Origin of the sequence: Promicromonospora sukumoe 327MFSha3.1, from assembly GCF_000385135.1 — a bacterium.
GTDB lineage: Bacteria > Actinomycetota > Actinomycetes > Actinomycetales > Cellulomonadaceae > Promicromonospora > Promicromonospora sukumoe_B.
The window spans coordinates 1,144,718-2,054,567 of the sequence record NZ_ARQM01000010.1 but is presented as its reverse complement, the minus strand read 5'-3'; the positions used below and the strand labels follow the sequence as shown (position 1 = coordinate 2,054,567).

Annotated in this window: 811 protein-coding genes, 8 tRNA genes, 4 pseudogenes and 2 riboswitches (1 of these 825 only partly in view); of the genes and pseudogenes, 353 read left to right on the top strand and 470 right to left on the bottom strand. The window is 73.3% G+C overall.

Annotation, left to right across the window (positions count from 1 at the left end):
* The 3 genes from H291_RS0112960 to H291_RS0112950 all read left to right on the top strand — a co-directional run.
* A protein-coding gene (locus H291_RS0112960) for an SDR family NAD(P)-dependent oxidoreductase (RefSeq protein ID WP_157236843.1) crosses the window boundary here: on the top strand, window positions 1–880 show its 3' portion. 146 nt of this gene lie to the left of the window's left edge; only the last 880 of its 1,026 coding nucleotides appear in the window; the start codon falls outside the window, past its left edge; the stop codon is at window positions 878–880.
* A 249-nt stretch (window positions 881–1,129) separates the two neighbouring features.
* Window positions 1,130–2,422 carry an alpha-hydroxy-acid oxidizing protein gene (locus tag H291_RS0112955; RefSeq protein WP_020015427.1) on the top strand — a complete coding sequence of 431 codons (1,293 nt, stop codon included), beginning with the start codon at window positions 1,130–1,132 and terminating at the stop codon, window positions 2,420–2,422.
* 157 nt (window positions 2,423–2,579) lie between these two features.
* Complete coding sequence (locus H291_RS0112950) at window positions 2,580–4,040, top strand: MFS transporter (protein WP_020015426.1); 1,461 nt, start codon at window positions 2,580–2,582, stop codon at window positions 4,038–4,040.
* A gap of 8 nt (window positions 4,041–4,048) precedes the next feature.
* Here the strand turns inward: H291_RS0112950 and H291_RS32565 are convergent, their stop codons facing one another.
* Complete coding sequence (locus H291_RS32565; protein ID WP_020015425.1) at window positions 4,049–5,293, bottom strand: sigma-70 family RNA polymerase sigma factor; 1,245 nt, start codon at window positions 5,291–5,293, stop codon at window positions 4,049–4,051.
* A gap of 150 nt (window positions 5,294–5,443) precedes the next feature.
* Between H291_RS32565 and H291_RS32560 the strand changes: the two genes are divergently transcribed.
* Complete coding sequence (locus H291_RS32560) at window positions 5,444–5,812, top strand: YrdB family protein (protein ID WP_198012462.1); 369 nt, start codon at window positions 5,444–5,446, stop codon at window positions 5,810–5,812.
* Between the two features lie 14 nt (window positions 5,813–5,826).
* Here H291_RS32560 and H291_RS0112935 read toward each other — a convergent pair whose 3' ends face one another.
* Entirely contained in the window at window positions 5,827–6,183 is a 357-nt protein-coding gene (locus H291_RS0112935; RefSeq protein ID WP_020015423.1) for an iron chaperone, read from the bottom strand.
* A 136-nt stretch (window positions 6,184–6,319) separates the two neighbouring features.
* On the opposite strand from H291_RS0112935, the gene H291_RS0112930 reads away from it, so the two are divergent.
* Complete coding sequence (locus H291_RS0112930; protein ID WP_084468005.1) at window positions 6,320–8,233, top strand: HNH endonuclease signature motif containing protein; 1,914 nt, start codon at window positions 6,320–6,322, stop codon at window positions 8,231–8,233.
* Window positions 8,234–8,512: 279 nt separating this feature from the next.
* On the opposite strand, the gene H291_RS32555 is transcribed toward H291_RS0112930, so the two are convergent.
* Window positions 8,513–10,207, bottom strand: coding sequence for an MFS transporter (locus tag H291_RS32555; protein ID WP_020015422.1), 1,695 nt, complete (start codon window positions 10,205–10,207; stop codon window positions 8,513–8,515).
* Window positions 10,204–11,307, bottom strand: a complete 1,104-nt coding sequence (locus tag H291_RS0112920) for an alcohol dehydrogenase catalytic domain-containing protein (protein WP_020015421.1) — start codon at window positions 11,305–11,307, stop codon at window positions 10,204–10,206. Before H291_RS0112920 ends, H291_RS32555 begins: the two co-directional genes overlap by 4 nt.
* 175 nt (window positions 11,308–11,482) lie before the next feature.
* On the opposite strand from H291_RS0112920, the gene soxR reads away from it, so the two are divergent.
* The 27 genes from soxR (at window position 11,483) to H291_RS0112785 (ending at window position 39,553) form a co-directional block, all read left to right on the top strand.
* Window positions 11,483–11,971 carry a redox-sensitive transcriptional activator SoxR gene (soxR, locus tag H291_RS0112915; protein WP_020015420.1) on the top strand — a complete coding sequence of 163 codons (489 nt, stop codon included), beginning with the start codon at window positions 11,483–11,485 and terminating at the stop codon, window positions 11,969–11,971.
* A 178-nt stretch (window positions 11,972–12,149) separates the two neighbouring features.
* Window positions 12,150–12,737: a hypothetical protein gene (locus H291_RS0112910; protein WP_020015419.1), complete on the top strand. Its 588-nt coding sequence runs from the start codon at window positions 12,150–12,152 to the stop codon at window positions 12,735–12,737.
* 108 nt (window positions 12,738–12,845) lie between these two features.
* The gene (locus H291_RS0112905; RefSeq protein WP_033325945.1) at window positions 12,846–13,304 is read left to right on the top strand and encodes a type II 3-dehydroquinate dehydratase; all 459 of its coding nucleotides are present in this window, start codon (window positions 12,846–12,848) and stop codon (window positions 13,302–13,304) included.
* Between the two features lie 120 nt (window positions 13,305–13,424).
* Complete coding sequence (locus tag H291_RS0112900) at window positions 13,425–14,234, top strand: hypothetical protein (RefSeq protein WP_020015417.1); 810 nt, start codon at window positions 13,425–13,427, stop codon at window positions 14,232–14,234.
* Window positions 14,235–14,262: 28 nt separating this feature from the next.
* On the top strand, window positions 14,263–14,967 hold the full coding sequence (locus tag H291_RS34860) for a hypothetical protein (RefSeq protein WP_020015416.1): 705 nt from the start codon (window positions 14,263–14,265) through the stop codon (window positions 14,965–14,967).
* 170 nt (window positions 14,968–15,137) lie between these two features.
* A complete protein-coding gene (efp, locus tag H291_RS0112890; protein WP_020015415.1) occupies window positions 15,138–15,701 on the top strand; it encodes an elongation factor P in 564 nt (187 codons plus the stop codon).
* Between the two features lie 162 nt (window positions 15,702–15,863).
* Window positions 15,864–16,280, top strand: a complete 417-nt coding sequence (gene nusB, locus H291_RS0112885; RefSeq protein ID WP_020015414.1) for a transcription antitermination factor NusB — start codon at window positions 15,864–15,866, stop codon at window positions 16,278–16,280.
* Between the two features lie 91 nt (window positions 16,281–16,371).
* Window positions 16,372–17,601 carry an MFS transporter gene (locus H291_RS0112880; RefSeq protein WP_020015413.1) on the top strand — a complete coding sequence of 410 codons (1,230 nt, stop codon included), beginning with the start codon at window positions 16,372–16,374 and terminating at the stop codon, window positions 17,599–17,601.
* Window positions 17,602–17,752: 151 nt separating this feature from the next.
* Window positions 17,753–18,226 (top strand): SRPBCC domain-containing protein, encoded by a 474-nt coding sequence (locus tag H291_RS0112875; RefSeq protein WP_020015412.1) that lies wholly within the window; start codon window positions 17,753–17,755, stop codon window positions 18,224–18,226.
* Between the two features lie 5 nt (window positions 18,227–18,231).
* The gene (locus H291_RS32545; protein ID WP_051109489.1) at window positions 18,232–18,669 is read left to right on the top strand and encodes an ArsR/SmtB family transcription factor; all 438 of its coding nucleotides are present in this window, start codon (window positions 18,232–18,234) and stop codon (window positions 18,667–18,669) included.
* A 252-nt stretch (window positions 18,670–18,921) separates the two neighbouring features.
* Complete coding sequence (gene pyrR, locus H291_RS0112865) at window positions 18,922–19,638, top strand: bifunctional pyr operon transcriptional regulator/uracil phosphoribosyltransferase PyrR (RefSeq protein WP_020015410.1); 717 nt, start codon at window positions 18,922–18,924, stop codon at window positions 19,636–19,638.
* Window positions 19,635–20,687, top strand: coding sequence for an aspartate carbamoyltransferase catalytic subunit (locus H291_RS0112860; RefSeq protein WP_020015409.1), 1,053 nt, complete (start codon window positions 19,635–19,637; stop codon window positions 20,685–20,687). Before pyrR ends, H291_RS0112860 begins: the two co-directional genes overlap by 4 nt.
* A complete protein-coding gene (locus H291_RS0112855; RefSeq protein ID WP_051109419.1) occupies window positions 20,684–22,084 on the top strand; it encodes a dihydroorotase in 1,401 nt (466 codons plus the stop codon). Before H291_RS0112860 ends, H291_RS0112855 begins: the two co-directional genes overlap by 4 nt.
* Window positions 22,081–22,707, top strand: a complete 627-nt coding sequence (locus H291_RS0112850) for a PH-like domain-containing protein (RefSeq protein WP_020015407.1) — start codon at window positions 22,081–22,083, stop codon at window positions 22,705–22,707. Before H291_RS0112855 ends, H291_RS0112850 begins: the two co-directional genes overlap by 4 nt.
* Before the next feature lie 8 nt (window positions 22,708–22,715).
* Window positions 22,716–24,050, top strand: a complete 1,335-nt coding sequence (carA, locus tag H291_RS0112845) for a glutamine-hydrolyzing carbamoyl-phosphate synthase small subunit (protein ID WP_033326761.1) — start codon at window positions 22,716–22,718, stop codon at window positions 24,048–24,050.
* The gene (gene carB, locus H291_RS0112840; RefSeq protein WP_020015405.1) at window positions 24,050–27,439 is read left to right on the top strand and encodes a carbamoyl-phosphate synthase large subunit; all 3,390 of its coding nucleotides are present in this window, start codon (window positions 24,050–24,052) and stop codon (window positions 27,437–27,439) included. The genes carA and carB overlap by 1 nt, the downstream gene beginning before the upstream one ends.
* Window positions 27,436–28,350 carry an orotidine-5'-phosphate decarboxylase gene (gene pyrF, locus H291_RS0112835; protein ID WP_026365702.1) on the top strand — a complete coding sequence of 305 codons (915 nt, stop codon included), beginning with the start codon at window positions 27,436–27,438 and terminating at the stop codon, window positions 28,348–28,350. The genes carB and pyrF overlap by 4 nt, the downstream gene beginning before the upstream one ends.
* A 288-nt stretch (window positions 28,351–28,638) precedes the next feature.
* The gene (mihF, locus tag H291_RS0112830) at window positions 28,639–28,950 is read left to right on the top strand and encodes an integration host factor, actinobacterial type (RefSeq protein WP_020015403.1); all 312 of its coding nucleotides are present in this window, start codon (window positions 28,639–28,641) and stop codon (window positions 28,948–28,950) included.
* A gap of 31 nt (window positions 28,951–28,981) precedes the next feature.
* Complete coding sequence (gene gmk / locus H291_RS0112825) at window positions 28,982–29,548, top strand: guanylate kinase (RefSeq protein ID WP_033325942.1); 567 nt, start codon at window positions 28,982–28,984, stop codon at window positions 29,546–29,548.
* A 92-nt stretch (window positions 29,549–29,640) separates the two neighbouring features.
* On the top strand, window positions 29,641–29,976 hold the full coding sequence (gene rpoZ, locus H291_RS0112820; protein ID WP_020015401.1) for a DNA-directed RNA polymerase subunit omega: 336 nt from the start codon (window positions 29,641–29,643) through the stop codon (window positions 29,974–29,976).
* Between the two features lie 60 nt (window positions 29,977–30,036).
* Window positions 30,037–31,314 (top strand): bifunctional phosphopantothenoylcysteine decarboxylase/phosphopantothenate--cysteine ligase CoaBC, encoded by a 1,278-nt coding sequence (coaBC, locus tag H291_RS0112815; protein ID WP_020015400.1) that lies wholly within the window; start codon window positions 30,037–30,039, stop codon window positions 31,312–31,314.
* 58 nt (window positions 31,315–31,372) lie between these two features.
* A complete protein-coding gene (metK, locus tag H291_RS0112810) occupies window positions 31,373–32,563 on the top strand; it encodes a methionine adenosyltransferase (protein WP_020015399.1) in 1,191 nt (396 codons plus the stop codon).
* A 175-nt stretch (window positions 32,564–32,738) separates the two neighbouring features.
* Window positions 32,739–35,279, top strand: coding sequence for a primosomal protein N' (locus H291_RS0112805; RefSeq protein WP_020015398.1), 2,541 nt, complete (start codon window positions 32,739–32,741; stop codon window positions 35,277–35,279).
* Window positions 35,276–35,932 (top strand): HAD family hydrolase, encoded by a 657-nt coding sequence (locus H291_RS0112800; RefSeq protein WP_020015397.1) that lies wholly within the window; start codon window positions 35,276–35,278, stop codon window positions 35,930–35,932. The genes H291_RS0112805 and H291_RS0112800 overlap by 4 nt, the downstream gene beginning before the upstream one ends.
* Before the next feature lie 69 nt (window positions 35,933–36,001).
* Window positions 36,002–36,964, top strand: coding sequence for a hypothetical protein (locus H291_RS0112795; RefSeq protein ID WP_020015396.1), 963 nt, complete (start codon window positions 36,002–36,004; stop codon window positions 36,962–36,964).
* A gap of 4 nt (window positions 36,965–36,968) precedes the next feature.
* Entirely contained in the window at window positions 36,969–37,970 is a 1,002-nt protein-coding gene (gene fmt, locus H291_RS0112790) for a methionyl-tRNA formyltransferase (RefSeq protein ID WP_020015395.1), read from the top strand.
* On the top strand, window positions 37,967–39,553 hold the full coding sequence (locus tag H291_RS0112785) for an RsmB/NOP family class I SAM-dependent RNA methyltransferase (protein ID WP_020015394.1): 1,587 nt from the start codon (window positions 37,967–37,969) through the stop codon (window positions 39,551–39,553). Before fmt ends, H291_RS0112785 begins: the two co-directional genes overlap by 4 nt.
* Before the next feature lie 63 nt (window positions 39,554–39,616).
* On the opposite strand, the gene H291_RS0112780 is transcribed toward H291_RS0112785, so the two are convergent.
* On the bottom strand, window positions 39,617–40,564 hold the full coding sequence (locus H291_RS0112780) for a DUF3592 domain-containing protein (RefSeq protein ID WP_157236842.1): 948 nt from the start codon (window positions 40,562–40,564) through the stop codon (window positions 39,617–39,619).
* Window positions 40,565–40,777: 213 nt separating this feature from the next.
* Window positions 40,778–41,206, bottom strand: coding sequence for a DUF1761 domain-containing protein (locus H291_RS0112775; RefSeq protein ID WP_026365698.1), 429 nt, complete (start codon window positions 41,204–41,206; stop codon window positions 40,778–40,780).
* Window positions 41,207–41,242: 36 nt separating this feature from the next.
* On the opposite strand from H291_RS0112775, the gene rpe reads away from it, so the two are divergent.
* The 12 genes from rpe (at window position 41,243) to H291_RS29900 (ending at window position 51,759) form a co-directional block, all read left to right on the top strand.
* The gene (gene rpe, locus H291_RS0112770) at window positions 41,243–41,905 is read left to right on the top strand and encodes a ribulose-phosphate 3-epimerase (RefSeq protein ID WP_020015391.1); all 663 of its coding nucleotides are present in this window, start codon (window positions 41,243–41,245) and stop codon (window positions 41,903–41,905) included.
* 216 nt (window positions 41,906–42,121) lie between these two features.
* Window positions 42,122–43,390: a sensor histidine kinase gene (locus H291_RS29905; RefSeq protein WP_020015390.1), complete on the top strand. Its 1,269-nt coding sequence runs from the start codon at window positions 42,122–42,124 to the stop codon at window positions 43,388–43,390.
* A complete protein-coding gene (locus H291_RS0112760; RefSeq protein ID WP_020015389.1) occupies window positions 43,387–44,136 on the top strand; it encodes a response regulator transcription factor in 750 nt (249 codons plus the stop codon). The genes H291_RS29905 and H291_RS0112760 overlap by 4 nt, the downstream gene beginning before the upstream one ends.
* 76 nt (window positions 44,137–44,212) lie before the next feature.
* Window positions 44,213–44,935 (top strand): DUF2306 domain-containing protein, encoded by a 723-nt coding sequence (locus tag H291_RS0112755; RefSeq protein ID WP_020015388.1) that lies wholly within the window; start codon window positions 44,213–44,215, stop codon window positions 44,933–44,935.
* Between the two features lie 85 nt (window positions 44,936–45,020).
* Window positions 45,021–45,157, top strand: a riboswitch (FMN riboswitch).
* A gap of 202 nt (window positions 45,158–45,359) precedes the next feature.
* Window positions 45,360–46,448: a bifunctional diaminohydroxyphosphoribosylaminopyrimidine deaminase/5-amino-6-(5-phosphoribosylamino)uracil reductase RibD gene (gene ribD / locus H291_RS0112750; RefSeq protein WP_020015387.1), complete on the top strand. Its 1,089-nt coding sequence runs from the start codon at window positions 45,360–45,362 to the stop codon at window positions 46,446–46,448.
* Window positions 46,448–47,083 carry a riboflavin synthase gene (locus H291_RS0112745; protein ID WP_020015386.1) on the top strand — a complete coding sequence of 212 codons (636 nt, stop codon included), beginning with the start codon at window positions 46,448–46,450 and terminating at the stop codon, window positions 47,081–47,083. Before ribD ends, H291_RS0112745 begins: the two co-directional genes overlap by 1 nt.
* Window positions 47,080–48,480 carry a GTP cyclohydrolase II gene (ribA, locus tag H291_RS0112740; RefSeq protein ID WP_020015385.1) on the top strand — a complete coding sequence of 467 codons (1,401 nt, stop codon included), beginning with the start codon at window positions 47,080–47,082 and terminating at the stop codon, window positions 48,478–48,480. The genes H291_RS0112745 and ribA overlap by 4 nt, the downstream gene beginning before the upstream one ends.
* Entirely contained in the window at window positions 48,477–48,968 is a 492-nt protein-coding gene (ribH, locus tag H291_RS0112735; protein ID WP_026365696.1) for a 6,7-dimethyl-8-ribityllumazine synthase, read from the top strand. Before ribA ends, ribH begins: the two co-directional genes overlap by 4 nt.
* Window positions 48,969–49,206: 238 nt before the next feature.
* Complete coding sequence (locus H291_RS0112730; protein WP_157236840.1) at window positions 49,207–49,890, top strand: hypothetical protein; 684 nt, start codon at window positions 49,207–49,209, stop codon at window positions 49,888–49,890.
* A 105-nt stretch (window positions 49,891–49,995) separates the two neighbouring features.
* Window positions 49,996–50,259, top strand: a complete 264-nt coding sequence (locus H291_RS0112725; protein WP_020015382.1) for a phosphoribosyl-ATP diphosphatase — start codon at window positions 49,996–49,998, stop codon at window positions 50,257–50,259.
* 133 nt (window positions 50,260–50,392) lie between these two features.
* Window positions 50,393–51,256 (top strand): ATP phosphoribosyltransferase, encoded by an 864-nt coding sequence (gene hisG / locus H291_RS0112720; protein ID WP_020015381.1) that lies wholly within the window; start codon window positions 50,393–50,395, stop codon window positions 51,254–51,256.
* Window positions 51,257–51,261: 5 nt separating this feature from the next.
* A complete protein-coding gene (locus H291_RS29900) occupies window positions 51,262–51,759 on the top strand; it encodes a PH domain-containing protein (RefSeq protein WP_020015380.1) in 498 nt (165 codons plus the stop codon).
* 98 nt (window positions 51,760–51,857) lie between these two features.
* Here the strand turns inward: H291_RS29900 and H291_RS0112710 are convergent, their stop codons facing one another.
* The gene (locus tag H291_RS0112710) at window positions 51,858–53,849 is read right to left on the bottom strand and encodes a DEAD/DEAH box helicase (protein ID WP_020015379.1); all 1,992 of its coding nucleotides are present in this window, start codon (window positions 53,847–53,849) and stop codon (window positions 51,858–51,860) included.
* 457 nt (window positions 53,850–54,306) lie between these two features.
* On the opposite strand from H291_RS0112710, the gene H291_RS0112705 reads away from it, so the two are divergent.
* From H291_RS0112705 to H291_RS0112660, 10 genes are all read left to right on the top strand, one after another.
* The gene (locus H291_RS0112705; RefSeq protein WP_033325938.1) at window positions 54,307–54,861 is read left to right on the top strand and encodes a CDP-alcohol phosphatidyltransferase family protein; all 555 of its coding nucleotides are present in this window, start codon (window positions 54,307–54,309) and stop codon (window positions 54,859–54,861) included.
* On the top strand, window positions 54,858–55,841 hold the full coding sequence (locus H291_RS0112700) for a DUF881 domain-containing protein (RefSeq protein ID WP_084468001.1): 984 nt from the start codon (window positions 54,858–54,860) through the stop codon (window positions 55,839–55,841). The genes H291_RS0112705 and H291_RS0112700 overlap by 4 nt, the downstream gene beginning before the upstream one ends.
* Window positions 55,838–56,170 (top strand): small basic family protein, encoded by a 333-nt coding sequence (locus H291_RS0112695; RefSeq protein ID WP_020015376.1) that lies wholly within the window; start codon window positions 55,838–55,840, stop codon window positions 56,168–56,170. Before H291_RS0112700 ends, H291_RS0112695 begins: the two co-directional genes overlap by 4 nt.
* 2 nt (window positions 56,171–56,172) lie before the next feature.
* Window positions 56,173–57,111, top strand: a complete 939-nt coding sequence (locus H291_RS0112690; protein WP_157236839.1) for a DUF881 domain-containing protein — start codon at window positions 56,173–56,175, stop codon at window positions 57,109–57,111.
* 224 nt (window positions 57,112–57,335) lie between these two features.
* Entirely contained in the window at window positions 57,336–57,809 is a 474-nt protein-coding gene (locus H291_RS0112685) for an FHA domain-containing protein (protein ID WP_020015374.1), read from the top strand.
* Window positions 57,806–58,552 carry a transcriptional regulator FtsR gene (gene ftsR, locus H291_RS0112680; RefSeq protein ID WP_051109486.1) on the top strand — a complete coding sequence of 249 codons (747 nt, stop codon included), beginning with the start codon at window positions 57,806–57,808 and terminating at the stop codon, window positions 58,550–58,552. Before H291_RS0112685 ends, ftsR begins: the two co-directional genes overlap by 4 nt.
* A 170-nt stretch (window positions 58,553–58,722) precedes the next feature.
* Window positions 58,723–59,238, top strand: coding sequence for a bifunctional nuclease family protein (locus H291_RS0112675; protein ID WP_020015372.1), 516 nt, complete (start codon window positions 58,723–58,725; stop codon window positions 59,236–59,238).
* Between the two features lie 100 nt (window positions 59,239–59,338).
* Window positions 59,339–59,929: a MerR family transcriptional regulator gene (locus tag H291_RS0112670; RefSeq protein WP_020015371.1), complete on the top strand. Its 591-nt coding sequence runs from the start codon at window positions 59,339–59,341 to the stop codon at window positions 59,927–59,929.
* A gap of 99 nt (window positions 59,930–60,028) precedes the next feature.
* Window positions 60,029–60,718, top strand: coding sequence for an MBL fold metallo-hydrolase (locus H291_RS0112665; RefSeq protein WP_020015370.1), 690 nt, complete (start codon window positions 60,029–60,031; stop codon window positions 60,716–60,718).
* Window positions 60,719–60,803: 85 nt separating this feature from the next.
* Window positions 60,804–61,889, top strand: coding sequence for a mechanosensitive ion channel family protein (locus H291_RS0112660; RefSeq protein WP_020015369.1), 1,086 nt, complete (start codon window positions 60,804–60,806; stop codon window positions 61,887–61,889).
* Here H291_RS0112660 and H291_RS0112655 read toward each other — a convergent pair.
* The 5 genes from H291_RS0112655 to H291_RS0112635 form a co-directional block, all read right to left on the bottom strand.
* Window positions 61,864–63,093 carry a phospholipase D-like domain-containing protein gene (locus H291_RS0112655; RefSeq protein ID WP_026365694.1) on the bottom strand — a complete coding sequence of 410 codons (1,230 nt, stop codon included), beginning with the start codon at window positions 63,091–63,093 and terminating at the stop codon, window positions 61,864–61,866. The two genes, H291_RS0112660 and H291_RS0112655, sit on opposite strands and share 26 nt — an antisense overlap.
* 171 nt (window positions 63,094–63,264) lie before the next feature.
* Window positions 63,265–63,804, bottom strand: coding sequence for a hypothetical protein (locus tag H291_RS0112650; RefSeq protein WP_020015367.1), 540 nt, complete (start codon window positions 63,802–63,804; stop codon window positions 63,265–63,267).
* Window positions 63,797–64,300, bottom strand: coding sequence for a pyruvoyl-dependent arginine decarboxylase (locus tag H291_RS29895; RefSeq protein WP_020015366.1), 504 nt, complete (start codon window positions 64,298–64,300; stop codon window positions 63,797–63,799). Before H291_RS29895 ends, H291_RS0112650 begins: the two co-directional genes overlap by 8 nt.
* Window positions 64,297–67,284 (bottom strand): response regulator, encoded by a 2,988-nt coding sequence (locus tag H291_RS32540; protein ID WP_157236838.1) that lies wholly within the window; start codon window positions 67,282–67,284, stop codon window positions 64,297–64,299. The genes H291_RS29895 and H291_RS32540 overlap by 4 nt, the downstream gene beginning before the upstream one ends.
* A gap of 87 nt (window positions 67,285–67,371) precedes the next feature.
* Window positions 67,372–67,749: a response regulator gene (locus H291_RS0112635; protein ID WP_020015364.1), complete on the bottom strand. Its 378-nt coding sequence runs from the start codon at window positions 67,747–67,749 to the stop codon at window positions 67,372–67,374.
* 241 nt (window positions 67,750–67,990) lie between these two features.
* Here H291_RS0112635 and H291_RS0112630 point away from each other — a divergent pair, with 241 nt between their 5' ends.
* Window positions 67,991–69,070, top strand: coding sequence for a PIG-L family deacetylase (locus H291_RS0112630; protein ID WP_020015363.1), 1,080 nt, complete (start codon window positions 67,991–67,993; stop codon window positions 69,068–69,070).
* Complete coding sequence (locus H291_RS29885; RefSeq protein ID WP_020015362.1) at window positions 69,067–69,858, top strand: sensor histidine kinase; 792 nt, start codon at window positions 69,067–69,069, stop codon at window positions 69,856–69,858. The genes H291_RS0112630 and H291_RS29885 overlap by 4 nt, the downstream gene beginning before the upstream one ends.
* Here the strand turns inward: H291_RS29885 and H291_RS29880 are convergent.
* The 7 genes from H291_RS29880 to H291_RS0112590 all read right to left on the bottom strand — a co-directional run bounded on the left by H291_RS29880 (window position 69,752) and on the right by H291_RS0112590 (window position 75,880).
* The gene (locus tag H291_RS29880; protein WP_020015361.1) at window positions 69,752–70,957 is read right to left on the bottom strand and encodes a hypothetical protein; all 1,206 of its coding nucleotides are present in this window, start codon (window positions 70,955–70,957) and stop codon (window positions 69,752–69,754) included. The two genes, H291_RS29885 and H291_RS29880, sit on opposite strands and share 107 nt — an antisense overlap.
* Window positions 70,954–72,276 carry a glycosyltransferase gene (locus tag H291_RS0112615; protein WP_020015360.1) on the bottom strand — a complete coding sequence of 441 codons (1,323 nt, stop codon included), beginning with the start codon at window positions 72,274–72,276 and terminating at the stop codon, window positions 70,954–70,956. Before H291_RS0112615 ends, H291_RS29880 begins: the two co-directional genes overlap by 4 nt.
* Window positions 72,273–73,358, bottom strand: a complete 1,086-nt coding sequence (locus tag H291_RS29875) for an ATP-grasp domain-containing protein (protein WP_020015359.1) — start codon at window positions 73,356–73,358, stop codon at window positions 72,273–72,275. The genes H291_RS0112615 and H291_RS29875 overlap by 4 nt, the downstream gene beginning before the upstream one ends.
* Before the next feature lie 107 nt (window positions 73,359–73,465).
* The gene (locus H291_RS0112605; RefSeq protein WP_020015358.1) at window positions 73,466–74,497 is read right to left on the bottom strand and encodes a tyrosine-type recombinase/integrase; all 1,032 of its coding nucleotides are present in this window, start codon (window positions 74,495–74,497) and stop codon (window positions 73,466–73,468) included.
* Window positions 74,498–74,574: 77 nt separating this feature from the next.
* Window positions 74,575–74,721: a hypothetical protein gene (locus tag H291_RS34175; protein ID WP_020015357.1), complete on the bottom strand. Its 147-nt coding sequence runs from the start codon at window positions 74,719–74,721 to the stop codon at window positions 74,575–74,577.
* A complete protein-coding gene (locus tag H291_RS34170) occupies window positions 74,709–74,942 on the bottom strand; it encodes a hypothetical protein (RefSeq protein ID WP_026365692.1) in 234 nt (77 codons plus the stop codon). Before H291_RS34170 ends, H291_RS34175 begins: the two co-directional genes overlap by 13 nt.
* A complete protein-coding gene (locus H291_RS0112590) occupies window positions 74,939–75,880 on the bottom strand; it encodes an ABC transporter ATP-binding protein (RefSeq protein ID WP_020015356.1) in 942 nt (313 codons plus the stop codon). Before H291_RS0112590 ends, H291_RS34170 begins: the two co-directional genes overlap by 4 nt.
* A gap of 165 nt (window positions 75,881–76,045) precedes the next feature.
* On the opposite strand from H291_RS0112590, the gene H291_RS0112585 reads away from it, so the two are divergent.
* Window positions 76,046–76,948 (top strand): TIGR03621 family F420-dependent LLM class oxidoreductase, encoded by a 903-nt coding sequence (locus H291_RS0112585; RefSeq protein ID WP_020015355.1) that lies wholly within the window; start codon window positions 76,046–76,048, stop codon window positions 76,946–76,948.
* Window positions 76,949–76,960: 12 nt separating this feature from the next.
* On the opposite strand, the gene H291_RS0112580 is transcribed toward H291_RS0112585, so the two are convergent.
* Window positions 76,961–77,545, bottom strand: coding sequence for a TetR/AcrR family transcriptional regulator (locus tag H291_RS0112580; protein ID WP_020015354.1), 585 nt, complete (start codon window positions 77,543–77,545; stop codon window positions 76,961–76,963).
* A gap of 55 nt (window positions 77,546–77,600) precedes the next feature.
* Between H291_RS0112580 and H291_RS0112575 the strand changes: the two genes are divergently transcribed.
* Together H291_RS0112575 and H291_RS0112570 are read left to right on the top strand one after the other, a co-directional pair.
* The gene (locus H291_RS0112575) at window positions 77,601–78,710 is read left to right on the top strand and encodes an FAD-dependent monooxygenase (RefSeq protein WP_020015353.1); all 1,110 of its coding nucleotides are present in this window, start codon (window positions 77,601–77,603) and stop codon (window positions 78,708–78,710) included.
* Window positions 78,711–78,753: 43 nt separating this feature from the next.
* Window positions 78,754–79,800 (top strand): alcohol dehydrogenase catalytic domain-containing protein, encoded by a 1,047-nt coding sequence (locus H291_RS0112570; RefSeq protein WP_020015352.1) that lies wholly within the window; start codon window positions 78,754–78,756, stop codon window positions 79,798–79,800.
* Between the two features lie 3 nt (window positions 79,801–79,803).
* Here H291_RS0112570 and H291_RS0112565 read toward each other — a convergent pair whose 3' ends face one another.
* A complete protein-coding gene (locus tag H291_RS0112565) occupies window positions 79,804–80,400 on the bottom strand; it encodes a TOPRIM nucleotidyl transferase/hydrolase domain-containing protein (RefSeq protein ID WP_051109417.1) in 597 nt (198 codons plus the stop codon).
* 969 nt (window positions 80,401–81,369) lie between these two features.
* Here H291_RS0112565 and H291_RS29870 point away from each other — a divergent pair.
* Window positions 81,370–82,395: an NAD(P)-dependent oxidoreductase gene (locus H291_RS29870; RefSeq protein WP_020015350.1), complete on the top strand. Its 1,026-nt coding sequence runs from the start codon at window positions 81,370–81,372 to the stop codon at window positions 82,393–82,395.
* Here the strand turns inward: H291_RS29870 and H291_RS0112555 are convergent.
* Genes H291_RS0112555 through H291_RS0112545 form a run of 3 tightly spaced genes read right to left on the bottom strand, consistent with a single transcriptional unit; the run spans window position 82,389 to window position 83,880 of the window.
* Window positions 82,389–82,763 carry a nuclear transport factor 2 family protein gene (locus H291_RS0112555; RefSeq protein WP_020015349.1) on the bottom strand — a complete coding sequence of 125 codons (375 nt, stop codon included), beginning with the start codon at window positions 82,761–82,763 and terminating at the stop codon, window positions 82,389–82,391. The two genes, H291_RS29870 and H291_RS0112555, sit on opposite strands and share 7 nt — an antisense overlap.
* 13 nt (window positions 82,764–82,776) lie before the next feature.
* Complete coding sequence (locus tag H291_RS0112550; RefSeq protein WP_020015348.1) at window positions 82,777–83,160, bottom strand: MmcQ/YjbR family DNA-binding protein; 384 nt, start codon at window positions 83,158–83,160, stop codon at window positions 82,777–82,779.
* 60 nt (window positions 83,161–83,220) lie between these two features.
* The gene (locus tag H291_RS0112545) at window positions 83,221–83,880 is read right to left on the bottom strand and encodes a response regulator transcription factor (protein ID WP_020015347.1); all 660 of its coding nucleotides are present in this window, start codon (window positions 83,878–83,880) and stop codon (window positions 83,221–83,223) included.
* A 109-nt stretch (window positions 83,881–83,989) separates the two neighbouring features.
* Here H291_RS0112545 and H291_RS0112540 point away from each other — a divergent pair, with 109 nt between their 5' ends.
* The 3 genes from H291_RS0112540 to H291_RS0112530 all read left to right on the top strand — a co-directional run bounded on the left by H291_RS0112540 (window position 83,990) and on the right by H291_RS0112530 (window position 86,619).
* Window positions 83,990–84,907, top strand: coding sequence for an oxidoreductase (locus tag H291_RS0112540; protein WP_020015346.1), 918 nt, complete (start codon window positions 83,990–83,992; stop codon window positions 84,905–84,907).
* 104 nt (window positions 84,908–85,011) lie between these two features.
* Window positions 85,012–85,698, top strand: a complete 687-nt coding sequence (locus H291_RS0112535; protein ID WP_020015345.1) for a DUF3558 family protein — start codon at window positions 85,012–85,014, stop codon at window positions 85,696–85,698.
* 66 nt (window positions 85,699–85,764) lie between these two features.
* Window positions 85,765–86,619: an NmrA family NAD(P)-binding protein gene (locus H291_RS0112530; protein ID WP_020015344.1), complete on the top strand. Its 855-nt coding sequence runs from the start codon at window positions 85,765–85,767 to the stop codon at window positions 86,617–86,619.
* Window positions 86,620–86,643: 24 nt separating this feature from the next.
* On the opposite strand, the gene H291_RS0112525 is transcribed toward H291_RS0112530, so the two are convergent.
* Together H291_RS0112525 and H291_RS29865 are read right to left on the bottom strand one after the other, a co-directional pair.
* Window positions 86,644–87,726, bottom strand: coding sequence for a fatty acid desaturase family protein (locus tag H291_RS0112525; RefSeq protein ID WP_020015343.1), 1,083 nt, complete (start codon window positions 87,724–87,726; stop codon window positions 86,644–86,646).
* Window positions 87,727–87,788: 62 nt separating this feature from the next.
* Window positions 87,789–89,093, bottom strand: a complete 1,305-nt coding sequence (locus tag H291_RS29865) for a sensor histidine kinase (RefSeq protein WP_020015342.1) — start codon at window positions 89,091–89,093, stop codon at window positions 87,789–87,791.
* 91 nt (window positions 89,094–89,184) lie between these two features.
* Here H291_RS29865 and H291_RS0112515 point away from each other — a divergent pair, with 91 nt between their 5' ends.
* Entirely contained in the window at window positions 89,185–89,871 is a 687-nt protein-coding gene (locus H291_RS0112515) for a response regulator (protein WP_033325933.1), read from the top strand.
* Between the two features lie 47 nt (window positions 89,872–89,918).
* Here H291_RS0112515 and H291_RS0112510 read toward each other — a convergent pair whose 3' ends face one another.
* From H291_RS0112510 to H291_RS0112500, 3 genes are all read right to left on the bottom strand, one after another.
* Entirely contained in the window at window positions 89,919–92,345 is a 2,427-nt protein-coding gene (locus H291_RS0112510) for an ATP-binding cassette domain-containing protein (RefSeq protein WP_020015340.1), read from the bottom strand.
* Window positions 92,346–92,552: 207 nt separating this feature from the next.
* On the bottom strand, window positions 92,553–92,984 hold the full coding sequence (locus tag H291_RS0112505; protein ID WP_026365688.1) for a VOC family protein: 432 nt from the start codon (window positions 92,982–92,984) through the stop codon (window positions 92,553–92,555).
* 5 nt (window positions 92,985–92,989) lie between these two features.
* Entirely contained in the window at window positions 92,990–93,454 is a 465-nt protein-coding gene (locus tag H291_RS0112500) for a helix-turn-helix transcriptional regulator (protein WP_020015338.1), read from the bottom strand.
* 339 nt (window positions 93,455–93,793) lie between these two features.
* Here H291_RS0112500 and H291_RS29860 point away from each other — a divergent pair, with 339 nt between their 5' ends.
* Window positions 93,794–94,516, top strand: coding sequence for an AAA family ATPase (locus H291_RS29860; RefSeq protein WP_198012459.1), 723 nt, complete (start codon window positions 93,794–93,796; stop codon window positions 94,514–94,516).
* Here H291_RS29860 and H291_RS0112490 read toward each other — a convergent pair.
* Together H291_RS0112490 and H291_RS0112485 are read right to left on the bottom strand one after the other, a co-directional pair.
* Complete coding sequence (locus H291_RS0112490) at window positions 94,513–95,100, bottom strand: carboxymuconolactone decarboxylase family protein (RefSeq protein ID WP_020015336.1); 588 nt, start codon at window positions 95,098–95,100, stop codon at window positions 94,513–94,515. The two genes, H291_RS29860 and H291_RS0112490, sit on opposite strands and share 4 nt — an antisense overlap.
* 27 nt (window positions 95,101–95,127) lie before the next feature.
* Window positions 95,128–96,150, bottom strand: coding sequence for an LLM class flavin-dependent oxidoreductase (locus tag H291_RS0112485; RefSeq protein WP_020015335.1), 1,023 nt, complete (start codon window positions 96,148–96,150; stop codon window positions 95,128–95,130).
* A 112-nt stretch (window positions 96,151–96,262) separates the two neighbouring features.
* Here H291_RS0112485 and H291_RS0112480 point away from each other — a divergent pair, with 112 nt between their 5' ends.
* Window positions 96,263–96,460 (top strand): hypothetical protein, encoded by a 198-nt coding sequence (locus H291_RS0112480; protein WP_020015334.1) that lies wholly within the window; start codon window positions 96,263–96,265, stop codon window positions 96,458–96,460.
* 140 nt (window positions 96,461–96,600) lie between these two features.
* Here H291_RS0112480 and H291_RS0112475 read toward each other — a convergent pair whose 3' ends face one another.
* A complete protein-coding gene (locus H291_RS0112475; RefSeq protein WP_020015333.1) occupies window positions 96,601–97,977 on the bottom strand; it encodes an NAD-dependent malic enzyme in 1,377 nt (458 codons plus the stop codon).
* A 154-nt stretch (window positions 97,978–98,131) separates the two neighbouring features.
* Here H291_RS0112475 and H291_RS0112470 point away from each other — a divergent pair, with 154 nt between their 5' ends.
* Window positions 98,132–98,653 carry a GNAT family N-acetyltransferase gene (locus H291_RS0112470; protein ID WP_020015332.1) on the top strand — a complete coding sequence of 174 codons (522 nt, stop codon included), beginning with the start codon at window positions 98,132–98,134 and terminating at the stop codon, window positions 98,651–98,653.
* On the opposite strand, the gene H291_RS29855 is transcribed toward H291_RS0112470, so the two are convergent.
* The 3 genes from H291_RS29855 to H291_RS0112450 form a co-directional block, all read right to left on the bottom strand.
* Window positions 98,625–99,377 (bottom strand): tyrosine-protein phosphatase, encoded by a 753-nt coding sequence (locus tag H291_RS29855; RefSeq protein ID WP_020015331.1) that lies wholly within the window; start codon window positions 99,375–99,377, stop codon window positions 98,625–98,627. The genes H291_RS0112470 and H291_RS29855 overlap by 29 nt on opposite strands.
* 322 nt (window positions 99,378–99,699) lie before the next feature.
* Window positions 99,700–100,656 (bottom strand): ribonuclease Z, encoded by a 957-nt coding sequence (locus tag H291_RS0112455; RefSeq protein ID WP_020015329.1) that lies wholly within the window; start codon window positions 100,654–100,656, stop codon window positions 99,700–99,702.
* A 79-nt stretch (window positions 100,657–100,735) separates the two neighbouring features.
* Window positions 100,736–101,071 carry a hypothetical protein gene (locus tag H291_RS0112450; RefSeq protein ID WP_157236836.1) on the bottom strand — a complete coding sequence of 112 codons (336 nt, stop codon included), beginning with the start codon at window positions 101,069–101,071 and terminating at the stop codon, window positions 100,736–100,738.
* 208 nt (window positions 101,072–101,279) lie between these two features.
* On the opposite strand from H291_RS0112450, the gene H291_RS0112445 reads away from it, so the two are divergent.
* Window positions 101,280–102,626: a 3'-5' exonuclease gene (locus H291_RS0112445; protein WP_020015327.1), complete on the top strand. Its 1,347-nt coding sequence runs from the start codon at window positions 101,280–101,282 to the stop codon at window positions 102,624–102,626.
* A 75-nt stretch (window positions 102,627–102,701) separates the two neighbouring features.
* Here the strand turns inward: H291_RS0112445 and galE are convergent, their stop codons facing one another.
* Window positions 102,702–103,724, bottom strand: a complete 1,023-nt coding sequence (gene galE / locus H291_RS0112440; RefSeq protein WP_020015326.1) for a UDP-glucose 4-epimerase GalE — start codon at window positions 103,722–103,724, stop codon at window positions 102,702–102,704.
* A gap of 55 nt (window positions 103,725–103,779) precedes the next feature.
* Here galE and H291_RS0112435 point away from each other — a divergent pair, with 55 nt between their 5' ends.
* The gene (locus H291_RS0112435; protein WP_020015325.1) at window positions 103,780–104,475 is read left to right on the top strand and encodes a LysE family translocator; all 696 of its coding nucleotides are present in this window, start codon (window positions 103,780–103,782) and stop codon (window positions 104,473–104,475) included.
* A 37-nt stretch (window positions 104,476–104,512) separates the two neighbouring features.
* Here H291_RS0112435 and H291_RS0112430 read toward each other — a convergent pair whose 3' ends face one another.
* Complete coding sequence (locus tag H291_RS0112430) at window positions 104,513–105,400, bottom strand: winged helix-turn-helix transcriptional regulator (RefSeq protein ID WP_020015324.1); 888 nt, start codon at window positions 105,398–105,400, stop codon at window positions 104,513–104,515.
* A gap of 143 nt (window positions 105,401–105,543) precedes the next feature.
* On the opposite strand from H291_RS0112430, the gene H291_RS0112425 reads away from it, so the two are divergent.
* The 4 genes from H291_RS0112425 (at window position 105,544) to H291_RS0112410 (ending at window position 110,076) form a co-directional block, all read left to right on the top strand.
* The gene (locus H291_RS0112425; protein ID WP_020015323.1) at window positions 105,544–106,797 is read left to right on the top strand and encodes an MFS transporter; all 1,254 of its coding nucleotides are present in this window, start codon (window positions 105,544–105,546) and stop codon (window positions 106,795–106,797) included.
* A gap of 60 nt (window positions 106,798–106,857) precedes the next feature.
* Window positions 106,858–108,321 carry a tyrosine-type recombinase/integrase gene (locus tag H291_RS32535; protein ID WP_020015322.1) on the top strand — a complete coding sequence of 488 codons (1,464 nt, stop codon included), beginning with the start codon at window positions 106,858–106,860 and terminating at the stop codon, window positions 108,319–108,321.
* A 143-nt stretch (window positions 108,322–108,464) separates the two neighbouring features.
* Complete coding sequence (locus tag H291_RS0112415) at window positions 108,465–108,881, top strand: YciI family protein (RefSeq protein ID WP_020015321.1); 417 nt, start codon at window positions 108,465–108,467, stop codon at window positions 108,879–108,881.
* Window positions 108,882–108,906: 25 nt separating this feature from the next.
* On the top strand, window positions 108,907–110,076 hold the full coding sequence (locus H291_RS0112410; RefSeq protein ID WP_020015320.1) for an RNA polymerase sigma factor: 1,170 nt from the start codon (window positions 108,907–108,909) through the stop codon (window positions 110,074–110,076).
* Here the strand turns inward: H291_RS0112410 and H291_RS29845 are convergent.
* Window positions 110,042–110,821 carry a MerR family transcriptional regulator gene (locus H291_RS29845; RefSeq protein WP_020015319.1) on the bottom strand — a complete coding sequence of 260 codons (780 nt, stop codon included), beginning with the start codon at window positions 110,819–110,821 and terminating at the stop codon, window positions 110,042–110,044. The genes H291_RS0112410 and H291_RS29845 overlap by 35 nt on opposite strands.
* Before the next feature lie 58 nt (window positions 110,822–110,879).
* On the opposite strand from H291_RS29845, the gene H291_RS0112400 reads away from it, so the two are divergent.
* Window positions 110,880–112,100: an erythromycin esterase family protein gene (locus tag H291_RS0112400; RefSeq protein WP_020015318.1), complete on the top strand. Its 1,221-nt coding sequence runs from the start codon at window positions 110,880–110,882 to the stop codon at window positions 112,098–112,100.
* Here the strand turns inward: H291_RS0112400 and H291_RS34565 are convergent.
* The gene (locus tag H291_RS34565) at window positions 112,078–112,503 is read right to left on the bottom strand and encodes a helix-turn-helix transcriptional regulator (RefSeq protein WP_232216065.1); all 426 of its coding nucleotides are present in this window, start codon (window positions 112,501–112,503) and stop codon (window positions 112,078–112,080) included. The two genes, H291_RS0112400 and H291_RS34565, sit on opposite strands and share 23 nt — an antisense overlap.
* Before the next feature lie 27 nt (window positions 112,504–112,530).
* Window positions 112,531–113,042 (bottom strand): annotated as a pseudogene (locus H291_RS34560) (cupin domain-containing protein); the annotation flags it as partial.
* Window positions 113,043–113,124: 82 nt separating this feature from the next.
* Between H291_RS34560 and H291_RS0112390 the strand changes: the two are divergent.
* The 4 genes from H291_RS0112390 (at window position 113,125) to H291_RS0112375 (ending at window position 116,201) form a co-directional block, all read left to right on the top strand.
* Window positions 113,125–113,961, top strand: coding sequence for an NAD(P)H-binding protein (locus H291_RS0112390; protein WP_020015316.1), 837 nt, complete (start codon window positions 113,125–113,127; stop codon window positions 113,959–113,961).
* 41 nt (window positions 113,962–114,002) lie between these two features.
* Entirely contained in the window at window positions 114,003–114,428 is a 426-nt protein-coding gene (locus H291_RS0112385) for a pyridoxamine 5'-phosphate oxidase family protein (RefSeq protein WP_020015315.1), read from the top strand.
* A gap of 321 nt (window positions 114,429–114,749) precedes the next feature.
* Entirely contained in the window at window positions 114,750–115,730 is a 981-nt protein-coding gene (locus H291_RS0112380) for a DNA-binding protein (protein ID WP_020015314.1), read from the top strand.
* A 51-nt stretch (window positions 115,731–115,781) separates the two neighbouring features.
* Window positions 115,782–116,201: a VOC family protein gene (locus tag H291_RS0112375; protein ID WP_020015313.1), complete on the top strand. Its 420-nt coding sequence runs from the start codon at window positions 115,782–115,784 to the stop codon at window positions 116,199–116,201.
* Here the strand turns inward: H291_RS0112375 and H291_RS0112370 are convergent.
* On the bottom strand, window positions 116,191–117,084 hold the full coding sequence (locus H291_RS0112370) for a Vgb family protein (protein ID WP_020015312.1): 894 nt from the start codon (window positions 117,082–117,084) through the stop codon (window positions 116,191–116,193). The two genes, H291_RS0112375 and H291_RS0112370, sit on opposite strands and share 11 nt — an antisense overlap.
* Before the next feature lie 187 nt (window positions 117,085–117,271).
* Between H291_RS0112370 and H291_RS0112365 the strand changes: the two genes are divergently transcribed.
* On the top strand, window positions 117,272–119,131 hold the full coding sequence (locus H291_RS0112365) for a S9 family peptidase (RefSeq protein ID WP_020015311.1): 1,860 nt from the start codon (window positions 117,272–117,274) through the stop codon (window positions 119,129–119,131).
* 7 nt (window positions 119,132–119,138) lie between these two features.
* Entirely contained in the window at window positions 119,139–120,482 is a 1,344-nt protein-coding gene (locus H291_RS0112360; protein WP_020015310.1) for a CehA/McbA family metallohydrolase, read from the top strand.
* On the opposite strand, the gene H291_RS0112355 is transcribed toward H291_RS0112360, so the two are convergent.
* The 6 genes from H291_RS0112355 to H291_RS0112330 all read right to left on the bottom strand — a co-directional run bounded on the left by H291_RS0112355 (window position 120,472) and on the right by H291_RS0112330 (window position 126,656).
* Window positions 120,472–121,929 carry an MFS transporter gene (locus H291_RS0112355; protein ID WP_020015309.1) on the bottom strand — a complete coding sequence of 486 codons (1,458 nt, stop codon included), beginning with the start codon at window positions 121,927–121,929 and terminating at the stop codon, window positions 120,472–120,474. The two genes, H291_RS0112360 and H291_RS0112355, sit on opposite strands and share 11 nt — an antisense overlap.
* A gap of 14 nt (window positions 121,930–121,943) precedes the next feature.
* Window positions 121,944–122,756, bottom strand: coding sequence for a ChbG/HpnK family deacetylase (locus H291_RS0112350; RefSeq protein WP_020015308.1), 813 nt, complete (start codon window positions 122,754–122,756; stop codon window positions 121,944–121,946).
* Window positions 122,757–122,810: 54 nt separating this feature from the next.
* A complete protein-coding gene (locus H291_RS0112345) occupies window positions 122,811–123,371 on the bottom strand; it encodes a hypothetical protein (RefSeq protein WP_020015307.1) in 561 nt (186 codons plus the stop codon).
* 408 nt (window positions 123,372–123,779) lie between these two features.
* Window positions 123,780–124,712 (bottom strand): hypothetical protein, encoded by a 933-nt coding sequence (locus H291_RS33770; RefSeq protein ID WP_026365685.1) that lies wholly within the window; start codon window positions 124,710–124,712, stop codon window positions 123,780–123,782.
* Window positions 124,713–124,836: 124 nt separating this feature from the next.
* A complete protein-coding gene (locus tag H291_RS0112335) occupies window positions 124,837–125,502 on the bottom strand; it encodes an FMN reductase (RefSeq protein WP_020015306.1) in 666 nt (221 codons plus the stop codon).
* Window positions 125,502–126,656: an LLM class flavin-dependent oxidoreductase gene (locus tag H291_RS0112330; protein ID WP_026365683.1), complete on the bottom strand. Its 1,155-nt coding sequence runs from the start codon at window positions 126,654–126,656 to the stop codon at window positions 125,502–125,504. Before H291_RS0112330 ends, H291_RS0112335 begins: the two co-directional genes overlap by 1 nt.
* 328 nt (window positions 126,657–126,984) lie before the next feature.
* Between H291_RS0112330 and H291_RS0112325 the strand changes: the two genes are divergently transcribed.
* The gene (locus tag H291_RS0112325; protein ID WP_026365682.1) at window positions 126,985–127,329 is read left to right on the top strand and encodes an RNA polymerase-binding protein RbpA; all 345 of its coding nucleotides are present in this window, start codon (window positions 126,985–126,987) and stop codon (window positions 127,327–127,329) included.
* A gap of 102 nt (window positions 127,330–127,431) precedes the next feature.
* Here the strand turns inward: H291_RS0112325 and lnt are convergent, their stop codons facing one another.
* The 8 genes from lnt to H291_RS29830 all read right to left on the bottom strand — a co-directional run bounded on the left by lnt (window position 127,432) and on the right by H291_RS29830 (window position 137,866).
* A complete protein-coding gene (lnt, locus tag H291_RS0112320; RefSeq protein WP_020015303.1) occupies window positions 127,432–129,144 on the bottom strand; it encodes an apolipoprotein N-acyltransferase in 1,713 nt (570 codons plus the stop codon).
* Between the two features lie 110 nt (window positions 129,145–129,254).
* Window positions 129,255–131,048, bottom strand: a complete 1,794-nt coding sequence (locus tag H291_RS0112315) for an amidohydrolase (RefSeq protein ID WP_157236835.1) — start codon at window positions 131,046–131,048, stop codon at window positions 129,255–129,257.
* 116 nt (window positions 131,049–131,164) lie between these two features.
* A complete protein-coding gene (locus H291_RS0112310) occupies window positions 131,165–134,107 on the bottom strand; it encodes a DEAD/DEAH box helicase (RefSeq protein WP_020015301.1) in 2,943 nt (980 codons plus the stop codon).
* Between the two features lie 71 nt (window positions 134,108–134,178).
* The gene (tatC, locus tag H291_RS0112305; protein ID WP_020015300.1) at window positions 134,179–134,925 is read right to left on the bottom strand and encodes a twin-arginine translocase subunit TatC; all 747 of its coding nucleotides are present in this window, start codon (window positions 134,923–134,925) and stop codon (window positions 134,179–134,181) included.
* Window positions 134,926–134,961: 36 nt separating this feature from the next.
* Window positions 134,962–135,249, bottom strand: a complete 288-nt coding sequence (gene tatA / locus H291_RS33325; protein ID WP_020015299.1) for a Sec-independent protein translocase subunit TatA — start codon at window positions 135,247–135,249, stop codon at window positions 134,962–134,964.
* 124 nt (window positions 135,250–135,373) lie between these two features.
* Window positions 135,374–135,706, bottom strand: a complete 333-nt coding sequence (locus tag H291_RS0112295) for a hypothetical protein (protein ID WP_020015298.1) — start codon at window positions 135,704–135,706, stop codon at window positions 135,374–135,376.
* An 11-nt stretch (window positions 135,707–135,717) separates the two neighbouring features.
* Window positions 135,718–136,737, bottom strand: coding sequence for a helix-turn-helix transcriptional regulator (locus tag H291_RS0112290; RefSeq protein ID WP_020015297.1), 1,020 nt, complete (start codon window positions 136,735–136,737; stop codon window positions 135,718–135,720).
* Window positions 136,730–137,866 (bottom strand): helix-turn-helix transcriptional regulator, encoded by a 1,137-nt coding sequence (locus H291_RS29830; protein ID WP_020015296.1) that lies wholly within the window; start codon window positions 137,864–137,866, stop codon window positions 136,730–136,732. Before H291_RS29830 ends, H291_RS0112290 begins: the two co-directional genes overlap by 8 nt.
* Window positions 137,867–137,900: 34 nt before the next feature.
* On the opposite strand from H291_RS29830, the gene H291_RS0112280 reads away from it, so the two are divergent.
* The 7 genes from H291_RS0112280 to H291_RS29820 are packed head-to-tail and all read left to right on the top strand — an operon-like array spanning window position 137,901 to window position 144,022.
* On the top strand, window positions 137,901–139,097 hold the full coding sequence (locus H291_RS0112280; protein ID WP_026365679.1) for a DUF3866 family protein: 1,197 nt from the start codon (window positions 137,901–137,903) through the stop codon (window positions 139,095–139,097).
* Window positions 139,098–139,117: 20 nt separating this feature from the next.
* Window positions 139,118–139,894 (top strand): DUF4129 domain-containing protein, encoded by a 777-nt coding sequence (locus H291_RS32530; RefSeq protein ID WP_020015294.1) that lies wholly within the window; start codon window positions 139,118–139,120, stop codon window positions 139,892–139,894.
* Window positions 139,891–140,490, top strand: coding sequence for a hypothetical protein (locus H291_RS0112270; protein WP_020015293.1), 600 nt, complete (start codon window positions 139,891–139,893; stop codon window positions 140,488–140,490). Before H291_RS32530 ends, H291_RS0112270 begins: the two co-directional genes overlap by 4 nt.
* A gap of 1 nt (window position 140,491) precedes the next feature.
* Window positions 140,492–141,508, top strand: coding sequence for an AAA family ATPase (locus H291_RS0112265; protein WP_232216064.1), 1,017 nt, complete (start codon window positions 140,492–140,494; stop codon window positions 141,506–141,508).
* Complete coding sequence (locus tag H291_RS0112260) at window positions 141,505–142,896, top strand: DUF58 domain-containing protein (RefSeq protein WP_020015291.1); 1,392 nt, start codon at window positions 141,505–141,507, stop codon at window positions 142,894–142,896. The genes H291_RS0112265 and H291_RS0112260 overlap by 4 nt, the downstream gene beginning before the upstream one ends.
* Entirely contained in the window at window positions 142,893–143,486 is a 594-nt protein-coding gene (locus tag H291_RS0112255; RefSeq protein WP_020015290.1) for a hypothetical protein, read from the top strand. Before H291_RS0112260 ends, H291_RS0112255 begins: the two co-directional genes overlap by 4 nt.
* Window positions 143,487–143,512: 26 nt before the next feature.
* A complete protein-coding gene (locus tag H291_RS29820) occupies window positions 143,513–144,022 on the top strand; it encodes a Dps family protein (protein ID WP_020015289.1) in 510 nt (169 codons plus the stop codon).
* A 108-nt stretch (window positions 144,023–144,130) separates the two neighbouring features.
* Here H291_RS29820 and thpD read toward each other — a convergent pair whose 3' ends face one another.
* From thpD to ectA, 4 genes are all read right to left on the bottom strand, one after another.
* A complete protein-coding gene (gene thpD / locus H291_RS0112245) occupies window positions 144,131–145,027 on the bottom strand; it encodes an ectoine hydroxylase (RefSeq protein ID WP_026365677.1) in 897 nt (298 codons plus the stop codon).
* Window positions 145,024–145,425 carry an ectoine synthase gene (locus tag H291_RS0112240; protein ID WP_020015287.1) on the bottom strand — a complete coding sequence of 134 codons (402 nt, stop codon included), beginning with the start codon at window positions 145,423–145,425 and terminating at the stop codon, window positions 145,024–145,026. Before H291_RS0112240 ends, thpD begins: the two co-directional genes overlap by 4 nt.
* Window positions 145,422–146,795, bottom strand: coding sequence for a diaminobutyrate--2-oxoglutarate transaminase (gene ectB, locus H291_RS0112235; protein WP_020015286.1), 1,374 nt, complete (start codon window positions 146,793–146,795; stop codon window positions 145,422–145,424). The genes H291_RS0112240 and ectB overlap by 4 nt, the downstream gene beginning before the upstream one ends.
* A gap of 109 nt (window positions 146,796–146,904) precedes the next feature.
* Window positions 146,905–147,423 (bottom strand): diaminobutyrate acetyltransferase, encoded by a 519-nt coding sequence (ectA, locus tag H291_RS0112230; RefSeq protein ID WP_020015285.1) that lies wholly within the window; start codon window positions 147,421–147,423, stop codon window positions 146,905–146,907.
* Window positions 147,424–147,579: 156 nt separating this feature from the next.
* Here ectA and H291_RS0112225 point away from each other — a divergent pair, with 156 nt between their 5' ends.
* Window positions 147,580–148,212 carry a GNAT family N-acetyltransferase gene (locus H291_RS0112225; RefSeq protein ID WP_232216036.1) on the top strand — a complete coding sequence of 211 codons (633 nt, stop codon included), beginning with the start codon at window positions 147,580–147,582 and terminating at the stop codon, window positions 148,210–148,212.
* Window positions 148,213–148,261: 49 nt separating this feature from the next.
* Here H291_RS0112225 and H291_RS0112220 read toward each other — a convergent pair whose 3' ends face one another.
* The gene (locus H291_RS0112220) at window positions 148,262–148,870 is read right to left on the bottom strand and encodes a tyrosine-type recombinase/integrase (protein ID WP_026365676.1); all 609 of its coding nucleotides are present in this window, start codon (window positions 148,868–148,870) and stop codon (window positions 148,262–148,264) included.
* 79 nt (window positions 148,871–148,949) lie between these two features.
* Between H291_RS0112220 and H291_RS0112215 the strand changes: the two genes are divergently transcribed.
* The 6 genes from H291_RS0112215 (at window position 148,950) to H291_RS0112190 (ending at window position 157,026) form a co-directional block, all read left to right on the top strand.
* Window positions 148,950–149,627 (top strand): IMPACT family protein, encoded by a 678-nt coding sequence (locus H291_RS0112215; protein ID WP_020015282.1) that lies wholly within the window; start codon window positions 148,950–148,952, stop codon window positions 149,625–149,627.
* A gap of 86 nt (window positions 149,628–149,713) precedes the next feature.
* On the top strand, window positions 149,714–151,126 hold the full coding sequence (locus tag H291_RS29815) for an ABC transporter substrate-binding protein (RefSeq protein WP_020015281.1): 1,413 nt from the start codon (window positions 149,714–149,716) through the stop codon (window positions 151,124–151,126).
* Entirely contained in the window at window positions 151,123–152,127 is a 1,005-nt protein-coding gene (locus H291_RS0112205; protein WP_020015280.1) for a carbohydrate ABC transporter permease, read from the top strand. Before H291_RS29815 ends, H291_RS0112205 begins: the two co-directional genes overlap by 4 nt.
* Complete coding sequence (locus tag H291_RS0112200; protein ID WP_020015279.1) at window positions 152,124–152,972, top strand: carbohydrate ABC transporter permease; 849 nt, start codon at window positions 152,124–152,126, stop codon at window positions 152,970–152,972. The genes H291_RS0112205 and H291_RS0112200 overlap by 4 nt, the downstream gene beginning before the upstream one ends.
* Window positions 152,973–153,028: 56 nt before the next feature.
* Window positions 153,029–154,387: a Gfo/Idh/MocA family protein gene (locus H291_RS0112195; protein ID WP_020015278.1), complete on the top strand. Its 1,359-nt coding sequence runs from the start codon at window positions 153,029–153,031 to the stop codon at window positions 154,385–154,387.
* The gene (locus H291_RS0112190) at window positions 154,357–157,026 is read left to right on the top strand and encodes an alpha-N-acetylglucosaminidase (protein WP_020015277.1); all 2,670 of its coding nucleotides are present in this window, start codon (window positions 154,357–154,359) and stop codon (window positions 157,024–157,026) included. The genes H291_RS0112195 and H291_RS0112190 overlap by 31 nt, the downstream gene beginning before the upstream one ends.
* A gap of 212 nt (window positions 157,027–157,238) precedes the next feature.
* On the opposite strand, the gene H291_RS0112185 is transcribed toward H291_RS0112190, so the two are convergent.
* From H291_RS0112185 to H291_RS0112175, 3 genes are read right to left on the bottom strand one after another with little or no spacing between them, the layout of a single operon-like run.
* The gene (locus tag H291_RS0112185; protein ID WP_020015276.1) at window positions 157,239–158,642 is read right to left on the bottom strand and encodes a UTP--glucose-1-phosphate uridylyltransferase; all 1,404 of its coding nucleotides are present in this window, start codon (window positions 158,640–158,642) and stop codon (window positions 157,239–157,241) included.
* Window positions 158,643–158,652: 10 nt separating this feature from the next.
* Window positions 158,653–159,273, bottom strand: a complete 621-nt coding sequence (locus H291_RS0112180; RefSeq protein ID WP_020015275.1) for an L-threonylcarbamoyladenylate synthase — start codon at window positions 159,271–159,273, stop codon at window positions 158,653–158,655.
* A 10-nt stretch (window positions 159,274–159,283) separates the two neighbouring features.
* Window positions 159,284–160,279: a threonine ammonia-lyase gene (locus tag H291_RS0112175; RefSeq protein WP_020015274.1), complete on the bottom strand. Its 996-nt coding sequence runs from the start codon at window positions 160,277–160,279 to the stop codon at window positions 159,284–159,286.
* A gap of 95 nt (window positions 160,280–160,374) precedes the next feature.
* Between H291_RS0112175 and H291_RS0112170 the strand changes: the two genes are divergently transcribed.
* Both H291_RS0112170 and H291_RS0112165 read left to right on the top strand, forming a co-directional pair.
* Entirely contained in the window at window positions 160,375–161,295 is a 921-nt protein-coding gene (locus tag H291_RS0112170) for a LysR family transcriptional regulator (protein ID WP_020015273.1), read from the top strand.
* Between the two features lie 48 nt (window positions 161,296–161,343).
* Window positions 161,344–161,802: a hypothetical protein gene (locus H291_RS0112165; RefSeq protein WP_020015272.1), complete on the top strand. Its 459-nt coding sequence runs from the start codon at window positions 161,344–161,346 to the stop codon at window positions 161,800–161,802.
* 31 nt (window positions 161,803–161,833) lie between these two features.
* Here the strand turns inward: H291_RS0112165 and H291_RS0112160 are convergent, their stop codons facing one another.
* Together H291_RS0112160 and H291_RS32525 are read right to left on the bottom strand one after the other, a co-directional pair.
* Window positions 161,834–162,406, bottom strand: a complete 573-nt coding sequence (locus tag H291_RS0112160; RefSeq protein WP_020015271.1) for a DinB family protein — start codon at window positions 162,404–162,406, stop codon at window positions 161,834–161,836.
* The gene (locus H291_RS32525; protein WP_020015270.1) at window positions 162,403–163,293 is read right to left on the bottom strand and encodes a class I SAM-dependent methyltransferase; all 891 of its coding nucleotides are present in this window, start codon (window positions 163,291–163,293) and stop codon (window positions 162,403–162,405) included. The genes H291_RS0112160 and H291_RS32525 overlap by 4 nt, the downstream gene beginning before the upstream one ends.
* 140 nt (window positions 163,294–163,433) lie before the next feature.
* Here H291_RS32525 and H291_RS32520 point away from each other — a divergent pair, with 140 nt between their 5' ends.
* Window positions 163,434–164,471: a T6SS immunity protein Tdi1 domain-containing protein gene (locus tag H291_RS32520; protein ID WP_051109415.1), complete on the top strand. Its 1,038-nt coding sequence runs from the start codon at window positions 163,434–163,436 to the stop codon at window positions 164,469–164,471.
* Here H291_RS32520 and H291_RS0112145 read toward each other — a convergent pair.
* Window positions 164,462–165,376 carry a DMT family transporter gene (locus H291_RS0112145; RefSeq protein WP_020015269.1) on the bottom strand — a complete coding sequence of 305 codons (915 nt, stop codon included), beginning with the start codon at window positions 165,374–165,376 and terminating at the stop codon, window positions 164,462–164,464. The two genes, H291_RS32520 and H291_RS0112145, sit on opposite strands and share 10 nt — an antisense overlap.
* A gap of 317 nt (window positions 165,377–165,693) precedes the next feature.
* Between H291_RS0112145 and H291_RS32515 the strand changes: the two genes are divergently transcribed.
* Window positions 165,694–167,565, top strand: a complete 1,872-nt coding sequence (locus H291_RS32515) for an HNH endonuclease (RefSeq protein WP_157236832.1) — start codon at window positions 165,694–165,696, stop codon at window positions 167,563–167,565.
* An 80-nt stretch (window positions 167,566–167,645) separates the two neighbouring features.
* On the opposite strand, the gene H291_RS0112135 is transcribed toward H291_RS32515, so the two are convergent.
* On the bottom strand, window positions 167,646–168,314 hold the full coding sequence (locus tag H291_RS0112135) for a pyridoxamine 5'-phosphate oxidase family protein (RefSeq protein ID WP_020015267.1): 669 nt from the start codon (window positions 168,312–168,314) through the stop codon (window positions 167,646–167,648).
* A 234-nt stretch (window positions 168,315–168,548) separates the two neighbouring features.
* Here H291_RS0112135 and pdxR point away from each other — a divergent pair, with 234 nt between their 5' ends.
* Window positions 168,549–169,877 carry a MocR-like pyridoxine biosynthesis transcription factor PdxR gene (pdxR, locus tag H291_RS0112130; RefSeq protein ID WP_020015266.1) on the top strand — a complete coding sequence of 443 codons (1,329 nt, stop codon included), beginning with the start codon at window positions 168,549–168,551 and terminating at the stop codon, window positions 169,875–169,877.
* Between the two features lie 28 nt (window positions 169,878–169,905).
* Here the strand turns inward: pdxR and H291_RS0112125 are convergent, their stop codons facing one another.
* The 7 genes from H291_RS0112125 to H291_RS0112095 all read right to left on the bottom strand — a co-directional run bounded on the left by H291_RS0112125 (window position 169,906) and on the right by H291_RS0112095 (window position 183,043).
* On the bottom strand, window positions 169,906–171,765 hold the full coding sequence (locus H291_RS0112125) for an ABC transporter ATP-binding protein (RefSeq protein ID WP_020015265.1): 1,860 nt from the start codon (window positions 171,763–171,765) through the stop codon (window positions 169,906–169,908).
* Entirely contained in the window at window positions 171,762–173,714 is a 1,953-nt protein-coding gene (locus tag H291_RS29800) for an ABC transporter ATP-binding protein (RefSeq protein WP_084467977.1), read from the bottom strand. Before H291_RS29800 ends, H291_RS0112125 begins: the two co-directional genes overlap by 4 nt.
* A 111-nt stretch (window positions 173,715–173,825) precedes the next feature.
* Complete coding sequence (gene ddaH / locus H291_RS0112115) at window positions 173,826–174,605, bottom strand: dimethylargininase (RefSeq protein ID WP_020015263.1); 780 nt, start codon at window positions 174,603–174,605, stop codon at window positions 173,826–173,828.
* Window positions 174,606–174,614: 9 nt separating this feature from the next.
* Window positions 174,615–177,299 carry a GNAT family N-acetyltransferase gene (locus H291_RS0112110; RefSeq protein ID WP_020015262.1) on the bottom strand — a complete coding sequence of 895 codons (2,685 nt, stop codon included), beginning with the start codon at window positions 177,297–177,299 and terminating at the stop codon, window positions 174,615–174,617.
* 37 nt (window positions 177,300–177,336) lie between these two features.
* Entirely contained in the window at window positions 177,337–179,916 is a 2,580-nt protein-coding gene (locus H291_RS0112105) for a GNAT family N-acetyltransferase (RefSeq protein ID WP_020015261.1), read from the bottom strand.
* The gene (locus H291_RS29795) at window positions 179,913–181,364 is read right to left on the bottom strand and encodes a lysine N(6)-hydroxylase/L-ornithine N(5)-oxygenase family protein (RefSeq protein ID WP_020015260.1); all 1,452 of its coding nucleotides are present in this window, start codon (window positions 181,362–181,364) and stop codon (window positions 179,913–179,915) included. The genes H291_RS0112105 and H291_RS29795 overlap by 4 nt, the downstream gene beginning before the upstream one ends.
* Entirely contained in the window at window positions 181,361–183,043 is a 1,683-nt protein-coding gene (locus H291_RS0112095; protein ID WP_157236831.1) for a pyridoxal phosphate-dependent decarboxylase family protein, read from the bottom strand. The genes H291_RS29795 and H291_RS0112095 overlap by 4 nt, the downstream gene beginning before the upstream one ends.
* A gap of 210 nt (window positions 183,044–183,253) precedes the next feature.
* On the opposite strand from H291_RS0112095, the gene H291_RS0112090 reads away from it, so the two are divergent.
* A complete protein-coding gene (locus H291_RS0112090) occupies window positions 183,254–184,168 on the top strand; it encodes an SDR family oxidoreductase (RefSeq protein ID WP_020015258.1) in 915 nt (304 codons plus the stop codon).
* The gene (locus H291_RS0112085) at window positions 184,168–184,776 is read left to right on the top strand and encodes a TetR/AcrR family transcriptional regulator (RefSeq protein WP_020015257.1); all 609 of its coding nucleotides are present in this window, start codon (window positions 184,168–184,170) and stop codon (window positions 184,774–184,776) included. Before H291_RS0112090 ends, H291_RS0112085 begins: the two co-directional genes overlap by 1 nt.
* 41 nt (window positions 184,777–184,817) lie before the next feature.
* On the opposite strand, the gene H291_RS0112080 is transcribed toward H291_RS0112085, so the two are convergent.
* A complete protein-coding gene (locus H291_RS0112080) occupies window positions 184,818–185,564 on the bottom strand; it encodes an SDR family NAD(P)-dependent oxidoreductase (RefSeq protein ID WP_020015256.1) in 747 nt (248 codons plus the stop codon).
* 89 nt (window positions 185,565–185,653) lie between these two features.
* Between H291_RS0112080 and H291_RS29790 the strand changes: the two genes are divergently transcribed.
* Window positions 185,654–186,175 carry a GNAT family N-acetyltransferase gene (locus H291_RS29790; RefSeq protein ID WP_020015255.1) on the top strand — a complete coding sequence of 174 codons (522 nt, stop codon included), beginning with the start codon at window positions 185,654–185,656 and terminating at the stop codon, window positions 186,173–186,175.
* On the opposite strand, the gene H291_RS0112070 is transcribed toward H291_RS29790, so the two are convergent.
* Both H291_RS0112070 and H291_RS0112065 read right to left on the bottom strand, forming a co-directional pair.
* Window positions 186,142–187,092, bottom strand: coding sequence for an aminoglycoside phosphotransferase family protein (locus tag H291_RS0112070; RefSeq protein ID WP_020015254.1), 951 nt, complete (start codon window positions 187,090–187,092; stop codon window positions 186,142–186,144). The two genes, H291_RS29790 and H291_RS0112070, sit on opposite strands and share 34 nt — an antisense overlap.
* Window positions 187,093–187,095: 3 nt before the next feature.
* Window positions 187,096–187,677 carry a hypothetical protein gene (locus tag H291_RS0112065; protein WP_020015253.1) on the bottom strand — a complete coding sequence of 194 codons (582 nt, stop codon included), beginning with the start codon at window positions 187,675–187,677 and terminating at the stop codon, window positions 187,096–187,098.
* 218 nt (window positions 187,678–187,895) lie between these two features.
* On the opposite strand from H291_RS0112065, the gene H291_RS32510 reads away from it, so the two are divergent.
* A complete protein-coding gene (locus H291_RS32510) occupies window positions 187,896–188,570 on the top strand; it encodes a phosphatase PAP2 family protein (RefSeq protein ID WP_232216035.1) in 675 nt (224 codons plus the stop codon).
* Window positions 188,571–188,572: 2 nt separating this feature from the next.
* Here H291_RS32510 and H291_RS34165 read toward each other — a convergent pair whose 3' ends face one another.
* Window positions 188,573–190,618 carry a SigE family RNA polymerase sigma factor gene (locus tag H291_RS34165; RefSeq protein WP_232216034.1) on the bottom strand — a complete coding sequence of 682 codons (2,046 nt, stop codon included), beginning with the start codon at window positions 190,616–190,618 and terminating at the stop codon, window positions 188,573–188,575.
* Between the two features lie 80 nt (window positions 190,619–190,698).
* Here H291_RS34165 and H291_RS0112050 point away from each other — a divergent pair, with 80 nt between their 5' ends.
* From H291_RS0112050 to H291_RS29770, 3 genes are all read left to right on the top strand, one after another.
* Window positions 190,699–191,448 (top strand): YqjF family protein, encoded by a 750-nt coding sequence (locus H291_RS0112050; protein ID WP_020015250.1) that lies wholly within the window; start codon window positions 190,699–190,701, stop codon window positions 191,446–191,448.
* 92 nt (window positions 191,449–191,540) lie between these two features.
* Window positions 191,541–192,803 carry an ATP-grasp domain-containing protein gene (locus H291_RS29775; protein ID WP_020015249.1) on the top strand — a complete coding sequence of 421 codons (1,263 nt, stop codon included), beginning with the start codon at window positions 191,541–191,543 and terminating at the stop codon, window positions 192,801–192,803.
* On the top strand, window positions 192,796–193,665 hold the full coding sequence (locus tag H291_RS29770; protein ID WP_020015248.1) for an aspartate/glutamate racemase family protein: 870 nt from the start codon (window positions 192,796–192,798) through the stop codon (window positions 193,663–193,665). The genes H291_RS29775 and H291_RS29770 overlap by 8 nt, the downstream gene beginning before the upstream one ends.
* On the opposite strand, the gene H291_RS0112035 is transcribed toward H291_RS29770, so the two are convergent.
* A complete protein-coding gene (locus H291_RS0112035; protein WP_020015247.1) occupies window positions 193,628–194,233 on the bottom strand; it encodes a TetR/AcrR family transcriptional regulator in 606 nt (201 codons plus the stop codon). The genes H291_RS29770 and H291_RS0112035 overlap by 38 nt on opposite strands.
* A gap of 147 nt (window positions 194,234–194,380) precedes the next feature.
* Here H291_RS0112035 and H291_RS0112030 point away from each other — a divergent pair, with 147 nt between their 5' ends.
* On the top strand, window positions 194,381–195,274 hold the full coding sequence (locus H291_RS0112030; protein WP_033325922.1) for a TIGR03620 family F420-dependent LLM class oxidoreductase: 894 nt from the start codon (window positions 194,381–194,383) through the stop codon (window positions 195,272–195,274).
* 70 nt (window positions 195,275–195,344) lie between these two features.
* Window positions 195,345–196,094, top strand: coding sequence for a glucose 1-dehydrogenase (locus H291_RS0112025; RefSeq protein ID WP_020015245.1), 750 nt, complete (start codon window positions 195,345–195,347; stop codon window positions 196,092–196,094).
* A gap of 81 nt (window positions 196,095–196,175) precedes the next feature.
* On the opposite strand, the gene H291_RS0112020 is transcribed toward H291_RS0112025, so the two are convergent.
* The gene (locus tag H291_RS0112020; protein WP_020015244.1) at window positions 196,176–197,441 is read right to left on the bottom strand and encodes an amidohydrolase family protein; all 1,266 of its coding nucleotides are present in this window, start codon (window positions 197,439–197,441) and stop codon (window positions 196,176–196,178) included.
* Between the two features lie 117 nt (window positions 197,442–197,558).
* Here H291_RS0112020 and H291_RS0112015 point away from each other — a divergent pair, with 117 nt between their 5' ends.
* Both H291_RS0112015 and H291_RS32505 read left to right on the top strand, forming a co-directional pair.
* Window positions 197,559–198,131, top strand: a complete 573-nt coding sequence (locus H291_RS0112015; protein WP_020015243.1) for a TetR/AcrR family transcriptional regulator — start codon at window positions 197,559–197,561, stop codon at window positions 198,129–198,131.
* Between the two features lie 71 nt (window positions 198,132–198,202).
* Entirely contained in the window at window positions 198,203–199,042 is an 840-nt protein-coding gene (locus H291_RS32505; protein ID WP_020015242.1) for a hypothetical protein, read from the top strand.
* Window positions 199,043–199,049: 7 nt separating this feature from the next.
* Here the strand turns inward: H291_RS32505 and H291_RS0112005 are convergent, their stop codons facing one another.
* Window positions 199,050–199,277, bottom strand: a complete 228-nt coding sequence (locus H291_RS0112005; RefSeq protein WP_020015241.1) for a hypothetical protein — start codon at window positions 199,275–199,277, stop codon at window positions 199,050–199,052.
* Between the two features lie 82 nt (window positions 199,278–199,359).
* Between H291_RS0112005 and H291_RS0112000 the strand changes: the two genes are divergently transcribed.
* Complete coding sequence (locus H291_RS0112000) at window positions 199,360–200,115, top strand: alpha/beta fold hydrolase (protein WP_020015240.1); 756 nt, start codon at window positions 199,360–199,362, stop codon at window positions 200,113–200,115.
* On the opposite strand, the gene H291_RS34160 is transcribed toward H291_RS0112000, so the two are convergent.
* Complete coding sequence (locus H291_RS34160) at window positions 200,084–200,638, bottom strand: DUF1990 family protein (RefSeq protein ID WP_020015239.1); 555 nt, start codon at window positions 200,636–200,638, stop codon at window positions 200,084–200,086. The two genes, H291_RS0112000 and H291_RS34160, sit on opposite strands and share 32 nt — an antisense overlap.
* A 51-nt stretch (window positions 200,639–200,689) precedes the next feature.
* Here H291_RS34160 and H291_RS33765 point away from each other — a divergent pair, with 51 nt between their 5' ends.
* Both H291_RS33765 and H291_RS29750 read left to right on the top strand, forming a co-directional pair.
* Window positions 200,690–201,325, top strand: coding sequence for a hypothetical protein (locus tag H291_RS33765; protein ID WP_020015238.1), 636 nt, complete (start codon window positions 200,690–200,692; stop codon window positions 201,323–201,325).
* Window positions 201,326–201,553: 228 nt separating this feature from the next.
* Window positions 201,554–202,534, top strand: a complete 981-nt coding sequence (locus tag H291_RS29750; protein WP_020015237.1) for an alpha/beta fold hydrolase — start codon at window positions 201,554–201,556, stop codon at window positions 202,532–202,534.
* On the opposite strand, the gene H291_RS0111980 is transcribed toward H291_RS29750, so the two are convergent.
* The gene (locus H291_RS0111980) at window positions 202,518–203,783 is read right to left on the bottom strand and encodes a cytochrome P450 (RefSeq protein ID WP_020015236.1); all 1,266 of its coding nucleotides are present in this window, start codon (window positions 203,781–203,783) and stop codon (window positions 202,518–202,520) included. The genes H291_RS29750 and H291_RS0111980 overlap by 17 nt on opposite strands.
* A gap of 117 nt (window positions 203,784–203,900) precedes the next feature.
* On the opposite strand from H291_RS0111980, the gene H291_RS0111975 reads away from it, so the two are divergent.
* Together H291_RS0111975 and H291_RS0111970 are read left to right on the top strand one after the other, a co-directional pair.
* The gene (locus tag H291_RS0111975) at window positions 203,901–205,346 is read left to right on the top strand and encodes an FAD/NAD(P)-binding protein (protein WP_020015235.1); all 1,446 of its coding nucleotides are present in this window, start codon (window positions 203,901–203,903) and stop codon (window positions 205,344–205,346) included.
* Between the two features lie 116 nt (window positions 205,347–205,462).
* Window positions 205,463–206,539, top strand: a complete 1,077-nt coding sequence (locus H291_RS0111970; RefSeq protein WP_157236828.1) for a hypothetical protein — start codon at window positions 205,463–205,465, stop codon at window positions 206,537–206,539.
* Window positions 206,540–206,709: 170 nt separating this feature from the next.
* On the opposite strand, the gene H291_RS0111965 is transcribed toward H291_RS0111970, so the two are convergent.
* Window positions 206,710–208,614, bottom strand: coding sequence for a glycoside hydrolase family 3 protein (locus tag H291_RS0111965; RefSeq protein WP_020015233.1), 1,905 nt, complete (start codon window positions 208,612–208,614; stop codon window positions 206,710–206,712).
* Entirely contained in the window at window positions 208,611–209,912 is a 1,302-nt protein-coding gene (locus H291_RS0111960) for an MFS transporter (RefSeq protein WP_020015232.1), read from the bottom strand. The genes H291_RS0111965 and H291_RS0111960 overlap by 4 nt, the downstream gene beginning before the upstream one ends.
* A 145-nt stretch (window positions 209,913–210,057) precedes the next feature.
* On the opposite strand from H291_RS0111960, the gene H291_RS0111955 reads away from it, so the two are divergent.
* Complete coding sequence (locus tag H291_RS0111955; RefSeq protein WP_020015231.1) at window positions 210,058–212,415, top strand: glycoside hydrolase family 3 C-terminal domain-containing protein; 2,358 nt, start codon at window positions 210,058–210,060, stop codon at window positions 212,413–212,415.
* Between the two features lie 64 nt (window positions 212,416–212,479).
* Here H291_RS0111955 and H291_RS0111950 read toward each other — a convergent pair whose 3' ends face one another.
* From H291_RS0111950 to H291_RS32495, 3 genes are all read right to left on the bottom strand, one after another.
* A complete protein-coding gene (locus tag H291_RS0111950; RefSeq protein WP_020015230.1) occupies window positions 212,480–213,130 on the bottom strand; it encodes a TetR/AcrR family transcriptional regulator in 651 nt (216 codons plus the stop codon).
* A gap of 51 nt (window positions 213,131–213,181) precedes the next feature.
* Window positions 213,182–214,135 carry a hypothetical protein gene (locus tag H291_RS0111945; protein WP_020015229.1) on the bottom strand — a complete coding sequence of 318 codons (954 nt, stop codon included), beginning with the start codon at window positions 214,133–214,135 and terminating at the stop codon, window positions 213,182–213,184.
* 81 nt (window positions 214,136–214,216) lie between these two features.
* Entirely contained in the window at window positions 214,217–215,242 is a 1,026-nt protein-coding gene (locus tag H291_RS32495) for a peptidoglycan recognition protein family protein (RefSeq protein ID WP_157236827.1), read from the bottom strand.
* 96 nt (window positions 215,243–215,338) lie between these two features.
* Between H291_RS32495 and H291_RS0111930 the strand changes: the two genes are divergently transcribed.
* Both H291_RS0111930 and H291_RS0111925 read left to right on the top strand, forming a co-directional pair.
* Window positions 215,339–215,776, top strand: a complete 438-nt coding sequence (locus H291_RS0111930; protein ID WP_020015227.1) for a VOC family protein — start codon at window positions 215,339–215,341, stop codon at window positions 215,774–215,776.
* A 137-nt stretch (window positions 215,777–215,913) separates the two neighbouring features.
* Window positions 215,914–216,273: a GntR family transcriptional regulator gene (locus H291_RS0111925; RefSeq protein ID WP_020015226.1), complete on the top strand. Its 360-nt coding sequence runs from the start codon at window positions 215,914–215,916 to the stop codon at window positions 216,271–216,273.
* 42 nt (window positions 216,274–216,315) lie between these two features.
* Here the strand turns inward: H291_RS0111925 and H291_RS0111920 are convergent, their stop codons facing one another.
* Window positions 216,316–217,257: a D-2-hydroxyacid dehydrogenase family protein gene (locus tag H291_RS0111920; protein ID WP_020015225.1), complete on the bottom strand. Its 942-nt coding sequence runs from the start codon at window positions 217,255–217,257 to the stop codon at window positions 216,316–216,318.
* A gap of 276 nt (window positions 217,258–217,533) precedes the next feature.
* Between H291_RS0111920 and H291_RS0111915 the strand changes: the two genes are divergently transcribed.
* Entirely contained in the window at window positions 217,534–218,331 is a 798-nt protein-coding gene (locus H291_RS0111915) for a DUF899 family protein (RefSeq protein WP_020015224.1), read from the top strand.
* A gap of 187 nt (window positions 218,332–218,518) precedes the next feature.
* On the opposite strand, the gene H291_RS0111910 is transcribed toward H291_RS0111915, so the two are convergent.
* Window positions 218,519–218,722 carry a hypothetical protein gene (locus H291_RS0111910; RefSeq protein ID WP_020015223.1) on the bottom strand — a complete coding sequence of 68 codons (204 nt, stop codon included), beginning with the start codon at window positions 218,720–218,722 and terminating at the stop codon, window positions 218,519–218,521.
* A gap of 132 nt (window positions 218,723–218,854) precedes the next feature.
* Here H291_RS0111910 and H291_RS0111905 point away from each other — a divergent pair, with 132 nt between their 5' ends.
* The 6 genes from H291_RS0111905 (at window position 218,855) to chrA (ending at window position 227,240) form a co-directional block, all read left to right on the top strand.
* A complete protein-coding gene (locus H291_RS0111905; RefSeq protein ID WP_020015222.1) occupies window positions 218,855–219,658 on the top strand; it encodes an alpha/beta fold hydrolase in 804 nt (267 codons plus the stop codon).
* 129 nt (window positions 219,659–219,787) lie between these two features.
* Window positions 219,788–222,808 carry a GH92 family glycosyl hydrolase gene (locus H291_RS0111900; protein WP_084467967.1) on the top strand — a complete coding sequence of 1,007 codons (3,021 nt, stop codon included), beginning with the start codon at window positions 219,788–219,790 and terminating at the stop codon, window positions 222,806–222,808.
* A gap of 237 nt (window positions 222,809–223,045) precedes the next feature.
* On the top strand, window positions 223,046–224,122 hold the full coding sequence (locus H291_RS0111895; RefSeq protein ID WP_232216032.1) for an FUSC family protein: 1,077 nt from the start codon (window positions 223,046–223,048) through the stop codon (window positions 224,120–224,122).
* 295 nt (window positions 224,123–224,417) lie between these two features.
* Complete coding sequence (locus H291_RS0111885; protein ID WP_026365668.1) at window positions 224,418–225,530, top strand: LacI family DNA-binding transcriptional regulator; 1,113 nt, start codon at window positions 224,418–224,420, stop codon at window positions 225,528–225,530.
* 49 nt (window positions 225,531–225,579) lie between these two features.
* A complete protein-coding gene (locus H291_RS0111880) occupies window positions 225,580–226,002 on the top strand; it encodes a hypothetical protein (RefSeq protein ID WP_020015218.1) in 423 nt (140 codons plus the stop codon).
* A gap of 11 nt (window positions 226,003–226,013) precedes the next feature.
* Window positions 226,014–227,240 carry a chromate efflux transporter gene (gene chrA, locus H291_RS0111875; RefSeq protein WP_020015217.1) on the top strand — a complete coding sequence of 409 codons (1,227 nt, stop codon included), beginning with the start codon at window positions 226,014–226,016 and terminating at the stop codon, window positions 227,238–227,240.
* 23 nt (window positions 227,241–227,263) lie between these two features.
* Here chrA and H291_RS0111870 read toward each other — a convergent pair whose 3' ends face one another.
* Window positions 227,264–228,115: an SDR family NAD(P)-dependent oxidoreductase gene (locus tag H291_RS0111870; protein ID WP_020015216.1), complete on the bottom strand. Its 852-nt coding sequence runs from the start codon at window positions 228,113–228,115 to the stop codon at window positions 227,264–227,266.
* A gap of 249 nt (window positions 228,116–228,364) precedes the next feature.
* Here H291_RS0111870 and H291_RS32490 point away from each other — a divergent pair, with 249 nt between their 5' ends.
* The gene (locus H291_RS32490; RefSeq protein WP_084467965.1) at window positions 228,365–229,264 is read left to right on the top strand and encodes a TetR/AcrR family transcriptional regulator; all 900 of its coding nucleotides are present in this window, start codon (window positions 228,365–228,367) and stop codon (window positions 229,262–229,264) included.
* A gap of 132 nt (window positions 229,265–229,396) precedes the next feature.
* On the opposite strand, the gene H291_RS0111860 is transcribed toward H291_RS32490, so the two are convergent.
* From H291_RS0111860 to H291_RS29725, 4 genes are all read right to left on the bottom strand, one after another.
* Window positions 229,397–230,293, bottom strand: a complete 897-nt coding sequence (locus tag H291_RS0111860) for an alpha/beta fold hydrolase (protein WP_020015214.1) — start codon at window positions 230,291–230,293, stop codon at window positions 229,397–229,399.
* Complete coding sequence (locus H291_RS29730; protein WP_020015213.1) at window positions 230,290–231,000, bottom strand: TetR/AcrR family transcriptional regulator; 711 nt, start codon at window positions 230,998–231,000, stop codon at window positions 230,290–230,292. Before H291_RS29730 ends, H291_RS0111860 begins: the two co-directional genes overlap by 4 nt.
* A gap of 71 nt (window positions 231,001–231,071) precedes the next feature.
* Window positions 231,072–231,968, bottom strand: coding sequence for an NADP-dependent oxidoreductase (locus tag H291_RS0111850; RefSeq protein WP_026365666.1), 897 nt, complete (start codon window positions 231,966–231,968; stop codon window positions 231,072–231,074).
* 88 nt (window positions 231,969–232,056) lie between these two features.
* Complete coding sequence (locus tag H291_RS29725) at window positions 232,057–233,283, bottom strand: YibE/F family protein (RefSeq protein ID WP_232216031.1); 1,227 nt, start codon at window positions 233,281–233,283, stop codon at window positions 232,057–232,059.
* A 228-nt stretch (window positions 233,284–233,511) separates the two neighbouring features.
* Here H291_RS29725 and H291_RS0111840 point away from each other — a divergent pair, with 228 nt between their 5' ends.
* Window positions 233,512–234,093 (top strand): hypothetical protein, encoded by a 582-nt coding sequence (locus tag H291_RS0111840; protein ID WP_020015210.1) that lies wholly within the window; start codon window positions 233,512–233,514, stop codon window positions 234,091–234,093.
* 869 nt (window positions 234,094–234,962) lie between these two features.
* Here H291_RS0111840 and H291_RS34555 read toward each other — a convergent pair.
* Window positions 234,963–235,427 carry a hypothetical protein gene (locus H291_RS34555; RefSeq protein WP_232216030.1) on the bottom strand — a complete coding sequence of 155 codons (465 nt, stop codon included), beginning with the start codon at window positions 235,425–235,427 and terminating at the stop codon, window positions 234,963–234,965.
* A 1,236-nt stretch (window positions 235,428–236,663) separates the two neighbouring features.
* Here H291_RS34555 and H291_RS34550 point away from each other — a divergent pair.
* Window positions 236,664–237,293, top strand: coding sequence for a hypothetical protein (locus H291_RS34550; protein ID WP_051109413.1), 630 nt, complete (start codon window positions 236,664–236,666; stop codon window positions 237,291–237,293).
* 60 nt (window positions 237,294–237,353) lie between these two features.
* Here the strand turns inward: H291_RS34550 and H291_RS0111825 are convergent, their stop codons facing one another.
* The 3 genes from H291_RS0111825 to H291_RS0111815 form a co-directional block, all read right to left on the bottom strand.
* Window positions 237,354–238,586: a glycosyltransferase gene (locus tag H291_RS0111825; protein ID WP_020015209.1), complete on the bottom strand. Its 1,233-nt coding sequence runs from the start codon at window positions 238,584–238,586 to the stop codon at window positions 237,354–237,356.
* 153 nt (window positions 238,587–238,739) lie between these two features.
* Entirely contained in the window at window positions 238,740–239,153 is a 414-nt protein-coding gene (locus H291_RS0111820) for a nitroreductase/quinone reductase family protein (RefSeq protein WP_020015208.1), read from the bottom strand.
* Window positions 239,153–239,932 carry a glucose 1-dehydrogenase gene (locus tag H291_RS0111815; RefSeq protein WP_020015207.1) on the bottom strand — a complete coding sequence of 260 codons (780 nt, stop codon included), beginning with the start codon at window positions 239,930–239,932 and terminating at the stop codon, window positions 239,153–239,155. Before H291_RS0111815 ends, H291_RS0111820 begins: the two co-directional genes overlap by 1 nt.
* 123 nt (window positions 239,933–240,055) lie before the next feature.
* Between H291_RS0111815 and H291_RS0111810 the strand changes: the two genes are divergently transcribed.
* A complete protein-coding gene (locus tag H291_RS0111810; RefSeq protein WP_020015206.1) occupies window positions 240,056–240,679 on the top strand; it encodes a TetR/AcrR family transcriptional regulator in 624 nt (207 codons plus the stop codon).
* A gap of 6 nt (window positions 240,680–240,685) precedes the next feature.
* Window positions 240,686–241,777, top strand: a complete 1,092-nt coding sequence (locus H291_RS0111805; RefSeq protein ID WP_020015205.1) for a hypothetical protein — start codon at window positions 240,686–240,688, stop codon at window positions 241,775–241,777.
* On the opposite strand, the gene H291_RS32475 is transcribed toward H291_RS0111805, so the two are convergent.
* The 6 genes from H291_RS32475 to H291_RS0111775 form a co-directional block, all read right to left on the bottom strand.
* Entirely contained in the window at window positions 241,774–243,132 is a 1,359-nt protein-coding gene (locus tag H291_RS32475; RefSeq protein ID WP_020015204.1) for a serine/threonine protein kinase, read from the bottom strand. The genes H291_RS0111805 and H291_RS32475 overlap by 4 nt on opposite strands.
* Window positions 243,133–243,175: 43 nt before the next feature.
* Window positions 243,176–244,699: a serine/threonine-protein kinase gene (locus tag H291_RS29710; protein WP_020015203.1), complete on the bottom strand. Its 1,524-nt coding sequence runs from the start codon at window positions 244,697–244,699 to the stop codon at window positions 243,176–243,178.
* Between the two features lie 34 nt (window positions 244,700–244,733).
* Entirely contained in the window at window positions 244,734–246,512 is a 1,779-nt protein-coding gene (locus tag H291_RS29705; protein WP_020015202.1) for a serine/threonine-protein kinase, read from the bottom strand.
* A 141-nt stretch (window positions 246,513–246,653) separates the two neighbouring features.
* Window positions 246,654–247,490: an HAD family hydrolase gene (locus H291_RS29700; RefSeq protein ID WP_020015201.1), complete on the bottom strand. Its 837-nt coding sequence runs from the start codon at window positions 247,488–247,490 to the stop codon at window positions 246,654–246,656.
* Between the two features lie 159 nt (window positions 247,491–247,649).
* Window positions 247,650–248,345 (bottom strand): putative glycolipid-binding domain-containing protein, encoded by a 696-nt coding sequence (locus H291_RS0111780; RefSeq protein WP_026365664.1) that lies wholly within the window; start codon window positions 248,343–248,345, stop codon window positions 247,650–247,652.
* A gap of 151 nt (window positions 248,346–248,496) precedes the next feature.
* Window positions 248,497–249,255 (bottom strand): SDR family NAD(P)-dependent oxidoreductase, encoded by a 759-nt coding sequence (locus H291_RS0111775; RefSeq protein WP_020015199.1) that lies wholly within the window; start codon window positions 249,253–249,255, stop codon window positions 248,497–248,499.
* Window positions 249,256–249,456: 201 nt separating this feature from the next.
* Here H291_RS0111775 and H291_RS32470 point away from each other — a divergent pair, with 201 nt between their 5' ends.
* Window positions 249,457–250,635 (top strand): AraC family transcriptional regulator, encoded by a 1,179-nt coding sequence (locus H291_RS32470; protein ID WP_084468111.1) that lies wholly within the window; start codon window positions 249,457–249,459, stop codon window positions 250,633–250,635.
* A 112-nt stretch (window positions 250,636–250,747) separates the two neighbouring features.
* Here H291_RS32470 and H291_RS0111765 read toward each other — a convergent pair whose 3' ends face one another.
* The gene (locus H291_RS0111765; protein ID WP_020015197.1) at window positions 250,748–251,263 is read right to left on the bottom strand and encodes a TetR/AcrR family transcriptional regulator; all 516 of its coding nucleotides are present in this window, start codon (window positions 251,261–251,263) and stop codon (window positions 250,748–250,750) included.
* A 122-nt stretch (window positions 251,264–251,385) separates the two neighbouring features.
* Between H291_RS0111765 and H291_RS0111760 the strand changes: the two genes are divergently transcribed.
* Window positions 251,386–251,838 carry a DoxX family protein gene (locus tag H291_RS0111760; RefSeq protein ID WP_033326646.1) on the top strand — a complete coding sequence of 151 codons (453 nt, stop codon included), beginning with the start codon at window positions 251,386–251,388 and terminating at the stop codon, window positions 251,836–251,838.
* A 95-nt stretch (window positions 251,839–251,933) separates the two neighbouring features.
* Here the strand turns inward: H291_RS0111760 and H291_RS0111755 are convergent, their stop codons facing one another.
* From H291_RS0111755 to H291_RS0111740, 4 genes are all read right to left on the bottom strand, one after another.
* A complete protein-coding gene (locus H291_RS0111755; protein WP_020015195.1) occupies window positions 251,934–252,716 on the bottom strand; it encodes a MerR family transcriptional regulator in 783 nt (260 codons plus the stop codon).
* Between the two features lie 37 nt (window positions 252,717–252,753).
* Window positions 252,754–253,545, bottom strand: coding sequence for an ABC transporter permease (locus H291_RS0111750; protein ID WP_020015194.1), 792 nt, complete (start codon window positions 253,543–253,545; stop codon window positions 252,754–252,756).
* Window positions 253,542–254,363 (bottom strand): ABC transporter ATP-binding protein, encoded by an 822-nt coding sequence (locus H291_RS29685; RefSeq protein ID WP_020015193.1) that lies wholly within the window; start codon window positions 254,361–254,363, stop codon window positions 253,542–253,544. Before H291_RS29685 ends, H291_RS0111750 begins: the two co-directional genes overlap by 4 nt.
* A 319-nt stretch (window positions 254,364–254,682) precedes the next feature.
* Window positions 254,683–255,546 (bottom strand): M15 family metallopeptidase, encoded by an 864-nt coding sequence (locus H291_RS0111740; protein WP_157236826.1) that lies wholly within the window; start codon window positions 255,544–255,546, stop codon window positions 254,683–254,685.
* A 70-nt stretch (window positions 255,547–255,616) separates the two neighbouring features.
* Here H291_RS0111740 and H291_RS33305 point away from each other — a divergent pair, with 70 nt between their 5' ends.
* The 5 genes from H291_RS33305 to metE all read left to right on the top strand — a co-directional run bounded on the left by H291_RS33305 (window position 255,617) and on the right by metE (window position 262,199).
* The gene (locus H291_RS33305; protein ID WP_232216029.1) at window positions 255,617–256,291 is read left to right on the top strand and encodes an RNA polymerase sigma factor; all 675 of its coding nucleotides are present in this window, start codon (window positions 255,617–255,619) and stop codon (window positions 256,289–256,291) included.
* Entirely contained in the window at window positions 256,273–257,490 is a 1,218-nt protein-coding gene (locus H291_RS33760) for a hypothetical protein (protein ID WP_157236825.1), read from the top strand. Before H291_RS33305 ends, H291_RS33760 begins: the two co-directional genes overlap by 19 nt.
* An 88-nt stretch (window positions 257,491–257,578) precedes the next feature.
* Entirely contained in the window at window positions 257,579–258,049 is a 471-nt protein-coding gene (locus tag H291_RS0111725; protein ID WP_020015189.1) for a GNAT family N-acetyltransferase, read from the top strand.
* 183 nt (window positions 258,050–258,232) lie between these two features.
* Window positions 258,233–259,402 (top strand): Cmx/CmrA family chloramphenicol efflux MFS transporter, encoded by a 1,170-nt coding sequence (locus tag H291_RS0111720; protein WP_020015188.1) that lies wholly within the window; start codon window positions 258,233–258,235, stop codon window positions 259,400–259,402.
* A gap of 264 nt (window positions 259,403–259,666) precedes the next feature.
* Window positions 259,667–259,770: riboswitch (SAM riboswitch) on the top strand.
* Window positions 259,771–259,778: 8 nt separating this feature from the next.
* Window positions 259,779–262,199 carry a 5-methyltetrahydropteroyltriglutamate--homocysteine S-methyltransferase gene (gene metE / locus H291_RS0111715; protein ID WP_026365660.1) on the top strand — a complete coding sequence of 807 codons (2,421 nt, stop codon included), beginning with the start codon at window positions 259,779–259,781 and terminating at the stop codon, window positions 262,197–262,199.
* A gap of 82 nt (window positions 262,200–262,281) precedes the next feature.
* Here metE and H291_RS0111710 read toward each other — a convergent pair whose 3' ends face one another.
* From H291_RS0111710 to H291_RS0111680, 7 genes are all read right to left on the bottom strand, one after another.
* Window positions 262,282–263,841, bottom strand: a complete 1,560-nt coding sequence (locus H291_RS0111710) for a ricin-type beta-trefoil lectin domain protein (protein ID WP_232216028.1) — start codon at window positions 263,839–263,841, stop codon at window positions 262,282–262,284.
* A 379-nt stretch (window positions 263,842–264,220) separates the two neighbouring features.
* Window positions 264,221–268,534: a GH92 family glycosyl hydrolase gene (locus H291_RS29680; protein WP_157236824.1), complete on the bottom strand. Its 4,314-nt coding sequence runs from the start codon at window positions 268,532–268,534 to the stop codon at window positions 264,221–264,223.
* A 135-nt stretch (window positions 268,535–268,669) separates the two neighbouring features.
* Complete coding sequence (locus tag H291_RS0111700) at window positions 268,670–269,671, bottom strand: LacI family DNA-binding transcriptional regulator (protein WP_051109480.1); 1,002 nt, start codon at window positions 269,669–269,671, stop codon at window positions 268,670–268,672.
* Complete coding sequence (locus tag H291_RS0111695) at window positions 269,671–270,849, bottom strand: sugar ABC transporter permease (RefSeq protein ID WP_020015183.1); 1,179 nt, start codon at window positions 270,847–270,849, stop codon at window positions 269,671–269,673. Before H291_RS0111695 ends, H291_RS0111700 begins: the two co-directional genes overlap by 1 nt.
* A complete protein-coding gene (locus H291_RS0111690; RefSeq protein ID WP_084467959.1) occupies window positions 270,846–271,622 on the bottom strand; it encodes an ATP-binding cassette domain-containing protein in 777 nt (258 codons plus the stop codon). The genes H291_RS0111695 and H291_RS0111690 overlap by 4 nt, the downstream gene beginning before the upstream one ends.
* Window positions 271,619–272,872, bottom strand: a complete 1,254-nt coding sequence (locus H291_RS29675) for a substrate-binding domain-containing protein (RefSeq protein WP_084467957.1) — start codon at window positions 272,870–272,872, stop codon at window positions 271,619–271,621. Before H291_RS29675 ends, H291_RS0111690 begins: the two co-directional genes overlap by 4 nt.
* Window positions 272,869–273,987, bottom strand: coding sequence for an ROK family transcriptional regulator (locus H291_RS0111680; protein WP_020015180.1), 1,119 nt, complete (start codon window positions 273,985–273,987; stop codon window positions 272,869–272,871). The genes H291_RS29675 and H291_RS0111680 overlap by 4 nt, the downstream gene beginning before the upstream one ends.
* Window positions 273,988–274,346: 359 nt before the next feature.
* Here H291_RS0111680 and H291_RS0111675 point away from each other — a divergent pair, with 359 nt between their 5' ends.
* The 3 genes from H291_RS0111675 (at window position 274,347) to H291_RS0111665 (ending at window position 277,530) form a co-directional block, all read left to right on the top strand.
* A complete protein-coding gene (locus tag H291_RS0111675) occupies window positions 274,347–275,636 on the top strand; it encodes an ABC transporter substrate-binding protein (RefSeq protein WP_026365658.1) in 1,290 nt (429 codons plus the stop codon).
* A 107-nt stretch (window positions 275,637–275,743) separates the two neighbouring features.
* Window positions 275,744–276,646, top strand: a complete 903-nt coding sequence (locus tag H291_RS0111670) for a carbohydrate ABC transporter permease (protein ID WP_020015178.1) — start codon at window positions 275,744–275,746, stop codon at window positions 276,644–276,646.
* On the top strand, window positions 276,643–277,530 hold the full coding sequence (locus H291_RS0111665) for a carbohydrate ABC transporter permease (protein ID WP_020015177.1): 888 nt from the start codon (window positions 276,643–276,645) through the stop codon (window positions 277,528–277,530). The genes H291_RS0111670 and H291_RS0111665 overlap by 4 nt, the downstream gene beginning before the upstream one ends.
* A 202-nt stretch (window positions 277,531–277,732) precedes the next feature.
* On the opposite strand, the gene nhaA is transcribed toward H291_RS0111665, so the two are convergent.
* Entirely contained in the window at window positions 277,733–279,652 is a 1,920-nt protein-coding gene (gene nhaA, locus H291_RS0111660) for a Na+/H+ antiporter NhaA (RefSeq protein ID WP_020015176.1), read from the bottom strand.
* Window positions 279,653–279,816: 164 nt separating this feature from the next.
* Complete coding sequence (locus H291_RS0111655; protein ID WP_020015175.1) at window positions 279,817–280,287, bottom strand: MarR family winged helix-turn-helix transcriptional regulator; 471 nt, start codon at window positions 280,285–280,287, stop codon at window positions 279,817–279,819.
* A gap of 100 nt (window positions 280,288–280,387) precedes the next feature.
* Here H291_RS0111655 and H291_RS0111650 point away from each other — a divergent pair, with 100 nt between their 5' ends.
* The 5 genes from H291_RS0111650 to H291_RS0111630 all read left to right on the top strand — a co-directional run bounded on the left by H291_RS0111650 (window position 280,388) and on the right by H291_RS0111630 (window position 289,287).
* On the top strand, window positions 280,388–281,317 hold the full coding sequence (locus tag H291_RS0111650; RefSeq protein WP_020015174.1) for an alpha/beta fold hydrolase: 930 nt from the start codon (window positions 280,388–280,390) through the stop codon (window positions 281,315–281,317).
* Between the two features lie 35 nt (window positions 281,318–281,352).
* The gene (locus tag H291_RS0111645) at window positions 281,353–282,360 is read left to right on the top strand and encodes a helix-turn-helix domain-containing protein (RefSeq protein WP_020015173.1); all 1,008 of its coding nucleotides are present in this window, start codon (window positions 281,353–281,355) and stop codon (window positions 282,358–282,360) included.
* 127 nt (window positions 282,361–282,487) lie between these two features.
* Complete coding sequence (locus H291_RS29670) at window positions 282,488–287,182, top strand: S8 family serine peptidase (RefSeq protein ID WP_020015172.1); 4,695 nt, start codon at window positions 282,488–282,490, stop codon at window positions 287,180–287,182.
* A 214-nt stretch (window positions 287,183–287,396) separates the two neighbouring features.
* Complete coding sequence (locus tag H291_RS0111635; RefSeq protein ID WP_020015171.1) at window positions 287,397–288,626, top strand: amidohydrolase; 1,230 nt, start codon at window positions 287,397–287,399, stop codon at window positions 288,624–288,626.
* 190 nt (window positions 288,627–288,816) lie between these two features.
* Entirely contained in the window at window positions 288,817–289,287 is a 471-nt protein-coding gene (locus tag H291_RS0111630; RefSeq protein ID WP_026365656.1) for a hypothetical protein, read from the top strand.
* A 12-nt stretch (window positions 289,288–289,299) separates the two neighbouring features.
* Here H291_RS0111630 and H291_RS0111625 read toward each other — a convergent pair whose 3' ends face one another.
* Both H291_RS0111625 and H291_RS0111620 read right to left on the bottom strand, forming a co-directional pair.
* Window positions 289,300–289,803, bottom strand: coding sequence for an SUKH-4 family immunity protein (locus tag H291_RS0111625; protein ID WP_157236823.1), 504 nt, complete (start codon window positions 289,801–289,803; stop codon window positions 289,300–289,302).
* A gap of 130 nt (window positions 289,804–289,933) precedes the next feature.
* Window positions 289,934–296,281 carry a polymorphic toxin-type HINT domain-containing protein gene (locus tag H291_RS0111620; protein WP_020015168.1) on the bottom strand — a complete coding sequence of 2,116 codons (6,348 nt, stop codon included), beginning with the start codon at window positions 296,279–296,281 and terminating at the stop codon, window positions 289,934–289,936.
* Window positions 296,282–296,554: 273 nt separating this feature from the next.
* Between H291_RS0111620 and H291_RS0111615 the strand changes: the two genes are divergently transcribed.
* A complete protein-coding gene (locus H291_RS0111615; RefSeq protein ID WP_020015167.1) occupies window positions 296,555–297,412 on the top strand; it encodes an SDR family NAD(P)-dependent oxidoreductase in 858 nt (285 codons plus the stop codon).
* Between the two features lie 48 nt (window positions 297,413–297,460).
* On the opposite strand, the gene H291_RS32465 is transcribed toward H291_RS0111615, so the two are convergent.
* Window positions 297,461–298,093, bottom strand: a complete 633-nt coding sequence (locus H291_RS32465) for a TetR/AcrR family transcriptional regulator (protein ID WP_020015166.1) — start codon at window positions 298,091–298,093, stop codon at window positions 297,461–297,463.
* 205 nt (window positions 298,094–298,298) lie between these two features.
* On the opposite strand from H291_RS32465, the gene H291_RS29660 reads away from it, so the two are divergent.
* Window positions 298,299–299,237 carry an SDR family oxidoreductase gene (locus H291_RS29660; protein ID WP_020015165.1) on the top strand — a complete coding sequence of 313 codons (939 nt, stop codon included), beginning with the start codon at window positions 298,299–298,301 and terminating at the stop codon, window positions 299,235–299,237.
* Here the strand turns inward: H291_RS29660 and H291_RS29655 are convergent.
* Together H291_RS29655 and H291_RS0111595 are read right to left on the bottom strand one after the other, a co-directional pair.
* Entirely contained in the window at window positions 299,191–299,640 is a 450-nt protein-coding gene (locus H291_RS29655; RefSeq protein ID WP_232216027.1) for an ACT domain-containing protein, read from the bottom strand. The genes H291_RS29660 and H291_RS29655 overlap by 47 nt on opposite strands.
* A 5-nt stretch (window positions 299,641–299,645) precedes the next feature.
* Entirely contained in the window at window positions 299,646–300,197 is a 552-nt protein-coding gene (locus H291_RS0111595; RefSeq protein ID WP_157236822.1) for an OsmC family protein, read from the bottom strand.
* Window positions 300,198–300,279: 82 nt separating this feature from the next.
* Between H291_RS0111595 and H291_RS0111590 the strand changes: the two genes are divergently transcribed.
* Window positions 300,280–300,978: an ArsR/SmtB family transcription factor gene (locus H291_RS0111590; protein ID WP_033326632.1), complete on the top strand. Its 699-nt coding sequence runs from the start codon at window positions 300,280–300,282 to the stop codon at window positions 300,976–300,978.
* A gap of 135 nt (window positions 300,979–301,113) precedes the next feature.
* Here H291_RS0111590 and H291_RS0111585 read toward each other — a convergent pair whose 3' ends face one another.
* Window positions 301,114–301,914: a hypothetical protein gene (locus H291_RS0111585; protein WP_020015161.1), complete on the bottom strand. Its 801-nt coding sequence runs from the start codon at window positions 301,912–301,914 to the stop codon at window positions 301,114–301,116.
* Between the two features lie 112 nt (window positions 301,915–302,026).
* Window positions 302,027–302,635, bottom strand: a complete 609-nt coding sequence (locus tag H291_RS0111580; RefSeq protein WP_026365654.1) for a TetR/AcrR family transcriptional regulator — start codon at window positions 302,633–302,635, stop codon at window positions 302,027–302,029.
* Between the two features lie 73 nt (window positions 302,636–302,708).
* Here H291_RS0111580 and H291_RS0111575 point away from each other — a divergent pair, with 73 nt between their 5' ends.
* Together H291_RS0111575 and H291_RS0111570 are read left to right on the top strand one after the other, a co-directional pair.
* Window positions 302,709–303,416, top strand: a complete 708-nt coding sequence (locus H291_RS0111575; protein WP_020015159.1) for an SDR family NAD(P)-dependent oxidoreductase — start codon at window positions 302,709–302,711, stop codon at window positions 303,414–303,416.
* Window positions 303,417–303,534: 118 nt separating this feature from the next.
* Window positions 303,535–303,948 (top strand): SgcJ/EcaC family oxidoreductase, encoded by a 414-nt coding sequence (locus tag H291_RS0111570; RefSeq protein ID WP_020015158.1) that lies wholly within the window; start codon window positions 303,535–303,537, stop codon window positions 303,946–303,948.
* 6 nt (window positions 303,949–303,954) lie between these two features.
* Here H291_RS0111570 and H291_RS29650 read toward each other — a convergent pair whose 3' ends face one another.
* Window positions 303,955–304,482 carry a winged helix-turn-helix transcriptional regulator gene (locus tag H291_RS29650; protein WP_020015157.1) on the bottom strand — a complete coding sequence of 176 codons (528 nt, stop codon included), beginning with the start codon at window positions 304,480–304,482 and terminating at the stop codon, window positions 303,955–303,957.
* A gap of 119 nt (window positions 304,483–304,601) precedes the next feature.
* Between H291_RS29650 and H291_RS0111560 the strand changes: the two genes are divergently transcribed.
* From H291_RS0111560 to H291_RS0111550, 3 genes are all read left to right on the top strand, one after another.
* A complete protein-coding gene (locus H291_RS0111560; protein ID WP_020015156.1) occupies window positions 304,602–305,483 on the top strand; it encodes an NAD(P)H-binding protein in 882 nt (293 codons plus the stop codon).
* A 180-nt stretch (window positions 305,484–305,663) separates the two neighbouring features.
* A complete protein-coding gene (locus H291_RS0111555; protein ID WP_020015155.1) occupies window positions 305,664–306,677 on the top strand; it encodes a zinc-dependent alcohol dehydrogenase family protein in 1,014 nt (337 codons plus the stop codon).
* Window positions 306,678–306,864: 187 nt separating this feature from the next.
* Window positions 306,865–307,542: a TetR/AcrR family transcriptional regulator gene (locus H291_RS0111550; protein WP_020015154.1), complete on the top strand. Its 678-nt coding sequence runs from the start codon at window positions 306,865–306,867 to the stop codon at window positions 307,540–307,542.
* Window positions 307,543–307,589: 47 nt separating this feature from the next.
* Here H291_RS0111550 and H291_RS29645 read toward each other — a convergent pair whose 3' ends face one another.
* Window positions 307,590–308,315 (bottom strand): FadR/GntR family transcriptional regulator, encoded by a 726-nt coding sequence (locus H291_RS29645; RefSeq protein WP_157236821.1) that lies wholly within the window; start codon window positions 308,313–308,315, stop codon window positions 307,590–307,592.
* Between the two features lie 173 nt (window positions 308,316–308,488).
* Here H291_RS29645 and H291_RS0111540 point away from each other — a divergent pair, with 173 nt between their 5' ends.
* Window positions 308,489–309,061, top strand: a complete 573-nt coding sequence (locus H291_RS0111540; RefSeq protein WP_020015152.1) for a gluconokinase — start codon at window positions 308,489–308,491, stop codon at window positions 309,059–309,061.
* Window positions 309,061–310,587, top strand: a complete 1,527-nt coding sequence (locus H291_RS0111535; protein WP_020015151.1) for a GntT/GntP/DsdX family permease — start codon at window positions 309,061–309,063, stop codon at window positions 310,585–310,587. Before H291_RS0111540 ends, H291_RS0111535 begins: the two co-directional genes overlap by 1 nt.
* Window positions 310,588–310,687: 100 nt before the next feature.
* On the opposite strand, the gene H291_RS0111530 is transcribed toward H291_RS0111535, so the two are convergent.
* The 3 genes from H291_RS0111530 to H291_RS0111520 form a co-directional block, all read right to left on the bottom strand.
* Window positions 310,688–313,285 (bottom strand): amylo-alpha-1,6-glucosidase, encoded by a 2,598-nt coding sequence (locus tag H291_RS0111530; RefSeq protein WP_157236820.1) that lies wholly within the window; start codon window positions 313,283–313,285, stop codon window positions 310,688–310,690.
* A gap of 122 nt (window positions 313,286–313,407) precedes the next feature.
* Entirely contained in the window at window positions 313,408–314,475 is a 1,068-nt protein-coding gene (locus H291_RS0111525) for a hypothetical protein (protein ID WP_020015149.1), read from the bottom strand.
* A gap of 96 nt (window positions 314,476–314,571) precedes the next feature.
* Entirely contained in the window at window positions 314,572–315,543 is a 972-nt protein-coding gene (locus H291_RS0111520; RefSeq protein WP_020015148.1) for an alpha/beta hydrolase, read from the bottom strand.
* Window positions 315,544–315,865: 322 nt separating this feature from the next.
* On the opposite strand from H291_RS0111520, the gene H291_RS29640 reads away from it, so the two are divergent.
* Entirely contained in the window at window positions 315,866–317,131 is a 1,266-nt protein-coding gene (locus tag H291_RS29640; protein WP_020015147.1) for a LacI family DNA-binding transcriptional regulator, read from the top strand.
* Window positions 317,128–319,371, top strand: a complete 2,244-nt coding sequence (locus H291_RS0111510) for a beta-galactosidase (RefSeq protein ID WP_020015146.1) — start codon at window positions 317,128–317,130, stop codon at window positions 319,369–319,371. Before H291_RS29640 ends, H291_RS0111510 begins: the two co-directional genes overlap by 4 nt.
* Window positions 319,372–319,513: 142 nt before the next feature.
* On the opposite strand, the gene H291_RS0111505 is transcribed toward H291_RS0111510, so the two are convergent.
* Window positions 319,514–320,212 carry a MarR family winged helix-turn-helix transcriptional regulator gene (locus H291_RS0111505; RefSeq protein WP_020015145.1) on the bottom strand — a complete coding sequence of 233 codons (699 nt, stop codon included), beginning with the start codon at window positions 320,210–320,212 and terminating at the stop codon, window positions 319,514–319,516.
* Window positions 320,213–320,396: 184 nt separating this feature from the next.
* On the opposite strand from H291_RS0111505, the gene H291_RS0111500 reads away from it, so the two are divergent.
* Both H291_RS0111500 and H291_RS0111495 read left to right on the top strand, forming a co-directional pair.
* Window positions 320,397–320,855 (top strand): pyrimidine dimer DNA glycosylase/endonuclease V, encoded by a 459-nt coding sequence (locus H291_RS0111500; RefSeq protein WP_026365648.1) that lies wholly within the window; start codon window positions 320,397–320,399, stop codon window positions 320,853–320,855.
* An 80-nt stretch (window positions 320,856–320,935) separates the two neighbouring features.
* Complete coding sequence (locus H291_RS0111495; protein WP_051109410.1) at window positions 320,936–323,077, top strand: MMPL family transporter; 2,142 nt, start codon at window positions 320,936–320,938, stop codon at window positions 323,075–323,077.
* A 165-nt stretch (window positions 323,078–323,242) separates the two neighbouring features.
* Here H291_RS0111495 and H291_RS0111490 read toward each other — a convergent pair whose 3' ends face one another.
* Window positions 323,243–324,217: a hypothetical protein gene (locus H291_RS0111490; protein ID WP_020015142.1), complete on the bottom strand. Its 975-nt coding sequence runs from the start codon at window positions 324,215–324,217 to the stop codon at window positions 323,243–323,245.
* A 146-nt stretch (window positions 324,218–324,363) separates the two neighbouring features.
* On the opposite strand from H291_RS0111490, the gene H291_RS32460 reads away from it, so the two are divergent.
* Both H291_RS32460 and H291_RS32455 read left to right on the top strand, forming a co-directional pair.
* Complete coding sequence (locus H291_RS32460; RefSeq protein ID WP_020015141.1) at window positions 324,364–325,128, top strand: GNAT family N-acetyltransferase; 765 nt, start codon at window positions 324,364–324,366, stop codon at window positions 325,126–325,128.
* A gap of 89 nt (window positions 325,129–325,217) precedes the next feature.
* Window positions 325,218–327,113 (top strand): HNH endonuclease signature motif containing protein, encoded by a 1,896-nt coding sequence (locus tag H291_RS32455; RefSeq protein ID WP_157236819.1) that lies wholly within the window; start codon window positions 325,218–325,220, stop codon window positions 327,111–327,113.
* 55 nt (window positions 327,114–327,168) lie between these two features.
* On the opposite strand, the gene H291_RS29630 is transcribed toward H291_RS32455, so the two are convergent.
* The 13 genes from H291_RS29630 to H291_RS0111405 all read right to left on the bottom strand — a co-directional run bounded on the left by H291_RS29630 (window position 327,169) and on the right by H291_RS0111405 (window position 340,579).
* A complete protein-coding gene (locus H291_RS29630; protein WP_198012453.1) occupies window positions 327,169–328,005 on the bottom strand; it encodes a ferredoxin reductase in 837 nt (278 codons plus the stop codon).
* Window positions 327,998–328,660: a sulfite oxidase-like oxidoreductase gene (locus tag H291_RS0111460; protein WP_020015138.1), complete on the bottom strand. Its 663-nt coding sequence runs from the start codon at window positions 328,658–328,660 to the stop codon at window positions 327,998–328,000. The genes H291_RS29630 and H291_RS0111460 overlap by 8 nt, the downstream gene beginning before the upstream one ends.
* 91 nt (window positions 328,661–328,751) lie before the next feature.
* Window positions 328,752–329,222, bottom strand: coding sequence for a 4-carboxymuconolactone decarboxylase (pcaC, locus tag H291_RS0111455; protein WP_020015137.1), 471 nt, complete (start codon window positions 329,220–329,222; stop codon window positions 328,752–328,754).
* A gap of 431 nt (window positions 329,223–329,653) precedes the next feature.
* Complete coding sequence (locus H291_RS29625; RefSeq protein ID WP_020015136.1) at window positions 329,654–330,361, bottom strand: alpha/beta fold hydrolase; 708 nt, start codon at window positions 330,359–330,361, stop codon at window positions 329,654–329,656.
* Between the two features lie 541 nt (window positions 330,362–330,902).
* Window positions 330,903–332,654: a lyase family protein gene (locus tag H291_RS29620; RefSeq protein WP_084467945.1), complete on the bottom strand. Its 1,752-nt coding sequence runs from the start codon at window positions 332,652–332,654 to the stop codon at window positions 330,903–330,905.
* Window positions 332,647–333,561 (bottom strand): dioxygenase family protein, encoded by a 915-nt coding sequence (locus H291_RS34855; protein ID WP_020015134.1) that lies wholly within the window; start codon window positions 333,559–333,561, stop codon window positions 332,647–332,649. Before H291_RS34855 ends, H291_RS29620 begins: the two co-directional genes overlap by 8 nt.
* Before the next feature lie 16 nt (window positions 333,562–333,577).
* Window positions 333,578–334,396 carry a protocatechuate 3,4-dioxygenase subunit beta gene (gene pcaH, locus H291_RS0111435; protein ID WP_020015133.1) on the bottom strand — a complete coding sequence of 273 codons (819 nt, stop codon included), beginning with the start codon at window positions 334,394–334,396 and terminating at the stop codon, window positions 333,578–333,580.
* 151 nt (window positions 334,397–334,547) lie between these two features.
* Complete coding sequence (locus H291_RS0111430; protein ID WP_020015132.1) at window positions 334,548–335,951, bottom strand: FAD-dependent monooxygenase; 1,404 nt, start codon at window positions 335,949–335,951, stop codon at window positions 334,548–334,550.
* Window positions 335,952–336,010: 59 nt separating this feature from the next.
* Window positions 336,011–336,769, bottom strand: coding sequence for an IclR family transcriptional regulator domain-containing protein (locus tag H291_RS0111425; RefSeq protein ID WP_020015131.1), 759 nt, complete (start codon window positions 336,767–336,769; stop codon window positions 336,011–336,013).
* A gap of 139 nt (window positions 336,770–336,908) precedes the next feature.
* Window positions 336,909–337,853, bottom strand: coding sequence for an ABC transporter ATP-binding protein (locus H291_RS0111420; protein WP_020015130.1), 945 nt, complete (start codon window positions 337,851–337,853; stop codon window positions 336,909–336,911).
* Window position 337,854: 1 nt separating this feature from the next.
* On the bottom strand, window positions 337,855–338,688 hold the full coding sequence (locus tag H291_RS0111415) for an ABC transporter permease (RefSeq protein ID WP_020015129.1): 834 nt from the start codon (window positions 338,686–338,688) through the stop codon (window positions 337,855–337,857).
* On the bottom strand, window positions 338,685–339,509 hold the full coding sequence (locus H291_RS0111410) for an ABC transporter permease (protein ID WP_232216026.1): 825 nt from the start codon (window positions 339,507–339,509) through the stop codon (window positions 338,685–338,687). The genes H291_RS0111415 and H291_RS0111410 overlap by 4 nt, the downstream gene beginning before the upstream one ends.
* A 56-nt stretch (window positions 339,510–339,565) precedes the next feature.
* On the bottom strand, window positions 339,566–340,579 hold the full coding sequence (locus H291_RS0111405) for an ABC transporter substrate-binding protein (protein WP_198012452.1): 1,014 nt from the start codon (window positions 340,577–340,579) through the stop codon (window positions 339,566–339,568).
* A gap of 330 nt (window positions 340,580–340,909) precedes the next feature.
* Here H291_RS0111405 and H291_RS0111400 point away from each other — a divergent pair, with 330 nt between their 5' ends.
* Window positions 340,910–341,797: an NPP1 family protein gene (locus tag H291_RS0111400; protein ID WP_084467940.1), complete on the top strand. Its 888-nt coding sequence runs from the start codon at window positions 340,910–340,912 to the stop codon at window positions 341,795–341,797.
* Between the two features lie 204 nt (window positions 341,798–342,001).
* Here H291_RS0111400 and H291_RS34540 read toward each other — a convergent pair whose 3' ends face one another.
* A complete protein-coding gene (locus H291_RS34540) occupies window positions 342,002–343,114 on the bottom strand; it encodes a sigma-70 family RNA polymerase sigma factor (protein ID WP_232216025.1) in 1,113 nt (370 codons plus the stop codon).
* Between the two features lie 430 nt (window positions 343,115–343,544).
* Between H291_RS34540 and H291_RS29605 the strand changes: the two genes are divergently transcribed.
* Both H291_RS29605 and H291_RS0111385 read left to right on the top strand, forming a co-directional pair.
* A complete protein-coding gene (locus tag H291_RS29605; RefSeq protein ID WP_020015124.1) occupies window positions 343,545–344,696 on the top strand; it encodes an alpha/beta hydrolase in 1,152 nt (383 codons plus the stop codon).
* Complete coding sequence (locus H291_RS0111385; RefSeq protein ID WP_020015123.1) at window positions 344,693–345,409, top strand: alpha/beta fold hydrolase; 717 nt, start codon at window positions 344,693–344,695, stop codon at window positions 345,407–345,409. Before H291_RS29605 ends, H291_RS0111385 begins: the two co-directional genes overlap by 4 nt.
* A gap of 168 nt (window positions 345,410–345,577) precedes the next feature.
* On the opposite strand, the gene H291_RS0111380 is transcribed toward H291_RS0111385, so the two are convergent.
* Together H291_RS0111380 and H291_RS0111375 are read right to left on the bottom strand one after the other, a co-directional pair.
* Window positions 345,578–346,411: a helix-turn-helix transcriptional regulator gene (locus H291_RS0111380; protein WP_332256634.1), complete on the bottom strand. Its 834-nt coding sequence runs from the start codon at window positions 346,409–346,411 to the stop codon at window positions 345,578–345,580.
* A gap of 35 nt (window positions 346,412–346,446) precedes the next feature.
* Window positions 346,447–347,559: an SDR family oxidoreductase gene (locus H291_RS0111375; RefSeq protein ID WP_269637087.1), complete on the bottom strand. Its 1,113-nt coding sequence runs from the start codon at window positions 347,557–347,559 to the stop codon at window positions 346,447–346,449.
* 237 nt (window positions 347,560–347,796) lie between these two features.
* Between H291_RS0111375 and H291_RS0111365 the strand changes: the two genes are divergently transcribed.
* Window positions 347,797–349,281 carry an NAD(P)/FAD-dependent oxidoreductase gene (locus H291_RS0111365; protein WP_020015119.1) on the top strand — a complete coding sequence of 495 codons (1,485 nt, stop codon included), beginning with the start codon at window positions 347,797–347,799 and terminating at the stop codon, window positions 349,279–349,281.
* Window positions 349,271–350,971 (top strand): cytochrome b, encoded by a 1,701-nt coding sequence (locus tag H291_RS29600; RefSeq protein ID WP_157236818.1) that lies wholly within the window; start codon window positions 349,271–349,273, stop codon window positions 350,969–350,971. Before H291_RS0111365 ends, H291_RS29600 begins: the two co-directional genes overlap by 11 nt.
* Here the strand turns inward: H291_RS29600 and H291_RS0111355 are convergent.
* On the bottom strand, window positions 350,934–351,113 hold the full coding sequence (locus H291_RS0111355) for a hypothetical protein (protein ID WP_020015117.1): 180 nt from the start codon (window positions 351,111–351,113) through the stop codon (window positions 350,934–350,936). The two genes, H291_RS29600 and H291_RS0111355, sit on opposite strands and share 38 nt — an antisense overlap.
* 132 nt (window positions 351,114–351,245) lie before the next feature.
* A complete protein-coding gene (locus H291_RS0111350; RefSeq protein ID WP_020015116.1) occupies window positions 351,246–352,088 on the bottom strand; it encodes a phosphotransferase in 843 nt (280 codons plus the stop codon).
* A gap of 396 nt (window positions 352,089–352,484) precedes the next feature.
* Between H291_RS0111350 and H291_RS0111345 the strand changes: the two genes are divergently transcribed.
* Genes H291_RS0111345 through H291_RS0111305 form a run of 9 tightly spaced genes read left to right on the top strand, consistent with a single transcriptional unit; the run spans window position 352,485 to window position 362,388 of the window.
* On the top strand, window positions 352,485–353,714 hold the full coding sequence (locus H291_RS0111345; protein WP_020015115.1) for a heme/hemin ABC transporter substrate-binding protein: 1,230 nt from the start codon (window positions 352,485–352,487) through the stop codon (window positions 353,712–353,714).
* Complete coding sequence (locus tag H291_RS0111340; RefSeq protein WP_020015114.1) at window positions 353,711–354,943, top strand: FecCD family ABC transporter permease; 1,233 nt, start codon at window positions 353,711–353,713, stop codon at window positions 354,941–354,943. The genes H291_RS0111345 and H291_RS0111340 overlap by 4 nt, the downstream gene beginning before the upstream one ends.
* Window positions 354,940–355,896 (top strand): heme ABC transporter ATP-binding protein, encoded by a 957-nt coding sequence (locus H291_RS0111335; RefSeq protein ID WP_020015113.1) that lies wholly within the window; start codon window positions 354,940–354,942, stop codon window positions 355,894–355,896. The genes H291_RS0111340 and H291_RS0111335 overlap by 4 nt, the downstream gene beginning before the upstream one ends.
* Entirely contained in the window at window positions 355,893–357,284 is a 1,392-nt protein-coding gene (locus H291_RS32440) for a hypothetical protein (protein ID WP_051109409.1), read from the top strand. The genes H291_RS0111335 and H291_RS32440 overlap by 4 nt, the downstream gene beginning before the upstream one ends.
* On the top strand, window positions 357,281–358,699 hold the full coding sequence (locus H291_RS32435; RefSeq protein ID WP_026365639.1) for a hypothetical protein: 1,419 nt from the start codon (window positions 357,281–357,283) through the stop codon (window positions 358,697–358,699). Before H291_RS32440 ends, H291_RS32435 begins: the two co-directional genes overlap by 4 nt.
* Before the next feature lie 40 nt (window positions 358,700–358,739).
* Window positions 358,740–360,458 carry an HtaA domain-containing protein gene (locus tag H291_RS0111320; protein WP_084467935.1) on the top strand — a complete coding sequence of 573 codons (1,719 nt, stop codon included), beginning with the start codon at window positions 358,740–358,742 and terminating at the stop codon, window positions 360,456–360,458.
* 6 nt (window positions 360,459–360,464) lie between these two features.
* Window positions 360,465–361,535 (top strand): WxL protein peptidoglycan domain-containing protein, encoded by a 1,071-nt coding sequence (locus tag H291_RS0111315; RefSeq protein ID WP_232216024.1) that lies wholly within the window; start codon window positions 360,465–360,467, stop codon window positions 361,533–361,535.
* A 47-nt stretch (window positions 361,536–361,582) separates the two neighbouring features.
* Complete coding sequence (locus tag H291_RS0111310; RefSeq protein WP_020015110.1) at window positions 361,583–361,960, top strand: YidH family protein; 378 nt, start codon at window positions 361,583–361,585, stop codon at window positions 361,958–361,960.
* Window positions 361,957–362,388 carry a DUF202 domain-containing protein gene (locus H291_RS0111305; protein ID WP_020015109.1) on the top strand — a complete coding sequence of 144 codons (432 nt, stop codon included), beginning with the start codon at window positions 361,957–361,959 and terminating at the stop codon, window positions 362,386–362,388. Before H291_RS0111310 ends, H291_RS0111305 begins: the two co-directional genes overlap by 4 nt.
* Window positions 362,389–362,487: 99 nt before the next feature.
* On the opposite strand, the gene H291_RS0111300 is transcribed toward H291_RS0111305, so the two are convergent.
* Window positions 362,488–363,735, bottom strand: coding sequence for a glycoside hydrolase family 16 protein (locus H291_RS0111300; RefSeq protein WP_020015108.1), 1,248 nt, complete (start codon window positions 363,733–363,735; stop codon window positions 362,488–362,490).
* Between the two features lie 316 nt (window positions 363,736–364,051).
* On the opposite strand from H291_RS0111300, the gene H291_RS0111295 reads away from it, so the two are divergent.
* Complete coding sequence (locus tag H291_RS0111295; RefSeq protein WP_020015107.1) at window positions 364,052–365,224, top strand: MarP family serine protease; 1,173 nt, start codon at window positions 364,052–364,054, stop codon at window positions 365,222–365,224.
* On the opposite strand, the gene H291_RS0111290 is transcribed toward H291_RS0111295, so the two are convergent.
* Window positions 365,221–366,153 (bottom strand): DNA-3-methyladenine glycosylase family protein, encoded by a 933-nt coding sequence (locus H291_RS0111290; RefSeq protein WP_198012451.1) that lies wholly within the window; start codon window positions 366,151–366,153, stop codon window positions 365,221–365,223. The genes H291_RS0111295 and H291_RS0111290 overlap by 4 nt on opposite strands.
* An 11-nt stretch (window positions 366,154–366,164) precedes the next feature.
* Window positions 366,165–366,896: an esterase/lipase family protein gene (locus H291_RS0111285; protein WP_020015105.1), complete on the bottom strand. Its 732-nt coding sequence runs from the start codon at window positions 366,894–366,896 to the stop codon at window positions 366,165–366,167.
* A gap of 89 nt (window positions 366,897–366,985) precedes the next feature.
* On the opposite strand from H291_RS0111285, the gene H291_RS0111280 reads away from it, so the two are divergent.
* Window positions 366,986–368,590, top strand: coding sequence for an NAD-dependent epimerase/dehydratase family protein (locus H291_RS0111280; protein ID WP_020015104.1), 1,605 nt, complete (start codon window positions 366,986–366,988; stop codon window positions 368,588–368,590).
* On the opposite strand, the gene H291_RS0111275 is transcribed toward H291_RS0111280, so the two are convergent.
* Genes H291_RS0111275 through H291_RS29580 form a run of 3 tightly spaced genes read right to left on the bottom strand, consistent with a single transcriptional unit; the run spans window position 368,587 to window position 370,603 of the window.
* On the bottom strand, window positions 368,587–369,684 hold the full coding sequence (locus tag H291_RS0111275; RefSeq protein ID WP_020015103.1) for a YihY/virulence factor BrkB family protein: 1,098 nt from the start codon (window positions 369,682–369,684) through the stop codon (window positions 368,587–368,589). The two genes, H291_RS0111280 and H291_RS0111275, sit on opposite strands and share 4 nt — an antisense overlap.
* 32 nt (window positions 369,685–369,716) lie before the next feature.
* On the bottom strand, window positions 369,717–370,091 hold the full coding sequence (locus H291_RS32430; protein WP_020015102.1) for a DUF3618 domain-containing protein: 375 nt from the start codon (window positions 370,089–370,091) through the stop codon (window positions 369,717–369,719).
* The gene (locus H291_RS29580) at window positions 370,088–370,603 is read right to left on the bottom strand and encodes a phage holin family protein (protein WP_020015101.1); all 516 of its coding nucleotides are present in this window, start codon (window positions 370,601–370,603) and stop codon (window positions 370,088–370,090) included. The genes H291_RS32430 and H291_RS29580 overlap by 4 nt, the downstream gene beginning before the upstream one ends.
* A 326-nt stretch (window positions 370,604–370,929) precedes the next feature.
* On the opposite strand from H291_RS29580, the gene H291_RS0111260 reads away from it, so the two are divergent.
* Entirely contained in the window at window positions 370,930–371,637 is a 708-nt protein-coding gene (locus H291_RS0111260; protein ID WP_157236817.1) for a PAS and ANTAR domain-containing protein, read from the top strand.
* Between the two features lie 3 nt (window positions 371,638–371,640).
* Here the strand turns inward: H291_RS0111260 and H291_RS0111255 are convergent, their stop codons facing one another.
* Window positions 371,641–373,374: a CocE/NonD family hydrolase gene (locus tag H291_RS0111255; protein ID WP_020015099.1), complete on the bottom strand. Its 1,734-nt coding sequence runs from the start codon at window positions 373,372–373,374 to the stop codon at window positions 371,641–371,643.
* 215 nt (window positions 373,375–373,589) lie between these two features.
* On the opposite strand from H291_RS0111255, the gene H291_RS0111250 reads away from it, so the two are divergent.
* The 5 genes and pseudogenes from H291_RS0111250 to H291_RS34535 all read left to right on the top strand — a co-directional run.
* Window positions 373,590–374,807: a sensor histidine kinase gene (locus H291_RS0111250; RefSeq protein ID WP_232216023.1), complete on the top strand. Its 1,218-nt coding sequence runs from the start codon at window positions 373,590–373,592 to the stop codon at window positions 374,805–374,807.
* The gene (locus H291_RS0111245; RefSeq protein WP_020015097.1) at window positions 374,804–375,406 is read left to right on the top strand and encodes a response regulator transcription factor; all 603 of its coding nucleotides are present in this window, start codon (window positions 374,804–374,806) and stop codon (window positions 375,404–375,406) included. The genes H291_RS0111250 and H291_RS0111245 overlap by 4 nt, the downstream gene beginning before the upstream one ends.
* 336 nt (window positions 375,407–375,742) lie before the next feature.
* Window positions 375,743–376,114 carry a hypothetical protein gene (locus H291_RS0111240; protein WP_020015096.1) on the top strand — a complete coding sequence of 124 codons (372 nt, stop codon included), beginning with the start codon at window positions 375,743–375,745 and terminating at the stop codon, window positions 376,112–376,114.
* A 601-nt stretch (window positions 376,115–376,715) separates the two neighbouring features.
* Complete coding sequence (locus tag H291_RS29575) at window positions 376,716–378,452, top strand: HNH endonuclease (protein WP_084468104.1); 1,737 nt, start codon at window positions 376,716–376,718, stop codon at window positions 378,450–378,452.
* Between the two features lie 377 nt (window positions 378,453–378,829).
* Window positions 378,830–380,230, top strand: a pseudogene (locus tag H291_RS34535) (BTAD domain-containing putative transcriptional regulator); the annotation flags it as partial.
* An 845-nt stretch (window positions 380,231–381,075) separates the two neighbouring features.
* Here the strand turns inward: H291_RS34535 and H291_RS34530 are convergent.
* A complete protein-coding gene (locus H291_RS34530; protein ID WP_020015093.1) occupies window positions 381,076–382,158 on the bottom strand; it encodes an ArsR/SmtB family transcription factor in 1,083 nt (360 codons plus the stop codon).
* A 97-nt stretch (window positions 382,159–382,255) separates the two neighbouring features.
* Here H291_RS34530 and H291_RS33750 point away from each other — a divergent pair, with 97 nt between their 5' ends.
* Entirely contained in the window at window positions 382,256–385,147 is a 2,892-nt protein-coding gene (locus H291_RS33750; protein ID WP_020015092.1) for an AfsR/SARP family transcriptional regulator, read from the top strand.
* Here the strand turns inward: H291_RS33750 and H291_RS0111205 are convergent.
* Genes H291_RS0111205 through H291_RS0111190 form a run of 4 tightly spaced genes read right to left on the bottom strand, consistent with a single transcriptional unit; the run spans window position 385,144 to window position 389,013 of the window.
* A complete protein-coding gene (locus H291_RS0111205) occupies window positions 385,144–385,896 on the bottom strand; it encodes a succinate dehydrogenase/fumarate reductase iron-sulfur subunit (protein ID WP_020015091.1) in 753 nt (250 codons plus the stop codon). The two genes, H291_RS33750 and H291_RS0111205, sit on opposite strands and share 4 nt — an antisense overlap.
* Entirely contained in the window at window positions 385,893–387,857 is a 1,965-nt protein-coding gene (locus H291_RS0111200; protein ID WP_020015090.1) for a fumarate reductase/succinate dehydrogenase flavoprotein subunit, read from the bottom strand. Before H291_RS0111200 ends, H291_RS0111205 begins: the two co-directional genes overlap by 4 nt.
* A 41-nt stretch (window positions 387,858–387,898) precedes the next feature.
* Window positions 387,899–388,723, bottom strand: a complete 825-nt coding sequence (locus H291_RS0111195) for a hypothetical protein (RefSeq protein WP_020015089.1) — start codon at window positions 388,721–388,723, stop codon at window positions 387,899–387,901.
* Window positions 388,720–389,013, bottom strand: coding sequence for a hypothetical protein (locus H291_RS0111190; protein WP_020015088.1), 294 nt, complete (start codon window positions 389,011–389,013; stop codon window positions 388,720–388,722). The genes H291_RS0111195 and H291_RS0111190 overlap by 4 nt, the downstream gene beginning before the upstream one ends.
* A gap of 155 nt (window positions 389,014–389,168) precedes the next feature.
* Here H291_RS0111190 and H291_RS0111185 point away from each other — a divergent pair, with 155 nt between their 5' ends.
* From H291_RS0111185 to H291_RS0111170, 4 genes are all read left to right on the top strand, one after another.
* Entirely contained in the window at window positions 389,169–389,630 is a 462-nt protein-coding gene (locus tag H291_RS0111185) for a MerR family transcriptional regulator (protein WP_020015087.1), read from the top strand.
* 68 nt (window positions 389,631–389,698) lie between these two features.
* Window positions 389,699–390,697 (top strand): NAD-dependent epimerase/dehydratase family protein, encoded by a 999-nt coding sequence (locus H291_RS0111180; RefSeq protein WP_020015086.1) that lies wholly within the window; start codon window positions 389,699–389,701, stop codon window positions 390,695–390,697.
* A 49-nt stretch (window positions 390,698–390,746) separates the two neighbouring features.
* The gene (locus tag H291_RS0111175; RefSeq protein ID WP_020015085.1) at window positions 390,747–391,178 is read left to right on the top strand and encodes an SIP domain-containing protein; all 432 of its coding nucleotides are present in this window, start codon (window positions 390,747–390,749) and stop codon (window positions 391,176–391,178) included.
* Between the two features lie 30 nt (window positions 391,179–391,208).
* Window positions 391,209–391,754 carry a ferritin gene (locus H291_RS0111170; RefSeq protein WP_020015084.1) on the top strand — a complete coding sequence of 182 codons (546 nt, stop codon included), beginning with the start codon at window positions 391,209–391,211 and terminating at the stop codon, window positions 391,752–391,754.
* A 129-nt stretch (window positions 391,755–391,883) separates the two neighbouring features.
* Here H291_RS0111170 and H291_RS0111165 read toward each other — a convergent pair whose 3' ends face one another.
* Entirely contained in the window at window positions 391,884–393,200 is a 1,317-nt protein-coding gene (locus H291_RS0111165; protein WP_020015083.1) for an FAD-binding oxidoreductase, read from the bottom strand.
* Window positions 393,201–393,324: 124 nt separating this feature from the next.
* On the opposite strand from H291_RS0111165, the gene H291_RS0111160 reads away from it, so the two are divergent.
* Both H291_RS0111160 and H291_RS0111155 read left to right on the top strand, forming a co-directional pair.
* Entirely contained in the window at window positions 393,325–393,846 is a 522-nt protein-coding gene (locus tag H291_RS0111160) for a PH domain-containing protein (RefSeq protein ID WP_232216022.1), read from the top strand.
* Between the two features lie 158 nt (window positions 393,847–394,004).
* Window positions 394,005–395,441 (top strand): PH domain-containing protein, encoded by a 1,437-nt coding sequence (locus H291_RS0111155; protein WP_020015081.1) that lies wholly within the window; start codon window positions 394,005–394,007, stop codon window positions 395,439–395,441.
* On the opposite strand, the gene H291_RS0111150 is transcribed toward H291_RS0111155, so the two are convergent.
* The 3 genes from H291_RS0111150 to H291_RS0111140 are packed head-to-tail and all read right to left on the bottom strand — an operon-like array spanning window position 395,407 to window position 398,701.
* The gene (locus H291_RS0111150; RefSeq protein ID WP_020015080.1) at window positions 395,407–396,351 is read right to left on the bottom strand and encodes a diacylglycerol/lipid kinase family protein; all 945 of its coding nucleotides are present in this window, start codon (window positions 396,349–396,351) and stop codon (window positions 395,407–395,409) included. The two genes, H291_RS0111155 and H291_RS0111150, sit on opposite strands and share 35 nt — an antisense overlap.
* A gap of 4 nt (window positions 396,352–396,355) precedes the next feature.
* Window positions 396,356–397,711: an MATE family efflux transporter gene (locus H291_RS0111145; protein WP_020015079.1), complete on the bottom strand. Its 1,356-nt coding sequence runs from the start codon at window positions 397,709–397,711 to the stop codon at window positions 396,356–396,358.
* A 3-nt stretch (window positions 397,712–397,714) separates the two neighbouring features.
* The gene (locus H291_RS0111140) at window positions 397,715–398,701 is read right to left on the bottom strand and encodes a phosphotransferase family protein (RefSeq protein WP_020015078.1); all 987 of its coding nucleotides are present in this window, start codon (window positions 398,699–398,701) and stop codon (window positions 397,715–397,717) included.
* A gap of 218 nt (window positions 398,702–398,919) precedes the next feature.
* Between H291_RS0111140 and H291_RS34145 the strand changes: the two genes are divergently transcribed.
* Window positions 398,920–399,324: a zf-HC2 domain-containing protein gene (locus H291_RS34145; RefSeq protein WP_020015077.1), complete on the top strand. Its 405-nt coding sequence runs from the start codon at window positions 398,920–398,922 to the stop codon at window positions 399,322–399,324.
* Between the two features lie 9 nt (window positions 399,325–399,333).
* Here H291_RS34145 and H291_RS0111130 read toward each other — a convergent pair whose 3' ends face one another.
* The 9 genes from H291_RS0111130 to H291_RS32425 form a co-directional block, all read right to left on the bottom strand.
* Window positions 399,334–400,905, bottom strand: a complete 1,572-nt coding sequence (locus H291_RS0111130) for a cellulase family glycosylhydrolase (protein ID WP_157236814.1) — start codon at window positions 400,903–400,905, stop codon at window positions 399,334–399,336.
* A gap of 194 nt (window positions 400,906–401,099) precedes the next feature.
* Window positions 401,100–402,698, bottom strand: a complete 1,599-nt coding sequence (locus H291_RS0111125) for an FAD-dependent oxidoreductase (protein WP_020015075.1) — start codon at window positions 402,696–402,698, stop codon at window positions 401,100–401,102.
* A gap of 8 nt (window positions 402,699–402,706) precedes the next feature.
* Window positions 402,707–403,816, bottom strand: a complete 1,110-nt coding sequence (locus H291_RS0111120) for a LacI family DNA-binding transcriptional regulator (RefSeq protein WP_020015074.1) — start codon at window positions 403,814–403,816, stop codon at window positions 402,707–402,709.
* Entirely contained in the window at window positions 403,813–404,874 is a 1,062-nt protein-coding gene (locus H291_RS0111115) for an ABC transporter ATP-binding protein (protein ID WP_020015073.1), read from the bottom strand. Before H291_RS0111115 ends, H291_RS0111120 begins: the two co-directional genes overlap by 4 nt.
* Window positions 404,871–405,998: an ABC transporter ATP-binding protein gene (locus H291_RS0111110; RefSeq protein ID WP_020015072.1), complete on the bottom strand. Its 1,128-nt coding sequence runs from the start codon at window positions 405,996–405,998 to the stop codon at window positions 404,871–404,873. Before H291_RS0111110 ends, H291_RS0111115 begins: the two co-directional genes overlap by 4 nt.
* Window positions 405,998–406,915 carry an ABC transporter permease gene (locus H291_RS0111105; RefSeq protein ID WP_020015071.1) on the bottom strand — a complete coding sequence of 306 codons (918 nt, stop codon included), beginning with the start codon at window positions 406,913–406,915 and terminating at the stop codon, window positions 405,998–406,000. Before H291_RS0111105 ends, H291_RS0111110 begins: the two co-directional genes overlap by 1 nt.
* 5 nt (window positions 406,916–406,920) lie before the next feature.
* Window positions 406,921–407,961 carry an ABC transporter permease gene (locus H291_RS0111100; protein WP_420038573.1) on the bottom strand — a complete coding sequence of 347 codons (1,041 nt, stop codon included), beginning with the start codon at window positions 407,959–407,961 and terminating at the stop codon, window positions 406,921–406,923.
* A 32-nt stretch (window positions 407,962–407,993) separates the two neighbouring features.
* Window positions 407,994–409,655, bottom strand: a complete 1,662-nt coding sequence (locus tag H291_RS0111095) for an ABC transporter substrate-binding protein (RefSeq protein WP_198012449.1) — start codon at window positions 409,653–409,655, stop codon at window positions 407,994–407,996.
* Window positions 409,656–409,816: 161 nt separating this feature from the next.
* Window positions 409,817–410,269 carry a hypothetical protein gene (locus H291_RS32425; RefSeq protein ID WP_020015068.1) on the bottom strand — a complete coding sequence of 151 codons (453 nt, stop codon included), beginning with the start codon at window positions 410,267–410,269 and terminating at the stop codon, window positions 409,817–409,819.
* Window positions 410,270–410,515: 246 nt separating this feature from the next.
* On the opposite strand from H291_RS32425, the gene H291_RS0111085 reads away from it, so the two are divergent.
* On the top strand, window positions 410,516–411,346 hold the full coding sequence (locus tag H291_RS0111085; protein WP_020015067.1) for a TIGR02452 family protein: 831 nt from the start codon (window positions 410,516–410,518) through the stop codon (window positions 411,344–411,346).
* Between the two features lie 38 nt (window positions 411,347–411,384).
* Here H291_RS0111085 and H291_RS29550 read toward each other — a convergent pair whose 3' ends face one another.
* Window positions 411,385–411,915 (bottom strand): histidine phosphatase family protein, encoded by a 531-nt coding sequence (locus tag H291_RS29550; protein ID WP_020015066.1) that lies wholly within the window; start codon window positions 411,913–411,915, stop codon window positions 411,385–411,387.
* A gap of 214 nt (window positions 411,916–412,129) precedes the next feature.
* Between H291_RS29550 and H291_RS0111075 the strand changes: the two genes are divergently transcribed.
* Together H291_RS0111075 and H291_RS0111070 are read left to right on the top strand one after the other, a co-directional pair.
* A complete protein-coding gene (locus tag H291_RS0111075) occupies window positions 412,130–413,227 on the top strand; it encodes a hypothetical protein (RefSeq protein WP_020015065.1) in 1,098 nt (365 codons plus the stop codon).
* Between the two features lie 108 nt (window positions 413,228–413,335).
* Complete coding sequence (locus tag H291_RS0111070) at window positions 413,336–413,785, top strand: SRPBCC family protein (protein WP_020015064.1); 450 nt, start codon at window positions 413,336–413,338, stop codon at window positions 413,783–413,785.
* Window positions 413,786–413,809: 24 nt separating this feature from the next.
* Here H291_RS0111070 and H291_RS0111065 read toward each other — a convergent pair whose 3' ends face one another.
* The 4 genes from H291_RS0111065 to H291_RS0111050 all read right to left on the bottom strand — a co-directional run bounded on the left by H291_RS0111065 (window position 413,810) and on the right by H291_RS0111050 (window position 417,430).
* Window positions 413,810–414,301, bottom strand: coding sequence for an SRPBCC family protein (locus H291_RS0111065; protein WP_020015063.1), 492 nt, complete (start codon window positions 414,299–414,301; stop codon window positions 413,810–413,812).
* A complete protein-coding gene (locus tag H291_RS0111060; protein WP_020015062.1) occupies window positions 414,298–414,672 on the bottom strand; it encodes an ArsR/SmtB family transcription factor in 375 nt (124 codons plus the stop codon). Before H291_RS0111060 ends, H291_RS0111065 begins: the two co-directional genes overlap by 4 nt.
* A gap of 169 nt (window positions 414,673–414,841) precedes the next feature.
* Window positions 414,842–416,314, bottom strand: coding sequence for a glycoside hydrolase family 32 protein (locus H291_RS0111055; RefSeq protein WP_020015061.1), 1,473 nt, complete (start codon window positions 416,312–416,314; stop codon window positions 414,842–414,844).
* Window positions 416,315–416,359: 45 nt separating this feature from the next.
* Complete coding sequence (locus tag H291_RS0111050) at window positions 416,360–417,430, bottom strand: LacI family DNA-binding transcriptional regulator (protein ID WP_033325896.1); 1,071 nt, start codon at window positions 417,428–417,430, stop codon at window positions 416,360–416,362.
* 122 nt (window positions 417,431–417,552) lie between these two features.
* Here H291_RS0111050 and H291_RS0111045 point away from each other — a divergent pair, with 122 nt between their 5' ends.
* The 3 genes from H291_RS0111045 to H291_RS0111035 are packed head-to-tail and all read left to right on the top strand — an operon-like array spanning window position 417,553 to window position 420,772.
* Window positions 417,553–418,938 carry an ABC transporter substrate-binding protein gene (locus tag H291_RS0111045; RefSeq protein ID WP_026365629.1) on the top strand — a complete coding sequence of 462 codons (1,386 nt, stop codon included), beginning with the start codon at window positions 417,553–417,555 and terminating at the stop codon, window positions 418,936–418,938.
* Window positions 418,935–419,906 (top strand): carbohydrate ABC transporter permease, encoded by a 972-nt coding sequence (locus H291_RS0111040; RefSeq protein WP_020015058.1) that lies wholly within the window; start codon window positions 418,935–418,937, stop codon window positions 419,904–419,906. Before H291_RS0111045 ends, H291_RS0111040 begins: the two co-directional genes overlap by 4 nt.
* Window positions 419,903–420,772, top strand: a complete 870-nt coding sequence (locus H291_RS0111035) for a carbohydrate ABC transporter permease (RefSeq protein ID WP_020015057.1) — start codon at window positions 419,903–419,905, stop codon at window positions 420,770–420,772. The genes H291_RS0111040 and H291_RS0111035 overlap by 4 nt, the downstream gene beginning before the upstream one ends.
* 28 nt (window positions 420,773–420,800) lie before the next feature.
* Here H291_RS0111035 and H291_RS0111030 read toward each other — a convergent pair whose 3' ends face one another.
* Complete coding sequence (locus tag H291_RS0111030) at window positions 420,801–421,826, bottom strand: LacI family DNA-binding transcriptional regulator (RefSeq protein WP_198012448.1); 1,026 nt, start codon at window positions 421,824–421,826, stop codon at window positions 420,801–420,803.
* A gap of 154 nt (window positions 421,827–421,980) precedes the next feature.
* Between H291_RS0111030 and H291_RS0111025 the strand changes: the two genes are divergently transcribed.
* Entirely contained in the window at window positions 421,981–424,905 is a 2,925-nt protein-coding gene (locus H291_RS0111025) for a CBM35 domain-containing protein (RefSeq protein ID WP_020015055.1), read from the top strand.
* Window positions 424,906–424,964: 59 nt separating this feature from the next.
* Here the strand turns inward: H291_RS0111025 and H291_RS0111020 are convergent, their stop codons facing one another.
* The 4 genes from H291_RS0111020 to H291_RS0111005 are packed head-to-tail and all read right to left on the bottom strand — an operon-like array spanning window position 424,965 to window position 429,550.
* Window positions 424,965–425,798: a carbohydrate ABC transporter permease gene (locus H291_RS0111020; RefSeq protein WP_020015054.1), complete on the bottom strand. Its 834-nt coding sequence runs from the start codon at window positions 425,796–425,798 to the stop codon at window positions 424,965–424,967.
* A complete protein-coding gene (locus H291_RS0111015; RefSeq protein ID WP_020015053.1) occupies window positions 425,788–426,738 on the bottom strand; it encodes a carbohydrate ABC transporter permease in 951 nt (316 codons plus the stop codon). Before H291_RS0111015 ends, H291_RS0111020 begins: the two co-directional genes overlap by 11 nt.
* Window positions 426,735–428,030 carry an ABC transporter substrate-binding protein gene (locus H291_RS0111010; RefSeq protein ID WP_020015052.1) on the bottom strand — a complete coding sequence of 432 codons (1,296 nt, stop codon included), beginning with the start codon at window positions 428,028–428,030 and terminating at the stop codon, window positions 426,735–426,737. Before H291_RS0111010 ends, H291_RS0111015 begins: the two co-directional genes overlap by 4 nt.
* On the bottom strand, window positions 428,027–429,550 hold the full coding sequence (locus H291_RS0111005) for a sulfatase-like hydrolase/transferase (protein ID WP_020015051.1): 1,524 nt from the start codon (window positions 429,548–429,550) through the stop codon (window positions 428,027–428,029). Before H291_RS0111005 ends, H291_RS0111010 begins: the two co-directional genes overlap by 4 nt.
* Before the next feature lie 233 nt (window positions 429,551–429,783).
* Between H291_RS0111005 and H291_RS0111000 the strand changes: the two genes are divergently transcribed.
* Window positions 429,784–430,776, top strand: a complete 993-nt coding sequence (locus tag H291_RS0111000; RefSeq protein WP_020015050.1) for a LacI family DNA-binding transcriptional regulator — start codon at window positions 429,784–429,786, stop codon at window positions 430,774–430,776.
* A gap of 15 nt (window positions 430,777–430,791) precedes the next feature.
* On the opposite strand, the gene H291_RS0110995 is transcribed toward H291_RS0111000, so the two are convergent.
* Complete coding sequence (locus tag H291_RS0110995; RefSeq protein ID WP_198012447.1) at window positions 430,792–431,781, bottom strand: phosphotransferase; 990 nt, start codon at window positions 431,779–431,781, stop codon at window positions 430,792–430,794.
* A 111-nt stretch (window positions 431,782–431,892) separates the two neighbouring features.
* Window positions 431,893–433,752 carry an ABC transporter ATP-binding protein gene (locus H291_RS0110990; RefSeq protein ID WP_232216021.1) on the bottom strand — a complete coding sequence of 620 codons (1,860 nt, stop codon included), beginning with the start codon at window positions 433,750–433,752 and terminating at the stop codon, window positions 431,893–431,895.
* A 119-nt stretch (window positions 433,753–433,871) separates the two neighbouring features.
* On the opposite strand from H291_RS0110990, the gene H291_RS0110985 reads away from it, so the two are divergent.
* The gene (locus H291_RS0110985) at window positions 433,872–434,435 is read left to right on the top strand and encodes a TetR/AcrR family transcriptional regulator (RefSeq protein ID WP_232216020.1); all 564 of its coding nucleotides are present in this window, start codon (window positions 433,872–433,874) and stop codon (window positions 434,433–434,435) included.
* Between the two features lie 33 nt (window positions 434,436–434,468).
* Here H291_RS0110985 and H291_RS0110980 read toward each other — a convergent pair whose 3' ends face one another.
* Both H291_RS0110980 and H291_RS34525 read right to left on the bottom strand, forming a co-directional pair.
* Window positions 434,469–435,560 (bottom strand): Gfo/Idh/MocA family protein, encoded by a 1,092-nt coding sequence (locus tag H291_RS0110980; RefSeq protein ID WP_020015046.1) that lies wholly within the window; start codon window positions 435,558–435,560, stop codon window positions 434,469–434,471.
* Complete coding sequence (locus H291_RS34525) at window positions 435,545–436,255, bottom strand: ThuA domain-containing protein (protein WP_020015045.1); 711 nt, start codon at window positions 436,253–436,255, stop codon at window positions 435,545–435,547. Before H291_RS34525 ends, H291_RS0110980 begins: the two co-directional genes overlap by 16 nt.
* Before the next feature lie 131 nt (window positions 436,256–436,386).
* On the opposite strand from H291_RS34525, the gene H291_RS0110970 reads away from it, so the two are divergent.
* Both H291_RS0110970 and H291_RS0110965 read left to right on the top strand, forming a co-directional pair.
* Complete coding sequence (locus tag H291_RS0110970) at window positions 436,387–437,412, top strand: LacI family DNA-binding transcriptional regulator (RefSeq protein WP_020015044.1); 1,026 nt, start codon at window positions 436,387–436,389, stop codon at window positions 437,410–437,412.
* A 21-nt stretch (window positions 437,413–437,433) separates the two neighbouring features.
* A complete protein-coding gene (locus H291_RS0110965) occupies window positions 437,434–438,336 on the top strand; it encodes an alpha/beta fold hydrolase (protein ID WP_020015043.1) in 903 nt (300 codons plus the stop codon).
* 34 nt (window positions 438,337–438,370) lie between these two features.
* Here H291_RS0110965 and H291_RS0110960 read toward each other — a convergent pair whose 3' ends face one another.
* The 3 genes from H291_RS0110960 to H291_RS0110950 are packed head-to-tail and all read right to left on the bottom strand — an operon-like array spanning window position 438,371 to window position 440,263.
* A complete protein-coding gene (locus H291_RS0110960) occupies window positions 438,371–438,787 on the bottom strand; it encodes a hypothetical protein (RefSeq protein ID WP_157236811.1) in 417 nt (138 codons plus the stop codon).
* Window positions 438,788–438,812: 25 nt separating this feature from the next.
* Window positions 438,813–439,526, bottom strand: coding sequence for a hypothetical protein (locus tag H291_RS0110955; protein ID WP_020015041.1), 714 nt, complete (start codon window positions 439,524–439,526; stop codon window positions 438,813–438,815).
* A complete protein-coding gene (locus H291_RS0110950) occupies window positions 439,523–440,263 on the bottom strand; it encodes an ABC transporter ATP-binding protein (protein ID WP_020015040.1) in 741 nt (246 codons plus the stop codon). Before H291_RS0110950 ends, H291_RS0110955 begins: the two co-directional genes overlap by 4 nt.
* Before the next feature lie 130 nt (window positions 440,264–440,393).
* Between H291_RS0110950 and H291_RS29545 the strand changes: the two genes are divergently transcribed.
* Window positions 440,394–441,572, top strand: a complete 1,179-nt coding sequence (locus H291_RS29545) for a sensor histidine kinase (RefSeq protein ID WP_020015039.1) — start codon at window positions 440,394–440,396, stop codon at window positions 441,570–441,572.
* Window positions 441,569–442,264, top strand: coding sequence for a response regulator (locus tag H291_RS0110940; RefSeq protein WP_020015038.1), 696 nt, complete (start codon window positions 441,569–441,571; stop codon window positions 442,262–442,264). The genes H291_RS29545 and H291_RS0110940 overlap by 4 nt, the downstream gene beginning before the upstream one ends.
* Before the next feature lie 150 nt (window positions 442,265–442,414).
* Here H291_RS0110940 and H291_RS0110935 read toward each other — a convergent pair whose 3' ends face one another.
* Both H291_RS0110935 and H291_RS0110930 read right to left on the bottom strand, forming a co-directional pair.
* Window positions 442,415–443,290, bottom strand: a complete 876-nt coding sequence (locus H291_RS0110935; RefSeq protein ID WP_020015037.1) for a cyclase family protein — start codon at window positions 443,288–443,290, stop codon at window positions 442,415–442,417.
* Window positions 443,287–444,909: an FAD-dependent oxidoreductase gene (locus tag H291_RS0110930; RefSeq protein ID WP_020015036.1), complete on the bottom strand. Its 1,623-nt coding sequence runs from the start codon at window positions 444,907–444,909 to the stop codon at window positions 443,287–443,289. The genes H291_RS0110935 and H291_RS0110930 overlap by 4 nt, the downstream gene beginning before the upstream one ends.
* Window positions 444,910–444,979: 70 nt before the next feature.
* Between H291_RS0110930 and H291_RS0110925 the strand changes: the two genes are divergently transcribed.
* Window positions 444,980–445,420 carry a MarR family winged helix-turn-helix transcriptional regulator gene (locus H291_RS0110925; protein ID WP_020015035.1) on the top strand — a complete coding sequence of 147 codons (441 nt, stop codon included), beginning with the start codon at window positions 444,980–444,982 and terminating at the stop codon, window positions 445,418–445,420.
* Window positions 445,421–447,100: 1,680 nt separating this feature from the next.
* Here H291_RS0110925 and H291_RS34895 read toward each other — a convergent pair.
* The 3 genes and pseudogenes from H291_RS34895 to H291_RS0110915 form a co-directional block, all read right to left on the bottom strand.
* A pseudogene (locus tag H291_RS34895) lies at window positions 447,101–447,409 on the bottom strand (hypothetical protein); the annotation flags it as partial.
* Window positions 447,410–447,705: 296 nt separating this feature from the next.
* Window positions 447,706–448,062 (bottom strand): acyl-CoA thioesterase, encoded by a 357-nt coding sequence (locus tag H291_RS29540; RefSeq protein WP_020015034.1) that lies wholly within the window; start codon window positions 448,060–448,062, stop codon window positions 447,706–447,708.
* A 170-nt stretch (window positions 448,063–448,232) separates the two neighbouring features.
* The gene (locus tag H291_RS0110915; protein ID WP_020015033.1) at window positions 448,233–449,210 is read right to left on the bottom strand and encodes an SDR family NAD(P)-dependent oxidoreductase; all 978 of its coding nucleotides are present in this window, start codon (window positions 449,208–449,210) and stop codon (window positions 448,233–448,235) included.
* A 123-nt stretch (window positions 449,211–449,333) separates the two neighbouring features.
* Between H291_RS0110915 and H291_RS0110910 the strand changes: the two genes are divergently transcribed.
* Complete coding sequence (locus H291_RS0110910; protein WP_026365627.1) at window positions 449,334–449,879, top strand: TetR/AcrR family transcriptional regulator; 546 nt, start codon at window positions 449,334–449,336, stop codon at window positions 449,877–449,879.
* 26 nt (window positions 449,880–449,905) lie between these two features.
* Here the strand turns inward: H291_RS0110910 and H291_RS29535 are convergent, their stop codons facing one another.
* Entirely contained in the window at window positions 449,906–450,775 is an 870-nt protein-coding gene (locus H291_RS29535) for an SDR family NAD(P)-dependent oxidoreductase (protein ID WP_020015031.1), read from the bottom strand.
* A 156-nt stretch (window positions 450,776–450,931) separates the two neighbouring features.
* Here H291_RS29535 and H291_RS0110900 point away from each other — a divergent pair, with 156 nt between their 5' ends.
* Complete coding sequence (locus tag H291_RS0110900) at window positions 450,932–451,288, top strand: VOC family protein (protein ID WP_020015030.1); 357 nt, start codon at window positions 450,932–450,934, stop codon at window positions 451,286–451,288.
* Window positions 451,289–451,360: 72 nt separating this feature from the next.
* Here H291_RS0110900 and H291_RS0110895 read toward each other — a convergent pair whose 3' ends face one another.
* Complete coding sequence (locus tag H291_RS0110895; protein ID WP_232216063.1) at window positions 451,361–452,206, bottom strand: helix-turn-helix transcriptional regulator; 846 nt, start codon at window positions 452,204–452,206, stop codon at window positions 451,361–451,363.
* Between the two features lie 103 nt (window positions 452,207–452,309).
* Here H291_RS0110895 and H291_RS0110890 point away from each other — a divergent pair, with 103 nt between their 5' ends.
* Window positions 452,310–453,518, top strand: a complete 1,209-nt coding sequence (locus tag H291_RS0110890; RefSeq protein WP_020015028.1) for an MFS transporter — start codon at window positions 452,310–452,312, stop codon at window positions 453,516–453,518.
* A gap of 72 nt (window positions 453,519–453,590) precedes the next feature.
* On the opposite strand, the gene H291_RS0110885 is transcribed toward H291_RS0110890, so the two are convergent.
* Window positions 453,591–453,953, bottom strand: coding sequence for a winged helix-turn-helix transcriptional regulator (locus H291_RS0110885; protein ID WP_020015027.1), 363 nt, complete (start codon window positions 453,951–453,953; stop codon window positions 453,591–453,593).
* A gap of 29 nt (window positions 453,954–453,982) precedes the next feature.
* On the opposite strand from H291_RS0110885, the gene H291_RS0110880 reads away from it, so the two are divergent.
* On the top strand, window positions 453,983–454,471 hold the full coding sequence (locus H291_RS0110880) for a nuclear transport factor 2 family protein (protein WP_020015026.1): 489 nt from the start codon (window positions 453,983–453,985) through the stop codon (window positions 454,469–454,471).
* Between the two features lie 27 nt (window positions 454,472–454,498).
* Here the strand turns inward: H291_RS0110880 and H291_RS0110875 are convergent, their stop codons facing one another.
* Window positions 454,499–455,086: a TetR/AcrR family transcriptional regulator gene (locus H291_RS0110875; protein ID WP_020015025.1), complete on the bottom strand. Its 588-nt coding sequence runs from the start codon at window positions 455,084–455,086 to the stop codon at window positions 454,499–454,501.
* Window positions 455,087–455,166: 80 nt separating this feature from the next.
* Here H291_RS0110875 and H291_RS0110870 point away from each other — a divergent pair, with 80 nt between their 5' ends.
* Window positions 455,167–455,943: an SDR family NAD(P)-dependent oxidoreductase gene (locus tag H291_RS0110870; RefSeq protein ID WP_020015024.1), complete on the top strand. Its 777-nt coding sequence runs from the start codon at window positions 455,167–455,169 to the stop codon at window positions 455,941–455,943.
* Window positions 455,944–456,035: 92 nt separating this feature from the next.
* Here the strand turns inward: H291_RS0110870 and H291_RS0110865 are convergent, their stop codons facing one another.
* The gene (locus H291_RS0110865) at window positions 456,036–456,416 is read right to left on the bottom strand and encodes an EthD domain-containing protein (RefSeq protein WP_020015023.1); all 381 of its coding nucleotides are present in this window, start codon (window positions 456,414–456,416) and stop codon (window positions 456,036–456,038) included.
* A complete protein-coding gene (locus tag H291_RS0110860; protein ID WP_020015022.1) occupies window positions 456,409–457,068 on the bottom strand; it encodes a cysteine hydrolase family protein in 660 nt (219 codons plus the stop codon). The genes H291_RS0110865 and H291_RS0110860 overlap by 8 nt, the downstream gene beginning before the upstream one ends.
* Window positions 457,069–457,212: 144 nt before the next feature.
* Here H291_RS0110860 and H291_RS0110855 point away from each other — a divergent pair, with 144 nt between their 5' ends.
* From H291_RS0110855 to H291_RS34520, 4 genes and pseudogenes are all read left to right on the top strand, one after another.
* On the top strand, window positions 457,213–457,812 hold the full coding sequence (locus H291_RS0110855) for a TetR/AcrR family transcriptional regulator (RefSeq protein WP_026365625.1): 600 nt from the start codon (window positions 457,213–457,215) through the stop codon (window positions 457,810–457,812).
* Window positions 457,809–458,750 (top strand): threonine ammonia-lyase, encoded by a 942-nt coding sequence (locus tag H291_RS0110850; protein WP_020015020.1) that lies wholly within the window; start codon window positions 457,809–457,811, stop codon window positions 458,748–458,750. Before H291_RS0110855 ends, H291_RS0110850 begins: the two co-directional genes overlap by 4 nt.
* Window positions 458,747–459,754, top strand: coding sequence for an ornithine cyclodeaminase family protein (locus H291_RS0110845; protein ID WP_020015019.1), 1,008 nt, complete (start codon window positions 458,747–458,749; stop codon window positions 459,752–459,754). Before H291_RS0110850 ends, H291_RS0110845 begins: the two co-directional genes overlap by 4 nt.
* Window positions 459,751–460,205: pseudogene (locus H291_RS34520) on the top strand (VOC family protein). The gene H291_RS0110845 and the pseudogene H291_RS34520 overlap by 4 nt, the downstream one beginning before the upstream one ends.
* Window positions 460,206–460,226: 21 nt before the next feature.
* Here the strand turns inward: H291_RS34520 and H291_RS0110835 are convergent.
* Window positions 460,227–461,144 (bottom strand): LysR family transcriptional regulator, encoded by a 918-nt coding sequence (locus H291_RS0110835; RefSeq protein WP_020015016.1) that lies wholly within the window; start codon window positions 461,142–461,144, stop codon window positions 460,227–460,229.
* An 84-nt stretch (window positions 461,145–461,228) separates the two neighbouring features.
* On the opposite strand from H291_RS0110835, the gene H291_RS0110830 reads away from it, so the two are divergent.
* A complete protein-coding gene (locus tag H291_RS0110830) occupies window positions 461,229–462,437 on the top strand; it encodes an MFS transporter (RefSeq protein WP_020015015.1) in 1,209 nt (402 codons plus the stop codon).
* A gap of 343 nt (window positions 462,438–462,780) precedes the next feature.
* Here the strand turns inward: H291_RS0110830 and H291_RS0110825 are convergent, their stop codons facing one another.
* The 4 genes from H291_RS0110825 to H291_RS0110810 all read right to left on the bottom strand — a co-directional run bounded on the left by H291_RS0110825 (window position 462,781) and on the right by H291_RS0110810 (window position 465,447).
* Window positions 462,781–463,767: a hypothetical protein gene (locus H291_RS0110825; RefSeq protein ID WP_020015014.1), complete on the bottom strand. Its 987-nt coding sequence runs from the start codon at window positions 463,765–463,767 to the stop codon at window positions 462,781–462,783.
* A 268-nt stretch (window positions 463,768–464,035) separates the two neighbouring features.
* Window positions 464,036–464,109 (bottom strand) — tRNA-Pro (locus H291_RS0110820).
* Between the two features lie 184 nt (window positions 464,110–464,293).
* Window positions 464,294–465,010, bottom strand: coding sequence for a helix-turn-helix transcriptional regulator (locus H291_RS0110815; RefSeq protein WP_020015013.1), 717 nt, complete (start codon window positions 465,008–465,010; stop codon window positions 464,294–464,296).
* Window positions 465,011–465,048: 38 nt separating this feature from the next.
* Entirely contained in the window at window positions 465,049–465,447 is a 399-nt protein-coding gene (locus tag H291_RS0110810; protein ID WP_020015012.1) for a nuclear transport factor 2 family protein, read from the bottom strand.
* 163 nt (window positions 465,448–465,610) lie between these two features.
* Here H291_RS0110810 and H291_RS29525 point away from each other — a divergent pair, with 163 nt between their 5' ends.
* Window positions 465,611–465,919 carry a hypothetical protein gene (locus tag H291_RS29525; protein WP_020015011.1) on the top strand — a complete coding sequence of 103 codons (309 nt, stop codon included), beginning with the start codon at window positions 465,611–465,613 and terminating at the stop codon, window positions 465,917–465,919.
* 56 nt (window positions 465,920–465,975) lie between these two features.
* Here the strand turns inward: H291_RS29525 and H291_RS29520 are convergent, their stop codons facing one another.
* Window positions 465,976–467,193 carry a sulfotransferase family protein gene (locus tag H291_RS29520; protein WP_020015010.1) on the bottom strand — a complete coding sequence of 406 codons (1,218 nt, stop codon included), beginning with the start codon at window positions 467,191–467,193 and terminating at the stop codon, window positions 465,976–465,978.
* Between the two features lie 217 nt (window positions 467,194–467,410).
* Here H291_RS29520 and H291_RS34790 point away from each other — a divergent pair, with 217 nt between their 5' ends.
* Together H291_RS34790 and H291_RS0110790 are read left to right on the top strand one after the other, a co-directional pair.
* Window positions 467,411–468,346: a cold-shock protein gene (locus tag H291_RS34790; protein ID WP_026365623.1), complete on the top strand. Its 936-nt coding sequence runs from the start codon at window positions 467,411–467,413 to the stop codon at window positions 468,344–468,346.
* A 62-nt stretch (window positions 468,347–468,408) separates the two neighbouring features.
* Entirely contained in the window at window positions 468,409–468,603 is a 195-nt protein-coding gene (locus H291_RS0110790; RefSeq protein ID WP_026365622.1) for a hypothetical protein, read from the top strand.
* A 27-nt stretch (window positions 468,604–468,630) separates the two neighbouring features.
* On the opposite strand, the gene H291_RS29515 is transcribed toward H291_RS0110790, so the two are convergent.
* The 3 genes from H291_RS29515 to H291_RS0110775 all read right to left on the bottom strand — a co-directional run bounded on the left by H291_RS29515 (window position 468,631) and on the right by H291_RS0110775 (window position 471,373).
* Window positions 468,631–469,755, bottom strand: coding sequence for a hypothetical protein (locus H291_RS29515; RefSeq protein ID WP_020015008.1), 1,125 nt, complete (start codon window positions 469,753–469,755; stop codon window positions 468,631–468,633).
* A 98-nt stretch (window positions 469,756–469,853) separates the two neighbouring features.
* Window positions 469,854–470,285, bottom strand: a complete 432-nt coding sequence (locus H291_RS0110780; protein WP_020015007.1) for a cupin domain-containing protein — start codon at window positions 470,283–470,285, stop codon at window positions 469,854–469,856.
* Window positions 470,286–470,440: 155 nt separating this feature from the next.
* The gene (locus H291_RS0110775) at window positions 470,441–471,373 is read right to left on the bottom strand and encodes an aldo/keto reductase (RefSeq protein ID WP_020015006.1); all 933 of its coding nucleotides are present in this window, start codon (window positions 471,371–471,373) and stop codon (window positions 470,441–470,443) included.
* Between the two features lie 154 nt (window positions 471,374–471,527).
* Between H291_RS0110775 and H291_RS0110770 the strand changes: the two genes are divergently transcribed.
* Window positions 471,528–472,535, top strand: coding sequence for a LacI family DNA-binding transcriptional regulator (locus H291_RS0110770; protein ID WP_020015005.1), 1,008 nt, complete (start codon window positions 471,528–471,530; stop codon window positions 472,533–472,535).
* Here the strand turns inward: H291_RS0110770 and H291_RS0110765 are convergent.
* Window positions 472,532–473,344, bottom strand: coding sequence for a formate/nitrite transporter family protein (locus H291_RS0110765; protein WP_026365621.1), 813 nt, complete (start codon window positions 473,342–473,344; stop codon window positions 472,532–472,534). The genes H291_RS0110770 and H291_RS0110765 overlap by 4 nt on opposite strands.
* 23 nt (window positions 473,345–473,367) lie before the next feature.
* The gene (gene cynS / locus H291_RS0110760; RefSeq protein WP_020015003.1) at window positions 473,368–473,820 is read right to left on the bottom strand and encodes a cyanase; all 453 of its coding nucleotides are present in this window, start codon (window positions 473,818–473,820) and stop codon (window positions 473,368–473,370) included.
* 199 nt (window positions 473,821–474,019) lie between these two features.
* Between cynS and H291_RS29510 the strand changes: the two genes are divergently transcribed.
* Window positions 474,020–474,811 (top strand): helix-turn-helix transcriptional regulator, encoded by a 792-nt coding sequence (locus H291_RS29510; protein WP_051109408.1) that lies wholly within the window; start codon window positions 474,020–474,022, stop codon window positions 474,809–474,811.
* On the opposite strand, the gene H291_RS0110750 is transcribed toward H291_RS29510, so the two are convergent.
* Window positions 474,808–478,125, bottom strand: coding sequence for a glycosyl hydrolase family 95 catalytic domain-containing protein (locus tag H291_RS0110750; protein WP_020015002.1), 3,318 nt, complete (start codon window positions 478,123–478,125; stop codon window positions 474,808–474,810). The two genes, H291_RS29510 and H291_RS0110750, sit on opposite strands and share 4 nt — an antisense overlap.
* A gap of 95 nt (window positions 478,126–478,220) precedes the next feature.
* Complete coding sequence (locus tag H291_RS0110745; protein WP_020015001.1) at window positions 478,221–478,958, bottom strand: FadR/GntR family transcriptional regulator; 738 nt, start codon at window positions 478,956–478,958, stop codon at window positions 478,221–478,223.
* 112 nt (window positions 478,959–479,070) lie between these two features.
* On the opposite strand from H291_RS0110745, the gene H291_RS0110740 reads away from it, so the two are divergent.
* The 6 genes from H291_RS0110740 to H291_RS29505 are packed head-to-tail and all read left to right on the top strand — an operon-like array spanning window position 479,071 to window position 485,497.
* Window positions 479,071–480,804 (top strand): dihydroxyacetone kinase family protein, encoded by a 1,734-nt coding sequence (locus tag H291_RS0110740; protein ID WP_020015000.1) that lies wholly within the window; start codon window positions 479,071–479,073, stop codon window positions 480,802–480,804.
* A 1-nt stretch (window position 480,805) separates the two neighbouring features.
* Window positions 480,806–481,273, top strand: a complete 468-nt coding sequence (locus tag H291_RS0110735) for a ribose-5-phosphate isomerase (protein ID WP_020014999.1) — start codon at window positions 480,806–480,808, stop codon at window positions 481,271–481,273.
* Window positions 481,273–482,034, top strand: a complete 762-nt coding sequence (locus tag H291_RS0110730; protein ID WP_020014998.1) for a triose-phosphate isomerase family protein — start codon at window positions 481,273–481,275, stop codon at window positions 482,032–482,034. The genes H291_RS0110735 and H291_RS0110730 overlap by 1 nt, the downstream gene beginning before the upstream one ends.
* Entirely contained in the window at window positions 482,031–482,828 is a 798-nt protein-coding gene (locus tag H291_RS0110725; RefSeq protein ID WP_020014997.1) for a sugar phosphate isomerase/epimerase family protein, read from the top strand. The genes H291_RS0110730 and H291_RS0110725 overlap by 4 nt, the downstream gene beginning before the upstream one ends.
* Window positions 482,825–483,679, top strand: coding sequence for a phosphogluconate dehydrogenase C-terminal domain-containing protein (locus H291_RS0110720; protein ID WP_020014996.1), 855 nt, complete (start codon window positions 482,825–482,827; stop codon window positions 483,677–483,679). Before H291_RS0110725 ends, H291_RS0110720 begins: the two co-directional genes overlap by 4 nt.
* Before the next feature lie 30 nt (window positions 483,680–483,709).
* On the top strand, window positions 483,710–485,497 hold the full coding sequence (locus H291_RS29505; protein ID WP_051109473.1) for a hypothetical protein: 1,788 nt from the start codon (window positions 483,710–483,712) through the stop codon (window positions 485,495–485,497).
* A 30-nt stretch (window positions 485,498–485,527) separates the two neighbouring features.
* Here the strand turns inward: H291_RS29505 and H291_RS0110710 are convergent, their stop codons facing one another.
* Both H291_RS0110710 and H291_RS0110705 read right to left on the bottom strand, forming a co-directional pair.
* On the bottom strand, window positions 485,528–487,594 hold the full coding sequence (locus tag H291_RS0110710; protein ID WP_020014994.1) for a beta-galactosidase: 2,067 nt from the start codon (window positions 487,592–487,594) through the stop codon (window positions 485,528–485,530).
* Window positions 487,591–489,135: an apiosidase-like domain-containing protein gene (locus H291_RS0110705; RefSeq protein ID WP_020014993.1), complete on the bottom strand. Its 1,545-nt coding sequence runs from the start codon at window positions 489,133–489,135 to the stop codon at window positions 487,591–487,593. The genes H291_RS0110710 and H291_RS0110705 overlap by 4 nt, the downstream gene beginning before the upstream one ends.
* A 133-nt stretch (window positions 489,136–489,268) precedes the next feature.
* On the opposite strand from H291_RS0110705, the gene H291_RS0110700 reads away from it, so the two are divergent.
* From H291_RS0110700 to H291_RS29500, 4 genes are read left to right on the top strand one after another with little or no spacing between them, the layout of a single operon-like run.
* Window positions 489,269–490,507 (top strand): ABC transporter substrate-binding protein, encoded by a 1,239-nt coding sequence (locus H291_RS0110700; RefSeq protein ID WP_020014992.1) that lies wholly within the window; start codon window positions 489,269–489,271, stop codon window positions 490,505–490,507.
* Window positions 490,508–490,529: 22 nt separating this feature from the next.
* Window positions 490,530–491,483, top strand: a complete 954-nt coding sequence (locus H291_RS0110695) for a carbohydrate ABC transporter permease (RefSeq protein WP_157236807.1) — start codon at window positions 490,530–490,532, stop codon at window positions 491,481–491,483.
* On the top strand, window positions 491,480–492,307 hold the full coding sequence (locus tag H291_RS0110690; RefSeq protein WP_020014990.1) for a carbohydrate ABC transporter permease: 828 nt from the start codon (window positions 491,480–491,482) through the stop codon (window positions 492,305–492,307). Before H291_RS0110695 ends, H291_RS0110690 begins: the two co-directional genes overlap by 4 nt.
* A gap of 1 nt (window position 492,308) precedes the next feature.
* On the top strand, window positions 492,309–495,617 hold the full coding sequence (locus H291_RS29500) for a glycosyl hydrolase (protein WP_051109407.1): 3,309 nt from the start codon (window positions 492,309–492,311) through the stop codon (window positions 495,615–495,617).
* Window positions 495,618–495,621: 4 nt separating this feature from the next.
* Here the strand turns inward: H291_RS29500 and H291_RS0110680 are convergent, their stop codons facing one another.
* Window positions 495,622–496,449, bottom strand: a complete 828-nt coding sequence (locus tag H291_RS0110680; RefSeq protein ID WP_020014988.1) for an NAD-dependent epimerase/dehydratase family protein — start codon at window positions 496,447–496,449, stop codon at window positions 495,622–495,624.
* Between the two features lie 89 nt (window positions 496,450–496,538).
* Between H291_RS0110680 and H291_RS0110675 the strand changes: the two genes are divergently transcribed.
* The gene (locus tag H291_RS0110675; protein WP_020014987.1) at window positions 496,539–497,498 is read left to right on the top strand and encodes a sugar-binding transcriptional regulator; all 960 of its coding nucleotides are present in this window, start codon (window positions 496,539–496,541) and stop codon (window positions 497,496–497,498) included.
* Here H291_RS0110675 and H291_RS0110670 read toward each other — a convergent pair.
* The 4 genes from H291_RS0110670 to H291_RS0110655 are packed head-to-tail and all read right to left on the bottom strand — an operon-like array spanning window position 497,488 to window position 501,326.
* Window positions 497,488–498,150: an aspartate/glutamate racemase family protein gene (locus tag H291_RS0110670; protein WP_020014986.1), complete on the bottom strand. Its 663-nt coding sequence runs from the start codon at window positions 498,148–498,150 to the stop codon at window positions 497,488–497,490. The genes H291_RS0110675 and H291_RS0110670 overlap by 11 nt on opposite strands.
* A 33-nt stretch (window positions 498,151–498,183) precedes the next feature.
* Complete coding sequence (locus H291_RS0110665; protein WP_020014985.1) at window positions 498,184–499,101, bottom strand: carbohydrate ABC transporter permease; 918 nt, start codon at window positions 499,099–499,101, stop codon at window positions 498,184–498,186.
* Window position 499,102: 1 nt separating this feature from the next.
* Window positions 499,103–500,020: a carbohydrate ABC transporter permease gene (locus H291_RS0110660; protein WP_020014984.1), complete on the bottom strand. Its 918-nt coding sequence runs from the start codon at window positions 500,018–500,020 to the stop codon at window positions 499,103–499,105.
* Complete coding sequence (locus tag H291_RS0110655; RefSeq protein WP_020014983.1) at window positions 500,007–501,326, bottom strand: ABC transporter substrate-binding protein; 1,320 nt, start codon at window positions 501,324–501,326, stop codon at window positions 500,007–500,009. The genes H291_RS0110660 and H291_RS0110655 overlap by 14 nt, the downstream gene beginning before the upstream one ends.
* A 181-nt stretch (window positions 501,327–501,507) precedes the next feature.
* Between H291_RS0110655 and H291_RS0110650 the strand changes: the two genes are divergently transcribed.
* Genes H291_RS0110650 through H291_RS0110640 form a run of 3 tightly spaced genes read left to right on the top strand, consistent with a single transcriptional unit; the run spans window position 501,508 to window position 506,067 of the window.
* On the top strand, window positions 501,508–503,496 hold the full coding sequence (locus H291_RS0110650) for a glycoside hydrolase family 127 protein (protein ID WP_020014982.1): 1,989 nt from the start codon (window positions 501,508–501,510) through the stop codon (window positions 503,494–503,496).
* Window positions 503,497–503,504: 8 nt separating this feature from the next.
* Window positions 503,505–504,809, top strand: coding sequence for a RuBisCO large subunit C-terminal-like domain-containing protein (locus H291_RS0110645; protein WP_020014981.1), 1,305 nt, complete (start codon window positions 503,505–503,507; stop codon window positions 504,807–504,809).
* Complete coding sequence (locus H291_RS0110640) at window positions 504,802–506,067, top strand: four-carbon acid sugar kinase family protein (RefSeq protein WP_020014980.1); 1,266 nt, start codon at window positions 504,802–504,804, stop codon at window positions 506,065–506,067. Before H291_RS0110645 ends, H291_RS0110640 begins: the two co-directional genes overlap by 8 nt.
* A 16-nt stretch (window positions 506,068–506,083) precedes the next feature.
* Here H291_RS0110640 and H291_RS0110635 read toward each other — a convergent pair whose 3' ends face one another.
* Entirely contained in the window at window positions 506,084–509,032 is a 2,949-nt protein-coding gene (locus tag H291_RS0110635) for a glycoside hydrolase family 2 TIM barrel-domain containing protein (RefSeq protein WP_020014979.1), read from the bottom strand.
* A 72-nt stretch (window positions 509,033–509,104) separates the two neighbouring features.
* Here H291_RS0110635 and H291_RS0110630 point away from each other — a divergent pair, with 72 nt between their 5' ends.
* Window positions 509,105–511,942, top strand: a complete 2,838-nt coding sequence (locus H291_RS0110630; protein WP_020014978.1) for an FAD-binding and (Fe-S)-binding domain-containing protein — start codon at window positions 509,105–509,107, stop codon at window positions 511,940–511,942.
* A gap of 28 nt (window positions 511,943–511,970) precedes the next feature.
* Here the strand turns inward: H291_RS0110630 and H291_RS0110625 are convergent, their stop codons facing one another.
* The 3 genes from H291_RS0110625 to H291_RS0110615 all read right to left on the bottom strand — a co-directional run bounded on the left by H291_RS0110625 (window position 511,971) and on the right by H291_RS0110615 (window position 516,770).
* Window positions 511,971–514,589, bottom strand: coding sequence for a family 78 glycoside hydrolase catalytic domain (locus H291_RS0110625; RefSeq protein ID WP_020014977.1), 2,619 nt, complete (start codon window positions 514,587–514,589; stop codon window positions 511,971–511,973).
* A complete protein-coding gene (locus tag H291_RS0110620) occupies window positions 514,586–516,178 on the bottom strand; it encodes a DUF5060 domain-containing protein (RefSeq protein ID WP_020014976.1) in 1,593 nt (530 codons plus the stop codon). Before H291_RS0110620 ends, H291_RS0110625 begins: the two co-directional genes overlap by 4 nt.
* Before the next feature lie 178 nt (window positions 516,179–516,356).
* Window positions 516,357–516,770, bottom strand: coding sequence for a hypothetical protein (locus H291_RS0110615; protein ID WP_020014975.1), 414 nt, complete (start codon window positions 516,768–516,770; stop codon window positions 516,357–516,359).
* Window positions 516,771–516,845: 75 nt separating this feature from the next.
* On the opposite strand from H291_RS0110615, the gene H291_RS29495 reads away from it, so the two are divergent.
* Entirely contained in the window at window positions 516,846–517,457 is a 612-nt protein-coding gene (locus H291_RS29495) for an RNA polymerase sigma factor (protein ID WP_020014974.1), read from the top strand.
* A gap of 1 nt (window position 517,458) precedes the next feature.
* On the top strand, window positions 517,459–518,004 hold the full coding sequence (locus H291_RS0110605; RefSeq protein WP_026365618.1) for a hypothetical protein: 546 nt from the start codon (window positions 517,459–517,461) through the stop codon (window positions 518,002–518,004).
* A 45-nt stretch (window positions 518,005–518,049) separates the two neighbouring features.
* Here H291_RS0110605 and H291_RS0110600 read toward each other — a convergent pair whose 3' ends face one another.
* The 3 genes from H291_RS0110600 to H291_RS0110590 are packed head-to-tail and all read right to left on the bottom strand — an operon-like array spanning window position 518,050 to window position 520,861.
* Window positions 518,050–519,051: an MsnO8 family LLM class oxidoreductase gene (locus H291_RS0110600; RefSeq protein ID WP_051109406.1), complete on the bottom strand. Its 1,002-nt coding sequence runs from the start codon at window positions 519,049–519,051 to the stop codon at window positions 518,050–518,052.
* Window positions 519,048–519,677 (bottom strand): response regulator transcription factor, encoded by a 630-nt coding sequence (locus tag H291_RS0110595; protein ID WP_020014972.1) that lies wholly within the window; start codon window positions 519,675–519,677, stop codon window positions 519,048–519,050. Before H291_RS0110595 ends, H291_RS0110600 begins: the two co-directional genes overlap by 4 nt.
* Complete coding sequence (locus H291_RS0110590) at window positions 519,674–520,861, bottom strand: sensor histidine kinase (RefSeq protein ID WP_020014971.1); 1,188 nt, start codon at window positions 520,859–520,861, stop codon at window positions 519,674–519,676. The genes H291_RS0110595 and H291_RS0110590 overlap by 4 nt, the downstream gene beginning before the upstream one ends.
* Before the next feature lie 162 nt (window positions 520,862–521,023).
* On the opposite strand from H291_RS0110590, the gene H291_RS0110585 reads away from it, so the two are divergent.
* Both H291_RS0110585 and H291_RS0110580 read left to right on the top strand, forming a co-directional pair.
* Window positions 521,024–522,094 carry an ABC transporter permease gene (locus H291_RS0110585; protein ID WP_020014970.1) on the top strand — a complete coding sequence of 357 codons (1,071 nt, stop codon included), beginning with the start codon at window positions 521,024–521,026 and terminating at the stop codon, window positions 522,092–522,094.
* Complete coding sequence (locus tag H291_RS0110580) at window positions 522,091–522,780, top strand: ABC transporter ATP-binding protein (RefSeq protein WP_020014969.1); 690 nt, start codon at window positions 522,091–522,093, stop codon at window positions 522,778–522,780. The genes H291_RS0110585 and H291_RS0110580 overlap by 4 nt, the downstream gene beginning before the upstream one ends.
* On the opposite strand, the gene H291_RS0110575 is transcribed toward H291_RS0110580, so the two are convergent.
* Both H291_RS0110575 and H291_RS0110570 read right to left on the bottom strand, forming a co-directional pair.
* A complete protein-coding gene (locus H291_RS0110575; protein WP_020014968.1) occupies window positions 522,777–523,769 on the bottom strand; it encodes a zinc-binding alcohol dehydrogenase family protein in 993 nt (330 codons plus the stop codon). The genes H291_RS0110580 and H291_RS0110575 overlap by 4 nt on opposite strands.
* Window positions 523,766–524,305: a PadR family transcriptional regulator gene (locus H291_RS0110570; protein ID WP_020014967.1), complete on the bottom strand. Its 540-nt coding sequence runs from the start codon at window positions 524,303–524,305 to the stop codon at window positions 523,766–523,768. Before H291_RS0110570 ends, H291_RS0110575 begins: the two co-directional genes overlap by 4 nt.
* A 76-nt stretch (window positions 524,306–524,381) precedes the next feature.
* Here H291_RS0110570 and H291_RS0110565 point away from each other — a divergent pair, with 76 nt between their 5' ends.
* The 3 genes from H291_RS0110565 (at window position 524,382) to H291_RS0110555 (ending at window position 526,923) form a co-directional block, all read left to right on the top strand.
* Window positions 524,382–525,209, top strand: a complete 828-nt coding sequence (locus H291_RS0110565; protein ID WP_020014966.1) for a nuclear transport factor 2 family protein — start codon at window positions 524,382–524,384, stop codon at window positions 525,207–525,209.
* An 89-nt stretch (window positions 525,210–525,298) separates the two neighbouring features.
* Window positions 525,299–526,183, top strand: coding sequence for a CPBP family intramembrane glutamic endopeptidase (locus H291_RS0110560; protein WP_020014965.1), 885 nt, complete (start codon window positions 525,299–525,301; stop codon window positions 526,181–526,183).
* Window positions 526,180–526,923, top strand: a complete 744-nt coding sequence (locus H291_RS0110555; protein ID WP_020014964.1) for a helix-turn-helix domain-containing protein — start codon at window positions 526,180–526,182, stop codon at window positions 526,921–526,923. The genes H291_RS0110560 and H291_RS0110555 overlap by 4 nt, the downstream gene beginning before the upstream one ends.
* 641 nt (window positions 526,924–527,564) lie before the next feature.
* On the opposite strand, the gene H291_RS32420 is transcribed toward H291_RS0110555, so the two are convergent.
* The 8 genes from H291_RS32420 to H291_RS0110515 all read right to left on the bottom strand — a co-directional run bounded on the left by H291_RS32420 (window position 527,565) and on the right by H291_RS0110515 (window position 536,664).
* Complete coding sequence (locus H291_RS32420; RefSeq protein ID WP_020014963.1) at window positions 527,565–529,592, bottom strand: HNH endonuclease signature motif containing protein; 2,028 nt, start codon at window positions 529,590–529,592, stop codon at window positions 527,565–527,567.
* Window positions 529,593–529,766: 174 nt separating this feature from the next.
* On the bottom strand, window positions 529,767–530,672 hold the full coding sequence (locus H291_RS0110545) for a CPBP family intramembrane glutamic endopeptidase (RefSeq protein WP_157236805.1): 906 nt from the start codon (window positions 530,670–530,672) through the stop codon (window positions 529,767–529,769).
* An 11-nt stretch (window positions 530,673–530,683) separates the two neighbouring features.
* Window positions 530,684–531,823, bottom strand: a complete 1,140-nt coding sequence (locus H291_RS29485) for a LacI family DNA-binding transcriptional regulator (protein ID WP_084467915.1) — start codon at window positions 531,821–531,823, stop codon at window positions 530,684–530,686.
* Window positions 531,824–531,915: 92 nt separating this feature from the next.
* Window positions 531,916–533,199, bottom strand: a complete 1,284-nt coding sequence (locus tag H291_RS0110535) for an MFS transporter (protein ID WP_020014960.1) — start codon at window positions 533,197–533,199, stop codon at window positions 531,916–531,918.
* 10 nt (window positions 533,200–533,209) lie between these two features.
* Window positions 533,210–533,542, bottom strand: coding sequence for a hypothetical protein (locus tag H291_RS29480; protein WP_020014959.1), 333 nt, complete (start codon window positions 533,540–533,542; stop codon window positions 533,210–533,212).
* Window positions 533,539–534,465, bottom strand: a complete 927-nt coding sequence (locus tag H291_RS0110525) for a DUF6772 family protein (RefSeq protein WP_026365616.1) — start codon at window positions 534,463–534,465, stop codon at window positions 533,539–533,541. The genes H291_RS29480 and H291_RS0110525 overlap by 4 nt, the downstream gene beginning before the upstream one ends.
* 108 nt (window positions 534,466–534,573) lie before the next feature.
* On the bottom strand, window positions 534,574–535,860 hold the full coding sequence (locus H291_RS0110520; protein ID WP_020014957.1) for a wax ester/triacylglycerol synthase domain-containing protein: 1,287 nt from the start codon (window positions 535,858–535,860) through the stop codon (window positions 534,574–534,576).
* A 15-nt stretch (window positions 535,861–535,875) separates the two neighbouring features.
* Complete coding sequence (locus tag H291_RS0110515) at window positions 535,876–536,664, bottom strand: MBL fold metallo-hydrolase (protein WP_020014956.1); 789 nt, start codon at window positions 536,662–536,664, stop codon at window positions 535,876–535,878.
* 190 nt (window positions 536,665–536,854) lie between these two features.
* On the opposite strand from H291_RS0110515, the gene H291_RS0110510 reads away from it, so the two are divergent.
* Both H291_RS0110510 and H291_RS0110505 read left to right on the top strand, forming a co-directional pair.
* The gene (locus H291_RS0110510) at window positions 536,855–537,274 is read left to right on the top strand and encodes a ribonuclease domain-containing protein (protein WP_020014955.1); all 420 of its coding nucleotides are present in this window, start codon (window positions 536,855–536,857) and stop codon (window positions 537,272–537,274) included.
* Window positions 537,275–537,362: 88 nt separating this feature from the next.
* Entirely contained in the window at window positions 537,363–537,773 is a 411-nt protein-coding gene (locus tag H291_RS0110505) for a barstar family protein (RefSeq protein WP_020014954.1), read from the top strand.
* Between the two features lie 10 nt (window positions 537,774–537,783).
* Here the strand turns inward: H291_RS0110505 and H291_RS0110500 are convergent, their stop codons facing one another.
* Complete coding sequence (locus tag H291_RS0110500; RefSeq protein WP_020014953.1) at window positions 537,784–538,353, bottom strand: TetR/AcrR family transcriptional regulator; 570 nt, start codon at window positions 538,351–538,353, stop codon at window positions 537,784–537,786.
* A 65-nt stretch (window positions 538,354–538,418) separates the two neighbouring features.
* On the opposite strand from H291_RS0110500, the gene H291_RS0110495 reads away from it, so the two are divergent.
* Window positions 538,419–539,222, top strand: coding sequence for an MBL fold metallo-hydrolase (locus H291_RS0110495; protein ID WP_020014952.1), 804 nt, complete (start codon window positions 538,419–538,421; stop codon window positions 539,220–539,222).
* A 7-nt stretch (window positions 539,223–539,229) separates the two neighbouring features.
* Here the strand turns inward: H291_RS0110495 and H291_RS0110490 are convergent, their stop codons facing one another.
* Complete coding sequence (locus H291_RS0110490) at window positions 539,230–540,267, bottom strand: LLM class flavin-dependent oxidoreductase (RefSeq protein WP_020014951.1); 1,038 nt, start codon at window positions 540,265–540,267, stop codon at window positions 539,230–539,232.
* A complete protein-coding gene (locus H291_RS0110485; protein ID WP_020014950.1) occupies window positions 540,264–540,914 on the bottom strand; it encodes a hypothetical protein in 651 nt (216 codons plus the stop codon). Before H291_RS0110485 ends, H291_RS0110490 begins: the two co-directional genes overlap by 4 nt.
* 81 nt (window positions 540,915–540,995) lie before the next feature.
* On the opposite strand from H291_RS0110485, the gene H291_RS0110480 reads away from it, so the two are divergent.
* Both H291_RS0110480 and H291_RS0110475 read left to right on the top strand, forming a co-directional pair.
* Window positions 540,996–542,021, top strand: a complete 1,026-nt coding sequence (locus H291_RS0110480) for a proline racemase family protein (protein ID WP_020014949.1) — start codon at window positions 540,996–540,998, stop codon at window positions 542,019–542,021.
* On the top strand, window positions 542,018–542,962 hold the full coding sequence (locus H291_RS0110475) for an ornithine cyclodeaminase family protein (protein ID WP_020014948.1): 945 nt from the start codon (window positions 542,018–542,020) through the stop codon (window positions 542,960–542,962). The genes H291_RS0110480 and H291_RS0110475 overlap by 4 nt, the downstream gene beginning before the upstream one ends.
* On the opposite strand, the gene H291_RS0110470 is transcribed toward H291_RS0110475, so the two are convergent.
* The 5 genes from H291_RS0110470 to H291_RS0110450 all read right to left on the bottom strand — a co-directional run bounded on the left by H291_RS0110470 (window position 542,959) and on the right by H291_RS0110450 (window position 548,854).
* Window positions 542,959–544,395, bottom strand: a complete 1,437-nt coding sequence (locus H291_RS0110470) for a sulfatase-like hydrolase/transferase (RefSeq protein WP_020014947.1) — start codon at window positions 544,393–544,395, stop codon at window positions 542,959–542,961. The two genes, H291_RS0110475 and H291_RS0110470, sit on opposite strands and share 4 nt — an antisense overlap.
* Before the next feature lie 56 nt (window positions 544,396–544,451).
* On the bottom strand, window positions 544,452–545,282 hold the full coding sequence (locus H291_RS0110465) for a carbohydrate ABC transporter permease (RefSeq protein WP_020014946.1): 831 nt from the start codon (window positions 545,280–545,282) through the stop codon (window positions 544,452–544,454).
* A gap of 62 nt (window positions 545,283–545,344) precedes the next feature.
* Window positions 545,345–546,265, bottom strand: coding sequence for a carbohydrate ABC transporter permease (locus tag H291_RS0110460; protein WP_020014945.1), 921 nt, complete (start codon window positions 546,263–546,265; stop codon window positions 545,345–545,347).
* A complete protein-coding gene (locus H291_RS0110455) occupies window positions 546,262–547,716 on the bottom strand; it encodes an ABC transporter substrate-binding protein (RefSeq protein ID WP_020014944.1) in 1,455 nt (484 codons plus the stop codon). Before H291_RS0110455 ends, H291_RS0110460 begins: the two co-directional genes overlap by 4 nt.
* Before the next feature lie 109 nt (window positions 547,717–547,825).
* On the bottom strand, window positions 547,826–548,854 hold the full coding sequence (locus tag H291_RS0110450; RefSeq protein ID WP_020014943.1) for a LacI family DNA-binding transcriptional regulator: 1,029 nt from the start codon (window positions 548,852–548,854) through the stop codon (window positions 547,826–547,828).
* Window positions 548,855–548,931: 77 nt separating this feature from the next.
* Between H291_RS0110450 and H291_RS0110445 the strand changes: the two genes are divergently transcribed.
* From H291_RS0110445 to H291_RS29475, 6 genes are all read left to right on the top strand, one after another.
* Entirely contained in the window at window positions 548,932–549,615 is a 684-nt protein-coding gene (locus tag H291_RS0110445; protein ID WP_020014942.1) for a GntR family transcriptional regulator, read from the top strand.
* Window positions 549,612–550,820 carry an MFS transporter gene (locus H291_RS0110440; protein WP_020014941.1) on the top strand — a complete coding sequence of 403 codons (1,209 nt, stop codon included), beginning with the start codon at window positions 549,612–549,614 and terminating at the stop codon, window positions 550,818–550,820. Before H291_RS0110445 ends, H291_RS0110440 begins: the two co-directional genes overlap by 4 nt.
* Before the next feature lie 117 nt (window positions 550,821–550,937).
* Window positions 550,938–552,221, top strand: coding sequence for a prolyl oligopeptidase family serine peptidase (locus H291_RS0110435; protein WP_020014940.1), 1,284 nt, complete (start codon window positions 550,938–550,940; stop codon window positions 552,219–552,221).
* A gap of 128 nt (window positions 552,222–552,349) precedes the next feature.
* Window positions 552,350–552,634 (top strand): hypothetical protein, encoded by a 285-nt coding sequence (locus H291_RS0110430; protein WP_020014939.1) that lies wholly within the window; start codon window positions 552,350–552,352, stop codon window positions 552,632–552,634.
* Between the two features lie 3 nt (window positions 552,635–552,637).
* Window positions 552,638–553,417, top strand: coding sequence for a GNAT family N-acetyltransferase (locus H291_RS0110425; RefSeq protein ID WP_020014938.1), 780 nt, complete (start codon window positions 552,638–552,640; stop codon window positions 553,415–553,417).
* 61 nt (window positions 553,418–553,478) lie between these two features.
* The gene (locus H291_RS29475; RefSeq protein WP_198012445.1) at window positions 553,479–554,201 is read left to right on the top strand and encodes a PAS and ANTAR domain-containing protein; all 723 of its coding nucleotides are present in this window, start codon (window positions 553,479–553,481) and stop codon (window positions 554,199–554,201) included.
* Between the two features lie 18 nt (window positions 554,202–554,219).
* Here H291_RS29475 and H291_RS0110415 read toward each other — a convergent pair whose 3' ends face one another.
* The 4 genes from H291_RS0110415 to sigJ form a co-directional block, all read right to left on the bottom strand.
* Window positions 554,220–555,242 carry a DNA topoisomerase IB gene (locus H291_RS0110415; RefSeq protein ID WP_198012444.1) on the bottom strand — a complete coding sequence of 341 codons (1,023 nt, stop codon included), beginning with the start codon at window positions 555,240–555,242 and terminating at the stop codon, window positions 554,220–554,222.
* Between the two features lie 88 nt (window positions 555,243–555,330).
* A complete protein-coding gene (locus H291_RS0110410) occupies window positions 555,331–556,002 on the bottom strand; it encodes a rhamnogalacturonan acetylesterase (protein WP_033325876.1) in 672 nt (223 codons plus the stop codon).
* A 95-nt stretch (window positions 556,003–556,097) separates the two neighbouring features.
* Window positions 556,098–556,553, bottom strand: a complete 456-nt coding sequence (locus H291_RS0110405) for a carboxymuconolactone decarboxylase family protein (RefSeq protein WP_020014934.1) — start codon at window positions 556,551–556,553, stop codon at window positions 556,098–556,100.
* 71 nt (window positions 556,554–556,624) lie between these two features.
* Window positions 556,625–557,497, bottom strand: a complete 873-nt coding sequence (gene sigJ / locus H291_RS0110400) for an RNA polymerase sigma factor SigJ (RefSeq protein WP_026365613.1) — start codon at window positions 557,495–557,497, stop codon at window positions 556,625–556,627.
* Between the two features lie 79 nt (window positions 557,498–557,576).
* On the opposite strand from sigJ, the gene H291_RS0110395 reads away from it, so the two are divergent.
* Complete coding sequence (locus tag H291_RS0110395; protein WP_020014932.1) at window positions 557,577–558,878, top strand: NAD(P)/FAD-dependent oxidoreductase; 1,302 nt, start codon at window positions 557,577–557,579, stop codon at window positions 558,876–558,878.
* A gap of 20 nt (window positions 558,879–558,898) precedes the next feature.
* Here H291_RS0110395 and H291_RS0110390 read toward each other — a convergent pair whose 3' ends face one another.
* The 5 genes from H291_RS0110390 to H291_RS0110370 all read right to left on the bottom strand — a co-directional run bounded on the left by H291_RS0110390 (window position 558,899) and on the right by H291_RS0110370 (window position 563,269).
* Complete coding sequence (locus H291_RS0110390) at window positions 558,899–560,548, bottom strand: FAD-dependent oxidoreductase (protein ID WP_020014931.1); 1,650 nt, start codon at window positions 560,546–560,548, stop codon at window positions 558,899–558,901.
* Between the two features lie 48 nt (window positions 560,549–560,596).
* Window positions 560,597–561,190 carry a TetR/AcrR family transcriptional regulator gene (locus H291_RS34135; RefSeq protein WP_020014930.1) on the bottom strand — a complete coding sequence of 198 codons (594 nt, stop codon included), beginning with the start codon at window positions 561,188–561,190 and terminating at the stop codon, window positions 560,597–560,599.
* 78 nt (window positions 561,191–561,268) lie between these two features.
* Window positions 561,269–561,643 carry a YciI family protein gene (locus tag H291_RS0110380; protein WP_020014929.1) on the bottom strand — a complete coding sequence of 125 codons (375 nt, stop codon included), beginning with the start codon at window positions 561,641–561,643 and terminating at the stop codon, window positions 561,269–561,271.
* A 71-nt stretch (window positions 561,644–561,714) separates the two neighbouring features.
* Window positions 561,715–562,668, bottom strand: a complete 954-nt coding sequence (locus H291_RS0110375; RefSeq protein ID WP_020014928.1) for a proline dehydrogenase family protein — start codon at window positions 562,666–562,668, stop codon at window positions 561,715–561,717.
* A gap of 52 nt (window positions 562,669–562,720) precedes the next feature.
* Window positions 562,721–563,269: a hypothetical protein gene (locus tag H291_RS0110370; protein ID WP_020014927.1), complete on the bottom strand. Its 549-nt coding sequence runs from the start codon at window positions 563,267–563,269 to the stop codon at window positions 562,721–562,723.
* Window positions 563,270–563,412: 143 nt separating this feature from the next.
* Between H291_RS0110370 and H291_RS0110365 the strand changes: the two genes are divergently transcribed.
* The 4 genes from H291_RS0110365 (at window position 563,413) to H291_RS0110350 (ending at window position 566,675) form a co-directional block, all read left to right on the top strand.
* Complete coding sequence (locus H291_RS0110365) at window positions 563,413–564,648, top strand: sensor histidine kinase (protein WP_020014926.1); 1,236 nt, start codon at window positions 563,413–563,415, stop codon at window positions 564,646–564,648.
* Window positions 564,645–565,247: a response regulator transcription factor gene (locus tag H291_RS0110360; protein ID WP_026365612.1), complete on the top strand. Its 603-nt coding sequence runs from the start codon at window positions 564,645–564,647 to the stop codon at window positions 565,245–565,247. The genes H291_RS0110365 and H291_RS0110360 overlap by 4 nt, the downstream gene beginning before the upstream one ends.
* A gap of 59 nt (window positions 565,248–565,306) precedes the next feature.
* The gene (locus H291_RS0110355) at window positions 565,307–565,735 is read left to right on the top strand and encodes a hypothetical protein (protein ID WP_026365611.1); all 429 of its coding nucleotides are present in this window, start codon (window positions 565,307–565,309) and stop codon (window positions 565,733–565,735) included.
* Window positions 565,736–565,838: 103 nt separating this feature from the next.
* Complete coding sequence (locus tag H291_RS0110350) at window positions 565,839–566,675, top strand: C40 family peptidase (protein WP_020014923.1); 837 nt, start codon at window positions 565,839–565,841, stop codon at window positions 566,673–566,675.
* A gap of 58 nt (window positions 566,676–566,733) precedes the next feature.
* Here the strand turns inward: H291_RS0110350 and H291_RS0110345 are convergent, their stop codons facing one another.
* The 4 genes from H291_RS0110345 to H291_RS0110330 all read right to left on the bottom strand — a co-directional run bounded on the left by H291_RS0110345 (window position 566,734) and on the right by H291_RS0110330 (window position 570,699).
* Window positions 566,734–567,333 carry an NADPH-dependent FMN reductase gene (locus H291_RS0110345; RefSeq protein ID WP_020014922.1) on the bottom strand — a complete coding sequence of 200 codons (600 nt, stop codon included), beginning with the start codon at window positions 567,331–567,333 and terminating at the stop codon, window positions 566,734–566,736.
* A gap of 83 nt (window positions 567,334–567,416) precedes the next feature.
* Window positions 567,417–568,082 (bottom strand): hypothetical protein, encoded by a 666-nt coding sequence (locus H291_RS0110340; RefSeq protein ID WP_020014921.1) that lies wholly within the window; start codon window positions 568,080–568,082, stop codon window positions 567,417–567,419.
* 74 nt (window positions 568,083–568,156) lie between these two features.
* Window positions 568,157–569,485 (bottom strand): ABC transporter substrate-binding protein, encoded by a 1,329-nt coding sequence (locus H291_RS0110335; RefSeq protein WP_020014920.1) that lies wholly within the window; start codon window positions 569,483–569,485, stop codon window positions 568,157–568,159.
* A 101-nt stretch (window positions 569,486–569,586) separates the two neighbouring features.
* Complete coding sequence (locus H291_RS0110330; RefSeq protein ID WP_020014919.1) at window positions 569,587–570,699, bottom strand: LacI family DNA-binding transcriptional regulator; 1,113 nt, start codon at window positions 570,697–570,699, stop codon at window positions 569,587–569,589.
* A 118-nt stretch (window positions 570,700–570,817) separates the two neighbouring features.
* Here H291_RS0110330 and H291_RS0110325 point away from each other — a divergent pair, with 118 nt between their 5' ends.
* The 4 genes from H291_RS0110325 to H291_RS0110310 all read left to right on the top strand — a co-directional run bounded on the left by H291_RS0110325 (window position 570,818) and on the right by H291_RS0110310 (window position 577,868).
* Window positions 570,818–572,902, top strand: a complete 2,085-nt coding sequence (locus tag H291_RS0110325) for a DUF2264 domain-containing protein (RefSeq protein WP_020014918.1) — start codon at window positions 570,818–570,820, stop codon at window positions 572,900–572,902.
* Window positions 572,899–573,909 (top strand): hydroxyacid dehydrogenase, encoded by a 1,011-nt coding sequence (locus H291_RS0110320; protein WP_020014917.1) that lies wholly within the window; start codon window positions 572,899–572,901, stop codon window positions 573,907–573,909. The genes H291_RS0110325 and H291_RS0110320 overlap by 4 nt, the downstream gene beginning before the upstream one ends.
* 126 nt (window positions 573,910–574,035) lie before the next feature.
* Window positions 574,036–576,762, top strand: coding sequence for an exo-rhamnogalacturonan lyase family protein (locus tag H291_RS0110315; protein ID WP_020014916.1), 2,727 nt, complete (start codon window positions 574,036–574,038; stop codon window positions 576,760–576,762).
* A complete protein-coding gene (locus tag H291_RS0110310; RefSeq protein ID WP_084467911.1) occupies window positions 576,759–577,868 on the top strand; it encodes a rhamnogalacturonan acetylesterase in 1,110 nt (369 codons plus the stop codon). Before H291_RS0110315 ends, H291_RS0110310 begins: the two co-directional genes overlap by 4 nt.
* A gap of 91 nt (window positions 577,869–577,959) precedes the next feature.
* Here H291_RS0110310 and H291_RS0110305 read toward each other — a convergent pair whose 3' ends face one another.
* From H291_RS0110305 to H291_RS0110295, 3 genes are all read right to left on the bottom strand, one after another.
* Window positions 577,960–578,457 carry a hypothetical protein gene (locus tag H291_RS0110305; protein ID WP_020014914.1) on the bottom strand — a complete coding sequence of 166 codons (498 nt, stop codon included), beginning with the start codon at window positions 578,455–578,457 and terminating at the stop codon, window positions 577,960–577,962.
* A gap of 75 nt (window positions 578,458–578,532) precedes the next feature.
* Window positions 578,533–579,510: a universal stress protein gene (locus H291_RS0110300; protein WP_020014913.1), complete on the bottom strand. Its 978-nt coding sequence runs from the start codon at window positions 579,508–579,510 to the stop codon at window positions 578,533–578,535.
* A complete protein-coding gene (locus H291_RS0110295; protein WP_020014912.1) occupies window positions 579,507–580,040 on the bottom strand; it encodes a flavodoxin family protein in 534 nt (177 codons plus the stop codon). The genes H291_RS0110300 and H291_RS0110295 overlap by 4 nt, the downstream gene beginning before the upstream one ends.
* A 193-nt stretch (window positions 580,041–580,233) precedes the next feature.
* Between H291_RS0110295 and H291_RS0110290 the strand changes: the two genes are divergently transcribed.
* Together H291_RS0110290 and H291_RS0110285 are read left to right on the top strand one after the other, a co-directional pair.
* Window positions 580,234–581,193 carry an Acg family FMN-binding oxidoreductase gene (locus H291_RS0110290; protein WP_020014911.1) on the top strand — a complete coding sequence of 320 codons (960 nt, stop codon included), beginning with the start codon at window positions 580,234–580,236 and terminating at the stop codon, window positions 581,191–581,193.
* A 53-nt stretch (window positions 581,194–581,246) separates the two neighbouring features.
* Complete coding sequence (locus H291_RS0110285) at window positions 581,247–582,140, top strand: universal stress protein (RefSeq protein WP_020014910.1); 894 nt, start codon at window positions 581,247–581,249, stop codon at window positions 582,138–582,140.
* Here H291_RS0110285 and H291_RS0110280 read toward each other — a convergent pair.
* Complete coding sequence (locus tag H291_RS0110280; RefSeq protein WP_026365608.1) at window positions 582,127–582,951, bottom strand: alpha/beta fold hydrolase; 825 nt, start codon at window positions 582,949–582,951, stop codon at window positions 582,127–582,129. The genes H291_RS0110285 and H291_RS0110280 overlap by 14 nt on opposite strands.
* A gap of 141 nt (window positions 582,952–583,092) precedes the next feature.
* Window positions 583,093–583,479: a VOC family protein gene (locus H291_RS0110275; RefSeq protein WP_020014908.1), complete on the bottom strand. Its 387-nt coding sequence runs from the start codon at window positions 583,477–583,479 to the stop codon at window positions 583,093–583,095.
* 188 nt (window positions 583,480–583,667) lie between these two features.
* On the opposite strand from H291_RS0110275, the gene H291_RS33735 reads away from it, so the two are divergent.
* From H291_RS33735 to H291_RS0110250, 5 genes are all read left to right on the top strand, one after another.
* Window positions 583,668–584,195: a hypothetical protein gene (locus H291_RS33735; protein ID WP_033325872.1), complete on the top strand. Its 528-nt coding sequence runs from the start codon at window positions 583,668–583,670 to the stop codon at window positions 584,193–584,195.
* A 5-nt stretch (window positions 584,196–584,200) separates the two neighbouring features.
* Window positions 584,201–585,166 (top strand): hypothetical protein, encoded by a 966-nt coding sequence (locus tag H291_RS0110265; protein WP_157236802.1) that lies wholly within the window; start codon window positions 584,201–584,203, stop codon window positions 585,164–585,166.
* Window positions 585,163–585,651 (top strand): DUF6153 family protein, encoded by a 489-nt coding sequence (locus H291_RS0110260; protein ID WP_157236801.1) that lies wholly within the window; start codon window positions 585,163–585,165, stop codon window positions 585,649–585,651. The genes H291_RS0110265 and H291_RS0110260 overlap by 4 nt, the downstream gene beginning before the upstream one ends.
* A gap of 109 nt (window positions 585,652–585,760) precedes the next feature.
* On the top strand, window positions 585,761–586,297 hold the full coding sequence (locus tag H291_RS0110255) for a DUF305 domain-containing protein (protein WP_020014905.1): 537 nt from the start codon (window positions 585,761–585,763) through the stop codon (window positions 586,295–586,297).
* A 59-nt stretch (window positions 586,298–586,356) separates the two neighbouring features.
* On the top strand, window positions 586,357–587,811 hold the full coding sequence (locus H291_RS0110250) for a copper resistance CopC family protein (protein ID WP_020014904.1): 1,455 nt from the start codon (window positions 586,357–586,359) through the stop codon (window positions 587,809–587,811).
* On the opposite strand, the gene H291_RS0110245 is transcribed toward H291_RS0110250, so the two are convergent.
* Entirely contained in the window at window positions 587,789–588,766 is a 978-nt protein-coding gene (locus tag H291_RS0110245; RefSeq protein WP_020014903.1) for an endonuclease/exonuclease/phosphatase family protein, read from the bottom strand. The genes H291_RS0110250 and H291_RS0110245 overlap by 23 nt on opposite strands.
* Window positions 588,767–588,955: 189 nt before the next feature.
* Between H291_RS0110245 and H291_RS0110240 the strand changes: the two genes are divergently transcribed.
* Complete coding sequence (locus H291_RS0110240; RefSeq protein ID WP_198012443.1) at window positions 588,956–589,216, top strand: zf-HC2 domain-containing protein; 261 nt, start codon at window positions 588,956–588,958, stop codon at window positions 589,214–589,216.
* On the opposite strand, the gene H291_RS0110235 is transcribed toward H291_RS0110240, so the two are convergent.
* Window positions 589,213–590,223 (bottom strand): helix-turn-helix transcriptional regulator, encoded by a 1,011-nt coding sequence (locus H291_RS0110235; protein WP_020014901.1) that lies wholly within the window; start codon window positions 590,221–590,223, stop codon window positions 589,213–589,215. The two genes, H291_RS0110240 and H291_RS0110235, sit on opposite strands and share 4 nt — an antisense overlap.
* 110 nt (window positions 590,224–590,333) lie before the next feature.
* On the opposite strand from H291_RS0110235, the gene H291_RS0110230 reads away from it, so the two are divergent.
* The 3 genes from H291_RS0110230 (at window position 590,334) to H291_RS0110220 (ending at window position 592,516) form a co-directional block, all read left to right on the top strand.
* Entirely contained in the window at window positions 590,334–590,801 is a 468-nt protein-coding gene (locus H291_RS0110230; RefSeq protein WP_020014900.1) for a VOC family protein, read from the top strand.
* Between the two features lie 159 nt (window positions 590,802–590,960).
* A complete protein-coding gene (locus tag H291_RS0110225; protein ID WP_020014899.1) occupies window positions 590,961–592,235 on the top strand; it encodes an inorganic phosphate transporter in 1,275 nt (424 codons plus the stop codon).
* Window positions 592,232–592,516 (top strand): hypothetical protein, encoded by a 285-nt coding sequence (locus tag H291_RS0110220; RefSeq protein ID WP_020014898.1) that lies wholly within the window; start codon window positions 592,232–592,234, stop codon window positions 592,514–592,516. Before H291_RS0110225 ends, H291_RS0110220 begins: the two co-directional genes overlap by 4 nt.
* Before the next feature lie 112 nt (window positions 592,517–592,628).
* Here the strand turns inward: H291_RS0110220 and H291_RS0110215 are convergent, their stop codons facing one another.
* Both H291_RS0110215 and H291_RS29465 read right to left on the bottom strand, forming a co-directional pair.
* Window positions 592,629–594,800, bottom strand: a complete 2,172-nt coding sequence (locus H291_RS0110215; protein ID WP_020014897.1) for an ArnT family glycosyltransferase — start codon at window positions 594,798–594,800, stop codon at window positions 592,629–592,631.
* Window positions 594,797–596,092 (bottom strand): bifunctional glycosyltransferase family 2/GtrA family protein, encoded by a 1,296-nt coding sequence (locus tag H291_RS29465; protein ID WP_020014896.1) that lies wholly within the window; start codon window positions 596,090–596,092, stop codon window positions 594,797–594,799. Before H291_RS29465 ends, H291_RS0110215 begins: the two co-directional genes overlap by 4 nt.
* Window positions 596,093–596,247: 155 nt before the next feature.
* Between H291_RS29465 and H291_RS0110205 the strand changes: the two genes are divergently transcribed.
* From H291_RS0110205 to H291_RS0110195, 3 genes are all read left to right on the top strand, one after another.
* Entirely contained in the window at window positions 596,248–597,018 is a 771-nt protein-coding gene (locus H291_RS0110205; RefSeq protein WP_020014895.1) for a response regulator transcription factor, read from the top strand.
* Window positions 597,011–598,519 (top strand): sensor histidine kinase, encoded by a 1,509-nt coding sequence (locus tag H291_RS0110200; RefSeq protein WP_232216018.1) that lies wholly within the window; start codon window positions 597,011–597,013, stop codon window positions 598,517–598,519. The genes H291_RS0110205 and H291_RS0110200 overlap by 8 nt, the downstream gene beginning before the upstream one ends.
* A gap of 62 nt (window positions 598,520–598,581) precedes the next feature.
* Complete coding sequence (locus tag H291_RS0110195; RefSeq protein ID WP_020014893.1) at window positions 598,582–599,469, top strand: universal stress protein; 888 nt, start codon at window positions 598,582–598,584, stop codon at window positions 599,467–599,469.
* Between the two features lie 22 nt (window positions 599,470–599,491).
* On the opposite strand, the gene H291_RS29460 is transcribed toward H291_RS0110195, so the two are convergent.
* The 3 genes from H291_RS29460 to H291_RS0110180 all read right to left on the bottom strand — a co-directional run bounded on the left by H291_RS29460 (window position 599,492) and on the right by H291_RS0110180 (window position 603,308).
* Entirely contained in the window at window positions 599,492–601,513 is a 2,022-nt protein-coding gene (locus H291_RS29460) for an MDR family MFS transporter (RefSeq protein WP_020014892.1), read from the bottom strand.
* Window positions 601,514–601,578: 65 nt separating this feature from the next.
* A complete protein-coding gene (locus H291_RS0110185; protein ID WP_020014891.1) occupies window positions 601,579–602,541 on the bottom strand; it encodes an alpha/beta hydrolase in 963 nt (320 codons plus the stop codon).
* Window positions 602,542–602,591: 50 nt separating this feature from the next.
* Entirely contained in the window at window positions 602,592–603,308 is a 717-nt protein-coding gene (locus H291_RS0110180) for an alpha/beta fold hydrolase (protein ID WP_020014890.1), read from the bottom strand.
* 115 nt (window positions 603,309–603,423) lie between these two features.
* Between H291_RS0110180 and H291_RS29455 the strand changes: the two genes are divergently transcribed.
* Window positions 603,424–605,676: a helix-turn-helix domain-containing protein gene (locus tag H291_RS29455; RefSeq protein WP_020014889.1), complete on the top strand. Its 2,253-nt coding sequence runs from the start codon at window positions 603,424–603,426 to the stop codon at window positions 605,674–605,676.
* 69 nt (window positions 605,677–605,745) lie between these two features.
* Here the strand turns inward: H291_RS29455 and H291_RS0110170 are convergent, their stop codons facing one another.
* From H291_RS0110170 to phnE, 6 genes are all read right to left on the bottom strand, one after another.
* Window positions 605,746–606,804: a peptidase C39 family protein gene (locus H291_RS0110170; RefSeq protein WP_020014888.1), complete on the bottom strand. Its 1,059-nt coding sequence runs from the start codon at window positions 606,802–606,804 to the stop codon at window positions 605,746–605,748.
* On the bottom strand, window positions 606,797–607,849 hold the full coding sequence (locus H291_RS0110165; protein WP_020014887.1) for an ABC transporter substrate-binding protein: 1,053 nt from the start codon (window positions 607,847–607,849) through the stop codon (window positions 606,797–606,799). Before H291_RS0110165 ends, H291_RS0110170 begins: the two co-directional genes overlap by 8 nt.
* A 191-nt stretch (window positions 607,850–608,040) precedes the next feature.
* Window positions 608,041–608,895 carry a helix-turn-helix domain-containing protein gene (locus H291_RS0110160; RefSeq protein WP_020014886.1) on the bottom strand — a complete coding sequence of 285 codons (855 nt, stop codon included), beginning with the start codon at window positions 608,893–608,895 and terminating at the stop codon, window positions 608,041–608,043.
* A gap of 10 nt (window positions 608,896–608,905) precedes the next feature.
* On the bottom strand, window positions 608,906–609,502 hold the full coding sequence (locus H291_RS0110155; RefSeq protein WP_020014885.1) for a TetR/AcrR family transcriptional regulator: 597 nt from the start codon (window positions 609,500–609,502) through the stop codon (window positions 608,906–608,908).
* Window positions 609,499–610,302, bottom strand: a complete 804-nt coding sequence (locus tag H291_RS0110150; protein ID WP_020014884.1) for a tyrosine-protein phosphatase — start codon at window positions 610,300–610,302, stop codon at window positions 609,499–609,501. Before H291_RS0110150 ends, H291_RS0110155 begins: the two co-directional genes overlap by 4 nt.
* A complete protein-coding gene (phnE, locus tag H291_RS0110145; protein WP_020014883.1) occupies window positions 610,299–611,108 on the bottom strand; it encodes a phosphonate ABC transporter, permease protein PhnE in 810 nt (269 codons plus the stop codon). Before phnE ends, H291_RS0110150 begins: the two co-directional genes overlap by 4 nt.
* A 173-nt stretch (window positions 611,109–611,281) precedes the next feature.
* On the opposite strand from phnE, the gene H291_RS0110135 reads away from it, so the two are divergent.
* The gene (locus tag H291_RS0110135) at window positions 611,282–612,022 is read left to right on the top strand and encodes a MerR family transcriptional regulator (protein WP_020014881.1); all 741 of its coding nucleotides are present in this window, start codon (window positions 611,282–611,284) and stop codon (window positions 612,020–612,022) included.
* Between the two features lie 189 nt (window positions 612,023–612,211).
* Here H291_RS0110135 and H291_RS32410 read toward each other — a convergent pair whose 3' ends face one another.
* The 4 genes from H291_RS32410 to H291_RS0110115 all read right to left on the bottom strand — a co-directional run bounded on the left by H291_RS32410 (window position 612,212) and on the right by H291_RS0110115 (window position 621,786).
* Window positions 612,212–614,005: an HNH endonuclease signature motif containing protein gene (locus tag H291_RS32410; RefSeq protein WP_232216017.1), complete on the bottom strand. Its 1,794-nt coding sequence runs from the start codon at window positions 614,003–614,005 to the stop codon at window positions 612,212–612,214.
* Window positions 614,006–614,234: 229 nt separating this feature from the next.
* Window positions 614,235–617,057 carry a cation-translocating P-type ATPase gene (locus H291_RS0110125; protein WP_020014879.1) on the bottom strand — a complete coding sequence of 941 codons (2,823 nt, stop codon included), beginning with the start codon at window positions 617,055–617,057 and terminating at the stop codon, window positions 614,235–614,237.
* Window positions 617,058–617,070: 13 nt separating this feature from the next.
* Entirely contained in the window at window positions 617,071–619,923 is a 2,853-nt protein-coding gene (locus H291_RS0110120; protein WP_026365604.1) for a TIR domain-containing protein, read from the bottom strand.
* Between the two features lie 42 nt (window positions 619,924–619,965).
* Window positions 619,966–621,786, bottom strand: coding sequence for a flavin-containing monooxygenase (locus H291_RS0110115; protein ID WP_020014878.1), 1,821 nt, complete (start codon window positions 621,784–621,786; stop codon window positions 619,966–619,968).
* 126 nt (window positions 621,787–621,912) lie between these two features.
* On the opposite strand from H291_RS0110115, the gene H291_RS29440 reads away from it, so the two are divergent.
* Window positions 621,913–622,503 carry a TetR/AcrR family transcriptional regulator gene (locus H291_RS29440; protein ID WP_020014877.1) on the top strand — a complete coding sequence of 197 codons (591 nt, stop codon included), beginning with the start codon at window positions 621,913–621,915 and terminating at the stop codon, window positions 622,501–622,503.
* On the opposite strand, the gene H291_RS0110105 is transcribed toward H291_RS29440, so the two are convergent.
* On the bottom strand, window positions 622,500–623,045 hold the full coding sequence (locus tag H291_RS0110105; RefSeq protein WP_020014876.1) for a DUF2127 domain-containing protein: 546 nt from the start codon (window positions 623,043–623,045) through the stop codon (window positions 622,500–622,502). The two genes, H291_RS29440 and H291_RS0110105, sit on opposite strands and share 4 nt — an antisense overlap.
* Window positions 623,046–623,124: 79 nt before the next feature.
* Window positions 623,125–623,556: a DUF4383 domain-containing protein gene (locus H291_RS0110100; protein ID WP_020014875.1), complete on the bottom strand. Its 432-nt coding sequence runs from the start codon at window positions 623,554–623,556 to the stop codon at window positions 623,125–623,127.
* A 162-nt stretch (window positions 623,557–623,718) separates the two neighbouring features.
* Here H291_RS0110100 and H291_RS0110095 point away from each other — a divergent pair, with 162 nt between their 5' ends.
* Window positions 623,719–623,898, top strand: a complete 180-nt coding sequence (locus H291_RS0110095; protein ID WP_020014874.1) for a CsbD family protein — start codon at window positions 623,719–623,721, stop codon at window positions 623,896–623,898.
* Between the two features lie 25 nt (window positions 623,899–623,923).
* Here the strand turns inward: H291_RS0110095 and H291_RS0110090 are convergent, their stop codons facing one another.
* The 9 genes from H291_RS0110090 to H291_RS29430 form a co-directional block, all read right to left on the bottom strand.
* Window positions 623,924–624,580 (bottom strand): response regulator, encoded by a 657-nt coding sequence (locus tag H291_RS0110090; protein WP_020014873.1) that lies wholly within the window; start codon window positions 624,578–624,580, stop codon window positions 623,924–623,926.
* Window positions 624,577–625,554: a sensor histidine kinase gene (locus H291_RS0110085; protein WP_020014872.1), complete on the bottom strand. Its 978-nt coding sequence runs from the start codon at window positions 625,552–625,554 to the stop codon at window positions 624,577–624,579. The genes H291_RS0110090 and H291_RS0110085 overlap by 4 nt, the downstream gene beginning before the upstream one ends.
* On the bottom strand, window positions 625,551–627,002 hold the full coding sequence (locus tag H291_RS29435; RefSeq protein WP_020014871.1) for a serine hydrolase domain-containing protein: 1,452 nt from the start codon (window positions 627,000–627,002) through the stop codon (window positions 625,551–625,553). Before H291_RS29435 ends, H291_RS0110085 begins: the two co-directional genes overlap by 4 nt.
* 69 nt (window positions 627,003–627,071) lie before the next feature.
* Window positions 627,072–628,502 carry a mannitol dehydrogenase family protein gene (locus H291_RS0110075; RefSeq protein ID WP_033325867.1) on the bottom strand — a complete coding sequence of 477 codons (1,431 nt, stop codon included), beginning with the start codon at window positions 628,500–628,502 and terminating at the stop codon, window positions 627,072–627,074.
* A gap of 2 nt (window positions 628,503–628,504) precedes the next feature.
* Window positions 628,505–629,323 carry a carbohydrate ABC transporter permease gene (locus tag H291_RS0110070; protein WP_020014869.1) on the bottom strand — a complete coding sequence of 273 codons (819 nt, stop codon included), beginning with the start codon at window positions 629,321–629,323 and terminating at the stop codon, window positions 628,505–628,507.
* Complete coding sequence (locus H291_RS0110065) at window positions 629,320–630,264, bottom strand: carbohydrate ABC transporter permease (protein ID WP_020014868.1); 945 nt, start codon at window positions 630,262–630,264, stop codon at window positions 629,320–629,322. Before H291_RS0110065 ends, H291_RS0110070 begins: the two co-directional genes overlap by 4 nt.
* Before the next feature lie 81 nt (window positions 630,265–630,345).
* A complete protein-coding gene (locus tag H291_RS0110060) occupies window positions 630,346–631,722 on the bottom strand; it encodes an ABC transporter substrate-binding protein (protein WP_020014867.1) in 1,377 nt (458 codons plus the stop codon).
* Window positions 631,723–632,045: 323 nt separating this feature from the next.
* On the bottom strand, window positions 632,046–632,894 hold the full coding sequence (locus H291_RS0110055) for a DeoR/GlpR family DNA-binding transcription regulator (RefSeq protein WP_084467894.1): 849 nt from the start codon (window positions 632,892–632,894) through the stop codon (window positions 632,046–632,048).
* A 42-nt stretch (window positions 632,895–632,936) separates the two neighbouring features.
* Window positions 632,937–634,331, bottom strand: coding sequence for an aminotransferase class I/II-fold pyridoxal phosphate-dependent enzyme (locus H291_RS29430; RefSeq protein ID WP_020014865.1), 1,395 nt, complete (start codon window positions 634,329–634,331; stop codon window positions 632,937–632,939).
* 167 nt (window positions 634,332–634,498) lie between these two features.
* Between H291_RS29430 and H291_RS0110045 the strand changes: the two genes are divergently transcribed.
* From H291_RS0110045 to H291_RS0110010, 8 genes are read left to right on the top strand one after another with little or no spacing between them, the layout of a single operon-like run.
* Window positions 634,499–635,935: an amidase gene (locus tag H291_RS0110045; RefSeq protein ID WP_232216061.1), complete on the top strand. Its 1,437-nt coding sequence runs from the start codon at window positions 634,499–634,501 to the stop codon at window positions 635,933–635,935.
* Entirely contained in the window at window positions 635,932–637,047 is a 1,116-nt protein-coding gene (locus tag H291_RS0110040) for an ABC transporter substrate-binding protein (RefSeq protein WP_020014863.1), read from the top strand. Before H291_RS0110045 ends, H291_RS0110040 begins: the two co-directional genes overlap by 4 nt.
* The gene (locus H291_RS0110035; RefSeq protein WP_020014862.1) at window positions 637,047–638,090 is read left to right on the top strand and encodes an ABC transporter ATP-binding protein; all 1,044 of its coding nucleotides are present in this window, start codon (window positions 637,047–637,049) and stop codon (window positions 638,088–638,090) included. The genes H291_RS0110040 and H291_RS0110035 overlap by 1 nt, the downstream gene beginning before the upstream one ends.
* Before the next feature lies 1 nt (window position 638,091).
* Window positions 638,092–638,979: an ABC transporter permease gene (locus tag H291_RS29425; RefSeq protein WP_020014861.1), complete on the top strand. Its 888-nt coding sequence runs from the start codon at window positions 638,092–638,094 to the stop codon at window positions 638,977–638,979.
* The gene (locus tag H291_RS0110025) at window positions 638,972–639,805 is read left to right on the top strand and encodes an ABC transporter permease (RefSeq protein ID WP_198012442.1); all 834 of its coding nucleotides are present in this window, start codon (window positions 638,972–638,974) and stop codon (window positions 639,803–639,805) included. The genes H291_RS29425 and H291_RS0110025 overlap by 8 nt, the downstream gene beginning before the upstream one ends.
* Complete coding sequence (locus tag H291_RS0110020; protein ID WP_020014859.1) at window positions 639,802–641,940, top strand: hydantoinase/oxoprolinase family protein; 2,139 nt, start codon at window positions 639,802–639,804, stop codon at window positions 641,938–641,940. The genes H291_RS0110025 and H291_RS0110020 overlap by 4 nt, the downstream gene beginning before the upstream one ends.
* Window positions 641,941–641,943: 3 nt before the next feature.
* Entirely contained in the window at window positions 641,944–644,040 is a 2,097-nt protein-coding gene (locus tag H291_RS0110015) for a hydantoinase B/oxoprolinase family protein (RefSeq protein WP_020014858.1), read from the top strand.
* Window positions 644,037–646,094, top strand: coding sequence for an FAD/NAD(P)-binding protein (locus H291_RS0110010; RefSeq protein ID WP_020014857.1), 2,058 nt, complete (start codon window positions 644,037–644,039; stop codon window positions 646,092–646,094). Before H291_RS0110015 ends, H291_RS0110010 begins: the two co-directional genes overlap by 4 nt.
* Here the strand turns inward: H291_RS0110010 and H291_RS0110005 are convergent.
* On the bottom strand, window positions 646,091–647,299 hold the full coding sequence (locus H291_RS0110005; protein WP_020014856.1) for a TerC family protein: 1,209 nt from the start codon (window positions 647,297–647,299) through the stop codon (window positions 646,091–646,093). The two genes, H291_RS0110010 and H291_RS0110005, sit on opposite strands and share 4 nt — an antisense overlap.
* A 216-nt stretch (window positions 647,300–647,515) precedes the next feature.
* On the opposite strand from H291_RS0110005, the gene H291_RS0110000 reads away from it, so the two are divergent.
* On the top strand, window positions 647,516–647,902 hold the full coding sequence (locus H291_RS0110000) for a hypothetical protein (protein ID WP_026365598.1): 387 nt from the start codon (window positions 647,516–647,518) through the stop codon (window positions 647,900–647,902).
* Window positions 647,902–648,228, top strand: coding sequence for a hypothetical protein (locus tag H291_RS0109995; RefSeq protein ID WP_020014854.1), 327 nt, complete (start codon window positions 647,902–647,904; stop codon window positions 648,226–648,228). The genes H291_RS0110000 and H291_RS0109995 overlap by 1 nt, the downstream gene beginning before the upstream one ends.
* A gap of 37 nt (window positions 648,229–648,265) precedes the next feature.
* Here the strand turns inward: H291_RS0109995 and H291_RS0109990 are convergent, their stop codons facing one another.
* A complete protein-coding gene (locus H291_RS0109990) occupies window positions 648,266–648,760 on the bottom strand; it encodes an HIT family protein (RefSeq protein WP_020014853.1) in 495 nt (164 codons plus the stop codon).
* A 90-nt stretch (window positions 648,761–648,850) separates the two neighbouring features.
* Window positions 648,851–649,717 (bottom strand): CYTH domain-containing protein, encoded by an 867-nt coding sequence (locus H291_RS0109985; protein ID WP_157236800.1) that lies wholly within the window; start codon window positions 649,715–649,717, stop codon window positions 648,851–648,853.
* 334 nt (window positions 649,718–650,051) lie between these two features.
* Here H291_RS0109985 and H291_RS33260 point away from each other — a divergent pair, with 334 nt between their 5' ends.
* The 4 genes from H291_RS33260 to H291_RS0109970 all read left to right on the top strand — a co-directional run bounded on the left by H291_RS33260 (window position 650,052) and on the right by H291_RS0109970 (window position 653,731).
* Entirely contained in the window at window positions 650,052–650,552 is a 501-nt protein-coding gene (locus tag H291_RS33260) for a peptidase inhibitor family I36 protein (protein WP_084467890.1), read from the top strand.
* 330 nt (window positions 650,553–650,882) lie between these two features.
* Window positions 650,883–651,926, top strand: a complete 1,044-nt coding sequence (locus H291_RS29420; RefSeq protein WP_084468091.1) for a DUF418 domain-containing protein — start codon at window positions 650,883–650,885, stop codon at window positions 651,924–651,926.
* A 30-nt stretch (window positions 651,927–651,956) separates the two neighbouring features.
* On the top strand, window positions 651,957–652,571 hold the full coding sequence (locus H291_RS29415; protein ID WP_020014850.1) for a TetR/AcrR family transcriptional regulator: 615 nt from the start codon (window positions 651,957–651,959) through the stop codon (window positions 652,569–652,571).
* A gap of 14 nt (window positions 652,572–652,585) precedes the next feature.
* Complete coding sequence (locus H291_RS0109970; protein WP_020014849.1) at window positions 652,586–653,731, top strand: GDSL-type esterase/lipase family protein; 1,146 nt, start codon at window positions 652,586–652,588, stop codon at window positions 653,729–653,731.
* Here the strand turns inward: H291_RS0109970 and H291_RS0109965 are convergent.
* Window positions 653,706–654,893 carry a sensor histidine kinase gene (locus tag H291_RS0109965; protein ID WP_198012441.1) on the bottom strand — a complete coding sequence of 396 codons (1,188 nt, stop codon included), beginning with the start codon at window positions 654,891–654,893 and terminating at the stop codon, window positions 653,706–653,708. The genes H291_RS0109970 and H291_RS0109965 overlap by 26 nt on opposite strands.
* Before the next feature lie 162 nt (window positions 654,894–655,055).
* On the opposite strand from H291_RS0109965, the gene H291_RS0109960 reads away from it, so the two are divergent.
* A complete protein-coding gene (locus H291_RS0109960; RefSeq protein WP_020014847.1) occupies window positions 655,056–655,952 on the top strand; it encodes an ABC transporter ATP-binding protein in 897 nt (298 codons plus the stop codon).
* A 34-nt stretch (window positions 655,953–655,986) separates the two neighbouring features.
* On the top strand, window positions 655,987–656,706 hold the full coding sequence (locus H291_RS0109955; protein WP_020014846.1) for an ABC transporter permease: 720 nt from the start codon (window positions 655,987–655,989) through the stop codon (window positions 656,704–656,706).
* A 68-nt stretch (window positions 656,707–656,774) separates the two neighbouring features.
* Here H291_RS0109955 and H291_RS0109950 read toward each other — a convergent pair whose 3' ends face one another.
* The 7 genes from H291_RS0109950 to H291_RS0109920 form a co-directional block, all read right to left on the bottom strand.
* Window positions 656,775–657,539 carry an ABC transporter permease gene (locus H291_RS0109950; RefSeq protein ID WP_020014845.1) on the bottom strand — a complete coding sequence of 255 codons (765 nt, stop codon included), beginning with the start codon at window positions 657,537–657,539 and terminating at the stop codon, window positions 656,775–656,777.
* A complete protein-coding gene (locus H291_RS0109945; protein WP_020014844.1) occupies window positions 657,536–658,360 on the bottom strand; it encodes an ABC transporter ATP-binding protein in 825 nt (274 codons plus the stop codon). Before H291_RS0109945 ends, H291_RS0109950 begins: the two co-directional genes overlap by 4 nt.
* A gap of 55 nt (window positions 658,361–658,415) precedes the next feature.
* Complete coding sequence (locus tag H291_RS0109940) at window positions 658,416–659,255, bottom strand: DUF4097 family beta strand repeat-containing protein (protein ID WP_020014843.1); 840 nt, start codon at window positions 659,253–659,255, stop codon at window positions 658,416–658,418.
* Between the two features lie 96 nt (window positions 659,256–659,351).
* The gene (locus H291_RS0109935) at window positions 659,352–659,882 is read right to left on the bottom strand and encodes a hypothetical protein (protein ID WP_020014842.1); all 531 of its coding nucleotides are present in this window, start codon (window positions 659,880–659,882) and stop codon (window positions 659,352–659,354) included.
* Between the two features lie 97 nt (window positions 659,883–659,979).
* Window positions 659,980–661,074, bottom strand: coding sequence for an NAD(P)/FAD-dependent oxidoreductase (locus tag H291_RS0109930; RefSeq protein WP_020014841.1), 1,095 nt, complete (start codon window positions 661,072–661,074; stop codon window positions 659,980–659,982).
* The gene (locus H291_RS0109925) at window positions 661,071–661,598 is read right to left on the bottom strand and encodes an isoprenylcysteine carboxyl methyltransferase family protein (protein WP_020014840.1); all 528 of its coding nucleotides are present in this window, start codon (window positions 661,596–661,598) and stop codon (window positions 661,071–661,073) included. The genes H291_RS0109930 and H291_RS0109925 overlap by 4 nt, the downstream gene beginning before the upstream one ends.
* A gap of 1 nt (window position 661,599) precedes the next feature.
* Window positions 661,600–662,688 (bottom strand): type III polyketide synthase, encoded by a 1,089-nt coding sequence (locus H291_RS0109920; RefSeq protein WP_020014839.1) that lies wholly within the window; start codon window positions 662,686–662,688, stop codon window positions 661,600–661,602.
* A gap of 67 nt (window positions 662,689–662,755) precedes the next feature.
* Between H291_RS0109920 and H291_RS0109915 the strand changes: the two genes are divergently transcribed.
* Both H291_RS0109915 and H291_RS0109910 read left to right on the top strand, forming a co-directional pair.
* Entirely contained in the window at window positions 662,756–663,613 is an 858-nt protein-coding gene (locus H291_RS0109915) for a UbiA family prenyltransferase (RefSeq protein ID WP_020014838.1), read from the top strand.
* 147 nt (window positions 663,614–663,760) lie between these two features.
* Window positions 663,761–664,432: a GAF and ANTAR domain-containing protein gene (locus tag H291_RS0109910; RefSeq protein WP_157236799.1), complete on the top strand. Its 672-nt coding sequence runs from the start codon at window positions 663,761–663,763 to the stop codon at window positions 664,430–664,432.
* Between the two features lie 34 nt (window positions 664,433–664,466).
* On the opposite strand, the gene H291_RS0109905 is transcribed toward H291_RS0109910, so the two are convergent.
* Window positions 664,467–665,348: an LLM class F420-dependent oxidoreductase gene (locus H291_RS0109905; protein WP_020014836.1), complete on the bottom strand. Its 882-nt coding sequence runs from the start codon at window positions 665,346–665,348 to the stop codon at window positions 664,467–664,469.
* A 147-nt stretch (window positions 665,349–665,495) separates the two neighbouring features.
* On the opposite strand from H291_RS0109905, the gene H291_RS0109900 reads away from it, so the two are divergent.
* Entirely contained in the window at window positions 665,496–666,353 is an 858-nt protein-coding gene (locus H291_RS0109900) for a class I SAM-dependent methyltransferase (RefSeq protein WP_020014835.1), read from the top strand.
* 12 nt (window positions 666,354–666,365) lie between these two features.
* Here H291_RS0109900 and H291_RS0109895 read toward each other — a convergent pair whose 3' ends face one another.
* From H291_RS0109895 to H291_RS0109885, 3 genes are all read right to left on the bottom strand, one after another.
* The gene (locus H291_RS0109895) at window positions 666,366–668,492 is read right to left on the bottom strand and encodes an iron ABC transporter permease (RefSeq protein WP_020014834.1); all 2,127 of its coding nucleotides are present in this window, start codon (window positions 668,490–668,492) and stop codon (window positions 666,366–666,368) included.
* 4 nt (window positions 668,493–668,496) lie between these two features.
* A complete protein-coding gene (locus H291_RS0109890; protein ID WP_020014833.1) occupies window positions 668,497–669,537 on the bottom strand; it encodes an iron-siderophore ABC transporter substrate-binding protein in 1,041 nt (346 codons plus the stop codon).
* 121 nt (window positions 669,538–669,658) lie between these two features.
* Window positions 669,659–670,480, bottom strand: a complete 822-nt coding sequence (locus H291_RS0109885) for an ABC transporter ATP-binding protein (protein WP_020014832.1) — start codon at window positions 670,478–670,480, stop codon at window positions 669,659–669,661.
* A gap of 121 nt (window positions 670,481–670,601) precedes the next feature.
* Between H291_RS0109885 and H291_RS0109880 the strand changes: the two genes are divergently transcribed.
* The 3 genes from H291_RS0109880 to H291_RS0109870 are packed head-to-tail and all read left to right on the top strand — an operon-like array spanning window position 670,602 to window position 676,157.
* Entirely contained in the window at window positions 670,602–672,101 is a 1,500-nt protein-coding gene (locus H291_RS0109880) for a DUF3375 domain-containing protein (RefSeq protein ID WP_020014831.1), read from the top strand.
* Complete coding sequence (locus H291_RS0109875) at window positions 672,094–672,786, top strand: DUF4194 domain-containing protein (protein WP_084467888.1); 693 nt, start codon at window positions 672,094–672,096, stop codon at window positions 672,784–672,786. Before H291_RS0109880 ends, H291_RS0109875 begins: the two co-directional genes overlap by 8 nt.
* On the top strand, window positions 672,783–676,157 hold the full coding sequence (locus tag H291_RS0109870; RefSeq protein WP_020014829.1) for an ATP-binding protein: 3,375 nt from the start codon (window positions 672,783–672,785) through the stop codon (window positions 676,155–676,157). Before H291_RS0109875 ends, H291_RS0109870 begins: the two co-directional genes overlap by 4 nt.
* Before the next feature lie 45 nt (window positions 676,158–676,202).
* Here H291_RS0109870 and H291_RS29410 read toward each other — a convergent pair whose 3' ends face one another.
* Entirely contained in the window at window positions 676,203–677,117 is a 915-nt protein-coding gene (locus tag H291_RS29410) for a glycoside hydrolase family 43 protein (protein WP_020014828.1), read from the bottom strand.
* Between the two features lie 202 nt (window positions 677,118–677,319).
* Between H291_RS29410 and H291_RS29405 the strand changes: the two genes are divergently transcribed.
* Together H291_RS29405 and H291_RS0109855 are read left to right on the top strand one after the other, a co-directional pair.
* Complete coding sequence (locus tag H291_RS29405; RefSeq protein WP_157236798.1) at window positions 677,320–678,000, top strand: DUF4232 domain-containing protein; 681 nt, start codon at window positions 677,320–677,322, stop codon at window positions 677,998–678,000.
* 154 nt (window positions 678,001–678,154) lie between these two features.
* On the top strand, window positions 678,155–678,856 hold the full coding sequence (locus H291_RS0109855) for a hypothetical protein (RefSeq protein WP_020014826.1): 702 nt from the start codon (window positions 678,155–678,157) through the stop codon (window positions 678,854–678,856).
* A 181-nt stretch (window positions 678,857–679,037) separates the two neighbouring features.
* Here the strand turns inward: H291_RS0109855 and H291_RS0109850 are convergent, their stop codons facing one another.
* From H291_RS0109850 to H291_RS0109805, 10 genes are all read right to left on the bottom strand, one after another.
* The gene (locus H291_RS0109850; protein WP_051109405.1) at window positions 679,038–680,294 is read right to left on the bottom strand and encodes an MFS transporter; all 1,257 of its coding nucleotides are present in this window, start codon (window positions 680,292–680,294) and stop codon (window positions 679,038–679,040) included.
* A 294-nt stretch (window positions 680,295–680,588) separates the two neighbouring features.
* Entirely contained in the window at window positions 680,589–681,623 is a 1,035-nt protein-coding gene (gene lgt, locus H291_RS29400; RefSeq protein ID WP_084467886.1) for a prolipoprotein diacylglyceryl transferase, read from the bottom strand.
* A 69-nt stretch (window positions 681,624–681,692) separates the two neighbouring features.
* Entirely contained in the window at window positions 681,693–683,237 is a 1,545-nt protein-coding gene (gene der / locus H291_RS0109840) for a ribosome biogenesis GTPase Der (RefSeq protein ID WP_033325861.1), read from the bottom strand.
* Between the two features lie 92 nt (window positions 683,238–683,329).
* Entirely contained in the window at window positions 683,330–684,046 is a 717-nt protein-coding gene (gene cmk, locus H291_RS0109835) for a (d)CMP kinase (protein WP_026365593.1), read from the bottom strand.
* Window positions 684,047–684,092: 46 nt separating this feature from the next.
* On the bottom strand, window positions 684,093–685,022 hold the full coding sequence (locus tag H291_RS0109830) for a pseudouridine synthase (protein ID WP_020014821.1): 930 nt from the start codon (window positions 685,020–685,022) through the stop codon (window positions 684,093–684,095).
* 76 nt (window positions 685,023–685,098) lie between these two features.
* Window positions 685,099–685,764, bottom strand: coding sequence for an SMC-Scp complex subunit ScpB (scpB, locus tag H291_RS0109825; RefSeq protein WP_020014820.1), 666 nt, complete (start codon window positions 685,762–685,764; stop codon window positions 685,099–685,101).
* On the bottom strand, window positions 685,761–686,873 hold the full coding sequence (locus tag H291_RS0109820; protein WP_020014819.1) for a segregation and condensation protein A: 1,113 nt from the start codon (window positions 686,871–686,873) through the stop codon (window positions 685,761–685,763). The genes scpB and H291_RS0109820 overlap by 4 nt, the downstream gene beginning before the upstream one ends.
* Window positions 686,857–687,753 (bottom strand): ParA family protein, encoded by an 897-nt coding sequence (locus H291_RS0109815; protein ID WP_020014818.1) that lies wholly within the window; start codon window positions 687,751–687,753, stop codon window positions 686,857–686,859. Before H291_RS0109815 ends, H291_RS0109820 begins: the two co-directional genes overlap by 17 nt.
* A gap of 101 nt (window positions 687,754–687,854) precedes the next feature.
* Complete coding sequence (gene xerD, locus H291_RS0109810) at window positions 687,855–688,778, bottom strand: site-specific tyrosine recombinase XerD (RefSeq protein ID WP_020014817.1); 924 nt, start codon at window positions 688,776–688,778, stop codon at window positions 687,855–687,857.
* Between the two features lie 206 nt (window positions 688,779–688,984).
* Complete coding sequence (locus H291_RS0109805) at window positions 688,985–689,836, bottom strand: HpcH/HpaI aldolase/citrate lyase family protein (protein WP_026365591.1); 852 nt, start codon at window positions 689,834–689,836, stop codon at window positions 688,985–688,987.
* Window positions 689,837–690,849: 1,013 nt separating this feature from the next.
* Here H291_RS0109805 and H291_RS0109795 point away from each other — a divergent pair.
* A complete protein-coding gene (locus H291_RS0109795) occupies window positions 690,850–691,353 on the top strand; it encodes a hypothetical protein (protein ID WP_157236796.1) in 504 nt (167 codons plus the stop codon).
* A 25-nt stretch (window positions 691,354–691,378) separates the two neighbouring features.
* Here H291_RS0109795 and H291_RS33730 read toward each other — a convergent pair whose 3' ends face one another.
* Window positions 691,379–692,359, bottom strand: a complete 981-nt coding sequence (locus H291_RS33730) for a heme o synthase (RefSeq protein WP_020014813.1) — start codon at window positions 692,357–692,359, stop codon at window positions 691,379–691,381.
* Window positions 692,360–692,690: 331 nt separating this feature from the next.
* Between H291_RS33730 and tkt the strand changes: the two genes are divergently transcribed.
* The 5 genes from tkt to pgl are packed head-to-tail and all read left to right on the top strand — an operon-like array spanning window position 692,691 to window position 699,240.
* On the top strand, window positions 692,691–694,796 hold the full coding sequence (tkt, locus tag H291_RS0109785; protein ID WP_020014812.1) for a transketolase: 2,106 nt from the start codon (window positions 692,691–692,693) through the stop codon (window positions 694,794–694,796).
* Between the two features lie 40 nt (window positions 694,797–694,836).
* Complete coding sequence (gene tal / locus H291_RS0109780; RefSeq protein ID WP_020014811.1) at window positions 694,837–695,982, top strand: transaldolase; 1,146 nt, start codon at window positions 694,837–694,839, stop codon at window positions 695,980–695,982.
* Window positions 695,979–697,541 (top strand): glucose-6-phosphate dehydrogenase, encoded by a 1,563-nt coding sequence (gene zwf / locus H291_RS0109775; protein WP_020014810.1) that lies wholly within the window; start codon window positions 695,979–695,981, stop codon window positions 697,539–697,541. The genes tal and zwf overlap by 4 nt, the downstream gene beginning before the upstream one ends.
* The gene (gene opcA, locus H291_RS0109770) at window positions 697,538–698,467 is read left to right on the top strand and encodes a glucose-6-phosphate dehydrogenase assembly protein OpcA (RefSeq protein WP_020014809.1); all 930 of its coding nucleotides are present in this window, start codon (window positions 697,538–697,540) and stop codon (window positions 698,465–698,467) included. Before zwf ends, opcA begins: the two co-directional genes overlap by 4 nt.
* On the top strand, window positions 698,467–699,240 hold the full coding sequence (pgl, locus tag H291_RS0109765) for a 6-phosphogluconolactonase (protein ID WP_020014808.1): 774 nt from the start codon (window positions 698,467–698,469) through the stop codon (window positions 699,238–699,240). Before opcA ends, pgl begins: the two co-directional genes overlap by 1 nt.
* A gap of 121 nt (window positions 699,241–699,361) precedes the next feature.
* On the opposite strand, the gene H291_RS0109760 is transcribed toward pgl, so the two are convergent.
* The 27 genes from H291_RS0109760 to H291_RS0109630 all read right to left on the bottom strand — a co-directional run bounded on the left by H291_RS0109760 (window position 699,362) and on the right by H291_RS0109630 (window position 731,197).
* On the bottom strand, window positions 699,362–699,724 hold the full coding sequence (locus H291_RS0109760) for an RNA polymerase-binding protein RbpA (RefSeq protein WP_051109404.1): 363 nt from the start codon (window positions 699,722–699,724) through the stop codon (window positions 699,362–699,364).
* A gap of 54 nt (window positions 699,725–699,778) precedes the next feature.
* On the bottom strand, window positions 699,779–700,021 hold the full coding sequence (gene secG / locus H291_RS0109755) for a preprotein translocase subunit SecG (RefSeq protein WP_020014806.1): 243 nt from the start codon (window positions 700,019–700,021) through the stop codon (window positions 699,779–699,781).
* A gap of 301 nt (window positions 700,022–700,322) precedes the next feature.
* Entirely contained in the window at window positions 700,323–701,093 is a 771-nt protein-coding gene (tpiA, locus tag H291_RS0109750) for a triose-phosphate isomerase (protein ID WP_020014805.1), read from the bottom strand.
* A gap of 57 nt (window positions 701,094–701,150) precedes the next feature.
* Window positions 701,151–702,350: a phosphoglycerate kinase gene (locus tag H291_RS0109745; protein WP_020014804.1), complete on the bottom strand. Its 1,200-nt coding sequence runs from the start codon at window positions 702,348–702,350 to the stop codon at window positions 701,151–701,153.
* Between the two features lie 126 nt (window positions 702,351–702,476).
* Window positions 702,477–703,481 carry a type I glyceraldehyde-3-phosphate dehydrogenase gene (gene gap / locus H291_RS0109735; RefSeq protein ID WP_020014802.1) on the bottom strand — a complete coding sequence of 335 codons (1,005 nt, stop codon included), beginning with the start codon at window positions 703,479–703,481 and terminating at the stop codon, window positions 702,477–702,479.
* A 273-nt stretch (window positions 703,482–703,754) separates the two neighbouring features.
* Window positions 703,755–704,735 carry a DNA-binding protein WhiA gene (gene whiA, locus H291_RS0109730; protein WP_020014801.1) on the bottom strand — a complete coding sequence of 327 codons (981 nt, stop codon included), beginning with the start codon at window positions 704,733–704,735 and terminating at the stop codon, window positions 703,755–703,757.
* An 80-nt stretch (window positions 704,736–704,815) separates the two neighbouring features.
* Complete coding sequence (locus tag H291_RS32010; protein WP_232216016.1) at window positions 704,816–705,727, bottom strand: LLM class flavin-dependent oxidoreductase; 912 nt, start codon at window positions 705,725–705,727, stop codon at window positions 704,816–704,818.
* Window positions 705,658–706,026 (bottom strand): LLM class flavin-dependent oxidoreductase, encoded by a 369-nt coding sequence (locus H291_RS34500; RefSeq protein WP_232216015.1) that lies wholly within the window; start codon window positions 706,024–706,026, stop codon window positions 705,658–705,660. The genes H291_RS32010 and H291_RS34500 overlap by 70 nt, the downstream gene beginning before the upstream one ends.
* The gene (locus H291_RS0109720) at window positions 706,023–707,153 is read right to left on the bottom strand and encodes an LLM class flavin-dependent oxidoreductase (RefSeq protein WP_020014799.1); all 1,131 of its coding nucleotides are present in this window, start codon (window positions 707,151–707,153) and stop codon (window positions 706,023–706,025) included. The genes H291_RS34500 and H291_RS0109720 overlap by 4 nt, the downstream gene beginning before the upstream one ends.
* Window positions 707,153–708,283: an LLM class flavin-dependent oxidoreductase gene (locus H291_RS0109715; protein ID WP_020014798.1), complete on the bottom strand. Its 1,131-nt coding sequence runs from the start codon at window positions 708,281–708,283 to the stop codon at window positions 707,153–707,155. The genes H291_RS0109720 and H291_RS0109715 overlap by 1 nt, the downstream gene beginning before the upstream one ends.
* 74 nt (window positions 708,284–708,357) lie before the next feature.
* Window positions 708,358–709,647, bottom strand: a complete 1,290-nt coding sequence (locus tag H291_RS0109710) for an LLM class flavin-dependent oxidoreductase (protein ID WP_020014797.1) — start codon at window positions 709,645–709,647, stop codon at window positions 708,358–708,360.
* Window positions 709,648–709,652: 5 nt separating this feature from the next.
* Complete coding sequence (locus H291_RS0109705; RefSeq protein ID WP_020014796.1) at window positions 709,653–710,756, bottom strand: ABC transporter substrate-binding protein; 1,104 nt, start codon at window positions 710,754–710,756, stop codon at window positions 709,653–709,655.
* Window positions 710,753–711,517, bottom strand: coding sequence for an amino acid ABC transporter ATP-binding protein (locus H291_RS0109700; protein ID WP_020014795.1), 765 nt, complete (start codon window positions 711,515–711,517; stop codon window positions 710,753–710,755). The genes H291_RS0109705 and H291_RS0109700 overlap by 4 nt, the downstream gene beginning before the upstream one ends.
* Complete coding sequence (locus H291_RS29390) at window positions 711,514–712,620, bottom strand: amino acid ABC transporter permease (RefSeq protein ID WP_020014794.1); 1,107 nt, start codon at window positions 712,618–712,620, stop codon at window positions 711,514–711,516. Before H291_RS29390 ends, H291_RS0109700 begins: the two co-directional genes overlap by 4 nt.
* Window positions 712,617–713,228: a GNAT family N-acetyltransferase gene (locus H291_RS0109690; RefSeq protein ID WP_020014793.1), complete on the bottom strand. Its 612-nt coding sequence runs from the start codon at window positions 713,226–713,228 to the stop codon at window positions 712,617–712,619. The genes H291_RS29390 and H291_RS0109690 overlap by 4 nt, the downstream gene beginning before the upstream one ends.
* Window positions 713,225–714,175 (bottom strand): DUF1684 domain-containing protein, encoded by a 951-nt coding sequence (locus tag H291_RS29385; RefSeq protein ID WP_020014792.1) that lies wholly within the window; start codon window positions 714,173–714,175, stop codon window positions 713,225–713,227. The genes H291_RS0109690 and H291_RS29385 overlap by 4 nt, the downstream gene beginning before the upstream one ends.
* Window positions 714,172–716,010, bottom strand: a complete 1,839-nt coding sequence (locus H291_RS0109680) for a dipeptide ABC transporter ATP-binding protein (protein ID WP_020014791.1) — start codon at window positions 716,008–716,010, stop codon at window positions 714,172–714,174. Before H291_RS0109680 ends, H291_RS29385 begins: the two co-directional genes overlap by 4 nt.
* Window positions 716,007–716,822, bottom strand: a complete 816-nt coding sequence (locus H291_RS0109675; protein ID WP_020014790.1) for an ABC transporter permease — start codon at window positions 716,820–716,822, stop codon at window positions 716,007–716,009. The genes H291_RS0109680 and H291_RS0109675 overlap by 4 nt, the downstream gene beginning before the upstream one ends.
* Complete coding sequence (locus H291_RS0109670; RefSeq protein WP_020014789.1) at window positions 716,819–717,784, bottom strand: ABC transporter permease; 966 nt, start codon at window positions 717,782–717,784, stop codon at window positions 716,819–716,821. Before H291_RS0109670 ends, H291_RS0109675 begins: the two co-directional genes overlap by 4 nt.
* Window positions 717,784–719,472, bottom strand: a complete 1,689-nt coding sequence (locus H291_RS0109665; protein WP_020014788.1) for an ABC transporter substrate-binding protein — start codon at window positions 719,470–719,472, stop codon at window positions 717,784–717,786. Before H291_RS0109665 ends, H291_RS0109670 begins: the two co-directional genes overlap by 1 nt.
* A 496-nt stretch (window positions 719,473–719,968) precedes the next feature.
* Window positions 719,969–720,979, bottom strand: coding sequence for a gluconeogenesis factor YvcK family protein (locus H291_RS0109660; RefSeq protein ID WP_051109403.1), 1,011 nt, complete (start codon window positions 720,977–720,979; stop codon window positions 719,969–719,971).
* Window positions 720,976–721,914 carry an RNase adapter RapZ gene (gene rapZ, locus H291_RS0109655; protein WP_020014786.1) on the bottom strand — a complete coding sequence of 313 codons (939 nt, stop codon included), beginning with the start codon at window positions 721,912–721,914 and terminating at the stop codon, window positions 720,976–720,978. The genes H291_RS0109660 and rapZ overlap by 4 nt, the downstream gene beginning before the upstream one ends.
* A 19-nt stretch (window positions 721,915–721,933) precedes the next feature.
* Window positions 721,934–723,913 carry an excinuclease ABC subunit UvrC gene (gene uvrC, locus H291_RS0109650; RefSeq protein WP_020014785.1) on the bottom strand — a complete coding sequence of 660 codons (1,980 nt, stop codon included), beginning with the start codon at window positions 723,911–723,913 and terminating at the stop codon, window positions 721,934–721,936.
* Window positions 723,914–723,956: 43 nt separating this feature from the next.
* Window positions 723,957–724,694 carry a hypothetical protein gene (locus tag H291_RS0109645; protein ID WP_157236795.1) on the bottom strand — a complete coding sequence of 246 codons (738 nt, stop codon included), beginning with the start codon at window positions 724,692–724,694 and terminating at the stop codon, window positions 723,957–723,959.
* A 125-nt stretch (window positions 724,695–724,819) separates the two neighbouring features.
* A complete protein-coding gene (locus tag H291_RS0109640) occupies window positions 724,820–725,308 on the bottom strand; it encodes an OsmC family protein (RefSeq protein WP_026365586.1) in 489 nt (162 codons plus the stop codon).
* 66 nt (window positions 725,309–725,374) lie between these two features.
* A complete protein-coding gene (gene uvrA / locus H291_RS0109635) occupies window positions 725,375–728,320 on the bottom strand; it encodes an excinuclease ABC subunit UvrA (protein ID WP_020014782.1) in 2,946 nt (981 codons plus the stop codon).
* An 81-nt stretch (window positions 728,321–728,401) separates the two neighbouring features.
* Complete coding sequence (locus H291_RS0109630) at window positions 728,402–731,197, bottom strand: tetratricopeptide repeat protein (RefSeq protein WP_157236794.1); 2,796 nt, start codon at window positions 731,195–731,197, stop codon at window positions 728,402–728,404.
* Window positions 731,198–731,402: 205 nt separating this feature from the next.
* Here H291_RS0109630 and H291_RS0109625 point away from each other — a divergent pair, with 205 nt between their 5' ends.
* Window positions 731,403–731,639, top strand: a complete 237-nt coding sequence (locus tag H291_RS0109625; protein WP_020014780.1) for a hypothetical protein — start codon at window positions 731,403–731,405, stop codon at window positions 731,637–731,639.
* A gap of 98 nt (window positions 731,640–731,737) precedes the next feature.
* On the opposite strand, the gene sthA is transcribed toward H291_RS0109625, so the two are convergent.
* A complete protein-coding gene (gene sthA / locus H291_RS0109620) occupies window positions 731,738–733,156 on the bottom strand; it encodes a Si-specific NAD(P)(+) transhydrogenase (RefSeq protein WP_033326498.1) in 1,419 nt (472 codons plus the stop codon).
* 88 nt (window positions 733,157–733,244) lie between these two features.
* On the opposite strand from sthA, the gene H291_RS0109615 reads away from it, so the two are divergent.
* Both H291_RS0109615 and H291_RS0109610 read left to right on the top strand, forming a co-directional pair.
* Complete coding sequence (locus H291_RS0109615; RefSeq protein WP_020014778.1) at window positions 733,245–733,526, top strand: YciI family protein; 282 nt, start codon at window positions 733,245–733,247, stop codon at window positions 733,524–733,526.
* A 140-nt stretch (window positions 733,527–733,666) separates the two neighbouring features.
* Complete coding sequence (locus tag H291_RS0109610; RefSeq protein WP_020014777.1) at window positions 733,667–734,530, top strand: hypothetical protein; 864 nt, start codon at window positions 733,667–733,669, stop codon at window positions 734,528–734,530.
* Between the two features lie 82 nt (window positions 734,531–734,612).
* Here the strand turns inward: H291_RS0109610 and H291_RS29380 are convergent, their stop codons facing one another.
* The 6 genes from H291_RS29380 to coaE form a co-directional block, all read right to left on the bottom strand.
* Window positions 734,613–735,653, bottom strand: a complete 1,041-nt coding sequence (locus H291_RS29380; RefSeq protein WP_020014776.1) for a TerC family protein — start codon at window positions 735,651–735,653, stop codon at window positions 734,613–734,615.
* Window positions 735,654–735,967: 314 nt separating this feature from the next.
* Window positions 735,968–736,939, bottom strand: coding sequence for an NAD(P)-dependent alcohol dehydrogenase (locus H291_RS0109600; RefSeq protein WP_020014775.1), 972 nt, complete (start codon window positions 736,937–736,939; stop codon window positions 735,968–735,970).
* Between the two features lie 97 nt (window positions 736,940–737,036).
* The gene (locus H291_RS0109595; RefSeq protein WP_020014774.1) at window positions 737,037–737,465 is read right to left on the bottom strand and encodes a VOC family protein; all 429 of its coding nucleotides are present in this window, start codon (window positions 737,463–737,465) and stop codon (window positions 737,037–737,039) included.
* Window positions 737,466–737,519: 54 nt separating this feature from the next.
* Window positions 737,520–739,631 carry an excinuclease ABC subunit UvrB gene (gene uvrB, locus H291_RS0109590; RefSeq protein ID WP_020014773.1) on the bottom strand — a complete coding sequence of 704 codons (2,112 nt, stop codon included), beginning with the start codon at window positions 739,629–739,631 and terminating at the stop codon, window positions 737,520–737,522.
* Between the two features lie 48 nt (window positions 739,632–739,679).
* Window positions 739,680–740,366: a pyroglutamyl-peptidase I gene (gene pcp / locus H291_RS0109585; protein WP_020014772.1), complete on the bottom strand. Its 687-nt coding sequence runs from the start codon at window positions 740,364–740,366 to the stop codon at window positions 739,680–739,682.
* A 27-nt stretch (window positions 740,367–740,393) separates the two neighbouring features.
* A complete protein-coding gene (gene coaE, locus H291_RS0109580; protein ID WP_020014771.1) occupies window positions 740,394–741,023 on the bottom strand; it encodes a dephospho-CoA kinase in 630 nt (209 codons plus the stop codon).
* Window positions 741,024–741,250: 227 nt separating this feature from the next.
* On the opposite strand from coaE, the gene H291_RS29375 reads away from it, so the two are divergent.
* Window positions 741,251–742,234 (top strand): alpha/beta hydrolase, encoded by a 984-nt coding sequence (locus H291_RS29375; protein ID WP_020014770.1) that lies wholly within the window; start codon window positions 741,251–741,253, stop codon window positions 742,232–742,234.
* Between the two features lie 133 nt (window positions 742,235–742,367).
* Window positions 742,368–743,294 carry an alpha/beta fold hydrolase gene (locus H291_RS0109570; protein ID WP_020014769.1) on the top strand — a complete coding sequence of 309 codons (927 nt, stop codon included), beginning with the start codon at window positions 742,368–742,370 and terminating at the stop codon, window positions 743,292–743,294.
* A gap of 4 nt (window positions 743,295–743,298) precedes the next feature.
* On the opposite strand, the gene H291_RS0109565 is transcribed toward H291_RS0109570, so the two are convergent.
* From H291_RS0109565 to H291_RS29365, 3 genes are all read right to left on the bottom strand, one after another.
* Window positions 743,299–746,076, bottom strand: a complete 2,778-nt coding sequence (locus tag H291_RS0109565; RefSeq protein WP_026365584.1) for an ATP-binding protein — start codon at window positions 746,074–746,076, stop codon at window positions 743,299–743,301.
* A 65-nt stretch (window positions 746,077–746,141) separates the two neighbouring features.
* Window positions 746,142–746,915, bottom strand: a complete 774-nt coding sequence (locus tag H291_RS29370; protein WP_020014767.1) for a sigma-70 family RNA polymerase sigma factor — start codon at window positions 746,913–746,915, stop codon at window positions 746,142–746,144.
* Window positions 746,916–747,139: 224 nt separating this feature from the next.
* Window positions 747,140–749,941: an ATP-binding protein gene (locus H291_RS29365; protein WP_033325852.1), complete on the bottom strand. Its 2,802-nt coding sequence runs from the start codon at window positions 749,939–749,941 to the stop codon at window positions 747,140–747,142.
* Between the two features lie 129 nt (window positions 749,942–750,070).
* Between H291_RS29365 and H291_RS0109550 the strand changes: the two genes are divergently transcribed.
* On the top strand, window positions 750,071–751,801 hold the full coding sequence (locus tag H291_RS0109550; RefSeq protein ID WP_020014765.1) for an L-aspartate oxidase: 1,731 nt from the start codon (window positions 750,071–750,073) through the stop codon (window positions 751,799–751,801).
* 31 nt (window positions 751,802–751,832) lie between these two features.
* On the opposite strand, the gene H291_RS0109545 is transcribed toward H291_RS0109550, so the two are convergent.
* Window positions 751,833–753,065: a cytochrome P450 gene (locus H291_RS0109545; protein WP_084467884.1), complete on the bottom strand. Its 1,233-nt coding sequence runs from the start codon at window positions 753,063–753,065 to the stop codon at window positions 751,833–751,835.
* Window positions 753,066–753,281: 216 nt separating this feature from the next.
* Here H291_RS0109545 and H291_RS0109540 point away from each other — a divergent pair, with 216 nt between their 5' ends.
* Window positions 753,282–755,171: an ABC transporter ATP-binding protein gene (locus tag H291_RS0109540; RefSeq protein ID WP_033326486.1), complete on the top strand. Its 1,890-nt coding sequence runs from the start codon at window positions 753,282–753,284 to the stop codon at window positions 755,169–755,171.
* Between the two features lie 40 nt (window positions 755,172–755,211).
* A complete protein-coding gene (locus H291_RS0109535) occupies window positions 755,212–756,135 on the top strand; it encodes a cation diffusion facilitator family transporter (protein ID WP_020014762.1) in 924 nt (307 codons plus the stop codon).
* Window positions 756,136–756,167: 32 nt separating this feature from the next.
* On the opposite strand, the gene H291_RS0109530 is transcribed toward H291_RS0109535, so the two are convergent.
* From H291_RS0109530 to H291_RS0109505, 6 genes are all read right to left on the bottom strand, one after another.
* Complete coding sequence (locus tag H291_RS0109530; RefSeq protein ID WP_020014761.1) at window positions 756,168–759,005, bottom strand: tetratricopeptide repeat protein; 2,838 nt, start codon at window positions 759,003–759,005, stop codon at window positions 756,168–756,170.
* A gap of 210 nt (window positions 759,006–759,215) precedes the next feature.
* Window positions 759,216–760,691, bottom strand: coding sequence for a 30S ribosomal protein S1 (rpsA, locus tag H291_RS0109525; protein ID WP_020014760.1), 1,476 nt, complete (start codon window positions 760,689–760,691; stop codon window positions 759,216–759,218).
* Window positions 760,692–760,908: 217 nt separating this feature from the next.
* Window positions 760,909–762,714 (bottom strand): dipeptide ABC transporter ATP-binding protein, encoded by a 1,806-nt coding sequence (locus tag H291_RS0109520; RefSeq protein WP_020014759.1) that lies wholly within the window; start codon window positions 762,712–762,714, stop codon window positions 760,909–760,911.
* Window positions 762,711–763,613 carry an ABC transporter permease gene (locus H291_RS0109515; protein ID WP_051109464.1) on the bottom strand — a complete coding sequence of 301 codons (903 nt, stop codon included), beginning with the start codon at window positions 763,611–763,613 and terminating at the stop codon, window positions 762,711–762,713. Before H291_RS0109515 ends, H291_RS0109520 begins: the two co-directional genes overlap by 4 nt.
* 56 nt (window positions 763,614–763,669) lie before the next feature.
* Window positions 763,670–764,677, bottom strand: a complete 1,008-nt coding sequence (locus H291_RS34495; RefSeq protein WP_020014757.1) for an ABC transporter permease — start codon at window positions 764,675–764,677, stop codon at window positions 763,670–763,672.
* Window positions 764,678–764,800: 123 nt separating this feature from the next.
* Entirely contained in the window at window positions 764,801–766,447 is a 1,647-nt protein-coding gene (locus tag H291_RS0109505) for an ABC transporter substrate-binding protein (RefSeq protein WP_026365580.1), read from the bottom strand.
* A gap of 204 nt (window positions 766,448–766,651) precedes the next feature.
* Between H291_RS0109505 and H291_RS0109500 the strand changes: the two genes are divergently transcribed.
* Window positions 766,652–767,455 carry a class I SAM-dependent methyltransferase gene (locus H291_RS0109500; protein ID WP_020014755.1) on the top strand — a complete coding sequence of 268 codons (804 nt, stop codon included), beginning with the start codon at window positions 766,652–766,654 and terminating at the stop codon, window positions 767,453–767,455.
* A gap of 105 nt (window positions 767,456–767,560) precedes the next feature.
* Here the strand turns inward: H291_RS0109500 and polA are convergent, their stop codons facing one another.
* Window positions 767,561–770,293, bottom strand: a complete 2,733-nt coding sequence (polA, locus tag H291_RS0109495; RefSeq protein WP_420038572.1) for a DNA polymerase I — start codon at window positions 770,291–770,293, stop codon at window positions 767,561–767,563.
* A gap of 76 nt (window positions 770,294–770,369) precedes the next feature.
* On the opposite strand from polA, the gene H291_RS0109490 reads away from it, so the two are divergent.
* Entirely contained in the window at window positions 770,370–770,753 is a 384-nt protein-coding gene (locus H291_RS0109490; RefSeq protein WP_020014753.1) for a PaaI family thioesterase, read from the top strand.
* Between the two features lie 19 nt (window positions 770,754–770,772).
* On the opposite strand, the gene H291_RS29360 is transcribed toward H291_RS0109490, so the two are convergent.
* Window positions 770,773–771,432: a GNAT family N-acetyltransferase gene (locus H291_RS29360; protein WP_198012438.1), complete on the bottom strand. Its 660-nt coding sequence runs from the start codon at window positions 771,430–771,432 to the stop codon at window positions 770,773–770,775.
* Window positions 771,433–771,579: 147 nt separating this feature from the next.
* On the bottom strand, window positions 771,580–772,242 hold the full coding sequence (locus H291_RS0109480; protein WP_020014751.1) for an ANTAR domain-containing response regulator: 663 nt from the start codon (window positions 772,240–772,242) through the stop codon (window positions 771,580–771,582).
* Between the two features lie 81 nt (window positions 772,243–772,323).
* Here H291_RS0109480 and H291_RS0109475 point away from each other — a divergent pair.
* Window positions 772,324–772,407: transfer RNA gene (locus H291_RS0109475), tRNA-Leu, on the top strand.
* Window positions 772,408–772,431: 24 nt separating this feature from the next.
* Here H291_RS0109475 and H291_RS33725 read toward each other — a convergent pair.
* The 27 genes from H291_RS33725 to H291_RS0109340 form a co-directional block, all read right to left on the bottom strand.
* Window positions 772,432–772,974: a hypothetical protein gene (locus H291_RS33725; RefSeq protein WP_157236792.1), complete on the bottom strand. Its 543-nt coding sequence runs from the start codon at window positions 772,972–772,974 to the stop codon at window positions 772,432–772,434.
* Between the two features lie 270 nt (window positions 772,975–773,244).
* Window positions 773,245–774,939, bottom strand: coding sequence for a RyR domain-containing protein (locus H291_RS0109465; RefSeq protein ID WP_020014749.1), 1,695 nt, complete (start codon window positions 774,937–774,939; stop codon window positions 773,245–773,247).
* Window positions 774,940–775,075: 136 nt separating this feature from the next.
* Entirely contained in the window at window positions 775,076–776,512 is a 1,437-nt protein-coding gene (gene pyk / locus H291_RS0109460; RefSeq protein WP_020014748.1) for a pyruvate kinase, read from the bottom strand.
* 71 nt (window positions 776,513–776,583) lie between these two features.
* The gene (locus tag H291_RS0109455; protein ID WP_026365578.1) at window positions 776,584–778,062 is read right to left on the bottom strand and encodes a glutamate synthase subunit beta; all 1,479 of its coding nucleotides are present in this window, start codon (window positions 778,060–778,062) and stop codon (window positions 776,584–776,586) included.
* Entirely contained in the window at window positions 778,055–782,638 is a 4,584-nt protein-coding gene (gene gltB / locus H291_RS0109450; protein ID WP_020014746.1) for a glutamate synthase large subunit, read from the bottom strand. The genes H291_RS0109455 and gltB overlap by 8 nt, the downstream gene beginning before the upstream one ends.
* A gap of 115 nt (window positions 782,639–782,753) precedes the next feature.
* Window positions 782,754–783,827 carry a prolipoprotein diacylglyceryl transferase gene (gene lgt / locus H291_RS0109445; RefSeq protein ID WP_020014745.1) on the bottom strand — a complete coding sequence of 358 codons (1,074 nt, stop codon included), beginning with the start codon at window positions 783,825–783,827 and terminating at the stop codon, window positions 782,754–782,756.
* On the bottom strand, window positions 783,824–784,744 hold the full coding sequence (gene trpA, locus H291_RS0109440) for a tryptophan synthase subunit alpha (RefSeq protein ID WP_020014744.1): 921 nt from the start codon (window positions 784,742–784,744) through the stop codon (window positions 783,824–783,826). The genes lgt (H291_RS0109445) and trpA overlap by 4 nt, the downstream gene beginning before the upstream one ends.
* Entirely contained in the window at window positions 784,741–786,033 is a 1,293-nt protein-coding gene (gene trpB / locus H291_RS0109435; protein ID WP_020014743.1) for a tryptophan synthase subunit beta, read from the bottom strand. The genes trpA and trpB overlap by 4 nt, the downstream gene beginning before the upstream one ends.
* Before the next feature lie 11 nt (window positions 786,034–786,044).
* On the bottom strand, window positions 786,045–786,860 hold the full coding sequence (gene trpC / locus H291_RS0109430; protein WP_020014742.1) for an indole-3-glycerol phosphate synthase TrpC: 816 nt from the start codon (window positions 786,858–786,860) through the stop codon (window positions 786,045–786,047).
* A gap of 220 nt (window positions 786,861–787,080) precedes the next feature.
* On the bottom strand, window positions 787,081–787,515 hold the full coding sequence (locus H291_RS0109425) for a DUF2752 domain-containing protein (protein ID WP_020014741.1): 435 nt from the start codon (window positions 787,513–787,515) through the stop codon (window positions 787,081–787,083).
* Entirely contained in the window at window positions 787,499–787,789 is a 291-nt protein-coding gene (locus H291_RS0109420; protein WP_020014740.1) for a DUF4190 domain-containing protein, read from the bottom strand. The genes H291_RS0109425 and H291_RS0109420 overlap by 17 nt, the downstream gene beginning before the upstream one ends.
* Before the next feature lie 8 nt (window positions 787,790–787,797).
* Window positions 787,798–788,058 (bottom strand): HGxxPAAW family protein, encoded by a 261-nt coding sequence (locus tag H291_RS0109415; RefSeq protein ID WP_020014739.1) that lies wholly within the window; start codon window positions 788,056–788,058, stop codon window positions 787,798–787,800.
* A 61-nt stretch (window positions 788,059–788,119) separates the two neighbouring features.
* Window positions 788,120–788,803, bottom strand: a complete 684-nt coding sequence (locus tag H291_RS29355) for a Trp biosynthesis-associated membrane protein (protein ID WP_020014738.1) — start codon at window positions 788,801–788,803, stop codon at window positions 788,120–788,122.
* On the bottom strand, window positions 788,800–790,404 hold the full coding sequence (locus tag H291_RS29350; protein ID WP_020014737.1) for an anthranilate synthase component I: 1,605 nt from the start codon (window positions 790,402–790,404) through the stop codon (window positions 788,800–788,802). The genes H291_RS29355 and H291_RS29350 overlap by 4 nt, the downstream gene beginning before the upstream one ends.
* Window positions 790,401–790,787, bottom strand: coding sequence for a phosphoribosyl-AMP cyclohydrolase (gene hisI / locus H291_RS0109400; protein WP_020014736.1), 387 nt, complete (start codon window positions 790,785–790,787; stop codon window positions 790,401–790,403). Before hisI ends, H291_RS29350 begins: the two co-directional genes overlap by 4 nt.
* Before the next feature lie 82 nt (window positions 790,788–790,869).
* A complete protein-coding gene (locus H291_RS0109395) occupies window positions 790,870–792,738 on the bottom strand; it encodes an ABC transporter ATP-binding protein (protein WP_020014735.1) in 1,869 nt (622 codons plus the stop codon).
* A complete protein-coding gene (locus H291_RS29345; RefSeq protein ID WP_020014734.1) occupies window positions 792,735–794,636 on the bottom strand; it encodes an ABC transporter ATP-binding protein in 1,902 nt (633 codons plus the stop codon). The genes H291_RS0109395 and H291_RS29345 overlap by 4 nt, the downstream gene beginning before the upstream one ends.
* Window positions 794,637–794,863: 227 nt before the next feature.
* A complete protein-coding gene (hisF, locus tag H291_RS0109385; RefSeq protein WP_020014733.1) occupies window positions 794,864–795,634 on the bottom strand; it encodes an imidazole glycerol phosphate synthase subunit HisF in 771 nt (256 codons plus the stop codon).
* Window positions 795,634–796,578 carry an FKBP-type peptidyl-prolyl cis-trans isomerase gene (locus H291_RS0109380; RefSeq protein ID WP_232216013.1) on the bottom strand — a complete coding sequence of 315 codons (945 nt, stop codon included), beginning with the start codon at window positions 796,576–796,578 and terminating at the stop codon, window positions 795,634–795,636. Before H291_RS0109380 ends, hisF begins: the two co-directional genes overlap by 1 nt.
* A gap of 152 nt (window positions 796,579–796,730) precedes the next feature.
* The gene (gene pafA / locus H291_RS0109375) at window positions 796,731–798,092 is read right to left on the bottom strand and encodes a Pup--protein ligase (protein ID WP_020014731.1); all 1,362 of its coding nucleotides are present in this window, start codon (window positions 798,090–798,092) and stop codon (window positions 796,731–796,733) included.
* A 30-nt stretch (window positions 798,093–798,122) separates the two neighbouring features.
* Window positions 798,123–799,022, bottom strand: a complete 900-nt coding sequence (prcA, locus tag H291_RS29340) for a proteasome subunit alpha (RefSeq protein WP_020014730.1) — start codon at window positions 799,020–799,022, stop codon at window positions 798,123–798,125.
* Window positions 799,019–799,858, bottom strand: a complete 840-nt coding sequence (prcB, locus tag H291_RS0109365; RefSeq protein WP_020014729.1) for a proteasome subunit beta — start codon at window positions 799,856–799,858, stop codon at window positions 799,019–799,021. Before prcB ends, prcA begins: the two co-directional genes overlap by 4 nt.
* A complete protein-coding gene (locus tag H291_RS0109360) occupies window positions 799,855–800,052 on the bottom strand; it encodes a ubiquitin-like protein Pup (RefSeq protein ID WP_020014728.1) in 198 nt (65 codons plus the stop codon). Before H291_RS0109360 ends, prcB begins: the two co-directional genes overlap by 4 nt.
* A gap of 108 nt (window positions 800,053–800,160) precedes the next feature.
* On the bottom strand, window positions 800,161–801,822 hold the full coding sequence (dop, locus tag H291_RS0109355) for a depupylase/deamidase Dop (protein ID WP_020014727.1): 1,662 nt from the start codon (window positions 801,820–801,822) through the stop codon (window positions 800,161–800,163).
* A 103-nt stretch (window positions 801,823–801,925) separates the two neighbouring features.
* Window positions 801,926–803,587, bottom strand: a complete 1,662-nt coding sequence (gene arc, locus H291_RS0109350) for a proteasome ATPase (RefSeq protein WP_051109401.1) — start codon at window positions 803,585–803,587, stop codon at window positions 801,926–801,928.
* A 141-nt stretch (window positions 803,588–803,728) separates the two neighbouring features.
* Window positions 803,729–804,742, bottom strand: a complete 1,014-nt coding sequence (locus H291_RS0109345) for a tRNA (adenine-N1)-methyltransferase (RefSeq protein ID WP_026365570.1) — start codon at window positions 804,740–804,742, stop codon at window positions 803,729–803,731.
* 11 nt (window positions 804,743–804,753) lie between these two features.
* Complete coding sequence (locus tag H291_RS0109340) at window positions 804,754–805,932, bottom strand: site-2 protease family protein (RefSeq protein ID WP_020014723.1); 1,179 nt, start codon at window positions 805,930–805,932, stop codon at window positions 804,754–804,756.
* Window positions 805,933–806,025: 93 nt separating this feature from the next.
* On the opposite strand from H291_RS0109340, the gene H291_RS0109335 reads away from it, so the two are divergent.
* Window positions 806,026–806,943 (top strand): RecB family exonuclease, encoded by a 918-nt coding sequence (locus H291_RS0109335; RefSeq protein ID WP_020014722.1) that lies wholly within the window; start codon window positions 806,026–806,028, stop codon window positions 806,941–806,943.
* Window positions 806,944–807,024: 81 nt separating this feature from the next.
* Here the strand turns inward: H291_RS0109335 and H291_RS0109330 are convergent, their stop codons facing one another.
* Window positions 807,025–807,729, bottom strand: coding sequence for an HAD family hydrolase (locus H291_RS0109330; protein ID WP_232216012.1), 705 nt, complete (start codon window positions 807,727–807,729; stop codon window positions 807,025–807,027).
* 74 nt (window positions 807,730–807,803) lie between these two features.
* Between H291_RS0109330 and H291_RS0109325 the strand changes: the two genes are divergently transcribed.
* Complete coding sequence (locus H291_RS0109325; protein WP_020014720.1) at window positions 807,804–808,364, top strand: HD domain-containing protein; 561 nt, start codon at window positions 807,804–807,806, stop codon at window positions 808,362–808,364.
* 58 nt (window positions 808,365–808,422) lie between these two features.
* Here H291_RS0109325 and H291_RS0109320 read toward each other — a convergent pair whose 3' ends face one another.
* Both H291_RS0109320 and H291_RS0109315 read right to left on the bottom strand, forming a co-directional pair.
* Entirely contained in the window at window positions 808,423–808,965 is a 543-nt protein-coding gene (locus tag H291_RS0109320) for a hypothetical protein (RefSeq protein ID WP_020014719.1), read from the bottom strand.
* A 108-nt stretch (window positions 808,966–809,073) separates the two neighbouring features.
* Window positions 809,074–811,353 carry a hypothetical protein gene (locus H291_RS0109315; RefSeq protein WP_026365568.1) on the bottom strand — a complete coding sequence of 760 codons (2,280 nt, stop codon included), beginning with the start codon at window positions 811,351–811,353 and terminating at the stop codon, window positions 809,074–809,076.
* Between the two features lie 196 nt (window positions 811,354–811,549).
* Between H291_RS0109315 and H291_RS0109310 the strand changes: the two genes are divergently transcribed.
* Together H291_RS0109310 and H291_RS0109305 are read left to right on the top strand one after the other, a co-directional pair.
* Window positions 811,550–811,951 (top strand): hypothetical protein, encoded by a 402-nt coding sequence (locus H291_RS0109310; protein WP_157236791.1) that lies wholly within the window; start codon window positions 811,550–811,552, stop codon window positions 811,949–811,951.
* A gap of 22 nt (window positions 811,952–811,973) precedes the next feature.
* Window positions 811,974–812,645, top strand: a complete 672-nt coding sequence (locus tag H291_RS0109305; protein ID WP_020014717.1) for an HD domain-containing protein — start codon at window positions 811,974–811,976, stop codon at window positions 812,643–812,645.
* Between the two features lie 9 nt (window positions 812,646–812,654).
* On the opposite strand, the gene H291_RS0109300 is transcribed toward H291_RS0109305, so the two are convergent.
* Both H291_RS0109300 and H291_RS29335 read right to left on the bottom strand, forming a co-directional pair.
* A complete protein-coding gene (locus H291_RS0109300; protein WP_020014716.1) occupies window positions 812,655–813,128 on the bottom strand; it encodes an NUDIX hydrolase in 474 nt (157 codons plus the stop codon).
* A complete protein-coding gene (locus H291_RS29335) occupies window positions 813,128–813,889 on the bottom strand; it encodes a helix-turn-helix domain-containing protein (RefSeq protein WP_157236790.1) in 762 nt (253 codons plus the stop codon). The genes H291_RS0109300 and H291_RS29335 overlap by 1 nt, the downstream gene beginning before the upstream one ends.
* Window positions 813,890–814,016: 127 nt before the next feature.
* Here H291_RS29335 and H291_RS0109290 point away from each other — a divergent pair, with 127 nt between their 5' ends.
* Together H291_RS0109290 and H291_RS0109285 are read left to right on the top strand one after the other, a co-directional pair.
* Window positions 814,017–814,304 carry a hypothetical protein gene (locus H291_RS0109290; RefSeq protein ID WP_020014714.1) on the top strand — a complete coding sequence of 96 codons (288 nt, stop codon included), beginning with the start codon at window positions 814,017–814,019 and terminating at the stop codon, window positions 814,302–814,304.
* 67 nt (window positions 814,305–814,371) lie between these two features.
* Window positions 814,372–815,250, top strand: a complete 879-nt coding sequence (locus H291_RS0109285; RefSeq protein ID WP_020014713.1) for a PAC2 family protein — start codon at window positions 814,372–814,374, stop codon at window positions 815,248–815,250.
* 87 nt (window positions 815,251–815,337) lie between these two features.
* On the opposite strand, the gene H291_RS0109280 is transcribed toward H291_RS0109285, so the two are convergent.
* From H291_RS0109280 to H291_RS0109270, 3 genes are all read right to left on the bottom strand, one after another.
* Window positions 815,338–815,553 (bottom strand): hypothetical protein, encoded by a 216-nt coding sequence (locus H291_RS0109280; RefSeq protein ID WP_020014712.1) that lies wholly within the window; start codon window positions 815,551–815,553, stop codon window positions 815,338–815,340.
* A 122-nt stretch (window positions 815,554–815,675) separates the two neighbouring features.
* Entirely contained in the window at window positions 815,676–816,986 is a 1,311-nt protein-coding gene (gene mshC / locus H291_RS0109275) for a cysteine--1-D-myo-inosityl 2-amino-2-deoxy-alpha-D-glucopyranoside ligase (protein WP_026365566.1), read from the bottom strand.
* Between the two features lie 64 nt (window positions 816,987–817,050).
* Window positions 817,051–817,971, bottom strand: a complete 921-nt coding sequence (locus H291_RS0109270) for an undecaprenyl-diphosphate phosphatase (protein WP_020014710.1) — start codon at window positions 817,969–817,971, stop codon at window positions 817,051–817,053.
* Between the two features lie 69 nt (window positions 817,972–818,040).
* On the opposite strand from H291_RS0109270, the gene H291_RS0109265 reads away from it, so the two are divergent.
* Complete coding sequence (locus H291_RS0109265; RefSeq protein ID WP_026365565.1) at window positions 818,041–819,015, top strand: aldo/keto reductase; 975 nt, start codon at window positions 818,041–818,043, stop codon at window positions 819,013–819,015.
* A 37-nt stretch (window positions 819,016–819,052) separates the two neighbouring features.
* On the opposite strand, the gene H291_RS0109260 is transcribed toward H291_RS0109265, so the two are convergent.
* Window positions 819,053–819,361 carry a hypothetical protein gene (locus H291_RS0109260; protein ID WP_020014708.1) on the bottom strand — a complete coding sequence of 103 codons (309 nt, stop codon included), beginning with the start codon at window positions 819,359–819,361 and terminating at the stop codon, window positions 819,053–819,055.
* A gap of 117 nt (window positions 819,362–819,478) precedes the next feature.
* Here H291_RS0109260 and H291_RS0109255 point away from each other — a divergent pair, with 117 nt between their 5' ends.
* A complete protein-coding gene (locus H291_RS0109255) occupies window positions 819,479–819,694 on the top strand; it encodes a DUF5703 family protein (protein WP_020014707.1) in 216 nt (71 codons plus the stop codon).
* A gap of 66 nt (window positions 819,695–819,760) precedes the next feature.
* On the opposite strand, the gene H291_RS0109250 is transcribed toward H291_RS0109255, so the two are convergent.
* Window positions 819,761–821,098 carry a M20/M25/M40 family metallo-hydrolase gene (locus H291_RS0109250; protein ID WP_051109400.1) on the bottom strand — a complete coding sequence of 446 codons (1,338 nt, stop codon included), beginning with the start codon at window positions 821,096–821,098 and terminating at the stop codon, window positions 819,761–819,763.
* Between the two features lie 61 nt (window positions 821,099–821,159).
* Complete coding sequence (locus H291_RS0109245) at window positions 821,160–823,262, bottom strand: M3 family metallopeptidase (protein WP_020014705.1); 2,103 nt, start codon at window positions 823,260–823,262, stop codon at window positions 821,160–821,162.
* Between the two features lie 79 nt (window positions 823,263–823,341).
* Between H291_RS0109245 and H291_RS0109240 the strand changes: the two genes are divergently transcribed.
* Window positions 823,342–823,764: a DUF6314 family protein gene (locus H291_RS0109240; protein WP_157236789.1), complete on the top strand. Its 423-nt coding sequence runs from the start codon at window positions 823,342–823,344 to the stop codon at window positions 823,762–823,764.
* 123 nt (window positions 823,765–823,887) lie between these two features.
* Here the strand turns inward: H291_RS0109240 and H291_RS0109235 are convergent, their stop codons facing one another.
* From H291_RS0109235 to H291_RS0109215, 5 genes are all read right to left on the bottom strand, one after another.
* A complete protein-coding gene (locus H291_RS0109235; protein WP_020014703.1) occupies window positions 823,888–825,174 on the bottom strand; it encodes an alginate lyase family protein in 1,287 nt (428 codons plus the stop codon).
* Window positions 825,174–826,505 carry a ricin-type beta-trefoil lectin domain protein gene (locus tag H291_RS34490; protein WP_084467869.1) on the bottom strand — a complete coding sequence of 444 codons (1,332 nt, stop codon included), beginning with the start codon at window positions 826,503–826,505 and terminating at the stop codon, window positions 825,174–825,176. Before H291_RS34490 ends, H291_RS0109235 begins: the two co-directional genes overlap by 1 nt.
* A 172-nt stretch (window positions 826,506–826,677) precedes the next feature.
* Complete coding sequence (locus H291_RS0109225; protein WP_020014701.1) at window positions 826,678–827,691, bottom strand: hypothetical protein; 1,014 nt, start codon at window positions 827,689–827,691, stop codon at window positions 826,678–826,680.
* Between the two features lie 87 nt (window positions 827,692–827,778).
* Window positions 827,779–829,431, bottom strand: a complete 1,653-nt coding sequence (locus H291_RS0109220) for an ABC-F family ATP-binding cassette domain-containing protein (protein ID WP_020014700.1) — start codon at window positions 829,429–829,431, stop codon at window positions 827,779–827,781.
* A gap of 233 nt (window positions 829,432–829,664) precedes the next feature.
* Complete coding sequence (locus H291_RS0109215; protein ID WP_020014699.1) at window positions 829,665–830,237, bottom strand: TetR/AcrR family transcriptional regulator; 573 nt, start codon at window positions 830,235–830,237, stop codon at window positions 829,665–829,667.
* A 107-nt stretch (window positions 830,238–830,344) separates the two neighbouring features.
* On the opposite strand from H291_RS0109215, the gene H291_RS0109210 reads away from it, so the two are divergent.
* Window positions 830,345–831,751, top strand: coding sequence for an FAD-dependent monooxygenase (locus tag H291_RS0109210; protein ID WP_020014698.1), 1,407 nt, complete (start codon window positions 830,345–830,347; stop codon window positions 831,749–831,751).
* A 23-nt stretch (window positions 831,752–831,774) separates the two neighbouring features.
* Here the strand turns inward: H291_RS0109210 and H291_RS29325 are convergent, their stop codons facing one another.
* From H291_RS29325 to aspS, 6 genes are all read right to left on the bottom strand, one after another.
* A complete protein-coding gene (locus H291_RS29325) occupies window positions 831,775–832,296 on the bottom strand; it encodes a DUF4190 domain-containing protein (RefSeq protein WP_020014697.1) in 522 nt (173 codons plus the stop codon).
* A 79-nt stretch (window positions 832,297–832,375) separates the two neighbouring features.
* Window positions 832,376–833,164 carry a DUF4190 domain-containing protein gene (locus H291_RS32405; RefSeq protein WP_020014696.1) on the bottom strand — a complete coding sequence of 263 codons (789 nt, stop codon included), beginning with the start codon at window positions 833,162–833,164 and terminating at the stop codon, window positions 832,376–832,378.
* 126 nt (window positions 833,165–833,290) lie between these two features.
* Window positions 833,291–833,875 carry a DUF4190 domain-containing protein gene (locus H291_RS33720; protein WP_020014695.1) on the bottom strand — a complete coding sequence of 195 codons (585 nt, stop codon included), beginning with the start codon at window positions 833,873–833,875 and terminating at the stop codon, window positions 833,291–833,293.
* A gap of 129 nt (window positions 833,876–834,004) precedes the next feature.
* Window positions 834,005–834,625 (bottom strand): DUF4190 domain-containing protein, encoded by a 621-nt coding sequence (locus H291_RS32400; protein WP_020014694.1) that lies wholly within the window; start codon window positions 834,623–834,625, stop codon window positions 834,005–834,007.
* Window positions 834,626–834,730: 105 nt separating this feature from the next.
* On the bottom strand, window positions 834,731–835,510 hold the full coding sequence (locus H291_RS34125; protein ID WP_020014693.1) for a GNAT family N-acetyltransferase: 780 nt from the start codon (window positions 835,508–835,510) through the stop codon (window positions 834,731–834,733).
* The gene (aspS, locus tag H291_RS0109180; RefSeq protein ID WP_020014692.1) at window positions 835,507–837,294 is read right to left on the bottom strand and encodes an aspartate--tRNA ligase; all 1,788 of its coding nucleotides are present in this window, start codon (window positions 837,292–837,294) and stop codon (window positions 835,507–835,509) included. Before aspS ends, H291_RS34125 begins: the two co-directional genes overlap by 4 nt.
* Window positions 837,295–837,403: 109 nt before the next feature.
* Here aspS and H291_RS0109175 point away from each other — a divergent pair, with 109 nt between their 5' ends.
* Window positions 837,404–837,874: a PPOX class F420-dependent oxidoreductase gene (locus tag H291_RS0109175; protein WP_026365561.1), complete on the top strand. Its 471-nt coding sequence runs from the start codon at window positions 837,404–837,406 to the stop codon at window positions 837,872–837,874.
* A gap of 21 nt (window positions 837,875–837,895) precedes the next feature.
* On the opposite strand, the gene H291_RS0109170 is transcribed toward H291_RS0109175, so the two are convergent.
* The 3 genes from H291_RS0109170 to H291_RS29295 are packed head-to-tail and all read right to left on the bottom strand — an operon-like array spanning window position 837,896 to window position 842,372.
* Entirely contained in the window at window positions 837,896–839,683 is a 1,788-nt protein-coding gene (locus H291_RS0109170; RefSeq protein ID WP_020014689.1) for an insulinase family protein, read from the bottom strand.
* A complete protein-coding gene (locus H291_RS29300; RefSeq protein WP_020014688.1) occupies window positions 839,680–841,389 on the bottom strand; it encodes an insulinase family protein in 1,710 nt (569 codons plus the stop codon). Before H291_RS29300 ends, H291_RS0109170 begins: the two co-directional genes overlap by 4 nt.
* The gene (locus H291_RS29295) at window positions 841,386–842,372 is read right to left on the bottom strand and encodes a hypothetical protein (RefSeq protein ID WP_020014687.1); all 987 of its coding nucleotides are present in this window, start codon (window positions 842,370–842,372) and stop codon (window positions 841,386–841,388) included. The genes H291_RS29300 and H291_RS29295 overlap by 4 nt, the downstream gene beginning before the upstream one ends.
* Before the next feature lie 189 nt (window positions 842,373–842,561).
* On the opposite strand from H291_RS29295, the gene H291_RS0109155 reads away from it, so the two are divergent.
* Complete coding sequence (locus tag H291_RS0109155; RefSeq protein ID WP_020014686.1) at window positions 842,562–843,776, top strand: pyridoxal phosphate-dependent aminotransferase; 1,215 nt, start codon at window positions 842,562–842,564, stop codon at window positions 843,774–843,776.
* Window positions 843,777–843,844: 68 nt separating this feature from the next.
* Here the strand turns inward: H291_RS0109155 and H291_RS0109150 are convergent, their stop codons facing one another.
* The 3 genes from H291_RS0109150 to H291_RS0109140 form a co-directional block, all read right to left on the bottom strand.
* The gene (locus tag H291_RS0109150) at window positions 843,845–844,444 is read right to left on the bottom strand and encodes a GNAT family N-acetyltransferase (RefSeq protein ID WP_020014685.1); all 600 of its coding nucleotides are present in this window, start codon (window positions 844,442–844,444) and stop codon (window positions 843,845–843,847) included.
* A 119-nt stretch (window positions 844,445–844,563) separates the two neighbouring features.
* Window positions 844,564–845,547 carry a phosphotransferase family protein gene (locus H291_RS0109145; protein WP_020014684.1) on the bottom strand — a complete coding sequence of 328 codons (984 nt, stop codon included), beginning with the start codon at window positions 845,545–845,547 and terminating at the stop codon, window positions 844,564–844,566.
* A 71-nt stretch (window positions 845,548–845,618) separates the two neighbouring features.
* Complete coding sequence (locus H291_RS0109140) at window positions 845,619–846,086, bottom strand: MarR family winged helix-turn-helix transcriptional regulator (RefSeq protein ID WP_026365560.1); 468 nt, start codon at window positions 846,084–846,086, stop codon at window positions 845,619–845,621.
* Window positions 846,087–846,117: 31 nt separating this feature from the next.
* On the opposite strand from H291_RS0109140, the gene H291_RS0109135 reads away from it, so the two are divergent.
* Entirely contained in the window at window positions 846,118–847,209 is a 1,092-nt protein-coding gene (locus H291_RS0109135; protein ID WP_084467867.1) for a bifunctional NAD(P)H-dependent oxidoreductase/GNAT family N-acetyltransferase, read from the top strand.
* Between the two features lie 27 nt (window positions 847,210–847,236).
* Here the strand turns inward: H291_RS0109135 and H291_RS29290 are convergent, their stop codons facing one another.
* The 5 genes from H291_RS29290 to H291_RS0109110 form a co-directional block, all read right to left on the bottom strand.
* Window positions 847,237–849,375: an intein-containing Rv2578c family radical SAM protein gene (locus tag H291_RS29290; protein WP_020014681.1), complete on the bottom strand. Its 2,139-nt coding sequence runs from the start codon at window positions 849,373–849,375 to the stop codon at window positions 847,237–847,239.
* A gap of 67 nt (window positions 849,376–849,442) precedes the next feature.
* Window positions 849,443–850,252, bottom strand: a complete 810-nt coding sequence (locus H291_RS0109125) for a hypothetical protein (protein WP_020014680.1) — start codon at window positions 850,250–850,252, stop codon at window positions 849,443–849,445.
* A gap of 149 nt (window positions 850,253–850,401) precedes the next feature.
* On the bottom strand, window positions 850,402–851,772 hold the full coding sequence (gene hisS / locus H291_RS0109120; protein WP_020014679.1) for a histidine--tRNA ligase: 1,371 nt from the start codon (window positions 851,770–851,772) through the stop codon (window positions 850,402–850,404).
* 30 nt (window positions 851,773–851,802) lie between these two features.
* On the bottom strand, window positions 851,803–852,468 hold the full coding sequence (locus H291_RS0109115) for a DinB family protein (RefSeq protein ID WP_020014678.1): 666 nt from the start codon (window positions 852,466–852,468) through the stop codon (window positions 851,803–851,805).
* Window positions 852,465–853,127, bottom strand: coding sequence for an MBL fold metallo-hydrolase (locus H291_RS0109110; protein ID WP_026365558.1), 663 nt, complete (start codon window positions 853,125–853,127; stop codon window positions 852,465–852,467). Before H291_RS0109110 ends, H291_RS0109115 begins: the two co-directional genes overlap by 4 nt.
* Before the next feature lie 204 nt (window positions 853,128–853,331).
* Here H291_RS0109110 and H291_RS0109105 point away from each other — a divergent pair, with 204 nt between their 5' ends.
* From H291_RS0109105 to H291_RS0109090, 4 genes are all read left to right on the top strand, one after another.
* Window positions 853,332–854,114 carry a peptidylprolyl isomerase gene (locus H291_RS0109105; RefSeq protein ID WP_020014676.1) on the top strand — a complete coding sequence of 261 codons (783 nt, stop codon included), beginning with the start codon at window positions 853,332–853,334 and terminating at the stop codon, window positions 854,112–854,114.
* The gene (locus H291_RS0109100) at window positions 854,111–856,012 is read left to right on the top strand and encodes a DUF349 domain-containing protein (RefSeq protein WP_020014675.1); all 1,902 of its coding nucleotides are present in this window, start codon (window positions 854,111–854,113) and stop codon (window positions 856,010–856,012) included. The genes H291_RS0109105 and H291_RS0109100 overlap by 4 nt, the downstream gene beginning before the upstream one ends.
* A gap of 74 nt (window positions 856,013–856,086) precedes the next feature.
* The gene (locus H291_RS0109095) at window positions 856,087–856,701 is read left to right on the top strand and encodes a hypothetical protein (protein WP_020014674.1); all 615 of its coding nucleotides are present in this window, start codon (window positions 856,087–856,089) and stop codon (window positions 856,699–856,701) included.
* 9 nt (window positions 856,702–856,710) lie between these two features.
* Window positions 856,711–857,814: a DNA polymerase domain-containing protein gene (locus H291_RS0109090; RefSeq protein ID WP_033325838.1), complete on the top strand. Its 1,104-nt coding sequence runs from the start codon at window positions 856,711–856,713 to the stop codon at window positions 857,812–857,814.
* Between the two features lie 28 nt (window positions 857,815–857,842).
* Here H291_RS0109090 and H291_RS0109085 read toward each other — a convergent pair whose 3' ends face one another.
* On the bottom strand, window positions 857,843–858,112 hold the full coding sequence (locus H291_RS0109085) for a DUF7218 family protein (protein WP_020014672.1): 270 nt from the start codon (window positions 858,110–858,112) through the stop codon (window positions 857,843–857,845).
* A gap of 108 nt (window positions 858,113–858,220) precedes the next feature.
* On the opposite strand from H291_RS0109085, the gene H291_RS0109080 reads away from it, so the two are divergent.
* Window positions 858,221–858,784, top strand: a complete 564-nt coding sequence (locus H291_RS0109080; RefSeq protein ID WP_020014671.1) for a dihydrofolate reductase family protein — start codon at window positions 858,221–858,223, stop codon at window positions 858,782–858,784.
* Window positions 858,785–858,841: 57 nt separating this feature from the next.
* Complete coding sequence (locus H291_RS0109075; protein WP_033326440.1) at window positions 858,842–859,960, top strand: ATP-dependent DNA ligase; 1,119 nt, start codon at window positions 858,842–858,844, stop codon at window positions 859,958–859,960.
* Here H291_RS0109075 and H291_RS29285 read toward each other — a convergent pair.
* Entirely contained in the window at window positions 859,911–860,822 is a 912-nt protein-coding gene (locus H291_RS29285) for a TetR/AcrR family transcriptional regulator (protein WP_084468084.1), read from the bottom strand. The genes H291_RS0109075 and H291_RS29285 overlap by 50 nt on opposite strands.
* Before the next feature lie 130 nt (window positions 860,823–860,952).
* Between H291_RS29285 and H291_RS0109065 the strand changes: the two genes are divergently transcribed.
* Complete coding sequence (locus H291_RS0109065) at window positions 860,953–862,245, top strand: DUF418 domain-containing protein (protein ID WP_157236786.1); 1,293 nt, start codon at window positions 860,953–860,955, stop codon at window positions 862,243–862,245.
* A gap of 103 nt (window positions 862,246–862,348) precedes the next feature.
* Here the strand turns inward: H291_RS0109065 and H291_RS0109060 are convergent, their stop codons facing one another.
* The 17 genes from H291_RS0109060 to H291_RS0108980 form a co-directional block, all read right to left on the bottom strand.
* A complete protein-coding gene (locus H291_RS0109060) occupies window positions 862,349–864,685 on the bottom strand; it encodes a RelA/SpoT family protein (protein ID WP_020014667.1) in 2,337 nt (778 codons plus the stop codon).
* Window positions 864,686–864,761: 76 nt separating this feature from the next.
* Window positions 864,762–865,334: an adenine phosphoribosyltransferase gene (locus H291_RS0109055; protein ID WP_020014666.1), complete on the bottom strand. Its 573-nt coding sequence runs from the start codon at window positions 865,332–865,334 to the stop codon at window positions 864,762–864,764.
* 23 nt (window positions 865,335–865,357) lie between these two features.
* Window positions 865,358–866,449 (bottom strand): protein translocase subunit SecF, encoded by a 1,092-nt coding sequence (gene secF, locus H291_RS0109050; RefSeq protein WP_020014665.1) that lies wholly within the window; start codon window positions 866,447–866,449, stop codon window positions 865,358–865,360.
* Window positions 866,449–868,368: a protein translocase subunit SecD gene (gene secD, locus H291_RS29280; protein WP_232216011.1), complete on the bottom strand. Its 1,920-nt coding sequence runs from the start codon at window positions 868,366–868,368 to the stop codon at window positions 866,449–866,451. The genes secF and secD overlap by 1 nt, the downstream gene beginning before the upstream one ends.
* Window positions 868,369–868,449: 81 nt before the next feature.
* Window positions 868,450–868,881, bottom strand: coding sequence for a preprotein translocase subunit YajC (gene yajC / locus H291_RS0109040; RefSeq protein ID WP_020014663.1), 432 nt, complete (start codon window positions 868,879–868,881; stop codon window positions 868,450–868,452).
* A gap of 148 nt (window positions 868,882–869,029) precedes the next feature.
* Window positions 869,030–870,085 carry a Holliday junction branch migration DNA helicase RuvB gene (ruvB, locus tag H291_RS0109035; RefSeq protein ID WP_020014662.1) on the bottom strand — a complete coding sequence of 352 codons (1,056 nt, stop codon included), beginning with the start codon at window positions 870,083–870,085 and terminating at the stop codon, window positions 869,030–869,032.
* Window positions 870,078–870,704: a Holliday junction branch migration protein RuvA gene (ruvA, locus tag H291_RS0109030; protein WP_020014661.1), complete on the bottom strand. Its 627-nt coding sequence runs from the start codon at window positions 870,702–870,704 to the stop codon at window positions 870,078–870,080. The genes ruvB and ruvA overlap by 8 nt, the downstream gene beginning before the upstream one ends.
* A 73-nt stretch (window positions 870,705–870,777) precedes the next feature.
* Window positions 870,778–871,344, bottom strand: coding sequence for a crossover junction endodeoxyribonuclease RuvC (gene ruvC, locus H291_RS0109025; RefSeq protein WP_026365555.1), 567 nt, complete (start codon window positions 871,342–871,344; stop codon window positions 870,778–870,780).
* A 92-nt stretch (window positions 871,345–871,436) separates the two neighbouring features.
* Window positions 871,437–872,198, bottom strand: a complete 762-nt coding sequence (locus H291_RS0109020; RefSeq protein WP_020014659.1) for a YebC/PmpR family DNA-binding transcriptional regulator — start codon at window positions 872,196–872,198, stop codon at window positions 871,437–871,439.
* A gap of 84 nt (window positions 872,199–872,282) precedes the next feature.
* Window positions 872,283–872,918, bottom strand: a complete 636-nt coding sequence (gene pdxT, locus H291_RS0109015; protein ID WP_020014658.1) for a pyridoxal 5'-phosphate synthase glutaminase subunit PdxT — start codon at window positions 872,916–872,918, stop codon at window positions 872,283–872,285.
* Between the two features lie 179 nt (window positions 872,919–873,097).
* Entirely contained in the window at window positions 873,098–873,700 is a 603-nt protein-coding gene (locus tag H291_RS0109010; protein WP_020014657.1) for an NUDIX hydrolase, read from the bottom strand.
* A gap of 178 nt (window positions 873,701–873,878) precedes the next feature.
* Complete coding sequence (locus H291_RS0109005) at window positions 873,879–874,142, bottom strand: hypothetical protein (protein WP_157236785.1); 264 nt, start codon at window positions 874,140–874,142, stop codon at window positions 873,879–873,881.
* A 68-nt stretch (window positions 874,143–874,210) separates the two neighbouring features.
* Window positions 874,211–875,113 (bottom strand): S41 family peptidase, encoded by a 903-nt coding sequence (locus tag H291_RS0109000; RefSeq protein WP_269637074.1) that lies wholly within the window; start codon window positions 875,111–875,113, stop codon window positions 874,211–874,213.
* A 16-nt stretch (window positions 875,114–875,129) separates the two neighbouring features.
* Window positions 875,130–877,646, bottom strand: a complete 2,517-nt coding sequence (gene hrpB / locus H291_RS0108995) for an ATP-dependent helicase HrpB (RefSeq protein WP_020014654.1) — start codon at window positions 877,644–877,646, stop codon at window positions 875,130–875,132.
* 68 nt (window positions 877,647–877,714) lie between these two features.
* Window positions 877,715–878,098: a TIGR03618 family F420-dependent PPOX class oxidoreductase gene (locus tag H291_RS0108990; RefSeq protein WP_020014653.1), complete on the bottom strand. Its 384-nt coding sequence runs from the start codon at window positions 878,096–878,098 to the stop codon at window positions 877,715–877,717.
* Between the two features lie 12 nt (window positions 878,099–878,110).
* Entirely contained in the window at window positions 878,111–878,275 is a 165-nt protein-coding gene (locus tag H291_RS33710; protein ID WP_020014652.1) for a hypothetical protein, read from the bottom strand.
* A gap of 64 nt (window positions 878,276–878,339) precedes the next feature.
* Entirely contained in the window at window positions 878,340–879,176 is an 837-nt protein-coding gene (locus H291_RS0108980) for a DUF6597 domain-containing transcriptional factor (RefSeq protein WP_020014651.1), read from the bottom strand.
* A gap of 122 nt (window positions 879,177–879,298) precedes the next feature.
* Here H291_RS0108980 and H291_RS0108975 point away from each other — a divergent pair, with 122 nt between their 5' ends.
* The gene (locus H291_RS0108975) at window positions 879,299–880,165 is read left to right on the top strand and encodes a hypothetical protein (protein WP_026365552.1); all 867 of its coding nucleotides are present in this window, start codon (window positions 879,299–879,301) and stop codon (window positions 880,163–880,165) included.
* A complete protein-coding gene (locus H291_RS0108970) occupies window positions 880,162–880,857 on the top strand; it encodes a hypothetical protein (protein ID WP_020014649.1) in 696 nt (231 codons plus the stop codon). Before H291_RS0108975 ends, H291_RS0108970 begins: the two co-directional genes overlap by 4 nt.
* Before the next feature lie 28 nt (window positions 880,858–880,885).
* Here H291_RS0108970 and H291_RS0108965 read toward each other — a convergent pair whose 3' ends face one another.
* Window positions 880,886–882,292 (bottom strand): FAD-dependent oxidoreductase, encoded by a 1,407-nt coding sequence (locus H291_RS0108965; protein WP_020014648.1) that lies wholly within the window; start codon window positions 882,290–882,292, stop codon window positions 880,886–880,888.
* A gap of 145 nt (window positions 882,293–882,437) precedes the next feature.
* Here H291_RS0108965 and H291_RS0108960 point away from each other — a divergent pair, with 145 nt between their 5' ends.
* Window positions 882,438–883,937, top strand: coding sequence for an SDR family NAD(P)-dependent oxidoreductase (locus H291_RS0108960; RefSeq protein ID WP_026365551.1), 1,500 nt, complete (start codon window positions 882,438–882,440; stop codon window positions 883,935–883,937).
* Between the two features lie 292 nt (window positions 883,938–884,229).
* Complete coding sequence (locus H291_RS32005; protein WP_026365550.1) at window positions 884,230–885,192, top strand: Abi family protein; 963 nt, start codon at window positions 884,230–884,232, stop codon at window positions 885,190–885,192.
* Between the two features lie 110 nt (window positions 885,193–885,302).
* On the opposite strand, the gene H291_RS0108950 is transcribed toward H291_RS32005, so the two are convergent.
* The 11 genes from H291_RS0108950 to H291_RS0108895 form a co-directional block, all read right to left on the bottom strand.
* Window positions 885,303–886,238 carry a hypothetical protein gene (locus tag H291_RS0108950; protein ID WP_020014645.1) on the bottom strand — a complete coding sequence of 312 codons (936 nt, stop codon included), beginning with the start codon at window positions 886,236–886,238 and terminating at the stop codon, window positions 885,303–885,305.
* Between the two features lie 201 nt (window positions 886,239–886,439).
* The gene (locus tag H291_RS0108940) at window positions 886,440–886,979 is read right to left on the bottom strand and encodes a hypothetical protein (protein WP_020014644.1); all 540 of its coding nucleotides are present in this window, start codon (window positions 886,977–886,979) and stop codon (window positions 886,440–886,442) included.
* Window positions 886,976–888,898 (bottom strand): polymorphic toxin-type HINT domain-containing protein, encoded by a 1,923-nt coding sequence (locus tag H291_RS0108935; protein WP_232216010.1) that lies wholly within the window; start codon window positions 888,896–888,898, stop codon window positions 886,976–886,978. Before H291_RS0108935 ends, H291_RS0108940 begins: the two co-directional genes overlap by 4 nt.
* 404 nt (window positions 888,899–889,302) lie before the next feature.
* Window positions 889,303–890,205, bottom strand: coding sequence for a pyridoxal 5'-phosphate synthase lyase subunit PdxS (gene pdxS, locus H291_RS0108930; RefSeq protein WP_020014642.1), 903 nt, complete (start codon window positions 890,203–890,205; stop codon window positions 889,303–889,305).
* 150 nt (window positions 890,206–890,355) lie between these two features.
* Window positions 890,356–890,943 carry a hypothetical protein gene (locus H291_RS0108925; protein ID WP_020014641.1) on the bottom strand — a complete coding sequence of 196 codons (588 nt, stop codon included), beginning with the start codon at window positions 890,941–890,943 and terminating at the stop codon, window positions 890,356–890,358.
* Entirely contained in the window at window positions 890,940–892,136 is a 1,197-nt protein-coding gene (locus H291_RS29275; protein ID WP_198012489.1) for a glycosyltransferase family 4 protein, read from the bottom strand. Before H291_RS29275 ends, H291_RS0108925 begins: the two co-directional genes overlap by 4 nt.
* 29 nt (window positions 892,137–892,165) lie before the next feature.
* Window positions 892,166–893,158 carry a phosphatidylinositol mannoside acyltransferase gene (locus H291_RS29270; protein WP_020014639.1) on the bottom strand — a complete coding sequence of 331 codons (993 nt, stop codon included), beginning with the start codon at window positions 893,156–893,158 and terminating at the stop codon, window positions 892,166–892,168.
* A complete protein-coding gene (pgsA, locus tag H291_RS29265) occupies window positions 893,158–893,826 on the bottom strand; it encodes a phosphatidylinositol phosphate synthase (RefSeq protein ID WP_051109399.1) in 669 nt (222 codons plus the stop codon). Before pgsA ends, H291_RS29270 begins: the two co-directional genes overlap by 1 nt.
* A gap of 11 nt (window positions 893,827–893,837) precedes the next feature.
* Entirely contained in the window at window positions 893,838–894,398 is a 561-nt protein-coding gene (locus tag H291_RS0108905) for an HIT family protein (protein ID WP_020014637.1), read from the bottom strand.
* 20 nt (window positions 894,399–894,418) lie between these two features.
* Window positions 894,419–896,431, bottom strand: a complete 2,013-nt coding sequence (gene thrS / locus H291_RS0108900; RefSeq protein WP_020014636.1) for a threonine--tRNA ligase — start codon at window positions 896,429–896,431, stop codon at window positions 894,419–894,421.
* A gap of 120 nt (window positions 896,432–896,551) precedes the next feature.
* Window positions 896,552–896,761, bottom strand: a complete 210-nt coding sequence (locus H291_RS0108895; protein ID WP_020014635.1) for a hypothetical protein — start codon at window positions 896,759–896,761, stop codon at window positions 896,552–896,554.
* Between the two features lie 178 nt (window positions 896,762–896,939).
* Between H291_RS0108895 and H291_RS0108890 the strand changes: the two genes are divergently transcribed.
* Together H291_RS0108890 and H291_RS0108885 are read left to right on the top strand one after the other, a co-directional pair.
* Entirely contained in the window at window positions 896,940–898,709 is a 1,770-nt protein-coding gene (locus H291_RS0108890) for a cation:proton antiporter (RefSeq protein ID WP_020014634.1), read from the top strand.
* A gap of 10 nt (window positions 898,710–898,719) precedes the next feature.
* Window positions 898,720–899,424, top strand: coding sequence for a tyrosine-protein phosphatase (locus H291_RS0108885; protein WP_020014633.1), 705 nt, complete (start codon window positions 898,720–898,722; stop codon window positions 899,422–899,424).
* A 92-nt stretch (window positions 899,425–899,516) separates the two neighbouring features.
* Here the strand turns inward: H291_RS0108885 and H291_RS0108880 are convergent.
* From H291_RS0108880 to H291_RS0108865, 4 genes are all read right to left on the bottom strand, one after another.
* A tRNA-Val gene (locus H291_RS0108880) sits at window positions 899,517–899,591 on the bottom strand.
* A 1-nt stretch (window position 899,592) separates the two neighbouring features.
* Window positions 899,593–899,663 (bottom strand) — tRNA-Cys (locus H291_RS0108875).
* A 25-nt stretch (window positions 899,664–899,688) separates the two neighbouring features.
* Window positions 899,689–899,760 (bottom strand) — tRNA-Gly (locus H291_RS0108870).
* A gap of 190 nt (window positions 899,761–899,950) precedes the next feature.
* Window positions 899,951–900,829, bottom strand: a complete 879-nt coding sequence (locus tag H291_RS0108865) for a S1 family peptidase (protein ID WP_020014632.1) — start codon at window positions 900,827–900,829, stop codon at window positions 899,951–899,953.
* A 275-nt stretch (window positions 900,830–901,104) separates the two neighbouring features.
* Between H291_RS0108865 and H291_RS0108860 the strand changes: the two genes are divergently transcribed.
* The 3 genes from H291_RS0108860 to H291_RS0108850 all read left to right on the top strand — a co-directional run bounded on the left by H291_RS0108860 (window position 901,105) and on the right by H291_RS0108850 (window position 903,031).
* Window positions 901,105–901,503, top strand: a complete 399-nt coding sequence (locus H291_RS0108860; protein ID WP_051109458.1) for a PPOX class F420-dependent oxidoreductase — start codon at window positions 901,105–901,107, stop codon at window positions 901,501–901,503.
* A gap of 102 nt (window positions 901,504–901,605) precedes the next feature.
* Complete coding sequence (locus H291_RS0108855; RefSeq protein WP_020014630.1) at window positions 901,606–902,172, top strand: dihydrofolate reductase family protein; 567 nt, start codon at window positions 901,606–901,608, stop codon at window positions 902,170–902,172.
* Window positions 902,173–902,203: 31 nt separating this feature from the next.
* Window positions 902,204–903,031, top strand: a complete 828-nt coding sequence (locus H291_RS0108850) for an MBL fold metallo-hydrolase (RefSeq protein ID WP_020014629.1) — start codon at window positions 902,204–902,206, stop codon at window positions 903,029–903,031.
* Here the strand turns inward: H291_RS0108850 and H291_RS0108845 are convergent.
* A complete protein-coding gene (locus H291_RS0108845; RefSeq protein ID WP_020014628.1) occupies window positions 903,022–903,852 on the bottom strand; it encodes a S1 family peptidase in 831 nt (276 codons plus the stop codon). The genes H291_RS0108850 and H291_RS0108845 overlap by 10 nt on opposite strands.
* 568 nt (window positions 903,853–904,420) lie before the next feature.
* Window positions 904,421–905,446 carry a hypothetical protein gene (locus H291_RS33705; protein ID WP_157236784.1) on the bottom strand — a complete coding sequence of 342 codons (1,026 nt, stop codon included), beginning with the start codon at window positions 905,444–905,446 and terminating at the stop codon, window positions 904,421–904,423.
* Between the two features lie 1,430 nt (window positions 905,447–906,876).
* On the opposite strand from H291_RS33705, the gene H291_RS0108835 reads away from it, so the two are divergent.
* Window positions 906,877–907,806 (top strand): inositol monophosphatase family protein, encoded by a 930-nt coding sequence (locus H291_RS0108835; RefSeq protein ID WP_020014626.1) that lies wholly within the window; start codon window positions 906,877–906,879, stop codon window positions 907,804–907,806.
* Here H291_RS0108835 and H291_RS29260 read toward each other — a convergent pair.
* The 4 genes from H291_RS29260 to H291_RS0108815 all read right to left on the bottom strand — a co-directional run bounded on the left by H291_RS29260 (window position 907,803) and on the right by H291_RS0108815 (window position 908,583).
* Window positions 907,803–908,144, bottom strand: coding sequence for a hypothetical protein (locus tag H291_RS29260; protein ID WP_157236783.1), 342 nt, complete (start codon window positions 908,142–908,144; stop codon window positions 907,803–907,805). The genes H291_RS0108835 and H291_RS29260 overlap by 4 nt on opposite strands.
* Before the next feature lie 149 nt (window positions 908,145–908,293).
* A tRNA-Val gene (locus H291_RS0108825) sits at window positions 908,294–908,365 on the bottom strand.
* An 11-nt stretch (window positions 908,366–908,376) separates the two neighbouring features.
* Window positions 908,377–908,447: transfer RNA gene (locus H291_RS0108820), tRNA-Cys, on the bottom strand.
* A gap of 64 nt (window positions 908,448–908,511) precedes the next feature.
* A tRNA-Gly gene (locus H291_RS0108815) sits at window positions 908,512–908,583 on the bottom strand.
* A 191-nt stretch (window positions 908,584–908,774) separates the two neighbouring features.
* Here H291_RS0108815 and H291_RS0108810 point away from each other — a divergent pair.
* The gene (locus H291_RS0108810; RefSeq protein ID WP_020014624.1) at window positions 908,775–909,824 is read left to right on the top strand and encodes a chorismate-binding protein; all 1,050 of its coding nucleotides are present in this window, start codon (window positions 908,775–908,777) and stop codon (window positions 909,822–909,824) included.
* The last annotated feature ends 26 nt before the right edge of the window (window positions 909,825–909,850 follow it).

Sequence of the window (909,850 nt, the reverse complement as noted above, 5' to 3'; positions counted from 1 at the left end):
CGCCGCCGAGCAGCTCGCCGCCGCCGGCGCGCACGTCGTGCTCGCGTCCCGGTCGGCGACCAAGCTCGCGACCGCCGTCGCCGCCATCGAGCGGGAGGTGCCGGGCGCGCGGCTCGACACCGTCGTGATCGACCTTGCCTCCCTCGCCTCCGTGGCGGACGCCGCCGAGCGGATCTCCGCGCTGCCCCGCATCGACGGCCTGCTGCTGAACGGCGGAACCATGGACATGAAGCGCCGCGCGCGCACCGCCGACGGCCTCCCGATGCTGCTCGGCACCCACACCGTCGCGAGCGCGGCGCTCCTGGCCGGCGTCCTCCCGGCCCTCGCGGCCACCGGCGAACGGCTCGGCGTGCCGTCCCGGGTGGTGCACACCTCCACGGGCTTCGTCGCCCAGTTCCCGATGGCCGTCGACGACGTCGCCCGGGTCCCGTTCACAGGCGTGGCCGCCTACACCAAGGCGAAGACGGTGACCGAGGTGCTCGCGTTCGAGCTCGCCCGCCGCCTGGAGGCAGCGGGGACACCGGTCGCCTCGCTCGTCACCCGGCCGGGGGTCGGCGTCGACGCCCGCACGCCGCACCGCGCCGGTATCCGGGACGCGACCACGACCTACCGTCCCAACCCGTACACGCCGTGGGCCCAGGGCAAGGACGGCGCCGCGTGGTCGGCGGTGCGCGCCCTGACCGACCCGGACGCGCGCAACGGCCAGTACTACGCACCTTCCGGATCGCTGCGGGGAGCGCCGGTGCTCGTGGAGCCGACCGCCCGCACCGCGACGCCCGAGGGCGACCTCGCCGCGCGCGTGTGGGCCCAGGTCGAGGACCTCGCGGGCCTGCCCCTGACGGTCCCGGCCCCGGCGGGGGAAGAGGCCGCCCGACGGTAGGCGCTCGGCGGCGGCTGCCGCCAACTGCCGTGCTGTCCACCACATGGCAGGATGTCCGACATGCCTACTAACGGTGGGATCAGTACAGGTCAGAGCGGTACAGGTCAGAGCGGTACAGGTCAGAGCGGTGCGGGACAGGGCGGTGCCGGTCAGGGCGGTGCCGGTGAGAGCGGTGCGGGCCGGATCAATCTCGGCCGGACCGTCCAGTCCGCGATCTACCGCGCCGGCGTCTACGGCCGCCGCCCGGTCGTGCCGACCAGCCCCGACGCGCTCGCCAACACCGCCCGCCGCCGCATGACCCGCACCGGCTGGTCGTACGTGGCCGGCGGCGCCGGCGCGCAGCGCACCGTGGTGGCCAACCGGGAGGCGTTCGGCCGGTACCGCATCGTGCCGCGCCAGCTGGTCGACGTCGGCGAACGGTCGCTGCGCACCACCCTGCTCGGCCGCGAACTGCCCGCCCCCGTGCTGTTCGCCCCGGTCGGCGCGCTGGAGCTCGCCGTGCAGCACCAGCGCGGCGGCCGGGCCGCGGCGCCGGGCAACGCGGAGCCCGCCCTGTCCCGCGCCGCCCGCGACCTCGGCCTGCCCGTCGTCGTCTCGTCCCAGGCCTCCACGCCCATGGAGCAGACCGCCGCCGACCTCGGCGACAGCCCGCGCTGGTTCCAGCTCTACTGGTCGTCCGACGACGCGCTGGTCGAGTCCTTCGTGTCCCGCGCCGAGGCCAGCGGCTGCGAGGCGATCGTCGTCACCGTCGACACCCACGTGCTCGGCTGGCGCACCGCCGACCTCGACCTGGGCTACCTGCCGTTCGCCCGCGCCGAGGGCATCGCCCAGTACCTCAGCGACCCGGTCTTCCGCGGGCTCGTCGAGGCCCGGGTGCAGGCGGGGGCCGCGGCGTCGGCGGAGGAATCCACGGGGGAGCAGGCGACCTCGGAGCGGCCCACGCCCGCCGCCGTCCGCTCCCTGCTGTCCATGGCGCGCCACCACCCCGGCCCCACCCTGCGGAACCTGGCCCAGCCACACGCCCGCGCCGCCGTCGAGACCTTCCTCGACGTCTTCTCCCGCTCCACCCTCACGTGGGCCGACCTCGCCTGGCTGCGCGCACGCACCACCCTGCCCATCCTGGTCAAGGGCATCCAGCACCCCGACGACGCCCGCGCCGCCCTCGACCACGGCGCCGCCGGCATCATCGTGTCCAACCACGGCGGCCGCCAGGTCGACAACGCGATCGCCTCGATCGACGCCCTCGGCCCCGTGGTCGACGCCGTGCGGGAGTGGACGGGGGCGTCCGGTTCGGGGGCGGACGCCGAGGTTCCCGTCCTCTTCGACTCCGGCATCCGCACCGGCGCCGACGTCTTCACCGCCCTCGCCCTCGGCGCCGACGCCGTCCTCCTGGGCCGCCCCTGGGTCTACGGCCTCGCCCTGGCCGGGGCCGACGGCGTCCGCGCCGTCGCCGAGCACGTGCTCGCCGAGCTCGACCTGACCATGGCGCTCGCGGGCGTGTCCGGGGTCGAGCAGATCGGGCGGCACAACCTCGCGCTGTGAGAGCCCGCGCGACCCCCCACCCGCCCGGTGTCAGACGTACAGGTCACCCGGGGGATCTGTACGTCTGACAGGTGGACTCGTGTCTGACCTGCGGGTCGGTATGAGATCGTGACCGCTCCAGCACCCACGGTTCACGCTGCCCGGGCAGACTGCGGCCATGACCGACGCCTTTCCCGGACCCGACTCGCAGGCGCACTCTGCCGGCGAGACCCCGAAGCCCCCGAAGATGGGCCTCGAGCTGCAGGAGGGGGCGCGGATCCCGCGCCGCCAGGTGATCTCCTGGGCGCTGTGGGACTGGGGTACCCAGCCGTTCAACACGGTGATCCTCACGTTCGTCTTCACCGCGCTGTACCTGACCACGGAGTCGTTCCTCGACCCGGCCGTCGTGGCGCTGGGCGAGGACGACCCCGCCTACCAGCACGGCCTCGCCGAGCTGAGCAGCGGGGTGGGCCTGTGGAACACCCTCGCGGGTCTGCTCATCCTCTTCCTTGCGCCCGTGCTCGGGCAGCGCGCCGACGCCACCGGACGGCGCAAGGCGTGGCTCGCCGGCGGGACGGCGGGCATGGTCCTGTGCATGCTCGCGCTGTGGTTCGTCGAGGCCGACCCGGCCTACTTCGTGCTCGGCGCCGCGCTGATCGGCCTGGGCAGCGTGCTCAACGAGATCGCCGGCGTGAACTACAACGCCATGATGGTCTCCGTCGCCACGCCGAAGACCGTCGGCAAGGTGTCCGGGCTCGGCTGGGGGCTCGGCTACGTCGGCGGCATCCTGGCGCTCCTGTTCGTGGTGATCGCCAACGGCGCCGAGTGGTGGGGCATGCCCACCGACAACGGCCTCGCCTTCCGCGTGATCGCCGTGGGCTGCGCGCTCTGGGCGCTGGCGTTCGCCTGGCCGATCCTGGCCTTCGTACCGGAGCTCCCGCCCACCAAGGGCCGCGCCACCGTCGGGTTCTTCGCCAGCTACGGCGTGCTGTACCGCGACATCAAGGCCCTGTGGCACACCTCGCGCCGCACCTTCTGGTTCCTGCTGGCCAGCGCCGTGTACCGCGACGGCCTGAGCGGCGTCTTCGCGTTCGGCGCGATCATCGGCGGCGTCAGCTTCGGGTTCTCCGCCGACCAGGTCATCGTCTTCGGCATCGCCGCCAACCTCGTGGCCGGGGCGAGCACGGTCCTCGTGGGGTTCGCCGACGACCGCTTCGGCCCGCGCTCCGTCATCCTGGGCACGCTCGGCGTCATCGTCGTGGCCGGGCTCGGCGTCGTGTTCCTGCGCGACCTCGGACCCGTCGTCTACTGGGTGGGCGGCCTGATCCTCTCCGCGTGCGTCGGCCCTGCGCAGGCGGCGTCCCGGTCCTACCTCGCCCGCGTGACGCCCGCAGGCAAGGAGTCCGAGATCTTCGGCCTCTACGCCACGACCGGCCGCGCCACGTCCTGGATGTCGAGCGCCCTGTGGACGATCACCATCGCCGTGACGGGCGCGACCATCTGGGGCACCCTCGGCATCGTCGCGGTGGTGCTCATCGGCCTGGTGATGATGTGGTTCGTCCGGGAGGCGCCCCTGGCCGACGCCGGCCGCCCGGCCGGTCCGACGGCGGAACCGACGGGCGACCGGTCCGCGGTCTGACGGTTGGCCTAGACCTCGGGGGTCTTGTTCTCGGGCGCTGTCTTCTCGGGCGCCTCGTTCTCGTGCGCCTCGTTCTCGGCGGTCCGGTGCGCTGCGGCGCGCCGGACCGCCGTCCGCTCCTCCAGCGCGTGCCGGAGCGCGGCCTGGAGCCGGTCGAGGTCCGCGAGCGGCCCCAGGTGCCCGAGCTTGTTCGGGTTGATCACCCCGCGGATCCCCGAGAGCAGCCCGTCCGAGACCTCGAACGACCAGGTGCCGATCAGGCCACCGCCGACGGCGTCGTCGGCCACGATGAGGAGCCCTGGCTCGCCGCCCACGAGCGCCCGCTCGAAGTGGAGCGGCGCGCCCCGGCTGATGAAGGACGCCAGCATGCGGGCGACCGTCGCCCGCCCGGCGACCGGCCGGACGATCGACATGCCCTGCGGCACGTTCCCGCCGCCGTCGCCCGTGAGCACGACGTCCTCGGTCAGGAGCTCGAGGAACGAGTCCACCGCACCCTCCTCGCACGCGGCCAGGAACCGGGACACGAGCTGCTCGGCGCGAGCCCGGTCGGTGGCGGTGCGCGGTGAGGCGGTGGGGGTGTGGGCCTGCGTCTCTGTGCGGGCCTGGGTACGTGTCTGTGTCTCTGTCTGCGCCTGCGCCTGGGGGTGGGGCTCGGTCGGGGCCGTGACCCTGGCCGGGGCGCTCGCCGCGATGCGACGTCGGGCACGTGATGCCAGCTGCCGCGCCGCGACCTCGCTGGTGCCGATCACCCCGGCGGCCTCGCTGTGCGGAAAGCCGAGCACGTCGTGCAGCAGGAACGCCGCCCGCTCGGTGGGGGTGAGGGTCTCGAGCAGCACCAGGAACGCGGTCGAGAGATCGTCGGCGAGCTCGGCATGACGGGCGACGTCGGGCGCGGGCGTGCCCATCGCCACCGGGAGGTACGGCACCGCGCCGACCAACGGCTCGGGCAGCCACTCACCCACGTACGACTCCCGCCGGACCCGCGCCGAGCGCAGCACGTCGATCGCGATCCGCGTGGTGACCGTGGTGACGAACGCGTCCGGGTTACGGACGTCAGGCGCCTGCGCGACGCGCGTCAGCGCCTCCTGCACCACGTCCTCCGCCTCGGCGACACTGCCGAGCATCCGGTACGCCACCGTGAACGACAGCGGACGGAGGCGCTCCAGCGCGGCGTCGTCCAGGAACGACGTACCGGGCCGGTCCGTACCCGTCGAGGGCGTCGAGGGGCCCGCCGGGGCCTCATGATCCGTCATGCGCACATGCTCTCGCGTCATGCCCCCTTGACGGGACAGCGGCGCGAAACGTGACAGCGGGACCGGGACCGGCGTCGTCCGCGGATCCCTTTCGCGCCCGGCGAGCGTACTCGTGTTGCCCGCCCCGCCGCGGTCCGTACTCTTGCGCGCGTGAGAACAACCGCCCTCGTCGTGCGCTTTCTCCTCGAGCTCGCCCTCGCCGCCGCAGCCGGCTACGCCGCCTGGAACCTGGCCGACGGCGGATGGCGCGCCGTCGTCGTCCTGCTCGCCCCGATCAGCGTCATCGCACTCTGGGCGACGTTCCTCTCGCCGAAGGCGCTCGTGGCGATCCCGCCGTGGTCGCAGATCCTCCTGGAAGCGCTCCTCTTCGGCGGCGTCGGATACCTGTGCTGGCTCGCCGGAGCCCAGGTCGCCGGACCGGCGCTCGCGGTGCTGTGGATCGTCGACCGCGTGGCGCTGTGGCTGACGCGCGGCACGCCCAGCGTCCTGGAGCCCGAGGGCGCGGCCCGGGAGCGCTGAGGCCGTGGACGCCGTCAGCGCGACCGCATGGCGTCGAACTCGTCGCGACGGAACAGGACGAGGCGGTCCAGGACGTCGTCGGGCAGCGGGTTGTCCGGTGTGAACCGGACGGTGCCCTTCGACGTCGAGAAGCCCTCCAGGTCGGGTGCGAGCGCGTCGATCGCGGGCGGGCTGAACGGGTAGAGCCCGATGTGCTTCGCGGTGGCGCGCGCCGAGATCAGCGGGCTGCCGCGGTAGCGCAGGGCGGCCATGCCGTAGCTCATGCCCTCGTCGGCGTCGGGCACGAGCTCGAGCGCGCGGGACCGCACGTGCTCGACCGCGTCCTTGGCCGGACCGTCCAGGCCGGCGATGTACTCGGTGAACTCGTCCATGAGCACAGCCTCGCCAGGTCGGACGGGTTCCGCGAGGGCTGACGGCGACCGGGTGTGACGCCGGGTCGGTGGTTCCCGCGGCAGGCAGGTGGAAGGGTTATCCACAGATTTCAAATGTCCCTCGCGGTGCGTATGAATGTTCGAGACAATGGTGTCAGGCGAACGACGAAGGCAGGGGGTGGCATCAGTGGAGTCCACGAACGAGACGGGCTCGGAAGGCATGCCCCCGACTGGTGGAGGGCTGTCGTTAGAGGGTGTGTTGGACCGGATCGAGGCCGCGGTAGGGGAGCTGGCTGATCTGGTCGCCCCGGAGGTCCTGGATGGTTGGGGTGCCCCGTCCATCACCCGGTTGATGCAGGCCCACTCCCGGGTTCGTAAGGTGACCGGTCGGTTGGAGGGTGTGCGTTTCACGGTGCTGCCGCGGATCGAGGACGACGGTTCCTGGCGCACTGGTGGCATGTCCCGCACGTTCACGTCCTGGCTGCGCCTGCGCGAGGGTATCGCCGCGTCCACGGCTCGCAGGGACGTGACCACGGCCCGCCGCCTGGCCCAGGCCCTCCCGGTCACGCGGACCCGTCTTGTCGCGGGCACCCTGGGTGTGGACCACGCCCGCGTGATGAGCGAGGTCGCGCCCACCAGCCCCACCCGTGAGGATGCCCTGGCGTGGTTGGTCGATACCCGCACGGGGGAGACCACCACCCCGGAGGCGTTCGTGCAGACCGTTGCGGTGGATCTGCCCGATCCGTCCGAGGACCCGGACTGCACCCGCACCCGCGACCAGATCACGAAGGTCCTCGAGTCCGCGATCACGGACGGGACCCTGGTCACGGGTGAGGGCCTGGTCCTGCGTGAAGCACCGGTGTTGAACGCGGACCAGTTCCGGGTCGTGGCGCGCCGGTTCGCGACGGTGACCGACCCGGACACGGACGACGTGCAGGACGACAAGGCCGCCCGGGGTGAGTTCCTGGACGTGTCCAAGACGCTGGGTGGTTACCACGTCGCGGGCTTCCTGACGGACGAGCACGGCCTGCTGCTCTCCACCGCGATCACCGCACTGATCGGTGCCCCGGCCGCGGGGGAGGACCGGAGCCCTGGGCAGCGTCGGGCGCAGGGTCTGGCGGACCTGGCGCGTCTGACCCTGGACGCGAACCTGGTCTCCCCGGGTGCGGCGATCCCACCGCATCTGAACGTGACGGTGTCCTGGTCGGAGCTGGTCGCTCAGGTCACGCGGACCCGGGACGGGTCGTGCCTGACCTGCGGGCAGGCGGTCCCGGAGAGGAGAACGCGGTCGGGCCGCCCCGGGAAGGGTGCCCGGGTGGGTGGGCCTGGTGCGTCGGGCGCCGGCAGCTCCAAGCCGGGTTCGGTGACGCCTGCTGGCGCGACAGGGACGGCGCCTTCCACCGGGACCGCGGGTTGGCCGGGTCTGCCCGGTGGGTCGAGCATGCCTGGTGCTGGTGCTGGTGCTGGTGCTGGTGCTGGTGCTGGTGCTGGTGCTGGTGCTGGTTCGGTTTCGGTTGTCGGGTCGGGCTTGCTGGGTTCGGGTGGTGCGGTGTTCACCGAGTCCGGTGGCCGGGTCCCGCGCGGGTTGTTGCGGAGGTTGGCGTGTGACAGTGCGGTGACGCGGGTCGTGTTCGGTCCCGATGGTGCGGTGCTGGATGTGGGGCGGGCGCAGCGGACGGTGTCAGGGCAGATGCGTCAGGCGGTCATCGCCCGTGACGGGCATTGCGTGTTCCCGGGGTGTGATCAGCCGCCGTCGCGGTGCGAGGTGCATCACGCGGTCACGCACTGGGCCGACGGTGGCGACACCTCGGTCTCCAACAGTGCGTTGTTGTGCTGGTTCCATCATCAACTGGTCGATACCCGAGGCATCACGATGCACTGGGCCGGCAAACCCACCACCACCACGACGGTGGGGGTGCTGCTGGAGACGGGATGGGTGTTCACCGACGCCCGCGGCCGCCGGATCGGCCTGCCCGAACCCCTGGAGCCGGCCCCGGGCTACGGCCTGCCCGACGACCCGACCGGCACACCACCGGCCGCAGCCGCATGACCACCACGACCCGACCGCACCACGATCCGACCGACCGGGCCCGACCGGGCCACGACCCGACTGGGGTCGCGGCCCGGTCGACCGGACCGAGGTCCGGTTCTTCCCGGCCTCGGCGCCCGATTCCGACGCGCCGCCGTCGCTGCTGTCACAACGACGGCCGGCGCCGGCCGGATCACAGCCCGACCTACCCAAGTTGGTCTGTCATGACCCGTCCGGTGCCAGCCACGGCCCACACGGTGGCCGTCACCTCGCACGCTCGGGCGCTTCCGGAGACCTTGGTCAGGACGCCACGGGCGCCACCCGGACCTGGGTCCGCCCCGCCAGGGCCAAGGCTGCAGCAGCCAGCAGCCCCGTGAGCCCCAGGACGACCGCGTACGCGGGCAGGCCCGCGACGTCGTACAGGGCCCAGAGCAGCGCGCCCGTCGCGGAGGACGCGATGGCGGCTGCGACGGCGTCGGCCACCTGGAGGGCCGACGAGGCCGACCCGTGCTCGTGCGGTGGTGCCAGCTCGAGCGTGAGGACCGACAGCGTCGGATACACCAGGCCCATACCGCTGCCCGAGAGCACCCAGAACGCCATGCCGACGCCCGCCGGGACGTCCGGCAGCACGAGGAGGGCCGCGCCGACCATGCCGAGGGCGAGCAGTCCGCCGCCCAACCGCACATATCCGGTGTGGCTCAGGTGCAGCAGGTTGCGTCCGCGCACCCATGACGCGCCCGACCAGCCGAGCGCCCCCACGGTGAGGATCAGCCCGGCGCCGCCCGGGCTCAGCTGCCGCTCGTGGACGAGCAGCAGCGGGAGCAGCACCTCGGCGCCCGTGAATGCCGCCGACACCAGCGCTCGCACCGACACGACGGCGGGCAGACCGCGTCCCGCGCGCAGGACGGCCAGGGCCAGGTGCAGCGCGTGCGCCACGGGGCGCTCGGTCTGGTCGATCCCGGGTCCCCGCGTCTCCGCACCAGGAGCAGCACCGCCGGGCTCGCTGGCGACAGCCGCGCCGAGGCCGGGCGTCCCGGGGCTCTCCCCGCCGAGCCCGGAATCGCTGGGGTCGGAAGCGCCGTGCCAGGATGTGCCGCGCCCGGATATGCCACGCCCGGATGCGCCGTCGGTGATCTGTTCCTCGCCGATCGTGGCCCCACCGCGCAAGGCGCCACCGTCGGCCGCGACCGCTTCGCCAGCCGCGACCGCACCGCCAGCCGCAACCGCGCTGCCGGCCGCGACCACCCCCTCTCGAGCGTCCCCGTCACCCATGTCCCTGTCGCCAGCGTCTCCGCCCACACCGTTCCCAGGTGCGCCCTCGGCTGCCGCGCGTCCCTCGCCGTGCGCGGCCGTCAGGCCCGGGCGCATCAGGATCGCCGCCGGGATCGTGAGCGCCGCGGCGCCGAGGAAGACCCAGCGCCAGCCCAGGTGGTCGACGACGAGCCCGGCCAGCCCCGGTCCCACGATCGCGGGGACCACCCACGCGGCGGCGAACGCCGAGAACACCGCGGGGCGGCGTTCGGGGGCGAACACTCGCGCCACCAGCACGTACAGCGCGACGCCGAACAGCCCGCTGCCGACACCCTGCACCGCGCGCCCCGCGATCAGGGCGCCCATCCCGGTCGCGGTCCCGGCCACGACGAGCCCGACGACGAACAGTGCCACGCCGGTCCACATCGCCGGCGTCGGCCCGGTGCGGTCGCACCAGCGTCCCGCGGTGAGCATGCCGACCACGCTGGTGGCGAAGACCACCGCGAAGGCGAACGTGTAGTGCCGCAGCCCGTCCAGGTCGACGGCGATGGTGGGCATCGCCGTCGCCACGGCCAGGGCCTCGAACGCGCCGAGGGAGCAGAGCGCGACCATCCCGATCAGCACGAGGCGCTGTCCGCCGGGACTGAGGGCGCCGGGCTGCGCGTCCGGCTGGGCGCCGGACGGCGTGCCCGCCTCTGCGCCCGGCCGCGGGGCCGACTGTTCTGCTGACACCTCCGCGGTCACACCAGCACCACCTTGCCGGTCGTGCGGCGCTCCTCGAGCTCGCGATGAGCGCGTGCGGCCTCCGCGAACGGCACGCGGTGCGTCGCCACCCGCCAGCGGTCCGACGCCGCCAGCGCCAGTGCGCGTTCCTGGTACGGCCGCTGGTCGCCCATCGGCGGCGCATCCGGCCCGACGGCGTAGCGCACCTCAAGCGGCGACTCGATCCGGTCGTCCTCAGCCCAGGACGTGTACCGGTTGGCCGTGCCGGAGGCCCAGCCGTACGCGACGAGCCGGACCGGGGCCGCGCCCGGCTCCGTGACCGGCTCCGCGCCCGAGCCCGAGCCCGCGCCGTCCACCCCGCGCAGCAGGCTCGTCGCCGCCGTCCCGAGGTCTCCGCCCACGCCGTCGAACACGAGGGTCGCCCCGGCGGCGCCGACCGCCGACCGGGCCTCGTCCAGCCAGCCGGGAGTGGAGTAGTCGACCAGGGCGAGCCCGTCCGTTCCCGGCATCGCCTCATCCTGCAACGCCGCGCCTCGCAGCAGCTCGCCCAGCACCTTCAGCTTCGCGGCCCCGCCGGCGAGCGCGACGACGCGCGCACCCTGGCGCAGTGCCTCCTGCACGAACAGCGTGCCGAGCCCGCCCGCGGCGCCCGTCACGACGACGACGTCGTCCGCCGTCACCGCCGCGATGTCGAGCGTGTAGACGGCCATCCGGCCGGTGCCGATCATCGTGATCGCGTCGGCCGGGTCGAGGGGAGCGCCGTCGGCGCCGTCGGGCAGGGCGTGCAGCTTGCCCGCGCCGACGACGACGCGCCTGGCGTACGCGCCGCCGTCGGGCACCGGGCCGAGGTGCGCCGCCACGGGCCGGCCGACCCACGCGTCGTCGACCCCGGGGCCGACGGCGGAGATGGTGCCCGCGAGCTCGCGGCCGGGGACCGTCGGGAGGCTGGGCAGGGGGAGCGGCGGGCCCGACTCGCCGCGCCGGAGGCTGGTGTCCAGGAGGTGCACCCCGTGCGCGACCGCGTCGACGAGCACCTCGCCGGGGCCGGGGGTGGGGTCCGGGATCTGCTCGAGCTGAAGGACCTCCGGCGGCCCGAAGGTGTGGTGTCTGATCGCGTCCATGCGCTCATCCTTTAACCTGAACCAAAGTTGAGGTCAACACGCCGACGCCGCGTCGGTCGGCGGACCCCAGTACCAAGCCCCTGAGCACCAAGCCCTGAATACCAAGCCCCTGGGCACCAAGCCCTGAGCACCAAGCCCTGAGCACCAAGCTAATCGTGAGCCGTGGAGGCCAGACATGGAAGCGCCCAACCCTGCCATCCCGTGGGACCGAGACGAGCTGACTGTCGGTGACCTCGCCGCCCGGAGCGGCGTGGCGGTGTCCGCGCTGCACTTCTATGAGCGCAAGGGGCTGATCACGAGCCGGCGCACCTCCGGGAACCAGCGGCGCTACCGGCGCGAGACGCTGCGGCGGGTCGCGTTCATCCGGGTGTCCCAGCGGGTCGGGATCCCGCTCGCCGACATCGGCGCCGCGCTGGCCACCCTGCCCGGCGACCGGACGCCCACCGCCAAGGACTGGCGCCGCATCTCGCAGGCCTGGCACGACGACCTCGACGCTCGCATCGAGCAGCTGTCCCGGCTGCGCGACCACCTCACCGACTGCATCGGCTGCGGCTGCCTCTCGCTGCGCCGGTGCACGCTCACCAACCCGCACGACGAGCTCGCCGAGGCCGGGCCCGGCCCGCGCACGCTGCTGGTCGAGGGACTGGAGTCGGACGGCGCCTGAGGCGCAGTGCGGTCTTTCGAAGCCCGTCTTTCGAAGCCCCGTCTTTCGAAGCCCTGTGTCAGTGGTCCCGGGTAGCGTGCGGCTCGCCGGACGACGACCTGTCCGGCCCCGTGCGCACGAGCTGGTGCGCACGAAACTGGCGCTCAGGAAACTGGCGCTCAGCAGCCGAGGGGGAGACGTGGGTACGTACTTCGAGTGGGTCGCCGACCTGGACGCGACCGAGGCCGAGGCCCCGGAGCTGGGGCGGCGGGTGGTGGACGCGCTCGTCGCGCGCGGGGTGCTGCTGCGGGAGGTCTCCGGGGCGGCTGCGCTCGGCGGCGTCGGCCACCTGCCGGGCGCCGCCTGGGCGGACACCGTGGCCACGTCCGTCTCGGGGGAGCCGCCGTGGGGCATGGAGGTGGGCACGGGCCGCGAGGTGTACGACGGCGGGCGGGGCGGCGTCGACGCCGTCACCTGTCCCAGGTGCGCGGTGCGCCGGTCGTTCTTCGGGCCGCCCGAGGAGTTCGGTCCCACCTGCTCCGACGAGGACGGGCTGAGCTGGTACTTCGACGCGGCGGCCACCTGGCGGGACGGCGGCGCGGCCGACCTGGAGTGCCGCACGTGCGGGGCGGCCTCTCCGGTCACGGAGTGGTCGGCCGACGACGCGGCCCTGGCCTGCCTCGGGTTCACGTTCTGGAGCTGGGACGAGCTGCGGCCCGAGGTCTGCGACTGGATCGCCGAGGCGACGGGCGGGCACCGGATCGTGCACGGCAGCGGCAAGGTGTGAGAGCAAGGTGTGAGCGCAGGGCGTGAGAGCAAGGCGCGAGAGCAGGGCGTGAGGGCAAGCTCTGAGATACGCCCGCACCCCGACCCGCTGACCACTAGGCTCGCGGCCATGGCTTCTGCACTGCCCAGCGTCCTGGTGCTCAACGGTCCCAATCTCGGTCGGCTCGGAGTCCGTGAGCCGGAGATCTACGGGCACGCCTCGATGGCGGACCTGAAGGTCGCGGCCGGGGAGTGGGGCGCGGACCTGGGTCTGGCGGTCGAGGTGCGGCAGACCGACGACGAGTCCGAGATCGTCGGCTGGCTGCACGAGGCGGTCGACGCCGAGGCGCACGTCGTCCTGAACCCCGCCGCGTTCACCCACTACTCGTACGCGCTGCGCGACGCCGCCGCGCAGGTCACCACCGCGGGGCTGCTGCTGGTCGAGGTTCACCTGTCGAACCCGGCGACGCGCGAGTCGTTCCGGCACTACTCGGTGGTGGCCGGGATCGCGACGGGCACGATCGCGGGCTTCGGGTTCGACTCGTACCGGCTGGCGCTGTCGGCGATCGCGGGGAAGCTGGGGAAGTAGGGCTCTGCGTTGATTCGTCGCAGTCAGGGTTGATTCGTCGTAATCAAGCACTCAGGCTTGAGAGGTGTTGATCAAGGCAATAGCCTTGAATCGTTGACCTCAAGTCCTTACGCTTAAGCCATGATCGTGCTGACCATCGACCAGCGGGGCTCGACCTACGCGGACGACCGGGTCCCCGAGGTCCTCGCGGAGCTCGCGGACCTGACGCGCGGCCGCGACGGTGTCGTCGTGCGGTTCGAACGCACGGTCGGCGACGAGGTGCAGGGCATCCTGGCGGCCGGTCGCGCGGGCGCGCAGCTCGCCGTCGACCTCACCCTGCACCTGCTGCGGGACCAGGGCTGGAGCGTCGGCATCGGTGTCGGCCAGGTCGAGGGTCCGCTGCCCGCGGTGTCGCGCGAGGCGCGGGGCTTCGCCTTCTACCGTGCCCGCGACGCCGTCGAACGCGCCAAGACCCGCGGCCGGGGCACCTCGGTCGCGGTGGAGGGTCCGCCGCCCGGGGCGGCGGACCTCGTGACCGCGGACGCCCAGGCGCCGAGATCCGGGACCGCGGAGCCCGGCGCGTCCGCGGAGCCGTCCCGGCCCGACCTGGCCGCCGAGGTCGAGGCCCTGCTCCGCCTTCTCGCGGCGATTCGCGCGCGCCGTACTCCCCAAGGGTGGGAGGTCGCCGATACGCTCGCCTCGCTGGCGGACAAACCGGGACGACAAAGGATCGTCGCCCAGTCCTTGCACGTCAGCGAGCAGGCGGTGAGCCAGCGGGTCCGCGCGGCCCTCTGGCAGGAGGAGGAAGCGGTGCGACCGGTGGTCGTGCGGCTCCTCGCCGAGCTGAGCGGCTCGGTGGGCCCGGAGCCCGCTGGGGTTGCTGAGCCTGCCGAAGCGGCCAAGGCTGCCGGGCCTGCTGTCCGGAGCACCAAGAAGCGCGCCAAGAGTTGACGCGCAGAGCTGAGGGGAACGTCACGCCGTGACCTGGGAGACGCTGGACCACATCGACGGCTGGCAGTGGGTCGCCGCCGTCGCGACCTGGTTGATCACGCTGGCGCTCAGCGTGATCGTGGGCTCCTGGGTGGTGCCCTGGGTGCTGCGCCGCGCCGGCCGGGGCGACCTCCCGTGGGCCCGCTACAAGCCGCCGGTGTACCCGCAGGCCCTGGAGGCCGGGGAGGGCGAGGGCGCCGAGGGCTCTGGTGGCGAAGGTGCTGGGGGAGGAGGCGCCGCGGGCACCGAGGGCGCTGCAGGCCCTGAAGGCGCCGAGGGTGCAGCCGAGAAGAGCTCCGGCTCCGACAGCGGCGCCGCCACGGGCACGTCGGGCGCGATGCTCCCCGGTGCCGGCAAGTCCAGCGCCGGCAAGTCCGGCACGAGCAACCCCGGTCAGGTGCCCGACGGCGAGGAGTCGCCCACCGGCACGATGCACCCGGACGCCGTCGCGATCCTGCGCGGCGGGGCGTGGCTGGGCGTCCTGGAACGCCTCGCGATCACAGGTTCGCTGCTGGCCGGCTACCCGTACGGCATCGCGATCGTCGTCGCGATCAAGGGCCTGGGGCGGTACGCGGAGCTGCGCGACCAGCCCGTCGCGTCGGAGCGGTTCGTGGTGGGTACGCTCGCCTCGCTGATCTGGTCGGTCGCGACCGGGCTGCTCGGGCTCGTCGTCCTCAATGCGCTCGTCCTCTGACCGGTCCGTTAGACTTGACCGCTGCTGCTTGACCCCTTGCACGACCTCTTGCACGACCTCCTGCGCGACCTCTTGCAGGAACAGTGCATGAACACTGCACGATCACCCCAGCCGCCGGCCTAGCGTCGGCGTGCCCGGGGCACACCCTCACCCAACACAGGAAGACGAACGTGGCTACCTCCAACGACATCAAGAACGGCACTGTGCTCCGCATCGACGGCAACCTCTGGTCGGTCATCGAGTTCCAGCATGTCAAGCCGGGCAAGGGTGGAGCGTTCGTCCGCACCAAGATGAAGAACGTGCTGTCCGGCAAGGTCGTCGACAAGACGTTCAACGCGGGCATCAAGGTCGAGACGGCCAACGTGGACCGCCGCGACTTCCAGTACCTGTACATGGACGGCGAGGACTTCGTCTTCATGGACAACGACACGTACGACCAGATCAACGTGTCGGCGGCGACCGTGGGCGACGCCAAGGACTACATGCTCGAGGGCATGAGCGTCATGCTCGCCTCGAACGACGGCACCCCGCTCTACATCGAGCTGCCGGCCTCCGTGGTCCTCGAGATCACCTACACCGAGCCGGGTCTGCAGGGCGACCGCTCCACGGGTGGCACCAAGCCGGCGACCCTCGAGACGGGCGCGGAGATCCAGGTCCCGCTGTTCCTCGAGCAGGGCGTCAAGGTCAAGGTCGACACCCGCACGGGCGACTACCTCGGCCGCGTCTCCGAGTGACCCACCCGCGGCGGGCCCGGAAGGGTCCGCCGCGCCGCAGTTCAGTCGCTGGCAGCTCAGTCGCTGATAGCTCAGTTGCTGGGAGTGGAGCCGCTGAAAGCTGAGCAGCTGACAGATCAGCAGTCGCGTTTCGTAGCAGAGATTTCGTAGCAGAGAGAGACCATGGGCGCACGCACCAAGGCGCGCAAGCGCGCCGCCGACATCCTCTTCGAGGCGGAGCAGCGGGGCATCGACCCGCTGACGCTCCTCGCCGACCGTGTGGCCAAGCCGCACACCGAGGCTGCCGTGCCGCAGTACGCGGTCGACATCGTGGAGGGCGTGGTCGCCCACCGCGACCGCATCGACGAGGTGCTCGAGACGTACTCGCAGGGTTGGACGCTGGACCGCATGCCCGCCGTCGACCGCGCCCTGCTGCGGATCGGCTCCTGGGAGGTCCTCTTCAACGACGACGTGCCCGACGCCGTCGCGCTCGACGAGGCGGTCGACCTCGCGGGCGACCTGTCCACGGACGACTCCCCGGCCTTCGTGAACGGCCTCCTCGGCCGGGTCAAGGACCTGAAGCCGACCCTGCTGGCATGAGCTCTGCTGGCGTGAGCCGGCGAGCAAGCGGGGTTGGCGTGAGCCGGTGAGCACGCCGGCCCGTGAGCCTCCCCGCGAGCCCGCACGCACTGTGAGCACCGGTCCCGGCGCAGCACGGTTCGACGAGCGACGTCTGCTCGTCGCGCTGTTCGGCGCCGGGACCGCTGCGTTCGCGCAGCTCTACGCGCCGCAGTCCGTCCTGCCCGACGCCGCCCGCGAGCTCGCGACGTCGGCCTCCGCGACGGCGCTGCTCGTCTCCGCCGCGACCCTGGGCCTGGCCGTGGGCGTGCTGCCCTGGGCGTGGGTCGCCGACCGGATCGGCCGCGTCCGGGCGATGACCGTCGCGATGCTCGGCGCCACCGCGCTCGGTCTCGCGGTGCCGTTCGCGCCGTCGTTCGAGCTGCTCGTGGCCGGGCGGGCCGTCGAGGGGCTCTTCGTCGCGGGCGTGCCCGCCGTCGCGATGGCCTACCTGACCGAGATGCTGATCGCCTCGGGCGCGGCGTCAGCGGTACCGCGCGCGGCCGGGACGTACGTCGCGGGCACCTCGATGGGCGGGCTGCTCGGGCGCATCGTCTCGGGCGGCGTCGCGGAGATGTTCGGCTGGCGGGCCGGGGTGGGCGCCGTCGCGGTGGCCTGCCTGGTCGCTATGGGCGCCTTCGTCTGGCTCGCACCCCGGGACCGCGGGTCGCGGGCGGTGACGTTCGGGGGCACAGCCGCCACGGATCGTGCCGACACAGCCGGGGCCGGTCGCGTCCGTCGCCCCGGACGGCTTCGGGCGCTCCTCAGCCCGCGCCTGCTCGTGCTGGACGCCCAGGGACTGCTGCTCATGGGCGGGTTCGTCGCGGTCTACAACTACCTGGGCTTCCGGCTGGCCGCCGCCCCGTTCGGCCTGTCGCCGGGCGTGGTCAGCCTCGTGTTCCTCGCCTACCTGGCCGGCACCTGGTCGTCGGCCCGTACGGGGCTGCTCGTCCTGCGGCACGGGCGGCGCCGCGTGCTCATCGTCTCGACGGCGGTGATGGCGCTCGGCGTGGTGGCCACGCTGTCGGCCTGGCTGCCGCTCGTGCTGGCGGGGCTCGTCGTGCTGACCGCCGGGTTCTTCGGCGCGCACGCCGTGGCCAGCGGGTGGACACCGGTCGCGGCCCCTGAGGCGCGCACGCAGGCGGCGGCCGTCTACAACCTCGCCTACTACGCGGGCTCCAGCCTGTTCGGCTGGCTCGGCGGGATCGGGTTCGCACTGGCGGGCTGGCCGGGCACGGTCGGGATGGTGCTCGCCCTGGTCGCGATCGCGGCGGGCCTGGCGACGGCGGTGCTGCGGGACTAGCTGTGCTGGGGACTGGGCGTGCTGAGGCAACAGCGGGAGTCCCCGGGCACGGGCTGATGCAACCAAAAGGTTGCGTATCTTCGATCGAAGGCGCATCGTAGAAGCGCAACCAAATGGTTGCGTCAAGGCTCTCGTCGCTTCGGAGGACATCATGACCACCACTCAGCCCCGTGCCAGCGTCGACGTCGCCGAGCGTTCGGTCACCCGTACCGTCCGTGTCGCGGCCGGCCCCGACGCCGTCTGGCGCGCCATCTCCGAGCCCGAGCACGTCGCCGGCTGGTTCGGCGACGGCTGCGAGACCGAGGACGGCGGCCCGTTCGCGCCCGGCACCACGGGTCGGCTGCACTTCGAGGGCTACGGCTGGTTCGCCTTCGAGGTCACCCGGGTGGAGCCGGGCCGCCTGCTCGCCTATCGCTGGGGCCAGTCCGCGGAGGACCCTGACATCATGACCGAGGCCACGTTCACCCTGGAGCCCGACGGCGCCGGCACCTACCTCACGGTGCACGAGACCGGCTTCACGGGTGACACCGACGACGCCGTCCGCGCCGCGCTGGACGGCAACCGCGAGGGCTGGGACGTCGAGCTGGACGAGCTCGTCGAGTACGTCGAGTCGCGGTCGTGGTGACCGGCGTGACGAACTCTGCGGTCGGAGCGCCGGCGCCGGTTCCGGCGTCGCCCGTCGCCGCGTTCGCGGCGCTCGGGGACGAGACCCGCTGGGCCGTGCTCGAGGCGCTGTCGGGCGGGGAGGCCACGGGGGACGTCACAGCTTCTGCCGCCGGCCCCGCCTCCGGTCTGACCGCCGCCGACCCCGCCGCCGGCCTGACCGCGTCCGCCCTCGCCGCGCGGCTGCCGGTGACGCGGCAGGCGATCGCCAAGCATCTCGTCGTGCTCGAGGCGGCCGGGCTGGTCGAGTCGTGGTCGGTGGGGCGCGAGCGGCGCTACCGCGCTCTCGGCGCCGAGCTGACCGCCCTGGGCCGCCGGCTCGAGCGCATCGGGGACGCGTGGGAGGCCCGCCTGGGTCGGATCGCCGGCATCGCGGAAGAGCTGGAGAAGCGCGAGCGCGGCTGAGGCGCCGCATCGAAGCTGCGTACGCCCGAGCCGGGCCGGCACCCGTGCCGGCCCGGCTCACCGCCGCCCAGCCCACCGCCGCCCAGCCCGCCGCCGCCCAGCCCGCGCCGGTGTGAGCAACGCCCCTTCCGGCGGGTCGTGACCTCGGCATCTCGCCCCGGCGGAGCGGGTTAAGGTGGTGGCTGTCAGACTCCCTTTAATCCCGTCCCGTGAGGCGGAGAAGGAGGTCGCCAGATGCATCCTGGCAGCCGCATGCCCGAATCCAGCACCACCCCCGGCAGCACCAGCGAGACCCCCAGCGACACCCCGAGCACCGCTCCCGGCACCGCCGCCGCGCGGACCGTGCTCGGCGAGGCCGACATCGCCCGGGCGCTGACCCGCATCGCCCACGAGATCGTGGAGCGCAACAAGGGCGCCGCCGACCTGGTCCTCCTCGGCATCCCGACGCGCGGCGTCCAGCTCGCCGAGCGGCTGGCCGAGCGCCTCGCGCAGATCGAGCCCGCCTTCAGCGGTGAGTTCGGCACGCTCGACGTGACCATGTACCGCGACGACCTGCGCCGTCAGCCCACGCGCGCCGTCGGGCAGACGGTCCTGCCCGGCAGCCTGGACGGCACGATCGACGACAAGGTGGTCGTCCTCGTGGACGACGTCCTCTTCTCCGGCCGCACCATCCGCGCCGCGCTCGACGCCCTGAACGACCTCGGCCGCCCCCGCGTGGTCCAGCTCGCCGCGCTCGTCGACCGCGGCCACCGCGAACTGCCGATCCGCGCCGACTACGTCGGCAAGAACCTGCCCACCTCGCGCAGCGAGCGCGTGCGGGTCCGGCTGGCCGACGTCGACGGGGGAGCCGACGCCGTCGTCATCAGCGGGGCACCCACGGACAGCGCGGCCACCGACTTCGCCGGCGAGAACGCCGCTCCTGAGAACGCCGCTCCTGAGAACGACGCCGACGAGAGGAGCGCCCGGTGAAGCACCTCCTGACCACCCAGGGCCTGTCCAAGGACGACGCGATCCTGCTCCTGGACACCTCCGCACAGATGGCGGCCACGCAGTCGCGCGAGAACAAGAAGCTGCCGACGCTGCGCGGCCGCACCGTGGTGAACCTGTTCTACGAGGACTCCACGCGTACCCGGATCTCGTTCGAGACGGCGGCCAAGCGTCTGTCGGCCGACGTGATCAACTTCTCGGCCAAGGGGTCGAGCGTGTCGAAGGGCGAGTCGCTCAAGGACACGGCCCTCACGCTGCACGCCATGGGCGCCGACGCCGTGGTGGTGCGCCACTGGGCCTCGGGCGCGGCGCACCAGCTCGCGCACGCCGGCTGGCTCGACGCGGCCGTCCTCAACGCGGGCGACGGCATGCACCAGCACCCCACGCAGGCGCTGCTGGACGCGTTCACGATCCGCCGGCACCTGGTGGGCCGTGTGGGTGACGACGGACGAGGCGCCGACGCCTCGGTCGGCGCCGACCTGGCCGGGCTGCGCATCGCGATCGTCGGCGACGTGCTGCACTCCCGCGTCGCGCGCTCGAACGTGTACCTGCTGCACACCCTCGGCGCCGAGGTCACCCTGGTCGCGCCCCCGACGCTCGTGCCGGTGGGCGTGGAGACCTGGCCGTGCCGCGTCTCGTACCACCTGGACGAGACGCTCGAGCAGTGGCAGCCGGATGCGGTCATGATGCTGCGGGTGCAGCGTGAGCGGATGTCGGGCGGTTCGGGGGCGTTCTTCCCGAGCCCCATGGAGTACAGCCGCAAGTTCGGGTTCGACGCCCGGCGGCTCGCGGTCCTGCCGGACCACGCGATCGTGATGCACCCCGGGCCGATGAACCGCGGCCTGGAGATCTCGGCGGCCGCCGCCGACCACCCGCGCTCCGTGATCGTGGAGCAGGTGGCCAACGGCGTCGCCGTCCGGATGGCCGCCCTGTACCTGCTGCTGTCCGGCGACATCGCGAGCACGAACAGCAGCACGAGCAGCACGAGCACCAGCACGAGTTCCAGCACCGACGAGAGGACCGCCCTGTGAGCACCCCTTCAACCACGACCTACGTCCTGCGTGGGGTGCGTCCCTACGGCACGGACCCGGTCGACGTCGTGCTCGCGGACGGCGTGGTCGCCGCGATCGGCGCGCCGGGGACGGTCGAGGTGCCCGAGGGCGCGCACGAGGTCGCGGCCCAGGCGGCTGCCCAGGACGGCGACAGCAGCGGGCTGGTGCTCCTGCCCGGCCTCGTCGACCTGCACACCCACCTGCGCGAGCCGGGCCGGGAGGACGCCGAGACGGTGTTCTCGGGCACCCGCGCCGCCGCGGCGGGCGGGTTCACCGCGGTGCACGCCATGGCCAACACGACGCCGACGCAGGACACCGCCGGCGTCGTCGAGCAGGTCTACCGGCTCGGCCAGGAGGCCGGCTGGGTGGACGTGCACCCCGTCGGCGCGGTCACGGTGGGCCTGGACGGGGAGAAGCTCGCCGAGCTCGGCGCCATGGCCGACTCCGCCGCCCGCGTCCGCGTCTTCTCGGACGACGGCAAGTGCGTGCACGACCCGGTCCTGATGCGTCGTGCGCTGGAGTACGTCAAGGCGTTCGACGGCGTCGTGGCCCAGCACGCGCAGGAGCCGCGCCTGACCGAGGGCGCCCAGATGAACGAGGGCGTCGTCTCCGCGCAGATCGGCCTGACGGGCTGGCCCGCGGTGGCCGAGGAGTCGATCATCGCCCGCGACGTGCTGCTGGCCGAGCACGTGGGCTCGCGCCTGCACGTCTGCCACCTCTCGACGGCGGGCTCGGTGGAGATCATCCGCTGGGCCAAGGGCCGCGGCATCGACGTCACCGCCGAGGTGACGCCGCACCACCTGGTGCTCACCGACGAGCTCGCCCGCGACTACGACCCGGTGTTCAAGGTGAACCCGCCGCTGCGCACCGCCGCCGACGTCGAGGCGGTCCGCGCCGGCCTGGCCGACGGCACCATCGACATCGTCGCCACCGACCACGCCCCGCACCCGGTCGAGGACAAGGGCTGCGAGTGGTCCTCGGCGGCGTTCGGCATGACCGGCCTGGAGACCGCGCTGTCCGTGGTCCAGCAGACCATGGTCGACACAGGCCGCATGACCTGGGCCGACGTCGCCCGCGTGCTCTCGCAGAACCCGGCCCGCATCGGCCGGATCGACGCGACGCAGGGCCGCCCGATCGCCGTCGGCGAGCCCGCCAACCTGACCCTCGTGGACGCGGGTGCCACCCGCGCGATCGACGGCCGCACCCAGGTCACGGCCAGCGACAACACCCCGTTCGGCGGGATGGAGCTGCCGGGCCGCGTCGTCGCGACGTTCCTGCGGGGACGTGCCACGGTCCTGGACGGCGCGGTCGTGGACACCACCAGCTCGCAGAGCAACAGCTGGAACAACGCAGCTCTGGAAGGAGCCGGCCGATGAAGATCCTCGCCGTAGCCCTGATGATCGCCCTGGCGATCTTCCTCGTGCTGTACGTGACCCTCATCGGCCGACGTCGGCTCGCGCAGCGCACCACGACAGTCGTCCCGGTCCCGCCGGTCGCGCCCACGGCTGACAGCGTCGGCGCCGTCCGCTTCGGCCCCGTGGAGGCCGTCTACGTCTCGACCACGCTGCACGGCGACTGGCTCGCCCGCGTGGGCGCGCACGGCCTCGGCGACCGCGCGCACGCGGTCGTCTCCGTGCACGGCGGCGAGGCCGGGCAGGGCGGCGTGCTCATCGAGCGCGACGGCACCGCCGACCTCTGGCTTCCGGTGACCGAGATCCGCAGCACGGGCCTCGCCCCGGGCATGGCCGGCAAGTACGTCGGCACGGACGGGCTCGTCGTCCTCACCTGGGCCGTCCCGGAGGCCGACGGCGTGCCCGCCGCCCTGGTCGACACCGGCCTGCGCACGCGCAGGGCCGAGGACCGCGGCGGCCTGGTGGACGCCGTCCGCCACCTGCTCGCCGCCCAGCAGCAGCACGCCCAGCAGCACAGCCAGCAGGCCCAGCATCTTGAACAGCAGTACCCGCACCAGCAGTACCCGCACCAGCAGGAGGCCCGGTGACCATCCCGATGACGCCCGCAGACACGCCGGCAAGCACGCCGGCGCAGACGCCGGCACACACGACTACCGCAGCGCTGGTCCTCGAGGACGGCACCACCTACCGCGGCCGCGCCTACGGCGCCACCGGCACGTCGTTCGGCGAGATCGTCTTCTCCACCGGCATGACCGGCTACCAGGAGACGCTGACCGACCCTTCGTACCACCGGCAGATCGTCGTCATGACGGCGCCGCACGTGGGCAACACGGGCGTCAACGACGAGGACCCCGAGTCGGGCCGCATCTGGGTCTCGGGCTACGTGGTCCGCGACCCCGCGCGCCGCGTCTCGAACTGGCGCGCGCAGCGCTCCCTCGGTGAGGAGCTGGCCGCGCAGGGCGTCGTCGGCATCTCCGACGTCGACACCCGCGCGCTGACCCGTCGCCTGCGCGAGGAGGGCGTGATGCGCGCCGGGATCTTCTCCGGCGACGACCTGGTGCGCGGCGGCTACCCGCGCCCCGTCGAGGAGCTCGTGGCCGAGGTGCAGGCGTCCCCGCAGATGGCGGGCGCCAACCTGGCCCCCGAGGTCTCCACCCAGGAGGCCTACACGGTCGAGCCGTCCGGCGAGCACGCCGGCCAGCCGCCGGTCGCGACCGTGGTCGCGGTCGACCTGGGCATCAAGGCCATGACGCCGGCACGGCTGGCGGAGCGCGGCGTGCGCGTCGTCGTCGTGCCCCAGTCCTCGACGGCCGACGACGTCCTGGGCGTCTTCGCGGACCTGCCCGACGACGCCCCCCGCGGCGTCTTCTTCTCCAACGGCCCCGGCGACCCCGGCGCCGCCGGCCACGAGGTGGAGCTGCTGCGCGCCGTCCTGGACCAGGGCATCCCGTTCTTCGGCATCTGCTTCGGCAACCAGCTCCTGGGCCGCGCGCTCGGCTACGGCACCTACAAGCTGGGCTACGGCCACCGCGGCATCAACCAGCCGGTGCTGGACCGCACGACCGCCAAGGTCGAGGTCACGGCGCACAACCACGGCTTCGCCGTCGACGCGCCGGTGTTCGCCGAGGACGGCTCGCCCGCGATCTCCGACGCCCCGCACGACGGCGGACGCTACGGCCGCGTCGTCGTCTCGCACGTGGGCCTGAACGACCAGGTCGTGGAGGGGCTGACCTGCCTCGACCGGCCCGCGTTCTCGGTGCAGTACCACCCGGAGGCCGCCGCCGGCCCGCACGACGCCGCGTACCTGTTCGACCGCTTCGTCGGCCTGATGACGAACCCGACGGCCTGGCCGCCGGCCCTCACCACCCAGCCCGCCCCCGCAGCAGCACAGCCCGCAGCAGCACAGCTCAACTCCGAGGAGAACCACTGATGCCTCGTCGTACCGACATCTCCTCGGTCCTGGTGATCGGGTCCGGCCCGATCGTCATCGGCCAGGCCTGCGAGTTCGACTACTCCGGGACCCAGGCCTGCCGCGTCCTGAAGGAGGAGGGCCTGCGGGTCATCCTGGTCAACTCCAACCCGGCCACGATCATGACCGACCCGGAGTTCGCGGACGCCACGTACGTGGAGCCCATCACCACCGAGGTCCTGACCACGATCATCGCCAAGGAGCGCCCCGACGCGCTGCTGCCCACCCTGGGTGGTCAGACGGCGCTCAACGCCGCCATCGCGCTGGACGAGGCGGGCGTGCTGGAGAAGTACGGCGTCGAGCTGATCGGCGCCAACATCCCCGCCATCCAGAAGGGCGAGGACCGCCAGCAGTTCAAGGACGTCGTCACCAAGTGCGGCGGCGAGTCGGCGCGCTCGGAGATCGTGCACACGATCGACGAGGCCCTCAAGGCCGCCGAGGTGCTCGGCTACCCGATGGTCGTGCGCCCGTCGTTCACCATGGGCGGCCTGGGCTCCGGCCTGGCCTACGACGAGGCGGACCTGCACCGCATCGTCGGGCAGGGCCTGCACTACTCGCCCACCACGGAGGTGCTCCTTGAGGAGTCCATCCTGGGGTGGAAGGAGTACGAGCTCGAGCTCATGCGCGACCGGAACGACAACGTCGTGGTCGTCTGCTCCATCGAGAACGTCGACCCCGTGGGCGTGCACACCGGCGACTCCGTGACCGTCGCGCCCGCGCTGACGCTCACCGACCGCGAGTACCAGAAGCTGCGCGACATCGGCATCGCCGTGATCCGCGAGGTCGGCGTCGACACGGGTGGCTGCAACATCCAGTTCGCGATCGACCCGGCCGACGGCCGCATCATCGTCATCGAGATGAACCCCCGCGTGTCGCGCTCCTCGGCGCTGGCCTCGAAGGCGACCGGCTTCCCGATCGCCAAGATCGCCGCCAAGCTCGCCGTCGGCTACACGCTGGACGAGATCCCGAACGACATCACCAAGGTGACGCCCGCGAGCTTCGAGCCCACGCTCGACTACGTCGTGGTCAAGGTGCCGCGGTTCGCGTTCGAGAAGTTCCCCGCCGCCGACGACACGCTGACCACCACCATGAAGTCGGTGGGCGAGGCCATGGCGCTGGGCCGCAACTTCACCGAGGCGCTCGGCAAGGCCCTGCGCTCCATCGACAAGGGCGGCGTGACGTTCCACTGGGACGGCGACGCCCCGGTCGGCGACGAGCTCGCCACGCTGCTCAAGGAGATCGAGCGGCCCACCGAGCAGCGCCTGGTGCAGGTCCAGCAGGCCCTGCGCTCGGTCGGCGTGCCGGGCGGCACCACGCTCGAGGAGGTCTTCGAGCACACCAAGATCGACCCCTGGTTCCTCGACCAGATCCAGCTCGTCAACGAGGTCGCCGAGCAGGTCGCGACGTCGCCCACGCTGACCGAGGACGTGCTGCGGCACGCCAAGCGGCACGGCCTCTCCGACGCCCAGGTGGCGGCGCTGCGCGGCATGAGCGGCTCCGGCGAGGCCACGGTGCGCGAGATCCGGCACGCCCTCGGCGTCCGCCCGGTCTACAAGACCGTGGACACCTGTGCGGCCGAGTTCGCGGCCAAGACCCCGTACCACTACTCGAGCTACGACTCCGAGTCCGAGGTCGCGCCCCGCGAGCGGGAGGCCGTGATCATCCTCGGCTCGGGCCCCAACCGCATCGGCCAGGGCATCGAGTTCGACTACTCCTGCGTGCACGCCACCCTGGCGCTGGCGGAGAAGTACGAGACCGTCATGGTCAACTGCAACCCCGAGACGGTCTCGACGGACTACGACACGTCCGACCGCCTGTACTTCGAGCCGCTGACCTTCGAGGACGTCCTGGAGGTCTACCAGGCCGAGCTCGCCGCCGGCCCGGTCAAGGGCATCATCGTCCAGCTCGGCGGGCAGACGCCGCTGAGCCTCGCCCGGCGCCTGGCCGAGGCCGGCCTGCCGATCCTCGGCACCAGCCCCGAGGCCATCGACGCCGCCGAGGACCGCGGCATCTTCGGCCAGGTCCTGCTCGACGCCGGCCTGCCGGCCCCCGCGTTCGGCACGGCCCGGTCGCTGGCCCAGGCCCGCGACGTCGCCGAGGGCATCGGCTACCCGGTGCTCGTGCGCCCCTCCTACGTGCTCGGCGGCCGCGGCATGGAGATCGTCTACAGCGAGGACCAGCTCACCGGCTACGTCGAGCGGGCCCTGGCCGAGAGCGCGGCGGCCGCCGCGCGCGACGGCGCCCCGGGCACGCTGGCCGCCCCGCTGCTCATCGACCGGTTCCTCGACGACGCGATGGAGATCGACGTCGACGCGCTGTACGACGGCGAGGAGCTGTTCCTGGGCGGCGTCATGGAGCACATCGAGGAAGCCGGCATCCACTCCGGCGACTCGGCGTGCGTGCTGCCCCCGGTGTCGCTGAGCGAGACCGAGATCGCGCGCATCCGCCGCTCCACCGAGGCCATCGCCAAGGGCGTCGGCGTGCGCGGCCTGCTCAACGTCCAGTACGCGCTCGTGAGCGACGTCCTGTACGTGCTGGAGGCCAACCCCCGCGCGTCGCGCACCGTGCCGTTCGTCTCCAAGGCGACGGGCACGCCGCTGGCCAAGGCCGCGGCCCGCGTGATGGTCGGCGAGTCCATCGCCGACCTGCGGGCGGCCGGGGTGCTCCCGGAGCACGACGGCGCCACGCTCGACCTGGGCGCGCCGCTGGCCGTCAAGGAGGCCGTGCTGCCGTTCAAGCGGTTCCGGACCCGCGAGGGCCTGGTCGTCGACTCGGTGCTCGGCCCGGAGATGCGCTCCACGGGCGAGGTCATGGGCTTCGACAAGGACTTCCCGCACGCGTTCGCCAAGTCGCAGGCGGCGGCGTTCGGCGGGCTGCCGACGTCGGGCACGGTGTTCGTGTCGGTGGCCGACAGCGACAAGCGGCACGTGGTCTTCCCCGTCAAGCGTCTGGTCGAGCTCGGCTTCAAGGTGCTGGCCACGGCCGGTACCGCGAACGTGCTGCGCCGCAACGGCATCGAGGCCACCGAGGTGCGCAAGCACACCGAGGGCCGCGGGCCGGACGGCGAGCTCACCGTCGTGGGGCTCATCACCGAGGGGCAGATCGACCTCGTGGTGAACTCGCCGTCGGGCCAGGGCGCCCGCGCGGACGGCTACGAGATCCGCGCGGCGACGACGGCGGCCGACAAGCCGATCGCGACCACGGTCGACCAGCTCGCCGCCGCGGTGCAGGGCATCGAGGCGGTGCTCGCCGGCCCGTTCGAGGTGGCGAGCCTGCAGGAGCACACGGCCGCCACGACGGCGCGGCGCGCGGCGGCGCACGCGGGTGCCGTGGCCGGGGTGCACGCGTGAGCGGGGGCTCTCCCGACCGCGCGGTGCCGTTCGGCGCACGCCTGGCCGCGGCCATGGACGAGCACGGGCCCCTGTGCGTGGGCATCGACCCGCACGCGTCGCTCCTGCACGCCTGGGGCCTGCCCGACGACGTCTCGGGCCTACGGGAGTTCTCCCTGCGGGTCGTGGACGCGCTCGGGGGCCGGGTCGCGGCCTTCAAGCCGCAGGCCGCGTTCTTCGAGCGGCACGGCTCGCGCGGCCTGGCGGTGCTGGAGGAGGTGATCGCGGCGGCCCGCGCGACGGGTTCTGGCAGCACGGGCTCCCTCACGATCATCGACGCCAAGCGCGGCGACATCGGGTCGACCATGGGGGCCTACGCCGAGGCGTTCCTGGCGGACGGCTCGCCCCTGGCCGGCGACGCGCTGACGGTCTCGCCCTACCTGGGGTTCGGCTCGCTGACGCCCGCCGTCGAGCTGGCCACGGCCACGGGGCGCGGGCTGTTCGTGCTGTGCCTCACCTCCAACAAGGAGGGCTTCGAGGTGCAGCATGCGGTGCGCCGTGCCGAGGGTGCGGCCGAGGGTGAGGAGGGGAACGGCGTCTCTGTCGCCGCGCTCATGGCGGCCCACGCGGCCGTGCTCAACGCGGGGGCGGAGCCCATGGGCTCGGTCGGCCTCGTGGTGGGCGCGACGATCGGCGACGCGGTGGCCGCCACGGGGACCGACCTGGTCGCCGTCAACGGCCCGCTGCTGGCCCCCGGCGTCGGCGCGCAGGGGGCGGGGGAGCGGGAGCTCGCCACGACCTTCGGCGAGGCCCGGCGGAACGTCCTGGCGTCGTCGTCCCGGGCGGTGCTTGGGGCCGGACCGACCCCGGAGGCGCTGGTGAGCGCGGCGCGCGACGCCGCGCGGGAGGCGACCGACGCCCTGCGTGGCTGATTTTTTCGGTTGACCGACACGTTGGACACGGGTTGGACAAAGCGCCCACGATCCCTACGGATCGTGGGCGCTTTGTTGTGGAATGTACTAAATGCCTATTTGCTCGGGTGCATGAGTTTTCACGAAGTGGCGTTCTGCGATTGCCGACCACTGAGGCGATGGCTACTTTCGATGCAGCAGTTCACACCAGACCGGTTGCGGGCCAGGTCACGGACTTGGGCATCGGGCCCGAGCGAGGACCGACGTCCCGAGTCAGAAGACCGGTCGAGAGACGAGTAGGTGACTTGCGTGGCACTACCACCCCTCACACCCGAGCAGCGTGCGGCAGCACTCGAGAAGGCAGCCGAGGCGCGACGCGCGCGGGCAGAGATCAAGAACAAGCTCAAGTACTCGCAAGGTTCCCTGAGGGAGGTCATCGAGCAGGGCCAGAAGGACGACGTCGTCGGCAAGCTCAAGGTCGTCTCGTTGCTCGAGTCGCTGCCAGGTGTCGGTAAGGTTAAGGCCAGGGCGATCATGGAAGAGATCGGGATCGCCGAGACCCGCCGCGTCCGAGGCCTCGGACCGCACCAGTCGGCGGCGCTCATCGAGAGGTTTGGCTGAGATCAGTACGACACAACCCGCACGGCTGACCGTGCTCGCAGGTCCCACCGCGGTGGGCAAGGGCACGGTCTCCGCCGACGTGCGGGACCGCTATCCGCAGGTCTGGCTCTCCGTGTCGGCGACCACCAGGTCGCCGCGCCCGGGCGAGGTGGACGGAGTGCACTACCTGTTCGTGTCGTCGGAGGAGTTCGACCGTATGGTCGCCGCCGGCGAGATGCTCGAGTGGGCCGTGGTGCACGGTCGTAACCGGTACGGGACGCCACGGCGACCGGTGGAGCAGAAGCTCGCCGCCGGGGTCCCCGTGCTCCTGGAGATCGACCTCCAGGGTGCGCGCCAGGTGCGCGACGCGGTGACGGCCTCGGGCCTGGAGGCCCGGTTCGTCTTCCTCGCCCCGCCGAGCTTCGACGAGCTCGTCCGCCGGCTCGTCGGGCGTGGCACCGAGGACTCCGAGGAGCGCGAGCGACGCCTCGCGACGGCGCGCGTCGAGCTCGCCGCCGAGGAGGAGTTCGACGTCTCCATCGTGAACGACGACGTGCACCGCGCCACGGACGCGCTCGTCGCCTTCATGGGTGTGGGTTCCACCACACCCGTCGGCTGAAGGGGCGTGCCGCCTGCCACCTCCGGGTGACAGAGCAGGTAGACTCTTTCTTCGGACTTTCCCCCTTCACCCAAGACTTCTGGAGCTTCATCATGGCCGGAACCGTCGCCGCCCCCGAGGGCATCACCGACCCGCCGATCGACGAGCTGCTCGAGCGCATCGACTCGAAGTACGGCCTCGTGCTGTACGCGTCCATGCGTGCCCGTCAGATCAACGCGTACTACTCGCAGCTCAACGAGGGCCTGCTGGAGAACGTGGGCCCGCTCGTCGAGACCCGCAACCAGGAGAAGCCCCTCTCCATCGCGATGCGCGAGATCACCCAGGGCCTCCTCACCATCGAGGAGGTCGACCCCGCCGAGGTGCAGGCGCAGGCCGACGCCGCTGCCGCCGCCAAGGCCGAGCAGTCGCTGCCCGAGTTCCCGGCCTGATCCGGACGTGACGCGGGCCGGCTGTCTGCGGGGCGGCGCCCCGTCGAAGGGTGACCACCGATGAGGATCCTCCTGGGCGTCTCCGGTGGCATCGCCGCGTACAAGGCGGTGCTCCTGCTGCGGCTGTTGCGCGAGCAGGGGCACGCCGTGCGCGTGATCCCCACCCGCGCGGCGCTGGAGTTCGTGGGCGCGCCGACCTTCGAGGCGCTCTCGGGCGAGCCCGTCAGCACCGAGGTGTTCGACGACGTGCCCGGCGTGCAGCACGTCGCGCTGGGCCAGCACGCGGACCTCGTGATCGTGGCCCCGGCCACGGCCGACCTGATGGCGCGGGCCGCCGCCGGCCTGGCGGACGACCTGCTGACCACCACGCTGCTGGCCGCGCGCTGCCCGGTGGTGCTCGCCCCGGCGATGCACACCGAGATGTGGGACCACCCCGCGACCCGGGCCAACGTCGCCACCCTGCGCGAGCGGGGCGTGCACGTGATCGAGCCCGCCTCGGGGCGGCTCACGGGCAAGGACACCGGCCCCGGCCGCCTGCCCGACCCGGAGGAGATCGCCCGCGAGGCGCTCTCGCTGGTCGACCCGGCGCTGGTCGAGCAGTCGCTGGTCGAGCCTGTCGAGACCCCCGCGGCCGCCGCCACGGAGAACCTCGACCTCGCCGGCCGCCGCGTCGTCGTCTCCGCCGGGGGTACCCGCGAGGCGATCGATCCCGTGCGGTTCATCGGCAACCGGTCCAGCGGACGCCAGGGCGTGGCCCTGGCGCAGGCCGCCGCCGCGCGCGGCGCCGTCGTGACCCTGGTCGCGGCCAACCTCGCGGCGGACGTGACCGACCAGGTGCTCACCGGCCCGCGCCCGTGCTCCGTGGTGCAGGTCGAGTCCACGGCCGAGCTGCGCGAGGCCGTCCGGGCCGCGGGCGCCGAGGCGGACGTCGTCGTGATGGCCGCCGCCGTGGCGGACTTCCGGCCCGCCGCCACGCCCGACGCCAAGATCAAGAAGGTGCCGGGGCAGGGTCCCGCGCCGATCCAGCTCGTCGAGAACCCCGACATCCTGGCGGAGCTGGCGCACGAGCGCCTGCGTGCCGACCAGGTCGTGGTGGGGTTCGCCGCCGAGACCGGCGACGCCACCGGCAGCGTGCTCGACCACGGCCGGGCCAAGGCGCGGCGCAAGGGCGCGGACCTGATCGCGGTGAACGCCGTCGGGTCCGGGCGCGGTTTCGGCACCGAGAGCAACGAGGTCACCATCCTGGACGGGGCCGGCGACGTCGTCGGACTGGCCTCCGGGACCAAGCGCGAGGTGGCGGACGCCCTGTGGGACGCCGTCGCCAAGCTGCTGCCGTGACCCCCGTCTCACCTGCCAGGATCGACTTCTCGCTGTGCGAGACATTAGGCTGGGCCCCATGAGCGAGCTGCGCCTTTTCACGTCCGAGTCCGTGACCGAGGGTCATCCGGACAAGGTCTGTGATCAGATCAGCGACGCCATCCTCGACGCCCTGCTGGAGCAGGACCCGACGTCGCGCGTCGCCGTGGAGACCATGGTCACGACCGGGCTCGTGCACGTCGCGGGCGAGGTCACCACCGAGGCGTACGTCGAGATCCCGCAGATCGTGCGCGACGTCGTGCGTGGCATCGGCTACACGTCGTCCGCCATCGGGTTCGACGGCGACTCGTGCGGCGTGTCCGTCTCGATCGGCCAGCAGTCGCCCGACATCGCGCAGGGCGTCGACAAGGCGCTCGAGATGCGCGACGACACGAGCGACCTCGACCCGCTGGACGCCCAGGGTGCCGGTGACCAGGGCCTCATGTTCGGCTACGCGTCCGACGAGACGCCCGCCTTCATGCCCGTGGCGGGCTGGCTCGCGCACCGCCTGTCGGAGCGCCTGGCCGCCGTGCGCAAGTCCGGCGAGCTGCTGGGCCTGCGCCCCGACGGCAAGACCCAGGTGACCATCGGGTACGACGGCGACCGGCCCGTCGCCGTCGACACCGTGGTGCTCTCCACCCAGCACGACGCCGACGTCCTGCAGGAGAAGCTGCACGCCGAGGTGGCCGAGACCGTGATCGCCCCCGTGCTGGAGGCCGCCGGCCTCGACTGGAGCGGCGCGCGGCAGTTCGTGAACCCGACCGGTAAGTTCGTCATCGGCGGGCCGCAGGGTGACGCCGGCCTGACCGGGCGCAAGATCATCGTCGACACCTACGGCGGCATGGCGCGCCACGGCGGCGGGGCGTTCTCCGGCAAGGACCCGTCGAAGGTGGACCGCTCGGGCGCGTACGCGATGCGCTGGGTGGCCAAGAACGTCGTGGCCGCCGGGCTCGCGCGGCGCTGCGAGGTCCAGGTCGCCTACGCCATCGGCAAGGCGCACCCCGTGGGCCTCTACGTCGAGACGTTCGGCACCGAGACCGTGCCCGTCTCGAAGATCACGGCGGCCATCCACGAGGTGTTCGACCTGCGTCCGGCCGCGATCGTGCGCGACCTGGACCTGCTGCGCCCGATCTACCGGGCGACGTCCACGTACGGGCACTTCGGGCGCGGCCTGCCCGACTTCACGTGGGAGCGCACCGACCGCGTCGAGGACCTGCGCAGCCTGTTCTGAGGGCTGGCCCTGGCTGGCTGTTTTCTCTGAGGTCGGCACTCTGCATTGAGACCGGTCCACCGCTGGACCGATCTCAATGCGAAGTGCCGACCTCTGTGCGTGGTGCCCACGGCGAGGGCAGCCGGACGGCGGCGGCGTCGCCCGGGATGTGGGTGGCGCGTGGTGGGATAGGGGCGTGAACGGGGACGTGGACCAGGCCGTGCAGGACGGCGTCGCGGAGGGCGGTGTCACGGAGGACGGGGCGCTGCTCGGGCTGGACGAGGTGGGCGGTGCTCCCGCTGCCGGCAAGGGAGACAGCCGGGGCAGGAAGAGCTCGCGGGGACCGCTCGACAACGCCGAGACCAACGGCATCCCCATCGCCGAGCACCTGCCCGTCGCCCGCGTCGTGCTGGACCTGCAGCCCGGGCACCTGGACCACCCGTACGACTACCTGGTCCCGGTCTCCATGGACGCCGACGCACAGCCAGGCGTCCGGATCAAGGCGCGGTTCGGGCGGCAGGACGTAGCGGGCTACGTCGTCGCGCGCCAGGAGACCTCGGACCACGACGGCCGGCTCGTGCCGCTGCGGAAGGTGGTGTCCGGCGAGCAGGTGCTGACGCCGCAGGTGCTCGCGCTGTGCCGCGCCGTGGCGGACCGGTACGCGGGGACACTGGCCGACGTGCTGCGGCTGGCGCTGCCGCCGCGGCACGCGCGCGTGGAAAAAGAGACTGAGAAGGAGCCCGAGAAGGAGCCCGAGAAGGAGCCTGAAAAGGAAGCAGCCAAGGAGGGCGGGGCGGGCGCGGAGGCGGCGGAGGCGGCGGAGGCCGGGTCTGCGGGGGCCGGGTCTGCTGAGACCGAGTCCGCTGAGGCCGAGCCGGCTGCGGCCGGGGACAGCCCCGTGCCCGTGCCGGACGCCTCCGCCTGGGCCCCGTATCGCGGGGGAGAGGCGTACCTGCGGCGGATCGCGGCCGGTGAGGCTCCGCGAGCCGTGTGGTCGGCGCTGCCGGGTGTGGGGGTCGACCGGGCGGGCGGGTCCGCGGGCGGGGCTACGGAAGCATCCGCGATCACCCCGCACTGGGCGGCCGCCGTCGCGCAGGCCGTGCGGGCGTGCACGGCGGGCGGGCGCGGGGCGCTCGTCGTCGTGCCGGACGCCCGGGACGCGGAGCGGGTCGTCGCTGCCCTGGAGAACGCCGCTCCGGGGAACAGAGCCCGAGGGAACACGGCCCCGGAAGGCGCAGGGGGCGCCGAGAGCGGGTCCGACGACGTCGTGCGGCTGCTCGCGGACGACGGGCCCGCGCCGCGGTACCGGGCGTTCCTGCGGGCGCTGCGTGGTGGGGCCCGGGTGGTGGTCGGGACGCGGGCGGCGATGTTCGCGCCCGTGGCCGACCTCGGGCTGGTGGTGCTGTGGGGCGACGGCGAGGAGACGCTGGCCGAACCGCACGCGCCGTACCCGCATGCGCGCGACGTCCTGGCGCTCCGTGCCGAGCGGGAGGACGCGGCGTTCCTGCTGGGCTCGCCGGGGCGCACCGTGCAGGCGCAGGCGTTGCTCGCGTCCGGCTGGGCGCGCGAGCTGGCCGCGCCCCGCGACGTGGTGCGGGCCCGCGCGCCCCGGGTGCGGGCGCTGACGTCCGTGGAGCTGGCACGCGACGGCGCCGCCGCCGCGGCCCGGCTCCCGTCCGTGGCGTGGCGGGCGGCCCGCGAGGCCCTGGAGCGCGGCCCCGTGCTGGTGCAGGTGCCCCGCTCGGGCTACCTGCCCGTGGTCGCGTGCTCCCGCTGCCGCGTCGCGGCCCGCTGCGCGCACTGCCACGGCCCCCTGGGGCTCCCGCACGCCGACGGCGCCCCGCAGTGCACCTGGTGCGGCCGTCTGGCCGGCGGCTGGCGCTGCGACGAGTGCGGGTGGACGGGCTTGCGCTCGGTGCGGGTCGGCTCGGCGCGTACCGCGGAGGAGCTCGGCCGGGCGTTCACCGGGGTGCCGGTGCGGCTGTCGGCGGCGTCCGCCCCGGGCGGGGTGATCGACGCCGTCCCGGACACGCCCGCCCTGATCGTCGCGACCCCCGGGGCGGAGCCGGTCGCCGCGCACGGCTACGCCATCGCCCTGCTGCTCGACGCCGCCGTGATGACCGGCGGCACCGGGCTCGCGGCCGGCACGGAGGCGCTGCACCGCTGGCTCGCCGCGGCGTCGCTGGTCCGGCCCGGGCCCCAGGGGCAGGTGCTGCTCGTGGGCGACGGCGCCCCCGGGCCCACCCAGGCGCTGGTGCGCTTCGACCCGGCGGGCTTCGCGGAACGGGAGCTCGACGAGCGCGCCGAGCTGCACCTGCCGCCCGCGGTCCGGGTCGCCGCCGTGACCGGCGACCGGCTCGCGGTGGACGCCGTCGTCGGGCGCGTGGGCCTGCGGGAGGACCTGGGCGCGGGGTCGGGCGTGCTGGGGCCGGTCGAGCTCGATCCGGACGCCCCCGGGCGGGGTGCCGGGGGACGGGGTCCGGGCGGCCGGGGTGGCGCGGCGCCGTCGGGCCGCCGGGAGCAGGGCAGGGGCGCGGGTGGGGGCGGGGGCGGGAGCGCGGGTGGGAGTGCGGCCGGGTTCCAGGCCCTCGACCTGCCCGTGCGCACCGTGCTGCGGGTACCGCTTGCCCAGGGCGACGAGCTCGCCCGTAGGCTCAAGGCCAGCCTCGCTGTCCGCTCCGCGCGCCGCGAGGGCGGGACAGTCCGTGTTCAGCTCGACCCGAAGGAGATGCTGTGACCGCAGCCGACCCCACGAGTACTGCCAACGCCGTGACCGACGCCCCCGTGATCGACACCGTCGTGTACGACTTCGGCAACGTCCTGATCGGCTGGGACCCCTTCGGGCCCTACGCGGGTCGGCCCCGGGCCGAGGTGGAGGCGTTCTTCGAGGCGGTGGACTTCGGCTCCATCAACCACGCCGCCGACGCCGGCACGCCGTACTCGGTGCTGCTGGAGCGCGTGGGGCGCACCCACCCCGACCACGTCGAGGACCTGCGCCGGTACGTGGACCACTACGAGCTGTCGCTGACCGGGCCCATCGAGGGCTCGGCCGAGCTCGTGGCCGAGCTCAAGGGCCTCGGCCTGCGTCTGTACGGGCTGACGAACTGGCAGGCCGAGACCTTCCACAGCGCCGAGCCCGCCGCGCCGGCGATCGGCCTCATGGAGGACGTCATCGTCTCCGGGCGCGAGGGCATGGCCAAGCCCGACCGGCGCATCTTCGAGCTCGTGGTCGAGCGGTTCGGCGTCGACCCGTCCCGCGCCGTCTTCGTGGACGACAAGACGGTGAACGTCGACGCCGCCCGCGGCGTCGGGTTCCACGGTGTCGTGTTCACGGACACCGGGTCCCTGCGCCGGGACCTGCGCGCCCTGGGGCTCCCGGTCGCGGGGTAGCACCAGCAGAGCTTCGGCGACCGGCGAATCACCTCCCGGCACCGTCCCACGCGGTGTCACGCTCCGGGGATGACCTCGCTGCTCGTGCGGACCGTCCGCACCAACCCGCCGCTCGCCGTGACCGGGCTGGTGACCGTCGTGGTGCTCCTGGCGTGCCTGGCCGGCCTCGTGGCCGACCCGCGCCAGGTGCTCGGCGAGCCCACCTGGCTCAAGCCCGCGAAGTTCGCCGTCTCGATCTCGCTCTACAGCCTCACGCTGGTCTGGTTCCTCACCTACGTCCGCGGCCGACGACGCCTCGTCGCCGCCGTCTCCTGGATCGTCGCCGCCGCGCTGCTGGTCGAACAGGCGCTCATCATGGTCCAGGCGGCGCGCGGCCTGCGCAGCCACTTCAACGTGAGCACCGCGCTGGACCAGACGATCTACTTCGCCATGGCGGGCGCCGTCGCCACGCTCTGGGCCACCAACGTCGTGCTCGCCGTCGTGCTGCTCGCCCAGCGGCTGGACGACCCCGTCCTCGCCTGGGGCCTGCGCGCCGGCCTGGTGGTCGCCGTCACCGGGATGGCCGTCGCCTTCCTCATGACCGACCCCACCCCCGCCCAGCTCGACGCCGTCCGCGCCGGCGGGGACCGCGTGCTGGTCGGCGCGCACTCCGTGAGCCGGGCCGACGGCGGGCCCGGCCTGCCCGTGCTCGGCTGGTCCACCGTGGGCGGCGACCTGCGCGTCGCCCACTTCGTCGGCATCCACGCCATGCAGGCCCTGCCCCTGGTCGCCTGGCTGCTCGCCGCCCTGCCCGCCGCCTGGCTCACCGTCCGCGACCGCACCCGCCTCGTCCAGGTCGCCGGCGCCACCGGCCTCGCCGTCGTCCTGCTGCTGACCTGGCAGGCACTGCGCGGGCAGCCCCTGACGGGACCCGACGCCCTGACGGCCGGGACCGCCGCCGTCGTGGCGCTCGCGGCCCTCGCCGCGGCCGCGGGTGTGGTGCTCGTCGCCCGGCGCCGGGCCGCGGTGAGCGAGGCTGCACACCTAGACTGACCTGGTGCGTCTTCTCTTCGCCGGAACCCCTGAACCCGCCGTCGCCTCCCTGGAGGCCCTGCTCGGCTCGCGCCACGAGGTGGTCGCCGTCCTGACCCGCGCCGACGCGCCGTCGGGCCGCGGCCGCAAGCTCACGCCCAGCCCCGTGCGGGCACGGGCCGAGGAGGCCGGGCTGCGCGTCATCACCGACGTCCCCCGCGGCGACGAGTTCGTGGCCATGCTCCAGGAGCTGGAGATCGACGCCGCCCCCGTGGTCGCCTACGGCCACATCCTGCGCCCCGCCGTCCTGGCCGTGCCCCGCCTCGGCTGGGTCAACCTCCACTTCTCCGTGCTGCCCGCCTGGCGCGGCGCCGCCCCCGTGCAGCGCGCCGTCATCGCCGGCGACGAGGTCACCGGCGCCACCACGTTCCTGCTCGACGAGGGCATGGACACCGGCCCCGTGCTCGGCACCACCACCGAGACCATCCGGCCCACCGACACCTCCGGCGACCTGCTCGGCCGCCTCGCCGTCTCCGGCGCCCAGCTTCTCGTGTCCACCCTCGACGCCCTCGAGGACGGCACCCTCCAGCCGCAGCCCCAGCCCGCCGACGGCGTCTCCGTGGCCCCGAAGCTCACCACCGACGACGCCCGCGTGCTCTGGACCGACCCGGCGCTCGCGGTCGACCGTCTGGTGCGCGGCTGCACGCCCGCGCCGGGCGCGTGGACGCTGCTGCCGGACGGCTCCCGCCTGGGCCTCGGGCCCGTCTCGCCGCGCCCCGAGGTGACCGACCTGACCGCCGGTGAGGTGCGCGCCCTCAAGCACGAGGTGCTGGTCGGCACGGCCACGCACGCCGTCGCGCTCGGGGAGGTGCGGCCCGTCGGCAAGAAGGCGATGCCCGCGCCCGACTGGGCCCGCGGCGGAGGCCGCGCGCTCGTCGAGGCGGGGCTCGTGCTGGGCGGGGCAGCGGCTCCCGCGACGACGGCGGGCTCGACGTCCGCCACGACCACGACGGGGGCCTCCGCATGAGCGGCTACGACGGCGACCGGGGTGGTCGTGGGGGTCAGGAAGGCCGCGGGGGACAGGGCGGCCGCGGGGGACAGGGCGGCCGCGGCTACGGCGACGAACGGCGTAGCGCCGCGGGGCGCCAGCGTTCGGCGGCCCGCTCCCGCGGCGACCGGTCCACGACGTCGCAGGCGCCGTCCGAGCGCCGCAAGCGGACGGACCAGGCCCGGATTGCCGCGTTCGACGTGCTCCGCGAGGTCGACGAGTCCGACGCGTACGCCAACCTCGTGCTGCCCCCGCTGCTGCGTGAGCGGCGCATCCGCGGCCGCGACGCCGGTTTCGCGACCGAGCTGACGTACGGCACGCTGCGGCTGCGCGGCCGGTACGACGCGGTCCTGGCCACGTGCGTGGACCGGCCGCTGTCGGGCCTGGACGGGGCGCTGCTCGACGTCCTGCGCCTGGGCGCGCACCAGCTCCTCGGCATGCGCGTGCCCGTGCACGCCGCGGTCTCGGAGACGGTCGGCCTCGCGCGCAACCGGGTCGGCGCCGGGCCCGCGCAGATGGTGAACGCGGTGCTGCGCCGGGTCTCCGAGCGGCCCCTGGACGAGTGGCTGTCCGTGCTCGAGAAGGAGGCGCCCGACGCCCTGACCGGCCTCGCGACCACGCAGTCGCACCCGGTGTGGATCGCCCGCGCCCTGCGCGAGGCGCTGGCGGGCAACGGGCGACCGACCGACGAGATCGGCGACCTGCTCGCCGCCGACAACGCCGCGCCGCGGGTCACGCTGGTGGCGCGGCCCGGCCTGACCGACGTCTCCGACGAGGACGCCTGGGGCGACGCCGACCTGGTGGCGGGCCGCTGGGCGCCCACCGCGCTCCGGCTGGAGGGTTCGGACCCGTCCGGCATCCCCGCGATCCGGGACGGTCTCGCGGGCGTCCAGGACGAGGGGTCGCAGCTGGTCACCCTCGCGCTGGCCGGCGTGCCCGTGGACGGCGCCGACAGCCGGTGGCTGGACCTGTGCGCCGGCCCGGGCGGCAAGGCCGCCCTGCTCGCCGCGCTGGCCGCGCAGCGGGGCGCGACGCTGGTCGCCAACGAGGTGGCCCCCCATCGCGCCCGGCTGGTCGCCAAGGCGCTGGCCGCGCTGCCCGACGGCGTCGTCGAGGAGGTGCGGATCGGCGACGGCCGCGAGGTCGGCACCGAGGAGCCCGGGGCGTACGACCGCGTGCTGGTCGACGCGCCGTGCACGGGCCTGGGTGCGCTCCGCCGTCGGCCCGAGAGCCGGTGGCGCCGGACGCCGTCCGACCTGGCGGCCCTGACCGGCCTGCAGCGCGAGCTGCTGGCCTCCGCGCTGGACGCCGTCCGGCCCGGGGGCGTGGTGGCCTACGTGACGTGCTCGCCGCACCTGGCCGAGACGCAGCTCGTGGTCGCCGACGTGCTGAAGAAGCGCGACGACGTCGAGCGGCTCGACGCGCCGGCCGCGGTGCGCGCGGTGGTGCGTCCTGCGGCGCGCGAGGAGATCCCGCTGGGGGAGCGTGACGACGTGCAGCTCTGGCCGCACGTGCACGGGACGGACGCGATGCACCTGACGCTGCTGCGCAAGGTCGTCTGAGCCGGTCGTCCAACCGTCGTCGGTCCGCCGGCCGCGTCCTCAGCCGGCCGGTGGACCGGCGTCCTAGTCCGTCGGCGTTGGTCTCCGGGCCCGTTGTGCGAGGGCGACGACCCCGGTGAGGACGGATACCGCCGCTGCCACGGCGAGCGCGATGGACAGGCCGACGAAGGCCTGCGTATCCGCCTGCCAGCTGCTGTCGCCCACGGCCTCGGCGTTGCCCGGCCTGCCTGGCTCGTAGACCAGCTCGACCACGTTGCCCTCGAAGTACACGTGGTCCCGGGGGCTGATGTAGGACGTCGCCTCGGTCCCGTCCGGCAGCGAGAAGCGCACGTCGAGCCAGCCGTCGCTTCCCCAGTCGCTCCGCACGACGGTGGCCCGCGCGCGAGCCCCGGTGTCCTGGAGAGCCCGCGCGTCGTCGACGGCCCCTGCGGCGAACATGCCCACCGCGACCGCCGTCGCCACCGGCGCGACGATGACGAAGAGCACGATCTGCGCCGTCTCGAGACTCGCCAGAAGGTGCGGTTGGCGGCGAGGCGGGCGGCGGCGAGACACGTGAACGGCGAGCGGGGGCCGCTGCCGGAGAAGATGCTCGTTGTCGGGACGCCCGTCGCGCAGCCGGGTCCAGGCACGTCGAAGAAGTTCGCCGAGGGGGAGGAGTGCGAGCAGCAGCAGCGCGAGCGCGAACAGATCGAGGAGCACGCCGATGACGATGCCGAGGTCGACCGGCGGCGCGTCGACGGCCGCGGCAACTCCCGGGTCACGAGGGTCGTAGACCACCTCGATGGTGTCGCCCACACCGGTGCCGGCCGGCCACCGGTCCAGGGTCGTCTCGAACTGCGGCGGCTCGATGGGCCGGACCGTGATCGTGCCCGAACCCCTGGGACTGGTTTGGTGGTGGAGCACCGAGGCCTCGGCGTGCACCCCACGACTGTCCAGGACGACCCGCTCCTGGAGGTAGCCGTAGGTCAGATAGGCGGGAAACGTCGCGAAGGCGAAAAGGCCGAGGACCATTGCCAGGAGCCCACGGCTGGACCTCGCCCGGAGCGCGGCCCTAGTCCTTGCGGACTGCGCGGCCCAGGGCGAAGCCGACGGTTGATCACGGTCGACGCCGTTCCGGGTCGCGACCGCGTCGTCGGCCTGGTCCGCTTGCTCGGTCACGCCCGGAGACTAGCGGCGGGACCCCGCGTCCGGGCCGCGATCCGGCGTCCCGCAGCGGGTGAACTCCTACACGCCCGCCGGCGGCCACACCCCGATGATCACGGACATGACCAGGATCGTCACCAGCTCGTGGGCCAGGTTCAGCGTGGTCAGCGACGGCGGGCGGCCCTCGAAGGCGTCGTGCGTGATCATCCGGGCGGCCGTGAAGCCGATCCAGAGCAGCACGCCGGTCACGACCGCCGCGCTGAGGAAGCTGCCCTCGTAGAAGCGCCACGCGATGAAGACGGCGCCGGCCAGCACCCACGCGGTCAGGAAGCTGACGATCACCGTGACGACGATGGGCCACACGCCCCTGGCCTCGGCGGCCTCCCGGTCCACGTTCGCCAGGCGCATCCAGCGGGTGCCGAACACGCGCGGCGTGTACCAGACCGAACCCACGACGAGCGTGGAGAGCGTGGCCACGATCACGGCCCAGTAGTTCACATCGGGGATCATCGTCGCTCCCTGTCCGTCGGCCTCTAGGCTGGCATCATGGCAGCACTCATCGCCCCCAGCATCCTGTCCGCCGACTTCGCGAACCTCGAGCGGGACCTCGGCAGGATCGCCTCCGCCGACTACGCGCACGTCGACGTCATGGACAACCACTTCGTGCCGAACCTGACGCTGGGGCTGCCGATCTTCGAGCGGCTCGCGAAGGTGTCGCCGATCCCGCTCGACGCCCACCTCATGATCGAGAACCCGGACCGCTGGGCGCCGGCGTTCGCGGAGGCCGGGGCGGCGTCGGTCACCTTCCACGCGGAGGCCGCGCAGGCGCCTGTCCGGTTGGCCAGGGAGCTGCACCGGCTCGGCGCGCGGGCGGGTGTGGCGCTGCGTCCGGCGACCCCCGTGGAGCCGTTCCTCGACCTGCTGGCCGAGATCGACATGATCCTCGTGATGACGGTCGAGCCCGGGTTCGGCGGGCAGTCGTTCATCGAGGGCACGCTGCCCAAGATCCGCCGCGCGCGGCAGGCCGTGAGCGAGTCCGGGCTCGACGTCTGGATCCAGGTCGACGGGGGAGTGTCCCGCGACACGATCGAGCGGGCGGCCGACGCCGGCGCGAACGTCTTCGTGGCGGGTTCCGCCGTGTACGGGGCCGAGGACATCCCGGCGGAGATCGCGACGCTGCGCGAGCTGGCGGACAAGCACACGCACTGACCGGCGTCCCGACCGGCGTCCGACCGGCGTTCTGACCAGGGTTCCGAACGCCGTCGGGCCGCACTCGCCGAGTGTCGGGCTGGAAAAATAGTGTGCCAAGCGCGTCGAGCACCCCAGACCGGTCGGCGGACAGCTCACCGACCGGCCCCGGCGGGGGAGGGCAGCTCGTACTTCTGGCCGATCCCGTGGGGGCGGCCGCACTCGTAGCATGGGGCCGTGTCCGCCATCCGTTCGGTCTGGGACGAGCCGCGGCCCGCCGGCCCGCCCGCACGGGCGTGGTGGGACTGGGCGCTGGTCGGCGTGTTCGTCGGCGCCGCGGTGATCGAGGGGATCGCGCGTCCCGACGTCCCCGGGCGCTGGCTGCAGGTCGCCACGGTCGTGGTGCTCGCGCCGACCCTGCTCTGGCGTCGCGCCTACCCGCTGCTGATGGTCGCGATCGCGTTCGTCGCGTCCGGGGTTCCCGCTGTGGTCCTGGGCCGGGAGCTCGACCTCGCGGCGGCCGTGTTCCAGCTCGTGCTGGCGTACGCGCTGTTCCGGTGGGGGAGCGGGCGCGCCATGGTGCTCGGCGGCGTGCTGATCCTGGCCAAGCTCGGCATCAACACCGCCCTCGGCTTCCTGGGCTGGTCCGACGTCGCCGCCGGCCTCCTCATCCTCTCCGCCGCCTTCGCGCTCGGGCTGGCGTTCCGCTACCGCGCCGGTGCCCGACGCCGCGAGCGCGAGCAGGTCGTCCTGCTGGAGCGCGAGCGGTTGGCGCGCGACCTGCACGACGTCGTCGGGCACCACGTCTCGGCGGTGGCCGTCCGGGCGCAGGCCGGGCTCGCGGTGTCTCGCACGGACCCCGCCGCCGCGGCGGAGGCCCTGCGGGTCATCGAGGGCGAGGCCACCCGCGCGCTGGCCGAGATGCGCACCCTGGTCCGGGCGCTGCGCTCGGACGAGGCCCCGGCGGCCGGCGCCGCAGGCGACGCCACGACCGGAGCGCCCGCCGACCGTGCTTCCTTCGGTCGTGCTTCCGCCGAACGCACTCCCGGCCCCACGCTCGCCGACGTCGAGCACCTCGCCGACGCCGGGCCGCCGCCCGTCCGCGTGGTCGTCGAGGGTGACCCCGACCGGGTTTCGGCGGCGGTCGGGTCCGCGGTGCACCGCATCGCCCAGGAGTCGGTCACCAACGCGCGCCGGCACGCCCGCGGGGCCACGGGGATCACCGTCCTGGTCACCGTCCGGGACCAGGACGTGCGGCTCCACGTGTCCGACGACGGCGCCACCCCGGCGCGGCCGCCGCGCGAGGGGTACGAGCCGGCCGGGTATGGACTGGCCGGGTATGGACTGGCCGGGATGCGCGAGCGCGCCGCGCTGCTCGGCGGCACGCTGGCCGCCGGGCCGGACGACGCGGGCGGGTGGGCCGTCGAGGCGGTGCTGCCGCTGTCGGGTGCGGCGCGGGCCGCTGCGCCGAGAGCCAAGCAGCACCGGCCCGGCAGGCCCGCGTGAGCGCGGACGGGGCCTTCGTCGCGCCCATCACCGTGCTCGTCGCGGACGACCAGGAGATCGTGCGCACCGGCCTGGCGATGATCCTGGACGCGCAGCCCGGCATCGAGGTGGTCGCCCAGGCGGCGGACGGGCGGACGGCGGTCGAGCTCGCGCGCCGGCTGCGGCCCGACGTCAGCCTGCTCGACATCCGGATGCCCGGCCTGGACGGGATCGAGGCCACGGCGCTGCTGGCCGGGCGCGAGGTGGCCGACCCGCTCGCCGTCGTCGTCATCACGACCTTCGACCTGGACGAGTACGTCTATGCCGCCCTGCGCGCCGGGGCGCGCGGGTTCCTGCTCAAGGACGCCGGCGCGGCGCTCCTGTCCCAGGCGGTGCGGGCCGCGGCGGCCGGGGACGCGCTCATCGCGCCGAGCGTCACGACGCGGCTGCTGCGGGCCTTCGCGGACTCGGCCCCTACGAGCGGGGCGGGTGGGGCCGGCGGGTCCGGCGGGTCCGGTGTGGGCAAGGCTGGTTCCGACGGCGGCGTCCCGCAGCCGCTCGATCCGCTGACGGCGCGCGAGGAGGAGGTGCTCCTGGCGGTGGCCCGCGGCCGGACCAACAACGAGATCGCGCGCGAGCTGTTCGTCACGCTCAGCACGGTGAAGTCGCACGTCGCCAACCTGATGACCAAGGTCGGGGCGCGCAACCGGGTCGAGGTGGCGCTGTGGGCCTACGACACGGGACGGGTGCGGCCGGGGCAGCCCTGACTCGTACTTTCGGCTGGTCGGAAGACCGGTCCGTGGGCCGATGACCCGGCCCCCGCCGGGCCGGGACCCTCGGTACATGACCACACCCGACGCAGCACCCGAGGCGGCACCCGGATCCACGGCGGCAGCGCTACCCGAGAGCGGGCCCGTCCAGACCCGTCGGCAGACAGGTCGGCGCGCTCGCCACGTCTGGCTCGTCCCGACCGGCCTGCTGCTCCTGGCGGTGATCCCCGCCCTGGGCGGCTCCGCGCGGCTCGCCGAGCTGGCCTCCGACCCCGTCCTCACCGAGGAGAACGCGCGGTTCGTCAGCCAGCCGCTGCCCGTCGTGCTGCACATCGTGTGCGTGACGGTGTACAGCATGCTGGGCGCCTTCCAGTTCGTGCCGAGCCTGCGCCGCCGCCGCTGGCACCGGTGGGCCGGCCGGGTGCTCGCGCCGGCGGGGGTCGGCGTCGCGCTGACGGGGCTCTGGATGACGGCGTTCTACGACCTGCCGGTCAAGGACACCGCCGTGGTGAACGGCATGCGCTACCTGGTGGGCACCACGATGCTGCTCGCGATCGTGCTGGGGGTGCGGGCCGCGCTGCGCCGGGACTTCGCGACCCACTCCGCCTGGATGACGCGTGCGTACGCGCTGGCGATGGGCGCCGGGACGCAGGGGCTGCTGCTCGGGCCGCTCGTGCTGGTCACCGGGAGCCTCGACCCGGTGACCAACTCGATCGGGCTGACCGCGGGCTGGCTGATCAACATCGCGGTGGCCGAGTGGGTGATCCACCGCCGTCGGCTGCGGGAGCGCGGGTAGTCCGACCGGACCCGCCCCGCATGTGACGCAAGCCATGGCTCCGCCGTCGGCGACCTGTGGCATGCTGACGAGCAGCAGTACGCACACACGTGCTCCGGGGTCGGTGTAATTCCGAGCCGGCGGTTATAGTCCGCGACCCGCGTCCGTCCGCAATGACGGGCCGGTTGACCTGGTGGAACTCCAGGACCGACGGTGAAAGTCCGGATGGGAGGAAGCACGTGCGGCGCCGCCGTCCCCTGGGGCGTGCGACGCCGTGACGTCGTGCGCGCGGTCCGGGCCCTCGTGGCCCCCGGTCCGCGTACCCGTCGTCCACCCCGGAGCACCGACGCTCGGGGAGGACGGCATGAACCAGGCAGCCACGGATCGCAGAACCGCTGATCGGACAGCACCGTACGGTCTCGAGCCCGCTGGTCTCGACGCCGCGATGCGCCGCGCCCTCGCGCTCGCCGCGCTGGGCCCGGCCCACGGGCCCAACCCGCGCGTCGGCTGCGTGCTCCTGGACCCGGGCGGCCGCACGGTCGCCGAGGGGTACCACCGCGGCGCCGGCACCCCGCACGCCGAGGCGGCGGCCCTGGCGGACGCACGGTCCCGCGGCGTCGACCCCCGTGGCACGACGGCGGTGGTGACCCTGGAGCCCTGCGCGCACCACGGCCGCACCGGACCCTGCGCGGACGCCCTGATCGACGCCGGGGTGGCTGCCGTGCACGTCGCGGTCGCCGACCCGAACCCCGTCGCGACGGGCGGCGCGGACCGGCTGCGGACGGCCGGGATCCCGGTTACCGTCGGCCTGCTCGCCGACGAGGGCGAGGAGCTGCTGCGCACCTGGCTGCACGCCGTGCGCACCGGCCGTCCCTACGTGACCCTGAAGCTCGCCACCAGCCTCGACGGCCGGGTCGCGGCTGCGGACGGCACGAGCCGCTGGATCACCGGCGCCCAGGCCCGCGCGCACGCCCACACGGTCCGCGCGCAGGTCGACGCGATCGCCGTCGGCTCCGGGACCGCGCTCACCGACGACCCGTCCCTGACCGCCCGCCGCGCCGACGGCGGCCTCTTCGAGCACCAGCCCCTGCGGGTGGTGCTCGGCCGCCGCCCGGTGCCCGACGGCGCCCGCCTGCGCGGGCCCGGGGGCGAGCTGCTCCAGCTGCCCGGGGACGACCTCGACGCCGCCCTGCGCGCGCTCGGCGACCGCGAGGTGCGGCACCTGCTCGTGGAGGGCGGCCCCACGCTGGCGACCGCACTGCTGGCCGCGGACGCCGTCGACGAGCTGCACGCGTACGTGGCGCCGGTGCTGCTCGGCGCGGGCGCCACCGCCGTCGGCGATCTCGGCGTGACCACCATCGGCGAGGCCGCGCGGTTCGCCACGGACGACGTGACCCGGCTCGGCGACGACATGCTGCTCGCCGCGCGGCGGATCGAGCCCGTATCCGCCGCCGCCGAGAACGAGATCGAGAACGCCCCTGCCCCCACCGCCCAGCACGGCCGGCCCGGCCGGCACACCGAGGAGGAGATCTGATGTTCACGGGAATCGTCGAGGAGCTCGGCTCAGTGGTCGCGCTCGTCCGCCCCGACGGCGACGGCGCGGCGTCCGGCACGGACTCCGTCGCGCCCGACGCCGTCCTGACCGTCGCGGGCCCGCTCGCCACGTCGGACGCCCGCCCGGGCGACTCGATCGCCGTCGACGGCGTCTGCCTGACCGTCACCTCGGTGGCGGACGGCGCGTTCGTGGCCGAGGTGATGCCGGAGACGCTGCGCCGCACCTCGCTCGGCGGGCTGGTCCCGGGTGCGCGCGTCAACCTGGAGCGGGCGCTGCCGGCGAACGGCCGGCTGGGCGGGCACGTGGTGCAGGGGCACGTCGACGGCGTGGCCACGCTCGTGGGCCGCACGCCCGGCCCGCGCTGGGACGACCTCGAGTTCGCCGCGCCTGCCGCCCTGACCCGGTACGTCGCGGAGAAGGGCTCCGTGGCGCTGTCCGGGGTCTCGCTCACCGTCACCTGGGTCTCGGACGACGGCTTCGGCGTCTCGCTGATCCCGACGACACTGGCCGCGACGACGCTGGGCGGCCTGGTCCCGGGCGACGCGGTGAACGTCGAGGTCGACGTGCTCGCCAAGTACGTCGAACGGCTCATGGCGGCGGGGGTCGCACGATGACCGGCGTGGGGGTGGTCGCGCCTGTCACGGCGGCGGCCGAGCTCCCGGGAACGGAACAGCTCATGGAGCGCGCCCTCGCCGAGCTCGCCGCGGGCCGTCCCGTGCTCGTGGCGGACGACGCCGGCCGGGAGAACGAGGTGGACGTCGTGCTGGCCGCGGGTGTCGCGACGCAGCAGTGGGTCGCGTGGACGGTGCGGCACTCGTCCGGGTACCTGTGCGCGCCGATGCCGGCGCACCGGGCGGACGCCCTGGAGCTGCCGCTCATGGTGGAGCGCACCGAGGACCCGCTGCGGACGGCCTACACGGTCTCGGTGGACGCCGTGGGCGTGTCGACCGGCATCTCCGCGGCCGACCGGGCGCTGACCCTGCGGGTGCTCGGTGACCCGGCGTCGGTCGCGGGCGACCTGATCCGGCCCGGGCACGTGCTGCCGCTGCGGGCGCGCCCGGGCGGGGTGCTGGAACGCCCCGGGCACACCGAGGCCGCGGTCGACCTGGTGCGGCTGGCGGGGGAGCGAGCTGCCACCACGGGCCCGGCGGTGCTGGGCGAGGTCGGCGCGATCGCCGAGCTCGTGCGCGACGACGGCGCCGTGATGCGCCTGGCCGAGGCGCACGACCTGGCGGCCGAGCACGGGCTGGTGGTGCTGACCGTCGCGGAGCTGGTCGCGTGGCGGCGGGCGCACGACCCGGTCCCGGCCGCCACCGCGGCTGACAGCACGCACTCCGCCCTCCCCGCGCCCCGCGTCGAGCGGGTCGCGGAGGCCGCGCTGCCCACGCGCCACGGCGACTTCCGGGTGGTCGCGTACCGGGACCTCGTCTCGGGCGCGGAGCACCTGGCCCTGACGCCCGTGGGGCACGAGGGTGGCTCCCTGGTGCGGGTGCACTCGGAGTGCCTCACGGGCGACGGCCTGGGCTCCCTGCGCTGCGACTGCGGCCCGCAGCTCGAGGCGTCGCTGCGCGCCGTGGCCGCCGAGGGCGGCGCCGTCGTGTACCTGCGGGGGCACGAGGGCCGGGGAATCGGCCTGGCGGCCAAGATCCAGGCGTACACGCTGCAGGACGCCGGGCGGGACACCGTCGAGGCCAACGTCGAGCTCGGGCTGCCGGTGGACGCGCGGGAGTACGGCGCGGCGTCGGCGATCCTGGCCGACCTCGGCGTGGCCGTCGTCACCCTGCTGACCAACAACCCGGGCAAGGTGACGGGCCTGCGCGCGGCGGGCACGGACGTCGTCGGGCGGCGGGGGCTGGTGGTGGGGCACGGCGTGCACAACCACCGGTACCTGGAGACCAAGCGGCTCGTGATGGGGCACCGCCTCGGTGCCGTCGCCGTCACGGACCTGAACCAGAACCAGAACCACAACAACCACGACGAGCTGGACCAGAACGAAGGAGCATGCGCATGAGCGGGGCTGGAGCACCCAACGTGATCGTCGACGGCACGGGCCTACGGGTGGTGCTGATCGCGGCGAGCTGGCACGAGCAGGTGATGGACGGCCTGCTGGCCGGCGCCCGCCGGGCGCTAGTGGCGTCCGGCGCGACGTGGACGGAGGTGCGGGTGCCGGGTTCGTTCGAGCTGCCCGTGGCCGCTGCGCGTGCCGCCGGGATCGGGGGAGGGGCTGCTGCCGACGCCGTCGTCGCGCTCGGCGTGGTGATCCGCGGGGGCACGCCGCACTTCGACTACGTGTGCTCGGCGGCGACGTCGGGCCTGACGGACGTGAGCGTGCGCACCGGCGTGCCGGTCGGGTTCGGGGTGCTGACGTGCGACGACGAGCAGCAGGCGCTGGACCGGGCGGGCCTGGAGGGGTCCAAGGAGGACAAGGGCGCGGAGGCCGTCGAGGCGGCGATCGCGACCGCGGCGACGCTGCGGGCGTTCGCGTCGAGCGGGGTCTGAGCAGCGTCGCCTGGTGTTCGGGCGGCGCTGAGACGGCGCTGAGACGGCGCTGCGACCTGAGGGAGCCGGTCTGGGCCTGCGGGCCCGGGCCGGCTCTGCTGTTCGCCCACCCCTGCTGTTGCCCTGTTCCTCTTCCTGTCGAATAAATAGTGTGCCAAGCGGCTCCTGCCTCACCCCAGCTCCATGAAGAACGCACCACCAGCCGAAAGAAAGAGCAACCTCGGCACACTGGTCGGGTATGAGAACCTCACGCGCCCGGTGGGCGGCAACGGTAGTGATGACGACGGCGCTGGCCGGGGTGCTGTCCGGCGGGCTGACGGGCTGCGCGGCCGCGGGCCTGCCCGGCGGGGCGTCCGGCGCGACCGGGGGAGCGCACGGGGAGACGACCGGGGCCTCCGACGAGACGACGAGCGATCCCACCGAGGAGGAGCTGCTCGAGGAGTCGCTCGACCAGATGGCCGGAGCCGCGTGCGTCGACTGGATGCGGTTCGCCGACCCGGCCGAGGCGGCGTCGGCTGCCGGTGCCGTGCTGCTGGGGACCGTGGTGGAGCGGGACGGGACGGCTGAGCTGTACGGCGTCGAGGCACACCGCTGGCTGTTCGACGTCGAGCAGGTGCTGGAGCGGCCCGACTCCGAGGTCCCGGGCTGGGAGCCGCCGGAGGAGCTCGCGATCTCGGCGGGGGAGCGCATCTCGGTGGTCTCGACGCCGGAGACCTGCGGCGGCCGGGACAGCGCGTACCCCGCCGGCGACCCGCTCGAACCGGACACCAACGCCGGACCCCTGATCGTGCTGCTGTCGGGCTCGACCGAGGACGGGTCGACCGAAAGCGAGGTGGGCTTCCAGCTGATCACGCCGTTCCAGGGCGTCGTGCCGCCCGAGGACGACGGCGCACTGCCGGCGGAGTGGCCCGACAACCCCTGAGCACGGCGCGCGGAAGAAGGCGGCGACCCGGAGCCGGAAGGAGAGTCTGGCCACAACGTGGGACGGCGGGGGGTGGTGACCCCCTCGCCCGATTACTCTGAGCACGTGAAGACCTTCGAGACCCTGTTCGCCGAGCTGACCGAGAAGGCCGAGACCCGTCCCGCGGGTTCGGGCACCGTGGCCCAGCTGGACGCGGGCGTCCATGCGATCGGCAAGAAGGTCGTGGAGGAGGCCGCCGAGGTGTGGATGGCGGCGGAGTACCAGTCGGACAAGGAGACGGCGGAGGAGATCTCCCAGCTCCTGTACCACCTGCAGGTCCTGATGGTCGCCAAGGGACTGACCCTCGAGGACGTGTACACGCATCTGTAGCGAGGCTTCCGGTCTCGACAGGCTCGACCAGCGGTGGTGACCACCCCTGGTCGACACCACCGCTGGTCGAGCCTGTCGAGACCCCGGACCTCGCACCCAGACCCGTCGTACACCCCGGAGAGGAACCAACCACATGCTGCGCATCGCCGTCCCCAACAAGGGTGCCCTGTCGGGCCCCGCTTCCGAGATGCTGCGCGAGGCGGGCTACCGCCAGCGCCGCGACACCCGCGAGCTCGTGCTCGCCGACCCCGAGAACGACGTCGAGTTCTTCTTCCTGCGCCCGCGCGACGTCGCGGTCTACGTGGGTACCGGCACGGTCGACGTCGGCATCACCGGCCGTGACCTGATGCTCGACTCGGGGGCCGACGCCGTCGAGCACCTCGGCCTCGGGTTCGCCCGCTCCACCTTCCGGTACGCGGCGCCCGCCGGGCCCGGCGAGACCGACGCCGTGACCCGGGTCGAGGACATCGCGGGACGTCGCGTGGCGTCGTCGTACACCACGCTCGTGGCCCAGCACCTGGCGAAGCAGGGCGTCGAGCCCGCCGCCATCGTGCACCTGGACGGCGCCGTGGAGTCGAGTGTCCGGCTCGGCGTCGCGGACGTGATCGCGGACGTCGTCGAGACCGGCACCACGCTGCGGGCCGCGGGCCTGGAGGTCTTCGGCGACCCGATCCTGCGCTCGGAGGCCGTGCTGATCCGGCGGTCCGACACCGAGGCGCCCGCCGGCCTGGAGGTGCTGACCCGCCGCCTGGAGGGCGTGATCACCGCCCGCGAGTACGTGCTGATGGACTACGTGGTCCCCGAGTCCCGGCTGGAGCAGGCCGTGGCGATCACGCCCGGCAAGGAGTCTCCGACGGTCTCGGCGCAGCACCACAGCGACGCCCGCGCGGTGCGCGTCATGGTGCCCCGCAGCGAGACCAACCGGATCATGGACGCGCTGTACGAGGTTGGGGCGCGCGCCATCATCGTGACGTCGATCCACGCCTCGCGGCTGTAGGGCCCATGGGCGCGGCGACGGGAAGCAGCGCGTCCGGCCGGGGCCGGGGCGACGACCGGTTCCGCACCTTCCGCGGCCGGTTCGGCACGCCCACCGCCTACGGCATCGCGCTGCTGTTCGCCGGCGGGTGCACGTTCGTCGCGCTGGCGGCGAGCGGCCCCGGGGCGGACGCCGCCAACCGGATCTCGATCATCGTGTTCGGGTTCCTGGGCGCGCTGGTCGCGTGGCGGTTCGGCGCGGTGCGCGCGGTCCCGGACCGGACCGGGCTCACCGTCGTCAACTACGCCAAGCGGCGCCGGCTCGACTGGGCCGAGATCGTGACGGTCCGGTTCGGGCCGAACGACCCGTGGGTGCACCTCGACCTGGCCGACGGCGACGTGCTCGCCGTCATGGGCATCCAGCGGGCCGACGGCGAGCACGGCATGGCCGAGGCGCGGCGTCTGGTGGCGCTGATCGCGGAGCTGGGCGAGGCCGCGGAGCCGGACCAGGGGTCTCCGCGTTAGGACCTCGTAGGAGCGAGACTCGTGAGAGAAAGAAGCAGGGCGCCTGTCCTTCCGGACAGGCGCCCTGCTTCTTGGTCATGCTCTTCGATCAGCCGGCGTCAGCGGCTGCTGCGGGCCTCGTAGTGGGCCGGGCCACGACCGCGGGGGCCGCGGTCGCCGTCCGGACGGCGGTGGTCGCCACCGGTGCGCGGGCCACGCTCGCCGCCGCGCGGTGCGCCACGGTCCAGCGTGATGCGCAGCGGCTTGCCGGCCACGCGGGCGCGGGCCAGGCGGTCCAGCGCCTCGTTGTCCAGCGGCGCGATGATGTCCACCAGCGAGAAGTTGCCGAAGATGTCGATCTTGCCGACGTCGGCGCCGGTGATGCCGCCCTCGCCGGTCAGCGCGCCGACGATCCCGCCCGGCTGCACGCCGTGCGTGTGGCCGACGGCGATGCGGTACCGGGTGCCGCGGGCCGGACGGCGGATGCCGCGGTCGCCCTCGGACCGCCCGCGCGACGGGCGGTCGCCGGACCGGTCGTGCCGGTCGCCCTCACGGGCGTTGCGGCGGGCGGCGGCCGACTTGGCCTCGGCACGCTCGCGCTCGTACTCCTCCTGCTCCGCGCGGGCCCGGGGGCCGTCGTCGCCGACAGCGAGCGCCGCCATGGCGGCGGCGACGTCGATGGGGTCGACGTCGTTCTCCTGGGCGTAGGTGCGGATCATCTCGGTGTACATGTCGAGGCGGCCGGCCTCGCGGCGGGCCTCGACCTTGCCGAGGGCGCGCTTGACCTGGTGGGCGGAGACGTCCCGGGGGGAGGGGATGTCGACCTCTTCGAGCTGGGCGCGGATGGTGCGCTCGATGGAGCGGAGCTTGCCGCGCTCGTGGGGGGTGACGAAGGTGAGGGCCTCGCCGGTGCGTCCGGCGCGGCCGGTGCGGCCGATGCGGTGGACGTAGGCCTCGGGCTCGCCGGGGACGTCGAAGTTGACGACGAGGCCGATGCGGTCGACGTCGAGGCCGCGGGCGGCGACGTCGGTGGCGACGAGCACGTCGAGGGCGCCGGAGCGGAGGCGCTCGACGATCTTCTCGCGCTCCTTCTGGGCGACGTCGCCGGAGATGGTGGCGGCGGAGATGCCCTTCTCGATGAGGGCGGAGCCGACGTCCTCGGCCGCGCCGCGGGTGCGGGTGAAGACGATGGCGGCGTCGGCGTCGGAGGTGGCCAGGACGCGGGCGAGGGAGCCGACCTTGTGGCGGAAGGGCACGACGGCGTAGGTCTGGCGCACCGCGGTGACGGTGGACGACTGGCGGGCGACGGCGATCTGGACCGGGTCGGTGAGGTGCTGGTCGGCGACCTTGCGGATGGCGGGGGGCATGGTCGCGGAGAAGAGGGCGACCTGGCGCTCGGCGGGTGCCTGGCCGAAGATCTCCTCGACGTCCTCGGCGAAGCCCATGCGGAGCATCTCGTCGGCCTCGTCGAGGACGAGGAAGCGGATGTCCTCCAGGCGGAGGGCGCCGCGCTCGAGGTGGTCCTTGATGCGGCCGGGGGTGCCGACGACGACGTGGACGCCGTCGCGCAGGGCGCGCTGCTGGGGTACGTAGGGGGCGCCGCCGTAGACGGGCAGGACGCGGACGTCGTTCATCTTGCTGGCGAACGACTCGATGGCGTCGGCGACCTGCATGGCGAGCTCGCGCGTCGGCGTCAGGACGAGGGCCTGGACCTTGCGCAGGGCGGGGTCGACGGCGGCGAGCAGGGGGAGGCCGAAGGCGGCGGTCTTGCCGGTTCCGGTCTGGGCGACGCCGGTGATGTCGCGGCCGGCGAGGAGCTCGGGGATGGCGCGGGCCTGGATGGCCGAGGGGGTGACGAAGCCGAGCTCGTCGATGGCGGCCATGAGGGGCGCGGGCAGGTCGAGGCTCGCGAAGGTCGGGCCGGTGGGCTCGGCCGGGGCCTCGGGGGCCGGCGCGGGCTGAGCCTCGGCGGCCGGCTGGGCCGGGGCCTGGGTGGCCTCGGTCTCGGGGGTGGCGGCCGCGGGGGCTGCCTGGTCGCCGGAGTCGGCGGTGACCTGAGCGGTCTCCTGCTGGTCGGCAGGCGCGATCAGGTCATGGGTGTCGATAGACATGCAGTGCTGCACCGTTCGTCGTGGGGTGGGGGAGTCAGGGCCGAGGTGAGGGCCCTCGCGTCGCGCGCTCCCGACACACCTTCCCCGCAACCGAGGCTGCGGGCCTGTCTCGCACTTTGCGTGCACACACGGGAAGACGACGAACTCCAAGGGGATGTTGCACCACTGTATCGGCTGCGAGCGCCTTGAGCACAGAGGTATGGAGCGTGACGTGCAGCACGCGGGTGATGTCGTGCGTGGTGAGGGCGTTGCGGGGCGGGTGTTGCCGGGCGTGTCGGGGTGGGTGGATGGTGGGTGGTCAGGGGGTGTCGCGGGTGTGGCGCGAGGGGTGATGCTGGGGGTGGTGCTGGTCGCGCCGACCGGCGTGCCGTGCGTATACGCAACGGTCGCCCCGTAGTATGGCGGCCGAGACGAACCGGCGTGAGCAAGGGCGGTGAGCGTGTCCACTGGGGCGGAGATGAGCTCCCGGGTGCTGACCGTGCCCAACGTGATCAGCATGGTGCGGCTGGCGTTCGTGCCGGTCTTCGCGGTGCTGATCGTGGTCGGCGAGGACGGGTGGGCGCTGCTGGTCCTCGCGGTCTCGGGCGTGTCGGACTGGCTGGACGGTGTGCTCGCCCGTCGCCTGAACCAGGTGACGCGGCTGGGGCAGATGCTGGACCCGCTGGCGGACCGGCTGTTCATCTTCGTGACCCTGATCGGCCTGGCGTGGCGTGAGGTGGTGCCGCTGTGGCTGGTGCTGGTGATCGTGGCGCGTGACGTGCTGCTGGCGGCGACGGTGCCGGTGCTGGCGCGGCTGGGGTACGGGACGTTGAACGTGACGATGGTGGGCAAGGTCGCCACCTTCGCCCTCTTGTACGCGTTCCCCCTGTTGCTGCTGGCGGAGATGCCCGGCTGGGTGGGTGCGGCCGCGCACGTGGTGGGCTGGGCGTTCACGTGGTGGGGTGTGGGCCTGTATTGGCTCGCGGGCCTGCAGTACGTGGCGCAGGTGCGCCGGCTGGTGGCTGCGGGATGACGCCGCCCGGTCCGGTGGCCGGTCCGTCGTCGGCCCCGGCGTCGGGCGGTACGCGTACGGGCGTAACAGGTACGGGCGGCACGGGTACGGTGCCGCGGCGTCCGGACGAGTCGATGACGCTCCTGCGGGAGGTGACCGAGCGCCCGCTGGACCCGGGGTACGCGCTGATGGCGCAGCGCCGTGCGGAGGCGGGCGGGGCCTTGGGGCGCAGCAGGCGCAGCGTGGTGCTGATGCTGCTGGTGGCGATCCTGCTCGGGGCGGCGACGGCGGTGGCGGTGCGGGACCTGCGGGCGCCGCAGCCGACGATCGCCAAGGGGCGGACGGTGCTGATGGAGCAGATCCAGGACCGCAGTGCGCAGGTGGAGGCGTTGTCGCGGCAGACGGCGTCGCTGAGCGCGGAGGTGGAGGGGTTGCAGACCGGTGGGCTGCTGCCGTCCGCGCTGCAGGAGGTCAACCAGCTGGACCGGCTGGTCAGCGGTGCGGTGCCCGTGGAGGGTCCGGGCATGGTGGTGTCGCTGACCGACGGTTCGGGTGGCGGGCTGGTGGAGCCGGGTGACGCGCCGGCGGAGTCGCGGGTGCGGGACGCGGACGTGCAGTTCGTGGTCAACGAGCTGTGGGCGGCGGGCGCGGAGGCCATCGCGATCAACGACGAGCGGCTGACGTCCCTCTCGGCGATCCGGAACGCCGGTGACGCGATCCTGGTGGACCTGCAGCCGCTGAACGGGCCGACGTACCGCATCGAGGCGGTCGGTGACGCCGAGGACATGCAGGTGGAGTTCGCGCGGTCGGCGGGGCTGGGCTTCCTGCAGCTGCTGAGCGCGGAGTACGACATCAAGAACGAGGTGACCACGAGCGACGGGATGTACCTGCCCGGTGCGGGCTCCCCGACGCTGCGGTGGGCGAAGGTGCCCACGTCGGAGACGACGACGGGGAATACAGCGGGGACTACACAGGACCGATCCGAGGAGGACAACGGATGATCGCGATCGTCGGGCTGGTGATCGGCGTGGTGGCCGGGCTGGTGCTGCAGCCGACCGTGCCGCTGATCTTGCAGCCCTACCTGCCGATCGCGGTGGTGGCCGCGCTGGACGCCCTGTTCGGCGGCCTGCGGGCGATGCTCGACGGGCTGTTCGACGACAAGGTGTTCCTCGTGTCGTTCCTGTCGAACGTGGTGGTCGCCGCGTTCATCGTGTTCCTCGGTGACCAGCTCGGGGTGGGCAGCCAGCTGTCCACGGCGGTGGTGGTGGTGCTCGGGATCCGGATCTTCTCGAACGCAGCCTCGATCCGCCGGCACATCTTCAAGGCGTGAGCATGAGCAAGGAGAAGAACGGCGCGGGCGCGAAGCCCGACAAGAGCGGGACGAACAAGCCCGCGCGGGTCGAGCCCGTCGAGACCCCGGAGACCGAACAGGCCAAAACCGAACAGGCGGAGCCGGATCGCGTCGAGCCGGACCAGCCGGCCGACGACGCGCCCGTCACCGACGCTGATACCGAGCCAGCCGAAGCGTCCGCGCCCGCCGAACCCCCGTCCGGCTGGCGCCGGGTGGTGCAGCTGCTGCGACCGCACGGCACACGCTCGGAGCTGCTGACGGGTCTGCTGTGCCTGGCCCTCGGGTTCGCCCTGGCGGTGCAGGTGGGGCAGTCGACCGGCGACCAGCTCAGCAGCCTGCGGCAGGACGAGCTGGTGCGGCTCCTGGACGAGGTGACCCAGCGCGCCGACCAGCTCGACGCCGAGGTCGGCGACCTGGAGGCGATCCGGGACGACCTGCAGTCGGAGGACGGGCGCGACCAGGCCGCCCGCGACCTGGCGGAGCAGCGCGCCGAGCAGGAGGGCATCCTGTCCGGCCGGCTCCCGGCCCAGGGCCCGGGCGTGGAGATCCGCGTGACCGACGGCGCCAAGCCGCTGGAGGCGCAGGCCCTGTTCAACCTGCTCGAGGAGCTGCGCAACGCCGGCGCGGAGGCCATCCAGGTCAACGGCAAGCGCCTGGTCACCACGAGCTACTTCGTCGACTCCGGCGGCGGCGTCGTGCTCGACGGCGCGGCGATCGCCTCGCCCTACGAGTGGACGGCGATCGGCGACCCCGACACGATCGACCGCGCCCTGGAGATCCCCGGCGGGGCGCTGCCCCGCATCCGCGAGGAGGGTGGGGAGGCCACCACCACCCGGTCCGAGCAGGTCGACGTCGACGCCGTGCGCATCCCGGGCCAGCCGGAGCACGCCGAGCCCGTGGACCCGGACGCCGGGAAGTGACCCCAACCACCTTCCTGACCTGCCCGGACACCCATTCGGACCCAACCTGGCGAACCAGCATGCGGAACTCCCGGGACGTGGGTAGTTTTATCCGGGTTGGTTCCTGACATTGGTTTTCGCCACCACCCCGATCGGGGTAGGTTGAGTGGAACCCGGACGCTGCCCCGGCCGTTGTACCGACGTAGTCACCCCAGTTTCATCAACATCGCACCCGAGGAGACCTGATGACGGACCCCAGCGCCCATCCGGTCGGGCCCGATACCACGGCCAACCTGGGTCGCATCGCGTTCCCGACCTCCGACGAGCAGGCGCCCCGCACCGCCCTCAGCCCGGAGGAGGCGGCCGCAGTCGCCGCCCTCCCGCGGCACTCGGCCCTGCTCATCGTGCAGCGCGGCCCCGGCTTCGGTGCCCGGTTCCTGCTCGACACCGGCCGCTCCGTCGCGGGCCGCAGCGAGCAGGCGGACATCTTCCTGGACGACGTCACCGTCTCGCGCAAGCACGCCGAGTTCGTCCGCGAGGGCGACTCGTTCGTCGTGCGCGACATCGGCTCCCTGAACGGGACCTACGTCAACCGGGGCCGGATCGACGCCGCGACGCTCGTGACCGGCGACGAGGTCCAGATCGGCAAGTTCCGCCTGACCTTCCACGCCAGCCCGCAGTCGCCGGCCCAGTGGGGCCCGGGAACGCCCGCCCCGTGACAACCGGCGCCGCACGCGACCGTGACCGTGAGCACGGCCATGACGCGGACCTCGACGCGCCCTGGCCCCGGGGCATCTCCCGGCAGGCCACGATGCGCATCAGCGACGTCCTGCGCGCGCTCGGCCAGGAGTTCCCCTCCGTCTCGCACTCCAAGCTGCGCTTCCTGGAGGAGCAGGGCCTGATCGACCCCGTGCGGACGCCGTCGGGCTACCGCCAGTACAGCCAGGCCGACGTCGAGCGCCTGCGGTTCGTCCTCACCGAGCAGCGCGACAGCTACATGCCGCTGAAGGTGATCAAGGAACGCCTCGCGGCGATGGACGCCGACCCCGACTCGGCCGAGCACCCCGCACCACGCCTCGCCGCCGCCGGGTCACCGGCGCGCCGCCGCTGGACCGCGCCCGCCGTGGCCCAGGCCGCCGGCGTCACCGAGGAGTTCGTGCTCAGCCTCGCCCAGGCCGGCCTCCTGCCGTCCACGGGCAGCACGTTCGGCCCCAGCGCCGTCGAGGTCGCCCGCATCGCCGGCGCCCTGGCCGAGTTCGGCGTCGAGCCCCGCCACCTGCGCACCTTCCGCACCGGCGCCGACCGGCAGGTCACGCTCGTGGACCAGGTCGTCGCACCCCTGCGCAGCCAGCAGGCCGGCGCCGGCCGCGGCCGCGCCGCGAGCATGGCCGCCGAGATGGGCGAGCTGTTCACCCGCCTGCACTCCGCCTGGGTCCGCCAGGGCATCGACGACCTCGGCTGAGGGCTCGGCCGACACAGGCAGAGACCGAGCACACCCGGCCCGGCACGCCCGCGCCGCGGGCCCCGTTTTGCCGTCGACGGACTGGCCCGTGACGAGGAATTTGACCCGAGCGCGCGACGAGTGGCACCAGGACGCCTTACGGTAAAAGCGTGAGGCCGGACGACGTGCCGATGGTCCCGGTGGAGATCCTCGGCGTTCGACAGCAGCAACGCGATCAGGAGATCGTCGTGCTGCTGCTCGACACTGCCGCCGACCTGGCCATCCCCATCGTCATCGGCGCACGTGAGGCCAGCGCCATCGCCATGGCCCAGGCCGGCCTCGCCACACCGCGGCCCATGACCCACGACCTGCTGCGCGACGTCCTGGGCGCCGTCGGCGTCGCGCTCGAACGCGTCGAGATCGTCGCCCTGGAGGGCGGCATCTACTTCGCCGAGCTCGTCCTGAGCAACGGCGTGCACCTCGACTCCCGCGCCTCCGACGCGATCGCACTCGCCGTGCGCACCGGCAGCCCCGTCCTGTGCTCCGCCGAGATCGTCGCCCTGGCCGGCGTCGAGATCGTCGACGTCGACCAGCAGGCGGAGGTCGAACGCTTCCGTGACTTCCTCGACCACGTCACGCCGGAGGACTTCTCCGGCCCGCCCGGCGGGGGCGGTCAAGGCGGCCAGGGTGGTGGCCGGACCGGGTGAAAAGCGGGCCAACCGCGACACGCCGAGACGTTTCACGGCGCGCATCTTTGAAATCACCTTCGACGCGCCATAGCGTGGCCACGACACCCCAGGAGGCACAGTGAACACCAGCGGTGAGAGAGCCACACGCGCTACGGTCCCGCACGGCGCGCAGGGCCTCCTCTTCGGTGAGGACCTGACGGAACAGGACGCCACGACCGGCTACCGGGGCACGACCGCGTGCCACATCGCCGGCATCACCTACCGGCAGCTCGACTACTGGGCCCGCACCGGGCTCGTGGAGCCGAGCATCAAGCCCGCCACGGGATCCGGCACCCACCGGTTGTACAGCTTCCGCGACATCCTCGTGCTCAAGGTCGTCAAGCGACTCCTCGACACCGGCGTCTCCCTCCAGCAGATCCGCACCGCCGTCACGGCCCTGCGGGAACGGGGCGTGGAGGACCTGGCCCAGATCACCCTCATGTCCGACGGCGCGAGCGTGTACGAGTGCACCTCCCCGGACGAGGTCGTCGACCTGGTCGCCGGCGGACAGGGCGTCTTCGGCATCGCCGTCGGACGCGTCTGGCGCGAGATCGAGGGCACCCTGGCCCAGATGCCGACCGAGACGCTCGAACCCGGCGAGGCTGACGAGGTCCCCGAGGTCGAGGGCGACGAGCTCGCCCAGCGCAGGGCCGCCCGCTCCGCCGTCTGACCCGCCCGCCCCACCACCTCCTGAGCCGTCTGGCGCGGGGTGCCACGCACCCCGACCAGACGGCCTGCTGTTGCCAGGACGCAGGCGTAGCCTGCGAACATGCACCTCACCTTCCACGGACACGCCTGCGTCTCCCTCCGCCTGCCCGGCACCCTGCCCGACGGCGGCGGCACGCTCGTCATCGACCCCGGCACGTTCAGCGACACCGACGCCGCCCTCACCGGCGCCCGCGCCATCCTGATCACCCACGACCACTTCGACCACGTCGACGCGCCCGCCGTCGTCGAGCACCTCACCGCGCACCCGGACACCCAGGTCTGGGCCACCGGACCGGCAGCGAGCGCCCTGCGCGAGGCCGGTGCCCCGGCGGACCGGGTGCACGAGGCGACGCCCGGTCAGGTGCTGGACGCCGGTGGTGCGCGCGTCACGGTGGGCGGCGGGGAGCACGCGCTGATCCACCCGGAGATCCCGCGGGCGGTGAACGTGACGTACCTGGTCGAGGTCGACGGGTCGAGCGTGTTCCACCCGGGTGACTCGTTCGACGTGCCGGCGGCGCTGCCGGAGGGTGGTCTGGACGTGCTGCTGGTGCCAGTGGCGGCGCCGTGGTTGCGGACGGCGGAGTTCATCGACTTCGCGCGTGCGGTCCCGGCGGCGACGGTGGTGCCGATCCACGACGTGTTCCTGTCGGAGATCGGGCACGGCAACGTGGGGCGTTGGCTGGACACGGCGCGCCTCGGTGGTGAGTACACGTACACGCGGCTGGCGCCGGGGGAGTCGCTGGAGGTGTGACCTGGGGCTCCGGTGTCGGCTCCTCGATCGTGCGCCCGGTTTGCGGGGTTTGCGAGAGGGGGCGGCGCTGGGTGAGGCTGGGTGGGTGGCTGACGAAGACATCGAGCAGGCGACCAACCTGGCCGTGACCCTGGGATGGGCGGCGCTGGGTGTGGCCGTCGCGTACGTGGCGGTGGCGCTGGTCTCCCAGCTGGTGCGGTCCGCGGCCCGGGGCAACGCGACCGTGCGGGAGGCCGCTCTGCGGCTGCGGAAGCCCGCGCACGCGACGTTCATGGTGGTGGCGATGTGGATCGCCGTCTGGTCCACCGCCAACCGCCGCGACCCGTGGTTCCCCGTGCTGGAGCACGTCGTGGTCGTGTCGGTGATCGTGAGCTCGGCGTGGATGATCGGCACGGTGGCCGTGGTGGTCGAGGACCGCGTCCTGCGGCGGGTCGGCGATCGTCTGGCCGGACGGTACGCGCGCCGCATGCGTACCCAGGTCATGGTGGTGCGCCGTCTGACGATCGGGCTTGTGTCGGTGGTGGCCTGCGCCGCGGTGCTGTTCACCTTCCCGGAGGCGCGGGCCGCGAGCGCCAGCCTGCTGGCGTCGGCGGGGGTGCTGTCGGTCGTCGCGGCTCTCGCGGCCCAGTCGTCGTTGGGCAACGTGTTCGCGGGGCTGCAGATCGCCTTCAGTGATGCGGTGCGGGTGGGTGACGTGGTGGTCGTGGAGGGCGAGTGGGGCACGATCGAGGACATCACGCTGGCGTACGTGGTGGTGGGTATCTGGGACGAGCGCAAGCTGATCCTGCCGTGCACGTACTTCACGACGACCCCGTACGAGAACTGGACGCGGCGTTCCTCGGAGGTGCTGGGCACCGTGGAGATCGACGTGGACTTCAGGGTGCCGCTGGAGGCCATGCGTGCGGAGCTGGAGCGTCTGGTCAAGGGGTCGCAGCTCTGGGACGGGAGGGTGGTGCGCCTGCAGGTGACGGCGGCGGTGTCGGGCACGGTTCGGACGCGGGCGCTGGTCAGTGCCGCGGACAGCTCGGCGTTGTGGGACCTGCGGTGCCTGGTCCGCGAGGGTCTGGTGACGTGGTTGCAGCGGGAGGCGCCGGACGCGTTGCCCCGTACCCGGTGGGAGGGCAACGGTCCGGACCCGGACCTCGTTACAGCAGGGGCCGCAGGGGGATGAGCAGGTACTCGCCGATCTTGGCGACGGCGCCGCGTTCCTCCCACTGGGCGAGGGTGAGCTCGCTGGCGTTGGACAGGTCCATGGCGAAGACGTCCTCCATGCGGGCGGCCAGGCCGGGGTCGACGATCTCGAGGTTGACCTCGTAGTTGCCGGTGAGGCTGAGGCGGTCGATGTTGGCGGTGCCGATGGTGGTCCAGCTGCCGTCGATGGTGGCGGTCTTGGCGTGCACCATCGCGCCCTCGTACAGGAAGATCCGTACGCCGCCGCGCAGCAGGGACGCGTACTGGCCGCGGGCGAGCCAGTCGGCGACGACGTGGTTGGAGCGGTGCGGTACCAGGACCCGGACGTCGACGCCGCGGGCGGCGGCCGCGAGGAGGGCGGCGTGGATGTCGTGGTCCGGGATGAAGTAGGCCTGCGTGATGTACACGTGGTGCGTGGCGCGGTCGATCGCGTCGAGGTACAGGCCGCGGATCGGGAACACCAGCTCGGACGGCGCGTTGCGGGCGGCCTTGAGGTGCGGCAGCCAGGTACCGGAGCCGACGTCGGACAGGATGGGGTGGCGCGGCCTGCGGTGGCGGTTCCAGAAGTCGACGAACGCGTTGCGCAGCTCCCACACCGACGGGCCCTCTAGCCGGACGTGGGTGTCGCGCCACTGCGTGGCGTACAGGGAGCCGATGTTGTACCCGCCGACGAAGCCGATCTCGTTGTCGACCACGAGGATCTTGCGGTGGTCGCGCCCGGACTTGCGGACGTTGAGGAACGCCATGCCGGGGCGCAGCACGGGGAAGCGCAGGACGTGCACGCTGGGCGGGAAGTCGTAGAACGAGTAGGGCACCACGAGGTTGGCGAAGCCGTCGACGATGACGTAGACGTCGACGCCGCGGGCGGCGGCGTCGATCAGCTCCTGCTTGAACTGCTGGCCGACCTCGTCGTTCTTCCAGATGTACGACTCCAGCATCACGCTGGTGCGGGCCCCGCGGATCGCCTCGAGCATCGCGTCGTACAGGTCGGCCCCGTACGTGTAGACCGTGGTGGCGGTCTCGTCGATGTGCTCGGTGAGCGGCTTCTCGGTGGGGAACTTCGCCGTGAGCGGGTGGATGCGCCGTCGGACCATGTCGGTCGCGGTCAGGGCGACGGCCACGGCCGCGGGCACGGCGGCGGCGACGATCGCGGCGCGGGTCGCGACCGTGCGGGCACGCTGCATGAAGTCGGACGGGACGTCCACGGTGAGCTTCGGAAAATTGCCGGGGATCTTTCGTGCGGCCACGACCTCACGGTACCCGGTCTCACGGCGTCGGACCCGGTAAGACGACACGCCACCGGTCAACGGCACCGGTCAACGGCACCGGTCGAGCGCGCGGATCAGTGGCACTGGTCAGTGGAACGTCGTGGCGTAGTACGCCTGGCGGTCCACGGTCTCCACCGTGACGTCCTGGGTGCGTTCGAGGTGGCGGCGCAGGTTGTCCGCGAACCGCAGGGAGTCGTCGTTGAACCGGGAGACGTCGTAGGCGCACACGACCTGGTTGGCGGCGAGGTGCGCCACGAGCGCGTCGATCATGTCCATGAAGGTGCGGGTGGCGCGCCGCCCGGGGTGCGCCAGGGTGAACCCGATGTACCACAGGGCCCCGCGCGCGGCGTGCTCGGGGTAGCGGGCGGCGAAGAACTCTGGGCTGACCCACGGCACCGCGGCCAGGTCCGTCGCGAGGGTGGTCAGCCCTACGGGCTCGCCCTGCTCGTCGCGGGCCAGCAGCTTGGTCACGCGCGGGTCGGCCATCTCGGCGTCGAACTCCTCGCGGTACAGGACGTGCCGGGCGGCGGCGCGGGTGCGCAGCGGCTCGAAGGCCTGGACGTACAGCTCCCAGAAGCTGTCGGCCTCGGCGCCGCCGACGACCTCCTCGAAGGCGACGTCAGCCATGGTGGAGGTCCTGCCAGCCGACGTGCCGGTAGGTCGCCACGACCACGGCGCACACCGGCATCGTGACGCACGTGATGCCCGTGACCTGGCGGCCCTCCGGGTGGTACCGGTTCCCGCGGGTGGCGGACAGGTCCTGCAGGCTGTGCGTGAGGTCCGCCGAGACCTGCTCGTGCGAGGGCCCCTCGTGCTCGACGAACAGGCCCGCCCCGCTGCCGTCCTCGTGCCGCGACCACGCGATGCCTGCCCACGCCTCGTGCCCCGGCAATGAGGTGTGGGCCTGGGCGTACACGCAGAACAGCAGGTCCCCGTGCTGCCCGCGCGGCTGGTCGCGTCCCTCGACCTCCCGCACGGCGGCCCCCGGCGGGACGATCGAGCTGAGCCGCACCAGGTTGAAGTCGCTCACGCCGGCGGCGGCGAGGGCGGAGTCGAACGCCGCCAGGGGCGTGCGTCCCGTGCCGCTGCCCGAGCTCACACGGATGGTCAGGGTGTTGGTCATCGAGGCCTCGTGGTCGGGTGCTGGTCGGGCTGGTCAGGTCGCTCGGGCGGATCAGGAGGATCAAGCGGGTCGGGTGGGTCGGGTGGGTCAGGCAGTCCGGTGTCGCCGGAGGCGCCGGCCCGGCCGGCCGCTGCGTCCAGCAGGTCGAGCACGGAGTGCAGCACCGCGTCGGGGGCCGCCCGTCCCTTGGTCAGGAAGACGGTGCTGCCCAGGCGCAGGTCGGCACGGTCCGCCGGGTCGACCTCGGCTCCCGAGTAGACCACGAGCGGCACCCGGCGCAGGCGGCCGTCGCGCCGCAGGTCGGTCACGAGCTCCCGGCCGTCGCCGTCGGGCAGGGTCAGGTCGAGCACCACGAGGTCCGGGTCCGCGCCGTGGGCCAGGGCGCTGCGCGCGTCGTCCACGGAGCTGACGGTGGTCACCACCAGCCCCGCGTTGCGCAGCACCGTGGCCACGACCGTGCGCAGGTCCTCGTGGTCCTCGACGAGAAGCACCCGGCCGTGGTGCGGCTGGCGGCGGATCACGTCCCGCACGGTCTCCACGATGCGCTCGGGGTCCACCGGCTTGACCAGCCAGTCGTCCGCGAGCGCCGCGGTCTCCAGGGCGTCGTGGGGGCGGGTGGCGGACAGGACGACGACGGGGACGTCGGCGGTCGCGGCGGACTGGCGCAGGCGGCTGAGGACCTCGGCGCCGCTGGTGCCGGGCATGGCGAGGTCGAGGACGACGGCGGCGGGGTGCTCGTCCTCGACGACGGCGAGCGCGGCCTGTCCGTCGGTGAGGCCGACGACCTCGTAGCCGCGTTCCTCCAGGACGGTGCGCAGGACGTCGACGACGTACTGGTCGTCGTCGACGACGACGACCTGGGTGGCCTGGGTGGGCAGGCCGGTGGTCTCGGGGGCGCGGACGGGGCCGAGCGGGTGGACGGCGCGGCGCAGGGTGAAGCGGAAGCTGGAGCCGGTGTCCTCGCCCTGGCTGACGGCCCAGAGGCGGCCGCCGTGGCGTTCGACGATGCTGCGGGCGATGGTCAGGCCGAGGCCGGAGCCGCCGCGTTCGCGGGTGTCGGAGGCGTCGACCTGTTCGAAGCGGCCGAAGATGGCCTCGAGCTTGTCGGGTGGGATGCCGCGGCCCTCGTCGTCGACGCGCAGCTCGACGAGGTCGCCGACGGGTCGGGCGCTGACGCGGACGGTGGAGTCGGCGGGGGAGAAGCGGACGGCGTTGCCCAGGAGGTTGGTGAGGGTCTGGACGATGCGTTCGGGGTCGGCGCGGACGATCTCGGGGGAGGTCTCGGCCTCGAGGGTGATGCCAGCGTCGTCGGCGAGGACGGAGACTTGGTCGATCGCGGCGGCGACGAGGGTGTCGACGTGGTGGTCGGCGAGGTCGAGCTGGGTGGTTCCGGCCTCCAGCCGTTCGGTGTCGAGGATGTCGTCGACGAGGCGGCTGAGGCGTTCGCTGCTGGTCAGCGCGATGCGGACCATGCGGTCGGCCTGCTGGGGCGAGTCGGCGAGGGCGTTGCTGTCCAGGAGGGTCAGGGCGCCGCGGATGGCCGTGAGCGGGGTGCGTAGCTCGTGGCTGACGACGGACACGAACTCGTCCTTGATGCGTTCGACCTCGCGGCGTTCGGTGACGTCGCGGAAGACGACGACGGCGCCGCGGATGACGCCGTCGTCGCGCAGGGGGCTGGCGGTGACCTCGACGGGCACCTCCTTGCCGTCCAGGCGCAGGTAGAGGTCCTGTTCGGCGGTGACGGTGACGCCGTCGCGCAGGGCCTCGGCGATGTAGCAGCCCTCGGCGGGCAGCGGGGTGCCGTCGTGGGCGGGGGCGTGGAAGGTGGCGTGCGCGTCGTGGCCGACGAGGTCGGCCACGGTGGCCCCGAGGGTGTAGGCGGCGGCCGCGTTGACGAAGGTGACGCGGCCGGTGGTGTCGACGCCGTAGATGCCGTCGGCCACGGACTCCAGGGTGCGTTCGCGTTCGCTGGCCAGGGAGCGGAGCTGGGTGGTGCGTTCCTGGACGCGGCGTTCGAGGCCGTGACGCAGGGACTCGTTGTCGATGACGACGAGGATCTGGCGGGTGACGACAGCGACGAGCACGGCGACCCACAGGCTGTTGGCCACCCACGGCAGGGCCGCGTGGTCGTCGCCGGACTGGGCGACGCGGACCAGGGCCGCGGCGAGGAACAGGCTGAACGTGACGACGGTGCCGAGCACGGGTGTGCCGGCCTCGCGGCGGCCGACGACGGGGGCACCCGAGGCCGCGGGGTGGCGTGCGGCGAGCGCGATCGCGACGTAGCCGCCGACCCAGCCGGCGTCGACGGGGCTGCCGAACGTGAAGCCGCCCTGGGCCTGCAGGAGCGCGAACGCGACGTCGGACACGGCGTACAGCACGAACCCGCCGCCGACGAGGACGAGCGGTACGCGTTCGGCGGTGTTGGAGCGGGTCATGACCTGGACGGCGAAGGTGGCCAGGAGGGCGTCGACGACGGGCAGGGCGTACGCGGTCAGTGCGGGGTCGGCCTGGGGTGTCTCGGCTTGCAGGGCGACGGCGAACAGCGCGATGTACAGCACCGAGCCGCCGACGACGGCGCTGTCGAGCAGCATCCGCACCAGCTGCGGGCCGCGGGGGCGCACGGCGGGGAACAGCGACAGGCCGACGACGCCGAGCAGGAGGGCCGCGATGTAGGCGACGTCGCCGGTGGCGGGGTCGCCGACCAGGCCCGAGTAGACGTTGCCGGTCAGGCCCACGATCGCGCCGAGGGAGAGCAGGCCCCAGGCGCGGCGGCGGCGGCCCGCGGACAGGACCGCGCGGTGCCCGCAGCTGATGGCGGCGACGATGCCCGCGGTGGCGATGGCCGCCATGGAGATCTCTTCGCGGGTGTCCTGCGACAGGGGGCTGGACAGGGCGAGGGCGAGCAGCACGACCAGCACGCCGGCGATCCAGCACCAGCGCAGAAACCTGTCCCGTGACTGCGCAGCGTCGCGCCGCGGCCCCATGTGCCCGAGCGTAGGTCACCAGCGCCGAATGCGCAGATTAACCCGCGGTTTCGCCCGCCGGGTCACCTTTCCGTCACGTGCTCCTCCTCAGTCGCGCCACCCCAGCAGGCCGGAGATCTCGCCGGGCAGGGTCAGCGGGTCGAACGGCTTGGCGAGCACGCCGGCCACCCCCAGGTCCTCGTACTGGCGCCGTTCTGAGGGCTGGACCTTCGCGGTCAGGAAGATGACGGGCACGCTGCGGGTGCGTGGCTCGTCCTGGAGCCGGCCGAACGTGGTCGGGCCGTCCATCGTGGGCATCATGACGTCCAGCAGCATGGCGTCGGGTGGGTCGGCGGCGCACATGGCCAGTGCGTCGGCCCCGTTGGTGGCGAGCCGGACGGTCCACCCGGCGAGGACCTCCAGGCCGGTGCGCACCACGTCACGGATCGCCTCGTCGTCGTCGACCACCAGGATCCGCCGGTTCATCGGGCCGCTGCCCGCACCGCCGTGCCGATCTTCTTCAGCATCTGCCCGTCCCTTCCGGCGGTTCTCATCGTGCCACGGAGGGTCGCGTTCGCGCCCGGGCGCGGCCCCCGTCAGGCGGGTGACCCGGGGGTGACGAGCGGGTGATGCCCGGGTGACGACAGGCGCACCAGCGGTTTCGTGCATACCGTCGTACAGGTAGGGCAACCAAGGGGCGGGCTGGTTCCTGCGTGGAGGAGGGCGTATGACCGACGGTGTGGCCGGCACTTCGTCCCCCGCGTGGTCCGCTCTGGTCGTCGAGGACGACCCCGACGCGGGAGAGTTCACACGTACCGTCCTGGCCCAGCACGCCGGGGTGGACGTCGTCCTGGCCGGGGACGCGGAGAGCGCCCTGGCGGCGCTGCAGGGCGCGAAGTTCGACCTCGTGGTGATCGACGTCGAGCTCCCCGGGCGCTCGGGCCTGCAGATCCTGCCCGAGGTGCACCGGCTCGCCGTCGGGGTGCCGATCATCGTCCTGACGGCGCACAACCGCGTCGACTACGCGGTCGGCGCCCTGCGCGGCGACGTGGACGACTTCCTGGTCAAGCCCGTCGACGTGGCCACGCTGGTCGAGCGCGCCACCACCCTGGTGCGGCGCGGCCGCGACCGGCGGGCCGCGACCCGCAGCCGCACGGTCCTCGCGGTCGGCGCGCACCCGGATGACGTCGAGATCGGGGTGGGTGGCGCCCTGGCCGCGCACGCCGGCACCGGGGACCGGCTCGTGATCCTCACGATGTCGGGCGGCTCCGTGGGCGGCGACACGCAGGCCCGCCGCCGCGAGTCCCTGGAGGCCGCGGAGATCGTCGGCGCCCAGCTGATCCACCTCGGGTTCGAGGACACGCACCTGGACCCGGCCTCGGGACCGATCACCGCCGTCGAGGAGGTGATCCGCGAGTTCCGCCCGGACCAGGTCTACACCCACAGCAACCACGACCGGCACCAGGACCACCGCGCCGTGCACCAGGCCGTGCAGGTCGCCTCCCGCGCCGTGGCCGACCTCGCGTGCTTCCAGAGCCCGTCGTGCACCATCGCGTACCAGCCCAACCGGTTCATCGACATCGACGAGCACCTGGAGACCAAGCTGCTCATGCTGCGCGCCTTCGCGTCGCAGGCGCACCGCGACTACATGGACGAGGACGTCGTACGGGCCACCGCCCGCTACTGGTCGCGGTTCACGAGCGGCCGGTACGCCGAACCCCTGGAGACCATTCGGTCCACGATGCGCCTGACCCCGGCGCACGCCGTGACGGCGGACGACGTCGCCGGCGGGCTGGGGCACGCGTGAGCGTCCCCGGCGACACCCCCGGTGCGAGCACGGGCGACAACCCGGCGGACGCCGACCTCGGCGTCGTCGGTCACGAGCTGCGCTCGCCCCTGACCGCCGTCATCGGGTACGCCCAGCTGCTCGGGATCAGCTCCCTGGACGACGAGCAGCGCCGCCACGTGGAGGTCATCGAGCGCAACGGGCGGCGCATGCTGCGCCTGGTCGACGAGCTGCTGGTCAGCGCACGGCTCGCGGCCGGCACGTTCGGCCTCGACCGCGCCGACACGGACCTCGCGGCCCTGGCGGGTACCTGCGTCACGGACCTGGCGCCGACGGCGCGGGCCGCCGGGGTGACGCTGACCGTCCATGCGCCCGGGCCGGTGCAGGTACCGGGTGACCCGGACGTCCTGGCGCTCGCGATCGACAGCCTCCTGGGCGCCGCGATCAAGCGCACGCCCCGCGGCGGTGCCGTCACGGTGGGCGTGCACGCCGCGGGCCCGGACGCCGTCGTCGAGGTGAGCGACACCGGGGTGACCCTGCCGCCCGAGGCGCTCGGCCGCCGCACGCCACGCGCCGTCCCCGGGATCACGCTCGGCCTGCCCGTCGTCACCGCGGTCGTGACCGCGCACGGCGGCACGGTGACCGTGGACGGCGCTCCCGACCACGCTCCCGACGGTGGAGCCCCCGGGGCAGGGACTCGCGTCAGCCTGACCCTGCCGACCCGCTGGTCTCCACCGACGGCGTCGTCGGGGGAAGCGTCGTCCACACCTCGTTCAGGGCGGTCCAGTGCTCCGGGGTCATCAGGGTGAACGGCGTGACGTTGACCGCCGTGACGCCGTTCGTGCTCGCCGCGCGCACGCCGCGGGCCATCAGCCCCGCCGAGATCGAGTCGTCGGGCTGGCTGAGGTCCCACAGGCCCACCGAGACGATGAGCTGCTCCATCGGGATGTCGGAGCCCGCCAGCTCCGCGAGGACCTGCTCCAGCTCCTGCGGGCTGTGGTCCCCGATACCGAGGTAGCCCCACAGCACCAGCCGGTCGGCGGACCCGGCCAGCACCGGGTAGCTCAGGCCCGCGTCCGGCACGCCCGTGACCGGGTCCTCCCAGTTGATCAGCACGTCCATGCCCAGGTTGGTCCGCTTGCCGGTGTCGGCCGCGACCTCGTCCAGCACCGCCGAGGCCTGGTCCAGGAAGTCCGCCAGGACCTGCGAGCGCCACTCTCCGATCTCCGGGGCGTCCTGGTGGATGCTGCCGTCGGCCTCCCGGGGCCAGTCGTCCTCGCCGGTCATCTCCCGGTACAGGGCGGCGTCGTCCTCGCCGAACGTCTCGTCGTCGAACTTGAGCTCGCTGAACGTGATCTGGTCGGGCTGGTAGCGGCGGGCGAGCTCCTCGACGAGCTCCAGGAACCGGGCGCCGACGGGCCCGTCGTGGATCGCGGACGCGGACGGCGTGTACTCGGAGCGGGAGCCGTCCTCGCCGACGCCGCCCACCGACGGGTCCTCCTTGATCCAGGCCGGGATCAGGGCGTCGATCAGGAGGTCGACGCGGCGCAGCTCGCCGTCGGGGCCCTCGGCGACCTCGTCGATCGCCCGGGCGAGGTGGTCGGTGCCCTCCTCGGCGACGGCGTCGGGGTGCGCCTCCCAGTCGAACGCGACGAACTCCACGCGGCCCGCGGCGAGGGTCACCATGTTCACGTGGGCGGCGTCGAGGCGCTCGCGGACGGCGTCCCAGTCCTGCTCGGGGTCGGTGATGTCCTCGATGCCGAGGCTGATGGAGTGCACCTCGTCCGCCTGGACCAGGGGGCGGTCCACGGTGGGCGGGATCGGGTCGGCGGTGCAGGCGGCGAGGACGGCGGCCGTGGCAAGCCCGGCGAGCGCGGCCGGGACGGTACGTGCGGGGCGCTGGTTCATCGGTCCTGCCTCGTGTCCGCGGAGGTGTCCGCGGCGGGGTCGAGGGGCGTGCCCGCGGAGGTGTCGATCGAGATGGTGCCGGTCCGGTCGAGCTTGTTCCACCGGTTGTCGGCGCCGCGCAGCTCCAGCCACAGCGCGCTGAGCATGACCAGGCTCATCATGGCCGAGTAGAAGGGCCACAGGGGCAGGGTCCAGGCGTGGCGCAGGTCGCCGGGTGAGCGGTCGAGCAGGACGGCGACCAGGAGCAGCACGACGGACAGGGCGAGCCCGGTGAACAGGACGACGCCCCAGACCGTGCCGGGCAGGGCGCTGGTGTCGCCCAGGGACGCGAGGACCACGAGGACGACGAACGCGGCGACCTGGACCACGGGCAGCAGCACCTGGGTGGCGACGGTCAGGGCGAGGTAGGGGCCGAAGACGCCGTAGCGGGGGTTGCCGACCATGTCGCGGTGCTGCCGCACGGACTGGAGCAGGCCGCGGGCCCAGCGCACGCGCTGCTTCCACAGGCCGCGCAGGGTCGACGGCGACTCGGCGTGCACCAGGGCACGGGGCGCGAACGCGACGCGGTACCCGGCGCGGTAGACGCGCCAGGTCAGCTCCAGGTCCTCGCCGACGGTGTCCTCGCGCAGGGGTCCGGTGCGTTCCAGGACGTCGCGCCGGAACGCGCCGGTGTTGCCGGAGACGATGGGCAGGCAGCGCAGCACGTCCAGGGCGCGGCGCACGAGCCCGGTGCCGACGTGGCTGACCAGGGCGAGGTAGCGGGTCTGGACGCGGTCGAGGTTGACCGTGCGGTCGTCGCCGCACACGGCGCCGATGCGGGGGTCGGCGAAGGCGCGGACCATCTCGCTCAGGGTGTCGGGCCGGAACACGCCGTCGGCGTCGACGAGCACGAGCACCTCACCGCGGGCGTGCTGCAGGCCCCGGTTGAGTGCGGCGCCCTTGCCGGCGTTGGGCTGCGTCAGGGCGCGTACCCGGGGCAGCTCGGCCGCGAGCGCCTGGAGCTGGGCGAAGGTGTCGTCGGTGGAGCCGTCGTCGACGCAGACGATCTCGAAGTCGGGGTAGTCGCTGCGGGCGATGGACCGGATGCAGGCGTCCAGGACGACACCCTCGTTGTAGGCGGGGACGATGACGGACACCGCCGGCGGGGCGGCCGGTGGCGGCGCGAAGATCGTCGCGGCGTGGGGCGGGGTGCCGGCGGGCGGGCGGCGGTGGCGCGCCTCGAACCACAGGGCGCAGGGCACGATGAGCAGCCGCGCGAGGCCGACGACGAGGATGGTCACGCCGAACACGAGGACGGCGGCGGCCAGGGCCTCGTTCATCGGGTGGCCTGCCGGGTGTGCGGGTGCTGCCCGTGTGCGTGCGCGTGTGCCTGCCCGTGGGTCAGTGCCGCGTCGAGCAGCTCCGGGGCGTGGTCGCTGTTGGCGCCGAACCGCCCGTTGACCTCCAGGACGAGGGGTGCGCCGGTGGGGTCGCGGCGGATGTCGAGGTCGGCCGGTCCCGTCAGGCCCAGGGCCTCGACGGCGCGACGGGCGACGTGCTCGACGTCGAGCAGGGTGCCCGCCCGGGGGCGGACGACGGCGGCGGCGTTGCCCACGCGGCCCTGCTTGAGCTCGGTCTTCTCCAGGACGACGGCGGTGATCGTGCCGGTGCCGGTACGGGGGCGGTAGAGCTGCGGGCAGTACTCGGTGCCGGGGGCGAAGGACTGGACGATCCAGGAGGCGTCCAGGGCGCCCCAGCCGCCCTCCGCGGAGCTGTCCGTGCCGGCCGTGCCGGGCAGGTCTGTGCCGCCCAGGTCCGCGGGGGACTCGACGAGCCGCACCCCGCGCCCGCCGCGCGAGACGCGGGGCTTGAGCACGATCGGTCCGCGCGCCCAGGCCAGGGCCTCGGCGACGCCGCCGAAGTCGGTGGGCAGGGCGAAGCGCGGTACGGGCACGCCGGCGAGGTCGAGCGCGAGCATGGTGAGCAGCTTGTCCGCGGCGATGGCGGCCGGTCCCGGGTCGGGGGTCAGCACGGGGCCGACGGCGTCGGGGAACGGCGCTGTGGAGGGTCCCGGCACGGCGCTCGCGGTGCCGGTGGTGCCGATGATCCCGGTGGCGCCGTCGGCGTCGAAGGACCGGTCGAGCGCCTTGGCCAGGACGGCGACCTGCGGCAGCTCGTCCTGGACGGTGGGGAGCACGAGGTCGGGGGCGTGCTTGAGGATCAGGTCCCGCATGCCGGTGGCGTAGTCCCAGGCGTCGGCGCGGGGTGCCCGGTCGGTGGCGGGGTAGTTCGGGTCGGTCACGGGCGTGATGTCGACCCCGACCCAGGTGAGGTCGGCGCCCGCGGCGGCCCGGGCGGCGAGCTGGCTGCCGAGCGCACGGCCCGCGGGGCCGCCCGCGCCCGTCACCAGCACGGTGGTCATAGATCTGTCCGCATCGGCAGGCTCCTCGTCCGGGTAGTCCGAGTCTCGCCCGCCGCTGGTGGGGGCGCACTCGGAACCCGTGGTCACAGGAGGGCGTCAGGGGTGCGTCACTCGATGGCGGCCCCCAGGGGGTGGGAGCGGATGGCGGCGGCCAGCTCGCCCTCGATGCGGTCGAGGTAGACGCCGGTGGTGGCGATCGAGGCGTGGCCGAGGAGCTCGGCGACGACCTTGACGTCCCACCCGTCGGCCACCAGCAGGGTCGCCGTGGTGTGCCGCAGGGCGTGCGGCGTGGCCTCTCGCTGGTAGGGCGCGGGCATGCGGCGCACGGCACGGGCCAGCAGGGCGCGGATGGCCTGGGTGTCGATGCGGCGGCCGCGCCAGGACAGCAGCAGGGCGCGCTGGGCGTCGTCGTCCTGGGGGCGCTTGGCGGCCAGGGTGGGGCGCAGGCGGGTCAGGTAGTCGTCCAGGGCACGGGCCAGGGGAGCCGAGAGGGTCACGGTGCGGGTGTTGCCGCCCTTGCCGCGGATGCGCCACGTGGTGCGCTCGGGCTCCCGGGCGACGTCGTCCACGTCGGTGCGGGCCAGCTCCGAGACGCGCGGGCCCAGGACCAGCAGGAGCGCGACGACGAGCCGGTCGCGCAGCGCGAGGTCCTGGTCGGTGCGCGCCGGGGTGTCCGACGGCGGCGTCGTCAGCAGGCTGCGCGCCGCGCCCGCCGACAGGGCGGTCCGGGCGGTGCGCAGGGTGCCGCGCACCTTGGCGGGCGGCGCGGCCCACTGCATGGGGTCGGCCTGCACCCAGCACTCCCGGGCCGCGTAGGCGAAGAACCGGGTCACCGACTGCCGGAACCGGTTGACGGTCGCCGTGCTGCGCCCGGGACCGGCCTTGCGGTCGGGGTCGGTGTACCGGGCGTCCGGCGCGGACTGGTACCGCACCAGCACGGTGTCGACGTCGGAGCCCGTCACGTCGTCCAGGATGCGCTCGCGGCCCGTCAGGCGCCCGAACTCCGTCACGTCACGCGTGTAGCTGCGCGCCGTGGCGGGGGACAGGACACCGCGGATCGTCTCGACCTCGACCGCTGCCAGGTAGCGGCGTGCGGCTTCGTCGACGGTGATGCGCTCGAGGCGCGGAGGAGCGACCATGTCCGCCACCCTAAGCGCGACCACTGACACTCCCGATTTGCCGGAATGTGCCGCTGACCTGCGACGGGGCGCGGCGCTCAGGCCAGGTCGCGACGCCGCATCACGACCACCACCACGGCGCACAGCCCCACCACGTAGGCCGCCACGGTCAGCACCGCCCGGTCGCCCGGCAGGACGTCCAGCACGCCGGGGGTGCCCGTCCCGGTACCCGTCAGCGCACCCACCAGGGACCCGGCCGCCGTCCCCGCCAGGAGGCGTCGCGGGCGGCCTGGCCGGTGCCGGGGTCGCTCGCGAAGCTCTCGGTGCCGGTGGCCCAGGACACGTAGTCGAAGACGTACCCGAAGGTCAGGGCCAGGGCGGCCCAGGCGCCCACGGTGATCCACACCGCGGGCCACCTGCGCAGCCGCAGCAGCTCGGCACGGGTGGCGTGCAGGACGGCGCTCATGAGACGTGCTCCTTCGTCGTAGGACTTTCTGTGGTCATCTCGAAGAAGACCTCCTCGAGGCTGCGTTCGCTGGGGGCGACCTCGTGCACGTCGGCCCCAGCGGCGACCAGCGCCCGCGTCAGGTCGGGGGCGGCGCTCGCGGGCAGGTCGACGCCGAGCGCGCCGTCGGGCAGGGGGCGGACGGCGTCCGGGCCGGCCATGCGGGAGGCGACCGCGAGGGCGGCGTCGGGCGGGGTGGCGCGCACGCGCACGGTGACGCCGCCGCGCAGGTCGGCGACGCGGGCCTCGCGCAGCAGGCGGCCGTGGTCGATGATGCCGACGCGGTCGCAGATCTGCTGCACCTCGGCCAGCAGGTGGCTGGACAGCACCACGGTGCGGCCGTCGCGGGCCAGGGAGACGACGAGGTCGCGCATGTCGGCCATGCCCGCGGGGTCCAGGCCGTTGGTGGGTTCGTCGAGGATGACCAGCTCGGGGTCGCCGAGCAGGGCCGCGGCCACGCCCAGGCGCTGCTTCATGCCCAGGGAGTAGCCCCGGTAGGCGTCGCCGCCGCGCCCGGTCAGGTCCACGAGGTCCAGGACCCGCTCCACCTCGCGGCGTGGGAGATGCCGGTAGCGGGCCAGGGTGCGCAGGTTGTCCCGGCCCGACAGGTACGGGTAGAAGCCGGGGCCCTCCACGAGGGCGCCGACCCGTGCCGTCACCTCGGGGCGGCCCGCCGGCCGGCCGAGCACCGTGGCCCGACCGGCGGTGGGGCGCACCAGGCCCAGCACCATCCGTAGCGTGGTGGTCTTGCCCGCGCCGTTGTGGCCCAGGAACCCGTACACCTCGCCGCGCCGCACGCCCATGCTCACCCGGTCCACGGCGGTGCGGTCGCCGTAGCGCTTGGTCAGGCCGTCGGTGCGCAGCACGAGGTCTCTGTCGGTCTCGCTCGTCGTGTCCATGACCTCACCGTCGCCCCGCGCCCCGGTGCCCGGCGTCCGCCCGGGAGCGACACCGCACTACGCAGGTTTGCGTACACGCGGCTTCGTCCACGGGCGAATGTGCTTGTGCCCTCCGGGTACCCACAGTTGCCTGGACCGAGAGCCACGCCCAGGACGGAGAGACCCATGACCACCAGCACGTCGTTCCGCTTCGGCGTCGTCGCCACGCCCGCCCGCACCGGCACCGCCTGGCTCGACCACGCCCGGCACGTGGAGCGCCTCGGCTTCGATTCCCTCGTCGCGCCCGACAGCATCGCCCACGGCCTGTCCGTGCTGCCCATGCTCGCCGCGGCCGCCACCGTCACCACCCGCCTGCACCTGGGCACCTACGTGCTGGCCAACGACTTCCGCCACCCCGTGCTGGTCGCCAAGGACGCCGTGGCCCTCGCCGTGCTGTCCGACGGGCGCTTCGAGCTCGGCATCGGCGCCGGGCACCCCGGCACCGGCCCCGACAACGCCATGCTCGGACGTACGTTCGACCGGCCCCGGGTGCGCGTGTCCCGCCTGGCCAAGTCCGTCCGCATCATCCGCCGCCTGCTCGACGGCGAGACCGTCACCACCACGGGGGAGCACTACGCCACCACCGACGCCTGCGTGGTCCCACGCGGCACCGGCCTGCCCCACGTCCCGCTCCTGATCGGCGCCGGAGGACCACGCATGATCACCCTCGCCGGGCAGAACGCCGACACCGTCGCCCTCGGCATCCCGCTCGACGCCGACGACGCCGCGGCCGGCGCCCTCGTCAAGGTGCTGCGCGACGCCGCCACCGCGGCGGGCCGCGACAAACCCCTCGAGCTCAACGTCAACCTCATGGCCGTCGGCGACGCCGTACCCCGCTACCTCGCCGACCGCATCGACCCGGCGGCGCTCGCGGCCTCGGGGGCGGTGTCCGTGGTCACCGGGTCGCCGCAGCAGATGGCCGACCAGCTCCGGGACCGCCGCGAGCGCCTGGGCATCTCCTACTTCGTGGTCTCCGAGGAGCTGATGGACGCGTTCACCCCGGTGCTGCGGATCCTGTCGGGGGAGTGAGGGGCCCGGGTGTCAGGAGTGCGGGTGGGGCGCGGGGACGAGGGCGCCCAGGAGGGTGCGCAGCCCGGCCGCGGCGTCGTCGGAGGCGGGCGGGGCGTCGGGGAAGGCGAGCCGGTGCACGACGGCGCCGTCCAGGTGGGCCATCAGCAGGGCCGTGTGCGCGGCCGGGTCGGGTGAGCCCGCCGCCGTCAGCCACTGCCGGCCGATCGCGGCGACGCGGGCCGCGCCCCGGCCCATCTCCGCCTGGAGGTCCCGGTCCCGGGCGGCCTCCATGAACAGGCTGTAGCGCGCGACGGTCAGGGTGCGCAGCTCTCCGGTGAGGGTGGCGACCATGCTCGCGAGGGTGTCGGCGAGCGCGTCGGGGGTGGTGGGCGCGGGGGTGGTGCCGGCCAGGCGGGTCCAGCCGTCGACCTCGGTGTCGATCATCCGCACGACCATCGCCCGCAGCAGCGCCTCACGGGTGCGGAACAGGTTGGACGCGGAGCCGGTGGGCAGCCCGGCGGCGGCGTCCACGGCGCGGTGGGTGAGCGCGCGCATGCCGTCGGTGCCGACGACGTGGATCGCTGCGTCGAGCAGGGTGTCCGAACGGGAGGGCATGACCTCACACTACGGCTGTAGTCAACCGCACTACATCTGTAGTAGCGTCGAGAGCATGCCACGAGCCCACATCATCGGCGCCGGGATCGCCGGCACCGCCACCGCCATCGGCCTCACCCGCGCCGGCTGGGACGTCACCCTCCACGAACGCGCCACCCACCCCGAGATCAGCGGCGCAGCCCTCGGCATGTGGCCCACCGCGATCACCGCCCTCGACCAGCTCGGCGTAGGGGAGGCCGCACGCGCCGCCGCCACCCCACAACGAGCAGGCACCGTCCGCCGCCACGACGGCACCCCCCTGGCCACGCTCGACGCCGAACACATCACCCGCCACCCCGGCGACCACGTACGGCTCATCGCCCGCCGCGACCTCGCCCACATCCTCGGCACCGCACTACCCGCAGGGACCATCCGCTACGACCGCGCCGTCCAGGGATCCGCCGACGACGTCGCACGCGGCCGGGTGGGCGCGGAGACCGGAGGCACGGCGGGTGGCTCGGCGCTCGCGGACGTCGTCGTCGTGGCCGACGGCGTGTTCAGCGCGCACCGCACCGCCCTGCTGGGGGAGCGCTACCGCGCCCGGTACACGGGCCAGAGCGCGCTGCGCGGGCGCGTCGCCGTCGTCACCCACGAGGTGAGCGAGACCTGGGGTCCGGGACGGCGGTTCGGCGTCACGCCCTACCGGGACGGCACCACCAACTGGTACGCGTCCCTCGACGCCCCGCGCGGCCAGCGCGCCGCCGGGGGAGAGGTGGCGCTGCTGCGCGAGCTGTTCGCCGGGTGGCACGACCCGATCGGGCAGGTCCTCGACGCGATCACCGAGGACGACGTCATGCGGCACGACCTGTACGACGTCCACCCGCACCTGCCCACCTACGTGGCCGGACGTGCGGTCCTGGTGGGCGACGCCGCGCACGGCATGACCCCCGACCTCGGCCGGGGCGCGTGCGAGGCGCTGGTGGACGCCGTCACGCTGACCCGGTGCCTGACGGGCGCCGAGGGGCGCCCGCGGGCGGGCGACGTCGACGGTGCGCTCGCGCGGTACGACCGCCTGCGCCGTCGTCCGACGCAGCGCCTGCAGAGCCTGGCCCGTGGCATGGGCCGCGTGGCGCACGCACGGCGCCTGGTCGGGGTTCGCGACCTGCTGCTGCGGGTGGCGCGCTGAGCGGGGCGGGTCCGGTGTCGGCGGCGCGTGGTTGAATCCGCTGGTGCGAGCGATCCTCTTCGACGAGTTCCAGGGCCCCGTCTCCGTGCGCGAGGTGCCCGACGTGACGGCCCCCGACGGCGGCGTCCTGGTGCGCGTGCACGCCACCGGGCTGTGCCTGAGCGACTGGCACGCGTGGGCCGGGCACGACACCGACATCCCCGCCCTGCCGCACGTGCCGGGCCACGAGCTCGCGGGCACCGTCGCCCAGGTCGGCGCGGGCGTCACGAGGTGGCGCGAGGGCGACCGGGTCACCGTGCCGTTCGTGAGCGGCTGCGGCACCTGCGAGTGGTGCCGCACCGGGCAGGCGCAGGTCTGCCCCGACCAGACCCAGCCGGGCTTCACGCACTGGGGCTCCTACGCCGAGCTGGTGGTCCTGAACGCGGCCGACGCCAACCTCGTGGCCATCCCCGAGGACGTGTCGTACGAGGCGGCGGCGAGCCTGGGCTGCCGCTTCGCCACCGCGTACCGGGCCGTGGCCGGCCGGGCGCAGGTCCGGGCCGGGGAGTGGGTGGTGGTCGTCGGCGCCGGCGGCGTGGGGCTCAGCGCCGTCATGATCGCCGTGGCACGCGGGGCGCGCGTCGTCGCCGTCGACCGGTCCGAGGGCGCCCTGGAGGCCGCCCGCCGCGCCGGCGCCGAGCGCACCGTGCTGGCCGACGGCCTGGACGTGCCCGCCGTGGTGCACCAGCTGACCGACGGCGGCGCGCACGTCGCGGTGGACGCCGTCGGCAGCGAGCAGACGTGCGCCGACGCCGTGCTGAGCCTGCGCCGCCGAGGACGGCACGTCCAGGTGGGCCTGTTCGCGCCCGTCGACGGCGGACCGCGCGTGCCGATGGGCCGCGTCATCGCCTGGGAGCTCGACCTGCTCGGCAGCCACGGCATGGCCGCCGCCGACTACCCGGAGATGCTCGACCTCGTGGCCTCCGTGGCCCTGCGCCCGCAGGACCTGCTCGACCGCGTCGTCGGCATGGCGGAGGCCGCCCGGCTCGTGCCGACGATGGACACCGCGCCCCGCGCGGGGATGGTGGTGCTGGACCCGGCGCGGGAGTGAGCGTCAGGTGGCCCAGCGGAGCAGCTCGGACAGGGGCTGCGGCACGTGGCCCAGGGGGACGGCCTCGGCGAGGCGGCGCCCGTAGTACTCCTTGCGGCCGCCCCTGCTGCCGAAGAACCGGTGCAGCTGCTGGGCGGTGGTGCGGTCGCGCTGCGCCGGCTGGCCCTGCAGTCGTTCGAGGCTGCGCAGCTCGCCCTCGGCCGTGATCAGTGCGGTCACCGCGTCGACGCCGAGGGCGCGGATGAGCTCGTCCTCGAGGTCCCGGTCGCAGCGGAAGAACCCGTGCGCCGACAGGGGAGTGGTCGCATCCTCAGGACGCAGCCCGACGCGGTCCAGGCCCTTGATCACGAAGCGTTCCTCGGCGGCGTCGTACAGGCCGCCGATCCGCAGGGGCGGTGCCGTGCGGGCGGGGGAGTCCAGGAGGGCGACCAGGTGGTGACCGATGTTGGTGATGCCGCCCATCGCGACGACCTGCACGCCGAGGGCGGCGAGGGGGAGGCCTTGTCGAGCGGCGAGGGCTTCGACGGCCGCGCGGTCGCTCTCGCCCTCGACGAGCACGGCGGTGCTGGTCGAGGCGGCGAGTATCCCGGCAAGGTTCATCGTCTCGGAGCGTATGCCCGGGGCGCGGGGCGGCGCCGCAGAAAATCCTGGCTGCTACCGTGATGATCTTGTTTGGTGTCGAAAGACAGTTGTGTTGCGCTATACACACTGCTTTAGGTTTCTGGGTGCCGAGGGCCGGTAGGGGTGGGGTGCCTCGGAGGGACCAGGAGCCCAGGGCGGGGCCGGCTGACACAACCACCGACTCGTACCCGAGGCTGCACGCTTTGGAGACTGCGTCGGCATCCGGACGATCGGCAAGCTGGCACGCCCTGGAGGCTGCCGTTTGGGGACATTGCATGCCCCGGAGGCCGGACACGGACCTGCGGCACGAGGGCCCGACGATCCAGGGCTGGCTGTGGCCTCGGTCGCCTGATCGTCGTCGTCCGATTCTCCTTTGAGGCCTAAGTTTCTTCGCTTTGGGTCGCGTCAAAGCGAAGAAACCTAGACCTCGAAGGAGATGGGTCAGCCGCGGACTCCGCTGGGCGAGGCTCAGGGACGGTTTTGCCGTGTTTCGGGTCGCCCGTTTGGCGCACGGAGGCACTCATCGGCTCCCTGGGGGCGTGGTTTCTGGGCGTTCTCCGCGCCGTAGTGACATAATGTGCATTATCGGATCTACACCAGAAGCGCGGTATCTCAGCACTCGCGCCGGTCCGTAGACCGAATCGGCGCCGTGTCGGGTTGACATCGTGCTGGGTCGGCTTGGCGCGTCGGGATCTGATCGCCATCCAGCCGACGACGCCCGCCGGCCCTCGGGCTTCGACCTAGCGCTCCGCCATCGAGCCCGTGCTGGCCGACTGGCTGGTCGCGCCCGTCGAGCACGTCGGCTCCACGTCAGTCCAGGATCGCCGGCGCAACCCACGCTCGCTGACATAACGAAGCCGTGACCGGTCCTCCGCGCCCAGTTCCCGGCGCCGTCCCCGACACAGACGCAGGCCCGGGCCGATGCCGCCCGCAGGGCACAATCGCCGCATGACACCTGAACTCGACGCCAGGGAACGCGACGCCCGAGCCGCCGACGCGCTGTCCGTGGCCGACGCGCTACGCCGTTGGCCCATCGTCCGCATCGGCGACGACGTCGACCCCGGCTGGTGCGAGGCGCTCGGCGCCTGGGCGAGTTCCTGCGGACTGGAGGAGGTCACCACGCAGGACGCGACCCTCGTGATCACGGGTGACCCCGCGCAGGCCGGGAGCGCCACCTGGGTCCACTCCCCCAACGCCGGCGTCGAACGGCTGGCGTCCGCACTTTCGGAAAGCGCTCTCCTGACGCGCACGACGGGCACGATGCCGCCGCGCATCGCCGAGTACGTGCTGACCTGGGTGCTCGCGGAGCGCTGGCACGTCGCGCGGTACCTCACGCACTCGGCGACGGCGACGTGGGATCGCACGGAACCGCCGCTGCCGCCCCGTCGTCAGGACGCGGTCGTGATCGGCACCGGGGCGATGGGGTCGGCGATCGCTCGAACGCTGGGACAGCTCGAGTACCGCACCGTGGGCCTGAGCCGGACCGGTCGGCCCGACGATGCCTTCGACGTCGTGCTGCCGCTCGACGAGGCGTTCGGCAGCACGGCCGGCGCGCCGTCTGCCTCACAGCCCGGCACCCAGCCCACTACGACGTTCGACGCGGCCCAGGCCGACGTCCTGGTGCTCGCGCTCCCCCACACCCCGCAGACGGACGGCCTGGTCACGCCCGCGCTGCTGCAGGCCTTCGACGGGGTGCACCTGGTGAACATCGGCCGCGGCTCGGCCCTGCGCACCGCCACGCTGGTAGACGCGCTCGACGCCGGGAACGTGCGGCACGCGACCCTGGACGTCACCGAGCAGGAGCCGCTCCCGGCGTCGTCGCCCCTGTGGCGCCGGCCGGACGTCACGGTCACGCCGCACATCTCGGGGCTCACCCTGGCATCCGACGTCGTGGGCGCGCTCGACGCGGCGCTGACCGAGATCCGCGCCGGGGTCCGGCCGTCGTCGGCCGTGGTGCGGGACCGCGGCTACTGAGCGTGCCTGCCCGGCGCGAACGGCCACTCCTCGAAGGCGCTGCACAGCCCGTCGTCGTCGAGCTCCAGGACCCACAGGTCCCGCCAGCGGTCGCCCGGCTCGAGGTACTCGACGTCCACCCGGACCACCGCCGTCGGCCCGTCCACGGCGATCACCTGGGCGGTGAGCGTGAACTCCTCGTCCGGGCCGTCGCGCTCGGCGTCCCAGAGCTCCGCGAGCGCCGGGAGCCCGACGACGGGTGGTGCCCAGGGTGAGGTCTTGTAGGTGGCGTCGGTGGTGAAGAGCTGGGCGAGGCCGTCGGTGCCTGCGGTGCGCCAGAGTCGTTCGTAGTCGCGGACCCAGGTCTCGACCTGTGTGCGGTGCGTCATTCCTCGAGGCTAGTCACGGGGCGTCGGGCACGCCTGGGCGGTCGATCTGGTCGGCGAGGTGCTGGGGTGCCTGGATGCAGTAGGAGTCGGTGAGGAGCTCGGTGAGCTCGCTCCAGTCGGTGTGCTGGTCCAGGACGAGGCCGACGACGTTGCTCCCCCAGTCGGCCTTGAAGTACTGGGGGCCGAGGTGCTGGAAGGCGTGGACCTCGTCGGGGTCGGCGCGGAAGGTGACGCGGACGAGGCCGTCCTCGCCGCCGAAGACGTGGGCGACGGTGGAGTCGCGGGTCTTCCAGGCGACGCCGGTCCAGGCGTCGCGCTCGGTGCACTCGGGCAGGCGTTCGAGGATCGCGGCGATCCGCTGGACGACGTCGACGGGTACGGGGGCGCGTTCGGTCACGTGGGGAGTCTTGCACCAGCCACTGACACTCCCCTGATCAGTGGCCGGTCGGTCGCACGGTCAGACCAGCCCGAGCTCCCGGGCCCGTACCCCGGCCTGGAACCGGGACTCCGCCCCGAGGGCGGCCATGAGCTCGGCCACCCGCCGCCGGTAGGTGCGGACGCCGAGCCCGAGGGTGCGGGCGGCGGTCTCGTCCTTGACGCCCTGGCCGAGCAGGTCCAGGACCTGGGGTGCGAGCTGGCGGATCTCGGCGATCTGCGTGTCGTAGACGGCGAGGTCGGTGGCGGACCGGAAGGCGGCCTCGAACAGGGAGGTGACGCCCTGCACGGTCTCGGGCTGGGTGATCACGCTGTAGCTGCGCTGCCCGGCTCGGACGTCGCCGGCGAGGATCACGAGGCGGCGGTCGAGGATGATCGTCTCGTTGATCTCGTCGGCGGTGATGCGGATCTGGGCGCCGTGCCGGTCACGGTCGCGGGCCAGGCCCTGGGCGGCCACGGGGTCCAGCAGGAGTGCGGACCGGTAGACCTTGCGGATGCGGGCGTCTCCCGGCCGCCGGCTCCCGAGCGCGTCGGCGAGCTCCCCCGACGCCTGCGCGCGGGCCCAGGTGGCCAGGTCGTTGGCGGCGCAGGCGACGTCGGTGGCCGAGGCCAGCAGGTGCGCCGTGCGCTCCATGAGCTCGCGCTCGCCGTGCACGATGGTGACCATCTCGCCCGTCCGCATGGCATCGATCATGCCCCGTGCGCCGGGCCGGGCACCAGGCGGGACGGCGTCCGCGGCAACAACCTGCCAACGGGCCGGGAATCCGCGGCTGCGGGGACAGGCTGGCGGCATGACGACAGACACGACCACCCCCACCACCTGGCAGCTCGGCGACCGCACCGTCAACCGGGTCGGCCTCGGCGCCATGCGGCTGATGGGCATGCCCTGGGACCCGGCTCCCCGCAGCCGTGACTCGGCGCTCGCGGTGCTGCGCCGCGCCGTCGAGCTCGGGGTGAACCACATCGATACCGCCGCGTTCTACTTCACGCCCACCCGGTCGGCCAACGAGCTGATCGGCACCGCCCTGCAGCCCTACGGGGACGACCTGGTGATCACCACGAAGGTGGGACCCGCGCGGTCGCGGGACGGGCAGATGGAGCCGATGGCGCGCCCCGACCAGCTTCGCGCGCAGGTCGAGGAGAACCTGCGCCAGCTCGGCCGGGACCACCTCGACGTCGTCAACCTGCGCTGGGGCACCCGCATGGCGGGCGAGGGACGGGCGGCCGACTCGGTCGCCGAGCACTTCGGCGCCCTGGCCGAGCTGCGCGACGCCGGGCTGGTCCGGCACCTCGGCGTCTCCAACGTGCTGGCCGAGCAGCTCGCCGAGGCGCTGACCATCGCGCCCGTGGTGTGCGTGCAGAACCAGTACGGCCTGACCAGCCGGGAGGACGACGCCCTGGTCACCCTCTGCGGCGAGCGCGGCATCGCGTTCGTGCCGTTCTTCGCCGTCGGTGCGGCCGTGCCCGGCGCGTCTCCCGCCGGAGGTGCCGACGAGACCGGGCAGGCAGAGGTCGCCGCGGTCGCGGCCGCGCACGACGCCACCCCGGCACAGGTGCGCCTGGCCTGGACCCTGCACCGGGGCCCGCACGTCCTGGCGATCCCCGGCACCGGCAGCGTGGCGCACCTGGAGGAGAACGTCGCCGCGAGCGCCCTCCGGCTGAGCGGCGAGGAGCTCGCGGTGCTGGACGGGATCACTCCCGTGGCCTGACCGGGCGCCCCGTGCGAGGGCGTGCCCGGGAGTCCCGGACGGGGCCTTCGGGGAGCGCCGAAGTACCGCGCCGGGTCGGGGGTGGGCGACGTACCGTGCGCCCTGTGATCCAGTGCACCGGTTCTCGTCGCCCGGCGACCGTCGTCGTCGCCGTCCTGCTCGTGGCGGCGCTCGCGGGCTGCTCCCCCGCGCCGACCGGGCGGGGCGAGCCGGCGGGGCAGGGCACACCGACCGGGCAGGACTCGCCCGGCGCGGGGGCTGCGCCGTCGTCGGCGGTGCCCCGGCCGGCCGACCTGGATCTGAGCGGGGTGCGGGAGCCGTGCGCGACCTGGGGTGCGCTGGACGGGACGACGATCGGCATGGTGCACCCGGAGGCGGCGGACGACTGGACGGACGGGTACTGGGAGCTGCTGTTCCCGGGGGCGCGGGTGGCGGCGTGCGGGTGGATCGACGGGTACCCGGACGACCCGGCGGCGGGCGCGGACCCGACGGACATCGGGTTCACGGTGGGTGCGGTGGTCGGCACGGGGCTGGACGCGTACCTGGAGGCCGGCGAGGACCCGACATGGACGGCCGAGGACCTCACGGTGGAGGGCTACCGCGCTCGCGGGGCGCTGCGCACGGAGACGGCGCGGGCGTGCAGCGTGCTGGTGGACGTGCACGACGGTCAGCTGCTGTATGTGTCGTGGAGCCGGGGCGGGCAGTTCCCGGCCGGGACGACGTTCGAGCAGGGCTGTTCCGACGCGGCGGACCTGGCCCGGCAGGCCCTGCGCGTCGTGGCACGGGGCTGACGGACACAGGGCTGACGGACACTCCGGACGAGGAGCACGACCGTCCAGGGCGCTAGCCTGACCGGCGTGAAGATCGCGGTCACCGGTTCGACCGGCACGGTGGGCAGTCAGGTCGTGCGGCTCCTGGCCGCGAGCGCCGGGCACGAGGTCGTGGCGCTGGCCCGGCGTCCGGAGGCGGTCGCCGGGTCACGTACGCACGGCCCGGTCTCCGCGGTGTACGCGGACTACGACGATCCGGCCTCGTTGCGGGCGGCGCTGGTGGGGGTGGACACCCTGGTGTTCGTCTCGGGTGACGGTGAGGCGGCGCGGATGCTGGTGCAGCACGGGAACGTGGTGCGTGCCGCGGCGGACGCCGGCGTGGGGCACGTGGTGTACCTGAGCGGGGTGGACGCGGACCTGGCGTCGCCGTTCTGCTACGCGTTCACCAACGGGTACACGGAGGGTCTGCTGGCGGCGAGCGGGTGTGGGTTCTCGTTCGCGCGGGCGTCGCTGTTCACGGAGTTCTTCGCGGCGTTCCTGCGGCCGGCGCTGGTCTCGGGCGAGCTGCGGGTGCCGGCCGGGGACGGCCGGGTGTCGCTGGTCTCGCGGGCCGACGTGGGCCGGTGCCTGGCCGCGCTGGCGCTGTTGCCGCCGAGTGGGCGGCACCACGACCTCACCGGCCCGGAGTCGCTGACGCCGGACGGTATCGCTCAGGTCCTCACCGGTGTCGCGGGGCGGCCGGTGCGGTACACCGACGTCGAGCCGGGGGTACTGGCCGAGGACCTGGCGCGGGCGGGCGAGGACCCCTGGTGGACGTACGCGTACGGCAGCATGTTCGCGTCCGTGCGCCAGGACCGGTGGAGCGCCGTCTCGACCGAGGTGCGGCGCCTGACGGGACGGGTCCCGCTGGGAGTGGCGGACGTCGTCGGCCCCGTTGCCTGACGACGTCCGCCCCCGCTGCCGGGGTCAGCGGTACTGCGCGACGATCGGGCAGTCCATGGGGTCGGCGTAGCCGAGGCCGACGCGGTTGAGGTAGCGCACGATGATGCCGTAGGACTCGACCAGGCCGGTCTCGGTGTACGGGATGTCGCGCTCGGCGCAGAACTGCACCAGGATCGGGCGCACGTGGCGCAGGTTGACGCTCGCCATCCGCGGGAAGACGTGGTGCTCGATCTGGTAGTTCAGGCCGCCCATGGCCCAGGCGACGAAGCGGCCGCCGCGGATGTTGCGCGAGGTGAGCACCTGGCGGCGCAGGAAGTCGATGCTGTTGTCCTTGGGCAGCAGCGGCATGCCCTTGTGGTTCGGGGCGAAGGTGGCGCCCATGTAGACGCCGAAGACGGCGAGCTGCACGGCCAGGAACGAGACGCCGAGGACCGGGCCGAGGGTGAGGACCACCACGACCGGGAAGCCGATCAGGCGGACCGCCAGGAGCACGCTCTCGACCAGGCGGTGCTTGATGGCCGGGGTGGTGGCCAGGGTCTGCACGGACTTGGCGTGCAGCACGGGACCGAACAGGGCCAGCATCGGGAAGAACAGCCAGCCCTGGCGGCGGGTGACCCAGCCCAGGAACCCGGTGCGTCCCACCTCCTCCCCCGGGACGAACACGAGCGCCCCCGTGTCGATGTCGCCGTCCTTGCCGATGACGTTGGGGTTGCCGTGGTGCTTGTTGTGCTTGCGGCTCCACCAGCCGATGCTCAGGCCCACGAAGAGGTTGCCCACGATGCGGGAGAACCACTCGTTGTTCCGGCCGTGGGCGAAGATCTGCTGGTGCCCGCCGTCATGGGCGAGGAACGCACCCTGGGTGAACACGACACCGAACAGCACGGCCACGGCGAGCTGCCACCAGGTCTGCCCCAGGGTCAGCAGCAGCACGAACGCGAGCGCCAGGGCGGCGGTCAGGGCGATTGTCCGCCCGATGTACCAGCCGACGCGGCGCTCCATGAGGCCGGCGGCGTTGGCGCGTTCGACGAGATCGAAGTAGTCGTTGGTCTGCGCGTTGCGGGCCGTGCGTCGTTGGCGGGCCGGGCGGGGCGGGGCTTCGGTCGTCATGGGCGTCAACCTAGGAACCCGGCTTGTGGTGGCGCGTCCCCCGCAGGAGCCAATCTCACCCCCTACGCAGGTATCGGGTCCGGGTCCTCGACGGGCAGGATCGCGGTGAGCTGGAAGCCGCCGTCGAGCGTGGGGCCGGCGCTGACGGTGCCGCCGAGCGCGGTGACGCGCTCGCGGATGCCGGCCAGGCCCAGGCGGGCGCCGGGGGTGGGCTCGTCGTCGCGGTCGGGCGGGGTGTTGCTGACGGCGACGCGCAGCACGTGCCCGTCGTCGGTGACGGTCACGGTGATCGCGGACCCGGGGGCGTGCCGTAAGGCGTTGCTCAGGGCCTCCTGGACCACGCGGAACGCCGTCAGGCCTACGACCTCGGGCACGGCGTCGCCCTCGTCGGCGCTCTCGGTGCCTGCGCCGTCACCGACGTCCCCGGCGGCGTCTCCGGGGTGCGCCTCCCGGTAGGTGATCGCGACGCCGGACGCGCGCGTCGACTCGATCAGCCCCGTGACGTCGGACAGGGTGGGCAGCGGCGCGGTGGGCGCGGTGTCGTGGCCGCGCAGGATGCCCAGCAGGCCGCGCATCTCCCCCAGGGCGCGCCGCGAGGAGGCGGCGATCTCCTCGAACTCGCGCTGCACCGCCTCGTCCAGGCCGGGCTGGCGGTAGCGCGCCGTGGACGCCTGGACCGTGATGACGGACATGCTGTGCGCGACGACGTCGTGCAGCTCGCGGGCGATCCGGTTGCGCTCCTCGAGCTCCCGGCGGCGCCCCGTCTCGGTGGCGCTGAGCCGCTCGGCCTGCTCCATGCGCAGCACGCTCAGGCTCCACAGCCGCACCAGCACCCCGAACAGGGCGAAACCGCCGGACAGGGAGACCAGCACGACGCCGTTGGCGAACGCCGCAGGGTGTCCTCCGTCACTCAGCGCCGCGGGCGCCAGCACCGTCAGCATCGCGCCGGCCAGCCAGAGGGACGACGCCCAGTACCAGGAGTGGCGCAGCGCCAGCACGAACACCGTCAGGCAGTGCGCCAGCAGCACCGTGACCGGCCACGGCCACGGCCACTCCGGGGCGGCCCCCGCGGTGACGACCGTCAGGGCGGCGGACCCCGCGATCGAGGCGCTCAGCCCGGCCCACGGCCAGCGCATCGCCAGGATCGCGGCGGCGCAGTTGACCAGCGTGAACGCCATCGCCGCGGCGGGGTGGGTGCCGTAGCCGGAGGCGGTGACCGGCCAGCCGACGGCGACCAGCGTGACCGCCGCGATCGAGACCAGCGACCACAGCCACACGACCTCACGGCGCGCGATCGAGACCGCGCTGACGTCCAGGCGGGTCAGGGAGCGCAGCCGTCGGCGCCGCGTCGGGAGTGGGTGATCCATCACGCGCAGGCTATGCCGTCCCCGCCGCCGTGCGCGTCCCTCCCACGAGCGACCCGCCGTCATACTTTCGTCTCTCCGTTAGGTTGTCCCCATGCCAGCACCAGCCGACGTCGCCCACGACATCCGTGTGCTGATCGTCGACGACCAGTCGATGATCCGCGCCGGGTTCGAGGCCCTCCTGAACGCGCACGAGGGCATCACCGTGGTCGGCACGAGCGACGACGGCGCCGGCATCGCCGACGTCGTACGCCGCGTGCAGCCCGACGTCGTGCTGATGGACATCCGCATGCCCAAGGTCAACGGGCTGGACGCCGCCCGCACCGTCATGGGCCTGCCCGGCACCCCGCCCAAGGTCATCATGCTGACCACCTTCGACGCCGACGAGTACGTCTTCTCCGCCCTGCGCGCCGGCGCCAGCGGGTTCCTGCTCAAGGACTCCCCGCCCGAAGAGCTGACCCACGCCGTCCGGATCGTCGCCGCGGGCGACGCGCTCCTGTCGCCGCGCGTCACCCGCGCCCTCATCGCCGACTACGCCGCCCGCCCCGCCGTGCCCGCCTCGGCCGAGGTCACCCTCGCCGGGCTGACCGACCGCGAGATCGACGTCATGAAGGCCGTCGCGGCCGGACGGTCCAACGCCGAGATCGCCACCGACCTGCACCTGGCCGAGCAGACCGTCAAGACGCACGTCTCCCGCATCCTGAACAAGCTCGCCCTGCGCGACCGCACCCAGATGGTCGTCAGCGCCTACGAGTCCGGCCTGGTCCGCCCCGGCCGCTGAGATGTCAGACGTACAGATCCCCTCCAGGGACCTGTACGTCTGACACGTCAGGGGTTGCCGACGTAGCGGGCCAGGTGCTCCCCGGTCAGGGTCGTCTCCCCCGCGACCGCCCCGGCCACCAGGTCGGCCGGCGTGCCCTCGAAGACGACGCGGCCGCCGTCGTGCCCGGCGCCCGGGCCCAGGTCGATGATCCAGTCGGCGTGCGCCATGACCGCCTGGTGGTGCTCGATGACCACCACGGACTTGCCGGACTCCACGAGACGGTCCAGCAGCGCCAGGAGGTTGGCGACGTCAGCCAGGTGCAGGCCCGCCGTCGGCTCGTCCAGGACGAACACGCCGCCGTCCTCGGCCAGGTAGGTGGCGAGCTTGAGGCGCTGGCGCTCGCCGCCGGACAGCGTCGTCAGGGGCTGGCCGATCTTGAGGTACCCGAGGCCGACGTCGGCCAGGCGCGCCAGGATCTTGTGCGCGGCGGGGGTGCGGGCCTCGCCGGCGGAGAAGAACTCCTCGGCCTCGGCCACCGACATCGCCAGCACCTCGGCGATGTCCTTGCCGCCCAGGTGGTACTCCAGGACGGCGGCCTGGAACCGCTTGCCCTCGCACTCCTCGCAGGTGGTGGCCACGGTGTCCATGAACCCGAGCTGGGTGTAGACGACGCCGGCGCCGTTGCAGGTGGGGCAGGCACCCTCGGAGTTCGCGCTGAACAGGGCGGGCTTGACGCCGTTGGCCTTCGCGAACGCCTTGCGCACCGGCTCGAGCAGCCCGGTGTAGGTGGCGGGGTTGGAGCGGCGCGAGCCCTTGATCGCGGACTGGTCCACGACGACGACGCCGTCGCGCCCCGCGAGGCTGCCGTGGATCAGGGAGCTCTTGCCGGAGCCCGCCACGCCCGTCACCACGCACAGCACGCCGAGCGGTACGTCGACGTCGACGCCCTGCAGGTTGTGGGTGCTCGCGCCGCGGATCTCCAGGGCGCCCGTGGCGGTGCGCGCGGACTCCTTGAGGGTCGCGCGGTCCTCCAGGTGGCGGCCGGTGAGGGTGTCGCCGGCGCGCAGCTCGTCGACCGTGCCCTCGAAGCAGATGGTGCCGCCCGCGCTGCCGGCGCCCGGGCCCAGGTCGACGACGTGGTCGGCGATCGCGATGGTCTCGGGCTTGTGCTCGACGACGAGCACGGTGTTGCCCTTGTCGCGCAGCTGGAGCAGCAGGTCGTTCATGCGCTGGATGTCGTGCGGGTGCAGGCCGATGGTCGGCTCGTCGAACACGTACGTGATGTCCGTGAGCGCCGAGCCGAGGTGGCTGATCAGCTTGGTGCGCTGCGCCTCACCGCCGGACAGCGTGCCCGAGGGCCGGTCCAGGGACAGGTAGCCCAGGCCGATCTCGGTGAACTTGTCCAGCAGGTTCTGCAGGTTGCCCAGCAGCGGGGCCACGGACGGCTCGTCCAGCTCGCGCACCCACTGCGCGAGGTCGCCGATCTGCATGGCGCACGCGTCGGCGATGTTGATGCCCCGGATCTTCGACGCCAGGGCAGCCTGGGCCAGGCGGGTGCCGCCGCAGTCCGGGCAGGTGATGAACGTGACGGCGCGGTCCACGAAGGCCCGCAGGTGCGGCTGCAGGGCGTCGCGGTCCTTGGCCAGCATGGAGCGCCGCACCTGGGGCACCAGGCCCTCGTACGTCAGGTTCGCGCCGCCGATCTTGCGCTTGGTCGCGTCCCGGTACAGGAAGTCGTGCCGCTCGGTCTCGGTGTAGTCGCGCACCTTCTTGTCGCCGTCCAGGTACCCGGACTCGGTGAAGAACCGCACCGACCAGCCGCCCGCCTTGTACCCGGGCACGGTGATGGCGCCCTCGTTGAGCGACTTGTCCTCGTCGACCAGCTCGCCCAGGTCGATGTCCGAGACCGTGCCCCGGCCCTCGCACCGCGGGCACATGCCGCCGTGGTAGACGGCCTCGCGCACGATCTGCTTCTCGCCCGTGGCCGACGTCATCACGCCGCTGGCCTTGCGGGCCGGGATGTTGAACGAGTACGCCACCGCCGGTCCGGCCGACGGCGTGCCCAGCCGGCTGAACAGCAGCCGCAGCAGCGCGTTGGTGTCGGTCACCGTGCCGAGCGTGGAGCGCGGGTTGGCCCCGAGCCGCTCCTGGTCCACCACGATCGCCGTGGTCAGCCCCTCCAGCAGGTCGACGTCGGGCCGCGACAGCGACGGCATCATGCCCTGCACGAACGCGCTGTAGGTCTCGTTGATCATGCGCTGCGACTCCGCGGCGATGGTCGCGAACACCAGCGAGCTCTTGCCCGAGCCCGAGACCCCGGTGAACACCGTCAGGCGGCGCTTCGGGATCTGCAGGTCCACGTCCTGGAGGTTGTTCTCCCGGGCGCCGTGCACCCGGATCAGGTCGTGGCTGTCGGCCGGGTGGGTGCTGGGCTGGGCGCCGGGCTCAGTGCTGTTCTCGGTACTGGTGATGGTGGTGCTCGCCGCGTTCATGCTCGGCCTTCCGTGACAGTGGTACTTGTTGCAGTGGTACTTGTTGCGGACACGAGGGGGCGGTCGTCGTCGACCGGCCTGGTGCCGTCGGTCAGCTCGGTGTCCGGTCCGGTGTTGTCCGGTCCGGTGTCGTGGGGCCCGGCGCCGGACGTGCCGGCCGCGGCCGCCCGGAGGTACGCCGCCAGCCCTGGGACGCACATGCGGTGCTCAGAGCTGCTTGATGCGGACGGTGTTGCCGGCCGGGTCGCGGAACGCGCAGTCGCGGAAGCCGTAGGGCTGGTCCACGGGCTCCTGCATGACCTCCGCGCCGGTGGCCTGCACCCGCTCGAACGTCGCCTCCAGGTCGGTGGCGCCCAGGATCACGGCCGCGTACGTGCCCTTGGCCATCATCTCCGCGACCGTGCGGCGCTCGGCGTCGGTGACCCCCGGGTCGGCCCCCGGCGGGGTCAGCACGATCGAGGTGTCCGGCTGGTCGGCGGGGCCCACCGTGATCCAGCGCATGTCGCCCTGCCCGACGTCGAGGAAGACCTCGAAGCCCAGCGCGTCCCGGTAGAACGCCAGCGACGCCTCCGGGTCGGTGTGCGGCAGGAACGTCTGGTGGATCGTCAGGCCCGTGCTCTTGCTCGTCTGTGTGCTCATGAGCGTCACGTTAGGTCCGGGCGCGGGGGTTGCGCTTCTCGATTCCTGACCGGCCTGGTCACCTGCTTGGCGATGCACGCCGGCAGGCCCGCCGGGTCCACCTCCGTGGACGCGAGCTGCGGGTCGTTGCGGTACACGCTCGGCGGCACGCCGACCAGCTCGGTGAACCGCGTGCTGAACGTGCCCAGCGACGAGCAGCCCACCGCGAAGCAGACCTCGGTCACGCTCAGGTCGCCCCGGCGCAGCAGCATCATGGCGCGCTCGATCCGCCGGGTCATCAGGTAGCTGTACGGCGACTCGCCGTAGGCCGCCTTGAACTGGCGCGACAGGTGCCCCGCCGACATGTGCACCCCCGCCGCGAGCGCCGCGACGTCCAGGGGCTGGGTGTACTCGCGGTCCATGCGGTCGCGTACCCGGCGCAGGAGCGCGAGGTCGCGGAGGTGGTCGGCGTCGACGGCGGTGTTCGTCACGGGGGCGATGCTGTCACGTCGTGGCGTCCGGCTCAGGGGGCAGGCCGGACGCGAGCGCAGGAACATCACAACTCGTCCGTGGTAACACCGCAGGTAAGAGCGTCCGATCGGGAACAAATCGGGCCGTGTCGCACGTTATGAGAGCAGCAATGAGCAACTGTCCGATGGCTGTGGCCCAGGGCTCTCCCCAACCTTTGGCGTGCGTCGGCGCACCCGTTTCTCCCTGGCTCGGCAACTCGGTCCGTGGATCCCGTCCAGCACCCTCTCAGGGCGCTCCCGGTGGTTCCGGATCGGCTCGCGCGATGCTGCTCACCCGGCCCCCTACGTATGGAGGACCACGTGACAACACCCGCCCCACTCCTGCGTCCTGTCCCCGACTCCCCCGACGACGCTCGCGGCCTCGTGCCGGGGCCGGTTCCTGACCGCCCCGGGGGCCGCACCTCCGGCCCCCTGATGATCGTCGTGGGCGGTGTCCCGGGGGCCGGCAAGAGCACCCTGCTGGCCAACGTCGCCGCCGACGTGCCCCGCGCGCTGGTGCTCGACCCCGACCGTTACCGGCGGCGGATCGCCGCCCGGCTGCCGTCCTGGGTGCCGTACGGCACCTACCGCTGGCTGACGCACACCCTGCACGCCGTCGCGACGGTCCTGTACCTCGTGGCCGGTGCGCGCTCGGGCCGGCCGCTGCTGGTGCACGACACCGCCACCCGCGAGCGCCGTCGGGAGCTGCTGGGGCTGGTGGCGCGGCTGGGCGGGTGGGACCCGGTGCTGGTGGCGGTGGACGTGTCGTTGGCGGAGGCGCTGGACGGGCAGCTGGACCGGGGCCGCGTGGTGCAGCCGGACGAGTTCGTGCGGCACTGGGAGCGGTGGACGGCGCAGCGGTCGCTGCTGGCGGGGGCGCGCGGAGGTGCGCGAGGTCCGTGGTCGGCGGTGCACCTGATGGCGCGGTGCGACGCGTTCGGGCAGGTGCGTGAGCTGGTGCGGCGGCGTTCGGTCGTGGTGGCGGCGAGCCGGCCGGAGCTGGGTCCGTCCGGTGGCCGGGCCGCCAACCCCTGCGCGGCCTAGCGGCCGCCCGCCGTCGGCAGCCCGTCGAGCAGTGCCTCGCGGAGGCTGTCGGGCAGGTCCGGCGGCACGTCGGGCACCACGGCCAGGGCGTGCAGCGCGCGGCTGAAGTAGTTGCGCGCCGCCGCGGCCAGGACGACGTCGACGATCTGCCGGTCGTCCAGGCCCAGCTCGCGCAGCCGCAGGGTGTCCTGCTCGGTGATCGCGGCCGAGTCGCCGCTGATCTTCTCGGCGAGCTCCATGGCCGCGACCTCCAGCTCGGTGAGGCCCGCGGCGTGGTAGTCGAGCGCGATGCGTTCGAGCTGGGCGTCGTCGAACACGCCGCGGGACCTGCGGCCGTGGGCCAGGCGGCAGGCCTGCGAGCCGATGGCGCCCGCGGCGGCGAGGGTGACCAGCTCGTACAGGCGCAGGCCGATGCTCTGCGCGATGGCACCGGTGAGGTCCTCGAACGCCTGGTGCGCCTGGGGGCTGGTGGCCATGACCCGGGTGTGGCTGGGCACGTAGCCGAGTGCCCTGAGGTCCCCGGCGTACTGCTCCGCCCAGGCGCCGGTCGCCTGGGCGGGCTCGGGTGTGCGGATGATGCTCATGTCCGCCACGGTCCTCGCGAACGCGGGTCAGCGCCAGCCGAGCGCCGGCGCCACGTGCTTGACGATGTTCTCGATCACGTGGGCGTTGTAGTCCACGCCGAGCTGGTTGGGCACCGTCAGGAGCAGCGTGTCGGCGGCGTCGATCGCCTCGTCGGCACGCAGGTCCTCGATCAGGGCGTCCGGCTCGCCCGCGTAGGTCTTGCCGAACCGCGCCGGGCCCGTGTCGAGGTGGCCCACCTGGTCCTCGCTGTAGACCTCCATGCCGAAGTACTGCCGGTCGCGCTGGTCGGTGATCGGGAAGATGCTGCGGCTGACCGACACCCGCGGGGTGTGCTCGTGCCCGGCCTCGGCCCAGGCGTCGCGGAAGCGCTGGATCTGCTCGGCCTGCAGGCGGTGGAAGGGGATGCCGGTGTCCTCCGTCAGCAGCGTGGAGGACATGAGGTTCATGCCCTGGGCCGCCGTCCACTCGGCCGTGGCGCGGGAGCCCGCACCCCACCAGATGCGCCGGCGCAGCCCCTCGGAGTGCGGCTCGATGCGCAGCAGGCCCGGCGGGTTGGGGAACATGGGCCGCGGGTTGGGCTCGGCGAAGCCCTCGCCGTCGAGCGCCTGGAGGAACCGGGCGGTGTGCTCGCGCGCCATGTCGGCGCCGCCGGCGTCCTTCGGGGCGGGCTCGTGGCCGAAGTACCGGTAGCCCTCGATGACCTGCTCGGGTGACCCACGGCTGATGCCGAGCTGGAGCCGCCCGCCGGAGATCAGGTCCGCCGCACCGGCGTCCTCGGCCATGTACAGGGGATTCTCGTAGCGCATGTCGATGACGCCGGTGCCGATCTCGATGCGGCTGGTGCGCGCGCCGACCGCCGCCAGCAGCGGGAACGGCGAGGCGAGCTGCCGCGCGAAGTGGTGCACGCGGAAGTAGGCGCCGTCGGCGCCCAGCTCCTCGGCGGCCACGGCCAGATCGATCGACTGCAGCAGCGCGTCCGACGCCGAGCGGGTGCTCGACGTCGGGTGCGGTGTCCAGTGACCGAAGGACAGGAACCCGATGTTCTTCACGCTGACCTCAACTCCCCCGGGATGTCCGTCCCGTCCCGCGACGAGAGGAACGTTCCCGAACCGTTATCGGTACCGGGGCATCGTTTCGGTGTCCCCGGGCGTCTGTATCAGTGTGAGCAACAACGACGCCTTCCTCGACCGCACCACCTCCGCGCAGCCCGGCCACTTCTACGGCCGCACCCAGCCGGAGACCGTGCGCTGGTGGATCCCCCTGGTGGCCGCCACCGGCGCTCTGCTCGTCCTCGTCATGGGTACCGCCGCCGTCGTCAGCGGCATCGTGAACCAGACGATCGGCAGCATCGGCGGCTGACCGTCCCCCAGGGGCGCCCAGCGCACAAGGCCCGGCCCGACGGCGACCGCCGTCCGACCGGGCCTTCGTCGTGCCGGGACGGTCGCCCGGCCCTGGGCTCAGACCTGCTTGCTCAGACCTGCTTGCTCAGACCTGCTTGCTCAGACCTGCTTGCGCACCGCGTCGGCCACGGCGTCCGCGACCCGGTGGTCGAACACGCCCGGGATGATGTAGGCGCTGTTCAGCTCCTCGGGCGCGACGACGTCGGCGATCGCCACCGCGGCCACCCGCAGCAGCTCCGTGGTGATGTCCGTGGCCCCCGTGTCCAGCAGCCCGCGGAACAGGCCCGGGAAGGCGAGCACGTTGTTGATCTGGTTGGGGTAGTCGCTGCGCCCCGTGGCCACCACCGCGGCGGTCTCGGCCGCCTCCAGCGGGTCCACCTCCGGCGTCGGGTTGGCCAGCGCGAACACGATCGCGTCCTGCGCCATCTGCGCCACGTCCGCGCCCGACAGGATGCCGCCCGCCGAGACACCGACGAACACGTCGGCCCCCTTGAGCCCCTCCTGCAGCGTGCCGGAGAACCCGTCCACGTTGGTGTTGTCAACCAGCCAGCGCCGGTGCGGGTCGTCGGTGACCACACCCGGGTGCAGTGCGCCGTCCCGGCCGAACGCCACGATGTGCCGCGCGCCCTGCGCCTTGAGCAGCCGGATGATCGCGTTGCCCGCCGCGCCCACACCGGACACCACGATCCGCACGTCCGCGAGGTCCTTGCCGACCACCTTCAGGGCGTTGACGAGCGCCGCCAGCACCACGATCGCGGTGCCGTGCTGGTCGTCGTGGAAGACGGGGATGTCCAGCTCGGCCCGCAGCCGCGCCTCGATCTCGAAGCAGCGCGGCGCCGCGATGTCCTCCAGGTTCACGCCCCCGTACACGGGCGCGATCGCCTTGACGATCCGCACGATCTCGTCCGTGTCCGTGGTGTCCAGGCACACCGGCCAGGCGTCCACGCCGCCGAACTCCTTGAACAGCGCCGCCTTGCCCTCCATCACGGGCAGCGCCGCGGCCGGGCCGATGTCGCCCAGGCCCAGCACCGCCGTGCCGTCCGTGACCACGGCCACCGTGTTGCGCTTGATCGTCAGGCGGCGCGCGTCCTCGGGCTTGTCCGCGATGGCCAGGCACACCCGCGCCACCCCCGGGGTGTACGCGCGCGACAGGTCCCGGCGCGTCTTGAGCGGCACCTTGTTCGTGACCTCGATCTTGCCGCCCAGGTGCATCAGGAACGTCGAGTCGCTCGACTTGAGCACCTCCGCGCCCTCGACGGCGTTCACGGCCGCCACGACCCGCTCGCCGTGCTCCGCGTCGATCGTGTCGCACGTGACGTCCACGACCAGGCCGTGCGACGTCGAGTGCGCGATGTCCACGCCCATCACCGCGGCCCCGGCGTCGGCTACCGCCGCTACCACCGTGCTCGTGGCGCGCTGCGAGGCGGCCACCTCCACGCGCAGGGTGATCGTGTAGCTCGGGCTGGGCAGCGACATCGTCGTTTCTCCTCGGTCCTCCGGCCGCCATCGGCCGGGAAAGCGGCGCGCGGGCGTGCGCGCACCTGGAGATTCCTACCCGCAGAACGTGACGTGCGCCACACGAGCCCGCCATCCGGACGGCGCACCCGCGAGCGCCCCGCAGGATGGGCACGTGAACGTCTCCCCCGACTCCCCCGCCCGTGACGACGTGCTGCGCCTGCTGGACGAGCACCTGGCCGACATGTTCGCCACCTCGCCCGCCGAGAGCGTGCACGCACTGGACCACACGGCGCTGCTCGCGCCGACCATCACGTTCTGGACCGCGCGGGACGACGACGGCACGCTCCTGGGGTGCGGTGCGCTGAGCCGGCTGGACGGCCCCGACGGCGCGTACGGCGAGGTCAAGTCCATGCGCACCGCGGGCCCCGCGCGTGGCCGCGGCGTCGCCTCGTCGCTGCTGGACGCCGTGCTGGCCGAGGCCGGACGGCGGGGGTACCCGCGCGTGAGCCTGGAGACCGGGACCGAGGACTACTTCGCACCGGCCCGCCGCCTGTACGCGCGCCACGGGTTCGTCGAGTGCGACCCGTTCGGCAGCTACGTCCCGGACCCGAACAGCGTGTTCATGACCCTGGGGCTGCCCGCCGGGTCTGCGGGCGGGAGCCCGGCTACCGCAGGAGCGTCCGCAGGCTCGTGATCCGCGCCTGGTCCAGCCCCGCGTACCGCAGGTAGGCCACCGGGTCCAGGTCGGCCAGCCACTCCAGCAGGGCCGCGCGGCGCTCGCCGACGCGCTCGTCGAGCTGGCGGGCGGTCCAGGTCTCGCCCCGGTGCTGCACCCAGGCGCCCCGCTCGACGTCGTAGGCGACGCCGCCGCCGCGGTGCGTGGTGCCGCGGAAGGCGCGCTCGTAGTCCTGCGCGATCGCCTGGTGCTCCACGCCCGTCAGGGACAGGAGCAGGGCGGTGATCATGCCGGTGCGGTCGCGGCCGGCGGCGCAGTGCACCAGCACGGGCCCGGGGGCGTCGGCGACCGCGCGGAAGACGCCGGCGAACAGGTGCGGGTACATCGCGATGTTCGGCGCGTAGGAGCGCGGGTGGTCCAGCCAGGGACCGCAGGTCTCCAGGAAGTGCGGGTCGCCGGGGTCCTCGGTCGGGGTGTGGTGCGTGACGACCTCGCGGGGCCGCTCGGCGTCGGGCATGAGGTCGCGCGCCTGCTTGACCTCGGCGGGGTTGCGCAGGTCGACGACGGTCGTGAGCCCGTCGTCGACCGCCTCGGCCCAGCCGGTGGCCGTCATCGGCTCCGGTGCGCCGGACCGCCAGACGCGGCCGTGCACGGTGACCGCGCCGTCCTCCAGCGGGAGGCCGCCGAGGTCCCGGAGGTTGACGGCGCCGTCCCAGACCTGGAGGTTCACCGGGTTGCTCATGCCCGGCATCGTGGGTTGGTGTCCACGGGCAGGTCAACGGGTAGAACTGCCCGTGGACACCGGCTCCTGGTCAGGCGTCCAGGTCGACGACGACGAGCGCGTGGTTGTCCGGGGCGCCCGCGGCCTCGACGGCGTCGGCGATCCGCTGCGCGACGTCGTCCGGGTCGCCGGGGCTCGTCAGCACGATCCGGTCCCCGTTGGCTGGTCGGTAGTTCGGGGTGGTCGGTAGAACGTCAGGTAGTCGGTAACCCGGGTTGCCGACTACCTGACGTTCTACCGACCACCCCGAACTACCGACCGCGACCCGTGCCGCGGCAGCGCCTCACCGCCTCCGTGGCACCGCCACCCGGTCCAGGTCCGCCGCCACCGTGAGCTCGCCGTCGAACACCGTGCGGGCCTCGCGCTCGAACTCGGCCGGGTCGGTGTACCGCTGCGAGAAGTGGGTCAGCACGAGGCTGCGGACGCCGGCCCGGGCCGCCACGGTCGCGGCCTCCAGGGCGGTCAGGTGCCCGTGGTCGTGCGCCAGGCCGCGGTCGCGGTCCAGGTAGGTCGACTCGATGACGAGCAGGTCCACGCCGTCGGCCAACCGGCCCACGGCGTCGCACATGCGGGTGTCCATGACGAACGCGAACGACTGCCCGGGCCGCGGTTCGCTGACGTCCTCCAGCCGGACCGTGCCGCGCGCGGTCTCCAGCGTGCCCTCCCGGGTGAGCCGGCCGACGTCGGGCCCCGCGATGCCGGCGGCGGCCAGCCGCTCCGGGACCATACGGCGGCCGTCGGGCTCGTCGAGGCGGTACCCGTACGCCTCCAGCGAGTGGTCCAGCCGGGCCGCGCTGAGCACCGCCGGGCCGTGCATCTCCCCCGGCACGCGGCGCACCTCGCCGTCGCGCCTGATGCCCTGCAACGCGAGGCGTTCCTGGTGGTAGAACGCGGTGGCGTCGCACAGGTTCTCGACCCAGCGGCGGCCCGACTCCGGGAACATGATCGGGATGGTCTGCGGCACGGCGTCGAGGCTGATGCGCTGCACCACGCCGGCCAGGCCCAGGCTGTGGTCGCCGTGCAGGTGCGTGAGCGCGATCCGGGTCAGCGCCGTCGCGGAGATCCCGGCGTGCAGCATCTGGCGCTGCGAGCCCTCGCCCGGGTCGAACAGGATGACCTCGTCGTCCCAGAACAGCACGTAGCCGTTGTGGTTGCGGGTACGGGTCGGCACCTGGCTGGCGGTGCCGAGGGCCACGAGCTCACGGCTCGAGACGCGGTGGTTGGCCGGACGCTGGAACACGGTCGCATTGTGTCCCGGAGCGCGGCCCGCGGCACGGGAAAAACTCCCGATAACGACAAGGTCCTTAACTTTCCAAAGATCACCCGCAGCCGGGCAAGACGTTCAGCGGGTCGCAGCCGTACCGGGCCTGGGCGAGCAGCAGCACGGCGTACCCGAACCCGGCGAGCATGGCCCCGCCGACCAGGACGTTGAGGATCGGGTAGGTCGCACCCTGGATCACCGGGGTCAGCGCGAGGCCCGCACCGGCGAGCAGGCAACCGAGTGCCACAATGGTGATTGGGCTGGTCAGAGCGTCGGAGGTGGACAGCTGGAGCCAGCCGAACCGTTCCCCGAACAGGACCAGCGCGACGTACGGAAGAGCGAACCCGAGCGCCGCGACGGCGCGCCAGTCCATGATCGAAAGCTTCGCCAGCATCATGACCTCCCCATGTGCACCGCCCCAGGCGGTGGCCAAACACCCACCGTAAGTGTTAATAATCGGGGGGCGGTCCGCTATCTTTGGTAGTGATTTTCACAGAATCCGACATATTCGTACGATCTCCACTTTCAGGACTCTCGCTCAGATGGCACCCTGTGGCGCGTCGTCGCGCCAAAGGCGGCACGGCGGTCGAGAAAGGACGCGCATGGCGAGGGACGAACGCGTGGGCAAGCCCGCGTACGCAGCGGTGTCGACCCGGATCACCGGAATCCAGCTTGCCGGGGCACGACTGCGAGAGATCGCCGTCGTGCGGATCGACGAGCGGGGCGCGGTGGTCGACGAGTGGTCGGCGGTGCTGCACCCCGACGGCGCGTGGATCGCGCTGGCCGACGTCGCCGCCACCCTCCGCGAGCGCCTGTCGCAGATGGCGATCGTGACGCACAACGGCCGGCTCGGCATCGAGGTGCTGCGCGCGGAGCTGTCGCACCTGGGCTGGGAGCTGCCCACGCTCGCGCAGCTGACGATCATCGACGCGAGCTACCACTACCTGCCCGGCCTGGTGCACCGCCGCCTGTCGGACTGCTGCACCGCGGCGGGCGTGCCGTTCGAGGGCGGTCAGCCGAACTCCGGCCCGCTCAACGAGGCGCGGGCGGTGGCCGGGCTGCTGGCCCGGTTCGTGCAGAGCGCGAGCGGCCTGCCGGACCTGCCCGAGCTGTTGCAGGTCACGCTGCGCGCCTGGGTCTACCCGTGGCCCGAGGGCCCCACCCGCACGCCCGAGCCCCCGCGCCCGTGGCCCGGCCGCCGCGGCCCGAGCGTGCTGACGACGCTCGCCGGCCAGCCGCTGGCCGATGCGGTCGCGGCCGTCGCCGACGTGCGTACCAACGGCTACCTGTCGCTCATCGCCGAGACGCTCCAGGACGGCCGCCTGACGCCGCAGACGTCGTCGGGCCTGGCCGAGGCCGAGCCGCTGTACCGGCTGACGCCGGACGGGGCCGCCGACATCCGCAAAAAGTTCTTCGACGCGCTGGTGCACCAGGCGATCGAGGCCGACCGGTACCACCTGGAGGCCCGCCAGGAGCTGTGGCGCGTCGCGGACACGCTCGGCTGCTCCCGGGAGTCGGTCATCGAGCCGATCGTCGAGGCGACGCCGGTCGAGTTCCCGAAGCTGGTCGACGAGTCGGGGACGAAGAAGCCGACCGACGGGCGTCGCTCGTCGTCCCCGGCGCAGATGCGCGCCTGGGCCATCGCCAACGGGTTCGACGTCGAGGGCTACATCCGGCTGCCGTGGTCGATCGTGCGGGCCTTCGAGGAGGCGCACGCCGAGCCCGTGGACCGCACGGTGCGCCAGACCGTGCGGGAGGAGCCGTCGGCCAGCGAGCGCGCGACACGCAACGACTCCCGGTCCGCACTGGGACCCGACCAGCGGCCCATCCCGATGCCGGCGCCCCGGGCCAACCCGCGGCCGTCGCGCACCCCGGACCCCGACGAGGGCGTGCCGCAGCTCGAGTTCGACCGCCTGGAGACACCGCCGATCGGCAACCCGCTGGTCTGAGCCGGGAGGACGTAGGGCCCGCAGCCGGTGGCTGCGGGCCCTACGTCGTGTTCGGTCGTGTTCAGGCGGGCACGCTCAGCTGCCCGGGAACCCCTCGGGGTTCTGCGACTGCCAGCGCCAGGTGTCGGCGCACATGTCGTCGATCGTCTTGGTGGCGTGCCAGCCCAGCTCGGTGTTGGCGCGCGTCGGGTCGGCCCAGAACGCGGGCAGGTCCCCGGCGCGGCGCGGCCCGATCTCGTAGGGCAGCTCGCGCCCCACGGCTCGCTCGAACGCCTTGAGCAGCTCCAGCACCGACGTGCCGGTACCGGTGCCCAGGTTGAACGCCCGCGCCGGCTCGGCCATGTCGTCCAGGTGCTCCAGGGCCGCCACGTGCCCGGCGGCGAGGTCGGTCACGTGCAGGTAGTCCCGCTCTGCCGTGCCGTCCGCGGTCGGGTAGTCGCCCCCGAACACCGTGAGCTTGTCCCGGCGCCCCACCGCGACCTGCGCGATGAACGGCATCAGGTTGTTCGGGATGCCCTGCGGGTCCTCGCCGATGTCGCCGCTCGCGTGCGCCCCGACCGGGTTGAAGTAGCGCAGCAGCGCCACCTTCCAGCCCTCGGAGATCTGCGCGATGTCCGACAGGACGCGCTCGATCATCACCTTGGTCTGCCCGTACGGCGAGGACGAGGACAGGTACTCGTAGTCCTCCGTGTACGGCACCGGGGCCTTCTCGCCGTAGACCGTCGCCGAGGAGGAGAACACCAGCCTGGTGACCCCGTACTTGGCCATCGACGCCGCCAGGGCGAACGTCGACTCGAGGTTGTTGCGGTAGTAGTCCAGCGGCCGGGCCACCGACTCCCCCACCGCCTTGAACCCCGCGAAGTGGATCACGGCGTCGATGTGCTCGTGCGCGAACAGCCGCTCGGTCTTGTCGGCGTCGGTCAGGTCGAAGGCGTGGAACGGGATCGCCCGGCCCGCGAGCGCCTCCAGGCGACCCTGGACGGAGGGCTTCGAGTTGGAGAAGTCGTCGACCACGATGACGTCGTGACCGGCGGCGACCAGGGCAAGGACGGTGTGCGAGCCGATGTAGCCGGCCCCACCTGAGACGAGAACGCGCATGGCTTCCAAAATACCGGCTCGGCCGCACGGTCCGGGCACTGGTACGTTCGCGCGCGTGACGGTGCCCGAGGCGATGCTCCTGTTCGCGCTGGTCGCGATCCCCCTGACGATCATGCCGGGCCTGGACAGCGCGCTCGTGCTGCGCACCGCCGTCGTCAGCGGCCGCGCGCACGCCTACGCGACGGCCCTCGGCATCAACGTGGGCACCCTGGCGTGGGGCGTGGCCGCCGCCGTGGGCGCGACGGCGGTGCTCGCCGCCTCCGAGACCGCCTACCGGACGCTGACCCTGGCCGGCGCGGCCTACCTCGCCTGGCTCGGCGGCCGGCTGCTGTGGACCAGCTTCCGCCCGGGACGCTACGACGCGCTGCCCGACGGCGCCGTCCCGTCCGGCACAGTCGTGTCCGATGCCGCCCTGCCGGTCGTGACCCGGTCCCGGTGGCGCTCCTTCGCGGTCGGCGCCACGACCAACCTGGTCAACCCCAAGGTCGGGGTGTTCTACCTGGCCACGATCCCCCAGTTCCTGCCCGACGGCGTGCCGCACCTGCTCATGGGCGTCCTCCTGGCGACCGAGCACAACGTCCTCGGGCTGGCCTGGCTCGGCCTGCTGATCCACGCCGCGGGCCTGGCCAAGCGCTGGCTGTCCGGGCGCGCGATCGCCCGCGTCACCGACCGCGTGACCGGCGTCGTGCTCCTCGGCTTCGGCGGCCGCATCGGGTGGAACGCCCTGACCGGGCAGGCCCGCCCGCTCTGACGGCCGCCTCACCGGGCACGACTCAACCGGGCACGACTCAACCGGGCACGGTCTGCCCGATCTCGGCGCGGAGCGCGTCGAGCATGTCGTCCACGGAGCCGGCCGGGTCGGTCACCGGCGCCTGGACCCGGCGCACGGTGCCGTCGGGCGCGACCAGGAGCGTGGTCCGCTTGAGCCGGTCCGTCCCGGCGGCCCGGAACACGGGCAGGCGCAGGGCGGACGCCGCCAGTCCGTCCTGGTCCGACGCCAGCGCGTAGGGCAGCCCCGCGTGCGCGGCGAAGGCGGCGAGCTGGTCGGGGCGTTGCGTGGATACGCCGAGCACCCGCGCGCCGGCGTCGGCGAGCGCCGCGGTGCGCCCGGCGTACGTGACGCACTCCAGCGTGCAGCCGCGGGTGCCGGGAATGTCGCTCCAGCCGGCGGGGTACCCGTCCGTGTCGGGAGCGTAGGCACCCGGGAAGAAGAACAGCACGGTCCAGCGGTCGGGGTTCGCGAGGCTGACGGCGGCGCCGTCGTGGGCCGTGAGCGTCACGTCCGGCACCCGCGTGCCGACCAGTGCGTGCACCCGTCGCGCCTCGGCGTCCCCGACGGCGCCCGAGACGGTGCCGTCGCCCATCACGTGGCGCGTCCCCCACTCCTGCAGCGCGACGAGCACCGGTACGAGCCCCTCGCCGCGGCGGGTGAGCCGGTAGTCGAACCGGGGCGGGTGCGCCGAGTACGGGACCCGCTCCAGGACGCCGTCGTCCACGAGCCGGCCGAGGCGCTCGGTCAGGGCGCGCCTGCTGAACCCGAGCTCGTGGGCGAGCGCGTCGAAGCGTGAGACGCCGGCCGCGGCCTCGCGCACGATCAGCAGGCTCTGCCAGTCGCCGATGACGCCGAGCGACTGCGCGATCCCGCAGTCGGCGTCGGCCAGATCCTCCTTGCGCATGCGCGCCATCCTCTCGCAGGTCTCCGTCCGGGCGCCCTCACGCGGCGCCGGTGCCAGGACGTTGCGCCCGCAGCCGTCCTTCTGCCACTGTACGGCCAGTCAGTTCCAAAATGGAACCCACTCGCCCACCACGGAGACACACCATGACGACGACCGCACCGACCGCGGCACGTTCCTTCTGGACCTTCTGGGCGGCCACGACCACCAGCAACATGGGCTCCGCGGTCACGAAGATCGCCCTGCCCCTGACCGCCGTGCTCGTGCTCGACGCCGGACCGTTCGAGACCGGACTGCTCGCGGCGGCGTCCTACCTGGCCTGGATCGTGATCGGGCTGCCCGCCGGCGCGATCGTGCAGCGCTGGCCGCTGCGCGCCACCCAGATCGGCACCGACCTCGTCCGGGCGCTCGCCATCGTGTCGGTGCCCCTGGCCTGGTGGACCGGACACCTGACGCTCGCCCAGCTGTTCGCCGTGGCGCTCACGCTCAACCTCGCTGAGGTGCTGTTCTTCAGCGCCAGCACCACGTTCATCACCTCCGTGGTGCCGCGCGACCAGCTCACGAGCCGCAACTCGCTCATGTCCGGCACGCACGCGGTGACCGAGCTCGGCGGACCCTCGCTGGGCGGGCTGGTCGTCCAGCTCGTCGGCGCCGCGCCCGCACTGCTCCTCGACGCGGTGTCCTACGTCGCCTCCGCCGTGCTGCTGCGCACCCTGCCCGAACGCCGCCAGCCCGGCGACGACGACCCGACCCCGCTGCGCCGCCGGATCGCCCAGGGCTGGCGGTTCGTCACCACCCACCCCGTCCTGGCGCCGTGCACCTGGTGGGCGTGCGTGGTCAACACGGTCTGCGGCGCCCAGCTCGCCCTGTTCGCGATCTACCTGGTGCGCGAGCTGCACGCACCCGCCGCCGTGGTCGGGCTGCTGCTGGCGACCGAAGGTGTCGGGGCGCTCCTCGCGGCCTGGGCGACGCCCTGGCTCGTGCGGCGGTTCGGCTCGGCGCGCGTCGTGCTGTTCGACGGGCTCGTCGGGTTCGCGGGTGCCCTGCTGATCCCCGCCGGCGCCGGCCACTGGGGCTGGCTCTGCTTCGCTGTCGGCAACCTCGTCTTCGCGGCCAGCGTCGTCCCCGGCAGCGTCGTCACGCGCACCTACCGGCAGGTCGCCAGCCCGCCCGAGCTCCTGTCCCGCGTCATGGGCACTGTCCGCTTCGTGTCCTGGGGCTGCATCCCCCTCGGCGGGCTGATCGCCGGCGCGGTCGCCGAGACGGCCGGGACCCGTGCCGTGCTGCTCGGGTCGGCCTTCGTGCTGCTCCTCGGGCCCGCGCTCCTCGCGGCGAGCCCCGTACGGCGCCTGCGGAACCTGGAGGACCACAAGAGCGCGCTGCAGCCCGTCGCGCCGTGACGTCGTCGACACGCCCCGCGCGACCACGACCAGGCCGAACGCCCCGACTACGCTGCCACCGTGGCGTACACCGAGCAGCGCACCGACTCCGAGGGCCGCACCGGCTACGTCGGCCGATACCGCGTCGACGGGCGCCTGCGCAGCACGCGTCGCTTCACGGTCCGGCGCGAGGCGCTCGCGGAGGCGCGGCGGCAGGAGGAGGCGGGCAAGCACGCCGAGTGGGTCGACCCGGCCGCGGGCCGCGTCACCGTGTCCGAGTGGTTCGCCACCTGGCAGGAGGCCCGCGTGGACCGCGCGCCCCGCACGGTCGAGGCCGAGCACGAACGCTTCCGGTCGCTGGTCGCGCCCACGTTCGGGGACCGCCCGCTGCGCCAGGTCACCCACGAGGACGTCGCCCGCTGGGCCGCCACCATGACCTCCCCCACCACCGGCGAGACCGCCTCGCCCGCCCGACGCCGGGACGCGGCCCGGCTCCTGGTGGCCCTCCTGGATGCCGCGGTGGACGCGCGCCGGCTGCGCACCAATCCCGCGCGGACGCCGTCGGGCAAAGTGCCGGCCCTGCCCCGCGCACCGAAGACCAAGCCGCACCGGTACCTGTCCCACGAGCAGCTGCGCCGCGTCGCGGACGCCACGACGTCGGCACAGACGCGCACGCTCGTGCTGCTCACGGCCCTGACGGGCCTGCGCTGGGGCGAGGTCAGCGCGCTGACGGTGGCCGACGTCGACCCGCTGCGCCGCCGCGTGCACGTGACCAAGGCCTACACCCGGCTGGACGACGGCACGCTGCTGCTCGGCGACACCAAGACCCACGCGCGACGCGAGGTGCCGCTGCCGTCCTCCCTGGTGGACGCCGTGGCGGACCAGGCGGCGGGGCGCGCGCCCGGCGACCTGCTGTTCACCGGGACCCGCGGCGGACCGCTGCGCCGGGAGAGCTTCGACCGCTCCGCGTTCCGGCCCGCGGTCGACGCGGCCGGCGGCGCCGTCCGCACGCTGCGCCAGGCCCTCGGTCTGCCCGCCCCGGGCCTGTACGACGACGGCGTGGTCGCCGCGGTCCGCCGCCTCCAGTCCGAGGGCGGCGTGGAGGCGACGGGCGTGACCGACCCCGAGACGTGGGCGCTGGTGGCCGCCGGCGACCGGGCGCGGGCGGGGATGACGCGCGGCGAGAAGGTCAGCCGCACCCGGCTGCTGGCGGCGCTGTCGCGGACCACGCTCGCGCCGGGCGCCGAGGACTTCGACACGCTCACGCTGCACGACCTGCGGCACACCGCGGCGTCGCTGGCGATCTCCGGCGGGGCCACGGTCAAGGCGGTGCAGCGCATGCTCGGGCACGAGTCGCCGGTGCTGACGCTGTCCACGTACGCGGGCCTGTTCGAGGACGACCTCGACGCCCTGGGCGAGACGATGAGCGCGGCGTTCCAGGCGTCCGCCGTCGTGCCCGGGTCCGGGCCTGGTGTCACGGGCGACGCGGCCCAGGGGCCTGCGGCCGTCACGCCGATCCGGGCCGCGCGCACCCGCGCGGGCTGACCCGAACTTTTTTCTCGGGAATCGGTGATCCTGATGTCGAGAACCCGACGAGGGCTCCGTCCTAGGGTCGAGGGCGCGGAACCGCGTCCGTACCGCGTCCACGACGCAGGGCCCCGCGGGGCCCGTGACCCAGGGAGACAACCATGGCGAAGTACCTGCTGCTGAAGCACTACCGGCGCGGCGGCCCCGAGTGGGTGCCCGGCACGGACGTGCCGATGGACCAGTGGAGCCCGCAGGAGATCACCGAGCACATCGACTACATGCGCCGGTTCGCCGAGAAGCTGACCGAGAGCGGTGAGTTCGTGGGCGAGGGCGCGCTCTCGCCGGAGGGCACGTTCGTGCGGTACGGCGGCGAGGGCCGCCCGCCGGTGACGGACGGGCCGTTCGCGGAGACCAAGGACCTCATCGCCGGCTGGATGATCATCGACGTCGAGTCCCAGGAGCGCGCCTACGAGGCGGCGGCCGAGCTGTCCGCAGCGCCCGGCGTCGGCGGCAAGCCGATCTACGAGTGGCTCGAGGTGCGGCCGTTCCTCGGCGAGGACCTGACGATCTCCGAGTGAGCCGGCGGGCCGAGGAAGGCTGGACGTGGACCACGACGCGGTGAACGACCGGGTGCGGACGCTCGCACCGCAGGTCCTCGGCGTCCTCGTCCGTCGCGGAGCAGACTTCGCGACGGCCGAGGACGCCGTCCAGGAGGCCCTGATCGAGGCCGTGCGGCACTGGCCCGACGAGGCGCCGGACGACCCCAAGGCGTGGCTGCTGCGGGTGGCCGGCCGCAAGCTGATCGACCTCCAGCGGTCCGAGGCCGCCCGGCGGCGCCGCGAGGAACGGTTGGGTGACGAGCCGCCGCAGGGCCCCACCGAGCAGTCGGACGACACGCTGCTGCTCCTGAGCCGCTGCTGCCACCCGGCGCTCAGCCCGGCGTCGGCCATCGCGCTGACGCTCCGGGCCGTGGGCGGGCTGACGACGGCGCAGATCGCGCGGGCGTTCCTGGTCCCCGAGGCCACGATGGCGCAGCGGATCTCGCGCGCCAAGCGCACCATCACCGGCGAGCGGTTCGACACGCCCGGCGACGTCCGCGCGGTGCTGCACGTGCTGTACCTGATCTTCAACGAGGGCTTCACGGGCGAGATCTCGCTGGCCGACGAGGCGATCCGGCTCACCCGCCAGCTCACCGTGTCCTCGGCGGCCCGGCCCGAGGGGGCCGACCCCGAGATCGCCGGGCTGCTGGCCCTGATGCTGCTGCACCACGCGCGACGCGGCGCCCGGTACACCGCGTCCGGCGAGCTGGTGCCGCTCGACGAGCAGGACCGGACGCTGTGGGACACGGCGATGATCACCGAGGGCGTCGACGTGCTCCAGACCGCCCTGTCCCGCGACCACCTCGGCCAGTACCAGGCCCAGGCGGCCATCGCCGCCCTGCACGACGACGCCCCCGTCGCCGCCGAGACGGACTGGCCGCAGATCCTGCAGTGGTACGACGAGCTCGCCGGGCTCACGGACAGCCCCGTCGTCGCGCTCAACCGCGCCGTCGCCGTGGGGCAGGTGGACGGCCCGCGCGCCGGCCTGGCCGCGCTGGCCGACGTCGACCCGGGCCTGTCCCGGTGGGACGCCGTCGCGGCCCACCTGTACGAGCGCGCCGACGACACCGAGCTTGCGGTGCGCCACTACACGTCCGCCGCGGACCGGGCGACCAGCGCCGCCGAGCGCACGCACCTGATCAAGCAGGCGGCGCGGCTGCGGGCCGGCCGGTGAGGCCGGTTCCTGCGGCGAGGTAGGCCTCCAGGGCGGCGGCCCCGGCGAGCATGGCCCGGCCGCGGTCGGTGAGGCGGCTTTGCCACTCCGCCAGGGTCGCCTCCAGGGGCGCGAGGCCGCCGGCCGTCCGCACCCGCTCGATCAGCGGCACGATCTGCTCCAGCAGGTAGCCGCCGCGGCGGAGCTGGTGCGTCAGGCGGGCGTCGCGCACCGCGGCGGCGTCGTAGACCCGGTAGCCGGTCTGCGGGTCGCGGCGCGGGCGCACCAGGCCCGCGCGCTCCCAGGTGCGCAGGGTGGCGGGCCGGATGCGCAACTGCGCCGCGAGGGGGCCGATGAACGTGTCCTGCGGCTCGGTCCGCGGGGCCGGCCGGGCGGACGGCGGTCCGGCAGTCGTGGCGTCCAGGTCGCGCAGGGCGTCCTCGACGGCGCGGAGCGTCCGGCGGTCCTCCAGGAGCAGCGCGTGGCTCTCGTCGATCAGCCGGAAGGCCTCGCCGACGGCGCCGTCGTGCACCGCACGCATGATCGCGGCCGCGACCGGGTGGCCGTGCCCGGGGACCAGGGCCAGGAAGGCGCGCAGCGCCCGGGCGTGCCGGGGCGTGTAGGCGCGGTAGCCGGCGGGCGTGCGGTCGGTGGCGGGGAGGATGCCGGCGTCCTCGTAGTTGCGGACCGCCTGCGTGGACAGACCGTGCCCACGGGCCAGGTCGACCGGCCGCAGCCGGACACCCGTTTGAAAGTTCTGCGCCACCCAACGCTCCGTTCCAGGGCCAGGTCTCAACTGAGCCTTCAACGATACCGTTGAGGGAATGGTGAGAGACATCGAGGACACCGTTCATCCCGTCGACGCCGCCTCCGTGCTGGCCCTGCTGAGGGACCGGCCCCGGATCCTGGCCCTCGGCGAGCCCACCCACGGCGCGCCGGACCTGCTTCGGACGCGCAACGCCCTGTTCCGCGAGCTCGTGGAACAGCACGGCTACCGCACGATCGCCCTGGAGACCGACTGCCTCGCCGGCCTGCTCGTCGACGACTACGTGACGACCGGCCGGGGCGACCTCGACGACGTGCTGGCGCGCGGCCTGAGCCACGAGTGGGGCGCGTACCCCGGCAACCGCGAGCTCGTGGCCTGGATGCGCGCCCACAACGAGGGCCGGCCGGCCGCGGAGCACGTCCGCTTCGCCGGCGCCGACGGGCCGCTGGAGATCTCGGCGGCCGCCAGCCCCCGCGCGGCCCTCGTCGCGCTGCACGACTACCTGTCCGCCCGCGTGGACGCCGACCTGCTGCCCTGCACAGCCGACGTCCTGGACCGCATGATCGGCCCGGACGACCGCTGGACCGAGCCCGCCGCGATGATGGACCCCGCGCGGTCGGTGGGACAGTCCGCCGAGGCGAGGGAGCTGCGCCTGCTCGCCGACGACCTGGCGACCCTCCTGGAGACGCACGCCCCGCAGCTCCTGGCCGGCTCCACGCCCCAGGAGCGGGACCGGGCCCACCTGTACGCACGCACCGCCACCGGCCTGCTGCGCTACCACTTCTGGATGGCAGACCCGTCGCCCGCCCGCATGACCCGCCTGCTCGGGATCCGCGACGCGATGATCGCCGACAACCTGCTCGCCCTGGCCGAACGCGGACCCGCGCTGGTGAGCGCCCACAACAGCCACCTGCAGCGGGGACGCAGCACCATGGCCATGTGGGACCACCCACGCCTGGAGTGGTGGGGCGCCGGCGCACTCGTCAGCACCCGGCTCGGCGACCGGTACGCGTTCGTGGCCACGGCGCTCGGGACGCTGCGGGACCAGGGCGTGGAGGCGCCGGAGCCGGACACGGTCGAGGGGCTGCTGTACGGGCTCGGCCGGGACGAGGTCCTCGTGGATCCGCGTGGGCCGGCAGCGCTGCACCGCGCGGGAGCCGACGGCGGGGCGGCGCTCGCGGCCCGCGTCTCCCCTTGGTTCGGGTACGCGCCCCTGGACCCGGCCGACCTCGCAGAGACCGACGCGATCGTGTTCGTCAGGGACGTCCCGCACCGGTAGGCGCCGGGTCTAACCCGCGGGCGGCCCAGACGCTCGGGCTCATGCCCCGCGTCCGCTTGAACGCGGCGCTGAACGCGAACGCGTCGGTGTAGCCGACGGCGCGCGCGACCTGGGCCACGGTCGCCGCCTCGCGGTCGGTCAGGAGGTCCGCCGCGAGCGTCATGCGCCAGCGGGTCAGGTAGGTCAGCGGCGGTTCGCCGACCTGGTCGGCGAACCGCTTGGCCAGGGTGGAGCGCGAGACGCCGGTCCGGTCGGCCAGCGAGCCGACCGTCCAGGGCGCCGCGGGCTCGGCGTGCAGCAGGCGCAGCGCGTCGCCGACCACCGGGTCCCGCTGCGCGGCCCACCAGCGCGGGGGCTCGCCGCCGGGCCGGTCGAACCAGTCGCGCAGCGTGCAGACCAGCATCCAGTCCAGGAGCCGGTCGAGCACCACCTGCTGGCCCGGGGTGTCGACGGCGAGCTCGGCAGCGAGGTGCTCCAGGACGGCGTCGGAGGTGCCCCCGGCGCCCACGCGCAGCACCGGGGCAGCGCGTCCAGCAGGCGTCGGCTGATCTCGCCGCGGACCGGGTAGGCGCCGACGATCAGGGTGGTCGCGCCGGGCCTGCCCGGGGTGTCGACGTCGTCGTGCCAGCCGAGCCGGTGCCGGGTCCCGCCCAGCTCGGGCGTCGCGCAGAACTCGCCGCACGCGACCGGCTCGGCCGACGTCCCGACCTCGTCGACGAAGGTGAACGTCTCGGGGCCGCGCACGACGACCGTCTGCCCGGCGCGCAGCAGCACGGCCGGACCCTGCTCGGGGACGACCCACCCGTCGCCGCCCAGGACCGTGCACAGGGTCAGCGGCGCGCCGTCCACGAAGTGCAGGGACCAGGGAGGGGTCAGGGTCGAGCTGCCGAACAGGGAGCCGTGGGCGCGCACCCCGCGGATCAGGTCACTGAAGGCGTCCATCCCACCGAGGCTAGACGATCACCCATGGGATCTGGCGCTTTACCCATGGATTCGTCCGAACGGGTGCCGTTGGATCGGTGGCATGAGCAACGACACCACCCTCGTCCTCGGCGCCACCGGCAAGACCGGCCGACGGGTCGCGGCCCGGCTGCGGCTGGCCGGCACGCAGGTACGTGCCGCCTCACGGTCCAGCCGGGCGCGCTTCGACTGGTCCGACCCGAACGGCTGGGAGCAGGTGCTGCACGACATCGGCACCGTCTACGTGGTGCCGCCGTCCGTGCCCGGACCGGTCCACGAGTTCGTGGCCCGCGCCGAGGACGCCGGCGTGCGGCGCCTGGTCCTGCTCTCGGGCCGCGGCGCCGACACGTGGGGCGACTCCCCGTTCGGGCTGGACATGCGCTCGGCCGAGGACGCCGTACGGGGCTCGGCCCTGGAATGGACGGTGCTGCGCGCGTCGAACTTCGACCAGAACTTCGACGAGGACCTCTTCCACGCCCCGCTGGTCGCCGGCGAGCTGGCGCTCCCGGCAGGGAGCGTCCCGGAGCCCTTCGTCGACCTCGAGGACGTCGCCGACGTCGCGGCGGCGGTGCTGACCGAGCCCGGACGGCACGCCGGGCGCACCTACGAGCTGACCGGGCCGCGCGGGGTGACCTTCGCCGAGGCCGTCGACCTGATCGCCCGGGCGGCCGACCTGCCCGTCACCTACCGGCAGGTCTCCCCCGCCGCGTACCGTGCGGCGCTCGTCGAGGCGGGCCTGGGCGAGGACGACGCCCACCACGTCGCCGAGATGTTCGTGCTGATGGAACGCGGGCTGCTGGCCGGGCCGACCGGCGACGTCGAGACGGTGCTGGGGCGGCCGCCCCGTGCCTTCGAGGAGTACGTCGTGCGGGCCGCGGCGGCGGGTGCGTGGCGTTCCTGACCTCCCGAACGACCATCCGAAGATCTCCTGAGAGGACTGCCATGAGCGACACCAGCCTGCTGACCACCGAGGACCTCGAGCTCCTCGCCCGTCCCCTGCACGGGTTCCTCTCCGTGGCCGGACCGGCTCAGCCACCCCAGCCGCGGCCCGTCTGGTTCGAGGCCGCCGCGGACGGGACCGTCCAGCTCTTCACGGAGCGGGACTCGCTCAAGGTGCGGCGCCTGGAGCGCGACCCGCGTGCGTCGCTCGTGGTCGCGGCCCCCGTGGGCGAGGGCGAGCACTGGGTCTCCGTCGCCGGCCGCGCCACGGTGGAGGCCGACGGCGCCCGGGACCTGGCGTCCCGCCTCGCGGCCCGCTACTGGGACCTCGGGGACCCCGCCCGGGCCGAGGCTCTCGCGGGGATGCTGCGGGTCGACCTGCTGCGCGTCGTCATCCACCCGGAGAGCGTGCGCCGGTACGCGTCCTGATGTGACGCACGGGGAGTCACGACCGACCCGGCCGGGGATCCGAGCAGGATTCGTCGTGGATTCTGTGCTCACTATCTGCTCTCTGAGCGCGGAGTAGTGCCTCTCCGAGCGGCTCAGATCGTTGCTACTCAGCCATTTTCGAACTCTCTGCGCACCCGCTTCAGGAAAGCGGGTGCGTAGTTTGCGGAGCGAAAGTAGGAGTAGTATTACGCTACTACTCGTACTACTACGAGGAGCGCTACGGCGGCGAAAAACATGGGGCTGGAGATCGGCTGCCGTCCGATCGCGGACATCGACACGACGACTTGAGCGGGGAACAACGTGCGGGACAAGGAACGGGTCTTCCAGGCGGCGGACGCCCTGGCGGCCGACGGGGTGGCGGTCACGGTGACCAACGTGCGCGAGCGCGCCGGGTGCTCGAACGCGACAGCCACGAAGTACCTGCGGGAGTGGCGCGAGACGAGGGCCGCCGAGAGCGACGCACGCTCGGCGCTCCCTGAGCTGCCCGCCGCGGTGAGCTCTCTGGCGGACCGGGGCCTGGAGGCCCTGTGGGGTGCGGCGATCGAGGCGGCGCGCACGGAGCACGAGGCGGCCACCGCGGCGTCGGAGGAGGCGCTGAGTGCCGTCGTGGGCGAGGCGGACGCCCTGGCGGCGCGCGTGGACGAGGCCGACGCCGAGCTCGCGCAGTTCCGTGCGCTCCTGGAGACCGCGCGGGAGCACGTACGCACGGCCCAGGACGAGCGGGCCGCGGCCGAGGAGGCCCGCACCGAGGCGGCGACGTCGGCCGCCCGGCTGGAGGGTGAGCTCGCCGCCGCCCAGCAGGCGCTGGAGGCGGTGCGCGAGGAGCTCGCGCGGGACCGGGCCGCGGCCACGGCCGCCGAGCGTGCCCGGTCCGAGGCCGAGTCAGCCCGCGCTCAGGCCGAGGGCGCCGCCGTCGGGCTGCGGGAGTCGCTGACGGACGTGCGCGCCGCGCTGGAGGCCGCCCGGGGCGACGTCGCGCAGGCGAACCGGGACCGCGCGGCAGCGGAGACCGGCCGGTCCGCCGCGGAGGCGGCCGTCGCCCGGCTGGAGGGTGAGCTCACCGCCTCGCGGGACACGCTGGAGGCCGCACGCGGGCAGGCCGCGGAGGCCGAGCAGGCCCGCGTCGCCGCCATCGCGGCCCAGGCGCAGGCCGAGGGTGCGGCCGCGGGGCTGCGGGAGGCGCTGGACGCTGTCACGGAGTCGGTCGCCGCCGGCGCGAAGACCGAGGTAGGAACGAAGGCCGGGGCGAAAGACCAGGTGAAAGCCGCGCCCGGCGCCTGACTCCACCCGCGAGCCCCGGCGAGTGTCAGTGGCGGGTGCTGTGATGGCGGCATGAGCCTTCGAGGATTCGCCACCATCAACTACTGGGCCGACGACGTCGGCGCGGCCGCCGACTGGTACTCCGAGGTGCTCGGCGTCGAGCCGTACTTCCAGCGCCCCGGACCGGACGGGAAGCCGGCCTACGCCGAGTTCCGGATCGGGGACAACGAGGCGGAGCTCGGCCTCGTCAGCCGTGCGTTCGCGCCCCCGGGCCTGCCCGACCAGCCCGGGGGCGCGCTCATGTACTGGCACGTCGACGACCTGGACGGCTTCGTGGCCCGCCTGCTGGAGCTGGGCGCCACCGAGTACCAGCCCGTCACGCCGCGCGGTGACCTGGGCTTCGTCACCGCCTCCGTCGTGGACCCGTTCGGGAACGTGCTCGGCGTCATGTACAACCCGCACTACCTGGAGCAGGTCGGGCCTACGGAGTGATCCGTACGGCGGCGCCGATCTCCAGGGCGGCCCAGACGGCGCCGTCCGGCCCCACCGTGATGCCGTGGGGTTCGGACGACGCCGTGGGCAGGTCGTGCTCGGTGACCTTGCCGTCCCCCGTCACGTGGCCGATGCGGTTGGCACCCCACTCCGTGAACCAGCACTCGCCGACGGCGGTCGCGACGACGGCGTGCGGTCTGGCGTCCCGGTCCGGGAGCGGGAACTCCTGGATCTCACCACCGGTCGAGATCCGGCCGACCTGGCCCGCGGCGATCTCGGCGAACCACAGGTCCTTCCCGTCGCTGGTGATGCCGACGGGTGCCGCGCCGGGTGTGGGCAGCGCGTGGACGGTCACCTCGCCACCGACGGTCATCCGGCCGATGGCGTTCGCCTGGTTGAGGGTGAACCAGAGGGCGCCGTCCGGTCCTGCCGTGATGGCCGACGGCATGGCACCGGGGACGGGCACCTCGAACTCCGTGACCTGGCCGTCGACGGTGATGCGGCCGATCTGGTCCGCCGCCATCTGCGTGAACCACAGCGCGTCGTCAGGGCCCGCGGTGATGCCGTACGGTGCGCTGTCCGGGGTGGGCACGGGAAAGCTCCGTGCGGTCCCGTCCGGACCGATGCGGCCGACCCGGTGGTCCTGGGTCCGCGTGAACCAGAGGGCACCGTCGGGTCCCGGGGTGATGACCGTGGGCTGGCACCCAGACGCGTCGAGCGGGTACTGGGTGACCTCACCGTCCAGGGTCAGGCGCGCGATCCGCCCGCCCTGCGCCAGCGTGAACCACAGCGCCCCGTCCGGGCCCGCGGTGACGCCATAGGGCGCTGCCGCGGCGTCCGCCACCGGCACCTCGGTGATGGTCGTGACTGGGGGACGGTGCACGGCGGCTCCTCGCGGGACGAGATCGGCAGGACGGGCAGACCGGGGAGGATCGGCTCGCGGAAACCGGATCCGACGGTGACCGCACCCTGTCCCGGGTACGGTCACGCGCGCAACCACATTTCGCCCGACGCCACCGCCGGGGCTCGTGTCCGGGACACCGAGGCAGGAGTCCCGTTAGGTTGCCTGAGTGACTTCCGCACCCCTGACCTCCGCGCCCGAGATCATCAGCTCGCTCCTTGACCTGACCGCATGGACCGTCTTCGACGTCGACCCCGAGGGCCGCATCCTGGCCGGGAACGACGAGTCCGGCAGCATGCAGCTCGTCGAGATCACGCCGGACGGCAGCCGCACCCAGCTCACGGCGCTGCCGTCCCGCTGCTCCGGCCGCTACGTGCCCGGCACCCGCGGCGTGGTAGTGCAGCACGACAACGGCGGCGACGAGCAGATGCAGCTCAGCCTCCTGGAGATCACGCCGGGCGCGGCGCCCGCCGGCGCGGGGGACCTCACGCCCCTGGTCCACGACCCCGCGTACAAGCACGACCTGGCCGACGTCTCCGCCGGGTCCGTGGTGTTCCTGACCAACCGGCGCGACGGTGTCGACTTCGACGTCGTGGTGCACGACCTCGCGACCGGCACCCAGACCACGCTGTACGACGGCGGCGGGTACCTCGTCGACGCGGTCGCCTCCCACGACCGGCGCTCCGTGGCGATCACCGTGCTCAGCAGCCGGCCACGCTCCACGCAGATCCTCGTCGCGGGCACCGGCACCGCCGCCGGCCCAGCCGCCGTCACCGGCACGGTCACCGCGGCCGACGAGCACGCCCACCACACGCACGTCTCCTGGACGGCCGGCGACGACGCCCTGGTCATGGCCTCCGACCACGAGCGCGAGCACGCCGCCGTCGTCCGGGTCCGCTCCGGAGCCGACACAGCCGGCGGGGCCGGGGGGACGACCTGGGAGACCCTCGTCGAGGCCGCCGACCACGACCTCGAGGTGGTCCTCTCCCCCGACGGCTCCGCCATGGTCGTCGGCCACCACCAGGACGGCGTCACCACCCTCGCCGTCCACGAGCCCGACGGCACCCACCGCAGCGACGTCACCCTGCCCGACACCGGGGTGCCCACCGTCGTCTGGGCCCCCGACTCCTCACGCTTCGCGGTGCACCTCACCACCTCCGGCGACCCCGGCTCCATCCACCTCGTCGACGCCACCACCGGGACCGCCACCACCCTGGTCGACGGCCGCGCCCAGATCCCCGACGGCCTGCCCGTCGCCCTGCCCACCGTGCACCGCGTCCCCACGCCCGACGGCGAGCAGATCCCCTGCTTCGTCTACCGGCCCGCCACCACCGACACCCCCGTCGCCGGCGCGTCCGTCGTCCTCGTGCACGGCGGCCCCGAAGGCGAGGCCACCCGCCTGTTCTCCCCCGTCATCCAGGCCCTCGCCGGTGCCGGGTTCACCGTGCTGGTGCCCAACGTGCGCGGCTCCGCCGGCTACGGCAAGCGCTGGGTCAGCCTCGACGACGTCGACAAGCGGCTCGACTCCGTCGCCGACCTCGCCGCCCTGCGCGCCTGGCTGCCCGACCTCGGCCTCGACCCCGAGCGCAGCGCCCTGTGGGGCGGGTCCTACGGCGGCTACATGGTGCTCGCCGGCACCACCATGCAGCCCGACCTCTGGGCCGCCGGCGTCGACATCGTCGGCATGTCCTCCCTGGTCACCTTCCTGGAGAACACCTCCGAGTACCGCCGCGCCGCCCGTGAGCGCGAGTACGGCAGCCTCGAGCACCACCGCGACCTCCTCGTCGCCGCCTCACCCATCACCTACCTCGACCAGCTCCGCGCGCCCCTGTTCGTCATCCACGGCGCCAACGACCCCCGCGTCCCCCTCTCCGAGGCCGAGCAGATCGCCGCGGCGCTCGCGGACCGCGGCATCCGGCACGAGCTGCGGGTCTACCACGACGAGGGGCACGGCCTGGCCAAGCGGGCCAACCGCAAGGATGCCTACCCCGCCGCGATCGCGTTCCTGACCGAGATCCTGGGGCGGTGAGCGCACCGTGACCTTCGAGGAGCGCCGCCTGCGCCTGTCCGTCGACGACCAGATCGAGGGCCGGTACCTCGAGGTGCCGTTCGAGATCCCGGGGCGCGGCGCGGACGCCCTCGAGGTCACGCTCGCGTACGACCGGGACGCCGCCGTGATCGACCTGGGCTGCAGGGACCCGGAGCGCTGGCGCGGCTGGTCGGGCGGGGCGCGGTCCCAGTTCGCGATCGACCCGGGAGGTGCCGGCGTCTCCGGCTCCGGCGCGGCCACGCCCGGGTACGAGCCGGGTGAGCTCGTCCCGGGCGCCTGGGCCGTGGTGCTCGGCCTGCACAAGCTGCCCGCCGAGCCGATCGACGTCACGGTCACCATCGCCACCGGGTCCGACGCCGGGCCGGTCGAGGACGAGCCGCCGGCGCCGCCCCCGCAGTCGGGCAGCGGGACCGGCTCGGGCTCGGCCGGCGCGAGCCGTACCCGGCTGGGGCGGGACCTGCCCGCGCCCGACGGCCTGACCTGGTACGCGGGTGACCTGCACGCGCACACCACGCACTCGGACGGGACGCTGAGCATCGCCCAGCTCGCGTCCGCCGCCGTCGGGCGCGGCCTGGACTTCCTCGCCGTGACCGACCACAACACCGTCTCGCACCACGCGCACCTGCCCGGCGTCGGCGCGGCGTACGACCTGGCCCTGCTCCCCGGGCAGGAGGTCACCACGCACGCGGGGCACGCGAACGCGTTCGGGGACATCGGCTGGGTGGACTTCCGGCGTCCGGCGCGGCAGTGGTTGTCCGACGTCGAGGCGCGCGGCGGCCTGCTGTCCGTGAACCACCCGCTGCAGGACGACTGCGGCTGGCAGTTCCCCGTGCGGACCGGGTTCCTGGAGCTGTGGCACATCTCGTGGTTCCTCGACCTGACGGCGACCGGGCCGTGGGCGTACCTGCGGGGCCTCGAGGGCTCGCCGGAGGGCGGACCGGGCCTGCCGGGCGGCGCCGCAGGCGGGCATCCCGTGTTCCTGGGCGGCAGCGACTTCCACACGCCCGACCAGGGCTACCCGCCCGGCACGCCCACGACCTGGGTCGCGGCGACCGACCGCACGCCGGAGGCGATCCTGGACGCGATCCGCCACGGCCGCACCGCCATCAGCCGCTTCCCGGGGCTGGGCGAGCCGGTCCTGGTGCGCGTGGGCGAGGACCTGGTCGCGGTCGACGCGAACGGCACCGTCCTGGTCGAGGGCCTGCCCGACGGCGGCACCGACCGCAGGCGGCGGGTCCGTGGGGACCGCGTGACGTTCGCCGCGCCGCCCGGGCAGGGCCCCTACCGGCTGGAGGCCGCCGACCGGACCCTGCTCGCGATCAGCGCGTGACCGGCCTGCTGCCGGCGCCGTCGTCGGCAGCAGGGTCGTCCGCGGGGTCGTCAGCAGGATCGACCCCGGCCGACGCGCCTCCCCCGGCGCCCGTGTCCTGCGGCGCCGCCGGCAGCCGGATGAACCGCGACACGACCGTGCCGATCGTCAGCAGCACCAGCGGGTACACCGACAGGTACACGCGGAACGCCTGCCCGGGGTCCGGTCCGGGGTCGGCGCCCGAGCGGTAGCCGAACCACAGCGCGAGCGAGGCCAGCGCCGCCGCCGTCAGCAGGCCGTTGAGCCGGCCCAGCACCCCGAACGCGGCCAGGAACAGGCCGCTGCGGTGCGTGCCGTGCTGTGCGGCGTCGGCGTCGAGCACGCGGGCGATCACCAGGTCGTTGGTCGCGAGCACGCCGGAGTAGCCCACGGCCACGGCGAGCCCGGCGAGGATGCCCGTGATCAGGTCGGTCGCGAAGTACAGCGGCACGAACCCGACGGCGGCGACCGGCAGCGCGAGCCGCCACGTCCAGGCCGCGCCCTTGCGCCGCACCACGGCCGCCCACACACTCAACATGCCGATCGACACGGCGATCACCACGAGCTGCAGGATGCTCGCGTCCAGCGCCGAGCCGCCCAGCGTGTGCGCCACGTAGAGCTGCAGCCCGCCCAGCACCAGGGCCATCGCCGCGCCGTAGCAGGCGTTGACCAGCCCCACGGTCCAGAAGTGCGCCGTCGACAGGATCTGCCCGACGGACCGGAAGAACTGCGGCTTGGGCTCCGCGTCCAGGGCCGGGTCCTCCCGCACGCCGAGCGCGGTCCACAGGATGACCGCCGCCGAGACCACGCCGAAGATGATCGCCAGCCGCCCGTAGCCGACGGCGGAGCCCTCGGCGCCCAGCACGTTCCGCGCCAGGACCGGCGTCAGCGCCAGCGCGACCACCAGAGCGACGAGCTGCGCGCCCTGCCGCACCGCGTTCGCCGTCGCCCGGCGCCGCTCGTGGGTGAACAGCTCCGGCAGCAGGGCGCCGTAGCTGGCGTTGATCAGGGAGTCGGCCATCTCCGTGGTGATCGCGAAGACCGCGAACCACACCGCGAGCCCGACCGCCGAGTCCGCCACCGCGCCCGGCACCGTGAACAGCGCGATCGTCGTGAGCGTGAGCACCAGCGCGCCGACCACGAGATACGGCCGACGCCGCCCCCAGCGCGAGCGCGTCCGGTCCGACAGGTACCCGAACACGGGGTTGTCCAGGGCGTCCAGCACCCCGTACACCGCGTACACGGTCGCGTAGACGACGGCGTCCAGGCCGAGCAGCTCCACGTACACGTAGAGCATCGAGCCCTTGACCAGGTTGATCGGCAGCGACGTGCCGAACATCCCCACGCCGTAGCGCAGCGGCGACGTCCCGCGGGCACCCCGCGGCGGGGATCCTGCCTGCGGCGCGTCCACGGCGTCCTCGGCCTCCACGCCGGTGAGCCTACTCACCACCCGCTGACGAGGTCGATGCCCTCCCGCTCGATCTCCCGGATGAAGACCGGGTCGCCCAGCAGCCGCAGCTCCCACACCCGCTTGCGCCACCACGTCGCCGAGACCTCCCGCTGCCGCGGGGTGTCCGGCGCCGGGTGCAGGAAGATCTCGCTCGCCCCCTCGGGCAGGCGGCGCAGCAGACCCAGGTAGTGCTCCCGCAGCGTCGGGTAGTCCTTGGCCTCCGCGTCGCCGCCGCGCAGGGTCGCGATCACCCGCGGGAGGCGCACCCCGGCGGCGTCCGCGGCCGCGACGGCGCTCGCGTGCCGGGTGCGGACGTCGGCGCTCGCCAGCAGGGGGTCGCCGTCGCCGTAGAGCTCCAGGCCGCGGGGCATGCGGAACGCCAGCCCGTGCGCGGCGCAGAACGCGATCGACTCGGCGAGGTAGGAGCGGCCCAGGAGCCCGTACAGGCTGCCCTGGTGCGAGTCGAGCCGGCCGGGCGACGGCGCGCCCGCGGCCGTGGCGGCACGCGTCAGCGCGTCGACCTGGGCGCCGATCCGGTCGGTGACGTCGTCGAACCCGCCCTCCGGCGCGGGCGTGGGGAGCACGACGTGCACTCCGGGCGCGACGTCGGGCGCCGCCTCGGCCACCTTCCGGACGGCGCGCGCCGCACCCGGGTTCTCCGGCGGGCCGCCCGGCCCCGCGCCCGGGTCGGCGGTGATCACGGAGACCGCGGTGAGCGGCGATCCGGCCAGGAGGGCGGCGATCTCGCGGTCCGCGTCGGGATCGGTCCCGGCGTCGTCGGCGGTGAGGACGAGGCTGCGCGTCATGCGGTCCAGTCTGGCGCAGCGATGGCCCGCGTGGGACCAAACAAGCCTCTGACCTCAGTCTTTACCGATGACGCCGGTGCCGAGCACCGTCTTGACCTTGCCGAGCTCCATCTCGAGCTCCCAGGGCGTGGTCACGTGCGGGATGGCGGACGGGACGCAGGACGGCTTGGCCGTGTGCAGGGTGAGGCTGGCGCCCAGGGTGTCGGCCCGCCAGACGCCGGTGCCCACCACCTCGTACTCGCCCACGTCGGTGCGGTGCAGCATCACGACGTACTCGTGGTCGCTGCGCAGGATCGAGGCCAGGTTCGCCCCCGGCGGCGACGACGCCGAGCCGACCTGGGTGACGACCAGGCTCGCGTCCTTCTCGACCTCGCCGAGCATCACCTTGCGCAGCTCCAGCTCGGTGCGCGTCCAGGGCACCCGGTCCACGACGTCGACCCCGGAGCGGCCGGCCTGCACCAGCGCGACGACGTCGGCGTCGGCGACCAGCTGCTCGACGGTCGTGTACTTCTCGGGGACGGTGAAGTTCGCGACGCTCGCCTCGCGCGCGCAGCCGCCCAGCAGTCCGCCCACCAGCAGGACGCCGAACAGCGACGCCCCGACCCGTGCACGCATCAGCCGTTCACCCCCTGTCGTCCTGGTCATCAGGTGCCGGTGGGCACCCACTGAGAGAGAGCGACAGGTCGCGGCGCGCGGGGCGTCTGCTTCGTGTACTCGCTTGCAGTGCAACGAATGGTCCCCCGCTGCGAGAAGCGGGTACAAGGGTTCACCCGGGCGAACCCGCGCGGATCAGGTTTGTGATTTCCCACTATCTGAAAACACGGCGCAGAACCGGCGAAAAACGGTCAGCGGACGGGGCTGGCGGGGTTGTGACGGGCGGGGTCGTGACCGGCGAGGCCGTGACCGACGGCGCCGTGCAGCACGACGTCCGCCGTCCGACCTCGGGGAGGCGGACGGCGGACGTCGAACGACTTGTCCCGGTGGGCGGGCGCTGGTCGGCGGGCGCGGGTGGCCGGGCCGCCGTCAGGCGGCGTGGGTGCTGGCGATCGCGCGCACGAGGCCCGACGTCGAGATCGAGCCCTTGCGGTAGCGCTCGACCGCGGCGACCAGCGCCTCGCCGACGTCGCTCGGGATGCGCGAGGACGGCGCCGTCGGATGCCAGATCTCGCGCTCGAAGACGGCGGTCCGGCGGGCCGGGCCGCGGAACAGGCGCCCGGCCAGTGCGGGAGGGGCGCCGGCCGGGGGTGCGGGAACGGGCGGCAGCGGGGCCGGCGGCGGAGGCACCGGAGGCAGTGGCACGGGAGGCACCGCTGCGTTCGGCTCGGGCGGTGCGACCTGGCTCGCGAGCTGCGAGGCACGGTAGCGGGCACCAGGGTTCCAGCGCAGCGTGGGCATGGCCGGCGGGGTGTGCCGCACCCCGCTGCTCTCCCGGCGGGGAGCCGGCGGGTCCGCGGGCTCGGCGGTCTCGGAGAGGGCAGCGGTCTCAGAAAGGGCAGCGGTCTCAGGAAGCGCCGGGGGCTCGGGGAGCGCGGAGGTCTCCGACGACTCGGCAGCAGTGGCGGTCCGTGCGGCCTGCTCGGCGTGCGCCTGCCGCAGTGCGGCGACGATCCGGGCGACGCGTCCGGTGTCGGCCCGCAGGCCGGTCTCGGCGTGCGCGGTCTCGGCTGGCGCCGTTTCGGCGGGCGCCGTCTTGGTAGGGGCTGTCTCGGCGGCCGGGTCGCCTTCAACGGCGACGACAGCGGGTGCATCGGGAGCCTGGGCGACGGCAGTCTCGACGGCGGTCTCGATACCAGCGTTCTCAGCGCTGGCAGCCTCCGCGCCGGCAGCCTCCGCGCCAGGAGCCCCGACCGGCGAGGTCTCGCTCTCCCCCGCGTCCGGCCCGGCAGCCCGGGGCGTCTCCACCTGGGTCTCGTCCGGGACCTGGTCCTGCGTACCGTCCGTCGTGCCGTCCGCCATGACCGCGCTCCCTCACCATCGACTGCCCGCGACCCGCTGCGGTGCTGTCCCATATGTTCCCTGTCCTGCCCGGGACGTGCAAGCCCCGGGCAGGACAGGGTCATGGTGCGGTCATGACGGCTGGTCAGTCGCCGCCGAGCAGGTCCAGGAAGCTGGGGGTGCTGGCGAACGGGTCGTCCCGCTTGGTGTGCTCCCCGCGCGCCGCCATGGTCGCCGCGAGGGACCGGCCGGCCCGCTCGATGCGCTCCGGCAGCGAGCTCGCGCCGTCGTCGCGCCGGGTGCGGTCCCCGGCCTGCGCCCAGTCGTCCGTGGCCGCGAAGACCGACGTCGTGACGACGTCGGCCCGCAGGTACGTGAACAGCGGGCGCATCGAGTACTCGAGCGCGAGCGTGTGCCGCGGCGTGCCGCCGGTCGCGCCGAGCAGCACGGGCATGCCCGTCAGGGCGTCCTTGTCGAGGATGTCGACGAACGACTTGAACAGCCCCGAGTAGGTGGTGGTGAACAGCGGCGAGACGGCGATGATGCCGTCGGCCTGCGTGATCGTCTCGATGTCAGCGGCGAGGTCACCCGTGGGGAACCCGGTGAGCATCGCGTCGATGATCGCGTGGCCGTGGTCGCGCAGCTCGACGACCTCGACGGTCACGTCGTGGCCGAGCGCCTTCAGCTCGCGCGCGGTGGCGTCCGCCAGGCGGTCCGCCAGCAGGCGCGTGGAGGAGGGCTGGCCCAGCCCCGCGTGCACGACGGCGATGGTGCGCCGGGGCCGGTCCTCGGTGGGGACGATCCCCGTCATCAGAGCGCCTCCTCTGCCCGCTTGCCGGTGAACTCGTCGCCGCCGTCACCCACGTGGGTGGCGCCGGCCTCGCCCTTGGCCTGGGCCGCGGCGACCCGCTCGGCGTGCGTCGGCGGGTTGGCCGGCACGTCCTCGGGACGCTTGGCGTCGGCGATCTTGCGCAGCTCGGGCACGACCTCGGTGGCGAGGATGTCGATCTGCTCCAGGACCGTCTTGAGCGGCAGGCCGGCGTGGTCCATCAGGAACATCTGGCGCTGGTAGTAGCCGACGTCGTCGATGAACGAGCCGTAGCGGTCGATGACCTCCTGCGGGGAGCCGACCGTGAGCGGCGTGTCGCGCGTGAAGTCCTCCATGGTGGGGCCGTGGCCGTAGACGGGCGCGTTGTCGAAGTACGGCCGGAACTCGGTGATCGCGTCCTGGCTGTTCTTGCGCATGAACACCTGGCCGCCGAGGCCCACGATCGCCTGGTCGGCGCGGCCGTGGCCGTAGTGCTCGAACCGCTGGCGGTAGAACGCCACCATCTGCTTGGTGTGGCTCATGGGCCAGAAGATGTTGTTGTGCAGGAACCCGTCACCGTAGTAGGCGGCCTGCTCGGCGATCTCGGGGCTGCGGATCGAGCCGTGCCACACGAACGGCGGCACGCCGTCCAGCGGGCGCGGGGTGGCGGTGAAGCCCTGCAGCGGGGTGCGGAACTTGCCCTCCCAGTCCACGACGTCCTCGGTCCACAGGCGGCGCACCAGCGCGTAGTTCTCGATCGCGAGCGGGATGCCCTGGCGGATGTCCTGGCCGAACCACGGGTACACGGGGCCGGTGTTGCCGCGGCCCATCATGAGGTCCATGCGGCCGTTGCTGATGACCTGGAGCATCGCGTACTCCTCGGCGATGCGGACCGGGTCGTTCGTGGTGATCAGCGTGGTCGCCGTGGACAGGGTGATGTCCTTGGTGACACCCGCGAGGTAGCCGAGCATCGTCGTCGGGCTCGAGGCCACGAACGGCGGGTTGTGGTGCTCGCCGGTCGCGAAGACGTCGAGGCCTGCCTCGTCCGCGTGCTTGGCGATGGTGAGCATGGCGCGGACGCGCTCGGTGTCGTCCGGGGTGTGCCCCGTCGTCGGGTCCGTCGTCACGTCGCTGACACTGAAGATCCCGAACTGCATGATGCTGTGCTCCTCGATCGTGGTGCTCCTGAGCGGGTCGCCGCTCGCGCCGTTCATGCATCTGCATGAACATGGGTCTCAACCGGCGACCCGTGCTGATTGTTCCCGCCGCGAACACGGTCACCTGCCTCGACGTGCGTGAGATCGCGCACATACACACCCAGTTTGCCCGGAGTGCGCTTGCGGCCGCACGTCCGATCGGTAGCCTGGTTTGGCACGGCTGGTCGTCAGACCGCTGAAACATGGGCTGGAACATCACAGAGGGTCCCTGCGTTGGCTATACGGACCTTTTTCCGCCACCTATCCCGACAACCCTCTGGAGGACATCGTGCCTGACCGGTCCCTGCGCGGTATGAGCATCGGTAGTAAGAGCATGGAGTCTGACGAGGGCGTGGACTTCGCCCCTCGGTTCCAGGCCTACTACGACTGCCCCAACGGCCACACCATCATCCTGCCCTTCGCCACCGATGCGGACGTACCCCCGATCTGGGAGTGCCGCTGTGGCGAGGAGGCGCTGCTCCGCGACGCCGAGAAGCCCGAGCCGAAGGCGACCAAGCCGCAGCGCACCCACTGGGACATGCTGCTCGAGCGCCGCACGGTGAAGGAGCTCGAGGACCTGCTCGACGAGCGCCTCGAGCTGCTGCGCGCCGGCAAGCTGCGCCGCTCGGCCTGACCCCTCCCCGGGGGGCACGCCGCCCAGCAGCAGGAATAGCACAACGACCGCCGGTCCGGACCTCAGGGTCCGGGCCGGCGGTCGTTGTCGCACGCCCACGCCCTACCGGCCCGACGCCGCCGCCTCGCTCTCGTCCCGGCCGCGCGCCCGGCGCCGCGCCCCGACCTGGCCGACGACGCCGGCCGCCACCAGCAGGACGGCGAGACCACCGACCACCCAGCCCGGCCAGTACCCCGCCGCCACCGCGGGCGTGACCGAGGACCGCAGCGGCAGGTTCGCCACGAACTCGTCGGCCGTGAACAGGTCGGTCGAGCGCACCACACTCCCGTCCGGCGTGATCACGGCCGAGACCCCCACGGTCGAGATCTGCACCGCCGCCCGCCCGGTCGTGACCGCCTGCAGACGTGACATCGCCAGCTGCTGCGTCGACTCCGCCGTCCACCCGAACGACGCGTTGTTCGTCGGGATCACCAGCACCTGCGCGCCCTGCTCGACGGCGTCGCGCACGATCTCGTCGTACGCCACCTCGAAGCAGATGACGGTCCCCAGCCGGTACGCGCCCTGCCCCAGCCGGCTCGGCACGTCGATCACCGGCGGGTTCACCCCCGCGATCATGTCCGTGGTCACCCGGTCCACCTGGTCCGAGAACACCCGCAGCACCGACCGCAGCGGGATGTACTCACCGAACGGCGCCGGGTGCTGCTTCGCGTACCGGCCGATCACACCCTGCCCCGCCTGCCACAGCAGCGACACGTTGTACCGGCCGCCCGTCTCCGGGAACTCCTGCGCGCCCACCAGGATCGGCGCACCCACCGCCGCGGACGCCGCGTCCAGCCCGTCCGCGACGTCCGGCGCCGTCAGCGGGTCCAGGTCGCTGCCGTTCTCCGGCCACAGCACCACGTCCAGCTCGCCGGCGTAGTCCTCCGCCAGCACGTACGTGCCCTCCAGGTGGTTGTTCAGCACCTCCGCCCGGTTCGCGAACGCCCCCAGCCCCGGCTCCCCCACGTTGCCCTGCACGGCGCCCGCCCACAGCTGCCCGTCCTCCGCCAGGTCGCTCCCCGCGTCGTACACCTCGTCCCCCTCCGGCGTCTCGACGGGTCCGGCGCTCGCGGACGTGGGTACCGGCAGCACGAGCGGCACCAGGACGACGACGGCGCCCAGCGCGAGGGCCCCGACGGCGCGGCCGGCCGAGGAACGGACGGTCGCGGAGCCGGCTGTGACAGCCCCGGCTGCGCGCGCCGCCCGGGCGATGCGGACGGCCCGGACCAGGCCTGCCACGGCCAGGGCGAGCAGCGCGCCCGCGAAGGCGACCAGGAGGCTGACGGCGACGGTGCCGCCGAGCCAGGCCGCGCGTCCGGTCGGGGTGCCGGCCATGGCCCAGGCGAGGCGGCCCCAGGGGAACCCGCCGAACGGGACCTCGGCGCGCCACTGCTCGACGGCGACGAACAGCACGGCGAACACGGCGGCCAGCCGCCAGCCGCGGCGGCGGACGAACGGCGCGCGGCGGGCCCAGGTCCACAGGGCGCCGAACGCGCCGAGGAACAGGGCCTCCAGCGCGGACAGCGCGACCCACGGCGCGGTCTCGGTGGACTCGTGCGCCCACCACAGGTGCGGCAGGAAGAACGCGAGGCCGAACAGGAAGCCCATCAGCAGGTTCCACCAGGCGTCGTCGCGGGCCAGCGCCCAGTACAGGACGGCGACCGCGACGAAGGCGGCGGGCCAGAAACCCGCGTCCGGGAACGCGGACCACAGGAGGAGGCCGCCGGGCACCGCGAGGAACAGGGTCAGCAGCCGGGACGGCTCACGCAGGCGCACGCTCGCAGCCTACCGGCGGGTTCACCCGCCCGGCCGGGCGCCGGACCGCCGGCGGGCAGACGACCGCGGGGCGAGCAGAGCGCCGAGGGAGCCGGCCCGGGCGCCCAGCCTCAGAACGTGTCGTGGAGCACCGCGCCGTCGCGCAGCGTGTGCAGGCACTCGGGCTGGACGGCGTCGGGCGAGAGGTCGGGCAGCAGCGGGGTGCCGGCGCGCGCCTCCTCGCTCCAGGAGCTGAGCCGCCCGGGGGCGGCCTGCACGCCGAGGTGCTCGGCCCGCCAGACGGCGAGGTGGGCGGGTGCGCCGACGCGCAGCTGCCCGGCGCCGGTGTGGTCGAGGCCTGCCAGGCGCCAGCCGCCGCGGGTGTGGGCGCGGAACGCGGCACCGGCGGAGATGCGCTGGTCGGGGTCCTCGTGGGTGGTCGCGGCCCGCACGCCCTGCCAGGGGTCGGCCGGCGTGACGGGCGTGTCGGAGCCGAACGCGAGGGGCACGCCCGCCTGGGCGAGGTCGGCGAACGGCATGATCGAGCCGGCCCGCATGGCGCCGAGCCGGGAGGCGTAGACGCCCTTGCTGCCGCCGAACGACGACTCGAACGCGGGCTGCACCGACAGGCCGATGCCGTGCACCAGCAGGGCAGCTAGGGTCACGGCGTCGACGAACAGGGCGTGCTCGATGCGGTGGTGCCCGGCGCGCAGCGTGGACTCGCCGCTCAGCTGCGCGGCGATCTGCAGGCCGAGCACGGTCTCGTCCATGGCGCGGTCGCCGATGACGTGGAACGCGGCCTGCACCCCGGTGGTGCCGCGGGCGGTCTGCACGGCGACCAGGTGGTTCGCGATCTGGTCGGCGGTCAGGTACAGGTTCCCGGTCCAGGGCGAGCCGTCGGGGTTGGTCAGGGCGCCGGCGAACGAGCCCGACGACGGGTCGCTGGGCAGGTCCGAGTACGGGCTGCGCATCGCGGCGGTGCGCGAGCCGATCGACCCGTCGACGTTGAGGTCGCCGCCGATCCCGGTCAGGAACGGCAGCTCCTCCAGGAGGGCGCGGGCGTCGTCGGCGCCTGTGCACAGCTCGCCGCGGTAAGCGGCCAGGTGCGGCAGGCCCAGCGCGCCCGGCTCGGCCAGGGCGTCGGCCGTGACCGAGGCGGTGCTCAGGGCGTGCAGCTCGGCCAGGCCGGCGCGGGTGTCGAGGTGCTCGCCGCTCATCTCGTGCACGGACACGATGCCGCGGGCGGCCCACGCGGCCAGCGTCTCGCGGTACAGGCGGGTGCGGCGCTCGGGCGAGAGGGCGTGCGCGACGTCACGCACGGTGTGGTGCAGGTCGGCGGTGACCAGGCCGGTGTCGGCGGGTGCGTCGGACCAGCCGGAGCCGGACAGGCCGGTGCCGGTCCAGGCGGGGTCGCGCTCGATGCCGGCGCGGCTCGCCAGGGCGCTGGAGATGACGGCGGAGTGCACGTCGACGCGTGCGGCGTACACGGGGCGGCCGTCGCAGGCGGCGTCCAGCTCGGCGCGCGTGAACGCGCGCCGCTCGGGCCAGGCCTGCTCGTCCCAGCCGAACGCGAGCAGCACCTGTTCGCCGGACGGGTCGGCCGCCGCGAGCTTGCGGGCGCCGGAGTGCAGGGCGGCCAGCGCGTCGGCCAAGGAGTGCACGCCGCCGGCGGGCGTGAGGTCCACGGAGTCGGTGGCAAGGCCGGTCTCCAGGACATGGGCGTGCGCGTCGACGAACCCGGGGGTGACCAGCGCTCCGTCCAGGTCGATGACGCGGTCGGCGCGGGCGGCGAGCCCGGCCGCGGTGTCGTCGGCCCCGATCCAGGCCACGACGCCGTCGTCGACGAGGATCGCCTCGGCGAACGGGTCGGCAGCGGAGTGCACGACTCCGTTGCGATAAAGGATGGATCGGGCGGGGTGGCTCACGGTGGGAACTGTAAACGATGCGGCCGGTCGGTGCCCTGGTCAGGGAGGCGACCAAGAGCACAGTCACCCGCTGCTCACCCGGGTCCGGCACCGCGCAGGTGCCGGACCCGGTGGCCTCAGAGGCTGGAGTAGGCCACGACCCCGCGCAGGACGGCGTCCTGGGCCTTGCGGGCCGTGGAGCGCAGCTTCTCCGACGGTGCGGCGCCGCCGAGCTGGTCCAGCACGTCGACGACCTGCTTGCACCACCGCACGAAGTCGCCCGCGGCCAGGTCGGAGCCGCGCAGCACGGAGTCCAGGCCCTTGCCCGACGCCCACCGGTACATCGCGCCGACCAGGCCCAGGTCGAGGGCCCCGGTCGCGTCGATGCCGTGCGCCTCCTCCAGGTCGTCGACCTCGGACCAGACGCGCTGCGTGTCGTCCAGCACACCCGCGAGGCGCCCGGTGGGCCCGCCGGGGATGTACGGGTCGGGGGCGTCGTCGCGCCGCCCCTGGTAGACGACCGTCGACACGACAGCGGCGAGCCCGGCCGGGTCGAGGCCGTCCCACACGCCGCGGCGCAGGCACTCGGCCAGCAGCAGGTCGTTCTCCGCGTACAGGCGGCGCAGCCACCGGCCGTCGTCGGTCACCCGGATCCGGCCGGTGCCGCTCCCGGTGCCGCCGGACTCGGTCCCGCCGCCGGTGCGCTGCAGGTACCCGAGGGTGAGCAGCACGTCCAGGGTGCGGTCGAAGGTGCGGGCGATGGACCCGGTGCGGCCCTCGACGCGGCGCACGAGCTGGTCGTGCTCCCGCTTGAGCTTGTTCCACCGCTCGGCCCACCGGGCGTGGTCGTCCCGCTCAGGGCAGGCGTGGCACGGGTGGGCCTTGAGCGCCTTGCGCAGGCGGGCGAGCTCGGCGTCAGTCGACGCGTCCGAGCGGCGTCCGACGGGGGACCTGCCGCCGCGGTTGGCCGCACCGCGCGACGGGGACGTCGTGGAGTGCGCCGAGGGCACGTCGTCAGCCAGGACGCCCAGGGCGTTGCGCATGGACGAGACCAGGTCGCGGCGCGCGTCGGGCTTGCGCGGGTTGAACGCCTTGGGGATCTTGACCGTGGTCACGGTCTCCAGGCCGTCGGGCGCGTCGGCCAGGGTCAGCTTCTTGACCTGCCGCTCCTGGGTCAGCACCGTGGGGCGCGGCCCGTCGAACCCGCCGGGCTCCCCCGGGTCGAGCACGAGCACGTACCCGCGCCGCCGCCCGGAGGGGACCTCGACGACGTCGCCGCGCCGCAGCTTCTCCAGGGACGCGACGACCTCGGCGCGGCGCGCCCCGGTCGCGGCGCGGGACAGCTCGCGCTCGCGGTCCTTGATGGCGCGCCGCAGGTCCATGTACTCGCCGAAGTCCCCGACGTCGCAGGACATGGCCTTGGCGTACCCGTCGAGGGCCTCGGCGTGGGCCTGGGCCTGCTTGGCCAGGCCGACGACGCCCCGGTCGGCCTGGAACTGCGCGAACGACGTCTCCAGGACCTCGCGGGCGCGGTCGCGACCGACCTGGGCGACGAGGTTGACGGCCATGTTGTACGTGGGCCGGAAGCTGGACTTGAGCGGGTACAGGCGCTTGGACGCGAGGCCGGCCAGGGCCACGGGGTCCAGGGCCGGGTGGTCGACGACGACGGCGTGGCCCTCGACGTCGATGCCGCGGCGCCCGGCACGGCCGGTGAGCTGCGTGAACTCGCCGGGGGTGACGGGGACGTGGCTGGAGCCGTCCCACTTGACGAGCTTGTCCAGGACCACGGACCGGGCGGGCATGTTGATGCCGAGGGCGAGGGTCTCGGTCGCGAAGACGACCTTGACCAGGCCGCGGGAGAACAGGTCCTCCACGGTCTCCTTGAACACGGGCAGCATGCCGGCGTGGTGGGCGGCGACGCCGCGGGCCAGGGCCTGCGACCAGGACCAGTAGCCGAGCACGTCGAGGTCCTCGGGCGGGATCGCGGCGGTCCGCTCCTCGACGACGGAGCGGATCGTGGCCTCCTCCTGCGGGGAGGTCAGCCGCAGCCCGGCCTTGAGGCACTGGTCGACGGCGGCCTCGCAGCCCGCGCGGGAGAACACGAAGTAGATGGCGGGCAGCAGCGCGTCGGCGTTGAGGGCGTCGATCACGATGAACCGGGGCGGGGTGCGCCGACCGGTGCCGATCGCGCCCGACGGGCCGTCGGCGCGCCGGCCGTTGCCGCCGCGGTACCCGCGGTCGCCCCGGCCGCGCCCGCGGCCTCGTCCGCCGTGGTCGCCGGGGCGGCTGCCGCCGCGCCCGGACCGGAACGCCGCGGACAGGTCGGGGTTGATGGGCGGGCTGGTGCCGGGGTCGGTCGGGTCGACGTGCCCGGCGTACAGGTCCAGAAGGCGCGGCTTGCCGCGCGGCTCGGGCGACGACATGAGCACGTGCTGCCACAGGGGCACGGGCCGCCGCTCGGAGACGACCACGGCGGTGTCGCCGCGGACCATCTCCAGCCAGTCGCCGAACTCCTCGGCGTTGGACACCGTCGCGCTCAGGGAGACGAGCTGCACGTCGTCGGAGAGGTGGATGATGACCTCTTCCCAGACGGGGCCGCGGAAGCGGTCGGCCAGGTAGTGCACCTCGTCCATGACGACGTACGCGAGCCCGTCCAGGGTCGGGGACCCGGCGTAGAGCATGTTGCGCAGCACCTCGGTGGTCATGACGACCACGGGTGCCTCGCCGTTGATGGTGGAGTCACCGGTGAGCAGGCCGACGTTCTCGGGGCCGTGCCGGCGCACCAGGTCGGCGTACTTCTGGTTGGACAGGGCCTTGATCGGCGTCGTGTAGAACGCCTTGCGTCCGGAGGCCAGCGCGAGGTGGACCGCGAACTCGCCCACGACGGTCTTCCCGGCCCCCGTGGGGGCCGCGACCAGCACGCCGCGACCCTGCTCCAGGGCCTCGCAGGCGGCGACCTGGAAGTCGTCGAGCTCGAACCCGATGACCTCCCGGAACTTCGTCAGCTCAGGGTGATCGGCCGCCGAACGGCTCTGGGACCGGAAGGCCGAGTACCGCTCGGCGGGGCTCAGGTCGTTCATGGTGCACAGCCTACGGTCCCTGTGTGACACGGCGGTATGACACCGCCGTGCGACACGGGGACCGCAGGCCGTCAGACCTCGACGTCGACCTCGGCCAGCCGCTTCTCCACGCGCCTGTCGTGCAGCAGCGCCACCCCGACGGCGGCGAAGTACAGCACGCAGATCGGCAGCGCCACCAGGACCATGGTGAGCGCGTCCGGCGTGGGGGTGATGATCGCGGCGAACGTGAAGGCGACCAGGATCGCCCACCGCCAGCCGCCCAGCAGCCCCTTGCCCGACATCAGGCCCGCGAAGTTCAGGCCCACCAGCAACACCGGGGACAGGAACGCGAGCCCGAACGCGATCAGGAGCCGCATCACCAGCGACAGGTACTCCTGCGCGTTGGTGAACGCGGTCGCGTCGTCCGGCAGGAAGCCCGACAGGATCTGGATCGCGTGCGGGAACACGAGCCAGGCCATGTACGCGCCGCCCAGGAACAGCGGGAACGCCGCACCGACGAACCCGTACGCGTACTTCTTCTCGTTCTTGTTCAGGCCGGGCGTGATGAACGCCCACACCTGGTACAGCCACCACGGGCAGGTGAGGAACACGGCAAGGAACAGCGACGACTTGATCTTCAGGTCCAGTGCCGCCATCGGCCCGGCGAAGTTCAGGGTCATCTCGTTGCCGCGCATCTCCTCTGCCACGACCAGCGGTCGCTGCAGCAGGACGAGCAACGGGTCGTACAGCAACCACCCCAGGATCGCGCCCACCACCAGGCCGAGCGCGATCAGGACGAACCTCTTGCGCAGCTCGAGCAGGTGCTCGAGCAGTGGCATCCGACCGTCGGACGCCCGTCTCGTTCGTGCCACCGATCAGGCCTTGGGGATGTCGCGGTCCTTGTGGTCGATCAGGCCGGGGGTCGACCCCGTTCCTGAACCGGTACCCGTCCCGGTGGTGCTCGAGTTGGTCGCGGCGCCCGGCGCGTTGTCGGCAGCGTTGCCGTCCTCGTTCCGGTCGTCGCGCAGGTCCTTGACCTCCTTCTTGAAGATCTTCATCGACTGTCCGACACTCTTGGCCAGGCCCGGCAGGCGGCTGGACCCGAAGAGCAGCAGGACGACGACGAGCAGGACGATCCAGTGCCACGGCTGCATGGCGCCCATGGTGACTCCTTACGGTGCGGTGCTGATTGTGGTGCGGATATGCCCGATCCTACGCGGACCCGGGGGGCGAATTGGTAGCCCCCCGGTAGACGGCAGGTGGCGACGCCCGCCACGACGGGCCGAACTACTCGTTGAACTGCTTCCACTTCTGCCACGTCGCCACGTTGCGTGCCCGCCGTGCGTCCCGCCGGCCCGCGCGCGCCACCCGCTGCGCGTGGACGCGCTGGTAGTGGATGGTGACGTCGTCGAACAGGCTCGGCCCGGCGTGCTGTGTGCTCGCCGCCTCCCGCGCCTGGTCGGACAGCTCCTGCAACCGGTCGGCCGACTCCCCGAACCGTTGCGAGGCCCGGCCGAGCTCCTCCAGGAGCCCCTTGGCGGACCGCCACAGAGAACGGGCCAGAAAGAACGCTCCGACGAGGGACCCCACGATCAAGAGGGTCCATACCCAGAACCACATGGTCGCCCAGCCTAGTGGTGATCGGGCGATGTGGCTGCGTCGCGCCCACCTTCGCCCACCTCGCCCGCCCCGTACAGCGCCAGCGCCTCGCTCGCGCTGCCCGCGACGTCGTCCGCGAGGGCACCCGGTGAGACCGAGCGCACCAGCGGCGCCAGCCGCACCAGGGAGCTGCGCAACCACCCCGGGTTCGTCACGCGCAGCGTCACCTCGAAGTCCCCGTCGGGCAGGTTGCGCACGGACTCGACCGGCACCTCCTCCGCGAACCACCGCGCCCGCGGGGCGAACCGGATCGTCGCCAGCGGCGAGGAACCACCCGCGAACAGCGCCGCGAAGTCGATCTCCGCGCCGGCCTCCCCAGGGTGCGCCTGCACCGGCACGTCCGTCTCGACCGCCTCCAGGATGCGGTCCACCCGGAACGTGCGCGGCGCCTCCGCGCGGTAGCACCACGCCGCGAGGTAGGCGAACTCGTCCTGCGTGTGCAGCCGCACCGGGTCCACCTCCCGCTCGCTGACCACGTCCGACGACGTCACGTACCGGATCCGCAGCCGGTGCCGGTTCGTCAGCGCCGACGAGATCGCCGCCACCACCTGCCGGTCCCCGCCCGGCGCGAGCCGCACGTCCACGGCGCTCGCGGCCTCCCCCGTGGCGTCGGTGAGCTTGCCCAGGGCCGACTCGACGACGGCGGACCGGGCCGGGTCGGCCTGGACGGCGTCGGTGGCCTTCATGGCCCGCAGCGCCGCGACCAGCGCGACCGCCTCCCGGGTGCCGAGCCGCAGGGGCCGGGTCATGCCGCGCGCCTCGGTCAGGTGCACCACGCCACGGTCGATCGACGCGGCGTCGAAGTCGATCAGGTCGTCCGGCCAGTACCCCGGGGTGCCCGACACCCACAGGGCGTCGACGTCCTTCTGGATCTGCGCGGGCGTGGTGCCGAACCGGCCCGCGAGGTCGGCCACGGACACCGGCCCGGCGCCGTCGAGGTAGGCCACGATGCCGAGCAGGCGCAGCAGGCGGTCGTCGGCGCGCTCAGCCATGGGAGGCCTCCGTGGGTGCGGTGCGGGTGGTGGAGCCGGCGCTCGCGGGCCCGGCGGGGCCGGGGGTGCCGGGTGGGTCGCCGAGCGCGGCGGCGGCTCGCAGCCGGCGGATGGTCTCCTCGCGGACGGCCTCGGGTTCCAGGACGACGAGCGCGGCGCCGTACCCGGCGGCCTCGGACGCCATGCCGGTCAGGGACCGGTAGGGCACCTGGAGGATGTCCCACCCGGCGGGGTCCCCGGCGAGGGCGCCGGCGGTCGCGGTGAGCTGGGCGTCGTAGCTGGTGCGTTCGCCGTCGGGCACGGCCTTCGCGCGGGCACGCAGCGCGCTGGCGCGTTCGGGGCGGACGGCGACGACGGCATGCCGCATCTCGCCGTGGGTCTTGCCGAGCATGGCGTCGGTCTCGAAGTCGGGAACCTCGAACGCGCCGGCGGGTCCGGTGACGCGGACGCGGGACTCGATGCGGGTCATGCGGAACACGCGGGGTGCCTGCCGGTCGCGGTCGAAGCACATGAGGTACCAGCCGCCGTCGCGGGCGGCGATGCGCCACGGTTCGACGTGCCGCACGGTCACGGCCCCGTTGTACGCGGCGCGGTAGCTGAACGTGACGACGCGGCGGGCCTCGATGGCCTCCATGAGGGGCCCGTAGGCGTCGCCGACGGCGCGCACGGACGGCGCGAGCCCGGCCAGGGCGTCGGCCGACGGGTCGCCCGCGCCGGCGGCCCGGAGCTTGACCATGGCGCGCGTGATGTCGGTCTGCAGCGTCTTGTCCTGCCAGAACTGGGCGGCCAGGGAAAGCACGCCGAGCTCGGCGGGCGTGAGGTCGATCGGCGGCAGCGCGTACGCGTCCTGGTCGATGCGGTACCCGAGCTCGTCGGTGTGCCCGCCGGTGCCGACGGTCACCACGGGGATGCCCAGGGCGCGCAGCATGTCCTTGTCCCGCTCGAACATCCGCTCGAACGCCTCGTCGCTGGGCGCGTCGGAGTAGCCGGCCACGGCGGTGCGCACCTGTTGCTTGGTCATGGCGGCGTTCGTGTTCACGAGCGCGATGACGAGGTTCAGGAGGCGCTCGGCCGGGTTGAGACCCGTGGCCGGGGCGGATGACGAGGTGGGGGGCAGGTCGCTGGACATCAGGACAACGGTATCGGGCGGTAACCTCCACGGTGTGATGACGTGGCGGATCGGGACCGTGATTTCCACAGGCAGGTCGTGGGCAGGAGCCCTCGAGCTCGAGGTGACCCTCGACCGGCCCCTGCCGGGCCGGGCGGCCGAGGGGACGGCGGACGGCGCCGCGGGGCCGCTGACGGTCCGGGCCCTGGCCTACACCGACCTCGTGGGGCAGCCCGCGACTGGTGACGCGCTGCTGCTGAACGTGTCCGCGCTGGCGCGCGGCCTCGGCACCGGCGGGTACGCCCTCGTCGTGGGCCCCGCAGCCGCGGGCACCGACCTGCCGGCCGACCCGCCCGTCGGGCCGGGACACCTGGTCAAGGCCCGGTACACGCCCCTGCAGTCCATGGTCCTGGGCGTCGACGAGCAGGAGTCGCCCCACCACGCCGTCCTGGCGGACGCCGACAGCCTGGACGGCATGCCGGTCGTGGTGGCCGACCTGCACTCCGCGCTGCCCGCCGTCGTCGCCGGGCTGCGCCACGCGGCCGCGGCGGCCGGGCGCGACCCCGGCGACCTGAAGATCGCGTACGTCATGACCGACGGCGGCGCGCTGCCCGCCGCGTTCTCCCGCACGATCGCCGCGCTGCGGGACGCGGAGTGGCTCACCACCTGCGTCACCGTCGGCCAGGCCTACGGCGGCGACCTGGAGGCCGTCACCGTGCACACCGGCCTGCTCGCCGCCCGGCACGTCGCCGGGTGCGACGTCGCCGTCGTCGCCCAGGGGCCCGGCAACCTCGGCACCGGCACCCGCTGGGGCTACTCCGGCGTCGCCGCCGGCGAGGCCGTCAACGCCGCCGCGACCCTGACCGGCCGCCCCGTCGCGTCCCTGCGCGTCTCCGGCGCCGACCCGCGCGACCGGCACCTCGGCATCTCCCACCACTCCCTGACCGCCTACGGCCGCGTCGCCCTGACCCCCGCCGACGTCCCCGTCCCGGTACCCGCCACCGACGTGGAGAACCTGCCCGCCTGGGGCCCGGACCTGACCCGCCGCATCCACGAGCAGGCCACCACCCTGGCCGCCCCCGCCGCCCGGCACACCCTCGTGGACGTCCCCGCCGACACCACCCTGCTGGAGACCCTGCGCACCTCCCCCGCCGGGCTGCGCACCATGGGCCGCGGCCTGGACGCCGACCCCGCCTCCTTCGTCGCGGCCGCCGTCGCCGGGATCCACGCCCACCAGCTCGCCACCGGATGACCCACGGGAAGCAGCACCGGATGCCACGGCCGACACCACGCACCGCACCCCCCGCACGCCTCGCCCTGATCTGCCTGCTCGTCGCCGTCGCCGTGCTCGGCGCGGCCACCGCAACCCCCTGGACCCTCGACGCACCGCGACTGCCCACCGCAGAGATCTCCCAGGCCCCGGTGTCCCAGCCCGCCACCACCGGCGTCCCCGAAGCACCCCCCGGCGAACAGCCCGAACCCACCGACAACCGCTGGATCGTCCTGGTCCTCGTCACCCTCCTGGCCCTGCTGGTCGCCGCCCTCATCACCCTCGCCGCCCGCAAGCTCCTCGCCATCCACCGCGAACCCGTCGACACCGACCCCGACCACCTCGCCGCCGGCACCACCACCGACACCCTCGGCGACGACATCGACCTCCCCGAGCTGCAGGACGCCGTCACCCGCGCCCTCGCCCACCTCGACGGACACCCCCGCCCCCGCGACGCCGTCGTCGCCGCCTGGGTCGCCCTCGAAGAAGCCGCCGCCCGCGCCGGCACCCGCCGCGACCCCGCCCAGACCCCCACCGAGTTCACCGGCACCGTCCTGGCCGCCACCCCCGCCCCCGCGGGCGCCGTCACCCGGCTGCGCACCCTCTACCAGCGCGCCCGCTTCACCGACCGGCCCGTGGACACCACCGCCGTCGACCAGGCCCGCACGGCGCTCGCGGAGATCGCCCGCAGCCTGGACGTCGACCAGCCCTCCCCCGGCGGCCCGGCGGGCACCGGTCCCGCCGGTCCCGCCGGTCCCGCCGGGCAGGGTGCGCGATGAGCCAGGACCCGGCGCGCTGGAACTGGACGCGGCTGGTCGCGGTGACGGTCGCCGCGGGCCTGGTCGCGGCCGGGCTGGCGTTCTGGCAGATCGTCGACCTCTGGCACGCCGCCGCCCTGGCCGCGGTCGTCGTCGCGGCGACCGCCCTGTGGTCCCGGACCGGGCCGGTCGTCGAGGACCCGGGGTGGCCGCGCGTGCCCACCACGGCCCGAGCCGGCGGGCGGCACGACGTGTCCGACCTGAGCTGGTCCACGTTCGGCCGCGACGGGCGCGTCACCGACCGCGTCGTGCGCCGCGTGCGGGCCCTGGCCGCCGACCGGCTGCGCGCCCACGGCGTCGACCCCTCCGACCCGGCCGCCAAGGCCGAGGTCGAACGCCTGCTCGGCGCCCGCGTCGTGGCGCAGCTCGCGTCCCGCGAGTCGCCCACGGCCCGCACCCTGCAGACCTGGCTCGACGCCGTCGAACGCCTCGGGCCCGCCCCCGCCACCCGCGCGGCCCGCCCGGCGGCCCACCCGGACCGAAAACCGGGCCTCGCCCTGACCGAAGGCCCAGACACCGACCCGGCCACGACCACCCCCGAGGAGAACCGTGCCTGACCTGAACGACGCCGGCCTGAACGACGCAGCCCCCGCCGGCCCGCACGCCGCAGGACCCCTGCCCGTCGCCGACGTCGCCGCGCTCGGCGAACGGGTCCTGGCCGAGGTCGGCACCGCCGTCGTCGGGATGCGCGACGCGCTCCAGGTGGCGCTCGCGACCATCCTGGCGGGCGGGCACGTCCTGTTCGAGGACGTCCCGGGGCTCGGCAAGACCCTGGCGGCCCGGTCCCTGGCCGCGGCGCTCGGCCTCGACTTCGCACGCCTGCAGTGCACGCCCGACCTGCTGCCGGCCGACATCACGGGCTCGTCCGTGTTCGACCCCGCCACGCGCACGTTCGAGTTCCGGCCCGGTCCGGTGTTCACGGGACTGTTCCTCGCCGACGAGATCAACCGCACCGCGCCCAAGACGCAGTCCGCGCTCCTGGAGGCGATGGCCGAGCGGCAGGTCTCCATCGAGGGCACCAGCCGCCCCCTGCCCAGGCCCTTCCACGTGCTGGCCACGTCCAACCCCGTCGAGTACGAGGGCACCTACCCGCTGCCCGAGGCGCAGCTGGACCGGTTCATGGTCCGCCTCGCCGTCGGCTACCCCGACGCCGCCCAGGAGGCAGAGGTCCTGAACCGCCGCCTGGCCCGCCGGCAGGAGGCCGCCCCCGTGGGCCAGGTCGTCGACCCCGCCACCGTGCTCGCCATGCAGGCCGGCACCGAGGCCGTGCCCGTCGACCCCGACGTCGTGCGCTACTGCGTCGACCTGGCCGCCGCCACCCGCGGCCACACCGCCCTGGAGGTCGGCGCCTCACCCCGCGGCTCGCAGAACCTCGTGCTCCTGGCCCGCGCCGTCGCCGTCCTGGACGGCCGCGACTACGTGCTGCCCGAGGACGTCAAGCGTGTCGCCGTCCCCGTCCTCGCCCACCGCATCACCCTGACCCCGACCGCGTGGGCGTCGGCCACCCGGCCCCAGGACGTCGTCACCGACCTGCTGCACAGCGTGCCCACCCCCAGCACGGTCCGGAACGCATGACCGTCGGCGGCGTCATCGTCTCGGACGGCCGCACCTCCCGCGGCGAGCGCGCCGACGGCCGCCGCGGCTGGCAGCTCACCTCCGCGTACACCGCGGCCGTGGCCGCCGGCGTCGTCCTCCTCGCCCTCGGTGTGCTGACCGGCCGGGCCGACGTCGCCCTCGTCGGCGTGCCCGGCCTCCTGGCCGCCGTCTGGGGCCGCAGCAGCCAGCCCACGGCCGGTCAGGACGCCGAGAGCGCACACCCCGAACCCCGCGGCACCCTGCACGAACCCGAGGGCACCGCCGCCCCCGGCCAGCTCACCGCCACCCTGGCCCTGACCACCCGCCCCACCACCGCCGACATAGTCCACCTCCGCATCGCCGCCGCCGGGCACCGCACCACCGAGCTGGCGCTCGCGGCGCGGCCGCGCGAGGTGCCGCTGCGGCTGTCCTCGGTGCGCACGGGGCCGCAGGAGACGTTCGCGATCGACCTGCGCGGTTCGCTGCACCACGTGTGGGAGCAGGAGGCCACGCAGGTGGGCGGTACGCGGCGCCTGGTGCTGCCCGCGGCCGCGCCCCTGGGCCGGCTGCCCCTGCCGCAGAAGCTCCGGGGCCTGACCGGCCCGCACTCCTCGCGCCGCCTGGGTGACGGCGCGGAGCTGCGCGACATCCACCCGTTCTCGCCCGGCGACCGGCTGCGCCGCATCGACTGGCGCACCACCGCGCGCCGCTCGCCCGACCTGGACACCCTGTACGTGCGCCGCACCTACGCCACCGCGGAGGCCACGGCCGTGCTCGTCGTCGACTCGCGCGACGACGTGGGCCCCGACCTGCGCACCTGGCGCGGCTACGGCACGCTCCGCGTGGACGAGCCGACGTCGCTCGACCTGGCCCGGCACGCCGCGGCGTCGGTGGCGCGGGCCCTGGTCGAGGCCGGCGACCGGGTGGGCCTGGAGGACCTGGCCCGACGGCGACGCCCCCTGCCGCCCGCGTCCGGGCGGCGGCACCTGCGGCGCGTGATCCACGGCCTGGCCCTGGCGCACCCGAAGGACCGCGCCGCCGTGCACCGCGTGCGCCCGCCGCAGGTCCCGGCCGACGCGATCGTCTACCTGTTCTCCACCGTGCTCGACGACGAGCCGCTGCACCTGGTACGCACCTGGCGGGCCAAGGGCCACCCCGTCGTCGTGGTCGATACCCTGCCCGACGTGCAGCCCGTGCCCGAGCACCACCTGCGGATCGCGTGGCGCATCGCCCGCCTGGAGCGCGAGGACCGGCTCGCCGCGCTCGCCGGGGAGGGCGTGCCGGTCGTCGGGTGGGCCGGTTCCCGGCGCGACCAGGCCGCCGTCCGGTTCGAGGCCCTCGCCCGCGCCGCGCAGCGGCACGTCCCCGGCCGGACGGTCCTGCCATGAGGTTCCCCCGGCTCCCCGCCCGCCTGTCCGACGCCGCCGCCCGGCCCCTGCCGCAGATCACCGTCGAGACCGGCCCGACCGTGCCCGGCTGGGTGCTGCGCCTCGCCCTGCTCGCGCTCACCCCGGCCCTGCTCCTGGTCGCCGCGTCCCGCAGCGATCTCGCGCCCACCCTGGTCACCACCGTGGTCGTCGCCTGCACCGCCCTGCTCGTGCTGCGCCCCACCCCGGCCACCGCCGGGGTCACCGTCGTGCTCGCCGGCGTGTTCCTGTGGGGCTTCGGCAACCGGCCCGACGACGGCTTCGACCCCGCCGGGCTCGCGGTCGCCCTGCTGGCCTACGTCGTCGTCCGGTGTACGTGGTGGGCGGCGCACCTGCCCGCCCGCGGCCACGCCGAGGCCGCGGCCCTGCTCGCCGGGTGGCGGCGCGACGTCGTCGTCCTGGCCGCCACCGGGCTCCTCGGCGCCCTCGCCCTCCTCGCCTCCGGGACCACCCTGCCCGGCGCCGTCCTGCTCGCGGCGCTCGCCGTGCTCGGCCTCGCGTTCGCCGCGCTGGCGACCGGCCGCGACCCGCGTGACGATGGAGAGCACTGACCGCCGGCCGAACAGGAGGACCCCACATGTCCCCGAAGCTGCCCCGCTACACCGTCCCGTCCCTCACCCCCGAGCAAGGGGCCGAGGTCGCCGAGATCCTGCAGCAGCGGCTGCACGCGCTGAACGACCTGCACCTGACCCTCAAGCACGTGCACTGGAACGTGGTGGGCCCCCACTTCATCGGCGTCCACGAGATGCTCGACCCACAGGTCGACGCCGTACGCGCCATGGTCGACGAGATCGCCGAACGCATCGCCACCCTCGGCGTCGTCCCCATCGGCACCCCCGGCGCCCTGGTCGCCGCCCGCACCTGGGACGACTACGCCCTCGGCCGCGCCCCCGCCATCCAGCACCTCGCCGCCCTCGACGACGTCTACGCCGGAGTCATCACCTCCCACCGCAACGCCGCCGACGCCACCGCCAAGCTCGACGACGTCACCAACGACCTGCTCATCGGACACCTGCACGACCTCGAGCAGTTCCACTGGTTCGTGCGCGCCCACCTCGAGTCGGCCTCCGGATCCATCACCGAGTGACCCGGCGGGAAACACACGGAAGCGCAGGCCACCGAAAGGTGACCTGCGCTTCCGTGCGCGAGCACCGGCAACCGGGGTACCGCCCGGGGCCTGTCGGCCCGCCCCCGCTCAGCCCACCGGAGTGAAGTCCCGGCTCCCCAGGAAGTCCGGCCGCGCACGCTCCGCCGCGAACGGCTCCACCGCCGTGTTCTCCACGCTGTTGTAGACCAGGAAGATGTTCGACCGGGCATACGGCGAGATGTTGCCGTTCGACCCGTGCATGCAGTTGCAGTCGAACATGATCGCGCTCCCCGCACCACCGGCCAGCACGTCGATCCCGTGCTCGTCCGCCATCCGCGTCAGGATGTCCTCGTCCGGCGTCCCCGCGTTCTGCATCACCAGCGACGACTTGTAGTTGTCGTTCGGCGTCCGCCCCGTACAGGACACGTACGTCTTGTGCGTCCCCGGCATGATCATCAACGGACCGTTGAACGAGAAGTTGTCCGTCAACGAGATCGAGATGCTCACCGTCCGCATCCGCGGCAGCCCGTCCTCCGCGTGCCACGTCTCGAAGTCCGAGTGCCACGCGAAGTCACCACCACCGAAACCCGGCTTCAGGTTCACCCGGCTCTGATGGATGTACACGTCAGACCCCAGGATCTGCCGCGCCCGACCCACCACCCGAGGATCCCGCGCGATCCGCCCGAACACCTCGCTGCTGTTGTGCACGTCGAAGATCGTCCGCACCTGCTGCGAGCTGCCCTCCACGATCGTGCGCTCGTCCGCCCGCACCACCGGATCCGCCGACAACCGCTCCAGCTCCGCCCGGAACCCGGCAACCTCCTCCGCCGTGATCAGGTCCTCCAGCACCAGGTACCCGTCCCGGTCGAAACCGTCCAGCGTCCCCTGGTCCAGCGGGCCGTCAGCCGCACCGCCCCAGACCACACGGTCCTGCCGCGGCAGGACGGCGGCATCACCCTCCACCCGCGTCGGATAAAGGTCCTCGCCCCTGGTCCCGGCCGTCATACGGCAGCCTCCTCCTCGACGACCAACGGGTACACCCCGTCGGCGTCATGCACCTCCCGCCCCGTCACCGGAGGATTGAACGTACAGATCAACCGCAGATCCGTCGTCGGACGCATCGTGTGCTTCTCGTTCCCGTCCAGCAGATACATCGTCCCGTCCGAGATCTCGTGCACCTCCCCCGTCTCCCGGTTCTCCAGCTCACCCGTACCACCCACGCAGTACACCGCCTCGATGTGGTTCGCGTACCACATCTCCGTCTCCGTACCCGCGTACATCACCGTCTCGTGGAACGAGAAACCCACACCCTCCGACGCCAGCACGAAGCGCCGGCTCCGCCACGTCTCCGACCGCACATCCCGGTCGGTACCCTCCAGATCAGCCAGTCGAGTGACAATCACTTGCTCTCCTCTCCTCGGGGGTCATTCCCTACGACGCCGCTGCCCTCACCCCGGTACACCGGCGCACCCAGCACCTCGGCGCTCGCTGCCGCGATGATGTCGATGCCGGATATCAGCTCGTCGGAGCTGATGGTCAGGGCCGGCATGGTCTTGAGCACCTCGTCCTCCGGCCCGGACGTCTCGACCAGCAGGCCGCGCTCGTACGCCGCGGCCGCGATCTTCGACGCCGCGGACGGGTCGGCGAACTTGATGCCGGTCAGGAACCCGCGGCCCTTGACGACGGCGCCGTCGTAACCGCTCGCGATCTGCGCCAGCCCGGTGTGCAGCTCGGCGGCGCGGCTGCGGACACCCGCGGCGAACTCGTCGTCGGCCCAGAACTGGTTCAGTGCCGCGGTGGCCGTGACGAACGAGGTGTTCTGGCCGCGGAACGTGCCGTTGTGCTCGCCGGGCTCCCACTGGTCCAGCTCGGGGCGGATCAGCGTGAGCGCCATCGACAGCCCGAAACCGGAGATCGACTTGGACAGGCACACGATGTCGGGCACGATGCCCGACTCCTCGAAGCTGAAGAACTCGCCCGTGCGGCCGCAGCCGGCCTGCACGTCGTCCAGGATCAGCAGGATCCCGTGCGCACGGCACAGCTCGGACAGGGCGCGCAGCCACTCCGGGCGCGCGGCGCTGAGACCGCCCTCGCCCTGCACCGACTCCACGATGATCGCGGCCGGCTTGTCGACGCCGGAGCCGCTGTCGCCCAGCACCCGCTCGAGCCACAGGAAGTCCTCCGTGGCGCCCGAGAAGTAGTCGTCGTACGGGATCTTCGAGCTGTTGGTCAGCGGCAGGCCCGCGCCGTTGCGCTTCATCGAGTTGCCGGTCACCGACAGCGCGCCCAGCGTCATGCCGTGGAACGCGTTGGTGAACGACAGGATGTGCTGGCGGCCGGTCACCTTGCGGGCGAGCTTGAGCGCGCTCTCCACCGAGTTGGTGCCCGTGGGCCCGGGGAACATCACCTTGTAGTCCAGGTCGCGCGGACGCAGGATCCGGTCCCGGAACGTCGTCAGGAACTCGCGTTTGGGCGCCGTGTGCATGTCGAGCGCGTGGACTATGCCGCCGCTGCGCAGGTAGTCGACCAGCGCGTCCAGCAGGACGGGGTGGTTGTGCCCGTAGTTCAGGGCACCGGCCCCGGCGAAGAAGTCGAGATAGCTGCGGCCGTCCTCGGCCTGGATCGTGCTGCCGGACGCCGTCGTGAACGTCGCGGGCCAGTTGCGGCAGTAGCTGCGGACCTCGGACTCGATCTCGTCGAAGACGGTCGTCGAGGAGGCCTCCGGGGAGCTGCTCGTGGGGTGGTCGGTGGGCATGGCGGTGTTCGGGCGCATGGCTCCTTTCCACGGTCCGGCCCTGGTGGCCGGACTCGGCTGGGGTAGTGCGGGACGTGCGGATGCGTGCTGATACGTACTGGGTGTGGGGATGGTGACCGGGACGAGGTCAGGAAAGTGGCCCGATGCGGAACACGAGCTCCGCGTCGTGGCCGTCCGGGAACGCCTCCGTGGGGAAGACGGTCCGCACGTCGACGGGCGCACCCTGGGCCGACGCGAAGGACATGAACAGGGCGATCGACGCCGTGTTGTCCGAGGTGATGGTGGTCTCGACGTGGGTGCACTCCGGATGCTGCGCCGCGAGGTGGGCGAGCATCCGGGACGCCAGCCGCTGGCCGCGGTAGGCGTGGTCGACGGCCACCTGCCAGACCATCAGCGTGGTCGGCTCGTCGGGCCGGACGTACCCCGTGACGAACCCGGCGGGCTCGTCGTCGACGGTGACGATCACCGAGGTCCGGGCGAAGTCTCGAGCCCAGAGGAGATACGCGTAGGACGAGTTGAGGTCCAGCGTCTTGCTGTCGCGCGCCAGGCGCCACATCGCTGCTCCGTCATCGACGGTGGGCTCCCTCAGCGCCACCGTGGTCTCGGTCGGATGGATGTGCTTGAGTTCCTCTTCGAGGTTCTGCATGACAATTCGACCGTAACGAACTTGGTCGACAATTGCACATTGCGATCACGTGACGAACGCATGACCGGCGTGTTCCTGCGGCAAACTCGGGGTAACGCCGCCCGGGTCCCGCCGGCGCTGCCGGAGGGCCGTGGGGGCACGGGTACTGTGTCGCGGGTGACCGAGCCATTCATCCGTCAGTACCGCGTCGCCGACCGGGCCGACGTCGCCGACATCTGCGTCCGCACCGCCGCGGCCGGTGGCGACGCACGCGGGATCTACTCGACCGACGACCTCATGCCCGAGGTCTACGCCCTGCCCTACGTGGACCACTCCCCCGACCTCGCCTGGGTGGTCGAGCACGAGGGCCGCGCCGCCGGGTACATCGTGGCCGCCGCCGACACCGCGGCCTTCGCCGAGTGGTGGGCGCGCGAGTGGACGCCCGGCTTCGTCGCCCGCCACCCCGAGCCCGGGCCGCCCACGGGCGCCGACCCCGGCTACACCGAGGCCCAGCTCCTGCGCGACGGCGCCGACCCGGAGCGCATGGTCCGCGGCCTGCGCCACGGCGAGCTCACGACGCACCCCGCACACCTGCACATCGACCTGCTGCCCGTGCTGCAGCGTCGCGGCCTGGGCTCGCGCCTCATCGACACGCTGCGCGCCGCGCTGGCCGAGCGGGACGTGCCGGGCGTGCACCTGGGCTACGCCGCCGAGAACATCGCCGCCCGTAAGTTCTACGACCGCTACGGCTTCACCGAGCTGCCGTCGTCGACGCCGACGTCGCCGCTCCTGGGCATCGCCAGCTCCTGAGCCTTTCCTGACGCCTCCGCCGACCCGCTTCCTGCTCTCTTCGGGAAGGTCAGCGGTCTTCCCGTGCCGCGTCGACCCAGGCGCGGCGGACCTGCTCGAAGCGGGTCGGCAGGGGCGGGCGCAGCGCGCCGTAGCGCGCGTTGGTGCGGTGCACGAACCGGCGCCACGACAGCACCAGCCCCTGCCGCGTGATCGGCAGGCCCGACGAGACCGTGGTCCCGTTGTCGTGCGTGTGGTGCACCGTCAGCAGCAGCGCCCGCGGGACCGAGCCCTCCAGCTCGGACGCCAGCTCCTCGCGCACCACCATCCAGTGCCTGAGCAGCACCACCAGGTCCGCCGGCAGCAGGTGCCGGTGCGGCGTGCGGTGCTTGCCGTGCCGCACCAGCACGCTGCCCTCGGACGCCTTGGCCCGCGCCGGCCCGAGGTCGATGTCCTCGACCCGCACGCGCAGCAGGTCCCCGTACCGGGAGCCGGTCGCGCGCACGAGTCCCGTGATCACCGCCAGGCGCGCCGCCTCCGGCTTGGCACCAGGACGCATCGCCTCCGTGGACAGCTCGCGCCACACCCACTCGGCCTCCTCGAGGCTCACCGGGGGCCGCGGGTACCGGCCGGGCTCCCCGGCCCTGGCTGTTGGTGACGTTGCGTCGGTACTGGTCATGGGACTGAATATACGCTTGGCACACTATTAATCAAGAGGAGACGCCGGTTCGCGACGACGTGGTGCGTACCCTCTGACGGTGGACCTCCCCAGCACCATCGCACGCCCCGTCGACCACGAGCTCCTCATCAAGAAGTCGCGGTTCCTGGCCCACCTCGCCCCGGCCGGCAGCGTCGCGGAGGCCGACGCCGTCATCGCGCGCCTGCGCAAGGAGCTCTGGGACGCGCGGCACCACTGCGTCGCCATGGTGCTGGGCACCCGCGCCGACCAGGCCCGCTCCTCCGACGACGGCGAGCCGAGCGGCACCGCCGGTGTGCCCATGCTGGAGGTGCTGCGCCACCGCGGCGTCACCGACCTGGTCGCCGTCGTCACCCGGTACTTCGGGGGCGTGAAGCTCGGGGCCGGCGGCCTGGTGCGCGCCTACTCCGGCGCGGTCGCGGCAGCCCTGGACGACGCCGCCTCCTCCGGCGTCCTGCTGCGCCGCGAGCTGCTGCGCGAGGTCGAGGTGCCGGTCCCCCACGCCGACGCCGGCCGCATCGACAACATGCTGCGCGACTGGGCCTCCGGCCACGGGTCGGTGATGGAGCCGCCCAGCTACGGCGCCGTCGCGCACCTGCGGCTGCTGGTGCCGCCGGACGAGCTGGAGGCCCTGGCCGCGGACGTCGCGGCCGCCTCGGCGGGCGCGCTGACCCCCGAGGTCGGTGACGCCCGTGTCGTCGACGTGCCCGTACCGGCGTCCCCGGCGCGTCGTCCTTGACTGGCCCCGGACCTGGGTGAATTGTCTGGGGCACCCAGTACGTGCCCGCAGCACACAGCCAGGCCCGCACCGTGGAGGGACCGATCATGCACCGTCGCATCCGCCCGTCCGTCGCCGTCGTCGCACTGACCGCCACCACCGCGCTCCTCGCCGCGTGCGGGGCACCCGCGGAGGAGCCCACCGACTCGATCACCTTCTGGACGCCGCAGTCCACGCCCGAGCGGGTCGCCGCCCAGGAGGCCGTCGCGGAGGGGTTCACGGAGGAGACCGGCATCGAGGTCGACGTCGTCCCGCTCGCCGCCGCCGACCAGGACCAGGCCCTGGTGACCGGCGCCGCCTCGGGCGAGGTGCCCGACCTGATCCTCGCCGGTGCCTCGCAGGTCACCTCCTGGCAGTCCCAGGGGCTGCTCGACACCGACGCCGTCCAGGCCGCCCTGGACACGCTGGACCCCGCGACGTTCAACCAGAACGCGCTCGGCGCGGTCACGGTGCAGGACACGGACTCGGGCGAGAGCACCGTGGCCGCCGTGCCGAGCGACGGCTGGGTGCACCTGATCGCCTACCGCACCGACCTCCTGGAGGAGGCGGGCGTCGAGGTGCCCACGACGGTCGAGGAGCTCGCGCAGGCGGCCACGGCCGTCAAGGAGGAGCTGGGCCTCACCGGCATCGCCCTGGGCACCCAGTCCGGAACGGCGTCGGGCACCGAGGGGATCGAGTCGATCTTCCAGTCCGCGGGCTGCAGCCTCGTGACCGACGGCGAGGTCGCCATCGACTCGCCAGTGTGCGCCGAGGCCGCCGGGTACTTCAAGGAGCTGCGCGACTCGTCCGTCGCGGGCGACTACGACGTCGAGTCGGCGCGGGCCGCCTACCTGGCGGGCGACGCCGCGATGCTGCTGTTCTCGACGCACATCCTGGACGAGCTGGCGGACCTCGACGAGGCGGTGCCGCCGTCGTGCGAGGAGTGCGGCGACGACCCGGAGTTCCTGGCGAAGAGCTCGGGGTTCATCACGGTGCTGGAGCCGCCGGGCGGCTCGGCCGACGAGACTGACGCCGCCCCGGCCCAGTTCGGCGCCACGCTCGCCTACGCGGTGCCGGCCCACGCGCACGCCGACGAGGCGCGCCAGTACATCGAGTACATGCTGAGCACGGGCTACGCCGACACGCTGGCCGTGGCCACCGAGGGCCGCCTGCCGCTGCGCACCGGCACCCCGGAGAACCCCACCGAGTACCTGGACGCGTGGGGCGGCCTGGGCTTCGGGCCCAAGGTCGAGTCGTCGGTGGCCGAGGTGTACGGCGACGACCTGGTGACGGCCATGGGCGAGGGCATGGACGCCGTCGACCGCTGGGGCCAGGGCACGCCCGACGCGACGCTCGCGGGCCTGGTCGCCACGCAGGGCACGCTGGCGCAGCAGCTCGACCCGCTGTACCGCGGCACCGACCCCGCGGAGGTGACGCGGCAGATGGCCGCGGAGGTGACGGCGCTGCAGCAGGACCAGTGAGGACCGCGCGCGTGCCGGCCGCCCGCGGGCCGGCGTCCGGCAGACCGGCGTCCCGCAGGCCGGCTACCCAGATTGGGGCGCAGGCGGGGCGGGCCCGGCGGGAGAACCGCTCCGGCTGGCTGCTCGTCTCGCCGTCCCTGGCGGTCGTGGCCCTCGTGGTGCTGCTGCCGTTCGCGCTGGTGGTCGTGTTCGGCTTCTCGGAGATCCGGCTGGTCGACATCCCGTTCCTGGGCACCGAGCCGATCGAGTGGTCGCTGGACAACTTCGAGCGCGCCATGGCGTCGCAGGCGTTCTGGGGCGCCCTGTGGACCACGGTCCTGTACGCGGGCCTGACGGCGGCCGGCTCACTCGCCGTCGGGCTGGTGCTCGCGCTCGCGCTGCGCCGCCCGTTCCGCGGGCGCGGTCTGGTGCGGGCGCTGCTCCTGGTGCCGTACGTGCTGCCGGTGGTGGCCGCGGCGACCCTCTGGAAGACGATGCTCAACCCGCAGTACGGCGTCGTGAACGCGTTCGGCCGCGCCTACCTCGGGTGGGACACGCCCGTCGGGTTCCTCAGCACCACCTCCGCCGAGGTCTGGGGCATCCCCGTGCCGGTCGCGCTGCTGGTGGTGGTGCTGTTCGACATCTGGAAGTCGGCGCCGCTGGCGTTCCTGTTCCTGACCGCGCGGCTGCAGGCGGTGCCGGGCGAGATCGAGGAGGCCGCCGCGCTCGACGGCGCGGGCCGCCGGCAGACGCTGCGGTACATCCTGCTGCCGCAGCTGCGGGCCGTGGCGTTGCTGCTCCTGCTGCTGCGGTTCATCTGGTCGTTCCAGAGCTTCGACGACGTCTACCTGCTGACCGAGGGCGCCGGGAGCACCCAGGTCATGGCGATCAAGGTCTACACCGAGCTCGTGACCAAGGCCGACATCGGCAGCGCGGCGGCGTTCGGGCTGCTGATGAGCCTCATCCTGGGGGTGCTCCTGGTGGGGTACGTGCTGCTGTCCCGGCGGACGGAGGACTCATGACGGGCGTCCGACCCACCCGCGCGGCCCGCGCCGGCCGCGCCGTCGTCGTCGCGCTCGCGCTGCTGTGGTCGCTGGGGCCGGTCGCGTACGGCGTCGTCCTGTCGATGCGCCCCTACACGGAGGTGACGCGCGACCCGCTGGGGCTGCCGACGAGCCTGGACCTGTCCGCGTTCGCCACGGCCATGCGGGACGAGGCCGACGGCGGGTTCGGGCTCGCGCGGTTCGTGCTCAACTCGCTCGGCGTCGCCGTCGGGACGGTGGTGGTGAGCATCGTGGTCTGCGTGCTGGGCGCCTACGCGGCCGCCCGGCTGCGGTACCGGGGGCGGGCCGTCACGAACGGCATCATCCTGGCGGTCTACCTGTTCCCGGGGATCGTGCTGGCGGTGCCCAAGTTCGTGATCCTGTCCAGGCTGGGCCTGACCAGCTCGCTGGTGGGGCTGCTGATCGTCTACGTGGCGGCCACCGTGCCGGTGGCGCTGTACATGATGCGGAACTTCTTCCTGGCACTGCCGGCCAGCGTCGAGGAGGCCGCGATCATGGACGGCTGCACGCTGGGCCAGCTCCTGACCCGCGTGGTGCTGCCGATCGCGGTGCCGGGCGTCGTGGCCACCGCGATCTACGTGTTCATGATCGCCTGGAACGAGTACTTCTACGCCCTGCTGTTCCTGGTGCAGCACCGCGACCTCTGGACGGCGCCGCTGGGCATCGCGCAGCTCGGCGACTTCCAGGTGCCGGTCACGGTGCTGCTGGCCGGGTCCATCGCGGTGACCGTGCCGGTGGTGATCATCTTCTTCCTGGCCCAGCGGTACATCGTCTCCGGGCTGGTCCAGGGTGCCGAACGATGAGGTGTGCCTGATGCGCTCGATGCGCTCGGGGGGACCGTCCTGAGGAGGACCGTGCGATGAACCGTTCCCTGCGTCTCGCCGTGCTCGGCGCGGGCGGGCGAGGCGCCGACGCCTACGGACGCTGGGTGCGGGCGCACCCGGACCGTGCCCGCGTCGTCGGCGTGGCCGACCCGGTGCCGGCGCGGCTGGACGCCCTCGCCGGGACGACGGCGGCCCGGTACCCGGACTGGCGCGACCTGGTGGCCGACCTCGCCCACCTGCGGCCGGACGCCGTGCTGATCGCCCTGCCGGACGCGCTCCACGTCCCGGCCGCCGCCGCGGTGGCCGACGCCGGGCTGCCGATGCTGCTGGAGAAGCCCGCCGCGCCGACGCTCACGGGGCTGACCGACCTGGCCGGCGTGGTGCGCCGGACGGGCGCCCGGGTCGCCGTCGGGCACGTGCTGCGGTTCGCGCCGTTCTGGCGGGCCGTGCGGGCCGTCGTCGCGGCGGGCTCGCTGGGCGACCTCGCGACGATCGAGGTGCGGGAGAACATCGGGTTCTGGCACTTCGCGCACTCGTTCGTGCGGGGCAACTGGCGCAACGCCGCCGAGTCCAGCCCCATGGTGCTCGCCAAGACGTGCCACGACCTGGACCTGATCCGCTGGCTCGCCGGGGCGGCGCCCCGGACGGTGTCCAGCACGGGGTCGCTGCTGCACTTCCGCGCCGAGAACGCGCCGGCCGGCGCCCCGGGACGCTGCACCGACGGCTGCCCCGCGGCGACGTCCTGCCCGTTCTACGCGCCGCGGTACTACGTGGACGCCCTGCGCGACGTCACGGGCCACCCCGTGACGATGCTCGGCTCCGACCTCTCCCCCGCCGGACGGCTCGCGGCGCTGCGGCGCGGGCCGTACGGGCGGTGCGTGTACCGGTGCGACAACGACGTGGCGGACCACCAGCAGACGCTTCTGGAGTTCGGCACGGGGCTGACCGCGACGCTCACGGCGAGCGCGTTCACCGCGGAGAACACCAGGCATCTGACGATCACGGGGACGCGGGGGCAGCTGCACGGGCACATGGACTCGGGCGAGATCCGGGTGGACCTGTTCTCGCCGGCGGGGCGGTTGCCGGAGTCGCTGCCGGCTGGTGTCGAGGTGGTGGCCTCCGGCGTCGCCGGCCCCCTGGGGCACGCGACCTGCATGCTCGTCGCCCGCGCCGACTCGGTCGCGGCCGACCACCGGGGGCACGCGGGTGGGGACGACGCCCTGATGGACGCGTTCTGCCGCGCCGTGGTGGACGGCACGGTGGGGACGGGCGAGCTGTCGTTCGCGACGGCGCTGGACAGCCACCTCATGGCGTTCGCCGCCGAGGAGTCGCGCACCGGGGCGGGCGTGGTGGACTTTTCGGCATGGACGGAGACGACGGTGGGGTCGGCGTGACGGGCGTGTCGTGGGCGGACGCCGTCCGCGGCGTCGCCGAACGTGCCGGGGTCGATCCCGGGCTGGTCTCGCTGGAGCCGTTGCCGGCCGGGTGGACGAACGAATCACTTGAGACGGCCGGGGGGCATGCCGCCGGCCCCGCCGCCGCAGCCGACTACGTCGCGACCGGCGGCCGGTTGACGATCCGCGCGTCGGACCCCGTCGCGGCCTCGGTCGCCCTCGCCCGCTACGTGCGCGCCCACCTGGGCACGCGCCTCACCTGGCAGCGACCGTGCGTTGGCACAGGACCGGAGGCGGGCGCAGGGCCGGAGGCGGGCGCAGGGCCGGAGGCCGACGTCGGACCGAATGGGCACCCGGGACCGCAGGTGGGCGCGGGACCCCTGCCAGACGCGCCCCGGACCGCCGTCTCGACGCCGCACGCCGTGCGGTACTACCTGAACGTGGTGACGTTCGGGTACTCGACGCCGTTCTGGGGCTGGGACCGCTGGGAGCGCGAGATCGACTGGATGGCGCTGCACGGCGTCACGCACCCGCTGATGCTCGTGGCGCACGAGGCCGTGCTGGCCGAGACCTTCCGCCGGTCCGGGCTGCCCGACACCGAGGTGGCCGAGTGGATCGGCGGCGCCGCGCACTTCCCGTGGACGTTCATGGGCGGCATGCACTCATTCGGCGGTCCGCTCCCCGCCCGCTGGGCCGAGCGCCGCGTCGACCTGGCCCGGCGGATCCTCGCGCGGATGCGCGAGCTCGGCATGACGCCGGTGCTGCCCGGGTTCGGCGGGCACGTGCCACCGTCGCTCGCGGGCGCGGGCCCCGCTTCCGACGGGTGCCGCGCGGGTGGAACGGGTGGCGACGACGCGGGCAGCCACGACACGGGCGGCGACGACACAGCCGGCTACGACGAGATCGAGTGGCAGGGCTGGCACATCCCGCTGCTGCACCCCGAGTCGGCACGCTTCCGGGGCCTGCACGCGACGTTCGGCCGGGTGCAGCGCGAGCTCCTCGGCCCCGGCACGGGCTTCTACGCGGTGGACCCGTACATCGAGTCCGTGCCGCCGTCGGACGACGCCGACCACCTGCGCTCCGCCGGACGCGGGATGTACCGCGCGCTGGCCGCGGCGGCTCGAGACGGCGGGGAACCCGAGCCGGTCTGGGTGCTGCAGGGCTGGCCCTTCCACTACAAGGGCGCGTTCTGGACGCCGGACCGGGTGGGCGCGTACCTGTGCGACGTGCCCGTCGACCGGACGCTGGTGCTGGACCTCTGGGGCGAGCACGTGCCCCTGCACACCGCGCTGCTCGCCGACGGCGCCCCGCTCGCCGGGCGCCCCTGGGTCTGGTGCGCGCTGCACAACTTCGGCGGGCGGCCCGCGCTGTTCGGCGACCTGGCGGGACTCGTCCGGGACGTGGCCGCGCTGCCCGACGGCGTGCCGCACCTGCGCGGCGTCGGCCTGGCCCCCGAGGCGATCGAGAACAACGAGGTCTTCTACGAGCTCGGCACCGACCTCGCCTGGGACGACGGCCCGCACTCCCCCGCCGACCTCGACGCCTGGCTGGAGAGCTTCGTGCTCACCCGGTACGGGCTCATCGGCTCTGGAGCTGGCGGTGACCCGGTGCAGGAAGCCGCTCGGGTGGCGCTACGCGCTTGGCACACTATTTTATCCACGCTCTACGGATCGGGTCGCACCCGCTCGATCCCGACGCCGGTCATCGCCCGGCCCTGGAGCGCAGGCCTGCCGTTCCCGGCTCAGCGCAGCGCCGGCGAGGCGATCTCAGGTCCGCAGCCGCCCACGCCGTCGTCCAACGTGGACGCCGAGAACGACCCCGCGATCGAGGCCGCCCTCCCCCGCCTCGCCGACGCGGTGCGGGACCTGACGGCGGTTAGGGAGCTGCTAACTGCCGCGGAGTCCCGGCAGAACCGGTCGGCTGGCGGCGGGGAGCACAAGGCAGTGGTCGGCACCGCAGCGCGCGGGACAGACGCCGAGGGCACCGCGAGCGGGGCGGACAGCGAGGCCGCCACGGGCGGGCCGGACAGCGAGGCCGCCACGGGCGGGGCAGACACCGAGGACGCCGAAGGCGAAAACAGCAAGAACACCACAGGCGGGCCAGACGCCGTAGACACCGCCGGGCCCAGCGGCACCAGCGCCCTCGATGTCCTCGACGCCGACATCGCCGACCTGGCCGGGCACGTCCTCGCCCAGGGCACCCGCGCGCACGTGCGCGGGATCCTCGCGGCGGCGCGGAACGGCGACCCCGACGGCGTCCGCGAGCACATGAACCGCCTGCGGGCCGACCTGCTGGAGCTCGACGAGCTGGCCACCGTCCGCCCGGAGAGCCGGGTGCGCACCTGGATCGACGCCGCCCGGGCCTGGGGCGACACCCCCGCCGAGCGGGACGCGATGGAGCGCGAGGCGCGCAGCCTGGTCAGCGTCTGGGGCGGACAGCACAACGGCCTGCACGACTACTCCGGCCGGCACTGGCACCCCCTGGTGCGCGACCTCTACCTGCCGCGGTGGCAGGCCTGGGCCGACTGGCTGGCCGACGCCGCCGCGGCGGGGCCGGTGCCCCCGGACGCCGACCCGACCCCGCTGCGCGCACGCATCGTCGCGATCGAGGAGACCTGGCGCTCCACCACGTCGGGCTGACGCCCGCCGCGCGGTGCGGGAGCCCGGTCGAGCAGCGTGGGACGACCGAACGGTGCGGGAGCCCGGTCGAACAGCGTGGGACACCGCCGAACAGCGTGGTCGGCAGAAGGTCAGGTGGTCGGCAGCTCGAGGTACCGACCACCTGACCTTCTACCGACCGCCCGACGATCTACCGATCACCTGACGAACTGCCGACCACGCACCGGTGCGGGTCAGAACCCGTCCGCGCCGACCGTCGCGCCGTCCGGCACCGTGCCGCCGTCGCCCGCGAGCGCCGCCTTGCCCTCGGCCCGCACGCCTGACCCGAAGGTCCAGTCGCCGCGCACGGTGAGCGAGTCGGCGTCGCGCAGGGACGGCGCGCCCGCGGCGAAGCGCTGCGTGAAGCCGTCGATGAGCTTGTAGTGCGCCTTGTCGAGGTCGACCAGCGGCGCGGGCGCCTGGGCCTCGAGCAGGTAGTCCGGCGTGAGGGTGTACACGTCGGAGCGCAGCACCAGCAGGTCGTTCGTGGTCTTGACCGGCAGGAACCGGGACCGCTCGACCTCGATGGCGGTGGCGCCCTCGAAGACGGCCACGGCCGCGCCCATGGCGGACTCGATCTGCACCACGGCGGGCGACGACGAGTCGGACGGGTCGACCGTCTTGTCGTTGCGGATCAGGGGCAGCTCCAGCACTCCGCCGGTCCGCTCCAGCTCGTCGGCGAGCGCCTGGAGGTCGAACCAGAGGTTGTTGGTGTGGAAGAAGGGGTGCCGGGTGGCGTCGAGCGACGCGGCGACGTCGTCGGGGTGGGTCTGGGCGGTCTCGCGCTGCACGTAGCGGCCGTCGGACTTGCGGACGACGATCTGGCCGCCCTTGACGTCGGCCGCGGTCTTGCGGCAGAGCTCGGCGGCGTAGGGAGCGCCGGAGGCGGCGAACCAGCCGGCGATGGTCGCGTCGGGCGTGGCGCCGAGGTTGTCGGAGTTGGAGACGCACATGTAGCGGAAGCCGGCCTCGAGGAGGGCGACGACGACGCCGGAGGCGTGCAGCGCCGGGTAGAGGTCGCCGTGCCCGGGCGGGCACCACTCGAGGTCGGGGTCCTTCTCCCAGGTGACGGGGGTGAGGTCCGAGGCGAGGAGCTTGGGCTCGCGGTTCTGCAGGAAGTCGACGGGCAGGCCGTCGACGGCGATGTCGGTGTAGCGCTCCAGGGCGGCCAGCGAGTCCTCGCGGGTGCGGAAGGAGTTCATGAACAGCAGCGGGAGGCGGGCGCCGGTGGCCTGCCGGGCGGCGCGGACCTGGCCGACGATGATGTCGAGGAAGGTGAGGATCTCGCCGCCGTCAGGCGCCTCGCGGACGGGCAGGAGCGACTTGGCCTTGTCCATGCCCATGGACGTGCCGAGCCCGCCGTTGAGCTTGAGCATCGCGGTCTTGGCCAGCGCCGCGGCCGCGTCGTCGTCGCTGATGGTCAGCTCGGCGCGGTTGGGGATGTCGACGAGGGGGTCGATGTCGGTCTCGCGGATCAGGCCGGTCTCGCCGGACTCCAGGAGGTGGTAGAACCGCGTGAACGTGTCGATCGCGGCGGGTGCGACGCCTGCCTGGGTCATCTTGGTGCGGGCCTGCTCGAGCCCGGTGGGGTCGGTCATGACCCCCAGGCTATTCGAAACGGGCGGGGTCGCCGGCCCCTTCTCGGACGACCTGTGGATAACCGTCGGACCAGTCGACGACCGTCGTCGGCTCGGTGCCGGCGTCGCCGCCGTCCACCACGGCGTCGAGCACGTGGTCGAGCTCCTCCTTGATGGTCCAGCCGTCGGTCAGGGGCTCGGCGTGGTCGGGCAGGATCAGGGTGGAGGACAGCAGGGGCTCGCCGAGCTCGCGCAGCAGCGCCTGGGTGACGGCGGAGTCGGGGATGCGCACGCCCACGGTCTTCTTCTTGGGGTGCGCGAGCCGGCGCGGCACCTCGGCGGTGGCGGGCAGGATGAACGTGTAGGGCCCGGGCGTGGCGGCCTTGATGGCGCGGAACGCGGAGTTGTCGAGCTTGACGAGCTGGCCGAGCTGGGCGAAGTCGGCGCACACCAGGGTGAAGTGGTGCTTGTCGTCGAGCCGACGGATGCCGCGGATGCGGTCCGCGCCGTCGTGGTAGTCCATGCGACAGCCGAGCGCGTAGGAGGAGTCGGTGGGGTACGCGATGAGCGCGTCGTCGCGCAGCATCGCGACCACCTGCCCGACCGCGCGCGGCTGAGGGTCGACGGGGTGGACGTCGAAGTAGCGGGCCATGCGGGCGAGCCTAGTCGGGCACGGGTCCCGTGGCGCGCGCCAGGGCGCGGCGCAGCTCGTCGGCGCTGGCGTTCCCACCGGTGCAGACGACGCCGACGCGGCGTCCGGCGAAGCGCTCGGGGTCGGCCAGGACGGCGGCGAGCGCGGCGGCCCCGGCGCCCTCGGCGACCGTGTGCGCGCCGGTGAGGTACAGCTCCTGGGCGAGCGTGATCTGCTCGTCGGTGACGAGCACGAAGTCGGTCAGGTGCCGGCGCATGAGGGCCTGCGTGACCTCGAACCCGCAGCCGACGGCGAGCCCTTCCGCGCGGGTGGCGTTCGCCCGCTCGACGAGCGCGCCCGAGTGCCAGGAGTCGTGGGCGGCCGGCGAGGCGGCGGACTGGACGGCGATCACCTCGGTGCCGGGCGCGACGGCGGCCGCGACGAGGCCGGCGGCGGAGGCTCCGGAGCCGCCGCCGACGGGGACGACGAGCACGTCGAGGCCCGGGGCCTGCTGGAACATCTCGAGGTACAGCGTGCCGACGCCGGCGATGATGGCGGGCTCGTTCGCGGCACCGACGAGCCGCGCCCCGGAGGCCTCGGCGAGCGCGGTGGCCCGCTCGCGGGCGTCGTCGAACGTGGCACCCTGGAGCAGCACGTCGGCGCCCTGGTCGAGGACGGCGCGCAGCTTGACGGGGTTGGGGTCGTCGGGCATGACGATGGTGCACGCGGTGCCGGTCAGCCGGGCGGCGTAGGCGACGCCCTGCGCGTGGTTGCCCGTGGAGTAGGCGACGACGCCGCGGGCGCGCTCGGCCTCCGTCATCCCGAGCAGGAGGTTGCTGGCGCCGCGGGCCTTGAAGGCGCCGGTGCGCTGCTGGTTCTCGTGCTTGACGACGACGTCGGCGCCCGCGGCCCGGGTCAGGTCCGGGTACTCCCCCACGGGGGTGCGCACCACCATGCCGTCCAGGCGCGACTGCGCGGCGAGCACGTCGGCGATCGTGACGTCGGGACGGGTCTCGACGAGGTTCATGAACCCAGCGTGACCCGCCCATGACCCATAGGTCCAATACGTGTTACTTCGACTTTCGATCGATGCAGCCTATCTTTCTGCGCTAACCTGGAGGCATGACCGCAGAGCTCGACCTCACCCGGCTGCGCGTCCTCGCGGCGGTCGCCCGTACGGGCTCCGTCACGGCCGCGGCCAAGGAGCTGCACTACGCGCAGCCCTCGGTGAGCCACCACCTGTCCCGTCTGGAGGCCGACGCCGGCATCCCGCTGCTGCAGCGGCACGGCCGCGGCGTCCGCCTCACCGAGGCCGGTCGCCTGCTCGCGAACCGCGCCGAGGAGATCCTCGGCCGCGTCGAGGGCGCGCGCCGCGAGCTCGACGCCCTGGCCGGCCTGCGCGCCGGACGCGCCCGCCTGGCCGCCTTCCCCTCCGCGCTCGCCACCCTCGTGCCCGACGCCGTCGCCCGCCTCGTGCAGGAGCACCCCGGCCTGTCCGTGGGGCTCGTCGAGCACGAGCCGCCGGACGCCGTCGCCGCCCTGCAGTCCGGCGCGGTCGACGTCGCGCTGGTGTTCGAGCACATGGACGTGCGCCACGCCCGCTCCATGGACGACCTGTCGCGGTTCGAGTCGACGACGATCCTCGACGAGCAGGTCAACCTCGTCACGGCCGCGGACCTCGACGCCGCGCCCGGCCCCGGCGTCGTCCCCGACCTGAAGGCCCTGGACGACGCCGACTGGATCGCGGGGTGCGAGCGCTGCCGCGCCGACATGGTGGCGCGCTGCGCCGCCGTCGGCTTCGCGCCGCGGATCGCGTTCGAGACCGACGACTACGTGGCCGTGCAGGCGCTGGTCGCCGCGGGCGCGGGCGTGAGCCTGCTGCCCGGGCTCACGCTGCTCGCGCACCGGCACCCGGGCATCGCCACCGCTCCCCTGCCGGGTGCGAAGCGGCGGGTCATGGCCCTTACCGTCGGCCCGCCCGCGCCGCCCGCCGAGGCCCTGATTCGGCAGCTCGTCGCAGCAGGCGCTAACGTCCCGGTGTGACCCCGGCCACCTCCCCGCACCCCGAGACCTGAGGGCGGACCCGGTCCGATGCTGCTCGTCTCCACCTTCCTCTACTCGGCCGGCGCCGCCGTCGCGGCGTTCATGGCCCTGGAGGCCTACCTCGCGGTGGCCGCCGCCGACCAGACCTACCCGAGCGTCGTGCTGGCCGCGGTCGCCGCCGTCGGGCAGGTCACCGGCAAGCTCCTCTGGTACTGGGCCGGCGCCGGGACCACCCGGCTGCCCTGGCTGCGCAGCAAGCTGGAGTCGCCCAGGATCGAGGCCGCGATGACCCGCTGGCGCGGCCGCACCGAGGGCCGCCCCGTCTACACCGGGCTGGTGCTGCTGGCCTCGGCGTTCGCGGGGCTGCCGCCGTTCATGGTGATGTCCGTGGTCGCGGGCGTGCTGCGGGTGCGGATGTGGCTGTTCGTCGGCACCGGCCTGGTCGGCCGGTTCCTGCGGTTCTGGATCGTGCTGGAGGCCGCGGACCTCGCGTGGCTGCTGTTCTGAGCCGCTTGCGCGTTCCGGGGCCCGCCCGGCGCTACAGGTCGGTCGCGCCGTCCAGGGCCTCGCGCAGCAGGTCGGCGTGGCCCGCGTGCCGGCTGTACTCCTCGACCATGTGCACCAGGATCCAGCGCAGCGTGATGCGCCCGGCGTGGCCCGCGTGCCCCGACGGCCGCGCGACCTCCTGGTCCAGGCCCGCGCCGACGACCTCGTCGAGGATCCGCTCGGAGGCGGCCACGGCGTCGTCGAACAGGGCGACCAGCTGCTCCGGGGTGTCCGTCAGGGCGCTGTTCCAGTCCCAGTCGCGGTCCGCGGACCAGTCGACCGTGTCCCAGGGCGGCGCGGGCCTGCTGCCCCGCAGGCGCACGGAGAACCACTCGTCCTCGACGTAGGCGAGGTGCTTGAGCATCCCGGCCAGCGTCATGGTCGACGGCGGGTGCGGCGTGCGCAGCTGCTCCGCCGTCAGGCCCGCGCACTGGCGCCGGATCGTGGCCCGGTAGAAGTCGACGAAGGACCGCAGCATCGTCACCTCGTCGGCGGCGGCCGGCGGGTCGGTGCGCGCGATCCGGTCGATCTCGGCGCGGGACTCGGGGCTGATCTCGGTGCTCATGGGGCGACCGTACCGATCGCCAGGACGTGCTGGCTCATGTCCGTGACGCCGGGCGTCGTCGACAGCGCGCGGGCGAGGGTGAGCGCGGCGTCGATCAGCGCCGGGGCCTCCGGGGCGTCGAGCGGGACCCGCTCCAGCGCCCCGCCGGCGGGCCCCTCCACCCCGTGCACGACGACGTCGGACAGCCCGGCCTCGGCCACCTCCTGGGCGAGCTCGGCGGCGTCGTGGAAGTGGGCGGCCGGGAACTGCATGTCCGGGGGCGTGCCCTCCTGGAGCATCGGCTGCCAGGCCGACGGCGCGAACAGCTCGTACCCGCCGCCGACCAGGCCCGCGAGGCGCGTGATGCCCGCGGCGACGACGGTGCCGCCCGACCGGGTCACACGCGCGGCCTCGCGCAGCGCCCGCAGCCGGTCGGCACGCGTCGCGAGGTGGTAGAGCGGGCCGAGGAGCAGCACGGCGTCGAAGGTGTCGTCGGCCAGGTCCAGGCCTGGCGCGGCGAGGTCCCGCGCGTCCCCGACCCGCGCCGCGAAGGTGCCGTGCTCGGCCGCGCGCGCGACCTGCTCGGCGACGGGGTCGACCAGGAGCACGTCGAAGCCGTCCGCGGCCAGCGGGGCGGCGTGCACGCCGGTGGCGCCGCCGACGTCGAGCACCCGCGCGCCGGGCGCGAGACGCCGTCGGACCAGCTCCTGGGTGCGGGCGTGCTCCAGCGGGCCCTGCGCCGAGCGGGACGTGAGCCGCGCGTGCTCGTCCCAGCCGGTCAGGCCCGCGTAGTACTCCTGGACCCGCGCGTCGAGCGCGAGCTGGCCGCTCGTGTGCCGGCCGCCGTGCCGTGGGTCGTGCCGTGCGTCGTGCTGTGCGTGATGCTGCCCGTCGTCGTCGCTCGCCATGTCGCGACGGTAGCGACCGGCCTCGCGGGGGTGCCAGGTGTTTCCGGGAGGAAAACATTCGGGTGAAACGGACGAGCCGAATCGTTACATATCCAGTACGCCCCTTTTGCTCGGAGTGTGAGCATGGCAACATTCGCCAGGTGCACCTGATCCGAGAATTCGCACCTGACGCCTACGAGTTCGCGCTGTCGTCCTGGTCGTGGATAGGGACGGGTGACAAGACCCCGCGCTTCGCCTCCTGTTTCGGCGACCTCTTCCTGGAGTCGCGCGACGGCTGGTGGTTCCTCGACACCGTCGAGGGCACGCTGGAGCGCCGGTGGGGCACGATGGACGAGATGTTCGCCGACCTCGAGACCGAGGACGGCCGCGCCGAGTACCTCCTGGAGGAGACGCTCAACGCCGCCCTCGGCCAGGGCATGCAGCTCGGCGACGACGAGGTCTTCGCGTTCCTCCCCCCGCCCGCGGTGACGGGCACCATGTCGGTGGACTCCCTGGCGCCGCTGCGGTTCGCGATCGCGGCCAACCTCGCCGGGCGGATCCACGGGGAGCTCAACGGCGTGCAGCCCGACGCCGGGGCGTCGGCGCTGTTCGCGGCGCAGAACCAGGCGGCGCAGGGGCTGACCGGGGCGACGCCGTCGTTCGACTCGCCGAACCCGCCGGCCGACCTGTGGCAGCCGGCCGCGCAGCAGGTGAACACGGGCGCCTATCCCGCCTACCAGCCGGGCCACGACTCGCGGCAGGCGGCGGCGTACCCGGCCGGATACGAGGCCCAGTACGCAGCGGGCGCCGAGCTGGACTACCGGGGCGGGCAGCAGGGGTACGCACCGGGCGCTCACGGCGCCGGGGCGGGTCAGGGGACGTACGGGGCCGCGGCCGGTTCGCAGGCGGCCGGTTCGCACGCGGCCGGTTCGCACGCGGCCGGCGCCGCGGGGACGCACGCGGCCGGCGCGCCGGACTCGTCAGGCACTGCCGCGGCGCCCCGTGGGTACGTGCCGGCGGGTCCCGACGGGTATCGCTCGTACGACTACGAGGACAACGCCCACACGCTCGACTCGGGCCAGTTCAGCCAGTACATCGCGGACCAGTACAACACCGGCCAGATGAGCGCCGTCGACCACGAGACGCCCGTCCCGCCCCAGCCCAGGCTGCGGCAGGACGGGCGTTGGTCCTACGCCTGAGGTTCTAGGTCCAGGCCGGCCACCGCGGCCAAGATCAGGACCGACCCGGCGATTCCTGCCGGTCCGAGCCGCTCCCCCAGCACGACCGCCGCGGCGACAGCCGCCGTCACTGGCTCCACCAGGGTCGCGACCACGGCCGCACCGCTCCTGGTGCTGCGCAGCCCCGCGTAGAAGAGCCCGTACGCGAGGGCCATCGTGAACACGCCGAGGTAGGCGAGGGTGCCGAGCGCGGCCGGATCGCTCGTGACGAACGGTCCGCCGCCGGCCAGCGCCACCGGGACCAGTCCGACGGCGCCCGCCGTCGTCGCCACGGTGGTCAGGGCGAGCGGGTCGACGACGGGCGACGCCAGCAGCGTGCCGCCCAGCGCCGTCGTACCGGCATAGACCGAGCCGGAGGCGACGGCCAGCAGCAGGCCGAGCACCGGCTGGCTCCCGACGGCGCCGGTCCCCGAGGCGGTGCTGACCAGGACCAGCCCGGACAGCGCCGCGGAGACGACCAGCCCGAGGCGCAGGGTGCCGCGCGGCGGGGCGGTCCGGCGTCGGGCCCGGACGAGGTCCACCCCGGCGAGGATCACCGGGGCGAGGCCCAGGCTGACGACCGTCGCGACGGTGACACCCGCCGTCGCCACGGAGCCGAAGTAGAGCGCCTGGTAGGCGCCTGTCCCCAGCCCCACGGCGGCAGCGCGCACCGGGTGGGCCCGCACCAGGGCGACGAGCCGCGGTCCCCGGCGCAGGACGAACGAGGCGGCGATCAGCGCGAGGGCCGCGATCAACATGCGGTAGGCGCTGACCGTCAGGACGGACATCGACGAGTGGTCGCGGAGGATTTCGAGGGCGAGGCCGCCGGTGCCCCACAGGACTCCGGCGAGGCAGACGAGCAGCAGCCCGGTTCGAGTTGACGACATGTGTACTCCTGGCCGGTCGCGCCTGGCGCCGGCCCGTTCCGAGGGACTTCCGAGGACGGGGATCGTCACGGAGCACGCCTCGGCGCCGGCCCGTGGAGGCCGGTCGCGGTGCCGCTCCGGTCAGGCGACCGGGGGCGGGAGGACGGAGAAGTTCGGAGTCACGGACGGGATGCTAGCAGCGGTGTTGCCGGGTGGGGGCGGGTGTCTCGGGTGGTTGTCCACAGCTTTGGAACTGGAGATGCGGACCAGGGTGGATCGAACATAGATTCGATGCCTGGAATGGTGATTGATAGCTTTGCCGGACGAAGGGGGTGCACATGGAACAGGACATGACGGAACACGGCAGCGCGAGCGACCACGGCGGGGTCGGCGTCGTGGAGCGCTCCTTGCGACAAGCCCTTGTCGGGGATGTCGCGCTGCTCACCGCGACGGACGCCTTTGCGGGTGGCGGCGAATCGACGATCTCGTTGACCCGCGGATTGCACTGGGGTGTGCTACCGGCGGACGGCGAGGGCGTGTTGCCCGCGGCGAGCGTGACCTGGGTCGGTCACTGTGTGGTCGCCTCCGCTTCTGTTGGTTCAAGCAGCACCGTCTCGGGCGCTGCGGCGCCGGCCGTTCTCTCGACCGAGTTAGACATCTCCGCATTGCCGATCGGTGCCGCACTGGTCGCCGCACTGACCGATGTCGAGATGGCGGACACCGACGACGCCGAGCTGGTCGACGTCGCGGCCCGCTGGCAGGACGTCATCTCCTGGGCCACCGCGATGCAGTCACGCGCCACCGGTGAGATCGCGCGACGCCGGGGCTGGTCAGAGGAACACACCGCGGCGGCCGCGGAAGTCAGCGCGCGGCTACGTGTGCCACAGGGCGACGCGAACAAGCTCATGGCCCGCGGCACCGGGCTGGCCGAGCACCCCCAGGTCATGGACGCCCTGCACCAGGCCCAGATCGACGTCGCCAAGGCCGACATCCTGCTGCGCTCCGGCAACCCCCTGACAGTCGAGGAACGCGACCAGGCGATCACCCTCTACCTACCCCACGCACCCGACCGCACCCGCCGCTGGCTGCGCGACAAGATGAACCAGTACGCCACCCGCCTGCACGGCTCCACGGAAGTGGCCAAGCAGGCGATGACCCGCCGCGCGGTCTACCTCGACCCCGCGGACAACGCCATGGCCTGGATCAGCGCCAACCTGCCCGCCACCGACGCGGCCGCCGTCTGGGACGCGATCGACACCGCCGCGCACGTCATCCGCCGGACGCCCGGAACCACCCGCACCCTGGCCCAGGCCCGCGCCGACGCATTCGTGGCGATCGCGACCGGGCGGGTCATCGTGCCGCCACGGGCCGAGTGCGCGCCCGAAGCCGCAGCGCCGGACCCGGGCGCAGGTCCGGCCGAGCCGGTCCTGCCGCGTACCACGATGCCTGCCACCGGCTGCACCTGCGGGGGCTGCACCTGCGACGGCATCTCGATCCGGGTCGTCGCGGTCAAACCTCAGGTCCGGGTCACCGTGCCGGCCACCATGCTGCTCGGCCTGGACGACTCTCCCGGTCACCTCGACGGGTACGGCCCGATACCGGCCGACCAGGCCGCACGGATCGCCACCGACGCTACCTGGCAGCGGCTGCTGACCGACCCCATCACCGGGATCCTGACCGACTACTCCACCACGAGCTACCAGCCCGGCAAGGTCCTGCGCCAGGCAGTCACCGCGCGGGATCAGACCTGCTGCTTCCCGCAGTGCGACCGACCCGCACACCGCGCCGATCTCGACCACATCCAGCCCTACGACCACACACCGGACCGCGCCTCACAACAGTCCGGCGCGCCAGGACAGACGCGCGCCGGGAACCTGCAGCCGCTGTGCCGCGCACACCACCTGGCGAAGACGCACGACGGCTGGGACGTCACCCGCGATCCCAAGACCGGCACCACGACCTGGACTGCCCCGACCGGTCACATCTACAACAGACCACCCGCCCAGGCCGGGCGCGCCATGGCTGACGCGGAAGCTGCCGCTCCGGACGCACCGGGTCCGACCGAGGCCGACGTCACCAGCCTCACCGACGACGTCCGACACTTGCTCGGGACCCGGGAGCAGCCCGCCCAAGGCCACTCAGCTCACTCCCCAGCCGATCGAGCTGCCGGCCCCAACCCGCCCAACGTGTCGGACGAGCCGCCGTTCTGAACAGGCCACCCACATGAGGCCTTGGCCCACGCTCCAGATGGACACGGGCACGCAGCCGGTACAAGTTCTTCCTCGCACGGCTAGACCCGCCCGAGCTCCGCGGCGCGGCGCAGCACGAGCTCGGGCACCTCGTCGGAGACGTAGTCCTCGGTGACCGGCGCCGAGGCGACCCGGCGCACCGGCACCAGCCCGGCCCACCCGTCGAGCTCCAGGTCGCCCGGCTCGAGGGTGGCCCCGCCCTCGCGCTGCTTCATGGAGGCCTCGGCCAGCGGCAGCGCGATCACGACGGTTGCCGCGAGCTCCTTGCGGGTCGGCGGCCGCAGGGTCGCGGACCGGCCGGGGACCATGTGGTCCACGATCAGGTCGAGCGCCTGACGCCGCTCCCCCTGGTCCGTCACCCGGCGCGGCCGGCCGATGACGACTGCCGACCGGTAGTTCATCGAGTGGTGGAAGCCGGTCCGCGCCAGGACCAGACCGTCCAGCTCGGTGATCGTGACACACACGTCGTGCTCGAGCGCAGGCGCCAGCCAGCCCGCCGCGACCGATCCGTGCAGGTACAGGGTGCCGCCGTCGTCAGGCCCGGCGGGGTCGACACCGAAGGCCGTGGGCAGGACCACCGGGTGCGCGCCAGCCGTGACGCCCAGGTGTGCGATGAGCGCGTCGTCGAGCAACGCCATGAGCCGGCGTCGGTCGTCGACCTGCCGGTTCCGGCCGCGGGTCGGCGTCGTCCGGGCCGTCGGCGAGAGCATGTCGGAAGCTGCTGCGGCAGGGGCGACCGCGGCAGAAGCGACAGCCGCGGGAGCGGGCGGTGCGGAGACGGAGGAAGTCTGGGGCGTCGTCATACCGCTAGCCTGGCCCCGAAGTGGCTCATGCACACGGGCCAGTTCGCCACGACTTGAACAGGCCACTGCGCCAGCAGACCACTGCCCCAGGGGCTTCTGACGCGCCACCACCAACGAACCGCCCACGACGAAGGCCACCCCATGCTCCCCGTCCGGCTCGACCGCGCCCGCGCCGAACCCCTCCCCGCCCAGCTCGCGGCCGCCGTCCGCACGCTGGTCACCGACGGGACCCTCAGCACCGGCGACCGTCTGCCCTCCAGCCGCGCCCTGGCGACAGACCTCGGGGTCGCCCGCGCCGTCGTCGAGCAGGCGTACGACCAGCTCCTGGCCGAAGCCTGGGTCTCGACCCGGCGCGGGGCCGGCACCTTCGTGGCCTCCGGGGAGACCCTTCCGACGCAGCGCAGCGCTCACCGGACCGCCTCCCGGGAGCCGCAGTACACCCACCTGGATGCGGGCACGCCCTGGATCGACCCGCGGCACCTCGCGGGCTGGCGCCGCGCGTGGCGGGAGGTCTCCACGGCCAGGCCGCCCCGCGGCTACCCCGACCCGAGCGGCCTGCCCGAGCTGCGCGAGGCCCTGGCGGAACGGCTGGCCCGCACCCGCGGCCTGACCGTCGCCCCGGACGAGATCCTCCTGACCGCCGGGTCCACCGATGCCCTGCGCCAGCTGCTGGGCGCGCTCGGTCCCGGGAACGTCCTGGTCGAGGACCCCGGCTACCGGGCCGCCGTCGAGACGATCCGCATGTCGGGCCGCACCGTCGTCGACCACCCGGCCCTGGCCCCCGTCACGGACCTGACCGGGTGCGCGGCCGCATACGTGACGCCGGCGCACCAGCATCCGCTCGGCCGGGTCATGCCCGCCGCGGACCGGCTCGCGCTCCTGGCGGCCGCCCGGGCTGCGGGCGCCGTGGTGGTCGAGGACGACTACGACTCCGAGTTCCGGTACGACGTCGCCCCCGTGCCCGCCCTCGCGGCCCTCGACCGGTCACAGGTCGCCTACGTCGGTACCGCGTCGAAGTCGGTCAGTCCGAGCCTGCGGCTCGGCTGGCTCGTCGCCCCGCCAGAGGTCCACGAGCGCCTGGTGCGGCGCCGGACGATCACCCACGACACCCCGCCCTGGACCAGCCAGCGCGCCCTGCTGACCCTGCTCCGCGACGGCTGGGTCGACAAGGTGGTGCGCACCGCCCGCCGCGTCTACGCCGACCGCGCGCCCCGGGTCGCGGCGGCGCTGGAGCCGCACGCCGAGCTCGCCGGGCCGCTGGCCGGCATGTACTCGACGTGGCACACGAGCGCCGCGGCGGCCCAGGCGGCGCGGACCTCCGCCCGCGCCGCCGGGTTCGACGTCCGGCTCCTGGCGGACTACTGCCGCAGCGCGAGCCTGACGGGCCTCGTGCTCGGCTTCGGCGGCGTGACCGACGCCGAGCTCGACCGGGCGCTGGAGGCGATCGTCAGCGGCCTGCGCGGCAGCTGACGATCACCCCCGGCGCCCGAGGAGCACCTCAGACCAGCGAGTCCTGCCACGCCTCGTGCAGCCGGGCGTACCGCCCGTCCCCCGCGATCAGCTCGGCGGGCGTGCCGTCCTCGACCACCGCGCCGTGCTCCATCACGAGCACCCGGTCGGCGATAGCGACCGTGGAGAGCCGGTGGGCGATGATGATCGCTGTCCGGTCGGCCAGCAGGGTCTGCAGGCCCCGCTGGACCAGCCGCTCGCCGGGCATGTCGAGGGACGACGTCGCCTCGTCCAGCACCAGCACCGCCGGGTCGGCGAGGAACGCCCGCGCGAACGACAGCAGCTGCCGCTGCCCGGCCGACACCCGCCCGCCGCGCTTGTTCACGTCGGTGTCGTAGCCGTCGGGCATCTCCATGACGAACTCGTGCGCGCCCACGGCGCGGGCCGCCGCCTCGATCTCCTCCTGGGACGCGCCCGGCCGGCCGAGCGCGATGTTCTCGCGCACGGACCCGCTGAACAGGTACGCCTCCTGCGTGACCATGACGACGGCACGCCGCAGGTCGGTCGAGGACAGGTCGCGCACGTCGATCCCGTCCAGCCGCACGGCGCCCGCCGACGCGTCGTAGAAGCGCGTGACGAGCTTCGCCACCGTGGACTTGCCGGCACCCGTGGTGCCCACCACGGCGACGGTCTGCCCGGCCGGGATCGTGAGGTCCAGGTCCGGCAGCACCACGGGGCCCTCGCCGTACTGGAACCGCACGTGGTCCAGCCGCAGCTCACCGCGGGCCCGGTGGCCCGCCGCGGCCAGCGGCGTCGGGTTGGTGGGCTCGACGACGGTGGGCTCCTCGGCGAGCAGGCCGGAGACCTTCTCCAGCGCCGCCGTCGCGGACTGGAACGCGTTGTAGAACATGCCGAGCTGCTGCACCGGCTGGAAGAACCGCTTGCAGTACAGCAGCACGGCCGCGAGCACGCCCACCTCGAGCGCCCCGTCCAGCACCCGCCAGCCGCCGACGGCGAGCGCCGCGACGACCGTCAGGTTGCCGATGAGGATCAGGCCGGGCTGGAACCGCCCGTTGACGCCGAAGATCTGCAGGTTGGCGTCGCGGTAGTCCTCGCCGAGCTTGCCGTAGTCCGCCTCGGTGGTGGGCTCGCGGCGGAACGCCTGGACGGCGCGCATCCCGGTCATGGTCTCGACGAACTTGACGATGAGCCGGGCCGACGCCGTCCGCTGCTCCCGGTAGTACCGCTGGGACATGCGCTGGAACCAGCGGGTGAGCAGCCAGGCCGGGATGAACGCCACGGCGAGCACGAGGCCGGAGCGCCAGTCGATGAGCAGCAGGCTCACGAAGGTGAACACCATGAGCAGCAGCGAGGAGACGACGCCGGTCAGGCCGCCGTCGAGCAGCTCCCGCAGGGCCTCCAGGTCGGAGGTCTGCCGGGAGATGATGCGGCCCGAGGTGTATGACTCGTGGAACTCGAGCGAGAGCCGCTGCGTCTGGCGGAAGACGCGGCGGCGCAGGTCGAGCAGCACCGCCTGGGCGATGCGTGCCGCGGCCCGCACGTAGGCGCCGGCGGCGACGCCGCCGAGCACGGCCGCGACGAGGTACCCGGCGCCGGTGAGGACCAGCGGCGTGACGGAGCCGTCCTGCAGGGCCGGTACCGCCTTGTCGATCGCGACGGCGACGAGCCACGGCCCGGCCACCTGCCCGAGCGTGGACGCGACCACGAGCACGGCGGCCCAGGCCAGGGCCCGCTTGTGCGAGCGCAGCAGGTCGCCGAGCAGGCGCATGGACCGGGAGCGGACGGCGCGCGATGCCTCCTTGCCGAGGCGCGTCTCGTCGTCCGCGGCGGCGTCGGTGGGTCGGCGACGGCCGGGCGCCGCAGTGGTGGGATCCGTGGTCGCGGTCATGACAGCGCCTCCTGGCTCTCGGGCTCGGCGTTCCGGGGACCGTCACTCCTGGGATCGCCGGGGTCCGGCGGCGGGTTCTCCCCGTCGTGCGCCTCGTAGTCCTGCTCGAGGCTGGAGATGATGTACCGGTAGTGCGGGTCCGTGGCGAGCAGGTCGTGGTGCGTGCCGACGGCGGTGATGCGCCCGCCCTGCAGCACGGCCACCCGGTCGGCCAGGGCCACGGTGGAGGGCCGGTGCGCGATGATCAGGCTGGTCGTGGCCTGCAGCACGTCGCGCAGCCGGGCGGTGACGGCCTCCTCGGTGGTGACGTCGAGGGCGGACAACGGGTCGTCGAGCACGAGCACCCGCGGCCGGGCGGCGATGGCCCGGGCCAGCGCGAGCCGCTGCCGCTGACCGCCGGAGAGCGACATGCCCTCCTCGCCGATCCGCGTGCCGACGCCGTCCGGCAGGTCGAGCACGAACTGGGCCTGGGCGACCTCCAGCGCCTGCGTCATGAGCGCCTCGCGCTCGGCCTCCGGCAGGTCGTCGCGCACGCCGAGCAGCACGTTGTCCCGCACGGACGCGGAGAACAGCGTGGGGTCCTCGAACGCGACGGCGACGCGCTCGCGCACCTGGGCGCGGGTCATGTCGCGTACGTCGACGCCGTCGACCTCGACCACGCCCGCCGTGACGTCGAAGAGCCGGGGCGCGAGCATCGCGAGGGTCGACTTGCCGGAGCCGGTCAGGCCGACCAGGGCGGTGGTGGTGCCGGGCGGCAGCTCCAGGTCGACCTGGTCGAGCACGGGGCGGGCGGCGTCGTCGTACCGGAAGGTGACGTTGCGGAAGGCGACGTGCCCGCCCGTCTCGGCCCCATCGTTCGAGCCCGCGGGCGGCAGGTCCGCGGGCCGGGCCGGGTCGGTCAGCGGGTTGACCGTCTCGATGACCTCGAAGAAGCGGTCGACGGCGGTGCGCGCGTTGAGCGTCATCGACAGGGTCATGCCGAGGTCGACGACGGGCCCGTTGATCACCGCGGTGGTGGTGAAGAACGCGACCAGCGCACCGAGCGTCATGTCGCCCTGCGCCACCAGGTAGACGCCGACGACGAGGGCGACGGCCTGCGTGGCCTCGGGGATCACGCGCAGCGCGGTGGTCAGGCCGGCGTCGGTGGTGGCCTTGCGGATCTCGGTCTCGCGCAGCTCGGACGCCTGGTCGGTGAACGAGTCCAGGGCGTCCGTGCCGCGGCCGAAGGCCTTGAGCACGCGGATGCCGTGCACCGACTCCTCGACGGTGGTGGCCAGGTCGCCCGACTGGTCCTGCGAGAGCCGCGAGATCTTGCGGTACTTGCGGGAGAACCGGAACGCCAGGATCGTCACCGGGATCGCGCCGCACAGGAAGATGACGCCGAGCCAGCCGCCGGTGACCACGAGGAGCGCGACACCCACGACGATGGTCACGAAGCTGACCACGAGCTGCAGGATGCCGAACACGAGCCAGCGGCGCAGCAGGCCGAGGTCGCCCATGATGCGGCTGAGCAGCTGCCCGCCGGGCCAGCGGTCGTGGAACGCGACCGGGAGGTCCTGCAGGTGCTTGAACAGCGCCATGCGCATCACGGCCTCGACCCGGGTGCCGGGGAACATGACGAGCGTGCGGCGCAGCAGGATCAGGCCGGCCTCGCCCACGCCGAGCGCGGCGACGAGGACGACGGACCAGATCAGGCCCGACCAGTCGTGCTCGCGGGCACCGGCGGTCAACGGACCGTCGGTGACCCACTGCAGCACGCGCGGGATGGCGAGCGCCATGAGGCTGGCGCCGAGGGAGGCCACCAGTCCCCCGACCAGGCGCGGCAGTGCGGGCCGCACGTAGGGGTAGAGGCGACGGATCGACGCGAAGGTGCTGCGCTCCGCGCCGGGGGGACTACTGGGGTCAGAAGAAGGATCGGATCGATTCGAGCGTTCGTCTGTGGGAGGCATCACAACCATTATCCCGCCGGGCGCAAGTTGTTAGTTTCGGTAAGCACCTTTCCTCTTGTGACCTGCACCACAGCTTTCCGGGCCGACGACGGGGCGCCACCCGGCCCCGGTTCAGCGCACGCGCACCGACAGGCAGGTCACGCAGCCCTCGAGCTTCTCGAACTCGCTCACGGGCGTGGTGCGCACCGTGAGCCCCCGTCCGCGCAGCAGCTCTGCGGTCCCCGGCGCCCCCTCGGACAGCAGGACGGTGTCCTGGTCCAGCACGACGACGGCGGTGCCCTCGGCCTCGGGCACCGGCAGGAACGACTCGAACACGGCCGGGTCGTCGACCAGCGGCGGGTACCCGATCACGGTGCCGTCCGGCAGCGCGGTGACGGCCGACTTCAGGTGCAGCGCCTTGGTGACCGGCACCTCGACGACGGTCCAGGCGCGCGGTTCGAGCAGCGCCCGCAGCTGGGCCGCGCCGTCTTCGTTGGTGCGCAGCGTCCGGCCCACGTAGACGGTGCGGCCGACCTTGAGGATGTCGCCGCCCTCCAAGGTGCCCGGCTCGGTGATCTCGGCGACCTCCCGCCCGGTCGCCCCGGCCATGGGACGCATGGACTCGACCTCGCCGCGCCGGGACAGGGCCCCGGGCCGGGTCAGGACCATGAGGTCGTCGAAGACCACCACGGTGTCCTCGACGAACACCCCGTCGGGGTGCTGGTCGGCGGCGGGCAGCTCGCGCACCGCCCAGCCCTGGTCGCGGAACACGTCCACGTACCGCGCCCACTGCGCCGCGGCCAGGGCCGCGTCGACGGGGACGCGCTCGAGGTGCGTCAGCTCGCCGCCGGCCAGGGCGGGCGACGGCGGGCGGACGAGCAGGGTGCGGTGCGCGGGCTCTGTGGTGACCATCCCGCGACGTTATCGCTCCAGGTACGCCATCCGCGCGACCTTGGGCCCCTGCGGCGACTCGAACGAGACCACCTCACCCGCGGTGAACCCCATGACCTGCATGCGGCGCAGCGCCTTCTCGTTGTGCGCGTCGGGCTCCCCCACCAGGCGGCGGGTGCCCGGCCCCGCGAAGAGGAACTCGCGCATGGCCGGCCCGAGCACGGTCCACGGGTCCGCGGGCGCGCCGTGCCGCGCGACCGGGCCACGGCTGCCGAGGAAGAAGTGCAGCCCGAGGTCGCCGGGCAGCACCTCGTAGGCGGTGCCGATCGGGTCGTGCTCCGGGTGGTAGGCCTGCACGAGCACCACGGGCTCGTCGTCCCACCGCACGAGGTAGGCGTGGTGGGTCTCCAGGGAGTCCACGAAGGCGTAGGTGTCGCGCACCTCGTCGCGGGTGTGCTCCCCCATCCCCCAGAACGCGGCGCGCGGCTGCGTGAACCACCCGTGCAGCAGGTCGGCGTCGGCGTCCGGGTCCAGCACGTGCGCCGTGACGACGCCGTGGGGCCCGAAGTCGCGGCGCCACACCTCGGCGCCGCGGGCGCCGTTCAGCAGGCGCAGGCTGGTGTCGGCCGGGCGCAGGCGGTCCCAGTCGGTGACGACGGCGGTGGTGCGGGCGTCGGCCCACGTGGCGTGCTGGTCGTCGAAGTGCGCGCCGCCCGGCCGGCCGCCAGCGCCGAACGGCACGCCCCACCGGCTCTGCGTGCGGTCCGACAGGTCCCAGACGTACCGCGCCACCGAGGCGCGGTAGGCCGTGAGCGCCACGCCTGGCGAGCCGCCCGTGCAGCGCACCGACTCGTTGTTCCCCGAGACCGCGGCGGGCCGCACACCGACCGGGCGGCCCGGCACGTCGGGCGCCACCAGGTCGGGCACCGGCAGGAGCGGGGCCGGGACGTGCAGGTCGCCCCAGGTGGGTTCGGACGGCGCGGGTTCCGACGGCGCGGCTTCCGACGGCGCGGTGGCCACCTCCGCCAGCGCCGCGCTGACCTCCTCCGCCACGTCGATCCGCAGCCGCCCGCCCGGCCCGTCGACGACGAGCCAGTCGGCGGCCAGGACGCGGGCGAGCCCCGCCCCGACGGCGGCGGCGACGTCGAACACCCCGCCGAGCACCGGCCCCAGCTCCGGGTCCTGCCCGTGCGGCTCGTGCAGCGCGGCGAACACGGGGTGCCCGGCCAGGCGACGGGCCAGCGCGTCGCGCCAGCGCATGTAGAGGGCGGCGTCGGCCGAGCCGGCGTCCAGGTGGGCGCCGTCGTCGACCCAGGACCGCAGCCGGACGGCGGCCGCGGACGCGTCGTGGGCCAGGTGCTCCACCAGACCGGGCGCGCCGAGGTCGCGGGTGTCGCCGTGGATCCGGGCCTGCGTGGCGGGCGACTCGGGGGCGGTGGCCGCGGCGAGGAGCTGCCGGATCCGCTCGGCGCGGTGCGGGGCGTAGGACCAGCCCAGGGCGTGCGCCTCCCGGCCCGGCCGCAGGTCCCGCGGGCCGGCGCCCGGCCGGCCGTCGGCCCCGGCGGGCCGCTGGGTCATCGGCCGCTCGTTGGCGTCGACGGCGACCTCGGTCACCGCGGCGGGCGCCGGGAGGTCGACGTAGCCGTCCGCCGGCTTCGCGGTGGGCAGCGCCAGCTCGGGCGCGCCGGCCGGGACGGCGGGGACCTTGCCCGCGGTCAGGCTCAGCACGTCGCCCGTGCTGTCGGCGGTGAGCACCCGGTTGACCGGGTCCACCCACCCGGCGAACGCGTCGGCGACGTCGCGCGCCGTGCGGGCGTGCAGCAGCGCGCGCCAGGCCGTGACGCCGACGTCGGACAGCTCGCGGGCCGGCCAGTGCAGGCGCCAGCCGTCGGGTCCGGCGCTGTCCGCGCCGTCGGCCACGACCTCCACGTGGTGCGCCGCGGCGTTGGTGATGCCCCAGGCGACGGAGGACCCCCCACCCGCCGGGTGCGCGACCGACGGCTGCACCGCGTGCCCGAAGTGCGGCACGCCCGGCACCCCCGGGAAGGCGAACCCGAGCACGTCGTACGGCGCCGCCGGGTCGGTGCACGCGAGCCGGACCTGCTGGTAGGGACCGGGCAGCTCCAGGGTCCGGTGGGGGTCGCCCGCCACGAGCGGGCTGCCCGACTCGGTGAACCGCCCGTTGACGGCCCACGCGTTCGACCCGGAGCCGCCGTCGGCCGCGAACAGGCCCAGCACCCGGTCCAGCGGCACGCCCGGGACGTGCAGGTGCCGGGCCACGTGGGCGCGCCACAGGATGCTCGGGAACCCGTTGAACAGCACGTGGCTCGCGAGGAACACCCCGATCGGCGTCCACGGCCGCCACGGCCGGAACGGCACCCCGGACAGCTCCGGCACGTCGCGGCCGCCGGCCAGCAGCCCGGCGCTGACGCCGTCGGCGTAGGCCGCCAGCCACGCGCGCTCGGGCTGCCCCAGGGCGTCGTGGATCTCGCGGGCCGTGGCGGCCAGCCGCTCCCGGGCGGCGAACCGGTCCCAGGCCGCGCCCGCCGCGCCGGCGATCTCGCCGTACCGCTCCTCGGCCCGCATCCGGTCCGCCTCGACCTGCAGCCCGCGGTCCTGGGCCGTCACCCAGCCCTGGCCGTAGGCCAGCGCCGTCTCCGTGGCGGCCCGCACGTGCGGGATGCCGAGGTCGTCACGAAACAGGTCGAAGTCCACGTTCCCTATCATCTCTCCGCGTTCATTCTTCTGGGGTTCATCTCTCTGGGGTCCGCCGCACCGGGTTCGCGAGCGTACCCGCGTAGATCAGCGACTCGGACTGGTTGGTCAGGTCCACCATCTGGAGCGTGTTCCGCAGCTGCAGGCGGTTCAGGCAGGAGTGCGCGAACCGCGCGGCCCGCAGGTCGACGCCGAGCCCGGGCCGGGAGCCGGCCAGGTCCGGGTGCTCGGCCGCGTGCCGGTCGATCGTCTCGGCCACCAGCGCCCAGAACCGCTCCTCGCCCAGCACGCCGTCCTCGGCGAGGATCCCGGACAGGTGCCGCAGCACGCCGTCGAACACGTCGGTGAAGATCGCGAGCGCCTTCTCGTCGTCGTCCACGACGGCGCGGATGCGCTCGACGCCGGGCGGCAGGGCGCCGTGCCCGAGCATGGCGACCTCCTCGCCGATGTCCTTCATGATCGCCCTCCGCACGACGCCGTCGCGCAGCACCAGGATGAGGTTCTCGCCGTGCGGCATGAACGCGAGCTCGTAGGTGAGCAGGCAGTGCACCAGCGGGTACAGGTAGGCGTCGAGGTAGGCGCGCAGCCACTGCTCGGGCGGCACGCCGGACTCGCGGACCAGGGCGGACGCGAACGAGGCGCCGCTCGCGTCGCGGTGCAGGAGGCTCGCCATGGTCACCAGCCGCTCGCCGGACTCGAGCCTGGGCACGGGCGACTCGCGCCACAGGGCGGCGAGCATCTTGCGGTGCGGGTTGGGCTGGGGCGTGCGGTGGTAGACGTCGCCGGTGTACCCGACCGAGGCCAGCTCGCGCAGCACGCCGAACCCGGCACGGCGCAGGGTCTCGTCGCCGGTCACCAGGTTCGCGACCCAGTCGTTGATCTCCGGGGTGGCGCGCATGTACGCCGGGGACAGCCCGCGCAGGAACCCCATGTTCTGGATCGCGAGCGCCACCTTGACGTAGTGCCGCTCGGGGCGCGTGCGGTTGAACATGGTGCGGATCGACTGCTGGGGCTGGTACTCGTCCGACCCGGGGCCGAGCGGCACGAGGTCGCCGCGCGCGACGTCGGCCGCGAACGTCACCGCGACGCGGTGCTCCCACTGCCAGGGGTGGACGGGCAGGTAGAGGTAGTCGGCCGGGTCGTGGCCGCGCGCGTCCAGGCGGTCGGCGAACGCGGCGCGCTCAGCGTCGGACAGCTCGCCCGGGGTGCCGGGGACGCCGTAGTGGCCCGCCTCGGTCTGGTCGGCCGCGAGCGCCAGGTGGGTGTGCTCCCGGCGGGCCGCGAGCCACAGCATGCGCAGGCGCTCGCCGCGCTCGGGTGCGTACGCGCGGTAGTCGCGCAGGGAGAAGCCGATGCGGCCGTTGTTCGCGACGAAGCTCGGGTGCCCCTCGGACATGGCGGCCTCGACCTGCTGGAACGCCTCGGCGGTCGCGTGCGTGCCGGACGCCGTCCGTGCCGCCTCCAGCAGGTCCGGTACCGAGGCGGTGGTGCCGTCGAGCTCGCGCTCGCGCTTCGCGGCGGCGCCGGCCAGGGTGGCCGACAGCTCCTCGAGGTACGTCGCCAGCAGGGCGTCGGGCACCTGGAGCAGGGGCTGCAGCTCGGCGATCAGCTCGAGCGCGTCCACGGGCAGGTCGACGACGCCGCGGACGCCGGCGTCGGCCGTGCGGCGGATGGACGCCGCGTCGATCACCCAGTGCTCCAGGGCGTAGCGGCGGGCGGTGAACCGGTAGGTGACGCCGTCCAGGTCGAGGCGGTAGGCGTCGGCGGCTCCGTTCCCGGCGGTCCCGGCAGTCCCGTCGGGCTCCGGCTGGAAGAGGCGCTCGTGCGCGAGCTCCGCCAGGGCCTTGGCGGCCAGGTGCCGGTGGGCGTGCTCCATGTGCCCGGCCGTCAGGTGCGTGGCGACCATGGGGTCGGGCCGGTGGGTCGCGGGCTCGGGCCGGGCCGCGAAGCCGTCACCCAGGGCGGACGCCGCGAAGTCGGCGCGGGTCGCGATGCTCAGCGCCGCACGCTTGGCGTGCGCGCCCCGGCCGAGGTCCACCTCGCGCAGCACGCGGAAGCCCGCGGCGGCGTTCTTGGCGGCGATCTTCCGGTTGCCGACGTCGGGCTCGACGACGACGCGGAGGGCGCCCCGGCCGGAGCCGGCGGGCGCGCCGCCGCCCGACGGGAGGCCGCCCGGTCCGGGGCCGTCGGATGCGCCACCGTCGGATGCGCCGCCGTCCGACAGGCAGAACCGCATGACGGCGGTCATCACGGCGTCGGTCAGGCCGTGCCGGGGCGTCGCGGGCGGGGCGACGAGCAGGTGCATGCCGAGGTCCCCGGGCAGCGTGTCGTGCACGCCGTCGAGCAGCACCCGGGGGTCGTAGGTCTCGGTGAGGAACACGGCCTCGCCGTCCAGCCGCCCGAGCCAGGCGTCCTCGGCCGGGCGGGCGGCGATGCCCGCGAGGTACTCGCGCACGTCGTCGACGTGCAGGTCACCCATCTGCCAGTAGGACGACGCCGGGTGCGCCAGCCAGCCCTGCACCAGCTCGGCGTCCCGGTCCGGGTCGACGGGTTCGATCGTGACCTCTCCGAGGCGGGTCGAGGTCGAGTAGACGTGCGTGGTCGTCGGGGCGCTCACCGGGCGGCCTCCATCTCGTCGTGGGTCTGGCGGTCGGGCTGGTGCTCGGGCACCCCGCCGGGCAGGCCGAACTGCTGGAAGGCGATCCGGCGCTCGACCGGGTACGGCTCGCGGCCCGTGACGTTCGCGAGGATCACCGAGTTGCGCCAGGGGCCGAACCCGAGGTCGGGCGCCGTGACGCCGTGGGTGTGCTCCTCGCCGCCCACGACGTGGATCCGCCGGTCGTCGTCGACGGTGTAGTCGCGGGCCACGGCGTAGCGGCCGCGCGCGTCGAGGTTGACCAGGCCCGGGGCCAGGAACGCGGGCACCGTGGCGGCGTAGCCCGTGGCGGCGACGATCGCGCCGGTGCGGTGCTCCACCGTCGTGCCGAGCTGGGCGTGGCGCAGGGTCAGCACGTACTCGCCCGCGCCGCCCGCACCCCCGGCGTCGAACCGGGCGGCGACCACCTCCGTGTCCGACAGCAGCGTGGTCGGCACCTCGGCCCCCAGCGCCGACCTGCGGTACAGGGTGTCGTAGATGTCGTCGATCAGGTCGCCGCTGATCCCCTTGTACAGGTTGCGCTGCTCGCGCCCCAGCACGTCGCGCTGCTCGATCGGGAGCGACACGTAGTGGTCGGTGTACTCGGGCGACGTCATCTCCAGCGTCAGCTTCGTGTACTCCATGGGGAAGAACCGCGGCGAGCGGGTCACCCAGTCCACGCGGTGCTCCCCCGGCCCGGTGCCGCAGTCCTCCAGCAGGTCGCGGTAGACCTCCGCCGCGGACTGCCCGCTGCCCACCACGGTGACCGAGCCCGCCGCCCGCAGCGCGTCGCGGTTCGGCAGGTAGTCGCTGGTGTGCACCACGGGGCCGGCGGCGCCGCCGGCCGCCTGTTCACCCAGACCGTCCCGGCCGTCCAGGCCGGCCAGGAAGGCGGGCAGCCGCGGCTGGGTGCCGGTGCCGAGCACGAGGTGCTTGGCACAGTATTTCTCGACGCCGTCGGCCGTCCGTGCCGTCACCTCGAACAGGTAGCCGCCGCCCTCGCCGGACGACGAGCCCGACGCACCGGACGAGCCCGAAGCCGCCGCCGGGTCCGGAACCCGGACCACGCTCGTCACCTGCCGCCCCCAGCGCAGCGTCGGGAGCTGCTCCGCGACCCAGCGGCAGTACTGGTCGTACTCGGCGCGCAGCGGGTAGAACGACTCGCGGATGTAGAACTGGTACAGCCGCCCCGTCTCCTTGAGCCAGGCCAGGAACGAGTACGGCGACGTCGGGTCGGCCATGGTCACCAGGTCGGCCAGGAACGGCACCTGCAGCGTGGTGCCCTCGATGAGCATCCCCGCGTGCCAGGAGAAGCCGTCGCGCTGGTCCAGGAACACGGCGTCGACGTCGTCCAGGGGCTGGGCGAGGGCCGCGAGGCCCAGGTCGAACGGGCCGATGCCGATACCGAGCAGGTCGTAGGTGCGGGTCATCGGCTCTCCTCCGCGGTCGGGGCGCCCTCTTCGGCGTCGGCGACCGCACGACCGCCCTCCGCGTCGGCCAGACCGGCGCCGGCCTCCCCCGCGCCGGCCTCCTCCGACCGCGCGAGCCGCGGGTGCACGTCCCGGCACGGCGGCTCGTCGGTGTCCGCCAGCGCCTCCCCCGCGAGCAGCCCGTGGGCGGCGGAGCGGACGAGCTCGAGCACGCCGCGGATGTCGCCGAGCGTGGCGTCGGGGTTGAGCAGGGTGAGCTTGAGGCAGGGGCGGCCGTCGATGACGGTCTTGGCCACCAGGGCGCGGCCCGAGTCGAACAGCACGCGCCGCACCTGGGGCACCAGCGCGTCGGCGTGCGCCGGGTCCAGGCCCTCGGGCTCGTAGCGGAACAGGACGGTGGACAGGTCGGTGGTGCCCACCAGCTTGAAGTCGCGGTCTCCGGCGAGGTCCTGGCGCACGGCGACGGTGAGGTCGCAGACGGCGTCCACCAGGGCGCCGATGCCGTCCGCGCCGAGCGCGCGGAGGGTGACCCAGAGCTTGAGGGCGTCGAAGCGGCGCGTGGTCTGCAGCGACTTGTCGACCTGGTTGGGTTCGGCGTTCTCCTCGGGGTTGAGGTAGTCGGCGTGCCAGGCGACGGGCGCCAGGTCGGCCCGCTCGCGCACGATCAGCGCGCTGGACGAGACGGGCTGGAAGAACGACTTGTGGAAGTCGACGGTGACGCTGCGGGCCCGCTCGATGCCGTCCAGCAGGTTCCGGCGCGTGGGGCTGACCAGCAGGCCGCAGCCGTAGGCGGCGTCGACGTGCAGCCAGGTGCCGACGGCGTCGCACAGGTCGGCGATCGGGCCGAGCGGGTCGATGCGGCCGCGGTCGGTGGTGCCGGCGGTGGCGACGACGGCGATCACGGTGTCGCCGGTGCGCTCGATGTCGACGAGGGTCTCGCCGAGGGCGTCGGCGCTCATCCGCCCCTCGGTGTCGGTGCCGACGGCGACCACGGCGTCGTCGGGCAGGCCGAGCAGCAGGGCCGACTTGGCGACGCTGAAGTGGCTGGCCGTGGTGGCGAGGATGCGCATCGACTCCAGGCGCGTGCCGGCGCGGCGCGCCCGCTCGCGCGCCAGGAACAGGGCCTGGAAGTTGGACTGGGTGCCGCCCGAGGTGAAGATGCCGTCGGCCCCGCCGTCCGCGGCGCCACCGGGTTCGCCGTCCACCGGGAATCCGATGCGGCCCGCCGTCCACTCGACCAGGCGCCGCTCCATGAGGGTGGCCACGGTGGACTGGTCGTAGGTGTCGACCGAGGTGTTGATCGCGGCGAGCATCGTCTCGGCTCCCACGGCCGGCAGCGCGACCGGGCAGTTCAGGTGCGCGGCGTAGGTGGGCTCGTGGAACCAGATCGCGTGCCTCGCGTACAGCTCGGCGGCCTCGCGCAGCGCCCCGGCCGTGCCCGACGGCGGGCCGTCCAGGTCGACGGCGTCCACCAGGCCCTGCAGCTCAGGGCGGCTGGCGCCCGAGAACGGCTGCGTGACCGAGGTCAGGCGGGCGGCGATGTCGTCGGCGACCGCGTGGACCGTGTCCGCATAGGTGCTCGCGGTGGCCCCGCGCAGCAGCGCGGTCGTGTCGTGTCTCGTACCCGGCGAGGGTGCGGTGGGCACTGGCTGCGTCACTGCGGGCAGGCGTGAGGGCATGCGGAAGGCTCCTCGTGAAGGCGAAAGGAACGCCGCCCGGACCGGACGGCGTAGAGCAACTTAGGTTTGCCTGACCTAACTTAATCCTTGGGCGAACCGCGTCAAGCCATGCGGCATACCGGATACGTGGCGCGGGTCACTCTCCCGCCGCCTCCACCGGCGGAGCGGGCCGCTCTTGTTTATAAACGACCGTTCACTTATGGTCGACGCATGACTACCAAACCCCTCCCCCTGGCCGGCAAGGTCGCCCTCGTCGCCGGCGCCACCCGCGGCGCCGGTCGCGCCACCGCGATCGAGCTGGGCGCGCTCGGCGCCACCGTCTACGGGACGGGCCGGTCCACCCGGTCCGGGCGGTCGCCCATGGACCGGCCCGAGACCATCGAGGACACCGCCGAGCTCGTGACCGCCGCCGGTGGCCGGGGCGTGGCCGTCCGCTGCGACCACACCGACGCCGACGACGTCGCCCGGCTCGTGGGGCGCATCCGGGCGGACCACGGCCGGCTCGACGTCCTGGTCAACGACGTCTGGGGTGGCGACCCGTTCCTGAGCTGGGACCAGCCCGTCTGGGAGCACCCGCTGGACGCGACGCTCGGCGTGCTGCGCAACGGCATCGAGACGCACCTGATCACCAGCCACCACGCGCTCCCGCTCCTGCTGGAGGGCACGGACGGCCTGGTCGTCGAGGTGGGGGATGGCAAGGAGGCGGTCCCCTACCGCGGGAACATGGCCTACGACCTGGTCAAGACCGCGGTCGTCCGGATGGGGGCCGGCCTGGCCCACGAGCTCACGCCCCGCGGGGTGACGGCGCTGACGGTCACGCCCGGGTACCTGCGCTCCGAGTCGATGCTCGACCACTTCGGCGTCACCGAGGAGAACTGGCGCGAGAACACCAGGAACGTGCCCTACTTCGAGCACTCCGAGACGCCCCACCTGCTCGCCCGCGGGATCGCCGCGCTGGCCGCCGACCCCGACCGTGGCCGGTTCGCGGGCCAGTGCCTGGGTTCCTGGGACCTGATGCGCGAGTACGACCTGCAGGACCTCGACGGGAGCCGGCCCGACTGGGGCGCGGTCGACCGCGCGGCGCGCGACCTGACCCTCGTCGACGGCATGCCCGGGCCGACCTGATGCCCCGCCCGCGCACCGTCAGCGACGAGGCGATCCTCGACGCGACGCACGACCTCGCGCTGCGGATCGGCCCGGCGCGCCTGACCTTCGCCGCGGTCGCCGCCGAGGTGGGGCTCTCGGCCGCGACCCTGGTCCAGCGGTTCGGCACCAAGCGCGACCTGCTCCTCGCGGTCGCCACGCGCGGCGTCGACCTCTGGGTCGGCGCCGCGGACCGAGCCGGTTCGGGCACGCCCCTGGACCGGCTCGTGGCGGGCCTCGTGCTCGCAGTCGAGACCATCCGGACGCCGGAGCAGATGGCCAACTCGGTCACGATGCTGCAGCTCGACCTCAGCGACCCCGACTTCCACGCCCAGACCCTCCGCGGCGCCCAGGGCGTGCGCGCGGGCATCGAACGGGACCTGCGCGCCGCCGTCGTCGCCGGTGAGCTGCGGTCCGACGTCGACGCGGCGACCCTGGCGGTCACCGTCGAGACCGCCTATCACGGGGCGATGATCAGCTGGGCGATCCACCGCGAGGGGTCGCTCGCGGACTGGATGCGCCGGCAGATCGAGGACGTGCTGCGGCCGTACCGGACGGCGGACCGGACGGCGGACCCGACGGCCGGATAGACCGACTGCCCGGCGCAGGACGGCGGACCCCGACGGCCGGGTCAGCGCCCGCCCGCCACGCGCAGGGTCTCGCCGGTGACGTACGAGGCGTCGTCGGACAGCAGGAACGCGACCGCGGCCGCGACGTCGCCCGGGGTGCCCACGCGGCCGGTCGGGTTGGTGGCGCCCACCCGGTCGGCGCGCCCGGGGTCGCCGGCGTCGGCGTGGATCCGCGTGGCGACGGTCCCGGGCGCGACGCCGACCACGCGGATGCCGTCCGGGGCGGCCTCGAGGGCGAGCCCCTTGGTCAGGGCGTCGACGCCCGCCTTGGCGGCCGCGTAGTGCACGTACTCCCCCGGCGAGCCGAGGGTGGCGGCGGCCGAGGACACGTTGACCAGCACGCCACCCCTACCGCCCCGGGCGGGGCTCATCGCGCGGACCGCCGCGCGGGCCACCAGGACGGCGGACGTGAGGTTGAGGTCGATCACCCGGCGCACCACGTCCGGCGGCGTGTCCGCGAGCGCCCCGATGTGCAGGGTCGCGCCGGCGTTGTTCACCACGGCCGTGAGCGTGCCGAGCTCGGCGGCGGCGGCGAAGGTCTTGTCGATCCCCTCGTCGGTCGTGAGGTCCGCGGGCACGACGACGCACCGCGCGCCGCGTTCCCGCACGGCCGCCCGGGTCGCGGCGGCGGCCTCGTCGTCCCGGGCGTAGCCGAGCACGAGGTCGTGCCCGGCGTCGGCGAGCCGTAGCGCGACGGCGGCCCCGATCCCGCGCGTGCCACCCGTGACGAGGGTCAGTTCCTGGCTCATGCCGCCATGCTAGGTTCACCGGCGCTCCCGATCGACGACGAGCTCGACCGAGGACCGGCCAGACCGAAGACCAGAGAGGGACCCGGTAGGTGGACCAGCTTCAGCTCCGCGAGGCGGACGCCGCGGACGACGCCGCGGTGCTCGACCTCATGACGCAGTACATGACCTGGGCCCTGGCCACGTTCGAGCGCACCTACGGGTTCGCCATGACGTCCACGGAGGCCCGGCACACCGGCGCGGCGCTGGCAGCGTTCCGCAGGCCGTCCGGCCTGCTGGTCCTGGCCGAGGCCGACGGAGCGCCCGCCGGTGTCGCCGCGCTGCGCGCGCAGGACGACGGCGTCGTCGAGATCAAGCGGATGTTCGTGCGCCCGGAGCTGCAGGGCCGGCACGTCGGCTCGGCGATGCTGGACCTCCTCCTGGAGCAGGCCCGCGAGGACCTCGGGGCACGTGTGGTGCGGCTGGACAGCAACAGGTTCATGACGGCCGCCCACCGCCTGTACGAGTCCAGGGGCTTCGTGGAGCGCGACCCCTATCCCGGGTCCGAGATCCCCGCCGAGCTGCAGCACCTGTGGCGGTTCTACGAGCGCAAGCTCGGCCGAGAGCCCCGCTGACCGCCCCGTAGCGCCTCGGCCGTGACGAGCGCGGCGGGGGCGAGCGCGGGCTCGCCGTCCTCGATGTCCCACAGGGCGTTCTGCAGCAGGCGCCCCAGCGTCCAGCCGGCCGCGCGCTCCCGGTCGAGGTCGAGCACGTCGGTGAGCACGTCGAACCTCCGGCGCACCACGCGCCGGGCGTCGCCGCCCGCCACGACGTCGTCCCACCGGCTGTCCAGGGCCGGCCACAGGTCGAAGCCCGGGTCGCCCACCAGGGGCTCGGGGTCGATCGCGAGCCACGGCTCGCGCTCCGCCGCCAGCACGTTGTCGTGGTGCAGGTCCCAGTGCAGCATCCGGTCGCCGGGGTCGGCGGCCAGCTCCGCCACGACGGCAGCCCAGTCCCGCAGGACGCGCCGCTCGGCCGGGTCGGCCAGGGCCGTGACGGCGCGCGGGACCTGGTCGAGCATCGCGGCGGCGACGTCGCGCAGGTGCGGCAGCCCCGGCGGCGGCGGGACGGCGAGCAGCCGGGCGTGCAGCTCGGCGAGGACCCGCGTCGCCGCGCCGTCGTCCGGGACCGAGGCGAGGGTGCGGGCGCCGTCCAGCCGCTCCAGGAGCATCGTGCCGCTGCCGGGGTCGTGGTCGAGCAGCCGCACCGTCCCGTGCCCGTCCCACGCGCGCAGACCGGTCAGGGCAGCGGCGGTCTCGGGGCGGGGCGGCTGCAGCCTGAGCACCGCGCGGACGCCGTCCCGGCCCGCCACGGGCACGACGAGCGACGCCGCCCCCGCCGACGTCGCGCCGTCGGGCCGCAGGTCCCAGCGGTCCAGCAGGTCGGCGACCAGGCCGGGCAGCGCGGCGGTCCATGACCGCCCCTCGTCGCCGAGGCTCCGGGCGTACGACGCCGCGAGCGCCGGCGGGACCTCGATCCCGGGTGGGCTCATTTCTCAGCCCTGCGGGTGCACCGGGTCAGACCCGACGGCGGCCGCGAGCCGGTCGAGGAAGGCCTGCTCGGGCGCGGAGACCTTGACCCGCCGGCTGAAGAAGCCGCCCTCCCTGGTCCGGACGGCCCCGGCGACGCGAGCGGCGATCCGCAGGAGCCACTCACGGTAGGCGGCGACGTCCTCCTCGTCCGCCCGCGCCCGCAGCAGCGTGAGCACGGCCCCGCTCAGCTCGACGGCGTGCGCCGCCTCGGCCTCCGGGTCGCGCGGCCTGCCCAGCTCGGCCGCCTCCTGCGTCGCGGCGGCGGCCGCGGCGACACCGACGCGTGCGGCGGGGTTCGCCGCCGCCTCGGCCTCGGCCGCGGCGTCCGCCTCGCCCTTGTCGCGCAGCGCGAGCGCCACGGAGCGGACGAAGTCGTTCTCGTGCTCCCGGGCCTTGCGGATCGCCAGGCCGCCGGCCGTGGCCTCCCGCAGGAACCTGATCCCGCCGTGCTCGCCGTCGACCACCGCCGCACCCCTGAGGACCGCGCCCGGGGCCTGCAGGATCTGGTCGAGCTCGTCGGCACTGAAGTCGGACAGGTTCGTCATGCGCACACTCTCTGTCGGGGTCGTGTGCTGACCGAACGCCCCGGCCGGCCGGGTGGTTCCCGTGTCTCGTGCGCCTTCTCGCAGGTCAGGACCAGTCCCTGGCCGGCGAGGGGCGGTGGCCCCTCGCGGGCCCGCCGCCCCCGGGTCGCCCGCTCGCCCGACGCGCGCGGCGCGGGAGATGTGCGGGTTTTTTCGGGTCCGGTTGTGAGACTCAGCAGATGGCCGTCCGTCCGAGCACGTCCGAGCGCGCCGCTCGCCCAGGGGTGCGGCGCGCCGCCGTCCTGGCCGCGGCCGCATTGTTCCTCGTCGCCGCCCTGGCGGTCGTCGTCGTGGACCGGGCGCGTGGCGGGCCCCTCGGGTTCGAGGGCGCCTGGACGAGCTGGCTGGTGGAACACCGCTCGTCGTCCTGGACGCTCGTCATGCTCGTCCTGGACCGCGTCGGGGGCGGGTGGGCCGCACTCGTCCTCACTGCCGGAGCCGTCGGAGCGCTGGTCGTGGGGCGGCGGCCCTGGTCGGCACTCTACCTCGCGTCGTCGGTGGCGTTCTGCGCGGGACTCGTCCAGGTGATCAAGCATGTCGTCGCCCGGGCGCGGCCGGAGGACATCCTCGTGGCGGCCGACTTCGGCTCGTTCCCCTCGGGACACAGCGCGAACGCAGCGGTCGCCGTCGTGGCGCTGGGGATCGTGCTCGGACGCGGCTGGGTGTGGACCGCCGGCGGTGTCTACGTCGCGGTGATGATGTTCAGCCGCATCTTCCTGGGGGCGCACTGGGTCTCGGACACGGTGGCCGGCGCCCTGCTCGGCGCCGGCGTCGCGCTCCTGTTGTTCACGGCTCTCGCCGCGCGGCTCCGCCTCGAGCGCCCCTCCGGCTCGGGCAGCTCGGCGGCGCCCTGAGCTCAGCCGCGCTCCAGGGTGGGGGCCAGCGCCGCCTTGACGAGCCAGACCCGCGAGCCCGTTTCCTCGAGCCAGGCGGTGCGGGCACCGGCCACGCTCGCGGTCACCGACCCGCCCGGGAAGCGGGCCAGGTCCGGGCCGTCGTAACCCGAGGCCGACGCCGTCGCACGGTACAGGTAGGACGCCGCCGCCGAGTCCTGCGCCCCGGGGTCGGTGCTGCTCCACGAGAGCAGGCCACCGGCCGCGCGGAGGTCCGCGACGACGGCGTCGGGCAGCCGCACGATGCTGTCGCCGTCACCGGCGCGGTCGACGACGTACAGGGCACCGGGCCCGTCGGCGCCGAGGCTGACCGTCCACGCGATGACGTCGTCCGAGATCGCGACCTGGGTGACCTCGGACGAGGAGTCGTGCTCGAACTCCATGAGCTCGACACCAGTCGTGTCTCCGCCGGCCAGGTCGTCGAACAGCTGGATCGACGTCGTGCTGGTCTCCCCGGAACCGGGGGCCAGTACGGCGGCGACCGCCTCGTCCTCGTCCGCCGCGAGCGCCGTGACGCCGGACGCGAGCTCCATCGGCGTGCCCTCGTGGTCGAGCGTCTCGGCGAACAGGCGGGTGTCGTCCGCCGTGTCCCCGGCCGTCCACAAGGCATGATCCTGGGTGGTCGCGATGAGCCACACGTTCTCCTGGCTGGTGACCAGGGGTTCCGTCCAACTGTTGAGGGTTCCGTCGGACAGGCTGAGCGTACTGACGAAGCTCGCACGGGGTGACGTGCCCGCCGCCGCGTAGTCGCTCCAGACCGCACGCTCTCCGGTGACCGCGAGGCCGGTCGGAAACGCCCTGCTGTCCTGGTACCACGTCAGGGTGGTCGCGGCGCCCCCTGACCCGTCGCCCGTCCAGCCGTCGGTCAGGATGGTTGCCTCGTCGGTCGCATCGTCGTCGTCGAGGAGCTCCGCAGTGTCGAAGGTCCAGACCTGGCCAAAGGCGGAGAGCCCGCGAGGCTCAGGAAGCGGCTGCCCGTAGGGGGCGACCAGAAGTCCCGAGCCGTCGCGATAGCCGGGATTGACGACCTCGATGTCGACGTCGTAGCAGTTCAGGGGGCGGGCGTCCGAGGCATCGACCACGACGGGGTCGGTGAGCGGACCGGTGTCCTCGCCAGGTCCCGGAGCGCTGGTCGGTGCCGGTCCCGGGAGTGCCTCGGGGCACTGGACCGGCGTGTAGCCCGCGGGATCCAGGTCCGGTCCGAACCCGTCGATCGGGCCGCCGTCGAACAGCCGCGCGATCAGCTCCCCGCCCGGCAGCACCACCGGCCCGATCCCGGGCAACAACACCGGCCCTCGCGTCAGCACTCCGAGCACCACCAGCAGCGCCACGCACGCCGCCCCGACCGCCTGACCCGTCCGACGTCGGCGCAGCGCGGCCCGGCTCCGGTCCAGCACGGCCCGCTCGTCGACCTCCACCGGCTCGATCACCTCGGCCTGCGCCACCAGCAGGTCCCGCAGCCGCGCCAGCCCGCGCGAGTTCGCCGCCTTCACCGTGCCGACCGCGATCCCGAGCTCGCGGGCGACCTCCGACTCCGGCAGGTCCAGCAGGTGCCGCAGCACCACCACCCGCCTCTGGTTGACGGGCAGCCGCGCCAGTCCCCGCACCAGCTCGTCGCGCAGCGCCACGTGCCCGGCATGGTCCGACGACGGGGCGACCGGGATCTTGTCGTCGCCGGGGAACGACTCCCGGCGCGCGTGCCGCCAGCCGTCAATCCGCAGGTTCACCAAGATCCGGCGGGCATAGGCGGTCTCCGTGCCCGGCCGGACCTTCGCCCACGTGCGGTAGACCCGCTCGAACGTCGACTGGACCAGCTCCTCCGCGCGGTGCCGGTCCCCGCACAGCAGGAACGCGGTGCGGTGCAGGTACGCACTGGACTCCCGGACGAACGCGGTGAACTCCGCGTCCCGGGGCCGCGACACCTCGACCCGCACGTCGAGCGGCGCGCCGCCGTCCGACGGCCCGCCCGCCTCGAAGTCGTCCATGACCGCCCCGCTCTCCTGCCTCATGCCCTCCACTACGGAGAGTGTCCGCCAAAGGTTGCCCCGGCCACCGGAAGAGGCGGCCCGGCGCTTGCTACGTTCCTCGCATGACCGCCGAGAACGCACGCCCGGGGACCGGCCTGTTCCTCGCCGCCGAGTGGCGCCACCTGGTGATGCTCAGCTACGAGATCGACCCCGACGTGCTGCGCCCGCTCGTCCCGAGCGGCGTCGAGCTGGACACCTGGGACGGCCGGCACCTCGTCAGCGTGATCGGCTTCCGGTTCCTCGACACCCGACTGCTGGGCGTCCCCGTGCCCTTCCATCGCGACTTCGACGAGATCAACCTGCGGTTCTACGTCCGCCGCCGTGCCGACGACGGCTGGCGGCGCGGCGTGGTGTTCGTCAAGGAGATCGTGCCCCGGTGGGCCCTGGCCACCGTGGCCCGGGTCGCCTACGGCGAGAACTACGTCGCGCGGCCCATGCGGCACCGGATCGACCTGCACGACGGCGAGGTCACGCCGGGCGGGCTGGTCGAGTACGCGTGGCGCGACGCCGGCGCCTGGCACCGTGTCGGCGCCACCGTCCGCGGCGGCGCGGAGCCGCTCGTGGCGGGTTCCCAGGAGGAGTTCGTCACCGAGCACTACTGGGGCTACGCCGCACAGCGCGGCGGCGGCACCGTCGAGTACCAGGTCGAGCACCCGAGCTGGCAGGTGCGCCAGGCGGGCGACCCCGTCCTGGAGTGCGACGTCGCGGCGGTCTACGGGCGGCAGTTCGCCGAGGCCCTGGGCGCCGAGCCGTTCTCGGTCTTCGTCGCCGACGGCTCGCCCGTCGTCGTCCGGCGCGGCGCACGCCTCTGAGGCACGCTCCGCGCGCACCCTCCGAACGGACAAAACGTACTTCACCCCTGGCACCGCACAACCTTTCCGGCCCGCCGGACGTGTCAAGTGTCATGGGTCATCACGCAGCCTTCCATCCGGTCATCCTCGGCGGCGACGCCGGCGCGTACAGCCTCGCGCGCGCGTTCCACGAGGGTTACGGCGTCACGTCGACCGTCGTGTCCATCCGGCCGACGCCCAACGTCGCGCGTTCCACCATCATCCGGAACGTCGTCGAGCCGCGGCTGGACGACCCGGACGTCATGGTCGAGCTGATCCGGCGGGTCGCCGCGGCCGCGCCGGGCCCGGTCATCGCCGTCACCTGCGTGGACTGGTACGTGCGGGCGCTCGCCGAGCACCGCGAGCGCCTCGAGGACGCGGCGGTCGTCCCCTACCCGTCGGCCGCGCTGCTCGACCAGGTGATGGACAAGCAGCGGTTCTCGGAGCTCTGCCTGCGGCTCGGGGTGCCGCACCCGCGCACGGAGGTGCGCGACGGCGGCGCGGCGGTGGGCGAGCTGGACCTGCGGTTCCCGGTGATCGCCAAGCCGGGCGACAACTCGGCGTGGCACAAGGTGTCGTTCGCGGGCAAGGCGAAGGTGCACCTGGTGCGGGACCGCGAGGAGCTGGCCGCACTGCTGGCGGCGGCCGGGGAGGCGGGTTACCGGCGGCCGATGATCCTGCAGGAGTACGTGCCCGGCGACGACGCGCAGATGCGGATCATGACCACCTACTCCGACCGCGCGGGTGCTGTGCGCATGGCGTGGGGCGGCCGGGTGCTGCTCGAGGAGCACACGCCCGGGACGCTGGGGAACCCGGCGGCGATCCTCACCGGCCCGCTCCCGCAGGTGGAGGCGGACGCCCGCCGGCTCGTGGAGCACCTGGGCTGGACGGGCTTCGCGAACTTCGACGTGAAGATCGACCCGCGTACCGGGCTGGGCCACTTCTTCGAACTGAACCCGCGCACCGGTCGGTCCAACTACTACCTGACGGCGAGCGGGCTCAACCCGGCCGAGCTCTGGACGGCCGACCATCTCACGGGGAGCTGGCCGGAGGCCGCGGAGCCGCTGGAGGTGCTGTACCGCATCGTCCCCGGCTTCCTCCTGGACCGGTACGTGCACGACGCGTCGGTGCGCGCCGCAGCGCGCCGAGTCCGGGCCGTGCACCCGCTGAAGTACGGCGGGGACCGGTCGCCGCGGCGCGACGCCTGGGTGCGCCTCGCCGAGCTGAACCAGGTGCGCAAGTTCGCGCAGCACCACCCGGCGCAGGAGGTGGGCGGGCAGCCGGGGCTGCCCGAGCCGCGCCCGGATCTCCCGTCGGCGGGACACAAGCTTGTCTGACGGCGGGGGCCGGTCCGACGGCGCACCGGCCGACGGGACCCGGGCCGGCCGGACGCTGGTCGGCGTGCTGGGCGGCGTCGGGCCGCTGGCGACGGTCCTGTTCATGGACCGGGTCGTGCGGCTGACGGAGGCGGCACGGGACCAGGACCACGTCGACATGGTGGTTCTCCAGCACGCGAGCGTCCCGGACCGGACGGCGTTCGTGCTGGGCCGCTCCGCGGACGATCCCGGGCCGGTGCTCGCCGACGACGCGCGGCGCCTGGCCCGGGCGGGCGCCGGCCTGCTGGTGCTGCCGTGCAACACGGCGCAGGCGTTCGCCGGCCCGGTCGCCGCGGCGACCCCGGTCCCCCTCCTGACCGCGGTGGACGCGACGGTGTCCGCGGTGTGCGACACGTTCTCCGGCCGCCCCCTCGGTCCCGGCGGGCCGCTGCGGGCGGTGGGCCTCCTCGCGACGGAGGGGACGATCGCGTCGGGCGTCTACGCGAAGGCGTTCGGCGCGCGAGGCATCAAGACCCTGGTGCCCGACGCCGCCGGCCAGGCCGCGGTGACCGCCCTGATCTACGACGGCGTGAAGGCGGGCCGTGGCGGCGACCTGACCGCCCTGGCAGGTGTGATCGAGGACCTGCGGTCGCGGGGCGCCGGCGCGGTCGTCCTGGGCTGCACCGAGCTGTCCGTGGCGGCTCGGGCGACGCCCGTGGGCCGCCTGCCCGGGGTCCCGCTGGTGGACAGCCTCGACGCGCTGGCCCGGGCGACCGTGCTGCGCGCGGGCGCGCGGCTGCGGACGCCGGAGCGGCCCGAGCTTCCCCGACCGCGCCCGGGCCTGCTCAGGTCGCGGGCGAGAGTGCCCGCTCGAACGCGCTGACGGCGATCGCGGCCGACTGCACGAGCTCCTCGCGCGTGGCGCCCGCGGACGCGTGGACCGCCTGCCCCTCGGACACGACCATCACGTAGCGCGCGAGCGCCACCGGGTCGGCGTCGGCGGGCAGATCACCCTCGTCCCGGGCGCGCGTGAGCCGTTCGGCCAGCGCGTCCTCGCCCGCCCGGCGGCTGCTCGCCAGGAACTGGGTCACGGTGCTGTGCGCCGGGTTGGCCGACAGGCCACCCTGGATCGACAGGCATCCGCGCGGCCGGTCGGGCTGTGTGAGCGCGGCGGCGTTGCGGTCCAGGTAGTCGCGCACCACCTCGAGCGCCGTCGGGCGGGTGAGGGCGTCGCGGAAGTAGGCGAGCTCCACCTCGGCGTAGCGCCGCACGACCTGCTGGAACAGCTCCTCCTTGGTGCCGAACACCGCGTACAGGCTCGGCTTGTTCACGCCCATCCGCTCGGTCAGCTCCGCGACGGCCGTGCCCTCGTAGCCCTGTCGCCAGAACACCTCGACCGCCCGGTCCAGCGCCGCCTCGGCGTCGAACGTCCGTGGTCTCCCGCCTGCCATGACCGCTCCTTCCCCTGCGCCTGAGGGCTCTGTCCCCGCGCGTAGCCTACCAGTTTGAAACCGATCGTTCAGAAATTGCTTCCCGGGAATGCCTGGTGCTACGTTCCAGTTCTTAACCGCACGGTTAGAAACTAGGAGACGATCGACATGGCAGGACGTGAGCTGGCAGGACGGCTGGGCCCGCTCGGGGTGTGGAGCATGAGGCTGCGGTCCGCGGACCGGCCCGAGGCGCAGGAGGCCGCAGCCGAGCTGGACGAGCTCGGGCTGCGCACGCTGTGGATCCCGGGGCTCGACGGCAAGGGGGCGCTCGACGACGCCGGGCACCTCCTGCGGGCGCCGCCGCGCAGCACGGTGACGCTCGGCGTGCTGGGCATCTGGGGCACCCCGGCCGGGGAGGTCGCCAACGAGATGGCCCGGCTCGACCGGCTGCACGGGCCTCGGACGGTCCTGGGGCTCGGCATCAGCGACCCCCGGTCGGCACGCAGCCACGGGCAGCCGTTCGGCCGGCCCGTCGACTCCATGACCCGGTACCTCGACGACCTGGACGCCGCACCGGTCCCGGTGCCCGCCGAGCGGCGCCTGCTCGGGGCCCTGGGGCCCCGCATGGCGGCGCTCGGGGCGGCGCGCACCGGGGGAACCCACCCGTTCCTGGTACCGCCGCGCTACACGGCGGACCTCCGGGCGACGCTCGGGCCGGACCCGCTCGTCGCCCCGCACCAGGCGGTCGTGCTCGACACCGAGCCGGATCGCGCGCGGGCCACCGCCCGGGCCGGCGTGGGCATGTTCGTCGGCCTGCCGGCCTACCGCAACAACCTGCGCCGGCTCGGCTTCGGCGACGACGACCTCGTGCCCGGCGGCAGCGACCGGCTCGTCGACTCGCTCGTCGCGCGGGGCGACCTCGACGCGATCCGGGAGCGGCTGCGCGAGCACCTCGACGCCGGGGCCGACCACGTCGCCGTCCACGTCCTGGGCTCCGCGGACCTGCCGATGCCCGCCTGGCGCGAGCTGGCGGCGCTCGCACCGTCGCTCGCCGACGCCTGACCCACCGACCAGCAGCACCCCACCAAGCAGCACCCCACCAACAGCACGACTACCGAAAGAAGAAGGCACCATGGGACAGCTCCAGAACAAGACCGCCCTGGTCACCGGCGGGACGACCGGCATCGGCCTGGCCACCGCCCGCAGGTTCGCGGCGGAGGGAGCGCACGTGTTCGTCACCGGCCGCCGGCAGGCCGAGCTCGACGCGGCGGTGACCGAGCTCGGCGAGAACGCCACCGGCATCCGCGGCGACGTGGCCGACCTCGACGACCTCGACCGGGTCTTCGCGGCGGTCGCGGCCCGCGGCCGGGGGCTCGACGTCCTGTTCGTCAACGCCGGCGGCGGCCGGTTCGCCACGCTGGAGGAGCTGACGCCGGCGGGCTTCGACGAGACGTTCGGGGTCAACGTCCGTGGCACGGTGTTCACCGTGCAGAAGGCCCTGCCCGTGCTGAACGACGGCGCCTCCGTCGTGATCACCGGCTCGACCGCCGCCAGCAAGGGGGCGCCGTCGTTCGGCGTCTACTCGGCGACCAAGGCCGCCCTGCGCTCCTTCACCCGAACCTGGGCCGGGGAGCTCGCGGGCCGCAACATCCGGGTGAACGCGATCGCCCCCGGACCCACCGAGACGCCGGGCCTTGCCGGTCTCGCGCCCGAGCCCTCCCAGGCCCCCGGCCTCCTGACCGCTCTGGCGGGCAACGTCCCGCTGGGCCGGCTCGGCAGGCCCGAGGAGATCGCGAGCGCGGTGCTGTTCCTGGCGAGCGACCAGAGCACCTTCGTCACCGGCACCGAGCTCTTCGTCGACGGCGGAGAGGTCCAGCTCTGAGGCAGTGAACCGGCGACCCCGGCCCTCCCGCGCGGAGGGCCGGGGTCGCGGTGCGCGCCGCGGGCGAGCCGTGACCGGGGGCTAGCGGAACAGCGGGGCGCCGCGCCGCCAGACCTGGCGGATGTTGAGCGTGTCGGAGATGCGCGTGGTGGGGTCACCGTCGACGAGCAGGAGGTCGGCACGCAGTGCCGGGCGGATCCGCCCACGGTCGGTGAGGCCGAAACGTCGCGCGGGCACCGAGGTCGCGGCACGGAGCGCCTCGATCGGGGTGAGCCCGGCACGGACGAGGAGCTGAAGCTCGTGGTGGACGCTCGCGCCGTGCGCCATGCCGCCGAACGCCGGCAGGGGGAACGACACGTCGGTGCCGACGAGGATGTCGACGCCCGCGTCGTGGAGAGCCTTGACCGAGGCGAGGACGTCCCGCAGGTCCCCCTGCGGATACCGGTCGTAGCTGCTGCGCAGGGTCGCGGTCCAGGCGTCGTCGAGCCGGGAGTTCACGCGCGGGTCCGCCGCGAGCTCCGTCGCCGGGATGCCCATCATCGACGCGTTCAGGACCACGCAGGGAACGACGAAGGCCCCCGAGGCGACGACGGACCGGACGATCTCCGGCGTGTGCGGGCCGTCCATGAAGAGGTGGACCAGGCCGTCGATGCCACCGGCGACCGCCGACGCGGTCGCATCGACCGTGAGGGTGTGGGCGACGGTCAGCAGGCCGCGCCGGTGCGCCTCCTCGACGCCGGCCGCGATCGTCGCGTCGCTCAGCAGCGGGAGCCCCGGCGCCCCCTCGACCGTGCCGTCGTCGATCATGAACTTGATGTAGTCGGAGCCTGCCGCCTCCAGCCGCGGGACGAAGGCGACGGCCTCCTCCGGCGTGGTCGAGAACGGCATGACGACGTCGGCCCAGGGCGACGTGCCGTCCTCGTCCTCCACACCCTCCCACGGAGTCTCCTCGCCACCGTCGCCATCGCCGTCGTGCCCGTCGTCGCCCATCAGCTCGCTCGGATGGCCGCCAGGGGGTGTGATGCCGAATCCCGCGGACCGTACGTCAGCGACCCGGTCGTTCTCGGTCACGTGCGCCCGGTTGTGCCGCGTGAACATGCCCTGCATCTCCAGCTCGGTCGTGACGCCGAACGTGAGGGCGAGCTCGAGAGCCTCGACCGACGTGTGCACGTGGGCGTCGACGAGCCCGGGAAGCAGGGTCGAACCGGCGGCATCCACCACGTCGGCCCCGTCCGGGACCGCGCCCCCGACCTGAAGGATCCGGGGCCCGTCCAGCACCACCACGCCGGCGTCCGTCACCTCCTCGCCGTCGAACACGCGCGCTCCGACGATCGCAGTCCTGCCCATCTCGTCCTCCTCGTTCGTTGTGACAGCAGGACGCTAGCACGTTTTTCCGTAGTCACTACAGAATTGGGGTCACACCAGAATTGGTGCCGGTACACACATCGGTCTACGATCGACGGCATGGCAGCCGGAACCGGACTTCGCGCACGCAAGCGAGCACAGACCCGCCACGCCCTGCACGAGTCAGCCGTCGAGCTGTTCCTGGCGCGGGGGTTCGACGACGTCACGGTCGCCGAGATCGCCGAGGACGCCAATGTCGCCCTGACGACGCTGTTCACCTACTACCCGGACGGAAAGGTCGCCCTGGTCTTCGAGCAGGACGAGGACCGCGCCGCCGCTCTCGTCGATGCCGTGCGGGAACGCCCCGCGGGCACCGATCCCCTGCGCGCCGTCGAGACGTTCATGGCGAGCAGACTGCCCTTCGAGCCCCAGGACCCCCGGCGTGAGCGGCTCCTCGGGCTGATCTTCTCGACCCCGCAGCTCCGCGCGCACGTCCGCAAGAAGTGGACCGACTGCGAGGACGCACTCGTCAAGGTGCTCGCCGAGGAGGGACACGAGCCCGAGGACGCCGCCGTGCGCGCCCTGGCCCGCCTCGTCCTCGAGAGCCCTGACATCGCGGCGCGCGAGAGCGCGCCGGGCGAGGCGCTGGCGATGATCTTCGCGAACCTTCGACGCGGCTGGCGATACGACTAGCACGTGCGGCAGGCGCGCCACTCCCGACGTGGTAGTCGACCAACAACGGGCAGAGCAGTACGTTTTGCCCCATGAGCAGTGACAGCGACGCGCCTCGGAGCGAGGGCGGCGAGAAGACCGAGCGCATGGATCGTCTCCGGGCTCTGCTGAACAAGCCCATCAAGATCCCGGAGTCGGCCTCGACCGGCACCGAGGACGCCGACTACGCCGCAGCCGTGGCAGCCGCAGCGACACCACAGGGGGCCAGCACAACGATGACACCCGAGGCAAAGACGCCCAAGGGCGCCAAGGCACCGGTCGAGACGCCGCCCGCCGTCAAGGCGGCGGCCGAGGCGCTCGACCGCCTGACCGAGCAGGAGAAGGACGCTGTCGTGGAGGGCGCCGGCGCCGGGCGGAGCAAGTCGCGCCGCACCTGGGCCGACGCCTATCTCGCCAAGCCCGACAAGCCACTGACCCCCGAGGAGGTCCGCGCCGACCTCATGGTCTCCCTCAAGGAGCAGGGCGCCGAGCTCCGCGAGCTCGTCGCCAAGCGGGGCGTCGCACAGGAGAAGGCTCAGGCGACGGCGCTGGACGAGGTCCGCGCGGAGGTGCGCGAGCGGGCCGACGAGCAGGCGGCCGCGCAGACCGCCGCCACCGCACAGGCCGTGACCTCCGCGCAGGAGGAGGCGGGCCGGCTCCAGGGCCACGTCGACGAGCTCACCGCGACCACCGGCACGCTGCGCACCGACCTGGACGCGGCCCGTGCCGCGGCGGACTCGGCGACGTCGGCCGCCAAGGAGGCCGCGGCCGCGGCGTCGGCGGCCCAGCAGGTCGCGGACGCCGCGACGAAGAAGGCGGCCACGGCCACCACGTTCGCCTTCGTCGGCATCGCGCTGGCCGTGGTCGCCGCGGTGCTCGGGTTCGTGGTCTGATCAGGGACTAGCGGGGATCGTCGAGGTCGGTGCCGGCGCGCAGCACGAAGCGCCGGCGCCGGGGCTCGCGGCGGTGCCCGCCGTAGTACGTCGGCTCCTCCAGGACCGGCGCGTAGGTGACCCGGGGGCCGGTGAACAGCTCGTCCAGCAGCGCGGCGAACGCCGCGTCGACCGGCGAGGACACCGGCTGCGCGACGGGCCGGCCGAGCGCCTGACCTTCCGTGGATTCGTACATGTGTTCGAGTATATCCGCCGCCCGGACTGGAGTCCATCGAATGCGTTGGCCATGGCCGAAGAGCCGCCGTTACGGTCGGCGGATGATCCTCAGCCACGACTCCACGGGTTCCGGCCCGGCCGTCCTGCTCCTGCACGCCGGGGTCGCCGACTCCCGCATGTGGGACCCGCAGCGGGTTCCCCTGGCCCAGCACCACCGCGTCATCCGGTGCGACCTGCGCGGCTACGGCGACACCCCGCTGACCAGCGCACGGTTCGACAACGCGGGCGACGTCAAGGCGCTGCTCGACTCGCTCGGCGAGCGCCCCGTCGCGATCGTGGCGGCGTCGGCGGGCGGCAAGGTCGCCCTCCAGGTGGCCACGCACTGGCCGGACCTCGTCTCGCACCTCGTGCTGATCAACTCGGCCTTCTCCCTGCCGCCCACGCGGTCGCTCCAGCGGTTCGCGCGGCGCGAGGACGCGCTCCTGGAGGCCGGCGACGTCGCGGGTGCCACCGAGCTGAACGTGGCGACCTGGCTGGGACCCGACGCGGACGACGACGCCCGCGAGCTGGTGCGCACCATGCAGCGCCGCGCGTTCGACGTCCAGCTCGCGGCGGGCGACGACATCAACCAGGAGCCCGGCCCCCAGATCGACCTGGCGGCGATCACGGCGCGCACGCTGGTCGTCTCGGGCGGCCAGGACCTCGACCACTTCCGCGCCATCGCGAACCACCTGGCCGGGCAGATCCCCGGGGCCCGGCACACGCAGCTCGGCTGGGCAGGGCACCTGCCGAACCTGGAGCGGCCCGACGAGGTGACGAAGCTGATCAGCGAGTTCCTGGACGAGCCGCGCGGCTGAGGTCGCGGGCCGCGGTCAGGTAACCGCGCGTCACGCGGTCCTGGACGTGGTGGGCGGCCGCCGGGACGATCCGGGAGCCCCAGAAGTCGTGCCGCGCGACGGCGTGGATCTCGAAGACGAGACCTTCCTCCGTGCGCCGCACGCGGAAGGACTCGACGCCCGTCTCCGGGTGGTGCGGCAGCGTCGCGTAGGTGAACCCGGCCTCGTCGGGCTCGCGGACGACGTCGACCACCCGGCACGGGGCGGTGAACCACAGCGGCCCCACGTGCACGGCCTGCACCACGGTCACGCCGACGTCGACCGGTCCGGTCGGGGCGATCGTCAGCCCGGCCCCGCGGTGCACGGCCCAGCCGAAGAGGGCGTCGGCGGTCGCCGTCAGCGACGCGCCCGCCCCCAGGTCCACCCGTTCCCGCAGCACGCGGGCGCGCGGCGGCGGTGCGGCCAGCCAGCCGACGTCGGCGACTGGCCGGGCGGCCAGGGAACTCTCCAGGACACGGGCGAGGTCGGGGCGGTTCAGCTGCACACCAGCACCGTACCCGCAGGTCGTGGTACGCCCCGTGTACCTTTCACACCCATGGCGACCGACCACGACCCCAGCGCCCTCGACGTCTCCGCGGGCGGTGTCCCCCGGCACGCCTCCGCCAAGGAGCGCAAGACCCGCGGCCTGGGGCCCTTCCTGTCCGACCTCAAGGCCGAGGTCCGCAGCCAGCTCTCCCGGGCCGAGGTCCCGGGGCGCGTACCACAGGTCGCGGCCGGGCCCGGCGCGCCCGGCGCGCCGATCGGTACGGTGCCGGACACCGCCTACGCGGAGCCCGCCGAGCACTACCCCACCCAGCCGTTCGCGCAGCCGTCCGACGACGCCGCCGCACTGGTCGCGGCCGCGCTGGCCACGGCCGACCACGCGGGAGCCGAGGCGGCGGCCGCCCGGGACGAGGCCGCCGCCGCCCGGGACGACGCCGGTGCCGCCCGCGCCGACGCGGCCGCGGCGCGAGCCGAGGCGGCGAGCGCTCTGGCCACCGTGGCGCGGTCGGACGCCCAGCTCGCGGCCGCCCGGGCCGAGATCGAGGCGGCGCACCGGGAGTTCGAGACGCTGCGGGCCGAGTTCGACGCCGCTCAGGAGAGGGGCCGGCGGAACGTCCTGATCGCGTGGGTCGGCGCGGGCGCGGCGGCGGTGCTCGCCGCAGTCGCGCTGGTGCTCGGGTTCGTCTGAGTGCTCAGGTTCGTCTGAGCGCTCGGGTTGGTCCGAGGGCGCCGGTTCGGCCGAGCGTTCTGGTTCGGCCGAGCGTTCTGGTTCACCCTGGCGCTCGGGCTCGCCCGAGCCTGCCGATCGGCGCGCGCGTTCTGGTTCGTACCGGTCACCGTTCTGGTTCGTACCGGTCGGTCGGAACCCGTCCGAAGCGGACCGATTAGTTTTCAACCGTCCCGTCGTCCACCCTTCATGACAGAGACCCTCGTCGACGTACCGGGTGCGCTGCTCTGCGCCGAGACCTTCGGCAACCCGGCCGACCCGGCCATCCTCCTGATCGGCGGCATCGCGGGCGCCATGGACTGGTGGCACGCGGACTTCTGCCAGGCCCTGGCCGACGGCGGCCCGCCCGGCAGCACCTCCGACAGCATCTCCGACGGCCCGGCCGGCAGCGCCGCCGACAGCGGTGCCGACGACGCCGCCGACAGCGCCGCCAGCGCGGCCGCCGCCCGCGCCCGGCGCGGCGCGAACGGCGGCCGGTTCGTCGTCCGCTACGACCACCGCGACACGGGACGCTCCCGGACCGACCCGCCCGGGGCGCCGTCGTACACCGGAGACGACCTGGCCCTGGACCCGGTGCGGCTGCTGGACGCGCTGGGGATCGGGCAGGCGCACCTGGCCGGGGTGTCGATGGGCGGCGGCATCGCGCAGCAGACGGCGATCGAGCACCGGCGCCGGGTCGCGTCGCTCACGCTGATCTCCACGAGCCCGGTCACGAAGGTCCCGGGCACGCAGCTGCCCGGTCCGACGGCGCGGGCACGGGCGCAGTTCGACGACCCGCCGCCGGACCCCGACTGGGGCGACCCGGAGGCCGTCGTCCGCTACCTGGTGGCGGGCGAGCGGGCCTTCGCCGGGCCGGGGTACGACGAGCTGGCGGCGCTGGCCACGGCCCGGCGGGTGGTGCGGCGGTCGATCGACCCGGCCGCCGCGGCCAACCATTACCTGGTCGAGAGCCGTCCGGTGCGGGGCTCGCTCGCCGACATCGCGGTGCCGACGCTGGTGCTGCACGGCGACGCGGACCCGCTGTTCCCGCCGGAGCACGGCGAGGCGCTGGCCGCGGCGATCGAGGGCGCGCGGTTCGTGCTGCTGCCCGGGGTGGGGCACCAGTACCCGCCGCGCGCCGCGTGGGACGTGGTGGTCCCGGAGATCCGCGCGATCAGCGCGCCGGCCTGACGGGCCGGGGCACCTCGAACCGCACCGGCAGCTCCCGCGCCACCGACGACCAGAGCGTGCTAGCCGAGCGCAGCGACTCGGGCGGCACGGTGAGCGACACCCCGCCGAGGCGGCGCAGCGCGGCGTCCACGGCGATCTGCGCGATCACCGTGGCCGGGCGGCGCGCCGGGCAGGCGTGCGGGCCGGCGCCCCACGTGAGGTAGGAGAGGTTTCCCGACTCCAGCCAGATGTCGTCCTCGCCGCCGCGGGACTCGGCGCTCGCGCCGAGGATGCCGGGCACCACGGCGTCGCCCGCGGCGATCGCCCGGTCGCCGAGCGTCGTGTCGGCCAGGGCGAAGCGGGGCGCGGCGTTCGGCGCGGGCGGCGTCGAGCCGAGCACGGCCTCGAGCGTGTCGGACGCCGTGAGCCGGCCGCCCGAGCGGCCGTCGAACCGCGGGTCGGTGAGCCGCAGGCGGAGCGCCTGCGTGATCCAGCCGACCTCGAACTCGCTGCCCAGGATGAGGGTCGCCGACACGGCGCTCTGCGCGTCCAGGTCGGTGGGCGCGCTGGGGTGGCGCAGGATCGCGGAGGTCAGGTCGTCGGACGGCGCCTTGCGGCGCTCGGCGATCAGGTCCGAGATGAGGGCGCGCTGCGCGTTGAGCGACTCGAGGCCGGCCGCGCCCTTGGCCTGGAAGACACGGCGCGAGTGGCCGAGCATGGCGCGGGCCTGCTCGGGGTCGAGGCCGAACATCGTGGACATGACCAGCAGCGGGACGGCCCGCGCGTAGTCGCTGACGAGGTCGGCCTTGCCCTGGGCCAGCACGCGGTCCAGCGCCAGGCCGCACCAGTACTCGACCGTGGACTTCAGGCGGTGCTCGTCGACGCTCTCGAACGCGTCGTCGACCAGCCGGCGCAGGTGGCGGTGGCGGGCGCCGTCGACGTAGTAGATGCCGTCGCGCGGCGCGAGCACGCCGCCGATGCCGCTGTCGGCGCGGACGGTGCCGTCGGTGAACAGGCCCCAGTTGCGCGCGTCGCGCGAGAACAGGCCCTCGTTGCGCAGCACCGTGACCAGCTCCCGGTGCCCCAGCACGAGCCAGGCGGGCACGCCCGGCTCCAGGAGCACGGGCGCGACGTTGCCCCAGCGGGCGCGCAGCCGTTCGTACGCCGTGGCGGGGTCTGGGCCGCTCGTGGTCTCGCTCAGCGGCGTGAGGTCGGTCAGGCCCGCCAGGTCGGTCAGGCGCTCCGACTGGGTGGTCGTCGTGACTGTCATGGCTCCCCGGTTCTGGGCGCGACAAGGGGCGCGCCCCCACGTCTTTTAGCCGGAATGTATCTCATGTCCGATGCGCGGTAATACATCGGCCCTGGTCCGAGCCGTTATCCTCGGGCCATGCAGCGGACCATCGCCGTGATCGGCGGCGGCGCCGCCGGCGTCATCCTCTCGGCCCACCTCCTGCGTGCGGCCGCGCCCTTCGGGCCCGAGCGGTCCGTGCGGGTCGTGCTGGTCGATCCCGCGGAGACACCCGGCCGCGGCCTCCCCTACCGGACCACCGACCCCCGGCACACCCTCAACGCCGTGGTCGCGCGCCTCAGCGCGTTCGACGACGACCCCGAGCACCTGCTGCGCTGGTGCGCGAGCGCCGGGGTGCCCGCGGAGCCGGGCACCTTCCTCCAGCGCGCCGACTTCGGGCGGTACCTCACCGAGCTGCTGGACGGCGTGCCGGTGCCCGCGGGGTCCGAGGTGCGGCACGTGCGGGGCACCGTGGTGGACGTCACCGAGATCGGGGACGGCGCGGGTGTCGCGGACGGCGCGCGGGCCACGGACGGCGGGGTCGGGGGCGGCGCCCTCGAGGGCCCTGACCCGGCGGACGCCCCCGGCGTCCTGCTTACCCTGGCCGACGGCGGCACCCTGCGCGCCGACGCCGCCGTCCTCGCGCTCGGCACCCCGCCGCCGGTGCGGCTGCCGGAGTACGAGCCGTGGGGCGACCGGTACGTCGCCGACCCGTGGTCGCCGGACCTGGACGACCGGGCCGCCGGAGCCCGCCGGGTCCTGGTCGTGGGCACGGGCCTGACGACGCTCGACGTCGTCGCACACCTGCACGCCCTGCTGCCGCAGGCGACGTTCACCGCCGTCTCCCGGGGCGGCGCCCTGCCCGCGGCGCACGCGAAGGACCCGCTGCCGCCTGCCGTCGAGGTCGACCTCGACGTCCGTCCCACCGGTAGCCCAACAGGCACGCCCGTCGGCACCCTCGCTGGCGCCGTCGACCAGGTACGGCAGCGCGTCGCGGACGAGCGGGCGGCGGGGCGCGACTGGCGCGCGGTGATCGACGCCGTCCGCCCCCAGGTCAACCTGGCCTGGGCCGGGCTCACGCCGGAGGAGCAGGCGACGTTCCAGCGCGAGCACGCGCGCTCGTGGGAGAACGTGCGGCACCGGATGTCGCACGCGATGCGCAGCCACGTCGACCAGCTCCGCGCCGACGGCGTGCTCACCCTGGGCACCGTGGCCGAGGTCCGGGGCGCCCACCCCGGAGCCGGAGACGGCTGGGACACCTCCGCGTTCGACCTGGTCGTGGGCGCCACGGGGCTGCCAGCGCTGACCTCCCCGGGCTGGAACCCGCTGGTGGACGCCCTGCTGGCGCGCGGCCTGGTGCGACCCCACCGGCTCGGCACCGGCCTCGACCTGACGGCGGACGCCGCCCTGGTCGACACCGCCGGCGTCGGGCACCCGCGGCTGCGCGCGATGGGGCTGGCGCGGCGCGGCCTGGAGTGGGAGTGCACGTCGGTGCCGGACCTGCGGCGGCAGGCCGCGCAGCTCGCGGACGACCTCCTGGGCTAGGCGTCGCCGGCGCCGGATCGTCATCCGGCTGCCATGCGGCGGTTGCCCTGCGGCAACGCGGGGGGTGGAGTCTTCCCTCGAACACCCACCTGTCGGATCGACCGGGACGAGGGAACATGCCTGGACCTGCACTGACGCACCGTTCTTCCCGCACGCTGACCCCCGCACGCACCCGCACGCTCGCGGGCACGACGGCGGCCGTGGTCTCCCTGGGCATCGCGACGGCAGGCGCCGCCGCGGCCGTGCCCGCCGCACCTGTGCCCGCCACTGCCGCGCCTGCCATCGCGCCCGCCGTCGTGGCGGCCGTGAGCGATGCCGACCTGGCGCAGCGCTGGGCGCCCATCCACTACCAGGACGTCGACCAGACCGGCACCAACGCCCTGGGTGGCCGCTCGGACTACCTCGCCGCCTACGACTTCGACGGCGACCTCGACGCCCGCAACAACTGGGAGAACACCGGCAGCCACCCGCTGGCGGCCACGGCCTACTACTCGGTCATGGAGACGTCGAGCCACTGGTTCGTGACGTACATGTTCTTCCACCCGCGCGACTGGTCGGACTCGATCTTCGACACCGAGCACGAGAACGACGCCGAGGGTGTCATGGTGGCCGTCCAGAAGGACGGCTCGGCCTACGGGGTGCTCCGCGGCGCCGTCACCGTGGCACACAGCGACTTCTACTCGTACACGCCGCAGGGCAGCACCTGGGGCGCGGGCGCCGAGACCGTCGACGGCACCCTGCAGATGGCCACCAGCCCGCACGACGGCCTGAGCCACCCGGTCACCGCCCAGGAGGCCAAGGGCCACGGGCTCAAGGCGCGCCCCGGCTACGACATCAAGGGCGACGGCGTCATCTACTACCCGGCGGGCCGCGCCGAGGTGCCCGAGCACCCGGACGACCGGGACGTGTCCTACCGCCTCGTGGACGTCCACGCGCCCGGCGGCTTGTGGGCGCAGCGCGACAACTCCCAGCTCTTCGCGAGCGCGGGCACGTTCGCGGGCGACACCTCCGGCTCGTGCGGCGACGGCGGCATCTCGTGCACGCAGAACTCCGCGAACGCCCCGTGGGGCTGGGACGACGGCGACGACACCCCTGGCCGAGGCGCCCTGGCGACGGACCCGGCGGGCTTGTCGGCGAGCTACTTCACCATCCCGGAGCCGCTGAACCGCACGTACGTCACCAACCCGTTCTGACGACGACTCCCGGGTGTTGAGCACAGCGGTTCCTGCCGGCAGAGGGGCTCTCGTGGCAGGAACTGCTGTGGTCAACACCGGGAGCCGGACACCGCGGGCCTCAGGTTCAACCTGATGTTGAGGGTTGCCCGTGGCTCAGCCTCAGGCCGAGGTTGAGGGTCTCCGGCCCGTCACGCCGCAGTGTCGCCCTCCGTGTCGCCCTCCGTGTCCAGCCCCTCGCCGGCGCCGAAGCGGAACAGCGGGTCGGCCGTGTCGAACGGGACGTCGCTGCGGGACGCCTCGACCGCGGCGGCGGACCGCGGCAGGTCGAACGGCAGCCGGCCCTCGGGCGGCACCGTCCCGGTCAGCGCGTCGAGCAGCGCGGGCGTGCCCACGCCGAACGTGACGACCAGGGTGTCCGCGTGCGGCAGCAGCGGCGTCAGGACCGCAGGCCGGTCCAGGTGCACGTCCACCACGGTGGGCACCGCGGCGGCCACCTCGGCGACGTGGGCCACGACGTCGTCGGCGAACTCGAGCGACCCCGCGTGGAAGAAGCTCTCGAAGCCCGGGCCGCGCTCCTCGTACGGCGCCTCGAGGCGCAGCAGCGCGACGTCGGCCTCCGCCGGGGTGGCGACGCGCCGGAACCCGGCCACCTCGCCGTCGGGCACACCCTCCGCGTACAGGCGCAGGCCCGGCGCGAGCGGCAGACCCGCCGCTCCCCTGCCTGCGTTGCGCAGCACCGTCACCGACCGGGACTGCGCCCGCCGCCCGGCGGCGACCAGGTCGGCCCGCCCGACGACGACGGCGGCGGCGTCCTCGTCCACGTACCGGTGCTCGTCGAACAGCCCGAGCTCGAACTTCTCGGTCAGCAGGCGCCGCACGGAGGCGTCGATCCGCTCCTCGGGCACCCGGCCGGACGCGACGAGCTCGACGACGTGCTCGGGGCAGGCTTCCCCGCCGAGCTGGTCGGCGCCGGCGTCCAGGATCTTCGCGACCCGCTCCAGGGGGCTGAGGTGCTCCACGCCCCAGGCGCGGGCCGGGAACGGGAGGCCGAACATCTCGACGTCGGTCACCAGGCCCCAGTCGGTGCAGATGATGCCGTCGAAGCCGAGGTGCTCGCGCAGCAGCCGGGTCAGCACGCCGCGGTTGAAGCCGAAGCCGACCTGCTCGACGTCCTCGGGCCCGGAGCCGAGGTCCGCGCGGAGCCCCACCGGCATGCCGTAGTACGGCATCATTTGCCGCGTCCCGGCGGCGAGCAGCGCCTTGAACGGCTCCAGGTGCAGGTCGAACCGGTCGCCCGGGTAGACCTGCTCGCGACCGTAGGCGAAGTGCGGGTCCTCGCCGTCGAGCTGCGGGCCGCCGCCCGGGAAGTGCTTCGTCATCGTGGAGACGCTCGCCGGCCCGAACGCGCCGTCCAGCCCGGCCGCACGCGCGACGTCGCCGCCCGCCTGCAGGCCGCGCACGTAGGCGGCGCCGAGGCGCCCGGTGAGGTCGGCGTCCTCACCGAAGGTGCCCCCGCCGCGGGCCCAGCGGGGCTCGGTGACGAGGTCGACCTGCGGGTGCAGCGCCGTCCGTATGCCGACGGCGAGGTACTCCTGGCGGGCGGCGTCGCCGTGCTCCTCGACCAGCAGCTCGTCGCGGGTCGCGGCCAGGCCCAGGGTCTCGGGCCACTGCGAGAACGGCCCCGACAGCAGGGCGGCGCCCGGGTTGTCGGTGAACGAGTGCCTCGGGTCGGAGGCCACGGTCACGGGGATGCCCAGCCGGGTGTCCGCGGCGAGCCGCTGCAGGCGGTTGTGCCAGACGGCGAACTCGCGGGCGGTCGGCGGCGCGGCGAGCACGTTGAGGTGCGTCATGTGCCGCTCCACGACCAGGTCGGACGTGCCCGGCATGCCGTGGTCGGACGGCGCGTCGGCGAGGCTGCCGCCCGGGCCGACCTCGACCATGGTCTGGAACATCTGCCCGGCCTTCTCGGCCAGGGTCATGCGCCCCAGCAGGTCGGCGACCCGCTCGGCGACGGGCAGCGCGGGGTCGCGGTACGGCTCCGCCTCGGGCACCGGCTCCGGCCCTACCTCGCGGCCCGCCTCGGTCGCCGTCACCGCGCACCCCGGATGAACATGGTGCTCACGGCGCCGACGACGGCCACCAGCGCACCCACCAGGAACAGCGCGGTGTAGTTGCCGCCCGCCCCGGAGGCCGGGCCGATCGCGAGCAGCGCCGGGGCCATGGCCGGGGCGAGCGACTGCGGCAGTGCGTTGGCGATGTTGAAGACGCCCATGTTCTTGGCGGCCTCGGTGTCCTTGTTGGGCAGCACGTCGGTCACGAGCGCCAGGTCGACGGCGAAGTACGCCCCCAGGCCCGCGCCGAACAGGCCGGCACCCAGGTACAGGTGCTCCGGCGCGCCCGCGAAGGCGAAGACGAGCAGGCCGGCGCCCGCCAGCACGGTGGAGATGATCACGAACACCTTGCGGCGGCCGGTGCGGTCCGACAGCGAGCCGCCGACCGAGCCCGCCAGGAGCAGCACGGCGGCCTGGAGCACCATCAGGCGCAGCTGCCAGCCGAGCGCCGTCGGCTCGTCCATGCCGAAGCGGTCCTGCAGGAAGTAGACCTGGTAGCTGTTGTAGAGCGCGAAGCCGAACAGCAGCAGGAAGCGGCCGGCGAAGGCCCAGCCGAAGTCGGGGTGCTTGCGCGGCGAGACCCAGAACCCGCCGAGGAAGCGGCCCAGGTGGAACGGCTCGACGTCGGCGGGGTCCAGGCGGCGGTCCTTGAGGACGGCGACCAGGGCCAGCACGCCCGCGATGGCCAGCGCGGTGGGCAGCAGGAACAGCCAGGCCGAGCCGGCACCGGACGCCGTCAGCCAGGCCGCGATGCCGATGCCGGCCAGGGGCGCGAGGTTCTGCGCGATGCCGAGCCAGCCGGAGACGCGGGCCCGCAGGCGCTCCTCGACCTGGTCGGGCAGCAGAGCCTGCAGCGCCGCCTGGGTGCCGTTGAACGCCGTCTGCGCGACGGCCCAGCCGATCGCGACGACGGCGATGTTGGGCGCGAGCGCGATGATCGCGATGCCGGCCGAGCCGAGCAGCACGCCCCACAGCAGCCAGGGGCGGCGCATGCCGAGGCGGGACGTGGTGCGGTCGGACAGGGCGCCCGCGAGCGGGTTGGCCACGAACGCGAAGAACGCGCCGACGCCGGTCACCAGCGCCAGGTCGGCCGCGCGGGACTCCGGCGTGGACAGGGCGCTGACGCGCAGCGCCAGCGTGCTGATCACCGGCGTCAGGAGCGCCACGTAGAGCGCGAAGAACGCGGCCACGTAGGCGATGACGAGGCCGGTGCCGCCCGCGCGGCGAGGCGCGGCGACGGCGGGGTCGTGCTGCGCGGGACGCGCATCGAGGGTTGCCATGGAGGACTCCTGGGTGGGGCAGCTCTGCCCCGGCTGGTCGGGCTCCCGGCGGGCCGCTGTCGCCAACGGCTACCGGGTGGTAGTTTTTGAATTTCTACCACTCGGTAGGTTTGCAGCGCAACAGTCCAGCCCAAGGAGTGCACCCATGACCATCGAGGAGACCACCGAGACGCCGGCAGCCGCAGGATCGCGCCAGATCTCGCCCGCGACGCCGGGTCGCGCGTTCGACGTCGAGCACGCGCTGGCCGCCCTCACGCTCGAGGAGAAGGCCGCCCTGCTGTCGGGCCTGGACTTCTGGACCACCCAGCCCGTCGACCGGCCCGAGGTCACCGTCCCCGGCGTCATGGTCACCGACGGCCCCCACGGCCTGCGCAAGCAGGCCGAGTCCCCCGACCACCTCGGGCTCGGCACCTCGGTGCCCGCCACGTGCTTCCCGCCCGCGGCCACGCTCGGCTCCACGTGGGACCCCGCCCTGCTGCGCCGCGTGGGCGAGGCCCTGGGCCGCGAGACGCGCGTCAACGACGTCGCCGTGCTGCTCGGCCCCGGCATCAACATCAAGCGCTCGCCCCTGAACGGGCGCAACTTCGAGTACCTCTCCGAGGACCCGGTGATCTCGGGCGAGCTCGGCGCGGCCCTCGTGGCCGGCATCCAGTCCCAGGGCGTCGGCACGTCGCTCAAGCACTTCGCGGCCAACAACCAGGAGGCCGACCGCATGCGCGTCTCGGCCGACGTCGACGAGCGCACCCTGCGCGAGATCTACCTGCCCGGGTTCGAGCGGGTCGTCAAGCGGGCGCAGCCGTGGACCGTCATGTGCTCGTACAACAAGATCAACGACGTCTACGCGTCGCAGAACCACTGGCTGCTGACCGAGGTGCTGCGCGACGAGTGGGGCTTCGCGGGCCTCGTGGTCTCCGACTGGGGCGCCGTGCGCGACCGCGTCGCCGCCGTCGCCGCCGGGCTCGACCTGGAGATGCCCGCCTCGGGCGGCCGGACCGACGCCGAGGTGGTCGCCGCCGTCCGCGCCGGTGAGCTCGACGAGGCCGTGGTCGACGTCGCGGCCCGCCGCGTGCTCCACCTGGTGGCGCGCTCGCTGCCCGCGCTGGACGCCGCGAGGGCCTCCGGCGAGGGCTTCGACGCCGACGCCCACCACACCCTGGCCCGCGAGGCCGCGGCCGCGGGCACGGTGCTCCTGAAGAACGAGCCGGCGGACGGCGCCCCGCTGCTGCCGCTGGCGTCGGGCGAGGGGGTCGCCGTGATCGGCGAGCTGGCCCGGACGCCGCGCTACCAGGGCGCGGGATCCTCCCAGGTCAACCCCACGCGGCTCGACGACGCGCTGTCCGCGCTGCGCACCGCGACGGGCGCCGAGGTGCCGTTCGCGGCGGGCTACACGGTCGACGGCGCCGACGCGGGCTCCGGCACGGACCAGGCCGCCCTGCGCGACGAGGCGGTCGCGGTGGCCGGCGCCGCCGGGACCGTGCTGGTCTTCCTCGGACTGCCCGCCTCGTACGAGTCCGAGGGCTTCGACCGCGCGCACATGGACCTCCCTGCCGAGCAGCTCGCGCTGCTGGAGGCGGTCGCGGCGGTCAGCTCCCGCGTCGTCGTCGTGCTGGCGAACGGCTCGGCCGTCTCGGTGGCCGGCTGGCAGCACCTCGCCCCGGCCGTGGTCGAGGGCTGGCTCGGCGGCCAGGCCGGCGGCTCCGGCGTCGTCGACGTGCTGCTCGGCGCGGTCAACCCGGCCGGGCGCCTGGCCGAGACGATCCCGCTGCGACTGGAGGACAACCCGTCCTACGGCAACTTCCCGGGCGAGCTGGGCCACGTGCGGTACGGCGAGGGCCTGCTGGTGGGCTACCGCTGGTACGACGCGCGGCGGGCGGACGTCGCCTACCCGTTCGGGCACGGCCTGTCGTACACGACGTTCGCCTACTCCGGCGTCGCCGCCGAGGTGCTGCGCACGGACGCCGTGGCGGACGACGAGGCCGCGGTGCGCGTGCGCGTGACCGTGACCAACACCGGTGACCGGCAGGGCGCCGAGGTGGTGCAGGCGTACGTGGCCGACCCGGCCGCGCAGGTGCAGCGCCCCGAGCGCGAGCTCAAGGCGTTCGCCAAGGTCGACCTCGCGCCGGGCGAGTCCCGCGAGGTCACGTTCGACCTCACCGGCCGCGACCTGGCCTACTGGCACCCCGTGCTGCGCCGCTGGGTGGTCGAGGGCGGCGAGTTCGAGGTCGCCGTGGGCGCGTCGTCGCGCGACCTGCGGGGCTCGGCCACCGTCGTGGTCGACGGCGAGGACGTGCGCCTGCCGCTGGAGCCGCTGTCCACCGTGGCCGAGGCGATGGGCCACCCCGTCGTCGGGCCGCGGATCGAGGCCCTGGTGCACGGCGGCGGCGTGGCCGACGACATGCTCGGGATGATCGGCGACATGCCGCTCACCGTCATCGCCGACTTCGGCATGGGCGGGTTCGACCGCGCCGGCCTGGCGGCGCTGCTGGCCGAGGCGAACGGCTGACGGTTCCGGCGCCGGGCTCGGGGAAGAGCCCGGCGCCGGTCCGGCGCTCTCAGCGCAGGATCAGTCAGCGCAGGATGAGGTCCAGGTAACCGCGCAGGTCGGCGGCCATGTCCACGCGCTCGGCGGCGGGCCGGTCCAGGGACAGCAGCCACTGCACCTGCAACCCGTCCATGAGCGCCACCACGGTGCGCGCCGCCTGGTCCGGATCCACCCCGGGGGCGAGGCCGCCGCGCGCGGCCCGCTCCCGCAGGAGCTGCGACTGCTCGTCCAGCACCCTCTTGTAGCGGCGGCGGAAGTACTCGTGCGCGGGGTGGTCCGGGGAGGTCGCCTCGGTGGACAGGCCCGCGAACAGCTCGACCAGCGGCCGGCGCACCCGGTTGCGCTCCACGAGGTGCAGCAGCGCCTCGAAGTAGTCCGAGCCGCGCTCCATGTCCTCTTGGAAGGACTGCTCGTCGACCGCGTCGCGGTACTCCAGCACGGCCTCCAGCAGGGCGGCCTTGTTCGGGAAGTGGTGCAGCAGGCCCGGGTGCGAGATGCCGACCCGGGCCGCGATGTCCCGCAGGGAGGCGCCGTGGAAGCCGACGTCGGCGAACACGAGGATCGCCGTGCGGATGATCTCCTGCTGCGTCGCGCGGCCCTTGGCGTACCCACCACGCTGGCCGGTGGTGGAGGCGCCGGTCCTGGTGGACGGGCCGGTCTGAGCGCTCACGGACATGCGCCCAAACTACCCCGGCCTGGGCCGCGCGACGGACTCAGAGGGTTCGGGTCAGGCGAGGCGCGCGCTGGCCACGAGCTGTGCGCCGACGTCGAGGCGCACGTCGGCGATGCGGACGCCGTCCGGCAGCTTCTCGGCGAGGTCGATGTCGCGGCTCGTGGCGGCCTCGACCTTGCCGCGCACGGTGCCGAGCAGCGCGGCGACGATCGGGTTGCCGCTGTTGAGCTGCACGTCACGCACCGCCAGCACCAGGTTCTCGTCGATGCTGACCGACGCCGTGGCCTGCACCCGGGCCGACAGGAAGATGCCCTTCTTGATCGCGGCGTCGATCCGGAGCGTGGCCGCGCGCGGCCCCTGGGAGACGACGTCGAGGTCCAGCGCCGTCAGCGTGATCCCCTGCTGCAGCAGCACGACGGCGGCCACGCCGCGCACGGTCGCGACCAGGCCCGCCTTGTCGACCGCGACGCGGGCGTGGCCGGAGACCGGGTGGTCCGCGTCGGGCTCGACGGGCTGGATGCCGACGCGGCCGTCGGCGCCCTCGACCCAGTCGAACCGCAGGTCGGTGAGCTCCGCGGTGATGTCCACGGGCAGGTCCACCGCGACGAGCTGGTGCGCGTCGAGGCGCAGGTGGTGCAGGTTCCCGGGCTCGCGCCGGACCACCTCGGGGCGCCAGCGCTTGTCGTCGGACGCGGGCTGGGCGGGGTGGCCGGCCTGGGCCGGGTAGGTGGGCTGGGCGGGCTGGGTGGCGGCCTCGGGCAGGCGCACGACGACGCCCGACAGGTCGATGACCGCGGAGGTGATGTCGGCGCCGTCGAGCTCCGCCGTGATCGGCGCGCGGTCCAGCCCCAGGGCCTGGCCACCGACCTCGTCCGCGAGCGTCGCGCGGATCCGGGCCTCGAGGTCGGCGCCGAGGGCGGGCCGCGGCGCGGAGCCGAGCGGGATCGGGTCGGGCGCGGGGCGGCCGGTGGGCTGGTCGGGTGCGGGGCGCTGGGCGGCGTCGGTCATGGACGCGAGACTAGCCGTGATCAGGCGAGCGGCGCCCGTGACCGGCCCGGGCGCGACGCTCCGCCCGGGCCGGGTCAGGTGCTAGACGCGGCCGTCGTTGAGCCGGCGCTGCAGGGCCATGACGGCGCTGGAGTCGCGCGAGATGACGCCGTCGACCCGCGTGCCCAGGTAGCGCTGGAGGGCGCGGATGGTCTCCGGGCCGATCTTCCCGTCGCGGTCGCCGGACGCCATGCCGATCTTGCGCTGCAGGGCGGCGATCACCCGGGAGCCCTGGGCGTCGGAGACCCAGCGCCAGCCCGTGGTCAGGCCGGGGTTCACGTCGCGCCAGACCACGCTCTGCGAGGAGACGACGCCGTCGACCGGGGTGCCGAGCTCCTGCTGGAGGCGGCGCGTGGTGGACGAGCCCCAGAAGCCGTCGACGATCAGGCCGCCGGGCTCCCCCGGGCTGGGCGGCGTCGAGCCCTCGCCGGCGCGGATGTCGTCGAGCCGCGCGTAGAGGTTGCGGCCGGGGCACGCGGTCTGGGAGACGTCGCGGTGGCCGCCGAGCGGCGCGCCCCGGGTCCACCAGCGGTCCTTGCCGTAGCCGTAGATGGCGGCCGCGGTGGAGATCTGGGCGGCGGTGGGGTTGTTGGCCTCGTAGTTGCCGGCGAAGCAGATGGACCGCGAGGTGCTGTTGCGGCCGCCGGTGTGGGTGCCGCGGCGGTTCCAGCTCACGCCCTGGTAGGCCCGGCCGGAGGGGAAGATCACGACGTTGTACGAGATGCCGGTGCCGAAGCGGGTCTGGCCCACGCTCTCCAGCGCCCGCATCTGCTCCGCCTCGGCGGCGACGGTGGCGTCGGACGAGAGCTGCGCGGTGACCGAGTGGTGCACCCAGACCTCGACGGCGGGGCCGGTCAGCGTCAGGTCGCCGTCGGGGTACCGCGCGCCCCAGGACGCGCGCGACGCGATGCTCACCGTGGCGGTGGGCTCGACGGGCTCGGGTTCGGGTGTCTCGGCGGGCTCGGGGGTGGTGTAGGGCTCGGCCGCCTCGCCCTGCGGCTCGTCGTCGGCGGCTAGCACCTCGAGCACCGTCCCGTCCTCACCCTTGATCTCGTACACCTCAGTCACGGTTCCCCCTCGAGCCAGGTCACGAAGTCACGTTCCGCCTATGTCGTACATGTCTACCACCGCGCGGTGGGTGAGGCGACCCCCTAACCTGCACGTATGGCCACCGACTGGACCCTCACGATGGACTGCGCCGACGCCCCCTCGGTGGCGGCGTTCTGGATGCTCGCCCTCGGCTACGTCGAGCGGCCCCCGCCGTCGGGCTGGGACTCGTGGGACGCCTGGATGGCCGCGCAGGGCGTGCCTGAGGAGGAGTGGCACGACGGCGCCTACCTCTACGACCCCGAGGACAGGCTGCCGAACCTGTCGCTCCTGCGCGTGCCGGAACCCAAGACCGTCAAGAACCGGGTGCACCTCGACCTGCAGGTCTCCGGCGGGCGGGACGTGGCGCCCGCGCTGCGTGAGGAGCGCATCCGCGCCAAGGTCGCCGAGCTGGTCGCGGCGGGCGGCACCGTCGCCTGGGAGTCTCCCGGACCGGCCGGGCTGGACCACGTCACGATGCGCGACCCGGAGGGCAACGAGCTCTGCGTCGTGTGAGGGGTTCGAGTGAGGGGTTCGTGCGAGCAGTTCGTCCGAGCGGGTCGGCTGAGCGGGCCGTCTGAGCAGGTCGTGCGAGCGGGAGGCACGGCGGCCGCCTCCCGTTCGTCCGGTCGATGCGGGGCCGCGCTTGTACTGTGGCGGGCGTGATCAGCATCGACGCCGAGTCCTCCGTCCCGCCGTTCGAGCAGGTGCGCACTGGGCTCGCGCAGCAGATGGCGGACCGGACGCTGCCCGTCGGCACCCGCCTGCCGACCGTGCGGGCGCTCGCCGCCGACCTCGGGATCGCCGTCAACACCGTGGCCCGCGCCTACCGCGAGCTGGAGGCCGCCGGGCTGGTCGAGACCCGTGGCCGTGCCGGGACCTTCGTCAGCGCGGCGGGGAACCAGCGCCTCGCCCTGGCCCAGGACGCCGCGGCGCAGTACGCCGAGACGGCCCGCGCGCTCGGGATCAGCCGGGCCGAGGCCCTGGAGATCGTCTCGGCGGCGCTGCGCTAGCCGTACCGACCCGGTTGGCGGGCCGGCCTGTCCGCCGTCCGTTCAGCCGAGCAGCCGTACCGGGCTCCCCGCCGCCCAGGCCGCGACGTCCTCGACGACCTGCGGGAAGAACGTGGCGTACGTGTCCTCCGTGACGTAGCCGAGGTGCGGCGTCAGCACGGTTCGCGGGGCAGAGCGCAGCGGGTCGTCCGCGGGCAGGGGCTCGACGTCGTACACGTCCAGGCCGGCGCCGCCGATCCGGCCGGCGTGCAGGGCCTCCAGCAGCGCGGCGGTGTCCACCAGGGGCCCGCGCGAGGTGTTGACCAGGATCGCGGTCGGCTTCATCCGGTCCAGGTCCGCGCGCCCGACGATGCCGACGCTGCGCGGGCTCAGCTTGTAGTGCACGGTGACGACGTCCGACGTCGCGAACAGCTCGTCCTTGGGAACGGCCCGTGCGCCGCGCTCGGCCGCGACGTCCGGGTCCAGGTTGCTGCTCCAGGCCACGACGTCCATGCCGAACGCCGCGCCGACGCGCGCGACCTGCGTGCCCAGCCGGCCGAGCCCCACCACACCGAGCGTGCGCCCGGCCAGGTCGGTGCCGATCGTGTGCTGCCAGCCGCCCGCGCGCAGGCGAGCGTCCTCCTGCGGCAGGTGCCGCGCCACGGCCAGGATCAGCGCCCAGGTCAGCTCCGGCGTGGCCGACGACGGCGAGTCCGTGCCGCACACCACCACGCCCCGCGCGGCGGCCGCGGTCAGGTCGATCGACGCGTTGGCGCGGCCGGTCGTCACCAGGAGCCGCAGGTCGGGCAGCAGGTCGAGCGTGGCGGCGTCGAAGGGTGTCCGCTCCCGCATGGCGACGACGACGTCGCACCCGGCCAGCGCGTCCGCGAGCGCCGCGGGGTCGGCGAGGTGCTCGGCGTGGAAGGTGACGTCGGCGCCGAGGCTGTCCCAGTCGGCGAGGCGGTGGGCGGCCTGCTGGTAGTCGTCGAGGACGGCGATGCGCATGCGGGCCACCCTAGGCGCACGGTGCGGGGGGCGGGGCGGGGGGTGTCGTTCCGGCGTGGGTGTCGTTCCGACGTCGGTGTCGTTCCGGCGTGGGTGTCGTTCCGGAGCCGGCCCGTTCGTCGTCCGGGTAGGGCCGACCGATGACCTTCGGCGCGCCCCGTCGTCTACCCAGGGAAACGTTCCGCCTCCGTGTCAGACGTACGGATCACCAGAGGGATCTGTACGTCTGACACGGAGACGGGGCGTCGACCGTCCCCCTCGGACAAGGAGCGCACCATGACCGCGACACCCCAGCACCACGCCGACCCGGACGGCGTCGCCGGCGAGCCCGCCGTGCCGCCCGTCGTCGACCGGGCCGCCTGGCAGGCTGCCCGCGACGAGCTGCTCGTGCGGGAGAAGGCGCACACGCACGAGGGCGACGCGATCGCGGCGGCGCGGCGCCGGCTGCCGATGACGGAGGTCGACGCGGGCGCCGTCGTCGTCGGACCGGACGGCCCGGTCACGCTGCTGGACCTGTTCGCGGGCCGCGAGGAGCTGGTCGTCTACAAGCACATGTGGCACCCGGGCGAGCCGTTCGAGAATCAGTGCGAGGGCTGCACGCTGACCTATTTCGCGGTGCAGGACCCCGCGTACCTGAACGCGCGCGGCGTCTCGTTCGCGGTCGTGGCGAAGGCGCCGTACGCGGAGCTCGCGCCGTTCGTGGAGTTCATGGGGTACCCGCGGCACTGGTACTCGGTGCTGAAGACGACGGAGGACGTGCTGGGCGGCGGCGAGTTCGGCACCTGGCTGTGCTTCCTACGTGCACGCGACCGGGTGTTCCTGACCAACTCCGTGACGGGCCGCGGGGCCGAGGCGACGATGCCCGCGCTGGCGCTGCTCGACATGACGGCGCGCGGCCGCCTGGAGGCCTGGCAGGACTCGCCCGAGGGCTGGCCGGAGGGCAAGGTCCCGGGCTGGTTCTGGCGCACGGACGAGGACGGCGCCGGCAACAGCTGGTCGGGCGGCCGCCCGGCGGCGCAGTGGAACCGCCCGGGCGCGACGCCCGTGGTGGCCGGCGCGCCCCACGACCACTGACGGCCGCCGCCCCGCCGCCCCGCCGCCCCGCCGGGGCGGGTCGCCGATGTGCGCTTCTACCCAGTCATTAGGCCCGGAATCAGCCGTGTTTCGGGCCAAATGACTGGGTAGAAGCGCACCTCCGCTCGGCGGGGCCCCGCGGGAGGCTCGGCGCCGGTCAGCGCCGGTCAGCGCCGGTCAGCGCCGGTCAGCGCTCGTCAGCGCGGATCGCGGCGCGGACCCGGGCCGAGCGCGAGCCCACGCGGTTGGTGGCGCCGGTGCGGTAGGCCCGGGCCTGCTGGTCGGTGTGCACCCCGGCCGCGCCCGACCGGGCGTGCTCCGCGCGCTCCCGCACGGCCTCGGCCGGGAGCGCGTGCTTGTGCCGGGCGCGGTCCTTCTTGTTGCTTCTCACGCGTCTCACCTCCGTCCGGTGCGTCAGCGACGCCCGACCGTAGCGGCCGGAGCGCTACGCGGTCAGCGGATTTTCGGGCCGGGTTGTTCCCGCTGGTCAGCGGCCGGTCGCGGGCTCGGCATACTTGCGCGGATGACCACCGCAGCCCAGCACCCGGTCCGCCACGTCGACATCCACCACGCAGCCCTCCGGCACGACGACGTCGTCGCGCCCGCCGAGACCACCCGCCTGCGCCTCGCCTACCGCGAGGCCGGGGACCCCGCCGCCCCGGTCCTGCTCCTGCTGCACGCCCTCGGGGAGAGCTCGCTGTCGTGGGATCCCCTGCTCGACGACCTGGCGGCGCTCGGCTACCGGGTCCTGGCCCCCGACGCGCGAGGCCACGGCGAGAGCGACCGGCCCGGGCAGTACTCGTACGAGCTGATGACGGCGGACACCCTCGCGTTCTGCGCCGCGCTCGACGTCACCGCCCCGGGCGGACTCGCGATCGTCGGGCACTCGATGGGCGCCGTCACCGCCGCACTGGTCACCGCCACCCTGAACGCCACCACACCCGCGACCAAGCCGGCCACCCCCACCCCGCCCCCCGTCACCCGGCTCGTCCTCGAGGACGCCACCCCGCCCCGCGCCGGCGGGCCGCGGTTCGAGCCGTTCGACGAGCCGGACCACCCCGTCCCGTTCGACTGGCCGCTCGTCAACGCGCTGCGCGCCCAGCGCGGCGACCCCGACCCGGCCTGGTGGGACGACGCGCTGGGGATCGAGGCGCCCGTGCTCGTCGTCGCGGGCGGCCCGACGAGCAACGTGGACCAGGCCGACCTCGCGGAGTTCGCCGCCGGTGTGGCCCGCGGCCGGCTCGTCGAGATCCGGGTCGGCCACATGGTGCACGACGAGGCCCCGGACGAGTTCCTCGCCGTGGTGACCGACTTCCTGCGGCGGTAGCCCCGCCACCGCACGCGGCAGCCTGGCCGCCACCGCCCGTTCACCCCGCGGCCGTGCGGCGCTCACCTGGGCGAAGACCTCGGCCAACACACTGAGCCGACCCTTCCCCGGACACGTCAGGAACCAGTCATGTCCTCATCCAGGTGGCGCCCAGCGCCACACCGGGCGGCGCTCGCGGCGGGGGTGGTGACGCTCCTCGCGCTCACCCCCGCCGTCACGCTGTCCGCGGCGGCCCAGCCCGCCCCGGCAGAGCCGGCACCGGCCCAGCGGCCGACCGCACACTCCCGCGAGCTGACGCCGTTCGACGCCGTCGACCAGTTCATCGGCACCGAGCTCGACACCACGGAGAACAAGAGCAACGACGCCTACGGGAACACGTTCCCGGGGGCGACGGCGCCGTTCGGCCTGGTGCAGTCCAGCCCCACGACGTACCGCGAGGGCAGCAACGGCGAGAAGGGCGGGTACGAGTACACCGCCGACCGCATCCGCGGCTTCGGCATGACCCGCCTGTCGGGCACGGGCTGCACGGGCAACTACGGCGGGTTCGACTTCCCGGTCCTGCCGTTCACCGGCGCCCTGCCCGACGGCGAGCTGCCGACGGACCCGGCGGCGAACATCCGGGACTACTACCTCCCGTTCAGCCACGACGACGAGCGTGCCGAGCCCGGCTTCTACGAGGTCACCACCGGCAACGACGTGACCACGCAGCTCACCGCCACCCAGCGCACCGCCGTCAGCCGGTTCGAGTTCCCCGAGGACGCCGACGGCGCCACCCTGCTGCTCGACGTCGCCGGCTCGAACAACTCGATCCGCGCCAGCGAGGTCACCGTCGACGCGCAGCGCCGCACCGTGACCGGCACGGTCACCGCGGGCGCCGTCTGCAACCAGGGCACGTACTACACGGTGCACTTCTCCGCGACGTTCGACCGGCCGATCAAGACCCACGGCGTGTGGGGCGACGGCGCGGTCACGCCCGGCGAGGACCACGCGGCCGGCACCACGGCCAAGCACGGCACGGGCGCCTGGCTCGGCTTCGATCCGGGCAGCACCGTGACGGCCCGCATCGGCCTGAGCTACACGAGCGTCGAGAACGCGGCGCTCAACCGCGTCACGGAGGTGCGGAACAAGAGCTTCGACGCCGTCCGCGCCGCCGCCCGGAACGACTGGCGCGAGGCGCTCGGCACCATCGAGGTGGACGGCGGCGACGGCCCCGACGCGGGCACCGACACCGACGCCGAGCGCACCAAGCTCTACACGGCGCTGTACCACGTGCTGCAGCAGCCGAACGTCTTCGAGGACGTCAACGGGCAGTACGTCGGCTACGACGGCACGGTGCGCCGCGTCGAGAAGGGCCGGCACCTCTACGTGAACTTCGCCGGCTGGGACTTCTACCGCGGCCACGCCCAGCTCCTGGCGATGACCTTCCCGAGGGTCGCGGAGGACATCGCGCAGTCGATCGTGCTGATGGCCCAGCAGACGGGCACCTGGTACGACGGCCCGACCTACAACCTGGTGCAGGCCCGCATGGCGGCCGACTCGCTCCCGATCGCGCTGGCCGCGATGGACGACTTCGGCGCCACGGACTACGACCGTCAGGCCGCGCTCGACTCCCTGCTGGCAACCCAGTCGCTGCCGGGCGAGGCCAGCACCCGCCCGGACGCGTACCAGTACCTCGCCACGGGCATGATCGAGAACCGCAAGGGCAACTTCGCCACGGCCCGCGTGCTGGAGTACTCGGTCGAGGACTTCGCCATCGCGCAGTTCGCGCAGCGCCTCGGCGACGACGCGGCCCACGACGCGCTCATGGTCCGCGCCCAGTCCTGGCAGAACGTGTTCGACCCCGTGACCAGGCACATCCGGCCCCGCGAGCGCACCGGCTTCGACCGGTCGTTCGACCTGCGCGTGCGCGACGACGGGGCGGGCCGCGGCCAGTTCAACCAGTCCACCGGGTACCAGTACGGCTGGATGGTGCCGCACAACGTCGGCGCGCTCGTCACCGCGCGGGGCGGTGCCCAGGCCGCCGAGCAGGCGCTCGACGTGCTCATGGCCGACCTCGACGCCGGCGCGTACACCCAGACCGGCAACTACCTCAGCAACGAGCCGGCCTTCAGCTCCCCGTGGGTCTACAACTGGCTCGGCAAGCCGCACAAGACCACGGACGTCCTGCACCGCGCGGTCGACGAGCTGTACGACACGACGCCGACGGGCCTGCCCGGCAACGACGACCAGGGCGGCCTGAGCGCCTGGTACGTCTGGGCCAACCTGGGCGTCTACCCCGTGGTCTACGGCACCGCGGACCTGGTGGTCAGCGCCCCGCTGTGGGAGCGCATCACGATCGACGCCGCCGACAGCCGCCGCGACTACGAGATCGTGGCGCCGGGAGCGAGCAGCGAGCGCCGGTACACCACGGGCCTGCGGGTCGACGGCCGCGCGCAGACCTCGTCCGTCGTCGACGCGTCGTTCGCCCGCAAGGGCGGCACGCTGCGCTTCACGATGTCCGACGAGCCGGGTACGTGGGGCACCGGGGCGGACGACGTCCCGCCGTCGTACACCGAGGAGATGGACGGCCGAAACAACGTGGGCACCACGCCCGACGGCCGCGGGAACCTCGGGTCGATGGACCTGAGCGACTGGTCGCTGTCGCGCGAGGGGCTGACGGCGGCGGGCGCCGCGCCGGGGGCGCGCCTGCCCCTGCGCGTGGACGGCGCGGACACGGGCGTCGCCTTCACGTGGCCCGACGCCGGAGCGGGCGAGCCGGACAACTGGATCGTCGCAGGTCAGCGGGTCGAGCTGGACGACGCTCCGGCGTCGGCGGTCTCGTTCCTCGGGCTGGCCACGAACGGCCCCGCGCGCGGGACGGCGTACGTCGAGTACACGGACGGAACGCGCCAGCCGGTCGAGGTCGAGCTGACGGACTGGGCGGCGGGCCCCGGCGCGGGCAACACCACGCTGGTCGAGGTGCAGGGCCGCAACAACCGCAACGGCACGGCCGGGACGGGCACGTTCCGCGTGTTCGCGACGGCTCCCGTGGCGCTGGACCCGGGCAGGACGGTCGACGCCGTGGTGCTGCCCGCCTCGACGGACCGCGGCATCATGCACGTCTTCGACGTGGCGACCGCACCGGTGCCGGCCGGGACGCCGGCCGGCTGACCCTGCCGCGCCGACCATGCACCTGCTGCCAGGACCCACCCGGTTCTGGCAGCAGGTGCATGGTCATCCCGCTCGGCGGGTGGCGCCGGTGCGCAGCGACGGGGCTGTGAGCAAGGTGGGTGACGCGGGTTCGGCCATGCGTCCATCCTGGTCAGAGCGACACGGGTGGACCATGCGGTTGTCCTCCCGATGCACGTGGGGTTTTCCCACCCCGTCGCGTGGGAAGATGCAAAGGTCATGAGTTCGCGCCCCCTGCTCTCCCACCTGCGCCGGATGGTGCACGTGGGGCCGTACGGCGGGGAGCTCCCGGTGGCGCTGCGAGCGGCGGCCTCGGTGGCCGTGCCGATGCTGGTCCTGTGGGCCACGGGGCACCTGGAGTGGTCGCTCTACGCGACGTTCGGCGCGTTCACCAGCCTGTTCGGCCGCACCGTGCCGATCCGGCCGCGCCTGGTGTCGCAGGTCCAGGCGGGCGGCGTGCTGGTGGCGTCCGTGCTGGTCGGCACGCTGCTCGCCGTCCTGGGCTCGGCCGTCCCCGGCACCGGCTGGCTGGTCGTGCCGGTCGCCGCGCTCTGGGCCACCGGCGTCGCGATCCTGTCCCACCGGCTGCGCTGGCACCCGCCCGGGCCGCTGTTCCCCGTGTTCGCGCTGGGCGCCTGCTCGTCGGTGCCCGCGAGGCCCGAGCAGCTCGCGGTCGCGCTGGCCGTGGCGGTCGCCGCGGCCCTGTTCGCGCTGGTGCTGACGGCGTGCTTCGCGCGGTTCGAACCGGGCGGCCCGGGTACGACGGCGCCCGCCACCGTGCCGAAGGCCACGCCCCTGCCCGCGACAACCCCGGCGCCCGCGCCCGGCCCCGAGTGGACCCTGTCGCACTACCTGGTGCGCTACGCCGCCGGTGTCGCCGTCGCGGGCGCGATCGCCACGGCGATCGGGCACCCCTACTGGGCGATGGTGGCCGCGGTCGTGCCGATGTCGGCGCCGGACGCCTCCGGGCGGCTCCTGCGCGCGGCCCAGCGCCTGGCGGGCACGCTGGTCGGCGTGCTCCTCGCGTGGGCCCTGCTGGCCGCCGCGCCGCCGCCGCTGGTGGTGATCGCGGTCGCCGCGCTGCTGCAGGCCGGCGCCGAGCTCTACGTGGGCCGCAACTACGCGCTCGCCATGCTGTTCATCACGCCGCTCGCCCTGTCGATGACGCACCTCGCGCATCCCGTACCGGTGTCCGGCCTGGTCAGCGACCGTGCCCTGGACACCGTCGTGGGGGTTGCCGTGGCCGTGGTGATCACCCTGCTCACGCACGAGCGCCGCCAGGACGCCGAGGGCTGACACCGGCCCCGCACGACCCCCGCCGTCGGACCCGTCGCCCGGTCGCCGCACGAACGCCGTCAGACCGCCGTCCCACCACGCAGAAAAGCCGACAGAACCGGTCGGATGGACGTAAGATCACGCGATCGATTCCTCGTCCAGGATGATTCTCGCCTGGCAAGGGGTGAACTTCACCCCGGCGCGCCCCAGCCGCTTGACGTCCATGTAGATCGGTCAATAACGTGGTATTTGCCGGTAGTTAATGTGAATTAGGGCCCGGTGTTCGGCCCTTTGCAGAGCACCAGAGGAGCTACCGATGAGTCCACGACGACGTGCCACACAGGTAGACATCGCCCGCGCAGCGGGGGTCTCGCAAGCGACCGTATCCCTGGTGATCAGCGGCGGCCACGGGAGCGAGCAGGTGGCCGAGCACACCCGCACCGCCGTGCTCGACGCCGCCACACGGCTGGGCTACTCGGTCAACACCGCGGCGCGCAGCCTCAAGGGCGGGCGCAACCACATCCTGGGCCTCTACACGTTCGAGTCGGTCTTTCCCACGGACCAGCGCGACTTCTACTACCCGTTCCTGCTCGGCGTCGAGCGGGCCACCGCCGAGGTCGGCTACGACCTGCTGCTGTTCAGCTCCGTCACCCCCGGCCCGCGCCGTATCTACTCCGACGGCATCAACCGGCTCAAGGTCGCCGACGGCTGCGTGCTGCTCGGCCGGCAGGTCGACCACGCGGACATCGCCGAGCTGGTCCGCGACGACTTCCCCTTCGTGTTCGTCGGACGCCGGGAGCTGCCCGGCACCGAGCTGTCCTACGTGGCCCCGGACTACGGGACGGCGACCAGGGACCTCGTGCTCCGCCTGACCGGCCTGGGCCACCGCCGCCTGGCCTACCTGCGGCCCGACGACGACCAGGAGCCCACCCGGGACCGCGAGGCCGGCTTCCGGGCGGGCGTGGCCGACGCGGGACTGCCGGACCAGCCGGTCCACGCGCTGCCCGTCGGCTCGTCGCCGCCCGTGGAACAGGTCTTCGACCTGCTGAGCGAGCCGCTGACGACGCTGCTGGCCACCTGGCGCGCCGACGGCGTGACCGCCCTGCTGGTGGACCCCGGCGAGAACGACCGGACGATCGCCGTGCTCGAACAGGTCGCCACCCGCGCCGGGGTGCGCATCCCCGGGGACCTCTCCGTCGTCGTGCTCGGCGAGCCGTCCCCGCCGCTGTCCGCCCGCGGCGCCGACGCCGCGCTCGTCAGCACCCGCGACTGGAGCCGCTTCACGCTCCCGCGCGAGGGCCTGGGCCGCGCCGCCGTCCACCTCCTGCTCGACCTGCTGGACGACGGCGGCCCCGCGCGGCAGCTCACGGTCCCGTGCGTGCCCGTCGAGGGCGACACGGTGGGTCCGCCGGCGAGTGTCGCGGGCTGAGCCCCGGACGCCGCACCCCGACGTCACCCAGGAGTGCGAGACTGCGCGCATGCGTGACGACGAGTGGGCGCGGCAGCGCGCCGAGGCGGTCCGCGTGCAGGCCGACCGGCTCGCGGCGCGGCAGGACGCCGAGCACGCCCGCGCCGAGGCGATGCTGCACGAGTTCGCCGCCGCCGCGGACGCCGCCGGCCTCGAGCCCGAGGACCTCGTGGTCCAGGGCTACGGCGGCCGCGGCACGGCCCGCACCGGGCTGCGCGGCTGGTACCTGCGCGTCGACCGGAGCGCCGGTGTCAGCACGACCGGCGACTTCTACGTGCTCACCGCGCCCCTGGGCCTGCTCGACCGCGTGCGCGGCGTCCGGCCCGAGGCACGCCGCCCGCCCCTGACGCTCGGCGCGGGCGGCAAGGACGGCGAGTCCATGCCCCTGGCCGACGTCCTGGACCGGCTGCTGCCGGGCTGGCGCGCTCGCTGACGGGCGCGCGAGTGCCCGCCCCGTCCAGCCCCGGAACCGTCGGCGAGGTGTTCGTCGCGTTCCTGCGCCTCGGCCTGACGTCGTTCGGCGGGCCCGTGGCCCACCTCGGGTACTTCCGCGACGCGTTCGTGGTGCGCCGCAGGTGGCTCGGCGACCAGGCCTACGCCGACGTCGTGGCGCTGTGCCAGTTCCTGCCCGGGCCGGCGTCCAGCCAGGTGGGCATGGCGATCGGCCTGCAGCGCGCGGGCGTGCGCGGGCTGCTCGCGGCCTGGGCCGGGTTCACGCTGCCGTCCGCGGTGCTCATGGTCGCCTTCGCCTACGGCGTCACCGCGTTCGGGGACGACGCCGGGGCCGGGTGGATCGGCGGCCTCAAGGCGGCGGCCGTCGCCGTCGTCGCGCAGGCCGTGCTCGGCATGACCCGCACCCTGACGCCCGACGCGCGTCGCGCGACCATCGCCGCGGGTGCCGCGATCGTCACGCTCCTGCTTCCCACTGTCGCCGGGTTCCCCGTGGCGCTCGGCCAGGTCGGGGTGATCGCCCTGGCCGGCGTGGCCGGCCTCGCCTGGCTCGGCAACCTGTCCGACGACGGCGCCGCCGAACCGTTCCCCGTCCGCGTCGGCCGGGGCGCGGCGGTGACCTGCCTGGTCGTCTTCGGCGCGCTGCTCGTTGCGCTGCCCCTGCTGGCCGCCGCGACCGACGGCGGCGTGGCCCGGCTCGTCGACATCTTCTACCGCGCCGGGTCGCTCGTGTTCGGCGGCGGGCACGTGGTGCTGCCGCTGCTCCAGGCCGAGCTGGTGCCGTCCGGGCTGGTCGGGCACGACGAGTTCCTCGCGGGGTACGGGGCGGCGCAGGCCGTGCCGGGCCCGCTGTTCACGTTCGCCGCCTACCTCGGCGCGGTCACGACGTCCGGCCCGTCCGGCCTGGCGGGCGCCGCGATCGCGCTCGTCGCGATCTTCCTGCCGTCGGCCCTGCTCGTGGTGGGCGGGCTGCCGTTCTGGGAACGGCTGCGCGGCGCGCCCCGCGCCCGGCGGGCCCTGGCCGGCGTGAACGCCGGCGTCGTCGGGCTGCTGGCGGCCGCGCTCTACGACCCGGTGTTCACGCAGGGCGTGCTGGGCGCGTCGAGCCCGGTCGTCGCGCTGGCGCTGGCGATCGCGGCGTTCGTCGCGCTGACCCGGTGGTCGGCGCCGCCGTGGGCGGTCGTGCTCGTCGCCGGGGTGCTGGGGTGGGCGTTCCTGTGAGCCGGGTGCCGCGCGGGGCGGCGTCAGCCCGCTGACCGGCCCAGATCCGCCCAGCGGCGCCAGGCCGCGATGCGTTCCTGGGTGATCGGCAGCACGGCGTCGACGGCGAGGTCGCCGACCAGGATCCGCAGCGGCGGCTCGTCGGCGTCGACCACGGCGAGGACCACGCGGGCGACGTCCGCCGGGGAGGACGAGCCCGGCGGGTGCCAGGCGGCCGCACGCAGCGCGTCGTACGCCGGAAGCTCCGCCGCGCGCACCGCGGAACCACCGCGCCACTCGGTGTCCACGGGTCCCGGCTCGACGAGCGTCACGTGGATGCCGAACCCCGCCACCTCCTGGGCCAGCGACTCCGACAGCCCCTCGAGCGCCCACTTCGAGGCGCTGTACCCGCCGAGCCCCGGCCAGGCCGCGACCCCGCTGGAGCTGGACACCTGGACGATGTGCCCCGCGCCCTGGGCACGCAGCACCGGGAGCGCCGCCTGGGTCACGTGCAGCACGCCGAAGAGGTTGACGTCGAGCTGCGCGCGCAGCTGCTCGGGCGTGATCTCCTCGACCGTGCCGAACAGCCCGTAGCCCGCGTTGTTCACCACGACGTCGATGCGGCCCAGCTCCCGGGCCGCGGCCTGCACCGCCGCCTGGGCCTGGTCCGGGTCGGTCACGTCGAGCCGCAGCGGCACGACGGCGTCGCCGTGCTCGGCCACGAGGTCGTCGAGGGCGGCCAGGTCGCGTGCGGTGGCCGCCACGCGGTCGCCGCGGTCCAGGGCGGCCGTGGTCACGGCCCGCCCGAGCCCGCGGCTCGCGCCGGTCACGAACCAGGTGCGGGTGCCTCCCACGACGGCGGGCGGCGCCGCGTGTGGCCCAGGGTCAGCCTTCATGGGTGCCATCGTGCCAGGCCGGCGGGTGACCTGTTGCCGAGGTCGCGAGCGCCGGCCGGCGGGACCTGGCCGGCGCGCCCCGAGGTTCTGTTCGAGCCACGAGGTTGCAACGTTTCAAGCTCGGTCCTGCGGGCAGGAGCTCGTGGTCCGAACAGAACCTCGGGAAGCACCCTGCGACACGCGCGTCACGAACCGGGTGGTGCTGCCCACGGAAGACCTTCGGCCGCGACGGAGCACTAGGCTCACGGCATGCCAGTGGACGACGTCGACACCCGGCCCGCGACGACGCGGCCCCTGACGCGCCGCGAGCGCCTCCGCCGGCAGACCGTCGACGAGATCGTGGAGCGGGCGCTGGAGCTCGTCGACACGGGCGGCGCGCACGGCCTGTCGATCGCCTCGGTCAGCAAGGCGATGGGGATGACGCCGCCCGCGCTCTACCACTACTTCGCCTCGCGGGAGGCGCTGCTCGACGCCCTGGTCCTGGCCGGGTACACCGATCTCGGCATCGCGGTGGAGGCCGCGGCGCACGCGGCGGCGGACCGCCCCGCCGCCAACCGGGTGTCCGCGATCGCGCACGCGTGGCGCCGCTGGGCGCTGGAGCACCCGCGCCGGTACGCGATGCTCTTCACCGGCGTCCGGCGCGAGGCGGTGGATCCCCTGGAGCACGTGGGCCCGATCACCCAGAGCATGCTCGCGCTGGTCACGGCGCTCGAGGAGCTGGAGCGGGACGCCGGGGGCGTCGCGGACGGCGAGGGTCCCGCCGGCGGGTCCGGCACGGACAACGTTGGCGGCGGGTCCGGCACGGAGCAAGCCGTCAGGTCCGGCAGGGTCAATGCCGCCGCCGGCGGGTCCGGCACGGACAACGGCGGCCGATCCGGCACGGACAACGCCGTCGGCGGCAGATCCGGCACGGCGCCGGAACCCGGCACGAGGCAAGGCCTCGACGCGGAGCTGTCCCGGTGGGGCCGCGCACTTGGGGCCCCACCGGAGACCCCGCCCGGCGCACTGCGGCTGGCGTTGTCCACCTGGTACCGCGTGCACGGGCTGGTGTCGCTGGAGCTGGTCGGCGGCTTCGACACCATGGGCCTCGACGGCGGCACCCTGCTGACGGCCGAGATCGAGAGCCTGGTCCGCGAAGCCACCCGCTGACCCGACCCGCCGCGAAAGTGCGCTTCTACCCAGCGATTACGCCCGAAACAGCCCTCGTTTCGGGCCTAATCGCTGGGTAGAAGCGCACCTTCTGTGGCCGCGCGGGGAACGCCCGGCTCAGCGCAGCCCGACTCAGCGCCCCGCCCCCGGCGCCTCCGCGTGCTCGGTCAGGAACTCCCGGACCAGCGCCGCGACCCGGTCCGGCTGGTCCAGCGTGGACACGTGGCCGGCGTCGGGCAGCACCTCCATCCGTGCACCCGGCGCCGCGGCGACGGCGGCGTCGAGCTCCGGCTGGAGCACCAGCGGGTCCGCGGTGCCCCGCACCCAGAGCGTCGGCACCGCCATCCGGTGCAGCTCCGTCAGGAAGTTCGTGCGCATCGCCCAGGGGCCGTACGCGAGCGCCTGCCAGTCGTCGAGCGCGGGCTCGCGGTGCCGGTGCTTCTGCTCCGCCTCGCGCTCCGCGAGCTCGACGGCGCGCTCGATGCCCGGCGTCCCGGCGCCGTGCTGGAGGTTGTCCACGAACGACCGGCGCACCGCGCGGGGTGACCGGGCCAGCCACGCGGTCGTCGCGCGGAGCAGGCCGGGTGTGCGCGTGGACAGCCAGGTGAGGAACTGAGCCGGACGCCGCGCGCCCAGCCCGCCCGGCGCCAGCAGCACGGCGGCGCTGACCCGCTCCGGGTGGTCGAGCGCGGTGCCGATCGAGACGCCGCCGCCCATGGACAGGCCCACGAGCGCCGTCTGCTCGACGCCGAGCTGGTCGAGCAGGCCGATCACGATCCGCTGCAACAGCGCCTGGTCCACCCGGCCCGGCCAGGGTCGGCTGCCGCCGTGCCGCGGCAGGTCGATCGCCAGCACCCGGAAGTGCTCGGCGAGCGCGGGCGCCACGTGCATCCAGTCGAGCTCGGCGGTGTCGAGCATCGCACCGTGCAGCAGCAGGACGGGCGGCGCGTCGGCCCGGCCGCCGCTGTAGAGGCGGATCGGCCCGCCCGCCACCGTCAGGTCGCGCACCTCGTCGAACGTCGCGGTCATCGCTCCTCCTCGTCATGCATCGTCCCGGCCGTGTCCCGGCCACCTGCGGCGTCGCCGCCGGCACCGCCGCCACCCACACCGCCGTCGCCAGCTCCGCCGTCGCCAGCACCGCCTCCCTCGCCGTCGATCCCCACGCGCACCAGCTCCGCCACCACCCCGAGGGCGGCCCGGAGCTGCTCGGAGGTCAGCGGCCCGATCAGCGCCGACGCCGACAGCAGCCCGATCGTCACGCTCGACAGGGCGAGCGAGACGGCCTCCGGGTCGACGTCGGCGCGTACCTGCCCGGCGGCCCGCAGCTCCTCGATGTGCCCCGTGATCCAGCGGAACCGGGCGCGGTACCGGTCGGGGCCGACGGCGCGCACGTGGTCGCCGAGCACGGCGCGGTCGTCGAGCATCGCGGCGGACATCAGCGGGTCGTCCAGAAGCGCCTCGACCCCGGCGCGGTACAGCGCGCTGAGCGGCACCGGGCGGGGCAGGTGCGCCGTGAGCGCGTCCACGCGGTCGCCGAGCCGGACGGTCGAGCGCTGCAGGACGGCGTCGAGCAGCTCGTGCTTGGACGCGAACTCGCGGTAGATGCCGCCCTTGCTCACGCCCGCGGCGTCGGCCACGGACTGGACGGACATGGCGTCGAAGCCGCGGTCGAGCACAAGGCGCTCGGCGACGTCGAGCAGGGTCTCCCGGCGGTCCGGGATGGTCGGTCTGGGCATACGCACCTCCGTAGTGACCCAAAATACCCTATGGGTCACTACGAGTGGGTCGCTACGGAGGTGCGGTGAAGTCAGGGCACGAGCACGACCTTGCCGCCGGCGCGTCCGCCGTCGACCAGTGCCTGGGCCCGAGCCGCTTCCTCCAGCGGCAGCACGTGCGCGACCGGCACCGACACCTCACCGCGGACGACGGCGCCGATCAGGTCCGCGAGGTCCTCGGCCGACGGCTCGGACCGCTCGGTGAACTCGACGCCCAGCCCGCGGGCCGCGTCGTCCGCGAGGGTGAGCACGCGGTCGGTCCCGCCCCGCAGCTCGATGCTGTCCGGGAGCACGCCGCGGCCGGTGGTGTCGAGCACGGCGTCGACGGCGGGGGCGAGCGCGCGGACGCGGTCCACCAGCCCCGGCCCGTAGGTGGTGGGCGTCGCGCCCAGGGCCGCGACCCGGTCCTGGTTGTCCGGCGACGCCGTGCCGATGACCCGCACGCCCGCGGCCACCGCGAGCTGGGTCACGAGCGAGCCGATGACGCCGCTGGCCCCGTGCACCAGCAGCATCTCCCCCGCCGCCGGGCGCAGGATGCGCAGCGAGCGCCGCGCGGCCTCCCCGGCGACGGGCAGCGCGGCCGCCTGGGTGGCGGCGAGCCCGTCGGGCACGGGCGCCCACAGCTTGAGCAGGGCGAGCTCCGCCGCGCCCCGGCTGGTCCATCCGGTGACGCGGTCGCCCGGGGCGACCCCGGCGACGTCGGGCCCCACCTGGTCGACGACGCCGGCGGCCTCCAGCCCGGGCGACCCCGGCAGCCGCGTGCGGAACGCGGACTCCATGGCCCCCGAGCGGACCTTGCCGTCGAAGGGGTTGAGGGCCACCGCCTCAACCCGCACCCGGACCTGCCCGGGTCCGGCCTGGGGCTCCGGGGCTTGGCCGAGGTGCAGCACCTCGGGCCCGCCGAACTCGTCGAAAACTACTGCGCGCATGGTGCGTCCTCTCTGTCCAGGACAGTCTCCGGCACGACGCGGCGGCCCGACGTCGGGCCAGCGCCGGGCCGGGCCGGAGCCCGCCCGGTCAGGAACCCGGGGTCCGCGCCTCGGCGGCCCAGGCCTCCGAGACCGGCGCCATCAGCTCGGGGTCCGACGACGGCTCGAGGCCCGGGCCGCCCGCCTGTTCCGTCGTCGGCCCCGGGACGGTGAGCGTCGCGATGGCGGTGGTGACCGGGATGGCGAGCACGAGGCCGATGGAGCCGACGAGGGTGCGGACCACCTCCTCGGCGATCTCGCCCGAGGTGAGGGCCGTGGCCGGCGACTGGTCGACGAGCCAGACCATCATCAGCAGCGGCAGGGCGGCACCCACGTACGCGAAGGCGATCGTGTAGACGGTCGAGGCGATGTGGTCGCGCCCGATCCGCATGGCGCTCGTGAACAGCTCGGCCCGGGTCGCTGTCGGCGCGACAGCGCGCAGCTCCCACACGGCCGAGGCCTGCGTGATGGTGACGTCGTTGAGCACACCCATGCCGGCGAGCACGATGCCGCACAGCGCGATCCCCCGCAGGTCCGCGCCGGGCGCGCTGGACGGCAGGAACGCGGAGGCCTCGTCGGTGGTGCCGGTGATCTGCGCGGCGCGCGAGGCCCAGGCCGCGATGCCCGCGGTCAGCGCCAGGCCGACCAGCGTGCCGAGCAGGGCGGTCGAGGTGCGTGCCGACAACCCGTGCGCCAGGTACAGGGTGACGAACATGATCAGGGAGGACGTCACCAGCGCCACGCCGAACGCGTTCTGCCCCGCCAGCAGGGCCGGCATCGTGAACCCCAGGAGCACCACGAACGCGAGCCCCAGTCCCGCCATGGCCGCCAGCCCGCGCCAGCGCGCGACGAGCAGCACCACCAGCGCGTAGGCGACCGCCAACAGGGCGATGGGCAGCTCGCGCTGGAAGTCCAGGAACACGAGCGGGTCGATGCCGGGCTGGGAGACCTGCGAGATGTCGACGGCGGTGATGCGGTCACCGGGCTCGAGCGGGACCGAGGGCCCCGGGGACTGCATCCGGGAGGCGGTGCCGTCCGCGAGCTCGACCGGGACGGCGCCCGTGGCCGGGTCCGCGGGACCGGCCACCGTGACGTCCACGAACGACGTCCCCTCCGCGCGGGCCGGAACCCGGTCGGGCACGTCACCGCCGGCGGGCCACAGCAGCCAGAGCCCGGCCAGCGTCGCGAGGAGCGCCGATACCAGGATCATGACCAGGAAGAACGTGGTCTTCGGCGCGGCAGGACCCGCCGAACCGTGCGAGGAAGCGTGCGCCATGCGGACATACTGGCCCACCATTGCGCCGCGGGCACGGTGAGCGGAACGTTCGTCCGACAGCGGCTTCGGCCCGGCACCGGCGTGACCAATATCCGCCCATTTCCCTATTGGGCGTCAACTCAAGACAGAACCCATGAATACGCCACTGTGGGCCGTATTGCGACAACACTATTTCTGGTGTGACATGGACAGCATTCCCTGTCGAGAACTCACACCCGGGCGGTTTTCTTGCGGACATCAGCGAAGGTCACTCTCGGGGCGCTGGCCGCCCTCGTCCTGCTCGTCGCCGTCGCCGTCGGGAGCTGGTCGATCCGGGGCGCCCAGGCGAACAGCGCCGACCAGGCCGCCGCCGCTGCCATCGCCGCCGCCGACGACGTCCGGGTCGGAGTGCCCACCGTCGTGTCCGCCGAGGCGCTCGAAGAGTTCTCCGCCGACCACTACCCCCTCTACTGGGCCGGGGAGATCCCCGACACCCAGATCGAGCTGACGCACACCGCCAGCAGCGGGACTTTCGTCCGCTATATCCCAGAGGGTAAGAAGGCGGGCGACTCCGACAAGTACCTCACCGTCGCCACCTATGACGCCATCACCGGATACGAGGGGCTGAAGTCCGCGGACAAGGATCTCGCGACCGTCGAGAAGAGCAAGAGCGGCGCGGTGATCGCCGTGTTCGACGACCGCCCGCTCTCGACATACTTCTCATTCCAGAATGCCGCTTTCCAGGTTGAGGTCTTCTCGCCCGAGAAGAACGAGTCGAAGAAGCTGACCGACGACGGCTCGATCAGTCTCGTCGGCGGAGAGACGCGTTGACCTGGTACAGACGCGCCGGGCGAACCACCCTGACCGTGGGTGCGACGGCGGTCCTGTTCCTGGCCGGCGACCGTGTCGCCGCCGATGCGGCGACGGGGCCGGACCACCCGTGGGAGGGGCAGCAACCGCCCGGCCTGCGGGGCCCGGTCTTCGGCGAGGCCGACGCCGGTACGGGCGAGCCGGGTGAGACGGGCGCCACCGGACCGGTCGGGCCGCAGGGCGCCACGGGTGCGCAGGGGGCCATGGGGCCGAGCGGGTCGGCCGGGCCTCCTGGCGAGCAGGGTGAGGCCGGGGCGGATGGGTCGGTGGGGCCCCAGGGGGCTGACGGCGGCGTCGGGCCCCAGGGTGAGGCTGGGGCGCAGGGCGAACGGGGTGCCGACGGGATCGATGGCGCGGACGGGGCAGACGGCGAGGACGGGGCCGACGGGGCGCAAGGTCCTGCGGGACCGCAGGGTGTGATCGGACCGCAAGGCGCGCAGGGAGCCGACGGCGCGACCGGCGCTCAGGGCGCCGACGGACCCCAGGGCGCCGAGGGAGCACCGGGGGCGACGGGGCCGCAAGGTGCCGACGGGGCGCAGGGCGCTGACGGCGAGGACGGGGCCGACGGCGCCGCCGGCCCGCAGGGTGCAACCGGCCCGCAAGGAGCCGACGGTGCTGAAGGAGCGCAGGGCGCGACAGGTGCGCAGGGCGCAGATGGTGCCGACGGATCCGACGGTGCCGATGGACCGCAGGGCGCCGCGGGAACGGACGGCGCCGACGGAGCCGACGGCGCGCAGGGCGCGGACGGATCGGACGGCGCCCAGGGCGCGCAAGGAGCCGAGGGCCCGCAGGGCCCCACCGGACCGCAGGGCGCCGCGGGCACGGACGGATCAGACGGCGCGCAGGGCGCCCAAGGAGCCGACGGAGCGGATGGCGCTCAGGGTGCCGACGGAGCGCAGGGCGCGACAGGTGCCGACGGTGCTCAGGGGGCGACCGGTGCCAACGGACCGCAGGGACCTGCTGGACCTCAGGGCGCTGACGGTGCACGAGGCGCCGATGGCGCGCAAGGAGCCCAGGGCGCTGTCGGCGCTCAAGGTGCTGACGGACCCCAAGGCCCCACCGGACCCCAGGGCGCTGACGGCGCGGCCGGACCCGGAGGCGTCCAGGGCCCGGCTGGACCGCAAGGCCCGCAGGGCGACACCGGCCCGGAGGGTCAGGCCGGCGCGCAGGGTGCTCAGGGCGCGGACGGCGCGGCGGGAGCCGAAGGCCCGCAGGGTGCGACCGGCGCCCAGGGCGCTGACGGAGCCGACGGGGCGAATGGGGCCGACGGCCCACAGGGGCCTACTGGCCCCCAAGGTGCACAAGGCGACACAGGTGCGCAGGGCGCAACTGGTGCTCAGGGTGCCGACGGCGCGACAGGCCCGCAGGGCGCGAACGGAGCCGACGGCTCCCAGGGCGCTCAGGGTGCAACCGGTGCCCAAGGAGCAACCGGCGCTCAGGGATCTGACGGGCCTCAGGGACCCGCCGGACCGCAGGGTTCCGATGGAGCTGACGGGACGGATGGGGCCGACGGCCCACAGGGACCGGACGGCCCCCAAGGTGCCCAGGGCGACATGGGCGCACAAGGCGCAACTGGCGCCCAGGGATCCGACGGAGCAGACGGCGCCACCGGACCGCAGGGTGCCGACGGAGCCCAAGGATCCACCGGTGCCCAGGGTGCCGACGGCCCCCAAGGACCAGGCGGACCGCAGGGCGCGGACGGTGCCCAGGGCGCAGACGGCACCGACGGGACCGACGGCGCCGACGGCCCCCAGGGACCTGCCGGACCTCAGGGCGCGCAGGGCGCACAGGGAGCAGCCGGTGCCCAAGGAGCAACCGGCGCGCAGGGGTCTGACGGACCGCAGGGGCCCGCCGGACCTCAGGGCGCGGATGGCACCGACGGAGCGCAGGGCGCAGCGGGCGCACAAGGCCCCGCCGGACCCCAGGGCGCTGCCGGTACCGACGGCACCGACGGAGCGCAGGGTCCTCAAGGAGCCGACGGCGCGCAGGGTTCGGACGGCGCGACTGGCCCACAGGGAGCGACCGGCTCTCAGGGCGCCGACGGCGCGACAGGACCGCAGGGTGCCGACGGCGCCGACGGAACAGACGGAGCCGACGGCCCCCAGGGGCCCACGGGCCCCCAGGGCGCACAAGGCGGCACGGGTGCACAGGGCGCTACCGGCAGCCAAGGGCCTGCCGGCCCTCAGGGGCTCGCAGGACCGCAGGGCGCAGCCGGTGCACAGGGCGCGACCGGCGCCCAAGGAACCCCCGGCACAACCGGACCCCAAGGAACCCCCGGCGCAACAGGACCCCAGGGCGCCACCGGAGCGCAGGGAAACCAGGGAGCAGCCGGCCCGCAGGGCGCGACGGGTTCACAGGGCACCACCGGAGCCCAAGGCGCCACCGGTGCACAGGGCCCCACCGGTGCACAGGGCCCCACCGGCCCCCAGGGCGCCAACGGCACCGCCGGCGCCCAAGGCCCCACTGGCCCACAGGGCCTCACCGGCCCCCAGGGCCCGCAGGGTCCCGCCGGGCCGCAAGGGCCCCAGGGCGTGCAGGGCGCGACGGGTTCCCAGGGTGCGACCGGCGCACAGGGCACGACCGGAGCGCAGGGCACCGCGGGCGCCCAGGGCGCAGCCGGTACCGCCGGCGCGCAGGGGCCGGCCGGCCCGCAGGGCGCCGTCGGACCGCAAGGGGCGGCGGGCCCGCAGGGCGCGGCCGGACCCCAGGGCGCGCAGGGCGCCGCGGCTCCCGCGAACGGCGGATACTTCTACACGACCTCGACGGCAGCACAGAACGCGAACACCCTGATCCCCCTGACCACGGCGGGCACCACCTACGGCACCGGGGTGGCGCTCAACAACGGCGGGATCACCCTGCCGGCGGGGACGTACGTCGTCACCTACTCCTGGTCGGCCGACGCCGTCGGCGACCTCCTGAACGCCTACACCGAGATCGTCTCGGCCTACCTGGTGCTCGGCGGCAACGAGGTCGCGGGCTCGCGGATCAGGTCGACGACGTCGACCCTGTCGAACCAGGACGGCTACGTCTCCAACACGATCACGATCTCGACCACGGGCGGCACGCTGCAGCTCTTCAACGGCAACCGGAACGTCACCCACGGCACGACGAACCTCGCCGGGTTCGTCGGCGCCGTCAACGTCCAGCAGGTCTCGCGCTGAGCAAGCCCGCACCTGTCAGACGTACAGGTCACCAGAGTGACCTGTACGTCTGACACGGGCTCAGCAGAGCAGCGGGCCGCCCTGTCGCGGGCCGTCCTTGATCGCGAGCAGGTTGGCGCCCACGTAGGAGATGTCGTGCGTCCGGTCGAACTCGGTCGGGAAGTACGTGCGCAGCCCGCTGACCTGGAACCGCAGGTGCGAGCTGCCCGGGAACGCCCGCTCGCGCAGCGGCGCCTGGGTGAGGTACCAGAAGCTGTTCTGGTTCCAGAACGCCACGTGGGTCGGGTCCTGGAAGGCGCCGCGCCCGTCGGTGCTCGGCGTCGTCGTCAGGACCAGGCCGCCGTGCGCGAGGACGCGGTGGCACTCCGTGAAGAACGCGAGCCGGTCCGGCACCCGCTGCAACAGCTCGGTCGCGACGATCACGCCCACCTCGCCGTCCCCGTAGGGCAGCACCGGGTCGCGCGCGTCGATCCCGAGGTCGTCCGCGCCGGGCACGAGCGTCCGGTCGGGCCACTGCGCGGTGTGCAGGTCGAGCGACGCCAGGCCGTTCCGCTTGGCCCAGGCCACGGCGAGCCCCCCGACGCCCCGGTGGTAGAGCCGCACCGTCTCCTGCTGGATCAGCTTGTTGATGCGCCCCTCGCGCTGCGTGTTGCGGTCGTGGATCCGCTGCAGGTAGAGGCAGGCGTCGACGTGGTGGAAGTCCCCGACCTCGAACAGGCGCATCATCAGGTCCTGGTCGTCGAGCACCTCGAGCGTGGCGTCGTACCCGCCCACCCGCTCGTACGCCGTGCGCCGGAACGCACGCACATGGTTGGGCGCGTACCAGATGTACCCGACGTTGTGCGGGCTCGGGGCGAGCGCGCGGCACCGGTTGACCAGCATCTGGTTCACGTTCGCGGGCGCGTACTCCCAGCCCATCGCCGGGTTGAAGGTGTCGAAGTTGGGCGAGCCATCCGCGTTGACCTGCGCGAAGTCCGAGTACACCAGCACCGCCTCGCGATGCCGGTCGAACGCGGCCACCACCTCGGCCAGGCAGCGCGGCGCGAGGACGTCGTCGTGATCCAGCTCGAGCAGCACCTCACCGGTCGCGAGCGCGCACGCCTCGCGCTTGAGCGCACCCACCAGACCAGTCGCCGCCCCGCGCAGGACCCGGATGCGCGGGTCCGGCGACGGCGGCTCCCACTCGGCGTCACCGTTGAGGAGGATGACCCACTCCCAGTCCTGGTGGGTCTGCGCGACGACGCTGCGGTAGCAGTCGTCGAGGTACGCCGGCGCGTGACTCGGTGTGAACACGGATACCTTCACGCGCTCGCGGCCCCCTGCCTGTCGAATGAGCTCGCGCGGTGTGGCCGGGCCACACGATCCGCGCGAAGTACATTCATAGGGGACAACCGGTCGTGTCGCATCCGCAGCCCCCGGGCCAGGCACGACTCGCCCGGGAACGGCTCAGTCCAGGAACGTCACCTCGACCAGCCGGCTGTCGCGCACCCAGCCCTCCAGGTCGACCGGCTGGGCCAGATGTCCTGGGTTGGCGGGCTGGTTCAGGTCGGCCACGATCTCGGTGAGCACCGCGCGCCGCTCCAGCTCGTCCGTGACCGGGCGCGCCGTGGCCCGCAGGTCCGCCCGTACGCCGTGCTTGAGGTGGAAGGTCAGCGCCGGCTCGGCCACCAGGTTGACGTACCAGCTCGGCCGGTCGACCGTGCCGCTGCACAGGTAGGTGCGGCCGGCCACGTGGTAGAAGAAGATCTCGATCCGCCGGGGCAGGCCGCTCCGCCGCCCCGTGGTGGTGATGTCGACGATCCGCTGCCGCGTCGAGGCGGCCGGGGTGATCTCGACGGCCCGGCGCACGGCGTTGTCCATCACGCCGCCTCGTAGCGCAGCGCCGGCCCGAGCAGCAGGCCGCCGTCGAGCACGTACTCCGAGCCGGTGGCGAACGCGGCGTCCGCGGAGGTCAGGAAGAGCACGAGCCGCGAGAGCTCGGCCGGCTCCCCCAGCCGCGGCACGGCGAACGGCTCGGGCGAGTAGAGGTCCGCGATGGGCCGCTCGCCCTCGGCGACCGGCGAGTTGATCAGCGGCGTGGAGACGACGCCGGGGTGCACCGAGTTGACGCGGATCCCGTCGCGGCCCAGCTCCAGCGCGGCGGACCGCGTCAGGCCACGCACCGCCCACTTGCTGGCCGTGTAGGCCGCGTAGTACGCCGTGCCGACGTTGCCCATGGTCGAGGAGATGTTGACGACGGCGCCCCCGCCGCCGCGCCGCATGGACGGCGTCACCGCGCGGATGCCGAGGAACTGGCCGGTCACGTTGACCTCCAGCGTGCGACGGAAGGCCTCGGCGTCCATGTGCTCGATCGGCGCCGCCGACTGCTGCATCCCCGCGTTGTTCACCAGCACGGAGACGGGGCCGAACCGCTCCTCGGCCGTCGCGACCGCCGCGGCCCACTGCGTCTCGCTGGTGATGTCGAGCGCCACGTGCACGGCCCGCTCCCCCAGCTCGGCGGCGAGCGCCGCGCCCCGCTCGGCGTCGCGGTCGGCGATCACCACGTTGGCGCCCTCGGCGTGGAAGGCGCGCACGTGGCTGACGCCCATGCCGCCCCCGGCGCCGGTGACGACGACTGTCTTGTTCTGGAATCGCTGCACGGGTGGTGCCCTTCGCGTCGTGGGTCTAGTTGTGAGTCGCCCGACTCACCTCTCGATCAGGGTAGGCACGGCCGGAGAGGTGAGTCAAGCGACTCACCTCACAGCCTGGGGCATGATGGGCCCATGGCGACCGGCACCGGGACGTACCACCAGCAGCTCGCGGAGCAGAAGCGCGCGGCGATCATCGCCGCCGCGACCAGCCTGTTCCTGGAGGGCGGCTACGCCGGCACGTCGCTGGCCCGCGTCGCCGAGGCCGCGGAGGTCTCCAAGGCCACGCTGTTCAAGCAGTTCCCCACCAAGGCCAGCCTGTTCGAGGCGATGGTCAGGGAGCACTGGAACGCGGACGACGACGAGCGCCCCGAGCCCGCGTCCGGCGACCTCGCCCGCGGGCTGGCCGAGTACGGCCGCCGGTACGCAGCACTGATGTCCCGGCCCGAGATGGTGGGCCTGTACCGCATCGTCATCGCCGAGATGCCGCGGTTCCCGGGGCTCGCCGAGACCCACTTCGACGTCGGCAAGATGCCGTTCTTCGACGCGGTGAAGCACTACCTCGCCGCCGAGCACGACGCCGGGGCCGCACGCATCGCGGACCCGGTGGCCGCCACCACCCAGTTCATGGGCATGATCTCGAACTTCACGTTCTGGCCGCGCCTGACCGTCGTCGGCTGGGACCCGACCGACGCCGAGACGGCCCACGCCGTCGACGACGCCGTGACCACGATGGTCGCCCGCTACGGCGCCCGCTGAGCGCCCGTGGCCTCCGACCCGTCCGCCGCCAAGTCCCGCGCCCCACGCCTCGCCGCCCACGACACCGTCTCGGCGACCCTCTCGCGGACCGGCGACGACGCGCTGCGCGAGCTCCTGGACGCCGCCGCCCCGATCGGTTCCGGCATCGGCGGGGCGACCCGGCGGCTGGACGTCGAGGGCACCCCGGTCTTCGTCAAGCAGGTGCGCCTGACCGACCTCGAGCGGCGGCCGGAGCACGTCGGCTCCACGGCCAACCTGTTCGACCTGCCGGCCTTCTGTCACTTCGGCGTCGGCACCATCGGCGGCCCGGGGTTCGGGGCCTGGCGGGAGCTGGCCGCGCACACCCTGACGACGGGCTGGGTGCTCGCGGGCGAGCACGAGGGCTTCCCCCTGATGTACCACTGGCGGGTGCTGCCCGACGCCGGCCACCCGCTCCCCGAGGAGCTGGCCGACGTCGAGCGGGCCGTCGCGTACTGGGGCGGCGGGCCGCAGATCCGGGCCCGGATCGAGGCCCTGGAACAGTCCTCGGCGAGCATCGTGCTGTTCCTTGAGTACGTGCCGCAGACCCTGCACGCCTGGCTGGACGAGCAGCTCCGGGCCGGTGACGAAGCCGCCGAGCGGGCCTGCGCGATGGTGGACGCCGAGCTCGCGGCCGGCGTCGCGTTCATGAACGCGCGCGGGCTGCTGCACCTCGACGTCCACTTCCAGAACATCCTGACGGACGGCGAGCGGCTGTACTTCGCCGACTACGGCCTCGCGGTCTCCTCCGGCTTCGACCTCACGCCGGAGGAGGCCGTCTTCCTCGCCGAGCACGAGGGCTACGACCGGGACTACGTCGCGGCGTACCTGGTGAACTGGCTGGCCGTCGCGGTGCACGGGTTCGGGCCCGACGAACGCCGGGCGTTCGTGCGGGCCTGCGCCGAGGGGGTGGCCCCGGCGGGCGTCCCGGCGGCCGTCGCGGAGCTGCTGCTCCGGGACGCGCCGGTCGCCGCGGTGGTCGGCGACTTCCACCGCCGCTTCCAGCGGGAGAGCCGGACGACGCCGTACCCGCTCGCGGCGCTCGCCCGCCTCGGCCGGGCCGGCGACGGACGGCCCTAGAGCCAGAGGGTGACCGCCGCGAACACGAGCGCGGCCACCGCGACGCCGACGGCGACCAGGAGCAGCGGCGACACGCGCGACTCACCCTCGCCGGCGCCCCGGCCCGAGCCGGTGCCGCGGTTGTCGCCGGCCGTGCGGGGCAGGATCGAGACCGGCTGCGGCGGGACGGCGGGGGCATCGGGGCCGGAGCCGGTGGGTGTGCCGGACGGCACGGTGCCGGCCGTCGCGCTGCCGGCCGTCGGGGCACCGACCGGTGCCGTGGGCGCCACGCCCACGTTCTCGGTGTCGCCGACACCGCCAGCACCGGGCTCGTCGAACGCGACGTCCAGCTTCCGGGTCGCCCCCGCCCTGGCACCGGAACCCGTTCCGGCAGCGACCGCCGGCCCGCCCCGGGGAGCCAGCGGCGCCGTCGGCTCCGCGGGGATCGCGGGCGCCAGCGGCGCCGACCGGCCCCTGCCCAGCACCGCCCACTGGGCGAACGCGCCCGTCAGACCGTCCGGGAGCACCCACGAGCCGACCGGCCCGGCCGCCAGCCGACGGCGCACCGCCGCCAGCGTGGGCCGTCGGCCCGGGTCGGCCCGGACGCAGGCCGTGACGACCTCGACCAGGTCGTCGGGCAGGCCGGCGAGGTCGGGCTCGTCGTCCCGCATCCGGCGCGCCAGCTCGGCCGAGGCCCCGGACCCGAACGGCCCGTGCCCCGTCGCGGCGTAGGTCAGCACGGCGCCCAGGCCGAAGACGTCGGCGGGCGACCCGGCCTCCAGGCCGCGCGCCACCTCGGGCGGCAGATACGCCACGGCGTCCGGCACCAGGCGCGGGAGCGTCACCGTGGCCGCCTCCAGTGCGCGGGCCACGCCCAGCCCGGTCACGACGGCGCCGTCGGCGGTGAGGACCACGGTGGACGGGTCGAGCCCGCGGTGCACGTGCCCGGCACCGTGGACGGCGTCGAGGGCGTCCGCGAGCGCCGTGGCCAGGCTCCGGACGGCGGCGGGCGGCAGCGGCCCGTAGGCCTCGACGGCGTCGCGCAGCGACGGTCCGGGCAGGAAGTCGGCGGCGGTCCAGGGCGTGCGCTCGCCCAGGTCGGCGGCGCGGACCCGCTGCAGGTGCGGGGCGCGGAGCCGGCGGGCGGCGTCGGTGCCGTCGGACAGGAGGGCGAGCACCTCGGGGTCCCAGGCGATCTGCTCGCTGACCACGGTCACCTCGGCGAACAGCCCGTCAGGCGAACGGCCGAGGTAGGTGATGCCCGCGCGGCCGACCCGGAGGCGGCCGCGCAGGTGGTAGGGACCCAGCTCCCGGGGGTCACGTTCCCCCAGGGGTTCCAGCTCGATGCCCGGTGTCTCCGTGCCCGGTGTGTCCATGCTCGGTGTCCTCTCGGTGGTGCGCCGTTCGTGACGGCCGCGGTCAGAACAGCCCGTCCAGGACGGTCGACATGTCGACGGGCACCCCGCAGGTCGAGGTGTACGACTCGGTGCCCTCGGCGGCGGGCTCGCCGTCGAGCGCGATGCGGCAGGTGATGTCCTCGGCGTCGCCCTGCGCGGTCAAGGCCAGGGTCTGCAGCTGCGACTCGACGGGGAGGGTCCCCGTCCAGGGCGTCACGACCTTGAACCCCTTGCCGTTGCCCTGCTGCCCCTGCTGGGTGCCGCCGCCGTCGGAGTCGATCACCACGGCGTTGTAGGTGACGGTCACGACCTCGCCGGGGCGCGGGGTCGTGATCTGCAGCTCCACGCTGTGCGGCGCGTCCACGGGGTCGGATCCGAGCCGCTCGCCGGTCAGGCTGTACGCCCCGCTCTCCATGGCGTCGGCGGGGACGCCGTCCTGCGCGACGGTCCACCAGACACCGGCGGTCACCACGGCCGTCCCGGCGGCGGCGACCGCGATCCACCGGCGACGCGGTCGGCGTCGGGCTCCCCCTCGCTGATCGCCTGCCCCGGCCGGTGCGGCTTCCCCGGTCTGCTCGTCCGGCCCGTGGCCGACGCCGTCCCGGGGGCCGTCCGGGACCGGGGCCCGGACCACCTCGGTGTCCGCGGGCACCTCGCGCGCCTGCAGCTCCCTGAGTTCCTGCGCGCGTTCCGCGACCATCGGCCCGACGCCGGACGGCAGCCGCCACGGCGCCACGGCCCCGGACGCCGGACGCAGCCCGTCGAGCACCTGCGCCGTCGTCGGCCGGTCGGCGGCGTCCTTGGCCAGGCAGTCCCCGACCAGGTCGCGCAGCTCCGGCGGCACGTCGCCCAGGTCGGCGTCCTCGTGCACCACCCGGTAGACGATCGCCTCGGTGGGTCCGCCGCCGAACGGCGAGCGCCCCGTGGCCGCGAAGAACAGCACGCAGCCCAGCGCGAACACGTCCGAGGGCGGCTCGGCCTCCCGTCCGCGCACCTGCTCGGGCGACATGTAGGCGGCGGTGCCGAGCACGTCGCCCGACGTCGTCACGGACGTCGCGTCGACGGCGCGCGCGATGCCGAAGTCGATGACGCGCGGGCCGTCGGCCGTCAGCAGCACGTTGGCGGGCTTGAGGTCGCGGTGCACCAGGCCCGCTGAGTGGATGGCCTCAAGGCCGCCCACGAGGCCCGCGCCGAGCGCCCGGACCGCCTCGACGCCGAGCACGCCGTTGCGCGCGACGGCGTCGTGCAGCGATGGGCCGGGCACGTACGCGGTGGCCATCCAGGGCCGGTCGGCGTAGGCGTCGGCGTCGACCACCTCGGCGGTGTGATAGCCGCCGACCAGCCGGGCGGCCTCCACCTCGCGGGCGAACCGGACGCGGAACTCGTCGCCCCCAGCCAGACCCGGGTGGATCACCTTGACCGCGACCACGCGACCGCCGCGGGAGCGGCCCACGTACACCTGGCCCATACCGCCGGCGGCAAGCCGGCCCAGCAGACGGTACGGGCCGGCCTGCGCGGGGTCGCCCGCGCGCAGCGCCTCGATCACGGGCGGGCCCCGGGTCGTCGAGCGGGCCGGGGCATCAGCCGTTGCCTTCCGTGGCCTGGCCGAGCAGCTTCTCCAGCCATTCGTCGTACTCGGGCGTACCGGGCTCGGGGAGCTCGTCCAGCTGCTCCTGGTACTGCTCCTCGAACTTCTTCTGCTGCTCCGCGCTCTGGTCGGCAGCGTCCTTCTTCGCCTCGTCCATCATCGCCTGCAGCTCGTCGGGCAGCAGCATGCAGCCCACGTTGACCTTGCCCGCCTCCTCGACGACCGGCTTGCCATCGATCAGGATCCGACAGGAGACGGCGATGTCGTTGTCACCGAGCGTCATCTCCGCCCGGTTCTGCCAGCCCGCCTCGGCGGACAGGGTGATGTTGGCACCGTCGACGGTCCCCTGAGCCGTGATCGTCTTGCTCCACGGGACCTCGATCTCGGTGTACATCTTGTCCAGGTCCATCTCCATGACGTCCTCGGCACTGCGGAACGAGTCCGCCAGGCCGGCCGGGCCGAGCCGCCCGTCGTACCGCATCCCGACCGGGATCCGCCCGGCGTCCTTGCCGGTGGCCGTCACCTCGAGCGTGATCTCGTGGGTCTCGTCCGGCACGGTGAGCTGCATGTTGCCCACCGAAGACGGCGGCGGGACCAGGTCGGCGCCTCCCCCGGCCCCGCCGCCGAACCCTCGGGTGACCGACAGGGCGCCCGCGACACCGACCACGACCGCCGCCACGCCCACCCCGGTCCACAGTGCCGCCGGGGTGCGCCACCAGGGGCGGTCCTCGGAGCCGGGCGCGCCGGCGCTCACCCCGACCGTGCCCACCCGTACCGCGTCGGCCGCAGTCGTGCCCGCCGGTGTCGTGCCCACCGGGACCCGGTTCGTGCCCGGCGTCTCGATCCGCTCCGTCGCCGCGGGGTCGTGCGACGACACCGACACCACGCCCGCCTCGGCCCCGCCCACCTCGGCTGCGCGCTCGGCGATCATCGCGACGACGCCGGCCGGCAGCTCCCAGCCGCCGCCCGTGGCGCTCGCGAGCCGGTCCACGACGTCGGACGGCGCGGGCCGGTCGGCCGGCTCCTTCGCGAGGCAGGCCTCGACCAGCCCGCGCAGGCCCGACGGCACACCGGCCAGGTCGGGCTCGTCCCGCACGACGCGCCGCGCGACGTCCTCGGCGGCGCCGCCCCCGAACGGGCTGCGGCCCGTGCAGGCGAACACGAGCACGGAGCCCAGCGAGAAGACGTCGGACGCCGCCGTGACGTCCAGCCCCCGCACCTGCTCCGGCGACATGTAGGGCGCCGTGCCGATCGAGCCCTGGTGCGTCAGCGACGTCGCGTCGCGCTCCTGGGCGATGCCGAAGTCGACGACCCGGGGGCCGTCGTCGGCCAGCAGGATGTTGGACGGCTTGAGGTCGCGGTGCACCAGGCCCTGGTCGTGGATCGCGCCCAGCCCCTCGGCGAGGGTGGCGCCCAAGGTGCGGACCACGGACAGGGGCAGCGCGCCCTCCTGCCCCACGGCGTCCTCGAGCGAGGGCCCCGCCACGTAGGCGGTGGCCATCCAGGGCCGCTCGGCGTCGGGGTCGGCGTCGACCACCTGCGCCGCCCAGAAACCGCCCACCCGGCGGGCCGCGGCGACCTCGCGCCGGAACCTGGTGCGGAACTCGGCGTCGCCCGCCAGCGCCGGGTGGATCAGCTTGACCGCGACGGGCCGCCCGGTCCGCGGGCGGCCCAGGTAGACGCTGCCCATCCCGCCGGACCCGAGCCGGCCCTCGATCACGTACGGCCCGACCTCGCGCGGGTCCTCCCCGCTGAGCGCTGCGATTGGCACTGTGCCCCCGACTCCTCGTCCGACCACCCCGAACCGGCTTCCGCGCCGGACCGCTGGCCTGATGGTAGAGGGCCTAACGTTTTGGTTCAATCAATGGGCGGATGCGTCGCCCAGAGCACCGAGCGGGGCCGTCCGGGCAGGTCAGGCCGCCGGCAGCAGCAGCGCGTCGTGCAGGGCCGACGCCGCGCCGTCCCGCTCGACGCTGCTCGTGACCTGGTGCGCGACGGCGCGGACGGCGTCCGGCGCGTGGCCCATGGCGATCGACACGCCCGCCCAGGAGAGCAGCTCGAGGTCGTTCTCGCCGTCCCCGATCGCCACGGTGCGCGACGGCGCGACCCCCAGCTCGGCGCGGATGCTCTCCAGCGCGGTCGCCTTGCTGACGCCGGGCGCGGTGACGTCCACCCAGTCGACCCGGGTGGGGAACGCGGTGACGCCCGACTCGCGCAGCGCCGGGGTCAGGCGCTGGGCCCACTGCCCGTGCACGACGAGGCGCGGCGTCGGGCGCGCCCAGATGTCCGCGACCCGCTGCAGCACCTCCTGGTGCCCGCCAAGCTGTCCGTCGGGGAACCGCTTGGTGACGCGGTAGCCCGTGCCGACCACCTCGGCCGCGAGCCGCAGGTCCGGGCGGATCCTCGACACCAGCCGGACCACGGGCTCGGCCTCGACGGGCGTCACCTGCACCACGGAGTAGCCGTTGCCGTCCAGGCGCGCGGTCACGGCGCCGTTGGCCGCGACCACCCAGCCGTCGCGGATACCGAGCAGGCGCACCATCTGCACCGCGACCGACAGCGACCGGCCCGTCGCGATCGCCAGGTGGTGACCGGCGGCGCGGACGGCCGCGAGCGCGTCGACGACGGCGGGGGTGGCCCGGCGTCCGGAACGCACGAGGGTCCCACCCAGGTCGCAGGCGACGAGGGCGGGTGTCGACGTCGGCACGTCGGGCAGTGCTGCGGTGGCCCCGGAGGCGGTCGCGGTCACGGTATTCCCCTGGTGATAGGTGGCGCGGCCATCATCCCCCATACTAGGACATTTTGGAACTCGCATCTCGGGGCCGAGAAGAGGTCTTGTCCCAGGTCAGAGGCCTGCGGCGGCCGAAACGATACACGTCGCGGCGGGTGAATGACGCACCCGTCCGGATCAGCGCTCGCGGACGGCGATCCCGGGGTAGTCCAGCACCAGGCCGGCGGCGTCGAGGGTGAGCACGCACGCGAAGTCGAACGTCGCGGACGCGTAGTCCAGGAGCAGGGAGCCCGGCGTCCGCTCGCGAAACCGGTACTCCTGCTCGATCCGCTGGACGCCGAGGTCCTGGGCGCGGACGAACGCCGCGGGGGCCTGGTGCGTCCGGCCCGGCGGGAGGCCGAGCCGGTGGACCGGCAGCGTGTTGGTCACCGCGGAGGACTCCAGGTCGACGTCGAGGCAGCCGTCCAGCCGGGGGTCGGGCACGCCGTCGACCAGCCAGCGGGGCGGGGCGGGGTCGGGATTCGTGTCGAGGCTCGGGGCCGGGTCAGGGAACGGAGCGGTGTCGGCTCGGACGTGAGCTGGAGCGTCCGTGCCGGCCGAGGCGTTGGTGTCAGGGGCGAGGTCGGCCCGTTCGAGGACGGTGCGGAGGGCGCCCGCCGCCGTCACCGCCTCGATCTCGGCGCGACGTGTGCGCCAGTGGCTGTCGACCTCGATCCGGTACCCGACCGACCAGGCCTCCTCGCCCTCGACCGCGGTGGTGTGGCCGCGCAAGACGTGGCCCCGGAAAGTCTGCTCCGCGAACACGACCTCGAAGCCGGCCCGGACCCCGGTATGGGTCCAGGCCGACACCGGAGGCATCGGGTCCAGCCGCACGGTCCGACCCTAGCCAGTGCCCGGCCGCCGGGCCTGGCTTTCAGCTTGGCTGGCTGTCGGTCCGGCCGACCGCCGGTCCCGCCCGGTCGCCGGAACGGTGTGGTCGGTGAGGGTGCGGTCGGCGAAACGGCGGGGTCGCCGGCCGCCGTCGTCAGAGGTTGAAGCCGCCCGTGACCTCGATGTCCTGCGCGGTGACCCAGCGGCCGCCGTCGGACAGGAGGAAGGCGATGGCGGATCCGGCGTCGTCCGGGCGGCCGAGCCGGCCCAGGGTGGTGCGCTCGACGAGCTGCGCCGTCATCTCGGGGTAGGCCTCGAAGGCGCCGCCGGCGAACGGGGTGTTCGTGGGGCCCGGGGAGACCGAGTTGACGCGGATGCCGCGCGCGCCGAGCTCCTTGGCGAGGTAGCGGGTCAGCACGATGACGGCGCCCTTCATCGAGCCGTAGGCGGAGTAGCCCTCCGACAGCCCCGCCGTGCCGGCCGAGCTGCTCGCGGTGTTGACGATCGAGCCGCCGTCCTCGATGAGCGGGAGCAGGGTCTGGGTCACCAGGTAGGGGCCCTTGAAGATGACGCGGTAGAAGTCGTCGAGCTGCTGCTCGGTGGTGTCGGCGAAGAGGGTGCCGCCGCCGTACCCGGCGTTGTTGACCAGACCGGTGACGGTGCGCGCGCCCCAGGTCTCGGCCAGCGCCCGCTCGACGGCGGCGCGGAACGCGGGGAACGTGGCGCTGTCCCCGACGTCGAGCGGCAGGGCGACGGCGGTACCGCCGGCGTCCTGGATGCGCGCGACGGTCTCGAGGGCGCCGTCCCGGTTGGCGTTGTAGGTGACGATGACGCCGGACCCGCCCTCCGCAGCGCGGATCGCGGCGGCCTGGCCGATGCCGGAGCTGGCCCCGACGACGATGGTGATCGACATGTCTGCCTCGTGTTCTGGTTGGTGTGCATTGGTTGCCGGATACTGCTTCTGACCGAAGCCGGGAGGCAGGACCGTGGCGCCCTGGCTCCTCGACCAGTCAAGGCGATTCGGGGGCGTGACAGGGAGGGTGTTCCTGCCAGGTTCTTGCCTGATCCTGCTCAGGCGGGCATCGGGCGGCGTCCTAGGAGGAGGGTGGTCGGCATGGATCTCGACGAGCTGCGCGAGCTGCTGGACCAGCGCGCGCCCGCCGGGACGAGCGAGCCCCTGCCCGGGGTGTTCCTCTCGCGCGAGACCCGGCCGGGCAGCCCGGAGGCGTCGACGACGGGCACCACGTTCGCGCTGATCGCCCAGGGCACCAAGGAGCTCCGGCTGGGCGCCGAGACGGTCGGGTACGGGCCGGGCGAGTACCTGGTCACGTCGATCGACCTGCCGGTGATCGGCCGGTTCACGGAGGCGAGCGAGGAGGCGCCGGCGTTGGGCTTCGGCATGACGCTTGCCGCACCGGCGATCGCGGAGCTGCTCCTGTCGGCGGCGGCTGGTGCAGGGGCGGGCGCCTCCGCACCGACGGGACGGTCGGTGCGGGCGGGTGCGGCCTCGGGGCGCGGCGCCAGGGCGCGCACGCAGCCGGCAACGCGAACCTCGGCCCAGTCGGACTCCCCCGCGTCGGGGGGAACCGGCCCGTCGGGCCGCGGCGCTGTCGTCCCGGCGCTGGTCACCAGCCGCGCGCCCGCGGAGCTGGTGGACGCCGTCGGCCGGCTGGTCCGCCTGCTGGACCGGCCGCGCGACCTGCCGGTCCTCGGGCCGATGGTGCAGCGGGAGATCCTGTGGCTGCTGGTCACGGGCCCGCAGGGCGACACCGTGCGACAGCTCGGGCTGGCGGACAGCAAGCTCACGCGCGTGAGCGGCGTCGTGCAGTGGATCCGGGACAACGCGGTCGAGCCGGTCCGCGTCGAGGACCTCGCCCGGCGCGCGGGCCTGAGCGCATCCGCGTTCCACCGCACGTTCCGCGCGGTGACCGGGTCGAGCCCGCTCCAGTTCCAGAAGCAGCTCCGGCTCGCGACAGCGCGCCAGATCCTCGCCTCGCGGGACACGAGCGTCACGCAGGTCGCGTTCGACGTCGGCTACGAGAGCGCGGCCCAGTTCAACCGCGAGTACCGCCGCCTGTTCGGCTCACCGCCGGGCCGTGACCGTGCACGGCCGATCGAGCAGGCGCCGTGGCCGCCGGGGGAACCGGGTGCCGAGGAGGTCGGGCTGGGGCGATCAGGCCGGGCGGGCGTGGCCCGGCCGGACGCCGAGGCGGTCGGGCTGGGCGTGGCCCGGCCGGACGCCGAGGCGGTCGCGGACGCTGACCCGCGCCCCGCGACACCCGCCGTCGGCTGACCATGCACTTGCTGCCAGACGGGCTTCTGCACCGGCAGCAGGTGCATGGTCGCTTGCGGCGGCCGCGCACCCGGCCCCTGGACGCGTCTTGCGCCGCCCGGCCCGGCGCGACTCAGGCGTCCGGGACCAGCCGGCGGAGTACGGGTTCCGCCGCCGCGACGACGTCGGGCCCCTCGATGGCACCCGAGAGCCACAGGCTCGCGAAGCCGTGCGCCACGGACCACGCGGCGCGGGCGCCGTCGGCGTCGGGCGCGAGGTCCGCGAGCGCCGCGGAGGCCGCCTGCTCGGCGGCACGCAGGTCGGCGTCGTCGGCGTGCAGCAGGCTGCGGTCGAACATGACGGCGAAGTGCCCGGGGTGCCCGACGGCGAACCGCACGTAGGCGACGCCAGCGGCCAGCAGGTCGTCGCCGGCCTGGCCCAGGGCCTCGGCGAGCAGCGTGAAGCCCTCGGTGGCGACGGCGGTGAGCACGCCCGCCTTGTCGCCGAAGTGGTGGGCGGGCGCCGCGTGGGAGACGCCCGCGAGCCGCGCCAGCTCGCGCAGGCTGAGGCCGGCGGGTCCGCGCTCGGCGACGGCGGTCGCGGCGGCCGCGGTCATGGCGCGGCGCAGGTCTCCGTGGTGGTAGCTCATGGGGCTCCGTCTCGCTCGCGTCCGTGTCTGGCGGCCAACTCGACCGATCTTGCCATTGACAAGATAGCAGTGCGAGTGGTGAGGTGTCGCACGAACTTGTCACCGTCAAGATCGGAGCGGTCATGCCCGTCCCCCTTCCCGTCCTCCTGGTCGGGGTCACCGCGCTCGCGCGCCTGGTCGGCCTCGCGGTACCGGCCCTCGACACCTGGCACGACGCCACCCGCATCGGCATCGCGGCCGTCTACCTGATCGCGGCGTCCGGACGGCTCATCCCCCACGTGCGCAGAGACCTGGTCCGCATGGTGCCGCCGGGCCTGCCGCGCCCGGACCTGCTCGTGGCGGGCACGGGCGTACTGGAGCTCGCGGGCGCGATCGGCCTGCTGGTGCCCGCGACGGCGCCCGCCGCCGCGATCTGCCTCGGGCTCTTGACCCTGGCCATGACACCCGCCAACATCTCCGCGGCTCGCCGCGGTGTGCTGTTCGGCGGCAAGCCCGCCACGCCGGTCGGACGGCGCCTCGCGGAGCAGGCGCTCTATCTGGCCGCGCTGGCCGCCGTCGTCTGGCTGCCGTTCTGAGGTCTGGTGTTCCGCCCGCTGCGGCCGACCACGACGTCGAGCACAGCAGTTGCTGCTGCAGCACGGCTGTCCTGGCAGCAACTGCTGTGCTCAACTCATTCGGCGGCGACGTCCCGCGGCCGGACGCGCTTCTGGCGCGTCCAGCCCGACCAGCCGCGCTCCTCCAGAAGCGCCTCCAGGCGGCGGCCCGCGGGGATGGAGTCCAGGGCGATGGAGTCGAACTGCTCGACGAGCGCGCGCTCCATCTCGCCCGACCCGTTGCCGGACCACTCGACATGGCGGTCCAGCACGGCCGCCACCTTGTCGGCCAGCCCCGGCAGCCGCGGGTCGTCGGGCTCCCAGTCGATCCCCTCGCCGATCGCGCGCAGGACGTCGACGAACTCGGCGTCCTCCAGCAGCCGCCCCTTGTTCACGATCGCGGCGGCGATCTCCTCCCGCGAGTACACGGCCAGCGACAGGATCCAGCTGTCGCGTTCGATCTGGACGACCCGCTCGGGAATGCCGAGCGCACGCCACCGGTCGAGGTAGGCCGCGCCCTCCGCCGGCAGGGCCAGGCTGTCCCCCGCGGCGAGCCGCGCGATGCGCTCCCGGTGCCGCTCCCGCTCCTCGATCTCAGACCGGAGGCGGGTGTCGATCTCGGCGACGGCGGCCGCGAACTCCGCGTCGTCGGCCCGCAGGAGGTCGTGGACCCGGGCCAGCGGGACGCCGGCGTCGGCCAGCACTCTGACCCGGATCAGGTCCACGACCGCCTGCGCGCCGTACCGGCGGTACCCGGAATGGTCGCGCTCGGGCTCCGGAAGCAGCCCGACGGCGTGGTAGTGCCGGACGGTGCGCGCCGTCACGCCGGCGTACGCCGCGACCTGGCCGATGGTCAGCATCGCCCTAGTGTCTCCTCCCATGTTCGTTCGTCGGCGCCTATCTCGTCGGGACCCTGCCGAACTGGCGCCGGGACCACAGGTATCCGACCACACCGATCACCACGCACCACCCGAGCGCGAACCAGCCCTCGGACCCGACCGGCGCCCCCGAGGTCAGGGCGCGCAGGGTCTCGATGATCGGCGTGAACGGCTGGTGCTCGGCGAACTGCCGCAATCCGACGGGCATCTGCTCGGTCGGCACGAACCCGCTGCTGACGACCGGCAGCACCATCAGCACCAGCGGGGTGTTGCTCGCCGTCTCGATGCTGCCCGCGGCCAGCCCCATCGCGACGGTCAGCCAGGTGAACGAGAACGCCAGGAGGAGCACCAGCCCGGCGGCGCCCAGCCAGCCGACGACACCGGCGTCGGACCGGAACCCGAGCAGCAACGCGACCACGATCATCACCGCCAGGGCCAGCACGGTGCGGATCACCGCACCGAGCACGTGCCCCGCCAGGACCGAGACGCGGGCGATGTCCATGGTCCGGAACCGCGCGAACATCCCGCCCGTCTGGTCGATGGCCACCGCGACGGCCGTCCCGTTCGCGACGCTGGACACGGTCATGATCCAGATCCCCGGGACCAGGTAGGTGAGGTAGTCGGCGCGCGTGCCCCCGCCGTCGACCGGGAGCCCCGCGCCGAGCGTGCCGCCGAAGACGTAGACGAACAGCAGCAGGAACACGACCGGGATCGCGATCAGCATGACGGCCAGCGACGGGTAGCGGCTCAGGTGCCGCAGGTTGCGGCGCAGCATGGTCGTCGAGTCGCGGACGACGTAGGTGAGGTTCATCGGGCGGTCGTCTCCTGGTCGGTCGGGCCGGTCTGGGCGGTGGAGGCGTTCGGGGCGGTGGGGGCGATCGCGTCTGCGGTGTGCGTGGCGCCGACGGCGCTCGCGGCGTGGCCCGTGAGCGCCAGGAAGACGTCGTCGAGGTTGGTGCTGTCGCCAGGAACGAGCGCCTTGAGCTCTGCGGGCGCCCCCTCCGCGACGAGGGTGCCGGCGTCGAGGACGCCGACGCGGTCGGCCAGGGCGTCCGCCTCCTCCAGGTACTGGGTGGTCAGGAGCACGGTGACGCCGTCAGCGACCTGTTCCCGCACCACGTCCCAGACCTCGCGTCGGCTGCGGGGGTCGAGGCCTGTGGTCGGCTCGTCGAGGAAGATGAGGCGCGGCCGGGTGATGAGCGTCATCGCCAGGTCCAGACGGCGCTGCATGCCGCCGGACCAGGTCAGGGCCCGGCGGTCGGCGGCCTCGACCAGGTCGAACCGGTCGAGCAGGGCAGCGACGTCGCGGGCGGCGCTGCGCCGGTCGAGGTGCGACAGGTCGGCCATGAGGCGGAGGTTCTCGCGGCCCGTGAGGAACATGTCGATCGCCGAGAACTGCCCGGTGACGCCGATCGCCGACCGCACCCGCGCAGGCTCCCGGCGCACGTCGTGGCCCGCCACACGGACCTCGCCGGCGTCGGCCGTGAGCAGCGTGGACAGGATGTTGACCATCGTGGTCTTGCCCGCGCCGTTCGGCCCCAGGAGGGCGTAGACGGTGCCGCCGGGGACGGTGAGGTCCACGCCGTCGAGCACGTGGTGGTCCCCGAAGGACTTGTGCAGCCCGACCACCGCGATCGCGGTGCCGGGAGAAGAGGTGCCGGAAACCGACCCGCTCGACGCCCGGGCATCCGAGACCAGTGCGTTCGAGACCGGTGCATCCGAGACCGGTGCATCCGAGACCGGTGCATCCGAGACCGGTGCATCCGAGACCGGTGCATTCGAGACCGGTGCGTTCGAGACCGGTGCGTTGGACGCCGGTGCTGCGAGCACCGGTTCAGCTGGCGCCGCTGCTGCTGGCGCCGATGTGGTCGGTGGGTTCGGTGTCGCTCTGTCTGAAGTGGTCATGACCGCAGCGTGCAAGGTTGCCGCTACGGCAAGGTCAAGTACGTCAGCGGCGATAGTCCCCGCCCGGCACGTCGAACACCTCCTCCAGGGTGCTGAGACCGGTCTCGCTCAGGTATCCAGCCAGGTCACGACCCACCCAGCGCAGGTGCCACGCCTCCGGGGCGTACCCGGTCACGGCCTTGTTCTCCGGCGTGTACCGGACCAGGAAACCGAAGCTCCTGGCGTGCTCGGCGACCCACCGCCCCTCGGGAGTGTCACCGAAGCACGGTTCGAAGTCGCACTGCGGCCGGCTGCTACCGCCCACGTCCACTGCCAGGCCCGTCTGGTGCTCGCTGTGCCCCGGCCGAGCCGATACCGCGTCGGCCTGCGCACTACCGAGCTGCGCCACCCAGCCCTCGTAGACAGCGGCCTGCTTCGAGTAGCCGCGGTAGGCGCTGCGCAGCGTCAGGTGCACACCGTCAGCCTCGGCGGCGGCGAGGAGCGCGGTGAGGTCAGGGGCCACGTCCGGACGCACGAGATAGCCGCGGACCGTCGTCAGGTCCGGCTCGTAGTCGACCGGGTCGACGGCCACCCTTTTGTTCACGACCACCCACGGGCTCGCCGGGTCCGTGGGCGAGTGGGCCGCCAGGTCGATGCCGGGCGTGGCCTCGGCGGGGACGCCCACCGGCTCGTCGGCACTCGCACCTGCTACGGCCTCACCATCGGCAGCCGCACCATCGGCAGCCGCGCCATCGGCAGCCGCGCCGTCCGCTGCCGAACCTCCGAATCCCGTCTCCAGCCCTGACGAGGCCGACGTCTCGTACGTCGCGGGGGCCGCGCCCGACGCGCACCCCGTAAGGAGGAACGCGACGGCGAGCATGACGACGGCGATACGTGGCAGGGGCTGGCGGTCCAGGAAGATGGTCACAACCCCGTCGGTGTACGGCGGCAGGCACGGCATCTCAGCCGCACACTGTGACGTGGGTCACACCCGCTGCGTGACATGGCCCCGGCGACGCCGGACACCCACCGTTTGTAAGCACCGATCGAGGGCCCGGTCGTTCCCGATCGCCAACCGCCGTTCGCCCCTGACCACCATCGGCACACCGGAGTTCGCCCTGGCCACCAACACAGAGCCGCACCGCATCGTCCCGGGCACGCTCACGCCCGAACGCACGGAGGAGCTCTTCGCGACACACGCGCACGGCGTGTATCGGTACGCCCGTGCACGCCTCCCCGCCGCGGAGGCGGAGGACGTCGTGGCCGAGGTCTTCGCGATCGCGTGGCGCAAGGGCGAGCTGCCGGACCACCCGCGTGCCTGGCTCCTGGCCGTCGCCCGCCGTGTGCTGGCCAACCAGGTACGCGCCCAGCACCGGCGCACGGCGCTGGCGGACCGGGTCGGGACCCATCCCGCCCCGGCCGGCGCGGACGACGTCCGCCTGGTCGGCGAGCTCGACGAGCTCCGGCGCGCCATGGACCTGCTGCGTCCGGCCGACCGCGAGGTCATCGCACTGCTGGCGGCCGCGGAGCTGTCGACGGCGGAGGTGGCCCAGGTGCTCGGCTGCACCACCGCGGTCGCCGCCAACCGGGTGCACCGCGCCCGAGGGCGCCTGCGCGCCGCGTACGCCCGTCTGACCCGAGGAAGGAGCCTGACGTGGACGACGACGAGCTGACCCGCGCCCGCCGCGCACTGCGCGGGGCCGATCCTGAGCTGGACCTGCGGCGGGTGTACGCCGAGTCCCGCGCGCGAGCGAACGGCGCCGCAAGCGGCCACAGCGCGACGGCCGAAGGCCCGCGCGAGTTCGGCCCGGGAGATTCCGCCCGCACCACCTGGTCCGATGCCGAGCCGGATGGCCGGCTCGAAACCAGGCCCGAGGCCGGCGCCTGGACCGATGCCGGGCCTGGTGCGCGCGCCGGCTCCTGGTCCCACACCGATTCCGCTGCGGGCCTGGACACGGAGCCCGACGGCGGGACCAACGCTTGGTCCGATGCTTGGCCCGACACTTGGTCCGGCACCGGGAAGGTCGAGGTTCTGCTTCGCGACGCCGGTACGCCGACCGGGCAGGTCCCGACGGCGCTGCGCCGCGGGACGACTCGCCGCCAATCAACCCGCCGCGGGCGGGTGCTCGCATGGAGCGCCGCTGCGGCGACCGCCGCAGTCCTCACCGTGAGCCTGACCAGCGCGCTCGCACCGGGCGCCCTGCCCGGCTCGGCCCCGGGCACGCCCGGCGTCGTCGCCCCGCAGGACGGCTCGTCGCCGTCGCCCACCGTCTGGATGACACCGGGCGACGTCGTCGTCCGCGCGGGCAAGGCGATGTCGGGTGCGAGCTGCGGCGTCAAGACCCGGTCGACCCTCGGGGACGACTCGGAACTGCGTTTCGATCCCGTCGACGGGACGGGCATCGCCACACCCAAGACCACGCTGGACCAGCAGCCCCTGAAGGTGCTGCAGGCAGCATCGGCCGCGGTAGTGCTCGGGCTGCCCGGTTACGACGGCACGAACGACCGGACGGGCACTGGCGGCCGGACAGACCAGGACCTAGCCCTGTCCGGGGGCGACGCCCAGGACGCCCAGGGTTCCGACGACCAAGGCCTGGGCACGCAGGGTCTCGGCACGGACGACGTCCAGGTGGAGCGGGCCGGCGGGCAGACCGTCGCCCGGATCCAGATCGTCCCCTCGGACACGGCGGTACGCGGCGGCGTCATGACCCGGGTCGAGCTGCTCGTCGACACCACCACCTGGCTGCCGAGCGACGTCGAGATCTGGGCCGAGGACGACGGGGGCAAGCAGTTCCGTGTGCACAGCGACCTCAGCTGGGCGGGGTGCAACGAGCCCAGCATGTCGCCCACGAACGACACCGGCCGCCCGTGACCCCGCCCCGCTCAGCCCCATCACCCGAACCCCGTCACCCGGACCCCACCCCACGACGCGCCGCAGCACCCCGCGATAGGCTCCCGCCGTGCTCCACCGCGCCACCTCGGCCGACCTCGACGACCTGGCCGCGTTCCTGCGCACCGCCGACCTGACCGTCGCCGCGCTCGCGGAGCCCGCCGTCCGCCTCTGGCTGGAGCGGGACCAGGACGGCGCCATCAGCGCCACGACCGGGTTCGAGCTCGGCGACGACGGCGAGCACGCGCTGGTCCGCAGCGTCGCCGTCCGGCCCGACCTGCGGGGCACCGGGGCCGGCCTGCGCCTGGCCGGTTTCGCGCTGGACCAGGCCGCCGACGCCGGGGCGCACGAGGCCTGGCTGTTCTCCCGGCGCTCGGGCGGCTTCTGGCAGAAGCTCGGCTTCGGCCCCACGACCACGCAGGCGCTCGCCGCCGCGCTGCCCGACGCGCACCAGGTCGCGCTGTTCCGCGCGACGGGCCAGCTCGACCGCGAGGTCGCGTGGCACCGTCCGCTGCCCGTGCGTGCTAGCTTCACCGCATGAGGTCTCCAGAAGCATCCAGGTTCGGGCTGCCGGTACTCCGGTAGCCCGAGATGCCCCTGTAGAGACCACCGAGGCCACGCCTCGCAGCCTGCTCCCCTGACGGAGCGGGCACCTCCGCGCATCCGAAGGGCCCCGTAGTGCCGACCAGGCCTACCCGTTCCCTCTCCCCCTTCGGAGTCGTTCATGCCTGTCCTGCTCTACGTGCTCGCGGTCGCGGTCTTCGCGCAAGGCACATCGGAATTCGTCCTCGCCGGGCTCGTGCCCGGCATCTCCGCCGACCTCGGCATCCCGGTCGCCCAGGCCGGCTACTTGACCTCGGGATTCGCGGTCGGGATGGTGGTTGGCGCGCCGCTCACGGCCGCCGTCGGACGCCGCCTGCCCCCACGCTGGACCCTGTCCGCGTGCCTGGCCGTGTTCGTCCTGGCCCATGTCACGGGCGCGCTGACCGACAGCTTCGGCGTGCTGCTCGGCACCCGGTTCGTCGCCGCCCTGGCCAACGCCGGCTTCCTCGCGGTCGCGCTGTCGACCGCCGCCCGCGTGGTCCCGGCCGGACGGCGCGCCCGCGCCCTGTCCGTGCTCCTCGGCGGCACGACGCTCGCCCTGATCGCCGGCGTCCCCGCGGGCGCGCTGCTGGGCGAGCTCTGGGGCTGGCGCTCCGCGCTCTGGGCCATCGCGGGGCTCTCGGCCGCGGCCCTGGTCGCCGTCGTCCGGCTGACGCCGCCGCAGACCGGCACCGACCAGCCCAGCACCGACCACCTCGAACCCGCCCGTCCGCGCCTCGACCTGAGGACCGAGCTCCGCACCCTCCGGTCCCCGGACCTGCTGCGACACCTCACACTCGGGGTGCTGGTCAACGGCGCGACGTTCTGCGCCTTCACCTATCTGGCGGTGATCGTCACCGACGGACCGGGCCTCGACCCGTCGCTCGTACCGGTGGTGCTGGCACTCTTCGGGCTCGGTGCGTTCGCGGGAGTCTCGGCGGCGGGGCGCCTCGCCGACACCCGCGGCCGGCTCGTGCTCGACGTCGCCGGGCCTGCCCTGCTCGCGGGTTGGATCGCCTGGGCGGTTCTGGCCGACAGCCCGACCGCCGTGTGGGTGCTGGCCCCGGTGCAGGGTGCACTGTCCTTCGCGGTGGGCGGCACGCTGATCGCGCGCAGCATGGCGGCAGCGCAGGGTGCCCCCACGATGGGCGGCGCGTTCTCGACGGTCGCGCTCAACCTCGGCGCCCTGCTCGGCCCGGTGCTCGGCGGTGCCTTGCTCGGCGCGTTCGGGACCGCCGGCCCGCTGTTCGTCAGCGCGGCGCTGGTCGCGGCCGCCGTCACGCTCTGGTCCGCCACAGAACGACGAGCATGACCGGCTGTCGCTGAACAACTTTCCGACCGACCGACCACGCGCCTGCTGCCACACCGCGCCCGAACCTGGCAGCAGGTGCATGGTCGCCTCCCCTGCTCGACGGGGGTCGGCCGTTCAGGGCCGACCTTCCGCGACACGCGCGATCCGACCTGCGCACACATCCCGCTTGGCACACTTTTTGTCGCGCGTCCGTCCAGCCGCCGAGACCGTCCCGAGGCGTGGACGGTTTGCCGACCACATCCCGGGCATGCCTACGATCAGATCTCATCATCCAGAGCGGTCGAGAGTCCTGGCTCCACGACACCGCAGCAACCTACCTCCGAGGCGCCAATCTCGGGGCAAGGTGCTAACGCCAGGTCCGATGGAGCTGATACGCATGGCAGTCACGAACCCGCACCTTCCCACCGCCACGATCCTGGGCTACCCGCGCATCGGCCGGAGGCGCGAGCTCAAGCGCGCGGTCGAGGCCTTCTGGGCCGGGCGCACCACCGCCGACGAGCTGGAGGCGACCGCCCGCGACCTGCGGCTCGCCACCGCGCGCCGGCTCGTCGACCTGGGCCTGGAGGCCGGGACCGCAGCCGTCCCCGGCTCGTTCTCCTACTACGACCAGGTGCTCGACGCCGTCGCGCTGCTGGGCGCGGTGCCCGAGCGGTTCGCCGGGCTCACCACGGACGAGGGCAACCTGCCGCTCGCGGCCTACTTCACGGTGGCCCGCGGCGAGGGCGACCGGGCGCCGCTCGAGATGACCAAGTGGTTCGACACGAACTACCACTACCTGGTGCCGGAGATCGGCCCGGACACCCCGATCGGCTTCGTCGACGACCGCGCCGTGCGCGAGTTCACCGAGCTGGCGCACCCGGCCGACGGCGGCCAGGCCGTGATCACGCGCCCCGTGCTGGTCGGCCCGGTGACGTTCCTGCTGCTCAGCAAGGCGGCCGGCGACGCCCCCGAGGGCTTCCGCCCGCTGGACCGGCTCGACGACGTCGTCACCGCGTACGCGGAGCTGCTCCGCACGCTCGCCGCCGCGGGCGCGCCCTGGGTGCAGCTCGACGAGCCCGCCCTGGTCACCGACCTGCTGGATGTCCCCTTCGACGAGGTGGCCGACGCCGTCCGCCGGGCCTACGCCCGCCTCGCGAGCGACCTCTCCCCCGCCGGCAACTCCGCCGCCGACCCCGCCGGCTCCGGGTCGGACGCCGCCGCCGAGCGCCCCGCGATCCTGGTCACCGCGCCCTACGGCGACCTGCGCTCCGACGCCGGCGACGGCCTCGCCCTGCTGGCCGGCACCGACGTCGAGGCCATCGCGATCGACGTGGTCCGCGGCGCCGTGCCCACCGGTCCCGTGCCCGGCCTGGAGAACAAGACCGTGGTCGCGGGCGTCATCGACGGCCACAACATCTGGCGTGCCGACCTCGACGCCCGCCTCACCACGCTGGAGGGCCTGGCAGCCGCCGGGACCGGCCTCGGCGCCGGCGCGCTGGCCGTCGGCACCTCGACCTCGCTGCTGCACGTGCCGCACGACGTCGCCGACGAGCCCCGCCTGGAGGAGGGCCTGAAGTCGTGGCTCGCGTTCGCCGACCAGAAGGTCGCCGAGGTCGCGACGCTGGCCACGGGCCTGGCCGAGGGTCGCGCGGCCGTCGCCGACCGGCTCGCCGAGTCGACGGCTGCAGTGCGCTCCCGCGCCGAGGCACCCGGCGTCGTCGTCCCGCAGGTGCGGGAGCGGACCGCCGCCCTGACCGCGGCCGACGCGCAGCGCGCCCCGTACGCGGAGCGCGCCGCCGCGCAGCAGGCGCGGCTGAACCTGCCGGCCCTGCCGACCACGACCATCGGTTCGTTCCCGCAGACGTCCGAGATCCGCAGCACGCGCGCCGCGTGGGTGCGGGGCGAGCTCTCCGACGCCGACTACACCGCCGCCATGCGCGCGGAGATCGCCTCGACGGTCGCGCTGCAGGAGGAGCTGGGCCTGGACGTGCTGGTGCACGGCGAGCCCGAGCGCAACGACATGGTGCAGTACTTCGCGGAGCAGCTCGACGGCTTCGCGACGACCGTCAACGGCTGGGTGCAGTCCTACGGCTCGCGCTGCGTGCGGCCGCCGATCCTGTGGGGCGACGTCTCCCGGCCGGCGCCCCTGACGGTCGAGTGGACGGCGTACGCGGCGTCGCTGACCGACAAGCCGGTCAAGGGCATGCTGACGGGCCCGGTCACGATCCTGGCCTGGTCGTTCGTCCGCGACGACCTGCCCCTGGGCGACACCGCCGACCAGGTCGCCCTGGCGCTGCGCGACGAGGTGACCGACCTGGAGGCGGCGGGCATCGGCGTCGTGCAGGTGGACGAGCCCGCGCTGCGCGAGCTGCTGCCGCTGCGCACGGCCGCGCACCCCGGCTACCTGGAGTGGTCGGTGCGCTCGTTCCGGCTCTCGACCGCCGGCGCCGACACCGCTACGCAGGTGCACACGCACCTGTGCTACTCGGAGTTCGGCCAGGTCATCGGCGCGATCGACGGCCTCGACGCGGACGTCACGTCCGTGGAGGCGGCGCGGTCCCGCATGGAGATCGTCCCGGAGCTGGCCGACGCCGGGTACGGCCGCGGCATCGGGCCGGGCGTCTACGACATCCACAGCCCGCGCGTGCCGTCCGTCGAGGAGGTCACCGACCTGGTCGAGCTCGCCGCCAAGTCGATCGACCCGCGGCTCGTCTGGGTCAACCCGGACTGCGGTCTGAAGACCCGCGCGTACGCGGAGACGAAGGAGTCGCTGGCCAACCTGGTGACGGCGGCGAAGGCGGTCCGCGCCACCCTCTGACGCCGGCGTCCCCGTTGGTCGAGCTTGTCGAAAACAGGTCTCGACAAGCTCGACCAACGAGGTCCGATCCGACCAGGAACCGTCAGCCCACGCGCCACTTCTGGGCCGCCGTGCCGTTGCAGGTCCAGATCTGCAGCTGCGTGCCGTTCGCGCTGTTGCTGTTCGGCACGTCCACGCACTTGTTCGCGAGGATCGAGACCAGGTCGCCCGCGCCGCTCAGCGTGAACTGCTGCGCCGGGTTGCCGCTGCAGTTGGCGAGCTGCACGGCCGTGCCGTCACCCGTGTTGGCCCCGGCGACGTCCATGCACTTGCCGCCGGCCCGCAGGGTGCCGTCGGCCTGGAACGCGAAGTTCTGCGCGCCGGTGCCGTTGCAGGTCCACAGCTGGAGCCGCTTGCCGTCGGAGAAGTCCGAGTTCGGCACGTCGATGCACTTGCCCGCCAGCCCGATCAGCGGCCGGCCCCCGCCTCCCCCGCCGGTGGTGGTCAGCTGCAGGCCGTACGCGCTCAGGATCGGGTTGACCGGCTGGTAGATGAACCGGCCGTTCGACGAGCAGTCGCCGATGCGGCCCGAGGTGACGCCCTGCGCCTGGTTGCCCGAGAGCACGGAGCCGCCGGAGTCGCCGCCCTCGGCGCACGCCGAGCCGGTCGCCATGCCGGGGATGTCGCCGTCGCCGTAGTTGATGGTCACGTTCTTCTCCTGGATGACGCCGCAGCGCCAGCCGGTCGTGCGCCCCGACCGGCACACCGCGGCACCGATGCCCTGCTCGTTGGAGCCTGCGACTGCCGTCGTGCCGCCCGCGTAGTTGTTCACCGCCGGGGTGGGCGTCCAGTTGCTGTTGGTGCCGACCCAGGCCCAGTCGCGGCCCGGGAACGTGGAGCCGCGGTAGGTGCCGAGCGCGGCGCCGTCGGGCGCGTTGACCGGGTCGCCGGTCGAGCCGCAGTGCCCGGCCGTGACGAACCCGCCGGAGACGGCGAAGCCGATCGAGCACAGGGTCACGTACCCGTTGCCGAGCGGCTTGTGGAACTCGTCGCCGCCGCGGATGTCGCGCGCGGTCTGCGGCGCCTCCGCCGACTTCTCCACCCGGACGACGTCGGCCGGCACGCCCGACTCGGCGATCATCGCCTTCGCGGCCGCGGCGTCGGCCGCCTCGACGACGACCTCGTTGGTCACCGGGTCCGCGTACCAGGCGTGCACCGACTCGGGCGCGCCCACCTCGTCGAGCGACTCCTTCCATACGGTCAGGGCGTCCAGGCTGTGCTCGACGACGACGGCGTCGGCACCGGCGCGCTCGGCCACCTTGGCGGCGGCCGCGCTGGTGACGGCGACGCGCGGGGCGTCGGCGCCGTCGGGCAGCCAGGTGCCCGCATACCGGTCACCGAGCGCGGCGGTCAGGTGCTGCTCGACGATCGCGGCGTCGGCGTCGCGGGCGAGACGGGCGGGGATCTCGGCCTTGGTGAGGCCAAGGTCGCGCTCCATCGCGCGGACCTGGCCGTCGGGCAGGGCGCCGGGACGGTCGGCGTCCTGGGCGCTCAGGACACTCTGGGTGCTCTGGGCGTCCTGCGTCGCCGGGGCGGCGCCCGCCGTGCTCGCGCCGGTGAGCGCCGTGCCGACCATCAGCACGGCGGCTGACAGCGCTATCACGGAACGTGACGTTCTCAGGGATCGGGACATTGGTGTGCTCCTCGTCAGGCCTGGGGAACCTCGTGTGCCTCGGAGCGTATTGACGGCGCAGCACCACCAGAACGGGTGGGACGACCCTGTGTGGAAAGTACCTATCCATCCCTTATGCCCAACCCCCAGCGCACATTGAGCTGGGGTCGCTCACCCAGTCCTGATCTGAGATCGGTCCGACGTCATGAGTCCGGTCGGTTGACCGACCGCTCTGATCACATCCGACCGATCTCAGAGAGTCCCCGGAAAGCCCGACGGGCGGCCGGCCCCAGCCCTCAGGCAGGGGCGGACCGCCCGTCCAGGGCCACGGGACCTGGGCCCCCGGGGCCCAGGTCCCGCAGCACCCAGCTCAGCCGCAGGCGGCCGCCTGGTACGGCACGGTCACCGTCTCGGTCGCCCGCTGGCCGTCCACGGTCGCCGTCACGACGGCGGTCACCGCGCCCGTCCCGACCTGCGCCGAACCGGCCTCGAACGTCAGCTCGCCGTCGCCCTTGACCGTCTCCGTCCCGAAGTCGGACGTGACCCGGACGGATGCACCGTCGGCACCGTCGACCACGACCCGCAGGGTCGAGTCGCCGTCGGCGCAGGCCGGGGCGGCCCACACGGTGACGCCGTTCGCCGCGTCCTCGGCCTCGCCCGCGGCGCGGGTCTCGGCCCGCTCCTCGGCGCTCGGTGTCGTGGTCGTGGTGACCGGCAGCTCCTCGGCGTCGCCGCCCTGCTCGGCGAGCATCTGGACCTCGGCGAGCGACAGCTCACCGTCACCCGCGGACTCCTCCACAACGATCCGCAGCCGCCCGTACTCCGCAGGGTCCTCCACCGAGAAGGAACGGGTCTGCAGCGCCCAGCGGAACTCCTGGCCCGACCGCTCGTCGAGCACCGTCCAGGACTCGCCGTCGTCCGATCCCTCCAGGCGCCAGGCCGACGGCGCCGCCGTGCCCGCGACACCCGAGGTGAGCGTGTACGTGCCCACCGTCGCCGTCGTGCCGGACCCGTCCCACGTGATCGTCGGGGTGCGGGTCACGAACGTGGTGCGCGACGACGACGTGTCGTCCACGAGCGCGTCCGCGTCAGCGGCAGCACCGCCAGCGCCGTCAGCACCGTCGGACACGGTCACGCTCCCCGCCGCCGTGGCGTCCCGGTCCGGCGTCGGCGGCTCGTCGCCCTCGGTGAGCGACGGCGGCGCGTCGTCGGCCCCGGTCCCCCAGGCCGAGGGCTCCGGACCCATCACGAAGTCCAGCCGGGCGCCGCCCGACAGGTCCTCCTGCGACAGCGAGGTCGAGGTCCGCGAGCGCCCGTCCACGCGCAGCGACTGCACGTAGACGTTCTCGACGGAGTTGCCCCGCGCGTTGATCACCAGGTCGCCGTCGGGCAGGTGCACGGTCGCCCTGTCGAACAGCGGCGAGCCGATGGCGTACTGGTCGGAGCCGACCTGGAGCGGGTAGAAGCCGAGCGCGGCGAAGATCCACCACGACGACATCTCGCCGTTGTCCTCGTCGCCCGGGTAGCCCTGGCCGATCTCGCTGCCCACGAACAGGCGGCGCGTGACCTCGCGGACGATCTCCTGGGTCTTGTGCGGCGCGCCCGCGGCGTCGTACAGCCACGGGATGTGGTGGGAGACCTGGTTGCTCATGCCCCACTGGCCCAGCCGGATGTCCCGCGCCTCCCGCATCTCGTGGATGACGCCGCCGTAGCCGCCGGTGTGCGTGGCGTCCTCGGGCGTGGCGAAGAACTCGTCGAGCTTGGCCTCCAGGCCGTCCTGCCCGCCGTAGAGGTTGCCGAGGCCGCGCGGGTCCTGCGGCGCGTGGAACGAGAAGTTCCAGCCGCTGGTCTCGGTGTAGCCGCCGCCCCACGTGCGCGGGTCGTACTCGTCCGGAGCGTTCAGGAACGAGCCGTCGGCGTGCCGGGGCTGGAAGAAGTCGACCTCCGGGTCGAAGAGCTCGCCGTAGTGCGTGGCGCGCTCCAGGAAGTAGGCCGACTCCTCGCGCAGGGTCGCGCGCCGCTCCCGCGGCACCCGACGGTCCTCGGCGAGCGCCGCGGCCATGTTGCCGATGCCGAAGTCGTTGATCAGCCCCTCCAGGCCCCAGGAGACGGACTCGTGGGTGCTCTCGGGCGTGAAGCCGAGGAACGGCGAGGTCTCCAGGCCCTTGCGGCCCACCGCGTTGTTCGGCGGGGCCACGGTGCCGTTCTTCAGGGCCGCGTCGTAGGCGTCGAGCGCCTTGTCGGTGGGCAGGGAGCCCTTGAGGTAGGCGTCGGCGAACGCGACGTCGGACGAGGTGCCCGTCATCAGGTCGGCATAACCCGGCGAGGACCAGCGGGCGATCCAGCCGCCGTCGCGGTACTGCTGCACGAACCCGTCCACCAGCTCCTTCGCGACGTCCGGGTACAGGAACGAGTACGCGGGCCAGGCCGTGCGGTAGGTGTCCCAGAACCCGTTGTTGACGTAGATCTTGCCGTCCGTGATCTTCGCGTTCGTCGCGGTGTCGGTCGCCTCGCCGGACGGCGCGGTCACGGGGCTCGCGTACTCGTACACGGGCCGCTTGGCCGTGCCGGTGTTCTCGAACTGCGAGTTCGGGTAGAGGTTGAGCCGGTAGAGGTTCGAGTAGAGCGTGACCAGCTCGTCCTCGCTGCCGCCCTGCGTCTCGATGACGCCGAGCCGGTCGTTCCACTGCCGCTCGGCGGCGCGCTGGACCTTGTCGAAGGACCGGCCCGTGACCTCCAGGCCGAGGTTGGCGCGCGCCTGGTCCAGCCCGATGAACGAGGTGGCCACGCGCAGCTCGACGGTGCGGTCCTTGCCGGTGTCGAAGGTCGCGTACCGGGCGCCGGCCCGGTCGCCGGCCGCCTCGCCCACGGCCGACGGCGCGCGGTCGAACGTGCCCGACACATACATGCGGGTGCGGCCCACGGACAGGCCGCTGCCGTTCTCGACCCAGCCGCTCAGCTCGCCCGTCGTGGCGTCGAACGACAGCTTCGAGGATCCGGCGACGCGGTCGACGAGCACGTGGCCGGGGCCGGAGGCATCCGCAGGGAACGTGTACCGCAGGACCGCCGCGTGGTCCGTCGGCGTCACCTCAGCCTTGGTCCCGTCCGCGAACGTCACGGCGTAGTAGTCGGGCCGCGCGGTCTCGTCGGCGTGGTCGAACGCCAGCCCGCGCGCCTCCAGGCCGCCGTCGGGCACCCCCGCTCCCGTGGCCGGCTGGAAGGCGAGCTGGTTGCGGTCGCCCATCCAGGGGCTGGGCTCGTGCGAGATACCGATGCCCTGGAGCACCGGGCGGTTCTGCTCGTCGTTCGCGGCCTGGTACTCGTACAGCCAGCTCTGCGAGGACGCGTTGGTCATCGGCGTCCAGAAGTTGAAGCCGTTCGGCACGGCCGTGGCCGGCACGTTGTTGCCGCGCGAGAACGACCCGCTCGACAGCGTGCCGCGGCGCGTGTCCACGTAGTTGGTCAGGCTGCGCCCGTCGACGCGCTCCGGCTTCGCCTCGATGGCGACGTCGTCCAGCCAGCCCGCGAACTTCGTGGCGGCCGAGCCGCCGTCGTTGTCGTAGCCGAGCAGCACCTGGTCGACGGTCTTGCCGCGCGCCACGGACCCGAGGTCGACGCGCACGGAGTTCCACTGGTCGGCGTACAGGATCTTGCCCGCGCCCTGCCCGGCGGCCGTCGCGGCCGTGCCGTGCGCGTCGCGCGCGTCGAGGTCGGACAGGTACGTGCCGTCGGTGAAGCGCAGGTCCACGCTCGCGTAGGTGGACGGGTACTCCAGGTCGCCGAGCAGCTCGGGGAAGATCTTCCAGCTCAGGCGGGTGTCGCGCCCCACGCGGACGTCGACGTCGTCGTACAGCACGTTGGTCGCGTGCGCCGCGCCGTCGGCCTGGTGGCCGCCGTCGTACCGCAGGGAGGCGGTGCCGGTGAAGCCGACGTCCTTCTTGTTCGTGAAGTCCACGGTGGTGGGCCCGGAGCCGACGGCGGTGGTCATCGGCTGGTCCGCGGGCTGCTCGGAGAGGTCTGCCGAGAGGTCCCAGTCGGCGAGCTGCACGATGCCCGCGCCGCGGTTCTGCGTCACGTCCAGCCGGAACCACGTGTAGGCCGCCGACGGCGCGTCGAGCTCGAACGTCTGCTGCTCGAACCGGTCGGCGAACTGGGCGTCGGCGCGCTCGTCGATCGTCTCCCAGGTCTCGCCGTCCGTGGAGCCCTGCAGCGTCCAGGCGCGCGGGTCGCGGTCGGCGAAGTCGTTCGCGGAGGTCAGCGCGTACGCCGTGACCGTGGTGGGCTCGGTCATCTCGTAGGTGACCCAGCCCGTGCTCGCGAACGTGAGCCACTTGGTGGCAGACGACGCGTCCGCGAGGTTGGCCGCGCCCTCGTTCGGCAGGTTCTCCGCGCTGGCCGCGACGGCGGACACCCGGTCCAGCACGCTGCCCGGCAGGCCGACGACGAACTCGCCGACGTTCTCCTGCCACGGGGCGCCGCCGCGCTCGGCCGGCGTGCTCTCCAGCGGCGCGGCGTCGTCGGCCTCGAAGGAGGTGGCGAAGTCGCCGCCGGCGCTCCCGCCCGGCGCGGTCGCTACGGGTGCGGCCAGCGCGGCGCCCGAGGGCACCGCGAGCAGCAGGGCGAGCGCTCCTGAGAGAGCGGCGGCCGCCTGCCGGGATCTGGCTCGGCCGGTGACTATGGACATGGGTGGTCTCCCTCGTCGGCTGACAGCGCTGTCGCGTGCCGAACGTAGGTGCAGGCCAGGCCCGGTGTCAACGGGTGGGCCGGCCCTGCCCGGTCAGCCCTGCCCGGTCAGCCCGGCCGGCGCCGCCCGGTCAGGTCAGCGCGGCGGCCGCTCGCCGCTGCCCCGGGTGACGACCCGGGTGGGCAGCACGACCTGCTCGACCGTGCGGTCCGGGTCGGCGGACCGCGCGACGGCGAGCTCGGCGGCGCGGCGGCCCATCTCGACGGCGTCGTAGGCCACGACGGTGATACCGAGCAGGTCGGCGAGTTCGAAGTCGTCGAACCCGACCACGGCGACGTCCGCCCCGCCCGGGATGTCGCGCAGCGCCTGGAGGGTGCCGACGGTGGCCCGGTTGTTCGCGGCGAGGATCGCGGTGGGCGGCTCGGGCGCGCCGAGCAGCTCCAGCGCCAGGCCGCGGGCGGCCGCGGCGTCGTGCGCGCCGGAGCGGACCAGCCGCTGCGCGTCGGGCACGCCGGCCTCCGCCATCGCAGCGAGGAACTCGGCGCTGCGCTCCTGGTAGGTCCACAGGTGCGGCTCGTCGCCGACGAACCCGATGCGGCGGTGCCCGTGGGCCAGCAGGTGCGCGACGGCGGCCCGCGTGCCGCCGCGGTTGTCGATGACCACGGTGTCGACGTCCATCCCGGCAGCGGGCCGGTCCACGACCACCACGGGCAGACCCGCGGCGATCTCGGAGCGCAGCGCCGACTGGTCGGCCCCGGCGGGCGTGACGATCAGCGCGCCGACGCGGCGTTCGATGAGCTCGCCGGTCAGCGACGCCTCGCGGTCAGGGTCCTCGTCGGACGACGCCGTCAGGAGCTGCAGCCCGTGCTCCCGCAGCTCGCGCTCGATGCCGCTGGCCAGCGCGGAGTAGAACTCGTTGGCCAGGTCGCCGGTGATGAACCCGACCAGGCGGGACAGGCCGCCCCGGGCCAGGTCGGCGGCCACGGCGTTGCGCCTGAAACCCAGCGACGCCGCGGCGTCCTGCACGCGCTCCCGGGTGGCCGAGGCCACGTTGGGCTCGCCGTTGAGCACCCGGGAGGCGGTCTTCAGGCTCACCCCGGCGGCCTGCGCCACCACCGCCAGCGTCGGACGACGCATCACGTCAGGCCCTCCCGTCGCTTGCGCATCAGCATGTCGATGATGATCGCCAGCAGCAGGACCGCGCCGGTGACCATGTACCGCGCGGCCTGGTCCACGTTCATCAGCGTGAGCCCGTTGGCGATGGACTGGATGACCAGCACGCCGAGCACCGCCGACCATGCGCTGCCGCGCCCGCCGAACAGGCTCGTGCCGCCGATCACCGCGGCGGCGATGGCCACGAGGTAGGTGTCCGCTCCCCCGGTGCCCTGGTTCGCGGCGCCCAGCCGGCCCGCCGCGAGCACCCCGCCGAGCGCGGCCAGGGTGGAGCACGCGACGAAGCACAGCACGACCGTGCGCTGCACGGGCACGCCAGCGAGCATCGCCGCCCGCCGGTCGCCGCCCACGGCGCGCACCGACCGGCCCCACCGCGTGCGGCGCAGCAGCACGTCGGTGACCACGACCAGCGCGGCGAACAGCACCACGGAGTACCCGATGCCGCGCGCGGTGCCGAGGTAGGCCGCGATCGCGGAGAGCACCGCGGCCAGCACGAGGGTGCGCACCAGGATCTGGGGCACGCTCGCGCAGGGCAGGTCCGCGCGCCGCCGTCGGGCCCGGGCCACGACCTGGACCACCGCCACGGTGACGACCACGAGCGCGACCAGCGTCCAGGCGGCTACCGGCGAGAGGAAGCCCTGCTGCACCGAGCGCACGAACCACGACTCGAACGGCAGGTTGATCGAGCCCATCGGCCCGAGCACGCGCAGCTGCACGCCGGCCAGGAACAGCAGCCCGGCCAGCGTGAACACGAAGCTCGGCAGCCCCAGCCGCGTCGAGAGCGCGCCGTACCCGAGACCGACGACGACGCCGCAGGCCAGCGCCGCGAGGATCGCGAGCGCGACGGGCCAGCCGAGGTTCACGGAGCCGACGGCGACCACGGCCGCGGCGAGCCCGCTGACCGACCCGACGGACAGGTCGATCTGGCCGACCAGCAGCACCAGCACGACGCCGAGGGCGATCACGCCCACGGGGGCGCTCTGCAGCGTGAGGTTGACCAGGTTCTCGGGCGCGAGGAACGCGGGGTTGACGGCGCCCATCACGAGCCAGATGACCACGAGCGCCGCGAGGATCGGGAGCAGGCTGTTGCCGCCGCGCACCCGCTGCCAGACAGCGCCGGTCAGGCCGGACTGCGCGGTCATCGGCGCACCGCCCGGCCCGAGTCGGCGCGCTGGTTGCGGGCCCCGGGGCGCACCGCGCCGGTCATCGCGGCAAGCAGGTCCTCGTAGGAGGCGTCGCCGTCGAAGACGTCGTGCACGCGGCCGAGCCGCAGCACGAGGATGCGGTCGGCGACGGCCTGCAGGTCGCCGGCCTGGTGGCTGACCAGGACGACGGCGTGCCCGCGCTCGCGCAGCCGCACGATCAGGTTGAGCACCTCGGCGGTCTGGCGCATGCCGAGCGAGGCGGTCGGCTCGTCCAGCACGACGACGCGCGGCGACCCGAGCAGCGCGCGGGCGACGGCGACGGTCTGGCGCTGCCCGCCGGACAGGCTGCGGACCGGGTCGCGCACGCTGGGCACGCTGGCAGCGAGCTGGTCGAGCAGGCGCCACGCCTCGCGCTCCATGGCTACCTCGTCCAGGAGCGGGCCGCGCCGCGTCTCGTGCCCGAGGAACAGGTTCTCCACGACGTCGAGGTCGTCCACGAGCGCGAGCTCCTGGAACACCGCGGCGATGCCGAGCGCCCGGGCGGCGGCCGGGGAGTCGAGCACCACGGGCCGGCCCTCGAGCAGCACCTGCCCGGCGTCAGGCCGGTACGCGCCCGCGAGGACGCCCGCGAGCGTGGACTTGCCGGCCCCGTTGTCGCCGACGACGGCGAGCACCTCGTGCTCGTGCACGTCGGCGTCGACGTCGACCAGGGCCCGGACGCCGCCGAACCGCTTGGAGACGCCGCGCAGGGACAGCACGGGGGCGCTCATCGGGCGCCCTCCCCGATCAGGCCCGCGCGCTCGCACGCGTCCCGGTAGGCGGGCACGCAGATCTCGTCCGTGGTGTAGACGTGCCCGTCGACGATCACGTGCTGCACGTCGGCGGCGCCCACGGCGCGGGGCGCCAGGAGCACGGTGGGCACGCCCTGGATGACGGCGGTGGTGCGCGGCTCCTCGCCGCGCAGCACGCGCACCGCGAGCTCCGCGGCGGTCTGGGCCTGCTGGTCGGTCGCCTTGTAGACCGTCATGAACTGGTCGCCCGAGATGATGCGCTGCACCGCGGCCAGCTCGCCGTCCTGCCCCGTCGTGACCGGCACGGGGTCGAGGCCCGCGGCCTTGGCCGCGGCGATCGCGCCGCCCGCGATGCCGTCGTTGGCGGCGAGCACGCCGTCGACCTGACCGGGGAACCGGGTGAGCATGGCCTCGGTCCACTCGGTGGCCTTGTCCGGGCTCCAGTCGGGCGTGTAGTACTCGGCGAGCACGTCGATGTCCTCTCCTTCGAGGGCGCGGCGGGTGCCGGCGGCGATGGCCAGCGCGTTGGGTTCGGTGGCCGAGCCGTGCACCAGCAGCACTCCCGGCCGGTCGTCGTCCGCGGTCCCGTCGGCTCCTCCCGTGCCCGGGTCGGCGTCGGTCTCGGTGGTGGCGCCGGTCTCGGTGCCGGTCCCCCCGCCGGCGTCCTTCTCAGCGTCTCGTTCCGTGACCGCACCGGCAAGTGCCGAGCCCAGCAGGAAGCCGATGAACTCGTAGTCGTACGACACGTAGTAGTCCGCGCCGTCCACGAACCGATCGTAGGCGATCACCTCGGCTCCCAGCCGCTTGGCCTGCGCGATGATCCCCGCGGCGGCCACGGTGTCGACGGCGTCGAGCACCAGCACCCGGGCGCCCTGGGCGAGCATCGACTCGGCCTGCTGGAGCTGCGCGGCGGCGTCCTGGCCGGCGTTGGCGTACAGCACGGTGCAGCCGGGGCAGCGGCGGCCGGCCACGGCCACGAACGTGGGGTGGTCGGACGCCTCGTACCGGGCGGTCTGCGCCTCCGGCAGCAGCAGCCCGATCGTGCCCTCGTAGGGCGCGGAGCCGGCGCCGCCGGCCGTGCCACCCGCCGGTCCGGTACCGCCGGCCGAGCACCCGCCCAGCCCGACGGCGAGCGCGACGCCCGCCGCGAGCAGGGCCCCGGCGCGGCGGCGCGACCGGGGCAGGTTCCCGGCCGCGGAGCGGGGCACGGCGCGAGACACAAGACTCATGAGACCACCCCGAGGGAGCCGAACATCCGGGCCTGGTCCAGGGCGGCGGCCAGCGCGCCGCGCACCCCGGCGTCGGCCCCGAGGGTGGACGGGACCACCTCGACGGGGCCGCGCGACGTCGCCACGACCCGCTGGCCGAGGGAGGTGCGCAGCGGCTCGAGGAGCAGGTCGCCGGCCTCGGCGAGCTTGCCGCCGATCACGACGACGTCGGGGTCCACCAGGTTGCACAGGTTGGCCAGCGCCACGCCGAGGTGGCGGCCGGCGTCGAACACGACGCGGCGGGACCCGGCGTCGCCGTCCTGCGCCCGGGTGACCAGGTCGGCGAGGGTGAGGTGCCCGGCCTCGGGCGGGAGCATGGCGAGCAGGCTGGTGGCGCCCACGAGCATCTCGAGGCAGCCGCGGTTGCCGCAGCGGCACACGGGCCCGTTCTCGTCCACGGACACGTGGCCGATCTCGCCGGCGACGCCGGACCGGCCGTGCACCGCGCGGCCGCCCAGCACGAGGCCGCCGCCCACGCCGTGGGACACGCGGATGTACGCGACGGAGTCGTACCCGGCTCCCGCGCCGAACCGGGCCTCGGCGATCGCGGCGAGCGTGGAGTCGTTGTCGGCCGTGACGGGGACGCCGAGCTCCGCGCCGAGGATCTCGTCGACGTGCACGCCGTCCCAGCCGCGCATCATGCCGACGGTGACGACCTGGCCGGTGCGGATGTCGACGGGCGCGGGCACGCCGACGCCCACGGCGAGCAGCTCGGACGGGTCGGCCTCCACGGACTCCAGCATCTCGCGGATCAGCATCGCGGTGCGCTGCAGCCCGGCGTCGGCCCGGTGGTCGGGGGCGAGCGGCATGCGCTGCTCGGCCAGGACGCGCATGGAGGCGTCGGCGAGCGCCACGTTGAGCGACCGCATGCCGAACCGGATGCCGGCCACGACGCCGAGGTTGCGCGCGAGGGTGACCTGGAGGGCGCGGCGGCCGTTGCGCACCGACTGCGACGTGTGCAGCACGCCCGCGACCGTGAGCTCCTTGACGATGTTGGAGATCGTGGCCGGGGACAGCCCTGTGACGCCGGCCAGCTCGATCTGCGTGAGGGAGCCACGCTGCTGGACGGCGCTCACGATCCTCGCTCGGTTGGCCTCACGCAGTGAGGTCTGCGAGCCGGGGGTTACCCGATCCGCGCGCACAGCGCCCAGGGTAACCGCCTTCCGGCATGCTCCGGCCCGGAATCGGCCTGGTATGACGGTTTTGGATACACGAACTGAACGTTCAGGTCACGATCGAGCGACGCTTGCGTTCACTTCTTGACACCAAGGTTCGATGGACGTTCGATAGGACCCGGGTTCACGGGCGTACAGGCGCGCCCGGCCGGTCCCTAGGAACGACGCCGTCCTGAGCGCGAGGAGACACTCCTTCGCCGCGTAGACGACGACGCAGAGGGCCGGTGCTCCAGCGACCGAGGAAGGTTGAGGGACCCCAGATGCGAGTGAACCAGAGGATGACCGCGACGGTGGCGACAGCCGCCGTGCTCGGTCTCACGCTGGCCGCGTGCGGCGGCAGCGGTGACGGCGGCGATGGCGGCAGCGCGAGCGGCAGCGCCGACCAGGTCGAGGTGTTCACCTGGTGGGCGGCCGGATCCGAGAAGGCCGGCCTCGACGCCCTCGTGGGCGTGTTCAACGAGCAGCACCCCGACATCGAGTTCGTCAACGGCGCGGTCGCCGGCGGCGCCGGCTCCGCGGCGAAGGACCTGCTGCAGACCCGTCTGCAGGCGCAGGACCCGCCGGACACGTTCCAGGCCCACGCCGGCGCCGAGCTGCAGGACTACATCGACGCGGCGCAGATCGAGGACGTCTCGGACCTGTACGACGAGTTCGGCCTGACCGACGTCTTCCCGGCCGACCTGGTCGACCGGCTCTCCACCGAGGACGGCGCGATCTACTCGATCCCGTCGAACATCCACCGCGCGAACGTCGTCTGGGCCAACCCGACGGTGCTCGAGGACAACGGCGTCGACCCCGAGGCGACGTACGACGACCTCGACGCGTGGATGGCGGACCTCGACAAGCTCGACAAGGCAGGCGTCACGGCGCTGTCGGTCGGCACGACGTGGACGCAGGTCAACCTGCTCGAGACGGTGCTGCTCGCCGACCTGGGCCCCGAGGCCTACAGCGGCCTGTGGGACGGCTCGACCGACTGGGAGGGCCCGGAGGTCAAGGCGGCGCTCGAGGACTTCGAGACGCTGATGAGCTACACCAACGACGACCGTGACGGTCTCGACTGGCCCGAGGCGACCCAGATGGTCATCGACGGCAGCGCGGCGTTCAACGTCATGGGCGACTGGGCCGTCGCGGCGTTCGAGGAGCAGGACAAGGTCCTCGGCACCGACTTCACCGCGGCCCCGGTCCCGGGCACCGACGGCGTGTTCGACTTCCTGGCCGACTCCTTCACCCTGCCGGTGGGCGCCCCGCACCCGGACGGCGCGAAGGCGTGGCTGGAGACCGTCGGCTCGCTCGACGGGCAGGTCGCGTTCAACAAGGCCAAGGGCTCCATCCCGGCCCGGACCGACGCGGACCCCGCCGACTTCTCGGAGTACCAGCAGACGGCCATCGACTCGTTCGCGAACGACACGATCGTCTCCTCGCTGGCACATGGTGCGGCCGCCCCGGTCGCGACGCTCAACGCGATCTCTGACGCCACCAGCAAGTTCACCACCGGTGCGTCCGACCTCGCCGGGTACCAGTCCGAGCTGGCCGCGGCCACGCAGAGCTGACCCACGGGTGCTTGAAGCTCCCGCGTAACGCACACCGCCGTACGTCGCGCGCCGTCGGGACCGATCCCGACGGCGCGCGGCTGCGCCCACCCTCCCGAGGTACCTACATGCTGAACAAACTGCGGCGAGTCGGGCCACCGCTGCTCATGCTCGCCCCGTCCCTGATCCTCCTCGGCGTCTTCGTCTACGGGCTGATCGCCGCCAACTTCACCACGTCCCTGACGGACAACCACACGGCGGCCCAGGCCACCGGGCAGAAGCCGGCCGTGCTCGTGTGGTTCACCAACTACATCGACCTGCTGGCCAGCGAGGACTTCCAGCACTCGCTGATGAACCTCGTCCTGTACACGGTCGTGTTCCTCGTCGGGACCATGATCATGGGCTTCCTGTGGGCGTGGATGCTCGAGAAGCCCGTCAAGGGCGAGGGACTGTTCCGCTCGGTCTACCTCTTCCCGATGGCCGTCTCGTTCGTCGCCTCGGGTGTGGTGTGGCGCTGGCTGCTCAACTCCAACCAGGACGAGCAGGCCTCGGGCCTGAACCGCCTGTTCCAGATCGTCGGGCTCGACGCGCTGCAGAACAACTGGTGGAACAACGTCACGTTCGGCATCATCGCGATCGCCATCCCCGCGATCTGGCAGCTCTCCGGCTACGTCATGGCGCTGTTCCTCGCCGGGTTCCGCGGCATCCCCGAGGAGCTGCGCGAGGCCGCCCGGATGGACGGCGCCTCCGAGTGGAAGCTCTACCGGCACGTCCTGTTCCCGCAGCTCTCGCCGGTCGCGCTGTCCGCGCTGATCATCATCGGCCACATGTCGCTCAAGGCGTTCGACCTCATCATGTCGATCTCCAAGCCCGCGAACTACCAGACCAAGGTTCCCGCCGTCGACATGTTCGTGTTCAAGTCGAGCTTCGACTACGCGAACGCCGCCGCCGTCGGCTCGATCCTGCTGATCATCGTCGCGATCGTCATCGTGCCCTACCTGATCCGCACGAACCGCGAGGAGAAGCGATGACCGCCGAGGCCGAACAGCTCACCGCGCACCGCCCGGCGCCCGTCGCGCCGCGCGTCCACAAGGGCCGGTACTCGCTGGCGCGCACCCTGAAGTACGTGGGCCTGATCTTCTTCCTGATCGTCGTCCTGATCCCGGTGTACGTGCTGCTGGTGACCAGCTTCAAGGGCACCGGCGACGCCGACCCGAGCCGCGCCTGGGCCCTGCCCCAGATCTGGACCATGGAGAACTGGGCCACGGCCTGGACCACGCTGGCGCCCGCGATCGGGCGCACGCTCGCGATCGTCGTGCCGAGCTCGATCATCTCGGCGTTCCTCGGCTCGCTGAACGGGTTCGTGCTCTCGCGCTGGAGCTTCAAGGGCGCGGACATCGTCTTCACGCTCATCCTGTTCGGGATGTTCATCCCGTACCAGGCCGTGATGATCCCCCTGACCCAGCTCGTGCTGAACCTCGGCATCCCCACGGGTGTGCCCACGCTGATCATGCTGCACGTGGTCTACGGCATCCCGATCACGACGCTGATCTTCCGCAACTACTACTCGACGGTGCCGCACGAGCTCATCGAGGCCGGGCGCGTCGACGGCGCGGGCATGCTGCGCACCTACTGGTCGATCGTGCTGCCGATCTCGATCCCGAGCTTCGTGGTGGTGCTCATCTGGCAGTTCACCTCGGCGTGGAACGACTTCCTGTTCGCGGTGTTCTTCTCGTCGTCGCAGAACGGCCCCGTGACCGTGGCGCTGAACAACCTCGCCAACGGCGCGCTGCTGCAGAACTACGGCGTCTCCATGGCGGGCGCGCTGTTCGCGTCGCTGCCGACGCTGATCGTGTACATCATCCTCGGCAAGTACTTCGTGGGCGGCCTGATGTCGGGCTCGGTCAAGGGCTGAGCCCCGGCTGCCCGGGCGCGCTCCGGCCCGGGGTGGGTGGTCGGCAGTTCCGGGTGGTCGGTAGAAGGTCAGGTGGTCGGCAGCTCAAGTTGCCGACCACCTGACCTTTTACCGACCACCCGAAACTGCCGATCGCCTGAAGCCGCCAGCCGCCCCGATACTGCCGACCAGCCCGAAACTGCCGATCATGCCCGACCGGCAGTCACGCCTCCTCCGGGGCCCGCTCCCCCGCCGCGCGCTCCTCGGCCGGCACCGCCTGCGCGACCGGCGCCGTCGTCTCCAGGGCGTGGATCAGCGACTGCGCGTCGTACGGCCCGGTGTGCCGCCGGCCGTTGACGAAGAACGTCGGCACCGCCGTGACCTCCATGGCCTCGGCGTCGAGCACGTCGTCGCGCACGCGCCCGGCCACCTCCGGGGAGGTGAGGTCCCGCTCGAACCGGTCGACGTCGAGCCCGAGCTCCACCGCCCGCCGGACGATGTCGGAGGGCAGCTGGTTCTCCTGGTCGAGCAGCAGGCTGCGCTCCATGTCGAAGAACTTGCCCTGCAGCGCGGCGGCCTCCGACGCCTCCGCCGCGGCGACGGCGTTCGGGTGGTACCGGTCCAGCGGGGCGTGCCGCCAGACGTACCGCAGCCGGTCGCCGAGCTCGCGGTGCACCTCCTGGATGGCGCCCGACGCCTTGGAGCAGAACCCGCACTGGAAGTCGCCGTACTCCACCAGCGTGTAGGGCGCGTCCGCCGGGCCGTACACGTGGTCCCGGGCCGGGTCGACGGGGCGCAGCAGCGTGGCGCCCGCCTCCTTGGCCGGGTGCACGCGGTCCGAGATCTTGAAGATGACGGCGGCCAGCGCGAACGCGACCACCGACGCCGTGAGCACGCCCACCCGGGCCTCGTTCTGCACGCCGGGGTCCTCGATCGCGAGGTCGACGATGAACAGCGAGATCGTGAAGCCGATGCCGCACAGCGCGCCGCCCCCGGCGAGCCGGTCGAGCGTCAGGCCCGGCCCGAGGTCGCCGATGCGCAGCACGCGCATGACCGTCCCGGAGCCCAGCACGCCGATGAACTTGCCCACCACGAGACCCACGATGATGCCCCACGTGATCGCCGACGACGCCGCCGCGGCCAGGATCTCCGCGTTGATCTGCACGCCCGCGTTCGCCAGCGCAAACAGCGGCAGGATCACGTACGCGACGTACGGGGCGTAGGCCGACTGGAGCCGCTCGTTGATCGAGATCGACTCGCGCAGGCTGTTCGCCGCGGCCCGCGCGTAGTCGCTGTTCGGCGACTGCCGGAACGTGCGCGCCAGCGTCAGCGCGTGCTCGACGTCGCGCCGGCTGGGCCGGTAGACCGGCACGAGCAGCGCGATGGCGACGCCGGCCAGGGTCGGGTGCACGCCCGAGGCGAGGAACGCGAGCCACACGACGATCGACAGCGTGGCGTAGATGGGCCCGCGGCCGCTCGGCACGTACCGCGTGAGGTAGACGCCGGCCAGACCGACGGCCGCGACGACCAGCGGCAGCGGGTCGAAGTTCTCGGTGTAGACCAGCGCGATGATGCTCAGGGCGCCGATGTCGTCGACCACTGCGAGCGCCAGCAGGAACACTCTCAGGCGGCCGGGCGCGCGTGGCCCGATCAGCGCCAGCGCGCCGACGACGAACGCGGTGTCGGTGGAGATGACGATCCCCCAGGCGTGCTCCCAGCCGGAGCCCTGCGCGATGAGCACGTAGAGCACGGCGGGGACCACGAGCCCGGCGACGGCGGCGGCCACCGGCACCATGGCGCGGGACCAGCTCGTGAGCTCGCCGATCGCGAACTCACGCCGCACCTCCAGGCCGACGGTGAAGAAGAAGATGGCCATGAGCGCGTCGTTGACCAGGGCGTGCAGCGTGAACTCGACCTGGAAGTCGCCCACCCCGAGGTTGAGGTGGGTCTCCCAGAACTCGGCGTACGACTCGTAGGAGACGTTGGCCCAGACGATCGCGGCGACGGTGCCGAGCAGGAGGAGGAGCGCGCCGAGGCGGCTCTCACCGAGCGAGCGGATCCAGACGGCGATGGAGGGCCAGCGTGGCCCGGGCTGATGCGTCTCGGGGTCGGGCGACCGCTCGATAATGGTCAGGTTCGCCATCTTTTCTCCTGTTTCGCGCGTCGCCACGGCCGGCCAGCATGAAAAGTAGTGATTCTTGCCGCTCAGATTAGTGCGCGATCCCCACGGTTCCCCGGGTTTTCACCCGCCCGAGGACGCGCACCGGCGATCGCCGCCGCGACCGCCCCCGCGCGCGTCCTGGGGACTCAGCCGGCGTCCCGCGCGACCCACCCGGGGGCGTCGGGGCGCACCACGTCGTCGCCGACCAGGGTGGTGAGGCGCTCCTCGAGGAGAGCGAGCTCCGCGGCGCCGATCCGCCGCCCCCACGCCTCGCGCAGCTCGTCGAAGATCGCCTCCCCCTGACGCAGCACGTCGAAGCCGCGCTCGGTCACCCGCAGCCGCTTGCGCCGGGCGTCGGCGGGGTCGGCCTCGCTGGAGACGTAGCCGCGGTCCACGAGGACCGCGATGGTCTTCGCCGCCGCCTGCTTCGAGACGGACGTGCGCCGGCCCACCTCGGACGCGGTGTCCGCACCCGCGGCGACGGCCCGCATCACGAAGTCGTGCACCGGGCGGAAGTCGTCGTAGCCGCGCGCGGCCAGCTCGACCACCGCCGCGTCGACGAGCGTGCGGTAGCCGCCCAGGAGCAGGAGGGCGAGATCGGCGCCGGATCGAGACATGGCGCCAGCCTATGCGCCCCCTGGACAACGACAACTTGGTTGACTAGTTTTAGACAACCAAGTTGTCGAACCGACGTCGACCCCGCAGGAGCTGACCCCGATGAACACCGCACCCGCCCCCGCCGTGACGCACCACGCCGTTCGCCTGAACGGCACCGAGCTGCACTACGTGTCGGCGGGCACCGGGGGTTCCCCGGTCCTGCTCGTGCACGGGTTCCCCGAGACCTGGTGGGCGTTCCACCGGGTGATCCCCCTGCTGGCTGAACGGCACCGGGTGTTCGCCGTCGACCTGCGCGGCTTCGGTGACTCCGAGACCATCCCCGCGGCCAGTTCCGGGACCACTCCGGAGACTGGATCGGTGACCACGGACGGCGCCAGCGCGACCGCGGCCGAGGACCTGCACCGGCTGGTCGAGCATCTCGACCTCGGCCCGGTGCACCTGCTGGGCCAGGACATCGCCGGGGCCACGGTGTTCCGGCTCGCGGCGACGCACCCCGAGGACGTCGCCAGCCTCACCGCCGTCGAGATGGGCCTGGCCGGCTTCGGGCTCGAGGGCCTCGCCGACGTCACGCACGGCGGATCCTGGCACGTCGGCGCCCTGGCGGCTCCCGGCGTCCCCGAGCTGCTGCTCGCCGGGCGCGAGCGGGAGTTCCTCGGCGACTGGGTGTTCCCCACCATGACGGCGGTGCCCGGCGCGGTCACCGACGCGGACGTCACCGAGCTGGCGCGCACCTACTCCCGCCCCGGCGGCTGGCGCGGCGCGGCCGGGCTGTACCGGTCGATGCTCACCGAGGGCGACGAGCTCAGGACCCTCGCCCAGGCGAGCCCGCTGACCGTCCCGGTGCTGGCGGTCGGCTCGAGCGGCGGGCCGTTCACCGCGGCGACGATGAGGCAGGTCACCGACCGCGAGGTCCGCTCCGTGCTGCTGGACGGCGTCGGGCACCACGTCGCCCTCGAGGCGCCCGGCGCACTGTCCGAGGCGGTCCTCGCCTTCCTGGCCGACGTCGACGGCGAGGCGCGGCCCCGCTGACCTTCGCCGACCAGCGCTGACCTACGCTGACCCCCATGGCCCCGGACTCCCCACCCGACCGCGATCCCGACAGCGACTTCCAGGCGGTCGGGATCGACGACGACACCCGGCTGGTCTACCGGTACGTGCTGGCCCAGGGCACGGTCCGGGTGGAGGACGTGGCGCAGGGCGTGCCGTTGGAGGGCACCGACTTCGCCGGGATGCTGGCGCGGCTGCGCGCGGCCGGGCTGATCAACCGCACCAGCGGGAGCGACGGCGAGTACACGGCCGTGGACCCGCGCGTGGCGCTGCGGGCGCTGACCGACCGGACGGCGGCGCAGCTCGACCGGGTCCGCTCCACCATCCCGGATCTGGCCGGCCTGTTCGAGCAGACCGCCGACGTCGCCGGCTCGGGCGCGGGCGTGCACGTCATCGACGACCCGGCGCTGATCGGCGCCTGGTACACGCGCATGCAGCACGAGGTGACTGCCGAGTTCCTGGCGTTCGACCGGCCGCCGTACGTGCTGGCGGACGAGAACCCCGTCGAGCCGCTCGCACTGGCGCGCGGGGTCCAGTGGCGGGCCGTGTACGCGGCGGAGGTGCTGGACCTGCCGGGTGCCTGGGCGGAGCTGCGGCACGCGGCGTCGGCGGGCGAGCAGGCGCGGATCGCGCGGACGCTGCCCACCAAGCTGGCGATCGCCGACCGGCGCACCGCGCTGGTCAGCACGGACCTCGACCCGCAGCACCCCGCCGCCGTCGTGGTCGAGGGCGGCCCGCTGGTGGACCTGCTCGTCGCCGCGTTCGAGGCGGCGTGGGCCGACGCCGTGGAGATCCCCGCCGGCGACACCCTGGAGGGCGCCGCTCCCCCGGACCGCGGGCCGAACAAGGACGACCGGGCGCTGCTCGCGCTGCTCGGCTCCGGGGCCAAGGACGAGGCGATCGCGCGGGAGCTCGGCCTGTCGGAGCGGACCCTGCGCCGCCGCAGCGCCGACCTGATGCGCCGCCTCGGCGCGGCCAACCGGTTCCAGGCGGGGGTGCAGGCGGTCCGCAAGGGGTGGCTCTAGAGGCCGGGGTGAAAAATGCCCTGGCGCGTGACGTCCGTGTAAACACTTGCGGCCGGTACCGGCCAGTGGCCGCATCCGGCCATCTCACCCATTGCTCACGTAGGGTAGCGCGGGCTAGACAGCCCTCATGCAACCTCTGCCCTCCGGCCGTCGCCGGGGTCTCCTCCTCGGGAGCACCCTCGTCTCGGCCTCACTGGTCCTGTCACCGGGTACCGCCGTCGCGGCCCCGGACGTCGCACGCGACGCCGACCCGGTGCGCGTCATCATCGAGCTCGACTCCCCCACGGCCGCCGACGTCGTCGGCCAGGAGGCAGTCGCCACCGCGCGGAGCGGTTCCGGCTCCGCGCGCGCCCGCAGCGCCTTCGCCGCCGACTACCGGGCCGCCGTCGAGACCGTCGAGGACGCGCAGGAGGGCGTCACCTCCTGGGCCGTGCGCCAGGACATCCACCTGGACGACACCGAGTCGGTCACCGGCCTGCTGTCCGCCGTCGTCGCCACCGTCGACCCCGCGGACCTCGCCGAGCTGCGCGACGCCCCCGGCGTCGCGCGCGTCACCGAGGACGCCCCCGTGCGGATCCTGGGCGACGAGGCGAACATCCCCGCCACCGGCGCACCCGAGGTCTGGGAGCGCGAGGACGCCGGCGGCGCGCCGGTCACCGGTGACGGCCGCACCGTCGCGATCATCGACACGGGCATCGACTACACGCTGGCCGACCTGGGCGGCGGGTTCGGCCCGGGCCACCGCGTGGCCGACGGGTACGACTTCGTCAACGACGACGCCGACCCCATGGACGACCACATGCACGGCACGCACGTGGCCGGCATCGTCGGCGCCGGCGGGGCCAACCTGACCGGCATGGCGCCCGACGTGACGCTCACGGCCTGGAAGGCCATGGACGCCAACGGCGGCGGCACCACCGAGGACCTGCTCCTCGCGCTCGAGGCCGCGACGAACCCGCTGGGCGACTACCCGGCCGACGTCGTGAACATGAGCCTCGGCACGCCGGGCGACGGCACCGACCCGCTGGGCCGCGCCTCCACCGCCGCGGTGCGGCAGGGCGTCGTGGTCGTGGCCGCGGCCGGCAATGCCGGACCGTACGACCAGACCGTGAGCTCACCGGCGGCCGCCGAGGGCGTCATCGCGGTGGGCGCGCAGGTCACCGGCGTGTCCGACCCGACGCTGACGCTGGCCGGCGCCCGCCGGGGCGACGCGCCCCGTCCGCTGGACGTCACGCGCTTCCCGATGTCGGCCAACCCGCCGGCCAAGGGCCTCACGGCCCGCCTGGTCGACGTCGGCGACGGCTTCGACGAGGAGGACTACGAGCAGGCGGGCGACGTGCGCGGCGCGATCGTCGTCATGCAGAGCATGACCGCGACCTCCCTGGGCCAGGTCCAGGGCCCGCACCTGCTGCAGGCGCAGCTCGCCGAGGAGCACGGCGCCGTCGGCGCCCTGCTCTACACGCCGAGCCCGACCGACCCGGCCGGGGACGACGGCGGCGCCGGCCCGCAGGGGTCCGCGAACATCCTGGCGGGCGGCGGGTTCGACCTGCGCCGCGAGTCGCTGGTGATGATGAACATCTCCTCGGCGCAGTACCAGACCTTCAAGGCCGAGGTCGCGGCCGGCACCGCGCGCGGCACCATCGGCTCGGTCGACCGGACCGACACGATCACGGACTTCAGCTCCCGTGGCCCGAGCGACGCCATGACGCTCAAGCCCGAGATCGTGGCCCCCGGCTTCGAGATCATGTCCGACATCCCCGCCATGTTCGGCGTGGACGGCGACCGGTACCGCATGTCCGGCACGTCGATGGCCGCCCCGCACGTCGCGGGCGCCGCCGCCCTGCTCGCGCAGGCCCGCCCCGAGCAGACCGCGGAGCAGCTCCGCGCGACCCTCATCGGCAGCGCGCAGGAGCTGGGGTCCGACGACGCCGAGGTGTCGCCGTCCGCCCAGGGTGCCGGCAAGCTCGACGTCGCCGCCGCCGTGGACCAGCAGGTCACCGCCTCGCCCGACGCCGTCTCGCTCGGCCTCGCCGACATGGGCACCAAGCCGGCCCACACCAGCACGGTCGTGCTGCGCAACTCCGGCACCAAGGCCGTGACCGTGAAGCTGGCGGCCGAGCCCGCCGCGACGAGCACCGGCAAGGCCGAGCTCTCGGCGCGCCAGGTCAAGATCCCGGCCGGCCGCAGCGCGTCGGTCGACCTCACCGTCACGCCCGACACCAGCGGCCCCGCCGCCGGCTCGGTCGACGGCGAGACCTCCGGCGTCGTCGTGGGCACCGTCTCGGACGGCAGCACCGTGCGCGTCCCGTACGCCACGTACGTGCGGCCGCTCCAGGTGCAGTCCTCGCCGTCGCTGGCGACCAAGGCCACCGACGTCTTCGTCTACACGCCGATGGCGCCCGAGGCGGCGCCGACGGTCCGGGCCACGGCCCCGTCGGGCGAGCAGTACACCGCGGCGCTCTCCGCCGTCGGCAGCAGCCCCGGCTGGTACCGCGGCACGGTGCCGCTGGACGAGCCCGGCACCTACGCGCTCGACGCCCGGGCGACCGTCACCGGGCGCACCCTGACCGGCAGCGGCGGCGTGCAGTCCGAGGGCGCCGACCAGCCCGGCGCGTGGGAGCAGGTCGGCCTGTCGGGCGCGGCCCGCGAGCTGGCCACGTCGCCGACCTCCCCCGGCACCGGCCTCGCCATGGCCGGCACGGGCGTGCACCCCTTCGTCACCACCGACCACGGCGCCACCTGGGAGCGGGTGCGCAGCATGCCCGTGGCCGACGGCTGGGGCATCCCCGTGGCCGACACGACCACGCCCGGCGGGTTCTACGTCGGCCTGAACGGCGCGGCCGGCCGGGTCACCCTCGACCCGAGCTACAACGGCCGCATCGTGCACACGGCCGACGCCGGCCAGACCTGGACGGTGCTGCCGTTCCCGGACGTCGCCATCCGCGAGCTCGTCGCCCACGGCGACGCACTGGCCGCGGTCACCGACGACGGCCTCTATCTCAGCAGGGACGGCGGCCAGCGCTGGCGCCGCGTGGCCCCGCAGTGGGACGGCCTCGTCGCCGGCGCCGCGTTCGCGGGCGACGACCTGCTGATCGCCACCTACGACGGCGTCTACCGCGTCGCGGGCGTCCTCGACGGCGGCAGCGAGGTCACCCAGCCCTACGTGACCACCGACTACCGTGACCGCCCGCAGGGCGTCGTGGCCGAGGGGTCCAGCGCGGTGCTGGTCCGCGGCGACGGCGTTGCGCTCACCTCGACGGACTCCGGGGCGACCTGGACGGAGGGCGCCGACACCGAGCAGTCCTACGTCACCGTCACCACGCTGACCGACGGCACCGTGTACGCCTCGGGCCTGTCGTCCTACAGCACGAGCACCGACCTCGGGCAGACGTGGCAGACCCACCCGCTGCCCGTGCGCGGCCCGCTCGCCACCGACGTCGACCACTGGCCGGGCACCCCCGCCGGTCAGATCGTCATGTCGATGGAGAACGCCGGCATCTTCACCACCGACGACGGCCGCGAGTGGACCAAGGCCGGGGTCTCCGGCTCCGACGTGTCCGGCGTGCACGCCGGTGTCGACGCCGACGGCGAGCCCGTGCTGCGGGCCGTCGACTTCGAGGGCCTGCACCAGCGCTCCGTGGCCGACCTGACCCCGGACGAGCAGAACTGGGGCTCGATCGGCGCCGAGGGCGTCATCGGCCGGCAGGTCTCCGAGGTCGCGCAGTCGCCGCTCGGCGACCGCACCGTCTGGGCGATCGGCACCAACGCGTTCGGCGGCGGCCGCATCCTGACGGCGGGCGCCGGCCAGACCGACGCGGACCTCACGCAGGTGGGCCCGACGGGCGGCTTCAGCCCGACGGCGCTGGCCGTGTCCCCGCACGACGAGGGCACCGTGGCCGTGGGCTACACGTCCCTCGTGGACACCGGCCTCATGGTCTCGACCGACGGGTTCGAGACGTGGACCAGCTACGCGCACGAGGTGCTGGTGCAGCAGGTCGTCATGGACCCGGTGGACGAGGACCGGCTGTGGCTGGCGACGTCGTCCGGCCTGTACCGGTCCGACGACCTGGGCCGGACGATCACGCGGCTCACCAAGGACGAGGCGCGGTCGGTCTGGGTCGACCCCGCCGACACGGACCACGTGGTGATCGGTGAGACGCCGGGCATCCGGGTCAGCACGGACGGCGGCGCGACCTTCGCGGACGCCGAGGTGCCGAACACGTCCGCCGCGGTGGGCACGTTCGTGGCCGTCGAGGTGCCGGACGGCCCGGCCGCGGGCACCGAGCTCCTGGTCGCGGGCGCGGCGCGCTGGCGCCCGTACGGCCTGGCGGCCAACGGCGCGGGCGTCCTCGTCTCGGCCGACGGCGGCGCCACGTGGGCGTCGGCGTCGGGCGGCCTGACGGCGATGTCGGTGCGGTCCCTGGCCGTGAGCGCCGACGGCGCCTGGGTCTACGCCGGGGCCGACGAGGGCGGTGTGCACCGCACCGCGGTCAGCGCCCTGGTGCCGGCCGACGCGCTGCCCGCGGCGACCAGCACGCAGATCAAGGCGCCGTCCTCGGTCCGCCCGCTGGAGCCGTTCCTGGTCAAGGTCACCGTGTCAGCCGACGACGCCACGCCGTCGGGCCGGGTGACCGTGACGGTGGGCCAGGACGGCGACCGCCACCCGTACGAGCGCACCGTGAAGCTGCGCGGTGGCCGGGCCGACGTCCTGGTCCCGCCGCTGCTGCGGTCCGGCGAGTACACGATCACGGCCGAGTACGGCGGCGCCGAGGACCTGGGAGCCTCGGAGGCGACGGCAGATCTGGAGGTCAAGCGGCGCTGATGCGCTGGGCCAGGGCCTGGCCGGGTGGTCGGTAGAAGGTCAGGTGGTCGGCAGCTCGAGCTGCCGACCACCTGACCTTCTGCCGACCAACCGCATCAGGGCTGCTCGCCGCGCTCCGCGCCGGACGCGGTGGCAGGGTGAGCGCATGACGACTCCTCCCGCGGTACGTGGCACGGTCCCTGACGTCGACGCCGTCCTCGCGCCCCTGACCGGGATGCTGACCGGCCTGCGCGACACGTACGTGGACCTGCACGAGCACCCGGAGCTCTCGTACCAGGAGACCCGGACGGCGTCGGTGGTCGCCGAGCGCCTCGCGTCCGCCGGCTACGTGGTGCACACGGGCATCGGCGGGACGGGCGTCGCGGGCGTGCTGGCCAACGGCGACGGCCCCTGCGTGCTGCTGCGCGCCGACATAGACGCGCTGCCCGTCACCGAGGACACCGGGCTCCCCTACGCCAGCACTGTCCGCACCACCACGGCCGACGGCGTCGAGTCGGGCGTGATGCACGCCTGCGGGCACGACGTGCACGTCACCGCCCTGCTCGGCGCGGCCGACGTGCTGGCCCAGGGGCGGTCGCAGTGGTCGGGCACGCTGGTGGTCGTGTTCCAGCCCGCCGAAGAGCTCGGCACGGGCGCCCGCGCCATGGTCGACGACGGCCTGTACGACCTCGTGCCCCGGCCCGACATCGTGCTGGGACAGCACGTCGCGCCCGTCGCGGCGGGGCTGCTGGGAGTACACGGCGGCCCGGCGTTCGCGGGCACGGACCTCCTGGGCATCCGGCTGATCGGGCGCGGCGGCCACGGCTCGCGGCCGGAGGCCACGGTGGACCCGGTCGTGATGGCGGCATCGACGGTGATGCGCCTGCAGACCATCGTGTCCCGCGAGGTCGCGGCCGGGGAGTCCGCCGTCGTCACGGTGGGCACCCTCCAGGCCGGCACCAAGGAGAACATCATCGCGGACGACGCCCGCCTCGGCGTGAACATCCGCTCCTTCGACGAGGCGGTGCGGGGCCGGGTCCTGGCCGCCGTCGAGCGGATCGTGCACGCCGAGGCCGACGCCGCGGGAGCCCCGCAGCCCCCGGAGATCGTCCCCGGCGAGTCGTTCCCGCCGCTGGTCAACGACCCGGCGGAGACCGAACGCACGCGCGGCGCCCTGGCAGCGCACTTCGGTGCAGAGCGCGTCATCGACCCGGGCCCCGTCTCGGGCAGCGAGGACGTCGGCGTGCTGGCCACCGCCGTCGGTGTGCCGATCGTCTACTGGCTGCTCGGCGGCTGGGACCCGGCCGCGTTCTTCGCCGCGCAGCAGGCGGGCACGACGGACCGCGACATCCCGTCCAACCACTCGCCGAGGTTCGCCCCCGTGCCGCACCCGACCCTGGAGACGGGCGTGACGGCGCTGGTCGTGGCGGCCCTGGACCGCCTGGAGTCACCGAGCGGGGCCTGAGGCGCTGTCTTGGCCGCGCGGGGCGAGGCCTACTCCCCCAGGTAGGTAACGGAGAGTGCACAATGTTCACTCTCCGTTACCTACCCCGCGGCGTACCCCTTTGCCCCGCACCTCGCTCGTCATCCCGCCGCTGCGGCACTGCTCGCTCCCGCGCTTCTCAACCACGCCCGGCCATGGTTGGCTTCGGCCCGTGGAAATCATCGTGACCAGCGTCGTCGCCGTCGTCGGAACCCTGCTCGGCTCGCTCGCGACCCACTACTTCCAGCGCCGCAACCGCGCCGACGCGGAACGTTTCGAACGCGGCGAGCGCCTGCGCCAGGAGCGGGTCAGCGCGTACACGACGTTCGGCGGCGCGCTGGTCAACCTGCGCCGGGTACAGATCGACCGCTGGTTCGCCGAGCACCACGAACGCGGCGGCGACCCGGAGGTCCTCAGGTACGAGGCCTACCGGATGCGGACGAGCGCACTAGAGGCGCTCTTCCGAGTCCAGCTCGTGACGGAGTCCAAGGATCTGATCGCACTGGGCCAGCAGGCGATGGACGACATCGACCTCCTCACTTCCGACCTCCCGGCCGAGGATCTCCCGAGTGCTCGCGACGTGGCCAAGTCGAGCATCTTTCGTTTCGTCGAGGCGGCCCGCAAGCACGTCGAGGTGGCGTAGCGCGCAAGCCGGCTACCAGACATCGACAATCACGTCGACCCAGAAGTTCGAATCATCCGAGAGGGTTGGATCAATCTCTCGGAACCGCCCGAGGACACCCGCGCACAGGTCCTGGTACACGCCATACGGTTCGGGGAACCCTTCACGCAGCCGCCCGTCTTTCCACGCGGCAATCTCGGCCACCCCTGCTCGCTCCTGCTCGTCCGCAAGAAGCGGCAGCAGCCAGTGCCAGCGCCAGGCGCACTCGACCAGTGCCGCGAGCGTCGAGTTCACCGCCGTGGCCTGTTCCGTAGCGAACACAGGGAATGCCACGACTTCGCCGCTCTCCTCCACCGCGGCCAGTTGCGTGTCCCCGCACGACCCGAGCAGATAGACTCCCCGACCGCCGGGCCCCGGTACAGCGTCGGCGGACTCCTGCGGCTCGCCCACCACACCCGAGAGTTCATCGGTTCTCCCGGGCGGAAGACCGTGTTCCCTCAGCGCTGTCTTTCCCTCAACGGGGAGGCGCCAGGACATCAGCTGCGTATATCGGTCATCAGACGCATCGCTTCCACGCGTCAGCTCCCCGAGGGGCGCATCAAGGATCCGATCCACCCTCCGCCGTGTCTCGGACGAATCCAAGGTTTCCTCCCGACAGTTGCCCCATCTATCCGCCGAAGGCTATCCGCCGGATGCTCGAGAGCGCATTGTCTCCGCGCTCGAAGCTCCATGAGAGGGAGGCATTGGTGAACCTCGACATCCGACCGGCACATTCGTGCCCAGCCGTCGTGCAGAAGTTGCGCTCCGAATAGATTGCCGTCACATTTTTCGGGTCGATTCCGATGCTGTCCAGGAAATCATCCGCGTGCGCTTCGGAGTGCGCGCCCTTGACCGAGTTCGTGAAGGCCAGGTTGGCTGACTTCCCGTTCGGCAGGGAGACACTGTAGATCGCGACGTTCTGACCGGACGGGATACCCGCCTGCTGGCGGTGCTTGATCGCGATCCCGCTCAGCTCGGTCGATCCGTACCCGACCGGGCCGCACTCGGCGTTGTGGACGACTACCGGCGTGTTGCCCGCATACGCGAAATAGGTGTGGTCGCGGTCGACCGTGAGGTTGTGGACCGTCGCCCGCTCACGCCTGACCTCGACATCGGCGACCTGGACCCAGGTGCCCGCGCTCGTCCTGAGCCAGTCACCGGACCGGAGGTCGATCGCGTCGACCCAGCCCCGCTCGGACGGTTCCCAGAACGGATGACCGTCGGTCGCGACGATCTTCTGCTTGTCGCCGTCGTGACCCTTGACGGTCACCGTGACCAGCGTCTTCTCGCCGCTGCCGGTGATGTGCGCAGTGACCAGGCGTGCACCGACCGACATGCCGGTCTCCTGGTTGGCGGCGCGCACCTCGTCGCCCGGCATGACGTCCTCGATCGGCTTCCGTGTGCCGTCCGCGAGGAGCACCAGAGTGCCAGGCACGAAGCTGTTGACGGGACAACTCGGCGCCGGTTCATCGACCTTTCCTGAGTCGCCCTTGCCTGTCGTATCAGCCTTCTTCTTCGCCGCCTGCGCCCGCGCCTTCGCCTTGGCCTCCGCCGCGAGCTGCTTGACCTTCGCATCAGCCGCAGCCTTGGCCTTGGCCGCCTTCGCCGCGGCCTCACGCGCGGCCTTCGCCGCCGCGGCCTTGGCCGCCTCCGCCGCCTGTTTCGCCTTCTTGGCGCCCGACAGGACCTTCTGCGCCCACCTCAGCTCGCTGGAGAAGGTCATCACGGCCTTGCCGGCCTTGTAGATGGCCTCGCCGATCTTGGCCGCCTTGAAGATCTTGCCCCAGGGCAGCGCGCCGACCACGAGCATCACGCACGCGCCGAGGTCGCCGTTCAGGCAGTTCATCAGATCGTTGATCCCCAGGAACTCCATGAGGATCTGCCCGCCGGCCTCCAGGATGACGTCGAGCATCGACTTGCCCTGGAGCTGCTGTGCCTTGGCGATGTCCTCGGCGCTCGGACCCTCGACCTCGGCGCCCGGGTCGTTCGGGTTGGACGTGGTGCCCGCACCAGTCGGGCTCTCGACCGTGCCGCCACCCGTGGGCCCCTCGATCTCCCGCTCACCCGTCGGGTCCGTGAACACCATCGGGTTGTTGCCCGCGTACGCGTACGGCGACGAGCCGATCGGCTGCGCCCCCGCCGGGTCCATGGTCGAGAACCGCCCCGTGCCCGGGTCGTAGTTACGCGCCCGCATCGCGTAGTTGCCCTCGCCCGTGGTCGGGTCGAGGTACGCACCGGCGAACCGCATCGGGTTCTTGATCTCGTCCAGCGGCTTGGCGTCCGCGAGCGGTCCGACGGCGGCCAACGGCTTGGCGTCACCCGACTTCGCATCGCCCGAGGGCTCCGCCGAACCGGCCGAGCCCTTACCCGCAGCCCCAGCCATCGTCCCCGCCAGCGTCTCCCCCTGCCGCGGGTTGCCGAACGGGTCGTAGTCGTAGCCCTCCTCGACCTGACCGTCGGCCGACAGCATGTTCGCCACGCCGCCCAGCCAGTCGTGCGTGTACGAGTGCGCCCCGCCCTGCGCCTCCAGCAGCGCCAGCGGTTCGTCCGTCGGACCGTAGGCGAAGGCCTGCCGTCCCTGCACCACGCCGTTCACGTCGGTCAGCGTGTCGACGGCGATGTTCTCCAGCGACCCGTTGACGTCCCACGACCAGTGCCGCGTGGAGGCGCCGGCCCCGACGCCCGTGATCGCGTCGAGCCGCATGCGCGTCGCGTCGTAGGTGTAGGTGGTCTGGACCCCGCCGACGGTCGCCTTGGCCAGCGTGCTGTCGAGGTTGTACTCGAGGCGGTCGTCGCCCGCACGTGTCTGGTTGCCCAGCACGTCGTACTCGTACTCCTTGCGCTCCACCGTGGGCCGGCCGTCCTCCTTGCCGACCGTCACCTCGCGCTGCAGCTGGCTCGCGTGGTCGTAGGTGTACCGGGTCAGGTCGGAGCCCGCCGAGCCAGTGCGTTTCTGCTCGGTCCGGTTGCCCAGCAGGTCGTACTCGTAGGAGATCCGGCCCGCGTCCTTGCTCTTCTTTCCGCACTCCTTGGCCGCGTAGCAGGCCGTCGTCACGCGGTTCGCGTCGTCGTACGCGTAGGAGACCGCCTCGGTGACGCCGCCGCGCGTCGTCTTCACGTGGGTCGGGTTGCCCACCGCGTCGAGCGTGAGGTCGAACGCCGAGACCGGGTCCTGCACCCCGTCGACGGGGTCCCCGGTGCGCTCGGTGCCGATCGAGGTCAGGCGGCCGGCGTCGTCGTACGCGCGTTCCTCGGTCAGGCCGGTGGCGGCCGGGAGGGTGGTCGCCGTCCGCCGTCCGGCGATGTCGTAGGCGTACTCCCAGCGGGCGCTGCTGCCGCCCATGGAACCGCCGGCCGCCGTCGTGGAGGCGAGGCGCGAGTCGTCGTCGTACGTCGAGGTGATCTTCGTGCCGTCGGGGTAGGCGCGCTCGGTGATGTTGCCGCGCTGGTCGTACCCGTAGGTGAAGGTCTCGTCGGCCTGGTTGGCCTCCTCGCGGAGCACCTTGGTGATCTGGTCCTCGTCGTCGTACGTCACCGTGCGCACACCCAGCGGGTCGCCGTACGACGTCGTCCGGTCCTTCGCGTCGTAGCCGTACGTGTACTCGGGCCCGCCCGAGCCGACCTGCTGGCTGGTCAGGCGGCTGCGCAGGTCGTACACCGAGGTGATCGTGCGCTCGGCCCGCTCGGCGTCGCTCAGGTCCTCCAGGTCCTCGCGCCGGTCGGTCGTGATCGCCGTGAGCGCGTTCGACTCGGCGTCGTACGTCGTGTGCGTGGTGCGGCCGAGCGGGTCGGTCGAGGCGACGGGGCGGCCCGCCTCGTCGTACCGCACGCCGCTGCGCCCGCCCTGCGGGTCGCGGACGCCGACCACGCGGCCGTCGTCGTCGTAGGCGAGCACCGTCGCGAAGGCCTGCGAGAACAGCGGCAGCTTGGGCGCGTCCGGCTGGCGCACGTGGCTGATCTGGTCGTCGTCGCGGTAGGCGACGTAGGTGGTGCCGCCGCGCGCGTCGGTCACCTCGGTCGGGCGGCTGTTCTGGTCGTAGGTCGTGGACGTCGTGTTGCCGAGCGGGTCGATCTCCCGCACGCGGTTGCCGGCCAGGTCGTACTCGTAGCGCGTGGTGAACCGGGCCTTGTCGGCGCCGTCGACGTTCCCGCGCGGCTCGGTCACCGACGCGAGCAGCCCGTCGTCCGTGTAGGTGTACGTCGTGATGCCGCCTACCGGCGAAGTCTCCTTGATCTTGTTGCCGGCCGCGTCGTACTCGGTGCGGGTGGTCTTGTTCCCCGCGTCGGTGCGCTCGGTCTGCCGCCCGTTCTTGTCGTACCCCATCGTGGTGGTGCGGCCCTTGGTGTCCGTGACCGAGTCCACCTGGCCGGTGTTGCCGCGCTCGAAGCTGGACGTCTTGTTCAGCTCGTTGATCGACGCCGTCGTGCGGTCCAGCGCGTCGACCTTGATGTCCCGGTCCACGTGCTCGCCGCCCGGGTACGGCATGCGCATCCGGATCGGGTTGTCGTTGGCGTCGTAGAAGTACTCGGTGGTGAAGTCCGCCCTCTCCGCACCCGGCACGTTGCCGCGCGGCGACGTCACCGTCTTGACCAGGCCCTTCGCGTCATACGTGTACGACGTCGTCAGGTCGTCGCCCTTCATCACGACGCTCTCGGTCTGGCGCCGTCCGGCGTCGGTGTAGCCGAACGTCATCACCCGGCCGCCGGCCTCCACCTTCGACTGCAGGCCGTTGTCCAGGTAGGAGAAGGTGCTGACGACGCCCTCGGGCGAGATCTCCTTCGCGAGCCGGCCGACGTCGTCGTACAGCGAGCGCCAGCCGTGGGTCTTGCCCGGCTCGTCGACGCGCACCACGCGGTCCTGCTCGTCGTAGGTCGTCTCGATCGTGTAGTGCCGCCGGTCGCGCGGGTTGCCGGTGCCGCGCGGGTCCGTCGCGGCGACCTGCCGGCCCGTCCGGTCGTACCGGTACTCGCTGCGCCGCCCCTCCGGCGAGACGACGGCGGTCAGCAGCCCGGCGTTCTCCGCGCCGTCCGGCAGGTACTCGTAGCGCGTGACCTTGTCGCGCTGGTCGGTCGTGGAGGTGCGCAGGCCCCGGTCGTCGTAGGCGTGCTCGACGTCGTTGCCCTCGGCGTCGACGCTGCGGACCAGCTCGTCGAACTCGTTGTACGTGTTCTTCCAGACGTTGCCCTTGGCGTCGGTGAACTCGATCGGGTTGTTCCGGTCGTCGTACTTGGTCTTCTCGTCGAAGCCCTGCGGCGCCACGGCCTGCGTCGGGTTGCCCCGCCCGTCGAACTCGACCACGTGCTGGTACTGGTTGCCGTTGACCACGAGGTTGCGGTCCAGGCGCTTGTTGTACCGGTGGTTGTCGGCGTCGCCGGTGCTGCGCTGGCTGTAGAGCAGCACGTTGTCGTGGTAGCCGTCGTAGATCGAGACGTCGTCGGCGTCGGTGCTGCGCGCCTCCTGCTTGTCGGCGTCCCAGGCGAACGACATCTGGGCCCCGACGCCGTCCCGCTGCGCCACGACGCGCCCGTCGTCGCCGTACTCGTTGTGCACGGCCACGACCTCGTGCGGGTCCACGATCTCGGTGAGCAGGCCCTCGGCGTCGTACCGGTACTCCCAGCCGTTCCCGCGGGCGTCCTTGACCTTCGCCAGGAGGCCGCCGGCGTACTCGAACCGCACCTGACGGCGGTCCGGGAGCGCGATCCTCCGGATCAGCCCGTCGGTGAGCTCCGCGACGGCGGTGCGCCCCGAGGCGTCCGTGATCCGGACGTCGTCGCGGTCCTCGTCCCTGCCCTTGTCATCGACCTCGACGTACTCCAGGCGGACGCCGTCGTCGCGCGGGCTGAGCACCGCCGTGAGCCGGCCGTCCGCGCCGAACCGGTACGTGACCTGCCGCGGCGTGACCAGCTCCCAGCCCTCACCGGCGCGCTTGAGATCCGAGCGCACGCCCGGCGGGCGGGTGTACCCGTCGCCGTCCGGCTCGTAGAGCGCCTCGGCGCCGTCCTCGGCGCGCACGATGACGCCGTCGTCCGTCTCCGTGACGCGCATGTCGTACGACCACGCCCAGCCGACGCCGAACGGCCCCTGGCGGTTGTTCGCCGAGGAGTACGTGCGCGCGCTGCCGAACGAGATGCCGTACGACGCCATCTGCAGGTCCCGCTCGACGCGTACGAACGCGCCGGTCCCGCTGTTGACCCCCACGCCGCGCTGCGCCTGCCCGACGGCGGTCGGCGCCAGCGCGTTCTCGCACCCGCAGCCGGCCGCCTGGTCGTCCGGGATGCCGGGCGGCAGAATCGTCGCCCGCGCCTTCGAGGTGCCCGACGGCTCGGAGACCACCTCGTCGCCGCCCGGCAGCACCGCCGCGACGGTGACGAAGTAGTCCTTGCCCTCCTCCAGCTCCCAGCCGTCCTCGGCGCCGAACGAACGGCAGAAGTCGGCGGCGCCGCAGAACCGCGGTCCCTCCAGCTCCGCGCGGGTCAGCCGCACCGACTCCTGCTCGGTCTGGTCGTCGCCCTCGTACAGCCGCACGACGGCGGCGGTCCAGTCCGGGTCGACGTCACCGGTGGAGAAGTACAGGACCAGGGACGTGTCGCCGAGCACGAAGCCCGGGCGCAGGTCGATCTCGGCGAAGCCGGCCGCGGCGGCGCTCGCCCGCGTGGCGGTCGGCGCCGTGAGCGCGCGCCACCTCGTCGGCGTGACCTCGGCCGGCCCGCCCTCGGCGGACACGGACTCCGGCACCACCGGCGGGCGCTCGTCCTCGGCATAGGCGGTGGAGCGCCGCACGCCGTCCGGCATCGCGCGGTCGGCCGGGCCCTCGCCCGCCGTGGCCTGTGGCACCGCGGCCGACGCGCTCTCCGCCCGCACTTCCGGTGCGACGGCGATCAGCAGGGTCGCCGAGAAACCGACGGCCACCCCCATCGCCAGCCAGCGTCGCATCAGCCAGGTGCTGGCCAGGTGGTGTGCACGTGCCTCGGACATCGCCAACCCCCGTGTTGGTGTTTCCTGAGCAGTTCCGGAACGTTCGTTTCCGAGCAGTTTCCTGGGTGCTTACCCGACACCGAGTGTGATCATGCTGAACGCGTCCTACAACTGGTTTATCCGGCTTTTCCTGTTCATATGCATTTAGTAGCCATGAAAAGCGCAGGTCAGAGGGGTTTTCACCCTCGGAAAACTTGCTACAGATGCGGCCTGGCGACGGGTCCTGGCGTGCCGGTTTCGGCTCGGGTGCGTGCGGGAGCATGCTTGTGTGCCATGGAGAACGCCGAGCCCGAGGCCGACCGCAGGACCATCGTGATCACCGGCGCCAGCGACGGGATCGGGGCGGCGGCCGCACGACTGCTCGCCGACGCCGGGCACCGGGTGGTCGTCGTCGGACGCTCGCCGGAGAAGACCGCGGCGGTCGCGCGCGAGCTGGGCGCCGAGCACCTCGTGGCGGACTACGCGCGACTGAGCGAGGTCCGCGACCTGGCCGCCCGGCTCGACGAGACGTGCGCGCGGATCGACGTCCTGGCCAACAACGCGGGCGGCATCCTGGGCGACCGCTCCAAGACCGAGGACGGCTTCGAGCGGACCTTCCAGGTCAACCACCTGGCACAGTTCCTGCTCACCGACCTGCTGCTGGACAAGCTGCTGGCGAGCCGGGCCACCGTGATCCAGACGTCGAGCGTGGGGGCACGCCTGTTCGGCCACCTCGACCTGGACGACCTGGACCACGACCGGGACTTCACGCCCCACCTCGCCTACGGCACCGCCAAGCTCGAGAACATCCTGTTCACCGCCGAGCTGCACCGCCGGTACCACGACCAGGGACTCGCGTCCGTGGCGTTCCACCCGGGCGGCGTCGCGACGAACTTCGCGGCCGAGAGCACCAGCTTCATGCGGCCGCTCTACCAGAGCCGGATCGGCAAGCTGTTCATGGCCACGCCCGAGCAGGGCGCCGCGCAGCTCGTCCGCTTCGCGCAGACCGAGCCGGGCACCGACTGGCAGTCCGGCGCGTACTACGAGCGGGGACGCGTCGCCCGCCGCCTGCATCCGCAGGCCCGCGACGCCGACCTCGCGCGGCGGCTCTGGGAGCGCTCGGCGGAGCTGGTGGGGGCGACAGAGAGCTGAGCGACGGCGGGTCGTGTCTCGTCGGATCGGGCCGGTTCGCCCCGGCCCTCAGGCGGCCGGGTCCCGGTCGAACCCTGCGCTCGCCCGGTCGACGGCGTCGCGGATCGCCGCGGCGCGCCGCTCGGGCCGCTCGGCGGCGACAGCGGCGGCTGCGGCGGCGCCCATGCAGGCGCCGAGGTGCGCGGACATGACCGGCCACCCGGTGGGATCGGGGAACTTCCCGCGCAGCGCGTCGACGAGCTCGGACTGCGCCCGCTGCAGCCGCACCACGAGGGACGGCGGCAGCCCGCGCGCCGCGGTGACGAGCTCGGTGCGCAGGCCGGCCAGCTCGTCCGTGCGGGCCCGAGGGTCGTCGAACAGGTCGACGAGCACCCCCATCACGGCGCGGACGCCGGCGGCACCGTCCGGACGTCCGCCCTCGGGCCCACCCTCCGGCAGGTCGTCGAGCGCCGCGACCGCGCGGCGGACGTGCCCCTCCAGGTAGTGGAAGAGCACGTCCTCCTTGGCCGGGAAGTGCAGGAAGAACGTGCGCCGCGCGATGCCGGCCTCGGCCGCGATGTCGTCGATCGACGTCCCGCTCACGCCCCGCTCGAGGAACAGCCGCGTCGCCGCGATCACGACGGCGTTCCGGGTCGCCGCCCGTTTGCGCTCCCGGATCCCGCCGTGCTCGTCCGCCGTCATGCCTCTCCCCTTCCGGCTGCCGTGTGGCCTTCCGCGCCTGTCCCTCGCCTGCCCGGCGGCCAGGGCGCCTCTGTGGTGCGACCGTGCTGCGTCGATGGTGCGGACGCCGCGGGGGCTCGCCCTGCGGTTCGCCCTGCCGCACAGCATAGCGCGCTCGATGCACTAGTGTAATGATGCACTAGTGCACTCCGATCGGGAGGAGACCATGACCGAGCACACCGGCCGCACCTACGTCGTCACCGGCACCGACTCCGGGATCGGCGCCGCCGTCGCCGACCGGCTGGAGCGGGACGGCGCACGCGTGATCCGCTGCGGCGTCACCGAGGCGGCCGACGTCCGCGCCGATCTCACCGACCCGGGGGCTCGCGCCGCCGCCGTCGACCACATCCGGGCCCTCGCAGCCGCACCCGCGCCCGCACACCCACGCGCCCGCCCATCCGCACCCGCACCTGCACCCGAACCCGCCGCGATCGACGGCGTGGCGCTCGTCGCGGGGAGCGCGGACCCGGCGGTCGCCGTCGGCCTCAACTTCTTCAGCACCGTCGCGCTGCTCCGGGCGCTGCGCGACGACCTGGCGCACGCCGCGGAGCCGCGGGCCGTCGTCGTGTCCTCGGCCTCGGCGCTCTCGGCGGGCGACCAGGACCTGGTCGAGGCCTGCCTCGCCGACGACGAGCCCCGCGCCCTGGCGACCGCGGCCGGCCTGGTGGCCCGCGGCCGGGGCTCGGTCGTGTACCGGTCGACCAAGATCGCGCTGAACCGCTGGCTCCGCCGCGCGGCGGTGGGCCCGGAGTGGGCCGGTGCGGGCATCCCGCTCAACGCGGTGGCGCCCGGCGTCGTCGCCACCGGGACGGCTCGCGCCACCCTGCTCGCCGACGCCGCCAGCGTGCGCGTGCTGCAGGACGCCCTGCCCCAGCCCCTCGGGCTGCCCGGACCGGTCGAGCCAGTCGCGGCAAGCATCGCCTGGCTGCTCTCGCCGGACGCCGGTTTCACCACGGGACAGGTCCTGTTCGTCGACGGCGGTGCCGAGGCTACGCTGCGCGGCGAGGCGCCGTTCGCCAGCGGCGTCCGCTACGGGCCCGTGCGGCTGGCCCGCATGATCACGTGGACGCTGGTCGGGCGGTGGCGGTCCCGTCGCGCGGCGTGAGCCGGCGCCCCCAGGCGGCGACGACCTCGCGTGCGGCCGCCGCGTCGTCGTCCGCGACCAGCAGCACCAGGTTGCCGACGTGGTCGCTGTACTGGACCAGCACGTTCACGCCCGCGTCGCCGAGGCGGCGGGCGAGCGTGCCGAGCTGGCCGGGCACCTCCTGGTCCAGGCGCGCGAGGACGACGTCGCGCACCACCGCAGGGCCGAGCCCCGCCGTGCTGACCGACCGGAGCGCGCGGGCGCCGTCGTGCACCAGGTAGTGCGCCACGGCCCGGCCGTCGACGGTGAAGACGCTGCCGCCCTCCAGGCTGACGCCGGCCGCGCCGAGCGCCTGGCCCAGGTCCGCGAGGGCGCCGGGCCGGTCGGGCAGGTGGACCTCCAGGTCCCGCAGGTGGGTGCTCATCGCCGTCATCGCCCCACCCGCACCGTGGTGGCGACCTCGACGGGAACCGCAAGCGAGTTCGCGACGTAGCAGGCCTGGTGCGCCTGCTCGGCGAGCCGGTGGACCAGCGCCTCGTCGGTCCCGGCGGCCACGTTGACCGTCACGGCCAGACGGATGGTGCCGAGGCACTGGGGCACCGCGGTCAGGTCCAGGTGGCTGGTGGCCTCGTCGTCGTAGGCGAGCACGTCCACCCCGGCACGCGCGGCGGCCCCGAGGAAGGACAGCAGCTGGCAGGACGACGCGGCCATCACGACGAGCTGCTCCGGGTTGAGCCGGTCGGGGTCGCCGCGGAAGGCGGCGTCGGCGCTGAGCTCGACGACGGGCGTGGCGGGGGCCGCGACCGCGACATGGTCCCGGGAGTAGCCACGCAGGCCGGCGGCGGTGGAGCCGGCCCAGTGCAGGCGGGCGACGTACGGGTGGGACGGGGCGGGGCGCACGGCGGCACGAACTGCGGCGGGCGCCGTGTCGGTGTCGGGGGCCGTGTCGGCGACGGGCGGGGTGACGGATGGCTGGCTCATGCCGTGACGCTGGCTCATGCCGTGAAAGTAGGCGCGAAATCCTTCGGTGGACGCCGAAATGTCCGCGCCGTACGGTCGGGCGATGAGCCGGGACCGAGACTTCACCGCCGTGGGCCGGGCGCTGTCCACGCCCGCGCGCTCGGTGTTCCTGAACCTGCTCCTGGACGGAACGAGCCGTCCGGCCGGCGAGCTTGCGACGGCGGCCGGGGTCAGCGCCTCGACCGCCTCGGAGCACCTGGCCGTCCTGGCGGACGCCGGGCTCGTGAGCTCCACCAGCCGCGGCCGGCACCGGTACTACGTCCTGGCGGGCCCGGACGTCGCGGCCGCGCTGGAGTCCCTCGGCGTGCTGGCCGACGCCGCCCCCGTCTCCGGGTACCGCCGCAGCCGCCGGGCCGAGTACCTGGCCGCCGCACGGTTCTGCTACGACCACCTCGCGGGGCGGCTGGGCACCGGCCTGACGGACGCGTGGGTGCGGTCCGGCTGGCTCGCCGGCCGCGACGAGCTCACCCTGACCGACGCGGGCGCCGTCGGACTGCGCGAGATCGGCGTGGACGTCGACGGCGCCGTCGCCGCCCGTCGTGCGACGACCCGGGCCTGCCTGGACTGGACCGAACGCCGTCCGCACCTGGCGGGGGCGCTCGGCTCCGCGGTCGGCGCGCGGTTCCTCGACGCCGGCTGGGTGACGCGACACCGGTCCGGCCGCGGCCTGGACGTCACCGACGTAGGGCGCACGCTGGTCCGCGAGTCATGGGGCATCGACCTGGCCGACGCGAGGCGCTGAGCAGGCGGTTCAGCCGGGCGGAACAGTTGGGCGCTTCACCCCGGCGGCTCGGCCCGGCAGTTCAGCCGGGCGGCTCAACCCGCCGGGTTCAGCCGGGCGGTTCAACCCGGCAGCTGGGCCCGTCCTACCTCCCGGTCAGTCCTGCTGTCGCGGGCCGCGGCCGGCGCCGCCGGTCCGCTGCCTGCGGAACCAGCCCTCCCAGGTGTGCCCGCCGAACCGCTCGCCCGCGGCAACCAGCTTCTCGAACGAGTGGTACCCGCCGGGCAGCCGGACGCGCCAGAGCACCGGCACCAGACCCGAAGGCAGGTCCGACGCGGCGCCCGACACAGCACCCGACGTCGCGCGCCGTGCAGCCCCGGGCTCCTTGGTGCGGTACCGCAGCAGGCGGGACAGCCCGCGCACCTCCTCCTCGCGCAGCGGCACGACCTCCAGGGCGATGCCCCGCTTGTCGGTCACGCGCAGGGCGCCGAACACCTTGCCCTTGACCCAGTCGCTCACCTTCGCCTTGAGGTGGTCGAGCGGCCCGCCGACGGTCGGCAGGTCGGGCGGCAGCTCGTAGGACAGCCCGATCCGCGCCGCCTGGGTCCAGCGGACCAGGTCCCAGGACGTGCCGTGCCAGAACCAGATGCCGGCGACGTCGATCACGATGCCGCGCGGCCGGGTGACCCGCCAGAAGTTCGCGACGAACAGCACGCACAGACCGCCGAACAGCAGCCCGAAGAAGCCCGCGATCGCCTTGGCGACGGGGTCCGGGTCGGTCACGACGGCGTAGCCGCAGGCCCAGGCCAGCGGCCCGGTCAGCACGATGCCCACCACGAGCGTGATCGCGCCGAGCCGCCCGAGGTCCAGGCGGCGCGCGTCGGGCGAGAAGACGGGCCCGGCGCCGTCCGCCGGCGTCCCGCCAGCCGCTCCGCCCGCAATGTCCTGTTCTGTCACGGGCGCAGCGTACCGAACCCGCTCCTCCGCCCCACCTGCCCCGGCCGGGCGACGCAGCCGGTCTCGGATCACGCCCGCACGGCGTCGGCCCAGCGGCGTCAGCCCAGCGGCGTCAGGCCCGCGCGGGAGCAAGGCCGAGCAGCGCGAGGCTGTTCTGCCACAGCGCGTCGAGCTGCGACGGGTCGTTGAACACCTTCGCGAAGAGCACGAGCCCCTCGAGCTGGGCGACGATCGCCTTCGCCGCGGCGTCGACGTCGGTCACGGACTGCAGCTCGCCGGACTCGACGGCCGAGGCCAGCCGGGACGAGATCATCCCGATCTGCTCGTCGAAGATCTCCTGCAGGCGCAGCCGCACCGGCTCGTTCTGGGAGCTCACCTCCAGGGCGAGGTTGCCGAAGAGGCAGCCGGCCACCCACCCGGTGCCGGTCACGGCGTCGACCTGCATCTGCGCGGTGGCGTCGAACAGGCCGCGCAGCCGGTCGAGCAGGCTGCCGGTGCCGTCGAGGATGCCGGCCCAGACGCCCTTCTGCCACGTCCAGTGCCGGTCGATGACGGCGAGCGCCAGGGCCTCCTTGGACGCGAAGAAGTAGTAGAACGACCCCTTGTTGACGCCGGCGCGCGAGCACAGCTCGGCCACGCCGATCGACCCGTAGGGGCGCTGGGAGAAGAGTTCCACGCCCGCTTCGATCAGGCGCTCACGACCATCCGAGGTTCTAGGCATGTTGACAGCATACGACCGGTCAACTATAACTGGGAACCCAGTAGTTGACCGACCGTCTACTAAGGAAAGAAACATGAGCACCCAGAAGGTAGCTGTCATCACCGGAGCCTCCCAGGGCATCGGCGCCGGGCTGGTCGACGCGTACCGCCGGATCGGGTACGCCGTCGTCGCGAACTCCCGCACCATCGACCTCGCCGAGGCCGACGACCTCGCCGTCGTCAGCGGTGACATCTCCGACCCGGCGACCGCGGACCGGATCATCAAGACCGCGGTCGAGCGCTTCGGCCGCGTCGACACGGTCGTGAACAACGCGGGCGTCTTCATCGCCAAGCGGTTCACCGAGTACACCGCGCAGGACTTCGAGACCATGGTCGGCATCAACGTCGCCGGCTTCTTCCACCTGACCCAGCGGGCGATCCCCCTGATGCAGGCGGCCGGCGGCGGCCACGTCGTGAACATCACCACGACCCTCGTCGAGAGCGCGCTCTCGGTGTTCCCCTCCGCCCTCGCGTCCGTGACCAAGGGCGGCATCGCCTCGGCCACCCGCGCCCTGGCCATCGAGTACGCGGCCGACAACATCCGCTTCAACGCAGTCTCCCCCGGCGTCATCAAGACCCCGCTGCACCCGGAGGAGACCCACGAGACCCTCGCCGGCCTGCACCCGCTGGGCCGCATCGGCGAGGTCGACGACGTCGCCCGCGGCGTCCTCTACCTGGAGCAGTCACCCTTCGTCACGGGCGAGTTCCTGCACGTCGACGGCGGGCAGATCGCGGGCCACTGACCCGCGGACACCACCGCATCGACACCACCGCGGGGCGGCCACCGCGCCGCCCCGCGCTCGGCCGGAGCTCCGGCCGGGCGCCGGAACCGGTCCGCGGACCGGGAAGAGGAGACAGATCATGACCGAGCAGGACCAGACCCAGCAGCACCAGGAACCGCAGGACCAGGACCGGTCCGACGCCGCCGGCATCGTCACGGCGCTGCTCGACCGGTGGTCCGACGGGATCCGCCGGCGCGACCTCGCGCACATCGCCGCGCAGTTCACCACGGACGCCCTGTTCCAGGGCTTCGACCCCGAGCCGGCGTTCGGCCGCGACGTCGTCTCGGCCTACTACGGCAAGCAGCCGGCCGGGCTCACCGCCGACCACACGCTCGTCCGCGCCACCAGGCTGGCCGACGACGCAGTGCTCGGCTACGCGGCGGTCGTGTTCCACCGCCCCGACCGGGACGTGCCGGTCTACCTCACCGTCGTCGCCGTCCGCGAGGAGGGCCGCTGGCTGATCAGCCACTACCACGTGTCGCGCGTGGGCTGACGGGACCTACCTCGCCGGCAGGTCCCCCGCCGACGTCTCGCCCGCTGCCCCGGCTGCCGGCCCGGCGGGCGCCCCGTCCGTCGACCCCGCGGGCGCGTCCGCGGCGGTGGCCGCCGTCTCCTCCAGGAGGTCGGCCAGCCCGCGCAGGTGCCGCGCGACCTGCTCCCCCAGCGACGTCAGGCCGTACTCGACGCGCGGCGGGATGGTGGTGACGACGTCGCGCGTGACCATGCCGTCGCGCTCCAGGGACTGCAGCGTCTGGGACAGCATCTTCTCGCTGACCCCCTCGACCCGGCGGCGCAGCGCGTTGAACCGGTAGCTGCCCTCGCCGAGCGCGAGCAGCGCGAGCGAGGCCCACTTGGACGTGACGACCTCGAAGGCGGCCCGCGACGTGCAGCCGCGGGCGAAGACGTCGGTCACCAGCTCCTGCGGCGGCCCGCTCGGGCCGTCGCCCGGCGTGCCGTCGCCCGGCAGGTCGGCAGACTCCGGGCTGTCGGGCGCCGGGCCGTCGGGTTGGAGGTCCGTGATGCTCACGACACGAGGATACCGCGCACCCTCGGAATGTGGTGTACTTTCGATTCGTTAGTGCTATCCGTTGGCAACTGGCCAGCGCCTCGCTCGACACACACCGCACCGCGAACTGGGAGAGAACCATGACCACCTACGCCGTCACCGGAGCGACCGGGCACCTGGGCCGACTCGTCGTCGAGGAGCTGCTGTCCCGCGGCGTGCCCGCCGCCGACGTCGTCGCCATCGCGCGCACACCCGAGAAGGCCGCCGACCTCGCCGAGCTCGGCGTCCAGGTCCGCGAGGGCGACTACGACCGCCCGGAGACGCTGCCCGCGGCGCTCGACGGCGTGCAGCGGCTGCTGCTGGTCTCGGGCAGCGAGCCCGGCGTGCGCGTCCCGCAGCACACCGCGGTGATCGACGCCGCGAGGGCCGCCGGCGTCGAGCGGATCGCCTACACCAGCATCCTCAACGCCGACGACACCACCAACCCGCTCGCCGGGGAGCACCAGGCCACCGAGCAGGTGCTGCGCGCGTCGGGCCTGGCGGTCACCCTGCTGCGCAACGGCTGGTACACCGAGAACTACACCGACCGGATCGCCGAGTACGTCGAGCGCGGCGAGATCGTGGGCGCCGCGGCGGACGGCAAGGTCTCGGCCGCCCCGCGCGCCGACTTCGCCGGCGCGGCCGCGGGCGCCCTGCTCGCCGACGACGCGGCACCGGGTGCCGACGGCGCCGCGCCCGTCGTCGTGCACGAGCTCGGCGGGCCCGTGTTCACGTTCACCGAGCTCGCGTCCACGATCAGCGACGTCACCGGCGCCCCGGTCGCCTACCGCGACCTGTCGGTCGAGGCCTTCGCGGCCGAGCTGCAGCAGGCCGGCCTGGACGCCGGCACCGCCGGGTTCGTGGCCGGGATCGACGCCGCGATCGCGGCCGGCGACCTGGAGACCGACAGCGACGCCCTGGTCCGCCTCTCGGGCCGCCCCGCCACCCCGCTGGCCGACGCCGTCCGGGCCGCGCGCGGCTGACCGCCGGCCGGTTCGCGGCAGCAGCAGCGCCAGCAGCACCGACACCGGCGCCGCGTCGTCGTCCCCCCGACGGTGACGCGGCGCCGTCGTCGTGCCAGGACCCGGAGGACAAGCCGAGGGGTAAGGACAGGCCCTCCCTCATGGCCGCCCACATCCGCGGGACGCGTGTTGAATGGGAGCATGCGAGGAGCAATCATTCACGGGGCCGGGGACGTCCGCTTCGAGGAGCGGGCGGACCCCGTCGTCATCGAGCCCACCGACGCCGTCATCCGGACCGTCGCAGCGTGCGTCTGCGGCTCGGACCTCTGGCGCTACCGCGGGGTCTCCCAGGTCAAGCGGCCGACGCCGATCGGCCACGAGTACGTCGGCGTCGTCGAGCAGGTCGGCGCTGCCGTGACCACGGTCAAGCCGGGCGACTTCGTGGTCGGCGGGTTCCTGCACAGCGACAACACCTGCGCGGTGTGCCGCAAGGGCATGCAGGCCAACTGCCTGCACGGCGGCGGCTACGACGGCTGCCAGGCCGAGAAGATCCGGATCCCGAACGCCGACGGCACCCTGCTCGCCACCCCCGGCGAGCCGGACGCCGACCTGATCCCCAGCCTCCTGAGCCTGTCCGACGTGATGTGCACCGGCTGGCACGCGGCGGTCTCCGCCGGCGTCGGGCCCGGGTCGAGCGTCGTGGTGGTGGGCGACGGCGCCGTCGGGCTGAGCGGTGTGCTGGCCGCGGCCCAGCTCGGTGCGACCACGATCATCGCGATGAGCCGGCACGAGTCCCGCCAGAAGGTGGCGCGGGAGTTCGGCGCCACCCACATCATCGCCGAGCGCGGCGAGGAGGGCCTGGCCCAGGTCCTGGAGCTGACCGAGGGCATCGGTGCCGACGCGGTCCTGGAGTGCGTCGGCACCGCCGAGGCCCGAGCGCAGTCCGTCGAGCTCGTGCGGCCGGGCGGCATGATCGGCATCGTGGGCGTGCCGCACGGCGACCTCCCCGTCGACTCCCTGTTCTGGGGCAACAAGGGTCTGCGCGGCGGCGTCGCGCCGGTGCGGGCCTACCTGCCGCACCTGCTGGACCTGGTGTGGAAGCGCGAGATCGACCCGGGCAAGGTCTTCGACCTGACGCTGCCGCTGTCGGAGGTCGCCGAGGCCTACCGCGCCATGGACGAGCGGCGCGCGATCAAGGTGCTGCTGCAGAACTGACGGTTCGCGCTGGGGTCTGCCGCTGACCGCCGCGCGGCGGCGGAAACGACCATGCACCTGCTGCCAGCCGGAGGCTCCGCCTGGCAGCAGGTGCATGGTCGTTTTCTGCGACCCGGGCGGCGTGGGTCCGGGTGCGATGATGATCGCGCGAGTGGAACACCCCGTCCGTTTCGGCGAAGCGAGAGTCATGGCCCAGCACCCGAAGACAGCGCACCAGGAGACCGCCCCGCCCGAGTCCCTGGAGTCGCACCCGGCGCGGGAGCTGCGGTCGGACGCGCGGGACAACCGCGAGCGGATCCTCCAGGTGGCCCGGAAGACGTTCGCGGAGCAGGGCATCGACGTCCCGATGCGGGAGCTGGCCCGGCGTGCCGGCGTCGGCCCGGCGACGCTCTACCGGCGCTTCCCGACCAAGGAGGCGCTGGTCACCGAGGCGTTCGGTGAGCAGATGGCGACGTGCACCTCGATCGTCGAGCAGGGCCTGGCCGATCCCGACCCCTGGCACGGGCTGGCGACCGTGATCGAGGAGGTGTGCGTCATGCACGCCGTGGACCGCGGGTTCACCGCCGCGTTCGTCACCGCTTTCCCCCAGGCCGTCGACTTCGCCCAGGAGCGCACGCGCACCCTGCGCGCGCTCGGCGAACTCATCCGGCGCGCGAAGGAGAGCGGCGGCCTACGCCGCGACTTCGTGCTCGACGACCTGATCATGCTGATCATGGCGAACTCCGGCATCCGCGCCACGTCCCGCAAGGCCGCCGTCGCTGCCTCGCGCCGGTTCGCGGCCCTGCAGATCCAGTCGATCAGCGCCCGGCCCGACGTCGCGCCCCTGCCGCCCGCCGTGCGGCTGCCGCTCCTGGCCGCAATCTAGGGCCGCACCGGTTCGGCGCTCTGAGCGGGCAGCGCAGGCAGACCCGGCTAAGCCGACCGAGCAGCAGTCCGGGCCGGCGCCGGGTCGTCGTCGAGCGCGCCGCGCACCTCGCGCACGATGCGCGCCATCGCCTCCTCGGCGGCCTCGGCGTCGCCCGCGGCGACCGCGCGCGCCACTGCCTCGTGCGCCTCGAGCGCCTCCGGCACGGGGTAGGCGGGCATGAGGCCCAGGTGGATCCGCCCGGAGATGACGACGGCGACGACGTCGGCGAGCGCGCTGAACAGCTCGTTGCCGCTGGAGCGCATGAGCAGCTCGTGCATGCGGATGTCGAGCGCCAGGAACTCCGCGCCGTCGCCCTCGCCCGCCTCGCCGAGCTTGCGCATCTGGCTCGCGGTGGCGACGAGCTCGTCGCGCACGGCCGCCGTCGCGCCGCGGGCCGCACCCGCCGCGGCGCGCGGCTCGACCGCCTGCCGCAGCTCGGTCAGCGAGCGGAGCTGCGAGGTGCGCCCCGGGCCGTCGAGGCGCCAGGCGATGACCCGGGGGTCGAGCACGTTCCAGGAGGGGTGCGGCAGCACGACGATCCCCACCCGAGGGCCGGACCGGACCAGCCCGAGGCCCTCGAGCAGGCGCATCGCCTCGCGCGCGACGGTCCGGGACACCCCGAACTCGGCGCCGATGCCGTCGAGCGTCAGCGCCGTACCCGCCGGCAGCTCACCACCGGTGATGCGCCGGCCCAGAGCGTCGAGGACGGGGCTGTGCAGCACTGGGGGCATGCTCACAGGATAGTTGGCGGCCCACCGAGCGGCTGGCCGGCTCCACCCCCTGACGCACCTCGGCACGGCCCCGCAGCCGATTGGTCACACCATTGGTGACATGAATCACGCGCGAATGGTGTCATCAATGGGTGAAGATAGGTGCCATGGACACAGACGTCACCGGGACAGAGATGTTCTCGACCCAGACAACCACCGGCGGGGCCGACCCCGCCGCGACCGACCACCCGCCCCAGGCCATCGTGGTGATGGGCGTGGCCGGATCAGGCAAGACCACGGTCGCCGCGCTCCTGGCCGGACGCCTGGGGGCGTCGTTCGCGGAGGGCGACGACTTCCACTCCCCCGCGAACGTCGCCAAGATGGCGGCGGGCCACCCCCTGGACGACGACGACCGCTGGCCCTGGCTGCGCGGGATCCGTGACTGGTTCGCCAAGGAGCTGAACGAGGGCCGCAGCGCCGTCGTGCCGTGCAGCGCCCTGCGCCGCAGCTACCGCGACCTGCTGGAGACGGCCGGCAGCGAGAGCACGGGCCCGGTGCGGTTCGTCCACCTCACCGGCTCGTACGACCTGCTGCGCACCCGTATCCAGGGCCGCGCCGGGCACTTCATGAAGCCCGAGATGCTCGACAGCCAGCTCGCCGCCCTGGAGCCGCTGGAGGACGACGAGCCCGGGTTCGGCGTGGACATCACTCCCCGGCCCGACCAGATCGTCGACGAGATCCTGCGCCGGCTGGGAGAGGACTCCTGATGCTCGACACCACTCTTCACACCGCGCTTTCGACCACTCTCCCCGTCGCAGCCGCCGCGGACGCCGAGCCGACCGCCTCGACGTCGCAGCTCGTGCTCGCCGCCGTGATCGGCATCGCCGTCATCGTCGGGCTCATCGTGTGGCTGAAGATGCACCCGTTCCTGGCCCTCGTGCTCGGCTCGGGCGCGCTCGCGCTCGTCGCCGGGACGGGCCTGACCGACACGTTCACCAGCTTCACCGCGGGCCTCGGCACCACCGTGGCCGGCGTCGGCGTGCTCATCGCGCTCGGCGCGATCATCGGCAAGCTGCTCATCGACTCGGGCGGCGCCGACCAGATCGTCGACACGATCCTCGACCGGACGCCCGCGAAGCGCCTGCCGTGGGCCATGGCGCTCATCGCGTTCGTGGTCGGCATCCCGCTGTTCTTCGAGGTCGGCGTCGTGCTGCTGATCCCGGTCGTGATGATCGTGGCGCGCCGCATGCGCGCCAACCCGATCCTGGTCGGCATCCCGGCCCTCGCCGGCCTCTCGGCGCTGCACGGCCTGGTGCCGCCGCACCCCGGGCCGCTGCTCGCCATCGACGCGCTCGGCGCCAACCTGGGCCTCACGCTGGGGCTCGGCCTGCTCGTCGCCGTCCCGACGGTGATCATCTCCGGGCCGCTGCTCGCCATCCCGCTCACCCGCTGGGTCCGGCTCGACCCGCCGACCACCGTCCTGGGCGTGCCCGACGATGCCGCGGGTGGCCCGGGCTCGAACGGCACGGGCGGCTCGGGCTCCGGCTCGGGCTCCGGTTCCGGCAAGGGCGACGCCACCGGGACCGCCACGGCCACCGCGACCGGCACCGGCGCGAAGACCCTGCGCAAGCCGTCGTTCGGCATCTCGGTCCTGGTCGTGCTGCTGCCCGTGATCCTGATGCTCGCGCGGTCCGTCGTCGAGGTCGCGGGTGCCACCGAGACCGGCTACGGCACCATCCTGGAGTTCCTGGGCGAGCCCCTGGTCGCCCTGCTCATCACGTCGCTGTTCGCGCTGGTGGCCTTCGGCACCGGCGTCGGCCGCACGCTGCAGCAGGTCGGCGACCTGGTCGGCTCCTCGTTCGCGCCGATCGCCGGGATCCTGCTCATCGTGGGCGCCGGCGGCGGGTTCAAGCAGACGCTCGTGGACTCGGGCGTCGGCGACGTCATCGCGTCCGGCATCGCCGAGGCCGGGATCACCCCGCTGCTGGCCGGCTGGCTCGTGGCGGCGCTCATCCGCATCGCCACCGGCTCGGCGACCGTCGCGACGATCACCGCCGCGGGCATCATGGCGCCCCTGGCCGCGGGCCTGGAGCCCACGCAGGCGGCGCTGCTCGTGCTCGCGATCGGCGCGGGCTCGGTGTTCCTCTCCCACGTGAACGACGCCGGGTTCTGGCTCGTCAAGGAGTACTTCGGCATGACGGTCGGCCAGACCTTCAAGACCTGGTCGCTCATGGAGTCCGTGCTCTCCGTGGTCGCCCTGGCGGTGGTCCTGCTCCTGGGCGTGTTCGTCTAGCCGCGGCACCCCGGGCGGTCCCAGACCCGCACCGACGTGTCAGACGTACAGGTCACTCTGGTGACCTGTACGTCTGACACGTCCGGGGTGTTCTGGCACGTCACCAGGTCAGGTGGGTGTCACCCTTCTTGACCTGGAAGACGCGCGGCGCCTTGCCCGGGACGGTCACCGTGATGATCGTGCGCGACGTCGCCGTGACGTCCATGCCGTTCCTGTCACCCGAGCCGCGGGCGGCGTCGAGCACCACGTTCCGGGCGACGACCCGGCCGCCGACGGCGCGCACCACGGTGCGGCCGTCCCGCTCCAGCGTCGTGATGCGCGGCCCCGCCGTCACGGACCACGCGTGCCCCTTCAGGGGCACCTCGGAGACCGTGTTGGTGCCGGGCAGGCCGAGCGTGCCGAAGCGGAAGCCGGCGGCGTCGCCCCACGGCTCGTCCGCGATGAGCTCCTGCGTGCTCATCAGCGGCATCAGGTTGGACCACGAGTACGTGCGCCAGGCCGTGTCGGTCGCGACGTTGTTGATGAGCTGGCCGGGCTCGGCGTCGAAGTACTCCGGGAACCAACCGATCTCCTTGTAGGACGTCAGCCACATCTTGGTCGACCTGGTCGCCAGCTCGGCCGCCGCCTCGTCCAGGCCGTACCGCTTGAGGCCGTCGTAGACGGTCGCGTTCATCGGCGGCCAGGCCGCGCCCTGCCACTCCTCGCAGGAGTCCTCCTCGCCCGGCGACTGGAAGTACCGGTACGCCTCCGTGGACGGGTTGGCCCGCCCGGCGCAGAACGCCGGGTCGTTGCGGGCGACGCTCGGGATGACGAACTCGCCGCCGTACTCCTCCGGGTTCTGCAGGTGGTCGCGCACCAGGATCTCCGCGCGCTCCGGCGTCGCCAGCCCGCCGAACAGCGGGTAGAAGACCGTGGGCGTGTTGGTGGGCTCCCACGTGCCGTCGAGGTACCGGTTGAGGTAGAGGCCGCGCTCCTCGTTCCAGAGGTGCTCGTTCATGCGCACCTCGAGCCGCTCGTGCAGCGCCGCGTACCGCTCGGCCCCGGCGGTGTCGCCGAGCTCCGTGGCCATCTGTGCCAGGTTCTCGGCCATGAGCCCGTAGTAGGAGTTGAGCGCGACGTCGGTCAGGTTCGTGTTCTCACGCGTGTCCGTGCCGCCGTCGCGCGGGATCTCGACGTAGTTCCAGTACTGCGGGCTGTCGTCGAGGCCCAGGTGGTTGCCGCGGCCGCCGCGACGCTCCTCGACCCACGGGCTCTCCAGGAGGCCGTCCTGGTCGGTGTCGAACTCCGGCATCCGCTCGATGTACCGGGTCATGATCGGGTAGACCAGCTCCAGGATGCTGCGGTCCCCCGTGCGCGTGTACGCGCGCCAGGCGGCGTAGGTGTGCATCGGACCGGCGTGGAGCTGGTCGTAGCGCGGGCCCTTCTGGTCGTAGAAGTCGCGGATGTGGTCGAGCGCCGTGGCCGGGTCGACGCTCAGCTCGGTGATCGCGTCCCACGCCGAGTCCCAGCCGAGGAAGATGTCGTCACCGCCGCCGCCGAGGCCCCACATCACGAACGACCGGTCGTACTTCTCGTCCCAGTTGTCGTTGAGCGACATGGCGTCGCGCATGTAGGTGGCCGCCTGACCCGTCGGGCCGCGACCGTTCAGGTTGCCGTCGTCGGCCCGCGCCTCGGCGCGGTCCAGGATCCGCGTCACGTCCCGGGTGCTCAGGCGCGACCGCTCCGGAGCCTCGGTGGAGACGGCCGCGTGGAACGCGACCGTCTCGCCCTTGTCCAGCCCGTACCGCTGCGCGACGGCGCCCTCGCCCGCCGCGTACTCCTTGCCCACCAGGCCCTTGAGCAGCTCCGCGACGCTCGCATAGCCGGTGGTCTCCTCGGGCGTCACGGTGGAGTCGAGGCGGAAGCTGCCCACCCGGGACGCGTCGCGCACGCCCGCCGACGTCGCGACGATCGAGCGCTCCCCGTCGGGCCGGTAGGTGCTCGGCTCGGCCCAGGGCGGGCTGGCCTGCAGGAACACCTCGGTGTCGTCGGTCAGCGCGGTGGCCGACCCCACGATCTCGCCGTCGTCCGTGGTGGAGAACCGCAGCCGGACGGTGCGGGTGTCGCGCAGGGCCGCCGCGTACGCGGCCTCCTGGACCGGCAGCTGCTCGCGGGCCTTGGCGACCTCGGCCTCGGACCAGTCCTCGGGGTGGGCCAGGACGGCGCGCAGGGCGCCGATCGTCTCCGGCGTGATGTTGCGGTTGTCGGTGGTCATGTCGATCTCGTAGTACGAGCCGTCGGGCGTGACCGTCCCGATGCGCTTGATCCACGGGACCATGTTGTCGTCGAGCACCCGGCCCTGCGGCGTCACCATGTTGAACGCCAGCGAGAACCGGGCGTGGCCCTCGCCGACCAGGAGTGCGCCGTCGAACTCCTGCTCCTTGAAGCCCGGCAGGGCGAACGGGAGGGAGCGCGGGGCGTACTCGTCGTCCGACGAGCCGGCTCCGGTTCCGGCGGTGGTGGCGGTCGTGCTGGTTGCTGCTGTGCTGGTTGCTGCCGTGCTGGTTGCTGCCGTGCTGGTTGCTGTGGTGACGGCGCCGTTGCCGCCTCCCTGGACGCTGGTGCCGTCGGCGGCCAGCGCGCCCGCTGCCAGCGGGACGGTGACCAGGGCGCTCGCCACGAGGGCAGCGCCGAACCGGGCGGTCGTTCGTCGGCTCATCTATGAACCCTTCACGTCGATGTGAGCGCTAACAACCAGAACAGTAGATGCTGGTCATATGTAATACAAGTGCACAGTTGGGTCGAACTCGAGCGCGCTGTCGCGCAGCCGGTGCGACCTGGTCAGCCCGCGGGCCGGCTCTCGGTGAGACGCAGGAGGAGTCGGGCGAGCTGATACCGCGCGCGCCCCTGGAGCGACCGCGGGTCGTAGCCGAGCTCGGACGTCAGGGCGTCGTGGCGCACCTGGAGCGTCGAGTGGTGCATGCCGAGCGCCGCCGCGGCAGCGCGCACGCTGTCGGCGGCGGCCAGTTCGTCGAGCACCGCACGGGTCCGCGCGTCGAGCCGCGCGAGGACGACGACGTCGGGCTGCTGCGCGGCGACCGGTTCCAGCGCGCTGACGGCGGCAAGGACGACGCCGAGGTCGGCGGCATCGACGACTTCGGCGGCGCCGCGCGCCGGAAGGAGCCGGAGGGCGAGGAGCGCCGTGCGGAAGGACTCCGCGAGCTGGTCGGCGGGCTGTGTGGTCCCCAGCCCGGCTGGTCCGGCGATCCCCGCGTCCCGGCCGAGCACGACTGCCCGCACCAGACCGTAGGGGGTCGCCACGACGGTCGACGGCGGACGCGGCGCCCCCGACCCGCCCGACAGCGCCGCCGCGACGTCGCGCGACGCCGGGAGCGCCGCGACCCGGTACTCGCGGGACGGGTCGAGCCGCAGCCGGGCCAGCGCGATCCGGCGATCGGCGAGATCCCGGCTCGCGTCGATCAGCGTCCCGAGGGAGCTGCCCGTTCCGCCGTCGTGCCGCGCCCGGACCAGGTCGATCGCGAGCGCCAGCCGCTCGATGATCATGTCGTCGTTGGCGTGCGGGGAACCCTCGCGTTCGAGCCAGACGTACCCGTCGGCGACGGACCGGGAGGGCCAGCGCCCCGGGTCGGTCGCGGCCGGACCGGCGATCGCAACGTCGGCACCACTTCCGGCAACCGCGTCGGGCAGCCGGTCGCCGTCGGGACCGACGCGCTGCGTCCTCCGCCCGACGACGGCGCCCGCCGCCGTCCCGCTGAGCACCGCGGCCCCGCGCAGCAGCGCCTGGAGCCCGACGCCGCCCGCGACCAGCACGTCGAAGTACGCCACGACCTTGAGGCTCTCGCTGGCCGCGGGGTCCAGTGCCGTCAGCCGGCCGACGAGTTCTTGCATCTTCGCTCCATCGCGCGTGTGGACCAACACACTAGCGGGGCGCCGCCGCCGGGCACCGGGCCGACGTCGCTCCGGCGCCCGAGGCGTGAACCGCGGTCAGACGCCGAGCGTGCGCGCGATCCAGGAGTCGCGGGCCGCCCGCATCGCCTTGGCCAGGACGGTGTGCGGCGCCATGATGTCGAAGCCGTGGAACCCGCCCGGCCACACGTGCAGCTCGGCCTGCACGCCCGCCGCCCACAGCGCGGAGGCGTAGGCGACGTCCTCGTCCCGGAAGACCTCGGCGCTCCCGCAGTCGATGAACGCCGGCGGCAGGCCGGACAGGTCGGTCGCCCGCGCGGGGGCGGCGTAGACGGAGACGTCGTCGGTGCCGCGCCGGTCGCCCAGGAGCGCCGACCAGCCCGTGCGGTTCGAGCCGCGGTCCCAGACGCCGATCCCGTCGATCTGGGCGGTCGAGACGGTCTGGTCGCGGTCGTCGAGCATGGGGTAGATCAGCACCTGGCCCGCGAGCGCCGGGCCGCCCTCGTCCCGCGCGATCAACGCGGTGCCCGCCGCGAGGCCGCCGCCCGCGCTGCCGCCGGCGATGATCAGCCGCTCGGGATCGATTCCCAGCTCCGCGGCGTGCTCGGCGGTCCACACGAGGCCCGCGTAGCAGTCCCGCACGGGGTACGGGTCGGGGAACTCGGGCGCGAGGCGGTACTCCACCGTGACCACGACGGCGTCGAAGTCGTTGATCCAGCCAAGCAGGATGTCGAGTCCGACGAACCGGTCGCCCATGATCATGCCGCCGCCGTGCGTGTAGTAGATGCCAGGGCCGACGCCGGTCCGGTCCTGCCGGCTCAGCACGCTGACCTCGATCTCGTCGCCGTCGTGCCCGGGGATCGTGACGTCGCGGCGCACGACCCCGGCCGCGGTGAGCGCGTCGTCCGCGCCGACGCCGGGCGCGGGAGCGGCCTGGCGCATGAGCGGGATCATCTCGGGCGTGATGCTCATCGGCATCTGGTCGGACAGCAGCGTGAGCACCGCCTCGAGCTCGGGGTCGAAGGGCGGCCTCGGGACGGTCTCGGTCATGCGAACTCCCTCGTTCAGCGGTGTTGTGGCGTGGGCGAGCGCCGCGCCCGGGACCAGTCTCCACGGCATGTCCGACAGGGACATCCGCCGAACGGTGCAGGGTTCCAGGGGTTTGCCCGCCATCCGGCGGGATGCGGGCGACGCCGACCGGTACCGGCCAGGTGCGGCGGCGTCCACGGTTGCCACCTCGTCCGGGGAATCTCTGCGCGGACCTTGACTACGTAGTCAGCCCGTGGTTCGCTCCCTCCCGTTGACTACGTAGTCAGGGCACGGTCGAAGCGCCTTAGCGACCCGGCCCGAGACCGGCAAGGGAGCTGCTCGGATGGGTGCCACACCGCGCGTGTCGATGACCGACGTCGCCCGCCGCGCCGGCGTCTCGCAGAAGACCGTCTCGCGCGTCGTCAACGGCGAGCCGCACGTGGCCGAGGCCATCCGCGCCCGGGTGCAGGCCGTCATCGAGGAGCTGGGCTTCCGCCCGAACGCCGCGGCCCGGGCCCTGGTCACGCGACGGAACCAGCGCATCGGCATGGTCACGATGGGCACCGCGCTCTACGGTCCGACGTCGATCCTGGAGGGGGTCGACGCCGCTCTGCGCGGCACGGGCTACCACCTGAGCGTCGCGCGCACGCAGGGCGGCGGGGTCGCCGACCTCCAGGCCGCGATCGACGAGCTCGTCGCCCAGGACGTCGCGGGCCTCGTGCTCTCCGAGCCGATCGACCTGGGCCACCCCGAGCTGCGGCTGCCTGGCGGGCTGCCGGTGCTCACGTTCGACTCGCCGACGACGGCGGACGCTCCGGCTGGTGCCACCGGTTTCGGCAGCGCGGACTCCGGCTCCGAGGTCGAGGCCAAGTCCGGGACCGAGCCCGAGTCCGAGCCCGAGTCCGAGTTCGGGGCCAGGACCAGGGCCGACACCGTTCGCCCCGGTGAGCTCGTGCTCGGCGCCGACGAGCTCGCCGGCGCACGCGCCGCCACCGCGCACCTGCTGTCGCTCGGGCACCGCAACGTGCACCACGTCGCGGGCACCGCGGGCTGGTCGGCCACCGCCCGCCGGATCGCCGGCTGGCGCAGCGCCCTGAACGACGCCGGCGTCGAGGCACCCGAGGTAGTGCATGGCGACTGGAGCCCCCGGTCCGGGTACGAGGCGACGACGGAGCTGCTGCGCCGCGCCGCCAAGAACCGCGGTGCCAAGAACCGCGCCACCAAGAACCGTGCCACCGACGGCCCGGTCACCGCGATCTTCGCCGCCAACGACCACATGGCGATCGGCGCGATCCGCGCCGTCGAGCAGGCGGGCCTGCGGGTGCCCGAAGACGTCAGCGTCGTCGGCTTCGACGACGCGCCCGAGGCCGAGTTCCTGTCCACTCCCCTGACGACGGTACGCCAGGACTTCACCGAGGTGACCCGGCTGGCCGTGCACCGCCTGGTGCGCGCCATCGAGGGCCGCCCGCCCGCCGAGCGGCACCGGCTGGTCCCGACCCAGCTCGTCGTCCGGGAGAGCACGGCGCCGCCGTCCGGCAAGGCCCCGCCCGACGCCACCGAACCCGACGCCACCGAACCCGCCGTCACCCCACCTGAGAGGTCAGCATGAACCCCCTGCACCACCTGAGCGACGGCGTGCTGTTCGGCGCCGCCTACTACTACGAGTACCACCGCGCCGAGGACCGCCTCGGACGCCGTCTGGAGAAGGACCTGGACCTGATGGTCGAGGCGGGCTTCTCGGTGATCCGCGTCGGCGAGTCGGTCTGGTCCACCTGGGAGCCCGAGAACGGGCGCTTCGACCTGGACTGGCTCCAGCCGGTACTGGACGGCGCGCACGAGCGCGGCATCAAGGTGGTGCTCGGCACGCCGACCTACGCGGTGCCGATGTGGCTCGCGCGCCTGTACCCGGAGATCAACGTGGTGCGCAAGGACGGCCGTGAGATGGGCTGGGGCGCGCGCCAGGAGATCGACTACACCCACCCGGCGTTCCTGTTCCACGCCGAGCGGGTCGTCCGCGCCGTCACCGCGCGGTACGCCGGTCACCCCGCCGTCGTCGGCTTCCAGGTGGACAACGAGCCCGGGAACGAGATCTTCTACAACCGGCAGGTCTTCGAGCGGTTCGTCGACCACCTGTGCGCCACCTACGGCACGGTGGAGCGGATCAACGAGGAGTGGGGCCTGACGTACTGGTCGCACCGGCTGTCCTCCTGGGCGGACCTGTGGACGCCGTCCGGCAACGCGCAGCCGCAGTACGCCCTGGCCTGGCGCCGGTTCCAGGCGCAGCTCACCACGGACTTCATCGGCTGGCAGGCGGACGTCGTGCGCGAGTACGCACGCGAGGACCAGTTCGTCACCACCTGCATCTCCTACGAGCGACCGACCGTGCAGGACGACGCGCTCACGCGCGAGCTCGACGTGACCGCCGGCAACCCGTACTACCGCATGCGGGACCACCTGACGCTGCCCCCGAGCGTGGAGACCGACCAGGCCTGGATGACGACGGGCACGTGGTCGCTGTACGCGACGGCGGACCGCATGTACTCCTCGAAGCAGGCGCCGTTCCTGGTGACGGAGACCAACGCGCAGGCGATCGGCGGCCCCTGGCTGAACGAGCCCGCCTACGACGGCCAGTGGCGGCAGGCCGCCTGGGCGCTGGTGTCCCGCGGCGCCACGATGATCGAGTACTGGCACTGGCACACGCTGCCGTACGGCACCGAGACCTACTGGGGCGGCATCCTGCCGCACTCGCTGGAGCCGGGCCGGACCTACCGGCAGATCGCGCAGCTCGGCGCCGAGCTGCGCGCGGCCGGTCCGGCGGTGGCCAACCTGACCCCGGACGCCGACGTCACCCTGGTCTGGTCCAACCCGAGCAAGTGGTCCCTGGCGGAGTTCCCGCAGCTCGGCGGTGGCGCGGGACCGGACCCGCGCGGCTGGCACCGGGTCTTCGACTCCTTCTACCGCGGGGCGTTCGACGCCGGCCTGCAGGCACGGCTCGTGCACGACGCCCAGCTCACCGAGGGCGGCCCGGAGGACGCCGCGCGCGAGCAGCCGGTGCTGGTCGCGGCGGGCGTCACCATCGCCGACGACGCCTGGCTGCAGTGGCTGGAGCGGTACGCGGCGGCCGGCGGGCACCTCGTGCTCGGCATCCGCACCGGCTACGAGGACGAGGAGGCGCGGGCCCGGGCGGAGCGCAAGCCCGCCCACCTGAGCGCAGCGGCCGGCGTGTTCTACGACGAGTTCGCCAGCATCGACGCGCCGCTGCCCGTGCACGGGACGGACGGGTTCGACGTCCCCGCCGAGGCGCTGGCCGACGCCCATGCCACGAGCTGGGTGGACGGCCTGCAGGTGCTCGACGCCGACCCGCTGGTCGAGTACGAGCACCCGCACTTCGGCCGCTGGCCCGCCGTGACCACGCGCGCGCACGGCGCCGGACGGGTCACCACGGTCGGGACCGTCCCCGACCCGGCGCTGGCCCGGGCGGTGCTGGACTGGGCGGCGCGGCACAGCGGGGCGGCGGTCGGGGCACCTGTCTCGTCGGCGGTCGGGGCGGCGACGGTTGCGACAGAGGGCGCGAGCCAGGCGGGCCCGACGACGGCGGGCCCGACGACGGCGGGCGCCGCGACGTCGGGTGCCGGACCGCTGTGGCGGCCGCAGGCGCCGTCGCAGACCGTGACCGGGGCGCGGAACCCGGCCGGCGGGCGGGTGCGGTTCGTGCACTCGTGGTCCTGGGAGCCGAGCACGTTCGTGCTGCCGGGGGCGGTCCGCGACCTGATCAGCGGTGAGGAGCTGGCCGCGGGCGCCGAGCTGGGCCTCGGCGCGTGGGACGTGCGGGTGCTGCTGGAGGTCTGACTCCGGCGTCCGGCCTGCCGAGGGACTGCGCCCGGCGGGCCGGACGGGCCTGTTCTCGGTCTGGTCGCGACTTCGTGGTCCGGGCGCGGCCGGACAGGCCTGAGCCAGGACGGGCCCGCTCCTTCACGAGCCGCCCGGCAGGTCAGTCCTGGTCCAGGAGCTCCTCCGGGCCGACCTCGATGACCCGGCGCCAGCTCCCGCCCGGTCCACCGTCCGTCCCGCGCCCACCGCCCGTGCCGTGCCCGGCGACCTGGTGCGTACCAGGGTGACCCACGCCGTCGCCGTCCCTGCTGCCCGGCTCGCGGTCGGTGTTCGCCAGGTCGTCGAGGAATCGCGCCACGATCTCCCGCTCCTTCGGCGTCAGGCGCGCGGCGGCGTCGAACCGGCGGGCGTGGCTGCGCCCCACGGACTCGCGGGCCGCCCGCCGGGTCTCGTCCGTCACCTCGATCGCGAGGCTGCGCCGGTCCGACGGGTGCGGGAACCGGAGCACGTGCCCGCCCGCGGTGAGCCGGTCGATGAGCTTGGTGGTCGACGCCGTCGTGATGCGGAGGTGCTCCGCGATGGCGCCCGGGGTCACGATGCGACCGTGGTTCTGCATGGCGATGATGTAGCGCAGGGCCCGCATGTCGGTGTCGCCGAGCTTCATGTACCGACGCGACGCCTCGCTCATGCGGCGCTCGGTCTCGCGCCATCCGCGCAGGGCCTCGAGGACGCGGACGACCTGGTCCACGTCCTGCTCGTCCATGCCGGCTCTGCGCACGATCTCCTCGTCGGGGTCCATGACGCGCGGGTCCAGCATCGACGGCTCGGGCTCGATGTCCGGCTCGGTTTCAGGCTCCACGCTCGGATTTTACCCCCGCACATAATGCGTCATACACTTGAATATAGCCTGGCTAGCTAAATTCTCGCTAGCTCCGGCACCCATTGCTCGACCCCTGATGCATCCAGCCGCCGGCAGCAGTGCCGGTGACCGTGCCGGTGACCGTGCTGGCAACCGTATCGATATGAAGGAGCCGACGACGCCCATGAGGCTCTGGTCGCTCGATCCCGCGCTGCTCGACCGTCAGGGGCTCGCCGCCTGCTGGCGCGAGGCGCTCCTGGCGCAGGCCGTACTGCTCGGCCGCACCGCGGGATACACCGCACACCCCCAGCTCGAGCGTTTCCGGGCGCACCCCGACCCGACCGCCGCCATCTCCGCCTACCTCCACGGCGTGCGGGACGAGGCGACGCGCCGCGGGTACCGGTTCGACGCCGAGCGCATCTCGCGACCGCTCGACCCGAGCACCCGTGACGCCCGGATCGTGGTGACCTCCGGGCAGCTCGACCTCGAGTGGCAGCACCTGCTGCGCAAGCTCGCCGTCCGCTCCCCCGCGCACCGGGCCAAGATCACCTCCGTGGACATCTCGGCCGGCTCGCCCGCCGCCCACCCGCTGTTCGCCGTCGTACCCGGCGGCGTCGCGAGCTGGGAGCGGGTCCGCTCGTGAGCGGCACCCGTCCCACCGCGCCGACTACTGACTCCTCCCCATCCCCATCTCCATCCCCCTCTCAGACAGGCTCCTCGAAGATGACCTCCCGCGTTCCACGCTGGCTACGGGTGATGCTGCCCGCCGTGCTGATCCTCGTCTGGCTGGTGGGTGCCTCGGTCGGCGGCCCGTTCTTCGGCCGCATCGACGAGGTCTCCTCCAACGACCGCACCGCCTACCTCCCCGAGACCGCCGAGGCCACGGAGGTACAGGAGCGCCTGTCCGGCTTCACGGAGGGCGACGCGATCCCGGCCCTGGTCATTTTCGTCTCGCCGGACGAGCTGTCCGACGACGACCTCACCGCCATCGGCGACTCGCTGACCGCCGTCGCCGACCTGGACGTGGTCGACGGCGACGTCTCGCCCGCCATCCCGTCCGACGACGGCGTGGCCGCGCAGGCGTTCGTGCCCTTGTCCGGTGACGCCGACGTCGGCGAGGCGACCGCCGAGCTGCGCGAGGTCCTCGCCGAGGACCTGCCCGACGGCGTCGACCTGTACGTCACGGGCCCCGCGGGCTTCTCCAGCGACCTGGTCGCGGCGTTCGCCGGGATCGACGGCCTGCTGCTCGGCGTGGCCCTGGCCGCGGTGCTGGTGATCCTGATCATCGTCTACCGGTCGCTGCTGCTGCCGCTCGCCGTGCTCGCCACCAGCATGTTCGCGCTGTGCGTCGCGCTGCTGACGGTCTGGCACCTGGCGAACTCGGGGGTCCTGCTGCTCAGCGGGCAGACCCAGGGCATCCTGTTCATCCTCGTGATCGGCGCGGCGACCGACTACGCGCTGCTGTACGTGGCGCGGTTCCGCGAGGAGCTGCTGCACACCCCCGACAAGTGGACGGCGACCCTGCGCGCGCTGCGCGGCTCGGTCGAGCCGATCCTGGCGTCGGGCGGCACCGTCATCGCCGGCCTGCTCTGCCTGCTGTTCAGCGAGCTGCGGTCCAACAGCACGCTCGGCCCGGTCGCCGCCGTCGGCATCGCCTTCTCGATGCTCGCCGCGCTCACCCTGCTCCCGGCCCTGCTGCTGGCGTTTGGCCGGGCGGCGTTCTGGCCGCGGCGTCCCGTCTACGACCCCGCCGCGGCGGAGTCCGGCGCGCTGGAGACCGGCCTGTGGGGGCGCGTCTCGCGCGCCATCCGTGCCAGGCCGCGCACCATCTGGATCACCACGGCGGCGGTGCTCGCGCTCGGCTGCGTGGGCATCACGCAGCTCCAGGCGTCCGGCGTGCCGCAGTCGGAGCTCGTCCTCGGTTCCTCCGAGGCGCGCGACGGGCAGGAGCGGCTCGCCGAGCACTTCCCGGCCGGTTCGGGCAGCCCCGTCTACGTGATCGCACCGCAGGACGACCTGCAGCGCGCCGCCGACGTCCTGCTGGCGGACGACGGGATCGAGGGCGTGGCGGTCACCGCCGACACCCCGAGCAACACCGCCACCGTGACCGAGGACGGCGTCCAGCCGTTCGGCCCGCCCGGGTCCCCGGCCCCCGAACCCGTGGTGTCCGACGGCGCCGTCCTGCTCCAGGGCACGCTCGGCGACGCCGCGGACTCGCTGGCCGCCGAGGAGACCGTGCGCGACCTGCGCGCGGCCTACGCCGACGAGCTGCCCGCCGCCCTGGTCGGCGGTGAGTCCGCCACCGACCTGGACACGAACGACGCCTCGATCCGCGACCGCACGGTCATCGTGCCGATCGTGCTGCTGGTGATCCTCGTGATCCTGATGCTGCTGCTGCGGGCCGTGCTCGCGCCGGTGCTGCTCATCCTGACCACGGTGCTGTCGTTCGGCACCGCGATGGGCGTCTCGGCGCTGGTGTTCAACGACGTGCTCGGGTTCCCGGGGGCCGACCCGGCAGTGCCGCTGTTCGGCTTCGTCTTCCTGGTCGCGCTCGGGATCGACTACAACATCTTCCTGATGACGCGGGTCCGCGAGGAGTCGCTGGTGCACGGCACCCGGGAGGGCGTGCTGCGTGGGCTGCGGCTGACGGGCGGCATCATCACGTCGGCCGGCCTGGTGCTCGCCGCGACGTTCACGGCGCTGGCCGTGATCCCGGTGCTGTTCCTGGTCCAGCTCGCCTTCATCGTGGCGTTCGGCGTGCTGCTCGACACGTTCCTCGTGCGGTCCCTGCTGGTGCCGGCGCTGACGTACGACATCGGCCGGGCGGTCTGGTGGCCGTCCAAGCTGGGGCGCGGGCGGCAGTAGGTGGTGGGTCTTGGGTAGTAGGTAGTAGGTAGCGCTGGGGCAGCTTGCTCTGGTGCAAGGGTCTCGGGCCCGTCGGTGGGTGTTCCGCCGGCGGGCCCGAGTCTTTGGTGTGGGGTGGCTGGCTTCGAGTCGGCTGGTTCTGGCCGGCCGGTTCTGGCCGGCGGGTCAGTCGGTCGTGAGGCCGGTGATCACGCGCGCCAGGCCGTCGCGGAACCAGGTGTCGGCGTCGGCGTCGAATGTCTGCGGGAAGCCCTTGCCGACTGGGCCGGGATCCGGGCCGCGATCCGGGCTGGGGTCTGAGCCAGGGAGCCACGGGTGCCGCCGTCGCAGGCCGGCGCGGTCGAGGCGCCGGGCCTCCGCCGTCCACCAGGTCCGGTAGTCCGTCCCGGACCGTGTCGACTCGTCGTGCTCGGCCAGCAGCAGGAGGGCCATGCCCTGGACGTAGCCGCTGAGCGCGAGGTATCTCCCGAGGGCGGACGGCGGGTCGGCACCCAGCGCCATGAATGCCTCCGTGCACGCGCGGGCGGCGTCGAGCACGGCGGGGACCAGGGGCGGTCGGCTGCTCGCCAGGACGACGACCAGCCAGGGATGCGCCTGGTAGGCGGCCCACTCGGCCTCGGCGAGCCGGGTGAGCCTCCGGGCGGGTGTGTCGGGCTGCGGCGGGGTCGGCACCTGCGGCTGCGGCTGAGTCGGCGGTCGCGGCTGCGGCTGCGGCTGAGTCGGCGGTCGCGACTGCGGCTGCGACTGCGGCTGCGCACGAACTCGTGCCGCCGCAGGGCGTCCGGACGTGAGAATCCGCTGGACCATCGCCGCCACGAGGCGGTCCCGGCTGCCGAACCTCCTGCGCGTCTCCGCCAGCGGGATCCCCACACGGTGCGCGACGGAGCGGAGCGTCACGGCGCCGACGCCGCCGACGTCGGCCAGGGCGATGGCGGCCTGGACCAGGTCGTGATCGTCCGCCTGTCCGGGTGCCGCGGCCGCATCGGGAATGGCGTCGTCCCGTCGGGCAAGGTCCGTGAGGCGGCCGCCGTCGCGACGGCGTCGGTAGGCCCGCGACTGGCAGGACCGCGAGCAGTATCGGCGCGGCCGCCCCGTGCCCGCTCCGGAGCCGAGGTCCCGCCCGCACTCGGCGCAGGCCATGTCGGGCCCCTTTCGTCGCACGAGATCGTGAGACGAAACTACTGGGCCCGCCGGCTGCCGCGCACGAGCCTGGGGGCATGCCCCGAGACCGACGAACCGAACCGCGAGCGCAAGGCGCCCCGGCCTCCGGTGTTCGAACGCCCGGTATGACAGTGCGCCCGGCCGCGCCGACGGAGTTCGACGTCGTACTGCCCGTGTGCGTCGAGGCGTTCGCCGACGAGGCGATGTCCGCCTGGGTCGAACCTGCGCCCGAACGGCGGCTGGAACGCACCCGGGAGCTCTTCGCGACGTCGCTCCGGTCCGCCGTCGACTCAGGTCACCTGCTCGTGGCATGGACCGACGCCGGAGAACCCGTCGCGGCGTCGATCTGGATGGTGCTCGACGGGGCGCCGACGGCTGAGGAACTCGACGCGACCGAGGGTTTCGGGGCTGCAGAGGGTTCCCGGCCGGTGGAGGGCCTGGGGGCAGCCGTGGGTTCTGGAGCAGCCAACGGCGCCGGGGCAGCCGATGTGCATGACGCGCCCGAGGCCGACGCGGGCCGCACGCCTGCGGTCGACGGCGCGTCGACGTCGGGCACGGACTCCGTCTTGGCGGCGCCGGCCACGCGCCGGCTCGCGGCGGTGCTGACAGCGACGTCCGCCCGGCACCCGGACGTCCCGCACGTCTACCTGTCGGCGATGGCCACGCTCCCCCGCAGGCGTGGGCTGGGCGCGGGCTCGGCGATGCTCCGCCAGGGAATCGCCATGGCCCGCGGCCGCGGGCTTCCGGTCTATCTGGAGGCATCCACGCGCCGGAACCAGAGGCTCTACGCGCGCCATGGTTTCCGGGCGCACGGCGCGCCGCTCCCCCTGCCCGACGACGGCCCCACCCTCCAGCCGATGTGGCTCGAAAGAGTTATCCACAGATCTTGAACTGCCCCAAACGCGCGGACGGTTGTTCTATACGATGAAGGCAACGTCGGAGCGAGGCGACCAGCAGCGCAAGAGAGGTGGTGGAGAGCATGGTCGGAGAGCAGGGCAGTGGCACCGCACGCCCCGTGGAGAACGTCCTGGCCGACCTCGACAAGCTGCTGGACGAGCTCACCCGCTCCCTTGCTCAGGACACCGGCGCGTTGGCGGCGGGGATCCTGCCGACGAGCCCCACGACGACGGAGCCCGTGACGACGAGGTCCACGACGACGGAACCCGTTTCGACGGCACGCCTCGTGGCTGCCTCCGCCCGCCTCCGGGTGGCCGGCACCCGGCTCGACGCCGTGCGCTGGTCGATCCTGCCGCGCATCGAGAACGCCGGGCTCTGGGCCCAGACCGGAGCCCGGTCGTTCGCCGTATGGCTGGCCCGCACAGAGGACACCCGGACCCAGACCGCCCGCCGCGACGTCCGCACCGCGAAGGCACTGCGCGACCACCTGCCCGCCACCCTGCTCGCCGCGCTGTCCGGCCGGGTGGGCGCCGACAAGGTCCGCGCCCTGGTCGACCTCGCGACCACCAGCGCGACGCGCACCGAAGCTCTGGCCGCACCGGCGATCGACCTTGCCACCATAGAGCCGGTCACTGACGGCCCGACCAGCGACCCGACCAACGCGCCGACGGCGGGCGATACGTCCGAGGAGGACACGACCAGCGACGACGGGGGCAGCGACGACGGGGACTCGGGACCGGCGCCCACGAACCCTGCGCATACGAACTCTGCACATACGAACCCTGCACCCACCGACCCGGCTTCCACGAACCTGGCGCCCGGCAGTCCTGTCGTCGATGACCCGCCGAGGGCCGCACTCGCGCCAGCCGTTCCGACCTGGGAGGAGCAGCTGCTCGTCTGGTCGAACGAGAACGGGCCGGACCGGTTCCGCGGCCTGGTGCGCTACTTCGCCCGGCACGCCGACCCCGATGCCGACGAGCGCGGCTTCACCAAGGCTGGTCAGCGCGAGTACCTCGACGTGGCACCAACGCTGGGCGGCTACCACCTGAGCGGGTTCCTCACCGAGGAGCACGGCCAGACGCTGACCACCGCGATCGGCTCGGTCATGGGCGCACCCGCGGCCGACGACGACCGCACACCGGGCCAGCGCCGCGCCCAGGCCCTCGCAGACCTGAGCCGCGTCGTGCTCGACAACGGCCACACCGGTACGGGAGCCGCCGTCCGGCCCCATCTCAGCGTGACGGTCTCCTGGACCGAGCTGCAGACTCTCGCCGCCAAGAACGCCGTCCGGTTCGCGCCCCGGCAAACCACCGATGACCACCCCGCCGAAACAAGTACTGCCACGCCGAATGGCATCCGGTCGAACGGACCGGGGCCGAACAACGGCGGGCCGAACGGTTCGAACGATCGCGGCCCGAACGACCCCGGTTCAAACGACCCCGGTTCGAACGGTCCCGGTTCAAACGGTCCCGGTTCGAACGGCACCAGGGCCAAGTCCCTCGCGCCGAGCCGAATCAGGACGGGCAATGTCGGTTCGAGCACGCCGGCGGGCGTCTCCGACATCAAGCGGCCGGCGGTCTTCACCGAGACCAGCAGCCCGGTACCGGCATCGCTCCTCCGGCGCCTCGCCTGCGACAGCGAGGTGACCCGCATCGTGTTCGGACCGGACTCGCAGATCTTGGACGTGGGCCGGGCCAAGCGCACGGTCACGGGCCAGCTTCGCCGAGCCGTCATCGCGCGGGACAAGCACTGCGTCTACGACCAGTGCGACCAGCCGCCGACACGGTGCGAGGTCCACCACGCGTTACGGCACTGGGCGCACGGCGGCGAGACCTCCACGACCAATGCCGCCCTGCTCTGCTATCACCACCACGACCTGGTCGACAAGCAGAACATCGCCATGCACTACGACAACGGCTGGCACTTCACTCACCCCAACGGGCACGTCACGCGCCCGACCCGGTCGGCCGGCACATGACCGACCGCACCGGGCTGGGCAGCACAGGGCCAGACCAGGGCCAGACCAGGGCCGATCAGTCTCCCGACGGCCCGAAGCGTTCCGTCCGGACCCTCGCCGGGTCGTGTCCCTGGGCCACGAGCATGCGCGCGATCGCTTCGACGAAGCCCGTCGGGCCGCAGATGTACACCCGCGGTTCGAGCTCGGGCGGCCAGCCCCAGGTCGCCAGCTCGGAGGAGGTGAGCCGACGCGGACCGCGCAGCGCCGTCAGCGAGACCGCGCGCGTGTAGACCGTGCTGACCTCGAAACCGTCCCCGCGGGCGGCGAGCGCGTCCAGCTCGTCGGTGTAGAGGCGGTCCTCCGGGGTGCGGACCGAGTAGATCAGCCGGAACGGGGTGCGGTCGCCCGCCGCTCGACGGGCGCGGACCATCGACATCACCGGGACCAGTCCCGAGCCGCCCGCCAGAAGCAGGACGGGCATGCCGGCGTCCCGCACCGGATCCCAGACGAACCATCCGCCGATGGGACCGCGCACCTCGATCGCGGCCCCGGGCGGGAAATCGTCGACGAGGTAGGGCGAGACCTCGCCGTCGTGCACGCGCTGGACGGTGACCTCCACGCCGCCCCCGCTGCCCGACGGCGTCGGTGCGCTCGCCAGCGAGTAGGACCGTTCGGCGGTGTAGCCGTCCGGCGCGGTGAGCCGCAGGTCGAGGTGCTGTCCGGCCTGGTGGCCGGGCCAGTCGGGGATGTCGAGCACAAGCGTCTCGGCGGATGCGCTCTCGGTGCGCCGCTCCAGGAGCGTCGCGACCTGCCAGCCGGAGGGGACGGCGTAGCGCGCGCCGAGCCGTGCGCTTCCGGCCGTGGTCTCCGCTGGCTCTGTTCTCGCAGCCTCTGTTCTCGCAGCCTCAGTCACCCTGGTACCTCTGCTCACGCCACGGGTCGCCGAGGTCGTGGTAGCCGAGCTTCTCCCAGAAGCCGGGCCGGTCGGTCGGCATGAGCGTGAGCGAACGCACCCACTTGGCCGACTTCCAGAAGTACAGGTGCGGCACGAGCAGCCGCGCCGGGCCGCCGTGCTCAGGGTGCAGCGGCTTTCCGTCGAAGGTGTGCGCGATCCAGGCCTTACCGCCCAGCAGCTCGGCGACGGGGAGGTTGGTCGTGTAGCCGCCGTAGGAGCCCACCATCGCGAAGTCCGCCGTGGACTCGACGTCCGCGAGGAGCACGTCGAGGGAGACACCGCGCCACTGCGTGCCGAACTTGGACCAGCGCGTGACGCAGTGGATGTCGACCGTCGGCCGGTCCTGGGGCAGCGCCATCAGGTCCGACCACGTCCAGGTCTTCGTGGCGCCGGACTCGGCGGTGACGGTGAAGCTCCAGGTCGAGGCGTCGACGTTGGGCGTGGGGCCGGCCGAGAGGACCGGGAATCCCGTCTCCGCGTATTGCCCGGGAGGAAGTGTGACGCCCTCGGGACGGGCCCTGCCGCGGAAGCCTGGGGTGAATGTTGCGCCGAGGCCGTGGTCGAGTCCGACGGGGTCGGGGCCGCCCGCTGCGGGCGGGGTCGTGCTGGTCATGCCTCAAGGTAGTGCGACGACGGCGCCGCCGTCATCCGCCGGGAGCATCCGCCGCGAGCACGACCGGGGTGAGAAAGGACGGAGCGCCCCGTCAGGTCGGGTCTTCCTCGTTCAGCGCCTCCTGCGCGATCTTGAACGCGCGGTTCGCGCTGGGCACCGAGCAGTAGATCGCGGTCTGGAGCAGCACCTCCTTGATCTCGTCGGCGGTCAGCCCGTTACGGACGGCGGCACGGACGTGCATCGCGAGCTCGTCCCAGTGGCCACCGGCCACGAGTGCGGTGAGCGTGATCATGGAGCGACTGCGCCGGTCCAGGCCCGGACGGGTCCAGATCTCGCCCCAGGCGTATCGCGTGATGAGATCCTGGAAGTCGGCGGTGAACGCCGTCGTGCTGGCCATCGCGCGGTCCACGTGCGCGTCCCCGAGCACCTGGCGTCGGACGGCGAAACCGTCGTGGCGCCGGTCGTCCTCGGCTCGTTCGGGTCGCAGGTTGAAGCCGGCGAGCGGGTCGGCTTCCGCACGACGGCGGGGCGGGGTCCCCGAGGCTGATGCCGCGCCGGGCATCCCGCCAGCTCCACTCGAACCTCGACCCGAACCCGCGCCGGACCCGCGGCCAGAGGCCGAGGCACCGGAGCCCGAGCTGGAGCCGGAGCCGGAGGCCGAGGCACCGGAGCCCGAGCTGGAGCCGGAGCCGGAGCCGGAGCCGGAGCCGGAGCCAGGATTCGAGTCTGGCCCGGCGCTGGGACCGGTCCCGCTCGAGGGCGAGCCTGACCGCGCCCTTGAGCCTGACGCCGTCCTTGAACCTGACCCCGCTCTTGAACCTGAACCTGTCCCCGAGCCCGAACCCGTGGCTGAGCCCGAACTCGCGCCTGAACCTGAACCTGAACCTGTGCCTGTGCCTGTGCCCATACCGGCGCCTGGGCTCGGGCTCGGGACCCGCCCCGGAGCCGCGTCCTTCCCCGCGCCCGTCTCGTCAGGTGTCCCGCTGCTCCTGGTCACGCCGTCACCCTTCCCGCGACGAGGTCGCGAACCAGTTGGGCCACCACCTGCGGCCGCTCTGCCGGCGCGAGGTGCGCCGCGCCGTCCAGCACCACGAGCCGGGCGCCGGGGACGGCGTCGGCGATCTCCTCGAGCTTGTCGGGCGGTGTCGCCGGGTCGTCGCTGCCCGCGATCGCCACGACCGGGGCGGCGACCGCGCCGAGCCGGCCACGCAGGTCGTGGTCCGACACCGCGCGGCAGACCGCCGCGTAGCCGAACCGGTCGGCGGTCTGGAGGCTGGCGAGCAGGCGGAGGCCCACCTGCGGCTCACGGTCGAGAAAGCCCGGCCCGAACCAGCGGCGCGCCGCCGCCTCGACCTGGGTCGGGGTGCCCGCGCGCCGCACCAGGTCGGCGCGCTCGTGCCAGCCCGCAGCCTCGCCGAACCAGGTCGCGGTGCAGATCAGTGCGGCGCCCGACACTCGGTCGGGGGCGTCGAGCAGCAGTCGCTGCCCCACCGCCCCGCCCACCGAGACGCCCGCGTACCAGAACGGCGCCCCGACGTCGCCGCGCCGTTCCTGCACGCGCTCCACGACGCCGAGGACGGCGTCGGCGAGGTCACCGACGGTCAGCCCCTCCAGCTCGTCCGCAGTGGGCGACGGCGAGGTCCCGTGCCCGGGCAGGTCCCAGCCGACCACGTCGACGTCGGCGGCGAAGCCTTCAGCCATGCCGCCTGCCCTGTCGACTGCCCGGCCGCCAGCCCTGTCGACTGCCCTGTCACCTGCCCTGTCACCTGCCCCGCCGCCGGCGATCAGCGGGACTGCGTCCTCCCACAGCGCGGACACCGAGGTGCCCAGCGACGGCCCCAGCACCAGCAACGGGCGCGAGGCATCGCGCAGTACGAACTCGACGGCACCCAGCCTGGGTCGTGCGGTCATCTGCCCTCCGAAGTCGTCCGGCTGATTCATCACGCTCTGTTCCACCCCGGCATGTGCCGGCCCAGTCTGTTCTGCCCGGTCCAGTTCTGCCCGGTCCCGTCCTGCCCGGTCCCGTTCTGCCCGGCCCACTCTGTTCTGCCCGGTCCAGTTCTGCCTGGTCCCGTTCTATCCGATCCTGTTTTGCTCGGCCCTGTTTCCGGACCGCCCTGTTCCACCCCGCCCTGTTCCGCAATCACACGCGACCGGCTGCGCAGCCGCCAGGGTTGTTCTCGTCCCGCGATCTTCCTCGTCCCGCGATCGTTTCCGTTCCGGAGTCGTCCTCGTCCCGCGGTCATTCGCGTCCCGCGGCAGGTCCGGTCTGGTCAGGTCCGGTCTGGACAGGTCCGGTCTGGACAGGTCCGGTCTGGGCAGCGAACTGGTCCAGCACCCGGTCGACGACGGCGGCGGCCGGCGCGACGTCGGGCGCCGGACCGACGTCCGGCAACCCGTCGCGGAGGTTGCGGGCGACGGCGTCGGCATCGACCTCGAGGCCGTCCAGCAGTTCGGTCGCCACGTGGGCCGACGCGACCGCGTGCCGCGCCAGCTGCTGCAGCGCGGGCCACTCGGCGTGCCAGGCGCCGTCGGACCGCTCGTCCACGGCAAGGCCCGCCGCTGCGAGCACCTGCGCCGCCAGGTGGGGCGCCGCGATCGCGGAGCACCGCACCAGCACGGACAGCACGGGGTTGCGCTTGTGCGCCATCGCCGACGACGTCCCGCGGCCCGGTCCGCTCGGCTCACGCAGCTCGCCCACACCGGGCCGAACCGCCTGCAGCACGTCGTTCGCGACCTTGCCCAGCGCGGCGCACGTCTCCGCCAGCGCCGACCCGAGGCGGACGACTGGGGTCCGCGTGGCATGCCACGGTCCGGGGCCGACCGGCAGACCGAGCTCCGCGCCCCACGCCTCGATCAGCGCGAGCTCCGGGCGCGAGGCCCCGGCACTGCCGACCACACGCTCGGTGCTGCCGACAACGACTGAGCCAGCCGCAGCGCCTCCGCTCGCCGAGCCCGAAGCGTCGCCTCCGACGGCCGGTCCCGCCGCACCCCCGACCGTCGGGCGCGCGGTCCCGCCGGCGGTCAACGGCACCGTCGAGGTCGAGCCGGCTCCACCCGCGAGCGCCGCCACGCCCGAGAGCTCGCCCGCCGCGCCGCCGTAGGCCAGGGGCAGCGCGTCGGCTGCGGAGGACAGGAAGCCCCGAGCGGCCAGGATGCCCTGGAGCCAGCCGGCGAAGCGTGCACCCAGGGTGGTCGGCACGGCGGCCTGCGCGAGGGTTCGGGCGAGCGCGGGCCGGTCGCGGTGCTCGGCGGCGAGGCGGGCCGCCGCGACGGCGGCCTGGTCGAGGTCCTCCACGACGGCGTGGGCGGCGTCGCGCAGCATGAGGACGAGGGCCGTGTCGAGCACGTCCTGCGACGTGAGCCCAGCGTGCACGACGGGTGCGATGCGCGGGCCCACCGCCGCGCGCAGCGCGCCGACCAGCGGGATCACGGGATTCCCGCCGGCTCCGCTCTCGCGGGCGAGTCGCGTCGCGAGGGCGAGCGCGTCGTCGTCGGCCCCGGCCAGGCGTTCGACGGCGGCGTCGACCACGGCGGCGATGTCGGCGGTGTCGTGGGCGTGCGGGTCGGGGATCTCGACGATGTCCTCTGGATAGGCCTCCGTGGGGTCGACGACGCCGGAGCCGTCGATCGCGTGACCCTCAGCCGTGGGGTGCGGTCTTGCGGGGCCAGAAACGGTAGGGCTAGAAGCACCAGGGCCAGAAACAGTCGGGCCCGCGGCCGCGGTGCCCCTGGCCGCGGAGTCCTCAGGCGCGGAGTCCTCAGCCGCGGAGTCCTCAGCCGCTGGGCCAGGTGGCGCTTGTCCGACGCGGGCTACGCCGATGCCCGACGCCGACCGTTGGATGCGCCCCGCCGCCCCGTGCCGGACGAGGACGTGCACCCACGCCGCCTCGACCCGGAGCATCGTGCGCAGCAGGGCGACGTCGTCGGTCACGGCGGCCGGGGACCCCGGCGCGAGGTCGGCGCCAGGCGTCAGGAGGCCGACGTCAGGCATCGATGCCGCCCTGAGACGGGACGAGCCCGATCGGGTACGACCCGCGCTCGTTCACCGTGGGCTGGTTCGAGGTCCCCCTGGTCCCGGCCACGCCGGACGTCATCGCACCGGACGCGTTCGCAGCTGTCGCACCGGCACCGGCGCCCGCACCAGCAGGGACAGCGCGGGGCGGGTCGTACGTGAGGAACACGGTCTCCTCCTCCCCCTGGGGTCCGCCTTGGAGGCGGATGTCGAACCGCAGCGAGCCGTCAGTTTCGCGCGATGTGACCAGAGTGGCGCGCCGTTCGGGTTCGAGCGAGGCGAGAAGCGGCTCGGTCTCCAGCAGTCCGGCGCGGGCGCTGTCACGGGCAGCAGCACCGGCACCGACACCGGCACCGGCACCGGCACCGGCACCGGCAGCTTCAGCACCAGCACCAGCACCAGCACCAGGCGCAGCAGCACCAGGCCCGCCGACACCAGGTGCGGCGTCGACACCGTGCCCGGCGCCGTCCGCCGCCGGGAGATAGGCGCGGGTGAACAGCCTGTCCTGGAGACCCCGGGCGAAGACCGTCACCGCAAAGAACGGCGGGCGGCCCGGCTCGGTCGCGCCCGGCTCCAGGGTGCGGAACCAGTAGCCGCCCTCACGGTCGGTCTCGGCCCGGCCCCAGCCGGTGAAGGTCCCGTCGCGCAGGAGGGAGCCGCTCCGGGCGACGACGGCGCCCGCCGGGTCCGCCTGCCAGATCTCGACGAGCGCGTCGGGGACGGGTACGCCCGCGCCGTCGTACACGGTGCCGTGCAGGCGGACGGCGCCCGGCGTGCCCGGTTCGACCAGCTCGTTGCCGCGCGTGTAGGGCAGCGCGTAGCCGAAGAACGGGCCGACGGTCTGGGCGGGGGTCGGCGGGATCGGCTCGCGGGTCGGGTCACTCATCGATTCCTCCGGGTCATCATTCGGCTGGGTCGTCATTCGGCTCGGTCCAGGTGCGGTGCGACCCCGACAGGACGATGTCCCACCGGTACCCCGTCGCCCACTCGTGCTGCGACACGTCGTGGTCGTAGGTCGCGACCAGCAGCTCGCGCGCCCGGGGGTCCTGGATGGACTGGTAGATCGGGTCGAGGGCGAACAGCGGGTCGCCCGGGAAGTACATCTGGGTGACGACGCGCTGGGTGAGCTCGGTCCCGAACAGCGAGAAGTGGATGTGCGCGGGGCGCCAGGCGTTGAAGTGGTTCTTCCACGGGTAGGGGCCGGGCTTGATGGTCTGGAACTGGTACCAGCCGTCGTCGTCGGTCAGCATGCGGCCGACGCCGGTGAAGTTCGGGTCGACCGGCGCCGGGTGCTGGTCGCGCTTGTGGACGTACCGGCCGGCGGCGTTGGCCTGCCAGACCTCGACGAGCTGACGGCGCACCGGCCGCCCCTCGCCGTCGACCACGCGGCCGCGGACGACGATGCGTTCGCCGATCGGCTCGCCGCCGTGCTGCACCGTGAGGTCGGACTCCAGGGCGCCGATGTCACGCTCGCCGAAGACCGGCGCGAACAGCTCGATCGTCTCGGGGTCGGCGTGGTGCAGGTCCTTGGTGGGGTGCCGCAGGATCGAGCTGCGGTACGGCGGCCAGTCGCGTCGCGGACCGTGCTCGCGGGGCGCACCCTGTGCGAGGCCCTCCGCGTAGGCGCGGTGCGCGGCCTCGATCTCGGCGCTGAGCTGCGCCTGGGTGTCGGCGGCCACGTCCGGCGCCGTGGTCCGAAGGACGGCAGCGCCCGCGGGCACGGCAGGTTCCGGCGGTCCGGCAGCGCTCGGCGGTTCGGCAGCGTGGGTCAATGTCGTCTCCCTGTCGAGGTCGTCGGGTACGTCGGCGTGCGGTGCACCATGTGCGGTGCGCCGTGTGCGGTGCCAGGGGGTTCGGCGCGCGGAGTCCCGGTCATGACGCCCCCTCCCCCAGAACCGGGCCCCAGCCGGTGTAGCCCTCCGCGAGGAATCTCCGTCCCGACTCCGAGGCGACGAGCATGCGGAGCTCGGCCAGGCGCCGTCGGGCCGCGAAGTCGGTCTCGCCGGGGTGGGAGTGCAGCATGCCGCTCATCCACGCGGAGAAGTGCTGGGCCCGCCAGACGCGCTCGGCGACGCGGCGGCCGTACTCGTCGAGCACGGTGTCGTCGCGGCGTCCCGTCCGGCGTCCGCTGGCGAGCCAGGTCTGCAGCACGTCGTGCAGCACGACGACGTCCGCGAGCGCCAGGTTGAGCCCCTTGGCCCCCGTGGGCGGGACGGTGTGGGCGGCGTCGCCGGCGAGCAGCATGCGGCCGTGCCGCACAGGCTCGACGACGGACGAGCGGAAGCGCAGCACGGACCGTTCCTCGACGGCGCCCTCGACGAGCCGGAAGCCGTCGGGCCCGGCGACGCGGCGTTGCAGCTCGGCCCAGATCTGGTCGTCGGTCCAGCGGGCCGGGTCCTCGTCGGGGTCGCACTGGAAGTAGAGGCGCTGGTGGGTCTCGGTGCGCTGGCTGATCAGCGCGAACCCGTGCTCGGACGCCGTGTACACGAGCTCCGGGGCGCTGCGCGGCGTCTCGACGATCACGCCGAACCACGCGTACGGGTACTCGTGGACGAACGTGCGCCGCTGGGACTCGGGCAGAGTGTGCCGCAGGGTCGAGTGAGAGCCGTCCGCCCCGACCAGGACGTCGCAGCGCAGCTCGTGGGTGTCGCCCTGCCGGTCGGTCCAGAGCACGCCGGGGCGGTCGCCGCCACTGTCACTGCCGACGGCGCCGCCGCTGCCGCCGTCGACGTTGCCGCCGTCGAGCACGTGGGTGACCGTGGCGCCCCAGCGGACCTGGTCGCCGACGTCACCGACGCCGCCCACGCCGCCCGACCCGTCGGCCCCGTCAGCACCCCCGCTGCTGTAGGCGCCGTCGGCCGCGCGCTGGTTGGCGAGGTCGATGAAGACGTCGGTCTGCGGGTAGAGCCACACGCTGCGGCCGGTGAGGCCGGTCAGGTCGATGCGGTGGTCGGCGCCGTCGAAGCGCAGCACGATGCCGTCGTGCCGGGAGCCGTCGCGCAGCACGCGGTCCAGGCCGGCGTCGACCAGGACCTGCACGGCGCCGGCCTCGAGGATTCCGGCGCGGTGCGTGTGCTCGATCTCCTCGCGTGAGCGTGCCTCCAGCACCACGTGGTCGACGCCGGACCGGTGCAGCAGGTGCGAGAGCAGCAGTCCGGCCGGGCCGCCGCCGACGATCCCGACCAGGGTCCGCTCGGGCGCGTGCCGACGGCGCGAGGCCGGGGAGCCCGACGTCGACAGGTCCGGCGTCGGATCAGCCGCTGGTGCTACCGGCAACAGTTCCTCCCTGAGTGCAGTCGGTCAGCTCGTTCGGTCAGCTCGTTCGGTCGCCCGCCTCAGCGCATCCGCGCCAGGTCCGCCTCGATCGCCGCCGCCGCCTTGAGCAGCGGGGGCAGCAGGTGCCGCAGGATCTCCGGGATCTCGCCACGCCGCACGGGCGCCGAGACGTTGACCGCCGCGACGACTCGGCCGGTCCCGTCGCGCAGCGGCGCCGCGACGGAGCGCAGGCCGTCCTCCAGCTCCTGGTCGACCAGCGCCCAGCCCTGCTCGCGCACCCGGCCGAGGGCGTCCCGCAGCTCCCGGGGGTCGGTCACCGTGCGTGCGGTCAGCGGCGTCAGCCGGTCCGACGGCGCGGTCCGCGCCAGGTAGGCCTCCAGGTCGGCGGGCTCGGCGTAGGCGAGGATCGCCCGGCCCATCGACGTCGCGTACGCCGGGAACCGGGTGCCGACCCGGATCGTCGCGCTCATGATGCGGCGAGTCGCGACACGGGCGACGTAGACGATGTCCGCGCCGTCGAGCACCGCGACGGACGACGACTCGCTCACCTGTTCCGACAGCTTCTCGAGGTGCGGCGTCGCGAGGTCCGGCAGCGTCAGGCTCGACAGGTACGCGTACCCGAGCTCGAGCAGCGCCGGCCGCAGCGTGAACTCGCGGCCGTCGGTCGCGACGTACCCGAGCTCGACCAGGGTGTGCAGGAACCGCCGCGCCGACGCCCGGCTCAGCCCGGCCGCGCGGGCGACGTCGCTGAGCGTGAGGGACCGCCGGTCGCCGTCGAACGCCCGGATCACCGCGAGGCCCCGTTCGAGCGACTGCACGAACTCGGACGAGCGGGCCGGGCCGACGTCGGCCGAACCGCTCCCGCCGTCAGGCTCCCGCCCGTCAGACGCAGCCCCGCCAGACGCCGCCCCGCCCGACGCCGCGCTACCGGACGCCGCTCGGTCAGACGCCCTTCCGTCAGGCATCGGACCCACCCACCGCATGCGTGAGCCGCGCCTCCGCGAGGCTGCGGACCCCCTGCTTCGCCTGCTGCACCAGCTCGTACACGTGCGTGCGCAGGCGGGCGAACTCGGCGGTGCCGCGCGTCCCGAGCTGGTCGCGGTCCGGGCCGAGGCCGACCTCGACGTCCTCCAGCACGACCGTCGGCCGCGCCGACAGGACGAGGACGCGTTCGCCCAGGTAGATCGCCTCGTCGATGTCGTGGGTCACGAAGACGACGGTGATGCCGAGCCGCTTCCACAGCGCGCGGACCAGGTCCTCCAGGTCGAACCGGGTCTGCGCGTCGACGGCGGCGAACGGCTCGTCCATGAGCAGCACCCGCGGCTCGTAGGCGGCGGCCCGCGCGATCGCGACGCGCTGCTGCATCCCGCCGGACAGCTGCCACGGGTACGCGCCCGCGACGTCGCCCAGGCCGACCGCCGCCAGGGTGTCCCGCACCAGCTCGGCCCGACGCCGCTTCGGGACGCCCTTCTCCTTCAGCGGCAGCTCGACGTTCTGGGCGACCGTCATCCAGGGGAAGAGCGACCGTCCGTACTCCTGCAGCACGACCGCCATCCCCTCGGGCGGCCCGGTGATCGCGGACTCCCCCAGCACCACCTCGCCCGACGTCGCGGGCAGGAGGCCCGCCATGCAGCGCAGCAGCGTGGTCTTGCCGGCACCCGAGGGTCCGACGACGCAGACCAGCTCGCCCGGGCGCACCTCGAAGGTGAGGTCGGCGATCGCCTCGACGGGGGCGCCGGACCCGCCGCCCGACTTGCCGCTGCCCGGATAGACCTTGCGCAGGCCGCGGACGTCGAGGCGCGCCCCACCCGGGCGGTCCGCCGCGGGGGCTGGAGCAGAACCCTCCGAGGCAGCACTGTCCGGGGCAGAACCCCACGGCGCCGAACTGGCTGGACTGGTCATCTCAGGCACCTCCGTGCTGGGACTGCCGGTACCCGAGGTACCAGCTCAGGACCGCGTTCGTCACGGCCCGGAAGACGAGGGACAGCAGCACGCCGACGACGCCGAGCAGGATGACCCCGCTCCACATCTCCGGGATGGCGAAGCTGCGCTGGAACTGCACGATCGAGAAGCCCAGGCCGTCCTTGGCCGCGAACATCTCGCTGATCACCATCAGGATGATCCCGATCGACAGCGCCTGCCGGGCGCCGGTCACGATCTGCGGGCTCGCGCCGCGCAGCACGAGGTGCCGCACCGTCGCGACGCGGCCCAGCCGGTAGGCCCGCGCGGTGTCGCGCAGCACGGGGTCTAGGCCCCGCACTCCCTCGACGGTGTTCAGCAGGATCGGCCAGAGGCAACCGGTCGCGATCACCACGATCTTCATCGACGTACCGATTCCGAGGAACAGCATCAGGATCGGCACCATGACGGGCGGCGGGATGGCCCGGAAGAACTCCAGCACTGGTTCGGCGTACGCGCGCAGGGCGCGCGAGGACCCGATCGCCACACCGAGGACGATGCCGGCCACCAGCGCGATGCCGTACCCCGCGAGCAGCCGCAGGACGGAGGGGATCACGTCCTGCACGAACCGGCTCTCCGCGAACGGCGACCCGAACCAGGTCTCGCCGAACGTGCCGACGATCGTGCGCAGGGGCGGGTTGAAGTACGACGTGCTGCCGTCGGTCAGCACCCACCAGGCCGTGAGCAGGACGGCGGGCAGGCCGAGGACGAGCAGGCCGGACCGCAGCACCCGGCCGACGCCGGCCCCGGCCCGAACCGCGGGCGCCGGGCCGCTCATGCCGCCGCCTCCCCGCGGACCGACGGGTGCCAGAACAGCGTCCGGCGCTCCAGCGCGCGGGCCACGAGGTTGACCGCCACGCCCAGCAGGCCCGCGACGACCACGTACGCGTACATCGACGCGACCGCACCGGAGGACTGCGCCACCCCGAGCAGCCGCCCGATCCCGGGGGTGCCGATCAGCAGCTCGCCGGTCACGGTCAGGATCAGCGCGACGCTCGCGGCGAGCCGCAGGCCCGTCATCGCGTACGGGAGCGTCGTCGGCCACACGAGCGTGCGGATGCGGGTCAGCGGAGAGAACCGGTAGGAGCGCGCCGTGTCGGAGGCGACCGGGTCGACGTCCTGCACGCCGGACAGCACCTGCACCAGCACCTGCCAGAAGCTCGCGTAGACCACCAGCAGCAGCGTCGAGGCCATGCCGGTCCCGTACAGCAGGATCGCGACGGGGATGAGCGCGACCGACGGCACCGGCCGCAGGAACTCGATGGTCGACGCCGTCACGGCACGGAGCCACGGCACCGACCCGATGACGACGCCGAGCACCACCCCGGCCACGAGCGCGATCGCCAGCCCCGTGAACCACGTGGTCAGCGTCTGGCCCAGCGCGGTCCAGAGCTCGGCCCGGCCGAGGCGTTCGGCGAGGGCGCCCAGGATCTGCGACGTCGGCGGCAGGTACCGCGCGTCGACGATCCCGAGCCGGGGCACCAGTTCGACGACGACCAGCAGCGTCGCGACCCCCGCGCCGCCGAGCGCCCAGGCAGGCACGACGCCGGAACCGCGCGCGCCGGCGCCACCACGAGCACCCCCGACGGCGCGGCTCACGCCAGCACGGCCCACAGCGGCACGGCTCACAGCAGCACGGCTCACGCCAGCACGGCTCACGGCAGGAGCGCGCTCGTGTCGACGGCCTCGTCGAACATGCCCTGTTCCAGGCCGAGGTCGGCGAGCACCTGGAACGACGCCGCGTCCAGTCCGGGCGCGAACCGGGGCATCACCATGGCCTCCTTCACCGCGGGGTCGATCTCGGTGTAGGTGTCCAGGACGGCGCGGGTCTCGTCGGGGTGCTCCTCGGCGTAGGTCAGCGACTTCTCCATCGCGGCGGTGAACCCCTCGACCGCGTCCGGGTCGGCGGCGATCTGCTGTTCCGAGGTGAAGTAGGCGGCGATCAGCAGGTCGGGGTCGGTCTCGGCGAAGTTGGAGGCGACCACGCGGGCGCCGTCCTGCAGGGCCCTGGTCAGGTGCGGCTCGACGATCCAGGCGGCGTCGACCTGGCCCCCGGCGACGGCGGCGGGCATGTCGGGGAAGCCCATCTCTACGAACTCGACGGCGTCCGCGTCGCCGCCGGCGTCGGCCACGACCTTGCGGATCGTGGTGTCGCCGATGTTGTTCAGGGTGTTGACGGCGACGGTCCGGCCGGCCAGGTCGGCGGCGTCCTCGACGTCGGAGTCCTCCGGGACGACGACGGCGCTGAAGTCCTCGCCGGCCACGCCCGTCGTGGAGTTGCCGGGCGCGACCGCCTTGAGCGGCAGCCCCTGCGACGACGCGACCAGCAGCGACGTGACGTTGCTGAACCCGAACTGGTACTCGCCGGCCACCACGGCGGGCACGACGGCGGCCCCGCCCTGGGCGAGCTCCAGCGTGACGTCGAGGCCCTCCTCCTCGAAGAAGCCCTCCTGGACGCCGAGGTAGATCGGTGCGACGTCAACGATCGGGATGACGCCGACCTTCACGGGCGTCAGCCCGCCGTCGGCCCCGCCGTCCGCTGATCCGGTGCCTGCCTCGGACGGGCCGCCGCACGCGGCCAGGAGCAGGGCCGCGGCCGCCGCCACGGCGGCTGCGGGTACGGCGCGAGCGGCACGTGCGGCCGGAGAGGCAGGAAAGGTACGTCGCACTGGAGTTCTCCTTTGAACAGGGTGCTCGTCTGAACGTTGCGCTCGGTGGAACAGGGTGCTCGGTGCAACAGGGTGCTCGGTGGAACAGGGTCCTCAGGTGTGGTGCTCGCTTGCGGTGCCTGCGTGACGTGCTCGGTCTCGCTGGTCTCAGTTCTCGTCGTCGAGAGTGTTCGCGATACGAACGATTGTGCCCACAAAGAACATAGCGACCCCGGCGGTGCGCGGTCAACGGGGTAAGCAATCACCCTCATTGCCCGGCCCACCCTGCGGCAATACCATCCGTCTGCCCGGCTTTTCACCCGCTCCGCACGGACTCACGAGAGGCCCGCCATGGAACGCACGGACCGCCCGAACTTCCCTTCCCCTGGCCTGGAAGCGGCCCCGAGAACTACCCCGGCCGCCCCAAGAACATCCTCAAGAACAGCCCCAAGAGTCGCCCCGAGAGCCCTCCCGCGTGTCGCGGCCGCCGTCGTCGGCGTCCTCGCCACGCTGTTCGCGTTCGCCGCCCCGGCGGTGGTCGCGCAGGCCGACCCGCCGCCCAACCTCCCGCAGAACGCCAGCGGGACCGAGCAGTCCTTCTCCCCTGCCTACGACTACGACGGCGACGGCTGCTACGCGACGTCGGCGATCGGGCCCGACGGGACGCTGGCGACGGGGCTCGCCATCGGCGGCGCAGTCAACGGGAACTGCCGCGACCAGTGGGACCTGGACGCCTCGCAGACCTACTCCCGCGAGAAGTGCAACAACGGCTGGTGCGCCGTGATGTACGCGAGCTACTTCGAGAAGGACCAGACCATGGACGGCCCGGTCGCGGTGGGCAGCCACCGGCACGACTGGGAGCACGTCGTGGTGTGGGTCGACCAGTCGGCCAACCAGGTGGAGCACGTGTCGATCACCGAGCACAGCGGCTCGGCGACCTACCCCCGCTCACAGGTGCGGTTCGAGGGCTCGCACCCGAAGATCGTCTACCACAAGGACGGGCCGAGCACGCACCTGTTCCGGCTCGCCAACGGCAACGACGACCCGCCGGAGAACCACTACGGCACCTGGCGCTACCCGCCGGTCGTCGGCTGGGACGGCTGGCCCAGCACGTCGCTGCGCGACCGCCTGATGACCGCCGACTTCGGCGGGGCCAGCATCAAGATCGACGACGGCGACTTCACCTACTGGCTGGACCGGATGAAGCCGGCCGGCATCCCGTTCGACCCGGCGGCCTAGTGTTCTGTCGCAGCTAGATCTCCGGTACCTGGCGCATCGTCGGTGACATTGCCGTTACGCCGACCGACGCCCGAGGCTCTGTTCAGGCCACGATGATGCAACGTTTCAAGCTCGCTCCTGCGGGCAGAAGTTCGTGCTCTGAACAGAACCTCAGGAGCGAACGATCGCGTGTGCCGGCGGGACCAAGGGCCGCCGGCACACGCGTCACCCCAGCGCCCCCACGGCGACGTCGGCCCAGAACGGCAGGGCGAAGACCTGCGCGAGCCGCGCGACCCTCCACCGCCCGACGACGGGGGCCGGCTCAGCCGGGGCACGCGGCACTGGCGGAGGCACCGCTGGAGGGCGCACGTCCGGAGTGCGCACGGTCGGCGAGCTCACGGCCGGGGTACGCACGGTCACCGTGCCCACGTCCGGCGCACTCACGGTTGCCCCACTCGCGGCTGGTGTACTCGCAGCCGGTGCACTCGCAGCGGGGATACGCACAGCGGGAGTTTGCGCAGCGGGAGTTTGCACAGCGGGAGTTTGCACGGCAGGAGTTCGCGCAGCAGGAGTTCGCACCGCCGGGGTCCGCTCGGCCGCGATACGTACAGCAGGGGTCCGTACAGCAGGGGTCCGTACAGCAGGGGTCCGTACAGCAGGGATACGCACAGCCGGGATACGCACAGCCGGGACGCGGACAGCCGGAACACGCACAGCCGGCCGTTCGACGTCGGCGTCGGCCCGTCCGGCGCCGTCTGCCCGCTCGACGACGTCCTGGGCGAACAGCCGCTCCAGGCGCGCGAGCTCGCCGGACCGGGCCGCCGCGACGAACGCCTCGTGGAGCGCCCGCCGCTTGCTGGCGAGCACCGCGCTGCGCCGCCCGGACGCGAGGTGCTTGCGCGCGCGGCTGACGAGCTGCCGCGCGGCGGCCTGCGAGAGCTGGACGATCTCCGCGATGTCGGCGTACGCGTACTCGAACGCCTCGCGCAGCACGTAGGCGGCGCGCTCGGTCGGCGTGAGCCGTTCGAGCAGCACCAGCACCGCGACGTCGAGGGCCTCGGAGTGCTCCGCGCCGAGCGCCGGGTCGTGGCCCGTGTCCACCGGCTCGGGGAGCGCGGGGCCCGCGCAGGTCTCGCGCCGGGTGTGGGCGCTGCGCAGGACGTTGATGGCCAGGCGGGTCGTCGTCGTGGTCAGGAACGCGTGCGGGTTGCGGACGACGGACCGGTCCGTGGTGTGCCAGCGGATCCAGGCGTCCTGCAGCACGTCCTCGGCCTCGGCCGTCGAGCCGAGCATGCGGTACACGATCCCGAACAGCTGCGGTCGGACCTCCGTGAACACGGCCACCGCCGCGTCGAGCCCCGGACCGCCTGGGTCTGACCGGTCTGGGCCTGCCTCTCCCGGCTCAGAACGACTCTGCTCAGAACGACTCTGCTCGGAACTACCCGGATCTGGGGCACCTGAAGCGGTCATGCCATCACCTCGGGGACGAACGGCTGTCACAGCCGGCGCCCCCGACCGGTCGTACGTGTGAGGCCGATAAAAACACGGCCCGGTCCCCCTGTCCTGCGATGGCCGAGCCGCGATCCGGCATGCGACACCCATCGAGATGCATCGACACCATCGAGCAGCGGGCGCGGGTAAATCCACGCGCGGGCCAACACATGCGCAGTCGACCTCACGAACGACCGAACCCACGAACGACCGAACCCACGAACCACCGATCTCACGAACGACAGAACTCACGCGCAACCAACGCAAGGAGACACACATGAGCGAGCACGTGCTCGAGCCGGCGGCCCAGGCGTTCGCCGACGCGACCGCCAAGCCCCCGCTGCTCTACGAGCTGGGTGTCGACGGAGCCCGCAAGCTCCTCGACGACGTCCAGGCGGCACCGGTCGACAAGCCCGACGTCGACGAGAAGTGGATCACCGTCCCGGCCGACGTCGGCGACGTGCGGGTGCGCATCGTCAAGCCCCTCGGCGCGAACGGCCAGAACAGCGGGAGCAACCGGCGCAGCCAGCCCGGCAGGCACAGCGCGACCGGCCGGCCCGACCTCCTGCCGGACCTGCTACCGACCGGATCCACGTCCGGGTCGCCGGACGGTTCGCAGCCCCTGCTGCCGACCATCCTCTACGTGCACGGCGGCGGCTGGATCCTCGGCAACGCGGGCACGCACGACCGCCTCGTGCGGGAGCTGGCCGTGGGCGTCGGCGCGGCCGTGGTGTTCGTGGAGTACACCCGGTCGCCGGAGGCGCAGTACCCCGTGGCGATCGAGCAGGCGTACGCGGCCGCGCGGTGGATCACCCGGGAGGGCGCGGCGGAGGGCCTCGACGCCGCGCGGCTCGCCGTCGTCGGCGACTCGGTGGGCGGGAACATGACCGCCGCCCTGGCGATCCTGGCCAAGCAGCGCGGGGACGTGCGGTTCGTGCACCAGTCGCTGTACTACCCGGTGACGGACGCCGGGCAGGACACGGGGAGCTACCGCGAGTTCGCCGACGGCCCGCACCTGACGGCCAAGGCCATGGCGTGGTTCTGGGACGCCTACCTGCCGGACCTGGAGCGCCGCGGCGAGATCACCGCGTCCCCGCTGCGGGCCACCGCCGAGGACCTCGCGGGCCTGCCCGAGGCGTTCCTGGTGGTCGACGAGAACGACGTGCTGCGGGACGAGGGCGAGGCGTACGCCCGGCACCTGATCGCCGCCGGCGTCCCGACCACGACGGTCCGCTACAACGGCACGATCCACGACTTCCTGATGCTGAACCCCCTGCGCGGCACCGCGGCCACCACCGCGGCGCTGGAGCAGGCCGTCCACGTGCTGCGCAAGGCCCTGAGCAGCGGCACCAGCAAGACCAGCAACACCGCAGTACCGAACAAGGCAGTACCGAACTCAGCAGTACCGAACAAGGGAGAGCAGTCATGACCACACCCACCGTCGTCCTGGTCCACGGGGCGTTCGCCGAGTCCTCGAGCTGGAACGCCGTCGTCGGGCACCTGCAGCAGCAGATGATCCCGGTGGTCGCCGCCGGCAACCCGCTGCGTTCCGTCGCGGGCGACGCCCAGTACGTGCGCGACGTCGTCGCGTCCATCGACGGACCGGTCGTCCTGGCCGGCCACTCCTACGGCGGCATGGTCATCACCGAGGCCGCCGCCGCGAACCCGAAGGTCGTGGGCCTCGTCTACGTCGCGGCATTCACGCCCGACACCGGCGAGAACGCGTTCGACCTGTCCGGCAAGTTCCCGGGCAGCACCCTGGGCGGCGCGCTCAAGGCCTACCCGGTCTCCACCGGCGGCAACGAGCTCGCGATCCGCCCGGAGGTGTTCGCCGAGCAGTTCTGCGCCGACGTCGACGCCGACCTCGCCGACCTGATGGCCGTGACCCAGCGGCCGGTGACCGAGGCGGCCCTGACCGACGGTCTGCCGGCGGCCGTGCCGGCGTGGCGCACGCTGCCGTCGTGGGTCGTGTACGGCGAGGCCGACCGCAACATCCCGGCGGAGCTGATCCGGTTCATGGCCGAGCGGGCCGGCGCCCGCACGGTGACCGAGGTGCCGGGGGCGTCGCACGCGCTCGCCGTCTCGCACCCGGTCACGGTGGCCGAGACCATCATCGCGGCGGTGCGGGCGACCTCGGACTGACCTCCGCGACAACACACCCGCAGGACTACGCAGGACGATGCCGGACGACGCCGGCCGGGAGCCCTCCAGCATCCCGGCCGGCGTCGGCCGTGTTGTCTCCGACGCCGCGTTGCTTCCGACGCCGCGTTGCTTCCGACGCCGCGTCGTCCCCTGCGCTGCCCGCCCGGCTCAGGGCGCGCCCACCACCGACAGGAGCTGGAGCCGCTCGTAGCTCTCCGTCCCCGGGACCGCGGTGAAGACCGTCAGGGCCTGGTTCTGGTCGGGGTCCAGCAGGGTCTGCCCGTGCAGCTCCACGAGCCCCACCTCGGGGTGGTTCAGCCGCTTCGGCTCACAGTAGGGGCCGACGACGGGGTGCTCGTCCCACAGCGCCGCGAACTCCGGGCTGCGGCCGCGGAGGTTCGCCGCGATCTCGCCCGCCGGGGACCTGGGCCCGGTCTGCGCGTGCAGCGCCGCCAACCGGGCCGTGAGGGTACGGCTGTGGTGCTCGTGGTCCTCCTCGGGGACGCGGTCCCGGGCCCGGGGGTCGGTGAACCACCGGTGGGCGCGCACGCGGTCGGGCCCGGTGTACGACGTCTCGTCGCCGAGCAGCGCCGCCGCCAGGCGGGTCTGCCGCAGGGTCTCGCCCAGCACGTTCTCGACCTGGGCGGGCGCGTCCGCGAGCCCGTCGAGGATGCGCATCATCCCGGCGTTGATGTGGTCCCCGCGGTGGACCCGGCGGGGCAGCGCGTGCCCCGCCAGCTCCACGAGGCGGTCCCGCTCCTGGAGGGTCAGGTGCAGGCCGTGCGCGATGGCGCCGAGCACCTGCTCCGAGGGCACCGGCCCGCGCTGCTGCTCGATGCGGCTGTAGTAGTCGGCCGAGACGCCGCTCAGCGCCGCCACCTCCTCGCGCCGCAGCCCGCTGGTGCGCCGGCGCGACCCGCGCGGCAGCCCGACGTCCTCGGGCTGGAGCGCCTCGCGCCGGTTCCGGAGGAAGTCGGCCAGCTGCTGGCGGTCCATCGTCATCTCGCTCTCGTGCTCGTGCTGCTCTGGTCCTGCGATCACCCCACCGGGCCGTCCGGGAACCGGACGCCGGTCAGGTTCTCCGAGACGTCCCACAGCCGGCTCGCGGCGGCCTCGTCGGTCGCCGCGCGGTAGACGCGCTGCGGTGCGGAGCTGCCCGTGAAGTGGCCAACGCCGTCGGGCCCGTAGAACGTCCCGCCCTGCGCCGTGACGTCCGTGACCGCCTGCAGGGCGGGCAGGATCCCCATCTCGACCGGCTGCACCATGACGCCCAGGCCGAGCAGCCGGCGCATGACGGCGTCCATCCGCGGGGGCTCGCCAGCACTTGTTCCCGTCCCGGTGCCCAGAGCCGGGCCCGCCGCGTACAGGCCCGTATAGGTGGTGCCGGGATGCGCCGCGTTGCTCACGATGCCCCAGCCGTGCGCCCGGCTGCGCCGGTCCAGCTCGAGCGCGAACATGAGCTGGGCGAGCTTGGAGAAGTTGTAGGCCCGCACCGGCGAGTAAGCGCGCTCGCTGTTCAGGTCGGCCCAGTCGATCACGCCGAACCGGGCCGCGGCGCTCGACATCGTGGTCACGCGGGCTCCCGGCCGGCCGTCGGATGTGCTGAAACCGGACGTACTTGGGCCTGACGTGCCGGGGCCGGACGACCGCAGCAGCGGCAGCAGCAGCCCCACGAGCGCCATGTGCCCCAGGTGGTTGGTGCCTAGCTGCAGCTCGAAGCCGTCGGCGGTCGTGTGCCGGGTCGGCGGCGTCATCACGCCGGCGTTGGCGACCAGCAGGTCGATCGGCCGGCCGTCGGCGAGCAGGTCGTCCGCGAGCGCCGCGACCGAGTCCAGGGAAGCGAGGTCGAGCGGCCGGGTACCGACGACGGCGTCCGGCACCGCGGCGCGCAGGCGCGCGACGGCCGCCTCGCCCTTGGCGGGGTTGCGGACGGGCAGGACGAGCTCGGCGCCGGCCCGCGCGAGCCGCTCGGCCAGCCCGAGGCCGATGCCGTCGCTGGCGCCGGTCACCAGGGCGCGGCGTCCGCTCAGGTCGGGCACGACGACGTCGGTGTACCGGCGGGCGCGGTGCCTGACGGGGCTGCTGGTCCTGGTCGTCTTCTTCGGTGCTGTCCTGCCCGGCGTTGCCTTCTTCACTGCTGCCTTGCTCACGGCTGTCTTCCTCACGGCTGTTCTCTCGCCGGCCGGGCGGCCGGTCCAGATCAGCGTGAGCGGGCCGCGGGACCTGATCCAGGTTCGGGTTGTCCGTGCCTACGACCCCCTGCCTGACCAGCCCCCTGACCAACCTCCTGACCAGCAAGCACGGCACCTGACCTGCACTGTGACCACCACCACGTCACATCCGGCCGCGCTGATTTGTCGAACTGGTAAGACCACCAGGAGGGTGTCATGGAGAAGATTCTGATCGTCGGCGGCGGCTACGCGGGCTTCTACACCGCGTGGGGCCTGGAGAAGAAGCTCCGCAGGGGCGAGGCCGAGGTGACGCTCGTCGACCCGCACGGCTACATGACGTACCAGCCGTTCCTGCCCGAGGTCACCGCCGGCTCGATCGAGGCGCGCCACGTCATGGTGTCGCTGCGCCGCCACCTGCACCGCACCACGATCATCGCGGGCCACACCACCAAGATCGACCACGCGAACCGCACCGCGACCGTCCGCACCAACGACGGCGCCCTGCGGGAGGTCGGCTACGACACGATCGTCGTCACGGCGGGCGCCGTGACCCGCACGTTCCCGGTCCCGGGCATCGAGCAGGAGGCGATCGGCCTGAAGCACGTGGAGGAGGCGGTCGCGATCCGCGACGCCCTGCTGACCGCGTTCGACCGGGCCGCGCTGCTCCCGCCCGGGATCGAGCGCCGCCGGCTGCTGACGGTCACCGTCGTGGGCGGCGGGTTCACCGGCGTCGAGGTGTTCGGCGAGCTGCTGTCGCTGGCCACGGCGCTGCTGAAGTCCTACCCGGAGCTCGGCCGCGACGACCTGTCCTTCCACCTCGTCGACTCGAACAAGCGCATCCTGCCGGAGGTCACCGACGAGCCGGGCCGCTGGGTGGTGCGCCACCTGCAGGAGCGGGGCGGGCGCATCCACCTCGGCACCCAGGTCGTCTCGGCGGCCGAGGGCCGGATCATGCTCTCCACCGGGGAGTCGTACGGCAACGGCCTGCTGATCTGGGCGGCCGGGAACGGGAGCAACCCCGTCGTCGCACGGAACACCGACCTGCCGGTCGACGAGCGCGGCCTGGTCCGCGTGCGCGCCGACCTGCGGGTCGGCACCGACGAGGCGCCCGTGCCGGACGCCTGGGCCGCCGGCGACAACGCCGCCGTCCCCGACCTCGCCTCCTCCGTGCCGGGCGCGCGGACCGTGCCGAACGCACAGCACGCCGTCCGGCAGGGCAAGCTGCTGGCGGCCAACCTGGTCGCGGACCTGCGGGGCAAGAAGGTCAAGCCGTACCTGCACCACAGCCTCGGCACGGTCGCCACCCTCGGCATCGGGCGCGGCATCTTCCAGTACAAGAAGCTGGTCATCAAGGGCTTCCCGGCCTGGATCATGCACCGCGGCTACCACGTGCTGGCCGTGCCGACCTGGGAGCGCAAGGTGCGCGTCCTGCTGGTCTGGGCGTCGGCGGTGTTCTTCGGCCGCGACATCATCCCGCTGTCCACGGTGCAGAAGCCGCGCGCCGCGTTCCTCGCGGGCGGCGACCCGTTCGCGGGAGCCGAGCGGACGGCGCCGGTGCCCGGGACGGCAGTTCCGGACGACGCCGAGGCTCTGGCCGACGGCGCAGCCGACGTCGCAGCCAACAACGCAGCCAACAACGCAGCCGGCCGCGCAGCCGACGCCGCCCGCCCCGAGCTGAGCGTGGTGCGCGATGCGGGCTGACCTCGCCCGCAAGGGCACACAGAGTCGCCGAGGCAAGCAGAGCCGCCGGGAGAACCGACAGCGCCGAACCCAGGCCATCCGCGCCAGGATCGACGAGCTGGGCCGGCGGCGGGTGCAGCTGCACTGGTCGAACCTGTTCGGCGTCGTGACGTTCACGTGCCTGGTCGTGCTGACCGTGACCGGCATCCTGCTGGCGTTCACCTACACGCCGTCGAACGAGCTGGTCACCTACACCGGCCCCTACGGGCCGCTGCAGGGCGCGACGGTGACCGAGGCGTTCGCCTCGACCATGCGCATCTCGTTCGAGCAGACCGGCGGCCTGCTGCTGCGCCAGACGCACCACTGGGCGGCGCTGGTCATGCCGGCGTCGATCATCATGCAGCTGCTGATCACGTTCTTCAACGGCGGGTTCCGCCGGCCGCGGCAGCTGAGCTGGGTGCTGCTGGTGGCGGCGTTCGTGCTGGTGCTCGCCGCCGGCTGGAGCGGGTACGCCCTGCCGGACGACATGCTGTCGGGCACGGGCCTGCGCATCGTCGAGGGCGTGGTGCTGAGCATCCCGTTCATCGGCACCTGGATCGCCGGCGTGATGTTCGGCGGGCCTTTCCCCGGGCAGATCATCGAGAACCTCTACCCGCTGCACGTGGCGATCGCGCCGGGGCTGCTCGTCGTCGTCCTCGTCGCCCGTGCCGCCCTTGCCCTGCGGGACGGTCAGGCCAAGCAGTTCCGGCCCGAGCCCGTCCCGACGCTCGGCCTGTGCCTCTGGCCCGACGCCGCCTTCCGCGCCTTCGGCATGATGGGCATCACCGGCTCCGTGCTGGTGCTGCTGGGCGCGACGTCCACGATCAGCCCCGTCTGGTCCTACGGGCCGGCGTCGGTCGGCGAGGTGGGCGCGGGGAGCCAGCCCGACTGGTACATGGGGTTCCTCGACGGCGCACTGCGCCTGGTGCCGGCGGGCTGGGAGACCGTGTGGGGCGGCTGGACGGTGACCTTCGCGACGCTGGTGCCGCTCGCCGTGGTGGCCGTGTGGTTCGGGCTGCTCGTGGTTTACCCGTACGTCGAGGCGTGGGTCACGCAGGACCGTGGCCGGCACGACGTGCTGGACCGGCCGCGCCACTTCCCGGTCCGCACCGGCATCGGCGTCGCGGGTGCGCTCTTCTACGGCATCCTGTGGGGCGCCGCGAGCGCCGACATCGTCTCGACGGAGTTCAACGTGACCTTCGAGTCGGTGATCACGTTCCTGCAGGTGCTGCTGCTGGTCGGCCCCGCGCTGGCGTTCGAGGTCACCCGGCGGGTGTGCATCGGGCTGCAGCGCAAGGACCGCGAGATCGCGCTGCACGGGCACGAGACGGGCCGGATCGTGCGGATGAGCAACGGCGGGTACGCCGAGGTCCACCAGCAGGCCGACCCGGCCGAGCGGGCGCGGCTGACCGTCGTCCCCGTCGCGGCCGCACCGGGCCGCACGGACGGGTCGGGCCGCCTGCACGGCGCCGAGCGGCTGCGCGGGGCGCTGTCCCGGGCGTTCGGCACGGGGCACGTGGTCCCGGCGGCGACGGCGCGCGACGAGGCCCGGGCGCTGGTGGGGCCGGGCGGGGCTGTCGAACGGCGGGTTGTCGAACAAGGGGCTGTCGAACGGCAGGCGGTCGGAGGAAGAGCTAGCCGCCCAGCGCCGAGAACGCCTCGTAGACCATGAAGGCCGGCCAGAAGAGGCCCTGGACGATGGCCCAGATGAACTCCCAGAAGCCGTCGGCCTGCTGCCAGAAGTAGACCCAGGCCCCGATGACGCCGAGCCCGTAGATCGCGCCGCCGCCGGCCGCCGCACGTGAGTCGCTCATGACGCACCTCCTGCGCCAACGCTACGCGGGCGACGGTCCGGCGTCCCGCTGAACAGGGCAGGGGCGCCGGGGCCGCCCCTCACCTTTGAGGCCCAAGTTTCTCCTCTTTGAGCCAACTCAAAGAGGAGAAACTTAGGCCTCGAAAGCGTGCAGCGCGCGCACGAGCCAGTCGAGGAGCCGGGCCCGCTCTTCGGGCACGCCCTCGGACAGCCGGGCCGCGGCGTGCACCACCAGCCACGGCTCGAGGTCCCGCAGCGGCCGGTCGGCGCCGTCGGCGTAGGCGAGCGCGTAGCCGCGGGTGAGCATCGACCGCCCGGCCGCGATCAGCCCGCGCGAGACGAACCCGTTGGCCGGCAGCGGGTCGGCCCACTGCAGCAGCAGGATCGCTCGCGCGTGGTCGGACTCGGGCACGCCGCGGGCCGCGTTCGGCCAGTCGATGACGCTGACCCGCTCCCCGGACACCATCACGTTGCCGGGGTGGTAGTCGCCGTGGCACAGGCGGTCCCCCGACGGCAGCCCGTCGAGCAGGCGCAGCGCGAACCCCCGCAGCTCCCGCGACAGGGACGCGTCTCCGATCCGGGCGGCGAGCACCTGGCGGACGTCGGGCAGGTCCCCGGGCGCGGCGACCTCGTGAACGGCGAGGTGCGTCTCGGCCAGAACACGGGCGAGCGAACGCACCTGCCACGGCCGACGCCGCAGCACGTCGAGCATGTCGGAACCCGCGACGCGCTCCAGCACCAGGCCCGGCCGGCCGTCGCGCTTCACGACCTCGACCAGGTCGGGCGCCACACGGTGCCCGGCAAGCGCGGCCAGGGCCGCGGCCTCGGCCAGGTGCCCGTCGAACCCGTCGCGGTAGAGCTTCACGACGGCGTCGGCGCCCCAGGCGTACACCTCCGCCTCCCGGCCGACGCCGATGCGGGGCCCGAAGGCGGGACCCTCGGCGGCGCGGCCTCCGCCGGCGGTCGAATCGATCATCGGGCCAGTGTGCCGGGCGGACGACGGCGCTCACCACCTCCGTTTCGGGTGGTGTCCGGGCGCACCACACCCCCGCCTGTCGCCGAGGCGTCGAGGCATCGAGGCATCGAGGCATCGAGGCATCGAGGCATCGAGGCATCGAGCACAGCAGTTTCTGCCAAGCCGGGCCTGTTCTTGGCAGCAACTGCTGTGGTCAACGCCGTCACCGGTCGACGGCGTCACGGGTCGACGACGTCGCGGTCGGCCGCGTGGGCCGCGTGGGCCCGGCTGGGCCGCGCTCGGGTGATTTCTCCCGGGAAGTGCCGACCTGGCTTGACTTTATCAGGCTCGCCTCGCCTAAGTTAGGCACGCCTAATTCCATACCGGGCTGTGCCCCGGCGTACGAGGGAGTGTTCGATGCCGCGCCAGTCCGGAGCCGATGATCGCGCCGCGACACCGACGGCCGTCATACCGACGTCGGACCTGGTCAGGTACACCGGACGGCTCAGCCGCACCGCACCGCGCCGCCGCTCCCCCCGCGCGCTCGCCAGCGCCGCGGCCGCCGGCGTCGCCGCGCTCGGCGTCGCCGCGCTCCTCGCCGGGTGCGGCCTGCAGCTCCCGCTGGCCGGCCACGCGGACGACGACGGCGCCGTCGTCGGCACCGAGCCGCTGAGCGAGCTCGAGCCGATCGCCGACCCGCGGGACTGGACCGGCGAGCTCACGGTGGGGACGCCCGAGCGCGCCGTCGACCCCGTCGCCACCGACCCGAGCCCGGCCCTGCCCGCGACCGTCACGGACGCGCAGGGCACCGAGGTCACCGTGACCGACACCAGCCGGATCCTGGCCCTGGACCTGTACGGGTCGCTCTCGCGGATCGTGTTCGAGCTCGGCCTGGGCGACAGCGTCGTGGGGCGCGACGTGTCCTCGGGCTTCCCGGAGATCGCCGACCGGCCGCTCGTCACGTCCAACGGGCACGAGCTGACGGGCGAGGCGATCCTCGACCTGGCGCCGACCGTGATCCTCACCGACACCACGCTCGGGCCCTGGGACGTGGTGCTGCAGATGCGCGACGCCGGCATCCCCGTCGTCGTCCTGGACGCGCACCGCAGCCTGGAGACCTCCGCCGACCTGGCCCGCGCCACCGGCGAGGCCCTGGGGCTGCCGGACGAGGGCGCGGCCCTGGCTGAGCGCACGGAGGCCGCCGTCGACGCCACGCTGGAGCAGGTCGCGGCCCTCGCCCCGGACGACGCCGCCGTGCGGCCCCGCGTGATCTTCCTCTACGTGCGCGGGCAGTCCGGTGTCTACTACCTGTTCGGTGACGAGTCGGGGGCCGACTCCCTCATCGAGGGCCTGGGCGCGGTCGACGCCGCCGCCGAGGTGGGCTGGAAGGGCATGCGGCCGCTGAACGACGAAGGCCTGGTGTCGATGCAGCCCGACCTGGTGCTGCTCATGACCGGCGGACTGGAGTCCGTGGGCGGCGCCGACGGGCTGCTGGAGCAGGTTCCGGCCCTCGCGCAGACGCCGGCCGGCGAGAACCGGCGGTTCGTCGCCATGGACGACACGGAGATCCTGTCGTTCGGGCCGAAGTCGGCGGACGTGCTCGACGCGCTCGCCCGGGCGTTCTACGCGCCGGAGAGCCTCTCGTGACCCCCGCGGAGCGCACGGCGCAGAGCCGGGCCGTCAGCCCGACGGCGCGGCCGCCGGTCCGGCCCTCGGGCGACACCGACGCCGCCAGCACGAGCACCGGCACCAGCACCAGCACCAGCACCAGCACCAGCACCAGCACAACGAGCAAGAACGCCGCGCGCACAACCACCGCCCGCGCAACGCTCCCCCCGGCCCGCCCCGCCCGCACCGTGGCCGTCGCCGTCACGCTGACCGTCGCGCTCGGCGTGCTCGCGATCGTGGCCGCCGGCTCGGGGCAGCTCAGCGTTCCGCCCGCCGAGGTGGTGGGCTCGCTGCTGCACCACGCGGGCCTCGACGTCGGCCGCATGCCGAGCCACCCCAACGGCGACGCCGCGCTGTGGACCATCCGGTTCCCGCGCGTGGTCATGGCCGCGCTGGTGGGGGCGGCGCTGGCGACCGCGGGCGCCGTCATGCAGGGCGTGTTCGGCAACCCGCTCGCCGAGCCCGGCGTCGTCGGCGTCTCGTCGGGTGCCGCCGTGGCGGCGTCGGTGACGATCGTCCTCGGGCTGACGGCACTGGGCCCGTGGACCACCGCCGTCGCCGCCTTCGCCGGCGGACTGGCGGCGACGTTCCTGGTCTACGGCCTGGCGCGGTCCGCGGGCCGCACCGAGATCGTGACCCTGGTGCTCACCGGCGTGGCCGTGAACGCCGTGTGCGGCGCGGGGCTGGCCCTGACGACGTTCCTGGGCGACACCCAGGCCCGGGAGCAGATCGTGTTCTGGCAGCTCGGCTCGTTCAACGGCACGCGATGGGCCTACGTCGGCGTGGTGGCGCCGCTCGTGCTGCTCGGCCTGGTGGGCGCGCTGCTGCTGGCGCGGCGCCTGGACCTGCTGTCCCTGGGCGAGCGGTCGGCGCGGCACCTCGGCGTGGACGTCGAGCGGCTGCGCGTGCTCAGCATCGTGGTGGTCGCCGTGCTCACGGCCGCGGGCGTGGCGTTCTGCGGCATCATCGCGTTCGTCGGGCTCGTGGTGCCGCACCTGATCCGCATGGCCGTAGGCCCCGCGCACCGCGTGCTGGTGCCGCTCAGTGCCCTGGGCGGCGCCGTGCTGCTGCTCGGCGCCGACCTCGTGGCGCGCACCGCCGTCGGCTACGCCGACCTGCCGATCGGCATGCTCACCGCGCTGGTCGGGGGCCCGTTCTTCTTCTGGCTCATCCGCCGCACGCGCCGCACTGCGGGAGGCTGGGCATGAGCGGGCGGACAGACCTCGCAGAACAGCCGGGACAACCCGCCCTGCTCACGCTGACCGGCGTCCGGGTCCGCGCCGGGGACGCCGTCCTCCTGGACGACGTCGACCTCGACGTGCGGCCGGGCGAGGTGCTCGTCGTCGTCGGACCGAACGGCGCCGGCAAGTCCACGCTGGTCTCCGTCCTGGCCGGCGACCGCGCCCCCGACGCCGGCCAGGCGGCCTGGACCGGCACCCCGCTGGGCGCCGTCCGGCCCGCCGAGCTGGCCCGGCTGCGGGCCGTGCTGCTCCAGGAGAACCAGGTCAGCTTCCCGTTCCGCGTGATCGACGTGGTCCGCATGGGCCGGGCACCCTGGCAGGGCTCCGGGTCGAACACCAGTCTCCCGGACGACGACGCCGTGGTCGCCCGCGCCCTGGACGCCGCCGACGTCGCCGGGCTGGCCGAGCGGCGCTTCCCGACCCTGTCGGGCGGCGAGAAGGCGCGCACCTCGTTCGCGCGGCTGCTCGCGCAGGACACCACGCTGCTCCTGCTCGACGAGCCGACCGCCGCCCTGGACGTGCGGCACACCGAGCACGTGCTGCGCCAGGCACGGCGGCACGCGACGGGCGGCGGCACCGTCGTCGTGGTGCTGCACGACCTGGCGCTCGCCGCCGCCTGGGCCGACCGCGTGCTGGTGCTCGACGGCGGGCGGGTCGCCGGGCTCGGCGCCCCCGCCGAGGTGCTCACCGCCGACCTGCTGTCCCGCGTCTACGAGCACCCGGTCGACGTGGTGCGGCACCCGGTCACGGGCGGGCTGCTGGTGCTGCCGCGGTACGGCCACACCGGGGACCACAGCCACACCGGGGACCCGGCCGGCCCGGACAGCGCAGCCGACGCACCCGACTCGGCCGACTCAACCGACAGCACCCCGCCCCACCCCGACGAGCAGCCGCAGCCCACCGTCAAGGAAGCCGTATGACCTCCCGCCACCTGCCCCGCCCCGCGATCTCCCTGGTCGCCCTCGTCGTCGTGGTCGCGCTCGCGCTGCTCGGCCCGGTGCTGACGGCGCACGCCGCCGCCCGCGTCGCCGTGTCCGGCTCGCTCGACCCGGACCGGGCCTCGACGGTGCGCGTCTCGGGCAGCGGGTTCCAGTCGGTGCCCAAGGCGTTCGGCGGCGTCTACGTGTTCTTCGGCTGGGTCTCGGACCCGTCCGGCGGGTCGTGGGCGCCGAGCCGCGGGGGCGTGTCCGGCGACACGTACCGCTACGTCCCCGACGCGGAGACCGCGCAGAACGCCGGCTACCAGCGCTTCGTCGCGTTCCCCGGCTCGAGCACGGAGGCGGAGGCGAACGGCGGGACCCTGGCCGCGAACGGCACCTGGTCCACGAACCTCGTGATCCCCGGCGCGCGCTTCAAGGCCGCCGACGGCGGCACCGTGGACTGCACGGCCGTGCAGTGCGGCATCATCACGATCGGCGCGCACGGGGTGCGCAACGCGAACAACGAGACGTTCACGCCGGTGCGGTTCGCCGGCAGCGGTTCGGGCTCCGGCGGTTCGTCGGACGGCGGCGGGAACGACAGCGGCGAGGCGGGCGGCGCCTCGGGCGCCGGCACGGCGGACGACGCGGGTGCCGGCGGGTCCGGCGGGACCGGTTCTGCCAACGGCAGGGACACCACCGGCGACGGCACCCGTGACGCCGACGACGGCGACAAGCGCCCCACCAAGGCCAGCCTCGGCGTCGACCAGGCCACGGCCGTCGTCGGGCGGGTGCTGAGCTTCGGCGCGCAGGGCCTGGAGCCGGGCGAGCAGGTGAGCGTCACGCTCGACGACGGCCTGGTCGCCGTCGGGCCGCTGGTCGCGGGCAACCACGGCGAGGTCGCGGGGCTGCTGGAGCTGCCCTCCGACCTGCGGACCGGCACGCACGTGCTGCGGCTGACCGCGGCGTCGTCCGGCACCACGATCGAGACGGAGCTGACGGTCACGCGCGACCCGGCCGAGGTCTCCGCCGCGGAGGCCGCCGCCGAAGCGGCCGGAACCGCGGGCGGTGTGGCGGGAGCAGCCGGTGCCGACGGCGGCGCGGGCACCGACGCGAGCACCTGGCGGCCCGAGGAGATCGCCGTGGGCGTCGCGGCCCTGCTGCTGCTCGTCGTGATCCTGTCGTCGCTGGTCACGTCGCTCAAGCGGCGCGCGGACAAGCGTCGGGCAGAGCGCGAGGCGGCTGAGAACGAGGCGGCCGAGAACGAGGCGGCCGAGCACGAGGCGTCCGGCGAGAGCGAAGCAAACGGCGAGCCAAGCGACGGCCAGCCAGGCGCACCCCACGCCGAGGCCCAGGCGCCCACCCCGGCCGACCGGGAGGTGCGCGCATGACCCGCCCCACGCCCCGCCGTCGTGCGGCGGCAGCGGTCGCGGCCCTGGCCGCCCTGACCCTGCTCCTCCCGACGGCAGCGACATCCACGGCCGCCGCGACGTCAGTGCCGGCAACAGCCGCCGACGACCAGGGCCCCCTCCTCCTCACGGTCACGGTCCCCGAGGACGAGTCCACCCCGCCGGGCGAGTCCGAGGACGGCAGGCTCACGAACGCCGAGCTGCGCTGGGCCGTCAGCGTGCAGGCGGGCTCGGAGAGCCACCTCGCGGGGCAGTGCAACTTCCTCGTCGCGGGCCGGCCGGGTACGGACGGGAACACGGGCGGCGGCCGCATCTGGACCGACGCCGACCGGGACCTCTACCACGGCACCTCTGGCGACGTCCGCGTGGTGCGCACCGTCGGCCGGGGCGCGGACGCCGTCCAGCGCACCGCCTCGTTCGGCACGCGCTGCACCTCCCCGGACGGTCGTCCCGTGTCGTACAGCGGCGGGCGCACGACAGGCGCCGAGGTCGTCCTCGCGGGCGGCACCGGCACGCGCGAGGCCGACGGCTCGGTGCGCATCCGGTGGAAGGGCAGCTTCACCGTCGTCTTCTACGGCGGCCTCGTCTACTGGTGGGTCACCGACCCGGAGCTGCGCCTGGACGCCGCCGGGAACGGCGCGCTGAGCGGCACGCTCGGCGGCTACGGCACCGACCAGCAGGACATGACCCGCTGGGAGCCGCTGCCCTCGACCCGGGCGAACCTGGTCACCTTCACCGGACGCCGCCTCGACCCGGACTCGCGCGGCGGGCACCTGGTACCCGACTACTGCGGCGTGCGCGTGAACTCGGGCAGCCGCGTGCCGCAGCTCCGCGAGGACCCGGCGGGGAGCTGCTGGGGCTCGTTCCCGCAGGCGTTCGTGACCTTCCACCAGCTCGTGGGCGAGCCGGAGTTCTGGTACTCCACCGGCACCCGGGACGAGATCAAGACCCCCGCGAACGTCAGCGTCAGCTTCGACGCCGCGGAGTCGGTCGGCAGCGCGGACCCCGGCGGCAGCGGGAACGGCGGCGGAGGGGGCAACGGGAACGGCGGGGACGAGGGCGCAGGCGACGGCGCGGCAGCGCCACCGGCCGCGACCCCGCCGGCCAGCACCGCTCCCCCGGGCTCGGGCGGCACCGGCGGCGGCACCGGCGCGGGCAACGGCGCCGGCGGCGGCGCCGACTCGCCGGCCACGGCCGCCAGCTCGTTCCTCCCCGTCGCCGCCGCGACCCTTGACGCGGCCGGCGCCGACCTGATCCCCGACGGCCTGCTCCCGGGCGGCGCGACCGGCCGCCGGCTCGCCGTCCTGACCGCCGTCCTGCTGGTCGCCGCCTCCGTGGCGATCCTCGGCTTCCGGCAGGGCTGGCTCGTGCTGCCCTTCCGGCGGCGCGACACCTGACCCCCAGTCCGCAGTCCATCCCCAGAGAAAGGCCTATTTGATGACAAGCAGCAGACCGGCGGGCCGCACGCGGCACCGCGCCGGGCACGCCCTGATCGCCGGCGGACTGGCCGCGGTGCTCGGTACGACGCTCGCCGTCGCGCCGGTCGTGGCCGCGAGCGCCACGGCGGCCGAACCGGGCGAGGTGACCGCCGACAGCGGCGACCTGGCCTGGGGCTTCCGCCAGAGCTTCCGCAACTACGTGGGCCGGCAGACGGCGGCGCTGCCGCCGATCGGGGCCGTCCCGGTGGGCGAGCGCATCACGCTCGTGGCGCCCGGTCAGTTCGACCTGGACGGCACGCCCGCCGCCGACCTCGACACCACCCCGCCGAACGAGACGCTCCCGTACCTGCTCCCGGTCACGGGCGGCTCGGTCACGGACGCGGACAACCTGACGGTCTCGTCCGCGGGCGGCGCGGTCTTCCACTTCCCGTCGCACGCGTTCACGGTGACGGTCAAGGACGTGGCCGTGGTGGTCGACGGCGGTGCGGGCACCCTGGTGGGTGACCTCGCCGTGGAGATCCCGGAGAACAACCTGGGCTACGAGCCCGGCACGTACGGCGGCGACGACGTGGTGCTGGGCGAGGTCGCGACGACGACGGTGGCCGTCTCGGGCGACACCGTGACCGTCTCCGGCACGGGCGTGACCCTGACGGCGGAGGGTGCCTCGGCGCTCCAGGACTTCCTGGCCGAGGGCGCCGCCCTCGACAACTTCACCGTGAGCGCGCAGGTCGGCGCCCCGGCGGAGGAGCCAGAGGAGTGGAACCCGACCGTGACGCTGTCGAAGGCGTCGGGCGTGGACCCCGAGGGCGAGACCGTCACGGCCACCGGTTCGGGCTTCGACCCGACGGCCAACATCAACACCTCGGGCCGCCCGCCGGTCGCCGCGGGCGCGCCCACGGGCGTGTACGTGGTGTTCGGTTCCTTCGGCAACCCGTGGCGGCCGTCGGAGGGCGCCGGTTCGGGCGCCCGGACGGTGCTCGACCAGAAGTGGGCCCTGCCGGAGCCGTCGTACTCGCAGGTCAAGGCGGACTTCCCGAACGTGGCCGCGCAGCTCGTGCTGCTCAACCCGGACGGGACGTTCACGGCGGAGCTGGCCGCGGCGCCGTCGGACACCGCGACCGGTACGTACGGCGTCTACACGTACGCGGCGGGCGGGGCGGCGGCCAACGCCGCCCAGGAGCTGGCCGTCCCGGTGTCGTTCGCGACGCCGGGCGGCGAGGGCGACATCGACCTGGAGGTCACCGTCCCCGAGGGCGAGGACCCGGGCGAGCCGGGTGAGCCGGGCGCGTTCACGTGGACCGTCGTGGGCGGCGCGGGGGCCGTGAGCCTCGGCACCGCGCAGGCAGGGGCGGGCGCCCTGACCGCCACGGGCGACCTCAAGCGGGTCACCGTCAGCGACACCCGGGCGGGCGGGCCGGCGTGGAGCATCACCGGCACGGCCACCGACTTCCTCGCGACGGGCGGGTCGGCGTCGTTCCCGGGCAGCAGCCTGGGCTGGGCGCCGTCGGTCGCCGACAACACCGGCGGTGCCGTGGCCGGGCCGCTGGTGCGGCCGAGCACGGGTTCGGGTCTGACGGCGGGCGCCACCCTGGTGTCCGCCCCGGCGGGCCACGCGCCCGGTTCGGTGACGGCGGACGCCGCACTGGACCTGCGCATCCCGCTGGAGACCCCGGCCGGCGACTACGCGAGCGTGCTCACGCTCACCGCGGTGGGCTGACGTCCCGTGTCCCCGCTGCTCCATCGCGCGGGTCCGCTGCCGCGACGTGCCTCCGGGCGCGCCGCGGCAGCGGTCGCGCTGCTCACCGCACTATTGCTGGCGGCGCCGGCCGCCGTCGCCAGCCCCGTCGTCCGGGCCGGCACGCTCCAGACCGGCACGGTCCCGGCCGGCACAGCCGCCGACGACGGCATCTCGTGGTCCGTCACGCCCGCCGACAACCGGCAGGGCGACGGCCGCGCCAACTACGCCTACGCCGTCGACCCGGGCGAGCGGGTCGAGGACGCCCTGGTGGTGACCAACCGGTCGGCGGCCCCGCTGGCGCTGACCGTCTACGGCACCGACGCCTTCACCACGCCGAGCGGGCACCTCGACCTGCTCACGGCCGACGAGCCCGCGACCGGCCTCGGCACCTGGCTCACCTTCGAGCGCGGCACGCTCGACCTCGAACCCGGCGAGTCGGCCGAGGTCCCGTTCACCCTGCGCGTGCCCGACGACGCAGCCCCCGGCGACCACTCGGGCGGCGTCGTCACGGCCCTGACCCAGACCGTGGGCGACACGGCCCTGACCGTGGACCGCCGCCTCGCGCTGCGCGTGCACGCGCGCGTGGCGGGGGCGCTCGCGCCCGGGCTCGACATCAGCGACCTGAGCGTCAGCACCGACGGCACGGCCAACCCGTTCGGGACGGTCACCTCCACGGTCCGCTACCGCCTGACCAACACCGGCACCGCGCGGCTCGTGCCCACGGAGACCGTCTCGGTCGCGGGCCCCGGCGGCAGCACCTGGCCGGGCGGGACGGCGACGGCGTCGGGCGAGCTGATGGAGATCCTCCCGGGGTCGACCGTCCAGCGCGTGGTCCAGGTCTCCGGCGTCCGCCCCCTGGTGCGGGCCGAGGCGAGCGTCCGGGTGGACGGCCTCGTCATCGGCATCGGCGGGGGCGGCGTCACCTCGGTGCACGACGCCGCGAGCGGGTGGGCCGTGCCCTGGACCCTGCTCGCCCTCGTGCTGCTGGCCGTCGCGGCCGCGGTGGTGGTCCCGCTGGTGCGGGCGCGCCGGTCCAGGGGGACCATCAGGGAATGACCGAGGGTGGGGAATGAACGAGGGCCGGGCATGAGCGAGGGCGAGGAATGAGCGAGGTCGCGGGCGCGGGGCGCCGGTTCCCCGGGTCGGTGTTCCGGGTCGGCTCGGAGCCCGACGCGCGGTTCTCCCTCGCGAACGAGCGCACCTTCCTCGCCTGGATCCGCACGTCGCTCGCGCTCGTCGCGGGCGGCGTCGCCCTGGAGACCCTGGGGCTGGACATGCAGCCCGGCCTGCGGCTCGCGGCGTCGATCGTGCTGATCGTGTCCGGCACGCTGCTGCCCCTGATCGCGTGGGCCTGGTGGATGCGCATCGAGCGGGCGCTGCGCAGCGGTTCGCCGCTCCCGGCGACGATCGTCGGGGTGGTCCTCGCGGGCGTCGTAGCGGTGGTGGGCGTGCTCGTGCTGCTCGGCGTGCTGCTGCGATGACGGCTCCGGGAGCTGGGCCGGGAGCCGGAGCGGGCGCCGGGCCGGGCGCCGGAGCGAGGCCGGGCATCCCGCCTGGCGCGGGCACGGGCCCAGCAGGCCCGGCGCCCGCCCCCGGCCTGCAGCCCGAGCGCACCGAGCTGGCCTGGCGCCGCACGGCTCTGGCGGTCGCTGCGGTCTCGCTGCTGGGCGCCCGGCTGCTGCCCGCGCTCTTCGGGCACGCGGTCTGGCTGCTGCCCGGCCTCGTCGGGACGGGGCTGGCGGGGTACCTCTGGATCGCCGCCCGACGCCGGCACGCGCGGCGGACACCGGTCCCGGCGCGCGGGCCGGGACCGGACACCCCGGGTGCGGGGCTGCTCGCGCTGACAGGCGCCGTCGGGGTGGCGATCGGCCTGGGCGCCCTCGCCGTCGTGATCTCCCTGCACGTGTGACCCGCGCGATGCAGAGGTGCGCTTCTACCCCGTCATTGGGCCCGAAACCCGCATGATTCCGGGCCTGATGACTGGGTAGAAGCGCACCTCAGACCCGGGTCAGGGCAGGGTCCAGCGTTGGACCGTGCTTCCGTCGCAGTCCGCGATCTGGGTGCGGGTGCCGTCGTTCTGCACCCGGCCCACCGGTTGCAGGCACCGCCCGGACTGCGGGTTGCGGAGCGCGAGCGTGCCGCCGGTCGAGGCCCACTGCTGGGCGCCGGTGCCGTTGCAGTCCCAGAGCTGGACGGCGGTGCCCGCCGCCGTGCCGCCGTTCGCGACGTCGAGGCACTTCCCGAGCGCGCGGACCGTGCCGTCCGTGCCGACGGTCCACTGCTGGGCGGCGTTGCCGTTGCAGTTCGCGAGCTGGATGGGCGTGCCGTTGGCCGAGCTGGCCCCGGCGACGTCGAGGCAGATGCCGTTGCTCGCCCGGACCGTGCCGGTGCGCCCGCCCCCGCCGCCCTGGGAGTCGTAGACGCGCACGTAGTCGACGACCATCTGCTGCGGGAACTGCGTGCTCCCGTCGGGGTAGCCGGGCCAGTTGCCGCCGACGGCGACGTTCAGGATGAAGAAGAACGGCTGGTTGAACACCCACGGGTTGCCGCCGGTGTTGGCGGGCGTGAAGGTCTGGTACGCGTTGCCGTCCACCAGCCAGGTGATCGAGTTGGGGCTCCAGTCGATCGCGAAGGTGTGGAAGTCGTCGGCGAACGACCAGCCCTGCGGGTGCTGGTACTGCCCCGTGATGGGGTTGCCGCCCGAGTAGCCCGGACCGTGCAGCGTGCCGTGCACCAGGTGGGGCTCGCGGCCGATGTTCTCCATGATGTCGATCTCGCCGGACTGGGGCCACGGCGTGCCCGGGAACTGGCCGCCGAGCATCCAGAACGCGGGCCAGATGCCCTGGCCGCGCGGGATCTTGATGCGCGCCTCCAGGCGGCCGTACTGCGGCTGCACCTTGCCCTTGGTCGTCAGGCGGGCCGACGTGTAGCCGCTGCCGTTCTGCCGGGCCGTGATGACGAGGTTGCCGTTGCCGTCCAGGGCGGAGTTCTGCCGGGAGTTGACGTAGTTCTGCAGCTCGTTGTTGCCCCAGCCACCGGCGCCGGTCTCGTGGTTCCAGTTCGCGGCGTTCGGGGCGCTGCCCGCGGCGCCGTTGAACTCGTCGGACCAGGTCAGGGCGGCGGCGGCAGCCTGCGTGGTCTGGTCCTGCGTGGTCAGGTCCTGCGTGGTCTGGGCTTCATCCGGCGCCGCCCCGGCGTCCGACACCTTCGGCGGCGCTGCCGAGGCGACGAGCGAGGCGGACAGGACGAGCGTCACGGCGGCGACGGCCGTGACCAGTGTCCTGGAGGCTCTGGGGGTACTGCTGGGGGTGCTGGATCTGAGTGCACGACGCATCGGGGTGCTCCCTCGACGTGATCATCCCTCCGGGCGGGACTGCCCGGGCGGTCATCGCTGTGTCTTACGCGCGCGTGGCCCGAACCGTATATTCGGCCGCCGAGACCGCACAACGGATGGTCGCGCAGTTACGGGTTTTCCCTACCGGCTGTGAACGTTCCGGGCACGGATTCGCGGATCGGGTGACGGGAACGCGTGGCGGCACCCCTGCCCCGGCTTCACCCCTTACCGTCTATCCGTGACCCTTGTCGACCTCGTGCTGATCGTCGCCCTGCTCATCGCGCTGGGCGCCGGGCTGAGCCGGGGCCTGCTGGCCACGCTCGGCGGCCTCATCGGCCTGATCCTCGGCGGGCTCGCGGCCTTCTGGGCAGTGCCGGCCGTCAACGACGTGCTGCCGTCCTCGGAGTGGCGGGGGCCCGTGTCCATCGCGCTGGCCGTGCTGCTGCCGCTGTTCGGCGCCTCGGTGGGGGCCGGGTTCGGCCGCGACCTGCGCCGGGGCGTGGACCGCACCGCGCTGCGCCCGCTCGAGCGGCTGCTCGGCGGCGCCGCGAACGTGATCGTCGTGGCCCTGGCGCTGTCGTTCGTCGGCAACGCGGTCTCCGCCACGGGCACGCCCGGCGTCTCCTCCGCGGTGTCGTCGTCCACGGTGCTGCGCACGATCGACCACCTGACGCCCCCGGCCGTGGGCCGGCCGCTGGCCCAGATGCGCGCCATGGTGCTCGACGACGGGCTGCCGCGCCTGAACATCCTGATGGTCCCGCGGCAGGAGCCGGTCGTGCCCGCCGTCGACCTCGGCAACGCCCAGCTGGAGGCCGCGTCCCAGTCGGTGGCCCGGATCTCGGGCATCGCGTACGCGTGCGGCAAGAGCTCGACCGGCTCCGGGTTCGTGGTGGCCACCGACCGGCTGGTCACCAACGCCCACGTCGTGGCCGGCGTGGACCGGCCCGTGGTCGAGCTGCCCGACCAGCCCGCCCGCGAGGGCCGCGTCGTCTACTACGACCCCGTGGACGACCTCGCCGTCATCGCGGTGCCGGACCTGTCCGCCGACCCGCTGCCCATCGCGCGGACCCTCTCGGTGGGCGACCGCGCCGCCGTCCAGGGCTACCCGTACGGCGGCCCGTTCACCTCCCGCAGCGCGGGCGTGCTCAGCGTCAGCACCACCCCCGTACCGGACGTGTACGACGAGGGCGCCAGCCCCCGCGAGGTCTACTCGCTCGCCGCGCAGGTGCGCCCGGGCAACTCGGGCGGGCCGCTGCTGACGACGGACGGCCGGGTCGCGGGCGTCATCTTCGCCCGCGCCGAGTCGGACGTCGAGGTCGGGTTCGCCATGACCGACACCGAGCTGCGCCCCGTCGCCGAGCAGGCCACCGCCCTGGACACCCCGGTGTCGTCGGGCCGGTGCGCCGGCTAGAACCCCCGGTAGTCCGCGATCGGCAGCTTGGGCCCGCGACGCGGCGCCCGGGCACGCCCCGACAGCGACAGCAGCCGCACCACCCGGTGCCGGTGCGGCGCGTAGGGCGCGAGCAGGCGCAGCATGCCGGCGTCGTCCGTGCGCTCCCCCGTCAGCGCCCAGCCGACGGCGGCCGGCAGGTGGAAGTCGCCGACGGAGACGGCGTCGGCGTCGCCGAACGCCCGCTGCGCCACCTCGGCCGACGTCCACACGCCGATACCCTGCACCTTCTCCAGCCGGGCCCGGGCCTCGGCGGGCACCATGGCGGCCGCCTCCTCCAGCCGCGGGGCCACCACCGCGCACCGCGCGACGGTCCGCGCCCGGCCGGGGTCGACGCCGGCGCGGTGCCAGTCCCACACGGGCACGCGGGTCCAGGTGCCGGCGTCGGGCACCACGCGCAGGCCGCCGCGCAGCCCCTCCGGGGCCGGCCCCGGCGCCGGGGCGCCGTACCGCGCGACGAGCCAGCGCCAGGCCCGGTGCGCGGTGACGGTCTGCACGCGCTGCTCCAGCACGGCGGGCACCAGCGCCTCCAGCACCCGGTCGCTGCGCACCATGCGCAGGCCGGCCGCGCGGCGGTGGGCGACGGCGGCCTGCGGCGGCGGCTCGAAACCGGCCGCGTCGTCGTCCTCGCCGAGCAGCACCGGGAGCGCCTCGGCCGCCTCGCGAGCGCCGTCGCCCCAGTGGTGCACGACGACGTCGTGCGGGCCGGCCGGGACGAACCGCTGCGTCACCGGCCCGCTGCGCAGCAGGGACGTGCGCCACACGGACCCGTCGGCGGCCCGGTGGAACGTGGGGTCGCCCGGGCCGTGGCCGAGGGGCCCGAGCGTCAGGCCGACGTCGAGCCGCCGCGGCGAGGTGTGGCGGACGGTGAGCACATCCCAGTGGACCACGGAGGGGTGGGTCAGCAGGAAATCCGGGCCACCTCGCGCGCCACGGTCTGCACCAGCAGGCGCTGCCCGAGCGGCCGGAAGTGCCCCGCCAGCGGCAGCTCGACGTTGCGCGCTCCGGTCAGCCGGCCGGTCTCGGGGATGTGCGGGTCGAACCGCGGGTAGACGGCGGTGATGCGCTCGTTGACCAGCAGCTCGCCCGCGAGCGCCAGCAGCACCGGGTCACGCGGGTCGAACGAGCGCAGCGCGCGGGAGACCATGTACCGCGCCCAGCGCGAGCCGGCGAAGGGCGTGGCGATCGCGACCATCCCGAGCACCCGCTCGCCCGCGGTCGAGAGGAGCACGCGCTTGCCGATCAGCCCGCCCTTGCTGTGCGCCACGAGCACGACGCCGGACAGGTCGGCGCGCTCCAGGTGCTCGGCGACGACGTCGGCGGACTCGGGCACGGGGCGGGCGTTGTGCCCGAGCGCGGGGACGGCGTGCACGGGGTGGCCGGCCCGGGCCAGCGCGGTCGCGACGGGGCCGAGGAACTCCCAGGTCTCGTAGATGCCGGGGAGCAGCACCACGGGCGCGGCGCCACCGGGTCCGGTGGGCAGGGCGGCGCGGCCCACCAGGTGCCGCAGCTGGCGGTCGGCGGCCCAGGCGTAGTCGACGGCCCGCTGCCCGAGCCGGGCCAGGCCCCGCGCGGCCGGGGCGAGGCCGTGTGCCGTCGGGCGCGTCACGTGCCCCGCGCGGAACAGGTTCATCCGGTGCACCGTACCGCCGCCGCCCGACGGGTGCGGGATCGGGTGCGGGACCGGATGCGAGTACGCCTGCCGGGTGCCACGGTGGCTCCATGCGGGTCGTCGTCGTGGGAGCCACCGGGAACGTCGGGACCGCGCTGCTGCGCGCCCTGCACGCGGAGCCGCAGGTCACGTCCCTGCTGGGGATGGCCAGGCGGCTGCCGGACCGCAGTGCCGAGCCGTACGCGCACGCGGGATGGGCGGCCGTCGACGTCGGGTCGGAGGAGATGGACGAGACCGTGGTCGAACGGCTCGCCGAGCAGTTCCGCGGCGCGGACGCCGTGGTCCACCTGGCGTGGCTGATCCAGCCCAACCGGGAGCGCGAGCTGCTGCGCCGCACCAACGTGGAGGGCACCCGGCGCGTGGCCGAGGCGGTGGCGCGGGCCGGGGTGCCGCACCTCGTGGTCGCGTCCTCGGTGGGCGCGTACTCCCCCGTGACCGACGACGAGCCGCGGCGGGAGGACTGGACGACGTCGGGTGTGCGGACGTCGCACTACAGCGTGGACAAGGCCGCGCAGGAGAGGGTGCTGGACGAGTTCGAGCGCGCGCACCCCGACGTCGCGGTGGCCCGGCTGCGCCCCGCGCTGATCTTCCAGGCGGACGCCGCCCAGGAGATCGTGCGGTACTTCCTGGGCCCGCTCGTGCCGGTGGGCCTGCTGCGGCACGGCCGCCCGCCCGCACTGCCGCTGCCCGCGGGGCTGCGCCTGCAGGCGGTCCACGCCGACGACGTGGCCGACGCCTACGCGCGCGTGGTCCTGGAGCGTGCCCGCGGAGCGTTCAACGTGGCGTCCCGGGACGTGCTGAGCGGCCGGGACCTGGCCCGGATCGCGGGGCACGGCCGCCTGGTCGAGGTGCCGCCGTCCGCCGTCCGGGGCGCGCTGGTGGCCGCCTACGCGGGGCGCGTGGTGCGCTCCGACCCCGGCTGGCTCGACATGGCGCTGGCGGTGCCGGTCCTGGACACGACCCGGATCCGGTCGGAGCTCGGGTGGACGCCGCGCAGGACCGCGGCGGAGGCGCTGGAGGACCTGCTGGCGGGGATGGCCGTGGGCCAGGGCACGGGGTCGGCCCCGCTGCGCCCGGCGAGCCCCCGGCCCCCGGGCGAGGCCGTGGTCCCCGTGCCGCGGAGGCTGGGCGAGGAGCCGCGCATCCCGGACTCCATGGACCACTACCTGTTCGGCCTCTACCTCTCCGACCACTACACGGGCGCGACGGCGGGCCTGGAGCGGCTGGAGCTGATGACCCGCAACTACGCGGACACGCCGTTCTACGCGGAGCTGGCGGAGGCCACCGAACAGCTGCGCGGCGAGCGGGAGCTCTACCGCGACCTGCTGGCCACGCTCGGCGTGCCGCGGCGCCGGCACCGCCAGGCTGCGGCGTGGGCCGGCGAGAAGGCGGGACGGCTCAAGCTCAACGGCCGCCTGACGGACCGGTCGCCGATGACGGCGGTGCTGGAGGCCGAGCTCATGCGGTCCGCGGTGCTCGGGAAGATCGGCGGCTGGCAGACACTGCGGGAGCACGCCGACGACGTCGGCCTGGACGCCGCGCGGCTCGACGAGCTCCTGGACCAGGCCCGCGCCCAGGTCGAGCTGTTCGACCGGTTGCACGCGTGGGCGCGGGAGCGGGCGTTCCGGACCGGCGCGGAGGCGTGGAAGCGCTAGCTCTCGCCGTCTCTTGCGTCCGCCCCGTCGTCGGCCGGCCCGCTCCGCGCCGCCGCGACCCGGATCTCGCGGCCCCGCTCGACCTCGCGGAGGTGCTTGGCCTGGCGCTTCTCGCTCGCCCGGGCATCCTTGGGCGGGAGCTGCACGGTCTCCTCGGCGGCGATGCCGCCCTCCAGCTCGCGCCCGCGCTCGAGCTCGGCGTCCAGCTCGGCGCCGAACAGCAGCGCGAGGTTGGTGATCCAGAGCCAGAGCAGGAACACGATGATCCCGGCCAGCGACCCGTAGGTGGCGTCGTAGCTGGAGAAGGTCGCGACGTAGAAGCCGAACGCGGCGGACGCGAGCACCCACGAGAAGATCGCGACGAACGCGCCGACGCTGATCCAGCGCATCCGGGGCTGCCGCACGTTGGGCGTGACCCGGTACAGGATCGCGACCAGCACGATGACCAGCGCCAGCACGACCGGCCACTTGGCGATGTTCCACACCGTGACGGCTGTGTCGCCCAGGCCGACGGCGTCGCCGACGGCGCGGGCCAGCGAGCCGCTCAGCACGAGCGCGGCGACGATCAGCGCCGCGATCACCACCGCGACGAGCGTGACCAGCAGCATCACCGGGCGGAGCTTCCACACGGGCCGGCCCTCGTCGATCCCGTAGACCCGGTTCATCGCGCGCCCGAACGCGCCGATGTACCCGGAGGCCGACCACAGGGCCAGGACGACGCCGACGACGAGGGTCAGCCCGGCCCGGCCGCCGCCCGACGCGGCGTTCTGGACGAGCGGCTCGACGATCGCCAGCGCGTCGGGCGGCACCACGCCGTCGACCGTGTCGAGCACCCGCTCGACCGCCTGCTCGCCGTCCCCCACCAGACCGAGCACGGAGACGAGCGCGAGCAGCGCGGGCGCCGCGGCGAGCACCGCGTAGTAGGTGAGCGCGGCGGCCAGGTCCAGGCACTCGTCCCGCGTGAACTGGCGCACGGTGTTGCGCGCGACGTACTTCCACGTCCCCCGGCCCAGGTCCGGCGGGGAGTCCGGCTTGCGCCCGTCGTCCGGTGCCGGAGCGCCGGCCCGTGCCGACGAGTCGTCGATGTCAGTCATGCCAGCCCCCTCGTCGGCCCTGCGGTCACCGGTCAGTCGGTCATGCGGTCGGTCCGCCACGCGTGCTCGTCCCGTGCCATCTGGTCCCGTGCCAGGTCTTCCCGCGCCTGGACTTCCGGCGCGACGTCGTGCGGCACGGTCTCGTCCGGCGCGACCGGGTCCGGCACCGCTTCCTCCGGCGCGATCTCGTCCGGCGCGTCCGGCACGGCCTCGTCGGATGCGCCCTCGTCCCCCGAGTGCCGCACCCGGTCCTTGACCCGAGCGACCCCGGCACGCACGCGGTCCGCCTGCCGCCGGGCGACCTGGCCCGGGCTCACCTTGTCGCGGAGCGCGTCGACGTCCCTGCTCAGCTCGTCGCGCGTCCGCTCGATCTCCTCGCGGATCTCCTCGGGATCGCCGGCGCTCATGCGTTCTTCCCCTCGTTGACGTGCGGGTCGTTCCGGTGCGAGTCGTTCGTGTGCGAGTCGTCGTGCCCGTGCAACGCATCGGGGATCTTCCGCACCGAGTCGGTCGTCCGCGGCAAGCCCTCGACGGCCCGCAGCTCGGCGCGGCCGCGCAGCGCGAGCACCCCGGCGATCACCGCCCAGACGCCCGCGACGATCAGCGCGGACCAGCCGCCGCCCACCAGTGTGCCGAGGGCCCACCACAGCGCCAGCGACAGGAACACCAGGACCATGTGGCCCGCGACGCCCGCGCCGCCGAACATGCCGACGCCCTTCCCGGCGCGCTTGGCGGACTCCGCCACCTCCGCCTTGGCGAGCGCGACCTCCTGCCGCATCAGCGTCGAGACGTCGCGGCTGATCCCGGCGACCAGGCTGCCCACGCTCTGCTCCGACTGGCTGTGGTCGGTCTGGCTCTGGCCGATCTGGCTGTGGTCGGTCTGGATCCGGTCCGGATGGCTCGTGCCCGGATGGCTCATGCTCGGACTCCCGTTCTCGCTCGACTTCTAGCTCGACCGCTAGCGCGACAAGGCGTGCAGAACCGGCCGCTTCATGACCACTCATCAACCTAGGCCCGCGACACCGACTCGCAACCGGGCAGCCCCGCGACCAGCGACTTTGACGTCCGTACTGTCGGAATCGCCCGAACTGAGATAGTGTATTTGGCTTGGAGTCATGAAGCGGCTCCAGATCCAGTTGGATCTGGGAGGTTCATGTGCCTTTGACCGAGAAGCCGCGAACGACCGCAGCGGGCGATGCCGGAGGCACCCCCGCCCTCCCCCACGGGTTCTCGGCGGCGGACCTCGTGCGCACGCTGGGACTCGGCACCAACCTGGTGGTCGGCACCTACCGCGTCGGGGTCACCTCGGGAACGTGGTGGTGGTCCGACGAGGTGTACGCGATGCACGGCTGGAAGCGGGACGAGGTGGAACCGGGCCTCGAGGCGCTGCGCTCGCGCAAGCACCCCGACGACCGCGGCCGCGTGGTCCGCGCCGCCGGCGAGGCCCTGCGGCTGGGCCGCCCCTTCGCCTGCGCGCACCGGATCGTGTCGCGCAACGGCCGCACCCGCTCCGTCGTCGTCACGGGCGAGGGCACGCACAGCGCGCTCGACCGCTCCCCCGAGCTGGTCGGCTACGTCGTGGACGTGACGCCCGTCCAGAAGGAGGCCCTGGACCGGCTCGCCGACGGGGCCGTGAACCGCGCGTTCGTCAGCCAGGCCGCCATCGAGCAGGCCAAGGGCGTCATCGTCGCGGTGCGCGGCGTGGACGAGGACGTGGCGACCGACGTCCTGACGCAGGTCGCGCTGAAGGCCGACGTACCCCTGCGCCTGGCGGCCGACCAGGTCATGGCGGCCCTGCGAGCCGACAACGAGAAGACCGGCGTCACGCAGGCCGCGCTGCGCCGCGCCCTCGACGCCGTCCACTCCGTGGGGCGGCCCCGCGGGCACGACGCCCTGCTGACCCGGCGGCCGCGTCGGACCGAGACGACCGACACGCGCCGCCGGGACAACTGAGCCTCAGCCGCGCGCCGCGGGCACCGTGAACACGGGCTTGCCCGGCGTCAGCTCGGCCGTGTAGGCGACCAGGTAGGTGTCGAGCCAGGTGGCGCGCTCACCCTCGGTGGGCGCGTCGCCGGCCGGGTCGTCCAGCGGCAGCTCCAGCCGGGCGTTCCTGATCGTGATGACCTGACCGGACGGCGTATCGACCCAGGTGCCGGTCTGCACGGAACCGATCTCGACGGCGAGCCGGTGGCCCGCGGCCAGGGTCCAGTCCGTCGACTCGAGGTCGAGCGAGAGCTTGCCGTCGGTGATGGTCGCGGCCTGCTCGGCGAACGGGACGGCCGTGCCGTCCGGGGCCACGTCGTGCAGCTCGACCAGCACGTTGCCGGTGCCGCGGGCGTTCAGCGCCACCTTCGGGGTACCCACGACGCGGGTGTCCTGCCGCACCGGGGCCGACCAGGCGAAGAAGCTCGCCTCGGCCGGGTCGCCGCCCTCCTCCGGGCCGCCGTTGTCCGTGTAGGAGCCGTTGCCGAGGCGTACCTTCGCGGTCCGGTCGACCACGGGCCAGGTGTCCTCACCGCGCCAGGCGCCGGTGTTGTCCTGGATCGCGAACGCCGGGGACTCCGTCGTCGGCTCGACGCCCTTGAGGTGCTCGTCGTAGAAGGCGCCGATCTCCTCGAACCAGCCCGCACGCCCCATCTTCAGGGAGCCGTCCGGGTTGGTGTCGTTGCCCCGCACGTGGTCCCACGGGCCCAGCCAGCCGCGCTGCGGGCCCTCGTGGTTGGTGAGGTACTCCTGGATGCCCTCGGGCCGGGTGTTCCACTCGAGGAAGCCCTGGGTCACGAACAGCGGGGTGTCCGTGCCGGCGGCGTGGGCGGCCAGGTCACGGTCCTTCCAGTACTCGGTGCTGGGGTTCGCGATGAGGCTGTTGGCGGTGTTGGCCGCCAGGCACTCGGGGTGCGTCTCCTCGTACCTCGAGTTCTTCAGGTAGCGCTCGTCGTCGTCCGGCAGCTGCGGCAGCGTCGCGATCGTGTTGTACGTCTGCGGGGCGATGATGCCCTCCTGACGCGGGATGCCGTTCGACCGGATCCGGTCGTACATGTCCCAGATGGGCTCCTGGGCCACGACGGCCTTGAGCGCGTCCTGGTCCAGGTTGTTGCCGATCAGGCCCGTGACGGCGTCGTACGACTTGCCGTACATGCCCACCGAGCCGGTCGACCACGACTGGTCGGCGGCCCAGTCGATCGCGGCGCCGACGTCGGCCTGCTCGCCCGGTCCCGCGAAGTCGATGCAGCCGGTCGAGCCGCCGTAGCCGCGGGTGTCCACCAGGACCAGCGCGTAGCCGCGGTCGAACAGGTCGATGCCCTCGACCAGGTCGCCGAACCGGTCCGACGGGCCGGTGTGCGGGTGCCCCTCGTCGAAGATCTCGCCCGAGTGCCCGAAGTACGAGCCGGCCGACAGGATCACCGGCACCTGCTCGCCCTTCTCCAGACCCTCCGGCAGCAGGACGTCGGCGTGCAGCTCGACGTCCGACCCGTACGAGGACGGGAAGTAGTGCTGGGTCCAGGCGGCACCCTCCGGGACGCGGTCGTTCTCCTCGTGCGTGACGGGGTCGGCGGCGGTGGCGACGGCGGCCTTGCTCTCGCCCTGCGACTCGTCCGACGTCGCCGTGGCGACCGGGACGGCGATCGCGCCCGTCAGGGCGACGGCGGCGAGGGCTGAGACGGTCGTGACCGTGGCGCGTGTTCTCACGTGCTCCTCCAGGTTCTCGGGTACGGCTAGATCACATCCCGGATTTCACCCGCCCGACAGTGCGACGGCGTCATCGGCCCGGCGTGACATTCGTCGTGGCCGGTCGTGACGCTGCGTCACTGGTGGGGGCGCGGCCGGGGACGAATACTGGACCCGACCTGCCGTGCCCGACCGAGCTGCCCGACCCGATCTGGAGTGCCGATGGACCCCGAGTGGTGAGGACCCGGCGGACCGCGCTGTCCGAGCACAACGAGGCGTCCCAGGGCCGGCTGCGCCGGCTCAACCTCGTGCTGCAGGTCCCGCCGATCGCGCTCGCGGGCGTGGTGCTGGTGCTGGTCGACCACCAGACCTGGTGGGGCACGGCCGCCCTCGTCGTCGGAGTGCTGGCCGCGATCGTCGCGATGGAGCGGTGGACGGCGGACGACCTCGCACGGGTCGCCCTGCCCTGCCTGGCCGTCAGCGCGGTGGTGTGGCTGTTCGGGGCGCTGGTGGCCGACAGCAGCACGGCGTTCTACGGCATCGGCGTCGTGGGCTCCCTCGTGGTACCCCAGCTGCCGCGGCACCGGATCGCCGCGGGGCTCGGGCTGCTGGCCTTCATCGCGGCCGCGGGCGCGAGCCGCCTGCTGGTGTCGCAGGCCGACGTCGTCGGCGACCTGTTCGCCTTCGTGCTGATCCCGACGGGCGTGTTCGTCGTGGCGACGCCGCTGCTGTACGGCAACCAGATGTACCTCGACCTCATGAAGGAGACGCGGGAGCGCGAGGCGGAGCTGGCCGTCGCCCAGGAGCGCATCCGGTTCGCGGGCGACCTGCACGACATCCAGGGCCACACCCTGCACGTCGTCAAGCTCAAGACCGTGCTGGCCCGGAAGCTGGTGCACCGCGACCCGGACCGGGCGCAGGAGGAGCTGCGCGAGATCCACGCCCTGGTGGCCGACACGATCTCGCAGACCAAGGACCTGGCGCACGCGCAGCGGCGGCTCAACCTGTCGGCCGAGCTGGAGAACGCGAAGAACCTGTTCGAGGCCGCCGGCATCACGGTCCGCGTGGACCGCCCGGCCGAGGCCGACCCTCGCACCGCAGAGCTGCTGGGCCAGGTGCTGCGCGAGACGACGACCAACATCCTGCGGCACGCCCAGGCGACCTGGGTGCGGATCACCCTGACCGGGACGGGCATCGACATCGTCAACGACGGCGCCCGGCCCGGTCCGGCGCCCGAGCTCAGCGGGCTGTCCGCCCTGCGACAGCGCGTCGCCGAGGACGGGGGCGAGCTGACCGTGGAGCAGCGCGAGGGGCGGTTCCGGACGGCGGCGTCGTTCGGGGCTGGGGCCGGGCTCGGGCTCGGGGCCGGGGCCGGGGCCGGGGCCGGGGCCGCTGGGACAATCACCGGTAGGACGGCGGCGCCGTCCGCCACAGCTCTGGAGGGCAGCAGATGACCACGGTGGTACTGGCCGACGACGAGGCGCTGCTCCGCAAGGCGCTCGCCGCGCTGCTCCCCCTGGAGGGCGACATCGAGGTGCTGGCCGAGGCGGAGGACGGCGCGGCCGCCGTCGAGGCCACGCTGGAGCACCGGCCCGACGTCCTGGTCATCGACCTGGAGATGCCCGGGGTGGACGGCCTGGCCGCCGTCGGCGAGATCCGGGCCGCACAACCGGACCAGGTGATCCTCATGCTCACCCGGCACGCCCGGCCGGGGGTGCTGCGCAAGGCGCTGCGGCTCGGCGTGCAGGGCTTCGTCAGCAAGTCCGCGGAGCCGGCGCACATCACGACGGTCATCACCGCCCTGCACGAGGGCAAGCGGTGGATCGACCCGGACGTCTCGGCGCTCGCCGTCATCGACGACTGCCCGCTGACCGAGCGCGAGGTGGACGTGCTGCGGGTGACCAGCAAGGGCTACTCGGTGGCCGAGATCGCGGCCCAGCTCCACCTGGCGGAGGGCACGGTGCGCAACTACCTGTCCAACGCGATGCAGAAGACGCAGACCCGGACGCGGCACGAGGCGGCGCGGTACGCGCGGGAGCACGACTGGCTGTAGGGCGGGCTGGGGTGGCTGTGGTCGGGGGGCTGTCGTGGTTGGGTGGCTGTCGTGCGCACACTTGAGATCGTCCGGCACTCGCTGACGCGTAAGGGTGCCGACCGTGGCAAGGGCTCCGCGCTGTCCCCGGAGGGGGTCCGACTCGCGCGGGGGCTCGGGGATTCGATGACGGCTCGTCTTGGTGCGGTCGGTTCGGGTGCGGTCGGTTCGGGTGCGGTCGGTTCGGCTGCGGTCGGTTCGGCTGCGGTCGGTTCGAGTACGGCCGGTGGGGGTGCCGCCGGGATCGGCTGTGTGGCGGTCGGTGACTTGCCGCGACACCTGGAGACTGCGATCGTGATGGGGTTCGCCGTGGACGAGCAGGTCGCCTGGCCGTCCGGTTACGTCGAGGGCGAGGTCGGACACCACGACCAGTGGACGTGGGACCAGCCCTTCGTCCGCTACGCGAGCCTGCTGGCCCGGGGCGGTCGACTGCACGAGGTCGCGCACGACCACCTTGGTCACTGGCGGCGGATCCTCGATCGCCTTCCGGAGGGCGGGACCGCGCTGATCGTCTCGTCGGGCGGTTCGATCGAGCCGGTGCTGGTGGCAGCGATGCCCGACGCCGACCACGCCGCCTGGGGCGGGCCGCTGCACCACCTGGAGGGGGCGACGGTGACGGTGGACGGGGGCCGGTTCGCCGGGGTGAGGATGCGGCGGCGGGTGGGGTGAGGTGGCAGGTCAGGTGAGGTGGCAGGTCAGGTGAGGGCGCAGGACGGGTGAGGTCGCGGGTCGGTCGGGGCGGGTTTCGTGGTCTCGGCTCTGTCGGGTCCGACTCCTCCTGGCACGGGTCTACGCCGCCCGGCGTCGCCTTGAGCTGATTCGTCCGGCCCGGCTACGCCCTGCGATGCGGTTTGGCGCTTCCAGGGGTTCTGCCCCGCAACGATCGGGTGGCATTGTCAACGCCGAGAGCCGCCTGACCGGAGCACGGGATGCTGAGTTCCAGGGCTTGTCCACAGGGCGCGTAGTCGGATTCTGCTGTTGGCGGATCGGGTCGACTCGACGAGCGGTGCGTACGTGTGTGCCATATGTTGATGGCATGACGCGAACGGGTGAGGTACCAGGACGAGCAGGCAAGCAGCCTGCTCGATCGGTGCTGCCCGAGAACGGACCGAGACTGCCTGGTGGGTCGGTGCTGCCCGGCGGGTCGGGGGTGCCCGACGGTGCCGGGAGGTCCGGTCCTGCAGGCGCGTCGGGTGCCTCCGGTGCGTCCGCGCACGACGGGGCCGTCGACGTAGCGAGCGTGCGGGCGGTTCGCGAGGCCCTCGCGTGCATGATCTTGCCCGGTGCCACTGACATCGGGTCCGGTGATGCTGATGTCTCGCGTGCGGTGCAGGCGGAGTGGGTGGATCTGCTCGGGGAGCTGGAATCGGTGAAGAACGCGATCACCGCGACCCAGGCGCGGCTGACGGTCGCGCTGGACGAGGCAACCCGGGCTGACGAGGCCCGACAGAGCATCCGGGCCGAGCGGCGTGGGCGAGGTGTGTCCAACCAAGTCGGCGCGGCGCTGCGGGTCAGCCCGCACGCCGGGGCCGGGTTCGTCTCCACGTCCCGGGTCTGGGTCACCCAGATGCCCCACACCTTTGCTGCACTCCAGGCCGGAGTGCTGTCCCAGTGGCGCGCCACCCTCCTGGCCCGGGAGACCTCCCACCTGTCCCTGGAACACCGTGCCCTGATCGACGAGGAGATCTGCGGACCCGCACACCTGGCCGAGCTGGCCCGGATGAGCACCCGTCGGCTGATCGCCCGGATCAAGGAACTCGCCGCCCAGCTGGACGTGCATGCCTGCGTGAAGCGGAACGCCCGCGCCGTGACCGAACGTCGCGTGTCCATCCGCCCGGCCCCGGATCTGATGGTCTACCTCACCGCGCTGGTCCCGATGGCGCAGGGTGTGCAGGCCTACGCCCAGCTCAAGGCGTCCGCTGACGCCGCGAAGGCCGCGGGTGATGAGCGTGGGGTGGGGCAGATCATGGCCGACACCCTCATCGAACGCGTCACCACCCGCGAGCCCGGCCACGCGAACGATGTCCCGGTCACGATCAACCTCCTCGTCTCCGACGACACCCTCCTCGCCAGCGGCAACCAGCCAGCCGTGGTCGTCGAGGGTGCACCCGCCGGTGCGGGCGTCGTCCCCGCCCCGGTCGCCCGCAGCCTCGCCGCGCACGCGATCGACACCGACACCGCGTGGCTGCGGTCGATCTACGTCAACCCGCACGGCCGGCTGCTGGCCACGACGTCGACGTCCCGTTTCCACCCCCAGGGCCTGGCGGCGCTGTTGCGGGCCAGGGAGCAGGGCATCTGCGCCACCACCTGGTGCGACGCCCCGATCCGGCACACCGACCACGTCACCCCACACGCCGAGGGCGGCCCGACCAGCCTCGACAACGGCCAAGGCCTGTGCGCCCGCTGCAATCACGCCAAGCAAGCACCGGGCTGGACGCAGAAGTCCACCCAGCTCAACGGCCTCCACGCCGTCGAGACCATCACCCCGACCGGGCACACGTATGTCTCGGTCGCGCCCACACCGCCGACACCGTCCAGGACCAGCGACACGACAACCGGCCCCGACGCGACGCCAGCCCGAGGCGCAGACCCGTACCCGAACGGGACAGCACCCGACGGAGCGGCACCCGCCGACCCGCAGGGAACCGGTCAGACGGGCCGCGACATCAACTCAGCCCCCGACCGAGACACGACCACGTCCGGCGACGGGCACACGTCGGCAACCGCTGAGCCCGGTCCCGGCCAGGACGCCACCCCAACCCACGAGCGCACCGCGACCCCACCCTGGACCCCCGCAGTCGGCATGACCGGCCCCGCACCCGGACGCACACCACGCAGCCGCTACTCGATCAGCTGCCACACCACGCCCGCCCACGGCGCGATCCCCTACCGGCCGAGCCCACCGCCTCGCCAACCACGCCCGGCACAGCAACCACCGCGCCGGGCAGCAGGTCGAGCACCAGCCCCGTTCCGCCGAGCCGACTTGTCGTGGGCCCATCCCCGCTGACTCCACTGCCAGGCACCCGCCGCACGGCGCGCCGCCGTCGTCGGCGCTCGGCCGGCGGCAACCGTTCGCGCGCCCATGACGAGTCACCCCACCGTGCAGCACGTCGTCGGGAGCCGTGCCCGGACGCGGTCGATCAGTGCGAGCCGACCTCTGGTGGACGCAGCTCGGCGGATCACCAACGCCGCGAGCGCCTGTGCCAGCTCGGGACACCAGCAGCCGCTCAGCCCCCCGTGACGGCGACGCCCAGAGACTCGTTCGGTGGCCGTGTCCAGCCCCCACGGCCACACCGGTCCGGCCTCCACCGCACCGGCCCCAGAACAACCAGCCCGCCCCGACCCCCGATACTGGGCAGGACCAAACAACGCAAGGGAGCGAACATGCCGGGCACCGAGCACACCCGCACGTTGTCGGTGCGCCTGCTCGGCCCGTTCGTCGTGACGGTTGACGGCGCGCCCCTCCCCCTCAGCTCCCGCCTGCGTACCCTCCTGGCAGTGCTCGCCCTCGACGTCGGGCACCCCGTGTCCACCGAGCGCATCGCCGCCGCGGTCTGGGGCACGGACCGTCCCGCCGACACCCGCAAGGCGATCCAGGTGCTCGTGACCCGGCTACGCACCGCGACGGGCGCCGCCGCCGTCCGTACCACCCCCGGCGGCTACGCCCTCGACGTCCCGCCCGGGGCCGTGGACCTGCACCGCTTCGAGACGACGCTCGCACAGAGCAACGAGGCCCAGGAACCCGCCGCGGAGTACCACCTCCTGCGCGAGGCAATGAGCCACTGGAGAGGCTTCCCCTTCGAGGCCGTCGACTCCGACCTGCTGATCGCCGACGACCGCCCGCGTCTCCTGGAGACCGCCCTCCGGACCGTCGAACGTGCCGCCGACATCGCCCTGGCCCACCAGGCCCCCACGAACCCCGACAGCCCCGACCTCGACGAGCTGGCCGCCGGCCTGCGCGAGGTCGTCGGCCTCCACCCCCTGCGCGAGAGCCTGTGGGTGCGGCTCATGGCCGTCCTCGACCGCACCGGCCGCCGCGCCGACGCCCTGGCCGCCTACCAGGACCTGTACCGCACGCTCCGCGACGAGCTCGGCGCCCAGCCCGGCGACGAGGCCCAGGCCTTCCACCGCGCCCTCCTCGCGGAGGACCCGCCCCAGCCGTCCGCGCCCCGCATGCTCCCCCCGCCGGACGGCGCGTTCCGCGGCCGCCACGACGCCCTCGCCGCCCTGGACGCGCTGCTCGACGACGCGCCCGGGATCGCCGTCGTGGACGGCCCCGGCGGCATCGGCAAGACGACGACCGTGCTGCAGTGGGCGCACCGCGCCGCCGACCGCTTCCCCGACGGCACCCTCTACGTGAACCTGCGCGGCTACTTCCCGACCAACACGCCGCTGGCCCCCGAGGTCGCCGTCCGCACGTTCCTGGACGCCCTCGGCATCCCGGCCGGCCGTATCCCCGACGACGCCGACGCCCAGACCGCGCTGTACCGCTCGGTGCTCGCCGACCGCCGGATGCTGGTGGTGCTCGACAACGCGCGCGACGTCGAGCAGGTGCGGCCGCTGCTCCCGGGCGGCCGGCGCTGCGTCGTCGTCGTCACGAGCCGCAACCGGCTCGGCGGGCTCGTCGCCGTCGAGGGCGCGGCCCGCCTCGCGCTGGGCACGCTGACGCCGTCCGAGGCCGAGGACGTGCTGGCCGCTCGCCTGGGCGCCGCCCGGCTCGCCGCCGAACCGGCCGCCGGCGACGAGCTGCTCGCCCTGTGCGGGGGCCTGCCGCTGGCGCACGTGATCGTCGCGGAGCGCGCCGTCGGACGGCCCGGGGCGCCGCTCGCGGCCGTGGTGCGCGAGCTGCACCGGCACGACTCCCGGATCGCGGCCCTGTCCGCCGACGGCGACCGGCCCGCCCGTTCCGTCTTCTCGTGGTCCTACCGCGCGCTGGGCGACGACGCCGCGAGGGTGTTCCGCCTGCTCGGCCTGCACCCCGGCCCGCACCTCACGGTCCCGGGCGTCGCGAGCCTCGGCGCGGTCACCGAGCAGCGCGCCCGCGCCGCGATCGCCGAGCTGGAGCGCGCCAGCCTCCTGATCGAGCTGGCGCCTGGCCGCTTCACGATGCACGAGCTGCTCATGGACTACGCGAACGAGCTCGTCGCCGGCGACCCGCCCGACGACACCGGCGCCGCCACGGTCCGCATGCTCGAGCACTACCTGCACGCGGCGCACCAGGCCGAGGAGGCGCTGGCACCCGCCGAGGACCGGCACACCCTCACGCCTGCGCCGGACGGCGTCGTCGGCACCACCGCGCCGGCCGGCCACGACGCCGGGCTCGCCCTGCTGGACGTCGAGGCGCCCGTCTTCGTCGGGATGGTGCGCCGGGCCGCCGCGACCGGGAACCCCGGGCACACCTGGCGCCTCGCGCGCTGCCTGCGCCCCTACCTGTGGGACCGCGGCCAGATCCCGACGCTCCTGGAGACCAACCTCCTGGCCCTCGACGCCCTGGAGACGCTCGGCGACCTCCCGGAGCAGGTCTCGTGCCGGCGCTGGATCACGCAGGCGCTGCTACGGCTGGGCCGGTACGACGAGGCGCTCCAGCGGGCGCCCGGCCTCGCCGCGGCCCTCGAGCAGCTCGCCGCCACCTACGACGCCGCCGGCGAGCCCCACCGCGCCGCGACCGCCCGCCGCGACGCCGAGTCGGCCCGCGCCGGCCTCGACGGGCTCGCCGAAGCCGCCGGGCTCGCCGCCGCGACCAGCTCCCGGCCCCCGTCCAGCACCGCCTGACCCAGCGGCGTCAGCGTGTGCCACACGCTGTTGCGCTCGCGCCGCGACGCGATCAGCCCGGCGTCGCGCAGCACCGACGCGTGCTCGGACGCCGACGGCGCGGACACCCCGATGTGCCGGGCCAGGTCGCTCGTGCTGGCGCCGTACGCCAGGGCGGACAGCGCCGCGGCCCGGGTGCGCCCCAGCAGCGCGGCGAGCGCCCGGTCGCGGTGCCCGCCGCCGGCCGGCTGGAGCCACGACAGCCGGTGAGGCACGGGGTAGACGAGCACGGGCGCGAGCTCCGGGTCGGCCAGCGAGATGGGGGCACGCCAGCAGAAGAACGCCGGCTGCAGCGTGAGCCCCCGCCCCTCCAGGTACACGTCGCGGTCGGCGGCGGTGTCGACGCACAGCACCGGGTCGCGCCAGGTGATCGTCGGGTGCACCGAGGCCAGGAGCGCCTGCGTGCCACCGCTGGTCAGGGTGCGGGCGCGGGCCGCGACGTCGGCCTCGACGGCACTGCGGATCGCCGTCCAGTGCGGCGCCAGCGCCTGGTCGTGGAAGGCCGTGGCGGCCACGCCCAGCCGGTGCCGGGCCACCGTCGAACGGTGCAGGTCGGCCGTCCAGCGGGGTACCTCGCGGCGTCGGCTGAGCAGCTCCAGCTCGTCCTGGAACCGGGCCGACGGCGTGCTCAGCATCGTGTCCAGGCCCTCGCCGAAGACCGTGGACCCACCGGCGGGCGTGAGGAAGTCGGGCGTGTAGCCGCGCGGCGGCGTCAGCCCCAGGTAGGAGCGCGCCTCCCGGGTGAGCCCGGACACGACCTGCGAGCGCCACTGCCCGAAGACCAGCGGGCCGCCGGCGACGTTGACCTGGTGCGCGCTCAGCACCGCCTCCCACAGCGGGTCGGGCCCGGGGGCGAGCCGCACCCGCAGCAGGTCCTGCGAGGTGAAGTGGATGCGTAGCATCCAGCCATTCCAGCCGCCGCCGGTTTCATTCCGCTTTCAGGAGCATACGGTCCGACCTGCGCTTTCCTGTCCGGTCCGGACCCGGCAGGATGGCCGGGTGGACGACGGGGAGCGGCCCGCGGTCACGGTCGCCCTGCTGGGACCGTTCGCCGTCGAGGTCGACGACGAGCCGGTGCGGCTGCCGGACCGGCTGCGCTCGCTCCTGGCCGGGCTCGCGGTGGGCCGGGGCGAGCCCGTGACCGTGGAGCGCCTGGTCGACGTGGTGTGGGGCGAGGACCTGCCCGCCGCCCCGCAGCGGTCGCTGCAGGTGCTGGTCCGCCGGCTCCGCACCGCCCTGGGCGACGCCGCCGTGGAGACCGTCCCGGGCGGCTACCGTCTGGCCGTGCCCGCGGAACGGGTCGACGCCGCCGTGTTCGCGGACCTCGTGCAGGCCCGGCCGGGCGAGGCGCCCGCGGCCGAGCGGCGGCGGCTCGTCGCCGCGCTGCGGCTGTGGCGCGGCCCCGCGTTCGACGGGGTCGCGTCGGCGGCGCTGCACGCGGTCGAGGGGCCGCGGCTGGACGAGCAGCGCCTGACGGCGCTGGCCCGCCGGATCGAGCTGGACCTCGCGGCGGGCGAGGGCGCAGGCGACGGCGCAGGCGACGACGCGGGCGACGACGCGGGCGACGGCTCAGGCGACACGACCGACCAGCAGGTGACCGAGCTCCAGGACCTGACGCGCCGGCACCCCCTGCAGGAACGTTTCTGGGCCCAGCTCATGACGGCCCTGGTCCGGGGCGGACGGCGCGCCGAGGCGCTCGACGCCTACGCCAGCCTGGAGCGCACCCTCGCCGACGAGCTGGGCATCGGGCCCGGCGAGGCGGTCCGGCGGCTGCACCGCGAGATCACGCAGGGCCAGATCACCCAGGGCCAGATCACCCAGGGCGAGTCGACCCAGCCCGGCCTGGTCCCCCGCCAGCTCCCCCTCGCGCCACGCGCGTTCAGCGGGCGCGCCGACGCCCTGGCCGGGCTCGACGACCTGCTGGCCGACGACGCCGCGCCGCGGGTCGCGCTCCTGGACGGCGCCGGCGGGGTGGGCAAGACGGCGACCGCGCTGCACTGGGCGCACCGCGTGGCCGACCGGTTCCCCGACGGGCAGCTCTACGCGAACCTGCGCGGGTTCGACCCGGCGTCGGCCCCGGTGCCCGCGGCGACGGTGGTGCGGGGGTTCCTCGACGCGCTGGGCGTGGCCAAGGGCCGCGTGCCGGCCTCGGAGGAGGCCCAGCTCGCCCTGTACCGGGGCGTCGTGGCGGGCCGGCGGCTGCTCGTGGTGCTGGACAACGCCCGCGACGCCGGCCAGGTGGGGCCGCTCCTGCCGGGGCCCGGCGCGAGCGTCACCGTGGTGACCAGCCGCGCCACGCTGAGCGGCCTGGCCCCGGCGCAGGACCTGCGCCGGGTCGCGCTGGGCACGCTCACGCCGGGCGAGGGGTTCGACCTGCTCGCGCTGCGGGTCGGCGCCGAGCGGACCGACGCCGAGCCGGAGGCGGCGCGCCGGATCGTCGCGCGGTGCGCGGGCCTGCCGCTCGCGATCGTGATCGCCGCGGCCCGGGTGCTGGCCCGGCCCGCGTTCCCCCTCTCCGCGGTCGCGGACGAGCTGGCCGACGGCGGCGCCCGGCTCGACGCCCTGGGCGACGACGACGCGATGGCCGACGTCCGCAGCGTGTTCGCGACGTCGTACCGGGCGCTGTCCCCGGACGGGGCGCGCCTGTTCCGGCTGCTCGGGACCCACCCCGGGCCCGACGTCTCGCGGGAGGCGACCCGCGCGCTCGCGGCGGAACCCGACACCGGAGGAGACGCAGCCGACGCCGCCCTGGCCGAGCTGGCCCGCGTGAACCTCGTGACGGAGCACGCCGCCGGCCGGTACGCGATGCACGACCTCGTCGCCGAGTACGCGCGCGAGCGTGCCCGCCTGGACGAACCGCCCGAGCAGCGGGACGCGGCGCTACGGCGCCTGACGCGCTGGTACCTCGGCGTGGCCCTGGAGATGGACCGGCGCCGGTGGCCGGCGCGCGTCCCGCAGGCCTTCGTCGCGGATCCCGGTGCGGCTCCCGGCCCCGTCGACGTCCCCGACCAGGAGCCGGCCGCCTGGTTCCGGGCCGAGGGGGCGGTCCTGCTCGCCGTGGTCGACGCCGCCGCCCGTACCCAGGGGCTCGACGCCGAGGCGGTGTCGCTGGTCTGGGCGGTCTACAGCACGCTGTCGTACCACGCCGACCTTCGCGACGCGCTGTGGTCCGGGCTGGTCACGGCACGCGACGTCGCCCTCCGGACCGGGGACCGCCCGGCCGAGCTGTGGTGCCTGCGCTACCTGGCGGCCATGGCGGCGGTCGCCGGGCGGACGGCGCAGGGCGAGGACCTGCGCCGGCGCACCGTGGACCTGGCCACGGAGCTGGACGACCCCCGGGCGCTCCAGATGGCCCACCAGGGCTACGCGGGCGACCTGGTGCGCTGGGGCCGCAGCGCCGACGCCGTCGGGCAGGCCGAGCAGGCCCTGGTGCACGGCCGCCGCACGGGCGAGGCGTACTACGAGGCCCACGCCCTGAACATCCTGGCGTGGGCCCTGGCGCACGACGGCGACCTCGCCCGGGCGCTGCCCCTCGCCGAACAGGCGCTGGCCCTGCTGAACGACGCCGACAACCCCACCACGCGCGCTGTCGTGTGGGACACGCTCGGCCTGCTGCACGCGCGGCTCGGCGACCCGGAGCGCGCGATCACCTGCTACCAGGAGGCCGCCGTCCGGTTCCGGGAGTTCGACATGCGCCAGGACCTCGTGGCGGCCGAGCGCCGGCGCGCCGGCCTGCTCGGCGATGTCGGCCGCTGGACCCAGGCGCGCGACGCGTGGCAGGAGTGCCTGGACCAGCACCTGGAGCTCGGCCTCGGCGGCGTCGCCGCGGTCCGCGAGGCGCTGGCGCACGCCGCGGCCCGGGCCGCGGCGCAGACCACGGGCAACGCCTAGTCCCGGCGCCGCGAGATGGTCCGCCCCAGCCAGACCAGCGGGTCGTACCGCCGGTCGGCCACGCGCTCCTTCATCGGGATCAGCGCGTTGTCGGTGATCTTGATGCCCTCGGGGCACACCTCGGTACAGCACTTGGTGATGTTGCACCGGCCCAGCCCGTGCTCGTCCTGCGCCGCGGGCACCCGGTCGGCGACGTCGAGCGGGTGCATCTCCAGCTCGGCGATCCGCATCAGGAACCGGGGGCCCGCGAAGGCCTCCTTGTTCTCGTCGTGGTCGCGCACCACGTGGCACGTGTCCTGGCACAGGAAGCACTCGATGCACTTGCGGAACTCCTGCGACCGCTCGACGTCGACCTGCGCCATCCGGTACTCGCCCGGCGCGAGGTCGGCGGGCGGCGTGAACGACGGCACCTCGCGCGCCTTGGCGTAGTTGAACGACACGTCGGTCACGAGGTCCCGCAGCACCGGGAAGGTGCGCATCGGCGTCACCGTGACGACGTCGGTGGGCGCGAACACGGACATCCGCGTCATGCACAGCAGGCGCGGGCGCCCGTTGATCTCCGCCGAGCACGACCCGCACTTGCCCGCCTTGCAGTTCCACCGCACCGCGAGGTCGGGCGCCTGGGTGGCCTGCAACCGGTGCAGGACGTCGAGCACCACCTCGCCGTCGTTCACCTCCACCGTGTAGTCCGCCAGCGCCCCGCCGGCGGCGTCGCCGCGCCAGACGCGGAACCGGCCCTTGTAGCTCATGGTGTGCCTCCCTGCCGTGAGCCTCGTCCCGGGTGCCCCGCGAGCTCCGGCGCCGTGTAGTACTTCTCCAGCTCGGGCAGGTCGAACAGCGCGAGCAGGTCGGCGCGCATCGGCACCCGCTCGGCGGCCTCGACGGCGGTCCGCGGCACGACGGCGCCGGCCCCGGCCTCGCTCGCATCGACGCAGTGCGTGACCAGCACCCGGTGCCGCCACTGCGGGTCGAGGCCCGGGTGGTCCTCGCGGGTGTGCCCGCCGCGGCTCTCGGTGCGCAGCAGCGCGGAGGACGCCACGGCCTCGCTGACCATGAGCATGTTCCGCAGGTCGAGCGCGAGGTGCCAGCCCGGGTTGTACTGCCGGTGGCCCTCGACGACGACGTCGTGCACCCGGGCGCGGAGCTCGGCGAGCCGGTCGAGCGCGGCGACCATCTCGGCCTCGGTGCGGATGATGCCCACCAGGTCGTTCATGACGCGCTGCAGGTCGGCGTGCAGCGTGTAGGGGTTCTCGCCCGCGGCGGCGGGGTGGGCCTCGAAGGGGGCGAGCGTCATGGCGGCGGCCGTCTCGACGTCGGCCTCCCGGATCGCCGGACGGCGCTCCAGGCCGGTGACGTAGTCGGCCGCGCCGAGCCCGGCCCGGCGGCCGAAGACCAGGAGGTCGGACAGCGAGTTGCCGCCCAGCCGGTTCGAGCCGTGCATGCCGCCCGCGCACTCCCCCGCCGCGAACAGCCCCGGGACGCGCGACTGGCCGGTGTCGGGGTCCACCTCGATGCCGCCCATCACGTAGTGGCAGGTGGGGCCGACCTCCATGGGCTCGGCGGTGATGTCGACGTCGGCCAGCTCCTTGAACTGGTGGTACATCGAGGGCAGGCGCCGCTTGATCTCCTCGGCCGGCATGCGGCTGGCGATGTCCAGGTAGACGCCGCCGTGCGGTGAGCCGCGGCCCTCCTTGACCTCGGTGTTGATGGCGCGGGCCACCTCGTCGCGGGGCAGCAGGTCGGGCGTGCGGCGGTTGTTCTCCTGGTCGTCGTACCAGCGGTCGGCCTCGTCCTCGGTCTGGGCGTACTGGCCCTTGAAGACGTCCGGCACGTACCCGAACATGAACCGGTCGCCGTCGGAGTTGCGCAGCACGCCGCCGTCGCCGCGCACGCCCTCGGTCACGAGGATGCCCTTGACGCTGGGCGGCCAGACCATGCCCGTGGGGTGGAACTGGACGAACTCCATGTCCACCAGGCTCGCGCCGGCCCGCAGCGCCAGGGCGTGGCCGTCGCCCGTGTACTCCCACGAGTTGGACGTGACCTGGAAGGACTTGCCGATCCCGCCCGTGGCCAGGACGACGGCGGGCGCCGAGAACAGGACGTGCCGGCCGGACTCGCGCCAGTACCCGAAGGCGCCGGCGATCGGCGCGTGGCCGCCCGCCCCGGCGGGATCGGTCAGCAGCTCGGTGACGGTGCACTCGGCGAACACCCGCAGCCGCGCCTCGTAGTCGCCGGTGGCGGCGTGGTCGGCCTGCTGCAGCGCCACGATGCGCTGCTGCATGGTGCGCAGCAGCTCCAGGCCCGTGCGGTCGCCGACGTGCGCCAGCCGCGGGTAGGTGTGCCCGCCGAAGTGCCGCTGGCTGATCCGCCCGTCCGCCGTCCGGTCGAACAGGGCGCCGTAGGTCTCCAGCTCCCAGACGCGGTCGGGTGCCTCCTTGGCGTGCAGCTCCGCCATGCGCCAGTTGTTCAGGAACTTGCCGCCGCGCATGGTGTCGCGGAAGTGCACCTGCCAGGAGTCGTGCTCGTTGACGTTGCCCATCGCCGCCGCGCAGCCGCCCTCGGCCATCACGGTGTGCGCCTTGCCGAACAGCGACTTGCAGACGATCGCCGTGCGCAGCCCGCGCTCGCGGGCCTCGATCGCGGCGCGCAGCCCCGCGCCACCCGCACCGATCACGAGGACGTCGTAGTCGTGCCGTTCGATCTCGGTCAAGGCGGGTCTCCTTACCCGGTGCGGGGTTGTCCGGTGCGGGGCTATCCGATGAGGCGGAGGTCGACGATCGTGCCGCGCGCCACGAGCGTCACGTACAGGTCGGTGAGGATCAGCGACGCGAGCGTGATCCAGGCGAAGAGCATGTGCCGCGTGTTCAGGGCGGAGATCCGGGTCCAGAACCAGTACCGGACCGGGTGCTTCGAGAAGTGCGTCAGGCGGCCGCCCATCACGTGCCGGCACGAGTGGCAGGACGCCGTGTAGCACCACAGCAGCACGACGTTGGCCAGCAGCACCAGGTTGCCGACGCCGACGACGAAGCCGTCGTCGGGGTGCCGGAACGCGACCAGCGCGTCATAGGTGTTCACCAGCGAGACGAGCACCGCGACGTAGAAGAAGTACCGGTGCACGTTCTGCATGACCAGCGGGAAGCGCGTCTCCCCCGTCTGCCGCGGGTGCGGCTCCGGCACCGCGCACGCCGCGGGCGCGAGCCAGAACGAGCGGTAGTACGCCTTGCGGTAGTAGTAGCAGGTCAGCCGGAAGCCCAGCAGGAACGGCAGGCTCAGGGCCGCGTACGGGATCAGCGGGTTGTCCGGCAGGAACATGCCGAAGTGCGAGGACCCCGGCGCCGACGCGCACCCGAGCGAGACGCACGGCGAGTAGAACGGCGTCAGGTAGCGCTCGTCCGCGAAGAAGTACGCCTGCTCGAACGCGCGCGCGGTGGCGTAGACGACGAAGACCAGCAGGCCGAGCGCGGTCGCCACCGGCGCCAGCCACCACCGGTCGGTACGCAGCGTGCGGACCCCGACCGCGGCGCGCCCGGGCGCATCGACCCCGCGCCAGGCGGGGTGGCGCGCGGGCGCCGTCACGAGCGGTCGCCGTGGTAGCCGCCGAGCCCCTCGTCGTCGGCATCGCTGAACATCTTCTCGTCCAGCGGGGTGTCGGGGACCACCACGTGCTCGGGCTCCGGGCCGCCGAGCCCCGCCGCGCGAGACGGGTGGGCCGCGGCCAGGTCGCCCGCGTCGATCTCCAGCCGCTCCAGGTCGTTGACCAGGCGGCGGACCTCCGGGGCGTCCCCGAACGCGCCGCGCACGTCGGCGACGCTTCGACGCAGCTGCTCGATGGAACGGCGCAGCGTCGCGAACTCGGTGGTGGTCACAGGGCACCTCCTTGGCGACGCGCCTCACCCCGTCGTGAGGTGCGTCACACCAGACTCTGCCGTGCGCGCGCCCGTAAAGCAAGGCCGAAACCGGCGTGGGGCGTGATCGGCGGCACAGTTGACCTCAAGCGCTCGAGGTGTCGCAGGCTGGGGACATGGCCACGACAGCAGCAGTCGCAGCAGCACCGGCGAGGGCGCTCACCATCCAGCAGGTCGCCCGCCGCACCGGGCTGGCCCGGTCCACGCTGCGCTACTACGAGCAGATCGGGCTGATCCCGCCCGTGGAGCGCGACCCCGACAGCGGCCACCGCCGGTTCGGGCCGCAGGTGGTCGAGACGCTGGAGGCGCTGTCCTGCCTGCGCGGCGCCGGCGTGCCCATCGACGAGATGCGGCGCTACCTGGCCCTGCTCGCGCCCGGCGACCTCGCCGCGGCGGCCGAGGAGGCCGCCCTGTTCGCCGCGCACGCCGACCGTGTCGAGGCCGAGATCGCCCGGCTCGGCATCCGCCTGGAGTACCTGCGGGCCAAGGCCGACCTGTGGCAGGCCCGCGTGGACGGCGACGCCGACTCCGAGCGGCGGGCGACCGACCGGACGCTCTCGGCGATGTCGCGGTTCTGAGCCCGTACCTCCCCCACATCCGTAGCACCCGCACTCATCCGAGGAGCAGCACCATGCCTGGATCCGTCATGCCCGAAACCGCACTGCCCGAGAACCCGGTCCTCGTGACCGGCGGCAACGGCTACGTCGGCGGCCGCCTCGTCGCCACCCTGCTGGACCGCGGCTACCGCGTCCGCGCGACGGTGCGCGACGCCGCCCGCGCCGACGCCGTCGGGCACCTGGCGCGGGCCGCCGGCGTCGACCCCACAGGCCGCCTGGAGACGGTCATGACCTCGCTCGACGACGACGCCGGCTGGACCGAGGCCCTCGCGGACGTGTCGGTGGTGCACCACGTCGCCTCGCCGTTCCTGTCGGTGCCGCCCGAGCGGGCCGACGAGGTCATCGCCCCGGCGGTCGACGGCACGCTGCGGGTGCTGCGGCACGCGCGCGACGCCGGCGCCGCCCAGGTGGTGCTGACGTCGTCGTTCGCCGCCGTCGGGTACGGCCCCGCCACCGCGCGGCCCGACGGGCGGCCGTACGACGAGCGCGACTGGACCGACCTCGACCACCCGAACGACCCCTACATCCGCTCGAAGGTGCTGGCCGAGCGCGCCGCCTGGGCCTTCGTCGCCGAGGAGAGCGACGGGCCGGGGCTCACCGTCCTCAACCCGACCGGCATCTTCGGTCCGGTGCTGGGCGGGCGGCTGTCCACGTCGGTCGGCGCGGTGGGCGCCATGCTGACCGGCGACCTGCCGGCGCTGCCCCGGATGCGGTTCGGCGTCGTCGACGTGCGCGACGTCGCCGAGGCGCACGTGCGCGTCATGACGACGCCGGCCGCGGTCGGCGAGCGCATCCTCCTCACGAGCGGCGACGTGGTGACCTGGGGCTGGGTGATCGAGCTGCTGCGGCGCGAGCTCGGGGTGGAGATCGCGACGGTGGAGCAGGGCGCCGTCGGCGAGCTGCCGCCCCTGGCGATCAGCAACGACAAGGCCCGGCGCCTGCTGGGCATGTCGTTCCGCCCGGCACGGGCCACCCTGCTGGACACCGCGCGCAGCCTTGCCCCCAGTCGCTCTGATGGTGTTAGGTAAGCCTTACCTCACCCCACGTTCCGACCCGGGGTGACCCGGAGAGGACGACGTGACCGACCACCACTACGACGACGCCTGGCCCCTGCACCTGCTCCTGGCGGGCGACGTGCACGACGCGCCCCGGCTGCTGGAGCTCGTCGACCTGCTCCCCGTCCACGCCCACGGCCAGATGTTCGTGGAGGTCGGGACCACCGGCGGGCAGCTCGACGTCGACCCGGCGCAGTGGGTGCTGCCGCCCGGCGTGGGCCTGCACGTGCTGCGCCGCGCGCCGGGGGCGCCCCGCCCCCGGCGCGGCCAGCTCGTGGCCGCCGCGGTCTCCGCCTGGGCCGCCGAGTGGCTGCCCGACGACGTCTGCGGCTGCGCCGGGCCGTTCGCCTTGTGGGTCGGCTGCGCCGCGAGCCCCGACGTCGAGAACCTGTGCCGCGACCTGGTGCGGCGGCTCGACATGGCCCCGGTGCACCTGCACCGGCCGGACCTCTGACTTCCGCGCGCCCGGGATAGCGTTGGCCCCATGACGACGCACGAGGAGAACTCCGAGTACCTGCGGCTGCTGGGCGAGCAGGTGGGGCACGAGTTCGCGGCACACCTCCAGTACGTGGCGATCGCGGTCTGGTTCGACAGCCACGACCTGCCGCAGCTCGCCGCGCACTTCTACCGGCAGGCGCTGGAGGAGCGCAACCACGGCATGATGATCGTCCAGTACCACCTGGACCGGTCCCTGCCCGTGGCGATCCCGGGCACGCCCGAGGTGCGCAACGACTTCCAGGACGTGCTGGAGCCCCTGCAGCTCGCGCTCGACCAGGAGCAGCAGGTCACCCGCCAGATCGAGGCCATCTTCAACGCGGCCCGCGCCGAGGGCGACGCCCTGGGCGAGCAGTTCCTGCTGTGGTTCCTGGAGGAGCAGGTCGAGGAGGTCGCCGCGGCGAACACCCTGGTCACCGTGGCCAAGCGTGCCGGCGACAACCTGTTCGACCTGGAGAACTACGTGGCCCGCGAGACGATCGGCGACTCGGGCGAGTCGGCGGCCGCCCCGCGCGCGGCGGGCGGGGCGCTCTGAGCTGCACCTGACCTCGGGTGTCGGCTGGCCTCAGGCGGTCGGCAGTCTGCATCGAGATCGGTCCAGGCCTGAGCCGATCTCGATGCATACTGCCGAGTTTGCGGGGCAAACTGCCGCAGACCGTCGCCGTCAGGCCCTTGCCGGCGGGATGTTCTGGTTGAGGTGGAACACGTTGTCCGGGTCGTACTCCCGCTTGACCGCGGCGAGCCGGGCCAGCTTGGCCGGCGGGTAGGCCCGGCGGACGCCGGCGGCGCCGTCGTCGGCGAGCACGTTGACGTAGACGCCGCTGGCGTACGGCTCCAGCAGGGCCGCGTTCTCGCGGGCGGCGGCGATGCGGCGCGCGTCCTCGGCCGGGTCGGTCCAGCCGGTGGCCACGACGTACTCGAACCGCGTGGCGCGCTGGCTGAACGCGGCGTCGTCGTCCGGCACCTCGGCGATGGCACCGCCGTACGCCTGCAGGCCCGCCTTCACGTCGGGGCCGTGGGCGAGCAGCGCCTCCAGGGCGGCGTCGGGCAGGTCGCTGAAGTAGTGACCCTTCCAGTAGCGGCGGACGGCGTGGCCCGCCGTGTCGTCCTCACGGGTCTGCAGGTCCAGGTAGGACAGCTCGGTGACCCGCCGACCGGCCGGTGTGCCCAGCGCGTCGAGCACCGCCGCGTGCGCGCGGCCCTGCTCCGGGTCGCCCACCCAGACGAAGCCGAACGACGCGACGCCGTCGTGCACGTGCGCGGTGTAGGTGGCCTCCCGCGGGGCGTCGGCGCTGAGGTCGCGCCACCGGAACGCCGCGGCCGCCGCGGCGTCGGCCGGGAAGTCGAGCTGGACGTCCAGGGCGCGCGTGCCGACGTCGTGCAGCCGGAACTCGAACTGGGTGACGACGCCGAAGTTGCCGCCCCCGCCGCGCAGCGCCCAGAACAGCTCGGGCCGCTCGTCGGCGGACGCGCGGACGATCTCGCCGGCCGCCGTCACCACCTCGTAGGCGACGACGTTGTCGCAGGCCAGCCCGCAGCGCCGGGCCAGCCAGCCCATGCCGCCGCCCAGCGTGAGGCCGCCGACGCCGGTGTGCGAGACGTTCCCGGCCGTCGTCGCCAGGCCGAACGGCTGCGTGGCGGCGTCGAGCGCGCCGAGCAGCGCGCCGCCCTGCACCCACGCCCGCCGGCGGTCCGGGTCCACGCGGACGGCGCCCATCGGGGTGAGGTCGATCATCAGGCCGCCGTCCGGCACCCCGTGCCCGACGACGCTGTGGCCGCCGCAGCGCACCCCCACCTCCAGCCCGTCGCGCCGGGCCAGGGCCAGCGCCGCGACGACGTCGTCGGCCGTGCGGCAGCGGACCACCACGGCCGGCCGGTGGTCCACCATCGCGTTCCACACCGCGCGGGAGGTGTCGTAGCCGCCGTCGCCGGGCCGCAGAACGTCGAGCTCGGTCACCGCCGGGCCTTCGGTCGTGTCCATGGTCTCGCTCCTCGTGTCTGGGTCGTCAGGTGGTCCTGGAGAAAGGACCGGCCGGCCGCGCAGGACTCATCGGGCGCGCCCGAATAGCGTTGCCGCAGGCCACCCCGCTTGGGACCATGGGCGGGTGATATCGCCGACGACCGACGAGAATCCGAGCGCGCCGTTGCGGCTGCGTCCCCCACGACACGCCGTCGACCCGCGCGCCGTGGGCTGGTGGGCCCTCCAGTGGGTGCTGCTGACCGCGGTGCCCGTGGTGATCCTGGTGGTGCTGGGCGCGCTGATCGCCCCCGCCCGCTTCTGGCTCTTCTTGCCCGCCGGGATCATCGCGGTGCTCGGCGCAGCCGCCGCGATCGCCCTGCCGCGGCTGTGGTTCCGCCACCACCGCTGGGAGGTCACCGACGACGCCGTCTACACGCGCACCGGCTGGTTCTTCCAGGAGTGGCGCGTCGCGCCGCTGTCCCGGATCCAGACCGTGGACACCACGCGCGGGCCGCTGGAGCAGCGGTTCGGCCTGGCGACGCTCACCGTGACGACGGCGTCCGCCCGGGGTGCCGTCAAGATCGAGGGGCTCGACGCCGAGACGGCCGCCGACCTCGCCGCGGGCCTGACCGTCGCCACGCAGGCCACGCCCGAGGACGCGACCTGAGCGCCGCCGGCCCGGGCCCCGACGCCGAACCCGTAGCCGACGTCGCCGCCGAGCACACCGACTGGGACCGCCTCGACCGCCGCGCCTTCCTGGCCGGCGCGGCCTACACGCTCGTCCCCGCCGGGGGCGCCGCGCTCGTCACGGGCTACTGGCTGGCCGTGGGCAGCGGGATCGGGTTCGCGCTCGCCTGGGTGCTGCCCCCGCTGCTCCTCGTGGTGATCGGGGGCGGGGCCTCCGGCGAGTGGATGTGGCGCGTCACCCGGTACCGCGTCGACGACGAGCGGTTCCACGTGCACACCGGCGTCGTGGTGCGCAAGCGCCTGGCGCTGCGGCGCGAGCGCATCCGCACCGTGGACCTCACCGCCGACCCGGTGCTCCGCGTGCTCGGCACCGCGACCGTGCGGGTGGGCACCGGCGAGCAGGCCGGCACGGAGGGGTCGGTCACGCTGTGGCCGCTGCGCCGTGCGGACGCCGAGGCGCTGCGCGCCACCCTGCTCGCGCACGCGGCACGGCCGGCGGCGGGTTCCGCGGCCGGCACCGGGGAGGACGGCGAGGAGCGGGACGGCGCCCTCGTCCGGTTCGACCGCCGCTGGATCCGGTTCGCCCCGCTGTCCTTCCTGACGCCGGCGCTGGGCGCCGCCGCTGCGGGCGGCCTGATCCAGGTGTCCGAGTGGTTCGGCCTGCAGGACGAGCTGTTCGAGTCGATCGGGTCGTGGTTCGGACTCGCGCCCGCGGTGCTGATCGGCGTCGCCATGGGCGTGGGCCTGTTCGTCGTCGGCGGCGTGGCGACCGTGGCACTGTGGGTCGAGTCCTGGTGGAACCACACGCTGGACCGCCAGGCCGACGGCACGCTGCACGTGCGGCGCGGCCTGCTCACCACCCGCTCGATCACCCTGGAGGAGGCCCGGCTGCGCGGCGTCGAGGTCGTCGAGCCGCTGCCCGCCCGCCTCGCGGGCGGCGCGCGGGTCGACGCCGTCGCGACGGGGCTCGCGCAGGGTGAGGAGGACAAGACCGACAGCCAGATCCTGCTGCCGGTCGCGCCCAAGGAGCTCGCCGACCGGGTCGCCGCGGACGTGCTGCGCGAGCCGGACTCCCCCACGGCCGTGCCGCTGCGGGGGCACCCGGTCGCGGCGCGCGGGCGCCGGCTGCGCTGGGCGCTGGCCACCGTGCTCGTGACCGAGGCCGTGCTCGTACTGCTCGGCGTGCTGCTCACGCCCGTGCTGCTGCACATCGCGTGGATCAGCGCGCTGGTGCTCGTGCCCGTGGCGGTGCTGCTGGCGCTGGACGCCTACCGCGCGCTCGGCCATGCCCTGACCGACCGCTACCTGGTGGCGCGCAGCGGCACGGTCCGGCGCGCCACGGTGGCGCTCCAGCGGCGCGGCATCGTGGGCTGGACCGTGCGCCAGTCGGTGTTCCAGCGCCGCGCCGGGCTGGTCACCGTGCTCGCGACGACGGCGGCGGGTTCCGGCGCGTACGCCGTGCGCGACGCCGCCGAGGCGGACGGCCTGGCGATGGCCGACGCCGCCGTCCCGGGGCTGCTGCGGCCGTTCCTGGAGCCGGTCAGCGCACCCGCACCGCACCCTCCTGCACGATGACGGACACCTTGGTCGTCTCGCCCAGGTCCTCGCCGTCGATCTCGAAGACCCGGGGCTCCGCGAGCTCCACCTGGAGGCTGCGCACGCGGCCGTGGGTGGCGCTCTCGCTGCTCTCGGCCGACGCCCCGCCGCCGAGGACACGCTTGATGCCGTTGTCCCAGACCATGTTGCGCAGCGTGTCGACCCACCCGGCGGCGCCGTCGGCGCTCAGGACCAGAAGGTCCAGCTCGCCGTCGCCGGGGTCGGCGTCGGGCAGCAGGGTGATGCCGGCCTGGAGCATGCCGCAGTTGCCGACCAGCAGGGTGTGCGCGCTGTTGCGGTCGAGCTCGCGGCCGTCGGCCGTGATGCGGACGTCGAGGGTGCCGCTGGCCGACAGCGCCCGCCCGAGGGACTCGACGTAGGCGAGCCAGCCCACCTTGTCCTTGAGGTCGTCGTCGGTCTCGGTGATCATGTGCGCGTCAAGGCCGAACCCGGCCATGACGGCGAACGCGTGCCGCTCGGTGCCGCCCTCCAGGTCGATCTCCAGCCAGCCCACGTCCAGGTCCCGGACCTCGCCGGTGAGCGCCCGCCGGAAGGCCGCGGCCGGGTTCAGCAGCGGGACCCGCAGGTTGCGGGCCAGCAGGTTGCCGGTGCCGAGCGGCACGATGCCCAGCTCGGCGTCGGCCCCGGACTCCGCGAGGTGCTCCGCGACGGCGCGGACCGTCCCGTCGCCGCCCGCGGCGACGAGCACGTCGGCGCCGGCCTCGATCGCGCGGACCGCGGCACCCTGGCCGGGGTCGTCCGGCGTCGTCTCGAACCACTGCTCCTCGACGTCCACGCGCGCGGCCGAGACGGCCCGCTTCAGCGCCGTCTCGAGGCTCTCCCGGGTGGTCTTGCTGGGGTTCCAGATGATCCCGACGCGTGCGCTCATGGCGTCATGCTCGCATGCCGCGCGGCCTGTCCCCGATACGTCCCGCCCGCGTCGCGACGTGGAGCACGACCAGCGCTGCGAGCGCCGCGGTGATCTCCCCGGCGGCGAGCGCGATCCAGGTCCCCGTCGGACCGGTCTGGCCGAGGGTGAGCACGAGGGGGATCTTGAGCACCAGGAGGGTCCCGATGGACACGAGATAGGAGGGCCGGGCCTGCCCGAGGGCCTGGAAGTAGGCGGAGACGAGCGGCGCGATCCCGGCGAGGGCGAGGCCGGCCGCGATGATGCGCAGCGCCTCGGTGCCGGCCCGCACGGTGGCGGCGTCGTCGAGGAAGAACCCGACGAGGGGTTCGGCGAACACGATGACGAGGGCCGCCACGCCGAGACCGTAGAGCACCGTGGCGCGCAGCCCGAGGATGCGGGCGCGGTCGACGCGGTCGGGCAGCCGCGCGCCGGCGTTGTAGCCGACGATCGGCTGCAGGCCCTGGCTGATGCCGGTCTGGGGCATGGTGGCGAAGGTCTGGATGCGCGCGCAGACGGCGAACGCGGCCAGGACGACGGCGCCCCCGGTGCGCGCGAGCGCGAGGTTGACCAGGACGGTGAGCACGGTGGTGCCGAGCCCGGCGAGGAAGGACGGCGCGCCGATACCGACCAGGGCGCGGACGGTCGGCGGGTGGGGACGCAGGTCGGCCCACCGGATGCGGTAGGGCCGGCGGCGCTGGAGGAAGAAGAACCAGAGGCTCATCGCCGCGGAGACGGCCTGCCCGCCGACGGTGCCGAGCGCGGCGCCGCGGACGCCGAGGTCGAGGACGAAGATGAGCAGCGGGTCGAGGACGATCTGCACGACGACGGCCACGACCCAGACCATCGTGGAGTAGGCCATCCGGCCCTCGGCCCGGATGAGGCTGGAGAAGCCGGTGGCGAAGACCGCGCCGGCCAGGAGGATGACGGCGTAGTCGTGCGCGTACTGCCGGGTGGCGCCCGTGGCGCCCAGCAGGGTCAGCAGCGGACCGAGGAAGACCAGGCTGAGCACGGTCGTGGTGACGGCGGCGGCCCAGAACAGCACGAAGGCGTTGCCGGCCGCTCGGGCGGCGCGCGCCGGGTCGCCCGCGCCGAGGCTCCGCGAGACCAGGGATGCCCCGCCGACGCCGACCGTGGTCGCGACCGCGCCCAGGCCGAGCAGGACCGGGGCGACGAGGTTGACGGCGGCCATCGCCGTCGGCCCCACGCCCTGGGCCACGAACCAGGCGTTCGTCAGGGCGTAGATCCCGTAGACCCCGACCGAGAACGTGGTCTGGGAGCAGGTGTGCCACAGCAGCCGGCCGACGGGCCGGGTGCCGAGCAGGTCCGCGGCGCGGGTCACGGGCTAGCGCGTCCGGCCGAGCAGGCCGAGCGCGATGTCGAGCTGCTCGCACGCCCAGCGGTACTGCTCCGGCGTCTGACGGCGGTAGGTGGTCTCCACGAGCATGGTGACGCAGAGCCAGAGCGTGTAGAGGTGGCGGCGGGTGCGCTCGCCCTCGGTCAGCTCCGTCAGGCCGAAGCCGCGCTGGAACGGCGTGGGGTCGGGGAAGAACGGCAGGTCCAGGCCGGTCAGCCCGGCCTCCATGAGCGGGTCGCCGAACATCGCGCGCTCGTGGTCGATGACGGCGACGATGCGGCCGTCGCGCATCATCGAGTTCTTGGCCCACAGGTCCACCTCGACGAAGCGGGGCACGGTGACCTCGGCGAGCACGCCGGCGTGGTCGTCCCAGACCTTCCGCACGACGTCGGGGTCCCACCCGAGGTCCACGCCCGCCCGGACGCCGTCGGCCAGGACGTCGGCGAACATGGCCGTGGCGGCCTCCGGCCAGGTCGCGAACCCGGGGCCGTCCAGCGGCCCGAAGTGCGGGCCAACGACCTGGTTGAGCTCCCGGTTGAGGGCGCCGAGGTGCTCGAAGCCGGCCTCCACGACGTCGGGCGCCAGCTCGCCGGCCTCGGCGGCGATGCCGAAGCACGCTGCGTCGACATACTCCATGGCGAACCAGTCGGCATCGACGAGGTCGCCGGTCAGGTCGCTGTGGTCCACGCGCGGCACGGGCACGTCCGACACACGCCGCACGAGCTCCATCGCGGCGATCTCGTTGCGCATCATGCCCTGCTCGCGCGTCATGACCGGCACGTCGGCGGGCGGGGCGATCTTGAGCACGGCCCGCGCGCCGTCACGCAGCCGGACCTCGTACAGCGCGTTGAAGAAGCCGTAGGACAGCTCGGTGGCGAAGTCCTCCCCGTCCGGCACCTGCCCGGGACCGTAGGCCCGCTCGATCATCGCCCGCAGCGTCGTCGTCGACTGGCGGTTCTTGGTGATGCTGTCCACTGGTCCTCGTCCTCGATGCTCCAGATGCGTACGGTCGTACGCAACGAAGTGTAGGGCGTCCCGACCCGCTTATCTACCACCTGGTAGGCATTAAGCCGACCCGGCTCCCGGTGCGCCCTGATCCGTATCACGTGCCCGTTTGCGCACCTCCGGGTGGACAGTGGCAATATTTGCCCGGCCGGTCAGACCGGACACTCATCGCTCAGGAGGCAGTTCGCGTGACGACCACGGGTGCACGCCAGGCGGAGGTCGCCCGGCTTCGCACCGCCCTGGCCGGGCTGTCCGGGCCGCCGGCCGCCGGGCCGGCTGCCGAGCCGACTGCCGCTCCGGGTGCCGCCGGGCCGCGTGCCGCCGCCGGCCGGCCCGAGTGCCGCTCCACCCGCGCCTCGATCCACGACTACCTCTCCGGGCGGCTGCTCCCCCACCGCCGTCGGCGGCTGGAGAAGCACCTCGACGGGTGCGCCGAGTGCATCCGCGCGTTCATCGACGTGCGCCAGGTCTCGTGGAACCGCAGCGCCCTGGACCGGCGCCTGGTCGCCGACGACCACCGGGGCGGCCGGCACCGCCGTCCGCCCCGCCGCCGTGTCAGACGTACAGATCACTCGGGTGACCTGTACGTCTGACACGCGCCGCTAGGCCGCGCGGACGGCCACCTCGAACACCCGGGCGACGTCCGGCGTGTAGTTCGACGGGTCGGTGATCACGAGCCGCACCTGGTCGACGGCGGACGCCGGGCCCGGGGCGCTGACCAGGCCGAGCGTGTTGTCGTCGAAGGCGGCGGCCTGCTGCCACCCGGCCGACGTGTGCACCTCGACCGTGAAGTCGCGCAGCACGTTGACGGAGCCCCCGCCCACGAACCCGCTGTAGACGTCGACCTGGTCGACGACGGTGGGTGCGTCGAGCGTGATCGTCAGGGTGGGCGTGGTGTCGCCCGACGCCGAGAGCCAGCGCCCGGCGTTGGTGCAGTCGCCATCCACGGCCTTGTCCGCCCCGCTGGTCGCGCCGCCGGACGACGACGCGACCGCCGTCGCGCCCACCGCCGCGTGGGAGGCGCACGGCGACGCGTACGGCTGGTCGGCCAGCCAGGCCTTGATCATCGCGCCCTGGTGCTCGCCGCCGAGCAGGTTCCAGTCGTGGTCGAACATCTGCGGCTTCCAGTAGTTGTCGAAGAGCCACGCCGTCCAGCTGATGTGCGGCCGGGCGTCGAGGTACTGGCGCAGCGGGATGCCCCACCCCGACGTCGTGCCCTGGGTGACCACCGGGTCGGAGAACTCGCCGGGCGGGTTCCAGCCGAACTCGGTGAGGATCACCGGGATCTGCTGGGCGGCGTTGCCGAACTTGGCGTCCAAGTTCGCGGCCGTCGCGTCCCCCTGGTTGGGGTACAGGTGGTAGACGTACGCGATGTCGTTGCCCGCGATCGGGTCGGCCGCCGCCTGGTTGACGTACGTGCTCCACTGCGGGCCGCCCATGAGCAGCAGGGTCTCGGGAGCGACGGCGCGGATGTCGTCCACCACGGGCTGGATGTACGCCTTCCACGTGGCCCAGCTCGCCGGGGCGACGGGCTCGTTGAAGACCTCGTAGATCACGTTCGGCACGTCGGCGTACAGCGGCGCGACGTAGTCCCAGAACTCCGCGACGGTGGACTGCGGCACGCCCGTGCTGCCGTAGTCGGACACGTAGTGCAGGTCCACGATGATGTAGATGCCCAGCTCCACGGCCTGCTGCACGTAGGGGTCCACGTACTGGGCCACGTTGTCCTCGACGCTGAGCGAGCCCCAGACCGTGACGGGCAGGCGCACGACGTCGGACTGCCAGCCGTCGGACACGGTCATGTCGATCACGTCGGAGATCGGCTTGGGGTGGCACTCGGGGCACTCGGCGTTGTGGCGGGGGGCGAGCACGGACACGCCCCGGAGCTGGACGGGGGTGCCGGCGGCGTTCACGATCTTGTTGCCCGAGGTGCCGAGGCGGGAGACGGCGGCGGGGGCGGCGTCGGCTGCCGGGGCCGCGTCGGCTGCCGGGGCGGCTGCTCCCGACGCCGGGACCGCGAGGCCCAGGGCCGCCACGACCAGCGCGAGCGCCGACACGGTGACCGCGTGGCGTGCCCGCCGTCTCCGCGGTGGCCGGGCGGCGGGGCGGGAGACGGCGGGAACAGGTGTGGTGGGCTGGGGCGCGCGGCCCCGGAACAGGATGTTTCGCAGCACGATTGGTTCTCCGTTCTTCGTCGAACGAGCGGTCGAGCTGGTGCAGGACATGACACACGGCATGGCACAAGAGGTGGCACAAATCAGATCGGTCGGTTGCACTGAGGCCGGTCGGTTGACTGACCGGTCTCAGTGCAGGGGACCGAAGTCGATGAGTTCGGTCAGTTGCCTCCCTCCAGCCGGACGTCGCCAGCTCACTCGCGGTGGGTGCGGATGTCGTCGGGCCAGGCGAGCGTGGTGCCGAGCGTGTCGGTCAGCAGGCGCTGGTAGTCGGCCAGCCGCGCGGGGTCGTTGCGCACCTTGCGCGGCGGCAGGCCCCGGTCCAGGCAGAACGTGACCAGCGCCCCGACCGCCTCGCCGATGCCCCACTCCACGGGGTGCAGCCGGTAGCAGCCGTTGGTGATGTGCGTGGTGCCGATGTTCTTGCCCGCGGGCAGCAGGTTCTCCACCCGCACCGGCACAAGCGCCCCTAGCGGCACCTGGAACGGGTACGCCTCGATGTCCACGTAGGAGCGCCCGGCCGTGCTGGGGTGCAGGTCGATCCGGTAGCGCCCCAGGCCCACGGTGTCGGCGAAGACCTCGCTGCCCGCGCCGTCGGGCCTCGCCTGCACGCCCACGTGCTGCTCGGTCACGGTCAGCTCCGCCCGGATGCGGCGGGCCTCGCGGATGTACGGGGTCTTGGCCAGGCCGTCGGGCGTGCCGGTCACGTCCGGGCGCAGGCGCAGGCCGGGGTAGCCGATGCCGCCGTCGGGCCGGGGGGCCTCGGTCTGGAGCCAGTGCAGGAACGAGAACGAGAGGTCCCGGGAGCCCGCGAGCGCCGCCGCGCGGGCGGCGTCGTCGACGCCGGGGCCGAGCAGGGGCGCCTCCCAGTAGTCGATCTGGGGCCAGTTGACGATCGTGACGTCGCTCATCGCGCCGTCGGCGAAGTTGTCGCGCGCCAGCACGCGGCGGAACGTCCACAGGGGGAAGTGGGCGTTCCGCGCGTGGTCGGCCTCGAAGAGCCGCCAGGTGCGCTGCTGCAGGGTGATGGGCACGACGTCGTCGAAGGAGAGCTGCGGTCCGGGCCAGAAGGGGGCGACGGCGGTGCGCCAGTGGTCGTACCCGGCGGGGCGGTCGATGGTGTGGTCCTCGCCGGGCCGGTGCTCCAGCGCGAAGCACCAGGAGATCGCCTGCTGGTCCAGGGGGTCGGCGACGGCGGGGGCGTGCGGCTCGCCGGTCTGGTCCTGCCCCTCGGCGCCGACGACGTGCTCGACGTCGGCGAGCTCCAGGAGGTCGCCGAGCTCGCTGGCGTCGACGACGTAGGCGGCCTGGACGGTGGTCTCGGTGCCGTCGCGGGTGTCGCGCAGGGTGACGGCGTCGACCTCGTCGCCGGAGGTGTGGGCGGCGACGGGCTCGTGGCACAGCAGCAGCTCGATCTGCCCGCCGGCGCGCCAGGGCGCGACCATCTCCTCCAGGACGGCGGCGGCGACGCGCGGCTCGTGGCACAGGTGGCTGACGATGCCGAGGCCGGGGTCGAGCAGCGGGTCGGCGGCGGCGCGCGGCGTCAGGGGGTAGTTGCGCCGGTAGTAGTCGCGCACGCGGCGGCGCAGTTCGGCGTACCCGGGCGGGGCGTAGCGGTCCTCGATCCAGTCGTGCTCGTCGGGCGGCACGGCCTGCGCGGTGAGCTGGCCGCCGAGCCAGTCCGTGGGCTCGGTCAGCACCACGCGCCGGCCCAGCCGGGCCGCGGTCAGGGCGGCGGCCACGCCGCCCATGCCGCCGCCCACGATCAGGACGTCGGTCTTGCGCTCGCTCATACCCGCGCTCATTCGGCACTCCCCTTGGTCGGCCCGGTTCCGGCAGGTGGCGCAGTTCCGGCAGGCGGCGCAGCCACGGTCTCGCCCGCGACGACGACGCACGGCACGAGCACGTCGGCGACGGGCTGCCCGGGCTCGTCGAGCATGCCGACGAGCGTGTCGATGGCGAGGCGGCCCACCTCGCGGCGCGGGATCTGCAGGCAGTCCCAGCGGACCGGGGCCTCCGGGCCCACCCCCTCGAGGACGACGACGGAGACGTCGCGCGGCACCGTGAGCCCGCGCGCGGCGAGCCGCTCCGCGAGCGGGTTGGCCAGCCACTCGGCGTCGGCGACGACGGCGGTGACCGCGCCGTCGGCGACGGCGTCGAGCCAGGCGGGGTCGCCGTCGGCCGAGCTCGAACCCGGACCCGGACCCGGGCTCGCGGGCGAGACGTCCCGCAGCCCCCGGCGCGCCACGGCGGACTCGTACCCGCGCCGCCGGTCCGCGTACGACTCCTCGTCGATGCCGCTGCTCAGGTAGCCGATCCGCGTGTGGCCCAGGTCGGCCAGGCGGTCGACGATCGCGGCGGCGGCCGACTCGTAGTCGGGCACGACGCACGTGATCCGCGTGCCCGGCACCTCGCGGCGGCCGATGTGCACGAACGGGTAGCCGTCGGCCTCCAGCCGGGCCAGCTCGGCCCGGTCGGCGGCGACACCGAGCAGCACCGCGCCGTCGGCCACGTTGAGGCGGTTGACGCCGTCGCGGTAGACGCGGCGGCGTCCGTCGCTGCCGCCCGTGGAGGTGAACAGCACCAGGTCGTGGTCGATCTCCTCGGCCCGCTCCTCGATGCCGAGCAAGAACTCGAAGTAGAAGTCCTCACGCGCCCGCGGGAAGACCGCCTCGAAGGTGTGCACGCCGAGCAGGCGGTTGCGGCCGGTACGCAGCTTGCGCGCCGTCGGGTTGGGCACGTAGCCCAGCTCCTTGATCGCGTCCTGGATGCGCCGGACGGTGGCCTCGGGGATACGTGCGGCGTCCGTGTCCCCGCCGATCACGCGGGACACGGCGGACTGCGAGACGCCGGCGAGCCGGGCGACGTCGGACTGGCGGGGCGCCCGGGCGCGGCGCGGGGTGGTGGTCACTCGTTCTCCTGGGTGATCGTGCGGTCGGCGGCGTGCAGCCAGCAGCGGGCCCAGCGCCCGTCGCCGAGGTCGGCACGCGGCGGTGCCTGCGTGCGGCACACGTCCATGGCGAACGGGCAGCGGGGGTGGAACCGGCAGCCGGGCGGCGGGTCGATGAGGCTGGGCGGCTCGCCCAGGCCGTCGGCGTCGGCGTCGAACAGCGCGTCCCGGTCGCGCGCGCCGCGCCCGGGGTCGGGCGAGGACTCCACGAGCAGGCGGGTGTAGGGGTGCTGCGGGTCGGCGATGACCTGCTCCTTGGGCCCGCCCTCGACCATCTCGCCCGCGTACATCACCACGACGTCGTCGCAGAGGTAGCGGGCGCTGGCGATGTCGTGCGTGATGTAGAGCAGGGCCAGGCCGTCCTCGGTGCGCAGCCGGTCGAGCAGGTTGAGCATCTCCAGGCGGATCGACACGTCGAGCATCGAGATGGGCTCGTCGCCGAGCAGCACCTTGGGCTCCACGGCCAGGGCGCGGGCGATGACGACGCGCTGGCGCTGCCCGCCGGACAGCTCGTGCGGGAACTTGTCGGCGTACTGCTCGGCGGGCGTCAGGGCCACGCGCTCCAGCAGCTCCCGCACCCGCCGGTCCAGCTCGGCCTTGCCGCGCACACCGTGGTGCAGCTTCAGGGGCCGCTCCAGGTTGTGCCGCACACGGTGCAGCGGGTTCAGGGAGCCGAACGGGTCCTGGAAGATGAGCTGGACGTCCTTGTGGTACGAACGCTCCACGCGCCCGCGTCGCTGCCGCACCGGCACGCCCTCCAGCGCGATCTCGCCGCTCGTGGGGGTGTAGAAACCGGCGAGCAGCCGGGCCAGCGTCGTCTTCCCGCTGCCCGACTCCCCCACCAGCGCCACCACCCGGCCGCGGTGCAGGTCGAGCGTGGCACCTTCCACGGCGCGCACCACGGAGCGGGCGCCGACGGCGGAGCGGACGGCGAAGTGCTTGGTCACGTCGACGGCGGCAAGCACGGGCGGTTCCGGCGCGGCGACAGGGGCCGACGGCGCGGGGGTGGTCGCGGTCATGACGCTCCTCCTTCGGTGCGGGCGGACGCCGGGCCGGACGCCGGGCCGGACGCCGGGTCAGGTACCGGGTCCGGTCTCCCGGTCGGTTCGTGCAGCCGGCAGGCGACGGAGTGCCCGCCCTTGGTCACGAGCTCCGGCAGGTCCGTGTCGCAGCCCGCGAACCGCTGGGGGCACCGCGGGTGGAACGGGCACCCGGACGGCGGACGGCGCAGGTCGGGCGGCGTGCCCGGGATCCCGGTGAGCCTGGTGAGGGGCGCGTGCAGCGGCGGGAACGAGTCGCGCAGGCCGCGGGTGTAGGGGTGGCGCGGGTCGTCGTAGAGCTCGCGGGCGGTGCCGAGCTCCACGATGCGGCCGGCGTACATGATGGCGATGCGGTCGGCGAGCTCCAGCAGCAGCGACAGGTCGTGCGTCACGAAGACGACGGCGAACCCCAGCGTGCGGCGCAGGCGCAGCACCTGGGCCAGGATCTGCCGCTGCATGACGACGTCGACCGCCGTCGTCGGCTCGTCCATGACCACCAGCTCCGGACCGCACGCGAGCGCCAGCGCGATGCTGGCGCGCTGCCGCATGCCGCCGGACAGCTCGTGCGGGTAGCTGCGCGCCCGGTCCCCGGAGATGCCGACCGTGGCGAGCAGCTCGGCGGCGCGCGCCCAGGCGGCGTCCTTGGTGAGGGTCCGGTCGTGGGTACGCAGCGCGTCGGCGAACTGCGCGCCGAGCCGCATCACCGGGTTGAGGGCGTCCATGGCGCTCTGCAGCACGATGGACAGGGACGTCCAGCGCAGCGCGCGCAGCGCCTTCGGGGTCGCGGTGACGAGGTCGATCGCGGGTCCGCCGTCGCGCGGGTAGAACACGATGCTGCCCCCGGTGGTGACGGCGGGCGGGCGCTGGAGCCTCGTGAGAGCCGTGATCAGCGTGGACTTGCCGGAACCCGACTCACCCGCGACGCCCAGGATCTCGCCGCGGCGCAGCGTGAAGGTGACGTCGGCGCACGCGCGCACCGGGTCGCCGTCGGTCACGTACTCGACGGTGAGGCCGGTGACGTGCAGGACGTCGCCGTCGGCTCGCCGCGCGGAGGTGGTGCCGGCGTCGGGCCGGTCGGTGTCAGGCACGAACTGGGTGACCATCACGCATCACTCCCTACGGTGGTCTCGGCAGCCTGGGCACGGCGCACCACGGAGCGGCGGACCGTGCGCAGCTTGGGGTTGGCCAGCTCGTCGACGCCGAAGTTGACCAGCGTCGCGGCCGTCGCGACCAGGGCGATGCACAGGCCCGGCGGCACGAACCACCACCACATGCCGCGCAGCACCGCGCTCTGCTGCTGGGCGGCCTGGATCATGGTGCCCCAGCTGATCGCGCCGGAGTCGGAGATGCCGAGGAAGGCGAGGCCCGCCTCGGCCATGACGCCGCCGATGACGCCGGACAGGAACATCGCGGCGATCCAGCCGGTCAGGTGCGGCAGCACCTCGTGGAACAGGAGCCGGTGGTGCGGCTCGCCGAGGGTGCGCATCGCCAGCACGAAGTCGCGGTTGCTCACGCTCATCGCCTGCGCGCGGATGGTGCGGGCGCCGCCCGACCAGCCGAAGAAGCCGATGATCAGCGCGATCACCCACAGCCCGGTGCCCTGCATGTAGCCGGCCACGATGAGGATGAGCGGCAGCACCGGCATCACGATGAACAGGTTGGACAGGAAGTTGAGCCAGGAGTCGGTGCGCCCGCCGAAGTACCCGGCGGGCAGCCCGACCAGGATCGCGAGCGCCGTGCCGATCACGGCCGAGAGGAACCCGACGAACAGGGAGCCGCGGGCGCCCTCGATGGTCTGGGCCAGCACGTCCTGGCCGAACTGGGTGGTGCCGAGCCAGTGCGCGGCGCTGGGTGGCTGGCCGATGGCGGTGAGGTCGTTGGCGCGCGGGTCGAGGCCGGGGATGCTCGCCGTCAGCCAGGGCCCGAGGAGGGCCAGCAGCACGAAGAAGCCGATGACCGACAGGCCGACGCGGACCTTCCAGCCTCTGACGAGACCTGCACCGAGGAGTCCGGTTCTCATGGCGCTCACCCCTGTTCCCGGATGCGCGGGTCGAGCACCACGTACAGGGAGTCGGCCAGGAGGTTGGCGAGCAGCGTCGCGAGCGTCACGATCAGGAAGACCCCCTGCATCATCGGGTAGTCGCGCTTGTTGAGGGACTCGAACAGCAGGTAGCCGATGCCGGGGTAGCTGAACACGGTCTCGGTCAGCAGGGCCCCGCCGATGACGCCGCCGAGCGCCATCGCGAACCCGGTGAAGCTCGGCAGCATGGCGTTGCGGGCGGCGTACCGCAGGATCACGCGGCCCCGCGAGAGGCCCTTGGCCTGGGCGAGCAGCACGTAGTCCTCGCGCACGGTGGTCACGGTCATGTTCCGCATGCCGAGCAGCCAGCCGCCGAACGCGGAGAACACGATGGTCGCGGCGGGCAGCGCCCCGTAGTGCAGCACCGAGGCGAGGAACGGCAGGTTGAACCCCTCGGCGAGGTTGGCGTCGTAGCCGCCGGACAGCGGGAACCAGCCGAGCACGAACCCGAACACCCACAGGGCCAGCAGCGCGACCCAGAAGTACGGCACCGACGACAGGAACGCCGTCAGTGGGGTGAGGATCGAGTCGAGCCGGCTGCCGGCCTTCCACCCGGCGATCACGCCGAGGCCGGTGCCGAGCACGAACGCGAGCACGGTGGTGGTGCCGACCAGCAGCAGCGTCCAGGGCAGCGCCTCCAGCACGAGCTCGCTCACCGGCACGGGGAAGTTGACGACGGAGACGCCCAGGTCGAACCGCGCGAGCTGCCCCAGGTACCCCACGAACTGCTGGGCGAGGTTCTGGTCGGGGTCACCGAAGATCGCCCGGATGCTCTCCAGGGTCTCCGGCGGCACCTGCTGGCCGCTGACCCGCTGCAGCTCCTCCACGATGGCGGACGACGGGTCGCCCGGCATGAGGCGCGGCAGCAGGAAGTTGAGCACGATCGCCGCGGCCGCGGCGGCGGCGTAGAAGCCGAGCCGGCGCAGCAGGAACCCCCAGCGGCGCACCGCCCGGACCGCTGCGGGCGGGTCCGCGGCCGCACGCACCGGCGTCGCCGGCGCCTCCGTCGTCGTCACGGTCAGCCTTCCGTGGGCTCGAGGTCGAGCATCGTCAGGATGAGGTCCGGCCCCATGCCGACGAACGGGATGTGGTCGAAGTCGTCCGGCGTGGGCCAGCCCGACCAGCGCTTCGCGTTGATCTCGACGAAGTAGAAGTTGTCGTACAGCGGGCTGAACGGCACCTCGTCGACCACGAGCTCCTGCATGCGCAGGCCCAGCTCCTTGAGCTCGGCCTCGTCGTCCGTGCTCTCCATCGCGGCAATGATCTCGTCGGCCTCGGCGTTGGACCAGCGGCCCTGGTTGAGCGTGGCCGACTCCCCCACGGGCACCACGAAGTCGCTGTCGAGGAAGCTGTAGACGCCGTAGACGCCGGCCCCGCCCGTGGACGCCGCGGTGATGTCGAAGTCGCCGAGGTTCATCGCGTCGTAGTAGCCGGCGGTGGGCTGCCCGGCGGGCTCGACCTCGATGCCGAGCGTGTCACGCCAGCCGTTGATCATGATGTCGGCGTAGCTGCCCCAGGCCCAGTCGTTGTTGAACAGGATGGTGGGGCGGTAGCTCTCGCCGTCCTTGACCAGGGCGCCGTCCTTCACGGTCCAGCCGCCGTCGGCCAGCTCGGCCTTCGCAGCCTCGGCGTCGACGGGCCAGGGGTCGGCGAGCTCGGGGTTGATCCAGTCGGCGTAGACCGTCGCGTTCAGCCCGGTCGGGCCGGACTCGGTGCCGGGTCGCTGCAGCGTGGTCGTGATGGCGGTGCGGTCCACGGTCATGGCCAGCGCGCGGCGCACGTGGACGTCGTCGAACGGGGGCTTGCCGGCGTTGAACATCGCCGACATGGCGCCGCCGTTCGGGTAGAGCTGGTACAGGTTGTGCTCCGGGTCCTTGGCCGTGTACTCCTGCTCGCCGTTGGCCCACGAGCCCTGCGCGATGTCGATGTCGCCGCGCAGCAGCTGCGCCTTGGCGGCGTCCGCGCTGGTCGGGATGATCTTGTACGTCGACATCGGCAAGTCGCCGCCCCAGTAGTCGTCGCGCGCGGTGAGGGTGACCTGCTGCGGCTTGAACTCGGCCAGGGTGAACGGGCCGGTGCCGATCGGCTCCGGGTTGGTCCAGGTGTTGAGGTCCTGGTCGCGCCAGACGTGCTCGGGCACCATCGGCAGCAGGATGTTGGCGAACTGCTTGACCGTGGCGAACGAGGGCGCGGCGAACGTGACGGTGAACGTCAGGTCGTCGACCTTCTCGGCCTTCTCGTAGGTGACGCCCGCGATGGAGAACTCCGGCTGCTCGATCGGCAGGTTCAGCGAGAAGACGGCGTCGTCGGCCGTGAAGGGCTCGCCGTCGGAGAAGGTGACGCCGTCGCGCAGGTGGACCGTGAGCGTGGTGCCCGCGTCGTCGAACTCCCAGCTCTCCGCGAGCCAGGGCTCGACCACGGCGCCGTTGCTGTAGTCGACGCGCATGAGTGGCTCGTAGACCAGCTCCATGTTGGGCGCCTTGTCGACCGCGGGGCCGACCACGTTGTAGTTGTGGACGAACGTGGTGCCGCCGTCCGTCTTGCCGTAGATCATCGTGTCGTCGCGCCCGCCGGCGGTCCCGTCGCCGGACGGCGAGCCGCCCGCGCAGGCCGAGGTGAGCATGACGAGTGAGACGACCAGCGCTGAAACGCGCCGTCCGAACGATCGTGCGTGTCCCATGCCAGATCCCTTCCGCTTCGTCGAGGTGGATCGATCGCTGGTGAGGCGATGCTCATACGTATGAGCAGTCTGCCGCGGCGATGCGGAGGCCTGCTCCTACGTATGAGCGAGGACATTAGGGGCGGGTCGGGCGGGGTGTCAATGCCTCGGCGGCGCGGGACTCAGGGCAGTCTGCGTGCGTCGGGCGGTAGCTCGTCGGCGATCGCCGCGTCCACGAACTGCACCAGCGAGTGCTCCGGGCCGAGCGTGAAGCGTTTGGAGACCTTGAAGGCCGGGAGGGCCGAATAGTGCGCGCTCTCGACCGCCGCGGTGCGCTGGCCTGCGTCGTAGGTCCAGCGTGCGGCCGCGCTGTTCCGCACGATCACCTCGCCGATGTAGGCCCCCATGCCCAGGCTGAATCCCCTGTCGAGGTCGGCGTCGGAGGCTGACTCCAGCAGGGTGCCGATCAGAACCTCGAGCGCCGTGACCGACCCGACCGTGTAGTCGAAGAGGTCGGAGCTTCGGGAGTTCCGGACGAACTCGTCCGCGAGACTCCGCATGATGTCGGCGGTCTCGGCGTCGGTGGGCGGTCGGTCGTCGTCGGTTTCCTTGGGCTTTCTGCGCCACCAGCTCATGCGGTCATCATGTCAGCCTGGTCGGTCGGTGCGTCTTCCGGCGAGTGCCCGACGTGCCCGCTGCCGGGCGGCGGCAGAGCCTGATGACGGCGCCGACGACGGCGGCCGGCAAGGTGCGCTTCTACCCAGTCATTGGGCCCGAAACCACGCTGATTCCGGGCCCAATGACTGGGTAGAAGCCACCTCCGCCCCAGCAGTTCGCAGAAACGTTGACCGGGTCCGTATCCAGCGGCCAGGATTGCCGCCGTGACCTCGTCGAACAGGAGCCGCGACCGGCTCCGCGCCCTCGCGGCCGAGACCGTGGACGCCGTCCGGACCGGCTCCTACGAAGCGGCCGGGCGACGCGTCGACATCGCCGACCAGGTCGCCGCCGCCGTCGCCGGGACGCGCCTCGTCCTCCCGGACACGCCTCTGCTTGGGGCCACCACCTGGCCCGGCCCCGCCACCGTCGAGGTGCGCCACGAGTCGAGCCTGGCTGCCGCACGGCGCCTCGGGCCCGACACCGCCTGCCTGGTCTTCGCCTCGGCGCGCAACCCGGGCGGCGGCTTCCTCAACGGCGCCCAGGCCCAGGAGGAGGCGATCGCGCGCAGCTCGGCGCTGTACGCGACCCAGACCGCCGTCCCCGAGTTCTACGAGCACCATCGGCGCGAGACGTCGCTGCTGTACACGGACCGGGTCATCGTCTCGCCCGGAACGCCGGTGATCCGGGACGACGACGGCGTCCTGCTCGCCGTCCCCTACCCCGTCACCTTCCTGACGGCGGCCGCCCCGAACCGTGCCGCCGTCGAGCGCAACCAGCCCGAGGCAGCGAACCAGGTCTCCGCCACGCTGGCTCGCCGCGCCGGCCGGGTGCTCGACGTCGCCGCCGCCCACGGCAGCCGGCGGCTCGTGCTCGGCGCATGGGGCTGCGGGGTGTTCGGCAACGACCCGGACGAGGTCGCGACCACGTTCGCCGAGGCCCTGGCGTCCCGTCCGTGGTTCGAGCACGTCGCGTTCGCGATCCTCGATCCCCGGCCTGGACAGCCGGTGCTCAGGGTCTTCGAGCGGGCGCTGAAGGTGCCGACGGCCCGGACGTGAGTCCCGTGCGTGCCCGGTCCTGGGCCCAGATCTGGTAGCTACCCACCACCCGTCGTCTTCTCGATCGTGATCACGTCCGGCATCGCCAGGTTCCGCCACCGCTCCAGGTCCGGCTCGGTCGCGGTGAGCTCGGCGGCGAGCAGCGTCCACGCCGTCCCGTGTCCGACCAGGACGACGTCACGCCCGGGATGCTCCGCGACGATCTGTCGCACCGCGTCGACCACCCGCGACCGCGTGTGGCTGATCGGCTCCCAGCCCGGACGCACCTCGGAGCTCGGGGTCGCGAACGCCTCGCGAACGACGGCTGCGAAGTCGGGCACCCATCCCGTGCCGATGCGCAGTTGCTCCTGTAGGTCCTCCACCACAGGCACCTCTCGCCCCGCCAGCAACAACGCAGTGCGTGCTGCTTTCGGCTCGGGCGAGGTGAACCAGACGGCGTCGTCCGGCCACGGCGCGCGCGCCGCCAGGTCCGTCACCTGGTGCTCGTACTCCGGGTCCAGGACCCACGTCGATGCCGGAACTGCCGGGTCGATGATCGGGCGGCCGTGCCGGATCAGATAGAGAACCACCGCGCAAGGCTATGCGGCTCCCACGGGTAGACACTCGCCACCCTGACTGACACACCACCCTTCGCGGCGTGCGTTCGGGCCGCCCGGGTGCGACCGCCCAGGTGCAAGGAGCACCAAATCATCCTGTTCGGGTGACGTCGGCACCGCCTATTTCGACGATGTTGGTTCCGAACCCGGCGGCGGGCATGCGCGGCGGGTAGCAAGGAGAACCGACATGAGCCAGCCGACACCCCTCCCCCGGATCTTCCGTCGCCCCGTCGACAACACCGAGTCTCGCGAGTCGTCGGCCCTGCTCGTCGGCGCGGGTGCCTTCGTGGTGGGGGCCGTCGTGGGGTTCTTCGTGTTCCGGGACGGCGGCGTGCCGATCACCGGCCGCGGCTCGATCGGCGACTTCGCCGCCCTTGGCGGTGCGCTCGTCGCGATCGTCGCGTTCCTCCTCGGCTGCGCCCTGCGGCGCACCCAGACCCGGCGCGAGTCTGCGGACGACGACGTCCGTCCGCGGCTGCGCTGGTTCGACATCGCAGCCCTGTCGCTGGCGCACGCCGTCATCGCGCTGCTGGGCTGGATCGGCGCGGCGTCGGTCGTGAGCCGGAGCTTCATCGGCGCCACGGCGTACTCGACGTCGGCCGCGCTGCTCGGCGGCGTCGCCCTCGCCGTGACCGCCTACGTGGCATTCCTGTCCGCGGTGAACCTCACCCCGATGATGCTGTCTCTGGTACTGGCGGTGTTCCTGACCGTGGGCGTCTTCGCCAGCATGCTCAGTGCCACCGATCCGCTCTGGTGGCAGGAGAACCTCAGCGCCCTCGGGATGAACGACGACGTCTCCTCGCTCGCGTTCAACCTGACGCTCGTCATCGCCGGCGCGGTGGTCACGATCATCGCGAACTACGCGACCGCGTACCTCCCGCACGCCACGCACCGGGAGGTACGCGGACGCCGCAGGGTCCGTCTGGCGCTCGTGCTCATCGGCGTGCTGCTGGCGTGCGTCGGGATTTTCCCCGTCGACGACTTCCTGATCGCCCACAACATCTCCGCCACGGGCATGGTGATCGTCTACGTCGTGCTGGTCGCCCGAATGCGCCGCCTGCTCCCATCGATGCCGCCGGTGTTCGTGCTGCTCGGCTACATCTACGTCGCCTGCATCGTGGTCCTGGCGGTCTTCTTCATCACCGGGTACTACAACCTGACGGCGGTCGAGCTCGTCGTGGCGGTGCTCATCTTCAGCTGGATCATCGTGTTCCTGCGCAACACCGGCGCGGTCGAGCAGGCGCGGGACGAGTCGGTGCTGCGGCAGAGGGCGCTCAACAACTAGGGGTGTGGGCGAACGCTGTCACGCTCACCATGCGCCTCGCCGATTCCCGGGCACCATAAGGTTGTCGGCACGCTACCCCAGCACCCGCACGCAACACGGAGGACAGCGATGAGCATCGAGACCCCGCGCCACACCGCCACGGCGACCACCCACATCGCCGAGCCGCCCGAGCGGGTCTGGGCAGAGCTGACCCACCCGGGGGCGCGGTGGATGCTGGGCGCGAACGTCGAGACGGACTATCAGCCGGGCAGCCCGATCACCTTCGAGGGGCACTTCTTCGGCCGCGTCTTCGCCGACAAGGGCACCGTCATCGCCGTCGACCGGCCTCGCCTGCTGCACTTCACGCACTTCGCACCGCTCAGCGGCCTCGCGGACGCACCCGAGAACTATCACGAGATCCGCATCGAGCTCACGCCCGACGACGACGGCACCCGCGTCACCGTGACCCAGGAGAACATCGACACCGCGCAGCACGCGACGGCGTCCGAAGGGCACTGGAAGGACGCGCTCGCCACGCTCGCCCACCGGGACGACGGCTCGGGCCCGACCCACTGGTGACCGCCTCCCGGTGAGGCGACGGGACTACTGCGCCAGCACCGCGTAGCCCGGGCCCAGCGGCAGGTAGTCCGTGTCGAAGTCGGCGAGCGACGGCGGCTCGCCGCCCTCGACCGCGGCCACCAGGCGGTCCAGGTACCACTCCCAGCCCGGGCCTGTCTCGGGCAGCGTCTTCGGGTCGAGCTCCTTCTGCCGCAGGGTCAGCGTGGTGCCGCCGTCCACCTCGGCGAGCTCGGCGCTGAGCCGCCAGTTGCCGAACTCGTCCTCGGCGCTCACCGCGAGCAGCCGCGGCGGCTCGCAGGCGTCCACGCGGAACGGCGCCGGCGCGCCGGGCTCGGCCTCCGCGTTCATGGTCACCAGCACGGTGCCGCTCGCCGGGTCGCCGGTCCAGGTGCCGAACCAGCGAGCCAGGCGGTCCGACTCGGTCACGCTCGCCCACACGTCGTCGATCGGCACGCCGAACCGGCGCACCAGCACCAGGGTCCGGCCGTCGTCCTCCAGGGTTCCGGTCAGGTTCATGCGCTCTGCTCCTCCGTGGTCGTCGTGCCCGAAGTGGCCGTCCCCCGACGCCGGTCCCGCGCGGCCCGACGCACCTCGGTACCGAGCGCGTCGAGGTTCGCGACGGAGACCGGCGCCCGACGCGCGGTGAGCGCGCCCAGGAGCTCGCGCACCTCTGCGAGCGGTGCGGGATCGAGCGTGTAGCGCCGCTCGCGACCCTCGTCGGTCCCCCGCACGAGCCCCGCCTCGCTCAGCACGCGCAGATGCTTGCTGATCGCCGGGCGCGACACCGCGTGCTCCGCCGCGAGGTCCACCACGCGCGCCGGGCCGTCCGCGAGCCGCAGCAGCAGCTCGCGGCGGATCGGGTCGGCGATGGCTCCGAAGACGTCCATACCCAAATGGTAACCCCTCGGTTACCAATTGGCGAGGGGCCCGCCGCTCCAGAAGCCTCTTGGCAGAACACTCACACCTCCGAGGGGGTAACGCTGAGCTAACAGTGCTAGCTCAGCGTTACCCCCCTGGCGGAGTAGTCCCTTCCATCGCGCGCGCGGCGCTCCGGGTTCAGTCCGCCAGGAGGCCCGGGAGGACGTCGGACACCCGGACGTCGACGACGGCGCCGCCACCCTCCGCGAACGCCTCGACGCCGACCGCACCCGGCTCCGGGAAGACCAGCTCGCTCACCACGACCTCGCCGTCGTTCGCCAGGGCCTCGACGCTCATCGAGTCGGTCAGCACGTCCAGCGTGAGCGCGCCGTCGACCAGCCGGACGGGCACGCGCCGGGGCGTCGCGAAGCCGTCGTGCGCCACGATGCCCGAGGCAGAGCGGTCGAGGACGAGCTCGCCAGCCGCCCGGTCGTAGCCGATGCGCGTGCCGCACGACTCCCCCACCAGCACCCGGATCCCGGCGAACGCCGCGGAACCAGGCACGATTCGCGCCCGCACCCGCTGCTGGAGGGCGGCGCCCCGGCCGACGACGACCGCACCGGCACCGTCGCCACCCACGGCCAGCCCGTCGACCGACACCACCTCGCGCTCAGCACGATCAAGCTCCGGCGAGAACCGGCTCACCAGGCGCAGCACACCGTTCACGGCCCGCAGCGCGAGGTCGCGCGGCGCCGACATGATGCCCTGCCACGGCGAGGTCGGCGCCCGGAACGCCTGGCCCATCCAGCCGATCAGCACCCGGCGGTCCAACCCGTTGAACGTCGCCGCCGCGTACAGGTCGGCGCCGTGGTCCACCCGCCCCGTGGGCACCGCGGCGTCCGCGACGAAGTGTCCGCCGTCGAAGTCACCCACCACGTAGTGCTGCCCCGGCCCTCCCGTCGAGAGCACCAGCACCCAGCGCACGTCACCACCCGCGACACCGCCGGCCCCGGAAGCCTCCGCCACCAGCGGGAACAGGTCCGGGCACTCCCACATCCCCGGCAGCCGCGGGTCGGTGAAGGTGCTCGCGGTGCGCCAGGCCAGCAGGTCGTCCGAGACGTTCACGACCAGCCGCGACGCGTCGGCGTCCACCGCGACCATCACCCAGTGCCCACCTTCCGGCGGGCCGAACCAGAACACCTTGGGGTCGCGGTAGTCGGTGCGGTCCCGGTCATCCACGGGGTTGCCCGCGAACTTCTCCCACGTGCGCCCACCGTCGGTACTGAACGCCACCGACTGCGCCTGCTTGCCGCCGTGCACCGGGTGGTCCCGGTAGGCGCTCGTGTACAGCGCGACGAGCGGCGGCGCCCCGGCAGAACCGAGCCCCGAGGTGTTGGCCGCGTCCACCACGGCGGATCCCGAGAAGATCATCTCGTGCTCCGTCGCGGGGATCGCCACCGGGTGCTCGGTCCAGGTCAGCAGGTCGGACGACGTCGCGTGCCCCCAGGCGATGTCGCCCCACTCCGGGGCGCCCGGGTTGTGCTGGAAGAACAGGTGGTACGTGCCGTCGTGGAACAGCAGGCCGTTGGGGTCGTTCATCCAGTTCCGGGCCGGCGAGAAGTGCAGGCGCGGGCGGTAGGGCTCGGTGGCGGCAGGTTCGCTCGTGGGCATGGACGCTGAGGCTAATCAGCGCCCACACCGATCGTCAATAGGTATTTATCGCGGCTTCGCGGTCGACTCCCGCACCACCAGCGGGCAGTCCACCAGTTCCTCGTGCGGCGTGCCCGACGCCGGCTTGACCAGCAGCTCGGCCGCCCGCAGGCCCATCTCGCGGTGCGGCAGGCGCACCGTCGTCAGCGCCGGGTGGATCGCGTCGGCCAGCGCCTCCTGGTCGTCGTAGCCCACGATGCTCACGTCGTCCGGCACGCGCAGGCCGCGTTCGTGCAGGGCGAGAAGCGCGCCGAGCGCCATCTGGTCGTTGCCGCAGATCAGCGCGGTGGGCCGGCCGGCGTCGAACAGCTCGTTGGTGATCCGGTAGCCCGACCGGGAGCCGTAGTCGCCGTTCCGGCGCACCACGCGCGAGGGGTCGGCCGACGCTGCCCGCAGGGCGTCGTCCAGCCCGGCCGCGCGCTCGCCGGCGGCGAAGTCGTCCGCGGGTCCGCCCAGGAACGCGAGGTCGCGGTGCCCCAGCTCGAGCAGGTGGGCGGCCGCGCGGCGTCCGCCCTCGCGGTCGTCCGGGAGCACGGTGCCCTCGCCCGTACCGCCGGACTCCGGCCAGCACCCGACGAACAGCTCCCGGGTCTCGCCGAGCTGCCGGTTCACCGTCACGGGACCCGTGCCCGCGGAGGCGTGCACGATGCCCGTCACGCCGCGGTCGAGCAGGTCGGCCACGGCCTCGTCGCCGTCGTGCCCGTCGACGTCGATCACCATGCAGACGTGCCCCGCCGCGCGCGCCGCGGTCTGCATCCCCGCCAGCAGCGCGCCGGCGAACGGGTGCGACGCGACGCCGTAGGAGACCACCCCGAGGGTCGTCGACCGGTTCAGCCGCAGCTCCTGGGCGCGCCGGTTCAGGCGGTAGCCGAGCGAACGGGCCGCCTCCAGGATCCGCTCGCGCGTCTCGGCGGCCACCGGGATGTCACGGCGGTCGTTCAGCACGAACGAGACGGTCGACTGCGACACCCCCGCCTCGCGGGCGACGTCGTTCATCGTCGGCCGGCCGACCTTGGCGCGAGCGCCCACGGCCTCCGCCGCCCCTGCCCCGGTCCCAGCCCCAGACCCTTCTGTCATCAGTACCTCCCGTCCGCAGACTACCGTCGCGCAATTCGGTCAATACCTATTGACGATGCCGCGACCCCTCTGCTTCACTCATCGCCCAATAGGAATTGACCACCTCAGAGAGGAGGGGACGGATGCCATTGCCGCCACTGTCCCGCCGGTCGCTGCTCCGGGCCGGGGGTGTCGGACTCGCGCTCGCGGCGACGACAGCCCTGGCCTCGTGCGCGCCGCCGTCGGACCCGAAGGCCCTGAAGATCGCGTTCTTCGGGGACCAGAGCGGGGCGGACGAGCTGCGCGCGCGGCTCGAGGAGCCGGTCCGCGCGCTCGACCCGACCATCCGGCTGGAGATCAACGCGACGCCGGGCACCGACTGGAACGAGTTCTTCGCCAAGCTGCTCACGCAGATCGCCGCGGGCAGCCGCCCCGACATCGTGAGCGTCGCCACCGAGGGCGTGCAGCTCATGGCCGGGCGAGGCCTGGCCGCGCCGCTGGACGAGTACGTCACGCGCGACCTGGCCGAGCTCCAGGACTACTTCGACGACGTCTCCCCCGCGCTGGTCGAGGCGATGATGTACGACGGCAGCCTGTTCCTGCTGCCGCTCGACTACAACGCCGGGAACATGTACTACAGCCCGCTGCTGTTCGAGCAGGCGGGCCTGGACCTGCCCGCGCCCGACTGGACCGTCGACGACTTCTACGACGCCGGCCGCGCCCTGGCCCGCATCCCCGACATCAACGCGTACGACTGGGTGGTGCGGCTGTGGGGCAGCTGGACCTCGTTCCTCTACGCGAACGACGGCAACCTGCTGGCCGAGGGCCGCGCGCCCGGCGGGCAGTGGCTGTGGGACGCCGCCTACGCGGGCAACCCGGCGGCCGCCGGCCGCGGTGGCGGCTGGGCCTGGGGCGACCCGATCGCCAACTCCCCCGCCGCGGTCGAGGCCCTGGAGCTCATGATCGAGCTGCGCAGGGAGGGCATCGCGCCCTCGCCCGACGTCGGCGGCGGCCAGACCTCGCAGGCCCTGTTCGCCGCGGGCCGGGTCGGGATGAGCGTGGGCGGCGGCTTCTGGGCCGGCGGCCTGCACAACGCGGGCATGGCGCCGGGCTCGTTCGACGTCCAGTACTTCCCGCGCTGGAAGTCGCAGCGGCACCTGTTCGGCACGGCCGGCTACTCGATCCTGGAGACCTCCGACAAGAAGGACCTGGCCTGGGAGGTCATCAAGCGGCTCACGTTCCCGGACGCGTTCGACGTGCTGTTCCCGGGCAACGTGACCACTCCCGCGCGGCAGTCGCTGTCCACCGCGAAGCGGTACGAGACCACGGGCCCGGAGCACTGGGACGTGTTCAGCAGCACGCTGACGGAGTTCCCGGAGACGGCGCCGATCCCGGCCCCGATCTACTTCAACGCCCTGTCCACCGCGCTCAACCAGCGCACCACCGAGGCCATCGCCACCGGTGACGCGCGGGCCGCGCTCGACGGGCTGCAGATCGACCTCGAGACGGCGGCGGGGGCGGTCGCATGAGCGCCGTCACGCCCCCGCGCACCGCGCCCGCCCGGCGCGGCACGCCCACGGGACCCACCGACGGCGTCCGCCGCACGCCCGCCGCACGCCGCAGCCGCCGGGCCGAGGCCGCCTTCGGCTACGCGATGATCGGCCTGGCCGGGGCCGCGATCCTGCTGTTCACGATCGGGCCCATCCTCGCCTCGTTCGGGCTGTCGTTCTTCGCCTGGGACATCATCACGCCGCGCCGGTTCGTGGGCCTGGACAACTACGCCGCGATCGGCGGCGACCAGCGGGTGGTGCACTCGTTCGGGGTCACGGCCGTGCTGGCGTTCTCGATCGTGCTGCTCCAGGTCGCCATCGGGCTGTTCCTCGCCCTGCTCGTGGACCAGCGTCGCCGGGCCTCGACCAAGGCCGTGTTCCGCACGGTGTTCTACCTGCCGCTCCTGGCGTCCACGGCCGCGGTGTCCATCTTCATGACGTACATGTTCAACGAGCGGTTCGGCGTCGTGAACTACTACCTGCGCCTGCTCGGCAGCAGCGGCGTGCCGTGGCTGACCAGCGACGCCGGAGCCGTCGTGACGATCGTCTTCGTCGCCGTCTGGCAGTCGGTCGGGTTCACGTTCGTGCTGTTCGTGGCCGCCCTCGCCGGGCTGCCCCGCGACGTCATGGAGGCCGCCGAGATCGACGGCGCCGGGCCGGTGCGCTCGCTGCTGCGGATCAAGCTGCCGCTGATCAGCCCCACGGTCTTCTTCGCCTGCGTGATCGGCCTGATCAACGCGATGCAGCTGTTCGACCAGGCCTTCATCATGACCAAGGGCGGGCCGGGCACGGCCACCACGACCATCACGATGGTCATCTACCAGACGGCGTTCCAGAACCTGCAGTTCGGGTACGGCTCGGCCATCTCCATGGTGCTCTTCGCGGCGCTCATCGCGCTGACCGGACTGCAGTTCACTCTCTCCCGGAGGCTGGTGTTCTACTCGTGACCGCTCCCTCGTTCTCCCGGTCGTCCCTGTTCGAACGATCCTCCCTCACGCGCCGCATCGGCCGGGGAGCAGGACTCGTCGTCCTGGTCCTCGCCGCGACGGTCGCCTTCGGCCCGCTGCTGTGGACCCTGACGACGTCGCTGCGCGAACCCGCCGAGTCCTTCACCAACCCGCCGGTCTGGCTCCCCCTGGAGCCCGACTTCTCCAACTACGCCGCCGTGTTCGGCGAGGTGTCGCTCGGCCGGTTCTTCCTGAACAGCGTGATCGTCACCGGCCTCATCGTCGGGGCCCAGATCATCACCTGCACGCTGAGCGGGTACGCGTTCGCCATGGTGCGCTTCCCGGGGCGCGGCGCGATCTTCGCGCTGTTCCTGGCCACCATGATGGTGCCCGTCCAGACCACGATCATCCCGGTGTTCGTGCTGATCAGCCGCATGGGCCTGTCCGACAGCCTGGCCTCGCTGATCCTCCCGGCCATCGGCAGCGCGTTCGGCACGTTCCTGATGCGGCAGTACTTCCTGCAGATGCCCGTCGAGCTGGGTGAGGCTGCGCGGGTCGACGGCGCCTCCCGCTTCCAGGTGTTCCGCCTGATCTACGCCCCGATGGCGACACCGGCCATGGCCACGCTCGCGATCCTCGCGTTCACCGGGTTCTGGGCGGAGTTCTACCGGCCGCTGATCTTCCTGCAGTCGCAGGAGAACTTCACGCTGCCGCTGGGGCTCGTCACGCTCCAGGGCACCTTCGGCACCGGCAGCATCTCGGTGGTGCTCGCGGGCGTGATCCTGTCCATGATCCCGAGCGTCATCCTCTTCGTCGTCGCGCAGCGGCGGTTCGTCGAGGGCATCACCGCGGGCTCGTTCCGCTGACCGGGTGGGCCGCCCCGGGGGACGTTCGTCACCCGCGGGGCGGCCCGACCGAACCGCGCTCGACCAGGTGCACGTCGAGCGCGACGGGCTCGCGACCGCCGTCGCCGGCCCCGGCCCCGCGCTCGATCTCGTCCAGGACGATCCGCGACGCCTCGGCGACCTTCGCGGGCATGTTCTGGGCGATCGTAGTCAGCCCCGGGGTGGTGTACCGCGCGAAGTCGAGGTCGTCGAAGCCGATCACGGACACGTCGCCGGGCACGGACCCGCCGGCCTCCGCGATACCCGCCATGATGCCGACGGCGAGGTGGTCGGCCGTGGCGAACACCGCCGTCACCCCGGGGTGGTCGTGGCGCAGCCGCAGGCCCAGGCGCCGTCCGTCCTCGAACGAGGTGAGCACCTCGACGGCGCCGACGTCGTCCGGGTCGAGCCCCGCCGCCAGGCAGGCCTCGCGGAAGCCGGCCCAGCGCTGCCCGACCACGCCCATGCCCTGGTAGGGCGGCCCGGCGAACAGCACGCGGCGGTGTCCGGCGTCGGCCAGGCGCTTCCCGGCGAGGCGGCCCCCGCCGTCGTCGTCGCTGCGCACGCCGATGGCGCGCGGGTTGGCGGAGTAGCTGTCGATGGCGACGAGCGGCACGGTGTCGACGCGGAGCCGGTCGATCTGCTCGTCGGGGAACTCGACGAGCACCACGCCGTCGAGCGACCAGCCGCGCACGGTCTGCGCCACCTGGTCCTCGTGCTCGATGCCGCGCAGCAGCACGTGGTAGCCGTGATGGCGCAGGTGGGTCTCCATGCCGCCGACGACGGCGACGGTGTGCGGGCTGACCAGCAGGCTGTTGTTCTCCCCCACCGGGACCAGCGCCGCGACGATGTGCGAGCTGTTCGCCGCGAGGCTGCGCGCCGGGATGTTCGGCACGTAGCCGAGCCGGGCGGCGATGCCCAGGACCTTCTCGATCGTGGCGGGCGAGACGCGGGCGCGCTTGCCGTTCATCACGTTCGAGACGGTCATGACGCTGACGCCGGCCTCGTCCGCGATGTCGCTCAGTCGTGTGGTCACGCGCACTCCCCCGTCGGCATCCGGCTCCAGCCGCATCCTAGGTGGCCCTTGACCCGGAACTCGGAGTGGCCGTACCGTTCCAGCGAAGTTTACCGCTAAACCTCGTCGCCCACCGACGACACAGCACGTGCGCATCCCGGTCGAAGGAGATCCCATGCCGCGCAGAACTGACACCCGCACCATCCCCGCCTGGCGCAGACGCCTGGCCCTGCTGGCGGCCCTCGCGGTCGCCGGCTCCGCCCTCGTGACCGCGACCGCGGCCGAGGCGGGCGCCGCGACCACCCGCTACCAGGCCGAGCAGGCCGCCCTGTCCGGCGGCGCCGTCGTCTCCACGGAGCACTCCGGCTACACCGGCTCCGGCTTCGTGGGCGGCTACACCGACGGCAACAAGGGCGCCGCAACGACGACGTTCGCGGTCACCGCGGCGACGTCCGGCCCGCACACGCTGGCGCTGCGCTACGCCAACGGCACGGGCTCGGCCAAGACCCTCACGCTCCTGGTCGACGGCGCCGCCCAGCAGGTCACGCTCCCGGCGACGGCGGGCTGGACCACCTGGGCGACCCGGAGCACGGCCGTCACGCTGAGCGCGGGCAGCCACTCGGTCGCGTACCGGTTCGGCTCGGGCGACTCCGGCAACGTGAACCTCGACGCGCTCGACGTCGCGGACACCGGTGGCTCCACCGGAGCCGACTACGGCCCCGGCCCGACGTTCGAGGCGGAGGCCGCAACCCTCGCGGGCGGCGCCGTGACCGCAACCGACCACACCGGCTTCTCGGGTTCCGGGTTCGTGGGCGGGTTCACGGACGGCAACGCCGGCTCGGCGTCGGTCACGTTCAAGGTGCAGGTCGCCGGTGCCGGAGCCAAGGACCTCACGGTCCGGTACGCGAACGGCACCGGCTCTGCCCGCACCCTCTCGCTGTACGACGGCGGCACCCGGCTGACGCAGCTCTCGCTGCCCGCGACCGCGAGCTGGGACACCTGGGGCACGGTGACGCACACCGCCACGCTGAGCGCGGGCAACCACGACCTGCGGCTGGCCTACGCCTCGGGCGACAACGGCAACGCGAACATCGACAGGCTCGACGTCGGCGCGAACGTGCCGCCGCAGCCCGCGGGTCCGGGCGAGGCCGAGAACGCCTACCGCTCGGGCAACGCGGCGGTCGCGAGCGCCACGGGCGGCTTCACGGGCGCGGGCTACGTGGGCGGCTTCACGACGGCGGGCGCACGCGTGCTGCGTACGGTCCAGGCGGGTGCGGCGGGCACGGCGACGGCGACGTTCCGGTTCGCGACGCCCGCGGGCGCGCGCACGCTCGACCTGCTGGTCAACGGCCGGGTCACGGGTCAGGTGAGCTTCGCCGCGGGCAGCGGGTGGCGCACCGCGACGGCGAGCGTGCCGGTCCGGGCGGGCGTGAACACGGTGGGGCTTCGGGCGGCCGGCTCAGGGGCCGACGTGCTGGTCGACAGCATCGCCGTCTCGGGCGAGTCGGACCTCGCGGCGCGCGGCGCGTCGACGTCGTACACGCAGTACGAGGCCGAGGCCGGGTCGACGACCGGGACCAAGCTGGCGCCGTCGCGCACCTACGGCACGGTGCAGGCGGAGTCCAGCGGGCGCAGCGCGGTGCGGCTGGACGCCGTCGGCGAGAAGGTGGACGTGACCCTCACGGCCCCGGCGAGCGGGCTGGTGGTGCGCTACTCGATCCCGGACGACGCGGCCGGGACCGGGCAGACGTCGCCGCTCGCGGTGTACGCGAACGGGACCAAGCTGAAGGACGTGACGCTGACCTCGGCGCACGCCTGGCAGTACGGCGAATACCCGTTCCGCAACGACCCGTCGCTGGGCGCCGCGCACCGGTTCTACGACGAGCTGCGGTTCGAGATCCCGGAGCAGGCGGCGGGCACGGTGCTGTCGCTGCGGAAGGACTCGGGCGCCGTCGCGCACATCGACGTCGACCTGGTCGAGGCGGAGCGAGTCGCGGCCGCGCTCACCGCGCCGTCGGGCGCCGTCTCGATCACCACGCACGGCGCGACGTCGGGCGGGGGCGACGACACCGCGGCGATCACGGCGGCGGTGGCCGCCGCGAAGGCCGCGGGCGTGCCGGTCTGGATTCCCGCCGGCACGTTCCACGTGAACGACGCCGTCCGCGTCACGGGCGTGACCGTGCTCGGCGCGGGCCCGTGGCACTCGGTGATCGTGGGCACCGGCCGGGCGGGCGGCTTCTACGCGACCGGTGGCGGCGTCACCATCGCGGACGTCGCGATCTTCGGCTCGGCCACGGTCCGGGAGGACGCCGAGGGGCAGGCCGCGATCGAGGGCGACTTCACGAGCGAGTCCCTGCTGCAGAACATCTGGGTGCAGCACACCAAGGTGGGGCTGTGGGTGCGGCCGGGCTCGCGGGACGTGCTCGCGGTCGGGCTGCGCGTGCGCGACACGTACGCCGACGGCGTGAACCTGCGCTCGGGCGTGACCAACGCGCAGGTCACCCAGTCGACGTTCCGCAACACGGGCGACGACTCGCTGGCCATGTGGTCGGACGGCGGCGCCGTCAGCGGCAGCGTGTTCTCCTTCAACACGGTCCAGGCCCCGGCGCTGGCCAACGGCCTGGCCGTGTACGGCGGCGGGGGCAGCAACCGGGTCGAGGACAACCTCGTGGCCGACACGGTCAACGCGGCGGCGGGCATCGCGGTCAGCACGCGGTTCGGGGTGCCGTTCACGGGCACGACGACGGTGGCGCGCAACACGCTGACCCGCACCGGCAGCCGGGAGCCCAACTGGCCGGCCGAGCTCGGCGCGCTGTGGATCTACGCCGACGTGCACGCCGTCGACGCGCCGATCGTGATCCGCGACATGACCATCCAGGACAGCACCTACGCGGGCGTGCTGATGTCGTGGCAGAAGTCGATCCAGCAGGTGAGCCTGGACCGGGTCACGATCACGGGGTCGGGCACCTACGGCATCGAGCTGCACGCCGCCGGGAGCGCGTCGTTCGCGAACACGACCGTGTCCGGGTCCGGGACGGCGGGGCTGCTGAACGACATGGGGTTCGTGCTGGACCGGCAGGGTGGGAACTCGGGGTTCTGATCCCCTGATCCCGGGGCGGCCCGGGCCCTTGGTGGCCCGGGCCGCTCTCCCGGCGTCGGCTACTTGCCTCCCGTCGTCGCGATGCCCTGGACGATGTACTTCTGCCCCACGAGGAACACGACGAACACCGGGACCAGGCTGACGACCGACATCGCGAACAGCGGACCCCAGCTGCTGGCGCTGGTCGAGTCCACCAGCGAGCGCAGCGCGACCGACGTGCTGAACATCGCCGGGTCGGTGAGGTAGATGAGCTGGGTGAAGAAGTCGTTCCAGGTCCAGATGAACGTGAAGATCGTGGTGGTCACCAGGGCCGGGCGCATGAGCGGCAGCAGGATCTGGGCGTAGATCCGGAAGAACCCGGCGCCGTCGATCCGGGCGGCCTCGTCCAGCTCGCGCGGGATGCCGCGGATGAACTGCACCATGAGGAACACGAAGAACGCGTCGGTGGCCAGCAGCTTGGGCACGATGAGCGGCCAGAACGTGTTGACCCAGCCGAGCTGGGAGAAGATCACGTACTGCGGCACGATCACGACGTGGATCGGCAGCATGATGGTGAGCAGCATGATGCCGAAGAACACGCGCCGACCGCGGAACCGCAACCGGGCGAACGCGTAGGCCGCCATGGAGCAGGAGACCAGGTTGCCGACGATGGCGCCGAGCGCGATGAGGCTGGAGTTGACCAGGTACCGGCTGAACGGGAGCCCGGCGCTGTCCCAGCCCTCGACGAAGTTGGCGAGGTCGTCACCGACCGGCCACAGGCCGGGCGTGGTGAAGATGTCCGGCTCGTCGCGGACGGCGCTGACCAGCATCCAGGCCAGCGGGTAGGTCATCGCCAGCCCGATCAGGATGACGACGAGGTGCTTGGTGGCTGTCTTGAGCGCGTCAGTCGTCATAGAACACCCAGAATCGTGAGGCCCAGAAGTTGATGGCGGTGAAGGCGGCGACGATCACCAGCAGCACCCAGGCCATGGCGGACGCGTACCCCATCTGGAAGTTCCCGAAGCCGGTCTGATAGAGGTACAGCGTGAAGAACATGGTGGAGTCGGAGGGGCCGCCGGTGCCGCCCGAGACGATGAAGGCCTGAGTGAACGCCTGGAACGCGTGGATGATCTGCAGCACCACGTTGAAGAAGATGATCGGCGTGATCAGCGGCAGCGTGATCCGGGCGAACCGCGCCCAGCGTCCGGCGCCGTCCACGGCGGCCGCCTCGTAGAGCGAGACGGGCACCTGCCGCAGGCCGGCCAGGAAGATGACCATCGGGGCGCCGAAGGTCCAGACGTTGAGCACCACGAGCGTGCCGAGCGCGGTGTCGGGGTCGGCCACCCAGGCGGGGGCGTCGTGCACGCCGAGCAGCGCGAGCCCCTGGTTGACCAGGCCGTCCGCGCCGAACAGGCGCCGCCACAGCACGGCGACGGCCACCGACCCGCCCAGCAGCGAGGGCAGGTAGTACACCGACCGGTAGAAGGCCAGGCCGCGCATCCCCCGGTTGAGCACCACCGCGATGCCCAGGGCGGCGGCGAGCTGCAGCGGCACGGAGACGAACACGTAGACGAACGTGACCCCCAGCGAGTTGAGCAGCCGTTCGTCGTCGAGCATCTGCAGGTAGTTGGCGAGCCCGAGGAACTCGGGGGGCTGGAGCAGGTTGTAGTCCGTGAGCGAGACGTACAGGGAGGCGACCATGGGCCCGGCCGTGATGAGCACGAGGCCCGCGAGCCACGGCACCAGGAAGAGGTAGGCGGCGCGCTCCTCCTTGCGCGCTGCCTCGCTCAGCGCCTGGGAGCCCTTGTGCGCGCCCTGCCTGCGCAGCGTGCGCAGCTCGCCGAGCGCGCTCATCGCAGCACCCGCGCGGCCTGCTCGAAGAACTCGGTGGCGGCGTCGGACACGCCCGCCTCGCCGAATGAGATGTCCTGGCCGAGCTTGGTGAACAGGGTGAGCAGCTCGTTGTAGCCGAGCGGCCAGGCCGGGGGCGCGGGCGGGACGACGTCGGCGATACGGCCCACGTAGTCGACGGCGCGCTGCTCGGCGGACCCGGCGTCCAGGTCCAGCAGGCCGATCGCGCGCTCCGAAGGCGGCACGCCGAGCACGATGCCGAGGGTGCGGATGGCGTCGTCGTCGTTCACGAGGAAGTCGATGATCCGGGCCGCCTCGTCGGGCTGCGAGCTCGTGGACGCGATGGACCAGAAGTCGAGGCACTTCACGAACAGGCCCGACGTCCCGGTGCCCGCGGTGGGCGGGGTCAGGATGTCGAGCGGTCCGTCGAGGAAGGGCTGCACGAACGCGACCTGCTGCACCCAGCCGAACCCCACGGGCGTGGTGCCCTTGGCCAGCGGCCAGGTGTCGAAGCCCGCGACCTCGGCCGACACGGCCGCCGGGGGCGCGCCCCGGTTCGCCCGCAGGTCGTCCCAGTAGGCCCACCACTCCTCGAGCACGCCCTGGTCGAACGCGAGGTTCGAGCCGTCGGCCGTGAACATCTCGGTGCCGTGCTCGCGCACGTACGACTCGAAGAGCTGCAGGCTGCCGCCCTGGTCCATGGACCCGTACACGTCGTCGCGCGCGGCGCCGACCTCCTTGGCCCAGGTGCCGAAGTCGGCCCAGGTCCACGACTCGTCGACGTCGGGCACGCCGAGTGCGGCGACCAGGTCGCGGTTGACGAACGCGGCGTTGGCGATGGAGCTCTGACTGACGCCGTAGTAGGCGCCGTCGATCCGAGCGCTGTCGGCGATGTCGGGGGCCATGTCGTCGATGCTGATCAGCTTGCCGGTCTCGCTGGTCTTACCGAGGTAGGCCGAGAGGTCGGTCAGCGCGCCGCGGTCGGCGTAGTCGGCGAGGTAGCTCATCGACATGCGCATCACGTCCGGGGCCGACCGGCCGGCGGTCTGGGTGGCGAGGCGGTCCCAGTAGTCGTCGAACGCCGAGAACTGCGCCACGACGTCGACGTCGGGGTGCTTGCTGCCGTAGAGCCGGACCAGCTCCTGCATCGCCTCGTGGACCGGGTCGCCCCCGTACCAGCTCAGGCCGGGCTTGCCGGGCGGCGATCCCTTCGGTCCGCACGCCGCCAGGGACGACGCGGCCAGGGCAGCCAGCGTCACGCCCAGGAGCTGGCGGCGGGTGAGGTCGGGCGTCATGCGGGTGTTCCTTGCTCGGCGCCGGCCGTGCCGGGATCGAAGACCCAGTTGTGGGGCGCGCGCTTGGCCGTGTACGCGCCGGTGGGCAGCTCGTCCTGGGCGCGGAGCATCCACTGCGTCAGGCGCCACAGCAGGTCCGCGCGGGCCGTGGCGTACGCGGGGTCGTCGAACAGGTCGTGCACCTCGGTCGGGTCGGCGGCGAGGTCGTACAGCTCGCCGCTGCCGTCGCTGTGCACGATCAGCTTGAGGTCGCCGCGGCGCAGCATCCGCGAGCGCCCGCTCTGGGTGACGGTGTTGAGCTCGTCGAACGTGCGGCCCTCGTACGGGAAGTGCAGGGGCGGGCGTTCGTCGGCGCCGTAGGTGAGGCCGCCGAAGCCGCGTTCGGCGTAGAGGTCGTCGAACTCGGGTGACGTGCGTGCGGCGTCGAGCAGGAGGGGCGCGAGGCTGCGGCCGGTGACGCCGTCGGGGATCGCGGAGCCGACGAGCTCGGCGATGGTGGGCAGGATGTCCACGAGCGAGACCAGCTCGCCGCGGGTGCGGGCCGCGACCGGTCCGCCGCTGAGGAAGAACGGGATGCGCATCAGCACCTCGGGCATGCCGGCGCCCTTGCGCTGCAGGCCGTACTCGGCCACGTAGTCGCCGTGGTCGCTGACCATGATGACGAGCACGTCGTCGCCGAGGGTGGCCCAGACGTGCTCCATGAGGCGGCGCACCTGGTCGTCGAGCAGGCGGAGCTGGCCGCAGTAGTTGGCGCGGTAGCGGGCGCGCTCGTCGTCGTACCCGGGGCGCTTCTCCTCGACGAGGTCGCGGAGCCACGCCCAGTGCCCGCCCTTGGCGGCGGCGACGTCGGGGCCGTGCAGGCGCTCCGGGATCTCGTCGGCGGGGAACATGCTGAAGTACGGCTCGGGCACCTGGTACGGGTTGTGCGGCTCGGGGAACGAGACCCAGAGGAAGGTGGGCTGTGCGGTGCCCTGCTCGCTGGCCTGCTCGGCCGACTCGGTGACGGCCTCGACCGCGTCGGAGACGATGCGGTACGGGAGGGAGCCCTCCAGCGGGTGCGGCGTCGGCTCGGGGGCGACGCCGTGGTCGAGCTCGTCGAGCCACCGGTCGAAGGCCGCGTGGCCCGGGGTGTGCTGGGGGCCGCCGGTGTGCCAGTACGGGCCGCGGTAGGCGTCGAAGTCGTCGGGGCCGCGGTGCATGTGGGGCTTGCCCGCGAAGATGCGGTGGTAGCCGGCCTCCCCCAGCACGTCGAGCAGGTCGCGGTCGAACCGGGCGGAGTCGGGCGTGCTGTTCTGGGTCACGCCGTGCGCCGACGGGAACCGCCCGGTCAGGAGGCTCACGCGGGCCGGCACGCACAGCGGGGAGCTGGTGTAGCCCCGCTGGAAGTCGGTGCCGCGGGCGGCAAGCTCGTCGAGGAACGGGGTGGTGTCCACCGGGAACCCCGACCGGGCCGACAGGTCCGCCCGGTGCTGGTCGGTCATGATCAGGACGATGTGCGGCGCGTTGGCCGGCGCTTCCATGTCTTCCCCTCGCGGTGGCTTCGTTGCCGGTGGTGCCTGTCGTGTCGCCCGGCGTGGTGCCCGGCGGAGCGGGCGGCATCGTGGGCACGGCGCGCGGCCTTGCCACGATGCAATCCGATCGGCAGGCACACTATCCAGTAGGCTTGCCGCGATGCAATAGCAGCGCCGCTGAGCAGGCAGGACACCGTCCGGCACGTGCGGCGCGGCGAGCCGTGCAAAGCGAGGAGGCCGACGTGGGTCGACGCGAGGACGTCGCACGTCTCGCGGGCGTCTCGGCCCGCACCGTTTCGAACGTCGTGAGCGGCACCGTCAACGTCGCGGCCGGCACCCGGGAGCGCGTGCTCGCCGCCATCGAGGAGCTCGACTACCGGCCGAGCGAGATCGGCCGGATGCTGCGCTCGGGCCGCACCGGCGTGGCCGGGCTCGTCGTACCCGACCTCGACAACCCCTACTTCGCGGAGCTGGCCCGCAAGCTCATCGAGGCCGCCCGGGGCCACGGGTACACGCTCATGATCGAGCAGACCGACGGCGTCCGGGACCGCGAGCGCGAGCTGCTCGCCCGCGCCGACACCAAGGCGATCTTCGACGGCCTGATCGTCAGCCCGCTCGGCCTGACCGACGACGACCTGAGCCGGTCCGCACGCACCCAGCGCCCCGTGGTGCTGCTCGGCGAGGAGCCGCACCCCGGCTTCGACCACGTGCACATCGACAACTTCGTGGCCGCCCGCGAGGCGGTCGAGCACCTGCTCGGCGCCGGACGGCGGCACGTGGTCGCGGTCGGCGCCCAGCGCACCGTGCGCTCCTCCAGCTCGCTGCGGCTGAGCGGGTTCGAGGCCGCCATGGAGGCGGCGCCGGACGCCACGGCGCAGGTCGCCTACGTCGACACGTTCACACGGCGCGGCGGCTACGACGCCACCCGGGCCCTTCTGCACGACGGCCCGCTGCCCGACGCCCTGTTCTGCTTCTCGGACCTGCTCGCCCTCGGCGCCCTGCGCGCCCTGCACGACGCCGGCATCGCGGTGCCCGAGCAGGTGGCCGTGGTCGGGTTCGACGACATCGAGGACGGCCGGTACGGGCACCCCAGCCTCACCACGATCTCGCCGGACAAGGAGGCGATCGCGCAGGCCGCGATGGACGCCCTGGTGCGGCGGATCGGCGGCGACGAGAGCGAGGCGGTGCGGGTGCTGGCGCCCCACCGGCTGGTGGAGCGGGAGAGCACGGGCTGAGGGTCGGGGCCGATCTCAGGCCAGGCCGACGGGCTTCGGCCCGCACCGTGCGCGCAGGAGGTCGGAGTCCTTGAGCAGGTGCCGCACCTGCCAGTCGAGGTCGGCAGGGTGTGCGGCGCCGCCCGGCCGCGAGTAGTGCTCGGCGAGGATCTCCTCGACGCCCAGGAACAACCACGCCCAGTAGGTCGGCCGCACCAGGTGCCACTCGGTCTCCGAGAGCGGGCGGACGGAGTCGTACCCGCGGATGACGTCGTCGTGGTCACCGCGCCAGGAGAGGGCGAAGTCCGCGACGAGGTGGTTGTGGTGGCACGCCTCGAAGTCGAGGATCCCGCTGAGGGCCCCTGACTCGAACAGCAGGTTCCACCGCGTGAAGTCGCCGTGGATGACGCCGGAGGGGACGTCGGGCCGGACACCGGACTCGGTTTCGGGCGCGGTGTCGGACTCGTGCTCCGCCAGCCGTGCGGCCGCTTCCTCGCGATAGGCGCGCAGGATCCGGCCCTCCTCGGGGAGCCGCTGCTCGTGGACCGTGAGCCAGCGGTCGAGCAGCGGATCGCTCACGGCCTCGCGGGGAAGCTCGAACCCGTCCCGCCGGCCGATGGCGCCGAGCGAGGAGCTCGCGGCGTGAAACTGCGCCAGGAGTCGGCCGCGGTTGGACCCCTCGGTGTCGCTGCCGCCCTCGACGGGCGCGGGCTCACCGGGGAGCCAGGCGAAGAGCCGCCAGACCCCGTCGCCCCGGACGACGGGTTCCTCCGCGAGGACCGGCGCCGGCCAGCCGGCCGACCGCAGCCCGGCCATGACCCTGCTCTCGTACCGCCAGTCCGCCCGGACACCCGCTGGCAGCCACTTCAGCGCGAACACGGTCGAGCCGCGCCGGACCCGCCACGTGCGGGACCGGCTGCCGCCCAGATACGTCGCGTCGGACAGGCGCCACCGCACCCGCAGGACCCTCGGAATCATCTCGCCGGGCGCTGCTCGGTCGGTCGAGGGGCGGGCCACAGAGGTCATCGCCACATCATGTCGTGCAGTCATGTCGTGCAGTCGTGTCGTGCAGTCATGTCGGGCAGCGGAGCCCGGGATCCCGTCGACCCGAACCGGACCTTCCGATCGGCCCGGCCGTCACGCTCCCGCCGGGGCCCGCTCCTCCTCCCCCGGCACGGTGACACTCGCGTCGAGACGCAGGGCGGCGACCAGCTCGCGGTAGAGCTCGTCCGACTCCAGGAGCTCCGTGTGCCGTCCGATCGCCCGGACCCGGCCCCGCTCCAGCAGCACGATCTGGTCGGCGTCCATGACGGTCGAGATCCGGTGCGCGATCGTCACCACCGCCCCCGTGCTCGCGACCTCGCGGATCGCTTCCGCGAGCGCCGCCTCGGTCAGGCCGTCGAGCTGCGCCGTCGCCTCGTCGAGCAGCAGGATCTCCGGCCGGGCCACGAGCGCCCGCGCCACGGCGACGCGCTGCCGCTCGCCGCCCGAGAGCTGGGACGCGCTGACCTGGGTGTCGAGCCCGTCGGGCAGCATCTCGACCCGTTCGGTGAGCCGCAGCGCATCGACCGCGGCCCGGATCTCGGCATTGGTCGCGTCCGGGGCGGCGTACGCGAGGTTCTCGCGCAGGGTGCCGGGCACGATCGGGGTGTCCTGCTCGACGTAGGCGATGCGGGAGCGGATCTGGTCCGTGGTCCACCCCACGTAGGGCCGCCCGTCGAGCTCGACGTGACCGGAGTCCGGGCTGAGGAACCGCAGCAGGAGCGACATGATCGTCGTCTTGCCGGCGCCCGAGGGCCCGACGATCGCGGTGTGCCCGCGCCGCGGCACCTCCAGGGTCACGCCGTCGAGCGCGGGCGGCCGGGTGCCGGTCGTGCCGTCGCCCTCGGCGCCGGCCCCACCTGCTCCGGCATACCGGAAGGTCACGTCGTGCAGCCGCACCAGCGGCGGTTCCGCACCGGCGCGCGGCGCGGCCGACAGGCCGTCCAGGACGCCGTCCCGCACCGCGGCGTCGTCGTCCGCCTCCAGCGCCATCTCCTCGACCTCGCTGATCCGCGCGGCCGCCGCGAGGCCCGACTGCAGCGACGTGAGCGACATCGTCAGGAGCATGACCGGCATCATCAGCTGGAACACGTACAGCAGGAACGCGACGAGCGTGCTCACCGTGATGGCGTCGGTCGAGACCCGCCACGCCCCGACGCCGAGCAGCAGCATGACCGCCAGGTTGACCGCGACCCCGGTGATGGTCCACGACACGTTCTCGAGCTTGACGGCGCGGATGCCGCTGCGGGCCGAGGCCTCGGCGTGCGCCGCGACCCGGCCCGTCTCGCGCGACTCGGCCCGCGCGGACTTGACGGTCCGCAGCGCACGGATGACCCCTTCGAGACGGCCGCCGAGCGCGCCCACGTGCTCCTGCGCCTCCTGCTGCGCGCGGGACAGCCGCGGCATGAGCGCCACCACGCTGATGCCGGCCAGGATCAGGACGGCGACCGTGACGCCGAGCAGCACGACGTCGAGGTAGGCCATGAGCACGATCGCGCCGACCAGGCCGATCACACCGTTGACGAAGTTGACGACGCTGGAGGTGGTCGCCTCGCGGATGAGCAGCGTGTCGGAGGTGACGCGGGTGACGAGCTCACCGGGCTGGCGCGCCGTCACCTCGGGGACGCGGGCGTGAAGCAGGTGGCGCACCAGGCCGGTGCGGGCCGCGAGGATGATCCGCTCGGCGAGGGTGCCCAGCATGATGCCCTGGACCAGCCCGACCACGGTGCCCGCCACGAGCAGCACGGCGAGGATCGTGATCGGCGTGGCCAGGGACGCGGAGGCCTCCAGCCCGTCGAGCACCGCCTTGGTCACCAGCGGGGTGGCCAGCTCCGTGGCGGTGCCGATCGCCCCGAGGATCAGCGCGACGACGAGCACCGCCTTGTGCGGGCGGGCGTAGGCCCACAAGGACCGCACCTTCTCCCCCGTGGTCCGCTCCTGCATTCCGTCCGACACGTCTTCGCTCCGTCCGCTCACGTCCCGCTCGTTCAACACGTGCGATCCATTCTGCGACACCACTGTCGCATTTCGCAACCATATTGTGCCGCCCGGAACTACGGCCTACCCTCGGCCTGGTGACGACCACCGAGCAGAACGAGCGAGGAGCGCGGGCCCGCACCAGGTCAGCGGTGCTGGACGCGGCGGCGGCCGTGTGGGCGCACGACTTCTCGGCCTCGCTGAGCTCCATCGCGCTGCGCGCCGACGTCAGCCGCTCGACCCTGCACCGCTACTTCACCGACCGGCAGGCGCTCATCGACGCCCTGCTGCTCGACTCGCTGGCCCGGCTGGAGACGGCCGACGACGGCTCGGCGACGGCCGTCCCCGCGATGGAGACCCTGGAGCACTTCCTGCGCGCCGGGGTCGAGATGGGCGACCGCGTGATCTTCCTGTTCGCGGACCCCAAGCGGTTCGAGGGCAACCCGCACTGGTCCTCCGACGACGGCGACGAGGAGATGCGGGCGCTCGTCGACCGCGCCCGCGCCGAGGGCGCGATCGGCGCGGGCATCCCGACGTCCTGGGCCCTGAACCTGTACTACGCGCTGCTCTACACCGCGGCAGAGGTCAGCAACCAGGACCTGCCGCGGCACGTCGCGGCGGACCTGGCCGTGCAGTCGTTCCGGCGCAGCGTCGCGCCCTGAACGGGCGCGCCGCCGCGACCGGAACCACCACCGTCAGCCCAGCGCGGGCCCGTCCGACAACGGCACCGCCGCCGGCCGCTCGCACCGGCTCTCGACGGCGACCGTCGTCCCCGAGTCGGCCGCCGTGAGCAGCGCCGTCATGACCTCCAGCACGTGGTACGCGAGCGCGCCGTCCGCGCGCGCGACGACCCCGGGCGCCGTCGTCGCGAGGTCGGCAACGCCGTAGCCGCGCCCCGCGCCGCGGTAGCCCGCGCTGGGCGTCAGGGTCTCCCAGGAGCCGCCGAGCTCGTGCAGCAGCACGTCGCCGTCGAACCCGTTCGGGTCGGGGACGACGAGCGACCCGGCCTGCCCGTGCACCTCGATGTTCGACGCGCGGGTGGCGACCGCGTCGAAGCTCATCACCAGCGTCGACAGCGCGCCGGACACGTGCCGCAGCACCCCGGTCACGTGCGTGTCGACGTCGACCGGGACGGTCTCCCCCGCCCGCGCGCCCGACCCGATGGTGCGCGTCGCGCGGGTGTGGCTCGCGAGTCCGACCACCGACTCGACCGGGCCCAGCAGCGTGACCAGGGCGGTCACGTAGTACGGGCCCATGTCCAGCAACGGGCCGCCGCCCGGCTGGTAGTAGAAGTCGGGGTTCGGGTGCCAGCGCTCGTGGCCCGGCGTCGTCATGGTCGCGGTGGCGGCGACCGGCCGACCGATCGCGCCGTCGTCGATGGCCTTGCGCGCCGTCTGCACGCCCGTGCCGAGCACGGTGTCCGGAGCGCAGCCCACCCGCACCCCGGCGGCCCGGCCCGCGTCCAGGATCGCGCGCGCGTCCTCCAGGGTGACCGCGAGCGGCTTCTCGCCGTAGACGGCCTTTCCGCCGGCGATGGCGCGCAGGGCGATCTCGGCGTGGGCGGCGGGGATCGTCAGGTTGAGGACGAGGTCGACCTCGGGGTCGGTCGTCAGCTCCTCGACGCTCAGGGCACGCACGCCCTGCTCGGCGGCCACGGCCGCCGCCCGCGCGGCGTCGAGGTCGGCCACCGCGACGAGGCGGACGGCGTCGAGCCGCTCGAACGTGGTCAGGTACTGGCCGGCGATCGCCCCGACCCCGACGATCCCGACCCTCAGCGGCTGGCCCACAGGATGCCCCTCTCGATGATGGTGCGCACGTTGGGATCGGCGACGACGGCGAGCTCGTGACCTGGCGTCGAGACGAAGACGCGGCCCGCGCCCCACCGCCGCGTCCAGATCGCCGGGCAGGTCACGGGCCGGTGCCACGGGTCGAACTCGCGCGCGGCGAGCGTGGTGGTCGCGAGCACGTCGTTGTACTCGTCGGACAGCACCCAGTACTGCTCCGTCGTCAGCTCGAAGTCGGAGATCCCGGCGACGATCGGGTGATCGGCGCGCTCGGGCACGATGTCGATCGTGTGGCGCACGAAGTTGTCGGCGGCCTCCCCCGGCAGCTCCGAGCGCGGCGCCCTGGGCGGGTGGGCGGCGAACTGCCCGCCGACGAGCTGCAGGTAGTCGGAGCTGTTCCGGAAGGAGTCGGCGATGCCGCCGTGCCATCCCGCCAGCCCCGTGCCGGCGGCCACGGCGGCGATCAGGCCGCTGAGCTCCGCGGGCTCGATGGTGCTCATGGTGACGGTCTGGACCACGACGTCGACGCCCGCCAGGTAGTCGGCGTCGGCGTAGACCGCCGTCGACTCCTCGACCCGGACCTCGTAGCCGTGCTCGGTGAGGAACGGCAGGAAAGAGTCGGTGGTCTCGACCGGCTCGTGCCCGGTCCAGCCACCGCGCACGACCAGCGCGCGTTTGTTGCTCGACGTCGTCGTCATGGGGCTCCGCTCCCGAAAGTTGCGCAACTGCGGCCCGATGAGATGCCGCCTCCCTTTGATACCCGAGTACTTTTGCCGGATCAACCCCCAATAAGTTGCGCAACTTCTGCGACCGTCACTACCGTCGTCATATGCCGGACCCACGTCGGACCACCCTCGCGGACGTCGCGCAGGCCGCCGGGACCACGGTGCCCACCGTGTCCAAGGTGCTCAGCGGCCGCTCGGACGTCTCGGCGGCGACCCGCGCCCGCGTGCTGGACGCCGTCGCGGAGCTCGGCTACCGCGGCCGCGCCGGCCGGAACGCGCCGTCGCGCCCGGAGAGCTGGCCCTTCGTGGACCTCGTGCTCAGCGGCATCGAGGGCACCTGGGCCAACCGCGCGCTGAGCGGCGTCGAGCAGGCCGCGGAGGAGGCGGGGATCGAGGTGGTCGTGTCGGTCGCCCGCCCGCCCGACGACGCCTGGCTCACCCGGCTGCTCGCCCGGCGGCTGCGCGGCGCCGTCCTGGCCCTCGTGGACACGACCGACGACCAGCTCGCGACCCTGGCCGCCGCGCGCCTGCCGGTGGTGCTGCTCGATCCGCTGCGCCAGCCGCCGTCGTCCGTGGCGAGCGTCGGGGCCGCCAACTGGGCCGGCGGCCGCGCCGCGGCCGAGCACCTGCTGGGGCTCGGGCACCGGCGCCTCGCCGTCCTGGGCGGGCAGCGCGACCACCTGTACAGCCAGGCGCGGATCGATGGGTTCCGTTCCGCCGTCACGCAGGCGGGCCTCGACCTGCCCGACCACCGCGTGGCCCACACCGACTGGCGGCGCGAGCAGGCCGCGGAGGGTGCGCTGGCCCTCCTGCGCGCCACCCCGGCGCCGACGGCGGTCTTCGCGTGCTCGGACACCATCGCCCTCGGCGTGTACGACGCCGCCGCCGCGCTGGGCCTGCGGATTCCCGACGACGTGAGCGTCGTCGGCTTCGACGACCTGCCCGAGGCGCGCTGGCTCAGCCCGGCGCTGACCACGGTGCACCAGCCCATCGCGGAGATGGGCGGGGCGGCGCTGCGCATGCTGCTGCGGCTGGGCGGGGACGTGCCGCGGGAGGCGCCGCGCGAGGAGCTCGCGACGCGGCTGGTGGTGCGGGGATCGACCGCGGCCGGGTCGATGTCACAGGACTGAGCCCTACCCGGTCATGGGGGCGTGACCTCGAACAACGCCGTCTCCCTCGGCACCCACACCATCTCCGTCCAGCACGGCACCTCCGTCGTCGAGCAGCGTTACCACGTCGCCGGGAGCGGTCCCGTCTGCGTCGTCCACCCGGGCGGTCCCGGGATCGGCTGGGACTACCTGCGCATGCCCGACCTGGAGCGGAGCATGACGATGGTGTACGTCGAGCCCGTCGGCACCGGGGCGTCGGGGCGGCTCGCCGACCCGCGCGGCTACGACCTGGGCCTGTACACCCACTTCCTGCACGCGATCGTCGAGCACCTGGGGCTGCCGCAGGTCATGGTGCTCGGGCACTCCCACGGCGGGTTCGTGGCCCAGCGCTACGCGCTCGACCACCCGGACCGCGTGGCCTCGCTGGTCCTGTACGACACCTCGCCCGTGACCGGCGAGGACTTCTGGTCGGTGGCGGTCGAGAACATGGAGGGGTACGCGCGGCGCCACGTCGCCGACCATCCCGAGGTGGCGACCTACGTCGCGGGCCTGACCGGCCAGACCGCGCCGTCCGACGACGAGGGCGCGACGGAGGTGCTGCGCAGGATCGCCCCGGCGTACTTCCACGACTACTGGGGCCACGAGTCCGACTTCGCCGTCGGCCGCAACGCGCTGCGCATGTACGCCGCCCCGGCGTGGGGCGAGGGGCCGGCCTTCGACGTGCGGGAGGAGCTGCCCGCCCTGTCGATGCCCACCCTGGTGCTGGTGGGCGACGACGACTTCATCTGCGGCCTGCGGTGGGCCCGGATGATCCACGAGGCGGTGCCCGGTTCGCAGCTCGCGGTGCTGGACGGGACCGGTCACCTGGGCCACATCGAGAGTCCGGGAAAGTTCACCGCGGCGGTGGCGGGCTTTCTCGGCGCGGTGACCGTGGCCGGTTCCTGACCTCCCCGTCCGTGTGAGGCTGCCCGGGCGGACGTCAGCCGCCCGGGCAGTCGCTGTCGCCGCCCGAGTACTCGACGCAGCCGGTCCACGGCGTGTGCTCGGGCTCAGGAGTCGACACCTCGAACGTCGGCACCGCGCACAGGACCGCGACGATCAGCGCGACCAGGCCGACCGGTCCGTGCCAGAGGTAGATCCAGCTCGCCTCACGCCGCCAGGCGCTGATGAACGTCCAGACGACGGCGGCCACGACGACCGGCGCGGTCACCGCGTAGGTGACGTGGTTGCCGGTGTCCGGGCTGCCGCAGGAATGGATGAAGCAGGCGTAGGACGTGAACCAGTTCCCGGCAAGGACCAGCACGCCGATCGGGATCAGGACGGCGGCCGCCACCTCGAGCGCCGGCGCACGGGAAGACCTGACGACGACCGGGCGGGGCTTGCCATCGGCTGACATGGGCCGACTGTACTGGTGTCCCTGCTCAGCGCACCTCCCCCCGCAGGGCGCGGACCAGGCCGACGACGGCGGGGACGGCCACCCAGACCGCCAGCCCGGTGAGGAACCTGCCCAGCTCACCCTGGTCGACACCGTCGCCGAAGCCGGAGACCGCCGCGCTGTCGAGCCAGGGCAGGACGGGCGCGAGTGCGGGCACGTTGGCCAGCAGGCCGGTAGCCATCGGCCACACCAGCACCAGCACGATGGCCGCCGGCGCGTTGTTGATCGCCAGGCCCAGCGCCCACCCGGACAACGCGCCCACGAGAGTGCCGGCCGCCCAGGAGGTCAGTGCGGCGGCATCGACCGCCCAGCTCGCCTCCTTGCCGGTCACCACGGCTCCGACGGGCACGATCACGGCCGCGGCGGCCACGGCGAGCACGACGAGCGTGAGGGCGAGCGTCGCTGCCGCGACCGCCTTGGCGGCCACCACCTGCCCGCGCCGCGGGGTGACGACGTAGGTGACCAGCGCCGTACGGTGGGTTCGTTCCGCGGTGACCAGCATGATCGCCATGACCGTGACCAGGGTCCCGCCCGGCACGCCCGCGAGCTGGGCCACCTCGGAGAACGACGCGCCCGGGCGGACGAGGAGCGCGCCTCCGCCGAACACCCCGGCGAGGACCACGGCGACGCCGATCAGCACGGCGCCGGAGACCGTGTCGACGAGCTTGCGCAGCTCGACCAGACAGAGCCGGGCGGTCATGCCGCGATCCGTCCGCCACGGGCGGCAGCCGCCCGGTCCACGCCGTCGGTCAGCGCGAAGTAGTGCTCGGCGATCGCGCCGTGGGCCGCGGCCAGGTCCGCCGTCGTACCGGCGCTCAGGACTCGCCCTCCACCGATGATCACGAGATGGTCCGCGAGCTGCTCGACCTCGGCGAGCTGATGGCTCGACAGCAGCACCGTACGACCCCGGTCGGCCTGGTCCCGGAGCAGCTCGGCCAGCCAGCGCTGGCCCTGCGGGTCGAGCCCGTTGGCAGGCTCGTCGAGCACGAGCACGTCCGGGTCGCCGAGCAGCGCGTGGGCCAGTCCCAGCCGCTGCCGCATGCCGAGCGAATACCCACGCGCCCGCTGCCGCCCCTCCCTCCGGCTCAGGCCGACCCGGTCCAGTGCCTCGTCGGCCCGACGCCGGGGCAGACCGAGGGCGATGCAGGTGAGCGCGAGGGTCTCGCGCCCGGTGCGTCCCGGGTGGACGGCGTCCGCGTCGAGCAGGACACCGACGGTCGCGGCCGGGCGCGTCAGGGAGCGGTAGGACCGGCCCCCGATCGTGGCTCGCCCGCTGTCCGCCCGCGCCAGGCCGACAAGGATCCGCAGGGCGGTGGACTTGCCCGCCCCGTTCGGACCGAGGAAGCCGGTGACCGCTCCCGCCGGAGCCTGGAGGTCAACCGCGTCGAGCACTACGTGGCCTTGGTACGCCTTGGTCACACCGTCGAATTTGATCATGACCGCACTGCATCACCGCGGCCAGGCCGGCCACATCCTGCGACAGGCCGGAAGTCTTCAGCCGATGGGCCGGCGAACCCGAGCCGAAGGTCGCTGGGGCTCCTCGCACGGCGATTCCTAAACTGACCAGGTGATCTCCCCGCAGCACCCCGTGCCCGTCAGCCCCTCGGCTCCTGACGACGCCGCTCCGACGCGCGCCGTCGTCGGCTGGCTGGTGGTAGCCGGGCTGTGGCTCTACTACCTGGCCCCGGTCCTGGTCCGGCTGCCGCAGGTCCCCTGGCCGCTGCTGGCGCTCGCCGTCGGCAGCGGGGCCGTCGGCGTGGCGACCGTGGCCCTCCACCATCGGCATCCCCTCGTCGCGGTGGTCGTGTCCGGCGCGACGCTGCTGGTCTCCCCGGCGGCCCTCGGCGCCGTCATCTACTGCCAGGCGTCGCTCGCGCGCCGGGGCGCACGGCGCGTCGCGACCGCCGCCGGTGCGGGCGTGGTGGCGGCAAAGCTGGCCGGGCTGCTCCTGGGGGCCGACGGCGAGCCGTGGACCGCACCCTCGACCGTCGAGCTCACCCTGACGGTCGCCGGGACCGCCCTGGCCACTCTGACCGGCTGGCTGGTCACCAGCCGGACGGCCGAGACACGGCAGCAGTCGGCAGCCGCCCTCGCCCGCCGCGAGGCCGACGAGGCCAGGCTCGAGCAGGCCCGCATGGCCGAACGAGAGCGCATCGCCCGGGAGATGCACGATGTGCTGGCCCACCGCCTGTCGCTCGTCGCGCTCAACGCCGGCGCGCTGGCCTACCGGACGGACCTCGACTCCGACACGGCCCGGGTCACGGCCGCGCAGATCCAGTCCGACGCGCGGCAGTCGCTGGCCGACCTCCGCACGGTCCTCGGCACGCTCCGCCGGGCGCCCGACGGCCCGCCCGAGCCACCGCAGCCCACCCTGCACGAGCTGCCCGTCCTGATCGCGGAGGCCGAGGAGTCGGGCCAGTCGATCGACCACCAGATCACCGGGGCCGAGTCCGTGCCTCAGTACGTGAGCCGGCAGGCGTACCGGATCGTGCAGGAGGCCCTGACGAACGCGCGCAAGCACGCGCCCGGCGAGCCCGTCACGGTGCAGGTTGCGCACGCCGGCCATGAGGTGCGGATCCGGGTCAGCAACCCCGTCCCCGCCACCGGCGTGCCCGGCGGACGCCCGGGCTACGGCCTGGTCGGCGTGGCCGAGCGGACCGCGGGCGTCGACGGCACGGCCCGCCACGACGTCGTCGACGGCGCATTCGTCCTGGACGCGACCCTGCCTGTCCGGGAGGCCCGGTGAACGCGCCCGGCGTGCCCGGTGTGCCCGGCCCGGTCTCGGTCCTCCTGGTCGACGACGACCCGATGGTGCGCAGAGGCCTGCGCCTCGTCCTGGGCGGTGACGCCGGGCTGATGATCGTCGGCGAGGCCGGGGACGGCGCGGAGGGGCTGGCGCAGATCGAGCGGCTGGAGCCGGACGTCGTTCTGCTCGACATCAGGATGCCGGTGCTCGACGGGCTCGCCGTGCTCGGCCGGCTCCGGGACCGCGTGGTGCCGAGTCCCCGCGTGGTGGTGCTCACCACGTTCCATACCGATGACGACGTGCTGACGGCCCTGGCGGACGGCGCGGCCGGATTCCTGCTCAAGGACGCCGAGCCGGCCGAGATGATCGCTGCCGTCAAGGCGGTGCACCGGGGCGACCCGGTGCTGTCTCCCGCGATCACGACCACGGTGATCGCCGCGGCGGCGGGCCGCCGGCGGGCCGATCCAGACGTCGCGCGGGCCGTCGCGGCGCTCACCGGGCGGGAGCGCGAGGCCGCCGTGCTGATGGCTCGCGGCCTGTCGAACGCCGAGATCGGGACGCGCATGCACCTCAGCCTCGCGACGGTGAAGGCGAACCTCACCCGGGTGTTCAGCAAGCTGGGCGTCGACAACCGGGTGTCGGCGGCGATGGCGGTCCGGGACGCCGGACTCCTCGACGGTGCCGATCGCTGACCCTCGGTCGGCGCCGTACCGCCCTCTGACGAAGAGACCACCTCCCACCTGTCTTACCAGGTGAGATGCGGTTTCTTCAGACGCGGGGCGACCACTTGACGGGGGAAGCGCGGGCGCGAGGGACGGCCGCCCATGCGATGACGCGCGGGCTCAGAAGACCGCGATCGGATTGACCGGGAGCCCGGTGGTGCCGGTGATCCGTGGCGGCGCGATCACGAGCATGAATCCGAATCGCATCAGGCCCTTGCACGCCTCGGCGAGGTCGTCGAGGCCTGCGGCGTCGACCAGCGGGAGGCCGAGCCGCGCGAGGGCGACCTGGTGCATCGGGAGCGGGAAGCTCGGGGGCCTCCGGTCCCCGATGTCGCCGACGTAGAGGGCCGCGCCGTGCCGGTCGAGCCAGTCGACCGCGCTCAGGTCCAGGCCCGGGACTGGATGATCCATCGGTCGGTCCACCTCCCAGCCGCCGCGCACGACGACCGCGTCGCCGGGATGAACCTCGGTGCCGGCCCGATCGAGCGCCTCGTCGAGGTCCGCTCCGCTCACGCGGTGACCGGCATCGAGAGAGCCACCGTCCGGGGCCAGGTCCAGCAGCACCCCTCGAGTGACGATTCCGTCCGAGATCCGGTCGGCGGAGCCGTGGCGGACCCCGACGGGCGTGACGGCGTCCGAGAGCGGGACACCGGGATACAGCTGATCGTCGACAGGGATGTGGCAGCTCGCGTCGACGTGCGTCAGCGCTGCGTTGTGGGTGTTGACGAGCAGGGAGTCGGTGACGGCCGCCGGATGCGCCCCGCTGTAGTTCATGATCTGCAGGACCGGCGCGGGCACCGTTGCCGGGCTGCCGACCGGGGACAGGCCGGTGGTCAGGGGCACCGGGTGGGTCGGACGTGCGAGGCTCACCGAGGTCGCTGTCCGGACCTCGGCGGCGGCCCGCGCCCGCGCGGCGTCATCGACGAGATTGAGCGTGCCGAGCTCGTCGTCCTCGCCCCAGCGTCCCCAGTTGCTGGGCAGCAGGTCGTCGCTCATGCCGCCGGCTCCGACTGGTCGAGGCCCGGCAGGGAGTCCAGGGCGGTGCGCAGCTCGGCGTCCCCGGATCCGCGGGCGCTGACGTACCCGTCGGGGCGGACGAGGATCCAGTCGCCGTCGGTGACAGCGAGCGTGCCGTGGAGCCGGCCGTCAAGATCCCACACGCAGCGATCCTGCCGACCACGACTGATCGTCACCTTCTCCACCCATGCCGGCAGCGGGGCAGCCTGCGCAGCGGCATGGCCCCGGCCGGCACCGGCGTCGGCGTCGGCGTCGGCGTCGGCGTCGGCGTCGGCGAAGAGGAGCAGATGCCAGGCCGGAGTCCTCAGCGCCGCGCGCAGCATCGTCCATCCGGGCGACTGCGCGTCGGCGGCCGTGACCTGGACCAGCCGCTGGCCGGGGCGGGGGCCTTCGCCGACTCCGGCGGGGACGGTGAGCGGGCTGTCCGGGTAGGCGATGGTCAGGCCCGACATGTTCCGGATGAGCTGGCGCGCGAAGCCGCGGTCCGCGTCCGTCGTGCCGGCATCGCCGGGGGCGGCATCGACCATCGCGGTGTCCATGACCTCGCCGGTGGAGGCGAGCAGCGCCTGGCCGATGGGGACGCGTTCGGCGTCATAGGTCTCCAGCAGGGTGGGATCGGCATCGCCGCGGACGACCATCGCGAGCTTCCAGGCCAGGTTTGTCGCGTCCTGGATGCCGGTGTTGAGGCCCTGGCCCGATGCCGGGGAGTGGACATGGGCGGCGTCTCCGGAGACGAAGCACCGGCCGACGCGCATCGCGGGAACCGCCCGCTGCTGGATGGTGAACTCCGAGGTCCAGCTGGGGGTCTCCACGACGGTGTCGCGTCCCAGCGCCTGCGACAGCTTGGTGCTGAACTGCTCGGCGATCCGCTCCGGGCGACCGGCGTCGCCGTCGCCGGTCGTGTCCAGCAGGCGCCACTTGCCCGCCTCGGGAAAGGGGAAGAGCATCAGCGCACCACCGGCCGGGAACAGCCAGTGGACGCCGTCGCGAGCCAGGTCCGTGTGCACGATCGCGTCGGCGATGAGCCAGGTGTGGGCCGAGTCGCCCTCCAGCGGGAGCCGCAGCGACTTGCGCACGGTGGAGTGCCCGCCGTCGCAGCCCCAGAGGAACTTGGCGCGGACCGTCTCGTGCTCTGCGCTGGGGCCGTCACCGGTGCGCAGGACAGCGGTGACGCCCTGATCGTCCTGGTCGAACGACTCCAACCGGGTCGCCCACTCGACCCGGACCCCAGCCGCGGCGACCTGGCCGCGGAGCACGCGCTCGATGACCACCTGGTCGATGTTGAACATGTAGGGGAAGCGGGTAGGCAGGCCGTCGAAGTCGAAGTCGGTCCGGCTCGTGTGGGCGCCCTGGTGCCGGACGAAGGCGTTGACTCTCGTCCCATGTGGCGCGATCTCGCCGAGCAGGCCGGTCTGGTCGTAGATCTCCAGGCTCCTGGCATGCGCCCCCAGGGCCCGGCTGGTGGTGCCCGGCCCGCTCGCTGCGTCCACCAGCCTGACCGAGACCCCGGCCCGGGCCAGGTGCAACGCGGCCATGAGGCCGACCGGCCCGGCCCCCGCTACGAGCACGTCGACGTCGTCGTCCGGTGTTGAACCCATTCGCCGCTTCTCCCTGTGTCAGCTATGCTTACACTGCAATCCTATACCCCTGGATCCACTGGAGCGGAACATGGCGGACGAGAATCAACCGAACACTGACGCGCCGCTGCTCGCGCTGCTGCAACGCGGGGTCCGTCACCTCACCGACGAGTTCCTGGTCCGCCTGTCCGACGCGGGCGTGGCCAGCATCACGCCGGCGCATGCAGCGGTGCTCGCTCATCTGGATGCCGAGGAAGCGGTGAGCACGGCGGAGCTGGCTCGCCGTGCGGACGTGACCCGTCAGACGATGCATCGGGCTGTCACGCAGCTCATCGGCGAGGGCCTGCTGAGCAGCGAACCTGGACCTGGGTTCCCGCGGTCGACACGGATTGCGCTCACGCCAGCAGGACAGCAGCGCCGCGACCTGGCCCTGGGGATCCTCCGCGACCTGGAGGTCGAACTCGGTGACCGACTGGGGTCGGAGGCGGTCGCGGGCCTCCGGGCGACGATGTCGCGTGCTTGGCCGCACTAGCGCGAATCGGGCGTAGGCGGGGTGCCCCGAGCATGGCGGCCTGGCCTCTGCGTGGCATGCGGCGGTGGGCCCAGCCCACCCGCAGGGGATGTGCACGTCTCTTTGACGCTCAAGTGCGCGGTCATCCCCCACCGTTCCGAGGCGACCCGTGCGCTCTGCGCGGCCAGCATCCCGGATGCCGAGATTTGGCCGTCCCAGCGGCCAATTTGATGAGTATTTGATGAGCGGCTCAAGTCCCAGAAACCCTTCAGGCCCGGAAACCCTTGAGTTTCCAGGCCTGAATCAATCGGGCTGACAAAATTTGAACCTGCGACCCCTTGAAGAAATCAAGGACCCTTCTGCACGACCGAATAGCTCTAGAAATCACGGGTTTCATCGGAGTCTTGCGGATCGGCTCGCACCGACCTGTCAGAGAGTATCGGGTCGCGTCGGGTCGGCGCGGGTTGAATCTGATGAGTATTCGATGAGCACCAGCAGCGCCCAGCAGACCGGCTCGACCCCGAGCCCAGCCAGCGAGTCTTGGCAGCGGCAGCCTTCCAGGTTGCCGGCCCGTATGCCGTGCCAGCCATTGGCGTCGCATCGATCGCTGTGATGGTGTGGTCCTCGACGGCCGACCTAGGCGTCGCGGCGACTGTCGTCGCAGATCCGTAGCCCGGCCGCGGCTTCTGCGTGCAAGGCTCGCTCGAGTAGCGGGTGGTCCCGGCATCAGATCTGGTCCGGTGCGGTATGCAAGCGCGCTGTTCCCGGCACCAATGAAGTCCGGAAGAGCCGCACCCGTTGCATGGGCGGCTGGTGCCGCATGTAAGTTCAGCCTGTGCCCAAGCCCACCCCAATCCACGCGGTGCCACGGGCATTCTCGGCCCTTCTGGATCCGGACCGCGAAGTCCGTTCATGGGCGCAGGCCCGCCAGCAGGAAACCACCTATAGGGTACGACTTCTTGCCGACCGGCAACGAGGACTGTGTCTCGCCGGACGGGACGGTTCCGACGCCTTCACGCACCGACATCTGGAACGTGAGTTGCGTAGCGCGGTGGCAGCGATGACGAAGGAGCCAGCACCGAACCGGTCAGGTGAGATCGACTGGTAACCCCAGTTCTTTCGAGTAGCTCTTTGCGTACCTAACGGCTACGTCGCGACCGGCTTCCATTCTGCCAGCGTTGTCGCGTGACGCCGGAAGCGCGTCGATCTTCTCGCGCGCCAACCCCTCGAGAACTGGGTCATCTAGGCTCCGAGCCAGGATGAATGACTTAACAAGACGGGAGGGATAACTAACGCGAGGCAGCCAAACAAAAGTCTCTCCGTCACTCACGTCAGTCTCGGCCATAAGGCCGCGACACAGGCCATCGCGGTCCTGGATGCGCTCCGTACCGGAACGAATCTCTGAACCAAGCAGATCCAATGAATCATCCGCACCTGGCCACTCGAATCTGTCACCCCGCACAGGGTACACGCCGACAGCAAGACGACCGAACTTAGCAAGCCTCGGGCCGAGTTCCTTATCGTCAACCGCTAGACGCCACTCCACGGCGCCGCCAGGACTCCGAGTCACTGCGAAGGTAACTGCAAGGCCACGAGCTTCCCAGACGGCTGAGCCGTTCCGCGACACTGAGGCATGCCCATCAAGCGCCCCCCAAGCCTGAAGGTCATGGATAAGAAGCATTCTCGATCTCGGAGCACCCATCAGTAGACGCGCCACCATCTGTGCGGGCTCTTAGGGACCCGAGCGATCATGAATTCCAAACCATTTGCCCCTTCCTTGTATGCCCAAACTTCCCCGTAATCCACACCCATCTCCTTCAAATACTTCCGGAGTTCCCTCGTTCCTCGCCGAATGCCACTCTGCGTGGCCGGCTTGAGTTCTACAGGGAAACCTGCTGCTGTGAACCCGTCTGGGCGCGCCCCGGAGGGAAGCGCTCGTTCCCCTTCGTATCCAAGGCCCTTCAGATGAGTCGCCCATTCCTCACTGTGATGGACTTCGGTGCCGCGTGCTGCCGCAGCGTTGTTCCCGGGACAGGCCCTCCTGACTCCTGGATCGCTGCCAGCAACTCAGATGCGCCGTCCCTGTCTGGTCGGCCGCCTTGGTCCCGGCGGTAGGTGCGGTAGCGGTCAACTACGCGGACAGCCGCGGAGTAGCGCGACTGCAGCGAGTAGACCGAGTCAATCGCGCACAGTGCCAGCGAGTCGGGATATCCAGTCGGCTCGGTCCAGGAAGATGGATCATCGAGGTGCTTGCGCACGGATAGTTCAACCGCATCGCCGTCACTCACTTCGGACATGTCCGGAGATTACGACGCGCGGGCAGGACTGGGAACGGCGATCTGGAAGGCTCGGTCGTCCCAGCCGAGTACCCGTGAGGTGTCCTCGAACCGGTCCCACAGGCGCAGGGAACGGCGGTAGCGGAGGGTCGAGGCCGCCACGACCCCGATCCAGGACTGCTCCGCGGCCAGGCGCAGTCCTCCCGCCCGCCCCATGTGCCGGTACCCGGCGACGTTCATGATCTGCAGGTAGGCACCGCTGTTGACGATGCGCATGAAGTCCAGGTCCTGTGGCAGCACCCGCATGCGGGTGACGGACGGGTCCAGGATCGTCATGCCGGGTTCGGGCTTGGCGGGCAGGAACGCGGACCAGGCGAACTGCATCATTCGGCTCATTCGATTGCTCTCTTCGTGGTCGTACGTGGGTGTCCGGGAGCGACCAGCACGCTGCGGGTGCTGACTGACGCACCAGGACGATCGCCGACGGACCCGCACCATCGCATCGGCAAGAACTACCTAGGCGGGCACACTGCGTTGCGCGCTGGCCACGAATCGCTTCACGGCTCCTGGCCGGTCAGGTCGAGGGAGACGTGCCACAGCCGCCGGGCGGCTTCAGCGTCGAGCGCCCACTCCTTGACGGCGTGGCTGTTGCCGCGCAGGTCGGCGTCGTCGGACACGGTCGACGACTCGTTGCAGTCGTCGAGGTAGTGGCCACCGCTGCGGGCGAGCTCCGGGGCCGTGGCCGCGACGAGTGTCGTGGCGGCACCCTGCTGGACGGTCTTGTAGCGGAAGGCGCCGGCCGCCTCCTGACGGTCCAGGTACGCCTTCATCTCGGGCGTGAAGTCACGCTGCAGACCGGTCGCCACACCCCCGGGGTTGACGGCGTTGGCCACGATGCCGTCGCTCGCCCAGCGGCGGGTCGCCTCGACGACGAACAGCACGTTCGCTGTCTTGGACTGCGCGTACGCGAGCTGCGGGTCGTACGGCCGCCGGCGAAAGTGCAGGTCGTCGAACACGACCGGCGAGTTCATGTGGGCCCCGGACGTCAGGGCGACCACCCGGGCACCGCCGCGTTCGGCCGCACCGGCTGCGAGCGCGTCCCTCAGCCCCACGGACAGTGCGAAATGACCCAGGTGGTTGGTCGCAAGCTGCAGTTCCCAGCCAAGCGAGTTGCGCGCCAGGACCGGCGACATCACGCCGGCGTTGTTGACCAGCAGATGGAGCGGACCGGCCCAGCCGGCGACGAAGCGCGCGACGGAGCCGGGTTCGGCGAGGTCGAGGTGGGCGGCTCGGACCGCGGCGTTCCCGGTGGCTGCCGAGACCTCCTCGGCAACGGCCGCGCCGGCCCTGATGTCACGCACCGCGAGCGTGACCTCGGCTCCCGTGGTCGCGAGCGCACGGGCCGTCTCCTGGCCCAGCCCCGACGTGGCGCCGGTGACCACCGCGCGTACGCCGGTGAGGTCGAGGCCCGCCACGACGTCGTCCGCGGTGCTGTGGGCGTCGAACGTGGTGTTGAGCAGTGCGGGTCGGGACATCGTTACCTCCAGAACGAGACAGGAACGAACGTCCGGTCACTATACGCAAGAGACAGATTCTGTATAGTGAGCACCCTGCGGGACTTCTCGGCCGAGCAGGTCCCGCGAGAACCAGGAGGCGTCATGCACCGCGACAGACGGACACAAGTACTCGACGCGGCACTGACGACCTTCGCCCGCCACGGCTACCGGAAGACGTCGATGGACGACGTCGCGCGGGCCGCGGACATCTCACGGCCAGGCCTGTACTTCCTCTTTTCGGCCAAGCCCGACCTCTTCCACGCCACCGTGGAGCACGCGCTCGAGGACGGCGTCGGGGCAGCGGCCGCGGCCCTCGCCGACGACGGCGCTCCGCTGAACGACCGCCTCCTCGAGGCGTTCGACCACTGGTCGGGCCGCTACGTCGGGCCGCTCGCGGCAGAGATCGACGGGCTCATCGAGGCCAACCCCGGGCTGCTGGGCACGATGCCGGCGGAGTACTCGAGCCGCTTCCGCTCGCTGGTCACCACCGCCGTGCGGGAAGCCCGCGACCAGGACGCGCGGGCCACCCCCGAGGACGTCGCACGCACCCTCATCAGCACCGCGATCGGCATCAAGCACGACGCGGGCACGCGGGAGGAGTTCAGGACGCGCATGAGCGTCGCCATCGACCTCTACCGCGCTCACTGACGCGTCGCGGCATGAGGTGCCGCCCGTCAGATGGCGGCCGCCGTGAGCGAAACGTACCGGTCGAACTCGAGCACACGCCCCTCGCGGGAGAGCTCGCCGTACAGCGCTCCCTGGAACGGGCCGAGCGCGAAATCAACGAGCGGGACAGCCGCCTGCGCGGGCGACGGGGCGTTTGCGACGTCCCAGAACGCGCCCGACGTCGGGGTGTTCATCATGCCCGGGCACACCGCGGCCAGCAGGATGTCGCGCTGGGCATCGTGCGTGCGGCGCTGCTCGGCGAGCGCGCGGTCGGCGGCGACCTGTCCGATCTTGGACGGGATGTTGATGAACCCGGGCCATGGGGTGCCGGTGATCGTCCCCGAGGCGACCTGGTCGCGCCAGCCGGTGATCGCGGCGTCGACGTCGTCCAGGGTGTGCAGGTCGCGGAAGGTGGGGTGCAGGACGGGCGCGAGGTAGTCGAGTGTCCCCAGGGAACTGGCCACGACGATCAGGCGGCCATGGTCGCGGATGATCGGCGCGAACGCACGCAGGAGGCGGGTGGTTCCGAGGTTGTTCACCTCGACGTATTCGGTCACGACGTCGCGCACGTCGTCGCCGGGGGTGACCCGCATGACGGCGTTGCTGTACACGAGGTCGATGCCGCCGTGCCGGTCTTGCATGAGAGTCGCGAGCCGTGCCGCGGAGTCTGGCTGGGCGACGTCGAACTGTCCCGCGACGACCTTTGCCGTGGCGGTGTCGGCGAGCTCGCCGGCGAGGGCTTCGGCCTTGGCGAGGTTACGCCCGGTGAGGTAGACGACGTCGTGGGAGTTGAGGCGTCGGGACAGCTCCTGAACCAGTGCCAGTCCCAGCCCCTGGGTTGCTCCGGTCACGAGGGCCACGCGTGGTTCCACGGTCATGGTGATCTCCTGTGTGGGTTGGTGGGGTTGCGTTTCCCACCGTGTGCCCCCGACTCACCCGGGCGCTATACCTAGTGCTGGTGGCGCTCAAACTAGTATCAGCGCCACTGGCCTGCGTGCTTACGCACGCTTCCAGGGGCTTCTACGGTCGTGGCCATGACGAAGATCATCGATTCCGTGATGTCTCGCATCGAGGTCGCCGACCTCGATGCGGCGCTGCCCGCCTACTGCACGCTCGCCGGGACCCAAGAGGTGCGGCGACTGGAGTTCCCGCAGTTCCGCATGGCGATCGTCGGGACGTTCATGCTCATCGAGGGCACGCCCGAGCAGCTGGCGCCGTTCCGGCGGGCCGCCACGCTGATGGCCCGGGACCACGACGCCGCGGTCGCGGCACTGACCGACACCGGCGGAAGGGTCCTGGACGGACCGACACCCTCTGCCGGCGGTGTACGCAGCATCGTTGCCGACCGGGACGGCAACACGTTCGAGGTGTTCACCCCGCAGCCCGTGTGAGCCGAGACGGCCTTCGACCGCTCGGTCGTGTGCTCGCACCGGCGCGAGCACACGAACGTTCAGGCGTCCGGCTCAGGCCGGGGCCGACTCGTGGACGGCACCGTAGGGGACGAACCGGCTCCCCAGCTTGCCGGCCGTCTTCTCGTCGGCAGGCAGGAAGACGAGCATCGCCAGGTCGGGCTGCTCGGCGACGTCGAGCTTGACGTAGTCGAGGTGCAGCACACCGAGGCGTTCGTGCCGCAGCTGCTTGCGGGAGGGCTCGAAGCGGCGTGCCGTCTGTTCCTGCCACAGTTCGGCGAAGCGCGGACTGGCGTCGAGGAGCGCGGTGCGCAGCTGCCCGCCGCGCGGGTCGTTCGGGTGCTGGGCGAGGTTGATCCGAAACTGACCGACCAGCTGGCGAGCTTCGGTCTCCCAGTCGACGAACAGGTTCCTGGAGCGCTTCTGGGTGAAGGTCAGCCACAGGATGTTGCGCTCCGGGGCCGGGCGCTCGTCGAAACCACCTAGCAGCTCGGCGTACATGTCATTGCACGCCAGGACGTCCCACCACACGTTCGCGACGTAGGCGGGGTTGGGCTGCAGGGTCTGGACCAGCCGCGCCAGGGTGTCGTTGACGCGCGGCGGTTCGGGCGGGCCGGACGGCAGTGCCATCCCGGCCAGCGTGAACAGTACGTCCCGGTCGTCGCGTCCCAACCGCAACGCGCGACCGATCGCCTCGACGACCTGCCTGCTGACCCCGATCTCCCGCGCCTGCTCCAGCCACGTGTACCAGGTGACGCTCACCCCGGAGAGCTGGGCCAGCTCCTCCCGGCGCAGTCCGGGCGTTCGTCGACGCGATCCGCGAGGCAGACCGACCGCTGCCGGGTCGGTGGCCTCGCGGCGGGCGCGCAGAAAGGTCGCCAGCTCTCGTCGTTGGATCACGTCGGACAATGTCACCACTCCTCGGGCGCACCAACCAGGTGGCATTTATACCAGCATAAAGGCCGTCTGTACCAGGTTAAGGCACGCCAACACGATGGTGTGCATGACCACCGAAACCACGTCACCGCACCGCCACTCGCCATCGGACGAGCGGCCCGACCGTTGGATCGTCCCGGTCGCCCTGCTCGCGATCGGCACCTTCGCCATCGGGACCGACTCGTTCGTCCTGGCCGGCATCCTGCCCGAGCTGTCCGCAGACCTCGAGGTCTCCGAGGGCGCCGCCGGTCAGACCGTCACCGCGTTCGCAATCACCTATGCGATCGCAGCCCCGTTCCTGTCCGTGCTGACCCACCGGGTCCCCCGCAAGACCCTGATCGCGATCAGCCTGGCGGTCTTCGTCGCCATGAACGTCGCCGGCGCACTGTCCCCGAACCTCGCCGTCCTGATCACCACCCGGGTGCTGTGCGCCCTCGGCGCGGCGGGCTTCACCCCGACCGCCAACGCGGTCGCCACCACCCTGGCAGGCCCCGCAGCACGGGGACGCGCCCTGTCCGTCACTCTGGGCGGTATCGCCCTGGGGACCGTCTTCGGCGTCCCGCTCGGCACCTTCCTCGGTCAGCACCTCGGGTGGCAGGCCAGCCTGGCGTTCGTCGCGCTCGTGGGTCTGGCCGCACTCGTAGCGCTCGCGGTCGCCCTGTCCCACCTGGACGGCGAGGCAGCCGTCGCGCTACGCCACCGGTTCGCAGTGATGGGCGATCGCCGTGTCGCCCTGGTCGTCCTGATCACCGCCCTTGCCACGGGCTCCGGCATCCTGGTCTACACCTACATCGCCCCGATCGTGCATGACATCGCAGGGATCTCCGGCAGCGCACTGGCCGCCGGGTTGCTCGTGTGGGGCGTGGGCGGTGCCATCGGCGCGTTTGGTTGCGGCTGGTTCACCGACCGGATCGGCGCAGGCCTCACGTCCGCGCTCGCGATCATGCTTCTGGCAGCAGCCCTGTCGGTCATCGCGCTCGCACATTCTCCCTGGGTGGTCGTGGTCGCGATGCTCTTCGGCGGTATCGGGAGCTGGGCGTTCGTCGCGCCGAACAACCACATGCTCACCGGCCTGCACCCGCAGATGGCCGGTGTCGTCATCTCGTTCAACTCCACGGGCACCTACGTGGGCCAGGCGGCGGGAGCCGGGATCGGCGGCGTCCTGCTGACCAGCGGCCTGGACGCGTCCGCGACCGTCCTGATCTCGGTCGCCGGCTTGCTCGTCGCGGCCTGCCTGGCACTGGTCGCACGGCGAATCACCCGTGTGGAGGCCTGACGGCGCCAGCCCGTCGGACGGCCAGACGCGCTCTCACGGCAGCGACTCCAGCACGGAGCAGGCCCGAGGCGGTCAGGACAGGTCAGCACCCGTGCCGGACGGAGCACCGTCGCGGGCCCAGTCGTGCAGCGCATCCAGCGCCGGCTCCAACGCCAGGCCGAACGGCGTGAGCGAGTACTCCACGTGCGGGGGCACCACGGGCCTGGCCTCACGGCGAACGACCCCGTCCGCCTCCAGCGCGCGCAGCTGCTGGATGAGCATCTTCTGCGTCACCTGCGGGATCGCGCGTTCCAGGTCGGAGAACCGTCGCGGTGTCGAGACGAGCAGGTGGTGGATGATCAGCAGTTTCCAGCGCCCTTCGATGACCCGCAGGGCCTTCTCGACCCGGTCGATCGTGCACCCAGGGGTACTTACTTTTTTGTCAGTACTGGTCATATGGGAAGCATAAATCTAACGTCGAGGGCATGGCGACAATCACCGACGCGGCGGACCCGGCCGCCCTGCAGTACGTCCTGGACCGGCTCGCGATCCAGGACGTGATAGTCCGGTACGCACTCGGACAAGACCTCCACGAGAACGGCGACGACGCGGTCCACGAGCAGTGGGACCTGGTGTTCGCCCCGGACGCCGTCCTGGACTACCGGGCCGGCGGCGCCGCACCCGACGTCGACTACCGGTCCCTCATAGCGACCATGCGCAGGCCCGGCGGAACCATGTCGGGCCTGGACAACTGGCAGCACTTCCAGGGCTTCGCCACCGTGGACATCGACGGGGACACCGCGACAGCGCGGACCCAGCACCTGCACACCCACTCGGGGACCACCGACGGCCGGGCATGGAACCTGATGCAGACGGGCTTCTTCGTCGACCGGCTGGAGCGGCGTCCGCAGGGTTGGCGCATCGTGCACCGCACCCTGGAGATTCTCTGGATGCAGACCTTCCCTGCCACCTGACACGGCAAGATGCCGCCCCGGCCAAGGTCAGCTTCGCCCAGCTTCCTGGCGACGCCCGGCCTCGGTCAGGGTGCCGTCGATCAGGATGGCGAGCCACGGGTGGCGCTGGGCGTCACCGCGGAGCGTGTCCGGCAGCGCGGCGACGACTGTCAGCAGGTCTCGGGCCGCGATGCCGGACCGGACCAGTCCGGCATCCTGGGCGGCGACCAGGATCGCGTCGAACTCGGTCTTCATTGGTTCGCACGCGACCGCGATCACCGAGGCGTCGTCGCCCAGCGCGTCCATGAGGACCGTGCGCAGACCGCGGTAGCCGCTGGGCATCTGGTCGAACGCGACCAACCATCGCCGGTAGGCGTCGAGCGGTGCGCTCCCCTGGCTCAGCTCACGGGCCGTGGCCGCCAGGCCCTCGAACCTGGAGGCGAGCAGCGCCGCGAGCAGATGCTCGCGGGTCGGGAAGTGCCGGTACAGGGTGCCCTTGCCGACGTCCGCGAGACGGGCGACCTGCTCGAAGGGCATGGCGGCGCCCGACTCCTCGAACAGTTCTTCCCCGGCCCGGAGGAGCCGTTCCAGGTTGCGTGCCGCGTCGGCGCGTCGGGGTCGGACCGACGAGTTCATGAAGCCTCCCTTGCCTATCGGACGGTGCGTCCGTATTGTATATACGGACGCACCGTCCGTTTCAACATGTGGGAGGAATCATGGCCGGGAGGCTGGCAGGCAAGAAGGTGCTCGTCACGGGATCGACGAGCAACATCGGCGCTGCGATCGCAGAGCGGTTCGCGCTCGAGGGGGCGCATGTCGTGGTCTCCGGCCGGTCGCAGGAGCGAGGAGCGGCCGTAGTGCGACGAATCCGAGAGGCGGGAGGCAGGGCAGACTTCGTCGCGGCCGACCTAGACGGGTCCAAGGCGGCGTCGGACCGGCTCGCCGAGCAGTCCCTCAAGGCACTGGGCGGCCGCGTCGACGTGCTGGTCAACAACGCCGGGGTCTTTCCTGGTGGGCCGACCGCCTCGATCTCTCAGGAGACGGCCGACCTGGTGTACGCGGTGAACGTGAAGGCGCCGTTCTTCCTCGTCGCACGGCTGGCGCCGTCGATGGTCGAGCGCGGCCAAGGCACGATCATCAACATGGGCTCCTGGGGTGCACGGCTGGGCATCGCCGGCTCCGCGCTATACACGTCCTCCAAGGGGGCCATCGAGACCTTGACCCGGTCATGGGCCGCGGAGTTCGGTCCGTCCGGCGTGAACGTGAACGCGATCTCTCCCGGCGTGATCCGCGAGATCGCGCCCGAGCCCGGCGAGCGCGGTGAGTCGCTCATGTGGGGCACTCCAGTCGGGGCCAGTGGCCGCCCGGACGTGATCGCCTCGGCCGCGGTCTACCTGGCCAGCGACGAGGCGCGGTTCGTACACGGTTCGGTGCTCGACATCGACGGCGGGCGCACGGGCGTGGCCGTCCGCGGTGCGCAGCCGGCGGCTTGAGGACTGGAGCGGTCCCGCAGGCGCCACTGCCGCAGCTGATCACTCCAGGCTCGCTGGAGTGCATCAGGGACGGCAGTGGCGTCGGCGGCACGTCACGATCGGTCGGACGCGGTCGGTGGCGCGGCGTGCCCTCCGCCGGGCACCACCGAGCGCTCGACACGAACTGTGTGGATCCCGGCGGTGGTGGCCCGCATGAAGCGGCTCCGGGCCGCGTGCGCCCGCTGGTACTCGTCGGTCGCCAGCGCCTCGCGCATGCCCTCGCGCGAGGTGAAGGTGATCTGGACGATCGCGTCGATCGGGTCCTCGCTGCCGTCGTTGGCCAGCTCGGTGACGTAGTGCTGCACGTACGACTCGACCTGGACCATCCGCGTGTAGGTGGGGCCGTAGTCGTGCTCCATGAACGCACGGAAGGCCTCCGTGGACACCTCCGGCCGTTTGCGGATCAGCGTGATGAGGGTCAGCTCCTCAGGCACTGACGCCCTCCTTGCCCGCCGTGAGCGCAGCAGCGATGGTCGCAGCAGGCTGGAGCCGGACACCGATGTTGGCCAGCTGGTCCCGACCCTGTTGGTCGAGCCCTGAGATTGCGTCCTGCGCGACCACGACGTTGAAGTCTCGTTCGCTGGCCTGGTAGATCGAGGTGCGGGGGCAGTTGGGGTAGTTCGCTCCGGCGAACACGACCGTATCCGCGCCCCAGGCCCGCAGACGTTGCTCCAGGTCGGTAGCGAAGAACGCACCCCACCGCGGCTTGTAGAGCACGATCTCGTCACTGGCCACCTGCTGCGCGCGGCCGGCCAGGAGCAGGTCGTCGTCCAGATCCGGGTCGCCAGGGACGATGCCCGGTGCGAGCAGCCGGCCGGGCGTGCCAGGACGTAGCAGCGGGATAGGACCGGAGACCAGGTCTCGGCGGACCGGTTCGGCGTTGCTGCCGTCGGGCAGATAGAGGCGCACGATGTGCACGATCGGACGCCGTCCGGTCCGGAAGGCCTCGGCCAGAGCACCTATCGCCGGTATCGCGGCACTGGTCCCGGGAATCTCCAGAGGCGCCCCGTCGAGGGTGTCTCGCTGGACGTCGATGGTCACCAGCGCCGCTCGGTCGAGCCTCAGATGGTCGGGTTGATGGTTCACGCACCCGATCGTGGCAGGTTCTGTGTTCCTCATCCTGGTGCTGGTTGCACCAGGCTCGGCTCACAATGACCTGACCCACTGCCTTGCGCATACCCTCGACGAGGCGTAACACTCGTTACGTAACGACTGTTACGTGGAGGCGTGATGCGAGCAGAACCAGATGCGGCGACCGTCGAGCGGATCTCGACGGCGGTGTGGGACGTCGTGGCGACCCGCGGAATCGAGGGCGCCTCCGTACGCGCCGTCGCGGAGGCGGCAGGCTGCACGACTGGCCTGATCATGCACCATTTCGGCTCGCGCGCCGCGATGCTCGTCCACGCCCGTAGGCTCTTGTTCGGCCGCACGACCGAACGCGCCAACCGGGCCGAGGCCGAGGCGGGCGACCCGGTCGACCGGCTGCGCGGCGTCCTTGCCGGTTCCCTCACGCTGGACCGCGCGCGACGCGACGAGGCACGTGTGTGGACCGGCTTCGCCGCGGCGAGCATCGCCGACCCGGAGCTGGCCACGGTCCATGTCGACGGCAACCGCGACTGGGTCGGCCGGATCGGCCGCCTTCTGAGCGGCATCGCTCCCGATGCCGGAGCAGACCAGCTGCGTTCCGGCGCGATCCGGCTCGTGGCCCTCACCGACGGCCTGGCGGCCTTGTCCCTGCTCGACCCCGACACCTACGACGCCGCGGCACAGGCAGAAGCGCTCGACCGGGCCATCCGCACCACGATCAACGAGCTGGAGGCAACACGATGACGACCACGACGTGGGCGGAGCGGATCGAGGCCGCGGCCTCGGTGATCAGCCAGCACCTGGAGCCGACTCCACTGGTGGCGCTCGACGTGGCGGGGTTCGCCGCGCCCGCCTACCTCAAGCTCGAGTCGCTCCAGCCGACCGGGTCGTTCAAGGTCCGTGGCGCGCTGGCTGCCGTAGCGGCATCCATGGCAGACGGGCGCCCGGTCGTCACGGCATCGGCTGGCAATCACGGTCTCGGTATCGCGTTCGCTGCAGAGCGCCTGGGCGCTCAGGCGACCGTCGTTGTCCCGGAGACAGCCTCGCCGGCCAAGATCGAGGCGCTGCGGCGATTCGCGGTCGACCTGCGTCTTGTCGGGGACGGGTACGACGCCGCGGAAGCCGCCGCGCTCGCCATCGCCGACCGCAGCGGCGGCCGATATGTGTCGGCCTATACGGACCCGGACGTGATCGCCGGACAGGCGACTGTCATGCACGAGATCGCGGCGGTACTGCCCGGGCCAGCACGAGTGGTCGTGCCGGTGGGCGGTGGCGGGCTTGCCTCGGGTACCGCGCTCGGTGCCCCCGAGCGGCTCTCCGTGCTCGGCGTCGAGGCAGCGGCCTCCCGCGCCGTCTCCGCCTCCATGACCGCCGGGCAGGTCGTCCAGGTCGAGGTGCGTCCCACGATCGCCGACGGCCTGGCCGGCAACATCGCCGAAGACGCCCTGACGCCCGGCATCCTCCGCACAGCGGGGGTCCCGGTGGTGGCAGCGGAGGAGGCGGCGATCGAGCAGGCGGTGGCCGAGCTGGCGCTGAGGCACGGGGTGGTGGCCGAGGGCTCTGGTGCCGTCGGTGTCGCCGCGGCCCTGGGCGGAGCACTTCCCACGGACTTGCCGACCGTATTCGTGATCACCGGCCGCAATATCACCGCAGCGCGGCTCTCGACCCTGGTGGCCCCGTGAGCAGCGCGACGCCGTGGATCGTCACCGCCGCCGAGGTCCAGGAGACCGTCGACATCGGCACGGCCGTAGCCTCGGCACGCCAGGCGTTCCTCGCCCTGGCCGACGGCACCGTCCGCTCCCCCGCCCCCTGGCACCTGGACGCCGACGGCGGTGCCGTGCACGTCAAAGGCGCGGTCGTCGACGAGCTGCCCACGTTCGCCGTCAAGGCCTCCAGCGGCTTCCCCGGGAACACGACGCGGGGCCTGCCGACCTCCGACGGCCACACGACCGTGTTCGACGCCGAGACCGGGACCGTTCTAGCACTGGTCCTGGACGGCGGCTACCTCACCGAGCTGCGCACCGGCGCCGCCGGCGCGGTCGTGCTCGACCTGCTCACCCCCGCACAGCTGGACACGATCGCGTTCATCGGCACGGGCGGACAGATCCGCCATCAGATCGCCGGCGCCCTGCACGTCAGAACACCCGAGAGGATCACGCTCATCGGCCGCACCCGGGAACGCACCGACAGACTCGCCGGATGGGTGCGTGACAGGTACGACATCCACGTCGATGTCAGGGAGCTCTCGGACGCCAGCATCGACGCCGCCGCCATCATCACCGCCACCACGGCAACCAGTCCCGTCCTGCGCCCGCACCAGGTACGCCCCGGTGCCCACATCACCGCGGTCGGCTCGGACGGCCCTGGCAAGCGAGAGCTCGACCCCGACCTGGTCCTGCGTGCGGACGTCATCGCCGTCGACGACCTGGACCAGTCCCGCAGGCTCGGCGAGCTGCAGGACATCACCGAGCACCAGCTCACGGCCGTCGCGCGCCGCGGAAACCGCCTCGGCACCATCGGCGACCTCCTGCGTACCGGCGCTCCTGCCTGGCACGACACGCGTGTATCGGTCGCCGATCTGACCGGGACCGGCGCACAGGACGCGACGATCGCGCACCACCTGATCCAGCGCCTCCAGGACGGCGCCGCACCGAACCGCCGATCGAAAGCACCCTCGGCCAGATGAACCGCGTCCACCGTGCCGAAAACTCTCAAGGAGGCGTCATGTCACTGCATCACAACCACGTCGGACTCTCGGTCTCAGACCTCGACAAACAGCGCATGTTCTATGCCGACGCGCTGGACCTGACCGAGGTCGAGGAAGAGTTCGCCATGCCCGAGGCCGGGGTCCGGTCGACCATCCTTGCCTCACCCTCCGGACTACGCCTGGAGCTCGTCGAACGCGCGGGCTCGACGCCGCAGCGGTTCAGCGACCCGTTCGACGGGGCCGGTACTCAGGGCTACTTCACTGGGCGTTGACCACCGACGACCTGGACGTCACCTTCAGCTCCCTCCTCGAGGCAGGCGCCACCGAAGTCAGCGCCCCCGCGGCTGCCGTGAGGCCCGGCGCACGCTTCGCCTATGTGCACGACCCCGAGGGCAATCTCCTCGAGCTCATCCAGCCTGCACCCCACTGATCAATGCTCTTGTAGGGCCAGTCACGGATGATGAAGGCCGATCTCGGTCAGGCGCCGACCACGGCGGCGCAGCAGCGTCCGGAACGCGGCGGCGAGCGTGGTCGTCCGCTGGTCCAGCCAGCTCGCGCCGATCTCCCGGAAGGCCCCAGCGTCGGTGACCGGGACTTCCACGCACCCCGGTGCGCCATGGAGGTCACGAGGTGCGAGCGCGACTCCGAGACTCGCCGAGACAAGTCCGCGCAGCGTGCTCAGCTCGTCTCCCTCGAACCCGACCCGCGGCGTGAACCCCGCATCGGCAGCGAGCCGGTCGAGCAGCGAACGCATCCCGTAGCCCGGCTTCATGGACACGAAGGTCTCCGCGGCTGCCTCGTGGAAGTCGACCCGTGGCCGGGTCGCCAGCCGGTGCCCCTGCGGCACGACGAGCACGAGCGGCTCCACGTGCAGCCGCAGCGAGGACATCCCCTCCCTCTCCTCCAGGGGTGAGATCAGGGCGACGTCGGCAGTGCCGTCCTCGACGGCGCCCAGGCAGAACGTGCGCGAGACCTGCAAGAGCTCGAACCTCGTCGCAGGGTGCTCGCGCAGGAAGGCGCGCACCAGCGCAGGCACCACCCGCTCGCCCAGCGTGCCCTGGAACGCGATGGTGATCGTGCCCCGGGCGCCGGGTTCCTGGACGCGGACCGCGTCCACCCCGGCGTCGGCGGCAGCGAGCACCGCGGCGGCATGCGGCACCAGCGCCTCACCGGCCGGCGTCAGACGGATGCCGCGACCGTGCCGCTCCACGACCGGCACCCCCAGCTCCAGACCGAGCCGCGCCAGCGTCCGACTGACCGTGGACTGAGGCATCTGCAGCACATCGGCTGCGGCGAGGGTTTGCCCGGTCTCGGCGAACGCGGCAAGGACCGGCAGCATCGGCAGCACGCGACGGGACACCACATCCATACCAGGCATCATATCTATTGCCGCATAGATTCAGCCTCGGGAATGCATTGGATGCATGCGTCGCGAGTACCTATCGTCCGGGAGATGGCCGCTGACACGCGCACAGACGGGTACGCCAAGGGAAGTCCTGCCTACCGAAGACTGCTGATCGCGCTGGGAGCCGTCGGCATCACGACGTTCGCACAGCTCTACTATCCGCAGGCAGTCATCCCGGCGATCAGCCGGGGCTACGACGTCGGCCCCGCGGCCGCGGCCCTCGCGGTCTCCGGGGCAACTGCCGGTCTGGCGCTCTCCGTGCTCGCCTGGGCACATCTTGCCGACCGGATCGGCCGCACGCCGGCGATCAAGATAGCCGTCGTCGCGACGGCGGTCGTCGGGCTCACCGCGCCGCTGATGCCGACCTTCCCGTCGTTCGTGATCGCACGAGCACTGGAAGGCGTAGCCCTCGGCGGCACCCCTGCGCTCGCCCTGACCTATCTCCATGAGGAGGTGCGACGCGAGCACGCGCCGGCGGCAGCGGGAACGTACGTCTCGGGTACCGCGATCGGTGGCCTCGTCGGACGGCTCGTGGCCGCGCCGGTGGCGGAGCTTGCCGACTGGCGCGCCGGTGCGCTCGCCGTGGGTGCGCTATCGGCGGTCAGCGCCGCCGTCGTCGTACTCACCGTCCCCGATGCCCGCACATTTCAGCCGCTCGCCCGTACCGGCGGAAGGACACTGTGGCAGGGAGTGACCGTGCCCTTCCGGCACCCGCTCCTGCTCATGCTCTACGCACAGGCACTTCTGCTCATGGGCGCCTACGTCGCTGTCTACAACTACCTGGGCTACCGGCTCGAAAAAGCACCGTTCGACCTCTCCCCCTCGCTCGCGGCGCTCCTCTTCCTGACCAGCCTCTCCGGCACGGCATCGGCACGGTACGCCGCGCGGTTCGCCGCACGCCACGGGCGCCGGGCCGTTCTTGTCGCCTCGGCCGGCCTTATGGCCGCCGGCGCGGCGCTGACCGTCCCCGAACAGCTACTCCTCACCCTCCTTGGTCTGACGCTGTTCACTGCGGCCTTCTTCGCTGCCCACGCCATCGCGTCGGGCTGGGTCGCACCAGCCGCAGGGTCCAATCCGGCGCAGGCGACGTCGCTCTACACGCTCTCCTACTACTTGGGCTCCAGCGTCTTCGGCTGGCTCGGGGGCATCGCCTTCGCCGCGGGCTGGACCGCGATCGTCGTGATGGTGCTAACGCTCGTCACCGTTGCGCTCTCGCTCGCCGTCTCAGCGCGCATACCGCGCGACCTCAGACGTTGAACTGTGCGTCGCGGCTCTGACCTGCGTGGTTGCTGATCGCGGGGAGCGAATGGGCCACCAGCGGGGATTCACGGCCAGGTTGCTTGTCCTGGCCACCGGCCGAGGCCAGCGAGAGCAGCGAGTCTCCGGATGAGAATGTGTTCGCCAACGCGCGAGACGAGTACTGCGCGCGGACTCGGGCTAAGGCGACTCGACGCGAGACACGGGTAAACATCCTTGTTCCTCGACTCAGCACGCAGTAGGAAGCACACCATGGTATCGGGTTCGAGGTTACCTGCGGACCAGGGACCAGATCGTCCGCGCCTACCCACCAGCCTCGGCTGGGGCAGCCCTGACGCATCCCTCACTGGTTCGACAAGAGCATCTCCAGCACATGTCGAATTTCCGCACTCCGGCGGGCAGCATCCTTGAGTTCTGGGATTTTCGTCGCCAAACCTAGTTCGCAGAACGGAAAACGAAAATAGTCCAACAGCCAGATCAGCTCGTCGTCATTGCGTGCACTTGACCACAATTCGCGGAAGATGAAGACGGACCGAAACACCGGCCCGCGCAACAACACCTCCATGTCGATCGCAGCATCCCGGCGGCCCTCCACGTCCAGCTCACGCACGTCTGCCCAAAAGCTCCTCGCGATAGCCACCCAGTCAGGCCGTTCGGAAGGCGGACCCGATGGACCGTCCGCACGGCCGGCCAGATAGCCCTGATTCACCATCTCGGCGCGAACCGGACCACCGACGTCGGTCCACCGATACAAGATCGGAAAGTCCTGAAGGACATCTCGTCGAGAGAACTCTTCGGCGAGTGCGGTGATCAACGAGGACTTCTCGTCAGCGTCGCGCGCCTCAAGCCAGAGCCCGTCGAACAACACCCTGGCCTGACGCCGAGAGCGCCCCAACACGTTCGAGACAGCAATTTCGACGCCGTCAAAGATGACATCGTCCAGCACTTCTCTGTTACGCCTGCCGAACCACCATAGTTCGACGGCGGCGTCCAGGTCGCGTATCGCAAAGTCGACATTGTCAACTCGCCATCGGTGCTCCGGATGGTCGATGTGCATCGGAGTGCCAGGCACACCGCGTAGGGAAACCTCCGAAGCCGGGGTCAAACCGGCCGCCTCCGGAAAGCACGAAGCAAGGTACTCGTGCTCGAACTCGGACTCGGCGCGCGCGATCAGGTGCGCGTACAGTCCAGCGCTGTCGCGATCCAGCGCCTCCATTCGGCGGAGCGCTCGACTCATGACGTCTCGCACGGCCGGGAAGCGAATCTCCGACGGTTCGCGCTGAACGATCCACCAGATCATTGATTCCAGGACGAACGGCGTGCTCGCCACAGTCCTTCACCTCCCTTTGGGCTGAAGACGCCCGTTGAAGCTCTACCAGGCCTCGCCCGTCACACCAGGGCGAGAATCGGCCATGCCCGCGAGAACTTATACGAGCTCCACCGGGGGCATGGTGCGCGCGTGTCCTGGCTCCACGTGCTCCAGCGAGTGGCCGGCCAAGCGGATCCGGGACAAGTCCCGTCCCGACGCTCGCCGCAGAACAGGGTTTGAGCCAACGAAAAACGCCCCCCACCTGCGAGAACAGGTGAGGGGCGATCTGTCGGGCTGACAGGATTTGAACCTGCGACCCCTTGACCCCCAGTCAAGTGCGCTACCAAGCTGCGCCACAGCCCGCGGTGTTCTTGAGCATGCTCAAGGCTACCGGTTTGGCCCCTTGGGGCCGACGGAAATACTACCCCACCTCGGGGGCTGTGCCCGACCAGACGACGTCGGAGCCGAGAGACAGGGCCACAGACCCGTCGTCATGCCACCGGGTACGCCGATGTCATGGACGGTCTGCGAGCGCGGGGAAACGCGATCACGCCAGCCGCCGTGTGGGCCACCGCGCGAGATCGGCCTCCCAGGACGCGGGGTCGCGGGTCGCCGGTTCCTCGCCGAGGATCTCGAGCCGGGTGATCCGCTCGATGCGGAATCCTCGGATCGCCTGGCGTAGCCGGCACCAGCCCGAGAGCAACCAAGAGTCGCCCGCACGCAGCAACCCCATCGTCTCGACGTCACGCACGGTGGTACCGGCAGGATCAGGGGCGCCGTTCTCGTCCTCGCCCAGGTAGGTGATCCGCACCACGCGCCGCGCCGCGATCACGTCCGCGAGCATCCCGAGCGGTACGACGTCGTCCGTCGCGGCGACGGCGTCGATGACCCGCATCGTCCCGAGCACCTCCTGCACCGGCGCACGGTGCTCCTCCTTCATGACGGCCGCTATCTTGGCGCGGGCACGGCGAGCGGCCCCCTGGTACGGCGAAGAGTCGAGCAGCGCCAGCCCGGCGAGCACCGCCAGCGACTCGGTGGCGGACAGGTTCAGGGGCGGCAGCGAGTACTCACGCAGGATCGAGTACCCGCCCGCCGCCCCGTGGTCCGCGTAGATGGGCACCCCGGCGAGCTGGAGCGAAGCGATGTCGCGCTCGATGGTGCGCGAGGACACCCCGAACTCGTCGGCGAGCCGGGCGGCGGACCAGGGCCGGCGGGCTCCGCGGAGCAGGTCGACCAGGGCGTACTGCCGCTCGGCTCGCTTCATGCCTCGATCCTAGGATCGCCCTCGACCGGGGTGCCTCGTCAGCTCCGCATGCTCCGCTGGCCGCCGACGGACCAGACCCGTCGGACCCGGCCGTCCGGAGCGAAGTCGAACACGTCGACGCCGCCCGCGCGGTTGCCGTCCGCGTCGACGTCCCAGAGCAGTCGGCCGTGGATGCCGTCGATCGCATCGGCGACGCCGGTGAAGACGACGCCCGGGTTCTGCTCGTGCCACCAGGCCAGGTACTGCACGAAGTCTTCGGCGGTGCGGATGTCGTCCGCGGGGGTCGAGCCATCACGCTCGGTCACGGCGAAGTGGATCCGGAAGTCGTCGGCGCAGATCTGTCGTGCGATCTCGCCGTCGGTGTTCCACATCGTCAGCCACAGGTCGAGCGACTGGCGGGCGGTGGAGACGGTGGTGGGCTTCGTGTTCTCGGTCATGCGTCCACTCTCGGGCGCCGACGCGACAACGGTGTGTCGGTGTTCCCCCGGGCATCGCGTACACCGCAGCCGGCACCGATCCCCGGAAGTTTTGGCGGACGCGCCATAGGATCGACCAGATGTCCGTCAGACCACCCGTAGGTGCATGACAGGAGGCAGCACGATGACCGTGGACGCCCGATACGAAGCCCTCAAGACCACTCTTCAGCAGGACCCCGACCTCGACGTCACCGTGCGCGAGGGAGCCCTCGTGGTCCATCAGACGGCGTTCGCGTTCCTTGCGGGCAGCTCGCTCGCCGTCCGGCTGCCCGCCGAACGCGCGGACGACCTGGTCAAGCGCGGCATCGCGGAGCTCCTCAGGCACGACCCCGGCGCCGACTGGGTGACGATCTCGGAGTCCGAGGACTGGCCCGAGCTCGCCGCCGAGGCCCACGAGCTCGCCAGCGGCCACCAGCCCGGCAACAGGTCGTGACCCAGGCCTGACAGCGTGCGGAGCAGCTGGACTGGTACCGGCACCCGCCCGGCCCGTCACAGCTCGGCGGCCGGCGTCGCGTCGCGCAGGTCGAGGCGGTCCAGCATGCGGTTGTACTGCGCGAACGCCGCCTCGGCCTCGGCGGGGTCCACGTAGCGGGACAGGTCGTACCGGTGAGACGGGGCCCCCTTCGGCTTGGCGATCACCTCGGCCAGGTGCTCCTCGTCGCTGGTGGTCCACCGTGCCCCGATCGCGGCGTAGAGCTGGGGTACCACCGTGAACGGGTCGGCGGACAGCTTGTGGTACGGCACGTCCACGATCGACGACGGCGGCATGTCCATCCGCGCGGAGAGTCCCCGCTCGACCTGGGTGACCAGATGATCCAGCGCGGCTCGTCCGATCGCCGCAGGATCGGTCTCCCGCTGGCACATCGCCTGCAGCGTCTCCAGGAGACTGGCGAACGAACCGATGACGGTGACGGGGTCACGGTGGGTCCACACGAACGTCGCGTCCGGGAACACCTTCCGGATGGCGGCCATGTCGCCCAGGTGCCCCGGGTACTTCAGCACCCACCGCTTGGGCTCGCGCCCGTGCTGGAGCACCTGCAGTCCCAGCTTCAGGTACTCGTACTGGGACCCCACGTCGTGCCGGTCCTCCAGCCAGGCGCTGTAGGACGGCATCGGTCCGCGCTGCAGCGGCCACTGGGGGCCGTGCGCGAAGAACAGCACCGACTCCTCCGGCCGGTCGATGTAGGTCGGGTGCTTGGCCTGCAGACCGGGCGCGACCAGCTCCATCAGGGACAGGGCCTGCTCGAGCTCCTTGATCACCTTCCGCGCCGTGCGCGGGTCGTGCAGGCTCGTGTGCTGGAGCTCCCAGGTCAGCGGGCCACGATGGTCGGGCGACTGGGCCAGGACCCGGTGGGCCAGCGTCGTGGCGGTGCGCGGCAGCCCGCACACGAACACCGGCGCCACGATCTGCTCCTCGGCGACCTGCGGGTGCTCGGACAGCACACGGCCCACCCGCAGCCGGTTGACGTACTTGCCCTTGACCTCGTTGAAGATGAGGAACCAGCCCAGGGGCGACAGCCGCGGTATCTCCGAGGCCCCCTGGAGGACCTGGCCGAGGTCGTCGGCGAACGGGCGATCCTGGGTGGCCGCGCTCTTCTCGACCTGCGCAACCGCCTTCGCCCAGGACCCGGCGGGGTCCCGGTAGCCCCTGACGAAGGGGGCCAGCGCGGTGTTCAGGACTCGGGTGGTGCGTGGGGTACGGCTCACGACTCTCCTCGGTAGCGGCTGGGTCTGTACCGGTGACCACTCGCCTCGTTCGCACCTGGCCATCGGCACATACCGGACTATCGGGGCGGGCTGTGGTGGTCAAGAGGCTTCGCGCCATGCGGTGCACGTTCACCCGCCCGGGCCTCGCGGACGATCAGCCGGGTTCCGTCAGGGACACTGGACCACAGCAATGTCTGCACAGAACGAGGAGTCTGAGTTGCCGCAAGGAACTGTTCGATGGTTCGACGCCGACCGAGGGTTCGGTTTCATCGACCTCGGGAACGAGGCCGAGGACCTGTTCGTGCACGCGTCGGAGATCGTCGGCGACGACGGACCCAAGCAGCTCCGGGAGGGGCAGGCCGTCGAGTTCGAGGTGGGCGAGGGCGAGCGTGGCCCCATGGCGCGCCGCGTCCGGGTCACGGGCGACCGGGCCGCCGACGCGCCCCTCGGTGTGCTCGGCACCGTCACCTGGTACGAGCCGGCCAAGGGCTACGGCTTCGTCACGCCCGAGGGCGGTCGCGCCGAGATCTTCGTGCACAGCTCGGCCATCGTCGGCGGCGGCGTGATCTCCGAGGGGCAGCGGGTGGCGTTCCTCGTCGTCGACGGGGAGAAGGGGCCGCAGGCGGACCACCTGCTGCCGCTCGGGGCGGAAGCGGGCCGGCCTGCCGTGCAGTCGGATGGCGCGGACGGCACGGTGTCCTGGTACGACGACACCAAGGGCTTCGGGTTCGTCGCGCCCGACTCGGGTGGCGAGGACATCTTCGTCCACGTCAGCGGGCTCGGCCGGGGGCTGACCGAGCTCTCCGAGGGTGCTCGCGTCACGTACGACGTCGTCGACGGCGACAAGGGGCCGAACGCCCGCAACGTGCAGCTCGCGCGCGGCTCCAGGGGTGCGCGCCCGACGTCGGACCGCGGCCGGCCGGGCCGCCCCGCGGCATCGGGCGGGCCGGTGCGCGGCGGGAAGGGCACCGTCGCGCGCTACGACGCGGACCGCGGCTTCGGCTTCATCACGCCCGACGGCGGGGGCGAGGACCTGTTCGTGCACGTGTCGGTCGTGCGGGGCGACGAGGTCCTGGAGGAGGGCGACCGGGTCCGGTACAAGGTGCGCCAGAGCGACCGGGGACCGCAGGCCGACGGCGTCGAGCTGCTGTGACCCGAGCACGGCCCCTTCCGCCCTCGCGCAGGGAGGGGCCGTGTCGCACTAGCCTCGTGCACATGGACCAGACTCCCGAACGACCACGCCGGGTCGACGGCGACGCCCTGATGCCGTTCATCGCCGGAGGCGTCTCGGGGGTGATCGCCTACACGGTCGGCAGCGGCCTCTTCGTCGCGGCGGTCACCACGGTCGTGGTGGCCTGGGTCACCTTCGGCGGTATCTCGCTGCTCAACCGCTTCCGCAGGAACCACTAGCCGGACGCGACCCGCGCGCCCCGTCCGTCAGCCCGGCGCGAGCGCCTCGACCTCGACCGGGCCCGCGTCCACGGGCTCCGGGCGGTCGCCCGCCCGCGCGTCCTGGAGGCACGCCGCGACCGTGCGCACGAACAGGAAGAGCCACGTGAGCAGCAGGAAGAACCCGAGGAACTCGACTGCGGTGAGGTTGAAGTAGCCGACCGGCCACATGAGGAGCACCACGAGGGCGAAGACGCTCACGAACAGGGACGACGTGACGAGGAAGGAACGCGGCAGGCGCGGCACCAGGTAGGGGGTCGCGACGATCAGCCCCGCGAACAGCACCGTCATGACCGACGCGATGACGGTGTGGAGCGCCTTGGCGACCTCGACCGTCACCCAGCCCAGCCCGACGAGCAGGACGGCGACCCCGATCAGCCAGGTGCGGAGCACCTCGAGCCGCCGCAGCTCCGGGGCCGTCGCCCAGGTGCGCAGGTCGCCGATCACGTAGTGGGTCAGCGTCGTCATCGCGAGGCCGGCGAAGATCAGCGTGATGTTGAACGCGTACGCCGAGAAGCCACCGCCGACGCCGAGGGCGCTGAAGTTGACCTGCCACCAGTGCGGGTCGTTGGCCGAGAGCATGCTCGCCAGCGCGCCGCTGACGAGGAACAGGGCGAGCAGGTTCGCGATGGCGATCGACGTCACCTCGACGGAGACCAGCGTGAGCACGTAGGCGGCGACCGCTGCCGACAGCCCGACGAGGACCGCCGCCATCAGCGCGTCCAGGCGCAGCTCGCGGAACGCCAGGTCGAACACCGCGAAGGCGGAGGCGGTCAGCAGCACGACGATGCCGGCCGCCGTGACGGTCAGCACCACGGCGTCGAAGCCGCGCCGCCACCGGCCGGCCCCTCTCCCGGCCTCCCCGCCGAGGCGCGGCGTCCGCGAGGACCGGACGTAGCCGGCGCAGAACGCCGCCGCCCCGGACACACCAGAGGCGACGGCCGCGACCAGGCCGGCCGACACTCCCCCGAACAGCGGCACCGTGTCACCCGCGAACACCACGATGGCCGCCACCAGGCCCACCGCCAGCGCGACCAGCGCGGAGAGCAGTGCGTGGTTCTCCGTCGCGACCGATCCGCGCGCGGGGCGCAGCCGCCGCTCACGTAACGCCATCCTCGTTTCCTCCCAAGATCCAGACCCTACGCAGATCAACTGGGCTGCCGCCAAAAAGTTCCGGGACGGCGGCAGGTCCGGCGTGGGAGCCCCCGCCGCTACGGCCTGACGGCGGCCTTCGGCAGCCTGCCGTACACCTCGTCGGTGACCGGCTCGAGCCACTCGTTCCTGAGGTCGTCGGCCGGGGTGATGAGGGCGACGTGGGAGAACCACGAGTCTGCCTTCGCGCCGTGCCAGTGCTTGGTGCCGGCCGGCACCCGGACCACCGTTCCCGGCTCCAGGCTGACGGGCTCCTCCCCCTCGGCCTGGTACCAGCCGCTGCCCGCCGTGCACAGCAGGATCTGGTCGCCGCCGCCCGTGCCGTGATGGATGTGCCAGTTGTTGCGGCAGCCCGGCTCGAAGGACACGTTGCTGACGGGAACGCTCCCCGCGGCGAGCGGGGCCAGGTAGCTCTGGCCGGTGAAGTACTGCGCATAGGCGTCGTTCTTCTCCCCGAGCGGGAAGATCTGGTCGAACTCGTCGTCGCTCACGTCGTCTCCGTCTGTCCGGTCGCGCACGGCTGCTGCAGGGCGCACGACCCGAGTCAAGGCGCTTCCCGGCCCTCGTGCCAGTCCCTGTCAGTACCCCGTCACGACCGGGCCTCCCGCAAGGCCCGGCCGGGCGTACCACCCGGCCGGGCCCGCCGTCAGGCGTAGGCGCTGTCGTCCACGGGCGACGGCGCCGGGCCGAGCGCCTCGAGCTGTCCCCACAGCTCGTCGGGGACCCGGGTCGCGACGAGCTCGTCGAGCTGCGCCCGCCGACCCGGCGAGACGACCCCCACGACGGTCGAGTCGACCAGCGGCGACCGCAGCGAGTAGTGCAGCGCGACGGCGGGCAGGGCGACGCCGTGGGCGTCGCACACCTCCGTCAGACGCCGCGTCCACGCGAGCAGGTCGGCGCCCGCGGGCCGGTAGTTGTAGACGGCGCCCTCGTGCGGGCCCTTGGCGAGCAGGCCCGAGCCGAACGGCGCGGCGTTGAACACCGTCATCCCCCGCTCCTTGGCGTCCGCGAACACCGGCGCCGCCGACTGGTCGATCACCGTGAAGCGGTTGTGGATCAGCACGGCGTCGAACAGGCCGGTCCCGACGTACCGGGCCATCAGCGGGACCGGCGCGGCGGCGACGCCGATCGCGTCGACCTGCCCCGACTCGCGCAGCTCGAGGAGCCCCTCGACCGCGCCGCCCGGGCCGACCGCCTCCTCGAACGTCACCGAGTACGGGTCGTGCAGGTGCAGCAGCGGCAGCCGCTCGACGCCGAGCCGCGCCGTCGTCTCCTCGAACGAGCGCAGCACGCGGTCGCGGTCGAACGCGCGCGTCTCGGGATCGGGATCGACCTTCGAGACGACGCGCGCGGCGGCGTCCGGCCCCAGGCGCGCGAGGGCCAGGCCGAGCACGGCCTCCGACCTGCCGCCGGAGTAGTTGTTCGACGTGTCGAGGTAGGCGTGCCCGCTGCCGAACAGGTCGAGCGCGACCCCGACCGCGGCGTCCTCGCCCGCCGAACCCGGCTCGGTGTCCCGGCCCAGGCCCGACGTGCCGAGCGTGACCGGACTGACGTTCATCGTGCTGGTCTCCTGCGTCATCGACCTCTCCCACCGTTGCTTTGCATCATTATGCAGCCTTGCATCGTAGATCGAGCCCGCTTAGACTCCCCTGGCGCAGAGAAGCGCCCGATCACGCGACGGAGCTCCGCCACGAGAACCGTACGGGCATCCGGGAGGTCGTACGGAGGGAACCATGGTCTCGATCTACGACGTCGCCCATCAGGCAGGTGTCTCGTCCACGACCGTCTCCAACTACCTCAACCGCCCGCACAAGGTCGCGCGCGACACGTCCGCCCGGATCGGCATGGTCATCGACCGGCTGGGGTACGTCCCGAGCCGGTCCGCCCGCCAGCTGCGGTGGGGCCGCTCCGGGATCGTCGGCATCTGCGTCGGCGACACGGCGCACCCGCACACGGCCGAGCTCGTACGGGCCGCCGAGCGCGTCCTCGACGAGGCGGGCCTCGCGGTGGTCGTGGGGAGCTCGGGCGGGTCGGCGGACCAGCAGACCAAGCTCCTGGACCTCTTCGAGGAGCTGCGCCTCGACGGGGTCCTCGTGGCGCCGTCCGGGCCCGTGGACTCGCTCGCTCGGACACGGCCGCGGGGAACGCCCCTGGTGCTGCTCGACCGCGACGACCCGGGCGGCACCCTTCCGGGCGTGGGTGTCGACCACACCGCGGGCGGCGGCGCGGTCGCCGCACACCTGCTCGCCCGTGGGCGACGTCGGCTGTGGCTCGCCACCGGGCCGCGCGGCACCGGGCCGGCGCGGCAGCAGGAGGACGGGTTCCTGCGCCGCGTGACCGCCGCCCGCGGGGCCCGCGCTACCGTGGTGCGCTCCCCCGCGCCCGGTGTGGAGAGCGGCCGGGATCTCGGCCGCCGGATCGCCGCCCTCCCGCCCGGCGAACGCCCGGACGGGATCTTCGCCACGGACGACACGCACGCCCTCGGGCTGCAGCACGCCCTGCTCTCGGCGGGCATCACCGTACCCGCCGAGATCGCGCTCGTCGGCTACGGCGACAGCCCGTTCGCCACGTGCGCCGCCGTGCCGCTCTCGTCGGTGCGGCACGGCGGCGAGGCGGTCGGGGCGGCCGCGGCGGAGCTCCTGCTGGCGGGCCTGGGTGCCGCCGCGCCGACCACCGCACCGATCGGCTCGCCCGCCCGCCTCGCGCCCTCCCTCGTCGTCCGGGAGAGCTCCGCCGCCTAGCCGTACACCCGCGCCGGGGACGTCTTGAGGTGCGTGCGATAGATGACGAACCCGACGAACATCAGTCCGCCGACGAGATTTCCGAGAACGGTCGGCAGCTCGTTCCAGAGCAGATAGTCACCGATGGTGAAATTGCCGCCGAGCATGAGCCCGATCGGGAAGAGGAACATGTTGACGACCGAGTGCTCGAAACCCATGTAGAAGAACACCATGATGGGCATCCACATCGCGATCACCTTGCCCGCGAGGCTGTCCGACATCATGGCGCCGACGACGCCCGTCGAGACCATCCAGTTGCAGAGCACCCCGCGCACGAAAAGGGTGAGCATCCCGGCCAGTCCGTGCTCCGCGTAACCCACGGTCCGGCCCTCACCGATCACGCCGATCGCCTGGCCGACCTCGCTCGGCGGGCTGGAGAAGCCATAGGTGAAGACGATCGCCATGAGCAGGGCGGTCGTCAGCGCCCCGGCGAAGTTGCCCAGGAACACGAGTCCCCAGTTGCGGAGCACCGCCGCACCCGTCACACCGGGACGCTTGTCCAGCCACGCGAGCGGGACCAGCGTGAAGACGCCGGTCAGCAGGTCGTAGCCGAGCAGGTACAGCATGCAGAAGCCGACCGGGAAGAGGACGGCGCCCACGAGCGGCTCGCCGGTCTGCACGCTGACGGTCACGGCGAAGGCGGCGGCCAGGGCAAGGATCGCGCCCGCCATGTAGGCGCGGATGAAGGTGTCGCGGGTGGACATCAGCGCCTTGGACTGGCCGGCGTCGACCATCCGGACCGCGAAGTCCTTGGGGGCTACGTATGACATGAGGGGCTCCGTATCGGTCCGGGTCACCACTGGTACTTCAGGAACTTGCCGTCGATGACGACGCGCACCCGGTCGCCGTCCGGGTCCTCCCGGCGGGAGATCTCGACGTTGCAGTTGATCGCGCTCATGATGCCGTCGCCGAACTCCTCGTGGATGGCTTCCTTGAGGGCCGGGCCGTAGACGTCCAGCAGCTCGTAGAAGCGGTAGATCGTCGGGTCCGCCCGCAGGGAGTCGCCGTTGAGGCGGTACGGCTGATTCTGGAGGGCGGCGACGGTGTCCTCGTCGAGCTCGAGCAGCCGGCCGACGGCCTCGGCCACCTCGGCGGGGACGGGGTGCGAACCCAGGAGCGCGGCGATGGTCCACAGCAGGGGGCGGTCGATCTGCTCGGCGACCTCGGCCCAGGTCGTTCCCGACCGGCGCAGGGACTGGCGGACGTCCTGCGTCGCGACCTCACGCGTGCTGTTCCAGGTGCTCATTCGTTCTCCGGTCGGAAGGAGGCGGTCGGACGCCGCCGTGTGCCCCCACCTCACCGAACGGGCACCGCACTTCCCAGGCCGTTTGCGAACGGCAATGCGCAGAACGCGAAGCCACGGCGTGCTTTTACGAACGCGAAACGTCCGGGCAACGAGTGCGCGATCGCCCTGCACGTACGGTCCCCGGAAGAACGGAGGACCGATGGCGCCACTGACGCATTTCCCGACGAGGCCCGCGGCCGATCAGGCCGCGGACTGGCGGCTGCTCGCCGATGTGGTCAGCGAGGCCCCCGTTCCGTTGTGGGTCATCGGGCCGGAAGGATCCGTCGAGGTCGCGAACCGGGCGGCGGTCACTTTCCTCGGTTACCGGAACGATCTCGACCTCGTCGGCGGTCCCAGTCATGAGCTGCTCCATCGCAACCGGCTCGACGGGACCTCCTACCCGCCCGACGAGTGCCCGATCATCTGTGCGCAGGGGCTGGAGCACCGGGGCCAGGAATGGTTCGTGACGCGTGCGGGAGACCCACGCCCGGTGCACTGGTCGACGAGAAGGCTGAACGACACGGGCGCGACGGTCCTGAGCTTCACGCCCACCGCCTCGGACGCCGTGCGGCACAGGGCCGAGGCGCGGCTGCGCGATTCGGCGCCGGCGTCCGCTCCCCTCCGGTCGCGGGCGGTGCTGCGCGACGGGCTGTACGCGATCATCCACGAACGGTTCGCGGACCCCCTGTTCACCGTGGCCGACCTGGCCGCCGAGGTGCACGTCTCGGTGCGCTCGCTGCAGGCCCTGTTCGCGGACGTCGGGCGCTCACCCGCGGCCGAGCTGCGGCGGGTCCGGCTCGAGTTCGCGCACAGCCTGCTGGAACGGGGGCACGGCGTGCAGACGGCGTGCCAGCGCTCCGGGTTCCTCGACGCGGGGTCCTTCGGCCGGGCGTTCCGCCGCCGCTTCGGCTACCCGCCGAGCCAGGTGCGTCCGCCGGAGGCAGGCAGCTAGCCCTGCTCGGCGACGAACGTCACCGCAGGCGCGTCCTCCTTGCCGTCGGCCGAGGTCGGGCCCAGCACCACGCGGCCCGCGGGCACCTCCTTGGCGAAGACCACGAGCGGCACGTCCTGGCGCGTCGCCGGGAGGTCCCACGCCGACAGGTCGCCCGAGAAGTCCTCCGCGAACAGGAGGTCGCCGTCCGGCGTGCGCACGCTGAGGTCGTCGTACTCGCCGACGTCCGCGTTCCCCAGGTAGGTCCCGACGCGGCCCTGCGCGAAGGTCTCGTCGACCCGCTCGTCGACCAGGACGTCGTCGACGAAGGTGCGGATCCGGTCGCCGACCGCCTCGACACGCAGGCGGTAGGTGTTACCGGGCGCGGGCGTCAGCGGCACGACCGTGCCGAGGAGCGTGGTGCGGCCGTCGACGATCTTGCTCATCCGCAGCTGGCCGAGCCCGCCCTCGCTGCCCAGGGGGCCGCCGATCGTCCACACGTATCCGTTGCGCTCGTCGCGGGCCCGGAACATCAGGCTCGCCCCGACCTGGATCTGCCGCACCGTGGCCTCGACGACCTGGTCGCCCCAGTCGGCCCCGGCGGAGGTGAGCGTGGCGCCGCCGGCCGAGGCGCGCAGGTGCCCGTCCTGGAGGTCGAACGGCCGGACGTAGGTCCTGGTGCCGACCTCCATCGACGTCCGCGTCCAGCCCTCCTCCCGCAGCCAGGACGGCCACCACCTGCCCTCGCCCCGCGCGTCGAGGGCGGTGTAGACCGTGGCCGGGCGGGCCAGGTCGAACCGCACGGCGCCGTTCGGGCCGGTCGCGCCCGCGGCGGGGCGGGCGCCCTGGATCTGCACCGCACCGTCGAGCCGGTCGGGCAGGTCCGCGATCGCGTCGCTGCTGTCGGCGTACAGGGGGTTGCCCTCGGCGGCGGACAGGAGCGCGCCCTGCTTCTCGGGCGCGACGGCCGAGACCAGGTCCGACTCGACCTGCGGCACGCCGCCCTCGATGCCGAGGGTCCGCTCCCCGAGGTGCTTGGCACCGGTCTCGGCCTCGCCCGTGAGCGCCCGGTACCCGTACGACGACGCCGGGCGCCCCACGCGCTCCAGCACGTACGACCGGCCGTCCTCGACGGTCAGGCGCACGGTCGGCTCGTCCGTCGGCCCGACGACGGTCCGCCCGCCGGAGACGACGCGCACGCGCTCGCCCGGCCAGGGGTTCGCGATCGTCAGGGTCTCCGCGGAGCCGGCCTCGATCCCGACGTAGAGCGGCGCGCCGCCGCGCACCTCGGTGCTGACCAGGTGCCCGCCGGGTAGGTGGACGCTCCCCGCGACGTCCCAGTGGGCCGGGAGGGCCGCGGCGACCCGCACCGTGCCGTCGTACGACTGGACCAGGGCGTCCTGGAGGGCTCCGGCGACCACGGCGTTCCAGGAGCTGAAGAGGTGCTGCCTGGCGGCGGGGTCGTCGTTCTTGCCGTGGACGGTGAAGCCGTTCGGGAACTTCTGCAGGTCGGACGTGCCCTGGACGAGCAGGTCCCGCATCTCGTCGCCGCGGTGCAGGCGGGCCGCCCAGATCGGGTCCTCGCCCCACTCGCGGGTGAGCGGGAACACGCGCCGGTCGAACGTGTTCTGCATCAGGTCGGAGCCCGCGTCGAGGCGGCCCCACGGGTACAGGGCCTCCATGTCGGTGTTCTGCGTGTTCTTCGCCGGCTCGTCGGTCGCGGACCACGCCACGACCTCGGTGCCGCGGCGGGTCGTCGTCGGCAGCTCGGGCAGCTTCGGCACGGCCGCGTCGAGGCGGTCGGCGAGGTCGGCGTCGCCGCGCTCGCGCGCCAGGTCCGCGATGACCGGGAACATCGCGTGCATGCCGGCCACGTCGGGTGTCGGGTCCGTGGTGTCCCACTGCGTCTCGAGCGAGTTCACGTGGTTCAGGTGCAGCTTCCCGTCGTCGCCCTCGTCGAGGACCGAGAGGTAGAACCGCGCGACGTCGCGCATCAGCGGGTAGCCGCGGTCGAGGTAGGCCTCGTCGCCGGTGTACCGGTAGGTCTGCCAGACGTCGTGGGAGACCTCGAGGCCGCCGGTCAGGACCCGGCTGTTCCAGGCCGGCTCGGTGCCGCCGTCGCAGCCCTCCGCCGTGGTGCCGTCGTAGTCGAGGAGCTCGGGCACGCACGCGCCCTCGGCGTCGGGCCACAGCTCGCGCGTGGCCGCCCGGAGCTGCTCGAGGTGCTCGGTGTACAGCCGCAGGTAGGGCGCGTTGAAGGACGCCGTGCCGGCGCCGTAGTTCGCGTACACCTGCTGGCGCAGGTTGAAGTGGAACCACGTCGACGGCGACAGCGCCGCGTCGGGCCACGGATAGAGCATGCCCACCGCGCCGGCCTGGCCGGTCGGCAGGTCGTTCCGCTGCGTCGAGGCGGTGGTGTAGAGCTGCTGCGCGCGCAGCGCCTCCAGGTACTCGCCGGTGCCGTCCGGCGAGTCGATCCGCAGGGGCGCCGCCTGGTCGTCCCAGAAGCGGTGCCACCACCGCAGGTGCCCGCGGTCGGAGGCCCGTCCGGCGACGGCCTCCCGGCTCGCCTCCGCGAGGTCGCCCCCGGTGTACGACGGCGCCCCCACCACGATCGTGAACGTCCCGTCGCGTCGCGGCGTGAACGTCAGCCGGACGGTGTGCTCGTCCACGGCCTCGGCGCGGACCCCGCGGGCGTGCGCGGTCAGCGCCGCGACGGCGCCCGTCGTGCCGTTCCGGGCGTCGAACGTCTCGGCGAGGGCGGCGACGCCGCCGGCCGCGTACGTCTCCGGCACGCGGTCCGCCGGGAGCCGGAGCTCCGCGGTCTGCTCCGTGTTCCTCGGCGCGCCGGTGACCTCGACGACGAGCTGGTCGGCGTCGGCCCGCACGTAGGCCGTCGCGGACAGGCCGCCGCCCGACTGGCGCAGCTGGGCGTCGTACAGGTCGACACGCCCCGAGTAGTCCGCGGCCGTCGCCAGCGACATGAGGCCCGGCAGCACGAGCCGCCCGGCGCTGAGGAGGTCCGGGAACGTGTCGTTGCGCTGGAGCTGGGCGGTCAGGCCGTCGCGGTTGAACACCGCCGCGCCCAGCCGGCCGTTGCCGAGCGGCATGCTCTGCTCCGCGCGCCAGGCCGGGGACTCCAGGACCAGGTCCGACCTCGAGACGAGTCCTTCCGTCTCGACGCCGAGCGAGTCGCCCCGCCACGCGACGGCCGGGCGGGCGGTGCTGTGCGGGGCGGCCTGGGCCGGGAGCCCGGCCGCGATCAGGGCGGTCACCGCGACGGCGGCCACCGCGGTCCACGTCTTCGGCACGGAGTTCGGCGTGGTCTTCGGCATGCAGGAAACCTCGTCGGCCCGCGCGAACGCCGTCAACCGTTCGCCGGGTTGTATCGGTGGAACGGCGAGGTTGTATCGGTGCAACCGCCCGGACGCTAGGGGGCGAGCTCCCGCTGGAGCCGCGCGGTCGCGGTCGCCATGTGCACCGCCATCGCGGACGCGGCGGCGTCCTCGTCGCCCTGCGCCACCGCGGCCAGGATCTGCTCGTGCTCGGCGAGCGCCACCCGGGCGGCGTCCTCGTCCCCCACCGCGCGGTCCGCGTACACCTGCAGCAGGGAGCGGACGACGTGGAGCTGGTCCAGCAGCACCGGGTTGCCGGCGGCGTCGGCGAGGACGTGGTGGAAGTCCTGGTCCGCACGGGCGAACGCGCCGAGGTCGGTCACGGAGTCACGCATCCGGGCGAGATGCTTCGTCAGGCGCTCGCGGTGCGCGGCGTCCACCCGGTCGGCGGCCAGGCGCGCGACGAAGATCTCCAGCCCCGCGCGCAGCTCGAGCAGCGACGTCGTGCTGCGCTCGCCGATGAGCAGCCCCCAGCGCAGCGTCTGCGGGAGCAGCTCGCTCGCGGCGCCGCGCAGGTAGGTGCCCGAGCCCGGCCGCACGTCGACCACCCCGAGGATCTCCAGGGCGGCGAGCGCCTCCCGGACCGCCGACCGCCCGACCTCGAGGGAGGCGGCGAGCTGGCGTTCCGGGGGCAGCCGCGTGCCGGGCGGGATGGTGCCGTCGGTGAAGAGGTCGAGGAGCCGGCGGGCGACCTGGGAGGCGGGTGTGCCGGCGGGCAGCGCACCCAGGGACGCGGCGATCTCGTGCGGGCGAGCATCGGGGTACGCGGGCATGGGGCCCAATCTAGCCGCCCCGGTCCGGGCGCACCGTCGGATCAGGGGCTTGCAATTGGTCAACCGGTTGGCCACACTGGCACCGCACCCGCCCCGACGGAGAGGTTCGGCGATGACAAGACTGTGGAACGAGCCGGCCGACTTCGCCGACGAGATGCTCGACGGGTTCGTCGCCGCGCACCCGCGGCACGTCCGCCGGGTCGACGGCGGCGTCGTGCGCCGTGCGCCGGCCCCCGAGGGCCAGGTGGCCGTGGTGGTCGGGGGCGGCTCGGGCCACTACCCCGCGTTCGGCGGGCTCGTCGGCACGGGGCTCGCGCACGGGGCCGCGGTCGGGAACCTGTTCGCGTCGCCGTCCGCGCAGCAGGTGCACGCGGTGGCGGGCGCCGCCCACCGCGGGGGCGGCGTCCTGCTCACGTACGGCAACTACGCCGGGGACGTGCTCAACTTCGACGCCGCCCAGGAGCGGCTGCGTGCGGAGGGGGTCGCGTGCGAGACGGTCGTCGTCACCGACGACGTCGCGAGCGCGCCCGCGGACGAGCGCCACCGCCGGCGCGGCGTCGCGGGCGACCTCGTGGTGTTCCGGATCGCGGCGGCCGCGGCCGAGGCCGGGCGCGACCTCGCAGGGGTGGCCGCGCTCGCCCGGCGGGCGAACGACCTGACCCGCTCGTTCGGCGTCGCCTTCTCGGGCTGCCGGCTCCCCGGCGCGCCGGAGCCGCTGTTCACCGTGCCCGACGGCCGGATGGCGGTCGGGCTCGGCATCCACGGCGAGCCGGGCATCGACGAGCGCGAGACGCCGTCGGCCGACGACCTGGCCCACCAGCTCGTGGACCGGCTGCTCGCGGAGAGGCCGGCGGACGCCGGGTCGCGGGTGGTCCCGGTGCTCAACGGGCTCGGCTCGGTCAAGTACGAGGAGATGTTCGTCGTCTACCGCACCGTCGCCCGGCTCCTGGCGGAGTCCGGGCACGAGACCCTCGACCCGCACGTGGGCGAGTTCTGCACGAGCTTCGACATGGCGGGCCTGTCGCTGACGCTCTTCTGGCCCGACGCCGACCTGGAGCCCCTGTGGGGCACGCCCGTCGACGCGCCGGGGTACAAGCGGGGCACGGCGGCGCCGCAGGAGGCCGCGCCGGAGGTCCCGCAGGACGGGGTTCCGGCCGGTTCGGCAACGGCGTTCCCCGCCTCGGACGCCCCGTCCCGCGAGGTCGCCGCCGTCGTCGTCGACGCGCTCCGGGCCGTCGTGACCACGATCGACGAGCACGCCGCGGAGCTGGGCCGCCTCGACGCCGTCGCCGGGGACGGCGACCACGGCATCGGCATGCAGCGCGGCGCCCACGCCGCGGCGGACGCCGCGGCCGCCGCCCTCGCGGCCGGGGCCGGCAGCCGGACCGTCCTCGCCGGCGCGGCCGACGCGTGGTCGAACCGCGCGGGCGGCACCTCGGGCGCCCTGTGGGGCCTCATCCTGCACGCGCTCGCGGCCCGCCTGGGCGACACGGGCCGCCCGGAGCCGCAGGGCGTAGCGGCGGGGGCCGCGGCCGCCCTCGAGGACGTCATGACCTACGGCAAGGCCCGGCCCGGCGACAAGACCCTGGTCGACGCGCTCGCCGCGTTCAGCGCCGAGCTGTCGCGCGGGGTCGGCGCGGGCGACGCGCTCGTCCCGGTCTGGCACGCCGCGGCGGAGGCCACGGTCGCCGCGGCGGCGGCCACCGCGGACCTCGTGCCGCGCGCCGGACGCGCGCGGACGCACGCCGAGCGGGCGCTCGGCACCCCTGACCCCGGGGCCCGGTCGCTGGCCCTCGTCGTCACGGCGGTGGGGACCACCCTTGCCGCCGCCACCGGAAGGAGCTGAGATGGACAGGCTGCGCATCGTCGTGGGGAGCGACGACGCCGGGTTCGACTACAAGGAGGTGCTCAAGCGCGACCTGGAGGCCCACGCCGGGGTGGCGTCCGTGGTGGACGTGGGCGTGGACGCCGGGGGCGGCACGCCCTACGGCCGGATCGCCGTCGCCGCCGCGGAGCGGGTCGCGGCCGGCGACGCCGACCGCGCGCTGCTGGTGTGCGGCACCGGCCTCGGCGTCGCGATCGCCGCGAACAAGGTCACCGGCATCCGCGCCGTCACCGCGCACGACAGCTTCTCCGTCGAGCGCGGCGTGCTGTCCAACGACGCCCAGGTGCTCACGCTCGGCCAGCGCGTCATCGGCATCGAGCTCGCGCGCCGGCTGGTCCGGGAGTGGCTCACCTACCGGTTCGACCCGGCGTCGCCGTCGGCCGCCAAGGTCGCCGTCATCGGCGAGTACGAGGCGACGGGCTCCTGCTGATGACCGTCACCATCGGCGTGAGCCTCAAGATGTACTTCGGCCTCGCCCGGGCCGCGGCGTGGTGCGCCGACGTCGCGCGGCTCGCGGCCCGGCACCCCGGTGTCACCGACGGCGGCGTGGAGCTGTTCGTCGCGCCCACCTACCTGCAGGTGCCCGCGGCCGTCGCCGCGTTCGCCGGCACGCGGGTCCGGGTCGCCGTGCAGGACGTCGCGGCCGACGACGCCGGGCCGTTCACCGGCGAGGTCAGCGCCGCCGAGGCCGCCGAGGCCGGCGTCGGGCTGGCGGAGGTCGGGCACGCCGAGCGGCGCCGGCTCTTCCACGAGACCGACGACGTCGTGGCCCGCAAGACTGCCTCCGCGCTGCGGCACGGGCTCGCCCCGGTCGTGTGCGTCGGCGAGGAGCGCCGGACGACGCCGCAGGACGCGGCGCGGGAGACCCTCGGCCAGCTCGGCCGCTCCACCCGGGGCGTGCCGGACGGCGGCCTCGTGGTCGCCTATGAGCCGGTCTGGGCCATCGGCGCGCCCGCCCCCGCGCCGACCGAGCACGTCCGGGCCGTGGCGGGCGCGCTCGGCGACGCGCTGCGCGCCGACCCGGCGCGGCAGGGATCGCGCGTCCTGTACGGCGGGTCCGCCGGCCCGGGGCTGCTCACCGCGCTGGGGACGGCGGTCGACGGGCTCTTCCTCGGCCGGTTCGCGCACGACGTCGGGGCGCTGGAGACCGTGCTCGACGAGGCCCGCTCGCTCGCCGGGGCGCACGCGTGATCGGCCTCGGGAGCTACGCCTTCTTCTGGCAGCAGTCCGACCGCGTCCCGGAGCCGCTGACCCTGCGCGACACGTTCGCCGCGACGCGCGAGCTCGACGTCGACCTCTTCCAGATCTGCGACCACGCGCCGCTGGAGACGATGTCCGACGCCGAGCTGCGCGACGCCGCGGCCGCCGCCCGCGACCTCGGCCTGACCATCGAGCTCGGCACCAAGGGCGTCGAGCCCGGCCGGCTCGCCCGGTTCCTCGACCTCGCCCGGGTCTTCGACGCCCGGCTCGTGCGCGGCATGATAGTCGGCGCGAACGGCCGCCGGCCCTCGCTCGCCCGCGCGGAGGTGCAGCTGCGGGCCGCGCTGCCCGCCTACGAGGCGGCCGGCGTCACGCTCGCGCTGGAGACGTACGAGCAGGTCGCCACGGCGGACCTGGTCGGCCTGGTGGAACGGGTCGGCAGCCCGCGGCTGGGCATCTGCCTGGACCCGGCGAACGTCGTCGCCCGGCTGGAGCAGCCACGCGAGTGCGTGGAGCGCACCGCGCCGCACGTGCGGAACGTGCACGTCAAGGACTTCGCCTTCGACCGGCAGGACGGCTGGGTGGGCTTCACCTACTCGGGCGCGCCCCTGGGCGAGGGCCTGCACGACTACGCGCACCTGCTGCGGACCGTCCGGCCGCGCGAGCGCGACATCAACGAGGTCGTCGAGCACTGGCTGCCGTGGCAGGGCGACGCGGCCACGACCATCCGTACCGAGCGGGACTGGACCCGCACCACCCTGGAGCACCTGAGGAGCACACCATGAGCGAGAGCTACCGGATCGCCGTCGTCGGAGCCGGCGGGAAGATGGGCATGCGCGTCTCGAACAACCTGGTCCGGACGGACCACACGGTCGCGTACGTCGAGACGTCGCCGGCCGGCCGGCAGCGCACGATCGACGCCGGCCGCGAGCTGACCGACGCCGCCACGGCCGTCGCGGACGCCGACATCGTGGTCCTGGCCGTGCCGGACCTCGCGCTGCCGGCCGTGACCGCCGAGCTGGTGCCGCAGCTGCGGCCCGGCGCGATCGTCCTGACCCTGGACCCCGCGGCCGCGTACGCCGGCCTGCTGACCACGCGCGAGGACGTGGTCCAGGCCGTCGCGCACCCCTGCCACCCGTCGGTGTTCCTGGAGCGCACCACCAAGGAGGAGTGGGCCGACACGTTCGGCGGGATCGCCGCGCCACAGGACGCGATCGCGGCGGTCGAGTCCGACGACCCCGCCGCGCGCGACGTCGTCGAGGCGACCGTCCGGGCGATCTACGCGCCCGTGATCGACGTGCACTGGGTCACCGTCAAGCAGCTCGCGCAGCTCGAGCCCACCCTGGTCGAGACGGTCGCGTGCATGATCGGCGCGCTGCTGAACGAGGCGCTCGACGAGGCCGTGCACACGATGGGCGTGCCCGAGGCCGCCGCGCGCAGCATCCTGTACGGCCACACCCAGGTGGCGCTGGCCAACGGGCTGCGCGGCGACAACCCGTTCAGCGACGCCTGCCTGATCGCCATGGACTACGGCCGCGAGTCGATCGTCAAGGAGGACTGGAAGAAGATCTTCCGCGACGACGAGCTGGACCGGAACCTCGCCCGCATGCTGCACCTCGACACGATCGAGCGCTGAGCGCCCGGGGTGGACGACGAGGACGACGTGGTGACCCGTGAACCGCCCGGCTGGTGGACGCCGGCCGAGCCCTGGAGCCGGGGGCGCTGGTCCCTGGAACGGCGCGGCGACGAGATCGCCGACGTCCGGTACGACGGCGTGCTCGTGCTGCGCAGCGTGCGGCTCGTGGTGCGCGACGACGCCTGGCGCACCGCCGACGTCGTCGTCGACCAGGTGCGGGACGACGCGGACGGGTTCCTGGTCGACGTGCGCGCCACGGCCGGTGGCGTCGACGTCCGGGGCACGATCCGGGTCGTCGCCGCCGGGCCGCGCCTGACGGTCGAGTGGGACGGCGCGCCCGCGCGGGACCTGCTGACCAACCGGACCGGACTGGTCGTGCTGCACCCGCCGCACGTGGCCGGGGCCGCGCTGGCGGTCACCCACCCCGACGCCACGGTCACGCGCACGCGGTTCCCGCGGGCGATCAGCCCCCACCAGCCCGCCCGGGACATCGCGGCCCTCGCATGGCACGACGGCGGCCTCGGCCTCCGGCTCGACCTGCGGGGCGACGTGTTCGAGATGGAGGACCAGCGCAACTGGACCGACGCCTCCTTCAAGACGTACAGCCGGCCGCTGACGTTGCCGTTCCCGTACCTGGTGCGGGCCGGCGAGTCGCTGCGGCAGGCGGTGGAGGTCACGGCGTCGGGGCGGGCGGTCCCGGGGGTCCGGGAGCGGGAGGACGACGGTCCGGCGGTCGTGCGGCTGCGGGCGGCGGGGACCTTTCCGTCGGTGACGACGTCGGTCGCGGCCTCGGTCGCCACGACCACCGGGCCTGCGCGGGGCGTCCCGTGCGCGGGTGTTGCCCTCCTCGTCGAGCTCGACCTCGGGACGGCGACCTGGCCGTCGGTGCTGGCGCGCGCGGCGGCCCCAGGTCTGCCGCTCGACGTCCGGCTGGTCCTTCCCGACGACGGCCTCCCCGACGACGCCGTCACCCCTGCCGCCGCGGCCGCACTCACCCGGGCGGCCGCCGCCCTGAGTCCCCTCCGCGTCGCGCGCGTCGCCGCCTTCTCCCCCACGACCCACGTCGCCGGGACCGCCGAGGTCGCCGCCCTGCGCGCCGCCCTCGCGACAACCGAGACGAGCGCCGAGGTCCTCGGCGGCGTACGCGCGCACTTCACCGAGCTCAACCGCAACCACGACCTGGTCCTCGCCGACGTCGACGGCCTCACGTTCAGCCTCACGCCCCTGTTCCACTCCGGTGACACGGAGCAGCTCGTCGAGTCGGTCGCGATGCAGCGGCTCGTCGCCGCGCAGAGCGTGGACCTCGCGGCCGGACGGCCCGTGCACGTCGGGCCGGTCACGCTGCGGCCCCGGTTCAACGACGTCGCCGAGCCGCACCAGGACCGCCGGGCCGACCCGGCGCACGACGCCGACCCCCGCCAGTCGCGCGAAGAGCTCGCCGCGTGGGTCGTGGCCAGCGCCTCCGCCCTCGCCGTACCCGGGGTCGCGAGCATCGCCTGGTTCGAGGACCAGGGCCCGCGCGGCCTGGTCGGCCCGGCGGGCGTCCCCCGCCCGGTCGCCGAACCGGTGCGCGCGCTGGCGGGGCTGGCGGGCCGGGAGCTCCTGTCGGGGGCCAGCCCGGACGGGCGCGTCTGGGCGCTCGGCGCCCGCGAGGACACCGGCACGCAGGTGCTCGCGGCGAACCTTGACCGCCGGTCGCGGACGATCACGGTCGAGCTCGAGACCGAGCGCGACGGCCCCGATGACAGCGGCGCGACGCAGCCGCACAGGCTCGACCTCCGGCTGGCACCTCAGACGTGGACGAGCGTCTGGGCCTAAGTCAGGCCTGGATGCGAGTCCCGACCTCGGTCACGCCTCCGCCCCGACCACCTCGTCGGCCCACACCGCCACACCCCACGCCCCCAGCACGACCCGCGCACCGCTGTCGTACGCGGCGCCCGCGAGGACGTCGTAACCCCGACCCGCCGTGACCACCTCGACGGCCCCACCAGACCAGTTGTGCAGCACCCACACCCGGCCGCGAGCGCCCACGAGCGAGTGCAGGGTCACGGCTTCCGGCCGCTCGACGACGGGCCACGCCGGCACGGCGGGGCCCGCGACCTCGGCGACGACCCGGGCCATCAGTCTCCGGTCCAGCATGGTGCCGACCACGGTGATCTCCCCCTGCCCGACGGCGCGCCGGGTCACGGCGGCCCAGCGCCCGAGGTGGGGGTGGTCATAGCCGGCGAGGACGGCGGCGTCGTCCGGCTCGAGGCAGTCCACCCAGCCGTGGGCGGTGCCGGTGAGGTCGCCGAGGCGCACCGCGACGGGGTCGGCGAGCGCGGCGGTCTCCCGGTAGGTGACGCCGGCCGCGTCGCCGAGCAGGGCGGGGGCGCGGGTGGGCCGCATCCGGCCCTCGTGGTCCCCGTAGCCGGTCCGTGGTCCGAGCACGAGCCGCCCGCCCAGGCGGGCGTACTCGGCGAGGAGGGCGAGGGTGGTGTCGGGGGCGGCGATGAGCCCGGCGACGACGAGGGTCGGGAACCGCCGGACGAGCTCCCCGGCGGGCGGCAGGCGGCGGGCGTCGAGGTACCCGACCTGCAGCCCCGCGTCGACGGCGGCCCGGCCGAAGGCGCCCACGATCTTCTGGTAGGACGCGCGGTCGGGGGCGCTCTCGGTGCCGAAGGGCGGGTCGAACGCCGTCAGCCACTCGCTGTCGTGGTCGTAGACCACGCCGACCTGCTCGTCGGGGCGGGCGTCGGCGAGCCAGGGCGCGGCCGCCGCGAGCTGCCGCCCGGTCGCCGCGACCTGGTCGTAGACCCGGCCCGGTTCGAGGTCGTGGCCGAGGATGCCGCCCCAGTGCGCCTCGGCGCCCGAGTGCAGGGTGTGCCAGTGCCAGTAGGAGACCAGCCGGGCGCCCCGCGCGGCCAGGAGCCAGGCGACCTGGCCGAGCTGGCCGTCGTACGGCGGGCGCGTGAGCCGCGCGGGCCCGATGGACCCGGCGCCGGTCTCGGTGACGAGGAACGGCGCCTCCTTGGTGGCGCGCATGCGGTCCGCCATGAGCACGACCTGCGGCACGTCGTCGGCGTACCAGTGCCCGCCCTCCCCGTCGGTGGCCAGGGCGAGGGCGTCCTGCGCGAGGTAGTAGGCATTGCCGCTCGCCACGTCGAGGGCCGCGCCGACGGCGACGTCGTCCATGGCGGGCCGCTGGTAGGCGATGCAGGTGGTGAGGAAGGTGTCGTCGTCCACCAGCTCGCGCACGATCCCGGCCTGCCACGCGATGAACTCGGTGGTCTGCTCGGCCTGGAAGCGCCGCCAGGCGAGCTCGTAGGCGGGGGTGGTGTTCCCCGCGGGGTCCCACAGCTCGTCCCAGTCGGCGATCCGGTGCGACCAGTAGGCCAGGCCCCACTCGCGGTTCAGCGTCTCGGGGTCGCCGTACCGTGCGGCCAGCCAGCGGCGGAAGCGCGAGACCACGTGCTCGTTGTGGATCAGGTGCAGCCCCGGCTCGTTGTCGAGCTGGACCCCGACCACGGCCGGGTGCCGGCCGTGCCGCCCGACCACCGCGCGGATCACGCGCTCGGCGTGCACCCGGAAGGTGTCGGCGGTGAAGTCGACCTCCTGCCGCGCACCCCACGGCACGCGCGAGCCGTCGCGCCGCCGGACGGCGAGCTCGGGGTGCTTGCGGCTCAGCCAGGGCGGCACCGCGTAGGTGGGCGTGCCGAGGATCGCGTCGATCCCGTGCGCGGCCGCGGCGTCGAGCACCGGGGTGAGCCACTCCAGGTCGAACCGCCCGTCGGCCGGCTCCCAGGTGGACCACACGGACTCGCCGACGCGGATGCAGCCGATGCCCGCCTCGGCCATGAGCCGCAGGTCGGTCTCCAGCCGCCCCGGGTCGGGCAGGTACTCGTTGTAGTAGGCGGTGCCCAGCCGCACGGTCATTCCGCCGGCTCCACGCGCGTGACCAGCAGCGCGACGGCCTCGCCGTGAGGCAGCGCCACCGGGGCGGAGGCCCGGTCCCGGGCCTCGTTCCGCTCGACGTCCGTCAGGGCGAACCGCCTGGGCACACGCTCGACGGTCATGTGCCACGTGTCGATCACGTCGACCACGAACTCGTCGCCCGGCTCGGGCCGCTCCCCCGGGAAGCCCACGGGGAGGCGGAACTCCCAGTGCTCGGGCGCGGACCGGCCGAGGTACTGCACGTACTGGCGGCGGGCCGCCCCGGCCACGTGCGCCGGGTCGTCCCACTTGTCGATCGGGTCGAGGCCGGGCACGTCGAGCCCGTCCAGCACCTCCCGCAGGAACGCCAGCCGCGCGGGCGCCTCGCCGCGGAGGCGCCCGCCCTCCACCATGTGCAGGCTGCCGCTCGGGGTCACGAAGCTCTCGCCGTGCGACGCGTAGCACCCGGCGACGGTCGTGTTCCAGAACTGGTGCACGAGCTGCCGCGCGTCGAGGTCGCCCCACCGCAGCGGGATGTCGCCCTCGTACTTGATCTCGTCGAGCACCACGGGCTTGCCCCACACGTCCCGGTAGAGGTTGGCCCGGCCGGGCTCGGTCGTCGCCGACCCGTTCTGGAGCGACGCGTGCGTGACCCACGCCTGGTTGTTGTCGTACAGCTCGACCCAGTTGTGGATCGAGCGCAGGTGCCGGTGCGGGTCCAGGTCGGCGAGCAGCGCACCGGCCCGGTCCCAGCGCTCCGCGGGGCGCTCGAGCTGGTCGAACTCGTTGCACAGCGACCACCACACGTTCGGGTAGGCCGCGAGCCGCGCCACGACGTAGCGCAGGTAGACGGCGTCCTCCTCCTCGGACAGCCCGTCGAGCCCGAAGAACCCGCGGTCGTACGCGTTCAGGAGCAGCACGTCCGCCTGGATCCCGTGCTGCCCCAGGACGGCCACGGCGGCGTCGAGCCTGCGGAAGAAGGCGGGCACGGGGCGCGACACGTCCCACCGCCCCTCGACCCGCTCGAAGGGCAGCAGGTCGGGCACGTGCTCCACGTAGCCGCCGGCCTGCGGGAAGACCATGAACCGCAGCTTGTTGAACCCCGCCTCGGCGACGGCGGCGACCGTGTCGCCGAAGAGCGGCTCGTCCTGGTGCAGCCAGTTGTAGGCGGTGGTCCCGACGGGCCGGAACGGGGTGCCGTCGGCGTGGGCGAAGTGGAACCGGTGCGCCACCCGCACCGGGCCGTGGCCGTGCGCGCCGTGCCCGTCACCGTCGCCGACCTCGAAGGCGCCGGCCGTGCGGTCGAGCGCGGTCCGGGCGTCCTCGACCTCCCACGTCCAGCGTCCTTCCCGCTCGGCGCAGAACCGCGCCCGGTAGTCGTGGCTGCCGTCCCAGAACCCCGGGACGACCACCGGCTCGCCGCCGTCGTCGCAGGTCAGGCGCACGGTGAACGGCGGCTGCCCGTCCACCGGCAGGGCGTCGTCGCCCCGGAAGGACAGCTCGACCGTGTCGTACCTCGTCGTGCGGCTCGTCGTGCGGGTCATGGCTCTCCTCGCTCCATTGAAAGGTATCAACGCGATGCGTACTATATCCAGCGGCGAATGATCATTCATCATTCCGGACTGGCGCCTCGCTGGCGAAGGACAACGACGTTTCACCAACAAGCGGAGGCACGACATGAGAGCAGCACGACCCCTGGCCACCACCGTCGCGGCGCTCGCGACCCTGGGGCTGGTCACGGCATGCGGGAGCACCACGGGCGGCGGCGACGGCGCCGTCGAGCTGACCCTCTGGGCACGCGGGGCCTCGCTCCCCGACGACGTCCAGACCCTGCTCGACGAGGAGTTCCCGGACTACGAGATCACGGTGCAGGACATCCCCGACGTGGAGGACAAGCTCCGCGCGGCGCTGCGCTCGCGCAGCGGCCTGCCGGACGTCGTCGTCATGGGCGGGAGCCTGCCGTCCTTCTTCGAGGTCTCGGACCAGTTCGTGGACCTGTCCGACGAGGCGGCCGCGGGCGACGCCGTCGACTGGGCCCTGGAGCTCGGCCGCGACCCCGAGGGCCGGCAGGTGGCGCTGCCCACCGACATCGGCCCGTGGGGCTTCTTCTACCGGGCCGACGCCCTCGAGGAGCTCGGCTACCCGGCCGAGCCCGAGGAGGTGGCCGCCGAGGTCGACACCTGGGACGCGTACCGCGAGCTGGCCCAGCAGGCCGCCGACGAGGACGTGTACGTCTGCGACCACGCCGGCCAGAACTATCAGGCGATGCTCGCCCAGGACGGCTACGCGTACTTCGCACTCGAGGACGGGCAGGAGAGCAACGTCGTCGACTCCCCCGTCTCCCACGACGCCTTCGTCGGCTCCGCCGCGCTCGCCCAGGACGGGCTGTGCGCCAACACCGAGCCGTACACGCCGGAGTTCAACGCGGCGCTCACCCAGGAGAAGATCGTCGGCTTCGTCGGCCCGGCCTGGGAGGACGGCCTCCTGAAGTCCGCCGGGGAGCAGCAGGCGGGCGACTGGCGCGTGACCGCGGTACCCGGCGGAGCGGCCGCGACCGGCGGCTCGTTCGTCTCGGCGCTCGCCGAGAGCGACCACGCGGACGCGGCCGCCGAGGTGGCCGCCTTCCTCGGCGGGCCCACGTCCCAGAAGGCCGGGTACCTCGACAAGGGCCTGTTCCCGCCCTCCACGCAGGTGCACGCCGACCCCGACGTCGCCCTGCCCCAGGACTACTACGGGGGCCAGGACACGCTCGGCGCCCTGGCGGCCACGGCCGTGGACGCGCCCGTCGTCTACCAGGGCACCGAGTCGAGCGTCGTGGCGGCGCAGTTCTTCGTCGCGCTCAGCGACCTCGCCGCCAGCGGCGACGACCCGGAGACCGTCTACCGATCGCTCGTCGACGCGAACTCGGGCCGCTAGCCCGACGCGGGGAGGACCACGCATGCCCAGGAGGACCGCACGCCCCGCCGTGCCCACCACCCGCCGGAGGGCCGACCAGCCGGCCCTTCGGCGGTACTGGCGGGAGTACCTCGCCATCTCGCCGTTCTACGTCCTGTTCGCCGTCTTCGGGCTCTTCCCGCTGGTGTTCGCGCTGTACCTGTCGACCGTCTCGTGGGACGGGCTCGGCGAGCCCGACCAGGTCGGCCTCGACCAGTTCACGCGCCTCGTGAGCTCGGGCGAGTTCCTCGACGCCCTCGGCAACACCGTGATCATCTTCCTGATCGCCCAGGTCCCCGTGATCCTCGCGGCCCTGGGCGCGGCGGCCCTGCTCAGCTCGCCCCGCCTCAAGGGCCGGGGCATCTACCAGACCCTCTTCTTCCTGCCCCAGGTGACGTCGATCGTCGCCGTGGCGATCGTGTTCCAGTCCCTCTTCTCCAACGAGTTCGGCATCATCAACACCCTGCTCGAGGCGGTCGGGCTCGGCGCCGTGCCGTGGATGACGACGGCGTGGGGCGTGCGGCTCGTCGTCGCCCTGATGATCTTCTGGCGCGGCTTCGGGTACTTCGTCGTCATCTTCCTGGCCGGCATCGCATCGATCCCGCCGACCCTCTACGAGGCGGCCCGCCTGGACGGGGCCGGGCCGTGGCGCATCCTGCGCTCCATCACGGTGCCGATGATCTGGCCCACCGTCCTGTTCGTCGCCGTGACCGGCACGATCAGCGGCTTCCAGATCTTCACCGAGCCGCAGGTGCTCACCAACGGCCTGGGCGGGCCGGACGGCTCGGTCGTGACGCTGATGTTCCTGCAGGTCGGCTACATGGGCACGACGCTGCCGACGGTCGCCCCCGACCTGGGCTTCGCGACCACGATCGGCTGGGGCGTCTTCGTCGTCCTCGTCCTGCTGGCCCTGTTCAACTCGCGCGTCATCAACGGGCGCCGCAAGGAGATGTCATGAGGTCCCGACGCCACGCCTGGCTGCAGCACGCCGTCCTGATCCCGGCCGCCGCGCTCTTCGCGTTCCCCTTCTACTGGCTCGCCGTCATGGCGACCAGCCGCACGTCCGACATCTTCTCCAGCCCGCCGCGCCTGGTCCCCGGCGGCGAGATCGTGTCGAACATCGAGCGGCTGACCGGGAGCGTCGACTTCCTGGGCGCGTTCGCGAACTCCGTCGTCGTCTCGGTCACCGCGACCCTGCTGACCGTCGCGATCGCCGCCCTGTCCGGGTTCGTCTTCGCGATGTACCGCTTCCCGGGCCGGGACCCGCTGTTCGCCGTCCTGCTGCTCACCATGACGCTGCCCACCGGCGTCATGCTCGTGCCGACGTTCCAGATCTACGCCGACCTGGGCTGGCTGAACACCTACCTCCCGCTGATCGTGCCCGGGGCGGCGAGCGCGTTCGGGATCTTCTGGATGCGGCAGGCCGCGCGGGAGGCGGTGCAGTACGAGGTCATGGAGGCCGCCCGGGTGGACGGCGCCGGGTTCCTGCGCGTGTTCTGGCACGTGGCGCTGCCGGCCCTGCGGCCGGCGGTCGCCGGGTTCACCGTCTTCCAGTTCATGTGGAACTGGAACGAGTACCTGTGGCCCCTGCTCGTGCTCAACGACCAGGAGAAGTACACGCTGCCCGTCGCGCTGCAGCAGCTCAACGGCAGCCACGGCACCAGCGACTACCCCGTGGTGATGGCGGCGACCCTGCTCGCCACCATCCCGCTGATCGTGCTGTTCCTCTTCTTCCGCCGGCAGGTCATGAGCAGCGCGACGGCCGGGGCGGTGAAGGGCTGACATGGCTGACCAGGCTGACGCGGCTGGCGCGACTGGCTCGGCACCCTGGGTCTACTGGTACTGGATGTACTCCGCCTACTCCGCCGAGGGGATCACGGCGGACCTCGAGGCCATGGCGCACGCGGGCGTCGCCGGGGCGTACCTCATGCCGATCAAGGGCGCGACGACGCCGCCCCTGCTCGACCCGCCGGTGCACCAGGGCACGCCGCAGTGGTGGGCGCTCGTCCGGCACGCGCTCCAGGAGGCGGACCGGCTCGGGCTCCAGCTCGCCATGCACGCCTGCGACGGGTTCGCGGTGGCCGGCGGCCCCTGGATCACGCCCGAGCTGAGCATGCAGCGGGTCACCTGGTCCGAGGCCGTCGTGACCGCCGGCGGCGGGCCCACGACCCTGCCCCTGCCGCCGACGCGGGAGGGCCACTACCGCGACCTCCGCACGTTCGCCCTGCCCGCGCGGGCCACGGACGCCCCGCTGCCCCGGCCCGTGGTGCGCACCGACGAGGGCCTGGACGCGGGCTTCCTGCTGGACGCCGGCGACGACGACGCGGCCGCCGCCGACCGGGAGCTGCACCTCGAGGAGGGCGGCTGGGTGGAGCTCGACTTCGGCGAGCCGGTCACCCTGCGCGCGGTACGGGTCGCCCCGGGGCTGCGCTCCCACCAGCCGCAGCGCATGCGCGTCCTCGCGGGCGACGACGTGCTGGAGCCCGTGCTGCGGCTGCGGCCAGCCCGCGCGGGCTGGCAGGACGACGGCGCGGACTACACCCACGCCCTGCCGCCCCGGACCGCGCGGCGCTGGCGGTTCGTGCACGACCCGGACGGCACCGAGCCCGGCACGGAGGACCTTGACGCCGCGAAGTGGGCGCCGACCTGCGTGCTGCGTGGCCTGCGGCCGTCGGCACGCCCCGTCGTCGACCATCTCGAGGGCAGGTCGGGGGCCGTCTGGCGCGTCGCCCCGGAGCCGGCGCCCGGGGCACTGACCGACGAGGACTGCTACCCGCCGGGCGACCTGGTCGACGTGACCGCGCACGTCGACGACGCGGGCGTGCTGCACTGGTCGCCGCCGGAGGGGTCGTGGCGCGTCGTGCGCATCGGCCACACGTCGACGGGGCAGCGCAACGAGACCGCGGGGGCGGCGCGCGGCCTGGAGGCCGACAAGTTCTCGGCGGAGGCGGCCGCCCTCCAGTTCGACTCCTGGTTCGGGCAGGCGCTGCGCACCGCGGGCGACCTGGCCGGGCGCGTGCTCAGCGTGTTCCACATCGACAGCTGGGAGTGCGGCAGCCAGAACTGGTCGCCCCGGTTCGCGGACGAGTTCGCGCGTCGGCGCGGCTACGACCTGCTGCCCTGGCTCCCCCTGCTCGCCGGCGTGCCGCTGGAGAGCGTGCGCCGCACCGAGCAGGTGCTGCACGACGTGCGGCGCACCATCTCGGAGCTCGTGGTGGACGTCTTCTTCGCCACGATGGCCGACCGCGCGCACGCCGCAGGGACGGCGTTCAGCAGCGAGTGCGTCGCGCCCACGATGACGTCCGACGGGATGGCGCACTTCCAGCACGTCGACCTGCCCGCGGGCGAGTTCTGGCTGCGCAGCCCCACCCACGACAAGCCCAACGACATGCGGGACGCGATCTCCGCGGCCCACGTCTACGGGCGGCAGATCGTCCAGGCCGAGGCGTTCACCCAGCTACGCATCGACTGGGACGAGCACCCCGGCACGCTCAAGGCCCTGGGCGACCTGAACTTCGCCCTCGGCGCGAACCGGTTCTTCTACCACGTGTTCGTGCACAACCCCTGGACCGACCGGGCGCCCGGCATGACGCTCGACAACACCGGCACGGTCTTCCAGCGCGACCAGCCGTGGTGGCACCTGGGCGCGCCCGCGCTCGTCGAGTACCACCGGCGCGTGCAGGACCGCCTCCAGCGCGGCGTCCCGGTGGTGGACGTCGCCGTCTTCACCGGCGAGGAGCTCCCCAGCCGCGCGGTGCTGCCCGAGCGCCTGGTCCCCACCCTGCCCGGCCTGGTCGGCGCGGACCGGGTGCGCGCCGAGTCGCGACGGCTCGCCAACGCCGGGCACCCGCTGCGCCGGCAGCCGAAGGAGGCCCTGCACAGCGCCCACGTCGTCGGCACGGCCGACTGGGTCGACCCGCTGCGCGGCTACGCGTACGACAGCGTCAACCCCGACGCCCTGCTCCGGCTCGCCCGCGTGACGGACGGCCGCCTCACCTTCCCGGGTGGCGCGAGCTACGCGGTACTGGTCGTGCCGGGTCCCGGCCCGACATCGCCGGTCCCCGTGCTCTCGACCACGATGGCCGGCCGGCTGGCCGAGCTGCGGGACGCGGGCCTGACCGTGCTGCTCGGGGAGCGGCCCGTGCGCAGCCCGGGCCACGAGCCCGACGAGGAGTCCTGGGCGCGGGCGATCGACCGGCTGTGGGACGGCCCAGGCGCCTCGGTGCAGGGGGCGGCGCTGCCGTGGCACCGCCCCGACCTGCGCGACGTCGGCGTCGAGCCGGACGTGCTCTTCCACCCCGCTACCGAAGACCCTGAGGCCGGAGAACCGGGAGGCCAGGAGCCCCTCGCCTGGACGCACCGCCGCGACGGCGCCGCCGACGTCTACTTCCTCTCCAACCAGGCGCCCCGCCGCCGCACGCTGGTGGTCTCCACGCGCGGCACCGGCCGCGTGCCGGTCCTCGACGACCCGCTCGCCGGGACGGCCGAGGACGCCCCGCGCTGGTGGACGGCGGAGGGCCGGACGTTCGTCCCGGTCACCCTCGACGTCGCCGGCTCCGTGTTCCTCCGGTTCGAGCGACCGGGGAGGCCCGGAGACCACGCCCCGCGAGACATCCCCACCGCCGCCGCCGAGCACGACGCCCCGTGGAGCGTGACGTTCTCCCCGGGCCCGCACTCCCCCGCCGGGCCGATCCACCTCGACGCGCTCGCCGACCTGTCCGCCCACCCGGACCCCCGGGTGCGCCACCACGCCGGCACGGCCACCTACCGCACCCGGCTGGCCCCGGGGCGGGACCCGGGCGCCCGCCTGGACCTGGGCGCGGTCGCCGGCGTGGCCCGGGTCAGGGTGAACGACGTCGACTGCGGTGTCGTGTGGACCCCGCCCTACGCCGCCGGGATCGGTGGCGCGCTGCGGGACGGCGAGAACGTCCTGGAGGTCGAGGTCGCCGGCACCTGGGCCAACCGGATGCTCCTCGACGAGACCCTGCCCGAGCCGGAGCGTGCCACGTGGCGCATGGCGCCCTTCCGGCTGGAGGACGCACCCCTGTCGCCCGCGGGGCTGCTCGGCCCGGTCCGCCTGCTCCGGGCCTGAACCGTCACCGCCAGTCGTGCTCGGCGCGGAAGCCCAGCTCCGCCTGGATGCGCCGCGTGGACACGAGCGACTCGAACTCGCCCAGGTCGTCCGCGACGGGGGTGCCGGGGAACCACGACGCGGCGAGCTCGCGCGACGCGATCGCCGAGCCAGACGTGGGCGCGGCCACGTTGTACACGCGGAAACCCGGGCGGGCCGCCGCGAGCGCGCACGCGACCGCGGCGGCGCCGTCCCGCGCGTCGACCCACGAGCCGAGCAGGTCGCGGCGGTAGAGCGGCTCCGCGGCCCGGTCGAAGGTGTCGTACTCGTCGGCGCCGACGACGTTCGTGAACCGCAGCGCGGTGTACGACGCACCGGGCAGCCACCGCACGAGCTGCGCCGCCATCGCCTCCTCGACCACCTTGCCGAGCCCGTAGGTGTTGTTGGCGCTGGTGTACGACTCGTCGACCGGGAGCCCCGGCGGGGCCTCGTCGAACGGGAACCCCATGGCCGTGATGCTGGACGCGAGGACCACCGTGGTGATCCCCGCCCGCTGGGCGGCGTGCAGCACGTTGAACGAGGCCAGGACGTTGGTCCGGAACGTGGTGGCGTCGGGCACGATGCCGTTGACGGGCACGGCGGCCAGGTGCACGAGCGCCTCCAGCCCCTGGTGCCGCGCGGTGACGCCGAGCAGCGCGTCGAGGGTCTGGCCGCCGTCGGTCAGGTCGACGCGCGTGAAGCCGGGGCCGGCCGGTCCGGCGACGTCGAGCCCGAGCACGTCCCGGCCGTCGGCGCGGAGCCGCTCGACCGTCGCCCGCCCGAGCTTGCCGCTGCTCCCTGTCACTGCGATCATTCGTCTGCCTCCTGCTGTATCGCGATGTGGTACGGGTCCCGTAGAATGCATAATCATTCTGGTGTGAAATTGCGATCGAGGAGTCCTCCATGGCACGTCAGCACGACGGGCAGATGCGCCTCATGACGAAGGTCGCGCGCATGTACCACGAGCGCGGCGCACGGCAGGCGGACATCGCCACGGCCCTGAGCATCTCCCAGGCCAAGGTCTCGCGGCTCCTGAAGCGCGCGGAGAGCGTCGGCATCGTCCGCACGATCGTCACCGCGGCGCCCGGCGTGTACGCCGACCTGGAGGAACGCCTCGAGGACCGCTACGGGCTGACCGAGGCCGTGGTGGTCGACATCGAGCCCGACGCGGACGAGCCGGAGACCCTCGCGGCGATCGGCGCCGGCGCCGCCGCCTACCTGGAGGCGACGCTCTCCGGGGGGGACCGCATCGGCGTCAGCTCCTGGAGCGAGACGGTGCTCGCCATGGTCGACCGGCTGCGGCCCTTCACGACCCGGGGCGCCATCGAGGTCGTCCAGCTCCTCGGCGGCGTCGGCGCGCCCGAGGCGCAGAGCCACTCGAACCGCATCCTCGGCGACCTCGCCCGCCGGATCGGCGCCGACCCGGTGTACGTCTCGGCGCCCGGCCTCGTGGCCAACCCCGCGATCCGCGACAGTCTGCTGGAGGACGCCTCGATGCAGCAGGTGCTGCGGCACTGGCGCGAGCTGACGATGACGATCATGGGCATCGGCAGCGTCGAGCCGTCGAGCGTGCTCGCCACCTCCGGCAACGCCTTCTCCCCCGAGGAGCGCGACGCGCTCCTGGCCGACGGCGCGGTCGGCGACATCTGCCACCGCGTCTTCCGCGCCGACGGGACCCTGGTGCGCGGCGACCTCGACGACCGGGTCATCGCCATCCCGGCCCAGGACCTGCTGCGCATCCCTCGCCGGGTCGGCGTCGCCGGCGGCCCCCGGAAGCTGGAGGCCGTCCGGGGGGCGCTGGCGGGCCGCTGGGTCACCACGCTCGTGACCGACCTGCGCACGGCGGAGGAGCTCACGGCCTGACGCCGGCCACGACCTCGCGCAGGCGCCCGATGCCCGGCGCGAGGCTCGTCAGGACGGGCACGCCGACCTGGACGGCCTCGGCCGCGCCGGCCATCGACGCCTGAGCCAGGACGACGACGTCCGCTTCGGCGGCCACCCGCTCGATCGCGGCGCCGACCAGGCGGTCGTGGGTCGCGCGGTCGCCGCCCGCCACCGCCGCGAAGGCCCCGTCGATCACCTCGCTGGTGATCGTCGGCGCGGCCCCGGCGGCCTCTGCCCGCTCGCGGATCAGGGCCGTGGTGGGCGCGCACGTCGTCGGCAGCGTGGCCAGCACGGCGATCCGCCCGCCGAGCCCGACCGCCTGGTCCGCCATCGCCTCGTCGATGCGCAGCACGGGCACCCCCACCCGGTCGCCCGTCGGGGCGGCCAGGTGGGAGATCGACGAGCAGGTGAGCATGACGACGTCCGCCCCCGCCGTGCGCGCCGCCTCGACGAGGCCGGCGACGCGGTCGGGCACCGACGCGGCGCGTGCCGGGTCGGCGAGGTCGGCCACGATCTTGTCGTCGAGGTAGTTGATCGCGGTCGCGTCGGGCAGGAGCTCCCGTGCCAGGTCCATGACCGGCGCGATCACGACGGCTCCGGTGTGCAGGAAAGCGATCCTCGGTCCGGTCATCTCTTCCATCCCTTTCGACTCATCCCTCTCGGCTCATCCCTTGAGCGAGCCCGCGGCCAGGCCCGCCATGATCTTCTTGTTGAGGAAGGCGAACACGACCAGCAGCACGAGCAGGTTGATGCTGATCGCGGCGAACAGCGGGCCGTACTGCGTGGAGCCGTACTCGTCCGAGAGGCTCAGCAGACCCACCTGGATGGTGGCCAGCTCGGGGCGCGTGGTGAACGTGAGCGCCACGAGCAGGTCGTTGAACACCGCGAAGAACTGCACGAGCCCGACGGTCAGCATGGCGTTCTTCATCAGCGGCAGGCCGATCACGAAGAACGACCGCAGCGCGGACGAGCCGTCCACGGCGGCGGCCTCGAAGATCTCCCGCGGCACCGAGCGGAAGTAGGCCGCCATCAGGAAAGTCGTCAGCGGCAGGCCCATGGCCGTGTACGTGAGGATCAGCGGCCACAGCGTGTCCGTCAGGCCCAGCTGGAAGTAGACGGTGAACAGCGGCACGAGGATCATCTGGCCGGGCACCATGATGCCCGCCAGCACGAACAGGAGCACCTGCCGCCGCCCCCGCCAGATCATCACCTCGAGCACGTAGCCGGCGGCGACCCCGAGCAGGATGATCAGCGCGACCGACGGCAGCGTCACGAGGATGCTGTTGCGGTAGTTCAGGGCGACGTCGCCGCGTGTGAAGGCCGTGACGTAGTTGTCCAGGTTGAAGGTCTCGGGCAGCGCCCAGGTGGGGTTCTCGAAGAACTCCGTCGGGGTCTTGAACGAGCCCAGCACCATCCACAGCTGCGGGTACAGGACGACGACGAGCAGCAGCGTGACGGCGATCCACACGGGCACGCGCCGCAGGGTGGCGCGCACCGAGCGCGCCGTCTGCCCGGGTCTGGGCAGCGGCTCCAGCGCCGGTCGCGGTGCGGGCCGGGTGGCCGGGGGACGGGTGATCGTCATCTCAGTCCTCCACGCGCTTGCTCGACGAACGGAAGACGGCGAGCGTGAACACGAGGCACAGGAGCGTCAGCACCACGGCGATCGTGCTCCCGTACCCGTACTCGGCGTACTCGAAGGCGGTCCGGTACATGTACAGCGTCAGCGGCGCCGTCGAGGTGCCCGGCCCGCCGTTGTTGAGGGCGAGCAGGCTGTCGAACACCTTGAGCGTCGCGTTCAGGCTGAAGATCACCGACGACAGCAGGATCGGCAGCGACAGGGGCACCACGATGTGCCGCACGAGGCGGAAGCCGCTGGCGCCGTCGAGCCGGGCCGACTCGATGACCTCCTCGGGGATGTCCAGCAGCCCCGTGTACATCAGCACCGCGTAGAAGCCCATCGAGCTCCACAGGGTCATCGCCACGGCGACCGCCATGGTCCCCGCCGTCGAGACGAGGAACTCCACGCTCTCGCCGCCGAACAGGTTGATCACGTCGTTCACGGGGCCCTGGTTGTCCCCCACGCCGACGAGGCTGCGGAACAGCAGGGCGACCGCGACGGTCGGCAGCACCATGGGGAAGAAGACCGCGGTGCGCACGAACGCCGAGCCCCGGCGGAGCACGAACACGTACAGGAGCGCCAGCAGGTACCCGAGCGTCACCTGGCATACCGTCGCGACGACGGCGAAGACCACGCTGATGACCAGCGCGTGCAGCGCGGCGTCGTCGGTGAAGAAGGTCGCGAAGTTGTCCAGGCCCACGAACTCCATGCCGCGCAGGGCGTTGCCCTCGAACAGCGAGAGCCCCAGCGACCACGCGACGGGGACGACCTTGAGCGCGACGTAGACCAGCAGCGTCGGGAGCAGCAGGAAGAGGATCGCCGTGCGGTCGCCGAACACCCGGCTCGCGGCCGTGCGCCGTGCGGGTGCGTCAGCGCGCGGCATCGACGCTCGCCTGCAGCTCGGTCATGTACTGCTCCGGGGTCATCTGGCCGGTCGTCAGCAGGCTGACGTTCGTCGACGCCAGCGAGTTGGACTTCGCGTCCAGCAGCGCCTCGAACCAGAGCACGGTCTCGTCGACCCCCTCGAGCTTCTCCTGCACGGCCGCGGTGGTCTCCGGCACGTCGGTGACCTCGCCGTTGACCTTGAAGCCGGACAGCACGCCGGCGTCCTGCAGGGCCTGCTGGCCGTAGTTCTCGGCGATGCAGGCGATCCAGTCCTTCACCTTCGGCCCCGCCTGCGCAGGGTCGAGCGCCATCGCGGCCCCGGCGTTCGCGGCCCACTGGTCCGCGGTGCCCGCGCCGCCCTCGACGGCGGGGAACGGCATGAAGCCCACGTTCTCGGCACCGATCTCGTTCTGCGCGGGGTCGTTGATGTTGCCCAGCAGCCAGGTGCCGTCGTACGTCATGGCGGCGCGGCCCGACAGGAAGGCGGCCGTGGCGGCGTCGGGCTCGAGCGAGTTGAAGCCGTCGCCGAAGAGCCCGTCGGCCGCCATGTCCGCCAGGGCCGTGGCCCCCGCGACGTACGGCTCGTCGGTGAGCTCGGCCTCGCCGTCGCGGATCTTCTCCATCGCGTCGGGGCCGACCTCGCGGAAGATGTACATGCCCATCAGGCGCGTCAGCGGCCAGCCCGCGGCGCCCGCCTGGGCGAACGGCTGGTACCCGGCGTCCTTGACCTCGCCGGCGGCCGCCAGCAGCTCGTCGAACGTCTGGGGCTCCTCGAGCCCGAGCTCGTCGAAGATCGCCGTGTTGTACCAGATCCCCTCGAGGTTGTACTGGTACGGCAGCGAGACCATCTGGCCGTAGGCGCCCTCGACGGTCGACGCCGCGGCCGGGAGCACGTCGTCCCAGACGCCCGCCTCGGTGAGCAGCTCCTCGTAGTCGAGCACGCGGTCCGAGGCGCCGAGGTCGCCGTCGGGGCGCACCATGTCGGTCCCCGCGACGAAGTGCGCCGGCAGGGCGCCCTGGCTGGCCAGGAGCGTCACCTTCTGCACGACGTCGGCCTGCGCGACCTTCTGGTGCTCCAGCGGGAGCGCCTCGTTCTCGGCCTTGCACTGGTTCTCGGACAGCGCCGTGAGCTGTGCCTCGAGCGTCTCGTTCTCGTTGGGGGTGAGCACCGTGAACGTGTCCGGGTCCGACCCCGCCCCGCCGCCGGCCTGGCCGCCGCCCCCGCCGGCGCAGCCCGCCGTGAGTGCGATCGCGACGAGCGCCGTGCTCGCGACCGCGAACGGTCTGGTGCGTCGAGTTGTCATTTTCGCGTCCTCCTTGACGGCCATGCCTTGCCCAGCGTGTCTGCACGACGGTAGGGACGGACCAGTGGATGTGTCAACACTCAGGGTTGAAATTCTATTCACGATGTGGGTCAATCGACCCGGAGGCCCTCTCGCCGAGGCGTCGACCAGCCGGACACTCGCCGTCGGAAGGACGCAACCCATGCCCACCACCACCGAGCGCCGGGCCCACCGACCGCTCGCCGCGCTGCGCGCGGACCAGGCACGATGGCGCCGTGGCTTCTGGGGCGACGTGCACCAACGCACGCGCGACGTCACGATCCCGACCATCTGGGACTCGCTGAGCGACGCCGGCACGAGCCCCGGCCTGCGCAACTTCCGCATCGCCGCGGGCCTGGAGACCGGCACGCACGTGGGCCCGCCCTTCATGGACGGCGACCTCTACAAGTGGCTCGAGGCCGCCGTCGCACGGCTCGAGACCGACCCCGACGACGCGCTCGCGGAGCTCGTCGAGCAGGTCGCCGAGCTCATCGCCTCGGTGCAGCAGGAGAACGGGTACCTGCACACGCCGACGGCCATCGCGGCGCGCAACGACGAGGAGGCGGCGCCGCTGGCGGACCGCTTCAACTTCGAGACCTACAACCTCGGCCACCTGATCACGGCGGCGGTCCGGCACCACGAGGTGACCGGCAGCACGGTCCTGCTCGACGCCGCCCGCGGCGCGGCCGGGTTCCTCGAGCACCTCGCCGCCGACAAGCCGCTGGAGCTGGCGCGCAGCGCCATCTGCCCCTCGCACTACATGGGCGTGATCGACCTGTACCGGGCGACCGGCGAGGAGCGGTACCTGCGCCTCGCGCAGGCGTTCGTCCGCGTGCGCGACGACTTCGACGGCGGCGACGACAACCAGGACCGCCTCCCCGTGCGCGACCAGACGGTCGCCGCCGGCCACGCCGTGCGCGCCAACTACCTGTACGCCGGGCTCGCCGACCTCGTCGCCGAGACGGGCGACGACGAGCTGCGCACCGTGCTCGAGCGGCTGTGGACCGACGTCGTCGACACCAAGATCTACGTGACGGGCGGGTGCGGGGCCCTGTACGACGGCGCCTCGCCCGACGGGTACCCGTGGCAGGGCGAGATCAGCCGGGTGCACCAGGCCTACGGCCGCGCCTACCAGCTCCCGAACACCACGGCGCACGCCGAGTCGTGCGCGAACATCGGCATGATCTTCTGGAGCGAGCGGATGCTCGCCCTGACGGGCGAGGCGCGCTACGCCGACGTCATCGAGCAGATCGCCTTCAACAGCCTGCTCGGGAGCGTCAGCCTGGCGGGCTCCGAGTACTTCTACACCAACGCGCTGCGCCAGGTGCGCGGGCTGCCCTACCCCCTGCGCCGCCCGGGCGACACGGGGCAGGTGGTGGTCCCCGACCCGCCGCCGTCGGACGAGCGGCTGCGGCAGCGCTATCTGACCTGCTTCTGCTGCCCCCCGAACATCGCGCGCGTGCTCGCGAGCTTCCACGAGCGGGTGGCGTCGCTCGCCGACGACGGCGTGTACGTGCACCTGTACGGCGGGAGCGACGTCGACGTCTCGGACGGCCGCGGCGCCCGGCTGGCGCTGCGCGAGGACAGCGACTACCCGTGGGACGGGCGCATCGCGTTCACCGTCACGGAGGCGACGGGCGCGCTGCCCCTGCACCTGCGCATCCCCGGCTGGTCGTCGGGCGCGACGCTGACGGTGAACGGCGAGCGGGTCGAGGTCTCCGCGCCCGGCACCTACACGCGCGTCGACCGGACCTGGGCGGCGGGCGACGTCGTCGTCCTCGACCTGCCCATGCCCGTGCGCACGCTGCGGGCCCACCGGCTGGCCGAGGAGGTGACGAACCAGGTCACCGTGCGCCGCGGCCCGGTCGTGTACTGCCTCGAGAGCGCCGACCTGCCCGCCGGTGCCCGCCTGGAGCAGGTCGCCCTGCGCCGGGGCACGACCCTGGACCCGGTCGAGGCCACGGTCGGCGACGTCCGCGTGGTCGCGCTGGAGGGCGAGCTCGTGGAGCTGCCGGTGCAGGACGACGGTGCGCTCTACGCCGACCTGGAGGACGGGCCGCTGCGCTCGGTCCCGGCCCGGCTCGTCCCGTACTTCTCCTGGGGCAACCGCGGGGCGGGCGAGATGTCCGTCTGGCTCCCCGTGGCGTGGTGAGGACGACCATGACGACCTACGAGACCGCACCCCGCCCCGTGACCGACGCGCCCCGCCACACAGGCGCCCACGTCATCGCCACCTACGTCATCGAGACGTCGATCGCGCTCGAGCGCGCGGCCGAGATCCTGGCCGGCGAGCAGTCCACCGGCACCTTCGTCCGCGTCGAGCGCGAGTCGGACGAGGTCCGCGCCCGGTTCGCCGCGCAGGTCGAGAGCGTGCAGGAGATCCCGCTGACGGGGTCGTCCCCGCTCCCGGGCTCCGTGGGCGACCCCGCGGCGCGGCGCCGCGCCGTCCTGCGGCTGCGCTTCCCGCTCGACAACTTCGGCCCGTCGATGCCGAACCTGCTGGCCGCCGTGGCCGGGAACCTGTTCGAGATCAAGGAGCTCGCGGCGATCCGCCTGGTCGATCTCGAGCTGCCCGCGCCGTTCGAGGAGCGCTACGGCGGTCCCGCGTTCGGCATCGAGGGCACGCGCCGGCTCATGGGGCGGCCCGACGGCGCCATGGTCGGCACGATCATCAAGCCGAGCATCGGGCTCGCCCCCGCCGAGCTCGCCGAGGTGGTCGGCGAGCTGGCCGCCGCCGGCATCGACTTCATCAAGGACGACGAGCTGCAGGGCAACGGGCCCAGCGCGCCGCTGCGGGCCCGGGTCGAGGCCGTGATGCCGGTGCTGCACCGGCACGCGGACCGCACCGGCGTGATGCCGATGTACGCCTTCAACATCACCGACGACCTCGACCGGATCGAGGCCAACCACGACCTCGTCGTCGCGGCCGGCGGCACCTGCGTCATGGCGTGCGTGAACCTGATGGGGCTGGCCGGGCTCGACCTGCTGCGCCGGCACACGCAGGTGCCGATCCACGGGCACCGGGCCATGCTCGGGTCCGTGGCCCGCAGCGACCAGGTGGGGATAGCGTTCCGGGCATGGCAGAAGCTGGCACGCCTGGCCGGGGCCGACCACCTGCACACCAACGGCATCAGCAACAAGTTCTACGAGTCGGACGCCGAGGTGCTCGACTCGATCGAGGCCGTGCGCACCCCGCTGCTCGGCCTGACGCCGACCGTCCCGGTGCTGTCCTCGGGGCAGTGGGGCGGGCTGGCGCACGCCACGTATGCCGCCGTGCGGTCGACCGATCTGCTGGTCCTGTCCGGCGGGGGCATCCACGGGCACCCGGACGGAGCGGCCGCGGGGGTGGCCAGCATGCGTGACGCCTGGGCGTCGGCCGAGCGGGGCGAGACCCTGGAGCAGGCCCTGGCCGCCTCCGGCCCGCTGCGCCGGGCCGCGGAGCGGTTCGGTCCCGCCCGTGCGTGAGCCGCGCGTCGCGTTCTACGGCGACGACTTCACCGGGAGCGTCGACGCGCTGCTGCAGTTCGCCCGGCGCGGCTGGTCGGGGCGGCTCTTCGTGGGCCTCCCCGACCCCGCCACGCTGGCCGAGGCCGCGGCGACGCACGACGTCGTGGGCGTGGCCGGCGTCGCGCGCTCGCTGCCGACGGCGGAGCTGGCCGGCGAGGTCGCGCCCGTGCTGCGCCGTCTCGCCGCCCTGCGGCCCCACCTGGTGCAGTACAAGGCGTGCTCCACGGCGGACTCCTCCCCCGAGGTGGGCAGTCTCGGGCGGGTCATCGAGCTCGGCCGGCAGATCGTCGCCGACCGGACGGTGCCGCTGCTCTTCGCCCAGCCGGACTTCGGGCGGTACACCGCCTTCGGCCACCACTTCGCGGCCGAGAGCGGCGTGGTCCACCGGCTGGACCGGCAGCCGACGATGTCGGCGCACCCCTCGACGCCCATGACGGAGTCGGACCTCGCGGTGCACCTCGGGCGGCAGACGGCGCTGACGGTCGGGTCGCTGCCGTGGACCGCCTACGGGTCGCCGGGCGCGATCGCCGAGTGGCTGGAGGGGTCGGACGCCGCCGCCGTGGTGCTCGACGCGCTCGACGACGGGCACCTGGCGGCGATCGGCGCGGCGCTCCTGGGGACCGCGGCGCCCGTGTTCGCGATCGGCTCGGGTGGGCTGAGCCAGGCGGTGGCGTCGGCGGCGCCCGGCCCCGCCGTCGGGCTGCCGACCCGGACCGGGACGGCCGGGCCGGTCCTCGCCGTCTCGGGCAGCCGGTCCCCGCAGACGCGGCGGCAGGCCGACCGGGCAGCGGCGGCGGGCTGGCTGGTGCGGCCGCTGGCGGCGGGGGACGGGCACGACGACGTCCTGGCCGCGCTCCGGGAGGGCCGCAGCGTCGCCCTGACCTCGGACGACGCCGACCTCGCGCAGCCCTCCCCCACCGCGACCCTGGACACGATCGCGAGCGCCGCGGCCGCGACCGTCGCCCGGGTGCTGCGCGCGGGCGCCACGCGCCGCGTGATCGTGTGCGGCGGTGACAGCTCCAGCCGGGTCACGACGCTGCTCGGCGTGGACTCGCTCTCGATCGCCGCGAACCCGTGGGCGAACGTCGTGCTGCTCCGGGCGCACAGCGGCGACCCCGCGGTCGACGGCGCCGAGCTGCTGCTCAAGGGCGGCCAGGTGGGCGACGACGACCTGTTCGAGCGGGTCCGGGACCTCGGCCTTCCCGCGGAGGGCTGAGGTCCCGGACCCTCGCTCACCCGGCCTGCAGCCGGACCGACCAGGTGGTCCGCTCGCGCGGCACGCGGTAGCGCTCGGGCAGCGCCGGCCCCACGGACGCCGACCCGATGCCCTGCTGCCGGTGGTCGAGGTTGAGCCACACGCGGCCGGAGTCCCGCAGGTCGTGCGGCTTGCGGGCCCGCTGCAGGTCATGGGAGGTCCACCGGCGGGCGGTGAAGTCGAACGTCGGGTGCCCGTCGACACCGTCGACCCGCAGCGGCGGCACGTCCTGGCCCGTCAGCTCCAGCCAGCGGGTCTGCACGTGGTTGCCGTTCTCCTGCGGCACCGGGTACGGGGTCTGCAGGTCGTCGACGGCGCGGTCGAACGTGCCGAGCCGCGACCCCTCGAACGAGTCGACGTAGGTCTCCCCCGGCCCGCGCCCGAACCAGCGGGCGCGCGCGTAGGCGGCCGGCAGCGACAGCCGCAGCCCGAGCCGGGGCAGCCAGATGTCCCGGTGCCGGTGCGGGGTGTCCGCCCACGGGCCGGTCGGCTCGACGTCGACGGTGAGCACGAGGGCGTCGCCGTCGGCCTGCCAGAGCATCGTCCAGTCGACGCCGTGCGCGTGCGTCGTGGGCGCCGTCCGGCCGGCCACCCGCAGGTGGTCGTCGCCCCGGTCGACCAGGTCCGTGCGGTGCAGCATCCGGTCCAGGCCGGTCGCGGACCAGACGGACGCGAGGTCGTTCAGGTCGCCCTGCCCGTGGTCGTTCTCGGTGGGCGCGCGGTGCACGTCGAGCACGGGCCCGTCGAGCGCGAGGTCGCCGAGGCGCACCAGGCGGCCGGTGGCGGCGTCGAACGTGCCGGGCCCGAGGGTCACGTCGTCACCGCCGGGAGCCCGGCTCCCGGCGTCGGACCGCCGCGGCAGCGAGCGCACCGGCGGCTCGGAGACGATCCGCTGCCCCCACGCCACGACGTGCCCCGCCTGTGCCCACGCCGCGTCGGTCGCGGTCCGCGCCTCGACCGTCAGCACGAGGGTGCCTCGCGCCTGGCGCGTCGGCACCGGAACCGCGACCCGTCCCTGCCCGCCCGCGCCGACCGCGGGTACGTCGAGCGTCCCGTCGGCGACGGGCTCGCCGTCGTCCGCCAGGGCCCAGGTGAACCGGAGGTCGGCGGTGTCGGTCGTGTGGCGCAGGTTGTCGACCAGCACGTGGTCGGACCCGACGGTCACGCGCACGGGCTCGTACGCCTTGGCCAGCTCGGCCAGGGCGGGGGTCGGCGTCCGGTCGCTGAAGAGGAGGCCGTCGAGGTTGAAGCGCCCGCCGCACGGCTCGTAGTCGATGTCCTCGCCGTGCATGACGTGCGCGGTGCCGTCGGCGGTGACGGCGTTGATGCCCAGGTCGATCCACTCCCAGACGAACCCGCCGCAGATCCGGTCGTGCTCGAGCATGATGCGGCGGTAGTCCTGGAGCGAGCCGGGCCCGTTGCCCATGGCGTGCGCGTACTCCACGAGCAGGAACGGGAGCGACCGGCGTCGCTCGTCCTCGGCGGCGGTGACGCCGTCGGGCGTGTCCTCGGCGCGGCGGCCGATCCGGTCCAGGTCCTCCAGCGAGGGGTACATGAGGGAGTAGAAGTCGGAGTCGCGGTAGCTCGGGTCCCGCTCGTACAGGACGGGGCGGCTGGGGTCCCGGTCGGCGACCCACTGCCGCAGCACCGAGAACGTCTCGCCCGTCCAGCTCTCGTTGGCGAGCGACCAGATGACGACGCTCGGGTGGTTCTTGTCCCGCTCGACCATGCGCCGCACCCGGTCGAGCAGCGCGTCCCGCCAGGCCGGGTCGGCGGGCGGGTTCTTCTCCCAGCCGGCGTAGATGAAGCCGTGGGTCTCGAGGTCGCACTCCTCCAGCACCCACAGGCCGTACTCGTCGCACAGCCGGAGGAACTCGGGGTGCGGCGGGTAGTGGCTGGTCCGTACCGCGTCCACGTTGGCGCGCTTCATCGCGACGATGTCCTGGACCATGGTCTCGCGGTCGAGCGTGCGGCCGGTGTCCGGGTGGTGCTCGTGCCGGTTCACGCCGCGGAAGGTGACGGGCCGCCCGTTGACGGTGAAGACGCCGTCGACGATCTCGACGTGGCGGAACCCGATCGCGAGCTCGACTCTCTCGCCGGCCGACCGGAGCGTGCCCCGGTACAGGCGCGGCACCTCGGCGCTCCACGGCTCGACCGGGACCCGGGCGGTCTCGCCGGCGGCCATGCGGATGCCGAGCTCGGGGATCTCCACCACGGCCTCGGTGGTGGCGTCGACCCGGAGCGCGCCCGTGCCGCTCTCGTGGTCGTAGTCGGCGTGCACGTGGTGGTCGTCGATCGCCCCGGGCGGCCGCTCGATCAGCTCCACGTCCCGGAAGATCCCCGGCAGCCACCACATGTCCTGGTCCTCGAGGTACGTGCCCGACGACCACCGGTGCACCCGCACCGCGAGCACGTTGCGGCCGGGCCGCACGGGCGCGTCGAGCTCGAACGGGAGCCGGCTGCCGGTGGACCAGCCCAGCTCGGTCCCGTTCAGCCACACCTTGGCGCACGAGTCCACGCCCTGGAACCGCAGCACCGTGCTGTCGCCCCAGTCGTCCGGCAGCTCGAACTCCAGCCGGTAGTCGCCGGTGGGGTTCTCGGTGCTGACGTGCGGCGGGTCCAGCGGGATCGGGTACGCCGTGTTCGTGTACAGCGGCCCCTCCGCGGTGCCCTTCATCGACCGGCGCGGACCGCCGGCCAGCGGCGTGAACTCCTCCAGCACCCAGTGCGAGGGCACCCGCATCTCGTCCCAGCCCGAGTCGTCGAACCCGTCGGTGACGAACCCGGCGCCCGTCCCGGCCGCGGTCGGGGCGAGCCGGAACCGCCACGTCCCGTTGAGGCTCAGCACGCGGGCGTCGCTCGGGGCGTCCGCGCGTGCCGGCCTGCGCCCGGCCCCCGGCGCCGTGCTCTCCCAGTAAGCGGTCATCGGCCCCTCCATCGTGGGTGCATAATCATTCCTCTGTGAATGTACCCTCAGACTAACCGGACGAGGAGAGCGATGACCACCCTCAGCAGCACAGGCTCCGTCCCCCGCGCCGTGGCCGACGCCGTCGGGCCCGGCGGGTCCGTGAGCACCCGCGCGCTCGACCGCGTCGCCGTCGCCGCCGACGCCTCGCACTTCCTGCTGACGCCGCAGGCCGTCGTCGTCGCCGACGACGCCGCGACCGTCGGCCGCGTCCTGCGCGCCGCCGCCGCGAGCGGCGCGCACGTCACCTTCCGCTCCGGCGGCACCAGCCTGTCGGGGCAGGCCGGCACCGACGGCATCCTGGTCGACACCCGGCGCGCCTTCACCCGGATCGAGGTGCTGGACGACGGCGCCCGCGTCCGCGTGCAGCCGGGTGCCACGGTGCGCCAGGTCAACGCGCGGCTGCGACGGCACGGCCGCCGGCTCGGCCCCGACCCCGCCAGCGAGGTCGCGTGCACCGTGGGCGGCGTCGTCAGCAACAACTCCAGCGGGATGGCGTGCGGCACCGCCGAGAACTCCTACGCCACCCTCGAGTCGCTCGTGCTCGTGCTGCCGTCGGGGACCGTCGTCGACACCGGCGCCCCCGACGCCGACGCGGCGCTGCGAGCCGCCGAGCCGGACCTGGTCGAGGGCCTCGACCGGCTCCGGCGCCGGGTGACGGGCAACCCGGACTCCGTCGACCGGATCCGGCGCGCCTTCGCCATGAAGAACACCATGGGCTACGGCGTCAACGCGTTCCTCGACCACGCGACACCCGCCCAGCTGCTCGCCCACCTCGTCGTCGGGAGCGAGGGCACCCTCGCCTTCGTCGCCGAGGCGGTCTTCCGCACCGTCCCGCTGCGCCCGCACACCGCGACCGCGCTGGCGGTCTTCCCCGACCTGGAGGCCGCGACCAGCGCGCTCCCCGACCTCGTCGCCACCGGAGCCGCGACCCTCGAGCTCATGGACGCCACCAGCCTCCGCGTCGGCCAGGCGCAGGCCGACCCGCCCGCGGCGCTCGTCGGCCTGGACGTCACCACCGAGGCAGCGCTCCTGGTCGAGTACCAGTCGGACACGCCGGACGAGCTCGACACCATGACGGCCGCGGGATCCCGGGCGATCGCGGCGCTGCCGCTGCTGCGGCCCGCCCCGCTCCTGGCCGACGCCGCCCACCGCGCCACCGCCTGGAAGCTGCGCAAGGGCCTGTACGCCGCGGTCGCCGGCGCGCGCCCGCGCGGCACCACCGCCCTGCTGGAGGACGTCGTCGTGCCCGTGCCGGCGCTCGCGGCGACCTGCGCCGCGCTGCAGGACCTGTTCGAGCGGCACGGCTACCGCGACGGCGTGATCTTCGGCCACGCGAAGGACGGGAACGTGCACTTCATGCTGACCGACCGGTTCGAGACCGACGAGCAGCGCGGCCGGCTGGCCGCGTTCACCGAGGACCTCGTCGACCTCGTGCTCGGCGCCGGCGGGAACCTCAAGGCCGAGCACGGCACCGGCCGCGCCATGGCCCCCTTCGTGCGGCGCCAGTACGGGGACGAGCTCTACGACGTGATGCGTTCCCTGAAGCGGCTGGTGGACCCCGAGGGGATCCTCAGCCCCGGGGTCGTGCTCGACGACGACCCCGAGGCGCACCTGCGGAACTTCAAGCTCGCCGAGCCCGTCGAGGCCGAGGTGGACCGGTGCGTCGAGTGCGGGTACTGCGAGCCGGTCTGCCCCAGCAAGGACCTGACCCTCACGCCCCGGCAGCGCATCGTCACCCGGCGCGCGGCGGCCCGCGCGGCGGCCGACGGCGACACCGCGCTGCTGCGCGAGCTGGACCGGGACTACGAGTACGCCGGGGTGCAGACCTGCGCCGTGGACGGGATGTGCCAGACGGCCTGCCCGGTGCTCATCAACACCGGCGACCTGGTCAAGCGCCTGCGCGGCCAGGCGCGCCAGCCGGCGCTCGACACGGCCTGGACCGCCGCGGCGGGGTCGTGGGGCGCCGTGACGCGCGGCGCGTCGGCGGCGCTGACCCTGGCCGGCCGGCTGCCGTCCGCCCCGGTCACGGCCGCGACGGACCTGGCCCGGGCGGTGCTCGGCGCGGACACGGTCCCCCGCCACACCCCGGACCTGCCGCCGGGCGGCAGTGCCCGACGCCGGCTCGGGGACTCCGTCGGGTCGGGCCCGGACGCGCCGGTGGCGGTCTACCTCCCGGCGTGCGTCAACACGATGTTCGGGCCGGAGGGGTCCGGGCCCGAGGGTGCCGGTGTCGGGGTCACGGCGGCGTTCGCCCTGCTGGCCGAGCGCGCGGGCGTGCGGCTGGTCGTCCCGCCGGGGGCGGACGGGCTCTGCTGCGGCACCCCGTGGGCGTCCAAGGGGCACGACGCCGGCCGGGCCACCATGGCGGCGCGGGTCGTGGACGCCCTGCGTGCCGCCTCGGACGACGGCCGCCTCCCCGTGGTCACGGACGCGTCGAGCTGCACGGAGGGCTTCCGGCAGACCCTCGCGGAGTCGGGCGTCGAGGTGGAGGACGCCGTCCGGTTCACGGCGCGGGTGCTGCTCCCCCGGCTCGACGTGGCTCCGTACCTCGCGACCCTGACCCTGCACCCCACCTGCTCGTCGGCCCGCCTCGGGCTCGACGACGACCTGACGACGGTGGCCCGCGCCGTCGCCGACGAGGTGACCGTGCCCGACGCCTGGGGCTGCTGCGCGTTCGCCGGGGACCGCGGCATGCTGCACCCCGAGCTGACGGCGTCCGCGACCGCCCGGGAGGCGGCCGAGGTGCGCGCCCTGGGCGGCGAGGCGCACGCCTCGTGCAACCGGACCTGTGAGATCGGCATGACGCGGGCGACCGGCGCCCCGTACCGGCACGTGCTGGAGCTGCTGGAGGAGGCGACCCGCGGCTGACGGGTCGCCTCCTCACCGGGTCGCCGCCTCACCGGGGCAACGGCGCCGTCCGGCGGTGGGTCCCGGCGTCCAGCTCCTCCGGCTCGGCCCCGGGCAGGTCCAGGACCGCCGTGGCGCCGACCGGCACCACGGCCTCGACCCGCAGCCCGCCGCCCTCGATCCGCCACGAGATCGACGTCTCGCCGTACGGCGTCAGGTGCCGTGCGCCCGCGTGCGTGAGCCCGCCGCCGGGCCGAGGCGCGAAGCGGATGCGCCGGTAGCCGGGCGCTGCGGGCGCCAGGCCGGCGACCACCCGGTGCGTCCAGTCGGCGACGGCGCCGAGCGCGTAGTGGTTGAACGACGTCATCTGGCCGGGGTTGACCGTGCCGTCCGGGAGCAGCGAGTCCCACCGCTCCCAGATCGTCGTCGCGCCCTGCTCCACCTGGTACAGCCAGGACGGGCAGCCGCGCTCGAGCAGCAGGTCGTACGCCGTGCCGAGGTGGCCGTCGGCGCTGAGCGCGTCCGAGACCAGGGGCGTGCCGACGAAGCCCGTCGCGATGCGGTTCCCCGCCTGGCGCACGAGCTCGGCCAGGCGGGACGCCGCGGCCGCGCGCAGGGCCGGGTCGGTGATCAGGCCGAACCGCAGCGCGAGCGCGTACGCCGTCGGGGCGTCGCTCGACATCCGCCCGTCGTCGGCCACGTACTCCGCGCGGAAGGCGGCGGCCACCTCGTCCGCGAGCGCCGCGTAGCGGGCGTGCTCGGCGTCCAGGCCGAGCACCTCGGCCATGCGCGCCACCGTCTGCGCCGACCGCGCGAAGTACGCCGTCGCGACGAGGTAGCGGTCGGTCCGCGCGTCGGCAGGATCCTCGGGCGGAGCGGCCGGGTCGAGCCAGTCGCCGAGCTGGAACCCGGTGTCCCACAGCCGCGACGGGCCGGCCAGGCGCTCGACCAGGTCCACCCAGCGCCGGGCGCTGTCGAGCTGGGCGCGCAGCACGCCCGCGTCGCCGAACCGCTCGTACAGCGTCCAGGGCACCAGCGTCGCTGCGTCGCCCCAGGCGGCGCCGGGCCGCATCGGCGTCCATTTGTCCACCGCGGGGATGACCGGCACGAACCAGGGCACGGTGCCGTCCGGGAGCTGTTCGACGGCGAGGTCGCGCAGCCAGCCCGACAGCATGCCGGACACGTCGAACAGGGTCGACGCCGTCGGTGCGAACACCTGGAGGTCGCCGGTCCAGCCGATGCGCTCGTCGCGCTGCGGGCAGTCGGTGGGGAGGTCGACGAAGTTGCCCCGCATGCTCCAGACCACGTTCTCGTGGAGCCGGTTCAGCAGCGGGTCGGAGGAGTCGAACCACCCCGTGCGCTCCAGGTCGGTGTGCAGGACCCGGGCGACGAGCGCGCCTTCGGCGACGTCCGCGTCGAGGTCGCCGGGCCAGCCGGACACCTCGGCGTAGCGGAAGCCGTGGTACGTGAACCTCGGCTCCCACTCCTCGACGGCGCGGCCGGCGAGCGTGTAGCTGTCGGCGGACCGCGCGGCGCGCAGGGGCCGGGTGCAGATCTCGCCGTCCTGCAGCACCTCGGCGGTGCGCAGGGTAACCGTCGTGCCCGCGGGGCCGCTGACGCGCAGGCGCACCCGGCCGACGAGGTTCTGGCCGAAGTCGAGGATGCGCGAGCCGCTGGGACCGGTGAGCACCCGGGCCGGCCGCAATTCCTGGGTCACGCGCACGGGCGGCCCGGTGGGGGCCACGAGTGTCGCGGGGTCGCGGCGCCGCTCCTGCACGCCGTCCCAGGCGGAGTCGTCGAAGCCGGCCCGCGACCAGCCGGGCTGCTCCGCGCGCGCGTCGTAATCCTCGCCGTCGTAGATCCCGCTGCGCAGGATCGGGCTCGGCGCCGAGCGCCACGACCAGTCGGTGGGCACGACCTCGCGGGTGCCGTCGGCGTACACGAGCTCGAGCTGCGCGAGGAAGGACTGGTCGTCGCCGTAGACGTTGCGGAACCCGTCCCGCCAGCCGAGGCGGCCCCGGTACCAGCCGTCGGCGAGCCACGCCCCGATCGCGTTCGCGCCGGGCTCCAGCAGCGCGGTCACGTCGTGGGTGGCATAGCGCAGCCGTTCGCCGTAGACGGTCCACCCCGGCGCGAGGACGTCGGCGCCGACACGCTCCCCGTTGATCTCGGCCTCGTGGAGCCCGTGCGCCGTGGCGTACAGCCGGGCGCGCACGAGCCCGGGGCGCACCTCGAACTCCGTGCGGAGGATCGAGGGGCGCCGGTCGTCGGTGTTCGGGTTCTCGTTCCGCGTGGCGCCCACGGGCCGCGCGACCCAGTCGGCGGGTTCGAGCAGCCCCGCCTCCAGGGTGGTGGGGGCCGACGGGTCGGACCACGCCCCGTCCGCGCCGCGCACGGCGACGCGGACGACGGCGACGTCCCGCGAGCGCAGGGGCCGGCCGGGCCAGGCCACGAGCACCTGGTCCTGGCCCTGCACCTCGTGGGACGTCGTCGTGCCGTCCCGCTCGACGTCGACGCGGTACGCGGTCTGCCGCCACGCCTCGGGCGCCGACAGAACGCGCCAGGACAGGCGCGGCGTCCGCTCCCCGATGCCGAGCGGCTCGCGGTGGTGCTCGACGCGCGGCGCCTCGACGACGACGGCGCGGTCCTGTCCCGGCACGCGGCTCACGCCTTCGTGAACCTGACCGCGATCCAGGGCTTGCCCGGCAGCTCGATGTTCGGACGCGCCGGGTCCTGGGCGCCGCGGGGCACCTTGGCCATGTTGAACGTGCCGGCCGGCGTGACCGTCATGTTCCAGGTGTCGATGATGTCGGCCTTGAACGCCAGCCCGGCGCCGTTGGGCAGCACGGCCGCCCACTCGGTCGGGGTGGCGTCGTCGAAGTACTTCACGAAGTACTGGTTGTCGACGCCGGCGATCTCGTAGTCCCAGTCGGGCTGCAGGGCGTTGATGCCGGGGGCCGGGCCGTCCTCCATGACCTGCTTGAGGAAGGCGAGGCGCGGGGCGCTGGTGCCGTTCAGGGTCCCGCCCTGCCCGAGCCACGAGATGCTGGGCTTCTGCTCGGGGTTGAGCGTCTCGCCGTGGCCGCAGTAGGTGCCGCCCACGTAGGTGTTCCAGAACCGGCTGGTCATCTCCTCGCCGGAGAGCTGGCCCCAGCGCTCGGAGATGTTGCCCTCGTACGCGACCTCGTCGAACACGACCGGCTTGAGGGCGAACTGCCGGTGCAGGTGGGCACGCAGGCCGTCCATGGAGGCGCCGGCGCTCTGGACGCTCGCGTGCGTGATCCAGGGCTTGCGGGCGTCGTAGTAGATGTTGGCGTTGTGGATCGAGCGCAGCCGGTCGTGCGGGTCCGCGGCCACGAGCACCTCGAACAGGTGGTCCCAGTCGTCGACCGACTTGCTGTCCACGCCGTCGTACTCGTTCGCCATCGACCACCACACGTTGCGGTAGGCGCCGAACCGGGCGGAGACGTACCGCACGTAACGCTCGTCGTCGGCGCGCGCCATGTCCGAGTAGCCACGGTCCTCGTCGTAGGGGTGGTACAGCACGACGTCGGCCTGGATCCCGAGCTCCAGCAGCTGCGCGATGCGGCGCTCGTAGTTGCGGAAGTAGGCGGGGTCGAACCGGGTCGGGTCCCAGGCGCCCGGCTCGGTGCCCGTGCGCACGAACGGGTCGGTGTATGCCGCGGGGACGTTCGGGAACACCAGCATGCGGATCTTGTTGAACGGTGCCTTGCTCAGCGTGTCCAGCGTCACCGCGCACTTCTCGTCGCCCTGTAGCGCCCACGAGTACGACGTCGTGCCGATCTGCCGGTACGGCGACCCGTCGGCGTAAACGAAGTGGTACCCGTCCGGCACGACCTGGACCGGCCCGTGGTTGCCCGCGGCGGGCTCCACCACGGTGACCCGTCCCGACTTGCGCAGCGCCCGGACGTTGCTCTCGACGCTCCAGCTCCACGCACCGGTCTGCGGCGGCGAGAACCGGATGCGGTAGGTGCCCTCGCCGTCGTAGAAGCCGGGCACCTTGATCCGCTGGTCCCCGCTGCGGAACACGGCGGCGAGCGTGACGTCGACGAAGGGGTTGCCCTTGTCGGGGCCGTTCAGGACGATCTCGTGCAGGCCCCAGCGCTCGACCGTGCCGGGCGCGGGGGCTGCGGGCGCCGTCCGCCCCGAGGCGGACGCGGTCGTGGGCAGTCCGACCGCGGCGGCGGCGCCGAGAATCGCTGCCCCGGTGACGGCCGTCCGTCGTGTGATCTCCATCGATCCTCCAGATGACGTTGAGCGGGTGTCTCGCTCGGGCACGCTACACGGAGCGTGACTATTCTCGCTAGCCTGCATATTGATGCATGAGATGAGCAGCACAGTGCCGCAGGACGCACGAGGCGCCCGCCCCGGGGAGAACCGGGGCGGGCGCCTCGATCAGGAGACCGGGAGTTGCTCAGCCGGTGACGACGAGCCCCTGCTCCGCCCGCTCGCCGGGCACCGTCGGGACGGGCCGCGGCTCGCCCTCGTCGGACGGCCGGGTCTCGCTCGGGGCGGCCGGGGCGGGCGCGGCTTCGCTCTCGTCGCTCTCGTCAGAGGGTCGGGTCTCGCTCGGGGCGGCGGGCTCAGGCGTCGCTTCGCCCTCGTCGGACGGCTCCTGCGCAGGTTCGGCGGGCTCAGACACGGCGGACGGCACCGCCGACGGCTCCTCGGGGACGGCGGCGCTGGCCTGCGTGCAGGCCGTGGCGAGGAGCGCGACGGCGAGCGCGCCGCCCGCGGCGACGACGCCACGGGTGGCGGAGCTCCAGGCGCCGTGGCGGCGGGTCGGGACGGTGGACGGCTGGACGGGGGTGTTCTCTTCGATGCTCACGCAGCGGTCAGTGTGCGGCGGGGCGCGATGCATGATGGCTTCGGGCTGTGACGTGGTCCACACCGGCAAGCTGTCATGACGAGGGCCCTGCCGGACACCGACCATCTCGCAGGACCGCTCAGCCACAGCTCCCGTCCACTGGAGACCACCCTGTCCACCCATGCCGACCAGCGTGACCTCGCCCACGGCACGCTCACCCCGCAGCAGACCGAGGTCCTGGTCGACGAGCACGCGCGCGCCGTGCACCGCTACGTGCGCACCCGGCTGAGCGCCGCGGAGGCCGAGGACGTCGTGGCCGAGGTGTTCCTCATCGCCTGGCGCAAGGGCGAGGTACCCGACGAGCCGCGGACCTGGCTGCTCGCGATCGCCCGGCGGGTGCTGGCCAACCAGGTACGGGCCGAGCGACGGCGTACCGCGCTCGCGGACCGCGCCATGCGACATCCCGCACCGCCCGGGCCGGACGACGCACGGCTGGTCGACGAGCTCGACCTGCTCCGGCGGGCCCTGGCCCTCCTGCGTCCGGCCGACCGGGAGGTGGTCGAGCTCCTGGCCGCCGCCGAGCTCAGCACCGGCGAGATCGCCCGCGTGCTGGGCTGCTCGGCCGCGACCGCGGCCGCCCGGGTGTACCGGGCCCGACGGCGGCTACGAGCCGCGTACCGCACGGTGACCGAAGGCCAGGAGGACTGACATGAGACCGCAGCCGAGAGCGCAGAACGACCCCCTGGCCCGAGCCCGCCGGGCGCTCGACCAGGTCGACGGGGAGCTGGACCTGACCCGCCTGCACGCCGCCACCTCGGGGCACGGCCGGCCGGACCCGGACCTGCTCCCCCTGGACGACGACGCCCAGGTCGAGATCCTCCGGTCCGGGCAGCACCCCACGCAGCCCCGCCGTCGGGCCGCCGTCTGGGCGCTGACCGCGACCGTGGCGCTGCTGTGCGGGGCGGGAGTCGGCACGGCGCTGCTGTGGTCCGACGCCGGCGAGACGCAGCCCGGGTCGCAGGTCCCCGCGTCGCCACGGCCCGAGGTCACCGCGCCGCCGCCGTCCCCGTCGCCCGAGCCCACCCCGAGCACCGACCCGCGCGAGTGCTCGCCCGCGCGGCCCACGCCGTCGGCCACCCCGCGCGAACCGCGGCCGACCACGAACGAGCGCGCGTCGGAGGCGTGCGACGCCGCAGAACCATCGCGCGGTGCGGGCCAGGCCGTGCCCTCGGACCGGGTCGAGGACGGGGAATGAGCCAGCGACACGAAGTCACGGCCGGGTAGACCGGCCGGCGCGGTTCTAAAGCTCGCGGAGGGCGGCGTCCGAGGCTGCCTGGGCCTCGCGGTCGTAGGTCGAGCTGAACGCCAGGACCTCCTCGGCTCCGGTGACCTCCACCAGCCGGCCGAGGTGGCCGCGCACCGTGGCCGGTGACCCGACGGCTCCCTGCGCGAGGTACCCCTCGACGCGGTCGCGCACCTGACTGGTCCAGCGCTGGGCGCGGATGGCCGCGACCGGCTCCAGCGGTCCGAACTCGCCCGTCTGCCGGGACCGCGCCATCGCCCACGCCTCGGGCAGGGCCAGGTCGCGTGCCGCAGCGTCCGTCTCCCCCACCAGGACGTCGAGCGAGACGGTCACCGACGGTTCCGGTGCGCGCGCGGACGGCCGGAACTCCTTGCGGTACGCGGCGAGGGCGTCCGCCAGCGAGGGGCTGCCGAGCACCGGCCCGCCGACGACCACGGGCAGGCCCAGCGCGGAGGCGATCGCCAGGCCTCGCCCGGTGGCCAGGACGAAGACCGGGATGGTGCGCGCGGTGACGGGCCGTGCGGTCACCGCGGCGGTGCCGTCCAGGTGGTCGCGGACCTCCGCGACGTCCTCCGCGAAGGTCTCGGAAGGGTGCCGCAGCGCGCGGCGGACGGGTGCCGTGAAGCCGAGGCTGCGACCCAGCCCGAGGTCAACCCGACCCGGGTAGAGGGCGTCGAGCATCAAGAACTGCTCGGCCACGACCAGCGGCTGGTGGTGCGGCAGCATCACACCGCCCGAACCGATCCGGATGGTGGTGGTGTGCGCGCCGAGGGCGGCCAGCAGGACCGGCGGTGACGCCGACGCGATCCCCGGTACGGCGTGGTGCTCGGCGACCCAGAAGCGGTGGTAGCCGAGTCGCTCCGCCGTGACCGCCCGCTCGATCGTGTGCGCCAGCGCGGCGCCGTCGGGGTAACCCACCCGGGTGCGGGAACGGTCCAGCAGCGAGAGCTTCACACGAGCCTCAACGGCGTGGGCACCCAGGCGCTTCCCGGTGCTCATACCTGGCGCAGGATGCCCCGCCGTCGGGCCGCCGAGACCGCGGCCGTCCGCGAGCTGACGTCGAGCTTCGAGTAGATGTGGGCGAGGTGGGACTTCACCGTCGTCTCGCTGACGAAGAGGTCGGCGGCGACCTCCGTGTTGGACCGGCCGGCGGCCACCAGCTCGAGCACCTGGATCTCGCGCGAGCTGAGGCTCACCTGCGGAGCGCGCATGCGGTCGAGCAGGCGCGTCGCGATGACGGGGGCCAGCGCGCTCTCCCCGGCGGCGGCGGCGCGGACGGCGGTGGTCAGCTCGTGCGGCGGAGCGTCCTTGAGCAGGTATCCGCTGGCACCCGCCTCGACGGCGGCGAGGATGTCGGCGTCGGAGTCGTAGTTGGTCAGCACCAGAACATAGGGCGCGGCGTCGAGCGCGCGGATGCGGCGGGTGGCGTCGGCGCCCGTGGTGGTGCGGGCACGGAACTGGAGGTCCATCAGCACCACGTCCGGGTTCTCCCGTTGCGCGGCGGCCACGGCCTCGTCGGGACCGGGGACGTCGGCGACCACGTCGATGTCCGGCTCGGAACCGAACAGGGCGAGCAGCCCCGCCCGGACGATGGGGTGGTCGTCCGCGACGACGAGCCTGATCATGCGGCGTCCTTCCGGGAGAGCTCGACGACCAGCGTGGTCCCCGCGCCGGGCGCGGAGTCGATGGTGAGGATCCCGCCCAGCTGCTGCACGCGTTCCCGGGTCGCCCGGAGCCCGAACGAGTCCGACTCGCCGCGCGTCCGGGGCGGGGTCTGCCGGGGGTCGAAGCCCTGGCCGTCGTCCGAGACCACGAACCGCAGCCGGTCCTCGTCGACGGTCAGGGCGACGGTGGCCGTGGCGGCGTGGGCGTGCTGGATCACGTTGGCCACGGCGCCCTGCGCGATCCGCAGCAGGGCGGTCTGCAGGGGCATCGGCAGGTCGACCGTGTCCGCGACGCGGACGTCCACCCGCAGTCCCCGGGTGGCCCACTGAGTGTCCGCGAGCCGGCGCAGCACGCCGCCCAGGCCGTGGTCGTCGAGATCGGGCGGGGTCAGCTCGCGGACGAACCGGCGGGCGTCGGCGAGGTTCGTGGCGGCGGTCTCGCGGGCGAGCCGGATGTGCTCGACGCCGGGTCGGCCCGGGTCGGCCCGTTCGGCCGCGTACAGGAGCAGCTGGATGCTGGAGAGGCCCTGCGCGAGGGTGTCGTGGATCTCGCGGGCCAGCCGCGCGCGTTCGGCCAGGACCCCGGACTCGTGCTCGGTGGCGGCGAGCTGGTCGCGCGCCGCGACGAGCTCGCGCATCAGCGCCTCGCGCTGCGCCGCCTCCCGGGCGAGCGCCTGGTAGCCGAGGCCGATGAGCAGCGCGACCCCGGCGCCGACCAGGGGCCCCACGACGCCTCCGACGCTCCAGCCGCCGTGGAGGCCGAGCGCGATGATCGCGACGCCGGTCGCCACCACGATCGCGGCCGACCCCCACCGCCGGCCCAGCAGGTGGAGGTAGAGGAAGAACAGGGGGAACACGAGGTAGGCGGCCTCGGGGACGAGCCACAGCAGGATCAGCCACTCGAAGCTCAGCGCACCCAGCCACAGCAGCCCGGCCGCGCGGCCGCGCCGGCGTCCCCGGCCGGCGACGACGCCGCCGAGCGCGTAGGTCACCAGGAGCACGATCGCCGTCACGATCACCGCGACGGGCGCGGTCGTCGGCGCGAGCACCGCACGGGCGACCACGACGAGGGTGAGCGCGGCGAACAGGACGTGGAGGCCGGTGCGCAAGCCCACGAACACGGGCGTGAGCGCGGTGTGGGCCATGCCGTTCACCTTACGCACGGGCGCGCGGACGGCATCGTCCAAAAGGACGATTCGCACGACCACCGTTCGGGCGCGCGACGCCGTCCGGGCAGCCGATGACCCGCCGGCCGTCGCGCAGGACAGTGGACGGGTCACCGCCGAGGTGGCAGGAAAGGAAGTCTCATGTTCGTCGCGCTGCGCGACCTGCGCTTCGCTCGCGGCCGGTTCGTCCTGATCGGCTCCGTCGTCGCGCTCATCACCGTTCTCGTCGGGTTCCTCAGCGGCCTGACCGGTGGGCTGGCCGTCCAGAACGTCTCCGCCGTCCTCTCGCTCCCGGGCGACCGGGTCGTGTTCTCCGCACCCGAGCCTGGCAGCTCCGGCCCCAGCTTCGCCGACTCGGCCGTCACCGAGGAGGACGCCGCGGCCTGGGCCGGCGCGGACGGCGTCACGGCGGCCGAACCGGTCGGCATCAGCCAGACCCGCGCCGAGTCGGCCGGCACCCGTGCCGCGGTCGCCGTGTTCGGGGTGCGTCCGGGCTTCGACGCCGGCGCGCCGTCCGGTGACGGCCTCCTCGGCCTGTCCGCGCCCGCGGCGCGGGAGCTCGGGGTCGGCACCGGCGACGAGGTCACGATCGCCGGCACCTCCTACACCGTGGAGAAGGTGGGTGGTGACGGCTGGTACAGCCACACGCCGGTCGTGGAGATGACCCTGCGCGACTGGCAGGGCTACTCCGCCGCGACCGGTGCGCCGGACGCCTGGGCCACGGTCCTGTCCGTCACCGGCGCCACGGGCCAGGCCGCCGACCCGGCCGCCGCCTCGACCGTGTCCACGACCACGCTCGGCTCGCTGACCGCCCTGTCCGCCTTCCGGTCCGAGATCGGGTCGCTCCTGCTCATGGTCGTCCTGCTGTTCGGCATCTCCGGGCTGGTGGTCGGAGCTTTCTTCACCGTCTGGACGATGCAGCGCAAGGGCGACGTCGCGGTGCTCAAGGCGCTCGGCGCCAGCACCCGGTCGCTGGTCCGTGACGCCCTGGGGCAGGCCCTGGTCGTGCTGCTCGTGGGGATCGGTTCGGGACTGGCCGTCGTGAGCGCGCTCGGTGCGCTCGCCGGCGCCTCGCTGCCGTTCCTGCTGAGCCCGGTCACCACCGTCCTGCCGGGCGCGCTGATGACCGTGCTCGGCCTCGCCGGGGCAGCGTTCGCCCTGCGCTCCGTCACCTCCGCCGACCCCCTCACCGCCCTCGGGAGCAACCGATGATCCGGCTCGAAGACATCACCCTGACCTTTCCCGACGGCCTGGACCGCATCACCGCGGTGGACCACGTGAGCCTCACCGCCCGCCCGGGCACCGTCGTGGGCATCACCGGCCCGAGCGGCTCGGGCAAGTCCAGCCTGCTCGCCGTGGCAGCGACGCTCATCCGCCCCGACTCGGGCCGCGTTCTCGTGGACGACGTCGACGCCACCGGGCTCGGTCCGGACGAGGCCACCGCGCTGCGCCGCGACACGATCGGCATCGTCTTCCAGCAGCCCAACCTCATCCCGTCCCTCACCGCCCGGGAGCAGCTGTCCGTGATGAACGAGCTCGGCGGCCGGCACTCCAGGCACCGGCGCCATGCCGTGGGAGAACGGGCCGACGCGCTGCTGGACGCCGTCGGCCTCGCCGGCGACCGGGACAAGCGGCCGCACCAGCTCTCTGGTGGCCAGCGCCAGCGCGTGAACATCGCCCGTGCCCTGATGAACGAGCCCAGCGCCCTGCTGGTCGACGAGCCCACCAGCGCCCTGGACCAGGAACGTGGTGCGAGCATCATCGAGCTGATCCTGCGGCTCACCGACGAGCTGGCGACGTCGACCCTGCTGGTGACCCATGACGTCGTCCACCTGCCCCGGATGCACGACGTGGTCCACGTGCTCGACGGCCGGCTCGTCGAGCGGGTGCCGGTCTAGCGCCTCCAGGGCAGGACGACGAGCTTGCCGCGGGCGTCGCCCGACTCCATGAGCGTGTGCGCCTCGCGGATCTGGTCCAGCCCGAAGACCCGGTCGACGGGGACGACGGCGCGCCCGGCGGCGACGTCGTCGAGGAACTCCTGCAGGACGCCGGCGGGCAGGTTCTCGGCCTCGCCGGAGTATCCGGTCAGCCGCACCCCGGACGGCAGGTAGCCGATCGGGTAGAAGTCCTTGACGATCCACTCGTTGGACAGCATGCCCGTGAAGCAGACGGTGCCGTGCACGCGGACGGCACGCAGGGTGTCGGGCAGCGTAGGGGTGCCGACGAGCTCGACGGCGCCGTCGACGCCGTCGGGCAGCAGCTCGCGCACCTGGCGGGCCACGTCGCCGTCGTCGACCAGCACGTGGTCGACGCCGACCCGGGTCAGCGCCTCGCGCTTGCCGGCGTTGCGGGTCGTGGACAGGACCGTCATGCCCATCCGCTTGGCCAGGACGGCGGCGGCCAGTCCGACGGACGAGGTGCCGCCGCGCACCAGAAGGGTCTGGCCGGGCCGGGCGTCGAGCCCGACAGTCAGAGACCCGTAGGCGGTCTGCAGCATCTCGGGGACACCGCCGAGGGTGGTCCACGGCAGCTCGGAGCGGAACGGGATGACCTGCTCGGCCGGGACGCAGGTGTACTGGGCGTAGCCGCCGTCGTAGGTGCGGCCCATGCCGCCCATCATCGTCATGACCTGCTGACCCGCCGCGAAGGTCCCGGTGGGGTCGGCGTCGACCGTGCCCGTGGCCTCGATGCCGAGCACGCGCGGGTAGGTGACGGCGTCGCCGGCGAACCCGAGCCGGGTGTGCAGCTCGGAGCGGTTGAGGCCGAAGGCCTCCACCCGGATGCGCAGCGAGCCCGGCCCGGGCTCCGGCACGGGGAGCTCGCGGACGTGCAGGCTGGTCACGGGACCGGGTTCGTCGAGCACGACGGCGCGCATGGTCTCGGTCACGGGGCGGTCTCCTCGGTGGTGTCGGCGTCGAGCAGCTCGCGGATCCACGCACGCTCGGCCTTGCTGTGGGCACGCGCCGAGAGCAGGATGCCGCGGCGGTACGGGTCGGCGACGTCCGCGGCGCGCAGGGGCCGGTCGCCGTCGTAGAAGAAGCTCGCGGGCTGGTCGAGGTAGTCCAGGCGACGGCGGAGCACGGCATGACGCTCGGCTCGATCGGGCAGCAGGGACAGGAAGGAGAGCACGACGAAGAAGCGGCTGCCGTCGGTGATGTCGTGCCCGTCGGCCGCGCGCAACCGGTCGAGCAGGCGGGCCCGGCCGGCATCGGTGATCGTCAGGGTCTGGCGCGGCGCCCCGGCGCTGCCGGGCTCGGTGGCGCGACGGACGAGCCCGCCCTTCGTGAGGCGGGCGATCGCCGGGTAGAGGGTGCCGTCGCTGATGGTGCGGGCGTATCCGTGCAGCTGCTCCATGCGGCGCCGGAGCTCGTACCCGTGCTGCGGCCGCTCGGCGAGGAAGCCGAGGATCATCAGTTCGATCACGCCGCGATCATACCTCGAAACGAGATACCTCGAATCGCAGTATGATGACCGGACCGCACCCATGGAGGTAGGTCTGATGCCCTGGCTACCCGAGCACTTCTCCGCGAACTACGTCGCCGAGCTGACCCGACGCGACGCTGCTCCCCCGGCCGCGGTCTCGTTCTTCGACGGCATCACGTCAGGCCAGGTGGAGGCACTGATCGAGTCCTTCGCCGGGGAGCCCGAGCTCCACCACCCGGTGCGCGGGAGGATCAAGGGTCGCGACGCGTTCCGCCGGTTCGTCGAGACGACGAGCGCGCAGCTGCACGCGGCCGACTTCGCCGTCGAGGCCGTCGACCTCGTCATCACCCCGCACCGTACGGTCGAAGAGGTGGTGCTGTGGTACGACGTCGGACCGCGGCGCGTCGAGCTGCCGGTCGCGATCGTCACCGAGCGGTCGGACGCCGGGCTGCACGAGCTGCGGATGTACTTCAGCACCTGGCCGATCACGGGGTCGCACGCCGTCCGGCCGCCGCTGCTGCAGCCCGACGAGAACGCGACGGAACCCGGGTCGGTGGGCGACTACCAGCGCGCGCTGGCCGCCGGGGACGTCGAGGCCACGGTCGCGGCCTTCGAACCCGACGCGACCGTGCGCGAGCCCGCCGGAGGGCAGTACGTGCACCGCGGCACGCGGGAGCTGCGCGCGCTGTTCACGTCGTTCTTCTCCAACGGCGGCGGCATCCCGCTGGAGCACTGCACCGTGACGGACGACGGCCGGGCCTGCGCCCTGGAGTACAACGTGGTGCGGTGGGGCGTGACCGACCTGCCACCCGAGGCGGGCGTCGCGGTGTACGTGCGAGGCGCCTCTGGGCTGCTGACCGCGGCCCGGATCTACGACGACTCGAACCCGCCGCTGCCCGCCTGACCGGTCCTGCGCTTGCCTCTGCCCCTGGGGCACATAGTCCACTCGGGAGTGGATCGACCGATCCGCCCCCGAGAGAAGGATCGTTCATCGTGCGCACCACAGAAGCTGGTCGGCCCCAGGGCCTCGACGTCTCGCGGCCCTTCGGCGCGCACCTGCGCATGAGCTGGTGGAAGCCGCTCGTGGTCATCGTCGTGCCGCCGCTGGTCATGGTGGTGCTGCAGGTCGTGTTCTACCAGCTCGTGGGCGTGCTCGAGGGCTCGGACGACCCGATGTCGGCCACGTTCACGCCGCTGAAGCTCCTGGCGATCAACCTGAGCGTGGGCCTGGCGGGCGTGCTGGCGGTCCTGCTGCTGGCCCGGCTGGCCGGGGTGCCGTGGCGCAGCCTGCTCAGCTCGCCCCGAAAGTTCGACGGGACGCGCCTCGCGACGTACCTGGTGGGTGCCGCCGTGCTGGTGGGGGCCGGGATCGGCGTCGTCGCACTGGTCGCGCCGGAGTCACCGGGCTGGGTCGCGTTCGGCGTCTCCGGGACCACGGTCCTCATGCTGGTCGTGACGCTCCTGAGCACCCCGCTCCAGGCCGTCGGCGAGGAGCTGATGTTCCGCAGCTCGGTGCTGCCCGCCGCCGCGTCCTGGGTGCGCGCCGTCCGCCCGGCCCTCGCCGTCGGCCTCGTGGTGTCCAGCCTGGCCTTCGCGGTGGTGCACGGCTCCAGCGATCCCTGGCTGTTCGGGTACTACACGTTCATCGGCGCGGCCACCGCCCTCATGGCGATCATCAGCCGCGGCATCGAGGCGCCGGTCGCGTTCCACGTCGCGAACAACGTCCTGTTCTCGAGCGTCAACACCCTGATGGCCGACGGCGAGGGCTACACCATCGACCGGTCCACCGACACCGGCGACGCGTCCCTGCTGATCCTGGCCGGCGTCAACGTGACCATGGTCGTCCTGGTCTGGCTGCGCGAGCGCCGCGGACGATGAGCTGGAGCACGCGCGAGGTGGCCGAGCTGTCGGGCACGACGGTCAAGACCGTGCGGTACTACCACCAGGTCGGTCTGCTCGACGAGCCCGACCGTGAGCCCAACGGCTACAACAAGCGGTACGAGGTGCGGCACCTGACGCGCCTCCTGCAGATCAAGCGGCTGACCGGCCTGGGCCTGTCACTGGCCCAGGTGGCGGAGCTGGGGACGGCGGGCGACGAACGCCCCTCGGTGTTCCGGGAGATCGACGCCGAGCTCGAGGCCACGGTCGAGCGGATCCAGGGCATCCGCCAGGAGCTGGCCGCGCTGTCCCGACCCGGCGCGACGCCGGACGTGCCCGCCACGTTCCACGACGTCGCGCGGCCGTTGCGCGACAACGACCGCGCGCTCCTGACGATCTACGCCCAGCTGTTCACCGCGGAGTCCATGGACGCACTGCGCGCCGTGCTCGCGGTCAACCCCCACGAGGCGATCGACGAGGCGTTCCGCGACCTCCCCGCGGACGCCGACGAGGCCACGCGGCAGGTGCTCGCCGAACGGATGGCGCCGTTCGTCGGAGCCAACGGGTCGGTGACGCTGGAGCCGAAGGCCACGACACCCCGCCAGGCCGAGGCGGCGCGGAACGCCGTCGGCCAGGCCCTGCAGGCCCTGTACAGCTCGGCGCAGCTGGACGTGCTGCGGCGGGCCCACGAGCTCAGCGAGGCTGGGGCGGAGGTGCAGGTAGTGGCGGAGGACTCCTAGGAACCGCGCCTCACCAGAGGCCGCCCTTGCGGCGCTTGCTGCTCCCCCACAGCCGCTTGGCCAGGTTCTTGCTCCGGCCCTTGGTCGTGCTTCCCCACAGGCCGCGCTTCCAGCTCTTCGCGCGTGACTTCCTACCCCATAGACCAGCCATCAGCGACCCCCTCGCGTGCGGACAGGCCCTCAGGCTACGGATGTGTCGTGGCCGCGTGCATCACAAGCCGGTGGGTTGACAGGTGTCGGCGCGGGTCGGGTCGGCGGCGGTTGGCCGCGACGGGACAGCGGGACGGGGGGACAAGACGCAGCAACGCGGCAACGACAGAATTGCCGAACGAGTGCGAGACCTGGCGGCCTTTCGACGCGCGGACGCTGTGCTCACACCGCGCCTACCAGGACCCGCGGGTCCTCCTCGACGCCAGGCCGACAGCCATGCGTCATGCGTTCGGCTGCAGTGCGGCACCGGGGGTAGACAGGTATGCGGCACTGCGTCGAGAGCCATGCGGTACCAGGGCGACAGGTACGCGACACCAACCTGACAACTGGGCTGCGGCGGAACGACGCGGCCGGGCGTCGATCCGGCACCGTTCTACGGCGGTGGCGATCGTCCGGATGCGTCGTCTCGCTTCCCGGGCCCGGCTGCCGACTCAGAACGGCGGCTCGCCGGGTCCAGATGGGGCGATGAGGTCGGAGGTATCGGCGGTGTCGGTCGCCGGTGCAGTCGTGGCGTAGACCCGAGGCAGCCGGCGTCCGGTCAGGGCACGCAGGGTCAGGTCGTGACTGGTGCCCGGGTCGACCTGGTGCAGGTCCACTCGGGTATCCAGGACCGTCGCCGGTCGGGTGTGTGTCCGTCCTGTCGGCGTGGTCCAGGTCGTGATCCCGGTGCTCGGGTCGCGCACGACACCCCAACCCGCGTGCGTCTTGAGCAGGTGGTGGCGTCGGCAGAGCGCGTGGAGGTTGTCGGCTCGGGTCTGACCACGCGCGGCCTTCCCGGCTGCGTGCTGACTGGCTTCCTGGTCGTGGTCGAACGGCTCGATATGGTCCAGGTCGCACGACACCGCCACCGCGTCACAGCCGACGAAGGTGCACGTCCCGTCCCTGGCCTCGACAGCCGAGCGGAGCACCCGGCCCGGCTTGTAGGTCGTCGTGGAGTAGTCGGTGAGCACCCCGGTAACCGGGTCAGTGAGCAGGCGCTGCCAGGTAGCGTCCTCGGCAATGAGCCGTGCGGTCTCGGCGGGGACCGGGCCGAACCCGTCCAGTTCACCAGGCATGTCATCCAGTCCCAGGAGGGTGCTCACCGGCACGGTCACCCGGACGACCGGTCGGGTGGGCGTCACACGCACGACGGTCTCGTGGACGACCGGCGCCCGGCCACCACACGTGCAGACTGAGCCAGCGCCGGTGTCTTCGGTATCCGTGTCGGAGCTGGGGTTCGCAGTCGCACTCGTGTCCGTGTCGGTGCCCGCATTGGTGCCGCCGCCTGAGCCCGAACCCGAACCCGAACCCGAACCCGAACCCGAACCGACGCTCGCGCTCGTGGTCATGTCCGTGCTCGTGGTCGTGGTGGTCCGTTCCGCCCGGCATGTCGCCGCGAACCGGTCCCCGGGCACCAGCCGACCGGTCACGATCCCCGTCAGGCAATCAGCACGGAGCTGCCCCAGGGTCCGCTCCTCACCCGCCGTGTACCGCAGCTGGTGCGCCATGTCGTCCACGACACCCCACACCGCCGCAGCATCCACCGCCGGCAGGTACGCGGACAACCAACCCATGTCGTTCTCAGCACGGTCCAGCTGGACGTTGCGGTCCAGTGCCGCGGCTCGGGCGGTCTCCTCGGCGCCGTGCCTCGCCTTCGCGAACGCCAACATCTTGTTCCGCAACCAACGCCACGTCCGGAACGGGGCCTGCGGCAGGTACCGGGCAATCGCCTCGGCCCGCTCGGCCACCGTCAGCTGCGCGGCCGACCGGAGCAGGGTGTGGGCCTTCTTCACATCGACCCGCCCAGCGACCAGCGCGGTGATCACCGTGGGGTGGTCGGCGCCCGACTCGGCCCGCACCACCACCTCGGAACCCTCGGCCTGCGTGACCACGAGCTCCGCGGTGACCTGCCCGACCAACGAGGCATGCGCCAACGGGCTCGACTCCCGCGCGGCCCGCTCCGCTACGACATGGGCTTGGACTCCGGCTGCCCAGGACTGCAGCCGGGCACACGCGGACGCGAGGTCCCCCAACATGTCGTCGGACAGACCAGCAAGCGCGGCCAACCCCTCCGCGACGGCGACAGACCCACGACCACCCTCGACGTCGGGTTCCTCGGCGAGCGCGGGGTCCGCGCCAACCCGCGATGCGGCCCCTAGCCCGGTGACCTCGCTGACCACCCGTGCCAGCTCGGCCCCAGGCGCTTCGGTCAATGCCTCGCGCAGCACCTCGTCCGGCCACAACGCCACCGGCCCGAAATCCGCACAAGAGTCGGGCAAGCCACCGGACACGGCGTCACACCATCCCGGCTCCGGCGGCACCTCCAGCCCATGCCGCCCGTCATTGTCACCGAAGAGCGCCTCGCACTCGGCGTACAGCGCGGCGAGCCAGGCGTCGTCAGGCATGGTGCCGTCCACGAACGGATCCTCACGCACGGCGGATACCGAGCCCCCAACGCCGTCCGACCACTGCCTGCCCATGCCAACACCTCCCCAGACCCTAATACTGCTCCAGCCACACCATTGCAGCGGACCTTTGTTCGATCCTATGCGGAGCCACTGACACCCGCTCGTTCTTCTGCCTGTCGCGTAACCGGCCCCGATCGCACACATCAGCCGCCGCGGGACCGTCCGCGCCATCGCGGCCCGCACCGCTCACGCCAGGAGAAGCATCCCGACGTCGACCCCGACCTCCGGCGCGCAGTGCAGCAGGAACGCCAGCCAGATGCTGCGCGTGCGGCTCCAGACCCAGCCGAGCACGAGCCCCATCGCCGTGGCGAAGAGCCCTCCGGCCAGGCTGAAGGACCACGCCCCCTCCAGGTCGACCAGGACAGCATGGCCGACGCCGAAGGCGACGCTGCTGATCACCACCGCCCAGCCGACCGGGGCCCCGAGCACCGCACGGGTCGGGGGGAGCACGGCGACGAGCACGGCAAGCATGACGCCCCGCCAGATGAGCTCCTCGGTCAGGTTGGGGATCGTGGCGTCGTACGCGAGCTGCTCGGCGCTCACCGGCTCGACCGGAACCCAGTCCAGGGCGACGGAGAGGACGGTGAGCCCGGCGAACAGACCGAAGGTCGCCCCGATCAGGATCAGGGCCGGGCGGGCGGAACCCGGCTCGAGCCGCCAGCGCAGCCCGACCTCGGCCCGTGCCCAGCGATGGAGGATCCCCAGCAGGACCGCCAGCCACAGCAGATCAAGGATCTTGCCCTGCCAGTGGCGTTCCAGCCCCTCGAAGATCGGCAACGGCTTGATGCGGCCGGACATCGCCGTCAGCAGGACCAGGTAGGCCGCCACGGCGAGCCCAGTCAAGACGCGCCCGTCCGGCACCCGGACGGCCCCGCCCCGCCTGCCACGGAAGAGCATCCCGGCCGCCAGGAGCACGAGCACGACGACGGCGGTGCCGAGCACGACCGCTCCGGCGTGCGACGCGCCGACGAGCAGGCTGCCCGCGACGTCGGCCCAGCTGCCGGGGTGCAGGACGAGGTGAGCGACGACCACCGCCGCGACAGGCAGCAGCACCGGCAGCACCCAGCGAGCGGAGCTCGTGGGGTCGGCCACCAGCACCCGCCTCACCCGACCGCCCCCGTCGACCCCCGGCCATGCAGCACGGGCGGCGGGTCCGACAGGATGTGTCGGCCGCCGTGCGACCCGGCGAGCAGCGTCCGCACCGCCACCGTCCCCACCTCGTGCAGCGGCAGGCTGACCGCGGTCAGCGACGGCGCGAGGTGCTCGTTGATCCACGTGTCGTGCACGGCGGCGACGGACAGGTCGCGCGGGACCACCAGGTCGTGCCGGGCGAGCGCGCCGAGCATGCCGATGCCGACCAGCGAGTTGCCGGCGATCAGGGCCGACGGGCGGTCGGCGCCCCCTCCCCAGCGGTCCACGAGCTGGTCGACGCCGGCCCGTCCGCCGTCGGCCGACCACTCGCCGTGCACGCGGTCCTCCTCCCGGAGCTCCAGGTCCGCCGCGGCCAGCGCCGTCACGATGCCCTCCTCGCGGAGCCGGTTGGTCATCGACTGCCGCGGGCCCGAGACCAGGCCGATCCGCCGGTGCCCCAGCCCGATCAGGTGCTCGGTGAGCAGGCGCGTCGCGGCCACCTCGTCGGGATACACCTGGGTCGCGCCCTCGTGCTCGACGTCGGTCGGGGCGTTGACGACGACGGTGGGCAGTGCCCGCGCGATGTCGCCGACCCGCCGGTCGAGCTCGCCGTGGCCGCCCTGCATGATGATGCCGTCGACGCGCCGACCGCTGATGAGGATCCGGTAGGCGTCCTCGTCCGCGAGGAGCTCGTCGACGTCGCCCAGCACCAGGAAGTAGCTGTGGCGGGCGGCCTCCTCGCGCGCCCCGCGCATCAGCTCCAGGTAGATCGGGCTGGACAGGTCGTGGACGACGAGCCCGATGAGCCCCGTGCGGTTGCCCCGCAGGCTCTTGGCCGCCACGTTCGGCACGTAGCCCAGCCGCGCCGCCGTCTCGACGATGCGGGCCTTGGTCTCGGCCGCGGCCCGCGCCGCGGGGTCGCCGTTGAGCACGCGGGACGCCAGCGCGCGGGACACCCCGGCGGCCTCGGCGACGTCGGCCAGCCGGACCGGCCCGCTCCGCGGTCCGGCTCCCGCCGTCGACCGAGGCCCCGCCGCCTGCGACCCCGCCGCAGTCCGAGGTCCCGCCGCCGTCCGCAGCCCTTCCGTCGCCTGCCGCCCCGAGCTGTCCATGTGCCCACTATGCCGGGCGGGGAGGAGCGGCGGCCAACCGGTCACCGCCCCTCCCCCGCTGGTCAGACACGGTCAGACACGGTCAGCCGCCGTCAGACCCGCACCGGCCGCGCGACCACCCGCGTCTCCGGGAGCAGGAACATGCCGAGCGCCGCGAGCGCGCACAGGACGGCGCAGTACAGCGCCACCAACCACGACCCGCCTCCGGCCGCCGCCGTCAGCCAGGCCGCGACGAACGGCAGCGTGCCCCCAACGAGGGCCCCGGTGATCTCGCGGCTGAACGTGACGCCGGTGTAGCGGTGGCGCACGTCGAACAGCTCCGACATGAACCCCGACTGGGCCGCCAGCATCGCGTCGTTGCAGAACGTGAAGAGCAGCACCAGGGCGATCCAGACGAGCACGGGGGTGCCCGTGTCGAGCAGGAAGAAGAACGGGTAGATCAGCGCCACCGCGCCGAGCGCGCCGGCCAGGAACACCGGGCGCCGTCCGACCCGGTCGGAGATCCATCCGGCCAGCGGGATCGTCACGAGCTTGAGCAGGTTGCCGATCAGGATGCCGGTCAGGCCGATCCACGCGGGCGCGCCCACCGTCGCGGTCAGGTACGTCAGGGCGTAGACCGACGGCAGGTAGCTGGCCACGTTCGGGCCGATGCTCGCGAGCATCGCGAACGGGATCTTGCGCCCGGCGGTGCGGAACAGCTCGCCGATGGCCACCCGCGGCACGTGGCCCTGCGCCTTGGTGCGCTCGTACTCCGGGCTCTCCGCCACCCGCAGCCGGATGAGGACGCCGGTGATGCTCACGGCGATGCTGAGCAGGAACGCGACGCGCCAGCCCCAGGACAGGAACGCGGCCTCGGAGAGCGTGGTGCTCAGCAGGGTCAGCACGCCCGTGGCCAGCAGGGCGCCGACGGCGTTGCCCGCGCCGGGGATCGCGGCGTTGAGCCCGCGAGCGCCGTCGTGGGAGTGCTCGGCGGCGAGCAGCGTCGCGCCGGCGTACTCGCCCCCGGCGCCGAAGCCCTGCACCACGCGGAGCACGACGAGCAGCACGGGCGCGGCGACGCCGATGCTCGCGTGGCTGGGCACCAGCCCGATCAGGGTCGAGGAGACGCCCATGAGCACGAGGGTGAGGAAGAGCATCTGCCGTCGGCCGTACCTGTCGCCGAGGTGGCCGATGATGAGCCCGCCGACCGGCCGCGCGAAGAACCCGACGGCGAACGTGGCGAACGACGCGAGGGTCGCGAGCACCGGGTCCTGGGACGGAAAGAACACGGCGGGGAACACCAGCGCGCTGGCGGTGCCGTAGAGGGAGAAGTCGTACCACTCCAGTGCGGTGCCCACGGTGGCACCGACGGTGGCCTTGTTGATCCGGAACGTCATCGTTTCCTTTCTAACCCTTCAGTGCGAGGCGCACCGACACGGTGGCGGACGCCGCCCCGCCGTCGGCCTGCCGTGCGGTCCCGGCCAGGCGGAGGAATCCTCCGAAGTGGCTGACACGGGCGAACGTGGTGCTGGTGGTGGTGAGGACGGTGCCCTCGTCGATCCAGCGGATGCCGTCGGGGCTGACCTGGACCCGGAGCTCGACGGCGGTGCCGGGCTCGGGGTCGTGCAGCTCGACGAAGAAGATGGCCTCGTCGGCCCAGCCGCACTCGTACGGGTGGGTCTCGATCGCGTGGTCGAAGGGCTGCCGGAGCTCGACCACGGAGGTGTAGAAGGTCTTCACGCCGCCTCCCCCCGCTCGACCGAGATCAGCACGGAGTCGAGGAACAGGGAGACGCGCCGGTCGGTGTCGGCCTCGACGAAGAACACCGGGTTGAGCAGGCCCTCGATGTCGTTGTACGCGGGGGCCAGGGTGGGGTGGGCGCCGTCCGGGAAGCGGAAGCTGCGCCCGCCCACGCGGAACTCCTCGTAGGAGCGGTTCACGAGGTCGACGGTCAGCGAGAACGGGGTCCAGTTCAGCTTGTCGTCCGACTCGTTGTAGATCAGGTGCTGCTCGCCGTCCTCGAACCAGGTCGTGGCGACCGTGGACCCGTCGGGGCCGCGCTCGCCGAACCACTGCGGGTCGACGCCGGCCTTGTGCCAGCCGTCGGCGCCGTAGCTCCACTCCTCGTCGGTGGCGTCGGTGGGGCTGTAGTACTGCCAGCGCCGCACGGCCTCGCCGCCGACGGCGTTCACGTAGCGGACGCCGGGCATGTAGCGGTGCTCGTCGTCCTGCAGGTCGACGAACATGCCGAACGCCCGCAGGTCGTCGACGCCGAGGCCGGGGCGGTCCTGCTCGACCTTGTACGCGAGCAGGGCCTCGATCCGCAGCCGCCGTGCGTCGCCGGGGACGGCGAGCCGCTTGATCGCCAGGCCCATCGAGCCGGCGGCCGGGGGCTGGTCGGCCGGGGCCGCGGCGGCGCGGCTGGAGATCTTCAGGGAGTAGGTGCCGCTCGCGGAGCCGTGCGTGCCGCCGAAGGCGAAGGTCGCGGAGCTGAGCATCGTCGGACCCCAGTGGATCAGGTCGATGTCGGAGGAGTGCTCGCGGAACCCGGGGGCCACGAAGTTCGGGCGCAGGTCCAGCCACCCGCTCATGCCGTGGTCGAAGTCGTCGGCCACGAGGATCCGTGGGAGCGGGTCGAAGAACCCGGAGGGAAAGGAGGTCATGGGCCAGCCGTTCTGGTCGCCTCGCGGCGACATTGCCAGTGAACAATCGATTTATCAGTTGTACGTGGCTGGGCCGGCGTCTGTCAACAGGGTCTCGCCGGGGCGGGGTCAGCCGAGCGCGGCGACGGCCGCCAGCTCGTCCCCGAGGGCCCGCCCGACGACGACGGCGGGGAGCGCGTCCGCGTCGCAGTGCACGGCGCAGCGCAGCACGCCGTCGTACGAGATCGCCGCGACGCCGAGGCGCACGTCGCCCCCGAGCGCGGCCACGGGCCAGATCCGCTCGACCCGCGCCCCCGCCAGGGCGAGCGGGTGCTCGGGGCCGCGCACGTTCGTCACGAACAGGACGACGAACCGCTGCCGGCGCGCGAGCCGCCCGAACAGCCAGGTGCCGAGGCGGGTGCGGGTCAGCTCGAAGGTCCCGCGCGTGCGCGCCTCCGCCTTGGCCGCGCGGGTCAGCCCGGCGACCCGGCGCAGGCGCCCGACGAGGTCGCCCGCGTCGGTGGGCAGCGGCACGAGCATCACGCCGACGGCGTTGCCCGACCGGCCCCGGTGCGGCAGGGCGACCGGCACGCTCGTGGGCAGGGCGGACGGCGGGTCCTCGCCGAGCGCGAGCAGCGCCGACCGCGCAGCCGCGGCGGCCGCGACGAGCAGCGCGTCGTTCACGGTCGCGGCGGCGGCGCCGGCGCCGGCGGCCAGGTCGGTCAGGTCGACGTCGACGAAGGTCACCGCGCGGCGCCGGCTGACGCGGCCGAGGAGGGCGGTGGGCGGGACGGCACGCCGGAGGACCGACGTCGTGCGCTCCAGACCCTCGCCGAACGCGCGCAGCCGGGCGCGCGCCCCTGGGCGCAGCTCGCTCGTGCGCTCCGAGCGGGTGGGCCCCTCGGCCGCCGGCCGTGTCGACGCCCGTTCCGTCGTCACCGGGTCCGTCACCGGGTCCATGAGCGCCCGCGCCAGCTCCACCGCCGCGAGGCCGTCCGCCAGCGCGTGGTGCACCCGGAGCACGACTCCGGCGCGCGCCGGGGCCACGCCCGGCACGACCAGCAGCTCCCACAGCGGCCGGTCGAGCGGGAGCGGCGTGACGACGAGCCGGGCGCACAGGGCCTCGAACCCGGCCCGGCCGTCGACCGTGGCGACCTGCCGCACGTGCCGGGCCAGGTCGGGGCGCACCGGCTCCCACACGAGGGCCCGCCCGGCACGCCGCACCCGCTGCGCGAGCCGGGGCCCCGCGGGAATCCGCTCGGCCACCGCGTGCCGCAGCGCGTCGAGGTCCACCCCACCGTCGGGCCCGACGCAACCGCCGGGTGCGAGCACGCCCGCCATCAGGAACGCGTTGACGTGGTCCCGCGCATCCATGACGAAGTTCGAGGCGTCAGCCGCCGTGAGCCGCTCTGCCACATCCTCACGCTAGGTTCAGCGCGCGAGCGCGGCCAGCGTGAACTCCTCCGGGTAGGGCGAGCGGGCCACGGCCTGCGCCGGACCGAGCACCCCGCCGGCCACCTCCCGGCACAGCTCCGCGACCAGGGCCAGCTCCGCGCGCTGCCGCCGCACGAACGCCCGGTCCACCGGGTCGCCGTGGCCGGGCACGACGACGTCGGCGCCCAGCGCGAGCACGCCGTCGAGCGCGCCCGGCCAGCCCTGCGGGAACGCGTCGCCGAACTGCGGCGGCGCGCCCTGCTCCACGAGGTCGCCGGCGAGCACGACCCCCGCGTCCGGGACGTGCACGACCAGGTCGTGGTCGGAGTGCGCGGGCCCGAAGTGCCGCAGCTCGACGACCCGGCCGCCGAGGTCCAGCTCCGCGCCGTCGTCGACCAGCCGGTCGGGCAGGACCAGGCGCACGGCCGCGATGCGGTCGGCGACCTCCTGCTCCCCGCGCTCGCGGTAGTGCCGCGCCCACTTCTGCTGCTGCTCCTTGCCGGTCGCCTCCAGGTCGGCCCGGCACCCCCGCTGCGCCCACACGGCGCAGGGCGCGAACGCCTCGGTGCCGAAGCTGTGGTCGAAGTGGGAGTGGGTCAGCGCCACCTGCCACGGCAGCGGCGTCACCTCGCGGACGGCGGCGGCGAGCCCGGCGCCCTGCCCGGCGTCTCCCCCGGTGTCCACGACCAGGCAGCCCTCCGCGCCGACGACGAGGCCGACCGACAGGTCCAGCTCCTCGTACCGCCGGACCAGCACGCCGTCCGCGACCTCGGTCCATCTCGCCATGGGACGACCCAAGCAGGCCGGCGCGGGTCCGGACAACCGGTCGGCCGGACCCGGGCAGGTTTCCCGGACAAAGCAGACAAGTAAAATTCACCCGCCCGTCGGAGCGTCGTCGGGCCGGCGTCGCCCGGATCGGTCAGGATCCTCCCTGCATGTTCCCCACCTGCATGTCTCCACCGAGAGGGAGGTCAGCGTGTCCGAGAACAAGAGCATCGCGTCGAACCTGGTCCGGATCATCGTCATCCTGTCGACGATGGTCGCCTTCGTCACGGCCGGCGGCGTCGCGGTCGCACCGTCGTCCGAGGCCGCCGTCTACAGCTCCTGCACGCACAGCGGATGTGCGGAGGCGTACGACTCCAGGTCGATCTGGAGCTCCAAGGGCTACCCGAGCACGCGCGGCTGGGTGAGCTGGCCGAACGGCCAGTGCAACTTCGCGGGCGGCACGCACTACAACAACGAGGGCCAGCTCCCGGCCGGCCACTCCTACCTGGAGTTCGACGTGACGCCGCGGGCCTGCGGCGCGGCGCGGCAGTCCTACCGGCTCATCCTGGACCGCACCACCGGGGTGACCTACTTCTCGCCCAACCACTACGGCGACTTCTACCGGATGTGACCGGGTCCCGTGCGCCGCGCCCGGCCCGGCCGACCGGCCGGGCGCGGCGCACGGGTCCGGCCCGGAACGGGACGGATAACCTCAAGACATGAACCGTGACCTGCCCGTGCTCGTCGTCGACGGATCGCGGTTCGACGACCTCGACGGCTTCGCCCGCGAGTTCTCCCGCCTGCTGAGCGGGTACGTCTGGCACGGCAACCTCGACGCCCTCAACGACGTTCTCCGCGGCGGGTTCGGGACCCCCGACGGCGGCTGGGTGCTGCGGTGGACCGGCTCCGAGACGTCGCGGACGGCGCTCGGCCACCCGGAGACCGCCCGCCGGCTGGAGCGGCTGCTGCCCGGCGTCGACCCGTCCAACCGCGCGGCCTTCACCGCGCGGCTCGACGCCGCGCGCCGCGGCGAGGGGCCGACGCTGTTCGACGAGATCGTCGCGATCGTCCGCGAGCACGGGCCGGGCGGCCGGGAGTCGGCGGACGGGGTGCTGCTCGAGCTGGTCTGAGGGCCCGGACCTAGCCCGCCAGCGGCGTCGTGGAGGCCAGCACCCGGTCGATCAGGTCGTCGAGCGCCGCGGTGCCCACCGGCCTGCCCTCGAACGTGACGAGCACGAGCACTGCCCCCGTCAGGAGCGCGAGCGCGGGTTCGACGTCGCGCTGCGCGACGTGGGACCCGAGGACGGCGCGCAGTGCGCTGGTCCCCGTCTCGTACAGCCGCGTGCGCAGCCGGCCGACGACGTCGCTGTCGTTCGCGCGCTCGACGACACCCGCCAGCAGACGATCGAGGTGACCGCGCGTGAGGTCGTCGGCGAAGTCCGCCAGACCGGCCCGGAGATCGGCCCGCAGGTCGCCGGTGGCCGCCGGATGCTCCGCCTCGTCACAGATCTGCTCGATCGACGCACTGATCAGGTCGAGCCGGGTGGGCCAGTGCGTGTAGACGGTGGCCTTGGAATAGCCGGCGCGCCGCGCCACCGCGGCGTGCGTGACCGCGTCCCAGCCCTGGTCGAGCAGCAGCTCGCTGGTCGCGGCGACCACGTCGCGCCGTGTGCGGGCGATGCGCGGGTCCACTGCGGTCTCGCTCGTCATGGCGCGATCCTACGAGTACTGGACGACGTTGACACTGTTGAACTCTTAGTTCAATACTGACACGTATGACCAACAGTGCCGCCTCGCCCGCGGAGATCAAGGTGTTCCAGCTCCCCACGGGCTCCTACGAGACCCCGGCCGCCCTCGCCTTCCAGGGCGGCCGGTTCCGGGACCGCCGGCAGTTCGCCGCCACGGCCGTGCTGGTCTGCCACCCGAAGGGCGACGTCCTCGTCGACGCCGGGTTCGGCGCGCACGCCGGGGAGCACATCCGGATGCTTCCGGCGTTCCGGCGCTCGCCGCACCGTCTCGGGGCGACCGCGGCCGAGCAGCTCGACGCCGCCGGCTACGACCGCGGCCGGCTGCTCGGCGTGATCCTGACCCACTCGCACTGGGACCACGTCAGCGGGCTGGACTCCCTCGACGTGCCGGTCCTCGTGACCCCGGAGGAGCTGCGGTACGCGTCCGGCGGTCACGGCGACCGCGTGTTCAGCCACGTCGTCGGGGGCCACGACGTGCGGCCGTACACCTTCGACGGCCCGCCCCACCTGGGCTTCCCCGCCAGCCACGACCTGCACGGGGACGGCTCCGTCGTGATCGTGCCGGCTCCCGGCCACACCACGGGCTCGGTCGCCGTTCTCGTGACCGAGCGACCGGGCCGGCGGTTCGCCTTCGTCGGCGACCTCACCTGGCAGCTCGACGGGATCGCGCACGGCGTGCAGCGGCCCCTCCTGATGCGCCTGCTCGCCGACAGCGACCCGGCGCGGGTCCGGCAAGACCTGGCCCGGGTCGCCGCGCTCCCGCCCGACGTGCGGATCGTGCCCGCCCACGACGCACGGGGGTACGAGGGAATCCCGCTCCTGGGCGCGTAGGCGTGACCTATGAGGCCGCCGCCGGCGCCCAGCCCAGCAGCGGTCCCAGCCGCGTGGCCAGGTCGGTGAGGATCTGCACGTAGTCCGGCTCGTCGAAGGTGAACGGCAGCGCGAACGCGACCTCCTCGACCGCCTGGAACCCGGCGTGCGTGCTCAGCCGCTCGGCGAGCTGCTCGGCGGGTCCCACCAGGTCGGGCGCGAACAGCATGCGCCGCGGGCCCGTCTGGACGGGCGCCGCGGTGCGCGGCAGGCGCGCCGCCGCGTACGCCTCGTAGCGGGCGACCTGCTCCGGGGTGGCGCCGTCCGTGGGGATCACCACGAGGCCCTGCGACACGCGGGCCTGCTCCCCCGCCGGGTGCGCCGCGCGGAACAGGTCGATCTGCTCGCGCTGGAGGGTCGCGAAGTCCGGGTGCTCGGCGTCCCCGGCGTCCAGCACCGAGGAGGTCAGCAGGTTCGTGCCCGCCGTGCCGGCCCAGGCCGCCGACGACGCCGAGGCGGCGCCGTACCAGACGCGTTCCCGCAGACCCGGGGAGTATGGCTGGATGCGCGTGGAGTACGTCTCGATGCCCTCGGTCCCCTCGAACGTGGAGACGGCGCCGCCGGACAGGTTGTGCAGCAGCCGCTCGACGCGGGCCTTGGAGAAGTCCTCGTGCTGCCACGTGGTCGGGTACAGGTGCTCGCGCAGGTGGTCCCAGTGGATGGGCGGGCCCACGCTGACGCCGGGGTTGAGGCGGCCGCCGGACAGCACGTCCACCGTGGCGAGGTCCTCGGCCAGCCGGAACGGGTTCTCCAGGCCCAGCGGGGTGACGGCGGTGCCCAGCTCGATCCGGCTGGTGCGCTGCGTCGCCGCCGCCAGCACCGCCACCGGGGACGAGATGCCGTGCTGCAGGTGGCGGTGCCGTAGCCACGCGCTGTCGAACCCGAGCTGCTCGCCCAGCTCGATCAGCCGCAGGGTCGACTCGTGGCCCGCGCGCGGGTCGTCCGGGTCGAACAGGCCGATGGTCAGGAAACCGAGCTTGCGCAAGGGTCGGGTCACGAGGGTCATGAAACCACGGCGGCGGCCGCGCGCAGCGCTGCCAGCTCGTCCGGGTCCGACCTGCGGACCACCGCTGCGATGTCGCAGATGTACCGGCGGCGGTCGGCGGCGATCGCCTCGGCGAGCTGCGCCGGGTCCTCCCGCAGCACCCGGTAGATCTCCAGGCCCGCGGCGTAGAACAAGTCGACCAGCTTCGGCTCTCCGGCGGCGTTCCGCAGGACGTTGCCGGGGTTGTGGTCCAGCCCGCCCCAGAACGGAACCGTCCGGGCGGCCTCGGCGTCGAGCCGTTCGGCCTGCCGGCGGACCACGCTGATCGGGTCGTCCGGCGCGGCGGCGTCCCAGCGCGCCACCACGGCCGCGGCCTCGGCGGGCTCCACCGGCATGAGGAACTCCAGCACGGTCACGCGGCCGCCTCCCGCCAAGGGGGCGTCGAACTCGATGCGCGGCAGCAACGGGTGGCCCTGCAGAGCTCGGCACAGCTCGACGAAGACGCCGTAGGCCGGCTCGAAGGGACTGACCCGCGCGACCAGAGCACCGTCCGGCGAGCGCCAGACGGTCGCCCAGTCCCCGAGGCCGCACACATTCCACCCGGCGGCGAGCAGGCGGCGGGCCGCCTCACGGTGGGGAAGGTCGCGCAGGGCATCGAAGGGGATCACGTGCGGCAGCCTAGAGAGGTCCGGCGCCAGGGGCACGGCTATTGTGATCGCACCCGCACCTGACCCCGACGAGGAGCCCCGGTGAGCACCGAACGGTACGAGGCCGTCGACTACCACACGGGCGGTGAGCCGTTCCGGATCGTCACCACTCTGCCCGTGGCCGTCGAGGGCGCCGACGTCGCCGCGAAGCGGATGTTCGCGATCGGGTCGCCGGAGATCCAGCGGATCCGGCAGATCCTGTGCCACGAGCCGCGCGGCCACGCCGACATGTACGGCGGGTTCGTCGTCGAGCCCGACGACGGCGGCGCGCACCTCGGCGTGCTGTTCTGGCACAAGGACGGCTTCTCGACCGCGTGCGGGCACGGCACCATCGCGCTGGGCGCCTGGGCGGTCGAGACCGGCCTGGTGCGGCCTGACCCGTCGGGCACCACCGACGTCGTCATCGATGTGCCCTCCGGCCGGGTCACCGCCCGGGTGCACACCGACGGCGCCGGGACGGTGACGGCGGTCGACTTCGTCAACGTCCCCGGCTACGTGCTCGCGCTCGACGTCCCGGTGGCCACGTCGCGGGGCGACGTCACCGTGGACGTGAGCTTCGGCGGCGCGATCTACGCCCAGCTCGGCGCCCGCGGCGTGGGCCTGACGGTGACGCCGGAGCACACCGATGAGATCATCGCGATCGGGCGCGAGATCAAGTGGGCGCTGAACGACTCGGTCCACGCCGCCCACCCGACCGACGAGAGGCTGAGCGGCATCTACGGGACCATCGTCTACGACGACCTGGGCCCCAGCGACGACGGGTCCGGGCCGTGGCAGCGCAACGCCACGATCTTCGCCGACGGCGAGCTGGACCGATCCCCCTGCGGCTCCGGGACGTGCGCGCGCCTGGCCACGCTGACGGCGCGGGGCACGCTGCCCGAGGGCGCCGCGCTGCGGCACGAGTCGATCGTCGGCTCACGTTTCACCGGGACAGTCCTGGAGCGGGTCGACGTCGCGGGACGGGCGGCCGTCGTCCCGCAGGTCACCGGGACCGCCTACCGGACCGCCGAGCACGTCTTCGTCGTCGACCCGCGCGACGACCTCGTCCCCGGGTTCGTGCTGCGATGACCGCGCAGCCGGGGGCGATCCCCTACCTCACCGCGGACGACGTCCGACAGCGCCTGGCGCCCGCCGGGGCCGTCGAGGCGCTGCGCCAGGCTCTCCGGGCGGGCCTGCGCCCCGAGGCCGACCACGCGCGTATCTCCGAGCCCCTGGAGAACGGCGAGCTGCTCCTCATGCCCGCCGAGGCCGGCGCGGACGCCGGGATCAAGGTGCTCAGCCTCGCGCCGGACAACCCGGCGCGCGGCCTGGCCCGCATCCAGGGCCTGTACCTCCTGCTCGACGCCGAGACGCTCACGCCCCGCTGCCTGATCGACGGCCCGGCGCTGACCGACCTACGCACGCCCGCCGTCTCCGTCGCCGCGACCCTCGACGTGCTGCGGCGCTCCGCGGAGCCGCTCGACGTGGTGCTCTACGGCGCGGGGCACCAGGGCATCGGCCACCTGGACACGCTGCGCGACACGCTCGCCGGGCACCGCCCGCTCGGCACCGTCACCGCGGTGGTCCGCCGGCCCGACCGGGTCGCCACGACCGACGGCCTCACGCACGTGGTGGGCACCGGCAGTGCCGAGGCCGCCCGGGCCACGGCGGCCGCGGGCGTGATCGTCTGCGCCACCACCGCCCGGGAGCCGCTGTTCGACGGCGCCCTGGTGCGCGACGACGCCGTGGTCATCGCCGTCGGCTCCCACGAGCCGGACGCGCGGGAGCTCCCCGCCGACCTGCTGGGCCGCGCCGCCGTCGTCGTCGAGGACGTCACTACCGCGCTGCGGGAGTGCGGCGACGTCGTCCTCGCGGTCGCCGAGGGCGCGATCACGGCGACGGACCTCGTCCCGATGGCGGACGTCGTCACCGGGGCCGTCGGGCTCCCCGAGGACCGGCCCGTCGTGTTCAAGAGCTCCGGGATGTCCTGGGAGGACCTCGTGGTGGCGACGGCGGTCGCGGGCCGCTAGAAGTCCGCGAGCCGCGGCCGGCTGCGGTCCTCCGTCGCGACGAGCACGTCCAGGAGCTGCTCCTGCAGGCCCAGACGCCGGTCCCGGAACCGCTCGTCGTCCCACAGGTTCGTGAGCTCGTGCGGGTCGCCGACCAGGTCGTACAGCTCGCCGGTCCGCTCGCGGTCGGTGCTCGGCGCGCCGTGGTGCACCACGACCTTCCAGTCGTCGGTGCGCAGCATCGTGGTGTGCACGGGCACGTCGTAGGGGATGCAGCTGTTGCGGTACTCGGACAGCGCCCAGCCCCGCGCGTCGTCCCACTGCCCCGACCGGGCGAGCCCCAGCAGGCTGGTGCCCTGCGCGCGCGGCAGGGCGTCGACGCCGGCGGCCTCCAGCAGCGTGGGCGCGAGGTCGATCCACTGCACCAGGTCGTCGCGGACCTCGCCCTCGGGCAGCTCCCCGGGCCAGCGCACGATCAGCGGCACGCGCACCGAGCTCTCGAACATCATGGGGCCCTTGAGCAGCATCTGGTGGTCGCCGAGCAGCTCGCCGTGGTCACTGGTGAAGACCACCAGCGTGTCGCCGGCCAGCCCCTCGTCCTCCAGCGCGGCCAGGATGCGCCCCACCTCGTCGTCCACCAGCGACACCATGGCGTAGTAGTCGGCGACGATCCCCTGGATCTCGTCGGCCGTGTAGTCCTGGAACCCCGGCAGGCTGCCCGCGTACGACCGCGCGGAGGCCTCCCGGTAGATCGCAGGCTTGTCGTCGAGGTCGTCCGGGCCGCCGACCGGGCGGGGCAGCGCCTGGGCGTCGTACCGTTCCCGGTACTCGGGCGGCGCGCCGAAGCCGTGGTGCGGGTCGAAGAAGTTCACCACGAAGCAGAACGGCTTGTCCTTGTCCCGGCCCGTGCGGAGGTAGCCGATCGCCTCCTCGCCGATCCAGTGGCTGTAGTGCGCCTCGGTGGGCAGCCGGTCGATCGCGTCGCCGCCCTGGGCCAGCGTCTCGTCGAGCAGGCCGGGAAACTGCTCCTCGAGCCAGGTGTGGTAGCTGTTCTCGGGGCTGCGCACGTACGGGTCGTGCGACCAGCGGAACACCCGGAAGCCGTCGTCGAGGCGCGGTTCGGTGCGCCCGCCCCAGGCCGAGCCGAGGTGGAACTTGCCCACCAGGCCGCAGTCGTAGCCGTGACGCGCGAGCGCCGCGGTGAAGAGCTGCTCGCTCCCGGCGATGTCGACGCCGTTGGCCCACAGGCCGTGGTTGCGCGGGTAGCGGCTGGTCATGAGGCTGGCGCGGGACGGCGCGCACACGGGTGACTGCACGATGCAGCGGTCGAACCGGACGCCGTGGGCGGCGAGGCGGTCGAGGTTCGGGGTGCGGATGGCGCTGTTGCCGGCGGCGGCGAGGGCGTCCCAGCGCTGCTGGTCGGTGCAGATGAGAAGGATGTTGGGCCTGGTCATGGTGGTGCGGGGCTCCTGTCTGGTGGGCGGTCTCGGGACGGCGGCGGGGCGCCGGGTCAGTTCTTCACGGCGCCGGCGATGCCCTCCACGAAGTAGCGCTGCAGCAGCACGAACACGAGCAGGACCGGGACGAGCGACATGGTCGCGCCGGCGGCGAGGCCGGTCCAGTCGGTCGAGTTGGTGCCCTGGAAGGCGAGCATGCCGACGGCGAGGGTGCGGCGGTCGGGGTCGCTGAACGTGAACACGAGCGGGACGAAGAAGTTGCTCCAGGTCCCGATGAACGTGACGACGGCGACGGTCGCGGTGATGGGCCCGGACAGCGGGAGCATCACGGAGAAGAAGGTGCGCAGGAACCCGGCGCCGTCCATGTGGGCGGCCTGCTCGAGCTCGTCGGGGATCTGGGCGAAGAACCCCGTGTACAGCAGGACGCCGGCCACGTTGCCGCCGGCGGACAGCGCGAGGATCAGCCCGAGGGTGCTGTCGAGGATGCCGAGCTCGGTGCTGAGCCGCACGACCGGGATGATGGCGAGGCCGGTGGGGATGAAGCTGGCGGCGAGCAGCACGCCGAGCACGACGCGTCGGCCGCGGAACCGGTACCGGCCGATCACGTAGCCGGCGGTGGCGCAGCGCAGGATGACGACGACGACCGAGCCGATCGTGACGACCAGCGAGTTGAGGGTGTAGCGGGCGAACCCGGCGGTCTGCCAGGCGTCCACGTAGTTCTGCCAGTTCCACTGGTCCGGGATCAGGCTCAGGCCGTCGGTGAAGATCGAGGCGTCGTCCTTGAGGGAGGCCGCGAAGATCCACAGCAGCGGGTAGACCCAGGCCAGGGCGAGCACCGCGAGGACGGCGAACTGGACCCAGCCGGCCGTCCGGCTGCGGGTCATGGTCCTGGTGGCGGAGATGCTTCTGGACGTGGACACAGTTCTGGTGGTGGTCATGGTTCCGGTCACCGGACCGCTCCCTTCCGGCCGATGAGCCGCGAGACGATCGCCGCGACACCGACCACGACGAGGGTGAGGACGCCGAGCAGCACGCCGACGGCGGAGGCGTACCCGTACTCGGGCCGCGCCGTCTCGAACGCCTGCTGGTAGATGTAGACCTCGGTCACGAGGGTGGAGAAGAACGGCCCGCCACCGGTCATGGTCTGCACGAGGTCGAAGATCTGCATGGTCTCGACGATGGTGAGCATGGTGATGATGGCGACGAACGGCGCGAGCATCGGCAGGGTGATGTGCGTGAAGCGCTGCCGGGCACTGGCGCCGTCGACCCGGGCCGCCTCCTGGACGTCGTTCGGGATGGTCTGCAGCGCGGCCAGCCAGTACATGAGGGTCAGGCCGAGCCACTTCCAGAAGTGGACGCCCATCACGGTCCACAGGGCGGCCGAGGCGTCGCCGAGGAAGTCGACCGGGCCGATCCCGAGGTTGCCGAGCACGTGGTTCACGGGCCCGCCGGCGGGGTCGAGCACGAAGTTCATGACGATGCCGATGATCGCCGTCGTCGCCACGACGGGGACGAAGAACGCGGTGCGCAGCACGCGCGCGAACGGCAGGCGCGGGTCGTTCAGGAAGATCGCGAGCACGAGCGCGAGCAGCACCCGCAGCGGCACGGTGACCACGATGATCAGCAGCGTGACGCCGATCGACTTCCAGAACAGCGGGTCGGAGAACGCGAGCTGGTAGTTGGCCCACCCGGCGAACGGCCGCTCGGGCCCGTAGCCGGACCAGTTGAGGAACGAGTACCAGATGCTGGCCAGCGCGGGCCACACCGTGTACGCGCCGAAGAGCACGATGGTGGGCAGCAGGAAGAGCCAGATCCAGGGCCGGTGCGCGGCGGCCCGCCGGGCGTGCGGGGTGCTGACGAGGGTCATGAGCGGGGGCTCCCGGTGGTCTGGTCGGCGTCGTCGAAGATCCAGTCGTCGAGCGAGACCTCCTGGCCGCCGGCCCGGACCACCTCGATGGCGCGGTCGCGCTCGGTGGCCAGGCGGCTGCGGTAGCGCGTGAGCTCGGCGCCGACGTCGTCGACGTTGCCGCCGAGGTAGCCCTGCGCAATCTCGCCGAGGTTGGGCCGGATCTGCTTCATCTCGGACAGCACCGCGCCGACCGCGGGGTTCTTCGCCACGGGGCTGGGCGCGAGCCGGACGCTGTCCCGCATGAGCGAGACGGCCCGCGCGTAGGCCTCCGGGACGTCGGCCTCGGCGACGGCGCCGACGTCGGCGGGCGGCTGGTCCATGGCGGCGGCCAGGCCCCGCGCGTAGTCCGCGGTGGTCATCCGCGACAGGATCTCGCCGGCGGCCGCGGCGTCCGACGACGTCCGCGACAGCCAGAACGCGCCGCCGACCGGGCCGTTCATCGCCCGGGCGACGCCGTCGGGCGTGGGCATGTCCGCCAGGCCGAGCGTGGCGAGCGCGTCGGGGAACTGCCCCGCCAGGACGCCGGCGTTCCAGGGCCCGTCGAAGAACAGCCCGGCCGAGCCGCCCACCCAGCGGGCGCGCGCCGTGCGCACGTCGAGCGACGTCGAGGACGGGAACATGACGCCGTCGCGCACAAGCGAGCCGAGGAACTCGAAGACGTCGCGGAACTCGGCGGAGTCGAAGGGGTACTCCCCCGTGCGGGCGTCCGCGACGCCGGGGGCGTCGGCGCCGTTGCCCGCGAAGCTGAGCACCGCGCCCGCGCCGGTCGCGAGGTCGATCACGTGCTGGCGCAGCCGGTCGAGCAGCGCGAGCCCCTCGATCCACCCCGACGAGCTGCCCGCTTCGGTCAGGGCGCCGGCCAGGGACCGGAACTCGTCCCAGGTGCGCGGCCCGTTCTCCGGGTCGCCGCCGGCCGCCTCGACGGCCCGCTGGTCGAACCAGGTCAGGGTGGCGTGCTGGTGCGGCGTGAACAGCGGGAACGAGTACAGCTCGCCCCCGAACGTGTGCAGGCCCTCGACCAGCGTGCCCTCGGGGAAGCGCGCGCGGGCCTCGGGGCTGAGCTCGATGGGCCGCACCCAGCCGTTCTCGACCAGGACCAGCTCGGGCACGCCGTACCCGTTGGTGAAGACGTCGGGCACCTGGCCGCTCTGCTGGGCGAGCTGCAGGGCCTGGCCGAGGCCCGCCGGGTCGTAGACGGTGTAGTCGACGGTGACGCCGAGCCGGCCCGCGACGGCGTCGAAGGTCTCGCGCTGGAGGGCCTCCAGCGGCTGGAACTGGTCCCACCAGGTGATCGTGCCGGCGACGTCCCGCGCCGGGCCGGAGCGGCCGCAGCCGGCGAGCCCGAGCGCGCCGGCCAGGCCGGCGGCACCACCGAGAGCCAGGAAGGTGCGGCGGTCGAGGTTCCTCATCCATCCTCCGTGCAACGTTGCATCTGCGCCGTGCAACGTTACACGGCCGCGTTCGAACGTAGGGGGCGGAGCCGCGCGGTGTCAATGCGCGGGTGGCGGTCCGGGAGACTCAGCCGGTCTGCGTCGAGTCGCGCACCACGAGCCGGTGCGGCGACACGTGCCGGCCGGGGCGGCGCGCCGGATCGGCCCGGCGCGCCGTGACGAAGCCGAGGGCCGCGGCGGCCAGGTCGTCGAGGTCGTGCGCCACGGTCGTGAGCGACGGCGTCACGAACCGGCTCTCGGGAGCGTCGTCCCAGCCGGTGACCGCGATCTCCCGCGGCACCTCGACGCCGCGGCCCGCGAGCGCGTGCAGCACGCCGACGGCCAGCTCGTCGGTGGCGCAGACCACGGCGTCGTACCCCGACTCCCCCGCCGGGAGCCGCTCGCCCACGGCGACGCCGGTCTCGCGCCCGAAGTCGGGCGTGCCGAGCACCGCGGAGTCGGGCAGGTCCAGCCCCTCGGCGCGCAGCACGTCGCGCACGCCCTCCAGCCGCAGCGCCCCCGGGCCGGTGCCCTTGCCGTGCTCGGTGCCGACGAACGCGAACCGCCGGCGGCCGGTCGCCACGAGGTGGGTCGCGACGTCGCGCGCCGCGGCGCGGCTGTCGATGAACACCTGGTCGAACGCGTCGCCCCGCGTGTGCTCGCCGAGCAGGACGGTCGGCAGCTCGGGGCGCAGCTCGGCCAGGTCGTCGCTCGTGAGCGACATCGGGCAGATGAGCGTGCCGCCGACACCCCGGTGCGGGTGGCTGCTCGCCACCCGCTGCTCCTGCTCGACGGCGCCGTCGGTCTCCTCGATGACCACCGTCATCCCGAGCTCGCGGGCCCGCTGGATGACCGTGTGGGCCAGGGCCGAGTAGTAGGGCGAGCGGATGTCGGGCAGGGCGAGCTGGATCACCTCGGACGTGCCGCTGCGCAGCAGGCGGCCGGCGGCCGACGGGACGTACCCGACCTCGGTGATCGCGGCCTCGACCCGGGCGCGGATCTCGTCGGCCACGCTGGAGCGGCCGTGCAGCACGTTCGACACGGTGCTCGCCGAGACCCCGGCGTGACGTGCGACGTCCTTCACCGTCGCGGGCCTGCCGCGGACCAGGGACGTCATGGCCCCATGATCACACGGGAGCCCACATCCTGAGCACCGCCGGGCACTGGGCGGCCGCATGATGTATGCATGGTTGCATGCAACCGGATCCCGCCGAGCACCTCAACCTGCCCTGGACCACGCCGTCCCGCTCGATCGCGGAGCGGCTCTCCGGCGAGCTCGCCCAGCAGATCGTCAGCGCCGGGATCGCCCCGGGCACCTGGCTGACCGAGGTGGACGTCGCCGCCGAGCACGGCGTCAGCCGCACGCCGGTCCGGGAGGCGCTGCTCGCGCTCCAGGTCTGGGGGCTCGTGGCGCTCGCGCCGAAGAAGGGCGCCATGGTCACGGTGCCCACCGCCACGGAGCGGGACGAGCTCCTGTCGGTCCGCTCCATGCTGGAGACGAACGTGGTGCGGCGGCTGGAGTCCGCGGAGCCCGGCTCGCGCGAGCGGCTGACCGCGGCCCTGCGGACGATCCTGGACCGGCAGCGGGACGCCGTCGACCGGCCCACGGACTTCACCGTCCTGGACTACGCGTTCCACGCCGCGATCATCCACCACGAGCGCAGCGGCGTCGTCGACGAGGTCTCGCGGCTGCTGGGACCCCGGCTGATCCGCCTCACCTACCTCGCCGTCGGCGCCACGGCCGGCCGCCTGGACGGGTTCGCGGACGAGCACGCCGCCCTGCTGGACGCGATCGAGGCCGCCGACACCGACGGGTTCGTCCGGCAGATCGACCGGCACCTCGCCCAGGGGCACAGCGGCTACGAGGTGGCGCGGTGAGCCTGCGGCACACGGGACGGTCCTGGCTCCTGACGGCGCCCGCGGTGTTCGTCGTCGCGTGGGGCGGCAACCATTTCACGCCCCTGCTGCACGTCTACGAGACGCTCGGCGGCTACGCGCCGTGGCAGGCGAACCTGCTCCTGGGCATGTACGTGTTCGGCCTGATCCCGGGCCTGCTCGTCGCCGCGGCGCTGTCCGACCAGCACGGCCGCAAGCCGGTCGCGATCGCCGGGCTGGTCAGCGCGATCGCGGCGAGCGTGCTGCTCGCCGCCGGCATGGACTCGTTCGTGCTGCTGTGCGCGGGCCGGCTGCTGGCGGGGATCGGCGTCGGCATCGGCATGTCGGTGGGATCGAGCTGGATCAAGGAGCTGTCGGCGTCACCGTGGGACCTGCACGCGGGCAGCGCCGCGGGCGCCTGGCGCTCCTCGCTGACCCTGACGCTGGGGTTCGCGCTCGGCGCCGGGGTCACGGGTGCAATCGCGCAGTGGGCGCCCTGGCCCGGGCAGTCGCCCTATGTCGTGCACGTGGCGCTGTGCCTCCTGGCGCTCGGCCCGCTGCTCCGGGCCCCGGAGAGCCTGCCGGCGGAGCTGCGTGCGCAGCGGCCCTGGTGGCGCGACCTGCGGGTGCCGTCGGCCGGGCAGCGGGCGTTCCGGCTGCTGGTCCTCCCGGCCGCGCCGTGGGTGTTCGCGGCCGCCGGCGTGGCCTACGCGATCATGCCCGCCGTCGTCGAGGACCGGCTCGGGTCCTGGGCGACGCTGTACGCGACGGGCCTGACCGTGGTGACCCTGGGGACCGGGGCGCTGACCCAGACCACCGTCGGGTACCTGAACCGCGTGACGCACGGGCACGCGCTGGTCGTCGGGCTGTCCGGGATGACGGCGGGCATGGTGCTGGCCGCCGTCGCGGCCGCGGTGGGCCAGCCCGCCCTCGCGTTCGCGGTCGCGGCGCTGCTCGGCGGCTCGTACGGGGTGTGCGTGGTCTCCGGCCTGCTGATCGCGCAGTCGATGGCCACCCCGCGGGACCTCGCCGGGATGACCGGCGTGTACTACTCGCTCGCCTACACGGGGTTCCTGCTGCCCACGCTGCTGGCCGCCCTCGCGCCGGGCGTCTCGTACGTGCTCGCGCTGGCCGTGGTCGCGGTGGTCTGCGCGTGCTGCCTCGGCGTGGTGGGCGTGGCGCTGCCGCGGCACCGGCGCTGGGAGTGATGCGGCGGGCGGCGACCCGTTGACGTGCGCCGACACCGCTCATTAGCCTCCCGGATGGCTGGTGGTGCGCATCGTCGCGCGGGCCGGCCCCTTGGCCCCGAACGAAGGAGTTCTGCCATGCGCACCCCGATCACCCGCCGCACCCTGCTCGCCACCGGCGCCGCCGTCGGCGCCTCGGCCGTGCTGGGCGCACCGGCCGCGAACGCCGCGAGCGCCCCCGTCGCCGCCCCGGGCAAGGGCCACCGCGCCGCCATGGTGACCCCCGTCGCCGAGGTGCTCGATGGCGGCGAGCAGGTCACCTCGCTGGTCATCGCGTCCGACGTGCTGGGCCGCGTGGAGCGGTCGTCGCTCACGCCGTCGACCTTCGCCGTGCACGTCGTGGCCACCAACCCGCTCACGGGCGACGTCGCCTACGAGCAGGACCGCGTGGTCACCGGGGCGCGGTGGACCGGCCGCGGCGAGGTGACGCTCGGCCTGGAGCACGGGTGGGGTGTCGACGGCGCCGGCACCCTGCAGTACATGGGCGCGTTCGGCCGCAACGTGCTCCTGGACCTGGACCACACGGTCACCCAGGTGGAGCCGCTGCGCGGCCCGGGTGCGGGCGGCGTCGTCGTGCTCGACTCGTTCCGGCAGGGCGACCTGTCCGACCCGGAGGTCGACGCGTTCACGTACCACGCGACGGCGTCGGGCCTGAACTACCGGCTGTTCTCGCCCGAGCGCCGGCACCGGGGCGGACGCCGCGGTGCGGCGCTCGTCGTCTGGCTGCACGGCGGCGGCGAGGGCGGCCTGCGGACGGGCGGGTACGACTACTACGACAACGAGGCGACGCTGCGGGCCAACCGGGGCGCGCTCGGCTTCGCCACGCGGGAGGCGCAGGACCTGTTCGGCGGCGCGTACGTGCTCGCGCCGCAGGCGACGTCGGCCTGGATGCAGGACGGCGACGGCTTCGCGCCCCAGATCCTGGAGGCGATCGAGGAGGTCGCGGCGGCGCACCGGATCGACGCGAGCCGCGTCCACGTGGTCGGCTGCTCGAACGGCGGGTACATGTCGCTCAAGATGGTCGCCGAGCACCCGGACCGGTTCGCGACGTCGACGCCGATCTGCTGCGGCATCGGGCCGCGGGACGGCTCGGGCGGCTACTTCATCTCCGACGCGGAGCTCGCCGCGATGACGACGCCGACGTGGCTGGTCGCCTCGGCCGACGACACGACGCTGGACCCGGAGGACAACACCGTCCACGCGCACGAGCGGATCGCCGGCTCGGTCATGAGCCTGTACGACGGCGTCGTGTGGGACGGGAACACGTACCCAGGGCACTGGTCGTGGATCTACGTGGCCCGCAACGACCCGCGGCACGCGGGCCGGAGCATCTGGGAGTGGATGGCGCGCACGCGGCGCTGAGCGCCCGGGCGGCCCGCGCAGGGTCATCGGGCCTGGTGGTGACCAGGCCCGATGACCTAGGGTGAAGAGTTCGGGGTCATGGAGCGGCTCTCGATCCTTGCCGGGTCCGGAGGTTCCGCATGTCATCCATGAACCGAGACAACGTCATCGGACAGGTGGCCATCGAACGGGCGAAGTGCATCATCGCCGTGGCGCGGGACGTCCAGGACGACGAGGCCCGGCAGGTGCTGCGGGACGCGGCCAGCGACGCCCACGTCCCCGAGAGCATCGCCGCGGCCCAGATCATGACGGCGCTCCAGGCCGACGGCGCCGGCGACGAGGCCGAGACGACCGTCGAGATGCTGGAGCGCGGGCTCACCGCCGTCCGGCCGCCTGACCAGGCACTGCCCGCTCCTGGGGCGGCTACGGTGTGAGGCATGCCGACGCCCGATGACGACACGGTCCGGTTCTGGGGTCTGGCCAGCACGCACCGGCAGCTCGCCGGTTCGGCGCTCGCCCACCGCGCGGCGGCGCCGTCGCTCGGCCTGGCCAACTTCCTGTACGCCGTGGTGCCCGCCGACGCCGACACCCTGCGGCGCGACCTCGCCGAGGCGGCGCGGGACGGCTGCACGCGCGTCGTCGTCGAGCGCCGCACGCCGCCGTGGGTCGAGGCGGAGCTGCTGCTCGACGGCTGGCAGGCCGAGGACGAGCTGCGGCTCGTCCTGCCCACCCGGCACGACCTGACCAGGCCCGCGCCTCCGCACGAGGTGCGGCGCGCGGACGACGCCGATCCCGGCTGGGCGGCGCGCGCCGCGATGCTGCGCACCGACCACGTCGAGGAGGACGTGCGCCACGGCGTACCGGTCCGGCCGCAGGTCATGACGGACGCGACCGTCGCCCACCGCCAGGACCTGGAGCGCCACGCGACGTACTGGTGCGCGCTCCGGCACGGCGAGGTAGCGGGCTTCGTCTGCGGGTGGCTCGCGCCGTCGGGGCAGGGCGTGGTCGAGGACGTGTTCGTGGCGCCGGACCACCGCGGCCACGGCATCGCCACCGCGCTGATCCACCACGCGGTGGCGCGGCTCCGCGACGCCGGCGCCGGGCCGGTGAGCATCGCGGCCGAGGTCGGCGACACGCCCGGCCACCTCTACTCCCGCCTCGGGTTCCGGCCGCACCACACGGCCCGGTCCCTGACCGCGCTGGCCGTCAGCGGGTGAAAGGGCTAACGTGACGCGAGGAGTCAAGCCACGGCGCCGCACCGCGATGACGGAGGCCCCGATGGCAACGACGACTACCGGCGACACCACGCCGCACACTCCCTTCCTCGGCGACACGGTCAAGAACCTCGCGGTAGGTACACCCGTTCTCGCAGGTCAGTACCGGGTCGAGCTCGCCACCGGCACCTGGTGGTGGTCCGACGAGGTGTACCGGATGTACGGGTACGAGCCCGCCCAGGTCACCCCCGGACCGGAGATCCTGCGCGCCCGCCGCCACCCGGACGACCAGGACCGGGTGATCCGCGAGGCCGTGCGCTCGCTCCGGTCCGGCCACTCCTTCACCTGCGCGCAGCGCGTCGTGGACGTGCACGGCAGGGCCCGCACCCTGCTCGTGACCGGGCAGGCCGTGCGGTCCGAGCGCGGCCCGGTCCTGGTCGGGCAGGTCTGCGACGTCACGCCCCTGCAGCACGAGGCCGTCGCCCGCGCGGCCCAGCGGTCGGTCGACAACGCGATGGCGACGACGGCCACGATCGAGCAGGCCCGCGGCGTGCTCATGGCCGTGCACGGCGTGAGCGAGGAGGAGGCGCTGACGATGCTCACCGAGCGCGCCAGCGCCGCCGGCGTCGACCTGCGGACCACCGCCGCGCAGCTGCTCGCCGGCCTGACCGGCAAGGCGCGGCTGGGTGGTTCGGCGGCCACCCGCGTCGGCCGGATCCTGGCGTCCGTGGTGCCGGTCAAGAAGACCCGCACCAACGACCCGCTGCTCACCCGCCGGGCGGCCTGAGCCTGCCGGGTCAGGCGCTCAGACGGTCAGGAGCTTGAGGAGCGCTCGCTCGTCCGCCGTCATCCAGCGGGACGAGCGGGCGGCGTCCGCTCCCGAGCGCGCGATCAGCCGGTCGAGCTCGGCGCGGTCGTCGGCCAGGATCGCGGGGTGCACGTAGCTCTTGCGGCACACCGCCGGGGTGTTGTGCAGGTGGTCGGCGGCGACCCGGACCGCCTCGACGCGCTGCGCGTCGTGCTCGGCCTGGTTCGCGGGTTCGAGCCCGCGCAGGTGGCCCAGCGCGATCGCGCTGGCGCCCCAGGTGCGGAAGGTCTTGGCCGTGTGGTCGGCGCCGGTCACCCGGGCGAGGTAGTCGTTGACGTCGCCCGAGCCGACGTCACGGACCTCGTCCCCGTCCACGTACCGCAGGAGCTGCCGGCCGGGCAGCTCCTTGCACCGGCGCACGATGTTCGCGACGCGCCGGTCGTCCACGACGACGTCGTGCGGCTCCCCCGACTTGCCCTGGAACCGGAATCGCACCTCCGCTCCCCCGACGGTGGCGTGCCGGTTGCGCAGCGTGGTCAGCCCGTAGGACTCGCCCGAGCGCACGTACTCGTCGTTGCCCACCCGGATCAGCGTCTCGTCGAGCAGCCGGACGACGGTGGCCACCACCCGGTCCTGGGTCAGCCGAGAGGCACCCATGTCGGCGTCGACCTGCTTGCGCAGCGCGGGCAGCGCCTCGCCGAACCCCGCCAGCTCGTCGAACTTCACGGCGTCCCGGTACCGGCGCCACTCACGGTGGTAGAGGTACTGCTTGCGGTTCTTGGCGTCGCGGCCCGTGGCCTGGACGTGCCCCGTCGCGTCCGCGCAGATCCACACGTCGGTCCACGCAGGCGGGATGACGAGCGCGCGGATCCGGTCCAGCGTCGCCCGGTCGGTGACCCGCTCGCCGTCGTCGTCGGTGTAGCTGAACCCGCGCCCGCGGCGTCGGCGGTGGATGCCGGGGTCGGCGTCGCAGCTGTGGGTGAGCCCGTTCCGGGCCGGCTCCTTCATGGGCAACCTCACCACGACGCACCTGTGGCCGCTTCTCGACCTCGGTCAACGTAACCGACCGGGGCGGGGGCGGCGAGCTCGGCGTGCCGGTCCGTGCGTGTCAGCCCATCAGCTCGAGCCCCCGGGCCGGGAGGTGCCCGTCGGCGCGCTCGATCGCGCGGAATGCGCGCGCCACGTAGGCCGCGATCCGCGTGGCGCCCCGCTCGTGGAAGTGGGTGTCGTCCTCCTTGCCCTCGGGCCATACCGGGTGCTCGCCGGGCGCGAGATGGCAGAACAGGTCCTTGGCCGCCGCCGGCCCCAGGTCCTCGTACAGCCAGGTGGTGAGCACGGTCAGGTCGATCAGCGGCACCCCGAGCTGCTCCGCCAGGTCGCGGACGGCGTCGGGGTAGTCGCCGTGCGTCGGCGTGATGCGCTCACCGTCGAACCAGCGGCGTTCCGGCGAGGTGCACAGGATCGCGCGCGCGTCCCGGGAGCGGACGTCCTCGACCATGCCGCGCAGCCGCGTCGTGTACCCGCCGCGTGCCGCGAGCAGCTCGGGTTCCTTCTGGTCGTTGTGCCCGAACTGGATGAGCACGGTGTCACCCGCCTCGACGCCGTCGAGGAGCGGCCCCCAGCACTCCGCGAGGAACGTCTCGGTCGTGGCGCCGCCGAACGCGTGATTGCGCACCGGGTCCTCGACGTAGCGGCCGAGGAACCCGCCCCAGCCGGACAGGGGCAGCTCGTCCGGCTTGGGATCGGCCACGGTGGAGTCGCCGGCAAGGTGGTAGGTCATGCGTCCGTCCTGTTCGTCGTCGTCCGTCCGTGCCATCGTGCCCGCAGAGCGTACGCGGCCGCCTTCGGCTGCCGGTCGCGCGTGGACGATTCCGGTCAGGCCACGGCGTACCGGCTCGTGATCGCGACGCGGTTCAGGGCGTTCATCACCGTGACGACCCACGAGACGGCCGAGACCTGCTCGTCCGGGAGCACGGCGGCCGCAGCCTCGTAGTCGGCGTCCGGCACGTGCCCGTCGGCCACCAGGGTGATCGCCTCGGCCAGGCCGAGCGCGGCGCGGTCGGCCGCGGAGAAGTAGCCGGTCTCCCGCCAGGCGGGCAGCACGGCGATCCGGTCCGGGTGCTCGCCCTTCTTCAGGGCGTCGGCCGTGTGCATCCGCAGGCAGAAGGCGCAGCCGTTGAGCTGCGAGGTGCGGATGCGCAGCAGCTCGATCAGCAGGGGGTCGAGGCCTGAGGCCAGGGCGTTGCTCTCGGCCTCCGCGGACAGGGTGAGCAGGGCCTTGTACGCGTTCGGGTGCTGCTTGCCCAGGTCGACGCGCTGCGTGGTGGTCATGGTTCTCCTTCGTCTGGTCCGTCGGACGCCAGGGAGACGACACAGCCAGCCCGGACGTGACGCCCGGACGCTCAGACGTGCACGAGCTTGTCCGGGTTGACCACGCGGCGGTACGCGGTGATGCGCCCGTCCGCGATCTGCACCGTGTCCACGGAGAAGACCTTGCCCTCGCGGTGGAACACGAGCGACAGCTCGCCGCCGACCTCCACCAGGTCGATCCGGTCGGGCGGCAGCTGGTGGCCGACACGCACCATGACCTCGGCGACGCGCTGCCCGCCGAAGATCGGCTTGCGCGCCGCGTGCACCTTGCCGCCACCGTCGGTGACGTAGACGACGTCGGGGTCGAGCAGACCGACGAGGCCCTCCAGGTCACCGGTCTCGTAGGCGCCGCGGAACGCCTCCAGCACGCGCTCGCGCTCGGCCCGGGAGACGCGGGACGTGCGGGGCTCGGCGTCCTTCTGCGCGGCCACCCGCTGCCGCGCCCGGGAGGCGAGCTTGCGGGCGCCCGGCACGGTGACGTCGAGGATCTCGGCGATCCGGGCGAACTCGAGCTCGAAGACGTCGTGCAGCACGAACGCGACCCGCTCGGGCGGGCTGAGCCGCTCCATGACCAGGAGCATCGCCGCGGTGACCGAGTCGTCGACGAGCACCGGCTCGGCGGCGTCCGGCCCGGTCAGCAGCGGCTCGGGGAGCCACGGGCCCACGTACGACTCGCGGCGCCGGCGGGCGCTGTTCAGGATGTCGTAGGACCGCCGGGCGGCCACGGTGATGAGCCAGGCCCGCAGGTTGCGTACCTCGTCGAGGTCGGCGCCGAGCGCGCGCAGCCAGACGTCCTGGGTGACGTCCTCGGCGTCGGCCACGCTCCCGAGCAGGCGATATGCGGCGCCGAAGACCGCGGGCCGGTGCTCGGCCCACTCCTGCCGGAGCCGCTCCTGCCCGGGCATGTCCGTCACTGCGCGGGTCCTTTCGCTCGATCGGCAGCAGCATAGACGGGGACGACACGACCGGAGACGAGGCGGGACGATGAGCGAACGCACCCAGCGGGTGGTGATCGTCGGCGGCGGGTTCGCCGGCTACAACGCGGCCAAGGCCCTGCGCCGCGCCCTGCCACGCACCGCCGACGTCGAGATCGTGCTGGTGAACCGGACCGACTACTTCCTCTACCTGCCGCTGCTGCCGGAGGTGGCGGCGGCCGTGATCGACCCGCGGCGGGTGACGGTCTCGATCCCGGCGACCCTGCGCGGCGTCCGGCTCGCGCTGGGCGACGTGACGGCGATCGACCCGGAGCGGGAGGTCGTCGCGTACACCGACCCGGAGGGCGCCGCGCACGAGCTGCGGTACGACCGGCTGATCGTGGCGGCGGGCAGCGTCACCCGGCTGCTGCCCGTCCCCGGCGTCGCCGAGCACGCGCACGGCTTCCGTGGCGTGGCCGAGGCCCTTTACCTGCGTGACCACGTGATCCGCCAGGTGGAGCTCGCCGCCGCGACCGACGACCAGGCCGAGCGGGACGCGCGGTGCACGTTCGTCGTCGTGGGCGCCGGGTACACCGGCACCGAGGTGGCGGCGCAGGGGCCGCTGCTGACCCGGGCGCTGCTCCGCCGGCACCCCGTGCTGGCGCGGCAGCGGGTGCGCTGGCTGCTGCTGGACCTCGCGCCCAAGGTGCTCCCGGAGCTCGACCCGCGCCTGTCCCGCACGGCCGCCCGCGTGCTGCGGGAGCGCGGCGTCAAGGTGCTCACCGGCGTCTCGGTCCAGGAGGCGACGCCGGACGGCGTCCGGCTCACCACGGGCGCGGACGTCGCCGCCCGCACCCTGGTCTGGTGCGTCGGCGTGCGGCCCGACCCGCTGGTGGGCGGCACGGGCCTGGAGACGCAGAAGGGCCGCCTGGTCGTGGACACCACGCTCGCCGTGCCCGGGCGGCCGCACCTGTTCGCCTGCGGGGACGCCGCGGCCGTCCCGGACGTGACGCGCCCCGGCGAGGTCACGGCGATGACGGCGCAGCACGCCACCCGGCAGGGCACGCTGGCGGGCCGCAACGTCGCGGCGTCGCTGGGCCACGGCGCGACGGGCACGTACAAGCACCACGACCTGGGGTTCGTCGTGGACCTCGGCGGCCTCCAGGCGGCGGCCAACCCGCTGCAGGTGCCGCTGTCGGGGTTCCCCGCGAAGGTCGTCACGCGCGGCTACCACCTGATCTCGATGCCCGGGAACCGGGTCCGGACCGCCGTCGACTGGCTGCTCGACGCCGTGCTGGGGCGCCAGTCGGTGCAGCTCGGGATCGTGCGGGGCGCCGCCGTGCCGCTCGACACGACGCCGCCCGAGGCGTGACCCGCTCAGGCCTGACCGGCTCAGGCGACGGGCACGCCCAGCACCTGGTGCACGGAGGCGACCGCGCTCGACCCCTCGCCGACGGCGGCCGCCACGCGCTTCATCGAGCCGCGCCGCACGTCGCCGACCGCGAAGACGCGCGGGATCGACGTCTCGAACGGGAGCGGGCCGCGCCCGAGCCCCGCCCACCCGGTCAGCGCGCCGGGCGACACGTCGACGCCGGTGCGGATGAAGCCCGCCGGGTCCCGGTCGAGCTCCTGGAGCCAGGTCGTGGCGGGCTCGGCCCCGATGAAGCAGAACAGGCCCCGCGCCTCGACCTGCCCGGCGGTGTCGATCGAGACGGACTCGAGGTGCCCGTTGCCGCCCAGCCCCACGATGTTCGACTCGCGGTGGATGTGGATCCGCGGGTCCTCGGTGAGCCGGTTGACCAGGTACGACGACATCCGGGCGCCCAGGTCGCCGCCGCGCACCACGAGGTGCACGGGGCAGCCGTTCGCCGCGAGGTAGAGCGCGGCCTGGCCCGCGGAGTTCGCGCCGCCCACGACCACCACGGGCGACTCGGTGACCTGCTTGAGCTCCAGGGGCGTGGCCGCGTAGTGGATGCCGGACCCCTCGTACTCCGCCCAGCGGTCCAGGTGCAGCCGCCGGTAGGCCGCGCCGGAGGCGACGATCGCCGCGCGGGCCCGGACGGTCCGGCCGTCGGTCAAGGTCAGCTCGAGCTCGTCCCCGACCGGGCGCAGCGCCGCCGTCTCGCACGGCGCGCAGACCCGCACGCCGAACTTGATGGCCTGCAGCGTCGCCTGCCCGATCAGGGCGCCGCCGCTCACGCCGAACGGGAAGCCCAGGAAGTTCTCGATCCGGGACGTCGACGCCGCCTGGCCGCCCGGGGCGATCGCCTCCAGCAGCAGCGTGCTGAGCCCCTCGGACGCCGCGTAGATCGACGCCGCGAGCCCGGCCGGCCCGCCGCCGATCACGACGAGGTCCACGACGTCGTCGTCGGTGGCCTCGTAGCTCAGCCCGAGGCGGTCGGCGATGATCCCGGGCGTGGCCCGCACGATCGGCTCGCCCTGCACAAACGCGATGGGCAGGTCCTCGCGGGCGTAGTCGTGCAGCGGGTGCGACAGGCTGCCGTCCGCCGGCATCGGGACGGCGGTGTGCACCAGGTCGAGCCGCTCGGCGAACCGGCGCAGGGCGAGATACTCCCCCGACGACTCGTGCCCGACGAACTTCAGGGTGAGCGCCGCCGGGCCCCGCCGCAGCAGCTCCCGGCGGGCCCAGAGGGCGTGCAGGATGGCGTCGCCGAGCTCGTCCTCCTGCGCCAGGAGGCGGCGCAGCTCCGGCCGCTCGAGGAACCAGACCCGGCCTGGGCCCGTGGCCCGGGCCGAGAGGAACGCGCTCTGCCCGTTGAGCAGCCCCAGCTCGCCGGCGAACGAGCGGGGTCCCATGGTGGCGACGACCTCCTCGCCGACCCAGCGCAGCGCGTCGCGCACCACCTCGATCTCGCCCGACTCGACCAGGACCATCGGGTAGTCCCGCTCGCCGGTCCGGAACACGTAGTCGCCGGCGACGACGTCGCGCGGGGCCGCCCGGGCAAGCAGCTTCTCCCACTGCGCGTCGGTGAGCCGCGGGGTGAGCTCGGGGTCGGTGAACTGCTGCTGCGTGGTGGTCATCTCCACCCTCCTCCGGGGTGCCTCATCGTATCGCCGGGGCCGGCGGCGTCATCGCGCGGACAGCCCGTTCTCGAACAGGTCGACGAGCGCGGCGGCGAACTGGTCGGCGTCGAGCTCCGGGTCGTCCTGCAGCGCCTGCTGGTAGCCCTCGACCGCGCACAGGATCGCGTGCGCGGTCTGCTCCAGCGGGACCGGGCGCAGCGCGCCGGCGGCGTGCGCCGCCCGGAGCACGCGGAGCAGCGGCTCCCGGAGCAGCGCCTCGTCGAACGCGGCGGGCTCGCCCGGCCGCTTCCAGCCCGCGGACAGGCGCCACAGCGCGCCGACGCCGTCACGGTGGGTGTCCTGCCAGTGCACGAAGCCCCGCAGGTAGGCCGCGAGCCCCTGGTCGGGCGACCCCGCCGCGGCGACGGCCGCGTCGATCGCCGCCAGGCAGTCGCCGAGCACCGTGTCGGTGAGGACCGTGAGCAGCTCGTCCTTGTCCGCGAAGTGGTAGCTGATCATCCCCGGGCTGGACAGGCCGGCCTCGGTGGCGATGCGCCCGAACGAGGCCTTGGACAGTCCCTCGCGCGCGATCACCCGCACGGCGGCCTCGACGATCTGGGCGCGCCGCGCCGTCGTCGTGAAGGACGGTCGTACTTGCATGAACAACTCCTAGCAGGCGTGAACAGAAAAGCGCCGGTACCACCACGAACGGTGGCACCGGCGCCCTGCGTCGCGAGGTTACTCCGGCGCCTCCTGCAGCGCACGCACCTCGATGCGCGACTGCAGCGCCGCCGAGGCCCGCTCGGCCCAGCCGAGCGCGGTCTCCTCGTCGGCGACGTCGATGATCCAGAACCCGCCGACGTACTCGGTGGCGTCGACGAACGGCGCGGCGACGCGCTTCACCTCGTCGCCCGTGGCGTCGACGGTGATCGCCGTCGACGGCGGCTGGAGCCCGCCCGCGGTGACGAACGAGCCGGACTCGTTCAGGGCGGTGTTGAAGCCGTCGACCGCGGCGATCATCGCCTCCAGCTCGGCCGGGTCCATCTCCTGCATGGACTCCATCGTCGGCTCGTCGGCCGTGTCGTGCGGCATCGTGAGGAAGTACTGGGTCATGTAACCGGTCCCTTTCTGTTCGGTTGAACTGAAATTAGGTCGCATGAGCAATACTCGCAACGAAAATGCGGTCAGGGGCGGAGGTCGGCGAGCGCGGTGATGACCCGCGTGGGGTCCTCGGCGATGCGGTTCAGCACGTAGAGCCACCACTCGTCGCCGAAGATCAGGTACTCCCTGGTGGCGAATCCTTCGCCGTGCAGCTGGTCGAGCAGCTCCGTGCCGAGCCCGAGCAGCATCTCGAACTCGACGCCCGGCTCCGTGAGCGCCGCCCCGTGCCGCTCGCGCAGGGTCGCGACCAGCTCGTCGTCGTGCGTGGCGAGGAAGACCGGGTGCCGTGCGTCCAGGAGCTCGGCGGTCTGGGCGAGGTAGGCGTCGGTGAGCTCGGCGCTGTCCCGGCGGTAGGCGACCGACTCGGGTTCGAGGAAGGCGCCCTTGACGAGCCGCACCGGCCCCGGGTGCCGCAGCACCCGGCGCAGGTCCTGCGGCGTGCGGTGCAGGCGGGCCTGCAGCGTGATGCCCACGTGGTCGAACTCGGCCGAGAGCGCCTCGTGGAGGTCGAGCACCAGGTCGGTCCGGTCGGACCCCTCGGCCGAGATCACCAGGGCCGTGCCCAGGTCGGCGGTCGCGGCGGCCAGCTCGCGCGCGTGGGCGAGCCCGAGGTCCCGGTCCACGAGCGAGCCCACGTGCGAGAGGTCGAACGAGATCGTGGCCGGGACGTCCGCCGCGCGCACCGCCTCGACCAGCCGCAGGAACACGTCGGTCTCCCGGCGCGCGGTCGCGGCGTCGCGGATGCTCTCGCCGACGTAGTCGATGCTCGCCGTGTGCCCCCGCCGCATCCCGGCCCGGGCGGCGTCGATCGCCTGATCGACGGTCTCGCCGGCCGTGTACCGCCGGGCGATGCGCGCGGCGGCGGCCGCGAGCGCCGGGTTGGCGAGGACGGTGCGCTTGAGGTCCTCGTCGAGGGCCCACGCGCGCAGGGTGTCGGCCGCTGGTTCCAGCTTCAGTTCCGGGGAGGTAGTGGTCATGTCGCCTGATCGTAGGCGGGCTCGCGGGCCGGGGTACGGGCGGTGACCGGGGTCAGACGACGGCCCGGAGCACGCCGCTGATGATGAGCGCGGTGAGCGTGGTCCACGCGAAGATCGCGATGGCCTGCCACACGAGGATCCGGGCCTTGCCGACGCCGGAGGCGGCGAGCATGGTGGCCGTGAAGTGTGTGGGGAGCAGCAGGGGGCCGAGCAGGCTCACGCCGGGGACGCCGTAGCGCTCGTAGGCGCGCTGGAACTTGGCGCGGCGCGCCGAGCCGCGGTCGTCGCCGTGGTCGACGCGGGTGCCGGCCTGCGCACCGCCGACCAGGACGCCGTCGCGGGCCAGGACCTTCTCGCGGTGGCGGGTCACGACGGCGGTGCGGGCGCCGGCGCTGAGCAGCACGAGCACGGCGACGGTCAGGAAGTTGCCGACCATGGCTGCGATCGCGGCGACGACCGGCGGGAGGCCGCCGAGGATGCCGATCGCGGCACCGCCCTCGCCCTCGACGAAGGGGATGGCGCCGGCGAGCGCGACGATGAGCGGCTGGAGGAGCTCGGGCACCTGCCCGAGCAGGTTCTGGAGGGTCTCGACGAGGTTCATGGGGTGCTCCTTGGGATCGGGCTTGCGTTGATGTCCCTAGTCCACCCGCCGGGCGCGCGGCGCAGAAGTGTCCGCCTGTCACCGCCTTCCGGGCGCTGCGCACACCCCGGCCATGACATGTGTCATGCCCGTAGCCTGGGCCGATGAGCAGCAGACCCGTTGATGCGGGCCCCGCACCGGCGCCGGTCGACGCCCGCAGCGCCCTGCGCCTGACCCGGAGCGTCAGCGCGACCTGGTGGTACATGTCCCTGGGGATCGTCGCGTTCGAGCTGATCGCCGTACTCCTGACGGTCGTCGTCCTGGTCGAGGACGAGCGCGACGCGCTCACGACGCTCGCCGTCGCGGCCGGCGGGCTGCTGTGGTGGCTGACGACGCTCCTGCCCCTGGCCGCCTACCGGCACCGGGCCGAGGACGTGTCGCTGCTGGTCCCCCGCCGGCATCTTCCGCCGCTGCTGGTCGGCGTGGCGTACGGCCTCGGCGCCGGGTACGCCACCGGGATGTGGGTGGTGCTGGTGCTGCCCCTGCTCCAGGCGGTGATCCTCCTGAACTGGCCGCCCGGGGTGCGCCTGCGGGTGGTGGTGGCCGCTACCGCCCTGCTCGTCCTGCTGTGGGTGGTCGACGGCAACTTCTCGCTCCGGTCGGGCAGCGCCCCGAGCGCGTTCCAGCTCGCCTTCCTGTCCACCATCCTGCCGATCACGACCGTCTCGTCGCTGTGGTGGTGGGACGTGCTCGTCACGCTGGACAAGGCCCGCGCCTCGGAGGCGCGGCTCGCCGCGACCCAGGAGCGGCTGCGCGTCGCGACCGACGTGCACGACCTGCAGGGGCACCACCTCCAGGTGATCGCGCTCCAGCTCGAGCTCGCCGAGCGGCTCATGCCGCAGGACCCGGCCGCCGGCATGGAGCAGCTGCGCGCGGCACGCGTCAGCGTCGGCGAGGCGCGCCAGGGCACGCGCGACCTCGCCACGCGCTTCCGCTCCGTGCCGCTGCGCGACGAGATCGCCAACGCGGTGGACCTGCTGCGCGCCGCCGGCACGGTCGCCGAGGCCACGGTGGACCCCGACTCGCGGTACGCGCCGGCGTCCGCCCTCGGTCCGGTGATCCGAGAGACGACGACGAACGTGCTGCGCCACGGCGGCGGCCGGTGGGCCCGCCTGGACCTGTCGCGGTCGAACGGGTCGTGGCGGTACGAGATCGCCAACGACGTCGCGGACGGCGTCGACGCCGCCGCCCTCGACCCGGCCGGGACCTCCGGCGGAGCGGGTCTGGAGGGCATCGCGCGCCGGGCCGCCGAGGTGGGCGGGCACCTGGACGTGCGGCGCGAGGACGGCTCGTTCACCGTGACCGTCACCGTTCCCAGCGAAGGAGAGAACGCAGGATGATTCGAGTGCTGCTGGCCGACGACGAGGGGATGATCCGGTCGGCCCTGGCCGCGCTGCTGCGCCTGGAACCGGACATCGAGGTCGTCGCGGAGTGCGCCGACGGCGCCGAGGCCGTCGCCGAGGCCGCGCGCCTCAAGCCGGACGTGTGCCTGCTGGACCTCGAGATGCCGCGCCTCGACGGCGTGGAGGTCGCCGAGCGCCTGAACCGCACGACGGCCACCCGCTGCGTGATCGTCACGCGGCACGCCCGGCCCGGCGTCCTGCGGCGGGCGCTGGCCTCGGGCGCGGCCGGGTTCCTGCCCAAGTCGCGTGGCGCCGACGAGGTCGCTGCGGTGATCCGCCGGGTCGCGGCCGGCGGGCGGTACGTCGACCCGGAGGTCGCCGCGGACGCGCTGAGCGACGAGCGCTCGCCCCTGACCGACCGCGAGCTGGACGTGCTGCGCGCGGGCCGGAACGGCGAGACGACGCGCCAGATCGCGCGCACCCTCTCGCTCGCCCCGGGCACCGTGCGCAACCACGTCTCCACCGTGCTGGGCAAGCTCGCGGTCGAGACCCGGCAGCAGGCCGTGCTCCTCGCGCAGGAGCGCGGCTGGATCTGACAGGCACGGGCGGCGGGTGGTGCCCGGCGTCGGGCCGGGTCGGTTACTGTTGTCGCGCCATGAGCCCGACCCGCCGCCTCCGCTCCCTCCTCGCCGGTACCCGGCGTGGTCCGGTGAGCGTGCTGTCGGTCATGTTCGTCGCGCTCGCGCTGGTCAGCGTGCACGTGCTGTGCAGCGTCCACCTCGACCAGGGCGGCGCCGGCCACGGGCACGGCGAGGTCTCGGCCGCCACGGCGGCCGCTGCCGCCGTCGTCCCCGGGACGGAGTCCGAACCGCTGGGCGACGAGTCGCACGGCTGCGGCGACCACCACTCGGCGTCGGCGCAGTGCGACCCGCTGGTGCCCTCCCCCGTCGTCTCGGCCGTGCTGCCCGAGCGCACCGTGCAGCGGACGACGCCCGCCGCTGCCTACCTGGACCACCGCACCCCCGACGGCGTGGCCACCCCGGTCCCGCCGTCGTTGCACGCCCTGGGGATCTCCCGGACGTAGACCACCACCACGCTCCGGCACCGCACGGTGCCGGGCGTCTCTCGCGCGCCCGCACCCGGGTCGCGCGCGTGGTCCACCTCCGAACGAAAGGTCTTGAGCCTTGATGGATCCCCAGAACCAGCCGGCCTCCACCCCGCGCGCCCGCGGCCGGCACCGGGCGGTACGCCGCCCCCTGCTGTCCGACGTCGCCCGGTCCGCGACCGAGCAGGTCAGCGCGCTGACCGGCCGCGGCGCGGTGGTCGCGGCCGCCGGCGGCGGCGTGCTGCTGTCGCTGATCGCCCCGCCCGCCCAGGCCGCGCCCGCCCCGGCGGCGGTCAACGCCGAGCTGGCCGGCAGCCCGGTGCAGGGCGCGCTCGACGCCGCGGCCCTGGACGCCCTGGCCACCCAGGCCAAGACGTCCGTCGCCGCCGCGCCGGTGGTCACCGTCGCCACGGACGCCGAGCTGAAGGTCGAGAGCGCGGCGGTGTCCGTGGTCTCCGCCGCGGACAACGAGGAGTACCAGGCCCAGCTCGCCGCCGAGGCGGAGGCCGAGGCTGCCGAGGAGGCCGCCGAGGCAGCGGCCGCGGCGGCGGAACAGGCCGCCGCGGTCGACATCCCGGCGTCCGCGGCGGGCTCCGCCGTCGTCTCCGTCGCGATGCGGTACCTCGGGGTGCCCTACGTGTGGGGCGGCAACACCCCGGCCGGCTTCGACTGCTCCGGCTTCACGTCGTACGTGTACGCGCAGGTCGGCATCGACCTGCCGCGCACGTCGTCGGAGCAGCGGTACGCCGGCACCGTGGTGCCGGCGTCACAGGCGCAGCCGGGCGACATGATCTGGTCGCCCGGGCACATCGCGATCTACGCCGGTGACGGCATGCAGATCGAGGCGCCGGTCCCGGGCAAGAGCGTCCGGTACACCAGCATCTGGCAGTCCAACCCGACGTTCATCCGCGTCGGCTGACACCGGGGGCGGGGTGTGGGTGCGCGACTCGCCGCCCACGCCCTGCCCGGCGACCCGGTTACTTGGTCGAGGCCGGGTCCTCGTCGCCGATGTGCCCCGGCGCGTTGGCGGCCAGGACCCGCTGGACGAAGGCGCAGTACTCCGACATGTAGTGCCGCAGGAACGTGGCCGTGGCCTCGTTGACCACGGTGCCGTCCGGGCCGAAGTCCGCGGCGTCGTAGGTGATGTAGGCCTCGGGGGCGTTGAGCTGGGGCGCGTCGAGGAAGCTCAGCACGCCGCGCATCGACGACTGCATCACGGCCGTGCCGATGCCGCCCGGCGAGGCCCCGATGATGCCGGTCGGCTTGCGGGCGAACGAGTTCTGGCCCCAGGGCCGCGAGCCCCAGTCGATGGCGTTCTTCAGAGCGCCCGGGATGGAACGGTTGTACTCCGGCGACACGAACAGCAGCCCGTCCGAGGCCTCGAGCGCCGCCTTGAACGCCCGGCCCGCGGGCGGGAAGTCGGCGTCGTAGTCCCAGCTGTACAGCGGCAGGTCGCCGATGGGGATCTCGGTGAACGACAGGTCGTCGGGCGCCGACGCGATCAGCGCCCTCGACAGCGTGCGGTTGATGGATCCCTTGGCCAGGCTGCCGACGAGGTAGCCGATCTTGTAGGTCATGACGCCTCCCGTGCGCTCCTTCCCACTGTGCGCGCAGAAGGGCGGACCGGCGAGTCCGGCGCCGGCGTCCCCGGGGGCGGCGCTCAGCCGTCGCCGTCGAACAGGCCGCCGTCGAGCAGCCAGTTGTAGCGCAGGCGCAGGGCGCGCTCGGTGCTGGCCACCAGGGTGGCGGCCAGGATCGAGAGGTTGAGCCACGCGGGCAGCTGGATCGGCGAGGTGAAGGTGGAGCCGATCCGCTCGGCGAGCGGCGGGAACTGGGAGACCTCCTCGATGATCTGCGGCACCCCGAGGACCAGGCCGATCAGCAGGACGACGACGGAGACGAGCCCGATGAGCCGGCCCGCGACCGGATGCGCGTTCTCCAGGCGGGCGCGGCGGCCCTCGGCCGAGGCGACGTCGGGCGCGAGCTGGCGCTCCGCGCCGTCGTCGGACACGTAGTGGCAGCGGCGCAGGCCGAAACCGCTGGTGACCACCTCGATGACGCCGCCCGTGACCGGGAACCGGGCCGGGAGCTTCGAGACCGCGTGCAGCCGGCCGTCGAGGTAGAGCTTCGCGCGGACCGTGCCGTTGTCGTCGCCACCGTGCCGGATGTCCACCGACCAGGTCTCGGGGCGGCCGTCCGCGGTGGTCAGCTCCAGGTGGAACAGCGAGCGCGAGAGCGGCTGCCACCACCGGAAGCGTTGGAGCGGGCTGCCGTCTCCTGGCCGTACCCGCTGGTCAGCACGACGGCGACTCCGGTCCGAGAACATGCCCGACACCGTAACAACGCGCCCGCGGAGCCGCACCGAAGCTGGCCGGCGCGGCCCCGCGGGCGTGGTGAGACCTACCCCGCGAGCGAGGTCTCCGCCTCGGCGAACCACCGGTCGGCCGCCTCGTCCGCGGTCAGCGTCCCGTAGGCGACCTCCAGGGCGATGGTCGTGAAGCTGGCCTCCAGGTTGCTGAGACCGGCCACGGGCGGCGGCGCCGACCCCACGAGGTGGGGTTCGAGCGCGCCCTCGTAGTCGAGGATCTGCTGGTCGAGCTCGTCCAGCTCGACGCCCTCCAGCGTGGCGCTCGACGCCGGCACGCCGCGGGACATGCCGAAGATCTCGCCGACGCGGGGGTCGTTGACCAGGAAGTCGACCAGCTTCGCGGCCTCGTCGGGGTGCTCGCTGTTGGCCGCGACCGAGAGCTGCAGGCCGGGCTTGAGGAACATGCCGCTGTTGTTCTCGAAGTCGTCGGCCGGCACGGGCAGCAGCGTCAGGTTCGGCTCCGCCTGACCCTCGCTGAACCGGACCAGGAAGTTGTCCCAGCTGATCTCGGCGGCGGTCTCGCCCACGCCGACGGCGTCCGCGCCGGAGAGCTGCTCCTGGCGCTTGGTCGGCAGGAACCCGTCCTGCTCGTGGATCGCGGCGCTCTTGCCCCACCAGGTGGCGAGGTCGTCCTCCGTGAAGCCGAGCTGGTCGCCGTCGAACAGCGACCTGCCGTTCTGCTGCAGCCAGATCTGGAACAGCCAGAAGAACTGGGTGTAGTCGACGGAGCCGTAGACGGCGGGGTCGTGCTCGGCCCCGGCGGCGGAGATCTCGGCGAGCAGGGCGTCGTACTCGTCCCAGGTCAGGCCCTCCTCGGGCACGTCGACGCCGAGCTCGTCGAGCAGGTCGGTGTTGACGAACGTGCCGAGCGTGCTCGCGCTGCTGGCCAGGCCATAGGTCTGGCCGTCCAGCTGCCCCGAGGCGAGCAGGGGCTCGGCGATGGTGTCGACGTCGATCGTGTCGCCGAAGTACTCGTCGAGCGGGATCACGTGCCCGAACTCGGTGTACTCGGTGAGGTAGGCGAGGTCCATCTGGAGCACGTCGGGCAGGGTGCGGCTGGCGGCCTCGGTGTTGCGCGCGGTCCAGTAGTCGGTGAAGCCCGCGTAGTTGGTCTGGACGGTGATCCCCGGGTTGTCCTCCTCGAAGATCTCCAGCGCCTGCTCGTACCGCTCGGCGCGGCTGGCGTCGCCCCACCAGGAGAACGTCAGCGACACGTCCTCGCCCGAGCCGCCCGACCCCGAGCCGCCGGACGAGCACGCGGCCACGGCCAGCACGGCCGCCACGGCCACCCCGGCGCGGACCATCCTCCGGCGGCCGCGACCGCGGGCCGTGCCGCGGTCGCTCCTCGCGTGCAGAAACATGTGAGCCTCCTTGCTCGTGTTCGTCGCAGGACGGAGACGCCCTGACCCGCGCACAGCGTGCAGCGCCGCGCGCACCCCGCCGCGCGAACGGACAAAAGCGGTCACGGCCGGGACGTGGGCCCGGCCGCCGCCCCGCAGGAGGCGCGCACGGTCAGCCGGGGCAGCAGCTCGATGTGCCGCGGCGGGCGGTGCTCGGCGGCGTCGCGCACGTCGGTGTCGCGCTCGCCGGTGTCGTGGGCGATGCGGTCGACCAGGAGCTGCAGCGCCTCCCGGCCGAGCTCGCGGCGGGGTGTCGTCACGGTGGTCAGCGGCACGGCGGCGAGCTCGGCGTTCTCGTCGTCGTAGGCCACGACGGCGAGGTCGTCGGGCACGCGCAGGCCGCGGTCCAGGGCGGTCTCCACGAGGCGCGCGGCGTGGTCGTCGGTGTGCACGAGCACCGCCCGGGTGCCGGTCGCGAGGCACCGGTCGAGCAGGTCGGCGAGCTCGCGCCGCAGCCGCGGCGGGTCCTCGTCACCCTTGGACAGGGCGACGTCCGGACCCGGTTCGAGGCCCAGCCGGGCCACGGCCGTGGCGTGGCCCTCCCGCACGCGGGGCGCGGTGGGGGTCCGGTCGTAGACGCCGAGCCCCACGCGGCGGTGCCCCAGCCGGGCCAGGTGCTCGACGGCGAGCACGGCACCGTGCGCGTGGTCGGTGCGGGCCACGTCGAGCTCGCTGAGGCTCGTCAGCGCGTCGATGCGCCGCTCGACGAGCACCAGCGGCACGGGGATGGAGCCGAGCCACGCCGCGAGGTCCTCCGGGCTGCGGTCGCGCGTGGTGGGGGCGAGCACCAGGCCCGTCGCGCCCAGCGCGAGGAGCCGCTCGACCTGCTGCACCTCCAGCTCGGACCGGTAGTGCGAGACGCCGAGCACCAGCCGCACGCGCAGGGACGGCGCCAGCGCCTCCATGCCCCGGACGGTGTCCAGGAAGTGCGCCACGGCGCTCGGCACCACCACGCCCACCAGGGCCTGGGCGGCCTGCGGGCCCCGGTCGGAGCGCAGCGCGATGGCCCCGCCGTGCACGCGCCCGAGCTTGCCCGCCCGCTCCAGCTCCCGGATGTCGCGGCGGATGGTCACCTCGGAGACCTCCAGCCGCGCCGCGACCTCGGCCGAGCGCACGCTCCCCCGCAGCTCGACCTCACGCAGCAGGTACTCGTGCCGGCTCCTCGGCAGGTGCATGTCTCTCTCCTCGTGCCCGGCGGCGTCCCCGTCGACGCCGGAGGACACTGTAGCCAGCCGATGACCGGAATTGTCCGGTCGGACAGGTCCGGGCGGTGCGGCGGGTGAGGATGCGCGCGTGACGACCGCACCCACCTCCCCCGTGCCCGAGCCCGCCCCGCGCTGGAGCCGCGACCGCTGGCTGGCGACCGCCGACGACCTGCTGCGTGCCACCGAGCCCTACGCCTCCCCCGGCCGCGCCCTGCTGCCGCTGCCCGGGCCGGTCAGCGCCTCGGGCGCGTGGAGCGACGGGCTGGAGGGCTTCGCCCGGACCTTCCTCCTGGCGGCCTTCCGGGTGCGGGGGCAGGACGGCGCCGACCCCGACGGCCTGCTGGAGCGGTACGCCGAGGGGCTGCGGAACGGCACCGACCCCGCGAGCCCCGAGCGCTGGCCGCGCATCGACGAGCGCCGGCAGGCCGTCGTGGAGGCGGCGTCGGTCGCCGTGGGGCTGGCCGAGACGCGGCCCTGGCTGTGGGACCGGCTGGACCACGACGTCCGCGAGCGCGTGGTCGCGTGGCTCGCCGGGGTGGTCGGCACCAGCGGGTACCGCAACAACTGGGTCTGGTTCCAGAACGTGATCGAGGCGTTCCTCGTGTCGGTGGGCGGGCCGTGGGACCAGGCCGACCTGGACCGCAACGAGGAGCTGGCCGAGGGCCTGTACGTGGGCGACGGCTGGTACTCGGACGGGCGCGGCCGCGACGGGCGGCGGCAGACGTTCGACTGGTACGCCGGGTGGGCGTGGCACCTGTACCCGGTGCTGCACGCGCGCATCGAGGGCCGCCCGCTCGCCGAGCGGCACGCGGAGCGGCTGCGGGCCTACCTGGAGCAGGCGCAGCACCTGGTCGGGCCGAACGGGGCGCCGCTGCTGCAGGGTCGGTCGGTCACCTACCGGTTCGCGGTGCTGGCCCCGTTCTGGGCCGGGGCGCTGGCGGGGGCGACGCCGCTGTCGCCGGGTGCCACGGGCGCGCTCACGTCGGCGGTCGCGGAGCACTTCTTCGAGCACGGCGCCGTGGACGAGCACGGCCTGCTGCCGGTCGGGTGGCACGGCCGGTTCGACCGGCTGCGGCAGCTCTACTCGGGCGGGGCGTCGCCGTACTGGGCGAGCAAGGGTTTCGCGGGCCTGCTGCTGCCCCCGGACCACCCGGTGTGGACGGCGCCCGACGACGTGCCCGCGCCTTGGCGGCAGGAGCACGTGGTGCCGCTGCGCGAGCCGGGTTGGCTGGTCGTGGGGACGCCGTCGGACGGGATCGTGCGGGTGCTCAACCACGGCTCGGACCGGCTGCTGGAGCCGCAGGCGCAGGCGCACGCCGACGACCCGTTCTACCGCCGGGTCGGGTACGCCAACGTGGTCTCGCCGCAGCTCGCGCCCGCGGACGTCGCGGCGCCGTCGGACTCGCACGTGGCGCTGCTCGACGGCGCGGGCCGGCCGTCGCACCGCGACGGCATCGAGCGCGTGCACCTGGGCGAGCGGGTGGCCGTCTCGCGGTCGCGCGTGCACTGGCTGGACGTGCCGGGCGGCGGACCGGACGGCGACCACGCGGGCTGGGCGGCGGCGCGCCGGGGCCCCGTGGTCACCACGGCGAGCGTGGTGCGCGGCCCGCTGGAGGTGCGCCTGGCCTGGTGGACGCCGCCGGCCGAGGCCGGGGCCGCCGCAGGCGGGCCGGTCGCCCCGCCGCCGGGCTCCGACCTGGACGCCGACGTCGCCTGGCCCGCCGACCCCGGGCCGTGGACGTTCCGGCTGGGCGGGTGGCCGCTCGCGGCGGGGTCCGAGCAGGAGCTGGCCGCGGACGCCGCGGACGCCGCCGACAGCGCTGACAGCGCGGGCGGCGCCGTGCGCGTGACCCGGGCCGACGGGACGACCTCGGCGCTGCGGGGACTGCGCGGCCTGCCCCGGGCGGCCGTGGACCGCCGGACCGGCGCCGACCCGCTCGGCGCGGCCTCGGTGGTCCCGTCGCTGACCGGCGACGTCCCGGCGGGGCCCGGCGACGTCGTGGCCGCGCTCGTGGTGCTGACCGGGGACGCCGCCGCCGCGGACCTGGACGCCGTCGAGGCCGTGGTGCCGGCGCCCGGCCGCGGCGTCGTCGAGGTGCGCTGGCGGGACGGCGTGGTCGACGTCGTCCCCACCGGACCGGCGGACCACGCGACGGACGGAGGCGCGGCGTGACCCGGCCGCGCGTGCTCTTCGCGCTCCGCGACCCGGCGCTGCTGCCCGACCTGTTCGACGACGCGGCGCTCGCCCGCCTGCGGGCGGTCGCCGACGTCGCCGACGGGGTGCTGACGCCGGGGGCGACCGAGGACGACCCGGTCCGCGACGATCTGGCCACGGCAGACGTCCTCGTCACCGGCTGGGGCGCGCCGTACCTGGACGAGGCGTTCCTGCGCCGCGCGCCGCGGCTGCGGGCCGTGGTGCACACGGCGGGCACGGTCAAGTCGTTCGTCACGCCCGCCCTCTGGGAGCGGGGCGTCCGCGTCTCGACGGCGGCCGAGGCGAACGCCCGGCCGGTCGCGGAGTACACCCTGGCCATGGTGCTGCTGGCGGGCAAGCGGGTGCTGGAGTCGGCCGCGGCCTACGGCCGGGACCGCACGCTGCGGGGCTGGTCGCCGCCCGCGCCGCTCGGCAACAACGGGCTGACGGTCGGCGTGATCGGCGCCTCCCGGATCGGGCGCCAGGTGCTGGGCCTGCTGGCCCCGTTCGACGTGGACGCGCTCCTGCACGACCCGTGGGTGGACGCCGCGGCCGCGCGCGCCCTCGGCGCCACCGCCGTGAGCCTGGACGAGCTGCTGACCCGGTCCGACGTCGTGACGGTGCACGCGCCCGCCCTGCCCGAGACCTACCGGATGCTCGGGGTGCGGGAGCTGGCCCGGATGCGCGACGCGACGACGCTGGTCAACACCGCGCGCGGGCAGCTCGTGGACACCGAGGCGCTGACCCGTGAGGTCGTGGCGGGCCGGCTCCGCGCCGTCCTCGACGTGACCGACCCGGAGCCGCTGCCCCGCGACCATCCCCTGTTCGAGGCGCCCGGCGCGCTGCTCACCCCGCACGTGGCGGGCTCGCTGGGCAACGAGCTGCGGCGGCTCGGCGCGTCCGCCGTCGCGGAGGTGGAACGGCTCGCGGCCGGCCAGGCCCTGCGGCACGAGGTACTGCCCGGCCAGCTCGCCACGACGGCCTGAGCCCCGGGCCGCACCCAAGCCCTCTGACCGCATTTGTCCGTTCGTCCGCGGTCCGCGGGCCGCCGACCCAGGATGTCTGACGCCCGACGACGGGCGACCTCACTTCGCGCGAAGGAGCTGAACATCGTGGTTCACATCAGTCGGCGTACCGTCCTGACCTCGGCGCTGGCCGCGGGCGCGGGGGTGGCCCTCGGGCCGCGCCTCGCCACGGCGCGCGCGGCCCAAGGCGTCCCCGCCCTGGTCCCCGCCGGGCACGACCCGGTCGACCTGCACTGGCTGGAGGGCGGCTCCCCCGCCGCCCTGGCCGCGGGCACCACCTGGGGCGTGCCCTGGCCGCGGGGCGCGTTCGCCCCCGACCAGCAGCTCGCGCTCACGACGGCGGCCGGCGAGCCGGTGCCGGTGCAGACCTGGCCCACGGGCTGGTGGCCGGACGGCAGTGTGAAGTGGACCGCGCACGCCGTCAGCGCGGACGCGCCGCGGGCCGAGTCGTACCGCCTGGCCGCCGGGCGGCCGAGCGCGCCCGGCAAGCGGGTCACGGTCCGGGAGACGCCGGGCGAGATCACCGTCGACACCGGCACGGTCCAGGTGGTCTTCGCCCGCAACGGCAACCAGGTGGTCCGCGCGATCCGCCGGGGCGGGCAGGACGTCGCCCGGAACGGCCGGCTCGTCGTCTCGCGGCAGGACGTGCCGGACACCGACCGGGGCGGAAGCGTGCGGCACGAGTCGTTCACGGGCGCCGTGGACCGCGTGACCGTCGAGCAGTCCGGGCCGGTGCGCGCCGTCGTCAAGGTCGAAGGAAAGCACCGCAAGGGCCACCGTTCCTGGCTCCCGTTCGTGCTGCGGTTCTACCTGTACGCCGGTTCGGACGGCGTCCGGCTGGTGCACACCTTCGTGTTCGACGGAGACGAGAACCGCGACTTCATCACCGGCATCGGTGTCACGTTCTCGGTGCCGATGCGCGGCGAGGCGTACGACCGCCACGTGCGGTTCGCGGGGGCCGACGGCGGCGTCCTGTCCGAGGCGGTGCGCGGGATCACCGGCCTGCGCCGGGACCCCGGGGCCGCTGTCCGCACCGCCCAGGTCGAGGGCCGTGCCCTGCCCGACCCGGCCACGTGGGACCAGCGCGTCACCTCCCGCCTGCGCTGGATCCCGCAGTGGGGCGACTACAGCCTGTCCCAGCTCACGGCCCACGGGTTCGAGATCCGCAAGCGCACCGGCCCGGGCCACTCGTGGATCCGGGTCGACGGCGGCACCCGTGCGGCGGGGCTCGGGTACGTCGGCACGCCGTCGGGCGGCCTGGCGTTCGGCATGCGCGACTTCTGGCAGCTGCACCCCACCGAGCTGGAGATCTCGGGCGCCGCGAGCGACGAGGCCGAGGCGACGGTCTGGCTGTGGTCGCCGCGGGCCGAGGCCATGGACCTGCGGTTCTACCACGACGGCCTGGGCCAGGACACCTACCCCGAGCAGCTCGACGCCCTGGAGATCACCTACGAGGACTACGAGCCCGAGTTCGGCACGCCCTACGGCGTGGCCCGCACCACCGAGCTGATGTTCTGGGCGCTGGCCGCCACGCCGACCGCCGAGCGGTTCACCGAGCTGGCCGCCGCGAGCGCCACGCCGCCGCTGCTGGTCGCCGGGCCGGGGCACGTGCACTCGGCCGGGGTGTTCGGCTCGTGGGCGCCCGCGGACCGGTCGACCCCGGCGCGGGCGGCCATCGAGGACAACCTGGACCGGATGCACGCGTACTACGTGGACCAGGTGGACCAGCGGTCCTGGTACGGGTTCTGGGACCACGGCGACGTGATGCACGAGTACGACGGCGACCGGCACCAGTGGCGCTACGACGTCGGCGGGTACGCGTGGGACAACTCGGAGCTGTCCACGGACCTGTGGCTCTGGTACCACTACCTGCGCACGGGTGACGCGACGGCGTTCCGGCTCGCCGAGGCGATGACCCGGCACACGGGCGAGGTGGACCAGTACCACCTGGGCACGTGGAAAGGGCTGGGCACGCGGCACGGCGTGATGCACTGGGGCGACAGCGCGAAGCAGGTGCGCATCTCGAACGCGAACTACCGGCGGTTCTACTACTTCCTGACGGCGGACGAGCGGGTGGGCGACACCCTGCACGAGCTCGTGGACTCGGACCGGACGTTCCTGGTGCTGGACCCGGGCCGCAAGATCAACGGGGGCGGCCCGTTCGACCCGGACCCCTCGGCGCTGGGCGTGGGGCAGACCACCGACTGGGGCGCCCTGGCGGGTGCGTGGCTCACCGAGTGGGAGCGGAACGGCGACCCGATCGCGCGGACCAAGCTGCTCAACGGCGCGCGGTCCATCGCGGCGCTGCCGAACCACTGGGTGCAGGGGTCGGTGCGCTACGACCTGGCCGACGGCACGTTCACCGGCCCCGCCGAGCCGTCGGTGTCGATCGGTAGCCTGAGCAGCGTGTTCGGGCTCATCGAGGTGATGACGGAGCTGATCGACCTGGTCGACGAGCCGGAGGTCGAGGCGGCGTGGGTCGAGTTCTGCCGCCTGTACAACGGCACGGCCGCCGAGCAGGTGGCGGCGACGGGTGCGTCGTGGGGCAGCCTCAACCTGCGCCAGTCGTACTCGCGGGCCACCGCCTACGCGGCGGCGCGCCTGGACGACACGACGCTGGCGCGCCGGGCGTGGACCGAGTTCCGCACCGGCCACGCCGGGTACCCGGCCGACCACCCCTTCGAGACGGTCCGCGTCGAGCCGCCGCGGGTGCTCAACACGGTGGACGAGGGCCGCTTCTCGACCAACGCCAGCGCGCAGTACGGCCTGGCGGCCATCCAGTGCCTGGCGCTGGTCGGCCAGGAGCTGTCATGAGGACGGGTCGGTCCGTGCGCGCGACGGTCGGCGCGGTCGCGCTGGCCCTGGCCCTGGTGGCGGGCACGACGACGGGCGTGGGCGCCCTGCCGCGGGACACCGCGGGCGGTCCGCGCGGCGCTCCCCGGCCCGACCCCGCCCTGCTGGAGCACTGCGCCGGGACCGACCCGGTCGTGTGCACCTACCCGGACCTGGCGCCCGGGCACTACGACGTCACGGTCCGGCTCGGCGACCGGCGCGCCGCCGCCGGCACCGAGGTGCAGGCGGAGGCCCGCCGGCTGATGGCGGACGAGGTCGAGACCTCGGCCGGCGAGCTGGTGCGCCGCACGTTCACCGTGAACGTGCGCGACCCGGAGAGCCAGCAGAACCAGCCGCCGGGCGAGGGCACGCCGGGCCTCACGCTGACGTTCGCCGGGGCCGCCCCGGCCGTGGCGGGCATCGGCATCCGCCGCGCGCCGGAGCGCACCCCGCGGATCGCCCTGCTCGGCGACTCGACCGTCACCGACCAGGGCAGCGCGCCGTACACCGGCTGGGGCCAGCGCCTGCCGGCGCACCTGCGCCACGGCGTCAGCGTGGTCAACCACTCCGGCTCCGGGGAGAGCACCGTCTCGGTGCTGGCCGAGCCCGAGATGTTCGACGCCCTCGTGCCGCAGCTGCGGTCCGGTGACGTCGCGCTGGTGCAGCTCGCGCACAACGACAAGACCACCACCGCGGCGCAGTACCGCGCCAACCTGACCGAGATCGTCGAACGAGTCCGCGCGACCGGGGCGACGCCCGTGCTGGTGACCCCGATCGTGCGGCACCGGTTCGACGGCGACCGGCTCAACCCCACCGGCCTGATCGTCACCGCCGAGGCCGACCTGCCCGCCGAGATGCGCGGTGTGGCCGCCGGGCTCGACGTGCCGCTCATCGACCTCACCGCGATGAGTCAGCACCTGGTGGAGGGGCTCGGCCCGGTCGACTCCGAGCCGATCTACCTCAACCGGGTCAACGGCGACCGCACCCACACGTCCGAGTACGGCGCCACGGTCTACGCCGGGCTGGTCGCGGACGCGCTGCGCTCGCTGCGGCTGGTGCCCGAACGTGTCTGGGTGCCGGCCGACTGAGCCGGGTCACCGCGCGACCAGGGCCGGCACCACCCGGTGCCGGCCCTGGTCCCTGACTGCCGTCCCTGCCTGCCGTCCCTGCCTGCTGCCCTTACCTGCTGTCCTTCTTGCCCTGCCGCCGCGCGCCCTGCGCCTTGGTCGACGCGTCGCGCTTCTTGCCGCCGGTCGTCTTCTGGTGGCTGCGGGCACGGCCGGGCCCGACCTTGTCCGCCTTGGGGTTGGCCGACGTCTTCGGGCCGGACGACCTGCCCGTCTTCGCCTGGGCCAGCCGCTCCTCCTTGAGGGCCTCGGCCTGGAGGTGCGCGACGTGCGCCAGCCGCCCGCTGACGATCGCCAGCGCCTCCTCGAACGCGGCGGCGCGCCAGCGGGCCTTGCCGCCCTTGGGCGCGGCCTTGCCCCGGCCGCCGGCGGCCTTCACGTCCTGCGCCGCCTTGCGCCGGTAGTTCTTGACGTGCTTGTTGCGTGCCCGGCGCACCCGCCGGTGCAGGTCGAGCAGCTCGTCCTCGTCGAGTGCCTTGAGCCGCTTGGGTTCGAGCTCGCGCACCAGCGCGAGCTCGTCGTCCTTGAGCACCCACAGGTAGTCGTCCATCGCTGACCGTCCTTAGCGCCGGGTCCTGGGCCTCTCCCACCTTCGCAGGTCTGGCCCGGCCCGGCGCGGCGGGCGTCAGTTCTTCAGGATCTCGCCCGCGCTCTCCAGGACCAGCGGGACGCCGTCGCCCGTCCAGCGCAGCGGGAGCACCTCGACCGGGGTGTCGCAGGCGGTCAGGATCGCGCGCGGCGTGCGCCCCAGGCGGGCCGGGTGCCGCATCCCGCGGTGGTGGCGCGCGACCATGAGCACGTCGGCGTCGGAGGCCGCGGCGACCAGCACCGCGTCGGGTCGTCCCGGGACCACCGCCGTCTCGACGGACACGGTCGGGTAGACGGCGGACCACTCGCCCACGACCTGTTCCAGGAGCCGGTCGGCGACCGCGACCGAGTCGTCGGAGTAGGCGTCCGCGACGCCCAGGTCCACGGCGAGGTCAGGGACCTCCACGGCGTGCACCACCCGCACCGCGGCGTGCCGCGCGGCCGCCGTCGACAGCGCGTGGCTGAGCAGCTCGCCGGCGCTGGTGAACGTCTTGATGCCCACCACGATGCGGCCGATCCGGGTCTCCTGCCAGCGTGCGGGGACCACGGTCACGGGCAGGTCCACCCGCCCGACGACCTCGGCCGTCGTCGCCCGCGCGACCAGGCGCTCGGCCCCGCGCCGCGTCTCCCGGCCGAGCACCATCAGGTCCCCGGAGGACGACGCCGTCACCAGCTGCGCCACGCGCGGGCCGAGGGCGAGCACCGGCTCGATCTCGAGGTCCGGGGCGGCGGCCCGGGCCCTGGCCGCCTCGCGGTTCACGGTGCCGCGGCCCGCGCGCTCCAGGTAGTCGACGTCGCCGGCCTCGGCGGGCCACAGCCCGCTCTCGGGCAGCGGCGCCGGCACCACGTGCACCATGCGCATGCCGCTGCCACGCAGCCGGGCCTCGTTGATCGCGTACCGGACGGCGCCCGCGCTGCGGTCGCTCCCGTCGACGGCGACGACGACCGGGGCGGGCCGCTGCTCGGCGTCCGCGGGACTCGACTCCTCCGTGGTCCGGGCCCAGGCGCGGATCACGAGGGCCGCCTGGCGGGCCGGTGCTCCACGACCTCGGCACCCACCGTCTTGCCCCAGGCGTGGGCGCGGTCGAGCTCGCCGTCGGCCAGCGGCCCCGTGATGTCGGCGACGCGGAAGCTCGCGGGGGCCGTGACCAGGGCGTAGCCCAGCCGGTCCAGCCGCCGCCCGGCCGCCCGTGCCGCGGAACCCGTCAGGCGGGACGTGGCGCGCGTGTCGAACGCCGTGGCCGCCGTCGGCGTGCACACGCCCGGCAGCCCGCCGAGCCACTCGCGGATGCCCTCGTCGCGGGAGATGACGGCTGTGGCCCGGCCCGCGGCGTCGCGCCGAGTCGACGGCCAGGACATGCTGAAGGCGTGCGTCGGCCCGCCTACGACCAGCAGGGTGACGTCGGCCGGGACCGTGCGGGGCGCCGCCCCCACCTCGACGACGTCGGCGTGCATCGAAGCCTCGATCCCTTCCGCGACCGCCCGCGCGACCGCCTGGGTGTTGCCGAACATCGACTCGTAGACCACCAGGGCACGCATCGTCATCAACTCCTTGCTTCCTGTCTCCACGCTCCGTTCCGGGGGCCGCCGCCCGGCAGGGCCGTCCGGCCCCGGTCGTCGGGACCTTTGGCCCGTGCCTGGCCCGGGGGCTCACGCGAAGACTGGGCGAGACGGTGCAGCACTCGTACGCGGGGCCGGCGTCCGGACCCGGTGGCGAGCACGTGACGGGAGCAAGGACATGGACGTCGTCGACGCACGGGTGGAGCGGATCCTGCGGGCCGGTGCGAGCGCCCCGAGCGTGTACAACACGCAGCCGTGGAAGGTGAGCTTCGCCGGCCGCACGATGTCCCTGCGGGCCGACCCGGCCCGGCAGCTGCGGCACTGCGACCCGCACGGCCGCGAGATGCTGATCAGCTGCGGGGCGTTCCTGTTCAACGCGCGGACCGCGGCGCGCCGCGAGTCGCTGACCGCCGTCGTCCGCCTGCTGCCGGACCCGCACGACGACCTGCTGGTGGCGGAGGTGGACCTGGAGCCGGGCCCGGTCCCGAACACGGACGAGCTGGAGCTGTCGGTGGCGATCGCGCGGCGCACGACGTCGCGGGTGCCGTTCGACGACCAGCCGCTGTTCACGGACGTGATGCTGGCCATCCAGCAGGCCGCCCGGGACGAGCGCGGGGACCTGCGGCCGATCCAGCCGTCGGAGCCGGTGCGCGCGGAGGTCCTGGGGCTGGTGCGGCGGGCGGAGTCGCTCGCCGCCGAGGACCCGGTGGCCCGGGACGAGGAGCTGGCGTGGACGGCCACGGACGCGGACCGCACGGACGGCATCCCCCGCGACCTGCTGGGCCACGCACCCGACGACGACGGCGCACCGGTCCGGCGGTTCCTCGCCAGCACGGGGACGGTCCCGTTCGAGCAGCGGACGACGATGGCGCTGCTCTCCACCCCGGGCGACTCGCCGCGGGACTGGATCACGGCGGGCCAGGCGCTGGAGCACGCGCTGCTGGTGGCCACCACCTACTTCGTGCACGCGTCGTTCGCGACCACCGTGCTGGAGAACCCGACGACGCGGCACGACCTGCGCCAGGCCCTGGCCCTGGACGCGGCGCCGCAGATGCTCATGCGGCTGGGGTACAGCTCGGTGCCCCTGCGCACTCCCCGACGCACCACGGAGCAGCTCACCGTGCCCCGCGACGGATGACGGAGGCGCCCGGGGACAGCCCGGCGTCCTGAGGAGACGAGGAGTCGGTCCCGATGGCGGATACGAACGCCGGCCCGGTGGTGGTCGGCGTGGACGGGTCCGCCTCGTCGACCCAGGCCGTGCACTGGTCCGCGCTGGAGGCCGCCCGGCGCGGCGTACCGCTGGTGCTCGTGCACGTGTGGACGCCCCTGCCCGTGTCCGTGCCGCACGCCGCGACGCTCGGGCACTACGAGGACGGGCTGGTCGCGCGCGGCAACCAGTGGCTGGCGGAGGCGTCGGTGGTGGCGCAGGACGCGGCGCCGGGCCTGACCACGGGCACCCGGATGTCGAGCGGCTCGGTGGCCGGGCAGCTCATCGGGCGGTCGGCGTCGGCGGGCCTGCTGGTGCTCGGCTCACGCGGCCTGGGCGGCTTCACCGGGCTGCTGGTCGGCTCGACGGCGGTGGCCGTCACGGCCTACGGGCACTGCCCGGTCGTCGTCGTCCGGGGCGCGACGCTGAACGGCCTGAGCCGGCAGGACGGGCCGGTCGTGGTCGGCGTGGACGGGCCGTCGACCGACGGCGACCCGATCCGGTTCGCGTGCCGGGCGGCCGCCCTGCGGAACGTGCCGCTGGTCGCCGTGCACGCCTGGAGCGACCTGCCCCTGACCGCCGCGTGGGAGCTGACCACGTACTGGCAGACGATCCGGCTGGCCGAGGCCGAGGCCCTGAGCGACCGGCTCGCGGTGTACCGGGCGGAGTACCCGGAGGTGCGGGTCGAGCAGGTCGTGGTCCGGGACGGCCCGGTCCACGCCCTGCTCGACCACAGCACCACCGCCCAGCTCGTCGTGGTGGGCTCCCGTGGCCGCGGCGGGTTCCGCGGCCTGCTGCTGGGATCCACGAGCCAGGCCCTGGTCTACCACTCGGCCTGCCCCGTGGCGGTGGTGCCCGCCGGCGTCAGGAGCGGATGAACTCCAGCAGGTCGGCGTTGATCACGTCCGCGTGCGTCGTCGGCATGCCGTGCGGGAAGCCCGCGTACGTCTTCAGCGTGCCGTTCTGCAGCAGCTCGGCCGACATCGGGCCGGCGTTCGCGTACGGGACGATCTGGTCGTCGTCGCCGTGCATGACCAGCACCGGGACCGTGATCTTGCGCAGGTCGTCGGTGAAGTCGGTCTCCGAGAACGCCGCGATGCCATCGTAGTGGGCCTTGGCGCCGCCCTGCATGCCCTGCCGCCACCAGTTGCGCACCAGCGGCTCACGGGTCTCGACGCCGGGCCGGTTGAACCCGTAGAACGGGCCCGCCGGCAGCGCGTGGTAGAACTCGCTGCGGCTCGCGGCGAGCTGGGCGCGCAGGTCGTCGAACACGCTCTTGGGCAGGCCGCCGGGGTTGGCGTCGGTCTGCACCATCAGCGGCGGCACGGCCGCGATGATCGCGGCCTTGGCCACCCGGTCCTCGCCGTGCCGCGCGATGTAGTGCACCACCTCGCCGCCGCCGGTGGAGTGCCCCACGTGGACGGCGTCGCGGAGGTCCAGGTGGGCGGTCACCGCGGCCAGGTCGTCCGCGTAGTGGTCCATGTCGTGGCCGTCGCCCACCTGGGTCGACCGGCCGTGGCCCCTGCGGTCGTGGGCGATGACGCGGTAGCCCTGCTGCAGGAAGAACAGCATCTGGGCGTCCCAGTCGTCCGACGACAGGGGCCAGCCGTGGCTGAAGACGATGGGCTGCCCCGTCCCCCAGTCCTTGTAGAAGATCTCGATGCCCTCGTCAGTCACAATCTTCGGCACGTCTCGCTCCGTTCGCTGGTGCTGGGGCCCGGCTGCCCGAGCCGTCCTGCCAGCATCCACCGACCCGGCGGCGCTCGCAGGCCAGGATCGGCCCCACGACTGACTTTCCCGGGTGATTTCCGGGCCTGGATCAGGCCGGGATCAGTCCTGGATCAGGCCGATGACGTTGCCGGCCGGGTCGGCGATCCACCCGATCGTGGGGCCCTCGGCGGGGTCGGTGCTGCGGGCCACGCCGTGCTCGTCCTGCTCGAACCCCGGGTACCGCAGCAGGCTCAGCCCGGCGGCCTCGAGCTCCGCCACCGCCGCGTCGATGTCCGGCACCACGAGGTTGAGCACCGTGTACGACGCCGGGACGTGCGCCTCGCCCTTGGGGTAGACGAACACGGTCGAGCCCTCGGTCAGCTCGATCTCCAGGCCGCCCATGTCGTTGGGCCGGGCGGGCAGGCCGAGGGTGTCGCGGTAGAAGGTCAGGGCCTTGTCGGCGTCGTCCACGGAGAAGCCGCTGAAGCTGCGCAGGGTGGTGACCATGGTGGGTTCCTCTCGTCGGGATCGGTACCCACGGCTGACGCCGGCCGGGCGCGGAACTCATCGGCCGGCCCCTGGCACGGACCCGGGCAAGGATCCGGGCCAGGATCACCCGTGGTGCGCGGCGCGGGCCGTATCACGTCGTGGCCGGCGCGCCTCCCTCCGGGTAGGCGGACGAGGAGGTGCGCCTGATGCGACACCCGACCCACTCCCGGCCCGTCCGGCGGCACGCGCCGGCGGCCCTGCTCCTGGCCCTCGTGCTCTGCGCCGGGACGTCCTGCGCCTGGGGTGGTGGCGAGGACACCTCCGGCGGGGACACCGAGCAGACGGACAGCACCGATGACGGCGGCGGCGGGACCGGCGGTGGCGGAGGCGGGGACAACGGCGGAGGCGGCGGCGGTGGCGGGCAGCCCTCCCCGATCCGGGTGAGCCGCGCCACGGAGCAGAGCGGCAGCGGCGCGAGCGTGGCGGCGGTCGCGGAGCAGACGGCGCGCGAGATGGCGGCCGAGTGCCCCGGCGGGGAGCTGTGCGTCACCATCTACTTCAAGCCGGAGGTCGGCGACTGCGACTACTCCGGCTCGGACCCCGCGGCCGGTGAGCTGATCGAGGTCGGTGCCACGCTCACCCTCTTCGGCGTCTGCGACGAGACCCCGGACCCCAGCCCCGAGGAGGACGGCGAGCCGACCGAGGACGACACCGGCGCCACCGGCGACGGGTGACCGCCGTGCCCGACCAGGTTCAGCCCGCGCCGGAGGAACAGCCCGCGGAGCAGCCCGGGGAGAGCACCTCCGTCGACGTCGGCCGGGTGGCCCGCATCGCGACCGAGATCGTCGCGCCCGCCACCCTCGTGACCGCGCTGCTGTACTTCTTCGGCCGCAAGCAGACCACATTCTTCTACGACTACTTCGGCGTGGAGGTCTCCTCGCTCCAGCTCACCACGACCGACTACCTGTTCCTGGCGCAGGACGGCCTGCTGGTGCCGCTCGCGGTCGTGGCCACGGGGGTGCTGGTGGCCCTGTGGGTGCGGGGCGGGTCCGTCGCGCACCCACCCCGGCCCGACGTCGAGCTGCGGGTCCTGCGGGTGGCCGGCGGCGTCGGTCTGGCCGGCCTGCTGTTCGGACTGGTCCAGGTGTTCTGGCCCGGGCTGGGCCTGGCGGGCTGGGTGCCGACCTGGCTGGCGCCGCTGTGCCTGGCGGGCGGCGTCCTGCTGCTCGGCCTCGCCATCCGCAGGCGTCGGATGCTGCTGCGGGCCGAGGACCCGGCGTGGGTGCCGCCGTCGCAGGCCGCCCGGCTGGTCGAGTGGGGCGCGATGTTCGTGCTCGTGGCGGTCGCCCTGTTCTGGGCGGTGGCCGACTACTCCGCCGCCGTCGGCCACGCGCGGGCCCAGGAGTTCGCCCAGGACCTGCCGGCGTACTCGTCGGTGGTGCTGCACTCCACCACGGACCTGCGGATCGTCGAGCCGGGCGTCACGGCCACCCGGTGCCCGGCGGACGAGGAGGGGTTCCGCCACCGGTACGACGGCCTCGTGCTCATGGTCGTCGCGGGCGGCCAGTACGTGCTGGTCCCCCGGGCCTGGACGCCCGAGACCGCGAGCGTCGTCTCGGTCCCCGTGACCGACGGCGTCCGCCTGGACCACCTGAGCCCCTCGTCGACCGGCCGCGATCCGGTAGCCTCCGTGCCGTGCGCGTGATCTCGCTCCTTCGTTCGGCCTTCGCCGGTCCCCGCCGGGGTCCCGTCGGGGCGCTGGCGATCCTGACGGTCATCGTCGGCGTGGTCACGATGCACTCGATGAGCGGGTCGCCGACGTCGCACGGGCACGCCGTGCCGCACGAGACCTCCGTGGCCGCCGTCGAGCAGGCCGGCACCGCGCAGGCCGGCGCCGCGCAGGCCACCGCGGGACCGGTCCTGGCCCAGGGCCAGACCCAGGTCCTGCCCCAGGCGCCCGACGGCCACGCCGACGACGAGGGCTCCTGCTGCGAGGGCTGCGGCGGGCACGACGCCGCCATGGCGATGTGCCTGATGATCCTCGTCGCGCTGCTGGGCCTCGTGGCGCCCGTGCGCCGCCTCCTGTGGCGGGCCCCGCTGGAGCTCGCGATGTCCCTGACGCCGGCGCTCGCCGTCGTCCGCGACCTCGCCGCGCCCAGCCTGCACGACCTCTGCATCTCCCGGACGTAGACCCGGGGCCGGCGCGCACCGCGCGCCGACCCGACGAGCGTGACCGTGCCCCAGCGCGGTCGCGCCGATGAGTGCTACCCGAGACCGAAGCAGAAGCAGAGGAAAGACCATGAAGCGCACCCTCATGTCCGCGATCGCCCTGGCCGGGGCCCTGGCCCTGGCCGCGTGCTCAGGTTCCGAGCAGGCCGGCCACAACGACGCGGACGTCATGTTCGCGCAGATGATGATCCCGCACCACGAGCAGGCGATCGAGATGTCGGACGTCGTTCTGGCGCGGCCGGACGCCGACCCGCAGGTGGCCGAGCTGGCCACGCAGATCAAGGCGGCGCAGGCCCCCGAGATCGAGGAGCTCGACGGCTGGCTCGACACGTGGGGCGCCGAGCGCACCGCGGAGCACGACGGCCACGCCGGGATGGACGGCATGGTGACCGAGGAGGACCTCCAGGCGCTGGGCGCCGCCACCGGCCCCGACGGCGACCGCCTGTTCCTGGAGCAGATGGTGGCCCACCACGAGGGCGCCGTGGAGATGGCGCAGGCCCAGGTGGAGTCGGGCGAGGACGCGGGCGCGGTCGAGATGGCGCAGACCATCGTCGACACGCAGGCGGCCGAGATCGAGACGATGAAGCAGCTCCTCGCCTCGATGTGACCGACCGGTGGTGCGCCGGCACGAGCCGGCGCACCACCCCCTCCCGAAGGAGCGCGCACATGCGCAGAACGCTCGCCGGGGCGCGCCCCGGCACGGCCCTGACCCGCACGGCCGCCGGCCTGCTCGCGGCCCTGCTGCTCACGGCCCCGCTGCTGACGCCGTGGGCGCCGCCCGCCGCCGCGCACACCCGCCTGGAGTCGACGGCGCCCGCCGACGGCTCCACCGCGCGGGCCCCGGTCACCGAGGTCACGCTGCGGTTCACCCTGCCCGTGAGCCCGCTCGGCGACGGCATGGTCATCGAGGGCCCCGACGGCGCGGTCCCGGCCGACGTCGCCGCGGCCCAGGACGGCGTGGTCCTCGTCGCGACGCCGGCCGCGGCGCTGCCCGCGGGCCGCTACACCGTGACCTGGACCGCCGCCGCCCAGGACGGCCACCCGCTGGAGGGCACGTTCGGGTTCGCGGTCGCGGCCGCCGCACCCACGGCGACGCCGTCCGCGACCCCCTCCGCGACCCCCTCGCCGTCGCCCTCGGGCCACGACACGAGCGGGATGAGCGGCATGGACCACGACATGGGCCACGACGCGGCCGACATGGACTCCCCCGCGACGGACGCCGCAGGCGCGGTCGCCCGGATCGGGGGCGCGGGCGCGCTCTGGGGCGTCCTGGTCGCGGGCGGTGGGCTGGCCTTCGCGGCCCTGGTGCTACGCGGCCGGGACGAGGCCGACGTGCCCACCGTGCTGCGCCTGGTCCGCTGGTCGGGCGCGGTGCTGCTCGCGGGCCTCATGGTGCGCGTGCTCGCGGGGTCGGTGCTCGTGGCGCACGGCGACCTCGCGGCCGCCGTGTCCCCGGCCGCGATCGCCGACTCGCTCACCGGCACCACGCGATGGGACGTGGGTCTGCAGGCCGCGGGCGGCGTCGCGATCACCGCGGGCGCCTGGCGCTCGCTGCCGGGGTCCTGGGCCGCCGCGCTCGGCACCGGGCTGGCCGGCGCCGGGCAGGTGCTCGCCGGGCACAGCAACACCGTCGAGCCGCGCTGGCTCGTCATCACCGCCGACGTCGCGCACCTCGCGGCCGCCGCCGTCTGGGTGGGCGGCGTCGTCTCGCTCGCGCTGCTGCTGCGGGCCCGCCGCCGGCACGGCCGCGACCTCGACGCCGCGCTGCTGGGCGCCCGGTTCTCCGTCGTGGCGGCCGTGGCCGCCGCCGTGGTCGGCGTGGCCGGGGTGGCGCTCACCGTCGGCATCCTCGACCACCCGGCGCAGCTCCGGGAGAGCGAGTGGGGCCTGTTCCTGCTGGCCAAGGTCGCCCTCGTGGTGCTGGTCGCGGCCGTCGGCGCGCACAACCACTTCCAGGTGGTCCCCCGGCTCACCGCCCGACGCCGCGGCGTGGTGCGGCACGCGGGGCGCTCGGCCACCGCGGGCGGCGTCCTGCGGCGCAGCACCGGCCGGGAGACGGCGCTCATGGTGGTGATCGTGCTGCTCACGGCCTGGCTGGTCACGGCGTCGGTGGGGCACTGAACTCCAGCCACAGCGGGTAGTGGTCGCTCAGCCGCCAGGACACCTGGGTCCGCGTGAGGTCGCGCAGCGCGTGCGGGACGAAGTCGAAGCTGCCGCCCCGGCCCGTGTACGTGAGCCCGTCGAGGAGGGAGGGCGCGCCGGGCCGGGCGGGGTCGCTGAACCAGGCGATCTGGTCGTACTGGTGCCGGTCCTTGTCGTCGTCGAAGATCGTGCGCGGCACCTCGTTCAGCTCGGCGGGCGGCCACAGGCCGGTCGAGGCGAACGCGGCGAACAGCGGGTCGTCGAGCCGGTCGAGGTTGAAGTCGCCGAGCACCAGGAGGTTGTGGTTCCAGTCGCCGGGCCGGTCGGCCCAGCCCCGCATCCAGGTGGCGAACGCCGTCAGCTCGCCGATCCGGTCGGCCGGCCTCTCACCCCACAGCACGTGCACGGTGGTCAGGATGAACTCGGTGCCCCCGCGCACGAACCCGGCGGCGTACGGGGTGCGGGCGAACTGCTCGACGTCGTTCCGCGCGTCCGCGGGCAGCACCAGCTCCCCGACCAGGCCGGAGGCCTGGACCCGCTCGGAGTCGTAGACGTAGGCGAGGCGCTCGCCGTTGCCGGGGCCGCCCTCGGTGACGTCCGAGGCGATGACCTTGTACCGCGGGCCCAGCAGGCTCAGCAGCGCGAACAGGGCGGTCGTGTCGCGCCGGGTCTCCTGGACGGCCGTCACGTCGAACCGGCGGACCACCTCGGCGATGCAGGTCAGCGCGTGCCAGTCGCGCCGGGGGCTGTCGTCCTGCGTGGAGCGCCACTTGTGCGTCAGGTCGCCGAAGGCACGGATGTTCCACGTGCCGATCAGGAGGTCGGCGGTGGCCTTGGCGGGGACCTGGGCGGCCAGCGCGGCGCCCACCCGGGCGGCGTCGTCGGTGACCGCGCCGGGCACCGGCCCGGGTGGCGGGGCGATGGTCGTGGTCATGGGACATCACCTGCGTACTGCTGAGGGAACCACCGGTACGTGAGAAGAGGGCGGCCGACGAAACGCTGATACCACCCGCGCTCGGGAGAAGGGGGTCATATCACAGCAAAATTTCGATGCTTCCTCATCCAAGGTGAGACTGCTGTCAGCCGGTCGACACCGGGCAGCGTGCGCAGGGGGCAGGTTCGCGTGACGTTCAAGAGTGCACTGTGTACAGACGAGCCCGGGGCCGGGGCAGACTTCGGCCCCGCGCGGGCCGAGCAGCCGGAGTGCCGGTCCGCCCGCGCGGCCATCCCCGGCTACCTCGACCGGCGGCTCGACGCCCGCCACCAGCGCCGCTTCGAGGCGCACATCGACAGGTGCGCCGGGTGCATCCGCGCGTTCATCGACGTGCGCCAGGTGGGCTGGGCGCGGCGCAGCGCGAGCGGCGCCCGGTCCTGGCTCGACTAGGGCTCTGCAGGCAACGGCTCGGCGGCCCGCGCGGCGCGCCGGGACAGGTCGGCGAAGGCTGCGCGCAGGGCGGGCGGTCCCACCACCTCGATCTCCGCGTCGAACCGGGCCAGACCGGCCGCCAGGCCCGCCCACGACCACGAGCCGGTGCGCAGCCGGGTGCGGTCCGGGCCCAGCGCCTCGGCCAGGCCGTCGCCCGCGAACGCCGCCACCCGCGCGGCGGGCAGGCCGAGGATCACCTCGCCGGCGCACGGCCAGGCGTCGCCGCTCGCGGAGCCCTTGAACCGGGCCTCGAGGAACGCGCCGACGTCGCCGCCCGGCACGGGCCGCGGGCTGAACCGCGGCCCGTTCGGGACGCGCGGTGTCATCCGGTCCACGCGGTAGGTGCGCCACTGACCCGGCTCCGGCGCCCAGCCGACGAGGTACCAGCGGCCGGAGCGGACCACGAGGTGGTGCGGCTGCACCCGCCGGGGCGGTGTCGCCGTCTCCGCGGGGTCGGCGGGGCTCCCGGGCACGGCGTAGTCGAACCGCACCTCCTCGCGGGAGCGGACGGCGGCGCTGAGCGCGAGCAGCACCCCGGTGTCGACGCCGTCCCCGGCCCCGGGCGGCCCCGCGGCCGTCACCTCCAGGGCGTCGACCCGCTGCCGCAGCCGCGCGGGCAGCACCTGGCGCACCGTGGTCAGGGCGCGGGCGGCGGCCTCCTCGACGCCTGCCCCGGTCGCGACGGCGGTGCGCAGCGCGACGGCCAGGGCGACCGCCTGCTCGTCGTCGAACAGCAGGGGCGGCAGGTCGGTGCCGGCGCCGAGCCGGTAGCCGCCGTCGGGCCCGCGGGCCGTGCGGACGGGGTAGCCGAGCTCGCGCAGGCGGTCGACGTCGCGGCGCACGGTGCGGTCGCTGACGCCGAGCCGGTACGCGAGCTGCTCGGCCGGCCAGTCGCGCCGGACCTGCAGCAGGGAGAGCAGCGAGAGCAGCCGCGTGGAGGTGGCGGTGGAGGGGGCCGTGGGCATGACTCCCACGGTGCCACGAGTACCGGACGTTCCCTGTCCGGTACCGCTGCGAGATTGGTGCTTGCCGTCGGAGACCTCCGGCGGTGAGCCCACCGCGTAAGGACCGCACCATGTCGATCGCCACCGTCGCCCACCTGAACTTCCACGGCCAGGCCCGCGCCGCCCTGGAGTTCTACCAGTCCGTGTTCGGCGGGCAGCTGCTCGTCACCACCTACGGCGACCTGGGCCTGCCGGCCGACCAGCCCGACGCCGCCAAGGTGGTGTTCGGCCAGGTCGTCGCCGACGACGGCTTCCGGGTCATGGCCTACGACGTGCCCGGGACGACCACCCCGGCGACGCCCGCAGCCCCGACCACCCGCCGCGAGAACGGCGCCACCATCACGTCGGAGCCGTTCTTCCTGTCCGTGCGCGGCGACAGCGTCGAGGAGGTCGGCGCCCTGTGGGAGCGGCTGGCCGAGGGCGCCACCGTCGTCGAGCCGTACGCGCCGGCGCAGTGGGCGCCCGCGTTCGGCATGCTGACCGACCGCTTCGGGGTCACCTGGGTGCTCGACGTCGCCGCGGAGTACAGCCCGGCCTGACGCCGCCGTCCGGCACCGCCGACACCTGGCGACCGCCCCAGCGCACCGGGGTGGTCGCCAGGTTAACAACAGATGAACGCTCGACGAACAGTCACCGGCCAGCCGGGAAAAACGCGGATCCGCCCAGTTTCCCCTCGCATGATCGAGGCCGTGACAGAAATGCTCCTGCTCGCGCTCGTCGTCGTGACCGCGCTCGCCTTCGACTTCACGAACGGATTTCACGACACGGGCAACGCGATGGCCACCTCCATCGCGACCCGAGCCCTCAAGCCCAAGACGGCCGTCGCGCTGTCCGCCGTCCTCAACCTCGTCGGCGCGTTCCTCTCGCTCGCCGTGGCCGCGACGATCGCCAAGGGCATCGTCGACGCCCAGGTGATCACGCTGCCGGTGGTGCTCGCCGGCCTGGTGGGCGGCATCATCTGGAACCTGCTCACCTGGCTGCTCGGCATCCCCTCCAGCTCCTCGCACGCACTGGTGGGCGGCATGGTCGGCGCCGTGCTGGCCGCCGTCGGCACCTCAGGCGTGCTGTGGACCGGCGTGGTGTCCAAGGTGCTGGTGCCCGCCCTGCTGGCCCCGCTCATCGCGATCGCCGTGGCCGGCCTCGGCACCTGGTGCGTCGCCAAGCTGACCCGCGGCGTGCCGCAGGACCTGACCAACCGCGGGTTCCGCTGGGGCCAGATCGGCTCCGCCTCGCTCGTCTCGCTGGCGCACGGCACCAACGACGCGCAGAAGTCGATGGGCATCATCCTGCTCGCGCTCATCGCGGGCGGCGCCGTGCCCGCCGACGCCGGTGTGCCGCTCTGGGTGATCCTGAGCTGCGCCATCGCCATGGCGCTCGGCACCTACCTGGGCGGCTGGCGCGTCATCCGCACGCTCGGCAAGGGGCTCGTCGAGATCGACACCCGGCAGGGCATGGCCGCCGAGACGTCGTCGGCCGCCGTCATCCTGCTGTCCAGCCACTTCGGGTTCTCCCTGTCGACGACGCACGTGGCCACCGGCTCCGTGCTCGGCTCGGGCGTGGGCATGCCCGGCGCGAAGGTGCGCTGGAGCGTGGCCGGGCGCATGTTCGTGGCCTGGGCGCTCACCCTCCCGGCCGCGGGCCTGGTCGGCGCGCTGTGCCACTGGATCGAGTCCGCGATCGGCGGGACCGCCGGCTTCCTCGCCGTGTTCGGCGTGCTCGTGATCTCGTCGGCGGCCATCTGGGTCGTGTCGCGCCGCAAGCCGGTCGACCACACCAACGTCAACGAGGAGTGGGACGAGGCCAAGGGCGCCGACATCGAGGCCGTCGCCGCCACGACGGGCGAGGCAGGCGGCGAGCGCATCGCCCCCGTGCCCGCCGTCGCGACCGCGTCCTCCGTGGGCCCGGCCATCGAGTCCGTGGGGACGATCAGCGGCCCGGGAACGGACGCCGCACCGAAGGGAGACGTGCGATGAGCGACTTCATCGAGTGGGGCGCGCTGGGCCAGGTGCTCGTGGCGGGCGTGCTGGTCGGCGCCGGGATCCCCGCGCTGTTCGCGCTGGGGCTGCGCCTGCTGGCGGGGACGACGGCGGACGCCGCGCCCGCTGCCGATCCGGGCGCCGCGCCCGAGCCAGGGGCCGCGACGGCGACGCCGCGGCCCACGCCGCTGCGGCTGGCCGGGGCGGTCCTGTGCCTCGTGGTCGTGGTCGGGGCGGTCGCCACGGGGCTGTTCGTGGTGGTGTCGGGCGGGCACTGACGCCGGCCGGACAGCGCGTCACCGTGGCGTCGGTAGTCGGCAGTCGGCATCGAGATCGGTCCAGGCTTGGACCGATCTCGATGCCGACTGCCGACCTCACTGTCCCGACCTGTCAGACGTCCGCCGTGCCGCCGGACGTCACGGTCGACGTCTGGGTCTGGGTCGTGGCGCCCGTCAGGTCGTAGAGCGTGACGCCGTCGACCGTCGTGGCGGTGAAGTTCTCCTCCACCCACGCGGCGATCTCGCTGGAGGCCGACGAGCCGCCGTTCTGGCCGCCGAACCCGCCGCCGCCGATGAACCAGTGGATCTCACCGGCCGCGACGTACTCCTGGAACTGCTCCAGCGTGGGTGACGGGTCGGACCCGTTGAAGCCGCCGATCGCCATCACCGGCTCCTCGGTCTCCAGCTGGTAGGACGCCGCGTTCTGCGAGCCGACGGCGGCCGCGGCCCAGGTGTAGCTGTCGGCGTCCTGCAGCAGGAGCTGCGCGACCTCGTCGGACACGTCGGCGCCGTCGAGCAGGCCGCCCATGCCGCCGCCCGCGCCACCACCACCGCCCATGCCGCCGTCCTGGCCGGTCTGGCCCTGACCGCCGGGCATGGTGCCCTGGGTCCCGGTCGGCGGCTGCATCTGACCACCCTGGCCACCCTGCCCGCCCGTGGGCGGCTGGCCCGTCTGGCCGCCGCCGGTCTGGCCTCCCTGACCACCCGTGGGCGGCTGGCCCATCTGCCCGCCGCCGGGCATCCCGCCCCCGCCCATGCCGCCGAACCCCGACGACACGGTCGGCCCCGCGGTCACGATCGACCCGGTGTGCGCGGTCGCGACGGTCTGCAGCGTGTACGCCGTCGGGCCGGCGAGCCCGGCCACCAGCGCGAGCACCGCGCCCGCCCTCGCCAGCGCGCCGAGCTGCGGCCGCAGGGCCGCCGCGGCCAGCGCGAGCGTGCCGAGCACGCCCACGGCCAGGACGGTCCAGCGCAGCCAGGGCAGCCAGTCGGCGCTGCGGCCGAGCAGCACGACGGTCCACGCCGTCGTCGTGCCCGACGCCGCCGCGAGCACCCACAGCGCCCACGGCCGGTGCCGCTCGGACCAGAGGGTCCAGCCGCCGATGCCGACCAGGGCCGCGACGGGCGCCGCGAGCGCCACCGTGTAGTAGGCGTGGAAGATGCCGGCCATGAAGGAGAAGGTCACGGCGGTGACCAGCAGCAGCGACAGCCAGCCGACGACGGCGGCGCGGCGCACGTCGGTGCGGGGTGCCCGGCCGCGGGCCCACAGGGCGCCTGCCGCGAGGATGAGCGCGGCGGGGACGAGCCACGTGATCTGGCCGCCGTTCTCGGCGTCGAACAGGCGGGTGAGGCCGGTGGAGCCGCCGAACCCGCCGCCCATGCCGCCACCCCCGCCGACGGAGCCCTCCTCGTCGCCGGTGATGCGGCCGAGGCCGTTGTAGCCGAAGGTCAGCTCGAGGAACGAGTTGGTCTGGGAGCCGCCGACGTAGGGGCGCAGCGAGGCGGGCACGAGCTCGACGAGCGCGACCCACCAGCCGCCGGCCACGACCATGGCGGCCAGGCCGAGCAGGCTGTCGCGGACGCGGCGGCCGATCCCGACGGGCGCGGCCCACAGGAACATGAGCGCGAGGCTCGGCAGCACGAGGAACGCCTGGAGCTGCTTGGTCAGGAACGCGACGCCGACCAGGGCGCCGGCGAGCACCATCCACCGGGTGGTGCGGGGCCCCTCGACCGCACGCAGCACGGCGGCCACGGCCCCGGTGAGCAGGAGCAGCAGGAGCGCGTCGGGGTTGTTGAACCGGAACATCAGGGCCGCGACCGGCGTCAGGGCCAGGGCGGCGCCGGCGAGCAGGGCGGCCTGCGCGGAGAAGGCGCGGCGCACGCTGGCGTACAGGACGCCGACCGTGGCCACGCCCATCAGCGCCTGCGGCACGAGGATCGACCACGACGACAGGCCGAACAGCCGCACGGACAGCGCCATGACCCACAGCGAGGCGGGCGGCTTGTCCACGGTGATGGATCCGGCGGCGTCGGACGCGCCGTAGAGGAACGCGGTCCACGACTCGGAGCCGGCCTGCACGGCCGCGGAGTAGAACGAGTTGGCCCAGCCGGAGGCGGACAGGCCCCACAGGTACAGGACCGCGGTGACGATCAGCAGGCCGGCGAGCGCAGGGCGCTCCCAGCGGGCGCGGGCCGCCACGGGGGCGGTTTCAGGGGCGGCGTCGGCGGGCGGCTGCACGACGACGGGCACGCCCGAGCCGGGGTGGGCGGAGACGGCGGTCATGACGGGTTCCTCTCGGAGAAGGTTGCGGGAGCGGGGCGGAACACCCAGACCCGCAGCAGCACGAACCGCAGCAGGGTCGCGACCAGGTTGGCGGCGACAAGCACTCCGAGCTCGACGCCGCGGCCGGCGTCGGGGGCCGCGGTGTGCAGCACGCCCAGCGAACCGGCGGTCAGGGCCCAGGCCAGGGCGAACACGACGAGCCCCTGGCCGTGGTGCGTGCCGAGCCGCGCGGGGCCGCGCACGCCGAAGGTCAGGCGGCGGTTGGCCGCGGTGTTGGCGACCGCGGTGAGCACGAGCGCGGTGAAGTTGGCGGCCTGCGCCCCGGTGACCGGCGCGAGCAGCAGGTAGAGCAGCACGTAGGCCACGGTGCTCGCGGCGCCGACCAGGCCGAACCGCACGAGCTGGTGCAGCAGCAGGGCGCGGCGGGGTTCGAGGGCGGGCGGGCCGGCGTCGTCGGCCCCGTGGGCCCAGACGGCGCCCGGGAGGTGCGCGCGGACCTCGTTTAGCGGCAGGCGGCCGGAGACCAGGTCGCGGCCCAGGCGCGCGATGCCGCGCACGTCGGCCAGGGCGGTCCGGGCGATGTCGACGCGGCTGTCGGGGTCGTCGACCCAGTCCACCGGCACCTCGTGGATGCGCAGGCCCGCGCGCTCGGCCAGCACGAGCAGCTCGGTGTCGAAGAACCACTGCGTGTCGGCCACCAGGGGCAGCAGCTCGCGGGCGGCGTCGGCCCGGATGGCCTTGAAGCCGCACTGCGCGTCGGAGAACCGGGCGGCCAGGGTGCCGCGCAGCAGCAGGTTGTAGCCGCGGGAGATGAGCTCGCGCTTGGGGCCGCGCACGATGCGGGAGCCGCGGGCCAGCCGGGTGCCGATCGCGAGGTGCGAGTGGCCGGAGACCAGCGGCGCGACCAGGGGCAGCAGGGCCGACAGGTCGGTCGACAGGTCGACGTCCATGTAGGCGAGCACCTGCGCGTCGGACGCGAGCCAGGCGGTGTGCAGGGCGCGGCCGCGGCCCTTGGCGTCCAGGTGCAGCACCTGGACGCCGTCGAGCTCGGCCGGCAGGCGGCGGGCGACGTCGAGGGTGCCGTCGGTCGACGCGTTGTCGACCACGGTGATCCGCGCCGGGTAGGGGAAGCGGGTGGTCAGGTAGGAGTGGGCGGCCCGCACCGCACGCTCGAGACCGTGCTCCTCGTTGTAGACGGGGATGACGAGGTCGAGCACGGGCGCCACGGTGGCGCGCCCGGGGTCGTCGGGTGCCGGCCGGGGACCGGCGTCGGAGGTGAGCGATGTGTCCATACCGGCGATCGTGGGCGGCCGACCCCGGGGTGAAACTGTGGCGAGGCTATGCATCTCATGTGACCCGACGCCGTGGGGCGACGGGCCCGCGGACGCATAGCCGACGCACAGGTTCAGCACAGGAAGAACCCCGGGTCCGGGGTCACCCTGGGAACATGACCACCGCACCCGCGCCCGGCGCCTCCGTCGACCAGCCCCGCCTGACCCGGGCCGACGGCTCGCCCGTCCGCGCGCTCGTGGTCGACGACGAGCCGAACATCGCCGAGCTCCTGACGTCCGCGCTGCGCCTGGAGGGCATGGACGTCACCACCGCCCTGGACGGCCTCTCCGCGATCCGCGCCGTGCGCGAGTCCGTGCCCGACATCGTGGTGCTCGACATCATGCTGCCCGACATGGACGGGCTCACCGTGCTGCGCCGGCTGCGCCAGCACGGCGACCGGATCCCGGTGCTGTTCCTCACCGCGCGGGACGCCGTCGAGGACCGTGTCACCGGGCTCACCGCCGGCGGCGACGACTACGTGACCAAGCCCTTCAGCCTGGAGGAGGTCGTGGCCCGGCTGCGCGGCCTGCTGCGCCGCGGGGGCGCCACCACGCGCGACGAGGACGCCGTCCTGACCGTCGGCGACCTCCGGCTGGACGAGGACGCGCACGAGGTGTGGCGCGGGGCCGACGAGATCCACCTCACCGCCACCGAGTTCGAGCTGCTGCGTTACCTGATGCGCAACGCCCGGCGCGTGCTGTCCAAGGCGCAGATCCTCGACCACGTGTGGAACTACGACTTCGGCGGGCAGGCCAACATCGTGGAGCTGTACATCTCCTACCTGCGCCGCAAGATCGACAAGGGGCGCGAGCCGATGATCCACACGCTGCGCGGCGTCGGCTACGTGCTGCGCGTCGCGAAGGGCTCGGACGAGGCCCGTGGCTGAGACCCGGCGACCCGCCGCCCGCCCGCCCATGACGCTGCGCCGGCGGCTGGTGGGCGTGCTCGCCGCCGTCGTGCTGGTCGTGACCGTGGGCCTGGCCGTGGCCTCCACGGCGGTGCTGCGCTCCCAGCTCGTCGCCGAGCTGGACCGCGCGCTCGACCAGGCCAGCGAGCGCGTCACGGACGGCCCGCCGCCCGGCGCGGACGGCGGGCCGCCCGCGCCCCAGCCGGGCCAGGACGGCTCCGCCGGGACGCCCACCTTCCCGGCCGGCATCGGCCCCGGCAGCGCCGTCGTGCGCTACGACGACGGCAAGCTCGTGTGGGCCGACCGCATCACCACCTCGCTCGACCGCGTGAGCCTCGACGACCAGCAGGTCGCCGAGCTCACCGCCGTCCCCGCCGACGGGCAGCCCCACGACGTCCGGCTCACCGGCCTCGGCTCGTTCCGCGCCGTGCACCGCACCACCGACGACGGCCAGGCGTCCGTCTTCGCGACCAGCACCGCGACCGTCGACACCACCGTGCAGCGGTACATCCTCGTGGAGGCCGCGCTCGGCGCCGTCGCGCTGCTCGCCGCCGTCGGCGTCGGCGCCTGGCTCGTGCGGCGCTCCCTGCGCCCGCTCGACGACGTGACCGCCGCCGCCAGCCGCGTCTCCGAGCTCGAGCTGTCCCGCGGCGCGATCGCCGCCATCCCGCGCGTCCGCGCCGACCTCACCGACGAGCGCACCGAGGTGGGCCAGGTCGGCGCGGCGCTCAACCGCATGCTGGAGAACGTCGAGGTGTCGCTCAAGGCCCGGCACGACTCCGAGACCCAGGTACGCAGCTTCGTCGCCGACGCCAGCCACGAGCTGCGCACGCCCCTGGCCTCGATCCGCGGCTACGCCGAGCTCGTGCACCGCGCCCCCGAGGACCTCGGGCCCACCGCCGAGCGGTCGCTCGACCGCATCGAGTCCGAGGCCATCCGCATGACCGGCCTCGTCGAGGACCTGCTGCTCCTGGCCCGGCTCGACGCCGGACGCCAGCTCGACCGCTCCCCCGTCGACCTGGCGGCGCTCGCCGTCGACGGCGTCATGGACGCCCACGCGGCCAGCCCGGACCGCACCTGGACGCTCGACCTGCCCGACGACGCCGACGACCTCGTCGTCACCGGCGACGAGGCCGGCCTGCGCCAGGTCATGGCCAACCTGCTGGCCAACGCCCGCACCCACACGCCGCCCGGCACGCGCGTGAACGTGCGGCTCGGGCGCGACGGGGACGCCGTGGTGCTCGACGTCGCCGACGACGGCCCGGGCATCCCCGCCGGGCTGCGGCCCGCGCTGTTCCACCGGTTCACGCGCGGCGACGTGGCCCGCAACCGCACCGGCGGCTCGACCGGCCTGGGGCTCGCGATCGCGGAGGCCATCGTGACCGAGCACCACGGGACGATCTCCGTGCGGTCGGCCACGGCGGACGAGGACGGCTCGCCGGGCACCACGTTCACGGTCCGCCTGCCGCACGCGGCGTGAACGCCCCGCCGGTGCTAAGAAGGAACGGTCCCGTGGTCAGCGAAGGTCCGTGAGGAGTCCCGATGACGGAAGCACCGAGCAAGCCGGTCGTGGTGGGGGTGGACGGTTCGGCGTCGAGCACGCAGGCCGTCCGGTGGGCGGCGCAGGAGGCCGTGCGCCGCGACGTGCCCCTGGTGCTGCTGAGCGTGTGGACGCCGATCCCCGCGGCCGTGCCCCACGCGCCGGCCTTGACCCCCTACGAGGACGAGCTGATCAAGCAGGGCCACCGCTGGCTGGAGGCCGCCGTGGCGACGGCGGAGGAGGCCGCGCCCGGCGTGCGCACCAACCTGCTGCAGGCGACCGGCTCCCCCGCCGCACGCCTGATCGGGCAGTCCGCGGCGGCCGACCTGATGGTGGTCGGCTCGCGCGGCCTCGGCGGGTTCAGCGGGCTGGTGATCGGCTCGATCGCGGTGGCGCTCGCGACGCACGGGCTCAGCCCGGTCGTCGTCGTGCGCGGCGAGCGGGCGGAGTCGCCCGCGCCGGACGCGCCCGTCGTCGTCGGCGTGGACGGGTCGCCGACCAGCCGGTCGGCGATCGAGTTCGCCTTCGCGGCCGCGGCCGCGCGGCACGTGCCCCTGGTGGCCGTGCACGCCTGGAGCGACCTGCCCGTGCCGAGCGGCTGGGAGATGGAGCTCGGGCCGTGGCCGGAGATCGAGCAGCAGCAGGCGGAGCTGCTGGAGGCGAACCTGGCGGACTTCGAGGCCCGCTACCCCGGCGTCGAGGTGAAGCAGGCGCTGGTCCGCGACGCCCCGACCCGCGCGCTGCTGGAGGAGGCAGCGAGCGCCCAGCTCGTGGTCGCCGGGTCGCGCGGGCGCGGCGGGTTCCGCGGCCTGCTGCTGGGGTCGACGAGCCAGGCGCTGATCTACCACTCCCCCTGCCCGGTGGCCGTGGTCCCGCCGCCCCGCGGCTGACGCCCGGGGGCTGAGGTGCGGATCAGCCGGCGGGCGTTCCGGTCCGGTCGGTGCGGTCGGCCAGGATCTGGCGCGTGAGCTGGTCGACGAGCTGCGCGACCTCCGGCTCGTCGCCGCCGGGCCACTGCTCCACGTACTGCCGCAGCCGCTCCCGTTCGGCCGCCCGGATCGCCTCCGCGACGACGTCGCCGGCGGGCAGCGCCCGGACGGTGTCGCCGTCGACCGCGACGAGCCCGCGGGTCGCGAGGGTGTCCGCGACGTCACGCACGACGTCCTCGGTGCGGCCGGTGCGCTCGGCCATGTGCCGCACCGACCGGGTGCGCTTGAGGGAGACGCGGGTGAGCATCCACGCCTGGCCGGGCGTCAGCCCGACGTCGGGCGCCACGAGGTCGTAGACCCGCAGGGGGTCGCGCTTGCCCACGCGGCGCCACAGGATCAGGCGCAGCTCCTCGAGCGACGTGCGCGACGACGGGAGGGCGAAGGTGGCGCCCGTCGCGTGGCCCACCTCGCCGTCGCCGCCACCGCGCGTGGCGGTGCGCAGCTCCACCTCGGGCAGCAGCCACGTCAGGAGGAACGCGAGGGCGGCCACCGGCACCGCCCCGAGGAAGACGATGTGCAGCGCGGTCGTGTAGGCGTCGAGGAACCAGGTCTGCACGTCGGGCGGGCACTGCGCGAGCGCCTGGGTGGACGCGGTCAGGGCCGCGGGTCCGCAGGCGCCCTGGGCGGCGTCGGGCACGGAGGTCGCGGCCTCGGCCGCGAGGCGGTTGGCGAAGATCGTGCCGAACACCGCGACGCCCACGGACGAGCCGATGGTGCGGAAGTACGTGGTGCCGGACGTCGCGGTGCCCAGGTCGCGGTAGCTCACGGCGTTCTGCACCGCGATGACGAGCACCTGGGTGACCATGCCGAGCCCGGCGCCGAACACGAACATGCTCAGGCCCGCCTGGAGCGTGGTGGTGCCCTGGTCCATGAGCGAGAGCAGGTAGAGCCCCACGGCGGTCACGGCCGTGCCGGTGATGGGAAAGACCTTGTAGCGCCCCGTGCGGGAGATGAGCTGGCCGGAACCGATGGACGTGATGAGCAGGCCGAGCATCATCGGCGTCATCTCCAGCCCGGACTCGGTCGGCGTGGAGCCCTTGACCGTCTGCAGGTACAGCGGGAGGTAGGTGATGGCGCCGAACATCGCGAAGCCGACGGCGAACCCGATGACCGCGGCGACGGAGAAGACCTTGTTGCGGAACAGGTGCAGCGGCAGCACCGGCTCGGGGGCGCGCCGCTCGACCGCGACGAACGCGACCAGCCCCACGACCGCGAGCGCCGCCATCGCCCACACCTGCACGGAGCTCCACGCCCAGGTGGTGCCGCCCAGGCTGGTGAGCAGCACGACGGCCGTCGAGATGGTGGCGAGCAGGACGATGCCGGCGTAGTCGATGCGGGGCCGGGTGGCCGTGGTGATGCGGGGCAGCACGGAGCCGACGACGGCGAGCGCGATGATCCCGACGGGGATGTTGACGTAGAAGACCCAGCGCCAGTCGAGGTTGTCGACGAAGAACCCGCCGAGCAGCGGGCCGGCGACCGAGGAGACGCCGAAGACCGCGCCGAACAGCCCCTGGTAGCGGCCGCGGTCCCGGGGCGGCACGACGTCGCCGATGATCGCCTGGGAGAGCACCATGAGCCCGCCGCCGCCCACGCCCTGCACGGCGCGCCAGGCGATGAGCTGGCCCATCGTCTGCGACGTGCCGGACAGGACCGACCCGACCAGGAAGATCAGGATGCAGGCGATGAACAGGGACTTGCGCCCGAACAGGTCGCCGAGCTTGCCCCAGAGCACCGTGGTCGCGGTGCTCGCGAGCATGTAGGACGTCACGACCCAGGACAGGTGCTCGGCGCCGCCGAGCTCGGAGACGATCGTGGGCAGCGCGGTGGCGACGATGGTCTGGTCGAGGGCGGCGAGCAGCATCGCGAGCATCAGCCCGCCGAAGATGGCCCAGACCCTGGCCTGCGGCAGGGCCTGCGGTTCCGCCTCTGCGCTCGGTGCGGTCATGCGGGCAGACTGTCACGGCCCGCGCGGGTCGGCGCGGGGAGGGTCGCTCCCCGCGCCGGTGCCCGTCAGCCCTGGAGGGCGGACCGCAGCGTGGCCGACGCCTGGGCGACGGCGGCACGGGCGGCGTGCGTGTCGTGCAGGGCGTTCAACATGACGAAGTCGTGGATGACCCCGCCGTAGCGGACGCTGGTCACCTCGACCCCGGCGCGGCGGAGCTTGGCCGCGTAGGCCTCGCCCTCGTCGCGCAGCACATCGGCCTCGGCCGTGATGACCAGGGCGGGCGGCAGGCCGGTGAGCTGCTCCTCGGTGGCCCGCAGCGGGGACACCGTGATCAGGTCGCGCTCCTGCGGGTCCGTCGTGTACTGGTCCCAGAACCAGCGCATGCCCTCCAGCGTGAGGAAGTAGCCGGTGGCGAACTCCTGGTAGGACGCCGTGTCGAACGCGGCGTCGGTGACCGGGTAGAACAGCACCTGCTGCCGGAAGGTGACGTCGCCGCGCTCCTTGGCCAGCAGCGTGAGGGCGGCGGACATGTTGCCGCCCACGGAGTCGCCCGCCACGGCCAGGCGGCTGCCGTCGAGCCCCTGGTCGGCGCCCTCCTTGGTGACCCACTGCGCCACGGCGTACGCCTGCTCGACGGCGACGGGGTAGCGCACCTCGGGCGACCGGTCGTACTCGGGGAAGACGACGGCGGCCCGTGCGCCGATCGCCAGGTCGCGCACCAGGCGGTCGTGCGTGTGCGCGTCGCCGAACACCCAGCCGGCGCCGTGCACGTAGAGCACCACGGGCAGCGGTCCCTCGACGCCGGCCGGCCGGACGACCCGGACCGGCACCGTGCCGGTGGGCCCGCCCTCGACGGTGACCCAGACGTCGTCGACCTCGGGCTTGAAGATCTCGCTCGACTGCACGTCGTCGACGGCCTTGCGGCCGTCCTCGGGCGCGAGCTGGTACAGGTACGGCGGGTTGTCGGTGGCCTCGGCGAACGCCTGGGCGGCGGGCTCGAGGGACAGGCCGTGGGGGTTTGCGGTCATGGTGATTCTTCTTCCGGTGCTGGGGTGCGGGATGGTACGAGGGGGGCGGGTCAGGCGGTCTGCGCCGCGGCCCGGGCGATCAGGTCGGCGACCTCGGTGGGGTGGGTGAGCATGACGAGGTGCGGCGCGTCGAGCTCGACGCTCTCGCGGACGCCCGCGCGCTCGTAGCCGAAGCGCTCGACGTCGGGGTTGATCGTGTGGTCCGCGGCCGAGACGATCCCCCAGGACGGCTTGGTCCGCCAGGCGGCGACCGGCGCTGCCTCACCGAACGCCACGGCCGACAGGGGCCGCTGGGAGACCGCGAGCACGGTCGCGACGTCGTCCGGCACCCCGGCGGCGAAGACGGCGGGGAACGCCGCGACGTCGACGGACACGTCGGTGCCGGGCTCGGCGCCGTCCACCGGGTACGGGGTGTAGACCAGGTGCGCCGCCAGGTCGGAGTCCGGGAACCCGCCCTGCAGCTCGCCCAGGCTCTCGCCCTCGGCCAGGGCGTAGCCCGCCACGAAGACCAGGCCCACGACGTTCTCGGCCGCGCCGGCGACCGTGATCACGGCGCCGCCGTAGGAGTGGCCCGCGAGGAGCACGGGGCCGTCGATCGACTCGACGACGGAGCGCACGTACGCGGCGTCACCGGTCAGCGACCGGTTGAGCACCGGCGGGACGACGACCCGGAAGCCCTGGTCGAGCAGGGCGCGCGTGACCGGGGCCCAGCTGCCGGCGTCGGCGAACGCGCCGTGCACCAGGACGACGGTGGGAGTGGATGACATGTGGTTCCTTTCCGCGGGACGACCGAGGGAGCACGGCCGTCACGATGAGACACTTCGATCCAAGGCCGTCACCGGTGACTGCGTCCACGAAGGAAGCACGCAGGAATGGGGAGAGATGACCGAGGCGCTGGGCCCGCTGCTCCGTCGGCACCGGCACGAGGCCGACCTGACGATCGAACGGCTCGCGGAGCTGTCCGGCGTGAGCGACCGCACGATCAGCGACATCGAGCGGGGCGCCAGCCAGGGTCCGCAGCGGCGCACGGTCGACCTCCTGGCCGAGGGCCTGGGCCTCGCGCCCGCCGCCCGGGAGGCGCTCCGCGCGGCCGCCCGGGCGGGCCGGCACCGGCCCCCGGCGGGGGCCGCCGCCCCGCTGCCGCTCCCCCGCGCCGTGGCCGACCTCGTGGGGCGGGACGCCGAGCTGGCAGCGATCGGGGCGCACGTCGCGTCGGGCGCCGACGGGGCGCCCTCACCGCTCGTGGTGCTCTCCGGTCCCGCGGTGCTCGGCAAGACCTCGCTCGCGGTACGCGCCGCCGGCGACGTCCGCGGGCGGTTCGACGCCGTCCGGTACCTCGACCTCGGCGGGTTCGGCGGCAGCCCGCTCGACCCGCTCCTGGTGCTCCGCCGCCTGATCCAGACCTGCGAGCCGGCCGTCCAGGCCGTCCCGCACGACCTGGACGACGCCGCCGCGCTGTGGCGCTCGCTCCTGGCCGACCGCCGGATCCTGGTGGTGCTCGACGACGCGGCCGGCGAGGAGCAGGTGCGTCCCGTGCTTCCCGCCACCGGGCCCTCCGCCGTGATCGTCACCGCCCGCCGCCCGCTCGCCGGGCTCGACGCCTCGCTCCGTGTCGAGCTGGACCGGCTCGCGCACGACGACGCCGTGGAGCTCCTGCGCCGCATCATCCCGGCCGCGCAGGCGCCCGAGGCCGACCTGCACCGGCTCGCCGACCTCTGCGACGGCTGCCCGCTCGCCCTGCGCATCGCCGGCAACCGCGTGGCGAGCCACCGCGGCTGGACCGCCGGCGGGCTCGCCGACCGGCTCGCCTCCGAGGACCACCGCCTCGACGGGTTCCGCGCCGGCGACCTGGAGCTGCGCAAGGCCTTCGGCATGTCCTACGACCAGCTGTCCGACGCCGCCCGCACGCTCTTCCGGCGCCTCGGCGCCCTGACCGGGCCGACCTTCACCGCCGAGCTCGGCGCCGTGCTCGCCGGGACCGGCCGACACACCGCCGAGGACCTGCTCGACGAGCTCGTCGACCTCGGCCTGCTGGAGGCCGCCACGCACGACCGGTACCACCTGCACGACCTGCTCCGTATCTTCGCCCGGGCCCGGCTCCGCGAGGACGAGGGACCCGGCGCCCAGGCCGAGCACGCCCTGCGCCTGCGGCGGTGGCTCCTGCGCACCACCGTCGACGCCGGGCGCTGGTTCGAGCCCGCGCACGGCCGCGCCCCCGCCCTGCCCGGACTGGCCGACCTGTCCACCCGCGAGGCCGCGAGCGCCTGGCTGCACGCCGAGTCGGACCACTGGTTCGCCGCCCTGCGCGCGGCCGCCGCCGACCAGGACGACGCCACCGTTGTGCGCGTGGCCGAGTCCCTGCACTGGTTCTCCGACCTGTGGGCGCAGTGGGGCCAGTGGCACGAGGTCTACGCGGACGCCGTCGGATCCGCCGAGCGCCTCGCCGACGACGACCTGCTGGCCACCCAGCTCGGCTACCTGAGCTGGGCCGAGCTCTACACCCGGGACGACCCGGCCACCGGCCTGGCACACGCGCACCGCGCCCGGGACGTCGCCCGGCGCGCCGGCAACCGCGCCCAGGAGGGCTGGGCCCACTACTACACCGGCTGGTGCGAGCTGCTGCTCGGCGCGCCCGACGACGTCGTCCGCGACGCCCTGGCGGCCCGCCGGTGCTTCACGGACGCCGACGACGCGGCCGGCCTGCTGCAGACGCACCGCATGCTCGCCGAGGCGTACACGCTGCTCGGGCGGCGCGCCGACGCCATCGGCGCCGACCGGGCGGCGATCGACCTCCTGGAGCAGCAACCCGGCCGGTTCCCCCGCGACCTCGCGCTGACCACCCGGATCGCCGCCACGTCCGCCATCGTGAAGAACCTCGTCGAGCTCGGCGACGGCGCGGGGGCGCTCGCCGTCGCCGACGCCGCCGCACCCGCCGTGGACGTGCTCGGCGTGCCGTCGCACCGCGCCGTGCACCTGCGCGCGCGGGCGCTGGCGCTCGCCGCGTCCGGCCGCACGGCCGAGGCGGCCGCCGACCTGGCGCGGGTCGTCGACATCCGCGAGACGCTGGGCGACCGCCGGCGGGCCGACGCCGCACGGGAGCAGCTCGCGGGGCTCGGCGGCCGTCAGCCGACGTAGCCCGGGAAGGCGCCGGTGCGGGGCTCGGCCCGCCGGAACGGCGAACCGGCCGGTGGTCGAGGCTGCCAGCTACCCGTACGACGGCGGGCTGATCCGCACGGCGGCCCGGTACCCGGCGGCCTCCATCGTGGACATCGCGTCGAGCGCGGCGTCCGCCACGGGGAGCAGGTGCGCGTCGACCCAGGTCTCCCCCACCGTGGTGCCGACCCACGGGTCCTCGACCACCACCGCGCCGGGCACGACGGCGTGGCACAGCACCCAGTGCGGCACGTCGACGCCGAGCATCGCCGTGAGCGAGACCAGCAGCAGCACGCGCTCGCCGTCGTCCAGCGCCGCCCGCAGGGCGGGCAGCGTGAGGCGGCGCCCGTCGACCGGGAGGCCGGCCGCGGCGGCGTCCTCGCGCGAGAGCTCCTGGAGCAGGGCACGCCAGTCGCGGTCGCCCTCGGGGTAGGCCTCGACGATCACCGGCCCGTCGGTGTCCAGCGCGACGACGACGCCCGATTCCGGCCACCGCCGGTGCACCGCGAGGCCGAGGCGCACCGGGTCGCACGCAGGAAAGTTTGTGGCTTCCCGCCAGAGCGACAGCTCCAGGCGCCGGTCGAGCACCTCGCCGCCGAGCGCACCCAGGTGCGCCTGGGCCATCGCCGCACCGGCGGCGCCGCACGTGAAGTGGGTGGTCTGGCGGTAGTGCGCGGGCTCGTCCAGGTCGACGTCGGCGAGCCAGCGGACGTACCCGGCGGCCGGCTGGGCGTCGTCGGGCGCCGCGGGGGTGCGCATCGGTCGGAATCCCGCGACGGCGGGCGCCGAGCCCGCCGTCCACCCCTCCCACTTGACCTGGACCAGGCCGCGATCGCGGGCATGCCCGACGACGGCTCGGGCCGCGCGTCCGGCGTCGCCCACGGCATCGACGATCTTGAGGTACGCGGTGCCCGGCCGGGCCGTGACCAGGGCTGCGCCGCGCGGCTGGTCCTCGTCGCCGACGAGGACCAGCCGCGGGTCGTGCGCCGACCGGTCGACCGCGCCCCACCGGTCGAGCACCTCGCGCGGCGCGATGCGGTCCAGCCCCGCGGGCAGGCCCGCCGGGTCGTACGGGACGACGACGGCGGGCCCGCCCGCGGCGTCACTCACCGGTCAGGGCGTCCGCGAAGGCGTCGACCGCCTGGAGCGTGGAGCGGGGGCCGCCCGCGCCCCAGACCAGCGGGAACTCGTAGGCACGCCCCTCCTCGACGGCCGGCATCGAGGTCCAGAGCTTGCTCTCCTCGAGGGCGTCCACGTAGCCCGTGGTGTCGCCGTTGGAGAAGAACAGGTTGGCGTCGCCGACGGCGGTCAGCCCCTCGATGTCGGTCTGGGCGAGGCCGTACTCGGCGTTGAGACCACCGGTGCCGTGGGAGTCGTTCACGTCCGCGTCCCAGACGGGGTTCAGCCCGAGCTCCTTGCCGAGCTCAGTGAACAGGGAGCCCTCGGTGTAGGGGCGCAGGCTCAGGTTGCCGCCCTGGATCCAGCCGTCGAAGAAGAGGAAGTCGGTGGTGGGCAGGTCGAGCGCCGCCACCTCCGCCTTGCGCTCCGCGAGGTGCGCGTCGAACTCGGCGAGCACCTGCTCGGCCCGCTCGGTGTGGCCCGTCGCCTCGGCGATCAGGGAGAACACGTCCTTCATGTTGCCGACCGGGTCCTCCGGGTCGTTGCCGCGCGCCACCAGCACGGGGACGCCCTGGCGCTCGAACTGCGCGATCGCCTCGTCGTCGTCGGTGAAGCCCTCGATGATCACCAGGTCCGGGTCGGCGGCGAACAGGGCGGTCGCGTCGGGCTCCTCGCGCGTGCCGACGTCGGCCACGCCCTCGGGGAGCTCCTCCGCCGAGACCCAGGTCGAGTAGCCCTCGGGGTCGGCGACGGCGACGGGTGTGACGCACAGCGTGAGCGCGTCCTCCACCTCCTGCCACTCCAGCACGGCGATGCGCTCGGCGGGGCGGTCCAGCTCGACGGTGCGGCCGACGCCGTCCACCAGCGAGACGGGGCCGGTGGCCGTCTCCGTCGTGTCCTCGGCGCAGCTCCCGGAGACGGGGGCCGACGGCTCCGGGGCGGCGGCGTCCACCTCGGTGGTCCCGCATCCGGTGACGACGAGCGCGAGCGCGAACGCCGCGGCTGCGGCGGCGGAGCTCTTCGGGGGCACGACCATGAGCATTTTCCTCTTTCTGCTGTGGTGCGGGACGGGGGCACTGGCGCCCGGGCCGGCTCCAGCCGGCGCGTCCACTGAGGTGAGCCTAAGTAAGGCTTACCTCAGTCCGCAATGCCGCACATCCGACAGCAGATCAGGGTTTTCGGCCACGGGGTTTTCGGCCATCGCGTTTCCGGCCACCGCGTCGCGGGTCAGCGGTCGGCGGCGAACACGCCCGGCGTCGTGCCCATGACGCGCCGGAACGCGTCGATGAACGTGCTCGGGTGCGCGTAGCCGAGCTCGTCGGCGACGTCCTGCACGGGGTGGCCCGCGCCGAGCAGCTCCAGGGAGCGGTGCACGCGCACGGCCTGCCGCCACTGCGCGAACGAGAGCCCCGTCGTGGCGCGGAACACGCGCGTGATGGTCCGCGCGCTGGTCCCGGAGGCGCGCGCCCACTCGTCCAGGGACCGTTCGTCGGCCGGGTCGGCGAGCAGCGCCTCGACGATGGTGTCGACGCGGTCGTCGGCGGGCAGCCGCACGGCGAGCTGCCGGTCCGAGGGCTCCAGGACGTCGAGCACCACGGCCTCCGCCCGGGCCCGGGCGGAGGGGTCCAGGTCGGGGCGCGCGAGGTGGACCAGGAGCGCCTGGAGCACGGGGACCATCGCCACGACAGTCGTGGTGTCGAGGCCTTGCGGTGCGCTGTCCGGTCCGGCCGGGGTCAGCTCGGGCGTGCCCGGCGCGAAGAACGCGTCGTACAGCTCGACCCCCGCCGTGAGCCGGCCCGCGTGCTCCTGCCCGGCCGGGAGCCAGAGGCCGAAACCCTCCGAGACGGTGAAGACCTGAGCGCCCACCCGGGCGGTCAGGGTGCCGTGCCGCACCCACACCAGCTCGTGCGCGGTGTGCGTGTGCGGTTCCCACTCCGTGGCGACGGCCACGGAGTGGGACTCGACGACGATGGCGAACCCGGCCGGGGCGTCCGCCGGGACGGGGTAGGTGCGACCGACCGACGCCCGGGGGTCGCGCCGCCAGGAGCCGCGCGCGTCGCCGGGACGGGTGGTGGCTGGCATACGGCGCAGTCTAGGGAGCGGCCATGCCCCGCCACGCGACCCGGATGCCCTCGCGGCAGCGCGCCAGTGCCTCCGGGTCGTCGAGGGTCACGCCGCGCACCACGAACTGGTAGTAGAAGACGCCGTTGACCAGGTCGATGCAGGCGTCGACGTCGATGTCGGGGCGCAGCTCGCCCCGCTCGACCCCCGCCCGCAGCACCGCGACCATGCCGGCCCGGCGGCGCGACACGTGCGACCGCCAGTACGCCTGGGCGAGCTTGCGGTCCGTCATCGCCAGCCGCATGCGCAGCCGGAACCGCTCCTCCGAGTACGTCTCGCGCGTCGCGGACGGCGCCGTGGTGTACGCGTCCAGGACGTTCTGCAGCAGGTCGCCGTCCAGCGGGATGGTGTGCGGCGCGCGGCCCCGGTCGAGCGCCGTGGCGACCAGGTCGGTCATGCTGGGCCACCGCCGGTAGATCGCGGCGCGGCTCACGCCGCTGCGCTCCACCACCCTGCTGACGGTGATCTCCTCGCCGCGCTCCAGGAGCTCGACGGCGGCGTCGACGATCCGCTCGTCGTGCCCGTGCGAGCGCGGGCGGCCGGGGCCGCGCGTCGTACCGGCGGTCACTCGGCCGGGGTCAGCGCCCGGGCCCGCAGCTGCGCGACCAGGCCGTCCGTGAGCCCGGCCGCGCGCAGGGGCGCCAGGGGGTCGCCGTGCCGCTCGGTGAGCATCGCGAACAGCTCGCGCATCGGGGCGTCCGAGAACTCCGTGCTGACGGCGGCCAGGGCGGCGGCGTCGAGCTCGATCCCGAACCGGCTCATCAGCGGCCGCATGACGGGCGCGATGCGCGCCATGATGGCGGCGGAGTTCTCACCGGTGCGCACGTAGTCGGCCACGATGTCGTCGCGGTCGGCGCCGAGCGCCAGCAGCAGCGACGCGGCGAGCACGCCGGTGCGGTCCTGCCCGGCGGCGCAGTGGAACGCGACCGCTCCGGGCGCGTGCGCGATGATCGCGAGCGCCGTCACGATCTGCGGGGCGGCGCCCTCGTACATCCGCAGGTACATGCGGCCGAACCGGGTCTGGTCCATCATCTCGGCGGCCATCCCGGCCGGCCCTGCCGGGTGCGTCCCGGTGCCGTCGGCGGCCTGGCCGATGTCGGCGAGCAGCGGCACGTGGTGGTAGCTGACGTTCGAGTGAGTGCCGAGCGGGCCGCGGCCGGTGACGCCGAGCTCGTCGGTGGAGCGCAGGTCGATGATGGCCCGCACGCCGCCGTCGACCAGCGCCCGGGCGACGTCGTCCGTCACCAGGGCGAGGTCGTCGGCGCGGAGGGCGAAGCCCGGGCGGACGACGCCGCCGTCGACGGCGATGCCGCCCAGGTCGCGGAGGTTGACGGGGGCGCTGAGGGTGAGCGCGGGGGTACTGGTCACGTGATCTTCCTTCGGATGACGGCGCTGGCCTGGTCGATGACCGTGACCAGCACGATGATGCAGATGACGATCGCGGACAAGTGCCCGTAGTCGTACATTCGCATGGCGGTGGTGAGCTCCAGGCCGATGCCGCCGGCACCGACCATGCCCAGGATGGTCGCACCACGCACGTTGCCCTCGAAGAGCAGCAGCGTGTACGACACGAGGAGCGGCCCGGCCTGCGGCAGCACGCCGTACTGCACGACCTGGCGGCGGGAGGCACCGACGGCCTGCATGGCGGTGACCGGGCCGGCGTCGACGGCCTCCATGGCCTCGGCGAAGACCTTGCCGATGGAGCCGATCGAGCCGATCGTCATCGCGAGGATGCCGGCGAACGGGCCCAGCCCCACGGCGGAGACGAACATGAGCGCGAAGACGAGGTCGGGCAGGGAGCGGATGACGTTCATGACCCAGCGCGTGGGGTAGTACAGCCAGCGTGGGGCGATGTTCGAGGCAGCGCCGAACGCGACGACCAGGGACAGGACGGCGCCGAGCACGGTGCCGACGATCGCCATCTGCAGCGTCTCGACCAGCAGCTCGACGATCGTGCCGAACTTGTCCCAGGTGGGCGGGAAGAGCCGCAGCAGGAAGTCGCCCATGTTGACGGTGCCCTCGCCGAGCTTCGCGAAGTCGAACTCCGCGCCGACGAAGGACCACACCAGCAGGACGCCGACGACGGGCAGGCCGAGCAGGAACCGCGCCCGGGGCACGTTGACCGCGCGCTCGAGGCGGGCACGGGTGCGCTGGTCAGGCGTGATCGTCGACACGGGCCGCCTCCTCGTGGTCGTTCTCGTGGCCGTGGTCGTAGAGCACCTCGAGTGCCGAGGCGTCGAGCTGGGCCGTCGGCGCGGAGACGAGCACCTGGGATGAAGATCGGGTGGCCGGCGCTTGACCCTACCCTTAGGGGAGGGTTGATGGTTCTTCCCAGGAGGTGCGGCCCATGGCCTACACGATCACGCACGTCTCCCGGCTGTCGGGGGTGACGCTCAAGACGCTCTACCACTACGACCGGATCGGTCTGCTCGTGCCCGCGAGGGACGAGCGCAACGACTACCGGACGTACGCGGACGGCGATCTCGAACGTCTCCAGCAGATCCTGTTCTTCCGGGAGCTCGACATGCCGCTGGACACGATCGCGGAGGCCCTCACGGACCGCACCTCCCGGCTCGAGTGCCTGCTGGACCAGCGCACCCTGCTCCGCTCCCGCGGGGCACGGCTCGCCCAGGTGCTGGCGACGCTCGAGCAGGCCATCGCACACGAGAGAAGGGGAGAACCCATGACCGCCGACAGCATGTTCACGGGCCTGGACCAGGCCGGGTGGCAGGACGCCCTCGCGGACCAGAACGCGCACCTGCGGGAGACCTACGGCGTCGAGCTCGACACCGCGGAGGTCGACGCCGACGGGATGAACGCGGCTGCCGCCGAGGCGACCGCGTTCATGACCACCATGGCCGACGCGCTGTGGGCCGGGCTGCGGGCCGACGACCCGGTCGTGGCCGTGGCGATCGAGGAGCACATCGGTGCCCTCGCCGTCACGCACCCGACGGACGCCGCGGGCTTCGCCGCGCAGGCGCGCTTCTTCGTCACGGACGACTTCCACCGGCAGATGCTCGAGCAGCAGCAGACCGGCCTGGCGTACTACCTGCTCCACGCCGCCGAGTCGTACCGGGACGCGGCCTGACGACGTGGCCTGATCAGGCGGGCTGACCGCGCTGCCTGACAGAGTGCCGGACGCCGTCCCGGATCATGGGGCGGCGTCCGGCCGCCGCGCGCACATCGCTTTGCGGTCCATCCGGGTGGGCTTCGGAGCAGGGGCATCCACCCGGACGGCACAGCTCGTCATCGGTTCGTCATTGTTGTTGGTCCTCGGTCAGAACGGCGGTTCGCCGGGTCCGGATGGGGCGATGGGTTCGGAGGGGCCGGCCGTCGGTGCGGCCGTGACGTAGGCACGTGGCAGCCGACGTCCGGTCAGGGCGCGCAGCGTCAGGTCCCCGCTCGTGGCCGGGTCGATGTTGCCGAGGTCGACCCGGGTGTCGAGGATCGTCGACGGCCGGGTGTGCGTTCCGCCCGATGGCGTGGTCCAGGTCGTGATCCCGGTGTTCGGGTCGCGCACGACGCCCCAGCCCGCGTGCGTCTTCAGTAGGTGGTGGCGTCGGCAGAGCGCGTGGAGGTTGTCGGCACGGGTCTGCCCACGAACAGCCCCGGCCTCACCACTGTGCCGGACGTCCTGCTCATAATCGAAGGGCTCGATATGGTCCAGGTCGCACGACACCGCTACCGCGTCGCAGCCGACGAAGGTGCACGTCCCGTCCCTGGCCTCCACCGCTGACCGGAGCACCCGGCCCGGCTTGTACGTGGTCGTGGAGTAGTCGGTGAGGACGCCGGTAACCGGGTCGGTGAGCAGCCGCTGCCAGGTGGCATCCTCGGCCAGGAGCCGTGCCACCTCCGCCGGGACCGGGCCGAAGCCGTCCAGGTCAGCGGGAGCGTCGTCCAGTCCCAGGAGCGTGCTCGCCGGCACGGTCACCCGGACGACGGGGCGCGACGGCGCCACCCGCACGACCGTCTCGTGAACGACGGGCGCCCGGCCACCACACGTACAGATGGGACCGGCGTCGTCACCTTCGGCGCTCGCGCCGCCCTCAAGGCCTGCGCCGTTACCCATGCCGTCGCTCGTGGTCGTGGCCCCCTCCGCCTGGTAGGTGGTCGTGAAGCGGTCGCCCGGAACCAGCCGGCCGGTCACGATGCCAGTCAGGCAGTCCGCACGCAGCTGACCCAACGTCCGCTCCTCACCCGCCGTGTACCGCAGCTGGTGCGCCATGTCGTCCACGACACCCCACACCGCCGCCGCATCCACGGCCGGCAGATACGCCGACAGCCAGCCCATGTCGTTCTCCGCACGGTCCAGCTGAACGTTCCGATCCAGCGCCGCGGCCCGAGCCGTCTCCTCCGCGCCATGGCGGGCCTTCGCGAACGCCAGCATCTTGTTCCGCAACCACCGCCACGTCCGGAACGGGGCCTGCGGCAGGTACCGGGCAATCGCCTCGGCACGCTCCACCACCGTCAGCTGCGCAGCCGCCCGGAGCAGGGTGTGCGCCTTCTTCACGTCGATCCGGCCCGCGACCAACGCCTCGATCACCGTGGGGTGCTCAGCACCGGACTCCGCCCGCACCACCACCTCGGAACCCTCCGCCTGGGTCACCACCAGCTCCGCCGTGACCTGACCGACCAACGAGTTATGGGCCAACGGGCTCGACTCCCGCGAAGCCCGCTCCGCGACCGCATGCGCCTGCACACCGGCCGCCCACGACTGCAACCGCGCACACGCGCCCACGAGCTCACCCAACATGTCGTCGGACAGCGCAGCGAGCGGAGCAGCCCCGTCCTCGACTGCCGCAGAACCGCCCAGCCCGGTGTACTCGGCCACCACCCGCGCCAGCTCGGCGCCCGGCGCCTCGGTCAGCGCCTCGCGCAGCACCTCGACCGGCCACAACTCCACCGGCCCGAGATCCGCAGCAGAATCCGACAGGCCGCCGGGCACGGCCTCACACCATTCCGGCTCCGGCGGTGCGTCCAGCCCGTGCCGCCCGTCATCATCGCCGAACAGCGCCTCGCACTCGGCGTACAGCGCGGCGAGCCAGGCGTCGTCGGGCATGGTGCCGCCCACGAACGGATCCTCACGCACGGCGGATACCGAGCCCTCCCAGCCGTCCGACCACTGCCTAACCATGCCAACACCTCCTCGAACCCGAATAGCAGCCCAACAACACCATTCCAGCGGACTTTTGTTCGACCCTAGGCCAAGCCACCCACACCCGCGCGTTCTTCCGCCCGCCGCGTAACCCCGCTCCCCGAGCGCGCGCAACCACCCGTCCCGCTGCTACCGGAACGACAAATCACCGCTGCCGCACCCGCCACAGCAGCTTGCGCACCTCGTCGAACCACAGCACGGCCGACGCCATCCCCACCGCCACGGCCCAGTGCGCCAGGTCCAGCCCCGCGGTACCGAACGCCACCTGCAGGAACGGCACTTCCACGACCGCCACCTGGAGCACCACACCCAGCCCGATCGCCGCCCACAGCCACCGCCCGGCGAACATCCGGTGGAACGCGCTCGTCGTCTCCGACCGCGAGTTGAGCACGTTGAACAGCTGCGCCAGCACGAGCGTGGTGAACCCCGCGGTGCGGGCGACGGTGAGGTCGTCGCTGCCCTCGACCAGGCCGCCGGGCAGGAAGATGTCGATGGTCAGCAGCGTGGCCAGCCCCATGACCAGGCCGATGCTCAGCACCCCGGTCCACATCCGGGCGTCGATGATCCGCTCGTGCAGGCTGCGCGGGGGCCGGGCCATGACGTCGTCGGTCTCGGGGTCCACGCCCATGGCCAGGGCGGGACCCGAGTCGGTGACCAGGTTGATCCACAGGATCTGCGTGGCCAGCAGCGGCACGACGACGGCCTCCCCGCCGGCCGCCCCCTCCAGGCCCAGGACCCCGGCGAACACGACCCCGAACAGCACCGTGCAGACCTCTCCCATGTTGGAGGAGAGCAGGTAGCGCAGGAACTTCTTGATGTTGTCGAAGATGATCCGGCCCTGGCGCACCGCGGCGACGATGGTCGCGAAGTTGTCGTCGCCCAGGATCATCTTGGCCGACTCCTTCGTCACCTCCGTCCCGGTGATCCCCGTGGCCACGCCGATGTCGGCCGTCTTCAGCGCGGGCGCGTCGTTCACGCCGTCGCCGGTCATGGCCACCACGTGCCCGTCGGCCTGGAGGGCGTCCACGATCTGCAGCTTGTTCTGCGGGGCCACCCGCGCGTAGACCGAGACACCGCGCGTCGTCTCACGCAGCCGCGCGGCGTCCAGCCCGTCGAGCTCGGTCCCGGTGACCGCCCGCGCACCCGGCTCGACGATGCCCAGGTCGCTCGCGATCCGGGTGGCGGTGACGGGGTGGTCGCCGGTGATCATCATGATCCGGATGCCCGCCCGGCGGGCCTCGGCCACGGCGGTGGCGACCTCGGGCCGGGGCGGGTCGATGATGCCGACCACGCCCAGGTACACCAGGTCGGACTCGTGTTCCTCCAGCCCCTCGGGCCCGGTGTCCTCGGGCACCCGCCGGTAGGCCACGCCGAGCGTGCGGTACGCCTGCCGGGACAGCCGCTCGACGGCGTCGAGCGCAGCGGCCCGCCGTTCGTCGTCGAGCGGGACGGTGCCGTCGCCCACCTGCACGTCGGTGCACCGGGGCAGCAGGACGTCGGGGGCGCCCTTGGTGACCAGGGCCCAGGCGCCGTCGCCGGGCGGGTCCACGAGCGCCGACATGAGCTTGCGCTCGGAGGTGAAGGGCACCTCGCCGCGCCGTTCGAACCCGGCGACGCGGTCGACGGTCCCGGCGAGCTTGTGCGCGGCCACGAGGAAGGCGGCCTCGGTGGGGTCGCCCTGGACGGTCCACCCGCCGTCGGCCTGCGTGAGCTGGGCGTCGTTGGCCAGGGAGCCGCCGCCGAGCACCATGACCGCCTCGCGGACGAGTCCTTCATCAGTCAGCGGGACACCACCGGCCACCGCCTCACCCTCGGGCCGGTAGCCGACGCCGGTCAGCGTGACCTCCCCCGACGCCGTGACGACCCGCTGGATGGTCATCTCGTTCTTGGTCAGCGTGCCGGTCTTGTCGGAGGCGATGACGGACGCCGACCCCAGCGTCTCGGCGGAGTGCAGCTTCTTGACGACGGCGTTGCGCCGCGCCATGGCCTGCACGCCGACGGCGAGGACAACCGACAGGATGGCCGGCAGCCCCTCGGGCACGGCGGCGACGGCGAGGGAGACGCCGAGCAGCAGCACGGTCACGAGGTCGGCGGGCGTTCGGACGTCGTTGACGACGGCGGCCAGCACCATCACGACGACGGCGATGCCGATCACGGTGAGGCCGAGCACCTTGCTGACGTGCGCGATCTCCCGCTGGAGCGGCGTGACCTCCTCCTCTGTGGAGTCGAGCAGCCGCGCGATGGCGCCCATCTGGGTGTCCATGCCGGTGGCCACGACCACGGCGCGCCCCACGCCCTGGGCCACGGCGGTGCCCTTGTAGACCATGTCGAACCGGTCCCCCAGCGGCGCCGGCGCGCTCAGCACGGCGGCGTCCTTGAGCACGGCCTCGCTCTCGCCGGTCAGCGAGGACTCCTGCACCCGCAGGGCGGTCGCGGTCAGCAGGCGGGCGTCGGCGCCGACGGCGTCCCCCTCGGCGAGCACGAGCACGTCGCCGCGCACGAGCTCGGCCGAACGCACGGTGACGCGCCGCCCGTCGCGCAGCACGGTGGACATGGCCTCGGTCATGGACCGCAGCGCCGCGACGGCGCTCTCGGCCTTGCTCTCCTGGACCAGGCCGAGCACGGCGTTGAGCACGACGATCGCGGCGATCACAACGGCGTCCACGGGCAGGCCGTGCGCCCCCTCGACCCACCACACGACGAGCGAGATGACCACGGCCACCAGGAGCAGCGCCACCAGCGGGTCCCGGAACTGGTCCAGCACCTTGCGCCACACCGGCACGGGCGGCTTGGACCGCAGCTCGTTGGGACCGTCGGCGGCCAGGCGGCGCGCCGCCTCGGCGTCGGTCAGCCCGGTGGCCGGGTCGACGTCGAGGTCGGCGGCGACGTCGGCCGCTGCCCGCACCGACGGGTCCGGGGCGGGCAGCGGGACGGACGGCGGCGGGGTGCGCTGCTGGTCGGGGGCCACAGTCGATCATGACTCAGCAGGGCGGGTCGTACCCGATGTCCGGCAGCACGCGCGCCCACTGCTCCTCCGTGATCGGGTGCCCGGTCCCGGAGCAGATCCGCTCCAGCGCCGTGTCCGCGTCGAGGTCCCACAGGTCGACGGCGCCGTGCTCGGTCCGGACGGCGAGCACGTCCTCGCCCACGAACCCGACCAGGTCCTGCGTCGTGTCACCTACGGGGATGCTCAGGTCGAGGACCGGGGTGTCGTCCGCGACCCGGTACACCCGCAGGGTCCGGTCGCGGCCGAGGGTGGCCAGCCGCCCGCCGCTCGTGCTGACCGCGAGGTCGTTGACGTCGCCGGAGTCGTTGATCACCGTCCGGGCGAGGAACTCGTCGCCGAGCACCCGCCAGGTGCGCACGGTGCTGTCCCGGGCGACGCTGGCCAGCATGCCGTCGCCGGTCACGGCGAGCTCAGCGAGCTGGTAGGTGTGACTCTGGTCAGCGGTGAGCCGCACCGGCGCACGGGGGTCGGCCAGGTCCCAGAGCTCGATGACCGAGGACAGGGTGCCCGCGACCGCGAGGACGGGCCGGCCGGGCAGGAACACGAGCGACGACCCCGCTGTCGGCACCTCACCGACGGGCTGCGGGACGCCCGAGGTGGTCAGGTCGTAGAGGGCGACCGATCCGTCGAACTGCCCGACTGCCAGCAGGTCGCCGTCCGAACGGAACGACAGGGCCAGCGGCATACCGACCGGCCACGTGGCCAGGTGCCGGGGCCGAGCACGGTCGGTGAGGTCGAAGACGTCGATCGCGCCCTCGCTCCCGATCGCCAGAGTGTCTCCGTCCGGGCTGATCCGGGGCACGACCTCGCCGAAGAACGTGTCCTCGTCGGGCCCGGCGGCGATGTCGGCGGGCACGAGCGCCAGGGCCTCCGGGCGCAGGGGATCGGTCAGGTCGGCAACGTAGAGGTCGCCGTCGACCAGACCAGCCAAGGTACGGCCGTCCGCGCTGACGTCCAGGTCCGCACGGGCCGCCGGGACCGACGCCCGGGCCCGCCGCTCCAGCGGGTCAGCCAGGTTCCAGATGCGGATCGTCCCGTCCTCGGGAGCGGCGTCGGGCCCGGCGTTTGACCCCGGGGTAGCGACTGCCAGCGCTGTGGTACCGGGGGCGAAGGCGACGTCGTCCGCGTTCAGGGCGTCCCAGGCCGGCAGGCGGAGCTCGACGAGCAGCGCCGGCTCGTCCGCGGCCGCGTCCCACACCCGGGCGTAACCACCCTCGCCGACGACGGCGACGCGCCCGTGGTCGCCGTAGTCCAGGACCGAGACGTAGCCGTGGTAGTCCAGCGGAAGCGGCAGCGGCGTGCGGTCGCGCAGCTCGCCCGACGACGAGACGTCCCAGCGCACCAGCGCGCCGTCCTCCTCGGCGACCAGGTACCGGCCGTCCGGCGCGACGTCGAGCCTGCGTGCCTCGACGGACTGCTCCCCCACCGGCGCGACCGCCGCCGGGTCTGCAACGTCCCAGACGGCCAGCATGGCGCCGGGCCCCAGGCCGCACCGAACCGCGAGCAGGCCTCCCGAGCGCACGAAGCCGATCTCGTGCGCGCCTTCCTCGGCGGTGCACGGCCGCCAGGTCGCGACAGGCTCGGGACCCCGCCCGGCCGCGGGCTCGCCGGCGAGGACGTCCACCGCCCACAGTCGCACGGTCCCGTCGTCCGACCCGGCGGCCAGGGTCCGACCGTCCGGGGCGAGGTCGAGTGCCTCGGTGAGAGAGGGCGCCGCAAGCCGGGCCCGTTCGGCTGGCGCGCGCGGGTCGGTCACGTCCGTCACCACGAGCTCTTCCTCGTGCCCCAGGACCAGCAGCCCGGGGCCCACGAAGCGCGCGGACGAGATGGACTCGTGCTCCTCCGGAGCCCACTCGGCCAGGACTTCCAGGGTGTGCGCGTCGTAGAGCCACACATGCGCGACGATCTCGGGGTACAACGCCGTCCCGCTGTTGCCGGAGCGAGCCACGACGAGCAGCGACCCGTCGTCCGAGTAGGCGAGCGCGCTCGCCTGCACGGTGAGCTCGCGCGGGATCTCGTCCCCCGCGATCACCGCGGACCGCGCCTGCGGCGTGGGCGCGAGCCGGTAGGCGGCGGCGAGGAGCTGGCGCGCCAGCCCAGGCTGGGTGTCCCGCACCGTGCCGGCCTCGGCGACCAGGGACCCGGCCAGGGCCCGGTCGCGCTGCTCGACAGCGCCGGACCGCTCGGTCAGCGCCCAGCCCGCGGCCGCCACCGCGAGCGCCGCGACGAGGGACAGTCCCGCCCACATCGCCCGGCGGAAGCCCTGGGACCGGCGGTGCTGGGCCACGTCCACCCCCAGCAGGTCGTCCTTGCTGCGGCCGTGCAGCGGCGCCGCGAGCGTGGCGACCGCGTCCTGGAAGGGCGGGTCCCGCAGGCTCAGCCGCTCGGGCGGCAGCTCCAGGTCGACCCACTGCGGCTCCTCGGTGAACCAGCCGCTCAGCGCGCGGGGCAGGGCGGTGGTCCGGTCCCAGTCGAAGTCGCCGGCGACGTCGTCCCAGACGATCTGCCCACCGGTGCGCACGATCAGCACCGGACGTCGCGGCGTGACGCTCCGCCACTGCTCCACCTCGCGCCTCACCCAGCGGGAACCGGCCGCGCCGGGTGAGGCGACGAGGATCAGGAAGCGCGAGGCGTCCAGCGCCCGCCGGATCGTGCTCCACAGCCCGTCGGCCGGGTCCAGGGCGCGCCGGTCGCAGAAGACCCGCAGCGCCCGCAGCCGGTTCCACGGCCGCGCGAACAGGTGCAGCGCGTCGCGCAGGGCCGGGCCGACCGGCCCGTCCGCGTCGTGGCTGTAGGAGACGAACGCGTCGTAACCACCGTCAGGCACGTCCCCAATATACGGAAATGCCCCTTTGGCGTGCGGCGCGACTCACCGGGTCTCGGCCCGCACCAGCACCTCGCTCATGTCCCCCTCGCGCCATTGCGCCAGCAGCCGGTGGAACGCCACGGGCCCGGGGCTGTACGACGTCGGCGCGCCGCCCTTCCGCGTGCCCTCGCCGTTGTAGTACCCGGGCGTGCACTCGGCCAGGAACGCCGAGCTGTCCTGCCCTGCCCCCGCCTCCGCGATGGTCGCGGCCCAGGCGTCCTGCGCCGCCTCCGTGGGCTCGACGTACCGCGCCCCGGTCTTGGCGGCCCGGGCGACGACGGCGGCGATGTGCGCGGCCTGCTCGGACAGGATGTGCACGAAGTTCACCGAGTTGGCGTTCTGCACCCCGCCCAGGTGGAACAGGTTGGGGAACCCGTGGGTGTAGAAGCCGTGCAGCGTGCGCGGCCCGCGCGCCCAGGCACCCAGCAGGGGCGCGCCGCCCCGCCCGTGCACCGGCAGCGTGCCCGACACGACGCCCGAGACCCCGACCTCGAACCCCGTGGCGAAGACGACGCAGTCCACCTCGTACTCGGTGTCCCCCACCACCACCGAGCTCTCGGTCATCCGGGTGACGCCGCCGTGGTCGGCCGTGTCCACCAGCGTCACGTTCGGCCGGTTGAACGCCTGCAGGTACTGGTCGCTGAACCCGGGCCGCTTGCACATGTACCGGTACCAGGGCTTGAGCGCCTCGGCGGTGGCCGGGTCCTCGACGACGTCGTCCACGCGGGCGCGGATCTGGTTCATCTTGGCGAAGTCGGCCAGCTCGTCGAGCCGCTCGCGGTCGGCCGGGTCGAGGGTCGTGTCCACCGCGCCCGTGATCATCTTGCGCTGCAGCCGCGCCGTGCCGGTCCAGCCGTCGCGCGTCAGGTCCTCCGCGACGTCCTCCCCCGCGAGGATCGCCAGGAAGTTGTCCATCCGCTCCTGCTGCCAGCCCGGCTTCAGCCCGGCCGCCCACTCCGGGTCCGTGGGGCGGTTGTCCCGCACGTCCACCGACGACGGCGTGCGCTGCATGACGTACAGGTGCGCCGCGTCCCGGGCCAGGTGCGGGATGGCCTGCAGGCCGGTCGCGCCGGTGCCGATCACGGCCACGCGCTTGTCGGCGAGGCCGGTCAGGCCGCCGTCCGCCGTGCCGCCCGTGTAGCCGTAGTCCCAGCGGCTGGTGTGGAAGGTGTGGCCGCGGAAGTCCTCGATGCCCGGGATGCCGGGCAGCTTGGCCTGCGACAGCGTGCCGGAGGAGACCACCACGTGCCGGGCCCGCATCGTGTCGCCGCGGTCGGTGCGCACCAGCCACTCGTCGGCGTCCTCGTCCCAGGTCAGCTCCGTGACCCGCGTGTGGAAGACGGCGTCCCGGTACAGCCCGTAGTGCTCGGCGATCCGCACGGCGTGCTGCCGGATCTCCTCGCCGGGCGCGTACCGCCACTTCGGCACGTAGCCCGTCTCCTCCAGCAGCGGCATGTACACGTACGACTCGATGTCGCAGTGGATGCCCGGGTACCGGTTCCAGTACCAGGTGCCGCCGAAGTCGCCGGCCTCGTCCATCATCCGCAGCGACTCCACCCCGGCCTCGCGCAGCCGCGCGCCGGTGACGAGGCCGCCGAACCCGCCGCCCACCACCAGCACCTCGACGCGGTCGGTCAGCGGCTCGCGCTCGGCGCGCTCGGTGTAGGGATCCTTCGCGTAGTACCCGTAGTCCCCCGCCGCCCGGCGGTACTGCGCCAGGCCGTCAGGCCGGATCCGCCGGTCCCGCTCGTGGCGGTACCGCTCGCGCAGGGCGTCGGCCTCCGAGCCGGTGGGAAGTGCATCAGTGCTGGTCAGGTGGGACAAGGCAGAGCCTCTCGTCAGCCGGTCGGCGGGTTTCCCCCGCCGACCACATGAAAACGTACATGGATGTACGTTTTCAACCCCTGCTCCTGTGGCGTCCCGCACGCCGCCTCCCGTTACCCTCGGCGCATGGCGGTCGAACGAGCAGTCGAGCGGACCGGCGAACCGACCCGGCGCGACGCGGCGCGCAACCGCGAGCTCCTCGTGGCGGCCGCCCGCCGCGCCTTCGCGCGCCAGGGGCCGGACGTGCCGCTGGAGGAGATCGCGAGCGAGGCCGGCGTCAGCCGCACCACGCTGCACCGCCACTTCGCGCACCGGGAGGCGCTCGCCTCGGCCGTGCTGGAGCACAACGTCGCCGACATCGAGGCCCGCGCCGCCACCCTGTCCGACGCCGACGACGGCGCCGAGCGGCTGTTCCACCACCTGCTGGACGTGCAGTTCGAGGTCCCGTGGCTCGGGCGCGTCGTGGCGGACGGCCGCGTCCCCGGCACCGCCGACCTCGGCGAGCGGACGGCGGCGGCCCTCGCGCCGCTGCTCGAGCGGGCCCGAGCGCAGGGCCGCGTGCACCCCGGCGTCACCACCGAGGACGTGCTGCTCACCCTGCCCATGGTGATGGCCGTCCAGGCCGCCACGGCGGCTGGCGGCGCGCCGTCTCGGGTGGGCATCACGCGCGCCGTCCTGCACCGCGGCCTGTTCACCACCGCGCCGCCCGCGGGCTAGGCGTCGGCGCGCGGGAACCAGCCGTGCACCACGCTGCGCCACGCCTCGTGGAAGGACCGCCCGATGCGCCACTCGTGCCAGGTCAGCGCCAGGATCGCGGCGTCGAGCAGCACCAGCGCCACGACGCCGATGCCGGGGCTGAGCACGAGCTGCCCGAGCTGGACGGCCAGGAGCACGCTCAGCGCGCCGACGGCCCACGGGTACACCCGGGTCGAGCCCGCCAGGAGCGCGGCGACGATCGCCACCTTGACCACGCCGTGCAGCAGCAGGAACAGCCCGCCCGCGACGGCGGCCCCGTGGTCCAGCCCGGCGGCCTGGTTCAGCAATAGGTTGGCCACCAGGTCGTGCGGGTCCTCGCGCAGCTCCTCGGCGACGGCGGCGCGGGTCAGCGCGAGGATCCGGTCCTGGTGCAGCACGAGCAGCGCGGTCCCGGCCACCAGCTCGACCAGGCCGTCCAGGCCCTTGAGCAGCACGCCCAGCACGAACGCGGTCTCGACCAGCAGCCGACGCCGCCCGCCGCCTCCCGCCGCCGGTGCGCCCATGGGTCACCACTCTGGTACCGGCGACGGCGCCCGGCCAATCGGCCGGGCGCCGTCTCCTTCAGCAGGAGGACCTGTGAACCTAGTACGACGACGTCGCGGCCTTCCGCTGCGGCCAGAGCGCGATGGCCAGGCCGGCCAGGACGCTCAGGGCGTGCAGCCCGTTGTCGGCCGCGTTGATGTTCAGGACGTTGATGTCCGGGTTGCCCACGGCGAACAGGCCGTAGACGAACGCGGCGCCGTAGCCGGCCACGAGCAGCCAGCCGAACGTGCGCGCCCGGCCGAGCGTGGACGACAGGCTCACGCCGACGATCCCGATCAGCAGGTGCACGATGTTGTGCAGCGGGTTGATGGCGAACCCGAGCAGCGTCTGGCTGTGGTCGTGCTCGGCGAACCCGCTGAACCCCGTCACGAGGAACCCCGCGGCTCCGACGAGCAGGTAGACCGCGCCGATGATGAGGGCGAGCCACTGGGACACCCCGCGCGTACGCGTCGGGGACATGGACTGGGTCATGGCTTTTCTCCGTTCTGTTCGGCGTGTGCCTCACCGACGGTTCGGAGCGACGTCATGTCCGGATGGGTCCGGTTTCGGGAGGCGGTACCCCGCTCCCGTGGCGAGTCCCGCACGCCCGGGTGAAGGTGATCGGGCACGTTCACCGACCGAAGGAGAGACGTCATGGGCATCGACGACAAGCTCAAGAACGCCGCCGAGGACGCCGCCGGCAAGGCCAAGGAGGCCGCCGGCAAGGTCACCGACAACGAGTCGCTGGAGGCCGAGGGCCAGGCCGACCAGACCAAGGCCTCGCTCAAGAAGGCCGGCGAGAACGTCAAGGACGCCTTCAAGAACGAGGAGTGATCCGGGCCAAGGCCTGACGGAGCGCTCAGCCGTCCTCGACGAGCCCCGCCTCGTGGGCGAGGATCGCCGCCTGCACCCGGTTGCGGACCCCGAGCCGCGTCAGGATCGCGCTCACGTGCGCCTTGACCGTCCCCTCGGACAGGTGCAGGCGCGTCGCGACGGCCTGGTTGGCCAGTCCCTGGCCGACCAGGCCGAGCACCTCGGTCTCGCGCGGGGTCAGCACGCCCACCCGCTCGGCTGCCGTGCGCCGCCGGGCGGGCTGCCCCGTGCGGAACCGCGTGATCATCCGGTGCGCGATGCGCGGGGACAGGTACGCCGCTCCCCCGGCCACCGCGCGCACGGCGATGATCAGCTCGCGCGGGTCGGCGGCCTTGAGCAGGAACCCGACCGCGCCCTCGTCCATCGCGCGCGTGACGTAGTCGTCCTCGTCGAACGTGGTCAGCACCACCACCGCGACCTCCGGGACGGCGCGCCGGAGCTCGGCGGCCGCGTCGAGCCCGTCCATCGTGGGCATCCGGATGTCCAGCAGCACGACGTCGGGGCGGTGCAGCCGGGCGAGCTCGACCGCCTCCGCGCCGTCCCCGGCCTCGGCGACGACCTCGATCTCCGGGTCGCTGCCGAGGATCGCCGCGACGCCGACCCGCAGCATGGCGTCGTCGTCGGCCAGCAGGACCCTGATCACGACTCCTCCCCCGCGGCCGGGATGCGGGCGCGCACGGCGAAGCCCTCGCCCGTGGGACCGGCGGCGAACGTGCCGCCCACGACCCGCACGCGCTCGGCGAGACCGAGGAGGCCGCTACCGCGGCTCGCCGGGACCGGCTGCGCGGCACCGCCGTCGTTCGCCACCTCGACCTGGACCGTCCCGTCCTCCCGGAGCACGCGGACGGTCACCGCCGCGCCCGGCGCGTGCCGGGCCGCGTTGGTCAGGGCCTCCTGCACCACCCGGTGCGCGGCCTGCTCGGCCAGGCTCCCCGCCGACGGCGCCTCCGGCCCGCCCTCCAGCCGCACGTCCAGCCCGGCCGACGCCGCCCGCGTGACCAGGGCCGCGATCGTCTCGTCCGGCGGCGCGAGCGGGCCGCCGTCCGCGCCGTCCCGGAGCGCGCCCAGCACGGCGCGCAGCCGGTCGGTGGCCTCCACGGCGGTCTCGCGGATCCCGGCGACCGCCGCACGGTCCCCGGCGCGGTCGGCGGGCGCCAGGCCCGGGGAGACCTCCAGGGCGCCGGCGCGCACCGCGATGAGCGCGAGGTCGTGACCGACGAGGTCGTGCAGCTCGGTCGCGATCCGGGTCCGCTCCTCGGCGCGGGCGCTCCGGGCGACCAGCCGGGCGAGCTCGGCCTGCTGCCGCCGGTTGCGGCCGGCCAGCCACGGCGCGACCACGAACAGGGCCAGCAGCATCGCACCCGTGGCGGCCGTGCCGAAATCCACCAGCAGCAGCGCCGCGGTCAGCACCGCCGCGCCGGCCAGCACCCACTTGGCGCCGCGGGCCCGCAGGCGCCGGCCGTGCAGGTACGCGAGCGAGGCGAGCACCGGGAACACGAGCTGGCGCCAGAGCGGGAGGTCGTCGGCGCCGACGCTGTTCAGGAGCGCCAGCAGGACCAGGGCCGCCAGACCGATGCCGCCGGCCACGTCGGCGCGGTGCGGGCGGCGGTCGGTCACGTCGGCGACCCTACCGGGCGGCGTCGGGCCAGGTGCCCGATCCGCACCCCCAGCACGCCGAGGCCCGCCAGCGCCGCGACCAGCAGCGTCAGCACCACCGGCAGCGCGAAGTAGGCCAGCGAGGACCACGGGAACGTCCGGCCGCCGCTGAGGGCGCCCGCGAGCGCCGGCAGGTACGCGAGCAGCAGGGCGGGGAGCAGGAGCCAGGCCAGCCGGAGCCCGGTACGCCACCGCGCGCGGCCCGCCTGCCGGGTGGCCCAGCGCGGTGCGCGCCGGACGCCCACGACGCCGAGCGCGGCGGAGGCGAGCAGCAGGGCGCCGAGCACCAGGTCGGCGGTGCGCGTGCCATCAGCGGCGTCGGGGGTCTCGCCGCGGGTCAGCGCGACGAGCCCGTCCAGGGCGGTGCGGGTCACATCGGTGAGGCCGGCGCCGTTGGTCATGACGGCGATGCCGTACCCGGTCGCCGGGTCGATCCACTCGACGGCGCGGTAGGTCATGACGAAGCCGGAGTGCCAGGCGGTGCCGTCGTCCTCGGTGTGCCAGCCCAGGCCGTAGGGGCCGACGGCGGACGGCGTGTGGGCGGCGTCGAGCGTGGCGGGCGCGACGAGCCGGGGACCGTTCCCGGTCTGGGCGATCAGCCAGCGCCCCAGGTCGTCGGCGGTGGTGATGACGCCGGCGCTGCCGGTGTCGTCGAACCACGCGGGCTCCTGGCGCGGCACCCACGCGCCGAACAGCGAGGTGTAGCCGTCGGCGGGCCGCACGACGTCGTCGCGGGTGGCGGTGCCCGTCATGCCGAGCGGCTGGAGCACCCGCTCGGCCAGGAAGTCGCCGAACGGCTGCCCCGAGGCCACCTCGACGAGGCGGGCGGCGACGTCGAAGTTCACGTTGCAGTAGTGGTAGGCCGTGCCGGGGTCGGTGGCCAGGGCGTCGTCGTGCAGGCGGGCGACGTAGTCGGTCCGGGACGTGGCCTCGGCGAGGTCGGCGACGTCGACCGTGGTGTCGGAGAACCCGGAGGTCTGGTCGAGGAGCTGCCGGACGGTGATCTCGTCGACGCGGGGGTCGGCCAGCTCCAGCTCGGGGAGCTGGCGGGTGACCGGGGCGTCGAGGTCGATCGCGCCGTCCTCCGCCAGGACCAGCACGGCCATGGCGGTGAACGACTTGCTGACGGACGCGATCCGCATCGGGGTCTGCGCGGTGACCGGGGCGCCGGTGGAGTCGTGGCCGTACCCGGCGGCGTGGACCACCCGGTCGCCGTGCGTCACCACGGCGGACAGGCCGGGCACCCCCGAGGCCTCGTGGAGGTCGACGAGGTAGGCGTCGATCGCCTCGGGGGTGGGTCCGGCTGCGGATGCCACGGATGCCGCGGCGGCGGGGCCGGCGCCCGCCGCCGCGAGGCCGAGCGTGAGCAGCGCGGCGGCGAGATGCCTGGTCAGGGGTGTCTTCTCCATGTGCCGCACGCTATGGAGCACCGCGGCCCCGGCACATCGGTCAGGTTGCCGGAGCACCCCTGACGAAAGTCATAGCCCGGCCAGCGTCGCGCGCGCCCCCGCCCGGTGCAGGGAGTCGAGCGCGTCGAGGTACGGCTCGACGAAGCGCGGCTCCTGGACGAGCGAGCCGAACAATGCGGGGGCGCGCAGGAACGCCAGCGGGTCGGCGCGCTGGGACCGGGCCAGCGGGACCAGCCGGTCCGCGAGCCGGTCGACCACCTCGATCGGCTCGCCCCGCTCGTCGACCCCCTCGGCGTACCGCGCCCAGCTCGCCACGACCGCCGCCGACAGCGTGACCTCGCCGCCTGTGCGGAGCTGCTCGCGCACCAGCGGCACGAGGAACTTGGGGATGCGGTCCGACGTCTCGGCGCCGAGCCGGGCAAGCGTGTCGCGGACGGCGGGGTTGCCGAACCGCTCGATCAGCGTCGCCTTGTACTCCTCCAGGTCGACGCCGGGCACCGGCGCCAGGGTCGGCGTCGCCTCACGGTCCATGAACCCGCGCACGAACCGCGCCAGGTCCGGGTCGGCCATCGCCTCGTGGGCGTACTCGTACCCGGCCAGGCGGCCGAAGTACGCCATGGCCTGGTGGCTGGCGTTCAGGAGCCGCAGCTTCATCAGCTCGTACGGCTCGACGTCGGCGACGAGCTGCACGCCCGCGTCCTCCAGCGGCGGCCGGCCGAGCGGGAACCGGTCCTCCAGCACCCACTGGAAGAACGGCTCGGCCACCACGGGCCAGCGGTCCTGGACGCCGAACCGCTCGGCCACCAGGGCCCGGTCCGCCTCGGTGGTGACGGGCGTGATGCGGTCGACCATCGAGCTGGGGAACGCGACGGCGTCGTGCACCCACCGGCCCAGCTCCGGGTCGCGCAGCCCGGCGAAGGCCGCGAAGACGGCGCGCGCCATCTCGCCGTTGCCCTGCACGTTGTCGCAGGACATCACGGTGAACGGCGGCAGGCCGCGCGCCCTGCGCCGGGCCAGGGCCTCGACCACGTAACCGAACACGGTGGCCGGGACGGCCCCGGGCCGGGCGTCGGCGACGACGTCGGGCGCGCTCGCGTCGAACGCGCCGGTGACCTGGTTGAAGTTGTAGCCGCCCTCGGTGATGGTGAGCGACACGATGCGGGTGTCCGGGTGGGCCATGCGCTCCAGCACGGCCTCCGGGTCGTCGGGCGCGAACAGGTACTCCACGATGCTGCCGACCACCCGGGCGTCGAGGTCGCCGTCGGCGTGCTTGGTCACCAGCGTGTACAGGCCGTCCTGCGGCAGCAGGGCGTCGCGCATCGCCGCGTCGCCGGGCAGCAGGCCCACACCGCAGATGCCCCAGTCGCGGGCCTCGCCGCGGCGCAGCAGCTCGTCGACCGCGAGCGCCTGGTGCGCGCGGTGGAACCCGCCGACGCCGAGGTGCACGATGCCGACGCGGATGCCGGTGCGGTCGTACGGCGGGGCGGCGAGGTCGAGCATCGTCACTTGATCGCTCCCATCGCGAGGCCGCGGACGAGCTGCTTCTGCGCGATCCAGCCGGCGAGCACCACGGGCACGATGGCGACGGTGGCGGCGGCGGACAGGACGGCGAGGAACTGGCCGCGGCCGTCCACGAAGCTGGTCAGGAACGGCGGGGTGGGCCGGGCCACCTGGGCGGTGAGCAGGTTGGCGAGGAAGAACTCGTTCCACGCGAAGATGAAGCAGATCAGGCCGGCTGCGGCGACGCCGGGCAGCACGATGGGCAGCACCACGCGGAAGATCTCGGTGCCGAGGCGGGCGCCGTCGAGCTGGGCGGCCTCGATGACCTCGCGCGGCACCTCGGCGAGGAACGAGCGCATCATCCAGACGGCGATGGGCAGGTTGACACCCACGTAGAGGATGGTCAGCCAGGTGATGTTGTCGAGCCCGCCGACGGACTGCAACAGCAGGTAGACGGGGATGATCGAGGCCGCCACCGGCATGAAGCGGGTCGAGATGAAGAAGAACAGGGCGTCGCGCACGTTGGTCACGGGCCGGATGCTCAGGGCGTAGGCGGCGGGGATCGCCAGGGCGAGCACGAGGAGCGTGGACCCGAGGCTCGCGCTGAACGAGTTGATCAGGTACGGCAGCATGTCGCGGTCGAAGACGGCGCCGAACCGGTCGAGCGTGAGGTCGGGCGCGAACGTGGGCGGCGACGTCGCGGCCTGGTGCTCGGGCTTGAACGCGGTGAACACCATCCAGGCCACGGGGAAGAAGAACATGAGCACGAGCACCCACGTGACCGCGGTGATCAGGGCCCCTCTCAGGCGCGAGGAGGTCATCGGTCGATCCCTTCCTTGGAGAAGACCTTGAACAGGGTCCGCAGGGCGACGGAGGCGACGACGATGGTGACGAGCACGGTCATCACGCCGTACGCGGCGGCCTCGCCGACCTCCAGGCCCACGAACGCCCGCTCGTAGAGCAGGTAGGACAGCGTCTTGGTGCCGCCGGTGCCGCGGGTCATGATGGCGATCGGGTCGAAGACCTGCAGCAGCATGATCGAGGCGAGCAGCACGGCGATCTCGACGTACTGCCGCAGGTGCGGCAGCGTAATCTCGCCGAACGTGCGCAGCGCGCCGGCGCCGTCGACGGCGGCGGCCTCCAGCACGTCCTTGTCCTGGGCCTGCAGCCCGGCCAGCAGGATGAGCATGACGAACGGCGTGTACTGCCAGGTCAGCACCAGGATGATGGTGAGCATCGGCAGCTCGGTGTTCCACGCGACGGGCGGCAGGCCCACCAGCCCGAGGCCCCAGTTGGCCATGCCGGTGGCGGCGTCGAGGATCGACCACTTCCAGATCAAGGCCGCGGCGGCGGGCATGACCAGGAACGGCGTGATCATCAGGGTGCGGGCCACGCCGCGGCCCACGAACTTCCGGTCGAGCAGCACGGCGAACAGCATGCCGAGCAGCGTGGAGGCCACCACGGCGCTGCCGGTCACGGCGACGGTCGCGCCCAGCGAGGACAGGAACGAGCCGTCGCGCAGGACGCTCACGTAGTTGTCCAGGCCCGCGAACCCGCGGTCGCCGGGGCGCAGCATGTTCCAGCTCTGCAGCGAGTAGTAGATGGTCAGCAGGAACGGGATCTGGGTGAGCACGATCGAGGTGGCCAGCGCGGGCCACAGCAGGGCGCGTGAGACGGCCAGGCGGCCTCGGCGCCCCGAGTCCCCGGCCGGCGCGGCGCCCGAGGGCCGCCGCCGGGTCGGGCTGGTCATGAGTGCGGTCATTTCTGGCCCTCCTGGGCACCAGGCCCCGCACGACGGCGGGGCTGGGTGCGGGGAGCTCTCGCTCCCCGCACCCGGTTCCGGCTACTTCTGGGCGTCGCCCGCGTCCTGGGCGAGGTCCTGGGCGCGGTCGAGCACGGGGCCCAGCTCGCTGCGGCCGGCGAAGACGTCGGCGAGGTCCTGCGAGACCTGGTTGCCGAGGTCCTGGAACTCCGGGATGGTCACGTACTGGATGCCGGTCCACGACTGCGGCGCCACACCCGGCTGCTCCGGGTCCACGGCGAGCATGATGTCCCGCGTGATGGGCGCGAACGCGGCCGCGGCCTCCTCGTACTCGGGGATCTCGTACGTGGAGTTGCGGGCGCCCGGGGGCACCCGGCTCCAGCCGAGCTCCGTGCCGACGAGCTGGTGGTACTCCTTGCTGGTGGCCCACTTCACGAACTCGACCGCGGCGTCGCGGTTCTGCGTGGTCTCGGGGATCGCGAGGTTCCACGACCAGAGCCAGCCGGACTCCTCGGTCTCGACGACGGGCGCGTGCGCGTAGCCCATCTTGCCCGCGACCTGCGACGACTCGGGGTCCTCCAGCAGGCCGGCGGCGACGGTGGCGTCCACCCACATCGCGGAGCGGCCCTGGCTGACGTTGTTCAGGCACTCGGTGAACCCGGTCGAGACCGGGTCGGCCTCGCCGGCGTCCGCGACCAGGTCCACGTAGAACTGGACGGCCTCCTCGAACTCGGGCTGGTCCACCTGCGCGTTCCACTCGGCGTCGTACCAGGCACCGCCGAACGTGTTCACCACCGTGGTCAGGGGCGCGAAGACCTCGCCCCAGCCGGGCTTGCCGCGCAGGCAGATTCCGTCGACGTCGTCCGAGTTCACCTCGCGGGCGATGTCGGCGACCTCCTGCCAGGTCGGGTGCTCGGGCATGGTCACGCCCGCCTCGTCGAGCAGCTCCTTGTTGTACATGAGCATCGAGGACTCACCGTAGAACGGGACGGCGTACAGGGAGTCGTCGACCGTCAGGGCGTTCTTGACGGGCTCGAACAGGTCGTCGACGTCGTAGTCCGCGTCGGACTCCAGGTCGCCGCTCAGGTCCGTGAGCCAGCCGTTCTGCGCCCAGATCGGCACCTCGTAGGAGCCGACCGTGACGATGTCGTACTGCCCGCCGTCGGTGGCGACGTCCTTGGTGACGGCATCCCGGAGGTCGTTCTCCTCCATCTGGATGAAGTTCACCGTGATGTCCGGGTGGTCCTCCTCGAAGGCGGACTTGAGCTCCTCCATGTCCTTCATCTGGGGGTTGTTGACGGTGGCGAGCGTGAGCTCGACCGGGCCGCCGTCGGACCCGGCGGCGCCGCTGTTCCCGCCGCCCCCCGCCCCGGCGCAGGCGGTCAGCGTCAGTGCGAGCGCCACGGCCGCGATGCCGGCGGGCGCGGCCTGACGGCGCGCAGTTCTCGTGAGCTTCATTGCTTCGACCCTTCTGGTCACGTCTGGTCACGTCGTCGTGAGGTGCACATCGTGGGCCGGGCCGTCAGGGGGGTCAACGAGCCCGTCCGGAAACGTTCACGGGGTCTGTGGAATCGCACAGACCTGCCGCTTCCGGGTGCCCGACGACGGGGTACCCCGGGGCGCGTCCGGGCCCGCCAGGCCACGCGCAGGGCCGGGTTCTGGCGGGTTTCCGCCCTGCGCGGCGGCCGGAAACCGCATCCCGCACCGGGCACCAACTGCTGAGCGCAGGGGACCGATCGGTCAGGCCGCGGTCGCTCCGGGACGGGCAGCAGCCCGAGGAATCAGACCTGGACGATCTCCGCGCCGGCCGCGTGGAACGCGCGGGCCCGGGCCGCGCCGAGCTGCGTGCCGGTGATCATCGCCTCGAAGTCGTCCAGGCCGGCGAACCGCACGAAGCTCGTGACGCCGAACTTGTGGTGCGCCCCGATGAAGATCCGGCGCCGGCTCACCTCGATCGCGGCGGCCTTGACGCTCGCGACGACGGGGTCGGGCGTCGTCAGGCCGTCCTCGACGGTCACGCCGTTCGCGCCGATCAGTCCGAGGTCGAGGCGGAACGTGCGCAGCATGTCCACGGCGGCGCCGTCCACCACGCCCAGGGTCTTGCCGCGCACCCGGCCGCCGATGATGATCACCTGCACGTTCGGCCGCGCCGACAGCTCGGTGGCTACCGGCAGAGAGGACGTGACCACGGTCAGCTCGCGGTCCTGCGGCAGGGCCCGCGCCGCGAGCAGCGGCTGGAAGCCCTCGTCCACGAAGATGGTGCGCGCCTCCCCCAGGCGCCGGGCGACCTCGGCGGCGATCCGCGCCTTCTCCTCCGGGAAGCTCTGCCAGCGCTGCGACAGCGCCGTCTCGAACGAGCTGGTCTCCACCGGGAACGCCAGCCCGTAGCTGCGCCGGATCAGGCCCTGCGCCTCCAGCTTGCGCAGCTCACGACGCACGGTCTCCTGCGAGACGGCGAGCATGCGCGCGGACTCGCTGACCTCGATGCGGCCGCGCCGGCGCACCAGCGCCAGCAGCTCCTTGGACCGCGGGCTCTGCGGGTCGGCCGCCACCGAGGGCGCGTCGGAATCCGGTGTCGCCTCGGGTGTCGCGGCGTGCACCGTCGCCCTGTCTCCCGTCGTCGGGCCCACGGCCCAGAGTCTGCCGGGAACGACCGGATTTCGGAAGGCACTTCACCCGGCGAGCAGCGCACCCCGTGCGGCGCCCGCCAGGGCCTCGGCCAGCTCCTCGACCCGCTCCGGGTCGGCCGGGATCTGGGGCGTGGCCACGCGTAGCCACGCGGGGCGCGGCGGCGTGACGAACGTGCGTGACGACGGCGTCAGCACGATGCCGCGCGCGCCGAGCTCCACGAGGGCCTCGTCCTCGTTCTCGGCGCGCAGCCACACGACCAGGCCGCCCGGCGGCGTCGCCGTGCGCACGTCGCGGGCCGCGAGCGCCCGCGCGAGGTCGCGGCCGCGGTCGGCGTACCAGCGGCCGGAGTCGGCCACGAGGGTGCCGACACTGGGCGTGGCCAGCAGGTAGGCGAGCGCGTTCTGCAGGATGCGGCTCTGCGCGAGGATGCCGTGGCTGCGCAGGCGCCGGACGCCGAGCACCACGTCGCGGGCGCCGCCGACGACGGTGGTGCGCAGGTCCAGGCCGAACGCGCGGCAGAACGAGGTGATCCGCACGACGCGCCCGGGCAGGAGCTCGCCGAGGCTCGGCGGGCGCACGGGGGCCAGCGGCCCGAGCACGTCCTCCTCCAGCACCCACGCGTCGGGGGTGTGCTCGGTCAGGACTGCGGCAAGCTCGGCCAGGCGCGCCGTGGTGACGCCGCCCTCCAGGGAGAACTCCCCGCCGGGCTGGTAGACGAACGTCCGGGCGCCCGCGGCGAGCGCGCGCTCCAACGCGTCGGGCAGCGGGCCGGCCGCGTCGGAGGCGACGCCGACCACCTCGAAGCCGACGGAGCGCAGGTTGCCGATGGTCCCGGAGACGGCGGGCTCCTGGACGGCGATCAGGCCGCCGGGCGCGGTGGCGGCCTCGGCGGTGAGCAGCGTGGCCTCGCCGGCGCCGCTGACGGTGACCCACTCGGCGGCGTCGAACGGCCAGTCCTGGCGCACGGCGTCGAGCAGGGCCGGGGTGATCGCCTCGCGGCGCAGGGAGTTGGTCTGGGGCTCGCGCAGGCTGTGCGCAAAGGCCTCCAGCAGGTCGGGCAGCCGGTCGGTCGTGGGGTGCGCCGAGGAGAGGTCCACGGAGGACCAGCCGGCGAACACCGGCGCCTCGCCCGCGCGCGGCCAGGTGGGCGCGCCCGTCGGGCCGGACACGATGGTGCCGCCGCGGCGGCGCGTGGTCACCAGGCCGCGGTCGACCAGCAGCGACCAGGTGCCGGCCACGGTGGAGCGGCCCAGCCCGGAGGCGTGGGCGACCTCCTCGATGGTGGGCAGCCGGGTGCCGGGTGCCAGCACGCCCTGCTCGATCCACTCGGTGAGCTGCTCGGCGAGCGCCGGGCCGGACACCCCGCGCACCGAGGCGATCAGGTCGGTCGGCGTGGCCGGGGTGGTCCCGGCGGCGGCGGGTCCTGTGGTCGTCATCGCCCCTCGTTGCTCGTTCGGTGGCTGGTTCGCGGCCTGCCCGGAAGATCCCGGGCTCTTATCATCCAGATGTATATCCGCCACTCGCACCTTAGTCTCATCAGGCGGACGGCGGGGACATCGGCTTGGAGCGATCGGCTCGCCGTGGTTAACGTCTACCCGTGATCATGAATCTTCCATCACATATGGGTGTGGTGGACACGGCCGACCGGGTCCGCACCGGCCGCGAGAGCGCGCGCTCCGTCGCCGAGCGCGCCCTCGCCCGGGCGGACGCCGTCGACCCGGCCGTGCGGTCGCTCGTCTGGCGGGACGACGCCGCCACGCTCGCCGCCGCGGACGCCGTGGACCGGGCGCTGGCCGCCGGCGCCGACCTGCCGCCGTTCGCCGGCGTGCCGATCACGATCAAGGACACCTTCGCCGTCGCCGGCCAGCCCTGGACCCGCGGCTCCCTCGCGATCGACGACACCCCCGCGACCACCACCGACCTGCTGCCCGCGGCTGCGCTCGCCGCCGGGTTCGTGCAGCTCGGGCGCGCGGCCACGCCGGAGCTCGCCATGACGACGTCGTGCGAGAGCCCGCGCTCCGGCGTCACGCACAACCCGTGGGACCTGGACCGCTCCCCCGGCGGGTCGAGCGGCGGGTCCGCCGCGGCCGTGGCCGCCGGGATCGTCCCGGTCGCCCTGGCGAGCGACGGCGGCGGCTCGCTGCGCGTCCCGGCGGCGTTCTGCGGCCTGGTGGGTCTCAAGCCCGGCCGCGGCCTGCTCCCCCAGCGCGTGCAGGGCTGGGAGGGCGGCGCCACCGAGGGCGTGGTGACCCGCACCGTGCGCGACACCGCCGCCGTCGTGACGCACCTGGCCGCACCCGACCCGCTCGCGTGGTCGCGCGGCCCGGCCGCACCCGACTTCCTCGCGACGCTCGACGACGCGCCCCGCCTGCTGCGGGTCGGCCTGCTCACGCACTCCTGGGACCCGCGCATCCACGTCGACGCCGCGTGCGTCGCCGCGGTGGAGGACGTCGCCGACGTGCTCCGCGGCCACGGGCACACGGTCGTCGCGCTCGACGCCCACGAGGGCGGTGCCGAGCTCATGGACCTGTACCCGGGCGTCGTCATCCCGGCATGGCTGCAGCAGACGCCGCTGGACCACCCCGAGCGCCTGCAGCCGTACATCCGGCGGGTCATGGACCAGGCGGACGCGCTCGGCGCGGCGGGCTACGTGCGCGGCGCCGTCCGGATGCGCGCCCTGGCCCGCACCGTCACCGAGTCGCTGTTCGGCGCCGCCGACGTCGTCCTGACCCCGACGACGGCGACGCGCGTGCCCGCGAACGGCGTCGTCCTGGACGAGCTCACCCGGCAGGCGCCGTCGCGCGAGTCGGTCGTCTACGAGCGCACGCTCGCGTTCACCACCGTCCCGAGCGTGCTCGGCACGCCCGCCCTGACCCTGCCCACCCACCTGGACGACGACGGCCTGCCGCTCGGCACCCAGCTCGTCGCGCCCCAGGGCGGCGAGGGGCTCCTCCTGCGGCTCGGCCAGGTCCTGGAACGGCACTACGCCTGGGACCACCGCCTGCCGCCCCACCACCCCGAAGGAACGAGACAACGATGACCTCCCGCTCCACGCGCCGGACCACCCGGCCCCTGACCCGCACGCTCGCCGTGACCACGGCCCTCACGCTGACCGGCGCGCTCGCCGCCTGCTCGGCCGGGGGCGACGACGCGTCCGGCGACGGGTCCGGCGAGACCCTCAAGGTCGCGGTGTACGCCGGGTCCTGGGGCGAGTCGTTCGCCAAGGCCTTCGTCGAGCCGTTCGAGGAGGAGACGGGCGCCACCGTCGAGCTGGTGCCCGGCGGCCCCGCCGACTGGCTCACCGCCCTGCGCTCCACCAAGGGCGGCACGCCCGCGTACGACGTCGTCGCGTTCACGCCCAACGTCATCCCGAGCGCCGTCTCCGCCGGCGTCGTCGCCGAGCTCGACACCGCGCAGATCGAGCAGTTCGACCAGCTCAACGAGGTGCTCGCCGAGCAGAGCAACGTGGGCGGCACCCAGTACGGCCTGCCCCTGACCGTGGGCTCCACGGGCATCGCGTACCGCACCGACAAGGTGGACGAGCCGCCGACCGACTGGTCCGACCTGCTCGACCCGGCCTACTGCGGCCACGTCGCCGTATCGCCCCTGACCTTCAACACGGGCGTCGAGTTCCTCGCGGGCCTGATCAACGAGGCCGGCGGCTCCATCACCGACCCGGACGACGTCGACGCCGCGTTCGAGCAGCTCGAGACCCTCAAGGACTGCGCCTCGACGTTCCCCGCCGACGGCACCAGCGTCGAGACCGCGCTCTCCAACGGCGACGCGTGGGTCGCGGCGCACTGGGACGGCCGCGCGTTCGTGCAGCAGAACGCGGGCGAGCCCATCGGGTTCGCCTACCCGGCGTCGGGCTCCGTGGGCGCCCTGACCTCCCTGTTCGTCACCGAGGGCACCGAGCAGGAGGAGCTGGCGTACACGTTCCTCGACTACGTGGCCTCCAGCGAGTACCAGCCCGTGTTCTCCGAGGGCACCTGGTACGCCGCCTCCAACGACCAGAACGAGTACCCCGCGCAGTTCGACGGGCAGATCACCAGCGGCCAGGGCGCGTACGACGACTTCGTCTGGGTCGACTACGAGACCATCACCCCGCAGCTGCCCGACCTGCAGGCGCGCTGGCAGGAGATCTTCGGCTGATGACCGCCACACAGGGCCGCGTGGAGATCCGCGGGCTCAGCGTCGGGTACGGCGGCGAACCCGTGCTGGAGCTCGACGAGCTGACCATCGAGGCGGGCGAGTTCCTGTCCGTGCTCGGCCCGTCGGGCTGCGGCAAGTCCACGCTGCTGTCCGTGCTCGCCGGGTTCGTCACACCGACCACGGGGACGGTCCTGATCGACGGGGAGGACGTCACCGACGTGGCGCCCAACCGCCGCGAGACGGGGCTCGTCTTCCAGAGCTACGCGCTGTTCCCGCACATGACGGTGCGGCGCAACCTGGAGTACGGGCTGCGCACGCGCCGCGTGGCGAAGGCCGAGCGGGACGAGCGCGTGCGCGACGCCCTGAGGCTGGTCGACCTCGCGGACTTCGCCGACCGCTACCCGCAGCAGCTCTCCGGCGGCCAGCAGCAGCGCGTCGCCATCGCCCGCGCGCTGGTCACCCGGCCGCGCGTGCTGCTGCTCGACGAGCCGCTGTCCAACCTCGACGCCAAGCTGCGCCGCCAGATGCGGCACGAGCTGCGCGAGCTGCAGCGCGAGGTCGGCACCACCACCGTGTTCGTCACGCACGACCAGGCCGAGGCGCTCGCGCTGTCCGACCGGGTCGCGCTGCTCGCGCACGGCGACCTGGAGCAGCTCGGCACCCCCGAGGAGCTGTACCGCACGCCGCGCACCCGGTTCGCCGCCGACTTCGTCGGCGCCGCCAACCTCCTTCCGGTGCACGACGGCGACGGCGGGCCGACGGTGCTGGGGCGGCCGGTGCGGCTCGCCGGGTCCGGGTTCGCCGGGGCCACCGTCGCGCTGCGGCCCGAGCACGTGCGGGTCGTCGAGGCGGATGGCGACGCCGCGCCCGCGACCGTGCTGTCCGTCGGGTTCGCGGGCGAGCGCTACGAGTACCGGCTGCGCACGGAGGACGGCACCGAGCTGCTCGCCAGCCCCGCCGACGGCGGACGGCGGTTCGCCGAGGACGAGCCCGTGGGCCTGACCTGGGCCGACGACGCCCTGCTGCCCCTCGGGGCGGCCTGACGTGGCGGCCACCCGCACCGGCTCCCGCTCCCGTTCGCGCGACCTGCGCGGGCACGTCGCCGCGATCGTGCCCACGGCGTTCGTCGTCGTCGCGTTCCTGCTGCCGCTGATCGGGCTGCTCCTGCTCAGCCTGCGCCCCACCGACACCATGAACAACGTGCTGCCCGGGTTCACCGGCGCGCAGTACGCCGAGGTGTTCGGCACGTCCTACCTGTGGGGCTCCGTGGTCGAGAGCCTCTGGCTCGCCGTCCGGGTGAGCCTGACGTGCCTCGTGCTGGCGTTCCCGCTCGCCTGGTACCTCGCGCGCTCGACCTCGTCCGTGGGCAAGTCCCTGGTCTTCGTCATCACGCTGTCGCCGCTGCTGACCAGCGAGGTCGTGCGGTCGTTCGGCTGGCGCGTCGTCATGTCCGGCGAGGGGCCCGTCAACGTGACCCTCCAGGCGCTCGGGCTGGTCGACGAGTCGCTGCCGCTGCTGCGCTCGCCGTGGACGGTGTTCCTCGCCGTCGTGCACGTGCTGCTGCCGTTCGCGGTGCTGGCCCTGTCCGCCTCGCTGGGCGCCATCGACAACCGCCTGCTGCAGGCGTCGGCCGACCTGGGCGCGGGGGCGCTGCGCACCTTCCGGTCCGTGGTGCTGCCGCTGGCCACGCCGGGCATCGTGGCCGCCGCCGTCATCGTCTTCTCGCTGAGCATGGGCGTGTACGTGACGCCGCTGCTCGTGGGCGGCGCCAACCAGTCCCTGGCCGGGCTGCGCATCCAGACCGAGGCCATGGTCGCGTTCGACCAGCCGCGGGCCGCCGCGCTGAGCTTCGTGCTGCTGGCCGTCACGCTCGCGGTCTGCGGCCTCGTCGGGCTGGCCGGCCGCCTCGCCGAGAGGGGTCGTCGTGCCTGACCGTCCCGTGTCTGCCCGTCCGCCGCTGAGCAGCGCCGGGCGTGCCCGCGCCCGCCGCGCGCTGACGCTGGTGCCCGTGGTGCTCGTCTGCGCGTTCCTGCTGCTCCCGCTCCTCGTGGTGGCGCTGAGCTCCTTCAACGCCGCGAACAACTTCCGGTTCCCGCCGTCGGGCCTGAGCCTGCGCTGGTACGCCGAGGTGTTCGGCTCCGCGCAGTGGCTCGACGCCCTGGGCTACTCGCTGCGGCTCGCCGTGCTGGTCGTGCCCGTCGTCGTCGTGCTCGGGACGCTCGGCGGGTACGCCGTCGGCGCGGGCAACTTCCCCGGCCGGCGCGCGCTCGGCCTGCTGTTCCTGTCCCCCATGGCCGTGCCCGGCGTGATGGTCGGCCTGGCGCTGCTCTACCAGCTCCAGCGCACCGGGCTGGTCGGCTCGGCACAGGGCCTGTGGCTCGCGCACCTCGTGGTGACCTTCCCGTTCTGCGTGCGGGTCGTCGCGGTCAGCGCCGCGGCGCTCGACCCGGCGCTGCCCCGCGCCGCGCGGTCGCTCGGGGCGTCGCCGCTGCGCACGTTCCTCACCGTCACCGTGCCGCTCATGCGGCCGGGGATCGTGGCCGGGGCGTTCCTCGGCGCCGTCATCTCGCTGGGCGAGGTCGCGGTGTCCGTCCTCGTGGCGGGCGCCGGCGAGGCCACCGTGCCCGTGCGCATCTACTCCGCGGTGCAGGTCCAGCTCGAACCCACCGTCGCGGCCGTCTCGACGCTCCTGCTGCTGGTCAGCGTCGTGACCATCGCCGTGCTCGACCGCACCATCCACGTCTCGAGGTTCCTGTGACACTCCCCCCGGCCGGCCGCCGCTGGCGCATCGGCATCGACGTCGGCGGCACGTTCACCGACCTGGTCGCAGTCCCCGGTGACGGCACCTCCTGGTCGCTGGCCGACGCCGTCACGCACAAGGTGCCCAGCACCCCGCACGACCCCTCGGAGGGCGTCGAGACGGGACTGGCCCAGCTCCTGGAGCGCGGGATCGCGGTCGAGGACGTCGCCGCTGTCGCGCACGGCACCACCATCGGCCTGAACGCGATCCTCCAGGGCCGCGTGGCCCGGGCCGCGCTCGTGACCAGCGCGGGGCACCGGGACGTGCTGCAGATCGCGCGCGCCCGCATGCCGCGGTCGTTCGACCTGCACGCCTCGCCCGGGCGGCCCATCGTGCCGCGCGAGCACGTGCTGGAGGTGGCGCACCGGTTCGCCGCGGACGGCACCGCCGTCGGCGGGCTGGGCGCGGACGGCGTGGACGACGCCGAGCTGGCCCGGCTCGTGGCGCGCCTCACGGAGCTCGCGCCCGAGGTCGTGGCCGTGAGCCTGGTGGGCGGGTACGCCGCACGCGAGGCCGAGCAGCACCTGGCCGACCGGCTGGCCGCCGCCCTGGGCGTCCCGGTGACGTCGGCGGCCGCGGTGTGGCCCGAGGCCGGCGAGTACGAGCGCACCACGCTCGCCCTGCTGGACGCCCAGATCACCCCGCTGATGACCGGCTACTTCACGGCGCTCCGCGAGCGCCTGCACCGCCTGCGGGTCGACGCCCGGGTGTACATCACGACGTCGAACGGCGGCTCGGTCTCGATCGAGTCGGCGATGCGGCGACCCGTGCAGACGGTGCTGTCGGGCCCGGCGGGCGGGGTGTCCGCCGCGGCCACGGCCTGGCCGGGCACGGACATGGTCACCGTGGACATGGGCGGTACGAGCAGCGACATAGGCGTGCTGCGCGGGGGGCGTCCCGTGCTGACCACGACGGCGACCGTGGGGCCGCACCCGCTGATGACGCCCGTCGTCGAGGTGTCGGCGATCGGCGCGGGCGGCGGCTCCGTGATCAGCGCCGACCGGTCGGGCGCGCGGCCCGTGCTCCGGGTGGGCCCGGCCAGCGTCGGCGCCGTGCCCGGGCCGGCCGCGTACGGGGCGGGCGGCACGCAGCCCGCGCTGACCGACGCGTACGTGCACGCCGGGGTGATCGACCCGGCGACGTTCCTGGGCGGCACGTTCCCGCTGCGCGCGGACCTCGCGACGTCGGCGCTGGCCGGGGTGGCGGAGGACCTGGGCGAGGGTTCGGCTGACGACGCGGCGGAACCCGACGGCGTGGTCGACGCCGCGCTGCGGGTCGCGTCGGTCGGCATGGCCGCGCGCCTGCGGACGGTGCTGGCCGCGCACGGCGAGGTGCCCGAGCGGTATACGTTCGTCGCGTTCGGCGGCGCCGGCGGCACGCATGCCGCGCTGCTGGCCGACGAGGTCGGCGTCCGCCGCGTGCTCGTCCCGGCGGCCGCCGGGACGTTCTGCGCGCTCGGCGCGGCGATCGCCCCGATCCGCCGCGACGTGGCACGCACGGTGCGCACGGTGGTGGCGGAGCGGAACCTGGACGCGCTGACGACGTCGGCCGCGGAGCTGGAGCGCGAGGTGCTCGACTGGCTGCGCACGCAGGACGTCGCCGCGACCGGCACCGTGACGCTGAGCGCCGACCTGCGGTACGCGGGCCAGCCGACGACGCTGGAGGTCGTGCTGGCCGAGCGCTCGACCGAGGCGGACCCGGCCGAGCCGCTGCGTCTGGCCGTCGAGCCGGTGCTGCGGCGGTTCGCCGACCAGCACGAGAAGGTGCACGGGTTCACCGACGCGACCGCGGCCGTCCGGGCCGAGACGCTGCGCGCGAGCGTCAGCGTGCGGCTCGGCGAGGTGCGGTCCGGGCACGGCGGCGCGACGTTCGTGAAGACCGGCGCGCGCGACGTCCGCTACGACGGGACGCCGCGGCCGGCGAGCGTGCACGCGCTCGCGGACGACGGCGAGGCGTCCGTGACCGGCCCCGCCGTCATCGAGAAGGCAGACACGACCGTGCTCGTGCCGGCCGGGTGGACCGCGACCACCGACGACGGCGGGAACCTGCACCTGGTGCGGGACTCTGCCGGTTCCGAGAACGAGGAGGGCTGAGCCGTGCTGACGACGGTCGAGAAGGACGTCGCCCACACGCGGCTGCAGGCCGCGGTCGAGGAGATGTGCCTGACCCTGCGGCGGGCGAGCCGCAGCCTGTACGTGCGCGACGCCGCCGACTTCGCATGCGCCGTGGCCGACCTGTCGGGCCGGTTCGTGGCGTACCCGCAGGACGTCGGCGTGTCCGGCTTCGTGGGCCTGGACCTGACGCCCGCGATCGAGGCGGCGACCGCCATCGGCCCGCTGGCCCCGGGCGACGTCCTGCTGACGAACGACCCGTACCTCTCGGGCGGGCTGTCGACGCACCTGCCGGACGTGCACGCCATCGCGCCGTTCTTCGACGGCGACGAGCTGGTCGGCTACGGCTGGGCGTTCGTCCACGTGTCCGACGTCGGCGGGCGCGTGCCCTCGTCCGTGAGCGTGCTCAACGACTCCGTGTTCGCCGAGGGGCTGCGCATCCCGCCCCTGCGGTACGTGCGGGCCGGGACCGTGGTGCCCGAGGTCGAGGCGATCCTCGCGGCCAACTCCCGCACGCCCGAGGCCAACCGGGGCGACCTGCACGCCATGCTCGCCGCGCTGGACACCGGGCGGCGGCGGGTCGGCGAGCTCACCGCCGACCTGGGCCCGGCCGGTTTCGCCGACGTCGGCACGTTCGCGCGCGAGCAGAGTGCCGCCCGTGCCCGCAGCGCCCTGCGCACCCTGGCCGACGGCACCTACCGCTTCGAGGACTACCTCGACAACGACGGCGTCAGCTCCGTGCCGCTGCGCGTGGTCGTCACCGCAACGGTCGACGACGGCGCCGTGCACTTGGACCTCACGGGCACCGACCCGCAGGTCGAGGCGGCGCTGAACATGGTGACGTTCGGGCGCGCGCACTCCTGGGTGGTGACGCGGCTCTTCGCGCTGATCGGCACGCTCGACCCGGCGGTGCCGCTCAACGGCGGGCTGATGGACGTCATCGGCTTCACCGCGCCCGAGGGCACGCTGCTCAACGCGACCGGCACCGCCGCGACGGGCGTGCGGCACGCCACGACGTCGCGCGTCAACGACGTCGTGTCCGGGGCGCTGGTCCAGGCCGCGCCCGAGGTGCTGCCCGCGGCGTCGAGCGGGCTCGTGGTGCCGGTGGTGTTCGCGGCGGCCGACGGTTCGCGGGTCGACGTCGTCGAGCCCATGGTCGGCGGCACGGGCGCCCGGTTCGGGGCCGACGGCGCCGACGGGCGCGACTCCGGCATCTCCAACCTGTCCAACAACCCGGTCGAGACCGTCGAGGCGAACGTGAGCGTGCGCGTGCTGCGCTACGCGCTGCGGACCGACTCCGGCGGCGCAGGGCGGTGGCGCGGCGGCTCCGGCCTGGAGCTCGAGTTCGAGGCGCTGACCGACGGCGGGCTGCTGGCCCGCGGCCTGGAGCGCCTGCGGTTCCGGCCCTGGGGCTTCGCGGGCGGACGGCCCGGCGCGCTCACCGAGCTCGTGGTCAACGAGGGGCGGCCCGACGAGCGCCGGCTGTCCGTCGTCGACGTGCACCCCCTGCGCGCGGGCGACCGGGTGGTGCTGCGCACGTCCGGCGCGGGCGGGTACGGCGACCCGCTGGAGCGGTCGGAGTCGGCCGTGCTGGCTGATGTCGCGGCCGGGCTCGTCACGGTGGAGGCCGCGCTGGAGGCGTACGGGGTGGTCGTGCGGGACGGTGCGGTGGATGTCGCGGCGACCGCGACGGAACGGACCGGGCGTTCCGTTTCTTCGGGGGAACGGATCACGCGTTCCGTTTCGGGAGAGCGGACGGGTGGTTCCGTTTCGGCCGAGTGGACGGGTCGTTCCGTTTCGGCGGAACGGACGCACTCGCTCGGTCCCGAGCGCGAGCGCTGGGAGCGGGTCTTCCCGTCCGCGCTGGCCGACCGCCTCGACGTGTACCTGCGCACCCTGCCCACGACGACGCGCGCAGCACGCCGCCGGGAGGTGCTCGGCGGGGTCCTCGCAGGACTGCCCGAGCGGTTCCCGGGCGTCGCCGCGTCCGAGGAGGAGCTCGTCGCGGCCGAGCGGACGTTCGCCGAGGCGGTTGCCGCCGTCCCCGGTGCGGGAGCCACCCCGGCGTCCGCGACGGCGTGATCGACCGGGAGCCGGCGTCGACCGACGCTGTTTCGTCCGACGCCGCGCCGTTCGACGCCGCGCCGTTCGACGCCGCGCCGTTCGACGCCGTGATCGTCGGCGGCGGCCCGCGGGCCGTCGCCGTGATCGCCCGGCTGGCCGCCCGACGTCGGCCGGGTGCGCCCTGGGGCTCCGCGCCGGACGACGCCCTGCCCCCGCTGCGCGTCGCCGTCGTCGACCGGCTCGAGGTCGGTGCCGGGGCGACCTGGCGCACCGACCAGTCGCCGCTGCTCCTGAACAACACGTGGGCGGCGCGCACCACCGTGCACGCGGACGCCTCGACGCCCATGACCGGTCCCGTCGTGACCGGGCCGGACCTCGTCGGCTGGGCGCGCGCCGAGCCGGAAACCACCTGGGCGCGGGACGAGGCGCGCGGGCTCGGTCCCGGCTCGTACCCCACGCGGCGGCTCCAGGGCGCCTACTACCTGGAGCAGCTCGACGAGGCCGCGCGCCGCGGGAGCGTCGAAGTGGTGCCGGTGCACGGCACGGTCGTCGACGTGCTCACGCCCCGGGCCGGGCTGCGGGAGGTCGCGCTCGCCCCGGCCGCGAGCGCCCGGACGAGCCAGACAGCCCTGACGGCACCCGTCGTCGTCCTCGCGCAGGGCATGATCCAGGCCCGCCGCTCCCCGCAGACCGAGCGGTTCGCGGACGCCGCCCGCGCGCACGGCCTGGTCTACGTCGAGCCGGGCATGCCCGCCGAGCGGGACTGGGCCGCCGTGCCCGCGGGCGAGGACGTGCTGGTCGCGGGGCTCGGCGCCAACTTCTTCGACGTGCTCGCGCTGCTCACGGTCGGCCGCGGCGGCCGGTTCGTCGACGCGCGCACCGGCCTGCCGACCGACGGGTCCGGCCGATCCTGCGACGACGGCGGAGCCGACGGCCCGCACGCGGGCGACACGCTGCGCTACGTGCCGAGCGGCGCCGAGCCGCACCTGCTCGCGGGTTCGCGGCGCGGACTGCCGTACCGGGGCAAGGGCGCGCTCGCCGACGGGTTGCCCGCGCCGTACGTGGCGCGGATCGCGACCCGCGAGCGTTTCGCGGCCCTGGCCGAGCGCGCGGCCGGGCGTCCCGTGCTGGACCTGGCGCGCGACGTCTGGCCGCTGCTGTCCGCCGAGCTGCTGCTCGCGCACCTGACGGCGTTGGCCGAGCACCGCCCGTCCGCCCTGCGCGCGGACGTGACGCCGGACGAGCTCGTCCGACGTCTGGCGGCGGCGACCGACCCGGCCAGCGAGGCGGCGAGCCTCGTGCGCGACCCGGCCGACGCCGTCGACCCCGCGCGTGCCGACCGGCCGCCCCTGGTCGATCCGACGGCGTGGCCCGCGTGGGTCGAGGGCTGGGTCCGCGCGGAGCAGGAGTCGGTGTCGTCCCCGCTCACGTCGCCGCGCGCCCGCGTCAACCAGGCCATGGAGACGCTGCGGGGCGAGGTCGCGCGGCTGACCCGAGCCGGCGTCGTCGACGGGGCATCGCTCGAGTCGACGGGCGAGGGCCTGCTGATCCCGCTCGGCCTGGCGCTCGCCTCGGGCCCGCCGCCGCGACGCACCGCCCAGCTCCTCGCGCTCGTACGGGCCGGCGTGGTCGAGCTGCTCGGCGAGGGCACCACCATCGAGGTCGCCGACGACGCGTTCGTCGCCCGCAGCCGGGTGCACGACGCCGTACGCACGCGTGCCCTGATCGAGACCCGGATGTCGCGGGGCGCGGTGAGCCCCACGGACGACCCGCTCCTGCGCGCGCTCCTCGACTCCGGGCGGGCGCGCCGGCACCCGCTACCCACGGCAGCTGGCGGCACGATCCCGTCGGAGAGCCTGGACGTGACGCCCGACGGCTTCGCCCTGGTCGACGACGCGGGCACCGCCGACGACCGCGTCGTCGTGCTCGGCATCCCCGCCGAGGCCGTGCAGCGCGGCTCCGCGATCGGGGCGAGCCCCGGCGTGCCGTCCCCGCTGCTCGCGGGGGCGGACGTCGCGGCGGCGCGGATCCTCGGCGCCCTCGTCGAGCGGCGGGAGCGGTCCCGGGGCTAGGCCGTCCCGTCCTGGGCGGCCCGCTTCACCGACTCGTCGTGCTCGGCGTGCGCCCGGTGCAGGAGGTCCATCAGCTCCTCCTCGTCGCGGGCCTTCTGGCGGTACTTCTCGCCGAGGTTCTTGATCGTCGTCTCCTCCTCGCACAGCGCCGCGTAGACGCGGATGCGCTCGGTGTGGTCCGCCGTGTACCCGAGGTCCAGGTACTCGGTCGCGTGGCGGCGGGCGTTGGAGATCGCCGTCTGCGCCCGCCCCGCCTTGCTCCACAGCGACGCGATCACGGTCACGACGATCACCCCGATGATGACGGTCAGGGACAGGCCGGTGCTGATCTCGAAGACCGGGACCGGCTCGCCGCCGTTGATGAACGGCACGTTGTTCTCGTGCAGCGCGTGGAGCACCAGCTTGACGCCGATGAAGGCCAGGATGATGGCCAGCCCGTACGAGAGATAGATCAGGCGGTCGAGCAGGCCGTCCAGCAGGAAGTAGAGCTGGCGCAGGCCCAGGAGCGAGAACGCCGTGGCGGTGAACACGATGTACACGTCCTGCGTCAGACCGAAGATCGCGGGGATCGAGTCGAGCGCGAACAGCAGGTCCGTGCCGCCGATCGCGACCATGACCAGCAGCATCGGGGTCAGCGCCCGCTTGCCGTCGTGGATGGTGAACAGCTTGTCGCCGTCGTAGTCCGGGCTCGTGTGGAACAGCCGACGGGCGATCCGCACCGCGATGTTCTCGTCGTGCCGGGACTCCGAGCTCTCCGGCTTGAGCATGTTGCCGGCCGTGACCAGCAGGATGAGGCCGAAGATGTAGAACACCCAGGCGAACGAGTTGATGAGGGCGGCGCCGAGGAAGATGAAGCCGGTGCGCGCGGCCAGGGAGAACGTGATGCCGAACAGCAGCACCTTCTGCTGGTCCTCCCGCGGCACGCGGAAGCTCGTCATGATGATGAGGAACACGAAGAGGTTGTCGACCGACAGCGCCTTCTCCGTGATGTAGCCGGAGAAGTACTCCGACCCCGCGGCGACGCCGCCCAGCACGAGCACGCCGACCCCGAAAAGCAGCGCGATGCCGACGTAGATCGAGGACCAGATCGCGGCCTCTTTCAGCTCCGGGACGTGCGCCTTGCGGACATGGAAGAAGTAGTCGAAGAGGAGCAGCAGCACGATGGCGGCGATCGTGAGCGTCCAGACGAGCGGCGTGACTTCCATGCGGCCTGCTTTCGGTCGAGGTACTGGCCGCTCGATGCCCGCGACAGGTTCGGGCGACGAGGTGGGCAGTGTCCGGACGAGGCGAGGCCTCCGAGGGTACTCGCCGGGCGCGGCCGGTTCTCGTCGAAACGCATGGATCTGGCCGAGGCCGTCGCCATGGACCGCGCGAGATACCCTGCCGGCCCCTCGGCCAGGCCGAACGGCTACGGTGCGCCCATGAGTTACGACATTCTCGCGTTCGACCCAGCAGCGGTCGCCGACGCCGACTTCCCAGCGTGGTGGGAAGAACAGTCCCAGTGGTCCGAGGACCATTCCTACGACGACCCCGGTGTGACGACGGCGAATCTTCGATCCTTCTACAGCGAACTGATTCAGACCTTCCCTCCGCTGAACGGTCCGGGCGCGGCTGCGTACGAGACCTGGTCTGACGACGCCGAGCTCATGAGCCAGATGTCGGACTACAGCATCGGCACCTCGCTGATCTACGGGGCGTTCGCCTGGAGTCGGGCGCGAACGGCGCGCGCCACCTTCACAGCGCTGGCCGCCAAGCACGGCGTGGCCGTAGCTATGGTCAGCGACGACGGATCAATCCTGCGGCCCTGATGGACGCCCGCCCGCAGATCGTGTGCCTGTGCGGCTCGACTCGGTTCGTCGAGGAGTTTCGCGCGGCGAATCGTGACCTGACTCTCGCCGGCGCGATCGTCGTCGCACCCGCTGAGTTCGAGCACGCCGGCGACCAGATCACCAACGAGCAGAAGGCCACGCTCAGCACACTGCACTTCGCGAAGATCGACCTTGCCGACCGCGTCATGGTGGTCAACCCAGGCGGATATATCGGGGAGTCCACACAGCGCGAGATCAGCTACGCGGATCAGACCGGAAAGCCGGTCGAGTACACCGACGCCCTCGACAGCGTCGTCAACCCCTGACTGCGTTCGTCGACGCAGTACTGACGACTGAGCACGGTCACCTATGGACGCCGAATTCCTCCGAGTCCCGAAGGCGAAGTGTCTCGGCGGTGAGGCTCGCCCGAAGTTCGTCATGGTCCGCGCCCAGTGCCGTCCGCGGATCGCTCCAACGCTCGGCCGGGTACAACCAGACCGGCTTGCCGACGACGTCAGCGGGCTCCCATTCGTAACGCGGCCAGACGTGGGCATGGAGGAAGGCATCGGCATTGCCAAGGATCTCGACGTTGACGCGGCGATATCCGCTGTTGTGGGCGGAACACACGTTCTCGACCGCGCTCGCGACCAGGTCGACATCAGCGAGGTACCGCACGCGCTCGGGGCGTGGCAGATCGGAGAGCCGGTCGACGCCAGGGAGCTTGGTGAGCGCAAGCGCATAACCCGGCAAGAACTGAACATCACCGATGACGGCGAACGATGAATTGAGCTCAGCCAGGACCGTGGGGTTCCGCCCGTCGATCGCGGCTCGGACCCGGTCACTGCGCCACTCCGTCATGTCGCCTCCGTCGCTCGTGAATCGGGTAACTCTATGCACGCGCGAGCCCTGGACGTAGCCCGACCCCGGGCATCACAGATCAAGGCGCCTTCACGATGCGGTGAGCTCCAAGACGTCCGTCAGGCCGCTCCAGCTGTCGTCGAAAAGGGCGATTCTCGTCAGCGGATCAGGCAGGTGAGCGTTGAGGTCGCCGAGGATCTTTCCGTACGTTCGCGCGTCGCTCTCATCAGCATCAAGGCCAAGCAGCCCAGCAGTTCGAAGAAGGGTGTTCGGATCGGTTGCCTCAATCTCGGCGAACGATCCCATGGGTGAGGGAAACCGGTCGAGACACACCTCCCAGTCCTCTGCCTTGTACACCGTGCGACGCTTTTCGAGCAGGGCCCGAACACGGAGCGTGCCGATCTGGGCACGGAGCAGGGTCAACCATCCCCGCGTGTCGAGCGGGGAGCTCGGCACCTCGACGCTTACTCCCGCCAGCCGGTCCACCAACTCGCTGATGTCGGAGGACGCTCTAACTGCTCTCTCGGAGCCGTCGGCCTCGAACTCGACCTCCTCGTGGTCCTGAAAACGTTGACTCCCAGCGGGCTCCGCAGGGCCTGCGATCTTCAGCGTTATCAGCTTGCTCACGTTGTCTTTGTGTCGCACGGTCCTGTGGCGCAGGATCACCCCTGCAGCTCGCATCGCGTAATTCTCGGTGTCCATCACACAGTCAAGTTCGGTACGAGTGCCGAGATAGACACACTCGTCGAGGTCGAGCAGCCGTGCTGTGAGATCCAGTGCGGCTGACGCACTGCCTATCCGGAACTTCATCTCACACTCGCGCAACCAGTCCCCCTCTTCGTCGAGCGTGTTCCCGCTACGTCGCGTCGTCGCACTGACCGTACCGGGCGTCGATTCTCGTCCATGAACGACGACGAAACTTGTGTGTTCGCACACCGACACCCGCGCGCTTTGCACGCTGGAACGAACCCATCAGCACCGCTGAGCCTGCCTCGCTCGACGGCAGCAGTTCCCGGACAACACCGTGGAGCATGCGGCGCCTGGGCCAGCACCGGTGCCTGACGACGGATCAACCGCCTCTTCCACCGCCCATCTTCGATAAGTGCATGAGTTTGTGTGATTGGTCGAGGTGACGAGCGCCTGGATCGGCGTGTGATACGTCTGCGTGCGTGTTTCGGTCGCTTCCGAAGTGCGTTGCCAGCCAGGGCGCCGGGCTTTTAGATTCGGCTCGTTCCGCGCAGCGCTGGGCACTGTGCCCGGTGAACCCGACGTGGAGCAGGAAGGAATTCAGATGACACTCCAGAAGCGCTGGTTTGTCAGGCTGCTGGCCGCGCTGTCTTCGCTTCTTTGCGTCGTTGGCGGAGCCCAGGCGGCGCAGGCGCACGACGACCGAGACCTCACCGCACCACACGGCAACCACGTCACCGACGCGAGCACAGGCGAGATGACCCCCGCAGTACGGGCGTCCGCCAGTACGACCCAGACGGCAGGCACTGTCAACGCAGCTGCAGCGACATCGCGCGGGGTAGCCGACTGGAACGACTGCACACCTGGAAAGATCTGCGTGTGGACACTGACCAACGCCAATGGTTCTCGCGCCGAATTGGGTGCGGTTTCGCCTGGGTCTTGCGCGCCCCTCGCCTCGGCAAGGAAATCGGTCTGGAATCGCACGTCAGTCACCCAACGCCTATGGACGAATTCGAACTGCACCGGTATTTCGAGAGTCGTCGAACCGGGAATACTGATCGGCAACACATTCGTCTCCCACAATTCCGTTGGCGGTTATCCATAAACCGATCCACCATGCGCTTCTCTGCACCGGCGAGGCACGCCACACCAGCCAGCCGTGATGCGCGGGAGGTTGTTCGGATTTCCTGACGACGCCCGACCGGGTCAGTCGATGTCGAAGACCTCCGGTAGTGGAGTGGAGTTGTCGAGCAACCACTTCCACCACCGGAGGCCTTCGTGCCTCACGCCAGCACCCCGCGACCGAACCGCCATCACACCAAGCACCCTGGTCAGCCCCCCCCCCCGCACCCAGGGTTCACCCCTACTCCCCCACCGACAAGATCGTCTCGCGGTCGGACGACGCCGCCGCCCTCCACTTGTTTGGATGGCCGCCATGAGCGCACCCGACACGGCCCTCGCGGCCCCTACCCCGACCGGCACCCGTCCCCGCTGGCGATTCATCGACTCGCTGCGCGGCTTCGCCGTCTTCGGGATCCTGCTGGTCAACGCGGTGGACATCACCCGGCTCGGCATGACCCGTGTGATGGAGGGCGGCGCGATCATCGACGACCCGGTGCTCGACGCGCTCTACCTCACCGTGCAGACCCGGTTCGTGCCCATCTTCGTCTTCCTGTTCGGCATGAGCCTCTGGATCGTGCTCGACGGCGCCCGCGCCCGCACCTCACGGCCGGTCCTCGCGCTCGTGCGCCGCCTCGTCGCGCTGTCCGTCATCGGCGGGCTGCTGATGCTCGCCTACCCCGGCAACGTGCTGATCGAGTACGGCGTCGTGGGCCTGCTGATGCTGCCCGTCGTCGCCTTCGCACCGCGCTGGGTCACCCTGACCGGCGGCGCCGCGCTCACGATCGTGGCCTACGCGATGTTCGGCGGCGGGCTGGCGTCCGTGCCGGGCCTCATCCTGCTGGGTGCGGGCGCCACCGCCTACGGCCTGCCCAAGGTCCTGGAGTCCTCCGGCCGCGCGGTCGGGATCGTGTTCGCCGCGGCCGCCGTCCTGACGGCGCCCGCCCTGATCTGGCAGCTCAGCACGCCCGGCGGCGACCCCCGCTTCTCGACGGCGGGGTCTGTGGCCGGTCTGGTCATGGCCGTGCTGTACACCACGGGCCTTGCCCTGCTGTGGCGCACGCCCGCGCGCCGCGTGATCGCCGCGATCTTCGAGCCGCTGGGCCGGATGGCCCTGACCAACTACGTCGGCGCCGCGATCGTGGTGGCGCTGGCCGCGCTCGTCGTCGACTTCGGCCACATGACCAGCGCGGCGCCCGTCGTGATCATGGCCGTGGTGCTGATCGCAGTGCAGTCGGTGCTCAGCCGGCTGTGGCTCAAGCACTTCGTCTACGGGCCCGTGGAGTGGCTGTGGCGCACGGCCACGTGGCTGCGGCCCGCGGCGATGCGCCGCCGCGTCGCAGCAGCCGAACTAGCATAGGCAAAAACCTAAAGGGTGTAGGCTGGTCGCATGGCCCGCGCACCCCTGACCCCGGACACGGTGATCGCCGAGGCGACGGCGCTGGCCGACGAGAGCGGGCTGGAGACCGTCACGCTCTCGGCGGTCGCCCGTCGCCTCGGCGTCCGCACGCCCAGCCTGTACTCCCACGTGCGGGACCACGGCGCACTGCTGGACGGCGTCAGCGCCGTCGCCCTGGCCGACCTGACCGCCCGCGTCGCCGAGGCGGTCGCCGGCCGCTCGGGCCTGCCCGCGCTCGCGGGGCTGGCCGGGGCGCACCGCGCGTTCGCCCGCGAGGCGCCGGGCCGGTGGCAGGCGCTCCAGCGCCGGGCCGGGCCCGGCGTCGTCGCCTCCGACGCCGCGCTGTCGATCGTCGCGCTCACCGACGCCGTCCTGCGCGGCTACGACATCCCGCCGGGCGAGCGCGTGCACGTCACCCGCCTGCTCGGCAGCACCATCAACGGGTACCTCACCCTGGAGCGCATCGGCAGCTTCGACCACTCCGAGCCCAGCCCGGAGACCTCCTGGGACCGCACGATCGTCGCCCTCGACGTCCTCCTGCGCGCCTGGCCCGCCGCCCCGGACCAGCCCACCCCAGTCCAGCCCACAGCAACCGAAAACCCCTGACCAAGGACAGCACCATGCTCAGCACGCCGCTCACCCCGTCCCTCGTGCACGGGGCCGCCGAGGTCGAGACCACGGACCGGGGCCTGCGCCCGCACCGCCTGCCGCAGTGGGCTCGCGACCAGTTCCCCGACCCGCACCTGCTCCTGATGGAGGCCCAGCCCTCCGGCGTCCGCGTCGTGTTCACGACGACGGCGCGCGCCGTCGCGCTCGTGACCCACCCGTCGCGGCTCGCCTACCGCGGCGCGGACCGCCCGCGCGGCAGCGTCGACCTGGTGGTCGACGGCGCCGTCGTGGCCGGCAGCCCGCTCGCCGACGGCGACGTCATCGAGTCCGACCTGCGGACCGGCGCCACCGAGTTCCGCCCGGGCCCCGCGCACACCACGACCTTCGACGGCCTGCCCGACGGCGACAAGCGCGTCGAGCTCTGGCTGCCGCACAACGAGTCCGTCGAGCTGATCGAGCTGCGCACCGACGCCCCCGTGACCCCGGTCCCGCAGGACGACCGCCGCGTCTGGCTGCACCACGGCAGCTCCATCAGCCACGGCTCCAACGCGAGCACGCCCACCCAGGTCTGGCCCGCGGTCGCCGCCCGCCTGGGCGACGTCAGCCTGCGCAACCTCGGCCTCGGCGGCAACGCGCTGCTCGACCCGTTCGTCGCCCGCACCATGCGGGACGCCCCGGCCGACCTGATCAGCGTCAAGCTCGGCATCAACGTCGTCAACCTCGACGGGATGCGGCTGCGCACCTTCGTGCCCGCCGTGCACGGGTTCCTCGACACGATCCGCGACGGGCACCCGACCACCCCGCTGCTGCTGGTCTCGGCCATCTTCTGCGGCATCCACGAGGACACGCCCGGCCCGGGCGCCGTCGACCCGGAGTCGCTGGGCACCGACCAGGTGCGCTTCGTCGCCACCGGGCGCAGCGAGGAGCAGGCGCAGGGCAAGCTCACGCTGCGGGTCATCCGCGACGCGCTCGCCTCCGTCGTCGAGCACCGCGCCGACCCGAACCTGCACTACCTGGACGGCACCGCGCTGTACGGCGCGGACGACGCCGTCGCCCACCCCCTGCCCGACGGCCTGCACCCCGACACCGCCACGCACCGGATCATCGGCGAGCGGTTCGCGGCGCACGCCTTCACGCCGGCGGGTCCGTTCGGGTAGCCGACGGCGGGGCGAACTCGGCCGCCGTCACGAACCGCCCGTCCTCGACGCGCACGGTGAGCTCGCCGCCGTCGTCCGCCACCCGGCGGGCGAGGGTGGCGAGCCCGCGCAGCTCCGGGAGTGTGTCGCCCGCGACGCCGTCGTTCACCACGGTGATGCCGTGCCCGGTGAGCTCGATGCGCACCAGCGTGGCGCGCGAGTGCCGCAGGATGTTCGTGGTCGTCTCGCGCAGCACCTGGGCCAGCAGGTCGATGGCCCCGGCGCCGGCGTCGGCCCGCCGGTCCACGCGCACCCGCATGCCGGCCGCCTCCATCAGGTTGCGCGCGTTCTCCAGCTCCGCGGACAGGTTGAGCCGGCGCTGCCCGTAGGCGAGCTCCTTGGTCTGCGCGATCGTGTCCCCCACCAGCGCGTACATCTCGCTCAGCTCCTGCTCCACGCGCGCGGTGTCGGTGTGCACGAGCTTCTGCGCCAACGCGATCTTGAGCTTGACCACGTGCAGCGTGTGGCCCTGGATGTCGTGCAGGTCGCTCGCGAACCGCATGCGCTCCCGCATGACCGCGAGCTCCGCGTCGCGCTCGCGAGCCTCCTCCAGCTCCGCCATCACGTCGTAGAACCCCTTGTTGGGGAACATCAGGCCGATCAGCACCACGGTGATGCCCGTCGGGATGACGACGGCCGCGAGCAGCTCGGACACCCCGGGGTCGGGCATGCGCGCCAGGCCCAGCGCGCCGACGACGGCGACGTACGCGGCGATCCCGACCGCGGCCGCGGCCCGGTGCCGCGGGAGCTGCGCCACGCTCAGGCCGGCGATGACCGCGAGCGCGTAGTACGCCGCCTGCGGTTCGCCGCCGATCACCAGCACGCCGTAAGGCCACACGGCCCCGGCCACGACGAGGCAGGGCAGCGCGACCCGGTTGATCTGCCCGACCGTCCAGCGCTCGAAGGCCACGACGACCGCCACGATCCCCAGCCCCAGGACGACGACGTCGAGCGCGGTCTGCGCCTGGCGCACGAGCATGAAGACGCCGACCGCGACGAGCAGGGGCAGCATCATCGAGAGGTTGAGCGCGCGGAACCGCCGGCGCGAGACCTGCGTCGAGTCGGGCGACCACGGGGCGGCCGGGAACCGGCGGAGCACCGGGCGAGCAGATCCAGCGGTCATGTGGTGGGTCGTCTCGTCGATCGGCAGGGTCCCTCCCAGTATGGTCGCCGTGGGCCGGCGCAGCAGTGACGCTGTGTCACACGTTCGGCCCACGGATGTCACGCCCGGGACCTGACGCCAGCACACTGTTCGCGGCGGGCCGCAGCGGGTGTGCTTGGGGGCATGACGACAACCCCCGCCATCGACATCGACCGGCTGAACGTCACCTACGGTGACTTCCACGCCGTCAAGGACCTCTCGTTCCAGGTGGAGCAGGGCGAGCTGTACGCGCTGCTGGGCACCAACGGCGCGGGCAAGACCTCGACCCTGGAGGTCGTCGAAGGGCACCGCAAGGCGTCGTCGGGCACGGTGCGCGTGCTCGGCAAGAGCCCGGGCGACCGCCGCGCGGTGCGGCCCCGCATGGGGATCATGCTCCAGGAGAGCGGCTTCTCCCCCGACCTCACCGTCGCCGAGTCGGTCCGGCTGATCGGCAGGCTGAGCGGTCGCACCGACTCGGAGCGGCGGGTGCTGGGCGTCGTCGACCTGACCGCCAAGGCCGACACCCGCGTCTCCCAGCTCTCGGGCGGCGAGAAGCGGCGGCTGGACTTCGCGACGGCCGTGTACGGGCGGCCCGAGCTGATCTTCCTGGACGAGCCCACGACCGGGCTGGACATCCAGTCCCGCGACGCGCTGTGGGAGGCCGTCGAGCAGCTGCGCCACGACGGCTCGACCGTCGTGCTGACCACCCACTACCTGGAGGAGGCGCAGCAGCGCGCCGACCGCATCGGCCTGATGCACCGCGGCACGTTCCGCCACGAGGGCACGGTCGCCGAGCTGACCCGCACCCTGCCGGCGGCCATCCAGTTCTCGCTGCGGCCGGGGGCGCCCGCGCCGCTGGTACAGGCGGGGCCGGGGCCCGACGGGTCGTACCTCATCGAGACGTTCGAGCTGCAGTCCGACCTCAAGCAGCTCCTCGACTGGGCCCACGCGCACGAGGTCGAGCTGCTCGGCCTGTCGGCCGCGCCCACCCGGCTCGACGACGTGTTCCGCGCGATCGACGCCGAGCCCGTCCCCGCCTGAGCCCCGACACGACGAGAAACGGAAACCACCCGCCATGCTCTCCATCGCACGCAGCGAGCTGACCCAGATCCTCCGCAACCGGGCGGTGCTGATCACCAGCCTCATCATGCCCGTGGCGGTAGCCGCCTTCTTCATCCGGTTCCGCGAGACGTTCGGGCAGATCGGCAGCCTGGGCTACATCGGGGCGGTGATCGTCTTCACCATCGCGGCGTTCAGCCTCTACGCGACCACGGTGACCACGCTGGCCGCGCGGCGCCAGGACCTCTTCCTCAAGCGGCTGCGCTCCACCGCGGCGAGCGACGCGTCCATCCTGACCGGCCTGGTGCTGCCGATCAGCGCCATCTCCATGGTCCAGGTCGCCGTGATCCTCGGCGTGTTCGCCGGGCTCAGCGACGGGCCCGCCGACATCCCGCTCCTGGTGCTCGGCGTCGTCGCGACGTTCGTGATGATGCTCGCCCTGGGACTGGCCACGGCCGGGATCACCAACTCCCCGGAGCACGCCCAGGTCACCTCGCTGCCCCTGACCCTGGGCGTCGTCGCGGTGACGAGCTGGGTCGGGATCACCGGCACCCAGGACCTCACGCTGCTCAAGCGGCTGCTGCCCGGCGGAGCGGCCACCGAGCTGATCGTCAACGCCTGGAACGGCGGGGTGCCCCTGGGCGACTCGCTGGTCCTGCTCGCCCCCACGCTCGCCTGGGTCGTCGTGGCCGTCGCGCTCGCCCTGCGGATGTTCCGCTGGGAGCCGCGGCACTGACGCACCGCACAGAGCCCCGCCGTCCACCCCCTGGGGGGGCGGACGGCGGGGCGTCGTGCTGCGGCGGGTCAGCTCACCTTGCGGCGGTAGCTCGCGATCGCGAACACGTAGGCGATCACGAGGACGCCGACCAGCCAGGCCAGCGCCACCCAGATGTCGGTGCCGACGGGCTGCTGGGCGAACAGTGCCCGGATGGTGTTGACGATCGAGGTCACGGGCTGGTTCTCCGCGAACCAGGCGACCGGGCCGGGCATCGTCGAGGTGGGCACGAACGCCGAGCTGATGAACGGCAGGAAGATCAGCGGGTAGCTGAAGGCGCTGGCGCCGTCGACCGTCTTGGCGGAGAGTCCGGCGATCACGGCGAGCCAGGTCAGGGCGAGCGTGAACAGGACCAGGATGCCGGCCACGGCGAGCCAGTCCAGCAGCGACGCCCCGGTGCGGAAGCCCATCAGGAGCGCCACGCCGATGACGATCGCGACCGAGATCAGGTTGGCCACGAGCGACGTGAGCACGTGCCCCCACAGCACGCTCGACCGGGCGATCGGCATGGACTGGAAGCGCTCGAAGATGCCGCCCTGCATGTCCAGGAACAGCCGGTAGGCCGTGTAGGCGATGCCGGACGCGATGGTGATCAGCAGGATGCCCGGCAGCATGTAGTTGACGTACGACTCGCCGGTGCCGGTGTTGATCGCGCCGCCGAGCACGTAGACGAACAGCAGCATCAGCGCGATCGGGGTGACGGCCGTGGTGATGATGGTGTCGGGGCTGCGCAGGATGTGGCGCAGCGAGCGGCCGGTGAGCACACCGGTGTCGCTCAGCACGTGGGAGGTCATCGTGATTCCTTTCCTGCCGCGGCGGCGGCGCTGGTCTCGGTGGTCTGGGGCTCGGCCGGGTCGGGCTCGCCGACCAGGGTGAGGAAGACGTCCTCGAGGGAGGGCTGCTTCTCCACGTACTCGACCTTGGCGGGCGGCAGCAGCGCCTTGAGCTCGGCCAGGGTGCCGTTCTGGATGATGGTGCCCTTGTGCAGGATCGCGATCCGGTCGGCGAGCTGCTCGGCCTCGTCGAGGTACTGCGTGGTGAGCAGCACCGTGGTGCCGCCCTGCGCGAGCTGCTTGACGGTCTGCCAGACCTCGATGCGGGCCTGCGGGTCCAGGCCGGTGGTGGGCTCGTCGAGGAAGATGATCGGCGGGTTGCCGATCAGGCTCATCGCGATGTCCAGCCGGCGCCGCATGCCGCCCGAGTAGGTGCCGGCCCGGCGGCCGCCCGCGTCGGTCAGCGAGAACCGCGCCAGCAGGTCGTCGGCGACGGCGCCCGGGTCGGGCAGGTGCCGCAGCCTCGCCACGAGCACGAGGTTCTCCCGGCCCGTGAGGATCTCGTCGACGGCGGCGAACTGCCCGGTCAGGCTGATCGACTCGCGGACGTCGCCCGCCTTGGCGGCGACGTCGAAGCCGTGCACCGTCGCGGTGCCCGCGTCGGCCTTGAGCAGCGTGGAGAGGATCCGCACGAGCGTGGTCTTGCCGGCGCCGTTGGAGCCGAGCAGGGCGAAGATGGTGCCGGGCGTCACGTCGAAGTCGACGCCGCGCAGCACGTGCAGGTCCTTGAACGACTTGCTGATGCCCTGCACGCGGATGGCGGGGGCCTGTTCGGTGGTCATGTCCAGCTCTCCTTCTCTGGGGTCTGGTGCTGGGTCTGCTGCTCTGGAATCTGGGTCACGGGCGGCGGACGATGATGTCGCCGTAGCCGGTGCTGGCGTGGACCTCGGCGGTCGACTCGTTCTCGACCGGGCCCTCGGTGGGGGTCAGGTGGTTGCGGACGCTGCCGTGCTCGGAGGCGACGTCGAGGTAGGCGGCCACCCCCTCGGGCACGCCCACCTCGATCGAGCCGTAGGAGTTGGTGAGCGTGGCGCTGCCGGACTCCAGGTTGTTGACGCGGATGCCCGCGTGCGCGGACTTGACGGTGAGGGTGCCGCGCAGCCGGCTAACGGCGATGTCCGCGTGCGCGCCCTGCACCTGGAGGGTGCCGGTGACGGAGCCGACGGTGGTGGTGCCGTTGCTCGCACGGATCGTCATGTCGCCCCTGACCTCGTCGACACGCACGGAGCCGGCGCTCACCTTGATCTCGCCGGGGCCCGTGGTGCGGCGCACGGAGACGGCGCCGGCGGAGACCTTGAGGTTGACCCGGTCGACGTCGTCCAGCGTGACGTTCCCGGACGACAGCGTCATGTCGACGGACGCGAGGGCGCCCTCGGCGTACAGCGAGCCGCTCTTGCCGCGCAGCTCGGAGCCGGTGGGCACCTCGACGGTGATGTCGGCGGTGCCGGCCGCGAACGGCAGCACGTACTGCTTCCACGAGTTCGGGTAGGTGATGGCGACCGCGTCGCCGTCGCGCTCGACGCGGATCTCCTCGGCGGCGCGCACGCTGCCGGACTTCTTGTCGGTGGGCAGGACGGTGACGACGACATCGTCGCGCTCGGCGGCGACCACGTGCAGGTTGCCGAACGGCACGTCGACGACGACGGGGACGGGGTGGGGGGCGGGGAAAGTGGGCATGGCAAGGCTCCAGGACTGTGGGTACGGCGCGAAGGATGATGACTGTGGTGTCGGTGTGGTGTCACGTGTCCCGACGGGTGGTGCCGCGGCGAGCGGTCAGCGCACCCACCCGGTCACGCGGCTGTTGACGCGCTGCTCGGTGCCGGGCGGCGCGGCGGGCCGACCGGCGGGCCGCTCGATCGCGGCGGCCACCGCCCGCACCAGCCAGGTGTTGACGGAGACGCCGTCGCGCGCGGCGGCGACCTCGGCCTGCGTCTTGAGGTGGTCGGGCAGGCGCAGGGTGGTCCGGGTGGTGGCGCCCGCCTCGCCGTCCGCCGGGGCGGGCGCCGGCGCGGGGGCCTGGGCGGACGCGGCGGCGGCCGGTTCCGCGGCGGGCGCGGGGGCGGCGGGGACGGTGACGACGAACTCCGGGGAGCCGCCGCGCAGGCGGACGTCCACCGAGCCCGGGGCGAGCTCGGCGGAGATCTCCCCCGCGGCGTCGGAGAGGGCGTTGAGCAGGACGAGGCGCGCGGCGGCGTCGAGCGGTGCGGTCAGCCGCGCGGCGAGCTCGCGGGCGTCGTCACCGCCGGCGGCAGCGGCCGTGGCGAGCTGGCGCTGCAGTTCGTCTGCGTATCGGTTCAGGTCCATGGCACCAGCATGACACCATGCTGGTGTCACCGCAAGTGGTTTGGCGCCACGAGTTGACACCAGTCTGACACCGGGGTGCCTCACCAGCCGTCGGGGGTCAGCGGGCCAGGCGCTCCACGACCGCGCCGTAGAGCCGCGGCAGCCGCGCCGCAGCAGGCACGATGGCGCCGCGCGCCGGGCTCGACGCCCAGGCCACGAGCCCCGTGGTGAGCGCGCGGTAGTCGCGCGTCGCCGTGCGCCACGCACGCTCGTACGCGGCGGCGTCGTCCAGGTGCCGGACGACGGCGGCGGCCTGGGCGAGGCCCACCCGCACGCCCTCCCCCGTGAGCGCGTCGACGTAGCCCGACGCGTCGCCGACGAGGCGCACCTGGCCAGCCGTGCGGCGCACCGACCGGCGCCGCAGCGGACCGGCACCGAGCAGCGGCCCGGCTTCCGCGGCCCCCAGCCGGGCGGCGAGCTCGGGGAACTGCGAACGCAGCAGCGTGTCGAAGCCCGCCGCGGACACCGCCCGCGGGGCGAGCAGGGCCACGCCGACGACGTCGGGGGCGACCGGCGTCACGTAGGCCTCGGCGTGCGGCGACCAGTGCACCTCGACGAGGTCGGTCCACGGCGCGACCCGGAAGTGCCGCCGCAGGCCGTACCGCCTCCGCGACGGACGGTCGCCGCCCCACCCGGGGCGCACGTCGAGCCCCGCCAGCCGGCGGACCGTGGAGTGCAGGCCGTCGCACCCGAGCACCCAGCGCGCCCGCAGCGTGCCGGGGTGCCGGTCGCCGGCATCCGCCAGCTCGACCTCGACGCCCGCGGCGCCCTGCCGCAGGGCCGTGACCCGGGCGTGGACGAATCCGGCGCCGACGTCGGCGGCGCGTGCCCGCAGCGCGGCGTGCAGCGTGGTGCGCCGCACGCCACGGCCGGGCCCGGCCGCGAACCTGTGGTCGGCGTTCCGGCCGGGCGCCCGGTAGCTGATGCCCGTCAGCGGGTGGCCCGGAGGGTCGGCGCCGAGCTCCCGCACGGCCCGCAGCGCTCCCGGGAGCAGGCCCTCGCCGCAGGCCTTGTCGAGGGTGCCGGCCCGCCGGTCCACGACCAGCACGTCGAGCCCGGCCGCCCGCGCGTGGGTCGCCGCGGCCAGGCCGACCGGTCCGGCGCCCACGACCAGGACGTCGGCGTCCGTGGCGCGCCCGCCCATCTCGCTCACCGGGTCCCGGGCACGGCCTCGTGGAGCGCGCGCTCCTCGGCCGGGATGCGGAACCGGGCCAGCAGCACCGCGTTCAGCACGGTGAACACGAGCGCCGTCACCCAGCAGGAGTGCACCAGCGGCAGCGCGACGCCCTCGACGACCACCGCCACGTAGTTGGGGTGGCGCATCCACCGGTAGGGGCCGCCGGAGACCAGGGGCAGCCCCGGTACGACGATGATGCGGGTGTTCCACCGGTGCCCGAGCGTCGCCACGCACCACCAGCGCAGGGCCTGGCTCGCGAGCACGAGCGCGAGCATGGGCCAGCCGAGCCAGGGCAGGAACGGCCGCTCGGCGAGCACCGCCTCGGCGACGCACGCCACCAGCAGGCCGGTGTGCAGGGCCACCATCGCCGGGAAGTGCCCTCGGCCGGACTCGACGCCGCCCCGTTCGAACGACCACCGGGCGTTCCGGGCGGAGACCACCAGCTCGGCGAGGCGCTCGACCCCGGTGGCGGCCACGAGGGCGATGTAGAACCCGAGCACGTCAGCTTCCCTCCAGGTGCAGCAGCACCAGCTCGCACGAGACGCCCGGGCCGAACGCCATGAGCACCGCCGGCGCGCCCGCCGGGCTGGTGGAGCCGTCGAGGGTCCGGGCCAGCACGTCGAGCACGGACACGGACGACAGGTTGCCCGCGGCCGCGAGGCTCGCCCGACTCTCCCGGACGTCGTCCTCGGCGAGCCCGAGGGCGTCACGCACGGCGTCGATCACGCGCGGCCCGCCCGCGTGCACCACCCAGGTGGGTACGTCCGCCGGCGTCAGGCCGTGCTCGGCGAGCAGGCCCTTCACGTCGGCGAGCAGGTGCGCGCCCAGCAGGTCCGGCAGGTCTGCGGAGAGCACGATGGCGAAGCCCGTGTCCCGCACCTCCCAGCCCAGGGCGTCCGTGGTGCCCGGGTACAGCGCCGATCGCGTGTCCACCACCCGCGCGGTGCGCCGCGGGCCCACCGCGCCCGCCCGCGCCAGCGGGTGGTCGGAGCCGGCGACGACGGCGGCCGCCGCGCCGTCCCCGAACAGCCCGGACGCGACCATGTTCGCCGCCGAGTCGTCGCCGTGCTGCAGGGTCAGCGAGCACAGCTCGACCGCGACCAGCAGCGACACGTCGCCCGGGTGGCCGAGCAGGTGGTCGTGCACCCGTGCGAGCCCGCCGGCGCCCCCCGCACAGCCCAGGCCGAACGACGGCGTGCGCCGCACGTCCCCGCGCAGGCCGAGCCGCTCGGACAGCAGCACGTCGAGCGACGGCGCCGCCACCCCCGTCACCGACGTCGCGAACACGTGGTCCACCTGCCCCGGCTCGACCCCGGCGGCGTCCAGCGCCCGCCGGCACGCCTCCTCGGCCAGCAGCGTGCCCTCCCGGACGAAGACCGCGTTGGTCGCGCCCATCGTCCCCAGGCCCGCGTACTCGTCCAGCGGCAGCACCAGGTGCCGCTCGTCGACCCCGGCACCGCGGTGCAGCCGGCGCAGCACCGCGGCCCGTGCCGGGTCCGGCGCCACCAGGGGCGCCACGGCCGCGGTGATCGTCTCCTGGGCGTACACGTTTCGAGGCAGGACAGCCTCGACCGACACGACACGCGACATCTCAGCATCGTGACCCACGACGCGCCCACCCGCGCGGGGAGGACGCGGCAGGACTAGCGTGCCGCCCATGACGACCGGCTCCGACGCACGCCGCCTGACCCGCGGCCTCGTGCTCGCGAGCCACGCCGCCCCGGCCCTCGTCGTGACCGCCCTGGCCTGCGCGCTCTCCGCGGCCCTCGGCTCGGGCGCGGCCGTCGTCACGCTGGTCACGGTGGCCGTCGGCACCGGCCAGCTCTCCGTCGGCTGGTCCAACGACTGGATCGACGCGCCCCGCGACCTGGCCGTGCACCGCGCCGACAAGCCCGTGGTGGCGGGGCTCGTCAGCGCGCGCCTGCTGCGCGGCGCCGCGTTCACGGCCCTCGCCGTCTGCGTCGTCGCCTCGCTCGCGGTCGGCGTCGTGGCCGGGGCCGCCCACCTGGTGGCGGTGGCCGGGGCGTGGGCGTACAACGCCCGGCTCAAGTCGACCGCCTGGTCCTGGCTGCCCTACGCGCTGTCGTTCGGGCTGCTCGCGGTCTTCGTCGTGCTCGCCGCGCCCGGCCCGCGCGTCCCGGCCGCGTGGGCGGTCGTGGCGGCCGCGCTGCTGGGCACGGGCGCGCACGTCGCCAACACCCTGCCCGACCTGGAGGACGACGCCGCGACCGGCGTGCGCGGCCTGCCCCACCGGCTCGGCCGCCGCGCGTCCGGTGTGCTGGCGCCCGCGCTCCTGACGGTCGCGGTCGGCGTCGTCGTCGCGGGACCCGCCGGTCCCCCCGCCCCCGCGGCCTGGGCCGGCGGCGCCGTCGCGGTCGTCCTGGCCGTCGCCGCCGGCGTCGTGTCGGTCGTCCGGCCGCACAGCCGCGCGCCGTTCGGCCTGAGCATGGGCGTCGCCGTGGTGTGCGTGGTGCTGCTCGCGCTGTCCGCCGGCGACATCGCCGTCGTGCCCTGACCGGCCCGGGGACCGCCTTCGCGCGCCGCGACCCCGGGCCGCGTACGGTGGTCTCGTGGTCGCGCGAACGCCCCGGCCACGGTCGGCCAGGCCGGCACCCGCGACCGTCGGGCGGCGGCACGGTCCACCAGAGACGGGACCGAGACGATGAGAATTTCGACGACGCCCTTCGAGCTCGCCCGCCGGGCCGCCGCGGTGCTCGGCTCCGGGCTCGAGGCCAGCATCATCTTCCAGGAGCACGGGGTGTCGGTCGCGGCGGGCAGCAGCACCGCCGCCGCCGCCCGGTGCGACCAGGCCGAGGCCCGGGCCGAGACCGGACCCTGCATCGACTCCATCCACCTGGGAACGGTCCAGGTCGTGCCGGTCGTCGCCGACTCGGCGGGCTGGGACGCCTGGCGGGCCCAGACCCTGCACGAGGGCTTCGTGTCCGCGCTCGCGGTCCCCGCCTTCGTCAACAAGGACGTCGCCGTCGCGCTGAACCTGTACTCCCGCGCGCCGGACCCCTGGAACAACGAGCTCCTCACCGCGGCCGACGGCTACGCGCAGCTCGCCGCGTCCGTGGTCGCCCTGAACCTGGAGCTGGCCGAGCTCGAGGACGCCACCGCGGGCCTCTACCGCCAGCTCTCCGACACCGCCGCCGTCGAACGCGCGGTCGGGGCCGTCATGCACTCCAACGACACCAGCGAGAGCGAGGCGAGACGGATCATCGAGTCCGCCGCCAGGAACCGCAACGTCACGCTGCGCGACGTGGCCGAGACCATCCTGCGCGCCCTGGTCGTCACCGACACGCCCCCACCCGAGGAGCAGCCCGGCGCCTGAGCGGGACGCCCGGGCGCCGCGCGCCCCCGACCGGTCAGACCTCGCTCAGCCGGGGCACGACCTTCTCGACCAGGGCGGTCGCCCACGGGACGGGGTTCTCGTACGCCGTCGGCATGAGGCTCACCAGGCTGATCCCGAGCGCCCGGTAGCGCTCCATGTCGGCGAGGAACGCGTCGACGTCGCCCGTGGGGTCGCCCTGGTAGAGCATCGTCTTCTCGATGGCGTCGTAGTCGGTGCCGAGCCTGTCGCAGTGCTCGCGCAGCACGTCGAGCTTGTGCCGCACCACGCCCAGCGCCTCGTCACCGGCCGCGCCGAACAGGTTGCACGCCTGCCCGTACTCGGCCACGAGCCGCAGCGTCTTGCGCTCGCCGCCCCCGCCGATCATGACCGGCACGGTGCCGCGCGGCGGCTGCGGCAGGTTGATCGTCTCGGCGAGCCGGTAGTGCTTGCCGTCGAAGGCGCCGTCGTCCTGGGACCACATCTGCCGGCAGATCTGCAGCGTCTCCTCCAGGCGCTCGAACCGCTCCGCCGTGGACGGGAACGGCACGCCCAGCCCGGCGTGCTCGCGGTCGTACCAGGCGGCCCCGATGCCCAGCAGCGCGCGCCCGCGCGAGAGCACGTCCAGCGTGGACACCGTCTTGGCCAGCAGGCCCGGGTGCCGGTAGGTGACGCCCGTGACCAGCAGGCTGAGGCGGACGTTCCTCGTCACGCCGGCGAGGTAGCCGAGCGAGGTGTAGCCCTCGAGCATCGGCTCGTACGGCCCGCCGGCATTGAGCATCTGGAACCAGTGGTCCATGACCGTCAGGAGGTTGACGCCGCCCTCGTCGGCGATCTGCGCGGTCTCGGTGAGGCGATCGGCCAGGGTGGTCTCCCACTCCGGGTGGGTGAACGTGTAGTAGTGCAGCCCAAGATCCATGCGAACGACACTAGCACCACTTGTCAGCCTCTGACTCGGTTGTCGCGATCTGCCACGATGCCGGGTGAGGTTCGCCCCTGTGGTGGTACGGGCACCGGACCGGGCGTTGACTGGGAGCACGGGGGCACCGAGCCGAGGAGCAGCCCCATGAGCGACACCGCCGACGTCCGGCCCGGGATCCCGCCCGAGGTCCCGCCCGAGGTCCTGGCCGCCGTCCGTACCAAGCACCGCGCCCTCTGGGCCCTCGGCGACTACCCGGCCGTCGCCGCCGAGGTGGTCCCCGCGCTCGGCCCGATCCTGGTCGAGGCCGCCGGGGTGCACCCCGGCGACCGGGTGCTCGACATCGGGGCCGGCTCCGGCAACGCCGCCATCCCCGCCGCGCTCGCGGGCGGCAGCGTCATCGCGTCCGACCTGACGCCCGAGCTGTTCGAGGCCGGGCGCGAGATCGCCGCGGCCCGCGGCGTCGAGCTCACGTGGGCCGAGGGCGACGCCCATGCCCTGCCCTACGACGACGGCTCGTTCGACACCGTGCTGTCCTGCCTCGGCGTCATGTTCGCGCCGTTCCACCGGACCGCCGCCGACGAGCTGGTCCGGGTGGTCCGGCACGCCGGGACCATCGGGCTGGTCGCCTGGACGCCGGACGGGTTCATCGGCCAGATGTTCGCCGCCATGCGGCCGTACGCCCCCGCCCCGCCGCCGGGCGCCCAGCCCGCCCCGCTGTGGGGCGACGAGGGACACGTCCGCGACCTGCTCGGCGACCGCATCACGGACGTGCGCGCCGAGGTGCGCTCGCTGCCCGTCACCCGGTTCGCGACGGCCACGGAGTTCCGCGACTTCTTCAAGGCGGTCTACGGCCCCACCATCGCGGTCTACCGGAACATCGCCGACGACGCGGCGCGCACCGCCCAGCTCGACGACGCGCTGCTGGACCTGACCAACCGGTTCCAGAACGCCGACGGCGCGATGGGCTGGGAGTACCTGCTGTTCACCGCGCACCGGCGCTGAGCCGGGGCGGGGTCACGCCCGCGAGCGGGAGAGCAGCCAGACGAAGTACGGCGCCCCGAGGAGTGCGACCGCGAGCCCGGCGGGCAGCTGCGCGGGCGCGATGACGGTCCGGCCCAGCGTGTCCGCCAGGCCGAGCAGCACCGCGCCGAGCAGCATCGCCACCGGCAGCACCCGCGCGTGCCGCCCGCCCACCAGGGCGCGGGCGGCGTGCGGCGCGACCAGCCCCACGAACCCCACGACGCCGACGGCGGTCACGCTCGTGGCCGCGAGCACGGCCGCCACGGCGAGCACCACCAGGCGGCTGCGCTCCAGCCGGACGCCCACGAGGCGGGGCGTGTCGTCGTCGAGCGCGAGCAGGTCGAGCTCGCGCCGCACGATCACGGCGAGCGGCACCGCGAGCGCCAGCACCACGACCACGGGCAGCACCTGTTCGAGGCTGCGCCCGTAGGTGGTGCCCGAGAGCCAGGTGTAGATGCGCGGCGTGTTCCAGGGGTCGGAGCGCAGCAGCAGAAAGGTGGTCAGCGCGGTGGTGAGGTAGCCGAGGCCGATGCCGATGAGCACGAGCCGGTCGGCGTGCAGGCCGCCGCGCCAGGCCAGGAGGTAGACGGCGGCGAAGGCGAGCAGGCCGCCGATGACGGCGGCGACGAGCATGGCGCCGTTGCTGGCGGCGACGCCGTTGCCCCAGGCGGTGCCGGCCACGGCGGTGACCACGACGACGGCGCCGAGGCCCGCTCCCCCGGTGATGCCGAGGATGGCGGGTTCGGCCAGCGGGTTGCGGGCGGTGGCCTGGACCATGGTGCCGGCGAGGGCCAGCGCGGCCCCGGCGACGACGGCGGCCAGCACGCGGGGCGCGCGCTCGTCGAGCGCGAACCGGACGACGGCGGGGCCCTGGTCGCCCAGCCAGAGGGCGATGTCGCCGGTGCGGAGCCAGGTGGACCCGGCGAGCATGCCGAGCAGCACCACGCCGAGGGCGAGGGCGACGCATACGGTCAGCACGACGACGAAGCGGCGGGTGCTGCGCGGCCCGGCCGCGGCGGCGGGCGGGCGGCGGGAGGGTCCGGCGTCGCGCAGGCGGCGCGCGAGGATCACCATGATCAGCGCGCCGGCAAGTGTGGTCGCCACGCCGGTGGGGACGGCGAGCGCCTCCTCGGCGCCGAGCAGGGCGCGGACGACGGCGTCGGCGAGCACGACGACGAACGCGCCGAGCAGGCCGGCGGCGGGCAGCAGGATGGCGTGCCGGTGCAGGGCGGGGACCACGCGGGCCAGGAGCCGGGCGACGACGGGGGCGGCGAGGCCGACGAACCCGAGGGGTCCGGCCAGGGTGACGGCGGCGGCGGTGAGCAGCACCGCGAGCAGCACGCCGATGGCGCGCGTGGAGCGGACGGGCACGCCGAGCGCCCCGGCGGTGTCGTCGCCGAGGCCGAGCACGTCCAGTCGCCGGGAGACGAGCAGGCCGCCGAGGGTGGCGAGCACGACGACGGGCAGGGCACGCCAGAAGGCCGTGAGGTTGAGCTGGCTCAGCGAGCCGCTGCCCCAGGCGAACAGGCCGGTGGTCTCGGTCTGGAACAGGATGAGCAGCGCGGAGGCCGCGGCCTGCAGCGCGAGCGCGACGGCTGACCCGGCCAGGACCAGGCGGGTGGACGACGACCCGGCGCCGCCCGCGAGGCCGAGCACGAGCCCGGCGGCGGCGAGGCCGCCGGCGAACGCGACGGCGCCCGAGGCCCACAGGGGCACGGCGAGGCCGAACGCGGCCACGGCGACGACCGCCAGGTAGGAGCCCGCGGTCACGGCGAGCGTGTCGGGCGAGGCCAGGGCGTTGCGGGCGATGGACTGGAAGAGCGCGCCGGCGACGCCGAGCGCGAACCCGACGGCCACGCCCGCCGCGAGGCGCGGCAGGCGTGAGCCGACGAGGATGTCGCGGACCGCCGACGAGTCGCCGGCGTCCTGCCCGGTGAGCAGGCGCAGCAGGTCGCCCACCCCGACGCCGGACGTGCCCTGCGTCAGGTGCCAGGCACCGACGACGAGCACGGCCAGCGCGAGCCCGACCAGCGCGGCGCCGCCCGTCACCCAGGTGACGGGACGCGACGCGGGGGCCTGGGGCAGGGTGTCCGTCGTGGACGGCGACTGCGTGGCGGTCATGGCGTCAGTTCGTGAAGACGTCGACGTAGGCGTCGACGATCTTCTCGGAGGAGCGGGGGCCGCCGAACGTCCAGGTGTGCTCGGGGAACGCGTGCGCGCGGTCCTCGGTGACGGCGGGCAGGCCCGCCCAGACGTCGTTCTTGGTCAGCTCGGCGGTCCAGTCGTCCTCGCCCTCCTTGGTGCCCGTCCACAGCAGGGTGGCGTCGCCGACGTCGGTCATGCCCTCGATGTCGGACTGGCCCAGGCCGTAGGCGGGGTCGACCTCGCCGGTCCAGGCGTTGGTCAGGCCGAGCTCCTCGCCGAGCTCGCCGACGAGCGAGCCCTGGCCGAACGGGCGGATGGACACGTTGCCGCCGTCGACCCAGCCGTCGAAGTACACGAAGTCGGTGCTCTCCGGGGCCGCCTCGGCGACCTGCGCCTTGGCGTCGGCCAGGTGCGCCTCGAACTCGTCGGTGACGACCTCGGCGCGCTCGGTGCGGCCGGTGGCCTGCGCGATGATGTCGAACGTGTTGAGCATGGTGCCGATCGGGTCGGCGGCGTCGGCGCCCTTGGTGGCCAGCACCGGCACGTCGTACGCCTCGAGCTTGGCGATGATCTCGTCGTCGGGCGTGTACGCCTCGATGATCACGAGGTCGGGGTCGGTCGCGTACAGGGCGTCGAGGTTGGGCTCGCCGCGCGTGCCGACGTCGGCCACGCCCTCGGGCAGCTCCTCGGCGTCGTTCCAGGTGGCGTAGCCCTTGACGTCGGCGACGGCCACCGGGTCCACGCACAGGCTGAGCACGTCCTCGACCTGCTGCCACTCCAGGACGGCGACCCGCTCGGCGGGCTTGTCGAGCTCGACCGTGCGGTCGAACGAGTCGGTCACCGTGACGGGCTCGGTCGACGTCGTGACGTCGGCGCAGTCGCCCGAGGCGGCCTCGGTCGGCCCCTGGGTCGCGGCGGCGCCGGGGTCGGTGGTGCCGCAGGCGCTGAGCAGCAGCGGCAGGACCAGGGCGGCGGCGGCCAGGGGCGCCTTCTCGCGCAGGGTCAGGGTGCGCAGGGACATGGGACTCCTCGATTCGTGACACGTCGTGTCGGGCAGTGCCGGGTGCGGCGGGTGGTGCGGGCGCCGTCGGCGTCCTGCGGGTCTGGGGTCTGTGGGTGGTGCGCGCCGGGCCGGGCGCGGCTCAGCGGGTCCGGCCGTGGTGGCGGCCGCGCGGGTGCACGCGCACCCGGCCGGTGCCGGGGTCGGTGCTCACGTCGATCGGCAGGCCGTAGGCGAGCGAGAGGTGCTCGCCGGTGAGCACCTGCGCGGGCGGCCCGGCCGCGAGCACGCGCCCCTGGTGCAGCAGGACGACGGCGTCGGCCACCGAGGCGGCGTGGTCCAGGTCGTGCAGCACGATGCCGACGGCGGTGCCGTGCTCCTCGGCGAGGTCGCGCACCAGGTCGAGCGTCTCGACCTGGTAGCGCAGGTCGAGGTGGTTGGTGGGCTCGTCCAGCAGCACCACGCCGGTCTCCTGCGCCAGGCAGGTGGCCAGCCAGACGCGCTGCACCTCGCCGCCGGAGAGCTGGTCGACGCCGCGGCGGGCCATGGCGGCGACTCCGGTGATGTCCATCGCGCGGTCGATCGCGGCGTGGTCGGCGTCGGTCAGCGGGGCGAAGCGGCGGCGGTGCGGGTGCCGGCCGAACGCGACGACGTCGCGCACCTCCAGGCCGGCCGGGTGCGGGCGGGACTGGGCCAGCAGCGTGACGCGGCGGGCGAAGTCCTTCGCGGACAGCGGGGCGACGTCGACGGCGTCGTCGGCCGTGGCGCCGAGGCTGACGGTGCCCTGCTGCACCGGGTGCAGCCGTGCCAGCGAGCGCAGCACGGTCGACTTGCCGGACCCGTTCGGGCCGACGAGCGCGGTGACGACACCGGGCGGCAGGTGGACGGCGACGCCGTGCACCACGGTGGTGCGCTGGTAGCCCAGCACGAGGTCGTCGCCACGGAGGGCGGTTGGGGCGGTCACGGGAGGTAAGCCTAACCTTAGGTTGGCTCCACTTGGACGCCTGTCTCATTCCTCACCCGCTGTGCCCGTCGCCCGCCGCCGTGCGGGTCGATGTCGGACTGTCCACGTACCCTGGTCGGCGATGAGCACAGCCACCGTGGAGGGAGCGTACGAAGGTGCGCTCCGAGCGTTCAAGAACCCGATGCTGGACCTGCTCCATGGCACCTACGCACCGTTCGTCGTGACCATGCTGGCGCTGGTCTTCACCGCGCAGCGCCCCCAGGTCCCCGTCGCCGACGCGCACGCCGAGATCGACGCGGCGCTCGGCCGCCTGCGGTCGGCCGGGTACGGCGAGGAGGGCAACGCGCCCCTGCCGGTCGGCAGCGCGCGTGACCTCTGCCGGGGCTGGGTCCGGTCCGGCTGGCTCAAGCGCCACGTCCACGAGGACGTCGAGGTCTACCAGGTCTCCGCCCACGGCGTCGGCGCGCTGGAGGTCGCGGGCCGGGTCGGCGGCGTCCGCACCCGGGTCTCCGAGTCGCGCGTGCGGACGCTGCTCGACGCCGTGGAGGAGCTCGCGCAGGACGCCGACCCCGACGTGCTGTCCCGCATCGCGCGCCTGGACGCCGAGGTCAAGGAGCGCACGGCCGAGATCAGGCGCCTGGAGAGCACGGGCGCCGTCGAACCGGTGAGCGACGACCAGCTCCTGGAGGAGGCGGAGAACGTGCTGCACCTGGCGCGCGAGCTCCCGGCCGACTTCGCCCGCGTGGTCGAGTCGATCAAGCAGGTGCAGCGCGACGTCGTCACCGACCTGCGGCAGGACGTGCGCCCCACGGGCGAGGTGCTGCGGGAGTACCTGGCGCGCGGCAAGGACATCATGGAGTCCACGCGCGAGGGGCGCGCCTTCGCCGGGGCGCTCGCGCTGATCGGCCGCGCCGAGCACATCGACCAGCTCGCCGCCAACCTGCGCATGATCCTGGGGCACCCGTTCGCGGGGCAGCTGCCCGCGGCGCAGCGCCGCGAGCTGCACGAGATCGCACGCCGTATCGAGCAGGGCGTGCGGGAGGTGCTGCACGCGCAGCAGCAGGCCTCGCACGTCATCACCACGCAGATCCGCAACCACGACCCGCTGCGCGACCGGGAGGTGGACGGGCTGCTGCGCGACGTGATGTCGGGGTTCCAGCAGTGGATGCCGGCCTCGCGGCACAAGCAGCCGGTCGCGCCGATGCGGCGGCTGCCCGCGGCCGACGTCGCCCACCTGCGGCAGAAGGTCGACGGCCTGCGGCCGCCCGCTCCCCCGACGCCGCTGGAGGCGTGGGAGATGGGGGTGGTGCCGGACGACGACTCGCGGGCCTGGGGCGGCCCGCACTACGCGGACCTGGAGCAGCACCTGACCTCCCGGCCGCGCGAGGACGACGGGACCGTCGACGTCGGCGCGGCGTTCCGGTCCGCGCCCGAGCGGCTGCGGCGGCCCGTCGACCTGCTCGGGCTGCTGGAGCTCGCGCACCGGCACGGGATGGTCGAGACGGGCCAGGTGGTGACCGTCGAGGCGGTGCGGCCCGACGGGACCCGCCGGCGCTTCGCGTTCGGCGGGGTGGCGATGACGGACGAGCACGAGGGCAAGGGCGGGACGACGGATGAGTGAGACGGTGACGGACGGGGTGGGCACGGACGAGGTGGTGACGGACGAGGTCGGGACCGACGAGGCGGGGTTCATCGAGCCGGCCCCGATGGAGAACGACCAGACCGAGCTGTTCGCGGGCGACCGCGGCCTGCTGGACCCGGAGGTCCGGCGGGTCCTGGTCCGGCTGCTGCAGCGGCGGTTCCTGTCGGCGGAGAAGCACCGCGCGCAGTGGCGCACCCTGCTGGAGCACCAGTCGGTCATCGAGTCGCGCCTGCACGACCTGTTCGTGCGCCTCGTGGTGGACCACGACCGGCAGATCGCCTACAAGCAGCAGGTGCGCTCGGGCGAGGTGGACGTGCCGATCCTGCTGCGCGACGACCCGTACAACCGGGTCGAGACGCTGGTGCTGGTGCACCTGCGCACCGTCTACCAGCACGAGGCGAGCTCGGGCGAGACGTCGGCGCGGATCGACCTGGAGGACATCGAGCAGGGTGTGCTGACGTTCTTCGACCTGGACGACAACAACCTCGTCCGCCCGCAGCGCGAGATCCGGGACGCCGTCGGCCGCCTCGCCGCCGAGGGCCTGATCGACGAGGAGTCGACGGGCCGCTACCGCATCACGCCCCTGGTGGAGGTCGTGCTCGACAACAACCGGCTCGCCGAGCTCACGCGCTGGCTCGCCGAGAACAAGGAGACCCGTTCGTGAGCATGATCGAGACGCTGTGGGGGCTGGTCCCGGCCACGTCGACCGGGCAGCAGTGGGTGGCGCAGACCCTGCAGCTGGTCAACTGGGGCGGCTACCACGGGCACCACCAGGTGCGCCTGTCCCCCGGCGCCACGCTGTTCAGCGGCGGCTCGGGCTCGGGCAAGTCCACGCTGATGGACTCCTACATCGCGCTGATCATGCCGCACACCACGCCGTTCAACGGGGCGTCCAACGGCGGCGTGACCGGCAAGCCGCGCGGCAAGGAGCAGCGCAACATCCTGTCCTACGCGCGCGGCAAGCTCGACGAGAAGCGGGTCGACGGCGAGACGCGCGTGCGCGTGCTGCGCGGCGAGAAGGAGGACACCTGGTCCGCCATCGCCATGACCTGGGCCGACCAGGGCGGGGCCACGTTCACCGCCGTGCGCGCCTGGTACGTGCCGTCGTCGGCCCGCACGCTGGAGAACGTCGTCGCGGTACGCGGCACGTGCGACGGGCCGTTCGACCTGACCGGCCTGGAGGAGGCGGCACGGCACCGGTTCGACCGGCGCGCCGTGACCCGCACCGGCCTGACCTGCTTCGACACCGACCGCGACTACACGGCCCGGCTGCACACCGCGCTCGGCATCGGCGCGGGCGGCGACGGGCACAAGGCCGTGGGCCTGCTGGGCCGCATCCAGGCCGGGCAGCAGATCACCACGGTCGACGCCCTGTACAAGACGATGGTCCTGGAGGAGCCGTCCACGTTCGCGACGGCCGACGGCGCCGTGCAGCAGTTCGACGAGCTGTCCGCGACCCGCGACCGCATGGTCACCGCGCAGCAGCAGGTCCGGGCGCTGCGGCCCATCCGCGACCACCGCACCGCGATCGACGACGCCGTCGAGCGGCTGCGGATGATCGAGGCCGTCGGGCAGTTCACCGACCAGACCGCCCCGGCCGCGCTCTGGCTCGCGGGGCGGCGCCTCGACCTGCTGCGCGCCTCGGAGACCGACCTGCAGCGCCGGCGCGCCCGCGCGCGGGACGAGGCGACCGAGCTCACCGTCCGGGTCGCGGCGGCCAAGCTGGAACGCGACGCGGCACGGGACCTGCTGGGCGCCGCCGGCGGCGACCGCCTGAAGAAGGCGCAGGACGAGGTGGACCGCCTGGAGGCCCGCATCGAGCCCGTCGCGGCGGCCCGCACCCGGTTCGACGCCCTGCTGAGCGACGTCGGGGGCGAGGTGTCCGACGCCGCGGGGTTCGACGCCGTCGTCGAGCAGGCGCACCGCGCGCTCAACGACGCCGACGCACGGGCCGCCGCCCGGCGGCGCTTCACGGAGGCGGCCCAGGGCGAGCAGGCCGCCTCGGACGCGCTGGAGGAGCTGCGGGCCGAGCTGCGCACCGTCGGCGCCCGCAAGGACAACATCCCGACCGACCTGCACCACGCCCGCGCGGCCCTGGCCGAGGCCGCGGGCCTGTCCACCGACGAGCTGCCGTTCGTGGGCGAGCTGATCGAGGTGCGCACCGAGTTCGAGCCGTGGCGCGGCGCGTTCAACCTGGCGCTGGGCGGGTTCGCCACCGAGATGCTGATCGACGTGGCGCACCTCAAGGCGTTCCGCACGGCCATCAACTCGGTGCCGACCGCGCGCCGCATCCGGTTCCGGGGCGTGCCCACCGGCCGCCGTGACGAGGCCGCCGTGGTGGACCGCACCCTGCCCGCGCGCCTGGACCACCGGCCGACGCCGTTCACGGGCTGGCTCAAGCAGGAGCTCGCCGACCGCTTCGGCTATGTCTGCATCGACTCCCCCGCGCAGTTCGCCCTGCACCGCAAGGCCGTCACGATCAGCGGTCAGACGTCCGACGGCGGCCGCGGCGCCCACGGTGGCCAGGGCGTGCGGAACGTCCTCGGGTTCTCCGCCGCGCGGCGCCTGCAGGAGCTGGAGCGGGAGGTGGCCGAGGCCGAGCAGGCGCACGCCGCCGCGAGCGCCGTGCTGGAGCAGGCGACGGCGGGCCTCGACTCGTTCGAGAAGACGCGTGGTGCGTACGAGAAGATCGCCGACCTCACGTGGGAGCAGGTGGACATCGGGTCCCTGCGGTCCGAGCTGGGCCGCTGGACGGCGATCGTCACCGAGGTCACCTCGGACAACCCGGAGATCGGGCGGCTGCGCAAGGAGCTCGGTGAGCTGGAGGACCGCGTCACGCGGCTCACCGAGGAGAGCGGCGTCGCCAAGAGCCGCGCCGCGGATCTGGAGTCGTCCTGGGAGCGCACGGCCGACGCCGTCGACACCGCACAGCGCACGCTCGACGACGCCGAGGCCGACGGCACGCAGGTCGCCGTCGGGCACCGCACGTACCTGGCCGGGCTGTTCGCGGACGACCAGAGCGCCGACGACTCCCCCGCGCAGGCCGTCGAGCGCTTCGACGCCGCCCTGGACCGCGCCACCGCGCGGGTGCGGGAGGACCAGGGTGAGGCGCAGGCCGCCGTCGGGCGGGGACGCTCCGCGCTGCACGAGGTGTTCGAGACGTTCAAGGAGCGGTGGCCCAACCCGAACCTCGGCGTCGACCCGGACACGTCCTACGACGACTACGAGCGGTTCCTGACGGACCTGGAGAAGAACGGGCTGCACGAGCTGGAGTCGGAGTGGCGCGACAGCCTGCTGCGGCTCTCGGGCGCGGACCTGACCAAGCTCGACAGCGACATCTCGACGGCAGTGCGCGAGATCCGCGACCGCATCGACCCGGTGAACACGATCCTCGACGGCCTGGACTTCTCCGACGAGCACCACAGGCTGCACATCGAGCTGCGCGACACGTCGTCGCCGGTGCGGGCCCGGTTCCGCAGCGACCTGCGCGCGGTGCGCGAGGCGATCGCGAACGCCGTCAGCGACACCGACCGGCAGCGGGCGTACACCCGCATGGCCAAGGTGGTCGACCGGGTGCGCCGCACCGCACCGGAGTTCCACGACCTGATCGACGTGCGCAACCACGTGCGGATCAGCGCCGAGAAGCTGACCAAGGACGGCGCGCACGTCGCCGTGTACGACCACATCGGTGAGAAGTCCGGCGGCGAGTCCCAGGAGCTCGTCGCGTTCATCGTCGGTGCGGCCCTGCGCTACCAGCTCGGCGACGCCGGGTCGGCGCGCCCCCGGTACGCGCCGGTCTTCCTCGACGAGGCCCTGATCAAGGCCGACGCGCACTTCACCGGGCGCGCGATCAACGCCTGGCGCGGGCTCGGGTTCCAGCTCATCATCGGCGCGCCCAACGACAAGCACAGCGGCATCGAGCCGCACGTCGACGCGGGGTACATCGTGCTCAAGGACACGAGCGGCAAGTCGTTCACGCAGCTCACGGTGGGGCTGCCGGACGAGGTGGGGGCGCCCGAGGGGGCGCCGGTGTGACCCGGCGCCCCGCTCGGTCGGCCCGGCCTGAGCCGGCCTCCCGGGTCAGGCCAGGTCGAGCTCCGTGCGCGGGCCGAGGAACCTCGGCACGTCCGGGCCGCCGACCTGCGACGGTTCGAAGACCAGCTCGGTGAGCCACATCTGGCGGCCCGGCCCGGGCACGTTGACGGCGCCGGGCGGCCAGGCGTGGTGCACGTACCAGGTGCGCCCGTCGCGCTCGACGACCATGCCGTGCCCCGGCCCGGCCGCGACGTCGTTGGACACCATGATCGGGGTGTCGCGCGGCTTCACGTAGGGGCCGGTCGCCTTCTCGGCGACGGCGTAGCCCACGCCGTAGCGGTCGGAGTCGAACGCGTTGCCCGAGTAGAACAGGTAGTAGCTGCCGTCGTGCGGCCAGACGTAGGGCCCCTCGACGAGCGTGCCCTCCCACTCCTGGTCCTGCTTGAGGATCCGCTCCGGCTCCCCCTCCAGCCGCAGCCCGTCGTCGGACAGCCGCTGCACGTAGATGAAGGTGTCCACGCCCACGTGGTTGCCGTCGTTCTTCCACAGCAGCCAGCGCGAGCCGTCGTGGTCGGTGAACGGGGAGGCGTCGATGGAGCCGCCCTCGTGGTCCTGGCACAGCAGGGGGCGCTCGGCGTCGTCCCGGAACGGGCCGTGCGGCGTGTCCGAGACGGCCACTCCGACGGCCTGCACGTCCGTGGCCCGGTCGTGCGCCGTGTAGTACGCGACGTACCGCCCGTCCACGAACGCGACCTCGGGCGCCCAGTTCAGGCCCGGCTCGACCCACGCCGCGAGCTGCGGCATGCCGTCGCCCACCTCCTCCCAGCGCACGAGGTCGGGCGAGCGCAGCACCGGCATCGCCTCGACCCGGTTCTTGGTCGCGTACGCCCAGTAGGTCCCGTCCACCTCCAGCACCGCGGGATCGGGGAAGTTGGAGCCGTACACAGGGTTCGTCGCCATCGTCTGTCCTGTCCTCTCGCTCGACACAGCGCACCAGGTTAGGAGAGATCGGCGGCCGACGTCGGTCCGTCCGGGTCCCGACACGCCGTCGATTTGTTGACCGGGGCAACTCGGCGAGATGCTCGGGGTGATGACACGATCGGCGAGGGCCGCAGTGGTGGTCGCGGCCCGCCGGTTGTCCCAGCCGAAGGGGGAGGCTCAGGTGTTCAAGCGAGAAGCGATCATGACCATGTGCGGTGCCGCGGGGGTCGCGGCGCTGCTGCTGACGGCGGGATGCTCGGCGGACGCCGCCGGCTCCGGGGGCGACGAGAGCGCGTCCGCCACGCCGTCGGCGACCACGACGACGTCCGCCAGCCCGGACTCAAGCGCGACGGGGTCGCCCACGGAGGAGTCCTCGGAGCCGTCCGAGACGGCTACCCACGACTCGGGCGAGGCGGGATCGGCCTCCGGACGGTGCGAGTCACCCGAGCTCGCGGGCAGCCTGGTGCCGGACGAAGGCGGCGCGGGCGCCGGGCACTACGGGGTGTGGATCGTGCTGAAGAACGAGGCGCCCGAGACCTGCACGCTGCAGGGCTGGCCGGGAGTGTCGTTCGTCGGGGACGGTGACGGCGAGCAGATCGGGGCCGCGGCGGAGTTCGACCGGTCGAGCCCGCACGAGACGGTGACGCTGGAGCCCGGCGCGTCCGCGCAGGCCCTCGTGCGCGTCGCCCAGGCCGCGAACTACGGCGACGAGTGCGGCGAGACGCCCGCGGACGGCCTGCGGGTCTACCCGCCCGGCGAGAAGCGCTCGCTGTTCGTGCAGAACGACCAGCTCGAGCTGACGGCGTGCGCCGACATCGACGACTCGCTGCTCCAGGTCCAGGCCCTCCAGCCGGCGAGCTAGTGGTTCGCTGGCTCGGGCAGCTGGCTAACTGTCTCGCGCAGGCGAACTGACTTCGGTCGGTTGTCTTGAGACCGGTCAGTTGACTGACCGGTCTCAAGGCAACCGACCGAAGTCATCACCGGCCCCGCACGCAGGCTGTGCTGTACTACCGCGCGTGACCACGCAGGACGAGCAGCAGGAGCAGCGCGAGCCGGAGCAGGGCGAGCGGGCGCGTGCGCCCCGCGGACGGCGACGGGCCGCGTGGGTCGCCGGGACGGCCGCGCTGCTCGGCGGCGTCGCCTCGCTCGGCGCGTTCGGCGTCCAGCGCGCGGCCGAGGAGAGCGACCTCGTGCTCCTCGCCGGGCTCGACGGCGGCGTGGTCGGCCACCTCCTCTGGGCGTTCGCCTGTCTCTGCGGCGCGGTGCTGGGCGTGGCCGGGTTCTGGTTCTTCGTCGTCGGGTACGAGTGGCTCACTGCCACACTCGCGGCGATCGTCCTGGGCGCGGCAGTCCTGGCAGCGTGCGGCGGCGTGCTGCTGAACGGCCTGTTCGCCCTCATCTCGTCGAGCACGGACTACTTCGTGCTCGACGAGCTCGACCGCCCCGGCGGCGAGCAGATCCTCGTCGAGGAGGCCACCGGCTTCGGCGACGTCTACTGGCACGTCTATCAGGGCGGCCCGGTCCGCTACGCGGAGATCACGGACTCGTTCGACCTCGGACCGGACTGCGAACGACTGACCGGCTCCCCGGGGACGACCCCGTTCGCCGACGGCGACTACACCCTGACGAGCGACACGCAGGGGCGGGACGTGCTGAGCTTCACCGTCGACCGGTCGTACTGCGACAACGGGGGCACCTACGAGCTCGTGCTCCCCTGACCCGCTCGGCCCGACCTGGCCTGGCTGGTGGGCTGGCTGGCTGGCTGGCGCAGGAAATCTGACTTCGGTCGGTTGCCTTGAGACCGGTCAGACAACCGACCGGTCTCAAGGCAACCGACCGATGTCATTTCTGCAGCGGGACCAGGGGCACGCTGCGCTACCTGGGCACCCTCAGCCCGGGCTAGCGGCCCCCGCGGCCGCCGCCCGCCAGCGGGAGCGCCGTGCGGGACGAGAACACGACGACCGCCAGGCACAGCAGCGCCGCGACCGCCCCGAAGCCGAACATCTGCGGGTACGACCACGTGGCGCGCAACCAGGAGAGCGCCATCGGCACGAAGAACCCGAGGTACGTCAGCGAGTAGAAGACGGCGGTCAGGCCCGCGAGCTGGCCCGGCCCGGCGATGCGCGCCACCTCGGTCAGCCCGGACACGAGGCCGAGCCCGTACCCCGTGCCCAGCACCACGGCGGCGAGCACGCCGAGCGGCAGCGTGGGCGACGCCGCCGCCCAGGCCGCGAGCGCCATCCCCGCCGCGACGATGCTCAGCGCCACGATCGACGCGCGGGCCGACGCCGGAGTGTCGATCCGCCGGGCCACGGCCTGCATGGCGATGCCGCAGCCGAGGGAGAGCACGGTGAGCATCCCGGCGAACGCGATGGGGATGTCGCCGGCGTGCTCGGACAGGAGCGCGGGCAGCACCGCGTAGGCGCAGCCGCCGCAGCCGAACACCCAGGGTGCGAGCGGCACGACGACGCGCAGGAACCTCCGGTGCCCGACGGCGGCGAACCGCAGGTCGTGGCGCAGCGGCCCGCGCTCGGCCTTCTGCCGGCCGGGGTTGGTCTCGGGCACGCGCAGCAGCCAGGCGCCCGCGACCAGGGCGCCCGCCGCGTGCACCACGTAGGCCAGGTGCGTGGGCCAGGGGCCGAACTGGGCGAGCATCGCGGCGGCACCCGCGCCGGCCAGGAACCCCGTGGTCAGCGACAGGGAGCCGCGCCGGGGCCCCGCCGCGCGGTTCCCGGTGCGGGCGCTGAGCTCGGTGATCCAGGTGCTGCCCACCGCCATCGCCAGCCCGAGCGCGACGCCGCACAGCACCCGGCCGATCGCGAGCACGAGCGGGCTCGTCGGGTCCAGGGCCAGCACCAGGGAGCCCAGGGCACCGATCGGCGCGGCGGGCAGCAGCAGCGGACGGCGGCCGTGCCGGTCGGACAGCGGCCCGCCCAGCAGGAGCGCCGGGACGATGCCGAACACGTAGGCCGCCAGGAGCGCGTCGACCATGACGTCGCCGATGTGCCCCTGCTCGCGGTACATCACCAGCAGCGGTGTGAACTCGTTGCCGCCCCACGCGACGGCCAGCAGGACGGCCGCGACGGGCCACCAGGTGCGCGGTCCCACGGGGAGCCGGTCGGCGGCAGGAGTGTCCCCGGGGAGCGTTGGTGGCATGACCTCATCCTCCGCATCAGATGCCCGGGCGAACAACCTGCGCGGCTGTGAGGGTGCGCACAGGGGCGCCTGCGGGAGCTGGCCCCTGCGGTGCGCAGCCGAGCCCCGCGTGTTGAGCGCAGTCCGCCCCGGCAAGCACAACTCAGCGGGGAGGGTGACGAAGAGTTAGCAGTGCTACTTCTCCGTTACCCTCCCCGCTGAGTGGGCTTTGCCCCGCGCCGCAGACCGCGCCTCGCGGCGGGCAAGGGCTGACCGCCCGGACCGCTCGCGACACAGGGTCCAGCACGACCAGGGTTACTTGCTCCCCGCCGGGTCCACGGGGCTCGCGTCGGCGTCCGCGGCGTCCACGTCCGCGTCCTGGTCCGAGCCCGCCCGCTTCTTGGCCTCGGCGCCCGAGTCGCCCGCACCACCGGCCTCGGCGTCCTCGTCCTCCGGCTCGCGGCCCGGCATGTAGACCGACGGCTCCGGCTCCGGGTGCCGCCGTCCCTGCACCACGAGGATGCCGATGCCCAGCAGGATCGCGATGCCCGACGTCCAGATGTTCGCGGGGATGCCCAGCGGCGCGTCGCTCGTCGGGTCGATCCGGATGGACTCGAGCCAGCTGCGGCCCAGGCCGTACCAGATGAGGTAGAGGCCGAACATGCGGCCCCAGCGCAGGCCGGGCCCGGGGGTGCCGCCGTCGGCCAGGAGGGCGTCGTTGCGGCGTACCACGCGACGCTCGATGAGCAGCAGCACCGCCACGCCGATGAGGTTCCAGATCATCTCGTACAGGAACAGCGGGTGGAACAGGGTGCCCTCGGGCGTGCCGGCGGGGAACATCGGTGCGTCGGAGCGGATCTCCAGGCCCCACGGCAGCGTGGTCGGCAGGCCGAACAGCTCCTGGTTCACGTAGTTGCCGAGGCGGCCGATCGCCTGGGCCACCAGCAGGCCGGGCGCGAGCGCGTCGGCGAACGACCAGAAGCGCAGGCCGGAGATGCGGCACCCGATCCAGACGCCGAGCGCGCCGCCGAGCAGCGAGCCGAACAGGGCGTTGCCGCCCTCCCAGATCCGCACCCAGGCCCAGGGGTCCACACCGGGGCCGGTGAAGTCACCGAGGTGCGTGAGCACGTGGTAGATCCGGGCGCCGACGATGCCGATCGGCACCGCCCACATCGCGATGTCGATCGCGATCCCGGGGGCGGCTCCGCGCGCGCGGAGCCGCCGGTCCGTGATCCACGCGGCGGCGACGATGCCCGCCAGCAGACACAGGGCGTAGGTGTGGATGGTGAGGGGGCCCAGGCTGAACTGGGACCACACCGGGTCAGGGCTGGGGATACTGGCCGGAAGCACGACCCGAAGGTACCGCGATCCGGCCCCGATGTAGGCATCGGCCCGGCGTGCCGCGCCGCCGGAGCGCCGTCAGCGGCGGCGCTTCTCCCGCACCCGCACCGAGATCTCGATCGGCGTGCCCTCGAAGCCGAACGTCTCGCGCAGGCGACGCTCGATGAACCGGCGGTAGCCGGCCTCGATGAACCCCGTGGCGAAGATGACGAACCGCGGCGGACGCGTCGAGGCCTGCGTCGCGAACAGGATGCGCGACTGCTTGCCGCCCCGCAGCGGGTGCGGGTGCGCGGCCACGAGCTCGCCCAGGAACGAGTTCAGCTTGCCCGTGGGGATGCGGCGGTCCCACGACGCCAGCGACCGCTCGATCGCCGGGACCAGGCGCTCGCTGTGCCAGCCGGTGCGCGCCGACAGGTTCACCCGCGGCGCCCACTGGATCTGCACCAGCTCCTTCTCGATCTCGCGCTCGAGGTAGGGGCGGCGGTCCTCGTCCATGAGGTCCCACTTGTTGTACGCGATGACCAGGGCCCGGCCGGAGTCCACGACCTGCTGGATCACGCGGATGTCCTGCTCGGTCAGCGGGGCGGACGCGTCGACCAGCACCACGCCCACCTCCGCCTTGTCGATGGCGGCGGCGGTGCGCAGGGAGGCGTAGAAGTCGGCGCCCTTGGTCTGGTGCACACGACGGCGGATACCCGCGGTGTCGACGAACCAGTACGGGATGCCGCGCAGCTCGATGAGCTCGTCGACCGGGTCCCGCGTGGTGCCCGCGACCTCGTCGACGACGACGCGCTCCGAGCCGGCGATCTTGTTCAGCAGCGACGACTTGCCGACGTTCGGGCGGCCGACGAGCGCCACGCGGCGCGGGCCCGAGGGCCGCAGCGTACCGTGCGCCGACTTCGAGGGCAGTGCCTTGACGGCGGCGTCGAGCAGGTCGCCCGTGCCACGACCGTGCAGGGCCGAGACCGGGAACGGCTCCCCCAGGCCCAGGGCCCACAGGTACGCCGCGTCGGCCTCGCCCGAGGCGCCGTCGACCTTGTTGGCGCACAGCACGACCGGCTTGCCGGAGCGGCGCAGCAGCTCCACGACACGCTCGTCGGTCGCGGTGGCGCCCACGGCGGCGTCGACCACGAAGACCACGGCGTCCGCCAGGGAGATCGCGACCTCGGCCTGCTCGGCCACCTTGGACTCGATGCCCGCGACGTCGACCTCCCAGCCGCCCGTGTCCACCAGCATGAACCGGCGGCCGGCCCACTCGGCCGGGTAGGACACGCGGTCGCGGGTCACACCCGGCTTGTCCTCCACGACCGCCTCGCGGCGGCCGAGGATTCGGTTCACCAGGGTCGACTTGCCGACGTTCGGGCGGCCGATGATCGCGAGCACCGGCAGGATCTGCTCGGCCTCGGACTCCTCGTCGGACCACTCGGAGGACAGGAGCGCCTGGTCCTCCTCGTCGAGCTCGAACTCCTCGAGGCCGACACGCAGGGCACGCTCGCGCGCGACATCGTCCTCGGTCTCGGTGAGGTCGAGGTCGGGTGCGACGGTGGCGGCGTCGTCCAGGGGAGCATCGTCTCCGGCCACCGCGTTCAGGGCAGCCTCGGATGCAGAGGAGTCGTGGGTCATGCGCCCATTGTCGCAGGCCCGACCCGCTCCGGCCGACTCGCGGGCGTATGACCTACCCCACCGCCGTCGGACGGCGCCGCCGGACCCCGCCGTCAGACCGTGCTGGCCGCCGCCTGAGCCTGCGCGACGACGGCGAGCACCGCGTCGACGGTCTGCTCGAAGTCGAGGTCGCTGGAGTCCACCGTCACCACGCCGTCCGCGGCGACGAGGAACTGCGTCACCTTCGCATCGTCCTGGTCGCGGCGCACGATCTGGTCCTTCGTGGCCTCCACGGCGGTCTCGTCGGCGGCGCCGTGCACCTCCAGAGAACGGCGCCGCAGCCGCGCCTCCTCCGAGGCGGTGAGCAGCACGCGGACGTCGGCGTCGGGCGCCACGACCGTGGTGATGTCGCGGCCCTCGGCCACGATCCCCCGGCCGCCCGAGTGCACGGCCGCCGGACCCGACTCCTGGTCGATGATCGCGCGCTGGAGCCGCTTGAGCTCGGCGCGCACGTCCAGGTTGGACGCGACCTTCGACACGTTCGTCGTGACCTCGGTGGTGCGGATGACCTCGGCCACGTCGCGACCGTCCAGCTCGACGCCCGGTGCCTCCGGGTCCAGCCCCATGACCAGCGGCATCACGCCCACCGCGGCGGTGACCGCCGCGGCGTCGGCGAGGTCCGCCGTCTCCATGCTCCACACCGTGGCCGCCCGGTACATGGCCCCCGTGTCGAGGTAGGCCAGGCCGAGCCGCGCCGCGACCGCCTTCGACACGCTCGACTTGCCGGAGCCCGACGGCCCGTCGATGGCGATCACTACGGGGCTGGTCACAGATAACTCGCTTTCGTTGGGGTGGAGAGGTGCTCGGCCCGGAAGGCTACAGGTCGACGGCGTTCATCAGGGTGCCGAGCTCCGTGCGGCCCAGCACACGGGTGCGGCCGGCCTTCAGGTCGCCCAGCGGGATGGGGCCGATCCGCGTGCGCACCAGGCGCGTGACGGGGTGGCCGACGGCGTCGAACATGCGGCGCACGATCCGGTTGCGGCCCTCGTGCAGCACGACCTCCAGCATCGCGAAGCCGTCGATCTGCTGGAGCACGTGCACGGCGTCCATCTTGGCGACGCCGTCCTCCAGCTCCACACCCTTCAGCAGCTCGCGGCCGACGCGCGGGTAGACCTCGCCCTCGACCGTCACCAGGTAGGTCTTGGCGATCTGGTACTTCGGGTGCGACAGGCGGTTGGCGAGCTCGCCGTCGTTCGTCAGCAGGAGCAGGCCCTCGCTGTCGGCGTCGAGCCGGCCCACGTGGAACAGGCGCTCCTCGCGGTTCCTGATCAGGTCGGCGACCGTCGGGCGGCCCTTGGGGTCGTCCATCGTGGAGACCACGCCGAGCGGCTTGTTCAGCGCGATCGTCACCTTGTCCTGGTCGAGCTGGATGCGCAGCCCGTCCACGTGGATGACGGCGGTGGCGGGGTCCACCCGCACGCCCAGCTCGGTGACGATCTGCCCGTCCACCTCGACGTGCCCGTTCGCGATCAGCTCCTCCGACGCGCGGCGCGAGCCCAGCCCCGCCTGCGCGAGCACCTTCTGCAGGCGCACGCCGTCCTCGACGTGGACGTCACGGGCCGGTTCGGTGGGCTTGGCGGGCCGACGGCGCGGCGCGTTGGCCTGGGCGCGGCTCTTCGCGGAGCTGCCCCCACGGAAGTTCTGACCGCCCTGCTTGCCGCCGGGCTTGCCGGAACGGGCAGGACGGCGCGGCTGCTGGCCGTCACCGGACTCGCGGCGGCTCCCGCCGCGGCGTTCGTTACTCATGATTCGTCTCTCGGTACGTCGGAAGATCTACAGGAAAAGGGCGCACGCGTGGCCGGTGTGCGGGCCTCGGGCAGGACTAGGAGTCCAGCCCGTCGAGGCCGTCGATCGTGTCCAGGTCCGGCAGGTGCGGCGCCAGCGGGGGCAGCTCGTCGAGCGACGAGAAGTCCATCCGCTCCAAGAAGTATCCCGTGGTTCCGAACAGAACCGCACCCGAGCTGGGGTCCTGACCGATCTCGGCGATCAGCCCGCGGGTCAGCAGGGTGCGCACCACGCCGTCGACGCTCACGCCTCGCACCGCGCTCATCTGGCCACGCGACACCGGCTGACGGTACGCGATCACGGCGAGCGTCTCCAGCGCGGCCTGGCTCAGCTTGGCCGACTGGCCGTCCAGGACGAAGCGCCCCACGGGGTCCGCGTGCGCGGTCGAGGAGTAGATGCGCCAGCCGTCGACCGTGCGGCGGAGCTCGAAGCCACGCGGGCGCGAGCCGAGGTGCCCGGCGTACTCGTCGGCCAGCTCGTGCAGGATGTCGTCCGTCTCGTCCTGCGTCAGGTTCAGCGCGGCCGCGATCCGGTCGGCGCCGATCGGCGCGTCCGCCACCATGAGCACGGCCTCGACCGCGGCGTGCGCCCCGCCCGGGAGCGTGTGCACGTCGACGAGCACCGGCTCCTCGGGAGCGGGGGTCGCGACGGCGTCGGTCCCGGCGTCCAGCTCGGCCTGCGGGGCCTGTTCCTCGACGGTCATGCCGTCGCCTCCGTTCCGGGCCCCGCGAGGTCCGCGTGCGCCGCTGTCGCGTCTGCTGTGGTGTCCTCGGCCGCCACGGTGTCGGTCGCCGTGGTGTCGGTCACTGTCGTGTCGGTCCCCGACTCCTCGGCCGCCGGGACGTCGTCCTCGTCGAACTCGCTCGGGCCGGCCGCCGGGTCGAGGTACTTGCCGCCGTCGTCGGGCCCGGCGGTCCAGCGCACCGTCAGCTCGCCCAGCGGGCTGACCTGCTCGAACCCGACCAGGGCGTCGCGGAACAGCTCCAGCAGCGCCAGGAACCGGGCCACGGTCACCAGGCGCTCCGTGCCGGCCGTGAGCGACCGGAAGGTCACCGAGCGCTCGGTGCGCAGCCGCTTGACGATGACGCCGGCCTCCTCGCGCACGCTGACCGCGGAGCCGTGCAGGTGCGCCAGCCCGACCACGGGCGGCGGCTTGGGCGCGAGCACCTTCGCGGCGAGCTCGGCCAGCCGCTCCGGCGTCGTGTCCCAGACCAGCTCCGGCAGGATCGCGGCCAGGTGCGGCTCCAGCGGCGCCAGGCGCGGCACGCGCCGTCCGGACGACGCCATCTGGTCCGCGAGGACCTTGGAGACCTCCTTGTACGCCCGGTACTGCAGCAGCCGGGCGAACAGCAGGTCGCGGGCCTCCAGCAGCTCCAGGTCCTCGGCGTCCTCGTCGACGACGCCGGGCAGCAGGCGCGCGGCCTTGAGGTCCAGCAGGGTCGCGGCGATCACCAGGAACTCGCTGGCCACGCCGAGGTCCCACGACTCGTGCACCTCGCCGCGCTCGGCGGCCTCGCGGGAGGCCCGCTCCGCCTCGCGGATGTGCGCCACGAACTCGTCGGTCACGACCGCGAGCGCCACCTCGGTGACGTCCATCTGGTGCTTGGCGATGAGCGACAGCAGCAGGTCGAACGGGCCCTCGAAGTTGTGCAGCCGCACCTGGAACATGCGCGACGACGACCGCTCGGCGGGCTGCTCCCCCGGCGTCGCGGGTGCCCGCTCCGACGACGGCGCCTCGGGGGCCTCTGCCTCAGGCTCCGCCGTCACCTCGGCGACGTCGGCCGGCGGCGCCACCTCAGGCAGCGTCGCCACGGGCCACGAGCTCCCGGGCGAGCTGACGGTACGCGGCCGCGCCGGGGTGCCCCGGGGCGTACGCGGTGATGGGCTCGGCGGCGACGGTGGCGTCGGGGAACTTGACCGTGCGCCCGATGATCGAGTGCAGCAGCGTGTCGCCGAAGGCCTCGTGCACCCGGGCCACGACCTCCCGGGAGTGGAGAGTGCGCGAGTCGTACATGGTCGGGAGGATACCGTCGATCTCGAGGGCCGGGTTGAGCCGGTCCCGCACCTTCTCGATGGTCTCCACCAGCAGCGCGACGCCGCGCAGCGCGAAGAACTCGCACTCCAGCGGGATCAGCACGCCGTGCGCGGCCGTCAGGGCGTTCACGGTGAGCAGGCCGAGGCTCGGCTGGCAGTCGATGAGGATGACGTCGTAGTCGTCGATCACCGGGCGCAGGGCGCGGGCCAGCACCGACTCCCGGGCGACCTCGCCCACGAGCTGCACCTCCGCGGCCGACAGGTCGATGTTCGCGGGCAGCACGTCGAGGTTCTCGATGCCGGACGGCAGCACGACGTCGCCGATCTCCACGCCTCGCTCCATGAGCAGGTTGTAGACCGTCAGGTCGAGCTCGTGCGGGTTGACGCCGATGCCGACCGACGCGGCGCCCTGCGGGTCGAAGTCGACCAGCAGCACCTTGCGCCCGTACTCCGCGAGGCACGCGCCCAGGTTGATCGTCGTCGTGGTCTTGCCCACGCCGCCCTTCTGGTTGCACATCGCGATGATGCGCGCCGGGCCGTGGCTCGCCAGGGGCGCCGGCTCGGGCAGGTCCGGCATGACCCGCCCCACGACGTCGCGCACGATCTCCGAGTCGTCGGGAGCGCCGACGACCGTCTTGCCGAGAAGAATGTCGGTCATCGTGCTCGCTCCCTCCGGGCTGGGTGCCTCGCTCACGCCCGCCACGCTATACCAGAGTGTGGGCACTCCCCGGCTCGAAGCCCCGGCGTGGCGTCGTTCGGTCAGCGCGCCCGGGGGTGGGCGGCGGCGTAGACCTCGCGCAGGGCGTCGGGGGTGACCATCGTGTAGATCTGCGTGGTGGTGACCGAGGCGTGTCCCAGCAGCTCCTGCACCACGCGGACGTCGGCCCCGCCGGACAGCAGGTGGGTCGCGAACGAGTGCCGCAGGGTGTGCGGCGAGACGTGCTCCGTGAGCCCGGCCCGCGCGGCGGAGGCCTGCAGCGCGGCCCAGGCGGTCTGCCGCGACATGCGCGCGCCGCGCGTGTTGAGGAACAGCGCGGGTGTGCCCCGGCCGGCCGCGGCCAGCGCCGGGCGGGCCCGCACCAGGTAGGCCTCCAGGGCGTCGCGGGCGAACGAGCCCACGGGCACCACGCGCTCCTTGGACCCCTTGCCGAGCAGCCGGACGGCGGTGGAGTCCCCCACGCCGTCGACGTCCAGGCCCACGATCTCGGAGATCCGCGCGCCCGTGGCGTACAGCAGCTCCAGCAGCGCCCGGTCCCGCAGCGGCAGGGGCCCGTCGCCGGTGCCCGCGGCGTCGAGCAGCCCCGCGACGTCGTCGACGGACAGGGCGTGCGGCAGCCGCCGCATCTGGGTGGGGGCACGCACCTCGGCGGACGGGTCGTCCACGGCCAGGCCCTCGGCCTGCGCGAACCGGTGCCAGCCGCGCACGGCGGCCAGCGCCCGGGCGGTGGAGGACGGCGACAGCGGCCGGCCGCCGTCGGTCCCCTGGCGCACCGCCTCGACGAAGGCGGTGACGTCGGACTCCGTCACGCCGGACAGGCCGTCGCGGCCCGCCGTGTCGAGGTAGGCGACGTACCGCACGAGGTCGCGGCGGTAGGCCGCGACGGTGTTGGCCGAGAGGCCGCGCTCCACGCTCAGGTGCGCGAGGTAGTCCCGCAGCGCACGGTCGAGCCGGCCGGTCTCCACCGGGGCGGGCGGCGGGCCGGGGTGGTTCTCGCGGAACGACGGATGGGCCAGTGCTGAGGACACCGGCCCATCATGCCGAGGGTGGGCGGGTGAAGCGGGCGGGGCGCGCCGGAGACGACACGCGCCGCTGGTCGAGCGCACCCACCGCTGGTCGAGCTTGTCGAGACCTGGGCAGGTCCCGACAAGCTCGACCACCGGTACCGGCGTCAGGAGGGGTTGATGCCGAACAGCTCGGCCCGCGAGCGGATCACCTGGGCGCGGGCGAGGCGCGGCTTGTCGCTGCCGTCGCGGATCACGGAGCCGGCGGCCTCGAACTCGGCGAAGAAGTCGACGGCCCAGGCCACGTCGGACGACGTCGGCGCGAACGACTCGTTGATGACGGCCGACTGCTCGAAGTCGAGGCAGAGCTTGCCGGTCATGCCGAGGCCGACGGCGTCGGCCGACTGCTCGCGCAGCAGCGCGTGCGAGGAGCCGACCGTGGGGCCGTCCACGGGGCCGGGCAGGCCGCCGATGCGGCTGGCGACCACGAGGCGCGTGCGCGGGTACGCCATGGCCATGGGCTCGTTGGCGGCGCCGGTGTCGCGGCGGTAGTCGCCCGAGCCGAACGCGAGGCGGAACGCGCCGCGCGCCTTCGCGATGTGCACGGCCTCCTCGATGCCGAGGGCCGACTCCACCAGCGGGATCACGGGCACGTCGCCGCCGAGCCGCTGCGCGGTGTCGATGACGTCGTCCGCGCTCTCGGTCTTGGCGAGCATCACGCCGTTGAGGCCCTCGAGGCCGCGCAGGTAGGCGACGTCGTCGGCCCAGGAGGGCGCGGTGCGGTCGTTGATCCGGACCCAGGCGCTGCCGCCGTTCTTGATCCACCGGATGACGTTCTCGCGCGCCTCGTCCTTGAGCGAGTCGTCGATCGCGTCCTCGCAGTCGAGGATGACCTGGTCCGCCCGGGAGAGCTGCGCCTTGTCGAAGAGCTCGGTGCGCATGGCGGACAGCAGGAGCCAGGCCCGCGCGTAGTCGGGGGCGACCCGCGACTTCTCGCGGGCGGCCCGGCGGGGCGCCAGGTCGCTCTCGGGGACGACGGCGGACGCCGTCGGCAGGCCCGACGAGTAGCCCGCGGACTGCGCGGTGGGCTGGTCTGCGGGTTCGGTGGTTCGGTCGGCAGGGGTCTCGGTCACGCGCCCAGCCTAGGCCGGGACAGCTGGCCTGACCGAATCATGACCGCGCTTTCATGTTGCGATCCACTGGACGTCAATTATCTTTGCTTTGTCAAACATTTACTCATGCCGGAGGAATGCATGCCCACACGCAAAGAGCTGCGGGACTTTGCGCTGCAACTTTGCTGACTTTCGGGTCGGTGGCTGCTCCAACAGCAGCCTCGTCGGAGCTGCCACTGAAAAGCGAGGAGGCCGCCTCCTCTACAACTGCCGAAAGAACGGCGACAGAGGCACCGTCGCACAGACACGATCGCAGGACCGACAACGAGGAGATCTGCGAGTTCGCACAACGGGTCGACTCCGCGCACATATCGCACTCCGGTGGGCCTCGCGCAGTGCAGTCGCACGGTTCCTGGGGCAACAAGAACTGCGCTTACCCTTTCGCGACCGTGACGACCGGCGTGATGAAGAGGAATGTCGTAGGGATCTACGTCGACGTCGGCCGCCTTGGGCAAGCGGTGCTCCCGCCGGGCGACGGGGGACGTGGAAACCGAGTGACGGCTCGCTATGAATGCAATGGGACGGGCCGCCATTGGTTCCAGTCATGGACGGACGTGGATGTACACGGGATCACAGACCTGCCCAACAAGGTGTTCTCCACCCCAGAACCTCTCGGGTGCAACTAGGAACTAGCTCTCCCTCTCGAGCTCCAGCTCGTCCGGCCCGTAGGAGTCGATCGTCCTTCCGATCTCGTCCAGCAGCTCCTCACGCTCGACGTGCGCACTCTCAGGTCTGTATCCGATCGAGAATCCGGAAGGTCCGACTCGGGGTTTCGACTCGAATCGAACATCGAAGACATTCGGTTGGTCCTCGCGCTCCGCGACCGTCACGCGCACCCCGTTGACGAGGTATGAACCATCGTGATTTCCGCGCATCGACACCACCACAATCGTCTGATCACCCTGATTACCTTGCTGATCGTATCCGCAGGGACACTGACCAGCGGGACTTCCCGTTCTGGTGGAGAACTTGACGGCAGCCCAAGGCAGGACTCACGACAGGCCGTCGAAGAATTCTTCGAACGACAGGATCGGATGGCTCAGTCATGCTTTGACAAGTCCCGGGTCAGCCAGTTGCGGGAAGTAACCACTGCACAAGCGGATGAACTGGTTCTCCAGGATGTGCGGTGGTATAGGGACCTGGGAATATGCCAGGTAGGCTCGACCGAAATCACCGATGTCGACCAGCTCGGCCAAGTAGTTCGAGGTGACGAAGTCAGCTATCGAGTCGCGATCGACACCGCCGGTGTCTCATTCGTCCGAGGCGGCGAAGAGCACCCTCGCAATCCCCAGTCGATTCAAGTCCTCGTCTTGAAGCTCGAGCTGTCCGCTGTGTGGAGAATCGCGGACATCGAGCCGACTTGAGCACGAACGAGGTCTGGCAACAAGGTCAGAACGGCAGGAAGACGTCGACCGCGACCGCGACGAAGAGCAGCGACAGGTACGTGATCGAGCCGTGGAACACCTTCATGGCGCCCAGCTTGCCCTCGGCCTTGCCCTGCGCCCGGCGCAGCATGGCGATCGTGGACCAGAGGAACCAGCCGCCCAGCACCGCGGCCACCACGGTGTACACCCAGGACATGCCCGCGAGCGGGGTGAGCGCCAGCGAGCAGGCGATCATCGCGATCGTGTAGCCCACCATCTCGGCCGCGACGCGCTTGTCGTCGCTGACCACGGGGAGCATCGGCACGTTGGCGTTCGCGTAGTCCTTCTTGAACTTGATCGACAGCGGCCAGTAGTGCGGCGGCGTCCAGAAGAAGATGATGCCGAACAGCGCCAGCGCCGCCCAGCTCAGGCCGCCGGTGACCGAGGCCCAGCCGATGAACACCGGCATGCAGCCCGCGATGCCGCCCCACACGATGTTCTGCGGCGTGCGGCGCTTGAGGATCATCGTGTAGCCCACGACGTAGATCGCGATGGCGCCCAGCGTGAGCCACATCGCGGCCCAGTTGATCACCAGGGCGAACCACGCCAGCGACAGCAGCCCCAGGATCGAGGCGAACACCAGGCCGGCGCGCGGGGTGATCTCCCCCGTGGCCAGCGGACGCTTCTTGGTGCGGTTCATGACCTGGTCGATGTCCCGGTCCCACCACATGTTGAACGCGTTCGCGCTGCCCGCTGCGCCGGCGCCGCCGATCAGGGTGGCGACGATCAGCCAGAAGCTGGGCAGGCCGTCGGCGGCCAGGATCATGGTGGGCACCGTCGTGACGAGCAGCAGCTCGATCACGCGGGGCTTGGTCAGCGCGACGTAGGCACCGGCGCGGCGCATGAACCAGCCCCCGGGACGCTGCTCGACGGCGGCGTCCGGTGCGTCGTGCCCGGACGTCTGGGGACGCGCGGTCTGGCCGGTCGTCGGGTGGCTCGTTCTCACGCGCGTCGCAGTTCCGTTCGGGAGGGTCCTGGAAGTCGGTAACGCACCTGGTCGGCGCTGTTGCCGGTCGGGTGCGTGCCCATGGTACGTCGCGGGGTGACCCCGCCGCGCACCGCATTCCCGCACGACCGTGTGAGATTTGTCCTGGGGCAACCGTCTCACTGTCTGTGGACAGGCCTGCGCGGGTGCAGGAGTGCGCGTATAGGGTTGATTTCGCAATCGAACCACGGGCGGCCGGCATCCCGCCGCCGCCGCACGCACGCTGCACGGCTCACCGGCCTGTCCGCTCTCCGGACAGGCCGCGGGCCGCCGGCGGAGAGAAAGAGGACTCGTGAACGCTTTCGACCCCGTGCTGAAGCCCCTTGAGTGGTCGGAGCTCGACGAGCGAGCGGTCAAGGCCATCAAGGCGCTGGCTGCGGACGCCGTCGAGAAGGTGGGCAACGGACACCCCGGAACCGCGATCTCGCTCGCGCCGGCCGCGTACCTCCTCTTCCAGAAGGCCATGCGCCACGACCCGTCGGACCCCGACTGGGTCGGCCGCGACCGCTTCGTGCTGAGCGCCGGACACTCGTCGCTGACGATCTACCTGCAGCTCTTCCTCGCGGGCTACGGCCTCGAGATGGAGGACATCGCCGCGCTGCGCACCTGGGGCTCCAAGACCCCGGGCCACCCCGAGCTCGGCCACACCGCCGGCGTCGAGATCACGACCGGACCGCTGGGCCAGGGCCTCGCCTCCTCCGTCGGCATGGCGTTCGCCTCGCGCCGCGAGCGGGGCCTGCTCGACCCGGCCGCCGCCCCCGGCGAGTCGCCGTTCGACCACCACGTGTACGTCATCGCCTCGGACGGCGACCTGCAGGAGGGTGTCACCTCCGAGGCCTCGTCGCTCGCCGGCCACCAGCAGCTCGGCAACCTGATCGTGATCTGGGACGACAACAAGATCTCGATCGAGGACGACACCAACATCGCGTTCACCGAGGACGTGCTGAAGCGCTACGAGGCCTACGGCTGGCACACCCAGCGCGTGGACTGGACCTCGGGCGGCGCGGGCTACGCGGAGGACACCGACGCGCTGGCCGCGGCGCTGGACGCCGCCAAGGCCGAGACCGGCAAGCCGTCGATCATCGCGCTGCGCACCATCATCGGCTGGCCGTCGCCCACCAAGCAGAACACGGGCGGCATCCACGGCTCGGCCATGGGCGCCGACGAGGTCAAGGGCCTCAAGTCCGCGCTCGGCCTGGACCCCGAGGCCACGTTCGCGATCGACGACGAGGTGCTCGCGTACACGCGCTCCGTCGCGCAGCGTCAGGCCACCGAGCGCGAGGCCTGGGAGACCGCCTTCGCCGCCTGGTCCGAGGCCAACCCGGAGAACGCCGCGCTCCTTGCGCGCCTGCGCGCCCACGAGCTGCCCGAGGGCTGGACCGAGTCCCTGCCCGAGTTCGAGGCGAGCGAGAAGGGCGTCGCGACCCGTGCGGCGTCGGGCAAGGTGCTGACCGCGCTCAAGGACGTGCTGCCCGAGCTGTGGGGCGGCTCCGCCGACCTCGCCGGCTCGAACAACACGACCATGGACGGCGTGCCGTCGTTCGTGCCGACCGAGCACGCGACCAAGAAGTTCCCGGGTGACCCCTACGGCCGCACCCTGCACTTCGGCATCCGCGAGCACGCCATGGGCTCGATCCTGAACGGCATCGTGCTGCACGGCCTGACCCGCCCCTACGGCGGCACGTTCCTGCAGTTCGCCGACTACATGCGTGCCTCGGTGCGCCTGGCCGCGCTGATGAGCATCCCGACCACCTTCGTCTGGACGCACGACTCGATCGGCCTCGGCGAGGACGGCCCGACCCACCAGCCGGTCGAGCACCTCGCGGCGCTGCGGGCCATCCCGAACCTCGACGTCGTCCGCCCGGCGGACGCGAACGAGACCGCCTGGGCCTGGCGCGGCATCCTCGAGAACACGAAGAACCCGGCCGGCATCGTGCTGACCCGGCAGAACGTGCCCACCTACCCGCGCGGCACCGACGGCTTCGCCGGCGCCGAGGGCACCCTCAAGGGCGGCTACGTGCTCCTGGACACCGAGGGCACGCCCGACGTCGTCCTCGTGGGCACCGGCTCCGAGGTGCAGCTCGCCGTCGAGGCGCGCGAGATCCTCGCGGCCGACGGCATCCAGGCCCGCGTGGTCTCCCTGCCCTCGCGCGAGTGGTTCGACAAGCAGGACGAGGCGTACCGCGAGTCGGTCATCCCGTCCGGCGTGAAGGCCCGCGTCTCGGTCGAGGCCGGCGTGGCGCAGGGCTGGCGCGAGATCGTCGGCGACGCCGGCCGCATCGTGTCGCTCGAGCACTACGGCGCCTCGGCGGACTACAAGACGCTCTACGCCGAGTACGGCATCACCTCCGAGGCGGTCGCCCAGGCCGCCAAGGAGTCGATCGAGGCGGCGTCCTGAACCGCGCCGGAACACCTGGACACGAGAGAGGAAGGGCACGATGACTGACAGCACCAGCGACAGCGGCGAGAACGTCAGCCCCACCGAGCGGCTGTCCGAGGCGGGTGTCGCCATCTGGCTCGACGACCTGTCCCGTGAGCGGCTGCGCACCGGCAACCTCGCCGAGCTCATGACCAGCAGGAACGTCGTGGGCGTGACGACCAACCCGACGATCTTCGCCGCCGCGCTCGCGCACGGCGACGCCTACGCGGGCACGCTGGGCGAGCTCGCGGGGTCCGACGTCGAGTCCGCGGTCGAGCGCATCACCACGGACGACGTGCGCGACGCGGCGGACCTGCTGCGCCCCGTCTACGACGCCACCGGCGCCGTGGACGGCCGCGTGTCCATCGAGGTGGACCCGCGGCTGGCCCGCGACACCGCGGCGACGGAGACCACGGCCGTGCGGCTGTGGGAGACCGTCGCGCGGCCCAACGTGATGATCAAGATCCCCGCCACGGTGGAGGGCCTGCCGGCCATCACGTCGACCCTCGCCAAGGGCATCAGCGTCAACGTGACGCTGATCTTCTCGATCGAGCGGTACCGGGCCGTCATGGACGCCTTCCTGGCCGGCCTGGAGCAGGCCAGGGCGGCGGGTCACGACCTGTCCGTGATCGGCTCGGTCGCGTCGTTCTTCGTGTCCCGCGTGGACTCCGAGGTCGACAAGCGGCTGAACGCCGTCGGCACCGACGAGGCGCTCGCGCTGCGCGGCCAGGCCGCCATCGCGAACGCCCGCCTGGCCTTCGCCGCCTACGAGGAGGTCTTCTCCGGTGAGCGCTGGGCCGCCCTCGCGGCGGCCGGCGCGCAGCCGCAGCGGCCGCTGTGGGCGTCGACCGGCGTGAAGGACCCGGCCTACCGCGACACGATGTACGTGGACGAGCTCGTGGTGGCCGGCGTCGTGAACACGATGCCCGAGAAGACGCTCGACGCGTTCGCCGACCACGGCATCGTCCTCGCGGACACCGTGACCGGCTCGGGCGAGCAGGCGGCCGCGACCATCGCGGCCGTCGAGGCGCAGGGCATCTCCATGGACGAGGTGACCGCACAGCTGGAGGACGAGGGCGTGACGAAGTTCGAGGTCAGCTGGGACGAGCTCCTGACGACCACCAAGACCGGCCTCGACGGGGCCGCAGGGGGCGGCGAGCGGTGAGGCCGGCCAAGATCGAGCAGGGGGTCAACCCTCTGCGCGACCCTCTCGACCTGCGGCTCCCGCGCATCGCGGGGCCGAGCGGGCTCGTGATCTTCGGCGTGACGGGTGACCTGTCGCGCAAGAAGCTCATGCCCGCCGTCTACGACCTCGCCAACCGCGGCCTCCTGCCGCCGGGCTTCGCCCTGACGGGCTTCGCGCGGCGCGACTGGGAGGACCAGGACTTCGCGCAGGTGGTGCACGACGCCGTCAAGGAGCACGCCCGTACCCCCTTCCGGGAGGCCACGTGGCGCCAGCTCGCCGAGGGCATCCGGTTCGTCCAGGGTTCCTTCGACGACGACGCCGCGTTCGAGCGCCTGCGGGAGACCGTCGAGACGCTCGACAAGGAGCGCGGCACGGGCGGCAACCACGCGTTCTACCTGTCGGTGCCGCCGTCGGCGTTCCCCGTGGTGTGCGAGCAGCTCTCCAAGCACGGGCTGTCGCGGCCGGACAACGACGCGGACGGCGACGGCGTGCACGCCTGGCGGCGCGTCGTCATCGAGAAGCCGTTCGGGCACGACCTGGCCAGCGCCAAGGAGCTCGACGCGGTCGTGTCCAAGGTCTTCGACCCGGACTCGGTGTTCCGCATCGACCACTACCTGGGCAAGGAGACGGTCCAGAACCTCCTGGCGCTGCGCTTCGCGAACACCATGTTCGAGCCCCTGTGGAACTCGAACTACGTGGACCACGTGCAGATCACCATGGCCGAGGACATCGGCATCGGTGGCCGCGCCGGGTACTACGACGGGATCGGCGCCGCGCGCGACGTCATCCAGAACCACCTGATCCAGCTCCTGGCGCTGGTGGCCATGGAGGAGCCCCGCAACTTCGACGCCGCCGAGCTGCGCGCCGAGAAGATCAAGGTGCTCTCGTCGGTGCGCCTGCCGCACGACCTCGGCAAGCACACGGCCCGCGGCCAGTACGAGGCCGGCTGGCAGGGCGGCGAGGAGGTGCCGGGCTTCCTGGAGGAGGACGGCATCGCGAAGGACTCCACCACGGAGACCTTCGCCGCCATCCGGGTGGACGTCGACAACCGCCGCTGGGCGGGCGTCCCGTTCTACCTGCGGCACGGCAAGCGCCTGGGCCGCCGCGTCACCGAGGTGGCCGTGGTGTTCAAGAAGGCGCCGCACCTGCCGTTCGAGACGTCGCTGACGTCCGAGCTCGGCAACAACGCCCTGGTCATCCGCGTGCAGCCCGACGAGGGCGTCACCATGCGGTTCGGGGCCAAGGTGCCGGGCACCGCGATGCAGGTCCGCGACGTGACGATGGACTTCGGGTACGGGCACTCGTTCACCGAGTCCTCCCCCGAGGCCTACGAGCGCCTCATCCTGGACGTGCTGCTGGGCGACCCGCCGCTGTTCCCGACCCGCGAGGAGGTCGAGCTGTCCTGGCAGATCCTCGACCCGATCACGTCCTACTGGGCGCGCAAGGGTCAGCCGGAGCCCTACGCTTCCGGCACCTGGGGTCCGCCGTCGGCCGACGCCATGATGGAGCGCGACGGCAGGGCCTGGAGGCGACCGTGATCATCGACATGCCGGACACCACGACCAACCAGGTCAACAAGCGTCTGGTGCGCCTGCGCGACGAGGGCGGCGCGGTGGCCCTGGGCCGCGTGCTGACCCTCGTGGTGCTGGCCGACGAGGGCGACATCGAGGAGTCGGTCGAGGCCGCCAACGACGCGAGCCGTGAGCACCCGTGCCGCGTCATCGTCGTCGCCCCGGCGGCCGACGGCAGCAGCACGCACCTGGACGCGCAGATCCGCGTGGGCGGTGACGCCGGCGCGTCCGAGGTGGTGGTGCTCCGTGCCTCCAAGCCGCTCCTGGAGCGGGCCGACACGCTGGTGATGCCGCTCCTGCTGCCCGACGCGCCGATCGTGGCCTGGTGGCCGCGCGAGGCGCCCGAGGTGCCGTCGCAGGACCCGGTGGGCGCCATGGCGACCCGCCGGATCATCGACAGCACCACGGCCAAGCAGCCGCAGGAGATGCTGGGCAACCTCGCCGGGACGTACGCCCCCGGGGACACCGACCTCGCGTGGGCGCGCGTCACGCTGTGGCGGGCGCTCATCGCGGCCGCCGTGGAGCAGCCGCCGTTCGAGCCGGTGCTGTCCGTGACGGTCGAGGGGCAGAAGCGGCACACGTCGCTCGACCTGCTCGCGGCCTGGCTCGGCGCCCGGCTGAACTGCCCGGCCGAGGTGGTGCGCACCGCCAGCGACGACGCCATCACGCGCGTGGTCCTGGAGCGCAAGAGCGGGCCCATCGTGCTGGACCGCCCGGACGGCCGGATCGTCACGATCACGCAGCCGGGCAAGCCCGCACGCCGGATCGCGCTGCCGATCCGCGCGCTCAACGAGGCCCTGATCGAGGAGCTGCGCCGGCTCGACCCGGACGAGGTCTTCGAGGAGGTCCTCACGCGGGGTCTGGGGCACGTCACCGACCGGACGGCGGCCTGATGACGGAGGCGCCCGGCGTGCGGCTCGTCGTCGTGCACCCCGACAAGGAGGTGCTGGCGCAGGCCGCCGCCGCGCGGCTCCTGACGCGCGTCCTGGACGTGCAGTCGGTCCGCTCCCCCGTCCACGTCGTCCTCACGGGCGGCACGGTCGGCATCGCGACGCTCGCGGCAGTCGCCGCGAGCCCGCTGGTGCCGGCCGTGGACTGGTCGGGCGTGCACCTGTGGTGGGGCGACGAGCGGTTCCTGCCGGACGGCGACCCGGACCGCAACGAGACGCAGGCCCGCGAGGCCCTGCTCGACGGCCTCGTCGCCGAGCACGGGCTCCCCGCGGCCAACGTCCACCCCATGCCGGGTCCGACGTCGGTCGCGACGCCCGAGGAGGGTGCCGCGGCCTACGCGGCCACGCTCGCGGAGCACGCGGCCGGCGAGCCGGGCGGCGTCCCGGCGTTCGACGTCCTGCTGCTCGGCATGGGCCCTGACGGGCACGTCGCGTCCCTGTTCCCCGGCCACGAGGGACTGGCCGCACAGGGCACGACGACGGGCGTGCACGGCTCGCCCAAGCCCCCGCCGGAGCGGGTCTCCCTCACGTTCGACGCCATCCGGTCCGCCCGCGAGGTGTGGGTCGTCGCGGCCGGCGCCGAGAAGGCGGACCGCGTGGCGGCGGCGCTGGCGGGCGACCCGGTCACCGAGGTGCCCGCGGTGGGCGCCGTCGGACAGGCCCGGACGCTGTGGCTCCTGGACCTGGACGCGGCAGGCGCCACCTCGCCGAAGTAGAACCCTGGCGCGGCAGAACCGTAGCGAAGTAGAACGGGAGCGGGACAAGAACCCTGATCAGGGTCTTCGTCCCGCTCCCGTTCTACTTCGCTACGGTTCTGCTTCGCCGCGCGTAAATCTCTTAGCGTGCGACGCGGCCGCCACGGCGGACGCGAAGCGCCTCCAGCGCCTCCTCGAGAAGGGCTGCGCCGTCCTCGTCGGACCGGCGCTCCTTCACGTAGGCGAGGTGCGTCTTGTACGGCTCGTTCCGCACCGGACTCGGCGGGTTCACCGGGTCCATGCCGGCGGGGAAGCCGCACCGCGGGCAGTCCCACTGCGCAGGGGCCTCGACGTCCTCGCCCACCGAGAAGCTCGGTGCTGTCTCGTGCCCGTTGGCACACCAGTAAGAAACTCGGACACGCGGGGCAGTGTCGCCCCGCTCCGTCTCTCCGAGAGGGCCGGCGCCTACCCGGCTCCCCCGAATCGCATGACCGCCTGATGCCACGTCTGTCGTCCCCTCTGTGTGTGGCCGTCAGCTGCTAGGCGCTTGGCGACCGGGTCAGCTGACCTTCTGGATGAGTCCGAGCAGGACGATCACCACGGCCCACACGAGGGCAAAGGCGATTGTGATGCGATTGAGGTTCCGCTCGGCCACGCCGGACGAACCGGCGCCCATCGAGATACCGCCACCGAACATGTCGGACAGACCGCCACCCTTGCCCTTGTGGAGCAGGATGAGCATGGTGAGAAAGCCGCTGGTCAGGACCAGCAGGACCTCCAGGATGATGCGGAGCGCGTCCACGGTTCACGTCCTCGGTTGTAGATGTGCCGGGCGTTCTCCCGGCGGCGGATTCGGGTCAAGAGTAAGCGAGACGTACCTCACAGTGCGAACCCCCTGATCAGGGGTTTATGGGACCCGGATCAGGCGTCGCACGCGGAACATCGCGCCCGAGTGAGAGTACCTCAGGCAGGTTGCGGGACGGTCTCACGACCGAACGTGTCAGACCCACAGATCACTCCCGTGACCTGTGGGTCTGACACGTATGCGGGGTAGGTCTCAGACTCTGCTTTCTGTCGCCTGAGACCGACGCTGCGCTCTGGTCTCAGGCGACGACGTGGGACTGGTAGCGCGCGATCTTCGCGAACTCCTCCGGGTCCAGGCTCGCGCCGCCCACCAGGGCGCCGTCGACGTCGGGCTGCGCCATGATCTGCGCGACGTTGCCCGACTTGACCGAGCCGCCGTACAGGACGCGGACGCCGGCCGCGGCGCCCTCGTCGCACAGCTCGCCCAGCACGCGGCGGATCGCACCGCAGACCTCCTGCGCGTCGTCCGGGGTGGCGACCTCGCCGGTGCCGATGGCCCAGACGGGCTCGTAGGCGATGACGATCTTGGCGATCTGCTCGGTCGGCACGTCGGCCAGCGCGGCCTCGACCTGCGCGAGGGTGTGCGAGACCTGGTTGCCCGCCTTGCGGACCTCCAGGCCCTCGCCGACGCACAGGATCGGGGTCAGGCCGTGCGCGAACGCGGCGCGCACCTTGGCGTTGACGACGTCGTCCGACTCGGCGTGGTACTCGCGGCGCTCCGAGTGGCCGATGACCACGTAGGTGCAGCCGAGCTTGTTCAGCATCATGCCCGAGATCTCGCCCGTGTAGGCGCCGGACTCGTGCCGGGACAGGTCCTGGGCGCCGTAGACGATCTCCAGCTTGTCGGCGTCGACCAGCGTCTGCACCGAGCGCAGGTCGGTGAACGGCGGGATGACCGCCACCTCCACCGCGGAGTAGTCGTGCTTGGCGTCCTTCAGGGTCCAGGACAGCTTCTGGACCGTGCTGATCGCCTGCTGGTGGTCCAGGTTCATCTTCCAGTTGCCCGCCATCAGCGGCGTGCGGGTGGTAGCCACGTGCTTCTTCTTTCTGTTCGGAGGTACGTCAGGTCAGTCGGCGAGGACGGTGAGGCCGGGGAGCTCCTTGCCCTCCAGCAGCTCCAGGCTCGCGCCGCCACCGGTCGAGATGTGGCTGAACCCGGCCTCGTCGAAGCCGAGGACCCGCACGGCCGCGGCCGAGTCGCCGCCGCCCACGATGGAGAACCCGCCGGCCGTCGTCGCCTCGATGATGCCCTGGGCCACGGCCTTGGTGCCGTCGGCGAACGCCTCGAACTCGAACACGCCCATGGGGCCGTTCCAGGCGATGGTCTTCGCGTCGGCCAGCTTGCCGGCGAACAGCTTGCCGGACTCGGGGCCGATGTCGAGGCCCATGGTGCCGTCCGGGATCGCGTCGGCCGCGACCACGCGGTGCGCGGCGTCGGCGGCGAACGAGTCCGCCGCGACGATGTCGACGGGCAGCACGATCTCGACGCCGTTCGCCTCGGCCGTGGCCAGGTAGCCCTTGACCGTCTCGATCTGGTCGTTCTCCAGCAGGCTGTTGCCCACCGACAGGCCCTTGGCGGCCAGGAACGTGAAGACCATGCCGCCACCGATGAGCAGGCGGTCCGCCTTGGTCAGCAGGTTCGCGATGACACCCAGCTTGTCCGAGACCTTGGAACCGCCGAGCACGACGGCGTAGGGCCGCTCCGGGTCACCGGTCGCCTTCGAGAGCGACTCGACCTCGTTCAGGACCAGGTCGCCGGCCGCGGCGGGCAGCACCTGGGCGATGTCGTACACCGAGGCCTGCTTGCGGTGCACCACGCCGAAGCCGTCCGAGACGAACGCGTCGGCGAGCTGCGCCAGCTCGCCGGCGAGCTCGGCGCGCTCCGCGTCGACCTTCGAGGTCTCGCGGGCGTCGAACCGGACGTTCTCCAGGAGGGCGACCTGGCCGTCGGCCAGGGCGTCGACCGTGGCCTTCGCGGACGGGCCCACGAGGTCCTGCGCGAGCGGGACGTCCTGGCCGAGCAGCTCGCCCAGGCGGGCGGCGACGGGGGCCAGGGAGTACTGGGGGTCCGGCGCGCCCTTGGGGCGGCCCAGGTGGGCCAGCACGACGACGCGGGCGCCGGCGCCGGCCAGGCGCGTCAGCGTGGGCAGCGCGGCGCGGATGCGGCCGTCGTCCGTGATGGTGGTGCCGTCCAGCGGCACGTTGAAGTCGGAGCGGACCAGGACGCGCTTGCCGCGCAGGTCGCCGAGGGAGTCGATGGTCTTCATGAGCACTCCAGGTCGGGGACCGGCCGCCAGGAGAGGCCGGTCGAGGTTCCGTACATGACGACGTCCGCGTGCGCCGGCTGGCCGATGCGCACGCGGACGTCGGAGTTCACGCTTCCGAGAGAGCTGTCAGAGCTTCTCGCCGACGAACACGGTGAGGTTCACGAGGCTGTTCGAGTAGCCCCACTCGTTGTCGTACCAGGAGACGACCTTGACCTGGTTGCCGATCACCTTGGTGAGCTTCGCGTCGTAGATGCTCTGGTGCGGGTTGGTCACGATGTCCGAGGAGACGATGTCGTCCTCGACGTACTCCAGGATGCCCTTGAGCGGGCCCTCGGAGGCGGCCTTGACGGCGGCGTTGACCTCGTCGATGGTCACCTCGCGCGACGCCTCGAAGGTGAGGTCCGTGGCCGAGCCGGTGATGACCGGCACGCGCAGGGCGTAGCCGTCCAGCTTGCCCTTCAGCTCCGGCAGCACCAGGGCGACGGCCTTGGCGGCACCCGTGGTGGTCGGGACGATGTTCTGCGCGGCGGCGCGGGCGCGACGCAGGTCGCTGTGCGGGCCGTCCTGCAGGTTCTGGTCACCCGTGTAGGCGTGGATCGTGGTCATGAGGCCACGCTCGATGCCGACCGAGTCGTTCAGGGCCTTGGCCAGCGGCGCGAGGCAGTTCGTGGTGCACGACGCGTTCGAGATGATGTTGTGCGCGGCCGGGTCGTACAGCTCGTGGTTGACGCCCATGACGAACGTCGCGTCCTCGTTCTTGGCCGGGGCCGAGATGATGACCTTCTTGGCGCCGGCGTCGATGTGCGCCTTCGCCTTGGTGGCGTCCGTGAAGAAGCCCGTGGACTCGATGACGATGTCCGCACCCAGCTCGCCCCAGGGGAGGTCGGCGGGGTTGCGCTCGGCGAGCGCACGGATCTTCTTGCCGTCCACGATGATGTTCTCGTCGTCGAAGTCGACCGACTTGCCGAAGCGGCCCAGCGTCGTGTCGTACTTGAGCAGGTGCGCGAGCGTCTTGTTGTCGGTGAGGTCGTTCACGCCCACGACCTCGATGTCCGCACCCGACTCCACGAGAGCCCGGTAGAAGTTCCTGCCGATACGGCCGAAGCCGTTGATGCCGACGCGGATGGTCACAATGCCCTCCTCAGGGGCGCCGGCCGTCCCGGCGCACACGTTTCCTTGTATCTGACGCCACTGCCGTCGATGCCCGACGGAACAGTGCGTTGCCAGGGTGTTTCCGGGCGCCGCGACCCCGCGACGACCCGAACGGGAAACGCGATGGTCACGGCGTCGTCACCTGACGATTTCGAGCCTATACCCGAACCGTGCCGATCCGTGACCCGAGCCGGACAGCCTGGAACTCCAGGTTCTGTCCTTTCCCACAAAAACGGATCGCTCGGAAACCGGTCACAGATCGAGCAGGTCGGCGGACAGCCCCGCCTCGGTGTCCGGGATGCCCAGCTCGAGGGCGCGCTTGTCCGCCGTCGACAGGAGACGGCGGATCCGGCCCGCCACCGCGTCCTTGGACAGCTGCGGCTCGGCCAGGCGGCCCAGCTCCTCCAGCGAGGCCTGCTTGTGGGCCAGGCGCAGCTCTCCGGCCTGGCGCAGGTGCTCGGGCAGCTCGTCGCCCAGGATCTCGAAGGCCCGCTGCACGCGCGCCCCGGCGGCCACGGCGGCCCGGGCGGAGCGGCGCAGGTTGGCGTCGTCGAAGTTGGCCAGGCGGTTGGCGGTGCCGCGCACCTCGCGGCGCTCGCGCCGCTCCTCCCAGACCTTCAGGGTCTCGGGCGCGCCGATGCGCTCCAGCATGCGGCCGATGGAGTCGCCGTCGCGGATCACGACGCGGTCGATGCCGCGCACCTCGCGGGACTTCGCGGCCACGCCCAGGCGGCGGGCCGCGCCGACGAGCGCGAGCGCCGCCTCCGGGCCGGGGCTGGTCACCTCGAGCGCCATGGAGCGGCCGGGCTCGGTCAGGGAGCCGTGGGCCAGGAACGCGCCGCGCCAGACGGCCTCGGCCTCCTGCACGCCGGCGGAGACGACCTCGGGGGCCAGGCCGCGCACGGGGCGGCCGCGGGCGTCGAGCAGGCCGGTCTGGCGGGCGAGGGACTCGCCCTCGCGCACCACGCGCACCACGAACCGGGAGCTCTTGCGCAGGCCGCCGGCCTGCACCACGATGAGCTCGCTCGTGTGCCCGTACAGGTCGTGGATGGCGTGCCTCAGGCGCGTCGCGGCCGACTCGGTGTCGAGCTCCGCCTCGATCACGACCCGACCGGAGATGATGTGGAGACCACCCGAGAAGCGCAGCGTCGCGGAGACCTCTGCCTTTCGGCAGGACGTCTTCGCCACCCGCACCCGCGCGAGCTCCTCCTTGACCTGTCCCGTGAGCGCCATGGCGTCATCCTGCCATGGTCATGTACGGGTTAACCCGGTGGAATCGCGGAAACTCGGGCGAATTGTCCCGGCGTGTCGCATCATGGGGTGGGTCCGACGGCGCCCGGTGCGGCCCCGGGCCGCGGGTCCTGGGCGGCGCGCGCCGTGATCCCCCGGGCGTCCAGGACCGGGCGTACGCCCTCGGCGAACCAGTAGGCCTCCTCCAGGTGCGGGTACCCCGACAGCACGAACTCGTCGAAGCCCGCGTCGTGGTACTCCGCGACCAGGTCGGCGACCTCCTCGTGGCTGCCCACCAGCGCGGTCCCCGCGCCGCCCCGGACCAGGCCGACGCCGGCCCAGAGCCCGGGGTGGACCTCCAGGTCCCGGGCGGTGCCGCGCGCGGCGAGCCGGCCGCCGTCGTGCAGCGCGGCCATGCGGCGCTGGCCCACCGAGCCGGACGCCGTCAGGACGCGCTGGGCGTCGGCGACCTGCTCGGGGCTCAGCTCGTCGAGCCAGCGCTGGGCCTGGTCCCAGGCGTCGGAGGACCGGTCCCGCGTCAGCACGTGCAGGCGGATGCCGAACCGCGGGGTCCGGCCGCGGGCGGCGGCCAGCTCGCGGACGCGCTCGATCTTGCGCCGCGCCTGGTCCGGCGGCTCGCCCCAGGTCAGGTAGACGTCGGCGTGCTCGGCGGCGACCGGGAGCGCGGCGTCGGACGACCCGCCGAACCAGATCTCGGGCGCCGGGTCGGGCGCGGCGAGGATCCGGGCGCCCTCGATGCGGTAGTGCCGCCCGGTGTGGTCGAACGCCGGCCCGGCCGCGGTGCCGGCGGACCACACGCCCCGCAGGACGCGCAGGAACTCGGCGGTGCGGTCGTACCGCTCGTCGTGGTCGAGGTGGTCGCCGAACCGGCGCATCTCGACCTCGTCGCCGCCCGTGACGACGTTCAGCAGCACCCGCCCGCCCGTGAACCGCTGCAGGGTGGCGGCCATCTGCGCGGCGAGCGTCGGGGACACCAGCCCGGGGCGCACCGCGACCAGGAACCGCAGCCGCCGGTCTGCCCCGCGAGCGCGGCGGTGGTGAGCCACGCGTCCTCGCACCAGGTGCCGGTGGGCGTGAGCACGGCGTCGTACCCGAGGCGGTCCGCGGCCCGCGCGACCTCGCCGAGGTAGGCCACCGTGGGCTCGCGCAGCCCGCTGACGCCGGTGCCGCCCGCCGCCTCCTTGGCGTGGGCGCTGCCCACGATGCCGCGGGCGTCGCCGTTGGTCGGCAGGAACCAGTGGACGCCGGCGGGACGGCGGGCCGGCGTCGTCATGCGGCGGCCTCCGCCGGGGCCTCGGCTGCGAGACCGGCCGTGAAGCCGGCCGCCCGCCGCTCGTCGCGCGGGCCCCACAGGTCGGTGCTGACCTCGGCCCGGACCAACGGGATCACCTCGGCCGCGAACCGGCGCAGCACGTCCTGCTGCCGCTCCGGCTCCAGCAGGTGGTTCACCGAGACCGCCTGCAGCACGTGCCCGAACGTGCCGTGGTAGTCGAGGATCTTCTGCGCCACCCGCTCGGGCGACCCCACCAGGGCCGGGCCGCGCTCGACCGCGTCCTCCAGGGTGCGGAAGCTGGTCACCTTGCCGATGGCGCCCGGCGCGTGCTTGCGCGAGTCCTGCTGGCGCACCTGGCCCTCGTAGATGGGCCGGTACTGCTCGATCGCCTCCTCGGTGGTGTCGGCCAGGAACAGGCCGCCGGAGCCCGCGCCCACGAACCCGTACGCCGGGTCGTGCCCCGCGGCCGCGTACCGCTCCCGGTACCGGTCGACGAGCACGGCGTAGTTCTCGCGGGGCTGCAGGGCGTTGGCGCTGACGATCGGGTCGCCGTGCTCGGCGGCCAGGTCGACGGCGAACTGCGACGTCGCCGAGCCGTGCCAGATGCGGAACGGTCCCGCGAACGGGCGCGGGAGCGTGGTCGCGTGCTCCAGCCGGTGCCGGTGCCGCCCCTCCCAGGTGACGTCCTCGGAGGAGAGCAGCAGCCGCAGCAGCTCGTAGTTCTCCCGCAGGTACTCGTACTGCTTGGCGATGTCGAGGCCGAGCAGCGGGTACTGCAGGTCCTCGTTGCCCTTGCCGATCACGATCTCCAGCCGGCCGCGGCTGAGCTGGTCGATCGTGGCCAGGTCCTCGGCGAGGCGGATCGGGTCGTGCAGGGACAGCACGGTGACGCCGGTGGAGAGCAGGATGCGGGACGTGCGGGCGGCGATGGCGCCCAGCAGCACCGTCGGGGCCGAGGACAGCACCGGGCCGGCGTGCCTCTCCCCCACCGCGAAGGAGTCGAACCCGAGCTCCTCCGCGAGCACCGCGGTGTCCACGATCCGGTTCAGCCGGTCGGCGGGCGGCACCTCGCGGCCGGTGACGGGATGGGGCGGGTTGAACGCGATGTCCAGGACCTGGAAGCGCATCAGGCCGCCACCTCCGTATCCGGGTCCGACGCCGCCGCGGCACGGTCGCGCTCGGCCACGCCCGCCTTGACCAGGGGGATGACGTACCGGCCGAAGTCGATCGCGTCGTCGAGCAGGTCGTAGCCGCGCGCGGAGATCACCCGCACGCCCAGGTCGTAGTACGCGAGCAGCGCCTGCGCCACCTGCTCGGGCGTGCCGACCAGGGCGTTGGAGTTCCCGGCGCCGCCGGTGGCCCTGGCGGTGGCGGTCCACAGCGCCGTGTCGAACCGCTCGCCCTGCGCGGCGATCTCCAGCAGACGCTGGGAGCCCGCGTTCTCGGGCTTGTCGATCGGGTGGCGTCGGCTCAGGACGCCGCCCTGGGCCGCCTTGCGGGCCTCGATGCGGTCGAGCACCCGGTGGGCCTTCGCCCAGGCCAGCTCCTCGGTGGGCGCAATGATCGGCCGGAACGCGGCGTGGATGCGCGGCGGCGTGGCTCGGCCGGCGGCCGCCGCCTCGGCGTGCACGCGGGCGATCTGCTCGGCGGTACGGTCCAGGGGCTCGCCCCACACCGCGTAGATGTCGGCCTCCGCTGCGCCCACCGGGTAGGCGGCGTCGGAGGAGCCGCCGAACGAGATGGTCGGCACGTGGCCCTCCACCGGCTTCACGTCCAGCACGAAGTCGTCGAGGTCGTAGAACTCGCCGTGATGGTCGAACGGCTCCGCGCTGGTCCAGGCCCGCTTCACGATCTGGATGTACTCGCGGGTGCGGGCGTACCGCTGGTCCTTGGTCAGGGTGTCGCCCTCGCGGCCCTGCTCGTGGTCGTTGCCGCCAGAGATGAAGTGCACCGACAGCCGCCCGCCCGAGAGCTGGTCCAGGGTGGCGAACGTCTTCGCCGCGTACGTCGGGTAGGAGACGTTGGGCCGGTGCGCCAGCAGCAGCTCGATGTCCGGCACGTGCGCGGCGACGTGGGCCGCGAGCGCCGACGGCTCCGGCCCCGAGGAGCCGTAGGCGAACAGGATGCGGGTCCAGCCGTTGTCCCGGTGGGCGCGCGCGATGCGGACCAGGTAGTCGGGGTCGAAGGGCGCGGTGGTGCGGGCGGTGGTCTCGGAGGCGTCATTGGTGGCGGCGATGCCGAGGAACTCGACGGGCATGAGGGTTCTCCTTCGCTTCGGGGCGTGCAGGGCGGTCGGACGGCGGGGCGGGCCGACGGCGGGGCGGGCCGGGTTCAGACGCCGCTGGCCACCCGGCCGGGGCTGGTGGTGGCGCGGTCGCCGGTCCCCCACGCGTGGGCCAGCAGCTCGAACGAGCGGCGGGTCTCGGCGGGGTCGTGGGTGGCGGTGGTGACCAGCAGCTCGTCGGCGCCGGTGACGCGGACGAGCGTCTCCAGCCGTTCGACGACGGTGTCCGGGTCGCCGACGATCCGCGTGTCCACGCGGTCGGCCACCAGCGCGCGCTCGGCGTCGGGCCGGTCGGTCCAGGCGGTCGCGGCCGACGGCGACGGGTACGCGATGGCGCCGCGCTCGCCGCGGCGGATGGACAGCACCCAGTCGGCGAACGGCTCGGCCAGGACGCGGGCGCGCTCGAGGGTCTGGGCGACGAGCACGTCGGCCGACACGATCACGTAGGGCTCGTCCAGCACGCCGGGCCGGAACGCCTCCCGGTACGCCACCACGGTGTCGAGCACGGTGGCGGGGCTGACGTGGAAGTTGGCCGCGAGCGGCAGGCCGAGCTCGCCGGCCACGCGGGCGCTCTCGCCGCCGCTGGACGCGAGGAGCCAGAGGTCGAACTGGGCCCCCTCGACGGGCGGGCTGGTGTACGCGCCGCCGCTGCGGTCCCGGTAGGTGCCGCGCCGGACGTCGAGCACGAGCTCGACCTCCTCGCGGAAGTCCGCGGGCTCGCGCTGCGCGCCGATCACCTCCTGCTGCGCGAGGATCCGCTCGCGCAGCGCGGGGTCGTTGAACCCGTTCGGCGGCGCGGGCGGAACGTACAGCCCGTCCACGAGCCGGGGCACGCCCCGGGCTCCCGCTCCTGCCGGTGCTGCCGGCCCGCCGTCGAACGTAGGTCTGCTCGGGTTCTCGGCCGTCTTGGCGCGACCAGTCCTACGTTCGCCGCCCCCGCCTCCGGCCGCGGCGGCCGACGGCGGGACCGTGAACGCGCGGCCCAGGCCCAGGTCGACGCGGCCGGGGTGCAGGGCGGCGATGGTGCCGAACTGCTCGGCGGCGATCAGGGGCGACGTCGTGGACAGCAGCACCGCCCCGGAGCCGACGCGGATGCGCGAGGTGCGGGCCGCGACGGCGGCCGCGAGGACGGCGGGCGCGGCGGAGGCGACGCCGGGCGCGAGGTGGTGCTCGGCGTACCAGACGCGCCGGTAGCCGAGGGCGTCGAGGTCCACGGCGAGCGCCACGGCCCGCTGGATCGCCGCGGCGCCGGTCGAGCCGTCGGCGACGAGCGCGAGGTCGAGCACGGACAGGGGTACGCGGGTGCCGGTGGCGCGGTCGGTGGCTGGTTCGGTCATGCGGCTCACTCCTCCGTCTTGGGCAGGCCGGGCGGGTTGGTCTCGGCGCGGTCCACGGCCTCGACCTCGAGGCCCCAGCGCTCCAGCACCTGCTGGTAGGAGCCGTCCTCGATGGCGTGGTTGAGGGCGGCGGTGACCGCGTCGGCGGCGTCGGCGCCCTTCTTGGTGGCCACGGCGATCTGCGCGGTGTCGGGCCAGCCGCCGTTCAGGGTGCCGACCACCTTGAAGTCCTCCGGGGAGACGGCGGCCTGGTAGGCGAGCGACGCGTTGGGGCCCACGTAGGCCTCGACGCGGCCGGACTGGAGGGCGAGCAGCACGTCGGAGAGCTGCTCGTAGTACTCGGGGCCCTGGATGGGCTCCAGGCCCTCTTCCTGGTTGAGGCGGTCCCACTCGAGCAGGATCTTCTCCTGGTTGGTCCCGGAGCCGACGCCGACGATCTTGCCGGCGATGTCCTCGCGCGAGTCGATGACCAGGTCGGAGTCGGCGGCGGTGAGCCAGCCGAGCTCGTCGACGCGGTAGCTGGAGAAGTCGATGGTCTCCTTGCGCTCCTCGGTGACGGTGACGTTGGAGATGACGGCGTCGACGTCGCCGGACTGGAGGGCGAGCGGCCAGTCGGCCCAGGCCTTGACCTCCAGGTTCAGGTCCTTGCCGAGGGCGTCGGCGACGAGCTGGGCGATGTCGGTCTCGTGGCCGATCGGGGTCTTGTCGTCGTCGGCGAGGAAGACCAGGGGCGGGGCGCCGCCGCCGCTGACGGCGACGGTGATCTCGTCCTTGTCGGCCCACTCGTCGGGCAGCAGGGCCACGGCGTCAGCGGACTCGGTGCTGCGGATGCGGTCCTGGTCGGGGCTGGTGCTGACCTGGAGGCCGGCGGACTGGGGTGCGTTCCCGGCGAGGCCGGCGGCCTCCTCGGTCTCGGGGCGCTCGGTGCTGGCGGCCGAGCAGGCGGCGGTCAGGGCGAGCAGCGGCGCGGCGGTCAGGGCGAGCAGGCGGCGGGTGGCGCGTCGGGAGACGGTCACGGTGGTTCCCTTCGGGGCGGGGGTCGGTGCGGGGTTCAGGCGGTGGTCGAGGGTCGGGGTGAGGGCCAGGTTCAGGTGGAGGTCGAGGGTCACAGGACCTTCTCCAGGAAGGCCTGGGTCCGGGGGTTGACGGGGTGGTCGAGCACGTCGGCGGGCGGCCCCTGCTCGACGACGACGCCCTCGTCCATGAAGACGACGGTGTCCGCGATCTCGCGGGCGAAACCGACCTCGTGGGTGACGACGACGAGGGTGGTGCCGGTGCCGGCGAGCTCCTTGATGACGCCGAGCACCTCGCCGACGAGCTCGGGGTCCAGGGCGGACGTCGGCTCGTCGAACAGGACGACGGCGGGGCGCAGGGCGAGCGCGCGGGCGATGGCGACGCGCTGCTGCTGGCCGCCGGAGAGCTGCCGGGGCCGGTCGTCGGCCCGGTCGGCGAGCCCGACCCGGGCCAGGAGCTCGCGGGCCTCCGCCTCGGCCTCGGTGCGTGGCCTGCCCTGGGCGAAGATCGGTGCCTCGACGACGTTCTCCAGCACGGTGAGGTGCGGGAAGAGGTTGAAGTTCTGGAAGACGAACCCGATGCGGGTGCGCCGGCGCAGGATCTCCCGCTCGGTGAGCTCGCGCAGGGTGTTGCCGCGCCGGGCGTACCCGATGAGCTCGCCGTCCAGGGACACGAACCCGCGGTCCACCTTCTCCAGGTGGTTGATGGCGCGCAGCAGCGTCGACTTTCCCGACCCGGACGGACCGATGATCGCGGCGACCTCGCCCGGCCGGACGGTCAGGTCCACTCCGCGCAGCGCCTCCAGCAGGCCGTACGACTTGTGCACGCCCCGGATCTCCAGCAGTCCCCCGGTCATGCGGCACCTCCCTTCGGACCGGTCGGTCCGGTGGGTGTGGTGCGCGGGGCGACCCACCGCCCGACCCGGACGCGCGCGGCCAGGCCGGGCGGGACGCCGTCGGGCACGGGGGCGCCTGTGAGGCGCGAGAACCCGACCTGGAGCTCCCAGCGCACGCGCTGGACGGGCGTGGGCGGCAGGGTGCGCAGCGCGCCCTTGGCGTAGTGCCGCTCGACGTAGTACTGGACCACCGTGATGAGCGTGGTCAGGGCCAGGTACCAGATCGCGGCGACGATCAGGAGCGGCACCACCCGGCCGTTGCGGCCGTAGATGACGCTGACGATGTAGAACAGCTCGCCGTACGCCAGCACGTACACGATCGAGGTGCCCTTGAGCAGGCCGATCACCTCGTTCACGGCCGTGGGCACGATGGACCGCATGGCCTGCGGCAGGATGATGCGCCGCACCTGCCGGTGCCGCGGCAGGCCCAGGGAGGCGGCGGCCTCGTGCTGCCCCTGGTCGACGCCGAGGATGCCGGCGCGGACGATCTCCGCGCTGTAGGCCGCCTGCGACAGGCCGAGGCCCAGGATCGCGGCCCAGAACTTGTCGATCAGGTCGAGCGTGTCGAAGAACAGGAACTCCGGCCCGAACGGGATGCCCAGGCTCAGCACCGGGTACAGGTAGGCGAGGTTGTACCAGAGCAGGAGCTGCAGCAGCAGCGGCACCGACCGGAACACCCAGGTGTAGGCCCACGAGACGGCCTGCAGCAGCGGGGAACGGGACAGCCGCATCAGGGCCAGCACCGTGCCGAGCGCGAAGCCCACGACCGACGCCGTCACCGTGAGCCGCACCGTGGCCCACGCACCCTCCAGGATCGAGGGCCACGTCAGGTAGCGGGCCACGACGTCCCACTCCCAGCGGTCGTTCGTGACCAGGGACGAGACCACCATGGCCAGCAGCACGCCGACGACGGCGGTGGCCACCCAGCGGCCCGGGTGGCGGGCGGCGACCACGCGGAGGTCCTCGTCGGCGGGTCCGGCGGACGCGCCGCCGTCCCCGCCCGGCGGCAGGCCGGGCGGCGGGTACAGGAGGCGGGACTCGCCCTCGGCCAGGTTCGCGCTCATGGTGTGGCCAGCCACTTCTCGAACGGGAGCGGGCCGAACGGCTGCTCGCCCGCCGGGTCGGCGGGCTCGCCGGCGGCGGCCGCGGTGAGCGGCGTGTAGCCCGTGGACCGGTACAGCCCCGCGGCCTCCGGCTGGCGCGGGCCCGTGGTCAGGTACAGGCGCGGGTAGCCCAGGTCGCGGGCCCGGGTCTCCAGCTCGGCGAGGACGCGCCGGGCCAGGCCCCGGCGCCGGTGCGCGTCGTGGGTCCAGATGCGCTTGAGCTCGGCCGTCGGGACGACGGGGACGCCGTCCGCGTCACGTGCGTCCGGGCGCGCCAGACGGGCCGTCTCGCCGAGCTCCGGCTCCAGCCGACGGCGGAACGCGCCGCCCGCCACCGGCTCGCCGTCGGCCAGGAGCAGCACCAGGGAACCGACCGGCGGGGCGAACTCCTCGGCGGCGTAGTGCGCCATCTCGGCCCGGTGCTGCTCCTCCGTCAGCAGGTCGTGGTACCGGGCGCGGTACTCGACCGAGAGCCCGGCCAGCAGCGGCTCGACCAGCGGGTCGGACAGGTGCACGTCGCGCACCTCGATCGCGGCGTGCGCCCATGGGGACGCCGAGACGGCGGTCACCGGGGTGCCTTCTCGCCCGCGGTGACGGCGAACGGCAGGTGGTTGCCCGCCACCGGCGCGGGGCACGTGCCGAACTCGGTGAACGCGTACGGCAGGTTGATCGCGCGGTTCAGGTCCAGGCGCAGGATGCCGGGGACGCTCTCGGCCTCGACCTCGGCCGGGTCGGACGACGCCGGCACCGCGACGTGCAGGACCCGCCACGGCGCGACGCCGTCCGCCTCGTCGCTGAACAGCAGGGTGGGCGCCGCCGGGGTGCCGGTCAGCGCGAGCGTCGTCACCGTGCCGCCGTGCACGACGTCGACCTCGCCGATCACCTGGACGTGGTGCACCAGGCGCGGCTGGGCGGCGCCGACGGTCACCCGTTCGGGCGTGTCGTACCACGACACGCGGGCGTCCAGCACCCAGGCCGGGTCGTGATCGAACACGGGCACCCCGGTGAAACCGGCGCGCGTCGCCGCTCGGGGGTCCCGCGGGCGGATGCCGTACCGGCCCGTGCGCAGGACTACCTCGACGGCGACCTCGTGCTCGGGGTCGGGGGTGGCGGTGTCCTGCACGGCGTCCTGCTCGGCGTCCGGGAGAGAAGCGCCATCCGGAACGAAGGTGCCCACGACGAGCGAACGCCCCTCGTCCACGACGACCGACGTCGGCCCCTGCTCCGCCACCAGCTCGCCGCGGAGCACCGTCGTGTCCCCCGGCGCGGGCCGGGTGTGCAGGGCGCCGTCCGCGACCCACCACTCCCCCGGCAGGCCCGGCAGCGGACCGGGCTCCGCCGTCGGCCAGAGCAGCCCCGTCAGGCTCAGCCAGCCGTGGGGAGCGCGCAGGTTGTGCTCCCGCTCCGCCCGCCACGCGGCATGCTCCCGGACGGCTTCAGGGGCGGTCGCGGCGGCGGCGCTCGCGGCGTCGGGCTCGGTCGCGATATCGGTCACCGTGCGCAGTGCCTCGGTCATGTCAGGTCCTTCCGGTCGGGGTGCGCAGGGGTACGGGCACCGGGGATCGCCGCGATCAGCTCGGCGGTGTAGGGGTGGGCGGGGTGGTCGAAGACGCGTGCGACGGGCCCGGTCTCCACGAGCCGGCCGCCGCTGAGCACGCCCACGTGGTCGGCGACCTGCCGCACCACCGCGAGGTCGTGCGAGATGAACAGGTAGGTGAGGCCGCGCTCGGCGCGCAGCCGGGCCAGCAGCTCCAGCACGCGGGCCTGCACGGAGACGTCGAGCGCCGACGTCGGCTCGTCCAGCACGAGCAGCTCCGGGTCCAGGGCCAGCGCCCGCGCGATCGCCACACGCTGGCGCTGCCCGCCCGACAGCTCGGCGGGCCGTCGTCCGGCCAGGTCCGGGGAGAGGTGCACCTGCTCCAGGAGCTGCGCCACCCGGTCGCGCCGCTCGGCGCGCGTGCCGACCCGGTGCGCCCACAGCGGCTCCTCCACGACGGCGGCGACCGTGAAGCGCGGGTCCAGGGACGAGTACGGGTCCTGGTGCACGAGCTGGGTACGGCGGCGGGTCGCGCGGTCGGCGCCCACGGGCGCGCCGTCCAGCTCGACCACGCCGGCGTCCGGCCGGTCCAGCCCCAGCACGAGGCGCGCGGTGGTCGACTTGCCCGACCCCGACTCCCCCACCAGCGCGAACGCCGACCCGCGCGGCACGGTGAACGACACGTCGTCGACGGCGCGCAGCCGCTCGCGCCGCCCTAACCGGAACTCCTTGACGAGGCCGCGGACCTCGATCAGCGCGGGCGACGGCTCCACGGCGGCGGTACCGAGGGCGATCGCGCCGGCGGCCGTCGCTTCGGAGGACGTCCCGTCGGTCGTGCCCTCGTCCGGCGTCCCGGCGGCCGTCGCCGCGACGGCTGCCCCGCTCGGGGCTGCCTTTTCGCCCGTGCCGACCGTGGCCCCGGCGCCCGGCGCATACGCGCTTGGCACATTATTTCTGCCGGGTACGGTCGCGACCAGCTCCCGCGTGTACGGGTGCTCGGGCGCGCCCAGCACGCGGGCGGCCGGCCCCTGCTCGACCACGACGCCGTCCTTGAGCACGACGACGCGGTCGGCCCGGTCGGCGGCCACGGCCAGGTCGTGCGTGATGAGCAGCACCGCCGTGCCCGCGCGGCCCGTGAGGTCCGCGAGCAGGTCGAGCACCCGCCGCTGCACCGTCACGTCCAGGGCCGACGTCGGCTCGTCCGCGATCACCAGCTCCGGCTCGCACGCCATCGCGATGCCCACGAGCACGCGCTGCCGCATGCCGCCCGAGAGCTGGTGCGGGTACTGCCGCGCCCGCTCCCGGGGCCGGTCGAGCCCCACATCGGCCAGGATCTCGACCGCCCGCTCGCGGGCGGCCCGGCGCGGCGTGCCGTGCACGACGAGCGCCTCGGCCACCTGCTCCCCCACGCGCACCACGGGGTCGAGTGCGGTGCCCGGGTCCTGCGGCACCAGGCCCACCCGCACGCCGCGCACGCGCCGCCAGGCGTCCGGGAGCAGCCCGGTCAGCGCCGCCGAGCGCTGCCCCGTGCCGAGGTGCGCCGAGCCCCCGGTGACCCGGCCGCCGTCGGGCAGCAGGCCGATCAGGGCGTGGGCCGTGGTGGACTTGCCGCTGCCGGACTCGCCGACCAGCGCGACCACCTCGCCCGGCCGCACGTCCAGGTCGACGCCGTGCACCACCTCGGCGGCGCCGTACGCGACGCGCAGGCCGCGGACGCGCAGCAGAGCGTCCGACGGCGCCTGGTCGTCCGCTCCCCCGGCCGCGGCGGCGTCCGCCGTCGGGCCGGCGCCCGGAGTGCTCGTCGTCAGCGTCATCGGTCCGTCCTCGTCTCGCGGGTGAGCGCCCGCCCGAGCACGCCGACGGCGAGCACGAACAGCGCGATGACCAGGCCGGGCAGCGTCGAGTACCACCAGGCCACGGCCAGGTAGTCGCGCCCCTCGGCCACGAGCGACCCCCACTCGGGCGTGGGCGGCGTGGCGCCGTACCCGAGGAAGCTCAGGGCCGAGACCGCGAGGATCACCGCGCCGAGCTCGACGGCCGCGAGCGCCAGCACGGGCCCGGCGGCGTTGGGCAGCACGTGCCGCAGCAGCACGGCTCCCCGCCCGGCGCCGGCGAGCCGCGCGGCCTCGACGTAGGTCGCGTGCCGCACCCGCAGCACCTGGCTGCGCATCACGCGGGCGAACGTGGCGACCGAGGCGACGCCCACGGCGATCGCGACCTTGACGGTGCCGAAGCCGAGCGCGGTCACGACGGCGAGCGACAGCAGCAGGCCGGGGATGGCGAGCAGCACGTCGGTGGCGCGCATGAGGGCGTCGTCGACGGGGCCGCCGAGGAATCCGGCGAGCAGGCCGATGCCGGACCCGGCCACGAGGGCGACGCCGATCGCGAGCAGCGCGGCCCGGACGGACAGGCTGGTGCCGTGCACGGTGCGCGCGAAGAGGTCGCGGCCCAGGTGGTCGGTGCCGAACCAGTGGGCGGCGCCGGGGGCCAGGAGCTTGTCGGCGGGGACGCCGGCGATCGGGTCCTGGCCGGTGAACAGGCCGGGCACGAGCGCCCAGGCCAGGATCAGGGTGACGACCGCGAGCGCCACGAGGGCGGCGGGGCGGGTGCGCAGGACGGCGCTCATCGCGCACCTCCCCCGGCGCGGCCGTGGCCGCCGGCGAGCACCCGCGGGTCGAGCAGGGGGTGCACGAGGTCGACCAGCAGGCTGGTGCCGACGAACACCGCGGCGGCGACGACCACGAGCCCCTGGACCACGGGGATGTCCTGGGTGGTCACGGCGTTCTCGACGAGCCGGCCGAAGCCCTGGCGGGAGAAGACGGTCTCGACCACGACGGTGCCGCCCAGCAGGTTGCCGACCAGCACGCCGAGCACGGTGACGGTGGGCAGGGACCCGTTGCGGACCACGTGCGCGCCGAGCACCCGGGCCCGGCCGGAGCCCTTGGCGAACGCCGTCTCGACGTACGGCGCGCGCCACGCCTCGCGCAGGCCCTGGGACAGCACCTGCGCGACGACGGCGGCGAGCCCCACCGCGAGCGTGACCGCGGGCAGCACCAGGGAGGCAAACCCCTCGTTGCCGACCGCCGGGAAGACGAACCAGGTGAACGAGAACAGGTGGAGCAGCACGAGGCCCACCCAGAACCCGGGCACCGCGACGCCGAGCGGCGGCAGCGCGAGCAGCAGGTCGCGCAGCCAGACGGCCCGGGTCCAGGACGCGAGCACCGCGATGCCGACGCCGCCCGCCAGGCCGAGCAGGAGCGCCAGACCGGCGAGCTTGGCGGTCTCGGGGAACGCGTCCGCGATGAACCCGGTCACGGGCGCGCCGCTGCTGATGGAGGTGCCGAGGTCGCCCGTCAGCGTGCGGCCGAGCAGCGTGAGGTACTGCTGGACGGGGCCCTGGTCGAACCCGTACCGCTCGCGCAGCTCGGCCACGCGGGCCGGGTCCACGCGCTCGCCGCCGGCGCCCTGGTCGAGCATGATCGCCACGGGGTCGCTGGGCAGCAGGTACAGGATCAGGTAGGAGACGGTGAACGCCGCCCAGAGGACCGCGACGGCGCCGCCCAGGCGGCGCAGCACGTAGGCGGCCATCACTCCTGCTCGATCCAGGCGTCGTGGAAGAGCAGCCGGGAGGAGGCGTCGAACGTGACGCCGTGCACGTCGCCGCGCACCCCGATGGACTGGGCCAGCTCGAACAGCGGGACCGCGAGCGCCTGGTCCAGCAGCGCCTCCTGGGCCTCGGCGGCGATCGTCTCGCGGGTGGCCGGGTCGGCCTCGCCGAGCTGCTCGTCGAGCAGCGGGTCAACGACGTCGTCGGGCTCGCGGAGGCTGAGGTTGCGCTGGGCCGTGGAGAACTGGGTGCGCAGGATGTCGGCGTCGGCGCGCGTGACGTTGTAGTAGTAGAAGTCGTAGTCGCCGGAGTCCTGGGCGGTGGTCTGCTCGGCGGCCGTGAGCTGGCGGAGCGTCAGGTCCACGCCGACGGCGCGGAGCTGCTGGGCGACGAGCTCCAGGACGGGCCCGCTGCCGGTGAACACCGGGGTGTAGGTCACCTCGATCTCCAGCGGCTCGCCGTCCTTGACGCGGATGCCGTCGGGGCCGGGCGCCCAGCCGGCGTCGTCGAGGATGCGGCCGGCCTCCTCGGGGTCGAAGGCGAGCCGGTCGGACAGGTCCGCGTAGCCCGGGGTGGTGGAGGCGAGGATGCCGGTGGCCGGCTCGAACGCGTCGGACAGCACCGTGTCGACCAGCTCCTGCCGGTCGATCGCCACGAGCAGCGCGCGCCGTACCTCGACGTCGTCCAGGGGCGCGCGCGTCAGGTTGGGCTGCAGCACGAACGGCACGCCCGGGTTGGCGCGGGTCAGCACCGCGCCGCCGGAGCCCTCGATCTGCGGCACGTCCTGCGGCAGCACGTCGCCGACGGCGTCGAACTGGTCGGACGCGAGCCCGCCCGCCCGCACGCCGGACTCCGGGACCACGGAGAACTCGATGCGCTCCAGGTAGGCGTCGCCCTCGTGCTCGGCCGAGGCCGGCGCCCAGTCGTAGCCCTCGCGCCGGGTGACCACGGCGCCCTGGTCCTGCGTGTAGCTCTCGAGCACGAACGGCCCGGAGCCGACGACGTCGCCCTGGAGCCGCTCGGCCGGGTCCACGGCCGCCGTCTCCTCGGCGAGGATCGCGAGCGACACCGTCGAGGTGGCCTGCAGGAACTGCGCGTTCGGCTCGTCGAAGACGACGGTCGCCGTGTGCTCGTCCGGCACCTCGGTCTCCTCGTAGCCCGCGAGATAGCTCGCCGCGAGCGGCGCGGCGGCCCCGAGGTCGCCCGCGATCGCGTCGAAGCTCGCCCGGACGTCCGCGGAGTCCAGCGCGCTGCCGTCCGAGAACGTGACGCCGTCGCGCAGGTGGAACGTGAAGCGCGTCAGGTCGTCGCTGACGTCCCAGCTCTCGGCGAGCCACGGCCCGATCTCGCCCGTCTCCGGGTCCTGGTCGGTCAGCGAGTCGGCGAGCTGCCGCGCCACGTAGATGCTCACGTTGGAGCCGACCTGCTGCGGGTCCACGCCCTGCGGCGCGGCGCCGAGCGCGAACTTGAGCGTGCCGCCCGGGGTCGGCTCGGCGGGCGCGGCGTCCGAGGCGGCGCCCGACGCGGCGTCCGGTCCGGCGCAGCCGGTCAGGGCGAGGCCGGCAGCCAGGGCCGCGGCGGCGACGGCGGTGGCCCTGGTGGTGCTCGTGCGGGTCTCGGGGCTGGTCGTGGGGCTGGCGGTAGCGCGGGACGGGTGGTTCGGGACCATGCGGGTTGTCCTCTCGGGGCACGGCGAGGCGGGCCTGCGTGCGGGTGCGCGAAGGCCCGTCACCGGAGGTGACGCGGGGGGCGAGGTGGGTTCGTGCCGCGGGTGCGGCGGACGCGCGGCGAGCGCGGGTGGCGGGGCGCGCGGCGAGCGCGGGTGGCGGGGCGCGCGGGCGCCGGCCGGTGCTACCGGGGCGCGGTCAGCGGCCGGCGGGACAACAGCCGGGGACGCGACACGTCGAGCGGGCGTGCGCGATCCGCACCGTGCCGTTCATCGCTCGTGCCATGCCGGTCTCCCTCCGCTTCGATTCCCTATCGGACTGATAGGAATTCGGTGTGCGGGAAGTTACGGCCGGCCGCAGGGTGTGTCAACGGTGTCCAGGAGGGGTCTCGCATATCGGACGACGCCCCGTCCCGGGGCGCTCCGGAACGGGACGACGACGGACCGCGCACTGGCACGAGGGATCGTGCGGGCGCGCGGCCCGGGAGCCGGCGGAGGGTCAGACGTCGCCGTAGACGCCCTCGAACACGTCACGGTAGGCCGCCGCCAGGCGCAGCCCGTCGTGCCGCGCGGTGTCGTCGCCGCGGCGGACCTGCCGCATGATCACGCGCGCCCCCATGGACGCGGCGGCGGCCTCCAGGGCGGCGACGTCCTCGACGGCCGACGGGTCGGCCAGCACGGCGTCGATCCGCAGGCCGGGCGCGTGCTTGTGCAGCGCCTCCAGGTGGTCGACGGCGGTCAGGCCCTCCGTCTCGCCGTTCTCGGCGGACAGGTTGAGCGTGACGCAGCGCCGCGCCTTGGTGACGTGCAGGGCGTCCGCGAGCGCGGGCACCAGCAGGTGGACCAGCACGGACGAGTACCAGGACCCGGGGCCCAGGACCACCCAGTCGGCGTCGAGCACGGCCTGGACGGCCTCCGGCGAGGCCGGCGGGTCGGCGGGGAGCAGCCGGAGCTGCTCGATGCGGCCCTCGGTCACGGCGACCTTGCTCTGCCCGATCACCGTCTCCAGGGGCGCCTCCGGCTCGCCGGGCGCCGAGGCGTGCCGCACGTCGGCCTCGACGACGAGCGGCACCGACGCCATCGGCAGCACGCGGCCGCGGGCGCCGAGCAGGCGGCCCACCCAGTCCAGGCCCTCGACCGCGTCGCCGAGCAGCTCCCACAGGGCCACGATGAGCAGGTTGCCCATGGCGTGGTTGTCCAGCTCGCCCGTCGACGAGAAGCGGTGCTGCAGCATCGCGCTCCAGGTGCGGCCCCACTCGGAGTCGTCGCACAGGGCCGCGAGCGCCATCCGCAGGTCGCCCGGCGGCAGCACGTCGAGCTCGTCGCGCAGGCGGCCGGACGAGCCGCCGTCGTCGGCCACCGTCACCACCGCGGTGAGACGGTCCGACATGAGGCGCAGCGCGGACAGGCTGGCGGACAGGCCGTGGCCGCCGCCGAGGGCGACGACCGACGGGTTCTTGCTCCACTCGGGGGCGGGGACGTCGGGCACTCCCGGCGCGTGCGGGATCATTCGCGGCCCAGATCACGCGCCGAGACGGAGACGAGCTGTCCCCGGGCGCGCAGCCGGTCGGCGATGGCGTCCGACATGGCGACGGAGCGGTGCTTGCCGCCCGTGCATCCCACGGCGATGGTCACGTAACGCTTCTCCTCGTTGAGATAGCCGGCGAGCACCGGGGCCAGGGCGTCGACGTACCGGTCCGCGAACTCCACGGCGCCCGGGCGGGCGAGCACGTAGTCGCGAACTGGCTGGTCACGCCCCGTCAGGTGCCGCAGCTCGGTGATCCAGTACGGGTTGGCCAGGAACCGTACGTCCACCACGTGGTCCGCGTCCAGAGGGATGCCGTACTTGAAGCCGAACGAGATCACGTTGATGCGCAGCTGCTCGGTCGCGTCGTGCGCGAGCCACGCCCGGATCTCCCGCGCGAGGTCGTGCACGGACAGGTCGGAGGTGTCGATCCGCAGGTCGGCGCGCTCGGCCAGGGTGGCCACCACGGAGCGCTCCTCGGCGATCCCGTCCAGGATCCGGCCGTCACCCTGCAGCGGGTGCGGGCGGCGCACCTGCTCGAAGCGGCGCACCAGCACCTCGTCGGTCGCGTCCAGGAACAGGATCCGGTACGCGACCCCGGCCTCCGACATGTGCACCAGCACCTTGTCGAGCTCCGAGAAGAACTGCCGGCCGCGCACGTCCACGACCACGGCGACGCGCTCGATGCTGGAGCCCTTGGCCATGAGGTCGACCAGGGGCACGAGCATCATGGGCGGCAGGTTGTCGACGACGTACCAGTCGAGGTCCTCCAGCACGGCGGCGGCCCGGGACCGGCCGGCGCCGGACATGCCGGTGATCACCAGGACCTGCGGCTCGCTGCGCTCGGGGGTGTGCGTGGCGGCCTCGACCGCGGCGATTCCCTCGGGGGCCGTGGTGGGCGACGGCTCGGTGTTGCTCATGGCACCAAGCATGCCAGCGTCAGGCCTTCAGGGCGGCCACGACGGCCTCCGCGGTCTTGTCCCCCATCCCCCGAACGCTGGCGATCTCCTCGACGCTCGCGGCCTTGAGCCGCTTGAGCGAGCCGAAGTGGGTCAGCAGCACCTTCTTGCGCGCCGGACCGAGCCCGGGGACGTCGTCGAGCACGGAGGCGGTCATGCCCTTGCTGCGCCGCCGGCGGTGCTGCGTGATCGCGAACCGGTGCGCCTCGTCGCGGACGCGCTGCAGCAGGTACAGACCCTCGCTGGAGCGCTGCAGGATGACGGGGTAGTCCTCGCCCGGCAGCCACACCTCCTCCAGGCGCTTGGCCAGGCCGCACAGCGCGACGTCCGTGATGCCGAGCTCGTCCAGGGCCCGCTGGGCGGCGGCGACCTGGGGCGGGCCGCCGTCGACCACCACGAGGCTGGGCGGGTAGGCGAACCGGGCCTTCTCCTCGGGGGCGTCGGCCGCGACCTCGCCGCCCGGCAGCGGGCCGGGCAGGTCGGCACCGGCCGGGTCCTCGCCCGCGGAGATCTCGACGTCGTTCGACTTGAGCCGGTCGGCGAGGTAGCGCTTGAACCGGCGCGTGATGACCTCGTGCATCGCCTCGGTGTCGTCGCGGGCGCCGTCGCCCTCCGAGCCGCGGATGCTGAACGAGCGGTACTCGCTCTTGCGGGCCAGGCCGTCCTCGAAGACCACCATGGACGCCGACTGGAAGGTGCCCTGGGTGTGCGAGATGTCGTAGCACTCGATGCGCAGGGGCGCCGAGTCCAGGTCGAGCGCCTCCTGGATCTCACGCAGCGCCTGGCTGCGGGTCGTGAGGTCGCCCGCGCGGCGCGTGCGGTGCAGCATCAGCGCGTGCTCGGCGTTCTTGCGGACCGTCTCGGCGAGCTCCTTCTTGTCGCCGCGCTGCGGCACGCGCACGTCCACGCGGGAGCCGCGCAGGCCGGTGAGCCAGGCGCCGACCTGGTCCAGGTCGGGCGGCAGCACGGGCACCAGCACCTCGCGGGGCACGGCGTCGCGCGCCTCGGGGCCGGTGGTCTCCTCCGCGGAGCCGTAGACCTGCTGCAGCAGGTGCTCCACGAGCTCGCCGTCGCTGATGTCCTCGACCTTCTCGACCACCCAGCCGCGCTGGCCACGGATGCGGCCGCCACGCACGTGGAACACCTGGACAGCGGCCTCGAGCTCGTCGCCGACCAGCGCGAACACGTCGGCGTCGGTGGCGTCGCCCAGCACCACGGCGTTCTTCTCCGTGGCGCGGCGCAGGGCCTCGATGTCGTCGCGCAGACGGGCGGCCTGCTCGTACTCCATCTCGGCGGCGGCCTCCTGCATGCGCTTGGTCAGCCGGCGCTCGAACTTGGCGGTGTCGCCCGCCATGAAGTCGCAGAAGTCCAGCACGAGCGCCCGGTGGTCCTCGACGCTGATGCGGCCAACGCACGGCGCGGAGCACTTGTCGATGTACCCGAGCAGGCACGGCCGCCCCGACTGGCCCGCGCGCTTGTAGACGCCGGCCGAGCAGGTGCGGATCGGGAACACCCGCAGCAGCAGGTCGAGGGTCTCCCGGATGGCCCAGGCGTGCCCATACGGGCCGAAGTACCGCGTGCCCTTGCGCTTGGCGCCGCGCAGCACCTGGGCGCGCGGCACCTCCTCACCCAGGGTGACGGCGAGGTACGGGTAGGACTTGTCGTCCCGGTACTTCACGTTGAACCGCGGGTCGTACTGCTGGATCCAGGTGAACTCCAGGGCGAGCGCCTCGACCTCGGTGCCCACCACCGTCCACTCCACCGACGCCGCGGTGGTCACCATCCGCTGCGTGCGCTCGTGCAGGTGCGCGACGTCCTGGAAGTAGTTGGCCAGGCGCTGGCGCAGGTTCTTCGCCTTGCCGACGTAGATGACCCGGCCGTGCTCGTCGCGGAACCGGTAGACACCGGGCGACGTCGGGATCTCTCCCGGCTTGGGTCGATAGGTTGCTGGATCCGCCATGGCACAAACCTATGCGCTGCCACTGACAACGTGGGCGCGCGGCTCAGCGCTCGACGATGCCGTCCTCGGTGACGGAGACGTCCACCGGGTCGCTCAGCACGAACTGGCGCGGGTTGCTTCCCGGGTCGACCTCGACGAAGGCCCGCACCTCGTAGTCGCCCTCGGGCAGCTCGGTCTCGTACGTCGCCATCCCCCCGGTCTCGGGGCCCGGCACGCAGTGCGACAGGAGGCCGGCCACCGCGTCGAGCCGCTCGCCGCCCGCGGTCTCCACGGGCGCGGCGTCGGCCAGGGCCGGCAGCTCGACCACGACGCCGCCCTGCGTCCAGACCGTCGCCGGCGGGCTGACGTGCACCGCGCCCGCGGGCCCGGTCAGCGTCACGGGCAGGAACCGGTCGCCGTTGTGCGACGGCTCGCCGCCGGAGGTGTCCGTCAGCTCGCCCGCGACCTCGAGCGCCCGGTCGTCACTGGTCGACGCCAGGTCCGCGGCGGGCATGCCGCACGACCAGTCCGTCCCCTCGAACCAGGGCGGCTGGTAGCCGTCCTCGTAGGGCGCGTCCGCGCCGCCGGACCCGCCGTCGCCGGTGGGCTCGCCGCCCGGCCCGGGCTCGCCCGTGGAAGGCTCGCCCGACGGCGACGCCTGGCCGGTCGGCTCCGCGCTCGGGGTCGCGGGCGCGCTGGTCTCCGCCTCCTGCGGCGGGTCGGCCTGGCAGGCCGTCGTCGCGATCAGCGCGGCACCCACCACCACCGCCGCCGCCAGCCGGGACATCCGTGTCGTACGCATGGCTGCTCCTCGTCCGGGCACCCCAGCGGCGCCCGTCATGACCTGTGACGCGCGGGCACCAAGGACCGTTGCCCCGGGGCCCGTCGGGCAGGACCGGTCAGGCCGGACCGGTCACGCCGGACCGGTCACGCCGCGCCGACGGCGAGCGGCACCGGCGCCACGTGCACCGGGAAGTTCACCGACCGCGAGATGAAGCACATCGCGTGCGCCTTGTGGTGCAGGGCGGCCACGTGCTCGTCGGTGGCGAGCTCGCCAGCGTCCGCCACGACGCGCGGGTGCAGCGTCACGTCGGTGAACGCACCCTCGCCCCGCGACTCCACGCGCATGGTGCCGGTCGCCGCGTCCGTGTACTCGCGCACGATCAGGCCGGACTCCGCCGCCAGGTGCAGGAACCACAGCATGTGGCACTGGCTCAGGCTGACGACGAATAGCTCCTCGGGGTTGTACCGGCCCGGGTCGCCCCGGAACGCCGGGTCCGCCGAGCCCAGCAGGGGCGGCTTGTGGGCCAGGTCGATCTCGTGGTCGCGCGAGTACGCGGTGTACGAGGACGTACCCGTGTCCCCCGCGCCGGTCCACCGCACCGTCACGGCGTAGTCATGCGTGGCTCCGCTCATGGACTCACCCTAGGGTGCGCCCGGCCCGCAGGCCATCACTTCGCCCCGCACGACACGCCGCGAGTCTCAGGCCGAGGCGGCCGCCTTGGCCCGGGTGGTCTTCCGGGCCGCGGTCTTGCGCTTGGCCGCCCCGTTCGTCGGGGGCAGCACCGGCACCTCGCCCGCCCGCGCGTGGCCGTCCAGGATCTCCGCGAGGTAGGTGCCCGTGTGGCTCTCCGGCACCTCCGCGACGACCTCGGGCGTGCCCTGCGCGACGACGTTGCCGCCGCCGCTACCGCCCTCCGGGCCCATGTCGATGACCCAGTCGGCGTTCTTGATGACGTCGAGGTTGTGCTCGATGACGATGACCGTGTTGCCCTTGTCGGCCAGCGACTGGAGCACGCCGAGCAGGCGGCGGACGTCCTCGAAGTGCAGGCCCGTCGTCGGCTCGTCCAGGACGTACGCCGACCGGCCCGAGGACCGCTTCTGCAGCTCCGCCGCGAGCTTGACGCGCTGCGCCTCGCCGCCCGACAGCGTGGGCGCCGGCTGGCCGAGCCGCACGTAGCCGAGGCCGACGTCGACCAGCGTGGACAGGTGCCGCGAGATGGCCGGGAACGCCTTGAAGAAGTCCGCGGCCTCCTCGATCGGCATGTCGAGCACGTCGGCGACCGTCTTGCCCTTGAAGTGCACCTCGAGCGTCTCGCGGTTGTACCGCGCGCCGTGGCACACCTCGCACGGCACGTACACGTCGGGGAGGAAGTTCATCTCGATCTTGATCGTGCCGTCGCCCGCGCACGCCTCGCAGCGCCCACCCTTGACGTTGAACGAGAAGCGGCCGGGGCCGTAGCCGCGCACCTTGGCCTCCTCGGTCTCCGCGAAGATCTTGCGGATCCGGTCCCAGACGCCGGTGTAGGTGGCCGGGTTGGACCGCGGCGTGCGGCCGATCGGCCCCTGGTCCACGTGGACCACCTTGTCGAGCTGGTCCAGGCCCGTCACGCGCTTGTGCCGACCGGCCACCCGGCGGGCGCCGTTGAGCTGGTTGGCCATGACCGTGTACAGGATCGAGTTCACGAGCGTCGACTTGCCCGAGCCCGAGACGCCCGACACCACGGTCAGCACGCCCAGCGGGAACGACACGTCGACGTCGCGCAGGTTGTTCTCGTGCGCGCCCACGACCGTGACCTGCCGCTTGGAGTCGACGGGCCGGCGCTCGGCCGGCACGGGAATCGAGCGGCGTCCGGCGAGGTACGCGCCCGTGAGCGAGTCCTGCTGCTCCAGCAGCCCGGCGTAGTCGCCCGAGTGGATGACGACACCGCCGTGCTCGCCCGCGCCCGGGCCGATGTCGACGATCCAGTCGGCCGCGCGGATCGTGTCCTCGTCGTGCTCGACCACGATCAGCGTGTTGCCCAGGTCCCGCAGGCGGGTGAGCGTGTCGATGAGCCGGCGGTTGTCGCGCTGGTGCAGGCCGATCGACGGCTCGTCCAGCACGTACAGCACGCCGACCAGGCCGGAGCCGATCTGGGTCGCGAGCCGGATGCGCTGCGCCTCGCCGCCGGACAGCGTGCCCGCGGGCCGCTCCAGCGTCAGGTAGTGCAGCCCGACGTCGAGCAGGAAGCCGAGGCGCGCGTGGATCTCCTTGAGCACCTCGGTGGCGATCTGCGCCTCGCGCACGCCGAGCTCGATGCCCTTGAGGAACTCGGCGGCCTCGCCCACCGGGAGCCGGCAGACGTCGGCGATGGACAGGCCGTCCACCTTGACCGCGAGCACCTCGGGCTTGAGCCGCGCGCCGCCGCAGGTCGGGCACGGGACCTCACGCATGTAGGCCTCGTACTTCTCCTTGGACCAGTCGGAGTCCGTCTCGCGGTGCCGCCGCTCCAGGAACGTCACGGCGCCCTCGAACCCGGTCGAGTACTGCCGCTCGCGGCCCCACCGGTTCTTGTACTTGACGTGCACCTTGTGGTCGCGCCCGTGCAGGATCGCCTCCCGGGCCCGCGCCGGCAGCGCGCGCCACGGCACGTCCATGGAGAACTTCATCTCCTCGGCGAGCGCGGAGAGCACCCGCTCGAAGTACTCCGACGACGTCTGCGCCCACGGGGCGACGGCGCCGCCGCGCAGCGTCTGCTCGTCGTCCGGCACGATCAGGTCGGGGTCGACCTCCAGGCGGAAGCCGATGCCGGTGCACTCGGGGCACGCGCCGTAGGGCGCGTTGAACGAGAAGGTGCGCGGCTCGATCTCGTCGAGCGCCAGCGGGTGCTCGTTGGGGCACGCGCGCTTCTCGGAGAACTTGCGGGTGCGCGTGGTGTCGTCGATGTCTGCGTCCACCAGCTCGATCATCACGAGGCCGCCCGCCAGCGCGAGCGCGGTCTCCACCGAGTCGGTGAGCCGACGCTGCACGCCCTCGCGCGCCACGAGCCGGTCCACGACCACCTCGATGTCGTGCTTGAGCTTCTTCTCCAGCGTGGGCGGGTCGGTCAGCTGCACGACCTCGCCGTCGACCCGGGCGCGCGAGAAGCCCTTGGCCTGCAGCTCCTTGAACAGGTCCGCGTACTCGCCCTTGCGGCCGCGCACGACGGGCGCCAGGACCTGGTAGCGGGTGCCCTCGGGCAGCTCCAGGATCTGGTCCACGATCTGCTGCGGCGTCTGCGACTGGACCTTCTCCCCGCACACGGGGCAGAACTGTGTGCCCGCGCGGGCGTACAGCAGGCGCAGGTAGTCGTAGACCTCGGTGATGGTGCCCACCGTGGAGCGCGGGTTGCGGTTGGTCGACTTCTGGTCGATCGACACCGCGGGCGACAGGCCCTCGATGAAGTCGACGTCAGGCTTGTCCATCTGGCCAAGGAACTGGCGGGCGTAGGCAGACAGGGACTCGACGTACCGGCGCTGACCCTCGGCGAAGATCGTGTCGAACGCGAGCGACGACTTACCCGAACCCGACAGCCCGGTGAAGACGATCAGACGGTCCCTGGGGAGGTCCAGATCGACGTTCTTGAGGTTGTGCTCACGGGCACCGGAGACGACGAGACGATTGCTCACAGAGGCATCCTAGGGCGCGCCACCGACATTCGCACGCCTGTTCTATGGATCACACTGGCAGACTCGTCACACCCGCGTCGTTCAGCGGATCGCGCGGCCCTCGACGGGGCCCGTCCGGCGCACGCGAGCCTGCAGGTCCAGGGCTCGCAGGAGGTCCTGCTCGTGGGCGTAGGAGCCGTCGACGAGCCGCCGGCGGACCGCGACGACCTCCTGCGCGTACTCCGCCGCCGGGTCCGTCATCCCGAGGTCGAGGTGCACGGAGACGAGGTTCGTCAGCGCGGCCGCGAGCCCCGGCAGGTGCACGTCGGGGCTGCGGCGGGCGAGCTCGCGGCGCAGGCGCACGGCCTCCGTCGTCGGCTCCACGCCCTCCTTCAGGCGGCCGGCGTCGATGAGGGCCGCGCCGAGGTTGAGGAGCGCGTTCGCCAGGGCGGGCTCGAAGCGGCCGGGGTCCTCCCCCGCGAGCCGGCGGAGCCGCTCCACGGCCTCCTTGGTGGGCGCCACGGCGTCGGCGGCCCGGCCGAGCTCGGCGTAGAGCACGCCCAGGTTGGACAGCGAGTGCGCCAGGTGCTCCTCGCCCGGCTGGCCCTCCTCCGCGAGGCCGCGCCGGATCGCCACGGCCTCCTGCTCCAGCGGCAGCGCCTCCTCCGGCTCACCGGCCCGCGAGTGCGTGACCGCGAGGTTGGAGAGGGACGCCGCGAGCATCCGGCGGTACCGCGCCGGGTGCTCGCGGGCGAGGCGACGGCGCAGCAGCACGGCCTCCCGCTCGAGCGAGACGGCCTCGTCCAGGTCGCCCAGGCGCGACTTGACCGCGCCGAGCGAGGCGAGCGTGTAGGCGAGCGTCCAGGTGTGCGTGGCGGGGTTCTCCCGGACCAGCTCGCGCCGGACGGCGGCGGCCTCGGTGAGCGGCTCCACGGCCTCCCGGTCCCGGCCCAGCGCCGCGTAGGCGTTGGCCAGGTTGGTCAGCGCGAACCCGAGCTCGTTGCGGTGCCGCTGCGGAGCCTCCAGCACCATCCGGCGGCTGAGCTCGACGGCCTCCAGCGCGAACGGCACCGCCTGCTGCGGCCGGCTCTCGGTGAGCGTCACCGACCGGTTGGACAACGCGGTGGTCAGGAACACCGACCACTGCCGCGGGTCGCGCTCGACCAGGTTGCGCAGGATCGGGAGCAGCTCGGCGAAGGTGTCGTCCTCCTCCTGGATCGTGCCCGTGTCGTTCTGCACCACGTTGAGGCTGATCAGCACGCGCGCCATCTCGGCCTCGCACCACGACCGGTCGCGCTCGGGGGCGGCCCGGACCAGCTCGAGGGCCTCCCGGTGCGCGGCCAGCGCGGCCTGCGTGTGCCCGGCCCGCCAGCGCGCGCTGCCCATGGCGTTGATCGCCGAGACCAGCGCGGTGCGGTAGCGGTCCGGGTCGCCGGCGGCGATGCGCCGCCAGGCCTCGACGCCCGCGTCCAGCACGTCCAGCGACTCCGTCACCCGCGCGACGTCCCGCAGCGCGGTACCGAGGTCGACCAGCGCCTCCGCGCGGCCGACGGCGTCCCTGGCCACCTCGACCAGCCGCTCGCCCCGGTGCACGTCGTCGACCGAGGCGTCGATCACGGCGCGCCGCTTGAGCAGGAACGCGGCCCGCAGCGTGCGCGGGTCGTCCCCGGCGGAGTCGGTGGCCCGGCGCAGGAGCTCGCCGGCCAGCGCGGTGGCGGCCGGCACCTCGGACAGCTCGACCTCCAGCCGCCGGGCGACGCGCACCACCCGCAGGGCGCTCCTGCGCGACAGGCCCCACGTGCACGAGCCGACAAGGGAGACCGAGCGGCCGAGCCGGTCGGTGAGGAGCAGGTCGCCGAGCCGGTCCGGCCCGGCGGGGCTCGGCCCGAGCTCCGCCACGACGGTGGGCAGGCCCAGCAGCCAGCGTGCGCCCACGCGGGCGGGCACGCCGGGCACCACCCGGCGCAGCACGTCGCGCGCGCCCGCGGCGTCGTCCACCCCGAGCAGGCAGGCCGCCGCGACGACGTCCTGGACCTCGTCCAGGCTCAGCTCCAGGCCCGCCTCCCGGGCCGACCTGGCCCACGAGTCCGCGGCCGCCGTCAGGAGCCCGCGCACCGGGCTGGGCTGGTCCGCGGGGAGCGGCACGCCCGTCCCCGCGAGGGCGGCGAGCGCAGCGGCGGCGTGCAGGTCGACCACGCGGTTGCCGCGGTCCGGCTCCTGGGCGGGCACGACGCCGGGGCCCGGGTCCTGGACGCCGAGGTGCCCGGCGAACGCGGCGAGCGCGGCCTCCAGCACGGCGGCGTCGGGCAGGTCGTGGGACAGCGGCAGGTCCAGGGCCGTCTGCGTGGCGTCGCCGCGCTCGAGCCGGGCCCACAGCGTGGAGCTCCAGCGCAGCCGGCGCAGCCACTCCCCGGCGACGCGGGCGAGCAGGAGCACGCGGGTGCGGCCGCGGGCGGGGCGGGCGAGAACGTCGAGCAGCGCGCCCAGGCCGAGCCGGGTGGCGGCGTCGTCGATCACGAACAGGACGTCACCCTGCGGGCGTGCGCGGACCGTGGCGACCTCGCGGCCGATCGGCACCGGGACGACGGTCCAGCCGGCCTGGCCCAGCCGGTCGCCGAACTCGCTCGCGAGCCGCGTCTTGCCGAATCCGGCGGGGGCGACGACGAGGCGCAGCCTGACGGGGGCGTCGGTGTCGGCCCACCGGCCGAGGTCGTCGAGCTCCTGCTCGCGGCCCATGAACGGGACGACCGCGCGGGCCGGGTCGAGCAGCACGGCCGGCCACCGGGCGCCGTCGCCCGGGACGGCCTGGACCGCAGCCGGGAGCGAGCCACGGCCTACCGCCGAACGGGCGGCCCGGACCGCGGCAGCCAGCCTGGTCGAGACGTCCGAGACCACCACGATGAGCAAGTCAACCGGACGAACGTCCAGGTCTGCAAGAGGTGGGAGCAGACTCGGCCGCCCCGGTAACAAAGCGGGTGAGGACAGATCGGAGCCAGTCCGACAATGCGGGCATAAGTTGCATACCGCCCTCGATCGCGACATCCTTCCCTCGGCCGGGTGAGAACCCGGCCGCTCCACGACCGCACGGACGAAAGGCAGGCACGTGAGCCTGAACCTGAACAAGCTCGTCGACAAGGCCTACAAGGACCAGAGCATCGCCGCGATCCTCGCGGCGCCGCCGTCGGCGCTGCTCGGCCTCACGCCCAAGCACGACGAGATGCTCGCCGAGCTGAAGATCAAGACGGTCGCGGACCTGGGCAACTGGCAGCACGCCGTGCACGCCCAGGCGCTCGTGACCCTCGCGGACGCCGAGGTGCCCGCGATCGCCGGCGACAAGTAGCACCCGCCGCACCGGTCACGCACGAGGGCGCCCGTCCACCTCCCGGTGGGCGGGCGCCCTCGTGCGCCGCGCCGGGGCCCGCGCCGACGGCGGCCGGGTCAGAGCCCGAACCGCTCCACGTCGCGCATCTTGTTCGTCGCGTCCAGGGCGGCGACCTTGTACGCCTCCGCCAGCGTCGGGTAGTTGAAGACCGTGTCGACCAGGTGGTCCACGGTGCCGCCCGTGGTCATGATCGCCTGCCCGATGTGGATGATCTCCGTGGCGCCCGTCCCGAACACGTGCACACCCAGCACGCGGCGGTCCTCGGTCGAGACCAGCAGCTTGAGCATCCCGTAGGAGTCGCCCACGATCTGCCCGCGCGCCAGCTCGCGGTAGCGCGCCACCCCCACCTCGTACGGCACGCCCGCGGTGGTGAGCTGGTCCTCGGTGTCCCCGCAGTAGGAGATCTCCGGGATCGTGTAGATGCCGATGGGCTGCAGCTCCAGCACGGAGGAGACCGGCTCGCCGAACGCGTGGTACGCGGCCAGCCGCCCCTGCTCCTGGGACGTCGCCGCGAGCGCCGGGAACCCGATGACGTCGCCGACGGCGTAGATGTGCTCGACGTCGGTGCGGAACTGCTTGTCCACCTGGAGCCGGCCGCGGTGGTCGGCCTCCAGCCCGGCGGCGGCGAGGTCGAGGCCGTCGGTGCAGCCCTGCCGGCCGGCGGAGTAGAGCACGCAGTCGGCGGGGACCCGCTTGCCGGAGGCCAGCGTGGTGACGGTGCCGTTCTCCCCCGCGGTGACCGACTCGACCTTCTCCCCCAGCCGGAACGTGACCGAGAGGTCGCGGAGCTGGAACTTGAGCGCCTCGACGACCTCGGAGTCGCAGAAGTCGAGGATCTTGTCGCGCGCCTCGACCACGGTGACCCGGGTGCCGAGCGCGGCGAAAAGCGAGGCGTACTCGATGCCGATCACGCCGGCGCCGACCACGACCATGGTCCGGGGCACCTCGCTGACGTCGAGGATGCCGTCGGAGTCGACGACGCGGACGCCGTCGAACGCGATGTTGGCGGGGCGCGCGGGGGCGGTACCGACCGCGACGACCACCTTGTCGGCGGTCAGCCGCCGCACGACGTCGCCCTCGGCGTCGGCCACCTCGATGTCGTGCGGCCCGGTGAACCGGGCGGTGCCCACGACGGTCTCGACGTGGTTGCGGGCGAGCTGGTTGCGGACGATCTCGATCTCGCGCCCGATGACGTGCTGCAGCCGGGCGAGGAGGTCGGGCACCGTGATGTGCTCCTTGAGCCGGTAGCTGGAGCCGTAGACGTCGCGCATCTGCAGGCCCGTCAGGTAGAGCACCGCCTCGCGGAGCGTCTTGGACGGGATGGTCCCGGTGTGCAGGCTCACGCCGCCGACCTGGTCCCGCCGTTCCACCACCGCCACGCGCCTGCCCAGCTTGGCGGCGCCGATCGCGGCCTTCTGGCCACCGGGGCCGGAGCCGATCACGACGAGGTCGAAGTGGTTCTCACGTGCGTCCATGCTCAGAGTCTGGGGTGCGGGCGGGTCCGTGACGAGCGTCTTCATCAAGAATTAACCGGCTCGCCGAACCGGATGGCAGGCTGCGCCCATGAGCACCTACGCCGTGAGCTACACCTACACCGACGACGTGGCGACCCGCGACGAGGTCCGGCCCAGCCACCGGGACTTCCTGCGGCGGCTGAACGCGGACGGCGTCGTGCGCGCCTCGGGCCCCCTCGACGACGGGTCCCGGGCCCTGCTGGTCGTGGAGGCTGAGTCGGCCGAGGCCGCGCTGGCCGCCCTGGACGCGGACCCGTTCGCGCACGCGGGCGTCATCGGCGAGCGCGGCGTGCAGCAGTGGAACGTCGTGATCGGTGGTTTCGCGGACTAGACAAGTCGGAAAACTTCACCCCATCACAATTCATACAGAGGTTTTTACCTAATAGTCACGTTCGAACCATGGCGTGGCGCGCTTCTTGGTGCACATGATGCCTGTTCGGACTCTGCTGGTTACGTTCGGGGAGGCACCGCATGACCTCTGTCGACAGCACGGTTGGCTACGGTGAGATCGGCCCGCGCATCTGCGTGACGCCGCCCTACTACGCACTTGGCGACCTGCTCAGCCCGGAACCGGGGCTGACCAGCGCCACCGTCCCTGTTCAGTCCCCCACGGGACGACAGGCACCCGTCGTCGGGATCGCGGAGGCGGGCCGGCACCTCGCCATCCTCGGCCTGTGCGCCGCGGCCACGACCAACCCCAGCACCAAGCGGCACTACTACCTCGCGCACCGCGGCATCGGCCGGATGTTCCCGCGCGTGAGCTCACCGACCAGGCTCATCGGGACCGCGAGCGCCCTGATGACCGGCCGCAACCGGGCGGAGGCCCAGACCGAGCTCCGGGACCCCCAGGGCAACCTCGTGGCGCAGATGGACGTGGAGTACCTGGTCATGACGGTCCCGGTGTTCCGGCGGATGATGGGCCCGGCCCGGGCCCCCGACGCGACGGAGCCGGCCAACCCGTACGCCGCGCCGGCCCCGCTGGTCGACGTCGCGGCCGACGCGCACAGCGCCACGGCGAAGCTCGCCGTGGAGGCGGCGATGTGTCGCGGGCACTTCGACGGCTTTCCGGCGCTGCCGGTGTCGGTGGCCGGGTACGCCGCGTTCGCGCTGTTCGACCACGTGCTGGAGGCGGCGGCGGGCCCCGACGCCTCCTGGCAGCCGGGGATGTTCCGGCTGCGGGCGGACAACCTGGCCACGGCCGGGGAGACCTGCACGGTGGACGTCGAGCCCTCGGCGCCCGCCGAGCCCGACGCGCACCCCCAGGCGTTCACCGGGACCATCCGGTCCGGGGACCGCGAGATCTTCTCGATCGACGTGGACTACACGGTGGTCTGAACGGGCGCTGACCGCGCGCAGGCCGGAGGCCGCGCCCCCTGCTGGGGACGCGGCCTCCGGCCTGCCGCTGTGCGTCAGCGCGTCACTTGGAGACGTCCTCCGACGCCGGCTCCGGCTCCGGGGCGGGCCGGGCGGCCTCGACGCGCGCGTCGTACGCCGACTTGGCGAGGCTGGCCACCGTGCCGATCGCCAGGGACGCCACGATCACCGTGAGCGACAGCCAGATCGGGATCTCGGGCGCCCAGTGGAAGCCCTCGCCGCCGTTGATCCACGAGATCGAGTTGGTGTGCAGGGCCTCGAGGACCAGCTTGATCCCGATGAAGCCGAGGATGGCCGACAGCGCGTAGGGCAGGTACACCAGCCGGTCGAGCAGGCCGCCCAGCAGGAAGTAGAGCTGGCGCAGGCCCATCAGCGCGAACAGGTTGGTGGCGAACACGATGAACGGGTCCCGCGTGATGCCGAAGATCGCCGGGATCGAGTCGAGCGCGAACAGCACGTCCGTCGAGCCGATCGCCAGGAACACGATGATCATCGGCGTGAAGAGCCGGCGGCCGTCGACGGTGGTCCGCAGGCTGGAGCCGTTGTACTGGTGGTGCAGCGGCAGCACGCGCCGCATGACCCGGATGAGGGCGTTCTCCTTGAAGTCGTCCTGCTCCTCCTCCTTCTCCGGGATCGCCTGCTGCACGGCCGTGTACAGGAGGAACGCGCCGAAGATGTAGAAGAGCCAGGTGAACTGCTCGAGCAGGGCGGCGCCCGCGAGGATGAACGCGGCCCGGAAGACCAGCGCCATGATGATGCCCACCATGAGCACCTGCTGCTGCTGGTCCCGCGGCACGGCGAACCTCGCCATGATGATGACGAAGACGAAGAGGTTGTCGACGCTCAGGGAGTACTCCATGAGCCACCCGGCGTAGAACTCCGCCGCCGGGGTGAGGCCGCCGACGGCCCAGACGACGAGGCCGTAGACGACGGCGAGGCCCACGTAGAAGCTCACCCAGATGGCGCTCTCCTTCATGGTCGGGACATGGGGGCGCCGTCCGACGATGAGGAGATCGGCGACGAGCAGCAGGACCATCGCACCGAGGGAGATCAGTTCGAAGGTCACGGGCAGTTCGTGGACCATTGCTTCCTTCCGGAACAGGGAGGAACGCGCGATCGCATCTAGCCTCCGGTGAGCACAGCAGGGCACCGGAGGTCTTCCTCGCCCGCCCGTGCACCAGCCTGGACGAGACCAGGCGACGGTGCACCACGGGCCGGCCGGGCCGAGCTGGCGTCACTGGCAGCTGTGATGACGACCTGACCGTTACGAGGTACTCCCCTCCAACGGAGGGAAAGCATACGGGACGCCAGGTTTGTTCCCGAACGTGATCTTGGGCACTCTCCGGCGGCCGGACAGAGCCGTCCGGACGACGCCGAGGCGGGCGGTCGGGCGGCCGGTCAGCCGATCGTGAGGACCAGCTTGCCGCGCGCGTGCCCGTGCCCGGCGACCTGCCGGATCGCGTCGACGGCGCGCTCCAGCGGGTAGGTCGCGCTGACGATGGGCAGCAGCACGCCGTCGGCCACGAGGCCGTCCAGGACGCCGAGGTCCTCGCCGCTGGTCGTCGCCGAGACGTTCAGGATCCGGTACGGGCGCATCCGCGAGACCAGGGGCGCCGTCATCAGCTCCGGCATGGCGCCGAGCAGTCCCTCCCGGCTGCCGTCGTTGGCCAGCACCAGCCCGCCGGGCACGACGACGCGGCCGAGCGCCCGCAGGGAGTACCGGCCCGCGTTGGTGAAGACGACGTCGAAGCGCCGCTCCCCCGCGGTGAAGTCGTCCTTCGTGTAGTCGATCACCTCGGACGCCCCGAGCTCCCGGACCATCGCGGCGTTGCGCGGGCCGCACACCCCCGTCACCTCGGCGCCCCAGGCCGCGGCGATCTGCACCGCGAAGTGCCCGATCCCGCCGCCCGCGCCGGTGATGGCGATGCGCTGCCCGGCCCGCAGCTCGGCGGCCCGCAGGAACTGGAGCGCCGTGACGGCGGCCATCGGCATCGCGGCGGCCTCGACGTGCGTCAGGTCGACGGGCCGGCGGGCGATGCTGCCCACCTCCGCGAGCGCCAGCTCCGCGAACGTGCCGCCGGTGCCGAACCCGAACACCTCGTCGCCCGGCGCGAACGCCGTGACCCCGGGCCCGGCGGCCACCACGACGCCCGACAGGTCGGCGCCGCGGACCGGCGGGCGCGGGCCGGTGAAGGTGCCCATCATCGCGCGCGCGACCAGCGGCTGGCCGGCGGCGTAGTGCCAGTCGAAGGGGTTGACGCCGGCCGCGCGGACCTTGACCAGCACCTGCCCCTGGCCGGGCTCCGGGTCGGGCACCTCGCCGACCCTGAGGTGTTCCCAGCCGTACCTGTCCTGCGTCAGTGCCCGCATTCGGCCTCCTGGCCCTGCTCGCCCGGACGTGCGCTGCACCCCTGCGCGATCAGGGTCCACCGGGCCGAGCGAACGGGTCAAGGATGAACTCGGGCCGTCACTGCAGGCAGAACTCGTTGCCCTCCGGGTCGCGCAGCACGATCCAGAACTCGCCGAGCTCGGTCATCTCGTCGACGACGATCGCCCCGAGGGCGGTCACCCGCTCCGCCTCGGCCATGACCTTCGCGATGCGCTCGGGGCCGCTCAGGCCGTCGCTCACGTTGACGTCGAGGTGCATGCGGTTCTTCGCGGCCTTGGGCTCGGGCACTTTCTGGATGAAGATGCGCGGGCCCGTGCCGTCGGGGTCGCACACGGCGTTCTTGTCGTTCCAGCGCTCCTCGGGCAGGCCCCAGGCCGTCAGGGCCTCCTCCCACGTGGCGAAGCCCGCGGGCGGCTCCTCACGCACGTAGCCCAGCACCCGGCACCAGAAGTCGCCGAGCGCCCGGGGGTCGGCCGCGTCGAAGGTCACCTGGAACGTCAGCGCCATCGTGGGTCTCCTCTTGTCGGCGGTCGGTGTCGCGGGCTCGGTGCCGGGCCGCGCTCAGGCGGTCGCGGCCTGCATCTGCCGCAGCTCCTTCTTGAGGCCCGAGATCTCGTCGCGCAGGCGGGCCGCCACCTCGAACTGCAGCTCCGCGGCCGCGGCGTGCATCTGGTCGGCGAGCTCCTGGATGAGCTCGGCCAGCTCGCTCGCCGCGGCGCCGGCCAGCCGGTTGCCGCTCGTCGCGGCCTCCTTGGGCGAGCCCGGCACCGGAGCCTTGCCCTCACCCTTGCCCTTGCGGCTGTTGCGGTACCCGCCGGCCAGCAGCTCGGCGGTGTCGAGGTCCTCGCGGGCGAGCATGTCCGTGACGTCCGCGATCTTCTTGCGCAGCGGCTGCGGGTCCAGGCCGCGCTCGGTGTTGTACGCGATCTGCTTCTCGCGGCGCCGGTTGGTCTCGTCCAGCGCCATCTGCATGGCCGGCGTGATCTTGTCGGCGTACATGTGCACCTGGCCGGAGACGTTACGGGCGGCACGGCCGATCGTCTGGATCAGCGAGCGCCCGGACCGCAGGAAGCCCTCCTTGTCGGCGTCGAGGATCGCGACCAGCGACACCTCGGGCAGGTCGAGGCCCTCGCGCAGCAGGTTGATGCCCACCAGCACGTCGTACTCGCCGAGCCGCAGCTCGCGCAGCAGCTCGACGCGGCGCAGCGTGTCGACGTCGGAGTGCAGGTAGCGCACCCGGACGTTGCGCTCCAGGAAGTAGTCCGTGAGGTCCTCGGCCATCTTCTTGGTCAGTGTGGTCACCAGCACGCGCTCGTCGCGGTCCACCCGGTCGCGGATCTCGCCGAGCAGGTCGTCGATCTGCCCCGTCGTCGGCTTGATGACCACCTCGGGGTCCACCAGGCCGGTGGGGCGGATGACCTGCTCCACGACGCCGTCGGACAGCGAGCGCTCGTAGTCGCCGGGCGTGGCCGACAGGTACACCGTCTGGCCGATGCGCTCCGTGAACTCCTCCCACTTCAGCGGGCGGTTGTCCATGGCGCTGGGCAGGCGGAACCCGTGGTCCACGAGCGCGCGCTTGCGCGACGCGTCGCCCTCGAACATGGCCCCGATCTGCGGCACGGTCTGGTGCGACTCGTCGATGACGAGCAGGAAGTCCTCGGGGAAGTAGTCGAGCAGCGTGTTGGGCGCGGTGCCCGGCTCGCGGCCGTCGATGTGCATCGAGTAGTTCTCGATGCCGGCGCAGGTGCCGATCGAGCGCATCATCTCGATGTCGTAGGTGGTGCGCATGCGCAGCCGCTGCGCCTCCAGCAGCTTGCCCTGCTTCTCCAGCTCGGCCAGCCGCTCCTCCAGCTCCTTCTCGATGCCGCCGATGGCGCGCTCCATGCGCTCGGGGCCCGCCACGTAGTGCGTCGCCGGGAACACGTAGATCGACTTCTCATCGCGGACCACGTCGCCCGTGAGCGGGTGCAGGGTCTGGATCGACTCGATCTCGTCGCCGAACATCTCGATCCGGATCGCCAGCTCCTCGTACACGGGGATGATCTCGACCGTGTCGCCGCGCACCCGGAACGTGCCGCGCGTGAACGACATGTCGTTGCGCGTGTACTGCATGGTCACGAACTGGCGCAGCAGCTGGTCCCGGTCGACCACGTCGCCGACGTCGAGCCGGACCATGCGGTCGACGTACTCCTGCGGCGTGCCGAGGCCGTAGATGCAGGACACCGAGGCGACCACGACGACGTCGCGCCGCGTCAGCAGCGACGAGGTCGCGGAGTGCCGCAGCCGCTCCACCTCGTCGTTGATCGAGGAGTCCTTCTCGATGTAGGTGTCCGTCTGCGCGATGTACGCCTCGGGCTGGTAGTAGTCGTAGTACGAGACGAAGTACTCGACCGCGTTGTTGGGCAGCAGCTCACGGAACTCCGTGGCAAGCTGCGCGGCGAGCGTCTTGTTCGGCGCCATGACCAGGGTCGGGCGCTGGAGCTTCTCGACGAGCCAGGCCGTGGTCGCGGACTTGCCCGTACCCGTGGCGCCGAGCAGCACCACGTCCTTCTCGCCCGCCTGGACGCGTTCGGTGAGCTCGGCGATGGCCGTCGGCTGGTCGCCGGCGGGCTGGTACTCGGAGATGACCTCGAACGGGGCCACCGTGCGCTGCAGGTCGGTCACGGGTCGCATGCCACTACCGTACGGCGGACCACTGACACTCCGGTGAACGAGCCCCCGTCAGTGCAGCGTGCCCGCCGCCACCGCCGGCTCGCCGACCTCGCCGCGGGCCGCCCCCAGGGCTGTGCGCACCACGATCTCCAGGGCCCTGGCCAGGGCGTCCACCGGCAGGTGCGGCTCGCCGCCGTCGGCCAGCGCGGACGCGGACTCCTGCGCCCCCAGCTCCTCCGTGGTGCGCGGCACGTGGACGAAGCCCGAGAGCACCCCGGGGCGCCCGGCCAGCGCGTGCTGCAGGGCGTAGAAGGTGGCGTTGCAGACGTACGTCCCGGCGCTGTAGGTGACCCCGGCCGGGATGCCCGCCTCGCGCACGGCGGCGACGGCCGCCTTGGCGGGGAGCGTGGTGAACCGGGCGGCAGGTCCGCCGTCGACCACGGGGGCGTCGACCGGCTGCGCGCCGCCGTTGTCGGGGATGCGCGCGTCCATCAGGTTGATCGCCACGCGCTCGACCCGCACCTCGCTGACGCCGCCGGCCAGGCCGACCGCGACGACGACGTCGGGCGCGTGCTCGTCGAGCAGGCGCAGCAGCGGGCCGTCCGCGCCCCGCACCTCGTCGAACTCGACCGGGAGGATCGCCGTGACCAGCTCCTCCGGACCCGTCCAGCGCCCCGCGAGCGCCGTGACGGCCTCCGCAGACGCGTTGACGGCGTCACCGCCGAACGGCTCGAACCCCGTGACCAGGACCTTCATGGTGCTCCTCCCCCGGGCCGGGCCGGTTCACACGGAGTCTGCCTCCGCCTCCTGCGCGACCTCTCCGGCCACGCGCTGCCACAGGATATCCACCTGAGCGCGTAGTTCGTCCTCGTCGCCGGAACCGTCGAGGGTTACGTCCGCCGCCGCGAGCCGCTCCTCGTCCGTGGCCTGCGCCGCGACGCGGGCACGAGCGGCGTCCTCGGTGAGGCCGCGCCCCGACACGAGCCGGCCGACCCGCTGCTCCGCGGGCGTGTGCACCACCACGAGCAGGTGGAAGTGGCCCTCCTGCCCCGTCTCCACGAGCAGGGGGATGTCGTGCACGACGACGGCTCCCGCGTCCGCGGCGCCCGCCATGGCCTCGCGCTCCGCCGAGAGCCGGCGCACCTCGGGGTGCACGATCTCGTTGAGCCGGGCGCGCGCGGCCGCGTCGGCGAAGACCAGGGCGCCGAGGGCGGGGCGGTCGAGGCCGCCGTCCGGCGCCAGGATGCCCTCGCCGAACGCCTCGACGATCTCGGCCAGGCCGACGGAGCCGGGCGCGACCGCCTCGCGCGCGAGCACGTCGTGGTCGACGACGACGGCGCCGAGCTCGGCCAGTCGTGCCGCCGCGACCGACTTGCCGGCCGCGATCCCTCCGGTGAGTCCGATGCGGAACATGTGGTCCTCAAAGCCGATTTCGGGTGGGTTCGCCCAGGCTACCTCCGGACCGGGCCGGTCGCCCGGACCGGGTACCGGACCACCCCCGGGGTGTGACATGTGCCGGGGCCCGTGTTCCCGCGCTGAGAATGCGGGTGCGCGGTGCGAGCATGAGCCTGCAGGACCACAGCACCAGAGCGACCAGGAGGTACGGACGTGTACGAGGCCGGCAAGACAGCGGTGGCACCGTGAGCCGCGGCACGCCCGGGCCGCAGGACGGGGCGGGCTCCGGGGCCCGCCGGCCCGCCTGGTTCACCTGGACCGTCCGCGCGGTCGCGGCCGCCGGGATCGTCGTCGTGGCGTGGGCCTGCCTGACGGCGTGGGGCGCCGTGGTGCACGGCCACCCCCTGTACGCGGTGCTGCTCGGCCTCACCGTCCTGGGCTGCGCGCTGGTGCTGTGGCGGAGCCTGCGCCCCCGGCCGGCCCGCCGCGGGTGGCGGCTGGCCGGCGACCTGGCGCTGGTCGTGGCCGGCATCGTGTGGGTCGCGGCGATGGCGTGGCTGCGCCCGTTCAGCGCCGTCCAGCCGGCGCTGGACGCGATGGTCTCGGACGACTCCGTGACCGTCACCGAGTCCACCACGGCCGTCACGCTCGTCCCCGCCCGCGGGGCGGACGGGACCGCCGTCTTCTTCCGGCCCGGCGCCAAGGTCGAGGCCCGGGCGTACGCCGCGGTGCTGCGCCCGGTCGCCGAGGCGGGGCACACCGTGGTGATCCCCAAGCAGCCGCTCGCCGTCGCCTTCCTCGCCGGCGGGGCGTTCGACGCGGCCCGCGAGCGGGTCCCGCAGGCCGACCGGTGGGTCGTGGGCGGGCACTCGCTGGGCGGCGTCGTCGCGTCGTCCGACGCCGCCGGCGCGGAGGCGGACGACGTGGCGCCCGCCGTCGGGCTGCTCCTGTACGCCTCCTACCCGGCCGAGGACCTCAGCGGGCTCACGGTCGCGGTCGAGTCCGTCTCGGCGGAGCACGACGGGCTCGCCACCCCGGCCAAGATCGAGGCCTCCCGCGAGACCCTGCCGCCGGACGCCACGTTCACCGTGGTGGACGGCGCCGTCCATGCCTTCTTCGGCGACTACGGGCCGCAGCCCGGCGACGGGACGGCGACCGTCTCCCACGACGAGGCCCGGGCCGAGATCTCGTCCGTCAGCACGCAGTTCGTCGACTCGCTGGACCGGTAGGGCCGGACCGCCCCGGCTCTCCCTCCTCCTCCCGGCCTGGCGTCACCGGGCTCGTGTCACAGAACCCGGAGCATGCTCGGTCGGTTCGTCATGATCGCGCCGCGCCGCGGCGCGTGAGACGAGAGGAACCTCGATGACCCCCATCCAGCACGCCCTCACCGACGTCCTCGACATCGCGTACGTCGAGGACGGGCCGGCCGACGGCCCTCCGGTGGTGCTGCTCCACGGATACCCCTACGACGTCCACAGCTACGTCGACGTCGCACCCCGGCTGGCGGCGCTCGGCCACCGGGTCGTCGTTCCCTACCTCCGCGGCCACGGGCCGACGCGGTTCCGCGACGACTGGACACCGCGCTCCGGTCAGCAGGCGGCCCTCGGCGCGGACGTACTCGGCCTGCTCGACGCGCTCGACATCCCCGAGGCCGTGCTCGCCGGCTACGACTGGGGCGGCCGCGCCGCCTGCGTCGTCGCGGCCCTGCGACCTGAGCGGGTCGCCGGGCTCGTCAGCGTCAACGGCTACCTCATCCAGGACGTCGCCGCGTCGGGGCAGCCCATCCGCCCCGACCTGGAGGCCGGGTTCTGGTACTTCTACTACTTCCTCACCGAGCGCGGACGGGCCGGCCTGACGGCGAACCGGCGCGAGATCGCCGAGGTGATCTGGCGTCGCAACTCGCCGGAATGGGCCTTCGACCAGGCGACACTCGACCAGGCCGCCGCCGCGTTCGACAACCCTGACTACGTCGACGTCGTGCTGCACTCCTACCGGCATCGACTGGGTGAGGCGCCCGGCGCCCCGGAGTACGACGCGTTCGAGTACGCCCTCGCCCCGCTGCCTCCGATCCACGTCCCGACCGTGACCCTGGCGGGTCTCGCCGACGGCAACTTCCCCGTGACCGACGGCATCCCGGACGCGGACCGGTTCACCGGTCCCCGGCTGCACCGCCGGGTGCCGGGCGCCGGGCACAACCTCCCGCAGGAGGCGCCGGACGCGTTCGTCCAGGCGGTGCTCGACGTGACCCGGCTGGCGGCCGGCCGTGACCAGGTGGCGGACCCGGCGTAGCCGCCTACGGGGCGGGTGCGCCCACCGCCAGGGCCGCGGCGATGTCCTTGCGCGACCGGACGCCGAGCTTGGCGAACACCTTGCGCAGGTGCCACTCGACCGTGTGGGCGCTGAGGTAGAGCTGAGCGCCGATCTCCGGGTTCGTCAGACCGTCGGCGGCGAGCCGGGCGATCTGCGCCTCCTGCGGCGTGAGCGTCGCGGCCGCTCCGGGCGGGGGCGGGGACGCGGGCGGGTCGAGGGGGGCGCCCGCGTCCGCGAGACCGCGCCGGGCGCGTTCGGCGTATCCCGACGCGCCGATGCCGGTCAGCAGCTCGTGCGCCAGGCGAAGGTACCGCCGCGCCTCGGCGTCGCGCCCGACCCGCGCGAGCCACTCGCCGAACAGGAGGTGCGCGCGAGCGAGCTCCGTGCCGGCACCCGTCTCCCCCAGCCGAGCCAGCGCCTCGCGATAGTGGGTCTCCGCGTCAGGGTCGGGGCTGACCTGGGCGGTCACGAGCGCAGCCGTGCCGAGCGCCCATGCGGTGCCTGCCGCACGTGCCATCCCGGTGATCGCACGTGCGCCCTCGGCAGCCTCCTCGGCGCGGCCGAGCCGAGCAGCCGCCTCGACGAGCTCGACCGTCGACCAGATCGACAGGCCCAGCTCCTGCGGGTAGGCGGCCCCGCGCCGCGCCGCGCGGAGCGCGTCCTCCCAGCGGCCCAGGCCGTTGTGGAGGACGGCGGCGGCCCACTCGGTGGCCGTCAGCGCCTTGCCCTCGGTGCTCAGCGCCGGGTCCTCGACGATCGCACCGATCGCCGCCCGCGTCGCGGCCTCGTCGCCGCCCCACGGCACCACGACCAGTGCGCCGTAACGGGCGAAGAAGCTGCTGCCCGTGACCTCCCCGATCGTCGCGGCCTCGTCGACGAGGGACCGCGCGGTCGCGAGGTCGCCCGCGTACATCCGGTTCGAGAGCTGCAGCAGCAGCGCCGACGGCAGCGCCGACAGCGCGCCGAGCTCACGCAGGATCCGGACCAGCTCGGCGGACAGCACGGTCCAGCTCTCGAAGTCCCAGACGTTGTGGGCCATCCGCGCGGCGAGCGGGAGCCAGCCCAGGTCCGCGGGGGTCAGACCGCCGGAGCGATACGCCGCGAGTGCCCGCAGCACCAGCGGCGCCCCGGCTGCGTAGCCGTCCACGTAGACGCGGGCCACACCCTCCAGGAGCAGGTCGCTGCGCGTGGGGTGCTCGGGCCGGTCCATCCGCAGCACCGCGGCGGCGACGTCCTCGGCGCCCTCGCCGCCAGGCAGCCGGCCTGCCGTGAACGCCGCGTACAGCGCGTCGCGGTAGGTCTCCGCCGCCAGCCCCGGGTCGAGCGTCTCGAGCCGGTGCGCCGAGGAGAGGAGCAGCGGGAGCCCCGCGCTCGCGCTGCGGGAGGCGAACAGGACCTGGCCGCGGACCAGGTCGGCCCGGGCCCGGTCCCGCTCGTCAAGCGGCGTGAGCTGGGCGCTGTCGAGCAGCTCGAGCGCCTCGGCGTACGCGCCCGCCTGGCTCTTCGCCTGGGCTGCGGCGACGGAGCGCGCGCCCCGCACCGCCAGGTCCGGGGTGAGCTGCGCCGCCCGGGCGAGGAAAGCGGCCGACGCCGCCACGCCGCCACGGGCGCGGGCACGCGCCGCGGCCTGGTCGAGGCCCGACGCGACGCGCTCGTCGGCCGCGGGGGCGGCACTCGCGAGGTGCCACGCCCGCCGGTCGGGATCGTGCCCGGGGTCCGTGGCCTGGGCCAGCGCGCGGTGCGCGTCCCGGCGCTCCCGCGGCGACGCCGACCGGTAGGCCGCCGAACGCACCAGCGGGTGCCGGAAGCGCACCATGCTGCGGAGCGTGACGAGGTCGGCGGCCTCCGCCTCCGCGACCGCCGGGGCGAGGTCGATGCCGAGCGCCTGCGCCGCGCGCCGGAGCAGCACGACGTCGCCGACGGGTTCCGCGGCGGCCAGGAGCAGCAGCCGCTGGGTGTCCGGCGCGAGCGACCGGAGCCGCCGCAGGAAACCGTCCTCGACCGAACCGCCGGGCAGCTCGCTCCCAGGTCCCGTGTCCCCGGCCGGCTCGGCCACCGTCAGGCCACGAGGCAGCTCGAGGAGGGCGAGCGGGTTGCCCCGGGCCTCGGCCAGGATCCGGTCGCGGATCTGGTCGTCGAACCGGCCGGGGGTCACCGAGGACAGCAGCACCCGGGCGTCGCGGTCGGCCAGCCCCTCGATCTGGAGGTACGGCAGGCCACGGAGCGGGTGCCCGCTCACCGGCCGCATCGCGAACAGCAGCAGCACCCGCTCGGCCAGGAGCCGCCGGGCGACGAACGCCAGCGTCTGCGCGGAGACCTGGTCGAGCCACTGCGCGTCGTCGATCAGGCACACCAGCGGCTGCCGCTCCGCGACGTCGGCGAGCAGGTTCAGCACCGCCAGGCCGATCAGGAACCGGTCGGGCGGAGCGCCGGCGCTGAGGCCGAACGCCGTCTCGAGCGCGAGACGCTGGGGTCCGGGCAGCCGGTCCATGTGGTCGCGGAACGGCGCGCAGAGCTGGTGCAGGCCACCGAACGCGAGCTCCGCCTCGGCCTCGACGCCGGCCACGCGCGCGACCCGGCAGCCGCGCGCGCCGTCCCGCACGTACGAGAGCAGCGCGGTCTTGCCGATGCCCGGCTCGCCACGCAGCACCAGGGACGCGCTTCGACCGCCCCGGACGCCCGTGACGAGGTCGTCGAGGGCTGCGCACTCCCGTCGTCGGCCGAGGAGTACTTCACCCGGCGCTCCGCTCGTTCTCTGCATGGCTCCCGGCGTGAGCATACTTGGGCCGGCCACGTGGCGCCTCAACCCTGGGGCGGCGTCGGACGTCAAGCGGCCCGCGCCGGCAGCGGGCCACGGGCTCGCTGCCCGCGCTGCGGCGTCGACCGCCGTGCGGCACGCACCAGCATCCCTTCGAGCACCGCGAGGTCTCCCGTGCGCGCGGCCGTCTGGAAGGCCCGCACGAGACGGCGGTGGTCGCCGCGGGCGACCGGCCGCTCGCGGCCCCCTTCGATGCCCTGCTGTGCCCGCCGCACCATCTGCCGCACGTTCGCGCTGCTCGTGTTCATCCGACGGGCGATCTCGCCGTACGGGTAGTCGAAGCACTTGCGCAGCAGGTACGCCGCGAGCTGGTCCGGGCTCAGGCGCGCCATCAGGACCTGCAGCGTCCGCTCGAGGAGGGCGGTCTGCTCCGCCCTGAGCACCGGGTCCTCCGGGCGGTCGGCCGGGCCGGTCAGGTCGGCGAGCTTGGCCAGGGACACGGCGCCGGTCGCCTCGTGCCGGTGCCGGGCGGACTGGATCACGTTGATCGCCAGGCGGGTGGTGGTCGTGGTGAGGAACGCAGCGGGGTTCCTGATGGCGTCGCGGTCGGCGCGCTGCCAGCGCAGCCAGGCGTCCTGGACCACGTCCTCGGCACCGGCGAAGTCGCCGGTGACCCGGCGGGCGATCTGGATGAGCCGGGTGCGCTGCGCGAGGAACACGTCGAGCCCCACGTCCAGCCTCCGGTCATGGTCGAGCTCGCGTTCGAGCTCCAGGTCGAGCTCTCGCACCCGGCCGGTCCCCGGGTCGGTCGGAGCGGCTGGCTCCGGGTGTGACATCGACATCTGCGGACTCCTCACGGACGGCACCCATCGGTTCTCGGTGGGTCAACCGTCCGTCCGTGGGTGGTCCGGGCGCGCCATGCGTGGTCCGTGGTCCGTCCGTGGGCGAGCCCGGGGGGTCGCGACCACGGACCGTGGCCACGCGCCACGTGCCCGCGGTGGGCACCCGTGGGATCGCGCGACCCGTGGGCGTCCGGAGCCGGTGGGTCCCGTGGCTCACCTGGCCGTCAGGCCGGGGCCGCCGCCGGCGTGTCCGCGCCCTCGCCCTCGGCGGCCGCGAGCGCGGCGGCGAGCCCCCGGCGCGACCTGATGTCGAGCTTCGAGTACACCTTGCGCAGGTGCCACTCCACGGTGTGCGGGCTGAGGAAGAGCTCGGAGCCGATCCTCGCGTTCGTCAGGCCTCCGGCCGCGAGCGCCGCGATCTGCGCCTCCTGCGGGGTCAGCCGCGCTGCGGTCCCGTTGTCCCGGGTGCGCACGTGCTCGCCCGTCGCGAGCAGCTCGCGCCGGGCCCGCTCGGCGAACGCCAGCGAGCCCATGCCGTCGAACATCTGGTGGGCGGTCCGGAGCTGCTCGCGGGCGTCCGCACGGCGTCGGGCCCGACGCAGCCACTCGCCGTAGACGAGGTGCGAGCGGGCGGCCTCGACGACCACCCGGTCGGCGTCGAGCTCCTCGATCGCCGTCCGGAAGAGCCGGTCGGCCTCGTCCGCGGAGTCGGTGAGCAGGGCACGGCTGCGGGCCTCGACACCGCGTGCCCACCCCGTGTCGGCGGCGCGGGTCAGCTCGACGAGCCGGTCGAGCGAGCCCTGCGCCAGTGCCCGCTCGCCGCAGTGGAAGGCGGCCTCGACATGCTCGACCAGCGACAGGCCGGTGAAGTTGTAGCCGTCGTGGTCTATGCCGGTCCGCGCGGCGGCCAGTGCGTCCTCGTAGCGCGCCAGACCGTTGTAGAGAACGCCCTGCACGTAGCCCGTCACGCCGAGGAGCGACACCTCGCCGTCCTCGGTGGCGCTGATCCGAGCCTCGTCGAAGCTCCCCGCGGCGGCCGCCTCGTCGCCGCGCCAGGCCGCGAGCACCAGCGTGGCGTAGCGGTGCGGCGCCTGCCCGGTCGCCGCCGCGATCGCGTCGGCCTCCTCGATCATCCGGTTCGCCGCCGCGAAGTCACCGTGGTGGATCTTCACGCCACCGTGGTAGATGAGGGCCGGGGGAAGCACGCCCAGCGCGCCGACCTCACGGGCCAGGCGCACCGCACGGGACGACAGGACGTCCCACGCCGCGAGGTCCCACCGGTGGTGGATGAACGACTCCAGCGCCACCGGCACGGCGAGCAGCCAGCGCATCGCCGCGTCCCGGTTACCGAGCTCCTCGTGGGCGAACGGCTCGAACGCCCGGACCAGGGCCGGTACACCGGAGTGGTAGCCGTCCGCGAGCAACGCCGAGACGCCGTCCAGCAGCAGGTCGGAGGCCTGGGAGGCGGACGGCGGGGCGTCCGACCTCCGCGCCGCGATCGCCGCGGCGCGTGCACCGTGGGGACCGTGCACGCGCCCGGCGAAGACGGTGGCGCTGATCGCCTCGAGATAGGTCTCCCGTGCCAGCGGCGAGCCCTCCGCCGTGAACCGGTCCGCCGCGTCGAGCAGGAGCGGCGCGGCCTCGTCGCTACGGCTGCGGGCGAACAGCATGCGTGCCCGCAGCCGGACGAGGCGGGCACGGTCGAGCGGGTCGAGCGGGCACAGGTCCGCGAGCGCGGCCAGCTCGGTCGCGCGGTCGGGCGCGGCCGCCGAGAAATGGGCCTCGGCGGCCGCGAGGGCGCGCACGCCGCGCTGTCCCGGGTCGGGGGTCAGGTCCGCGGCGCGCTCGAGCAGCACCGCCTCGGCGGCCACGCCGCCGCGCTGGTGCGCCCGGTCGGCAGCCTCCTCGAGCCTCGCCGCGACCTCCTCGTCCGGTCCGTCGGACGCCTGCGCGGCGTGCCAGGCCCGGCGGTCCGGCTCGAGCACGGGATCGGTCGCGTCGGCCAGCGCCTGGTGCACCGCCCGCCGCTGCGCGGCGTCGGCCCCGCGATAGACCGCCGAGCGGGCCAGGGGGTGGCGGAACCGCAGCGACTCCCCGAACTCGACGAGGCCGGCGGCCTTCGCGGGTGCGGCGTCCGGGGTGATGCCGAGCAGCTCGGCGGCGCGCAGCAGCAGCCGCACGTCCCCGACCGGTTCCGCCGCGGCGATGAGCAGCAGCGTCCGGGTGCGGTCGGGCAGCGACGTCAGCCGCCGCGTGTAGTCCTGCTCGACGCGGCTCGGGACCGGGACGAGGTCGGCCGCGTCGAGACCGTAGGCCAGGTCGGCCGCGGTGCGGCCGCGGGACAGCTCGAGCAGCGCCAGCGGGTTGCCGCCCGTCTCCGCGACGAGCCGGTCGCGGACGCGAGGATCCATCCGGCCCTCGACCGATGCCTCGAGCAGGTCACCCGCGGCCTCCTGGTCCAGACCGCCGATCCGCAGCTCCGGCAGCCCGGTCAGGGCCGCGGCGCCCTCGGGGTCCCGGACGGTGAGCACCATCGCGACGGCCTCGGCCAGGAGCCGCCGGGCCACGAACTCCAGGGTCTGGCGGGAGACCTGGTCGAGCCACTGGGCGTCGTCGACGAGAACGAGCACCGGCCGGGTCTCCGAGGCGCGGGTGAGCAGGGTGAGCACGGCCAGCCCCACGAGGAAGCGGTCGGGCGGGTCACCCGCCGCCATGCCGAAGGCCACCTGCAGCGCGTCGCGCTGCGGCTCCGGAAGGGCGTCGACGGCCGCCAGGAACGGGGCGCAGAGCTGGTGCAGGCTCGCCCAGGCGAGCTCCATGTCGGCCTCGACGCCCTGCGCCCGGGAGACGGTGACCGCGGAGGACTGCACAGCGACGTACTCGAGCAGCGCCGACTTCCCGATGCCCGCCTCCCCGCGGACGACGCGGACCGCGGACCGCCCGGCACGCAGCCCGGCGAGGACGTCGTCCAGCACCGCGCACTCGCGGTGCCGGCCCACCAGGTTCGGTAGTCGGGCTGCGCTCACGGTGCTCCTGCGGGTAGGGCGCGCACCCGGGGCGGAGCGCTCCCCGACAGAATATTCGGTTCTGTCACACATCGGTACGGCTACCAGGTCGACAGCGGACAAGCACCCGTCCGCGGCCAAGGAGTTGCCATGCCGTCACACGAACACCAGCTCGCCACGTCCGTCCTCGTCGTCGGGACGGGAGGGGCAGGCCTGCGGGTCGCCATCGAGCTCGCCGAACGGGGCTGCTCGGTGCTCGCCGTGGGCAAACGGCCGGCGGACGACGCGCACACCACGCTCGCCACCGACGGCATCAGCGCTGCCCTGGCGATCGCCGACCCGGACGACAGCTGGGAGCAGCACGCCGCCGACACCCTTCGCGCGGGCGGCCTGCTGGCCGACCCGCGCGCGGTCCAGCACGTGGCCCGGGACGCCGGGCAGGCGATCCACGACCTCGAGCGGTTCGGGATGCGGTTCGACCGGCAGCCGGACGGCCGGATCGCCCAGCGCGGGTTCGGGGCGCACACCTACCGGCGTACGGCGTTCACCGGCGACCACACCGGCGTCAGCCTGCAACGGGTGCTCCGCGCGCACGCCGCCCGGCTCGGCGTCCCGATGCTGTCGACGTGCTACGTCACCCGCCTGCTGGTGGACGACGGCGCGGTGTTCGGCGCCTACGGGTTCGACCTCGTCGACGGGTCGCGCTACCTGGTCCACGCCGACGCGGTGGTCCTGGCGACGGGCGGGCACACGCGCATCTGGCGGCGCGCGGCGGCGCGGCGCGACGAGAGCACCGGCGACTCCTTCCGGCTGGCCGCCGAGGCCGGGGTCCGGCTGCGCGACCCGGAGCTGGTCCAGTTCCACCCGACGGGCCTGCTCGGGCCCGGGAACGCCGCGGGCACGCTGGTCGCCGAGGCCGCGCGCGGCGAGGGCGGCGTCCTCCTCAACAACCTCGGCGAACGGTTCCTGGCCCGGCACGACCCCGTGCGGATGGAGCGTGCCGGCCGCGACGTCGTGTCACGCGCGGCCTCCACGGAGATCGCCGAGGGGCGCGGTACCCCGGCAGGCGGGGTCTGGCTCGACCTCTCGCACCTGCCGCGGGAGACGATCCTGACCCGCCTGCCGCACGTCTACCGCACGCTGCTCGACCTGCAGATGGTCGACGTCACCAGCGACCCGGTCGAGGTCGCGCCCACGGCCTACTACTCGATGGGCGGTGCGCAGGTACGGCCCGAGGACAACGGCACGGACGTCGACGGCCTCTTCGTCGTCGGCGAAGCCGCCAGCGGGCTCCACGGCGCCGACCACGTCGAGGGCAACGCCCTTCTCGAGCTGCTCGTGCACGGCCGGACCGCCGCACGCGCGGCAGCCCTCCACTCCGCCCGGCTGACCCACCAGCGCCGCTCCCTCGGCGCCGTGCGCGATGCCGAGGCGGACGTCGACCGGGTGCTCGCCGCCAGCGGCGAGCACAACCCGCGGGCCCTGCAGCGCGAGGTACGCGACCTGGTGACGGAGCACGCCGGCGTCGTGCGGCACGAGTCCGGGCTGCGTGCCGGCCTCGCCCGGCTCGAGAACGTCGAGGACCGCGCGGCCGACCTGTACGTGCACACGGACATCAGCGGCTTCCAGGACCTCGCCCACGCCTTCGACCTGCGCTCGGCCGCCATCGCCGCCCGGGCCACCCTGGAGTGCGCGCTCGAGCGCCGGGAGTCGCGCGGCAGCCACCAGCGCTCGGACCACCCGGACGCCGACCCGGCGCTGCGGGTCAACCTGCTGTGGTCGCCGGCCGAGGGCGTGCGCCGTGCGGCCGTACCGCCCGTGCCGACCGACATCGCCGCGCTGATGCGCGACGTGCCGGTCGACGGCAGGCCGCCGGAGTAGGCGGGCAGCGGCCGGAGCGCGCCCCCCGGGCTCAGACCCGGGCGGGCAGCCGCGCGGGCTTGCGCTCCGGGGTGAAGGCCACCGGCAGCACGGCCGGGTAGCGCGACCACGGCGACGGCGCCCAGATGACGTCGGGGTCGGTCAGGCGCAGGTCCAGGCGCTCCATGAGGCTCTCGACGGCGATCTTCACCACGAGCCGCCCCGGACGGCGGGCGGGGCACGCGTGCGGCCCGACGCCGAACGACAGGTGCGACCGGTTGCCCGCCTCGAACAGGTCGTCCTCGGTGCGCACCCGCGGGTCGTTGTTCGCCGCGGCGAGACCCATCACGATCGCGTCGCCGGCCCGGATCTGCGCGTTGCCCAGCGTGCAGTCGGTGACGGCGTACCGCGCGGGCAGGTTGGCGACGGGCGGCTCGCCCCACAGCGTCTCGTCCATCGCGTCGTCCAGCCCGCGCCGCACGCCCGTGACGCGACCCGTGTACCGCGGGTCGGTGAGCATCCGGCGCAGCGTGGCCGCGATCCAGGTCACGAGCATCTCGTTGGCGGCGCAGATCGCCACCACCATCGAGTGCACGATCTCCGTGTCGTCGTCGAAGTTGGGGTGGGCCACGAACTTGGCGGTCAGGTTGGGCCCGGGGTCGGCGCGGGTGGCCACCACGTGGTCCAGCACGATCTGGTCCATGGTGACCAGCGCGGAGACGGAGTCGCCGCCGTGCCCGAACACGCCGTGCGCGCAGCGCAGGAGGGCGATGCCCTGCTGCTCGTCGAACCCGAACATGCCCGAGACGGCCAGGAACGACACGGCGGCCGCGTACTCGCCGATCAGGTCCGCGTTGCCGCGCTCCGCGAACGAGTCGATGAGACCGCCGCAGACGCCGCGCACCATGGCCGCCGTCAGCGCCTCGTCGATCCCGGCGAAGGCCTCGTCCACCGGGAGCCGGAGCCGGCGGTGCTCGGCGCCGTCGGCGTAGTACAGGGCGCGCCGCCCGGCCGGGGAGAGGATCGCGTTCAGCGACGAGCTCTGCGGCAGCCGCTCGCTCCAGTGCCGGGGGTCCCGGGCGAAGACGCTCTCGGTGCGCATCACCTCCATGACCTCGGCGTGCCCGAGCACGAGCCAGCCGGGGACGCCCGGCTCCAGGTCCACGGGGGCCACGGGGCCCCACTTCTCCTGCAGCTTGCGGAGCTCCGCGGTCATGTCCTCTGCACCGGTCAGCTCCACCAGCGCCACCCGTTCCCCGCTGCGTTGCGGCTCCAGGTCAGACATGGCACTCCACCCGTCGATATTCATGGACTCATCCATCGATTCGTGGGGCGACCTGCATAGACGCCCGATCGAGGGTTTCTATCACGGCCCGGTTGGAACGCGTAACACGCCTGTGGTCCCGGTCACCCTCCGGCCCCGATAGGGTCTGTCCGTCTGTGTGCGTGAGGCCGCGTGGCCGCCGTCGGCCGGGCCGCGTGGGACGATTCCACGGTGAGCATGCACGGAGGCGGTGGGAGCATGGGCGGCGGCCGCACGCTGCGGTCGTTCACGCAGGACGAGTCCGTCACCCGGCAGCGCCTCGGCTGGCCCACCCTGCGCCGGATCGTCTCCTTCGCCCGCCCCTACCGTGGCCGGCTCACCCTCTTCGTGCTGATCCTGGCCCTGGAGGCCGCCGCGGGAGCGGCCACGCCGCTGCTGTTCCAGCGGCTCATCGACCACGGGATCACGGCGGGCGACACGCGCCTGGTGGTGCTGCTGGCGGGCGCCGCCGCCGGGCTCGCGATCGTGGCCGCGGGCCTGTCCGTGGCGGACCGGCTCGTGTCGTCCCAGGTCGGCGAGGGACTCATCCTCGACCTGCGGGTCGCCGTCTTCGACCACGTCCAGCGCATGCCGCTCGCGTTCTTCTCCCGCGCGCGCACCGGGGCGCTCGTGCAGCGGCTCAACGGCGACGTGCTCGGGGCGCAGCGCGCCTTCACCTCGACCCTGCAGACGGTCGTGTCCAACACGCTGACCATCGCGTTCACGCTCGGCGCGATGTTCACCATGTCGTGGGAGCTCACCCTGGGCGCCCTCGTGCTGGTCCCGCTGTTCGTCCTCCCGGCGCGCTGGTTCGGCCGCCGCCTGGCCGGGCTGACCCGCCGGGGCATGGAGGTCGACGCCGACCTGGGCCAGGTGATGAACGAGCGGTTCAACGTGTCCGGGGCGCACCTCGTGAAGGTGTTCGGCGACCCCGACGCCGAGTCCGAGCGGTTCGCCGGCCCCGCCCGCGAGCGCCGGGACATCGGGGTGCGGACCGCGCTGTTCGGCACGTGGTTCCGGGTGGGGCTGGCCACCATCGCGTCGCTGGCCGTGGCGGGCGTCTACGGGTTCGGCGGCCTGCAGGCCATCGCGGGCGAGCTCACCGTCGGCACGGTCGTGGCCCTGGCCACGTACCTGACGCGCCTGTACGGGCCGCTGACCGCGATGGCGAACGTGCAGGTGGACGTGATGACGGCGCTGGTCTCGTTCGAGCGGGTCCTGGAGGTGCTGGACCTGGAGCCGTCGGTGGCCGAGCGGCCGGACGCCGCCGACCTGCGGGCCGCCGTGGCCGCCGAGGGCGCCTCGGTCTCGCTGAGCGGCGTCACGTTCCGCTACCCGCGGGCCGAGGACGTGTCGCTCGCGTCCCTGGAGTCGGTGGCCGCGCAGCGCAAGGACCCGACCACGGACACGCTGCACGACGTGAGCTTCGACGTGCCGGCGGGGTCCATGGTGGCGCTCGTCGGCCCGTCGGGAGCGGGCAAGACGACGGTGTCGCAGCTCGTCAGCCGCATGTACGACCCGACCGCCGGCGTGGTGCGGATCGCCGGGCGGGACCTGCGGGACGTGACATTCGCGTCGCTGCGGGCCACGGTCGGCGTCGTCTCGCAGGACGCGCACCTCTTCCACGACACGGTCGCGGCGAACCTGCGGTTCGTCCGCGCGGAGGCGACCGACGCCGACCTGGAACGGGTGCTGCGGCAGGCGCGCATCTGGGACCTCGTCGACCGGCTGCCGGAGGGACTGGAGACCGTGGTGGGCGACCGCGGCTACCGGCTCTCGGGCGGCGAGCGGCAGCGCCTGGCGATCGCGCGGCTGCTGCTGCGGGCGCCGGACATCGTGGTGCTCGACGAGGCCACCGCGCACCTCGACTCGGAGTCCGAGGCGGCTGTGCAGGTCGCGCTCGACCAGGCGCTGGCCGGGCGGACGTCGCTGGTCATCGCGCACCGGCTGTCCACGGTGCGCGCGGCGGACCGCATCGTGGTGCTCGACGACGGACGGGTGGTCCAGTCCGGGACGCACGCCGAGCTCATCGCGGCGGGCGGCCTGTACGCCGACCTGTACCGGACGCAGTTCGCCGAGGCCTCCTGACGGGTTCTGGACCGGGCGCGCCACGGGCCGGGCTGGGAGGATGGAGGGCGTGGACTCCCACGACCACCAGCACCTGCCCGACGGCGGCCGCGGCCGCCTGACCGCCGCCTTCTCGATCACGGCGGCGGTCCTGGTCGCGCAGGTGGTCGGGGCGCTGGTGACGGGCAGCCTGGCGCTGATCGTCGACACGGTGCACCTGCTCACGGACGCCGCCGGGCTCGCGATGGCGCTGTTCGCGGCCCGCCTGGCCCTGCGGCCGCCGTCGGCCCGCCGGACCTGGGGCTACCGCCGCGCCGAGGTGATCGCCGCGCTGGCCCAGGCGGGCGTGCTCCTGATCGTGGGCGTGTACGTGCTGGCGGAGGGCATCCTGCGGCTCGTCGCGCCGCCCGAGGTGCCCGGTCCCGAGCTGGTGCTCTTCGGCGTGGTCGGGCTGGCCGGGAACGTCGCCGCGATGGCGGTGCTGGCCGGACGCCGCACGGCGAACCTGAACCTGCGCGCCGCGTTCCTGGAGGTCGTCAACGACGCCCTGGGGTCGCTCGCCGTGGTGGTCGCGGCCCTGGTCATCACGTTCACGGGCTGGCAGCGGGCCGACGTCGTCGCGGGCCTGCTGATCGGCGCGCTGATCCTCCCGCGGGCACTCCGGCTGCTGCGCGAGACCGTCTCGGTGCTCCTGGAGTCGTCCCCGCCCGGGCTGGACCTCGACGAGGTCCGCGCGCACCTGCTGGAGCTCGACCACGTGGAGGACGTGCACGACATGCACGCGTCCCTGATCGCCACGGGCCTGCCCGTGCTGAGCGCGCACGTGGTGGTGCGCACCGACTGCTTCACCGACGGGCACGCGGCCCGGATCCTGGACCAGCTCCAGGAGTGCGTGGCCGAGCACTTCGACATCGCGGTGGAGCACTCGACGTTCCAGGTCGAGCCGCACACGCACGTGGCGCACGAGCACCCGCAGCACGCCTGAGCGACGCTGCCCCGCCGCCCTTCGGAGCAGGACTACCGGACGGTGGTCGGGTTGCGGATCGCGGCCTCGATGCGCGCCAGCACCGCCCGGGACCGCTCCAGCTCGGCGCGGTACCGCTCGGGCAGGTCGGCGGCGAGCCGGCGGCGCATCTCGACCGCCTCCCGCGCGAGCGAGAGGGCCGCGACGTTGTCGCCCGAGGCGCTCAGCGCGCTGGCCAGGTTGGAGACCGTGAGCGCCAGGTCCGGCCGGTGCTTGTCGGGGTTCTCCACGGCGAGCTGGCGGCGCATCGCGACGGCCTCCCGCATGGGCAGCAGGGCCTCGGTCGCCTTGTCGAGGTCGAGCAGCGTGGCGCCCAGGTTCGCGAGCGCCTCCGCGAGCCCCGTGCGGTACTTCTCCGGCTGGTCCCGGACCAGCCGGCGCAGCATGTCGACGGCCTCCTGCGTGGGTGGCAGCGCCTCCTCGAAGCGCCCGAGGTCCGCGTACCGCACGCCCAGGTTGGACAGCGACTGCGCGAGGTACTTCAGCGAGCGGGCGTTCCGGCGCGCGAGCCCCCGGCGGAGGCCGACCGCCTCCTCCTCGAGCAGCACGGCCTCGTCGAACCGGCCGCGCCGGGCATAGGTGACGCCGAGGTTGGACAGCGAGTGCGCGAGGTAGTGCAGGTACCGCTCGGGGTGCTCGCGGGCCAGGTCGCGCCGGATCTCCAGCGCCTCCCGCTCCAGCCGCAGGGCCTCGTCGGCGCGGCCCGTCGTGGAGTACAGGGCGCCCAGCGCGGAGAGGGCGGAGGCCAGGTCCGCCCGGGTACCGCGCGCGTTCTGGTCAGCGAGGCTCCGCTGGATCCGCAGGGCCTCGACCAGCACGGCGCCCGCCTCCTCGTACCGCCCGAGGGCCTCCAGGGTGGTGCCGAGCTGGCCGAGCGACCAGGCCAGCTCCCCCAGGTGCTCCGGCCGCTGCGCGGCCAGGCGGCGGCGGATCGCCACGGCCTCCGCGTTCGCGGGCAGGGCGTCCTCGGGACGGCCGCTCTCGGTGAGGGCCTCGAAGTTGCCGAGCACGGCGGCGACCCGCGGCTCGTACTGCACGGGGTCGCCCTCGGCGAGCCGACGGTAGAGGTCGAGCGCCGCACGCTGCGCGGCCTCGATCTCCCCCACCCGGCCCAGCTCGGTGTAGGACACCCCGGCGTTCTGCAGGGCCTGCGCGTGCTCGGCGTCGGCCCAGGGCCCGTCACCGGGCCGGAACTGGCCGCACAGGGCGATGACCTCCTCCTGCACGGCGAGGGCGTCGGCGTGCCGGCCGACCGCCCAGTACCCCGTGCCGAGGTTGTTCAGGGCCGTGCACAGCGGGGGCCGGTAGCGGTCCTCGTCCGCCCAGGCGAGGCCGCGCCACAGGCCAACGGCCTCCTGCAGCACGGGCACGGCGGTGTCGGGCTCCCCCTCCGCGACCAGCACGAGGCCGACGTCGCTCAGGGCCTCGGCGCGCGTGGCCTCGTCGCCCACCGCCCGGGCGAGCTCCGCGACGCGGTGCGTCAGCCGGTCCAGCACGGGCACCGCGAGCGGGCCCGACGAGCGCGGCAGCCGGCGCGTGACCCGCAGCAGCCCGGCCAGGTCGTCCGGCCCCTCGTCCGGCAGCGCGGCCGCCGCGGCCGCGATCAGCGCACCGGCGACGTCGCGCTCCGGGGCGGGCTCGACGGCGTCCTGGTCGGGGTCGAGGCCGGCCGGGCTGCTGGGTTCGGCCGGGGCCGGCCCGGCCGGCGCCGGCCGGTCCAGCCCCATCCCCGTGGCGAAGGCCAGCACGCCGAACGCCTCGTCCGGCCCCAGGTCGCGCGTGCACGCCTCGATCAGCCCGTCCTGCTCCGCGAACACCCGGGACACGAGCAGCTCGGCCAGGCGCGGCACCCCCAGCAGGTGGGCGCGGACCCAGGCGACGGCGTCCGCCGTCCGCCCGTCGGCGGGCCGCACGCCCGCGCGGCGCAGGGCCGCCCGCACGCCGGCCTCGGAGGTGTCCCCCACCAGGGTCGTCGTGGCCAGGGCCGCCTCCGCCGACCCGCCGGGGCCCGGCCCGAGCCCGGCCGCGGCGGCCGACGCCGCCCAGGACGCCCGCTCGTGGTCCAGCACCCGCTCCAGCGCCCGGGCCGGGTCCGCGGCCGGCCGCTCGTCGGCGCCGTCCAGGACCGCCGCGAGGGCCGCGGCCTGGAGGTCGAGCGCACGGGGCCGGTCGTCCGGTGACGGCTCGAACGGGACCTCGGGCACCGGCCGGCGCAGCACGCGCGCGAACCGGGCCGCCGCCGCGTCCAGGAGGGCGCGGTCGTCGTCCGACCGGTCGACCTCCAGCCCGAGCGCGGGCTCGGGGGCCTCCCGGTCCAGGGCGGGCTCCAGCGCCATCTGGGTGACCGACGGCGTCTGCCCCGCCCACAGCGTGCTGGTCCACCGCTGGCGGCGCCACCACTGGCCGCCGGTGCGCGCGGTGCACAGGACCCGCAGCCGGCCCCGGGCCCGCGTGGCCGCGACGGCGTCGAGCATCTCGGGCAGGCCGAGGCGGTGCCCGGCGTCGTCCACGACGAGCAGCACCCGCCGCACGGCGGCGACGTCGCGCACCGCGGCGACCTCCGCGCCGGGCGGCACGTGCACCACGGTCCAGCCGGTGCGGCGCAGCCTGCGGCCGAGCTCGAGCGCCAGGCGCGTCTTGCCGACGCCGCCCCGCCCGCACAGCAGCCGGAGCGCCACGGGCTCGCGGGAGCGCACCCACGAGCGCAGGTCGGCGAGCTCGCGCCCGCGGCCGGTGAACGGCACGACCTCGCGCTCGGGAGCCAGCAGGGCGGCCGGCCCGACGTCACGTGGCCCCGGGCTCCGTGCGTCGTCGGCTCCCGGTCGGCTCATGGGCAGTCATCCAACAGCACGGCTGAGCTCCTGACCAGCGCGCGCTGTGATACCAGCCGCGCCGACCAGACCAGCATCTTCGCAGGTCAGAGTGCATTTTGGCGGCAGACGGCCACCGTGGTCACCGCATCCCGAAAACAGCAGGGGCTGAAAACGGCGACGGCCCGCCGCCCCCCGAAGGGGCGACGGGCCGTCGGCGTTCAGCTCAGGTCAGTTGCCCGTGAGCTTCTCGCGAAGCGCGGCGAGCGCCTCGTCCGAAGCCAGCGTGCCACCGGCCTCCTCGGCCGGGGCCGAGGAGTAGCTGGTGCTGCCGCCACCGGCCGGGGCGGCCGGGGCCTCGGACGACGCCTCGGTGTCCGCGGTGAGCGCCTCGGCGACCTGCTTGCGGTGCGCGGTCCAGCGCTCGTGCGCCTTCGCGTACTCCGCCTCCCACGACTCGCGCTGGGTCTCGAAGCCCTCGAGCCACTCGTTGGTCTCCGGGTCGAAGCCCTCCGGGTACTTGTAGTTCCCGGCCTCGTCGTACTCGGCGGCCATGCCGTACAGCGCGGGGTCGAAGTCCTCGGACTCCGGGTCCACACCCTCGTTGGCCTGCTTGAGCGACAGCGAGATGCGGCGACGCTCCAGGTCGATGTCGATGACCTTGACGAAGACCTCGGCACCGACGGTGACGACCTGCTCCGGCAGCTCGACGTGGCGCACGGCCAGCTCCGAGATGTGGACCAGGCCCTCGATGCCGTCCTCGACGCGGACGAACGCACCGAACGGAACCAGCTTGGTGACCTTACCCGGCACGACCTGACCGATGGCGTGCGTACGGGCGAAGGTCTGCCACGGGTCCTCCTGCGTCGCCTTCAGCGACAGGGAGACACGCTCGCGGTCGAAGTCGACGTCGAGCACCTCGACGGTGACCTCCTGGCCCACCTCGACGACCTCGGACGGGTGGTCGATGTGCTTCCAGGACAGCTCCGAGACGTGGACGAGACCGTCGACGCCGCCGAGGTCCACGAACGCACCGAAGTTGACGATCGAGGAGACGACACCGGGGCGCACCTGGCCCTTCTGCAGGGTCTGCAGGAAGGTGGAGCGAACCTCGGACTGCGTCTGCTCGAGCCAGGCACGGCGCGACAGCACGACGTTGTTCCGGTTCTTGTCGAGCTCGATGATCTTGGCCTCGATCTCCTTGCCGACGTACGGCTGGAGGTCGCGGACGCGACGCATCTCCACGAGGGAGGCGGGGAGGAAGCCGCGGAGGCCGATGTCCAGGATGAGACCACCCTTGACGACCTCGATGACGGTGCCGGTGACGACGCCGTCCTCCTCCTTGATCTTCTCGATCGTGCCCCAGGCGCGCTCGTACTGTGCGCGCTTCTTGGACAGGATCAGACGGCCTTCCTTGTCCTCCTTCTGGAGGACAAGTGCCTCGACGGCGTCGCCGACGGCGACAACCTCGCCAGGGTCGACGTCGTGCTTGATCGAGAGCTCCCGGGACGGGATGACACCCTCGGTCTTGTAGCCGATGTCGAGAAGGACCTCGTCACGGTCCACCTTGACGATCGTGCCTTCGACGATGTCACCATCGTTGAAGTACTTGATGGTGGCGTCGATGGCAGCAAGGAAGTCCTCCTCGGTGCCGATGTCGTTGACGGCAACCTGGGGGGCGGACTTCGCAGGGGTGGAGATGGTCATTGAGTTCGATGCTCCGATGCGGACATGGCGTAGTACGGACAGGGTCTGTTGAGCTCTGCTTGTGCGGTGCTCGTGAGGTGCCGGTAGGTCGCCGGAAGGCGCACGGCACCGCCAGTTATCCTAGTGGCGCGGCAGCGGGCTGGTCAACGCGAGCCAGGGTGGCGCGGGCCGCACGGCCCACGCCACCCCGACCCGGTGGCCGGCCCGGGAACGGCCCTCAGAGGGCGAGCTCCAGGTCCTTGCCCGGGATCGCGTCGAGCAGGGTCCGTGTGTAGTCGGTGGCCGGCGAGTCGAAGACCGTGTCGACGGTCCCCTCCTCGACCACGCGACCCTGCTGCATCACCAGCACGCGGTCCGCGATCTGCCGCACGACGGCGAGGTCGTGCGTGATGAACAGGTAGGTCAGCCCCAGCTCGTCCTGCAGGCCGGCGAGCAGCTGCAGGATCTGCGCCTGGACCACGACGTCGAGCGCGGAGACCGCCTCGTCGCACACCACCAGCTCGGGCGACAGCGCCAGCGCGCGGGCGATCGCCACGCGCTGCCGCTGGCCGCCGGACAGCTCGGCCGGGAACCGCTGCAGCTGGCCCTTGCTCAGCGCCACCTGCTCGGCGAGCTCCTCGACGCGGGCCCGGCGGGCGGCCGCGTCCCCGTAGTCGTGCGCGCGCAGCGGCTCCTCGATCGCGCGGAACACCGAGTACAACGGGTCCAGCGACGAGTACGGGTCCTGGAACACGGGCTGCACCCGGCGCCGGTACGCGATCTGGTCCTTGTGCCCGCCGGCGCCCACCAGGCCGCCGTCGAACGTGATGGTGCCCCTCGTGGGCTTCTCGATGTCGAGGATCATCCGCGCGAGGGTGGACTTGCCCGAGCCCGACTCCCCCACCACGGCCACGGTGGAGCCGCGCGGGATGTCGAGGCTCACGCCGTCCACGGCGGTGAAGTCCTTGCTGCGGGACAGCAGGCCGCTGCCCCGGATCGTGAAGACCTTGCTCACGTCCTTGACCTGGACGAGCGCGTCGGACTCGGCCACCGTGCCGGCGGCCGCCTCCTCGCCCGGGGCCAGGAGGGCGTCGTCGAGCACGTCCTCGAGGCCGCGCTCGCGCGCGATCTCGATGCGCCGCGAGGCGAGCGACGGGGCCGCCGCCATCAGGCGCTTGGTGTAGTCGTGCTTAGGCGCGGTCAGGACCTGGCGGGCCGGGCCCTGCTCCACGATCTCGCCGTGGTACATGACCACCACGATGTCGGCCCGCTCGGCCGCAAGGCCCAGGTCGTGCGTGATGAGCAGCACCGCGGTGCCGAGCTCCTGCGTCAGCCCGGCGAGCTGGTCCAGGATGCCCCGCTGCACGGTGACGTCGAGGGCCGACGTCGGCTCGTCGGCGACCAGCAGCGCCGGCCGGCCGGCGAGGCCCATCGCGATGAGCGCGCGCTGGCGCATGCCGCCCGAGAACTCGTGCGGGTACTGGCCGGCGCGGCGCGCGGCGTCGGGCAGGCCGACCTCGTCGAGCAGCTCGACGGTGCGGGCGCGCGCGTCCCGCCGCGAGCGCAGGCCGTTGTCGATCAGGCCCTCGTCGATCTGCTGCCCGATCCGCATGATCGGGTCGAGGTTGGTCATCGGGTCCTGCGGCACGAGGCCCAGCTCGGTGCCGCGCAGCTGCGCCATGCGCTGCGCGGACACGTGGCCGAGGTCCTCGTCCTTGAACCAGATGTGCCCCTCGGCCACGGACCCGTTGCTGGCCAGCAGGCCCAGGACCGCCATGGCGAGGGTGGTCTTGCCGGAGCCCGACTCCCCCACGATCGCGACGGTCTGGCCGCGCCGGACGGTCAGGTTCGCGTTCGAGACGGCGCGCGCGGGGCCGTTCTCGGTCCGGAAGTCGACGGCGAGGTTCTCGACCCGCAGCACGACGTCCTCCGCCGCGGCGTCCGCCTGGGCGTCCGCGGGGGCGTCGGCCGGCGACTCGACCGGCGCGTCCACGGGGGCGTCCACCGGGCCGTCCGGCGTCTTGTTGTCAGCGATCTCGGTCATCGTCGGGTCCTGTTCCGGGGGTCGAGGGCCTCGCGCAGGCTCTCGCCCACGAGGGTGAAGCCGAGGGCCGTCACGGCGATGCAGATACCGGGCAGGATCGCCAGCCGCGGTGCGACCGCGAGCTCCTGCTGCGCGGCCGTGAGCATGCGCCCCCACTCGGCGGTGGACGGCTCGCCGCCGCCCAGGCCGAGGAAGGAGAGCGCGGCGGCCTCGATCACGGCGGTCGCCAGGGTCAGCGTCGCCTGCACGATGACGGGGCCCACGCTGTTGGGCAGCACGTGGCTCATCGTCACCGAGCGCCGGCTCAGGCCCAGCGCGGACGCCGCCAGCACGTAGTCCTGCCCGCGCTGCGCGAGCATCGAGCCGCGCAGCAGCCGGGCGAAGATCGGGATCTGCACCACACCGATGGCGACGATCACCGACATCGACGACTGGCCCGCGATCGCGGCGATCGACACGGCCAGGAGCAGCGACGGCACGGACAGCATCAGGTCCACCAGGCGCATCGCGCCGAAGTCGACCCACTTGCCGAACCAGCCCGCGAGCAGGCCGAGCGCCATGCCGCCGGCGAGGCCGAACAGCGTGGACAGCACGCCGACGAGCAGCGAGGCGCGCGCGCCCCAGATCAGCTTGCTGAGCACGTCGCCGCCGTAGCGGTCCAGGCCCAGGGGGTACTCGGCCGACGGCCCGGGGATCATCGTCGGGCGGACCAGCGCGCGGCCCGGCAGCTCGTTGGGCCCGTACGGCGCGAGCAGCGGCGCGAACAGCGCCACCAGCACGAAGACCGCGACGATGACGAAGCCGGCGATGGCGACGGGGTTCTTGCGCAGCGTGCGCCAGGCCCGCCCCCAGACGCCCTCGCCCGCGTGGTCGGCGCCGCCGGGGCCGTCGCCGTGGATGGACCTGCGCAGCGGCTCGGCCGCCGCGCCGTCGGTCACTGGAAGCTCGTTGGCACTCACTGCTGCCTCCTCAGCCGGGGGTCGATCAGCCCGTACGACACGTCGACGAACAGGTTCACGAGGGCGTACACGATGGCGATCATCAGGACGAAGCCCTGCATGACGGGGTAGTCGGCGTTGAACACGGCCTCGGCGAGGAACGAGCCGATGCCGCTGAACGCGAAGACGGTCTCGGTCAGCACCGCGCCCGACAGCAGCAGGCCGACCTGCAGGCCGATGGTCGTGAGCACCGGGAGCATCGAGTTGCGCAGGATGTGCTCGCCGCGCAGGCGGGAGGCCCGGATGCCCTTGGCCCGGGCGGTGCGCACGTAGTCGGCGTTCTGCACCTCGGACACGGCGGCACGCGTCATCCGCGCCACGATCGCCAGCGGGATGGTGCCGAGCGCGATGCCCGGCAGGATCAGGTGCACCAGCGCGTCCCATGCGGCGTCCCACTCACCGGTGAGCAGTCCGTCCAGCACGTAGAAGTTCGTCGGGTGCGTCGCGATCATCGTCGGGTCCTGCCTGCCCGTGGACGGGAACCAGCCCAGCTCCACGGCGAAGACGTACTTGAGGATGAACGCGAGGAAGAACACCGGCACCGTCACGCCGATCAGCGAGACGACGACCGACGAGTGGTCGATGAACGAGCCCGCGCGGCGCGCCGCGATGTAGCCCAGCGGGATGCCGATGCCGATCGCGATGATCAGGGCCACGATCGTCAGCTCGATCGTCGCCGGGAACCGGGTCAGGAACTCGTCGAGCACCGGGCGGCCGGTCCGCGTGGAGACGCCGAAGTCTCCCTGCAGCAGGCGGCCGAGGTACTTGAAGTACTGCACGTGGACGGGCTGGTCGAACCCGTACAGGGTGTTGATGCGAGCGACGGCCTCTGGTGTGGCCCGCTCGCCCAGCAGGGCGGTCGCGGGGCCACCGGGCAGCGCCCGGACCCACGCGAACAACAGCACCGACAGCCCTAGCAGCAGCGGTATCAGGAGCAGCAGCCGCTGCACGATGAGGCGGAGCATACGTATCCCTCGTGGGGTAACTCGAATGTCACGGACAGCGGTCGGGGCGCGGCAGGCGCCGCGCCCCGACCTGAGCAATTCACCCTAAGGCGTGATGCGCCCTAGGTATGTCATCCCGGTCACTTACTCCGTGAACGTGATGACGTTGTAGACCTCGTCCTGCACCGGCGAGACCGGGTAGCCCTGGACCTGCTCGGTGAACGCGAGCGACGGCACGGGGCTGGCCAGCGGCACGCCCGGCAGGAACTCCATCACGGCCTCGTTCGCGGCCTTGTACTGGGCCTCCTGCTGGTCGACCGGCGCGTAGCGGGCGTCGCCGAGGCTCTTGAAGAGCGCCTCGTCGTCGAAGCCCCACTCCGCCGACTCCGAGCCGAAGAAGGTACCGATGAAGTTGTAGGTGTCGTTGTAGTCACCCGTCCAGCCGAGCAGGTGCAGCCCGTGCTTGTCGCTGCCCTGGATGGTGTCGAGGTAGGTGGGGCTCCACGGCTCCGGCGTCGCCTTGACCGTGATGCCGACCTCCTCGAGGTCGGCCGAGATGGCCTCGTAGATGGCCGCGGCGTCCGGCATGTACGGCCGGGAGACGTCGGTCGGGTAGTTGAACTCGAGCTCGAGGTTCTCCTGGCCGGCCTCCTTGAGGAGCTCCTTGGCCTTCTCCTGGTCGAACTCGTACGTGGCGACGTCGTCGCTGTAGCCCGAGACGGTGGAGGGGACGAACTGCGTGGCGACCTCGGTGCCCTCGGGCAGCGCGGCGGCGACCAGCGCCTCCTTGTCGATCGCGTGGGCGATCGCCTGACGCACCTTCGGGTCGTCGAACGGCTTCTGCTTCTGGTTCATGCCCAGGTACAGGATGTTGAACGGGTCGCGGTTCAGGACCTGGTAGCCACCGTCCTTGAGCGCGTCGACGTCGGCGGGCGCGACCAGGTCGTAGCCGTCGATGTCACCGGCCTCGAGCGCCTGGCGGCGCGCGGTGCCCTCGGAGATCACCGTGAAGACGATGTTCTTGACGTCGCCGAACTCGCCCCAGTAGCCGTCGAAGGCCTTGAGGGTGACCGACTCGCCGGCCTTCCACTCGCCGAACTCGTACGGGCCGGTGCCGACCGGGTGACCGGTGGCGTACTCGGACAGCTCGGGAGCGTCCTCGGCGCCGCCGACCTCGTCCGCCTTGAACTCCTCGAGCGCCGTCGGCGACTGCATGGAGAACGACGGCAGCGAGAGCGCCGGGACCAGCTCGGGCAGCGGGCTCTTCAGCTTGACGACCGCGGTCGCGGCGTCGGACGCCGCGCACGAGTCGTACTTGCCGTTCTCGCCCTGCCCACCGAACACGTGCGTGTAGTAGTAGGACAGCGACTCGGACGCGGCCAGGCCCGTCCAGTTGGCCCACCGGTCGAAGTTGAAGCACACGGCCTCGGCGTCGAAGTCGGTGTCGTCCTGGAACTTGACGCCTTCCTTGAGGTGGAAGGTGTACTCGAGACCGTCGTCGCTGATGTCCCAGCTCTCCGCCAGCAGCGGGGCGGGGTCGGCCGTGCCCGGCTCGACCCCGACGAGGCCCTCGAAGATCTGGCGTGCGACCCGGAACGACTCGCCGTCACTGGCGAACGCGGGGTCGAGCGAGCCCGGGTCGGCGGAGGCGGCGAACACGAACGTGTCCTTGCCGCTTCCCTCGCCGCTGCCCTCGGCGTCCCGCTCGCTGGCGACACAACCACTCAGCGCGACTGCGGCCGCGGTCACCAAGGTGACGCCGCCCGCGAGGCGCGTAGCGCGTCGACGCATGGCACTCTCCTTCCTCGGGCGCTCCGGCGCATCCGGGTTCGGACGCGACGGGGCGCAGACTTTGGGGCTGACCTTAGGAGCCCTTTCGTTGCTTCCGTATTTCGCTCCGGCACCTGCAATCCAATCGTGACCCTTTTGTTACCGCTGTGTATGTGGTAATTGGCCGGGGCTTCACCCCGCCGTGCGAGCGGGGATGATGGGCCCGTGAGCACCGACGAGCCCGTGTCCTTCGGCTACCGCGACGTGTCCGACGACGGCGGCCGGGCCGCCCGGGGCTGGTGGGACGCCAACGCGGCCGAGTACCTCGACGAGCACCGCGACTTCCTCGGCGACGCCGGGTTCCGCTGGGGACCCGAGGGTCTGACCGAGGCGGAGGCCGGCCTGCTGGGCGACGTCGCCGGGCGCGACGTGCTGGAGATCGGCGCCGGGGCCGCGCACTGCTCACGCTGGCTGGCGTCGCGCGGCGCGCGGGCGGTCGCGACCGACCTCTCGGCGGGGATGCTGGCGGGGGCGGCGCGCCTGGACGCCGCGACCGGCGTCGTCGTGCCGCGGGTGCAGACCGACGCGCGGGCCCTGCCCTTCGCGGACGGCTCCTTCGACGTCGTCTTCACGTCGTTCGGCGCGCTGCCCTTCGTGGCCGACGCCGTGCGGGTGCACCGCGAGGCCGCCCGCGTGCTGCGGCCCGGCGGCCGCTGGGTGTTCTCCGTGACCCACCCGCTGCGGTGGGCGTTCCCCGACGACCCGACGCGGCACGGCCTGACGGCCAACCGCTCCTACTTCGACCGGCGCCCCTACGTCGAGGCCGACGCCGCCGGCCGGGTCCTGTACGCGGAGTACCACCGCACGGTCGGCGACCACGTGCGCGACGTCGTGGCCGCGGGCCTCCGGCTGACCGACCTGGTCGAGCCGGAGTGGCCGGAGTGGAACGACCAGGTCTGGGGCGGCTGGGGCCCGGAACGGGGCCGCTACCTCCCGGGCACGGCGATCTTCGTCACGCGCACGGACTGAGGTCTCGACAGGCTCGACCACCGGGGCCGGCGTTCGAGCCTGCCCGGTCGGTGGTCGAGCCTGCCCGGTCGGTGGTCGAGCCTGTCGAGACCTGGTGACCGGAACTCAGTGGCCCGCCTCGTGCCAGGTCGCGCCCGTGCCCACCGAGACGTCCAGCGGGACCGTGAGCTCGTAGGCCGCGCCCATCTCGCTGCGGAGCACCTCCTCCGCGGTCTCCCGCTCGCCGGGGAAGACCTCGAGCACGAGCTCGTCGTGCACCTGGAGCAGCAGGCGGGAGGAGAGCTCCCGCTCGTCGAGCGCCTTCTGCACGCGCAGCATCGCGAGCTTGATGATGTCGGCGGCACTGCCCTGGATGGGGGCGTTCAGCGCCATGCGCTCGGCCATCTGCCGGCGCTGCCGGTTGTCGCTCGTCAGGTCGGGCAGGTAGCGGCGCCGGCCGAGGATCGTGGCGGTATAGCCCGTGGCCCGCGCCTCCTCGACCACGCCCGACAGGTAGTCGCGCACGCCGCCGAACCGCTCGAAGTAGTCGTCCATCAGCGTCTGCGCCTCGCCCGTGGCGATGTTGAGCTGCTGCGACAGGCCGAAGGCGCTGAGCCCGTAGGCCAGGCCGTACGACATCGCCTTGATCTTGGAGCGCATCTCGGGCGTCACGTCGGCGGGCTCGACCTCGAACACGCGCGAGCCCACGTACCGGTGCAGGTCCTCCCCCGAGTTGAACGCCTCGATCAGGCCCTCGTCGCCCGACAGGTGCGCCATGATCCGCATCTCGATCTGGCTGTAGTCCGCGGTCAGCAGGGACTCGTAGCCCTCGCCCACGCGGAACGCCCGGCGGATCTGCCGGCCGGCCTCCGTGCGGATCGGGATGTTCTGCAGGTTCGGGTCGGTCGAGCTCAGGCGGCCCGTGGCGGCGATGGTCTGCTGGAACGTGGTGTGGATGCGGCCGTCGGGAGCCACGGACTTGAGCAGCCCCTCGACCGTGACCCGCAGGCGGGAGACGTCGCGGTGCGCCAGCAGGTGCGCCAGGAACGGGTGCTCCGTCTTGACGAACAGGTCCTGCAGGCTGGCCGCGTCGGTGGTGTAGCCCGTCTTGATCTTCTTGGTCTTGGGCATGCCGAGCTGGTCGAAGAGGACCTCCTGCAGCTGCTTGGGGCTGCCGAGGTTCACCTCGCGGTCGATCACGGCGTAGGCGTCCGCCGCGGCGTCGGCCACCCCCTGGGCGAACTGCTTCTCCAGGCCGGTCAGGTACTCGGTGTCGGCGGCGATGCCGATGCGCTCCATGCGGGCGAGCACGCCGGAGAGCGGCAGCTCGACGTCGTCCAGAAGGTGCGTGGCGTCGCGGTCGGCGAGCTCGCCCTCCAGCGCCGTCGCCAGGTCGGCGACGCCCTGCGCGCGCACGGCCTCCGCCTGGCCCTCGGCGTCGCCCTCCAGCGACAGGTCCAGCGCGCCCTGCGCACCCTCGGGCTCCGCCACCTTGAGCTCGCGGCCCAGGTGCCGCACCGCGAGGTCGCCCAGGTCGTAGCCGCGCTGGTCGGGGTAGCAGAGGTAGGCGGCCAGCTCCGTGTCGAAGACGACGCCGTCGAGCTCCAGGCCGCGCGTGGCGAGCATGTGCGCGGCGGCCTTGGCCCCGTGCAGCACCTTGGGCGCGTCGGCGTCGGCGAGCCAGGCCGCGAGCGCTTTCTCGTCGTCGGGCCCGAGCTGGGTGAGGTCGACGTAGGCGGCCTCGCCGCCGGGCTGCGCGACCGCGACGGCCCAGGCGTCGCCGCCCCCGCCGAGCGCGGTCTTGCCGGACACCTCCACGCCCACGCGCCCGGTGCGGGCGGCGAGCCACGCGCCGAGGGCGCCCGGGGCGACGTCGGCCAGGTCCAGCTCGACGGCGTCGCCGGCCGGGGTCTCCTCGTCGGCCACGCCCGCCGGGTCGACGGCCAGCAGCCGGTCGCGGAGCTGGCCGAACTGCAGGGTGTCGGAGACGAGGTGCACGGCCTCGCGGTCGAAGCCCGCCAGCGCCAGGTCGGCCACGCCCAGGGGCAGCTCGACGTCGGTCAGCAGGGCGTTGAGCTCGCGGTTGACCCGCACCTGCTCGATGTGGGTGCGCAGGTTCTCGCCCGCCTTGCCCTTGACCTCGTCGGCGGCGTCGAGCAGGGCGGCGAGGCCGCCGTGCGCGGTGATCCACTTGGCCGCGGTCTTGGGGCCGACGCCGGGCACGCCCGGCAGGTTGTCGCTGGTCTCGCCGACGAGCGCGGCGAGGTCCGGGTAGCGCTCGGGCGGCACGCCGTACTTGGCCTCGACCGCCTCGGGGTCCATCCGGGCCAGCTCGGAGACGCCCTTCTTGGGGTACAGGACGGTGACGTCGCCGTTGACGAGCTGCAGGGTGTCGCGGTCACCGGAGCAGACCAGCACCTCCATGCCCGCGGCCTTGGCCTGCGTGGACAGGGTCGCCAGGATGTCGTCGGCCTCGATGCCGGCGAGCTCGATGAAGTTGATCCGGAGGGTGTCGAGCACCTCCTTGATCAGCGGAACCTGGCCCTTGAACGCGTCCGGCGTGGCGTCGCGCGTGCCCTTGTACTCGGGGAACCGCTCCGTGCGGAACGTGACCCGGCCGGCGTCGAACGCGACCGCCATGTGGGTGGGCTGCTCGTCGCGGAGCAGGTTCGTCAGCATCGACGTGAAGCCGTAGACGGCGTTGGTGATCTGTCCTGAGCTGGTCGCGAGGGTGTCGGGCAGCGCGTAGAAAGCCCGATAGGCCATGGAATGGCCGTCGATCAGCAGGAGACGGGGGCGGCCTGAGGACGGCGTACCCGGAGTACGACTTGGCGCGGTGGAGGTCACGCCTGACAACATAGCTCGCATGACTGACACGAGCGCTTCCGCGACGCCCTCCAGCCCTGGTTCCGGGGCCGAGATCGACTGGAAGGCCATGTACGCCGGCACGGAGACCGCGGGCACTCTCTTCGAGCGCATGGAGATGGAGCTGCTGGAGCTCGCACCCGACCGGGCCGTGGGCCGCATCCCGGTGAAGGGCAACACCCAGCCCGCGGGCCTGCTGCACGGCGGCGCGTCGGTGGTGCTCGCCGAGACGCTCGGCTCGCTCGCCGCGCAGGCGCACGCCGGCCCGGGCAAGAAGACGGTCGGCATCGAGGTGAGCGCCACGCACCACCGCGGCGCACGGGACGGGTACGTGACGGGCACGGCGACGGCGATCCACCTGGGCCGCTCGACGGCGTCCTACGAGATCGTGATCACCGACGAGGCCGGCAAGCGGGTGTGCACGGCGCGCCTGACCTGCATGATCCTCTCCTGACGGACCACAGGGGGCGGGCTCAGCCCGCCTTGGCCTGGTGGTGGCGGCGCGAGGGGGCGCCGCCACCCACCGACCGCATGTCGATGGGCCCGGACTCCATGACGGAGCGGGCCCGCCGGCGCCGCGCGATGAGGTCCTCGATGCCGCCGCGGGGCGCGAACCGGCGGCCGTGGCCGCCGTCCCGAACCGGGGTCTCCGCCAGGCGGCGCTGCAGCGCCGCGACGGACGCCACGCGGTGTCCCGCTGCCGGGGCGAACCCGAGCCGGGCGAGGAACCGCTGGACGCCCCGGTTGCCCGGGACGGGCGCGGAGTAGATGTCGTGGCAGTCGTGCTCGGCCGCGAGGTCGGCGGCCGCGCGCAGCAGGGCGTGCCCGACGCCGTGCCGGCGCGCCTGCGGCGAGACGAACAGCATGTCGAGGTACAGGCTGGCGCGCTCCGCGAAGAGGTAGGCCGCCACGACCCGGCCGAGGACGACACCGACGACGCGGCCGTCCTGCTCCGCGACCAGCACGTGGCCGCCGGCCGCGATGAGCACGCTCAGGTGCTCCAGCAGCCGGTCGAGCTCCTGGGCGCCGAGCTGGGCCCCGGTGGGCGAGTCGTCGCGCGCGGCCGTGGCCAACGCCGCGACGGCAGGCAGGTCGGCCTCCCGCGCCAGGTGTATGTCGAGCACAGTGCGCACGCTTGTCTCCTCCCGGGTGTCCGGTGACCGGAGTTCACCTCCGGCCCCGCGCAGACACTAGTACTGCCCGGGCCGGCAGAGAACATGCGGCCTCAAATTTCACCCGCTCCGGACGGTGCCCCCGGAACGGGCGTCAGCAGGCTCGGCTCAGGCGCCGACCTGCTCGATGACGGCGTCGGCGACCTCGCGCATGGTGAGGCGGCGGTCCATCGACGTCTTCTGGATCCAGCGGAACGACTCCGGCTCCGACAGGCCCATCTTGGTCATGAGCAGGCCCTTGGCCCGGTCCACGCGCTTGCGGGTCTCGAAGCGCTCGGTCAGGTCCGCGACCTCGGCCTCCAGCGCGCCGATCTGCGAGTACCGCGAGATCGCGATCTCGACGGCGGGCAGCAGGTCGGCCGGGGTGAAGGGCTTGACCACGTAGGCCATGGCGCCGGCGTCGCGGGCGCGCTCGACGAGCTCCGTCTGCGAGAACGCCGTGAGCAGGACCACAGGCGCGGCGTGGGCCTTGCCGATGCGCTCGGCGGCCGAGATGCCGTCCAGCTCGGGCATCTTGACGTCCATCACGACGACGTCGGGCTTGAGCTCGATGGCCAGGTTGACGGCGGTCTCGCCGTCACCGGCCTCACCCACGACGTCGAAACCCGCCTCGCGCAGGGTCTCCACCACGTCCATGCGGATCAGGGCCTCGTCCTCCGCCACGACGGCGCGGCGGGACGGGTGTGCGGGAGCTGCCTCCGGCTCGGCATCGACCAGCGGGGGCAGATCCAGGGAAAGCTTCTCGGTGTTCTCGTCGGTCACGAAGGACATCCTACGTCGCACACCTGGGCTTGGGTCCCAGCATCGCGGTGTGGTTCGATGTGCGCCGGGACATACTTCGTGTCCCGCAAGGCCGGGTTGGCGGAACAGGCAGACGCGGCGCTCTCAAAAAGCGCTGCCCGCGAGGGCGTGTGGGTTCGAGTCCCACACCCGGCACATTCGATCTCCCGCTCTCTGATGTCAGTGGTCGATGACACCATCCGACACATGAGCCACATCCGGTCCGACGACCTCGTCGTCAGCGCCCTCGCGCTGTCGGACAGAGGCCTGCCCGACGCTGAGAACGCGGCGCGACACGGTGTCTCGGTGAAGACGATCCGGCGCTGGCGGCTCGAGTACCAGGTTCGTGGCCGGAGCCGGGGCCAGGCCCACACCTCGGCGACATGCCCCCGCTGCCATGGCGGCACGCTCGACGACCCGGCATACGCCGAGCTGCCCGGCTGGTACCTGGGGGACGGTCACCTCGTCGAGGGCCGGCGCGGCGTTTTCTCGCTCCAGATCTACAACGACAAGCGGTACGTCGAGAACAACGGTCGCTTGCAGGAACTTATCCGTGCGGTGAAGCCGCACGCCAGGCCGCACGCGCGGCACAAGACAGGGTGCGTCGTCACGACAGCGGCCTGGAAGCACTGGCCCTGCCTCTTCCCGCAGCACGACCCCGGACGCGAGCACACGAGGCACATCGTCCTCGATGCTTGGCAGCAGCAGATCGTCGCCAGGCATGCGGCGAGGTTCTTGCGAGGGCTTTTTCACTCGGACGGCTGTCGCACCAGGAACTGGACCCGCCGCATGCTGAGCAGTGGGGAGGTACGCCGCTACGAGTACCCGCGCTGGCAGTTCTCGAACCGGTCATCGGACATCAGGGACCTGTGCAGCAAGGCCCTGGACGTCGTGGGAGTGCCGTGGCGGCAGTCGAACGACGTGACGATCAGCGTGTCAAAGCGCTCCGGGGTCGCCCGACTCGACGCGCTCATCGGGCCGAAGCGGTGGGGCTCAGCCGACCGGAGTGGGTTGATTCGCCGACGACCTGCCTGCCGATGCCTCCTGGTACCGCACCACCTCCAGCCCGAACTCCGCCAGGATCTCGGGCAGCAGGCGCACCACGTCGCGGTCCTTCTCGCGGTTCGACTCGGGCAGCTCGGACCACGGCACGCCGATCATCGGGTGCACGCGGGCGTCGTCGTCCCGCACGGGGCCGCTGCGCCAGCCCTGGGTCACGCGCACGGACTCCCACAGCTCGTGCTCGGCCTCGGCGAGCCGGTCCAGCTCGGCACCCTCGAACACGACCTCGGGTGCCCCGTCGCGCGGCGCGATCGTGGCGCCCATCCGGGCCAGCCGCGCGGGCAGCCCCACGACCCAGCCGCGGTTGGAGGCCCGCAGGGCGTCGGGCAGGTCCTCCCAGCGCACCATCGCGGGGACCTCGCCCCAGGCGACGCCGCGCTCGAGCTGGTTGCGCAGGTAGACGTGGTGCACGGAGCGCGCGATGCGCTCGTACATGTCGTCGTGCGCGCGGGCCTCCACGCGCTCGACGTCGGCGAGCAGGTCGCGCGTGGTCACGGTGCGCAGGCGGCCGTCCAGGTTGTCGAGCACGCGCGACGCCTCGGTGCCGAACGCGCCCGTCAGGCCCGCCAGGCCGTCCAGCAGGAGCACGAGCGAGCCCGGCCCGCCGTGCCACAGCGACGTCGCCGTGAGCGCCACCCGCAGCGAGGTGCCGTCTGACGCGTGGCACACGTACACCGAATCGGGGACGGCCGTGCTGCCCGTGCCGAGCACGGGCACGGCCCGCAGCTCGATCCGCTGCGCGACGGGCGACCAGCGCGTCCGCAGCTCGCCGGCCACGTGGTCGGCGTCGTCCGCCGTCAGGTCGACCACCAGCCGAAGGCCCTCGCCGGCCAGCTCCCACTCCCGGGCCAGGCCCACCACGAGCGCCTTGGCGAACTCGCCCGAGCCGACCACCACGAGGTGCGTCACCGGCGCGGGGCCGCCCGGGGCGTCCAGGATGCGACGCACCTCACGCACCGCGAGGGCCTGGGCGGCGATCACGTCGAGCGTGAAGAAGTCCACACCCGGCTCGGCGCAGCTCAGGTGCCGCGCCTGCAGCGCGACGCCCAGGTCGGGGTCGCTGACGTGGGCGTACAGCCGCTCCGGGCCGCTGCCCGCACGGCGGACGGCGGCCTCCGCCTCGGCGACGGTGAGCACGTTCGCGGTCGCCTCGGTGGTGTCGTCGCCGCACGCGTACAGCACGGTCGCGCCGGTGAGCCCGACGCCGGCCAGGCCCGCGGCGTCGGCGGTCCGCAGCACGCGGTGTCCGGCCGCCTCGAGGGCGGCGGTGACGGTGTCGGCGGCGTCGGTCTGCCCCACGACGATCGCGTGCCCGCGGGCGCGCCGTTCCCTGAACCGGCGGATCTCCCCGGTGAACAGGGCGCGCGCCGCCTCGAACAGCGCGTAGACGGCGGTGCCGGGCGCGAGGAACCGCGCGACCTGGAGCTGCCAGGACAGCTCGCCCCCCGCGCTGGCCGGGTCGGCGCCCAGCACGAAGAGCTGCAGGTCGTGGTAGACGACGTCGTACCAGGTCCGGCCGGGCACGTGCGTCGTGTCGAGCATCAGGCCCCACCAGCCGAGGCCGAGCGAGACCACGACGAGGACGGCGAAGCCGATTCGGGACCAGGGGAAGGAGGCGCGGGTCACGCCGGAACAATAGCGACATCTCGCACACGCCGGTGCGAACGTGTCAGACGCCCCCGCACGTGTCAGACGTACGGGTCACCGGAGTGACCTGTACGTCTGACACCTGCGGAGGCGTCTGACGGGTGCCGGCGTCAGGTCAGACCTGGCTGCGGCCGTCCGCCTGCGAGCCGATGCGGTGCACCAGGATCGAGTTGGTCGTGCCCGGCACGCCGACCGGCGCGCCCGAGACCACCACGACCGTGTCGCCCTTCTCGGCCAGACCCTGGTCCTGCAGGGTCAGGTCCACCTGGGCCACCATCGCGTCGACGGTGTCGACCTTCGGCACCAGGTACTCGTTGGTGCCCCACGTCAGGGCGAGCGTGTTGGCGACGTCCTGCTCCGGGGTGAAGGCGAGCAGCGGGATCGACGAGCGCAGGCGGGACATCCGGCGAGCGGAGTCACCGGACTGCGTGAACGTCACGAGGTACTTGACCCCGAGCGTCTCGCCGATCTCGGCGGCGGCGCGCGTGATGGCGCCACCACGCGTGTGCGGCGTCGAGCCGAGCGGCGCGATGCGCTCCCGGCCGGCCTCCTCCGTGGCCTCGATGATCCGGGCCATGGTCTGCACCGTGATGATCGGGTAGTCGCCCACCGAGGTCTCGCCGGACAGCATGACCGCGTCGGCGCCGTCGAGCACCGCGTTGGCGCAGTCCGAGGCCTCGGCGCGGGTCGGCGTCGGCGACGTGGTCATCGACTCCAGCACCTGCGTGGCCACGATGACCGGCTTGGCGTTGCGGCGCGCCATCTCGACGATGCGCTTCTGCACCAGCGGCACCTGCTCCAGCGGCATCTCGACCGCGAGGTCACCACGCGCCACCATGACGCCGTCGAACGCGGCGATGACCTCGGCGAGGTTCTCCACGGCCTGCGGCTTCTCGATCTTGGCGATGACGGGGACCGTGCGGCCCTCCTCCTCCATCACGCGGCGGACGTCCTCGTAGTCCTTGGCGGACCGCACGAACGACAGCGCGATGAAGTCGGCACCCAGGGCCAGCGCCCAGCGCAGGTCCGACTCGTCCTTGTCGGACAGGGCCGGCACCGACACGGCGACGCCGGGCAGGTTGATGCCCTTGTTGTTCGAGACGGGCCCGGGGACCTCGACCTCGGTGATGACCCGGGGGCCCTCGACGGCGGTGACGCGCACGCGCACCTTGCCGTCGTCGATCAGCAGCGGGTCGCCCACCTGGGCGTCCGACGCGAGTCCCTTGTGGGTGGTCGAGACGATCTCACGGTTGCCGAGGATGTCCTCGGTCGTGATGGTGAAGGTGTCGCCCTTGTTCAAGAAATGCTTTTCGTCTCCCGCGAACCGGCCGAGCCGGATCTTGGGTCCCTGCAGGTCGACCAGTACGGCGACCGACTTTCCTGCCGCCTTGGCGGCCTCTCGCACGTTCCGGTAGACCGCCGCGTGCGCCTCCTGCTCGCCGTGGCTGCGGTTGATCCGCGCCACGTTCATGCCGGCGTCTACGAGTTCCCGGAGCTTCTCCGGGCTCTCCGTGGCGGGTCCGATGGTGCACACGATCTTGGCTCTGCGCATGTCTCCAGCCTAGGCATGGTGGGCGCCTGTGCGCCCTGTGGGGGTGTACAACTCCCGGTGAAGTTCTCGGGTCACGACCGCAGAGCGAGCGTGCGCGGGCGCACCGGGGCGGGCAGCTCGGTGCTGCCCTGAAGGTAGGTGTCGGCCGCGGCGGCCGCGGCGCGGCCCTCCGCGATGGCCCACACGATGAGCGACTGCCCGCGGCCGGCGTCGCCGGCGACGAACACGCCCGGGAGGCTCGCGGCGTAGTCGTCGCCGCGGGCCACCAGGCCACGCTCGGTGACCTCGATGCCGGTCTGCTCCTCGAGCACACCGGTCTCGGGGCCGGTGAAGCCCATGGCCACGAGCACCAGGTCCGCGGGGATCTCGTGCTCGGTGCCCGGCTTCGGCGCCCGACGGCCGTCGGGAAGGTATTCGGTCTCGGCGACCTGGAGCGCGCGGACGTTGCCGTCGGCGTCGGCCAAGAACTCGACCGTCGAGGCCAGGTACGTGCGCTCGCCGCCCTCCTCGTGCGAGGTCGAGACCTCGAACAGGATCGGGTCGGTGGGCCACGGCTGGTGCGCCGGCCGGTCGACCGGCGGCTTCTTGCCGATCGCGAGCGTGGTGACGCTCGCGGCGCCCTGGCGCAGCGCGGTGCCGAGGCAGTCCGAGCCGGTGTCGCCGCCGCCGATGATGACCACGTGCTTGCCGGCCGCCGTCGGCGCGCCCTCGGGCAGCGCGTCCGGGGTGCCGGCGGCGACCGCCTTGTTGGCGGGCGTCAGGTAGTCCATCGCGAAGTGGATGCCGGCCAGGTCGCGGCCCGCCACCGGCAGCTCGCGCGGCACGGTGGCGCCCGTGGCGACCACGACGGCGTCGAACCGGCGGCGCAGCGCGTCCCAGCTGATGTCCTCGCCGATCGTCACACCGGCGCGGAAGCGGGTGCCCTCGGCCTCCATCTGCGCCAGGCGGCGGTCGATGTGCAGCTTCTCCAGCTTGAAGTCCGGGATGCCGTAGCGCAGCAGGCCGCCGATGGCGTCGTCCCGCTCGTAGACGACGACGGTGTGCCCGGCCCGCGTGAGCTGCTGCGCCGCGGCCAGGCCCGCCGGGCCCGAGCCGACGACGGCGACCGTGGAGCCCGTGAGGCGCTCCGGGACGTGCGGCGTGACCAGCCCGCGCGCGAACGCCTCGTCGATGATCGAGACCTCGACGTTCTTGATCGTCACCGAGGGCTGGTTGATGCTCAGCACGCAGGACGACTCGCACGGCGCCGGGCACACCCGCCCGGTGAACTCCGGGAAGTTGTTCGTGGCGTGCAGGCGGTCGACCGCGTCGGCCCACTGGCCGCGCCAGACGAGGTCGTTCCACTCCGGGATCAGGTTGCCGAGCGGGCAGCCCTGGTGGCAGAACGGCACGCCGCAGTCCATGCAGCGCCCGGCCTGCTCCTTGAGGAACGGCTGCCCCTCCGTGCGGTGGGCGTGCGTGTCCTTCCAGTCCCGCAGGCGCACCTCGACCGGACGGTTGGCCGGGAGCTCCCGGTCCCGGACCTTCAGAAATCCTCTGGGGTCAGCCACGAGCCACCTCCATGATCTGGTTCCACACGGACGGGTCCCACTCGGACGCGCCCGAGATGTCGGTGCCGGCGGCCTCCGCCTCGGCGAGGGCCAGGCGCACGCGCGCCCAGCCGGGGGGCAGCAGGCGGCTGAACCGGCCGCGCGCGGCGTCCGGGTCCGCGAGCAGCTCGGCCGCGACGGCCGACCCGGTCTCGGCGTGGTGCCGCTCCAGCAGGCCGCGCACGGTCTCCCAGTCGGCGTCGTCCAGGACGCCGACGGCGAGCTCGCCCGCCTCCAGCGCCACCTGGTTGACCCGCGAGACCCGCAGGTCCAGGAAGAACGCGGTGCCGCCGGACATGCCGGCGCCGACGTTGCGGCCCGTGGGGCCGAGCACCAGCACGGTGCCGCCCGTCATGTACTCGCAGGCGTGGTCGCCCACGCCCTCGGCGACCAGGGTGGCGCCGGAGTTGCGCACGCCGAACCGCTCCCCCACGCGTCCGCGCAGGAAGACCTCGCCGGACGTGGCGCCGTAGCCGATCACGTTGCCCGCGATGACGTCGGCGCCGCCCAGGACGGCCGCCTTGTCGGGCCGCACGGCGACGCGGCCGCCGGACAGGCCCTTGCCCACGTAGTCGTTGGCGTCGCCGAACAGGCGCAGCGTGACGCCGCGCGGCAGGAACGCGCCGAGCGACTGGCCGGCCGACCCGGTCAGGGTCACCTCGATCGTGTCGTCGGGCAGGCCCGCGCCGCGGTACCGCTTGGTCACCTCGTGGCCGAGCATGGTGCCGACCGTCCGGTTCACGTTGCGCACCGGCAACTCGATCTGCACGGCCTCGCCGCGCTCGAGCGCCGGACCGGCGGCCGCGATGAGCTGGTTGTCCAGCGCCCGGGCCAGGCCGTGGTCCTGCGCCGTGGTGTGGCGCAGGGACGAGCCCTCCTTGAGCTGCGGACGGGCCAGCACCGGGGTGAGGTCCAGGCCCTGGGCCTTCCAGTGGTCCACGGCCTTGCGGGTGTCGAGCACCTGCACCTGGCCGACGGCCTCCTCGAGGCTCCGGAAGCCCAGCGCCGCGAGGTGCTCGCGCACCTCCTGGGCGATGAACTCGAAGAAGTTCACGACGAACTCCGGCTTGCCGGTGAACCGGCTGCGCAGCTCGGGGTTCTGCGTGGCCACGCCGACGGGACAGGTGTCCAGGTGGCAGACGCGCATCATGATGCAGCCCGAGACCACCATGGGCGCGGTCGCGAAACCGAACTCCTCGGCGCCGAGCAGCGCCGCGACGATCACGTCGCGGCCCGTCTTCATCTGGCCGTCGACCTGCACCACGATGCGGTCGCGCAGGTCGTTGAGCACGAGGGTCTGCTGGGTCTCGGCGAGGCCGATCTCCCAGGGCGTGCCGGCGTGCTTGAGCGACGTGAGCGGCGAGGCGCCCGTGCCGCCGTCGTGCCCCGAGATGAGCACGACGTCCGCGTGCGCCTTCGAGACCCCTGTCGCGACCGTGCCGACGCCGAACTCGCTGACCAGCTTCACGTGGACGCGCGCCGACGGGTTCGCGTTCTTCGCGTCGTGGATCAGCTGCGCCAGGTCCTCGATCGAGTAGATGTCGTGGTGCGGCGGCGGCGAGATGAGGCCGACGCCGGGCGTCGAGTGCCGGGTCTTGGCGACCCACGGGTACACCTTGTTCCCGGGCAGCTGGCCGCCCTCGCCGGGCTTGGCGCCCTGGGCGAGCTTGAGCTGGATGTCGGTGGCCTGCGTCAGGTACTCCGACGTCACGCCGAACCGGCCCGAGGCGATCTGCTTGACGCGCGAGCGACGCTCGTCGTCGTACAGGCGCTCCGGGTCCTCGCCGCCCTCGCCCGTGTTGGAGCGGCCGCCGAGGCGGTTCATCGCGACGGCGAGCGTCTCGTGCGCCTCGGCCGAGATGGAGCCGTAGGACATGGCGCCCGTGTTGAACAGCTTGACGATCTCGCTGACCGGCTGGACCTCGTCGATCGGCACCGGCTCGCGGTCGGGGCTGAAGCGCAGCAGGCCGCGCAGCGTCATGAGGCGGTTGGACTGCTCGTCCACGCGCCGCGTGTACTGCCGGAAGATGTCCATCCGGCCCGAGCGCGTGGCGTGCTGCAGCCGGAACACCGTCTCCGGGTCGAAGAGGTGGTCCTCGCCGTCGCGCCGCCACTGGTACTCGCCGCCGGTGGTCAGGCGCTCGCCCGGCTTCTTGTTGCCGGACGGCGGGTACGCCTCGGCGTGCCGGGCCGCGACCTCGGCCGCGATGACGTCCAGGCCGATGCCGCCGAGCCGCGAGGTGGTGCCGGTGAAGTAGTCCTCGACCAGGTCGTGGGACAGGCCCACGGCCTCGAAGATCTGCGCGCCGCGGTAGGACATGATCGTGGAGATGCCCATCTTGGACATCACCTTGAGCACGCCCTTGCCGAGCGCCTTGATGAGGTTGGCCACGGCCTGCTCGGGCGTGACGTCCAGGTAGCCGCGGCGGGCCAGGTCCTCGACCGTCTCCATGGCGAGGTACGGGTTCACCGCGGCCGCGCCGTAGCCGATCAGCAGCGCGACGTGGTGCACCTCGCGCACGTCGCCGGCCTCGACCACCAGCGAGACCCGGTTGCGGGTGTGCTTGCGCACCAGGTGGTGGTGCACGGCGCTCGTCAGCAGCAGCGACGGGATCGGGGCGAGCTCGGAGTTGGCGTCGCGGTCCGAGAGCACGAGGAAGCTCGCGCCCTGCTCCACGTACCGGTCGACGTCGGCGAAGATCGCCTCCAGCCGGGCCAGCAGCGCGGCGCCGCCACCCGAGACGTCGTACAGGCCCTGGATGGTCTCGGCCTGGAACAGGCCCTCCAGCTCCCGGTCGCGCTCGACGTGCACGACCTTGGCGAGCTGGTCGTTGTCCAGCACCGGGAAGCCGAGCACCAGCTTGCGCGCGTGCTCCGGCAGGTCGGCCAGCAGGTTCGGCTCCGGGCCGATGGCACTGCCGATGGCCGTGACCAGCTCCTCGCGGATCGCGTCCAGCGGCGGGTTGGTCACCTGCGCGAACATCTGCGTGAAGTAGTCGAACAGGAGCCGCGGCCGCTGCGAGAGCACGGCGACGGGCGTGTCGGAGCCCATGGCGCCGAGCGGCTCGCCGGCCGTGGTCGCCATCGGCGACAGGATGATCTTGAGCTCTTCCTCGGTGTAGCCGAAGGCCCGCTGCCGACGCCGGACCGACGCCGGGCTGTGCGCCACGTGCTCGCGGTCGGGCAGCTCGTCGAGGTAGACGGAGTGCTCGCGGATCCAGTCCCCGTAGGGGTGCATGGCGGCGAGGCCGGACTTGACCTCCTCGTCCTCGACGATGCGGCCGGAGCCGGTGTCGACGAGGAACATCTTGCCGGGCTCCAGGCGGCCCTTGCGCACCACGGTGGCGGGGTCGATGTCGAGCACGCCGGCCTCGGAGGCCAGCACGACCAGGCCGTCCTCGGTGACCCACCAGCGCCCGGGGCGCAGGCCGTTGCGGTCCAGCACGGCGCCGATCAGGGTGCCGTCGGTGAACGTGAGGGAGGCGGGGCCGTCCCACGGCTCGATGAGGTTCGCGTTGTACTGGTAGAACGCCCGCAGCGCGGGGTCCATCCCGGGGTTGTTCTCCCAGGCCTCCGGCACCATCATCAGCACCGAGTGCGGCAGGGAGCGGCCCGACAGGTGCAGCAGCTCCAGCACCTCGTCGAAGCTCGCCGAGTCGCTCGCGCCGGGCGAGCAGACGGGCTGCAGCGGCGCCAGGTCGCCGAGCAGGTCGGACTCCATGGTGCCCTCGCGCGCAGCGACCCAGTTGCGGTTGCCGCGCACGGTGTTGATCTCGCCGTTGTGGGCCAGCAGCCGGAACGGCTGCGCCAGGGGCCACGACGGGAACGTGTTGGTGGAGAACCGCGAGTGGACCAGCGCCAGCTCCGTGGCGTACCGCGGGTCCGACAGGTCGGGGAAGAACGGCTCGAGCTGCGCCGTCGTCAGCATGCCCTTGTACGTCAGGGTGCGGGCGCTGAGCGAGGCGAAGTACAGCCCGACCTCGTTCTCCGCCCGCTTGCGCAGGCGGTAGCAGCGGCGGTCCAGGTCGATGCCGGACAGGCCGCGCGACGGGTCGGCCACCACGATCTGGCGGAACACCGGCATGGAGGCGCGCGCCGTCGGGCCGACGATGCCGGCGTCCACCGGCACGTCGCGCCACGCGAGCACGTCGAGCTTCTCCTCGGCGGCCAGCGCCTCGACGCGGGCCACCATGGCGTCCCGCTCGGCCTCGTCGGTCGGCAGGAACGCCGTACCGATCGCGTACATCCCGGCGGGCGGCAGGTCCACCCCGACGACGTCGCGGACGAACGCGTCGGGGATCTGGGTGAGGATGCCGGCGCCGTCGCCGCTGTCCTCCTCCGCCCCCACCGCGCCGCGGTGGTCGAGGTTCAGCAGGGCGGTGAGCCCGGCATCGACGATGTCGCGCCCGGGCGTTCCGCGCAGGGTCGCCACGAAGGCGACGCCGCACGCGTCGTGCTCGGCCGCCGGGTCGTAGAGGCCGCCTTCAAACGTCTGCGTCGGCAGCCCAACCCTCTGTGTCGGCAACGGCTTGGTCATGGGTCCTCACAGGCACTCGGCCGCAGCCGAGCGCAGTCCTTGCGGGTGGTCCGGGACGACGGCGGCCCGGTCGGTCTCAGGGCTCGTCGTCCGGTGGTCCCGGCGGTCGTGCCCCTCAGGTGCGCACGGAGGCGTCCGCGTCGGACTCCTCCTGTGCTGCTGTCTTGCCTTCCTCCGGCTCGGCCTCGGCCTCGCCGGTCCCTTCGACTCCTGGGTCAGGCTCCGGCTCGGCCCGTGGGCCGGCCGGTGGTTCGTCGTCCTCAGGTCGCAGCCGTACGGACTCTTCCCTGGTGGGGAACTTGCGAGCCAGCACGATCGAGACCACCAGGGCCGCTAGGCCCAAGAGGATCGAGGTCCAGACGTTGAGGCGGAGCCCCAGCACCTGCTCCGCATCGTCGATGCGGAGCATCTCGATCCAGACCCGTCCGAGAGTGTAGAGCAGGACGTACGCCCAGAATACCCGCCCATGACCCAACCTGAACCGACGGTCTAGAAACAGCAGAACTCCGGCCATCAGGAGATTCCACAGGAGTTCGTACAGGAAGGTCGGGTGGAACAGCGTGCCCTCCGGGTACGCCACGCCCGTCGCCGGGTTGGGTACCAGGTACTCGGCGTCGATGTGCAGGCCCCAGGGCAGCTCCGTGGGCCGGCCGTACAGCTCCTGGTTGAACCAGTTGCCGAGGCGGCCGACGGCCTGCGCGACGAGGAGGCCGGGCGCGACGGCGTCGGCGAACGACGACAGCCGTACGCCCTGCCTGCGGCAGCCGATCCAGGCGCCGACGGCGCCGAGCGCCACGGCGCCCCAGATGCCGAGGCCGCCCTCCCAGACGTAGAGCGCCTGGACCGGGTCTCCCCCGCCCGAGAAGTTCTCGCCGAAGTACCGCTCCGGGGACGACAGCACGTGGTAGATCCGGCCGCCGACGATGCCGAACGGCACCGCCCAGAACGCGATCTCCAGGACGTCGTCCGGGTTGCCCCCGCGCGCCTTCCAGCGCCGGGCGGTCATCCAGACGGCGATCACGATCCCCGCGAGGATCGCCAGCGCGTAGGCGCGCAGCGGGAAGATGCCGAGGTACCAGGTGTGCTGGCCCGGGCTCGGGATCTGGGAGGGAGCGGGCGCCTGCGGCAACGCTGACAGCGCGGCGGGCAGCTCGTGCAGAGCGGCCGGCAGTGCGGTCAGCAGCGTCACAGGGCCTCTCCGGAGGTGGTCTTCGCACCGGCGGGGGTGTCGGCGGGCGCCGAGGCGCGAGCCGACCGTACCCCGGCCGCGAGGTCCTCCGTCACCTCGGCCAGATTCGTGAGACGGACCGCCCACTCGTCGTCCGGCAGCGGGCCGTCCGACAGCAGCGGACGGACCAGGGCCGAGCCGACGATGACGCCGTCGGCGAAGCGGCCGACCTCGGCGGCCTGCGCCCCCGTGGCGACACCCAGGCCCACGCAGACGTTCGGCGCGCCGGCGGCGCGCGTGTCGGCGACGAGCTGCTCGGCGCGCGAGCCCACCTCGTTGCGCACGCCGGTGACGCCCATCAGCGAGGCCGCGTACACGAAGCCGCGCGACTGGCCGGCCGTGAGCCGCAGCCGCTCGGGCGTCGAGCTGGGGGCCACGAGGAACACGCGGTCCAGCCCGTGCCTCTCGCTGGCCTCGATCCAGTCGGCGCCCTCGTCCGGGATGAGGTCGGGCGTGATGAGCCCGGCGCCGCCCGCGGCGGCCAGGTCGCGCGCGAACGCGTCCGGGCCGTACTTGAGCACCGGGTTCCAGTACGTCATGACCAGCACGGGCACGTGCGGCGCGTAGTCGTTGAGCTCCCGCACCACGCGGAACACGTCCCGCACGCGGGCGCCCGCGTCGAGCGCGCCCTGCGCCGCGGCCTGGATCACCGGGCCGTCGAGGACGGGGTCGGTGTACGGGATGCCCAGCTCGATCAGGTCGACGCCGTGGTCGACGAGGGTCTTGAGCGCCTCGATCGACCGGTCGACCGTCGGGTAGCCCACCGGCAGGTAGCCCACCAGGGCGGCCCGGTTCTCCTGCTCGCGCAGGCGGGTGATCAGGTCGGCGCTGCGGGACCCGGTGTGCGGTCCCGTCGCCGGCTCGGTCAGCGTGCTCATCCCCGGCCCTCCTGCCGCTCGAGCTCTTCCGCGGCCACGTTGTCGGCGCCGTCCAGCAGCCCGAACCAGCGCGCGGCCGTCGCCACGTCCTTGTCCCCGCGGCCCGACAGGTTCACCAGCAGCAGGAGCGGCTGGCCGTCCGGCCCGGTGCGCCCCTCGGCCGCGGCGGCCTGGCCGATCCGCAGGGCGCCCGCGAGGGCGTGCGCCGACTCGATGGCCGGGATGATGCCCTCGGTGCGGCACAGCAGGCGGAACGCCTCCATGGCCTCGTCGTCCGTCACGGGCTCGTACGTGGCCCGGCCCAGGTCGTGCAGCCAGGCGTGCGCGGGCCCGACGCTCGGGTAGTCCAGGCCCGCGGAGACCGAGTGGCTCGGCAGGGTCTGGCCGTCGTCGTCCTGCAGCAGGTAGGAGCGCGCGCCGTGCAGCACGCCCAGCGCGCCGCCGCTGAACCGCGCCGCGTGGCGGCCCGACTCGATGCCCTCACCGCCGGCCTCGAAGCCGCGCAGCTCGACGCTCTTCTCGTCGAGGAACGCGTTGAAGATGCCCAGCGCGTTGGACCCGCCGCCGACGCACGCCGCGACGACGTCGGGCAGGCGGCCGGTGCGCTCCAGCATCTGCTCGCGCGCCTCCTCGCCGATGATGCGGTGGAACTGGCGCACCATCTCGGGGAACGGGTGCGGTCCCGTGACGGTGCCCAGCAGGTAGTGCGTGGTCTCGACGTTGGCGACCCAGTCGCGCAGCGCCTCGTTGATGGCGTCCTTGAGCGTCCGCGAGCCGATCTTCACCGGCACGACCTCGGCGCCGAGCAGGCGCATGCGCGCCACGTTCAGCGCCTGGCGCCGGGTGTCCTCCTCGCCCATGTAGATCACGCACTCGAGATCCATCAGGGCGGCAGCGGTCGCGGTGGCGACGCCGTGCTGGCCCGCCCCGGTCTCGGCGATGAGGCGCTTCTTGCCCATGCGCTTGACCAGCAGCGCCTGGCCCAGCACGTTGTTGATCTTGTGCGAGCCGGTGTGGTTGAGGTCCTCGCGCTTGAGGAACACGCGCACGCCGCCCTGCTCGCCGCCCGCGTGCGCCGCGAACCGCGGCACCTCGGTCAGCGGGCTGGGCCGGCCGGTGTACTCCCGGTGCAGGCGCTGCAGCTCGGCCGCGAACTGCGGGTCGTCGGCCGCCTTGCGGAACTCGGTGTCCAGCTCCTCCAGCGCTGCGATCAGCGCCTCGGGCACGAAGCGACCGCCGTACTGACCGAAGTACGGGCCGGAGACGTCGGAAAGCTTCACGTCGCTCATCTGGGATCCCTTCAGGCCGGCCGCACGGACCGCAGCGACGGGTGGGAGCCCGCGGCGACGAGGTCCGCCACCGAGGCGCGCGGCGCGCCGTCGGTCACGAGGGCCTCGCCGACCAGGACGCCGTCGGCGCCGGCCCGGGCCATCTCCATCACGTCGTGCGGGCCACGGATGCCGGACTCGGCGATCTTGATCACGTCGTCCGGGATGTACTCGGCGAGGCTGCGGAACAGGCCGCGGTCCAGCTCGAGGGTCTTGAGGTTGCGGTGGTTGACGCCCACGACGCGCGCCCCGGCGTCGACCGCCCGGCGCACCTCCTCGAGGTTGTGCGTCTCCACGAGCGCCGTCATGCCGAGCGAGTGCACGCGCTCCACCAGCGACTCGAGCACGGTCTGCTCGAGGGCGGCCACGATGATCAGGACCAGGTCGGCCCCGTGCGCGCGGGCCTCCCAGACCTGGTACGGCGTCACGACGAAGTCCTTGCGCAGCACCGGCACGTCCACCCGGCCGCGGACGGCGTCCAGGTCGGCCAGCGAGCCGTGGAACCGGCGCTGCTCGGTGAGCACCGAGATCGCCGAGGCCCCGCCGGACTCGTACTCGACGGCCAGCGCCGCCGGGTCGGCGATCGGGGCCAGGGATCCCTTGCTCGGGCTCGAGCGCTTCACCTCGGCGATCACCGAGACGGCGTCCGCCTGCTTGAGGCGGCCGAGGCACTCGAGGGCACCGGGCACGGCGTTGGCGCGCTCCTTGAGCGCGTCGAGAGGCACGCGTGCCTCACGCTCCGCGAGGTCCTCACGAACCCCCGCGACGATGTCCTCCAGGACCGACATGTAATGAGCCTCCCCGTGCCCTTGCTCTGCCCTCGGCAGGCGGCCTCGTTCGTGCGGCTGACGACGCTGCGTGCGCCTGCTGGGACCTGTGCCCCATGGCCATGGTAGGCGGATCCAGGGTGTGGTCCTGACCACTCCCGGCCCGTGAGACGACGGCCCGTCAGATCCCGGGCCGGGTGTGGCGCGCCCTCCCCGGCGGAGCGCCTGATCAGCGCGGGGATCAGATCCAGGGGGTCAGCCAGGGCTGCAGCCACGGCAGGTTCCGCGCCACGAAGAACGCGAGCGCGACGCCGAGCGTCACCCAGCCGGCGGTGCTCGACAGGCCGCGGAACGGGCGTCCGCGGGCCGCGGCGACCAGCCAGGCGAGCCACACGACGACCACCACGGGGGCCGTGACGGTCCACAGCGCGTTGGCCGACCAGGCGCCCGCCAGGTCGAGGTGCGCCAGGTCGTGCGTGGCGCGCAGCCCGCCGCACAGCGGGCAGGCCAGGCCGGTCAGCTCCAGCAGCGGGCAGAACCCGTAGGAGCCCGCCACGTGCGGGTCGCGGAGCGCCACCAGGAGGGTGGCCGCCCCGACGGCCGCCCCGGCCAGCAGCGGCGCCCGCAGGGCGGGTGCCGTGGCCGGCCGGACGGCGGTCTCAGGAATGTGGCCCACCCGCCAGGAAGCGGACGATGACGAGGCCGATGACGAACACGAGGATCGCGAGGGACAGCCAGCCCAGCGCGACGCCGGCCAGCGCCGTCCCCTCGTTGTTGGCCTCGCCGGCGCGGACGGCGCGGCGGCCCTGGTTGCCGACGATGATCGCGGGGATGCCCGTGAGGACACCCAGGAAGAGCACGATCGACGCGATGCCCAGCACGAGCGACCAGACCCCGAGGTTGTTACGGGGGTAGGCGGCGGACGGTGCGGCCATCTCCAGGGCGGTCATGGCACCGGTTACCGCTGGACCGTCTTCTGGCCCAGGCCCAGGTTGCGCAGGACCAGGCCGATGATCAGCGAGGCGCCGACCACGACGAAGCCGAGCACGAACAGGACCAGCCACGACGACCAGGACTGGGCCACCACGACACCCCACGAGGAGATCAGCACGCCCAGCGTGATCCCGACCATCGTGACCCACGCCGCGACCGTGTGGCCGTGGTTGGTCGGCGGGACGCCCGGCGGGAGGTAGGCGATCTCAGGCTTGTTCTCGGTCATCGCAGGTTTGATGCCTTTCGTGTCGTGCGGTACGCGCCCAGCCTAACCGTTTCCGGCCGGGTCAGCGGCCCGTCGGGTCGTCGCCCCGGGACAGCGCGTCCCAGGCGTCGTGGGGGTCGATCTCGTCGTCGTCGGTGTCGTCACCGGTGTTGCCGGCGCTGTCCGGTTCGCCCGCGGGGGCGGTGCCCACTGCCGGCGCCTCGGCGTCCGGCTCGCCCGCGGTCCCGGCGGCCGCGGCCCCGGACGCACCGGCCGCCGCGCCCTGCCCCGCCCGCTCGTGGCGGGCCGACGTCGCCGTCCAGCCCCGGGCGGCGATGCCGGCCCAGACCGCGACGACGACGGCGAGCACGCCCGTGGCGACCGCGGCCCACGGCCAGGCGGTCAGCACGACGGGCGAGGTCAGCTCGGTGACGCCGCTCGTGGCGGACGCCGCGTTGGTCGCGGCGGGGACCGGGTCGCCGACGACGACGAGCGTGCTGGCCACGACGAGCACGCCGGCCGCGGCGGCGACCACGAGGGCGATGTACCGGGCCACGCGCCCGGTCAGCGCGCACGCGATGCCCGCCGCGAGCAGCACGAGGGCGCCCGCGCCGACGCCGGGCGCGGCCGAGGTGCCGGACGCGGCGACAGCCACCTCGGGCTCCAGCGCCGTGGCCACCGTCGTCGTGATCCAGGTGGGTGAGCCCGTGCCGAAGGTGAGCGCGCCCAGCACGAGCAGCGCGAGGACGGTGCGGGTGCGGGTCACTTGCCGCCTCCGGTCCGGGTCGTCGCCGCGCCCAGCGGCGCGAGCCGGGAGGCGAGCTGGACGGCCCGCACGGCGGCGGCCGCCTTGTTGCGCGACTCCGCGTACTCCAGGGCGGGCACCGAGTCGGCCACGATGCCGCCGCCGGCCTGCACGCTGGCGCGGCCGTCCGCGATGTACGCGGTGCGGATCGCGATGGCCATGTCCATGTTGCCGCCGAAGTCGAAGTAGCCGCAGACGCCGCCGTAGATGCCGCGGGAGGCGGGCTCCAGCTCGTCGATCAGGGCGATGGCCCGGGGCTTGGGCGCCCCCGAGAGCGTGCCCGCCGGGAAGGTGGCCTTGAGCGCGTCCAGCGCGCCGAAGCCCGCCCGGAGCCGGCCCACCACGGTGGAGCACATGTGCATGATGTGGCTGAACCGGCGCACCTTCATGAACTCGACCACCTCGACGCTGGTCGGCTCGCACACCTTGACCATGTCGTTCCGGGACAGGTCCACGAGCATGATGTGCTCGGCCCGCTCCTTGGGGTCGGCCAGGAGCTCCTCGCCCAGCTCGGCGTCCTCCTCGGGGTGGGCGCCACGCGGCCGGGAGCCGGCGATCGGATAGGTGGTGACGTGGCCGTCGTCCACCTTCACGAGGGTCTCCGGGCTGGAGCCCACGACGGCGAACTCGCCGCCGTCGGGCTTGGCCAGGTGGAAGTAGTACATGTACGGGCTGGGGTTGATGGTGCGCAGCGCCCGGTAGACGTCCAGCGGGTCGGCCGCGCAGGCCAGGTCCAGGCGCTGGGAGAGCACCACCTGGAACACCTCGCCGTCGCGGATCGCCTCCTTGCCCGCGAGCACGGCGTCCTCGAACTCCTCGCGCGTGGACCGGAACTCGAGCTGCGGCTCGGGCGCGTCGTCGACGACGACGGACGTGACCCGGGGGCCGCCGGCCGCGAGCCGGGCCTCCATGGCGTCCAGCCGGGCGACGGCGTCGGCGTAGGCCTCGTCGACGCGCTCGTCGGTGGCGTCGGCGTTGATCGCGTTGGCGACCAGCCAGACCGTGCCCTCCCGGTGGTCCACGACCGCGAGGTCGGTGGCCAGGCACAGCGCGAGCTCGGGGGCGCCCGTCTCGTCCGGGGCGGTGGCGGGGAGCGTGGGCTCCCAGTGCCGCACGATGTCCCAGCCGAGCACGCCCGCCAGGCCACCGGTCAGCGGCGGCAGGTTGGCCACGCCGGGCGTGCGCAACGCCGCGAGCGCCGCCTCGACCACGTCGACGACGTCGCCGGTGGTCGGGATGCCGACGGGCACGTCGCCGGTCCACACGGCCTGGCCGCCGTCGCTGGTCAGGGTGGCGCGGGACGCGACGCCGACGAACGACCAGCGCGCCCAGACGCCGGACTCCGCCGACTCGAGGATGAACGTGCCGGGCCGGCCCTGGGCGAGGGTCCGGTAGAGGCCGACGGGCGTGGCGTCGTCGGCCAGCAGGGGGCGGACCACGGGGATCACCCGGCGGTCGGCGGCCATCTCGCGGAACTCCGGCAGGCTCGGCCAGGTGCGACCCCACGGCAGGTCGGCGGGTGCGGTCGCCGTGCGGGCCTCGTGGGTGTCGAGCTGGGTCACCGGGTCTCCTCGTGTCGCTGGTCGGGTGCGCCTACGGCCGCGCCCAGGTCGCCGCCGGCCTCGAAGCAGGTGCGCGTGCCGGTGTGGCACGCCGCGCCGATCTGGTCCACCTGGACCAGCACGGCGTCACCGTCGCAGTCGAGGCTCGCGGCCTTGACGTACTGGGCGTGCCCGGACGTGTCGCCCTTGCGCCAGTACTCCTGGCGGCTGCGGGACCAGAACGTCACGCGGCCCTCGGTGAGGGTGCGGCGCAGGGCCTCGTCGTCCATCCAGCCGACCATGAGCACCTCGCCCGTGTCGTGCTGCTGGATCACGGCGGCGACCAGGCCGGCGTCGTCCCGCTTGAGTCGGGCGGAGAGCGTGGGGTCGAGAACTTCGGGCACCTGAGAATCCTGCCACGTCGCGGGCCGACGGCGGTGTGATGTCCGCCGTCGGCCCGGATCCGGTACCGGAACGTGAGCCGGGCTAGCGGGTCTGGGCGACCCAGCTCGCGTGCATCTGGGCGTAGATGCCGTCCGCGGCGGCCAGCTGGGCGTGCGGGCCGACCTCGGCGACGTGGCCCTGGTCCACCACGACCACGAGGTCGGAGGCCTCGGCGGTGGAGAGGCGGTGCGCGATGGTGATCGTGGAGCGGCCGGCGGTCAGGGAGTCCAGGGCGCGCGCGATCCGGACCTCGGTGGCGGGGTCCACGGCGGACGTCGCCTCGTCGAGCACCAGCAGGTCCGGCTGCGCGAGGTAGGCGCGGGCGATCGCGACGAGCTGCCGCTCCCCCGCCGACAGCGCCTCGCCGCGCTGCCCGACGGCCGTGTCCAGCCCGTCGGGCAGGTCGGCGACCCAGTCGGCCAGCCCGAGCTCGGTGAAGGCGTGCTCGACGGCGGCGCGGTGCCCGCTGTCCGCCTCGTGGTCGCCGGTCTCGAGCGGGGCGCGCAGGCCGTAGGCGGCGTTGTCCAGCACCGTGCCGTCGAACAGGAAGCCCTCCTGCGGCACCAGCACCACGCGCTCGCGCAGCGAGGCGAAGCTCAGGTCCCGCAGGTCGGTGCCGTCCAGCTCGACGGCGCCTGCCGTCGGGTCCATGAGCCGGGTGACGAGCTTGGCGATGGTCGTCTTGCCGGATCCGGTCTGCCCGACGACGGCCACCTTGGTGCGCGGCGGCAGGTCCAGCGTCACGCCGTGCAGCACCTCGGGGCCGCCCGGGTAGGCGAAGCGCACGTCGCGCAGCGTGACGTGCGCCGGCCCGCGCTCCTGGGTCGCCGCGCCGGGCTTCTCGGCCACCTGGACCGGCGTCTCGATGACGGCGATGACGCGCCGCCAGCCGGCCACGGCGTTCTGCAGCTCGTTGAGGATCTCGGTGGCCATCTGCACCGGGCCCGTGAAGAGCTGCACCAGGAACAGGAAGGCCACGAGCTCGCCCGCGCTCAGCCCGCCGCCCACGCCGAGGAACGTGCCCACGACGACCACGACGGCCAGCACCAGGTTGGAGATCAGCACGCCCGAGGAGAACGTCGCCGCGACCAGGATCTGGGACCGCGCCTGCGCGGTGCGGGTCGCCTCGACGGAGGCGCCGATGCGCCGCCCCGTGCGCTCGGCCACGCCGTAGGCGCGAACGGTCTCGGCGCCCACGACGGACTCGGAGATCGCGCCGAGCATCGCCCCGACGCGCTCGCGCACCAGCGTGTACGCGCGGTTGACGTACTTCTGGCCGAACCGGATCACGAGGAACATCGGGATGAACGCGATCCAGACCACGGCCGTCAGGATCGGCGAGTAGACGAGCATGAGGCCCGTCGCCACGAGCACCTGGAGCACGCTGACGAGCAGCATGATGCCGCCCCACTGCACGAACAGGGAGACCGTGTCGACGTCGTTGGTCACGCGCGAGACCAGGGCGCCGCGGCGCTCGGTGTTCTGCGTGAGCGTCGAGAGGTCGTGCACGTGCCGGAACGCCTTGACGCGGAGCGTCGCCAGGCCCGCCTCGGCCGAGCGGAACAGGCGCACGTTCACGAGCGCGGCGCACAGCGCGGCCAGGACCAGCGCCCCCGCCGCGAGGGACGCGAGGAGGGCCACCTGGCCGACGTCGGGCCCGCCGTCGGCGAGCACGCCCACGTCGATCGTCTGCTGCACCGCGAGCGGCACCACGACGCGCCCGGCGGCCGCGAGCGACGCGAGCAGCAGCGTGACCCAGAGTCCCCTGGTGATCTCGGGGCTGATCTCGATGCCGCGGCGCAGCGTCGCGAAGACGCCCAGGCCGCTGGCCGACTCGATGCGCGCGCCGTCGGCGTCGAGCAGGTCCTCGGGCACGTCGGCCACGTCGGGCTCGTCCGTCACCGCGGTCATCGGGACACCTCTTCCAGCTCGTCGTCCAGCGTTCCGGCGGCGGCCTCGTCGGCCCGTTCCTGCTCGCGGCGCTCGGTCTCGGCCTCGTACGCCGTGGCGAGCTCGCGGTAGCCGGGGTCGCGCGCCATGAGCTCGTCGTGCGTGCCGACGTCGACCACGCGGCCGCCGTCGACGTGGACGACGCGGTCCGCGAGCGCCACCGACGACATGCGGTAGGCGACCATGATCACGGTGGTGCCGGGTGCGTCGGGCGTGGCGGCGGCGGGGGTGGCGGCCGGGGCCGCGCCCTCGGCCGGGGTCTCGCCGCCGGTCCCGGCGGCCAGGCCGCGGAGGATCTCCTGCTCCACGCGGGGGTCGACGGCGCTGGTCGCGTCGTCGAGCACGAGCAGGCGTGGGGCCCGCACGAGGGCGCGGGCGATGGCGAGGCGCTGCCGCTGCCCGCCGGAGAGGTTGGCGCCGCGCTCGCCCAGCGGCGCGTCGAGGCCGCCGGCCATCTCGCGCACGGTCTCGTCGAGGCGGGCGAGCCGCAGGGCGTCCCACACCTCGTCGTCGGACGGCGTGCCGGGCGTGCCCGGGTCGGCGAGCGTGACATTGCCGCGCACGGTGTCCTCGAAGATGAACGTGGTCTGGGTGACGAGCGCGACCTGGGCCGGGATCTCGCCGTCGGCGAGGGTGCGGGCGTCGACGCCGTCGAGCAGCACCTGCCCGCGCGTGGGGTCGGAGAGCCGGGCCAGGAGGCTCACCAGGGTGGTCTTGCCGGCCCCGGTGGTGCCGACGACGGCGACCGTGGCACCCGGCTCGACCGCGACGTCCACGCCGTCGAGCAGCGTGATCGAGCGGCCGCGGGCCCCGCTGATCGCGGGGACGTCGACGCCGACGTCGGTCAGGCGCACGGACATGCCGGTGCGGCCGGCGTCCCGCGGCAGGCGGGCGTCGCCGTGCTCGAGGGCGCCGGTCGCGTCGGCGACCTGCGCGATGCGCTCGTAGCCGACCAGGGCGCGGGGCAGCTCGCCGAGCACCCAGCCGAACGCCTGCACGGGCACGGTCATCATCGTGAGCAGGTAGGCGGCGGTCACGAGGTCGCCCGGTTCGACGGCGCCGGCGGCGATGCGCCAGGTGCCGACGGCGAGCACCAGGAGCGTGCCGATCGACGGCAGGGTCTGGATCACGGGGTCGAACAGCGAGCGGACGATGCCGACCCGGACGTTCGCGGCACGCAGCTCCTGCGTGCGAGCGCCGAACCGGCTCTCCTCGCGGTCCTCGGTGCCGAGCGCCTTGACCAGCAGCGCCGCCTCGAAGCTCTCGTGGGCGACGTCCGCCACGTCGCCGCGCAGACGCTGCGCCCGGGTCACGGCCGGCGACATGTGCCGCTGGTACACGGCGTTCACGGCGATCGTGACCGGGATGATCGCGAGGGCCGCGAGCGCCAGCCAGGGGTCGATCGCCACCAGCAGCGCCACGGAGACACCGATCATGACCACGACGCCGAGCGCGAACGGCAGCGGGTTGAAGACGCCGGTGGCGGCCTCGGTGTCGGACGTGGTGTGGTTCAGGAGCTGGCCGGCGGGGTGCGAGCGGTGCCAGGAGACGGGCAGCCGCAGGTACTGCCGGGTCAGGGTGGTGCGGTGGTCGGCCTGGATGCCGACGAAGCCGAACCCGGCCCAGATGCGGCGGCCGGCGACGGACAGGGCGAGCGAGAGGGCGACGGCACCGAGCACGAGGCCGGCGATCCAGACCCGGTCCTGGGCGGCCTCGTCGCCCCCGATGGCCGGGACGACGACGGAGTCGGTGGCCCAGCCGACGGCGCGGCTGACGGCGACGGTGAGCGCGCCGAAGAGACCGGAGGCGCCCACGGCCAGCACGTAGATGCCGGGGTGGGCGCGCATGCCGCGCCACATGACAGAGATCGAGCGGCGCACACGAGAGCCCTGAAGGGCCATCGGGGTGGGTCGCGGGGCTTCTGGGGGCACGGCAAGACCTCGCTTCCTGGGGGGACCCCGCAATTTTCTCATGGCGAGGGAATCGATTCGACGGATTTACGCCGAGGGCGTCAGCCCCCGGCGTCACCGACGCTATGACCTCAACTCAGGTCGAGGTCAAGGAAGTCCCGGGGAGGCGGGCCGGCTCAGCGGACGTCGAGGCCGGCGGCGCGCATCGCGTCCTTGACCTGGCCCACCGTGAGCTTGCCGAAGTGGAAGACCGACGCGGCCAGGACGGCGTCCGCCCCGGCCCGGGCGGCCTCGACGAAGTGCTCGGGGGTGCCTGCGCCGCCCGAGGCGACCAGGGGCACGTGCACGCGCTCGCGCACGGCGTGCAGCATCTCCAGGTCGAACCCGGCGGTGGTGCCGTCGGCGTCCATCGAGTTCAGCAGGATCTCGCCGGCGCCGAGCCGGGCGGCCGTCTCGGCCCACTCCACGGCGTCGATCCCGGTGCCGCGGCGGCCGCCGTGCGTGGTGACCTCGTAGCCCGAGGGGGTGGTGACGTCGCCGGTGACGCGACGCGCGTCGACGCTCAGGGTCAGCACCTGCGAGCCGAAGCGCTGCGCGATCTCGGCGATCAGCTCCGGGCGCGCGATGGCGGCCGTGTTCACGCCCACCTTGTCGGCGCCCGCGCGCAGCAGCCGGTCGACGTCGTCCGTGGAGCGGACGCCGCCGCCCACCGTGAGCGGCACGAAGACCTGCTCGGCGGTGCGGCGCACGACGTCGACCATGGTCTCGCGGTCGCCCGACGAGGCCGACACGTCCAGGAACGTGAGCTCGTCGGCGCCCTCGGCGTCGTACCGGCCGGCGAGCTCGACGGGGTCGCCGGCGTCCCGCAGGTCGGCGAAGTTGACGCCCTTGACCACTCGGCCCGCGTCGACGTCCAGGCACGGGATCACTCGGATCGCGACGGACATCAGCCCTCCTTCTTCTTCGGTGCTTCCTCGTCCTCGGCGAGGGCCTGGTGCGCGTCGAGGATGTCGACGACGTACACCACCGTCTCGCCGGCGAGGCTGCTGCTGGTGTTGGCGTACCCGCTCCCCGGCGGGACGACGAGCATCACCTGGGACCCGACGGTCTGCTCCAGGAGCCCCTGGTCCCAGCCGTCCACGAGCCGGCCGATGCCGATCTCGGCGGACTGGGGCGGGGTGTCCTCGGTCCACGTGGTGTCGACCACCTCGCCGTCGCTCCAGCGGACGGCGGTGAACTCCACGGTGAGGATCTGGCCGGCCCGCACCTGCGGCCCGGAGCCGCGCAGCAGCGGGTGCACCACGAGGTCGGTCGGCGGTTCGACGCCGCGCGGGATGCGCACGGTCGGGGCGCCCAGGTCGTCCAGGCGCACCTGCGGCAGCTCCTTGCCCGGCGGCACGCCCTCCGTGCCGGACGCCCGGGCGGGCAGCACGTCGACGACCAGCAGCACAGGGACGCCGTCCTGCTCCTCCATGAGCGCCAGGCGGGTGCCGACGCGGCGGCCCTCGAGCGCCGCGAACAGGTGGTTGCCGAGCGAGTTCTCGGTCATCGTGTACGCCGCGGGCGCGGTGCGGAACGTGTTCTGCAGCTCGGTGCCGTCGCGGCCGTCCTGCGCGTACAGGTTCAGGAGCACCGGGTCGTCCCGCTCCAGCACGTCGCCGGTGCCGGGCCAGACCATGCGCGAGCCGGGCTGCACCACCTCGAACGGCTTCTCGTACTCGAGCGTCGGCGGGGCGTCGCTGCCGCCCGTGACCTGCAGCGGCGCCTGCGACACCGAGGACGTCGGGGCCGGGCCCACCTCGACCGGCAGCGAGGCCGGCGTGCACGCGGTGGTCACGGTCACCGCGGCTGCCGCCAGACCGCCGACGAGGACGCGTACCCAGGAACTCACGCGCGTAAGTCTCCCATGCCGTGACGACGGAGCCGGAACGGCGGTCCGGGAACGACGGTGCCCCGGGAACAGGCCGTAGCCGGTTCCCGGGGCATCGTCACGTGCCGCGCACAGCTCGGGTCATCTGCTCCCGGGCCGTCTGCGCACGGCGCTCACATGCTCTCGATGAGGCGCTCCACGCGGTCGTCCACGCTCTTGAACGGGTCCTTGCACAGCACGGTGCGCTGCGCCTGGTCGTTCAGCTTGAGGTGCACCCAGTCGACCGTGTAGTCCCGCCGCGCCTCCTGTGCCGCCCGCACGAAGTCTCCGCGCAGCTTGGCCCGGGTGGTCTGCGGCGGCAGCGCCGTCGACTCGAAGACCTCCAGGTCCGTGGTGACCCGTTCCACCATCCCGCGGGCGGCGAGCAGGTTGTACAGGCCCTCCGTGCGGGAGATGTCGTGGTAGGCCAGGTCGAGCCGGGCGATCCGGGGATCGTCGAGCCCCAGGTCGTGCTTCTCCTGGTAGCGCTTGATCAGCTTGAGCTTGATGACCCAGTCCAGCTCCCGGTCCACGAGGGACAGGTTCTCCGCCTGCAGGGCGCGCAGCCCGCGCTCCCACAGGTCGAGCACCTGCTTGACCACCGGGGTGACCTCGAGGTTGGCCTCCACGAGCTCGCGGGCGCGCTCGTAGTACTCCGACTGGATCTCGATCGCCGTCATGGTCCGGCCGTTGGCCAGCGTCACGGCGTGCTTGCCCGTGCGGTCGTGGCTGATCTCCCGGATGGCCCGGATCGGGTTCTCCAGGGTGAGGTCCCGCATCGGGACGCCCGCCTCGACCAGGCGGAGCACCAGGTCGGTGGTGCCGACCTTGAGCATCGTGGTGGGCTCCGCCATCGACGAGTCGCCCACGATGACGTGCAGCCTGCGGTACAGCTCCGCGTCCGCGTGCGGCTCGTCGCGCGTGTTGATGATCGGCCGGGACCGGGTGGTGGCGCTGGAGACGGCCTCCCAGATGTGGTCGGCGCGCTGCGAGAGGCAGAACACCGCACCGCGCGGCGTCGAGAGCACCTTGCCCGCCCCGACCAGGATCTGGCGGGTGATCAGGAAGGGCACCAGCACGTCGGACAGCCGCGAGAAGTCGCCCGACCGCCGCACCAGGTAGTTCTCGTGGCAGCCGTAGGAGTTGCCCGCCGAGTCGGTGTTGTTCTTGAACAGGTGGATGCGTCCCGGCAGGTCCTCGTGCTCCAGACGCTGCTGCGCGTCGGCCACGAGGCCCTCCAGGATGCGTTCGCCGCCCCGGTCGTACGAGACGAGCTGCCGCACGTCGTCGCACTCCGCCGTCGCGTACTCGGGGTGCGAGCCGACGTCGAGGTAGAGGCGGGAGCCGTTCCTCAGGAACACGTTCGAGGAACGGCCCCACGCCACCACCTTCCGGAACAGGTAGCGGGCGACCTCGTCGGCCGACAGGCCACGCCCGTCGTCGGCCGCGCACGTGACGCCGTACTCGGTCTCGAGACCGAAGATCCTGCGGTCCATGGATTCCCCTCCCGTTCGCGGAACCTGGCTTTATTCTTCGGCGCCGGGCGTGGTGCCGGTCGCGCCCGGCCCCTCGTCCGGCTTCTCCTTCGCCGGGGATTCCTCGGCGGTCTCGTCCGCGGGGGTCTCCGGGGGCACGGTGTCCGCCGTGCTCAGTCCCGGCGTCGCCGAGCCGGTGGCGACGTCGTCCGCGGGCGGGAGGTCGTCCGCGGGAGCCTCGTCCGACGACGCCGGGGCGCCCTCGGCCAGCAGGTCGGCCAGGACCTGCCGGTTCAGCCGCCGGAACGCCCGGCGCGGGCGGTCGCGCTCCAGGACCGCCACCTCGAGCTGGGCCGCCTCGATGGTGCGCGGCGTGGAGCCGTCACCCGAGCCGAGCGCCGCCACGGCGAGCCGCAGCGCCTCCCCCAGCGACAGGTCGGCACGCCAGCCCTCCTTGACGCGGCGGCCGAGCTGCTCGGCCTGGCCGCCCATGACGACGAAGCCGTGCTCGTCGGCCACGGTGCCGTCGTAGGTGAGCCGGTAGATCTGGTCGTCGGCGGCCGTGGCGCCCACCTCGGCCACGACGATCTCCACCTCGAGCGGCTTGGACTCGGTGATGAAGACCGTGCCGAGCGTCTGCGCGTAGGCGTTGGCCAGGCCACGCGCCGTCACGTCGGACCGGTCGTAGGAGTACCCGCGCATGTCGGCGTACCGCACGCCGGCGACCCGCAGGTTCTCGAACTCGTTGTACTTGCCCACGGCCGCGAACGCGATGCGGTCGTAGATCTCCGAGATCTTGTGCAGCGCCCGCGAGGGGTTCTCGGTGGCGAAGGCGATGCCGCCCTCGTAGGCGAGCACCACCACGGACCGGCCGCGCGCGATGCCCTTCCGGGCGAAGTCCGCCCGGTCCTTCATCAGCTGCTCGGGCGAGACGTAGAACGGCATGTTCATGCGATCGACCCCCTCTCGCGGCGCTGCGCCACGATCTGCTCCGCCACGCGGGAGATCTCCGCGTCCTCGATCCGGTCGTAGCCGTCCACGGTCACGGTGGCCACCACGGGGAAGATGCCCCGCACGGTGTCCGGGCCGCCGGTGGCCGAGTCGTCGTCCGCGGCGTCGTACAGCGCCTCGACCGCGACCTGGACCGCGGCGTCCGCGTCCATCCCGCGCCGCCACAGCTTCTTCAGCGCACCCCGCGCGAACAGGGAGCCCGAGCCCACGCCGTGGTGCTCGTGCTCCTCGTAGCGCCCGCCGGTGGCGTCGTAGCTGAAGATGCGGCCCGTGCCCTTGTCCAGGTCGTAGCCCGCGAACAGCGGTACGACGGCCAGGCCCTGCATGGCCATGGGCAGGTTGCCGCGCAGCATCGTGGCCAGGCGGTTCGCCTTGCCCGTCAGCGACAGCAGCGAGCCCTCGATCTTCTCGTAGTGCTCCAGCTCGAGCTGGAAGAGCCGGACCAGCTCCAGGCCGATGCCGGCGGAGCCGGCGATGCCGACCGCCGAGTACTCGTCGGCCGGGAACACCTTCTCGATGCTGCGGCTGGCGATCATCGGGCCGGCGGTGGCCCGCCGGTCACCGGCCAGCAGGACGCCGCCGTCGAAGGTCACCGCCACGATCGTGGTGGCGTGCGGGGAGAGGGTCGCCGGGTCGGTCGTGCCCGCGGGCACGTTCCGGTTCCCGGGCAGGCGGTCGGGGGCGTACTCGGCCAGGAAGTCCACGAAGGACGACGATCCCGGACGCAGGAAGGCGTCCGGGAGTCGTCCTGCGAAGTTGTCTGCGTTCAGGTTCACTGCCCACCCTTCTGGACGAATCCGCGCACGAACGACTCGGCGTTGGTCTCCAGCACCTCGTCGATCTCCTCGAGCAGGGCGTCGACCTCGTCGTCGTCCTTCTGCGGTGCCGCAGTGGCCGCAGCCGGGGTGTCGGCGTCGTCGTCGGGAGTGCGGTCCTCGTGTGACGGGTTGATTCTTTCCTGACCGGCCATGATCGCCTCCTGGTGATTCTCTGACGTAACGCTGGTCTTGCAGCCTAGGCCCTGAGCCTTGGTGTTGACCCTAGGTTCGACCCTAGAGGCAGACACCGACATCGAAGGTCACCTTCGCCCGGAGAGTCCGGCGAGCAGCGCCGCCGCGTCGGGGCTCGCGTCGAGCAGGGCGCCGATGTGGCGCCGGGTGCCGCGGGTCGGGTCGAGCATCGGCACGCGCTGCAGCGCCTGGGCGCCGTCGACGTCGAAGATCACCGAGTCCCAGCTCGCGGCGGAGATCTGGCTGCCGTAGCGCGCCATCACCTCGCCCCGGAAGTAGGCCCGGGTGTCCGACGGCGGGTGCTGGACCGCCCGTGCGACGGACTCCTCGTCGACGATGCGGTCCACCGCGCCCTTGGCGAGCAGCCGGTGGTAGATGCCGCGCTCGGGGCGCACGTCGGACCACTGCAGGTCCATCGCGTGCAGGCGCGGGTGGTCCCACTCGAGGTTGTCGCGCGAGCGCAGGCGGTCCAGCAGGCGCAGCTTGGCGACCCACTCCACCTCGCGCGCGCAGTCGGCCGGGTCCGTGCCGAGCCGCTCGACCACGGAGGCCCAGCGGTCCAGCACGGCGTCCGACTCCGGGTCGGTGCCGAGCACCTTCAGGGAGCGCCGCACGACGTCGGCGACCTCGCCCTGGAGCTCGAGCGCCGTCATGGTGCGGCCGTCGGCGAGGTCGAGCGCCGCGGTCAGGTCGAGGTCGCGCGAGACCTTCTGGACGTCGCTGACGGGCGAGGCCAGGCGCAGGGCGCCCAGCTCGCCGCGGGCGTCCACGCCGGCCTCCGCCAGCTCGTCCAGGTGCTCGAGCACCCACAGGACCAGCGACGTCGTGCCCGTCTTGAGGTAGGTGGGCACCTCCATGAGGTTGGCGTCACCGAGGATCAGATGCAGGCGCCGCCAGCGCTGCCTGTCCGCGTGGGGCTCGTCGCGCGTGTTGACGATCGGCCGCCGCAGCGTGGTCTCCAGGCCGATCTCGGCCTCGATGTAGTCCGCGCGCTGCGAGATCTGGAAGCCGGGCGTGCCGCTCGTGGCGCCCAGGCCGACCCGGCCCGAGCCCGTGAAGACCTGCCGCGTGACCAGGAACGGGGTGATGAGCTCGGCGAGCGTGGTGAACGACAGCGCGCGGTCCACGAGGTAGTTCTCGTGGGTGCCGTAGCTGGCGCCCTTGCCGTCGACATTGTTCTTGTAGAGCACGACCTCGCTGCCGGGGAAGCTCGACAGCTCCCGCAGCGCGGCGAGCATGACCCGCTCGCCCGCGACGTCCCAGCGCACGATGTCCTCGGGCGTCATGACCTCGGGCGAGGAGTACTCGGGGTGGGCGTGGTCCACGTAGAGGCGGGCGCCGTTCGTGAGGATCACGTTGGCGGCGCTCGGGTCGTCGTACTCGTCGGCGGCGGGCCGCTCGACCTCCTGGGTCGAGCCAGGCCGGCGGCGGCCCCGGCCCGGCAGGCCGGGCTCCACGACGGGCACCTGCCCCGTGACGGGGCCGGACGGCGCGGGCCGCGTCGGGTCGTCGGTCAGCATGGAGGGCTGCGCCGAGGCACGGTCGAGGTGGAACCCGCGCGCGTCCTGCAGCGGGTCCTCGTCGTCGTAGTCCCAGCGCGCCTTGCCACCCGCCCCCTCGGCGCGGGTGGAGATGGCCCGGTAGGTGGTCACCACCTGGCTCGACAGCAGCATGGGGTTGGCCAGGGGACGGCCAGGCTGCAGCACTCCGTACTCGGTCTCGATGCCCATCACACGACGCACGCTCACGTCCACCACCCTATGCCGGAGTAGTCCCGATGGTCGGGCAGGTCCGCGCCCGTTCGACGGACGCGGACCTGCCCGGGTTGTGTCGTCAGAGGTACTGACCGGTGTTCTGGACGGTGTCGATCGTGCGGGGCGTTGCGCCCTCGCCCTTCTTCTGCACGATGGTGCGGATGAAGACGATGCGCTCGCCCTTCTTGCCGCTGATCCGCGCCCAGTCGTCGGGGTTGGTCGTGTTCGGGAGGTCCTCGTTCTCCTTGAACTCGTCGACGCAGGCGGTCAGCAGGTGCTCCACGCGGATGCCCTTCTGCCCCGTGGCCAGGAAGTCCTTGATCGCGTTCTTCTTGGCCCGGTCCACCACGTTCTGGATCATGGCGCCCGAGTTGAAGTCCTTGAAGAACAGGGTCTCCTTGTCCCCCGAGGCGTAGGTGACCTCGAGGAACTGGTTCTCCTCGTCCTCGGAGTACATGCGCTCCACGACCGAGGTGATCATGCCGTCCAGCGCCTCGCTGACGTTGTTGCCGTACTCCGCCAGGTCGTCGGAGTGGATCGGCAGCTCCTTGGTGAGGTACTTGCCGAAGACCTCCTTGGCGCCCTCGGCGTCCGGCCGCTCGATCTTGATCTTCACGTCGAGCCGCCCCGGGCGCAGGATGGCCGGGTCGATCATGTCCTCGCGGTTGGAGGCGCCGATGACGATGACGTTGTCGAGCCGCTCGACGCCGTCGATCTCGGCGAGGAGCTGCGGCACGATCGTGGTCTCGACGTCCGAGGAGAGGCCGGTGCCGCGGGTGCGGAACAGCGACTCCATCTCGTCGAAGAAGACGACGACGGGCATCCCCTGGCTGGCCTTCTCCCGGGCACGGGCGAAGATCAGGCGGATGTGCCGTTCGGTCTCACCGACGTACTTGTTGAGCAGCTCCGGACCCTTGACGTTCAGGAAGAAGCTCTTCACCTCGGGGTTGCCCCCGTTGGCCCGCGCCACCATCCCGGCGAGCGAGTGCGCCACGGCCTTGGCGATGAGCGTCTTGCCGCAGCCGGGCGGGCCGTACAGGAGGACGCCCTTGGGCGGGCGCAGCCCGTGCTCCCGGAACAGGTCGGGGTGCGCGAACGGCAGCTCGACCGCGTCCCGGATCGCCTCGATCTGCGGGCCGAGACCACCGATGTCCTCGTACTCGATGTCCGGGACCTCCTCGAGGACCAGCTCCTCGACCTCGGACTTGGGCACGATCTCGAACACGAAGCCGCTGCGGGTGTCGACCGTGAGCGAGTCCCCCACGCGCAGCGGGGCGTCCATCACCGAGCCGGCGAGGCGCACCACGCGCTCCTCGTCGGCACGGCCCACCACGAGCACGCGGTCACCGCCCAGCATCTCCTTGACGGTCACCAGCTCACCGGTGCGCTCGTACTCGCCCGCGCCGACGACGGTCATCGCCTCGTTGAGCTTGACCTCCTGGCCCGGGCGCAGCCGCGTGACGTCCAGGCTGGGGCTCGCTGAGACATGCATCTTGCGGCCGGCCGACGAGATGTCCACCGAACCGTCGGAGTGGGCTCCGAGGAAGACGGCGTAGGTACCCGGTGGCTTGGCCAGGTCGTCGAGCTGTTTCTTGAGCTCGACTATCTGATCGCGCGCCGCGCGGAGGGCTTCCGCGAGGCGTTCGTTCTTTGCTGAGAGGAGGGCAATCTGTCGCTCGTAGTCGCGGCTTGGCAAAGACTCGTGCTCGGGATGGTTGTATCCTGACGTGTTCTCGGTCATGACATCCCCTCTCGTAGGGCCCGGGAGGCGACCATATGACGCAAACGCCTCCGAGAACAGCACTCTAAGCACAGTCACTGACACTCCGGGAGTAAGAACACCCGTTTGAGACGTCCGGGGTACCCGATCGTTACAGCCCGTTCACGCGGGAGGGGGGTTCTCCGTGTCGGGTGCAACACCGAGGTCACGTCGGACCTTTCGGATCTTCTTGTCCGATATCGCGCGCTCGCCGAGCTCCTCCGGCGACCACTCGGCCTCGGCCGTCACGGGGTACGCACCCTTGGCAGGACGCCGTTTCCGCTCGGGCGGGACCACGCCGTCGGCCAGGCGACGGGTGGTGATGAGGAAGCCGGTGTGCCCGATCATCCGGTGCTCGGGGCGGACGGCGAGACCCTCCAGGTGCCAGCCGCGGACCATGGTCTCGAAGGCCGCGGGCTCGGCGAACCGGCCGTCCGCGCGGAGGTCTTCTGCTGTGCGCGAAAGTTGGGTCGTGGTGGCCACATAGCAGACAAGGACGCCGCCGGGCGCGAGCGCGGTCGCGACGGCGTCGACGTTCTCCCACGGGGCGAGCATGTCCAGGACCACGCGGTCGACGGTGCCGGGCTCGGCCACCTCGGGCAGCACGTCGGCGAGGTCGCCCACGGACAGGTTCCACGCCGGGTGCGGCCCGCCGAAGAAGGTCTCCACGTTGCCCTGGGCGATCGCGGCGAAGTCCTCGCGGCGCTCGATCGAGTGCACGTGGCCGGCGTCGCCGACCGCGCGCAGCAGCGACATGGTCAGCGCGCCCGAGCCCACGCCGGCCTCGACCACCCGGGCACCCGGGTAGATGTCGGCCATGGCGACGATCTGCCCGGCGTCCTTGGGGTAGACGACGGCGGCGCCGCGCGGCATCGACAGCACGTAGTCGGCCAGCAGCGGGCGCAGCGCGAGGTACTCGATCTCGGCCGTGTTCACGACGACCGAGCCCTCCGGCTGCCCGATGATCTGCTCGTGCTTGAAGTAGCCCTTGTGCGTGTGGAAGGTGCCGCCCGGCTGCAGCGTGATGGTGTGCAGGCGGCCCTTGGGGTCGGTCAGCTGGACCTTGTCGCCCACTCGGAACGGGCCGCGGCGCAGCTCGGCGCCGGTGGCGGTAGGGGCATCGGTGGGTGTGGTCACGACCGACCAGTCTAGGTGCCCCGCACCGCCCGGGCGACGTCGGCGAGGTCGAGCACGCCGGTGACCCGGCCCTGCTCGACGACCGGGACCAGCCGGGCGCCGCCCGACCGCGCGGCCAGGTGGTTCAGCAGGTCGGTCCCCGACATCCGCGGGTCGACCTCGCTGCCCCGCACGAACGGCACCGCCACGGCGTCGACCTGGGTCGTGTGCCGCGCGGCGGGCGGCACCGCGGCGACGGCGTCGTCGTCCAGCACCGCGATCGGGACGCCGCCCTGCCCCACCACGACCAGGCGGTGGGCCGCGGCGCCGGGCACGCCGGCGGCGGCCGCCGCCGTCCGCGCGGACAGCGCCTCGTCGAGCGTGGCGCCGAGCGAGACGGTGAGCGCGGGGACCGCGAGACCCGCCGCGGTCAGCGCGGCGACGGCCTCGCGGCGGCGGCCGTTGGTGATGGCAGCGCCCGCGCCCGCCCAGAGGAACGCGCCGATCAGGGCCGACCACAGCACCGTGGTGATGTCCGGCCTGGCGCCCACCACCAACGGCACCACCAGGGCCCAGAGCAGCACGCCGACGGCGACGACGCGGCCCACCCAGCCGGCCGCGATGGTGCCCCGGTTGCGCTTGCCGGTGACGGCCCAGACGAGCGACTCGAGGATCTGCCCGCCGTCCAGCGGCAGGCCCGGCAGCAGGTTGAACACGCCGACGAAGGCGTTGGAGACCGCGCCGGCCCAGAGCAGGAGCGTCGGCACGTTCATCACCGGCGACGCCTGGAAGGCGACCCAGAACCCGCCCGCGAGCACCAGGTTGGTCAGCGGCCCGACGACGGCGACGAGAAAGCCGTCGAGCGGCCGGCCGAGGCCGCCGGTGTAGGCGGTGTGGCCACCCCAGATGGTGATGGCGAGCTCGGTCACGTTCTGGCCCCGTGCCCGGGCGACCAGCGCGTGCGCGGCCTCGTGCAGGAACACGGAGCCGAACAGGAGCAGCACGAACACGAACGCGACGAGGTAGGCGCCCGCCCCGAGGTGGGGCGCGAGCCCCTGCACGGTGGGCAGGAAGAGCAGGGTCAGCACGATGGCCGCGAGGAACCAGGACCGCGTGACGATCACGGGTGCGCCGGCGACGCGGCCGATCACGATCCCCTTCGAGCGTTCCGGGGCGGGTGCGGGCGTGGAGGCGGGCTCCGAGGTGGTCACCGGACAAACCTAACCGGCCGCGGGGCGTGCGGGTGACGGCACGCTGTGGACAACTACCGGGGGATGTCGGTGGCCGCCCCTAGGGTTGGGGGCATGACGACGACGGAGCTGACCCAGGGCCTGGTGCCGGACGCGACGACGGAGGCGGCCGACGCCGCGACCGCCGTGCGCGCGCCCTCGCGACCGCCGGCCCTGTCCCCGTCGCGGGCCAACGACTTCATGCAGTGCCCGCTGCTGTTCCGGTTCCGCACGGTGGACCGGCTGCCCGAGCCGCCGTCGGCCGCGGCGGCGCGCGGCACGCTGGTGCACGCGGTGCTGGAGCGGCTGTACGACGCCCCGCTGGGCGAGCGGACGCTGGCCGCGGCGCACGACCTGCTGCCGGGCGAGTGGGACCGCCTGCTGGAGGCCGACGAGCGGTACTCGGGGCTGTTCACCGACGGGATCGGCCCGGACGGACAGGACCGCGCGGGCTGGCTGGCCGGGGCGGGCTCGCTGCTGGGCACGTACTTCACGCTGGAGAACCCGAACCGGCTGGAGCCGGCCGAGCGCGAGCTGCTGGTCGAGTCGCAGCTCGACGGCGGCCCGCTGCTGCGGGGCATCGTGGACCGGCTGGACGTGGCGCCCGACGGCGCGCTGCGGGTGGTCGACTACAAGACGGGCAAGTCGCCGCGCCCCGGCTACGAGACGTCGGCCGTGTTCCAGATGCGGTTCTACGGGCTGGTGCTGTGGCGGGAGCGCGGGGTGCTGCCCAAGATGCTCCAGCTCGTGTACCTGGGCGACGGCCAGGTGCTGCGGGGCGAGCCGACGACGGACCACCTGGAGCACACCGAGCAGAAGATCCGGGCCATCTGGTCCGGCATCGAGGACGCCGCGCGGACCGGCGAGTGGAAGCCGCGGAAGTCCAAGCTGTGCGGCTGGTGCGCGCACCAGGCGCTCTGCCCGGAGTTCGGCGGCACGCCCCCGGAGATCCCGGAGGGCGCGGTCGCGCTGCGGCTGGGCATCACGGGCTGAGGCGCGCGGTCGCGCACCGGGCCCGGCCGGGCGCACGGGTCTCCCCCGCGGTGCGGGTCTCCCCCGCGCCGCGGGCCGACCTCAGCCGGCCAGGTCCTGCGTGCCGAGCAGGTCGACGACCTCGCCCGACGCGATCCGGCGCAGCACGTCCAGGTCGATCTGCTTGAGCGACGCGGCCCGGCTCAGGCCCGGACGCGGCGGTACCGGCACCTCGGCCGGCACGCCGAGCGTGCGGGCACCCGACGCGAGCGCGGACGTGATCCCGGGGCCGGAGTCCTCGATGGCCACGCAGTCCTCGGCGCGCACGCCGAACAGCTCGGCGGCCACCAGGTAGGGCTCGGGGTGCGGCTTGCCGTGCGTGACCTCGTCGCCGGTGACCAGGTGCGTGAAGGTACCGGCGGGGGCGCCGTCGGCCACGACCTCGGCCTGGCTGCGGTAGGACATGGTGACGATGGCGCAGGGCACGCCGGCGGAGCGCAGGTCCTCCAGCAGCTCCAGGACGCCGGAGCGCCATGGCACGGCCTCCCGCAGCTGCTCGTTGACGCGTGCCACGAGCCAGGTCACGATCTCGGCCGGCTCCAGCGGGACGCCGGCGTCGCGCAGCATGCCGCCGGTGGTGAGCAGCGCCTGCCCGACGGCGCCCAGCGCGTCCTCGTGCGTCCAGGTCGCCCCGTGCGCGGTGACGATCTCGTGCTCCGCGCGCATCCAGTAGGCCTCGGAGTCGACGAGGGTGCCGTCCATGTCGAACAGGACGGCGGCGGGCAGGGCTGAGGATTCGCGGGGCACCGACACATGCTAGGTGCCGCGATGGAACGGCCGGTAACGGGCGTGCGACGCGGCGGATGCCGGACGATAGCGCCATGACGCACACCGCCGCCTCCGGCATCGCCGCCTTCACCTTCGAGATGGGCGTGCTCAAGCGCCTGCGCCGCGCCGGCTGGTGGCAGGTGGGGGTACGCGACCCGGAGTCGGTGGCCGAGCACAGCCTGCGCGTGGCGCAGCTCGCCGCCCTGCTGGCCGCCGAGGAGGGCGCCGACCCGGCCCGCGCCGCCTACCTCGCGCTGTGGCACGACTCGCAGGAGACCCGCATCACGGACCTGCCGCACACGGCGCGGCCGTACCTCATCAAGCCGGACAACGTGGCCGTCACCCGCGACCAGGTCGCTCCCCTGCCGGACGCCGCGGCCGCCACCGTCCTGGACGCGGTCACCGAGTTCGAGGCGCAGGAGACGCCGGAGGCACGCTGCGCCCGCGACGCGGACAAGCTGGAGTGCCTCGTCCAGGCCGTCGAGTACCGGCACGGCGGCCAGGACGGGGTCCAGGAGTGGATCGACTCGTCGTACGCGGCCCTGACCACGGACGTGGCCAAGCGGGTCGCGGACGCCGCGCTCACCCAGTCGCCGATGAGTTGGCGGGACTGAGCCGGCGGGACCGGGCCGGTGGGACCGGGCCGGTGGCCCCGCCGGCCAGCAGATCAGATCAGTCCGCGAGCAGCTCCGCCGCCCGGTCCTCCTGGTCGGCGTCCAGGTCGGTGCGGTCGAACGCGGCGACCGCCTTGTCGAAGGTCCGGTTCACCCGCGGCTCGATCTCGACGACGCTCGCCGGGGCGACGATCGCCCGGTCGTACTCCGCGATCCAGGCGTCCATGTGCGCCACGTACGCGTCGCGGGCCAGGTCGAGCCGGCCGCCGTCGGGCAGCGAGACCGCCCGGGCCTCTTCCTTGGCGCCCAGGACCTCGGCTCGCGCCTCCTCGGCGAGCTCGGGCACGTCGGTCATGAGTTCTGCGGCGAGCTCTTCCTTCTCGCCGGTGTCGGACGTGGCCTCGATCTCGTCGAACCGGCCGCTGATCACGTCGATGTAGTCGCGCATCGTGGACTCGCTGTGCTCCACGGCGTCGAGCAGCACGTCAGCGGGATCGCTGGTGCGCTCGGCCTGGGACCAGGCGATGCCGCTGCCGGCGCCGGCGACGACGAGCGCGCCGACGGCCGAGAGCATGACCCGGTGATTTCGCAGGTTGAGCATTGGTTCATCGTCACCCGGACTACAGGTGTTGCGCGCGCTGATCGGTGTGATCCGTGACGGAACTAACGGGCATATCACCTGATATCGCCCTGGAACCGCTTCACCGGCTCAGACCCCCCGGCGCTCCAGGTGCTCCAGCCGCTCGGCCGCGAGCGCCGCCCGGTTCATGCCGGCGCGGATGTACGGGGCGTCGGTGCCGGCGCTCTTGGGGTAGAAGATGCCCAGGTTGATCAGGCTGACGAACGAGGCGTAGACCAGCACGTCCTGCACGAGCCCCAGGGAGAGCAGGGTGCCGATGCCGATGATCGGGACCAGGTAGACGGCCACGGTGGGCTGCCATGCCGCCAGCCGGCCGAGCGTGGCGATCTCGCCGCGTGGCACGGACGTGAGCCCCGCCGCGCGGGCGCGGGCGTTGGTGGCCCAGGCGAACCAGAGGCAGGCCTGGACCACCACGGCGAAGGTGACGTGGCCGACGAAGGTGAACAGGGGCCACCAGTCGCGTTCCACGAGCGTCGGCAGCACCACGTAGAGGGGCGGCAGGACGGCCAGGGAGCGCAGGCCGACCTCGGCGGTGACGGCCCGCAGCCGGTGCCGTCGGTCGCGGGGCAGGGCCCACACGGTGCTCAGCTCGGCGAAGACGTTGAGGTAGAGCCGGGCGCAGACCAGCGCGAACGTCAGGGTCACCAGGCGCACGGGCAGGTTGCCCCAGGGGTCGGGGATCGGGTAGTCGGGGGCGCGGACGTCGTCGAGGAGGACCAGTCCGGCCCCGGAGCGGCCGAACACCTCGTCGGCCATCTCGAACCACTTGGCCTGCCAGGACAGCCCGAGGTCGCGGGACCACCACGTGATGACCAGGGCGGTCCCGGACCAGATCAGGACGGCGAAGAGCCAGGCCCAGCGCTGCAGCCGGCGGGCCTGCCGCAGGTGGGCGGCGCTCGTGGCGTCGCGTACCTGGCGGGTGCGCACCTGCAGCTTGCGGCGCTGGCGGGCAACGGTGCCCGCGCCGGGCGACAGGTCGCGCAGCCGCTGCAGCGTGGTGCGGGGCCGTTCACGGCCGTCCTGCTCGAGGATCGCGACCTCGTCGGCGAACACCCGGCCGATCTGCTCGAACCGGGGTTTCGCCGGGTCGACCGGGGTGACCAGCAGGCGGCGTCCGGGGTCGGCGTCGGTCAGGTCCTCCAGGAGCCGGGCCAGGCCGACGGACACGACGTAGAACTGGTCGGGGACCGTTCCGTCGGGGTTGTGCGGGATCCCGGCGATGGCGATCAGCAGCGCGCCCAGCGAGTACAGGTCGGCCAGCGGGTGGCCGACGCCGTCGCGGCGCACCTCGGGCGCGGCGAACACGCCCTCGCCCTGCCCCTGGCCGGCGATGGAGCGGGCGTGCAGGTGGTTGACGCCCAGGTCGACGAACCGCAGGCGTACCTGCCCCGGCTGCTCCTCCTGGACGATGATGTTGGACGGCGTGAGGTCGTCGTGCTGCTGGTCGTGGCGCTCGAGGTCCGCGAGCGCCGTCAGGAGGGCGCCGCCCAGGTCGCGCAGGGCCGGGGTGTCCACGGGGCGGTTGATCTCCCGGGCCGGCGGGGCGGGCTGCTCGGCCGCCCGGTGGGCCAGGTGCTCCCCCAGCGTCCGGCCCCGCACCAGGTCCATGAGGATCCAGCTGTCGTGGCTGGCCCACACGGGCACCGCCGGGGACGGCCGGTCGGCGTGCGGCTGCCCGTGCTCGGCGTGGTAGCCGCGGGTCGCGTCCACGATCGCCGGGATCGTGAGGTACGGGTGGATGACGCACTTCAGCGCGAAGGTCGCCGTGCGGCCCTGGGACGGCTTCGCGACCCGCCCGGTGAGGATGATCGAGGTGGTGCCGTGCCGGTGGAACCGCAGGCTCGTCAGGTCGAGCGCGGCCCACTCCGCGGCCGCCCCGGACGTCGCGCCCGCCCGCCCGTCGCCCGGGTCGTGGAGCGCGGCCAGCGCGCGCCGCACGTCGGGGTCGGCCACGAGCGCGCCGCTGACCTGCCCGGCGGGCCGTCCGGCGACCGTCAGCGCCCAGGGCGCGTCGCCGTGGAACCGGATCCGGTCCGAGCAGTGCATGGCGACGAGCGTGAGCAGGTAGTACCCGAGGAAGCCGGCCGTGCGCGGCGGCACGGCGGCGGCGTCCCGCGTCGTCCACCAGGCCCACAGCAGCTCGATCTCGCGCTCGCGCGAGACCTGGAACCGGTCGGCGTACGCCCGCTCGTCGAGCGGGAGGTCGAGGAGCACGGCGTGCCAGTCCTCGACGCTCCAGCGGTCCAGCCCGCCCCCGCGCGCGCCGTCGGCCGCCGTCAGCTCGCGGACCGCCCCGGTGAGGCGCTCGAGCGTCCCGCGTGTCCCGTCCCCCTGCCGCCCCCTGGTCACGGTCCGCGACGATAACGGAGTTCCAGGCCTGTGCGCTGGGAAAACACCCCGACCCGGCAAACCCGCGGGATCCGTCCCCGACCAGCGGATCCACCACACCTCCGCCGCGCGCGTATCGACATCCTGGGCGATGCTGGCCCACGATCGACGGTTTCGGCCGCCGAGTCCCGGTACCGACCGAAGGGGGAGAAAGACCGTGTTCGGACCCGATTTCTTCGAGCGACTCTCGCAGCGGATGTACTACGACCTCGACGGCAACCCGATCACGCAGGACCAGTGGTCGGTGCTCCGGCTCGGGGCCGGGTCCGCGCACATCGCCCGCGACCACATCGGGATCTACCACGTGTCCACGGTCTGGACCGGGATCGACACCACCGCACCGCTCGAGGACGACGACGACCACACCCCGCTGATCTACGAGACGATGGTGTTCGTCGAACGGCTCGACCCGGACGGCGTGCTCCCCGAGGACGAGCGCCTCGACTGCACCGAGCAGCACGCCGAGCTGCACGCCACCCGGGAGCAGGCGCTGGCCGGCCACCGACGGGCGACGGCGCTCGTGCGGGAGTGGATCGTGAAGGGCCGCCCGGAACTCTGACGACGACGCAGGGGGAGAGCACATGATCGAGACCAGAACGCCTTCTCTGACCACCCTCTTCACCGCACGCAGCGCCGCGCGGGCCGCCGCCCGGCGCGCCGTGCACGGCCCCGCGCCCTACGGTGAAGCGATGCAAGGAACCACCCCGCGGGAGCTCGGTCCCGCGGGCGCGCAGGCGCTGCTCGTGGAGGTCTTCGAGCCGAGCACCGACCGCCTCGCCCACTCGCTCGGCGTGGGACGGCGCGCGGAGCACGTGGCTCAAGCCCTGGGCCTGCCCGAGCTCCTGGTCACGGCGGCCTACCTGCACGACATCGGCTACGCCGCCGCGGCCCGCGACACCGGGCTGCACCAGCTCGACGGCGCCCGCTACCTCCGCCGCCTCGGCGCCTCCGACGCGCTGACCAGCCTGGTGGCGCACCACACCTCGGCCCTCACGGAGGCCGGCGAGCGGCACCTCGACGCGCACCTGCGGGGCGAGTTCCCGCCGCCCGCGGACGGCGAGCTGCTCGACCTGCTCACGTACTGCGACATGACGACCTCGGCCAAGGGCCGCACCGTCACGATCGACGAGCGCCTGGACTGCATCTACGACCGCTACGCGCCGGGGCACCTGGTGTCGCGCAGCATCCACCGCGCCGAGCCGCAGCTGCGGCGCATCGTGTCCACGGTCGACGCGCGCATGCGGCTCGGCTGACGAGAGCCCTCAGGTCAGGAACGGCTCGGTGCGCGTGGTGTCCACCGCGTGGTCGATGCGCAGTCGCATCGACGGGTGGATCTCCAGCTCACCGAGCCGGTCCACGGGCTGCCACACGACCTCGCTGGACTCGCGCGAGATGCGCGCGCTGCCACCGGTGACCGTGGCGTGCATGCAGATGGAGAACTGCGCGCGGACCTCGCCGTCCGAGTAGACGATCACGTGGCGGGGGTCGGTGTAGATCCCGACGAGGCCCGTGATCCGCACGTGGTACCCCGTCTCCTCCTCGGTCTCCCGGACGCCGGCCTGCCGCACCGTCTCCCCCGGGTCGATGCCCCCGCCCGGCAGCGCCCACAGGTCGTTGTCGGTCCGGTGGATGAGCAGCAGGCGCCCGCCGTCGTCGCGCACGGCGACCGTGACCGAGGGGACCACGGAGTTCACCGCCGGCGCGGCCGGGTCGTCGAAGTAGTCGCGCCGGGACATCACGACTCCCTGTCCGGGTCCTCCGTCCGCGGCCAGACCGTCAGCGGCGGCGCGGCGTTCCAGACCCGCTCGAAGCCGGCCTGGTAGGCGGGCGCCATCGACGCCTCGGGACCGTCCTTGAGGTGCAGCAGCGGGTTCGCCCCGGCGGGCGAGCCCCAGACGTGCGTGTTGACCAGGAGGTCGTCGTCGAACCGGAAGGTCGTGGCGTACAGCGTCTCGTCGTGCAGCCGCACCTCGACGCCCGGCGTGCCGAGCGCGGGGGCCAGGTAGGCCAGCACCAGTGCGATCCGGCCGGAGAGGCCCGTGCCGCCCTCCTCCCGCGTGCGGACCGCGACGGCCTCGCCGTCCGGGTCGCCGAGCAGCAGCCGGACCCGCACGCCGCGCTCCGCCATGGTGACGATCTCGGTGGTCAGGTCGAGCGTCTGGTCGGGCAGGAACGTCGCCGCGAACGCGTGCATCTCGAACCGCTGCTCCACCCCCGCCAGGAACGCCCGCCACGTACCGGACGGCACGGCACGCCGCGCCGGGTACACGCCCACGATCTCCTGGGCGGCGGCCTCCGCGCGGTCGACGTCGCCCCACAGGGCCGCGACGTCGCAGCCCAGCGCGTCGGACACCGCGACGCGATGGCGCGGGTGCGGGGTGCGCCCCTGCGCCACCCAGCGCTCCACCGTCTTCGGGTCGACGCCCACCGCGGCCGCGAGCCGTACCTGGCTCAGGCCCGCCTGGCTCATCGCCGCGACCAGTCTTTGGTTTCTCACGTGTCACCCCCTTAGGGACGTATCTATCACCGAAACGTCCCGGGCGCTGCCGATGGCACGTCCCATGCGTCCGGCGCATGGTGGTACCAGTCTGTCCACCTGCCCGACCCGTGTCCCGGAGAGCCTCGTGAACCCCATTGCCTCGCAGTCGGTCACAGAACGTCTTGGCGATGTCATCGATCTGCTGCGCCACGTCCGCGCGGACTGGATCGAGGTGCTGACGGTGACGCCCGAGCGCGTGTGCCTGCAGCCGTGGCACCTGGACGACGGCGAGAGCATCGCGCGGGCGCTGGGCCTGGACCACGCCATCGACCAGCGCATGCTGAACCCGGGCTACACGCTGTGGTCCGGGACCTGGCGCGGGGTCGAGGTCCAGGTGCGCGGCGCGCTGCGCGCCGGCGTCCCCGTGTTCTGATTCGCCCGTCCGCGAACGCGGCCGTGCCCCTGGTCACGTCGAGCGCCGCACACCCTAGGGTGGGGGGATGACCGACGCGCATCACGAGCAGCCGGAGCAGGCCTCGCCTCGCCAGACCGTGCTCCTGGCTGCCTTCGAAGGGTGGAACGACGCGGGGAGCGCCGCCACGACGGCGCTCACGCACCTGGCCGAGGTGTGGGGCGCCGAGAAGGTGACCGAGCTCGACCCGGAGGAGTTCCACGACTTCCAGGTCAACCGCCCGTACATCTCGTTGGACGACGACGGGAAACGCTCCATCACCTGGCCGACGACGACGATCTCGGTCGCGCAGGTGGGCGAGCGCAAGGTCGTGCTGGTGCACGGCGTCGAGCCGTCGATGCGCTGGCGCAAGTACTGCGAGGAGCTGCTGCGCGTCGCCGACGAGCTCGGGGTCCGCACCGTGATCACGCTCGGCGCCCTCCTGGCCGACGTGCCGCACACCCGGCCCATCCCGATGACCGCGACCTCGGACAGCGTGGGCCTGCAGTCGGTCCTCGACATCGAGGCCAACACGTACCAGGGCCCCACGGGCATCGTCGGGGTGCTGCAGCACGAGGCCGCCGAGCGCAACCTGCAGTCGGTGAGCCTGTGGGCGGCCGTGCCGCACTACGTGGCCAACCCGCCGTCGCCCAAGGCGACGCTCGCGATCCTCACCCGCGTGGAGGAGATCCTGGGCGAGACCGTCCCGATGGGCGAGCTGCCCGACGACGCGGCCGCCTGGCAGCACGGCGTGGACGAGCTGGCGTCCGAGGACTCGGAGATCTCCGAGTACGTGGCGCAGCTCGAGGAGGCCAAGGACACCGCCGAGCTGCCCGAGGCGTCGGGCGACGCCATCGCGCGCGAGTTCGAGCGCTACCTGCGCCGCCGCGACGGCGGCGGCAAGGACAGCGGGCCCGAGCGGCTCTGAGGAGCCCGCCGGCGCCCGCCGGTACGAGCACAGAGGCCTGAGCCCCCGGTGGGGCTCAGGCCTCTGACGTGTTGTCCGGCGTGACGATCACGCGCTGCTGGAGATGGGCTCGATCCGCACTCCGGCGTCCGGCCCGTGGAAGCCCACCCATGTCTCGAGACACCTTGCGGCGTCCTCGACGCGGTCGTAGACCGGGGCGTACCCCGGTCCGTTACGTACCACTCGGTATCGTGTGCTGCACCGGGGCGTCGTGGTGACGGTGACCCGGGTCTCACCCGTGAAGTCTTCCTCGTACTCCGTCATGCTCCCCATCCTGCCCCGGGTTAAATGCAAACGGAAGCAGGGGTCAAAACTAACCCGGTAAGCGCTTGACGCGGTTCTGGCCTACCTCACCGAAACCGGGTCGAAACTGGCTTCCCGAGGGGTCACAAACGCACTCCGAGCAGGGCATTCACCGTCCGGGCGATGATGCCGGGGGCGCCCTCCTCGTCGGCCGTGGTGTCCCGGGTCGGGTCCAGGGAACGCTCAGCCCACGCGTCGACGGCGGCCAGCGCGGCCGGCGCGTCGAGGTCGTCGGCCAGGGCCGCGCGGACCGCCGCGAGGGTCTCCGTGGCCGCCGGACCACCGTTGCCCGAGACCGCGTCGCGCCACCGCACGAGCCGCGCCTCGCCCGCCGGCAGCGACGTCTCGTCCCACTCCCACTCGGTGCGGTAGTGGTGCGCCAGCAGGGCCAGACGGATCGCCATCGGGTCGTGGCCGTCGTCGCGCAGTCGGGAGACGAGCACGAGGTTGCCGAGCGACTTGCTCATCTTCTCGCCCTGGTACGCCACCAGGCCGGCGTGCACGTGCGTGCGGGCGCCGGCCTCCTCGCCGCCCTCGTCCGCCGGGCACAGCACGCGCAGGTGCGACGTCGACATCTCGTGGTGCGGGAACAGCAGGTCCGACCCGCCGCCCTGCACGTCGAACCGCTCGCCGTCGGCCAGGCCGAGCCCGTCGCGCGCGATCACGGCGCACTCGATGTGCCAGCCCGGCCGGCCGGACCCGAGGGGGCCGCCGTCCCACGCCGGCTCGCCCGGGCGCTCGCGCCGCCACAGCAGCGGGTCCAGCGGGTCCTTCTTGCCCTCGCGGTCCGGGTCGCCGCCGCGCTCGGCGAACGTGGCCAGGGCCGCGGCCCGGTCGAGGTGCGCGACGGCGCCGAAGCGCGGGTCTGCGGTGAGGTCGGCGTAGACGTCGCCCAGCTCCGGCGTCGACCCGCCGGCGCCCGGCTCCAGCGACACGCGGTAGGCCGCGCCCGACTCCAGCATGGCGGCCACGGCGCGCGCGACGTCGGGGGCCGACTCGACGGCGCCCGTCCAGGTGGCGGGCGGGACCACGCCCAGCGCCGTCATGTCCTCTCGGAACAGGGCGATCTGGGAGGCGGCGAGCTCGCGCCAGTCCATGCCCGTCTGCTCGGCGCGCTCCAGCAGCGGGTCGTCGACGTCGGTCACGTTCGAGGCGTAGGTGACGTCCTTGCCGGCGTCGAGCCACGCGCGCACCAGCAGGTCGAACGTCACGTAGGTGTTGGCGTGCCCGATGTGGGTGGCGTCGTACGGCGTGATGCCACACGCGTACAGCCGCGCCCGGGGACCCGGCGCCGCCTCCACGAGCTCGCCCGTCGACGAGTCGTGGACCCGCACCGGGGCGACGGCCTCAGGGGCGGGGAGCTGCGGGACTTGGGGTGTGGGCCAGGCGTGCACGCGACCAACGATAACCGCCGCCTGTGACACTCCCTGACCATGTCAGGGCGCCGGACGGTGTGTTCTACGCGACGCCGCCGGTCGCGTCGATCGTGCCCGACATGAGCAGGTACACGACCACGCCCGCGAGCACGAGCCGGTAGTACACGAACGGCTTGTACGAGTAGTTGCCGATGATCTTCAGGAACCCGATGATCACCGCGTAGCCCACGCCGAACGCGACGACCGTCGCCAGCAGGATGGCGCCCCAGCCGGGCGAACCGGCGGGCAGCGGCTCCCCGAGGGTCTTGACGAGCTGGTAGAAGCCCGAGCCCAGCACGGCCGGGATGGCCAGCAGGAACGAGTAGTCCGCGGCGGCCTTGCGCGTGAAGCCCATGGCCAGGCCGGCGGTGATGGTGCCGCCGGAGCGGGACACGCCGGGCACCAGCGCGAGGGCCTGGGCGAAGCCGAAGCCGATGGCGCTGCGGCCGGTCAGCGTCGTCAGCTCGCGCTCCCGGCGGCCGTAGATGTCCGCGATGAGCAGCAGGATCGCGAAGAACGCGAGGGTGAACACCGTGATCCACAGGTTGCGCAGGGTGGTCTCGATGTAGTCCTGGAACAGCAGGCCCAGCACCACGATCGGCACCGAGCCGAAGATGATGTACCAGCCCATCGCGGCGTCCGGGTTGGCGATCACGCCGGGGCGGCCATGCCGCACGTCGACGGAGCCGGGGCGCGGGCCCAGGCCGGCGCGGGCGCGCCAGCCCTTGCCGTTGGCGCCCGCCAGGGCCTTGAACCAGGCGACGAGGATGACGCCGATCTTCTTGCGGTAGTAGATGATCACCGCGGCCTCGGTGCCGATCTGCGTGATGGCCGTGAAGGCCGCGCCAGGGTCGCTCGACCCGATCAGCTCACCGACGATCCGCAGGTGCGCCGACGAGGAGATCGGGAGGAACTCGGTCAGGCCCTGGACCAGGCCCAGAAGGATGGCTTCCCACGCAGTCACGGGCCGTGACACTACCCCAACGGCGCGCCTCCTGACGCACCCGCTCCAGCCGCGGGTAGCCTGCCGCACATGGAACGACGCCGGGTGGGCAGATCGGGCCTGCGGGTCTCGGAGCTCGGGCTCGGCACCATGACATGGGGCCGCGACACCGACGAGATCGACGCGGCCGAGCAGGTACGGGACTTCCTCGACGCCGGCGGCACCCTCGTCGACACCGCGGCCAGCTATGCCGACGGCGACTCGGAGCGCGTCATCGGCACGCTGCTCGGCGGCAAGGTGGCGCGCAGCGAGCTGGTGCTCGCCACCAAGGCCGGCATCCGCGCCGAGTCGCGGCCCGACGGCGGCCCCGGCCGCGTCGTGGACGCCTCCCGCGGCGCGCTGCTGGACAGCCTGGACGAGTCGCTGGTGCGCATGAGCACGGACCACGTGGACCTGTTCCTCGTGGCCTGCCCCGACCCCAACACGTCGCTGGAGGAGACCTGCAACGCGCTGCGGATCGCCGTGACCAGCGGCCGCGCCCGGTACGTGGGGCTGAGCAACCACCCCGGCTGGGCGACGGCGCGCGTGGCCACGCTGCTGGAGCCCGACGTCGGCCTGGCCGCCGTCGAGCTCGAGTACTCGCTGCTGCAGCGCGGCGTGGAGCGCGACGTCATCCCCGCCACCGACGCCCTCGGGGCCGGGCTGCTCGCCTGGTCCCCGCTCGGGCGCGGGGTGCTCACCGGCAAGTACCGGCGCGCCATCCCCGGCGACTCCCGGGCCGCCGGCTCGCTGGCCGGCTTCGTGCAGCCGTACCTGGAGGGGCCGGCGACCGCCGTCGTCGAGGCCGTGGCGACCGCCGCCGAGGGGCTGGGCCGCGCCGCCGGCGAGGTGGCGCTGGCCTGGCTCCTGGAGCGCGAGGGCATCGCGTCGGCGATCGTGGGCGCGCGGACGCCCACCCAGCTTCGCTCCTCGCTCACGGCGGCGACCCTCGAGCTGCCGTACGAGGTGCACGCCGCGCTCGACGACGTCTCCGCCCCCGACATCGGTTACCCGGAGCGCTGGTGACCGCCCGCCCGCCGGTGGTGTTCTGGCCCCTGCCCGGTCAGCGCTGCTGCGCGGGCTGCGGCTCCTCCTCGGCCTCGTCCAGGTCGTCGTCGAAGTCGATGTCGTCGAGGTCCTCGTCCGACTCGTCGTCCTCGTCCTCGTCCACCTCGTCGGCCAGGTAGAAGGGAGTCACCTCGCCGAACACTGTCGCCAGGGAGTCCTCGTACACCTCGTAGGCGTCGGCGAGCACGTCGTAGGCGTCGTCGACTGCGGGGTCGTCGTCACTCCGGCGAGTGGCGACCGCGTGATGGTGGGCCTCGAGTGCGGCTACGAGGCGGTCGAGCGCGGCACGCGGTTCAACGGTCATGCCTTGAAGGTAGCGCCCCATGGGCCACAATGGGCAGACGAAAATTGTTGCTGTCACCGGTCTGCAACCAAACCGGCATAAACTGACCTCACCCACGACCCGAGGACGGTGCATCAGATGGCGAGAGACGGCTCCGTGTTCCGCAAGAACAGTCAGTACGAGTACCGCGTCGTGACCTTCGAGCCGGACACCACCGTGCCGGACGCCCGCAAGGCGCTCACCGACGAAGCCGAGTACGGCCGTTGGGAACTGGCACGGACCCTTCTCTACATCGGCGGCAGACGCAAGGTCTGGCTCCGCCGCAAGATCATCAAGGTCTCCTCGACCCTCTGACCTCGACGCTGTCCCCGCTGGTCGAGCTTGTCGAGACCGGTCTCGACAAGCTCGACCAGCGGCCGCTCAGCAGGTGCCGAGCAGGCGGTCCAGCACGCGCGTGCCGAACTTGAGGGCCTCGGTCGGCACCCGCTCGTCGACGCCGTGGAACATGCCGGCGAAGTCGAGGTCGTTCGTCAGCTGCAGCGGCGCGAAGCCGTACCCCGTGATGCCGAGGCGGTGCAGCGACTTGTTGTCCGTGCCGCCCGACAGCGTGTAGGGCAGCACCTTGGCGCCCGGGTCCTCGGCGTCGATCGCGGCGACCATCGCGTCGACCAGCGACCCGCTGAACGGCACCTCCAGGGCGGTGTCCAGGTGGATCGGCTCGATCCGGACGTTCGGCCCGGCGAGCTCGCGCAGCGTGGCCATCCCGGCCTCCTCGTGGCCCGGCAGGAGGCGCACGTCCACGGTCGCCTCCGCCCGGCCGGGGATCACGTTGGCCTTGTAGCCGGACTCCAGCTGGGTCGGGTTGGAGGTGTTGCGCACGGTGGCGCCGACGAACTTCGCGACGGGGCCGAGCGCGTCGACCAGCGCGTCGATCGTCCTCGGGTCCTCGTAGTCGACGGGCAGGCCGGTCAGGTCGCTGACGCCGCGCAGCAGGGCGTCGACCGTGGGCGTGACCGTGTACGGCCAGGCGTGCTGCCCGATCCGCGCGACGGCGGCGGCGAGCTCCGTGACCGCGTTCTCGTGGTTGACCTGCGAGCCGTGCCCGGCGCGGCCGTCGGCGATCAGGCGCAGCCAGGCGATGCCCTTCTCCGCCGTCTGCAGCAGGTAGGCGCGCTTGCCGTCCACCTCGACCGAGTAGCCGCCCACCTCGGAGATCGCCTCGGTGGCGCCCTCGAACAGCTCGGGCCTGTTGTCCACGGCCCAGCGGGCGCCGTAGACGCCGCCGGCCTCCTCGTCGGCGAAGAACGCGACCACGACGTCGCGCGCGGGCTTGCGGCCCTCGCGCACCATCTGCCGCACGACGGCCAGGATCATGGCGTCCATGTCCTTCATGTCGACGGCGCCGCGGCCCCACAGGAGACCGTCGGTGAGCTCGGCGCCGAACGGGTCGACGGTCCAGTCGTCCTTCGCGGCGGGCACCACGTCGAGGTGCCCGTGCAGCACCAGCGCGGGCCGGGTCCGGTCCTGCCCCTCCAGCCGGACGACGACGGAGGCGCGCCCCGGGCTGGACTCGAACAGCTCGGGCTCCAGGCCGACCTCGTGCAGCAGCTCCATGACGTACTCGGCCGCGGCGCGCTCCCCCGGGCCCTCGTTGTCGCCGTAGTTCGACGTGTCGATCCGGATCAGCTCCTGGCAGATCCGGATGACCTCGTCGGCGGCGGTGGGCACGGGCGCGGAAGTCGGAACAGTCTCAGTCACAGGGGCCACGGTAACCGGCCGGACGACCCGGCCGGTCAACCGTGACCCCGCGTCTCACGACTCAGACGAGGCCGCGGCGCTCCAGCAGCGGCGTGATCTCGGCCGCCCGGCCCCGCAGGTCCGCGAACGAGGCCAGCGGGTCCTGCGACCCGCCGCGGGCGAGCAGCTTGCGCCGGAACGCCTCGCCGTTCTCCCGGGTCAGCCCGCCGTTCTCGGCGTACCACTGCACGGTGTCGGCGTCGAGCACCTCGGACCAGATGTACGAGTAGTACCCGGCCGAGTAGCCGCCGCCGAAGATGTGGTTGAAGTACGTGCTGCGGTACCGGGGCGGCACGGAGGCGAAGTCCACCCCCGCGGCCGCGAGCGCCGCCGCCTCGAAGGGCAGCACGTCGTCGACGGAGGTCGGCACCTGGTCGGGCGTGAGCTGGTGCCAGGCCTGGTCGAGCAGCGCGGCGGCGAGGTACTCGGTGGTCGAGAAGCCCTCGCCCCAGACGCGGGAGGCCAGCATGGTGTCGACCCACTGGGCGGGCATGGGCTCGCCGGTGGCGTGGTGCACCGCGAAGGACCTCAGGATCGCCGGGTCCCAGGACCACATCTCGTTGACCTGGGAGGGGTACTCGACGAAGTCGCGTGGCACGGAGGTGCCGGACTGCGACGGGTAGCGCACGTCGCTGAGCAGACCGTGCAGGGCGTGCCCGAACTCGTGGAACAGGGTGGTGACCTCGTCCCACACGAGCAGCGTGGGCTCGCCGGCCGGCGGCTTGACGATGTTGAGGTTGTTGACCACGACGGGCTTCTCGCCCAGCAGGTGGCTCTGGACGACGAGGCTGTCCATCCAGGCGCCGCCGCGCTTGGACTCGCGGGTGTAGAAGTCGCCGAGGAACAGGCCGAGGCCGGTGTCCGGCTCCCCCGGCTCGACGCTGTCGAACACCTCGAAGACGCGCACGTCCGGGTGGTAGCCCGGCAGGTCGGGGCGCTCGACGAAGGAGAGGCCGAACAGCAGGCCGGCGGCCTGGAAGACGCCGTCGCGCAGCACGCGCTCGAGCTCCAGGTAGGGGCGCAGGGCGGCGTCGTCCAGGTCGAAGCGCTCCTTGCGCACGGCCTCGTTGAGGTAGGACCAGTCGGCGGCGGCCACGCCGTCCCGTTCCGGGGCGGCGCTCACCTTGGCGAGCTCGGCCGCCTCGCGCCGCGCGTTGGCTACGGCGGCGGGCGCGAGGCGCCCGAGCATCTCGTTGACGGCGGCGGTGGTGCCGGCGGTCGCGTCGGCGGCGATGTACGCGGCGTGGTGCTCGTAGCCGAGCAGCCGCGCGTGGTGGGCCCGCAGGCGCGCGAGCTCCAGGAGCACCTCGCGGGTGTCGTTCTCGCCGCCGGTGGCGCCGCGCGCCATCGAGGCGCTCTGCACGCGCTCGCGGGTGGCGGCGTCCTCCAGCGAGGCGAGCACGTTCTGGTGCGTGAAGAGCTGCATCTCCAGGAGCCAGCCGTCCTGGCCGCGCGCCTCGGCGGCGGCGCGGGCGCCGGCCTTGGCGTCCGCGGAGAGCCCGGCGAGCTCGGCCTCGTCGGTCACGAGCACGCTCGCCTCGTTGGCGCCGGCCAGCAGCTTGCGCCCGAAGCTCGCCTCCAGCGTCGTGATGCGCGCGTTGAGCTCGCGCAGCGTGTCCTGGTCCCCCGCGGACAGCGCGATGCCGGACCGCTTGAACTGCGTCATCTGCTTCTCGAGCAGGTAGGCGGTGTCGGGCTCGAGCACCAGGTCGCCGGCCGCCGCGGCGTCGGCCAGGGCCTTCGCGCGCTCGTGGAGGCGCGCGTCCATGTTGATCGCGTCCTGGTGGGCGGCGAACAGGGGCGCGAGCCGCTCCTGGACGTCCTCGAGGCCGGGGGTGGAGTCCGAGGGCAGCTGGTTGAAGTACGCGCGGGCGGCGCGGCCCAGGAGCTGACCGGAGCGCTCCAGCGCCTCCAACGTGTTCTCGACGGTGGCGGGCTCGGGGTTGGTGGCGATGGCCTCGACCTCGGCCCGGTGGGCCGCCATGCCGGCCAGGATCGCGGGCTCGTAGTGCTCCTCGCGGATCGCGGAGAAGTCGGGCAGGCCGTACGGGAGGGCGGACGGCGCGGCGAAGGGGTTGGCCGGGTCCAGCTCCGCGGGCGTGGTGGTCTCATGGGTCGAGGTCATGGGGAACATCCTCGCCCATCGGCCCGCTCGGGACCGCACGCTTTCCGTGGGGTCGGGGGCGCGGTCTAGGGTCGTGGGCGTGGATCCTTTCCGGCTCGTGGGCACCTGGGACTTCCGGCGGGAGATCCGGCACGCCGACGGCGCCGAGTACTCGGCCGACGGCGAGGCCCGGTTCTCGGTGGAGGACGACGGCCGGGTGCGCTGGGCGGAGCACGGCACGCTCCGCTGGGCCGCGGGGACGACGCCGGTGACGCGCACACTGTTCGTCGTCCGGGAGGCGGGGCGCGACGGCGGGGCCGTGGCCCGGTGGCGCGTGACCTTCGAGGACGGCCGCGACTTCCACCCCTGGACCGCCGGCGCCGTCGAGCACCTGTGCGGCCGGGACCTGTACCAGGGCGGCATCGAGGTGCCGGCGCGGCCGACGTCGTCCTGGGAGCTGCGCTGGCACGTGACGGGCCCGGAGAAGGACTACCTGATGCACACCTGGTACACGGAGCGCTGAGTTCGGCACTCCGCAGGACGCTCAGCAGAGCACTCGGCAGTTGGCATCGAGATCGGCTCAGGCCTGAGCCGATCTCGATGCCAACTGCCGAGTCCGCGGGGCAAACTGCCGAGGATCAGCCCGTCAGGGCAGCACGTTCGGGTTGTCCGCGTGGGTCAGGGTCTCCCACGCCACGAACAGGTTGTTGGTGCCCGCCGGACGGCTGGACTCCGTCAGGGCCTGGGTGTTGCTCATGGCGTGGCCCTGACGGTTGTGCAGGGCGTTGAAGCCGACCTCGGTCACCGGGCCGAGGCCGAGGTTGACCGATCCGCCGCAGAGCCAGGACGGCACGGCGGTGCCCCGCTGGTAGGTCGAGTGGAACCCGAGCGCGTGCCGCAGCCGCTCCCCCACCTGCGGGTACAGGTCGTCACCCTGGATCGCGGCGGTCTCGGCCACGTGCGAGATCGCCGAGATGCCGTAGCCGGTGTGCGTGAAGTCGCGGCAGGTCTCCTGCGACAGGCCGTTGACCAGCGTGCGCTGGTTGTGCCAGTACGAGAAGATCTGGTCCGGTGTGTCCCGGCCGGAGCCCGGCACGGTGCGCGGCACCGACCCGTCGGAGGTCAGGTAGATGAACGCGGGCACCCGCACCAGGAACCGCTGCCGGGCCGAGGCGTAGGCGTTGCGGTCGTCGAGGAAGATCGAGATGCCGACGGCGGCCTCCATCATCGACAGCTCCCAGTTGCCGTTGCTGTTGGAGCCGTTGATCACCTCGGGCAGGTACACGTTGCGCAGCATCGTCTCGAACCGGTCGACGTCGGCCGCGGCCCAGCCCGCGCCCGTGTACCGGATGATCTCCGCGGCGCGCGGCCACACCGAGCCGGCCCAGGCCGTCTGCAGAGGGGCGTTGGAGTTGGTGTGGTCCCGGATCACCGGCGACCACGCGTTCATGATCGAGATCGCCTTGTTCGCGTACCGCGTGTCCCGGGTGATCGACCAGGCCAGGGCGTGGGTGTACGCCGCGATGGCGTCCTCGCGCTCGTCGGTGCACCCGTAGTTCGGGTTGGAGTACGACCCGCACTCGACCACGGCCCGCGGGTGCGGCGTGTAGGACAGCGACGCGTACCGGCTGCCCATCATCGAGTCGTACGCGCTGCGCCAGGGCTGCGCGCCGGCCTGCACGCGACCCCGGATGAAGTCGAGCTGCGGCGCGCTGACGTGCACCCCGGGGTGCGTGAACGTCGTCGGCACGTCGGCGGCGACGGCGTCCGGCACGGCGTCCGGCGCAGTCACCGACTGCTGCCCGACGGCGGCGCGCGGCCCGGGCGCGGCGGCCGCGGTCCCGGCGGCTGCCGCGGGCAGCGCCAGCCCGACGGCCACGACGAGGGTGACCAGGACCCGGCTGCGGCCGGCCGACCTGTGACGGATCCTCATCAGAAGCCTCCCGTGATGCGCGTGAACTCGAACCCGGGCTGGTCCCGGTTGACGGACCAGAACGCGAGGCGCGTCAGGCCGTTGTTGCGGGCGTAGTCACGGATCTGCGTCCAGGCGGCGGTGGTGGTGACCTCGCCCTGGTCGGAGCTCCCGTTCATGCCGGAGATGCCCATGTGGGCGTACGCCTGGGCGTCCGTCCAGCCGTTGGCCGCCTTGAGCTGGTTCTTCAGGCCCTCGGACGCGTTGATCGTGTCCTGCGTGATGTTCGAGGAGCCGAAGTTGAACGGCATGATCGTGTAGTTGTCGATCGGGACCCCGAGCTGCGCGGCCCGGTTGATCAGCCGGGTGCCCGCGCCCTCCGGGCCGCCGCGGCCCGTGCCGATCGTCACGGCGATCTTCACGTTCGGGTTGTTCTGCTTGACGATGATCAGGCCCTGGAGGATGCGGTCCTGCACCGTGTAGTTCTCGAACTCGTCGGAGTTCTCGATGTCGAAGTCCACGACGTTCGGCTGGTGCGCGTTGATGACCTGCTGCACGGCCCCGGCGTAGGCGGCCGGCGTCGAGCAGTTGGGGCCGAGCTTGTTGCCGGACCAGCCGCCGAACGAGATCTGCACCTGGCCACCGGCGGCCTTGATCGCGTTGATCGTCTGCTGGTCGACGCCGCCGGTCAGGGGGCGGCTGCCGTCCCACGCGGGGTTGCAGCCCCCGGACGACAGGATGAACGCCATGGTGAAGGCCCGCACGCCCGTCTGGCTCATCACCGACGTCGCGCTCGGCGGGTTGCCCCAGCCCAGGTACAGGTAGGGCGCGCCCGGCATCTTCGCCGGGTTCGGCTCCGGGTTGCCGCCACCGGACGGCAGGGTCCAGCGCTGGTTGGCGCCCGCGAAGCAGTCCCAGAGCTGGAGCGGGGTGCCGTCCGCGGAGCTCGGCCCCGTCGCGTCCAGGCACTTGCCGAGCGCGCGCAGGGTGCCGTCCGAGCCCGCTGTCCAGCGCTGCGCCGCGCTGCTGTTGCAGTCCCAGAGCTGGATCCGGGCGCCGTTCGCGGTGCTCGCGTCCGCGACGTCGAGGCACTTGCCGAGCGCCCGGACCGTGCCGTCGGTGCGGACGTCCCAGCTCTGGGCGTTCGTGCCGTTGCAGCCGTAGAGCTGGATCTGCGTCCCGTTGGCCGAGCTGGCCGCCGCGACGTCGACGCACTTGCCGCCGTAGCCGGTGATGGCACCCGTCGCCGCCTGCGCGGCCGGCGCGACGGCGCCGAGCGTGAGCGCGGTGGCCAAGGCCAGGGACAGTGTCGCGAGGCCACCGAGGACACGGCGCCGTAGACGTGCTTGCATGGTCGTCCTCCTCAAAACTTTCAAGCCTGTAAGTGAGGAGAACGTACGACTTCTTTGACACCCGCAACATTGGGGCTTACCCGTACAGGCACCACACAGGTTCCCGCTCCCGGACGACGCAGGGCACCGGCTCACAGGCTGCGAACCGGTGCCCTTGGGCGGGGTGGCGCGGTCAGAACCCCGCGGTGATCCGCGTGAACTCGAGGTCCTCCTGCGCGATGCCGCTGCAGTTGGACGTCACGCCGCCGCCCTCGCAGCCGCGGTCGCGGTTCACGGCCCAGTACGCGAACCGGGTCAGCCCGTTGGAGCTCGCCCAGTCCCGGATCTCGGTCCACTGCGCGGGCGTGGTGGTCTCGCCGACGTCGGACAGCCCGTTCATGCCGGAGATCCCGGAGTACGAGTACGCCTCGGCGTCGGACCAGCCGTTCGCCGCCTTGAGCTGGTCCTTCAGGCCCTCAGCGGCGTTGATCGTGTCGGCCACCATGTCGGAGCCGCCGAAGTCGAACGTCATGATCGTGTAGTTGTCGATCGGCGTGCCCAGCTCGGCGGCGCGCGTGATGAGGCGCGAGCCCGCCCCGCCGGGCCCGGTCGTCGTGGTCGGGATCGTCACGACGGCCTTCACGCCAGGGTTGTTCTGCTTGACGATCGCGATCCCCTGGAGGATGCGGTCCTGGACGGCGTAGTCCTCGTACTCGTCGGTGTTCTCGATGTCGAAGTCCACGACGTCGGGCCCGTGCGCGTCGATGACCTGCTGCACCGCACCGGCGAACGCCTCCGGGCTGGAGCAGTTCGGGCCCAGCTTGTTGCCCGAGTAGCCGCCGAACGAGATCTGCACCTGGCCGCCCGCGGCCTTGATCGCGTCGATCGTCTGCTCGTCGGTGCCGCCGGTCAGCGGGCGCTGGCCGTCCCACGCGGGCGTGCAGCCGCCGGACGACAGCATGAACGCCATGGTGAACGCCGAGACCCCGGTCTCGCTCATCACCGAGGTGGCGCTCTGCGGGTCGCCCCAGCCCAGGTACAGGTAGGGCGCACCGGGCATCTTCTCCGCCAGGGCCTGCGGCTCCGCCTGCACGTCGGTCCGCGGGCCGGCGAGCTCCATCGCGCCGGCGCCGACCATGCCGCTGCCGGCCAGGACCATCGCGGTCACGGCGCCGAGCAGTGCCAGGCGCCTCGGGTTGGTCTTCATCGTCGTCTCCCGAAGATGTCGGTCGGATAAGTAAAGAGACCGTACAACCGGGGTGAAAAATGGCGCATCAGGGTAATCACGTACGCCTCAGGCACGCACGTGCGTCAGGTTGCCCGCGGCGTCGAGCCGGATCTCGGCGTCCAGGCCGAGCCGCTCCAGGAACGCCGAGTCGTGGCTCACCACCAGCAGCGCGCCCCGGTAGGCGGACAATGCGTCGACGAGCTGGTCGGTGCTCGCGATGTCGAGGTTGTTCGTCGGCTCGTCCAGCACCAGGAGCTGCGCCGGCGGGTCCGCCAGCAGCAGGCTCGCCAGCGCCACCCGGAACCGCTCGCCGCCCGACAGCGTCGCCACCGGCCGGTCCACCGCCGCGCCCCGCACCAGGAACCGCGCCAGCAGGTTGCGCAGCTCCCCCGGCGGCACGTGCGGCGCGCCCTCGCGCACCGCGTCCAGCACCGACGACGCATCCGGCAGCACGTCGACCCGCTGCGGCAGGTACGCCGCGCGCTCGGTCAGCAGCTCACCCGACGCGAACGCCGCCTCGCCGTCGACCTCGCCGTCCGCGCCGCCGCCGTCCGCGCCGCCGTCGGTCCCGCTGACCGATCCGCCGTCCGCGCCCGACAGCAGGCGCTCCAGGAGCGTCGTCTTGCCGACGCCGTTCGGGCCCGTCAGCGCGATCCGCTCCGGACCCTGGACCACGACCTCCCGGCCGTCCGCGCCCCGCAGCACCGCCAGCCGGCGCCCGGCCGGCACGTCCGGGTCGGGCAGCACCACCGAGATCCGGTCGTCGTCGCGCACCGCGCGCTCCGCCAGGTCGACGGCGGCACGTGCGGCGTCCACCTTGTCGTCCAGCATCCCGCGCCGCGCACCGGCCGACTTCTCCGCGCTGTTGCGCCGGTCGTTGATCACCGCCTTGACGTACTTGCTGTTCGCGACGTCCTTGCGGCCCTTGCGCTCGCTGTGCGCGATGCGCTCCTCGGCCTCGATCCGCTGCCGCTTCTCGCGGCGCAGCGTCTGCTCGGCCGCGCGCAGCGTCTGCGCGGCGGCCTCCTGCTGCACCTGGAGCCAGGCCCGGTACTCCGAGTACGGGCCGCCGAACGTCGTCAGGGACCCGGCGCGCAGCTCGGCCGTGTCGTCCATCAGCTCCAGCAGCGCCAGGTCGTGCGAGACGACCACCAGCGCGCCCCGCCAGCCCCTGACCAGCTCGTACAGGCGCTCGCGCGCGGCGCCGTCCAGGTTGTTGGTCGGCTCGTCGAGCAGCGCGACGGAGGCGGCGCCGCTGGACTGGCGCAGCCGCACGCCGGTGATCGCGGTCAGCATGGTCTCGCCGCCGGACAGGGTGGCGACCGAGCGGTCGAGGCCGGTGGGCAGACCGGTCGCCGAGAGCAGCGCGACGGCCCGCTCCTCGACGTCCCAGTCGTCGCCGACGACGTCGAAGTGCGCCTCGTCGACGTCGCCCGACTCGATGGCGCGCAGCGCCCGCACGACGGGTGTGATGCCGAGCAGGTCGGCGACCGTGGCGTGCACGTCGAGCGTGATGCGCTGCGGCAGGTAGTCGGCGGTGCCGCTCAGCGACACGCGGCCCGACGTGGGCGGCAGCAGGCCGGCGACGACGCGCAGCAGCGTGGACTTGCCGGCTCCGTTGAGGCCGGTCAGGCCGGTGCGGCCGCGGCCGAAGGCGCCGGAGACGTGGTCGAGCGCGACGGCGCCGTCGGGCCAGGCAAAGGTGACGTCGTGCAGCACGACAGAAGGGTTGGACAACACAGCAAGGACTCCCGGGTGGTGGCTGGTGCCGACGCCCGGTGCCCTCTGCGGAGGGCAGGCGTCAGCGCGAGGTGTTCTCGTACCGGGAGATGCCTGTCATCACAGTCCTTGTCATCGCTCCCTCACACGCGCGGCACACCCGCAGGAGCGCACACAGCCTGACATGGGACGACGCCGGGGCGCAACGTGAATCACGGCACCCCCGCCGCCCGTCACGGCTCCGGCGCGGTGAGGTACCGCTGCACCGTGGGCCCCACCCAGGCCACCAGGTCCGCCCGCGACATCTGCGCGGCGGGCCCGAACCGCAGCACGTAGCGCACCAGGGCCATGCCGAGCACCTGCGAGGCCACCAGCGCGGCCCGGCGCGCGGCGTCGGCCCGGGTCACCACGAACCGCTCGGCGAGCGGCAGGATCTGGCCGGAGAACACGCCGCGCATCCGCTCGGCGCCCGCCTCGTTGGTCACGCCCACCCGCAGCAGGGTCTGCAGCACGCTGTCGTGCTCCCAGAGGTCCAGGAAGTGACCCACCAGCACGGTGCCGACGTCGTCCACCGGGATCTCGGCCAGGCCCGGGAGCACCAGCTCGACGTCGATGACTGCCGCGAACAGGCCCTCCTTGGAGCCGTAGTAGCGCATCACCATCGACGGGTCGATGCCGGCGTCCTGCGCGATGGCGCGCACCGTGGCGCGCTCGTAGCCGTCGGCCGCGAAGCGCTCCCGGGCCGCCGCCAGGATCGCCGCGCGGGTGGCGTCGGACCGGCGGCGCGGGGCATCCGTCTCTGTCATGCCAACAACTGTAGGCCAACATCCGTTGACCACGGTCCGGGCGGTCGGCTACGTTGGTCAACAAGCGTTGGCAAACACCCGTTGACCGCGCACACCAGGAGGACACCATGGACACGGACGTCATCGTCGTCGGAGCCGGGCCCACCGGCCTGCTGCTGGCCGGGGACCTGGCCACCGCCGGGGCTCGCGTGCTCGTGCTGGAGAAGCGGCCGGCGGGGCTGAGCAACCTGACCCGCGCGTTCGCCGTGCACGCCCGCAGCATGGAGACGCTGGACGCGCGCGGGCTGGCGGACGAGCTGCTCACCACCGGGCAGCAGGTCGGCAGCCTGCGGCTCTTCCAGCGTCTGACCATCGACCTGGCCGACCTGCCGTCCCGGTTCCGATACGTGCTGGTCACGCCCCAGTACGAGGTGGAGCGGCTGCTGCGCCGACGCGCCGAGGAGGCCGGTGCCGTCCTCCGGCACGACACGCAGGTCAGCGACCTCGCCCAGGACGCCGACGGCGTCACGGTCACGCTCGCCGACGGGTCGACCCTGACCGCCCGGTACGTCGTGGGTACCGACGGCGCACGGTCCACGGTGCGCGCCGCCGTCGGCATCCCGTTCCCCGGCCGGGCCGTGATCCGGTCGATGGTCCTGGCCGACGTGCGGCTGGCGCGCCGGCCTGCCGACCTGCTCACGGTCGCCGCCGCGAACGACTCGCTCGGGTTCCTCGTCCCGTTCGGCGACGGCTGGTACCGGTTCATCGGCTGGCACGGCAACCGCGACGTGGGCGAGGACGAGCCCGTCGACCTCGACGAGGTCCGCGCGATCGCGCGCGCCACGCTGCACGACGACTTCGGCATGACGGACGCGCGCTTCCTGTCCCGCTTCCACGCCGACGAGCGGCAGGCCCCCACCTACCGCGCCGGCCGGGTCTTCCTCGCCGGCGACGCCGCGCACGTGCACAGCCCGGCAGGCGGCATGGGCATGAACACGGGAATGCAGGACGCCGCCAATCTCGGCTGGAAGCTCGCCGCCGCGCTCCGGCTGCCCGACGACGCGGCCGACGCGGTGCTGGACAGCTACGACGGCGAGCGGCACCCCGTGGGCCGCGAGGTGCTGCGTACCAGCGGCGGGATCCTGCGGGTCGCCACCCTGCCGGGCGCGTTCGTCGCGGCGGTGCGGAGCGGCGTCGTCGGCCTGGTGTCGCGGGTGGCGCCCGTGCGGCGCCGGGCGGCGCTCACCGTGTCCGCGCTCGGTGTCGCCTACCCCCGCCCGCGCGGGGCGCACCCGCTGGTCGGCACGCGGGCACGCGACCTGCCGCTCGAGGGCGGCACGCGGCTGGCCGAGGCGCTCCGCGCGGGCCGGTTCGTGCTGGTCGCACCGGCCGGGGCGCCGACGCCGGACCTGCCCGCGGCGCTCGGCGAGGTGGACCCCGCCGAGCGCGTCGTGACCCGCCGGACCGACGGCGGCGCGACCACCCTGCTGGTGCGGCCCGACGGGTACGTGGCCGACGCGGCCGCGGGTGCGTGACGCGCGGCCGGCCGTGCGTCGGCTCAGTACTCGTAGCTGTAGCTGGAGGTCGTCTCGCTGAAGAAGCCCTCCCGGAACTCCGGGATGCTGAACAGGATGACGAGCCCGACCACCGCGAGGAGAGTCAGGCCGACCGTGACCCAGCCCGTGATGAGCCCGGCCAGGCCCATGCCGCCGTTGTCCGCCAGGCCCTCCTTCTGCGCCTTGCGGCTCAGGTGCCCGGTGATGACCGCCGGGATGCCGGCGAGGAACCCGACCCCGCAGCTGAACAGCATGAGGACGCTCAGGATGCCGAGCACGAGGGACCAGACACCCAGGGCGTTCTTCTCGGGCGGGGCGGCGTAGCCGTAGGGGGCACCGTACTGGTAGGGCTGGCCGGGGTACGGCTGCGCCGGATAGGGCTGGGCCCCGTACGGCTGCCCCTGCGGGTCGGGCTGCCCGTAGGGGCTGGGCGGTGCCGGCTGCTCCGGCCCCGGCTGGGCGCCGCGGTCGGCGGGCTGGGCGGGCGGGTCGTAGGGCGACTTCCACTCGTCGGGCTGGGTCATGCTTCCACCTTCCACCGGGTACGCGGGACGCTGTGTGCCGCAACACGCGGCCGGGCCGCGCGCGTGCGTGGGCCGCCGCTCACGACTGGGACACGGAGAACGCGGCGCCGAGCAGCCCGAAGAACACGAAGATGATCCACACGACCACCCCGAGGCCGAAGAGGCCCACGTTGATCCAGCCGAGGACCAGCCCCGCCGTCGCCGAGCCGGGGTTGTTCGCCAGTCCCTCGCGGACCGCCTTGCGGCTCGCGTTCCCGGTGAAGATCGCGACGATGCCCAGCACGAGCGGGCACATGATCCAGCTCAGGATGCCCGTCACCAGCGACCAGACGCCCAGGTCGTTCTTCGGCGGCGCGGGCGCGTAGCCGTACTGGTACTGCGGCTGGTACGGCTGGACCTGGCCGGAGGGGTACTGCCCGGAGGTGTACTGGCCCGTGGGGTACTGGCCCGTGGGGTACTGGCCCGTGGGGTACTGCCCGGTGGGGTACTGACCCGACTGGTACTGGGCCGGCTGGCCAGGGGCGAACTGGCCCGAGGCGTACTGGCCGGACGGGTACTCGGCCGGCTGGCCCGAGGCGTACTGGCCGGACGGGTACTCGGCCGGCTGGCCCGAGGCCTGCTGCCCCGGGTGGGCCGCGGCGTCCTGGACCGGCGGGACCGGCGGACCCGGCAGGTGCTGCACGGGGTGGCCGTAGACCGGCCCGGCGGGCGGCGTCGGGGACGCGGGCCCGTAGGGCGACGTCGGCTGCTCGGCCGCCGGCTGCTCCGCCGTCGGCTGGGAGGGAGCGGGCTGCTCCGTCGTCGGCTGGTCGGGCGCCGGCTGGTCCTGTGGGCCGGTCGCGGCGGTCCCGTCGTCGGGCTGGGTCATCGTGCTGCCTTCCGTGGTTCAGCCGCGCCGGGTGGCGCGGAGGGGTGGGGACGAGTCAGCCCGCCGCGACCCGAAGGAGATCTCACCTCGGGTCGCGGCGGGCTGGCCGGCTGCTGAGATGCGGGCTCAGCTGTTCTCGAGCTCGTCCATGAGCTCCTGGAGCTCCGGGTCCATGGTCGCGCCGCTGTCGCCGAGCTCCTGCTCGTAGCTGTTCTGCAGCTCCTGCTCGATGCCGTCCTGGAACTCCGGCGAGGTGACCACGAAGGCGAAGAACACGATGTACGCGATGATGCCGAGGGTCACCAGCACGGTGCCGATCCAGCCGAGGATGAGGCCCGCGAGGCCCATGCCGCCGTTGTTGGCGAGGCCCTCACGCTGCGCCTGGCGGCTCTTGACACCCGTGATGATGGCAGCGATACCGGTGAGCAGGCCGCAGCCCAGCACCGAGAGGATGCCCAGCACCAGCGACCAGACGCCGAGGCTGTTCTTCGGCAGCGGGGCGCCGTAGCCGGGCTGGCCGCCCTGCGCGTAGACGGGCGCCTGCGCGTCGCCCTGCTGCGGGTACGGCGACTGCTGGTACGGCTGCTGCTGGTACGGCTGCTGCTGGTACGGGGCAGGCTGGCCCGCAACCGCGCCCGGCTGGCTCTGCTCGGGCTGCTGCGGCTGCTGCGGCGGGTCGTAAGGAGACTGGCCGCCGTCAGGCTGGGTCATCGTGCTGCCTCTCTGGTTGCTCGGTACCGGGGCCGATCCGGCCCGGAGGTGCCAAACCTACAGGTAGGACCCCCCGCGCGGCAGGAAAACCGCACGGGGAGCCCTACCCCGGTCCGAACTAGTTCCTGGTCAGTAGTTCCAGTCGTTGGGGTCGCGCATCTGGTCCCAGTTGATGCCGCCGGCGAACAGGCCGACCGCCAGCGCGATGACGAAGAAGATGATCGCGGCCACCACCAGCGCGACGTTGATCCAGCCCAGGATCAGGCCCGCGGTACCCATCCCGCGGTTGTTCGCTAGGCCCTCGTCGGCGGCCCGGCGGCTCATGGTGCCCGTGATGATCGCCGCGATCCCGAGCAGCAGCGGGCAGAACACATAGCTGAGGATGCCCGTGACCAGCGCCCACACGCCGAGGTCGTTCTTGGGCGGCGTCTGGGAGTACCCGTACTGGGGCGGTGTGGTGGTCGGGCCGCCGGGCTGGCCGTACGGCGTCGGGGCGCTGTGCTGCCCGTGCTGGACATACGGCGCGTTCGGGTCGGGGCCGGGGTGCCGCGGGGAGCCCGGGTCCTGTCCGGGCTGGTGCGGGCCCGGCTGCTGCGGCGCGGGCGGCTGCTCCGAGCCGTACGGCTGGTCCGGGAGCGGCTGGGTGGGTGAGCCCTCGGGGACCTGCGGCGAGGTCGACCCGGGCAACGGCTGCGTAGGCGGCGTCTCCGGCTGGGGATCGCGCGGCGTACCGCCCTCGTTCTCGGTCATGAGGCTGCCTTCCCTTCCAGATCGGGGTCCTGTGGGACGCCGGGTCCGGTGCCCCACACTCCACCTAACCAGGGTTGACCCCGACCTGCGCGGGAACGCCGGGCGTCAGCTCGGCCGCCAGGTCTCCACCTCGTGCGCCACCGCGAACCCGAGCCGCTCGTACACGCGGCGGGCGCCCGCGTTGTCGTCGTACAGGCCGAGCGTGACCAGCCCGTGCTCCGCGATGCCGTCCGCCGTCATCCGTGCCGTCAGGGCGCCGCCGTACCCCCGGCCGCGGTGAGCGGGCAGCGTGCCGATGGCCCCGAGGTGGGCCGCCCCGGCCGGGACCGGTGTCGCCGAGCCGACGGCGACGAGCGAGCCGGCGCCGGCCCGGCCCGCCGCCGGCTCGCGCACGCCGTACCAGCGGGCCGCGCGGGCCCGGGGGCCGCGCGCGCCCGCGTGCGTGTCCGGGTTCGCCTCCGCGAGCACCGCCTCGATCTCGTCCACGTCCCGGTCGAGGTCGAGCAGCTCCACGGCGGGCACGCCGTCGCCGGACGCGGGCGGCGCCACCTCGGTGACCATGCGGTCCCAGGTGGTGGCGGGCCCGAGGCCCCAGCCGGCCAGCACCTCGCCGGCCAGGGCCCCGGTGCCGCGCGTGAGGGTCGCGGCCACGACGTCGTCCTCGGGCACCACGGTGGCCAGCAGGCGGGCCAGCCGAGCGGGCCGCCCGACGGCGTTCAGCCACCGGCCGGGCCGCTCCCCCGTCGGGTCGGCTAGCTCCAGGACGGCGGCCGCGCCGGTGTCGGCGCGGCCGCCGCTGTCCGTCCAGGCGCGCGTGACGTCGAGGACGTCGGCGCGCACCCGGTGGAAGACGTGGTCGAGCCCGTGACCGTCCAGGCGCGTCACGCGGTGGGGGCCGCCACGGGCGCGGCCTCGGGCGTGAAGTCCACGCCGGCCTCCTTGCGCTGCTCCGGCGTGATCGGCGCCGGCGCCGCCGTCAGCGGGTCGAACCCGCCGCCCGACTTCGGGAACGCGATGACGTCGCGGATCGAGGCCGACTTCGTCAGCAGCGACACGATGCGGTCCCAGCCGAACGCGATGCCGCCGTGCGGCGGGGCGCCGAACGCGAAGGCGTCGAGCAGGAAGCCGAACTTCTCCTGCGCCTCCTCCTGCCCGATGCCCATCACGTCGAAGACGCGCTCCTGCACGTCACGGCGGTGGATACGGATCGAGCCGCCGCCGATCTCGTTGCCGTTGCAGACGATGTCGTAGGCGTAGGCCAGAGCCTCGCCCGGCTCCTTCTCGAACGTGTCGATCCACTCGGGGGTGGGCGACGTGAACGCGTGGTGCACGGCGGTCCAGGCGGACGAGCCGAGGTCGACGTCGTCGTCCTCGCCGGCCGGCTTGAACAGGGGCGCGTCCACGACCCACACGAAGGACCAGGCGTCCTCGTCGATCGCGCCCGTCTTGTGTGCGATCTCCAGGCGAGCCGCGCCGAGCAGCGCGCGCGCCTCCGACGTCTTGCCCGCGGCGAAGAACACGGCGTCGCCCGGCTGCGCGCCGGTCGCCTTCGCCAGGTGCTCGCGCTCGCCGTCGGACAGGTTCTTGGCGACGGGGCCGCCGAGCTCGCCGTCCTCCGAGAAGGTGACGTACGCGAGGCCGCGGGCGCCGCGCTGCTTGGCCCACTCCTGCCAGGCGTCGAACTGGCGGCGCGGCTGGGCCGCCCCGCCGGCCATGACGACGGCGCCCACGTACTCGGCCTGGAACACCCGGAACGGCGTGTCCGCGAAGTACGAGGTGAGCTCGACGATCGGGTTCTCGAAGCGCAGGTCCGGCTTGTCCGTGCCGTACAGGCGCATGGCCTCGTGGAACGTGATGCGCTGGATGGGCGTCGGGATCTCGACGTCGACCAGCGCCCACAGGGCCTGGAGGATCTGCTCGCCGAGGGCGATCACGTCCTCCTGGTCCACGAAGCTCATCTCGACGTCGAGCTGCGTGAACTCCGGCTGGCGGTCCGCGCGGAAGTCCTCGTCGCGGTAGCAGCGGGCGATCTGGTAGTAGCGCTCCATGCCGCCGACCATGAGGAGCTGCTTGAACAGCTGCGGCGACTGCGGCAGGGCGTACCAGGAGCCGGGTGCCAGGCGGGCCGGGACCAGGAAGTCGCGGGCGCCCTCGGGCGTGGACCGGGTCAGGGTCGGCGTCTCGATCTCGACGAAGTCCTGCTCGTCCAGCACGCGGCGCGCGGCCTGGTTGGCCTTGGCGCGCAGGCGCAGCGCGTGGGCGGGAGCCGGACGGCGCAGGTCGAGGTAGCGGTGCTTGAGGCGCGCCTCCTCGCCGATGACCTCGGTGTCCGCGAGCGCCGTCGAGACCTGGAACGGCAGCGGGGCCGACTCGTTCAGGGTGACGACCTCGGTGGCGACGACCTCGATCTCGCCGGTGGCGAGGTTGGGGTTGGCGTTGCCCTCGGGGCGGCGGCCGACCTCGCCGGTGACCTGCAGCACGAACTCGGCGCGCAGCGGGTGGGCGATCTCCTCGTCGCGGATGACGACCTGGGCGATGCCGGACGCGTCGCGCAGGTCGATGAACGCCACTCCTCCGTGATCACGGCGGCGGTCGACCCAGCCCGTGAGGGTGACGGTCTGGCCGATGTGCTCGGCCCGCAGTGAGCCGGCCGTGTGGGTGCGGAGCACGAAGAAGTCCTTCCAGGGTGAGGTGAGGGTCGCCGAGAATTCTAGTCACCGCCGGGCCACCTTGGCGTCGCCGGCCGTGGCGGGCTCCGCTGCGCGTAGCCTGACGCCCATGGCCAGGACTATCGCGACCAACACGACCGTGTCCCGGGACGAGCTGCTGGAGTTCCTGCGCTCGCGCCGCAACGGGATCCTCGTGACCAGCAGGGCCGACGGCGCCCCGCAGCTGAGCCCGGTGACGTACGGGGTGGACCAGGAGGGACGCGTCGTCGTCTCGACGTACCCCGAGCGAGCCAAGGTGCGGAACCTGAAGAAGCGGCCGGCGGCGTCGTTCATGGCGCTCGGCGATGACTTCGGCGGCGCGTGGGTGCAGGTCGACGGCACGGCCGAGGTGCTGGACGTCCCCGAGTCGGTGGAGCCGCTGGTCGACTACTTCCGGGCGGCCGCGGGCAAGGAGCACCCCGACTGGGACGAGTACCGCGCGGCGATGGTCCAGCAGGGAAAGTCGCTGGTGCGGATCACGATCGAGCGCTGGGGCCCGGTGGCGACGGGCGGGTTCCCGGCGCGTCTCGCCGAGGGGTGACCTGCCCGTCGCCACCGGTCGTCAGCCGGCGTCCTCGGCCTTGCCCTTGTCCTCGCCGCCCATCTTGATGACGGCCTTGTAGGTGAGCCGGGTGATGCCGGCGCAGGCCAGGCCGGCGGGCACGATGACGGCGAGCGTCAGCCAGTCGCGCTCGCCGTCCAGCAGGCTGCCGATCCAGACCATGAGCAGCACGCCGGAGAAGAGCGTGCCACCGACGGCGGCGAGCAGCACGAGGGCCAGGGCGAGGACGCCGATCAGCTTGCCCAGCTCGAGCGCGGCCTTGCCGGTGCCGACCACCGCAGCCCCGGCGGTACGCAGGATCCCGTCCTCCTCGACCTCGCGGTCGGCGCGGGCCCGGCCCGCCTGCTTGATCCGCTCCTTGTCGGGGCGCTGCGGTGGCGTCGCGCGGGGAACGGGCACGACCAGTTCCTCGGGCACGTGCCGGTCCACGAGTTCGGCGACGGTCGGCGCGTCCAGGTCGTCGTGCTGAGTGGGCTCGAAGGGGATCCGCGCCCCGTCGAGCCCGACCAGGAGGCGTCCGCCGTCGGGGTGGGCCAGCAGCGCGGCCGTCTCGGCGAACCGGACGGTCGTCCGGGTCCGCCCGTCCCGGAGCGTGGCGCCCTGGTCCCCGACGACGATCGTCGCGTCCACGTCGATGCGCTCGAAGGCACGGCCGGTGACTACCTCGCCCGTGCCCCGCCGCGCGACGTCGGTCCCGGCCCAGCCGGACCCGACCGGCGCGACCAGCAGCCCGGTCTCCCAGGAAGCACCCGCCAGGGAGACGACGTCTGCGGCAGTGACGTCGGCGATCGCCGCTCTCCGCTCGGTCGGCGACGGTACGGGCTGCCCCAGCAGCACCAGCGCGGCCTCGTCGGGCAGCCACATCGCTTCCTGGTGCGGCTCGTCGAACGCCAGCAGCAGATGGGCGCGCGCCGCTGCGACGTCGTCCTCGGCGACGGCGTACCGCAGCCGACCCAGGGTGTCGAGGAACTCGCCGGTGGCCTCGGCGGCCGTCTCCGGTCGCAGTCCTGCCGCGACCCGCAGCGTGGCCTGCCGCCCGTCGAGCACCCCGATCGTGGCAGAGACGTCGTAGGTCCAGCCCTGGTCCTGGCGCATGCGCTGGAACAGCGCCCGGCGGGCGACCTCGGCGAGCACCTGGAGGGTCGGCACGTCGGGAGCCACGACCTCCCACACCACGTTCGGGCCGCCGACCGGAGCCTCGGCGGGGAGCGGACGCACCGGCTCCGGGACTGCCGGCAGCGGGTGCGGTGCGGCGCCGAGCGCTCCGGCCGGCAACGCGAGGTCGAGGTCCGGCTCCTCGTCACCCGCGTACCAGGCGACCGCGTTGGAGCTCGCGAACCGCTCGGCGGACCACGACCGGAGATCGGCGTCGGTCGCACCGTGGAGCCCCACGTGCTGCCCAGGGCCCAGGCCGTACGACTGGAACCCGTACCGCCAGGCCAGGACCCCGAGGGCATCCGTCTGCCGCTCGTCGAGCGCACGCGTCTCGGTCTCGCGGTGCTGCACCGGCAGGCTCGCCAGGGCACGCGTCAGGTCCCGGAGCGTGGTGCGCACGCGCTCGGCGGAGCCGTTCACCCGGACGTGGGTCACGACGGGGCCGACCGAGGCACTGATGTCCAGACCCGGTCGCTCCACCGCGCGCAGGGCGAGAGCCACCACCAGAGCAGTGATGCCGCTGGTGGCGAGCGTCTCGTCGGCAAGGCCCACGCGGAACACGAGACCTCCGGCGACGCGGCCGGGACGCCGCGCGAAGAGGATCCGGGGAAGCTCAAGGGTGTCGCCGGTCATCGGTCCCCCTTCCCGTGCCGCTTGCGCAAGACCTGGACCGTGGCTGCCACCAGGGCGAGCAGCGGAAGGAAGCCGAGGCGCAGCTCGGTTCCGAAGAACTCGCGCGCGACGGCCTCCGCCCCGGCGAACAGGACGATCACGCCGAACCAGAGCGCGATCAGGCGCTCGACGGTCCCCCACACCGAACGCGCGACCTTGCCCGCCTTCTTCGGCGGCACGGCGACCGGGATGTCCTGCGGGTCCCGTGCGGGATGGTGCACCACGACGTCCTCGGGCACGTACCGGTCCACGGACGCGACGACGTCAGCCACCGAGAGGGAGCGGTAGAGGGTCGGCTCGATCACGACCCGGAACCCGTCGCCACCGGTGAGCACCCGCGCACCGTCGGGCACCGCCTCCATCAGCACGCAGTCGGCGAAGAGGACCGTGACTACGCCGTCGCGCGACACGTTCCCGACGCCCTCGGAACCGATCACCAGCGACAGGTCCGGGGCGTCGATGCGCTGGTACGACCGCCCCTTCGCGAGCGCGGGCGACCGCTCCGGTGCGGGCGTCATACCCGCCCAGTCCAGGGGTGCGGGTCCGTACCAGAGCGCGCTCGCCCAGATCTCACGCATCATCCCGAGGACGTCGTCCGCCGACACCTCCTCCACGGCGGCACGCGCACGGGCCACCCCGTCGAGGTCCCGGCCGGTCACCATGCGGTAGGCGAGCGACGGCATTAGATCGGCGGCAGGCGCCGCGGCAGCCTCCGTCGTCTCCTCGAGCAGCGCCTCGCGGGCGGCGGCCAGGTCGTCCTCGGTGACGTGGAACCGGAGGCCGCCCAGCGCGTCGGCCAGGCCACCGGCCGCCGCGTCCTGGCGCCCTTCGCCCGCCTGCACGACGATGCCGACCCGCGCGAGCTCGTCGTCCAGGTGCTCGTAGGACACGCTCAAGGACTGTGCGACGTCGGCGTCACGGCGCAGGTCGCGGTGCAGCACCTCCCGGATCACCCCGGTCGCCAGGAGCGCCGGATACCCTCGCGGCACCATCGCGTCGAGGGCCACACCGTCCCCCAGCCCGCACAGGTAGGCGGGAGTGCCCTGGAGCACGTCGGTCCGGGCGGGCGGACCCATCCGCTCACCCGACGGCAGGCTCAGGTCCAGGCCCGCAGGAAGCGCGTCCGTCGTGACCCAGGCGACCGCGTTCTCCCGCGTGAACATCCGTGCCGCCCACTGCCGCACCTCGCCCGGCGTGATCCGGTCGAGGCCCCGCTCTCCGTACCCCGCCAGCCCGTAGCCGCGCGCGCCGTGTCGGTTGACCCGCAGTGCGCCGACGAAGCCCGGCTTCCTGCCCTCCGCCTCGGACCGCAGGATGTCCTTCTCGGTCTCGAACTGGTCGAGCGGCAGATCCTGGAGCGACGCGCACACATCGTTCAGGTAGGACACGACATCGGCGGCAGATCCCGCCACGTGGAACACGGTGACGTCCGTGTGGGTGTGCCCGTTCAGGTGCGCCTCACTGAGCACCTGGCCACGCAGGGCGAGGTGCTCGACCAGGTGCGTGATGCCGGACGTCGCGAGGGTCTCGTGCGCGGTGCCGACCCGGAAGGCGATTCCGGCGCCCAGGTTCCCCTCCCGCGGAGCGAGAAGCACGGGTACCCCGCCGGACTCGGCGAGCGCGACACCCGGGAAGTCCGCCAGGTCGGGGAGCGCTGCGATGCTCATGCCGGCACGCCCGGACGGGCGGAGGCCTTCGCCGCGGCCTTGGCGGCAAGGTCCCGCTGCACCTGGTAAGGCACCTCGGCGCGCAGGTCGTAGTAGCTCCACATGCCCTCGACGGGCGAGCTCCCGAGGGCCTCGAAATGCGGCCAGGCGTCGACGGGCGCCTTGGCGATCGTGAAGAACAACGCGAAGTTCGTGTGCGCCGTCGCCGTCGCCGCGGTGCGGACGTGGTCGGGATGCAGCACCGTGGCGGCGGCTGCCTCGCGGACCCGGTCCACCATCGCGGACGGGACCTTCTTCTCGCCGTCGAGCCACCGTTCGATCGCGTGGTCGGCCACGAGCGCCGACCCGAGCGAACCTGGTGCGGCCGCGGCAGCGCACTCCTCGACGAACCGGGAAGCCTCCTCCCACGAGCCGCTCCACTTGGGCAGGATCTGCTGGTGGTACACCTGCTGCGCGGCGAACACCTGCGGGTCGAGGGCCGCGAGCCGGTCGTACCGACGTCGCGCCTCGCCGTGCCCGAGCTGCAGGCCGCGAGCCGTCGTGATCCGCGGCTCCCAGGCCGGCACGTAGTCAGGATGCTCGGAGCAGACGTCGAAGAGGACGCGCTCGGCCCGCCGGAGCCAGTCGTGGAACTGCTCGAACTGGCCCGCCGACACGTGCTCCGCCCGGGCGTGCGACCGGATCGCCCAGCCCACCGTCACATAGCGGATCGCCCGCAGGGTACGCGCGAGCGGCGTGCCGTCGTCTGCCGCCTCGATCGCCGCCGTGAGCTGCTGCGCCTCGTCCGTGACCCCCGCCGAGGTGTCCGCGAGCGCCCACAACGCGGCCGCGATGTCGTCGGGCACAATCATGCCGCGGATCACCGCGAGCGCAGCCGTCGGGTCACCCGCGTCACGGGCCGCCCGCAGGGCGGCGCCGTCGGGCACGTGTGCCAGCGGGTCGAAGAAGTTCGCGGTCGGCGCCGCGTCACGTGTGGTGGCCATCAGTTACCTGTCCGGGGGGTCGAGATCCTTGGGGGCGTCGCTGCCCGACCGGAGATTACTGGCGCCGCGCGGGCCTCCCGGGCGAAACTGCGCGACGGCCCGGGTGAACTTCCCGAAAGCGGTCGGAACGGTCATCTCACCCGGTGCGGAAGTGCACGGGCACACCACCGGACCTGCGACCATGAGCGGGTGCGAGAGATCAGGCAGAGCCGCAAGCTGAAGTCCGTCCGGTACGACGTCCGTGGGCCGATCCTGGAGGAGGCGTACCGGCTGGAGGCGGAGGGTCACCAGATCCTCAAGCTGAACATCGGCAACCCGGCGCCGTTCGGGTTCGAGGCGCCGGACGCGATCCTCGCGGACATGATCCACCACCTGCCCGAGGCCCAGGGCTACAGCGACAGCCGGGGCATCTACTCGGCGCGCACCGCGGTGGCGCAGTACTACCAGTCGCACGGCATCGACACGCACGTGGACGACGTCTTCATCGGCAACGGCGTCTCCGAGATGATCAGCATGGTGCTGCAGGCGCTGGTCGACGACGGCGACGAGGTGCTGGTGCCCGCGCCGGACTACCCGCTGTGGACCGGGGCCGTGAGCCTGCAGGGCGGCACGCCGGTGCACTACCGGTGCGACGAGTCCAACGGGTGGAACCCGGACCTGGAGGACATCGAGTCGCGCATCACGCCCGCCACGAAGGCGCTCGTGATCATCAACCCGAACAACCCGACCGGAGCGGTGTACAGCGAGTCGACGGTCAAGGGCCTGGCGGAGCTGGCGCGCAGGCACGACCTGGTGCTCCTGAGCGACGAGATCTACGAGAAGATCCTGTTCGACGGCGCCACGCACCACCACACCGCCACGTTCGCCGCCGACGACGTCCTGTGCATCACGTTCAGCGGCCTGTCCAAGGCGTACCGGATCTGCGGGTACCGGTCGGGCTGGGCCATGATCTCCGGCCCCAAGCACCGCGCGACCGACTTCATCGAGGGCCTGACCCTCGTCTCCAACATGCGCATGTGCGCCAACGTGCCGGCGCAGCACGCCATCCAGACGGCACTCGGCGGCTACCAGTCGATCGACCACCTGGTCCAGCCCGGCGGCCGGTTCTACGAGCAGTCGATGCTGGCGGACAAGCTGCTCAACGAGATCCCGGGCGTCACCTCGGTGCGGCCGCGCGGCGCCCTGTACTGCTTCCCGCGGCTCGACCCCGAGATGTACCCGATCAAGGACGACGAGGCGTTCGTGATCGGCCTGCTGCGCGCCAAGAAGATCCTGGTGACGCACGGGACGGGCTTCAACTGGCCCGAGCCGGACCACTTCCGCCTGGTCACGCTGCCCGACGTCGAGGTGCTCACCGAGGCGATCGGCCGCATCGCGGAGTACCTGGAGGAGGTCCGGGCCTGAGGCCCGCGGCCGGCCTCCCCTTTGAGGCCTAAGTTTCTTCGCTTTGCGGCTCCGCAAAGCCAAGAAACTTAGGCCTCGAGAGGGAGAGCGCCGGCGGCGTCGGCCAGCAGGGCGTGGACGTGCATGTCGTGGTGGCCGTCCGCGTGCCGGGCAGCGCCGCGGCGGGTGCCCTCCAGGGCGAACCCGGCCTTCTCCGCGACGCGGCAGGAGGCCTGGTTGAGCGTCGAGTGCTCCAGCTCCAGCCGCCGGAAGCCGACGTCGAACGCCCACCGGCTCGCCGCCGTGACGGCCCGCGGCGCCACGCCGCGGCCCCGGGCGGCCGGGACGGTCCAGTAGGCGATCTCGGCGACGCCGTCGAACAGCTCGAGGTCCTTGAGCGCGAGGCGCCCGAGCAGCGACCCGTCCGCGCCGGCGACCGCCCACTCCAGGCGGCGCTCCTGCGCCCACGCGTGCTGCCAGTTCACGATCATCCCGAGCGCCTCGTCGGGCGAGTCGATCCGGCGCACGTGCCAGCGCTGGATGTCGGGGTCGGCGTAGGCGTCCCGGAGGGCCAGGGCGTCGGTCCCGTTCCAGGGCCGCAGCGTCTCGCCGTCGCCGAGGGGCAGCGTGGGCTGTGCCCGCCGCGCCAGCGTGCCGGGCGTGATCGTGTACGGGGCGAGTTCGGCCATGCCGACACCCTAGGTCCCGGGGCTGGGCGGCCGGACGCCGACTTGAAGCGCGTCCGGGTCTTCACCCCCGGGGCGTGCCCGGGTCTCCCGCCCCGGCGCCGGCCCGTTCGGACCGCCGGTCAGGGCGCCGCGTTGACGTCGCCGGTGCGGGCGATCGCGCGCAGGTGCGCGCGGGCCTGGCGCACCACCGGGTTGGCCTCCGCGCGGGCCGCGAGGTCGATCAGGGCGACCAGGTCGGCGGCGCGCGCAAGGTCGGTTGCCCGACGCCGGTCGGGCTCGCCGGAGCCCCGGTCCGCGCCGCCGCCGGAATTCGCACCCGAGCCCGCGAACCAGCCGTCCAGGACGCCATCGACGTACGCCGGCTCACGGTCGAAGCGCAGCAGGTTGCCCAGGTCGGTGGCCGGATGCCCGGCGTGCGCGAACTCCCAGTCGAGCACGCCGGTGACCTGGAGCGTCGCCGGGTCGACCAGCACGTTCTTGGGGTTCAGGTCGCTGTGCACCAGGCAGGGCGCGGCACCGTCCAGGTCGACGGCGGCCCGCTCGGCGACCGCGCGCAGGTCCGCGACCTCGCCATCGGACCAACCGGCCTGGCCCAGCCGGGGTGCGTGGGTGTCGACCCAGTCGGGCAGGCGGAGGTCGAACGGCTCGATCCGCAGGGTGGCGTCGGCGAACAGCCCGGTCCGCGACATAGGCATGGCGGCGAGCGTTCCCGCGATCCGGCCGAGCGCCGTACCCAGGGCGCTGAGCGCCGCAGTCCGCCGTCCGCCCTCCCGGTGTTCGGAGACGAGGCGTGCCAGCACCAGGTCGCCTCGCTCACCCGGCAGCAGCTCGGTGACCAGCAGCCCGGGCAGTACTCCGTCGCCGTCGTGCGCCTGGTGGACGGCCGGGACCGGCAGGGCGGTGCGAACGCGTTCGAGCAACGCCGCCTGGATCCCTGCAGCGCCGGGAGCATGTCGCGCATCGTCGAAGAACCGGGCCACGAGGCGGTCACCACCACCCGACCCCGGGACCTGGAGGAACGTCTCCCCCGACCACCCGCCTGCCAGCGGCTCCAGGAGATGGCCGGGCAGGCGCGGGTCGACGCGCGGGGTCGCGGGCTGCATCAGAGGAGGGTCTCGTTCCCGACGCCGACGTGTCCACCGAGACGATCGGGCAGGGTGCCTACGGCTCGCGGTCAGCCGTCGACGTCCGCCAGCCGCTGCGCGATGCGCTCGATCGACCGGAGGTCCTCGGGCAGGAGCCTGTCGACGAAGTGCCGCCGCACCGACTCCAGGTGTCTGGGCGCCGCGTCCCGGAGGACGTCGAGGCCGCTGTCAGTGAGGACGAGCAGACATCCTCGGCCGTCCGCCGGGTCGGGTGCGCGCCGCAGCAAGCCGCGCTCCTCCATTCGTGAGGCGTGCCTCGAGAGTCGGCTGCGCGACCAGCGCATCTTGTCAGCCTGCTCGCGGAGCGTGCTGGTGTGTCCGGGTCTCTCGGACAGCGTGCTGAGCACCTCGTAGTCGGGCTCCGAGAGGCCGATCGCAGCCAGGTCCCGTGCCGTGGCGGCCTGCACTGCGATCACGGTGCGGCGGTAGGCCCGCCATGCCCGCTCCTCGTCCGGGTCCAACCATCGCACGGCCTCTGCCTCAGGTTTCGTTGACACGTCATCAACCTACCGCCTAGATTTCGTTTCCATGTCAACGAAAAACGTGCGAGTCCTCGTCCTGGTGTGCAGCACACGTCCGGGAGCGCTCGGACCGGCAGTGGGCCGGTGGTTGGTCGAGACGGTCGGGCCCCGCACCGCACAGCTCGGCGCGGAACTAGTCCCCCTGTCACTGAGCGAGCTCAGCCTGCCGTTCCTGGACGAGGAAGACCATCCGTCCGCCGGGGTCTACACACAGGAGCACACCAAGCGCTGGAGCGCGCTCGTGGACGCCGCGGACGGCTTCGTCGTGGTGACGCCGGAGTACAACCACGGAATGCCGGCGACCTTGAAGAACGCCCTCGACTACCTCGGTCGCGAGTGGGCGTGGAAGCCGATCGGCTTCGTCAGCTACGGAAACACTTCCTCCGGCACCCGCTCGGTACAGCACGCCAAGCAGGTCGTGACAGCACTTCGACTGGTTCCCCTCGGCTCCACGGTCGCCCTGCGCATCGGCGAGGCGGTCGACGGCGGACGAGTCCTCCCGCCCGCCGCAGCGGCCGAGTCCGCCGTGAGGGTCCTCGACGAGCTGGTCCGGGCCGCGAACGCGCTGCGGCCGATGCGCGAGATCGGACACCCGGACCACCGGGCCGGCCCGCTGCCCGGCTCCTATCTGCGGCGACTGGCACCGCAGGACTCCGCCGAGGTGCTGGCGCTTCAGCGATGCTGCTGGGTCGACGAGGCGCTGGCCAACGACACCCTGGCCGTCCCGGCACTGCACGAGTCGCTCGAGCAGGTGCGCGAGTGGCTGGGCACCTGGACGACGTCCGGGCTGTGGCAGGACGGCCGGCTGCTCGGGATGGTGCGGACCCTGCGCGCCGACGACGACCTTCACGTGGGCCGGCTCGGCGTCGTGCCTGACCTGCGGGGGCGGGGAATCGGCCGATGGCTGCTACGAGCCGCGGAGGCCACGGCCGAACCAGGCTGTGTCCGCACGGTGCTGCACACCGGCGCCCGCAGCCGACGAAATCTGAGCTTTTACCACGGCGAGGGGTATCGCTCGACATCAGCAGGGGGCGCCGACGGAGTCGTCCGGCTCACCAAGGACGTCACCCGGCAGGAACTCTCGAACGCACGGAACTGACGCTGACGGGGAGCGGGCGGGGCCGTCTCAGAACAAGGTCTCGCTGCCGACGTCGGCGGTCAGGGAGGCCGCGCCGGCGCCGTCGGCCCGGACGCCGGTGAACGCGCCGCGCGGGTAGTCGCCCTCCGCGTGCTGGTCGTCGCCGACGCGGTGCATCGCGGCGCCGCCCAGGCCGCGCTCGTAGATCAGGGGGCGCACCCGCTCCCAGAGCCAGTCGCGGTAGCCCTTGTGCGCGTACGCACCGCGCGCGTAGACGCGGCCGTAGCCCTCGACGAGGTGCGGGTGCGAACGTTCGAGCCAGCCGAGGTACCACTCGCGCGCACCGGGCCGCAGGTGCAGCGGCAGCACGGTGACGCCGGTCGCGCCGGCGTCGACCAGGTTGTCGAGCAGCCGTTCGAGGTGGGCGAGGGAGTCGGTCAGCCAGGGCAGCACCGGCGCGACCATGACGCCGCACGGCAGGCCCGCCGCCCGGATCGCGCGGATCAGGTCGAGCCGGGCCTTCGGCGTCGGGGTGCCGGGCTCGACCGCCTGCTGCAGCTCCTTGCCATGCGGCGTGTCGGCGAACGCGAGCGAGACGCCCAGGCCGACGTCGACCCGCTGCGCGGCCTCGGTGATCAGCGGCAGGTCGCGTCGCAGGAGCGTGCCCTTGGTCAGGATCGAGAAGGGCGTGCCGGAGTCCGCGAGCGCCGAGATGATGCCGGGCATGAGCTTGTAGCGGCCCTCGGCCCGCTGGTAGGGGTCGGTGTTGGTGCCGAGCGCGACCGGCTCGTGCGACCAGGACTGCTTGGCGAGCTCGGCGCGCAGCACCTGGTCGGCGTTGACCTTGACGACCACCTGGGAGTCGAAGTCGTGGCCGGCGTCGAGGTCGAGGTATTCGTGGGTCGGCCTTGCGAAGCAGTTGTGGCTGATCACTCCGTTGGCGATGAAGTCGGCGGTACCAGTGGTGATGTCGACCATCTCGGTCTCGGTTCCGAGGTTCTCGACGGAGACGATCCGCAGGGGTACCGAGGTCTTGACGGCCGCGCCGATGATCTTGAGCTTCCGGGTGATCGCGGGGTTGGTGAGGGCGAAGAACCGGCGGCGGCTGGACAGGCCGCCGATGACGCGGATGTTGGCGACGCCGATCTTGTTGGCCGGCTCCCGGACGTACGGGATGCGCAGCACGTCCATGGCCCCCGTGGTCATGCTGAGCATGCGCTCGTCGGAGTTGGCGATGCGCAGGATCTGCCCGTCGCAGCTGCCCTCCGCGTCGAAGATGCCGGCGAGGAAACCCGCGTGCCACTCGCGCGTCGGCATGCCGGGCCACTCGATCATCCCGCGGATCGCGGCCACGGTGGCTCGCTTGGAGGTGAAGATCCCGTCGATCGCCTGCCGCCTCTCGGTGGCGGCCGAGAAGAGACGGCGGTTGGTCGGGACACCGGCTTCGGCCAGGTAGTCCTGGGAGCGGGTCAGTGCCTCGCCGTCGACCAGGGCGAGCCGGAACATGGTGATCCGGCCGCTCGGGTAGGTCTTGTCGAAGAGCATCCCGTCGCCGCGGATCATCCCGGTGAGGTACCCCTGGCGGTAGTCCACGGACTCGGGCGGCGACGCGTAGGCGTCGGCGACCATCCCCAGGCCGAAGCCCTGGAGCCGGTTGTTGGTCGTCAGGTAGGGACGCTGCCCCTCGCCCTTGGGCAGCGGGGCCACGTACTTCCACCCGCGCTCGGTGAGGAACCGGTGGTCCGCGCTGGCGACGATCTCGGTGCCGTCCTCAAGGGTCACCCGGTAGGCAGTCTTGGTCGTGCCACGGCGAGCCAGGACTTCGGTCTCCACGAACCGTCGGTAGGCGCCGTCGCGTTCGGTGCCGACGATGCGGTCACCCACCACGAGGTCCCGGATCGGCTTCTGGCGGCCGTCGGCCATCAGCACGAGGGTCGACGGGTCCACGCAGTAGGTGCACGCATGGCTGCATCCGCGGTACGGGTTCACCGTCCAGCGGAACGGCATCTGGGAGGCCGCCGGAACCTTCGACAGGGCACTCTTGGCCAGTACCTCGTGGAAGGTCACGCCCGCGAACTCGGGCGACCGGACGGTGCGCAGCAGCCCGGCGCCGCGCAGCGCGGGTAGTTCGAGCCCGGGCAGCGCGCCGTCGTCGTCGTTCGATATCGCCTGCCCTTGCCAACGCATGAGTCGATTCGAACACTCGTTCGATGAGGCGTCAAGTTGTCCACACGGGCAGAACCCCGGCGCGAGGTCAGGGCAGCGACGCGGCACACCCCGCCGAGACCGCATCGCGCGACGCGGCAGCACCCGACACCACGACCGACACGCTCCACCGCCCACGCTCGGCCGCGCTCAGCGCGCGCGGCGGCTCGACGACGAGCGTCCCGGCGCCTGGGACCGCGTCGCGCACGGTCGGGTAGGTCGCACCGTCGCCGTCGGTGAACGTCACGGCGACGGTCGCGCCGACAGGGGCCTCGACCGTGAGGTGGTCCCCCGGGTCCGGCAGCCGCAGGCCGAGGACGTCGCGGTACCGGTCGACCCAGGTCACGGACGCCCCGGCCGGGCAGACGAGCGCGACACGGTCGGCCTCGACCGGCGAGAACGCGAGGACCGCAGTGGACCCCGCGAGCGCCGAGGCGAGCACGACGGCGGGTACCTGGATCCGGCGCCGGGCGGGACGGCGAGGGTGGAGCCGGTTGTCGTCCGGGCCGCCGCGGGGCACCAGACCGGCGCGGTGCGGTTCAGCGCCGCGGGGCGCCGGAACGGCGCGGAACCCGCCGGCGGGCTCGGTGCCGCGGCCCCAGCCGGCAGCACCGACCCCGTCGGTGGCGCCGAGCCCGCCAGCAGCGCTGAGTTCGTCAGCGCCGCCGGGCCGGTCGGCAGCGATGATCCTCTCGGCGACACGACGCGAGCGCCGGACCCGACGCGTCCAGGCCGCCTTCACGACGCCCTGGTTGCGACGGCGTCTCACCGGTTCCCGGGGCGCGCCGGTCACCCCGACGAGCGACTGTTCCCAGCGCTCGCCGACGACCTCGTCACCGAAGCGTCCCGAACCCGTCATCGACTGTCCCCTCGGCCCGCCGGCAGGCCGAGGGTCGGCCAGGCGGCGTCGTTACGTACGGAGTCTCATCGACTCGACGCGAGGCTAGCCGACCGCGAGCACGCGGCTTCGGGCATACCGGACAACAGGGTCCAGTTCACCCGTGAGGTTCACCCGCGCGGCACGACCCGGGGCCAGCGGTCCTCGTCCGACGGCGCCCACGAGGCGGCGTCGGCGTCGACCTGATCGCCGGAGCGGATGTCCTTGACCTGGTCGGCACCCACCACGCCGTCCTCGCCGGCGGAGCCCGGGAACCACACGAACGGGATGCCGCGCCGGTCGGCGTACTTGATCTGCTTGCCGAACTTTGCGGCGCTGGGCGCCACCTCGACAGGGATGTCCCGCGCGCGCAGCGCGGCGGCCACGGCGTCGGACGTCGCGCGCTCCTCCTCGGACGCCACCGCGACCAGCACGGCGGACGGCACCGAGCGCGTCGCCTCCACCAGGTCGGCGGACAGCAGCCGGGAGACCAGCCGCGAGACGCCGATCGACAGGCCCACACCGGGGTAGGTGTTCTTGCCGTCGGAGGCGAGGGTGTCGTAACGGCCGCCGGAGCAGACCGAGCCGAGCTGCTCGTGGCCCACCAGCACCGTCTCGTACACCGAGCCCGTGTAGTAGTCGAGGCCGCGCGCGATCTTCAGGTCCGCGACGACCACGCCCGGGGCGCGCTGCGCCGCCGCGGCGATCAGCGCGCCGAGCTCGGCCAGGCCGGTCTCCAGCAGCTCCGTGACCGCACCGTACGACTCGGCCAGCGCGCGCACCTCGTCGATCACGGCGATGTCGGACCCCGAGATCGACGCGAGCGCCAGGCAGGCCTTCGCCTGGTCGTCGGTGGCACCGCACTCGGTGACGAGCAGCTCGGAGACCTTCTCCGGGCCGATCTTGTCGAGCTTGTCGATCTGCCGCAGCACGCCCTCGACGTCCTCGAGGCCGACGCCGCGGTAGAAGCCCTCGGCGACCCGGCGGTTGTTCACCAGGATGCGCACGGGCGGCAGGCCGATCTCGCCCAGGGCGCCGAGCGCCTCGGCCATGACCAGCGGCGCCTCGACCTCGAAGTGGTACGGCAGCTCGCCCGCGCCCACGATGTCGATGTCGGCCTGCACGAACTCGCGGAACCGGCCGTCCTGCGGGCGCTCGCCGCGCCACACCTTCTGGATCTGGTAGCGACGGAACGGGAACGCGATGCGCCCGGCGTTCTCGAGCACGTAGCGCGCGAACGGGACGGTCAGGTCGAAGTGCAGGCCGAGCTGCTTGTCGGGGATCTGGCTGTTCTCCTCCTGAAGGCGGGAGAGCAGATAGACCTCCTTGGACGTCTCGCCCTTGCGCAGCAGCTGGTCCAGCGGCTCGACGGCCCGCGTCTCGATACCGGCGAACCCGTGCAGCTCGAAGGTGTGACGCAGGGTGTCGAGGACGTGCTGCTCGACGATGCGACCGTCAGGGAGCCATTCGGGGAAACCGGAGAGAGGAGTGGGCTTTGCCATGCCTCAGATCTTCCCACGAGCAGCGACCGGTCAGCCCGGGTTTTCCACAGCCTGGTCGACCAGGCGGGCGAGCACGTCGAGCTCGCCGCGCTCGTGCCACGCCAGGCGGCGCAGCACCTTCACGCTGGTCCAGCTCCCGTGCTCGGGCCAGGTCGTGGCCAGGTCCGGCGCCAGCGCCTCGACCGCGCGTCGCACGTGTGCCCCGGACTCCTCGAGCTCGGTCACCACGTCGTCCGCCCGCTCCCGCACGGGCAGGCCCAGCAGCGGCAGGTAGTAGCGCGACTCGGTGTCCGCGATGTGGAACGCGAGCTGTTTCACCGTGTGCCAGGAGGCGTAGGCGGGCAGCTGCCTGCCGGGGTCGCGGTAGTCCAGCACGCCGCGCGGCGCGGCCCGCACCAGGGCGAGGGTCCGCGCCCGGGCCCAGTCGAGGACCGCGAGCGTCGCCGCGCGCTCCCCCTCGGACGCCGGGACGGCGTCCCGCTCGAACACCGTCTCGTCCCCGCTCGTGGCGCGGCCCACGCGTTCGACGACGTCGAGCGCGCCGACGTCGAGCCCGCACCGGTCGGCGAGGTCGGTCAGCGCCGCGTCGTCGTCGGGCCCCTGTCCGCAGGCGCCCCAGTGCTCCAGGTCGAACGTCCAGGCGGCGGACCAGCCGTCCTCGGCCATGCCCGCGCCCGCGTCGACGTAGGCCCTCACCCGTGGCCCGTCGCGAGGAAGGGGTTGGTCCCCAGCTCGTGCGCCACGGTGGTGGCCGGGCCGTGCCCCGGGACGACGGCGAGCCCCGGTTCCAGCGCGCGCACGACGTCGCGCAGGGTCTTGCCCATCACCTGGCCGGAGCCGCCGTGCAGGTCGGTGCGGCCGACGGAGCCCGCGAACAGGACGTCGCCGGAGAGCACCACCTCGTCGTCGAGCCGGTAGAGCGTGGAGCCCTCCGTGTGGCCGGGCGCGTGCAGGGCGTGGAGCGTGACGGCGCCGAACGTGAGCGTCGCCGACCCGCCCGGGGTCGAGAACGGCTCGACCACGTCCGGAGCGTGATAGTCGTCGCGGTGCAGGCCGAGCGCGGACTCCAGCGCCGGGCTGAGGGTCGCGAACGGCTCGGCCAGCCGGTAGGCGTCGGCCTCGTGCAGCCGCATCGGGACCCCGTACCGGGCGCACAGCGCCCCGGCGTCCCACGTGTGGTCCGCGTGGCCGTGGGTGGCCAGGACGGCGCGCGGGGTCAGGCCGGCGTCGTCGACCAGCCGCCCGACGGCGTCCGCGACGCCCGCTCCGGCGTCCACCACCACGCAGTCGGTACCGGAGGACACCACGCAGCAGTTGGTCCCGAAGACCGGCGCGACCACGACTCGAAGCTCCACGAAACCCACGCTAACCGGTCGGTCCGACCCATGTGGACGCTTGTTCACCCCTCGCGGGCGCGGCTCAGACAGTATGACCTGGCATCCGATGCCTACACTGTCCCCGCACGGGGTGATTCGCCCCGGATCCATCAGGTGAACCGGTCCCAGCGGGACCGCGCCCGGGTCGGGGCGAGCACAAGAGAGCACGGAGAAGGGAACGCGGTGGCTTCCACCAAGCAGCGGCAGCGCGCGCAGCAGGCCAGGCAGGCCGAGAAGCGCGCGCAGCGGCAGGCGGCCAAGCGCGCGCACAAGCAGCGCCTGTGGAGCCTGGTCGCGCTGTTCACCGTGCTCGCGCTGGTGGGCGCCTTCGTGGTCGCCGCGCTGATCAACAACAACGCCGCGCCCGACGACGCCGCGGCCGAGGCCGGCGCCTGCCCGGCAGCCGTCGAGGAGGCGCGGGACACCTACGAGCTCGCCGACCCCTCGGTGGCCGAGGACCGTACCTGGACAGTCACGCTGCAGGCCTGCTCCGGCGACACGACCGCCGACATCGTGCTCGAGCTCGACGGCGCGGCCGCACCGCAGGCGGTCGCCAGCTTCGTCACCCTCGCCCAGGACGGGTACTTCGACGGCACCGGCTGCCACCGCCTGACCACGGAGGGCATCTTCGTGCTCCAGTGCGGCGACCCGACCTTCACGGGCTCCGGCAGCCCCGGCTACTCCTTCGGCCCCGTCGAGAACGCCCCGGACGACGACGTCTACCCCGCGGGCACCCTCGCGATGGCGCGGCGCGGCGACGACGCCAACTCCATGGGCTCCCAGTTCTTCCTCGTCTACGAGGAATCGACCATCCCCTCCGACTCCGCCGGCGGGTACACGGTCTTCGGCACGATCACATCCGGCCTGGACTTTGTCCAAGCAGTCGCTGACGCGGGCGTGGCAGAAGGTGCACCAGACGGTCCACCTGCCAACCCGGTCACCATCGAAGGAGTTGAGACCCAGTGAGCGAACCCACTTCTCGCTCGACCGAGCCCGTCCAGCAGGACGCGCCCGTCGAGCCCGTGGCCGAGACTCCGACCGCGGCCAAGCCACCGGCTGAGGCGCCCGAGGCGGCCGTCGAGGCCGACGCACCGGAGGCTGCCGTGGAGGCGACCGAAGAGGCGCCCGCGACGGAACAGGTCACCGAGGAAGCTCCCGTGGCCGAGCCCGAGGCGCCCGCCGAGGAGGCTCCGGTCGCGGAGGCTCCCGCGGACGAGGCGCCCGCCGCCGAGGCCCCGGCCGAGGAGGCCCCGGCCGAGGAGGCCCCGGCCGCCGAGGCCGAGACCGCTGCGGCCGAGACTCCCGCTGAGGACGCTCCCGCCGCCGAGCCCGAGGCTCCGGCGGAGCCCGAGGCGACGGCCGAGGAGCCTGCGACTGCCGAGGCGACGACGGAGGAGACCCTGGCCGAGGAGGCACCCTCCGCCGAGCCCCCGGCCGCGACCCCCGCGCCGAAGCCTGCCACCCCGAAGCCGTCCGCGATCCCGTCGCCGGCCGCGCTCGCACGGCCGCGTGCCCCGAAGCCGGGCGCGCCGTCGGCCCCCGCGGCCCAGGCCGCACCCGCGGCGCCGGCCGCACCCGTGGTGCCCGCCGCCGCGGACGCCGTCGCGCACGCCGAGGCGGAGAAGTTCGGCCGCGTCGACGACGAGGGCAACGTCTACGTGCACGACGCCGCGGGCGAGCGTGTCGTGGGCCAGTTCCCCGGCGTCACGACCGAGGAGGCGCTCTCGCTGTACGTGCGCCGCTACCTCGACCTGAGCGCCAAGGTCGGGCTGTTCGAGGCCCGCCTGGAGAGCGCCGACCTGTCGGTGCGCGAGATCGACCAGACGCTGCAGAAGCTGGGCGAGGAGACGGCCGAGCCGGCCGCCGTCGGCGACCTGGACGGCCTGCGGGCCCGGGTCGAGACCCTGCGTGGCCGCTCCGCGGAGCGCCGTGCCGTCCTGGAGCAGGCGCGGTCGGCCGCCAAGGCCGAGGCCGTCGCGTCCCGCACCTCGATCGTGGAGGCCGCCGAGAAGATCGCGGGGACCGACCCGAGCAAGATGCAGTGGCGCCCGGCGGGCGAGGAGCTGCGCGCCCTGCTGGACCGCTGGAAGGACGCCCAGCGCTCCGGGCCGCGCATCGACCGCCCCACGGAGGAGTCCCTCTGGAAGCGGTTCAGCCACGCCCGCACCGCGTTCGACCGTGAGCGCCGGCACTTCTTCGCCGACCTGGAGCAGCGCAACAGCGCGGCCAAGGTCGAGAAGGAGAAGCTGGTGTCCGAGGCGGAGGCGCTGTCGGACAGCACCGACTGGGGCTACACCGCGGGTGCGTACCGCGACCTGATGACGCGCTGGAAGGCGGCCGGTCGGGCGTCCCGCAAGGACGACGACGCGCTGTGGGCCCGGTTCCGGGCCGCGCAGGACCGGTTCTTCCAGGCGCGGGACGCCGAGAACGCCGTGATCGACGCGGAGTACGGCGAGAACCTGAAGGTCAAGGAGGTCCTGCTGGAGGAGGCGGAGGCGCTGCTCCCGGTCAAGGACCTGAACAAGGCCAAGGCGGGCCTGCGCAGCGTGCAGGAGCGCTGGGAGGAGGCCGGCAAGGTTCCGCGCGGCGACATCCAGCGCATCGAGGCCCGCCTGCGTGCGGTGGAGACCGCGGTCCGCGACGCCGACCAGGCGCAGTGGAAGCGCACGAACCCGGAGACGCGGGCGCGTGCCGAGGGTGCGGCGGCGCAGCTCGAGTCCGCGATCGCGGGTCTCGAGGCGGACCTCGCGGAGGCGCAGGCGAAGGGTGACAAGCGCAAGGTCTCGGAGCTGGAGGCCGCCGTGGCGGCGCGCCGCTCGTGGCTGGAGCAGGTCGTCAAGGCCGCGGAGGACTCCCGGGGCTGACCCTGGCTGAGGTTGTCCACAACGGGCCCGGTCGCGCGCTGCGCGACCGGGCCCGTTGCGCGTAGGTTCTGCAGGTGCCGTTCCCGTCCCTCGCCGCGCTCCTCGACCCCGGGCCGACGGCGCCGGCCCTCGTCGTCACCCCGGGGCACGTCGGGGGCCCGGTGGCCTGGTGGGACCTGCGGCGTGCGGGGGCGCTGGTCGAGCTGCACGACGGCGCGGCGGTCGCGGTCGGCGCGGTGGTGGGTCCGGAGCACCGTGCCCTGGCGCTGGCGCGCGAGGTGCCCGCCCGGTGCGTGCTGGCCGCGGCGACGGCCGCGTGGGTGCACACGGGCCTGTACGTCGGGCGCGACGCAGCGGCCTGGCCGGCGGGAGTGCCGGTGGAGCTGGCCTACTCCCCCGACACCCACCGGCCGGTCCCGCGCCCGGGGCAGCTCACGCGGCGGGCGCCGGGCCTCGCGCGGGACACCGTGCACCTGGCGGGGGTGCCGGTCACGGGGCCGACACGCACCGCCGTCGACGTCGCGTGCACCGCGCCGCCGGAGGCGGCCGTGCCCGTGCTGGTCGCCCTCGCGCGCGGCGGGGTGGACCTGCGTGCGGCGACCCGGGCGCTGGACCGGCGGGCCCGCGTGGTGGGCCGGCCCGCGGCCCACCGGGCGCTTTCTGCGGCGCGAGAGCTGCTGGCGGGCTAGGTTCGGTCCATGGCCGGATCCAAGACACCCGCTGTGGAGCTCGACGTCGCGGGCCGTACCGTGCGCGTGACGAGCCCGGACCGCGTCGTCTTCCCCCGTGACATCACCAAGCTCCAGGTCGTGGAGTACTTCGTGGCGGTGGCCGACGGGATCACCGGTGCCCTGCTGCACCGCCCCACCACGCTGGAGCGCTGGCCCAAGGGCTGGCACGAGGGCGCGCACCTCGCCACGCGCATGCCCAAGCCGGACGACCCGAAGGGGGACGGCTTCTACCAGAAGCGCATCCCGCGGGGCGCGCCGGGCTACGTGGAGACCGCGACCATCGCGTTCCCGTCGGGCCGGACGGCGGACGAGGTGTGCCCCACCGAGCCGGCCGTGGTGGCCTGGGCGGCGAACATGGGCACGCTCACCTTCCACCCCTGGCCGGTGCGGCGGGACGACGTCGAGGCGGTGGACCAGCTCCGCATCGACCTGGACCCGCAGCCGGGCACGGACTTCTCCGACGCCGCCGCGGTGGCCCCGCACCTGCGGGAGCTGCTGGGCGAGCTGGACCTGACGGGGTATCCCAAGACGTCCGGCGGCCGGGGGCTGCACGTGTTCGTGCCGCTGGAGCCGCGGTGGACCTTCACCGAGGCGCGGCGGGCCACGATCGCGATCGGCCGCGAGCTGGAGCGGCGTCTGCCGGGCCAGGTGACCACGCGGTGGTGGAAGGAGGAGCGCGGCGAGGCGATCTTCGTGGACTACAACCAGATGGCGCGGGACCGCACCATCGCGTCGGCGTGGTCGATCCGGGCGAACGGCCGGGCCACGGTGTCGATGCCGCTGGACTGGGACGAGGTGCCCGACGTGCACCCCGACGACTTCGACGTGCTGTCCGCCCCGGCGCGGTTCGCCGAGCGGGGCGACCTGTTCGCCGCGCTGCGCGCCGACCGCGACCCGGCCCTGGACTGCTCGCTGGACGCGGCCCTGGACCTGGCGGCCCGGGACGAGGCGAACGGGCTGGAGGACCTGCCCTACCCGCCCGAGTACCCGAAGATGCCGGGCGAGCCCAAGCGGGTCCAGCCGAGCCGCGACAAGGACCGGGACCGGAGCAAGGACGCCGTCGGCGAGTGAGCCGGCGGCGCCCCGCCCGGCGCGGCGGTCAGTGGGACCGCAGCGCCTTGATCAGGTCGTCCTTGCGCATCGAGGAGCGGCCCTCGATGCCGATCTCGGCGGCGCGCTTGCGCAGCTTCTCCACGGTCCAGTCGTCGTAGTCGCCGGACTTCCCGCCCTTGCGGCCCACGCTCTTGCGGGACGTGTTCGCGGCGGCGTTGGCGATCCGCGCGGACTTCTCCTTCGAGCTGCCCTCGTCCCGGAGCTTCTCGTACAGCTCCTTGTCCTTGACGCTCGGTCCGGGGTCACGCTTCGGCATGGTTGCTCCTCCCGACGGGCTGGACGTGCACCTCCACGATCACGCGATCTCACCCCGCTCGCACCCGCGGGACCGATGAGTTCGGCCGCGCCTCGGCGTCGGACCGGCATGGGAACGCTGCGCTACACCGCGAACATGTCCGCCGACGGGTACACCGTCGACGCCCAGGGAAGCTTCGACTTCGCCCGGCCGACCGACGAGCTGCTCGCGTTCGTCAACGAGACCGAGGCCGACTCCGCCGTCTACGTCCACGGCCGGCGCATGTACGAGACGATGGTCTACTGGGAGACCCACGAACCGGGCCCCGACCCGAACCCGCACGCGGACCGGTACGCGGAGATCTGGCAGGGCGTCGACAAGGTCGTCGCGTCGTCGTCGCTGTCGCCCGACGCCGTGACGTCGGCCCGGACACGGCTCGTGCGCGACCTGCAGCCGGGCGAGCTGCGGCGCATCGTGAACTGCGCGCCCGGCGTCGTCTCCATCGGCGGGCCGACCGTGGCCGCCGACTTCATCCGGCAGGGTCTCGTGGACGACTTCCGCTTCGTGGTCTACCCCGAGGTGGTGGGCGGCGGGCTGCCCGCGCTGCCCCGGGACGCGCGGCTGAGCCTGCGCCTGGTGGAGTCCCGGACCTTCGACAGCGGGTGCGTCTACCTGCGCTACCTCCCGCGCTGAGGCAGGCTCGTACCCGTGACCACTCTCAACCTGCCCGTGCAGCCCCCGGTCCGGCCGATGCTCGCCAAGAGCGTGCCGTCGGTGCCCGCCCAGCCCGCCGGCGACGACGCCGGCCCCGCGTACGTCTACGAGCCCAAGTGGGACGGGTTCCGGGCCATCGTCTACCGCGACGGCGACGAGGTACGCATCGACTCCCGCAACGCCAAGCCGATGGAGCGCTACTTCCCGGACGTCGTCGCGGCCGTCCGCGAGGCCCTGCCGGAGCGGTGCGTGGTCGACGGCGAGATCGTCATCGCCCAGCGGCCCGGGCACGGCGCCGCGCACCTGGACTTCGAGCTGCTGTCCCAGCGCATCCACCCCGCGGAGTCCCGGGTGCACATGCTCGCCGAGACGACGCCGGCGGCGCTCGTCGTGTTCGACGTGCTGGCGCTCGGCGACGACGACCTCATGGACCGCCCCCTCACCGAACGGATCGAGACCCTGGACGGTCTGGGGCTGACCGGCCCGCTCGTGTTCGCCACGCCCCGCACCCTGGACGCCGCGGTGGCCACGGAGTGGTTCGGCTCGTTCGAGGGAGCGGGCCTGGACGGCGTCGTCGCCAAGCCCGCGGACGGCCCCTACGCCCCCAACAAGCGCACGATGCTCAAGATCAAGCACACGCGCACCGCCGACGTCGTGCTGGCCGGCTACCGCCTGCACAAGACGTCGACGCCCGAGGCGCCGCTGCTCGGCTCCCTGCTGCTGGGCCTGTGGGACGAGACCGACGACGGCCCGCGCCTGCAGTTCGTCGGCGTCGCTGCGTCGTTCTCGGCGACGCGGCGCGCGGAGCTCGTCGCCGAGCTGGCGCCGCTGGTCGTGGAGCCGGGCACCGACGCGGCCCAGGAGCACCCCTGGCAGGGCTGGACCGACCCCACCAAGGCCGAGGCGGGCGACCGCCTGCCCGGCGCGCAGTCGCGCTGGAGCGCGGGCAAGGACCTGTCGTTCACGCCGCTGCGACCCGAGCGCGTGCTGGAGGTGGGCTACGACCACATGGAGGGCTCCCGGTTCCGCCACACGTCGCAGTTCAAGCGCTGGCGTCCCGACCGCGAGCCGGAGTCCTGCACGTACGAACAGCTGGAGGAGCCGGTCAGCTTCGACCTGGGCGAGCTGCTCCCGGGCGCGCCCGGGACGGCCTGACAGCGCCCGCCGCCCGCTCCACCGCCACGGCCACGCCGTCCAGGACGGTCTCCAGCCCGAACCGGAAGTCGTGGTCCGGGCCCTCCTCGGCGATCTGCTCGGGCTGTTCCTGCTCGAACAGCCCCGAGCCGAACAGCGCCGCCACCTCGGGGAACCGGTCCGGGCGCACCAGGCGAGCCATCGCCCGCCCGTACTCCTGCTCCGACTGCGCCTGGTCCAGCCCTGAGCCGGCCCGCGCCGCGGACAGGTCCGCCGCGAGCTGCGACGCGGTGCGCACGTAGCCGCTCACCAGCGTCACCACGCCCACCTTGGCCGCCCAGTCGAGGTCCGTGCCGCGCAGGGCCGCCAGGCCCGCGTCCATCCGCGCCAGGCCGTGCGGGCCCGACGGCGGACCCTGCACCGGCAGGTGCACCAGCCACGGGTGCCGCAGGTACATGCCGCGCACGTCGGCCGCCCAGCAGCGCAGCGCGGTGCGCCAGGCCGGGTCGTCGCCGACGTCCGCCGCGGCGTCCGCCCCCTCGGTGCCCGGCGCCGCCTCGGCGGGGCCGCTCGCCTGGTCCGCCATGAGCACCAGCAGCTCGTCCTTGGACCCCACGTAGCGGTACAGCGACATCGGCGTGACGCCGAGCTCCTGGGCCACCTTGGGCAGCGTGACGCCGGCCAGGCCGCCGCGGTCCGCCAGCCCGATCGCCGCCCCGACCACCTGGTCCACGTCCAGGACGGCGCGGCGGCCCAGCCGGGACGGCGCGCCAAGGCGCCAGAGCCGCGCGAGACCGGCGGGCACGTCGTCCGCGGCGGGAAGCGTGGCGCCGTCGTCGGGCGGGCCACCGGCCGGGGTCTCGGGATCGCTCACGTGGCTCATGATCACACGTCCTCGCTGCTGCCGGGTCCGGGCGGAGCATCCGGCGCTTATTACTGTACGGCTTATAGTTTCATGAGTATGTTAATGCCGCGCGCGTCACCACACCCACCCACGCACCGAGGAGAGACCCATGACGACAGCCGCGGACCCAGCCGGCGCCGCTCCGGCGTCCGGCACCCGAACCGCACCGCACACTCGCGGTCCCGTGCGGCGCGCGGAGCGCGCGCTCGCCCCCGACCTCGCCCGCGGCGCGATGCTGCTGCTGATCGCGCTCGCGAACAGCATCGGCGTGTTCTTCGCGAACGCCCCCGGCCTGGACCCCACGCCGCACGGCGCCGAGCGCCCGTGGATCGTGCTGCTGTTCCTGTTCGTGCACTCCCGGGCGTTCCCGCTGTTCGCCTTCCTGTTCGGCTACGGCCTGGTCCAGCTCGCCGCCCGGCAGGACGCCGCCGGCGCCACGCCCCGGGAGGTCCGCCGCATCCTCGTGCGCCGCAACGCCTGGCTGCTCGCCTTCGGCGCGGTGCACGGGGTCCTGCTCTACTCCGGGGACTTCCTCGGCGCGTACGGCCTGGTCGGCATCGCGTTCACGCTGCTGCTCCTGCGCCGCTCGGACCGGCTCTACCGGTTCGTCCCGGTGCTGATCGCGCTCGAGGTGCTCGCGTCCCTGGCGCTGCTCGTGCTCGTGACGCTGCGCCTGCTCTCCCCCGGCCCGGCCGGTCCCGCCGACGCCGCCGCCGTGCCCACCAGCCCGATGCCGTCGGTGCTGGCGCCCACGTTCCTCGACGGCGTCGTGGCGCGCCTGGGCGAGTGGCCGGCGCACACCCTCACGGTGCTGCCCTTCATCCTGTTCGTCTGGATCGGCGCCTGGGCCGCCCGGCGACGCATTCTTGAGCAGCCGGGCGACCACCTGACGCTGCTGCGCCGGGGTGCGGCCGGCGGGCTGACGATCGGCGCCCTCGGCGGCCTGCCGATGGGCCTGCTCGCCGCCGGCTGGCTCACGGTCGACGCCGGTACGGCCGGCCTGGTGACCACGCTGTACAACGCTTCGGGGACGCTCGGCGCGATCGGCTGGACGTGCCTGTTCGGCCTCCTGGCGCACCGCATCACGGTCTCCCGCGCTGCCCGGTCAGCGAGCGGCCGCGCCGCGGACGGCGGCCGGGCCGCCGCGCTGGTGGACGCCGTCGCCGCGCTCGGGCGCCGGAGCCTGTCCGGCTACCTGGTCCAGTCCGTGGCGTGGCTGGTGCTGGCCGCCCCGTTCCTGCTGGATCTGCCGCGGCACGCCGCCAGCCCCACGTTCGCCGCGGCCGGTTGCGCGGTGGCGGTGTGGGCCCTGACCGTGGTCGGCGCCGCGGTGCTGGAACGGCGCGGCGACCGGGGCCCGGCCGAGAACCTGTTGCGCCGGCTCACCTACGGGCGGCGCTGACCGGGGCGGTCGGTCTAGGTCGAGCCGTCATTAGTCGGGCCGTCGTTGGTCGAGCTTGTCGAGACCCGGGTCTCGACAAGCTCGACCAGCGATCGGCCTCCGGTCACACCGGGAGCTGCGGCCGTTCGACCGGCTTGGTGCCGGTGATGCGGTGCACGTCGAACACGCCCTCGACCTTGCGGACCGCCGAGAGGACGGTCGCGAGGTGGGCGGGCTCGGCCATCTCGAAGATGAACCGCGAGACCGCGAGCCGGTCGTCCGACGTCGAGACGAAGGCCGACAGGATGTTGACGTGGTTCTCGGACAGCACGCGCGTCACGTCCGACAGGAGCCGGGACCGGTCGAGCGCCTCGACCTGGATCTGCACGAGGAACATCGTGTTCGCGCCCTGCGTCCACTCGACCTCGACCAGCCGCTCGGGCTGCTTGCGCAGCCCGTCCAGGTTCACGCAGTCCGTGCGGTGCACGCTCACGCCCTGGCCGCGGGTCACGAAGCCCACGATGTCGTCGCCCGGCACCGGCGTGCAGCACTTGGCGAGCTTGACCCAGACGTCGGCCGACTCGGAACCCTTGAGCATGACGCCCGGGTCCCCCGACCGCACGCGCCGGGCCGTGAGGCCGCCCGGCCGGGCCGCCTCGGCGACGTCCTCCTCCGCACCGTCCGCGCCGCCCAGGGCCTTGACGAGCTTGTCGACCACGTGGGCCGAGGAGATCTGCCCCTCACCGACGGCCGCGTACAGCGCGGACACGTCCTGGTAGTTCATCTCGTCCGCGACCCCGACCAGGGTCTCGTGCGACATGAGGCGCTGGATCGGCAGGCCCTGCTTGCGCATGGCCTTGGCGATCGAGTCCTTGCCGGTCTCGACGGCCTCCTCGCGGCGCTCCTTGGTGAACCACTGGCGGATCTTGTTGCGCGCCCGCGGCGACTTCACGAACCCGAGCCAGTCGCGGCTCGGCCCCGCCGTCTCCGACTTGGACGTGAGGATGTCGACGACGTCGCCGTTCTCCAGCGGGGAGTCCAGCGGCACCAGGCGGCCGTTGACGCGGGCGCCCATGGTCCGGTGCCCCACCTCGGTGTGCACCGCGTACGCGAAGTCGACCGGCGTGGCGCCGCCGGGCAGCGCCATGGCCGAGCCCTTCGGCGTGAAGACGTAGACCTCGTCGCCGCCGATCTCGAACCGCAGCGAGTCGAGGAACTCCGCCGGGTCGGCGGTCTCGCGCTGCCAGTCCACGAGCTGGCGCAGCCAGGCCATGTCCTGGTTCTTGGGGTCGTTGGCCCCCGCGGCCGGCGTCTTCTCCTTGTACTTCCAGTGCGCCGCGACGCCGTACTCGGCGCGGCGGTGCATGTCGTGCGTCCGGATCTGGATCTCCACGGGTTTGCCGCCCGGGCCGATCACCGTCGTGTGCAGCGACTGGTACATGTTGAACTTCGGCATCGCGATGTAGTCCTTGAACCGGCCGGGGACCGGGTTCCACCGCGCGTGCATGGCGCCGAGCGCCGCGTAGCAGTCGCGCACCGTGTCCACCAGGACGCGCGTGCCGACGAGGTCGTAGATCTCCGCGAAGTCGTGACCGCGCACGATCATCTTCTGGTAGATCGAGTAGTAGTGCTTCGGCCGGCCGGTGACCGTGGCCTTGATCTTCGCGCTGCGCAGGTCCGACTCGATCTGGCCCTTGACCACACCGAGGTACTCCTCGCGCGCGGGCGCCCGCTCGGCCACCAGGTGCACGATCTCGTCGTACACCTTGGGGTACAGGGTCTGGAAGGAGAGGTCCTCCAGCTCCCACTTGATCGTGTTCATGCCCAGCCGGTGGGCCAGCGGCGCGTAGATCTCGACGGTCTCGCGCGCCTTGCGCTCCGCCGACTTGGACGGCACGTACTTCCAGGTGCGGGCGTTGTGCAGCCGGTCGGCGAGCTTGATGACCAGCACGCGGATGTCCTTGGCCATCGCGACGACCATCTTGCGCACGGTCTCGGCCTGCGCGGCGTCGCCGTACTTGACCTTGTCCAGCTTGGTGACGCCGTCGACCAGCAGGGCGACGTCGTCGCCGAAGTCGTTGCGCAGCGTGTCCAGCGCGTAGTCGGTGTCCTCGACCGTGTCGTGCAGGAGCGCGGCCGCGATCGTGGTGCCCTCGAACCCGAGCTCCGCCAGGATCGTGGAGACCGCGACGGGGTGCGTGATGTACGGGTCGCCGCTCTTGCGCATCTGCCCGCGGTGGGCCTTCTCGGCCACCACGTAGGCGCGCTCGATGAGGGCGACGTCGGCCTTCGGGTGGTTGCTGCGGATCGCCTGCAGCAGCGGCTCGATCGCCGCAGGGGTGCCGCCGCCGATGCTGCGCACGCCCAGGCGCACCAGCCGGTTGCGCATCCGGTTGCCGCCCGGAGGGGTCGGCGGGTTCTTCTCGGGCACCGGAGCGCGTGACACCGTGTTCTCCGCCATGTACGCGCCTCCTTCCCCGGGACGAAACCCGGAGTCGACAGTCTAGCCCTGGACCTCTATGCGCCGTCCGACCCGATCATTGACCGGACGGGGTGTCCACCCGCAGGAGAGTATCGACGTTGTGGCCCTGGAGCCTGTCGCGGCCGTGAAGTGCCTCGAGCTCGATCAGGAAGGCGAGCCCCGAGACCACGCCGCCGCACTTCTCCACCAGCTCTGCTGCGGCCGCCGCGGTACCGCCCGTGGCGAGAACGTCGTCGATGATGAGAACGCGCGCACCGGGGGTCAATGTTCCCGCACGCAGCTCGATGGCCGCCGAGCCGTACTCCAGGTCGTAGGAGACGCTGTGGGTGGGCGGCGGCAGCTTGCCGGCCTTGCGCAGGGGCAGGAAGCCAAGGCCGAGCGCGTGCGCCACCGGCGCGCCGAGCAGGAAGCCACGGGCCTCCATGCCGGCCACGACGTCCACGCCGTCGGCCAGCGCGAGGCGCGTGAAGGCCTCCACGACGTCGGCCAGGCCCTCGGCGTCGGCCAGGAGGGGCGTGATGTCCTTGAAGAGGACACCGGGTTCAGGGAAGTTCGGGACGTCCGCGATCAGGTCGCGAACGCGCGTCGCCCTCTCCGGCACCAGGCCGGAGAGGGCGACGTCGGTCATGTCGTCTGCCACGAGGCGTGAGCCTACCGGCGACGCCTGGGCTGAGCAGACTGTCCCTGGTGGTGACCCGGGACGAGCTGGGCCGAACCGGACGCGGCGGCGGCAAGCTCACCCTCGTCCGCGCCCTCGGCCACGAGGCCCGCCCGCAGGTCCATGACCTTCTTGGTGTGCGCGGCGATCTTGGGCTCGCGCTCCCGCAGCGTTACGTCCAGCGGCGTGGCGAAGAAGAGCGACGACAGCGCGCCCGCCGCGATACCGACGAACAGCGACAGCGAGATGTCCTTCAGCGTGCCGGCCCCCAGCAGGAAGCCACCGACGAAGAGGATGCCCGCGACCGGCAGCAGGGCCACCACGGAGGTGTTGATGGACCGGACCAGGGTCTGGTTCACCGCGAGGTTGGCGCGCTCGGCGTAGGTGCTGCGCGTCTGCTCGGTCACCGCGGCGGTGTTCTCGCGCACCTTGTCGAAGACGACCATCTTGTCGTACAGAGAGAAGCCGAGGATGGTCAGGAAGCCGATGATCGTCGACGGCGTGACCTCCCAGCCGATGACCGCGTACACACCGGCCGAGACCAGCACGTCCGTGAGCATCGCCACGATGGCCGCCACCGACATCCGCCAGGCGCGGAAGTAGATCGCCATGAAGACCGCGGCCGCCAGCACGAACGCGACGGTGCCCCACAGGGCCCGCATGCTCACGGACTGGCCCCAGGTCGGGCCGATGAAGTTCGACGTCACCTCGCTGACGTCTACACCGTAGGCGTCGGCGAGGGCCTGGCCGACCTGGTCGGTCTGCTGGTTGTCGAGCTGCGAGACCTGCACGCGGACGGCGTTGGCGCCAACCTGGCTGACGTGCGGCTCCTCGCCCGGGGCGACGGTGGCGACCGCGTTGATCGCGACGTCCTCGTCCGTGGTCGAGGTGCCGGACACGGTGAACTCGGAGCCACCGCGGAAGTCGATGCCGAGGTTCAGGCCCTGGAGGCCGAGCACGAGGACCGACGCCAGGGAGAACGCGGCGACGATCGAGTACCAGAGCTTGCGCTTCTGGACGATCGGGTACGACTTACGACCCGTGTAGAGGTCGTTACCCCACTGAGCAAAGCCACCCCGCGCCATCAGTGCTTCTCCTCGTTCTGAGCCTGCTGGGTCGCGTCTGCGGACCCTGCGGCAGCCTTGCGCTCGGCGGCACGCCGCTCGGCGATCGTCATCCGGCGGCCGTCGTCGGCGGTGCGCGGGGCAGGAGTCACGGACTGTGCCGTGACCAGCTCACGCTCCGGCTCGGACGCGGCGTCGTCGGGGGCGTGCGCCGCCCCGGCCGACGGGGCCGAGATCCGGCCGGCGCCCCGGTACCGCGGCGTCACCTCGATCCGGTCGGCGGACAGGCCGGAGGCCTTGTGCCCGTCACGGAAGAACGGCACCTTGGCGAGCAGCTCCATGACCGGGTGCGTGAACCAGATGACCACCATGACGTCGATGATCGTGGTCAGACCCAGGGTGAACGCGAAGCCGCGCACACCGCCGACGGTCATGAAGTACAGGATGACGGCCGACAGCAGGTTGACGGCCTTGGCGGCGTAGATCGTGCGGCGGGCACGGACCCAGCCGCGCTGGACGGCCAGCCGCAGGGACCGACCGTCACGTAGCTCGTCCCGGATACGTTCGAAGTACACGATGAACGAGTCGGCGGTGAAGCCGATGGCCACGATCAGACCGGCGACACCCGGCAGGGACAGGCGGTAGCCCATGCCCCAGCTGAGCAGCGCGATCACGACGTAGGTCATGGCGGCGGCCACGACCAGCGAGGCCACGGTCAGCAGGCCGAGCGTGCGGTACTGGAACAGCGAGTACACGACGACCAGGGCCAGACCGATCAGACCGGCGAACAGACCACGCTGCAGCTGCTCGGAACCGAGCGTCGCGGAGATCTGGTTCTGCCCGTCGACCTGGAAGGTCAGGGGCAGCGAGCCGAAGTTGAGCTGGTTGGCCAGCGTGGCGGCCGACTGCTGCGTGAAGGAGCCCGAGATCTCCGGGCGCCCGTCCGTGATGACGACGCCAGGGCTCAGCGAGGGCGCCGAGATGACGAGGCCGTCCAGCGTGATCGCGAACTGGTTGCGCGGGCTCTCCAGCGTGTTCAGGCGCTGCGTCGACTCCCGGAAGAGCTTGGTCCCCTCGCTGTCGAGGTCGAGCTGCACCGCCCACTCGTTCGTGACGGTGCCGTTCGCACCCGACCGCAGGCCCGAGCTCGCGCTCGAGATCGCGGTGCCGTCCACCTCGACCGGTCCGAGGATGTACTTGGCCGCGCCCGTGGCGTCGCACGTGACGAGCGGAAGCTCCGGACGGTCGCCGCCGCCACCCTCGAGGTTCTTCGGGTCGGTGCAGTCCAGCTCGTCGAACCGGGCCTGGACCGACGGCGTGATCTGCGCCAGGTCCGAGGGGTCCGTCGCGGCCTCGACCGCCTTCTGCTGCTCGGCGATCTCGTCCTTGGTCAGCTGGCCGCCGACGGGCGCGTCCGCCTCGGCGTCCGCACCGTCGGCCTGGGCGCCGTCGCCCTCGCCGTCCGCGGAGGCCGACGGCGACGCCGACGGGCTGGCCGAGGGCTGCGCCGTCGGGGTCGGGTTGCCGATGGTCAGGACCGGGCGGAACTTCATCTGCGCGGCCTTCGAGATCAGCGCGACGGTCTCGTCGTCCACCTCACCCGGGATCTCGACCACGATCTGGTTGTTGCCCTGGCTGGCGATCTCGGCCTCGGTAACGCCGTTGGCGTCCACCCGCTGCCGGATCACGCCGATGGCCTCTTCCATCGCCTCGGGGGTGATCTCGGAGCCGTCGGAGGTCACCGCCTTCAGGAGGACCTGGGTTCCGCCCTGGAGGTCGAGGGCCAGACCGGGTGCAAGGCTCGCGCCGTCCGGGTTGTCGCTCGACTTGCCGTCGAGCTGCCAACCTGCCAAGAGGGCGCCGAAGGGCAGCAGGATCGTCAGGATCGTGAGGAGCACGATCGTGCGAACCGGCCGCGAGCGCCGGGTGTCAGTCGCCAACGTCTGTCTCTTCTCGTGTGCGCGCCGGGGTACGTCCGGCGCGGGTAAGGCGCCGCCCGGGGTCACCGGACGGCGCAGCCGTCACTTGCCGTCTGCGTCGGCGTCCCGTCGCTGCTGGTCCCGGTACTCGCGCTGGGCGGTGTCGAGGCTGGACAGGTCGTCGGGGACGTCGGTCGCGTCGGGGCTGATCGTACTTCCCGTTTCGCTCTTTGCTGTGACGTCGGACTCATCCGCCGTGATGTCGGTGTCCTCGTCGTCGGCGACGGGCTCCTCGACCTTCTTGGAGATGGCGGCGCGGAGCCAGGTGGTCTGGCTGCCGGCGACGGACTCGATGGTCACCTGGTCGGCGGCCTCGTCGACGTCGACGACGGTCCCGATCATCCCGGAGGCGGTCATGACCTTGGTGCCGACCGTGAGGTTGTTCCGGAACTCCGCCGCCGCGCGCTGCTGCTTGCGGGTGCGGGAGGACATGAAGAACATCGCCACGAGGAGGATCGCGACGAGAATAAACATTTCCACGGTGAGGTCCCTGTTCGATTGCTGTGTCGGATGTGCTGCGCACGTTCGGTGGCGCAAGTACGACGAGGATCCAACCCAGTGTAGTGCTCGCTCGGGCACGGATCCTCGGGCGCCCCACGGTAGGGGCACCACCTGGACAACGTCAGGGGGCGGTCAAAGTTCCCGTGGCACCGGATCCGGGCGGTGTGAGTCCCAGGTGCTCCCAGGCGGCGAGGGTCGCGACGCGGCCCCGCGGGGTGCGGCCGACCAGGCCCTCGCGGACGAGGTAGGGCTCGGCGACGGTCTCGACGGTCTCGGCCTCCTCCCCCACGGTCATCGCGAGGGTGGACAGGCCCACGGGCCCGCCGCCGAACCGGGTGCACAGCGCGGTGAGCACGGCGCGGTCGAGGCGGTCCAGGCCGATGGGGTCGACCTCGTAGACCTCCAGGGCCGACTTGGCCGCGTGCAGGTCGAGCTTGCCGTCGCCGCGCACCTGCGCCCAGTCGCGCACGCGGCGCAGCAGGCGGTTGGCGATGCGGGGCGTGCCGCGGGAGCGGCCGGCGATCTCGTGGGCGGCGGCGTGGTCGAGGTGCACGCCGAGCAGCCCGGAGGAGCGCAGGATGACGCGCTCCAGCTCCTGGGGCGAGTAGTAGTCCATGTGCCCGGTGAACCCGAAGCGGTCCCGCAGCGGGGCGGGCAGCAGACCGGAGCGAGTGGTGGCGCCGACCACGGTGAACCGGGGCAGCGCGAGCGGGATCGCGGAGGCGCCCGCGCCCTTGCCGACCACGACGTCGACCCGGAAGTCCTCCATGGCGACGTACAGCAGCTCCTCGGCGGGGCGCGCCAGGCGGTGGATCTCGTCGATGAACAGCACGTCGCCCTCCTCCAGGGAGGACAGGACGGCGGCGAGGTCGCCCGCGTGCTGGATGGCGGGTCCGCTGGTCAGCCGCAGGTGCGACTCCAGCTCGCCGGAGATGATCATCGCCAGCGTGGTCTTGCCGAGTCCGGGCGGTCCGGACAGGAGCACGTGGTCGGGCGGGTTGCCGCGCGCGATCGCGGCCTGCAGCACCAGGGAGAGCTGGTCGCGCACGACCTGCTGCCCCACGAAGTCGTCCAGCCGCTTGGGCCGCAGGGCGGCCTCGGCGGCGCGCTCGATCTCGTCGGCGCTGGGCGCGACGATCCGGCCCCCGCCCTCCGTCTCGGTGGAGACGTCAGCCACGGTGGCCTCCCAGCAGGCGCAGCGCGGCGCGCAGCGTCGAGGCGACCTCGTCGGCCGCCACGGTGTCGGCGCCCGCCTCGGCGAGCACCTTGGCGACGGCGTCGTCGGCCTGCTTGGCGGGCCAGCCGAGGCCCGCCAGGGCCTCCACGACGCGCTCGGAGTGGTCGGTGGTGCCCGGGGCCGCGGCGGGGGCGGCCTCGGCCACGCCGGTGCCGGACGGCGGGCCCAGCCGGTCGCCGAGCTCGAGCACGATGCGCTGCGCGCCCTTGCGGCCGATGCCCGGCACGCGGGTCAGGGCGGCGAGGTCCTCGCCGGCGACGGCGCGGCGCAGGGCGTCCGGGGTGTGCACCGCGAGCATCGCGAGCGCGAGGCGCGGCCCGACGCCGGAGACGGTCTGCACCACCTCGAACACGTCGCGCTCGTCGGGGTCGGCGAACCCGTACAGGGTCATCGAGTCCTCGCGGACCACCATGCTCGTGGCGACGCCGGCGCGCTCGCCGACCCGCAGCCCGGCCAGCGTCGTGGGCGTGGCGTGCACCAGGTAGCCGACGCCGCCGACGTCGACCACCGCACGGTCCAGACCTACGTGGGCCACGGTCCCCGTCAGCGAGGCGATCACGGGCTCCCCCTCCTATCGAACGTTCGTGCGAGGAGCCTAACAAGCGAGAGGGGTCCGCCGGGGAGGCACGCCGTCAGCGGCGGGGGCGCTGCTTGGCGGCCTGCTCGGCCGCCGCCCACGCGCGCTGGGCGGGCGTGAGCTCGTGCCGGTCGCCGCCCTGCAGGGCACCGGCGGGGCGCCACAGGTGGCAGACGGCAAGGGCGAGCGCGTCGGCGGCGTCGGCGGGCCGCGGCGCCTCGTCGAGGTCGAGGATGCGGGTGATCATCGTCGTCACCTGCGCCTTGTCGGCCCGGCCCGAGCCGGTCACCGCCGCCTTGACCTCCGACGGGGTGTGCAGGGCGACGGGCACTCCGCGGCGGGCCGCGGCCACCATGGCCAGGCCCGCCGCCTGGGCGGTCCCCATCACCGTGCCGACGTTGTGCTGCGCGAAGACGCGCTCGACCGCGACGACGTCCGGCACGTGCTCGTCGAGCCAGCGGTCCAGGCCCTCGGCGATCTTGAGCAGACGCAGGTCCGTGGACAGGTCGACGTCGGAGCGGATCACCCCGACCGCGACCATCCTGGCCCGCCGTCCGGGCAGCGAGTCGACGACGCCGACGCCGCACCTGGTCAGACCGGGATCAACACCGAGAACGCGCACGGCGTCAGACTCTCACGGCATCGGGCTCGGTCTCGACAGGCTCGACCAGCGCGGACGGGCTCGACCAGCGCGGACGCGGCCGGGGATGGGTGCTACTCCTCCTCGTCGAGCGCCGCCATGACCTCGTCGCTCGCGTCGAAGTTGGCGTAGACGTTCTGCACGTCGTCACTGTCCTCGAGCGCGTCGATGAGGCGCATGATCTTGCGGGCGCCCTCGACGTCCACCTCGACCTGCATGGACGGGTGGAAGATCACGTCGGCGGAGTCGTACTCGATGCCGGCCTCCTGGATGGCCGTACGCACGGACACCAGGTCGGTCGCCTCGGTGAGGACCTCGACGACCTCGCCCTGGTCGGTGACGTCCTCGGCGCCGGCGTCGAGCGCGGCGAGCATGACCTCGTCCTCGCCCACCCCGTCGGCCTTCGGCACCACGATCAGGCCCTTGCGGGAGAACAGGTACGAGACCGAACCCGGGTCGGCGAGGTTGCCGCCGTTGCGGGAGAACGCCAGGCGCACCTCGGAGGCGGCGCGGTTCTTGTTGTCGGTGAGGCACTCGACCAGGACGGCGATGCCGTTCGTGCCGTAGCCCTCGTACATGATCGTCTGGTAGTCGACGGCGTCGGCGCCCTCGCCCGAACCACGCTTCAGCGCGCGGTCGATGTTGTCGTTGGGGACCGACGACTTCTTCGCCTTCTGGACCGCGTCGAACAGCGTCGGATTACCGGCGAGATCGCCGCCACCCGTCCGCGCAGCGACCTCGATGTTCTTGATCAGCTTCGCGAAGAGCTTGCCGCGCTTGGCGTCGATCGCGGCCTTCTTGTGCTTGGTCGTGGCCCACTTGGAGTGACCTGACATGCCTCTACCTGACTCCTTGCATTTCGATGGCTCTTATCAATGGCGCTCGAACTCGGCAACGCCGAACGGCGGCGAGAAGGCCGCTCAGCCGCCCGCAACCATGCTGACGAACAGCCCGTGCACGCGCGCGTCCCCCGTGATCTCGGGGTGGAAGGCGGTGGCGAGCAGCGACCCCTGCCGTGCTGCGACAATCCTACCGGCGGCCGCCACAGGACGGCCCTGCGTATCCACAGCCGGGATGCGGGACAGCACCTCGACCTCGGGCCCGGCCTCCTCGATCCAGGGCGCGCGGATGAACGCCGTGCGCACCGGTCCGCCCGCGCCGACGTCGGAGATGCCCGCGACGTCGAGGTCGGTCTCGAACGAGTCGACCTGCCGCCCGAAGGCGTTGCGCCGGACCACGACGTCCATGCCGCCGACGGTCTGCTGGTCGGCGGTGCCGTCCAGGATGCGGTCGGCGAGCAGGATCATCCCCGCGCACGAGCCGTACACCGGCAGACCCTCCTTGATCCGGGCCTGCAGCAGGTCGCGCAGCTCGAAGATGCGCAGCAGCTTGTCGATCGTGGTCGACTCCCCGCCGGGCAGGACGAGCCCGTCCACGGCCGCCAGCTCCGCCGGCCGGCGTACGGTGACGCCGCGCGCGCCTACGGACTCGAGGGCTGCCAGGTGCTCACGGACGTCTCCCTGCAGGGCCAGGACGCCGATGGTCGGAACGCTCACAACCGTTCATTCTACGGCGGCAGTCGACAGACCTGGGACGTCACGGGTCGCCCCGCCCCCAGCGGTCGCCGCGGGCCGACCCACGGGGCGAGTACTACCCCGCCAGAGAGGTAACGGAGACGTAGCAACGTTCCCTCTGTGTTACCTCCTTGGCGGTCGTGGTTCCGTCCTGGACGGGCTCAGTCGTCGAACTGCTCACCCAGGTGCCGCACCTGGCCGTCCCAGCCGGCCACCAGGTGGTCGACGACGTCCGGCAGCTCGGGCGGGAAGACTTCCAGCGGCTGCGCGCGCAGCTGTGCCGCCGTCAGCCAGCCCGTCTCGTCGAGCAGCTCGCGCTCGGCGTCGGTCCAGCCGTCGGCCGTCACCTCGACGGCGTCCGGGATGCGCGCGAGGTAGAAGACCTCGTACTGCCGGCACGTCTCGGCGTAGAAGTCGAAGATGCCCGTGCGTGTGAGCACCGGTCCCACCAAGGCCCCGGCCGGCAGGTCGATGCCCACCTCCTCGCGGGTCTCACGCAGCGCCGCCTGCACCGGGGTCTCCCCCGCGTCGATGCCGCCGCCCACCGTGAACCACCAGGACCGTTCCGGCTGGTTGACGTCGTGCCCGCGCATCACGAGCACCCGGCCGGCGTCGTCCATCAGGATGACGCGCGCCGCCGAGCGCTCGCGGACGCCGTCCGGCCCCGGCACCCAGTCGTCCCCGAGGGACGTGGTGCCGGGCCCGACCTCGGGCGGCGAGGCGGGCCGGTGCTGGTCGGCGGTCTCCGGCGGGAACCCGGTCATGCGGCCTCCTGGTGCTGGGGCGTGCTGGTGCTGGGGCGTGCTGGTGCCCACAAACTACCTCCCGCACCCGGGGCCGAGATTCTGCGCGCAGACCTCACCTGGGACGGGATGCCGCGAGAACTCGAGCTGGACGGAGATGACGGCAGGGCCGGCTGAGCCAGGTCCGGCCGCCTCGCTGTCAGGACCACGTGCTCCAGGTACGGCGCCTACGTCGTCGTGCCTGGAAGTCGCTTCGGAGATCCGTGGCGATGCCGAGCGGCTCCTCGAACGAGGCCGTCGTCTCGGGGCTGGGGGCGACCGGCGGACCACCACCCAGGTACGCGATCGCCGCCGAGACGTACTCCGCCCATCCGAGATCGCCGCGTCCGTCAGGCCCCGTGACGAACGACCGCATCGCCGGAACCGCATCCGGTCCGACGACGAGGACGCTGGCGGTCGTCAACGCGTCCACGGAATGTCGGTTGGCCGTGCTCCACGCCCCTCATACGTGCTCACGTTCCCGGCCAGGCGTCACAGCGCCAGCGCGACGTCGAGCGCCTCCTCGGCGGCACACGGGTGGTCGGGCACGACCCCGACGCCCTCCCAGTTGGTGCCGGTCACGGCGTGCACCGACCGCGCGATCGGCACGTGGAGCTGCAGGTGGGCGGTGAGGTCGAACGCCTCCCGGGGATGAGCCCCGCCCACCGTCGTCTCGCCGACGACGTCCGCCCGGCCGAGCGCCTGCAGGTCGTAGGCGAGCTCCTCGCCGCCGCTGAACGTCCGGCTGCTCGTGAGGACGACGACCGGCACGTCCGGCAGCCGCGGCGCGACCTCCGGCGTGGTGGACGACGGCTCGACGGTGCCGTCCCGGTGCACGAGGTCCAGGAGGTGCACCGGCTCGTCGCCGAGCAGGTGGCTCACCAGCAGCGCCACGGACTCGGGTACGCCACCCACGCAGTCACGGAGGTCGATCACGAGCCGACGCACGCCCTGCAGCAGCGTGAACGCCGCCGACGCGGCGGGGCGGACGTACTCCGGCGGCAGGATCAGCGGGCCGATCTTCAGCAGGCCGACGTTGCCGTCGAGACGACGCACGTCGCTGATGGCGGGGCCGTGTTCCCGGGCCAGGGCGGCGAAGTACGCGCGTACCCCGTCCTCGTCCTTCTCGGGCGGTACGCCCTCCGGGTAGTGCCGGACCCGCAGGTGCCGGTCGCCGTTGACCGACTGGAGGACGGCCGTTGCGGCCTCGGCGAACGCGGGCTCGTCGGCTGCGTCGGCGGTGAGCCCGTCGAGCGCATCGGCGACGCCGGCTGCCACGTCGGGAAAGACGTAGTGGGTTCGGACGAGGTCCTGGACCTGCGCGATCAGCATGCGCGCAGTCAACCGAAGCGCCTGACGGAGCGTCAACGGGGTTTCCGCGGGTCCCGCGGCCACCGGCGGCCCGGCCGGTTCACCGCCGCGGGTTCGCCCGCCTGGTCGGGGCCGCCGTCAGCGGGTCCTCCGGCCACGGATGACGCGGGTAGCGGGCGCGCATGTCGGCCCGGACCTGGGGGTAGCCCTGCTTCCAGAACGACGCGAGGTCGCTCGTGATCGCGACCGGGCGCTGGGCGGGCGACAACAGGTGCAGCACGACCGGGACGCGGCCGTCCGCGACCGCCGGGGTGGCGGTCCAGCCGAAGACCTCCTGCAGCTTCACCGCGAGGACCGGCGGCTCGACGCCGTCGTACGCGAGCCGGACCTCGGAGCCCGACGGGACCCGGAGCCGTTCCGGCGCGAGCTCGTCGAGCCGGGCCGCCTCGGGCCAGGGCAGCAGACGCCGCAGCGCCGAGGCCACGTCGATGCGGGCCAGGTCGCGCGCGCCGCGCACCGACGCGAGCTCCGTGCCCAGCCAGTCGTCCAGACCGGCCAGCAGCGCCTCGTCGGCGACGTCGGGCCACGGGGCGCCGAGGTGGGCGTGGCAGAACGCCATCCGTCCCCGCAGGGCGACGGCGGCCTCCGACCAGCGCAGCGCGGACAGGCCGCTGCGCCGGAGCCCGTCACGGACGGCCGCCTGGACCAGCAGCGGGTCGGGACTGGCCAGCGGGGCGTCGGCCAGCACGATCGCGCCGAGCGCCTCGACGCGCCGCGTCACGACCCGGCCGTCGTCCCAGCGGATCTGGTCGGTGGTCGTGACGAGCTCGCCCGCGACGTCCCGCGCCGTGGCCTCGTCGATCGGCGCCGCCGAGCGGATCCGGGCGTCGGCGCGACCGGGTGCCCGGTCGGCGATCGCGATCGCGAGCCAGGTCGTGGTCCGCAGCGGCGACTGCGCGTCGAGCGCGGCGCCCGTGCCACCGGACATCTGGTACGTGACCGAGTCGCTCCCCCGGACCCGCGCGATCCGGTCCGGGTACGCCAGCCCGACGACGATCCCGGCCGCGAGATCGTCCGGCAGCCCGGTCGTGCCCCGGTCGGCCGGCACTCCCGCAGGAGTAGCGCCCCGGCCGAGCCGCTTCGTCTCCTCGCGCCAGCGGGCCGTGGCGCCGCGGTCGTCACCACGGCGCAGGGCCCGCCAGCGGGCCGGCAGGTCGTCGCCCGAACCGCGGCCCGAGTCGTCCGAGAGCAGCGCGACGACCTCACGCGCCCGGTCGGCGCCGACCCGGGGAGCGCCGTCCAGCAGCGCACGGGCCAAGCGAGGATGCGCCCCGACCGCCGCCATCCGCCGGCCCCGCTCCGTGATCCGGCCGGCCTCGTCGGTGGCCTCGATGCGGTGCAGCAGCTCGGTGGCCGCGGTCATCGCCGGTGCCGGCGGCGCCTCGAGCAGGGTCAGGCCGGCGCCACCGGGTGCGCCCCACGCCGCCAGGTCGAGGGCGAAGCCCGCCAGGTCGGCGGTCGCGATCTCCGGCGCAGCGTGGTCGTCGAGCCGGCCGTGGTCGGTGGCGGACCAGCACCGGTAGACCCGCCCCGGCGCCTCGCGCCCGGCGCGCCCCGCGCGCTGGTCGGCCGACGACCGCGAGACCCGGCAGGTGACCAGCGCGCCGAGGCCACGGGACTGGTCGGTCCGCGGCTCGCGGGCCAGCCCGGCGTCGACCACGACCCGGACCCCGGGCACGGTCAGCGAGCTCTCCGCGACCGACGTCGTCACCACGATCCGGCGCGTGGCGGACGGCGTCACCGCGCGGTCCTGCTCGGCCCGGGACTGGCGGCCGAACAGGGGCAGCACGTTCTGGTCGGCCAGCCGCCGGGTCACCCCGTTGATCTCGCCCTCCCCGGGGACGAACACGAGGACGTCGCCCTCGTTCTCGGCCAGGGCGCGGCGGACGACGGCGGCGACGTGGTCCAGCAGGCGCGGGTCCACCCGCCCACCGGGGAGCAGCGGCGTGGCGACCGGCGGCGGCGCCCACTCGACCGCGACGTCGAACTGCGCCGCGGACGCGGTGACCACGGGCGCCGGGACGTCCGTGCCCAGGGCGCGGCTCAGCCGCACGGTGTCCGCCGTGGCCGACGTCGCGACGATCGCCAGGTCGTCGCGGAGGTTCGCCCGGACGTCGATCGCGAGCGCCAGCAGCAGGTCGGCGTCGAGGTGCCGCTCGTGGCACTCGTCGATCACGATCGCGGAGACGCCCGGCAGCTCCGGGTCCTGCTGCAGACGACGCACGAGGAGCCCCGTCGTCACGACCTCGACGCGCAGGCCCTTGCCGCCGCTGCGTTCGCCGCGCATCGCGTAGCCGATGCGCTGGCCGAGAGGTTCGCCGACGAGCGTCGCGAGCCGGGTCGCGGCCGCGCGGGTCGCCATCCTGCGCGGCTCGGCGACGATGACCGTGCCGCCGAGCGCGTCCGCGAGCGCGAGCGGCAGCAGCGACGTCTTCCCCGACCCGGGCGGCGCGACCAGCACGGCGGTGCCGTGCGACCGCACGGCGTCGACCGTGGCGGGCAGGACCGCCCGGACGGGCAGACCCGCCCCGGGCACCGAGGGTTCAGGCAGCAGCACGCCCCGACGCTAACCGATCGGTACCGGCCTTGACGCCGTCCGGTGTCGGCCGCGCACCCACCCGTCGCTCAGCCGACACCGACGGACTGGCGCCGGGGCTCGATGACAGCCACGACACGCTCCTGCCCGCGGGGATAGGGCGAACCGGTGTACTTCGTGGCCAGCCGGTCCACGATCGCCCAACCCGCGTCACCGTCGATCCATTCGATGACCTGTCCACGGATGACGACGGGCTCGAACGGGTTGTCGACGGGTGCGATCGACAGCGCCACCCGAGGGTCGCGCCGTAGGTTGCGTGCCTTGCGCATGGTCGGTCCCGTGAAGAAGACGATCAGGTCGCCGTGCGTCCCGACGAAGACAGGGGCCGCATGGGGCGACCCGTCGGGCAGGACGGTGGCCAGGTGGGCGATCGAGGCGCCGTCGAGAACGCGACGCACGTCGGGGTCCAGCATGGAGGTGCTCCTTCAGCGGGGGTTTGCGGTACGCCGCGCGACGTAGTCCGTGACGGCGGTGGCGATGTCGAAGGCCCGGGTGAAGCCGGTGTCGGCGGTGAGCCGGGTGAGGTCGAGGTAGGGGTCAGCCTGGGGTTCGTCCTGCGGTCCGGATGTCCTGGCGACCTGGTGCGGCATGTGTCGAACCTACGAGTCACGTACCGGCGGTTCTTGAACGAATCGAGCATGCCGGACGCGAGGCTCAGACCAGGACCGGCACCGTACGACGGGTCGTGAGGAAGGGCAGGTAGGAGGCGGAGTGCTCGTGGCCGCAGGCGCACCGGTCGACGTCGCCGCCGAGGAGCCGGCGCGGGGTGAGCCCGGTCAGGCGCAGGCACTCCCGGCTGAGGTGTGCCTGGTCGGCGTACCCGGCGTCGATCGCCAGCTCCGCCACACCGTCCGCCCTGCGGCGGCCCGAGGCCGTCGCGCCCGCCTGGGCCAGTGCGAGGAATCCCTGGAACCGCAGCGTCCGCTGGAGGACCTTGGGCGTGACCCCGACCGAACGCAGGCAGCGGCGGCGCAGCTGGCTCGCCGAGAGCGCCAGGTGGTTGGCCAGAGCGTCGATGTTGACCGGCCGCCAGGGCATCAGTGCCTGGACCGCGGCGCCTACCACGCTGTCCGGACGACCTGCGCCCCGGAACTGCCGCACGAGATGGGACTGCAGCAGGTCGAGCGCCCGCTCCGGCGTCCCCGCCCCGGACATGGCGTCCAGGAGCTGGTCTCCGGCGCCTGCCCACAGCTCCGTCAGGCCGATGCGCTGGTCCACGAGCTCGCCGAGCTCCACGGGAAGGGGCAGCGCCGTGCCGGGCCGGAACCGGACACCCACGACCGTGGTGCGTGCGGGGATCACCTCGATCTGGGGACCGGTCAACGGACCGAGAAGCCAGGGAGGGCTACCGATCGGGAAGTGGATCTCCACGCCGCCCGTGGGCAGGTGCCGCTGCACGTACGCCGCGTCGCCGGTCCGCTGCACCCAGACGGTCCGGACGACCCCGGCCAGTACCGGCAGCGGCGCGCGCTCGACGTAGGACCCGGTCATCCTCGTACCGAAGCGCCTGATGGGGAGCGGCGTCAAGGTAGGTCACCCACCCGCAGGAGGTCCTCCACGTCGCCGTCCCACGGCGAGGGACCCGTCCCGGCACCCTGCAAGAATGCGTGGTCGTGAGTCATCTGCTGGACCTCGGGTCCCGGAAGTTCTGGCGACTGGTCGGCAGGCCCGTCGACCTCGCCGGGGAGCACTCCTGGCTCCGCGCCCCGGTGAGCCGCTCCTCCACGGTCGCGGACGGCTGGCTCGCCGCCGAGGCCGCGCACCACGGGGGCACGGTCGACGACGAGGTCGCGAGCACGGGTCCTTCGGCGGGCCCGGCGCCCGGCCTGCTCCCGGCGATGTCGCGCCTCGACGGTCCCGGGTTCGACGCCGCCGGGCTGGACCCGCGGATCCGCGACTTCTACGAGCACACCGCCGCCTGGCACATGGAGGTCTGGAGCGGGTGGTCGCCGCTGTTCTGGGCCGCCGGCGAGCTGATCGCGCGCGTGTTCGCCCGCCGGGTGGAGCAGCTCTCCCTGCCGATGCGCCCGCTCGACGTCGCGCACGGGATGGACAGCCGGGTCCGCGTGATCCGCGACCGGGACGGCGAGCAGGTGGGTGCCGCGTGGCTGCGGACGCTCCGGCCGTCGGGCCGCTACGTCTTCAGCGGCTGTTACTCGGCACGCCGGCTCCCCGGCGCGGTGGGGCCGAGCGTCCACGTCGCGTTCCCGCTCGAGTCCGGCAACGTCCAGGTGTTCCTGCGCCCGGCCGTCGGCGACGACGGCGACCTCGTCCTGGAGTCGCCTCCGGGACGGTTCGGGCAGGACGGCGCGTACGTCACCGTCCACGACGGCGGACGGGACTTCGCGGCCCGCGTGCCGCTCCACGAGACCTTCCACCTGTACCGGGACCCGTACGGTGTGCTCCGGACCGACCACGAGCTGCGGATGTGGCACACCCGGATGATGCGTCTGCACTACAAGATGGAGCGCGCCCGATGATGCACACCTTCCACCTCGCCGAGCTGCCGGCGGGGGTGACGGCCCGCGCGCTGGTGCGGCCGCCGTCGGGCACCACCACGCCGGGGCTGGACCACGCCGAGTGCCTGGCCCTCATGCGCCTGGGGGCGCCCGTCGTCTCGCCGGACCGGCTGCAGCTGCGGCGGATCGCGGTGTTCGCGCAGTGGCGCGACGAGGACGCCGTCGACCGGTTCCTGTCCGACGACGCCCTGGGGCGTCACCTGGCGACCGGCTGGCACGTGCGGATGGAGTACCTGCGCCGCTGGTCCAGGCTCGCGGCGCTGCCCGGCCTGCCCGCCCGGGCCGGGACCTGGGAGAAGGACGAGCCCGCGGTCGCGGTGACCGTCGCGCGGATGCGGCTGCCCGAGGTGCCCCGTTTCCTGCACTGGGGCCGGCCGGTCGAACGTCAGGTGCGCGACCACCCCGGCACCACGCTCGCCCTGGCCGCGATCCGGCCGCCGCGCACCATCTCCACGTTCTCCGTGTGGCGCACGGTGCGCGAGATGGAGGAGATGGTGCACGGCCGCGCCGAACCCGCGGACCGGCGGCACGCGGACGCCATGGTCGAACGGAGACGCCGTGACTTCCATCGGGAGTTCGCGACGTTCCGGTTCCGCCCGCTGTCGGAGCACGGCGCCTGGGAGGGGCGGACCGGGATCGTCCCGGCCCGCTGATCCGCCCGCAGGCCGCCGAGGCGTACGGTCAGGAGGCGACGACGCGCGGCAGCAGCGTCTCGGTGAACTGCCAGATCAGGGACGAGTCGTGCGTGTGGAAGGCCGCCCCCGAGTAGAAGGTGCGGTTGCGGCCCTGGAGCGCGCCGAGCCGGCGGTAGAAGCCCGCGCGGACGGCGGCGGCAGGCACCGTCAGCTCGAACGGGGTGTGGCTGGCGAAGGTGGCGAAGCCGGGGTTCGTGGTCGGTACGGTGCCCGCGTCCCGCAGGCGGCGGACGCTCGCCCGGATCTCGGCCTGCACCGCCCGGTCCGACAGCGCGACGGGGCTGCCGAACTTGACGTTGTGCAGGCCGGGGATCCCGGTCGGGGAGATGACGTAGACGCCGGGGAGCTCGGGCAGGTTGTGCGGGGTGTCCAGGCCGACGTTCCGCACCGACAGGTTGTCGGGGATCCCGGAGTCGCGCAGCACGCCGGTGTAGTAGGCGCTGTTGCGGAACTGGCCGAAGAGGTTGCGCTCCAGGCCGTCGAGGTCGAACCCGTCCAGGTTGTCGAGCAGCGGCGGGATCGTCACCAGGATCTTCCGTGCACGGATCGTCCGCCGTCCGGCCGGCGTGTCGACGCGGACGACGGCGTGCCGCCCGCCGTCCCGGTCGGTGGAGAGGACCCGGCTGTTCAGCAGCACGTCGTCGCCCAGCTCGGTGCGCGCCTTCTCGTACAGCTCGCTGTTGTCCCGGCGGGAGGTGGTGAGGAACCCGGTCTGGAGGTTGCGCAGGATGTCCGAGCCGAAGTTCTTCATCACGTACAGGGTCGGCTGGCGCAGCAGGTCACCGAGACCCTGGCCGAACTGGAAGACCGTCGGCACCACCGCGTCGAGGCCGTACCGGCGCACGAACTCGCCGAATGGCAGGAGCAGGTCGGCGGGCACCGGGTCGGGCAGGTCGAAGCCGTGCTCCAGGTACGGGAACCGGGCGAGCTGCTCGCCGTACAGAGCCAGCGCCGCGCCGGGGTTCGGCGGCGTGTAGCCCGCTGCCTCGCGGCCCGTGCGGTAGTCGGCATAGAGAGTCTCGCCGCCGCCGAACGACGCCTTCTGCAGCGGGATGTCGAAGCGCTCGAACCACTGCCGCACCAGGGGCTGGTCGTGCCAGACGACGACGCCGATGTCGACGCTGCCACCCGTGGCGGGGTCGGTGTAGGTCTGCGTGTGCCCGCCGAGCCGCCCGTTGTGCTCCACCACGACGACGCTCTGCCCCAGCTCCCGGAGCCGGACCGCCGCGTACGTCCCGGCCGCACCGCCACCGATCACCGCGACGTCGCGCACGATGTCGCCCGCGCCGCGCGGTTCCGAGCCGGCCGCGGGGCTCGCCGCGGCGGACCCGAGCGCCACCGCCCCGGCGCCCGTCCCGATCAGTCTCAGCAGATCTTTGCGGCTCAGGTTCATGGCGAGTTCCTCTCGAGAGGGCGGCGCAGGAGCGCGGCAGGGGTGATGGACGTTCGTCACATCGCGGTGGCGATTTGTCGCAAACGTCCCGTGCACCCTAGCAACGGGTGGTCGCGCGGCACAGGGCGCCAGATATCCTTCGGCGGTGCCAACGAAAGCGGGGATCGACCCGGACGAGCTCGCCACCACCCTCCGGGTGCTGAGCCAGCTCCACGACCTCGAGCCCGACCACCCCGACGTCAAGACGGTCAAGCAGGCGACCGGCTACATGTGGAAGCTGCTCAAGAAGTCGCGCAAGGCCGCGGTCCGCGAGCAGATCCAGGCGCACGACCGGAGCATCATCGAGCGGACGGCGACCGGCTCGGCGGCGCGGATCGACGACGAGACCGCCGGCATCCCGCTGGTGTCCTCCGCGCCCGGGGCGTTCGCCGGGGAGCTGCGCACCGCCCGCGGCTGCTACATCTGCAAGACGGACTACACCCTGGTCGACTCGTTCTACCACTGGCTGTGCCCGGACTGCGCCGCGAAGAGCCACGCGCGCCGCGACCAGCGCACGGACCTGACCGGCCGCCGCGCCCTGCTCACCGGCGGCCGCGCGAAGATCGGCATGTACATCGCGCTGCGCCTGCTGCGCGACGGCGCCCACCTCACCGTGACCACCCGCTTCCCGAAGGACGCGGTGCGCCGCTTCTCGGCGATGCCCGACGCCGCCGACTGGCTGCACCGGCTCAAGATCGTCGGCATCGACCTGCGCGACCCCACCCAGGTGATCGCGCTGGCCGACGACGTCGCCGCGGCGGGCCCGCTCGACATCCTGGTCAACAACGCCTGCCAGACGGTCCGCCGGACCCCGGGGGCCTACTCGCAGCTCGTCACGGGCGAGTCGGCGCCGGTCGCGCCGCTCCCCTACGGGCTCCGGGCGCCGGAGATGGTCACGTTCGACCACGTCTCGGAGGCCCACCCCGCCGCGATCGCGGGCGCCCTGGCCGCCCTGTCGGTCGCGCACCACGAGGGACAGTCGCAGGACGACGCCGTCGCGACGCACACCGCGGCGTCCCTGACGGCACTGGCGCTGAGGGCGGGCTCGGCCTCCCTGGACGCGCACCTGGCCGGCACGGCGGTCGACGCCGGCGGGCTGCTCCCCGACGTGCAGAAGAACAACTCGTGGACCCAGGTCGTGGACGAGGTCGACCCGCTGGAGCTCCTGGAGGTCCAGCTCTGCAACGCGATCGCGCCGTTCCTGCTCATCTCCCGGCTGCGTCCCGCGATGCGGGCCGCGACGGCGACGTCGCGCCGCGGGTACGTCGTCAACGTCTCCGCGATGGAGGGGCAGTTCTCCCGCCGGTACAAGGGCGCGGGACACCCGCACACCAACATGGCCAAGGCCGCCCTCAACATGCTGACCCGGACCTCGGCCGGGGAGATGTTCGAGAAGGACCGGGTCCTGATGACCGCCGTGGACACCGGCTGGATCACGGACGAGCGTCCGCACGAGGAGAAGCTGCGGCTCGCCGCCGAGGGCTGGCACGCGCCCCTCGACCTGGTCGACGGCGCCGCGCGCGTCTACGACCCGATCGTCCAGGGCGAGGCCGGGACCGACCTGTACGGCTGCTTCCTCAAGGACTACGAGCCGTCGCCCTGGTAGGGGCCTCGGCAAGGCGAACCGCCTCGCGGGCGATGCGGAGGCCGAAGCAGCAGCACGGCATAGGTCAGGACGAACACCGGAATGCGCCAATGTCTCCGTGCAGCGACGAAAGCATGGGCCACGGTCCGCGTGGCGAAGGAGGTCGACGAGGGCTCAAGCTCCACTGAGTGGCCTCGGGCCGAGACAAGCTCCCTCGTGCTACTCTGGCTCAATCACGATCAGCCCGTTGCCGCAAGGCGCGGGCTGATTTTCTTTTCCAGGGAGGTCCATGGCGGAGTAGGCGAAGCCGTGGCTGTCCGTCGACGAGCAGGTCGACCGGCTGGCGGGGCACGGAATTGAGATCGAGGACCGCGGCCGAGCCTCGTCGGTCCTGCGGGCGGTCGGCTACTACCGCCTCACCGGCTACCTCTACCCGTTCCGCGAGTCCGAACAGCACGTCGACGACGAGGGCCGCACGCGGATCCGCGTGCTCAGCGACTACCGGGCGGGCACGACACTGCGGCACGCCGAGGACATCATCGACTTCGACCGGCGGCTGCGCATGCTGGTCATGGACGGCGTCGAGCGCATCGAGGTCGCCGTCCGCATGCGGATCGGGTACGTGCTCGGCAGGAGGTCCCCCTTCTCCTATGAGGACCCGAACTGCTTCACTGAGGCCTTCACCGCCGAGAGCACCGGCGCCCGGGACCCCGCGTCGAGCAGGCACGTGCAGTGGCTTCAACGCGTCAACGACAGGAAGGCCAGCTCCGACGAGCAGTTCGTCGAGCACTTCCGGGAGAAGTACGACGACCGCATGCCGGTCTGGGCGCTCACCGAGATCCTCGAACTGGGCCACCTCTCCGTCCTCTACCGCGGCATGCACCAGCAGGACGCCGAGGAGATCGCCCTGGCGTTCAAAGTCCCGACAAAGAAGATCATGACCAGCTGGCTCGCCAGTCTGAACTACGTGCGCAACGTCGCGGCGCACCACTCCCGGCTGTTCAACAGGAAGCTCCAGCACGCGCCGGCCCGTCCGAAGGCAGGACAGATCCCAGTCCTCGACCACCTGCGGGACGAGAAGACCGCCAAGGGCGTCTTCGGGACCTACAACGCCCTCGCCGTGATCGCCTACATCCTGCCGTCCATCGACGCCGACTCGGACTGGGCGAAGCAGCTGGCAGCACTGCTGCGCGAGTTCCCGGACTCGCATGCCCTGACGATCGCGTCGATGGGGACTCCGCAGGGCTGGGAGTCGCTCGACCTCTGGCGCGGCTGACCTGACGGCCCGTGGGCCAGTGCTGCAGGCGAAGTCGGATCTCCATCCGCATCGCCTCACCCATGGCGGCTTTTCCAGCCACGCTCTGATGTCACGGGGACGTGCGCTCCTCACCCGCTACGGGAGCGCCTCCCGGCCCGCTCCCTCTGGGCGCGGGCGTGCTCGACCTGGCGGTAGCAGGTCTCGTGGCGGTCGGCCCACGTACTGTCGGCCTCGTCGTGCACCACCTGGGCAAGCACGCTCCAGACGCTCTCAGGGATACGGCGCAGCAGGACGATGTCCTTGCGGCGCCAGGCCAACAGATAGCGGACGGCGCCGGACCATGCAGGGTCGGTGGCGGGCACACCGGCCAAGGCCGTGAAGATGGCCTGCAGCGGCAACTGCTCGAGCAGGGTCGCCGCTGCCCCCTCGTGGACCGGGTAGCCGGAGTAGCGGCCGGTTCCGCCTGACCGCCAGCGCAGGAGCGCCAACGCTTGGTCGGGTTCTCTTGGGTGCGCCTCAGCAAGGCTGCGGGCGAGGTCGTCGGCCAGTCGCTCAGGATGCCCTGAAGCGGCCTCATCGAGGATCCGGGGAACCCATGCACGAACGGCCTCGGGTGCTGCCACCGACCAGGACTCGAGAGCCCGCGCCTGGTCTCGCCGCTGCTGTTCGCGACGGTCGACCCGTTCAGCAGGGCGCGTATAGCCGTGAGCAGCCAGCCAGGCGATGAGCTCCGGACCGTGCGCGAGCTCGACGTCGCCGTCAGGCGAGCCCTGCCAGCGCAGCGTCGAGCCGTGGTGCCAGCCGAGGACATCGATTGCGGTGCCCTCGTGGTCGAGCAGCTCGAACGCGGAGTCGCCGAGGCACGTGCAGTACATGCCCGTGGGTCGGGAAACCTCCAGCAACCGGGCCAGATCGTCGAGCTCGGCACGTTCCCTGATCGTCAGCGCGGGCTCGACGTCGCGCGGTCGGCCCCCGGACGCACCGCGGTCGTACACGCGGATGACCGACGCCGAGCGCACCAGGCCGTTCAGGACCTGCGCATCGAACGCGTAGTCGTCGGACATGCACGCCAGGGTAGCGGCGCGCCTGGTGGGGCGGACCCTCGCAGGAAACGGAGAGAACGAAAAGGCCCCGCGGACACGGCGTCCGCGGGGCCTTTCCTACGACGGCTCAGCCCACCAGCCGCGCTCGGCCAGCCGGTGCGGCTCCGGGATCTCGTCGACGTTGATGCCGAGGTCCAAGATCGGGCGCGCTGTGAGTCGAGATCATCCAGGGAAGATCCTGGGCCAGGAGTCTCGGGGGGTCTCGATCCAGGATCGTAGGTGTTTCTCCATCGCTTCACTCACCGTCCCGATGCCCTCAGGGGCATCGATGCGTCTGAAGTGTGCGAACGTATCCAGGTAGGCGCGTGCGACGGCTGGGTACAGATCAGCTGCTTCAACCGATGCGCGGCGAGCCTCCACCCCGTAGTGATCGCCTTCGGGCCGCCCGACGGTCAGCAGGAGAAACCCCGGCCAGCCCCGAATGCTCTCCAGACGTATTGGAATCGCCCTCTCGAAGAGTCCCGTCTCTCCCAGACGATTTTCGCGACAGTCATCGAGCATGTTGGTCAGAATCGGCCACAGCGCCCCGACATCATCCCAAAGATCAGGCCCGAACATTTCAACCCCGTCGATGGTCATGCTTATGAAGCCTTCTACGTATCCATACCGCGCCTGGGTAAAAGAATCCATATCCTGAACCGGATCGAACTTTGGAGATCCGTGCCGGTCGGACAGATACGTCTGAATGGCGATATCGCTCACGGTTCACTCATCCCCACAGGGTGGAACGTACCAATAGCCCCTTGGTTCACACCGAGCCGGTACTTTACCCCGTCGATCGTAGCCTCCACATTGCCGATCTGCTGCTCCGGCCTCGGCTTTCGTGCAATTACCTCAATTTCGTCAGCCTTCTGTCGGACGACCTGATCGATGAGGCCAACGATGTCGTCAACGGTCCTCGACTCCCTGAACATATCGTTGCTCAGCCTTGCCTGCTCCGGATCGAAGTACGTCGGGTGATGCCTTTCGAGGATGTGCTGCATCCCGCCACGTTGGAGAACTAGCGTGGTTTTGCCATACCTGAATGTCTTCGGCTTCCAGTTCTTGAGAACCGCGAGGCAGCCAGAATTGTGAACAAGGACTTCAGCGTCGCCGACGTGGTAGGTGTGCAGACCGAGAACCGCAAGGTTGTAGGCCGCTCCTTCACGTACCGTTCCAGTATCGATTCCGACGACAGCCAGCTCGGTGCCGTTCGCCGACAGGACCTTCTCGCCGGGAGCGAGGTCCTTCGCGTCCTCGAAGGCGTGGTCCCCCGACGACCAGAACGGGTGGTCGGCGGTAGTGGTGATCTTGTCACCGCTGGCAAGCCTGAGGTCCACGAGCGTGTCCTGGTGGACGAACGTGTCGAGCACTCGGCGCGGGCCGCTCACTCCGGATACAGGATCACTCGCATGGACGTCGTCACCGGGCCGGACGTCCCGGATGGGCTTGTGTGTGCCGTCAGCCATCAGCACGGGCGTCGATCCGGCGAAGGACGCGAAACACCCCGCCGGCACCGCGACCGGCAGCTTCTTTCCCTTCGTCGCGACGAAGGTGACGATCTTCTCGACTGCCCTGACGACCGCCGGTATCGCCTTGAGTGCCTTGATCGCCTTTCCGACCGGCAGCACGTTGAGCAGCGTCATCACGCACGCGAGGATGTCCGCCTCGGTGAAGCACTTCTCGAGGTCAGTCAGACCGATGAAGTCCTTCATGATCGGCCAGAGCTCCTGAATGATCAGCTGCTCGACATCAGCCTCGACAGCAACCGCGGACTCCGGCACGGACGAATCGAGCGGGACCAGCGGCTCCGGCACGGTAGACCCGCCGACCGTTCGCGTCAGGCAAGCCTCTGAATCCTCGGCGCCCTGCTCGAACACCAGCTCGTGGTAGACCTCGGTGCCGACGATGCACGCTCCGAAAGGGCCGTCCATGATCCCGCCCCAGGTGACGACGGTCTGGTCATCGCCGATGCGGTCCTGCAGGTAGCCGTCGAGCTCTGACGTGAAACGGAGACGCGCCAGGTTGTATTCGGACTCGAAGTACAGAACCTTGCCCTGGAGGATCTCGTCCCCGACGGCCTTGTATTCCTCGACCCACTCGGGTCTGTCGGAGACGAACTGCCGAGGCCCCGCGTAACCGACGCGGGGGTCGGCCTCCTTGCTCTCGTCCTGACCCGCGACAGCATCGAATCGGACGACCGAGACCTGCGGCAGCATCGTTGATGCCTCATCCGCGTCATCCACACCCATTGCGTCGACGTCCGTGGCACCGGTGCCGGCCAGCTCTCCACCCAGCGTCCGGTAGGTTCGCGCGTACGGGTCAAGCGTGTCAGCGGTGATCGCGGGGTCACTCTTCGCACTGGCGTAGTCGAGTACGCCATCGGCGTCCACATGGCTGTCGATCGCGTCCAGCTCGCCCATGACGGCGGCAGCCGTGAGGTCGTCGGGAACCTGATCAGGATGCTTCTGCCGTACCTGAGCGATCGCCTGCTCGAGGAACAGTTCGATGTCCGGCAGCTTGTCCAGCTCAGCGCCGGCGTCCACCACAGGCGTGCCCCCGCCGTCCGTCGAGGTCGGTGGCGGCGCATCCGTGGCTCTGGTGCAACCAGTCATGACCACGGCGATTGCCGTGATCACCACCAGCACGACCCCTCGAACCGCCAAGGCGTGAGCCTCGCGAGCAAACATCCACGGCCTTCCCCACACGACGCAAGAGTCCAGGGCAGCACCTTGCGCCGTTCCCCCCGTTCAGACGCCACACCGTAGGCAGGGTGAAAGTCACCGGTCAATGCCGACGACCAAGCCGCCACGCCACGCGACAACTTGACCGAGGCCCCGCCGCGCGCGTCTACGATCCGATTTTCCAGGACGAGCCGCGTCGCCCTGGTAGGACCCACCTCCTGACGTCGATTCAGCAGGCGCCAGGCGGCCGTTACCCGGCGGGTTACGGCTCTGGCACAGCCTGCTGAACGCAAGTCAGCCCCGACAGACGAAGGGGCCCCGCGGACACGGCGTCCGCGGGGCCCCTTCGACGGCGGTTCAGCTCACCAACCCCGCTCGGCCAGCCGGTGCGGCTCCGGGATCTCGTCGACGTTGATGCCGACCATGGCCTCGCCCAGGCCGCGCGAGACCTTGGCGACCACGTCGGCGTCGTCGAAGAACGTCGTCGCCTTGACGATGGCCTCGGCGCGCTGCGCCGGGTTGCCCGACTTGAAGATGCCCGAGCCGACGAAGACGCCCTCGGCGCCGAGCTGCATCATCATCGCGGCGTCCGCCGGGGTGGCGATGCCGCCCGCGGTGAACAGGACGACCGGCAGCTTGCCCGTGGTCGCGATCTCCTTGACCAGCTCGTACGGCGCCTGGAGCTCCTTGGCGGCCACGTACAGCTCGTCCTCGGGCAGCGACGTGAGGTGGCGGATCTGCGCGCGGATCTGGCGCATGTGCGTGGTCGCGTTCGAGACGTCGCCGGTGCCGGCCTCGCCCTTGGAACGGATCATGGCGGCACCCTCGGTGATGCGGCGCAGCGCCTCGCCCAGGTTGGTCGCACCGCACACGAACGGCACGGTGAAGTTCCACTTCTCGATGTGGTTCGTGTAGTCCGCGGGGGTCAGCACCTCGGACTCGTCGATGTAGTCGACGCCGAGCGACTGCAGCACCTGCGCCTCGACGAAGTGGCCGATGCGCGCCTTCGCCATCACGGGGATCGAGACGGCCTCGATGATGCCGTCGATCATGTCGGGGTCGCTCATGCGCGACACGCCGCCCTGGGCACGGATGTCCGCGGGCACCCGCTCGAGCGCCATGACGGCCACCGCGCCCGCGTCCTCGGCGATCTTCGCCTGGTCGGGCGTGACGACGTCCATGATGACGCCGCCCTTGAGCATCTCGGCCATGCCACGCTTCACGCGCGCGGTGCCGACCGTACCCACGGTGTTCTCGCCGGTCACGGATTCAGTCACGGTTACCTCGCATAGTTCTCGCCGGTGGGATCGACGCCGGTCGTTCCGGGCGCGGTCGGCGCCCTGACCCGATCTTATCGCCCGGCCTGCGACGTCCCTGACGGCGACCGCAGAACGGTCACCATCTGGACAACCCGGTCACCCGCCGGCCGGCTCCAGGCCGTGCGGCAGCGCGTCGTCGAGCTCGACGGTGCGCGGCATGGGTGCCCGCCCGGCCAGGTGGAACAGGCGCACGTACCAGAGCCGCCGCACCCGCCGGGTCTGGGCCACGGCCTCGTTGTGGAACCGCCGCGCCAGCGTCACGCGGTACCAGGCGGCGGCGAGCCCCTCCAGCACCTCGCCGCCCGGCCCTGCCCGCAGGTCGTGCACGGCCTCGGGCGAGCCGAACGCCTCGCGCAGCGTCGCCGTGAGCCCGGACTCGGCCCGCTCCCGCGCGGAGTCCAGCCCGTCCATCTTCAGCGCGGCGGCGGGCGAGGTCACGGCTCCGGCGTCGGACGCCGCATAGGCGGCGTCGGCCACCAGCACCGCGCTCGCCGGGTCCAGCGCGCCCGACGTCGCCAGCTCCACCGCGGCCGAGGCGCGCCGTACGAGCTGGGCGTCCAGGGCGATCCGCGAGGCCGCGACCTTGCGGTGCAGCCGGTCGACCCGGGAGGCGCCCCGCCAGGCGAGCAGCAGGGCGACCACGAGGGCGCCGAGCGCGACCAGCGCGATCTCCGACCAGCTCACGCGTCACCCCCGGCCCGGCGCGGGAACAGCCCCATGAACCGGCCCATCACGTCGCCGGCGATCGCGTGGTCGGCGTCGAGCGTCATCTCGTAGACGGCCAGGACCTGCTCCGTCACGCCCGACCAGTCGAACCGCTGGACCCACTGCGCGGCGTGGGCGCGGTAGGCGTCCCGGCGCGCCGGGTCGGCCAGCAGGTCCAGCACCGTGGTCGCGAGGTCGCCGGGGTCGCCGGTACGGAACAGGGCGCCCGCGGCGCCGTCGTCCAGCACGCGCTGGAACGCGCCCAGGTCGCTGGCCACGACCACGGACCCGGCGCTCATCGCCTCCACGAGCACGATGCCGAAGCTCTCCCCGCCGGTCTGCGGGGCGACGTACAGGTCGGCGGACGCCAGCAGCGCCGCCTTGTCGGCGTCGGACACCGCGCCCAGGAACTCGACGGAGGAGGCCAGCTCCCCCAGGGTCTCCCTGGTCTCGGCGACGATGCCGTTGCCGCGGCCCGCCACCAGGAACCGCGCGCCAGGCACCCGGTCCAGGATCGTCGGGATGGCCTGCACCAGGACGCCCAGCCCCTTGCGCGGCTCGTCGAGCCGGCCGAGGAAGGCGATGGTCGGCGCGTCGGGCGTGCCGGTCCACTCCGGCCGCCGGGGGCTGGTCGCGAACACCTGCGTGTACACGCCGTTCGGGATCACGACGGCGTCGCCGCCCAGGTGGTCGACGAGCGTGCGGCGCGCGTCCTCGGACACCGCGATGCGGGCCGCGATCTTCTCCAGCGACTGCCGCACCAGCGGGTAGGCGACCTGCAGCGCCCGCGAGCGCACCTGCGAGGTGTGGAACGTGGCGACGACGGGCTCGGTGGCCTGCCACAGCGCGATCATCGACAGGGACGGGACCATCGGCTCGTGCAGGTGGACGATGTCGAACGGGCTGCCGTCGATGCCGCCCTCCAGCCAGCGCCGCACGCGGGTGGCGGTCAGCGGCCCGAAGGTCAGCCGCGCGACCGACCCGTTGTACGGCACGGGCACCGCGCGGCCGGCGGCGGTGACGACGCCGGGCAGCTCGGTGTCGTCGCTGGACGGCGCGAGCACCGAGACCTCGTGCCCGGCGGCCTGGAGCGCCTCGGCGAGGTCGCGCACGTGGAACTGCACGCCGCCGGGGGCGTCGAACGAGTAGGGGCAGACGATGCCGACGCGCAGCGTGCGGTGACCGCGCCGCCGCACGGCCCTCATCCGTTCTCCTGGGCCCCGCGCCGCCGGGTCTCGCGCTCCTCGGCCGCGCGCCGCTGCGCCTGCCGCTGCCGCGCCGGGCCGAGGTCCGCGACGAACACCCGCTGCAGCATGTGCCAGTCGTGGGTGTGCTCGGTGATCGTCGTCGCGAGCTGGTCCACCCAGCCCTGCGTGAGCACGCGCGCCTGCTCGGCGCGCGGCAGCCCGGGGTCGGGCTCGGGCAGGGGCGGGTGGAACCGGATGACGATGCCCCACGGCGTGCCGGCCGAGCGGCGGCGCGCGCCGCTGAGCCGCTCGTAGGTGATGCCGACGGCGCTTACGGGGACGCCGGCCTCAAGCCCGAGCAGGGCCGGTCCGGCGGCGACCCGGGCGCGGTGTCCGGCGAGGTCGACCTCGATGCCGGTCGAGGTGAGGTCACGGTCGCTGAGCAGCGGGATCAGCCGCCCACCCTCCTTGGCGCCGCGGACGAGCGCGCCGAGCACGTCGCCGTCGCCGAGGGCGAGCACGTCGATGCCGAGGGAGCCGCGGAAGCGCACGAACTGCTCGAAGAGCTCGTCCGGCTTGAGCCGCTCGGCCACGGTGAGCACGCCCGCGAGGTTCTGGGAGGCGTACGCCCCGGCCAGGTCCCAGTTGCCGAGGTGGCCCAGGGCGAGCGAGACGGCGCCGCCGTCGGCGATCACGGGCCGCACGTGCTCGTCGTAGCCCTCCAGGCGCACCCGGGCGCGGAGCTGGTCGGCGGTGACGCCCTGGAGCGTGAACGCCTCGCGGAAGTAGCGCATGTAGCTGCGCATGCCGACCCGGGACAGCCGGCGCACGGCCGCGGCGTCCAGGTCGGGCCGGACCCGCGCGTAGTTGCCCTCCATGCGGCGCACGCCCTTGCCGCGCCGCAGCCAGGCGACGTCGGCCACCACGGTGAACAGGCCCCGGAGCACCGGCTCGGGGATCTTCACGGCGTTGCGCCACGCGAACGTGTAGGCCTTGGCGACGTCCATCAGGCGCCCTGCCCGGCCAGCGGACCCTCGTGCGGGTCGGTGCCGGTCTCGACGACCTGGCGCGTGAGCTGCGCCCGCACGGTGGCGATGCGCTGGAACACGGTCACCAGGCTCGCGAGCGCCAGCAGCGTGAGCACCACCTCGAGCACGACGACGGGCAGACCCACCTGCATGAACGTGAACGGGACCAGCGCGAGCAGGAGGCGGTCGGCGCGCTCTGCGATGCCGACCTGCGCGGTCGCGCCCACGCTCTCGGCCCGGGCCCGGGCGTAGGGCACGACGCTGCCGAGCACCAGGCAGGCGAGCGCGGCGGCCGTGCCCCACAGGCCGTGGTGCTCGTCAGGGTGCACCACGAACCAGAGGGTGATGCCGGCGAACACGGCGCCGTCGGACAGCCGGTCGAGCGTGGAGTCCAGGAACGCGCCCCACGGGCCGGAGCGCCCGGCCTGGCGCGCCATGACGCCGTCGAGCGAGTCGAACAGGACGAAGAAGCCGATGAGGAGACCGCCCACGAGCGTGTGCCCGGTGGGCAACAGCGTCAGGGCCACCACGGTGACGACCACGGTGCCTGCGATGGTCACCGCGTCCGGTGAGACCCGCAGTGCCAGCAGCAGCCGCGCCAGGGGCGTGAACAGCCTGGTCATGAAGGAGCGCAGGCCCCGTAACATCAGTTCTCCTCTCAGCCCCCCGCGGTCTCCCAAGCCTCTGCGAGCCGACGACGGGTGTCCGCCAGCAGCTCGGGCAACGCCTTGGTCTGGCCCACCACGGGCAGGAAGTTCGCGTCGCCCAGCCAGCGCGGCACCACGTGCTGGTGCAGGTGCGCGGCGATGCCCGCCCCCGCGACCTCGCCCTGGTTGATACCAAGATTGAAGCCTGCGGGGGCGTGAACGGCACGCGACACGCGCATGGCCTGCTGAGTCATCCGCGCGAGCTCGACCGTCTCGGCGTCGGTGAGGTCCGTGTAGTCCGAGACGTGCCGGTACGGGAGCACCATCATGTGCCCGGAGTTGTACGGGTACAGGTTCAGCACCACGTAGCAGTCCTGCCCGCGGGCGACGACGAGGCCCTGCTCGTCGTCGCCCTGCGGGATGCGGCAGAACGGGCACTGCTGGGTGGTGCCGTCGGCGGGCTTGTCCTGCCCGCCGATGTAGACCATGCGGTGCGGCGTCCAGAGCCGCTCCAGGTGGTCCTCGGCCGGGCCGAACGCGCGGGGCGACTCGGCGGTGGGCTCGCTGCTCATCTGGCGCCCGTCAGCCGCCGTCAGACCTGGACGCGGTCGCGGACCGCGGCCACGATGCGCTCGACGGCGTCGGCGACCGGCACGCCGTTCTCCTGCGTGCCGTCACGGAACCGGAAGGACACGGCGCCCGCCTCGACGTCCTCGCCGCCGGCGATGAGCACGAACGGGACCTTCTCCTTGGCCGCGTTGCGGATCTTCTTGCCGAACCGGTCGTCGGACAGGTCGAGCTCGGCGCGGATGCCCTGGGCGCGGAGCTGGGCGACGACGTCCTTGAGGTAGTCGTCGAACGCGTCGGCCACGGGCACGGCGAGCACCTGGACCGGCGCGAGCCAGGCCGGGAACAGGCCGGCGTAGTGCTCGATGAGCACGCCCATGAACCGCTCGATGGAGCCGAACTTGGCCGAGTGGATCATCACCGGCTGCTGGCGCGTGCCGTCCGCGGCGGTGTACTCCAGCCCGAAGCCCTTGGGCTGGTTGAAGTCGTACTGCACGGTGCCCATCTGCCAGGTGCGGCCGATGGCGTCCTTGGCCTGCACGGAGATCTTGGGGCCGTAGAACGCGGCGCCGCCCGGGTCGGCCACGAGCTCGAGGCCGGTCTCGCGGCCCACGCGCTCCAGGATCTCGGTCGCGGCGGCCCAGTCCTCGTCGGAGCCCACGAACTTGTCCGGCTTGGAGTCGTCGCGCGTGGACAGCTCCAGGTAGAAGTCGTCCAGGCCGAAGTCGCGCAGCACGCTGAGCATGAAGTCGAGCAGGTGCTTGACCTCGTCGGGCGCCTGCTCCGGTGTCACGTAGGAGTGCGAGTCGTCCTGGGTCAGGCCGCGCACACGCGTCAGGCCCTGCACCACGCCCGACTTCTCGTAGCGGTACACCGACCCGAACTCGAACAGGCGCAGCGGCAGCTCGCGGTAGGAGCGCCCGCGCGAGGCGAAGATCAGGTTGTGCATCGGGCAGTTCATGGCCTTGAGCCGGTACTTGGACCCCTCGAGGTCCATCTCCGGGAACATGGTGTCCGCGTAGTAGGGCAGGTGGCCCGAGGTGTGGAACAGGCCGTCCTTGGTGATGTGCGGCGTGCCGACGTAGGAGAAGCCCTCCTCGATGTGCCGCTGGCGCACGTAGTCCTCCATGACCCGCTTGATCACACCGCCCTTGGGGTGGAACAGCGGCAGGCCGGAGCCGACCTCGTCGGAGAAGCTGAACAGGTCCATCTCGGCGCCGATGCGCCGGTGGTCGCGGCGCTCGGCCTCCGCGAGCCGCTCCAGGTACGCCTTGAGCTCGTCCTTGGTGGGCCACGCCGTGCCGTAGACGCGCTGCAGCATCGGGTTCTTCTCGCTGCCGCGCCAGTAGGCGGCGGCGTTGCGCATGAGCTGCACGCCGTTGCCGATCAGGCGGGTGTTCGGCAGGTGCGGCCCGCGGCACAGGTCCTTCCAGACCACGGTCTCGCTCTCGCGGCCGGCGCCCCGGACGTTGTCGTAGATGGTGAGCTCGGCGCCGCCCACCTCGACGTTCTCGCCGTTGTCGTCGTCCGAGCCGCCCTTGAGGCCGATGAGCTCCAGCTTGTAGGGCTCGTTCGCGAGCTCGGCGCGCGCCTCGTCCTCGGTGACGACGCGGCGGCGGAAGGTCTGGCCCTCCTTGATGATGCGGCCCATCACCTTGTCGAGGGCCTTGAGGTCCTCGGGCGTGAACGGCGTCTCGACGTCGAAGTCGTAGTAGAAGCCGTCGGTGACGGGCGGGCCGATGCCGAGCTTGGCGTCCGGGTTGACCTGCTGCACGGCCTGCGCCAGCACGTGCGCGGCGCTGTGCCGCAGCACGGCCAGGCCGTCGGGCTCGCTGATCGTCACCGGCTCGACCTTGTGGCCGGCCGGGATCTCGCGGTCGAGGTCCCACAGCTCACCGTCCACGCGCACGACGACGACGTCGCGGCGGTCGCCGTACAGCTCGACGCCGGAGGTCGTCGCCGTGGTCGTCGTCGCCTCCGTGGGGCTCTCGACCGGGGTGAGGTCGGCAGGGACGGGCGGCGATACGACGTCGGACACGGCTGTGCTCCTAGCGGAAGGTCATGAGAACTGATCGAGGGGCGCCGTCGTCACCGACAACGCCCCTCGATCGTACCGACCGTAGGTCGCGACCGCCGCCAGCGTGGCGGACGGCGGGTGCTAGCGCCCGTCGCGCTCCTGCTCCTCGGGGCCGCCCCACTCCTTCGCCTTGTCACCCAGCGAGTCGATGGCGCCGTCCGCCTGGTCGGGCGCGAAGCCCTTCAGCTTGTCGGTAGCGGCGTCCACGTTCTCGTCGGTGAGCTGCTCCTTGGCCTTCGCCACGTTGTCCGGGTCCGTGACGAACTCCTTGGCCTTGTCAAAAAGCCCCATGATCGACTCCTCTTCGACACTGGCACACAACGTGCGCCCCCTGCGCACGACGGGGTCCCGTCGCCATCGTCGAACCTACGCGCGGAAGGCGGTTCGCGCACGGCAACCCCGTCCCACCTGGTTTCTCGCGCGGCGGAAAGAATCGGCGGACGCCGCCCGCGTCTCGTAACGTCAGCCTGTGGAGTACCTGATCGTCGCAGTCGTCGCCGCCATCCTCATCATCGCCGTCACCGCGCTGGCGCCCAAGGCCGGCGTCGCCGCGCCGCTGGTCCTGGTGGTGCTGGGCGCGGGCGTGAGCCTGCTGCCCTGGGTGCCGGCGGTGGAGATACCCCCCGAGGTGATCCTCGGCGGTGTGCTGCCGCCGCTGCTCTACTCGGCGGCGGTCGGCCTGCCGTCGATGGACTTCCGGCGCGACTTCACGGCCATCGGCGGGCTCTCGGTGACGCTCGTGGTGATCAGCTCGGTGCTGCTCGGCCTGCTCTTCCGGTGGCTCATCCCGGGGATCGACCTGGCCACGGCCATCGCCCTGGGCGCGATCGTGAGCCCCACCGACGCCGTGGCGACCTCGATCGTGAAACGGCTCGGCGCCTCGCCGCGCAGCGTCACGATGCTGGAGGGCGAGTCCCTGCTCAACGACGCCTCCGCGCTGGTGCTGCTGCGGTCCGCGATCGCGGCCACCGCCGCCTCGGTCAGCCTGTGGGGCGTCGTGGGCGACTTCGCCTACGCGGCCCTGGTCGCCGTCGCGATCGGCGTGCCCGTCGGCTGGCTGGGCCTGCGGGTGCGCCGCCGGCTGGGCCACGCCGCGCTGAGCACCGCCATGTCGTTCGTGGTCCCGTTCGTCGCCTACATCCCGGCCGAGGAGCTCGGTGCGTCCGGCCTGGTCGCCGTCGTCGCGGCGGGCCTGGTGACCGGCAACGGCTCCCCGCGCTACCTGCGCCCGCAGGACCGCATCGCCGAGCGGTCCAACTGGCATACCGTGGAGCTGCTGCTCGAGGGCGCCGTGTTCCTCATCATGGGCATCGAGCTGTTCGGCCTCATCGAGGACGCCGAGGCCGGGACGGGTTCCGTCTGGCAGGCCGTCGTCGTCGCCGCGATCGCCAGCGTCGCGATCCTCCTGGTGCGCACCGCGTTCGTGACGCCGCTCATCGCGATCCAGGGCCGCCGGGCCCGGCGCGGCGAGGCCGTGCGCGAGACCCTCACCGCGTTCCAGGACCGCATCGACCAGCGGGCCGCCGCGACTCCCCCGCCGGCCGAGCCCGCCGAGGGCGGCCGCGGGCGCAAGGGGCGTCGCTCCACCGCGGAGCGGCTGGAGCGGATCCAGGGCACGCTGCGGCGCCGGACCGCCGACATCGACTACGACCTCTCCCGGCCGCTCGGCTGGCGCGAGGGCACGCTGCTCGTGTGGGCGGGCATGCGCGGTGTGGTCACGCTCGCCGCGGCGCAGACGCTGCCGGCCGACACCCCGGGCCGGTCGTTCCTGATCCTGGTCGCGTTCGGCGTCGCGTTCGGCACCCTGCTGGTCCAGGGCAGCACGCTGCCGTGGGTGGCACGGCGCCTCGGCCTGGTCGGGCAGGACACGGCCGGCGACCTGCCCGCCCTGCGGCGCGAGCAGGAGCGCGCGGCGCGCGCCTTCCTGGCCGAGCCGCACCGCCCGGACGGCACGCCGTACGACGCCGGTGTGGTCGCCCGCGTGCGCAAGGACACCTTCCGGGAGCACGAGTCCCAGGACGAGGACGCCGTGCTCACCAAGGAGCGCTTCATCCAGTACCGCGAGCTGCGCCTGGCCACGATCGCCGCCCAGCGCGAGGAGCTGCTCGCCGCACGCTCGGCGGGCACCTTCGACTCGGCCCAGCTCGGCACCGCCCTGGACCTGCTGGACGCCGAGCAGATCGCCGTCGAGATGCGCAAGGGCAAGTTTTCGCTGCGCGAGGAGGACCCTGAGCGTTAGCCTCCCCGGCGTGACGCTCTACACACCGCTCCACCTCGACTGGCCGGGCTGCCTCAACGTCCGCGACCTGGGCGGGCTGCCGCTCACGGGCGGCGGCACCGTCCGGGAGCGCGTCCTGGTGCGCTCGGAGTCCCCCAGCTACCTGACCGACGACGGCGTCACCGCCGCCGGCGCCTACGGGCTGTCGCGGATCATCGACCTGCGCCGCCCGGAGGAGCTCGAGGAGTGGCCCAGCCGCCTCGCGGACCTGCCCGGGTACCTGCACCTGCCCGTGCAGGGCGCGGACGAGCCCGAGGAGGGCCCCTGGGTGCACCTCTACCAGGGCCTGCTGGACCGGCACCCGGAGCTGTTCGCCCGCGCCCTCGCCGCCGTCGCGGACGCCCCCGAGGGACCCGTCCTGGTGCACTGCGCCGCCGGCAAGGACCGCACCGGGCTCGTCGTGGCGCTCGCGCTCAGCCTGGCCGGGGCCGACGTCGACGCGCTCGCCGACGACTACGAGGTCACCAACGAGCGGCTCGCTCCCCGGTACGCCGGGCGGGCGGCCGAGCCCGGCTACGAGCCGCCCGCCGCACGCCGGGTACCGCCCACCCGGCAGGTGATCCTCGGGGCGCTGGAGCACCTGGATTCCCGGCACGGCGGCGTCGAGGCGTACCTGACCGCCGGCGGGCTCACGCCGGGGCACGTGCGGGCACTGCGGGACCGGCTGGTCGGCTGAACTCGTCGGCTGAGCGGACGCCGTCGTCCGGGGTGGCCCGGGTGTCGTCGTCGGGCACGAGAAAGGCCCCGGACCGAGGTCCGGGGCCTTGCTGGTGGGCGATACTGGGATCGAACCAGTGACCTCTTCCGTGTCAGGGAAGCGCGCTACCGCTGCGCCAATCGCCCGAGGTGGGTACGGGATTCGAACCCGTGTGTACGGCTTTGCAGGCCGCTGCCTCGCCTCTCGGCCAACCCACCGTGCTCCCCACCAAAGCGGGTATCGAGCGGATGACGGGACTTGAACCCGCGACCCTCACCTTGGCAAGGTGATGCTCTACCACTGAGCTACATCCGCGCTATGACCATCCAGAACCCTGCGGGCCTGGCGTGGTGACGCTCCGGAAGAGTAGTTCACAAACGGCGTGCCGGTCCAATCGAAATGAGCGCGCCACCTGCGGGCGCGCGTTCTGGCCGCCGCGGGACGCGGACGGCGGCGCCGGGATGGCCCGGCGACGCCGCCCGCGCAGGTCAGGAACGGGTGCGTGTCAGTAGATCGAGACGCCGTACGCGCTGAGCGCCTCGGTCACCGGCTGGAAGAACGTGGTGCCGCCCGAGGTGCAGTTGCCGCTGCCGCCGGACGTGATGCCGAGGGCCGTCGACCCGCTGTACAGCGCGCCGCCGGAGTCGCCCGGCTCGGCGCAGACGTTCGTCTGGATCATGCCCGACACGACGCCCTCTGCGTACCGCACGGACACGTTCAGGGCGGTGACGGTGCCGGAGTGCACCCCGGTCGTGGAGCCGTCGCGCGTGACCCGCTGGCCCACGTAGGCGTTGCCCGCGGAGTAGCCGCCGGGGTGGCTCAGCGACGTGTTGTCGTACCGGACGATCGCGTAGTCGTTGCCGGGGAAGCTGGAGCCCACGGTGGCGCCGACCAGGGTGGTCTGCGCCGAGTTCGTGTACCAGGTGGGCACCGAGTTGCCGCAGTGCCCGGCGGTGATCAGGTAGTACTGGCTGCCGCTGCGGACGTTGAAGCCCACGGAGCAGCGGTACCCCGAGCCGTAGATCGCGTCGCCGGAGCCCAGCAGCGGCTTGAAGACGCCGGCGGTGCGCTTGACGGTCAGGGCGTCCTCGTCGGCGCCGGCAGCCGCGCGGACCTGGGCGAGCTCGGCCGCGGAGACGGTCGAGTCGGCGGTGACGACCACCTTGCCGGTGGCCGTGTCGGTGTACCAGGCGACGCCGTCGACGTCGGCCTCGCCGACCGCGGCGTGCACGGTGGCGAGCTCGGCCACGGTGGGCCGGTCGGGCGCGGCGACGGCCGCCGGCCCCGCGAGCGTGGACGTGGCGAGTCCGAGCCCCGCCGCGAGCGCGATGAGACGGGCCTTGCTGGCCGAACCGGGGCGGATCGTGGTGCGAGTGAACCTCATGGCACATCCTCCTGGGTTGTGGGCACGCTGGCTGCGTGCCCTGCTCGGCAGGAACGGGGCGCCGTCGCCTGCCGTCTCGCTGGCCGCCGAGTATTACTGCTGGACAATTCACCCCACAAGGCTCCGAACCAGTTGTAACCGGCTGGTAACGAAATCGGGGCTGACGAAGCTCTTTCACCCTGCATATTCATGGATCGACAGGGTTAAACCTCGCACTCAGGCTTCTTTTCGCCTCATAACCCCGGGCAGGGGCAGGAGGGGTTATGTTCGGCGGCATGAGTGCTTCCGACGTCATCCCCGCCAACCTCCTCCACCTGCTCGAGAAGCCGAACTACGCGTTCCTCGGCACCATCCGGCCCGACGAGACCGTCCAGGTGAACCCGATGTGGTTCGACTTCGACGGCGAGAACCTGCGGTTCACGCACACCACCTACCGCGCCAAGTACCGCAACCTGCAGCACAACCCGTCGATGAGCCTCACGATCCTCAACGACGAGAACGCCTTCAATTACATCGAGGTGCGCGGCAAGCTCGTGGAGGTGGTCCCGGACCCGACGGGCGACTTCTACGTGCACCTGGGCAAGCGGTACGGCAACGCCGAGCAGCAGCCGCCCGCCGACAGCGCGGACCGCGTGATCCTGGTGATGAGCATCGAGCACTACACGACGCAGTAGTCGCGTCCCGGACGGCGGGCCGCACCCCGGCCCGCCGTCCGCCGATGAGTTTCTCGCGCACGGCCGGTCACCACGGGCACACATCGAACCGAGGAGAGACCGATGCAGAAGCTCATGGTGGACTTCATCATCTCGCTGGACGGCTACGCGGCCGCCGAGGGCTGGCCGGGGTTCTGGGGCCTGGAGGGGCCGGAGTACCTGGCCTTTCTCGGAGAGGACGGCGAGAACCAGCACACCACCCTGATGGGTGCGAACACGTACCGGCTGATGCACGGGATGATGGCCGAGGCGCCCGAGGACCCGATGGCCGACATGCCCAAGGTGGTGTTCTCCTCCACCCTGCAGACGCCGCTGTCGTGGGCCAACACGGAGCTGGTCACCGGGGACGCCGTCGAGGCGGTGCGCAAGCTCAAGGAGACCTCCGACCGCCCCCTGCGCACGCTCGGCAGCCTGAGCCTGTGCCGGTCGCTGCTCGAGGCGGGTCTCGTGGACAGCTTCCGGGTGGTCCTGTTCCCGGTCATCACGGGCGCCAGCGGCCGGGAACGCATCTTCGACGCCTACCCCGACGTCGCCCTGGAGCTCGTCGACAGCCGGATGTTCGACGGCCGGCTGCAGCTCCTGGAGTACACGCCCACCGTGCTCGACGGCCCGCCCGGGGACGGCAGCTGAGGCCGGACGAGGTCGGACGGGAGGAGACGTCATGCTGACGCAGGTAGCGGACGACGTACTGGTCCACCAGAGCGAGCTGCTCCGGAACAACACCGTCGTCGTGCGGGGCCAGGACGGCGTACTGGTCGTCGACGCCGGGATCACGGGGGCCGAGCTGGCCTGCCTCGCGAACGACCTGAGCGAGCTGGGCCTGCCCGTCGTCGCGGGCTTCTCGACGCACCCCGACTGGGACCACGTGCTCTGGCACACCGACCTGGGCGAGGCCCCGCGCTACGGCACCGCCCGCTGCGCGGCCGACATGCGGGACCTCCGATCGAGCGCTGACTGGCGGTCCCGGGTCACCGAGGGGCTGCCGCCCGAGATCGCCGACGACGTGCCGCTGGACCTGTTCGGCCTGCTCACCGGGCTGCCCGCCGGGACCGCCCGGATCCCCTGGGACGGCCCGGACGTACGGGTCGCCGAGCACCCGGCGCACTCCCCCGGCCACGCGGCGCTGCTGGTCGAGGGCAGCGGCGTCCTGGCCGCCGGCGACATGCTGTCCGACGTCTTCGTGCCGATGCTCGGCGACTTCACCGACGAGAACGACCCCGTCGAGGAGTACCTCACGGGGTTACGGGCCCTGGAGGACGTCGCGGGCGACGTCGGCGTGCTCGTGCCGGGGCACGGGTCCGCCGTCGCCGGGGCGGACCGGGTGCGCGCCCGGATCGACCTGGACCGCGCGTACCTGTACGCCCTGCGGGACGGCCGGACTCCCGCCGACCCGCGCATCGACACGGCCGAGCCCGGCTGGGAATGGGTGGGCGCCATCCACGAGGGGCAGGCGGCGGGTCTGGCGCGGTGGAACGAGCGTCACCGGTAGAACTGCACCCCGTACGCGGCGAGCACCGGCTTGATGGGCTGGTACAGCGAGATCCCGTGGGCGGGGCACTTGCCGCCGGCGGAGCCGGACGTGATGCCGAGGGCATGCCGGCCGCTGGACAACGCCCCGCCGGAGTCGCCCGGCTCGGCGCAGATGTTGGTCTGGATCAGGTCTCGCACCAAGGCGCCGCCCCCGTACCGGACGGTCACGCCGACGGCGGTGACGACTCCCGAGTGCTTGCCGGTCGTGGAGCCGACACGGGTCGCCTTCCGGCCGACATAGGCGGTCCCTGGCACGAACCCGCTGGGCCGGACCAGGGACCGGCTGTCGTAGCGGACGAGCGCGTAGTCGCCGCCCGGGAACCGGGACCTGACGGTGGGGCCGATCTTGTGGGGGTATCTCAGAGTGACTCGCCAGGAGGCCGCCTCGTTGCCGCAGTGCCCGGCGGTGATGAGATAGAGACTCCGGCCCCGACGGACGTTGAAGCCGAGGGAGCACCGGATACCCGAGCCGTGGATGGCTGTTCCCGGGCCGGCCGACCGACGCACCGGTCTGAACTCGCCTTCCGTCCGCTGAAGGTTCAGCTCGCCGATCTGGTCGCCGGCCGCCCTGCGCACGTCGTTGCGCTCCGCACCGGTGACCGTGGAGTCCGCCAACACCACCACCTCGCCGGCGGTCTTGTCGGTGTACCAGGCGACGCCCTCCACCTCGGACTCCCCGATGGCCTCGTTCAGCTCCGCCAGCTCGGCGTCGGTCGGCTCGTCGGAGCCCACGGCCTGCGCGGGCGCGGCCGTGGCCGGTGCCAGGAGTCCGAGGACCATGGCGAGAGCAGCTATACGTATCCGCCGCGTGGCGACGGGGCGGGATGCGGTGGGACGTGTGTTCATGGCGACCTCTCAGTGTTGAGGCCGGCCGGCGGCTTGTTCCGCGAGGAGCGCGACCGCGCGCCCTCGGCGTCGTCCGTCCGGTCGGCACGGTCCTGCTCAACCTGACGTAGTTCGACTTGCAGCACTTCCTCGCCGAATTTAACCCGCTCCTCGGTGAGACGCAGGGCGGTATCGGACATAGCGAAAGGCCCCCGGTCCGGCGTCTCCGCCGGCCCGGGGGCCTTTCCTACGCGTGGGCGATACTGCTGCGTATGGGACCCCAGTGGGACTGGGATTGGCCACCACGCCGCCCGATGACACATTCGAACTTTCACGACAGCCTATCGTGCAGCACCGATCGCCGGGGCACTGCAAGCGACCACGAAGCGCCAAGCCCGGAACCTGGGGGAAGTGCCGATGGGTGGCCGTGCTCGTACACCTGCGGGCGACACCACCGATCGGTCATGCAGCCGCGAGAGTGGACAGATCGACCGTTTGACTGGGTCGATCGAGCTTCTTCGCGTCACTCTTCATTAAGCCAAGGAATGATATCCGGCGGGGTGGCGAGGGCAGGGGGATCGCCGAATACCGTGAGAGACGGGGAGCTTTGCTCATTAAAGTCGTCGACCCCCTGGGCCATGTTGGCCATAACTTGGTAGAAGTAGTCATCTCCCGAGTGAGGAATCTCTTCAATATGCATTGCGCCGAAACCAGATTCGCGCGGATTATCCGGGATCTCGCAGGCTATGGAATGACTCCTCAACGCTCTGGTACTCGTCGTTTCGAATCGAGCGAGCTCGAAAGCGCCCTGAACGCGGAATGTTGCAAGACGAAACCCGACCCTCCACAAAAACTCCATTTCCGGAGATTTCCGCTGACCGCTCCATACTTTCAGAAGGTTGTTATACTTCGGCCTGAAATAGCTAATCATGGCATGTTCGGCGAGGTTGATAGTTCCATTTGTGGCACGCCCCCCATTGCGCTTTCCGAACCACTCGAAGAACTCTTCAAGAAACCCGTGCTGCGGATTTGCCACCGAAGGATTCTCGATGTGATCAGCGTTCACGAATTCGGTTGCTGAGATGATGAGCGGTGTAACGAATATGTCCCATTCGGTGGTCGCGTGATCCTCGTAAATTTGCTGTAGCGTGCTATGCCTCTTGAGCCTCGCCCCGACATCTTCCGCCTTTCCGATGTAGAGAACCTCGTGCCGCGAAAAAATTGGATGGGCATTTGATAGCAGCGTTGCGAGAGCCCAGGATTCGCCGTGAGCAAACTTGCTCTCGATATGGAACTTGAAGTACTGGCCACTTGGGTCGGCGGAGAATTTGTAAATCTCGGATGGAAGCCGCGCATCGACCATAGTGGAGTCGTCGTTTCCTATAGAAAATGTTGCTACCTTGTTTGAGTAATCAACGATTCTAGTCCTCGGCCGTCGGGTAACTATATAGAGATTAGCTGCGCCGACTGCGAGGGCTAGGGTGCTCGTGGAAAATCGGCGTTGGTACGTGTGAACTGCCTCTGTCGAAACCATGAGTGTGCCAGTCACAAAACTCCTTCGATCGGCTGCGTTGCCGTGGCGGTCGCTGCACAGGAAATAGTACATTACGTGGGTGCTCGTTTGTTGATCGGCAGGCAGCCGCGCATTGGTGTTAGGAGCCAATGATCGCTGTTCAGTGGTGTGGGACAGATCGAGTCAGTGCGTCGGGTTCTCCTGCAGGTGGGACGGTGTTTCTGGCGGTGTCCAGCGGCTTGGTTGGGCACCGAGAGCGCTTGGAATTCTGCAGTTCCTCCGACTCCACCTCGAAACAGAACGGCTAAAGCCCTTCGAATCACAGAACTCACGCCGAAACAGATCGCGAACTCTCCGACATGCTCAACAGGGAAGATCAAGAAGGAGCGCCCACCTCAAAGTTCGCGCGGACGGAACCGCTCACGGCTTGTGCATTAGGTGTGCGGCCTCCGTCGTGGTGTCCGCGGGACACGCCGTCCGGCTTCACGCCTGCCCGCGTCACGCAGCCGTGCCAGTCGCGGGTGCGCGTCTGTCGCTTACCCGTGCGTCGCTGTCATTGCTCGTCGCCTGTATCGCTACTACCGGGCACCGGCGGCGGCGTGGTCCTTACGCGCGGTCCTTTGATGAACCTCCCGGGCCATGGAAGAGGCCCCCCACCACTGTTACGGGCATGACGGACTCATGGCGCTGATGCCTGGTCTCCCGCCTGGCCCGCACGCAGCTGGGGCAGAAGAGAGCTGGAACCAGCGATCGCAACGGCCATGTCCATCCGGGCCGACCCAAGTGGCCAAGATCCGCGAACTACCGCATGCTGCGGAACTTCGGCAACGCCCTCACGGCCGCAGCCGGCCCACATACCCGCACCTGGGACCAGTACATCTCCGACGCTCGGAGGAGTCAGTGATCGATGACGGTATCGAGCTGCGCCAATTCACCGACCTCGACAGGATGTGGAACTATCTGATCGAGATCCTATGCCGACATGCGTGGGAACAAGCTCCACCTACCACACCACTCGTTGGAACGGTTCGGCGAACGACTGGCCCGACACGGCGACGAACCCGGGTGGGAGACAGTGATCGCCTTCGCTGACGACGAACCCGTGGGATATGACTACGTCAATACCCTCCAGCCCGACGACCGCTGGTGGCGGCGAATAGATCCACCCGTGCCCGAGGAGCGAGGTGAGAAGTCGACCATGGCGCTTAAAGAGATCATGCTCCGAGTGCCGTGGCGCGGAACGGGTGTCGCGAGGCGCACACACGATGACCTGCTGGCCGGTCGGCCTGAGAAGCAGGTCTCTTCCTGGCGACCTCCCTGGCTGGTGGTGGGAAGGTCAAGGCGTTGTACGAGCGCTGGGGCTATCAGGAGACCAGCACTCAGCAACTCGCACTGGATGGCCCTGTTCTCACCGCGATGATCCGCGCCACCCGGCAGCCGTTATCCGCGAACTGGAGACGCCCTGCATGACCAGCGAGACACCCACACCCGACCTGGCCGAGACCATCGCCGAACTCGTCAAGGCCACAATGAGCGACATCCGCCCCAGGCTCGTCCAGGCCGCACTCACCGGACATCGTGCCGAGAACGAGAACCTGCGGCACGAGGACAACTTCCTGTCCGACTACGACCTGTGGATGCACCAGCGATACAAGGAACTGCTGTCCGAGGTAATCCCGTCGTTCATCTACGCCTCGGAAGAAGACGACCCGCAGGTCATCGGCAACGATCCCGACCCCGACCTGTGCGTACTTGTCGACCCGCTGGACACCAGCGAGCTAGCCGTACGCGCCCTCCATGGGTACACGCACCTGATGGTCTACTCACGATCCTTGAGGCGACCGGTCATCGCAATCGTCGGCGACATCTTCCACCACGTGCAGCTCTACCTCGCGTTCCAGGACCACGATGGTTCAGACCGAGCATTTCTGATCACCGCGGACGGAGACCGGCACGCTCTCGACTCCCCGTCGAACGCTCACCTCTCGCAGGCGCTGGTGACCAACTACCTGATGCGGCCCACCGCACGCTTCCGCGTCCTGGCGCAGCAGGAACAGTTCCTCGACGCGCTCAGCGCACCGGGCGAGAACGGGAAGGCACGAGGACGGATCGGTGTCGACTTCGGCTCCATCAGCCTGTGCCACGTCGCGGCCGGCTTCACGGACGCGACTATGGAGATCGCCAAGGGCTTCGCCGTGTGGGACCTCTCCCCCGGGCACTACATCCTGCACGCCGCCGGCGGCGTCACCATCGACCTCGACGGCAACCCCATCACCCTCGACAACGGGCTCAACACCCTGCCCGAGATCAACACGACCATGGGCACACGACGAAAGTTCATCGCCGCGGGCAACCAGGCACTTGCCGACGAGATCCGAGCCACGATCCAGGTCTAGAGCTCACTCGGAAGTCGACGCTGGCTGATCCATTCCAGGACATGGATGGTGATGGTCGTGTGGTCGGCATCGACCCTCGTGGCGTGCTCGCCAGTCGCGGCGTCGTGCTGCTTGATCTCGTAACCACCACGCGCTCGTGGACGGGTATGGACCGAAACTGACCAGTCTCGGTCCTCGTCCTCGGGGTAGATGACGAAGAACGTGTTGTCGCTGGTGTTCAGGTTGGCCAGCATGCTCAGGATCTCTACGTGTCCGGGGTCCTCGACCTGCTCGCCGTCCTCGGTGTCTGCAAAGCACGGGGGCCGCAAGGACAGCCAGGGCGGGAGCGCGTCGTTCACGGAGGTCAGGATGCCAGCGATCGGTCTGAAACCCTGCACGTGAGGATCCGGTCAGGACGCGTCTACGAACGCCCGCCCTCGTCACACACCGGACATGCGAAAGGCCCCCGGTCCGGCGTCTCCGCCGGCCCGGGGGCCTTTCCTACGCGTGGGCGATACTGGGATCGAACCAGTGACCTCTTCCGTGTCAGGGAAGCGCGCTACCGCTGCGCCAATCGCCCGTCGTGCTGCGAGGTGGGTACGGGATTCGAACCCGTGTATACGGCTTTGCAGGCCGCTGCCTCGCCTCTCGGCCAACCCACCGCCCGGCCAGACCTCGACCGACGGGTGCTCTCTTCAGCCGAAGAATCACGAGAGCGACTTTCCGAGCGGATGACGGGACTTGAACCCGCGACCCTCACCTTGGCAAGGTGATGCTCTACCACTGAGCTACATCCGCGAAGCCGGGCATCCTGGGGTTTCCCCCGGTGTTCCGGCGTTCTGAACATTAATCGAACGGAGGGCGAACCGTCCAATCGCACGCGCCGCCCGTACGGTTGTCCCGTGTCACCCAGCCCGGCCCATCTGCCCGCAAACCGCACGATCTCCCCGGTTCCGTCCCACCACGACGCCCCGGCGACCGCCCCTGAAGTGACGGGCGCCACCGGCTGGGCGAGCTTCGCCGGACGTGTCGCGACCGACGCGGTCGAGTGCGTCGACGTGCGCGAACAGCCCGAACGGCTGGAGAGCGGCACCTGGTTCGTCGTCGCCGACTTCGAGGGTCCGGCGCGCGCCTGGCGCTTCGCCCGGGTGCACGACGCTGGTGCGGCCGCGGAAGGAAACTGGCACGGCCCGGCGTCCGACACGTGGACATCTTCGATGGACCAGGCCTCCTACGAGGCCGCCGTGCGCCGGGTCCGCGAGCACGTGCGCGAGGGCGACGTGTACCAGGCCAACATCTGCCGGGTGCTGTCGGCGCCCCTCTCCCCCGACGGCGCCGAGCCCGACGCCCAGGCCCTGGCCGCCCGCCTGGCCGCCGGCAACCCCGCGCCCCACGCGGCCGCCGTCCACGTGCCGGCCGCGACCGGGCTGGAACCCGTGTGGGTGGTCAGCGCCTCGCCCGAGCTGTACCTGTCCGTGGCGGACGGGCCCGACGGGCTCGTCGTGGAGTCCGGCCCGATCAAGGGCACGGCCCGCACGCCCGACGGCCTGACCGACAAGGACCGGGCCGAGAACGTGATGATCACCGACCTGGTGCGCAACGACCTGCAGACCGTCTGCCGCCCGGGCACGGTCGAGGTCACCTCGCTGCTGGCCGTGGAGGAGCACCCCGGACTGGTGCACCTGGTCTCGCGTGTGCGCGGCACGCTGGCCGACGACGTCGTGCGTCCCGGCGAGCTGTGGCGCAGGCTGCTGGCCGGGACCTTCCCGCCCGGTTCGGTCTCGGGCGCGCCCAAGTCCAGCGCGCTGCGCATCATCGGCGAGCTGGAGCCCGCCCCGCGCGGCCCGTACTGCGGCGCCGTGGGCTGGGTCGACGACGGCCGGGCGTCCCTCGCCGTCGGCATCCGCACCTTCTGGTGGGCCGACGGCGTGCTGCGGTTCGGCACGGGCGCGGGCATCACGTGGGGCTCCGACCCGACGGCGGAGTGGCACGAGACCGAGCTGAAGGCGGAGCGGCTGGTGGCGCTGGCGTCGTCCTGACGGGAGGGGCGGTTTCCAGGCCGGGT

What these genes read in the sequence shown, in the direction of transcription:
- H291_RS0112950 (WP_020015426.1), top strand. Translation starts at nt 2,580, where the DNA reads ATGACCGACGCCTTTCCCGGACCCGACTCGCAGGCGCACTCTGCCGGC.
- H291_RS32565 (WP_020015425.1), bottom strand. Translation starts at nt 5,293, where the DNA reads ATGACGGATCATGAGGCCCCGGCGGGCCCCTCGACGCCCTCGACGGGT.
- H291_RS0112935 (WP_020015423.1), bottom strand. Translation starts at nt 6,183, where the DNA reads ATGGACGAGTTCACCGAGTACATCGCCGGCCTGGACGGTCCGGCCAAG.
- H291_RS0112930 (WP_084468005.1), top strand. Translation starts at nt 6,320, where the DNA reads ATGTTCGAGACAATGGTGTCAGGCGAACGACGAAGGCAGGGGGTGGCA.
- H291_RS0112920 (WP_020015421.1), bottom strand. Translation starts at nt 11,307, where the DNA reads ATGGACGCGATCAGACACCACACCTTCGGGCCGCCGGAGGTCCTTCAG.
- soxR (WP_020015420.1), top strand. Translation starts at nt 11,483, where the DNA reads ATGGAAGCGCCCAACCCTGCCATCCCGTGGGACCGAGACGAGCTGACT.
- H291_RS0112905 (WP_033325945.1), top strand. Translation starts at nt 12,846, where the DNA reads ATGGCTTCTGCACTGCCCAGCGTCCTGGTGCTCAACGGTCCCAATCTC.
- H291_RS0112900 (WP_020015417.1), top strand. Translation starts at nt 13,425, where the DNA reads ATGATCGTGCTGACCATCGACCAGCGGGGCTCGACCTACGCGGACGAC.
- nusB (WP_020015414.1), top strand. Translation starts at nt 15,864, where the DNA reads ATGGGCGCACGCACCAAGGCGCGCAAGCGCGCCGCCGACATCCTCTTC.
- H291_RS0112875 (WP_020015412.1), top strand. Translation starts at nt 17,753, where the DNA reads ATGACCACCACTCAGCCCCGTGCCAGCGTCGACGTCGCCGAGCGTTCG.
- pyrR (WP_020015410.1), top strand. Translation starts at nt 18,922, where the DNA reads ATGCCCGAATCCAGCACCACCCCCGGCAGCACCAGCGAGACCCCCAGC.
- H291_RS0112850 (WP_020015407.1), top strand. Translation starts at nt 22,081, where the DNA reads ATGAAGATCCTCGCCGTAGCCCTGATGATCGCCCTGGCGATCTTCCTC.
- carA (WP_033326761.1), top strand. Translation starts at nt 22,716, where the DNA reads ATGACGCCCGCAGACACGCCGGCAAGCACGCCGGCGCAGACGCCGGCA.
- carB (WP_020015405.1), top strand. Translation starts at nt 24,050, where the DNA reads ATGCCTCGTCGTACCGACATCTCCTCGGTCCTGGTGATCGGGTCCGGC.
- rpoZ (WP_020015401.1), top strand. Translation starts at nt 29,641, where the DNA reads ATGGCCGGAACCGTCGCCGCCCCCGAGGGCATCACCGACCCGCCGATC.
- coaBC (WP_020015400.1), top strand. Translation starts at nt 30,037, where the DNA reads ATGAGGATCCTCCTGGGCGTCTCCGGTGGCATCGCCGCGTACAAGGCG.
- metK (WP_020015399.1), top strand. Translation starts at nt 31,373, where the DNA reads ATGAGCGAGCTGCGCCTTTTCACGTCCGAGTCCGTGACCGAGGGTCAT.
- H291_RS0112795 (WP_020015396.1), top strand. Translation starts at nt 36,002, where the DNA reads ATGACCTCGCTGCTCGTGCGGACCGTCCGCACCAACCCGCCGCTCGCC.
- H291_RS0112785 (WP_020015394.1), top strand. Translation starts at nt 37,967, where the DNA reads ATGAGCGGCTACGACGGCGACCGGGGTGGTCGTGGGGGTCAGGAAGGC.
- H291_RS0112780 (WP_157236842.1), bottom strand. Translation starts at nt 40,564, where the DNA reads ATGGTCCTCGGCCTTTTCGCCTTCGCGACGTTTCCCGCCTATCTGACC.
- H291_RS0112775 (WP_026365698.1), bottom strand. Translation starts at nt 41,206, where the DNA reads ATGATCCCCGATGTGAACTACTGGGCCGTGATCGTGGCCACGCTCTCC.
- rpe (WP_020015391.1), top strand. Translation starts at nt 41,243, where the DNA reads ATGGCAGCACTCATCGCCCCCAGCATCCTGTCCGCCGACTTCGCGAAC.
- H291_RS0112755 (WP_020015388.1), top strand. Translation starts at nt 44,213, where the DNA reads ATGACCACACCCGACGCAGCACCCGAGGCGGCACCCGGATCCACGGCG.
- ribD (WP_020015387.1), top strand. Translation starts at nt 45,360, where the DNA reads ATGCGCCGCGCCCTCGCGCTCGCCGCGCTGGGCCCGGCCCACGGGCCC.
- H291_RS0112745 (WP_020015386.1), top strand. Translation starts at nt 46,448, where the DNA reads ATGTTCACGGGAATCGTCGAGGAGCTCGGCTCAGTGGTCGCGCTCGTC.
- ribA (WP_020015385.1), top strand. Translation starts at nt 47,080, where the DNA reads ATGACCGGCGTGGGGGTGGTCGCGCCTGTCACGGCGGCGGCCGAGCTC.
- ribH (WP_026365696.1), top strand. Translation starts at nt 48,477, where the DNA reads ATGAGCGGGGCTGGAGCACCCAACGTGATCGTCGACGGCACGGGCCTA.
- H291_RS0112730 (WP_157236840.1), top strand. Translation starts at nt 49,207, where the DNA reads ATGAGAACCTCACGCGCCCGGTGGGCGGCAACGGTAGTGATGACGACG.
- hisG (WP_020015381.1), top strand. Translation starts at nt 50,393, where the DNA reads ATGCTGCGCATCGCCGTCCCCAACAAGGGTGCCCTGTCGGGCCCCGCT.
- H291_RS29900 (WP_020015380.1), top strand. Translation starts at nt 51,262, where the DNA reads ATGGGCGCGGCGACGGGAAGCAGCGCGTCCGGCCGGGGCCGGGGCGAC.
- H291_RS0112710 (WP_020015379.1), bottom strand. Translation starts at nt 53,849, where the DNA reads ATGTCTATCGACACCCATGACCTGATCGCGCCTGCCGACCAGCAGGAG.
- H291_RS0112705 (WP_033325938.1), top strand. Translation starts at nt 54,307, where the DNA reads ATGAGCTCCCGGGTGCTGACCGTGCCCAACGTGATCAGCATGGTGCGG.
- H291_RS0112700 (WP_084468001.1), top strand. Translation starts at nt 54,858, where the DNA reads ATGACGCCGCCCGGTCCGGTGGCCGGTCCGTCGTCGGCCCCGGCGTCG.
- H291_RS0112695 (WP_020015376.1), top strand. Translation starts at nt 55,838, where the DNA reads ATGATCGCGATCGTCGGGCTGGTGATCGGCGTGGTGGCCGGGCTGGTG.
- H291_RS0112690 (WP_157236839.1), top strand. Translation starts at nt 56,173, where the DNA reads ATGAGCAAGGAGAAGAACGGCGCGGGCGCGAAGCCCGACAAGAGCGGG.
- H291_RS0112685 (WP_020015374.1), top strand. Translation starts at nt 57,336, where the DNA reads ATGACGGACCCCAGCGCCCATCCGGTCGGGCCCGATACCACGGCCAAC.
- H291_RS0112675 (WP_020015372.1), top strand. Translation starts at nt 58,723, where the DNA reads ATGGTCCCGGTGGAGATCCTCGGCGTTCGACAGCAGCAACGCGATCAG.
- H291_RS0112665 (WP_020015370.1), top strand. Translation starts at nt 60,029, where the DNA reads ATGCACCTCACCTTCCACGGACACGCCTGCGTCTCCCTCCGCCTGCCC.
- H291_RS0112655 (WP_026365694.1), bottom strand. Translation starts at nt 63,093, where the DNA reads ATGCAGCGTGCCCGCACGGTCGCGACCCGCGCCGCGATCGTCGCCGCC.
- H291_RS0112650 (WP_020015367.1), bottom strand. Translation starts at nt 63,804, where the DNA reads ATGGCTGACGTCGCCTTCGAGGAGGTCGTCGGCGGCGCCGAGGCCGAC.
- H291_RS29895 (WP_020015366.1), bottom strand. Translation starts at nt 64,300, where the DNA reads ATGACCAACACCCTGACCATCCGTGTGAGCTCGGGCAGCGGCACGGGA.
- H291_RS32540 (WP_157236838.1), bottom strand. Translation starts at nt 67,284, where the DNA reads ATGGGGCCGCGGCGCGACGCTGCGCAGTCACGGGACAGGTTTCTGCGC.
- H291_RS0112635 (WP_020015364.1), bottom strand. Translation starts at nt 67,749, where the DNA reads ATGAACCGGCGGATCCTGGTGGTCGACGACGACGAGGCGATCCGTGAC.
- H291_RS0112630 (WP_020015363.1), top strand. Translation starts at nt 67,991, where the DNA reads ATGACCGACGGTGTGGCCGGCACTTCGTCCCCCGCGTGGTCCGCTCTG.
- H291_RS29880 (WP_020015361.1), bottom strand. Translation starts at nt 70,957, where the DNA reads ATGAACCAGCGCCCCGCACGTACCGTCCCGGCCGCGCTCGCCGGGCTT.
- H291_RS0112615 (WP_020015360.1), bottom strand. Translation starts at nt 72,276, where the DNA reads ATGAACGAGGCCCTGGCCGCCGCCGTCCTCGTGTTCGGCGTGACCATC.
- H291_RS29875 (WP_020015359.1), bottom strand. Translation starts at nt 73,358, where the DNA reads ATGACCACCGTGCTGGTGACGGGCGCGGGCGGCCCCGCGGGCCGTGCG.
- H291_RS0112605 (WP_020015358.1), bottom strand. Translation starts at nt 74,497, where the DNA reads ATGGTCGCTCCTCCGCGCCTCGAGCGCATCACCGTCGACGAAGCCGCA.
- H291_RS34170 (WP_026365692.1), bottom strand. Translation starts at nt 74,942, where the DNA reads ATGAGCGCCGTCCTGCACGCCACCCGTGCCGAGCTGCTGCGGCTGCGC.
- H291_RS0112590 (WP_020015356.1), bottom strand. Translation starts at nt 75,880, where the DNA reads ATGGACACGACGAGCGAGACCGACAGAGACCTCGTGCTGCGCACCGAC.
- H291_RS0112585 (WP_020015355.1), top strand. Translation starts at nt 76,046, where the DNA reads ATGACCACCAGCACGTCGTTCCGCTTCGGCGTCGTCGCCACGCCCGCC.
- H291_RS0112580 (WP_020015354.1), bottom strand. Translation starts at nt 77,545, where the DNA reads ATGCCCTCCCGTTCGGACACCCTGCTCGACGCAGCGATCCACGTCGTC.
- H291_RS0112575 (WP_020015353.1), top strand. Translation starts at nt 77,601, where the DNA reads ATGCCACGAGCCCACATCATCGGCGCCGGGATCGCCGGCACCGCCACC.
- H291_RS0112565 (WP_051109417.1), bottom strand. Translation starts at nt 80,400, where the DNA reads ATGAACCTTGCCGGGATACTCGCCGCCTCGACCAGCACCGCCGTGCTC.
- H291_RS29870 (WP_020015350.1), top strand. Translation starts at nt 81,370, where the DNA reads ATGACACCTGAACTCGACGCCAGGGAACGCGACGCCCGAGCCGCCGAC.
- H291_RS0112555 (WP_020015349.1), bottom strand. Translation starts at nt 82,763, where the DNA reads ATGACGCACCGCACACAGGTCGAGACCTGGGTCCGCGACTACGAACGA.
- H291_RS0112545 (WP_020015347.1), bottom strand. Translation starts at nt 83,880, where the DNA reads ATGCGGACGGGCGAGATGGTCACCATCGTGCACGGCGAGCGCGAGCTC.
- H291_RS0112540 (WP_020015346.1), top strand. Translation starts at nt 83,990, where the DNA reads ATGACGACAGACACGACCACCCCCACCACCTGGCAGCTCGGCGACCGC.
- H291_RS0112525 (WP_020015343.1), bottom strand. Translation starts at nt 87,726, where the DNA reads ATGACGACCGAAGCCCCGCCCCGCCCGGCCCGCCAACGACGCACGGCC.
- H291_RS29865 (WP_020015342.1), bottom strand. Translation starts at nt 89,093, where the DNA reads ATGGATCACCCACTCCCGACGCGGCGCCGACGGCTGCGCTCCCTGACC.
- H291_RS0112515 (WP_033325933.1), top strand. Translation starts at nt 89,185, where the DNA reads ATGCCAGCACCAGCCGACGTCGCCCACGACATCCGTGTGCTGATCGTC.
- H291_RS0112510 (WP_020015340.1), bottom strand. Translation starts at nt 92,345, where the DNA reads ATGAACGCGGCGAGCACCACCATCACCAGTACCGAGAACAGCACTGAG.
- H291_RS0112505 (WP_026365688.1), bottom strand. Translation starts at nt 92,984, where the DNA reads ATGAGCACACAGACGAGCAAGAGCACGGGCCTGACGATCCACCAGACG.
- H291_RS0112490 (WP_020015336.1), bottom strand. Translation starts at nt 95,100, where the DNA reads ATGAGCATCATCCGCACACCCGAGCCCGCCCAGGCGACCGGCGCCTGG.
- H291_RS0112475 (WP_020015333.1), bottom strand. Translation starts at nt 97,977, where the DNA reads ATGTCGCTGCCCAGCCCGAGCTACACGATCACCCTGCGCGTGGAGGTG.
- H291_RS29855 (WP_020015331.1), bottom strand. Translation starts at nt 99,377, where the DNA reads ATGAGCAACCCGGTGAACCTCCAGGTCTGGGACGGCGCCGTCAACCTC.
- H291_RS0112450 (WP_157236836.1), bottom strand. Translation starts at nt 101,071, where the DNA reads ATGCTGGCGAAGCTTTCGATCATGGACTGGCGCGCCGTCGCGGCGCTC.
- H291_RS0112445 (WP_020015327.1), top strand. Translation starts at nt 101,280, where the DNA reads ATGGCGAGGGACGAACGCGTGGGCAAGCCCGCGTACGCAGCGGTGTCG.
- galE (WP_020015326.1), bottom strand. Translation starts at nt 103,724, where the DNA reads ATGCGCGTTCTCGTCTCAGGTGGGGCCGGCTACATCGGCTCGCACACC.
- H291_RS0112430 (WP_020015324.1), bottom strand. Translation starts at nt 105,400, where the DNA reads ATGCGCAAGGAGGATCTGGCCGACGCCGACTGCGGGATCGCGCAGTCG.
- H291_RS0112425 (WP_020015323.1), top strand. Translation starts at nt 105,544, where the DNA reads ATGACGACGACCGCACCGACCGCGGCACGTTCCTTCTGGACCTTCTGG.
- H291_RS0112415 (WP_020015321.1), top strand. Translation starts at nt 108,465, where the DNA reads ATGGCGAAGTACCTGCTGCTGAAGCACTACCGGCGCGGCGGCCCCGAG.
- H291_RS0112400 (WP_020015318.1), top strand. Translation starts at nt 110,880, where the DNA reads ATGGTGAGAGACATCGAGGACACCGTTCATCCCGTCGACGCCGCCTCC.
- H291_RS34565 (WP_232216065.1), bottom strand. Translation starts at nt 112,503, where the DNA reads ATGCTGGTCTGCACGCTGCGCGACTGGTTCGACCGGCCCGGCGGCGAG.
- H291_RS0112390 (WP_020015316.1), top strand. Translation starts at nt 113,125, where the DNA reads ATGAGCAACGACACCACCCTCGTCCTCGGCGCCACCGGCAAGACCGGC.
- H291_RS0112385 (WP_020015315.1), top strand. Translation starts at nt 114,003, where the DNA reads ATGAGCGACACCAGCCTGCTGACCACCGAGGACCTCGAGCTCCTCGCC.
- H291_RS0112375 (WP_020015313.1), top strand. Translation starts at nt 115,782, where the DNA reads ATGAGCCTTCGAGGATTCGCCACCATCAACTACTGGGCCGACGACGTC.
- H291_RS0112350 (WP_020015308.1), bottom strand. Translation starts at nt 122,756, where the DNA reads ATGACGCGCAGCCTCGTCCTCACCGCCGACGACGCCGGGACCGATCCC.
- H291_RS0112345 (WP_020015307.1), bottom strand. Translation starts at nt 123,371, where the DNA reads ATGCGTGCACGGGTCGGGGCGTCGCTGTTCGGCGTCCTGCTGGTGGGC.
- H291_RS33770 (WP_026365685.1), bottom strand. Translation starts at nt 124,712, where the DNA reads ATGGCGGACGGCACGACGGACGGTACGCAGGACCAGGTCCCGGACGAG.
- H291_RS0112335 (WP_020015306.1), bottom strand. Translation starts at nt 125,502, where the DNA reads ATGACGGGGATCGTCCCCACCGAGGACCGGCCCCGGCGCACCATCGCC.
- H291_RS0112330 (WP_026365683.1), bottom strand. Translation starts at nt 126,656, where the DNA reads ATGCAGTTCGGGATCTTCAGTGTCAGCGACGTGACGACGGACCCGACG.
- H291_RS0112310 (WP_020015301.1), bottom strand. Translation starts at nt 134,107, where the DNA reads ATGAACGACCTGAGCCCCGCCGAGCGGTACTCGGCCTTCCGGTCCCAG.
- tatC (WP_020015300.1), bottom strand. Translation starts at nt 134,925, where the DNA reads ATGCCACTGCTCGAGCACCTGCTCGAGCTGCGCAAGAGGTTCGTCCTG.
- tatA (WP_020015299.1), bottom strand. Translation starts at nt 135,249, where the DNA reads ATGGGCGCCATGCAGCCGTGGCACTGGATCGTCCTGCTCGTCGTCGTC.
- H291_RS0112295 (WP_020015298.1), bottom strand. Translation starts at nt 135,706, where the DNA reads ATGTGGTTCTGGGTATGGACCCTCTTGATCGTGGGGTCCCTCGTCGGA.
- H291_RS0112290 (WP_020015297.1), bottom strand. Translation starts at nt 136,737, where the DNA reads ATGGCTGAGCGCGCCGACGACCGCCTGCTGCGCCTGCTCGGCATCGTG.
- H291_RS29830 (WP_020015296.1), bottom strand. Translation starts at nt 137,866, where the DNA reads ATGTCCAGCGACCTGCCCCCCACCTCGTCATCCGCCCCGGCCACGGGT.
- H291_RS32530 (WP_020015294.1), top strand. Translation starts at nt 139,118, where the DNA reads ATGCCACGGCCGACACCACGCACCGCACCCCCCGCACGCCTCGCCCTG.
- H291_RS0112270 (WP_020015293.1), top strand. Translation starts at nt 139,891, where the DNA reads ATGAGCCAGGACCCGGCGCGCTGGAACTGGACGCGGCTGGTCGCGGTG.
- H291_RS0112260 (WP_020015291.1), top strand. Translation starts at nt 141,505, where the DNA reads ATGACCGTCGGCGGCGTCATCGTCTCGGACGGCCGCACCTCCCGCGGC.
- H291_RS0112255 (WP_020015290.1), top strand. Translation starts at nt 142,893, where the DNA reads ATGAGGTTCCCCCGGCTCCCCGCCCGCCTGTCCGACGCCGCCGCCCGG.
- H291_RS29820 (WP_020015289.1), top strand. Translation starts at nt 143,513, where the DNA reads ATGTCCCCGAAGCTGCCCCGCTACACCGTCCCGTCCCTCACCCCCGAG.
- thpD (WP_026365677.1), bottom strand. Translation starts at nt 145,027, where the DNA reads ATGACGGCCGGGACCAGGGGCGAGGACCTTTATCCGACGCGGGTGGAG.
- ectB (WP_020015286.1), bottom strand. Translation starts at nt 146,795, where the DNA reads ATGCGCCCGAACACCGCCATGCCCACCGACCACCCCACGAGCAGCTCC.
- ectA (WP_020015285.1), bottom strand. Translation starts at nt 147,423, where the DNA reads ATGCAGAACCTCGAAGAGGAACTCAAGCACATCCATCCGACCGAGACC.
- H291_RS0112220 (WP_026365676.1), bottom strand. Translation starts at nt 148,870, where the DNA reads ATGACCAGTACCGACGCAACGTCACCAACAGCCAGGGCCGGGGAGCCC.
- H291_RS29815 (WP_020015281.1), top strand. Translation starts at nt 149,714, where the DNA reads ATGCACCGTCGCATCCGCCCGTCCGTCGCCGTCGTCGCACTGACCGCC.
- H291_RS0112200 (WP_020015279.1), top strand. Translation starts at nt 152,124, where the DNA reads ATGACGGGCGTCCGACCCACCCGCGCGGCCCGCGCCGGCCGCGCCGTC.
- H291_RS0112195 (WP_020015278.1), top strand. Translation starts at nt 153,029, where the DNA reads ATGAACCGTTCCCTGCGTCTCGCCGTGCTCGGCGCGGGCGGGCGAGGC.
- H291_RS0112190 (WP_020015277.1), top strand. Translation starts at nt 154,357, where the DNA reads ATGGACGGAGACGACGGTGGGGTCGGCGTGACGGGCGTGTCGTGGGCG.
- H291_RS0112185 (WP_020015276.1), bottom strand. Translation starts at nt 158,642, where the DNA reads ATGACCGACCCCACCGGGCTCGAGCAGGCCCGCACCAAGATGACCCAG.
- H291_RS0112180 (WP_020015275.1), bottom strand. Translation starts at nt 159,273, where the DNA reads ATGGCCCGCTACTTCGACGTCCACCCCGTCGACCCTCAGCCGCGCGCG.
- H291_RS0112175 (WP_020015274.1), bottom strand. Translation starts at nt 160,279, where the DNA reads ATGAACCTCGTCGAGACCCGTCCCGACGTCACGATCGCCGACGTGCTC.
- H291_RS0112170 (WP_020015273.1), top strand. Translation starts at nt 160,375, where the DNA reads ATGACCGCAGAGCTCGACCTCACCCGGCTGCGCGTCCTCGCGGCGGTC.
- H291_RS0112165 (WP_020015272.1), top strand. Translation starts at nt 161,344, where the DNA reads ATGCTGCTCGTCTCCACCTTCCTCTACTCGGCCGGCGCCGCCGTCGCG.
- H291_RS0112160 (WP_020015271.1), bottom strand. Translation starts at nt 162,406, where the DNA reads ATGAGCACCGAGATCAGCCCCGAGTCCCGCGCCGAGATCGACCGGATC.
- H291_RS32525 (WP_020015270.1), bottom strand. Translation starts at nt 163,293, where the DNA reads ATGGCGAGCGACGACGACGGGCAGCATCACGCACAGCACGACGCACGG.
- H291_RS0112145 (WP_020015269.1), bottom strand. Translation starts at nt 165,376, where the DNA reads ATGTCGTCAACTCGAACCGGGCTGCTGCTCGTCTGCCTCGCCGGAGTC.
- H291_RS32515 (WP_157236832.1), top strand. Translation starts at nt 165,694, where the DNA reads ATGGAACAGGACATGACGGAACACGGCAGCGCGAGCGACCACGGCGGG.
- H291_RS0112135 (WP_020015267.1), bottom strand. Translation starts at nt 168,314, where the DNA reads ATGCTCTCGCCGACGGCCCGGACGACGCCGACCCGCGGCCGGAACCGG.
- pdxR (WP_020015266.1), top strand. Translation starts at nt 168,549, where the DNA reads ATGCTCCCCGTCCGGCTCGACCGCGCCCGCGCCGAACCCCTCCCCGCC.
- H291_RS0112125 (WP_020015265.1), bottom strand. Translation starts at nt 171,765, where the DNA reads ATGACCGCGACCACGGATCCCACCACTGCGGCGCCCGGCCGTCGCCGA.
- H291_RS29800 (WP_084467977.1), bottom strand. Translation starts at nt 173,714, where the DNA reads ATGCCTCCCACAGACGAACGCTCGAATCGATCCGATCCTTCTTCTGAC.
- ddaH (WP_020015263.1), bottom strand. Translation starts at nt 174,605, where the DNA reads ATGGTCACCACAGAGCCCGCGCACCGCACCCTGCTCGTCCGCCCGCCG.
- H291_RS29795 (WP_020015260.1), bottom strand. Translation starts at nt 181,364, where the DNA reads ATGACCCGCACCTACGACCTGCTCGGTATCGGCATCGGCCCGTTCGAC.
- H291_RS0112095 (WP_157236831.1), bottom strand. Translation starts at nt 183,043, where the DNA reads ATGCCCTCACGCCTGCCCGCAGTGACGCAGCCAGTGCCCACCGCACCC.
- H291_RS0112090 (WP_020015258.1), top strand. Translation starts at nt 183,254, where the DNA reads ATGACTACCAAACCCCTCCCCCTGGCCGGCAAGGTCGCCCTCGTCGCC.
- H291_RS0112085 (WP_020015257.1), top strand. Translation starts at nt 184,168, where the DNA reads ATGCCCCGCCCGCGCACCGTCAGCGACGAGGCGATCCTCGACGCGACG.
- H291_RS0112080 (WP_020015256.1), bottom strand. Translation starts at nt 185,564, where the DNA reads ATGAGCCAGGAACTGACCCTCGTCACGGGTGGCACGCGCGGGATCGGG.
- H291_RS0112070 (WP_020015254.1), bottom strand. Translation starts at nt 187,092, where the DNA reads ATGAGCCCACCCGGGATCGAGGTCCCGCCGGCGCTCGCGGCGTCGTAC.
- H291_RS0112065 (WP_020015253.1), bottom strand. Translation starts at nt 187,677, where the DNA reads ATGACGAACCTGTCCGACTTCAGTGCCGACGAGCTCGACCAGATCCTG.
- H291_RS32510 (WP_232216035.1), top strand. Translation starts at nt 187,896, where the DNA reads ATGGCCGTCCGTCCGAGCACGTCCGAGCGCGCCGCTCGCCCAGGGGTG.
- H291_RS34165 (WP_232216034.1), bottom strand. Translation starts at nt 190,618, where the DNA reads ATGAGGCAGGAGAGCGGGGCGGTCATGGACGACTTCGAGGCGGGCGGG.
- H291_RS0112050 (WP_020015250.1), top strand. Translation starts at nt 190,699, where the DNA reads ATGACCGCCGAGAACGCACGCCCGGGGACCGGCCTGTTCCTCGCCGCC.
- H291_RS29775 (WP_020015249.1), top strand. Translation starts at nt 191,541, where the DNA reads ATGGGTCATCACGCAGCCTTCCATCCGGTCATCCTCGGCGGCGACGCC.
- H291_RS0112035 (WP_020015247.1), bottom strand. Translation starts at nt 194,233, where the DNA reads ATGGCAGGCGGGAGACCACGGACGTTCGACGCCGAGGCGGCGCTGGAC.
- H291_RS0112030 (WP_033325922.1), top strand. Translation starts at nt 194,381, where the DNA reads ATGGCAGGACGTGAGCTGGCAGGACGGCTGGGCCCGCTCGGGGTGTGG.
- H291_RS0112025 (WP_020015245.1), top strand. Translation starts at nt 195,345, where the DNA reads ATGGGACAGCTCCAGAACAAGACCGCCCTGGTCACCGGCGGGACGACC.
- H291_RS0112020 (WP_020015244.1), bottom strand. Translation starts at nt 197,441, where the DNA reads ATGGGCAGGACTGCGATCGTCGGAGCGCGCGTGTTCGACGGCGAGGAG.
- H291_RS0112015 (WP_020015243.1), top strand. Translation starts at nt 197,559, where the DNA reads ATGGCAGCCGGAACCGGACTTCGCGCACGCAAGCGAGCACAGACCCGC.
- H291_RS32505 (WP_020015242.1), top strand. Translation starts at nt 198,203, where the DNA reads ATGAGCAGTGACAGCGACGCGCCTCGGAGCGAGGGCGGCGAGAAGACC.
- H291_RS0112005 (WP_020015241.1), bottom strand. Translation starts at nt 199,277, where the DNA reads ATGTACGAATCCACGGAAGGTCAGGCGCTCGGCCGGCCCGTCGCGCAG.
- H291_RS0112000 (WP_020015240.1), top strand. Translation starts at nt 199,360, where the DNA reads ATGATCCTCAGCCACGACTCCACGGGTTCCGGCCCGGCCGTCCTGCTC.
- H291_RS33765 (WP_020015238.1), top strand. Translation starts at nt 200,690, where the DNA reads ATGGCGACCGACCACGACCCCAGCGCCCTCGACGTCTCCGCGGGCGGT.
- H291_RS29750 (WP_020015237.1), top strand. Translation starts at nt 201,554, where the DNA reads ATGACAGAGACCCTCGTCGACGTACCGGGTGCGCTGCTCTGCGCCGAG.
- H291_RS0111980 (WP_020015236.1), bottom strand. Translation starts at nt 203,783, where the DNA reads ATGACAGTCACGACGACCACCCAGTCGGAGCGCCTGACCGACCTGGCG.
- H291_RS0111975 (WP_020015235.1), top strand. Translation starts at nt 203,901, where the DNA reads ATGCAGCGGACCATCGCCGTGATCGGCGGCGGCGCCGCCGGCGTCATC.
- H291_RS0111970 (WP_157236828.1), top strand. Translation starts at nt 205,463, where the DNA reads ATGCCTGGACCTGCACTGACGCACCGTTCTTCCCGCACGCTGACCCCC.
- H291_RS0111960 (WP_020015232.1), bottom strand. Translation starts at nt 209,912, where the DNA reads ATGGCAACCCTCGATGCGCGTCCCGCGCAGCACGACCCCGCCGTCGCC.
- H291_RS0111955 (WP_020015231.1), top strand. Translation starts at nt 210,058, where the DNA reads ATGACCATCGAGGAGACCACCGAGACGCCGGCAGCCGCAGGATCGCGC.
- H291_RS0111950 (WP_020015230.1), bottom strand. Translation starts at nt 213,130, where the DNA reads ATGTCCGTGAGCGCTCAGACCGGCCCGTCCACCAGGACCGGCGCCTCC.
- H291_RS0111945 (WP_020015229.1), bottom strand. Translation starts at nt 214,135, where the DNA reads ATGACCGACGCCGCCCAGCGCCCCGCACCCGACCAGCCCACCGGCCGC.
- H291_RS0111930 (WP_020015227.1), top strand. Translation starts at nt 215,339, where the DNA reads ATGGCCACCGACTGGACCCTCACGATGGACTGCGCCGACGCCCCCTCG.
- H291_RS0111920 (WP_020015225.1), bottom strand. Translation starts at nt 217,257, where the DNA reads ATGCGCATCGCCGTCCTCGACGACTACCAGCAGGCCGCCCACCGCCTC.
- H291_RS0111915 (WP_020015224.1), top strand. Translation starts at nt 217,534, where the DNA reads ATGACCGCGACACCCCAGCACCACGCCGACCCGGACGGCGTCGCCGGC.
- H291_RS0111905 (WP_020015222.1), top strand. Translation starts at nt 218,855, where the DNA reads ATGACCACCGCAGCCCAGCACCCGGTCCGCCACGTCGACATCCACCAC.
- H291_RS0111900 (WP_084467967.1), top strand. Translation starts at nt 219,788, where the DNA reads ATGTCCTCATCCAGGTGGCGCCCAGCGCCACACCGGGCGGCGCTCGCG.
- H291_RS0111895 (WP_232216032.1), top strand. Translation starts at nt 223,046, where the DNA reads ATGAGTTCGCGCCCCCTGCTCTCCCACCTGCGCCGGATGGTGCACGTG.
- H291_RS0111885 (WP_026365668.1), top strand. Translation starts at nt 224,418, where the DNA reads ATGAGTCCACGACGACGTGCCACACAGGTAGACATCGCCCGCGCAGCG.
- H291_RS0111880 (WP_020015218.1), top strand. Translation starts at nt 225,580, where the DNA reads ATGCGTGACGACGAGTGGGCGCGGCAGCGCGCCGAGGCGGTCCGCGTG.
- H291_RS0111870 (WP_020015216.1), bottom strand. Translation starts at nt 228,115, where the DNA reads ATGAAGGCTGACCCTGGGCCACACGCGGCGCCGCCCGCCGTCGTGGGA.
- H291_RS32490 (WP_084467965.1), top strand. Translation starts at nt 228,365, where the DNA reads ATGCCAGTGGACGACGTCGACACCCGGCCCGCGACGACGCGGCCCCTG.
- H291_RS0111860 (WP_020015214.1), bottom strand. Translation starts at nt 230,293, where the DNA reads ATGACCGCGACGTTCGACGAGGTGCGCGACCTGACGGTGGCGGGCGGG.
- H291_RS29730 (WP_020015213.1), bottom strand. Translation starts at nt 231,000, where the DNA reads ATGCCCAGACCGACCATCCCGGACCGCCGGGAGACCCTGCTCGACGTC.
- H291_RS0111850 (WP_026365666.1), bottom strand. Translation starts at nt 231,968, where the DNA reads ATGCGCGCAGTAGTTTTCGACGAGTTCGGCGGGCCCGAGGTGCTGCAC.
- H291_RS29725 (WP_232216031.1), bottom strand. Translation starts at nt 233,283, where the DNA reads ATGGCGCACGCTTCCTCGCACGGTTCGGCGGGTCCTGCCGCGCCGAAG.
- H291_RS0111820 (WP_020015208.1), bottom strand. Translation starts at nt 239,153, where the DNA reads ATGGACAACGCCGTGCGCCGGGCCGTCGAGATCACCCCGGCCGCCTCG.
- H291_RS0111810 (WP_020015206.1), top strand. Translation starts at nt 240,056, where the DNA reads ATGGCGACCGGCACCGGGACGTACCACCAGCAGCTCGCGGAGCAGAAG.
- H291_RS32475 (WP_020015204.1), bottom strand. Translation starts at nt 243,132, where the DNA reads ATGGACACACCGGGCACGGAGACACCGGGCATCGAGCTGGAACCCCTG.
- H291_RS0111775 (WP_020015199.1), bottom strand. Translation starts at nt 249,255, where the DNA reads ATGTCGATCACCATCGTCGTCGGGGCCAGCTCCGGCATCGGCCAGGCC.
- H291_RS32470 (WP_084468111.1), top strand. Translation starts at nt 249,457, where the DNA reads ATGGATCTCGACGAGCTGCGCGAGCTGCTGGACCAGCGCGCGCCCGCC.
- H291_RS0111765 (WP_020015197.1), bottom strand. Translation starts at nt 251,263, where the DNA reads ATGAGCTACCACCACGGAGACCTGCGCCGCGCCATGACCGCGGCCGCC.
- H291_RS0111760 (WP_033326646.1), top strand. Translation starts at nt 251,386, where the DNA reads ATGCCCGTCCCCCTTCCCGTCCTCCTGGTCGGGGTCACCGCGCTCGCG.
- H291_RS0111755 (WP_020015195.1), bottom strand. Translation starts at nt 252,716, where the DNA reads ATGCTGACCATCGGCCAGGTCGCGGCGTACGCCGGCGTGACGGCGCGC.
- H291_RS0111750 (WP_020015194.1), bottom strand. Translation starts at nt 253,545, where the DNA reads ATGAACCTCACCTACGTCGTCCGCGACTCGACGACCATGCTGCGCCGC.
- H291_RS0111720 (WP_020015188.1), top strand. Translation starts at nt 258,233, where the DNA reads ATGCCTGTCCTGCTCTACGTGCTCGCGGTCGCGGTCTTCGCGCAAGGC.
- metE (WP_026365660.1), top strand. Translation starts at nt 259,779, where the DNA reads ATGGCAGTCACGAACCCGCACCTTCCCACCGCCACGATCCTGGGCTAC.
- H291_RS29680 (WP_157236824.1), bottom strand. Translation starts at nt 268,534, where the DNA reads ATGTCCATAGTCACCGGCCGAGCCAGATCCCGGCAGGCGGCCGCCGCT.
- H291_RS0111700 (WP_051109480.1), bottom strand. Translation starts at nt 269,671, where the DNA reads ATGCGTCGTCCGACGCTGGCGGTGGTGGCGCAGGCCGCCGGGGTGAGC.
- H291_RS0111695 (WP_020015183.1), bottom strand. Translation starts at nt 270,849, where the DNA reads ATGACCGCGCAGTCCGGCCTGACCGGCGCTGTCTGGCAGCGGGTGCGC.
- H291_RS0111690 (WP_084467959.1), bottom strand. Translation starts at nt 271,622, where the DNA reads ATGAGCGCCCCCGTGCTGTCCCTGCGCGGCGTCTCCAAGCGGTTCGGC.
- H291_RS29675 (WP_084467957.1), bottom strand. Translation starts at nt 272,872, where the DNA reads ATGAGTCTTGTGTCTCGCGCCGTGCCCCGCTCCGCGGCCGGGAACCTG.
- H291_RS0111675 (WP_026365658.1), top strand. Translation starts at nt 274,347, where the DNA reads ATGCGAGTGAACCAGAGGATGACCGCGACGGTGGCGACAGCCGCCGTG.
- H291_RS0111670 (WP_020015178.1), top strand. Translation starts at nt 275,744, where the DNA reads ATGCTGAACAAACTGCGGCGAGTCGGGCCACCGCTGCTCATGCTCGCC.
- H291_RS0111665 (WP_020015177.1), top strand. Translation starts at nt 276,643, where the DNA reads ATGACCGCCGAGGCCGAACAGCTCACCGCGCACCGCCCGGCGCCCGTC.
- nhaA (WP_020015176.1), bottom strand. Translation starts at nt 279,652, where the DNA reads ATGGCGAACCTGACCATTATCGAGCGGTCGCCCGACCCCGAGACGCAT.
- H291_RS0111655 (WP_020015175.1), bottom strand. Translation starts at nt 280,287, where the DNA reads ATGTCTCGATCCGGCGCCGATCTCGCCCTCCTGCTCCTGGGCGGCTAC.
- H291_RS0111650 (WP_020015174.1), top strand. Translation starts at nt 280,388, where the DNA reads ATGAACACCGCACCCGCCCCCGCCGTGACGCACCACGCCGTTCGCCTG.
- H291_RS0111645 (WP_020015173.1), top strand. Translation starts at nt 281,353, where the DNA reads ATGGCCCCGGACTCCCCACCCGACCGCGATCCCGACAGCGACTTCCAG.
- H291_RS29670 (WP_020015172.1), top strand. Translation starts at nt 282,488, where the DNA reads ATGCAACCTCTGCCCTCCGGCCGTCGCCGGGGTCTCCTCCTCGGGAGC.
- H291_RS0111635 (WP_020015171.1), top strand. Translation starts at nt 287,397, where the DNA reads ATGCTGACCGGCCTGCGCGACACGTACGTGGACCTGCACGAGCACCCG.
- H291_RS0111625 (WP_157236823.1), bottom strand. Translation starts at nt 289,803, where the DNA reads ATGTCCTGGCGCCTCCCCGTTGAGGGAAAGACAGCGCTGAGGGAACAC.
- H291_RS0111620 (WP_020015168.1), bottom strand. Translation starts at nt 296,281, where the DNA reads ATGTCCGAGGCACGTGCACACCACCTGGCCAGCACCTGGCTGATGCGA.
- H291_RS0111615 (WP_020015167.1), top strand. Translation starts at nt 296,555, where the DNA reads ATGGAGAACGCCGAGCCCGAGGCCGACCGCAGGACCATCGTGATCACC.
- H291_RS32465 (WP_020015166.1), bottom strand. Translation starts at nt 298,093, where the DNA reads ATGACGGCGGACGAGCACGGCGGGATCCGGGAGCGCAAACGGGCGGCG.
- H291_RS29660 (WP_020015165.1), top strand. Translation starts at nt 298,299, where the DNA reads ATGACCGAGCACACCGGCCGCACCTACGTCGTCACCGGCACCGACTCC.
- H291_RS29655 (WP_232216027.1), bottom strand. Translation starts at nt 299,640, where the DNA reads ATGAGCACCCACCTGCGGGACCTGGAGGTCCACCTGCCCGACCGGCCC.
- H291_RS0111595 (WP_157236822.1), bottom strand. Translation starts at nt 300,197, where the DNA reads ATGAGCCAGCCATCCGTCACCCCGCCCGTCGCCGACACGGCCCCCGAC.
- H291_RS0111590 (WP_033326632.1), top strand. Translation starts at nt 300,280, where the DNA reads ATGAGCCGGGACCGAGACTTCACCGCCGTGGGCCGGGCGCTGTCCACG.
- H291_RS0111580 (WP_026365654.1), bottom strand. Translation starts at nt 302,635, where the DNA reads ATGCCTAGAACCTCGGATGGTCGTGAGCGCCTGATCGAAGCGGGCGTG.
- H291_RS0111575 (WP_020015159.1), top strand. Translation starts at nt 302,709, where the DNA reads ATGAGCACCCAGAAGGTAGCTGTCATCACCGGAGCCTCCCAGGGCATC.
- H291_RS0111570 (WP_020015158.1), top strand. Translation starts at nt 303,535, where the DNA reads ATGACCGAGCAGGACCAGACCCAGCAGCACCAGGAACCGCAGGACCAG.
- H291_RS0111560 (WP_020015156.1), top strand. Translation starts at nt 304,602, where the DNA reads ATGACCACCTACGCCGTCACCGGAGCGACCGGGCACCTGGGCCGACTC.
- H291_RS0111555 (WP_020015155.1), top strand. Translation starts at nt 305,664, where the DNA reads ATGCGAGGAGCAATCATTCACGGGGCCGGGGACGTCCGCTTCGAGGAG.
- H291_RS0111550 (WP_020015154.1), top strand. Translation starts at nt 306,865, where the DNA reads ATGGCCCAGCACCCGAAGACAGCGCACCAGGAGACCGCCCCGCCCGAG.
- H291_RS29645 (WP_157236821.1), bottom strand. Translation starts at nt 308,315, where the DNA reads ATGCCCCCAGTGCTGCACAGCCCCGTCCTCGACGCTCTGGGCCGGCGC.
- H291_RS0111540 (WP_020015152.1), top strand. Translation starts at nt 308,489, where the DNA reads ATGTTCTCGACCCAGACAACCACCGGCGGGGCCGACCCCGCCGCGACC.
- H291_RS0111535 (WP_020015151.1), top strand. Translation starts at nt 309,061, where the DNA reads ATGCTCGACACCACTCTTCACACCGCGCTTTCGACCACTCTCCCCGTC.
- H291_RS0111530 (WP_157236820.1), bottom strand. Translation starts at nt 313,285, where the DNA reads ATGAGCCGACGAACGACCGCCCGGTTCGGCGCTGCCCTCGTGGCGAGC.
- H291_RS0111525 (WP_020015149.1), bottom strand. Translation starts at nt 314,475, where the DNA reads ATGCAAGAACTCGTCGGCCGGCTGACGGCACTGGACCCCGCGGCCAGC.
- H291_RS0111520 (WP_020015148.1), bottom strand. Translation starts at nt 315,543, where the DNA reads ATGACCGAGACCGTCCCGAGGCCGCCCTTCGACCCCGAGCTCGAGGCG.
- H291_RS29640 (WP_020015147.1), top strand. Translation starts at nt 315,866, where the DNA reads ATGGGTGCCACACCGCGCGTGTCGATGACCGACGTCGCCCGCCGCGCC.
- H291_RS0111510 (WP_020015146.1), top strand. Translation starts at nt 317,128, where the DNA reads ATGAACCCCCTGCACCACCTGAGCGACGGCGTGCTGTTCGGCGCCGCC.
- H291_RS0111500 (WP_026365648.1), top strand. Translation starts at nt 320,397, where the DNA reads ATGAGGCTCTGGTCGCTCGATCCCGCGCTGCTCGACCGTCAGGGGCTC.
- H291_RS0111495 (WP_051109410.1), top strand. Translation starts at nt 320,936, where the DNA reads ATGACCTCCCGCGTTCCACGCTGGCTACGGGTGATGCTGCCCGCCGTG.
- H291_RS0111490 (WP_020015142.1), bottom strand. Translation starts at nt 324,217, where the DNA reads ATGGCCTGCGCCGAGTGCGGGCGGGACCTCGGCTCCGGAGCGGGCACG.
- H291_RS32460 (WP_020015141.1), top strand. Translation starts at nt 324,364, where the DNA reads ATGACAGTGCGCCCGGCCGCGCCGACGGAGTTCGACGTCGTACTGCCC.
- H291_RS32455 (WP_157236819.1), top strand. Translation starts at nt 325,218, where the DNA reads ATGGTCGGAGAGCAGGGCAGTGGCACCGCACGCCCCGTGGAGAACGTC.
- H291_RS0111460 (WP_020015138.1), bottom strand. Translation starts at nt 328,660, where the DNA reads ATGACCAGCACGACCCCGCCCGCAGCGGGCGGCCCCGACCCCGTCGGA.
- pcaC (WP_020015137.1), bottom strand. Translation starts at nt 329,222, where the DNA reads ATGCCCGGCGCGGCATCAGCCTCGGGGACCCCGCCCCGCCGTCGTGCG.
- H291_RS29625 (WP_020015136.1), bottom strand. Translation starts at nt 330,361, where the DNA reads ATGGCTGAAGGCTTCGCCGCCGACGTCGACGTGGTCGGCTGGGACCTG.
- H291_RS29620 (WP_084467945.1), bottom strand. Translation starts at nt 332,654, where the DNA reads ATGCCTGACGTCGGCCTCCTGACGCCTGGCGCCGACCTCGCGCCGGGG.
- H291_RS34855 (WP_020015134.1), bottom strand. Translation starts at nt 333,561, where the DNA reads ATGAGTGACCCGACCCGCGAGCCGATCCCGCCGACCCCCGCCCAGACC.
- H291_RS0111420 (WP_020015130.1), bottom strand. Translation starts at nt 337,853, where the DNA reads ATGACCAGTCCAGCCAGTTCGGCGCCGTGGGGTTCTGCCCCGGACAGT.
- H291_RS0111415 (WP_020015129.1), bottom strand. Translation starts at nt 338,688, where the DNA reads ATGAGCGGCCCGGCGCCCGCGGTTCGGGCCGGGGCCGGCGTCGGCCGG.
- H291_RS0111400 (WP_084467940.1), top strand. Translation starts at nt 340,910, where the DNA reads ATGGAACGCACGGACCGCCCGAACTTCCCTTCCCCTGGCCTGGAAGCG.
- H291_RS29605 (WP_020015124.1), top strand. Translation starts at nt 343,545, where the DNA reads ATGAGCGAGCACGTGCTCGAGCCGGCGGCCCAGGCGTTCGCCGACGCG.
- H291_RS0111385 (WP_020015123.1), top strand. Translation starts at nt 344,693, where the DNA reads ATGACCACACCCACCGTCGTCCTGGTCCACGGGGCGTTCGCCGAGTCC.
- H291_RS0111380 (WP_332256634.1), bottom strand. Translation starts at nt 346,411, where the DNA reads ATGACGATGGACCGCCAGCAGCTGGCCGACTTCCTCCGGAACCGGCGC.
- H291_RS0111365 (WP_020015119.1), top strand. Translation starts at nt 347,797, where the DNA reads ATGGAGAAGATTCTGATCGTCGGCGGCGGCTACGCGGGCTTCTACACC.
- H291_RS29600 (WP_157236818.1), top strand. Translation starts at nt 349,271, where the DNA reads ATGCGGGCTGACCTCGCCCGCAAGGGCACACAGAGTCGCCGAGGCAAG.
- H291_RS0111355 (WP_020015117.1), bottom strand. Translation starts at nt 351,113, where the DNA reads ATGAGCGACTCACGTGCGGCGGCCGGCGGCGGCGCGATCTACGGGCTC.
- H291_RS0111350 (WP_020015116.1), bottom strand. Translation starts at nt 352,088, where the DNA reads ATGATCGATTCGACCGCCGGCGGAGGCCGCGCCGCCGAGGGTCCCGCC.
- H291_RS0111345 (WP_020015115.1), top strand. Translation starts at nt 352,485, where the DNA reads ATGCCGCGCCAGTCCGGAGCCGATGATCGCGCCGCGACACCGACGGCC.
- H291_RS0111335 (WP_020015113.1), top strand. Translation starts at nt 354,940, where the DNA reads ATGAGCGGGCGGACAGACCTCGCAGAACAGCCGGGACAACCCGCCCTG.
- H291_RS32440 (WP_051109409.1), top strand. Translation starts at nt 355,893, where the DNA reads ATGACCTCCCGCCACCTGCCCCGCCCCGCGATCTCCCTGGTCGCCCTC.
- H291_RS32435 (WP_026365639.1), top strand. Translation starts at nt 357,281, where the DNA reads ATGACCCGCCCCACGCCCCGCCGTCGTGCGGCGGCAGCGGTCGCGGCC.
- H291_RS0111320 (WP_084467935.1), top strand. Translation starts at nt 358,740, where the DNA reads ATGACAAGCAGCAGACCGGCGGGCCGCACGCGGCACCGCGCCGGGCAC.
- H291_RS0111310 (WP_020015110.1), top strand. Translation starts at nt 361,583, where the DNA reads ATGAGCGAGGTCGCGGGCGCGGGGCGCCGGTTCCCCGGGTCGGTGTTC.
- H291_RS0111305 (WP_020015109.1), top strand. Translation starts at nt 361,957, where the DNA reads ATGACGGCTCCGGGAGCTGGGCCGGGAGCCGGAGCGGGCGCCGGGCCG.
- H291_RS0111285 (WP_020015105.1), bottom strand. Translation starts at nt 366,896, where the DNA reads ATGAACCTGTTCCGCGCGGGGCACGTGACGCGCCCGACGGCACACGGC.
- H291_RS0111280 (WP_020015104.1), top strand. Translation starts at nt 366,986, where the DNA reads ATGCGGGTCGTCGTCGTGGGAGCCACCGGGAACGTCGGGACCGCGCTG.
- H291_RS0111275 (WP_020015103.1), bottom strand. Translation starts at nt 369,684, where the DNA reads ATGACTGACATCGACGACTCGTCGGCACGGGCCGGCGCTCCGGCACCG.
- H291_RS32430 (WP_020015102.1), bottom strand. Translation starts at nt 370,091, where the DNA reads ATGAGCGCCGGCGATCCCGAGGAGATCCGCGAGGAGATCGAGCGGACG.
- H291_RS29580 (WP_020015101.1), bottom strand. Translation starts at nt 370,603, where the DNA reads ATGAGCCATCCGGGCACGAGCCATCCGGACCGGATCCAGACCGACCAC.
- H291_RS0111245 (WP_020015097.1), top strand. Translation starts at nt 374,804, where the DNA reads ATGACCACGGTGGTACTGGCCGACGACGAGGCGCTGCTCCGCAAGGCG.
- H291_RS0111240 (WP_020015096.1), top strand. Translation starts at nt 375,743, where the DNA reads ATGGGGTTCGCCGTGGACGAGCAGGTCGCCTGGCCGTCCGGTTACGTC.
- H291_RS29575 (WP_084468104.1), top strand. Translation starts at nt 376,716, where the DNA reads ATGATCTTGCCCGGTGCCACTGACATCGGGTCCGGTGATGCTGATGTC.
- H291_RS34530 (WP_020015093.1), bottom strand. Translation starts at nt 382,158, where the DNA reads ATGCTACGCATCCACTTCACCTCGCAGGACCTGCTGCGGGTGCGGCTC.
- H291_RS0111205 (WP_020015091.1), bottom strand. Translation starts at nt 385,896, where the DNA reads ATGAGCTACAAGGGCCGGTTCCGCGTCTGGCGCGGCGACGCCGCCGGC.
- H291_RS0111185 (WP_020015087.1), top strand. Translation starts at nt 389,169, where the DNA reads ATGGCCACGACAGCAGCAGTCGCAGCAGCACCGGCGAGGGCGCTCACC.
- H291_RS0111180 (WP_020015086.1), top strand. Translation starts at nt 389,699, where the DNA reads ATGCCCGAAACCGCACTGCCCGAGAACCCGGTCCTCGTGACCGGCGGC.
- H291_RS0111170 (WP_020015084.1), top strand. Translation starts at nt 391,209, where the DNA reads ATGACGACGCACGAGGAGAACTCCGAGTACCTGCGGCTGCTGGGCGAG.
- H291_RS0111165 (WP_020015083.1), bottom strand. Translation starts at nt 393,200, where the DNA reads ATGGACACGACCGAAGGCCCGGCGGTGACCGAGCTCGACGTTCTGCGG.
- H291_RS0111150 (WP_020015080.1), bottom strand. Translation starts at nt 396,351, where the DNA reads ATGAGCGCACGCGTCGGGATCATCTGGAACCCCAGCAAGACCACCCGG.
- H291_RS0111125 (WP_020015075.1), bottom strand. Translation starts at nt 402,698, where the DNA reads ATGAGCGAGCGCAAGACCGACGTCCTGATCGTGGGCGGCGGCATGGGC.
- H291_RS0111115 (WP_020015073.1), bottom strand. Translation starts at nt 404,874, where the DNA reads ATGACCGCGACCACCCCCGCGCCGTCGGCCCCTGTCGCCGCGCCGGAA.
- H291_RS0111110 (WP_020015072.1), bottom strand. Translation starts at nt 405,998, where the DNA reads ATGGTCACCCAGTTCGTGCCTGACACCGACCGGCCCGACGCCGGCACC.
- H291_RS0111105 (WP_020015071.1), bottom strand. Translation starts at nt 406,915, where the DNA reads ATGAGAACCGGACTCCTCGGTGCAGGTCTCGTCAGAGGCTGGAAGGTC.
- H291_RS0111095 (WP_198012449.1), bottom strand. Translation starts at nt 409,655, where the DNA reads ATGGGACACGCACGATCGTTCGGACGGCGCGTTTCAGCGCTGGTCGTC.
- H291_RS32425 (WP_020015068.1), bottom strand. Translation starts at nt 410,269, where the DNA reads ATGAGCTGGTGGCGCAGAAAGCCCAAGGAAACCGACGACGACCGACCG.
- H291_RS0111075 (WP_020015065.1), top strand. Translation starts at nt 412,130, where the DNA reads ATGAGCCAGCCGACACCCCTCCCCCGGATCTTCCGTCGCCCCGTCGAC.
- H291_RS0111070 (WP_020015064.1), top strand. Translation starts at nt 413,336, where the DNA reads ATGAGCATCGAGACCCCGCGCCACACCGCCACGGCGACCACCCACATC.
- H291_RS0111065 (WP_020015063.1), bottom strand. Translation starts at nt 414,301, where the DNA reads ATGAACCTGACCGGAACCCTGGAGGACGACGGCCGGACCCTGGTGCTG.
- H291_RS0111060 (WP_020015062.1), bottom strand. Translation starts at nt 414,672, where the DNA reads ATGGACGTCTTCGGAGCCATCGCCGACCCGATCCGCCGCGAGCTGCTG.
- H291_RS0111055 (WP_020015061.1), bottom strand. Translation starts at nt 416,314, where the DNA reads ATGCCCACGAGCGAACCTGCCGCCACCGAGCCCTACCGCCCGCGCCTG.
- H291_RS0111050 (WP_033325896.1), bottom strand. Translation starts at nt 417,430, where the DNA reads ATGACAGAAGGGTCTGGGGCTGGGACCGGGGCAGGGGCGGCGGAGGCC.
- H291_RS0111045 (WP_026365629.1), top strand. Translation starts at nt 417,553, where the DNA reads ATGCCATTGCCGCCACTGTCCCGCCGGTCGCTGCTCCGGGCCGGGGGT.
- H291_RS0111040 (WP_020015058.1), top strand. Translation starts at nt 418,935, where the DNA reads ATGAGCGCCGTCACGCCCCCGCGCACCGCGCCCGCCCGGCGCGGCACG.
- H291_RS0111025 (WP_020015055.1), top strand. Translation starts at nt 421,981, where the DNA reads ATGCCGCGCAGAACTGACACCCGCACCATCCCCGCCTGGCGCAGACGC.
- H291_RS0111020 (WP_020015054.1), bottom strand. Translation starts at nt 425,798, where the DNA reads ATGACGACTGACGCGCTCAAGACAGCCACCAAGCACCTCGTCGTCATC.
- H291_RS0111015 (WP_020015053.1), bottom strand. Translation starts at nt 426,738, where the DNA reads ATGAGCGCGCTCGGCGAGCTGCGCACGCTGCGCAGGCAGGGCGCGCAC.
- H291_RS0111010 (WP_020015052.1), bottom strand. Translation starts at nt 428,030, where the DNA reads ATGACGCCCGACCTCACCCGCCGCCAGCTCCTGGGCGTGACGCTGGCT.
- H291_RS0111005 (WP_020015051.1), bottom strand. Translation starts at nt 429,550, where the DNA reads ATGGAAGCGCCGGCCAACGCGCCGCACATCGTCCTGATCATGACCGAC.
- H291_RS0110995 (WP_198012447.1), bottom strand. Translation starts at nt 431,781, where the DNA reads ATGACCTCTGTGGCCCGCCCCTCGACCGACCGAGCAGCGCCCGGCGAG.
- H291_RS34525 (WP_020015045.1), bottom strand. Translation starts at nt 436,255, where the DNA reads ATGACGACGACGTCGAGCAACAAACGCGCGCTGGTCGTGCGCGGTGGC.
- H291_RS0110970 (WP_020015044.1), top strand. Translation starts at nt 436,387, where the DNA reads ATGCCGGACCCACGTCGGACCACCCTCGCGGACGTCGCGCAGGCCGCC.
- H291_RS0110960 (WP_157236811.1), bottom strand. Translation starts at nt 438,787, where the DNA reads ATGTCAGCCGATGGCAAGCCCCGCCCGGTCGTCGTCAGGTCTTCCCGT.
- H291_RS0110955 (WP_020015041.1), bottom strand. Translation starts at nt 439,526, where the DNA reads ATGACCGCCCGGCTCTGTCTGGTCGAGCTGCGCAAGCTCGTCGACACG.
- H291_RS0110950 (WP_020015040.1), bottom strand. Translation starts at nt 440,263, where the DNA reads ATGATCAAATTCGACGGTGTGACCAAGGCGTACCAAGGCCACGTAGTG.
- H291_RS0110935 (WP_020015037.1), bottom strand. Translation starts at nt 443,290, where the DNA reads ATGAGCGACGACCTGCTGCCCAGCAACTGGGGACGCTGGGGCGAGGAC.
- H291_RS0110930 (WP_020015036.1), bottom strand. Translation starts at nt 444,909, where the DNA reads ATGGGTTCAACACCGGACGACGACGTCGACGTGCTCGTAGCGGGGGCC.
- H291_RS0110925 (WP_020015035.1), top strand. Translation starts at nt 444,980, where the DNA reads ATGGCGGACGAGAATCAACCGAACACTGACGCGCCGCTGCTCGCGCTG.
- H291_RS29540 (WP_020015034.1), bottom strand. Translation starts at nt 448,062, where the DNA reads ATGATGCAGTTCGCCTGGTCCGCGTTCCTGCCCGCCAAGCCCGAACCC.
- H291_RS0110915 (WP_020015033.1), bottom strand. Translation starts at nt 449,210, where the DNA reads ATGTCCCGACCCGCACTGCTCAACACCACGTTCGACGCCCACAGCACC.
- H291_RS0110910 (WP_026365627.1), top strand. Translation starts at nt 449,334, where the DNA reads ATGCACCGCGACAGACGGACACAAGTACTCGACGCGGCACTGACGACC.
- H291_RS29535 (WP_020015031.1), bottom strand. Translation starts at nt 450,775, where the DNA reads ATGACCGTGGAACCACGCGTGGCCCTCGTGACCGGAGCAACCCAGGGG.
- H291_RS0110900 (WP_020015030.1), top strand. Translation starts at nt 450,932, where the DNA reads ATGACGAAGATCATCGATTCCGTGATGTCTCGCATCGAGGTCGCCGAC.
- H291_RS0110890 (WP_020015028.1), top strand. Translation starts at nt 452,310, where the DNA reads ATGACCACCGAAACCACGTCACCGCACCGCCACTCGCCATCGGACGAG.
- H291_RS0110885 (WP_020015027.1), bottom strand. Translation starts at nt 453,953, where the DNA reads ATGACCAGTACTGACAAAAAAGTAAGTACCCCTGGGTGCACGATCGAC.
- H291_RS0110880 (WP_020015026.1), top strand. Translation starts at nt 453,983, where the DNA reads ATGGCGACAATCACCGACGCGGCGGACCCGGCCGCCCTGCAGTACGTC.
- H291_RS0110875 (WP_020015025.1), bottom strand. Translation starts at nt 455,086, where the DNA reads ATGAACTCGTCGGTCCGACCCCGACGCGCCGACGCGGCACGCAACCTG.
- H291_RS0110870 (WP_020015024.1), top strand. Translation starts at nt 455,167, where the DNA reads ATGGCCGGGAGGCTGGCAGGCAAGAAGGTGCTCGTCACGGGATCGACG.
- H291_RS0110855 (WP_026365625.1), top strand. Translation starts at nt 457,213, where the DNA reads ATGCGAGCAGAACCAGATGCGGCGACCGTCGAGCGGATCTCGACGGCG.
- H291_RS0110850 (WP_020015020.1), top strand. Translation starts at nt 457,809, where the DNA reads ATGACGACCACGACGTGGGCGGAGCGGATCGAGGCCGCGGCCTCGGTG.
- H291_RS0110835 (WP_020015016.1), bottom strand. Translation starts at nt 461,144, where the DNA reads ATGGATGTGGTGTCCCGTCGCGTGCTGCCGATGCTGCCGGTCCTTGCC.
- H291_RS0110830 (WP_020015015.1), top strand. Translation starts at nt 461,229, where the DNA reads ATGGCCGCTGACACGCGCACAGACGGGTACGCCAAGGGAAGTCCTGCC.
- H291_RS0110815 (WP_020015013.1), bottom strand. Translation starts at nt 465,010, where the DNA reads ATGAAGCGAGCCGAGCGGCAGTACGCCCTGGTCGACCTGCTCCGCGGA.
- H291_RS0110810 (WP_020015012.1), bottom strand. Translation starts at nt 465,447, where the DNA reads ATGACCGAGAACACGAAGCCCACCACCGTCTCCACCGCCCGCCAGTCG.
- H291_RS29525 (WP_020015011.1), top strand. Translation starts at nt 465,611, where the DNA reads ATGACCGTGGACGCCCGATACGAAGCCCTCAAGACCACTCTTCAGCAG.
- H291_RS0110790 (WP_026365622.1), top strand. Translation starts at nt 468,409, where the DNA reads ATGGACCAGACTCCCGAACGACCACGCCGGGTCGACGGCGACGCCCTG.
- H291_RS29515 (WP_020015008.1), bottom strand. Translation starts at nt 469,755, where the DNA reads ATGGCGTTACGTGAGCGGCGGCTGCGCCCCGCGCGCGGATCGGTCGCG.
- H291_RS0110775 (WP_020015006.1), bottom strand. Translation starts at nt 471,373, where the DNA reads ATGACGCAGGAGACCAGCACGATGAACGTCAGTCCGGTCACGCTCGGC.
- H291_RS0110770 (WP_020015005.1), top strand. Translation starts at nt 471,528, where the DNA reads ATGGTCTCGATCTACGACGTCGCCCATCAGGCAGGTGTCTCGTCCACG.
- H291_RS0110765 (WP_026365621.1), bottom strand. Translation starts at nt 473,344, where the DNA reads ATGTCATACGTAGCCCCCAAGGACTTCGCGGTCCGGATGGTCGACGCC.
- cynS (WP_020015003.1), bottom strand. Translation starts at nt 473,820, where the DNA reads ATGAGCACCTGGAACAGCACGCGTGAGGTCGCGACGCAGGACGTCCGC.
- H291_RS29510 (WP_051109408.1), top strand. Translation starts at nt 474,020, where the DNA reads ATGGCGCCACTGACGCATTTCCCGACGAGGCCCGCGGCCGATCAGGCC.
- H291_RS0110750 (WP_020015002.1), bottom strand. Translation starts at nt 478,125, where the DNA reads ATGCCGAAGACCACGCCGAACTCCGTGCCGAAGACGTGGACCGCGGTG.
- H291_RS0110745 (WP_020015001.1), bottom strand. Translation starts at nt 478,958, where the DNA reads ATGCCCGCGTACCCCGATGCTCGCCCGCACGAGATCGCCGCGTCCCTG.
- H291_RS0110740 (WP_020015000.1), top strand. Translation starts at nt 479,071, where the DNA reads ATGACAAGACTGTGGAACGAGCCGGCCGACTTCGCCGACGAGATGCTC.
- H291_RS0110735 (WP_020014999.1), top strand. Translation starts at nt 480,806, where the DNA reads ATGGACAGGCTGCGCATCGTCGTGGGGAGCGACGACGCCGGGTTCGAC.
- H291_RS0110730 (WP_020014998.1), top strand. Translation starts at nt 481,273, where the DNA reads ATGACCGTCACCATCGGCGTGAGCCTCAAGATGTACTTCGGCCTCGCC.
- H291_RS0110720 (WP_020014996.1), top strand. Translation starts at nt 482,825, where the DNA reads ATGAGCGAGAGCTACCGGATCGCCGTCGTCGGAGCCGGCGGGAAGATG.
- H291_RS0110710 (WP_020014994.1), bottom strand. Translation starts at nt 487,594, where the DNA reads ATGACCGTGCGGCTGGGCACCGCCTACTACAACGAGTACCTGCCCGAC.
- H291_RS0110705 (WP_020014993.1), bottom strand. Translation starts at nt 489,135, where the DNA reads ATGACCCGCACGACGAGCCGCACGACGAGGTACGACACGGTCGAGCTG.
- H291_RS0110700 (WP_020014992.1), top strand. Translation starts at nt 489,269, where the DNA reads ATGAGAGCAGCACGACCCCTGGCCACCACCGTCGCGGCGCTCGCGACC.
- H291_RS0110695 (WP_157236807.1), top strand. Translation starts at nt 490,530, where the DNA reads ATGCCCAGGAGGACCGCACGCCCCGCCGTGCCCACCACCCGCCGGAGG.
- H291_RS0110690 (WP_020014990.1), top strand. Translation starts at nt 491,480, where the DNA reads ATGAGGTCCCGACGCCACGCCTGGCTGCAGCACGCCGTCCTGATCCCG.
- H291_RS29500 (WP_051109407.1), top strand. Translation starts at nt 492,309, where the DNA reads ATGGCTGACCAGGCTGACGCGGCTGGCGCGACTGGCTCGGCACCCTGG.
- H291_RS0110680 (WP_020014988.1), bottom strand. Translation starts at nt 496,449, where the DNA reads ATGATCGCAGTGACAGGGAGCAGCGGCAAGCTCGGGCGGGCGACGGTC.
- H291_RS0110675 (WP_020014987.1), top strand. Translation starts at nt 496,539, where the DNA reads ATGGCACGTCAGCACGACGGGCAGATGCGCCTCATGACGAAGGTCGCG.
- H291_RS0110670 (WP_020014986.1), bottom strand. Translation starts at nt 498,150, where the DNA reads ATGACCGGACCGAGGATCGCTTTCCTGCACACCGGAGCCGTCGTGATC.
- H291_RS0110665 (WP_020014985.1), bottom strand. Translation starts at nt 499,101, where the DNA reads ATGACGATCACCCGTCCCCCGGCCACCCGGCCCGCACCGCGACCGGCG.
- H291_RS0110660 (WP_020014984.1), bottom strand. Translation starts at nt 500,020, where the DNA reads ATGCCGCGCGCTGACGCACCCGCACGGCGCACGGCCGCGAGCCGGGTG.
- H291_RS0110655 (WP_020014983.1), bottom strand. Translation starts at nt 501,326, where the DNA reads ATGACAACTCGACGCACCAGACCGTTCGCGGTCGCGAGCACGGCGCTC.
- H291_RS0110650 (WP_020014982.1), top strand. Translation starts at nt 501,508, where the DNA reads ATGCCCACCACCACCGAGCGCCGGGCCCACCGACCGCTCGCCGCGCTG.
- H291_RS0110645 (WP_020014981.1), top strand. Translation starts at nt 503,505, where the DNA reads ATGACGACCTACGAGACCGCACCCCGCCCCGTGACCGACGCGCCCCGC.
- H291_RS0110635 (WP_020014979.1), bottom strand. Translation starts at nt 509,032, where the DNA reads ATGACCGCTTACTGGGAGAGCACGGCGCCGGGGGCCGGGCGCAGGCCG.
- H291_RS0110630 (WP_020014978.1), top strand. Translation starts at nt 509,105, where the DNA reads ATGACCACCCTCAGCAGCACAGGCTCCGTCCCCCGCGCCGTGGCCGAC.
- H291_RS0110620 (WP_020014976.1), bottom strand. Translation starts at nt 516,178, where the DNA reads ATGGAGATCACACGACGGACGGCCGTCACCGGGGCAGCGATTCTCGGC.
- H291_RS29495 (WP_020014974.1), top strand. Translation starts at nt 516,846, where the DNA reads ATGACGAGGGCCCTGCCGGACACCGACCATCTCGCAGGACCGCTCAGC.
- H291_RS0110605 (WP_026365618.1), top strand. Translation starts at nt 517,459, where the DNA reads ATGAGACCGCAGCCGAGAGCGCAGAACGACCCCCTGGCCCGAGCCCGC.
- H291_RS0110600 (WP_051109406.1), bottom strand. Translation starts at nt 519,051, where the DNA reads ATGAGCACCGGGAAGCGCCTGGGTGCCCACGCCGTTGAGGCTCGTGTG.
- H291_RS0110595 (WP_020014972.1), bottom strand. Translation starts at nt 519,677, where the DNA reads ATGATCAGGCTCGTCGTCGCGGACGACCACCCCATCGTCCGGGCGGGG.
- H291_RS0110590 (WP_020014971.1), bottom strand. Translation starts at nt 520,861, where the DNA reads ATGGCCCACACCGCGCTCACGCCCGTGTTCGTGGGCTTGCGCACCGGC.
- H291_RS0110585 (WP_020014970.1), top strand. Translation starts at nt 521,024, where the DNA reads ATGTTCGTCGCGCTGCGCGACCTGCGCTTCGCTCGCGGCCGGTTCGTC.
- H291_RS0110580 (WP_020014969.1), top strand. Translation starts at nt 522,091, where the DNA reads ATGATCCGGCTCGAAGACATCACCCTGACCTTTCCCGACGGCCTGGAC.
- H291_RS0110565 (WP_020014966.1), top strand. Translation starts at nt 524,382, where the DNA reads ATGCCCTGGCTACCCGAGCACTTCTCCGCGAACTACGTCGCCGAGCTG.
- H291_RS0110555 (WP_020014964.1), top strand. Translation starts at nt 526,180, where the DNA reads ATGAGCTGGAGCACGCGCGAGGTGGCCGAGCTGTCGGGCACGACGGTC.
- H291_RS32420 (WP_020014963.1), bottom strand. Translation starts at nt 529,592, where the DNA reads ATGGGCAGGCAGTGGTCGGACGGCGTTGGGGGCTCGGTATCCGCCGTG.
- H291_RS29485 (WP_084467915.1), bottom strand. Translation starts at nt 531,823, where the DNA reads ATGGACAGCTCGGGGCGGCAGGCGACGGAAGGGCTGCGGACGGCGGCG.
- H291_RS0110535 (WP_020014960.1), bottom strand. Translation starts at nt 533,199, where the DNA reads ATGACGTTCCGGATCAACAAGGCCACCGTCGGTGCCACCGTGGGCACC.
- H291_RS0110525 (WP_026365616.1), bottom strand. Translation starts at nt 534,465, where the DNA reads ATGACCTCCTTTCCCTCCGGGTTCTTCGACCCGCTCCCACGGATCCTC.
- H291_RS0110515 (WP_020014956.1), bottom strand. Translation starts at nt 536,664, where the DNA reads ATGGCGAGATGGACCGAGGTCGCGGACGGCGTGCTGGTCCGGCGGTAC.
- H291_RS0110505 (WP_020014954.1), top strand. Translation starts at nt 537,363, where the DNA reads ATGAACCGTGACCTGCCCGTGCTCGTCGTCGACGGATCGCGGTTCGAC.
- H291_RS0110500 (WP_020014953.1), bottom strand. Translation starts at nt 538,353, where the DNA reads ATGACGAGCGAGACCGCAGTGGACCCGCGCATCGCCCGCACACGGCGC.
- H291_RS0110495 (WP_020014952.1), top strand. Translation starts at nt 538,419, where the DNA reads ATGACCAACAGTGCCGCCTCGCCCGCGGAGATCAAGGTGTTCCAGCTC.
- H291_RS0110490 (WP_020014951.1), bottom strand. Translation starts at nt 540,267, where the DNA reads ATGACCCTCGTGACCCGACCCTTGCGCAAGCTCGGTTTCCTGACCATC.
- H291_RS0110475 (WP_020014948.1), top strand. Translation starts at nt 542,018, where the DNA reads ATGACCGCGCAGCCGGGGGCGATCCCCTACCTCACCGCGGACGACGTC.
- H291_RS0110470 (WP_020014947.1), bottom strand. Translation starts at nt 544,395, where the DNA reads ATGACCAGGCCCAACATCCTTCTCATCTGCACCGACCAGCAGCGCTGG.
- H291_RS0110465 (WP_020014946.1), bottom strand. Translation starts at nt 545,282, where the DNA reads ATGACCCGCAGCCGGACGGCCGGCTGGGTCCAGTTCGCCGTCCTCGCG.
- H291_RS0110460 (WP_020014945.1), bottom strand. Translation starts at nt 546,265, where the DNA reads ATGACCCTCGTCAGCACCCCGCACGCCCGGCGGGCCGCCGCGCACCGG.
- H291_RS0110455 (WP_020014944.1), bottom strand. Translation starts at nt 547,716, where the DNA reads ATGAGGAACCTCGACCGCCGCACCTTCCTGGCTCTCGGTGGTGCCGCC.
- H291_RS0110450 (WP_020014943.1), bottom strand. Translation starts at nt 548,854, where the DNA reads ATGACGTCCCTGGTCCGCGGCAGGCCCGCGACGGTGAAGGACGTCGCA.
- H291_RS0110445 (WP_020014942.1), top strand. Translation starts at nt 548,932, where the DNA reads ATGCAACCGGATCCCGCCGAGCACCTCAACCTGCCCTGGACCACGCCG.
- H291_RS0110435 (WP_020014940.1), top strand. Translation starts at nt 550,938, where the DNA reads ATGCGCACCCCGATCACCCGCCGCACCCTGCTCGCCACCGGCGCCGCC.
- H291_RS0110430 (WP_020014939.1), top strand. Translation starts at nt 552,350, where the DNA reads ATGAACCGAGACAACGTCATCGGACAGGTGGCCATCGAACGGGCGAAG.
- H291_RS0110425 (WP_020014938.1), top strand. Translation starts at nt 552,638, where the DNA reads ATGCCGACGCCCGATGACGACACGGTCCGGTTCTGGGGTCTGGCCAGC.
- H291_RS29475 (WP_198012445.1), top strand. Translation starts at nt 553,479, where the DNA reads ATGGCAACGACGACTACCGGCGACACCACGCCGCACACTCCCTTCCTC.
- H291_RS0110410 (WP_033325876.1), bottom strand. Translation starts at nt 556,002, where the DNA reads ATGACCTACCACCTTGCCGGCGACTCCACCGTGGCCGATCCCAAGCCG.
- H291_RS0110405 (WP_020014934.1), bottom strand. Translation starts at nt 556,553, where the DNA reads ATGACCACCACGCAGCGCGTCGACCTGGGCAAGCAGCACCCGAACGCG.
- sigJ (WP_026365613.1), bottom strand. Translation starts at nt 557,497, where the DNA reads ATGCCCGGGCAGGAGCGGCTCCGGCAGGAGTGGGCCGAGCACCGGCCC.
- H291_RS0110395 (WP_020014932.1), top strand. Translation starts at nt 557,577, where the DNA reads ATGAGCGAACGCACCCAGCGGGTGGTGATCGTCGGCGGCGGGTTCGCC.
- H291_RS0110390 (WP_020014931.1), bottom strand. Translation starts at nt 560,548, where the DNA reads ATGACCACCACGCAGCAGCAGTTCACCGACCCCGAGCTCACCCCGCGG.
- H291_RS34135 (WP_020014930.1), bottom strand. Translation starts at nt 561,190, where the DNA reads ATGCAAGTACGACCGTCCTTCACGACGACGGCGCGGCGCGCCCAGATC.
- H291_RS0110380 (WP_020014929.1), bottom strand. Translation starts at nt 561,643, where the DNA reads ATGACCCAGTACTTCCTCACGATGCCGCACGACACGGCCGACGAGCCG.
- H291_RS0110375 (WP_020014928.1), bottom strand. Translation starts at nt 562,668, where the DNA reads ATGACCACTACCTCCCCGGAACTGAAGCTGGAACCAGCGGCCGACACC.
- H291_RS0110370 (WP_020014927.1), bottom strand. Translation starts at nt 563,269, where the DNA reads ATGAACCTCGTCGAGACCCTCCAGAACCTGCTCGGGCAGGTGCCCGAG.
- H291_RS0110365 (WP_020014926.1), top strand. Translation starts at nt 563,413, where the DNA reads ATGAGCAGCAGACCCGTTGATGCGGGCCCCGCACCGGCGCCGGTCGAC.
- H291_RS0110360 (WP_026365612.1), top strand. Translation starts at nt 564,645, where the DNA reads ATGATTCGAGTGCTGCTGGCCGACGACGAGGGGATGATCCGGTCGGCC.
- H291_RS0110355 (WP_026365611.1), top strand. Translation starts at nt 565,307, where the DNA reads ATGAGCCCGACCCGCCGCCTCCGCTCCCTCCTCGCCGGTACCCGGCGT.
- H291_RS0110350 (WP_020014923.1), top strand. Translation starts at nt 565,839, where the DNA reads ATGGATCCCCAGAACCAGCCGGCCTCCACCCCGCGCGCCCGCGGCCGG.
- H291_RS0110345 (WP_020014922.1), bottom strand. Translation starts at nt 567,333, where the DNA reads ATGACCTACAAGATCGGCTACCTCGTCGGCAGCCTGGCCAAGGGATCC.
- H291_RS0110340 (WP_020014921.1), bottom strand. Translation starts at nt 568,082, where the DNA reads ATGTTCTCGGACCGGAGTCGCCGTCGTGCTGACCAGCGGGTACGGCCA.
- H291_RS0110335 (WP_020014920.1), bottom strand. Translation starts at nt 569,485, where the DNA reads ATGTTTCTGCACGCGAGGAGCGACCGCGGCACGGCCCGCGGTCGCGGC.
- H291_RS0110330 (WP_020014919.1), bottom strand. Translation starts at nt 570,699, where the DNA reads ATGCACCTGCCGAGGAGCCGGCACGAGTACCTGCTGCGTGAGGTCGAG.
- H291_RS0110310 (WP_084467911.1), top strand. Translation starts at nt 576,759, where the DNA reads ATGAGGACGGGTCGGTCCGTGCGCGCGACGGTCGGCGCGGTCGCGCTG.
- H291_RS0110305 (WP_020014914.1), bottom strand. Translation starts at nt 578,457, where the DNA reads ATGGACGACTACCTGTGGGTGCTCAAGGACGACGAGCTCGCGCTGGTG.
- H291_RS0110295 (WP_020014912.1), bottom strand. Translation starts at nt 580,040, where the DNA reads ATGACGATGCGTGCCCTGGTGGTCTACGAGTCGATGTTCGGCAACACC.
- H291_RS0110290 (WP_020014911.1), top strand. Translation starts at nt 580,234, where the DNA reads ATGGACGTCGTCGACGCACGGGTGGAGCGGATCCTGCGGGCCGGTGCG.
- H291_RS0110285 (WP_020014910.1), top strand. Translation starts at nt 581,247, where the DNA reads ATGGCGGATACGAACGCCGGCCCGGTGGTGGTCGGCGTGGACGGGTCC.
- H291_RS0110275 (WP_020014908.1), bottom strand. Translation starts at nt 583,479, where the DNA reads ATGGTCACCACCCTGCGCAGCTTCAGCGGCTTCTCCGTGGACGACGCC.
- H291_RS33735 (WP_033325872.1), top strand. Translation starts at nt 583,668, where the DNA reads ATGCGACACCCGACCCACTCCCGGCCCGTCCGGCGGCACGCGCCGGCG.
- H291_RS0110255 (WP_020014905.1), top strand. Translation starts at nt 585,761, where the DNA reads ATGAAGCGCACCCTCATGTCCGCGATCGCCCTGGCCGGGGCCCTGGCC.
- H291_RS0110250 (WP_020014904.1), top strand. Translation starts at nt 586,357, where the DNA reads ATGCGCAGAACGCTCGCCGGGGCGCGCCCCGGCACGGCCCTGACCCGC.
- H291_RS0110245 (WP_020014903.1), bottom strand. Translation starts at nt 588,766, where the DNA reads ATGACCACGACCATCGCCCCGCCACCCGGGCCGGTGCCCGGCGCGGTC.
- H291_RS0110235 (WP_020014901.1), bottom strand. Translation starts at nt 590,223, where the DNA reads ATGCCCACGGCCCCCTCCACCGCCACCTCCACGCGGCTGCTCTCGCTG.
- H291_RS0110230 (WP_020014900.1), top strand. Translation starts at nt 590,334, where the DNA reads ATGTCGATCGCCACCGTCGCCCACCTGAACTTCCACGGCCAGGCCCGC.
- H291_RS0110225 (WP_020014899.1), top strand. Translation starts at nt 590,961, where the DNA reads ATGCTCCTGCTCGCGCTCGTCGTCGTGACCGCGCTCGCCTTCGACTTC.
- H291_RS0110220 (WP_020014898.1), top strand. Translation starts at nt 592,232, where the DNA reads ATGAGCGACTTCATCGAGTGGGGCGCGCTGGGCCAGGTGCTCGTGGCG.
- H291_RS0110215 (WP_020014897.1), bottom strand. Translation starts at nt 594,800, where the DNA reads ATGACCGCCGTCTCCGCCCACCCCGGCTCGGGCGTGCCCGTCGTCGTG.
- H291_RS29465 (WP_020014896.1), bottom strand. Translation starts at nt 596,092, where the DNA reads ATGGACACATCGCTCACCTCCGACGCCGGTCCCCGGCCGGCACCCGAC.
- H291_RS0110205 (WP_020014895.1), top strand. Translation starts at nt 596,248, where the DNA reads ATGACCACCGCACCCGCGCCCGGCGCCTCCGTCGACCAGCCCCGCCTG.
- H291_RS0110195 (WP_020014893.1), top strand. Translation starts at nt 598,582, where the DNA reads ATGACGGAAGCACCGAGCAAGCCGGTCGTGGTGGGGGTGGACGGTTCG.
- H291_RS29460 (WP_020014892.1), bottom strand. Translation starts at nt 601,513, where the DNA reads ATGACCGCACCGAGCGCAGAGGCGGAACCGCAGGCCCTGCCGCAGGCC.
- H291_RS0110185 (WP_020014891.1), bottom strand. Translation starts at nt 602,541, where the DNA reads ATGACCGCAAACCCCCACGGCCTGTCCCTCGAGCCCGCCGCCCAGGCG.
- H291_RS0110180 (WP_020014890.1), bottom strand. Translation starts at nt 603,308, where the DNA reads ATGTCATCCACTCCCACCGTCGTCCTGGTGCACGGCGCGTTCGCCGAC.
- H291_RS29455 (WP_020014889.1), top strand. Translation starts at nt 603,424, where the DNA reads ATGACCGAGGCGCTGGGCCCGCTGCTCCGTCGGCACCGGCACGAGGCC.
- H291_RS0110165 (WP_020014887.1), bottom strand. Translation starts at nt 607,849, where the DNA reads ATGGTCGTGCCCCCGAAGAGCTCCGCCGCCGCAGCCGCGGCGTTCGCG.
- H291_RS0110160 (WP_020014886.1), bottom strand. Translation starts at nt 608,895, where the DNA reads ATGCCAGCCACCACCCGTCCCGGCGACGCGCGCGGCTCCTGGCGGCGC.
- H291_RS0110135 (WP_020014881.1), top strand. Translation starts at nt 611,282, where the DNA reads ATGGCCTACACGATCACGCACGTCTCCCGGCTGTCGGGGGTGACGCTC.
- H291_RS29440 (WP_020014877.1), top strand. Translation starts at nt 621,913, where the DNA reads ATGGCGGTCGAACGAGCAGTCGAGCGGACCGGCGAACCGACCCGGCGC.
- H291_RS0110105 (WP_020014876.1), bottom strand. Translation starts at nt 623,045, where the DNA reads ATGGGCGCACCGGCGGCGGGAGGCGGCGGGCGGCGTCGGCTGCTGGTC.
- H291_RS0110100 (WP_020014875.1), bottom strand. Translation starts at nt 623,556, where the DNA reads ATGACCCAGTCCATGTCCCCGACGCGTACGCGCGGGGTGTCCCAGTGG.
- H291_RS0110095 (WP_020014874.1), top strand. Translation starts at nt 623,719, where the DNA reads ATGGGCATCGACGACAAGCTCAAGAACGCCGCCGAGGACGCCGCCGGC.
- H291_RS29435 (WP_020014871.1), bottom strand. Translation starts at nt 627,002, where the DNA reads ATGGAGAAGACACCCCTGACCAGGCATCTCGCCGCCGCGCTGCTCACG.
- H291_RS0110075 (WP_033325867.1), bottom strand. Translation starts at nt 628,502, where the DNA reads ATGCTCGACCTCGCCGCCCCGCCGTACGACCGCACCGGCATCCGCGTC.
- H291_RS0110070 (WP_020014869.1), bottom strand. Translation starts at nt 629,323, where the DNA reads ATGACCTCCTCGCGCCTGAGAGGGGCCCTGATCACCGCGGTCACGTGG.
- H291_RS0110065 (WP_020014868.1), bottom strand. Translation starts at nt 630,264, where the DNA reads ATGACCGCACTCATGACCAGCCCGACCCGGCGGCGGCCCTCGGGCGCC.
- H291_RS0110060 (WP_020014867.1), bottom strand. Translation starts at nt 631,722, where the DNA reads ATGAAGCTCACGAGAACTGCGCGCCGTCAGGCCGCGCCCGCCGGCATC.
- H291_RS29430 (WP_020014865.1), bottom strand. Translation starts at nt 634,331, where the DNA reads ATGACGACCACAGGACCCGCCGCCGCCGGGACCACCCCGGCCACGCCG.
- H291_RS0110045 (WP_232216061.1), top strand. Translation starts at nt 634,499, where the DNA reads ATGAATCTTCCATCACATATGGGTGTGGTGGACACGGCCGACCGGGTC.
- H291_RS0110040 (WP_020014863.1), top strand. Translation starts at nt 635,932, where the DNA reads ATGACCTCCCGCTCCACGCGCCGGACCACCCGGCCCCTGACCCGCACG.
- H291_RS0110035 (WP_020014862.1), top strand. Translation starts at nt 637,047, where the DNA reads ATGACCGCCACACAGGGCCGCGTGGAGATCCGCGGGCTCAGCGTCGGG.
- H291_RS0110005 (WP_020014856.1), bottom strand. Translation starts at nt 647,299, where the DNA reads ATGGAAGTCACGCCGCTCGTCTGGACGCTCACGATCGCCGCCATCGTG.
- H291_RS0110000 (WP_026365598.1), top strand. Translation starts at nt 647,516, where the DNA reads ATGAGTTACGACATTCTCGCGTTCGACCCAGCAGCGGTCGCCGACGCC.
- H291_RS0109995 (WP_020014854.1), top strand. Translation starts at nt 647,902, where the DNA reads ATGGACGCCCGCCCGCAGATCGTGTGCCTGTGCGGCTCGACTCGGTTC.
- H291_RS0109990 (WP_020014853.1), bottom strand. Translation starts at nt 648,760, where the DNA reads ATGACGGAGTGGCGCAGTGACCGGGTCCGAGCCGCGATCGACGGGCGG.
- H291_RS33260 (WP_084467890.1), top strand. Translation starts at nt 650,052, where the DNA reads ATGACACTCCAGAAGCGCTGGTTTGTCAGGCTGCTGGCCGCGCTGTCT.
- H291_RS29420 (WP_084468091.1), top strand. Translation starts at nt 650,883, where the DNA reads ATGAGCGCACCCGACACGGCCCTCGCGGCCCCTACCCCGACCGGCACC.
- H291_RS29415 (WP_020014850.1), top strand. Translation starts at nt 651,957, where the DNA reads ATGGCCCGCGCACCCCTGACCCCGGACACGGTGATCGCCGAGGCGACG.
- H291_RS0109970 (WP_020014849.1), top strand. Translation starts at nt 652,586, where the DNA reads ATGCTCAGCACGCCGCTCACCCCGTCCCTCGTGCACGGGGCCGCCGAG.
- H291_RS0109965 (WP_198012441.1), bottom strand. Translation starts at nt 654,893, where the DNA reads ATGACCGCTGGATCTGCTCGCCCGGTGCTCCGCCGGTTCCCGGCCGCC.
- H291_RS0109960 (WP_020014847.1), top strand. Translation starts at nt 655,056, where the DNA reads ATGACGACAACCCCCGCCATCGACATCGACCGGCTGAACGTCACCTAC.
- H291_RS0109955 (WP_020014846.1), top strand. Translation starts at nt 655,987, where the DNA reads ATGCTCTCCATCGCACGCAGCGAGCTGACCCAGATCCTCCGCAACCGG.
- H291_RS0109950 (WP_020014845.1), bottom strand. Translation starts at nt 657,539, where the DNA reads ATGACCTCCCACGTGCTGAGCGACACCGGTGTGCTCACCGGCCGCTCG.
- H291_RS0109945 (WP_020014844.1), bottom strand. Translation starts at nt 658,360, where the DNA reads ATGACCACCGAACAGGCCCCCGCCATCCGCGTGCAGGGCATCAGCAAG.
- H291_RS0109940 (WP_020014843.1), bottom strand. Translation starts at nt 659,255, where the DNA reads ATGCCCACTTTCCCCGCCCCCCACCCCGTCCCCGTCGTCGTCGACGTG.
- H291_RS0109935 (WP_020014842.1), bottom strand. Translation starts at nt 659,882, where the DNA reads ATGGACCTGAACCGATACGCAGACGAACTGCAGCGCCAGCTCGCCACG.
- H291_RS0109920 (WP_020014839.1), bottom strand. Translation starts at nt 662,688, where the DNA reads ATGTCGCGTGTCGTGTCGGTCGAGGCTGTCCTGCCTCGAAACGTGTAC.
- H291_RS0109915 (WP_020014838.1), top strand. Translation starts at nt 662,756, where the DNA reads ATGACGACCGGCTCCGACGCACGCCGCCTGACCCGCGGCCTCGTGCTC.
- H291_RS0109910 (WP_157236799.1), top strand. Translation starts at nt 663,761, where the DNA reads ATGAGAATTTCGACGACGCCCTTCGAGCTCGCCCGCCGGGCCGCCGCG.
- H291_RS0109905 (WP_020014836.1), bottom strand. Translation starts at nt 665,348, where the DNA reads ATGGATCTTGGGCTGCACTACTACACGTTCACCCACCCGGAGTGGGAG.
- H291_RS0109900 (WP_020014835.1), top strand. Translation starts at nt 665,496, where the DNA reads ATGAGCGACACCGCCGACGTCCGGCCCGGGATCCCGCCCGAGGTCCCG.
- H291_RS0109895 (WP_020014834.1), bottom strand. Translation starts at nt 668,492, where the DNA reads ATGACCGCCACGCAGTCGCCGTCCACGACGGACACCCTGCCCCAGGCC.
- H291_RS0109890 (WP_020014833.1), bottom strand. Translation starts at nt 669,537, where the DNA reads ATGTCCCTGCGCACCCTGACCCTGCGCGAGAAGGCGCCCCTGGCCGCC.
- H291_RS0109880 (WP_020014831.1), top strand. Translation starts at nt 670,602, where the DNA reads ATGAGCACAGCCACCGTGGAGGGAGCGTACGAAGGTGCGCTCCGAGCG.
- H291_RS0109875 (WP_084467888.1), top strand. Translation starts at nt 672,094, where the DNA reads ATGAGTGAGACGGTGACGGACGGGGTGGGCACGGACGAGGTGGTGACG.
- H291_RS29410 (WP_020014828.1), bottom strand. Translation starts at nt 677,117, where the DNA reads ATGGCGACGAACCCTGTGTACGGCTCCAACTTCCCCGATCCCGCGGTG.
- H291_RS0109850 (WP_051109405.1), bottom strand. Translation starts at nt 680,294, where the DNA reads ATGCCACCAACGCTCCCCGGGGACACTCCTGCCGCCGACCGGCTCCCC.
- der (WP_033325861.1), bottom strand. Translation starts at nt 683,237, where the DNA reads ATGACCCACGACTCCTCTGCATCCGAGGCTGCCCTGAACGCGGTGGCC.
- H291_RS0109830 (WP_020014821.1), bottom strand. Translation starts at nt 685,022, where the DNA reads ATGAGTAACGAACGCCGCGGCGGGAGCCGCCGCGAGTCCGGTGACGGC.
- scpB (WP_020014820.1), bottom strand. Translation starts at nt 685,764, where the DNA reads ATGACCGTCGAGGAACAGGCCCCGCAGGCCGAGCTGGACGCCGGGACC.
- H291_RS0109815 (WP_020014818.1), bottom strand. Translation starts at nt 687,753, where the DNA reads ATGACCGACATTCTTCTCGGCAAGACGGTCGTCGGCGCTCCCGACGAC.
- tal (WP_020014811.1), top strand. Translation starts at nt 694,837, where the DNA reads ATGACTGACAGCACCAGCGACAGCGGCGAGAACGTCAGCCCCACCGAG.
- pgl (WP_020014808.1), top strand. Translation starts at nt 698,467, where the DNA reads ATGACGGAGGCGCCCGGCGTGCGGCTCGTCGTCGTGCACCCCGACAAG.
- tpiA (WP_020014805.1), bottom strand. Translation starts at nt 701,093, where the DNA reads ATGGCGGGCAACTGGAAGATGAACCTGGACCACCAGCAGGCGATCAGC.
- H291_RS0109745 (WP_020014804.1), bottom strand. Translation starts at nt 702,350, where the DNA reads ATGAAGACCATCGACTCCCTCGGCGACCTGCGCGGCAAGCGCGTCCTG.
- whiA (WP_020014801.1), bottom strand. Translation starts at nt 704,735, where the DNA reads ATGGCGCTCACGGGACAGGTCAAGGAGGAGCTCGCGCGGGTGCGGGTG.
- H291_RS34500 (WP_232216015.1), bottom strand. Translation starts at nt 706,026, where the DNA reads ATGACGACGCCGGCCCGCCGTCCCGCCGGCGTCCACTGGTTCCTGCCG.
- H291_RS0109720 (WP_020014799.1), bottom strand. Translation starts at nt 707,153, where the DNA reads ATGCGCTTCCAGGTCCTGGACATCGCGTTCAACCCGCCCCATCCCGTC.
- H291_RS0109715 (WP_020014798.1), bottom strand. Translation starts at nt 708,283, where the DNA reads ATGCCCGTCGAGTTCCTCGGCATCGCCGCCACCAATGACGCCTCCGAG.
- H291_RS0109710 (WP_020014797.1), bottom strand. Translation starts at nt 709,647, where the DNA reads ATGACCGAACCAGCCACCGACCGCGCCACCGGCACCCGCGTACCCCTG.
- H291_RS0109700 (WP_020014795.1), bottom strand. Translation starts at nt 711,517, where the DNA reads ATGACCGGGGGACTGCTGGAGATCCGGGGCGTGCACAAGTCGTACGGC.
- H291_RS29390 (WP_020014794.1), bottom strand. Translation starts at nt 712,620, where the DNA reads ATGAGCGCGAACCTGGCCGAGGGCGAGTCCCGCCTCCTGTACCCGCCG.
- H291_RS29385 (WP_020014792.1), bottom strand. Translation starts at nt 714,175, where the DNA reads ATGACCGAGGCACTGCGCACGGTGACCGATATCGCGACCGAGCCCGAC.
- H291_RS0109680 (WP_020014791.1), bottom strand. Translation starts at nt 716,010, where the DNA reads ATGACGCTGACGACGAGCACTCCGGGCGCCGGCCCGACGGCGGACGCC.
- H291_RS0109675 (WP_020014790.1), bottom strand. Translation starts at nt 716,822, where the DNA reads ATGAGCGCCGTCCTGCGCACCCGCCCCGCCGCCCTCGTGGCGCTCGCG.
- H291_RS0109670 (WP_020014789.1), bottom strand. Translation starts at nt 717,784, where the DNA reads ATGGCCGCCTACGTGCTGCGCCGCCTGGGCGGCGCCGTCGCGGTCCTC.
- H291_RS0109665 (WP_020014788.1), bottom strand. Translation starts at nt 719,472, where the DNA reads ATGGTCCCGAACCACCCGTCCCGCGCTACCGCCAGCCCCACGACCAGC.
- H291_RS0109660 (WP_051109403.1), bottom strand. Translation starts at nt 720,979, where the DNA reads ATGATCCCGCACGCGCCGGGAGTGCCCGACGTCCCCGCCCCCGAGTGG.
- rapZ (WP_020014786.1), bottom strand. Translation starts at nt 721,914, where the DNA reads ATGAGCAACACCGAGCCGTCGCCCACCACGGCCCCCGAGGGAATCGCC.
- uvrC (WP_020014785.1), bottom strand. Translation starts at nt 723,913, where the DNA reads ATGGCGGATCCAGCAACCTATCGACCCAAGCCGGGAGAGATCCCGACG.
- H291_RS0109645 (WP_157236795.1), bottom strand. Translation starts at nt 724,694, where the DNA reads ATGCGTACGACACGGATGTCCCGGCTGGCGGCGGCGGTGGTGGTGGGT.
- H291_RS0109640 (WP_026365586.1), bottom strand. Translation starts at nt 725,308, where the DNA reads ATGAGCGGAGCCACGCATGACTACGCCGTGACGGTGCGGTGGACCGGC.
- sthA (WP_033326498.1), bottom strand. Translation starts at nt 733,156, where the DNA reads ATGGACGCACGTGAGAACCACTTCGACCTCGTCGTGATCGGCTCCGGC.
- H291_RS0109615 (WP_020014778.1), top strand. Translation starts at nt 733,245, where the DNA reads ATGAGCACCTACGCCGTGAGCTACACCTACACCGACGACGTGGCGACC.
- H291_RS0109610 (WP_020014777.1), top strand. Translation starts at nt 733,667, where the DNA reads ATGACCTCTGTCGACAGCACGGTTGGCTACGGTGAGATCGGCCCGCGC.
- H291_RS29380 (WP_020014776.1), bottom strand. Translation starts at nt 735,653, where the DNA reads ATGGTCCACGAACTGCCCGTGACCTTCGAACTGATCTCCCTCGGTGCG.
- H291_RS0109600 (WP_020014775.1), bottom strand. Translation starts at nt 736,939, where the DNA reads ATGCGGGCACTGACGCAGGACAGGTACGGCTGGGAACACCTCAGGGTC.
- H291_RS0109595 (WP_020014774.1), bottom strand. Translation starts at nt 737,465, where the DNA reads ATGGCGCTGACGTTCCAGGTGACCTTCGACGCGGCCGACCCCCGGGCG.
- uvrB (WP_020014773.1), bottom strand. Translation starts at nt 739,631, where the DNA reads ATGCGACCCGTGACCGACCTGCAGCGCACGGTGGCCCCGTTCGAGGTC.
- pcp (WP_020014772.1), bottom strand. Translation starts at nt 740,366, where the DNA reads ATGAAGGTCCTGGTCACGGGGTTCGAGCCGTTCGGCGGTGACGCCGTC.
- coaE (WP_020014771.1), bottom strand. Translation starts at nt 741,023, where the DNA reads ATGTTCCGCATCGGACTCACCGGAGGGATCGCGGCCGGCAAGTCGGTC.
- H291_RS0109570 (WP_020014769.1), top strand. Translation starts at nt 742,368, where the DNA reads ATGACCCCCATCCAGCACGCCCTCACCGACGTCCTCGACATCGCGTAC.
- H291_RS0109565 (WP_026365584.1), bottom strand. Translation starts at nt 746,076, where the DNA reads ATGCAGAGAACGAGCGGAGCGCCGGGTGAAGTACTCCTCGGCCGACGA.
- H291_RS29370 (WP_020014767.1), bottom strand. Translation starts at nt 746,915, where the DNA reads ATGTCGATGTCACACCCGGAGCCAGCCGCTCCGACCGACCCGGGGACC.
- H291_RS0109550 (WP_020014765.1), top strand. Translation starts at nt 750,071, where the DNA reads ATGCCGTCACACGAACACCAGCTCGCCACGTCCGTCCTCGTCGTCGGG.
- H291_RS0109545 (WP_084467884.1), bottom strand. Translation starts at nt 753,065, where the DNA reads ATGTCTGACCTGGAGCCGCAACGCAGCGGGGAACGGGTGGCGCTGGTG.
- H291_RS0109540 (WP_033326486.1), top strand. Translation starts at nt 753,282, where the DNA reads ATGCACGGAGGCGGTGGGAGCATGGGCGGCGGCCGCACGCTGCGGTCG.
- H291_RS0109535 (WP_020014762.1), top strand. Translation starts at nt 755,212, where the DNA reads ATGGAGGGCGTGGACTCCCACGACCACCAGCACCTGCCCGACGGCGGC.
- H291_RS0109530 (WP_020014761.1), bottom strand. Translation starts at nt 759,005, where the DNA reads ATGAGCCGACCGGGAGCCGACGACGCACGGAGCCCGGGGCCACGTGAC.
- rpsA (WP_020014760.1), bottom strand. Translation starts at nt 760,691, where the DNA reads ATGACCATCTCCACCCCTGCGAAGTCCGCCCCCCAGGTTGCCGTCAAC.
- H291_RS0109520 (WP_020014759.1), bottom strand. Translation starts at nt 762,714, where the DNA reads ATGACCGAGATCGCTGACAACAAGACGCCGGACGGCCCGGTGGACGCC.
- H291_RS34495 (WP_020014757.1), bottom strand. Translation starts at nt 764,677, where the DNA reads ATGCTCCGCCTCATCGTGCAGCGGCTGCTGCTCCTGATACCGCTGCTG.
- H291_RS0109505 (WP_026365580.1), bottom strand. Translation starts at nt 766,447, where the DNA reads ATGCGTCGACGCGCTACGCGCCTCGCGGGCGGCGTCACCTTGGTGACC.
- polA (WP_420038572.1), bottom strand. Translation starts at nt 770,293, where the DNA reads ATGTTGTCAGGCGTGACCTCCACCGCGCCAAGTCGTACTCCGGGTACG.
- H291_RS0109490 (WP_020014753.1), top strand. Translation starts at nt 770,370, where the DNA reads ATGTACGCCGGCACGGAGACCGCGGGCACTCTCTTCGAGCGCATGGAG.
- H291_RS0109480 (WP_020014751.1), bottom strand. Translation starts at nt 772,242, where the DNA reads ATGTCCTTCGTGACCGACGAGAACACCGAGAAGCTTTCCCTGGATCTG.
- H291_RS33725 (WP_157236792.1), bottom strand. Translation starts at nt 772,974, where the DNA reads ATGCCTGGCGACGATCTGCTGCTGCCAAGCATCGAGGACGATGTGCCT.
- pyk (WP_020014748.1), bottom strand. Translation starts at nt 776,512, where the DNA reads ATGCGCAGAGCCAAGATCGTGTGCACCATCGGACCCGCCACGGAGAGC.
- gltB (WP_020014746.1), bottom strand. Translation starts at nt 782,638, where the DNA reads ATGACCAAGCCGTTGCCGACACAGAGGGTTGGGCTGCCGACGCAGACG.
- trpA (WP_020014744.1), bottom strand. Translation starts at nt 784,744, where the DNA reads ATGAGCACGCTGACCGAGCCGGCGACGGGACCGCACACCGGGTCCCGC.
- trpB (WP_020014743.1), bottom strand. Translation starts at nt 786,033, where the DNA reads ATGAGCGACGTGAAGCTTTCCGACGTCTCCGGCCCGTACTTCGGTCAG.
- trpC (WP_020014742.1), bottom strand. Translation starts at nt 786,860, where the DNA reads ATGTCGGTCCTGGAGGACATCGTCGCGGGGGTTCGTGAGGACCTCGCG.
- H291_RS0109420 (WP_020014740.1), bottom strand. Translation starts at nt 787,789, where the DNA reads ATGACCGCCCTGGAGATGGCCGCACCGTCCGCCGCCTACCCCCGTAAC.
- H291_RS0109415 (WP_020014739.1), bottom strand. Translation starts at nt 788,058, where the DNA reads ATGACCGAGAACAAGCCTGAGATCGCCTACCTCCCGCCGGGCGTCCCG.
- H291_RS0109395 (WP_020014735.1), bottom strand. Translation starts at nt 792,738, where the DNA reads ATGACCGCGGTGACGGACGAGCCCGACGTGGCCGACGTGCCCGAGGAC.
- H291_RS29345 (WP_020014734.1), bottom strand. Translation starts at nt 794,636, where the DNA reads ATGTGGCGCGGCATGCGCGCCCACCCCGGCATCTACGTGCTGGCCGTG.
- hisF (WP_020014733.1), bottom strand. Translation starts at nt 795,634, where the DNA reads ATGTCCGTCGCGATCCGAGTGATCCCGTGCCTGGACGTCGACGCGGGC.
- pafA (WP_020014731.1), bottom strand. Translation starts at nt 798,092, where the DNA reads ATGGACCGCAGGATCTTCGGTCTCGAGACCGAGTACGGCGTCACGTGC.
- prcA (WP_020014730.1), bottom strand. Translation starts at nt 799,022, where the DNA reads ATGAACATGCCGTTCTACGTCTCGCCCGAGCAGCTGATGAAGGACCGG.
- H291_RS0109360 (WP_020014728.1), bottom strand. Translation starts at nt 800,052, where the DNA reads ATGGCCGGTCAGGAAAGAATCAACCCGTCACACGAGGACCGCACTCCC.
- dop (WP_020014727.1), bottom strand. Translation starts at nt 801,822, where the DNA reads ATGGGCATCGAGACCGAGTACGGAGTGCTGCAGCCTGGCCGTCCCCTG.
- arc (WP_051109401.1), bottom strand. Translation starts at nt 803,587, where the DNA reads ATGACCGAGAACACGTCAGGATACAACCATCCCGAGCACGAGTCTTTG.
- H291_RS0109335 (WP_020014722.1), top strand. Translation starts at nt 806,026, where the DNA reads ATGACGACGACGGAGCTGACCCAGGGCCTGGTGCCGGACGCGACGACG.
- H291_RS0109325 (WP_020014720.1), top strand. Translation starts at nt 807,804, where the DNA reads ATGACGCACACCGCCGCCTCCGGCATCGCCGCCTTCACCTTCGAGATG.
- H291_RS0109320 (WP_020014719.1), bottom strand. Translation starts at nt 808,965, where the DNA reads ATGCTCAACCTGCGAAATCACCGGGTCATGCTCTCGGCCGTCGGCGCG.
- H291_RS0109305 (WP_020014717.1), top strand. Translation starts at nt 811,974, where the DNA reads ATGATCGAGACCAGAACGCCTTCTCTGACCACCCTCTTCACCGCACGC.
- H291_RS0109300 (WP_020014716.1), bottom strand. Translation starts at nt 813,128, where the DNA reads ATGTCCCGGCGCGACTACTTCGACGACCCGGCCGCGCCGGCGGTGAAC.
- H291_RS0109285 (WP_020014713.1), top strand. Translation starts at nt 814,372, where the DNA reads ATGACCGACGCGCATCACGAGCAGCCGGAGCAGGCCTCGCCTCGCCAG.
- H291_RS0109280 (WP_020014712.1), bottom strand. Translation starts at nt 815,553, where the DNA reads ATGACGGAGTACGAGGAAGACTTCACGGGTGAGACCCGGGTCACCGTC.
- H291_RS0109265 (WP_026365565.1), top strand. Translation starts at nt 818,041, where the DNA reads ATGGAACGACGCCGGGTGGGCAGATCGGGCCTGCGGGTCTCGGAGCTC.
- H291_RS0109260 (WP_020014708.1), bottom strand. Translation starts at nt 819,361, where the DNA reads ATGACCGTTGAACCGCGTGCCGCGCTCGACCGCCTCGTAGCCGCACTC.
- H291_RS0109255 (WP_020014707.1), top strand. Translation starts at nt 819,479, where the DNA reads ATGGCGAGAGACGGCTCCGTGTTCCGCAAGAACAGTCAGTACGAGTAC.
- H291_RS0109245 (WP_020014705.1), bottom strand. Translation starts at nt 823,262, where the DNA reads ATGACCTCGACCCATGAGACCACCACGCCCGCGGAGCTGGACCCGGCC.
- H291_RS0109235 (WP_020014703.1), bottom strand. Translation starts at nt 825,174, where the DNA reads ATGAGGATCCGTCACAGGTCGGCCGGCCGCAGCCGGGTCCTGGTCACC.
- H291_RS34490 (WP_084467869.1), bottom strand. Translation starts at nt 826,505, where the DNA reads ATGCAAGCACGTCTACGGCGCCGTGTCCTCGGTGGCCTCGCGACACTG.
- H291_RS0109225 (WP_020014701.1), bottom strand. Translation starts at nt 827,691, where the DNA reads ATGAAGACCAACCCGAGGCGCCTGGCACTGCTCGGCGCCGTGACCGCG.
- H291_RS0109215 (WP_020014699.1), bottom strand. Translation starts at nt 830,237, where the DNA reads ATGACAGAGACGGATGCCCCGCGCCGCCGGTCCGACGCCACCCGCGCG.
- H291_RS0109210 (WP_020014698.1), top strand. Translation starts at nt 830,345, where the DNA reads ATGGACACGGACGTCATCGTCGTCGGAGCCGGGCCCACCGGCCTGCTG.
- H291_RS29325 (WP_020014697.1), bottom strand. Translation starts at nt 832,296, where the DNA reads ATGACCCAGCCCGACGAGTGGAAGTCGCCCTACGACCCGCCCGCCCAG.
- H291_RS32405 (WP_020014696.1), bottom strand. Translation starts at nt 833,164, where the DNA reads ATGACCCAGCCCGACGACGGGACCGCCGCGACCGGCCCACAGGACCAG.
- H291_RS33720 (WP_020014695.1), bottom strand. Translation starts at nt 833,875, where the DNA reads ATGACCCAGCCTGACGGCGGCCAGTCTCCTTACGACCCGCCGCAGCAG.
- H291_RS32400 (WP_020014694.1), bottom strand. Translation starts at nt 834,625, where the DNA reads ATGACCGAGAACGAGGGCGGTACGCCGCGCGATCCCCAGCCGGAGACG.
- H291_RS0109175 (WP_026365561.1), top strand. Translation starts at nt 837,404, where the DNA reads ATGGCCAGGACTATCGCGACCAACACGACCGTGTCCCGGGACGAGCTG.
- H291_RS0109170 (WP_020014689.1), bottom strand. Translation starts at nt 839,683, where the DNA reads ATGACCGGCGACACCCTTGAGCTTCCCCGGATCCTCTTCGCGCGGCGT.
- H291_RS29300 (WP_020014688.1), bottom strand. Translation starts at nt 841,389, where the DNA reads ATGAGCATCGCAGCGCTCCCCGACCTGGCGGACTTCCCGGGTGTCGCG.
- H291_RS29295 (WP_020014687.1), bottom strand. Translation starts at nt 842,372, where the DNA reads ATGGCCACCACACGTGACGCGGCGCCGACCGCGAACTTCTTCGACCCG.
- H291_RS0109150 (WP_020014685.1), bottom strand. Translation starts at nt 844,444, where the DNA reads ATGGCCGAACTCGCCCCGTACACGATCACGCCCGGCACGCTGGCGCGG.
- H291_RS0109145 (WP_020014684.1), bottom strand. Translation starts at nt 845,547, where the DNA reads ATGCAGCCCGCGACCCCGCGCGTCGACCCGCGCCTGCCCGGCCATCTC.
- H291_RS0109135 (WP_084467867.1), top strand. Translation starts at nt 846,118, where the DNA reads ATGTCAACGAAAAACGTGCGAGTCCTCGTCCTGGTGTGCAGCACACGT.
- H291_RS29290 (WP_020014681.1), bottom strand. Translation starts at nt 849,375, where the DNA reads ATGCGTTGGCAAGGGCAGGCGATATCGAACGACGACGACGGCGCGCTG.
- H291_RS0109125 (WP_020014680.1), bottom strand. Translation starts at nt 850,252, where the DNA reads ATGACGGGTTCGGGACGCTTCGGTGACGAGGTCGTCGGCGAGCGCTGG.
- hisS (WP_020014679.1), bottom strand. Translation starts at nt 851,772, where the DNA reads ATGGCAAAGCCCACTCCTCTCTCCGGTTTCCCCGAATGGCTCCCTGAC.
- H291_RS0109090 (WP_033325838.1), top strand. Translation starts at nt 856,711, where the DNA reads ATGGCCGGATCCAAGACACCCGCTGTGGAGCTCGACGTCGCGGGCCGT.
- H291_RS0109085 (WP_020014672.1), bottom strand. Translation starts at nt 858,112, where the DNA reads ATGCCGAAGCGTGACCCCGGACCGAGCGTCAAGGACAAGGAGCTGTAC.
- H291_RS0109080 (WP_020014671.1), top strand. Translation starts at nt 858,221, where the DNA reads ATGGGAACGCTGCGCTACACCGCGAACATGTCCGCCGACGGGTACACC.
- H291_RS0109075 (WP_033326440.1), top strand. Translation starts at nt 858,842, where the DNA reads ATGCTCGCCAAGAGCGTGCCGTCGGTGCCCGCCCAGCCCGCCGGCGAC.
- H291_RS29285 (WP_084468084.1), bottom strand. Translation starts at nt 860,822, where the DNA reads ATGAGCCACGTGAGCGATCCCGAGACCCCGGCCGGTGGCCCGCCCGAC.
- H291_RS0109065 (WP_157236786.1), top strand. Translation starts at nt 860,953, where the DNA reads ATGACGACAGCCGCGGACCCAGCCGGCGCCGCTCCGGCGTCCGGCACC.
- H291_RS0109060 (WP_020014667.1), bottom strand. Translation starts at nt 864,685, where the DNA reads ATGGCGGAGAACACGGTGTCACGCGCTCCGGTGCCCGAGAAGAACCCG.
- H291_RS0109055 (WP_020014666.1), bottom strand. Translation starts at nt 865,334, where the DNA reads ATGACCGACGTCGCCCTCTCCGGCCTGGTGCCGGAGAGGGCGACGCGC.
- secF (WP_020014665.1), bottom strand. Translation starts at nt 866,449, where the DNA reads ATGGCGCGGGGTGGCTTTGCTCAGTGGGGTAACGACCTCTACACGGGT.
- yajC (WP_020014663.1), bottom strand. Translation starts at nt 868,881, where the DNA reads ATGTTTATTCTCGTCGCGATCCTCCTCGTGGCGATGTTCTTCATGTCC.
- H291_RS0109020 (WP_020014659.1), bottom strand. Translation starts at nt 872,198, where the DNA reads ATGTCAGGTCACTCCAAGTGGGCCACGACCAAGCACAAGAAGGCCGCG.
- H291_RS0109010 (WP_020014657.1), bottom strand. Translation starts at nt 873,700, where the DNA reads ATGACCGGGTTCCCGCCGGAGACCGCCGACCAGCACCGGCCCGCCTCG.
- H291_RS0108990 (WP_020014653.1), bottom strand. Translation starts at nt 878,098, where the DNA reads ATGCTGGACCCCGACGTGCGTCGCGTTCTCGACGGCGCCTCGATCGCC.
- H291_RS33710 (WP_020014652.1), bottom strand. Translation starts at nt 878,275, where the DNA reads ATGCCGCACCAGGTCGCCAGGACATCCGGACCGCAGGACGAACCCCAG.
- H291_RS0108980 (WP_020014651.1), bottom strand. Translation starts at nt 879,176, where the DNA reads ATGACCGGGTCCTACGTCGAGCGCGCGCCGCTGCCGGTACTGGCCGGG.
- H291_RS0108970 (WP_020014649.1), top strand. Translation starts at nt 880,162, where the DNA reads ATGATGCACACCTTCCACCTCGCCGAGCTGCCGGCGGGGGTGACGGCC.
- H291_RS0108965 (WP_020014648.1), bottom strand. Translation starts at nt 882,292, where the DNA reads ATGAACCTGAGCCGCAAAGATCTGCTGAGACTGATCGGGACGGGCGCC.
- H291_RS0108950 (WP_020014645.1), bottom strand. Translation starts at nt 886,238, where the DNA reads ATGTCCGACGACTACGCGTTCGATGCGCAGGTCCTGAACGGCCTGGTG.
- H291_RS29270 (WP_020014639.1), bottom strand. Translation starts at nt 893,158, where the DNA reads ATGGACGTCGCCAAGGCCTACACGTTCGCGTGGCGCAACGCCGTGAAG.
- pgsA (WP_051109399.1), bottom strand. Translation starts at nt 893,826, where the DNA reads ATGTTACGGGGCCTGCGCTCCTTCATGACCAGGCTGTTCACGCCCCTG.
- H291_RS0108905 (WP_020014637.1), bottom strand. Translation starts at nt 894,398, where the DNA reads ATGAGCAGCGAGCCCACCGCCGAGTCGCCCCGCGCGTTCGGCCCGGCC.
- H291_RS0108895 (WP_020014635.1), bottom strand. Translation starts at nt 896,761, where the DNA reads ATGGGGCTTTTTGACAAGGCCAAGGAGTTCGTCACGGACCCGGACAAC.
- H291_RS0108865 (WP_020014632.1), bottom strand. Translation starts at nt 900,829, where the DNA reads ATGAGGTTCACTCGCACCACGATCCGCCCCGGTTCGGCCAGCAAGGCC.
- H291_RS0108860 (WP_051109458.1), top strand. Translation starts at nt 901,105, where the DNA reads ATGAGTGCTTCCGACGTCATCCCCGCCAACCTCCTCCACCTGCTCGAG.
- H291_RS0108855 (WP_020014630.1), top strand. Translation starts at nt 901,606, where the DNA reads ATGCAGAAGCTCATGGTGGACTTCATCATCTCGCTGGACGGCTACGCG.
- H291_RS0108850 (WP_020014629.1), top strand. Translation starts at nt 902,204, where the DNA reads ATGCTGACGCAGGTAGCGGACGACGTACTGGTCCACCAGAGCGAGCTG.
- H291_RS0108845 (WP_020014628.1), bottom strand. Translation starts at nt 903,852, where the DNA reads ATGGTCCTCGGACTCCTGGCACCGGCCACGGCCGCGCCCGCGCAGGCC.
- H291_RS0108835 (WP_020014626.1), top strand. Translation starts at nt 906,877, where the DNA reads ATGACCAGCGAGACACCCACACCCGACCTGGCCGAGACCATCGCCGAA.